This is a genomic window from Streptomyces sp. R11, from assembly GCF_041051905.1.
GTDB lineage: Bacteria > Actinomycetota > Actinomycetes > Streptomycetales > Streptomycetaceae > Streptomyces.
Genome location: NZ_CP163432.1, coordinates 4,355,001 through 5,227,500 on the forward strand (window position 1 = coordinate 4,355,001; position 872,500 = coordinate 5,227,500).

Annotated in this window: 803 protein-coding genes, 30 tRNA genes, 1 other RNA gene, 40 pseudogenes and 2 riboswitches (2 of these 876 only partly in view); of the genes and pseudogenes, 481 read left to right on the forward strand and 393 right to left on the reverse strand. The window is 69.6% G+C overall.

The genetic code is table 11. From position 1 onward, the window contains the following. On the reverse strand, positions 1–458 hold the 5' portion of the coding sequence (locus tag AB5J55_RS19885) for a MarR family winged helix-turn-helix transcriptional regulator (RefSeq protein ID WP_369271988.1). Its footprint begins 91 nt before the window's first position; only the first 458 of its 549 coding nucleotides appear in the window; the start codon lies at positions 456–458; its stop codon lies off the left edge, out of view. A 142-nt stretch (positions 459–600) separates the two neighbouring features. Between AB5J55_RS19885 and AB5J55_RS19890 the strand changes: the two genes are divergently transcribed. Next, positions 601–1,869 (forward strand): MFS transporter, encoded by a 1,269-nt coding sequence (locus AB5J55_RS19890; RefSeq protein ID WP_369276238.1) that lies wholly within the window; start codon positions 601–603, stop codon positions 1,867–1,869. Positions 1,870–1,994: 125 nt separating this feature from the next. On the opposite strand, the gene AB5J55_RS19895 is transcribed toward AB5J55_RS19890, so the two are convergent. Next, positions 1,995–3,647, reverse strand: a complete 1,653-nt coding sequence (locus AB5J55_RS19895) for a SpoIIE family protein phosphatase (protein WP_369271989.1) — start codon at positions 3,645–3,647, stop codon at positions 1,995–1,997. A 194-nt stretch (positions 3,648–3,841) separates the two neighbouring features. Next, positions 3,842–5,221, reverse strand: a complete 1,380-nt coding sequence (locus AB5J55_RS19900) for an NAD(P)/FAD-dependent oxidoreductase (RefSeq protein ID WP_369271990.1) — start codon at positions 5,219–5,221, stop codon at positions 3,842–3,844. A 383-nt stretch (positions 5,222–5,604) separates the two neighbouring features. Between AB5J55_RS19900 and AB5J55_RS19905 the strand changes: the two genes are divergently transcribed. After that, the gene (locus AB5J55_RS19905; RefSeq protein ID WP_369271991.1) at positions 5,605–6,384 is read left to right on the forward strand and encodes a TetR/AcrR family transcriptional regulator; all 780 of its coding nucleotides are present in this window, start codon (positions 5,605–5,607) and stop codon (positions 6,382–6,384) included. A 352-nt stretch (positions 6,385–6,736) separates the two neighbouring features. Next, positions 6,737–8,698 carry a sigma-70 family RNA polymerase sigma factor gene (locus AB5J55_RS19910; protein ID WP_369271992.1) on the forward strand — a complete coding sequence of 654 codons (1,962 nt, stop codon included), beginning with the start codon at positions 6,737–6,739 and terminating at the stop codon, positions 8,696–8,698. Between the two features lie 23 nt (positions 8,699–8,721). Here the strand turns inward: AB5J55_RS19910 and AB5J55_RS19915 are convergent. After that, a pseudogene (locus tag AB5J55_RS19915) lies at positions 8,722–12,169 on the reverse strand (BTAD domain-containing putative transcriptional regulator). Positions 12,170–12,247: 78 nt separating this feature from the next. On the opposite strand from AB5J55_RS19915, the pseudogene AB5J55_RS19920 reads away from it, so the two are divergent. Continuing rightward, positions 12,248–12,438, forward strand: a pseudogene (locus tag AB5J55_RS19920) (hypothetical protein); the annotation flags it as partial. 316 nt (positions 12,439–12,754) lie between these two features. On the opposite strand, the pseudogene AB5J55_RS19925 reads toward AB5J55_RS19920, so the two are convergent. Next, a pseudogene (locus AB5J55_RS19925) lies at positions 12,755–14,836 on the reverse strand (asparagine synthase-related protein); the annotation flags it as partial. Between the two features lie 746 nt (positions 14,837–15,582). Here AB5J55_RS19925 and AB5J55_RS19930 point away from each other — a divergent pair. Then, positions 15,583–17,007 carry an MFS transporter gene (locus AB5J55_RS19930; RefSeq protein ID WP_369271993.1) on the forward strand — a complete coding sequence of 475 codons (1,425 nt, stop codon included), beginning with the start codon at positions 15,583–15,585 and terminating at the stop codon, positions 17,005–17,007. Positions 17,008–17,097: 90 nt separating this feature from the next. Here AB5J55_RS19930 and AB5J55_RS19935 read toward each other — a convergent pair whose 3' ends face one another. After that, on the reverse strand, positions 17,098–18,456 hold the full coding sequence (locus AB5J55_RS19935; protein ID WP_369271994.1) for a histidine-type phosphatase: 1,359 nt from the start codon (positions 18,454–18,456) through the stop codon (positions 17,098–17,100). A 266-nt stretch (positions 18,457–18,722) separates the two neighbouring features. On the opposite strand from AB5J55_RS19935, the gene lhgO reads away from it, so the two are divergent. The 3 genes from lhgO to AB5J55_RS19950 all read left to right on the forward strand — a co-directional run bounded on the left by lhgO (position 18,723) and on the right by AB5J55_RS19950 (position 22,421). Continuing rightward, a complete protein-coding gene (lhgO, locus tag AB5J55_RS19940) occupies positions 18,723–19,949 on the forward strand; it encodes an L-2-hydroxyglutarate oxidase (protein ID WP_369271995.1) in 1,227 nt (408 codons plus the stop codon). A gap of 152 nt (positions 19,950–20,101) precedes the next feature. Continuing rightward, positions 20,102–20,953, forward strand: a complete 852-nt coding sequence (gene trmB, locus AB5J55_RS19945; protein ID WP_369271996.1) for a tRNA (guanosine(46)-N7)-methyltransferase TrmB — start codon at positions 20,102–20,104, stop codon at positions 20,951–20,953. Between the two features lie 136 nt (positions 20,954–21,089). Then, positions 21,090–22,421 (forward strand): PrsW family intramembrane metalloprotease, encoded by a 1,332-nt coding sequence (locus AB5J55_RS19950; RefSeq protein WP_369271997.1) that lies wholly within the window; start codon positions 21,090–21,092, stop codon positions 22,419–22,421. Between the two features lie 19 nt (positions 22,422–22,440). Here AB5J55_RS19950 and AB5J55_RS19955 read toward each other — a convergent pair whose 3' ends face one another. From AB5J55_RS19955 to AB5J55_RS19975, 5 genes are all read right to left on the reverse strand, one after another. Further along, a complete protein-coding gene (locus AB5J55_RS19955; RefSeq protein ID WP_369271998.1) occupies positions 22,441–23,385 on the reverse strand; it encodes an aldo/keto reductase in 945 nt (314 codons plus the stop codon). Between the two features lie 229 nt (positions 23,386–23,614). Further along, the gene (locus AB5J55_RS19960; protein ID WP_369271999.1) at positions 23,615–24,640 is read right to left on the reverse strand and encodes a M23 family metallopeptidase; all 1,026 of its coding nucleotides are present in this window, start codon (positions 24,638–24,640) and stop codon (positions 23,615–23,617) included. Positions 24,641–24,651: 11 nt separating this feature from the next. Further along, a riboswitch (cyclic di-AMP (ydaO/yuaA leader) is annotated at positions 24,652–24,809 on the reverse strand. Between the two features lie 246 nt (positions 24,810–25,055). After that, positions 25,056–26,126, reverse strand: a complete 1,071-nt coding sequence (locus AB5J55_RS19965) for a PP2C family protein-serine/threonine phosphatase (protein WP_369272000.1) — start codon at positions 26,124–26,126, stop codon at positions 25,056–25,058. Between the two features lie 136 nt (positions 26,127–26,262). After that, a tRNA-Met gene (locus AB5J55_RS19970) sits at positions 26,263–26,336 on the reverse strand. Between the two features lie 97 nt (positions 26,337–26,433). After that, positions 26,434–27,567: a dihydrofolate reductase family protein gene (locus AB5J55_RS19975; protein WP_369272001.1), complete on the reverse strand. Its 1,134-nt coding sequence runs from the start codon at positions 27,565–27,567 to the stop codon at positions 26,434–26,436. A 48-nt stretch (positions 27,568–27,615) separates the two neighbouring features. Between AB5J55_RS19975 and AB5J55_RS19980 the strand changes: the two genes are divergently transcribed. Next, complete coding sequence (locus tag AB5J55_RS19980) at positions 27,616–28,131, forward strand: MarR family winged helix-turn-helix transcriptional regulator (RefSeq protein ID WP_369272002.1); 516 nt, start codon at positions 27,616–27,618, stop codon at positions 28,129–28,131. Between the two features lie 114 nt (positions 28,132–28,245). After that, positions 28,246–28,890 (forward strand): GTP cyclohydrolase II, encoded by a 645-nt coding sequence (ribA, locus tag AB5J55_RS19985; protein ID WP_369272003.1) that lies wholly within the window; start codon positions 28,246–28,248, stop codon positions 28,888–28,890. A 68-nt stretch (positions 28,891–28,958) separates the two neighbouring features. Here ribA and AB5J55_RS19990 read toward each other — a convergent pair. The 10 genes and pseudogenes from AB5J55_RS19990 to AB5J55_RS20035 all read right to left on the reverse strand — a co-directional run. After that, positions 28,959–30,251 (reverse strand): annotated as a pseudogene (locus AB5J55_RS19990) (PPC domain-containing protein); the annotation flags it as partial. Between the two features lie 145 nt (positions 30,252–30,396). Continuing rightward, entirely contained in the window at positions 30,397–30,744 is a 348-nt protein-coding gene (locus AB5J55_RS19995) for a hypothetical protein (RefSeq protein WP_369272004.1), read from the reverse strand. Between the two features lie 374 nt (positions 30,745–31,118). Continuing rightward, positions 31,119–31,496, reverse strand: a complete 378-nt coding sequence (locus AB5J55_RS20000) for an STAS domain-containing protein (protein WP_369272005.1) — start codon at positions 31,494–31,496, stop codon at positions 31,119–31,121. Positions 31,497–31,723: 227 nt separating this feature from the next. Further along, positions 31,724–32,728 carry an STAS domain-containing protein gene (locus AB5J55_RS20005; RefSeq protein WP_369272006.1) on the reverse strand — a complete coding sequence of 335 codons (1,005 nt, stop codon included), beginning with the start codon at positions 32,726–32,728 and terminating at the stop codon, positions 31,724–31,726. A 379-nt stretch (positions 32,729–33,107) separates the two neighbouring features. Then, a tRNA-Lys gene (locus AB5J55_RS20010) sits at positions 33,108–33,180 on the reverse strand. A 130-nt stretch (positions 33,181–33,310) separates the two neighbouring features. Then, entirely contained in the window at positions 33,311–34,861 is a 1,551-nt protein-coding gene (locus tag AB5J55_RS20015; protein ID WP_369272007.1) for an amino acid permease, read from the reverse strand. Between the two features lie 48 nt (positions 34,862–34,909). Next, positions 34,910–38,008 (reverse strand): FG-GAP repeat domain-containing protein, encoded by a 3,099-nt coding sequence (locus tag AB5J55_RS20020; protein ID WP_369272008.1) that lies wholly within the window; start codon positions 38,006–38,008, stop codon positions 34,910–34,912. Between the two features lie 226 nt (positions 38,009–38,234). Then, complete coding sequence (locus tag AB5J55_RS20025) at positions 38,235–40,403, reverse strand: DEAD/DEAH box helicase (protein ID WP_369272009.1); 2,169 nt, start codon at positions 40,401–40,403, stop codon at positions 38,235–38,237. 266 nt (positions 40,404–40,669) lie between these two features. Next, positions 40,670–41,209: a hypothetical protein gene (locus AB5J55_RS20030; protein ID WP_369272010.1), complete on the reverse strand. Its 540-nt coding sequence runs from the start codon at positions 41,207–41,209 to the stop codon at positions 40,670–40,672. A 119-nt stretch (positions 41,210–41,328) separates the two neighbouring features. Further along, positions 41,329–41,679 carry a metallopeptidase family protein gene (locus AB5J55_RS20035; protein ID WP_328880690.1) on the reverse strand — a complete coding sequence of 117 codons (351 nt, stop codon included), beginning with the start codon at positions 41,677–41,679 and terminating at the stop codon, positions 41,329–41,331. An 85-nt stretch (positions 41,680–41,764) separates the two neighbouring features. Here AB5J55_RS20035 and AB5J55_RS20040 point away from each other — a divergent pair, with 85 nt between their 5' ends. The 4 genes from AB5J55_RS20040 (at position 41,765) to AB5J55_RS20055 (ending at position 43,692) form a co-directional block, all read left to right on the forward strand. After that, complete coding sequence (locus AB5J55_RS20040) at positions 41,765–43,327, forward strand: metallophosphoesterase (protein WP_369272011.1); 1,563 nt, start codon at positions 41,765–41,767, stop codon at positions 43,325–43,327. Between the two features lie 80 nt (positions 43,328–43,407). After that, positions 43,408–43,480, forward strand: a tRNA-Glu gene (locus tag AB5J55_RS20045). Between the two features lie 37 nt (positions 43,481–43,517). Continuing rightward, positions 43,518–43,592, forward strand: a tRNA-Asp gene (locus AB5J55_RS20050). Between the two features lie 26 nt (positions 43,593–43,618). Further along, a tRNA-Phe gene (locus tag AB5J55_RS20055) sits at positions 43,619–43,692 on the forward strand. Between the two features lie 146 nt (positions 43,693–43,838). Here the strand turns inward: AB5J55_RS20055 and AB5J55_RS20060 are convergent. Next, a complete protein-coding gene (locus AB5J55_RS20060; protein WP_369272012.1) occupies positions 43,839–45,011 on the reverse strand; it encodes an RNA-guided endonuclease InsQ/TnpB family protein in 1,173 nt (390 codons plus the stop codon). A gap of 249 nt (positions 45,012–45,260) precedes the next feature. Between AB5J55_RS20060 and hrpA the strand changes: the two genes are divergently transcribed. The 3 genes from hrpA to AB5J55_RS20075 all read left to right on the forward strand — a co-directional run bounded on the left by hrpA (position 45,261) and on the right by AB5J55_RS20075 (position 49,766). Then, positions 45,261–49,205, forward strand: a complete 3,945-nt coding sequence (hrpA, locus tag AB5J55_RS20065; protein WP_369272013.1) for an ATP-dependent RNA helicase HrpA — start codon at positions 45,261–45,263, stop codon at positions 49,203–49,205. A 94-nt stretch (positions 49,206–49,299) separates the two neighbouring features. Continuing rightward, positions 49,300–49,374: transfer RNA gene (locus AB5J55_RS20070), tRNA-Asp, on the forward strand. 176 nt (positions 49,375–49,550) lie between these two features. Then, complete coding sequence (locus AB5J55_RS20075; protein ID WP_369272014.1) at positions 49,551–49,766, forward strand: DUF6274 family protein; 216 nt, start codon at positions 49,551–49,553, stop codon at positions 49,764–49,766. Between the two features lie 493 nt (positions 49,767–50,259). Here AB5J55_RS20075 and bldC read toward each other — a convergent pair whose 3' ends face one another. Further along, complete coding sequence (gene bldC, locus AB5J55_RS20080; RefSeq protein WP_003949541.1) at positions 50,260–50,466, reverse strand: developmental transcriptional regulator BldC; 207 nt, start codon at positions 50,464–50,466, stop codon at positions 50,260–50,262. 572 nt (positions 50,467–51,038) lie between these two features. Continuing rightward, positions 51,039–51,881 carry a hypothetical protein gene (locus AB5J55_RS20085; protein ID WP_369272015.1) on the reverse strand — a complete coding sequence of 281 codons (843 nt, stop codon included), beginning with the start codon at positions 51,879–51,881 and terminating at the stop codon, positions 51,039–51,041. A 224-nt stretch (positions 51,882–52,105) separates the two neighbouring features. On the opposite strand from AB5J55_RS20085, the gene AB5J55_RS20090 reads away from it, so the two are divergent. Together AB5J55_RS20090 and AB5J55_RS20095 are read left to right on the forward strand one after the other, a co-directional pair. Further along, positions 52,106–53,194: a Leu/Phe/Val dehydrogenase gene (locus tag AB5J55_RS20090; protein ID WP_369272016.1), complete on the forward strand. Its 1,089-nt coding sequence runs from the start codon at positions 52,106–52,108 to the stop codon at positions 53,192–53,194. A 317-nt stretch (positions 53,195–53,511) separates the two neighbouring features. Continuing rightward, positions 53,512–53,769 (forward strand): DUF3073 domain-containing protein, encoded by a 258-nt coding sequence (locus tag AB5J55_RS20095; protein ID WP_030049714.1) that lies wholly within the window; start codon positions 53,512–53,514, stop codon positions 53,767–53,769. Between the two features lie 72 nt (positions 53,770–53,841). Here the strand turns inward: AB5J55_RS20095 and purM are convergent, their stop codons facing one another. The 9 genes from purM to purS all read right to left on the reverse strand — a co-directional run bounded on the left by purM (position 53,842) and on the right by purS (position 62,983). After that, on the reverse strand, positions 53,842–54,909 hold the full coding sequence (gene purM, locus AB5J55_RS20100; RefSeq protein ID WP_369272017.1) for a phosphoribosylformylglycinamidine cyclo-ligase: 1,068 nt from the start codon (positions 54,907–54,909) through the stop codon (positions 53,842–53,844). 45 nt (positions 54,910–54,954) lie between these two features. Continuing rightward, complete coding sequence (purF, locus tag AB5J55_RS20105; RefSeq protein WP_369272018.1) at positions 54,955–56,484, reverse strand: amidophosphoribosyltransferase; 1,530 nt, start codon at positions 56,482–56,484, stop codon at positions 54,955–54,957. A 61-nt stretch (positions 56,485–56,545) separates the two neighbouring features. Next, entirely contained in the window at positions 56,546–57,340 is a 795-nt protein-coding gene (locus AB5J55_RS20110; RefSeq protein ID WP_369272019.1) for an META domain-containing protein, read from the reverse strand. Between the two features lie 112 nt (positions 57,341–57,452). Next, positions 57,453–58,250 (reverse strand): sterol carrier family protein, encoded by a 798-nt coding sequence (locus AB5J55_RS20115; RefSeq protein ID WP_369272020.1) that lies wholly within the window; start codon positions 58,248–58,250, stop codon positions 57,453–57,455. A 10-nt stretch (positions 58,251–58,260) separates the two neighbouring features. Continuing rightward, the gene (locus tag AB5J55_RS20120; RefSeq protein WP_369272021.1) at positions 58,261–59,097 is read right to left on the reverse strand and encodes a M23 family metallopeptidase; all 837 of its coding nucleotides are present in this window, start codon (positions 59,095–59,097) and stop codon (positions 58,261–58,263) included. A 62-nt stretch (positions 59,098–59,159) separates the two neighbouring features. Then, the gene (locus tag AB5J55_RS20125; protein ID WP_369272022.1) at positions 59,160–59,660 is read right to left on the reverse strand and encodes an ArsR/SmtB family transcription factor; all 501 of its coding nucleotides are present in this window, start codon (positions 59,658–59,660) and stop codon (positions 59,160–59,162) included. 127 nt (positions 59,661–59,787) lie between these two features. Further along, positions 59,788–62,046 (reverse strand): phosphoribosylformylglycinamidine synthase subunit PurL, encoded by a 2,259-nt coding sequence (gene purL, locus AB5J55_RS20130; protein ID WP_369272023.1) that lies wholly within the window; start codon positions 62,044–62,046, stop codon positions 59,788–59,790. Next, positions 62,043–62,723 carry a phosphoribosylformylglycinamidine synthase subunit PurQ gene (gene purQ / locus AB5J55_RS20135; protein WP_369272024.1) on the reverse strand — a complete coding sequence of 227 codons (681 nt, stop codon included), beginning with the start codon at positions 62,721–62,723 and terminating at the stop codon, positions 62,043–62,045. Before purQ ends, purL begins: the two co-directional genes overlap by 4 nt. Then, on the reverse strand, positions 62,720–62,983 hold the full coding sequence (purS, locus tag AB5J55_RS20140; protein WP_015659417.1) for a phosphoribosylformylglycinamidine synthase subunit PurS: 264 nt from the start codon (positions 62,981–62,983) through the stop codon (positions 62,720–62,722). The genes purQ and purS overlap by 4 nt, the downstream gene beginning before the upstream one ends. Positions 62,984–63,293: 310 nt before the next feature. Here purS and AB5J55_RS20145 point away from each other — a divergent pair, with 310 nt between their 5' ends. The 8 genes from AB5J55_RS20145 to AB5J55_RS20180 all read left to right on the forward strand — a co-directional run bounded on the left by AB5J55_RS20145 (position 63,294) and on the right by AB5J55_RS20180 (position 67,848). Further along, a complete protein-coding gene (locus AB5J55_RS20145; protein WP_148000186.1) occupies positions 63,294–63,611 on the forward strand; it encodes an Lsr2 family protein in 318 nt (105 codons plus the stop codon). Between the two features lie 156 nt (positions 63,612–63,767). Next, a tRNA-Gly gene (locus AB5J55_RS20150) sits at positions 63,768–63,839 on the forward strand. An 80-nt stretch (positions 63,840–63,919) separates the two neighbouring features. Further along, positions 63,920–63,992: transfer RNA gene (locus AB5J55_RS20155), tRNA-Gly, on the forward strand. Positions 63,993–64,123: 131 nt separating this feature from the next. Then, positions 64,124–65,083, forward strand: coding sequence for an ABC transporter ATP-binding protein (locus tag AB5J55_RS20160; RefSeq protein WP_369272025.1), 960 nt, complete (start codon positions 64,124–64,126; stop codon positions 65,081–65,083). Then, positions 65,080–65,856 (forward strand): ABC transporter permease, encoded by a 777-nt coding sequence (locus AB5J55_RS20165; protein ID WP_369272026.1) that lies wholly within the window; start codon positions 65,080–65,082, stop codon positions 65,854–65,856. The genes AB5J55_RS20160 and AB5J55_RS20165 overlap by 4 nt, the downstream gene beginning before the upstream one ends. Positions 65,857–65,873: 17 nt before the next feature. Further along, on the forward strand, positions 65,874–67,106 hold the full coding sequence (locus AB5J55_RS20170; RefSeq protein WP_369272027.1) for a sensor histidine kinase: 1,233 nt from the start codon (positions 65,874–65,876) through the stop codon (positions 67,104–67,106). Then, entirely contained in the window at positions 67,103–67,753 is a 651-nt protein-coding gene (locus tag AB5J55_RS20175) for a response regulator (RefSeq protein ID WP_369272028.1), read from the forward strand. Before AB5J55_RS20170 ends, AB5J55_RS20175 begins: the two co-directional genes overlap by 4 nt. 22 nt (positions 67,754–67,775) lie before the next feature. Beyond that, a tRNA-Gly gene (locus AB5J55_RS20180) sits at positions 67,776–67,848 on the forward strand. Between the two features lie 40 nt (positions 67,849–67,888). Here the strand turns inward: AB5J55_RS20180 and AB5J55_RS20185 are convergent. From AB5J55_RS20185 to ffs, 6 genes are all read right to left on the reverse strand, one after another. Continuing rightward, positions 67,889–68,788 carry a phosphoribosylaminoimidazolesuccinocarboxamide synthase gene (locus AB5J55_RS20185; protein ID WP_369272029.1) on the reverse strand — a complete coding sequence of 300 codons (900 nt, stop codon included), beginning with the start codon at positions 68,786–68,788 and terminating at the stop codon, positions 67,889–67,891. A gap of 125 nt (positions 68,789–68,913) precedes the next feature. Next, the gene (locus AB5J55_RS20190; RefSeq protein ID WP_369272030.1) at positions 68,914–70,404 is read right to left on the reverse strand and encodes a N,N-dimethylformamidase beta subunit family domain-containing protein; all 1,491 of its coding nucleotides are present in this window, start codon (positions 70,402–70,404) and stop codon (positions 68,914–68,916) included. Between the two features lie 214 nt (positions 70,405–70,618). Continuing rightward, the gene (locus AB5J55_RS20195; protein ID WP_369276239.1) at positions 70,619–72,763 is read right to left on the reverse strand and encodes a hypothetical protein; all 2,145 of its coding nucleotides are present in this window, start codon (positions 72,761–72,763) and stop codon (positions 70,619–70,621) included. A 368-nt stretch (positions 72,764–73,131) separates the two neighbouring features. Further along, entirely contained in the window at positions 73,132–74,385 is a 1,254-nt protein-coding gene (gene purD / locus AB5J55_RS20200) for a phosphoribosylamine--glycine ligase (RefSeq protein WP_369272031.1), read from the reverse strand. A gap of 87 nt (positions 74,386–74,472) precedes the next feature. Beyond that, on the reverse strand, positions 74,473–76,836 hold the full coding sequence (locus AB5J55_RS20205; RefSeq protein WP_369272032.1) for a DNA polymerase III subunit gamma and tau: 2,364 nt from the start codon (positions 76,834–76,836) through the stop codon (positions 74,473–74,475). A 60-nt stretch (positions 76,837–76,896) separates the two neighbouring features. Then, positions 76,897–76,991, reverse strand: an RNA gene (ffs, locus tag AB5J55_RS20210) — signal recognition particle sRNA small type. Between the two features lie 73 nt (positions 76,992–77,064). On the opposite strand from ffs, the gene AB5J55_RS20215 reads away from it, so the two are divergent. Next, positions 77,065–77,152 (forward strand) — tRNA-Ser (locus AB5J55_RS20215). Between the two features lie 62 nt (positions 77,153–77,214). Here AB5J55_RS20215 and AB5J55_RS20220 read toward each other — a convergent pair. Next, a pseudogene (locus tag AB5J55_RS20220) lies at positions 77,215–77,493 on the reverse strand (tyrosine-type recombinase/integrase); the annotation flags it as partial. Between the two features lie 397 nt (positions 77,494–77,890). On the opposite strand from AB5J55_RS20220, the gene AB5J55_RS20225 reads away from it, so the two are divergent. Both AB5J55_RS20225 and AB5J55_RS20230 read left to right on the forward strand, forming a co-directional pair. Beyond that, positions 77,891–80,470, forward strand: coding sequence for a SpoIIE family protein phosphatase (locus AB5J55_RS20225; RefSeq protein ID WP_369272033.1), 2,580 nt, complete (start codon positions 77,891–77,893; stop codon positions 80,468–80,470). A gap of 490 nt (positions 80,471–80,960) precedes the next feature. Continuing rightward, positions 80,961–81,275, forward strand: coding sequence for a hypothetical protein (locus AB5J55_RS20230; RefSeq protein ID WP_369272034.1), 315 nt, complete (start codon positions 80,961–80,963; stop codon positions 81,273–81,275). A gap of 239 nt (positions 81,276–81,514) precedes the next feature. Here AB5J55_RS20230 and AB5J55_RS20235 read toward each other — a convergent pair whose 3' ends face one another. Then, positions 81,515–81,811 carry a DUF3303 family protein gene (locus AB5J55_RS20235; RefSeq protein WP_369272035.1) on the reverse strand — a complete coding sequence of 99 codons (297 nt, stop codon included), beginning with the start codon at positions 81,809–81,811 and terminating at the stop codon, positions 81,515–81,517. A gap of 418 nt (positions 81,812–82,229) precedes the next feature. On the opposite strand from AB5J55_RS20235, the gene AB5J55_RS20240 reads away from it, so the two are divergent. After that, positions 82,230–82,724, forward strand: coding sequence for an Imm10 family immunity protein (locus AB5J55_RS20240; protein WP_369272036.1), 495 nt, complete (start codon positions 82,230–82,232; stop codon positions 82,722–82,724). 292 nt (positions 82,725–83,016) lie between these two features. Here AB5J55_RS20240 and AB5J55_RS20245 read toward each other — a convergent pair whose 3' ends face one another. The 3 genes from AB5J55_RS20245 to AB5J55_RS20255 form a co-directional block, all read right to left on the reverse strand. Further along, positions 83,017–83,322 (reverse strand): hypothetical protein, encoded by a 306-nt coding sequence (locus tag AB5J55_RS20245; protein ID WP_369272037.1) that lies wholly within the window; start codon positions 83,320–83,322, stop codon positions 83,017–83,019. Between the two features lie 98 nt (positions 83,323–83,420). Next, positions 83,421–83,645 (reverse strand): hypothetical protein, encoded by a 225-nt coding sequence (locus AB5J55_RS20250; RefSeq protein WP_369272038.1) that lies wholly within the window; start codon positions 83,643–83,645, stop codon positions 83,421–83,423. Between the two features lie 44 nt (positions 83,646–83,689). Further along, entirely contained in the window at positions 83,690–83,923 is a 234-nt protein-coding gene (locus tag AB5J55_RS20255; RefSeq protein ID WP_369272039.1) for a hypothetical protein, read from the reverse strand. Positions 83,924–83,987: 64 nt separating this feature from the next. Between AB5J55_RS20255 and AB5J55_RS20260 the strand changes: the two genes are divergently transcribed. Continuing rightward, on the forward strand, positions 83,988–84,512 hold the full coding sequence (locus AB5J55_RS20260) for an AAA family ATPase (RefSeq protein ID WP_369272040.1): 525 nt from the start codon (positions 83,988–83,990) through the stop codon (positions 84,510–84,512). Between the two features lie 2 nt (positions 84,513–84,514). Here the strand turns inward: AB5J55_RS20260 and AB5J55_RS20265 are convergent, their stop codons facing one another. From AB5J55_RS20265 to AB5J55_RS20330, 14 genes are all read right to left on the reverse strand, one after another. Beyond that, the gene (locus tag AB5J55_RS20265) at positions 84,515–84,712 is read right to left on the reverse strand and encodes a hypothetical protein (RefSeq protein ID WP_369276491.1); all 198 of its coding nucleotides are present in this window, start codon (positions 84,710–84,712) and stop codon (positions 84,515–84,517) included. Positions 84,713–84,775: 63 nt separating this feature from the next. Then, complete coding sequence (locus AB5J55_RS20270; protein ID WP_369272041.1) at positions 84,776–87,232, reverse strand: SpoIIE family protein phosphatase; 2,457 nt, start codon at positions 87,230–87,232, stop codon at positions 84,776–84,778. Positions 87,233–87,321: 89 nt separating this feature from the next. Further along, positions 87,322–88,110: an Fpg/Nei family DNA glycosylase gene (locus tag AB5J55_RS20275; RefSeq protein WP_369272042.1), complete on the reverse strand. Its 789-nt coding sequence runs from the start codon at positions 88,108–88,110 to the stop codon at positions 87,322–87,324. A gap of 88 nt (positions 88,111–88,198) precedes the next feature. Beyond that, positions 88,199–89,527 carry a TerD family protein gene (locus AB5J55_RS20280; protein ID WP_369272043.1) on the reverse strand — a complete coding sequence of 443 codons (1,329 nt, stop codon included), beginning with the start codon at positions 89,525–89,527 and terminating at the stop codon, positions 88,199–88,201. Between the two features lie 62 nt (positions 89,528–89,589). Beyond that, positions 89,590–91,590, reverse strand: coding sequence for a beta-galactosidase (locus tag AB5J55_RS20285; RefSeq protein WP_369272044.1), 2,001 nt, complete (start codon positions 91,588–91,590; stop codon positions 89,590–89,592). Then, complete coding sequence (locus AB5J55_RS20290; RefSeq protein WP_369276240.1) at positions 91,587–92,903, reverse strand: glycoside hydrolase family 36 protein; 1,317 nt, start codon at positions 92,901–92,903, stop codon at positions 91,587–91,589. Before AB5J55_RS20290 ends, AB5J55_RS20285 begins: the two co-directional genes overlap by 4 nt. A gap of 26 nt (positions 92,904–92,929) precedes the next feature. Then, a complete protein-coding gene (locus tag AB5J55_RS20295; RefSeq protein ID WP_369272045.1) occupies positions 92,930–93,820 on the reverse strand; it encodes a carbohydrate ABC transporter permease in 891 nt (296 codons plus the stop codon). After that, positions 93,817–94,794, reverse strand: coding sequence for a carbohydrate ABC transporter permease (locus tag AB5J55_RS20300; protein WP_369272046.1), 978 nt, complete (start codon positions 94,792–94,794; stop codon positions 93,817–93,819). The genes AB5J55_RS20295 and AB5J55_RS20300 overlap by 4 nt, the downstream gene beginning before the upstream one ends. A 5-nt stretch (positions 94,795–94,799) precedes the next feature. Then, positions 94,800–96,113, reverse strand: coding sequence for an ABC transporter substrate-binding protein (locus AB5J55_RS20305; RefSeq protein ID WP_369272047.1), 1,314 nt, complete (start codon positions 96,111–96,113; stop codon positions 94,800–94,802). Between the two features lie 257 nt (positions 96,114–96,370). Beyond that, positions 96,371–98,116 (reverse strand): copper resistance CopC/CopD family protein, encoded by a 1,746-nt coding sequence (locus AB5J55_RS20310; protein WP_369272048.1) that lies wholly within the window; start codon positions 98,114–98,116, stop codon positions 96,371–96,373. 222 nt (positions 98,117–98,338) lie between these two features. Next, the gene (locus AB5J55_RS20315; RefSeq protein ID WP_369272049.1) at positions 98,339–99,112 is read right to left on the reverse strand and encodes an SDR family NAD(P)-dependent oxidoreductase; all 774 of its coding nucleotides are present in this window, start codon (positions 99,110–99,112) and stop codon (positions 98,339–98,341) included. After that, positions 99,109–99,582 carry a cupin domain-containing protein gene (locus tag AB5J55_RS20320; RefSeq protein ID WP_369272050.1) on the reverse strand — a complete coding sequence of 158 codons (474 nt, stop codon included), beginning with the start codon at positions 99,580–99,582 and terminating at the stop codon, positions 99,109–99,111. Before AB5J55_RS20320 ends, AB5J55_RS20315 begins: the two co-directional genes overlap by 4 nt. Then, positions 99,579–100,214 carry a GNAT family N-acetyltransferase gene (locus tag AB5J55_RS20325; protein WP_369272051.1) on the reverse strand — a complete coding sequence of 212 codons (636 nt, stop codon included), beginning with the start codon at positions 100,212–100,214 and terminating at the stop codon, positions 99,579–99,581. The genes AB5J55_RS20320 and AB5J55_RS20325 overlap by 4 nt, the downstream gene beginning before the upstream one ends. After that, positions 100,207–102,399: a penicillin acylase family protein gene (locus AB5J55_RS20330; protein WP_369272052.1), complete on the reverse strand. Its 2,193-nt coding sequence runs from the start codon at positions 102,397–102,399 to the stop codon at positions 100,207–100,209. The genes AB5J55_RS20325 and AB5J55_RS20330 overlap by 8 nt, the downstream gene beginning before the upstream one ends. Before the next feature lie 77 nt (positions 102,400–102,476). Here AB5J55_RS20330 and AB5J55_RS20335 point away from each other — a divergent pair, with 77 nt between their 5' ends. The 5 genes from AB5J55_RS20335 to AB5J55_RS20355 all read left to right on the forward strand — a co-directional run bounded on the left by AB5J55_RS20335 (position 102,477) and on the right by AB5J55_RS20355 (position 105,229). After that, positions 102,477–103,196 (forward strand): siderophore-interacting protein, encoded by a 720-nt coding sequence (locus AB5J55_RS20335; RefSeq protein ID WP_369272053.1) that lies wholly within the window; start codon positions 102,477–102,479, stop codon positions 103,194–103,196. A 75-nt stretch (positions 103,197–103,271) separates the two neighbouring features. Then, a complete protein-coding gene (locus tag AB5J55_RS20340) occupies positions 103,272–103,865 on the forward strand; it encodes an HhH-GPD-type base excision DNA repair protein (protein ID WP_369272054.1) in 594 nt (197 codons plus the stop codon). Between the two features lie 100 nt (positions 103,866–103,965). Continuing rightward, positions 103,966–104,637, forward strand: a complete 672-nt coding sequence (locus AB5J55_RS20345; RefSeq protein WP_369272055.1) for an HdeD family acid-resistance protein — start codon at positions 103,966–103,968, stop codon at positions 104,635–104,637. An 86-nt stretch (positions 104,638–104,723) separates the two neighbouring features. Next, positions 104,724–105,056 carry a hypothetical protein gene (locus tag AB5J55_RS20350; protein WP_369272056.1) on the forward strand — a complete coding sequence of 111 codons (333 nt, stop codon included), beginning with the start codon at positions 104,724–104,726 and terminating at the stop codon, positions 105,054–105,056. 47 nt (positions 105,057–105,103) lie between these two features. After that, positions 105,104–105,229 (forward strand): hypothetical protein, encoded by a 126-nt coding sequence (locus AB5J55_RS20355; RefSeq protein ID WP_369272057.1) that lies wholly within the window; start codon positions 105,104–105,106, stop codon positions 105,227–105,229. Positions 105,230–105,261: 32 nt separating this feature from the next. Here AB5J55_RS20355 and AB5J55_RS20360 read toward each other — a convergent pair whose 3' ends face one another. Then, positions 105,262–106,890 (reverse strand): helicase HerA-like domain-containing protein, encoded by a 1,629-nt coding sequence (locus AB5J55_RS20360; RefSeq protein WP_369276241.1) that lies wholly within the window; start codon positions 106,888–106,890, stop codon positions 105,262–105,264. 215 nt (positions 106,891–107,105) lie between these two features. On the opposite strand from AB5J55_RS20360, the gene AB5J55_RS20365 reads away from it, so the two are divergent. Beyond that, positions 107,106–107,402, forward strand: a complete 297-nt coding sequence (locus tag AB5J55_RS20365) for a type II toxin-antitoxin system VapB family antitoxin (protein ID WP_003999914.1) — start codon at positions 107,106–107,108, stop codon at positions 107,400–107,402. A 135-nt stretch (positions 107,403–107,537) separates the two neighbouring features. Further along, positions 107,538–108,152 (forward strand): LytR C-terminal domain-containing protein, encoded by a 615-nt coding sequence (locus AB5J55_RS20370; protein WP_369276242.1) that lies wholly within the window; start codon positions 107,538–107,540, stop codon positions 108,150–108,152. A 128-nt stretch (positions 108,153–108,280) separates the two neighbouring features. On the opposite strand, the gene upp is transcribed toward AB5J55_RS20370, so the two are convergent. Next, positions 108,281–108,916 (reverse strand): uracil phosphoribosyltransferase, encoded by a 636-nt coding sequence (upp, locus tag AB5J55_RS20375; RefSeq protein ID WP_328880640.1) that lies wholly within the window; start codon positions 108,914–108,916, stop codon positions 108,281–108,283. A gap of 138 nt (positions 108,917–109,054) precedes the next feature. Here upp and AB5J55_RS20380 point away from each other — a divergent pair, with 138 nt between their 5' ends. From AB5J55_RS20380 to AB5J55_RS20420, 9 genes are all read left to right on the forward strand, one after another. Further along, positions 109,055–109,240 (forward strand): hypothetical protein, encoded by a 186-nt coding sequence (locus tag AB5J55_RS20380; protein WP_362387036.1) that lies wholly within the window; start codon positions 109,055–109,057, stop codon positions 109,238–109,240. Between the two features lie 315 nt (positions 109,241–109,555). Further along, positions 109,556–110,086 (forward strand): hypothetical protein, encoded by a 531-nt coding sequence (locus AB5J55_RS20385; RefSeq protein WP_369276243.1) that lies wholly within the window; start codon positions 109,556–109,558, stop codon positions 110,084–110,086. Between the two features lie 74 nt (positions 110,087–110,160). Then, on the forward strand, positions 110,161–110,643 hold the full coding sequence (locus AB5J55_RS20390; RefSeq protein WP_369276244.1) for a nucleoside deaminase: 483 nt from the start codon (positions 110,161–110,163) through the stop codon (positions 110,641–110,643). 59 nt (positions 110,644–110,702) lie between these two features. Then, positions 110,703–110,787, forward strand: a tRNA-Ser gene (locus tag AB5J55_RS20395). Between the two features lie 162 nt (positions 110,788–110,949). Beyond that, a complete protein-coding gene (locus tag AB5J55_RS20400; protein WP_328880638.1) occupies positions 110,950–111,129 on the forward strand; it encodes a hypothetical protein in 180 nt (59 codons plus the stop codon). 21 nt (positions 111,130–111,150) lie between these two features. Next, the gene (locus AB5J55_RS20405; protein ID WP_369272058.1) at positions 111,151–111,444 is read left to right on the forward strand and encodes a Dabb family protein; all 294 of its coding nucleotides are present in this window, start codon (positions 111,151–111,153) and stop codon (positions 111,442–111,444) included. 165 nt (positions 111,445–111,609) lie between these two features. Then, positions 111,610–112,464 carry an RNA polymerase sigma factor SigF gene (locus AB5J55_RS20410; RefSeq protein ID WP_365061423.1) on the forward strand — a complete coding sequence of 285 codons (855 nt, stop codon included), beginning with the start codon at positions 111,610–111,612 and terminating at the stop codon, positions 112,462–112,464. Between the two features lie 268 nt (positions 112,465–112,732). After that, entirely contained in the window at positions 112,733–113,644 is a 912-nt protein-coding gene (locus tag AB5J55_RS20415; protein WP_369272059.1) for an RNA polymerase sigma factor SigF, read from the forward strand. Positions 113,645–113,693: 49 nt separating this feature from the next. After that, a complete protein-coding gene (locus AB5J55_RS20420; RefSeq protein ID WP_369272060.1) occupies positions 113,694–114,452 on the forward strand; it encodes a hypothetical protein in 759 nt (252 codons plus the stop codon). 12 nt (positions 114,453–114,464) lie between these two features. On the opposite strand, the gene AB5J55_RS20425 is transcribed toward AB5J55_RS20420, so the two are convergent. Then, positions 114,465–114,659, reverse strand: a complete 195-nt coding sequence (locus AB5J55_RS20425) for a hypothetical protein (RefSeq protein ID WP_148000232.1) — start codon at positions 114,657–114,659, stop codon at positions 114,465–114,467. 205 nt (positions 114,660–114,864) lie between these two features. Between AB5J55_RS20425 and AB5J55_RS20430 the strand changes: the two genes are divergently transcribed. From AB5J55_RS20430 to AB5J55_RS20445, 4 genes are all read left to right on the forward strand, one after another. Then, positions 114,865–115,317, forward strand: a complete 453-nt coding sequence (locus tag AB5J55_RS20430; protein WP_369272061.1) for a MarR family winged helix-turn-helix transcriptional regulator — start codon at positions 114,865–114,867, stop codon at positions 115,315–115,317. A 13-nt stretch (positions 115,318–115,330) separates the two neighbouring features. Continuing rightward, positions 115,331–117,853, forward strand: coding sequence for an MFS transporter (locus AB5J55_RS20435; protein ID WP_369272062.1), 2,523 nt, complete (start codon positions 115,331–115,333; stop codon positions 117,851–117,853). A gap of 88 nt (positions 117,854–117,941) precedes the next feature. Continuing rightward, a complete protein-coding gene (locus tag AB5J55_RS20440; protein WP_369272063.1) occupies positions 117,942–118,766 on the forward strand; it encodes a YceI family protein in 825 nt (274 codons plus the stop codon). Between the two features lie 50 nt (positions 118,767–118,816). Beyond that, positions 118,817–119,290: a PPOX class F420-dependent oxidoreductase gene (locus AB5J55_RS20445; RefSeq protein ID WP_369272064.1), complete on the forward strand. Its 474-nt coding sequence runs from the start codon at positions 118,817–118,819 to the stop codon at positions 119,288–119,290. Between the two features lie 21 nt (positions 119,291–119,311). On the opposite strand, the gene AB5J55_RS20450 is transcribed toward AB5J55_RS20445, so the two are convergent. The 8 genes from AB5J55_RS20450 to AB5J55_RS20485 form a co-directional block, all read right to left on the reverse strand. Further along, positions 119,312–120,076, reverse strand: a complete 765-nt coding sequence (locus tag AB5J55_RS20450; protein WP_369272065.1) for a TetR/AcrR family transcriptional regulator — start codon at positions 120,074–120,076, stop codon at positions 119,312–119,314. A 123-nt stretch (positions 120,077–120,199) separates the two neighbouring features. Further along, complete coding sequence (locus AB5J55_RS20455; RefSeq protein ID WP_369272066.1) at positions 120,200–121,705, reverse strand: MFS transporter; 1,506 nt, start codon at positions 121,703–121,705, stop codon at positions 120,200–120,202. Positions 121,706–121,818: 113 nt separating this feature from the next. Beyond that, on the reverse strand, positions 121,819–124,050 hold the full coding sequence (locus AB5J55_RS20460) for an ArnT family glycosyltransferase (RefSeq protein ID WP_369272067.1): 2,232 nt from the start codon (positions 124,048–124,050) through the stop codon (positions 121,819–121,821). After that, on the reverse strand, positions 124,047–125,552 hold the full coding sequence (locus tag AB5J55_RS20465; RefSeq protein ID WP_369272068.1) for a glycosyltransferase: 1,506 nt from the start codon (positions 125,550–125,552) through the stop codon (positions 124,047–124,049). The genes AB5J55_RS20460 and AB5J55_RS20465 overlap by 4 nt, the downstream gene beginning before the upstream one ends. A gap of 14 nt (positions 125,553–125,566) precedes the next feature. After that, positions 125,567–127,180: an ATP-binding protein gene (locus tag AB5J55_RS20470; protein WP_369272069.1), complete on the reverse strand. Its 1,614-nt coding sequence runs from the start codon at positions 127,178–127,180 to the stop codon at positions 125,567–125,569. After that, entirely contained in the window at positions 127,177–127,917 is a 741-nt protein-coding gene (locus AB5J55_RS20475; protein ID WP_369272070.1) for a response regulator transcription factor, read from the reverse strand. Before AB5J55_RS20475 ends, AB5J55_RS20470 begins: the two co-directional genes overlap by 4 nt. A 199-nt stretch (positions 127,918–128,116) precedes the next feature. Continuing rightward, entirely contained in the window at positions 128,117–129,004 is an 888-nt protein-coding gene (locus tag AB5J55_RS20480; protein WP_369272071.1) for a DUF2797 domain-containing protein, read from the reverse strand. Between the two features lie 74 nt (positions 129,005–129,078). Beyond that, complete coding sequence (locus tag AB5J55_RS20485) at positions 129,079–129,459, reverse strand: HGxxPAAW family protein (RefSeq protein ID WP_369272072.1); 381 nt, start codon at positions 129,457–129,459, stop codon at positions 129,079–129,081. A gap of 90 nt (positions 129,460–129,549) precedes the next feature. Here AB5J55_RS20485 and AB5J55_RS20490 point away from each other — a divergent pair, with 90 nt between their 5' ends. After that, positions 129,550–130,032 (forward strand): MarR family winged helix-turn-helix transcriptional regulator, encoded by a 483-nt coding sequence (locus tag AB5J55_RS20490; RefSeq protein ID WP_369272073.1) that lies wholly within the window; start codon positions 129,550–129,552, stop codon positions 130,030–130,032. Between the two features lie 24 nt (positions 130,033–130,056). Here the strand turns inward: AB5J55_RS20490 and AB5J55_RS20495 are convergent, their stop codons facing one another. Continuing rightward, complete coding sequence (locus AB5J55_RS20495) at positions 130,057–130,347, reverse strand: isochorismatase family protein (RefSeq protein ID WP_369276245.1); 291 nt, start codon at positions 130,345–130,347, stop codon at positions 130,057–130,059. Between the two features lie 398 nt (positions 130,348–130,745). Between AB5J55_RS20495 and AB5J55_RS20500 the strand changes: the two are divergent. The 3 genes and pseudogenes from AB5J55_RS20500 to AB5J55_RS20510 form a co-directional block, all read left to right on the forward strand. Next, positions 130,746–131,300, forward strand: a pseudogene (locus tag AB5J55_RS20500) (GAF domain-containing protein); the annotation flags it as partial. Next, the gene (locus tag AB5J55_RS20505) at positions 131,186–131,668 is read left to right on the forward strand and encodes a SpoIIE family protein phosphatase (RefSeq protein ID WP_369276246.1); all 483 of its coding nucleotides are present in this window, start codon (positions 131,186–131,188) and stop codon (positions 131,666–131,668) included. The pseudogene AB5J55_RS20500 and the gene AB5J55_RS20505, both read left to right, overlap by 115 nt. 179 nt (positions 131,669–131,847) lie before the next feature. After that, positions 131,848–132,654 carry a calcium-binding protein gene (locus AB5J55_RS20510; RefSeq protein WP_369272074.1) on the forward strand — a complete coding sequence of 269 codons (807 nt, stop codon included), beginning with the start codon at positions 131,848–131,850 and terminating at the stop codon, positions 132,652–132,654. 59 nt (positions 132,655–132,713) lie between these two features. On the opposite strand, the gene AB5J55_RS20515 is transcribed toward AB5J55_RS20510, so the two are convergent. Further along, a complete protein-coding gene (locus AB5J55_RS20515) occupies positions 132,714–133,754 on the reverse strand; it encodes a YncE family protein (protein ID WP_369272075.1) in 1,041 nt (346 codons plus the stop codon). Positions 133,755–133,887: 133 nt separating this feature from the next. Between AB5J55_RS20515 and AB5J55_RS20520 the strand changes: the two genes are divergently transcribed. Then, a complete protein-coding gene (locus tag AB5J55_RS20520) occupies positions 133,888–134,409 on the forward strand; it encodes a YcxB family protein (protein WP_369272076.1) in 522 nt (173 codons plus the stop codon). A 91-nt stretch (positions 134,410–134,500) separates the two neighbouring features. Here the strand turns inward: AB5J55_RS20520 and AB5J55_RS20525 are convergent. Next, positions 134,501–134,573, reverse strand: a tRNA-Arg gene (locus AB5J55_RS20525). A 203-nt stretch (positions 134,574–134,776) separates the two neighbouring features. Continuing rightward, positions 134,777–134,867 (reverse strand) — tRNA-Ser (locus AB5J55_RS20530). 204 nt (positions 134,868–135,071) lie between these two features. On the opposite strand from AB5J55_RS20530, the gene AB5J55_RS20535 reads away from it, so the two are divergent. Further along, positions 135,072–135,581, forward strand: a complete 510-nt coding sequence (locus tag AB5J55_RS20535) for an SSI family serine proteinase inhibitor (protein WP_369272077.1) — start codon at positions 135,072–135,074, stop codon at positions 135,579–135,581. 311 nt (positions 135,582–135,892) lie between these two features. Then, positions 135,893–140,155, forward strand: a complete 4,263-nt coding sequence (locus tag AB5J55_RS20540) for a PAS domain-containing protein (protein WP_369272078.1) — start codon at positions 135,893–135,895, stop codon at positions 140,153–140,155. A 132-nt stretch (positions 140,156–140,287) separates the two neighbouring features. Here AB5J55_RS20540 and AB5J55_RS20545 read toward each other — a convergent pair whose 3' ends face one another. From AB5J55_RS20545 to AB5J55_RS20570, 6 genes are all read right to left on the reverse strand, one after another. Beyond that, positions 140,288–141,964 carry a long-chain fatty acid--CoA ligase gene (locus tag AB5J55_RS20545; RefSeq protein WP_369272079.1) on the reverse strand — a complete coding sequence of 559 codons (1,677 nt, stop codon included), beginning with the start codon at positions 141,962–141,964 and terminating at the stop codon, positions 140,288–140,290. 220 nt (positions 141,965–142,184) lie between these two features. Further along, complete coding sequence (locus AB5J55_RS20550) at positions 142,185–142,742, reverse strand: SigE family RNA polymerase sigma factor (RefSeq protein WP_369272080.1); 558 nt, start codon at positions 142,740–142,742, stop codon at positions 142,185–142,187. A 169-nt stretch (positions 142,743–142,911) separates the two neighbouring features. Beyond that, positions 142,912–144,078 (reverse strand): lipid-transfer protein, encoded by a 1,167-nt coding sequence (locus AB5J55_RS20555; RefSeq protein ID WP_369272081.1) that lies wholly within the window; start codon positions 144,076–144,078, stop codon positions 142,912–142,914. Continuing rightward, positions 144,075–144,467, reverse strand: a complete 393-nt coding sequence (locus AB5J55_RS20560) for a MaoC family dehydratase (RefSeq protein ID WP_369272082.1) — start codon at positions 144,465–144,467, stop codon at positions 144,075–144,077. The genes AB5J55_RS20555 and AB5J55_RS20560 overlap by 4 nt, the downstream gene beginning before the upstream one ends. A gap of 62 nt (positions 144,468–144,529) precedes the next feature. Then, positions 144,530–145,513, reverse strand: coding sequence for a bifunctional MaoC family dehydratase N-terminal/OB-fold nucleic acid binding domain-containing protein (locus AB5J55_RS20565; RefSeq protein ID WP_369272083.1), 984 nt, complete (start codon positions 145,511–145,513; stop codon positions 144,530–144,532). Between the two features lie 290 nt (positions 145,514–145,803). Beyond that, positions 145,804–146,130, reverse strand: a complete 327-nt coding sequence (locus AB5J55_RS20570; RefSeq protein ID WP_369272084.1) for a hypothetical protein — start codon at positions 146,128–146,130, stop codon at positions 145,804–145,806. A gap of 378 nt (positions 146,131–146,508) precedes the next feature. On the opposite strand from AB5J55_RS20570, the gene AB5J55_RS20575 reads away from it, so the two are divergent. From AB5J55_RS20575 to AB5J55_RS20590, 4 genes are all read left to right on the forward strand, one after another. Further along, the gene (locus AB5J55_RS20575) at positions 146,509–147,375 is read left to right on the forward strand and encodes a bifunctional DNA primase/polymerase (RefSeq protein ID WP_369272085.1); all 867 of its coding nucleotides are present in this window, start codon (positions 146,509–146,511) and stop codon (positions 147,373–147,375) included. 73 nt (positions 147,376–147,448) lie between these two features. Then, positions 147,449–147,880, forward strand: a complete 432-nt coding sequence (locus AB5J55_RS20580) for a hypothetical protein (RefSeq protein ID WP_369272086.1) — start codon at positions 147,449–147,451, stop codon at positions 147,878–147,880. Positions 147,881–148,018: 138 nt separating this feature from the next. Further along, positions 148,019–148,549 carry a DinB family protein gene (locus AB5J55_RS20585; protein WP_369276247.1) on the forward strand — a complete coding sequence of 177 codons (531 nt, stop codon included), beginning with the start codon at positions 148,019–148,021 and terminating at the stop codon, positions 148,547–148,549. A gap of 103 nt (positions 148,550–148,652) precedes the next feature. Beyond that, complete coding sequence (locus tag AB5J55_RS20590) at positions 148,653–149,009, forward strand: amphi-Trp domain-containing protein (protein WP_369272087.1); 357 nt, start codon at positions 148,653–148,655, stop codon at positions 149,007–149,009. Positions 149,010–149,382: 373 nt separating this feature from the next. Here AB5J55_RS20590 and AB5J55_RS20595 read toward each other — a convergent pair whose 3' ends face one another. The 11 genes from AB5J55_RS20595 to AB5J55_RS20645 form a co-directional block, all read right to left on the reverse strand. Next, the gene (locus tag AB5J55_RS20595; protein WP_369272088.1) at positions 149,383–149,772 is read right to left on the reverse strand and encodes a hypothetical protein; all 390 of its coding nucleotides are present in this window, start codon (positions 149,770–149,772) and stop codon (positions 149,383–149,385) included. A gap of 584 nt (positions 149,773–150,356) precedes the next feature. Beyond that, positions 150,357–150,746: a hypothetical protein gene (locus AB5J55_RS20600; protein WP_369272089.1), complete on the reverse strand. Its 390-nt coding sequence runs from the start codon at positions 150,744–150,746 to the stop codon at positions 150,357–150,359. A 134-nt stretch (positions 150,747–150,880) separates the two neighbouring features. Then, on the reverse strand, positions 150,881–152,005 hold the full coding sequence (locus AB5J55_RS20605) for a tyrosine-type recombinase/integrase (RefSeq protein ID WP_369272090.1): 1,125 nt from the start codon (positions 152,003–152,005) through the stop codon (positions 150,881–150,883). After that, positions 152,005–152,214 (reverse strand): excisionase family DNA-binding protein, encoded by a 210-nt coding sequence (locus AB5J55_RS20610; RefSeq protein ID WP_369276248.1) that lies wholly within the window; start codon positions 152,212–152,214, stop codon positions 152,005–152,007. The genes AB5J55_RS20605 and AB5J55_RS20610 overlap by 1 nt, the downstream gene beginning before the upstream one ends. Positions 152,215–152,216: 2 nt before the next feature. Next, positions 152,217–153,605 carry a replication initiator protein RepSA gene (gene repSA, locus AB5J55_RS20615; RefSeq protein WP_369272091.1) on the reverse strand — a complete coding sequence of 463 codons (1,389 nt, stop codon included), beginning with the start codon at positions 153,603–153,605 and terminating at the stop codon, positions 152,217–152,219. A 4-nt stretch (positions 153,606–153,609) separates the two neighbouring features. Further along, complete coding sequence (locus AB5J55_RS20620) at positions 153,610–153,789, reverse strand: hypothetical protein (protein ID WP_369272092.1); 180 nt, start codon at positions 153,787–153,789, stop codon at positions 153,610–153,612. Positions 153,790–153,882: 93 nt separating this feature from the next. Beyond that, positions 153,883–154,188, reverse strand: coding sequence for a hypothetical protein (locus AB5J55_RS20625; RefSeq protein WP_369272093.1), 306 nt, complete (start codon positions 154,186–154,188; stop codon positions 153,883–153,885). A gap of 18 nt (positions 154,189–154,206) precedes the next feature. Further along, complete coding sequence (locus AB5J55_RS20630) at positions 154,207–154,392, reverse strand: mobile element transfer protein (protein WP_330355111.1); 186 nt, start codon at positions 154,390–154,392, stop codon at positions 154,207–154,209. 19 nt (positions 154,393–154,411) lie between these two features. Beyond that, the gene (locus tag AB5J55_RS20635) at positions 154,412–155,038 is read right to left on the reverse strand and encodes a DUF2637 domain-containing protein (RefSeq protein ID WP_369272094.1); all 627 of its coding nucleotides are present in this window, start codon (positions 155,036–155,038) and stop codon (positions 154,412–154,414) included. A gap of 11 nt (positions 155,039–155,049) precedes the next feature. After that, entirely contained in the window at positions 155,050–156,372 is a 1,323-nt protein-coding gene (locus AB5J55_RS20640; RefSeq protein ID WP_369272095.1) for an FtsK/SpoIIIE domain-containing protein, read from the reverse strand. Positions 156,373–156,374: 2 nt separating this feature from the next. After that, entirely contained in the window at positions 156,375–156,704 is a 330-nt protein-coding gene (locus AB5J55_RS20645) for a hypothetical protein (protein ID WP_330355114.1), read from the reverse strand. 187 nt (positions 156,705–156,891) lie between these two features. Between AB5J55_RS20645 and AB5J55_RS20650 the strand changes: the two genes are divergently transcribed. Then, positions 156,892–157,650: a GntR family transcriptional regulator gene (locus AB5J55_RS20650; RefSeq protein WP_369272096.1), complete on the forward strand. Its 759-nt coding sequence runs from the start codon at positions 156,892–156,894 to the stop codon at positions 157,648–157,650. 1,267 nt (positions 157,651–158,917) lie between these two features. On the opposite strand, the gene AB5J55_RS20655 is transcribed toward AB5J55_RS20650, so the two are convergent. Beyond that, a tRNA-Ser gene (locus AB5J55_RS20655) sits at positions 158,918–159,004 on the reverse strand. A gap of 146 nt (positions 159,005–159,150) precedes the next feature. Continuing rightward, positions 159,151–160,734, reverse strand: coding sequence for a trypsin-like peptidase domain-containing protein (locus AB5J55_RS20660; protein WP_369272097.1), 1,584 nt, complete (start codon positions 160,732–160,734; stop codon positions 159,151–159,153). A 277-nt stretch (positions 160,735–161,011) separates the two neighbouring features. Here AB5J55_RS20660 and AB5J55_RS20665 point away from each other — a divergent pair, with 277 nt between their 5' ends. The 3 genes from AB5J55_RS20665 (at position 161,012) to AB5J55_RS20675 (ending at position 163,908) form a co-directional block, all read left to right on the forward strand. After that, positions 161,012–161,839, forward strand: coding sequence for a glycerophosphodiester phosphodiesterase (locus AB5J55_RS20665; protein ID WP_369272098.1), 828 nt, complete (start codon positions 161,012–161,014; stop codon positions 161,837–161,839). Between the two features lie 180 nt (positions 161,840–162,019). Next, positions 162,020–162,658 (forward strand): ATP-binding protein, encoded by a 639-nt coding sequence (locus AB5J55_RS20670; protein WP_369272099.1) that lies wholly within the window; start codon positions 162,020–162,022, stop codon positions 162,656–162,658. Between the two features lie 284 nt (positions 162,659–162,942). After that, positions 162,943–163,908, forward strand: a complete 966-nt coding sequence (locus AB5J55_RS20675; protein ID WP_369272100.1) for a DUF5926 family protein — start codon at positions 162,943–162,945, stop codon at positions 163,906–163,908. Between the two features lie 243 nt (positions 163,909–164,151). On the opposite strand, the gene AB5J55_RS20680 is transcribed toward AB5J55_RS20675, so the two are convergent. Further along, entirely contained in the window at positions 164,152–164,820 is a 669-nt protein-coding gene (locus AB5J55_RS20680) for a hypothetical protein (RefSeq protein ID WP_369272101.1), read from the reverse strand. A 56-nt stretch (positions 164,821–164,876) separates the two neighbouring features. Further along, positions 164,877–165,536, reverse strand: a complete 660-nt coding sequence (locus AB5J55_RS20685; protein ID WP_369272102.1) for a bifunctional DNA primase/polymerase — start codon at positions 165,534–165,536, stop codon at positions 164,877–164,879. A gap of 503 nt (positions 165,537–166,039) precedes the next feature. On the opposite strand from AB5J55_RS20685, the gene AB5J55_RS20690 reads away from it, so the two are divergent. The 4 genes from AB5J55_RS20690 (at position 166,040) to AB5J55_RS20705 (ending at position 172,021) form a co-directional block, all read left to right on the forward strand. After that, positions 166,040–167,551: a PP2C family protein-serine/threonine phosphatase gene (locus tag AB5J55_RS20690; RefSeq protein WP_369272103.1), complete on the forward strand. Its 1,512-nt coding sequence runs from the start codon at positions 166,040–166,042 to the stop codon at positions 167,549–167,551. Between the two features lie 140 nt (positions 167,552–167,691). Further along, complete coding sequence (locus AB5J55_RS20695) at positions 167,692–169,182, forward strand: aminopeptidase P family protein (protein ID WP_369272104.1); 1,491 nt, start codon at positions 167,692–167,694, stop codon at positions 169,180–169,182. 130 nt (positions 169,183–169,312) lie between these two features. After that, positions 169,313–170,659 carry a PLP-dependent aminotransferase family protein gene (locus tag AB5J55_RS20700; protein WP_369272105.1) on the forward strand — a complete coding sequence of 449 codons (1,347 nt, stop codon included), beginning with the start codon at positions 169,313–169,315 and terminating at the stop codon, positions 170,657–170,659. A gap of 114 nt (positions 170,660–170,773) precedes the next feature. Beyond that, positions 170,774–172,021, forward strand: a complete 1,248-nt coding sequence (locus tag AB5J55_RS20705) for an MFS transporter (protein ID WP_369272106.1) — start codon at positions 170,774–170,776, stop codon at positions 172,019–172,021. Here AB5J55_RS20705 and AB5J55_RS20710 read toward each other — a convergent pair. After that, a pseudogene (locus AB5J55_RS20710) lies at positions 171,996–172,610 on the reverse strand (triphosphoribosyl-dephospho-CoA synthase); the annotation flags it as partial. The gene AB5J55_RS20705 and the pseudogene AB5J55_RS20710 sit on opposite strands and share 26 nt — an antisense overlap. Before the next feature lie 157 nt (positions 172,611–172,767). Then, positions 172,768–173,217, reverse strand: a complete 450-nt coding sequence (locus AB5J55_RS20715) for an ATP-binding protein (RefSeq protein WP_369272107.1) — start codon at positions 173,215–173,217, stop codon at positions 172,768–172,770. 294 nt (positions 173,218–173,511) lie between these two features. Here AB5J55_RS20715 and AB5J55_RS20720 point away from each other — a divergent pair, with 294 nt between their 5' ends. The 9 genes from AB5J55_RS20720 to AB5J55_RS20760 all read left to right on the forward strand — a co-directional run bounded on the left by AB5J55_RS20720 (position 173,512) and on the right by AB5J55_RS20760 (position 183,614). Then, positions 173,512–174,351, forward strand: coding sequence for a hypothetical protein (locus AB5J55_RS20720; RefSeq protein ID WP_369272108.1), 840 nt, complete (start codon positions 173,512–173,514; stop codon positions 174,349–174,351). Between the two features lie 279 nt (positions 174,352–174,630). Then, positions 174,631–175,383 carry a YcnI family protein gene (locus tag AB5J55_RS20725; protein WP_369272109.1) on the forward strand — a complete coding sequence of 251 codons (753 nt, stop codon included), beginning with the start codon at positions 174,631–174,633 and terminating at the stop codon, positions 175,381–175,383. A gap of 78 nt (positions 175,384–175,461) precedes the next feature. Beyond that, positions 175,462–176,127 (forward strand): SCO family protein, encoded by a 666-nt coding sequence (locus AB5J55_RS20730; RefSeq protein ID WP_369272110.1) that lies wholly within the window; start codon positions 175,462–175,464, stop codon positions 176,125–176,127. Further along, positions 176,124–176,582, forward strand: a complete 459-nt coding sequence (locus tag AB5J55_RS20735; RefSeq protein ID WP_369272111.1) for a copper chaperone PCu(A)C — start codon at positions 176,124–176,126, stop codon at positions 176,580–176,582. The genes AB5J55_RS20730 and AB5J55_RS20735 overlap by 4 nt, the downstream gene beginning before the upstream one ends. A 13-nt stretch (positions 176,583–176,595) precedes the next feature. Beyond that, entirely contained in the window at positions 176,596–178,554 is a 1,959-nt protein-coding gene (locus tag AB5J55_RS20740; protein ID WP_369272112.1) for a copper resistance CopC/CopD family protein, read from the forward strand. A gap of 8 nt (positions 178,555–178,562) precedes the next feature. Further along, complete coding sequence (gene efeB / locus AB5J55_RS20745; RefSeq protein WP_369272113.1) at positions 178,563–179,897, forward strand: iron uptake transporter deferrochelatase/peroxidase subunit; 1,335 nt, start codon at positions 178,563–178,565, stop codon at positions 179,895–179,897. A gap of 141 nt (positions 179,898–180,038) precedes the next feature. After that, positions 180,039–180,971: a prephenate dehydratase gene (gene pheA, locus AB5J55_RS20750; RefSeq protein WP_369272114.1), complete on the forward strand. Its 933-nt coding sequence runs from the start codon at positions 180,039–180,041 to the stop codon at positions 180,969–180,971. A gap of 565 nt (positions 180,972–181,536) precedes the next feature. Then, a complete protein-coding gene (serS, locus tag AB5J55_RS20755; protein WP_369272115.1) occupies positions 181,537–182,814 on the forward strand; it encodes a serine--tRNA ligase in 1,278 nt (425 codons plus the stop codon). Continuing rightward, positions 182,811–183,614, forward strand: a complete 804-nt coding sequence (locus tag AB5J55_RS20760) for an HAD family hydrolase (protein ID WP_369272116.1) — start codon at positions 182,811–182,813, stop codon at positions 183,612–183,614. Before serS ends, AB5J55_RS20760 begins: the two co-directional genes overlap by 4 nt. 574 nt (positions 183,615–184,188) lie before the next feature. On the opposite strand, the gene AB5J55_RS20765 is transcribed toward AB5J55_RS20760, so the two are convergent. From AB5J55_RS20765 to AB5J55_RS20790, 6 genes are all read right to left on the reverse strand, one after another. Beyond that, positions 184,189–184,276, reverse strand: a tRNA-Ser gene (locus AB5J55_RS20765). A 294-nt stretch (positions 184,277–184,570) separates the two neighbouring features. Next, on the reverse strand, positions 184,571–184,801 hold the full coding sequence (locus AB5J55_RS20770) for a hypothetical protein (protein ID WP_369272117.1): 231 nt from the start codon (positions 184,799–184,801) through the stop codon (positions 184,571–184,573). 178 nt (positions 184,802–184,979) lie between these two features. Continuing rightward, positions 184,980–185,699, reverse strand: coding sequence for an ABC transporter permease subunit (locus AB5J55_RS20775; RefSeq protein WP_369272118.1), 720 nt, complete (start codon positions 185,697–185,699; stop codon positions 184,980–184,982). Between the two features lie 12 nt (positions 185,700–185,711). Continuing rightward, positions 185,712–186,623, reverse strand: coding sequence for an ABC transporter ATP-binding protein (locus tag AB5J55_RS20780; protein ID WP_328880580.1), 912 nt, complete (start codon positions 186,621–186,623; stop codon positions 185,712–185,714). Then, positions 186,620–187,543, reverse strand: coding sequence for an ABC transporter permease (locus AB5J55_RS20785; RefSeq protein WP_369272119.1), 924 nt, complete (start codon positions 187,541–187,543; stop codon positions 186,620–186,622). The genes AB5J55_RS20780 and AB5J55_RS20785 overlap by 4 nt, the downstream gene beginning before the upstream one ends. Next, the gene (locus tag AB5J55_RS20790; RefSeq protein WP_369276249.1) at positions 187,533–188,519 is read right to left on the reverse strand and encodes an ABC transporter ATP-binding protein; all 987 of its coding nucleotides are present in this window, start codon (positions 188,517–188,519) and stop codon (positions 187,533–187,535) included. Before AB5J55_RS20790 ends, AB5J55_RS20785 begins: the two co-directional genes overlap by 11 nt. 208 nt (positions 188,520–188,727) lie before the next feature. On the opposite strand from AB5J55_RS20790, the gene AB5J55_RS20795 reads away from it, so the two are divergent. From AB5J55_RS20795 to AB5J55_RS20820, 6 genes are all read left to right on the forward strand, one after another. Continuing rightward, a complete protein-coding gene (locus AB5J55_RS20795; RefSeq protein ID WP_369272120.1) occupies positions 188,728–189,579 on the forward strand; it encodes a M24 family metallopeptidase in 852 nt (283 codons plus the stop codon). Positions 189,580–189,587: 8 nt separating this feature from the next. Continuing rightward, positions 189,588–191,345 carry an SDR family oxidoreductase gene (locus AB5J55_RS20800; protein ID WP_369276250.1) on the forward strand — a complete coding sequence of 586 codons (1,758 nt, stop codon included), beginning with the start codon at positions 189,588–189,590 and terminating at the stop codon, positions 191,343–191,345. Then, complete coding sequence (locus tag AB5J55_RS20805) at positions 191,342–192,361, forward strand: MerR family transcriptional regulator (protein ID WP_369272121.1); 1,020 nt, start codon at positions 191,342–191,344, stop codon at positions 192,359–192,361. The genes AB5J55_RS20800 and AB5J55_RS20805 overlap by 4 nt, the downstream gene beginning before the upstream one ends. Positions 192,362–192,483: 122 nt before the next feature. Further along, positions 192,484–193,032 (forward strand): RNA 2'-phosphotransferase, encoded by a 549-nt coding sequence (locus tag AB5J55_RS20810; RefSeq protein ID WP_369272122.1) that lies wholly within the window; start codon positions 192,484–192,486, stop codon positions 193,030–193,032. 153 nt (positions 193,033–193,185) lie between these two features. Then, entirely contained in the window at positions 193,186–194,088 is a 903-nt protein-coding gene (locus AB5J55_RS20815) for an LLM class flavin-dependent oxidoreductase (protein ID WP_369272123.1), read from the forward strand. A gap of 111 nt (positions 194,089–194,199) precedes the next feature. After that, complete coding sequence (locus AB5J55_RS20820) at positions 194,200–195,087, forward strand: Cof-type HAD-IIB family hydrolase (RefSeq protein WP_369272124.1); 888 nt, start codon at positions 194,200–194,202, stop codon at positions 195,085–195,087. 2 nt (positions 195,088–195,089) lie between these two features. On the opposite strand, the gene AB5J55_RS20825 is transcribed toward AB5J55_RS20820, so the two are convergent. The 4 genes from AB5J55_RS20825 to AB5J55_RS20840 all read right to left on the reverse strand — a co-directional run bounded on the left by AB5J55_RS20825 (position 195,090) and on the right by AB5J55_RS20840 (position 202,463). Further along, complete coding sequence (locus AB5J55_RS20825) at positions 195,090–196,160, reverse strand: M23 family metallopeptidase (protein ID WP_369272125.1); 1,071 nt, start codon at positions 196,158–196,160, stop codon at positions 195,090–195,092. 184 nt (positions 196,161–196,344) lie between these two features. Next, positions 196,345–199,851, reverse strand: a complete 3,507-nt coding sequence (gene cydD, locus AB5J55_RS20830) for a thiol reductant ABC exporter subunit CydD (RefSeq protein ID WP_369272126.1) — start codon at positions 199,849–199,851, stop codon at positions 196,345–196,347. Between the two features lie 63 nt (positions 199,852–199,914). Next, entirely contained in the window at positions 199,915–200,934 is a 1,020-nt protein-coding gene (gene cydB / locus AB5J55_RS20835) for a cytochrome d ubiquinol oxidase subunit II (RefSeq protein WP_369272127.1), read from the reverse strand. A 20-nt stretch (positions 200,935–200,954) separates the two neighbouring features. Then, the gene (locus tag AB5J55_RS20840) at positions 200,955–202,463 is read right to left on the reverse strand and encodes a cytochrome ubiquinol oxidase subunit I (RefSeq protein ID WP_369272128.1); all 1,509 of its coding nucleotides are present in this window, start codon (positions 202,461–202,463) and stop codon (positions 200,955–200,957) included. 143 nt (positions 202,464–202,606) lie between these two features. Here AB5J55_RS20840 and AB5J55_RS20845 point away from each other — a divergent pair, with 143 nt between their 5' ends. After that, a complete protein-coding gene (locus AB5J55_RS20845; RefSeq protein ID WP_369272129.1) occupies positions 202,607–202,999 on the forward strand; it encodes a cyclophilin-like fold protein in 393 nt (130 codons plus the stop codon). A gap of 16 nt (positions 203,000–203,015) precedes the next feature. Here the strand turns inward: AB5J55_RS20845 and hisC are convergent, their stop codons facing one another. Continuing rightward, positions 203,016–204,095 (reverse strand): histidinol-phosphate transaminase, encoded by a 1,080-nt coding sequence (gene hisC / locus AB5J55_RS20850; RefSeq protein WP_369272130.1) that lies wholly within the window; start codon positions 204,093–204,095, stop codon positions 203,016–203,018. 452 nt (positions 204,096–204,547) lie between these two features. On the opposite strand from hisC, the gene AB5J55_RS20855 reads away from it, so the two are divergent. The 3 genes from AB5J55_RS20855 (at position 204,548) to AB5J55_RS20865 (ending at position 208,106) form a co-directional block, all read left to right on the forward strand. Continuing rightward, positions 204,548–205,660: a LacI family DNA-binding transcriptional regulator gene (locus AB5J55_RS20855; RefSeq protein WP_369272131.1), complete on the forward strand. Its 1,113-nt coding sequence runs from the start codon at positions 204,548–204,550 to the stop codon at positions 205,658–205,660. 307 nt (positions 205,661–205,967) lie between these two features. Next, positions 205,968–207,044, forward strand: a complete 1,077-nt coding sequence (locus AB5J55_RS20860; protein ID WP_369272132.1) for a metallophosphoesterase — start codon at positions 205,968–205,970, stop codon at positions 207,042–207,044. Between the two features lie 192 nt (positions 207,045–207,236). After that, positions 207,237–208,106, forward strand: a complete 870-nt coding sequence (locus AB5J55_RS20865; protein WP_369272133.1) for a hypothetical protein — start codon at positions 207,237–207,239, stop codon at positions 208,104–208,106. A 177-nt stretch (positions 208,107–208,283) separates the two neighbouring features. On the opposite strand, the gene thiC is transcribed toward AB5J55_RS20865, so the two are convergent. Then, entirely contained in the window at positions 208,284–210,068 is a 1,785-nt protein-coding gene (thiC, locus tag AB5J55_RS20870; RefSeq protein WP_369272134.1) for a phosphomethylpyrimidine synthase ThiC, read from the reverse strand. Continuing rightward, a riboswitch (TPP riboswitch) is annotated at positions 210,061–210,250 on the reverse strand. It overlaps the preceding gene by 8 nt. A 308-nt stretch (positions 210,251–210,558) precedes the next feature. On the opposite strand from thiC, the gene AB5J55_RS20875 reads away from it, so the two are divergent. Then, the gene (locus tag AB5J55_RS20875) at positions 210,559–212,169 is read left to right on the forward strand and encodes a YibE/F family protein (protein ID WP_369272135.1); all 1,611 of its coding nucleotides are present in this window, start codon (positions 210,559–210,561) and stop codon (positions 212,167–212,169) included. Between the two features lie 257 nt (positions 212,170–212,426). Here AB5J55_RS20875 and AB5J55_RS20880 read toward each other — a convergent pair whose 3' ends face one another. The 4 genes from AB5J55_RS20880 to AB5J55_RS20895 all read right to left on the reverse strand — a co-directional run bounded on the left by AB5J55_RS20880 (position 212,427) and on the right by AB5J55_RS20895 (position 214,717). Further along, positions 212,427–212,864, reverse strand: a complete 438-nt coding sequence (locus AB5J55_RS20880; RefSeq protein WP_362386916.1) for an SsgA family sporulation/cell division regulator — start codon at positions 212,862–212,864, stop codon at positions 212,427–212,429. Positions 212,865–212,962: 98 nt separating this feature from the next. Then, positions 212,963–213,823 (reverse strand): IclR family transcriptional regulator, encoded by an 861-nt coding sequence (locus AB5J55_RS20885; protein WP_369272136.1) that lies wholly within the window; start codon positions 213,821–213,823, stop codon positions 212,963–212,965. A gap of 203 nt (positions 213,824–214,026) precedes the next feature. After that, positions 214,027–214,239, reverse strand: coding sequence for a DUF5326 family protein (locus AB5J55_RS20890; RefSeq protein ID WP_030048440.1), 213 nt, complete (start codon positions 214,237–214,239; stop codon positions 214,027–214,029). A gap of 160 nt (positions 214,240–214,399) precedes the next feature. Beyond that, positions 214,400–214,717 carry a cupin domain-containing protein gene (locus tag AB5J55_RS20895; RefSeq protein ID WP_328426167.1) on the reverse strand — a complete coding sequence of 106 codons (318 nt, stop codon included), beginning with the start codon at positions 214,715–214,717 and terminating at the stop codon, positions 214,400–214,402. 60 nt (positions 214,718–214,777) lie between these two features. Between AB5J55_RS20895 and AB5J55_RS20900 the strand changes: the two genes are divergently transcribed. The 5 genes from AB5J55_RS20900 (at position 214,778) to AB5J55_RS20920 (ending at position 218,563) form a co-directional block, all read left to right on the forward strand. Beyond that, on the forward strand, positions 214,778–215,155 hold the full coding sequence (locus AB5J55_RS20900; RefSeq protein WP_369272137.1) for a phage holin family protein: 378 nt from the start codon (positions 214,778–214,780) through the stop codon (positions 215,153–215,155). Between the two features lie 7 nt (positions 215,156–215,162). Then, positions 215,163–215,654, forward strand: a complete 492-nt coding sequence (locus tag AB5J55_RS20905) for a low molecular weight protein-tyrosine-phosphatase (RefSeq protein ID WP_369272138.1) — start codon at positions 215,163–215,165, stop codon at positions 215,652–215,654. Beyond that, positions 215,651–216,832, forward strand: a complete 1,182-nt coding sequence (locus tag AB5J55_RS20910; RefSeq protein WP_369272139.1) for a cystathionine gamma-lyase — start codon at positions 215,651–215,653, stop codon at positions 216,830–216,832. Before AB5J55_RS20905 ends, AB5J55_RS20910 begins: the two co-directional genes overlap by 4 nt. Positions 216,833–217,063: 231 nt before the next feature. Then, positions 217,064–217,969: a LysR family transcriptional regulator gene (locus tag AB5J55_RS20915; protein ID WP_369272140.1), complete on the forward strand. Its 906-nt coding sequence runs from the start codon at positions 217,064–217,066 to the stop codon at positions 217,967–217,969. A gap of 111 nt (positions 217,970–218,080) precedes the next feature. Continuing rightward, positions 218,081–218,563: an NUDIX domain-containing protein gene (locus AB5J55_RS20920; protein ID WP_369272141.1), complete on the forward strand. Its 483-nt coding sequence runs from the start codon at positions 218,081–218,083 to the stop codon at positions 218,561–218,563. Positions 218,564–218,593: 30 nt separating this feature from the next. Here AB5J55_RS20920 and AB5J55_RS20925 read toward each other — a convergent pair whose 3' ends face one another. Further along, positions 218,594–220,342, reverse strand: a complete 1,749-nt coding sequence (locus tag AB5J55_RS20925) for a globin domain-containing protein (RefSeq protein ID WP_369272142.1) — start codon at positions 220,340–220,342, stop codon at positions 218,594–218,596. A 392-nt stretch (positions 220,343–220,734) separates the two neighbouring features. Next, positions 220,735–220,827: pseudogene (locus tag AB5J55_RS20930) on the reverse strand (hydrolase); the annotation flags it as partial. Positions 220,828–220,992: 165 nt separating this feature from the next. Between AB5J55_RS20930 and AB5J55_RS20935 the strand changes: the two are divergent. Further along, complete coding sequence (locus AB5J55_RS20935; RefSeq protein WP_369272143.1) at positions 220,993–221,859, forward strand: GNAT family N-acetyltransferase; 867 nt, start codon at positions 220,993–220,995, stop codon at positions 221,857–221,859. 120 nt (positions 221,860–221,979) lie between these two features. On the opposite strand, the gene AB5J55_RS20940 is transcribed toward AB5J55_RS20935, so the two are convergent. Next, the gene (locus AB5J55_RS20940; RefSeq protein WP_369272144.1) at positions 221,980–222,402 is read right to left on the reverse strand and encodes a heme-binding protein; all 423 of its coding nucleotides are present in this window, start codon (positions 222,400–222,402) and stop codon (positions 221,980–221,982) included. Between the two features lie 107 nt (positions 222,403–222,509). Continuing rightward, positions 222,510–223,721 (reverse strand): MFS transporter, encoded by a 1,212-nt coding sequence (locus tag AB5J55_RS20945; RefSeq protein ID WP_369272145.1) that lies wholly within the window; start codon positions 223,719–223,721, stop codon positions 222,510–222,512. A 140-nt stretch (positions 223,722–223,861) separates the two neighbouring features. On the opposite strand from AB5J55_RS20945, the gene AB5J55_RS20950 reads away from it, so the two are divergent. Further along, complete coding sequence (locus AB5J55_RS20950; protein WP_369272146.1) at positions 223,862–224,320, forward strand: MarR family winged helix-turn-helix transcriptional regulator; 459 nt, start codon at positions 223,862–223,864, stop codon at positions 224,318–224,320. A 23-nt stretch (positions 224,321–224,343) separates the two neighbouring features. Then, complete coding sequence (locus tag AB5J55_RS20955) at positions 224,344–224,796, forward strand: N-acetyltransferase family protein (RefSeq protein ID WP_369272147.1); 453 nt, start codon at positions 224,344–224,346, stop codon at positions 224,794–224,796. Positions 224,797–224,861: 65 nt separating this feature from the next. Here AB5J55_RS20955 and AB5J55_RS20960 read toward each other — a convergent pair whose 3' ends face one another. Both AB5J55_RS20960 and dnaB read right to left on the reverse strand, forming a co-directional pair. Next, positions 224,862–226,253, reverse strand: a complete 1,392-nt coding sequence (locus AB5J55_RS20960) for a serine hydrolase domain-containing protein (RefSeq protein WP_369272148.1) — start codon at positions 226,251–226,253, stop codon at positions 224,862–224,864. Between the two features lie 78 nt (positions 226,254–226,331). Beyond that, the gene (gene dnaB, locus AB5J55_RS20965) at positions 226,332–227,810 is read right to left on the reverse strand and encodes a replicative DNA helicase (protein WP_369272149.1); all 1,479 of its coding nucleotides are present in this window, start codon (positions 227,808–227,810) and stop codon (positions 226,332–226,334) included. A 460-nt stretch (positions 227,811–228,270) separates the two neighbouring features. Between dnaB and AB5J55_RS20970 the strand changes: the two genes are divergently transcribed. Further along, positions 228,271–229,608, forward strand: coding sequence for an MATE family efflux transporter (locus AB5J55_RS20970; RefSeq protein WP_369272150.1), 1,338 nt, complete (start codon positions 228,271–228,273; stop codon positions 229,606–229,608). 134 nt (positions 229,609–229,742) lie between these two features. Here the strand turns inward: AB5J55_RS20970 and rplI are convergent, their stop codons facing one another. The 4 genes from rplI to rpsF all read right to left on the reverse strand — a co-directional run bounded on the left by rplI (position 229,743) and on the right by rpsF (position 231,470). After that, positions 229,743–230,189: a 50S ribosomal protein L9 gene (gene rplI / locus AB5J55_RS20975; RefSeq protein WP_059194386.1), complete on the reverse strand. Its 447-nt coding sequence runs from the start codon at positions 230,187–230,189 to the stop codon at positions 229,743–229,745. A gap of 18 nt (positions 230,190–230,207) precedes the next feature. After that, positions 230,208–230,444, reverse strand: coding sequence for a 30S ribosomal protein S18 (gene rpsR, locus AB5J55_RS20980; RefSeq protein WP_003949403.1), 237 nt, complete (start codon positions 230,442–230,444; stop codon positions 230,208–230,210). 57 nt (positions 230,445–230,501) lie between these two features. After that, entirely contained in the window at positions 230,502–231,098 is a 597-nt protein-coding gene (locus AB5J55_RS20985) for a single-stranded DNA-binding protein (protein ID WP_369272151.1), read from the reverse strand. Positions 231,099–231,179: 81 nt separating this feature from the next. Beyond that, complete coding sequence (rpsF, locus tag AB5J55_RS20990) at positions 231,180–231,470, reverse strand: 30S ribosomal protein S6 (RefSeq protein ID WP_005482942.1); 291 nt, start codon at positions 231,468–231,470, stop codon at positions 231,180–231,182. A 263-nt stretch (positions 231,471–231,733) separates the two neighbouring features. Between rpsF and AB5J55_RS20995 the strand changes: the two genes are divergently transcribed. The 3 genes from AB5J55_RS20995 (at position 231,734) to AB5J55_RS21005 (ending at position 234,497) form a co-directional block, all read left to right on the forward strand. Then, positions 231,734–232,042: a hypothetical protein gene (locus AB5J55_RS20995; RefSeq protein ID WP_328880546.1), complete on the forward strand. Its 309-nt coding sequence runs from the start codon at positions 231,734–231,736 to the stop codon at positions 232,040–232,042. A gap of 206 nt (positions 232,043–232,248) precedes the next feature. Then, the gene (gene femX / locus AB5J55_RS21000) at positions 232,249–233,367 is read left to right on the forward strand and encodes a peptidoglycan bridge formation glycyltransferase FemX (protein WP_369272152.1); all 1,119 of its coding nucleotides are present in this window, start codon (positions 232,249–232,251) and stop codon (positions 233,365–233,367) included. 98 nt (positions 233,368–233,465) lie between these two features. Then, positions 233,466–234,497 carry an alanine racemase gene (locus tag AB5J55_RS21005; protein WP_328880544.1) on the forward strand — a complete coding sequence of 344 codons (1,032 nt, stop codon included), beginning with the start codon at positions 233,466–233,468 and terminating at the stop codon, positions 234,495–234,497. A 116-nt stretch (positions 234,498–234,613) separates the two neighbouring features. Here AB5J55_RS21005 and AB5J55_RS21010 read toward each other — a convergent pair whose 3' ends face one another. Both AB5J55_RS21010 and AB5J55_RS21015 read right to left on the reverse strand, forming a co-directional pair. Further along, a complete protein-coding gene (locus AB5J55_RS21010) occupies positions 234,614–236,113 on the reverse strand; it encodes a glycosyltransferase family 87 protein (protein WP_369272153.1) in 1,500 nt (499 codons plus the stop codon). 206 nt (positions 236,114–236,319) lie between these two features. Further along, entirely contained in the window at positions 236,320–239,013 is a 2,694-nt protein-coding gene (locus AB5J55_RS21015) for a transglycosylase domain-containing protein (protein WP_369272154.1), read from the reverse strand. A gap of 352 nt (positions 239,014–239,365) precedes the next feature. Between AB5J55_RS21015 and AB5J55_RS21020 the strand changes: the two genes are divergently transcribed. The 4 genes from AB5J55_RS21020 (at position 239,366) to AB5J55_RS21035 (ending at position 243,193) form a co-directional block, all read left to right on the forward strand. Beyond that, positions 239,366–240,049, forward strand: coding sequence for a PadR family transcriptional regulator (locus tag AB5J55_RS21020; protein WP_369272155.1), 684 nt, complete (start codon positions 239,366–239,368; stop codon positions 240,047–240,049). A 44-nt stretch (positions 240,050–240,093) separates the two neighbouring features. Then, positions 240,094–241,176, forward strand: a complete 1,083-nt coding sequence (locus AB5J55_RS21025; RefSeq protein WP_369272156.1) for an inositol-3-phosphate synthase — start codon at positions 240,094–240,096, stop codon at positions 241,174–241,176. Positions 241,177–241,274: 98 nt separating this feature from the next. Further along, a complete protein-coding gene (locus AB5J55_RS21030; RefSeq protein ID WP_369272157.1) occupies positions 241,275–242,552 on the forward strand; it encodes an MFS transporter in 1,278 nt (425 codons plus the stop codon). Between the two features lie 107 nt (positions 242,553–242,659). After that, a complete protein-coding gene (locus tag AB5J55_RS21035; RefSeq protein ID WP_369272158.1) occupies positions 242,660–243,193 on the forward strand; it encodes a hypothetical protein in 534 nt (177 codons plus the stop codon). Positions 243,194–243,309: 116 nt separating this feature from the next. On the opposite strand, the gene AB5J55_RS21040 is transcribed toward AB5J55_RS21035, so the two are convergent. Beyond that, positions 243,310–244,752 (reverse strand): CCA tRNA nucleotidyltransferase, encoded by a 1,443-nt coding sequence (locus AB5J55_RS21040; protein WP_369272159.1) that lies wholly within the window; start codon positions 244,750–244,752, stop codon positions 243,310–243,312. A gap of 269 nt (positions 244,753–245,021) precedes the next feature. On the opposite strand from AB5J55_RS21040, the gene AB5J55_RS21045 reads away from it, so the two are divergent. From AB5J55_RS21045 to trxA, 7 genes are all read left to right on the forward strand, one after another. Beyond that, positions 245,022–247,430, forward strand: a complete 2,409-nt coding sequence (locus AB5J55_RS21045) for a DUF6049 family protein (protein ID WP_369272160.1) — start codon at positions 245,022–245,024, stop codon at positions 247,428–247,430. Between the two features lie 45 nt (positions 247,431–247,475). After that, a complete protein-coding gene (gene murJ / locus AB5J55_RS21050; RefSeq protein WP_369272161.1) occupies positions 247,476–249,716 on the forward strand; it encodes a murein biosynthesis integral membrane protein MurJ in 2,241 nt (746 codons plus the stop codon). 137 nt (positions 249,717–249,853) lie between these two features. Further along, positions 249,854–251,575 (forward strand): protein kinase family protein, encoded by a 1,722-nt coding sequence (locus tag AB5J55_RS21055; RefSeq protein WP_369272162.1) that lies wholly within the window; start codon positions 249,854–249,856, stop codon positions 251,573–251,575. Between the two features lie 30 nt (positions 251,576–251,605). After that, the gene (gene sigM, locus AB5J55_RS21060) at positions 251,606–252,343 is read left to right on the forward strand and encodes an RNA polymerase sigma factor SigM (protein ID WP_369272163.1); all 738 of its coding nucleotides are present in this window, start codon (positions 251,606–251,608) and stop codon (positions 252,341–252,343) included. Beyond that, entirely contained in the window at positions 252,340–253,269 is a 930-nt protein-coding gene (locus AB5J55_RS21065) for an anti-sigma factor (protein ID WP_369272164.1), read from the forward strand. The genes sigM and AB5J55_RS21065 overlap by 4 nt, the downstream gene beginning before the upstream one ends. A gap of 168 nt (positions 253,270–253,437) precedes the next feature. Then, entirely contained in the window at positions 253,438–254,406 is a 969-nt protein-coding gene (trxB, locus tag AB5J55_RS21070; RefSeq protein WP_369272165.1) for a thioredoxin-disulfide reductase, read from the forward strand. A gap of 43 nt (positions 254,407–254,449) precedes the next feature. After that, a complete protein-coding gene (trxA, locus tag AB5J55_RS21075; protein ID WP_031484651.1) occupies positions 254,450–254,782 on the forward strand; it encodes a thioredoxin in 333 nt (110 codons plus the stop codon). A 74-nt stretch (positions 254,783–254,856) separates the two neighbouring features. On the opposite strand, the gene AB5J55_RS21080 is transcribed toward trxA, so the two are convergent. From AB5J55_RS21080 to AB5J55_RS21090, 3 genes are all read right to left on the reverse strand, one after another. After that, positions 254,857–255,474, reverse strand: a complete 618-nt coding sequence (locus tag AB5J55_RS21080; RefSeq protein ID WP_369272166.1) for a GNAT family N-acetyltransferase — start codon at positions 255,472–255,474, stop codon at positions 254,857–254,859. 321 nt (positions 255,475–255,795) lie between these two features. Then, complete coding sequence (locus AB5J55_RS21085) at positions 255,796–256,893, reverse strand: ParB/RepB/Spo0J family partition protein (protein WP_369272167.1); 1,098 nt, start codon at positions 256,891–256,893, stop codon at positions 255,796–255,798. Further along, complete coding sequence (locus AB5J55_RS21090) at positions 256,890–257,963, reverse strand: ParA family protein (protein ID WP_369276251.1); 1,074 nt, start codon at positions 257,961–257,963, stop codon at positions 256,890–256,892. Before AB5J55_RS21090 ends, AB5J55_RS21085 begins: the two co-directional genes overlap by 4 nt. Positions 257,964–258,542: 579 nt before the next feature. On the opposite strand from AB5J55_RS21090, the gene AB5J55_RS21095 reads away from it, so the two are divergent. Continuing rightward, the gene (locus tag AB5J55_RS21095) at positions 258,543–258,884 is read left to right on the forward strand and encodes a hypothetical protein (protein ID WP_369272168.1); all 342 of its coding nucleotides are present in this window, start codon (positions 258,543–258,545) and stop codon (positions 258,882–258,884) included. Positions 258,885–258,975: 91 nt separating this feature from the next. On the opposite strand, the gene rsmG is transcribed toward AB5J55_RS21095, so the two are convergent. From rsmG to rpmH, 6 genes are all read right to left on the reverse strand, one after another. Further along, positions 258,976–259,692 carry a 16S rRNA (guanine(527)-N(7))-methyltransferase RsmG gene (rsmG, locus tag AB5J55_RS21100; protein WP_369272169.1) on the reverse strand — a complete coding sequence of 239 codons (717 nt, stop codon included), beginning with the start codon at positions 259,690–259,692 and terminating at the stop codon, positions 258,976–258,978. A 125-nt stretch (positions 259,693–259,817) separates the two neighbouring features. After that, positions 259,818–260,330: a protein jag gene (locus AB5J55_RS21105; protein ID WP_369272170.1), complete on the reverse strand. Its 513-nt coding sequence runs from the start codon at positions 260,328–260,330 to the stop codon at positions 259,818–259,820. A 15-nt stretch (positions 260,331–260,345) separates the two neighbouring features. After that, positions 260,346–261,614, reverse strand: a complete 1,269-nt coding sequence (yidC, locus tag AB5J55_RS21110; protein ID WP_369272171.1) for a membrane protein insertase YidC — start codon at positions 261,612–261,614, stop codon at positions 260,346–260,348. Between the two features lie 3 nt (positions 261,615–261,617). Next, the gene (gene yidD / locus AB5J55_RS21115; protein WP_148000333.1) at positions 261,618–261,971 is read right to left on the reverse strand and encodes a membrane protein insertion efficiency factor YidD; all 354 of its coding nucleotides are present in this window, start codon (positions 261,969–261,971) and stop codon (positions 261,618–261,620) included. Then, positions 261,968–262,339, reverse strand: coding sequence for a ribonuclease P protein component (rnpA, locus tag AB5J55_RS21120; protein WP_328426092.1), 372 nt, complete (start codon positions 262,337–262,339; stop codon positions 261,968–261,970). The genes yidD and rnpA overlap by 4 nt, the downstream gene beginning before the upstream one ends. A gap of 21 nt (positions 262,340–262,360) precedes the next feature. Beyond that, on the reverse strand, positions 262,361–262,498 hold the full coding sequence (gene rpmH / locus AB5J55_RS21125; RefSeq protein WP_005482975.1) for a 50S ribosomal protein L34: 138 nt from the start codon (positions 262,496–262,498) through the stop codon (positions 262,361–262,363). Positions 262,499–262,882: 384 nt separating this feature from the next. Here rpmH and dnaA point away from each other — a divergent pair, with 384 nt between their 5' ends. From dnaA to AB5J55_RS21185, 12 genes and pseudogenes are all read left to right on the forward strand, one after another. Continuing rightward, positions 262,883–264,808, forward strand: a complete 1,926-nt coding sequence (gene dnaA, locus AB5J55_RS21130; RefSeq protein ID WP_369272172.1) for a chromosomal replication initiator protein DnaA — start codon at positions 262,883–262,885, stop codon at positions 264,806–264,808. Positions 264,809–265,666: 858 nt separating this feature from the next. Next, positions 265,667–266,797, forward strand: coding sequence for a DNA polymerase III subunit beta (dnaN, locus tag AB5J55_RS21135; protein ID WP_362386260.1), 1,131 nt, complete (start codon positions 265,667–265,669; stop codon positions 266,795–266,797). A 207-nt stretch (positions 266,798–267,004) separates the two neighbouring features. Continuing rightward, entirely contained in the window at positions 267,005–267,880 is an 876-nt protein-coding gene (gnd, locus tag AB5J55_RS21140; RefSeq protein WP_369272173.1) for a phosphogluconate dehydrogenase (NAD(+)-dependent, decarboxylating), read from the forward strand. A gap of 160 nt (positions 267,881–268,040) precedes the next feature. Beyond that, positions 268,041–269,162, forward strand: coding sequence for a DNA replication/repair protein RecF (recF, locus tag AB5J55_RS21145; protein ID WP_369272174.1), 1,122 nt, complete (start codon positions 268,041–268,043; stop codon positions 269,160–269,162). Next, complete coding sequence (locus AB5J55_RS21150) at positions 269,159–269,710, forward strand: DUF721 domain-containing protein (RefSeq protein WP_369272175.1); 552 nt, start codon at positions 269,159–269,161, stop codon at positions 269,708–269,710. The genes recF and AB5J55_RS21150 overlap by 4 nt, the downstream gene beginning before the upstream one ends. 478 nt (positions 269,711–270,188) lie before the next feature. Further along, positions 270,189–272,249 carry a DNA topoisomerase (ATP-hydrolyzing) subunit B gene (gyrB, locus tag AB5J55_RS21155; protein WP_369272176.1) on the forward strand — a complete coding sequence of 687 codons (2,061 nt, stop codon included), beginning with the start codon at positions 270,189–270,191 and terminating at the stop codon, positions 272,247–272,249. Positions 272,250–272,291: 42 nt separating this feature from the next. Next, entirely contained in the window at positions 272,292–274,883 is a 2,592-nt protein-coding gene (gene gyrA, locus AB5J55_RS21160; protein WP_369272177.1) for a DNA gyrase subunit A, read from the forward strand. Positions 274,884–274,901: 18 nt separating this feature from the next. Further along, positions 274,902–275,708 (forward strand): DUF3566 domain-containing protein, encoded by an 807-nt coding sequence (locus AB5J55_RS21165; protein WP_369272178.1) that lies wholly within the window; start codon positions 274,902–274,904, stop codon positions 275,706–275,708. 126 nt (positions 275,709–275,834) lie between these two features. Continuing rightward, positions 275,835–275,911 (forward strand) — tRNA-Ile (locus AB5J55_RS21170). 139 nt (positions 275,912–276,050) lie between these two features. Beyond that, positions 276,051–276,437: pseudogene (locus AB5J55_RS21175) on the forward strand (UTRA domain-containing protein); the annotation flags it as partial. Next, positions 276,434–277,099 (forward strand): YdcF family protein, encoded by a 666-nt coding sequence (locus tag AB5J55_RS21180; RefSeq protein ID WP_369272179.1) that lies wholly within the window; start codon positions 276,434–276,436, stop codon positions 277,097–277,099. The pseudogene AB5J55_RS21175 and the gene AB5J55_RS21180, both read left to right, overlap by 4 nt. Positions 277,100–277,528: 429 nt before the next feature. After that, the gene (locus AB5J55_RS21185; RefSeq protein WP_369272180.1) at positions 277,529–278,245 is read left to right on the forward strand and encodes a hypothetical protein; all 717 of its coding nucleotides are present in this window, start codon (positions 277,529–277,531) and stop codon (positions 278,243–278,245) included. 472 nt (positions 278,246–278,717) lie between these two features. Here the strand turns inward: AB5J55_RS21185 and AB5J55_RS21190 are convergent, their stop codons facing one another. After that, positions 278,718–279,689 carry a GNAT family N-acetyltransferase gene (locus AB5J55_RS21190; RefSeq protein WP_369272181.1) on the reverse strand — a complete coding sequence of 324 codons (972 nt, stop codon included), beginning with the start codon at positions 279,687–279,689 and terminating at the stop codon, positions 278,718–278,720. Between the two features lie 170 nt (positions 279,690–279,859). On the opposite strand from AB5J55_RS21190, the gene AB5J55_RS21195 reads away from it, so the two are divergent. After that, on the forward strand, positions 279,860–280,603 hold the full coding sequence (locus AB5J55_RS21195; RefSeq protein ID WP_369272182.1) for an AAA family ATPase: 744 nt from the start codon (positions 279,860–279,862) through the stop codon (positions 280,601–280,603). A 70-nt stretch (positions 280,604–280,673) separates the two neighbouring features. Here AB5J55_RS21195 and AB5J55_RS21200 read toward each other — a convergent pair whose 3' ends face one another. After that, on the reverse strand, positions 280,674–281,051 hold the full coding sequence (locus tag AB5J55_RS21200) for a DUF6344 domain-containing protein (RefSeq protein WP_369272183.1): 378 nt from the start codon (positions 281,049–281,051) through the stop codon (positions 280,674–280,676). Positions 281,052–281,388: 337 nt separating this feature from the next. Here AB5J55_RS21200 and AB5J55_RS21205 point away from each other — a divergent pair, with 337 nt between their 5' ends. Both AB5J55_RS21205 and AB5J55_RS21210 read left to right on the forward strand, forming a co-directional pair. Further along, positions 281,389–281,517, forward strand: coding sequence for a DLW-39 family protein (locus AB5J55_RS21205; protein WP_003999697.1), 129 nt, complete (start codon positions 281,389–281,391; stop codon positions 281,515–281,517). Positions 281,518–281,819: 302 nt separating this feature from the next. Next, the gene (locus AB5J55_RS21210) at positions 281,820–283,079 is read left to right on the forward strand and encodes a hypothetical protein (RefSeq protein WP_369272184.1); all 1,260 of its coding nucleotides are present in this window, start codon (positions 281,820–281,822) and stop codon (positions 283,077–283,079) included. 165 nt (positions 283,080–283,244) lie between these two features. Here AB5J55_RS21210 and AB5J55_RS21215 read toward each other — a convergent pair whose 3' ends face one another. Together AB5J55_RS21215 and AB5J55_RS21220 are read right to left on the reverse strand one after the other, a co-directional pair. After that, entirely contained in the window at positions 283,245–284,978 is a 1,734-nt protein-coding gene (locus AB5J55_RS21215; RefSeq protein ID WP_369272185.1) for a serine/threonine-protein kinase, read from the reverse strand. A 190-nt stretch (positions 284,979–285,168) separates the two neighbouring features. After that, positions 285,169–285,717, reverse strand: coding sequence for a DNA-binding protein (locus tag AB5J55_RS21220; protein ID WP_328880513.1), 549 nt, complete (start codon positions 285,715–285,717; stop codon positions 285,169–285,171). A gap of 181 nt (positions 285,718–285,898) precedes the next feature. Here AB5J55_RS21220 and AB5J55_RS21225 point away from each other — a divergent pair. The 4 genes from AB5J55_RS21225 to AB5J55_RS21240 all read left to right on the forward strand — a co-directional run bounded on the left by AB5J55_RS21225 (position 285,899) and on the right by AB5J55_RS21240 (position 288,052). Continuing rightward, positions 285,899–285,971, forward strand: a tRNA-Ala gene (locus AB5J55_RS21225). Between the two features lie 416 nt (positions 285,972–286,387). Further along, positions 286,388–286,570 carry a hypothetical protein gene (locus AB5J55_RS21230; protein ID WP_369276492.1) on the forward strand — a complete coding sequence of 61 codons (183 nt, stop codon included), beginning with the start codon at positions 286,388–286,390 and terminating at the stop codon, positions 286,568–286,570. Between the two features lie 38 nt (positions 286,571–286,608). Further along, positions 286,609–287,226 (forward strand): RNA polymerase sigma factor, encoded by a 618-nt coding sequence (locus AB5J55_RS21235; RefSeq protein ID WP_369272186.1) that lies wholly within the window; start codon positions 286,609–286,611, stop codon positions 287,224–287,226. Beyond that, positions 287,210–288,052, forward strand: a complete 843-nt coding sequence (locus tag AB5J55_RS21240; protein WP_369272187.1) for a hypothetical protein — start codon at positions 287,210–287,212, stop codon at positions 288,050–288,052. Before AB5J55_RS21235 ends, AB5J55_RS21240 begins: the two co-directional genes overlap by 17 nt. 144 nt (positions 288,053–288,196) lie before the next feature. On the opposite strand, the gene AB5J55_RS21245 is transcribed toward AB5J55_RS21240, so the two are convergent. Beyond that, positions 288,197–288,910, reverse strand: coding sequence for a DUF5324 family protein (locus tag AB5J55_RS21245; RefSeq protein WP_369272188.1), 714 nt, complete (start codon positions 288,908–288,910; stop codon positions 288,197–288,199). Between the two features lie 326 nt (positions 288,911–289,236). Between AB5J55_RS21245 and AB5J55_RS21250 the strand changes: the two genes are divergently transcribed. Together AB5J55_RS21250 and AB5J55_RS21255 are read left to right on the forward strand one after the other, a co-directional pair. After that, positions 289,237–289,770: a peptidylprolyl isomerase gene (locus tag AB5J55_RS21250; protein WP_369272189.1), complete on the forward strand. Its 534-nt coding sequence runs from the start codon at positions 289,237–289,239 to the stop codon at positions 289,768–289,770. Positions 289,771–289,873: 103 nt separating this feature from the next. After that, positions 289,874–290,761 carry a rhomboid family intramembrane serine protease gene (locus tag AB5J55_RS21255; protein ID WP_369272190.1) on the forward strand — a complete coding sequence of 296 codons (888 nt, stop codon included), beginning with the start codon at positions 289,874–289,876 and terminating at the stop codon, positions 290,759–290,761. 338 nt (positions 290,762–291,099) lie between these two features. Here the strand turns inward: AB5J55_RS21255 and crgA are convergent, their stop codons facing one another. Further along, complete coding sequence (crgA, locus tag AB5J55_RS21260) at positions 291,100–291,354, reverse strand: cell division protein CrgA (protein WP_328425900.1); 255 nt, start codon at positions 291,352–291,354, stop codon at positions 291,100–291,102. 141 nt (positions 291,355–291,495) lie between these two features. On the opposite strand from crgA, the gene AB5J55_RS21265 reads away from it, so the two are divergent. The 6 genes from AB5J55_RS21265 to AB5J55_RS21290 are packed head-to-tail and all read left to right on the forward strand — an operon-like array spanning position 291,496 to position 295,895. Beyond that, on the forward strand, positions 291,496–292,272 hold the full coding sequence (locus tag AB5J55_RS21265) for a DUF881 domain-containing protein (RefSeq protein ID WP_369272191.1): 777 nt from the start codon (positions 291,496–291,498) through the stop codon (positions 292,270–292,272). A gap of 24 nt (positions 292,273–292,296) precedes the next feature. Then, positions 292,297–293,022, forward strand: coding sequence for a class E sortase (locus tag AB5J55_RS21270; protein ID WP_369272192.1), 726 nt, complete (start codon positions 292,297–292,299; stop codon positions 293,020–293,022). A 17-nt stretch (positions 293,023–293,039) separates the two neighbouring features. Then, the gene (locus AB5J55_RS21275; RefSeq protein ID WP_164905044.1) at positions 293,040–293,237 is read left to right on the forward strand and encodes a hypothetical protein; all 198 of its coding nucleotides are present in this window, start codon (positions 293,040–293,042) and stop codon (positions 293,235–293,237) included. Further along, complete coding sequence (locus tag AB5J55_RS21280; RefSeq protein ID WP_369272193.1) at positions 293,234–293,872, forward strand: aminodeoxychorismate/anthranilate synthase component II; 639 nt, start codon at positions 293,234–293,236, stop codon at positions 293,870–293,872. The genes AB5J55_RS21275 and AB5J55_RS21280 overlap by 4 nt, the downstream gene beginning before the upstream one ends. Beyond that, positions 293,869–295,119, forward strand: a complete 1,251-nt coding sequence (locus tag AB5J55_RS21285; protein ID WP_369272194.1) for a class E sortase — start codon at positions 293,869–293,871, stop codon at positions 295,117–295,119. Before AB5J55_RS21280 ends, AB5J55_RS21285 begins: the two co-directional genes overlap by 4 nt. A gap of 14 nt (positions 295,120–295,133) precedes the next feature. Beyond that, the gene (locus AB5J55_RS21290; RefSeq protein WP_369272195.1) at positions 295,134–295,895 is read left to right on the forward strand and encodes a class E sortase; all 762 of its coding nucleotides are present in this window, start codon (positions 295,134–295,136) and stop codon (positions 295,893–295,895) included. Between the two features lie 99 nt (positions 295,896–295,994). Here AB5J55_RS21290 and pknB read toward each other — a convergent pair whose 3' ends face one another. The 6 genes from pknB to AB5J55_RS21320 all read right to left on the reverse strand — a co-directional run bounded on the left by pknB (position 295,995) and on the right by AB5J55_RS21320 (position 304,206). Beyond that, on the reverse strand, positions 295,995–298,013 hold the full coding sequence (gene pknB, locus AB5J55_RS21295; protein WP_369272196.1) for a Stk1 family PASTA domain-containing Ser/Thr kinase: 2,019 nt from the start codon (positions 298,011–298,013) through the stop codon (positions 295,995–295,997). Positions 298,014–298,182: 169 nt separating this feature from the next. Then, complete coding sequence (locus AB5J55_RS21300; RefSeq protein WP_369272197.1) at positions 298,183–299,658, reverse strand: peptidoglycan D,D-transpeptidase FtsI family protein; 1,476 nt, start codon at positions 299,656–299,658, stop codon at positions 298,183–298,185. After that, a complete protein-coding gene (locus AB5J55_RS21305; RefSeq protein ID WP_369272198.1) occupies positions 299,655–301,094 on the reverse strand; it encodes an FtsW/RodA/SpoVE family cell cycle protein in 1,440 nt (479 codons plus the stop codon). The genes AB5J55_RS21300 and AB5J55_RS21305 overlap by 4 nt, the downstream gene beginning before the upstream one ends. Before the next feature lie 27 nt (positions 301,095–301,121). After that, the gene (locus tag AB5J55_RS21310) at positions 301,122–302,708 is read right to left on the reverse strand and encodes a Stp1/IreP family PP2C-type Ser/Thr phosphatase (RefSeq protein ID WP_369276252.1); all 1,587 of its coding nucleotides are present in this window, start codon (positions 302,706–302,708) and stop codon (positions 301,122–301,124) included. Positions 302,709–302,798: 90 nt separating this feature from the next. Further along, a complete protein-coding gene (locus tag AB5J55_RS21315; protein WP_369272199.1) occupies positions 302,799–303,314 on the reverse strand; it encodes an FHA domain-containing protein in 516 nt (171 codons plus the stop codon). Positions 303,315–303,324: 10 nt separating this feature from the next. Further along, the gene (locus AB5J55_RS21320) at positions 303,325–304,206 is read right to left on the reverse strand and encodes an FhaA domain-containing protein (RefSeq protein WP_369272200.1); all 882 of its coding nucleotides are present in this window, start codon (positions 304,204–304,206) and stop codon (positions 303,325–303,327) included. A gap of 539 nt (positions 304,207–304,745) precedes the next feature. On the opposite strand from AB5J55_RS21320, the gene AB5J55_RS21325 reads away from it, so the two are divergent. Next, positions 304,746–304,829 (forward strand) — tRNA-Leu (locus AB5J55_RS21325). A gap of 146 nt (positions 304,830–304,975) precedes the next feature. Here AB5J55_RS21325 and AB5J55_RS21330 read toward each other — a convergent pair. Next, positions 304,976–305,338 carry a DUF1304 domain-containing protein gene (locus AB5J55_RS21330; protein WP_369272201.1) on the reverse strand — a complete coding sequence of 121 codons (363 nt, stop codon included), beginning with the start codon at positions 305,336–305,338 and terminating at the stop codon, positions 304,976–304,978. A 314-nt stretch (positions 305,339–305,652) separates the two neighbouring features. Between AB5J55_RS21330 and AB5J55_RS21335 the strand changes: the two genes are divergently transcribed. From AB5J55_RS21335 to AB5J55_RS21345, 3 genes are all read left to right on the forward strand, one after another. Then, positions 305,653–306,147 carry a hypothetical protein gene (locus AB5J55_RS21335; protein WP_369272202.1) on the forward strand — a complete coding sequence of 165 codons (495 nt, stop codon included), beginning with the start codon at positions 305,653–305,655 and terminating at the stop codon, positions 306,145–306,147. Between the two features lie 72 nt (positions 306,148–306,219). Then, positions 306,220–306,879, forward strand: a complete 660-nt coding sequence (locus tag AB5J55_RS21340; protein WP_369272203.1) for a hypothetical protein — start codon at positions 306,220–306,222, stop codon at positions 306,877–306,879. A 25-nt stretch (positions 306,880–306,904) separates the two neighbouring features. After that, a complete protein-coding gene (locus tag AB5J55_RS21345; protein WP_369272204.1) occupies positions 306,905–307,096 on the forward strand; it encodes a hypothetical protein in 192 nt (63 codons plus the stop codon). A 271-nt stretch (positions 307,097–307,367) separates the two neighbouring features. On the opposite strand, the gene AB5J55_RS21350 is transcribed toward AB5J55_RS21345, so the two are convergent. Continuing rightward, positions 307,368–308,018, reverse strand: a complete 651-nt coding sequence (locus AB5J55_RS21350; RefSeq protein ID WP_369272205.1) for an FMN-dependent NADH-azoreductase — start codon at positions 308,016–308,018, stop codon at positions 307,368–307,370. Between the two features lie 162 nt (positions 308,019–308,180). Here AB5J55_RS21350 and AB5J55_RS21355 point away from each other — a divergent pair, with 162 nt between their 5' ends. From AB5J55_RS21355 to AB5J55_RS21370, 4 genes are all read left to right on the forward strand, one after another. Continuing rightward, positions 308,181–308,543, forward strand: coding sequence for a helix-turn-helix domain-containing protein (locus AB5J55_RS21355; RefSeq protein WP_362386041.1), 363 nt, complete (start codon positions 308,181–308,183; stop codon positions 308,541–308,543). Positions 308,544–308,748: 205 nt separating this feature from the next. Continuing rightward, complete coding sequence (locus tag AB5J55_RS21360) at positions 308,749–310,206, forward strand: DUF2252 domain-containing protein (protein ID WP_369272206.1); 1,458 nt, start codon at positions 308,749–308,751, stop codon at positions 310,204–310,206. A gap of 418 nt (positions 310,207–310,624) precedes the next feature. Next, entirely contained in the window at positions 310,625–311,527 is a 903-nt protein-coding gene (locus AB5J55_RS21365) for a hypothetical protein (RefSeq protein WP_369272207.1), read from the forward strand. Between the two features lie 96 nt (positions 311,528–311,623). Beyond that, complete coding sequence (locus AB5J55_RS21370; protein ID WP_369276253.1) at positions 311,624–311,953, forward strand: rhodanese-like domain-containing protein; 330 nt, start codon at positions 311,624–311,626, stop codon at positions 311,951–311,953. A gap of 56 nt (positions 311,954–312,009) precedes the next feature. Here the strand turns inward: AB5J55_RS21370 and AB5J55_RS21375 are convergent, their stop codons facing one another. Next, positions 312,010–313,152 (reverse strand): acyl-CoA dehydrogenase family protein, encoded by a 1,143-nt coding sequence (locus AB5J55_RS21375; protein ID WP_369272208.1) that lies wholly within the window; start codon positions 313,150–313,152, stop codon positions 312,010–312,012. 247 nt (positions 313,153–313,399) lie between these two features. Between AB5J55_RS21375 and AB5J55_RS21380 the strand changes: the two genes are divergently transcribed. From AB5J55_RS21380 to AB5J55_RS21390, 3 genes are read left to right on the forward strand one after another with little or no spacing between them, the layout of a single operon-like run. Continuing rightward, positions 313,400–314,179: a DUF5819 family protein gene (locus tag AB5J55_RS21380; protein WP_369272209.1), complete on the forward strand. Its 780-nt coding sequence runs from the start codon at positions 313,400–313,402 to the stop codon at positions 314,177–314,179. Further along, positions 314,176–315,402 carry an HTTM domain-containing protein gene (locus AB5J55_RS21385; protein ID WP_369272210.1) on the forward strand — a complete coding sequence of 409 codons (1,227 nt, stop codon included), beginning with the start codon at positions 314,176–314,178 and terminating at the stop codon, positions 315,400–315,402. Before AB5J55_RS21380 ends, AB5J55_RS21385 begins: the two co-directional genes overlap by 4 nt. Beyond that, entirely contained in the window at positions 315,399–316,145 is a 747-nt protein-coding gene (locus tag AB5J55_RS21390) for a TrmH family RNA methyltransferase (protein WP_369272211.1), read from the forward strand. Before AB5J55_RS21385 ends, AB5J55_RS21390 begins: the two co-directional genes overlap by 4 nt. On the opposite strand, the gene paaN is transcribed toward AB5J55_RS21390, so the two are convergent. Then, entirely contained in the window at positions 316,142–317,833 is a 1,692-nt protein-coding gene (paaN, locus tag AB5J55_RS21395; RefSeq protein ID WP_369272212.1) for a phenylacetic acid degradation protein PaaN, read from the reverse strand. The two genes, AB5J55_RS21390 and paaN, sit on opposite strands and share 4 nt — an antisense overlap. Before the next feature lie 160 nt (positions 317,834–317,993). On the opposite strand from paaN, the gene AB5J55_RS21400 reads away from it, so the two are divergent. From AB5J55_RS21400 to AB5J55_RS21410, 3 genes are all read left to right on the forward strand, one after another. Further along, positions 317,994–319,511, forward strand: a complete 1,518-nt coding sequence (locus tag AB5J55_RS21400) for a 3-hydroxyacyl-CoA dehydrogenase (protein ID WP_369272213.1) — start codon at positions 317,994–317,996, stop codon at positions 319,509–319,511. Then, positions 319,508–320,098: a TetR/AcrR family transcriptional regulator gene (locus tag AB5J55_RS21405; protein ID WP_369272214.1), complete on the forward strand. Its 591-nt coding sequence runs from the start codon at positions 319,508–319,510 to the stop codon at positions 320,096–320,098. Before AB5J55_RS21400 ends, AB5J55_RS21405 begins: the two co-directional genes overlap by 4 nt. A gap of 109 nt (positions 320,099–320,207) precedes the next feature. Beyond that, positions 320,208–320,522: a hypothetical protein gene (locus AB5J55_RS21410; RefSeq protein WP_369272215.1), complete on the forward strand. Its 315-nt coding sequence runs from the start codon at positions 320,208–320,210 to the stop codon at positions 320,520–320,522. Positions 320,523–320,537: 15 nt separating this feature from the next. Here the strand turns inward: AB5J55_RS21410 and AB5J55_RS21415 are convergent, their stop codons facing one another. Then, on the reverse strand, positions 320,538–321,023 hold the full coding sequence (locus AB5J55_RS21415) for an Lrp/AsnC family transcriptional regulator (RefSeq protein ID WP_369276254.1): 486 nt from the start codon (positions 321,021–321,023) through the stop codon (positions 320,538–320,540). A 190-nt stretch (positions 321,024–321,213) separates the two neighbouring features. Here AB5J55_RS21415 and pdhA (AB5J55_RS21420) point away from each other — a divergent pair, with 190 nt between their 5' ends. From pdhA (AB5J55_RS21420) to AB5J55_RS21445, 6 genes are all read left to right on the forward strand, one after another. After that, positions 321,214–322,350: a pyruvate dehydrogenase (acetyl-transferring) E1 component subunit alpha gene (pdhA, locus tag AB5J55_RS21420; protein WP_369272216.1), complete on the forward strand. Its 1,137-nt coding sequence runs from the start codon at positions 321,214–321,216 to the stop codon at positions 322,348–322,350. After that, entirely contained in the window at positions 322,347–323,351 is a 1,005-nt protein-coding gene (locus tag AB5J55_RS21425) for an alpha-ketoacid dehydrogenase subunit beta (protein WP_369272217.1), read from the forward strand. Before pdhA (AB5J55_RS21420) ends, AB5J55_RS21425 begins: the two co-directional genes overlap by 4 nt. Further along, positions 323,351–324,745, forward strand: coding sequence for a dihydrolipoamide acetyltransferase family protein (locus tag AB5J55_RS21430; protein ID WP_369272218.1), 1,395 nt, complete (start codon positions 323,351–323,353; stop codon positions 324,743–324,745). Before AB5J55_RS21425 ends, AB5J55_RS21430 begins: the two co-directional genes overlap by 1 nt. 69 nt (positions 324,746–324,814) lie before the next feature. Further along, positions 324,815–325,759 (forward strand): NTP transferase domain-containing protein, encoded by a 945-nt coding sequence (locus tag AB5J55_RS21435; RefSeq protein WP_369272219.1) that lies wholly within the window; start codon positions 324,815–324,817, stop codon positions 325,757–325,759. Next, a complete protein-coding gene (locus AB5J55_RS21440) occupies positions 325,756–327,126 on the forward strand; it encodes a molybdopterin molybdotransferase MoeA (RefSeq protein ID WP_369272220.1) in 1,371 nt (456 codons plus the stop codon). The genes AB5J55_RS21435 and AB5J55_RS21440 overlap by 4 nt, the downstream gene beginning before the upstream one ends. Further along, on the forward strand, positions 327,123–328,232 hold the full coding sequence (locus tag AB5J55_RS21445) for a TrkA family potassium uptake protein (RefSeq protein ID WP_369272221.1): 1,110 nt from the start codon (positions 327,123–327,125) through the stop codon (positions 328,230–328,232). The genes AB5J55_RS21440 and AB5J55_RS21445 overlap by 4 nt, the downstream gene beginning before the upstream one ends. Before the next feature lie 48 nt (positions 328,233–328,280). On the opposite strand, the gene AB5J55_RS21450 is transcribed toward AB5J55_RS21445, so the two are convergent. Together AB5J55_RS21450 and AB5J55_RS21455 are read right to left on the reverse strand one after the other, a co-directional pair. Continuing rightward, on the reverse strand, positions 328,281–329,129 hold the full coding sequence (locus AB5J55_RS21450) for an ABC transporter permease (protein ID WP_369272222.1): 849 nt from the start codon (positions 329,127–329,129) through the stop codon (positions 328,281–328,283). Beyond that, positions 329,126–330,181, reverse strand: a complete 1,056-nt coding sequence (locus AB5J55_RS21455; RefSeq protein WP_369272223.1) for an ATP-binding cassette domain-containing protein — start codon at positions 330,179–330,181, stop codon at positions 329,126–329,128. The genes AB5J55_RS21450 and AB5J55_RS21455 overlap by 4 nt, the downstream gene beginning before the upstream one ends. A gap of 220 nt (positions 330,182–330,401) precedes the next feature. Between AB5J55_RS21455 and AB5J55_RS21460 the strand changes: the two genes are divergently transcribed. Continuing rightward, complete coding sequence (locus AB5J55_RS21460) at positions 330,402–331,382, forward strand: NAD(P)H-quinone oxidoreductase (RefSeq protein ID WP_369272224.1); 981 nt, start codon at positions 330,402–330,404, stop codon at positions 331,380–331,382. 66 nt (positions 331,383–331,448) lie between these two features. Here the strand turns inward: AB5J55_RS21460 and AB5J55_RS21465 are convergent, their stop codons facing one another. Beyond that, positions 331,449–331,880 (reverse strand): hypothetical protein, encoded by a 432-nt coding sequence (locus AB5J55_RS21465; protein WP_369272225.1) that lies wholly within the window; start codon positions 331,878–331,880, stop codon positions 331,449–331,451. Positions 331,881–332,557: 677 nt separating this feature from the next. On the opposite strand from AB5J55_RS21465, the gene AB5J55_RS21470 reads away from it, so the two are divergent. After that, positions 332,558–333,097, forward strand: a complete 540-nt coding sequence (locus AB5J55_RS21470; protein WP_369272226.1) for a bacterial proteasome activator family protein — start codon at positions 332,558–332,560, stop codon at positions 333,095–333,097. A gap of 82 nt (positions 333,098–333,179) precedes the next feature. Here the strand turns inward: AB5J55_RS21470 and AB5J55_RS21475 are convergent, their stop codons facing one another. After that, entirely contained in the window at positions 333,180–334,835 is a 1,656-nt protein-coding gene (locus tag AB5J55_RS21475; RefSeq protein WP_369272227.1) for a protein kinase, read from the reverse strand. A gap of 352 nt (positions 334,836–335,187) precedes the next feature. On the opposite strand from AB5J55_RS21475, the gene AB5J55_RS21480 reads away from it, so the two are divergent. The 4 genes from AB5J55_RS21480 (at position 335,188) to AB5J55_RS21495 (ending at position 340,808) form a co-directional block, all read left to right on the forward strand. After that, the gene (locus tag AB5J55_RS21480; RefSeq protein WP_369272228.1) at positions 335,188–336,744 is read left to right on the forward strand and encodes a protein kinase; all 1,557 of its coding nucleotides are present in this window, start codon (positions 335,188–335,190) and stop codon (positions 336,742–336,744) included. 441 nt (positions 336,745–337,185) lie between these two features. Beyond that, positions 337,186–338,361, forward strand: a complete 1,176-nt coding sequence (gene pdhA, locus AB5J55_RS21485) for a pyruvate dehydrogenase (acetyl-transferring) E1 component subunit alpha (RefSeq protein WP_363034996.1) — start codon at positions 337,186–337,188, stop codon at positions 338,359–338,361. A gap of 1 nt (position 338,362) precedes the next feature. Beyond that, complete coding sequence (locus tag AB5J55_RS21490) at positions 338,363–339,352, forward strand: alpha-ketoacid dehydrogenase subunit beta (protein WP_369272229.1); 990 nt, start codon at positions 338,363–338,365, stop codon at positions 339,350–339,352. 10 nt (positions 339,353–339,362) lie between these two features. After that, positions 339,363–340,808: a dihydrolipoamide acetyltransferase family protein gene (locus AB5J55_RS21495; protein ID WP_369272230.1), complete on the forward strand. Its 1,446-nt coding sequence runs from the start codon at positions 339,363–339,365 to the stop codon at positions 340,806–340,808. A gap of 67 nt (positions 340,809–340,875) precedes the next feature. On the opposite strand, the gene AB5J55_RS21500 is transcribed toward AB5J55_RS21495, so the two are convergent. Continuing rightward, positions 340,876–341,778 (reverse strand): D-alanyl-D-alanine carboxypeptidase family protein, encoded by a 903-nt coding sequence (locus AB5J55_RS21500; RefSeq protein ID WP_369272231.1) that lies wholly within the window; start codon positions 341,776–341,778, stop codon positions 340,876–340,878. Positions 341,779–341,987: 209 nt separating this feature from the next. On the opposite strand from AB5J55_RS21500, the gene AB5J55_RS21505 reads away from it, so the two are divergent. Both AB5J55_RS21505 and AB5J55_RS21510 read left to right on the forward strand, forming a co-directional pair. Continuing rightward, entirely contained in the window at positions 341,988–342,650 is a 663-nt protein-coding gene (locus tag AB5J55_RS21505; RefSeq protein WP_369272232.1) for a GntR family transcriptional regulator, read from the forward strand. Next, positions 342,647–343,960 carry a nitrate/nitrite transporter gene (locus AB5J55_RS21510; protein ID WP_369272233.1) on the forward strand — a complete coding sequence of 438 codons (1,314 nt, stop codon included), beginning with the start codon at positions 342,647–342,649 and terminating at the stop codon, positions 343,958–343,960. The genes AB5J55_RS21505 and AB5J55_RS21510 overlap by 4 nt, the downstream gene beginning before the upstream one ends. A 13-nt stretch (positions 343,961–343,973) precedes the next feature. Here AB5J55_RS21510 and AB5J55_RS21515 read toward each other — a convergent pair whose 3' ends face one another. Next, on the reverse strand, positions 343,974–344,774 hold the full coding sequence (locus AB5J55_RS21515) for a cyclopropane-fatty-acyl-phospholipid synthase family protein (protein ID WP_369272234.1): 801 nt from the start codon (positions 344,772–344,774) through the stop codon (positions 343,974–343,976). A gap of 106 nt (positions 344,775–344,880) precedes the next feature. Continuing rightward, complete coding sequence (locus AB5J55_RS21520; RefSeq protein WP_369272235.1) at positions 344,881–345,705, reverse strand: maleylpyruvate isomerase family mycothiol-dependent enzyme; 825 nt, start codon at positions 345,703–345,705, stop codon at positions 344,881–344,883. 204 nt (positions 345,706–345,909) lie between these two features. On the opposite strand from AB5J55_RS21520, the gene AB5J55_RS21525 reads away from it, so the two are divergent. Next, complete coding sequence (locus tag AB5J55_RS21525; protein ID WP_369272236.1) at positions 345,910–346,704, forward strand: carbon-nitrogen family hydrolase; 795 nt, start codon at positions 345,910–345,912, stop codon at positions 346,702–346,704. Between the two features lie 36 nt (positions 346,705–346,740). On the opposite strand, the gene AB5J55_RS21530 is transcribed toward AB5J55_RS21525, so the two are convergent. From AB5J55_RS21530 to AB5J55_RS21550, 5 genes are all read right to left on the reverse strand, one after another. After that, positions 346,741–347,238, reverse strand: coding sequence for an LURP-one-related family protein (locus AB5J55_RS21530; RefSeq protein ID WP_328425779.1), 498 nt, complete (start codon positions 347,236–347,238; stop codon positions 346,741–346,743). 140 nt (positions 347,239–347,378) lie between these two features. Then, complete coding sequence (locus tag AB5J55_RS21535) at positions 347,379–347,627, reverse strand: DUF6458 family protein (RefSeq protein WP_369272237.1); 249 nt, start codon at positions 347,625–347,627, stop codon at positions 347,379–347,381. 65 nt (positions 347,628–347,692) lie between these two features. Beyond that, complete coding sequence (locus tag AB5J55_RS21540) at positions 347,693–348,991, reverse strand: M18 family aminopeptidase (RefSeq protein ID WP_369272238.1); 1,299 nt, start codon at positions 348,989–348,991, stop codon at positions 347,693–347,695. A gap of 134 nt (positions 348,992–349,125) precedes the next feature. Next, positions 349,126–350,952: an acyl-CoA dehydrogenase gene (locus AB5J55_RS21545; protein WP_369272239.1), complete on the reverse strand. Its 1,827-nt coding sequence runs from the start codon at positions 350,950–350,952 to the stop codon at positions 349,126–349,128. Between the two features lie 127 nt (positions 350,953–351,079). Beyond that, the gene (locus AB5J55_RS21550) at positions 351,080–351,925 is read right to left on the reverse strand and encodes an intradiol ring-cleavage dioxygenase (protein ID WP_369272240.1); all 846 of its coding nucleotides are present in this window, start codon (positions 351,923–351,925) and stop codon (positions 351,080–351,082) included. Positions 351,926–352,106: 181 nt separating this feature from the next. On the opposite strand from AB5J55_RS21550, the gene AB5J55_RS21555 reads away from it, so the two are divergent. Next, positions 352,107–352,580, forward strand: coding sequence for an SseB family protein (locus AB5J55_RS21555; protein WP_328425767.1), 474 nt, complete (start codon positions 352,107–352,109; stop codon positions 352,578–352,580). Between the two features lie 63 nt (positions 352,581–352,643). Here the strand turns inward: AB5J55_RS21555 and AB5J55_RS21560 are convergent, their stop codons facing one another. Continuing rightward, on the reverse strand, positions 352,644–353,396 hold the full coding sequence (locus AB5J55_RS21560; protein WP_369272241.1) for a TetR/AcrR family transcriptional regulator: 753 nt from the start codon (positions 353,394–353,396) through the stop codon (positions 352,644–352,646). A 132-nt stretch (positions 353,397–353,528) separates the two neighbouring features. Between AB5J55_RS21560 and AB5J55_RS21565 the strand changes: the two genes are divergently transcribed. The 3 genes from AB5J55_RS21565 (at position 353,529) to AB5J55_RS21575 (ending at position 357,519) form a co-directional block, all read left to right on the forward strand. After that, positions 353,529–355,064 (forward strand): MFS transporter, encoded by a 1,536-nt coding sequence (locus AB5J55_RS21565; protein WP_369272242.1) that lies wholly within the window; start codon positions 353,529–353,531, stop codon positions 355,062–355,064. A gap of 190 nt (positions 355,065–355,254) precedes the next feature. Next, positions 355,255–356,235 carry a pirin family protein gene (locus AB5J55_RS21570; RefSeq protein WP_369272243.1) on the forward strand — a complete coding sequence of 327 codons (981 nt, stop codon included), beginning with the start codon at positions 355,255–355,257 and terminating at the stop codon, positions 356,233–356,235. 180 nt (positions 356,236–356,415) lie between these two features. Then, positions 356,416–357,519 carry an AI-2E family transporter gene (locus AB5J55_RS21575; protein ID WP_369272244.1) on the forward strand — a complete coding sequence of 368 codons (1,104 nt, stop codon included), beginning with the start codon at positions 356,416–356,418 and terminating at the stop codon, positions 357,517–357,519. Here the strand turns inward: AB5J55_RS21575 and AB5J55_RS21580 are convergent. After that, positions 357,444–359,621 carry a SpoIIE family protein phosphatase gene (locus tag AB5J55_RS21580; protein WP_369272245.1) on the reverse strand — a complete coding sequence of 726 codons (2,178 nt, stop codon included), beginning with the start codon at positions 359,619–359,621 and terminating at the stop codon, positions 357,444–357,446. The genes AB5J55_RS21575 and AB5J55_RS21580 overlap by 76 nt on opposite strands. Positions 359,622–359,801: 180 nt before the next feature. Between AB5J55_RS21580 and aspS the strand changes: the two genes are divergently transcribed. Then, the gene (gene aspS / locus AB5J55_RS21585) at positions 359,802–361,565 is read left to right on the forward strand and encodes an aspartate--tRNA ligase (protein ID WP_369272246.1); all 1,764 of its coding nucleotides are present in this window, start codon (positions 359,802–359,804) and stop codon (positions 361,563–361,565) included. A 221-nt stretch (positions 361,566–361,786) separates the two neighbouring features. Next, positions 361,787–362,237 (forward strand): annotated as a pseudogene (locus AB5J55_RS21590) (dioxygenase); the annotation flags it as partial. Between the two features lie 138 nt (positions 362,238–362,375). On the opposite strand, the gene AB5J55_RS21595 reads toward AB5J55_RS21590, so the two are convergent. From AB5J55_RS21595 to AB5J55_RS21605, 3 genes are all read right to left on the reverse strand, one after another. Next, positions 362,376–363,083 carry a nucleotidyl transferase AbiEii/AbiGii toxin family protein gene (locus AB5J55_RS21595; protein WP_369272247.1) on the reverse strand — a complete coding sequence of 236 codons (708 nt, stop codon included), beginning with the start codon at positions 363,081–363,083 and terminating at the stop codon, positions 362,376–362,378. A 60-nt stretch (positions 363,084–363,143) separates the two neighbouring features. Beyond that, a complete protein-coding gene (locus AB5J55_RS21600) occupies positions 363,144–363,509 on the reverse strand; it encodes a PH domain-containing protein (protein ID WP_093907565.1) in 366 nt (121 codons plus the stop codon). Between the two features lie 85 nt (positions 363,510–363,594). Continuing rightward, positions 363,595–364,071 (reverse strand): hypothetical protein, encoded by a 477-nt coding sequence (locus AB5J55_RS21605; RefSeq protein WP_369272248.1) that lies wholly within the window; start codon positions 364,069–364,071, stop codon positions 363,595–363,597. Between the two features lie 225 nt (positions 364,072–364,296). On the opposite strand from AB5J55_RS21605, the gene AB5J55_RS21610 reads away from it, so the two are divergent. Further along, positions 364,297–365,661 carry a polysaccharide lyase family 1 protein gene (locus tag AB5J55_RS21610; protein ID WP_369272249.1) on the forward strand — a complete coding sequence of 455 codons (1,365 nt, stop codon included), beginning with the start codon at positions 364,297–364,299 and terminating at the stop codon, positions 365,659–365,661. On the opposite strand, the gene metG (AB5J55_RS21615) is transcribed toward AB5J55_RS21610, so the two are convergent. The 3 genes from metG (AB5J55_RS21615) to AB5J55_RS21625 all read right to left on the reverse strand — a co-directional run bounded on the left by metG (AB5J55_RS21615) (position 365,654) and on the right by AB5J55_RS21625 (position 370,648). Further along, complete coding sequence (metG, locus tag AB5J55_RS21615) at positions 365,654–367,228, reverse strand: methionine--tRNA ligase (RefSeq protein WP_369272250.1); 1,575 nt, start codon at positions 367,226–367,228, stop codon at positions 365,654–365,656. The two genes, AB5J55_RS21610 and metG (AB5J55_RS21615), sit on opposite strands and share 8 nt — an antisense overlap. 41 nt (positions 367,229–367,269) lie before the next feature. Further along, positions 367,270–368,985, reverse strand: a complete 1,716-nt coding sequence (gene metG / locus AB5J55_RS21620; protein ID WP_369272251.1) for a methionine--tRNA ligase — start codon at positions 368,983–368,985, stop codon at positions 367,270–367,272. 133 nt (positions 368,986–369,118) lie between these two features. Continuing rightward, positions 369,119–370,648 (reverse strand): VWA domain-containing protein, encoded by a 1,530-nt coding sequence (locus AB5J55_RS21625; RefSeq protein ID WP_369272252.1) that lies wholly within the window; start codon positions 370,646–370,648, stop codon positions 369,119–369,121. Between the two features lie 287 nt (positions 370,649–370,935). On the opposite strand from AB5J55_RS21625, the gene AB5J55_RS21630 reads away from it, so the two are divergent. Next, on the forward strand, positions 370,936–373,011 hold the full coding sequence (locus tag AB5J55_RS21630) for a PhoX family phosphatase (RefSeq protein ID WP_369272253.1): 2,076 nt from the start codon (positions 370,936–370,938) through the stop codon (positions 373,009–373,011). Between the two features lie 20 nt (positions 373,012–373,031). Here AB5J55_RS21630 and AB5J55_RS21635 read toward each other — a convergent pair whose 3' ends face one another. Then, entirely contained in the window at positions 373,032–373,976 is a 945-nt protein-coding gene (locus AB5J55_RS21635) for a LysR substrate-binding domain-containing protein (RefSeq protein WP_369272254.1), read from the reverse strand. A gap of 172 nt (positions 373,977–374,148) precedes the next feature. Here AB5J55_RS21635 and snpA point away from each other — a divergent pair, with 172 nt between their 5' ends. Beyond that, positions 374,149–374,817, forward strand: coding sequence for a snapalysin (snpA, locus tag AB5J55_RS21640; protein ID WP_369272255.1), 669 nt, complete (start codon positions 374,149–374,151; stop codon positions 374,815–374,817). Between the two features lie 217 nt (positions 374,818–375,034). Here snpA and AB5J55_RS21645 read toward each other — a convergent pair whose 3' ends face one another. From AB5J55_RS21645 to AB5J55_RS21655, 3 genes are all read right to left on the reverse strand, one after another. Continuing rightward, on the reverse strand, positions 375,035–376,987 hold the full coding sequence (locus AB5J55_RS21645) for an FUSC family protein (protein WP_369272256.1): 1,953 nt from the start codon (positions 376,985–376,987) through the stop codon (positions 375,035–375,037). 41 nt (positions 376,988–377,028) lie between these two features. Continuing rightward, entirely contained in the window at positions 377,029–378,042 is a 1,014-nt protein-coding gene (locus tag AB5J55_RS21650; RefSeq protein ID WP_369272257.1) for an endonuclease/exonuclease/phosphatase family protein, read from the reverse strand. A 93-nt stretch (positions 378,043–378,135) separates the two neighbouring features. Next, positions 378,136–378,915 (reverse strand): alpha/beta fold hydrolase, encoded by a 780-nt coding sequence (locus tag AB5J55_RS21655; RefSeq protein ID WP_369272258.1) that lies wholly within the window; start codon positions 378,913–378,915, stop codon positions 378,136–378,138. A gap of 89 nt (positions 378,916–379,004) precedes the next feature. Here AB5J55_RS21655 and AB5J55_RS21660 point away from each other — a divergent pair, with 89 nt between their 5' ends. Further along, a complete protein-coding gene (locus tag AB5J55_RS21660) occupies positions 379,005–380,324 on the forward strand; it encodes a PLP-dependent aminotransferase family protein (RefSeq protein WP_369272259.1) in 1,320 nt (439 codons plus the stop codon). Here the strand turns inward: AB5J55_RS21660 and AB5J55_RS21665 are convergent. Continuing rightward, positions 380,239–381,165: a hypothetical protein gene (locus tag AB5J55_RS21665; RefSeq protein ID WP_369272260.1), complete on the reverse strand. Its 927-nt coding sequence runs from the start codon at positions 381,163–381,165 to the stop codon at positions 380,239–380,241. The two genes, AB5J55_RS21660 and AB5J55_RS21665, sit on opposite strands and share 86 nt — an antisense overlap. A gap of 130 nt (positions 381,166–381,295) precedes the next feature. On the opposite strand from AB5J55_RS21665, the gene AB5J55_RS21670 reads away from it, so the two are divergent. Beyond that, positions 381,296–381,526: a hypothetical protein gene (locus AB5J55_RS21670; RefSeq protein WP_369272261.1), complete on the forward strand. Its 231-nt coding sequence runs from the start codon at positions 381,296–381,298 to the stop codon at positions 381,524–381,526. A gap of 92 nt (positions 381,527–381,618) precedes the next feature. Here the strand turns inward: AB5J55_RS21670 and AB5J55_RS21675 are convergent, their stop codons facing one another. Then, positions 381,619–382,074 (reverse strand): hypothetical protein, encoded by a 456-nt coding sequence (locus AB5J55_RS21675; RefSeq protein WP_369272262.1) that lies wholly within the window; start codon positions 382,072–382,074, stop codon positions 381,619–381,621. 156 nt (positions 382,075–382,230) lie between these two features. Between AB5J55_RS21675 and AB5J55_RS21680 the strand changes: the two genes are divergently transcribed. Further along, on the forward strand, positions 382,231–383,421 hold the full coding sequence (locus AB5J55_RS21680; protein ID WP_369272263.1) for a PP2C family protein-serine/threonine phosphatase: 1,191 nt from the start codon (positions 382,231–382,233) through the stop codon (positions 383,419–383,421). A gap of 70 nt (positions 383,422–383,491) precedes the next feature. Next, positions 383,492–384,556 (forward strand): hypothetical protein, encoded by a 1,065-nt coding sequence (locus AB5J55_RS21685; protein ID WP_369272264.1) that lies wholly within the window; start codon positions 383,492–383,494, stop codon positions 384,554–384,556. A 32-nt stretch (positions 384,557–384,588) separates the two neighbouring features. Here the strand turns inward: AB5J55_RS21685 and AB5J55_RS21690 are convergent, their stop codons facing one another. From AB5J55_RS21690 to AB5J55_RS21700, 3 genes and pseudogenes are all read right to left on the reverse strand, one after another. Beyond that, a complete protein-coding gene (locus AB5J55_RS21690) occupies positions 384,589–386,589 on the reverse strand; it encodes an Ig-like domain repeat protein (protein ID WP_369272265.1) in 2,001 nt (666 codons plus the stop codon). Between the two features lie 187 nt (positions 386,590–386,776). After that, positions 386,777–387,339, reverse strand: a pseudogene (locus tag AB5J55_RS21695) (AAA family ATPase). 92 nt (positions 387,340–387,431) lie between these two features. Further along, positions 387,432–387,602, reverse strand: coding sequence for a hypothetical protein (locus AB5J55_RS21700; RefSeq protein WP_369276255.1), 171 nt, complete (start codon positions 387,600–387,602; stop codon positions 387,432–387,434). A gap of 107 nt (positions 387,603–387,709) precedes the next feature. Between AB5J55_RS21700 and AB5J55_RS21705 the strand changes: the two genes are divergently transcribed. From AB5J55_RS21705 to AB5J55_RS21730, 6 genes and pseudogenes are all read left to right on the forward strand, one after another. Then, on the forward strand, positions 387,710–389,059 hold the full coding sequence (locus AB5J55_RS21705; RefSeq protein WP_369272266.1) for a tetratricopeptide repeat protein: 1,350 nt from the start codon (positions 387,710–387,712) through the stop codon (positions 389,057–389,059). Between the two features lie 70 nt (positions 389,060–389,129). Beyond that, a pseudogene (locus AB5J55_RS21710) lies at positions 389,130–390,075 on the forward strand (permease). Beyond that, the gene (locus AB5J55_RS21715) at positions 390,072–390,878 is read left to right on the forward strand and encodes a TIGR03943 family protein (RefSeq protein WP_369276256.1); all 807 of its coding nucleotides are present in this window, start codon (positions 390,072–390,074) and stop codon (positions 390,876–390,878) included. The pseudogene AB5J55_RS21710 and the gene AB5J55_RS21715 overlap by 4 nt, the downstream one beginning before the upstream one ends. A gap of 201 nt (positions 390,879–391,079) precedes the next feature. Then, complete coding sequence (locus tag AB5J55_RS21720) at positions 391,080–391,835, forward strand: GAF and ANTAR domain-containing protein (RefSeq protein WP_369272267.1); 756 nt, start codon at positions 391,080–391,082, stop codon at positions 391,833–391,835. Between the two features lie 9 nt (positions 391,836–391,844). Continuing rightward, positions 391,845–392,126, forward strand: coding sequence for a ribosomal protein L7/L12 (locus tag AB5J55_RS21725; protein ID WP_369272268.1), 282 nt, complete (start codon positions 391,845–391,847; stop codon positions 392,124–392,126). Further along, entirely contained in the window at positions 392,123–392,632 is a 510-nt protein-coding gene (locus tag AB5J55_RS21730; RefSeq protein WP_369272269.1) for a MepB family protein, read from the forward strand. The genes AB5J55_RS21725 and AB5J55_RS21730 overlap by 4 nt, the downstream gene beginning before the upstream one ends. A gap of 21 nt (positions 392,633–392,653) precedes the next feature. Here AB5J55_RS21730 and AB5J55_RS21735 read toward each other — a convergent pair whose 3' ends face one another. The 3 genes and pseudogenes from AB5J55_RS21735 to AB5J55_RS21745 form a co-directional block, all read right to left on the reverse strand. After that, complete coding sequence (locus AB5J55_RS21735) at positions 392,654–393,430, reverse strand: hypothetical protein (RefSeq protein WP_369272270.1); 777 nt, start codon at positions 393,428–393,430, stop codon at positions 392,654–392,656. A gap of 108 nt (positions 393,431–393,538) precedes the next feature. Beyond that, on the reverse strand, positions 393,539–393,787 hold the full coding sequence (locus tag AB5J55_RS21740) for a DUF397 domain-containing protein (RefSeq protein ID WP_369272271.1): 249 nt from the start codon (positions 393,785–393,787) through the stop codon (positions 393,539–393,541). 14 nt (positions 393,788–393,801) lie between these two features. Beyond that, a pseudogene (locus AB5J55_RS21745) lies at positions 393,802–393,894 on the reverse strand (XRE family transcriptional regulator); the annotation flags it as partial. 260 nt (positions 393,895–394,154) lie between these two features. Between AB5J55_RS21745 and thrS the strand changes: the two are divergent. Then, positions 394,155–395,420: a threonine--tRNA ligase gene (thrS, locus tag AB5J55_RS21750; RefSeq protein ID WP_369272272.1), complete on the forward strand. Its 1,266-nt coding sequence runs from the start codon at positions 394,155–394,157 to the stop codon at positions 395,418–395,420. Positions 395,421–395,576: 156 nt separating this feature from the next. After that, the gene (locus tag AB5J55_RS21755) at positions 395,577–396,551 is read left to right on the forward strand and encodes a nucleoside hydrolase (RefSeq protein WP_369272273.1); all 975 of its coding nucleotides are present in this window, start codon (positions 395,577–395,579) and stop codon (positions 396,549–396,551) included. 109 nt (positions 396,552–396,660) lie between these two features. Here AB5J55_RS21755 and AB5J55_RS21760 read toward each other — a convergent pair whose 3' ends face one another. Continuing rightward, the gene (locus AB5J55_RS21760) at positions 396,661–396,999 is read right to left on the reverse strand and encodes a nuclear transport factor 2 family protein (RefSeq protein ID WP_369272274.1); all 339 of its coding nucleotides are present in this window, start codon (positions 396,997–396,999) and stop codon (positions 396,661–396,663) included. A gap of 177 nt (positions 397,000–397,176) precedes the next feature. On the opposite strand from AB5J55_RS21760, the gene AB5J55_RS21765 reads away from it, so the two are divergent. Continuing rightward, the gene (locus AB5J55_RS21765) at positions 397,177–398,841 is read left to right on the forward strand and encodes a glycoside hydrolase family 13 protein (RefSeq protein ID WP_369272275.1); all 1,665 of its coding nucleotides are present in this window, start codon (positions 397,177–397,179) and stop codon (positions 398,839–398,841) included. Between the two features lie 10 nt (positions 398,842–398,851). On the opposite strand, the gene AB5J55_RS21770 is transcribed toward AB5J55_RS21765, so the two are convergent. Both AB5J55_RS21770 and AB5J55_RS21775 read right to left on the reverse strand, forming a co-directional pair. Further along, complete coding sequence (locus tag AB5J55_RS21770) at positions 398,852–398,983, reverse strand: hypothetical protein (RefSeq protein WP_369272276.1); 132 nt, start codon at positions 398,981–398,983, stop codon at positions 398,852–398,854. Positions 398,984–399,014: 31 nt separating this feature from the next. After that, positions 399,015–399,254: a hypothetical protein gene (locus tag AB5J55_RS21775; protein ID WP_369272277.1), complete on the reverse strand. Its 240-nt coding sequence runs from the start codon at positions 399,252–399,254 to the stop codon at positions 399,015–399,017. A gap of 127 nt (positions 399,255–399,381) precedes the next feature. Between AB5J55_RS21775 and AB5J55_RS21780 the strand changes: the two genes are divergently transcribed. Both AB5J55_RS21780 and AB5J55_RS21785 read left to right on the forward strand, forming a co-directional pair. Continuing rightward, positions 399,382–399,666 (forward strand): hypothetical protein, encoded by a 285-nt coding sequence (locus tag AB5J55_RS21780; RefSeq protein ID WP_369272278.1) that lies wholly within the window; start codon positions 399,382–399,384, stop codon positions 399,664–399,666. Between the two features lie 368 nt (positions 399,667–400,034). Then, positions 400,035–400,892, forward strand: coding sequence for a carboxypeptidase regulatory-like domain-containing protein (locus AB5J55_RS21785; RefSeq protein ID WP_369272279.1), 858 nt, complete (start codon positions 400,035–400,037; stop codon positions 400,890–400,892). Positions 400,893–400,901: 9 nt separating this feature from the next. Here the strand turns inward: AB5J55_RS21785 and AB5J55_RS21790 are convergent, their stop codons facing one another. Further along, complete coding sequence (locus AB5J55_RS21790; RefSeq protein ID WP_369272280.1) at positions 400,902–401,363, reverse strand: FxLYD domain-containing protein; 462 nt, start codon at positions 401,361–401,363, stop codon at positions 400,902–400,904. A gap of 181 nt (positions 401,364–401,544) precedes the next feature. Here AB5J55_RS21790 and AB5J55_RS21795 point away from each other — a divergent pair, with 181 nt between their 5' ends. Continuing rightward, complete coding sequence (locus AB5J55_RS21795) at positions 401,545–402,129, forward strand: hypothetical protein (protein ID WP_369272281.1); 585 nt, start codon at positions 401,545–401,547, stop codon at positions 402,127–402,129. On the opposite strand, the gene AB5J55_RS21800 is transcribed toward AB5J55_RS21795, so the two are convergent. From AB5J55_RS21800 to AB5J55_RS21815, 4 genes and pseudogenes are all read right to left on the reverse strand, one after another. Further along, on the reverse strand, positions 402,089–402,277 hold the full coding sequence (locus AB5J55_RS21800; RefSeq protein WP_369272282.1) for a hypothetical protein: 189 nt from the start codon (positions 402,275–402,277) through the stop codon (positions 402,089–402,091). The two genes, AB5J55_RS21795 and AB5J55_RS21800, sit on opposite strands and share 41 nt — an antisense overlap. A gap of 98 nt (positions 402,278–402,375) precedes the next feature. Then, complete coding sequence (locus AB5J55_RS21805) at positions 402,376–402,744, reverse strand: DUF6479 family protein (protein WP_369272283.1); 369 nt, start codon at positions 402,742–402,744, stop codon at positions 402,376–402,378. 77 nt (positions 402,745–402,821) lie between these two features. Beyond that, complete coding sequence (locus AB5J55_RS21810; RefSeq protein WP_369272284.1) at positions 402,822–403,265, reverse strand: VOC family protein; 444 nt, start codon at positions 403,263–403,265, stop codon at positions 402,822–402,824. Positions 403,266–403,805: 540 nt separating this feature from the next. Further along, positions 403,806–404,033, reverse strand: a pseudogene (locus AB5J55_RS21815) (MFS transporter); the annotation flags it as partial. Positions 404,034–404,090: 57 nt separating this feature from the next. On the opposite strand from AB5J55_RS21815, the gene AB5J55_RS21820 reads away from it, so the two are divergent. Next, the gene (locus AB5J55_RS21820; protein ID WP_369272285.1) at positions 404,091–405,452 is read left to right on the forward strand and encodes a right-handed parallel beta-helix repeat-containing protein; all 1,362 of its coding nucleotides are present in this window, start codon (positions 404,091–404,093) and stop codon (positions 405,450–405,452) included. Between the two features lie 77 nt (positions 405,453–405,529). On the opposite strand, the gene AB5J55_RS21825 is transcribed toward AB5J55_RS21820, so the two are convergent. Then, the gene (locus AB5J55_RS21825; protein ID WP_369272286.1) at positions 405,530–406,183 is read right to left on the reverse strand and encodes a DUF305 domain-containing protein; all 654 of its coding nucleotides are present in this window, start codon (positions 406,181–406,183) and stop codon (positions 405,530–405,532) included. Positions 406,184–406,291: 108 nt separating this feature from the next. Continuing rightward, positions 406,292–406,711 carry a DUF6153 family protein gene (locus tag AB5J55_RS21830; protein ID WP_369272287.1) on the reverse strand — a complete coding sequence of 140 codons (420 nt, stop codon included), beginning with the start codon at positions 406,709–406,711 and terminating at the stop codon, positions 406,292–406,294. A 136-nt stretch (positions 406,712–406,847) separates the two neighbouring features. Between AB5J55_RS21830 and AB5J55_RS21835 the strand changes: the two genes are divergently transcribed. The 4 genes from AB5J55_RS21835 (at position 406,848) to AB5J55_RS21850 (ending at position 408,981) form a co-directional block, all read left to right on the forward strand. Next, entirely contained in the window at positions 406,848–407,225 is a 378-nt protein-coding gene (locus AB5J55_RS21835) for a sortase-dependent protein (RefSeq protein WP_369272288.1), read from the forward strand. Beyond that, positions 407,222–407,863, forward strand: a complete 642-nt coding sequence (locus tag AB5J55_RS21840; RefSeq protein ID WP_369272289.1) for a class F sortase — start codon at positions 407,222–407,224, stop codon at positions 407,861–407,863. The genes AB5J55_RS21835 and AB5J55_RS21840 overlap by 4 nt, the downstream gene beginning before the upstream one ends. Positions 407,864–407,978: 115 nt before the next feature. Next, complete coding sequence (locus tag AB5J55_RS21845; RefSeq protein WP_369272290.1) at positions 407,979–408,470, forward strand: RNA polymerase sigma factor; 492 nt, start codon at positions 407,979–407,981, stop codon at positions 408,468–408,470. Further along, on the forward strand, positions 408,454–408,981 hold the full coding sequence (locus tag AB5J55_RS21850; protein WP_369272291.1) for a hypothetical protein: 528 nt from the start codon (positions 408,454–408,456) through the stop codon (positions 408,979–408,981). The genes AB5J55_RS21845 and AB5J55_RS21850 overlap by 17 nt, the downstream gene beginning before the upstream one ends. Positions 408,982–408,992: 11 nt before the next feature. Here the strand turns inward: AB5J55_RS21850 and AB5J55_RS21855 are convergent, their stop codons facing one another. Both AB5J55_RS21855 and AB5J55_RS21860 read right to left on the reverse strand, forming a co-directional pair. Continuing rightward, the gene (locus AB5J55_RS21855) at positions 408,993–409,217 is read right to left on the reverse strand and encodes a cold-shock protein (protein ID WP_369272292.1); all 225 of its coding nucleotides are present in this window, start codon (positions 409,215–409,217) and stop codon (positions 408,993–408,995) included. Positions 409,218–409,236: 19 nt separating this feature from the next. Beyond that, positions 409,237–410,196 carry an expansin EXLX1 family cellulose-binding protein gene (locus tag AB5J55_RS21860; RefSeq protein ID WP_369272293.1) on the reverse strand — a complete coding sequence of 320 codons (960 nt, stop codon included), beginning with the start codon at positions 410,194–410,196 and terminating at the stop codon, positions 409,237–409,239. A 98-nt stretch (positions 410,197–410,294) separates the two neighbouring features. On the opposite strand from AB5J55_RS21860, the pseudogene AB5J55_RS21865 reads away from it, so the two are divergent. The 5 genes and pseudogenes from AB5J55_RS21865 to AB5J55_RS21885 all read left to right on the forward strand — a co-directional run. Beyond that, positions 410,295–410,969 (forward strand): annotated as a pseudogene (locus AB5J55_RS21865) (VWA-like domain-containing protein); the annotation flags it as partial. Between the two features lie 209 nt (positions 410,970–411,178). Continuing rightward, on the forward strand, positions 411,179–413,389 hold the full coding sequence (locus tag AB5J55_RS21870; RefSeq protein WP_369272294.1) for an MMPL family transporter: 2,211 nt from the start codon (positions 411,179–411,181) through the stop codon (positions 413,387–413,389). Between the two features lie 122 nt (positions 413,390–413,511). Beyond that, complete coding sequence (locus tag AB5J55_RS21875; RefSeq protein ID WP_369272295.1) at positions 413,512–414,759, forward strand: sensor histidine kinase; 1,248 nt, start codon at positions 413,512–413,514, stop codon at positions 414,757–414,759. Between the two features lie 92 nt (positions 414,760–414,851). After that, positions 414,852–415,508, forward strand: a complete 657-nt coding sequence (locus AB5J55_RS21880) for a TetR family transcriptional regulator (protein ID WP_369272296.1) — start codon at positions 414,852–414,854, stop codon at positions 415,506–415,508. 521 nt (positions 415,509–416,029) lie between these two features. Continuing rightward, positions 416,030–416,287 carry a hypothetical protein gene (locus AB5J55_RS21885; RefSeq protein WP_369272297.1) on the forward strand — a complete coding sequence of 86 codons (258 nt, stop codon included), beginning with the start codon at positions 416,030–416,032 and terminating at the stop codon, positions 416,285–416,287. 209 nt (positions 416,288–416,496) lie between these two features. Here the strand turns inward: AB5J55_RS21885 and AB5J55_RS21890 are convergent, their stop codons facing one another. Continuing rightward, complete coding sequence (locus AB5J55_RS21890) at positions 416,497–418,125, reverse strand: MFS transporter (RefSeq protein WP_369272298.1); 1,629 nt, start codon at positions 418,123–418,125, stop codon at positions 416,497–416,499. Positions 418,126–418,244: 119 nt separating this feature from the next. Between AB5J55_RS21890 and AB5J55_RS21895 the strand changes: the two genes are divergently transcribed. The 4 genes from AB5J55_RS21895 to AB5J55_RS21910 all read left to right on the forward strand — a co-directional run bounded on the left by AB5J55_RS21895 (position 418,245) and on the right by AB5J55_RS21910 (position 421,694). Continuing rightward, positions 418,245–418,946, forward strand: a complete 702-nt coding sequence (locus AB5J55_RS21895) for a TetR/AcrR family transcriptional regulator (protein ID WP_369272299.1) — start codon at positions 418,245–418,247, stop codon at positions 418,944–418,946. Between the two features lie 14 nt (positions 418,947–418,960). Next, positions 418,961–419,806, forward strand: a complete 846-nt coding sequence (locus tag AB5J55_RS21900; RefSeq protein WP_369272300.1) for a DUF2993 domain-containing protein — start codon at positions 418,961–418,963, stop codon at positions 419,804–419,806. A 123-nt stretch (positions 419,807–419,929) separates the two neighbouring features. Then, positions 419,930–421,189, forward strand: a complete 1,260-nt coding sequence (locus AB5J55_RS21905) for an SLC13 family permease (protein WP_369276257.1) — start codon at positions 419,930–419,932, stop codon at positions 421,187–421,189. Positions 421,190–421,193: 4 nt separating this feature from the next. Beyond that, positions 421,194–421,694: a universal stress protein gene (locus AB5J55_RS21910; RefSeq protein ID WP_369272301.1), complete on the forward strand. Its 501-nt coding sequence runs from the start codon at positions 421,194–421,196 to the stop codon at positions 421,692–421,694. 49 nt (positions 421,695–421,743) lie between these two features. On the opposite strand, the gene AB5J55_RS21915 is transcribed toward AB5J55_RS21910, so the two are convergent. The 5 genes from AB5J55_RS21915 to AB5J55_RS21935 form a co-directional block, all read right to left on the reverse strand. Further along, positions 421,744–422,295, reverse strand: a complete 552-nt coding sequence (locus AB5J55_RS21915; protein WP_369272302.1) for a tellurite resistance TerB family protein — start codon at positions 422,293–422,295, stop codon at positions 421,744–421,746. 126 nt (positions 422,296–422,421) lie between these two features. Next, positions 422,422–422,604: a hypothetical protein gene (locus tag AB5J55_RS21920; RefSeq protein WP_369272303.1), complete on the reverse strand. Its 183-nt coding sequence runs from the start codon at positions 422,602–422,604 to the stop codon at positions 422,422–422,424. 29 nt (positions 422,605–422,633) lie between these two features. Continuing rightward, a complete protein-coding gene (locus AB5J55_RS21925) occupies positions 422,634–422,966 on the reverse strand; it encodes a hypothetical protein (RefSeq protein WP_369272304.1) in 333 nt (110 codons plus the stop codon). Positions 422,967–422,972: 6 nt separating this feature from the next. Continuing rightward, entirely contained in the window at positions 422,973–423,461 is a 489-nt protein-coding gene (locus tag AB5J55_RS21930; protein ID WP_369272305.1) for a hypothetical protein, read from the reverse strand. A 5-nt stretch (positions 423,462–423,466) separates the two neighbouring features. Further along, positions 423,467–424,339 carry a glycoside hydrolase family 16 protein gene (locus tag AB5J55_RS21935; protein WP_369272306.1) on the reverse strand — a complete coding sequence of 291 codons (873 nt, stop codon included), beginning with the start codon at positions 424,337–424,339 and terminating at the stop codon, positions 423,467–423,469. A gap of 563 nt (positions 424,340–424,902) precedes the next feature. Here AB5J55_RS21935 and AB5J55_RS21940 point away from each other — a divergent pair. After that, entirely contained in the window at positions 424,903–425,244 is a 342-nt protein-coding gene (locus AB5J55_RS21940; protein ID WP_369272307.1) for a hypothetical protein, read from the forward strand. 479 nt (positions 425,245–425,723) lie between these two features. Here AB5J55_RS21940 and AB5J55_RS21945 read toward each other — a convergent pair whose 3' ends face one another. Next, positions 425,724–426,449 (reverse strand): XRE family transcriptional regulator, encoded by a 726-nt coding sequence (locus AB5J55_RS21945; RefSeq protein ID WP_369272308.1) that lies wholly within the window; start codon positions 426,447–426,449, stop codon positions 425,724–425,726. Between the two features lie 172 nt (positions 426,450–426,621). On the opposite strand from AB5J55_RS21945, the gene AB5J55_RS21950 reads away from it, so the two are divergent. Next, positions 426,622–430,515 carry a WD40 repeat domain-containing protein gene (locus AB5J55_RS21950; protein WP_369272309.1) on the forward strand — a complete coding sequence of 1,298 codons (3,894 nt, stop codon included), beginning with the start codon at positions 426,622–426,624 and terminating at the stop codon, positions 430,513–430,515. 45 nt (positions 430,516–430,560) lie between these two features. Here the strand turns inward: AB5J55_RS21950 and AB5J55_RS21955 are convergent, their stop codons facing one another. Both AB5J55_RS21955 and AB5J55_RS21960 read right to left on the reverse strand, forming a co-directional pair. After that, positions 430,561–431,487 (reverse strand): hypothetical protein, encoded by a 927-nt coding sequence (locus AB5J55_RS21955; protein WP_369272310.1) that lies wholly within the window; start codon positions 431,485–431,487, stop codon positions 430,561–430,563. Between the two features lie 101 nt (positions 431,488–431,588). Further along, entirely contained in the window at positions 431,589–432,590 is a 1,002-nt protein-coding gene (locus AB5J55_RS21960; RefSeq protein WP_369276258.1) for a LacI family DNA-binding transcriptional regulator, read from the reverse strand. A 258-nt stretch (positions 432,591–432,848) separates the two neighbouring features. Between AB5J55_RS21960 and AB5J55_RS21965 the strand changes: the two genes are divergently transcribed. Continuing rightward, entirely contained in the window at positions 432,849–434,903 is a 2,055-nt protein-coding gene (locus AB5J55_RS21965) for a glycoside hydrolase (protein WP_369272311.1), read from the forward strand. 11 nt (positions 434,904–434,914) lie between these two features. On the opposite strand, the gene AB5J55_RS21970 is transcribed toward AB5J55_RS21965, so the two are convergent. The 4 genes and pseudogenes from AB5J55_RS21970 to AB5J55_RS21985 form a co-directional block, all read right to left on the reverse strand. Then, positions 434,915–435,319 carry a hypothetical protein gene (locus AB5J55_RS21970; RefSeq protein WP_369272312.1) on the reverse strand — a complete coding sequence of 135 codons (405 nt, stop codon included), beginning with the start codon at positions 435,317–435,319 and terminating at the stop codon, positions 434,915–434,917. A gap of 54 nt (positions 435,320–435,373) precedes the next feature. Further along, on the reverse strand, positions 435,374–435,661 hold the full coding sequence (locus AB5J55_RS21975) for an SCO5918 family protein (protein WP_369272313.1): 288 nt from the start codon (positions 435,659–435,661) through the stop codon (positions 435,374–435,376). Between the two features lie 160 nt (positions 435,662–435,821). After that, a complete protein-coding gene (locus AB5J55_RS21980) occupies positions 435,822–436,025 on the reverse strand; it encodes a cold-shock protein (RefSeq protein WP_007383480.1) in 204 nt (67 codons plus the stop codon). A gap of 231 nt (positions 436,026–436,256) precedes the next feature. Next, positions 436,257–436,394: pseudogene (locus tag AB5J55_RS21985) on the reverse strand (MerR family transcriptional regulator); the annotation flags it as partial. Between the two features lie 372 nt (positions 436,395–436,766). Here AB5J55_RS21985 and AB5J55_RS21990 point away from each other — a divergent pair. Both AB5J55_RS21990 and AB5J55_RS21995 read left to right on the forward strand, forming a co-directional pair. Continuing rightward, positions 436,767–438,281 carry an SDR family oxidoreductase gene (locus AB5J55_RS21990; RefSeq protein ID WP_369272314.1) on the forward strand — a complete coding sequence of 505 codons (1,515 nt, stop codon included), beginning with the start codon at positions 436,767–436,769 and terminating at the stop codon, positions 438,279–438,281. Between the two features lie 110 nt (positions 438,282–438,391). After that, positions 438,392–438,535 (forward strand): annotated as a pseudogene (locus AB5J55_RS21995) (calcium-binding protein); the annotation flags it as partial. 37 nt (positions 438,536–438,572) lie between these two features. On the opposite strand, the gene AB5J55_RS22000 reads toward AB5J55_RS21995, so the two are convergent. From AB5J55_RS22000 to AB5J55_RS22010, 3 genes are read right to left on the reverse strand one after another with little or no spacing between them, the layout of a single operon-like run. Further along, positions 438,573–439,226 carry a response regulator gene (locus AB5J55_RS22000; RefSeq protein ID WP_369272315.1) on the reverse strand — a complete coding sequence of 218 codons (654 nt, stop codon included), beginning with the start codon at positions 439,224–439,226 and terminating at the stop codon, positions 438,573–438,575. Between the two features lie 46 nt (positions 439,227–439,272). Then, the gene (locus tag AB5J55_RS22005; protein ID WP_369272316.1) at positions 439,273–440,745 is read right to left on the reverse strand and encodes a sensor histidine kinase; all 1,473 of its coding nucleotides are present in this window, start codon (positions 440,743–440,745) and stop codon (positions 439,273–439,275) included. Between the two features lie 11 nt (positions 440,746–440,756). Next, positions 440,757–441,989 (reverse strand): Clp protease N-terminal domain-containing protein, encoded by a 1,233-nt coding sequence (locus tag AB5J55_RS22010; protein ID WP_369272317.1) that lies wholly within the window; start codon positions 441,987–441,989, stop codon positions 440,757–440,759. A gap of 246 nt (positions 441,990–442,235) precedes the next feature. Here AB5J55_RS22010 and AB5J55_RS22015 point away from each other — a divergent pair, with 246 nt between their 5' ends. From AB5J55_RS22015 to AB5J55_RS22025, 3 genes are all read left to right on the forward strand, one after another. Beyond that, a complete protein-coding gene (locus AB5J55_RS22015; protein ID WP_369272318.1) occupies positions 442,236–442,913 on the forward strand; it encodes an RNA polymerase sigma factor in 678 nt (225 codons plus the stop codon). Continuing rightward, complete coding sequence (locus AB5J55_RS22020; protein WP_369272319.1) at positions 442,910–444,037, forward strand: CU044_5270 family protein; 1,128 nt, start codon at positions 442,910–442,912, stop codon at positions 444,035–444,037. Before AB5J55_RS22015 ends, AB5J55_RS22020 begins: the two co-directional genes overlap by 4 nt. A 230-nt stretch (positions 444,038–444,267) precedes the next feature. Then, entirely contained in the window at positions 444,268–444,996 is a 729-nt protein-coding gene (locus AB5J55_RS22025) for a DUF4232 domain-containing protein (RefSeq protein ID WP_369272320.1), read from the forward strand. Positions 444,997–445,103: 107 nt separating this feature from the next. Here the strand turns inward: AB5J55_RS22025 and AB5J55_RS22030 are convergent, their stop codons facing one another. Both AB5J55_RS22030 and AB5J55_RS22035 read right to left on the reverse strand, forming a co-directional pair. After that, positions 445,104–446,867, reverse strand: coding sequence for a transglycosylase domain-containing protein (locus AB5J55_RS22030; RefSeq protein WP_369272321.1), 1,764 nt, complete (start codon positions 446,865–446,867; stop codon positions 445,104–445,106). Further along, positions 446,864–447,934, reverse strand: coding sequence for a sigma factor-like helix-turn-helix DNA-binding protein (locus AB5J55_RS22035; protein ID WP_369272322.1), 1,071 nt, complete (start codon positions 447,932–447,934; stop codon positions 446,864–446,866). Before AB5J55_RS22035 ends, AB5J55_RS22030 begins: the two co-directional genes overlap by 4 nt. 243 nt (positions 447,935–448,177) lie before the next feature. Between AB5J55_RS22035 and AB5J55_RS22040 the strand changes: the two genes are divergently transcribed. Both AB5J55_RS22040 and AB5J55_RS22045 read left to right on the forward strand, forming a co-directional pair. Beyond that, positions 448,178–448,693: a SigE family RNA polymerase sigma factor gene (locus AB5J55_RS22040; protein ID WP_369272323.1), complete on the forward strand. Its 516-nt coding sequence runs from the start codon at positions 448,178–448,180 to the stop codon at positions 448,691–448,693. Next, positions 448,683–449,462: a hypothetical protein gene (locus AB5J55_RS22045; RefSeq protein WP_369272324.1), complete on the forward strand. Its 780-nt coding sequence runs from the start codon at positions 448,683–448,685 to the stop codon at positions 449,460–449,462. The genes AB5J55_RS22040 and AB5J55_RS22045 overlap by 11 nt, the downstream gene beginning before the upstream one ends. A gap of 95 nt (positions 449,463–449,557) precedes the next feature. Here the strand turns inward: AB5J55_RS22045 and AB5J55_RS22050 are convergent, their stop codons facing one another. From AB5J55_RS22050 to AB5J55_RS22060, 3 genes are all read right to left on the reverse strand, one after another. Beyond that, positions 449,558–451,528 (reverse strand): protein-arginine deiminase domain-containing protein, encoded by a 1,971-nt coding sequence (locus tag AB5J55_RS22050; RefSeq protein ID WP_369272325.1) that lies wholly within the window; start codon positions 451,526–451,528, stop codon positions 449,558–449,560. A gap of 100 nt (positions 451,529–451,628) precedes the next feature. Beyond that, complete coding sequence (locus AB5J55_RS22055; RefSeq protein WP_369276259.1) at positions 451,629–452,429, reverse strand: hypothetical protein; 801 nt, start codon at positions 452,427–452,429, stop codon at positions 451,629–451,631. A 238-nt stretch (positions 452,430–452,667) separates the two neighbouring features. Further along, a complete protein-coding gene (locus AB5J55_RS22060) occupies positions 452,668–453,090 on the reverse strand; it encodes an ATP-binding protein (protein ID WP_369272326.1) in 423 nt (140 codons plus the stop codon). A gap of 290 nt (positions 453,091–453,380) precedes the next feature. On the opposite strand from AB5J55_RS22060, the gene AB5J55_RS22065 reads away from it, so the two are divergent. Continuing rightward, a complete protein-coding gene (locus tag AB5J55_RS22065; RefSeq protein ID WP_369272327.1) occupies positions 453,381–454,058 on the forward strand; it encodes an HNH endonuclease family protein in 678 nt (225 codons plus the stop codon). A gap of 43 nt (positions 454,059–454,101) precedes the next feature. Here AB5J55_RS22065 and AB5J55_RS22070 read toward each other — a convergent pair whose 3' ends face one another. Beyond that, positions 454,102–454,875 (reverse strand): polysaccharide deacetylase family protein, encoded by a 774-nt coding sequence (locus tag AB5J55_RS22070; protein ID WP_369272328.1) that lies wholly within the window; start codon positions 454,873–454,875, stop codon positions 454,102–454,104. A gap of 188 nt (positions 454,876–455,063) precedes the next feature. Further along, entirely contained in the window at positions 455,064–455,732 is a 669-nt protein-coding gene (locus tag AB5J55_RS22075; protein WP_369272329.1) for a TetR/AcrR family transcriptional regulator, read from the reverse strand. Positions 455,733–455,884: 152 nt separating this feature from the next. Between AB5J55_RS22075 and AB5J55_RS22080 the strand changes: the two genes are divergently transcribed. Together AB5J55_RS22080 and AB5J55_RS22085 are read left to right on the forward strand one after the other, a co-directional pair. Beyond that, on the forward strand, positions 455,885–456,916 hold the full coding sequence (locus AB5J55_RS22080; protein WP_369272330.1) for a medium chain dehydrogenase/reductase family protein: 1,032 nt from the start codon (positions 455,885–455,887) through the stop codon (positions 456,914–456,916). A gap of 123 nt (positions 456,917–457,039) precedes the next feature. Continuing rightward, the gene (locus tag AB5J55_RS22085; protein WP_369276260.1) at positions 457,040–457,624 is read left to right on the forward strand and encodes an SRPBCC family protein; all 585 of its coding nucleotides are present in this window, start codon (positions 457,040–457,042) and stop codon (positions 457,622–457,624) included. 62 nt (positions 457,625–457,686) lie between these two features. Here the strand turns inward: AB5J55_RS22085 and AB5J55_RS22090 are convergent. Continuing rightward, a pseudogene (locus AB5J55_RS22090) lies at positions 457,687–457,983 on the reverse strand (L,D-transpeptidase); the annotation flags it as partial. Between the two features lie 89 nt (positions 457,984–458,072). On the opposite strand from AB5J55_RS22090, the gene AB5J55_RS22095 reads away from it, so the two are divergent. Then, positions 458,073–458,660: a hypothetical protein gene (locus tag AB5J55_RS22095; protein ID WP_369272331.1), complete on the forward strand. Its 588-nt coding sequence runs from the start codon at positions 458,073–458,075 to the stop codon at positions 458,658–458,660. Between the two features lie 36 nt (positions 458,661–458,696). On the opposite strand, the gene AB5J55_RS22100 is transcribed toward AB5J55_RS22095, so the two are convergent. The 3 genes and pseudogenes from AB5J55_RS22100 to AB5J55_RS22110 all read right to left on the reverse strand — a co-directional run bounded on the left by AB5J55_RS22100 (position 458,697) and on the right by AB5J55_RS22110 (position 461,404). Continuing rightward, positions 458,697–460,295 (reverse strand): alpha/beta hydrolase, encoded by a 1,599-nt coding sequence (locus AB5J55_RS22100; RefSeq protein WP_369272332.1) that lies wholly within the window; start codon positions 460,293–460,295, stop codon positions 458,697–458,699. Between the two features lie 188 nt (positions 460,296–460,483). After that, a pseudogene (locus AB5J55_RS22105) lies at positions 460,484–460,971 on the reverse strand (GAF and ANTAR domain-containing protein); the annotation flags it as partial. A gap of 13 nt (positions 460,972–460,984) precedes the next feature. After that, positions 460,985–461,404, reverse strand: coding sequence for an arsenate reductase ArsC (locus AB5J55_RS22110; protein WP_369272333.1), 420 nt, complete (start codon positions 461,402–461,404; stop codon positions 460,985–460,987). A gap of 129 nt (positions 461,405–461,533) precedes the next feature. Between AB5J55_RS22110 and AB5J55_RS22115 the strand changes: the two genes are divergently transcribed. Continuing rightward, positions 461,534–461,848, forward strand: coding sequence for an ArsR/SmtB family transcription factor (locus AB5J55_RS22115; RefSeq protein ID WP_369272334.1), 315 nt, complete (start codon positions 461,534–461,536; stop codon positions 461,846–461,848). Positions 461,849–461,885: 37 nt separating this feature from the next. Beyond that, positions 461,886–462,683, forward strand: a complete 798-nt coding sequence (locus AB5J55_RS22120; protein WP_369272335.1) for an aquaporin — start codon at positions 461,886–461,888, stop codon at positions 462,681–462,683. 18 nt (positions 462,684–462,701) lie between these two features. Here AB5J55_RS22120 and AB5J55_RS22125 read toward each other — a convergent pair whose 3' ends face one another. The 4 genes from AB5J55_RS22125 to AB5J55_RS22140 all read right to left on the reverse strand — a co-directional run bounded on the left by AB5J55_RS22125 (position 462,702) and on the right by AB5J55_RS22140 (position 466,013). Continuing rightward, entirely contained in the window at positions 462,702–463,055 is a 354-nt protein-coding gene (locus tag AB5J55_RS22125; protein ID WP_369272336.1) for a MerR family transcriptional regulator, read from the reverse strand. 155 nt (positions 463,056–463,210) lie between these two features. Continuing rightward, on the reverse strand, positions 463,211–464,704 hold the full coding sequence (locus AB5J55_RS22130) for a DEAD/DEAH box helicase (protein WP_369272337.1): 1,494 nt from the start codon (positions 464,702–464,704) through the stop codon (positions 463,211–463,213). Positions 464,705–464,948: 244 nt separating this feature from the next. Further along, a complete protein-coding gene (locus tag AB5J55_RS22135) occupies positions 464,949–465,152 on the reverse strand; it encodes a cold-shock protein (protein ID WP_030600152.1) in 204 nt (67 codons plus the stop codon). 393 nt (positions 465,153–465,545) lie between these two features. Then, positions 465,546–466,013 (reverse strand): DUF5990 family protein, encoded by a 468-nt coding sequence (locus AB5J55_RS22140; protein ID WP_369272338.1) that lies wholly within the window; start codon positions 466,011–466,013, stop codon positions 465,546–465,548. A 195-nt stretch (positions 466,014–466,208) separates the two neighbouring features. Here AB5J55_RS22140 and AB5J55_RS22145 point away from each other — a divergent pair, with 195 nt between their 5' ends. The 3 genes from AB5J55_RS22145 (at position 466,209) to AB5J55_RS22155 (ending at position 468,255) form a co-directional block, all read left to right on the forward strand. After that, positions 466,209–466,994 (forward strand): sulfite exporter TauE/SafE family protein, encoded by a 786-nt coding sequence (locus tag AB5J55_RS22145; RefSeq protein WP_369272339.1) that lies wholly within the window; start codon positions 466,209–466,211, stop codon positions 466,992–466,994. A gap of 136 nt (positions 466,995–467,130) precedes the next feature. Further along, positions 467,131–467,544 (forward strand): cupin domain-containing protein, encoded by a 414-nt coding sequence (locus tag AB5J55_RS22150; RefSeq protein ID WP_369272340.1) that lies wholly within the window; start codon positions 467,131–467,133, stop codon positions 467,542–467,544. An 84-nt stretch (positions 467,545–467,628) separates the two neighbouring features. Further along, the gene (locus AB5J55_RS22155) at positions 467,629–468,255 is read left to right on the forward strand and encodes a GntR family transcriptional regulator (RefSeq protein WP_369272341.1); all 627 of its coding nucleotides are present in this window, start codon (positions 467,629–467,631) and stop codon (positions 468,253–468,255) included. Here AB5J55_RS22155 and AB5J55_RS22160 read toward each other — a convergent pair. Both AB5J55_RS22160 and AB5J55_RS22165 read right to left on the reverse strand, forming a co-directional pair. After that, positions 468,252–468,596: a cupin domain-containing protein gene (locus AB5J55_RS22160; RefSeq protein WP_369272342.1), complete on the reverse strand. Its 345-nt coding sequence runs from the start codon at positions 468,594–468,596 to the stop codon at positions 468,252–468,254. The two genes, AB5J55_RS22155 and AB5J55_RS22160, sit on opposite strands and share 4 nt — an antisense overlap. After that, positions 468,593–468,940 (reverse strand): annotated as a pseudogene (locus tag AB5J55_RS22165) (nitrilase-related carbon-nitrogen hydrolase); the annotation flags it as partial. The pseudogene AB5J55_RS22165 and the gene AB5J55_RS22160, both read right to left, overlap by 4 nt. Positions 468,941–469,492: 552 nt before the next feature. Between AB5J55_RS22165 and AB5J55_RS22170 the strand changes: the two are divergent. Together AB5J55_RS22170 and AB5J55_RS22175 are read left to right on the forward strand one after the other, a co-directional pair. Next, positions 469,493–470,077: a lamin tail domain-containing protein gene (locus AB5J55_RS22170; protein WP_369272343.1), complete on the forward strand. Its 585-nt coding sequence runs from the start codon at positions 469,493–469,495 to the stop codon at positions 470,075–470,077. Between the two features lie 382 nt (positions 470,078–470,459). Continuing rightward, positions 470,460–471,746: a peptidase gene (locus tag AB5J55_RS22175; RefSeq protein WP_369272344.1), complete on the forward strand. Its 1,287-nt coding sequence runs from the start codon at positions 470,460–470,462 to the stop codon at positions 471,744–471,746. Between the two features lie 104 nt (positions 471,747–471,850). On the opposite strand, the gene AB5J55_RS22180 is transcribed toward AB5J55_RS22175, so the two are convergent. The 3 genes from AB5J55_RS22180 to AB5J55_RS22190 form a co-directional block, all read right to left on the reverse strand. After that, complete coding sequence (locus AB5J55_RS22180) at positions 471,851–472,786, reverse strand: RNA polymerase sigma-70 factor (protein WP_369272345.1); 936 nt, start codon at positions 472,784–472,786, stop codon at positions 471,851–471,853. A 132-nt stretch (positions 472,787–472,918) separates the two neighbouring features. Continuing rightward, positions 472,919–474,118 (reverse strand): NAD(P)/FAD-dependent oxidoreductase, encoded by a 1,200-nt coding sequence (locus tag AB5J55_RS22185; RefSeq protein WP_369272346.1) that lies wholly within the window; start codon positions 474,116–474,118, stop codon positions 472,919–472,921. 208 nt (positions 474,119–474,326) lie between these two features. After that, positions 474,327–474,872: a hypothetical protein gene (locus AB5J55_RS22190; protein WP_369272347.1), complete on the reverse strand. Its 546-nt coding sequence runs from the start codon at positions 474,870–474,872 to the stop codon at positions 474,327–474,329. Positions 474,873–475,341: 469 nt separating this feature from the next. Between AB5J55_RS22190 and AB5J55_RS22195 the strand changes: the two genes are divergently transcribed. From AB5J55_RS22195 to AB5J55_RS22205, 3 genes and pseudogenes are all read left to right on the forward strand, one after another. After that, the gene (locus AB5J55_RS22195) at positions 475,342–476,055 is read left to right on the forward strand and encodes a hypothetical protein (RefSeq protein WP_369272348.1); all 714 of its coding nucleotides are present in this window, start codon (positions 475,342–475,344) and stop codon (positions 476,053–476,055) included. A 115-nt stretch (positions 476,056–476,170) separates the two neighbouring features. Next, positions 476,171–476,551 (forward strand): annotated as a pseudogene (locus AB5J55_RS22200) (replication initiator); the annotation flags it as partial. 243 nt (positions 476,552–476,794) lie between these two features. Further along, positions 476,795–477,025: pseudogene (locus tag AB5J55_RS22205) on the forward strand (transposase); the annotation flags it as partial. On the opposite strand, the gene AB5J55_RS22210 reads toward AB5J55_RS22205, so the two are convergent. Beyond that, positions 476,958–477,473 (reverse strand): hypothetical protein, encoded by a 516-nt coding sequence (locus AB5J55_RS22210; protein ID WP_369276261.1) that lies wholly within the window; start codon positions 477,471–477,473, stop codon positions 476,958–476,960. The pseudogene AB5J55_RS22205 and the gene AB5J55_RS22210 sit on opposite strands and share 68 nt — an antisense overlap. 447 nt (positions 477,474–477,920) lie before the next feature. Between AB5J55_RS22210 and AB5J55_RS22215 the strand changes: the two are divergent. The 3 genes and pseudogenes from AB5J55_RS22215 to AB5J55_RS22225 form a co-directional block, all read left to right on the forward strand. Further along, positions 477,921–478,193 (forward strand): annotated as a pseudogene (locus AB5J55_RS22215) (helix-turn-helix domain-containing protein); the annotation flags it as partial. Between the two features lie 329 nt (positions 478,194–478,522). Further along, positions 478,523–479,713 (forward strand): amidase domain-containing protein, encoded by a 1,191-nt coding sequence (locus AB5J55_RS22220; RefSeq protein WP_369272349.1) that lies wholly within the window; start codon positions 478,523–478,525, stop codon positions 479,711–479,713. A gap of 43 nt (positions 479,714–479,756) precedes the next feature. Further along, positions 479,757–480,239, forward strand: a complete 483-nt coding sequence (locus tag AB5J55_RS22225; protein WP_369272350.1) for a hypothetical protein — start codon at positions 479,757–479,759, stop codon at positions 480,237–480,239. 181 nt (positions 480,240–480,420) lie between these two features. On the opposite strand, the pseudogene AB5J55_RS22230 reads toward AB5J55_RS22225, so the two are convergent. Next, positions 480,421–480,666 (reverse strand): annotated as a pseudogene (locus AB5J55_RS22230) (hypothetical protein); the annotation flags it as partial. Position 480,667: 1 nt separating this feature from the next. Between AB5J55_RS22230 and AB5J55_RS22235 the strand changes: the two are divergent. The 3 genes and pseudogenes from AB5J55_RS22235 to AB5J55_RS22245 form a co-directional block, all read left to right on the forward strand. Next, positions 480,668–481,769, forward strand: a pseudogene (locus AB5J55_RS22235) (replication initiator); the annotation flags it as partial. Further along, entirely contained in the window at positions 481,766–481,978 is a 213-nt protein-coding gene (locus AB5J55_RS22240) for an excisionase family DNA-binding protein (RefSeq protein ID WP_369272351.1), read from the forward strand. The pseudogene AB5J55_RS22235 and the gene AB5J55_RS22240, both read left to right, overlap by 4 nt. After that, a pseudogene (locus AB5J55_RS22245) lies at positions 481,978–483,156 on the forward strand (tyrosine-type recombinase/integrase). The gene AB5J55_RS22240 and the pseudogene AB5J55_RS22245 overlap by 1 nt, the downstream one beginning before the upstream one ends. A gap of 79 nt (positions 483,157–483,235) precedes the next feature. On the opposite strand, the gene AB5J55_RS22250 reads toward AB5J55_RS22245, so the two are convergent. Continuing rightward, positions 483,236–483,309: transfer RNA gene (locus AB5J55_RS22250), tRNA-Gly, on the reverse strand. Positions 483,310–483,879: 570 nt separating this feature from the next. Between AB5J55_RS22250 and dcd the strand changes: the two genes are divergently transcribed. From dcd to AB5J55_RS22270, 4 genes and pseudogenes are all read left to right on the forward strand, one after another. Continuing rightward, on the forward strand, positions 483,880–484,455 hold the full coding sequence (gene dcd / locus AB5J55_RS22255; protein WP_301998720.1) for a dCTP deaminase: 576 nt from the start codon (positions 483,880–483,882) through the stop codon (positions 484,453–484,455). An 8-nt stretch (positions 484,456–484,463) separates the two neighbouring features. After that, a pseudogene (locus AB5J55_RS22260) lies at positions 484,464–484,658 on the forward strand (phosphoribosyltransferase); the annotation flags it as partial. A gap of 284 nt (positions 484,659–484,942) precedes the next feature. Then, positions 484,943–485,767, forward strand: a complete 825-nt coding sequence (locus AB5J55_RS22265; RefSeq protein WP_369272352.1) for a helix-turn-helix domain-containing protein — start codon at positions 484,943–484,945, stop codon at positions 485,765–485,767. Between the two features lie 33 nt (positions 485,768–485,800). After that, positions 485,801–486,577 carry a hypothetical protein gene (locus AB5J55_RS22270; protein WP_369272353.1) on the forward strand — a complete coding sequence of 259 codons (777 nt, stop codon included), beginning with the start codon at positions 485,801–485,803 and terminating at the stop codon, positions 486,575–486,577. A gap of 85 nt (positions 486,578–486,662) precedes the next feature. Here the strand turns inward: AB5J55_RS22270 and AB5J55_RS22275 are convergent, their stop codons facing one another. Continuing rightward, entirely contained in the window at positions 486,663–487,166 is a 504-nt protein-coding gene (locus AB5J55_RS22275; RefSeq protein ID WP_369272354.1) for a GNAT family N-acetyltransferase, read from the reverse strand. After that, a complete protein-coding gene (locus tag AB5J55_RS22280; RefSeq protein ID WP_369272355.1) occupies positions 487,157–488,413 on the reverse strand; it encodes an XRE family transcriptional regulator in 1,257 nt (418 codons plus the stop codon). The genes AB5J55_RS22275 and AB5J55_RS22280 overlap by 10 nt, the downstream gene beginning before the upstream one ends. A 157-nt stretch (positions 488,414–488,570) precedes the next feature. Between AB5J55_RS22280 and AB5J55_RS22285 the strand changes: the two genes are divergently transcribed. The 25 genes from AB5J55_RS22285 to AB5J55_RS22405 all read left to right on the forward strand — a co-directional run bounded on the left by AB5J55_RS22285 (position 488,571) and on the right by AB5J55_RS22405 (position 503,301). Further along, a complete protein-coding gene (locus tag AB5J55_RS22285) occupies positions 488,571–489,077 on the forward strand; it encodes a hypothetical protein (RefSeq protein WP_369272356.1) in 507 nt (168 codons plus the stop codon). A gap of 299 nt (positions 489,078–489,376) precedes the next feature. Further along, positions 489,377–489,625: a DUF397 domain-containing protein gene (locus AB5J55_RS22290; RefSeq protein ID WP_369272357.1), complete on the forward strand. Its 249-nt coding sequence runs from the start codon at positions 489,377–489,379 to the stop codon at positions 489,623–489,625. Positions 489,626–489,824: 199 nt separating this feature from the next. Further along, positions 489,825–490,223: a hypothetical protein gene (locus AB5J55_RS22295; protein WP_369272358.1), complete on the forward strand. Its 399-nt coding sequence runs from the start codon at positions 489,825–489,827 to the stop codon at positions 490,221–490,223. 15 nt (positions 490,224–490,238) lie between these two features. Next, positions 490,239–491,153, forward strand: coding sequence for a cupin domain-containing protein (locus AB5J55_RS22300; RefSeq protein ID WP_369272359.1), 915 nt, complete (start codon positions 490,239–490,241; stop codon positions 491,151–491,153). 90 nt (positions 491,154–491,243) lie between these two features. After that, on the forward strand, positions 491,244–491,687 hold the full coding sequence (locus AB5J55_RS22305; protein WP_369272360.1) for a hypothetical protein: 444 nt from the start codon (positions 491,244–491,246) through the stop codon (positions 491,685–491,687). Between the two features lie 1,763 nt (positions 491,688–493,450). Beyond that, on the forward strand, positions 493,451–493,642 hold the full coding sequence (locus AB5J55_RS22310) for a hypothetical protein (RefSeq protein WP_369272361.1): 192 nt from the start codon (positions 493,451–493,453) through the stop codon (positions 493,640–493,642). 142 nt (positions 493,643–493,784) lie between these two features. Then, a complete protein-coding gene (locus tag AB5J55_RS22315; RefSeq protein WP_369272362.1) occupies positions 493,785–494,090 on the forward strand; it encodes a hypothetical protein in 306 nt (101 codons plus the stop codon). Then, the gene (locus tag AB5J55_RS22320) at positions 494,083–494,334 is read left to right on the forward strand and encodes a hypothetical protein (RefSeq protein WP_369272363.1); all 252 of its coding nucleotides are present in this window, start codon (positions 494,083–494,085) and stop codon (positions 494,332–494,334) included. The genes AB5J55_RS22315 and AB5J55_RS22320 overlap by 8 nt, the downstream gene beginning before the upstream one ends. Before the next feature lie 104 nt (positions 494,335–494,438). Continuing rightward, on the forward strand, positions 494,439–494,699 hold the full coding sequence (locus tag AB5J55_RS22325; protein ID WP_369272364.1) for a hypothetical protein: 261 nt from the start codon (positions 494,439–494,441) through the stop codon (positions 494,697–494,699). Continuing rightward, entirely contained in the window at positions 494,696–495,022 is a 327-nt protein-coding gene (locus tag AB5J55_RS22330; RefSeq protein ID WP_369272365.1) for a hypothetical protein, read from the forward strand. Before AB5J55_RS22325 ends, AB5J55_RS22330 begins: the two co-directional genes overlap by 4 nt. Positions 495,023–495,132: 110 nt before the next feature. Beyond that, positions 495,133–495,414 (forward strand): hypothetical protein, encoded by a 282-nt coding sequence (locus AB5J55_RS22335; RefSeq protein WP_369272366.1) that lies wholly within the window; start codon positions 495,133–495,135, stop codon positions 495,412–495,414. Then, positions 495,414–495,698, forward strand: a complete 285-nt coding sequence (locus AB5J55_RS22340; protein WP_369272367.1) for a hypothetical protein — start codon at positions 495,414–495,416, stop codon at positions 495,696–495,698. The genes AB5J55_RS22335 and AB5J55_RS22340 overlap by 1 nt, the downstream gene beginning before the upstream one ends. 340 nt (positions 495,699–496,038) lie before the next feature. Continuing rightward, entirely contained in the window at positions 496,039–496,803 is a 765-nt protein-coding gene (locus tag AB5J55_RS22345) for a hypothetical protein (protein WP_369272368.1), read from the forward strand. Beyond that, the gene (locus AB5J55_RS22350; RefSeq protein WP_369272369.1) at positions 496,800–497,162 is read left to right on the forward strand and encodes a hypothetical protein; all 363 of its coding nucleotides are present in this window, start codon (positions 496,800–496,802) and stop codon (positions 497,160–497,162) included. Before AB5J55_RS22345 ends, AB5J55_RS22350 begins: the two co-directional genes overlap by 4 nt. A 246-nt stretch (positions 497,163–497,408) precedes the next feature. Beyond that, positions 497,409–497,720 (forward strand): hypothetical protein, encoded by a 312-nt coding sequence (locus AB5J55_RS22355; RefSeq protein WP_369272370.1) that lies wholly within the window; start codon positions 497,409–497,411, stop codon positions 497,718–497,720. Between the two features lie 388 nt (positions 497,721–498,108). Next, positions 498,109–498,471: a hypothetical protein gene (locus tag AB5J55_RS22360; protein WP_369272371.1), complete on the forward strand. Its 363-nt coding sequence runs from the start codon at positions 498,109–498,111 to the stop codon at positions 498,469–498,471. Further along, positions 498,458–498,682 carry a hypothetical protein gene (locus tag AB5J55_RS22365; RefSeq protein WP_369272372.1) on the forward strand — a complete coding sequence of 75 codons (225 nt, stop codon included), beginning with the start codon at positions 498,458–498,460 and terminating at the stop codon, positions 498,680–498,682. Before AB5J55_RS22360 ends, AB5J55_RS22365 begins: the two co-directional genes overlap by 14 nt. Further along, complete coding sequence (locus AB5J55_RS22370; RefSeq protein WP_369272373.1) at positions 498,679–498,906, forward strand: hypothetical protein; 228 nt, start codon at positions 498,679–498,681, stop codon at positions 498,904–498,906. The genes AB5J55_RS22365 and AB5J55_RS22370 overlap by 4 nt, the downstream gene beginning before the upstream one ends. Positions 498,907–499,159: 253 nt before the next feature. Then, positions 499,160–499,459 (forward strand): hypothetical protein, encoded by a 300-nt coding sequence (locus AB5J55_RS22375; protein WP_369272374.1) that lies wholly within the window; start codon positions 499,160–499,162, stop codon positions 499,457–499,459. A 103-nt stretch (positions 499,460–499,562) separates the two neighbouring features. Next, positions 499,563–500,984 carry a DUF3987 domain-containing protein gene (locus tag AB5J55_RS22380; protein WP_369272375.1) on the forward strand — a complete coding sequence of 474 codons (1,422 nt, stop codon included), beginning with the start codon at positions 499,563–499,565 and terminating at the stop codon, positions 500,982–500,984. Next, on the forward strand, positions 500,981–502,009 hold the full coding sequence (locus AB5J55_RS22385) for a hypothetical protein (RefSeq protein WP_369272376.1): 1,029 nt from the start codon (positions 500,981–500,983) through the stop codon (positions 502,007–502,009). The genes AB5J55_RS22380 and AB5J55_RS22385 overlap by 4 nt, the downstream gene beginning before the upstream one ends. A 276-nt stretch (positions 502,010–502,285) precedes the next feature. Next, entirely contained in the window at positions 502,286–502,627 is a 342-nt protein-coding gene (locus tag AB5J55_RS22390; protein WP_369272377.1) for an Lsr2 family protein, read from the forward strand. A gap of 77 nt (positions 502,628–502,704) precedes the next feature. Continuing rightward, on the forward strand, positions 502,705–502,887 hold the full coding sequence (locus AB5J55_RS22395) for a hypothetical protein (protein ID WP_369272378.1): 183 nt from the start codon (positions 502,705–502,707) through the stop codon (positions 502,885–502,887). Position 502,888: 1 nt separating this feature from the next. Continuing rightward, the gene (locus AB5J55_RS22400) at positions 502,889–503,149 is read left to right on the forward strand and encodes a hypothetical protein (protein WP_369272379.1); all 261 of its coding nucleotides are present in this window, start codon (positions 502,889–502,891) and stop codon (positions 503,147–503,149) included. Then, positions 503,146–503,301, forward strand: coding sequence for a hypothetical protein (locus AB5J55_RS22405; protein ID WP_369272380.1), 156 nt, complete (start codon positions 503,146–503,148; stop codon positions 503,299–503,301). The genes AB5J55_RS22400 and AB5J55_RS22405 overlap by 4 nt, the downstream gene beginning before the upstream one ends. Positions 503,302–503,548: 247 nt before the next feature. On the opposite strand, the gene AB5J55_RS22410 is transcribed toward AB5J55_RS22405, so the two are convergent. The 30 genes from AB5J55_RS22410 to AB5J55_RS22555 form a co-directional block, all read right to left on the reverse strand. After that, entirely contained in the window at positions 503,549–503,782 is a 234-nt protein-coding gene (locus AB5J55_RS22410; protein ID WP_369272381.1) for a hypothetical protein, read from the reverse strand. Positions 503,783–503,791: 9 nt separating this feature from the next. Continuing rightward, a complete protein-coding gene (locus tag AB5J55_RS22415; protein WP_369272382.1) occupies positions 503,792–504,700 on the reverse strand; it encodes a peptidoglycan-binding protein in 909 nt (302 codons plus the stop codon). Beyond that, positions 504,700–504,984, reverse strand: coding sequence for a hypothetical protein (locus tag AB5J55_RS22420; RefSeq protein ID WP_369272383.1), 285 nt, complete (start codon positions 504,982–504,984; stop codon positions 504,700–504,702). The genes AB5J55_RS22415 and AB5J55_RS22420 overlap by 1 nt, the downstream gene beginning before the upstream one ends. 64 nt (positions 504,985–505,048) lie before the next feature. Next, the gene (locus AB5J55_RS22425; protein WP_369272384.1) at positions 505,049–506,584 is read right to left on the reverse strand and encodes a glycosyl hydrolase family 28-related protein; all 1,536 of its coding nucleotides are present in this window, start codon (positions 506,582–506,584) and stop codon (positions 505,049–505,051) included. A gap of 100 nt (positions 506,585–506,684) precedes the next feature. After that, a complete protein-coding gene (locus AB5J55_RS22430) occupies positions 506,685–507,752 on the reverse strand; it encodes a hypothetical protein (protein WP_369272385.1) in 1,068 nt (355 codons plus the stop codon). A 6-nt stretch (positions 507,753–507,758) separates the two neighbouring features. After that, complete coding sequence (locus AB5J55_RS22435) at positions 507,759–508,988, reverse strand: siphovirus ReqiPepy6 Gp37-like family protein (RefSeq protein ID WP_369272386.1); 1,230 nt, start codon at positions 508,986–508,988, stop codon at positions 507,759–507,761. A 26-nt stretch (positions 508,989–509,014) separates the two neighbouring features. Beyond that, complete coding sequence (locus AB5J55_RS22440) at positions 509,015–510,013, reverse strand: phage tail domain-containing protein (protein WP_369272387.1); 999 nt, start codon at positions 510,011–510,013, stop codon at positions 509,015–509,017. A 10-nt stretch (positions 510,014–510,023) separates the two neighbouring features. Next, positions 510,024–514,667: a transglycosylase SLT domain-containing protein gene (locus AB5J55_RS22445; protein ID WP_369272388.1), complete on the reverse strand. Its 4,644-nt coding sequence runs from the start codon at positions 514,665–514,667 to the stop codon at positions 510,024–510,026. Positions 514,668–514,675: 8 nt separating this feature from the next. Then, a complete protein-coding gene (locus AB5J55_RS22450; protein ID WP_369272389.1) occupies positions 514,676–515,089 on the reverse strand; it encodes a hypothetical protein in 414 nt (137 codons plus the stop codon). Continuing rightward, positions 515,089–515,394, reverse strand: coding sequence for a hypothetical protein (locus AB5J55_RS22455; RefSeq protein WP_369272390.1), 306 nt, complete (start codon positions 515,392–515,394; stop codon positions 515,089–515,091). The genes AB5J55_RS22450 and AB5J55_RS22455 overlap by 1 nt, the downstream gene beginning before the upstream one ends. Before the next feature lie 73 nt (positions 515,395–515,467). Beyond that, positions 515,468–516,052 carry a hypothetical protein gene (locus AB5J55_RS22460; RefSeq protein WP_369272391.1) on the reverse strand — a complete coding sequence of 195 codons (585 nt, stop codon included), beginning with the start codon at positions 516,050–516,052 and terminating at the stop codon, positions 515,468–515,470. A 58-nt stretch (positions 516,053–516,110) separates the two neighbouring features. After that, complete coding sequence (locus AB5J55_RS22465) at positions 516,111–516,497, reverse strand: hypothetical protein (RefSeq protein ID WP_369272392.1); 387 nt, start codon at positions 516,495–516,497, stop codon at positions 516,111–516,113. After that, complete coding sequence (locus AB5J55_RS22470) at positions 516,494–516,856, reverse strand: hypothetical protein (protein WP_369272393.1); 363 nt, start codon at positions 516,854–516,856, stop codon at positions 516,494–516,496. Before AB5J55_RS22470 ends, AB5J55_RS22465 begins: the two co-directional genes overlap by 4 nt. Beyond that, a complete protein-coding gene (locus AB5J55_RS22475) occupies positions 516,853–517,179 on the reverse strand; it encodes a hypothetical protein (protein WP_369272394.1) in 327 nt (108 codons plus the stop codon). Before AB5J55_RS22475 ends, AB5J55_RS22470 begins: the two co-directional genes overlap by 4 nt. Beyond that, positions 517,163–517,735: a phage gp6-like head-tail connector protein gene (locus AB5J55_RS22480; protein ID WP_369272395.1), complete on the reverse strand. Its 573-nt coding sequence runs from the start codon at positions 517,733–517,735 to the stop codon at positions 517,163–517,165. The genes AB5J55_RS22475 and AB5J55_RS22480 overlap by 17 nt, the downstream gene beginning before the upstream one ends. A 35-nt stretch (positions 517,736–517,770) precedes the next feature. Further along, positions 517,771–518,811 (reverse strand): hypothetical protein, encoded by a 1,041-nt coding sequence (locus AB5J55_RS22485; protein WP_369272396.1) that lies wholly within the window; start codon positions 518,809–518,811, stop codon positions 517,771–517,773. A 15-nt stretch (positions 518,812–518,826) separates the two neighbouring features. Beyond that, positions 518,827–519,411: a hypothetical protein gene (locus AB5J55_RS22490; protein WP_369272397.1), complete on the reverse strand. Its 585-nt coding sequence runs from the start codon at positions 519,409–519,411 to the stop codon at positions 518,827–518,829. Positions 519,412–519,480: 69 nt separating this feature from the next. Further along, entirely contained in the window at positions 519,481–520,905 is a 1,425-nt protein-coding gene (locus tag AB5J55_RS22495) for a phage portal protein (protein WP_369272398.1), read from the reverse strand. A gap of 3 nt (positions 520,906–520,908) precedes the next feature. Continuing rightward, the gene (locus AB5J55_RS22500; protein ID WP_369272399.1) at positions 520,909–522,471 is read right to left on the reverse strand and encodes a hypothetical protein; all 1,563 of its coding nucleotides are present in this window, start codon (positions 522,469–522,471) and stop codon (positions 520,909–520,911) included. Between the two features lie 14 nt (positions 522,472–522,485). Continuing rightward, positions 522,486–522,911, reverse strand: a complete 426-nt coding sequence (locus tag AB5J55_RS22505; protein WP_369272400.1) for a hypothetical protein — start codon at positions 522,909–522,911, stop codon at positions 522,486–522,488. A gap of 216 nt (positions 522,912–523,127) precedes the next feature. Then, positions 523,128–523,203: transfer RNA gene (locus tag AB5J55_RS22510), tRNA-Pro, on the reverse strand. Between the two features lie 51 nt (positions 523,204–523,254). After that, positions 523,255–523,327 (reverse strand) — tRNA-Trp (locus tag AB5J55_RS22515). Positions 523,328–523,389: 62 nt separating this feature from the next. Further along, positions 523,390–523,462 (reverse strand) — tRNA-Lys (locus AB5J55_RS22520). 4 nt (positions 523,463–523,466) lie between these two features. Continuing rightward, positions 523,467–523,539, reverse strand: a tRNA-Met gene (locus AB5J55_RS22525). Positions 523,540–523,543: 4 nt separating this feature from the next. After that, positions 523,544–523,615: transfer RNA gene (locus AB5J55_RS22530), tRNA-Asn, on the reverse strand. A 99-nt stretch (positions 523,616–523,714) separates the two neighbouring features. After that, a tRNA-Asp gene (locus tag AB5J55_RS22535) sits at positions 523,715–523,787 on the reverse strand. 4 nt (positions 523,788–523,791) lie between these two features. Next, positions 523,792–523,864: transfer RNA gene (locus AB5J55_RS22540), tRNA-Glu, on the reverse strand. Positions 523,865–523,928: 64 nt separating this feature from the next. Then, a tRNA-Ile gene (locus tag AB5J55_RS22545) sits at positions 523,929–524,003 on the reverse strand. Between the two features lie 88 nt (positions 524,004–524,091). Then, positions 524,092–524,165, reverse strand: a tRNA-Phe gene (locus tag AB5J55_RS22550). Between the two features lie 44 nt (positions 524,166–524,209). Further along, positions 524,210–524,551 (reverse strand): HNH endonuclease, encoded by a 342-nt coding sequence (locus AB5J55_RS22555; protein WP_369272401.1) that lies wholly within the window; start codon positions 524,549–524,551, stop codon positions 524,210–524,212. A gap of 490 nt (positions 524,552–525,041) precedes the next feature. Here AB5J55_RS22555 and AB5J55_RS22560 point away from each other — a divergent pair, with 490 nt between their 5' ends. From AB5J55_RS22560 to AB5J55_RS22685, 26 genes and pseudogenes are all read left to right on the forward strand, one after another. Continuing rightward, positions 525,042–525,512, forward strand: a complete 471-nt coding sequence (locus tag AB5J55_RS22560) for a hypothetical protein (RefSeq protein ID WP_369272402.1) — start codon at positions 525,042–525,044, stop codon at positions 525,510–525,512. 585 nt (positions 525,513–526,097) lie between these two features. After that, positions 526,098–526,895, forward strand: a complete 798-nt coding sequence (locus tag AB5J55_RS22565) for a RecB family exonuclease (protein WP_369272403.1) — start codon at positions 526,098–526,100, stop codon at positions 526,893–526,895. Between the two features lie 130 nt (positions 526,896–527,025). Further along, entirely contained in the window at positions 527,026–527,859 is an 834-nt protein-coding gene (locus AB5J55_RS22570) for an AAA family ATPase (protein ID WP_369272404.1), read from the forward strand. Positions 527,860–527,905: 46 nt separating this feature from the next. Beyond that, positions 527,906–528,244 carry a hypothetical protein gene (locus AB5J55_RS22575; protein WP_369272405.1) on the forward strand — a complete coding sequence of 113 codons (339 nt, stop codon included), beginning with the start codon at positions 527,906–527,908 and terminating at the stop codon, positions 528,242–528,244. Further along, a complete protein-coding gene (locus tag AB5J55_RS22580; protein WP_369272406.1) occupies positions 528,244–528,681 on the forward strand; it encodes an endonuclease VII domain-containing protein in 438 nt (145 codons plus the stop codon). Before AB5J55_RS22575 ends, AB5J55_RS22580 begins: the two co-directional genes overlap by 1 nt. Then, positions 528,674–528,973, forward strand: coding sequence for a hypothetical protein (locus AB5J55_RS22585; RefSeq protein ID WP_369272407.1), 300 nt, complete (start codon positions 528,674–528,676; stop codon positions 528,971–528,973). Before AB5J55_RS22580 ends, AB5J55_RS22585 begins: the two co-directional genes overlap by 8 nt. Before the next feature lie 15 nt (positions 528,974–528,988). Next, complete coding sequence (locus tag AB5J55_RS22590) at positions 528,989–529,150, forward strand: hypothetical protein (RefSeq protein WP_369276493.1); 162 nt, start codon at positions 528,989–528,991, stop codon at positions 529,148–529,150. After that, positions 529,113–529,322, forward strand: a pseudogene (locus tag AB5J55_RS22595) (hypothetical protein); the annotation flags it as partial. The gene AB5J55_RS22590 and the pseudogene AB5J55_RS22595, both read left to right, overlap by 38 nt. A 16-nt stretch (positions 529,323–529,338) precedes the next feature. Next, positions 529,339–530,040 carry a topoisomerase gene (locus tag AB5J55_RS22600; protein WP_369272408.1) on the forward strand — a complete coding sequence of 234 codons (702 nt, stop codon included), beginning with the start codon at positions 529,339–529,341 and terminating at the stop codon, positions 530,038–530,040. Continuing rightward, positions 530,037–530,438 (forward strand): DUF3310 domain-containing protein, encoded by a 402-nt coding sequence (locus AB5J55_RS22605; protein WP_369272409.1) that lies wholly within the window; start codon positions 530,037–530,039, stop codon positions 530,436–530,438. Before AB5J55_RS22600 ends, AB5J55_RS22605 begins: the two co-directional genes overlap by 4 nt. Next, the gene (locus tag AB5J55_RS22610; protein WP_369272410.1) at positions 530,435–530,710 is read left to right on the forward strand and encodes a hypothetical protein; all 276 of its coding nucleotides are present in this window, start codon (positions 530,435–530,437) and stop codon (positions 530,708–530,710) included. Before AB5J55_RS22605 ends, AB5J55_RS22610 begins: the two co-directional genes overlap by 4 nt. A gap of 19 nt (positions 530,711–530,729) precedes the next feature. Further along, on the forward strand, positions 530,730–531,539 hold the full coding sequence (locus AB5J55_RS22615; protein WP_369272411.1) for a metallophosphoesterase: 810 nt from the start codon (positions 530,730–530,732) through the stop codon (positions 531,537–531,539). Then, on the forward strand, positions 531,536–532,087 hold the full coding sequence (locus tag AB5J55_RS22620; protein WP_369272412.1) for a hypothetical protein: 552 nt from the start codon (positions 531,536–531,538) through the stop codon (positions 532,085–532,087). Before AB5J55_RS22615 ends, AB5J55_RS22620 begins: the two co-directional genes overlap by 4 nt. Further along, on the forward strand, positions 532,084–534,081 hold the full coding sequence (nrdJ, locus tag AB5J55_RS22625) for a ribonucleoside-triphosphate reductase, adenosylcobalamin-dependent (protein WP_369272413.1): 1,998 nt from the start codon (positions 532,084–532,086) through the stop codon (positions 534,079–534,081). The genes AB5J55_RS22620 and nrdJ overlap by 4 nt, the downstream gene beginning before the upstream one ends. A 135-nt stretch (positions 534,082–534,216) precedes the next feature. Then, positions 534,217–534,666, forward strand: a complete 450-nt coding sequence (locus AB5J55_RS22630; protein ID WP_369272414.1) for a hypothetical protein — start codon at positions 534,217–534,219, stop codon at positions 534,664–534,666. A gap of 72 nt (positions 534,667–534,738) precedes the next feature. Continuing rightward, a complete protein-coding gene (gene thyX / locus AB5J55_RS22635; RefSeq protein WP_369272415.1) occupies positions 534,739–535,446 on the forward strand; it encodes an FAD-dependent thymidylate synthase in 708 nt (235 codons plus the stop codon). A gap of 306 nt (positions 535,447–535,752) precedes the next feature. Continuing rightward, the gene (locus tag AB5J55_RS22640) at positions 535,753–536,091 is read left to right on the forward strand and encodes a hypothetical protein (RefSeq protein WP_369272416.1); all 339 of its coding nucleotides are present in this window, start codon (positions 535,753–535,755) and stop codon (positions 536,089–536,091) included. Positions 536,092–536,105: 14 nt separating this feature from the next. Beyond that, positions 536,106–537,896: a DNA polymerase gene (locus AB5J55_RS22645; protein WP_369272417.1), complete on the forward strand. Its 1,791-nt coding sequence runs from the start codon at positions 536,106–536,108 to the stop codon at positions 537,894–537,896. Positions 537,897–537,905: 9 nt separating this feature from the next. Beyond that, the gene (locus tag AB5J55_RS22650; protein ID WP_369272418.1) at positions 537,906–538,190 is read left to right on the forward strand and encodes a hypothetical protein; all 285 of its coding nucleotides are present in this window, start codon (positions 537,906–537,908) and stop codon (positions 538,188–538,190) included. A gap of 8 nt (positions 538,191–538,198) precedes the next feature. After that, the gene (locus AB5J55_RS22655) at positions 538,199–538,555 is read left to right on the forward strand and encodes an SLOG family protein (protein ID WP_369276262.1); all 357 of its coding nucleotides are present in this window, start codon (positions 538,199–538,201) and stop codon (positions 538,553–538,555) included. Further along, entirely contained in the window at positions 538,555–538,812 is a 258-nt protein-coding gene (locus AB5J55_RS22660; protein ID WP_369272419.1) for a hypothetical protein, read from the forward strand. Before AB5J55_RS22655 ends, AB5J55_RS22660 begins: the two co-directional genes overlap by 1 nt. A 24-nt stretch (positions 538,813–538,836) precedes the next feature. Continuing rightward, positions 538,837–539,010: a hypothetical protein gene (locus tag AB5J55_RS22665; RefSeq protein ID WP_369272420.1), complete on the forward strand. Its 174-nt coding sequence runs from the start codon at positions 538,837–538,839 to the stop codon at positions 539,008–539,010. A gap of 16 nt (positions 539,011–539,026) precedes the next feature. Next, the gene (locus tag AB5J55_RS22670) at positions 539,027–539,452 is read left to right on the forward strand and encodes a deaminase (protein ID WP_369272421.1); all 426 of its coding nucleotides are present in this window, start codon (positions 539,027–539,029) and stop codon (positions 539,450–539,452) included. 1 nt (position 539,453) lies between these two features. Beyond that, complete coding sequence (locus AB5J55_RS22675) at positions 539,454–539,639, forward strand: helix-turn-helix domain-containing protein (protein WP_369272422.1); 186 nt, start codon at positions 539,454–539,456, stop codon at positions 539,637–539,639. Positions 539,640–539,717: 78 nt separating this feature from the next. Then, entirely contained in the window at positions 539,718–540,914 is a 1,197-nt protein-coding gene (locus AB5J55_RS22680; protein ID WP_369272423.1) for a tyrosine-type recombinase/integrase, read from the forward strand. An 89-nt stretch (positions 540,915–541,003) separates the two neighbouring features. Continuing rightward, positions 541,004–541,333: pseudogene (locus AB5J55_RS22685) on the forward strand (phosphoribosyltransferase); the annotation flags it as partial. Between the two features lie 345 nt (positions 541,334–541,678). On the opposite strand, the gene AB5J55_RS22690 reads toward AB5J55_RS22685, so the two are convergent. Both AB5J55_RS22690 and AB5J55_RS22695 read right to left on the reverse strand, forming a co-directional pair. Continuing rightward, positions 541,679–543,709, reverse strand: a complete 2,031-nt coding sequence (locus AB5J55_RS22690) for a cell wall-binding repeat-containing protein (RefSeq protein WP_369272424.1) — start codon at positions 543,707–543,709, stop codon at positions 541,679–541,681. Between the two features lie 849 nt (positions 543,710–544,558). Then, positions 544,559–545,404, reverse strand: coding sequence for an SDR family NAD(P)-dependent oxidoreductase (locus AB5J55_RS22695; RefSeq protein ID WP_369272425.1), 846 nt, complete (start codon positions 545,402–545,404; stop codon positions 544,559–544,561). Between the two features lie 106 nt (positions 545,405–545,510). Here AB5J55_RS22695 and AB5J55_RS22700 point away from each other — a divergent pair, with 106 nt between their 5' ends. Next, complete coding sequence (locus AB5J55_RS22700) at positions 545,511–545,936, forward strand: MerR family transcriptional regulator (protein WP_369272426.1); 426 nt, start codon at positions 545,511–545,513, stop codon at positions 545,934–545,936. Between the two features lie 18 nt (positions 545,937–545,954). Here AB5J55_RS22700 and AB5J55_RS22705 read toward each other — a convergent pair. The 8 genes and pseudogenes from AB5J55_RS22705 to AB5J55_RS22740 form a co-directional block, all read right to left on the reverse strand. Beyond that, positions 545,955–546,080 (reverse strand): annotated as a pseudogene (locus AB5J55_RS22705) (IS5/IS1182 family transposase); the annotation flags it as partial. Positions 546,081–546,114: 34 nt separating this feature from the next. Then, positions 546,115–546,438, reverse strand: a complete 324-nt coding sequence (locus AB5J55_RS22710) for an Imm10 family immunity protein (RefSeq protein ID WP_369276263.1) — start codon at positions 546,436–546,438, stop codon at positions 546,115–546,117. Positions 546,439–546,716: 278 nt separating this feature from the next. After that, a complete protein-coding gene (locus AB5J55_RS22715; protein WP_369276264.1) occupies positions 546,717–547,700 on the reverse strand; it encodes a Yip1 family protein in 984 nt (327 codons plus the stop codon). A gap of 141 nt (positions 547,701–547,841) precedes the next feature. Further along, positions 547,842–549,287, reverse strand: a complete 1,446-nt coding sequence (locus AB5J55_RS22720) for an FG-GAP-like repeat-containing protein (RefSeq protein ID WP_369272427.1) — start codon at positions 549,285–549,287, stop codon at positions 547,842–547,844. Between the two features lie 90 nt (positions 549,288–549,377). Beyond that, entirely contained in the window at positions 549,378–550,811 is a 1,434-nt protein-coding gene (locus tag AB5J55_RS22725; protein ID WP_369272428.1) for an FG-GAP and VCBS repeat-containing protein, read from the reverse strand. A 20-nt stretch (positions 550,812–550,831) separates the two neighbouring features. Further along, positions 550,832–552,262: a hypothetical protein gene (locus tag AB5J55_RS22730; protein ID WP_369272429.1), complete on the reverse strand. Its 1,431-nt coding sequence runs from the start codon at positions 552,260–552,262 to the stop codon at positions 550,832–550,834. A gap of 35 nt (positions 552,263–552,297) precedes the next feature. Next, complete coding sequence (locus tag AB5J55_RS22735) at positions 552,298–553,710, reverse strand: FG-GAP repeat protein (protein WP_369272430.1); 1,413 nt, start codon at positions 553,708–553,710, stop codon at positions 552,298–552,300. A gap of 121 nt (positions 553,711–553,831) precedes the next feature. Further along, on the reverse strand, positions 553,832–555,319 hold the full coding sequence (locus AB5J55_RS22740; protein WP_369272431.1) for an FG-GAP and VCBS repeat-containing protein: 1,488 nt from the start codon (positions 555,317–555,319) through the stop codon (positions 553,832–553,834). A 131-nt stretch (positions 555,320–555,450) separates the two neighbouring features. Here AB5J55_RS22740 and AB5J55_RS22745 point away from each other — a divergent pair, with 131 nt between their 5' ends. Continuing rightward, on the forward strand, positions 555,451–555,594 hold the full coding sequence (locus tag AB5J55_RS22745) for a hypothetical protein (RefSeq protein WP_369272432.1): 144 nt from the start codon (positions 555,451–555,453) through the stop codon (positions 555,592–555,594). A gap of 38 nt (positions 555,595–555,632) precedes the next feature. Here the strand turns inward: AB5J55_RS22745 and AB5J55_RS22750 are convergent, their stop codons facing one another. Next, on the reverse strand, positions 555,633–556,895 hold the full coding sequence (locus tag AB5J55_RS22750; RefSeq protein ID WP_369276265.1) for an FG-GAP repeat domain-containing protein: 1,263 nt from the start codon (positions 556,893–556,895) through the stop codon (positions 555,633–555,635). A 321-nt stretch (positions 556,896–557,216) separates the two neighbouring features. Here AB5J55_RS22750 and AB5J55_RS22755 point away from each other — a divergent pair, with 321 nt between their 5' ends. Continuing rightward, a complete protein-coding gene (locus AB5J55_RS22755; RefSeq protein WP_369272433.1) occupies positions 557,217–557,903 on the forward strand; it encodes a DUF5701 family protein in 687 nt (228 codons plus the stop codon). 57 nt (positions 557,904–557,960) lie between these two features. Continuing rightward, a complete protein-coding gene (locus tag AB5J55_RS22760; protein ID WP_369272434.1) occupies positions 557,961–558,446 on the forward strand; it encodes a MarR family winged helix-turn-helix transcriptional regulator in 486 nt (161 codons plus the stop codon). Between the two features lie 116 nt (positions 558,447–558,562). Here AB5J55_RS22760 and AB5J55_RS22765 read toward each other — a convergent pair whose 3' ends face one another. Next, positions 558,563–559,213, reverse strand: a complete 651-nt coding sequence (locus tag AB5J55_RS22765) for an FMN-dependent NADH-azoreductase (RefSeq protein WP_369272435.1) — start codon at positions 559,211–559,213, stop codon at positions 558,563–558,565. Positions 559,214–559,367: 154 nt separating this feature from the next. Between AB5J55_RS22765 and AB5J55_RS22770 the strand changes: the two genes are divergently transcribed. After that, on the forward strand, positions 559,368–560,036 hold the full coding sequence (locus tag AB5J55_RS22770) for a nitroreductase (RefSeq protein WP_369272436.1): 669 nt from the start codon (positions 559,368–559,370) through the stop codon (positions 560,034–560,036). A 98-nt stretch (positions 560,037–560,134) separates the two neighbouring features. Further along, positions 560,135–560,863 (forward strand): SDR family oxidoreductase, encoded by a 729-nt coding sequence (locus AB5J55_RS22775; RefSeq protein WP_369272437.1) that lies wholly within the window; start codon positions 560,135–560,137, stop codon positions 560,861–560,863. On the opposite strand, the gene AB5J55_RS22780 is transcribed toward AB5J55_RS22775, so the two are convergent. The 3 genes and pseudogenes from AB5J55_RS22780 to AB5J55_RS22790 all read right to left on the reverse strand — a co-directional run bounded on the left by AB5J55_RS22780 (position 560,842) and on the right by AB5J55_RS22790 (position 561,782). Next, the gene (locus tag AB5J55_RS22780; protein ID WP_369272438.1) at positions 560,842–561,345 is read right to left on the reverse strand and encodes a GNAT family N-acetyltransferase; all 504 of its coding nucleotides are present in this window, start codon (positions 561,343–561,345) and stop codon (positions 560,842–560,844) included. The genes AB5J55_RS22775 and AB5J55_RS22780 overlap by 22 nt on opposite strands. 56 nt (positions 561,346–561,401) lie before the next feature. After that, a pseudogene (locus tag AB5J55_RS22785) lies at positions 561,402–561,603 on the reverse strand (helix-turn-helix domain-containing protein). Beyond that, positions 561,603–561,782, reverse strand: coding sequence for a DUF2975 domain-containing protein (locus AB5J55_RS22790; RefSeq protein WP_369272439.1), 180 nt, complete (start codon positions 561,780–561,782; stop codon positions 561,603–561,605). Before AB5J55_RS22790 ends, AB5J55_RS22785 begins: the two are co-directional and overlap by 1 nt. A 414-nt stretch (positions 561,783–562,196) precedes the next feature. Here AB5J55_RS22790 and AB5J55_RS22795 point away from each other — a divergent pair, with 414 nt between their 5' ends. After that, positions 562,197–562,883 carry an ankyrin repeat domain-containing protein gene (locus AB5J55_RS22795; protein ID WP_369272440.1) on the forward strand — a complete coding sequence of 229 codons (687 nt, stop codon included), beginning with the start codon at positions 562,197–562,199 and terminating at the stop codon, positions 562,881–562,883. Between the two features lie 374 nt (positions 562,884–563,257). Then, positions 563,258–563,977, forward strand: coding sequence for a DUF2637 domain-containing protein (locus AB5J55_RS22800; protein ID WP_369272441.1), 720 nt, complete (start codon positions 563,258–563,260; stop codon positions 563,975–563,977). Positions 563,978–563,982: 5 nt separating this feature from the next. Here AB5J55_RS22800 and AB5J55_RS22805 read toward each other — a convergent pair whose 3' ends face one another. Beyond that, positions 563,983–564,288 (reverse strand): zinc-ribbon domain-containing protein, encoded by a 306-nt coding sequence (locus tag AB5J55_RS22805; protein WP_369272442.1) that lies wholly within the window; start codon positions 564,286–564,288, stop codon positions 563,983–563,985. Between the two features lie 121 nt (positions 564,289–564,409). Further along, the gene (locus AB5J55_RS22810; RefSeq protein WP_369272443.1) at positions 564,410–566,704 is read right to left on the reverse strand and encodes a (Fe-S)-binding protein; all 2,295 of its coding nucleotides are present in this window, start codon (positions 566,702–566,704) and stop codon (positions 564,410–564,412) included. Between the two features lie 204 nt (positions 566,705–566,908). Between AB5J55_RS22810 and AB5J55_RS22815 the strand changes: the two genes are divergently transcribed. The 5 genes from AB5J55_RS22815 to AB5J55_RS22835 all read left to right on the forward strand — a co-directional run bounded on the left by AB5J55_RS22815 (position 566,909) and on the right by AB5J55_RS22835 (position 572,241). Further along, positions 566,909–567,973, forward strand: a complete 1,065-nt coding sequence (locus AB5J55_RS22815; protein WP_369272444.1) for an MraY family glycosyltransferase — start codon at positions 566,909–566,911, stop codon at positions 567,971–567,973. A 94-nt stretch (positions 567,974–568,067) separates the two neighbouring features. Continuing rightward, on the forward strand, positions 568,068–569,918 hold the full coding sequence (gene dnaK / locus AB5J55_RS22820) for a molecular chaperone DnaK (protein ID WP_369272445.1): 1,851 nt from the start codon (positions 568,068–568,070) through the stop codon (positions 569,916–569,918). Next, positions 569,918–570,562 (forward strand): nucleotide exchange factor GrpE, encoded by a 645-nt coding sequence (gene grpE / locus AB5J55_RS22825; protein ID WP_328425405.1) that lies wholly within the window; start codon positions 569,918–569,920, stop codon positions 570,560–570,562. The genes dnaK and grpE overlap by 1 nt, the downstream gene beginning before the upstream one ends. 42 nt (positions 570,563–570,604) lie before the next feature. Continuing rightward, positions 570,605–571,789 carry a molecular chaperone DnaJ gene (gene dnaJ / locus AB5J55_RS22830; RefSeq protein ID WP_369272446.1) on the forward strand — a complete coding sequence of 395 codons (1,185 nt, stop codon included), beginning with the start codon at positions 570,605–570,607 and terminating at the stop codon, positions 571,787–571,789. A 5-nt stretch (positions 571,790–571,794) separates the two neighbouring features. Continuing rightward, positions 571,795–572,241, forward strand: a complete 447-nt coding sequence (locus AB5J55_RS22835) for a heat shock protein transcriptional repressor HspR (protein ID WP_037706704.1) — start codon at positions 571,795–571,797, stop codon at positions 572,239–572,241. A gap of 62 nt (positions 572,242–572,303) precedes the next feature. Here AB5J55_RS22835 and AB5J55_RS22840 read toward each other — a convergent pair whose 3' ends face one another. Further along, the gene (locus tag AB5J55_RS22840; protein ID WP_369272447.1) at positions 572,304–572,819 is read right to left on the reverse strand and encodes a hypothetical protein; all 516 of its coding nucleotides are present in this window, start codon (positions 572,817–572,819) and stop codon (positions 572,304–572,306) included. 110 nt (positions 572,820–572,929) lie between these two features. Further along, a complete protein-coding gene (locus AB5J55_RS22845; protein ID WP_369272448.1) occupies positions 572,930–573,442 on the reverse strand; it encodes a hypothetical protein in 513 nt (170 codons plus the stop codon). A gap of 440 nt (positions 573,443–573,882) precedes the next feature. On the opposite strand from AB5J55_RS22845, the gene AB5J55_RS22850 reads away from it, so the two are divergent. Together AB5J55_RS22850 and AB5J55_RS22855 are read left to right on the forward strand one after the other, a co-directional pair. Continuing rightward, positions 573,883–575,013 carry a sugar ABC transporter substrate-binding protein gene (locus tag AB5J55_RS22850; RefSeq protein WP_369272449.1) on the forward strand — a complete coding sequence of 377 codons (1,131 nt, stop codon included), beginning with the start codon at positions 573,883–573,885 and terminating at the stop codon, positions 575,011–575,013. Positions 575,014–575,752: 739 nt separating this feature from the next. Beyond that, a complete protein-coding gene (locus tag AB5J55_RS22855) occupies positions 575,753–576,823 on the forward strand; it encodes a LuxR C-terminal-related transcriptional regulator (protein WP_369272450.1) in 1,071 nt (356 codons plus the stop codon). Positions 576,824–576,884: 61 nt separating this feature from the next. On the opposite strand, the gene AB5J55_RS22860 is transcribed toward AB5J55_RS22855, so the two are convergent. Then, positions 576,885–577,829, reverse strand: a complete 945-nt coding sequence (locus AB5J55_RS22860; protein ID WP_369272451.1) for a helix-turn-helix transcriptional regulator — start codon at positions 577,827–577,829, stop codon at positions 576,885–576,887. Positions 577,830–578,202: 373 nt separating this feature from the next. Between AB5J55_RS22860 and AB5J55_RS22865 the strand changes: the two genes are divergently transcribed. Beyond that, the gene (locus AB5J55_RS22865) at positions 578,203–578,538 is read left to right on the forward strand and encodes a hypothetical protein (protein WP_369272452.1); all 336 of its coding nucleotides are present in this window, start codon (positions 578,203–578,205) and stop codon (positions 578,536–578,538) included. A 202-nt stretch (positions 578,539–578,740) separates the two neighbouring features. On the opposite strand, the gene AB5J55_RS22870 is transcribed toward AB5J55_RS22865, so the two are convergent. Next, positions 578,741–579,154: a pyridoxamine 5'-phosphate oxidase family protein gene (locus AB5J55_RS22870; RefSeq protein WP_369272453.1), complete on the reverse strand. Its 414-nt coding sequence runs from the start codon at positions 579,152–579,154 to the stop codon at positions 578,741–578,743. A gap of 119 nt (positions 579,155–579,273) precedes the next feature. On the opposite strand from AB5J55_RS22870, the gene clpB reads away from it, so the two are divergent. Next, positions 579,274–581,871 carry an ATP-dependent chaperone ClpB gene (clpB, locus tag AB5J55_RS22875; protein ID WP_369272454.1) on the forward strand — a complete coding sequence of 866 codons (2,598 nt, stop codon included), beginning with the start codon at positions 579,274–579,276 and terminating at the stop codon, positions 581,869–581,871. Positions 581,872–581,946: 75 nt separating this feature from the next. Here the strand turns inward: clpB and AB5J55_RS22880 are convergent, their stop codons facing one another. Continuing rightward, positions 581,947–582,441 (reverse strand): hypothetical protein, encoded by a 495-nt coding sequence (locus AB5J55_RS22880; RefSeq protein WP_369272455.1) that lies wholly within the window; start codon positions 582,439–582,441, stop codon positions 581,947–581,949. Between the two features lie 136 nt (positions 582,442–582,577). Here AB5J55_RS22880 and AB5J55_RS22885 point away from each other — a divergent pair, with 136 nt between their 5' ends. Further along, positions 582,578–583,105: a YbjN domain-containing protein gene (locus tag AB5J55_RS22885; RefSeq protein ID WP_328425384.1), complete on the forward strand. Its 528-nt coding sequence runs from the start codon at positions 582,578–582,580 to the stop codon at positions 583,103–583,105. Between the two features lie 115 nt (positions 583,106–583,220). Here AB5J55_RS22885 and AB5J55_RS22890 read toward each other — a convergent pair whose 3' ends face one another. After that, positions 583,221–584,411 (reverse strand): pyridoxal phosphate-dependent aminotransferase, encoded by a 1,191-nt coding sequence (locus AB5J55_RS22890; RefSeq protein WP_369272456.1) that lies wholly within the window; start codon positions 584,409–584,411, stop codon positions 583,221–583,223. A 777-nt stretch (positions 584,412–585,188) separates the two neighbouring features. Here AB5J55_RS22890 and AB5J55_RS22895 point away from each other — a divergent pair. From AB5J55_RS22895 to kynU, 10 genes and pseudogenes are all read left to right on the forward strand, one after another. Next, complete coding sequence (locus tag AB5J55_RS22895) at positions 585,189–585,746, forward strand: DUF2617 family protein (RefSeq protein WP_369272457.1); 558 nt, start codon at positions 585,189–585,191, stop codon at positions 585,744–585,746. Positions 585,747–585,838: 92 nt separating this feature from the next. Continuing rightward, positions 585,839–587,481 (forward strand): annotated as a pseudogene (locus tag AB5J55_RS22900) (polyamine aminopropyltransferase). 124 nt (positions 587,482–587,605) lie between these two features. Continuing rightward, positions 587,606–588,517 carry an SRPBCC domain-containing protein gene (locus AB5J55_RS22905; RefSeq protein ID WP_369272458.1) on the forward strand — a complete coding sequence of 304 codons (912 nt, stop codon included), beginning with the start codon at positions 587,606–587,608 and terminating at the stop codon, positions 588,515–588,517. 300 nt (positions 588,518–588,817) lie between these two features. Beyond that, complete coding sequence (locus AB5J55_RS22910; RefSeq protein ID WP_369272459.1) at positions 588,818–589,615, forward strand: aldose 1-epimerase; 798 nt, start codon at positions 588,818–588,820, stop codon at positions 589,613–589,615. 10 nt (positions 589,616–589,625) lie between these two features. Further along, a complete protein-coding gene (gene pyrE, locus AB5J55_RS22915) occupies positions 589,626–590,174 on the forward strand; it encodes an orotate phosphoribosyltransferase (protein ID WP_355842601.1) in 549 nt (182 codons plus the stop codon). A gap of 179 nt (positions 590,175–590,353) precedes the next feature. After that, positions 590,354–591,376 (forward strand): class II fructose-bisphosphate aldolase, encoded by a 1,023-nt coding sequence (fbaA, locus tag AB5J55_RS22920; protein ID WP_369272460.1) that lies wholly within the window; start codon positions 590,354–590,356, stop codon positions 591,374–591,376. A 75-nt stretch (positions 591,377–591,451) separates the two neighbouring features. Then, on the forward strand, positions 591,452–592,933 hold the full coding sequence (locus tag AB5J55_RS22925; RefSeq protein WP_369272461.1) for an MFS transporter: 1,482 nt from the start codon (positions 591,452–591,454) through the stop codon (positions 592,931–592,933). A 226-nt stretch (positions 592,934–593,159) separates the two neighbouring features. Beyond that, positions 593,160–593,573, forward strand: coding sequence for a DUF3151 domain-containing protein (locus AB5J55_RS22930; protein ID WP_369272462.1), 414 nt, complete (start codon positions 593,160–593,162; stop codon positions 593,571–593,573). A 154-nt stretch (positions 593,574–593,727) separates the two neighbouring features. Then, positions 593,728–594,576: a tryptophan 2,3-dioxygenase family protein gene (locus AB5J55_RS22935; protein ID WP_369272463.1), complete on the forward strand. Its 849-nt coding sequence runs from the start codon at positions 593,728–593,730 to the stop codon at positions 594,574–594,576. Further along, positions 594,569–595,786: a kynureninase gene (gene kynU, locus AB5J55_RS22940; protein WP_369272464.1), complete on the forward strand. Its 1,218-nt coding sequence runs from the start codon at positions 594,569–594,571 to the stop codon at positions 595,784–595,786. Before AB5J55_RS22935 ends, kynU begins: the two co-directional genes overlap by 8 nt. On the opposite strand, the gene AB5J55_RS22945 is transcribed toward kynU, so the two are convergent. Further along, positions 595,783–596,385 (reverse strand): TetR/AcrR family transcriptional regulator, encoded by a 603-nt coding sequence (locus AB5J55_RS22945; protein ID WP_369272465.1) that lies wholly within the window; start codon positions 596,383–596,385, stop codon positions 595,783–595,785. The genes kynU and AB5J55_RS22945 overlap by 4 nt on opposite strands. Positions 596,386–596,581: 196 nt before the next feature. Between AB5J55_RS22945 and AB5J55_RS22950 the strand changes: the two genes are divergently transcribed. The 9 genes from AB5J55_RS22950 to AB5J55_RS22990 all read left to right on the forward strand — a co-directional run bounded on the left by AB5J55_RS22950 (position 596,582) and on the right by AB5J55_RS22990 (position 606,460). After that, complete coding sequence (locus AB5J55_RS22950) at positions 596,582–597,460, forward strand: alpha/beta hydrolase (protein WP_369272466.1); 879 nt, start codon at positions 596,582–596,584, stop codon at positions 597,458–597,460. A gap of 301 nt (positions 597,461–597,761) precedes the next feature. After that, on the forward strand, positions 597,762–598,898 hold the full coding sequence (locus tag AB5J55_RS22955; protein ID WP_369272467.1) for an alpha/beta hydrolase: 1,137 nt from the start codon (positions 597,762–597,764) through the stop codon (positions 598,896–598,898). Beyond that, positions 598,891–600,129, forward strand: coding sequence for an acyltransferase (locus AB5J55_RS22960; RefSeq protein ID WP_369272468.1), 1,239 nt, complete (start codon positions 598,891–598,893; stop codon positions 600,127–600,129). The genes AB5J55_RS22955 and AB5J55_RS22960 overlap by 8 nt, the downstream gene beginning before the upstream one ends. Before the next feature lie 196 nt (positions 600,130–600,325). Next, complete coding sequence (locus AB5J55_RS22965; protein ID WP_369272469.1) at positions 600,326–601,696, forward strand: sensor histidine kinase; 1,371 nt, start codon at positions 600,326–600,328, stop codon at positions 601,694–601,696. Further along, positions 601,693–602,367, forward strand: coding sequence for a response regulator (locus AB5J55_RS22970; protein ID WP_369272470.1), 675 nt, complete (start codon positions 601,693–601,695; stop codon positions 602,365–602,367). The genes AB5J55_RS22965 and AB5J55_RS22970 overlap by 4 nt, the downstream gene beginning before the upstream one ends. 134 nt (positions 602,368–602,501) lie before the next feature. Then, positions 602,502–603,839 carry a sensor histidine kinase gene (locus AB5J55_RS22975; protein WP_369272471.1) on the forward strand — a complete coding sequence of 446 codons (1,338 nt, stop codon included), beginning with the start codon at positions 602,502–602,504 and terminating at the stop codon, positions 603,837–603,839. Next, a complete protein-coding gene (locus AB5J55_RS22980; RefSeq protein ID WP_369272472.1) occupies positions 603,836–604,501 on the forward strand; it encodes a response regulator in 666 nt (221 codons plus the stop codon). Before AB5J55_RS22975 ends, AB5J55_RS22980 begins: the two co-directional genes overlap by 4 nt. A gap of 47 nt (positions 604,502–604,548) precedes the next feature. Next, the gene (locus AB5J55_RS22985) at positions 604,549–605,769 is read left to right on the forward strand and encodes a cytochrome P450 (protein ID WP_369272473.1); all 1,221 of its coding nucleotides are present in this window, start codon (positions 604,549–604,551) and stop codon (positions 605,767–605,769) included. A 97-nt stretch (positions 605,770–605,866) separates the two neighbouring features. Beyond that, a complete protein-coding gene (locus AB5J55_RS22990; RefSeq protein ID WP_369272474.1) occupies positions 605,867–606,460 on the forward strand; it encodes a Uma2 family endonuclease in 594 nt (197 codons plus the stop codon). Positions 606,461–606,469: 9 nt separating this feature from the next. On the opposite strand, the gene AB5J55_RS22995 is transcribed toward AB5J55_RS22990, so the two are convergent. Both AB5J55_RS22995 and AB5J55_RS23000 read right to left on the reverse strand, forming a co-directional pair. Continuing rightward, a complete protein-coding gene (locus tag AB5J55_RS22995) occupies positions 606,470–608,092 on the reverse strand; it encodes an ABC transporter permease (protein WP_369272475.1) in 1,623 nt (540 codons plus the stop codon). Beyond that, positions 608,089–609,009: an ATP-binding cassette domain-containing protein gene (locus tag AB5J55_RS23000; protein ID WP_369272476.1), complete on the reverse strand. Its 921-nt coding sequence runs from the start codon at positions 609,007–609,009 to the stop codon at positions 608,089–608,091. The genes AB5J55_RS22995 and AB5J55_RS23000 overlap by 4 nt, the downstream gene beginning before the upstream one ends. Positions 609,010–609,082: 73 nt before the next feature. On the opposite strand from AB5J55_RS23000, the gene AB5J55_RS23005 reads away from it, so the two are divergent. After that, a complete protein-coding gene (locus AB5J55_RS23005; RefSeq protein WP_369272477.1) occupies positions 609,083–609,586 on the forward strand; it encodes a GbsR/MarR family transcriptional regulator in 504 nt (167 codons plus the stop codon). A 61-nt stretch (positions 609,587–609,647) separates the two neighbouring features. On the opposite strand, the gene AB5J55_RS23010 is transcribed toward AB5J55_RS23005, so the two are convergent. Beyond that, complete coding sequence (locus AB5J55_RS23010) at positions 609,648–610,505, reverse strand: diacylglycerol kinase (RefSeq protein ID WP_369272478.1); 858 nt, start codon at positions 610,503–610,505, stop codon at positions 609,648–609,650. A 195-nt stretch (positions 610,506–610,700) separates the two neighbouring features. Between AB5J55_RS23010 and AB5J55_RS23015 the strand changes: the two genes are divergently transcribed. Both AB5J55_RS23015 and AB5J55_RS23020 read left to right on the forward strand, forming a co-directional pair. Further along, positions 610,701–611,984 (forward strand): adenylosuccinate synthase, encoded by a 1,284-nt coding sequence (locus tag AB5J55_RS23015; protein WP_369272479.1) that lies wholly within the window; start codon positions 610,701–610,703, stop codon positions 611,982–611,984. Between the two features lie 124 nt (positions 611,985–612,108). Beyond that, the gene (locus tag AB5J55_RS23020; RefSeq protein WP_369272480.1) at positions 612,109–612,405 is read left to right on the forward strand and encodes a hypothetical protein; all 297 of its coding nucleotides are present in this window, start codon (positions 612,109–612,111) and stop codon (positions 612,403–612,405) included. A 3-nt stretch (positions 612,406–612,408) separates the two neighbouring features. On the opposite strand, the gene AB5J55_RS23025 is transcribed toward AB5J55_RS23020, so the two are convergent. From AB5J55_RS23025 to AB5J55_RS23040, 4 genes are all read right to left on the reverse strand, one after another. Further along, complete coding sequence (locus AB5J55_RS23025; protein WP_328425325.1) at positions 612,409–613,059, reverse strand: hypothetical protein; 651 nt, start codon at positions 613,057–613,059, stop codon at positions 612,409–612,411. A 188-nt stretch (positions 613,060–613,247) separates the two neighbouring features. Beyond that, a complete protein-coding gene (locus AB5J55_RS23030; protein ID WP_369272481.1) occupies positions 613,248–613,775 on the reverse strand; it encodes a glycosyltransferase family 2 protein in 528 nt (175 codons plus the stop codon). Further along, positions 613,772–614,479: a GntR family transcriptional regulator gene (locus tag AB5J55_RS23035; RefSeq protein ID WP_369272482.1), complete on the reverse strand. Its 708-nt coding sequence runs from the start codon at positions 614,477–614,479 to the stop codon at positions 613,772–613,774. Before AB5J55_RS23035 ends, AB5J55_RS23030 begins: the two co-directional genes overlap by 4 nt. A gap of 278 nt (positions 614,480–614,757) precedes the next feature. Next, complete coding sequence (locus AB5J55_RS23040) at positions 614,758–616,113, reverse strand: aspartate aminotransferase family protein (RefSeq protein ID WP_369272483.1); 1,356 nt, start codon at positions 616,111–616,113, stop codon at positions 614,758–614,760. A 174-nt stretch (positions 616,114–616,287) separates the two neighbouring features. Here AB5J55_RS23040 and AB5J55_RS23045 point away from each other — a divergent pair, with 174 nt between their 5' ends. The 4 genes from AB5J55_RS23045 to AB5J55_RS23060 all read left to right on the forward strand — a co-directional run bounded on the left by AB5J55_RS23045 (position 616,288) and on the right by AB5J55_RS23060 (position 621,106). Beyond that, on the forward strand, positions 616,288–616,890 hold the full coding sequence (locus tag AB5J55_RS23045; RefSeq protein ID WP_369272484.1) for a type 1 glutamine amidotransferase family protein: 603 nt from the start codon (positions 616,288–616,290) through the stop codon (positions 616,888–616,890). Next, positions 616,887–617,345, forward strand: coding sequence for a MarR family winged helix-turn-helix transcriptional regulator (locus AB5J55_RS23050; protein ID WP_369272485.1), 459 nt, complete (start codon positions 616,887–616,889; stop codon positions 617,343–617,345). Before AB5J55_RS23045 ends, AB5J55_RS23050 begins: the two co-directional genes overlap by 4 nt. Before the next feature lie 89 nt (positions 617,346–617,434). Then, positions 617,435–619,402, forward strand: coding sequence for a protein kinase (locus tag AB5J55_RS23055; RefSeq protein ID WP_369272486.1), 1,968 nt, complete (start codon positions 617,435–617,437; stop codon positions 619,400–619,402). Positions 619,403–619,552: 150 nt separating this feature from the next. Next, positions 619,553–621,106: a PstS family phosphate ABC transporter substrate-binding protein gene (locus AB5J55_RS23060; protein ID WP_369272487.1), complete on the forward strand. Its 1,554-nt coding sequence runs from the start codon at positions 619,553–619,555 to the stop codon at positions 621,104–621,106. Positions 621,107–621,223: 117 nt separating this feature from the next. Here AB5J55_RS23060 and AB5J55_RS23065 read toward each other — a convergent pair whose 3' ends face one another. Continuing rightward, positions 621,224–621,976, reverse strand: coding sequence for an SLATT domain-containing protein (locus AB5J55_RS23065; protein ID WP_369272488.1), 753 nt, complete (start codon positions 621,974–621,976; stop codon positions 621,224–621,226). A gap of 285 nt (positions 621,977–622,261) precedes the next feature. On the opposite strand from AB5J55_RS23065, the gene AB5J55_RS23070 reads away from it, so the two are divergent. From AB5J55_RS23070 to AB5J55_RS23090, 5 genes are all read left to right on the forward strand, one after another. Continuing rightward, a complete protein-coding gene (locus AB5J55_RS23070; protein WP_328425310.1) occupies positions 622,262–622,606 on the forward strand; it encodes a YbaB/EbfC family nucleoid-associated protein in 345 nt (114 codons plus the stop codon). Between the two features lie 98 nt (positions 622,607–622,704). Then, positions 622,705–623,304 carry a recombination mediator RecR gene (gene recR / locus AB5J55_RS23075; protein ID WP_030053254.1) on the forward strand — a complete coding sequence of 200 codons (600 nt, stop codon included), beginning with the start codon at positions 622,705–622,707 and terminating at the stop codon, positions 623,302–623,304. Then, on the forward strand, positions 623,297–623,956 hold the full coding sequence (locus tag AB5J55_RS23080) for a DUF5063 domain-containing protein (RefSeq protein WP_369272489.1): 660 nt from the start codon (positions 623,297–623,299) through the stop codon (positions 623,954–623,956). The genes recR and AB5J55_RS23080 overlap by 8 nt, the downstream gene beginning before the upstream one ends. Positions 623,957–624,183: 227 nt before the next feature. Next, a complete protein-coding gene (locus AB5J55_RS23085; protein ID WP_369272490.1) occupies positions 624,184–624,378 on the forward strand; it encodes a hypothetical protein in 195 nt (64 codons plus the stop codon). 120 nt (positions 624,379–624,498) lie between these two features. Next, a complete protein-coding gene (locus AB5J55_RS23090; RefSeq protein WP_369272491.1) occupies positions 624,499–625,002 on the forward strand; it encodes an SgcJ/EcaC family oxidoreductase in 504 nt (167 codons plus the stop codon). Here the strand turns inward: AB5J55_RS23090 and AB5J55_RS23095 are convergent. From AB5J55_RS23095 to AB5J55_RS23110, 4 genes are all read right to left on the reverse strand, one after another. After that, entirely contained in the window at positions 624,968–626,344 is a 1,377-nt protein-coding gene (locus AB5J55_RS23095) for a sensor histidine kinase (RefSeq protein WP_369272492.1), read from the reverse strand. The two genes, AB5J55_RS23090 and AB5J55_RS23095, sit on opposite strands and share 35 nt — an antisense overlap. After that, positions 626,341–627,048 (reverse strand): response regulator transcription factor, encoded by a 708-nt coding sequence (locus AB5J55_RS23100; RefSeq protein WP_369272493.1) that lies wholly within the window; start codon positions 627,046–627,048, stop codon positions 626,341–626,343. The genes AB5J55_RS23095 and AB5J55_RS23100 overlap by 4 nt, the downstream gene beginning before the upstream one ends. 80 nt (positions 627,049–627,128) lie before the next feature. Beyond that, complete coding sequence (locus tag AB5J55_RS23105) at positions 627,129–628,322, reverse strand: cytochrome P450 (protein ID WP_369272494.1); 1,194 nt, start codon at positions 628,320–628,322, stop codon at positions 627,129–627,131. After that, positions 628,312–629,103, reverse strand: coding sequence for a tRNA-dependent cyclodipeptide synthase (locus AB5J55_RS23110; protein WP_369272495.1), 792 nt, complete (start codon positions 629,101–629,103; stop codon positions 628,312–628,314). The genes AB5J55_RS23105 and AB5J55_RS23110 overlap by 11 nt, the downstream gene beginning before the upstream one ends. Before the next feature lie 278 nt (positions 629,104–629,381). Here AB5J55_RS23110 and AB5J55_RS23115 point away from each other — a divergent pair, with 278 nt between their 5' ends. The 4 genes from AB5J55_RS23115 (at position 629,382) to AB5J55_RS23130 (ending at position 633,966) form a co-directional block, all read left to right on the forward strand. Then, on the forward strand, positions 629,382–630,659 hold the full coding sequence (locus AB5J55_RS23115; protein WP_369272496.1) for an aspartate kinase: 1,278 nt from the start codon (positions 629,382–629,384) through the stop codon (positions 630,657–630,659). Beyond that, positions 630,656–631,708: an aspartate-semialdehyde dehydrogenase gene (locus tag AB5J55_RS23120; RefSeq protein ID WP_369272497.1), complete on the forward strand. Its 1,053-nt coding sequence runs from the start codon at positions 630,656–630,658 to the stop codon at positions 631,706–631,708. The genes AB5J55_RS23115 and AB5J55_RS23120 overlap by 4 nt, the downstream gene beginning before the upstream one ends. A gap of 444 nt (positions 631,709–632,152) precedes the next feature. Beyond that, entirely contained in the window at positions 632,153–632,833 is a 681-nt protein-coding gene (locus tag AB5J55_RS23125; RefSeq protein WP_328425288.1) for a SigE family RNA polymerase sigma factor, read from the forward strand. Next, positions 632,830–633,966 (forward strand): hypothetical protein, encoded by a 1,137-nt coding sequence (locus AB5J55_RS23130; protein WP_369272498.1) that lies wholly within the window; start codon positions 632,830–632,832, stop codon positions 633,964–633,966. The genes AB5J55_RS23125 and AB5J55_RS23130 overlap by 4 nt, the downstream gene beginning before the upstream one ends. Positions 633,967–634,041: 75 nt before the next feature. On the opposite strand, the gene AB5J55_RS23135 is transcribed toward AB5J55_RS23130, so the two are convergent. From AB5J55_RS23135 to AB5J55_RS23145, 3 genes are all read right to left on the reverse strand, one after another. Next, positions 634,042–634,884: an SURF1 family protein gene (locus AB5J55_RS23135; protein WP_369272499.1), complete on the reverse strand. Its 843-nt coding sequence runs from the start codon at positions 634,882–634,884 to the stop codon at positions 634,042–634,044. A 44-nt stretch (positions 634,885–634,928) separates the two neighbouring features. Next, positions 634,929–635,303, reverse strand: coding sequence for a nuclear transport factor 2 family protein (locus tag AB5J55_RS23140; protein WP_369272500.1), 375 nt, complete (start codon positions 635,301–635,303; stop codon positions 634,929–634,931). Between the two features lie 66 nt (positions 635,304–635,369). Continuing rightward, complete coding sequence (locus AB5J55_RS23145; protein ID WP_369272501.1) at positions 635,370–636,218, reverse strand: class I SAM-dependent methyltransferase; 849 nt, start codon at positions 636,216–636,218, stop codon at positions 635,370–635,372. 71 nt (positions 636,219–636,289) lie between these two features. On the opposite strand from AB5J55_RS23145, the gene AB5J55_RS23150 reads away from it, so the two are divergent. Next, on the forward strand, positions 636,290–638,146 hold the full coding sequence (locus AB5J55_RS23150) for a prolyl oligopeptidase family serine peptidase (RefSeq protein WP_369272502.1): 1,857 nt from the start codon (positions 636,290–636,292) through the stop codon (positions 638,144–638,146). Between the two features lie 176 nt (positions 638,147–638,322). Here AB5J55_RS23150 and AB5J55_RS23155 read toward each other — a convergent pair whose 3' ends face one another. Beyond that, on the reverse strand, positions 638,323–640,248 hold the full coding sequence (locus tag AB5J55_RS23155; protein ID WP_369272503.1) for an NAD-binding protein: 1,926 nt from the start codon (positions 640,246–640,248) through the stop codon (positions 638,323–638,325). A gap of 182 nt (positions 640,249–640,430) precedes the next feature. On the opposite strand from AB5J55_RS23155, the gene AB5J55_RS23160 reads away from it, so the two are divergent. The 4 genes from AB5J55_RS23160 (at position 640,431) to AB5J55_RS23175 (ending at position 643,889) form a co-directional block, all read left to right on the forward strand. Next, a complete protein-coding gene (locus AB5J55_RS23160; RefSeq protein WP_369272504.1) occupies positions 640,431–641,474 on the forward strand; it encodes a permease in 1,044 nt (347 codons plus the stop codon). Beyond that, a complete protein-coding gene (locus AB5J55_RS23165; RefSeq protein ID WP_369272505.1) occupies positions 641,471–642,277 on the forward strand; it encodes a TIGR03943 family protein in 807 nt (268 codons plus the stop codon). The genes AB5J55_RS23160 and AB5J55_RS23165 overlap by 4 nt, the downstream gene beginning before the upstream one ends. A gap of 77 nt (positions 642,278–642,354) precedes the next feature. After that, a complete protein-coding gene (locus AB5J55_RS23170; RefSeq protein WP_369272506.1) occupies positions 642,355–643,569 on the forward strand; it encodes an amidohydrolase family protein in 1,215 nt (404 codons plus the stop codon). A 131-nt stretch (positions 643,570–643,700) separates the two neighbouring features. Further along, positions 643,701–643,889 carry a ferredoxin gene (locus AB5J55_RS23175; protein ID WP_328425268.1) on the forward strand — a complete coding sequence of 63 codons (189 nt, stop codon included), beginning with the start codon at positions 643,701–643,703 and terminating at the stop codon, positions 643,887–643,889. A 6-nt stretch (positions 643,890–643,895) separates the two neighbouring features. On the opposite strand, the gene AB5J55_RS23180 is transcribed toward AB5J55_RS23175, so the two are convergent. Further along, positions 643,896–644,654, reverse strand: a complete 759-nt coding sequence (locus tag AB5J55_RS23180) for a glycosyltransferase family 2 protein (RefSeq protein ID WP_369272507.1) — start codon at positions 644,652–644,654, stop codon at positions 643,896–643,898. A 265-nt stretch (positions 644,655–644,919) separates the two neighbouring features. After that, positions 644,920–649,014, reverse strand: coding sequence for an AAA family ATPase (locus AB5J55_RS23185; RefSeq protein WP_369272508.1), 4,095 nt, complete (start codon positions 649,012–649,014; stop codon positions 644,920–644,922). Positions 649,015–649,783: 769 nt separating this feature from the next. Here AB5J55_RS23185 and AB5J55_RS23190 point away from each other — a divergent pair. Continuing rightward, positions 649,784–650,122: pseudogene (locus AB5J55_RS23190) on the forward strand (RNA polymerase sigma factor); the annotation flags it as partial. A gap of 249 nt (positions 650,123–650,371) precedes the next feature. Here AB5J55_RS23190 and AB5J55_RS23195 read toward each other — a convergent pair. Next, on the reverse strand, positions 650,372–650,806 hold the full coding sequence (locus AB5J55_RS23195) for a hypothetical protein (RefSeq protein WP_369272509.1): 435 nt from the start codon (positions 650,804–650,806) through the stop codon (positions 650,372–650,374). A 565-nt stretch (positions 650,807–651,371) separates the two neighbouring features. After that, on the reverse strand, positions 651,372–651,941 hold the full coding sequence (locus AB5J55_RS23200) for a dihydrofolate reductase family protein (protein ID WP_138716294.1): 570 nt from the start codon (positions 651,939–651,941) through the stop codon (positions 651,372–651,374). Between the two features lie 754 nt (positions 651,942–652,695). Here AB5J55_RS23200 and AB5J55_RS23205 point away from each other — a divergent pair. Both AB5J55_RS23205 and AB5J55_RS23210 read left to right on the forward strand, forming a co-directional pair. Then, positions 652,696–653,366, forward strand: a pseudogene (locus AB5J55_RS23205) (transposase); the annotation flags it as partial. Between the two features lie 189 nt (positions 653,367–653,555). After that, positions 653,556–653,999 (forward strand): hypothetical protein, encoded by a 444-nt coding sequence (locus AB5J55_RS23210; RefSeq protein ID WP_369272510.1) that lies wholly within the window; start codon positions 653,556–653,558, stop codon positions 653,997–653,999. A 176-nt stretch (positions 654,000–654,175) separates the two neighbouring features. On the opposite strand, the pseudogene AB5J55_RS23215 reads toward AB5J55_RS23210, so the two are convergent. Then, a pseudogene (locus tag AB5J55_RS23215) lies at positions 654,176–654,367 on the reverse strand (helix-turn-helix domain-containing protein); the annotation flags it as partial. 85 nt (positions 654,368–654,452) lie between these two features. Here AB5J55_RS23215 and AB5J55_RS23220 point away from each other — a divergent pair. Further along, entirely contained in the window at positions 654,453–655,262 is an 810-nt protein-coding gene (locus tag AB5J55_RS23220; RefSeq protein WP_369272511.1) for a universal stress protein, read from the forward strand. Between the two features lie 49 nt (positions 655,263–655,311). On the opposite strand, the gene AB5J55_RS23225 is transcribed toward AB5J55_RS23220, so the two are convergent. Continuing rightward, positions 655,312–656,373: a lactonase family protein gene (locus AB5J55_RS23225; protein WP_369272512.1), complete on the reverse strand. Its 1,062-nt coding sequence runs from the start codon at positions 656,371–656,373 to the stop codon at positions 655,312–655,314. Continuing rightward, positions 656,374–656,850: an SRPBCC family protein gene (locus AB5J55_RS23230; RefSeq protein WP_369272513.1), complete on the reverse strand. Its 477-nt coding sequence runs from the start codon at positions 656,848–656,850 to the stop codon at positions 656,374–656,376. Positions 656,851–656,908: 58 nt separating this feature from the next. On the opposite strand from AB5J55_RS23230, the gene AB5J55_RS23235 reads away from it, so the two are divergent. The 6 genes from AB5J55_RS23235 (at position 656,909) to AB5J55_RS23260 (ending at position 663,828) form a co-directional block, all read left to right on the forward strand. Then, positions 656,909–657,034 (forward strand): hypothetical protein, encoded by a 126-nt coding sequence (locus AB5J55_RS23235; RefSeq protein WP_369272514.1) that lies wholly within the window; start codon positions 656,909–656,911, stop codon positions 657,032–657,034. 18 nt (positions 657,035–657,052) lie between these two features. Continuing rightward, positions 657,053–658,135 carry an NAD(P)-dependent alcohol dehydrogenase gene (locus AB5J55_RS23240; RefSeq protein WP_369272515.1) on the forward strand — a complete coding sequence of 361 codons (1,083 nt, stop codon included), beginning with the start codon at positions 657,053–657,055 and terminating at the stop codon, positions 658,133–658,135. A 48-nt stretch (positions 658,136–658,183) separates the two neighbouring features. Continuing rightward, positions 658,184–660,013, forward strand: coding sequence for a glycoside hydrolase family 15 protein (locus tag AB5J55_RS23245; protein ID WP_369272516.1), 1,830 nt, complete (start codon positions 658,184–658,186; stop codon positions 660,011–660,013). Then, positions 660,010–661,446 carry a glucose-6-phosphate dehydrogenase gene (locus AB5J55_RS23250; protein WP_369272517.1) on the forward strand — a complete coding sequence of 479 codons (1,437 nt, stop codon included), beginning with the start codon at positions 660,010–660,012 and terminating at the stop codon, positions 661,444–661,446. Before AB5J55_RS23245 ends, AB5J55_RS23250 begins: the two co-directional genes overlap by 4 nt. A 332-nt stretch (positions 661,447–661,778) precedes the next feature. Further along, positions 661,779–663,254, forward strand: a complete 1,476-nt coding sequence (locus tag AB5J55_RS23255; RefSeq protein ID WP_369272518.1) for a hypothetical protein — start codon at positions 661,779–661,781, stop codon at positions 663,252–663,254. Further along, positions 663,226–663,828, forward strand: coding sequence for a hypothetical protein (locus AB5J55_RS23260; RefSeq protein ID WP_369272519.1), 603 nt, complete (start codon positions 663,226–663,228; stop codon positions 663,826–663,828). Before AB5J55_RS23255 ends, AB5J55_RS23260 begins: the two co-directional genes overlap by 29 nt. A gap of 287 nt (positions 663,829–664,115) precedes the next feature. Here the strand turns inward: AB5J55_RS23260 and AB5J55_RS23265 are convergent. From AB5J55_RS23265 to AB5J55_RS23275, 3 genes are all read right to left on the reverse strand, one after another. Then, positions 664,116–664,189 (reverse strand) — tRNA-Pro (locus AB5J55_RS23265). A 32-nt stretch (positions 664,190–664,221) separates the two neighbouring features. Continuing rightward, a complete protein-coding gene (locus tag AB5J55_RS23270; protein WP_369272520.1) occupies positions 664,222–665,031 on the reverse strand; it encodes a Pr6Pr family membrane protein in 810 nt (269 codons plus the stop codon). 211 nt (positions 665,032–665,242) lie between these two features. Continuing rightward, the gene (locus AB5J55_RS23275) at positions 665,243–666,169 is read right to left on the reverse strand and encodes a metallophosphoesterase (protein ID WP_369272521.1); all 927 of its coding nucleotides are present in this window, start codon (positions 666,167–666,169) and stop codon (positions 665,243–665,245) included. Between the two features lie 120 nt (positions 666,170–666,289). On the opposite strand from AB5J55_RS23275, the gene AB5J55_RS23280 reads away from it, so the two are divergent. Next, positions 666,290–666,754: a GatB/YqeY domain-containing protein gene (locus AB5J55_RS23280; RefSeq protein WP_328880239.1), complete on the forward strand. Its 465-nt coding sequence runs from the start codon at positions 666,290–666,292 to the stop codon at positions 666,752–666,754. 111 nt (positions 666,755–666,865) lie between these two features. Here the strand turns inward: AB5J55_RS23280 and AB5J55_RS23285 are convergent, their stop codons facing one another. Continuing rightward, on the reverse strand, positions 666,866–669,166 hold the full coding sequence (locus AB5J55_RS23285; protein ID WP_369272522.1) for a transglycosylase domain-containing protein: 2,301 nt from the start codon (positions 669,164–669,166) through the stop codon (positions 666,866–666,868). A gap of 466 nt (positions 669,167–669,632) precedes the next feature. On the opposite strand from AB5J55_RS23285, the gene AB5J55_RS23290 reads away from it, so the two are divergent. Further along, positions 669,633–669,971 carry a WhiB family transcriptional regulator gene (locus AB5J55_RS23290; protein ID WP_328425258.1) on the forward strand — a complete coding sequence of 113 codons (339 nt, stop codon included), beginning with the start codon at positions 669,633–669,635 and terminating at the stop codon, positions 669,969–669,971. 45 nt (positions 669,972–670,016) lie between these two features. On the opposite strand, the gene AB5J55_RS23295 is transcribed toward AB5J55_RS23290, so the two are convergent. Together AB5J55_RS23295 and AB5J55_RS23300 are read right to left on the reverse strand one after the other, a co-directional pair. Beyond that, the gene (locus tag AB5J55_RS23295) at positions 670,017–671,474 is read right to left on the reverse strand and encodes an ArsA family ATPase (RefSeq protein WP_369272523.1); all 1,458 of its coding nucleotides are present in this window, start codon (positions 671,472–671,474) and stop codon (positions 670,017–670,019) included. A gap of 112 nt (positions 671,475–671,586) precedes the next feature. Continuing rightward, positions 671,587–672,564: an ArsA family ATPase gene (locus AB5J55_RS23300; protein WP_369272524.1), complete on the reverse strand. Its 978-nt coding sequence runs from the start codon at positions 672,562–672,564 to the stop codon at positions 671,587–671,589. A gap of 106 nt (positions 672,565–672,670) precedes the next feature. On the opposite strand from AB5J55_RS23300, the gene AB5J55_RS23305 reads away from it, so the two are divergent. The 3 genes from AB5J55_RS23305 to AB5J55_RS23315 all read left to right on the forward strand — a co-directional run bounded on the left by AB5J55_RS23305 (position 672,671) and on the right by AB5J55_RS23315 (position 674,266). Beyond that, on the forward strand, positions 672,671–672,832 hold the full coding sequence (locus AB5J55_RS23305; RefSeq protein ID WP_003975360.1) for a DUF4177 domain-containing protein: 162 nt from the start codon (positions 672,671–672,673) through the stop codon (positions 672,830–672,832). After that, on the forward strand, positions 672,829–673,296 hold the full coding sequence (locus AB5J55_RS23310) for a RidA family protein (RefSeq protein WP_369272525.1): 468 nt from the start codon (positions 672,829–672,831) through the stop codon (positions 673,294–673,296). Before AB5J55_RS23305 ends, AB5J55_RS23310 begins: the two co-directional genes overlap by 4 nt. A gap of 148 nt (positions 673,297–673,444) precedes the next feature. Next, complete coding sequence (locus AB5J55_RS23315; protein ID WP_369272526.1) at positions 673,445–674,266, forward strand: nucleotidyltransferase domain-containing protein; 822 nt, start codon at positions 673,445–673,447, stop codon at positions 674,264–674,266. A gap of 29 nt (positions 674,267–674,295) precedes the next feature. Here AB5J55_RS23315 and AB5J55_RS23320 read toward each other — a convergent pair whose 3' ends face one another. The 3 genes from AB5J55_RS23320 to AB5J55_RS23330 all read right to left on the reverse strand — a co-directional run bounded on the left by AB5J55_RS23320 (position 674,296) and on the right by AB5J55_RS23330 (position 676,879). After that, positions 674,296–675,126 (reverse strand): MBL fold metallo-hydrolase, encoded by an 831-nt coding sequence (locus tag AB5J55_RS23320; protein WP_369272527.1) that lies wholly within the window; start codon positions 675,124–675,126, stop codon positions 674,296–674,298. 67 nt (positions 675,127–675,193) lie between these two features. Beyond that, positions 675,194–676,060, reverse strand: a complete 867-nt coding sequence (locus tag AB5J55_RS23325) for an NUDIX hydrolase (protein WP_369272528.1) — start codon at positions 676,058–676,060, stop codon at positions 675,194–675,196. 144 nt (positions 676,061–676,204) lie between these two features. Further along, on the reverse strand, positions 676,205–676,879 hold the full coding sequence (locus AB5J55_RS23330; protein ID WP_007492020.1) for a Crp/Fnr family transcriptional regulator: 675 nt from the start codon (positions 676,877–676,879) through the stop codon (positions 676,205–676,207). 513 nt (positions 676,880–677,392) lie between these two features. Here AB5J55_RS23330 and nth point away from each other — a divergent pair. From nth to AB5J55_RS23345, 3 genes are all read left to right on the forward strand, one after another. Then, on the forward strand, positions 677,393–678,460 hold the full coding sequence (gene nth, locus AB5J55_RS23335; protein WP_369276266.1) for an endonuclease III: 1,068 nt from the start codon (positions 677,393–677,395) through the stop codon (positions 678,458–678,460). Between the two features lie 289 nt (positions 678,461–678,749). After that, positions 678,750–679,445: a CoA pyrophosphatase gene (locus tag AB5J55_RS23340; RefSeq protein ID WP_369272529.1), complete on the forward strand. Its 696-nt coding sequence runs from the start codon at positions 678,750–678,752 to the stop codon at positions 679,443–679,445. A 13-nt stretch (positions 679,446–679,458) separates the two neighbouring features. Then, complete coding sequence (locus AB5J55_RS23345; RefSeq protein ID WP_369272530.1) at positions 679,459–680,658, forward strand: MarP family serine protease; 1,200 nt, start codon at positions 679,459–679,461, stop codon at positions 680,656–680,658. A gap of 36 nt (positions 680,659–680,694) precedes the next feature. Here AB5J55_RS23345 and AB5J55_RS23350 read toward each other — a convergent pair whose 3' ends face one another. The 6 genes from AB5J55_RS23350 to AB5J55_RS23375 form a co-directional block, all read right to left on the reverse strand. Then, complete coding sequence (locus AB5J55_RS23350) at positions 680,695–680,877, reverse strand: hypothetical protein (RefSeq protein ID WP_369272531.1); 183 nt, start codon at positions 680,875–680,877, stop codon at positions 680,695–680,697. 127 nt (positions 680,878–681,004) lie between these two features. Beyond that, positions 681,005–681,943 carry an alpha/beta fold hydrolase gene (locus AB5J55_RS23355; protein WP_369272532.1) on the reverse strand — a complete coding sequence of 313 codons (939 nt, stop codon included), beginning with the start codon at positions 681,941–681,943 and terminating at the stop codon, positions 681,005–681,007. Next, on the reverse strand, positions 681,940–682,443 hold the full coding sequence (locus AB5J55_RS23360) for a phage holin family protein (protein WP_369272533.1): 504 nt from the start codon (positions 682,441–682,443) through the stop codon (positions 681,940–681,942). Before AB5J55_RS23360 ends, AB5J55_RS23355 begins: the two co-directional genes overlap by 4 nt. A gap of 77 nt (positions 682,444–682,520) precedes the next feature. Next, positions 682,521–683,960, reverse strand: coding sequence for a Na+/H+ antiporter NhaA (gene nhaA, locus AB5J55_RS23365; RefSeq protein WP_369272534.1), 1,440 nt, complete (start codon positions 683,958–683,960; stop codon positions 682,521–682,523). Positions 683,961–684,180: 220 nt separating this feature from the next. Beyond that, a complete protein-coding gene (gene acs / locus AB5J55_RS23370; protein ID WP_369272535.1) occupies positions 684,181–686,139 on the reverse strand; it encodes an acetate--CoA ligase in 1,959 nt (652 codons plus the stop codon). Between the two features lie 384 nt (positions 686,140–686,523). After that, complete coding sequence (locus AB5J55_RS23375) at positions 686,524–689,184, reverse strand: bifunctional SulP family inorganic anion transporter/carbonic anhydrase (RefSeq protein ID WP_369272536.1); 2,661 nt, start codon at positions 689,182–689,184, stop codon at positions 686,524–686,526. 301 nt (positions 689,185–689,485) lie between these two features. Here AB5J55_RS23375 and AB5J55_RS23380 point away from each other — a divergent pair, with 301 nt between their 5' ends. Next, positions 689,486–690,823: a hypothetical protein gene (locus AB5J55_RS23380; RefSeq protein ID WP_369272537.1), complete on the forward strand. Its 1,338-nt coding sequence runs from the start codon at positions 689,486–689,488 to the stop codon at positions 690,821–690,823. Between the two features lie 13 nt (positions 690,824–690,836). Here the strand turns inward: AB5J55_RS23380 and AB5J55_RS23385 are convergent, their stop codons facing one another. After that, positions 690,837–691,850, reverse strand: coding sequence for an ATP-binding protein (locus AB5J55_RS23385; RefSeq protein ID WP_369272538.1), 1,014 nt, complete (start codon positions 691,848–691,850; stop codon positions 690,837–690,839). Between the two features lie 101 nt (positions 691,851–691,951). Here AB5J55_RS23385 and AB5J55_RS23390 point away from each other — a divergent pair, with 101 nt between their 5' ends. Next, positions 691,952–692,776 carry an oxidoreductase gene (locus AB5J55_RS23390; RefSeq protein WP_369272539.1) on the forward strand — a complete coding sequence of 275 codons (825 nt, stop codon included), beginning with the start codon at positions 691,952–691,954 and terminating at the stop codon, positions 692,774–692,776. Positions 692,777–693,213: 437 nt separating this feature from the next. Here the strand turns inward: AB5J55_RS23390 and AB5J55_RS23395 are convergent, their stop codons facing one another. Beyond that, entirely contained in the window at positions 693,214–694,047 is an 834-nt protein-coding gene (locus AB5J55_RS23395) for an HAD family hydrolase (protein WP_369272540.1), read from the reverse strand. Positions 694,048–694,605: 558 nt separating this feature from the next. Here AB5J55_RS23395 and ssd point away from each other — a divergent pair. The 7 genes from ssd (at position 694,606) to AB5J55_RS23430 (ending at position 700,446) form a co-directional block, all read left to right on the forward strand. Further along, on the forward strand, positions 694,606–695,733 hold the full coding sequence (ssd, locus tag AB5J55_RS23400; protein ID WP_369272541.1) for a septum site-determining protein Ssd: 1,128 nt from the start codon (positions 694,606–694,608) through the stop codon (positions 695,731–695,733). A gap of 431 nt (positions 695,734–696,164) precedes the next feature. Further along, positions 696,165–697,331, forward strand: coding sequence for a TadA family conjugal transfer-associated ATPase (locus AB5J55_RS23405; RefSeq protein ID WP_369276267.1), 1,167 nt, complete (start codon positions 696,165–696,167; stop codon positions 697,329–697,331). 91 nt (positions 697,332–697,422) lie between these two features. After that, positions 697,423–698,283 carry a type II secretion system F family protein gene (locus AB5J55_RS23410; protein WP_369272542.1) on the forward strand — a complete coding sequence of 287 codons (861 nt, stop codon included), beginning with the start codon at positions 697,423–697,425 and terminating at the stop codon, positions 698,281–698,283. Positions 698,284–698,323: 40 nt separating this feature from the next. After that, positions 698,324–699,112, forward strand: coding sequence for a type II secretion system F family protein (locus AB5J55_RS23415; protein WP_369272543.1), 789 nt, complete (start codon positions 698,324–698,326; stop codon positions 699,110–699,112). Between the two features lie 134 nt (positions 699,113–699,246). After that, positions 699,247–699,456: a DUF4244 domain-containing protein gene (locus AB5J55_RS23420; protein ID WP_369272544.1), complete on the forward strand. Its 210-nt coding sequence runs from the start codon at positions 699,247–699,249 to the stop codon at positions 699,454–699,456. A 70-nt stretch (positions 699,457–699,526) separates the two neighbouring features. Then, complete coding sequence (locus AB5J55_RS23425) at positions 699,527–699,856, forward strand: TadE family type IV pilus minor pilin (protein ID WP_369272545.1); 330 nt, start codon at positions 699,527–699,529, stop codon at positions 699,854–699,856. A 167-nt stretch (positions 699,857–700,023) separates the two neighbouring features. Further along, complete coding sequence (locus AB5J55_RS23430) at positions 700,024–700,446, forward strand: Rv3654c family TadE-like protein (RefSeq protein WP_369276268.1); 423 nt, start codon at positions 700,024–700,026, stop codon at positions 700,444–700,446. Positions 700,447–700,839: 393 nt separating this feature from the next. Here the strand turns inward: AB5J55_RS23430 and AB5J55_RS23435 are convergent, their stop codons facing one another. Next, positions 700,840–703,347, reverse strand: a complete 2,508-nt coding sequence (locus AB5J55_RS23435) for a DEAD/DEAH box helicase (RefSeq protein ID WP_369272546.1) — start codon at positions 703,345–703,347, stop codon at positions 700,840–700,842. Between the two features lie 82 nt (positions 703,348–703,429). Here AB5J55_RS23435 and bldG point away from each other — a divergent pair, with 82 nt between their 5' ends. The 11 genes from bldG (at position 703,430) to AB5J55_RS23490 (ending at position 720,068) form a co-directional block, all read left to right on the forward strand. Then, complete coding sequence (gene bldG, locus AB5J55_RS23440; RefSeq protein ID WP_003975386.1) at positions 703,430–703,771, forward strand: anti-sigma factor antagonist BldG; 342 nt, start codon at positions 703,430–703,432, stop codon at positions 703,769–703,771. 123 nt (positions 703,772–703,894) lie between these two features. Continuing rightward, a complete protein-coding gene (locus AB5J55_RS23445) occupies positions 703,895–704,332 on the forward strand; it encodes an ATP-binding protein (RefSeq protein ID WP_369272547.1) in 438 nt (145 codons plus the stop codon). Positions 704,333–704,634: 302 nt separating this feature from the next. Beyond that, a complete protein-coding gene (locus tag AB5J55_RS23450; protein ID WP_369272548.1) occupies positions 704,635–707,040 on the forward strand; it encodes a sodium-translocating pyrophosphatase in 2,406 nt (801 codons plus the stop codon). Positions 707,041–707,254: 214 nt separating this feature from the next. After that, on the forward strand, positions 707,255–707,851 hold the full coding sequence (locus AB5J55_RS23455) for a small secreted protein (RefSeq protein ID WP_369272549.1): 597 nt from the start codon (positions 707,255–707,257) through the stop codon (positions 707,849–707,851). A gap of 37 nt (positions 707,852–707,888) precedes the next feature. Continuing rightward, on the forward strand, positions 707,889–709,439 hold the full coding sequence (locus AB5J55_RS23460) for a methyltransferase (protein WP_369272550.1): 1,551 nt from the start codon (positions 707,889–707,891) through the stop codon (positions 709,437–709,439). A 354-nt stretch (positions 709,440–709,793) separates the two neighbouring features. Further along, complete coding sequence (locus AB5J55_RS23465) at positions 709,794–709,991, forward strand: hypothetical protein (protein ID WP_369272551.1); 198 nt, start codon at positions 709,794–709,796, stop codon at positions 709,989–709,991. A 245-nt stretch (positions 709,992–710,236) separates the two neighbouring features. Beyond that, positions 710,237–713,074, forward strand: a complete 2,838-nt coding sequence (gene topA / locus AB5J55_RS23470; RefSeq protein ID WP_369272552.1) for a type I DNA topoisomerase — start codon at positions 710,237–710,239, stop codon at positions 713,072–713,074. A gap of 188 nt (positions 713,075–713,262) precedes the next feature. Beyond that, positions 713,263–716,481 (forward strand): dTMP kinase, encoded by a 3,219-nt coding sequence (gene tmk, locus AB5J55_RS23475; RefSeq protein ID WP_369272553.1) that lies wholly within the window; start codon positions 713,263–713,265, stop codon positions 716,479–716,481. Between the two features lie 349 nt (positions 716,482–716,830). Next, positions 716,831–718,036, forward strand: coding sequence for a DNA polymerase III subunit delta' (locus tag AB5J55_RS23480; RefSeq protein WP_369272554.1), 1,206 nt, complete (start codon positions 716,831–716,833; stop codon positions 718,034–718,036). A gap of 147 nt (positions 718,037–718,183) precedes the next feature. Continuing rightward, entirely contained in the window at positions 718,184–719,821 is a 1,638-nt protein-coding gene (locus AB5J55_RS23485; protein ID WP_369272555.1) for an alpha/beta hydrolase, read from the forward strand. A gap of 173 nt (positions 719,822–719,994) precedes the next feature. Continuing rightward, positions 719,995–720,068: transfer RNA gene (locus AB5J55_RS23490), tRNA-Thr, on the forward strand. A gap of 45 nt (positions 720,069–720,113) precedes the next feature. Here the strand turns inward: AB5J55_RS23490 and AB5J55_RS23495 are convergent. The 4 genes from AB5J55_RS23495 to AB5J55_RS23510 all read right to left on the reverse strand — a co-directional run bounded on the left by AB5J55_RS23495 (position 720,114) and on the right by AB5J55_RS23510 (position 724,588). Then, positions 720,114–721,511, reverse strand: a complete 1,398-nt coding sequence (locus AB5J55_RS23495; protein WP_369272556.1) for a tyrosine-type recombinase/integrase — start codon at positions 721,509–721,511, stop codon at positions 720,114–720,116. 63 nt (positions 721,512–721,574) lie between these two features. After that, positions 721,575–721,778 (reverse strand): helix-turn-helix domain-containing protein, encoded by a 204-nt coding sequence (locus AB5J55_RS23500; RefSeq protein ID WP_369272557.1) that lies wholly within the window; start codon positions 721,776–721,778, stop codon positions 721,575–721,577. Positions 721,779–722,261: 483 nt separating this feature from the next. After that, positions 722,262–723,737 carry an ATP-binding protein gene (locus tag AB5J55_RS23505; RefSeq protein WP_369272558.1) on the reverse strand — a complete coding sequence of 492 codons (1,476 nt, stop codon included), beginning with the start codon at positions 723,735–723,737 and terminating at the stop codon, positions 722,262–722,264. A gap of 2 nt (positions 723,738–723,739) precedes the next feature. After that, positions 723,740–724,588 carry a bifunctional DNA primase/polymerase gene (locus AB5J55_RS23510; RefSeq protein WP_369272559.1) on the reverse strand — a complete coding sequence of 283 codons (849 nt, stop codon included), beginning with the start codon at positions 724,586–724,588 and terminating at the stop codon, positions 723,740–723,742. A gap of 137 nt (positions 724,589–724,725) precedes the next feature. Between AB5J55_RS23510 and AB5J55_RS23515 the strand changes: the two genes are divergently transcribed. Beyond that, positions 724,726–725,748: a hypothetical protein gene (locus tag AB5J55_RS23515; RefSeq protein ID WP_369272560.1), complete on the forward strand. Its 1,023-nt coding sequence runs from the start codon at positions 724,726–724,728 to the stop codon at positions 725,746–725,748. A gap of 5 nt (positions 725,749–725,753) precedes the next feature. Here the strand turns inward: AB5J55_RS23515 and AB5J55_RS23520 are convergent, their stop codons facing one another. The 8 genes from AB5J55_RS23520 to AB5J55_RS23555 form a co-directional block, all read right to left on the reverse strand. Beyond that, a complete protein-coding gene (locus AB5J55_RS23520; RefSeq protein WP_369272561.1) occupies positions 725,754–726,206 on the reverse strand; it encodes a hypothetical protein in 453 nt (150 codons plus the stop codon). A 168-nt stretch (positions 726,207–726,374) separates the two neighbouring features. Then, positions 726,375–728,426 (reverse strand): plasmid transfer protein TraB, encoded by a 2,052-nt coding sequence (traB, locus tag AB5J55_RS23525; protein ID WP_369272562.1) that lies wholly within the window; start codon positions 728,424–728,426, stop codon positions 726,375–726,377. Between the two features lie 12 nt (positions 728,427–728,438). Continuing rightward, a complete protein-coding gene (gene traA, locus AB5J55_RS23530) occupies positions 728,439–729,005 on the reverse strand; it encodes a plasmid transfer protein TraA (protein ID WP_369272563.1) in 567 nt (188 codons plus the stop codon). Positions 729,006–729,022: 17 nt separating this feature from the next. Beyond that, on the reverse strand, positions 729,023–729,478 hold the full coding sequence (locus tag AB5J55_RS23535; RefSeq protein WP_369272564.1) for a hypothetical protein: 456 nt from the start codon (positions 729,476–729,478) through the stop codon (positions 729,023–729,025). An 82-nt stretch (positions 729,479–729,560) separates the two neighbouring features. Next, positions 729,561–729,890: a hypothetical protein gene (locus tag AB5J55_RS23540; protein WP_369272565.1), complete on the reverse strand. Its 330-nt coding sequence runs from the start codon at positions 729,888–729,890 to the stop codon at positions 729,561–729,563. Then, a complete protein-coding gene (locus AB5J55_RS23545; protein ID WP_369272566.1) occupies positions 729,887–730,816 on the reverse strand; it encodes a hypothetical protein in 930 nt (309 codons plus the stop codon). The genes AB5J55_RS23540 and AB5J55_RS23545 overlap by 4 nt, the downstream gene beginning before the upstream one ends. After that, positions 730,816–731,862, reverse strand: coding sequence for a DUF2637 domain-containing protein (locus AB5J55_RS23550; protein ID WP_369272567.1), 1,047 nt, complete (start codon positions 731,860–731,862; stop codon positions 730,816–730,818). Before AB5J55_RS23550 ends, AB5J55_RS23545 begins: the two co-directional genes overlap by 1 nt. Then, positions 731,859–732,122, reverse strand: coding sequence for a DUF6284 family protein (locus tag AB5J55_RS23555; RefSeq protein WP_369272568.1), 264 nt, complete (start codon positions 732,120–732,122; stop codon positions 731,859–731,861). The genes AB5J55_RS23550 and AB5J55_RS23555 overlap by 4 nt, the downstream gene beginning before the upstream one ends. Before the next feature lie 521 nt (positions 732,123–732,643). Here AB5J55_RS23555 and AB5J55_RS23560 point away from each other — a divergent pair. Further along, positions 732,644–733,399 carry a helix-turn-helix domain-containing protein gene (locus AB5J55_RS23560; protein WP_369272569.1) on the forward strand — a complete coding sequence of 252 codons (756 nt, stop codon included), beginning with the start codon at positions 732,644–732,646 and terminating at the stop codon, positions 733,397–733,399. 3 nt (positions 733,400–733,402) lie between these two features. Next, positions 733,403–733,876, forward strand: coding sequence for an NUDIX domain-containing protein (locus AB5J55_RS23565; RefSeq protein ID WP_369272570.1), 474 nt, complete (start codon positions 733,403–733,405; stop codon positions 733,874–733,876). Here AB5J55_RS23565 and AB5J55_RS23570 read toward each other — a convergent pair. Further along, entirely contained in the window at positions 733,864–734,430 is a 567-nt protein-coding gene (locus AB5J55_RS23570; RefSeq protein WP_369272571.1) for an HD domain-containing protein, read from the reverse strand. The two genes, AB5J55_RS23565 and AB5J55_RS23570, sit on opposite strands and share 13 nt — an antisense overlap. Position 734,431: 1 nt before the next feature. Further along, positions 734,432–734,893 carry a GntR family transcriptional regulator gene (locus AB5J55_RS23575; protein WP_369272572.1) on the reverse strand — a complete coding sequence of 154 codons (462 nt, stop codon included), beginning with the start codon at positions 734,891–734,893 and terminating at the stop codon, positions 734,432–734,434. 350 nt (positions 734,894–735,243) lie between these two features. Between AB5J55_RS23575 and dprA the strand changes: the two genes are divergently transcribed. From dprA to AB5J55_RS23590, 3 genes are all read left to right on the forward strand, one after another. Next, a complete protein-coding gene (gene dprA, locus AB5J55_RS23580) occupies positions 735,244–736,191 on the forward strand; it encodes a DNA-processing protein DprA (protein ID WP_369272573.1) in 948 nt (315 codons plus the stop codon). Between the two features lie 506 nt (positions 736,192–736,697). Continuing rightward, the gene (locus tag AB5J55_RS23585) at positions 736,698–737,042 is read left to right on the forward strand and encodes a ComF family protein (protein ID WP_369272574.1); all 345 of its coding nucleotides are present in this window, start codon (positions 736,698–736,700) and stop codon (positions 737,040–737,042) included. Positions 737,043–737,050: 8 nt separating this feature from the next. Next, the gene (locus AB5J55_RS23590; protein WP_369272575.1) at positions 737,051–737,290 is read left to right on the forward strand and encodes a hypothetical protein; all 240 of its coding nucleotides are present in this window, start codon (positions 737,051–737,053) and stop codon (positions 737,288–737,290) included. A gap of 114 nt (positions 737,291–737,404) precedes the next feature. Here AB5J55_RS23590 and AB5J55_RS23595 read toward each other — a convergent pair whose 3' ends face one another. Further along, the gene (locus AB5J55_RS23595; protein ID WP_369272576.1) at positions 737,405–738,574 is read right to left on the reverse strand and encodes an HNH endonuclease; all 1,170 of its coding nucleotides are present in this window, start codon (positions 738,572–738,574) and stop codon (positions 737,405–737,407) included. A 138-nt stretch (positions 738,575–738,712) separates the two neighbouring features. On the opposite strand from AB5J55_RS23595, the gene AB5J55_RS23600 reads away from it, so the two are divergent. Next, positions 738,713–739,639, forward strand: a complete 927-nt coding sequence (locus AB5J55_RS23600) for a phosphorothioated DNA-binding restriction endonuclease (protein WP_369272577.1) — start codon at positions 738,713–738,715, stop codon at positions 739,637–739,639. Positions 739,640–739,855: 216 nt separating this feature from the next. On the opposite strand, the gene AB5J55_RS23605 is transcribed toward AB5J55_RS23600, so the two are convergent. Further along, entirely contained in the window at positions 739,856–741,739 is a 1,884-nt protein-coding gene (locus AB5J55_RS23605) for a DNA/RNA helicase domain-containing protein (RefSeq protein WP_369272578.1), read from the reverse strand. An 88-nt stretch (positions 741,740–741,827) separates the two neighbouring features. On the opposite strand from AB5J55_RS23605, the gene AB5J55_RS23610 reads away from it, so the two are divergent. The 6 genes from AB5J55_RS23610 (at position 741,828) to AB5J55_RS23635 (ending at position 747,854) form a co-directional block, all read left to right on the forward strand. After that, the gene (locus AB5J55_RS23610) at positions 741,828–742,184 is read left to right on the forward strand and encodes a nucleotide pyrophosphohydrolase (RefSeq protein ID WP_369272579.1); all 357 of its coding nucleotides are present in this window, start codon (positions 741,828–741,830) and stop codon (positions 742,182–742,184) included. Positions 742,185–742,192: 8 nt separating this feature from the next. Then, the gene (locus AB5J55_RS23615; protein WP_369272580.1) at positions 742,193–743,185 is read left to right on the forward strand and encodes a hypothetical protein; all 993 of its coding nucleotides are present in this window, start codon (positions 742,193–742,195) and stop codon (positions 743,183–743,185) included. 204 nt (positions 743,186–743,389) lie between these two features. Next, positions 743,390–743,809 carry an endonuclease domain-containing protein gene (locus AB5J55_RS23620; RefSeq protein ID WP_369276269.1) on the forward strand — a complete coding sequence of 140 codons (420 nt, stop codon included), beginning with the start codon at positions 743,390–743,392 and terminating at the stop codon, positions 743,807–743,809. A gap of 145 nt (positions 743,810–743,954) precedes the next feature. Continuing rightward, a complete protein-coding gene (locus AB5J55_RS23625; protein WP_369272581.1) occupies positions 743,955–745,433 on the forward strand; it encodes an AAA family ATPase in 1,479 nt (492 codons plus the stop codon). Further along, entirely contained in the window at positions 745,433–746,332 is a 900-nt protein-coding gene (locus AB5J55_RS23630) for an HNH endonuclease signature motif containing protein (RefSeq protein WP_369272582.1), read from the forward strand. The genes AB5J55_RS23625 and AB5J55_RS23630 overlap by 1 nt, the downstream gene beginning before the upstream one ends. Positions 746,333–746,663: 331 nt before the next feature. Then, complete coding sequence (locus AB5J55_RS23635; RefSeq protein WP_369272583.1) at positions 746,664–747,854, forward strand: DUF262 domain-containing protein; 1,191 nt, start codon at positions 746,664–746,666, stop codon at positions 747,852–747,854. 720 nt (positions 747,855–748,574) lie between these two features. Here AB5J55_RS23635 and AB5J55_RS23640 read toward each other — a convergent pair. Further along, positions 748,575–749,439: pseudogene (locus AB5J55_RS23640) on the reverse strand (site-specific integrase); the annotation flags it as partial. A gap of 642 nt (positions 749,440–750,081) precedes the next feature. Between AB5J55_RS23640 and AB5J55_RS23645 the strand changes: the two are divergent. Further along, a complete protein-coding gene (locus AB5J55_RS23645) occupies positions 750,082–750,702 on the forward strand; it encodes a 4'-phosphopantetheinyl transferase superfamily protein (protein WP_369272584.1) in 621 nt (206 codons plus the stop codon). A gap of 203 nt (positions 750,703–750,905) precedes the next feature. On the opposite strand, the gene AB5J55_RS23650 is transcribed toward AB5J55_RS23645, so the two are convergent. Further along, positions 750,906–752,189, reverse strand: coding sequence for a helix-turn-helix domain-containing protein (locus AB5J55_RS23650; protein WP_369272585.1), 1,284 nt, complete (start codon positions 752,187–752,189; stop codon positions 750,906–750,908). 149 nt (positions 752,190–752,338) lie between these two features. Between AB5J55_RS23650 and AB5J55_RS23655 the strand changes: the two genes are divergently transcribed. From AB5J55_RS23655 to AB5J55_RS23675, 5 genes are all read left to right on the forward strand, one after another. Then, positions 752,339–753,595: an MFS transporter gene (locus AB5J55_RS23655; RefSeq protein WP_369272586.1), complete on the forward strand. Its 1,257-nt coding sequence runs from the start codon at positions 752,339–752,341 to the stop codon at positions 753,593–753,595. A gap of 126 nt (positions 753,596–753,721) precedes the next feature. Further along, a complete protein-coding gene (locus AB5J55_RS23660) occupies positions 753,722–754,963 on the forward strand; it encodes an aldehyde dehydrogenase family protein (protein WP_369272587.1) in 1,242 nt (413 codons plus the stop codon). Beyond that, positions 754,960–756,672, forward strand: coding sequence for a thiamine pyrophosphate-binding protein (locus AB5J55_RS23665; protein ID WP_369272588.1), 1,713 nt, complete (start codon positions 754,960–754,962; stop codon positions 756,670–756,672). Before AB5J55_RS23660 ends, AB5J55_RS23665 begins: the two co-directional genes overlap by 4 nt. A gap of 23 nt (positions 756,673–756,695) precedes the next feature. Further along, on the forward strand, positions 756,696–757,598 hold the full coding sequence (locus AB5J55_RS23670) for an ACP S-malonyltransferase (RefSeq protein WP_369272589.1): 903 nt from the start codon (positions 756,696–756,698) through the stop codon (positions 757,596–757,598). Then, entirely contained in the window at positions 757,595–759,265 is a 1,671-nt protein-coding gene (locus AB5J55_RS23675; RefSeq protein ID WP_369272590.1) for an MFS transporter, read from the forward strand. Before AB5J55_RS23670 ends, AB5J55_RS23675 begins: the two co-directional genes overlap by 4 nt. A 79-nt stretch (positions 759,266–759,344) precedes the next feature. Here AB5J55_RS23675 and AB5J55_RS23680 read toward each other — a convergent pair whose 3' ends face one another. The 3 genes from AB5J55_RS23680 to AB5J55_RS23690 all read right to left on the reverse strand — a co-directional run bounded on the left by AB5J55_RS23680 (position 759,345) and on the right by AB5J55_RS23690 (position 762,035). Further along, on the reverse strand, positions 759,345–760,577 hold the full coding sequence (locus AB5J55_RS23680; protein ID WP_369272591.1) for a cytochrome P450: 1,233 nt from the start codon (positions 760,575–760,577) through the stop codon (positions 759,345–759,347). Between the two features lie 227 nt (positions 760,578–760,804). After that, the gene (locus tag AB5J55_RS23685; RefSeq protein WP_369272592.1) at positions 760,805–761,053 is read right to left on the reverse strand and encodes an acyl carrier protein; all 249 of its coding nucleotides are present in this window, start codon (positions 761,051–761,053) and stop codon (positions 760,805–760,807) included. A 34-nt stretch (positions 761,054–761,087) separates the two neighbouring features. Next, positions 761,088–762,035, reverse strand: a complete 948-nt coding sequence (locus AB5J55_RS23690; RefSeq protein ID WP_369272593.1) for a ribonucleotide-diphosphate reductase subunit beta — start codon at positions 762,033–762,035, stop codon at positions 761,088–761,090. A gap of 221 nt (positions 762,036–762,256) precedes the next feature. Between AB5J55_RS23690 and fabF the strand changes: the two genes are divergently transcribed. The 7 genes from fabF (at position 762,257) to AB5J55_RS23725 (ending at position 769,282) form a co-directional block, all read left to right on the forward strand. Further along, on the forward strand, positions 762,257–763,552 hold the full coding sequence (gene fabF, locus AB5J55_RS23695) for a beta-ketoacyl-ACP synthase II (RefSeq protein WP_369272594.1): 1,296 nt from the start codon (positions 762,257–762,259) through the stop codon (positions 763,550–763,552). Continuing rightward, on the forward strand, positions 763,549–766,122 hold the full coding sequence (gene lanKC / locus AB5J55_RS23700; protein ID WP_369272595.1) for a class III lanthionine synthetase LanKC: 2,574 nt from the start codon (positions 763,549–763,551) through the stop codon (positions 766,120–766,122). Before fabF ends, lanKC begins: the two co-directional genes overlap by 4 nt. 87 nt (positions 766,123–766,209) lie before the next feature. Beyond that, positions 766,210–766,299, forward strand: a complete 90-nt coding sequence (locus tag AB5J55_RS23705) for a class III lanthipeptide (protein ID WP_369272596.1) — start codon at positions 766,210–766,212, stop codon at positions 766,297–766,299. A 102-nt stretch (positions 766,300–766,401) separates the two neighbouring features. Further along, positions 766,402–766,488 (forward strand): class III lanthipeptide, encoded by an 87-nt coding sequence (locus AB5J55_RS23710; protein WP_369276270.1) that lies wholly within the window; start codon positions 766,402–766,404, stop codon positions 766,486–766,488. Between the two features lie 84 nt (positions 766,489–766,572). Further along, positions 766,573–767,343 (forward strand): enoyl-ACP reductase FabI, encoded by a 771-nt coding sequence (fabI, locus tag AB5J55_RS23715; protein ID WP_369272597.1) that lies wholly within the window; start codon positions 766,573–766,575, stop codon positions 767,341–767,343. Then, complete coding sequence (locus AB5J55_RS23720; protein ID WP_369272598.1) at positions 767,343–767,858, forward strand: MaoC family dehydratase N-terminal domain-containing protein; 516 nt, start codon at positions 767,343–767,345, stop codon at positions 767,856–767,858. The genes fabI and AB5J55_RS23720 overlap by 1 nt, the downstream gene beginning before the upstream one ends. Continuing rightward, on the forward strand, positions 767,855–769,282 hold the full coding sequence (locus AB5J55_RS23725; RefSeq protein ID WP_369272599.1) for a class I adenylate-forming enzyme family protein: 1,428 nt from the start codon (positions 767,855–767,857) through the stop codon (positions 769,280–769,282). Before AB5J55_RS23720 ends, AB5J55_RS23725 begins: the two co-directional genes overlap by 4 nt. A gap of 287 nt (positions 769,283–769,569) precedes the next feature. On the opposite strand, the gene AB5J55_RS23730 is transcribed toward AB5J55_RS23725, so the two are convergent. Continuing rightward, entirely contained in the window at positions 769,570–770,739 is a 1,170-nt protein-coding gene (locus AB5J55_RS23730) for a beta-ketoacyl synthase N-terminal-like domain-containing protein (protein WP_369272600.1), read from the reverse strand. Beyond that, positions 770,736–771,182: a hypothetical protein gene (locus AB5J55_RS23735; protein ID WP_369272601.1), complete on the reverse strand. Its 447-nt coding sequence runs from the start codon at positions 771,180–771,182 to the stop codon at positions 770,736–770,738. Before AB5J55_RS23735 ends, AB5J55_RS23730 begins: the two co-directional genes overlap by 4 nt. Before the next feature lie 85 nt (positions 771,183–771,267). Here AB5J55_RS23735 and AB5J55_RS23740 point away from each other — a divergent pair, with 85 nt between their 5' ends. The 7 genes and pseudogenes from AB5J55_RS23740 to AB5J55_RS23770 all read left to right on the forward strand — a co-directional run. Further along, positions 771,268–772,500, forward strand: coding sequence for a macrolide family glycosyltransferase (locus AB5J55_RS23740; RefSeq protein ID WP_369272602.1), 1,233 nt, complete (start codon positions 771,268–771,270; stop codon positions 772,498–772,500). A 64-nt stretch (positions 772,501–772,564) separates the two neighbouring features. Beyond that, a complete protein-coding gene (locus AB5J55_RS23745) occupies positions 772,565–773,248 on the forward strand; it encodes a GNAT family N-acetyltransferase (protein ID WP_369272603.1) in 684 nt (227 codons plus the stop codon). Positions 773,249–773,358: 110 nt separating this feature from the next. Next, positions 773,359–774,048, forward strand: coding sequence for a LuxR C-terminal-related transcriptional regulator (locus tag AB5J55_RS23750; protein ID WP_369272604.1), 690 nt, complete (start codon positions 773,359–773,361; stop codon positions 774,046–774,048). Between the two features lie 641 nt (positions 774,049–774,689). Continuing rightward, complete coding sequence (locus AB5J55_RS23755; protein ID WP_369276271.1) at positions 774,690–776,075, forward strand: Tat pathway signal sequence domain protein; 1,386 nt, start codon at positions 774,690–774,692, stop codon at positions 776,073–776,075. 202 nt (positions 776,076–776,277) lie between these two features. Then, on the forward strand, positions 776,278–777,174 hold the full coding sequence (locus AB5J55_RS23760) for a glycosyltransferase family 2 protein (protein ID WP_369272605.1): 897 nt from the start codon (positions 776,278–776,280) through the stop codon (positions 777,172–777,174). Positions 777,175–777,600: 426 nt separating this feature from the next. Next, a pseudogene (locus AB5J55_RS23765) lies at positions 777,601–779,199 on the forward strand (BTAD domain-containing putative transcriptional regulator); the annotation flags it as partial. 339 nt (positions 779,200–779,538) lie between these two features. After that, positions 779,539–781,160, forward strand: a pseudogene (locus AB5J55_RS23770) (tetratricopeptide repeat protein); the annotation flags it as partial. Here the strand turns inward: AB5J55_RS23770 and AB5J55_RS23775 are convergent. Together AB5J55_RS23775 and AB5J55_RS23780 are read right to left on the reverse strand one after the other, a co-directional pair. Further along, on the reverse strand, positions 781,161–782,864 hold the full coding sequence (locus AB5J55_RS23775) for a bifunctional 3'-5' exonuclease/DNA polymerase (RefSeq protein WP_369272606.1): 1,704 nt from the start codon (positions 782,862–782,864) through the stop codon (positions 781,161–781,163). 34 nt (positions 782,865–782,898) lie between these two features. Beyond that, positions 782,899–783,675: a Clp protease N-terminal domain-containing protein gene (locus AB5J55_RS23780; RefSeq protein ID WP_369272607.1), complete on the reverse strand. Its 777-nt coding sequence runs from the start codon at positions 783,673–783,675 to the stop codon at positions 782,899–782,901. 122 nt (positions 783,676–783,797) lie between these two features. Between AB5J55_RS23780 and AB5J55_RS23785 the strand changes: the two genes are divergently transcribed. Further along, entirely contained in the window at positions 783,798–784,943 is a 1,146-nt protein-coding gene (locus tag AB5J55_RS23785) for a DUF2786 domain-containing protein (RefSeq protein WP_369276272.1), read from the forward strand. A 16-nt stretch (positions 784,944–784,959) separates the two neighbouring features. Here AB5J55_RS23785 and AB5J55_RS23790 read toward each other — a convergent pair whose 3' ends face one another. The 4 genes from AB5J55_RS23790 to rpmB all read right to left on the reverse strand — a co-directional run bounded on the left by AB5J55_RS23790 (position 784,960) and on the right by rpmB (position 786,800). Next, a complete protein-coding gene (locus AB5J55_RS23790; RefSeq protein WP_369272608.1) occupies positions 784,960–785,496 on the reverse strand; it encodes a DUF4232 domain-containing protein in 537 nt (178 codons plus the stop codon). 123 nt (positions 785,497–785,619) lie between these two features. Further along, positions 785,620–786,114 (reverse strand): hypothetical protein, encoded by a 495-nt coding sequence (locus AB5J55_RS23795; protein ID WP_369276273.1) that lies wholly within the window; start codon positions 786,112–786,114, stop codon positions 785,620–785,622. Positions 786,115–786,258: 144 nt separating this feature from the next. After that, the gene (rpsN, locus tag AB5J55_RS23800; RefSeq protein ID WP_369272609.1) at positions 786,259–786,564 is read right to left on the reverse strand and encodes a 30S ribosomal protein S14; all 306 of its coding nucleotides are present in this window, start codon (positions 786,562–786,564) and stop codon (positions 786,259–786,261) included. Then, a complete protein-coding gene (gene rpmB / locus AB5J55_RS23805) occupies positions 786,564–786,800 on the reverse strand; it encodes a 50S ribosomal protein L28 (protein ID WP_019753827.1) in 237 nt (78 codons plus the stop codon). Before rpmB ends, rpsN begins: the two co-directional genes overlap by 1 nt. A gap of 62 nt (positions 786,801–786,862) precedes the next feature. Between rpmB and rpmG the strand changes: the two genes are divergently transcribed. The 5 genes from rpmG to AB5J55_RS23830 all read left to right on the forward strand — a co-directional run bounded on the left by rpmG (position 786,863) and on the right by AB5J55_RS23830 (position 789,197). Further along, positions 786,863–787,027 carry a 50S ribosomal protein L33 gene (rpmG, locus tag AB5J55_RS23810; RefSeq protein ID WP_015658813.1) on the forward strand — a complete coding sequence of 55 codons (165 nt, stop codon included), beginning with the start codon at positions 786,863–786,865 and terminating at the stop codon, positions 787,025–787,027. 8 nt (positions 787,028–787,035) lie between these two features. Next, a complete protein-coding gene (locus AB5J55_RS23815; protein ID WP_328425145.1) occupies positions 787,036–787,284 on the forward strand; it encodes a type B 50S ribosomal protein L31 in 249 nt (82 codons plus the stop codon). Between the two features lie 4 nt (positions 787,285–787,288). Further along, positions 787,289–788,452: a GTP-binding protein gene (locus AB5J55_RS23820; protein WP_369272610.1), complete on the forward strand. Its 1,164-nt coding sequence runs from the start codon at positions 787,289–787,291 to the stop codon at positions 788,450–788,452. A gap of 5 nt (positions 788,453–788,457) precedes the next feature. Then, positions 788,458–788,691 (forward strand): 30S ribosomal protein S18, encoded by a 234-nt coding sequence (gene rpsR, locus AB5J55_RS23825; protein WP_369272611.1) that lies wholly within the window; start codon positions 788,458–788,460, stop codon positions 788,689–788,691. Positions 788,692–788,978: 287 nt separating this feature from the next. Further along, complete coding sequence (locus AB5J55_RS23830) at positions 788,979–789,197, forward strand: DUF397 domain-containing protein (RefSeq protein ID WP_217207196.1); 219 nt, start codon at positions 788,979–788,981, stop codon at positions 789,195–789,197. A gap of 91 nt (positions 789,198–789,288) precedes the next feature. Here the strand turns inward: AB5J55_RS23830 and AB5J55_RS23835 are convergent, their stop codons facing one another. Further along, a complete protein-coding gene (locus tag AB5J55_RS23835; protein ID WP_369272612.1) occupies positions 789,289–789,786 on the reverse strand; it encodes an ATP-binding protein in 498 nt (165 codons plus the stop codon). Between the two features lie 354 nt (positions 789,787–790,140). Between AB5J55_RS23835 and AB5J55_RS23840 the strand changes: the two genes are divergently transcribed. The 5 genes from AB5J55_RS23840 to AB5J55_RS23860 all read left to right on the forward strand — a co-directional run bounded on the left by AB5J55_RS23840 (position 790,141) and on the right by AB5J55_RS23860 (position 795,063). Then, complete coding sequence (locus tag AB5J55_RS23840; RefSeq protein WP_369276274.1) at positions 790,141–790,965, forward strand: helix-turn-helix domain-containing protein; 825 nt, start codon at positions 790,141–790,143, stop codon at positions 790,963–790,965. Positions 790,966–791,104: 139 nt separating this feature from the next. Beyond that, positions 791,105–792,565, forward strand: coding sequence for an aldehyde dehydrogenase family protein (locus AB5J55_RS23845; protein WP_369272613.1), 1,461 nt, complete (start codon positions 791,105–791,107; stop codon positions 792,563–792,565). A gap of 65 nt (positions 792,566–792,630) precedes the next feature. Then, positions 792,631–793,272 carry a PadR family transcriptional regulator gene (locus AB5J55_RS23850; RefSeq protein ID WP_369272614.1) on the forward strand — a complete coding sequence of 214 codons (642 nt, stop codon included), beginning with the start codon at positions 792,631–792,633 and terminating at the stop codon, positions 793,270–793,272. Between the two features lie 73 nt (positions 793,273–793,345). Next, the gene (locus AB5J55_RS23855) at positions 793,346–794,311 is read left to right on the forward strand and encodes an ATP-binding cassette domain-containing protein (protein WP_369272615.1); all 966 of its coding nucleotides are present in this window, start codon (positions 793,346–793,348) and stop codon (positions 794,309–794,311) included. Next, positions 794,308–795,063: an ABC transporter permease gene (locus AB5J55_RS23860; protein WP_369272616.1), complete on the forward strand. Its 756-nt coding sequence runs from the start codon at positions 794,308–794,310 to the stop codon at positions 795,061–795,063. Before AB5J55_RS23855 ends, AB5J55_RS23860 begins: the two co-directional genes overlap by 4 nt. A gap of 4 nt (positions 795,064–795,067) precedes the next feature. Here AB5J55_RS23860 and AB5J55_RS23865 read toward each other — a convergent pair whose 3' ends face one another. Continuing rightward, positions 795,068–796,489, reverse strand: a complete 1,422-nt coding sequence (locus AB5J55_RS23865) for a glutamate decarboxylase (RefSeq protein ID WP_369272617.1) — start codon at positions 796,487–796,489, stop codon at positions 795,068–795,070. Positions 796,490–796,577: 88 nt separating this feature from the next. On the opposite strand from AB5J55_RS23865, the gene AB5J55_RS23870 reads away from it, so the two are divergent. Next, positions 796,578–797,339, forward strand: a complete 762-nt coding sequence (locus AB5J55_RS23870; protein WP_369272618.1) for a MerR family transcriptional regulator — start codon at positions 796,578–796,580, stop codon at positions 797,337–797,339. Between the two features lie 27 nt (positions 797,340–797,366). Here AB5J55_RS23870 and AB5J55_RS23875 read toward each other — a convergent pair whose 3' ends face one another. Beyond that, the gene (locus AB5J55_RS23875; RefSeq protein WP_369272619.1) at positions 797,367–797,732 is read right to left on the reverse strand and encodes a YbjQ family protein; all 366 of its coding nucleotides are present in this window, start codon (positions 797,730–797,732) and stop codon (positions 797,367–797,369) included. Between the two features lie 133 nt (positions 797,733–797,865). On the opposite strand from AB5J55_RS23875, the gene AB5J55_RS23880 reads away from it, so the two are divergent. Continuing rightward, positions 797,866–798,762 carry a DedA family protein gene (locus tag AB5J55_RS23880; protein ID WP_369272620.1) on the forward strand — a complete coding sequence of 299 codons (897 nt, stop codon included), beginning with the start codon at positions 797,866–797,868 and terminating at the stop codon, positions 798,760–798,762. A 91-nt stretch (positions 798,763–798,853) separates the two neighbouring features. On the opposite strand, the gene AB5J55_RS23885 is transcribed toward AB5J55_RS23880, so the two are convergent. Together AB5J55_RS23885 and AB5J55_RS23890 are read right to left on the reverse strand one after the other, a co-directional pair. Further along, positions 798,854–800,485 carry a threonine/serine exporter ThrE family protein gene (locus tag AB5J55_RS23885; RefSeq protein WP_369272621.1) on the reverse strand — a complete coding sequence of 544 codons (1,632 nt, stop codon included), beginning with the start codon at positions 800,483–800,485 and terminating at the stop codon, positions 798,854–798,856. Positions 800,486–800,603: 118 nt separating this feature from the next. Continuing rightward, positions 800,604–801,095 carry an inorganic diphosphatase gene (locus tag AB5J55_RS23890; protein WP_164425123.1) on the reverse strand — a complete coding sequence of 164 codons (492 nt, stop codon included), beginning with the start codon at positions 801,093–801,095 and terminating at the stop codon, positions 800,604–800,606. Between the two features lie 79 nt (positions 801,096–801,174). Between AB5J55_RS23890 and dacB the strand changes: the two genes are divergently transcribed. The 6 genes from dacB (at position 801,175) to folE (ending at position 809,072) form a co-directional block, all read left to right on the forward strand. Then, on the forward strand, positions 801,175–802,812 hold the full coding sequence (dacB, locus tag AB5J55_RS23895) for a D-alanyl-D-alanine carboxypeptidase/D-alanyl-D-alanine-endopeptidase (protein WP_369272622.1): 1,638 nt from the start codon (positions 801,175–801,177) through the stop codon (positions 802,810–802,812). Positions 802,813–802,914: 102 nt separating this feature from the next. Beyond that, positions 802,915–804,039, forward strand: coding sequence for a zinc-dependent metalloprotease (locus AB5J55_RS23900; RefSeq protein ID WP_369272623.1), 1,125 nt, complete (start codon positions 802,915–802,917; stop codon positions 804,037–804,039). Positions 804,040–804,250: 211 nt separating this feature from the next. Then, positions 804,251–805,441, forward strand: a complete 1,191-nt coding sequence (gene tilS, locus AB5J55_RS23905; protein ID WP_369272624.1) for a tRNA lysidine(34) synthetase TilS — start codon at positions 804,251–804,253, stop codon at positions 805,439–805,441. Between the two features lie 72 nt (positions 805,442–805,513). Beyond that, positions 805,514–806,074 (forward strand): hypoxanthine phosphoribosyltransferase, encoded by a 561-nt coding sequence (gene hpt / locus AB5J55_RS23910; protein WP_328430472.1) that lies wholly within the window; start codon positions 805,514–805,516, stop codon positions 806,072–806,074. 207 nt (positions 806,075–806,281) lie between these two features. Beyond that, positions 806,282–808,321, forward strand: coding sequence for an ATP-dependent zinc metalloprotease FtsH (gene ftsH / locus AB5J55_RS23915; RefSeq protein ID WP_369276275.1), 2,040 nt, complete (start codon positions 806,282–806,284; stop codon positions 808,319–808,321). Between the two features lie 145 nt (positions 808,322–808,466). Next, entirely contained in the window at positions 808,467–809,072 is a 606-nt protein-coding gene (folE, locus tag AB5J55_RS23920) for a GTP cyclohydrolase I FolE (protein ID WP_062723369.1), read from the forward strand. A gap of 22 nt (positions 809,073–809,094) precedes the next feature. Here folE and AB5J55_RS23925 read toward each other — a convergent pair whose 3' ends face one another. The 6 genes from AB5J55_RS23925 to AB5J55_RS23950 all read right to left on the reverse strand — a co-directional run bounded on the left by AB5J55_RS23925 (position 809,095) and on the right by AB5J55_RS23950 (position 814,335). Then, on the reverse strand, positions 809,095–809,583 hold the full coding sequence (locus AB5J55_RS23925; RefSeq protein WP_369272625.1) for a DUF3180 domain-containing protein: 489 nt from the start codon (positions 809,581–809,583) through the stop codon (positions 809,095–809,097). A gap of 57 nt (positions 809,584–809,640) precedes the next feature. Beyond that, positions 809,641–810,252: a 2-amino-4-hydroxy-6-hydroxymethyldihydropteridine diphosphokinase gene (gene folK / locus AB5J55_RS23930; RefSeq protein WP_369272626.1), complete on the reverse strand. Its 612-nt coding sequence runs from the start codon at positions 810,250–810,252 to the stop codon at positions 809,641–809,643. Further along, complete coding sequence (gene folB, locus AB5J55_RS23935) at positions 810,249–810,608, reverse strand: dihydroneopterin aldolase (RefSeq protein WP_369272627.1); 360 nt, start codon at positions 810,606–810,608, stop codon at positions 810,249–810,251. The genes folK and folB overlap by 4 nt, the downstream gene beginning before the upstream one ends. 385 nt (positions 810,609–810,993) lie before the next feature. Beyond that, the gene (locus tag AB5J55_RS23940; protein WP_369272628.1) at positions 810,994–811,497 is read right to left on the reverse strand and encodes a nuclear transport factor 2 family protein; all 504 of its coding nucleotides are present in this window, start codon (positions 811,495–811,497) and stop codon (positions 810,994–810,996) included. Next, entirely contained in the window at positions 811,494–812,399 is a 906-nt protein-coding gene (gene folP, locus AB5J55_RS23945) for a dihydropteroate synthase (protein ID WP_369272629.1), read from the reverse strand. Before folP ends, AB5J55_RS23940 begins: the two co-directional genes overlap by 4 nt. 103 nt (positions 812,400–812,502) lie before the next feature. After that, positions 812,503–814,335 (reverse strand): phosphatidylglycerol lysyltransferase domain-containing protein, encoded by a 1,833-nt coding sequence (locus AB5J55_RS23950; protein ID WP_369276276.1) that lies wholly within the window; start codon positions 814,333–814,335, stop codon positions 812,503–812,505. Between the two features lie 260 nt (positions 814,336–814,595). On the opposite strand from AB5J55_RS23950, the gene AB5J55_RS23955 reads away from it, so the two are divergent. Then, positions 814,596–815,711, forward strand: coding sequence for an alpha/beta hydrolase (locus AB5J55_RS23955; protein ID WP_369272630.1), 1,116 nt, complete (start codon positions 814,596–814,598; stop codon positions 815,709–815,711). Positions 815,712–815,871: 160 nt separating this feature from the next. Further along, positions 815,872–817,227: a hypothetical protein gene (locus AB5J55_RS23960; RefSeq protein ID WP_369272631.1), complete on the forward strand. Its 1,356-nt coding sequence runs from the start codon at positions 815,872–815,874 to the stop codon at positions 817,225–817,227. A 31-nt stretch (positions 817,228–817,258) separates the two neighbouring features. Here AB5J55_RS23960 and AB5J55_RS23965 read toward each other — a convergent pair whose 3' ends face one another. Both AB5J55_RS23965 and AB5J55_RS23970 read right to left on the reverse strand, forming a co-directional pair. Then, the gene (locus AB5J55_RS23965) at positions 817,259–818,593 is read right to left on the reverse strand and encodes a PH domain-containing protein (RefSeq protein WP_369272632.1); all 1,335 of its coding nucleotides are present in this window, start codon (positions 818,591–818,593) and stop codon (positions 817,259–817,261) included. Continuing rightward, entirely contained in the window at positions 818,590–819,108 is a 519-nt protein-coding gene (locus tag AB5J55_RS23970; protein WP_369272633.1) for a PH domain-containing protein, read from the reverse strand. The genes AB5J55_RS23965 and AB5J55_RS23970 overlap by 4 nt, the downstream gene beginning before the upstream one ends. A 31-nt stretch (positions 819,109–819,139) precedes the next feature. Between AB5J55_RS23970 and AB5J55_RS23975 the strand changes: the two genes are divergently transcribed. Continuing rightward, positions 819,140–820,291: an NADH-quinone oxidoreductase subunit D gene (locus tag AB5J55_RS23975; RefSeq protein ID WP_369272634.1), complete on the forward strand. Its 1,152-nt coding sequence runs from the start codon at positions 819,140–819,142 to the stop codon at positions 820,289–820,291. Between the two features lie 26 nt (positions 820,292–820,317). Here the strand turns inward: AB5J55_RS23975 and AB5J55_RS23980 are convergent, their stop codons facing one another. Next, positions 820,318–821,322, reverse strand: a complete 1,005-nt coding sequence (locus tag AB5J55_RS23980) for an SAM-dependent methyltransferase (RefSeq protein WP_369272635.1) — start codon at positions 821,320–821,322, stop codon at positions 820,318–820,320. 222 nt (positions 821,323–821,544) lie between these two features. Between AB5J55_RS23980 and AB5J55_RS23985 the strand changes: the two genes are divergently transcribed. The 3 genes from AB5J55_RS23985 to AB5J55_RS23995 all read left to right on the forward strand — a co-directional run bounded on the left by AB5J55_RS23985 (position 821,545) and on the right by AB5J55_RS23995 (position 824,212). After that, positions 821,545–822,759 (forward strand): sensor histidine kinase, encoded by a 1,215-nt coding sequence (locus AB5J55_RS23985; protein ID WP_369272636.1) that lies wholly within the window; start codon positions 821,545–821,547, stop codon positions 822,757–822,759. 74 nt (positions 822,760–822,833) lie between these two features. After that, on the forward strand, positions 822,834–823,505 hold the full coding sequence (locus tag AB5J55_RS23990; RefSeq protein ID WP_369272637.1) for a response regulator: 672 nt from the start codon (positions 822,834–822,836) through the stop codon (positions 823,503–823,505). Positions 823,506–823,555: 50 nt separating this feature from the next. Further along, positions 823,556–824,212 (forward strand): AAA family ATPase, encoded by a 657-nt coding sequence (locus AB5J55_RS23995; RefSeq protein ID WP_369272638.1) that lies wholly within the window; start codon positions 823,556–823,558, stop codon positions 824,210–824,212. Positions 824,213–824,236: 24 nt separating this feature from the next. Here AB5J55_RS23995 and AB5J55_RS24000 read toward each other — a convergent pair whose 3' ends face one another. After that, positions 824,237–825,343: a DUF5937 family protein gene (locus AB5J55_RS24000; protein WP_369272639.1), complete on the reverse strand. Its 1,107-nt coding sequence runs from the start codon at positions 825,341–825,343 to the stop codon at positions 824,237–824,239. Positions 825,344–825,540: 197 nt separating this feature from the next. On the opposite strand from AB5J55_RS24000, the gene AB5J55_RS24005 reads away from it, so the two are divergent. Beyond that, a complete protein-coding gene (locus AB5J55_RS24005; protein ID WP_369272640.1) occupies positions 825,541–825,756 on the forward strand; it encodes a hypothetical protein in 216 nt (71 codons plus the stop codon). A gap of 25 nt (positions 825,757–825,781) precedes the next feature. On the opposite strand, the gene AB5J55_RS24010 is transcribed toward AB5J55_RS24005, so the two are convergent. Further along, positions 825,782–826,978: a low specificity L-threonine aldolase gene (locus tag AB5J55_RS24010; RefSeq protein ID WP_369272641.1), complete on the reverse strand. Its 1,197-nt coding sequence runs from the start codon at positions 826,976–826,978 to the stop codon at positions 825,782–825,784. Positions 826,979–827,173: 195 nt separating this feature from the next. On the opposite strand from AB5J55_RS24010, the gene AB5J55_RS24015 reads away from it, so the two are divergent. The 10 genes and pseudogenes from AB5J55_RS24015 to AB5J55_RS24060 all read left to right on the forward strand — a co-directional run bounded on the left by AB5J55_RS24015 (position 827,174) and on the right by AB5J55_RS24060 (position 836,041). Then, on the forward strand, positions 827,174–828,112 hold the full coding sequence (locus tag AB5J55_RS24015; RefSeq protein WP_369272642.1) for a Rossmann-like and DUF2520 domain-containing protein: 939 nt from the start codon (positions 827,174–827,176) through the stop codon (positions 828,110–828,112). After that, positions 828,109–829,098, forward strand: a complete 990-nt coding sequence (gene panC / locus AB5J55_RS24020) for a pantoate--beta-alanine ligase (protein WP_369272643.1) — start codon at positions 828,109–828,111, stop codon at positions 829,096–829,098. Before AB5J55_RS24015 ends, panC begins: the two co-directional genes overlap by 4 nt. After that, positions 829,095–830,804: an L-aspartate oxidase gene (locus AB5J55_RS24025; RefSeq protein WP_369272644.1), complete on the forward strand. Its 1,710-nt coding sequence runs from the start codon at positions 829,095–829,097 to the stop codon at positions 830,802–830,804. The genes panC and AB5J55_RS24025 overlap by 4 nt, the downstream gene beginning before the upstream one ends. A 5-nt stretch (positions 830,805–830,809) precedes the next feature. After that, positions 830,810–831,781, forward strand: coding sequence for a carboxylating nicotinate-nucleotide diphosphorylase (nadC, locus tag AB5J55_RS24030; RefSeq protein WP_369276277.1), 972 nt, complete (start codon positions 830,810–830,812; stop codon positions 831,779–831,781). A gap of 8 nt (positions 831,782–831,789) precedes the next feature. Continuing rightward, positions 831,790–832,587 (forward strand): type III pantothenate kinase, encoded by a 798-nt coding sequence (locus AB5J55_RS24035; protein WP_369272645.1) that lies wholly within the window; start codon positions 831,790–831,792, stop codon positions 832,585–832,587. A 662-nt stretch (positions 832,588–833,249) separates the two neighbouring features. Continuing rightward, positions 833,250–833,947, forward strand: a pseudogene (locus AB5J55_RS24040) (hypothetical protein). Between the two features lie 114 nt (positions 833,948–834,061). Next, positions 834,062–834,241, forward strand: coding sequence for a hypothetical protein (locus AB5J55_RS24045; protein WP_328425066.1), 180 nt, complete (start codon positions 834,062–834,064; stop codon positions 834,239–834,241). A 123-nt stretch (positions 834,242–834,364) separates the two neighbouring features. Beyond that, the gene (locus AB5J55_RS24050; RefSeq protein WP_369272646.1) at positions 834,365–834,907 is read left to right on the forward strand and encodes a BlaI/MecI/CopY family transcriptional regulator; all 543 of its coding nucleotides are present in this window, start codon (positions 834,365–834,367) and stop codon (positions 834,905–834,907) included. A gap of 9 nt (positions 834,908–834,916) precedes the next feature. Then, on the forward strand, positions 834,917–835,480 hold the full coding sequence (locus AB5J55_RS24055) for an amino-acid N-acetyltransferase (protein WP_328425062.1): 564 nt from the start codon (positions 834,917–834,919) through the stop codon (positions 835,478–835,480). Positions 835,481–835,705: 225 nt separating this feature from the next. Continuing rightward, positions 835,706–836,041 (forward strand): Lsr2 family protein, encoded by a 336-nt coding sequence (locus tag AB5J55_RS24060; protein WP_328425060.1) that lies wholly within the window; start codon positions 835,706–835,708, stop codon positions 836,039–836,041. Positions 836,042–836,059: 18 nt separating this feature from the next. On the opposite strand, the gene AB5J55_RS24065 is transcribed toward AB5J55_RS24060, so the two are convergent. Continuing rightward, positions 836,060–836,857, reverse strand: a complete 798-nt coding sequence (locus AB5J55_RS24065) for an SCO3374 family protein (RefSeq protein WP_369272647.1) — start codon at positions 836,855–836,857, stop codon at positions 836,060–836,062. Positions 836,858–837,287: 430 nt separating this feature from the next. Between AB5J55_RS24065 and AB5J55_RS24070 the strand changes: the two genes are divergently transcribed. Continuing rightward, entirely contained in the window at positions 837,288–839,813 is a 2,526-nt protein-coding gene (locus tag AB5J55_RS24070; RefSeq protein ID WP_369272648.1) for an ATP-dependent Clp protease ATP-binding subunit, read from the forward strand. 75 nt (positions 839,814–839,888) lie between these two features. Here AB5J55_RS24070 and AB5J55_RS24075 read toward each other — a convergent pair whose 3' ends face one another. From AB5J55_RS24075 to AB5J55_RS24095, 5 genes are all read right to left on the reverse strand, one after another. Then, positions 839,889–840,530: an HAD family acid phosphatase gene (locus AB5J55_RS24075; RefSeq protein WP_369272649.1), complete on the reverse strand. Its 642-nt coding sequence runs from the start codon at positions 840,528–840,530 to the stop codon at positions 839,889–839,891. Between the two features lie 133 nt (positions 840,531–840,663). After that, positions 840,664–841,020 carry a hypothetical protein gene (locus AB5J55_RS24080; RefSeq protein ID WP_369272650.1) on the reverse strand — a complete coding sequence of 119 codons (357 nt, stop codon included), beginning with the start codon at positions 841,018–841,020 and terminating at the stop codon, positions 840,664–840,666. After that, positions 840,992–841,285, reverse strand: coding sequence for a hypothetical protein (locus AB5J55_RS24085; RefSeq protein ID WP_369272651.1), 294 nt, complete (start codon positions 841,283–841,285; stop codon positions 840,992–840,994). The genes AB5J55_RS24080 and AB5J55_RS24085 overlap by 29 nt, the downstream gene beginning before the upstream one ends. A gap of 95 nt (positions 841,286–841,380) precedes the next feature. Next, positions 841,381–841,791: a hypothetical protein gene (locus tag AB5J55_RS24090; RefSeq protein WP_369272652.1), complete on the reverse strand. Its 411-nt coding sequence runs from the start codon at positions 841,789–841,791 to the stop codon at positions 841,381–841,383. Between the two features lie 21 nt (positions 841,792–841,812). Continuing rightward, positions 841,813–841,983, reverse strand: coding sequence for a hypothetical protein (locus tag AB5J55_RS24095; protein ID WP_369272653.1), 171 nt, complete (start codon positions 841,981–841,983; stop codon positions 841,813–841,815). A gap of 375 nt (positions 841,984–842,358) precedes the next feature. On the opposite strand from AB5J55_RS24095, the gene AB5J55_RS24100 reads away from it, so the two are divergent. Next, on the forward strand, positions 842,359–842,979 hold the full coding sequence (locus AB5J55_RS24100) for a M23 family metallopeptidase (RefSeq protein ID WP_369272654.1): 621 nt from the start codon (positions 842,359–842,361) through the stop codon (positions 842,977–842,979). Positions 842,980–842,992: 13 nt separating this feature from the next. Here AB5J55_RS24100 and AB5J55_RS24105 read toward each other — a convergent pair whose 3' ends face one another. Next, positions 842,993–843,571 (reverse strand): TetR/AcrR family transcriptional regulator, encoded by a 579-nt coding sequence (locus tag AB5J55_RS24105; protein ID WP_369272655.1) that lies wholly within the window; start codon positions 843,569–843,571, stop codon positions 842,993–842,995. A gap of 130 nt (positions 843,572–843,701) precedes the next feature. Here AB5J55_RS24105 and AB5J55_RS24110 point away from each other — a divergent pair, with 130 nt between their 5' ends. The 3 genes from AB5J55_RS24110 to AB5J55_RS24120 all read left to right on the forward strand — a co-directional run bounded on the left by AB5J55_RS24110 (position 843,702) and on the right by AB5J55_RS24120 (position 846,364). Continuing rightward, complete coding sequence (locus AB5J55_RS24110; protein ID WP_369272656.1) at positions 843,702–845,303, forward strand: MDR family MFS transporter; 1,602 nt, start codon at positions 843,702–843,704, stop codon at positions 845,301–845,303. A 117-nt stretch (positions 845,304–845,420) separates the two neighbouring features. Further along, positions 845,421–845,867, forward strand: a complete 447-nt coding sequence (locus tag AB5J55_RS24115) for a helix-turn-helix transcriptional regulator (RefSeq protein WP_369272657.1) — start codon at positions 845,421–845,423, stop codon at positions 845,865–845,867. A 62-nt stretch (positions 845,868–845,929) separates the two neighbouring features. Continuing rightward, on the forward strand, positions 845,930–846,364 hold the full coding sequence (locus tag AB5J55_RS24120; protein WP_362383986.1) for a VOC family protein: 435 nt from the start codon (positions 845,930–845,932) through the stop codon (positions 846,362–846,364). A gap of 102 nt (positions 846,365–846,466) precedes the next feature. On the opposite strand, the gene cseC is transcribed toward AB5J55_RS24120, so the two are convergent. The 5 genes from cseC to AB5J55_RS24145 form a co-directional block, all read right to left on the reverse strand. Beyond that, positions 846,467–847,951, reverse strand: a complete 1,485-nt coding sequence (cseC, locus tag AB5J55_RS24125) for a two-component system sensor histidine kinase CseC (RefSeq protein WP_369272658.1) — start codon at positions 847,949–847,951, stop codon at positions 846,467–846,469. An 11-nt stretch (positions 847,952–847,962) separates the two neighbouring features. Next, a complete protein-coding gene (cseB, locus tag AB5J55_RS24130; RefSeq protein ID WP_369272659.1) occupies positions 847,963–848,667 on the reverse strand; it encodes a two-component system response regulator CseB in 705 nt (234 codons plus the stop codon). Between the two features lie 158 nt (positions 848,668–848,825). Continuing rightward, positions 848,826–849,437, reverse strand: coding sequence for a hypothetical protein (locus tag AB5J55_RS24135; protein WP_369272660.1), 612 nt, complete (start codon positions 849,435–849,437; stop codon positions 848,826–848,828). Between the two features lie 131 nt (positions 849,438–849,568). After that, entirely contained in the window at positions 849,569–850,108 is a 540-nt protein-coding gene (locus AB5J55_RS24140; protein WP_003999062.1) for a SigE family RNA polymerase sigma factor, read from the reverse strand. A gap of 353 nt (positions 850,109–850,461) precedes the next feature. Further along, on the reverse strand, positions 850,462–851,397 hold the full coding sequence (locus tag AB5J55_RS24145) for an A/G-specific adenine glycosylase (protein WP_369272661.1): 936 nt from the start codon (positions 851,395–851,397) through the stop codon (positions 850,462–850,464). Positions 851,398–851,665: 268 nt separating this feature from the next. Here AB5J55_RS24145 and AB5J55_RS24150 point away from each other — a divergent pair, with 268 nt between their 5' ends. From AB5J55_RS24150 to AB5J55_RS24165, 4 genes and pseudogenes are all read left to right on the forward strand, one after another. Continuing rightward, positions 851,666–852,199 (forward strand): hypothetical protein, encoded by a 534-nt coding sequence (locus AB5J55_RS24150; RefSeq protein WP_369272662.1) that lies wholly within the window; start codon positions 851,666–851,668, stop codon positions 852,197–852,199. 22 nt (positions 852,200–852,221) lie between these two features. Further along, positions 852,222–852,332 (forward strand): annotated as a pseudogene (locus AB5J55_RS24155) (histidine kinase); the annotation flags it as partial. A 238-nt stretch (positions 852,333–852,570) separates the two neighbouring features. After that, the gene (locus AB5J55_RS24160) at positions 852,571–853,038 is read left to right on the forward strand and encodes a histidine kinase (RefSeq protein WP_369272663.1); all 468 of its coding nucleotides are present in this window, start codon (positions 852,571–852,573) and stop codon (positions 853,036–853,038) included. After that, the gene (locus AB5J55_RS24165; protein ID WP_369272664.1) at positions 853,035–853,694 is read left to right on the forward strand and encodes a response regulator; all 660 of its coding nucleotides are present in this window, start codon (positions 853,035–853,037) and stop codon (positions 853,692–853,694) included. The genes AB5J55_RS24160 and AB5J55_RS24165 overlap by 4 nt, the downstream gene beginning before the upstream one ends. A 3-nt stretch (positions 853,695–853,697) precedes the next feature. On the opposite strand, the gene AB5J55_RS24170 is transcribed toward AB5J55_RS24165, so the two are convergent. Further along, complete coding sequence (locus tag AB5J55_RS24170; protein ID WP_369272665.1) at positions 853,698–854,330, reverse strand: phosphatase PAP2 family protein; 633 nt, start codon at positions 854,328–854,330, stop codon at positions 853,698–853,700. 186 nt (positions 854,331–854,516) lie between these two features. On the opposite strand from AB5J55_RS24170, the gene AB5J55_RS24175 reads away from it, so the two are divergent. Next, positions 854,517–855,350 (forward strand): hypothetical protein, encoded by an 834-nt coding sequence (locus AB5J55_RS24175; protein ID WP_369272666.1) that lies wholly within the window; start codon positions 854,517–854,519, stop codon positions 855,348–855,350. A gap of 51 nt (positions 855,351–855,401) precedes the next feature. On the opposite strand, the gene disA is transcribed toward AB5J55_RS24175, so the two are convergent. Together disA and radA are read right to left on the reverse strand one after the other, a co-directional pair. Continuing rightward, complete coding sequence (gene disA / locus AB5J55_RS24180; RefSeq protein WP_328425026.1) at positions 855,402–856,526, reverse strand: DNA integrity scanning diadenylate cyclase DisA; 1,125 nt, start codon at positions 856,524–856,526, stop codon at positions 855,402–855,404. Between the two features lie 80 nt (positions 856,527–856,606). Beyond that, positions 856,607–858,016, reverse strand: coding sequence for a DNA repair protein RadA (radA, locus tag AB5J55_RS24185; protein ID WP_369272667.1), 1,410 nt, complete (start codon positions 858,014–858,016; stop codon positions 856,607–856,609). A 209-nt stretch (positions 858,017–858,225) separates the two neighbouring features. Here radA and AB5J55_RS24190 point away from each other — a divergent pair, with 209 nt between their 5' ends. Then, entirely contained in the window at positions 858,226–860,010 is a 1,785-nt protein-coding gene (locus AB5J55_RS24190; RefSeq protein WP_369272668.1) for a hypothetical protein, read from the forward strand. 23 nt (positions 860,011–860,033) lie between these two features. On the opposite strand, the gene AB5J55_RS24195 is transcribed toward AB5J55_RS24190, so the two are convergent. Beyond that, positions 860,034–860,903 (reverse strand): hypothetical protein, encoded by an 870-nt coding sequence (locus tag AB5J55_RS24195; RefSeq protein WP_369272669.1) that lies wholly within the window; start codon positions 860,901–860,903, stop codon positions 860,034–860,036. A 74-nt stretch (positions 860,904–860,977) separates the two neighbouring features. Between AB5J55_RS24195 and AB5J55_RS24200 the strand changes: the two genes are divergently transcribed. From AB5J55_RS24200 to ilvD, 4 genes are all read left to right on the forward strand, one after another. Then, entirely contained in the window at positions 860,978–861,910 is a 933-nt protein-coding gene (locus tag AB5J55_RS24200; RefSeq protein ID WP_369272670.1) for a Ppx/GppA family phosphatase, read from the forward strand. 471 nt (positions 861,911–862,381) lie between these two features. After that, on the forward strand, positions 862,382–863,206 hold the full coding sequence (locus tag AB5J55_RS24205; protein WP_369272671.1) for a sugar phosphate isomerase/epimerase family protein: 825 nt from the start codon (positions 862,382–862,384) through the stop codon (positions 863,204–863,206). Then, the gene (locus AB5J55_RS24210; RefSeq protein ID WP_369272672.1) at positions 863,203–863,829 is read left to right on the forward strand and encodes a TetR family transcriptional regulator; all 627 of its coding nucleotides are present in this window, start codon (positions 863,203–863,205) and stop codon (positions 863,827–863,829) included. The genes AB5J55_RS24205 and AB5J55_RS24210 overlap by 4 nt, the downstream gene beginning before the upstream one ends. Positions 863,830–863,969: 140 nt before the next feature. Continuing rightward, positions 863,970–865,823: a dihydroxy-acid dehydratase gene (gene ilvD / locus AB5J55_RS24215; protein WP_369272673.1), complete on the forward strand. Its 1,854-nt coding sequence runs from the start codon at positions 863,970–863,972 to the stop codon at positions 865,821–865,823. Between the two features lie 82 nt (positions 865,824–865,905). Here the strand turns inward: ilvD and AB5J55_RS24220 are convergent, their stop codons facing one another. After that, positions 865,906–868,041, reverse strand: coding sequence for a serine/threonine-protein kinase (locus AB5J55_RS24220; RefSeq protein ID WP_369272674.1), 2,136 nt, complete (start codon positions 868,039–868,041; stop codon positions 865,906–865,908). A gap of 181 nt (positions 868,042–868,222) precedes the next feature. On the opposite strand from AB5J55_RS24220, the gene AB5J55_RS24225 reads away from it, so the two are divergent. The 6 genes from AB5J55_RS24225 to proC form a co-directional block, all read left to right on the forward strand. Beyond that, positions 868,223–868,564 (forward strand): SH3 domain-containing protein, encoded by a 342-nt coding sequence (locus AB5J55_RS24225; RefSeq protein ID WP_369272675.1) that lies wholly within the window; start codon positions 868,223–868,225, stop codon positions 868,562–868,564. Between the two features lie 134 nt (positions 868,565–868,698). Then, positions 868,699–869,202, forward strand: a complete 504-nt coding sequence (locus AB5J55_RS24230; protein ID WP_369272676.1) for an EamA/RhaT family transporter — start codon at positions 868,699–868,701, stop codon at positions 869,200–869,202. 65 nt (positions 869,203–869,267) lie between these two features. After that, positions 869,268–870,038, forward strand: a complete 771-nt coding sequence (locus AB5J55_RS24235; RefSeq protein WP_369272677.1) for a class I SAM-dependent methyltransferase — start codon at positions 869,268–869,270, stop codon at positions 870,036–870,038. Positions 870,039–870,305: 267 nt separating this feature from the next. Next, positions 870,306–871,109, forward strand: coding sequence for an ABC transporter ATP-binding protein (locus tag AB5J55_RS24240; protein ID WP_369272678.1), 804 nt, complete (start codon positions 870,306–870,308; stop codon positions 871,107–871,109). Further along, positions 871,106–871,894 carry an ABC transporter permease gene (locus AB5J55_RS24245; RefSeq protein ID WP_369272679.1) on the forward strand — a complete coding sequence of 263 codons (789 nt, stop codon included), beginning with the start codon at positions 871,106–871,108 and terminating at the stop codon, positions 871,892–871,894. The genes AB5J55_RS24240 and AB5J55_RS24245 overlap by 4 nt, the downstream gene beginning before the upstream one ends. Positions 871,895–872,026: 132 nt before the next feature. Beyond that, positions 872,027–872,500, forward strand: the 5' portion of a protein-coding gene (gene proC, locus AB5J55_RS24250; RefSeq protein ID WP_369272680.1) for a pyrroline-5-carboxylate reductase. The gene runs 339 nt beyond the window's last position; only the first 474 of its 813 coding nucleotides appear in the window; the start codon lies at positions 872,027–872,029; its stop codon lies beyond the right edge, outside the window.

Genomic DNA, 872,500 nt, shown 5'->3' on the forward strand with positions numbered 1-872,500 from the left:
CGCTCCTCCGCCGAGAGGTCCTGGAGGAGGTCCTCCTCGAAGACGGACGCGAGCCGCATCGCCTCCAGCCACTTCTCCCTGCCCTCGGCGGTCAGCTCGACGATGACGCGTACGCGGTTGGACTCGTCCCGCTCCCGGGTGACCAGACCCTCGGCGACCATGCGATCGATGCGGTGGGTCATGGCGGCCGGGGTGAGGCCGAGGCCCTTGGCGAGGTCGCTGGGGCCCATGCAGTACGGGGCGCCGGAGAGGACGAGAGCCTTGAGGACCTCCCACTCGGCGTTGCTGATGCCGAGGGCGGCGGTCTGGCGGCCGTAGGCGACGTTCATGCGGCGGTTCAGGCGGGACAGCGCCGAGACGACCTTCTCGACCTGGGGGTCGAGGTCCTGGAACTCGCGCTGGTAGGCGGCGATCTGTTCTTCGAGTGTCGGTTCGCTGATGCCCGGGGTGTCGCCCATGGGCCGAGTATGGCATGGGCTCGCTTGGCGTTGAAGTCCTTCGATGTGTAGAGTTTAGCTTCGAAGTTTAGGTTCGAAGTCTTCAGATCTGCATCTGAGAGATACGAGAGAGGTGAACGTGACCAGGGCGATGGGCGCAGCGATGCGCCGGATCCACGTGGGCAACGCACTCAGCGCGTTCGGGCTCGGTTTCACCGTCCCCTACCTGTACGTCTATGTGGCGCAGGTGCGGGGGCTGGGTGCCATGACGGCGGGGCTCGTCCTCGCCGTCTTCGCCGTGGCCGCGCTGGTCGTGCTGCCGCTCGCCGGGCGGGCGATCGTCCGGCGGGGCCCGCTGCCGGTGTTGGTCGCCGCCCTGGTCACCGCTGCGCTCGGGGCCCTGAGCCTGGGGCTCGCGGGCAGTGCCGTATCCGTACTGCTGTCGGCGGCCGCGCTCGGGGCGGGGCAGGCCGTGATGCAGCCGGCGCTCGCGACGATGATCGTCGACTGCTCCACTGCGGAGACTCGGTCGCGGGCGTTCGCGATGCAGTTCTTCCTGCAGAACCTGGGGCTGGGGGTCGGCGGGCTCATCGGTGGTCACCTGGTCGACGCTTCGAGCGTCTCGTCCTTCACTCTGCTGTTCTCGATCGAGGCGGCGATGTTCCTGCTGCTCGTCGTGGTGATGGTGACGGTGCGGATGCCGCGGGCGCCGCGGATCGAGGGGGCGCCGGGGGCTGGGTCCGCCAAGGGGAGCTGGAAGCAGCTGCTCCAGAACCGGGCCATGGTGCAACTGTCCGTGCTGGGCTTCGTGCTGTTCTTCGCCTGCTACGGGCAGTTCGAGTCGGGCCTCAGTGCGTACGGGGTCGAGGCGGCCGGGGTTTCCACGTCGGCGCTCGGGACCGCGCTTGCGGCCAACACCGCGATGATCGTGGTGGCTCAGTTCGCCGTGCTGAAGTTCGTCGAGCGGCGGAGGCGGTCGCGGGTGATCGCGGCTGTCGGGCTCATCTGGGCCGTGGCGTGGGTTGCGGCGGGGTATGCCGGGCTGGGGCACGGTAGCCAGGAGATGGCTACGGCCGCCTTCATCTCCACGTATGCGTTGTTCGGGCTGGGTGAGGCGATGTTGTCGCCGACTGTTGCCCCGTTGGTGGCTGATCTGGCGCCGGAGGGGATGGCTGGGCAGTACAACTCGGCGTTTGCGCTGGTCAAGCAGCTTGCGTTGGCCGTGGGGCCGGCTGTGGGTGGGCCGATGGGCGCTTCGCTGCATGGGCCGTACGTGGTGACGTTTCTGTTGTTCTCGTTGGGGATCACGTATCTCGCTCTGCGGTTGGGGCGGGAGCTGAGTGCGGTGCAGGATCGGCCGTGGGTGGGGAAGAGTCGGGTGGTGGCGCAGGGGGCTGCGTCGGCTGCGGGGCAGGCTCGGGCGCGCGCCTGAGGTTTTCGCCCCCGCCGCCCCTGCCCGTCCCGATCCTGGGGGCTGCCGCCCCCAGACCCCCGCTTCGGCCCCGAACGGGCCTCGTCCTCAAACGCCGGCCGGGCTGGATTACCCGCACCGGCGGTTCAGGCCGTCTTCGGCAGTACGAACTCGCACCACACCGCCTTGCCGCCTCCCGGTGTTCGGCGTGAGCCCCAGGCCGAGGCGATTGTCGCGACGATGGCGATGCCTCGGCCGGATTCGTCGGCCGGTTCTGCTCGGCGGCGTCTGGGGAGATGGTCGTCGCCGTCCGTCACCTCGATGATCAGGCGGCGGTCGGTGCGGCGCAGGCGCAGGCGCATGGGCGGGGTGCCGTGTTGGAGGGAGTTGGCGACCAGTTCGCTGGCCGCCAGGACGCCCAGGTCGTGGAGCTCGGGCGGGAAGCGCCAGCTGGTCAGGACGCCGGAGGCGAAGGCACGCGCGCGGGGGGCCGCTTCGATGCCGCCGAGGAGTTCCAGGGCGGCGTTGCGGAAGAGGTCGCCGTCGGGACCCGTGCGGGCCGGGTGCTGAAGGACCAGGACCGCCACGTCGTCATCGTGGTCTGCTGTGACGCCTGCGCTGCGGACGAGGCGGTCGCAGATGACCTGGGGGGTGCCCGTCGCGCCGGCCAGGGCGCGTTCCAGGGAGGCGATTCCCTCGTCCAGGTCCTCGTCCCGGCGTTCCACCAGGCCGTCGGTGTAGAGGACCGCCGTGGAGCCCGGGCTCAGGGGGATCGAGCCGGACGCGTGCATCCAGCCGCCGGTGCCGAGGGGCGGGCCGGTGGGTTCGTCGGCGCGTTGGACTGCGCCGTTCTCATCCCGGACCAGGATGGGGAGGTGGCCGGCCGACGCGTAGATCAGGCGGCCCTCGTTCGGGTCATGGATGGCGTAGACGCAGGTGGCGATCTGGTTGGCGTCGATTTCCGTTGCCAGGCCGTCGAGGAGCTGGAGCACCTCGTGCGGGGGGAGGTCCAGGCGGGCGTAGGCCCTCACAGCCGTACGGAGTTGGCCCATGACTGCCGCCGCTCGTACTCCTCTGCCCATCACGTCGCCGATGACCAGGGCCGTGCGGCCGCCGCCGAGGGTGATCACGTCGTACCAGTCCCCGCCGACCGCGGCCTCCGTGCCGCCCGGGTGGTAGGTGGCGGCGATGCGCAGATCGTCCGGTTCCTCCAGCTCCTGCGGGAGTAGGGAGCGCTGGAGGGTGACGGCCGTTTCGCGTTGGCGGCGTTCGCTGGCGCGGAGGCGTTCGGCGGCTTCCGCGTGGCCGGTGACGTCGGTGGCGAAGATGAGGACTCCGCCGTCGCCCTCGGTCACGGGCGTGCAGGTGAAGGTGTAGGAGCGGCCGTCGGGGGCCTTGCGGGACTTGAGGGTGCGCGGCTTGCCGCTGCGCAGGACCTGGTCGAGGAGCGGGAGCAGGCCCAGTTCGGCGAGCTCGGGGAGGGCCTCGCGGGCCGGTTCGCCCGGAGGGCGGACGCCGAAGGACGTGACATAGGTGTCGTTGACGTACGCGAGGCGGTGGTCAGGGCCGTGGACGAGGGCGACCAGGGCCGGGACGCGGTCCAGGACCTCGCGGACCGGCAGCTCGTCCACGGCGGGGATCGGCTTGGCCTCGTCGGTGAGGTGTTCGGCGCGGGCCGCGGGGACGGCGCCCGGGCCCTCTCCTCGGCGGTCCTGGGCGACCGCTGCCGCGGGTTCGGTCCGCGCTGCGGCGCGGCGCTGCGTTCCGGGGAGCCGGGCGCTCCAGCGCGTGAAGTTCACGAATCCTTGCCTCGTGTCGTCGTCTTCGGCCAGCTCCGGACCCGGCCGGGGGTCTGTGGGGTGACGCCCCGGGGTTGCGGCACTGTGGGGAGAGCCTTGTGGTCGGGATCGGTTCGGGGATCAGTCTGGCAGTGCGGCCGACCTGGCCGACACCCGTCTGACGCCTGCCCGGTCGGTGGAGTTCCTGGGTCCGGTCAGGACGACCCCTTCGGGTCGTCTTCCGGGTTGAGGGGATGCTTTCCACCGGCCGCGAGTTCGAACTCCGCACGGGGATGTTCGAGTGAACCCAGGGAGACGACCTCCCGCTTGAAGAGCCCCGAGAGGGTCCATTCGGCCAGGACGCGGGCCTTGCGGTTGAAGGTCGGCACCCTGCTGAGGTGGTAGACGCGGTGCATGAACCAGGCAGGGTAGCCCTTGAGCTTGCGCCCGTAGACCTGTGCGACACCCTTGTGGAAACCGAGGGAAGCGACCGAACCGGCGTATTTGTGGGCGTAGGTCTCCAGCGGTTCACCGCGCAGGGTGTGCGCGATGTTGTCGCCCAGCACCTTGGCCTGGCGCAGCGCGTGCTGCGCGTTGGGGGCGCACTCCGTGCCGGGTTCGGCTGCGGTGACGTCGGGGACCGCGGCGGCGTCTCCTGCGGCCCACGCGTGTGTGGTGCCCTCGATCGTCAGCTCGGGCGTGCCCTTCAGCCTGCCGCGCTCATTAAGTGGCAGGTCGGTCGCGGCGAGGATCGGGTGGGGCTTGACGCCGGCCGTCCAGACGACCGTACGGGTCGGGAAGCGGGCGCCGTCGCTGAGGACGGCGACGCGGTCCGCGCAGGACTCCAGGCGGGTGTGCAGGCGGACGTCGATGTTGCGGCGGCGCAGTTCGGTGACGGTGTAGCGGCCCATGTCCTCGCCGACCTCGGGCAGGATGCGGTCCGAGGCCTCGACGAGGATCCACTTCATGTCCTCGGGGCTGACGTTGTGGTAGTAGCGCGTGGCGTAGCGGGCCATGTCCTCGAGTTCGCCGAGCGCCTCGACGCCGGCGTATCCGCCCCCGACGAAGACGAAGGTGAGGGCCGCGTCGCGGATCGCGGGGTCGCGGGTGGAGGAGGCGATGTCCATCTGCTCGATGACGTGGTTGCGCAGGCCGATGGCCTCTTCGACGGTCTTGAAGCCGATGCCGTGGTCGGCGAGACCGGGGATGGGGAGGGTGCGCGCGATGGAGCCGGGGGCGAGGACGAGTTCGTCGTAGGAGAGCTGTTCGGTGCCCGTGCCCTCCTCCTCGGAGGCGAGGGTGGTGAGGGTCGCGGTGCGCTTGGCGTGGTCGATGGCGGTGGCCTCGCCGATGATGACCCGGCAGCGGGGCAGGACGCGGCGCAGCGGTACGACCACATGGCGCGGGGAGATCGACCCGGCGGCCGCTTCGGGGAGGAATGGCTGATACGTCATGTACGGGTCGGGAGTGACGACCGTGATCTCGGCTTCGCCCCGGCCGAGTTCCGGTTGCAGTCTCCGCTGGAGACGCAGGGCCGTGTACATCCCGACGTAGCCGCCGCCGACAACGAGAATGCGCGCACGTTCCTTCACCATCCCATGACGCACCCGACGCTTGCGTTTGTCCACAGGCTCGACCATTTGTGTGACCGGAGATCGTCGGCGCCGCGATTTGGCCGAATTGCCGGAGTGCGGGGAAGGTCCGCAGGTCAGCGGGTGTGCGGCGAGGGATCACAGGTGGCGCAATCCGGACGTAAACGACTCGTACTCCGATCGAGGGGCGCTCCGTGCGGAACCTGCCCCTTCTGAATTGACTCCCTCTCAACTATGTTCGTGTGTCGACGGGGTGTAGGGGGATGCGCTCATCGGGTCCGTGACTCACACAAAACGGACTCGTTGTCCGGGCTTGTTCCGCGACGCTCCGGCTTTGCAATGACGGGGAGTCTCCGGGGGGAGACGTCATTACCGGGGGATCGCTTATGCATGTTCAGGATTCTCGATGGTCTTCCGCATCCACCATCACACCGGGTGGCGGGGTGGGCGGCACGATGAGCGCGGCTGCGGGCAACGGACGCGGGGACGCGTCGCGTACGACGCCGCTGCGCGTGGACGCACAGCGCAATCTGGAGCACGTGCTGCGTGCGGCGCGCGAGGTCTTCGGCGAGCTGGGGTACGGCGCGCCGATGGAGGACGTGGCGCGGCGCGCGCGGGTCGGCGTCGGGACGGTGTACCGGCGCTTCCCGAGCAAGGACGTCCTGGTGCGGCGGATAGCCGAGGAGGAGACCTCCCGGCTGACGGACCAGGCACGTGCGGCGCTCGGTCAGGAGGACGAGCCGTGGTCGGCACTCTCGCGCTTCCTGCGCACCTCGGTGGCCTCCGGCGCGGGCCGGCTGCTGCCTCCGCAAGTGCTGCGGGTCGGCGTCGCCGAGGACGGTGCCGCGCTCGACGACGCCCGGGTGCCGCAGCAGCGGATGCAGCCGGGCGTCGGGGAACTGCGGCTGGTGCCCGACCAGCCTGCGGCGGCGCCGGTCGACCCGGTGGACGACGCAGGGGCGGCTGCGCTGCTCGACGTAGTGGGCCGGCTCGTGGAGCGGGCGCGCGCGGCGGGCGAGCTGCGGGCCGACGTGTCGGTGTCGGACGTCCTGCTGGTGATCGCGACGGCGGCACCCTCGCTGCCGGATGCGGCACAGCAGGCGGCGGCCTCGGCGCGGCTGCTGGACATCCTGCTGGAGGGGTTGCGCTCGCGGCCTCAGGCGTGAGCCGGCCGATGCGGCGACCATGACGGTGCTGTTCGGCCTGTGACGTCGCGGTGACCCGTGACGCTGTGGCGGTGACCGTGACCGCGAAGGAGTGACCTCGAAAGAGGTACTTCGAAGGGGTGAGCGTTCGAAGAAGGTGCCTGCGAGGCGGGGTGCTGCACAGCCCCGCCTCGAACACCACTGCGGTGAACGCTGGTTGAGTCTTCCCCGCAGGTGCGAGGGCCAGTACTGCGTTGCGGGAAGTCCCCACGGACGAGTGGATGTCCGTACACGTGGGTCCTGACCAAAAGCCAATATGGCACCCTGACCCGGTGTCCGGGACTGGTAGAGCTGGCGGCGGGGGCTTTCCGCGATGAGCGTTGACGGGTGGGACGAGTCACGCGGTGACGGTGACTCGGCGACTCCTCAGGTGCCGAGTCAGGGCGGACGGGCGGACGTCCCGACGGGCGGTGACCCCGTGGAGGGGCGCCCGCAGGGCCGCTCGGAGGGCAGCGTCCCGGCCCAGCGCGACCGACGCGAGGACAGCGTGCTGCCTCCGCCCCGCGAGCTGTCGTCCCCCGACCTGCCGACGCGCGAACTGCCGCCGTCGGACGCCGACCTGATCGGTCGGATGCGGTCCGGTGACGACACCGCCTACGAGGAGTTGTACCGGCGCCACGCGGGAGCGGTGCGCCGGTACGCGCGCACCTGCTGTCGCGACGCCCACACCGCGGACGACCTCACCGCCGAGGTCTTCGCCCGCATGCTCCAGGCCGTACGCCGCGGTTCCGGTCCCGAGCAGGCCGTACGCGCCTATCTGCTCACCTCGATCAGGCGTGCCGCGGCGGACTGGACGAAGTCGGCGCGGCGGGAGCAACTGGTCGACGACTTCGCGGTGTTCGCCGCGCAGTCCACGCGGGTCGCCGAGGTGTCCGACGACGACACGCTCGACCTGGGCGCGGACGTGCGGGCGATGCACGAGGCCGAGCAGTCCATGGCCATGCAGGCCTTCCGGTCGCTGCCGGAGCGCTGGCAGGCCGTGCTGTGGCACACCGAGGTCGAGGACGAGTCGCCGAGCGAGGTCGCCACGCTGTTCGGGCTCGACGCCAACGGCACGCGCGTGCTCGCCAGCCGCGCCCGCGAAGGACTCAAGCAGGCCTACCTCCAGGCTCACGTCAGCGCCAGTCTCGCCAGCGACGAGGAGTGCGCCCGCCATGCCGACCGGCTCGGCGCCTATGCCCGCGGCAGCCTGCGCACCCGCGCCGAGCGGGGCATGCGCAAGCACCTGGACGAGTGCGCAAAGTGCCGCCTGGCCGCGGGCCAGATCAAGGAAGTCGCCGGTGGTATCCCGGCCGTCGTGCCGGTCGCGGTCATCGGCTGGTTCGGCGCCGCCGGGTACGCCAAGGCGGCCGGGCTCATCGCCGGTGGCGCCGGGGCGGGTGCGGCCGGCGCAGTTGGCGCGGCCTCCGCGGCGGGCGGCGGTTCGTCCGGCGGGGCGAGCTCCGGAGGGGGTGCGGCGGCCTCCGAGGGGCTGGGCGCGCCGTTGAAGGCCGGGATCGCGGCCGGTGTGGTCGCCGTGGGAGTGGTGGCGGCGGTCGTGCTCGCGCTCGCCGGCAACGAGACGCCGGCCGACAAGCAGGACGCCAAGCAGCCCCCCGTGCCCTCCCCCGTCGTCGAGGAGACGCCCACGCCCAAACCGCCGGAGCCGACGGAGCCGACGGAGAAGGAGCCCGCCCCGCAACCGCCGGCGATCGTTCCGGCCGACCATCCCGAGGCGACCCCGACACCGGCCTCGCCACCTACCCGCACGCCAAGTCCGACGCCCACGCCCTCCCCGACACCGACTCCGACCCCCACACCGACGCCCACCCCCACTCCGCCTCCGACGCCTCCGCCCGCGCCGGTCGACTACCGGTGGAGCGAGCTGTCGTACGACATCACCGGCGACGGCTCCGAGCCCGAGATGCGAATCGGTGAGAGCAGCTGGGTGTGGCAGCGGTACGGCGTGTCGATCGGCGACGAGCGGTACGCGAACGGCGTCACCGTGCACGGCCGGTCCTCGGTCACCATCGACCTCAACCGGGAGTGCTCCGCCTACACGGCGATGGCCGGCGTCGACGACTCGACGCTGGGGCTGGGCAAGTTCAGCTTCTCGGTGTACGCCGACGGTGTCCGGTTGTGGCGGTCCGCGGCCATCAAGGGCGGGGACCCGGCCGTGCCCGTCCATGTGAACCTCACCGGGCGGGAGACCGTCCGGCTGGTGGTCGAGCCGCACAGCGCCTTCGACACCCTGCTGTTGGCGGACTGGGCGGAGTCGAAGTTCAGCTGCGTGTAGGGCCGTTCAGCCGGGGGCCGGGCTTACGGCACCTGCTCGACAGGGAGCTGGGGGCCGCGCACGGCCTCGGCGAGGTCGTACAGGACGTCGTCGTGGGTGAGGGCGATGCCCCGGGTGTACTCGGCGGTGAACCGTTCGGCGCCCAGGGCGGTGCGGGCGGAGGTCTGGGCCCGCTCGGCGTGCGCGCGCTCGGGCTGGAGGCGGGGATTGCCGCGGCGCCAGTGCTCCGAGGCGGCGAGCAGACGTACCGCGCGCGGATGGTCGCCGAGGCGGGTCAGCAGGTCCGCCGCGGCGTCCGTGAGGGTCGCCGTGATCACGTCGGCACAGCGCTTCTCCACGGCCAGGCGCAGAGCGTCGACCAGCCGCGGCAGACCGTGCTCCGGGCCCGACTCCGCGGTCACCGTCAGGGCGTCGGCCACGTTCAGCATCACAACGAACTGGGGCGGTGGCGTGGCGTTCTCGGTCTCCACACGTGCCGCCTCGCACAGCTCGCGCGCACGGGCGGTGTCCTGGTCGTCCAGCGCGATCTGGGCGCGCATCAGCAGCACGAACGCCCGTGAGTCCGCCACTCCGTACCGGTCGGCCACTGCGCTCGCCTCGTCCAGCAACGTCAACGCGGCCGTACGGTCGCCCGAGCGGTAGGCGATCTCGGCCAGCCGGGCGATGAGGAACGGGGTCTCGGTGTACGCGCCGACCTCGTGGGCGAGGCGCAGCGCCTCCTCGTACTGCCCCTTGGCCTCCTCGAAGCGACCGCGCACCGTGGCCGTCTCGCCGGCCGCGCTGCACACCTGGGCCCGCATCCAGCGGTCACCGGCCCGGCGGCTGAGGATCCGCAGCTCCGCGAGGTCGTCGTCGACGTTGGCCAGGCCGCCCTGTGAGTCGACGAGCATGTGCGTGCGGAACATCAGGATGCAGCCGACCTCCCAGTCGCCGCCGTACGCACGGCAGTTGGCCAGCGCGGCATCCATGACAGGGCGGGTGTTCGTCGTCTCGCCCAGGATGTAGTGGGTCAACGGCCAGACCATGCCCGGGATGCGAGCCGCCTCCGGGCCGCCCCGCGCGAAGTGGGCCCGCACATGCTCGACGTACCGCCTGCGTCGCTCGTCCTGCCAGTACTCCACCGGTTCGAACTCGATGGCGAGGAACAGATGCAGCATGCGCAGGCTCATCCGTGGCACGCGCCTCGGGTGGTTCGCCGGTTCGGCCGGGGCTGCGAGGAGGGCGTCCAGCGGGGCGGCGGTGGGAGGGGGAACGGGAGGGGCGGCCGGAGGTGCGCCCGGGCCTGAGGCGTCCAGGGTGGCGCACAGGTGCAGAATCCGTTCGACCCAGGCCGCGCCCTCGACGCGGTAGTTGCGCAGCCACCAGAACCAGCTCATGGCGAGGGCGATGGCCGTGGCATCCGGTTCGTCGCCTGCCGTGAGGGCGTGGTCGAGGGCCGCGCGGATGTTGTCGAGTTCGGTCTCCAGGCGGGAGACCCACGGGAGCTGACCGGCGGACCGCAGCAGCGGGTCGGCTTCCTCCACGAGTGCGCGCACCCACGCGCGGTGCCGGTGCTCGGCCGCGAGGCGCCGCTCAGGGAGTTCGGCGGCGCACTCGACGGCGTACTCGTGGATGGTCTCCAGCATGCGGTACCGCATGCCGCCGGAGCCGTCCCGCTCGCACGGGGTGGCCACGATCAGGGACTTGTCGACCAGTGCGCCGATGAGGTCCGCGACCGGACCGGTGCACACGGCCTCCGCCGCCTCGAGGTCCCAGCCGCCCGCGAAGACGGACACCTCGCGCAGCACCGTCCGCTCCCGCTCGTCGAGCAGCTCCCAGGACCAGTCGACGACGGCACGCAGGGTCTGCTGCCGGGGCAGGACCGTACGGCTTCCGGAGGTGAGGAGGCGGAAGCGGTCGTCGAGGCGGTCGGCGATCTGGCGAGGGCTGAGCAGCCGTAGCCGGGCCGCCGCCAGCTCGATGGCGAGTGGCAGTCCGTCGAGGCGGCGGCAGATCTCCGCGACGGCGTCCCGGTCGCGCTCGCCGCGCAGCACGGTCTCGGCGTCGGGGCGGACGGCCGCGGCGCGCTCCGCGAAGAGGCGGTGCGCCTGGTCGGGGAGCAGGGGCTCGACCGGGCGGACCAACTCGCCGGGTACGCCCAGGGGTTCGCGGCTGGTGGCGAGGATCGTGAGGCCCGGGCAGCGGGTGAGGAGGGTTTCGGCGAGGGTGGCGGCTTCGCCGATGACATGTTCGCAGTTGTCAAGGATCAGGAGATGGCTGCGCGGGGCGCAGAACTCGATCAGCAGGGCGACGGGGTCGTCCTGCTGGGCCGTGAGCTCGTTGGTCATGAGCACGGTCTCGCGCAGACCGAGCGCATTGACCACCGCGCCAGCCACCGCCTCCGGCCGGTCGAGCGGGGCGAGCTCGACGAGCCATGCCTGGGGGAGGCCTGCGGCGGCTTCCTCGGCGAGGCGGGTCTTTCCAGAGCCGCCCGGTCCGGTGAGCGTGATCAGTCGTGCCCTGTGCAATTCGGAACGGATGGCGTCGAGTTCGAGTTCCCTGCCCACGAAAGAGGTGAGGCGGGGGCGGAGGTTGCCGGTGCGTTCGGGGGGCTGGGGGTGAGGTGGGAGTGGGGGTGGTGGGGAGGCGAGGTGGGGGGTGGGTTGCGGCTGGGGCTTTGTCGCGGGGGCCGGCAGGGGCTTCGGCCCGACGTTCCGCTGGGGTCCTGCCCCGAAGTCCCGCTGAGCTCCCGCCCCCGGGTCAGGAATCCCCTGCGTCAGCAGCTCTGTGTGCAGGGCCCGGAGTTCCGGGCCGGGGTCGGTGCCCAGGCCGTCGGCCAGGGAGCGGCGGCGGGCGGTTTCGTAGGCGCCGAGGGCGTCGGCCGGGCGGTCCGTGTCGCGCAGGGCGCGGATGAGGAGGGCGTGCAGCGGTTCGTCGTACGGGTGCGCCGCGGTCAGTTCTTTCAGGTCGGGTATGGCTTGCCGGCCACGGCCCAGTCGCAGGTCCGCCTCGATGCGCGCGCGGGTCGCCTCCAGGCGCAGGGCCTCCGGGCGGGTGGCGGCGGTGCCGCGGGTCCGGGAGGTCGGCGAGGGCCGGGCCGCGCCACAGGGTGAGGGCGGTGCCGAGAGTCTCCGCGGCGGTGGACGGGTCGCCTTCGGTCAGGGCGGAGGTGCCCTGGTGAACGAGGCGTTCGAATACGAAGAGGTCCACGTCGTCCTGCGTCGCCGTGAGCCGGTAGCCGCCGGGCGCGGAGGTGATGGCGTCCTTGCCGAGAGTGCGGCGCAGGCGGGCGATCAGGGCCTGGAGGGCGGCGGGGGCGTCCTGGGGCGGGGTGTCGGGCCAGACCTCGTCGATCAGGGTGTCGGGGGTGGTGATGTGGCCGGGGCGCATTGCGAGAGCCGTGAGCAGTGCGCGGAGGCGGCGGCCGCCCATGGGTATGGCTGTGCCCTGGTCGTCTTCCGCCTGGGTGACGCCCAGGATTCTGTACCGCACCGGGTCATTGTCCCCGGGGTGGGGGTGGGGGCGCGGGTTTGTTGGTGGCGGGTGTTGTCGTGGTTGCGGTGGTCCTTCGGGTGCGCGGGAGTGTTCTCGCCCCCGCCGCCCCTACCCGTCCCGTCCTTGAAGGGGCGCTGCCCCTTCGACCCCGGCGCCCGGGGGCTGCCGCCCCCAGACCCCCGCTTCGGCCTGAACGGCCTCGTCCTCGAACGCCGGACGGGCTGAAATACCGGGACCGGCGCCGAGAAGCGCCGTCCGCGCGTGCGTAGTAGGGCCGCACCCTCGGCGCGCGTGCGCAGCCACCTGCGGGTGGGTGGGGGCTAGGGACGGCACAGCCTCGCCCTCGAGCGCCGGACGGGCTGAATCACCTGGTCCGGCACCGACAAGGCACCGGCACCACCCAGAGCAACGCCCGCCGTCGGGTGGGTGGGACTGGGGATGGCACAGCCTCGCCCTCGAACGCACCAACCAGGCACCGGCACCACCCTTAGCAAAATGCCCGGACCGGCGCCGAGAGGCGAAGGCCTCTCGCTGCAGGAGTCGCTCAGCCTCCCCCACCCCCCCTAAAACCGGCCGAACCGCCGCCCCCGCCCCCAACGCCCCCCGCTGCGGCTTGATCCCCGCCGGTACCGCTCGCTGCCGGGCCGGTGTTCCCGTCCAGCAGGTGCCTCGGCGGGCCAGCAGGCGGCGTAGCCAGAGCTCCAGGGAGACCAGGTCCGCCAGGCCGTCCAGGGGGAGTGGCTCGCCCTCGGCGGCGGCGCGGAGGGCCTTGCGGACCACTCGGGCCTCGACCAGGCCCGCCTGGGCCAGGAGGGGGGTGCCGAACAGGGTCATCAGGGAGTCGGCCGACACTCGCAGGCCCGTCCTCGCGGCCACGGCCGCCGACGCGTGGGACGGGGCGCCCCAGCCGGGTGGGAGGTCGGCCACTCCGGCGCCCTCCAGGACCGTGCGCAGGATCGCCGCGCGGGCGCCGGGCTGGACGCGCAGGGCCTCCGGGAGGGCTCGGCAGGCGCGGACGACCTGGTTGTCGAGGAACGGGGCGTGCAGGCGTTGGAAGCGGATCTCGGCAGCTTGCTCCAGGACGCGCAGGTCCGCCGAGTGGCGGGCCAGGGCCGCACGCGCGCGGTAGTCGCCGGGGCGTTGGCCGGGGCCCACGCCGTTGCGGTTCGTCGCCGCTTGCAGGCGAACCGATACTTCAGCCAGCGCCTCTCCGGTCAGCCAGCGTGCCGCCGGGCCCGGTCTGGCCCAGGTGAGCGCGGAGAGCGACGCCCCTACTGCACCTCCGGGTTCGTCGAAGCGGCGGTGGAGGAGGCGGTCGGCCAGGGATTCCAGGCCGGTGCGGTACGGCGTACGGGCCAGCTTGCGCGCCGCGCCGTACACGCGCGCGGGGACCAGCACCGAGCCGTCCGCCTTGGCCAGGGCCGCGACCGGGCGGACCAGGTGGCGCCGCTTGCGGTCCATCAAGAGGTCCGCGAGGCGGGCCGGGTGGGCGTCCAGGACCTGGCGGGCGCCGTAGCCGGTGAAGTGGTCGGCGCTGCCGGACGCCAGGCGCGCGCGGTGCCTCGCGGCCGTCACCAGGCTCGGGCCGGGCTCGTCCGTCAGCGGGCCGTCCAGGTCGGCGTACGGCAGTGTCTCCTCGCCGCCGGCCACCACCACGTGGTGCAGGCGCGGGTTGGCCGCCAGCGTCCCCGCTCGTTCCAGCTCGGCCTCGCGGCCGCCGACCGCGAGGTCGTTGAAGGTGACCGCCAGGAGGCGTTCCCCCGCGCCCGTGCCGTGTCCCAGGACCGTGCCCGGCATGCCGGGCAGGCCCGCGGCCAGCAGCGCCAGGGTGCCCGACGCGGGACCGCCGGACAGGTCGGCCCCGATGCCCGGAACCGGCATCCCGCGCGCGGCACGCCGCTCGGCCGGGCCCATGCCGGGTACGGGCCCTGGGTCTATGTCGGCGCCGGGGACATGGCGCGGCGCGGACAGACGCGCGCGTACCGCCTCCACCAGGGCGTCGCGTACGGCGTCCACCGCGCTGTCGGGATCGGCCGTCGGCGCCGCCACCGCCAGCGAGGCGACCTGCTCGTACCCGGCGATCTCGCGCGCCCCGGTGCGCAGGATCAGCGCATGCCCCGGCGGAATGCGCCGCACGCCGTCGTACGGGGTGGAGTCGTGCAGGGCCGCCGGTACGTCGGGGGCGGCCAGCAGCGCGGCGAGGTGCCCGAAGTCCAGGTTGGCCTCGATGAGGTCGGCGAGGGGGAGCGCGGCGGTCGCATAGGCCGTGCCGTTCGCCCAGGGGGTGTAGAACACGGGCCGTGCGCCCGCCAGGTCGCCGCACACCATGACCCTGCGGCCGACCTGGACGACGGCCGTGTAGCTGCCGGACCAGGCCGTCAGATGCCGAAGTGCCCCTCCGCGCGCGGCGAACAGGCCGAGGCGCAGTTGTTCGTCACTCGCCCCGCAGGTGCCCAGTACCGCGATCCGGGTCTGCGGGTCGGCCTTCACCACGCGCACCTCGTCGGGGCGCCAGTCGCCGACCGCCCACAGTGGGTCGGGGTCGCCCCACAGGAGTTGGGAACCGACCGGGTGCACGGTCTCGCCGTCGCTTCCGGTCGCCCCCGCGGAGCCGATGCCGGCGGCCACCGCGGCGGTGCTGCTCCATCCCACCAACCACCGCATCGCCGCCTCCACAGGCTGTGGACAACCAGTGCACCGTACGAACCGGTTCACCATGCTGCCATGAAGGAGGCGTGCCGGAGCGGCGGCGGAGCCGCTCGAGATCCCGGAATTGCGCCCGCGGGGGCGCCCCCGCGTCGACACGAACGCGCCGGTCCGCAGCCCGAACGCCCGGGCGGAGCAAGGCGATCGGGCGACTTGGCAGAATGTCCGCGACCACTCCTGCGACGTGAATGCGCCCCCGATACGCTCCCCGAAAACGCCCTTCGCGCCCTCAACTTCCATGGTCGGAGCGGTAATCACCCGCTTGAGGCGGGGTCGCTTTTCGGCCAAATCAGCGTTGTGAGGACAGGCTCGCGCCCGCTCCGTACAAGTCCTGCGCACTACTCGGTGTACTCGTCGTGCGCGCAGTCCGGGGAACGGAGTGCGCCCCCCGGACCGTTCCGCCGCCCGCGGGGATGGAGGCGGCGGAATCCCCCAGCCCACTGGATCCAGTACAGCGGGCCGACCCACGCAGAAGCCATGGAACCGCTCCCCCGATGGCTGGAGAAGAGCGCACGGACGGGCGCACAGCCACACAGTGGGAGCACGTCACAACTGTGCGTAGGGGGTGCGCACTTGAGTACGGACCACAATCCCGCCATCCGGAAGAATGCCCCTTAACGCTTGGGATGCGGCGAACTACGCTGGGTTTACGAATGCCGCATGGTTATGCCAGCGCGGCAGCCGTCTGTGTCGAGGGGTGGCGCATGTCCAGGGAGCAACGCGGGCCGAACGAAAAACTCGGCGCCGTTCTCGCCCTCGCGGGAATCAGCAATGCAGGACTCGCCCGACGCGTCAACGACCTTGGCGCTCAGCGGGGCCTGACTCTTCGCTACGACAAGACATCGGTGGCGCGCTGGGTGTCGAAAGGCATGGTGCCGCAGGGTGCGGCGCCGCACCTCATCGCCGCCGCCATCGGCCAGAAGCTGGGCCGCCCGGTGCCGCTCCACGAGATCGGCCTGGCGGACGCGGACCCCGCACCCGAAGTGGGCCTCGCCTTCCCCCGGGACGTCGGACAGGCGGTGAGGTCGGCGACGGAGCTCTACCGTCTCGATCTCGCCGGGCGCCGTGCCGGTGCCGGCGGCATCTGGCAGTCGCTGGCCGGTTCGTTCGCAGTAAGCGCGTACGCAACGCCCGCCTCACGTTGGCTGATAACCCCGGCCGACACTTCGGTGGCGCGTGAGGTGAGTCCGTCCGAGAGCTCCGGCGCACCGCTCAAAGTCGGCCACAGCGATGTGCAGAAGCTGCGGGAGGCCGCCGAGGACGCCAGGCGCTGGGACTCCAAGTACGGAGGCGGCGACTGGCGTTCGTCCATGGTGCCCGAGTGCTTACGGGTGGAGGCGGCGCCGCTGCTGCTCGGCTCGTACTCGGACGAGGTGGGCCGGGCGCTGTTCGGGGCGAGTGCCGAACTCACCCGCCTCGCCGGGTGGATGGCCTTCGACACCGGGCAGCAGGAGGCCGCCCAGCGGTACTACATCCAGGCCCTGCGGCTCGCCCGCGCGGCAGCCGACGTACCTCTCGGCGGGTACGTCCTGGCGTCGATGTCGCTCCAGGCGACCTACCGGGGCTTCGGCGACGAGGGCGTCGACCTCGCCCAGGCCGCCCTGGAACGCAACCGTGGCCTCGCCACGGCCCGCACCATGAGCTTCTTCCGCCTCGTCGAGGCACGCGCACACGCGCGCGCGAGTGACGCGCAGGCCGCCGGCGCGGCCCTGAAGGCGTCGGAGGGCTGGCTGGAGCGGTCCAGGGAGGGGGACAACGACCCGTCATGGCTCGGGTTCTACTCCTACGACCGGTTCGCCGCGGACGCGGCCGAGTGCTACCGGGACCTGAAGGCACCCCGTCAGGTGCGGCGGTTCACGGAACAGGCGCTGTCGAAGCCGACGGAGGAGTTCGTGCGCTCGCACGGACTGCGGCTCGTCGTCTCGGCGGTCGCCGAACTGGAGTCGGGCAATCTCGACGCGGCGTGCGAGCAGGGAGTACGGGCGGTGGAGGTCGCGGGGCGGATATCGTCCGCGCGCACCACCGAGTACGTGAAGGACCTGCTGCACCGCCTGGAGCCGTACGGCGACGAGCCGCGGGTGGTCGAGCTGCGGGAACGGGCGCGGCCGTTGCTCATGACGCCGGCCTAGACGGAGATCCCCGGCACGCGCGCGTGCGGAGCGTACGGCGGCTCGGAAGGACCGAGCCGCCGTCGCCTGCGTCCCGCCCGAGCCGGGTCGTCAGGACGCGCCGTTCGTGCGCCCGAAGCAGCGCTCCAGTTCGTCGAGCTTGTAGAAGGTGCTGCCCTTGGCGATCGGGTGGCAGCCGGCCTTGAAGGCGGTCTCCTTCTCGTTGTAGAGCATCCGCACCAGGTAAGTGCCGCCCTTGCGGAAGACGTCCCACTGGACGTTCGAACCGAGCGGCGCCACGGACGCGCCCCGCCAGGCGTTGTCGGCGTAGGTGTACGGCCGCTCGGCGGTCGCGCCCTTGGTACTGCCGGGCAGGCCCATCAGCGCGGCCAGCGGGATGATCTCCTCGGCGTGGGTGAAGCGCAGCTCGGCACCCAGGTCACCGGTGCCGGCGCGCTTGGCCTCGACCTGCTTGAAGAAGTCGTCGAGCAGGACGTCCGCCATCTTGTACGTGATGTCGCTGCCGGTGAAGCCGGGGCCCTTCTCGTAGAAGTCCTCGACGTCGCTCAGGTACCCGAACCAGGCCGCGTCCCGCTTGCTGATGAACCGCTCCATGTCCCAGCCCTTGCCGCCGGGGCTCTCGTCGCTCATGGCGGGCGCGATGGCGTACAGGTTGTAGACGGCCGTGGCGGCGGCCACGCGGTCGTCGTCGGAGAGCTGGTCGACGAAGGCGCCCTTGAAGAGCCTCTTCAGTACGTCCCGGGCGGCGCGGTGGGTGGTGGGCTGGTCCGTGAGGGACTTCAGCGTGCTCGCGAGCCCCTGGTCGTTCGCGATGTAGTCCCGGTAGGCCGCGCCGCCGACTGCCTTGTGGAAGTACAGGAGGTCGACGTCCGTGCGGGTCGGGCCGATCAGCGGCTTCAGGGCGGAGTCGGTGCCCGCGAGCGCGGCGGCGTACAGGTTCGCGCTGTCGACGGCGCGTCCCTGCCCCGAGCTGACGACGTCGATCTTCTCCTCGGCGCCGGCGATCTGCTCGAACAGACCCGGCAACCGCTGCTCCATCCGTACCGCCGTGTCCTGGATCTCCCGCTTGCCGCGCCCGCTGAGGTCGCCGTAGCCCACGGTGCTCATGGCCTCCTGCAGCGCCTGCACCTTGGGCCCGAACTGCCTGCCCTGCGCGGTGAGCGCGCCCGCGGCCTCGGCCTTCTGCCACAGCGCGAGGACCAGGTCGGCGTCCTCGCCGTCGGTCGCGGAACGGGAGCCGTGCCGGGAGACGTTCTCGGTGAAGACGGGCGTGAAGCCGGCGGGGGGTCGCTGGTAGGTGCGGGGGTTCTGGCCGGGGACGTACGTCGCCTTGGTGCCGTAGCTGTTGCGCGTGCCGGTGTTCTTGGCGGCGTCCGTGCCTGCGGCGGCCGGGGTGGCTACCAGAAGGACGGCCAGGCCGAGGGCCAGGGCCGGGGGGAGGCGTCTCATGGCTGTGCCGTTTCGTTCAGTGCCGCTGCGTCGCACCGAGGCGGCAGACCGGATGACTGCCGCATCGTCGAAGCGGCGCATGAACTTCCTGTGGCTGGATCACGGCGGTTCGGTGGCCGGATTTCCCGCCCCTGCCCAAGGTTCCCCCTCGGAATCGCCACGCCGAGGTGCGCGAGCCCCGCACCCGGGTCGGGCCGCGCCGGTCCCCCGGGTTTGAGTGCGTTGTCAGTGGCGCAGTGCATTATCGAAACCGGGAGGTGGAGCAGGTGCGGGCGATCGCTTACGACTGTGACGTGCTCGTGGTCGGCGGTGGGATCGTCGGGCTGGCCACGGCGTTCGCGATCACGCGTGCCGCGCCGGGGACGCGGGTGACCGTGCTGGAGAAGGAGCCGGGTCCGGCCCGGCATCAGACGGGGCGCAACAGCGGGGTCATCCACAGCGGGATCTACTACCGGCCGGGGTCGCTGAAGGCGCGGTACGCGGTGCGGGGCGCCGCCGAGATGGTCAAGTTCTGCGCGGAGTACGGCGTCGCGCACGCCGTCACCGGCAAGCTGATCGTCGCGACGGAGCGGGCCGAGCTGCCACGCCTGCACGCGCTGGTGCAGCGCGGGCGGGAGAACGGCATTCCGGTACGGGAGCTGGGCGTCGCCCAGATCGCGGAGTACGAGCCGGAGGTGCGGGGGCTCGCGGCCATACACGTCGGGACGACGGGCGTCTGCGACTTCGTCGGGGTCGCGCGGCAGCTGGCCGAGGCGTCCGGGGCGGAGATCCGGTACGGCGCGGAGGTCGAGCGCGTCGACCGGCGGGCGGACCTCGGGGTCGCCGTGCGCACCACGCGCGGGGACGTCGTGCGGGGGCGGGTGCTGGTGAACTGCGCCGGGCTGTACTGCGACGAGGTGGCCCGGATGACGGGGGACGAGCCGGGGGTGCGGATCGTGCCGTTCCGGGGGGAGTACTACTCGCTGGCGCGGCCCGAGCTGGTGCGGGGGCTGGTGTATCCGGTGCCGGATCCGGCGTTTCCGTTCCTCGGGGTGCACCTCACGCGCGGGATCGACGGGGATGTGCACATCGGGCCCAACGCGGTGCCGGCGCTGGCCCGGGAGGGGTACGGATGGGGGGTCGTCCGGCCGCGGGAGGTCGGGGCGACGGTGGCGTGGCCCGGGGTGTGGCGGATGGCGCGGCGGCACTGGCGGTACGGGGCCGGGGAGCTGCGGCGGTCCGTGTCGCGGGGGGCGTTCACGGAGGCGGTGCGGAGGTTGTTGCCCGCGGTGAATGCGGATGATCTGGTGCCGGCTGCGGCGGGGGTGCGGGCGCAGGCGGTGTTGCGGGACGGGTCGCTGGTGGACGACTTCCTGATCCGGGAGGGGGATCGGGCCGTGCATGTGCTGAATGCGCCGAGTCCTGCGGCGACTGCTTCGCTGCCGATCGGGCGGGAGGTGGCTCGGCGGGCGTTGGACGTGCTGGGGCGCTCCGCTGGGGCTGGGGCGGGGTGATTTCGCCCCAGCTGCTCCTCCCCCTCCCGCCCCTACTCCTCCCGTCCCCTGGGCTGCCGCCCCCAGCCCACCGCTTCGGCCCTGGACGGGCCTCGTGCCCAAACGCCGGACGGGCTGGAACGTCTCGGGCTGCCCGTAAAATCGGTTCCACTGTGTCTGACTCCCTCAACGCCCCCGAAGCCCCCCAGCCCGGCACCCCGCATCAGTCCGAGGCCCCCGGCGAGCACGTCGGTCATCATCCCGGTGTCTCCGTTCGGCACACCCGGGCCAAGGGGGAGCCCCGGTTCCCGGACGGGCCGAAGGCCGATCCGGCCGGGTCGCACTTCGAGCGGCGGATCCGGAGTTTCCAGCCGCGGCGGAGCAGGGTGACCGCGGGGCAGGCGGACGCGTTGCAGCGGCTGTGGCCGAAGTGGGGTCTCGACATCGACGGGCAGTGCGTCGTCGACCTCGCCGAGCTGTTCGGGAACGACAACCCCGTCGTGCTGGAGATCGGCTTCGGGATGGGGGAGGCGACCGGGCAGATGGCCGGTGCCGACCCCGGCACCAACATCCTCGCCGTCGACGTCCACACCCCGGGGCAGGGCAACCTCCTCAACCTCGCCGACCACAACGGGCTGAACAACGTCCGCGTCGGCAACGGCGACGCCATCATCCTGCTCCGCGAGATGCTCGCCCCCGACTCGCTCGACGGGCTGCGCGTCTACTTCCCCGACCCCTGGCCCAAGAAGCGGCATCACAAGCGGCGGCTCATCCAGCCCGAGTTCCTCAGCCTCGCCGCGACCCGGCTGAAGCCCGGCGCGCTGGTGCACTGCGCCACCGACTGGGAGCCGTACGCCGAACAGATGCTCGAAGTGCTGACCGCGCACCCCGACTTCGAGAACACACAGGCGGACGGCGGTTTCTCGCCCCGTCCGGAGTTCCGGCCGCTGACCCGTTTCGAGGGCCAGGGACTGGACAAGGGTCATGTGGTGAACGACCTGCTCTTCCGCCGCGTACAGCGGTAGGAGCAGCGGGAACCACAGCACCGACACCCACACCGACACTCAGCACCGACCAGACCATCGACAGCAAACCCCACCGGCGCCCGAGCCCCCCTCGCGCTGCTGCGGGCGGCGCCACTGCCTCGTTAGGGTCAATGCCGTGGCCACCTGTCCCCCGTACCCGACGCCCCCCACCGGTCCCACCGGCGGCGCACGACGGCACGCGCACTGGTGGCAGAAGCGCTGGGTGCGTTACGGCGCGCTCAGCACCCTGCTCGCGCTGTCCGGGCTGGTCATCCTCGCCCTGGTGCGCGAGCAGACCGGCACCGAAGGGTTCCTGGTCGGGCTCGGGCTGGCCGTTCTGCCCGTACCGCTGCTGGTCGCGTCGTTCCGGTGGCTGGACCGGGTCGAACCGGGCCCCTGGCGCAATCTGCTGTTCTCCTTCGCCTGGGGCGCCTGCGCGGCGGCGCTGATAGCGATCGTCGCCAACAGCTTCGCGACCCGGTGGATAGCGACCGCGACGGCCGATCCGTCGCACGCGGACACCCTCGGCGCGACCGTCATAGCGCCCGTGGTGGAGGAGATCGCGAAGGCCGCGGCCGTCCTGCTGGTCTTCCTCTTCCGCAGGCGGGACTTCACCGGCATCGTCGACGGCGTGGTGATAGCCGGCGTCACCGCCACCGGCTTCGCCTTCACCGAGAACATCCTCTACCTCGGCACCGCCTTCGGCACCGACCAGCTCTCCGGCGACCGCGGCATCGCCTCCGTCACCGCGGCGACCTTCTTCGTCCGCGTGATCATGTCGCCCTTCGCCCATCCGCTCTTCACCGTCCTGACCGGCATCGGCTTCGGCATCGCCGCACTCTCGGGCGAGCGGCAGCACGTGCGGCGCGTCCTCCTCCCCCTCTCCGGGCTGCTGCTCGCCATGGGCATGCACGCCCTGTGGAACGGCTCGTCGTCCTTCGGCGAGTGGGGCTTCTTCGCGGTGTACGCGGCCTTCATGGTGCCCGCGTTCGGGCTGCTGACCTGGCTGGTGATCTGGACCCGGCAGCGCGAGCTGAGGACCGTGCGCGAGGAGCTGCCCGCCTACGTCGTCACCGGGTGGCTGTCGCCGAACGAGCCGTACGCACTGGGTTCGATGCGGGACCGGCGGGTGGCCCGGCAGTACGCGCGCCGCCACGGCGGGCGGACGGCGGCGCGGGCCGTGGCGCAGTACGAGGCCTACGCCACGTCGCTGGCGTTCCTACGGCACCGGGGGCGCCGCGGGCGGGCCGGCGCCGACTTCGTCGTCCGGGAAGGGGAGTTGCTGCACGAGCTGTGGCGACGCCGGGAGGTCGCGCGGCCGGCACTGGAGCACGCGGTTTCCGCGGCGCAGGCCTGGCCCCCGGCTCGTGCGTACGGGGCACCTGGTTACTGGCAGCCGTACGGGAACGGGTACGCGGGGTACGAGGCGCCGGCGCCCTACCCCGCGTACAACCCCTATCGGACGTGACCGTGCGGCGGAGGGCGGATCAGGCCGACGCCGCCGTGAGCCTCCCGAGCTCGTCGTCCGTCAAAGTCAGCTCCGCCACCCCCAGCAACGCCGGCAGCTGCTCCGGCGTCCGTGCCGAGGCGATCGGGGCCGTGACCGTCGGCCGGGCCGCGAGCCAGGACAAGGCCACCGTGGCCACCGGCACCTCGTGGGCGGACGCGATCTCGTCCAGCGCCGCCAGCACCCTGCGGCCCCGCTCCGTCTCCGCGTGCCTGCCGGCGCCCTGGGCGCGGGGGCTGTCCACTGCCGTACCGGCGCGGTACTTGCCCGTGAGGAACCCTGCCGCCAGGGCGTAGTACGGGACCGCCGCCAGGCCTTGCCGTTCGGCGAGGTTCTGGAGTTCGCCCTCGTAGGTGTCGCGGGAGACCAGGTTGTAGTGGGGCTGGAGGGCGACGTAGCGGGCCAGGCCTTCGCGGTCGGAGAAGGCGAGGGACGCCTCCAGCCGCTTCGCCGAGATGTTGGAGGCGGCGATGTGCCGCACCTTGCCCGCCTTCACCAGCTCGTCCAGGGCGCCGACGATCTCATCGACTGGCACTTCCGGCTTGTCGAAGTGGGTGTAGTAGAGGTCGATGTGGTCGGTGCCGAGGCGGCGCAGTGAGGCGTCCGCGGCCGCCTTGATGTTGGCTGCCGTGAGGCCCTGGAAGTCGGGGTGCTGGCTGACCTTCGTGGCGATCACGACGTCCGCCCGGTTGCCGCGCGCCCGCAGCCAGTTGCCGATGACGGTCTCGGACTCGCCGCCCACGTTGCCCTCGACCCACGCCGAGTACGAGTCGGCCGTGTCGATGAAGTTGCCGCCCGCCTCGGTGTACGCGTCGAGGACGGCGAAGGACTGGGGCTCGTCGGCGGTCCAGCCGAAGACATTGCCGCCGAGGCAGAGCGGGAAGACCTCGAGGTCGGAGGAGCCGAGCTTGCGCAGAGAAGTCATGCTCGACATCAACGTCCGTCACGGAGGCAGATCTTCCGGGAGGGCCGCAAATTTCCCGTAAACAAGCGGACCCCGGCGCTCCGGATACCGGCAGCCCTGACGTCGGGGGGACGCCGTCAGGACTGCCGGGGATCAGGACAGGAACGCCGGGGAACAGGTGTGAACGGACTTCAGCCGGGAACTTCAGAAGGACAGCTGGGAACTTCACAAGGACAGAGGCCGTAACGCCTCAGGGCGTGAGCCCCTTGCCGCGCAGCCACGCCAGCGGGTCGATGCCGCTGGAGCTGCCGCCGGGGTGCACCTCGAGGTGCAGGTGGGCGCCGGTCACGTTGCCCGTGGCGCCCACGCGGCCGATGACGTCACCGGTGTTGACCTTCTGGCCGACGCTCACGCTGATCGAGGACTGGTGCGCGAACCAGACCTCGGTGCCGTCGTCGAGGGTGAGTTCGGTCTTGTAGCCGTACGAGCCGTCCCAGCCGGCGAACGTGATCGTGCCGCTGTGCACGGCCTTGATCAGCGTGCCGGTGGGCGCGGCGAAGTCGAGGCCCGTGTGGTACCCGGAGGACCAGTAGGCGCCGGCCTGTCCGAAGGTCGAGGTGATGGTGTAGGAGGAGGTCGGCAGCGTGTACTGCTTGGCCAGCTCGGCGAGGCGCTCGGCCTCGGCCTTCTTGCGGGCCTCCTCCTCGGCCTCTGCCTTCGCGGCGGCGGCCTTGGCCTCGGCTTCCTTCTCCGCCTTGGCGGCCGCGTCGGCGGCCTCCTTCTCGGCGGCGGCGACCGCGGCTGCGGCGGCCTTGCTGTCGATCTGGTCCTGCTGGTACTCGGCCTGCGCGATGATCCGGCTCCGCAGCGCCTCACCGGCGTCGGAACCGCCCTGCGCGGTCTCGTCGTAGGTCTCGCCCATGGTGCTGAGCGCGGTGGCCGCGTCCTCGGCGGGCTCGGAGGAGTCGTCCGAGATCAGGGGCAGGTCCGGCATGGTGATCGCGACCGGCGGCTTGCCGCTGTTCGCGCTGGCCATGCCGCCCGCGCCGACGGCGGCTATGACACCGACGCCGAGAACCGTGGAGCTGCGGGCGAGTCCCCCGCCGCGCTGCTTGGAGACGCGATGCCTGCCGCGAACGGGACGAAGGGACTCCGCGGTGGGATTCCACTCCTCGAACGGGCCCTCGTCGGTGCGGTTGCGGTCGTAGCCGAAGGTGTCGGTGCTGCGCTGGCTCGGCACGAACGGGGCTTGCGGGGCAGGCCGGTTGGACGCCACGTGGGCGTACTCCTTTCCTTCCTTCTCGCCTACCGGGTTAGCTGACGGGTTCGGAGCAGGAAGGTCTCCTACGCGCGTATACCGCCCGTGACTTCACGGTGGTATCTGCGCGATTCACCCCAAGTTGGTGGTTCCCCGGTTCCCTTTCGAGATTCGGCGCATGCGCACGGAGCCGCCTCTTGTGACGGCTGGGACGACCGCGCTGCGTTATCGAACGTTAATAGACCCGGGGTGCGGATTCCAAGCTGTTCCACTTGATCATTAACGATTTTCGCCTGGACTTACGGGTCATGAGCGGCCTAAATCGGGCGAGTTGGCCAGACCTCAGACGCCACACAGGTGTTGACGGTGTGTCAGTTGTTATGCGGAGGGGGGTCGCCCGGTCACGTCCGGTGACAAGGATCAAGGAACCGCATCATGGCCGCCGTACGGCGATGAGGGCCATGTCGTCCGCCATCCCGCCCCCGGAGTGCCGCCGCACCTCCGCCGCCAGCTTCTCCAGCAGCGCCGCCGGCTCGCAACGGGCGTTGGCCCGCCCCGCCAGTCCCGCCTCGGGGTCGTAGAACCGGTCGTCGCCGTCCCGTGCCTCGCTCAGGCCGTCGGTGTACAGGAGCAGCGTGGCCCCGCTCGGGCAGTCGGCCTCCTGAGCCCGGTCGGGCCAGACGCCCAGCTCTCGCATGCCGAGCGGCAGCGCGGGCTCGGCGGCGGGCAGCGAGCGCACGGTGCCGTCGGCGTACAGCAGCAGGGGCGAGGGATGCCCGCGGTTGACGAGGCGCACGATCCCGCTGCCGTGCGGCAGCTCGGCGAGTACGACGGTGGTGAACCCCTCGGCGGACTCGGCCCACTCACGCCGGTCGCGCTCGCGCACCAGCGCCCGCTCCAGGCGCTGTGCGACCGCCTCCAGCGTGGTCTCCTGCTCGGCGGCCTCGCGGAAGGCCCCGATGACCACGGCGACCGCGCCCACCGCTCCGATGCCCTTGCCGCGCACGTCCCCCACGACGACCCGCAGGCCGTGCGGGCTGTCCTGCACGGCGTACAGGTCGCCGCCGATGGAGGCGCCCTCCTGCGCCGCCTCGTACCGTGCCGCGATCCGGAAGCCGCCGATCCGCTCGGCCGGCTCGGGCAGTACGGCGCGCTGGGCGGCCTCGGCGATCTCGCGGGCGGAGGCGAGGCGTTCGTCGCTGCGGCGGACGAGGACGTTGATGAGCACGGCGAGCACGGAGACGGTGACGACGGTGACCAGCTCCGTGATCACCTCTGCCTTGGGCAGGCCGCCGTGCAGGGTGCGCAGCACGAGCAGTGTGGCGACGGCCACGACACCCGTGACGACCGTGCCGCGCTGCGAGTAGAGCGGGGCCGCGACCAGGGGTGCGGCGGTGAAGAAGGGGGCGCCCGTGAAGTCCGTGGGCGTGACGAGGTCGTACACGCCTCCGGCCGCGATCAGCAGGGCGGGGAGCAGCCGGACGAACCGGCGTGCGTACGACATCCGCCGCTGCTCCACCTCACCAGAGTTGCCGAAGCGGAGGCGCGGGGCGAGTGGTGAGGGCCGACCGGACGAGCGCGGACGGCGAGCGGAAAACACTCAGGGCCGGAACTGATCAGTTCCGGCCCTGAGTCATCAGTAGCGGGGACAGGATTTGAACCTGCGACCTCTGGGTTATGAGCCCAGCGAGCTACCGAGCTGCTCCACCCCGCGGCGATGACTCAATAGTACGCCATCCGCAGGACAAGATGCACACGCGGTCCCGCGGCCCCGCCCTGACGGGGTTTTCCGCACCCTTCGGGCGGGGCGGTCAGGACGGCAGATGGCTGTTCGGAGCCTTGGCCCGCCCCTCGTATTCCGGCAGGACCACGACATCCACCCCCTCCCCCGCCAGCAGCCCGCTTCCGTCGGCCCCCGCCACGAACGTGTCCGGCTCCCGCCAGGCCGTCACCACCCGCCGCACCCCCGCATCGAGGATCAATCGCGCACAGGGCACCGGCCGGGACGCCCTATGCGTGCAGGGCTCCAGGCTCGTGTACACCGTGGCGGAAGTCACCCGAGGATCCCCCGCCGCGATCTTCGCCAGCGCAGCCTCCTCCGCGTGCACCACGGGATCGCCGCCCTCCCGCGAGTACCCTCGCGCAAGCTCCGTGCCGTCGGCCGCCACCACGACCGCCCCGACGCTGAAGGCCGTTGCCGACGGCGGGCACTGCGCCGCCAGATCGCAGGCCACCGCCAGCCACCTCCGGTCCGCGGCGGAGGGCAGGACACCCGCACCGGGTGCCGTCGGCTCGTAGCGCATCAGCACGACGTCCTCGATCCGCCGCGTCTCGACCAGCCGCAGCCGGCCGCCCTGATACCCGCCCGGCCCGAACAGCCGCGGCGCGTCCGGGTCCCCCACGAACAGCGGGGCCAGCACCAGCTGCACCTCGTCCGCCAGCCCCTGCTGCAGCAACTGCGTGTGGATCGTGCCGCCCCCCTCGACCATCAGCCGTTCGACGCCGCGCACCTCGCGCAGGTGCCGCAGCAGGCCCCGCCAGTCCAGGTCGGCGCCCAGCGCGACCACATCCGCCGCGACCGGCGCCCGCCGCAGGCGCTCCGCGCCCTTCTCCGTCGTGTAGACGACCTTCTCGCCGCCCGTGTGCCAGAAGTTCGCCGTCGGGTCCAGCTCGCCGGACGCGCTGACCGTGACCTTGAGCGGATACTCCGGCTTCCCGGCCGCCACCCGCGCGCCCCGCCGCTCGGCCGAGTTCACCAGCAGCCGCGGGTTGTCGGCCCGGATCGTGCCGGCGCCGATCAGGATCGCGTCCACGGACGCCCGTACCTCGTCGACCCGGTCGAAGTCGGCCGGGCTGGAGAGCAGCAGGCGCTCGGGGGTGGTGTCGTCGAGGTAGCCGTCCAGCGAGACCGCGGCGGACAGCAGGACGTAGGGGTACGACGGCATCGGCACGCTCCGCTTGGTTCAAGTTTGAAACAAACCTACACTGGTCGCATGACGACTCGCTGGCTCACCCCCGAGGAGCAGCGCGCCTGGCGCGCCTACATCGCCTCCGCCGCCCTCGTGGAGGACGCGCTGGACCGGCAGCTCCAGCAGGAAGCCGGCATGCCCCATCTGTATTACTCCATCCTCGCCACCCTGTCCGAGGCTCCGGAGCGCCGATTGCGCATGACCGACCTGGCGGAAGGCCTGAAGATCACCCGCAGCCGGCTGACGTACGCCGTGACGCGCCTGGAGAAGGACGGGCTGGTGCGGCGCGAGGACTGCCGGTGGGACAAGCGCGGCAGCATCGCGACCCTCACCGAGGATGGGATGCGCGTCCTGGAGCGTGCGGCCCCGGGCCATGTGGAGACCGTGCGGGCGCTGCTCTTCGACCGGCTGACCCCGGAGCAGGTCGGGCAGTTGGAGGAGATCTTCACGGCGGTCGCCGGGGGTTTCCAGGGCGACACGGCGCACGCCACCGCGGACGACGTGCCTTGGCGGCGGCGTTCCAGCAAGCCCTGTTCGTGACGTACGCCACAAGAATCCGATTGCTTCAAATTTAAAGCATGGGATAGGGTCCTGTACCGAGGAGCTGCTTCAAATCTGAAGCAGCCGGCCCGCGCACGGAACCCGGAGACCCGCATGCCCGACTTCACCGCCGCCGCCACCCAGCGCGCCCGCGTCCGGGTCCCGCTGCGCTTCCAGGACGGCTACGGCGTCGACGCCGAACTCGTCACCTTCCACGGCCTGGCCGACGGTCTGGAACACCTGGCCGTCGTCCTCGGCGACCCGGCCCCCGGCACCACCCCGCTGGTCCGCCTGCACTCCGAGTGCCTGACCGGCGACGTCTTCGGCTCGGCCCGCTGCGACTGCGGCCCCCAGCTGCGCGAGGCCGTCGAGCGCATCGCCGAGCGCGGCGGCGTGCTGCTGTACCTGCGCCAGGAGGGCCGCGGCATCGGCCTCTACAACAAGCTCGACGCGTACGCCCTCCAGGACCAGGGCCTCGACACCTACGCCGCGAACGCCGCGCTCGGCCTCCCGGAGGACGCCCGCGACTACACGGCGGCCGCCCAGATGCTCACCGCCCTCGGCATCGGCGAACTGGACCTGCTCTCCAACAACCCCGACAAGGCCGACCAGTTGCGCGCCCTCGGCATCAAGGTCCAGGGCCGCGTCCCGACCGGCGTCTTCGCCACCCCGGACAACGTCCGCTACCTGCGCGCGAAGGTCCTGCAGACCCAGCACACGCTCCCGCTGGGCGACCTCGCGGAGCTCAGCGCGGGCTGAGCGCACGGCAAGAAGAAGGGGCGGGCGCCCGGCACCGGACGCCCGCCCCTCAGCCGTGGTGACGACGACTACGGCGTGACCTTCTCGATCGTCACCCCGCCGACACCCGCGGTCGTCCCGCGCGTGTTCACCAGCCGTACCTCACCGAAGAGCTCACGGCCCTCGGGCACGGCCCGAGCGACGGTGACGTTCGCCGCCGCCTTCGCCGAGTCACCCGTACCGAGCTTCACCGGCGCCGACTCGTCGACCTTGACCGAGCCGAGCGCGGAGGAGAAGTACGCGTCCCGGTAGTCGTACGCGGTCGAGCCGGACGGCACCTCGAAGCCGGCCACCTCGACGGTGTACTTGCCGGCAGCCGGGTCGGCGATGGAGACGGACCCCTCGGCGTCGCCGTCCGCGGACTGGCCGACGAGCTTGCCCTGGGCGTCGTACACCGACAGGTCGAGGTCGGCGCCCAGGTCGGAGACCTTGCCGATGGAGACGTCCAGCGAGGTCGTGCCCTCGGGCACCTCGATGGTGCTGGTGTGCGTCTCACCGCCCTTGATGGTCGGCCGCGCGGTCTTCGACGAGCCGAGCGCGCCGCCCTTGAGGTTGCCCTCGACGGCCTCCAGCTTGTTGGTCACCGTCCAGGAGGCGGCGACCGGACTGCCGACCTCGGCCTCCGGCACGGTCACGGACTCCGGGTCGAAGGAGGCGCCGTACACCGCGGCGTTCAGCTTGAACGGGTTGTCCAGCAGCGCCGACGTACGACGCGAGTCGACCACGACCTCCCAGACGCCGGGCACCGGCTCGGCGGACTCGGGCAGGTCCTTGGTGTCCGGGCTGTTGTCCGCGGCGGGAACGCCGTAGGGGTTGATGGCGGTGAAGAACGTCCGGCTGCCCTGCTTGAGCCCGCCGAGCGTGATCTCCAGCGACTTCGTGCCCTCCGGGACGGTCACGACGTACGACCTGAAGTTGTTGCGCTGCACCGAACCCGAGGCGGTGAAGGTGTACTTGGCCCGTGTGGAGACGACGACGGTGGTGAGGATCTGCTTGTCGACGCCGACCGTCCTCGGGTCGTCGGCCTCCAGGATCGCGCTCTTGATGCCCGCCTGCTTCGGCGCGGCCTGCACCTTGACGGTCACCGGCTTGTTCAGCGGCAGGTCGACGACCTTCGGGCCGAGGATCGAGAAGGTGCGGGCCTTGTTGTTGGCCAGGCGCAGGGTGTGCGGGAGGGAGCCGGCGGGGCCGGACGTACGGGTGACGGTGACGTCGTACGTCTTCTTCTTGCCGGCCTTGAGGCCGCCCTCGCGGTCGTACGGCCCGGTGCCGGAGCCCGGCGCCTTCAGCGCCTGGTCGAGCGCGGTGTCGACGGGGGCCTTCCCTCGGGCGCCGTCCAGCTCTTGCCGCCGAAGGTGAAGGACGGCCCGGAGACGGAGGTGGTCGTCGCACGAGCCTCAGAACGAGGCAGCGCCCGACCCGACCGAAGTCGACTCGGGCGCTGCGGCATCGTCCGCTCACCCCTGTTCAGAGGCGGAGCAGTCGTTGGGTGACCTCCCGGTACTGCCTCAACGCGAGGTGGAGTTCGGCGGACTGCGTTTCGGGATCGTGGTCCTGCCAGCCCGCGCGGAGGGTACGCCGCTGTTCGGCGAGGACGGCCATGAGCTGAGCTGTGGCTTCGTCGAAGGCGCCTTCGGCCTCCTCCAGCGACTGAAGCGGGGTGTCGGGGAAGGTGTTGAGGGCCCGTCCGAGACGCTGGGCGATCTTGTCCCGCTCGGCCGACGGGAACAGCGGTGCCGGGCCGGGGTCGCGGCGTCCCGCGACGCCGCGGGGCTGGTCTGCGGGCTGTTGGGCGCGATTCTGGTCGTACATCATCAAGTGCCGCTTCCTGTGCGTCGTGCCGGATTTCCGGAGCGGCATGGCACGGCGCCATGCCGCCAGTCAACGTCCGGCGCCGACCCGTGTCAACGCGATGCCGCTTTCCGAACGAAGGCGGTTGGTCCTGTTTCCAGTGAGTCCACCAGACCACATTCCTTCCGCAGCACGCCACGAAGGCGTAGCCGGTGCTCGAAATGCCCGCTCGGCACGGGGTGGCATCACGGCGGCTCCGCCGCACCGGCCGTCATCCAGCATCAGCTCGACCCACGCGGCGCGCAGCGGAATCGGCCATGCCGTCGCTGATCACCGGTCATCGCTCCGCGCCGGCCGCGGCGCTCCGGCGCGGGGTGCCGCCCCGCTTCCGCCGTACTTCACGCGGGCCGATCCGCCTCCGCACGGTCCGCAGGTACGTCCTGCCAGGCGTCCTGGGCACTGGCATACCGCGGGAACCGCTTCAGCAGATCCGCGGCCCGGAACACCAGATTCGGTGCCCGCCGGGTTTGGACCACGCGCACCCATCCGCTCCGCCCGCGGCACTCGCGCCACGCCGCGCACAAGGGGTCCAGGACGCTGCCGTCCATGAACGTCACATCGCTCAGGTCAACGATCAGAAACAGTCGGCCGGTGCCGTGGCGGGCGTCCTCCAGGTCACGTGCGAAGGCCGGCGTGGTCGTCAGGTCCAGTTCGCCGCCGACCCGGACCACGCGGCACTCGTCGAACAGATCGGGGTACGGGCCCAATGTGCCCATCTCCTCTGTGGCTGAGGTGGCTTTTGCCTTGCGCAGGGCCTCTGTTGCGCGGAAGGGGACTTCACGGAGAGGGCCGGGGTCACGGGCAGCCGTACGACCAACCTACTGCCGGCAGGGAGGAGGCGGGCCCCTTCTCCAGGTATTGCCGGATTGTCGAAGGGGCCCTCCGATGTCGCCCAGGTCCAGCCGCGGGAGCGGGCCTGTTGGGGAGCGGACCACCTCTCCCGCTACGCCCGGCCCCGCCCGGTGCCCCGAGGGGCGGGCACCGGAGGTCCGCTGTCCCGGGACAGGGTCAGCACGCAAGGAGCGCCCCGTCCGGGCAGCCCGACCAACTCTCCGTGGTTCAGCCAACCCCACGACTCGTAAGCGGCTTGTCCGGCCCGGTCGGCCGGGTGCAGCAGGGCGACCCCGAGTGCGGCGTGCCGATCGGCCAGCAGCCGCTGCTGCAGGCGGCGGCCGATGTCGCGGTGTTGGCCCTGGTGCTGAGCCACGACCTGGGTGAGGAGCAGGAACCCGGTACCGCCGGCGAGCCGCCCGATGCACTCCTGCAGCCCTCGCTCGGACCGGCCCTCGGGGCTCACCGGAAATCCGAAGCTACATCCCACCAGCACCGTCGTCTCGGCGAGCAGCAACGCGAAGCCGGGCCGTCGCGCGCTGACGGCAAGCCGCCACAGGAAGTCGACCCGCTCTCGGTGCGCCTGTCCCGAGGAGCCCGCGACGGGTGCCACGGCCAAGTCGGCGATGTCTTCTCTCATCCCCTCTGCCTGCCAGCGGTTCAGCCGGCGCAGCCGAATCCCGTCCTTGACCACCGGCACATCCGCGCGGCCGCCGGACGCGCGTGTCCCTCCGGCCGACCCGACCGACGCAGATGTGTCCAGCAGGTCATGGAGCAGTGCGGGTGGCACCGCATGGGCCGGGGCCGCGAGGAGCAGGGGAGCGGAGCCGGTGACTGCGAGGAGCCGGGTGATCTGCGCGCACGGATGGTGCAGCCGCAGCGCGGCGTGCACCCGCTCGGCACGGCGTGACGCCGTCAGGAACACGTCCAGGCCCTTGGCGTCGCAGGAGCCGACGGTGGTGAGATCGACGTCGATGACGGTCATGCCGTCACGCAGGCACTGCTCCAGCGCGGCCCGCAGCAGGGGCGCCGTGGCCGGCCCCACCTCACCCAGCAGCGTGACCAGGGCTCGCTCCCCCTTGTCACGCCGGTGGATGTCCAGCCGCCGCACCGCCATCACCCCGCCCCTCGGCAGGGATGCACAACACCCCGGGCAGGGTGCGCAGTTGCAGTGGTCGCGGCGTACATGATGCCGACCCGTCTCCGCACCGTCCGCTCGGGCGGCCCGGGGTTCGTCTCGCGCCGAGGACGCCCCGGCAGGACGGCCGGAATGCGCGATGCCCTCGGTATCTCCACGGTACGCCGCCGACGGTCTCGACCCGCAGTCTCGGACGGGCTCGTCGAAACCGCGCGCACCGCCTGCCGAACGGTTCATGGAGACGTCAGCAGGCAGAGGGCACACTCGTGGGCCGAAAACGAAGCAGCGCCCGAGCCAACTTACGTCGTCTCAGGCGCTGCGCAGCAGGTCAGAGGGGGTACCTCCGTCACCCGCGCCGTAGGCCCTGTGGGACTCGAACCCACAACCAATGGATTAAAAGTCCACTGCTCTGCCAATTGAGCTAAGGGCCCAGGCGATGTTGCCACCCCGAGCATAGCCGCACGTGGCCGCGGATCCGATCGGGTATCGGGCTCACGGCCACGTCAGCGGTGGCCAAGGACCGCAGCAGGAGCTCTCGCGCAGCCCGCGCTCGCCGAAGCGCTACGGATCGACCGGTTCGGGCGCCCCCGCGCGGGCCGCGTCCCGGGCGATCGTGCGCTCGTGGTCGGGGTTGAGGAACCAGTGCCGGGCCGACGCCAGCCACCAGGTCGCGGCGAAACCGAGGACGACCAGGACGGCGACCGGTGCGTAGTTGAAGGTCTCCCAGGTCACCGGGGACACCTGCGGCAGCATGAACAGCACCGTGATCACGCCGACCCACGCCACCGCCACCACCCCGACGACCCCCGACCAGCGGCCCAGGTGCCACGGCCCGCGCTCGAACGCGTCCCCCTTGCGCAGCCTCAGCAGCGTCGGGATGACGTACGCGATGTAGAGGCCGATCACCGCGATCGAGGTCACCGCCGCATACGCCGTGACGTTGATCAGATACGGCAGCCCGAGCACCAGCGCCCCGCCCGCGGCCAGCCACACCGCCGCCACCGGCGTCCGGGTGCGCGGGCTGACGGTGTGCCACACGTGCGAGAAGGGCAGGGCGCCGTCGCGCGAAAAGGCGTAGATCATACGGCTGTTGGCCGTCACGGACGCCATCCCGCAGAACAGCTGCGCCCCGATGACGACCAGCAGGAGCAGCTTGCCCGCCGTCGCCCCCAGCGCGTCGAGCAGGATCTGCGCGGGCGGCGCGCCCGTCGGGGACGTGAGGGCACCCTCGTACGACTGGATCGCGAAGGTGAAGCCCAGCAGGAGAACGAAACCCGCGATCCACGACGTCCAGATCGACTGCACGATCCCCTTCGGGCCCGCCGTCGACGCGTCGTGCGTCTCCTCCGTCATGTGCGCCGAGGCGTCGTACCCGGTGAAGGTGTACTGCGCCATCAGCAGGCCCACCAGGACGACGTACACCCCGCTGCCCCAGCCGGTGTTGTTCACGAACTCGCCGAACACGAACGACGCAGACTGGTGCTCGTCCGGTACGAAGGTCAGCGCGCCGACGATCACCGCGACGCCGAGCACGTGCCACCACACGCTGATGCTGTTCAGCAGGGCGACGATGCGCACGCCGAAGGTGTTGAGGAGGCCGTGCAGGACGAGGATGCCCGCGAAGAGGAGGATCGTGCGGCCCGGGGTCACCTCGAAACCGAACTGCAGGTTCAGGTACGCGCCCAGGAACGACGCCGCCCCGAAGTCGATGCCGGCGGTCACCGCCACCTGGCCCAGCACGTTGAACCAGCCCGTGAACCACGCCCAGGCGGCGGCCGTACGCGGCGGCGCGAGCCGGTGCGCCCAGAAGTACAGGCCGGCGGATGTCGGGTACGCCGAACAGATCTCGGCCATGGCGAGGCCGACGAACAGGGTCATCAGGCCTACGGCCACCCAGCCCCAGGTGATCACCGCCGGGCCGCCCGTGTTCATGCCGAACAGATACAGGGTGAGGCAGCCCGACAGGACCGAGATGATCGTGAAGGAGACCGCGTAGTTGGAGAACGCCGACATGCGGCGGGCGAGAACCTGCGTGTAGCCGAGCTGGGCCAGCCGCTCCTCGTCCGAGACCTTCCCGGAGGACCGCCCGCTCACTATGGCGTCATCTGTCATGTCCCCAGCGATTCCCTCGCCGGGGACATGACACACGTCACAGTTTGGCTAGAAGAGACCCCTGTAGCCCTGCCAACCACTCGCGATCTTCACCCGCGCCCCGAACGACCCCTTGCCGTCTCCGTTGTTGCGCCAGAGATTGCCGCTGCCGTCCCGCGAGACGAGGTCGGCCTTCCCGTCGCCGGTGATGTCCCCGGGACCGACGATGGCGTTGTAGCCCGTGCCCCAGTTCGCGAAGACCTTCACCCGGTCCTTCAACAGCCCGTTGCCGAGACCGTTGTAACGCCACAGCGTCCCGGCCTTGTCGCGGGCGAGGACGTCCCCGTGCCCGTCGCCGTTGAGGTCCCCGGCGCCCAGGATCTTCGTGTAACCGGTCCACGCCGTACGGATCTGCTTCCCTGCCGCGAGCGTCCCGTCGCTCTTCGCAGCGAAGAGGTAGACGTCGCCGGTCGACGCCTTGCGCGCCAGCAGGTCGGCCCGCTTGTCGCCGGTCAGGTCGCCGGGCGAGGTGAGCACGTTGTACGCGTTCCAGCCCGTGCCCAGCTTCGTGTACGCCGTCGACGGGGTGAGCGCCTTGCCGCAGCCGGGCTTGTAGCCGCGCAGCGAGCCGTCGCTCATCCGCACGAGGACGTCATTGCAGCGGTCGCCGTTCAGATCCCCGAACGGCACCGCGACCGCCTTCGTCGACCAGCCGCTCCCCGAGACCTTCCCGGAGAAGGTGCCCTTGCCCGTGCCCTGCTGGAAGGTCAGCGCGCCCGACGAGTTGAGGGTGAGGAGATCACCGAAGCCGTCCGGCCTTCCCTGGGAGCCCACATGGTCGTGCCCCACCGGAGCGCCCCGCAGCAACCTGACCGTGCCGCGCACCTCGATCGCGGCACCGACGCCGTCGGCCGGCGTGACGGCGAGCGTCCAGTCGTAGAAGCCGTTCGGCAGGAAGGCGTCGCCGGTCCGCCCGGGGTCGTCGCCGTGCCACCCGACGCTCAGCTCGCCGCGCGCCGCACCACCGGCGCGCGTGTCGACGACCTTGCCCGCCTTGTTCCGCACGGTCAGCTTCCAGCCCGCCGACGGCTTCGACAGCAGGACGGTGGTCAGCGTGTCCGGCACGGCGTCCATCGCGTGCGCCTCCACGGACGCGGCGCTCTGAGCGGGTCCGAGCAGCCGCAGCGGCTGCTGGGGCACCCCGGACGGTACGAGGTGCACCCGCTGCTGGTCGTCGACGTAGGCCGCGTTGGCACCGGCCCTGTCCACCGTCCAGCGCACCTCGCGCTGTGAGTCGCCGGTGTGGGGCAGGTCGCCGATGACCCGGCTCACGGAGCTGCCGCCCGCGACCGTGGTGAGCGTGAGCTTCCCGGCCTGCTTGTCGTGCGTGACCACGTACCCGTCGCCGAGTTTCGCCTCGGCCGTCGGGACCGGCACGGACTTCTTCGCCGTACGGTCGTAGACACCGGCCCTGCCGTCGCAGGCCCAGTACAGGTAACGGCCGAGGGCCTGAAGCTGGACGGGCTTGCAGCCCGCGTCGGTGGTGACCGTGGTGGACTTCCTGGTCGACAGGTTCAGCGCCGTGACGGTGCCCGGGGTCGCCCCGGCCGTCCACAGCACATCGCCGTCGATTGCGGTGGCGACCGACGTCCGGGCGACCGGGTCACCCTGCTCACCGATCCGGTACACGAATCGCGTGCCCGGGTCCGTGTACAGGACATAGCGCCCCGACACATCGAGGATGCGCCCGTCGAAGGGCACATCCCGCCCCCAAAGACCCCCGTCCTTCGGGCCGTTGACGTGGAGCGCATAGTTCTCGGCGGTACCGAAGTCCATCCACGCGATCCGGCCGTCGGCGGTGCCGAAGATCTGCGAGCAGGCCACCTCGTTCTCAAGGCAGGCCTCGATCTGCGGGGCGGACCCGGGCGTGAAGCCGGAGCGCTCACCGAACTCGGGCGTTCCGGTTGCGGCGACGGTCCGTACGTAGTCGTCGCGCCGCTCGCCCTTGCTGGCGTCCACGACGACCAGGCGGCCCTGTTCGAGGGAGATGCCCTGGATCACGGCCGGCGGCTTCGGCATGGCCTTGATCAGCGTGACGACCGGGCGTCCGTCCGGGCCCGGCTGGATGCGCTGAACGCCCCAGTCGCCGGCGGCGGAGTCCGTCAGGCCGATCGCCACCGCGCTGCCGTCGGGGACCCCGGACACGCGCGGGTTCGAACTCGTCAGCAGGGTCACCGTGGGCCCGCCCGCGATGGGCTTCGCGCGAACCTCATCCCCCGCGCCGGGCCGGTGGATCAGCCAGTCACCGACGACCGCGAGGTCCTGCGTGGGGCTGATGCCCCCGCCCTCCATCGTGACCTCGACCGGAGCGGCGGACAGATCGGAGCGGGAGAAGACCTTGACGACGGGGTCGTTGATGTTGAACAGGACCACGTGGTCGCCGGTGACCTGCGCCTTGCTGTAGGCCTCGGAGACGGGCGGGGTCACGCTCTGGACCTGTCCCGTCCGCTTGTCGACCATGACCCAGACATAGGGACCCCAGGTACCCGGACGCCCCGCCATGAACAGCAGCCTGTCGGCGTCCGCGGCCCTGGGCGGCCCGAGGGCGTACCCCTCCGGCAGCCCGGTGACCTGCACGTCGCGCGTGCCGCCGTCGGCCTCCGGGACCAGCAGGTGCACGTCCTTCACGCTCGCCCCGGCCTCGTCGGTACGGCTCCGGTAGGCGACCGCCAGGTCCTCATAGGCGGTGAGATAGGTCAGGCCCTCCGGCACCCGCACCGTACGAGTCATGCCGTCGGCCGCGTTCCACAGGTCGACCCGGCCGTCGGCGTAGCGGTACGCGAGGACATCGCCGCCGGCCGTGCCGTAGCTGGAGTACCCGGCCGGGTGGACCACCTTCGTCGACCTGCCGTCCGCGTACCGCGTCCACACCAGCCCGGAGCCCTCCAGGGTGTGGAACACCCCCTGTGCGCCGGCACCGTTGTTCCCTGCGTAGTTCGACCCGCCGTAGAGCGCACCGGAGGTGTACGTGCTGCGCAGCGTCGCCGGCACCACCGTCTCCTGCGGCACATCCGGGGCGGCGGCCGCCGGAAGCGACGGGCTGAGGCCGGCGGCCAATACGGCGGCGGCCGCGACGAGACGCAGTCTTACGAAGCCATGGCGTGGCAAGTAGGCCCTCCCCGGGAAGCAGGAGACGGTCCCGGCGCACTCTCGGCGCCCAAGGCCCCCCGGCCTTCACATCCGTCTCACAAGTCGGCTGATCTTACAGCCACCGAACAGACGTCCGGGGAAGGGTTTCCGGCCGGCTCCAACGAAAAGCGCCGGGGCCCCACCGTCAGAACGGTGGGGCCCCGGCGCGCAGTCACCTCACACGGCGTCAGCCGATGCGGCGACCTCAGCCGTTGCGCTTCCAGCGCGGCTTGTCGTCACGACGCCCGAAGGGCGAGCCGCCGGTGCCACGGTGGTCGTCACGACGGCCGTACGGCCGCTCGTGGCCGCCGGAGCGGAAGCCGGGGCGGTCGTCGCGGCGGTCGCGGTTGAAGGGACGGTCGCTGCCACGGTGACCGCCACGCTCGTCACGCCGCTCGAAGGAACGCCCGGCGGCGGGCCGGTCGTCGCGACGGAAGCCACCGCGGTCGTTGTCGCGGCGCTCGAAGGGACGGCTGCCACGGTCACGGTCGAAAGAACGGCCGCCACGGTCGCCGCCACGGTCACCCCGGTCACCGCGGTCGTCGCGACGGAAGCCGCCACGGTCGTTGTCGCGGCGCTCGAAGGAACGGCCGCCACGGTCACGGTCGCGGTTGAACCCGCCACGGTCGCCGCCCCGGTCACCGCGATCGTCGCGACGGAAGCCGCCACGGTCGCCGTCCCGGTCCCGACGCTCGAAGCCACGGTCGCCGCGGTCACGGTCGCGGTTGAACCCGCCACGGTCGTTGTCACGGCGCTCGAAGGAACGGCCGCCACGGTCACGGTCGAAGGAACGGTCACGGTCGCGGTTGAACCCGCCCCGGTCGTCCCGCCGCTCGCGACGCTCGTACGGCGCCGAAGCCTCCGTACGCTCGGCCCGGTCGACATCCTGCGCCGCCGGCTGCTCCGGCACGACCGCCTCGACGGCCTCGACCGCCGCCGCCTGCGCCTCGGCCACCGCAGCCTCGGGGTCCTCACCGCGCTCGCGCGCCACGCGGGCGACGAGCCGGTCGGCCTCCTCGCGCAGCTCAGCGGCGCGCCGCTGCGCCCGCTCCAGCTGCTTGGTGAGCTGAGCCACGTCACGCTCGGCCTGCTGAGCGGCGTTGCCCGCCGACTCCGCCTGCACCTCGGTCATCGAACGGGCGCCGGTGATCTCGGCGACCTCCGGGTCGAAGGCGTTGCCGCCCTGGATGATGTGGCGCGAGGCGTCGACGCCCGCGTCCTCCATCAGCCGGAAGATCTGGCGGCGCTGGTGCGGCAGGGAGAGGGAGACGACCGTACCGGTCCGCCCCGCACGCGCCGTACGGCCCGCGCGGTGCAGGTAGTCCTTGTGGTCACCGGCCGGGTCCACGTTCAGCACGAGGTCGATGCCGTCGACGTGGATACCGCGCGCGGCGACATCGGTGGCGACGAGGACGTTGACGTAACCGTCCTTGAAGTCGGCCAGCGTCCGGGTGCGCGCACCCTGCGTCATACCGCCGTGCAGCGCGTCCGCCTTCGCACCGGCGTCGCGCAGCTGCTCGGCGACACGGTCGGCGCCCAGCTGGGTGCGGACGAAGATGATGGTGCGGCCCTTGCGGGAGGCGATCGCGGCGGTGACCGGGGCCTTGTCCTTGGGCTTCACGATCAGGATGTGGTGCGACATGGTCGTCACGGCACCCTGCGCGGCGTCGACCTCGTGCAGGACCGGGTCCTTCAGGTACCGGTCGACGAGGGTCTTGATCTCGTTCTCCATGGTCGCGGAGAAGAGCATGCGCTGACCGCCGGGCGGGACCTGGTCGAGCAGCTCGGTGACCTCGGGCAGGAAGCCCAGGTCGGACATCTGGTCGGCCTCGTCGAGAACGGCGACCTCGACGTCCTGCAGCGAGCAGGCGCCGCGGTTGATGATGTCGCGCAGTCGGCCGGGGGTCGCCACCAGCACGTCCACGCCGCGCTCCAGGGCGTAGATCTGGTTCCCCATCGACGTACCGCCGCAGACGACCTTCATCTTCAGGCCGAGCTGGTCGCCGTAGGGCTGGAGAGCGTCCGCGACCTGCATCGCGAGCTCACGGGTCGGGGTGAGGATGACGGCACGCGGACGGTGCTTCTCGGTGCGGCCGCCGGAGAGGCGGGCCAGCGTCGGAAGACCGAACGACAGCGTCTTGCCGGAGCCGGTACGACCGCGCCCCAGGATGTCCTTGCCGGCCAGGGCGTCCGGGATGGTCGCGGCCTGGATCGGGAAGGGGGTGGTCACGCCGTTCTGCGCGAGCTTGCGCACGACGCCCTCGGGGAGACCGAGGTCCGCGAAGGTGGCCTCGGGGGCCTCGGGGGCCTCCTCGACGACCGCGTTCTCAGCGTCCTCGGGCACGACGACGTGATCAGTACTGGAAATGGACATGCGTATGCGAAACCTTCCGGAGTCTCGTCGGCACGCGCCCGTCAACTCCGTGATTCGCACACGACCGCCTCTATGCGGTCCGCCACGGCAAGGGAGAGTACGCGCCACACGGCGCGCTCTGCAGTGGCGCCGGGCAAATGGGATCAAACGATCTACCACCATACGCACCCCCAGCCCCCCAACGCAAACCGGCCGACACCCCTGTAGGCAACGTCACTCCCCCCGGCCGTCGGCACCCTCACGCGCCCAGCCCCCTCGGACCTGCCTCACGCAGGCGCCCCCGCAGCCGGCGCCGGCTCCCGCTGAGCCAACTGCGGCCCCGTCTCCTCATGCGCCGACGACGACGGCTCGGCCGCAGTGGGCGTCGGCGTATCGGACGTCGGCTGCTCCGTCGGCGTCGGCTCCGGATCCACCGTCCGGGTGGGCGTCGGATCAGCCGGACGCGTAGGCCCCGGCCTCTCGCTCTGCCCCGGCTTCACCGGCGGCCTGCCCCCGACAGGAGCGGACGCGCTCACATCCGCGGACGGCGAGACCGACGGAGAGCCCGACTCGGCGCCCTTGTCCGCATCCTTGCCCTTGCCCTTCCCCTTCGCCCGCTTGCCGTCATCCGCGTGCGCCCCGAACCCGGCCCCGCCCCCCGACACCGCAGAACCGCCGTCGGGCGCCTCACCACCCCGCTGCCCCGCCGAATGCGACGGCTTGGCACCCCCGCCACCACCGTCGTCACCCACACTCATACAGCCGGCGGCAGCGGTGACGGCCATCACCGTGGCAGCCAGACGGACAGGTACGTACAAGGGGCGCACGGGAGCCACCTCCAGGGGCGGGCGAGAAAGTCAACCTGCCCAACTCCCGCCGCCCACAAGAGGACACGCGCCCGCACCACTGCGACACAACCCCGGCACCGAAAGGCCCCGGAGCCGCCTCACCCGTACCCGAGCGCATGCAACCGCTCGTCGTCGATCCCGAAGTGATGCGCGATCTCATGCACCACCGTCACCTCGGTCTCGGCCACGACCTCCTCCCGCGACTCACACATGCGCAGCGTCGGTCCCCGGTAGATCGTGATCCGATCCGGCAGCACCCCGGCGTACCACTCCCCGCGATCGGTCAGCGGAGTCCCCTCGTACAGCCCGAGCAGCTCGGGATCGTCCGCCGGCGGTTCGTCCTCGACGAACACCGCGACGTTGTCCATCAGCCGCGTCAACTCCGGCGGAATCCGGTCCAGCGCCTCGGCGACCAGTTCCTCGAACTCCTCGCGCGTCATCTCCAGCACATGCCCATTGTCAGGCACGAACCAGCCATGAAGGAGCCGCCAACGGCCCCGCATATCCACCACGGCACGTGGGCATACGGGACCAATGGCCCGCGTCCCCGCCGCGTTCAGAAAAGCTGTCGGACACCTCCCCAGGGCCCCGCGCGCCCTCGCCCGCCGCTACGCCACCCGCCGCCCAGGCCCCACCCCGGAACTCGTCACCCAGCCCCACCCCTGGTCACGCGCCGTCGGCCTGGTCACCGTCGTCCTCATCGGCACCTGGCTCGGCCTGCTGATCGTCGGCAACGTCCGCGCCCCCGTCGGCCCCATGAACACGACGATGACCCTGCGCCCCTCCCTCACCGGCGGCACAAAGATCAACGTCTCCCCCCTCGGCGCCCTCCAACTCGACAGCCACATCGCCCCGGTCCGCCTCGACGTCAACGTCGACCAGCTCGACCCCGTCCGCTCCCAAGCACTCGTGGACCACCCCGAACGCCTCTCCGGCCTCCAGGACGAAGTCACCCAGGACGTCACCCACGGCACCGTCGACCTGGCCCTGCGCAGCTGCGTCGCCGTCGTCACCGGCGCCACCGCCCTCGGCCTCGCCGTCTACCGCCGCCCCCGCCGCGCCCTCGCCGCCGGCGGCCTCGCCCTCACCCTCCTGGCCGCCTCCGGAGGCACGGCCTACGCCACCTGGAACCCGGAGTCGGTCCTGGAACCGAAGTTCTCGGGCCTGCTGTCCTCCGCCCCGTCCCTGGTCGGCAACGCCCGCAGCATCGTCACCGAATTCGACGTCTACCAAAAGGAGTTGGCCCGCCTGGTCACGAACGTGACCAAGCTCTACGACGCCACCTCCACGCTCCCCGCCTACGCGCCGGACCCCACCACCATCCGCGTCCTGCACGTCTCCGACATCCACCTCAACCCGGCGAGCTGGAAGATCATCGCCTCGCTCGTCGACCAGTACAAGGTCAACGTCATCGTCGACTCCGGCGACACCATGGACCACGGCACCGCCGCCGAGAACGGCTTCCTCGACCCCATCGAGGACCTCGGCGCCCCCTACGTCTGGGTCCGCGGCAACCACGACTCCCGCCTCACCCAGCGCTACCTCGAGGACCTCAAGAACGTCCACGTCCTCGACGACGGCAAGGCGAAGACCATCGCCGGCCTGCGCTTCGCCGGCATCGGCGACCCCCAGTTCACCCCCGACCGCTCCCAGATCCCCGGCGGCGACGCCGCCAACGAACTGGCGGGCGCACGCCTGGCCACCTCGCTCCGCGACCAGAAGACCGCAGGCACCCCCGTCGACGTCGCCGTCGCCCACGAACCCCTGGCCGCCCGCGAGACCGACGGCGAGGTCCCCCTCGCCCTGGCCGGCCACATCCACCACCCGGAGATGGAACTCCTTCCCTACGGCACCCGCCTGCGCATCGAGGGCTCCACCGGTGGCAGCGGCCTGCGCGCGATCGAGGGCAAGCACCCCGACCCCATCCAGACCTCGATCCTCTACTTCGACCGCGACACCCGCCGCCTCCAGGCCTGGGACGAGATCGAACTCGGCGGCCTCGGCCTCACGACCGCGGAGGTGAGGCGCCACCTGGTGGAGGAGAACCAACCGGGCGCCACCGAATCCGAGACGGCGTCCCCCACCCCCACCCCGTAAACCGTTTTGGCGATACCTCCCGCCATCCCATATGCTTCTCACGTCCCCGACGCGCTGAGAAGCGCCCAGGCGGGCCGATAGCCCTCATCGTCTAGCGGCCTAGGACGCCGCCCTTTCAAGGCGGTAGCACGGGTTCGAATCCCGTTGGGGGCACGCAGTACGGTGTGCGACACTGTCGTACGCATCGCAAGGTCCTGTGGAGCAGTTTGGAGTGCTCGCCACCCTGTCAAGGTGGAGGCCGCGGGTTCAAATCCCGTCAGGACCGCTGTGAGGCTTCGCAAGAGCCCTCACGGCTGGGTAGCTCAGTTGGTACGAGCGATCGCCTGAAAAGCGATAGGTCGCCGGTTCGACCCCGGCCCCAGCCACAGGCAAGGCCCCGATCTTCAGATCGGGGCCTTCTTGTCTGTCTTATGGTGTCGCTGTACGAGCGTCCGCGTCCACTACCGGTCAAACACCCCGGCTTGCAGCTCGGCCCGCCGATGGCTTCGGCGGAGACCGGCGCATCCAGTCCTCAGGCCACGAGCTTGAGGACAGGGACCTGTGACTCGGCCCCGCAGACCCACACCCACCAGCCGCGTTGGCCGATGACGTGGGACGCGTTCAGGTCCGCGTGCTCAACGAAGCCGCAGGACCTGCAGGCGAACACGGCCTGATGAGGCCGGTTGCGCTTGTCGATGTGATGGCATTGCGAGCATTCCTGGCTGGTGTACGCCGGAGTGACGTGCACCGCCGGCACCCCGGCCCTGCGCGCCTTGTAGGCGATGAAGGAGCCGAGCTGGCCGAAGGCCCAGGAGTTGATCGTGACGCGTTGGGGCTTCTTCAGCCGTGCCCGTTCGCGGATGCCGCTCAGGTCTTCGAGGGCGATTCCGCGGCCGGTGCGTTGTGCCTCCGCCACGATGTGTTTGCTGATCTTGTGGTTGATGTCGCGGGTGCGCCGCGCCTGCTTGCCGGCGTGGCGTTTGGCTCGTCGTTTGGCCGAGCGGGTGTTCTTCTTGGCGAGGTCGCGCTGGAGGCGGCGGTCGTTTTCGCGGGTCCGGTTGGCGTGTCGGCCGCTGTGGCGCCTGCCAGTGGAGGTGGTGGCGATGTTTTCGATGCCGAGGTCGACGCCGATGAAGCCTTGCGGGGCGGGGTTCTGTGGGGGCTCAGGTAGGTCAATCGTGGCCAGCACGTACCACCGGCCGTTCTGATGGAGTAGGTCGGATTCACCCTGCCGTCGTTGGGCGAGGAGCTGAAGTTGGTCTTCCTGGCCCGTGTAGGGGAGGTCTTTCACGCGGCCTTGGACGGTCCAGATGGGCACGGTTCGCTGCTTCGGCCGCCAGGAGAGGATGCGGTCGTCGTAGGGCTGTGCGGCGTCGGGGCGAAAGGTGATCGCTTTGCCGGTGGCACGGGTGTGTCGCTTGGAGCCGGGGTGGCCGAGGTTTCCGGCTTTGAGGTTGCCCGCCAGAGATGCGTAGGCGTCGCAGGTCTTCTTGATGACGTGCTGGGCGGCTTGAGCTCCGAGGTTCCAGCGATGCTTGATCTGAAGGTAGATCAGTGCGCGCAGTTCGCGGTTGCGCTTGATACCGGTGGTGAAGGCATGTCGGGACGCGTGGTTGGCAGCTTCGTTGCAGGCGCGCATGGTCGCCTGCAGTGCCGATGCCTGTTGGGGGGTCGGCAGTAGTTTCACTCGGATCACGAGCTTCACGGGTGAGAATCTAGATCTTGCTGCAAGTTCGGTCTGGCAATCGCCTATCGATCACCTTTTCTGATGATCGTTCGAACTGGCGATCGCCCATGGTTCGAGCGTTCTCGGTATTGGGTCCCCCGGGGGCCAAGTGGGTGGGTCAGGCCTGAGCAGGGCGCGGCGGGGGGTGGGCGGGGGTGGGGGGTGGGGGTGGGGCCTCAGCAAAAGCGTTCGCCACGGATTTCGGTGGGATGAGATCCTGGACCGCGTATGTCTACGCACCCCGCCCCCGCCCTGGGCGCCCTCGCCCCCCGTCTGACCGAGTTGTCCCTGCGTGATGCGCAGCGGCTCGGGCGGCGGCTCGAAGGTGCGCGCAAGATCCGCAAGCCGGAGGCGCGGGCCGCCGTGCTCGCCGAGATCGAGGCGGAGATCGCCAAGAGCGAGGAGCGGATCGCCGGCCGGCGCGCCCGTGTCCCTGCGGTCACGTATCCCGAGCAGCTGCCGGTCAGCCAGAAGAAGGACGACATCGCGGCCGCCATCCGCGATCACCAGGTCGTGATCGTCGCCGGTGAGACGGGGTCCGGCAAGACCACGCAGATCCCCAAGATCTGCATGGAGCTGGGGCGCGGCGTCCGCGGCATGATCGGGCACACGCAGCCCCGTCGTATCGCCGCCCGGACCGTCGCGGAGCGTGTGGCCGAGGAGCTCGACACGCCGCTCGGTGAGGCCGTCGGCTGGAAGGTGCGGTTCACCGATCAGGTGAATCCGGAAGCGACGTTCGTCAAGCTCATGACGGACGGCATCCTGCTGGCCGAGATCCAGACCGACCGCGAGTTGCGCGCCTACGACACGATCATCATCGACGAGGCCCACGAGCGGTCCCTGAACATCGACTTCCTGCTCGGGTATCTGGCACAGCTGCTGCCGAAGCGGCCCGATCTGAAGGTCGTCATCACCTCGGCCACCATCGATCCGGAGCGGTTCTCCCGGCACTTCGGTGACGCGCCGATCATCGAGGTCAGCGGCCGGACGTATCCGGTGGAGGTGCGCTACCGGCCGCTCCTGGAGGAGGACTCCGAGGACTCCGACCGCGACCAGATCACCGCGATCACGGACGCCGTCGAGGAGCTGATGGGCGAGGGGAAGGGCGACATCCTCGTCTTCCTCTCCGGGGAGCGCGAGATCCGGGACACGGCCGACGCGCTCACCAGGAAGCAGTACCGGTTCACCGAGGTCCTGCCGCTCTACGCCCGGCTCTCCCATGCCGAGCAGCACCGCGTCTTCCAGCCCCACACCGGCCGCAGGATCGTTCTGGCGACCAACGTCGCCGAGACCTCGCTCACCGTGCCGGGCATCAAGTACGTCATCGACCCCGGCTTCGCCCGGATCAGCCGGTACAGCCATCGCACGAAGGTGCAGCGGCTGCCCATCGAGCCGATCTCCCAGGCCAGCGCCAACCAGCGCAAGGGCCGCTGCGGCCGGACGAGCGACGGTATCTGCATCCGGCTGTACTCCGAGGACGACTTCGTAGCCCGCCCGGAGTTCACGGACGCGGAGATCCTCCGTACGAATCTGGCGTCCGTCATCCTGCAGATGACCGCGGCCGGCCTGGGCGACATCGAGAAGTTCCCGTTCATCGACCCGCCGGACCACCGCAACATCCGCGACGGCGTGCAGCTCCTGCAGGAGCTCGGTGCGCTGGACCCGGCGCAGAAGGACGTACGCAAGCGGCTCACGGACACCGGCCGCAAGCTCGCTCAGCTGCCCGTCGACCCGCGGCTGGCCCGGATGGTCCTGGAGGCCGACAAGAACGGCTGTGTCCGCGAGGTCATGGTCATAGCGGCGGCCCTGTCCATCCAGGATCCGCGCGAGCGCCCGGCCGACAAGCAGACCCAGGCCGACCAGCAGCACGCCCGTTTCCGGGACGAGACGAGCGACTTCCTCGCGTATCTGAACCTGTGGCGGTACGTCCGTGAGCAGCAGCGTGAGCGCGGCTCGTCGTCGTTCCGGCGGATGTGCAAGCAGGAGTACCTGAACTTCCTGCGCATTCGCGAATGGCAGGACATCTACACACAGCTGCGCACGGTCGCCAAGCAGATGGGCATCCACCTCAACGAGGACGATGCCCCCGCCGACCGCGTGCATGTCTCCCTCCTCGCCGGCCTGCTCTCGCACATCGGCATGAAGGACGTGAAGGACGGCGCGAAGAACGAGTACCTGGGTGCCCGCAGCGCCAAGTTCGCGGTCTTCCCGGGCTCGGCCCTCTTCAAGAAGCCCCCGCGCTTCGTGATGTCCGCCGAACTCGTGGAGACCTCGCGCCTGTGGGCCCGCGTCAACGCGAAGATCGAGCCCGAGTGGGTCGAGCCGCTGGCGGAGCACCTGCTCAAGCGCACGTACTCGGAGCCGCACTGGGAGAAGGACCAGGCCGCGGTGATGGCGTACGAGAAGGTCACGCTGTACGGCGTCCCGATCATCGCCCAGCGCAAGGTCAACTACGGCCGTATCGATCCGGAGGCCAGCCGGGAGCTGTTCATCCGTAACGCCCTGGTCGAGGGCGACTGGCGCACACACCACAAGTTCTTCGCCGACAACCGCAAACTCCTCAGCGAGGTGGAGGAGTTGGAGCACCGGGCGCGGCGCCGGGACATCGTCGTGGACGACGACACCCTGTTCGACTTCTACGACCAGCGGGTGCCCGACCACGTGGTGTCCGGCGCCCACTTCGACTCCTGGTGGAAGCGCAAGCGGCACGAGGAACCCGAGTACCTGGACTTCGAGCGCGAGATGCTCATCCGGGAGTCGGCCGAGGCGGTCACCAAGGCCGACTATCCCGACGCGTGGCGGCAGGGGCAGCTGAAGTTCCGTGTGACGTACCAGTTCGAGCCGGGTGCGGATGCGGACGGTGTGACGGTCCACGTCCCGCTCCAGGTCCTCAACCAGGTCACGGACGAGGGCTTCGACTGGCAGATCCCGGGTCTGCGGGAGGAGTTGGTGACGGAGCTGATCCGCTCCCTCCCCAAGCCGATCCGCCGCCACTACGTACCGGCGCCGAACTTCGCGAGGCGGTTCCTGGACGCGGCGGTCCCGCTGCAGGAACCTCTGACGATGACCATGGCGCGCGAGCTGAAGCGCATGGTCGGAGTCCCCTTCACCGCCGACGACTTCGACTGGTCGAAGGTCCCCGACCATCTGCGCATCACGTTCCGGATCATCGACGAGCGGCGCCGCAAGCTGGCGGAGGACAAGGACCTGGAGACCCTGAGGCTTCGTCTGAAGCCGAAGGCGAGGCAGGCGCTCTCGCAGGCCGCGGCGGCCACCGCCTCCCGCCAGGGCGGTGAGTCCCTGGAACGCAAGGGCCTGACCGACTGGACCATCGGCTCGCTGACCCGCGTCTTCGAGACCCGCCGCGCCGGCCAGCCGGTCAAGGCGTACCCGGCGCTGGTGGACGACGGCGACACGGTCTCGGTCCGGCTCTTCGACACGGAGGCGGAGCAGGCGGAGGCGATGTGGAAGGGCACCCGCCGCCTGATCCTGCGCAACATTCCGGTCAATCCGTCGAAGTTCGCGTCCGAGAAGCTGACGAACGCCCAGAAGCTCGCCCTGTCCGCCAACCCCCACGGTTCGATCCAGGCCCTCTTCGACGACTGCGCGATGGCGGCGGCGGACAAGCTGATCGGTGACTTCGGGGGGCCGGCGTGGGACGAGGAGTCGTACCGGAAGCTATACGACAAGGTGCGTGCGGAGATCGTCGACACGACGGTCCGTGCGGTGGGCCAGGTACAGCAGGTGCTGGCCGCCTGGCAGGCCGCTGAGCGCCGCCTGAAGGCCGTACGAAGCCCTGCCCTGCTGGCAAACCTCGCGGACGTCCGCAAGCAGCTGGATGCCCTCGTGAAGCCCGGCTTCGTGACGCTGGCGGGTCTGCGCCGCCTGCCCGACCTCATGCGGTACCTGATCGCGGTGGACCGACGCCTCCAGCAGATGCCGACGAACGTCCAGCGCGACACGACGCGTATGGAGAAGGTCCACGAGATGCAGGACGAGTACGCCTGGCTGCTGGAGCAGATGCCGCAGGGCCGTCCGGTGCCTTCGCAGGTGCTGGACGTCCGCTGGATGCTGGAGGAGCTCCGCGTCAGCTACTTCGCGCACGCGCTCGGCACGGCGTACCCGATCTCGGACAAGCGGATCGTGAAGGCGATCGACACGCTGGCGCCGTAACCGTCCGTGCACGCAGGGTGAGTTCGACCAGTGGGCTCGCCCTCCTGTACAGTCTCTTCTCGCAGCGCAACGCACGAATAGCGCCGCGAAACCTGGTCCTGTGGAGCAGTTTGGAGTGCTCGCCACCCTGTCAAGGTGGAGGCCGCGGGTTCAAATCCCGTCAGGACCGCAGTGAAGAAGACAAGGCCCGCATCCCGAGAAGGGAAGCGGGCCTTGTTCGTGTCCGGCACCGGTTTGTCACCGCGCGGCGGCGGCCGGGGAGCCCCCCGCCATCTTGACGGAGTCACATTCGCTCGGTACCCAGAAATCAGGGCTCTTCCCGGCGTGGCCCCCTGGAGGTGGCGTATGGCGGCATCGACTAGGCACGAGACGCGGGCGTTGCTCCGTGCGCACCTGTCGGCCGCCTCCTGCTATCCACGACATCTCACTCGCCACTGCCCGATCTGCCATCACCTGTTGCGCCTGGCGATGGCTTCCGCCCCGCACCCCGCCCCTCGCACCGCGCAGCCGGCCCCGGGCCCCGAGGAGGTCGCCGAGGGGGAGGCCGCGTCCTCGGCGTGACCGTGGGCAACGTCAACTGCCGTCCCGCCGTGGGGCGCTGGAAGCCGTGCGCCCCAATAGCGCACACTGGCCGGAGGCAACAAGCGCCGCGTCATGTGACGGGTGTCACCGCATGAGTTTCCGCAAGCCTGGTACTTACACCTCGCCTACAACTGGTCAATTTAATATGTGCAATTGCACCAGCTTCCGGCGATCGCCCGGTACACGCTGAGTGACCCTCAGGGCGAGTCCACAGGAGATCCGACGCCCCTCCGCAGACTCCGACAAGGCCGCCCACAGGACCACCTTCCGGCGCACATCCTGCGCACAAAAAAGATCGCGCTGGACTCGGCGGAGTCCAGCGCGATCCACGACGCACCCTTGTTGCGTGCCTGAAGTGCTCTGATTGGCTTGGGCGTGGGCTCTGTTGGGGCAGAACCCGCGTCGCTTGGAGCTAGGGGTCGGGCGCCACGACAGTTGGGGGAACTGCCGTTTTGCCCGGTTATGGAGTTGTTCAGGCCTCGCTGCGCTGCTGCGGGATGCCCGCGAGCAGTGCGCGGACCTCAGCCTCGCGGTAGCGGCGGTGTCCGCCGAGCGTACGGATGGAAGTGAGCTTCCCGGCCTTCGCCCACCGCGTGACCGTCTTGGGGTCGACGCGGAACATGGTGGCGACCTCAGCCGGGGTCAGCAGCGGCTCGGCATCAGGGGTGCGAGCGGTCATGAGCGGCCTCCTCGGGAGAACCGAACCTTCTCGGTTCATTCCTCTAAATTCTGCACCTTGACCCGCGTTGCCCGAAATGGCGGACGCGAGTCGAGTCGGTTATAGGACGAACGGCTTGTCCTCGGCACTACAACTACACCATCTGTCCAGCCGCGTCGGCCAAACCGATGGAATTGCCCTCCCAGGTGTTCATCAGCGACGGAAGCCGATGGACCATGCCATAGCGGACAGTCACGCCACTGTGACGATCAGTCACAGTGGCGTGCAGGAGTCCCAAGACCCCCCAAAGCGTGCAATGTCGAGCGAGAGTCCTCCCCGGACTCCTTGTCCTATTTTGGCACGAGGAGGGGTTAGGGGCGCAAGAGCCGCGTAAGTGCGGTCCGTCACGCTTACGCGCATTGACGCATCCTTCGCGCAGTACGCCCGGATCGGGTCCTACGTCCCATGTTGACGAGACATCAGGAACCCCAGAGCGAGCACGAAACCCCAAAACGGGCGTTTCGTCAAACGCCAGTTCGTTACATCACACAGTTCGTTACGTCACACGAGTCATGACGTCTCGCCCGGGCCGCTCAGTTGGCGGAACGCCGGTCCCGTACCGACCGCCAGCGCTCCACGAGCCGCCCGTAGGCCGTCCCCGCGGCCGCCCCGTCGCCGCGCCGCAGCGCGTCGATGCCGTCGGCCACGTCCGCCGCCGAGTGATCGTCCTCCAGCTCGCCGGCCGGCAGGGTGTGCACCAGGCCGCCGTAGTCCAGCTCGACCAGTGAGCGCGGATGGAACTCCTCCAGCCAGCGGCCGACGTCCACCAGGCCGTCGATGAGGGGCCCTTCGTCGATGGCGTCCTTCAGGGTCCGCAGGGCCCGCGCCACCCGCCGCCGCGCCTGCACCATCGGCGTCCGGTAGCGCAGCATCGGGGGAATGTCGCCCGAGCCCTTCTCGAAGCGCCGCTCCCCGTCCGACACCAGCACGAACCAGTGCAGCGGCACCTGCCAGGTCGAGGTGCGGATCCACGGCCGGGCGTCCGGGTTGCGGGCGAGCCAGCGCTCGTAGTCCTGGGCCGCCTGGCGCCGTACGACCTCCGGCAGCACCGCGTCCAGGACGGGCCCCGGCAGCTCGTCGCCGAGCTCTTCGAGGGCCTGCCAGCCGCGCAGCCGGGTGCGCCACGGGCACACGCACAGCACGCCCTCGACCTCGAGCACGAAGGCGTCGCCGCTCTCGTGCACCGGCACGGGGATGGGCGGCGTGGGCAGCAAGTCGGCCAGGGAGCGGCGCAGTTCGTCCTGGTACGAGGGGCGGTCGGCGCGGCGGGCGTAGCGGGCCCAGTGGTCGCGCTCCGGTTCCGGGAAGGCGGCCAGTGGTTCGTACACCCGCAGATAGGTCGCGTACGGGACGATCACCGAGGACACCTTGGGCACGCCTGCTCCCTCCCCCGCCGTCTGCCAGGGAAACCTGCGAAACCCGCTCACAAACGTGCGGGAAAACTATGCAAATCGTCGCACGGGTGTACTCCGGGAGTAGGTGATCCTGAGCACTGCGGGTTGGACGGGCGCCGACGGGTTTAATCTCATGCTCAACAGCTCTCCCGCCACCCGTACGGGAGCCAGCTCCAACCGCCGCACCGTACTCAGGAGTCACCACAGTGACCGACGTAACACACGGCGTCCTGCACACCCTGTTCCACTCGGACCAGGGGGGTCATGAGCAAGTCGTGCTCTGCCAGGACCGCGCCAGCGGCCTCAAGGCCGTCATCGCCATCCACTCCACCGCCCTGGGCCCCGCCCTCGGCGGTACGCGCTTCTACCCGTACGCGACCGAGGAAGAGGCCGTCGCCGACGCGCTGAACCTCGCGCGCGGGATGTCGTACAAGAACGCCATGGCCGGTCTCGACCACGGCGGCGGCAAGGCCGTGATCATCGGCGACCCGGAGAAGATCAAGTCCGAGGAGCTGCTGCTGGCGTACGGCCGGTTCGTGGCCTCCCTGGGCGGCCGCTACGTCACCGCGTGCGACGTCGGTACGTACGTCGCCGACATGGACGTCGTGGCCCGCGAGTGCCGCTGGACGACCGGGCGCTCCCCGCAGAACGGCGGCGCGGGCGACTCCTCCGTACTCACCGCCTTCGGCGTCTACCAGGGCATGCGCGCCTCGGCCCAGCACCAGTGGGGCGACCCGTCGCTGCGCGGCCGCAAGGTCGGCATCGCGGGCGTCGGCAAGGTCGGCCACATCCTGGTCGAGCACCTGGTGGCCGAGGGCGCCGAGGTCGTGATCACGGACGTGCGCGAGGAGGCCGTCGGCCGGATCGTCGCGGCGCACCCGGAGTCGGTGACGGCCGTCGCCGACACCGCGACCCTGATCCGCGTCGAGGACCTCGACATCTACGCCCCCTGCGCGCTCGGCGGGGCCCTGAACGACGACACGGTGCCGGTGCTGACCGCCCGCATCGTGTGCGGCGCGGCCAACAACCAGCTCGCCCACCCGGGCGTCGAGAAGGACCTCGCCGATCGCGGGATCCTCTACGCGCCCGACTACGTGGTGAACGCCGGCGGTGTCATCCAGGTCGCCGACGAGCTGCACGGCTTCGACTTCGAGCGGTGCAAGGCGAAGGCCTCGAAGATCTACGACACCACGCTGGCCATATTCGCACGTGCGAAGACGGACGGGATTCCGCCGGCCGCCGCGGCCGACCGGATCGCCGAGCAGCGGATGGCGGAGGCACGCCGGGCGCTCTGATCCGGGGGCAATTGATCATCCGGAAGCCCTAACAAGGGTTTGAGCGGTACCCGCCGGTGGGCAGTTGGAGAGAACTCTCACTTCTACCGGCGGGTCGACCGCCAATAAGTGGTTAAAATCGCGGTTGACCAGCGGGGACGGGGCACCCCGAGGGTTGTGGGACCGGGCACGTGGTGCGGGCGACGTACCGTATGGGCGCGGGCTCAGGTACCGTGGAAGCCCTACGGACCGGTCTCTCCGAGGAGAGCCCGTTCCAGATCATGAACGCGTGTCAAGACTCTGGGGCCGTCGAGCCCCGTCACCGAGGGGGTCGAGCCATGGGGCGCGGCCGGGCCAAGGCCAAGCAGACGAAGGTCGCCCGCCAGCTGAAGTACAACAGCGGCGGGACTGACCTGTCGCGTCTGGCCAACGAGCTGGGCGCTTCGACTTCGAGCCAGCCGCCGAACGGCGAGCCGTTCGAGGACGACGACGAAGAAGACGACCCGTACGCCCAGTACGCGGACTATTACAACGACGATGAGGACGACGAGGACGACGAGTCCGGTCCCACGTCGCAACAACGCCGCGGCGCTTGACTATCCAGCAGTGCCTGACCCGGTCCTGAGCGGTTGCCCGCCGGACCGGGTTTTGCGCTGCCTTTGCAGGCGTCAGCCGTTGTAGTCACCCACCAGGGCGGCGCCCGTCTCGTGGTCGCCCCGGTCCGTGATCTCACCGGCGACCCACGCGTCGACCCCACGGTCGGCGAGCGTGGCGAGTGCCGCGTCCGTGGACTCCTCCGGCACGATCGCGATCATGCCGACGCCCATGTTCAGCGTCTTCTCCAGCTCGAGACGCTCGACCTGACCGGTCTTGCCGACGAGGTCGAAGATCGGGGCCGGGGTCCAGGTGGAGCGGTCGACGATCGCGTGCAGGTTGTCCGGGATCACCCGGGCCAGGTTGGCCGCGAGGCCGCCGCCGGTGATGTGGCTGTACGCGTGCACGTCCGTGGTGCGGGTGAGGGCCAGGCAGTCCAGCGAGTAGATCTTCGTGGGCTCCAGCAGCTCCTCGCCGAGGGTGCGGCCGAGCTCGTCGATCTGCGCGTCCAGGGCGAGGCCGCCCTGGTTCAGCAGGACGTGCCGGACCAGTGAGTACCCGTTCGAGTGAAGGCCGGAGGCCGCCATGGCGATCACCGCGTCACCCGTACGGATGCGATCCGCGCCCAGCAGCCGGTCGGCCTCCACGACGCCCGTACCGGCGCCGGCCACGTCGAAGTCGTTCTCGCCCAGCAGCCCCGGGTGCTCGGCCGTCTCGCCGCCGACCAGGGCGCAGCCGGCGAGCACACAGCCCTCGGCGATGCCCTTGACGATGGCGGCGACCCGCTCGGGGTGGACCTTGCCGACGCAGATGTAGTCGGTCATGAACAGCGGCTCGGCACCGCACACCACGATGTCGTCCATGACCATCGCGACCAGATCGTGGCCGATCGTGTCGTAGACGCCCATCTGGCGGGCGATGTCGACCTTCGTGCCGACACCGTCGGTGGCGGAGGCCAGCAGCGGGCGCTCGTAGCGCTTGAGGGCGGAGGCGTCGAAGAGGCCGGCGAAACCGCCGAGGCCGCCGAGGACCTCGGGGCGCTGCGTCTTCTTCACCCACTCCTTCATCAGCTCGACCGCGCGGTCGCCCGCTTCGATGTCGACGCCCGCGGCTGCGTAGCTGGCACCAGTTGTCTCAGACATGGCTAGTGAGAACCTTCGTGTCGTACGGCAGGTGTTACGGGCCGCTTACGGGCGGCGGATCGCGTCGGACGCGGCCGTGGCGGCCGGGCCGGCGGCCAGCTCCGTCTCCAGCAGCTGCTTGCCGAGCAGCTCGGGGTCCGGGAGGTCCATCGGGTACTCGCCGTCGAAGCAGGCGCGGCAGAGGTTCGGCTTGGCGATGGTGGTCGCCTCGATCATGCCGTCGATGGAGATGTACGAGAGGGAGTCGGCGCCGAGCGAGGTGCCGATCTCGTCGATCGTCATGCCGTTGGCGATGAGCTCGGCGCGGGTGGCGAAGTCGATGCCGAAGAAGCAGGGCCACTTCACGGGGGGAGAGGAGATCCGGATGTGGACCTCGGCCGCTCCCGCCTCGCGGAGCATGCGGACCAGGGCCCGCTGGGTGTTGCCGCGCACGATGGAGTCGTCGACGACCACCAGGCGCTTGCCCTTGATGACTTCCTTCAGCGGGTTCAGCTTCAGACGGATGCCGAGCTGGCGGATGGTCTGCGAGGGCTGGATGAACGTACGTCCGACGTACGCGTTCTTCACGAGACCCGCACCGAACGGGATGCCGCTCGCCTCCGCGTAGCCGATGGCGGCCGGGGTGCCGGATTCCGGGGTCGCTATGACCAGGTCGGCGTCGACCGGGGCTTCCTTCGCGAGCTTGCGGCCCATCTCCACTCGGGAGAGGTACACGTTCCGGCCGGCGATGTCGGTGTCCGGCCGGGCCAGGTACACGTACTCGAAGACACAGCCCTTGGGCTTTGCTTCCGCGAATCGCGAGGTGCGCAGGCCGTTCTCGTCGATGGCGATGAACTCGCCCGGCTCGACCTCACGGACGTAGCTGGCGCCGCAGATGTCGAGGGCGGCGGACTCGGAGGCGACGACCCAGCCGCGCTCCAGGCGGCCGAGGACCAGCGGGCGGATGCCCTGCGGGTCGCGGGCCGCGTACAGGGTGTTCTCGTCCATGAAGACGAGGCTGAAGGCGCCCTTGACCTGCGGAAGGACCGTGTGGGCGGCCTCCTCGATGGTCAGCGGCTTGCCGTCCTCGTCGACCTGGGCCGCGAGCAGCGCGGTGAGCAGGTCGGTGTCGTTGGTGGCCGCGACGCGCGGGGTGCGGCCACCCTCCTGCTTGGGCAGGTCGGCGACCATCTCGGCGAGCTGGGCCGTGTTGACCAGGTTGCCGTTGTGGCCGAGCGCGATGGAGCCGTGCGCGGTGGCGCGGAATGTCGGCTGGGCGTTCTCCCACACGGAGGCACCGGTGGTCGAGTAGCGGGCGTGGCCCACTGCGATGTGACCCTGGAGCGATCCGAGAGAGGTCTCGTCGAAGACCTGGGAGACCAGGCCCATGTCCTTGAAGACGAGGATCTGGGAGCCGTTGCTGACCGCGATTCCCGCGGATTCCTGGCCCCGATGCTGGAGGGCGTAGAGCCCGAAGTACGTGAGCTTTGCGACCTCTTCACCCGGGGCCCAGACACCGAAGACGCCGCAAGCGTCCTGGGGGCCTTTCTCGCCGGGAAGCAGATCGTGATTGAGTCGACCGTCACCACGTGGCACGGCTCCGAGTGTAGGCGAGATCGACCACTGGTCCGAATTGGGGATACGCGCCAGTAAAGGATCACTCAGCGGCGGACGCGTTGACGCGCTCGCCGTTTTCGCTGGTCAGCACGAGGGTGCGGTGATCCACTCGGTACTTCACCGTGCCGTCGAAGAGGCCCAGGAGGGTCTTCTCCGTATTCATGAGTGAGGTGTCGCACATCATTCGCGTGGTGGACGCCGTGCCGAGCGTGATACTGCCGTCGCGGACCGTCGCCTCGGCCCTCACCTTGTTGCAGCCGAGGCTGCCGTTGACCAGGCCGGTCTTCTCGTCGAACGTGAGATGGGCCTTGCCGTCGGTGTCGGGGCTGGTGATGGCCCACTTCGTGCCCTCCAGCGGGGCCGCCTTCTCCTTGGTGAGGGCGACGCGGTCACCGTCCGCCGTGGTGAGGGTGAGCTTGTCGCCGTCGACCTCGGCGGTGAGGTTGCCGTCGGAGAGGGTGCGCGCGAGGCTCACCTCGAAGTTCGGGGGGACGCCCTCGCAGGCCATCTCGGTCGCCTGCATCTTGTCGAAGGTGACCTTGCTGTCGGTGAAGGCGGCGTCGGCGCCGAAGTTGTTGCAGCCCAGGTTGCCCTTGACCGCGCCGCCGTCGGCGATGCGCACATAGGCGTTGCTCGGGGCGGCGCTCTTCTTTCCGTCGACGGTGACCTCGTCGACGGACCAGTGCGCGCCGGTGACGGAGGCCGACGCCCCGGAGCCGACCGTGTCACTGCCGGCGTCCTCGCTGCCGCAGGCCACGGCGAGCGGGAGGAGGGTCAGCGCGGCGACGGCGGCCAGTCGCTTCTTGTCCGTACCGAGTGTGCCGAGTGTGTTCATGCCGGTGGGACGGGAGGGGCGCGAGACTGGTTCCGCTTGTGAGGCCGGACGGGGGCATGCCGGCCGAGTCCCGCCTTCCGTCTGCCGCGACCGGCCTGTCGCCGCTCCCGCCTCACCCCATGAGCGGCAGCAACCCGCCCAGATCCGCCCGCTCCCCGCTCGCACGCACCTTGGCCTCCGCGACGGCCGAATCCCAGGCCACCCGCCCGGTCGCCAGCCGGAACCAGGTCAGCGGATCGGTCTCGACGACGTTCGGCGGCGTGCCGCGGGTGTGCCTCGGCCCCTCCACGCACTGCACCACGGCGTACGGCGGGATCCGCACCTCGGTCGACCCGCCGGGCGCCTTCACGGAGAGCGCGTCGGCGAGGAGGCGGGTGCAGGCGGCGAGGGCCTGACGGTCGTACGGGATGTCGAGGCCGGGGACGGCGGCGTTCAGGTCGTCGGAGTGGACGACGAGTTCGACGGTGCGGGTGACCAGGTAGTCGGCGAGGGGTATCGCACCGGTGCGGGCTGCGAGGAGCCGGTCGCCGGGGGCGTCCGCCAGCCTCTGCCTGAGGTGTTCCTCGGTGCGGGCGTAGAGGGCGGCCAGGTCGGCGTTGGCGGCGGCGAGATCGCGGGTGCCGTCGTTGATGTCGCCGGCGCGGGCCGCGGTGGCGAAGGGCCAGTCCAGGAGGGTGAGGTCGGCTTTCGCGGGCTCGTCCCGGTCGAGGCTGCGGCTCACGTCTCGCACGGCCATGGTCACGTGCGCCGCCAGGTCCCGTACGGTCCAGCCCTCCAGGCGGGTGGGCAGGGCGAGTTGCCCGGGGGTGAGGGTGCGTACGGCCTCGCCCACGTGCCCGAACTGGGTGAGGACCGCGGTGCGGATCTTGGCGGGGTCGTAGGTGCGGGCGCGCTTCTTGGCCGGGGGCATGGTCGCGAGATTAGCCGTCGGCACCGACAACCGGGCGGACCGCCTCGAACACCTCCTGGTTGCGCGGCACCCCGACGCCGCGCCAGCGGAAGGGCACACCACGGGCACTGTCCGGGTCCGGGCCGTCCATCAGCTGGAAGTGGAGGTGCGGCTCCGAGGAGTTGCCCGAGTTCCCGCAGCGGGCGATGACCTGCCCGGCGTGCACCCGGTCGCCCTCCCGAGCGGCGAGCGAGCCGCGCCGCAGGTGGGCGTAGGCCGCATACGTGCCGTCGCCGAGGTCCAGGATCAGGTGGTTGCCGAGGATGCGGCGAAGGCCCGCCATCTCGCGCAGCGAGCCCTCGATCAGCATCAGGTACAGCAGGCCCGCGAGCGAGTTGCGGCTCAGGTGATCGCGCTGCCCGTCGACGGCCCGCACGACCGTGGCGTCGGCGACCGCGAGGATCGGTGCCTCGAAGGCCGGGAAGTCCTGGGGGCGCCGGGCGATCGGCCACAGCCAGTGGAAGCCGGGGCGGGCACCGGGTTCCGGCTCGGCCAGGATGTCGATGGCGTACGTCTGCCCGTGGGCGTGGACGCCGTGGCTCGGGGTGCGGTCGGCCGGGCTGTTCAGCGCGGACCAGCGGCCGGTGACCGGTGGGGCGACCTCTAGAGGTTCCGGGGCCCGGCGCGCGCTGTCCGGGGCGCCGCCCCAGCGGTTGGCGACGGTGACGAGGACGTAAGCGAGGACCAGCGGCAGGAAGTCCCACCAGAACGGGTAGCCCCAGCCGAAGCAGATGTGGGCGATCACCAGGCCGATGAAGGCCAACTGGAGGCCGCGGAAGGCCACCATGGCGAGCTTGCGTGCGGACATCGTTACCCCCTCTGGGTCGGCCCCTGTTTCGGCCCTTGGTCGGGTCCTCGCTTCGGTCCTCGTTACGGACGGGCCGCCGACAGCGCCACCAGCAGTGGTACGACCCGCCCCGGCGGCACCTCGTATCGGCCCCGGCCGGTCGTGTGCAGCCAGCCCGCGCCTGTGAGCTGGCGCAGGTGGTGGTAGATCTGGCCGGTCGTGCCGACCTCGTCCAGTTCGGCCAGTTCGGCCGCGGTGCGGCGGCCGGCGATGACCTCGCGGAGCAGCCGGAGCCGGACCGGGTGACCGAGGGCCGCGAAGGACTCGGCGGCCTCGGTCCACTCGGCGTCCAGCAGCCCCTCGGTCAGCGCGCCGTGCTGCCACTCGTAGTGCTCCCCGGTCGGCAGCCGTACCGCACCGGTGAACAGCACCCCGCCGTCGGCCGCGCCCAGCTCGGCCAGCTGCTCCTTGAAGCCCTGCAGCGCCCAGAAGTCGCCCTCGCCGATACGGGGGGCGGTCTGCTGCGCGCTTTCCAGCGCTGCCAGCCGTCGCTCGAGGTCGGCGACGCGTTGTTCCAGTTCCACGGTGCAATATTACGGAACTACGTAATTACGTGCAAGCCTTCGATGCGGGTGCCCGGGAGGCGGAGGCGGTACGACGAAGCCCCCGCCCGGTGACCGGACGGGGGCTTCGGAGCCGTAGGCCCCTCGTCTACTTCAGCAGCGCCGGAATCGTCGCCTCGTGCGTCTCGCGCAGCTCCTCCAGGGAGAGCGCGAACTCGCCCTGCAGCTCCACCGAGTCGCCGTCCACGACGCCGATGCGGGTGACCGGCAGGCCCCGCGCACCGCACATGTCGTTGAAGCGGAGCTCCTCGGAGCGCGGCACGGCGACGACCGCACGTCCCGCCGACTCGGAGAAGAGGAAGGTGAAGGCGTCGAGCCCGTCCGGTACGACCAGACGCGCGCCCTTGCCGCCGAGCATCGCCGACTCCACGACCGCCTGGATCAGACCGCCGTCGGACAGGTCGTGCGCGGAGTCGATCATGCCGTCCCGGGAGGCGGAGATCAGGATCTCGGCGAGCAGCCGCTCGCGCTCCAGGTCGACCTGGGGCGGCAGACCACCGAGGTGGTCGTGCACGACCTGCGACCAGGCCGAACCGCCGAACTCCTCACGGGTGTCGCCGAGGAGGTAGAGCAGCTGCCCGTCCTCCTGGAAGGCGACCGGCGTGCGCCGCGCGACATCGTCGATCACGCCGAGGACCGCCACGACCGGCGTGGGGTGGATGGCGACCTCGCCGGTCTGGTTGTAGAGCGAGACGTTGCCGCCGGTCACCGGAGTGCCCAACTGCTGGCAGGCGTCCGCCAGTCCGCGCACGGCCTCCGCGAACTGCCACATCACCGCCGGGTCCTCCGGCGAGCCGAAGTTCAGGCAGTCGGAGACCGCGAGCGGCTTGGCGCCGGTCGTGGCGACGTTGCGGTACGCCTCCGCCAGCGCCAGCTGGGCACCGTGGTACGGGTCCAGCTTCGCGTACCGGCCGTTGCCGTCCGTGGCGATGGCGACGCCGAGGCCGGTCTCCTCGTCGATGCGGATCATGCCGGAGTCCTCGGGCTGGGCAAGGACGGTGTTGCCCTGCACGAAGTGGTCGTACTGCGAGGTGATCCACTTCTTGGAGGCCTGGTTCGGGGAGCCGACCAGCTTGATGACCTGGTCCTTCAGCTCGGCCGAAGTCGTGGGCCTGGGCAGCTTGTTCGCGTCGTCGGCCTGCAGCTCGTCCTGCCAGGACGGGCGGGCGTACGGGCGCTCGTAGACCGGGCCCTCGTGCGCCACGGTGCGCGGGTCGACGTCGACGATCTTGCCGCCGTGCCAGTAGATCTCCAGGCGGTCGCCGTCGGTCACCTCACCGATGACGGTGGCGATGACGTCCCACTTCTCGCAGATCTCCAGGAACCGGTCGACCTTCTCCGGCTCGACGACCGCGCACATGCGCTCCTGCGACTCGCTCATGAGGATTTCCTCGGGCGAGAGCGTGGAGTCGCGCAGGGGTACGTCGTCCAGGGTGACGCGCATACCGCCGGAGCCGTTCGAGGCCAGCTCGGAGGTGGCGCAGGACAGGCCCGCCGCGCCGAGGTCCTGGATGCCGACGACCAGCTTCTCGGCGAAGGCCTCCAGGGTGCACTCGATGAGCAGCTTCTCCTGGAAGGGGTCGCCGACCTGGACGGCAGGGCGCTTCGACGGCTTGGCGTCGTCGAAGGTCTCGGACGCGAGGATCGACGCGCCGCCGATGCCGTCGCCGCCCGTGCGAGCCCCGTACAGGATGACCTTGTTGCCCGCGCCGGACGCCTTCGCCAGGTGAATGTCCTCGTGCCGCATCACACCGATGGCACCGGCGTTGACCAGCGGGTTTCCCTGGTAGCAGGAGTCGAAGACGACCTCGCCGCCGATGTTGGGCAGGCCCAGGCAGTTGCCGTAGCCGCCGATGCCCGCGACGACACCCGGGAGCACCCGCTTGGTGTCGGGGTGATCGGCGGCACCGAAGCGCAGCGGGTCGACGACCGCCACCGGGCGCGCGCCCATCGCGATGATGTCGCGGACGATGCCGCCGACACCGGTCGCGGCGCCCTGGTAGGGCTCGACGTACGACGGGTGGTTGTGCGACTCGACCTTGAAGGTCACGGCGTAACCCTGGCCGACGTCCACGACACCGGCGTTCTCGCCGATGCCGACGAGCATCGCGTCGGACTCGGGGGCCTTCTCGCCGAACTGGCGGAGGTGGACCTTGGAGGACTTGTACGAGCAGTGCTCGGACCACATGACCGAGTACATGGCGAGCTCGGCACCGGTGGGCCGACGGCCGAGGATCTCCACGACCCTCTCGTACTCGTCCTTCTTCAGGCCGAGTTCGGCCCAGGGCAGCTCGACGTCGGGGGTCGCGGCCGCGTGCTCGACCGTGTCCAGAGGCGTCCGGCTCATGCGTTGACCAGCTTCTTGAGGATCGAGGTGAAGAAGGGGAGACCGTCGGTGCGGCCCGACCCGATCAGGGGCTCGACGGCGTGCTCCGGGTGCGGCATGAGGCCTACGACGTTCCCGGCCTCATTGGTGATGCCGGCGATGTCGTTGAGCGAGCCGTTCGGGTTGAAGTCCAGGTAGCGGAACGCGACCCGGCCCTCGGCCTCCAGCTTGTCCAGCGTGTACTGGTCGGCGACGTACCGGCCGTCCATGTTCTTGAGCGGGATGTGGATCTCCTGCCCGCTCTCGTAATCACTGGTCCAGGCAGTTTCCGCGTTCTCCACCCGCAGCTTCTGGTCGCGGCAGATGAAGTGCAGATGGTCGTTGCCGAGCATGCCGCCGGGCAGCAGGTGCGCCTCGGTGAGGACCTGGAAGCCGTTGCAGATACCTAGGACCGGCAGTCCGGTCTTCGCCTGCTCGATGACGGTCTCCATCACCGGCGAGAACCGGGAGATGGCTCCGGCGCGCAGATAGTCGCCGTAGGAGAAACCGCCGGGCAGCACCACGGCGTCGACCTGCTTGAGGTCCTTGTCCTTGTGCCAGAGTGCGACCGGTTCTGCGCCTGCGAGGCGGATCGCGCGCTGAGTGTCCCGGTCATCGAGACTCCCCGGGAAAGTGACGACGCCAATACGAGCGGTCACTTCGCTGCCTCCGCGACTTCCTCCACCTTGACGGTGAAGTCCTCGATCACGGTGTTGGCGAGGAAGGATTCCGCAAGATCGTGGATGCGCGCGAGCGCGGCCTCATCGACCGGCCCGTCAACTTCCAGTTCGAATCGCTTTCCCTGACGTACGTCCGAGATGCCTTCGAATCCCAGCCGCGGCAGTGCGCGCTGCACCGCCTGGCCCTGGGGGTCGAGGATCTCCGGCTTGAGCATGACGTCGACTACGACGCGTGCCACTGGCACTCCCGGTGTGTGGTGCTGAGCAGGTTCCTTCAGACTACCCGCACAAAATTTCTACGCGAGTAGAGTTGTAGGAAGCTACGTGACAGCCATCACGATGAGGTACCGGAGGGGGGCGTTCACGAAAAGTTACGGGAAAGATCCCCGATCAGCCGCAGATAGGTATTGCGCTCGGACACGCGGACAGATTTAGTCGGGCTTCACATTGCATTGCCGGGCACTGTACAAATGAATTGGCAAATAGCCGACACTCGGCACGTCATCCCAGCTGAGGTGTATGACATGCCGGACGAAGGGACCGATATTCGTGGCGCAGAAGGTCGTGGTCACTCTCTTTGACGACATCGACGGCTCGGAAGCGGCGGAAACGATCGCCTTCGGACTCGACGGCAAGTCGTACGAGATCGACCTGAATGAAGCCAATGCCAAGAAACTGCGTAAGGCGCTCGCGCCCTACGTGGACGCCGGCCGCAAGCGGTCGAAGTCAGGCAAGGCGTACAAGCAGACCGAGGTCGCCCCCGACCCGGCGGCCGTCCGGGCCTGGGCCCAGGCCAACAAGATGGAGGTGCCGGCCCGCGGCCGCATCCCCAAGAAGGTCTACGAGGCGTTCGCCTCGGCCCAGTGAGGTGCTCCGAGGACCTGTCCTCAGGGTCCGTCAGCGCACCCTGAGGACGGCCGACTTGAGCCGGTGCGACAACCGACTTGCGCTACCCCCCTGCTGATCAGCTAATGTCTGGGACACGCCGCCGGGCGGGGCAGAAAAGCCCAGCTCGCCGAGCATGCGGGTGTAGTTCAGTAGTAGAACATCCCCCTTCCAGGGGGAAGGCGCAGTGTGCAATTCCTGTCACCCGCTCTGCACCGCCGTCCGAACCACGGAAGTGGATCAGGTAGGCTGGTGCTCGCACCGATCGGTGAGAGCCGGTCGGGGGCAATGCGGACGTAGCTCAGTTGGTAGAGCGCAACCTTGCCAAGGTTGAGGTCGCGAGTTCGAGCCTCGTCGTCCGCTCGGGAATGAGACCCCGGTCCTGATGGACCGGGGTCTTTTCGTTATCCGGCGCGCATCCCCCTGACATTTGTCATGCGGAGTGATGACAGCGCGCACTGCTTCCGGCCTCGGATCGCCGGGACGCTGGTGTCATGAACATCAACGAACACGAACACGTGATTGAGGTCACTGACCTGCGTCGTGTGTACGGGGGCGGGTTCGAGGCGGTGCGCGGCATCACGTTCTCCGTGGACCGCGGCGAGGTCTTCGCACTGCTCGGCACCAATGGCGCGGGCAAGACGTCCACCGTCGAGCTGCTCGAAGGGCTCGCCCGGCCCGCCGCGGGGCGGGTGCGGGTGCTCGGGCACGATCCCCACGCCGAGCGGGACGTCGTACGACCGCGGACCGGGGTGATGTTGCAGGAGGGCGGCTTTCCGTCCGAGCTGACCGTCGCCGAGACCGCCCGGATGTGGGCCGGGTGCGTGAGCGGGGCCATGCCCGAGGCCGAGGCCCTGGGCATGGTCGGGCTCGGGCGGCGGGCCGGGGTGCGGGTGAAGCAGCTGTCCGGCGGTGAACGGCGGCGGCTGGACCTGGCACTCGCCCTGCTCGGCAGGCCCGAGGTGCTGTTCCTGGACGAGCCGACGACCGGGCTCGACGCCGAAGGGCGCCGGGACACCTGGGAGTTGGTGCGGGAGCTGCGCGACGCCGGCACGACCGTGCTGCTGACCACGCACTACCTCGAAGAGGCCGAGAACCTCGCGGACCGCATCGCGATCCTGCACGAGGGACGCATCGCCGCCGCCGGGACACCGGCCGAGGTGACGGCGGCCCAGCCCTCGCGGATCTCCTTCGAGCTGCCTCAGGGCTACTTCGTGGGAGACCTGCCACCCCTCGACGACATGGGCGTGCGCGAGCACGAGATCGACGGCCGCGTCGTACGGCTGCGCACCCACGAGCTGCAGCGCACCGCGACCCGGCTCCTGGTGTGGGCGGACGCGGCAGGGGTGGAGCTGCGGCGGCTGGACGTACGGCCGGCGTCGCTGGAGGAGGCGTTCCTGGGGATCGCGCGGGAGGCGGCCTGCGCCGCCGAGAAGAAGGAGTACGCGGCATGAGCACGGCGATGACCACCCCGTTGGGACGCATGACGGCGTTGGCCCGCGCGGAGGTGACGCTGCTCGGACGCAGCAGGGGCACGCTGTTCGCGGCGCTGTTCGTGCCGCTGCTGCTGCCCTTCAGCGTGCGGGAGGCGGCGAAGGGGATGGATCTGGCGGAGGCCGGCCTGTCCCTCGGCACGGTCGTCCTGCCCGCCTCGATCGGCTTCTCACTGCTCTACGCGGTGTACGCCACGCTCGTCTCCGTCTACACCGCCCGGCGCGAGGAACTCGTCCTCAAACGGCTGCGCACCGGCGAGCTCAAGGACACGGAGATCCTGGCCGGTGCCGCGCTGCCGGCCGTGGTCACGGGCGTCGCGCAGAGCCTGGTGCTGGCGGTCGGCTGCGCCGTCCTGCTCGACGTGGGCGCGCCGTCTGCTCCCCATCTCGCCGTACTGGGCCTGCTGTTGGGGGTCGTGCTGTGCGCGTCGCTGGGCGCCGTGACGGCGTCCTTCACCCGCAGCGTCGAGAGTGCGCAGGTCACGACGCTGCCCGTGGTGTTCCTCTCCATGATCTTCTCCGGGATGTTCGTGCCCCTCGAGGTGCTGCCGGACCGGGTGGCGTCGGTGTGCGAGTTCCTGCCGCTGACTCCGGTGATCACTCTGCTGCGGGGTGGCTGGACCGGCGACCTGTCGGCGTACGAGGCGATCGGTCCCGTGCTGACCGGGCTGGCCTGGACGGTCCTGGGCGTGTTGGCTGTGCGACGGTGGTTCCGATGGGAGCCACGGCACTGAGGCAGGGGGGACGGCGCATGCGCGGGCCGGGAACGTGGTGGCGGGGCAAGAGCACACCGGCGAAGGTGGAGACGTACACACGGTGGTCGTTCCACTTCTTCGCGGTGATCGAGGTCGCCACGCTCGGTCTGCCCGCCGTCGGCTCGACGATGTCCGAGCCCGGGATCGCGCGCTGGCTGCTTCTGATGGTGTGCGTGCACGCCGTGGCCTGTGCCTTCACCGCCTCACGGGCCCTCGACTGGACGTGCGGCCGCCGTGAGCAGCCGCTGCGGTCGATGGCGGGGCTCGTCGCCGTCGCCCTGGCGGTCGTCGTCGCCACCACCCTCATCGTGCGGTACGGCCCGGACGGCGAGGATGTCGACACCGCGGTGGGCACGGTCCTCGGCGGCACGCTGGCCTTCACGGTCGGCACCATCACGCTCGGCGTCGGCAGCAGGCGGCGCGTGTTCGCGGTCGTCGCGGGAACCGCGGTTGCCACCGGACTCGTGGCCCTCCCGCTCGGCTCCCCGGTCCCGGCGGCGCTGGGCGCGACGGTCGCGGTCTTCATCGCCTGCGGAATCCTGGCCCTCACCTCCGGTTTCTCCGTCTGGCTCCTCAACGCCGTCTACGAACTCGACGAGGCCCGCGAGACCCGGGCCCGGCTCGCCGTCGCCGAGGAGCGGCTGCGGTTCGGGCGGGATCTGCACGACGTCATGGGGCGGAATCTGTCGGTGATCGCCCTGAAGAGCGAACTCGCCGTGCAGCTCGCGCGGCGCGGGCGGCCCGAGGCCGTGGAGCAGATGATCGAGGTGCAGCGGATCGCGGGCGAGTCGCAGCGCGAGGTGCGGGACGTCGTACGCGGTTATCGGGAGGTCGACCTGGAGGTCGAGCTGGCCGGTGCGCAGGGGGTGTTGAAGGCAGCCGGGATCGAGTGCCGGGTGACCGGCAGGACGGCGGGGCTGCCCGTCGAGGTGCAGTCGGCGCTGGCCTGGGTGGTCCGCGAGGCGACCACCAACGTGCTGCGGCACGGGAATGCCGGGCAGTGCTCGGTGGGGGTAACGGTGAGCGAGCGACACGTGGTGTTGACGGTGGAGAACGACGGGGCTGCCGGAGCCTCCGACGGGGGTGGGGGCTCCGGGCTCGCCGGGCTGCGGGAGCGGCTGGCCGCGGTGGACGGGACGCTGGACGCCGGTCACGTGGGCGAGGCGGTGTTCCGGCTGGTGGCCGAGGTGCCGCTGGCGGGGGCGGGTGTGCGGGAGGTCGCCGTATGACCGAGCTGCGGAGCGACCGTACGTCCGGCCTCCCGGCAGGGCCCGTACGACTGCTCCTCGCCGACGACGAGCATCTGATCCGGGGGGCGCTCGCCACCCTGCTCTCCCTGGAGGACGACCTGGTGATCGTCGCCGAGGCGGCGACCGGGCCGGAGGCGCTGGCGATGGCACGGGCGCACGAGCCGGACGTGGCCGTCCTCGATCTCCAGATGCCCGGCGCGGACGGTGTGAAGGTCGCCACATCGCTGCGAGCCGAACTGCCCAGGTGCCAGGTGCTGATCGTGACCAGCCACGGCCGCCCCGGGCATCTGAAACGGGCCCTTGCGGCAGGTGTGCGCGGGTTCGTCCCGAAGACCGTCAGCGCCCAGCGGCTCGCGGAGATCATCCGTACCGTGTACTCCGGAAACCGCTACGTCGACCCGGAGTTGGCCGCCGACGCCATCGCCGCCGGGGACTCGCCGCTGACCGCCCGGGAGGCCGAGGTGCTGGAACTCGCCGCCGACGGCGCGCCCGTCGCGGAGATCGCGGAGCGGGCCGCGCTGTCGCAGGGGACCGTGCGGAACTATCTGTCCTCCGCCGTCTCCAAGCTCGGGGCGGAAAACCGGCACGCGGCGGTGCGTCTCGCGCGGGAGCGGGGTTGGGTATAGTGGTTCTCGCGCCACGGCGCATGCGAACGTAGCTCAGTTGGTAGAGCGCAACCTTGCCAAGGTTGAGGTCGCGAGTTCGAACCTCGTCGTTCGCTCAGTTTCGAAAGGCCCCCGGTTCTCCGGGGGCCTTTCGCGTTACGCCCAGCTCATGCCCGTCAAGCGCTCGTACGCCTCCACGTACTTCGCGCGGGTCGCGTCCACGACCTCCTGCGGCAGCGGCGGCGGGGGCTGCTCGCTCTTGCGGTCCCAGCCGGAGGCCGGCGAGGTCAGCCAGTCGCGTACGAACTGCTTGTCGTACGACGGCTGCGCACGGCCCGGCTCCCACTGGTCGGCCGGCCAGAAGCGGGACGAGTCCGGGGTGAGGACCTCGTCGGCGATGATCAACGTCTCCCCGTCGAACCCGAACTCGAACTTGGTGTCCGCGAGGATGATGCCGCGGTCGCGGGCGATGTCCCGGCCGCGGGAGTAGACGGCGAGGGTCGCCTGGCGCAGCTGGGCGGCGGTGTCGGGGCCGACCTGGCGAGCGACCTCCTCGTAGGAGACGTTCTCGTCGTGCTCGCCGACCGCGGCCTTGGTCGCCGGGGTGAAGATCGGGGCGGGGAGTTCGCTGCCGTCGACGAGGCCCTCGGGGAGGGCGAGGCCGCAGACCGTGCGGGACTCGTTGTACTCCACCAGGCCGGAGCCGGTGAGGTAGCCGCGGGCCACGGCCTCCACCGGGACCATCTGGAGCGACTTGCAGACGAGCGTGCGGCCCTCCCAGTCGGCAGGGGCGCCCGCGGGCACGTCGGTGCCCAGCACGTGGTTGGGGACCAGGTCGGCCAGCTGGTCGAACCACCACAGGGAGAGCTGCGTGAGGATGCGGCCCTTGTCGGGGATCTCGGTCGGCAGCACCCAGTCATAGGCGGACATGCGGTCGCTGGCGACCATCACGAGGTCACCGGCCTCGTTCTGGTACAGCTCGCGCACCTTGCCGGTGTGCAGGTGCACCAGGCCCGGAACCTGAATCGGCTCGGGCTTTTCTACGAATCCGGACACGGTTCCTCCCCGTGGTTCTGTCCAACGGGTCGATTGTCCCGTATGGGTCGCTGACCTTGGACTGGGGGTGTGCTGGGTGAGCGACTGGGGTGTGCTGAGTGGCGGCTGGGGTGGGCTGGGTGAGCTCAGTCACGCTTGCAGATGCGGTCCAGGAGGTTGGCGGTGGCGCGCTGGACTCGGGCGTCGACGTGGCCCGGGCGGTCCAGTGCCGGGGACCACGCGAACGTTCCGGACGCGAAGACCAGGGCGCCGGAGGTGGCGCGGTAGAGGGACGTCTCCTGGTGGCGCAGGGCGCCTTCGCGGTCGGTGTACGGGGAGTGGGCGAGCAGGATGCGCTCCTCGTGCTCGGGGAGCGGGGCGCGCGGGAAGTAGCGGTCGGCTTCGCCCGCGACCATGTCCTTGATCTCGTCGCCCTCGTGGGCACCGGTCGCCTCCCACAGCCAGTGGTCGGCGTTGCGGACGATCAGGGGGTGCGGCTCCGGGACCTGGCCCGCGTACTGGATGCCGATCACCTCCTGTTCGGGGCGGTCGATCTCGCGCCAGAGGACCGAGCGGCCGGGGCCCTTGCGCTTGCGGCAGGTGAGGAGGCGGTCCGGGACGCCGGACGGCGACGGGCCCAACTCCACCTGCCAGTACATGGAGTTGGCGGAGAGGAAGACGAGGGATGTGCCGTTCTCGCGGGCGAGCTCCACGGTGCGGCGCATGTTCGTCGACCAGTACTCGTCGTGGCCGGGGAAGACCAGGCCGCGGTAACGGGTGGGGTCGACGTGTCCTGCGTGCAGGTCGCGGGCGTCGGCGTAGGCGATGTCGTAGCCGTAGCGCTCGGCCCAGCGGATGAAGTCGTAGGCGTGGCCGACGTGCAGGGGCAGACCCGCGCCCGCGTACGGGCGGTCGAAGGAGACGGTCGTGGCGGCGTCGGCCTCACCGAGCAGCCGGCCGTCCTCGTCCCACGCGTGGTAGAGGCTGGCGCCGATACGGCCGTCCTCGGGGTAGAGGTTGTACGCCTGCCAGGTCACGTCGGGGAGGAGCAGGAGCAGGTCCGCGGGGTGGTTGTCGCGGACCGTGAACGGGATGTGGGAGCGGTAGCCGTCGGCGGTGGTCAGGACGGCCACATACGCGCCGATGCTCCAGTACGACGGGATCTGCAGGCGCCAGGACAGCCACCAGTGGTGGCAGGAGACCGTGCGGTCGGCGGTGAGCGGGGGCGGCTGGACGATGCCGGAGAGGCGGGGGCTGGTGGTGATCTTCGCGGCGCCGTCACCGCCGTAGTGGCCGATGCGGTAGATGTCGACGGCGAATTCCTGCGGCGGGTCCACGGTGATGTGGAAGTCGACGGCCTCGCCCGGGGCGACCGCGCCGGTGGAGATGAAGCCCTTGATCTGGCGGCGGACGTCGTCGGCCGAGCGGGGGCCGGCGCTGCGGGGTGCGGGGACCCTCGGGGTGTCCGACGTCGGTGGGTGGGCCTGGCCGTCGACGTACCAGGGGACGACCTGGCCGGTGTCGTCGAAATACGTCACGTTGCCGCGCAGCCAGGGGACCGGGCCCTGACCGAAGGGGTCCGTCACGGCGTGCGCGAGTGCGCCCGACTCCCAGCGGCGGATCTGCTCCGACCCCATGCCCTACCCCTCCCTCGTTCCCCCGTGGTTGTGCATCGAGCGTCGTTTGGTGTGGTGCGCGTCTGCTGCAAGTGCCCTGTGTTGCTTGCGGTTGCTTGCGATGACTTGCGGTTTCTGCCGTGCGACATGGGCTTTTTGTGGCTGTCGTATGTCGTAAGCCCTTGCCATGTGCGCTATCGGTCCCAGCACATCACATTCCGCACGCATCCTGTCACTATTCGTTGCGAATTGGCCGAAAGTGGAACCGGGGGTTCCGACCGCGTACGGCGGGCACGGCCGCCGTCAGACCAGGCGAACCGGCTTCTCCGGGCGTATCCCCGACTCCACCAGCCAGGCCCGCAGGGGAGCCGGGTCGCCGTCCTCGATGAGGCTGAGGACTCCGGGGGTCAGGTCGGCGGCCCGTTCGCCGTTGATGAGGAGCGTGGGGCCGTCGAGCCAATCCAGCCCCGGCACCGCACCGGCGGTGTCCATCGCGGCGCAGCACACCATCGCCGTCACATGATCCGTGAGCAACTCGCGTGAGGTGCGGGGCGGTTGCAGCGGGAAGAGGGGGAGCGCGCCGATGTCCAGAAGAGTCGTACCGGGGTCCGGGGCCGCCGTCCGCTCCGGCGGCGTCGCGGCCTCCTCGCGGGCCAACTCGGCGGTGATGCCGGCGGCGAGAGCGGAGCTGCGCTCGGTTTCCTGGTCGTCGGTCGGGTGGTCGTCGGCCATGGAGGCGTAGGGGGGTTTGGGGGGTTTGGGGGTTGTGGTGGGGGTGGGGGGGCCGGGTGGGGATGACGTGGGCGTCGGCAACCTGCCCGAAGCCGGCGTCCGCCTCGGCGTACCCAGCGCGGTCGGCAGACGCAGCGGAAGCCCGGTCGGGGCTGTCGTCCGCGTCGGCAAACCGACCGATGGTGGCGGCGTCCGCCTCGGGCCTCCGATCACGGTCGGCAGACGCGTCGGAGGTCGGGGCGGTGCCGGCGGGCGTGTCCGTGGGTCGGCGGAAGCCGGCTTCCGTGCGGGTCGTGCGGTTTTGGACGCCGGGTGGCTCGGGGTGGCCTGCGTCGTGGGGGTACGTGGCGGTGGGGCCCGGGGTCGTCAGGTGGTCCAGGACTCGGGACAGGGTTGGGCCGTCGGTTTCCGGGCCCTCGGTGGTGCGGCGGACGCCGAGGGCGTCGAGGACGCGGTGGAGGCGGGCCGCGTCGGTGCGCCATTTGCGGTCGACGACCTCCTCCGGGTACTCCTGCCAGCCCACCGGGGACCAGTCGGGCCCGGGCTCGGCGGGGCCGCCGTGGAAGAGGCGGGCGGCGAGGAGTGAGGCGGCCTCGTCGACCGTGCCGGGCTCTTCGAGCAGGTCGCAGGCGGGGCGCTCGCCCAGCCGGGAGGCGAAACCCTCGGCCAGACGGTCCCGGCGGGAGAGTTCGGTGAGCGCGGCGACGACGCCCGCGTCCAGCCGGGACGGCCAGCGGCCCATCCGCCAGGCGGGCAGCGCGACCCGCGTGAGCAGCCGGTCCCAGCCCGCGTACGCCAGTCCGACCTGTTCCTGCGCGACGATCCGCAGTCCGTAATCCACAGCCTGTGCACGCTCGGCGGCCGCGGCGGCCACGCCCCGCTCCATCTCGGCCGCATGGTCCCGGCAACTGCGCAGCAGCACCCGAGCGACCCAGCCGATGCCCGCGCACACCGCCCGCGATCCCGGGCAACGGCCGCGCGTCGAGGCGACGGCCACGGCGGCGTCCAGGCCCCGGACGAAGCGCCGGGCCTGGGCTATGTCCGGGTGCGCCGAGGGTCCCGTACCGGCGACGACCGGGGCGAGGACCGCGCGCAGCTCGCCGACCCTCATCCACCACAGGAACGGGGAGCCGATGACGAGGACAGGCGCGGCAGGCGTACGGCGGTGGACGCCGCGCGAGCTTCCGCCGCGCAGGCCGTTGAGACCGTCCTCGTCGCGGTCCTCCGCCGGGGGCGGCGGGCCGTGGGACGGGTGGGTGCGGTCCTCCAGCCAGCTGTCGCAGTCCGGTGTGAGCGCTATCGCGGACGGGGCGGGAACGTCGAGGCGGTCGGCGAGGTCGCGCACCAGCCGGTACAGATCCGGGGCCTGCTCCTCGCCGATCGGGACCGTGGGACTGACGGCGGGGCGGGCGCGCGCGACCACCAGCGCGATCGCGGCGGCGGCGAGCAGAACGAGGACGGCGACGGGGGTGACCACCCAGCGGGCGGCATGCCAGCCCGGGCCGACGAAGTGGCCCGTGGAGACGCCGGCGAGCAGCACCACGGCGACCGCCGCGGGCAGCAGGGCGACGGCCAGCGCGCGGCTGCGGATGCGCAGCACCGCGAGGGCCCGGGCACGCGCGGCCTGCGCACCCATCTCCACACCCATACCGGTCACGGCCGGACCTCACCCCCTCCGTGGTGCCCTGGCTGTCCGAACTGTCCTGGCTTTGCTCACTCCCCCACTGTGGCACCCACCACTGACATCGCAATGCCGGTGGGCCAAGTGCCGGAACGCTTGCGCCGCACCCTAGTTGGGGCTTCGGCCCACGTCAGCCGGATGGGGCATCGGTCACTCGATGGAATGGCTTTGGGGAAAGGTGGATGACGGACAGCGATGATCAGGCCCCTGGTCACGGCAGTTTGCGGGGCCTGGTCCCGGACGGTGGCGGGCCCCGGTCCCGGCATGGATCGGGCCCCGAATCGTGAGACGGATTCGGGGCCTTCGGGGTTTATCGGGTCGGGCGCTCGGGGTGGCTATTCGCCCGTCGCCGCCTTCGCCGCGATGTCCGTACGGTGCTGGGAGCCGTCGAGCCGAATGCGGGCCACGGCCCGGTACGCGCGCTCGCGTGCCTCGGTGAGGTCCTTGCCGGTGGCCGTCACGGACAGGACGCGGCCGCCGGCGCTGAGAACCGAGTCGCCGTCCTGCTTGGTACCGGCGTGCAGGACGTACGCGTGCGGAGCGTCCTCGGCGGCCACCTCGTCGAGGCCGGTGATCGGGTCGCCGGTGCGCGGGGTGCCGGGGTAGTTGTGCGAGGCGACGACCACGGTGACCGCGGCGTCGTCGCTCCAGCGCAGGGGCTCCAGGTTGGCGAGTTCCCCCTTGGCGGCGCCCAGCAGGACACCGGCCAGCGGGGTCTTCAGGCGGGCCAGGACGACCTGGGTCTCGGGGTCGCCGAAGCGGGCGTTGAACTCGATGACCCGTACGCCGCGGGAGGTGATCGCGAGACCGGCGTAGAGCAGTCCGGAGAACGGGGTGCCGCGGCGGCGCATCTCGTCGACCGTCGGCTGGAGGACCGTCTCCATGACCTCGTCGACCAGCTTCGGGTCGGCCCACGGGAGCGGGGAGTACGCGCCCATGCCGCCGGTGTTCGGGCCCTCGTCCCCGTCGAGCGCCCGCTTGAAGTCCTGGGCGGGCTGGAGCGGGAGCACCGTCTCGCCGTCGGTGATGGCGAAGAGGGAGACCTCGGGACCGTCGAGGTACTCCTCGATGACGACGCGCTCACACGAGTTCGCGTGCGCCCTGGCCGCCTCGATGTCGGCGGTCACGACGACGCCCTTGCCGGCGGCGAGGCCGTCGTCCTTGACGACGTAGGGGGCGCCGAAGGCATCGAGCGCCTCGTCGACCTCGGCGGGTGTCGTGCAGACGTAGGAACGGGCGGTCGGGACGCCGGCCGCCGCCATCACGTCCTTGGCGAACGCCTTGGAGCCCTCGATCTCCGCGGCCTCCCCGGAGGGACCGAAGACGGGGATGCCCGCCGCGCGGACGGCGTCGGCGACCCCGGCGACGAGCGGGGCCTCCGGCCCGACGACCACGAGGTCGGCACCGAGCCGTTCCGCCAGCGCGGACACGGCCGTGCCGTCCAGGGCGTCGACCCGGTGCAGCTCGGCGACCTCGGCGATGCCGGCGTTGCCGGGGGCGCAGTGCAGCGCGGTGACATCGGGGTCGAGGGACAGGGAGCGGCACAGGGCGTGTTCGCGGGCGCCGCTTCCGATGACGAGGACCTTCACGGGGGTCAGCCTAACGGGGTTTTTGTGCGGGGCGCCGAGGGGCCGGGGGTTCGTGACCTGTACGTTCCTCCAAGGCGCCGTGCCCCGCTACTCGTTCGTGAACTCCTCCACCACGGTCGCCCCCAGCTCCCGCACGATCAGTTCACGGCCGGAGAGCGCCGACTCGTTGAGGTCGGGGTCGTCGTCCTCGGGGATGTCGTCCTCGATGTTCACCGGCGGACGCGGTTCCGGGGCGTATGAGGGGTCGGGCGCCGGGGTCGGGGCGGCGGTCGACGCGGAGGCCTTCGGGGGTGCGGTGGGCGCCGTGGGCGCGGGCTGGGGAGGGGCCGGGCGCTGGGCGGACGTGCCGCCACCGCCGTAGCCGCTGTTGCCGCCGCCAGAGCCGTAGCCGCCGCCTCCTCCGCCGAAGCCCGGGGAGCCGCCCGGTGACGGGGGAGCCGAGCCTCCCCCCGACGGGTCGACGATGGCCTCGATCTTCCACTGGACGTTGAACTGCTCGGCCAGCGCCTGGCGCAGGACGTCCTCGCTGCCGCTGCTCGCGAAGTTGTCACGCGCGCCCGCGTTGACGAAGCCGAGTTGGAGGGTGGTGCCGTCGAAGCCGGCCACCTGGGCGTTCTGGCTGAGCAGGATCCAGGTGAAGCGGCGGCGGTTCTTGACCGCCTCCAGGATGTTCGGCCAGAGCATGCGGGGGTCGACGCCGCTGCTCGGGGGTGTGTGGGCGGGGCCCGTGCCTGCGGTGGGGGCGGGTGCGGGTGTGGGCGCCGGGGGCTGCTGCGGCGAGGGGGCCGGGGTGCCGCCCGCCGGGGCCGCGGGCTGCGTGCCGCCGCCCGCGGGGGTTGCCGTGGGCCAGCCGCCGGGGCGTCGGCCGCCGCCTGCGGGGGCCGCGGTGGGCCAGGCGCCGGGGGCGGCGGCGGGGGCCGCCGGGGCGGGCGTAGGTGTGGATGGTGCGGGTGTCTGCTCAGGGGTGGGCGGAGCCTGGGAGGGCTGGGGTCGGGGGCCGCTCTGCGGCGCCTCGCTCGGGGCTGCGGGTGCGGGCGGGGTCTGCCCCGTGGGCGCGCCCTGCCCCGCCGGGTCCGGGGCGGCCGTACCGCCCATGCCACCCGTACCGCTCGACGGAGCACCGGGACCGGCCGCGGGTGCCTGCCCCGGCCCTCCCGACGCCCGTACGGCAGCCCGGGCCGCGGCGGGACCGCCACCCGGCGGAACCGGCGCGGCGGCCGCTCCCGCGTGGGCGTCGGGGCCGGGCACGTACCCCATCGCGGGCATGCCGGCGCCGCCGCCCGCGGAGAAGTTGACGCCCCGCTCCAGCCGGTCGAGGCGGGCCATCACGGAACGCTCGTCCCCGTACGCCGCGGGCAGCATCACGCGCGCGCAGATCAGCTCGAGCTGCAGCCGGGGCGAGTTGGCCCCCCGCATCTCGGTCAGCCCGTCGTTGACGAGGTCGGCGGCGCGGCTCAGTTCGGCGGCGCCGAAGATGCCGGCCTGGGCCTGCATGCGCTCCAGGACATCGGCCGGGGCGTCGATGAGCCCCTTCTCGGTGGCGTCCGGCACGGCGGCGAGGATGACGAGGTCCCGCAGCCGCTCCAGCAGGTCGGCGACGAATCGCCGGGGATCGTTGCCCCCCTCGATGATGCGGTCCACGACCTCGAAGGCGGCGGCACCGTCGCCTGTGGCGAACGCCTCCACGACGGAGTCGAGAAGCGAGCCGTCCGTGTACCCGAGCAGGGAGGTGGCCATGGCATACGTCACACCCTCCTCCTTCGCTCCGGCGAGCAGCTGGTCCATGACGGACATGGAGTCACGCACGGACCCCGCTCCCGCGCGCACGACGAGCGGCAGCACGCCGTCCTCGACGGGGATGTTCTCCCGGCCGCACACATCGCCGAGGTAGTCCCGCAGGGTGCCCGGCGGGACCAGGCGGAAGGGGTAGTGGTGGGTCCGCGAGCGGATGGTCCCGATGACCTTCTCGGGCTCGGTGGTGGCGAAGATGAACTTCAGATGCTCCGGCGGCTCCTCGACGACCTTCAGCAGCGCGTTGAAGCCGGCCGACGTGACCATGTGGGCCTCGTCGATGATGTAGATCTTGTAGCGGCTGCTCGCCGGTCCGAAGAAGGCCTTTTCCCGCAGCTCACGGGCGTCGTCCACACCACCGTGCGACGCGGCGTCGATCTCGATGACGTCGATGGACCCGGGGCCGTTGCGGGCGAGGTCCTGGCAGGACTGGCACTCGCCGCAGGGGGTGGGCGTAGGACCCTGCTCACAGTTCAGACACCGCGCGAGGATCCGCGCGCTGGTCGTCTTGCCGCAACCGCGCGGACCGCTGAACAGGTACGCGTGATTGACCCGGTTGTTCCGCAGCGCCTGCTGCAACGGGTCGGTGACATGCTCCTGCCCGATGACCTCGGCGAACGACTCCGGGCGATAGCGGCGGTACAGCGCGAGAGACGACACGCATACGAGGTTATAGGCGCCCACTGACAACCCGGCCCCGGCGGTCCAAGCCCCGGGAACGCAAGGGCCCCCCACGCACCCGCCAGAGCCAACCTACCCTTGCTGCCTTCCGGCCCTGGGGGAGTTCAGTCAGATAGCGCCGCGTGAGGGGCTTCCCAGAGAGTACCCGATGTCAGCAGTGGGGAACGAGTTCGCGAGCACTCCTCAACGTCTTGTATTGTTTGCGGCGGAGGATTCGCCTAGAGGCCTAGGGCGCACGCTTGGAAAGCGTGTTGGGGGCAACCCCTCACGAGTTCGAATCTCGTATCCTCCGCCAGTGCCTCACCGGGCACGATGTCGAAGGGCCCCACTGCAAGGTGGGGCCCTTCGGCGTTGTCCTCAGACCTCGTTGTCCTGGTTTTTGTCCACAGCGGGTGGTTCCGGGGGTCCCCAGATGGCTTCGGCGATCTTCCGGGCCACGTCCTTGAGCATGGCGTCCGGCACGTGGAGGTACCGAGCCCGCATGCTTGCGGAGGTGCCCGGCTCCCAACCCATGATCTGGTCGATGACGCGGGCTGGGACACCGAGCAGCATGAGAACGGTGGCGGCCGTGTGCCGCGCATCGTGCAGCCGGCCGTCCCGCACCTTCGCGTCTTCGAGCAGCCGCTTCCAGTCGTTGCATCGAGGCTACGTGTTCAGGGTTCGTTGTCACATGACATCCGCCACCAATCGTTCATTGGATCACGGAGCTCTGTGGCCATCCTCTGGCCAGCAAGGAGCGAACGGTACGGCTCGGTGCAGCGAAGCGGCAGGTCAGAGCCCGTTCAACTCCGCGAAACCGACTGGTCTTGAAAGCCGTCGCAGTTCGAGCAGACCCGCACGGTGGCGATCGGGGGCTGGCGCGCGGTCACCGAAGTGAGCTCTGCGCTCGTCCGCGACACCTGGCCTGTCACAGATCCAGGCGTTATCTGGTCCATGGACGAGAGGGTGCAAATCGGGACATACGACATCGTCCCGCGCCTCGACCCCGAGCCCATTCCGCCATCTCTCCATCGAATGAGGAGACCAGGTCGTCATGACCAGCGCCGCCGACATCACAATCAGTGACCAGCCGAACACGCACGTGATATCCGAGTCGCCGATCGCGATGCTCGACGACGAGGGGACGGTGATCGCCTGGACCCAGGCCGCGCAGCGTGTCGTCGGATACTCCGCCGGGGACATGGTCGGCCGTTCCGCCGAGGCTGTACTGCCATTCCTCGAGAAAACTCCGACGATCTCCGCATTCGTCGAGCAGGACCGTGGCCGGAACGACTGGGCCGGCACGAAGGCGCTGCGCCACCGAAGTCGGCGGATACTCGACACCGTCGCGCGCGTCTCGGCGCTGCGAGGGCAGGACGGATCGCGCCGGTGGCTCCTGTCCATGAGCGCCGCCGCGGGGCCCGGGACAGTGGCGGACGGCGAGGAGCAAAGGGTGCTTCTCGCTCGCGCACCGGTCGGCATCGTCGTTCGTGACCTGCGGCTGCGGTGCACCTGGACGAACGACGCGATGGAGAGCCTCGACGGCATTCCCCCGGAGCGGCGCTTCGGGCGCCGGCTCACCGATGCGCGGTCCGATGCCAAGACCGAAGCGTTCGAAGCGGTGATGCGGCAGGTACTGGCCAGCGGCACCCCCAAGGTCCACGAGTACCGAGCCTGGCTGGCGACGGGTCCGAGTCGGGGGCACACGATGCGAGCCTCGTGCTTTCGCCTGCAGGGCGCCGACGGGCAAGCGATGGGCCTGTGCACCATCAGCGTCGATGTCACCGAGAGCCGGAGCGCCCGGGATCGCCTCGCCGTCCTCAGCCAGGCCGGCACCCGTCTCGGTAGGAGCCTGGACGTGATGCAGACCGGACAGGACCTGGCGGACCTCGCCGTGCCCCTGTTCGCCGACATCGTCGCCGTGGACCTGGAGCAGTCTGTTGCGCTGGGCGAGGGGCCGCCGGTCCGCTTCGGAATGACCGGAGAGCGTCTTCCCTCCCTCCGACGTGCCGGTATGTCCTCGATCCGCCAGGGCGAGTCAGAATGTCCGTGGTTGCGCGGTGAGCCGATCCGCGTACCACCCGCCTCGCCCCTCACCGACATCGTCGGCACCGGGAGGTCTCACCTGGAGCCGATCGTGGACACCGTACCGGGCACCTGGATCGACCAGGATCCGGCACTGGCCCGGAAGGTCCGCAACACTGGCACCCGCTCGCTGATGATCGTCCCCATCCGCGCGCGGCGCACCCTGCTGGGTGTGGTGTTGTTCGTCCGCACCGAGGACCCGGCGCCCTTCCAGGAGGTCGATCTGCTCCTGGCCGAGGAACTCGTCGGCCGCGCCGCGCAGTCGTTGGACAACGCCCGTCAGTACGCACGTGAGCAGACCACAGCCCTCGCCCTCCAGCGAAACCTGCTCCCGCACAGTCTGAGGGGTGGCACGGCAGTCGAGGCGGCATCGCGCTACCTACCCGCCGACATCGACCTCGGTGTCGGGGGCGACTGGTTCGATGTGATCCCGCTGTCCGGCGCCCGGGTGGCCCTCGTCGTCGGTGACGTGGTCGGGCACGGCCTCAACGCCGCCGCGACGATGGGCAGGCTCCGCACCGCGGTCCACACACTCGCCGATATGGAACTGCCCCCCGACGAACTGCTGACCCGTCTCGATGACACGGTCCAGCGGCTGGCGGAGGACGACGCCGAGGCCCCGGAGGAGGCCCCCACGGCGGTGGGTGCCACGTGTCTGTACGCGGTCTACGACCCGGTCACCCGGAAGTGCACGATGGCCGGGGCCGGGCACCCGCCGCCCGCGATCGTCGACCCGCAGGGCCGAGTGACCTTCCCCGCCCTTCCCACCGGCACGCCACTGGGCATCGGAGCCGGAGTGCCGTTCGAGTCGGTGGAACTGGAGCTGGCCGAGGGAAGTCTCCTCGCCCTGTACACCGACGGCCTGGTCGAGACCCGCGACCACGACATCGACGAGGGAATGCGCCGATTGGGCACCGCTCTCTCACAACCGGGGCGGTCCCCCGAAGATCTGTGCACAAGCGCGATGGAGAACTCCCCGAGTCAGGCGCCGTGCGACGACGCCACCCTGCTCCTCGTACGCACGCGCTCGCTCAGCCCGGATCACGTCGCGTCCTGGACACTCGCGAAGGACCGCACAACTGTCCCCCTCGCTCGGCATCTTGCCGCCTCGCAGCTGTCCGAATGGGGCCTGGAAAGCCTCCAGGACTCCACGCAGCTGATCGTCAGCGAACTGGTCACCAACGCTCTCCGCCACAGCTCGGGGCCCGTCTGCCTGCGTCTGATCCGGCACCAGGCCCTGAGCTGCGAAGTATCCGATTCCGAAGCATGCTTTCCACGTCCGCGCAGCCCTCGCGCCACCGACGAGAACGGCCGCGGCCTCATCCTGGTGTCCCAGCTGTCCCGTCGCTGGGGATCCCGGTCGATCCCGGGCGGCAAGACCGTCTGGGCCGAAGTGGACCTCGCCACGGCATTCTCACCCGCACAGGCCGCCGTCGGGCAGCCCGTACAGGAGAAACCGGACCACCCCTCCTTGTTGCCGCCCTCCAGCAGCCACGGATCCACGCCTCCGTCCTCGGCCGGCCCGTCCGCTTGGCTTGCCGCCGTGTGACCTGCCCGCGGAGGCGACGTCTTGCTGTGCTGGGAGACGATGCCGAAGGCGCGGGCAGCCCAGAACATCCGGACCTGTGCCAGCCCGCTTCGGGGCACCCTGGTGCAGAGTCGGCGAAGGCTGCCTCAGTGGTTCAGCGAAGCCAGGTAAGGAGCTAGTTTGGCCGGATTCGCGACCCACATGAGGCGTTCGATGCCTCGTGCCGATACATCGGCGTTCAGCTCGTCCCGAAGCAGCCGCTTCCAGATGTGGAAGTCGGTGTTTGTGGAGAGGACGAGACGAAAAGCAACGGTGACTGCTGGTGACTGCATGGTCTTGGCCTGGCGGCGGGAGCCGTCTGGGCTGGAGCCCGCGCGTTGAGCCGCGGCCGCCCGCCAGTGCTGAGGCTGGGACACGGTGTTGCAGCGATCGGCCTCTTTGCCGCACTCGCGGAGCACTTCCAGACGACTTAGCCTGAGATCAAGGGGATCGAGTGAAAGGGAGCATTAAGATGCATTTTGTCCTGCTCGCGACCCACGATCCGGAAGTCTGTCCGACCGCCAACGCGACGACGCGCGACCTGATGCTCAAGACCGCTCCCGACATGCCGAACCTCGCCCAGAAGGCAGGCGTCGACATCGTGGCTGGTCCCTTCGTCAACCGGGAGCACACCATCGTCGCGGTCGTACAGTCCGACAAGGTCGAGAATGTCGACCGCTTCCTGATGGAGGCTCGCCTCCCCCACTGGAATCGCGTCCGCGTGCTGCCGTCGCTGACCATGGAAGAAGGTCTCGCCGAAGTCCAAGCGCAGACGCCGATCTTCTGACCCAACCGCTCAGGCATGAGGCGGTGCTTCGGTGCGGGCGCCGCCCATTGTCACGAACCGGGGGCCCGCGCCCCAGCCGTGCCCGATCGAGCAGCCTTCACCTGCGGTGGGGGCGGGATTTGAACCCACGGTGACATCGCTGCCACGACGGTTTTGAATATCGTCGACGGATTCGACTCCGGTCACGCGCGCCTCGGGACTCGGATCAGCGGATCGAGTGTTGCGGGCGGCTGAAGAGGTCAGCCCCGCTGCAGCGCGGCAAGACCCTTCTGCAGGTCTTCGCTGTTCATCACCGGCTGGATCTCGATCTTCGCGCCGAGTCCCTCGAAGAGCGGTTCCGCGATCGTGGGCAGCAGTGAACTGTCCTGCATGTCGAAGACGAAGGTGCAGGACCGCCCGCCCTCGCTGGGGCCGAAGTAGGCCGCCTCAGGCTTGAGTCGTTCCGTCAGCGACTGCATGATTTTCGGCAGTGTGCCGTTCTTGAGTGCCTCATTCGAGATCTGGGTGTCCAGATGCGCTCTCAGCATGACCCTCATCGCACGCGCTCCTTTCGACCGGCGCGATCCCGTCCGCGCTCGCTGAGACCCGGTTACGTCCCGCTCAGCCTCTCCCCGAGTGATCAGGGCAGCAACATCTCGTCCTCCGTCCGTGTCGCAGGTCGCGATCAAGGGCGAGATCGTCGGCATGGATCTCGCGACCCGGGAGCCGCACCAGGTGAGTGTCTGACTGCGTGACAACGCCGACGAACAACGGCGGACGAGCGCGAACGTCTGCGGACCATCAGCGCAGGCAAGGGGCACACCAGCCCAAGGCATAGCCCTCGCCCAGGTTGCTTCGAGACGAAGCGGTCCTGTCGCAAGACGGCTGGGAGGGCGGCGCGCCCGCGCGACTACTACTAACCGCCTGTCTCCGATCACGGTCCAGGCCGTCAGTCCCTACTGCTAGAACACGGGCATGACCTACAGGTTCACAGCGTCGATCGCTTGCGGGCTCGACACTCCAGACGAAGCCGACTGCGTGATGGCAGGGGTGGCCGAGTCGGACGACGAGGAGGCGTTCTCCTTGTTGTTCATGTGCAGCTTCGACGAGCCCGATGCACAGGACAGGCGCCTCGGCGTGGACACGCACTGTGTTGTCACACCTGACCAGAACACCGCCTATGGCTGTATACGCGAAGTGGAACTGGACGGTGACGTGCTACGGGTGACATTGGACCCTTCGTCGTTGGACGCCCTCGGCTTGGCCGATCCCGTCGTCGAAGCCTCCCTTCGAGCGCCGGCGGCGGACGTGGCACGCCTCCGCGAAGTGCTGCCGCGCATAGTGACGTACGGGCGCCCAGACGCCCGCCCGAGACTGATCGAGAGGAAGCGAGCACAGCGCCCGAGTGAAGAGTCCATACCGAGCTCGCCTGGCGCCACGGATCAACTGGCTCCTGACATCGGCGGCTGACATCCACGACGCCGGACGGGTGCGGGGGCGGGCCGCCTACACACGCGCGTTTCCCGCGCCACCGTTCGAGCCGTTCGGTGTGTCCGCAACTGGTGCGAGGGGCCCGGCCTCACCGGGCAGGATGTCGAAGGGCCCCACCGTTCGCGGTGGGGCCCTTCGACGTTGTCCGCCTCGATCGGTCAGAGGGGCACGCCAAGACGTAGGCGCGATCTCTACGGAAAAGCGCGTGGCGCTGTCCATCCGTGGAAGGGACGGGCAGCGCCACGCGTGGAGCCGGAGGCTTGGCCGGGGCTTAGCCGGGGAACGGCTTGCTGGCCTCGTCCTCAGCCTTGATACAGGCGTTGAGCTTCTTCTGGATGGCGGCCGCCTCGTTGAGCGCCCTGTTGGCCGCCGCGGTCTCGCCCAGCTGCTTCAGCTTCGCGGCCTTGGTCTTGAGGTTGGCGATCTGCTGGCGCATCTCGTTCTTGTTGCAGGTGATGGCGGCCTTGGTGGAGACCACGCCATCGGCGGACGGGGCGGCCTGAGCGGGCACCGACGTGATGAAGAGGCCGCCGACGATGGCCGCGGAGACGGCCAGGGCGGAGAAGCGCTTGGTCATGAGTTGTTCCCCCAGTTAGGGCTTGCAATGGTCGGAGTGGATCTTACAGAGCACCCGAACTCGCCAGTAACCTGCCTCGCGACCGCCCAAAGCTGCTGTCAGCCGCCCGTCTCCGGGCCCCAGCGCTCGGGCCCCACGCCGCGCCAGTCGATCCAGGACACCTCCGCCACGTCCGACGGGTCGATCTCCAGCCCGGCTCGGCGGAGGAACTCCGCCACGTCGGCCACGTTGTGGGCCAGCCCGAGGATCTCGCCGTCCACGCGCACGCGTCGGCCTCCTGTGGCGGACGGCGGGTGCACGGTCACGCGTATCGGTGCGGACATGTCCTCAGGATCATCCGGGAAGTCGGGCCTTGCACCCCAGCTCGTCATCGACGATGCCACCCATGGCCGTCCCCGGCCGAACGGCTCAGGTCACGCAGTTCCCACCACGCGGCGGGGCTGGGGCGCCGTTGCTGCCAATAGGGGTGGAAGAAGACCTTGGCCGACAGCCGGTACAGGCGCCGGCGCAGCTCCGTGCGGCCGGGCCGTTCGGCCAGTTGCCGGTAGGTGGCGCTCCACTCCCGTTGTGCCTGGGCGAGGTCGTCGGGAAACGTTCGCATGGCCAAATTCAATCATGTGTTCGATTTTTCAGGCCACACCAGTGAGCCGCTAGCGTTGGATGCCATGATCGTGTGGATCAACGGCACCCACGGTGCGGGCAAGACGACGACCAGTGCGCTCGTGCAGCGGCTGCTCCCGGACTCCCGGGTGTTCGACGCCGAGAAGGTCGGCGAGACACTCATGGACATCACACCGGGGCTGCCCGGGACGGACAACTTCCAGCACTGGCCGCCGTGGCGGCCGCTCGTCGTCGAGACCGCCCGCCGCGTACTCGACTACACCGGCGGCACTCTGGTGATGCCGATGACCGTCCTGGTCGAGGAGTACTGGCGCGAGATCAGCGCGGGCCTCGCCCACCATGGCATCCCGGTACGGCACTTCGTCCTCCACGCCGACCAGGAAGCCCTCCGCGGGCGCATCGCGCGGGACACGGTCCTCGGCCCCGACTCCCCGTTCCGCCTCAGGTACCTCGAGCCCTACGCCGAGGCGGCCCGCACATGGCTGCACGCCGAGGCGGAGGTCGTCGACACCACGCACCTCACACCCGCCCAGGCCGCCGCGCAGATCGCGGAAGCCGTCAAGGGCTGAGGTCAGGCCGCGGTCTCCGCCAGGTGGTGGAACGCCCGCGTGGTGTCCGGATTGGCCATCTCGTCCAGGAGGTGGCGCCAGTCGGGGTCGGTGGCGGGGTGGGACACGTCCCAGGCCATGAGGAGTGGGGTGAGGTCGGTCTCGTGGGGTGTCTCGGTCTGGTCGTCCATGGGGGTGCTCGGGGTCGGCAGCAGGTTCATGGCCGGTTTCCTTCCGCGCGGGAGCCCAAACCTCTGGGATGCGTGGGGTTATCGGACCCGCCGTCAGACGCCGGCCGGCAGCACCGGCTCCAACGGCTGTTCCGCCCAGATCGTCTTGCCCTTGGCCGTCTGGCGGGTGCCCCAGCGCTGGGTGAGCTGGGCGACGAGGAGGAGGCCGCGGCCACCCTCGTCGTAGCTGCGGGCGCGGCGCAGGTGGGGGGCGGTGTTGCCGCCGTCGGAGACCTCGCAGATGAGGGAGTCGTCGTGGGTGAGGTGGATGAGGCGGAGCTGGATGGGGGGTTCCGCGTGCCGGATGGCGTTGGTGACGAGTTCGCTGACGACCAGTTCCGTGACGAACGCGGCGTCCTCCAGGTCCCACGCGTCCAGCTGGGCCAGCGCGTCCTTGCGGGTCTGGGCGACGGCGGAGGGGTCGGCCGGTACGTCCCAGGTGGCGACCTGGGAGGCGTCGAGGGCGCGGGTGCGGGCGAGCAGGAGCGCCACGTCGTCCGGTGGGCGGGGCGGGAGCAGGTCGGTGAGGATCCTGTCGCACAGGCCGTCCAGGGTCGGCTCCGGCCCCGTGAGCAGGTGGCGCAGGCGGAGCATGCCGTCGTCGAGGTCGCGGTCCGGGGACTCGATCAGGCCGTTGGTGTAGAGGGCGAGCAGGCTGCCCTCCGGCAGGTCGATCTCGGCCGCCTCGAAGGGCAGACCGCCCAGGCCCAGCGGGGGGCCGACCGGGAGGTCGAGGACCTCGGCGATGCCCTCGGGGCTCACCACGGTCGGCAGCGGATGCCCGGCCCGGGCCAGCGAACAGCGCTGGGAGATCGGGTCGTACACCGCGTACAGGCAGGTCGCGCCGACCTCCCCGGCGGGCTCGGAGTACTCCTCGACCGGTCGGCCGACATCGGGTTCCGTGGACAGGCGGGCCACCAGGTCGTCGAGGTGGGTGAGCAGTTCGTCCGGCGGCAGATCGATGTCGGCGAGGGTACGTACGGCCGTCCGCAGCCGGCCCATCGTCGCGGAGGCGTGGATGCCGTGGCCGACGATGTCGCCGACGACCAGCGCCACCCGAGCCCCGGACAGCGGGATCACGTCGAACCAGTCACCGCCGACACCGGCGTGCGCGCCGGCCGGGAGATAGCGGGACGCCACCTCCATCGCCGCCTGCTTGGGCAGCCGCTGCGGCAGCAGGCTGCGCTGCAGCATCACCGCGGTGCCTCGCTCGCGGGTGTAGCGGCGGGCGTTGTCGATGGAGACGGCCGCTCTGGCCGCCAGTTCCTCGGCCAGCACCAGGTCGTCCTGCTGGAAGGACTGGGACTTGCGGTGGCGGGTGAAGACGGCGACACCCAGGGTGGTGCCGCGGGCCGTCAGGGGCACCGCCATCACCGAATGGACGCCGAACTCGCGGACCCGGGCGGCCCGGGCCGGGTCCCGGGCGACCAACCGCGTGATCTCGGGGTGCGTCATCTCGTACACCTTCGCCCGCCCCGAGCGGAGCGCCACGACCGGCGCGGTGCCCTCCGGGTACTCGTCCACGTCACCCAGGGCTACGACCGTCTCCGGCATGCCCGGCGTCACGGACTGGTGCGCGGCCCGTCGCATCACGACAGGGCCGGGCGGCGGCCCGCCCTCCGGGAGCGGCTCGTGCAGGTCCTCCAGGGAGGTCAGCAGGTCGACCGTGGCGAAGTCGGCCAGTTCCGGGACCGTCACCTCTGCCAGCTCCTGCGCCGTACGCATCACGTCGAGGGTGGTGCCGATGCGCCGGCCCGCCTCGGCGATCAGCTGGAGCCGCTTGCGTGCCCAGTGCTGCTCGGTCATGTCGTGCGCGGTGAGGCAGACGCCCCGTATCTCGCCTGCCTCGTCGCGCAGGGCCGACAGGAAGATCGACCAGGCGTGCTCGCGGGTCTCACCGGCGGCGCGCAGGAAGTTCTCGTTGTACTGCGGCTCGCCCGTCTCCAGGACCCGCACCATGCTCTGCTCGGCCCGGTCGCCGGCTGGGTCGTCCACGATCTCGTTGACCCGCAGCCCGACCATGTCCGCCTCGGTGAGGGCCACCGAGCGTTCCATGTCCGCGTTGGCCCGGCAGAGCCGGAGCCGGGTGTCGTAGAGCGCCAGCGCGCAGCACGGAGACTGGGCGAAGCTCCAGGTCACGAACGGATCGTCGGCGGGTGGTGGGGGCTGCTGCCTGCCCAGGGCCGACACCAGGAACCATTCGCCGGTCCTGTGGTGGCCGAGGACCTTGATCTCCAGCCGTCGGCCGTCGCGGTGCCGGAGAGGGACCTTGCCGTGCCATCTCGGCAGCTGGGCGAACGGGGGCAGGTCCGGCGGGACCGGCCCGGCCAGCAGCTCGGCCGCCGGTCGCCCGACGGTCTGATCGGCCGAGTAGCCCAGGAGCTGCTCGGCGCCCGCGTTCCACCCGGTCACCGTGCCGTGTTCGTCGACGGTGACGCGGGCCGTGAGCGCCTCGCCGACCACATCGTCGAGCGGACGTGTCGTCCGGCCGGTGATGACGGGTTCGTCCATGATCGTTCATCTCGCTCTCGCCGAGATTCACCGGGATCCTGAACCGGCCCGCGCACGTCGGGCCGTCGCTTCGAGATCGTTTGCCGTATTCACGCCCCCTTCCCCTGGCACCCCGGACACCACACCGTCGTCCGGCCTGCCACGCGGGTGCGGCGCAGGGGCGTGCCGCAGCGGGGGCAGTGCGGGTCGGGGTCGTCGCGCCGGCCGGTGAGCCAGGTAGGACGAGGGGGGACCCGCCCGGCGGTGACCGCGGGGCGCAGGGTGCGGCGCATCTCGGTGTAGAGGCGGCGGCGCTCGGGCTCGGCGAGGGCGTTCGCCGGGGTGTTCGGGCGCAGCCTCGCCCGCCACAGGATCTCGTCGGCCAGGAGGTTGCCGAGGCCGGCCAGGGCCGACTGGTCGATCAGGACCGACTTGACGCGTCCGCGATGGGAGGCGAGCACGTCCTCGAACTCCTCGCGGTCCACCGTCAGCGCGTCGGGCCCCTGGTCCCGCAGCAGCCGTACGACATCGGAGTCGTCGTCGGCCAGCCACAGGCCCTGGAGTTTGCGCTGGTCGCGGTAGCGGAGCTGGTGGTCGCGGGCGACGGTGAGCAGGACACGGTCGTGGGGCTCGGCCGCGTCGTCCGGGTGGGCGCAGAGCAGCAGGCCGGTCATACCGAAGTGCAGTGCGAGGGTCGGGCCGCCGGTGCGGGCGAGCAGCCACTTGCCGTGCCGCTCCGCACCGGTGACGCGCCGCCCCTCCAGCGAGTCCCGCAGCCGCCGGGCGCTCACGCCGTGCAGGACGCCCGGGTCGCGGACGTCGACGCGGCGGATGATCCGGCCCTTCGCGCAGGACTGGAGCACGTTCCGGAAACTCTCGACGTCTGGCAGCTCAGGCATGGCGGACGGCCTTCGCGGTTGGATGCCGTGCTCTTATCTGTTTTGCCCCGTTTAGGGGACTTCTCACCTCGCCCGGCCCGAGCGTCGCTCAGCGCCGCTTGAACTCCACCGGCCCCGCGTTCATCTCCACGGTGCCGTCCGCGTGCAGGACCGGGCGGCGCTCGGTCATACGGCCGCTGTAGGCCTCGACGTGGCGGATCTCCGCCCCGTCGGGCGCGGTGAAGTCGACGAGGGCGATGGCCACCCAGTACCGGGTCTTCGTGTTCTCGAAGAGCGGGACCGTGACGGTCGAGCCGCGCCCGTCGGTGACCACGACCTTCGCGCCGAAGCTGCGGAAGGAGCCGAAGCCGTTGCTGACCGCGGAGTAGGCGCAGAGCAGGACGTAGCCCTGCTGGTCGGGACGGACGATACGGAGTGTCTCGCGGCCGGGGGCGCGGGCGTCGCCGTCGAGGTGGATGAAGGGACGGTTCTTCCGCGAACCGAGGCGCTTGTAGTAGACGACGTCCGCGCCCTTGCCCTTGTGCGCCGTGTCCGAGGGCGCGGGGCGCGAGCCCTTCTTGGGCGTGATGAGGGTGCCGGGGGCCCGGTCGCCGCGTACCGCCTTCGACGCCGGCACGAACAGGGCGTAGAGGTCGAGGTCGGCGCCCCGTTTGCGGCGCTGCTCGCTGCCGCCGTCCCACTCCAGGGTCGCGGTGACCACCAGCTCGCGGTCCGCCTTGTCCAGGCTCATCGCGACCTGGCCGCCCTTGTCGAGGCTGATCGTGCCGAGCGGGGGCTTGCGCAGGCTCATCGGGGGCGCGGTGGGGGCCGGCTGCGCCCCGCCCGAGGGCGGCTCGGAACGCACGGGCTCCTGCGACGCCACCTGCTGCTCGGGCTCCTCGGCCGCCTCCGGCTCCTCCGCCTCCGCCACGTCTATGCCGAAGTCGGTGGCGAGCCCGGCCAGCCCGTCGGCGTACCCCTGGCCGATGGCGCGCAGCTTCCAGGCCTCGCCCCTGCGGTAGAGCTCCATCAGGAGCACGGCGCGCTCGCCGTCGGTGAGGGCCGGCGGGCGGAAGTGGACCGGATCGGCGCCGACTTGGGAGGCGCGGACGAGCACGTCCTTGACCTCGCGGAAGGTGCGGTTCGCGTCGTCGGGATCACAGCTGCCGACCAGGACCACCCGGTCCACGTCGGCCGGGAGCGCGGCCGGGTTGATCTCGATGCGCTCCGGGCCCTCGGCGTCGGCGGCGAGGTGTTGGACGGCACCGGACTCGGCGGACGGCTGGTTGTAGAAGACCAGGTCGTCGTCGGACCTGACCTTGCCGTCCGCCGCCACCAGCAGCGCACTGAGGTCGACCGCGCCGCCCACGGCCTGCAGCTCGGCGGCGACGGGCCCGGAGCCCACCGCGATGTTCCCGCCCTTGGCCAGCTCCGGCATGCCGCCCCACCCCTCGAAGATCCCCCGGCGATTTCCCGCCACCTTGCCACATGGCGGGACGCTCAGCGCGGCTCGCGCACCACCGCCGTCTCCCCCGCCGGAACACTGACCGAATCCGGCACCGGCTTGCCCGTCAGCAGCTCGGTGGCATCCGACGCGACCGCCACGTGGACGGGGCGGTCGGTGTGGTTGATGAGGAAGAGGTAGTCGGCGTCCGCACCCCGCCGCAGGACCGCCTCGACGCCCCGCGGGGTGCTGCGCACCGGCTCCACTCCCGCCTCCCGGCGGATACGGTCCAGGAGCCCGGCCAGGGTCGCCGGGTCGGGAAGGGTGGCCAGGTACCAACTCGCCCCGGACCCGGTGCTGTTGCGAGTCACCGCCGGTACGCCGCTCAGCGGCCCGGTCGTGTACGACTCGACCGACTCGGCGCCGGACAGCTGTACCCGCTCCGACCACATGGTCCCCGTACCGCCCCCGCTCAGCCCGACCAACTCCCCCCGCAGCAGCGGGAACAGCTCGTCGGTCCGTACCCCGAGCGCCTCCCGGAACGCGCCCGGGTAACCGCCCAGCCGGACATGGCAGTTCTCGTCGACCGCACCGCTGTGGAAGCCGACCGCCAGGGTGCCGCCGCCCGACGCGAAGGCCGTCAGATTCCTCGCGCCCTCGTCGTCCACCAGATACAGCGAGGGGGCCAGCACCATCCGGTAGGCCGACAGGTCCGCGTCGGGGCGTACGAAGTCCACCGCGATACCTGCCCGCCACAGCGGCTCGTACCAGGCGCGGACCAGGTCCTGGAAGCGCAGCTCGGCGCTCGGCTGGGAGGGGAGTTCCATCGCCCAGCGGGAGTTCCAGTCCCAGACGATGGCCACGTCGGCCGGGACGGTACTGCCCCTGACCTCCGCCAACGCACGCAGATCCGCGCCGAGCCGGACCACGTCCCGCCAGATCCGGCTGTCCGTGCCCGCGTGCGGAAGCATCGCCGAGTGCCACTGTTCGGCACCCGCCTTCGCCGCGCGCCACTGGAAGTACGCGATGCCGTCCGCGCCGCGTGCCACATGGCCGAGCGCGTTGCGCCTCAACTCGCCAGGGCCCTTGGCCCTGTTCACCGGCTGCCAGTTCACCGCGCCCGTCGAGTGCTCCATCAGCAGCCAGGGGCCGCCCGCGAGGGAGCGGACCAGGTCACCGCTGAGCGCGATGTCGATCTCGGACTCGGGATCGGCCGACTGGAGGTAGTGGTCGTTGGAGACGATGTCCAGCTTCGGGGCCCAGCGCCAGTAGTCGAGGGCGTCGAAGTTGTACATCACCATGAAGTTGGTGGTGGCGGGGACGGCAGGGGCCGCCGCCAGCAGCACCTCACGCTCCGCCTCGTACAGCGAGAGCAGCTCGTCGCTGCAGAAGCGGTGCCAGTCCAGCTGGTGGGTGGGGTTCGGGACGGCGCCGGTGGGACGGGGCGGCAGGATCTCGTCCCAGTCGTAGTACCACTGGCTCCAAAAACGCGTGCCCCAGGCGTCGTTCAGGGCGGCCAGGTCGTCCGAGTACCGCTCGCGCAGCCAGCGCCGGAAGGCGGCGGCGCTCTCGTCGCAGAAGCACTCGGCGTTGTGGCAGCCGTACTCGTTGTGGACGTGCCACATCGCCAGCGCCGGGTGGTCCGCGTACCTGGCGGCCAGCGCACGCGCGATGCGCAGGGCGGCCTCCCGGTAGGCGGGGCTCGAAGGGCAGAACGTCTGGCGACTGCCGTACGACAGCCCCCTGCCGTCCTTGTCCACGGGCAGCGCCTCGGGGTGGGCGCGGAAGAACCACGCCGGGGGCGCCGCCGTCGGGGTCGCGAGGTCGGCCGCGATGCCGTGGGCGTGCAGCAGGTCGAGGACGCGGTCCAGGAGCGAGAAGTCGTACTCGCCCTCCTTCGGCTCCAGCAGTGCCCAGGAGAAAATGCCGACGCTGACCATGGTGACCCCGGCCTCGCGCATCAGACGCATGTCCTCGGCCCAGACCTCCTCGGGCCACTGCTCGGGGTTGTAGTCGCCACCGTAGGCGATGCCCTCGACAGACAGCTCACGCTTCATCGGGCGCCTCCCGACAGCAGCCGGCGCGTCGTCGCCACGCCCCACTCGTCCAGCGAGAGCAGCCGGTCGCTGGACGCCATCAGGCCGCCCGTCGCCTCGACATGCGCCGCCCACTGTTCCCGGGTCTCCACGGCCGGGCGGGCCATCAGGCAGTCGGGGTCGTTGATCCAGAGGCGGCCGTGCTGCCACTGCCGCCCGGCGCCGGTGAACTCGGCCGGGTCCTGGCCGGGTTGGCTGTAGTCGTCGGCCTCGGGGCGGCGGTGCGGCGCCGTGTCGGGGCTGACCCGCATCGCGTCGAACAGGCCGATGGACGCGAGCAGGGGTGCCCCGCAGCCCAGCAGGTAGGCGTCGTCGCCGATGGCCTCGCGGATCAGCTCGATCCCGGAACGGTACGCCGTCAGCGCGTCCACGTCCCGGTCGTGCCGTACGCCGTCCAGGGCGCCCGCGTAGAGGAAGTCGACCTTGAAGTAGTCGTAGCCCTCGGCGCGCAGGGTCCGGAAGACCTCCGCCAGATACGCCGCCGCCTCGGGGTGCGTGGTGTCCAGGACGCGCAGGTCGTGGCCCCAGTTGCGGCCGGCGTGCGTGAAGCCGCCGTCGGTGTCGCGGACCAGCCACTCGGGGTGCTCGGCGGCCAGGTCGCTCGCCGGGTCGACCAGGAAGGGTGCCGTCCAGATGCCGGCGCGGCGGCCCCGCGCCCGGATCGCGTCGGCGATGCCCGCGCGGGAACGGAAGCGGCCGGAGAGGGTGAGCCAGTCGCCGAGGGCCTTCTGGTAGCCGTCGTCGATCTGGACGACGTCGACGGGCAGGTCGAGGGTGTCCATCGCGCGGAGGTTCTCGTGGATGTCGTCCTCGGTGACGGCGGTGAAGTACTCGTACCAGGAGCACCAGACGGTGGGCGCCGGGCGGGGGGCCGACAGCTGGAGGCCCTCGGCCCAGTCGCCCAGTACCGACCGGATGGTGGCGCCCGTCCACTCCCTCACCGGCCCGTCGGCGCTGACCTCCGCCGTGTCCCCGTCGACGACCAGGCGGATCGACGGCACCGCGCGGGTCGGCTCGACGGCCGCCCACAGGCGTACGGGTGAGCCGTCGCCGGGGTCCAGGGCCAGCAGCCCCTCGCCCTGGAAGGCCCCCTCGGGAACGGTGACGCCGGGCCGGTAACAGACCGTCGCCCAGTTGCCGTTGGTCGGACGGTACGGCTTGTCGCCCAGGGCGTAGGAGCCACTGGGGCTCCAGGACTGCCAGCCCTCCTCGTGGACACGGGCGTGGGCCGTGTCCACGGGCACGGAGGCGACGGGGGTGAAGGGGTGGTGCACGGGTGTCTCTTTCAAGAAGGGGGCCGTCAGCCCTTGTTGGCGCCCAGCGTCAGACCGCTGACGAACTGCCGCTGGAGCACGAAGTACACGATCAGCGTGGGGATCGCGGTGAGCAGGGCGCCGGCGGCGACCAGGTTCGGGTCCGTGAAGTACGCGCCGGTGAGGTTGTTCAGCGCCGAGGTGATCGGCATGTTCTCGCCGGTCGAGATCAGGACGAGGGCCCAGAAGAAGTCGTTGTAGATCCAGATGGACAGCAGCGTCGCCAGGGCCGCCATCGCCGGGCGGCACAGCGGCAGCACGATCTGCCAGTACTGCCGCCACACCGAGGCGCCGTCCACGAGCGCGGCCTCGGTCAGCTCGTGCGGCAGCGAGCGCATGTAGTTGCTGAGCACGAACGCGCAGAAGCCCGACTGGAACGCGACATGAATCAACACCAGGCCGAGCGCGGAGTCGTAGAGCTTGCCGCTCATCGTGATGCCGGGCAGGTCGACCAGCAGGTACAGCCGGTACAGCGGGGTGATGATGACCTGCTGCGGCAGCAGGTTGCCCGCCGTGAAGACCAGCAGCAGCGCCAGGTTGATGCGGAAGTCGAAGCGGCTCACGTAGAAGGCGACCATCGAGGACAGGAACAACGTCACCAGCACCGCCGGCACGGCGATGATCATGGTGTTGACGAAGTAGTGGCTCATGTCCGACTGCGTGAACGCGTTCGTGAAGTTGTCGAAGCTCAGCGTGTCCGGCCAGGACACGTATCCCTTCTCGCTCGTCTCCGAGTACGGCCGCAGCGCCGCGTAGATCGCCCAGGCCAGCGGCGCGAGCCAGGCCAGCGCCGCGCCGGCGAGGAAGACGTGCAGCAGGATCCGGGCGGGGCGGACGGGGGCGCGCTCCTTGCCGAGCGCGAGGGTGCCGGTGCTCATGCGCGCCGCTCCTTCCGGAAGGTGGCCACCAGGTAAGGGATGATCACGACGAGCGAGATCAGCAGCAGGACGACCGCGATCGCGGAGCCGTACCCGATGCGGCTGGACTCGCCGATGATGTTGTTGGTGACCAGGATCGAGAGCAGCTCGGTGCCCTCGGCGCCCTTGTTGAAGACGAAGACCAGGTCGAAGGCGCGCAGGGCCTCGATGATGGTGACGACCAGGACGACGGTGTTGGTGGGGCGCAGCGTCGGGAAGATGACGTTCTTGAACGTCTGCCACTCGTTCGCCCCGTCGAGCGCGGACGCCTCCCGCAGCGAGGGATCGACGCCCTTCAGACCGGCCAGGTACAGGATCATCATGTAGCCGGTGTGCCGCCAGGACGCGGCGACGAGGATCGCCCAGAGGTTGAGGTCCGGGTCGCCGATCCAGTCGATGTACTTGCCGGGCTCGTTGGCCCCGATGAGGCTGTTGATCAGGCCGGTGTCGGGGTTGTAGACGAGCTGCCAGACGAAGCCGATGACGGCCATCGACAGCACGACGGGCAGGAAGAACGCGGTCTGGTACACCCTGCTGAACCGGATCCGCTTGTCCAGCTGCACGGCCAGGAACAGGCCGAGCGGGGTCGGGATCGCGATCAGGACGACGAACCAGATGACGTTGTGCTGGACGGCGGGCCAGAACTGCGGGTTCTGCTCGAAGAGTTCCTTGAAGTTCTGCAGTCCGACCCACTGGATGGAGCCGAAGCCGATCCCGTCCCAGGTGGTGAAGGCCAGCGCGATCGAGGCCAGCGCCGTCACCCAGACGAGAGCGATGTGCAGGACGGTCGGCAGGCCCGCCATCAGCCCGAGGGTGAGCCGGTCGCGGCGGGTCAGCAGACGGCGGTGCCCGTGGGGCACCTTCTTGGCGGGGGCAGCGCCCGGAGGCGGCACGGCGGCCGCCTCCGGGATCTCCTTGGTGGTTTGTGTGGTCATGTCGATCAGCCGGACGCGAAGATCGTCTTCTTCTGGCGCTCGATCGAGGACAGCAGGCTGTCCACGCCCTTGGGGTCGCGGATGAACTTCTGCAGCGCGGGCTGCATCACGGTCGACGTGAAGTCGGGGCGGCTGTCACGGTCCATGAACTGCGTCAGGGACTTGGCGCCGGCGATCATGTCGTACGCCTTCTTCTGCAGGGCGGTGTACGAGGAGGTGTCGGCCTTGGTGGAGGCGTGGACCGAGCTCGGGTCGGACTTGAGATAGACGGTCTCGGCCTCCGGCGTGCCCAGGAACTCCAGCAGCTTGACGGCCTCGGCCTTGTTCTTCGGGCTCTTGCTCATCATGAAGCCGTCGGTCGGCGCCTCGACGGTGTCCTGCCCGAACTGCGGGTCGATCTCCGGGAAGGCGAAGAAGTCCAGGTCGTCCAGGGCGGCCTTGTCGGTGAACTGCTGGGCCACGAAGGTGCCGAGCAGATACATGCCGGCCTTCTTCGAGGCGAGCGTCTGGGCCGCGTCCTGCCAGGTGCGGCCGACGGCGCCCTCCTGGTGGTACGGGAGGATCTCCGTCCACAGGTCGAAGACCTTGCGCACCTTGGCGTCGGTCCAGGAGGCCTTGCCGCCCATCAGGTCGACGTGGAAGTCGTAGCCGTTCTGGCGGAAGTTGATCTGGTCGAAGGTGCCGAGCGCGGGCCAGGCGTCCTTGTCGCCGAAGGCGATCGGGACCAGCTTGTCCTTCTGCATCTGCTTGCACAGCGCCACGAAGTCGTCCCAGGTGGTGGGGACTTCGTAGCCGTTCTCCTGGAAGACGCTCTTCCGGTAGAAGATCGCCCACGGGTACGTGTACAGCGGCACGAAGTAGTACTTGCCGTCCTCGCCCTTGCTGAGCTTCTTCATCGCGTCGGGGAAGTTGCCCCCGATGGTCTGCCACACGTCGTCGATCGGGGTGGCCAGGCCCTTGGCCGCGAAGAACTGCATCCGGTAGCCGGCGAACCAGGTGAACACGTCGTCCGGCGTGCCCTGGAGGTAGGAGTTGATCTGCTCCTGGAAGGTGTTGGAGTCCTTCGTGTTCACGTCGACCGTGATGCCGGACTTCTTCTGGTAGGCCGCGTAGATGTCCGCGAACGCCTTCTTCGGCACGGCGTCGGACGCCTTGGAGCCGAGGGTGACGGTCTTCGGGTCGCTCGCCGTACCGCTGCCGCCGCAGGCGCTCAGCAGCGGGACACCCGCGCCGAGAACGGCGGCGCCGCCTATGCCGCGCAGCATGGTGCGGCGGCTCGGCGAGGGCAGTGAGAGACCGGAGGGGGAGAGGTGCTGCATCTACGGCTCCTGAGGGCAGGGTTCGATCATGAGGGTTGGACGCGTCGAAGTCCGTCGTAACCGATCAGAAATCAACTTGACCGAACACGGTGGCGCAATAACAGCCGTATGTCCGGTCATGCGTCAAGGGATGTCGATCGACGTTTCGGAAACGTGACCGATATCTCGGACCTGGAGGTCACCGTCAGGATGATCGAATCCGGGAACGTTCACGGCGCCGGCGGCCCTGCCGTCGAGGCGCGTGTACGGCACAGGTTCTAGCGGACGACCACGGTCCTGGTCTCGCTCACCTGGTCGACCTCCGACGTCCGCACGGTCACCTTCATCTCCCACTTCCCGGCGAGAGGCAGGTTGAGGAAGCTGTTGCCCCAGTAGCCGCCCTTGTCGGCGAGTCCGGCGTCGATGGGACCGACGTCCTTGGCCGGGAGGGTGAAGGAGACGCGCAGTTCGGGGACGGTGGCGACGCCGCCGTCGGGGCCGAAGACGAGGGCCTCGACGGAGTTGTCGCCGACCCGGCCCGGGTCGAGGGTGATCTGCACCTTGCCGCGGCCGCCGGGGGTGCCGACGTCGAAGGGGACCACGGTCACGGAGGCGCCGATCACCGCGGGCGCCTGCGCCGCCGCCTCGGCCTGCGCCCGGCCGGGCAGGGTGCTGGTGAGGACCGTGGTGACCGCCAGCACCGCGGCACCGACGGCGACCTCGGCCAGGACGGAACGGCGCAGGGCGCGGCGCTGCGGGTCGGTCGGCGGCGGTACGTCGCCCTCGGCCCGCGGCGCCTCGGGCAGCGCGGGCGGCCCGCCGACGGGCTCCGGAACCCGTTCCCGCTCCTTCTCCTCGACGACCGCCGCCTCCGCATCCGCTGTCGCCAGCCGCGCAGTCCAGCGCCGGGACACGGCCGCCGCCGCGAGCAGCAGAGACACCGCGACAAGCTTGAGGACCAGGAGCCTGCCGTACGTCGTGCCGGTGAGCGCGTCCCAGGAGCCGAGGCCGCGCCAGGACTGATAGACGCCGGTGACGACCAGGACGGTCACGGAGGCGAACGCGAGGCGGGAGAAGCGGGTGACCGTGGCCGGGGTCAGGTGGGCGCGGTACAGCGTCGCGAGCAGCGCCGCGAGACCGCCCAACCACACCGCCGTGGCCAGCAGGTGCAGCGCCGAGGACGTCATGGCCACCGGCACCTGGATGCCCGCGGAGGCGTGCTCGCCGGCGGCCCAGGTCACGGCGAGACCGACGGCGAGGGCGGCGCCCGCCCAGCCGTAGGGCTTACGGCGCCTGGTGAGCCGTACGAGATAGACGGCGGCGACGGCCAGGAGGCCCAGTCGAGCCAGCAGGACCGCGCCCGGCCTGTTGCCCGCGGTCCGGGCCAGGGCGTCGGCGCTCAGGGCTCCCAGGGGGCCCTCGCCCGTCTCGTACGGGCCGCGCAGCACCAGCAGGGCGAGGGTGGCGGCAAGGAGGGTCCACCAGGCGGCCCTCAGCAGTTTGAGGAGCACCGGGGCGTCCGGTGGGCGGCACACCGCCATGAAGGTCGCGGCGCCGATGAGCAGGGCGGCGGCGAGGTAGGCCAGATAGCGGGCGATGTTGTAGAGGCTCTTGGTCGCCGGGTCCTCGGCGGGCCCGGTGTCCACGGTGGCCGTCGTCAGGGACGGCTTCCCGACGGAGAACGTGAACGCCCCGGACACCGGGTGACTGTCGGCCGACACCACCCGCCACGCCACCGTGTACGTGCCCTCGGCGAGCCTTGCGGGCAGCGTCACCCGGGCGGTGTCACCACCGTCCGAGCCGTGCTCCGGCTCACCCGTGCGCAGCCGGCGGCCCTCGGGGTCCAGCACGCGGAAGGAGTCGTCGAGCAGGCCGACGGACTCCGTGAAGGTCAGGGTGAGGTGACGGGGGGCCGACTTGAGGACGGCTCCGTCCTCGGGGTCGGTGGCGCGCAGGGCTGCGTGGGCCGACGCGGGGCCTGTGCCGCCGAGGAGGAACAGGACCAGCAGGGTGCCGAGCAGCACCAGCCGTTGAACTCCTCGCCGCCCCTGGATTCGGCGCCGCGCTCGTCGTCGGTCATCGCACCCCACGTGTGTCACATCTCCGTCGTCGGATTCGAGGCCTCGGGGGTATGTACGTGCGCGGAGCCCTACGGACTCAGCGCGTGCCGAGCCTTTCAGACGCCGTTCCGGGCGTTCCAGCCCGTCCGGGGGTGCGGGGCGGCGGGGGCGGGGAACCGCCCGTGATCACCACGTCGGCCGAGCCGACACCCCGCCGTCCACCACCAGGTCATGCCCGGTGACCCAGGACGCCAGCCCCGACGCCAGGAACACACAAGCGTCCCCCACATCCTCAGGACGCCCCAGCCGCCCGGTCGGCGCCGCCCGCTCCCACCGCCGAACCCCCTCCGGCCACGCGCCCTCCAGCCCTTCCCGGTGGATCAGCCCGGGCGAGACCGTGTTGACGCGGATCCCGAGGGGGCCGTACTCCAGCGCGGCCGCCCGGGCATGCATCACCACGGCCGCCTTGGACGAGGCGTAGTGGGCGTGCAGAGGCGCCGGTCGGGCCGCCTCGATGGACGCAATGTGGGTCACCGAGCCGCCGCCCTCCTGCCCCCGCATCACCTCGGCCGCCGCCTGCGTGCACGCGAACACGCTCGACAGGTTGGTGTCCACGACCGCCCGCCAGTCCGCCACCGACATCCCGGCCAGCTCCCGCGTCGGTTGCACACCCGCGTTGTTGACCAGCGCGGTCAGTCGCCCGTCACCCCACTCGGCGGCCTCGGCCACCAGCCGCCGGCACTCCTCCTCGTCCGTCAGGCCGGCCCGCAGCACGAGCGCCCGCCCACCCGACTCGCGGATACGGGACGCCACTTCCCCCGCCGCCTCCACCGCCGTACGGCAGTGCAGCACGACCGCCGCCCCCTCCTGTGCGAACCGCGTCGCGATCCCGCGCCCGATGCCGCCGCCCGCACCCGTGACCAGGGCGACCTGTCCTTCGAGGAGTCCGCGTCCGCTCATGGGCGGCACAGTGCCTCGATACGGTCGGCCTCGGAGGGATACCGCGCCGTCAACTCCGCCAGGTCGCCGTGCTCGTAGCCCTCGTAGGTGAAGCCCGGCGCCATCGTGCAGCCGAAGAAGGCCCAGGAGCCGCCCTTCACCACCCTCGCCCCCATCCAGGTTCCGGCGGGAACGGTGAGCTGGATGTGCTGCCCCCCCAGGACGTCGGGGCCGAGCACGGCGATGCGGGACGCGCCGTCGGGGGCGAGGAGCAGGACTTCCAGCGGGTCGCCCAGGTAGAAGTGCCAGACCTCGTCGGACGGCAGGCGGTGCAGGGCCGAGAAGTCGTCCGCGGTGAGCAGGACGACTATCGCGGTCCCCTGCGGCCGCCCGTCGGGCAGCTCGGGCCCCGCCCAGGTCCGCCGGAACAGCCCGCCCTCGCGCGGGATCGGCTCCAGTGAGTAGTGCGCGACAAGGTCTTCGGGGGTCACGCCCGGAAGGCTACCTCCCGGTTCAGGAAGGCGAGTTGGGCCTTCTTCTCCGGGATGTACACGTCCGGGAGGTCGACAACCGGCAGCACGACCACCGGGCCGGCCGTGAAGCCCTGCCTGAGGAAGCGGGCGACGGCCTTCTCGTTGCGCACATCGGGGTCCACCACGACCCGCTGCCGGCCCAGCACGCCGAAGACGTACGACGTCATGACGGTCAGGAGTGCCGCCGTCCAGCCCGGCTGTCCGCCCTGCGGACCGGCGGGGGCGAGCAGCAGGTGGACGCCGATGTCGCCCGGGCGGACGTCGTAGCACTCGCTGACGCGGTCGGCCTCGGGGTCGTACGTCTGCAGGAGCGCGACCGGTTCGGTGTCCCGTACGACGAGGAAGGCGTGGTGGGTGTCGAGGGTGTCCATGTGGGCGTAGATCCCGGCCACCTGGTCGCTGGTCAGGCCGTTCATGCCCCAGAAGGCGGCACGTTCCTGGCTGACCCAGCCGTGGACGACCTCGGCGTCGGCCTTCGGGTCGAGGCGCAGCACCCGGACGGTGCCGAAGCCTTCGACGGCCTGTTCGTGAACGGCTTCACGGTCGGCTTCCCGGACGGGTTCCGTCACGGCGGCGGGCAGGTCAGACATCGGACTCCTTCTCCAGCTTGGTGAAATCGGTGACGACCGGGACCAGAGCTCCCCCGACCCACAGGGGGAGCTGGTCGCGGTGGTGGGGTGAGGCGGGGATGCCGGACGCGCCGAGCGGGACCACCCAGAGGCCGGCCTCGCGGTCGGCCAGGTCCCAGACGTAGCGGGCGGCGGGGCCGCGCGCGCTCAGGTCGGTGAGGCCGGGCACGGCGGAGGTGCACAGCACGCAGTCGTGGTCGCCGGACAGGCCGGGTCCGTCGTACGGGGCGGTGGCGAGCGCCCGCCAAGGGGCGAGGCGGTGCGTGTCGCCCCAGGTGCCGGTGAGCTGCCCGGCCCCCGCGGCGGCCACCTCCTCGACCGCGTCGCGGACGATCTCGGCGCGGTCGATGCCGTACAACTCCTCGGCGCGCAGCAGGTGTTCCAGGGCGAAGCCGACGCGCGGGAGCAGGGCCAGCCAGGGGAGCAGGACCTGCGGATAGGCGGGCGGGGTGGCCAGTGCGGCGAAGGCCGGGTGCGCCGCGAGTCGCCGTACGACCGCACCGCGCACCGCCGCGTACCCGGCCGCGGCCGCGCTGTCCGCGTCCATGCGGCGGTCCCAGGCGAGGAGGGCCCGGCGGATGCGGGCGGCCTCGGGGGTGAGGGAGTCGATGGCCCGCAGCATCTCCAGCAAGGGTTCCGCGGACGCGAGTTGGGTGTCCATGTGGATCGTCGGCATGTCCGCCGCCGACCAGTGGTCCTTCTCGCCCAGCAGGGCCCTGATGCGGTCGGCGCGATGGGGCGGGGCGAACTCGACGCCCAGGGGTGCGGCGAGGCCGCGCTGGTTGGCCATGGCGGCGACGCCGTCGGTGAGGCCGCCGCGGGGCGTCTCGTGCCAGCCGCGCCAGTCGTGGCCGGGCTGCCAGGCGGGCACGAGCCGGGTGCGGTTTGCCTCGGAGCGCACCGGTACCTTCCCGGCGACGCGGTGCAGCAGGCCGCCCTCGGTGTCGGCGGCCTGGACGACGTTGACGGGCTCGGCCCACAGGTCGACGGCCCGGTCGACGTCGGCGACGCTGCGGGCACGAAGGAGCGGGAGGAGGGCGCTGAAGCCGAGGTCGGCGGTGACGCGAGGCGGGTAGCGGAGGGTGACGGCGAGGGGTCCGTCGGCCAGGGCACGCCCAGTGGAGAAACCTTCCTGCGACTCCTCCGGCGACCCTTCCTGCAAGTCCTCGGACAGCCCTTCCGGCAACCCCTCGGACAGCCCTTCCTGCAGCCCCTCGGGCAACCCTTCCGGACCCCCGATGATCACCGGCCCCCGCTCCGTCTCGATCACCTCGATCTCGACCGGCTCCTCCCCCGCGACCGCCACGACCTCGGTGTGCCGGACGGCCCGGCGCCAGACCCCGTCCGGGCCCAGGGCCTCCACACCCGCCCCGGTGCGCCGCAGCCGCTCCCGGTACAGGTCCTGGTAGTCGGCCATGGCGTTGGTGATGGCCCAGGCGACCGCGCCGGTGTGGCCGAAGTGGGCGATGCCGGGGACGCCGGGGACGGCGAGGCCGATCACGTCGAACTCCGGGCAGGAGAGGTGGATCTGCTGGTAGACCCCGGGCTCCTCGATGAAGCGGTGCGGGTCACCGGCGATGATCGCGTGCCCGGTGACGGTCCGTTCGCCGCTCACCAGCCAGCCGTTGCTGCCGGAGGTGGCGGGCCCGTCGGCGGCGAACAGCCCGACCGCGTCGGCGCCGAGATGCCGTACGACCTGCTCACGCCAGAGCTTGGCCGGGAAGCCCGCGAACAGGATGTGGATGCCGAGCCAGATGCCGAGCGGGGTCCAGGGTTCCCAGCGGCCGGGGGCGAGCCCGACCTGCGCGAACTCCGGGCTGCGGCGGGCGCCTTCGGCCAGACTCTCGTTGACCCCGTCGACGTACGCCCGCACCCACTCCGACGTCTCCGGGTCCCGTCTCTCCAACGCGTCGAAGCAGCGTCTCGCCGTGTCGTCGAGGCGGGCCCGTCTGACGAACCGGTCCCAGGGCAGGGCCTCGGCGCCGAGGAAGGACGCGGACGTGCCCTGGGAACGGTGCCGCTCCACCTCCAACTGCCAGGCCCGGTCCAGGGCGGTGACCCGGCCCTGCACCCGGGCGAGTTCTCTCGCTCCGTCGGCGCGGAGATGCGGTATGCCCCAGGCATCGCGGAAGATCTCGCCGGTCACCTGTGCCCCTCCCTTGCTTTAGGTTAGGCTTCCCTAAGTTATTGGTGCGGGAATCGTACGCGAAAGGTGAAGACACCATGGGGCAGGGGCACGGCTGGGAAGGCGCGGTCCTGAAGCTGCTGCGCGCCAAGGACTTCGTGTTCACGGTGACGGGCGCCGAGGACGTCACGCCGGAGTACCGCCGCGTCCACCTCAAGGACGGCGGCATGCTCGCGGTGACCGGCGTCCATCCCACGATGTGGGTCCGCCTGTGGTTCGACAACGCGGGCAAGCCGCACCAGCGCGCGTACACCCTGGTCGACGCCGACCCGGAGGCCGGCACCTTCAGCCTGGAGTTCGCCCTGCACGAGGGGTGCGCGAGCGACTGGGCGCGGGCGGCGAAGCCCGGGGACACGATCGAGGCGACCGTCCACGGCACGGACTTCGCCCACCCCGACCCGGCCCCCTCCCACGTCTTCGCCATCGCGGACACGGCCTCCCTCCCCGCCCTCAACTCCCTCCTCGCCGCCCTGGACTCGGCGCCGGCCACGGTGTGGTTCGAGGGCGAGCGGGACGGCCTGCCCTTCCGGACGGCCGAGTCCCGCCACGACGTACGGACGCTGCCCAGGCGCGACGCCGGGGCCCACCTGGTCAGCCAGGTGAAGGAGGCCCTGCCCGACCTACTCAAGAGCACCGCGGAGCCGTACGTCTGGATCGCCTGTGACACGGCGACGACCCGCGCCCTGACCTCCTACGTCCGCAAGGAACTGGGCCTGCCGAAGCAGCGGGTGAACGCGCTGGGGTACTGGCGCCCCTGACCGGGCAGGGACGCGTACCCCTTGCGCGTCCCTGCCCCCGCGCGCGCGGACGGCGCGCGCGGGATGATCGGGGTCATGGACGTCACCCTGCATCTCGCCCAGGACCCCGAGGCCGACGCACTCCTCGGCCGCAGCCCGCTCGCCGCGCTGGTCGGCATGCTGCTGGACCAGCAGGTCCCGATGGAATGGGCGTTCAAGGGCCCCCGTACGATCGCGGACCGGCTCGGCGCGGACGACCTCGACGCGCACGACATCGCGGCCCAGGACCCCGACGCGTTCGTGGCCCTGCTGTCCGAGAAGCCGGCCGTGCACCGCTACCCGGGCTCCATGGCCAAGCGGATCCAGCAGCTGTGCCAGTACCTCGTCGAGCACTACGACGGCGAGGCGGAGCTGGTCTGGAAGGGCGTCGCCGACGGACGCGAACTGCTGCGCCGCCTGGAGGACCTGCCCGGCTTCGGCAAACAGAAGGCCCAGATCTTCCTCGCCCTCCTCGGCAAGCAACTGGGCGTGCGCCCCACGGGCTGGCAGGAGGCCGCGGGCGCCTACGGCGAGCCGCAGTCCTTCCGCTCCGTCGCCGACATCACGGGGCCCGAGTCCCTGACCAAGGTGCGCGCACACAAACAGGAGATGAAGGCGGCGGCCAAGGCGGCGAAGGCGGCGCGGAAGTAGGCGGCGCGGAAGCGGCCCCCGCCCACGGCGAGCGGCCGGCCGTCAGCCGACTGGACCGCCCCGACTGGCGGGCGGAACGGGGACGTTCCCAGCATGGAGCATGACCGAGTCACCGAGTGGCCCCCTCGGGGGCCGGGACTATGACGACCGGCGGGTTCATGCGGGACATCCGCCCGGGGCCGGAGCGGGTCGTGAGGCCGAGCCGGCCTTCGAAGGGCCCCTGCACGTCCTGTCCCGGGCCGCCTGGCAGGTCGTGCTGGGCACCGGGGTCTGTTCGCTGGTCCTGGGCATCCTGGTCCTGGTGTGGCCCGATGCCCCGCTCTTCGTCTCCGGGGTCCTCTTCGGGCTCTATCTCCTGATCAGCGGCGTCTTCCAGCTGGTCTCCGCGTTCGGCACGCACCGGACGACCTCGCTGCGGGTGCTGGCCTTCGTCAGCGGCACCGTGTCGGTCCTCCTCGGTCTGTTCTGCTTCCGCCGCCCGATGCAGTCGATCCTGCTGCTCGCCCTGTGGATCGGCATCGGCTGGCTCTTCCGCGGCGTCACCCAGACCCTGGCCGCCGCCTCCGACAAGTCCATGCCGGCCCGCGGCTGGCAGATCTTCCTCGGTGTCGTCACGATCGTCGGCGGAATCGTGCTGATCGACTCCCCGATCGAATCGGTCACCGTACTGATGCTGCTCGGCGGGTGCTGGCTGGTGGCGGTCGGTGTCGTCGAGATCGTCATCGGAATCCGGATGCGGCAGCGGGCGCGCCAGGTCCCGCACGAGCTGTGATACGCGCCGCGGACCAGTACGCCGTGCGGGCGTATCTCACGCCGAACGGGATGAACGCCGTACGGCCCCCGGGGAGATGACCTTCCGTGAGTACTGCGAGTACCGCACGACGCCACTCGCGCAGCCGGGCCTGGCTGCGGGTCCTCGTGCTGCTGCTCGCGTTGCTGGTGCCGGGCGCGCACGCCCAGGCACACGCCCTGCCCGTCGCGGTCGGCGTATCCGGCGAGGTCGCCGAGCACGACGTCCTCGACACGGCCCTGCGGCCACCGGCCCGTGCCGACCGGCGCAACGCCGTACGGACGCGTCCGGCCCCGCCCCCGAGGCCGGCGCCCGGCGCCGCACCGGCCCCTCGGTCCTGCGCGCCGCCTGGGCAGCCGTACGTCCCGCACATCCTGCGCACCGTGGTCCTGCGCTGCTGACAGACCCCAGCCACGAGGTCCGTCAGTACGACGCAAGGAGCACAGTCATGCCCACCGACCACTACGCGGTCCTGCGCGCCCTGCTGCGCGCCGAGGCCGTACGCAACACGCCGACGCCGCAGGTGAAGAAGGCCAAGCCGCAGCTTCCCCCGAAGGCCCGGGAGCGCGGCTGACGCTGGCGCGGCGGAGGCGGGCTCTCTCCAGGTCACCGCCTCCGCCGCGCCGTGCCGAACAGCGACCGGGTGATCTCCCGCCCGATCTGCGTACCGACCGACCGAGCCAGGGACTTGAACATGCCGCTGCCCACGACCTGCTCGACGACGGAGGGCTGCTCCTTGCGCCGAGCCCGCTGGTCCGCCGCCCCCGTCGCCTCGCGGATCTCGTCGGGCCCCTTCCCGCCGCGCGGCTCGCGCATCTCGTCCGGGCCCTTGCCGCCACGCGACTGGAGCCGCTCGTACGCCGACTCCCTGTCCACAGCCTGTGCATACCGCCCGTACAGCGCGGACGACGACACCGCCCGCTCCAGCGCGCCGGCCTTGACCGGGCCCATCAGCGACTCGGGGGCCCGCAGCCGGGTCGCGGCGACCGGTGTCGGGGCGCCCTTCTCGCTGAGCACCGTCACCACGGCCTCGCCGGTGCCGAGGCCGGTGAGGAGCTCCTCCAGGTCGTACGCCGAGTTGGGGAAGGTCTTCACCGTGGCCTTGAGCGCCTTCTGATCGTCGGGCGTGAAGGCGCGCAGTGCGTGCTGGACGCGGTTGCCGAGCTGGCCGAGCACATCGGCGGGGACGTCCTTCGGTGTCTGCGTCACGAAGAAGACGCCGACCGCTTTCGAGCGAATCAGACGCACGGTCTGCGTGATCGAGTCCAGGAAGGCCTTGGACGCGTCGTCGAACAGCAGATGCGCCTCGTCGAAGAAGAACACGAGCTTCGGCCTGTCGGCGTCCCCGACCTCGGGCAGGTCGTGGAAGAGATCCGCGAGCAGCCACATCAGGAAGGTCGAGAACAGCTGCGGTCTGTCCTGTACGGCGGCCAGTTCGAGGACCGACACGACGCCCCGCCCGTCGGGTGCCGTCCCCAGGAACTCGCTCGTGTCGAACTCCGGCTCCCCGAAGAAGTCCGCCATGCCCTGCGCCTCGAAGGCGGTCAGGGACCGCAGGATCACCCCGGCGGTGGCGGTCGAGAGCCCGCCGATGCTCCTGAGCTCTCCCTTGCCCTCGTCGGAAGTGAGGAAGGCGACGACCGCCCTGAGGTCCTTGAGGTCGACCAGCTCCAGACCCTTGGTGTCGGCGTAGTGGAAGATCAGGCCGAGGGACTGCTCCTGGGTGTGGTTGAGCTGGAGGACCTTGGACAGCAGGACCGGGCCGAAGCTGGTGACCGTGGCCCGTACGGGGATGCCGTGGCCGATGCCGCCGAGGGCGTAGAACTCGGCGGGGAAGCCGGTCGCCGCCCACTCCTGGTGGACCTCGGCGGCACGCGAGCGCACCTTGTCGTTCTGCTGCCCCGGCGCCGCAACCCCGGACAGGTCGCCCTTGATGTCCGCCAGGAACACCGGCACACCCTGCGCCGACAGCTGCTCGGCGATCAGCTGGAGCGTCTTGGTCTTGCCGGTGCCGGTGGCGCCCGCGACCAGACCGTGCCGGTTCAGCATGGGCAGGGGCACCCGGACCTGCGCGTCGGGCAGGCACCGGCCGTCCCAGAGCAGGGCGCCCAGATCGAGGGCGGGGCCGCCGAAGGCATACCCGGCGGCGATCTCCAGGGCCTCCTGCGGCAGCGCGGCGGCACTGCCCCGCACCTCGGGAGCCCCGGCCGACGGCACGGTCCCCGACCCGCCCATGGCCCTGCGCTCTCGCTCACTCATGCAGACCTCCGCCCACTGAAATTCCGACGTACCCCCCGTTCGGAGCAACCCCCGCACCACCCCGACTGCCCGTCGATCTGGCCGTCGCCGTCTCGATCTTTGCCGTTTCATTCCGTTTGCCCCGGCTTTTCCAGCGTCGCACTGCGTCGCCATGGCTGCGCCCGGAAGGTCTTGACCGGTAGGCTTTCCGTGTGATCTTCAAGCGCATCGGAAACGGCCGGCCGTACCCCGACCACGGCCGGGAAAGCACCCGGCAGTGGGCGGACGTCGCGCCGCGCCCGGTCCGCCTCGATCAGCTCGTGACGACCAAGGGTCAGCTCGATCTGGAAACCCTGCTCGCCGAGGACTCCACGTTCTACGGCGACCTCTTCGCGCACGTCGTGAAGTGGCAGGGCGACCTGTATCTGGAGGACGGCCTCCACCGCGCGGTGCGCGCGGCGCTGCAGCAGCGCCAGGTGCTGCACGCGCGCGTCCTCGAACTGGACTAACCCGGGTCGGCGCGCCCCGCGGGCGTCAGGTGTTGGCCCTTTCGGGTACGACCGGGCGTATCGAATGATCATCTAGTAGGCATTGCCGCTCGGGCGCACTACGCTGCGCCCATGAGCATGCTGACTCCCCCGGGCATGGGCGGCCAGTACCGGATCAAGGGGGACAAGTACCCGCGTATGCGCCGTCCTCGGCGGCGCGGCAGGCTCGTCGTCCTCACCGTCGCCTCGGCCGCCGTACTAGGCATGATCGGCTGGGGCACGCTGCAGCTCATCGATGTCTTCACGGACGGCGGGAAGGCCTCGGCGGCCGGCCCGAAGTCCGACTGCGGGTCCCGTGCGACGCCCTCGGCCGACGCAGCGGCGCCGCTGCCCGAGCCGGGCAAGATCACCGTCAACGTCTTCAACGCGACGACGCGCAGCGGCCTCGCCAAGCAGACCGCGGACGAGCTGAAGAAGCGCGGCTTCAAGATCGGCGACGTGGGCAACGCGGCCAAGGAGTTCGACAAGAAGGTCAAGGGCACCGGGATACTGCTCGGCCCGTCCTCGGCCCTGGACACCGCACTGCCCGTCCTCGGCACCCAGCTCGGCACCGCCGAGCGCCGCACCGACCCCGCGCGCAAGGGCCCGGCCGTCGACCTGATCATCGGCAACGGCTTCAAGGAGCTCACGAAGAAGGCGGACGCCGACAAGGCGCTGACCGCACTGGCCAACCCCGAGCCGACGCCCGACGCTTCGAAGCAGGGCTGCTGAGCAACGCCGCCAAGGGGCGCGCGGCTGTGCTTGCCGTGCGGCTCCGCCGCGTGGGCGCGACCAGCCATGACCGGCCGGCAGCCGCCCGTACATCCGCACCCCTGCGGCGAAAAGGCGTTCCGCCCGTCCTATTCGGCGGCGCCGTACAGGCGGTCCCCCGCGTCTCCCAGTCCCGGCACGATGTACCCGTGCTCGTTGAGGTGGTCGTCGACGGCGGCCGTCACGACCGTCACCGGCGTGCCCGCCAGCTCGCGTTCCATGAGCTCGACGCCCTCGGGGGCGGCCAGCAGCACCACGGCCGTGACGTCGTCGGCGCCGCGCTTGATGAGCTCCTGGATCGCCGCGACCAGCGTGCCGCCGGTGGCGAGCATCGGGTCCAGGACGTAGACCTGACGGCCCGAGAGGTCCTCGGGCATGCGCGTGGCGTACGTGGAGGCCTGAAGCGTCTCCTCGTTGCGGATCATGCCCAGGAAGCCCACCTCGGCGGTCGGCAGCAGCCGGACCATGCCGTCCAGCATGCCGAGGCCGGCGCGCAGGATCGGCACCACGAGGGGGCGCGGGTAGGAGAGCTTGACGCCGGTGGTGTCGGTGACCGGGGTCGTGATGTCGACCGCTTCGGTGCGCACGTCCCGCGTGGCCTCGTAGGCGAGCAGGGTGACCAGTTCGTCGGCGAGCCGGCGGAAGGTCGCGGAGTCGGTGCGCTGGTCGCGCAGCGCGGTGAGCTTGTGGGCGACCAGGGGGTGGTCGACGACGTGGAGACGCATGTCCACAACAGTAACCGGGCCCGGGATGCCCAGCGTCCTCACACGCAGCAATCCCCGGGCCATCACTTAGCCCGTGCGCTGGCATCAAACCGCCCATCGGAGGGAAAGTGGGAGAGACGTACCGGGGGTGGTGTGCCTATGCCTGACCGTGAGTCCCCGGCGGACACCGCGCAGGAGGAAGCCGACTCCGCGCGCCGTCGCCGCCGGGCACAGTTCCTGCGGGAGCTCGCCGAGGCCCGCGCGTTGCGGGACCGCGTCCAGCCACGCCGCGCCAAGACGGCCCGGCTGCGCCACGCCATGCGCATGCGAACGTTCCGCTGGTAGGGCTAGGCACCGGGGAAGATCCGCGCCCTTCGGGGGCGTTGAGGCGGTGGGCGTGCGTGGACACCTGGAAAAGCCGCGTACGATCCGCACGTGGCGGCAACGAGTGCGCTGGTGAGTCCTTCACGGACGTGCTCGCGGACCCCCTCGGGACGACGCGATCAAAACTGCCGGACACAGGGAGCCGAAGACGTCCCCTGAACGCATTGTTTCTGCCACGATTCCGAGTGGGTGGGCTCGGAGCACAGCTCTCCCCGCCCCCAACCTCCGCCGGGGGGACCCCCAACCGGCACGCCTATGACCAGTGGGAGAGTCACGGTGTACTTCGCCGCACTGCTCGCGCGCACCGAAGACGGGTGGGAAGCGAGCGACACAGAGCTCGACGATGTGGAGACCCTGTCGGATCTGGCCGAACTGGCCCGTGAAGCCTCGCCCGAGGACGACACGGTGCTGGTGCTCATCGAGCAGGAGGACGCCTGGTTCGGCGTCGTCCGCATCGACGGCGAGGACGACCCTCGTATCTACGTCTCGGACGCCGCCGCCGCTGCCCGCAGCAGCTACGGCGAGATCCTGCTCACCGACGAACTGCTCGGCAGGGAGCCCGGCGACGACAGCGCCGACCTGGACTCCCTGGACCTCGACGGCACGGAGGAGCCCGACGGCGACTCCGATGACGACGAGGAGGGCGGCGGCGCGGGCGCCGTCCCGCACAGCCCCGTCGGCGACAGCGAGATCCTCGACGACCTCGGCGTCGGCGAGAAGGAACTGAAGGCTCTGGACGCCGAGGACGCGCTGGGCGCCATTGCCGAGGCGCTGGGCGCCTCGGAGGTGCTGGAGACCGTCCGCTGACCTCGTTCGACCCGGGGTCGGTACCCGAGGGGCCCGAAGTGCCCGACCCCGTACGCGACCGCTGGCGGGCCGCGATGCGGCTCGCCCTGGACGAGGCCGACCTGGCCGTCCGGGGCGGGGACGTCCCCGTCGGCGCCGTCGTGCTGTCCGCCGACGGCACGACCGTGCTCGGCACCGGCCACAACGAGCGCGAGGCGACCGGCGATCCGACCGCGCACGCCGAGGTCCTGGCGATCCGCAGGGCCGCCGCGCAATTGGGAGGGGCGCCGCTAAGCGCCTCCGGCAAGGGTGGTGGCGGGCGGCGCGCGGGAGAATGGCGGCTGTCGGGCTGCACGCTCGTCGTCACGCTGGAACCCTGCACGATGTGCGCGGGCGCCATCGTGCAGTCCCGGGTGGACCGGGTCGTCTACGGCGCCCGGGACGAGAAGGCCGGCGCGGCGGGCTCCCTGTGGGACGTCGTGCGCGACCGGCGGCTCAATCACCGGCCCGAGGTGATCGAGGGCGTGCTCGCCGAGGAGTGCGCCCGGCTGCTCACGGACTTCTTCCGGAATCGGTGATCCGAGCTCGGCGAATACCGATTTCAGAGCAGGGCGGGGCGTGCTGTAAGGTCTCCCTCGGTAGCGTGTCCGAGCGGCCGAAGGAGCTCGCCTCGAAAGCGAGTGTGGCGCAAGTCACCGAGGGTTCAAATCCCTCCGCTACCGCTGTAGAAGGGCCTCGTCGTCAGACGGGGCCCTTCGTGCTGTTGATCTCCTGAGAGGCGCGAAGGTTACACTCACCGCCGGTAACACGGGGCCCTTTCGGCTCTTTCGACTCGTTCGGCGCAGCAGACACAGTCAGAAACAGCAGCCACAGGGGAGGCCGCGATGGCGGTGAATTCGAAGAAGGTCGCCGTCTATGTGGTCGTGGTCTTCGCGCTCTACGTGATCATCACGGACCCGGCCAAGGCCGCCGACTACGTGCAGATAGGGTTCGAGGGCATATCGGACGCCGCCCAGGCCATCGGCGACTTCATGACGTGGATCGCCAACGGTGGCGACAGCTAGGTCCTGCCGCAGGGAGAACTCATGATCCGCCACCTGGTCCTCTTCAAGCTCAACGAGGGCGTCGAGCGCGACGACCCGCGGGTCGTGGAGGGCGTCGAGGCCTTCCGCTCGCTGGAGGGCAAGATCCCCGAGCTGCGCCACTGGGAGCTGGGCTGGAACTTCAGCGACCGCCCCATCGCCTACGACTTCGCCATCAACTCCGCCTTCGAGGACACCGCCGCCCTCCGCACCTACGCGGAGCACCCCGAGCATCAGGCGGGCGTCGCCCTGTGGCGGGAGTTCGCCACCTGGGTGATCGCCGACTACGAATTCTGAGCCGCGGTCCCCCGGCTCCCCACGGAACCCCAGCAGCCCTCCGCCGGAACGGCGGGGGGCTCTCGCGTGTCTTGCGCAGCGTTCCATCCCCAACACGGGATTATGCGGTACTTGAACACAATGAACTGTCTTGTGATGCTATGACCGCTTTTGACGGATGAGTTGATGGATCACGAGGTGGAGTTGACCGTGCCGGCCAGTACTGCGCCTCAAGCCCCGACCCAGGAGGACACCCCCGCGTCCCCGCCGCCCCGCAGCCGCGGTGCCGACACCCGGGCGCTGACCCAGGTGCTCTTCGGGGAGCTCAAGGACCTGAAGCCGGGCACGCCGGAGCACAACCGCGTGCGCGGGGCGCTCATCGAGGCCAACCTCCCGCTCGTGCGCTATGCGGCCGCCCGCTTCCGCTCCCGCAACGAGCCGATGGAGGACGTGATCCAGGTCGGCACGATCGGGCTCATCAACGCCATCGACCGCTTCGACCCGGAGCGGGGCGTGCAGTTCCCGACGTTCGCCATGCCGACGGTCGTCGGCGAGATCAAGCGGTACTTCCGGGACAACGTCCGCACGGTGCACGTACCGCGCCGGCTGCACGAGCTGTGGGTCCAGGTCAACAGCGCGACCGAGGACCTCACCACCTCCTTCGGGCGCACCCCCACCACCGCCGAGATCGCCGAGCGGCTGCGCATCACCGAGGACGAGGTGCTGTCCTGCATCGAGGCCGGACGCTCGTACCACGCCACCTCGCTGGAGGCCGCACAGGAGGGCGACGGGCTGCCCGGACTGCTGGACCGGCTCGGCTACGAGGACCCCGCCCTGGACGGCGTGGAACACCGGGACCTCGTCCGGCACCTGCTGGTCCAACTCCCCGAACGCGAGCAGAGAATCCTTCTTCTGCGGTACTACAGCAACCTCACCCAATCGCAAATCAGTGCGGAACTCGGGGTCTCCCAGATGCACGTTTCGAGGCTACTCGCGCGTAGCTTCCAGCGACTGCGTTCGGCGAACCGGATCGACGCGTAACCGCAAGCAGGATCGAGTCGTCACCGCCGCGAGCGAATCGCTCACCAGGGTGGATCCCGACAGTTCCCTGTTGAAAAACCGTCAGACCCCCTTTATCCAGGGCGGATTCGAGTCTCACATGTCGACATGTCACTACAGCGTGTTGCCGACATGTGACATTCTTCGGGAAGCGCGTTTGCCGTGGCTTCGGCTCCGGTATTCAGGTGAAGGCTGGCGTTCCTCGTTCGGAGCGTTCGCCACGACCGTCCCGCGACCCAAAGGGGGTGGCATGTCCGCAGACCAGGGCAGCTCGAAGGTGCTCACGCTCACAAAGAGCGAGTCCGCGCCCGACGCCGTTCTCGACGACGTCACGGCTCTGGAGGCCGTCCCGGCCCAGGCCCTCCCGGCAACCGATGTCCCGGCCGTACCGGCCTCGGGTGACATCGACACCCGCACCCTGTCCCGCTCCCTGTTCCTGCGGCTCGCCGCACTGGACGAGCACAGCCCCGAGCGCGCGTACGTTCGGGACACGCTGATCGAGCTCAACCTCCCGCTGGTGCGCTACGCGGCCGCCCGCTTCCGCTCGCGCAACGAGCCGATGGAGGACATCGTCCAGGTCGGCACCATCGGCCTGATCAAGGCGATCGACCGCTTCGACTGCGAACGGGGCGTGGAGTTCCCGACGTTCGCCATGCCGACGGTCGTCGGCGAGATCAAGCGGTTCTTCCGTGACACCTCGTGGTCGGTGCGCGTCCCGCGCCGACTCCAGGAGCTGCGGCTGGCCCTCACCAAGGCCAGCGACGAGCTCTCCCAGAAGCTGGACCGCTCCCCGACGGTGACCGAACTCGCCACCGTGCTCGGCGTGTCCGAGGAGGACGTCGTCGACGGCCTCGCGGTCGGCAACGCGTACACCGCCTCCTCGCTGGACTCCCCGGCCCCGGAGGACGACGGCGGCGAGGGCTCCCTGGCCGACCGGCTCGGGTACGAGGACACCGCGCTCGAGGGCGTCGAGTACCGCGAGTCCCTCAAGCCCCTGCTGGCCAAACTCCCGCCCCGCGAGCGCCGGATCATCATGCTCCGCTTCTTCGCGAACATGACCCAGTCGCAGATCGGCGAGGAGGTCGGCATCTCCCAGATGCACGTCTCCCGGCTGCTGACCCGGACCCTGGCGCAGCTGCGTGAAGGGCTCATCTCCGACTGACCCCTGCTGTGCCCTTCATATTTGACGGAGCGTCAGCCACCATGGCCCGATGCTTCGCCGGATATGGACGACCTCGACACCTGGCCGTCGGCGCGCCGTGATCGGCGCTTCGGCGGCCGTCGTCTGCCTGGGCGGGGCTCTGGCCGCGTGCGGAGGCGGCGGAGACGGTGACGGGTACGTCGCGACAGGCGCGGCGGGCGGTCCGCCCCGCGTCTCCGGTACGGCCGGCGCGCCGACGGGCGAGGTGACGCTTGTGCCGCTCGACGGGCCGAAGGGCGGCGGGGGCGGCGACGACAGCGATGGCAGCGGTGAGAGTGGCGGTAACTCCCCTGATCAGGGCGGGAGTCAGGAGCCGACAGCCTCCCGGGAAGCAGTGCACCGAGGAATGGAGGGTCCCGGCCGCATCCCGAGTGAAACCCCCGGCCGCGCGGTCACACCGGCCGACCCCGCGGCCCCGCCCAGCAGTTCACCCGTGGCCTCGACGCCAGCGACCACTCCCTCGCCCGCGAAGCTGACCGTGAGCGACCCCCTACGGGAGACCACCGACAAGCGCTGGTGCGAGAAGGTGACGCTCGACTTCCACAACTCGGGCGGCACAGCCGTGCGTTCGGGGACCGTCACCTTCGGCACCCACATCATCGGCGCGCTGGGCATCGACTGGGCGACCATCGAGTCGTCACAGGAACTCCCGGCGCCGATCAGAGCCGGCGCGCGCAAGGAGAAGAGCTGGACGGTGTGCGTCGAGTCCTGGCGGGTGCCGCTCGGCATGCGCATCGAGACGCAGGACGTCTCCGTCCGGTGGAAGTGAACCCGGCAGCGTCTACTTGAGCGCCAGCCAGGCCACCGCCGCCACGATCGCCACGGCGACGATCACGCCGACGATGAGGCCGATGCGGGGACCGGAGGAGGCCTGCTGCTGCCGACCGCCCTGCGGGCCCTCGTCGACGAACGCGCGGAACATCTGGGTGCTGCCTGCGGGGTCGTGGTTGCCCTGGGGGCCCTGGGTGTTAGCCATGGCCTGAGACCCTAGCGAATCCGCCCGTTCGGCCCAAGTGGGGGCTCCCGCCCTGCACAGGGGGTCACAGGACCCACCCGACCTGCACATTTACGGTCGCAATACTTGCCTTTGCCAAGTTTTTGCGGCCCGGTCAGCCCTTTTGTTTGCCTGTAGCAACCAATGGCTTCTATGGTTGCCCTAAGCAACAAACGACGGAGGTGTGATGGCCGAGCGGGCGCAGTACGAGGAGCTGGTCCGTCAGTTCAGCGCCTTCGGCGCTGTGAAGCGGGAGATGGGGCGGGTCCTGCCGTCCGACTGTCCCGCCGGTTCCGCCGCCGTCCTGACGTTGCTGGACCGCCACGGCGACATGCGCATGAGCAAGCTCGCGGAGTTGCTGGCCGTGGACATGTCGGTCACCAGTCGCCATGTCGCCCACATCGTGGAGCGCGGCTGGATCGAACGGTCCGCCGACCCGGCGGACAAGCGCTCACGCATCCTGCGCCTGACGCCCGAGGGCCTGGCACAGGTGGACCGGCTGTCGCGGTGCACCACGCAGATGCTCGCCGAGCGACTGAGCGACTGGACCGATGACGAGGTCGCCCAGCTCACCCGGCTCATGGCGCGGCTGAGGTCGTCCTTCGACGAGTCCCCCCGTACACCCGCGATCACCCAGTAGGAAAAGGAATTTCATGGCAACGACCACACCAGCCGGTGTGCGGGCGCACGCCAAGCACTCAGCAGGTGCCTCCGCCGACGGCGCCCCGATGTCGCACCGGCAGATCATGGAGGCACTGACCGGGCTGCTGCTCGGCATGTTCGTCGCGATCCTGTCGTCGACGATCGTCTCCAACGCCCTGCCCGACATCATCAAGGACCTCGGCGGCGGCCAGAGCGCCTACACCTGGGTGGTCACCGCGTCGCTGCTGGCGATGACCGCGTCCACGCCACTGTGGGGCAAGCTCGCCGACCTCTTCTCCAAGAAGCTCCTCATACAGCTGGCCCTCGTGGTCTTCGTGGCCGGCTCCGCGCTGGCCGGTCTTTCGCAGAACCCGGCCATGCTCATCACGTTCCGCGCGGTGCAGGGCATCGGCATGGGCGGTCTGTCCTCGCTGGCCCAGATCATCCTGGCCGCGATGATCTCCCCCCGGGAGCGCGGCCGGTACAACGGCTACCTCGGCGCCACCTTCGCGACCGCGATGGTCGGCGGCCCGCTGATCGGCGGTGTCATCACCGACACCGACTGGCTCGGCTGGCGCTGGTGCTTCTACGTCGGCGTGCCCTTCGCCGTCGTCGCGCTGATCGTGCTGCAGCGCACCCTGCACCTCCCGGTCGTCCGCCGGAAGGTCAAGGTCGACTGGGCGGGCGCGTTCTTCATCACCGCCGCGGTCTGTCTGCTGCTGGTCTGGGTGACCTTCGCCGGTGACAAGTACGACTGGCTGTCCTGGCAGACGTACGCGATGACCGGCGGCGCGCTCGCACTGCTGCTGGTCTTCGTCCTCGTCGAGTCCAAGGCGAGCGAGCCGATCATCCCGCTGCGGCTGTTCCGCAACCGCACCATCACACTCGCCTCGCTGGCCTCCCTGTTCGTCGGCATCGCGATGTTCGCGGGCACGATCTTCTTCAGCCAGTACTTCCAGCTGGCCCGCAACGAGTCGCCGACCATGTCCGGTGTCCTGACGATCCCGATGATCGTCGGCCTGTTCGTCTCCTCGACCGTCTCCGGCCAGGTCATCACCCGCACCGGCCGCTGGAAGGCGTGGCTGCTCGCCGGCGGTGTGCTGGTGACGGCGGGCCTCGGGCTGCTGGGCACGATCCGCTACGACACCGCGTACTGGCACGTCGCGATCTTCATGGCCCTGCTGGGTCTCGGCGTCGGCATGATGATGCAGAACCTGGTCCTGGCCACGCAGAACCAGGTGGCCCCGAGCGACCTGGGCGTCGCCAGCTCGGTCGTGAACTTCTTCCGCTCCCTCGGCGGCGCCATGGGCGTCTCGGCCCTCGGCGCGGTCCTCAGCCACCGCATCACCCACTACGCCGAGGAGGGCCTGACCAAGCTCGGCGTGCAGGGCTCCGCCAGCGGCCACGGCGAGATCCCCGACCTCGACGCGCTGCCGGGGCCGGTGCGCACGGTCATCGAGAGCGCGTACGGCCACGGCGTCGCGGACGTCTTCCTGTACGCCGCGCCGATCGCCTTCCTCGCCCTCCTGTTCGCCCTGTTCATCAAGGAGGTCCCGCTGAAGACCAAGGGAGCCCTGGCCCAGGCCGCCGAGGGCGCGGAGCCCGCGACGCCGGAGTCCGCCGAGGCTGCCGCGCCGGCCGCCGCGCAGGAACGGGTCCCGAGCTGGGCCGCCGCCTCCTCCGACACGGAGGCCGCTCCCGACGGCACCCAGAAGCTCGCCGCCGTCGCCACGGTGGCGCGTGCCGAGGAGTCCGGCGGTGCGTCGTCCGGCGGCGTCCCGGTCCGCGGCTTCGTGCGGGGCGCGGAGAGCGCACCGGTGCCGCAGGCCGCCGTCACACTGATCTCCCTGGCCGGGCGCCAGCTGGGCCGCTCGGTGGCACAGGCCGACGGCTCGTACGCGGTCGACGCGCCGGGCGCGGGCTCCTACGTCCTGATCGCCTCCGCCGACGGCTTCCAGCCGCAGGCCTCCACGATCGTCGTCAACGGTGACGAGGCGGTGGCGTACGACATCCTGCTCAGCGGCACCAGCGGCCTGACCGGTGTGGTCCGGGCCGCGGGGAGCGCGCTGCCCGTGAAGGACGCGATGGTGATCGTCACCGACGTGCGCGGCGATCTGCTGGCCACGGCGGCCACCGGCGAGCAGGGCGAGTTCGGCTTCGCCGAGCTGGTCCCGGGTGCCGTGACCGTCGCTGTGAACGCCGCCGGATACCGGCCGCGCGCCCTGCCCGTCGAGATCGGCGGCACCGGGGTCACCCGGGTCGAGGTCGACCTGGAGGCAGGTGCCCAGGTCCAGGGCGTCGTACGGGCGCCGCACGGTCCGCTGGCCGACGCGCGCGTCACGTTGGTGGACGCCGCGGGCAACGTCGTGGGCAGTGCCACCACCGGGCCGGACGGGGCGTACGCCTTCACCGACCTGGACGGCGGCGAGTACACGGTCATCGCGACGGGCTACCCGCCGGTGGCGACCGCACTGACGGTGACCGGACCCGGCACCGACGACCACGACATCGAACTCGCCCACCCCGGCGAGTAGTCGAACTCCGGCCCGTGGTGGCGGCGCGCTCTGAGCGGAGGTGCGCCGCTGCCACGGGCCGGTTCCTTGAGACTGAGGAGTACGTGAGATGGGACTGACCGCGAGGATCCGTACCCGGGACGGTTGGGCCGTGTCGCACGCGGTCGTCACGGTGACCGACATGACGGGCACGCAGGTGCTGCGGGCGGAGGCGGACGCGGAGGGAGCCGTACGGGACGCGAACCCGCTGGCCCCGGGGGCGTACACCGTCATCGTCACCGCCGTCGGCTACGCCCCCGCCGCCGCGAGCGCGATCGTCACCGCGAGCGGCCGGGCCGAGGTCGGCACGGTGACGCTGGCCCGGCAGGGCGGCACGGAACTGCCGCCGCCCGGGCCGTGGACCGTCGACCCGGCCCACTCCAGCGTCGCCGCCGTCGCCCAGCACCTGGGGATCTCCAGCGTGCACGGCCGGTTCACCCAGTTCTCCGGCGCCATCGAGATCGCACCCGACGACATCACCAAGTCCCGTGTGGAGGCGGTGATCCGGGCCGACTCGATCGACACGGGCAACGGCATGCGGGACGGGCACCTGAAGTCGCCGGACTTCCTGGATGTGGAGAAGTACCCCGAGATCACGTATCGCTCGACGGGGGTCACGGCTGCCGCGGGCACCGACCGCTGGACGGTGCGCGGCGAGCTGGCCATGCATGGTGTCGTACGGCCCGTCGACCTGGACCTGGCCTACCTCGGCACGGGGGCCGACCCCTGGGGCGGGACACGGGCGGCGTTCCGCGCGACGACCGAGCTGCACCGCGACGACTTCGCCATGAACTACAACCAGGTCGTACAGGCGGGGATCGCGGCCATCGGTACGACACTCAAGGTCGAGCTGGACATCCAGGCGGTGCAGGGCGAGACACTGCCGCAAGCGTAACCACGGCAGGGTCAGGCTGAACGGGCCCGTCGGCCCCTAGGCTGCGTTCCATGGCACCGAACATCGCGACAAACACCCGCGTCTCGCTCGAAGAGCTGCTCGACTTCGTACGGCCCCGTCATCGCGCCATCCTGCTGACCCGGCGGGCCGACGGCAGCGCGCAGGCCTCGCCGCTGACCTGTGGGGTCGACGACTCGGGGCGGGTCGTGGTGTCCACGTATCCCGAGCGGGCCAAGACGCGCAATGCCAAGCGGGACGAGCGGGTCAGCCTGCTCGTGCTGAGTGACGACTGGAACGGGCCGTGGGTGCAGATCGACGGTTCCGCCGAGGTCATCGACTCGCCGGAGTCCGTGGAGCCGCTCGTCGAGTACTACCGCAACATCGCCGGGGAGCATCCGGACTGGGACGAGTACCGGGCGGCGATGCTGAAGCAGGGGAAGTCGATCATTCGGGTGACGCCGGAGAAGTGGGGGCCGGTGGCGACCGGTGGGTTTCCTGCGCGGCTTGTTGAGGGCGCCCAGTAGCGCGGGGGATTCCCCGCGCCCCTATGGGGCGCTTCGCGCCACCATGGCCTCGATACCTGCCACCAGTAGGTCCAGGGCGAAGCCGAAGTCCCTCTCCCACATCTCCTGCACCGTGTCGCCACCCCGGGCCTCCATGAGTTCCGCGGAGTCCTGGACGATGTCGGCGGCCTCGGGAGCCTGGGTGACCGTGCTCATGGCGTGCTGGAAGTAGTCGTCCGGGGTCATGCCGAACGCCGCGCTGCGGGCGATGAAATGGCCCTCGATCGTGCCGAAGCCGTAGACGAACTGGAAGACGGCGGAGATGGCCGCGACCAGGCCGTGGGCCGGGAGGCCGGTCTTGCGGATGATCCGCTGGACCTGGCGGGAGAAGGCGAGGCTGTTCGGGCCGATGTTGACGTACGTGCCGATCAGCGGCGACAGCCACGGGTGCCGGACCAGCAGGCCGCGGTACTCGCGGGCCAGCGCGCGCAGTTGGTCGCGCCAGTCCTCGTCGGCCTCCGGATCGGGGAGGGTCAGTTCACCGAACGCGGCGTCCAGGGCGAGTTCGAGCAGGTCGTCCTTGGTGTCGACGTACCAGTAGACGGACATCGCGGTCACGTTCAGCTCGGCGGCCAGCCGTCGCATGGAGAACTTGGCCAGCCCGTCCGCGTCCAGCAGCCGTATGGTCACCTCGGTGATCCGGTCCCGGTCGAGCCCGGAGGGCTGCCCCCCGCCACGTCCGCCACGACGTTCCTTGCCCTCCAGCCAGACGCTGGTCCGCGCGGACTGCCCGGCTGCCCTCACCATGGCGCACCTTCCTAGACATTCGAATCGCCGGTCCTGGGAGCGCCCCTACAGGGGGCACGGGGGACTGCGCGACCAGCCACAACGGCCCCGCAGTCGCCCACCAACGGTATGTGTCCCGACCTCTCAGGCGAACTCTGCCCGCTCAGCACGCCGAAGCAACGCCCACGCGACCAACCCCCCGAGCAACACGGCCAACGCCCCCACCAACAGACTGCTCTCCAGCCCGGAGGAGAACGCGTCCGTGATCTCCGCCTTCTCCTCGGCCGACCCCGCGGCCGCCAACGCCGCCGGCAGGGACGTCGCGGCCACCGGAATCAGCGCCGCGAAGCGCGAGTTGAGCAGCGCACCCAGCACGGCGACGCCCAACCCGGTGCCGAACTCCGCCACCGTCCCGTTGATCCCCCCGCCGACGCCCGCCTTCTCCGGCGGGATGGCGCTCATGATGGCGTGTGACATCGCCGGACTGGCGACGGCGGCGCCGGTGCCGATGAGCACCAGCCCCAGCAGCGTGCCGGCGTAACCGCCGGAGGCCATCGTGGCGATGGAGGCGAGGCCCGCCGCCATGACCGCCATGCCCAGCCCGATGGCCAGCGGGTTCCCCAGTCGGCCGGCCCACTTCGACGCCACGCCGGTGAAGTTCAGCGCCACGATCATCATGGCGAGCGGGGCGGTCCGCAGCCCGGCCTCCAGGGGCTCGTAGCCGAGCACGAACTGCATGTGCTGGGTGAGCAGGAAGAGCGACCCGCCCATGCCGAAGGTGATCAGCACACCGCCCGAGACCGCCCCCGTGAACTGCCTGTTCCGGAAGAAGTGCATGTCGATCATGGGGTACGGGATCCGGCTCTCCCAGTAGGCGAAGGCGGCCAGCACGACGACGGCCACGGCCGCTGTCAGCAGGACGCGGCCCGACGCCCAGCCGTGTTCGGGCCCGGTGATGATCGCGTACACCAGGGCGACCATGCCGATCGTGGAGAGCACCGCGCCCACCAGGTCGGGGCGGTCGCCCTGCGGGTTCTTCGACTCCGGGACGAGCACCACGACCGCCACCAGGGCGAGCACCGCGACCGGAATGTTGATCAGGAAGATCGCGCCCCACCAGAAGTGGTCCAGCATGAAGCCGCCGAGCAGCGGACCGGCCGCGAAGCCCAGCGAGTTCACCGCGGCCCAGATGCCGATCGCCTTCGGCTGTTCCTCCGGCGTGAAGATCTGTATGGCCACGGCCAGGACGGTGGTCATCAGCAGCGCGCCGCCGACGCCCATGCCGGCCCGCGCCGCGATCAACTGGCCCGTGGAGTCGGCGAGGCCGGCCACGAGCGAGCCCGCACCGAACAGGGCCAGGCCCGCGGCCAGCAACTTCTTGCGGCCGTAGCGGTCGGCGGCGCTGCCCGCCGTGAGCAGCAGGCCCGACTGCACGAGCGAGTAGGCGTTGATCATCCACTGGATGTCGGAGGTGGCCGCGCCCAGTTCGCGGGTGAGCGAGGGGATGGCCACGTTCAGGACCGTGTTGTCGAGCACCACGGTGAGCACCGCGACGCACAGGACGCCGAGGATCAGCCAGCGCTGCGGGTGGCCGCCCGGCGCCGCGGGCTGTGGCTGGGCCGGGGCCTGTTCCTGGGGGGACGTCGTCATGCTGTACACCGTAGAACAGATCCCATACACCGTACAACGCGAATTTCCGCCGCACCGGAAAGCCGGAAGGGCGTACGGCCTCGGCGGCCGTACGCCCTTCCTCTTCGAGACCGTCAGCTGCTGGTCTGCTGCGTCAGGTCGTAGAACGTCGACGACCCGGCCGTCACCTGCTTGAAGTTGGCCTCGACCCACTCGGTGATCTGCGAGGACGTGCCGCTGCTGCGGCCGCCCATGCCGCCGCCGGAGCCGCTGGAGATGAAGTAGTGGATCTTGCCTTCCGTCACGTACTTCTTGAACTCCGCCAGCGTCGGGGACGGGTCGGTGCCGTTGAAACCGCCGATCGCCATCACCGGATCGCCGGTGGAGAGCTGGTAGCTCGCGGCGTTCTGGGCGCCGATGGCCGCGGCCGCCCAGGTGTAGTCACCGGCGTTCTCCTCCAGCAGTTCCTTGGCCTCGTCGCTGACGCTGGCGCCGTTGAGCAGACCGCCCGCGCCGCCACCGCCCATGCCGCCGCCGTCACCGGTCCGGCCGCCGGGTCCACCCTGCTGCTGGTTCTGGCCCTGCCCGCCCTGGGTGTTGCCGTTGCCGTTCTGCTGCCCCTGGCCCGGCATACCGCCGCCGGGGAAGCCGTTGCCGTTCTGCTGGTTCTGGTTCTGGCCGCCCTGCTGGTTGTTCTGGCCCTGGCCCTGCTGGTTCTGGCCGGGCATGCCGCCCCCGCCGGGGCCGCCGCCCATGCCACCGCCACCGCCGGGGCCACCGCCACGGCCGCCCGCGACAGCGGGTCCGGCGGTGACGATCGAGCCGGTGTGCCCCTCGTTCACCGTGGTGAGGGTGTACGCGGTCGGGCCGGCCAGCGCGGCGACGAGGCCCAGGCCGGCGACGCCCATGGTCAGTCGACGGCCCAGCCTGCCGGCGAGGACCAGGCCCAGCGCGGCGGCCAGACCGCCGACCAGGGTCAGCCACTTCAGCCAGGGCAGGTAGTCGGAGGAGCGGATGAGCAAGACGTAGCCCCAGACCGCGGTGGCCGTCATCGCGCCGGCCAGGGTCAGCGACGCCCACACCTTGTCGCGCTTCTCCCAGAGCAGCGCCGCGCCCATGCCGATCAGCGGGGCGATGTAGGGCGCGAGAGCCACCGTGTAGTACTCGTGGAAGATGCCCTGCATGTAGCTGAAGACCAGCATGGTCGTGATCAGCGCGCCGCCCCAGACGAGGAACGAACCGCGCGTCACGGACGTACGGCGCGCCTTGCGCGCGGCCGCCAGGCCCGCGATCAGCAGGATCAGCGCGGCCGGGATCAGCCAGGAGATCTGGCCGCCGATGCTGGAGCTGAACAGCCGGTCCCAGCCGGTCTCGCCCCAGTTGCCGCCGCCGTTGCCGCCGCCGCCTCCGCCGCCGACGCTACCGGTCTCCTCGCCGTTGAGCCGGCCGAGGCCGTTGTAGCCGAAGGTCAGTTCAAGGAAGGAGTTGTTCTGCGAGCCGCCGATGTACGGGCGGGAGGAGGCGGGCCACAGCTCGACGATCGCCACCCACCAGCCGCCGGAGACGACGATCGCGACCAGGCCCGCGGTGAGCTGACCGATCCGCTTCTTCACCGACACCGGCGCGCAGACCGCGTACACGATCGCGAGCGGCGGCAGGATCAGGAAGGCCTGCAGGGTCTTGGCGAGGAACGCGAAGCCGATCGCGACACCCGCCCACACCAGCCACATGGTACGGCCGTCCTCCAGGCCCCGGATGACGAAGTAGCAGGCCACGGCCATCAGCAGGGCAAGCATCGCGTCCGGGTTGTTGAACCGGAACATCAGCGCCGCGACGGGGGTGAGTGCGAGCACCGCGCCCGAGACCAGGCCGGCCGCGGGGCTGAACCGGCGCCGTACGGCCGCGTAGACGACGGCCACCGTGCCGACGCCCATGAGGACCTCGGGGAGCAGGATCGCCCATGAGCGGAGGCCGAAGAGGCGCACCGAGAGGGCCATCGGCCACAGGGACGCCGGGGGCTTGTCGACGGTGATGGCGTTGGCCGCGTCCAGCGAGCCGAAGAAGAAGGCCTTCCAGGACTGGCTGCCCGCCTGGACGGCCGCCGAGTAGAAGGAGTTGGCGTAGCCGGAGGCACTCAGGTTGAAGAGGTAGAGGGCGAGGGTGGCGAGGAGCAGGCCGAGGAAGGCCGGGCGGGCCCAGCGCGGGTCCTCGGGGCGGCCGCGCCACAGGCGCCGTACGAAGGGCTGCTCGGGTTCACCGGCCTCGGGCGCCGGTGCGGCGGACGGGGGTGGCGGGGGAGGGCCCCAGGTGGCGGGGCTCGCGTCTCTGCCGTGGTCGTGGGTCTGCTGGTCGTAGCGAACGGTCATCGCAAGTCCCTGGAGTCGGTGTCGTGCGGGCGCACCGGCTGCAACTGCATGGTGACGTCCCGCCAGTTGCCGTCCGCGGCTTCACCGGCGCGGAACTGGGTGGTGTCGAACGGGTGGTGGGGAGCGCCCTGGGTCACCGGGCGCTGCGGGAGCGGGCCGTGGTGGCCGGGCTGCACCATGGAGCCGGCGCCCACCGTGGAGTAGGTCGGGGAGGAAGGGTGGAGGGCCGGGGGGTGCGAGGCGCCCACCGTCGCGTCGGCGTCCCGTCGGTCCGGGAACACCCACGCCCTGAAGAGCAGGAAGCGCAGCACCGTCGCCGCGAGGTTGGCGGCGATCAGGACGGCGAGTTCGGTGGAGTGGCCCGGGTCGCTGCTCGCCGCGTTCAAGGCCGCCAGCGAACCGCTGGTCAGGGCGAGGCCGATACCGAAGACGACCAGGCCCTGCGCCTGGTGCCGGACGGCACCGCCCCGGCCGCGCACCCCGAAGGTGAGGCGCCGGTTGGCCGCCGTGTTGGCGATCGCGGAGACCAGCAGGGCGAGCGCGTTGGCGATCTGCGAGCCGGTGAAGACGCGGAAGCCGCTGTAGAGGAGGAGGTAGAACAGGGTGGACAGGCCTCCGACGACACAGAAGCCGACGAGCTGGCGGGCCAGGCCCTTGGGTACGTCCTTGATCTCGCGGTCGCGCGGGTCGTCGCCGAAGGGGCGGGTGAGCCGGTCCAGCGACAGCGAGCCGGTCGCCAGGGCCGTGCCCACCCGCCACACGCCCTTGAGGTCGTCGGTCGCCGTCTTCACGATGTGCACCGTCGAGTTGGGGTCGTCGACCCAGTCGACCGGCACCTCGTGGATCCGCAGGCCCGCGCGCTCGGCCAGCACCAGCATCTCGGTGTCGAAGAACCAGCCGGTGTCCTCGATCAGCGGCAGCAGCGCCTGGGCGACATCACGGCGTATCGCCTTGAAGCCGCACTGCGCGTCCGAGAAACGGGCCTGGAGCGAGCCGCGCAGGATGAGGTTGTACGCGCGGCTGATGAACTCCCGCTTGGCGCCGCGCACCACGCGCGAGCTCCGGCTGAGCCGCGAGCCGATCGCCAGGTCCGAGTGGCCGGAGATCAGCGGCGCCACCAGCGGCAGCAGGGCGTTGAGGTCGGTGGACAGGTCAACGTCCATGTAGGCGAGGATCGGGGCGTCCGAGGCGGACCAGACGGTCCGCAGCGCCCGGCCGCGGCCCTTCTGCTCCAGCCGGAAGGCCCTGACCTCCGGGATCTCCGCATCCAGCCGCCTGGATACCTGGGGGGTGGTGTCCGTCGACGCGTTGTCCGCGATCGTGATGCGGAACGCGTACGGGAAGGTGCGCTTGAGGTGGTCATGCAGTCTCAGCACACACGGCTGGAGGTCCTTCTCCTCGTTGTAGACGGGGATCACTACGTCCAGGACAGGCGTACCGGCGTCGCCGGCCGGGAGGTGCTCCCGCGCCGGCAGGGTGCCGGGAGAAGAGTCGGTTCGCATGACACCGACTTTTGTCAGGCGCCCTGTTGCGCCCATGTGGTGGCACTGTGCTGTGCCTGTGAGTGCTGTTGCCAGCTCATTTCGGGGCTGGGCGGCGTCGGGAGAGCGGGCAGATGCACCGTGAAGACGGTGCGCCCGGGCACGCTGTCGACGGTCACGGCACCGCCGTGCGCGGTCGCCACGGCCTGCACGATCGCGAGGCCGAGGCCCGTCGAACCGGTGGCACGGGAGCGCGCCGAGTCGCCGCGCGCGAACCTCTCGAAGACATGCGGGAGCAGATCGGACGGGATCCCCTGCCCGTTGTCCTCGACGTCCAGGCACAGCCACGGGCCGCGTCGCTGCACACGGGCGGTGACGGTCGTACCCGGTGGGGTGTGGTTGCGGGCGTTGCCGAGCAGGTTGACGAGGACCTGTTGCAGACGGGCCGCGTCCGCCGAGACGAGCGCGGGTTCGTCGGGCAGGTCGAGGCGCCAGTTGTGGTCCATGCCGGCCGCGCGGGCGTCGCTGATGGTGTCCACGACGAGCGGGATGAGGTCGGTCTGCTCGAACTGCAGGGGCCGCCCGGCATCCAGCCGGGCGAGCAGGAGGAGATCCTCGACGAGGAGGGTCATGCGCCCGGCCTCGGACTCGATACGGCCGAGCGCGTGCCGGGTGTCGGGGCCGACCTCTTCCCTGCCGCGTCTGGTCAGCTCGGCGTACCCGCGGATGGAGGCGAGCGGCGTCCTCAGCTCATGGCTGGCGTCGGCCACGAACTGCCGCACCCGCATCTCGCTCTGCTGGCGGGAGTGCAGGGCGCCGTGGACGTGGTCCAGCATGCGGTTGAGCGCGGCGCCGACCTGGCCGACCTCGGTGTGCGGGTCGGTCTCGGTCGCGGGGACGCGTTCGCTGAGGTTGACCTCGCCGGTGTGGAGGGGGAGTTCGGAGACGCGGGTGGCGGTGGTGGCGACCCGGCGGAGGGGGCGGGTGGCCACGCCGACGATGACGGTGCCGGCGATACCGGCGGCGACGAGGGCTGCGGCGGTGACGCTGGCTTCGATGAGGGTGAGGGTGTTGAGGGTGTTGTCGACGTCGGCGGTCGGAATGGCGACGTAGTAGGTGCCGTTGGGGCCGGTGGCGTACTGGACGCGGTATTCGCCGTAGCCGGGAATGTCGACGGTGTGCTTCTTGGTGTCCTGCGCAACGGAGCCGACCGCCTTCGTCGCGGCCTCACTGAGCGACTCGGGCTTCATCTCGGGGACGCCGTTGTCGTCCGTGGTCTTCTTGCCGATCCGGGCTTCGGTGACTGAGCCGTTCTGGACCTTCGCCGCGATGGTGCCGCTCGGCTGCGGCCCCTTGGCGACGAAGTCCTCGAGGACGACCGCCTTGGGCTTCCTGCCCTGGTCGGGCGCCTCGTTGTCCTTGGGCGGGTCCGGAGGCCTGAACGCCCCGGACGCCCGAGCCGCGACCTCGTTGAGCTGACCGTCCAGCTGTTCGTACAGATGCGAGCGCAGAGCGAGCGTTGTCACGGTGCCGATCACCGCACACACCACGGCGATCAGCACCACCGACGCGACGACGAGCCGCGTCCGCAGGGTGCGCGGCTGACCCGCCCGTCTCTTCTGCGTACGCGGTCGTCGTCGCCCGCTCATGACACCGCGGGCTTGATCAGATAGCCGGCCCCACGCCGGGTGTGGATCATCGGCTCCCGACCGGCGTCGATCTTCCGGCGCAGGTAGGAGATGTACAGCTCGACGACATTGGCCTGCCCGCCGAAGTCGTACGACCAGACCCGGTCGAGTATCTGCGCCTTGCTGAGCACCCGCCGCGGGTTGCGCATGAGGAAGCGCAGCAGCTCGAACTCGGTGGCGGTGAGGTGGATGTTCTCCCCGGCCCGCGACACCTCGTGGCTGTCCTCGTCGAGGGTGAGGTCCCCGACGACCAGCATGGAGTCGGAGCGCCGGTCGGCGGCGCCGGAACGCCGGATGAGCCCGCGCAGCCGGGCCACGACCTCCTCCAGGCTGAACGGCTTGGTGACGTAGTCGTCCCCACCGGCGGTGAGCCCGGCGATACGGTCTTCCACGGCGTCCTTGGCCGTCAGGAACAGCACGGGTACGTCCGGCAGTTCCCGCCGCAGCCGCCCGAGGACGGTCAGCCCGTCCATGTCCGGCAGCATCATGTCCAGGACGACGGCGTCGGGCCGGAAGTCACGCGCGGTCTGGATGGCACCCGTGCCATCCCCCGCACTCCGGATCTGCCAGCCCTCGTAACGCAGGGCCATGGACAGGAGTTCGGTGATCGACATCTCGTCGTCCACCACAAGCACTCGGACGGGGCTCCCGTCCGGCCTCAGCAGTTCGGTGCGCCCCTGGGGCGAGGTCGTGGTCATGGTGGACACCTAATCGGCGTCCTCTAAGAACACGCTTTCTGGATCCTGTGATTTTCCTAAGAAACGCACAGGAGGCTCTCAGGCAGCCCCTGGGAACTCCTTGGGGACCTACTCACCAGCCCTCCCAGTAAGGGATTTCATGGGCGTTTCGTGATCCGTGACTGGTACGAGACACACCCCCTCCCAGCGGGGGCCGCCGTCAGAACAACCCGTCCTGCACGCTCGCCTCCCGATCCCTGAACTCCCGGACCGGCATGGTCAGTTCGACGCCCTCCCCACCTCCGCCCGCCGGCACCAGTTCCCAGCCCGTCATCAACCGCGTGTCGACCACCATCACCGCGCCGCCCGTCTCCACATGCAGATCCGGCCCCGCAGCCGCCGCCAACCGCCCGCTCACCACCCCACCCGCGACCAGCTCGGTCACCTGTCCGACGGCGGCCGGCAGATCCGCCAGCCCGAACACCCCGGCGTGGTCGACCGGTTGGCAGGGCTCGCGGGTGAGTGACTCCGGCCAGGCGGGAAGGGCCACGGCCCGGGCGTGCAGTGCCTCCACCTCGGCCGCTCGCTCCGCCGCCGACCCCGGCAGCGCGGACCGCACCGCCCGCTTGTCGGCGTACGGGATCCGGTCCGGCACCCGCAGGGCCGCCCGCAGCAGTTCCTCCGTGCGGCGTGCCGCCATCAGTGGGCCCACGCCCAGCCAGCTGAAGCAGACCGCCCCCTGTTCCAGCAGCCGGGCCGAGCCTCGCTCAAGGGCGGTGATGCCGACCTTGGTCATCCCGGGGCCGAACCAGGCCAGATATACGCGGTACGGGCGTGGGTCGTCCGCGATCGTGTCGGCGGCCACCGAGTGCGCCCGGTCCAGCCGCGCGCACTCCTCGCACCGCGCCCCCGTACTCCGCCCCGGCACGACCGCCCGCACCGGACACGCATGCCCCCGCGCTCCCACGCATGTCCGCACTCCCCCTTCCGCGACCCCGAAGGCCACCCTTTTCCCCCAGGTCAGCGCTGAGCGCCGACCACCGTCCCACGCCAGCTCAGGGCCGTCCGCCGACCAACGCAGCCCCTTGCATCTCCATGCCTGTGCCATCGCTCCTCGAGAGTAGAGGCAGGCACTGACAACGCCCGTTCAGCGGCCCATCGGCCCATCGACCTCGGTGCGCTTCAGCGTGCTTCAGCGACAGCGGGCTCCTGCTCGCCCGTGACAGTGACGACCTCGGACGCCGTCGCGGCCGTACGCCCTTCCACTGCCCGTCCCCGTCCCGCCAGCCGGCATCCCCAGCAGTCCGCATGCCCGGCCCGGGCGCTCAGGTCGCGCGCCCCCATCCGCCACTGCCCGCGCGGCCGTACGCCCGGAGGCTTGCCCCAGCCGGAGAGGTGCAGGGCCCAGGTGACGAGGACGCTCGCCGCCGTGATGCCGAGCCCGCCCGTGATCAGCACGGCCGAGACCGTGCATATCCCCGCCCCCACTACGGCGGAACCGATCGTCGCGATCGCGGTTCCGGTCCATCCTGCGACCGTATGCCCCTCGTCATACTGGCTCATGTGCCTGCTCCCTCCTCGTAGGCAGCGAATCCCTCACGATCTAAGAAGTTTAGCAACTCAATCTCTCACGAGCTAAGGCAATCAGAAAAGATGCAAGCCAAGCCGCGTCCCGCCGCCACCCCGGCCCAGGCGCTGGAGGCGATGGACTCCCTCATCGCGGCCCACCTGCTCGGCCAGCAGGAGATGGCCCAGCGGCTGGGCCTGAACATCACCGACCTGCTCTGTTTCGGCTGTGTCCTGAAGGCCGGCGAGAACCTCCTCACGGCGGGCGACCTCGCGGAGCACGCCCACGTGACGACGGGCGCGATGACCGGCATCCTCAACCGCCTGGAACGCGCCGGCTTCGTCACCCGCCGCCCCGACCCGACCGACCGCCGCCGTGTCCGCGTGGCCGCCGTGCCGTCCGCGGTCACCCGCGTCGAGGCCCTCTACGGCCCCTACTACGCCCGCCTGACCGACCTCTTCGCCGACTACTCCGCCGACGAGATCGCCGTACTCACGGACTGGTTCACCCGGACAACGGGCCTCGCACAGGCCTACATCGACGAGCTCCGCGACCAGGACAAGGCCTGACACCGGCCTTGCCAGGGGCCCGGCTCAGTCCCAGCGCGCCACCTCCAAGTACCCGGTGACACGTTCCAGCGGCCACACCTCGCCGATCTTGTGCCGGATGTCGAAGAGGTTCGCCGCGTGGACGTCCGGGTCACGGTCGCCGACCGCCTCCTCGACGACAACCGGGACGAACCCATGCTGCATGGCGTCGAGCGCGGTGGCACGTACGCAGCCGCTGGTCGTCAGCCCGCCGATGAGGAGCGTGTCGACTCGGTTCGCGGTGAGGTACGCCGCCAGTGCCGTACCGAAGAAGGCGCTCGGGTAGTGCTTGGTCAGTGGTCACCGTCAACTCGTCAGCCGTCGGGGCGAGTCCGTCGATGAAGTCGCCGTGCCGAACGGGCGCCTGTGTCACCTCCGGCTGGTCCCGGGCCCCGACGGCCGCACGATCTACCTCACCGACACCACCGAGAAGCGCCGGCTGGAGGAGGAGCGCCCGTCCGCCGAGCGGGCGGCGACCGAACGGGCCGTGCGGATCGCGGAGTTGACGGCCGCGCTGGCCAAGGCGACGACCTCGAAGGACGTGGTGGACGCGGTCGCCCGCCGGGTGCTGCCACCGTTCGAGGCGACCGGTCTGGTGGTGCAGGCCGTGGAGGGCGACCGGCTGCACACCGTCGGCTCCGTCGGCTACCCGGAGGACGTCCTCGCCGTCCTCGACGGCCGCGAACGTACGCAACCCATCCCGCTGTGGGACGCGATACTGGCCGGCCGCGCCGCTGTTCATGTCCTCCCCGCGGGAGTTCGCCGCCGGCTACCCCGAGCTGGCCGATCTGCCCGCCCACGCCGGCAAGCAGGCCTGGGCGCTCCTCCCGCTGACGGCCTCGGGCCACACCTTCGGCATCTGCGCGGTCACCTTCGACCACCCGCGCCGCCTCACCGACGAGGAGCGCACCCTGCTCACCGCGACCAGCGCCCTGGTCGCCCAAGCCCTGGAACGGGCCCGCCTCTTCGACGCCGAGCACACCCGGTCCCGCGAGCTCCAGCGCAGCCTGCTCCCCGGGCTCTGCCCGCCGTCCCCGCCTGCACGGCCGCGGCCCGCTACCTTCCGGCCGGCCCGGGCACGGACGTGGGTGGCGACTGGTACGACATCATCCCGCTCTCGGGCTGCCAGGTCGCCCTGGTCGTGGGCGACGTCATGGGCCGCAGTCTGCCCGAGGCGGCGACGACGGGCCGGCTGCGCACCGCCGTCCACACCCTGGCCGACCTCGAACTGCCTCCCGACGAGATCATGAGCCACGTCAACGACATCGTCGGCGGGATGGGCGAGGAGTCGTACGTGACGTGTCCGTACGCGCTGTACGACTCCACGACGAGGATCTGCTCCATAGCCGGGGAGGCCTTCAACGGCACCGTGGCCCTGACTGCCCTCCTGCTCTCGGCAGTGATCATCGAACGGAACCAGGCCCTCCAGGACGCCTGCGACGACCTGACGGAAGCCCTGACCCAACTCGCCGCGGACCGCCCCCTCAGCAAGCAACCGCCCCGGACCGACTCGATCCACAGCGCCGGCTCGAACCCTCAACGTGCTCTCGGAGGCGACCGCCAACGGGGGGCAAGGCGACGCGCCATGGCTCCTGCACGGACGAACGGCAGGGGATGACAGGGGATGGCACGTGTGCCTCGGGTCGGCCCGTGCGTGTCGCATGTGACGTTTGAGCATGCAGGTGCGCTGGGAATTGCGGACAGCCTGTGTGACGGCTGTGCCTGAGCCACGGGAAGGTCCCGTACACGATCAAGTCGGTCGGCGGGTTCCCTCTTTTCCCTCTGTGAAGGAGACGCATGCGCAATCGCGCTGCCTTTGCCCTGTTCACTGCCGTCGCCGCGCTGGCCGGCTTCGCAGCCCCCGGTGCCTACGGGGACGAGACCCGGACCGACGTCCAGATCAGCAACGTCTCCTTCGACGGTGGTGGCAAGAACACCGTCGTCGGCCTGTACGCCAAGACGATCACGGTTTCTGGAACCTTCACCCATCCGTCGGGTATCCAGGACGCGGACTTCGTCCTGTGGCGCGGACCGGACGGTGCGAACCCCTACGAGACCTACGACGACCGCATCGCGTCGGACCAGTACTACTCCCATGCGGACTGTGTCGCCTCCAGTGCCACCACCTCCACCTGCTCGCAGACGATCTCCCTCGAACCGGACTGGAAGTACGGCGGCACCGCGCTCACCAACGCCCACGCCGGCACCTGGAAGGTCAGCGTGCAGGGGGTGGCCAATGACGACAGCTGGACCCACTCGGCGAGCTACACCACGACCAGGCTGCAGCGGCACTCCAAACTCACCGTGAACGCGGCCCCGGAACCGATTGCCAAGGGCAAGACCCTCACCGTCACCGGCAGACTCACCCGGGCCGACTGGGACAATCTCGATTACCGGGGTTACACCAACCAGCCGGTCAAGCTCCAGTTCCGCAAGGCCGGTACCACGGCCTACACCACCGTCAAGACGGTGTACACCTCCAGCACCGGCAACCTGACGACCACGGTCCCCGCGGCCGAAGACGGCTACTGGCGCTGGAACTTCGCAGGCACCACCACCACCCCGGCCGTCAACGCGACCGGCGACTTCGTGGACGTGCAGTAGCCGCGAGAACGCTCGGCTGGGAAACCCCAGCCGAGCCCGTGACGCGAAGTGGAAGGGACTCAGTCAGAGGTGATGGTGACGGCGACCGAGCCATGGGCATAGGCATGCCGGGCGTCGCCGTAGTACTGGACCGTGTACTGCACGTCGCCCTTGGCCTTCGGCTGGTCGAGGTAGCGGAACGTGCCGTCCGCGGCGACGGTCGCGGAGCCGATCAGCGTGCCCTCACCCGCCATGGGGTCGTCGAGCCGCCAGATGTCGACGATGGTCCCTGCGCCGAAGCCCACGGGCGCCACGAGCTTCCCGGTGAGGGTGAGCTGGTGGTTCCGGGGTGACGAGGCGGGTGCTTGCACGGTGACGGTGGTGGCGACCTGCGGGTGGTTCAGGACCTGCAACGTCAGGGACGAAGAGCCGCTGGTCTCGGTGACTGCGAAGATCCGGCTGCCGTCCGGAGCCCAGGCCAGACCGCCGGGCACGAGGGTGGTGTCGGCGCACTCGGAGGGCGCAGGGAAATCCCAGGCGGTGTGGGCCGTGGAGTCGCCGCGCGCGAACAGTTGCACGTCTGACCAGGAGGGCCCGTAGACGCCCGCCGCTGTCGTGCCGTCGGGGGCGATGGCCACCGCGGTGGGGGACCAGCTGGTGGTGTGGATGCCGTCGTCCGCCAGGTCGGCTGTGCGCAACACCTGGTGGTAATGGGCCGCGGCGCAGGCGAGGACGACCTGCCGGCCGTCCGGCGTCGGGGCGACGTCCTGCAGACTCTCGCATCCGTCCGGCCCCGGATCGACGCGCTGTGCCCGGGTGTCGGTCTGACCGGTACTGGCGTCGTACACCGCCACGGCGGCTGCGTTGCCGTCGGACTCGGCTGCCACGAGAGTGTTCGGATCCTGCGGCGTGGCGGCCAGGCGGGGCGAGCCGCGGAACGTGTCCAGGCCCTGGTCCCGGGTGACGACCGGCTGCGCGCCGCTCAGGTCCAGGGAGCCGAGGGCGCCCCTCCAGGTGTCGAGGCCGTAGCCGAACCAGATCCTGCCTCCGGCCAGCGCGAGGGAGGTCGGACCGGCATAGGCACCCGCGCCGGTGCCGGTGTCGTACCCAGCGCGGCACACAGCCGGGAGGCCGCCAAGCGCCGAGGGACAATCGCGATTCGCCCGTGGGCGGCTGCTGTGGCGAACTCCGGAACCCGGCGTTGACCGACGTAGCTGGATCCCGGCGCCCGCACGGGCAGTACGATCCCGGTTCATGGTCGTGGACACGGGGCGGGACGGAATACAGGACACGGTCGAGCTGGCCTACCGGCCGACGCGCACCGACCTCCTCGCGGGCGTCCGGGTGCGTGAGCGCCGTCGGCGCCTCCACCTGGCCAGGTGGGGCTTCACGGGCCTGTTCGGGGTCGGCGCCGTGCTGGCGGTGGCCCCACCGGCCCCCTCCGTGCAGTCGTTCGTCACCGCCGTCTTCTGCGCCGCCCTGATCTGGTCGATCCCCCACCTTCAGGCCCACCACGCGTTGCGCACAGTCTCCTGGCAGGGCGAGTACCGCACATCCGTGAGCGAGACAGGGATCACGGCCGAGACCGAACACGTGACGCTCGTACAGCGCTGGTCGGTCTTCCGCGGCTACCGCGAGTCCCCCGACCACGTGGTGCTGCTCAGCCGAGACCCGAACATCCTGCTCGTGGAAGTGCTGCCCAAGCGAGGCCTGCACTCTCCGCAGGACGCGGAGCGACTACGGACCCTCGTGAGCCGCCACCTGCCCCGCGTCTGAACAGAGTTCAGCGACGACCGCACCAACGCTCCCTGAACCGGGGCCCAGGAATGCCGAAGGCCCCGGAGTGATCCGGGGCCTTCGATTCATGTGCACTCGGCAGGATTCGAACCTGCAACCTTCTGATCCGTAGTCAGATGCTCTATCCGTTAAGCTACGAGTGCTTGTTGTTCTGTTTTCCCGCCGCTCCCGGCCCTTCCGGCCCGCTCGCGGCGACAGGAAGAACATTACATGACTGCCGCCGCCATGTGAAATCCGTTTGCCGCACCCCTTGTGACCTGCGGAAACGGCCTGATGGGGGCGAATCTCGGCGATGCCGCGAAACACCGAAGCCCCGGTCCTGGGACCGGGGCTTCGTGATCTAGCGCGGAGGCGGAGGGATTTGAACCCTCGATGGGCTTTAAGGCCCAAACCGCATTAGCAGTGCGGCGCCATAGACCGGACTAGGCGACGCCTCCAGCACAGCCGCCCGCGCGAGCGCGAGTGGTGCGTGCAGATGATGACACAGTCGAGCGTGCTGTCACCAATCGACCTCCACGGTACTAGGCGGGTAGGCCACAGGGCAAAGCTCTTCCCGGCGTGCTTCCCGGCGTGCTTCGCGGAGCGCCGGGCCGGCAGGGGCGGGGCCGCAACGTACGCGGGGGCGCGGCGTTAGTCAGGTCATGTTGCAGGTCAACCGTTCCGCCCCGGCCCGGCGCCTCCGCCGGCTGCTCTTCGTCGCCGCCGGCTCCCTCGTCGCCGTCGGCTCCGCCTCCGTCGTGCCCGCCGCCGCGCACGTCCAGGCCGCGCCGCTCCCCCTCGCGTCCCCGTCCCTGAAGGACCCCGGCCGCTCCGGCGACCACCTGACCGTCACCGTCCGCAACGCCGGCGGCGGCGCCGACGGGATCCATGAGCTCTCCTGCCACCCGGTCGGCGGCGACCACCCCGACGCCGCCGGAGCCTGTGCCGCACTCGATCGCGGCAGCAGGTGGGGCAAGGACACCTTCGCCCCGGCGGCGCGGGGCGGCTTCTGCACCATGCAGTACGGCGGGCCGGCCACCGCGCATGTCACCGGGACCTGGGCCGGGCGTCCCGTCGACGCGCGGTACGACCGCAGCAACGGGTGCGAGATCGACCGCTGGGACCGGCTCGTGCCGCTCCTTCCCGACCTGCGGCAGCAGGGACGGCCGTAGCCGCACGACGGCACCACGCCGCCGTACGTCAGGGAAGCAGGGGGTCCGGTACGCCGTCGCACAGGCGTTCCATGGGGCAAGCATCGGCTCCGTAAAGGTCCCGCGAAAGTCTCGCGAAGTCCGAAGGGCGCTGGCAGGACGTCGGCACAGGCGGTCATACGTTCTGGGTCACTTCGTCGTGCGACCTCCCTCTCATCCGGCGTCGCGAGCGCAACCCCAGCCTTTAGACTCCCTCGCGTGACACGTCGCGGGCCGGTTGGCAAGATGGCCCGAGCGGTCGGCAAGGTGCGGTAACAGGGAGGAAGCGTCTCGTGAGCAGCAGGCCATCCCGAGGCGCTGCTCGCCTCGCAGCCATACTCGACGCGCTTCCCGATGCGTTGGTGCTGGTCAACGCCAATGGGACCGTCGTCAACGCCAACACCATCGCCTTGGAGGCCTTCGAGGCGCCGGGGACGGCTCTGGTGGGGCGAGGGCTGCTCGATCTGCTGCCGCAGTTCGACTCCAAGCTGATCCCGGGGTCCATGCGGCGGCCCGACCACATGGACCCGCAGGGCCGGACCAAGCCGACCCGGATGATGGCCCGGCGGACCGACGGCAGCGAGTTCCCGGTCGAGGTCACGTCCGCGAATCTCGAGAACGGGCAACAGGCCTACGACGGATACGGCTACGGCGGTGACGAGCTGCTCATGCTCGTCGTACGCGATCTGACCGGCACCGTCGACACCGAGGCCGAACTGGCACGTTCGCAGCGGCAGACCGAGATGATCCTGCGGGCCGCCTCGGAAGGCGTCGTGGGCACCGACACCGACGGACGGATCGTTCTCGTCAACCCGGCCGCCGCTCAGATACTGGGTTACCGGGCCAGCGACCTCGGTGGACGCGAGCTGCACACGCTCGTCCTGCACTCCCGTGCCGACGGGTCGCCCTTCCCGTACGAGGAGTCCGCGCTCGCCGACACCCTGCGCTCGGGCCGCAAGCACCGGGTGCGTGGGCAGGTGCTGTGGTCCAAGGGCGGGGACGAGGTGTCCGTCGACCTGACGACCGCGCCCGTGCGCGACGGCGACCAGCTCGTCGGTGCCGTGATGACCTTCACCGACCGTCGCCCCTACGACGCCCTCGCCGAGGAGAAGACCACCGCCGAGGAGCGGCATGCCGAGGAGCTGGAGCGGCTCGCCGAGGAGCACGCCTCCGAGCTGACCGCCCTGCGGCAGAAGCATGTGAGCGAGATCGAGGAGCTCCGGGAGCTGCACGCCGAGGAGCTCGCCGCGGGCGAGGAGCGGTATGCCGCGCTCGGGGAGCGGGAGAAGGACCGGTACGAGGCGCTGGCGGCGCGGCACGAGCAGTTGCTGACGCTGCTCGCGGGCTCGCTCAGGGGCCCCCTCGACGAACTCCGCCGTGAACTGGCCGCGCTCGCCGCCGACGACGCCGGGCAGCTGTGGCCCGAGGCCAACCAGGTGCTCCATCACCTGTCGGCCGGCTACTCCCGGATCACGACGCTCATCGACAACGTCCTCGGCTACCAGCAGCTCGACTCGGGGACCGACCAGGTCTCCCGTACGAAGGTGATGCTCGACGCCGTCGTCGCCGCGGGTGTCGACGGCGCCGTGGAGCTCATCGGGCCGGGGCGGGTGCAGTTCGCCGTGCACGCGCCGCCCATCGAGGCCGAGGTCGACCCGCAGCGCCTCGCCACCGCGCTCGCGCATCTCGTCGCCGATGTCGCGGGGGTCGACGCGACCGGCAACTCGCCCGTGTCTGCGGGCGGTTACATGGACAACACCGTCGTCGTCGCCGCGGCACAGCGCGGTGAGGTCGTACGGATCGAGGTGCGCGGGCCGTATGCCGGGGGAGACCCGGTGCACGAGCCGATCGTGCGCGGGATCGTGCGGGCCCATGGCGGGGTGCTGCAGACGCACGAGGTGCCGGGGATGAGCGGCAGTGCGTACGTCCTCGAAGTGCCCATCGGGGGTGGGGCGGGAGCCGTTGCGGCCGCCCCCGTGGACGGCGTCGCGCCTGAGGCCGCCGACGGGACCGAGGGCGCGGCTGCGGCTGCCGGTGCCGAACAGGGTGGCGGTGGCGGGCGGCGGCGGGCCCGGCGGTCCTCCGTGGACGCCTTCCTGGAGAGCGACACGCCCGGGGCCGACGCCGATTCCGCCGACGCGGAGGGCTCTGCGCCCACCGGGCGGCGGCGCAGGCGTGCGGCAGCTGCCGCTCCGGAGCTGACCCAGGGTGCGGCGGACGTCGGCGGCGAGGCCTCCGGCGGTACCGGTCGGCGGCGCGGACGGCCTGCCGAGGACGGCGGGGACGGCGTCTCCGAGGGGGCCGTCGTGACGGCCGCCGAGCATGCGGCCGGGGCCGCGGCCACCGGGAACGGCCTGGGCGGGACCGTGCCTCCGCAGGGGGTGCCCGCGCCCGGCGGACGACGCGCCCGGCGGGGCGGCGGTGAGCAGCACGCTCTGCCGCCCGCCCTGCCTGCGGCCGGTGCCTCCGCTTCGGCTTCCGGGTCCGGTACGGCCGGCTCGGGCGATACTTCTCAGCCGTCCGGACGACGTCGACGTGCCCTGGCCACGGCCGCCGAGCGGGGTGCCGCGCAGGCGCAGGAGGCTGGACCCCGTCCGGTGTTCGCGCTGCCGCCCGCCGCCGCGGACCGGACTGCTGCCGGCAGGGGGGAGGGGCAGGGCGGCGGTGAGCCGGCTGTGGCTCCCTCTCCGGCTGCGGCTGTGACGCCGGGTGCGGCGGGGGCGCCGGGTGCGGCGGGGGCGCCGGTTGCGCCTGGGGCTCCGGCCCCGGCTCCCGTGCAGGCGCAGGCTCAGGTTCCGGGGCAGGTACCGGCGCCCACGCAGATGCCGGCTGCCGGGCAGGGCGCTCCTGGGGACGTTCTCGTCGACGAGGGCCGGCACGATGCCGTGCCGCACGATCAGGCCTCGGACCACACCCCGCCGCAGCCGCATCCGACCAGCGCGCCGACCGGGCGTCGCCGACGGGCGGTGGGCCAGCCGGTTGCGGACCAGCCCGCCCAGGCCACCGCGCCGAACCCCGCTGCCCCGAGCCTGCCCCTCCCCGCCGAGGCGGCCCCCGGTCAGGCAGCCCCCGAGCAGGGCACCCCGGCTCAAGGCACCCCGGCCCCGCAGCCGTGGCCCGCCGCCGATGACACCCCGGACGCCGGGACGGCCGTACCGGCGAACGTCGCTGCCGGCCCGCCCGTACCCCCGCAGGCCGCGCCCGGCGCCCCCGTACCGCCGACGCCGAACGGCCCCCAGGCCGGGCGGCCCCAGCCCGCGCCGGGCACCCCGGCAACGGGCACCCCGCTGCCTCCGGAAGACGCGGCTGTGGCCGGTCAGCCGGAGCGGGCGGCCCAGCCGCTGCCCGCCGAAGCCGCCGCTCCGGGTGCCCCGGCCGCCCTTGTCGACCCGAACTCGACGCAGGGCCGGGCGATCAGTGTGCGGACCTTGGGGCAGGGCGTGCCGTTCACACGGCAGGCTGCGCAGGTGCAGCAGCCGGCGCCGCCCGCGCCGGCAACGGCCACGCCTCCCCCGCATCAGACCAACGGCGGACGGCGCCGCAAGCTGGGTACGCCGCCCGACCCCGCCGCGCGGCCCGGCGCCTCGCCGGAGCAGGCGGCGCGGCCGCATCCGCCGACCGAGCAGCCGGTGCCCGCACAGCCGCAGCAGTCGCTCGGCGGGCAACCCCAGTCCCAGCCGCAGCGGCTGGCGCCGACGGCCGAGGCGGCCGGACGGTCGTACGCCATAGGCGCGCCGGACGAGAACGCCGCCGAGGGGCCCGAGCCGCTGGACGGCCCGGGCGGGGCCGTCGAGGTCGCCGACACTCCGCGGCCGCAGCCGATGGACGACGAACTTCCGCCGGAGCCGCTCGACAACCCGCGGCGGTTGCTGGTGTGGCCCGCGCCGGATGTGACGACCCAGCAGGCGCTGAGCGACCGCGGCTACCGGCCGGTCATCGTGCACTCGCGCGAGGAGGTCGACGCGCAGATCGCGGCGTTCCCCGCCGCGCTGTTCGTCGACCCGCTGACCGGGCCGATCACGCGGACCGCGCTGCAGTCGCTGCGGCAGGCCGCGGTCGCCGCGTCGGTGCCGGTGATGGTGACCGCGGGGCTCGGACAGGCCTCGCGCGAGGCCGCGTACGGCGCCGACCCCGCCGTACTGCTCAAGGCGCTGGCGCCGCGGGACAGTGAGCAGCACCCGCCGCGAGTGCTGCTGATCGAGGAGCACGCGGAGATCGCGCTGGCGCTGACCGCGACGTTGGAGCGGCGCGGGATGCAGGTGGCGCGGGCCGCGAGTGATGCCGACGCGGTGGCGCTGGCTGGTGATTTCCGGCCGAACCTGGTCGTGATGGATCTGTTGCAGGTGCATCGGCGCCGGGCCGGGATCGTGGACTGGCTGCGCGCGAACGGGCAGCTCAACCGCACTCCGCTCGTCGTCTACACCGCCGCCGTCGACCAGGCCGACCTGCCACGACTGGCCTCGGGCGAGACGGTGCTGTTCCTCGCCGAACGGTCCACGAGCGGTGAGGTGCAGAGCCGGATCGTGGATCTGCTGGCACGGATCGGCACCAACTGAGGAACGTTGCTGAAGCGCCCCGAAAAGGGGCGCGGGACTGTGTGGATGTGCGGCCACCACCGCGTGGGGGCGAGCAACCACGGATCACCCGCAGCTGCCCGCCCCACGACGGTTCCCCGCAACGACGCCCCGTCAGAGCTGGGTGACGTCCAGACCACCCTCGGCGTACTGCCTGCGCAGCACCTTCTTGTCGAACTTGCCGACGCTCGTCTTCGGCACCGCCTCGATGACCGTCCACCGCTCCGGCAGCTGCCACTTCGCGATCTTGCCCTCTTCGGCGAGGAAGGCGCGCAGGGTCTCGAAGTCGGCGCAGGCGCCGTCCTTGAGGACCACCGTGGCCAGCGGACGCTCGCCCCACTTCTCGTCGGGAACGGCGACCACGGCCGCCTCGGCGACGTCCGGGTGGGACATCAGCGCGTTCTCCAGGTCGACCGAGGAGATCCACTCGCCGCCGGACTTGATGACGTCCTTGGCGCGGTCGGTGAGGGTGAGGAATCCGTCGGCGGAGATGGTGCCGACGTCGCCGGTCTTCAGCCAGCCGTCCTCGCTGAACTTGTCGGCGGGGCGCAGCGGTTCGGCGTCGGGGCCGTTGTAGTAGGCGCCCGCGATCCAGGGGCCGCGTACCTCCAGCTCGCCCGCCGACTCGCCGTCCCACGGGATGCGCTCGCCGCCGGGGCCGGTGAGCCGGGCCTCCACGCTCGTCGGGAAACGGCCCTGCGTCAGCCGGTACGCGAACTCCTCCGCCGTCCCCACCGCGTGCGCCGGCGGCCGGGCGACCGTGCCGAGCGGGGAGGTCTCCGTCATGCCCCAGGCGTGGCAGACCCGCATGCCCAGGTTGTCGAACGCCTCCATGAGCGAGGGCGGACAGGCCGAGCCGCCGATGGTGACCTGGCCGAGGGTGGAGACGTCCCGGGGGTTCGCGGTGAGCTCGGCGAGCAGGCCCTGCCAGATGGTGGGTACGGCGGCCGCATGGGTCGGCTTCTCGCGCTCGATCATCTCGGCGAGGGGCGCGGGCTGGAGGAAGCGGTCCGGCATCAGCATGTTGACGCCGGTCATGAAGGTGGCGTGCGGCAGTCCCCAGGCGTTGACGTGGAACTGGGGCACCACCACGAGCGAGGTGTCCTGGTCCGTCAGGCCCATCGACTGGGTCATGTTGACCTGCATGGAGTGCAGGTAGATCGAACGGTGCGAGTAGACGACGCCCTTCGGGTCGCCCGTGGTGCCGGAGGTGTAGCACATGGCGGCGGCCTGCCGCTCGTCCAGCTCCGGCCAGTCGTACGTCGTCGGCTTGCCGGCGATCAGTTCCTCGTACTCGTGCACCTGCACGTCGGCGGCCGCGAGGCCCGAACGGTCACCCGGCCCCGACACCACCACGTGCTCCACCGTCTTGAGGTGCGGCAGCAGCGGCACCAGCAGGGGGAGGAGCGAACCATTGGCGATGACGACCCGGTCGGCCGCGTGGTTGACGATCCAGGCCAGCTGCTCGGCCGGGAGGCGCAGGTTGAGGGTGTGCAGGATCGCGCCCATGGAGGGGATCGCGAAGTAGGCCTCGACGTGCTCGGCGTTGTTCCACATCAGCGTCGCGACGCGTTCGTCGCCGACCACGCCCAGGTCCTCGCGCAGGGCGTGCGCAAGCTGGGCCGTGCGGCCACCGATCTCGGCGAAGGAACGGCGGTGCGGCTCGGCCTCACCGGTCCAGGTGGTGACCTGTGATGTTCCGTGGATCGTCGACCCGTGGGTCAGGATCCTCGAGATCAGCAGCGGTACGTCCTGCATGGTGCTCAGCACGGCGTCCTCCCGGGGCGACATTGCCTACGCGGTAGTAAGGGTTGCGGAGATTCTGCGCGCATACCGCGCGGTATGTCACTAGTACCGGCTGATCGATCACGTCACGTTGCGTTCACGGGGCTGTGACGGTAGGCGGGACGGGGCGGCGGGGTGGCTGTGAGGTGGGGTGGAGCAGGCGAGGCGCGGCGCGCGGCGGTGGCCGTGCGTCGGCGCCGGTGTCGGCCGCGATTCGGCGTCGGTCCTACCGGACCAGCACCAGCTCGGGGTCCTCGCGCAGCTTCCCGAGGGCTCTCGACACCGCCGACTTGACCGTGCCCACGGAGACGCCGAGCACCTCGGCCGTCTGGACCTCGCTGAGGTCCTCGTAATACCGCAGGACGACCATCGCCCGCTGCCGCGCCGGGAGCCGCATGATCGCGCGCCACATGGCGTCGTGCAGCGCCTGCTGCTCCGCCGGGTCGTCGCCGCCGGGAGTGGGCTCCGGCTCGGGCAGCTCGTCGCAGGCGAACTCGTCGACCTTGCGCTTGCGCCACTGCGACGTCCGCGTGTTCAGCAGCGCCCTGCGCACATAGCCGTCGAGCGCGCGATGGTCCTCGATGCGCTCCCAGGCCACGTACGTCTTGGTGAGCGCGGTCTGCAGCAGGTCCTCCGCGTCGCACGGGTTCGCGGTCAGCGACCGGGCGGTACGCAGCAGCACCGGCTGGCGGGCCCGCACGTACGACGTGAAGGAGGGATACGTCGCGTTCGGAAAGGACCGCGTCGCGGCGTCGGAAGCGCTGGTGCAGACGGGTGTGGTCATGGCTCCACGCTATGAGCGACCCCTACTTCAGCGGATCGGCCGCAGGTGCCGAAGCAACGTCCGCCTCAGGTTGTAGGGGTGGGGCTGACTCCACCTCCTGAAGGTGGACGAGCGACGGACGCATACTGCGGGATTACCCCTGAGGGTCAACCGTCGGCACAGGCCGGGATCACCCGTCGGCGGCCAGGACCAGCCCCGATGTCGGCACCCCTGTCCCCGCGGTCACCAGCACCCGCTCCGCCCCGGGTATCTGGTTCACCGACCTCCCCCGCACCTGCCTCACTCCCTCCGCGATTCCGTTCATCCCGTGCAGATACGCCTCCCCGAGCTGCCCCCCGTGTGTGTTGAGCGGCAGCCTCTCCTCGGCTACGAAGTCCGCGGCCTCCCCCTTCCCGCAGAAGCCGAACTCCTCCAGCTGCATAAGGACGAAAGGAGTGAAGTGGTCGTACAGAATCCCCACGTCGATCTCCCCCGGCCCCAGCCCCGCCGTCCGCCACAGTTGCCGAGCCACCACGGCCATCTCCGGCAGGCCGGTGAGGTCGTCCCGGTAGAAGCTCGTCATCTGCTCCTGCCCGCGGCCGGCGCCCTGGGCAGCGGCGGCTATGACGGCCGGCGGGTGGGGCAGGTCACGGGCACGGTCGACGGACGTGACGACGATCGCCTGACCGCCGTCCGTCTCCTGGCAGCAGTCCAGCAGCCGCAGCGGCTCGACGATCCAGCGCGAGGCCGCGTGGTCGGCGAGGGTGATGGGTCTGCCGTGGAAGTACGCGGCCGGGTTGGTCGCCGCGTACTTGCGGTCCATGACCGCCACATGTCCGAACGCCTCCGGCGTCAGCCCGTAGGTGTGCAGATACCGCTGCGCCGCCATCGCCACCCAGGAGGCGGGGGTGAGCAGCCCGAACGGCAACGACCAGCCGAGCGCCACGCCCTCCGCCGACGGCTCCCGGTGCTGCACTCCCGAGCCGAAGCGTCGCCCCGACCGCTCGTTGAAGGCCCGGTAGCAGACCACCACCTCCGCGATCCCCGTCGCCACGGCGAGCGCCGCCTGCTGGACGGTCGCACAGGCCGCGCCGCCGCCGTAGTGGATGCGGGAGAAAAAGGACAGCTCACCCATCCCGCACGCCTGGGCGACGGTGATCTCCGGGCTGGTGTCCATCGTGAACGTCACCATCCCGTCCACGTCCCCCGGCGTCAGCCCCGCGTCGTCCAGTGCGGCCCGCACCGCTTCCACCGCCAACCGCAGCTCGCTGCGCCCCGAGTCCTTGGAGAACTCGGTGGCCCCGACACCGACGATCGCCGCCCGCCCGGCGAGGGCGTCCCGCGTCCGCACGCTCATGCCGGGCCCTCCGGCACGGTCACCGTCACCGTCCCGGTCACGTGGTTGCCGATGCCGTTCGCGCCGGTCACCCGCACCGTCGCCGTGCCGCCGTCGACTTGCTCGACCCTTCCCGTCAACACCATGGTGTCTCCCGGGTAGTTGGGCGCCCCGAGCCGGATGGCCACCTTGCGCAGGACGGCCGTCGGTCCGAAGTGGTCGGTGATGTAGCGGCCGACCAGGCCGTTCGTCGTCAGGATGTTCATGAAGATGTCGGGGGAGCCCTTCTGCCGGGCCAGCTCCGCGTCGTGGTGCACGTCCTGGTAGTCGCGTGAGGCGATGGCGCCGGCGACGATCAGCGTGCGGGTGATCGGGACCTCCAGCGGAGGCAGTTCGTCACCGGCCTTCATGTGCCTCCCTCTCACTCCCTCACCGCACGTCATGTGTCTCCCCGTCACTCCCTCACCGCCCGTCATGTGTCCGCCCCCTGCATCTCCTCGGCCTCCCGAGAGCGCCAGACCGGGAGCACCAACTCCTCCTCGTACTCCTGGAATTCCAGCTGCACCGGCAGCCCGATCCGCACCTTGTCGTACGGCACCCCCAGCACGTTGCCGATCATTCGCACTCCCTCGGCCAGTTCGATCAGGCCGACCGCGTACGGAGGGTCGAAGGCGGGGAACGGCGGGTGGTGCATCACGACGTACGAATAGACGGTCCCCTCGCCACTCGCCTCGACCGTGTCCCAGTCCAGCCCGCCGCAGGCGTTGCAGCCGGGCAGCCAGGGGTGGCGCGGGGTGCCGCAGCCGGTGCAGCGCTGGATGAGCAGTCTGTGCTGCTCCACGCCTTCCCAGAAGCCGGCGTTGTCGCGGTTGACGACGGGGCGAGGGCGTGCGGGCTTTTGTCGCCGGTCCGGCTGTGATGGCTGCTCCCGCCCCGCCCGACGTATGGGCGCGTACTTGAGGATGCGGAAGCGGTGGGTGCCTGCGAGGTCGGGGCCGACGCGGATGTCCATGCGGGTGGTGACGAAGTACCCCGTGCCGAGCTTCGTCGTCTTCTGCTCCGAGATCGACTCGATCACCGAGTCGAAGGTGATCTCGTCCCCCGGCCGCAGTGGCCGTAGATACTCCTGCTCGCAGTCCGTGGCGACCACCGAGGTGAAGCCCGCCTCGTCGAGCAGGCCGAGCAGGTCGTCGTACGCGTGCGTGCGTCCCGTATGGCCGACGAGGCCGCTCATGGTCCATGCCTGGAGCATGGTGGGCGGTGCGATGGCGTCCGGTCCCGAGTACGCCGGGTTGGTGTCACCCATCGCCTCGCACCAGTGCCGGATCATGGGCGCGTTGACGGGATCCCCGCCCGCACGGGCCACGGCGGCGCGCCGCCCCTCGTAGGCCTTGAGCCGCGTCTCGAACTCGTCGCCCGCTTTCACGTCATGGCTCACCACCGGCTCGTAGCTCACCGTCGCCCCCTCGTCCCCATCGCCCCACGGCGCATCGCACTGACACTTCTGGTACACCGCGACCGCCGATCCGGTTCCCACCACTTCTCGGGAACGTCCACGAGGCCCGCCCTGGACACCCCCAGAAGGTTTCTGACTGTCCGTCAGATACGACACACTGTCAAGGCCGTGGAAAAACGCCTGCGCGGCGGTACCGAAGTACCGCCGCGCAGACGCGTTGCACCCACAGAGCACACCCCACACAGTCCGAGGAGGCCGGTGCCTGAGCACGGGGCACCGGCCCCCTCAGCTCACCACCAGAGCGGCGTGAAGTTGACGGACGTGTTGTCGTTGCCCTGGTTGACGGAGGTGAACGCGGAACCGTTGACCTGGGCGGTGTTGCTCTGGTTCGAGGCGCCGGAGCCGGTCGCCTGCTGCTGGGTGGTGGACGAGGTGCCGTAGTTGTCGCCGCCGACCCCACTGCCGATGAGGCCCTGAGCGGCGTTCGTGACAGCCGCGCTGGATCCGTCGTCCGCGAAGGCGCCGTTGTCCGCCGTCGCGACGCCGGCGAAGAGGGCGGCGGCCAGCGGCAGTGCGGAGACGGCCGCGATGACGCGGGCGGTACGGATGCTTGCCATGTTTGTTCCTCCAGAACAGGTGCGTCCAGGCTCCCCGCCGGACGCATTGGTGGTGCATGAAGTACTGCTCGTCCCAAGGCAGTTGGCCGACCGCCACGGAGTTCTGCACGACGTCGCGAGATCAGAGTTGCCCACCGAATCCCCGGCGAACCACCCCGGAAGCCCCTATTCGCCCTGAAGCGTGATGACAAGTCGATAAACCCCTTTCACCACTCCCAACCCCCAAGACAGGGCAGTACGGTCACGTCCGCCCCAAGCCCCACAAGAGAGGAAAGGTTCCGGCGCAGTTCCGGCCAATCCCCGCCGACCGGCGCGTCGCCCGGCGAGTCGCACCCTCCCCCTCTTTCTTTTTTCGAACATGCGTACGAACATAGAGGCATGGCCACCACCGACCGGCAGGCCACGACGCTGGCCCTCGCACACGCCCTGTCAGCCGCCGAGCGCGGACTGGCCGTCATCCCCCTGTCCCGGACGAAGCTCCCGGCCCTGCGCTCCCCGCACCGCGACGACCCCGACCCCGCGCCCTGCCACGGCGAGTGCGGCCGCTTCGGTCACGGGGTCTACGACGCCTCCACCGACCCCGCCCGCATCCGCGAACTCTTCGCCGCCGCCCCCTGGGCCACGGGCTACGGCATCGCCTGCGGCCTGCCCCCGCACCATCTGATCGGCATCGACCTCGACACCAAATCCGGTACGGACTCCTCCGCCGCCCTGCGCGAACTGGCACTGCGCCACCTGTTCACCATTCCGCCCACGGTGGTCGTCCTGACCCCGAGCGGCGGCCGCCACCTCTGGCTGACCGGCCCGGCCGAAGTCGTCGTCCCCAACTCGGCGGGCCGCCTCGCACCCGGCATCGACATCCGGGGCGCCGGCGGCTACCTCGTCGGCCCCGGCTCCCGCACCGACCACGGCACCTACAGCACCGCTCCCGGCACCTCCCACATAACCCCCGCGCCCTGCCCGCGCGCCCTCCTGCGCCTTCTGCTCCCCCCGCCCCGTACGCACCACTTCACGCCCCCGTCGGCCGACGGCCACGGCCAGGGGCTCGTCCAGTTCGTGCTCGCCGCCCACGAGGGCCAGCGCAACACCCGCCTGTTCTGGGCGGCCTGCCGGGCCTACGAGGACGGCATCGGCCCCGCCCTCGTCGACCCGCTTGTCGAGGCGGCGCTCAACACCGGCCTGACCGAACGCGAGGCCCGCGCGACGATCGCGTCGGCGGCGCGGATGACGGGGCACCGGCCCTGACGGGCGCAGCCGCCCGACCGAGGCCTTGAAAATGCACGGGAGCTCGATGCACCACCGCCCTAGAGTGCCGACCATGTCGCTGACCCGTGTCGTCCTCACGTCCGGCCGTTCGCTCGACCTCTCCGAGCTGCGCCTCTCCTCGACGTACGGCGGAATGCTGGAGGGGTACCCGTGCAAGCTGGTCAACGACATGAAGATCAAGGGCCTCGTCCACGCCGCGGAACGCGCCGGCCCTTCCGTGCCGGTCCACCTCGTGCCGCCGCCGCGCGAGTATCCCGACCAGTACGCGGGCGCGTTCGGACCGGTCGAGGTGCTGCCCCCCGTGGCCTGCGTCGGCGCCTTCCACTCCACGGCCCTCGACCCCGACCACGACCCGGTCCTCCACCGCTCCGCCCTCACGATCATCTGGTTCCAGCCGACCACGCACGTGCCGTACGGCTGCGATGCGGAGGATGCGCTGCGGGAGGTGGACTGGGAGGGGCTGGCGCGGGACTACGAGCTCTAGCGCTCGGCGATCCCGCGCGTGCTCCGGCCCCTCCTGCCCCACGGCCCCGAAGGCAGCGCTCTGCAGCGCTCCCGGAGTAGCCGAGGGGTGGGGAAATCGGCTTGCCCCGCGGGGGAGCTCCTGTGCCAAGGTCGGCCGATCAGCGTTTCCCGACGTGAGCTGCTGCGCCGGCAGTTCGATCTGACCTGGGCGTTGTTCGAGTACCACCTCGACCGGCTGCGGCCCGAGGACTTCCTGTGGGAACCGGGGCCGTACTGCTGGACGGTGCGCCGGGCCGCTGACGGCACCTGGGTGCCGGACTGGGCGGAGACCGAGCCCGACCCCGTCCCGGTGCCGACGATCGCCTGGGTCAGCTGGCACATCGGCTGGTGGTGGAGCGTGGCCACGGACCATCTGGGGGGACGCGCACCCCGGGAGCGGACCGACGTCACGTGGCCCGGCGACGGCCCGGCAACCGTCGCCTGGCTGCGCGACCTGCGCACGGACTGGCTGGCGGCCCTGGAGGGGCTCGACGACACGGGCCTGGACGCCACGGCGCCGTTCCCGTGGCCGAACGACCCGCAGTACACCGTCGCCCACATGATCGGCTGGGTGAACGCCGAGCTGATGAAGAACGCCGCGGAGATCGGACAGTTGAGGCTGTTGCGTACGAGCCAGGATGGCGTCTGACCTGGACTTTCACTGCGCGCCGCCACGAGATGTCCAACTCGGCCCGCACCCCCAGAATGGGCATTACCGGGTGTTTGGTGCGCCGGATCGGATCGGAGACGCCATGACGGACCTCAAGTTTGAGCAGAAGCGCTCCCTGTCCCGCCTGGAGGCGGCTGATCAGCTCGCGGCGCTCGCGGCCGCCTTGCGGCAGGGCGGGGACGCCGAACTCGAAATCGACCCCTGGAAGTTGAGTCTGCGGATCCCCGCCGACCTTCACAGTGAGATCGAGTTCGAGGTCGAGGATGGGGAGATCGAACTCGAGATTGAGCTCAAGTGGCCGATCACATCGGCCGACCGGACCACGTCATCGCCTGCGGCTGGAGACGATCGGACCGCCACTCAGCGGACGACTGCGAAACGGGCCACTGCGAAGCGAACCACCGCTGCCGCGAAGAGGGCCGCGGCGAAGAAGGCCTGACCGCGTCGGCACCGCGATTCGCAGCGCGCCACGCCGGCAGCGCGGCACACCAGGGGCCAACGCTCACAGCGCGCCTTCGGCGCGGGGCGCTCGGACCGTCATCGCCCCCGCCGATAGGCCAGGACGATCCCGACCGTAGCCAGCACCACGACAACAACGACAAACCAAGTGGGCATTGAGTCGAGCCCCTTGTAGGCGATCGAGTCGGTCGTGGGCATCGGACCTCCTTGGCCGGCAGCAATCTCCGATTACCCGTGGTCAAGATCGGGGCACTCTGCCCCGGAGCCATCCCCTGCGACGTGCACGCATCACGCAACAGAACGGCCCCTGACCGTTTCGCCTGGTCAGGGGCCGTCTCGTTCATCGTGCCCGCTCAACCACCAGTCACAGCGGGAACGATCACTGCGGCGACAGCAGACAGCAGACCCCCCACAGCGAGAGCGCCGTTGAACTTCTCCTTGGCCGTTGGGAACACAGAGCGGCTGACGTTCCCAACCTTGCTGCGCAGGACGATCATCTTGATTTTCTGCCACCTGTGCTGACGCTTCGAACAGCCCATCAACACGCCATAGGCGTTGTTACGGCAGTAGGTCTGCCCGTCTCGGTTGACCGCACCGCACCAGACCGGCACCTGGAAGGCGGCATAGGCCGAGACGCCGACTGACAGAGCCACGATCACCGACAGCGCCCATTGCTGGCTCCAAGCGACGACCAAGGCAGCAGCCACCATGTATCCCCAGTACAGACGCACTACTTTCCCCATGGGCACGCAGAGTATCGACGCATATGCGTAACGCATAGACGCGAAATGGACACGCGCATTACACGGCGCCGGGGTGCCGCAAGAGGCCGTTCCCGAGGCGGATACGAACCTGCAGGCGCCTCCCTGGACGCAACGCGCCGAGGCAGCGAGCCAGGCGTACGACGACTCGCCCAGGAACTGCCCCTCGTGGGGGCGACCGCAGACCTCCTCATAGGCGAAGTGCGTACCTGGTACTTCAAGCCTTGGATATGGGTGGATCTCACGGCACCAAGCCTTGGCGAAGGGCGAATGCGCCCCCTGCGTGCTCGAACGTGCGGGAAACCGCGAGGAACCACGGCCGCGAACGGGCAGCGCTCAACGGAAAGGCCCCCGACCATCTTGCCTGGTCAGGGGCCGTTCACTTGCGCGGTGGGTGTGGGATTTGAACCCACGGTGACATCGCTGCCACGACGGTTTTCAAGACCTTTCGGCGGCCGGGCGGGATCTCCGCTCCCCCGCAGGTCAGGCCAGCGAAACCGCGCCGCCGCAGTCGCAGCCATGCTTGTCGTGCCCTCTACGTGCCCCAGGCGCACGATGGTGCCCGCTCAACCACCAGTCACAGCGGGAACGATCACTGCGGCCACAGCCGACAGCAGGCCTCCCACAGCGAGAGCACCATTGAACTTCTCTTTGGCCGTTGGGAACACGGAGCGACTCACGTTCCCGACCTTGCTGCGCAGAACGATCATCTTGATCTTCTGCCACCTATGCTGACGCTTCGAGCACCCCATCAACACGCCATAGGCGTTGTTACGGCAGTAGGTCTGCCCGTCTCGGTTAACCGCTCCACACCAGACCGGCACCTGGAAGGCCGCATAGGCCGAGACTCCGACCGACAGAGCCACGATCACCGGGAATGCCCATTGCTGGCTCCAGGCAACGACCAAGGCAGCAGCCACCATGTATCCCCAGTACAGACCCACTACTTTCCCCATGGACACGCAGGGTATCGACGCATATGCACAGCGCATAGACGTGAATTGGACACTGCGGCACAGCGCAACGCCCCTGACCGTCCTTCTGGCCAGGGGCGTAACAAGTGCGGGGCGTCTCAGAGCGGCTTATGGACTTAGGAAGAGCCGATCCCTTCTTGCCCTCCGAGCCATGCATCGGCCGCTTCCGCCACCTGGTCATCTCGACCGGCGACCGGCCGGGCGTAGTGCCGGGTGGTGACGCTCGCGTTCGAGTGGCCGAGCCGGTGAGCGGCGGTCATCACGCCGTACCGGTCGGCGACCCATGTCCCGTGCGAGGCACGGAGATCATGCGGAGTCACGTCGGTCAGCCCGGCCGCCGACACAGCGGGGTCGAAGTACGCCTTGCGCCACTGGTTGTAGCGCAGCGGCTTGCCGCCAGGCGTCGTGAACAGGAGCGCGTCATCCCCGCCAGGCAGGCTCTCGATGTGCCGGCCGAGCCGCTTGGCGAGCGACGGGCCGACGCGAAGGAGCCGCTTCTGATGCGACTTCGGGGTGTCGAAGACTAGGGCGCCGTTAGCTTCGGCCAGGTTCTCGTCGACCAGGACGAAGCCGCCGGATACGTCGATGTCCACGCGCCGAAGGGCGAAGGCCTCACCGACCCGAAGGCCCGCGTAGGCGAGAAGCGCGATCAGCAGGTCATGCGGCTGGGCGGCACTCTGAACGATCCGGGACGCCTCCAGCGGGGTGAGGATGTGCGGCTCCGTCTGAGGCATCCTCGGCAGCTTCACACCCCGGCACGGCGTCTGCGGGATCATGTCGTTGTCGACTGCCGCCCGCATGATCTGCGACAGGACCCGGTACGCCTGACGGATACGCGAAGCGCTGAGACCCTTCGTCTTCATGCCGCCGACCCACTCAGCGATCGTGATCGGCCGGAGGCTCGACAACTCGCGCTCCCCCAACGCCGGATTGATGAGCGAGTTGATCAGGGACCGGTACGACGCCTGGGTCTTGTGCTTGAGCTGCGGGGACACGGCAGCAAGCCAGCGAGCCGCCCAGTCCCCTACGGTCGTGTGTCCCTCAGCAGGGTCGAGCCAGCGCCCATCTTCGATCTCGATGCGCTTCTTCGAGAGCCATCGGTCAGCGTCCGTCGAGGTGGCGAACGTCCTGTCCGCAGGCCGGAGCACGCCGTCAGGCCCCGGGTAGCGAGCTTGAAAGCGGCCGGACGGGAGCTTGCGGACACGGCCGAAGTTCCGGCGGGACTTGCGCTTGCCCGGCATCAGGCAGCCCTCCTCAGACCCGTCGGCCGCAGCACGATCGGCTGCACCGTGTTGGCGGTCACGTATGCCTCGACCGCGCTCTCAGGGATGCGGACGTGGCGACCGACCTTCACGAATGTGATGCGGCGTTCCTCGATGAGGCGACGCGCGAACCGCACGCCCGTGCCCAGGTGTTCGGCGACTTCCTGCACGTTGAGGAGTCGGTCCATGGTCACCAGCCCTCCCCTTCGTTGCGCAGATCTGCGACCGCCTCGCGTGCTGTTTCGCGGTTGAGCTGGATGTCGCGCTGAATGTTGGCGGCGAGCCAGGATTCCCCGGGTGTGTAGCCGTGTCCGGCGTAGCTCCAGTGAGCGAGAGTCAGGGTGGTCGCCTCCGTGTCGTCGGGGTCGGGCAGGCCGAGGGCCTCGCGTTGCTGGGCAGCGCGGTAGTCGGCGCGGACCTGGCGCAGGGCGCCGAGGGTGGTGGAGTACCGACGGGACTTGGTCGAAAAGTGGCCGCGAAAGCCGAGCATGTGCGCCCAGTCGCGCAGCTTGCGGTCCGGGTAGAGCGGGTGCAGGTCGAGGCAGGCCTCGATGAGCCGACGCGGGTGGTCGGGGACGCCCAGCAGGACGAGGGCCTCTTTGTTGCCGATGCGGCGGTCAACGGTGCCAGTCGTTTCGGCCGCCTTGGTCGCGTACTTGGCGACGTAGGAGGCCACGGCCAGTTCGGTGATCTCCTCGCCCTGGCCGAAGGCGCCGATCGGCTGAACGTCGAGCTGGGTGCCCCAACGCAGCGTGCGGGCGGGTTGGTCACCGGCCGGGGGCACGTCAACGACGACACGAGCGGCAGCGGCGCAGATGGCGTCCGTGAGGAGATCAAGCGTGGCCCAGGCCGGGGGCGGGGAGTCGGGCCCATCGGGACCGTCGAAGCGGATCACGGCGTGGAAGTGCACGGCCCCGCGCTTCTGGTACTCGGCGACCTTGCCGAAAGAGACCCGGGACTGTTCGCGGGCGGCCTTCTGTGTGAGGCCAGCCCTTCGGGCGATCTCCCGGCGGAGGTAGATCGTGAAGTAGCGCCACAGCTCCGAGGCGTGGTTGTTCCACAGCACCGCGCCCGCGTAGTCGTAGCCCTCGGGGTCGAGCGGGGTGCCGAGTTCGGGGGCGTCCTCGGCGTGCCGTCGGCCACAGCGACAGGCCCGGTTGCCGGGGCGGTTGTGGACCGGGCCGAAGGAGGGAGCGGTGAGGGTGGCGAAGACACGGGGGTGATCGCGGAGGGTGTGCGGGGTGCCCTTGTCAGGGTCGCCAGTGAGTCCAGCGCGGATGAGGTGGTAGGTGTCCCCGGCGTACGTCCAGGCGCAGGCCGGGCACCGGGAGGCACGCCGGTTGCCACAGGCGATGCGAAGCATGCCACCGGGCTCATGGTCGGTGGTGTAGGCGTGGAGGACGGTCTTCGTGGCGGGGTCGATCGTCTTCGTGCCTCCGATCAGGCGGATCGGGTCGGCGCAGCCGCCCGTACGGCGGATCTGGTCTTGCCAGCGGTCGAAGTCGGCCGATGCGGCCACCCTCAGCACGTCGGTGAGGGTGGCCGCATCCAGGCCCGCCATGGTGGCGGCGTCGGTCACGCGATCACTTCCCCACTCGGACCAGCGAGGCGGGAAGGGCGCGACCGGTTCCCTGGCAGACGTGGCAGACGATGTGCAGGAGCACGCGGGAGCCGTCCGGGTGGCGGGAGCCGGTGGTGATGACGACGACCGGGAAGTCGTCGCAGTTACGGCAGACCGGACGGTTCGAGGCGTGGACGGGCATGATGAAGGTCTCCCTTTCGGGTCTGTTGGATCTGGAAGGGGTGCAGGCGTCCGGGGCGGCGGATCTTTGGCGAGAGAGCCGCCCCGGGGGCCGTTACTTGCTGAGCGAGCGCGAAGGGCGTTTGCGTTTGGACGTGCGGCTGATCGTGTAGCTGATCCCGCAGGTGGCCGATAGCACGGAGACGATCGACGCAGCCACGGCCTGAGCGACGAATGCGATCACCAGCAGCACCACGACGGAACCAGTGATGATCAGCAGGGTGAGGACGATCGGGCCGGTGTAGGAGCGCGGGGCCTCCTGGACGATCACGACCTGGCGCACATCGGTGCCGGGCGGGATCTGCCGGTACAGGTCGGCGGGGATGTGCCCTGCGCGGAGCTGTTCGTCGGGCAGGCGCATGGGATCTCTCCTTGACCGTCAGGCGGTGCAGCGGTGGGTGCGGGCGGCGAGTTCGGCGGCCGAGCGGTCGTTGTGCTCGGTGGAGAAGCCGCACTTGGGGGCGGTGCAGGCGGCGGTGTGCTTGGTCTGGCCACGGCCGTTGTTGTAGGTGCCGACGCGGACGGGACCGATGCGGATCACGTCATAGAAGCGGTTCGGGCGCACGGTGGAACCTCCTTGGTGGTCAGGCGAGTTGGGCGGCGATTGCTCCGGCGAGGTCTTCCGGGATGCCGAGGCGGGCGCGCAGGGTGGCGGTGTCGATGTCCGTACCGGTGCGGGTGCGGTGCTCGGTGGCGACCTTGCGTGCGTGGTCGATCAGCGCCGGAGGCACCGCCGGGGCGAATGCTTCGGGCAGAGCTGGTGCGGGTTCGGGGGCGGTGATCGGATCGCGCTCGGGGGTCGGATCGGGGTCTGGTGCCTGTGCCGGCGGAACCGGCACCCGGTCCCCGACTGGAGTCGGCGAGTGGGCGAGCAGGGTTCCCCCGAGGAACGCGAGCGCGGGCCATCCGGCGACGAGGATGCGCAGCCAGGCCGGGACGTGGTCCAGGTCGAGGAGTCCGGCGGTGGCGATGTTGGCGCCGAGCGACGCGACCAGGGCGACAAGGAACCAGAACCAGGCCATCCGAGACCGCTCCGTACGGAGTCGGCGCCACACGGCGACCAGGAGCAGGTCGACCGAGACCGGGTAGGCCCAGGCCTTCCAGCCGGTCTGTCCGGCGGCCTCTGCCAGGTCATGCAGGTGGGCGAAGGACAACGCACCAGCAATCACGGCCTGAACGAGCACGGCGTCAATGCGGAGCGGGCGAGACATGTGCTCACCTCCTACGGGGCCGTCAGCGATGCAGCGGGCTTCGGCACGGTCCGGGCAGTCGGCCGGAACGGGACCAGGAACGGCAACTCCGGGGTCAGGTGAGCGAACTCGCGGCAGACAGCGGCCGCCTGATCCGGGGTGATCTCGGGGGTGCGGATGCGCGACCAGTAGCCGGAGGCGTCACCGGCAACCGCCACACCGGGGCGGTCCGCGCGGATCCCTGTCACGGAGACCACGGCGTCCGGGGCGATATCGCCGAGGCCCATCTCCGCCGTCTGCTTGTCATTGACGCGGTGCACCACACGGCCGGTGAGCTGGGCACGCAGGGCGGTCGCGCCCTTGCCCAGGTCGGAGCCGAAACGCTGCCCGCACGCCTCCAGGTAGATGCCGACCGCACGGGCCATCTGACCGAGCCGGACCAGCTGCATGACCGTGTGATCGCGGGCGGGTTCGTCCTTCTTGGACATCACCAGGAACAACTCCGCCACCTCGTCGATCAGTACGACGAGCGGCACCGGCCGCAGCTCTTCGGGCAGCTCCCATAGGTCCGAGACGCCGTACAGCGCGAGCAGGTCGAAGCGGTCTTCCATCTCCGTGACCAACGCGTCGATCAACTGCCCGGCGCTGTCCCGGTCGGTGGCCAGGGCCGACAGGCGGGGCGCGTACCGGCTCTGCTCGACACCGCGCTTGCAGTCGATCCCGACGAGGCCCACCGGCAGCTTCGCGAGCCCCTTGATCAGGTTGCGCTGGTACATGGACTTGCCGGACTGGTTGGCGCCCAGCGTCAGGGCGTGGGGCACCTTGCGGTAGTCCCGCTCGAAGACCGTGCCGTCCTCGCGCAGCGCGACCGGGACGATCAGGTCACGCGGTGTGGCCTTGCGCGGCATCTTGACCCGGGCGAGCACGTCGTAGCCGGTCATGCGCAGCTCGACATAGCCGGGCTTGGTCTCCATCACGGACACCGAATGCACCCCGAAGGCGTGCCGGAGGCGTTCGGCGGAAGCGGCGATGTCGGCGGGCTCCAGACCGGCCGGGAGCCGGAGCGTCACCCGGAGTCCGGTCGAGGTCGGGCGGACCCGGCGGACCTTCGGCGGAACCGGCCGGACCTCGCGACGGGCAACGTTGCGGGTCATGAAGGCGCGGAAGCCGGACGGCTGCACCGTCAACCCGCACACGTCCATGGTGGACGGGTAGGTCCAGGTGAACCGGCCCCAGGTGACCGGCAGGCCGATCGCCGACCAGTACACGCGCGGCGCACGGTACTTGGCGTACCTGAGCCCACCGGCACCAGCGGCAGCACCGCCGAGCTCGAACCAGGTCGCGATGTCGGCCATGGTCAGGCCCCCAGCGACGTGACCGCGACCGCGCGGAACGAGATCCCGTGCCGCTTCTGACCGTTGAACTCGTTCTCCCAGTCACGGGCCTTCAGCCCGGTCACGGCCACCGGCGTCCCCGGCACCAGGTCCGACGGGACACCGGTCTCGGGAACGGTGACCTGGTAGAGGTTGCCCTCCCCCTCGTCCGAGACGAGCAGGCCGACCGTCGACAGGGCCCGGTTCTCCTGGTCCACGGCCCGCTCACCGGTCCGCTTGTTGACCAGCTTCGGCTCCGGCGCGGTCGCCACGAACACCACAGCGGTCGAAAGGTCGATCTTGAAAGACGGCATGAGCACATCCCTCGTTCAGGAGGCCGCCCGATGCGACCTCTCTAGACATCTCCAGGAAAGCGCACATGTCTAGAGACGTCAAGGGAGATGTCTAGAGACGTTTCTGGAACCGGATTGGGACTACACGCACAGGGCAGGCGCCTCACACATCACCTAGGCTGTCTAGAGAAGAGAGGAGGGCTCCCTTATGGCCACCACCGACGACGACCGTCGGCCGAAGTACCAGCGGATCGCGGACTCTCTACGCGAGGCGATCCAGTCGGGCGAGTACGGTCCCGGTGATCGGCTTCCGGGAGAGAACGACCTCATGGCCACGCACGACGTGGCTCGCATGACGGCACGTCAGGCCTTGGGTGTGCTCAAGGACGAGGGCATTGCCGAGTCCCGCAAGGGCGCCGGTGTGTTCGTACGGTCCTTCCGCCCCTTGAGGCGCCGAGGCATACAGCGCCTCTCACAGGAGCAGTGGGGAAGCGGTCGATCCATCTGGTCTGCCGACATCGAGAACCGCAAGCTTGTTGTGGATCAGGTGACGGTCTCGGAGGAGGCCGCGCCCGAGCAGATCGGGCAGGTGCTTGAGCTGGGGGATGGGGACACCGTCTGTGTACGGCGTCGGCGGTTCGTCTTGGACGGGAAGCCCGTTCTTCTCGCGACGAGTTATCTCCCCACGTCCGTAGTCGCAGGTTCAGCGATCACGCAGGAGGACACGGGCCCCGGCGGCACATACGCCAGGCTCGCCGAACTCGGCTACAAGCCAGTGCACTTCCGCGAAGAGATCCGCTCGCGCATGCCCACGAAGGACGAGGCGGAGCAGCTGAGCATCTCCGCAGGTACGCCAGTCATCCTCATCTGCCGAACCGCGTTCGCGGACGAGGGCCGCCCCGTGGAGATCAACGAGATGACGCTCGACGCCGCCTCGTACATCCTGGAGTACGACTTCGACGCGTGACCCAGCGTGAGCTGTTACAGGTTTCTCTACCTCATCAAGCCCCGGCTGCGCTCCGCTCCGCCGGGCGCGCTTCCCGGCTCTGGCTGCGCCCGCGCTCCTGCCTTCGGCCCGCTCGGCGCTGCCGCCGCCGACGCGCGCCCACATGTGGATAGGGCCGGGTGGCCATGAGTCGATCACCGCATAGCGCGGCAACGCTCAAAGCAGTGCCTCCGGCGGGGGCGCTCAGGCTCCGAGATGGACGGGGCGCCGTTCGCGAGTGCCGGCCGAGTTGTGGCGTGCGCGGGGAGCTCCCATCCCGTCTGCCATCGACCCAGGCAGAGCCGAGCAGACGCGGCCCATGGCGTCCAGGTCGTTCGTACAGTGGCGCGCTCCACCTGGACGCCATGAACCACGCCCGCTCCACGGTGTGTGGGTCGACGGCAGACGGGATGGGAGCTGGGGTTCGATGTGGTTTAGGAAGAGTGATTGGTGCGGAACTCAGACTTCCTAAACACACTCCTTCAGAGCCACCCGCACTTTTGCGTTGAACCGCCAGACAAGCAGTGAACGCGTCGGACATACTGCCTTCGGGTCAAGTCCCTCTCTTGTGCATCGAGTTGATACTGACAAGAGAAGGGAGACGCCCGTGCGCCCTGCGCGAACGTGGCGGCGCCTCTCAGAGGCGCTTCGATCCAGGTTGGCAGTGGTTGGGGGACACCCCACCAAAGCCTTCGGAGCAGTGCTCGCGTGGTTTCGGTCTCTTAAGACCAGCGACCGCGTGCAGTGCTGGTTCCACCAGGTGTCGGTCCAGGTAGTTGGCGCTACCACTTCCGCTGTCCTGGTCTGGGCACTGACACGCGGTCGCTAACTCACGGGCGGCCCCTCGCTCTGCCGACACTGTGGCGCGGGGGGCCCGTCCATCATGGTGCACGCCGGGCAACTGAAGCCCGACCTCACCCTAATGCATCCGGAGATGCATTAGATGTGACACGAGATTAGCGCTCACCAAATTAGCGCGCATACGGTTTCGCAAGACTTAGTTGGAAACCTAGATACAAACTAGCTAGCCAACTATTGAGTGTACAAATGTGCACCCAAATGGTTCGAGCAAACCAAAGTTTGGCGCCCTCACCGGCTATGTCCTCAGCAGGAAGCTACTCCAGCCTTGTATGGCGTGCCCCAACCGTGCCCGATCGACCGGGGAACCACGGAGAACGACAGTCATTGGCGGGGAGCGAACAAGGCAAGAGCCTCCGACCGTTTTCGCTGGTCAGAGGCTCTCACGTTGCGGTGGGTGTGGGATTTGAACCCACGGTGACATCGCTGCCACGACGGTTTTCAAGACCGTTCCCTTAGGCCGCTCGGGCAACCCACCTCGCCCCGCCCACCTGGGGCGGAGCGGCTACAGCCTACCGGCCGCGCGGGCTGCGCGGGGTGCGTGGTCCACACGGGGCCCAAGGGCTCCGCCGCCAGGACTTCTTGGCGGGCGGAGCCTGTCGTCCGCGTGCGGCGCCGTCGGGGTCAGCTGTCGCCCGTGCGGGAGCCCAGGGTCAGGTCGACCGTGCGGGACTGGCTGCCCCGTTCGTAGGTGATCGTGACCTTGTCGCCGGGCTGGTGGGTCCAGATCTCGCCGATCAGGGTCGGGCCGGAGTCGATCACGCGGTCGTCGAGCTTGGTGATGACGTCGCCGGGCTTGAGGCCGGCCTTGGCGGCGGGGCCGCCCGGCTCGACCGCGTCCGAGCCGCTGGCGCCCTGCTCGGTGATCTTGGCGCCGTCGGTGGTGTCCTCCAGGGAGACGGAGGCGCCGATCTTGGCGTAGACCGGCTTGCCGGTCTTGATCAGCTGCTGGGCGACGTACTTTGCCTGGTTGATCGGGATGGCGAAGCCGAGGCCGATCGAGCCGGACTGGCTGGTGCCGCCCAGGCCGTTGGCGGCTGACTGGATCGCGGAGTTGATGCCGATGACGTTGCCCTGCGCGTCGAGCAGCGGGCCGCCGGAGTTGCCGGGGTTGATCGAGGCGTCCGTCTGCAGCGCGCTCATGTACGAGGCGTTGCTGCCGGTGCCGTCGCTGGAGGCCACCGGGCGGTTCTTGGCGCTGATGATGCCGGTGGTGACCGTGTTGGAGAGGCCGAAGGGGGCGCCGATCGCGATCGTCGAGTCGCCGACGGCCACCTTGTCGGAGTCGCCCAGTGTGAGCGGCTTGAGGTCCGACGGGGCGTTCTTGAGCTTGATGACCGCGACGTCGTAGCCCTGCGCGTTGCCCACGACCTCCGCGTCGTACTTCTTGCCGTTCGCGAAGGTCGCCGTGAGCTTGCCGCCGTCGACCGCGTCGGCCACCACGTGGTTGTTGGTGACGATGTGGCCCTCGGTGTCGAAGACGAAGCCGGTGCCGGTGCCGCCCTCGCCGCCGCTGCTCTCCGCCTGGATGGTGACGGTGCTCGGCAGCGCCTTGGCGGTCACGCCCGCGACGGTGCCCGGGTCGCGCTTGACGGAGCCGCCGCTGTCGGGGGCGGAGACGGTCGTCGAGGAGGTGTTCTCGTTGTTCTTGGCCAGGGTGTAGCCGAGACCACCGCCCAGGCCGCCCGCGACCAGCGCGGCGATGAGGACCCCGGCGAGCAGTCCGCCCCGCCCGCGACCGGACTTCGGCGCGGGCTCCTGGTAGGTCGTACCCCAGCCGGAGCTCGCGCCGAAACCACCGGCGCCGAAGGCACCCGCACCGGCACCACCCGCGGTGGCACCGCTGTCGGCGTACGGCGGTGTGCCGGGCGGCGGCGGGGGCGGCCACGACGCGTCGGGGGCCGAGTTCTGCGGAGCAGGAGCAGAGGCGGGGGCAGGAGAAGGGCCCGGGGCCGGCTGCTGGACTCCGTTCGAGGCGCCCTCGGCGGCAGGCGGCTGAGAGCCCTCGGAGGCAGCGGGGGCGTAAGGCTCGGTGCCGGTCGAGCCCGCCGGGGCATCACTCGGCACCGGCGGGATCGGGGCGGTCGGGGCGTCACCGCCCTCGGGAGCCGGGCGCTCCTGGGACGCCGGAGCAGCAGGAGCATCCACCGGCACGGGGGGTGCGGACGGGGCCGGGGGTACCGCGGCGCCCTCGTTCTCGGTGCTCACAGCTTCTCTCCTCGATCCACGGCTGTTGATATCGGTCGCACTCGGTCACGCCCGTTCACGCTGGCCAGTAATTGTCGGCTGTCGGTGCGCTTCAGCTCTGCATGGCTTTTTGTATGCCGTCAGCTTTTCCCACGGGCCGTCAGAGCACCATAAGCGGTCGCTGTGGGTCCACGGCCATTCTTTATATAGGTCATGTGAGACTTAACCGGCACAATCCGAGCGTCTTTACGACTCCTCCGGTCCCACGCCTACCCCCGCTCGGTGGCACCATGACGCGGTGACCCACGCACGGCAGCAGCAGATCCGAGTCGTCGCCCATCGCGGAGCCTCCGAGGACGCCCCCGAGCACACCCTGGCCGCGTACAAGAAGGCCATCGAGGACGGTGCGGACGCCCTTGAGTGCGACGTACGCCTCACCGCCGACGGTCACCTCGTGTGCGTCCACGACCGTCGCGTCAACCGTACGTCCAACGGCCGCGGAGCGGTCTCGGCGCTGGAACTCGCCGAGCTCGCCGCCCTGGACTTCGGCTCCCGCAAGAACCGCGACTCATGGAAGAACCGGGCCGAGGAGCCGGACTGGGAGTTCCGGCCGGAGGACCCCGAGGACACCTCCGTACTCACTCTGGAACGGCTGCTGGAGCTCGTCGCCGACGCGGGGCGGCGGGTGGAGCTGGCGATCGAGACCAAGCATCCGACCAGGTGGGCGGGGCAGGTCGAGGAACGGCTGCTGCTTCTGCTGAAGCGGTTCGGGCTCGACGCGCCTGCCTCGGCCGCGGAGTCCCCGGTGCGCGTCATGAGTTTCTCCGCGCGCTCGCTGCATCGCGTGCGTGCCGCCTCGCCCACGCTGCCCACGGTCTATCTGATGCAGTTCGTCTCACCGAGGCTGCGGGACGGACGCCTGCCGGCCGGCGTCCACATCGCGGGCCCCTCGATCCGGATCGTGCGCAGTCACCCGGCCTACGTGGAGCGCCTGAAGCGGGCCGGCCACCAGGTGCACGTCTGGACCGTGAACGAGCCACAAGATGTGGATCTCTGTGTCGAGCTGGGCGTCGACGCCATCATCACCAACCGCCCGCGCGCGGTGCTGAACCAACTCGGCCGCTGAGACACGGGGATACACAGGGATGCACGGGGAAACCCCTAAAACCCCTTCAACTCCTGCGCAACCCCTTGACCTCTGAGCCCCTCCAGCCCCATCCTCCACTCTCGGCCACACCTACGAATTCCAGCCATCTCGATTACAGGGAGTGCTCCGGCGCGTTCGGTCCGTATTCGATCGTTCTGAATGCGTCCCCGGACCTTGGTTGGCCGGTTTCCGGTACAGGCCAATGGGGCATCCACACCGTGGCGTGGGGCAAAGGAGGTCTCGGGGGTGGCGTTGGTGGTGGCACAGGAGGTGCCCACGTCGTCGAGCATGGCCGTTCCCCATGGCCCTGCGGGCGTGGGGAAAGCGCGGCACCGTATGCGCTCTCAGTTGCGCAGGGGGGGCGTGGCGGAATCGGTCATCGACGATGCCGTACTGATTCTTTCCGAACTCTTGAGCAACGCGTGCAAACACGGCCGACCGCTGGGTGACGCGCTGTCCGGGGACGGCGACGTCCGTGCCGCATGGCGCATGGAGGCGGGCGGCAGACTCACGCTGGAGGTGACGGACGGCGGCGGACCCACTCGCCCTGCTCCGGCCACGCCCTCGGTCACCGCGCACGGCGGCCGCGGGCTCAACATCATCACCGCCCTGGCCGACGACTGGGGCGTACGGGACGACGCCCGCGGCGAGGTCACGGTCTGGGTCGTGGTCCACGACGCCGTTCATGATCCGGATGCCGGGCACCGCCGCGACAATTTCGCTACGCGCGTCGCAGCGCCGACCGTGGGCGCGATATCCGGCCTCGACTTCGCGGACGCCTTCGACGATCTGGACTGAACGCACGGGGCTGAAACAACTGCACGGGGCTGAAGCAACCGCACGGGGCCGAAGCAACCGCGTGGGACTGACGGAACGGCACAGCCCTGGAGCAACTGCCCAGGGCTGAGGGAACCGAGGGAAACAGAACCGGACACATCGGTGTCGACCGTCGCTCCGCCTCGCCGCGAAGCGCCACCGCTCCCGGCACGACCCGTGGGTTGTCCACAGCCTCCCGTCGACCATGGCGTGAACGGCTAGGCTCGCGCCCGTACGAGACGAGCCGTAACCGGGAGACACCCACGATGGCCAAGAAGCGACCCCAGACCAAGGCAAAGCGCCCGCAGATCATCGACGGCGAGGTCGCGGTCGTCGGCGCACGCGAGCCCTGCCCCTGCGGCAGCGGCCGCCGTTACAAGGCCTGTCATGGCCGGTCGGCCGCTCATGCGGTGACCGAGCTGGTGCAGCGCCCGTTCGACGGGCTGCCGGGCGAGTGCGACTGGGTGGCCCTGCGCGAGCTGGTGCCCGCCGCCACCGTCGAACTGCCCCTGAAGGGCGGCCTCCCCGAAGGTGTCCCGTCCGTCACGCTGGCCACGGTGCTGCCGATGGCCTGGCCGGCCCTGCGCCGCGACGACGGCTCGGTCCTGCTCGGCCTGCAGAACGACACGGCGTCGGGCGACATCAGCCGCGACCTCGCCGACACCCTCCAGCAGGCGCTCACCGCGCAGCCGGGCACCCCGGTCCAGGGCCGCCGCGCCCCGGCCGACGGTCCGCGGCTGCAGGATCTGCTCGACCCCGAGGGCGCCTTCGAGCCAGTTGTTCACTCCGGCTTCGAGTTCTGGGTCCCGGACGCGGAGAACGCCACTCCGGACGTGGCCGCCTCCCTGGAGCGGGCCAACGCCGCGGCCATCCCCACCGTCAAGCTCACCGGCGTGGACGCCGCCTACTGGTGCGAGACGCCGGACAAGAACCACCTGCGCTGGGTCATGCCGCACCCCGAGGAGCAGCTTCTGGACGCTCTCGCGCGGCTGCACGCAGCAGGGAAGTCGAACCTCGGCGAAGGCACCCGCCTCGTGGGCTCCTTCCGCGCTCACGGCCTCACCGTGCCGGTCTGGGACCTGCCGAGCGGTGTCGGTGCGGAGGACGTGGAGAAGCCGGCGGCGGAGTTCGCCGAGCGTCTCGCCGCGGCCCTGGCCACGGACGCCCCGCTCACCGCGGACGAGCGTCGCGCGCGTGGCGGCCTGACCAACCGGCAGGTCACGCTCAGCTGACGGGGGACTCGCTGATCGGGTGCGGCTGAACGACCGTTCAGCCGCACAGCCCCCCTCGGGAGGGGTGAATCCGATCACAACTCCCATGCGGAGCAAGGGAATCCGTGACTGGAAAGCCCGGATCGAATTTGCGAACCGCCGATCTCTTGTTACCGTTCCATTAGCCCGGTTGCTGGTGCATCCCCCGTCGCCAGCAACCGGGTCTTTCCATGTGCGCAGACCTTTACGGAATGACGTCACATGTCAACGGCCCGTGCCCGCCCCTGATTTGTCCGGTGCGGAGTTGCTCGCGGAACGCAGCAACAGCGCCCCGCGGCCGGCCCGCTCGGCGAACTCCGTGACGGCCGTGTAGGCGCCCGCTTCTCCACGCGTGCGCTCCCTGGGCGTCTCGCAGGTCCCCGGCTCGTCCTCGGCACCCACGACGCAGCGCATCTGCAGCGTGCGTCCACCGGGCCCCATGAGGCTCAGCACGGAGTCCAGCGCGCCGCCGGTCGCATTGCGGAAGTAGGTGCGCGCCCAGGTGTCCTCACCCTGCGTGAGGACGCAGGTCTGCGCCTCGATGCCCTCGGGCGAGGTGAGTTCGGGACCGCAGCGGACGGCGGTGGCAAGGCCCAGGTCGAGCAGCAGCGGAGAGCCGGTGTCAGCGGCCGACGGCGCCTTGGCGTCGCCGCGAGGTGACGGACGTACGGTGCCGTCCTTCGGGGCGGGCGGGGAGGACCGTACGGCATCACGCGCGGGCGCCCCCACGGCGGCGCGGCCCGCTTCGACGACCTGGCCGGCGGCCGCCCAGGCCAGTGGCAGGGCTACCGCGGCCGCCGCGACGGACGCGAGGGCGATCAGACGGATTCTTCTGTGCTTCGGCCCGCGGCGATGCGATGACGGTGCCCGGTTTCCCCTGGAATGACGCGACATATAGCGGAACATAACGACCGCGCACGTGTGCACCGTTCCGCGCGCGCCGGAGAGCCCTACAACTCGGGCGCGCTCACACCCGTACGAGTGAGGGCCTCGACCACGGCGTCCACCACGGCCTCCACATCCGGCACCCACGGGGAGGCCGAGCCGGGCAGCGGGGCGCGCTGCCAGCTGATGGGGCCCTGGCCCGTCTCGGACGGGGGCAGGGCGATGTAGCCGCCCTCGCCGTGAAAGCGCAGGGAGCCGGGGACGAAGTCCTTGGCGTACAGCAGTTCGCCCAGCTGTTCCATCGAGTACGGCTTCACCAGGATCGCCCAGCGAGCGGGCGAGGCGACGACCGGGCCGAGGCGCATGCCCATGCGGTCGAGTGCGGTGAGTGCGTGAGCGGCCGGCAGGGCGGGCAGGCTGACCGCGCAGGGAGCCTGGCCGCCGGTGGCGAGGATGATCGGCGCCGTCGGCCGATTGGTCCACCACCAGCGCAGCATGCGCTCGTCGGTGGTGGCCGCGAGGAGGCCGGGGTCGAAGGGGTGCGCGCCGGGCACCGTGCAGTCCGGGTCGGGGCAGCCGCAGCGGGAGTGCCCCTGCGGGTGCGTCGTCACGCCCGGGAGTACGGGCCAGCGCCATTGCGTCGCGAAGGTCAGGGCCGCGCTGATCTGCTCAGACTTCCCGTCACCGCGCAGGAGCCTGCGTCGCTTTCCGAGGATCTCGCGCATGAGCGCTCGTTCCTTTCCGTTGCACCGCTGGCAACACCGTGGTCCACATCACACCATGTGTCGATCACTTCACTGTGCGTACCTGTTGGCGCATCACACCCCTGCACTGAGCAGGGGGAACCCCTATGGGTCGAGCGTTGGCTGCGTCCGCGGCAGCCTCGTCCATACTGCGTGTACCAAAAGCATGGGCGTGGCGTGGGGTGGCGAAGTCTGGCGTTTTGCCGTCGCGCGTATTTCTCTTCGCCTCCGCCACGGGAGGATGGGGCACGATCGTCAGTGGCTAAGACGCCCGGGTCCGTCACCAGGTTCCGGGCGGTTGTCCACCACCCCTGGCCTTCACCGAGTACGTACCCATCACGACCGCTGTGACGCTCCGTCGAGCGAAACCAGTCGACCGCAATACCCCGTTCCCTGAGGCAGTTTTAAGCCAACTTTGCCTTTACGCAAGAGGTCTACCAGGAGTGTTCGGGTGACCCACGGACACCAAGAATCCCGGCAGGACAATGCTGGACATCCCCTTACGAGTGCGTGTACATGTGGAGACACTGCTAGCGGCGCAGAATGACATGGGGGTTTGCGATGCTTTTGAGCAATACGCACCGGTCGGAAAGCCGGACGCCATGAACGCCCCTCACCCTTCGAAAGTGGCCGGAATCGACTCCACGGTTCCCTCGCCCGCACACACTGTCGCGCCCGCGCCCGGGGCCTCGGGAACCCCAGCGGTTCCCCCACCGAACCCGCCGGGCGCACTGCTTCAGGACCGTCTCGCCGGTTGGGTCTCGGACCTCACGACGCTCCATGAACTCACCGAACGCCTGGCGCGCACGGACGCACTCGACGATGCCCTCCAGGAACTGCTGCGCGCCGGATCCGCCCTCGTGGGCGCCCGGCGCGGTCTTGTCGTCCTGGAACCCGCCGACCGTCTCGGCCCGGACACGACCATCGGACTGGGTCTCGCGCGCGCCGACCTCGGGCACATCGAGACCGTGCCGCGCAGCTCCCTTTCGTACGGCAGGATCCTCGACGGACTGCCCGGTGGCGACGGCGAGATCGCCGAGCCCGACCTCTTCGCCGAGGACAAGCTCGACCCCCGCCACCGCGAGGTGGCCGCCCGCCTCGGCTACGCCGCCAGCTATGCCCTCCCGCTGTCCACCGATGCCGCCGGCCGCCTCGGTGCCGCCGTCTGGCTGTACGACGAGCCCGCCGAACCGGTCGAGCGCCGGCGCCACCTCGTCGGCCTGTACGTCCGCTACGCCACCGAGCACCTGGCCCGGCTCCTCGAGGTCGAGCGCACGCGCACGGCCATGCGGACGATGGCCGAGGAGCTGCTCCCCTCCCGTCTGCCCCGCATGGCCGGCGTCCAGCTCGCCGCGCGGCACCGCACCGGCCCGCGCGGGGGCGGCGACTGGTACGACGCGCTGCCGCTGCCGGACGCCGCGCTCGGCCTCGCGGTCGGCTCGGTGACCGGGTCCGGGCCCAGCGCCATCGCCGCGATGGGCCGGCTGAGGGCCAGCCTGCGGGCGTACGCCGTGATGGAGGGCGAGGACCCGGTCGCGGTCCTGTCCGACCTGGAACTGCTGCTCAGACTCACCGAGCCGGCCCGCTCCGCCACCGCCCTGTTCGCCTACTGCGAGCCCTCCCTGCGCAAGATCACGCTCGCCGGTGCCGGGCACACCCCGCCGCTGCTGATCGGCGATCGGCGCACGGAGTTCGTGGAGACGTCCGTGTCCGCGCCGCTGGGCATGCTCGCCTGCTGGGAGGCGCCCAGCGTGGAGCTGCTGGCGGAAGCCGGAGAGACGGTTCTGCTGTACACCGACGGGCTGCTGCACCGCACCGGCGACCCCACCGACCGCGCCTTCGCCCGCCTGCACGCGGCGGCGGCCGGAGTGCCGAGGGCGATCCGGCACGACCCGGACGCCGTCGTCGACCACGTCCTGCGGACCGTGCTGCCGGGCGGGGTGGACCAGGCGGACAGCGAGGAGGACGTCGTCCTGCTGGCTGCGCGCTTCGAGTAGCGGCCCGTGGCGTGTCGGTCACTCACCCATAACAGGCGCGTGGCCTGCGTCATAGCACCGGCGGGCATCCTGCCCATCGGCCCCGGGTTCCGTCCTGTACGACCGTACGATGGACGGGGTCCAGTGCCGTATCGAGGAGGATGACCGTGGCCGACGAGCTCACCCCGGCCGAGTCCATTGCTGCTACCGCAGCGGGCCCGGAGACCGAGTCTGAAGAGCCGATCAAGCAGCGCAAGAACGGCCTCTACCCGGGCGTGTCCGACGAGCTCGCCGAGAACATGAAGTCCGGCTGGGCCGACACGGAGCTGCGCGGCCTGGAGCCGATTCCCCAGGCCGCCGAGACCGCCGCGCGACGCGCCGCGCTGTCGGCGCGGTTCCCGGGCGAGCGGCTGGTGATCCCCGCGGGCAACCTGAAGACGCGGTCGAACGACACCGAGTACCCCTTCCGGGCGTCGGTCGAATACGCGTATCTCACCGGCAACCAGACCGAGGACGGTGTGCTCGTCCTAGAGCCCGCCGCCGAGGGTCACAAGGCGACGATCTATCTGCTGCCGCGCTCCGACCGCGAGAACGGTGAGTTCTGGCTGTCCGGCCAGGGCGAGCTGTGGGTCGGCCGCCGGCACTCGCTCACCGAGGCGGAGACGCTGTACGGCATCCCCGCTTCCGACGTGCGCGAGCTGGCGGACGCGCTGCGTGCGGCCACCGGCCCGGTGCGGGTCGTCCGCGGCTTCGACGCCGGCATCGAGGCCGCGCTCACCGACAAGGTCACCGCCGAGCGCGACGAAGAGCTGCGCGTCTTCCTGTCCGAGGCCCGGCTCGTCAAGGACGAGTTCGAGATCGGTGAGCTGCAGAAGGCCGTCGACTCGACCGTGCGCGGCTTCGAGGACGTGGTGAAGGTCCTCGACAAGGCCGAGGCGACTTCCGAGCGCTACATCGAGGGCACGTTCTTCCTCCGCGCGCGTGTGGAGGGCAACGACGTCGGCTACGGCTCCATCTGCGCGGCCGGGCCGCACGCCTGCACGCTGCACTGGGTGCGCAACGACGGGCCCGTGCGCTCCGGTGACCTGCTGCTGCTCGACGCGGGCGTCGAGACGCACACGTACTACACCGCCGACGTCACGCGCACGCTGCCGATCAACGGGCGGTACAGCGAGATCCAGAAGAAGATCTACGACGCCGTGTACGACGCCCAGGAGGCCGGTATCGCGGCCGTGAAGCCGGGTGCGAAGTACCGGGACTTCCATGACGCGTCGCAGCGGGTGCTCGCCGAGAGGCTCGTCGAGTGGGGGCTTGTCGAGGGGCCGGTCGAGCGGGTGCTGGAGCTCGGGCTCCAGCGGCGGTGGACGCTGCACGGTACCGGGCACATGCTCGGCATGGACGTGCATGACTGCGCTGCCGCGCGCGTGGACTCGTATGTCGACGGCACGCTGGCGGCGGGCATGGTGCTGACCGTCGAGCCGGGGCTGTACTTCCAGGCCGATGACCTGACGGTGCCGGAGGAGTACCGGGGTATCGGTGTGCGGATCGAGGACGACATCCTGGTGACCGAGGACGGGAACCGGAACCTGAGCGCTGCGCTGCCTCGGCGGTCGGATGAGGTCGAGAACTGGATGTCCTCTCTGAAGGGCTGAAGTTTGATCGATGGCCGGATACCAAGAGGTGTCCGGCCATCATTGCTGTCTACAGGCAGTTCGTGGCCGGTCGCGCCCACGCGGCGGAGCCGCAAAGCGACACAGCCCCGCGCCCCTTCAGGGAGTTGGTGTGGACCTGCATATAGAACACGCCGCCGTCGAAGGGCGCCGCGCGGGACTGGAGCGTGCCCTGCGCGACGCTGTACGGGACGGGCGGCTCAGCCCTGGCGCGCGGTTGCCGGCCACCCGGCGGCTCGCCGACGAACTCGGCATCTCGCGGAACACCGTCAAGGCGGCGTACGACCAGCTTGTGGCTGAGGGGTATCTCACCGCTCGGCAGGGGGCCGGTACGCAGGTCGCCGCGTTGCCGCCCATCGACACCGAACCGCCGCAGGCCGCCGCACGCGTGCGTGTGCCGCGTTTTGATCTGCGGCCCGGGAGTCCGGACGTGGGGGCGTTTCCGGCGGCTGCCTGGCTGCGGGCGTTGCGCAGGGCCATCGCCGCGGCGCCCTCTCCGGCGTATGACTACGGCGATCCGCGCGGGCGCATCGAGCTGCGGAGCGCGCTGTCGGGGTATCTGGGGCGGGCGCGTGGGGTGATCGCTCCGGCGGAGCGGATCGTGATCACCTCCGGGTATGTGCAGGGGCTGGCGCTGCTCACGCGTGTGCTGGAGGGCGGCACGTTCGCGATGGAGGACCCCGGGCTGCCGTTCCATCGGGAGGTGGTGCGGCGGGGCGGTGGCGCCGTGGTGCCGGTTCGGGTGGACGAACGAGGGGCGCGCGCCGAGGGGTTGGGGGACTGTGACGCCGTTGTCGTCACGCCCGCGCATCAGTATCCGACCGGCGTGACGCTGCACCCGGAGCGGCGGCGGGCGCTCACCGACTGGGCACGCGCGCGTGGGGGCTTGATCGTCGAGGACGACTACGACGGGGAGTTCCGCTACGACCGCCAGCCCGTGGGCGCACTGCAAGGGATGGCGCCGGGCCAGGTGGTGTATCTGGGCACGGCCTCGAAGACGCTCGGGCCCGCCCTGCGGCTCGGCTGGATGGTGCTGCCGCCGCACCTGGTCGACGCCGTGGCCGACGCCAAGCTGCACAGTGACCATCACACCGAGTCCATCGGCCAGTTGGCGCTCGCCGAGCTGATCGACAGCCATGCGTACGACCGTCATGTGCGCGCCTGCCGGCTGCGGTACCGACGGCGCAGGGACCAGCTCGTGGAGCGGCTGGGGGCGCGTCGGCAGGTGCGCGGGATCGCGGCCGGGCTGCACGCGCTGGTGCAGGTCGACGACGAGGCGCGGGTGCTGGCGCGAGCCGAGGAGGTGGGGCTCGCGGTGGGGCATCTGGGGGAGCACTGGCATGCGCCGGGCGGTGGTGAAGGGCGGCCGCAGGGGCTGGTCGTGGGGTACGGAACGCCTCGGGAGCGGGTGTATCCGGAGGCATTGGAAGCGCTGGGGAAGGTGCTGGAGGGCGGCTGAGAAGGGTGTGCAGGGGGTTTGCCCCGGGGTGGCCGCACCGACGCAGATTGGGCCACTGAAACTACCCATGATTGGTGCTACTGAGCAGCCCAGTGCGTTTCTAGTGTCGTAGGCATGACGAACTCGCTCGTCCCGCCGGCCGGTCCACAACGCGTCCTGGCTCTCGCCCAGTTGAGCAACTCGGTCGGGGACGGGGCCTACTACACGACGTCCGCTCTCTACTTCACCCAGGTCGTCGGCCTCGACCCCGCGCGCGTGGGACTCGGGCTGACCGTCGGCTGGGCGGTCGGATCGCTGGTGGGGGTTCCGCTGGGGCGGCTCGCCGACCGGCGCGGCGCGCGCGGTACGGCCGTGCTGCTGGCCCTCGCGACGGGGCTCGCGGTGGCGTCCTTCGTGGCCGTGCGCGGATTCGTGCCGTTCGTCCTGGCCGCGTGCGGGTACGCGGCCGCGCAGTCCGGGCTCGCGGCAGCCCGGCAGGCGCTGCTCGCGGGGCTGGTGCCGGCCGCGGAGCGGACCGGGCTGCTGGCGCATCTGCAGTCGACGCTCAACGCCGGCCTCGCGGTGGGTGCCGGGCTGGGCGGGCTGGCGCTGCACGCCGGGACGCGGGCGGCGTATCTCGGGGTGTTCGCGCTGGACGCGGTGAGTTTCCTGCTGTGTGCCGGGCTGCTGATGCGGCTGCCCGCCGTGCCGCGACCGGCCCTTGTGCCGGTGCCCTTGCGGAAGGGGCGCAGCATCGGCGTCCTGCGGGACCGGCCGTACGCCCTCGTCGCGCTGCTCAACACGATCCTGTTGCTGCGGCTGCCGCTGCTCAGCCTCGTGCTGCCGCTGTGGATCACTCGTAGGACCGAGGCGCCCGCCTGGCTGGTCTCCGCGTTGTTCGTGCTCAACACCGGTGCGGTGATGCTGTTCCAGGTCAGGGCGGCGCGCGGGGTCACGGGGCTTGGCACCGCCACGCGCGCGGTGCGTCGAGCGGGCTGGGTGATGCTCGCCGCGTGCGTGGTGTTCGCACTGTCGGCGGGAGCGTCCCTGTGGGTGGCTGTCGGCGTCCTGGTGATCGGTGCGGTGCTTCAAGTGGTCGCCGAGATGGGGCAGTCGGCGGGTTCCTGGCAGCTGTCCTTCGACCTGGCTCCCGAGAGCCGCGTCGGCGAGTACCAGGGCCTGTTCGGGACCGGCGTCACCGTCGCCCGCACCCTCGGTCCGCTGCTGCTCACGGCCCTGCTGGTGGAGTGGGGGACACCGGGCTGGCTGCTGCTGGGCGGGGCGATGCTGGCCGCGTCGTACGCGATGGGACCGGCGGCACGGTGGGCCGCCTGTCGCCGGGCCGAGGAGGACCGCGTCAGGCAGCCCGCGCTGGTGCCGTGACGGGCAGGGCGTCCAGGAACAGCGCCCCCGCGAGGAGCCCCGCACTCCCCCGCGGGCTCCACGCGCGTGCGTGCAGATCGGCGTCGAGGGCTGCCAAGACCTGTGCGCCCGCCTCCGTGCACGTGCCGCCCGCCTCCAGGACTGCGCGGGCGCCCGCCTGGACGTGCCGCAGTCCCATCGGGCCCACGGTGTAGAGGAGTTCGGTGTCCTGGAGGGTGGACATCACGGTGAGCAGGGCGTTCATGCGGGCCTGCTCCTCCGTGGCGCCGGCCGCGCGGGCTGTGGCGAGCGCTTCCAACGCCCGCCGTACGTGGGGGAATCCGGTCCGTGCCTTGCCCCGCGCCCCGGCGGCGCCGTACTGCGCGGGCACCGAGGAGCCCCGGGACGGCTTGCGGGGAGCGCGCTTGTCGGTGCGGGCGGCGATGCGCTTGGCGGTCGCGGCGACGTCCCGTGCCCCGGCCCGGGGGTCGAGGGCCGCGGCGGCGACCAGCAGGCCGAGCGTCCACAGGGCGCCCCCGTGGCCGCCGCCCGCTAGGTGCACCGAGTGCTCGGCGCACCTGCCGATCGCGCCGAGTTCGCCGGCAGCGCGCCGTCGCGGGGGCGGTCACCCTGCCGACGACGAGCCGTGCGTGCAGCCGCGCGACACCCGCAAGTGGGACGAGGAGGACCACCGGCGACTTGACTCCTGAAGCGGTGGTCACCGACACACGATCTGTTCCCCCACCCCTGCGCCCTCAACACCGGCGCTACACCGCCATCAGCGACGGGTCCTTCTTCCACTTGAGGATCTTGTCGAAGCTCACCACGGCACCGCCTCGCCCCGGCTTGTTGCCGAACTGGACGTGGTCGGCGAGTTCTTCGATGAGGCAGAGCCCCCGGCCGTGCTCGGCGTCGGTGGTCGCCGGGCAGGGTGCGCGCAGCGGTGCGGTGAAGCCGGGGCCGGAGTCGGCGACCTCGATGTGGCACTTCTCGCCGTCCAGGTACGCCGTCACGCGGTACGCCTGTGGGGAGCCGTCGGGCGTGGTGTCGCCGCCGTGTTCGACGGCGTTGGCGCAGGCCTCGCTGAGGGCGACGGAGAGGTCGTAGGACACTTCGGGGTCGACGCCCGCGGTCTCCATGGTGCCGAGCAGCAGCCGCCGGGCGAGGGGCACGCTCGCAGCTTCGCGCCGCAGATGGAGTGACCACCAGATGCTCATGCTCCAGCCTCCTGGCTGCGGCTCGACATACCGTTACGTATTGCCACGAGTGCCCATCGGTAAGCACATCACTGACGTGATGCCGCCCATATGGTCGATGCGCCCACGGGGGAATCGGTGTATGTGGGGGCGGCCCACACCAGAGGGTGACCTTCCGGTCATACGACCCCAATGACCCGTACTGCCCGAATGACCCGTACTGCCCCTATGCCCCGTACGTCCCCTACCGCTCGTATGTCATCTTGCGGACCTGCCGTATGGCGGCCACAAGGCCAGTGCGATGATGACCCCGCCATGACTGCCCCCCACCCGCGCACGGTGCGCTCCGGGAGTGATCTCCGGATACTGCGGGCCGCGGTGTTCGCCGCGGTCTGCGTCGTGCTGGCCGGGGTCGGGCATGTACTGGGCTCCTGCGCCACGATCCCGCTGTGGACGCTGGGCGCGGGGTTCCTGGGAGTCCTCCTGGTCACCGTGCCGTTCACCGGGCGTGAACGCTCGCTGCCCGGGATAGCCGCACTGCTCGCGGCGGGGCAGACCGTCCTGCACACGCTCTTCGGACTGGGGCAGCACGGGGCAAGTGCCGGGGCGTCCACCGGGTCCTCCGCCACATCCGCCTCCCTGTCGGACGCCGCACTCGTGGAGCAGGCCGCGCGGCTCGTCTGCGGGACCGCCGCCGCGGCCATCAGCCCCGCCCAGGCCCAACGGCTCCTCACCGAGGCGCGGCTGAGCCCGGCCACCGGGGCGCACGCCTCACACCCGTCAGCAGACGCCATGTCTGCCGCCACCGACTCCTCCGCATCGCTGCTGCCGTCTCTGCCCATGGTGCTCGCCCACGTTCTCGCGGCGGTCGTCGCGGGGTGGCTGCTGCGGCGCGGGGACCTGGCCCTGCTGCGGATCGCCGAGATGTCCGCGGTGTCGGCGCATGTGGTCGCCGAGGGGGCGTTCGTACGTTCCCTGCGCGGGGCGCTCGCGCTGGTGCGCGCTCTGCGTGCCGGGCTCCCGGGGGCGCCCGAGGCCGGCCCGCGGCTCCCGCGCTCCGAGACGCTCGGGCGGTCCGCCCCCCGCACCGTCGCCCTCCAGCACACGGTGATCAGGCGCGGCCCGCCGGCCGCTGCGTTCGACCTCGCCGCCTGACACGACGCGACCGCCACTCCACCGAGGTGGGGATGAGGGCCGCCGTCGTGCGGCACGCGCGCGTGTCTGCGTGCACCGATCGCGGGAAGAGGGGCTTCCGTCTCCGGACTCCGAACCTCCGGACTCCGAACCTCTGGGCTCCTGACCTCTGAGCTCCGGACCTCCGAACACCGGACTTCCCGGAGGGACACCTCTTTTCCGTCTGATCGGGCACCCCCGCGCACGCGTACTCCTCTTCACCTCCGGAATCCCGATCTCACTCACAGTGGAGTGCTCAGCATGAAGGCCTCTCGTATCGCCGCCGTCGGCGCCCTCGCCGGCACGACCGTGCTCGCCCTGTCCGTCCCCGCCTTCGCCCACGTCAGCGTGCAGCCGGAGGGCACCGCCGCCAAGGGCGGTTACGCGGTGGTCGACTTCAAGGTCCCGAACGAGCGCGACAACGCGTCGACCACCAAGCTCGAGGTCACCTTCCCGACCGACCACCCGCTGGCCTCCGTGATGCCGCAGCCGGTGCCCGGCTGGAAGCTGCCCGTGGTCACCAAGTCCAAGCTGGACAAGCCTCTGGAGATGCACGGCAAGAAGATCACCGAGGCCGTCACCAAGGTCACCTGGACCGCCGAGGGCAAGGGCATCGAGCCCGGCTTCTTCCAGAAGTTCCCCGTCTCCATCGGCACTCTGCCCGAGGACGCCGACGAGCTCGTCTTCAAGGCCATCCAGACGTACTCCAACAAGGAGGTCGTGCGCTGGATCGAGGTGCCGCAGGAGGGCCAGGAGGAGCCCGAGAACCCGGCGCCGGTGCTCGAACTGTCCGCTGCCGAGGACGGCCACCACGGCTCGTCGTCCTCCGACAAGGCCTCCGCCGAGGCTTCCGACTCCGACGACGCCGAGGCCGCCTCCGCGAAGACGGACGCCGCCGAGCCCGCCGACAGCAGCGACACCACGGCCCGCGTGCTTGGCGTGGTCGGCATCGTCGTCGGCGCGCTGGGCGTGGCGTACGGCGTGATCGCCGGCCGTCGGCGCACCGACGCCTGACGGCACCTTCGGTTCACGGCGCGCGTCGGGGCACGCCCCTGGTGCGCGCCGGAACTCACACAACTGGGACATTTTTCTATGCGTACGAAGACCCGTAAGAAGACCTTTGCCGCGGCCGCCCTGCTCGCCGCCGCCACCCTCACCCTCTCCGCCTGCGGCAACGGTGACGACAGCGCCGAGCCCGTCACCGTGGTCTCCGAGGAGGCCGGCTCGGACAAGGCCGCCATCGTCCTCGACAAGCCGTTCGAGAAGCCTGACCTGGTCCTCACCGACACGAACGGCAAGAAGTACGACCTCCGCAAGGAGACCAAGGGCAAGCCGACGCTGATCTACTTCGGCTACACCAACTGCCCCGACGTCTGCCCGCTGACGATGAACAACGTCGCCGTCGCCAAGAAGCAGTTGCCGAAGGCCGAACAGGACGAGCTGCGCGTGGTGTTCGTCACCACCGACCCCGAGCGAGACACGTCGTCGGCGCTCGGCAAGTGGCTCAAGGGCATCGACCCGCAGGTCGTGGGCCTGACCGGCGAATTCGACACCATCCAGGCCGGCGCCCGCACCCTCGGCATCTCGATCGAGCCGCCGCACAAGGACAAGAACGGCAAGATGGTCTCGACCCACGGCACGCAGGTCGTCGCGTTCTCGCCGAAGACCGACGCCGGATATGTCCTCTACACCGAGGACGCCACGGTCGACGACTACACCAAGGACCTCCCCAAGCTGATCAAGGGGGCGAAGCCGTGAGGCGGTTCGCCCCGGTGACCGTGGTCCTGACCGGAGCCCTCGTCCTGGCGGGCTGCGGCTCCGGCGACTCCCAGGACGACACCAAGGCCGAACTGTCCGTCGGCGGTGCCTACATGCCACAGCCGGTCTCCGACTCCATGGCGGCCGGTTTCCTGACCGTCACCAACAAGGGCGGTACGAAGGACGAACTGACGTCCGTCACCAGCGACGTCGGCGACGTGACCGCCCACGAGACGGTCGGATCGTCGATGCAGGAGGCCAAGGACGTCGCCGTCCCCGCGCACGGTCAACTCGTCTTCAAAAGCGGTGGCAGCCATCTGATGTTCGAAAAGCTGAAGCGGAAGCCGAAGCAGGGCGAGAAGGTGACCGTGAAACTCCACTTCGCCGAGTCCGGCACGGTCACCGTCGAGATGCCGGTGAAGTCCGCCACGTACAGCCCGAAGACCGGACACTGAGGGAGAGATCGCCTTGACCCAGACCATCGCCCCCCGCGTCCGGACCCTGGTGCTGCTGCTCCTGGCCGCCACAGGGCTGCTCCTCGCCGGTGCCGGGCCGGTCTCCGCGCACGCCGCGCTGACGGGCAGCGACCCCCAGCAGGGGGCGGTGGTGGACAAGGCCCCGACGCAGGTCTCGCTGACCTTCTCCGAGGGAGTCGCCGTCTCGAACGACTCCCTGCGCGTGCTCGACCCCAAGGGCAAGCGCATCGACCGCGGCGACCCGGCCAACGTCAGCGGCACCACGTACGCCGTGAAGCTCCACAGCGGCCTGCCCGACGGCACGTACACCGTCACCTACCAGGTGGTGTCCGAGGACAGCCATCCCGTCGCCGGCGCGTACACCTTCTCCATCGGCGCGCCCTCCCAGACGACCGTCTCGGTCTCCGGCCAGGAGGCGGGGGGTGGAGTCGTCGGCTGGCTCTACGGGTTCGGGCGGTACGTGTCGTACGCCGGGTTCATCGTCCTGGTCGGCGGTGCCGCCTTCGTGCTCGCCTGCTGGCAGCGCGGGGCGGGGGTGCGGCCGCTGCAGCGGCTCGTCGTCAGCGGATGGCTGGCCCTGACCGCCGCCACGCTCGGACTGCTGCTCCTGCGCGGCTCGTACACCAGCACCGGGAAGGTCGGCGACGTCTTCGACCTGGACCTGCTCGGCCAGGTGCTGCAGACCAAGACGGGTGCGGCACTGGTGTCCCGGCTGCTGCTGCTCGCCGCGGCGGCACTGTTCATCGCCGTGCTGTTCGGGGCTTACGACAAGCGGGAGGACGAGGAGAAGCGGGACCTGACCTTCGGCCTGGCCATCGGCGGGACAGTCGTGGCGGCGGGGCTCGGGGCGAGCTGGGCGATGTCCGAGCACGCCTCGACCGGGCTCCAGGCCGGGATCGCGATGCCGGTCGACATCCTGCACCTGCTGGCCGTCGCGAGCTGGCTCGGCGGTCTGGTCGCACTCCTCGTCGCGCTCTACCGGGCGCCCGCGGACACGCCGTTCCCGGCGTCGGCCGTACGACGGTTCTCGCGCGTCGCCTTCGGCAGCGTGCTGGCACTGGTCGCGACCGGGATCTACCAGTCGTGGCGGCAGCTCGGGTCGTGGTCGGCGTTCACCGGCACGCGGTACGGGCAGTTGCTGCTGGTCAAGATCGGCCTCGTGGTGCTGCTGGTGGGGCTCGCCTGGATCTCGCGGCGGTGGACCGCACGCCTGGCGGAGACGGTCGTGGCGAAGCCGCGGAAGGCGACGGAGGACTCCGACGGCGAGAAGGAGCACGCCACGGCCCAGGCCGGTGCATCCGCCTCCACGTCGGCCGCCGCTTCCGGCAAGCAGGGCACCTCGGCCGCGGCCTCGGGCAAGAAGGGCGGTGACTCCCAGCGCGCCGCCCAGCTCGCCCGGCAGCAGGCCGCGATCGACACGGCACGGCAGAAGCAGGAGCGCGACGCCGATCCGAACCGGTTCGGGCTGCGCCGCTCGGTGCTCGCGGAGGCGGGCGTCGCCGTCGTCCTGCTCGCCGTCACCACGATGCTGACGTCGACCGAACCGGGACGCACGGAGGAGGACGCGCGGGCGGCCACGTCGTCCTCGTCGGCCGAGGCGTCGTCGGCCGGTGCGCTGACGCTGGACATGTCCTTCGACACCGGGGGCGAGGACGGCAAGGGCGTCGTACGCATCGACCTCGATCCCGCGCGCGTGGGCGGCAACGAGATGCACGTCTATGTGCAGCGCCCCAACGGCCGCGCCTTCGACATCCCCGAGGTGAAGGTCGCCTTCACCCTTGAGTCCGAGGACATCGGGCCGCTGCCCGTCGTCCCCGACCACATCGCCACCGGACACTGGTCGGCGAGTGGAGTGCAGATCCCCGTGGCGGGCGAGTGGAAGATCACCGCGACCGTGCGGACCTCCGACATCGACCAGACCACTGTCTCCAAGAACGCGCAGATCGGCTGAACCTCACCATGGCTGACCAGTCCATTCCGGAGGCCCGTACTCCCAAGGCTCCTGCTGCTCCTGAGTCGGCGCCCAAGGGCGAGACGGCACTTAATGGCGGCGTTTGTGAAAGCGCCACCCATAGGGAGGGCCTGTCGCGGCGGCGGCTGCTCGGGACCGCCGGTGCGACGGGGCTGGTGCTCGGCGCGGCGGGTGGGGCCGTGGGCTACTCGGCGAGGCCGGCCGAGGCGACGCCGCTCACCTCGCTGGGCGCCGATCAGGTGATGTTTCACGGGAAACATCAGCCCGGCATCCTCCAGGCACTCCAGGCGCGCGGCCACGTCGTCGCCTTCGACCTGGCGGCGGGCGCGGGCCGCAAGGAGGCGGCGGCGTTGCTGCGCCGCTGGTCGGAGACGGCTCGGCGGCTGATGGCGGGCGAGGCGGCGCAGCAGGACGACACGGATGTCGCCCGGGACGCCGGGCCGTCGTCGCTGACGATCACTTTCGGCTTCGGGCACAGCTTCTTCGCGCGGACCGGCCTGGAGAAGCAGCGTCCGGTCTCCCTGGATCCGCTGCCCGACTTCTCCTCGGACCAGCTCGACAGGGCGCGCAGCAACGGCGACCTGTGGGTGCAGATCGGCGCCAACGACGCCCTGGTCGCCTTCCACGCCCTGCGCGCGATCCAGAAGGACGCGGGCAGGGCCGCCAAGGTGCGCTGGCAGATGAACGGCTTCAACCGGTCGCCGGGTGCCACCGGGCACCCGATGACCGCACGCAACCTGATGGGCCAGATGGACGGCACGCGCAATCCGAAGCCGACGGAAGCCGACTTCGACAAGCGCATCTTCGTGCCCGAGTCCGGCTCGAAGGACCCGGCCTGGATGGCGGGCGGCTCCTACGCCGTCGTACGCCGCATCCGCATGCTGCTCGACGACTGGGAGCAGCTCTCGGTCAAGGCGCAGGAGGACGTCATCGGGCGCCGCAAGTCCGACGGGGCGCCACTGTCCGGGGGCACCGAGACGGCCGAGATGGACCTGGAGAAGACGGACAAGGCAGGGAACCTGGTCGTCCCCATCAACGCCCACGCGCGTATCACCCGGCCCGACCAGAACGGCGGGGCGGCGATGCTGCGGCGCCCGTTCTCGTACCACGACGGCATCGACGCGGACGGGGTGCCCGACGCGGGGCTCCTGTTCATCTGCTGGCAGGCCGATCCGCTGCGCGGCTTCGTCACCGTCCAGCGCAAGCTCGACCGGGGGGACGCATTGTCGAAGTACATCCGGCACGAGGCGAGCGGGCTGTTCGCGGTGCCGGGCGGGGCGGCGGAAGGGGAGTACGTGGGGCAGCGGCTGCTGGAAGGGTGACGTCCGCCTTAGGGGACCCTCAACCCCGGACCACCGGACCCTCGACCCAGACCGCCGGACGCTCGGCCCCAGGGTCCACCCCTTGCGGCGGCCGGGTGAGATGTGTACGCCGCGTTTCGCAAGGCCCATTAGGGTGAGGTCATGCCAGCGAGCTATGCCTATCTCGGCCCCGAGGGCACCTTCACCGAAGTCGCCCTGCGCACGCTTCCCGAGGCCGCGACCCGGGAGCTGATCCCGTACGTGTCCGTGCAGTCCGCGCTCGACGCGGTGCGCGTCGGCGAGGCCGAGGCCGCGTTCGTGCCGATCGAGAACTCCGTCGAGGGCGGGATCACGACCACGCTCGACGAACTGGTCGCGGGCGCGCCGCTGATGATCTACCGCGAGGTGCTGCTGTCGATCACGTTCGCGCTGCTGGTCAGGCCCGGCACGAAGCTGTCGGACATCAAGACGGTCTCCGCGCACCCGGCCGCCCAGCCTCAGGTGCGCAACTGGCTGAAGAGGAACCTCCCGGACGCCCAATGGGAGTCCGCCGCCTCGAACGCGGACGCCGCGCGCCTGGTCCAGGAGGGCCAGTACGACGCCGCCTTCGCGGGCGAGTTCGCGGCTGCCCGGTACGGCCTGGAGGCCCTGGAGACCGAGATCCACGACGCGGAGAACGCCCAGACGCGGTTCGTGCTGGTGGGCCGGCCGGCCAGGCCCGCTGCGCCGACCGGCGCGGACAAGACGTCCGTCGTGCTGTGGCAGCGCGACGACCATCCCGGCGGGCTGCGCGACCTCCTCGGTGAGTTCGCCACGCGCGGCATCAACCTGATGCTGCTGCAGTCCCGGCCGACCGGCGCGGGCATCGGCAACTACTGCTTCTGCATCGACGCCGAGGGACACATCTCCGACCGCCGGGTGGCCGAGGCGCTGATGGGGCTCAAGCGGATCTGCCTGGGGGTGCGGTTCCTGGGCTCGTATCCGCGCGCGGACATCAAGCCGGGAGATGTGCAGCCGCCGCGCCTCGGGACATCGGACGAGGAGTTCGTGGCGGCGGCGGACTGGGTGGCGCGGTGCCAGGACGGGCGGTTCTGAGCGGCCCCTCGGCGGCCGGTGCCGACGGGCTCCAGCGCAGGTTTCCGGCCAGTACTGCCAGCGGATTATCGTTATCCACAGGGGTTATCCACAGGTACTCATCTCGACCTGGGGACAAGTCGACAGGCAAGCATGAGTCTGTCGACAAATCGGCCTCCAGGCCCTTTCGGCGTCCACCATCGCGCAAGTCACCCTTCGTCCACTCTTTTCCTTTGGGCAATCCTTTGGGGCGACCGCTTTCCACTCGAAAGTGCGTATGAGCAGGGTTTGCCCTGGGAATCCTCGACTCGGGCGGCACGTTACGGTGTTCAATTCCGAAGTCCACAGTCCATCCACACACCCTGTGGATAACTCTTCGAGGGCTGGGGACCCCTGTGGACAACCGCGACCCAAGTCCCCTTCTCCACAAGGGAATCGAGTCAACCGGTCGCCTCCCGCCTGCCCCGTTCCAGGTAGTGAGACACTTTTTATTGACACGATCAGCAATTCCCCCATAACGGTACGTAAGCCGCAGTCCGGAATAGCGAGTCGTGGGCTGTCACCCCTCCCCGGTAGCCTTGAGCGCGTGATTGACCTTCGCCTGCTCCGTGAGGACCCCGACCGAGTGCGCGCCTCGCAGCGCGCCCGTGGAGAGGACGTCGCGCTCGTCGACGCCCTCCTGTCTGCCGACGAGCGGCGCAGGTCGTCCGGCGTCCGCTTCGACGAGCTCCGTGCCGAGCAGAAGCAGCTCGGCAAGCTCATCCCCAAGGCCTCCGCGGACGAGAAGGCCGAGCTGCTGAAGCAGGCGAGCCAGCTCGCCGCCGACGTCAAGGCGGCCGACGCCGAGCGCGACGCGGCCGACGCCGAGACCCAGGAGCTGCTCCTCCAGCTGGGCAACCTCGTGCACCCGGACGTCCCGGTCGGCGGCGAGGAGGACTTCGTCACGCTGGAGACGCACGGCGAGATCCGTGACTTCACGGCCGAGGGCTTCGAGCCGAAGGACCACCTGGAGCTCGGCGCGCTCCTCGGCGCCATCGACGTCGAGCGCGGCGCGAAGGTCTCGGGCTCGCGCTTCTACTTCCTCACCGGCGTGGGCGCCCTTCTGGAGCTCGCTCTCGTCAACGCGGCGATCGCCCAGGCCACGGCGGCAGGCTTCACGCCGATGCTGACCCCGGCGCTGGTCCGCCCCCAGTCGATGGCCGGCACCGGATTCCTCGGCCAGGCGGCCCAGGACGTCTACCACCTCGCCAACGACGACCTCTACCTGGTCGGCACGTCCGAGGTCCCGCTCGCGGCGTACCACATGGACGAGATCATCGACGCCGACAAGCTCCCCCTGCGCTACGCGGGCTTCTCGCCCTGCTTCCGACGCGAGGCCGGCTCGCACGGCAAGGACACCCGGGGCATCTTCCGCGTGCACCAGTTCGACAAGGTCGAGATGTTCTCGTACGTCGACCCGGCGGACTCGCAGGCCGAGCACCAGCGCCTGCTGGAGTGGGAGAAGCAGTGGCTGACGTCGCTGGAACTGCCGTTCCGGGTCATCGACGTCGCCTCCGCCGACCTCGGCTCCTCGGCCGCCCGCAAGTTCGACTGCGAGGCGTGGATCCCGACGCAGGGCAAGTACCGCGAGCTGACGTCGACCTCGGACTGCACCGAGTTCCAGTCCCGCCGGCTGTCGATCCGCGTCCGTGACGGCAAGCAGGTCAAGCCGCTGGCCACGCTCAACGGCACGCTGTGCGCCGTCCCGCGCACCATCGTGGCGATCCTGGAGAACCACCAGCAGGCCGACGGTTCCGTCCGGGTCCCCGAGGTGCTGCGCCCGTTCCTGGGCGGCCGGGAGGTCCTGGAGCCGGTCGCCAAGTGAGCGCCGGTTTCCCTTACAGGCTGATCGCGACCGATCTCGACGGAACGCTCCTGCGCTCCGACGAGTCGGTCTCACGGCGCACCCGTGACGCCCTCGCCGCCGCGACGGCCGAGGGCGCCGCGCACATCGTCGTCACGGGCCGGGCGGTCCCCTGGACCCGTCACATCCTCGACGACCTCGGCTACCAGGGCCTCGCCGTCTGCGGTCAGGGCGCCCAGGTCTACGACGCCGGCGCGCACCGCCTGCTGACGTCGGTGACCCTGGACCGTCAACTGGCGGGCGTGGCACTGGCCAAGATCGAGGCGGAGGTCGGCCCGCTGTTCCTGGCGGCGAGCCGCGACGGCCTGGACGGCGACGTGCTGGTCGGCCCCGGCTACGCGCTCACGGGCAAACTCCCGTCCACGCCGTTCGCGGACGCGTCGGATCTGTGGTCCGCCCCGCTGAACAAGATCTACATACAGCACCCGGAACTCTCCGACGACGAGCTGGCCAAGGCCGCCCGCAAGGCCGCGGGCGGCTTCGTCACGGTGGCGATGGCCGGCGAGGGCATAGTGGAGCTGCTCCCCCTGGGCCTCTCCAAGGCCACGGGCCTGTCCCTGGCAGCCCGCCGCCTGGGCCTGAAGGCCGCCGACACCATCGCCTTCGGCGACATGCCGAACGACATCCCGATGTTCGCCTGGGCGGCACATGGCGTGGCCATGGCCAACGCCCACGTCGAACTGAGAGCGGTGGCGGACGAGGTGACGTCCTCCAACGAGGAGGATGGGATCGCGGTGGTGGTGGAGGGGTTGCTGGGCTGACGGTGCGGATTTGCCGGCTTCGGCTTCTCGGCACCCACAGGTCCGACGCCGGCCGGCTCCCCTCGGCACCCGCCGGTCCCACGCCGACTGGTGCTCCCCCTCGGATGCCTGGCCCACGTCGACTTGGGGCGCGTCGGATGCCTGGCCCACGTCGACTTGGGGCGCCTCGGTTGCGAGCCGACGTCGACTGCGGGCCCCTCGGTTGCGGGCCGACGTCCGCCAGGGGTGACTGCGCCAACCCGACCCGCGCTGCCCGGCCGACGTCGACTCACCGGTGCCGGGCTGACGCCCACTCCCGGTTGCCGGCCAACCCCCTACTCCGTATTGCTGCCGCGTCAGCCGGTCGTGCCGGCCCGAAGGCGCCCCGGGCCGCCAAAACCCACGGGCATGCGTGTCGCGCGGGGCAGCACGGGTGGGCGCGGGCGGCACCGGGGGGCACAGGCCGCACGGGTGGGGCGCGGGCGGCGCCCCGAAACCCCGGGCCGGGCAGCCCACCTCACAGCCGAAGCGCCGAACGCCTTCTCAAGGCCCCCAGCCCTGGCACACACGGCCAAGCCCCAGTGGCAACGTCTCGCGGAGGATGCACGGATCGAACGTGCGCGGGCCATTCAGACCCGACCACGGTTTAGCAAACCGGTGCCTTACCACTCGGCCAATCCTCCGGGTGGGCGACCCACGCGAGAGCGACATCGCGTGCTCGAAGCGGCCGCCCCGGGCAGCTCCCCATGCGGTACGGACTCGACGGAGGGGTAGCGATTACTCCGGAGCCCGCCGCGGACTGCCCTGACGGGAGCTGGACGTACTGTCGTGCATGGACATCGTCCTGCTCCTCTCCCAGCAAGTGGCGCCGAACTCACCGTCCGGCGATGTGGACACAACCACTGTGCCTGTACCGAGAGTTGGGCGCCACCGATTAACAAGGCCAGGAAGGGCGTCGGGAGGACGCCGTACGCCGCCTACCGGCGGCGCCACTTGCGACGGCGCCCCTTGCTGAAGAACCATCCGGCAGGCGGCTCGTCCGAGCGCCACGGCTGCGGCTCGGGCTCCTCACGGCGCCAGCGCGCAGCCAGCATCCGGGCCCGGGCGGACGGCTCGGCGGTGTCGGCCGCGCGTATGAAGTCCTCGTCCAGGACCAGGCTGTCCCAGGTGTCGTGCCCGAACCGTTCGCCATCCTCGTGCTGCGACATGCCGCCTGCCATCCCCGTCCTCCAGTTCGTGCAGTGCACCCCGGTGCATCCCCTTTGCCCAGTGTGCCCGGACAGACGTGAAGCCTCCGTCAAAAAGCGGGCCCCCTCAGGGGCCCGCCTCTTTACACGTCACTGGCACCGGCGCGAGCGGACTGCCTCAACTGCGCACCGGCGCCCGTCACTCCTCACCGGCGAGCGTCAGCGACCGCAGCTTCTGTCCCGCGTACCAGGTCGCGAGCACGGTCACCACCGCCAGCAGCACCGTCGCGGTGGGCAGGGCGACGTCCGACGTCACCATGTCCCCGCCGGCGACCTTCTGCGCCACCGCCAGCGCCCACTGCTGGACGCTCAACGTGCGCGCACCCGGCACCAGGGAGCCGAACAGGGCCTCCCAGACGAGCGCGTAGACGAGCCCGAAGACCACCGCGTGCCGGGACACCGTGCCGAGCAGCAGGAAAAGCGCGGCGTACGCGATGGAGGCGACCAGCGCGGCCACCGTGTAGGCGACGGCGATCTGCTGGCCGTTGCCGTTGAGGATGAAGCCCGCGATGAAGGTGGGAAGCGCCGAGAACACCATCGTCACGGCGATCGCGACGATCAGCTTGGTGAAGATGATCGTCGGCCGTTTCACCGGCTTGGACAGCAGATACACCACCGAGCCGTCGTCGATCTCGGGCCCGATCGCGCCGGTGCCGGCGATGACGCCGATGATCGGCACCATGGTGGCGAGCGCCAGCCCGCCGAGCAGGTCGGACGCGGTCTGGTCGTCGGCTCCGGCGAGGCCGCGCACCACCACCGAGATCCCGATGAGCAGCAGCGGCAACGCGCCGAGGATGAGGGCCCGGCGACGGCCGAGCAGGGCCCTGTAGGTAAGTCGGGCGACTGTGGGGTCGTACATCTTTTCGGCCTCCTACGCCGCGACCAGATACGAGAACACGGACTCGAGGGACTCGTCGGACGGCGAGACCGTGAGCAGGCGGATGCCGTGCTCGCGTGCCACCCTCGGCAGCAGGGCGGTGAAGCGACCGAAGTCGACGGCCTGGATGTGCAACGCGCCCTCGGCCAGGTCGACCTCGATCCCGGACGTCGACGGGTCGGCGATCAGCGCGGCCGCGAGGGTGCGGTCGTCGCTGGAGCGCACCAGGTAGCGGTGCGGGCGGTCGGTCATCAGACGGCGGATCTTGCGGAAGTCACCGCTGGCCGCGTGCCGTCCGGCGACCACGACCTCGATGTGCCAGGCGAGTTGCTCGACCTCTTCGAGGATGTGGGACGAGAACAGCACCGTGCGGCCCTCGTCGCCCATGCGTCGCAGCAGGTCCATGAGCTGCATGCGCTGACGCGGGTCCATGCCGTTGAAGGGCTCGTCGAGCAGGAGCAGCGAGGGGTCGTGGACGAGGGCGCTCGCCATCTTCACGCGCTGGCGCATGCCCTTGGAGTACGTGGAGATCTTCCGGTCCTGCGCGTACTCCATCTCGACCGTGGCCAGGGCCTTTTGGGCGGCCTTGGCACCCAGGCCGTGCAACTCGGCGTTGGCGACGACGAATTCGCGGCCGGTGAGGAAGTCGTACATCGCCTCGCGCTCGGGGACGATGCCGATCTGCTTGTAGATCGCTTCGTTGCGCCACACCTGCTGCCCGTCGAGGGTGACGGTGCCGGTGGACGGGGCCAGGAATCCGCCCATCATGTTGATGAGGGTGGACTTTCCGGCGCCGTTGGGGCCGAGGAGGCCGGTGACACCGGGGCCGATCGTCATGGTGATGTCGTTGACGGCGACCACGTTGCCGAACCAGCGGGAGACGTGGTCGATCTGGAGCGTGGTCACAGTCCCACCTTCTTGTAGCGGCGCATCAGAAGGCCGTAGCTCGCGGCGATCAGGCCCAGGGTGACGAGGACGTAGACGACGCCTTCGCCGTTGCTCGGGCCCACCCCGCCAGGGAAGGCGGAGGTCGCACCCAGGAAGGCGGACTGCACACCGTCGATGAGCGTGATCGGCGAGAAGAGGCCGATCCAGGCGATGGCGCCGCTGCTGCCTCCGCCGTCGATGGACTGTGCGTCGGCGATGGCCTGGAGCGTGGAGACCGCGCCGTAGGAGATGGTCAGGACGGCGATCACGGCTGCGATACCGAAGCCGCGGCGCGGCGTGACCGACGCGATGACCAGGCCGATTCCGGCGAACAGCAGTGAGAGCAGTGCCACGGACACGAGTCCCTGCGCGAATCCCTTGGTCTGGTCGGCGAAGTCGAGCTTGGCCAGCAGCGCGCCCACGTAGAGCACGAGCAGCGGGGCCGCGGTGAGGAGGAACAGCGCGGAGGCCAGCGCCGCGAACTTCGCACGGACGTAGTCGGCGGTCTCGATCGGCCGCGAGAAGTACAGCGGCACGGTCTTGAAGCGCAGGTCGCGGGAGACGGACTGCGGTGCCTGCGAGGCGACGTACAGGCTGATCACGGCCTGCATGACGATCGCGTAGCGCGTGTAGTCGACGGGCAGGTCGTTGGCCTTGGTGGCGACCGCGACGGCGACCATGATGGCCGCGGGCACGCACATCACCACGAACAGCAGCATCGGCAGCACCTTGGACTTCACCGATCGGCCGAGGCCGTAGGAGCCGCGCAGGGACTGCGAGTAGAGGGACCGGGTCGCGTAGGAGCGGCCGAGACGGGGGCCGTCGTAGCTGCGGTATCCGATGTTGTGGATGCGGGTCTGGTCACCCGACTGTGTGGTTACGGGCTGCTCAACCGCCATGGCCGACCGCCTCCTTCCGCTGTGCGTCGGTGCTCTGCTCGCCGTGCTCGCTGTCCGTGAAGACCTCCGAGATGTGATGCCGGCGCTGCTCCATGCGCACCAGGCCGAGCCCGAGGTCGGCGACCACGTCGCGCACCAGGTCGTAGGTCTCCTCGCCCTGCGCGGTGAGCAGCAGGATGTGACCGGCGCCCGGGAGGCCGCCGCTGCCGTCGAGGACCTCCACCCCACGCGCTTGGAGCGCGTCGCGCACCGCGCGGGTGCCGTCCGGGTGGTCGTCGGTGTCGGTGACCTCGATGGCGAGCGTCGTCGTGGTCTGGGTGAAGTCGGTGGTGGAGCTGGAGCGCAGCAGCTTGCCGCCGTCGATGACGACGACGTGGTCGCAGGTGCGCTCCAGTTCGCCCAGGAGGTGCGAGGTGACCAGGACCGAGATGCCGAAGTCGGTGTGGATTCGGCGGATGAGGCCGAGCATCTCGTCGCGGCCGACCGGGTCGAGGCCGTTGGTCGGCTCGTCCAGGAAGACCAGTTGCGGGTCGTGCACCAGGGCCTGGGCCAGCTTCACGCGCTGCTTCATGCCGGTCGAGTAGCCGCCGATGGGGCGGTAGCGCTCCTCGTACAGGCCGACGTGGCGCAGCGTGTCCGCGGTGCGCTCGCGCGCGGCGGCGGGCGGGAGGCCGGACATGCGCGCCATGTGGACGACGAACTCGGTGGCCGAGACGTCGGGCGGCAGACAGTCGTGCTCCGGCATGTACCCGACCCGCTCGCGGATGGCGGCGCCCTTGGTGGCGACGTCGAGTCCGAGCACTTCGGCACGGCCCTCGGTGGCGGGGGACAGACCCAGCAGAATCTTGATCATGGTGGACTTGCCGGCTCCATTGGCACCGACGAGTCCGGTCACCCCGGGCCCGATGTCCATGGTCAGCCGGTCAAGCGCGGTCACCCTGGGGAACCGCTTGCTCAGGCTTTCGGTCGCGATCACAGTCACGGCATAGACGGTAGTGACCCGTACCACTCAGGTCATCAGACCCGAGAGCCGTCTTGATATCAGACCTCAGGTGTACGGGCGTCTAAGGGTCACCCTGAGGTCTCACGCGATCTATTGACGCAACCTCTAACAACTGTCACATTCGTCAGTGTCAAGTTACGGGCACGTACCGCAGTCAGCGTGGACAAGGGTGGGCGGTGGCATGACGACGGCAGTGGCAGCAGGTTCGGGTGAACTGGCCGCGGAACTGCGCGGGTTCAGAAAGGTGCAGCGCCTCGCGTACGAGTGCGCGGAAGCCGTCGCCGCGCAGCTGGAGCCCGGCATCACCGAGCGCGAGGCGGCGCGCATGCAGCGCGAGTGGCTGCGCGAGCGCGGTGTGCGTGACTGGTTCCACCTGCCCTTCGCGTGGTTCGGGAACCGCACGGCGTTCGTGAACTTCCGGGTCCCGCTGCAGTTCTTCCCCACCAACCGCCGCCTGGAGCCCGGGATGCCGTTCATCCTGGACATGGCCCCTGTGTACGACGGCTTCACGGCCGACATCGGCTATTCAGGCTCGCTCGGCATCAACCCGGTCCAGGACAAGCTGATGGACGACCTGGAGGCGCACCGCGACCTGATCCTGCGCGAGGTGCGCGAGCGCCGGCCGCTGCGGGAGATCTACGACGACGTGGACCGGCTCATGGTCCGCCAGGGCTACGCCAACCGGCACCGCGCCTATCCCTTCGGCGTGATCGCGCACAAGGTCGACCGGGTCAGGCAACGCCGCTGGTCACCGCATGTCTTCGGGTTCGGCACCCAGTCCCTGAAGGGCTTGGCGAGCGACGCGCTGCACGGCCACCGCGAGGGCTGGTCCCCGCTCTGGTCCCCGTACCGCTTCTCCGACCACCCGCCGCAGCCGGGCCTGTGGGCGGTCGAACCGCACCTCGGCTTCAGAGGTACGGGTGCCAAGTTCGAGGAGATCCTGGTCGTCACCGACTCGGAGGACCCCGAGCAGAGCGCCTTCTGGCTGGACGACGATCTGCCGCATGTGCGGCGCTGGGCGGAGGAGAAGTGACGGTGCCGGTGACTCTTCAGGGCGCGCGCGAGCGCCGGGTGCGGACCGGCGATGTCGAGCTGTGCGTCGCCGAGCTGGGCGACCCGGGCCGGCCGACGGTGATGCTCGTGCACGGCTATCCGGACAGCAAGGAGGTGTGGTCCGAGGTCGCCCCGCGGCTGGCCGACCGCTTCCACGTCGTGCTGTACGACGTCCGCGGCCACGGCCGGTCGACGGCGCCGAAGCCGCTGCGCGGCGGGTTCACGCTGGAGAAGCTGACGGACGACTTCCTGGCCGTCGCGGACGCGGTCAGTCCGGGCCGGGCCGTGCATCTGGTCGGGCACGACTGGGGCTCGGTGCAGGCCTGGGAGTTCGCCACGGTCAAGCGCACCGAGGGCCGGATCGCGTCCTTCACCTCGATGTCCGGGCCGTCCCTCGACCATTTCGGCCACTGGATCGGCGGGCGCCTCAAGCGGCCCACCCCGCGCCGGGTCGGCCAGCTCCTCGGCCAGGGCGCCAAGTCCTGGTACGTCTACGCGCTGCACACGCCCGTGCTGCCCGAACTGGCCTGGCGCGGCCCCCTCGGCAAGACCTGGCCGCGCATCCTGGAGCGCATGGAGAAGGTCCCCGGCGGCGGCTACCCGACCTCGTCCCTGCCGACGGACGCGGCGCACGGGGCCTGGCTGTACCGCGACAACGTACGAGCCCGACTGAGCCGCCCGCGCGCGGACGCCTACGCACACGCACCCGTGCAGCTCATCACGCCCCTCGGGGACGCCTTCCTGTCGGAGCGGCTCCACGACGAACTGGAACAGTGGGTTCCGCAGTTGACCCGGCGCACGCTTCACGCGAAGCACTGGATCCCGCGTTCGCGCCCCGACCAACTGGTGTCCTGGATCACGGAGTTCGTGACATCCGTCGAGGGCGGGCGGCCGAAAGGCGTGACCGCGACCGGGAAGTACGCCGACCGATTCGGCGGGCAGCTCGTCCTGGTCACCGGCGCCGGCAGCGGCATCGGACGGGCGACGGCGTACGCCTTCGCGGAGGCCGGCGCGCGTGTGGTGGCCGTCGACCGGGACGCCGAGGCCGCGGCTCGCACCGCCGAGATGTCCCGGCTGATCGGCGCACCCGAGGCCTGGGCCGAGACCGTCGACGTCTCCGATGAGCAGGCCATGGAGAAGCTCGCCGCGAAGGTCGCCACCGGGTACGGCGTGGTGGACGTCCTGGTGAACAACGCCGGGATCGGTCTGTCGGGCTCCTTCTTCGACACCACACCGCAGGACTGGAAGAAGGTCCTCGACGTCAATCTGTGGGGCGTCATCCACGGCTGCCGGCTGTTCGGCAAGCAGATGGCCGAGCGCGGACAGGGCGGCCACATCGTCAACACCGCGTCGGCGGCGGCGTACCAGCCATCCAAGGCGCTGCCCGCCTACAGCACGTCCAAGGCGGCCGTGCTGATGCTGAGCGAGTGCCTGCGCGCTGAGCTGGCCGGCCAGGACATCGGCGTCACCGCGATATGCCCCGGCTTCGTCAATACCAGCATCACCTCGACCGCGCGCTTCGCCGGGGTCGACGCCGATGAGGAGAAGCGGCGCCAGAAGAAGTCCGCGCGTCTGTACGGGCTGCGGAACTATCCGCCGGAGAAGGTCGCCGACGCGATCCTGCGGGCGGTGGTGCGGGGCGATGCAGTCGTTCCTGTGACGCCGGAGGCGCGTGGGGCGTATCTCATGTCGAGGTTCACGCCGAAGACGCTGCGCAGGATCGCGCGGTTGGAGCCGCCGCTATGAGCGACGGGGGTCCTGCGCGCGGGGGAGCGGTTGTCGGCGAGGGCCTGTCCGGGAGGCGCGGTGAGGCCGGGCGCGCGGCCGAGGCGGCGTCTGCCTACCGGATCGAGGACCTCGCGCACCTCAGCGGCGCCACCGTCCGCACCATCCGTGCCTACCAGGACCGGGGCCTGCTCCCCCGCCCGGAGCGCCGCGGCCGGGCCAACCTCTACTCGGACGCCCATCTCCACCGCCTGAGCCAGATCGCCGATCTCCTCGACCGCGGCTACACCCTGGCGTCCATCAAGGAGCTCCTGGAGGCCTGGGACGCCGGTCGTGGCCTCGGTGGGGTGCTCGGGCTGGTCGCCGAGGTGGACGGGCCGTGGACCGACGAGGAGGCGGTACGGATCTCGCGCGCCGAGCTGGAGGAGCGCTTCGGCGGCACCCCGGACGACGCGGCGGTGGCCGAGGCCGTGGAGCTCGGCGTACTCGAGCCGGTCCCCGGCGACGAGGACTCCTTCGTCGTTCCGAGCCCTCAAGAGCTCTCCGTAGCGGTCGAGTTGCATTCCGCCGGGGTGCCGCTGTCCGCAATCTCCGATCATCTAAGGGAGTTGAGGGGCCAGGTCGAGCACATCGCCGCCCGTTTCCTGGAGTTCACCACCGAGCACGTCTTCGCACGCTACCTCGACGGCTCGCACCGTCCGACGGACGCGGAGGCCGCCGAGGCGGCCAGTCTCGTACGACGGTTGCGTCCGCTCGCCCAGCACACCGTGGACGCGGAACTCGCCCGTGCCATGCGACTGTTGGCCGTGCGACATCTCCGTCAGCACCTGGGAGCGGACGAGACGCCGGAACCGCGGAACCGGACGAGACCTGTGCCGGTGCCCGAGGAAACAATGCAGGCCGTGGAGGGCCTGGTTGGCGCAAAGCAGTCAGCGTCGTTCATCACGCTGGCTGCCGAACGGGAGGTACGGGCACGGACCTTGGACCGGCTCGCGGCAAGTCACAGATCTGCAAGTGATCTTGACGAAACTCCTTGAAATGACGGCTTGTTGTCCACAGAATCGCCAATTCCCCTGTGGATAACCGTACTTGGTTGTGGATCAAACATCCGCAGTGAAATCGTTCGCGTGATTCGGGCCTCTCCCGGCAGTCTGGTGGCATGGACGAAAGACGCACCGTGAAGGTGTCGAAGTATCTCTCGAAGCACCTGCGCCACCAGCCCGAGCGCATCGGGCTCACCCTCGACGAGGGCGGCTGGGTCGAGATCGAGACACTGATCGCCGCCGCGACCGCGCACGGATTCCGGTTCACCCGGCAAGAGCTGGATCACGTGGTGGCCGCCAATGACAAGCAGCGCTTCGCGATCGAGGGCACCCGGATCCGCGCCAGCCAGGGCCACAGCATCGACGTCGAACTCGGACTGCCCCCGGCGACCCCGCCGCCGTACCTCTACCACGGCACCGTGGCCCGCAGCCTGGACGCGATTCGCAGCGCCGGCCTCCTGCCCATGAACAGGCATGACGTGCACCTCTCCGCCGACCGTGAGACAGCGACGCGGGTCGGCGCCCGGCGCGGCCGCCCGGTGGTGCTCTCCGTGGACGCCGGCGCCATGCACCGCGACGGCCACGTCTTCCACGTCAGCGCGAACGGGGTGTGGCTGACGAAGGCCGTGCCGCCGGAGTATCTGCGGATTCCCGAGGGGCACTGATCGGTGCCACCACGGGGACTTCTGAGCGCATCCCGGTGATCGACGTACGCACGATGATCCGTGTCCCCGGGTGATCGACCTCGCTCCGTGGTTGAGCAGCCGCGGGCGGTGGCTGTTTCACGTGAAACCCATTCGGCCGCATAGGCTCGATGCATGAGTCTGCGCCTGAGCACCGTGATCCTCCCTTACCGCCGCTGGTCCGAGGGGGGCCGCGAGGCATGGCAGCGCGCGGAGGAGCTCGGCTTCGACACCGCGTACACCTACGACCACCTGTCCTGGCGGAGCTTCCGGGACGGCCCCTGGTTCGGCGCCGTGCCGACATTGACCGCCGCCGCGGCCATCACCGACCGGCTGCGGCTGGGCACCCTGGTGACCTCGCCGAACTTCCGGCACCCGGTGAACCTGGCCAAGGAACTGATCTCCCTCGACGACATCTCGGGCGGACGGGTCACGCTCGGCATCGGCGCAGGCGGAACCGGCTTCGACGCCACCGCGCTCGGCCAGGAGCCATGGACCCCGCGCGAGCGTGCCGACCGGTTCGCCGAGTTCCTCGCGCTGCTGGACCAGTTGCTCACCGAGGACTCGGTGTCGTACGGGGGCGACTTCTACTCGGCGCACGAGGCGCGCAACATCCCGGGCTGTGTGCAGCGCCCCCGGCTGCCGTTCGCGGTCGCCGCGACCGGGCCGCGTGGACTGCGGCTCGCCGCACGCCATGGACAGGCGTGGGTGACCACGGGCGACCCGAAGCTGTACGAGAACGGCACTCCTGAACAGTCTGTTCAAGCCATTCGCGGACAGGTCGGGAAGCTGACCGACGCCTGCGCCGAGATCGGCCGGGACGTGGCCGGGCTCAACAAGATCCTTCTCACCGGGTTCACCCCGGACCGCGGCCGTCCGCTGGAGTCCCTCGACGCGTTCGTGGACTTCGCTGGGCGCCATCAGGAGCTGGGATTCACCGAGATCGTGGTCCACTGGCCGATCCCTGACTCGGACTTCGCGGCCGACGAGAAGGTCTTCGAGCAGATCGCCATGGAGGCGACTGCCCAGCTGCACTGAGCTCACGGGAGCGACGGTGCTGGTCAGGGGGAGGTGGGCGGTGTCCGCAGGGGCGGTTTCTCCTCAGGTGAGGACTCAGATGTGCGGACTGCTGCACGGCCGTGCAGGCATATGCGGGAGAATGGCCCGGTGACCTCAGCGACTCGACAGCCCCAGACCCCGGCCGCCGCTGTCCGCCCGCGGCTCATCGCCACCGACCTGGACGGCACGCTGCTGCGGGACGACAAGTCGGTCTCCCCCCGCACGGTCGCCGCGCTTGCCGCCGCCGAGGAGGCGGGCATCGAGGTGTTCTTCGTCACCGGCCGCCCCGCGCGCTGGATGGACGTGGTCAGCGACCACGTCCACGGGCATGGCCTGGCGATCTGCGGCAACGGCGCCGCCGTGGTCGACCTGCACGGCGGCCCCGGCACCCACCAATTCGTGAAGGTGCGCGAGCTGGCCCGGGAGAACGCCCTGGACGCCGTACGACTGCTGCGTGACGCGGCTGAGGGCACGGTGTACGCGGTGGAGCAGACCTACGGCTTCTACCAGGAGCCGGACTACCCCAAGCTGCACATGGAGATACCGGACGACCTCGCGCCGGCCGAGGACCTCCTGGCGCCGGACGCCCCCGGAGCCGGCGAGCCGGTGCTCAAGATCCTCGCCTACCACCCCACCCTCGACCCCGACGCCTTCCTCACCCTCGCCCGCCTCGCCATCGGCGACCGGGCCAACGTCACCCGCTCCAGCCCCAGCGCCCTGCTGGAGATCAGCGGCCCCGGGGTGTCCAAGGCCAGCACGCTCGCCCTGTGCTGCGCCGAACGCGGCATCTCGCACGAGGAGGTCGTGGCCTTCGGGGACATGCCCAACGACGTCGAGATGCTGACGTGGGCGGGCCAGTCGTACGCGATGGGCAACGCGCACCCCGATGTCATCGCCGCCGCGTCGGGACGGACGGTCGCCAACAACGAGGACGGCGTGGCCGTGGTGATCGAACAGCTGCTGGCAAGGCGGGACTAGACCTACCCGAGCGGCACTCCGCGTTCGGAGAGCCACGGCACCGGGTCCACCCCCGAGCCCAGTTCCGGAGTGACCCGCGCCTCGAAGTGCAGGTGCGGGCCGGTGGAGTTGCCCGTCGTGCCCGACTGGCCGATCCACTGGCCGGTGTCGACCCGCTCGTCCTGGTCGACGGCGACGGAGGCGAGGTGGGCGTACTGCGTGTAGTAGCCGTCCGCGTGCCGGACGACGATCTCCATGCCGAAGGCGCCTGCGCACGCGACCTTCACCACGCGCCCGTCCCCGACCGCCCGCACGGGCGTACCGATCGGCACCGCGAAGTCCTGCCCGGTGTGCCGCTTCGCCCAGCGCTTACCTCCACTGCCGAACGCGGCGGACAGCTCGTACTCCGCGACGGGCGCGACCCAGGTGCTCGTGCCGTCCGTCTCCTTCTGGTCCAGCCGGACCGCACCGGGGCACGATCCGGCGGCCACGGAGACGTCGGCCTGCCCCTGCAACTCCCACCGCGCCTCTTCGAGCTTGTCCTCGATGCCCTGCTTCAGTACGGCGAGCTCGGCGTTGCGCTTCTCCAGCGCCCGCCAGGCCGCGGCGGCCTTGGCCTCGTCCTCGGCGAGCCGCACCTCGGCGCGACGGTTCTTCTCGATGGAGTTGGCGACGGCAAGGTTCGCCTGCGAGAACACATGCTGCCCGCGCATCAGCTGGTCCGGGCTCGTCGCGAGGATGATCTGCGCGGTGAGCGGCATGCCGCCGCCGTTGCGGTACTGGGCGCGCGCGATCCGGCCCAGGTCCTCACGCAGGACGCGGATCTCCCGCCGCTCCCGTTCGAGCAACGCCTCGATCCGCAGTGCCTTCGCCCGTCGCGTCTCAGCCTGCTTCCGCCCCGCCTCGTACCGCTCGGTCGCCCGGGCCGCCTCCTCGTACAGCTTGACCACCCGTGCGCTGAGGGCCGAGTCGGTGCCGTTGTGGCCCGGGGTGCCCTTGCCGTCACCGGCCGCGTAGGCGGGCCGGGCCACGAGGCCGACGAGCGCACACAGCAGCGCCGGAACGACCAGGAGGCGACGGCGATATGAGCGCATGTCAGCGATCCTGGCCCGCGGGGCGGGCGAGGGCCCCGTTCAAGTCGTACAGCTGGGGGACGTGTTGCTGCGGATGGGTCAGTACGGCCGTTGACGCGAGCACCGGCGAGCGTCGCCGCCTATGCCGTCCGCCGGCGGGTGGCTGCCGGTCGGCAAGCACCCACGGCCACCGGCCGGTCGCCCGCTACGGCGCTCCCACCAGCAGATCCGCCTGCTCCTCCCGCTCCACCATTGCCCGCAACGGCCCGTCCACGGCGGCCAGCTCCGCGAACGTGCCCCGCTGCGCCACCCGTCCCTCGTCCAGGACGACCACCTCGTCCACGGCCTCCAGCCCGGCGAGCCGGTGCGTGATGAGCAGGGTCGTACGGCCCTCGGTGGCGGCCAGCAGGTCGGCGGTGAGGGCGTCGGCGGTCGGCAGGTCCAGGTGCTCGGCAGGCTCGTCCAGGACGAGGAAGGGGAAGTCGGCGAGCAGTGCGCGGGCCAGCGCGAGCCGCTGCCGCTGACCGCCCGACAGCCGCGCCCCGTGCTCACCCACGAGCGTGTCCAACCCGTCGGGCAGGCCGTCGGCCCAGTCGAGCAGCCGGGCGCGGTGCAGGGCGCCACGCAGTTCGCCCTCGGTGGCGTCCTTCCTGGCGAGGAGCAGGTTCTCGCGCACGGAGCTGTCGAAGAGGTGCGCGTCCTGCGCACAGAGTCCGACGAGACGCCGTACGTCGTCACCGTCCAGCGCGTGCGCGTCCACACCGCCCAGCGTGTAGGAGCCCGCGTCGGCGTCCAGGAAGCGCAGCAGCACCTGAGCCAGCGTCGTCTTGCCGGACCCGGACGGGCCGACCACGGCGATCCGGCGGCCCTCCTCCAGAGTCAGGTCGAGTCCGGCGAGCGCGTCCCGGTCCTGCCCGGCGTGCCGCGCGGTCAGGCCCCTGATGGCGACCGGGAAGGGCGATGCGGGCGCCTGCCGGGGCCGGTCGGGTTCCCGTACGGGCTCCGGAGCGTCCAGCACCTCGTACACGCGCTCGGCGCTCTTGCGCACCCGCTGGCGGTACTGCACGGCGAGCGGCAGCCCCAGGACGGCCTCGAAGGCGGCCAGCGGGGTGAGGACGACGACGGCCATCGTCACGCCGCCCAGCCGCCCGTCGGCGACCGCCTGGGCGCCCACGAGGGTGGTGGCGGCAACCGTGAGCCCGCAGATCAGCGCGGTGAGCCCGTCGCCGAGCGCGGTCGCGGAGGCGGCGCGCGAGGCGATCCGGGTCAGCGTCCCGTCGGCCCGCCGCGCTTCTGCCGTACGGCCGGGCAGGGCGCCGGCGACGGTCAGCTCAGCGGTGCCGGTGAGCAGGTCCGTCACGCGTGTCGCGAGCTCTCCGCGGGCAGGAGCCAGCCGGCGTTCGGCGCGTCGGGCGACGGCACCGGTGAGGAGCGGGACTCCGGCCCCGGCCGCGAGAAGCCCGGCCGCGAGCACGGCACCGGCCTCGGGCAGCAGCCAGGCCATGAAGCCGACGGCTCCGGCGGACACCACGGTCGCGGCAGCGGCGGGCAGCAGCCACCGCAGCCAGTAGTCCTGCAGCGCGTCCACGTCCGCGACGAGCCTCGACAGCAGATCGCCCCGCCGCGTGCGTCGCAGCCCGGCGGGTGCCAGCCGCTCCAGCCGTCGGTACACGGCGACGCGGGTGTCGGCCAGCATCCGCAGCACAGCGTCGTGCGACACCAGGCGCTCGGCATATCGGAACACGGCCCGCCCGATACCGAAGGCACGCGTCGCCGTCACGGCCACCATCAGATACAGCACGGGCGGCTGCTGCGAGGCCCGCGAGATGAGCCACCCGGAGGTCGCCATGAGCCCGACGGCGCTGCCGAGCGCGAGGCTGCCGAGCACCAGCGCGAGGACGAGGCGACCGCGCCGGGGACCGGACATGGCGCGCACGCGGGCAAGCACCCCGCGTGTGGGTGCGGTGAGCGGCACGGTCCCAGCGTCGTCGGATACGGAACCGCCGTGCCGGTCCTGCTCGATCGGGCGGTCAACGGACGCCTTGGGCGAGGCCTCCGCCGACACCGGCTCCACCGCCCCCGCCAGGCGCACCACCCGGTCCGCCACCCCCAGCAACGCCGGCCGATGCACCACCAGCAGCACCGTCCGCCCCACCGCCAGCCTCCGCACGGCCTCCACGACCTCGGCCTCGGTGGCCCCGTCGAGCGCGGCCGTCGGCTCGTCGAGCAGCAGGACAGGCCGGTCCGCCAGGAACGCCCTGGCCAGCGCGAGCCGCTGCCGCTGCCCCGCGGACAGCCCGACACCGTCCTCGCCCAGCACGGTGTCGACACCCTGGGGCAACGCGTCCACGAACTCCAGCGCCCCCGCATTTCCCAGCGCCTGCCGCACGGCAGCGTCGTCCGCGTCGGGACGCGCCAGCCGTACGTTCTCGTCGATCGTCCCGGCATACAGATGTGGCCGCTGTGGCACCCAGGCGATCCGTGACCGCCATTCCTCCAGATCGCGTTCGGCAAGATCCGCTCCCCCGACCAGGATCCGCCCCTCGGTCGGCCGCACGAACCCCAACAGCGCGTTCAGCAGCGTCGACTTGCCCGCCCCGCTCGGCCCGACGAGCGCAACCGTCTCCCCGGGCTCGACGGCGAAGGACACGTCCGACACCGCGTCTGAGGACCGTCCGGGGTAGCGGACCGAGAGGCCCTCGAACGACACCGCCCCCGTCGGCACCGCCGCGCTTCCCGACGTCGGCGCCGGAGTCTCCAGCACCTCGAAGATCTCCTCGGCCGCGGACAGGCCCTCGGCCGCCGCGTGGTACTGCGCTCCCACCTGACGCAGCGGCAGGTAGGCCTCGGGTGCCAACACGAGGATGACCAGGCCGTCGTACAGATGCATGTCGCCGTGGACGAGGCGCATGCCGATCGTCACCGCGACCAGGGCCACCGAGAGCGTCGAGAGCAGCTCCAGCGCGAAGGAGGAGATGAAGGCGATCCGCAGGGTCCGCAGGGTCGCCCGGCGGTATTCATCGGTGATACGCCGGATCGACTCGGCCTGCGCCTTGGCGCGCCCGAACACCTTCAGGGTCGGTAGGCCGGCTACGACGTCCAGGAAGTGCCCGGACAGCCGGGACAGCATCCGCCACTGACGGTCCATCCGGGACTGCGTGGCCCAGCCGATCAGCATCATGAAGATCGGGATCAGCGGCAGGGTGCCGACGATGATGGCCGCAGACACCCAGTCCTCGGTCACGATCCGCGCCAGCACCGCGATCGGTACGACCACCGCGAGCCCCAACTGCGGCAGGTAGCGCGAGAAGTAGTCGTCAAGAGCGTCGACGCCGCGCGTGGCGAGCGCGACCAGCGATCCGGTCCGCTGCCCGCTCAGCCAGTCGGGCCCCAGCTCGGTCGCCCGCTCCAGCAGTCGCCCGCGCAGCTCCGACTTCACGGCCGCGCTGGCACGGTGAGCGGCGATTTCGGTGAGCCACGCGACCACTGCGCGGCCTACGGCCACAGCCACCAACAGCAGCAGGGGAGTGCGCAGTTCAGCGGCGGACATGCCGTGCTGGAACGCCCCCACCACCGCCTCGGCAATGAGCATCGCCTGCGCGATGACCAGTACGGCACCGATGGCGCCCAGGCCTACGACAGCGATGAGGAAGAGGCGCGTGGCGCGGGCGTATCGGAGGAGACGCGGATCGATCGGTTTCACGTGAAACATGCCCTTCGGTCCAGGGCGGGGTGTTTCACGTGAAACATCGTGAACCACCCAGCCGCAGCGGACTCAGTGCTTGGCCCCCGAAGCGGCGTCCGCGGCAATGTGCTGCGTGCCGATCCGCTTGCGGAAGACCCAGTAGGTCCAGCCCTGGTAGAGCATGACGACCGGCGTGGCGATCACCGCGCACCAGGTCATGATCTTCAGGGTGTACGGGCTCGACGACGCGTTGGTGACCGTGAGGCTCCACTCGTCATTGAGCGAGGACGGCATGACATTCGGGAAGAGTGTCAGGAAGAGCATCGCGACGGCGGCCACGATCGCGACGCCGGAGAAGGCGAACGACCATCCCTCGCGACCCGCTTGGTTCGCCACCAGCGCCGCCGCCAGCGCGGCCACGGCCACGACGAGGGCGACCAGGCTCTGACCGTCGCCGTTCTCGATCTGCGTCCAGAGCAGGAAGATCAGCGCCAGTACGGCGGCGGCGAGACCGACCCACAGGGCCAGCTTCCGCGCCCGCTCCCGGATCTCCCCGACGGTCTTGAGCGCGGTGAACACCGCACCGTGGAAGGTGAACAGGGTCAGCGTCACCAGGCCACCGACGAGCGCGTACGGGTTGAGCAGGTCCAGGACGTTGCCGACGTACTCATGGTTCTCGTCGAGCTTCACGCCCCGCACGATGTTGCCGAAGGCCACACCCCACAGGAACGCCGGGAGCAGCGAGCACCAGAAGATGGCGTTCTCCCAGTTGCGCTGCCAGTGCTCCTCGGGGCGCTTCGCCCGGTACTCGAACGCGACGCCCCGGACGATCAAGGAGATCAGGATGAGCAGCAGCGGCAGATAGAAGCCGGAGAAGAGCGTGGCGTACCACTCGGGGAAGGCGGCGAAGGTGGCGCCGGCCGCCGAGAGCAGCCACACCTCGTTGCCGTCCCAGACGGGGCCGATGGTGTTGATCAGCACGCGCCGCTCGGGCCGGTTGCGGGCCAGCAGCTTGGTGAGGACGCCGACCCCGAAGTCGAAGCCCTCCAGGAAGAAGTAGCCGATCCACAGGACGGCGATCAGGACGAACCAGACGTCGTGAAGTTCCATGACTGTGCAGCTCCCTCGGCCTAGTACGAGAAGGCCATCGGCTTGTCGGCGTCACGGTCGTCGCCGCCGATCTTCGTGGGCGGGTTCAGGTCGGCCTCGGTGAGCTCGGGCGGGCCGGCCTTGACGTACTTCACGAGCAGCTTGACCTCGACGACGGCGAGGATGGCGTAGAGCGCTGTGAAGACGATCATCGAGGTGAGAACCTCGCCCTGGGAGACGCCGGGGGAGACCGCGTCCCGGGTGCGCAGGACTCCGTACACGACCCACGGCTGACGGCCCATCTCGGTGAAGATCCAGCCCCAGGAGTTGGCGATCAGCGGGAAGGCCAGCGTCCAGATCGCGATGCGCCAGTACAGCTTGGTCAGCTTCGGGCCGAGCGCCTTCTTCGGGAGCAGCACCAGATGCGGCACCTCGTCGTCACCGACCCTCAGGTGCTGCGGCAGCATGAACTTCTTGCGAGTCAGCCAGAGTCCGATCAGGCCGATGGTGAACGACGCCATGCCGAAGCCGATCATCCAGCGGAAGCCCCAGTAGGCGACGGGGATGTTGGGCCGGTAGTCGCCGGGACCGTACTTCTCCTGTTCGGCCTTGTTGACGTCGTTGATGCCGGGGACGTACGAGGTGAAGTCGTCCTTGGCCAGGAAGGACAGCAGGCCGGGAATCTCTATGGCGACCTTGTTGTGGCCCTTGTCGACATCGCCGATGGCGAAGACCGAGAAGGGAGCCGGCTCCTCGCCGTCCCACAACGCCTCGGCCGCGGCCATCTTCATCGGCTGCTGCTCGTACATGATCTTGCCGAGCGTGTCACCGCTGATCGCGGTGAGCAGGCCGCCGATGGCGACGGTGACCAGGCCGAGCCTGAGCGAGGTCTTCATCTCGCGGATGTGCTTCTTGCGCAGCAGGTGGAAGGCGGAGATGCCGACCATGAACGCGCCGCCGGTGAGGAAGGCCGCCGAGAGGGTGTGGAAGGCCTGCGCGAGCGCGGTGTTCTGGGTCAGCACGAGCCAGAAGTCGGTGAGCTCGGCCCGCCCCTTCGCCTCGTTGATCCGGTAGCCGACGGGGTGCTGCATCCAGGAGTTGGCCGCCAGGATGAAGTACGCCGACAGGATCGTGCCGATGGACACCATCCACATACAGGCCAGGTGGATCTTCTTCGGCAGCTTGTCCCAGCCGAAGATCCACAGCCCGATGAAGGTGGACTCGAAGAAGAAGGCGATCAGGGCCTCGAAGGCGAGCGGGGCGCCGAAGACGTCACCGACGAAGCGGGAGTAGTCGGACCAGTTCATGCCGAACTGGAACTCCTGCACGATGCCGGTGACGACACCCATCGCGATGTTGATCAGGAAGAGCTTGCCCCAGAACTTCGTCGCTCTGAGGTACTTCTCCTTCTCCGTGCGCACCCATGCGGTCTGCAACCCGGCCGTGAGGGCGGCCAGCGAGATCGTCAGAGGGACAAACAGAAAGTGGTAGACGGTGGTGATACCGAACTGCCAGCGCGCCAGAGTCTCCGGCGCCAAAGCCAGGTCCACGTCGCCGCTCCTTACCTGCCGCTTGTGAAAGCGTTCACATTCACAAGCAATTATGCAGCACGCCTATCCCTGCCCTCAAAGGGGGGGTCCTTCCTCGAGTCAGCCCCTTGGCGCACACTTCAACATATTGTTGAATCGGTGCCATGCAGACACCGACGCCCGTACAGATACGGATCTCCTGGCCCGCGGGTCACCTCACCGCGACCCTCGACGACACTCCCACCACGCAGGCCCTCGTCAAGGCCCTGCCCCTCGCCTCCACTGCCCGCACCTGGGGAGAGGAGGTCTACTTCGACACGGGCGTCGCTGTTCCACGTGAAACCAACGCCCAGCAGGTCGTCGAGCCGGGCACGGTCGCCTTCTGGACCGACGGAGACGCGCTCGCCCTCCCCTACGGGCCCACACCGATCTCGCGAGGCGACGAGTGCCGCCTCGCGAGCCCGTGCAACGTTCTCGGCCGCATCGACGGCGACCCCCGTCTGTTGGCGACGGCCCGCGACGGCGACCCCGTGCGCGTGGAGCTGGTGGACGCCTGACCGTGCCCGCGGAGCGCTAGAGCTCCTTCCGGAACCCTTCCGCCACCTTCAGGAAGATGTCGTTCGCCTCGTCCTCCCCGACCGTCACCCGCACACCCTCGCCCGGGAACGGCCGGATCACAACGCCCGCCTGCTCACAAGCCTGAGCGAAGGCGACCGTGCGCTCCCCCAGTCGCAACCACACGAAGTTGGCCTGGGTCTCGGGCACCGTCCAGCCCTGAGCGCGCAGTCCGTCGACCACCCGGTTGCGCTCGCATACCAACGAGCCGACCCGGCCGATCAGTTCGTCCTCGGCACGCAGCGAGGCGATCGCCGCTTCCTGCGCGAGCTGGCTCACCCCGAACGGTACGGCCGTCTTGCGCAGGGCCGCCGCGACCGGCTCCTGGGCGATCGCGAAACCGACACGGAGGCCGGCGAGGCCGTACGCCTTGGAGAACGTCCGCAGAACACAGACATTCGGCCGCTCACGGTAGATCTCCACCCCGTCCGGCACCTCGGGGTCCCGGATGAACTCGCGGTACGCCTCGTCCAACACCACCAGGACGTCACTGGGCACCCGGTCGAGGAACCGCTCCAACTCGGCCCGCCTCACGACTGTGCCCGTCGGGTTGTTGGGGTTGCAGACGAAAATCAGCCTGGTGCGGTCGGTGATGGCGGCGGCCATCGCGTCCAGGTCGTGCACATCGCCCGACGTCAGCGGCACCTTGACGGACGTGGCGCCGTTGATCTGCGTGATGATCGGGTACGCCTCGAAGGACCGCCAGGCGTAAATGACCTCGTCGCCGGGTCCGGCTGTGGCCTGGATCAGCTGCTGGGCGACGCCGACCGAACCGGTACCGGTGGCCAGGTGGGAGAGCGGGACGCCGAAGCGCTCGGACAACTCGTTCATCAGCCCCGTGCACATCATGTCGGGGTAGCGGTTGAAGGAGGAGACGGCCGCCGTCACGGTCTCCATCACGCCGGGCAGCGGCGGATAGGGGTTCTCGTTGGAGGACAGCTTGTAGGCCACCGGACCACCGGCCGCGGCAGGCTTGCCCGGCTTGTAGGTGGGGATACCCTCCAGCTCGGCTCGAAGCTTGGGGCTCGTCTCGCTCACCGCAGTCCTCCTCGCGACCACCGGCGGCCCATCACCACCGCCGGCTCCAATACTGCTCACCTTATGAGGATTCCGCGCCGATGCGTACAGGTGAAGAGAGGTCGATGCGCTCGGGAGAGGCAGGCCCGCCCGCTGATCCCTCCTGTCACACCTGCATCAGGGGCATCGTCGTACGAAGGCGTACGAATTGGGGGGCGCGCCACACATATATCTACGCGCCGGTGGCTCACTCCGTGGCGCGCATCACCCGTGAAGGTGAGTTGAGACCTCTTCGAAACATCGGACACTTGGCAGGCCCATGCGCGCCGACAAGTCACGTCCTGCCATTGGATCGTTCAACTCCCTTGTTTTCAAAGGGCATTGGCGCATGATGACCTTGCAGAAACGTGTCTGTCAACGCGTGCATATGCGTCCGCACTACCCCACCGAATGAGCCCTACTATCGGCTCGCCATGACAGCAGCAGGGAAGCACCAGGTGAGCCGCGCGGAAACCTCTCGTCGAGGCAGTCGACCCGGCCGGGCGGGTATCAGAGACGTGGCCGCCGCCGCGGGGGTCTCCATCACGACCGTCTCCGACGCCCTCAACGGCAAGGGCAGGCTCCCCGACGCCACCCGACGCCATGTCCGCGAGGTCGCCGACCGGCTGGGCTACCGCCCGTCGGCCGCCGCCCGCACACTCCGTACGGGCAAGTCAGGACTCATCGGCCTGACCGTGACGACATACGGGGATGAACCTTTCACCTTCACCGAGTTCGCGTACTTCGCGGAGATGGCACGCGCCGCCACCTCGGCCGCGCTCGCCCGCGGCTACGCCCTCGTCATCCTCCCCGCGACCTCACGTCACGACGTCTGGTCGAACGTCGCCCTCGACGGCACGGTCGTCATCGACCCGTCGGACCAGGACCCGGTCGTCAGCGAGCTGGTCAAACAGGGTCTGCCGGTCGTATCCGACGGTCGCCCGGCCGGCTCGCTCCCGGTCACCGCCTGGGTCGACAACGACCACGAGGCCGCCGTGATGGGCATTCTGGACCACCTCGCCGACGCGGGCGCCCGCCGGATCGGGCTGCTGACGGGCACCACGACGGACACGTACACCCATCTGTCGACCACCGCCTATCTGCGCTGGTGCGAGCGGGTCGGCCAGGACCCGGTGTACGAGGCCTATCCGGCGCACGACCCGTGCGCGGGCGCCGTCGCCGCCGACCGGCTGCTCGCCCGCCCCGACCGGCCCGACGCGGTCTACGGGCTGTTCGACCCGAACGGCACCGACCTGCTCGCCGCGGCCCGCCGCTACGGTCTGCGCGTACCGGACGACCTGCTTCTGGTGTGCTGCAGCGAGTCCACGGTGTACGCCAACACCGAGCCGCCGATCACCACGCTCTCCCTGAAGCCCCGCCGCATCGGCACGGCCGTGGTCCAGCTCCTCATCGACGCCATCGAGGGGGTCGAGTCGGACCAGCCGGTCGAGCAGGTGATACCGACCGAGTTGATCGTGCGTACCTCGTCCCAGCGACGCCCGCCGCGGACGACGGTCAGCCCGCCCCGGTCGCCCGAGGGCCGGTAGAAACCGGGCGAAGACCTGGCGCAGAAGCCGAACGAGGAGCGGCAGAGGCAGGTCGAAGGGCCGCAGCAGCGGGGCGAAGGGCTTCAGGAGCAGTTCGAGGGGCGTCAGGAACGCGGCGATCGAGCTGCCGAAGCCCGGGCCAATCGGGGCGAAAGCCGCAGTGAACAGGAGTCCTGCTCCGATTCACCACCCCTGGGTCATCACATGGCGCGATCGGCATTCCTATGATGGGCCCACGACACCCACGGGCCGCTGCGACCAGGCAGTCCGATGCGGTGCAGCTGCGGCGCGATGGTGGAGGGGTCTGATGACTCAGGGGGCCGGTCAGGGACCCGAGATGGAGCGGACGGCGACGTTGCGCGACTTCCGGGTGCCCGCTTACGTGCACGAGACCGGTCCGTACGTCCACAGCATGCACCCGGGCGAAGTCGCCCCGCCCCTCGACGAGACGTATCCGGAGGGGTACACGCCCACGCAGCGCGACCTGCCCGTGATCAACCGCGGCGACACGGTCCAGGTGCACGTCGACCCCGCCGCCGTGCCGGTCCCGCAGTCGACGACAGGTGCCGGCCCGCTGTTCGTGGTCGGCGACGTGCACGGCTATCTCGACGAGCTGATGGCCGCGCTCCAGGAGCAGGGCCTCATCGACTCGGCGGGGAACTGGTCCGCGGGCACCTCCCGGCTGTGGTTCCTGGGCGACTTCACCGACCGCGGCCCGGACGGCATCGGCGTCATCGACCTCGTGATGCGGCTGTCCGCCGAGGCCGCCGCGGCCGGCGGCTACTGCAAGGCCCTGATGGGCAACCACGAGCTGCTGCTCATCGGCGCCAAGCGATTCGGCGACACCCCCGTCAACTCCGGCGCGGGCACCGCCACCTTCCAGGCGGCCTGGCTGCTCAACGGCGGCCAGAAGACCGACATGGACCGTCTCCAGGACCACCATCTGCAGTGGATGTCGCGCCTGGACGCCATGGAAGAGGTCGACGGGCATCTGCTCGTCCACTCGGACACCACCGCCTATCTCGACTACGGCGACTCGATCGAGGCGGTCAACGACACCGTCCGCGAGACACTCACGCGCAATGACGCCGACGAAGTCTGGGATCTCTTCCGCAAGTTCACCAAGCGCTTCTCCTTCCGCGACGAGGGCGGCGCCGACCATGTGCGTTCCCTGCTCGATACGTACGGCGGCACCCGCATCGTTCACGGTCACAGCCCCATTCCTTACCTGACGGGCGAGGTCGGCTCCGAGGACGGCGAGGACAACACCGGGCCCTTGGTCGAGGGTCCGCACCTCTACGCCGAGGGTCTCGCCATCGCCATGGACGGCGGCGTGACCATGGCCGGAAAGCTGCTGGTCCAGCAACTTCCCCTGGATATCTGACCGTTCACAGGGCAGGCGTCGCCCATGGCGGAGTGACGGAAGAGGGCCCAGGCCAGGACCCAATTTTGGCAAACCCCCTGTCACCGTGTGCCGTGACCGCTCTACCATCGGCTTATCCGTAGCAGGCTCCCCTCCGTTTCTGCCCGACGGCTCGTTGGCATGCGAGCCCCAAGCCCTACGGAGCATCGGGGGATGCACATGAACAGCGTTCCGCAGCACCTGCTGAGCGAGGACCGCCAGGAATACGAGCGGATCCTCGATGAGGCGCTGCGCTCCGCACCACACCGCCCGGAACTGGCCGCTGTCGGTCAGCGGCTCAACCCCGAACAGCTGCGCACCATGGCGCTCAACGCCACCGCTCTGATCACGGCGGCCGCAGCGACCGAGTACCAGCACTACGTGAAGGTCCGCGAGGAACTGCGCCAGCCGGCGCCGTCCACCCCGTCCTCCACCCGTGAGTCCGGCTCCTCCGAGTCGAGCTCGGGCGCGATGGGGCTCGCCACGACCATGGGAGAAGTCGCCGAGACAGCCGGCCCGGGCGTCATAGCCGTGCTCGCCGTCCTGGCACCCGTCCTCGCCGGCACCGCCGCGGCGATCTTCCTGCTCGTCGGCTACATCCTGAAGATGTTCGACCCCGAGCCGGCGTTCGCCCAGACGATGCTCACCACCGGATGGGTGTTCGGCGCCATGGCGGCGGCCGCCATCCTGGTGGCCGCCGTCGGTCTCCTGCTCACCGCCCTGCGCAACCGGCCGGCATTCGACGGCGGGCCGTACGGCGAACTGAGCGAGGAGGTCGCCCGGGCCAGGGAAGCCTGGCGCGAGGCCCTGCTGGAGCGCGGCGTCCTGCCCTTCCTGCGGGAGGCACTCGCCGACCCCGGCACGGCATCGGCCCTGCACCGCACGCCACCGTCGACACCGGCCGGCCGCATCCCGAACCTCGGCTACGGCCGCCCGGGTTTCAGCAGCCCGGACGACGGCGCCTCCCGGGGCTCGCGACCGAGCTTCAGCAGCCCGGACTACACGAGCCCGGACTTCGGAGGCCCGGAACACCAGCCGGAGTAGCGCCTCGGCTTGCGCCCTCCGCCGCAGGAGAGCCCCGCCCGGGGCCCCTCCTACGCGACGGAACCCCCGGGGAGACCTCCTCGGGGAGGCGCAAGCCGGACAGCCGGGCAGCAACGCCGGACGCGACGGCAGCACGCCCGACACCGGGGCATGGCGCCCCGTGTCAGGACGTCGACATCAGTCCGCGAGGGGCAGGTACACCCGGTTACCCGCCGCGGCGAACTCCTTCGACTTCTGAGCCATGCCCTCCTCGATCTCCTCCTTGGACCCGCCATGCGCACGGCGGATGTCCTGGGAGATCTTCATCGAGCAGAACTTAGGCCCGCACATGGAGCAGAAGTGAGCCGTCTTGGCAGGCTCGGCCGGAAGGGTCTCGTCGTGGAACTCCCGTGCCGTGTCCGGGTCGAGAGCCAGGTTGAACTGGTCCTCCCACCGGAACTCGAAGCGGGCGTCGGACAGCGCGTCATCCCACTCCTGCGCACCGGGGTGCCCCTTGGCGAGATCGGCCGCGTGTGCGGCGATCTTGTAGGTGATGACGCCGGTCTTGACGTCGTCCCGGTTGGGCAGGCCCAGGTGCTCCTTGGGCGTGACGTAGCAGAGCATCGCCGTGCCCCACCAGGCGATCATCGCTGCACCGATGCCGGAGGTGATGTGGTCGTAGGCCGGCGCGACGTCGGTGGTCAGCGGGCCGAGCGTATAGAACGGAGCTTCATCGCAGATCTCCTGCTGAAGGTCGATGTTCTCCTTGATCTTGTGCATCGGGACGTGTCCCGGGCCCTCGATCATGGTCTGTACGTTGAAACGCTTGGCAATCGTGTTGAGTTCCCCGAGCGTCCTCAACTCAGCAAACTGCGCCTCGTCGTTGGCGTCCGCGATCGAGCCGGGCCGCAGGCCGTCGCCCAGCGAGTACGTGACGTCGTAGGCGGCGAGGATCTCGCAGAGCTCCTCGAAGTTCTCGTACAGGAAGCTCTCCTTGTGGTGCGCCAGGCACCACGCCGCCATGATCGAGCCACCGCGCGAGACGATGCCGGTCTTGCGGTTGGCCGTCAGCGGTACGAACGGCAGCCGCACGCCCGCGTGGACCGTCATGTAGTCCACGCCCTGCTCGGCCTGTTCGATGACCGTGTCCTTGTAGATCTCCCAGGTCAGCTCCTCGGCCCGGCCGTCGACCTTCTCCAGCGCCTGGTAGAGCGGCACCGTGCCGATGGGGACCGGGGAGTTGCGCAGCACCCACTCACGGGTGGTGTGGATGTTGCGGCCGGTCGACAGGTCCATGACCGTGTCGGCGCCCCAGCGGGTCGCCCAGGTCATCTTCTCGACCTCCTCCTCGATGGAGGAGGTGACCGCGGAGTTGCCGATGTTGGCGTTGACCTTCACCAGGAACCGCTTGCCGATGATCATCGGCTCGATCTCCGGGTGGTTCACATTGGCCGGCAGCACCGCCCGGCCCGCGGCGATCTCCTCGCGGACCACCTCGGGAGAAACGTTCTCCCGGATGGCCACGAACTCCATCTCGGGCGTGACCTCGCCGCGGCGCGCGTACGCGAGCTGCGTGACCGCCGCGCCGTCACGGCTGCGGCGCGGCTGACGCGGCCGTCCGGGGAAGACCGCGTCGAGGTTGCGCAGGCCACCGCGCGGCGAGGTGTGCTTGATGCCGTCGTCCTCGGGACGGACGGGACGCCCCGCGTACTCCGCGGTGTCGCCGCGGGCGATGATCCAGTTCTCCCGCACCGGGGGCAGCCCCCGGCGGACGTCGGTGTCGGCGAGCGGATCGGTGTACGGGCCCGACGTGTCGTACAGCGTGACCGACTGCCCGTTGGTGAGGTGCACCTGGCGGACCGGCACCCGCAGATCGGGGCGTGAACCCTCGACATACGCCTTGTGCCAGCCGATGGACTTCCCGGCCTCCTCGGACTTCTCGTCCTGAACGGAGGCAGGCGTGCGCGCGTCCTTGATGGTCATGAGACCTACTCCCTACGCCGGCATTACCCGGTAACAGGTTCGGCGGTCGACGCAGCGGTATCCGTCTGCCGACGTTTCGTGTGAAACATCACTCGCGATGAGTGATGTTTCATGTGAAACATCGCTGGGACGGAGGTCAGCGCCCTCTCAGCCCGGTGCTCCGAGCTCCCGCGTGTACAAAGGTGGCACCACGCTAGCGTCAATTCGGGCGCGGTGAACAGAGGGCCCCAATCGTTCTTGCGATGATCGGGCGGTGACCACGACGCATGAACCTCCGTACCCACCGCCCGATCCGCCCCGCGGCTCCGGCTCCGGAAACGGCCCCGGAATCGGCCCTGGGCGGGGCAACGGCCGTACAGACGGGCGGGGTTCAGGAGTTCCCGGCGGCAGATACGGCGGCGCTTACGGCCGTGGCCCCGGAGGCGGGAACCAGGACGATCATGCGACTGGGGGCGGGGGCTGGCACGAGCACGGCCCCAGATCCGGTGGGATGCAGGATCGCGGGAGCGGGGTCGGCGGCGGCCAGGGGCACGGACCCGGTCCCGGCGGCTCTTACGAGCGCGGTCCCGAATCCGGCGGCTTGCAGGCGCCGGTTCCCGGCCCGGGTGGCGGGCACGGTCCCGGCTCCGGGGGCGGTCATGGGCATGGTCCCGGCTCCGGAGGCGGTCATGGGCATGGTCCCGGCTCCGGAGGCGGTCATGGGCATGGTCCTGGCTCCGGTGGCGGGCGTGGCGGAGACGACGGTGGCGAGCACGGGCACGGGCACGGGCACAGTCACGCCCACGGTCCGGCCGCTCCTGTCTCCCGGCACCTGCGCAAGGTCATCGCGGCGGTCCTGATCCCGTTCGCCGCGGCGGTGGTGGTGGGGCTTGCGGTGCTGTGGCCGGGCGGTGCCCCGCCGCACGAGCGCACCGGGGTCGGCTTCGACCGGCAGACGCAGCAGGCCACGGTCACCAAGGTGGTCGAGGTGAGCTGCAAGGAGGTGGGGGCCTCGGGGGTACCCCCGACCGGCGACACCTCCACCGCTGAGGGTTCCTCCGCCGTGCAGCAGGAAAGCGGCACCTGCAAGAAGGCGACGATCCGCGTCGACAGCGGCCAGGACAAGGGCCGTACGTTCACGGAGATCGTGCAGCCCGACCAGTCACGGCAGTTGCAGGAGGGCCAGGAGGTCGTGGTCGCCTACGAGCCCTCCGCACCCAAGGACCTGCAGTACTCGGTCACCGACGTGAACCGGCGCGTCCCGTTGGCCGTGCTCGCCGGCATCTTCGCCATCGCCGTCGTGGTCGTCGGGCGGTTGCGGGGTCTCATGGCACTGATCTCGCTGGCCATCAGTTTCGCGGTGCTCAACTTCTTCATCCTGCCCGCGATCCTCCAGGGCTCGAACCCGCTGGTCGTCGCGGTGGTCGGGTCGAGCGCCATCATGCTGATCGCCCTCTACCTGTGCCACGGTCTGTCGGCCCGTACGTCGGTGGCGGTGCTCGGCACGCTGATCTCGCTGCTGCTGATCGGCATCCTCGGGTCGGTGTTCATCGACTGGGCCGCGCTCACCGGCAACACCGACGACAACACGGGCCTCATCCACGGGCTGTATCCGTCGATCGACATGAGCGGTCTGCTGCTGGCAGGCATCATCATCGGTTCGCTCGGTGTCCTCGACGACGTGACGGTCACCCAGACGTCCGCGGTCTGGGAGCTGCACGAGGCCAACCCGACGATGGGCTGGCGCGGGTTGTACCGAGCGGGTATCCGCATCGGCCGCGACCACATCGCGTCCGTCGTCAACACCCTCGTACTCGCTTACGCGGGTGCCGCACTGCCCCTGCTGCTGCTCTTCTCGATCGCGCAGAGCGGCGTGGGGACGGTCGCCAACAGTGAGCTGGTGGCGGAGGAGATCGTGCGCACCCTAGTCGGCTCCATCGGACTGGTCGCGTCCGTGCCCGTCACCACGGCACTCGCGGCCCTGGTGGTCGCGGCCGACCGGCCGGAGAAGGGGGCGGTGCCGGTGGGTACCCAGCCGGTCCCGGCAGGCGGGGCGCCGACCGCGACGGGCGCACAGCCGGCTTCGGGGCGCGGCGGGCGGGGACGTCGGCGGAAGCGGTGACATCGGGGAAGCGGCGGCGTCGGGGATAGCAGGGACGTCGCGGAGCGGGCGTCAGGGAAAGCGGGGGCGTCGGCAGAAGGGTGGCGGACACGGTTCGCCACCCGCGCGCCTCCCGTGCGCCGAACCCGGACCCGGACCCTCGCGCCTACGGCCTTGCAGATCCGGCGTCTTGGGGAGCATGCCCGGCAAGGAAGCGCTCCCATGCGCGCCAGGAGCGCGCGGCGAAGCGTTACGCCACCCCTGACAGCCAACGAGCCTCAGCCCGCGCTCTGCTCCTCCGCGAGGATGCGGTCCAGGGCCTCGTCGAGGTGGGCGTCGAAGTCGGCGAGCGCGCCCTCCTGACCGAGCGGCACCAGCTTGTCGGTGCGGTCGAGAAAGGCCACCAGCGGCGCCACCGAGGAGCGGAACAGCGCCTGGTCGGCACCGACCTGAAGCCGGATCAGGACGTCGCCCAGCGTCTCGGTGCCGGCCGGGGAGACCCGTACATCTCCCTCCCCGCACGGGCGGCCCACCCCGTCGACCAGCAGCTCCCGACCGAAGGCCCAGGTCACGGGGGCGTCGCCGGGCAGGTGGAAGGTCAGCCGTACGGCATAGGGATCACAGGTCTCGTAACGCAACTCCACCGGGATGCGGAAGGAGAGCTCCTCGGACACGAGAAAGCTCATCATGACCTCTGCCTCTACGGACTCGCGCATCGCCCTACCCCGTCGTTTGCAGTCGACTGGCCGGGAACGGACCCCGACACTGGTGGAATCTTGCTGAACGTACACGAGAGATCACAAGGAGTGAGTTTTCAGATACTGATAGAGATCGAGAGTGACCCCAGGAGCCGCCCGATCTCCTCCTGCAGTTGCAGCACCGCCGACAGCAGCCGGTCGGCCTGGTGGGCGGGCAGCGAAATGGCCATCGTCGCGGCTGTGGTGCCCACCGTGATGGGGATGGCAGCGCACACCGTGCCCAGCGCGTACTCCTGACGCTCGGTCACCGGATCCATCCGCCGGGTCCGTTCGAGACGTCGCAGCAGGGTGCGGGTATCGCGCACGGTGTAGGGGGTGATGGACTCCACGGGATGGCGGTCGAGGTGATCACGGCGAGCGTCCTCGTCCAGTTGGGACAGCAGGCACTGACCGATGGCGTGCGCGTGGCCGGTCTCCCGGAAGTCGGCCCATTCCTCGACCGCCGGATTGCCCGGGGTGTCGGAGACGCACATGACCTCGATCTCGCCCTCGCGGTACTGGGCGTAGTAAACCGGGACACCAATGGCGTCACGCCATTGAGCGAGCGCGTCAGCAACCGTGCTGCGACGTTTCTGCGCTGCTGCGCTGCTGCTGAGCCGTACGGCCGCCTCACCGAGGAAGAACAGCCCTTTGTCACGGCGCAGATAGCCCTCGTGCACCAGCGTGCGCAGCAAGTGGTAGGCGGTGGGCAGGGCCAGGCCCACCTCACGGGCGAGTTGCTTGGCCGGGGCGCCGTACTCATGCTCGGCGACACACTCCAGCAGGCGCATCGCGCGCTGGACGGATCCGATGAGCGTCGCGGACTGCGATTGCTCGGCTGAGGCAGGGGAGGCCTGCTGAGGAACCTGGGGGACGGAGGAGCGCGGCTGTTCGAGGGGTGCCTGAGGTCCTGAGGGTGCGGTGTCAACCGTGGCCAAGGGTTACTCCCGAAGCGCGAGGGGGGAGCCCGTGCTGGGGAACACGGGGGGGTGCACGCCGCTCGCGGGGTCGTCCCCGCGTCGATTTCCGGACTCTATTGGCCCGTCACCGCTCGTAGACGCCCAGCTCGGAAAACTTCCCCCGCCCGAGGGAACCGGCGATTCCTGTTACCGCCCACCGGTCCCCACGGCCCCCACGGCCCTCACCAGTCGCTGCGCGACGAGGAGCTCGACGTGAACTTCCGTACGACGTAGATCAGTCCACCGACCAGTGCCACGAAGACCAGCACCTTGAAGAGCAGTCCGATGACGAACCCCACGACACTGGCTATCAGCCCACCGAACACCACCAGTGCGATGACCGGCACCGCGATCCACTTCACCCACCACGGCAGTCCTGCGAAGATCTCACGCATCGCCCTCGTCCTTACCTCTCCGCCCGTTGCTGTGCCGGGTCCTGATCCTTCGAATCTGCTGATTCCTGCACTCGATGCTAGGTCCGGCAGGTGCCGAGCGGACGCCTCGCAGCCCTTGTCCTCCCCTGATCGATCCCCTAGGGAACCCCGAGGCCAAAGGTCAGCTCGCGGGCGGAGAGAACACCACGAGCACCCTCAGGTCCTCGCTGATGTGATGGAACTTGTGGGCCACCCCGGCCGGCACGTACACCACACTGCCGCGCGCCACATGTGTGGTCTCCATGCCGACGGTGATCTGGGCACGGCCGCTCACAACGAAGTAGACCTCGTCCTGGTTGTGCGGCTTCTGTGGATCGTGCGCACCGGCGTCGAGCGCGTACAGACCGACCGACATGTTCCGCTCCCGCAGAAACTGCAGGTAAGCGCCCTCGTTGGCGGCGCGCTCCGCCTCCAGTTCATCCAGCCGGAATGCCTTCATCGCTCTCGTCCGCCCTTGTCCCTGTGCTCGTGACCGATCTCGTCTGCCACGATCAGACACATGAAGAATTTCGTAGTCAAGACGATCGCCAACGCGGGTGCCCTGGCGGTCGCCGTCTGGCTGATAGAAAAGATCACCCTCACCGGTGACAGCACAGGCAAGAAGATCGGCACCCTGCTCATCGTCGCGCTGATCTTCGGCCTGGTGAACTTCGTCGTCAAGCCGATCGTGAAGCTTCTGAGCCTGCCGCTGCTCATCCTGACGCTCGGCCTGTTCACCCTGATCGTCAACGCGCTGATGCTGCTGCTGACCTCGTGGCTCGCCGACAAGGTCGACCTGAGCTTCCACGTCGAGGGCTTCTGGACGGCCGTCCTCGGTGGCCTGATCATCTCGATCGTCTCCTGGGCGCTCAACGTCGTCCTGCCCGACGGGGACTGAGCATCCGATGACCTACCGCGTCTGCTTCGTCTGCACCGGCAACATCTGCCGCTCCCCGATGGCCGAGTCGGTCTTCCGCGCGCGCGTGGCGGAGGCCGGGCTCGACGGCATGGTCGAGGCCGACAGCGCCGGTACCGGCGGCTGGCACGAGGGCGACCCGGCCGACCCGCGCACCGTCTCCGTCCTCGAGGAGCACGGCTACGACAGCGGTCACACGGCCCGCCAGTTCCAGCCGTCCTGGTTCGCGCGCCTCGACCTCGTCATCGCCCTCGACGCCGGTCACCTCAAGGCACTGCGCCGCCTGGCACCCTCACCGAAGGACGCGGCGAAGGTGCGCCTGCTGCGCTCCTACGACCCCGCCGCCGGCGACGACCTCGACGTGCCCGACCCGTACTACGGGGCCATGGACGGCTTCGAGGAGTGCCTTGAGATGGTGGAGGCGGCAAGTACGGGCCTCCTCACGGCGGTCCGCGAACAGGTGGAGGGACAGCCGGTATGAGCAGCACGGATCCTCAAGGAGTGCCTTCCGAGGGGCCGTCTTCCCAAGGGCGGACTTCCGACGGAGACGGCACGCGCGCGGTCCGAGCCGGGCTGCCCGAGCCGGTCGCGTACGAGCCGACCCTGCCCGGCCCCGTGTTCGCCGCCCACTACCACCTGCCGGGCGAGCCCACGGGACCGTACACGTACGGCCGCGACGAGAACCCGACCTGGACCCATCTGGAGCGCGCCATCGGCGGCCTGGAGGCGCCGGGGGAGGACGGCGTCGAGACGCTGGTCTTCGCGTCGGGCATGGCCGCCACCTCGGCGGTGCTCTTCTCCCAGCTGCGGGCCGGGGACGCGGTCGTCCTGCCCAGCGACGGCTACCAGGCCCTGCCCCTGGCACGCGCGCAGTTGGAGGCCTTCGGCATCGAGGTGCGCACGGCACCGACCGGTGGGGACGCCCAGCTCGGTGTCCTGGACGGCGCGAAGCTGCTGTGGATCGAGACCCCGTCGAACCCGGGCCTAGACGTGTGTGACGTCCGGCGGCTCGTCGAAGCGGCACACGCGCGTGGCGCCCTCGTCGCCGTCGACAACACGCTCGCGACGCCGCTCGGCCAGCGCCCGCTGGAGCTCGGCGCCGACTTCTCGGTGGCCAGCGGCACCAAGCAGCTGACGGGACATGGGGACATCCTGCTGGGATACGTCAGCGGCCGCGACGCCGAGGCCATGGCCCCCGTACGGCGCTGGCGCAAGATCGTCGGGGCGATTCCGGGGCCCATGGAGGCCTGGCTCGCGCACCGTTCCCTCGCCACGCTCCAGATGCGTGTGGAGCGGCAGAACGCCACCGCCCTGGCCGTCGCCGAGGCGCTGCAGGAGTGGCCGGAGGAGCTCGGGGTGCGCTATCCCGGGCTGCCGCGCGACCCCTCGTACAAGATCGCCTCGCAGCAGATGCGGCGCTACGGGTGCGTCGTGTCCTTCACGCTGCCCACGCGCGCGCGTGCCGAGCGTTTCCTGGACGCGCTGCGGCTCGTCGACGACGCGACCAGCTTCGGCGGAGTGCGCTCCACGGCCGAACGGCGTGGGCGCTGGGGCGGCGACGCCGTGCCGGAGGGCTTCATCCGTATGTCGGTCGGCGCCGAGGATCCCGAGGATCTGGTGGCCGATGTGCTGCGTGCGCTGGACGAATCGGCCCAGTGACGGGGCCCGCCCGTACGTGCGTCGGTGCCCGGACACGTCGAACGGACGGTCCGAGCCTCCCCCCTCGTGGCTCGGACCGCCCTCGGTTCTGCGCGCGAAGAACCGCGCGAACAAGGCTAGTTGACTGTCTGTCAGTGTCCAATCACAGTAGCGACAGCGACCTATCGACTTATTTATAGTTAGGCCCTGCCCTGGGGGTGGAGAGAAGGGCGGGGAAGGGGAGGGTGTGGCATGGATCTGGCCTTGTTGCGCACTTTTGTGACCGTGCACCGGGCTGGTTCCTTCACCCGCGCCGCCGCCCTGCTCGGCCTGTCGCAGCCGGCCGTGACCTCGCAGATCCGCACCCTGGAACGGCAGTTGGGCCGCCCCCTCTTCCTGCGGCAGGCCCGCGGAGTGACGCCGACGACCATCGGCGACGAACTCGCCCACAAGGCCGCACCTCATCTCGACGCACTGGTGGAGATCACCGAGACCGGTCTCGACGACGAGTCCTCCTTACGATCCCTGCACCTCGCCGGCCCTCCTGAGTTCACCGCCGAGCGGGCCCTGCCCGCGCTCACCGAGCTGACCGGCGAAGAGGGCCAGGGCTTCGCTCTGCGCGCGTCCTTCGGCAACGCCGAGGAGACCCTGGAGGGCCTGGCTGCCGGACATCATGATCTGGCCATCAGTACGGCCCGTCCGCGCGGCGGTCTGCTCACTGCGACGACGCTCTGCGACGAGGTGCACGTGCTGGTCGCCGCGCCCCAATGGGTCGACCGGATCGGCTCGGGGCAGCTGCGCCACAAGGGAGCGCACGCCCTGGAGGACGTCCCGGTGGTGGAAGTGCACGAGTCGCTGCCCTTCGTCTCCCGCTACTGGGCTGCGGTCTACGACTGCCGTCCCGCCGCCCCCGGCACCGTGATCGTCCCCGACCTTCGTGCGGTCCTCGCCTGCGCGGTCGCGGGGGCGGGGCTGGCGGTATTGCCCCGCTATCTGTGCGCGGCCGCCCTGGAGCGCGGCGATGTCGTCGCCCTGCACGATCCGCCGGTGCCACCGCTGCGGACGTACTTCCTGGTGGTCCGCACGGGCACACTGGCGATGCCGCATGTTGCTCGGGCCCATGAGTGGCTGCTGCAGGCGGCTTCCGACTGGGCCTGATCCGGGCATTCAGGGCGTATCCGGGAGCACAGTCGATGCGCTCACACCATGAGCTCGACCGGTGACGTTTCGCGATGTTTCACGTGGAACCAGCCGGGCCACATTTCTCCCATGACCGTCCGACCCGTGGTCAAGCGCACCGCCCGCGCCGTTCTGCTGGACGGCGACGACCTGATCCTGATCAAGCGCACCAAGCCCGGCCTCGATCCCTACTGGCTCACACCCGGTGGCGGGGTCGAGCCGACGGACGCGACCGTCGTCGACGCCCTGCACCGCGAGGTGTACGAGGAGCTCGGCGCCAAGATCGTCGATGTCGTGCCCTGCTTCGTCGACACCGTCGAGCACATCGGCGAGGACGGCGGAGCGACCGGTGTGAAGGTGCAGCACTTCTTCGTGTGCCGCCTGGAGTCCATGGACACGTCCTTGCGGCACGGGCCCGAAGTGGACGAACCCATCGGCGAGTACGAGATCGTGCGTGTGCCGTTCACCCGGGTCGGAATCGCTTCCGTCCACCTCGTACCGCTGTCACTGCGGCACTACCTCGACGGGAACATCGAGGGCGTCCGTGCCATGCACGCCCCCGATCTGGGCTGATCCGACGGCAGACCGCAGTGGCGAGGCTCGTCAGTCCCCGGCGGTGACGAGCTCCTCCACAGAGTCATGGCGTATGCGCTCAAACGGCATGCCAATGCCCCTCAGGGCGTCGACACCGCTGCGGATCATGCCTGGCGGTCCGGATACATAGGCGTCGTACTCGGTCCACGGCCCGTGCTCGCGTATGGCTTCGGGAAGCTGGAGCAGGCCATGCCGGTCCACCACCGGGCGGACATGCAGCCACGGGTGGGACTGCTGGAGGCGGAGCATCGTGTCGATGTCGTACAGGTCCTGGTTGGTGCGGGCGCCGTAGAAGACCTCGACCGATCGCCGTTCGCCGTGCTCGGCGACGTCCTCGACCAGTGCCTTGATGGGCGCTATGCCGGTGCCTCCGCCCACGCAGAGCAGCCCGCTGTCGGTGGTGTGGTCAACGGTCATCGAACCGGCCGGCGGGCCGAGCCGGATGATGTCTCCCGGCCGGGCGCGGTGCACCAGCGCGTTGGAGACCCAACCCGCGGGCACGGCCTTCACATGGAACGTCAGCAGGCCGTCCGAACGGGGCGCCGAGGCGAAGGAGTAGTGCCGCCAGATCCTGGGCCACCAGGGTGTCTCCACGCTTGTGTACTGCCCGGCGAGGAAGGGATACGGCTGGTCGGGGCGGACGGTGAGGACCGCGACGTCCGAGGTTCTGAGGTCGTGCGAGACGACCTCCGCGTACCACCAGGCGGGGGCGCGCAGTTCGTCCGCCGCCGCCGCGTCGATCATGACCTGCGAGATCGTCGTGTACGCCCGGACCCAGGCGGCCTCCATCTCGCCGTCCCAGATTCCGGCGGCGTACTTGCTCAGCGCGCCGACGAGGCACTCGCCGACGGCGGGGTAGTGCTCGGGCCGGGTGCCGTACTTACGGTGTCCGCGGCCAAGGTTCTGCAGGTAGTCGACGAGGACAGGCGTGTTGTCGATGTGCTCGGCCGCGGTGAGCAGCGCCTTCAGCAGCCGGTCCCGCTGGGTGTCCATCGCGGCCGGGAAGAGGGAACGCAGATCGGGGTGGCGTACGAAGAGCAGCGCGTAGAAGTAGGAGGTGACCTTGTCGGCCACGGGGCCGACCTCGGCCATGGTCCGGCGGATCAGGACGGCGTCCGGGGAGACGGGTTGGGCCGGAGCAGGGCGCTGGGTCGGCACGCGCGGTTGGGGGGAGGGCGATGCGAGAGGGGCGGGGCTCGGTGTCTCCGGCCGTGTTGTGGTGGCCTGGGCCGCCCGCATCTCCGGGCGGGCTGCGGTGGCTTGAGCGGCGGCTTGCGGCGCGTGAGCGGAGGCTTGCGGGGCTTGGCCTGAGTACGGGGTGTGGGCGGGCGTCGACGGCGTGGGTTGTATGTGGCTCGGGGCGGTCGCGTCGGGCCTCGATATCGGGGCTGGTGCCCCGCGTTCCGCGTACGGGCGGCTGACGGGGTCCGGTGCTGCGGGGCTCGGTGCTACGGGATCGGAGCCGACGTCCGCAGGGGTGGGCCCGGGCGGAGGCACCGTCGCGGCGGGCTGTGGCGGGCCGGCCGCCGTGGTGGGCTGTGCGGTGTTCTGGGGCGGCGGGGCCGGGCCGTCGCCTGCCGTCGTCCGGCCCACCGGGCGCATCGCCGCCAAGCGGCTGCCCTCTGCCGCCTCCGGTTCGGAGCCCGGAGAAGTCTCCGGCTGCTTGCGGGGCGTGAACCAGCCGCCCCCGCCGCCGGAAGTGCCGTTGTCGGCCGACGTGGTGGTCGGAGCGTCCATGGTGTGCCTCGCCTCGAACATCTTTCGGTCGGTCTGCGCACTTCCCTATCGGAAGGTGCCTGCTTCCCCCGCGACGGCTTGCTTGGCCCCGTTCGTTGCCGCGATCAATACGGCCACATTCAACCCGTATTCACACTCACTACGGACAAGTAGGCGAGAGTGTGACATTGGCCGCAGTACTCTCACCGCAGCATCCCACTGCGTGTGGGCGCTCAGGCCGTATAACCGAGAATGCGGGTCTTCGATCTCTCCGTCCCGTTACGCTGCTTTGCCTTGCGCTCGGTCCGCGTCGACAGTCCGCATCACGGCTCGGACACGAACCGGACTCGACCATACCGGCCGCCGCCTCGATCACAAGTCCCCCCTTGCTCCCTCACGAATTGGGCGAGGGGGCGAACGAGCAATTCCTTCAATTACCGGCTGCTGCGCACCAATTCGTAGGCTTCCCGCAGATCCATCCCCATGTAAGAGCGGGTCGCGAGTCCGGCCGGATGGCGGTCCGCATTGCCCCCCGACGCACTTCATGGATGCTCGCCGTTCGTCCATGTTTCACGTGAAACACCCAGCGCCTCTCGGAGGGCCGTGCGGCGGGCCATGACATGGCCAAAAGCTCGTACGTCTCAACGGAAACGGCTGGACGACCAGGGCAGTAGTCAGACAGCCTGACCTGCGTGCCGACTCCTTCCCTCGCCGCTCTGCCCATCCGCCGTCTGACGCCTCGCGACCGCACCGCCTGCGCCGACTTGTCCGAAGATCGGGGCTGGCCCCGTGAGGAACACAAGTGGCAGTTCCTTCTGACGGCCGGGAAGGGCTACGGGATCGACGACCCCGCCGGCGGGCTTGTCAGCGCCTGTGTCGTCACGGACTACGGACCGCGGGACCGCCCCGATCTGGGGGCCATTGGCATGGTCCTGGTCGCCGAGCGTCATGCGCGCCAGGGCGTCGGACGTCGGCTCATGCGCCACGTCGTCTCCCTGATGGGCACGACACCCCTGACTCTGCACGCGACGCCCAACGGCCAAGGGCTCTACGAGGAAATCGGCTTCAAGGTCACCGGCCGCGCGGAGATGCTGCGTGGGCACTTCAGGGCCGGTGCTGCGGGGTCCTCGGTCGCCACGCGCGCGGCCACCGCCGAGGACCTCAGCGCGATCGTCCGGCTCGACGAGGAGGTGTTCGGCACGGATCGCACGCACATCATCACGCGGCTCCCCGCCTTCACCGACCGGTTGCGCGTCGCCGAGGACAACGGCCGGCTCATCGGATACGCAGGCGCCTGGCCCAACATGGACACGCAGGTCGTGGGCCCACTGGTCGCCCGCGACACGGAGACCGCGAAGGCGCTCATCGCCTCCCTGGCCACCCACACCGACCGCCCGCTGCGCACCGACATCGACGTACGCCATGAGGAACTGCTCGGCTGGGCGAAGGAGCACGGTCTGGTGTCCGTCGCCTTCAACTCGGTGATGACGTACGGCATCTCGGAGCTGCCCGGCGACTGGACCCGGCGATTCGCTCCGGTGACGGTGGCGGCGGGCTGAGGTAGTCGGCTGCGGAGCCGCGAGCTGAAGCGGTCACGGACCACGCCGGTCCCCGTCGGGAACCGGCGTGTCCTTGTTGATGGGTGCCTTGACGGCGTGTCCCGCTGATGCGGTGTGCCGTCAGGCAAGTGCCTCGATCGCGGCTGTCGCGAACTGGTGGTCCTGCTCGGGGGCACCGCCGCCCACGCCGATCGCGCCGACCAGCCGGCCGTCCCGATGGATCGGCACACCGCCCGCGATGAACAGCAGCGGCCGGTCCAGCGCGGTGGGCAGGGTGTGGAACGGGCCACCCGGCTGTACGGCCTCGACGAGATCGGCGGTGGGGGCGTTGAGCTGGAGTGCCGTGTAGGCCTTGCGAGTGCTGGTCTCCCCGGAGATCAGCACGGCTCGGTCGTCCCGCCGGAACGCGAGCAGGTGGCCTCCGGCATCGAGGACGGTGACGCTGACGGTCACTCCGGCGGCCTCGGCGGCACGGTGAGCGGTGGCGACGAGGAGGTCGGCGTCCTGGGTCGTCAGGGGCGTGACGGCGCTGGTGGTGCTCATGGGGGTCTCCTTGATGTGCGGGGCGAAGGTGTGGCGTTGAGGTGCTTGCGTGGGCTGTCACGGGGCCCGATGTGCGGGGGCGGCCCTGACCCCGCACACAGGTCGGCTCAGTGGTGTACGACGGCTCGCTGCTCGGCGGGCGCTGTGCTCGTGACGACCGTGCTGGCGGATGCTCCGTCACGGCGCTCCAGCGCGGCCGAGAGGAACGCGAGCAGCAGGGCGGCCGCGGCGAGGGCGGCGCCGACCCAGTTGGGGGACGTGTAGCCGTAGCCAGCCGCGATGACCATGCCTCCGAGCCAGGCTGCGAGGGCGTTGCCGAGGTTGAAGGCGCCGATGTTCACGGCCGAGGCCAGCGTCGGGGCACCGTGCGCCTGGTCGAGGACCCGCTTCTGGAGCGGGGGGACCGTGGCGAAGCCCAGGGCGCCGATCAGCGCGATGGTGATGGCCGCGAGGACCTTGTTGTGCGCCGTGAGGGTGAAGAGCGCGAGCACGACGGCGAGGGCGCCCAGGGAGACGTACAGCATCGGCATCAGCGCGCGGTCGGCGTACTTGCCCCCGATCAGGTTGCCGCCGACCATGCCGAGGCCGAAGAGGACCAGCAGCCAGGTGACGGAGCCGTCTGCGAAGCCGCCGACATGGGTCATCATCGGCGCGATGTAGGTGATGGCTGCGAAGACACCGCCGAAGCCGAGGACTGTCATCGCCATGGCGAGCAGGACCTGGGCGTTCTTGAACGCGGCCAGCTCATGGCGCAGGTGTACGCCCTGGGGCTTGGGCATGTCGGGGACGAGCTTGGCGATCCCGGCCAGGCCGACCACCCCGAGGGCGGCGACGATGCCGAAGGTGACCCGCCAGCCGGCGGCCTGCCCGACGAACGTGCCCAGCGGGACGCCGACCACATTCGCGACGGTCAGACCGGTGAACATCATCGCGATGGCCCCGGCCTTCTTGTTCGGGGCGACCAGATCGGCCGCGACGACCGAGCCGATGCCGAAGAAGGCACCGTGGGCGAGCGAGGCGACCACACGCCCGATCAGCATGACGGAGAAGCTGGGAGCGAGAGCGGACAGCAGGTTGCCGGCGATGAACAGTCCCATCAGCAGCATCAGCATCCGCTTGCGGGAGACCTTGGTGCCGAGCACGGTCATCAGGGGAGCGCCGAGGACCACGCCGAGGGCGTAGCCGGTCACCAGCAGCCCGGCGGTGGGGATGGTGACCCCGAAGTCGCCCGCGACCTCGGGCAGCAAGCCCATGATCACGAACTCAGTCGTGCCGATTCCGAAGGCCCCGATCGCGAGGGCCAGAAGCGCGAGAGGCATGAAGGGATGCACCTTCCAGAAGATTGCGGGAGCGCTTTACGCTTGATGACAATACTTGCATACGCGTCATACTTGCAAGCGCTGACTATTGCGATCCTGCTCTACTCTGGCTTCAGCCACTCCGGGACGGAGGAAACGCCATGACAGCGACAGACCCCGCGCTCACCGCGCTCGCCCAGGGCTGGTGCGCTCTCTCCCTGCTGCACGGGAGGATCGAGGCGCACATCGAGCGCGCCCTGCAGACCGGGCACGACCTGAGCGTGCGGGAGTACTCCCTGCTCGACGTGCTCAGCCGCCAGCACAGCGGCGAAGGCGGCCACCTGCAGATGAAGCAGGTCGCCGACGCCGTCGTCCTGAGCCAGAGCGCCACCACCCGACTGGTCACCCGGCTCGAGGACCGCGGCCTGCTCTCCCGCTACCTCTGCCCCACCGACCGCCGCGGCATCTACACCGACGTCACCGAAGCAGGCCTGGCGCTCCTCGACGAGGCACGGCCCACCAACGACAAGGCACTGCGCCAAGCCCTCGACGAGGCCGCGACCAATCCCGAGCTGGCCCCACTCGTCCGGGCCGTCGAGACGCTTCACGTCCCCGCCTGAGGCCGCCCGCATAGGGTGCGGGCATGGGAGATCTTGAGATACGAGCCGCCATCGCCGATGACGTCCCCGCGATCGTCGGCATGCTCGCGGACGATCCGCTGGGTGCACAGCGTGAGTCACCGGACGACCTGGCCCCTTACCTGGAGGCACTGGAGCGGCTCAGCGCCGATCAGAACCAGCACCTGGTCGTGGCCGTCCGCGAAGGCCGCGTCATCGGCACGCTCCAGCTCACGATCATTCCCGGGCTGTCCCGGATGGGCGCGACCCGATCCATCATCGAAGGTGTGCGCATCCACACCGACGAGCGCGGCAGCGGCCTGGGTACGCAGCTCATCGAGTGGGCGGTCGACGAATCCCGGCGCCAGAACTGCCAGTTGGTGCAGCTGACCACCGACAAGTCCCGTACCGACGCCCACCGCTTCTATGAGCGGCTCGGATTCACGGCCTCGCACTTGGGCTTCAAGATCCAGCTGTGACGACGGCGGAGCGCCTGTTTCACGTGAAACAGGCGCTCACCTGAAACAGGCGCTCACCCGAACCGTCAGACCGTGCCAGTCCCCCGCCACCCGTCCGGATCCACACCGCCCGGCACAGCGGCCCCCTCGCCGTACGGCTGACGCGTGAAGACGAACGACCCGAGGTCCAGGTGGTCCACGGTCCCGTCGGGGCGTCGTACGGCCCTCAGGAGCTCGCCGGCGTAGTAGCCCTCCAGCCCCGTCCATGTGCCGTCACCGTTGACTCGGAACCGCGAGCGGCGGCCGTTGCCCGACAGTGGCTCCAAGGAGAGCAGCCCGTCGGCCGTCAGCCGCAGCGCGAAGGCGTGTGTCCCCCAGTACCACTGACCGGCCAACTCCAGGGGCACGGCGTCGGCCTCGGTCACCGGACGCCATGGCTCGGGGATGCGGGGCTCGGCTTCGGCAACGATCCGGACGAGGTCGGCGGCGACCGTGAACAGCAACGGACCCGAGGTGCAGTTGGTCAGCACGATGGCTGCGAGACCGTCCTCCACGCTGGCAGTGAGGCAGGCCAGAAAACCCGGCAGGGATCCAGAGTGCCCGATGAAGGTCCTGCCGTCCTGACGGCGGATCTCCAGGCCCAGGCAGTACGCGTACCCACTCGCCACATCCGCCGCCTCCGACGGTGCCGCCGGTGTCCTCATCTCCCGCAGCGACTCGGCGCTCAGCACGCGGTCATCACCCTTGATCAGGAACGCGGCGAAGTTCGCCAAGTCGCCCGTTGTCGACCAGAGTTGACCGGCCGGAGCCATCCGACCGAGGTCTTCGAGGGGCTCGGGAAGCATGACATCGGCCCAGGGATGGACCGCCCAGCCCCCGGCATGCGGCGCCTGCGGTTGCGTACTCGTCCGGTCCAGGCCCAGGGGTTCGAGCACTTCACGCTTGAGTACGTCCTCCCACGGAGCGCCGCGCAGCTTCTCGACCAGAGCGCCCAGCAGCGTATAGCCAGGGTTCGAATAGTGGAAGCGGCGGCCGGCCGGATGCAGGAAGGGTTGCTCGCCCAGGACGTCGGAGAGCTCGGGGCGCAGTGATCCAGGGGTCCGCTCCCACCAGGGTCCAGGCGTCTCGGCCGCCAGCCCGCTGGTGTGCGCGAGCAGTTCGGCGATCGTGGCCTCCCCCGCCGCAGTGCCCGGCAGATGCTTCTCCAGCCGGTCCCCGAGGGCCAACAAGCCCTCGTCGCGCAGTCGCAGGACGAGAACGGCGGTGAAGGTCTTGGTGATGGAGCCGATGCGGTACTGCACGTTCTCATCCGGCCCGTGCCCGTCCACCGAGGTGCGCGAGCCGTGCCACACCGCCCGCCCGTCCCGCACAACCGCGGCGACCAGCGAGGGCGTGCGTCCTTCGGCCTGGGCCACTGCGATGCGGTGCAGCAGCGCTCTACGCGTGGCAGGGAGCAGATCTTCCCGAGGTGTCGTCATGGCCCCAGTCCACCCCGTCGGCCAACGGGAGTCGAGCGCATATCCCCCGAAGCTCGCCATCGCCGCGGGCGGGCCCGATCAGGTCTGCGCCATGTCCACGAATCGTGAGTAGTGCCCCTGGAAGGCGACCGTGATCGTCGCCGTCGGGCCGTTACGGTGCTTGCCCACGATGATGTCCGCCTCGCCCGCGCGGGGCGACTCCTTCTCGTAGGCGTCCTCACGGTGCAGCAGGATCACCATGTCGGCGTCCTGCTCGATGGAGCCGGACTCACGCAGGTCGGACACCATCGGTTTCTTGTCCGTGCGCTGCTCGGGTCCACGGTTGAGCTGCGAGAGCGCGATCACCGGGACCTCCAGCTCCTTGGCCAGGAGCTTGAGGTTACGGGACATGTCCGAGACCTCCTGCTGACGGCTCTCGGAACGCTTCGAACCACCGGCCTGCATCAGCTGCAGATAGTCGATGATCACGAGCTTGATGTCGTTGCGCTGCTTCAGGCGACGGCACTTCGCACGGATTTCCATCATCGACAGGTTCGGGGAGTCGTCGATGTAGAGCGGTGCCGCCGAGACCTCGGGCATCCGCCGCGCCAGGCGGGTCCAGTCCTCGTCCGTCATCGTGCCGGAACGCATGTGGTGCAGCGCCACGCGCGCCTCGGCCGACAACAGGCGCATCGCGATCTCGTTGCGCCCCATTTCCAGGGAGAAGATGACGCTGGCCAGGTTGTGCTTGATCGACGCCGCCCGCGCGAAGTCCAGCGCGAGCGTGGACTTACCCATCGCGGGACGCGCCGCGATAACGACCATCTGGCCTGGGTGCAGACCATTGGTGAGCGAGTCGAGGTCCGTGAACCCGGTCGGCACACCCGTCATCTCGCCGGTGCGGGAGCCGATCGCCTCGATCTCGTCGAGCGCGCCCTCCATGATGTCGCCGAGCGGCAGATAGTCCTCGCTGGTCCGTTGCTCGGTGACAGCGTAGATCTCGGCCTGCGCGCGGTTGACGATCTCGTCGACGTCGTCGTCGGCCGCGTATCCCATCTGCGTGATGCGGGTGCCGGCCTCGACCAGGCGGCGGAGAACGGCCCGCTCGTGAACGATCTCCGCGTAGTACTCGGCGTTCGCCGCCGTCGGCACCGTCTGGACGAGGGTGTGGAGATACGAGGCGCCCCCGACCTTGTTGATCTCGCCGCGCTTGGTGAGTTCGGCGGCGATGGTGATGGGGTCGGCCGGCTCGCCCTTGGCATAGACGTCGAGGATCGCCTGGAAGATCGTCTCGTGGGCGGGCTTGTAGAAGTCGTGGCCCTTGATGACCTCGACGACATCGGCGATGGCGTCCTTGGACAGGAGCATGCCGCCGAGGACGGACTGCTCGGCGTCGAGGTCCTGGGGCGGCACCCGCTCGAAGGCCGAACCGCCGCCGTCCCACTGACCGTTGTCCCGGCCGCGATCGTGCTGCTCGTCACGGCCTCGGCCGCCGTCGCCCTGTCGGCGGGATGCAGGCAGACGATCACTGGGGCCGCTGTCGGCCCACGGGTCGTCCAAGGGCTCGGAAATGCTCACCGAGCAGCCTCCTCCCGTCCGCCGAGCGGACCTCGCCGTGCCCCTCTGTTCTACGGCACGGCACTGACAAATGAGAGGCCCAACTCCGGCTCCGGCACGTCTGTTGTATGGCGGTTTCCCGGGCCGACGGACGGAGTGGGCGCCGGACCACGGTAGGCCTGCCGGCACCGTCAGCCAATCTGGTTATCCACAGGCCATGTGGACGACGGCCCCGATGCTGTGGAGAACTCCACAAAACCTGTGCACGACACGGTGGACAGCCCTGTGAACAAGCCCCCATGAATTCTCGATCAGCAGCTCTGACCTGGCGCTTTGCCATCCACCGGCTGTGCAGAAGAAAAACTTCCCCAGTCGGACCAAGATCGCTTCGAACGGTGCGCGAGAGCACACACCACGAGACGGCAAGTAAGGGTCAGTGCATCATTGCATCTCTTACCTGTGGACGATTAGATTGGTGGCCATGACACAGGCTCCCGCGACCCCCAAGGCCGCCCGGCGACAGCACGACCGAGAGATCGTCGCACTGGCCGTCCCGGCCTTCGGCGCTCTCGTCGCCGAGCCCCTCTTCGTCATAGCCGACAGCGCGATCGTCGGCCATCTCGGCACAGCACAGCTCGCCGGGCTCGGGGTCGCTTCCGCCCTCCTCATGACGGCCGTCAGCGTCTTCGTCTTCCTCGCCTACGCAACCACAGCGGCCGTTGCCCGACGCCTCGGCGCCGGCGACCTCCAAGCCGCCATCCGCCAGGGCATGGACGGTATCTGGTTGGCGCTCCTCCTCGGCGCCGCCGTCATCGCGGTCGTCCTGCCCACGGCACCGTTCCTCGTGGACCTCTTCGGCGCCTCGGACACAGCGGCCCCGTACGCGACCACCTATCTACGGATCTCGGCACTCGGCATCCCGGCCATGCTCGTCGTACTTGCCGCCACCGGCGTTCTCCGCGGACTCCAGGACACCAAGACGCCCCTCTACGTAGCTGTCGCCGGCTTCGTCGCCAATGCCGTCCTGAACGTCGGCCTCGTCTACGGCGCCGACCTCGGTATCGCAGGCTCCGCCTGGGGCACGGTCATCGCCCAGTGGGGCATGGCCGCGGTCTATCTCATAGTCGTCGTCCGCGGAGCTCGCGAGCACGGTGCCTCCCTGCGCCCCGACGCGGCTGGCATCAGGGCCTCCGCACAAGCCGGAGTTCCCCTGCTGGTCCGCACCCTCTCGCTGCGGGCCATCCTCATGATTGCGACGGCCGTCGCAGCCCGCCTCGGGGACGCCGACATTGCTGCGCACCAGATCATCCTGTCGCTCTGGAGCCTGCTCGCCTTCGCGCTGGACGCCATCGCCATAGCCGGGCAGGCAATCATCGGGCGGTACCTCGGGGCCGACGACGCCGAGGGCGCTCGAGCCGTCTGCCGCCGCATGGTGGAGTGGGGCATCGCAGCAGGCGTCGTCCTCGGACTGCTCGTGGTGATCGCCCGGCCGCTCTTCCTGCCGTTGTTCACCAGCGACACGGCCGTGCAGAACACAGCCCTGCCCGCCCTGCTCGTGGTGGCGCTCTCCCAGCCGATCTGCGGCGTCGTCTTCGTCCTGGACGGAGTCCTGATGGGAGCAGGCGACGGCCCGTACCTCGCCTGGGCCATGGTGCTCACTCTGGCGGTGTTCACTCCGGTGGCGCTGCTCATCCTCGCGGTCGGTGGCGGCCTCACCGCAGTCTGGGCAGCCATGACACTGATGATGACGGTGCGCATGCTGACGCTCTGGTCACGCACCCGCTCCGGCCGCTGGCTCGTCACAGGCGCGACGCGCTGAATGGGACGCGCTGAATGTTTCACGTGAAACACGCTGTTTCACGTGAAACGGGCTCGATCTGACCCACTGCGCAGATGAGGGGCCGTACCCAGCGGGTACGGCCCCTCATCTCAGCTGTTCAGCCGAGCGCAGCCTCAGGCCGCGACAACCTCGATGTTGACCTTGGCGGCAACCTCGGGGTGCAGACGCACGGACGTCTCGTGGGCGCCCAGGGTCTTGATCGGCGAACCGAGCTCGATACGGCGCTTGTCGACCTCGGGGCCACCGGAAGCCTTGATCGCGGAAGCGATGTCGGCCGGGGTGACGGAACCGAAGAGACGACCGGCGTCGCCGGAGCGAACGGCCAGACGGACCTTGACGGCTTCGAGCTGGCCCTTGATCTGGTTGGCCTGCTCGATGGTCTGGATCTCGTGGATCTTGCGAGCACGACGGATCTGCTCGACGTCCTTCTCGCCGCCCTTGGTCCAGCGGATAGCGAACTTCCGCGGGATCAGGTAGTTGCGAGCGTAACCGTCCTTGACGTCGACGACGTCGCCCGCGGCACCGAGGCCGGAGACCTCGTGGGTGAGGATGATCTTCATGTTTCGGTCACCCTTCCCTTATCGCGCGGTGGAGGTGTAGGGCAGCAGCGCCATCTCACGGCTGTTCTTCACGGCCGTGGCGACGTCACGCTGGTGCTGCGTGCAGTTGCCGGTCACGCGGCGAGCACGGATCTTGCCGCGGTCGGAAATGAACTTCCGCAGCATGTTCGTGTCCTTGTAGTCCACGTACGTGACCTTGTCCTTGCAGAATGCGCAGACCTTCTTCTTAGGCTTGCGCACAGGCGGCTTCGCCATGGTGTTTCTCCTGTGTGATCAAGAAGTGTGGGTGCGACCCACCCTCGGCCCGGGGGCCTAGAAGGGGGGCTCGTCCGAGTAGCCGCCGCCCTGCTGACCGCCGCCGGAGTTTCCACCCCAGCCGCCGCCACCGCCGCCGCCCTGGTTGCCACCGGCAGGAGCGCCGGTCGCCCACGGGTCGTCGGCGGGAGCACCGCCGCCCTGCTGACCGCCGCCGGGGCCACCGCCCCAGCCGCCGCCACCCTGGCCGCCACCGCCGCCGTAACCACCCTGGCCACCGCGAGCGCCACCGGAGGTCTTGGTGACCTTGGCCGTGGCGTTGCGCAGGCTGGCGCCGACTTCCTCGACGTCCAGTTCGTAGACCGTGCGCTTGACGCCCTCGCGGTCCTCGTAGGACCGCTGCTTCAGCCGGCCCTGCACGATGACGCGCATGCCTCGCTGGAGCGACTCCGCGACGTTCTCCGCCGCCTGACGCCAGACCGAGCAGGTCAGGAACAGGCTCTCGCCGTCCTTCCACTCGTTCGTCTGGCGGTCGAAGGTGCGGGGAGTGGACGCGACACGGAACTTCGCGACCGCCGCACCGGAGGGGGTGAAGCGCAGCTCGGGGTCATCGACAAGATTGCCGACGACCGTGATGACGGTCTCGCCTGCCATGGGGGAACCTCTCGGCGGGTTTGCTGCTCTGGCTGCTTGGTTGCTGCTACTCGGATCCCGAGATCAGCTGAGCGGGAGAGCTCAGTGGGTCTCGGGGCGGAGGACCTTGGTCCGGAGGACCGACTCGTTCAGGTTCATCTGGCGGTCGAGCTCCTTGACGACCGCAGGCTCGGCCTGCAGGTCGATGACCGAGTAGATGCCCTCGGGCTTCTTCTTGATCTCGTACGAGAGACGACGACGGCCCCAGGTGTCGACCTTCTCGACCTTGCCGTTGCCCTCACGGACGACGGAGAGGAAGTTCTCGATCAGGGGGGCGACAGCGCGCTCCTCCAGATCGGGGTCGAGGATGACCATCACCTCGTAGTGACGCATGTGGAACCCACCTCCTTTGGACTCAGCGGCCACGGTCGTTCCGTGGCAGGAGGGTTGTGATGCGTACGCAACGGTATCGGCCGCCACTGACAATCGGGGTGACCTCGCGGTCGCCCCGAGCTGGCCCGGGCAGACACCGGTGCAGACGGTACACAGTACCCGCACACCCGCTTCCGGTTGAAATCCGGCCGCCCTGGTCCACAATCTGTACACATCGGGTGTGTATGGCGCTACGATGCGCCGCCTTCCGCAGGAGGTGCCCTATGGCACAGGCAATGCGACCCAACACCGTCGGAGGCCTCTTCGCCACGGACGGAAAGTCCCATCCCATCCAGGACACCCTGCTCGTGGTAACCCTGGTGCTCGGCATCACGTCGTTCATCACGGCCCAGTTCCACTTCTTGCACCTGCTCAGCTCCTGGACCGGTCTGGTGGGCATCCTCACGGGTGCTTACGGCCAGTGGATCTCGGAGACGACCCGTGAGCGCTTCGGCCTGATCGTGGGTCTCGGCGCCTCCGGAGTCGGCTTCTTCCTCGGCATGGCACATGGCGGGCTTTTCGGCGGCTTCTGACCCCCGGCCCCCTGCCGGTCACGGAGACCGACCTCCGAACACCGGCACAACAGGGCATAGAACACCCTCGAACGCCCCGGCGGCCTCAGGGCCGGGGCGAAGCTGCCGTACGCCCAGTCAGGGCGCTCGCAAGGCGCAGTAGGCTTCGGCGCGAGAGCCGGAGCCCCTGAACCCATGGGGACACACCAGCCCGAGGAGCGCCCCGAATGAGCCTGACCCTGAGGACGATCAGTCGCGAGCAGCATCTGGCATACATCCAGAGCCTGCCGTCGGCGAGCCACATGCAGGTCCCGGCCTGGGCAGACGTCAAGGCGGAGTGGCGCTCGGAGAGCCTCGGGTGGTTCGACAAGTCCGGCGAACTCGTCGGCGCGGGCCTCGTCCTCTACCGGCAGCTGCCCAAGATCAAGCGCTACCTCGCCTATCTGCCCGAGGGCCCGGTCATCAACTGGTTCACGCCGAATCTGACCGACTGGCTGGAACCGATGCTCGCGCATCTGAAGAACCAGGGCGCCTTCTCCGTGAAGATGGGCCCTCCGGTGATCATCAGGCGCTGGGAGGCCACCTCCATCAAGGCGGGCATCCAGAACCCGGACGTGAAGCGGCTGCGTGACATCGAGGCCGACTTCATCGAGCCGCGCGCCTTCGAGGTCGCCGACAAGCTCCGCCGCATGGGCTGGCAGCAGGGCGAGGACGGCGGGGCCGGCTTCGGCGACGTACAGCCCCGCTACGTCTACCAGGTGCCGCTGGCCAACCGCTCCCTGGAAGAGGTCCACAAGAACTTCAACCAGCTGTGGCGACGCAACATCAAGAAGGCCGAGAAGGCCGGCGTCGAGGTCGTCCAGGGTGGTTACCACGACCTCGAGGAGTGGCAGCGCCTGTACGAGATCACGGCCGTGCGCGACCACTTCCGCCCGCGCCCACTGTCGTACTTCCAGCGCATGTGGACGGCCCTCAACACTGAAGACCCCAACCGTATGCGGCTGTACTTCGCCCGTCACAACGGAGTGAACCTGTCGGCGGCGACGATGCTGATCGTCGGCGGGCACGTCTGGTACTCCTACGGCGCCTCCGACAACATCGGTCGCGAGGTCCGGCCCTCGAACGCGATGCAGTGGCGGATGCTGCGCGACGCCTACGCGCTCGGCGCGACCGTCTACGACCTGCGCGGGATCTCCGACTCCCTGGACGAGACCGACCACCTCTTCGGCCTGATCCAGTTCAAGGTGGGCACCGGCGGCCAGGCCGCCGAGTACCTCGGCGAGTGGGACTTCCCGCTCAACAAGCTGCTCCACAAGGCGCTCGACATCTACATGTCGCGTCGCTGACCTTGCGCTCTCTGCTTCGATACCGTCAACAGCTGCACCGTCGATAGCTTCCATACCTCTGATACACCGCAGCCACGAGAAAGGTTCCAGGTCCGGCCATGGCGCTCACGCTCTACGTCGACACCGCGCGCTGGCGGGCGCACCACAAGCACGTGCAGGAGCAGTTCCCGGGACTCGTCCCGGTCTGCAAGGGCAACGGCTACGGGTTCGGGCACGAGCGGCTGGCGGAGGAGGCCACTCGACTGGGCTCGGACGTCCTCGCGATCGGCACGACGTACGAGGCCGCGCGCATCAAGGACTGGTTCGGCGGTGACCTGCTGGTTCTGACGCCGTACCGGCGCGGCGAGGAGCCGGTGCCGCTGCCCGACCGGGTCATCCGCTCGGTGTCGTCGGTGGACGGCGTGTACGGCCTCGTGGGCGCCCGTGTCGTCATCGAGGTGATGTCCTCGATGAAGCGGCACGGCGTCAGCGAACACGACCTGCCGCAGTTGCACGCCGCCATAGAGAACGTCCGGCTCGAGGGCTTCGCCATTCACCTGCCGCTGGACCGCACCGACGGCTCGGACGCCGTCGAGGAGGTCATCGGCTGGATGGACCGGCTGCGCGCGGCCCGGCTGCCGCTGCACACGATGTTCGTCAGCCATCTCAAGGCCGAGGAACTGGCCCGTCTGCAGCAGCAGTTCCCGCAGACCCGCTTCCGCGCCCGCATCGGCACCCGGCTGTGGCTGGGGGACCACGACGCCACCGAGTACCGCGGCGCGGTCCTGGACGTCACCCGCGTCTCCAAGGGCGACCGCTTCGGCTACCGGCAGCAGAAGGCGGCCTCGGACGGCTTCCTGGTGGTCGTTGCGGGCGGTACCTCGCACGGGGTGGGCCTGGAGGCCCCCAAGGCCCTGCACGGCGTCATGCCGCGCGCCAAAGGCGTCGCCCGGGCCGGCCTCGCCACGGTCAACCGGAACCTCGCTCCCTTCGTGTGGGGCGGCAAGCAGCGCTGGTTCGCGGAGCCGCCGCACATGCAGGTGTCGATCCTGTTCGTTCCCTCGGACGCGCCCGAGCCGAAGGTCGGGGACGAGCTGGTTGCCCATCTCCGGCACACCACCACGCAGTTCGACCGGATCGTGGACCGCTGAGCTGCCGCACGGGCACCCGCCCGGCAACGCCGTAACAGCGAAAGGCCGTACACGGGAGATCCCGCGTACGGCCTTTCGCTGTTCGGCCTCTCGCGCGCTTCCTACGTCGCGTTCGCTCAGAGCGAACCGCCGGTTGCCCCCCGGTTGCCCCACTCCACCTGGGGCCCCTCGAAGTGGGCCGCGTGCCGCGGGGGATGGGCTGCCTGGCCGAGCACGAACACGTCCTCCGCCCCGTCGAGGACGCCTCCCGACGGGTCGTCGTCGCCTGCCCGGCGCACCGGGTCCCGCTCCGGCATGAGGATGTCCCGCACGATCACGGCGCACATGTACAGCGTTCCCAGCAGGTGCACGCCGATGGCCCAGTGGTAGCCGTCGGGCGGCAGTCCCTTGTGGGCGTCCCCGCTGGTCGTGTACGCGAGGTACAGCCAGATCCCGAGGAAGTACGCCACCTCGCAGGCCTGCCAGATGAGGAAGTCCCGCCACCTCGGCCGGGCCAGCACCGCCAGCGGCACCAGCCACAGGACGTACTGCGGCGAGTAGACCTTGTTGGTGAGGATGAACGCCGCGACGATCAGGAAGGCCAGCTGGGCGAAGCGCGGACGGCGCGGTGCGGTCAGCGTGAGTGCGGCGACGCCGGCACAGCACAGCAGCATCAGCAGCGTGGCGAGCGTGTTGACGGTCTCGGTGCTCAGCGGGTCGCTGGAGTTCTGGGCCAGGATCAGCCAGAAGGAGCCGAAGTCCACGCCTCGTTCCTGGCTGAACCGGTAGAACTGCGACCAGCCGTCCCAGGCGAGGAGCATCACCGGAAGGTTCACGACCAGCCAGGCCACCGCCGTGCCGCCCAGCGCCTTCCCGAAGTCCCGCCACTTGCCCGCGCGCCAGCACAGGACGAACAGCGGGCCGAGCAGGAAGACGGGATAGAGCTTCGCGGCCGTGGCGAGCCCCAGCAGGACGCCGAAGGCGAGCGCACGGCCACGTGACCACATCAGCATCGCCGCGGCCGTCAGAGCGACGGCCAGCAGGTCCCAGTTGATGGTCGCGGTCAGTGCGACGGCAGGCGCCAGGGCGACCAGCAGGCCGTCCCAGGGACGCCTGGCGTGCGTGCGGGTCACGCAGACGGCGATGACGGCCGCGCAGACCATCAGCATCCCGGCGTTGACCATCCAGTACCACTGCTCCTGGTCCTGGATGCTGCCGCTGCCCGTCGTGAGCCAGGAGGCGACTTCCATGAACACACCGGTCAGCACCGGGTATTCGAGGTACTCCATGTCACCGGGAAGCTTGTCGAAGTACGGCACCAGCCCGTCGGCGAAACCGCGCCCCTGGAACAGGTGCGGGATGTCCGAGTAGCAGGCATGCGTGTACTGCGAGCTGGCGCCGAAGAACCAGGCGCCGTTGTAGCAAGGCGCCTTCTGGACCAGCCCCAGGGCGAACATGCCGATCGCCACGAGCACGATGATCCGCACGGGAGTCCACCAGGACGTACCGAGCAGGGCCCGCCGTCCGATGGGGCCGCCGATCAGCTCACTCCCGTTGGCGGCGACCTCGTCCTCTCTGGTCGGCCGCACCAGGTCCGGCTCGTGCGCGCTTGTGGGCGTCGTCTCTGCACTGGGCATGGGGCACATCCTGCCGTACGTGTCTGAGAACGGTGCGAGGGCGACAGGGATGAGATGGCTGAGTGTTTCACGTGAAACCGACGTTTCACGTGAAACAGGCCCTCGCCCCAGGCCACCCGCCCGCGGCCCCGTTCATGGCGAAGGCCGGTGGCCGGCACCCTCTGCGTGGATGCCGGCCACCGGCCTTCTGGCGTCATACGAGCCCGTCAGCCTGACGGTCCGCCGAAGATGCCTCCGTTGCCGTTGCCATTGCCGTTGCTGTTGCCGTCCGTCTCGGTTTCCGTGGGCGTCGGCGTGGAGGTCACGCCGCCGTCCGTGCCGCCGTTGTCCGAGCCTCCGACGTCGTTGCACTGGAAGCCGAAGCAGCTCTCGGTCGGCGTAGGCGTCGGCGAGATCAGCGACTCACTGGGCGTGGGGCTCGGAGTCGGGCTGGCTTCCTCGGTCTCGCTGGGCGTAGGACTGGGCGTCGGCGTGGGGATGTCGTTGACGACCTCACCGATGGGCGTCGGCACCGGGAACGGTGTCGGGGTGGTGCCCTTCAGCGCCTGCTCCATGTAGTCGTGCCAGATCTCGGCCGGGAACGAAGCACCGTGGATCTTCTCCTGACCACCCGTTCCGAACATCTTCAGGAACTCGCGGTTCTGGTTCTTCTCGTTGTCGTCCAGCCTGAACATCGCGATCGACGTCGACAGCTGCGGGGTGTAGCCCACGAACCAGGCCGACCGGTTGCCGTCCGTGGTACCCGTCTTGCCGGCCACCTGACGGTCGCTGAGCTGCGCGCTGGTGCCCGTGCCCTTGTCGACCACCGTCTTCAGGACGTCCGTGACGTTGTCGGCGACCTCCGGAGTGAAGGCCTCCTTGGTCACGGTCTTGTGGGAGAAGACCTCGCCGTCCTTGTCCGTCACCTTCTTGACGGAGAAGGGAGCACGCTGCTTTCCGCTGGACGCAAAGGTGGCGTAGGCGCCCGCCATGCGGATCGCGCTGGGCTGAGAGGTACCGATGGAGAAGGACGGGTAGTCCGTACCGGTCAGGCTGCTCTCCAGGATTCCGGCGTCCTCGGCCGCCTCCTTCACCTTGTCCAGCCCGATGTCCATGCCGAGCTGCACGAAGGCGGAGTTCACCGAGTTCCTCATCGCCTCCCGGAGGTCGATCCGGTAGGCGGGAGGAGTGCCGTACGACTCATCGCCGTCGTTGACCTGGTTCCACTCCTCACCCTTCTCGTTCCGCCAGATGTCGCCCTTGTAGTCCCTGATCTTGAGCTTGTTCTTGCCGCTGTACAGGCTCTTCGGCGACACCTGGGTGCGCTCGTCCTGAGCCTGTTCCCCTTCGAGGTCCGGGTTCCGTACGCCCCACTTCATCGCGGCCGCGAGCACGAACGGCTTGAACGTCGAACCGACCTGGGCGCCGGTGACGTCCGCGTTGTTGGTGAAGTGCTTGGTCGCGTCCGCACCGCCGTAGATGGCCTTGATGGCACCGGTCGCCGGATCCACCGAAGCCCCGCCGAACTGGACGTGGGTGTCCGTCTTCGGACGCTCCTCGGGCTTGATGTTCGCCTTCTGGACCTTCTTCACCGCGTTCTCGAGTTCCTTGACCTTCTTCTTGTCGAAGGTCGTCTGGATCGAGAGGCCGCCCTCTCGCAGCTTCTGCTCGGTGATGTTGGTCGTCTTGCTGTTGTTGACCAGGTAGCCGTTGGCGAGATCCACGAGGTAGCCGATCTGGCCGCTCAGCGCGGAGTTGAAGCGCGGGTTCTTCCAGTCGGGCAGCTTGGTGTACTTGGCGCGCACCTCAGGGCTCAGGTGCCCGTACTGGACCATCTTGTCGAGGGTGTCCTGCATCTGGACCAGGGCGCGCCTCTGATTGGACTGGGCATCCGCCGCCGAGTCGATGGCCTGCGAACCCGCGGGGTCGTAGTACGTGGCGCCCTTGAGCATGGCCGCCAGGAAGGCGCACTCGCCCTCGTTCAGCTTGATGGCGTCCTTGTTGAAGTACGCGCGGGCGGCGGCCTGGATCCCGTAGGCGTTGCGCCCGTAGTAGGCGGAGTTCAGGTAGCCGGCCATGATGTCGTCCTTCGACACCGTGGTGCCCACCTTGACCGAGATGAAGATCTCCTTGAACTTCCGCGAGAGCGTCTGAGACTGGTCACCCAGCCTCGCGTTCTTCACGTACTGCTGGGTGATGGTGGAACCGCCCTGGGTCTCGCCACCGGTGGCCATGTTGAACACGGCGCGGGCGATGCCCTTCGGGTCGATGCCGCTGTCGGTGTAGAAGGTCTTGTTCTCCTGCGAGATCACGGCGTTCTGCATCGCCTTGGGAATCTGCGACAGGTTGATGATCTGCCGGTTGGTCTCGCCACCGGTGGAGACCATCTCGCTGCCGTCGGCCCAGTAGTAGACGTTGTTCTGCGCCGTGGCGGTCTCGTCGACCTTGGGGACGCCCACCATGGCGTAACCGATGCCGGCCACCGCCACCAGGCTGCCGAGGAAGCCGACGAAGAGGCCCGCCACGAGCTTCCATGACGGAACCCAGCGCGCGACGCCGTACTTGCCCGCCCGGGGATAGTCGACGAACCGCTTCTTTCCTGGGGGAGCGGCACGCCCTCGGCCCCGACCGGGACCGGTGGCGCCGCCGGGAGCGGCGCGGCGGCCTGCCCGGGCCGGCTCGGCCGCTCTGCGGCGGCCACCGCCGCTTCTCTGGGCCGCGCGGCGTGCCTCGGCACGCCCGCCGTACGGACGTTCCTCGCCTTCCGAACCGCTGAAACCCGACCCGTACGAGTCGGAAGGAGATCCGGTGGCGCCTCGCGGTGCCGCTCGGCGGCCGGAGGACGAGCCGGACTGGCCGCGTCGGGCCGCGGCACGTCCGCCTTCCTGCGGCTGCGGCGGTTTGCGACGGTGCTCGCTCATCGAACGACTACTCCTCGGGCAGGCGCACCCCTGCGCGCCTGACAACGGCGGCTGATTTCCGGTCCCCCCGAAGTACGGATGTGGTCGGTTCTGCATTCACCCGTACTGCACCAAGGACAACGACGCCCTCAGGTGTCACGCGGTTCCCGGTGCTGTGCATGGCGCACAGACTACGCACCGTCAAAGCCTGCCTAGCCCCGAACTTCACCCCAAATCAGGCAACTCGCTCCACATGAATCGTTGATGTGATCCCGTTCACCGTTCCCCCACTTGTCCCGCCCGGAAGGCCGTTCTATCGTCTAGATGTATCGAGTCGATACATCAGCGCGAGATATGACGAGGAGGCGAGGGGATGAGCCGACGGTCCGGGATCCTCGAGTTCGCCGTCCTCGGACTGCTCCGCGAGTCCCCCATGCACGGCTACGAGCTGCGCAAACGACTCAATACGTCACTGGGCGTGTTCCGCGCGTTCAGCTACGGCACGCTCTACCCCTGCCTCAAGACGCTGGTCGCCAACGGCTGGTTGATCGAGGAACCTGGGCACACCGCCGAGGACGCCCTTGCCGCACCACTCGCGGGGCGTCGCGCAAAAATCGTCTACCGGTTGACGGCGGAAGGTAAGGAGCACTTCGAGGAACTGCTCTCGCAGACCGGCCCCGACGCGTACGAGGACGAGCACTTCGCTGCCCGATTTGCCTTCTTCGGACGTACACCGCAGGACGTGCGCATGCGCGTGCTGGAGGGCCGGCGCAGTCGGCTGGAGGAGCGTCTGGAGAAGATGCACGCCTCCCTGTCCCGCACGCGGGAGCGCCTCGACGACTACACGCTTGAGCTCCAGCGCCACGGGATGGAGTCCGTGGAGCGCGAAGTGCGCTGGCTGAACGAGCTCATCGAGAGCGAGCGGGCCGGGCGGGACCTGAAGGGTTCCGCTGCCGGGGGGTCCGCTCAGCAGGACACCACAAATGGAGAGCCGGGCGATCTGCCCCGTCCCGGGGACACCCCCAGGACGGATTCGCCCGGCGACACCGCCACGTGAGAGCTCAGTCAGGGCCTCACTCGTACACACAGGGAGCAACCGGAATGGGTTCGGTTCGCGTAGCCGTCGTCGGCGTGGGCAACTGCGCCGCGTCGCTGGTTCAGGGAGTCGAGTACTACAAGGACGCCGACCCGGCGTCCAAGGTCCCCGGCCTGATGCACGTGCAGTTCGGCGACTACCACGTCCGTGATGTCGAGTTCGTCGCCGCCTTCGATGTCGACGCGAAGAAGGTCGGCCTCGACCTCGCGGACGCCATCGGCGCCAGTGAGAACAACACCATCAAGATCTGCGACGTGCCGCGCACCGGCGTGACCGTTCAGCGCGGCCACACTCTCGACGGTCTCGGCAAGTACTACCGCGAGACCATCGAGGAGTCCGCCGACGCCCCGGTCGACGTCGTCCAGATCCTCAAGGACAAGCAGGTCGACGTCCTCGTCTGCTACCTGCCCGTGGGCTCCGAGGACGCGGCGAAGTTCTACGCCCAGTGCGCCATCGACGCCAAGGTCGCCTTCGTCAACGCCCTGCCGGTCTTCATCGCCGGTACGAAGGAGTGGGCGGACAAGTTCACCGAGGCGGGCGTCCCGATCGTCGGCGACGACATCAAGTCCCAGGTCGGTGCCACCATCACGCACCGCGTCATGGCAAAGCTGTTCGAGGACCGCGGCGTCGTGCTGGACCGCACGATGCAGCTGAACGTCGGCGGCAACATGGACTTCAAGAACATGCTCGAGCGCGAGCGCCTGGAGTCCAAGAAGATCTCCAAGACGCAGGCCGTCACCTCGCAGATCCCCGACCGTGAGCTCGGCGAGAAGAACGTCCACATCGGCCCGTCGGACTACGTGGCGTGGCTCGACGACCGCAAGTGGGCCTACGTCCGCCTCGAGGGCCGCGCCTTCGGTGACGTCCCGCTGAACCTGGAGTACAAGCTCGAGGTCTGGGACTCCCCGAACTCCGCCGGCGTCATCATCGACGCCCTGCGCGCCGCGAAGATCGCCAAGGACCGCGGCATCGGCGGCCCGATCCTCTCGGCGTCGAGCTACTTCATGAAGTCCCCGCCGGTGCAGTACTTCGACGACGTGGCCCGCGAGAACGTCGAGAAGTTCATCAAGGGCGAGGTCGAGCGCTAAGCACCGCGGCGCCGCAGTTTGGACGCTCCTGCCAGAGCTGCCGAGGGTCCCCGGGTTGTACCGCCCGGGGACCCTCCCCGTATGTGAGGCTGTGCCCCATGTCCGTCGTACGCGACCTGCGGGTCCTGCTGCGCTTCGGGAACTTCCGCCGCCTGCTTGTCGTACGCCTGCTCTCGCAGGGCGCCGACGGCGTCTTTCAGACCGCGCTCGCCACGTACGTCGTCTTCTCCCCGGAGAAACAGACGTCGGCCACAGCGATCGCCTCCGCGATGGCCGTCCTGCTCCTGCCGTACTCCCTGGTGGGCCCTTTCTCCGGCGTCCTCCTGGACCGCTGGCGCCGCCGCCAGGTCCTTCTGTACGGCAGCCTGCTGCGCACCGGGCTGGCCTCGGCAACGGCCCTGCTGATCGTCACCGACGTCCCGGACTGGCTCTTCTACGTCTCAGCCCTGTGCGTCACCGCCGTCAACCGCTTCGTCCTGTCCGGCCTGTCCGCCGCCCTGCCACGCGTGGTCGACGAAGAGCGCCTCGTGATCGCCAACTCCCTTTCCCCGACCGCCGGAACCCTCGCCGCGACCGCGGGTGCCGGTCTGGCCTTCGTCGTACGTCTGGTGGCCTGGGACTCCGACGCAGCCGTGGTGCTCCTGGGCGCCGCCCTGTACCTGTGCGCGGGATTGACGGCCCTGCGCATGTCACGGGAACTGCTCGGCCCCGATCGCGAGTTGGTGCAGCCACGCATAACGACAGCCCTGGCCGGCACCACGCGCGACCTGGCCGCAGGAGTCCGACATCTCGCCACGCCGCCACGCAGGGAGGCGGTCTGGGCTCTGCTCACGATGACCCTGATGCGCTTCTGCTACGGCGCCCTGCTGGTCATGCTGCTGATGCTGTGCCGGTATGCCTTCTCGTCCAACGCGGATGACGGACTCGCCCTGCTGGGGCTGGCGTTGGGGATCTCCGGCGCCGGCTTCTTCGCGGCGGCCTTGGCAACACCCTGGGCCGCGGGGAGATTGGGTCCCGGCCGCTGGATCGCCGTGTGCGCTGGGGCCGCCGGACTCCTGGTGCCCACGCTCGGCCTGCCCTTCGCGCCAACTCCCATGCTGGTCGCGGCCTTCGTCCTCGGCCTGACGACGCAGGGGGCGAAGATCGCGACGGACACGATCGTGCAGGCCTCGGTCGAAGACGGCTTCCGTGGCCGGATCTTCTCCGTTTACGACGTGCTGTTCAACGTCGCGTTCGTCGGTGCGGCCGGAGTGGCCGCCCTGGTACTGCCGCCGGACGGCCGCTCGGCACCTCTCGTGGTCGCAGTCGCCGTTGTCTACGCGGCAGTTGCGGTGGCTATGGCCCGCTTTGAACACCGCTCTGTGTCACATCAATGACACAGAGTCCCCCGCGGCTACGGGACTGTCAGTGCTGGCCGGTAACTTACGTGCGTCTTACAACGCGCATTGTTCGCGCCACGCACCCATGTTCCAGGGGGACCCAAGTGACAACTCCGCCGCCCACAGGCAACCCGTTCGCCCAGGGCCAGAACCCGTACGCCCAAGGGCAGCAGCCCTCCGGCCAGCCTCAGGGCCAGGCCCCGTATCCGCCCCAGGGCGGCTACCCGCAGCAGCCTGGGCAGCCGGGGTTCCCCCCGCAGGGGGCGGCGCCGTATGCGCCGGTTCCGCCGCAGCAGTCCGGCCGCCGGTTCAGCTTCAAGGCGATCAAAAACATCGCTGCCGTCGTCATCGTCGGCATCATGCTCGTCGTCGGCTACATAATCAGCCTGGACGACGCCGAGAACGCCGCGGTGGGCGACTGCCTGAAGTCAGCCTCCTCCTCGTCGTCCTCCAACGACCGCATGGAGGTCGTGGACTGCACGTCATCCGAAGCCGAGGCCAAGGTGCTCAAGAAGATCGACGGTACCTACACCTCGCTCACCGCCGAGACGGAGTGCCGCAAGGTCAGCGGCGCCACCAGCTTCTACGCGCAGACCGGCGACGGCGACAACTTCCTGCTGTGCCTGTCGGACGTCTGATCTGACCTCCTCCACGTACTTGGGGGCGGTGTTTCACGTGAAACATCGCCCCTAAGTCTGGCCGCTCCTTGAAGCCGGGTCATGTTTCACGTGAAACATGACCCGGCTTCACAGCCTCAGCCCTGCTCGGCCCACCACTCCTTGAGTGCAGCCACGGCATCGTCGTGCCCCATCGGCCCGTGCTCCAGCCGCAGTTCCAGCATCTGCTTGTACGCGCGGCCGATGACAGGACCTGGACCGACGCCAAGGATCTCCATGATCTGGTTGCCGTCGAGGTCGGGGCGGATGGCGTCCAGTTCCTCCTGCTCCTGGAGTTGAGCGATCCGCTCCTCCAGGCCGTCGTAGGCGCGGGACAGTGCAGCCGCCTTGCGCTTGTTCCGCGTGGTGCAGTCCGAGCGGGTCAGCTTGTGGAGGCGGTCCAGGAGAGGACCGGCGTCACGGACATAGCGGCGGACGGCGGAGTCCGTCCACTCGCCGGTGCCGTAGCCGTGGAAGCGCAGGTGGAGTTCGACCAGACGTGAAACGTCCTTCACAAGCTCGTTGGAGTACTTCAACGCAGTCATGCGCTTCTTCGTCATCTTCGCGCCGACCACCTCGTGGTGGTGGAACGAGACCCGGCCGTCCTTCTCGAAGCGACGTGTGCGGGGCTTGCCGATGTCGTGCAGCAGGGCGGCCAGGCGGAGGGTCAGGTCGGGACCGTTCTCCTCCAGCGCCATCGCCTGCTCCAGGACGATCAGGGTGTGCTCGTACACGTCCTTGTGACGGTGGTGCTCGTCGCTCTCCAGCCGCAGGGCCGGCAGCTCGGGCAGCACATGGTTGGAAAGCCCGGTGTCCACCAGGAGCCTCAGCCCCTTGCGCGGGTGGGCGGACAGGATCAGCTTGTTCAGCTCGTCCCGCACCCGCTCCGCCGAGACGATCTCGATCCGCCCGGACATCTCCTGCATGGCCGTGACGACCTCGGGAGCGACCTCGAAGTCGAGCTGCGCCGCGAAACGCGCCGCCCGCATCATGCGCAGCGGGTCGTCCGAGAAGGACGCCTCGGGAGTGCCCGGCGTGCGCAGTACCCGCTCCGCGAGGTCCTCCAGTCCACCATGCGGATCGACGAACTCCTTCTCCGGAAGTGCGACGGCCATGGCGTTCACCGTGAAGTCACGCCGGACGAGATCTTCCTCGATCGAGTCGCCGTACGACACCTCCGGCTTGCGCGAGGTCCGGTCGTAGGCCTCCGATCGGTAGGTGGTCACCTCGATCTGGTAGCCGTCCTTCTGTGCCCCGACCGTGCCGAAAGCGATACCGACCTCCCACACGGCGTCCGCCCACGGCCGCACGATCTTCAACACGTCCTCGGGACGGGCGTCGGTCGTGAAGTCCAGGTCGTTGCCGAGCCGGCCGAGCAGCGCGTCCCGGACCGATCCGCCGACCAGGGCGAGTGAGAACCCGGCCTCCTGGAAACGGCGGGCAAGATCGTCGGCGACAGGGGCAACCCGCAATAGTTCAGTTACCGCGCGGTGCTGCGCCTGGCTCAGGGCGCTGGGCTCTTCTTCGTTGGCGTTCGGCACAACAGAAGAGGGTACGTGGCTCGGCCGACCATGGGCGCCCCTATTAAACGTGCATCCCGGGGGCCTCAGACAGCTCCGCCGATACGCGCACAAGATCTGCCCTTGCGACCTACGAAACGCTCCTCTTTATACGGGCACATACGGGACAGGCCGACGGTGTGAACCGATCTTGTGGAGGAGACCGCGGCACTTCCCCTCAGCGCGCATCGTTACCATGCGTGGACGCACATTCCGACGACCACTGACGACGACGAGGGACGGACGAGCGCGTGGCCGAGGCGGCAGACTTCCAGGGGATGACTCCCTCACCTGCCCGCCGGTGGATGCGGCGCACCGGAGCACTGCTTGCCGGGGCGCCTCTGCTGGCCGGGCTGCTTCAGCTGCCCACCGCCGCCCCCACACAGGCTGCGGTGCAGGACTCCGTGAAGGCCGCTTCCGGCTCGGGCACGGTGGCTGTCGCTGTGGATTCGCTCACTCCCTCAGCCCCCAGTGACGGCGACACGCTGACCGTGTCCGGCACGGTGACCAACACGGGCAAGCAGGCCGTCACCGACGCGCAGGTGGACCTGCGCCTCGGGGGCGCGCTCAACACCCGCTCTGCCATCGACAGGGTCGCCGGGCGCAGCAACTACCAGCAGGGCGTCGACGGAATCCCGGTGGGCGGGAAGTACGTCAAGGAGTTCTCCAAGCTCACCCCTGGCGTCTCCCAGCGCTTCAGCATCTCCGTGCCGGTCGACAAGCTGGATCTCGGGGAGGACGGCGTCTACGAGTTCGCCGTCTCCCTGTCCGGCGAGACGTCCGCGCGGCCGTGGGACCAGGTGCTCGGCATCCAGCGGACCTTCCTGCCGTGGCAGCCCGACGAGGCCGACCCGAAGACCCGTACGACGGTGATGTGGCCCCTCATCTCCACCGCACACATGACGGCGCAGACCGGGTCGGACGAATCGCAGACGCCGGTCTTCCGTGACGACGATCTCGCCAAGGAGATCGCTCCCGGCGGCCGCCTCGAGCAGCTCGTGTCGCTGGGCAAGGACCTCGACGTCACCTGGGTGATCGACCCCGACCTGCTGGCCTCCGTCGACGCGATGACGGAGAGCTACCGCGTCCAGGGCGAGGGTGACGCGACGACGGCGGGAACCCACCAAGGACTCGCCAAGCAGTGGCTGGCCGATCTGCAGGAGGCCGTGCAGGACAAGGAGGTAGTCGCGCTGCCCTTCGGCGACCCCGACCTGGCTTCCCTGGCCCACAACGGCACGAACGTCACCGGCTCGCTCAGCCACCTCAAGGAGGCCACCGAGGCCGCCGTCGTCACGGTCGACTCGATCCTCCACGTGGAACCGACCACCGACTTCGCCTGGCCCGTGAACGGCGCGGTCGACCCGTCCATCGTCAAGGTGGCCACCTCCGCCGGCGCGGACAAGGTGATCGCCCGCAGCGACAGCCTGGAGGAGCGGGGCGGCCTGCCCTACACGCCCTCCGCCGCCCGCCCCATCGGCGGCGGCACGACGGCGGTCGTCACGGACGCACGGATGTCGACGCTTTTCCAGGGAAACCTGACAAGGGCGTCGAGCTCGACGCTCGCCGTGCAGAGGTTCCTGGCGCAGAGCCTGGCCCTCAACCTCCAGACGGGCAATCAGCGCAGCATCGTCGTCGCCCCGCAGCGGATGCCGACCGCGAGCCAGGCCCGCGCCATGGCCGAGGCGGTGACGGCACTCCAGGACGGCACGTGGTCCCAGTCCCAGGACCTCACCGCCGCTGCCACGGCCAAGCCCGACTCCGCCGCCACCACGCAGGTGCCGCCGGTGTCCAAGTACCCCGCCTCGCTGCGCGACCAGGAGCTGCCGCGATCCGCCTTCAGGCAGATCGCGACCACGCAGGACAAGCTCGACAAGTTCAAGGTGATCCTCACCAACCAGGACCGGGTGGTGACCCCCTTCGGGCGGGCCATGAACCGGGAGATGTCCACGTCGTGGCGTGGCCGCCCCGCAGAGGTCGCGGACTATCGCAACGGCGTGGAAGCGTACGTCGACTCCCTGGCCGGCCAGGTCACGCTGATCGACAAGTCCGAGACCAAGCTGTCCGGACGCAGCGCCACGATCCCGGTGACGGTGCAGAACAACCTGGTGCAGGGCGTCGAGCACCTGGTGCTGCGACTCACCTCCAGCAGCCCGAGGCGGCTCGAGATCGGCGGGGAGCGCTTCTACGAACAGCGCGTCGCGGTGTCCGGCGGGCACAGCCAGACGGTGAAGTTCACCACGTCGGCTCAGGCCAACGGCCAGGCCACGGTCGTGGCCCAGCTGTACACGGAGGACGGCCAGAAGTACGGCGCCCCGGTCACCTTCGACGTGAAGGTCACCGAGTTCACGGCCACCGTGATGCTGGTCATCGGCGGAGGTTTCCTCCTGCTCGTCCTCGCCGGGTTCCGTATGTACACGCAGCGCAAGCGTGCGGCCGCCCGTGCGGCCGAGGAGGACGGGGCCGAGGAGACGGGCGAGGCGGACGGCGATCCGGAGAACCCGGAAGACCCCGAGGACCGTCTCACGCCCGAGGACCTTCTCAAGGACGAGTCCCGCACGGGAGCCCGGGAAGAGGCCCCGGAGCAGCCGAGTGACCCGACACCGGACACCGCAGCGGAAAGCGCCGACCCGTCCGGCACGGGTGAGAGAGTGGACCGTTGAGCGATGTCGTGGCCGGTGGGCCCGGGACGATGAGGTGGGGTAACCATGAACGCGCCGTACGACGGTGACCGCGGCCAGGCCGCGGGCCCCCCGGGCCACCCCGAGGGCCCGCCGCCCGAGGACGGCCAGGTACCGCCGCAGCACCCCGCGGACATGTACCTCCAGGACGCCTACGACCAGGACCCCTACCGGGCCCAGGACCTGTCGTCCCAGGACCCGGTCGCAGAGGCCCTGTACGACCGTGCCGCGCACCCGCCGCCCCCGCCGGGCACGTACCCGCCGCAGCAGCAGCTGTACGCCCAGCCGCCCCAGTCCCCGTACGCCCCCGACCCTCAGGTGTGGGCGCAGACCCCGGCGCCCGAGCCGGAGGGCCCGACCCAGTACCTGCCGTACGGCGACGACCCCCGTACGACCCAGTACGTCGGCGTCGACGACCTCGTCACCCACTCCACCGAGAACCAACCGGAGCACGACGCCTTCGCGCACCTCTTCCGGGACCAGCAGCAGGGCGGCAACCCTCAGTACCAGCCGCCGACGGTCCCGGGGCCTTCCCCGGCGCCTGCTGGGGGCCCCTACCCGGGCCCTGCGGCACCTCCCGCGGCCGAGGCCACCGCGCCGGCGCCCGCTCCCGCCCCGGCGCCGACCGCCAAGAAGGGCGGGCGGGCCGGCGGCCTGCTGAAGTCGAGCGCCGTGATGGCGGCGGGCACGATGGTGTCCCGCCTCACCGGGTTCGTCCGGTCCATGATGATCGTTTCGGCACTGGGCCTCGGCCTGCTCGGCGACTCCTTCCAGGTCGCCTACCAGTTGCCGACGATGATCTACATCCTGACCGTAGGCGGCGGCCTCAACTCCGTCTTCGTGCCGCAGCTCGTGCGGGCGATGAAGGACGACGAGGACGGTGGCGAGGCCTACGCGAACCGGCTGCTGACCCTGGTGATGGTGGCACTCGCCGCACTCACCGCTCTGGCAATGTTCGGGGCGCCGCTCCTGGTCAGGGCCTTGTCGACCCCGGTCGCCAACGATCCCGCCGCCAACGAGGTGGCCGTCACCTTCACCCGCTACTTCCTGCCCTCGATCTTTTTCATGGGCGTTCACGTGGTGATGGGACAGATCCTCAACGCCCGCGGCAAGTTCGGCGCGATGATGTGGACGCCGGTTCTGAACAACATCGTCATCATCGTGACGCTGGGAATGTTCCTCTGGGTGTACGGCACCGCGGAGCACTCCGGCATGTCCGTCACGAACATCCCGCCGGAGGGCCAGCGGCTCCTCGGCATCGGTGTCCTGCTCGGCCTGGTCGTCCAGGCCCTGGCGATGATTCCGTACCTGCGCGAGACGGGCTTCCGGCTGCGGCCGCGCTTCGACTGGAAGGGCCACGGTCTCGGCAAGGCGGCGATGCTCGCGAAGTGGACGATCCTGTTCGTCCTGGCCAACCAGGCGGGCGCACTCGTGGTCACCCAGCTGTCCACCGCCGCCGGTGTCGACTCCGATGTCGACGGAACCGGTTTCGCCGCCTACGCCAACGCCCAGCTGATCTGGGGCCTGCCGCAGGCCATCATCACCGTCTCCCTGATGGCCGCCCTGCTGCCACGGCTCTCGCGCTCCGCCGCCGAGGGCGACAGCGGTGCCGTCCGGGACGACATCTCCCAGGGCCTGCGGACGACCGCCGTCGCCATCGTCCCCATCGCCTTCGGATTCCTCGCCCTGGGCATCCCGATGTGCACGCTGATGTTCGGCTCCTCGGGCACCAGCGAGGCCACCAACATGGGCTTCATGCTGATGGCCTTCGGCCTCGGCCTCATCCCGTACTCCGTGCAGTACGTGGTCCTGCGCGCCTTCTACGCCTACGAGGACACCCGGACCCCCTTCTACAACACAGTGATCGTCGCGGCGGTCAACGCCATCGCCTCTGCGGCCTGCTACTTCGTCATCCCGGCCCGCTGGGCCGTCGTCGGCATGGCCGCCTCCTACGGCCTGGCCTACGCGATCGGCGTCGGCATCGCCTGGAGCCGACTGCGCAAGAAGCTGGGCGGCGACCTCGACGGCACCCGCGTGATGCGGACGTACGCCAGACTCTGCATCGCCTCGGTGCCCGCGGCCCTGCTGAGCGGCGCGGCCTGCTACGGGATCGCCCAGACCCTCGGCCAGGGCGTCGTCGGTTCCTTCGCCGCCCTGCTGGCCGGCGGAGCGGTTCTGCTCGGGATCTTCTTCGTCGCCGCCCGCAGGATGCGCATCGAGGAGCTGAACTCACTGGTCGGCATGGTTCGCGGGCGCCTGGGTCGCTGAACCCTGGGTATGCGCACAACCATCGTTCGCCACCGTGTGTCGTGCATAGCGGCGGACTGTGGGCACAATTGGTGTCGGCGTCGGACGGCGCGCACTGAGTCGGACGGCGCGCAAGGAATGGGGAGGCAGGAACGACGGTGGCGGAACGGAGCACGGCTGCCGTCGACGTGGCAGACAACAGCGGCGATGAGCCGCTGACCGCTCAGGCGGACCAGTCCACGGCCGACGGGGTGGCCAAGAATCGGGAGCGGGACACGGACATCGACGAGGCACAGGGGAGTGGCGGGACCGAGGGTCCCGGAAAGGCCTCACCGCCCGAGCTGCACAGCGGTCACAAACTCGCCAGACGGTACCGCCTCGAGGAGTGCGTCACCCGTCTGGACGGTTTCAGCAGCTGGCGTGCGGTCGACGAGAAGCTCCGTCGCGCCGTCGGCGTCCACATCCTGCCCGCGGACCACACTCGGGCCCGATCCGTGCTGGCCGCCGCCCGCTCCTCCGCGCTGCTCGGGGATCCCCGGTTCGTCCAGGTCCTCGACGCCGTCGAGGAGAACGACGTCGTCTACGTCGTTCACGAATGGCTTCCCGACGCCACCGAACTGACCACGCTGCTCGCTTCCGGCCCGCTGGAGGCGTACGACATCTACCAGATGGTCACCCAGGTGTCCGCCGCGATGGCGGCCGCCCACCGCGAGGGTCTGGCACATCTGCGCCTCAACCCGAACGCCGTGCTGCGGGCATCGACCGGTCAGTGGCGTATCCGCGGCCTCGCCGTGAACGCTGCCCTGCGCGGCATCAGCTCCGACACCCCGCAGCGCACCGACACGGAGGCCATCGGCGCCCTGCTGTACGCCGCGCTCACCCAGCGCTGGCCGTACGAGAGCGATGCCTACGGTCTGTCCGGCCTGCCCAAGGACATCGGGCTGATCGCTCCCGACCAGGTGCGTGCCGGTGTCCACCGTGGTCTGTCCGAGCTCGCCATGCGCGCGCTGGCCAACGACGGTGCCACCGCGTCTCGTCACGAGTCCGCGTGCACGACGCCGGAGGAGCTGGTGAAGGCGATCGGTGAGATGCCCCGCATCCGCCCGCCGGAGCCCGCGTTCACGGCCCCGCCCGACTATCAGCGCACGACGTACCAGCAGGGCACGTACGGCCGCCGGCAGGGTTCGCATCCGGGCGCCACCCAGCCGGTACCGACTCCGCCTCCCCCGCTGCAGAGCCGCACCGGAAAGGCCCTGAAGTGGGCTGTGTCGGCCCTTCTGATCGCGGCCCTGGGCCTCGGCAGCTGGCAGCTGGCTGATGCGCTCATGGACCAGGGCAACAAGCCCGAGGACGGCAGCCAGACACAGACGACGGACGACAACGACAAGAACGGCGACAACACCAAGCCGGTCCGGCCGATCAAGATCCAGAACGCCCAGGAGTTCGTCGCGAAGGGCGGCGCCCAGGCGCCGGAGGACGTGACGAAGACGTACGACGGCGACAGCTCGTCGTACTGGCGCACCAAGAGCTTCGTCGACGGTCCGGAGATGAACCCAGCCTTCAAGCCCGGCGTCGGCATCGTCTACGACCTCGGCTCGTCCCAGTCGGTGTCGGCCGCTTCGATAGGGCTTCTGTATCCCGGCGACCACACGACCGTCTCGCTCTATGCGTCGGACTCCCTGACGCCCTCGTCGCTGGACTCGATGGAAAAGATCGGCACCGTCACGACGAGCGGCACCAGTGCGACGGTGAAGGTCACCAAATCGGTGAAGACCCAGTACGTTCTGGTGTGGCTCACCGCCATGCCTCATGCGGACCAGGACCAGTACAGCGGCTCCGGGTTCAAGCAGGCCATCACCGACCTGAAGTTCACGGGCTAGAGCTCACCACGTCCTAGGGGAGGGGGTCCGATGGCAGAGGGCACCGCACACCGCGAGGTGAGCGACCAGGATCTCCTGGCCCTCCATGTAAAGGGCGACCCCGATGCCTTCGGTGAGCTCGTGCGGCGTCATCGCGATCGGCTCTGGGCGGTGGCGCTGCGGACGCTCGGAGACCGCGAGGAGGCCGCTGACGCCGTCCAGGACGCTCTCGTGTCCGCCTACCGGGCCGCCCACACGTTCAGAGGCCAGTCGGCCGTCACGACGTGGCTGCACCGGATCACCGTGAACGCCTGCCTGGACCGCGCCCGCAAGGCCGCGTCGCGGAAGACCTCGCCCGTCGACGACACCGAGCGCCTGGAACAGTTGCTGGAGCCTCACGAGGAGGCATCCGCGCCGGCCGAGCGCAACGATCTGCATCGCCAGTTGCTGGAGGCCCTCGGCACGCTGCCGCCCGACCAGCGCGCTGCACTCGTCCTGGTGGACATGCAGGGATACCCGGTCGCGGAGGCCGCCCGCGTCCTCGATGTGCCGACCGGCACGGTCAAGAGCCGGTGTGCGCGCGGCAGAGCCAGACTCCTGCCTCTCCTCACGCATCTACGACCGGAAAGCGCCCGTGGCGGCAAGGACTCCGGCGAGAGGCGGAACCGGACGCAGGGGGCATCCGTCCCACCGGCAGCGGGTCCTCATGACACGGCACAAGCCAAGGATCCGCGTGATACCGGGCCGAGTGATTCAGCAGCAGTGAAGGGCGGAGGTGGGCGAGCGTGACATCCACGACGGACACGGCCGGGCACCCGGACGTCACCGAGCTCTCCGACCTCACTGAGGGCCTACTCCCTCCGTCCAGGACCACCGAGGTACGGAGTCATCTGGACCAGTGCGAACTGTGCGCGGACGTCCACGCCTCGCTGGAGGAGATCCGAGAGCTGCTCGGCACCTTGCCCGGCCCGGCCCGCATGCCCGCCGATGTCGCCGGACGCATCGACGCCGCCCTCGCCGCAGAGGCTCTGCTGAACGCGACGGCGCCCGACGGCGTCGATGCACCGACGCTCGATGGAGAGACCCGCACTCCGGGCGCCGGTGCCGACGACAGCGCACATGTTTCACGTGAAACATCGGCAGCGACCCACCGCCCGGCAGGGCACGCCCGCTCATCGACCACCGGTCCGGGCCGCAAGGACCGCAAGAAGCACGGGCGCCGCAGGGTGGCCGTCATCGGCGCCGCCTTCACAGCTGCCGCTCTCGGACTCGGCTCCGTGCTGCTGACCTCGCTGATGGGTGGCGGAGGGGCCGGTCCATCGGTCGATGGCGGGCAGACCGGCGCCGACACCTTCTCCGCCGCGAAGCTGGAGAAGCAGGTCACCGATCTCCTCGCCGCGAGCGAGAGCTCTCCAGGGACCTCCCGCGGTCCGGACCGCAGTCTGGGCATGGAAGGCGGTTCCGACACCGAGAGCCCCAGGATCCTTCGCGAGATCACGGTGCCCGACTGCGTCAGGAAGGGCATCAATCGCGACGACGCGGCGCTCGCCGCTGAGGAAGGCGTCTACCAGGGCAAGGACGCTCTCCTTGTCGTGATGCCGGACGCCTCCGACGTCAGCCGGGTCACCGTCTACGTCGTGGACGCGACCTGTGTGAAGCAGCCGTCGTCGACCACGGCCAAGGTTCTCCTGAAGGACTCGTACCCGCGTTCCTGAGACCCGGCCGTTCGTCCCCGTCAGGCCCGCCGACCCCTACGCTGTGGCGTCACCGTGTGCCCCGACACAGCGGGAATGCGCGCCCCTTAGGATCCGTTGGGTGGGGTGAGAGTCCCGAAAGGGGCTCCCCCGGCCCTTCGACGCAGTCCAGAGACGAGGAATCAAGCCGTGAGCGATGTCCGTAACGTGATCATCATCGGCTCCGGGCCCGCCGGTTACACGGCGGCGCTCTACACCGCGCGCGCGTCGCTGAAGCCGCTCGTGTTCGAGGGAGCCGTCACCGCAGGCGGTGCGCTCATGAACACGACCGAGGTCGAGAACTTCCCGGGCTTCCAGGACGGCATCATGGGCCCCGAGCTCATGGACAACATGCGCGGCCAGGCAGAGCGCTTCGGAGCCGAGCTCATCCCGGACGACATCGTCAACGTCGACCTGAGCGGTGAGATCAAGACCGTCACCGACACCGCGGGCACCGTCCACCGGGCGAAGGCCATCATCGTCGCCACCGGCTCGCAGCACCGCAAGCTCGGTCTGCCGAACGAGGATGCCCTCTCCGGCCGCGGCGTCTCCTGGTGCGCGACGTGCGACGGCTTCTTCTTCAAGGATCAGGACATCGCCGTGATCGGCGGCGGCGACACCGCGATGGAGGAAGCCACCTTCCTCTCCCGCTTCGCCAAGTCCGTGACGATCGTCCACCGTCGCGACACCCTGCGTGCCTCGAAGGCGATGCAGGACCGTGCCTTCGCCGACCCGAAGATCAAGTTCGTCTGGGACAGCGAGGTGGCGGAGGTCCAGGGCGAGCAGAAGCTGTCCGGCCTGAAGCTGCGCAACCTCAAGACAGGCGAGCTCTCGGAGCTGGCGGTCACCGGCCTGTTCATCGCGATCGGCCATGACCCGCGCACCGAGCTGTTCAAGGGCCAGCTGGAGCTGGACGAGGAGGGCTACCTCAAGGTTGAAGCTCCCTCCACCCGCACCAACCTGACCGGTGTCTTCGGCGCCGGCGACGTGGTCGACCACACCTACCGCCAGGCGATCACCGCGGCCGGCACCGGCTGTTCCGCCGCCCTGGACGCCGAACGCTTCCTCGCCGCCCTCGCGGACGAGGAGCAGGCCGAGCCCGAGAAGACCGCTGTCTGACCGACCCCCACCCACCCCACGCACCACAGTTAAGGAGCCCGCCGTGGCCGGCACCCTGAAGAACGTTACCGATGACTCCTTCGAGCAGGACGTCCTCAAGAGCGACAAGCCCGTCCTGGTGGACTTCTGGGCCGCCTGGTGCGGTCCGTGCCGCCAGATCGCGCCCTCCCTCGAGGCGATCGCCGCCGAGCACGGCGACAAGATCGAGATCGTCAAGCTCAACATCGACGAGAACCCGGGTACGGCCGCCAAGTACGGCGTCATGTCCATCCCGACGCTGAACGTCTACCACAACGGCGAGGTCGCCAAGACCATCGTCGGCGCGAAGCCGAAGGCCGCGATCCTCCGTGACCTCGAGGACTTCATCGCGGAGTGATGTTTCACGTGAAACACGAATGGGCCAACCCTCTCGGGTTGGCCCATTTGCTTTAGAGGGACCCACAGCACCAGTCAGAGAGGCCGCAGCGCGGGCTCCTTCTGCACGGCCCCCAGCAGCCGGTCGATCGCCATCTCCACGTCTTCCTTCCAAGACAGCGTCGTGCGCAGTTCCAGCCGCAGGCGCGGAGAGGTGGGGTGAGGGCGAACGGTCTTGAAGCCCACGGCCAGGAGATGATCTGCGGGCAGCACACACGCCGGCTCTTTCCAACGCGTGTCGCCGAAGGCCTCGATGGCCTTGAAGCCCCGCCGCAGCAGATCCTTGGCGACTGTCTGGACCATCACCCGGCCCAGTCCCTGTCCCTGGTACCCGGGCATGATGAATGCCGTCATCAACTGCACGGCATCCGGCGACACCGGACTCGTGGGGAACGCAGTCGAGCGCGGAACGTATGCCGGAGGCGCATAGAGCACGAAGCCCACCGGCACGTCGTCGACGTAGACGACCCGACCGCAGGAGCCCCAGTCCAGCAGGACGGCGGAGATCCAGGCTTCCTTCTCCAGGGCGGGTGTGCCGGCTCTTACCGCGGCTTCACCACTGACCGGGTCCAACTCCCAGAAGACACACGCGCGGCAGCGCTTGGGAAGGTCCGGAAGGTTGTCCAGCGTGAGCGGTACGAGCCGTCGCCCCATGAAGGCTGTTCCTCGCTTCCTTCGCCCGCGGCATCGCGAGCGGCTGTCAGGGCGCTCCGTTCCCTGAGCAGGCTGCCGACGAATCCGCCGACCGCGCCCAACCCAAGACCCGCGCTCACCAATCCGGTGCGGCTCACCATTCGCATGGGACCCCGCCCTCCCCTTAGAGGTCTGCCAGGTGGATGCGCCATACCCGAACGCATCGTATCCACGATGCGATTCCATCGATACCGCCAGAAAGCAAAGTGCGGGCCGTGTTCCGGTACACACCGGACACGGCCCGCATGGACAGACTGGGAAGGAAGCCCGGCCGACTGAGCCTCAGGCCTCGTCCTCCTCCGCGTCACTCTCCAGAAGGCTCTTCTGGAGGGCGAGCTTCTCGCCCGGAGCAAACGTGCTGAGGATCCGCTCGAGGTCCTCCGGAGAGGCGAACTCGACGGTGATCTTGCCCTTCTTCTGACCCAGTTCGACCTTCACCCGAGTCTCGAAGCGGTCCGAGAGCCGGGTCGCGAGGTCGGACAGCGCCGGGGAGGGCACGGAGCCGGCCCGCGGCCCCCTGGAGCGCTGGGTCTTCTGCGGGCGGGAGCCCATCAGGGTCACGATCTCTTCGACGGACCGGACCGAGAGTCCTTCGGCGACCACCCGGTAGGCCAGCCGCTCCTGCTCCTCGGGATCATCCACGGAGAGAAGCGCCCGTGCATGGCCTGCGGAGAGCACACCGGCGGCCACCCGGTTCTGGACCTTGGGCGAGAGCTTCAGCAGACGCAGGGTGTTGGAGACCTGCGGGCGAGAACGGCCGATGCGGTCCGCCAGCTGGTCGTGCGTGCAGTTGAAGTCCTTCAGCAGCTGATCGTAGGCGGCCGCCTCTTCGATCGGGTTCAGCTGAGCACGGTGCAGGTTCTCCAGGAGGGCGTCCAGGAGGAGCTTCTCGTCGTCCGTCGCCCGCACGATCGCCGGGATCGCCTCGAGGCCGGCCTCACGGCAGGCCCGCCAGCGACGCTCACCCATGATGAGCTCGTACCGTGCGGGGCCGATCTGCCGTACGACGATCGGCTGGAGGAGGCCGACCTCCTGGATGGAGGTGACGAGCTCCTGCAGAGCGTCCTCGTCGAAGACCTCACGCGGCTGCCGCGGGTTCGGCGTGATCTCGTCGAGGGGGATCTCCGCGAAGTGGGCGCCCATGGGAGATGCGGGCGTCTCCACGGCACCGTTGAGCGAAGGCTCCTCGGTTTCATGTGAAACAGGCGGCAGCGTGGCCACCTTGGCCGCGGCCACGCCACGGTCGCTCAGCACCGGGACAGCGGCCGGGGACGTGGCCGCGGCGCCCCCCATCGCAGCCGGGGGCACCGTCTTCTCCGTCGGTGCAGCAGGGATCAGTGCGCCGAGACCACGACCCAACCCCCTCCGTCGCTCGCTCACTGGATCCCCTCCACCATGCTCGGGTTGTTCTGGGCGCCGAAGTGGGCGTTCGTCGGGTCGTAACTGACGCCGACACCCTTCAGCGCGATTTCACGTGCCGCCTCAAGATAGGACAAGGCACCGCTCGATCCTGGATCGTAGGTCAGCACGGTCTGCCCGTAGCTCGGCGCCTCGGAGATACGGACCGAGCGGGGAATGCTCGTCCGCAGTACCTCGTCGCCGAAGTGGCTGCGCACCTCGTCCGCGACCTGGGACGCGAGCCGCGTCCGGCCGTCGTACATGGTGAGCAGGATCGTCGAGACGTGCAGAGCGGGGTTGAGGTGCCCCCGCACCAGGTCGACGTTGCGCAACAGCTGGCCGAGGCCCTCCAGCGCGTAGTACTCGCACTGGATCGGGATCAGGACCTCCTGCCCGGCCACCAGCGCGTTGACCGTCAACAGGCCGAGCGAGGGTGGGCAGTCGATGAGGATGTAGTCCAGCGGCTGCTCATAGGCCTGGATGGCCCGCTGCAGTCGGCTTTCGCGTGCCACCAGGGACACCAGCTCGATCTCCGCACCGGCGAGATCGATCGTGGCCGGGGCGCAGAAGAGACCCTCGACATCGGGGACCGGCTGGACGACCTCCGACAGCGGCTTGCTCTCGACCAACACGTCATAGATCGAGGGAACTTCGGCGTGGTGGTCGATCCCCAGGGCTGTGGACGCATTGCCCTGCGGGTCAAGGTCAATGACCAGCACACGGCCACCATGCAGAGCCAGCGACGCGGCAAGGTTGACGGTCGTCGTCGTCTTGCCCACGCCCCCCTTCTGGTTGGCGACCACCATGACGCGGGTCTGCTCGGGCCGTGGCAGGCCCTCGCCGGCGCGGCCTAGAGCCTCCACCGCCAGTTGGGCAGCACGACCGATGGGAGTGTCGTCCATCGGGGGCGGTGTTTCACGTGAAACATCGTCCCCCATCGACTCGGTACGGGGACCGGGGACCGGATCGGTCATCGGTCCCGCGATGTTGGCGTCGGACCGCAAGGATTCACTCTCCTCGACTTCAGGCTCGCAATGAACAGAGCCTCCCATGCCTTCGGGGTCGTGAACCAGTGAGGCCTGGTGTTCTGTGGAGAAATCCACCTCTGTGGACAACTCCGTGCCTCCCAGGGGGGACGGAGTGTCATCGGAGACACCTTCTCCGAGAGAACCGAGGGGCTTTCTGTCTCGAGGTTCGGCAGCGCGGCCGCGGCTGATGATGCCGTGAAGCAGTGAGCGACGTTTCACGTGAAACACGATGCCAGCGTCATCCCGAAATACTTCACGACACTCCACCCTGAGTCGTTTTGTACCCTTTTGCGCATTACGCCCTGAGTGTCGACTGGGCGTCAACGCCACCGTGCAGTGGCCGCGCTGAGACCTCCGCCACAGCCGCCACCCCGCATGGGGGCGATAACGATCTTTCAGGGCAGGAACGTCCCGGCGTTATGCAACCCAAATATCCCTCAAGGTATTTATCGGGAGAAAATCTCCGAAGATCAACGAGGTAGGGTGTGAAATGAAACGGGGGGCACCGGGCTCGACCAATCCGGCAGCCATTTACGGGGTAGTACATTCGTACGCTTTCCGCTTCGTTGAGCATTGACCAAGAAAGACATTGCGGGGAGCATCATGAAGAGCAGGAATGTCGCGCGCACGGCTGCTGTAATCATCGGCATCGGAATGCTGAGCGCCACCACGCCGGCCTTCGCCGACCAGGACGTCAAGGCCATCTGGGGACACGGGTACCGCACCAGCGCTGACAAGGGCGTTGCCGCCGTCAAGGACCTCGGCGACGACGGCAACGAGGTCTATGTGCAGTACACGCGCAGCGGCCACGGCAGCAAGATTTTCACCCTGTGGAACAAGAAGGGCAAGGGCACCACGACTTACAGTGGTGACGGCGGCACGGTGACCATCAAGAAGGTCTGCCGCTCCATCTCCCTGAGCTCGGACTACTGCGTCAACCGGTAGATTCACAAAAAAGAGGTGCCCTTTCCCCAGGGTTATCCCGGGGAAAGGGCACCTCTTTTGCGTAGAACTCGATACGTGGCGCCCGCCTCCGTCAGCGCCTGCGCCGTGCCCGGGTCGTCCGGGCCGCCTTCGCGCGCTTCGCCGCGAAACGGACACCTCCCGGGCTCTCCCCGACCTCCACACGGACGACAGTGGACATCGGATCCACCACTCCCTCGCCCACATGCAGGATGGATGTCTCCACAGCACCGAGCTTGTTCAGCGCCGTGGCCGCACTCTTGAGCTCCTCCTCGGCGGTGTCGCCCTTGAGGGCGAGCATCTCGCCGTACGGCCGTAGCAGCGGAATACCCCAGGTGGCCAACCGGTCCAGCGGTGCCACCGCACGGGCGGTCACCACATGTACCGGCGGCAGCTTCCCCATGACCTCCTCGGCACGGCCACGGACGACCGTCACATGGTCGAGCCCCAGCAGCTCCACGACCTCTGTCAGGAAGTTCGTCCGGCGCAGCAGCGGTTCCAGCAACGTGATCTTCAGGTCCTCCCGGACCAGCGCCAGAGGGATGCCGGGCAGGCCGGCGCCCGAGCCGACGTCGCACACCATCACACCCTCCGGGACGACCTCGGAGAGCACCGCGCAGTTCAGCAGGTGCCGTTCCCACAGGCGGGGCACCTCTCGCGGGCCGATCAACCCGCGCTGCACACCCGCCTCGGCGAGCAGTTCGGCGTAGCGGACCGCATCAGCGTAGCGATCGCCGAACACCTCACGTGCCTGCTCGGGCACAGGGGGAAGCTCCGCTGCCTCCGTCACGGGGGACCGTCCTTCCGTTCGCGCCGACGAGCGAGCGCCGACACCAGAACCACCAGAACTATTCAGGCTGACAAAGTTCGGCCCCGCCTGCGCGCAGACGGGGCCGGGGGAACGTAGAGGACCGATCAGGCGGGAAGCACAACGACGAACCGCTGCGGTTCCTCGCCCTCGGACTCGCTACGCAGTCCCGCCGACTTGACCGCGTCGTGCACGACCTTGCGCTCGAACGGCGACATCGGCTTCAGCTTCACGGGCTCGCCCGTGCTCCTGACCTCGGCGGCGGCCTTGGCACCCAGCTCGGAGAGCTCGGCACGCTTCTTGGCCCGGTAACCCCCGATGTCCAGCATCAGCCGGCTGCGGTCTCCGGTCTCCCGGTGCACGGCCAGGCGCGTGAGCTCCTGCAGTGCCTCCAGCACCTCGCCGTCACGCCCGACCAGCTTCTGCAGGTCTCGGCCGCCCGCGTCGCTGATGATCGAGACAGCGGCGCGGTCGGCCTCGACATCCATGTCGATGTCGCCGTCGAGATCGGCGATGTCCAGCAGACCCTCGAGGTAGTCCGCCGCGATCTCGCCCTCCTGCTCCAGGCGGGACAGGGTGTCTGCACCCTCGGCAGCGGCGGAGGTGGTGCCTTCCGTCACGGGATGGGCTCCTTCTTACTTCTTGGTCGGGGACTTGGGGCGCTGCGGACCGCCCTTGCGCTGCCCGGACTGGGCCTTGCTACGGCTGCCACCGCCGGACTTCTGCGCGGTCTTCTTGGCAGCACCGGGCTTTTCGTCCTCGGGCTCGTCGGACTTCTCCAGCGACATCGGCTCACCGGCCTGCTTGGGACCGCCATGCTGACGCTGGGACTTGCTCTGCCGCTTCGGCTGCTGCCGCTTGGGAGCACCAGCAGTGGTCGGCGTACCGTCCTCGGCCACTGTGGCGACAGCGCCCTCGCCCTTCAGCACGGTGCCGTCGGCCTGCGCCGCAAGACCCGCCTTGCTCAGGCCGTTGATGAACTTGCGCTCGTACTCGTTGCGGTCGCGTCCCTTGGCGACGATGGCCTTGACGATGGCGCGCTCACCGCGACCGCGGGTCTTGCCGTGGCTCGTGACGTGCTTGGTCAGACGCTCCAGGTACGCGGCCTGCGCCTTGGAACCCGGCGTCGGGTTGTTGCGGATGACGTACATCTGCTGGCCCATGGTCCACACGTTGGTGGTCAGCCAGTAGACGAGGACACCGACCGGGAAGTTGATGCCGAAGACGGCGAACATGACCGGGAAGATGTACATCAGCATCTTCTGCTGCTGCATGAACGGCGTCTTCACCGTGGTGTCGACGTTCTTCGTCATCAGCTGACGCTGCGTGTAGAACTGCGACGCCGACATCAGGACGATCATGACCGCGGTGACGATGCGGACGGTGGTCAGCGAGGCCTCGAGCGCGGTGACATCCGCGGAGCTGTCGGTGAACTTCGCGGCCAGCGGAGCGCCGAAGATGTGCGCCTTCTGCGCGCTTTCCAGCAGGCTCTGGTTGATGACACCGACAGTCTCGTTGTTAGCGATGCTGTTGAGCACGTGGTAAAGGGCGAAGAAGAATGGCGACTGCGCCAGGATGGGAAGGCACGAGGAGAGCGGGTTGGTGCCCGTCTCCTTGTACAGCTTCATCATCTCTTCGGACTGGCGCTGCTTGTCGTTCTTGTAGCGCTCCTGGATCTTCTTCATCTCGGGCTGGAGCGTCTGCATGGCCCGGGTCGCCTTGATCTGCTTCACAAAGAGCGGGATCAGGCAGATACGGATCAGGATCACCAGGGACACGATGGACAGGCCCCAGGCCCACCCGGTGTTATCGCCGAAGAGGGCGCCGTACACCTTGTGGAACTGGACGATGACCCATGAGACGGGTGTCGTGATGAAGCTGAAGAGGCTGGCAATCGTGTCCACTAATCATGCTCCTTGGGCATGGGGCGAGGTCTCTGCGGCCGGGCTCGAAGGAACATTCTCTTCGGTGGCCGTTTCGGCGGCGGAGGGCCCGCCCTTGCGTGCGCGCCAAGCGTTGCGCAGCAACTCGTGCCACCGCGGGCGCTTGCGTGGCGGGACATGGTCCACACCACCCAGCGACCACGGATTGCACCGCAGAATGCGCCAGGCGGTGAGCGCCGTGCCCTTGATCGCACCGTGCCGGTCAATGGCGGTGTAGCCGTAGTGGGAGCACGACGGGTAGTACTTGCACACCGGCCCGAGCAGTGGACTGATCGTCCACTGGTACAGCTTGATCAGAGCCAGCAGTGGGTACTTCATCGCGCGCCCCCTCCCAGCAGCCGCTGCAGAGCGGCGTCAAGGTCTTGGGCCAGCTGTGCATGGTCGGCGTCACCCGCACCGGGCAGCGCTCGTACGACTACCAGGCTACCGGGGGGCAGCTGGTCGACTCGGTCGCGCATCAGATGGCGAAGCCTGCGCTTTACCTTGTTCCGCACGACCGCGCCACCCACTGCCTTGCTCACGACGAAACCCGCACGCGTCGGGGGAGCGCTCTCCCCAGGCGCGTGCGGGTCCGTGGCACCGCTACGAAGGTGGACGACGAGAGTCGGGCGTCCAGCCCGGCGTCCTCGTCGTACCGCGGTCGCGAAGTCCTCGCGCCGCCTCAGCCGATGCTCGGTAGGCAGCACGACGTCATGACCTGACCGGGATCAGGCGGACAGGCTGGCGCGACCCTTGCTGCGGCGGTTCGCCAGAATCGCGCGGCCGGCACGGGTGCGCATCCGCAGACGGAAGCCGTGGGTCTTGGCGCGACGACGGTTGTTCGGCTGGAAGGTGCGCTTGCTCACTCGGGGGCTCCAGAAATCAATTGGTGGTGGCGGGGTGCCGTCTTGGCTGTCACCGTGCGCCCACGAGTAGCTCGCGTTAACGCCCGAGTGCACCGCTTCCCGATCACCTGACGCGATCTGTGCCCATCGGAGGCAGGCGGCAGCAGCCATCGACAACTCGACCTGGTTACGGTACGCGCGGCTACGCCATCCGGTCAAACCAGAGGCCACGGGGAGACACTATCCACAGCCTGGGGACAACAACTTGAACCGCAGCCACCGCCCTGACTACCGTGACTGGACTCCGATTCGTTCCCTTGTCTCCTTGATTCGGGCTCCGCCCGGTTTGAATCCCAACCCGTCCCACAATCACACGTTCGTGGGACCCGTGAGAGAGCGTGCCCTGTGGCTGACGTACCTGCCGATCTTGCCGCAGTGTGGCCACGAGTACTCGAGCAACTCCTCGGTGAAGGTCGCGGTCAGGGTGTCGAGGTGAAGGACGAGCACTGGATCCGCCGCTGCCAGCCGCTCGCGCTGGTCGCCGACACCGCCCTGCTCGCCGTGCCGAACGAATTTGCGAAGGGCGTACTGGAGGGCCGTCTGGCCCCCATCGTCAGCGAGACTCTGAGCCGCGAGTGCGGTCGTCCGATCCGCATCGCGATCACCGTCGACGACTCCGCCGGCGAGCCGCCGGCGCCGCCCGCCCCACCCCAGCCGCGCTACGAGGAGCCCGAACTCCCCTCGTACGAGGGCTACGGCCGCCACCGCGCCGACGACCAGCGCCCCGGCGACCAGCTGCCCACCGCCCGCCCGGCCTACCCGGGCGAGTACCAGCGCCCCGAACCCGGCCCCGGCAGCTGGCCGCGCCCGAGCCAGGACGAGTACGGCTGGCAGCAGCAGCGGCTCGGCTTCCCGGAGCGGGACCCGTACGCGTCACCGTCGCAGGACTCCTACGGCCAGGACTCGTACCAACAGGACTCCTACGGCCAGGACTCCTACGGCCCGCCCTCCCAGGACTACCGGCCGCAGCCGATGGAACGGTCGCCGTACGACGGGCACCGCCCCGACTACGAGCAGCAGCGGCCGGACTACGACCAGCAGCGCGCCGACTACGACCGCGACGCCCGCCGTGACCTGGACGCCCGCCGTGGCCTCGACGGTCGCCGCGACCGGCCCGAGCCGCCCTCCGGGTCCGGCCATGTGCACCGCGGCGGCCCCGTCGGCGCCAACCTGCCGACCACCGGCGCCCCCGGCCCGCTGGCCGCGCAGCCCGCGCCGGCGCCCGGGCCCGGTGAGCCGACCGCGCGCCTGAACCCGAAGTACCTCTTCGACACATTCGTCATCGGCGCCTCCAACCGCTTCGCGCATGCGGCCGCGGTCGCCGTCGCCGAGGCGCCCGCGAAGGCGTACAACCCCCTCTTCATCTACGGGGAGTCGGGGCTCGGCAAGACGCACCTGCTGCACGCGATCGGGCACTACGCGCGGAGCCTGTACTCCGGCACGCGCGTGCGGTACGTGAGCTCGGAGGAGTTCACCAACGAGTTCATCAACTCCATCCGCGACGGCAAGGGCGACAGCTTCCGCAAGCGCTACCGCGAGATGGACATCCTGCTCGTCGACGACATCCAGTTCCTCGCGGACAAGGAGTCGACGCAGGAGGAGTTCTTCCACACCTTCAACACGCTCCACAACGCCAACAAGCAGATCGTGCTGTCCAGCGACCGGCCGCCCAAGCAGCTGGTCACCCTGGAGGACCGGCTGCGGAACCGTTTCGAGTGGGGCCTGATCACGGACGTCCAGCCGCCCGAGCTGGAGACGCGCATCGCGATCCTGCGCAAGAAGGCGGTCCAGGAGCAGCTCAACGCCCCGCCGGAGGTCCTGGAGTTCATCGCCTCCCGCATCTCGCGCAACATCCGCGAGCTGGAGGGCGCGCTGATCCGGGTGACGGCGTTCGCCTCGCTCAACAAGCAGCCGGTCGACCTGGGGCTGACGGAGATCGTCCTCAAGGACCTGATCCCGGGCGGTGACGGCGCGACGCCGGAGATCACGTCGACGGCCATCATGAGCGCCACGGCCGACTACTTCGGTCTCACCGTCGAGGACCTGTGCGGCAGCTCCCGCGGCCGCCAGCTGGTCACGGCCCGGCAGATCGCCATGTACCTGTGCCGTGAGCTGACGGACCTGTCGCTGCCGAAGATCGGCGCGCTGTTCGGCGGCCGCGACCACACCACGGTGATGCACGCCGACCGCAAGATCCGCAATCTGATGGCCGAGCGTCGCGCCATCTACAACCAGGTCACCGAGCTCACGAACCGCATCAAGAACGGCTGACCGACCCAGCGATACGCACGCAAGGGCGCTCCCGGTGGAAGACACCGGGGGCGCCCTTCGTCATGTCGCGGTTGTCGGCTGTTCGAATACTTGCCGCGTTACGGCCACTCTCCACAGATTCGGTGACTTTCTGCCGTCCACATCCTGGGGACTGAAAAGTTGTCCAGACTGTGTCCACAGAAGCCTCTGTTGAAAGACCATCAGACCAGGTCAACTGCCTGTGGATTCGTGGACGAGCGATCTCCACAGACTGTGGACAGCGAGACGATCCACAGGCTGTGCATCAAGTTGTCCACCGGCAACCCACAGGCTGGGGCCACTTGTCCCCAGTGATCCCCAGCTTCTCCACATCACTGTCCACTGTTCGGCAACGCGACGCGCCTTCTCACCGGCGCGAGTGAAAGGCGTCACACGAAGGTGCCGGGTTGGCCTGTGGGAAAGGTGGGTAAAGCTGGGGACGGCGCTGGGGAGAACTCGCCTCAGACTGTGCATGGGGTGTGCAGAACTTTCCGTTCTCCACAGATACACCTGGTTGTCCACCGGTGTCGCCCACAGGACCCGTGGACAAAATCTCGGCTCTGAGCTGGGCAAACGCGGTTATCCACGGTTTCCACAGGCCCTACTACTACTCCCAACTAGAGAGAGCTGGGAATCCGTTTCGAAGAGGGTCCTGTGCACAACTCGCTGTCCGGCTCCCGGCTGCCCCTCGTCACGACTTGACCCCGAGAGGCACCTACTGTCAGTGGGGTGCGTCAGACTGTTCCCGGTGTCCTTCCCCTCACTGGGGCCGACGACACCGAGACAGACGACGAAGCCAGGCAGGCCGAGAAGCGCCGGCAACAGCAGGAGGCGGCAACAGTGAAGATCCGGGTGGAACGCGACGTACTCGCGGAGGCAGTGGCCTGGGCGGCACGCAGCCTCCCGGCCCGTCCGCCGGCGCCTGTCCTCGCCGGCCTCCTGCTCAAGGCCGAGGACGGCCAGCTGAGCCTGTCCAGCTTCGACTACGAGGTCTCCGCGCGGGTGAGCGTCGAGGCCGAGGTCGAGGAGGAGGGCACGGTCCTGGTCTCCGGCCGCCTACTGGCCGACATCTGCCGCGCTCTGCCCAACCGACCGGTGGAGATTTCCACAGACGGTGTACGGGCGACCGTGGTCTGCGGCTCCTCGCGGTTCACACTCCACACCCTGCCTGTGGAGGAGTACCCGGCGCTGCCGCAGATGCCGACGGCGACCGGCACCGTCCCCGGTGAGGTCTTCGCCTCCGCCGCCGCCCAGGTCGCCATCGCCGCCGGCCGCGACGACACGCTGCCCGTCCTGACCGGTGTGCGCATCGAGATCGAGGGCGACACCGTCACGCTGGCCTCCACCGACCGCTACCGCTTCGCGGTCCGCGAGTTCCTGTGGAAGCCGGAGAACCCGGAGGCGTCCGCGGTCGCCCTGGTGCCCGCAAAGACGCTCCTGGACACCGCCAAGGCGCTCACGAGCGGCGACAGCGTCACCCTGGCGCTCTCCGGCTCGGGTGCCGGCGAGGGCCTGATCGGTTTCGAGGGCGCCGGCCGTCGGACGACGACCCGTCTCCTGGAGGGCGACCTCCCCAAGTACCGCTCGCTGTTCCCGACGGAGTTCAACAGCGTCGCAGTGATCGAGACCGCCCCCTTCGTGGAGGCCGTCAAGCGCGTGGCCCTGGTCGCCGAGCGCAACACCCCGGTGCGGCTCAGCTTCGAGCAGGGCGTGCTCATCCTGGAGGCCGGTTCCAGCGACGACGCACAGGCTGTGGAAAGGGTCGACGCCCAGCTGGAGGGCGACGACGTGTCGATCGCCTTCAACCCGACCTTCCTGCTGGACGGCCTGAGCGCCATCGACTCCCCGGTCGCCCAGCTGTCGTTCACGACGTCCACGAAGCCCGCGCTGCTCAGCGGCAAGCCGGCGCTGGACGCCGAGGCGGACGAGGCCTACAAGTACCTGATCATGCCGGTGCGGCTGAGCGGCTGAGCGGCTGCCGAGGTCGGCGCCGCGGTTGTCCACAGCGTCCCCAGCACCGGTGGATCACCGGGCCTGGGGACGATCTGTCGGACGAAGCCGCAGGTGAGGGCGTACGTATGAGCGCCTATGCCCACGGATGTGCGCGTGCGTCCGGGTTTAGGCTCGTACGCGGGTACGAAGGTGCCCCACACGCCACAGCAACCTAAGGAACAACTGATGGAGCTCGGTCTCGTCGGCCTCGGCAAGATGGGCGGCAACATGCGCGAGCGGATCCGCCGCGCAGGCCACACCGTCGTCGGATACGACCGCAACCCGGACCTCGCGGATGCCCACAGCCTGGAAGAGCTTGTGGGCAAGCTCCCCGGCCCGCGCGTGATCTGGGTGATGGTCCCGGCAGGTGCCCCGACCCAGTCGACCATCGACGAGCTCGCCGAGCTGCTGGAGCCCGGTGACGTCGTGGTGGACGGCGGAAACTCCCGCTGGACGGACGACGAGCGGCACGCCGAGCAGCTGGCGGCCAAGGGCATCGGATTCGTCGACTGCGGCGTCTCCGGCGGCGTCTGGGGCCTGCAGAACGGTTACGCGCTGATGTACGGCGGCGACGCGGAGAACGTCGCCAAGGTGCAGCCCATATTCGACGCCCTCAAGCCTGAGGGCGACCGCGGCGCTGTACACGCCGGCAAGGTCGGCGCGGGGCACTTCGCGAAGATGGTCCACAACGGGATCGAGTACGCGATGATGCAGGCCTACGCCGAGGGCTGGGAGCTGCTGGAGAAGGTCGACTCCGTGACCGACGTCCGGGAGATCTTCCGCTCCTGGCAGGAGGGCACGGTGATCCGGTCCTGGCTGCTGGACCTCGCGGTGAACGCCCTCGACGAGGACGAGCACCTGGACAAGCTCCGGGGTTATGCACAGGACTCCGGCGAGGGACGCTGGACTGTGGAAGCAGCCATCGACCACGCGGTGCCGCTGCCGGCGATCACCGCGTCGCTGTTCGCGCGGTTCGCGTCCCGCCAGGACGACTCCCCGCAGATGAAGATGATCGCGGCGCTGCGGAACCAGTTCGGCGGCCACGCGGTCGAGAAGAAGTGACGGGTGGAACACAAGTGACCGACGGGGCGGGAGTGCCCGTCGGAGACCGGAGAAAGTAATCCACACCCTGGGGATGGCACCCTGGCACCCTCAGGAGTGACCCGGTTGTCCACAACTGGGGACAGTCGAACCACATGTTGGGGGAGGTCGGCGAACGACCATGCACGTCACGCATCTGTCGCTGGCCGACTTCCGCTCGTACGCCCGGGTCGAAGTCCCGCTCGACCCGGGCGTCACCGCCTTCGTCGGGCCCAACGGCCAGGGCAAGACCAACCTCGTCGAGGCCGTCGGCTATCTCGCCACCCTCGGCAGCCACCGGGTCTCCTCCGACGCGCCCCTCGTCCGCATGGGCGCCGACCGGGCGGTCATCCGGGCGCAGGTGCGGCAGGGCGAGCGGCAGCAGCTGATCGAGCTGGAGCTGAACCCCGGCAAGGCAAACCGGGCCCGCATCAACAGGTCCTCGCAGGTCAGACCCCGTGACGTGCTCGGCATCGTACGGACCGTCCTGTTCGCCCCGGAGGACCTCGCCCTGGTCAAGGGCGATCCCGGCGAGCGGCGCCGATTCCTCGACGAGCTGATCACCGCCCGTTCCCCGCGCATGGCCGGCGTCCGCTCCGACTACGAGCGGGTCCTCAAGCAGCGCAACACGCTCCTGAAGTCGGCCGCGCTGGCACGTCGGCACGGCGGCCGCTCCATGGACCTGTCCACCCTCGACGTCTGGGACCAGCATCTCGCCCGCGCGGGCGCCGAGTTGCTCGCCCAGCGCCTGGACCTGATCGCGACGATGCAGCCGCTGGCCGACAAGGCGTACGAGCAACTGGCCCCCGGCGGCGGCCCCATCGCGCTGGACTACAAACCGTCGGCTCCCGGCGAGGCCCACACGCGCGAGGACCTCTTCGAGCAGCTGATGGCGGCGCTCGCCGAGGCCCGCAAACAGGAGATCGAGCGCGGCGTCACCCTCGTAGGCCCTCATCGGGACGATTTGCTTCTCAAACTCGGTCAGCTGCCCGCCAAGGGATACGCCTCGCACGGCGAGTCCTGGTCCTACGCGCTGGCGCTGCGTCTGGCCTCGTACGACCTGCTGCGGGCGGAGGGCAACGAACCGGTGCTGGTCCTGGACGACGTCTTCGCCGAGCTGGACACTCGGCGCCGTGAGCGCCTGGCCGAGCTGGTCGCGCCCGGCGAGCAGGTCCTGGTGACCGCCGCGGTCGACGACGACGTACCACATGTGCTGACGGGGGCGCGGTACACGGTGGCCGAGGGGACGGTGGAGCGCGTATGAGCGAGAACCCGTCCGCGAACGGCAACGAGGGCTCCCCCGGGAAGACCCCCGAACCCTCCGGCGTCGACCTCGCGCGCGTGGCGCTCAGGGCGGCCAAGGAGCAGGCACGCGCGCGAGGCGACGCGGCGCAGCAGAAGAAGCAGGCGCGGCGCGGCGGCCTGCGCTCCGGCGCGCGGGCGGACGGCCGCGACCCCATGGCGCTCGGCTCCGCCATTAACCGCTTGATCACCGAGCGGGGCTGGGAGGCCCCGGCCGCCGTGGGCGGTGTGATGGGACGTTGGCCGCAGATCGTCGGCGAGGACGTCGCCAAGCACTGCGTCCCGGAGAAGTACGACGAGGACGAGCGGACCCTGATCGTGCGCTGCGACTCGACGGCCTGGGCGACGAACCTGCGGCTGCTCGCGCCGACGCTGGTCGCCCGCCTCAACGAGGACCTCGGGCATGGCGCGGTGCGGCAGATCAAGGTGCAGGGCCCCGGCGGCCCGGCCCGCCGCTACGGCCCGCTGCGCGCTCCCGGCAGCACGGGGCCCGGCGACACCTACGGGTGATCGGACCGGCGGGGCCACGCGTGAACGGGCTTCCCGAGCCGCCGTCACAGCAGTCCCCGCAGCCCCGTCGGCCACAGGTGACCGACATCACATCAACTGTCATCTGCCGCCGCGACGTGCCGCCTGCGACCTCCTCCTCGCGCAACCGCACGCGGTTGCGAATCGCGACCTGACTCCTAAGTAGCCAAGGGTTGACGGCCGGAAGCGCTGAGTGGCTCTGTGAGCCTCTCGGAGCCCCCATCCGTATATCGGGAGTCGGGAGAGCCGGGTTCAGGGCGGCACATGCGGACTCAGGTACCGGCAAACCCCCATCACTGTCGGCGCTACCGGTAGACTGGAGCCTAATCCCGCCCCATTCGTGGGGACCGTCCGGGAAAAGCTGAGCAACGCTGATCAAGGCTTACCAACGCAACATGCCGCAGCCGCTCCGGCAACCCGCCGACGAGCCTGGCTCGTGCTGTGCCAGAAAGGGCGCTTCGTGGCCGATTCCGGCAACCCCAACGAGAACATCCCGTCCACCGACGCCGGCGCCAACGGCGCGGTCACCTCGTCGAACGGCGAGGTCACCGCCTCGTACGACGCCAGCGCCATCACCGTCCTCGAGGGTCTGGACGCGGTCCGCAAGCGACCCGGTATGTACATCGGTTCGACCGGTGAGCGCGGCCTGCACCACCTCGTGCAGGAGGTCGTCGACAACTCGGTCGACGAGGCGCTGGCCGGGCACGCGGACACGATCGACGTGACGATCCTCGCCGATGGCGGTGTACGGGTCGTGGACAACGGCCGTGGCATCCCGGTGGGCATCGTGCCGTCCGAGGGCAAACCGGCCGTCGAGGTCGTGCTGACCGTGCTGCACGCGGGCGGCAAGTTCGGCGGCGGCGGCTACGCGGTCTCCGGCGGTCTGCACGGCGTGGGTGTCTCGGTCGTGAACGCCCTGTCGACCAAGGTGTCCGTCGAGATCAAGACCGACGGCCACCGCTGGACTCAGGACTACAAGCTGGGCGTCCCGACGGCCCCGCTTGCCAAGCACGAGGCCACGGACGAGCACGGCACCACGGTCACCTTCTGGGCCGACCCGGACATCTTCGAGACCACCGACTACTCCTTCGAGACGCTGTCGCGGCGCTTCCAGGAGATGGCGTTCCTCAACAAGGGCCTGCGCATCAACCTCACCGACGAGCGCGAGTCGGCGAAGGCCACCGCCGGTGCGGATGAGGCGGGCGAGGACGAGAAGCACGAGGTCAAGACCGTCTCGTACCACTACGAGGGCGGCATCGTCGACTTCGTGAAGTACCTCAACTCCCGTAAGGGAGAAGTGGTGCACCCCACCGTGATCGACCTGGAGGCCGAGGACAAGGACAAGCACCTGTCCCTCGAGATCGCCATGCAGTGGAACGGTGGCTACACCGAGGGTGTCTACTCCTTCGCCAACATCATCCACACCCACGAGGGCGGTACGCACGAAGAGGGCTTCCGCGCCGCGCTGACCTCGCTGATCAACAAGTACGCGCGCGACAAGAGGCTGCTGCGCGAGAAGGACGACAACCTCACGGGTGACGACATCCGCGAGGGTCTGACCGCGATCATCTCGGTGAAGCTGAGCGAGCCGCAGTTCGAGGGCCAGACCAAGACCAAGCTGGGCAACACCGAGGTGAAGACCTTCGTCCAGAAGGTCGTCTACGAGCACCTCAACGACTGGCTGGACCGCAACCCGAACGAGGCCGCGGACATCATCCGCAAGGGCATCCAGGCAGCCACCGCGCGCGTGGCGGCCCGCAAGGCCCGTGACCTGACGCGTCGCAAGGGCCTGCTGGAGACCGCCTCCCTGCCGGGCAAGCTCTCCGACTGCCAGTCGAACGACCCCATCAAGTGCGAGATCTTCATCGTCGAGGGTGACTCCGCCGGCGGCTCGGCCAAGTCCGGCCGCAACCCCGAGTACCAGGCGATCCTCCCGATCCGCGGCAAGATCCTGAACGTGGAGAAGGCCAGGATCGACAAGATCCTGCAGAACCAGGAGATCCAGGCGCTGATCTCGGCCTTCGGTACCGGAGTCCACGAGGACTTCGACATCGAGAAGCTGCGCTATCACAAGATCATCCTGATGGCGGACGCCGATGTCGACGGCCAGCACATCAACACCCTGCTGCTGACCTTCCTGTTCCGCTTCATGCGGCCGCTGGTCGAGGCCGGGCACGTGTTCCTGTCCCGTCCCCCGCTCTACAAGATCAAGTGGGGCCGGGACGAGGTCGAGTACGCGTACTCCGACCGTGAGCGCGACGCGCTGCTGGAGATGGGCCGTCAGCGTGGCAAGCGCGTCCGCGAGGACTCGATCCAGCGCTTCAAGGGCCTCGGCGAGATGAACGCCGAGGAGCTGCGCATCACGACGATGGACCAGGAGCACCGCGTCCTCGGCCAGGTCACCCTCGACGACGCCGCTCAGGCCGACGACCTGTTCTCGGTCCTCATGGGCGAGGACGTGGAGGCCCGTCGCCAGTTCATCCAGCGCAACGCCAAGGACGTCCGCTTCCTCGACATCTGAGTCGGTCTCAGCTGACCGCACCAGGAAGGACCTTCACCAGCAATGACCGACGAGAACACTCCCGTCACGCCTGAGGACGACGGCCTGGCCCTGCGCGTCGAGCCCGTCGGGCTCGAGACGGAGATGCAGCGTTCGTACCTCGACTACGCGATGTCCGTCATCGTCTCGCGTGCGCTGCCGGACGTCCGGGACGGCCTCAAGCCCGTCCACCGCCGTGTCCTGTACGCCATGTACGACGGCGGCTACCGCCCCGAGCGCGGCTTCTACAAGTGCGCGCGCGTGGTCGGCGACGTCATGGGTAACTACCACCCCCACGGCGACTCCTCGATCTACGACGCCTTGGTCCGCCTCGCGCAGCCGTGGTCGATGCGGATGCCGCTGGTGGACTCCAACGGCAACTTCGGCTCTCCGGGCAACGACCCGGCGGCGGCCATGCGGTACACCGAGTGCAAGATGGCGCCGCTGTCGATGGAGATGGTCCGCGACATCGACGAGGAGACCGTCGACTTCACGGACAACTACGACGGCCGCTCCCAGGAGCCGACCGTCCTGCCGGCCCGCTTCCCGAACCTGCTGATCAACGGCTCTGCCGGTATCGCGGTCGGCATGGCCACCAACATCCCGCCGCACAACCTGCGCGAGGTCGCGGCCGGCGCCCAGTGGTACCTGGAGAACCCGGAGGCCTCGCACGAGGAGCTCCTGGACGCGCTCATCGAGCGCATCAAGGGCCCCGACTTCCCGACCGGCGCCCTTGTGGTCGGCCGCAAGGGCATCGAGGAGGCGTACCGCACCGGCCGCGGCTCGATCACCATGCGCGCGGTCGTCGAGGTCGAGGAGATCCAGAACCGCCAGTGCCTGGTGGTCACGGAGCTGCCCTACCAGGTCAACCCCGACAACCTCGCGCAGAAGATCGCCGACCTGGTGAAGGACGGCAAGGTCGGCGGCATCGCTGACGTCCGCGACGAGACCAGTTCCCGTACCGGTCAGCGTCTCGTCATCGTGCTCAAGAGGGACGCGGTCGCCAAGGTCGTACTCAACAACCTCTACAAGCACACGGATCTGCAGACGAACTTCGGCGCCAACATGCTGGCGCTCGTCGACGGGGTCCCGCGCACGCTCTCCCTGGACGCGTTCATCCGCCACTGGGTGACGCACCAGATCGAGGTCATCGTCCGTCGTACGAAGTTCCGCCTGCGCAAGGCCGAGGAGCGGGCGCACATCCTGCGTGGCCTGCTGAAGGCACTGGACGCCATCGACGAGGTCATCGCGCTGATCCGGCGCAGCGACACCGTCGACATCGCGCGCACGGGCCTGATGGAGCTCCTGGAGATCGACGAGATCCAGGCCAACGCCATCCTCGAGATGCAGCTGCGCCGACTGGCCGCCCTGGAGCGCCAGAAGATCGTCCAGGAGCACGACGAACTCCAGGCGAAGATCACCGAGTACAACGAGATCCTCGCCTCGCCGGTCCGCCAGCGCGGCATCGTCAGCGCGGAACTCGCAGCGATCGTCGAGAAGTACGGCGACGACCGCAAGACCATGCTGGTCCCCTACGACGGCGACATGTCCATCGAGGACCTCATCGCCGAAGAGGACATCGTGGTCACGGTCTCGCGCGGCGGTTACGTCAAGCGCACCAAGACCGTCGACTACCGGGCGCAGAAGCGCGGCGGCAAGGGCGTACGGGGCACGAAGCTCAAGGAAGACGACATTGTCGACCACTTCTTCGTCTCGACGACCCACCACTGGCTGCTGTTCTTCACCAACAAGGGCCGCGTCTACCGGGCGAAGGCGTACGAGCTCCCCGACGCCGGCCGTGACGCGCGCGGGCAGCACGTCGCGAACCTGCTCGCCTTCCAGCCGGACGAGGCGATCGCCGAGATCCTCGCGATCCGCGACTACGAGGCGGTGCCGTACCTGGTGCTCGCCACGAAGGCGGGTCTGGTGAAGAAGACGCCTCTGAAGGATTACGATTCGCCGCGCTCCGGTGGTGTGATCGCGATCAACCTCCGGGAAACGGCGGACGGTTCCGACGACGAACTGATCGGTGCCGAGCTCGTCTCGGCCGACGACGATCTGCTTCTGATCAGCAAGAAGGCACAGTCGATCAGGTTCACCGCCACCGACGAGTCACTGCGTCCCATGGGCCGCGCGACCTCGGGTGTCAAGGGCATGAGCTTCCGCGAGGGAGACGAGCTCCTCTCGATGAATGTTGTTCGACCCGGTACGTTCGTGTTCACTGCCACCGACGGCGGGTACGCGAAGCGGACTCCCGTCGACGAGTACCGCGTCCAGGGTCGCGGCGGCCTCGGCATCAAGGCCGCCAAGATCGTCGAGGATCGCGGATCGCTCGTCGGTGCGCTGGTGGTCGAGGAGACCGACGAGATCCTCGCCATCACGCTGGGCGGCGGTGTGATTCGTACGCGAGTCAACGGGGTCAGGGAGACGGGCCGTGACACCATGGGCGTCCAACTGATCAACCTGGGCAAGCGCGATGCCGTCGTCGGTATCGCACGTAACGCCGAGGCGGGACGCGAGGCGGAGGAGGTCGACGGCGACATTGCCGTCGACGAGATCGCCGAGGGTGCCGCGACCACCGGCACGGACGAGGGTGAAACGCCCTCGGCCGAGTAGCACGAGGAGAGAGTCATCGTGAGCGGAGCCACGGGCGCCGGATCGTCCGGTACCTCGACCGGTTCTACAGCCGGTTCGGAGACGGGCGGCGGCCGTGGCTCCGCCGCGCCTGCGACGGACCCGCACACCACCCAGCTGAAGGCGATCAAGTCGCCCGCGAAGGGCTCGCCCTCGCCCGACGCACCTGGATCCCAGGGGGGACCCGTGACGGACACCCGAGGCTCGCAGACCCAGCAGTACGCGGCCGGCGGGGGCTCGGCTGCTCTGGGCGCCCAGCCTCAGACGCAGCCCTCAGGGGCGCAGCAGACGGCCTCCGCGCCGTCCACGTCGCCGCTGCCCGGGGAACGGCAGCCGCAGCAGTCCGCCGGGCCCTACCACCCGCCGCAGGCCTACCAGACGCCCGCTCCCGAGAGCGCCGTACGCCGGCCGCGCACCGGTGCCCGTACGACGCCCCGCACCCGCAAGGCGCGCCTGCGCGTGGCCAAGGCCGACCCGTGGTCGGTCATGAAGGTCAGCTTCCTGCTCTCCATCGCGCTGGGCATCTGCACGATCGTCGCGTCCGCGGTGCTCTGGATGGTCATGGACGCCATGGGCGTCTTCTCGACGGTCGGCGGCACGATCTCCGAGGCCACCGGCTCGAACGAGTCGAACGGCTTCGACCTGCAGGCCTTCCTTTCGCTGCCGCACGTCCTGATGTTCACGTCGATCATCGCGGTCATCGACGTCGTCCTCGCGACGGCGCTGGCGACCCTGGGCGCGTTCATCTACAACCTCTCCGCCGGCTTCGTGGGCGGCGTCGAGCTGACGCTCGCTGAGGACGAGTGACCGTTGCCGCCCCAGGGCGGCTTCAAACCTCTCCTGACGGTTCCCGGACAACCGATTTTGGGACTGCGCACGTCGTGCGCTAATCTTCAGGAGTCAGCGCGCGGGACACACCCCGCAGAGCGCGGCGGGGCTATAGCTCAGTTGGTTAGAGCGCATCCCTGATAAGGATGAGGCCACAGGTTCAAATCCTGTTAGCCCCACCAGCGAAAAAGACCCCCGGACCATCGGTCCGGGGGTCTTTTGACACCCATCGTTGACACCAACGACGGCGAACGGCCGCGGTCACCCGATCAGCGGGTCCTCCAGCAGCTCTGCGAGCAGCGTCACAGCCTCCCGCTCGCTGCCCGCGCGCGGCTGGTCAAGGAAGGAGATCAGCCGACGCACACCCTGACCAGCTACTACCGACCTGAGCACGTGGAGGGCACGCGACTGGTCGACCCCACGCCGGGACCCGCCGGCCGAGGCGGCGGATTTCGCGTGCTGTACGACGCGGGTTACGAGATCGATCACATGAGGGAGCGACTGTTTGCCCGTGCTGCCACGCCGGACGAGGTGAAGCAGCTGCAACTGCCGCCAGGGGAACCAGTCGTCGAGCTGCACCGGACGACGTACACGGCTTCTGGCACTGTCGTGGAGTTCGCCATCGGGGTACACGCGGCATCGCGCTTCGCGTGGGAGTACGACTTCCAGGTACCCGACTCGGCGAAGGACGGGAAGGGGCTGCAGTGATCTCGACGCAGGATTGGGCAGATGCCCGGCGTATCTGGGACTACCACCAGATGGGCCACCCGCTCCGGCCGTGCTCGGTGGCGATCGGACTCGGCAGTCACGACCTTGGGGTGGCTGACACAGCGGTAGAGCTATACCAGCGCGGCATGGCCCCCCTGCTCGTGTTCACCGGTGCCACCGGCCCCACGACACGGGAACGCATGCCCCGCGGTGAAGCCGTGCACTACCAGGAGCGAGCGCTGGAGCTTGGCGTCCCCAGCGCGGCCGTCCTCGTGGAGTCGCGCGCCCGCAACACGGGCGAGAACATCCGCTTCTCGCGAGAGCTCCTGGAAGAGTCCGGCATCGAGGTGTCCTCGGTCCTCCTGATCAGCAAGCCGTACGAAGAGCGGCGAGCGTACGCCACCGCACGCAAACTCTGGCCTGACGTCGAGATCATCAGCGCTTCCACCCCGATGACGCTGGACGAGTACGTCGACTCCATCGGTGACGCCCGCTTGGTGATTGACATGCTGGTCGGCGCGCTGCAGCGACTGATGATCTACCCGGAGCAGGGCTTCATGATCAGCCAACCGGTACCCGCCGACGTGTCCGAGGCGTACGAGCGCCTTTGCCAGGCCGGATTCACGAGCCGACTCCTGACCACTGACGCCCCTTCGGCTTGACGCAGGCTAGAGCTGTTACAGATTTCTCTACCTCATCAAGCCCCGGCTGCGCTCCGCTCCGCCGGGCGCCGACGCGCGCCCACATGTGGACAGGGCCGGAAGCCATGAGTCGATCACCGCAGAGTGCGGCCCGCGCTCAAAGACGATGCCTCCGGCGGGGGATCGGCCGGCACCGGGATGGAGGGGGCACCGTCGCCGACTGCGGGTGCGTAGTGGCGTGCGCGGGGTGCTCCCATCCCGTCCGCCATCGACCCAGGCAGAGCCGAGCAGACGCGGCCCATGGCGTCCAGGTCGTTCGTACAGTGGCGCGCTCCACCTGGACGCCATGAACCACGCCCGCTCCACAGACGTGTGGGTCGACGGCGGACGGGATGGGAGCAGGGGTGAGTGGTGGGCGAAGGAGGGAGGCCCGCAGGCGACACTTGGGCCGTGACAATCAACGATGGCGGCAGGGCAATCGACCGCTGGGCACTCCTCCTGGAGACGGACTGGAGCAGCGTCGAACACTGTTGCCCTAACACAGCCCCGGCGACCCCCGTCATTCTGGCAGGGCTACTGGACGACAACGAGGATGTTCAGCGAACCGCCGTACACAACCTCGGTCAGGCCGTGACCCACCAGAACAGCATCTATGGCGCCACCGCCCCGGCCGCTCGCTTCGTTATCGCCATTCTTGGCCACCCCCGCACGATGACCTTGGGGGTCTACTTCCACGAGGAGCGCCGCCGGCCTATGCGTGCGGCCCTCCTGCAATGGCTGGGTGACCTCGCCGACGACGCGACCTACGACGAAGATGGCACGGGAGAACCTGACGATGTCGCCGCGGTGCGTGCCATCCTTCCGCTGATCTACGAGGCGGCGCGGCCGTACCTCATCGATGCGGACCTTTTGATCCGGGAAGCTGCGGTGCACGCAGTTGCGATGACGCTCGCGGCGCCTGAGCTGGCCGTACACATCCCGGAAGTCGTGCCGCTGGTACGCAGCACGCTAAGCACCAGCGAGTACCGGGGTTATCGATACCTTGCTAAGTGGTGCCTCGTGACCTGGGGTGTAGAGCCCGGCCCCCTACCCGACCCGCGAATCTCTGGTCCCGAACCGATGGATCGTCCCTGGGCGGGCGGCTATTCCGACGACCCGCCATTCTGAAAGCGGTGATCGGCGGGATAGCCGCACTTGTCAAGACCGCGCACGGCGGTTGACACCAGCGACTGACACCAACAAGCGCGAACAGCAGCGGTCCACGTCGGACTTCAATGGACAATCTGCCGAGGGGAAGGGCCGGTTGGCCGATGTCGACGGTCCCCGGTGATCGACCTGATAAGGATGAGGCCACAGGTTCAAATCCTGTTAGCCCCACAGTGAAAAGACCCCCAGGCGATCATGCCTGGGGGTCTTTGACGTCCATGGGTGACATCAACCGATGAGTGGATCTTCCAGCAGCTCGGCGAGCATCCCGACGGCCTCCCGCTCAGGAAGTGGGCGGCTTGGCTTTGTCCGCCGAGAACGGACAGCACTTCGACAGTGGTCCGGGAGGTGTCCTGCCGTCGGCTCTGGCTCGGAGATTGCACGGGTTCTGACAGCACCGGGCCTTGCTGCACAGCCGAGCGCCGCGGTGGTCTCAGCGCCAGTCGTCCATCACGTACGCGTCGGGGTGGCTGTACCCGGGTTCGTTGGGCCTGTGCATGGTCACGCCCTGCAACCAGGTGCGGAAACCGCGGTCGATCATGCGCCGGTAGGCATCCGGGCGGCCCAGGTTCATGCCGGCGTCCAGTTGACCCAGGCCGCGCTCGGCGGCCAGCTGCTCACACGCGCCGAGCAGTCGCTCGAACCGGTCGGCGGCCTCCGGGCCAGGGCGTACGGCGCCGAATTTGACGAAGCACACGTCCTCGCCGGCCTCCGACCCGGCTCCGCAGTGGCAGACGGCCAGGCCATCGAGCTCGGAGGCAGCGCCCTGGAGCAGGATGGTGTCACCGAGTCCCTGCGCGTGGGCGGCCACGATCTCGCGTTCCAGGCTCAGGCCCTCGTGCACGGCTCCGGTCAGTGCGCGACAGAGACTCAGCGCGTCAGGCCGCTCGGCAGCGGGCAGTTCGCCGTAGAGCACCCGGCCGGGGACTGCGGCACCGTCTGTGACCTGCTTCTTCATGATGGCTGTGAGGAACCGGGGCCAGAAACCGTACCGACGGTAGAGCTCAAGATGCTTGGGACTGTGCGCGAAGGTGAACAGGCCGAGGTGGCGGTTCCCCCAGGCGTCGAAGCTGTCCATGACCGGCTCCATCAGACGCCTGCCGATGCCCTGGTCCCACAGATCCGGACGCACGGTCAGCGGTCCGAAGAACCCGATGCTGCCCCAGTTGGTGGCGAAGTTCGAACCAACTACTTCGCCCTCGACCGTCGCCGCGAATGCCGCCCGCGGATCGGCCGCCCAACGCGTACGGACATAGTCGACGGTCCCGAAAGGATCAGAGGCCCCCAGGAACGTCCCGAAAGCGCTCCTGCAGATCTCATCGGCCCGATCCAGGTCCGTCTCACCCAGCGGGCGGACTGATACTGGGGCCGTGCCACGCTTGCGCTCCGCTACTGGTGGGATCATCGCTCTTCCTCCGACGCCCCTTTCCATCGCACCACGGAGGCGCGCTGCAGGCGAGGCGAGCGGTCGGCCCGGCGACGTACAGCCAGTCGAGGCGGGAGACGAGATGGCCACATGAGGGGGTGACCTTTTGCCGTAGCCCGATTGTCAGTGCCGGATGAGAGCCTGGCCGCATGATCGTCGAGCGGGCATACGCGCATGTTGCCGAGGGCGAGCTGGGGGAAGGCAGCCAGTGGCCCTGGTCGGTGCCGTGCGTGCGGCAGCTGCTGGAGGGCGGCCTGAGGTTCACCGCGCCGGTCACGTTCCTCGTGGGGGAGAACGGCTCGGGCAAGTCGACCCTCGTCGAGGCGCTGGCGGAGGGCTTCGGCCTGGACTCCTGGGGCGGATCCGCGGGCTACAAGTACGCGAGCTGGCGTGAGCCGTCGGCGCTGGGCGGGCGGATACGGTTCGAGGCGACGCCGGCCGGACGGCGCATGCTGCAGGGGCCTCGTACGCGCCGCAGAGGTTTCTTCCTGCGGGCGGAGACCGCGCTGGACGCGCTGGACCGGGAGCAGAAGACGGGAAGGCTGTCCGGGGCCGCGGACGAGATGAGCCACGGCGAGGGCTTTCTGATGGCCTTCCGCGAGCGGTTTCAGGAGCCGGGGCTGTACGTCATGGACGAGCCCGAGGCTGCGCTGTCCTTCGCTTCTTGTCTTCAACTCGTGGGTCTGCTGTATGAATTGGGCCGTTCCGGCGCACAGATCATCTGCGCGACGCACTCACCTGTGCTGACGGCGCTGCCTGGCGCCGAGATCATCGAGGTGGGTGACCACGGAATGCGTCCCGCCGGCTGGCGGGATCTGGAGCTCGTCGACCACTGGCGGCGTTATCTCAACGATCCATGGGCCTATCTCCGGCACATCGTCGATGAGGGGTGAGCACGTCGTGGCGGTTACGGGATGCTGCGCGTTGGGGCAAGGGGTGACAGCTCGGGGGTGGGCCGTCGGTTCAACGCTGGTGTGGCACGAGGGGCTGCGCCGGGGGGCCGGCGTGGACGCATTCTCGGGGGGCCGAGGGGGACGTCGCCGCTTCTGTCTCCGTCAGCGGTCGGTGCCGGCAGCTGGGGGTCTTGCCGTGGGCCTCGGCTCGGATGCGCTGCTTCATCGTGGGGGGCAGTGCTCTGGCGTAGGACCAGGCCCAGTTTGGCATCGCAGGCACCGTCAGCTCCGCGCTGCGGTCGCTGTCGTCGCTGCCGCTCTTGCGTGACGTCTCGGTGTGCGGCACCGCCGCGGCGGTGGTCGACGTGACAAAGCCGAGCGCTGTGCACAGCGCGAGGAAGGCGGTGACGATGGCCGTCCACAGGTTCATGACCTTGTTCCTGGTCATGGCCCCTCACTTTCGGGTTGGGCGATTTGCGTACTTTCCTCATGATGTGTATGGGGACCGAGAAGTCATGGACCGACGCCCATGACGCGTCGATCTTCAGATGAACACCACTCGAATGGGCGCAAGAGGCGGGAAGATTGCCGAAAGCCGGAGGAAGGGGCGCGAAGTCACCGTCTGTCGGGGTGTGATCACCCTCCGATCGGAGCGATGTCATCCGCTTCTACTGCGCTGTTCAGGAGGGCAGTTGAGCCCCGACGCAGGTCACCGATCGATATCGATCGGTGTGTATAGTCGGGCGCCAGAGGTCCCCTACGTCAAGGAAAGACGAGGTCGCGCGGTGAAGAAGCTTCTCCTGGTCGCACTGGCCGCCATCGGCGGGCTCCTCGTGTACCGCCAGATCCAGGCGGATCGCGCCGAGCAGGATCTGTGGACGGAGGCGACTGACTCCGTGCCCACGGGTTCGTGAGTCACCACTTCGGAATCTGAACAGACCCCGGCCGCCGTTGCGGTCGGGGTTTTGTGTGCTCGGGTTGCGGGAGTGACCGGGAGGCCTTAGAGCCGGGCGTATCGGACAGTCGTACGGATTGCCTGGGTGCCGAGCCGCCGGGCTGGGCAGGATGGGCGAGTCCATGGTCCGGCGGCGGCGAGGGGTGGCGCGTGATGAGGCGGCGGCGTACGGCGTGGTGGCGCCGCGCGGGGGTGCGGCGGGGTGCGTGGGTGCGGAGCGCTGCGAACACGCGGCGCGGTCATTCCTCGGCACGCGTGCGTATGACCGTCGTAGGGGCACTGCTGCTGTGCACGACCGCCGCACTGCCGAGCGGGGCGGCTCTCGCGGCCGGCACGCCCAGCCCGTACGCCTTCGCGCCGGACGCCCGATCCGTCGCGGGTGCGACAGGCACTGCGGATGCCGTACGCCTCACACCCGGAGCGACGTACAAGAGCTCCCTGCCGAGCGACGGGAAGATCTACTACCGCCTCGACCTCGACGCCACCTCCGACACATACGTCTCCGCGACCGCGATCCCCGCCCCCGGCAGCACTGTCGCCGCGAACGACGGCATCAGGATCTCCGTGCAGGACACTGACGGCCACTCCTGCTCCTTCGAAACCCAGACTTTCCGCGCCGTCCAGAGCCCACGGCCCATCGCGGCGTGGGCGGCACGTGAGATCTCCGCCAACAGGTCTCGTTGCGAGAGCGCGGGCACCTACTACGCGGTCGTCGAGCGCGTCGGTCCGGCGAGTTCCGCGACGGACACCTGGGACCTGGAGCTCTTTGCCGCCTCCGAGCCGTCCCTGGAGCAGACGGGCGCGACGAGTGCCCCTGAGGCGTGGGACTCCGCCTCACCCGCCCCGCTCACGGGCCAGGGTGTGCGCCGAGAGGGCGGCTCCGGCTTCGCCTCGGCGGTGGCCGTCGGTGAGGGGGTCTGGAGTACAGACATCGAGCCCGGCCGGACGTTCTTCTACAAGGTGCCGCTGGCCTGGGGACGCCAGCTCTATGCCACCGCCGAACTGGGCAGCTCGGCCGGCGGTGACGGCATTGCGGTCGGTGCCCTCGACCTCTCGCTCTACAACCCGGCACGCGGGCTCGTCGAGTACGCGGGCACCAACTACGACGGCAGTCAGAAGGCCGCCGAGATCGATCCCCTGCCGCCGGTCGCGTACGAGAACCGGTACGCCGTGCCCGACCGGCTCAGCGGCATGCGGTTCGCCGGTGCCTACTACCTCGTGGTGCACCTCTCGGCCGAGGTGGCCGAGAAGTACGGCGACGGGCCGCTCCCGCTGACGCTGCGTGTGCGGGTTGGGGGTTCGGCCGAGTCAGGTCCCAGTTATGCGGGGGAGTCCGAGCCGCCGGGCGTCTTTCAGGTTGGTGGAGGCCATCCGGGGGCGGCTGCGGAGAGCGGGGCCGGGGGCGGCGGTGATGCTGCGATGACCGTGCTTGCGGTGAGTGGGATCGGGGCGGGGACTGTGGTGCTGGTGGTGCTGGGGGTGTGGATGGTGGTGGCTCGGCGGAGGGTTGGGGCCCTGTAGGGCGGGTGGGGCCCTGTAGAGCGCGGGGTGAGGCTCGGGCTGTGGGTTCGCTGGCTACTCGGGGGTCCGTGGGTCCGTGGGTCCGTGGGTCCGTGGGCCCGTGGCGCGTGAAGGCCGGTGGGGCGGCCGGGGTGCCGGCCGGTGTCTTTCGGTGCCTCAGCGGCCTCAGATGCGAGTCAGCGCCCAGAAACCCACGGCGTAACAGGCCAGCGCCAGCAGCAGAAGCGGGATCGCCACCTTGGCAGGAGGGCCGGGGCGGCGCGCGACGCCGTGGGCTGCACGACGAGTGGCGCGGTGGCCGCCGCGGCGGTGCGGCTGCGGAACTGGGGGCGCCGAAGGTGGAACCTGCGGGCTCTGAGCGGTGTACGAAGCAGTAGAGGCATCGACGCGTTGGTGTTGCACCGGCGTCGGGGGCTGAGACGGGTACTGCGGTGTGTGTGGGTGGGGGGAGGACAGGACGTGGGTGGTGTCGTAGGGGGAGGCGTGGGGCGAGTGATGCTGCGTGGCGTGGGGTGTCTGGCTGGGTACCCCCTGGCCGCCCGGGCCCTGGCCCTGGCCCTGTGTCTGACCGTGGATCTGTGCCTGACCGTGGCCATGTGCCGGGTGCGGCTGTGGCGGGGGCGTTTGAGTCCGGTGGGAGGAGGACGTGTCCTGAGGGGGTGGCAGGTGGAAGCTGCCGGTGTCCGACATGGTGAGGCGCCCGTCCTGCCTGGCCCTGTCGCTTCCGTCGCCGGGTGGGGACTGGGATGGCGTGACGTCCGAAGCCGAAGCCGAAGCCGAAGTGGAAGCCGGGGTCGGGGTCGGGGTCGGTCCGGCCACGCCCTGGCGCGGATCGCTCGGGGCCGTGCCCGAGCTGGCGCCGTTGCCGACGGCCACGTGTCCGGTGCCGCTCGCCACCGCCCCGGTGCCGGTAGGCGGGGACGCAGAGCCGGTGTTGGCCGTCCCTACAGAGCCCGAGGTCGCGTCCGCGCCGAACCGGCGCGAGCCCCCCGTGCTCTCCTCGATGCCGGGCGCCCGTTTGAACGGCCCGTCCGGCCCGAACCCCGGTGGCAGGGGGCCGATTTGGTCGAAGATCTCGATGAGCTCGTCGTCGGGGCCGGGCTCCGGAAGGAGTTCGGCGGCCGATGCGAGAGCCTTGCGCGCCCCCGTGGCCGTGCGGAACCGCGCGTGTGGATCCGGCTGCAGCAGCGAGGCCACGACCTGCCACAGTGGTTCGGGAATGCCCTTGGGCGCACCGGGAGTTCCATGCGCTGTGAAGTACTGGACGAGCGCCTTGACGTCAGGTTTGGCGCCCTCCAGCAGATAAAGGGCGACCAGTCCTACGGCGAACAGGTCGGCCGGGAAGTCCGGCTCCGAGCCCATGAGTTGCTCGGGCGCGAGATAACCGGGCGTCCCCACCACGAGGTTGGTCTCGGTCAGGCGCGGCTCACCGAGCCGCATGGCGATGCCGAAGTCGGACAGACGCAGCCGCGGCCGGGCGGTGCCGGTTGCTTCGAGGAGCAGGTTGGCGGGCTTGATGTCGCGGTGGACGACGCCCTCCGCGTGCACCGCGGCCAGCCCCGCGAGGAGCTGGTCGAGGAGCGTGCAGACCAAGGAGGGTGGCAAGGGGCCGTAGTCACCGATGAGATGGACCAGCGAACCGCCGGCCACCAGGTCCATGGTGAACAGGACCTTGTCGTCGTCGGCGGCCCAGCTGGCGGGCGCAAGCACATGGGGGTGATCGATCCGGAGGGCCTGTTCGCGGACGAACCGCAGCAGCGAGTGCGCGTCGCTCTGCTGCAGCACCTTGGCAGCCACATAGCGGCGGCGGCGGTGGTCCCAGGCACGCCAGACGGCGCCGACGCCTCCGCGTCCGATCGGGTCGACCAGTTCGTACCGGCCGGCGAAGACCTCACCCATGGCTGTGCGTCGCTCCTCCCCCTTCGACTACCCCCCTTGCTTCCCCCTCGACGAGCGATACGACTCCCCCTCGCTGACTCCCCTTCTCGCCCAGCCGCGGCGAGAGACACTCCCGCCGCTCCTTCGTGCCCGCTCGGGACGTAGGCCGTCGGCCCGGTGCCGAACCCCCTTCGGCGACCGGGCCTCGGGGTCAGTTCTGGTGGGACTGGTAGTGCGTGACCGCGTCGGAGGTGCGGCCGGCGCCGTACACCCGGAGGAACTCTGCCAGTTCCGGGTGGGTGGGGGCGAGGGTGTCCGCGGCGTCGATGATGTCCCCGGCGGCCGCCACCGACCGCAGCAGGGACTGGATCTCACGGACCACCCGCTTGACCGTGGGCGCACCCGAACTGCTCGTGGTCTGCGTCGTGTTGCTCAGCACCGAACCCCCCTGCGACTTCTTGATCTCCTCCATGCGCTCGGTGGCCTCCGCCGCGCTCACGCTGCCGTCCGCGACCTGCCCCGCCAGATCCTGCAGCAGCTGCACCCGCTGGACCACGGCGGGATTGCCGATCTTCGCCCGCTGGCCGCTCATCAGCTGCGACAGCATCGGTGCGGACAGTCCCAGTACCCCCGCGAGACGAGCTTGGTTGAGACCAAGATCGTCGATGAGCTTACGGAAGAGCGTCCCCAGCGGCTCCCCGTACCAGTTCCGCTGCAGATCCCGCGCTCTTGCGGTGGCTTCCTGCTGTGCGGCGTCCATTGCGTCTCCCCATCGCTTCCCCAAAACCGCGGTTCGCTGTAGCGAACCACGCCGAGCATCTTACGGAGAGTGGTCGTTCATCGGGACCCCCAATCTTTTTGCGAGATACGGGGGGCGACCCGGTACTCTGGTCTGCGGCGCCCGCCGGTACGTGGTTCTTCCGGTTGGTTGCTCCCCTTCCGGGGCCTTAGCTCAGTTGGTAGAGCGCTGTCTTTGCATGGCAGATGTCAGGGGTTCGACTCCCCTAGGCTCCACACTCCGGACCGGTCAGATGCCTCGTTGCCTCTGGCCGGTTTTTGTATGCCCTGGTCTCCGGTGGACCTTCCGGTGGACGCGATGTCCTGAGTGACGTGTGTCACGTGACGGGCCGGCGGGGGCGTTGCAGACGTTTGCGCAAATGCGTGGGATCGGTGGAGCCCCCGGGGTCGCTGTGCAGGTGGCGGACGTGGCGCCAGGGTGGCGGGCTCGGGCGGGGAGGCCCTGTGTGAGCTGGCGTGAACGCGATGGCGTAATCAGAAGGATGCGCTCCGTTAAGAAAATCTGTGCGGGACTTGCACACACGGGCCGTTGCAAACGTCATCGTGGGCGGAGGGCGTAAACACACGCCGTCCCGAGGCCCACCGGGGGTGCTGAGCGGCCTCGCCTTGCATCAGGAAGGCACAACAGCACAGTGACGATGGACATTGCCGGTGAGGTGATCCTGGCGGCGCTCGCCCTACGGGTGTTCGGCCGTGACGCGGTCGTTCTGTTGCGTCGGCTGGCCGCGGCCGGAGTACGCGCGGGCATCAGCGAGATGCGGCGCGACCTCCCCGAGGGCGCCAACAGCCCACACCACGAGGGGCAGGCATCGTGAGTCAGGACCTGCCCAGCCAAGCCTCTCGCGCGCCGCGCATGAAGAAACTGCCGCTGGACTTCGAGGCCTTCCATCAGATGTACCGGCCGCTGTACGTCAACTGGGCCAAGTCCAGGCTGGGCAACTGGCACGACGCCGAGGAAGCGGTCGATGCCGCCTTCGAGCAGCTGCTGAAGGCGTGGAGCATCGTGCTGTCCAAGGAGAACCCCGCCGCGTATGCCTGGCGTGTGCTCAAGAACAGCACCATCGACCACTCCCGCACCCGCGACCGCCGCCCGGCACTCATCGGCGAGGCCTTCGAGACCGTGGCGCTGGACCGGGCCGTGGACCCCATCAGCCAACTCGAGGAAAGCCTCAACCTCTACGCGGAGATCGGCCAGCTGCCGCCACGTCAGATGGACGTGGTCCTCCTGCACTTCGGGCTCGGCTACAGCGCGGTCGAGATAGCCGCCGCCCTCGGTATCACCCCGGCCGGCGTGCGCTCCACCGTCCGCCACGCCAAACGGCGCCTCCAACACGCGTACGGCGTGAAGAAGAGCCTCGGGGAATCCCGTGCGGACGCCGAGCCCTCTACTCGCGCGGAAGGGCAAGCCTCGGAGGGGCAAGCCGAGGAAGGGAACGCTGAGGAAGGGAATGCCGATGACATCGCCCATTGACGAGCTGCTCGGCCGGGCCCGCCTCCTCCGTCCGCCCTACGCCCAGGCAGCCATAGAGGCGGCGGCCGTACGCCTGTCCGCGCGCGCCGCCTCGTTCCTGCACCCCACCGACCCGAACCCCGCAGACGTCACCGCCGACCAGGCCCCGCCGATCGCGCAAGGCCAGGCGCCTCCGGCCGACGAACGCTCCGCCGCCGACGACCTCCAGACCCTCTGCGAGACGGTCATCACCCACACCGACGCCCTCGCTGATCTCGAGGAGTTCCTCGCCCGGGCCCTGCCCCAGCCGCCGGGAGCCCGTGTCCTCGGCTGCATGCTTCAGCTCTGTGCGCGAGAGGAGTCGGCACGCTTCTGGTGGCAGTACGCCGCGGGCGCCGGGGACTCCGCTGCCAGCTACTGCCTCTATCTGCACCACCGCGCGCTGGGCGAACCCGGAGTCGCCGACTGGTGGCAGACCCAGCACGCGCGGTACGCCCGCAGCGTCCGGCCCGAGACGGACGACCCGCACGGCGAGGGCACCGTCGGTGCGGACGCCGCCATCCGGATCGAGGACTCCGGCCCCGAGCCCGAGGACGAGATCAGCACCACCCTCCGCGTCCTGCGCGCCCTCAAGCCCGACTGCCCACCCGTCCCCGACCCGGTCAGCGCCGTGCTGCACTACATCCCCGCCGCCGTTGCCTACGTGGACGATGACCTGGACCTGCCACTGCCGGACCCCGACTTCACCGACCGAATACGCGCCCTCGCCACGCCGACCCCAGCGGTGCAGGACATCGCGCGGCGTGGCCGCAGGCTCGCCCCCCTGCCGTCGCGCCGGCGGACGTGACCGGCGTTTCACGTGAAACAACGCCGTGGGGCGGGAGACCCTCAAGTCTCCCGCCCCACGGCGCAGTTCAATATTCGAGCCGGAGCTGGACCTCTCACATCGCTGGTCTTCGCATGGCCGGTCCTCGTCTCGCAGGCCCTCGTCCTAGCGGCCGTCGTCGCGCCGAGCGGCCTCCTCCTCGGCTTCCTTCGCCTCGACCTCGGGATCGAGGGCGGACTTGCCGCTGCCGTCCACCGAAGAGAGACGGTTCGACTCGGGGACCTCGGTCGCGGCGGGAGGCTCGACCAGCCAGTCCGGGTTGGCCTGCTTGTCCCACCACTTCCACGCGGCGAACGCTCCGCCCGCGAGGGCGCCGAGCACCGCCAGCATCTTCATGGTGCGGCCGGCCCGGGCGCGCCGCTCGTGCCTACGGACGAGCTTCTCGATTTCCTTCGGCGAGACCTGACCGCGCAGCGCGGCCAGTGCGGCCGCACCGCGCGCGGTGGCCTCGTCCCTGACGGGTCCGGCCGCGGCCACTGCCTGCTCGAGCCTCGGACGGGAGTAGTCGGCGGCCTGCCGGGCAGCCTTACGGGTACGGACGGCGGCTTCATGCGCGGCGTTGTCGACGCCCGGCGGCACATGAGCAAGGGCCTGCTCCAAGCGCGGCGCGACATACACGCCGTACTGCAGGCGGGCCTGGGCGCGGGCCTGCTCGGTGGCCTGCGTCACCTTCGGCGCGAGCCGTACGCGTGCCTCGTGTGCGTAGTGTGCGGCCCTGTCCTTGGCGGTGTCGGCGTAGGGCGCCACCACTTCCGCGGCGTGCAGCACGCTGTCCTTCGCCGAGCCGGTCGCGGCGCGCACGCTGTCGATGCGGGTCACGGGTTCCTCCTCCACGGTGGCGTACGGTAATTCGACTTTCCACACTTTTACGGATCATGCCTGTCAGAACGCTGCGCGGCATGTGAGGGCGGGCATTTGGGTGCCCATGAGCTTGATCAAGTGCAATAACGGACCAATGCGGGGCAACGGTGGCTTGTCGTCGACAATGCCACGGTTCTGCGCGTCGCGCCCCCGCCACGGACCGACTCGTCGGGTTTTCTGCAAGCAATCCGCCCGGTTGCGCACCGGTGAACGACCGCCGGGGGACGGATGTCGCCGTACGTGCGAGGATCGTGGGGTCACAGGAAGACAACGGAAGGCAGATCGTGGCCGAGCAGCTCTACGCCACCCTGAAGACCAACCAAGGCGACATCGAGGTCCGGCTCCTCCCGAACCACGCGCCGATCACGGTCAAGAACTTCGTCGAACTCGCCAAGGGCGAGCGTGAGTGGACGAACCCCACCACCGGGGAGAAGTCCATGGCCAAGCTCTACGACGGCACGGTCTTCCACCGGGTCATCAGCGGCTTCATGATCCAGGGCGGTGACCCCCTGGGCAACGGCACCGGCGGCCCCGGCTACCAGTTCCAGGACGAGTTCCACCCGGACCTCGCCTTCGACAAGCCGTACCTGCTGGCCATGGCCAACGCCGGACCGGGCACCAACGGCTCGCAGTTCTTCGTCACGGTCTCCCCGACGACCTGGTTGAACCGCAAGCACACGATCTTCGGCGAGGTCACCGACCCGGCCAGCCAGAAGGTCGTCGACGCCATCGCCGGTGTCCAGACCAACCCGCGCACCGACCGCCCGCTCAGCGACGTCGTCATCGAGTCGGTCGTCGTCGAGACCCGCGAGGGCTGAGTCCGACACGTCCCGCAGGGAACCAATCGCCCCGCTCGTCCGTAAGGATGAGCGGGGCGATGTATGAGGACGTGCATCGCGTACGACGACCTAGGGGACCCTCATGGACCAGCCGGCAGGTAGCCCGCAGGACGCGCAGAGCCTGCCCGTCTGCTACCGCCACCCGGACCGCGAGACCGGCATCCGCTGCACCCGTTGCGAGCGTCCCATCTGCCCCGAATGCATGGTCAGCGCCTCCGTCGGCTTCCAGTGCCCCGACTGCGTCCGCAGCGGCTCCGGCACCGGACACGCCCCTGACGCCGCCCGCCCCCGCACCATCGCAGGTGGCAGCATCGCCGCCGACCCGCGCCTGCTGACGAAGATCCTCATCGGGATCAACCTCGCGGTCTTCATCGCTGTACAGACCAGCACCGCGTTCCTGAACGACCTCGTCCTCATCGGCACCTGGCCCCCCGCCCCCTTCAACCCCACCGAGGGAGTCGCCGAAGGTGAGTGGTACCGCCTGGTGACCTCGATGTTCACGCACGAGGCCATCTGGCACTTCGCCTTCAACATGCTCAGCCTGTGGTGGCTCGGCGGCCCCCTCGAAGCGGCTCTCGGCCGTGCCCGCTACATCGCGCTCTACTTCTGCTCGGGCCTCGCGGGCAGCGCCCTGGCCTATCTGCTGGCCTCCCCGACGACGGCCACCCTCGGCGCCTCCGGTGCCATCTTCGGCCTCTTCGGCGCGACAGCAGTCCTCATGCGGCGCCTCAACTACGACCTGCGACCGATCATCGCGCTGCTGGCGATCAACCTGATCTTCACCTTCGCCCCGGGATTCAACATCTCCTGGCAGGCCCACATCGGCGGCCTGGTCGCCGGCGTCATCATCGGCTACGCCATGGTCCACGCCCCCCGCGAGCGTCGGGCGCTGGTGCAGTACGGCACATGCGCGCTGGTCCTGGCCGCGGTGGTCCTGATGACCGTGCTGAGGACGCTCCAGCTCACCTGAGCCGTGCCGTTATCCACGTGAGCGGCCCTGTTGTCCACAGCGTGTGGCGGATCTTGTGCGCACGGTGTGGGTATAGCTTCGCCCCCTGTCCAAGCCCTACGTTTCCGCAGGTCAGGCAGGGGGCGTACGCGCGTTCGAGTGGCCTTCGGGCGACCGGTGTGGCTGTCATACCGGCGTCAACGTCCGATGGGTTATCCACAGATCGTCGTCTTTTCCCCAGTCAGCTTGTGGAAATTGCTGCAAGGCTGTGGATAACTCAGCGGATAGCCGTGGGCAGAGCCCTGTTCACCGCGAAGCGGCCGCCGCGTCGACTGCCGCTCAAGGTGTCGCCTCGACCGCTACTTCCACTGGGTGGAGACGCCGAAGCCGGCGGCGATGAAGCCGAAGCCCACGACGATGTTCCAGTTGCCCAGCGCGTCGAGGGGCAGCGAACCGTCGGTCACATAGAAGACGACGATCCAGGCGAGGCCGATGAGGAACATGGCCAGCATCACGGGCGCGACCCAGGCGCGGCTGTTCAGCTTGATCGCGGTCGTCTGCTTCGACGGCGGCGGCGTGTAGTCGGCCTTCTTGCGGATACGTGACTTCGGCACGAGGGTCTCTCCTGTCGATGCGCTGCGTGGCCGCGCAGGGAACTGTGGCTGGCTCGGGGCAGCGTACAAGGGGACTCTGATTGCTCCCCCGGGCGTCCGTTAGCGTAGTGCTTCCGCGGCGCCGAAGGAGATAAGGGTACGTTGAGCAATTCTGCCGACTCCCCCGGGGCGGGATCCAGCCCTGTACGCGGCCGATTCCGGCCGGTGCGGGTGCTGACCGCGGCCGTCTTCGCTCTCGCCGGGCTCATTTTCTTCACGAGTTTCAACACGGCCAAGGGCACCAATATCCGCACGGACGCCTCGCTGCTGAAGCTCTCGGACCTGATCCACGAGCGCAGCCACAAGAACGGCGAGCTGGGCGAGTCCAACGCGGCCCTGCAGGACGACGTGGAGGCCCTGGCCGAGCGCGACGACGGCAGCACCAAGGCCGAGGACGACAAGCTGGCGGCCCTGGAGCGGAACGCGGGGACGCAGAAGCTGACGGGCGAGGCGATCTCGGTCACGCTCAACGACGCCCCGCCCGACGCCACCGCCAAGCTCCCGGGCTATCCCGAGCCGCAGCCCGACTACCTGGTCATTCACCAGCAGGACCTCCAGGCCGTGGTGAACGCGCTGTGGCAGAGCGGCGCCAAGGGCATCAAGGTCATGGACCAGCGGCTGATCTCCACCAGCGCGGTCCGCTGCGTCGGCAACACCCTGATCCTCCAGGGCCGGGTCTACTCACCGCCGTACAAGATCACGGCGGTCGGTGATCCGGAGAAGATGCAGCAGGCGCTCGCGGCCTCGGCGGCGATTCAGAACTACATGGTGTACGTCAATGTCTACGGTCTCGGCTGGAAAGTCACCGAGGACGGGACGGTGACTCTGCCGGGCTACTCGGGCACAGTGGATCTGCAGTACGCCAAGCCCGTGGAGTGAGCGAGCCCCTCTCTGGAGCTGCCGGTGCGTGTCGTCGTCAGGACCGTCAGCGAACTGTGCATCACCGCCGGCACTGTGATCGTCCTTTTCGTCGCCTATGTGCTGTTCTGGACCGGCGTGAAGGCCGACACCGTCATGGACGACCAGATCGATCAGTTACAGGACCAGTGGGCGCAGGGGGCGGTACGCCCGACGCCCGCGGCTCCCGGAGGTTCGGCGAGTCCGGGCACCGCCACGACTCCGGGTGCGACCACGAGCCCGCCGAAGCCCGCCCCGTACACCGCGGACAGGCCCTTCGCGATCATGTACATCCCGCGCCTTGGTTTCACGTGGAACAAGCCCGTGCTCGAAGGCACCGCCACCAAGACCCTCAAGAAGGGCCTCGGCCACTACGCGAACACCGCCCAGCTCGGTCAGAAGGGCAACTTCTCGGTCGCCGGCCATCGGCGCACGTACGGCGACCCCTTCAAGGACTTCCCGAGGCTGCGGGCCGGCGACGCGGTGGTGCTGACGGACGGGACGACCTGGTTCACGTATCGGATCGACAAAGGCCCCTACAAAACCGTGCCCACCGACATTGAGGTGATTGACCCTGTGCCCCGTAAGTCGGGGTACACGCGTGAAGGCCGCTATCTGACCCTGACCACGTGCGATCCCGAGTGGGGGCACAGTCACCGGCTGATCGTGTGGGCCCATCTCGACTCCACCCAGCCTGTGGAGGCCGGGAAACCGGAGGCGTTGCGCCGTTAGTCTGGTGGCTGTACGGCGTGAGTCTGGTGCCGTGGTGCGACGGAAGGGACGGCATGTACGGCTGGATCTGGCGGCATCTGCCGGGGAACGCGTGGGTGAGGGCGCTGCTCTCGCTCGCTCTGGTCGTGGCCGTGGTCTACGTCCTGTTCAACTACGTCTTCCCGTGGGCCGAACCGCTCCTGCCCTTCAACGATGTGACGGTGGACAACCAGTGAGCGCGCGCATTCTCGTCGTGGACAACTACGACAGCTTCGTCTTCAACCTGGTCCAGTACCTCTACCAGCTGGGCGCCGAGTGCGAGGTCCTGCGTAACGACGAGGTGTCGACGGCACACGCGCAGGACGGCTTCGACGGTGTCCTGCTGTCGCCGGGCCCGGGCACTCCCGAGGAGGCCGGGGTCTGCATCGAGATGGTGCGCCACTGCGCCTCGACCGGGGTGCCCGTCTTCGGTGTCTGTCTCGGCATGCAGTCGATGCAGGTGGCGTACGGCGGTGTCGTCGACCGTGCGCCCGAGCTGCTGCACGGAAAGACCTCGCTGGTCGAGCACGAGGGCAAGGGCGTCTTCGCGGGCCTGCCGACGCCCTTCACCGCGACCCGCTACCACTCGCTGGCCGCCGAGCCGCAGACGGTGCCGGCCGACCTCGAGGTCACCGCGCGGACACATGACGGCATCATCATGGGCCTGCGCCACCGGGAACTTCCCGTCGAGGGCGTGCAGTTCCACCCCGAGTCCGTGCTGACCGAGCACGGGCACCGGATGCTGGCCAACTGGCTGGTGGAGTGCGGAGACCAGGGCGCGGTGGCGAGGTCGACGGGGCTCGCCCCGGTGGTGGGCAGGGCCACGGCGTGACCGCGCTGCGCCCCGAGCGCGAGTCCGGCGCCACGTACGGGGAGTCCTTCACGGACTCCTACGGCGGCGCCGGCGACCAGGGCACCTCGTACGGGCAGCAGCCGTACGGGGCGTCGGGTGCGCTCGGGGAGCGGTACGGGGAGGGCCACGTCACTCAGGGGCAGGGGCAGGCGCACGGGCCGGGCGCCGAGGCTTACGGCGCCGACGGCTACGGCGGCGGATACACCTACGGCACCGACGGGTACGGCGCCGAGGGGGCCGCAGCGGCCCGGCAGCCGTACGAAGAACCGTATGCAGAGCCGTACATACCGCCCGCGGACGACGAGACGGTGGCCCTACGGGTACCGGATCCGCCGCCCCGCACCGGCCGCGTATCGGCTTCTGCCGCCTCCTCCGCAGCTTCCGCCACAGGAACCCCAACGGGCGGCCGTGCGGCCCGCAGAAAGGCCGCCAAGCGGCGTCACGGGCGCCATGGTGGCTCACACGCGGCGTCGGAGCCCGCCGAGACGGGCTCGGAATCCTCGCAGGCCCCCCTCTCGCGCTTGGAGGCCCGCAGACAGGCAAGGGCACGCAAGCCCAGCGCGGGTGTCCTCGCCAGCCGGGCGATCGGCGAGGTCTTCATCACCACCGGCGTGCTGATGCTGCTGTTCGTGAGCTACCAGTTGTGGTGGACGAACGTCCGCGCGCACGCCCAGGCGGACAAGGAAGCGAGCAGCCTCCAGGACGACTGGGCGAGCGGCAAGCGCAATCCGGGGACCTTCCAGCCGGGGCAGGGCTTCGCCATCCTGCACATCCCGAAGCTGGACGTCGTCGTCCCGATCGCCGAGGGCATCAGCAACAGGAAGGTGCTCGACCGGGGCATGGTCGGCCACTACGCCGAGGGCAAGCTGAAGACGGCGATGCCGGATGCCAAGACCGGCAACTTCGCGCTCGCCGGGCACCGCAACACCCATGGTGAACCGTTCCGGTACATCAACCGGCTCGCACAGGGCGACGAGATGGTCGTGGAGACGCAGGACAAGTACTACGTCTACAAGATGGCGTCGATCCTGCCGGTGACGTCGCCGAGCAACGTGAGCGTGCTGGAACCTGTTCCACCGGGGTCGGGCTTCACCGGGCCGGGCCGCTACATCACACTCACCACGTGTACGCCGGAGTTCACCAGCAAGTACCGGATGATCGTCTGGGGCAAGATGGTCGAGGAACGGCCGCGCAGCAAGGGCAAGCCGGATGCGCTCGTCAGTTAAAGGCAGATGAAAAAGTGGCAGCGACCACCGACGGCACCGAAGAGCAGACGGCCGCCCCCGCAGCACCGCGCCCCCCGGCACGCCGCCGCGGCAGGGGCCGGATCGCGACGGCGGTCAGCGTCTTCGGCGAACTCCTGATCACGGCGGGCCTGGTGCTGGGCCTGTTCGTCGTCTACTCCCTGTGGTGGACGAACGTCGTCGCCGACCGCGCGGCGGACAAACAGGCCGACAAGGTCCGTGACATCTGGGCCCACGAGGACGAGGACACCGGCCGTCCCGCCGAGTTCGACTCCAAGAACGGCATCGGCTTCCTGCACGTGCCGACGATGAGCGGCGACGACATCCTGGTCGAGAAGGGCACGACGTCGAAGATCCTCAACGACGGCGTCGCCGGCTACTACACCGATCCCGTCAAGGCGACGCTGCCGACCTCGGGCAAGAAGGGCAACTTCTCCGTCGCCGCCCATCGCGACGGCCATGGCGCGGAGTTCCACAACATCCACAAGATCAAGAAGGGCGACCCGATCGTCTTCGAGACGAAGGGCGACTGGTACGTCTACAAGGTCTACGCCGTCCTTCCCGAGACCTCGAAGTACAACGTGAAGGTCCTCTCCGCCATCCCGAAGGAATCGGGCAAGACGAAGGCGGGGCACTACATCACGCTGACGACCTGCACGCCGGTGTACACGAGCCGGTACCGGTATGTGGTGTGGGGGGAGTTGGAGCGGGTGGAGAAGGTGGACGAGGAGCGGACGGTGCCGGAGGAGCTGCGTTAGCGGCAGTCCCCTTCAGCTGTTCGCTGCCGGGCCGGACGGATGTGGCTGAGCCCCGGTGCCCTGTCAGGGGCACCGGGGCTCAGCCATGTATGCCGGGGGTCAGTCCTCCGTGCGGGCCGACGTTCCCGTCACGCCGCCGAAGATCCCGCCGTTGTCGCCGCCGCCGTTGTTGTTGCCGCCCTGGCCGGGCACGGCGACCAGGTTGACCGCGGTTCCCTTGGCGACCTGGGTGTTCGGCTGCGGGTCCTGGGTGAAGACGATGGCGTTGTCGTCCTGGGCACCCTGGATGTTGCCCACGGCCAGACCCGCGTCCTGGAGCGCCTTCTTGGCGTCCTTGAGGGACAGCTGGGTCACGGTCGGCACGGCCACCTGCTCCTGCTCGGCCGCCTTGCCGATCTGGATCGTCACCGTGGAGTTCTTGTTGGCCGTGCTGCCCGCCTCCGGTGAGGTCGCGATGACCTTGCCGACCTGGTTCGGGTCCTGGGTCTCCACCTCGGTGCAGGTGCCGACCAGGTTGTTGGCCGTCATCTGCGCCTTGGCCTCGTCACAGGTCTTGCCGAGGACGTCCGGGACGGTGGACTTCTCCTCTTCCTTGGCGACGGTGAGGGTGATCGTCGAGCCCTTCTCGACCTCCTCGCCGCGCCGCGGGTCCTGGTCGAGGACGGTGTTCGGATCGTCCGAGGAGGTCTCGCGCGTCTCCGTCTTGATCACGAACTGGTAGTCGTCGTCCTCGAGCTGCTGCTTGGCCTCGTTGAGCTTCAGCCCGATCACGCTCGGCACCGTGACCTTCGGCGCACCCGTCGACACCACCAGATCGACAGAGGAGTTCTTGTCGACAGTGGTCTTGGGCTCGGGGTTCTGATCGCAGATCTTGCCCTGGGGCTGGGCCTCGCAGGCCTTCTTGGTGACCTCGCCCACCTTGAGGTCGCTGTTCGTCAGCAAGCTCTCGGCGTCCTTCTGGCTCTGGCCGACCAGGTTGGGCACGGCCACCGTGCTGTTCCCGACGCCGTCGCCGCTGAACACCCACCGGCCGATCAGGACCGCGCCCACAAGGACCAGCACAGCCGCGACGACCAGCAGGATCGTCGACGTGTTGGACTTCTTCTGCTGGCGGCGTCGGTCCGGGCGGTCGTCGTAGCCGTAGCCGCCGTCGTCCGGGTTCATGGGCGGCAGCATCGTCGTGGCGCCGCCGTCGGCGGAGCGCAGGGCCGTGGTCGGCTGGTCGTCCGGGTAGCCGCCGTAGCCAACCGAGCCCATGGCCGCCGTGGCGGCGACGGGCTGGCCGTCGAGGCAGGCCTCGATGTCGGCGCGCATCTCGTCGGCCGACTGGTAGCGGTAGTTCGGGTCCTTGGTCAGCGCCTTCAGGACGATCGCGTCCATCTCGGGCGTGATCTCCGGGTCGAAGACCGAGGGAGCCTGCGGCTCTTCCCGTACGTGCTGGTACGCGACCGCGACCGGGGAGTCGCCCACGAACGGGGGCCGCACCGTCAGGAGCTCGTACAGCAGACAGCCGGTGGAATAGAGGTCCGAGCGGGCGTCCACCTGCTCGCCCTTCGCCTGCTCCGGCGAGAGGTACTGGGCGGTGCCGATCACGGCGGCCGTCTGCGTCATCGTCATGCCGGAGTCGCCCATGGCGCGGGCGATGCCGAAGTCCATCACCTTGACCTGGCCGTTGCGCGTCAGCATGACGTTCGCCGGCTTGATGTCGCGGTGGACGATGCCGTTGCGGTGCGCGTACTCCAGGCCCTGGAGGATGCCGATGGTCATCTCCATGGCACGCTCCGGCAGCAGCTTGCGGCCACTGTGAAGCAACTCACGAAGCGTGGAGCCGTCGACGTACTCCATGACGATGTACGGGATCGACACGTTGTCGATGTAGTCCTCGCCCGTGTCGTAGACCGCCACGATCGCGGGATGGTTGAGCGAGGCGGCCGACTGGGCCTCCCGGCGGAACCGGGCCTGGAAAGACGGATCGCGCGCCAGGTCCGCGCGCAGCGTCTTCACCGCCACGGTGCGGCCGAGCCGGGTGTCATGCGCGAGGTATACCTCCGCCATGCCACCACGGCCGAGCACCTGGCCCAGCTCGTACCGGCCGCCGAGGCGACGCGGCTCTTCCATAGCTACCTACCAGCCCTCTCCGTCGGTCCCGCCGTCACCCTTGTGGGTGCGGAGGTGTGCCGTCCGGGCATACCGTACCCGGCTCATCTTGTGTGACCTGGCCAAGCCCGTAACCCGATACAGGACCGGTATCGCAACGTGCACCGATGTGAAGGGGACGTGAGCGGGGTCACTTCTTGCTGTCGATGACCGCCTCCATGACGCTCTTGGCGATGGGGGCCGCGAGGCCGCCGCCGGAGATGTCGTCGCGGACCGCGTTCTCGTCCTCGACGACCACGGCCACGGCCACCGGAGAGCTGCCGTCTTCGCCCTTGGCGTAGGAGATGAACCACGCGTAGGGGTTCTCGCTGTTGTCCACACCGTGCTGGGCGGTACCGGTCTTGCCGCCGACCTTGACGCCTTCGATCTGCGCCTTCTTACCGGTGCCCTCGTCGACGACCGTCTCCATCATCGACTGCAGGATCTGCGCGTTGGCCGCCGAAAGCGGCTTGCTCATCTCTTCGGGGTCGGTCTTCTCGAGGGGGTCGAGGTTGTGGGTCTGGATCTCGTCGACCATGTACGGCTTCATCAGCGTGCCGTCGTTGGCGACGGCCGAGGCGACCATGGCCATCTGCAGCGGGCTGGCGGCGGTGTTGAACTGGCCGATGGAGGACAGCGCGGTCTGCGAGGGGTTCATGTCGTCGGAGAAGACCGACGCGCTGGTACGGATCGGCGTGAACTGCTCCTCGGTGAAGCCGAACTTCTTGGCCGTCTCCAGCATCTTGTCGTTGCCGAGATCCGAGCCGACCTTGCCGAACACGGTGTTGCAGGAGTACTGCAGGGCGACCCTCAGGGTCGCGTTCTTGCAGGGGATGTTGCCCTCGTTCGGCAGCTTGGTGGTGGTGCCCTCCATGACCCACGGGTCCGGCGAGTCCGTCTTCGCGTCGGCGTCCGTGTACAGGCCGTGCTCCAGTGCCGCGGCCGCGGTGACGACCTTGAAGGTCGAGCCCGGAGGGTAGACCTCGCGCAGCGCCCGGTTGAGCATCGGGTCGTCGGCGTTGTTCTTCTTCTGGAGCTTGTTCCAGGCCTCTTCGTCGGCGGTGCTGCCACCGGCGATCGTGGAGGGGTCGTACGACGGGAAGGAGGCCAGCGCCAGGATCTTGCCGGTGGACGGCTCGATGGCGGCGACGGCACCCTTGCCGCCCTGCTTCTTCAGACCGTCGTACGCGGCCTTCTGAGCGGCGGCGTTGAGGGTCGTGACGACGTTGCCGCCTTCTTTGTCCTTGCCGGTGATCATGTCGAGGGTGTTACGGAAGAAGAGGCGGTCGTCGGTGCCGCTGAGGATTCCGTCCTCGATGGACTCCAACTGGTTGGCGCCGTAGGCCTGCGAGACGAAGCCGGTGACGGGCGCCCACATCGCACCGTCCTTGTACGTCCGCTTGTACTTGAAGTCGCCCTTCGTGGTTGCCGCGTGCCCGGTGATCGGGTTGCCGCCGACGATTATGTCGCCGCGGGGCGTGGCGTACCGCGCGATGAGGACACGGCGGTTCTTGGGGTCTTCCTTCAGGCTGTCGGCCTTCACGTACTGCAGCCAGTTGTCCCGGATCAGCAGTGTGAGGATCAGCAGGCCACAGAAGATCGCGATCCGGCGCAGGGGCTTGTTCACGGTCGGACCACCTGGGTCATCTCGGCGTCGGGGCTGGGAGCGGGGGCGGGCGCCGGACGGCGGGCGGTGTCGCTGATGCGCATCAGGATGCCGATCAGCGCCCAGTTGGCGAGCACTGAGGAACCGCCGTAGGCCAGGAACGGCATGGTCATACCGGTCAGCGGGATGAGCCCCATGACACCGCCGGCCACGACGAAGACCTGGAGCGCGAAGGCGCCGGACAGGCCGACGGCGAGCAGCTTGCCGAAGGGGTCACGGGCGGCGAGCGCGGTGCGTACGCCGCGCTCCACGATGAGGGCGTACAGCAGCAGGAGCGCCATGACGCCGGCCAGCCCGAGTTCCTCGCCGAAGGTGGCGAGGATGAAGTCGGAGTTGGCGGCGAACCGGATCAGCTCGGAGTGGCCCTGGCCCCAGCCGGTGCCGAGGGTGCCGCCGGAGCCGAACGCCCACAGGGCCTGCATGGCCTGCTCGGAGTGGCCGACGACGCCGTCCTGGCTCAGTGTGTACTCGCGCATCGGGTCGAGCCAGGCGTCGACGCGCTGCTGGATGTGCGGCTCGAAGGAGGCCACACCGACGGCGCCGACCGCGGACATCAGCAGACCGAAGACGATCCAGCTGGTCCGCTCGGTGGCGACGTACAGCATGATGACGAACATTCCGAAGAACAGCAGCGACGTACCGAGGTCGGTCTCGAAGACCAGGATGAGGATCGAGATCGCCCAGACGACGAGGATCGGGCCGAGGTCGCGGCCGCGCGGCAGGTACAGGCCCATGAAGCGGCGGCTGGCGAGGGCGAGGGCGTCGCGCTTGACCATCAGGTAGCCGGCGAAGAAGACGGCGAGGACGATCTTCGCGAACTCGCCGGGCTGGACGGAACCGAGGCCCGGTACGCGGATCCAGATCTTGGCGCCGTAGATGTTGGCCCCGAGGCCGGGCACCAGCGGCAGCAGGAGCAGGACGAGGGCGACGAACATCGAGATGTACGTGTAGCGCTGCAGGACGCGGTGGTCCTTGAGGAAGATCAGCACGACGACGAACAGCGCGATGCCGAGCGCGGTGTACAGCAGCTGTCGGGGCGCGGCCGTGATGTACGTGGGCAGCGACTGCAGCAGCTTCGACTGGTCCAGCCGCCAGATGGCGACGAGCCCGAGTCCGTTCAGCAGCGTCGCCAGCGGCAGCAGCAGCGGGTCGGCGTAAGGCGCGAACTTCCGCACGACCAGATGGCCGATGCCGGCCAGCAGGCCGAGGCCGATTCCGTAGCTCAGAAGACCGGCCGGCACCTGGTCATTGATCGCCAACCCCACGTTGGCGTAGGCGAACACCGGAATGACAACCGCGAACACCAGCAACGCGAGCTCGGTGTTGCGCCTGCTCGGCGCGCCGATCGCGCCGATCGTGGACGTGTGGTGCGTCGGCGAGTTCGTAGTACTGCTCATGGTGTGACGGGGCCTCTCACGGCTTGCCTACTGCGTACCGCAGTTCGTGACGACCTTCTGCTCTTCCTCCGAGAGAGTGGGGCCGGGCTTTGGCGTCGCAGACGGGGTCGGGGAGGTGGAGGAGGACGGAGGCGGGGACTTGGTGGACGCCGACGGGTTCGGCGTCGATGTCGCCTTGGACGTAAGGGAGGTACGGGTGGTTCCCGTGGTGCCTCCGGCCTCGCCCTCGCCCGTCTTGGAGTTCTGCTCGCTCTGGGCAGCCTGCTGATCGGAGCGCTTCTTGCACGCGGAGGCCTGAAGCGCCAGTTCGTCGATCTTCGCCTGGGCGTCCTTGAGGCCGCCTTCGGCGATGGTCGCCTCGACCAGCTTCTGCTGGTAGGGCGGCAGGTACTTGAGTTCGATCTCGGGGTGATCCTTCTCCACCTTCGAGAGCGAGACCCAGGCCAGGTCCTGGCTGATCCCGCGGTACAGAGCGACGTGCTCCTCGTTGGAGCCGACGTAGTACTGCGTCTGCGTCCAGCGCCAGCCGCCGTACAGACCGCCGCCGATGACGGCGAGCGCGAGGGCCGAGTAGAAGGATCTCTTCAGCCACTTGCGGCCCCTGCGGGGCTTGACGAAGTCGTCGTCGGTGTAGTCGCCGAAGCCGCCCGCCGGGACATAGCCGGTGGTGTCGCCTGAGCCGGGCGGGCCGAACTCGCCGCCTCCGCCGCCCTGTCCGGGCACCTGACGGCCGAGCCCGGAGGCGCGGCCGGCGGGGGTCTGCATGATGCCGTTGTCGTGCAGGTGGTGCTGCTGGTTCTCGGCGACCGCGCCGACCACGACCGGGGTGTCGGACAGCTGCCCGGCCAGGGTGTCACCGGTGTCCAGGTCGAGGACGTCCGCGATGATCACGGTGATGTTGTCGGGGCCGCCGCCGCGCAGCGCCAGCTGGATGAGCTCCTGGACGGTCTCCTGGGGGCCCTGGTAGCTGGCGAGGGTGTCCTCCAGGGTCTGGTGGGACACGACGCCGGAGAGGCCGTCGGAGCAGATCAAGTACCGGTCGCCGGCGCGGACTTCGCGGATGGAGAGGTCGGGCTCGACGTGGTCGCCGCTGCCCAGCGCGCGCATGAGGAGGGACCGCTGCGGATGCGTGGTCGCCTCCTCCTCGGTGATGCGGCCCTCGTCGACGAGGCGCTGCACCCAGGTGTGGTCCTGCGTGATCTGCGTCAGCACGCCGTCCCGGAGCAGGTAGGCGCGCGAGTCGCCGACGTGGACGAGGCCGAGACGCTGCCCGGTCCACAGCAGGGCCGTGAGCGTGGTGCCCATGCCCTCCAGCTGCGGGTCCTCGTCGACCATCCCGCGCAGCTGGTCGTTGGCGCGCTGTACGGCCGTACCGAGCGAGGTGAGGATGTCGGAGCCGGGGACGTCGTCGTCGAGGGCGACGATGGTGGAGATCGCCTCGGAGGAGGCGACCTCGCCCGCGGCGGCGCCGCCCATGCCGTCGGCGATGGCGAGCAGGCGTGGACCGGCGTATCCGGAGTCCTCGTTGCCCTCCCGGATCATGCCTTTGTGCGATCCGGCGGCGAAGCGCAGTGACAGACTCATGCGCACCTCGCCCGTCGGCTCCGGATACATCCGCACGGTGCCCACCCTCCGGTCGGGAGCGCGCCGGGGCCCCTGGTGGGGGCCGCCACTGCGTGCTCGCTCCGCTCGCTCATTGTCGTACTACTTCCGCAGCTCGATGACGGTCTTGCCGATGCGGATCGGCGCGCCCAGCGGAATCGGTGTCGGGGTCGTGAGCCGCGTTCGGTCGAGGTACGTGCCGTTGGTGGAGCCCAGGTCCTCGACGATCCACTGGCCGTCGCGGTCCGGGTAGATCCTGGCATGCCGGCTGGAGGCGTAGTCGTCGTCCAGCACGATCGTGCTGTCGTGCGCCCGGCCCAGGGTGATGGTCTGGCCCTGCAGCGCGACGGTGGTGCCGGTGAGCGTGCCCTCGGACACGACCAGCTTGGAGGGGGCGTTACGGCGCTGGCGGCCGCCGCCCTGCTGGCCGCGCTGCTGCGGCGGGGTCGCCGCCTGCCGTGCGGCCTGCTGCGGCCGTGGGGCCTCGCGACGCGATCCGCGCTGTGTGACGCGCGTACCGAACAGGTCGCTGCGGATGACCTGCACGGCCACGATCACGAACAGCCACAGGACGGCCAGGAAACCCAGCCGCATGACCGTGAGGGTCAGCTCTGACATTGCCCCCGCTTCACCCTTCGGCTTGCCGGTAAATGATGGTGGTGCTGCCCACGACGATCCGCGAGCCGTCGCGGAGCGTAGCGCGGGTGGTGTGCTGCCCGTCCACCACGATGCCGTTGGTGGAGCCGAGATCCGCGATCGTCGAGGGCGTTCCGGTCCGGATCTCACAGTGCCGGCGGGAGACGCCGGGGTCGTCGATCCGCACGTCGGCGTCGGTGCTGCGGCCCAGCACCAGCGTCGCGCGGGAGATCTGATGGCGGGTGCCGTTGATCTCGATCCAGTAGCGGGTGCGGCCACCGGCCGCGGGCGCGGCGGGGGGTCGCTGGCTGCCCGCGGGCTGCGGGTAGCCGTAGCCGCCGGGGCGGCCGCCGGGCGGCGGCGCGGCCGGCATGGGCGGGGCGCCCGCGGGCGCGGCGGCCGGCGGGTAGCCGTAGCCACCCTGGGCGCCGCCACCGCCACCGGGCCGCCCGGCCGGGGCGGCGGGTGCGGGGGCCGGCTGGCCGCCCTGCTGGTCGGTGGATCCGGCGAGCGTACGGCTGCGCACGCGGTACAGGCCGGTGTCGAGGTCGTCGGCCTTCTCCAGGTGGACCTTGATCGGGCCCATGAAGGTGTAGCGCTGCTGCTTGGCGTAGTCGCGGACCATGCCGGCGAGCTCGTCGCCGAGCTGGCCGGAGTAGGGGCTCAGACGCTCGTAGTCCGGGGTGCTGAGCTCCACGATGAAGTCATTGGGGACGACCGTGCGGTCGCGGTTCCAGATGGTCGCGTTGTTGTCGCACTCGCGCTGGAGCGCTCCCGCGATCTCCACGGGCTGGACCTCGGACTTGAACACCTTGGCGAAGGTGCCGTTGACCAGACCTTCGAGACGCTGCTCGAACTTCTTCAGGACTCCCATGGGGCACCTCCTCCGTAGCCTGCTTCGTCCTTTTTCCCGCCGGGCGGGCACTGCCTTACCTGGTACTGCTTACTGATCGTATCCACGCGCCGGTGAATCGGCTGGTTCCCCCTGTCGGCCCGGTCGACAGGTGTCGACGCCCTCGAAGTTCCCTGTGGAGCTCCCCTTCGAACTCCTCACGGACACAGTCTTGCCATGGATCGTAGAGGCGGCCGCAGACCAGTGTCCCGCACCTGACTGTGGACCCCGACCCGCTCCTGGGGAGATGCGCGGTACCGGTACGAGGTTGATACGTGAACAGGTTCTCGTTGATACGGAGCGCCGGGCACCCCCGCTCGGCCGGTGCCGGGGCGGGCCGTCCCGACTGTGCTGGTGGGCGACTGTACGGCCGCCGCATGGCATCCGCATGGCCTCCGTACGCCCGCTGCACGGCGGCTGCCTGGGGATAAGGGATGTGAATCCACCCTGGACGGCGTGCTAATGTTCTGCGTGTCGGAAGGCGCCGGACCGCAAGGGAAGAGCCCGAGGACACACCCAATGCGCGGGTGGCGGAATAGGCAGACGCGCTGGATTCAGGTTCCAGTGCCCGCAAGGGCGTGGGGGTTCAACTCCCCCCTCGCGCACCGTCGAAGAGGCGGCATCGTAATCACGATGCCGCCTCTTCTCGTTGTGCGCTGTTGCGTTCGACACGTCGTGTCTCTCGCTGCATCGATGCGACGCCCTCGGTGGCCGTGACCTGTGATGAAGCTCTCAGGTCACGGCGCCGGGCTCAGCCGGCCGCGATGACCGTGGCGAGGGTCACGGCTGCGGGCAGCGCCTGGGCGAAGAGGATGCGGCGGTTGGCGGTGGCCGCGCCGTAGACGCCCGCGACGACGATGCAGGACAGGAAGAAGATCTGGACGCGGTAGCCGGTCGGGTCGTCGGCGATCAGGCCCCAGACCAGGCCCGCGGCGAGGAAGCCGTTGTAGAGGCCCTGGTTGGCCGCCAGCGGCGCGGTGGTGCGGGCCAGCTCGGCGTCGAAGCCGTGGAAGCGGCGGCCCGGGCCGCGCTGCCACAGGAACATCTCCAGGACCAGGATGTAGGCGTGCAGCACCGCCATGAGGGCGACGAGGACGACAGAGATCAGATGCATGCGGTGATTGTGCCGGTGGGGTGTGTGGGCGCGGTGAGGCGGTGGGGCGTGCGGTGACCGCGGTCGCCGCTGGGTCCTGCGGCCGAGCGGGTTGCTGCGCGGGCTGGGAACGGTGGCCGTTCGGCCGAGGTGCCGTTGCTGCCTCGGCGCGAAATTGGAGCTCCCTTCTCCAGGAGCCCGCCGATGCCACCCGAGTCCTCTCTTTCGTCGCCGGAGTCCGGCCCGGCGGCGGCCGTGTCCTCGCCCCCGTGCCGCGGGTGCCCGTCCGGAGCGGCCGTGATCGGTCGAGCCGAGCTCCCCGCGTTCGCCGCGACGTGCTGTTCTGGCTCGGATGCGCGGTCTTCGCACTGTCGCTGGCCCTGGTCACGACCCTCACCCCGCACCGGATCTGGGGCGTCGGCGCCGCCGTCGGGTACGCGGTCGCCGCGGAGCCGGCCCGTAGGTCGCCGCGCCCTTGGAACGGACGCGGTGCGGTCGCCGCGCTGCTCGGATCCGTCGTCGTCCCGCCGGCCCTGATGATCGCGGCGGGTGCCGCGCAGTCGGAGGTGCAGGTGGTCGAGCACTCGGGCGCCCTGCTGCTGGACTCAGGCAGCCCTTACGTGCCGCATCCGGTCGGCGTCGACGACTGCAACCCCTACCTGCCGGGCATGGCGATCTTCGGAATACCCCATGCGCTGTTCGGCGGCACGCCGCTCGCGGATGCCCGGGTGTGGTTCTGCGGGGTGTTCCTGGCGAGCATGCTCGTCGCCGCGCGGCGGGCCGATCTCAACCGCCTTTTGTGGGGCGGCATTTCGGGCAGAGCGGCTTAGAGGGGAGCGGCTGCGCGGAGAGCCCCTTCGGGGAAAGCGGCTTCGAGCAGCGGGACGGCGAGCCCGAACGCCGTGCTCCTACTCGCGTCGTCCCCCGCGGTGGCGCTCCCGCTGGCCGTCGGCGGAGTCGACCTGCCGGTGATCGGGCTGATGTGCCTCGGGCTGGCGCCGGCGGGTCCGGTACGGCGGCGGGCTCGCGATGGGAGCCGGGCCGCACTGAAGCGGACGGCCTGGCCGCTGCTGCCGGTGGGGCTGGTGCTGCTCGCGGTGACGGCGGGGCGCCGGGCTGCGATACGGGCCGGAGCCGTGGCCGTGCTGGTGGCCGCCCTGGCCGTGGTGCCGGTGGCCTTGGCCGATCCGCATGCCTTCGTCGAGCACGTGGTGCTCTTCCCGCTCGGCGAGGGCGGGGTGCACTCACCGGCGGCCAGCCCGCTGCCGGGGTACCTGCTGGCCACGTACGTCCCCGGCGGCTCCGTCCTCGCCATGGCCGGGCTCGCGGCCGCTGCCGTCGGCGTCGCGGTGTCGTTGGCGGTACGTCCGCCCAGGACCGTCGTCGCGGCGGCGGACCGGCCGGCGCTCGGGTTGGGGCTGGCGATGTGCCTGATCCCGGCGACTCGGTTCGGGTACCTGGTCTATCCGCTCGTGCTGGGCGCCTGGTTCCGGAGGGCGGAACTGGCGAGGGCTGCTCGTGGGGCGGCGCGTTTGGTGAGCGCTGGACGTGGACGTGGGTGAGGGGCGGGGAGTGCCCCTCAGGGAAGTGCCCCGCAGGGCAGTGCCCGAGCGCCGGGACGTGCATCTGGTGCGGGTCACCGTGCTCGCGGTGATCGGGCTGGTCGTGGCGCTGTGTCTGCCGTCGGTGGGGCGGGACTCGGCGGGAGGTGCCGGGGGCCTCGACCGGTGTTTCGGTTGTGTCGGGGCAGGGGGCGGCGGCCCCCCCCGTGACCTGTGACCTGTGTGGCCTGTGACTTGTGACCTGTCCCCGTGAGGCGTCGCGAGAGGCGCCTTGGCCGGCGGCTTGGTCGCATTCGGCCTCGGGTTCGGTGCCGCATTCGGTGCCGCATTCGGCGTCGTAGCGGCTCCGGCTCCCGGCGCTGCGCACCGCCACGCGCGGGTGGGCCCCGTTCGCCGGAGCGGGTTCTCCCACGCGCGCGTGGCTGCAATGCGGCTCGCTGCGTGCGGCACGCGGCATGCGCGGCGCCCTTCCGCCGCGTGCGACGTGGCTACGCCGCGAGCCGCTGGGCCAGCTGCTTCGCCCTCGCGGCGGCCTCGTCGAGGGCGCGCTCGCGGGAGGCTTCGAAGAGGGGGACCAGGTCGGCCATCTCCGGGTTGGCCGGCGCCATGGTCAGCTCCGGAACGATGAACTCGAGGTCGGCGCCGAGGAAGTCGGCCAGGACTGCGGACAGGTAGTTCTGCACGTACTCGTAGCCCTCGCGCGGAGTGCCCGGCCCGTACGCGCCGCCGCGGCTGGCCACGACGGTGACCGGGGTGCCCTTGACCGACTGGGCCTCGCCCGCGGTGCGGCCGAACAGGACGACCTGGTCCAGCCAGGCCTTCAGCGTCGACGGGATCGTCAGGTTGTACATCGGGGCGCCGATCAGCACGGCGTCCGCACGCTCCAGTTCCTCGATCAGCGCCACGCGCTCGGCGAAGGCGGCGGCCTGCTCAGGGGTGTGCGTGGCCGGATCGGCGAAGCCGGCGGTGTGGGCGTGGGCGGAGATGTGCGGAACCGGGTTCAAGGCCAGGTCGCGGTGGATCACCGTGCCCGCGGGGTGCTGTTCCTGCCAGGTGCGGCGGAAGGCGTCGGTGACGGCGCGGGAGGAGGAGGCGTCGGTCGGGAAGACCGAGGAGTCGATGTGCAGGAGCGTTGCCATGGGGGTCTCCAGAGGACAGCAGCGGATGGGAAGCAGACATGGGAAACGGGCAGGGCGCTGGATGCACGTTCCCACAGTGACTGAGTATTCGTACTCGACTATGGATAACACAGTCACTTACTTTTTTTCATCCCCGTACCGCAGGGCAGTACCCTGAAGGGCATGGCGGGTGAGCAGAGTCACGACGTATCGGCGTGCAAACGGGTCGACGAGGGCATCACTCGCGTCTTCCAGCTGCTCGGCAAGCGCTGGACCGGCCCGATCGTGTCCGTCCTGACCGCGGGGCCCGCGTACTTCGTCGCCCTGCGCCGGGCGATTCCCGGCATCAGCGAGCGCATGCTCTCCGACCGGCTGACCGAACTCGCCGCCGCGGGACTGGTGGTGCGTGAGGTGTACGAGGGGCCGCCGCTGCGGGTGGTGTACCGGCTGACGGAGGCCGGCGCCGCGCTGGAGCCCGCGCTCACGGCGCTGGGTCTGTGGGCGCAGGAGCATTTGGCTGATGGAGTGGGGCCCGAGAGCTGCTGAGACGAAGGGCCAGGTAACTGCCGAGGTGGCCGCGCCAGAACGCTGCCGAGGCGGATCGCGGCACTCTCGCCTCGGCGTTACGGCATCACGCCGAGCGGTCTTTTCCACAAACGCGGAGTTGTCCACAGGGTCTGACGTGTTTCGGCCACCGGCTGTAACGTCGGCACGAGTTGATGTTCGTGCGTGAGCGGGGGAGGCGGTCGGTATGACCGAGGTCGGTGCGGAGGCTACGGCGCAGGTGGCCGCGGTGGCATCGGAGTCGTCGTCGGATTCCGCGGAGCGTCGGCTGCCCAGCGTGCGCGGCTTCGCCGAGTGGCCCGGCGGCGGATCACCCAAGGAGGACGGCAAGGCACTGCGCAGGCGCGTGCCGCGCGGTGACCACGCGGTTCTCGACCTCGACGCCGCCCGCCCCGACGCCGTGGCCGCAGTCGAGGAGTCCAACCTCGGCCGGCTCCCCGAGCTCACGCCGATAAGGGTCGGCCGGATGGCGGCGACGCCCTTCGCGTTCCTGCGCGGCTCGGCGGGGCTCATGGCGTACGACCTCGCCCGCACCCCCATGACCCGGATCCGCGCCCAGATCTGCGGTGACGCGCACGCGGCGAACTTCGGCCTGTACGGCGACGCGCGTGGCGGCCTGGTCATCGATCTGAACGACTTCGACGAGACGCTGTACGGCCCCTGGGAGTGGGACCTCAAGCGGCTCGCCACCTCGCTCGTGCTCGCGGGCCGGGAAGCCGGCGCCGACGAGGACACGTGCCGCAAGGCGGCGCACGACACTGTGGGTGCCTACCGGCGCACCATGCGGCTGCTGGCCAAGCTCCCGGTGCTGGACGCGTGGAACGCGATCGCGAACGAGGAACTGGTCTCCCACACCGACGCCCATGACCTGATCGGCACGCTGGAGCGGGTCGCGGAGAAGGCGCGGGGCAACACCAGCGGGCGCTTCGCGGCGAAGTCGACGGAGCCGACCGGGGACGGAGGCCGCCGGTTCGTGGACGCCCCGCCGGTGCTGCGCCGGGTTCCGGACGCGGAGGCGGCGGCCGTCGCGGCGTCGCTGGAGAGCTACCTCGGCACCCTGTCCGAGGACCGCCACCCCCTGCTCTCCCGGCACGCGGTGCACGACGTGGCGTTCCGCGTGGTGGGCACGGGCAGCGTGGGCACACGCTCGTACGTCGTCCTGCTTCTGGACCACCGGGGCGAGTCCCTGGTCCTTCAGGTGAAGGAGGTCCGCCCCTCGGCCCTCGTCCCGCATCTGGTGACGGCCGGCTTCGAGGTGCCGGAGCCGGAGCACGAGGGGCGGCGCGTGGTGCTCGGCCAGAAGCGGATGCAGGTGGTCAGCGACATCCTGCTGGGCTGGACGACGGTCGAGGGCCGGCCCTTCCAGGTACGCCAGTTCCGCAACCGCAAGGGCAGCGTCGACCCGGTCGCACTGGCCGCCGACCAGATAGACGACTACGCCCGCATGACCGGCGCCCTGTTGGCCCGTGCCCACTCCCACAGCGCCGACCCCCGCCTGATCTCCGGCTACTGCGGCAAGAACGAGGAACTGGACGAGGCGATCGCCGCATTCGCCGTCACCTACGCCGACCGCACGGAGGCGGACCACACCGCGCTGGTGTCGGCGGTACGGGCGGGGCGGATCGCGGCGGAGACGGGGGTGTGAGGGGCGGCGGTTGGTTCGCGGGGAGGGGTCGGTGAGGTACGTCACCTCGGCGCCGGTGGTCCCGGCGAGGCGGGCGGCGTGATCGCCCCGACCGCCTGTCTGGCCAAGCTGGCTCGGCTGGCCGAGCTTGCGGAAGACCTCTCGTGGCGTGCTGGGTGACCGCCGGCTGTTCCGAGGCATGAGGGCGGGGAGGGCAGGACCGGGGAGCGGCGCCGGCCGCTGGGACGAACGCCCGGGCGGCCGGCGTGAGCAGCCGCCCGCGCGGAACCGCAGGGCACGGGGGTCCGGGCCGACCGAGGGCGGAGGCCCGAGCCCGCAGGGCACGAAGGCCGCAGGCCGAATGGGGCGAAGCGCCCGAGGCGTCGGCATGGAGTCGCAGGGCACTAAGGGCCGGGCACGTGTGGCCTACGCTGGTCGGGTGACGACGCCGGAAGCTGAACAGTCCCAGGCCGAGCCCGCTGGTGCGGAGACGTCGGGTGGTGCCGAGGTGCCCGTCGGCGGAGCTGAGCAGGGTGGTGAGGCACAGGTGCCGGCCGAGGACGGGGCGGAGCGACCCGAGGCGCGGCTGGAGCGGGCCGTGCGGGCCGCCGAGCAGGCGTTGATCGAGTACGAGATCGCGGTGGAGACCTTCCGCGTCGAGGTGGAGAACTTCTCCCGGCTGCACCACCAGAAGCTCGGCCCGATGTACGCCCGCCTCGACGAGCTGGACGCCCGGATCGCCGAGGCCACGGCCGCCCGCACCGGCGACCCGGAGGACATCCGCAAGGCCGACGAGGCACGCGCCCGGGTGCTGCCGATGCCCGGCGTGGAGGAGCTGTTCCACGGCTGGATGGACGGCGAGGGGCTGTTCCCGGAGGCCGCGGCGATGCTCACGGACCAGCCGGTGCGGCCCCCGCAGCGGGTGCGCCCCAGCGACGAGGCCCGCAAGCTCTACCGCGAGCTGGCCCGCAAGGCCCACCCGGACCTCGCCCAGGAGCCGGACGAGCGTTCGAGGCGCGAGGAGTTCATCACCCGCGTCAACGCTGCCTACGCCCGCGGTGACGAGGCGCTGCTGCGGGAGCTGGCCGAGGAGTGGGCCGCGGGACCGGTGCCGAAGGAGCAGGGCCCGACCCCGGCCGAGGAGCTGTACGCCCGCCTGGAGTGGCTCGCCCGGCGCAAGGAGATGCTCGCCCTGGTCGCGAACGAGCTGGAGGAGAGCGCGATCGGTGCGATGCTCCGCCTGGCCCCGGACGACCCCGACCGCCTCCTCGACGAGATCGCCGACCAGCTTCTGGCCCAGGTCGAGGCCAGGGAAGCAGAACTGGCGACGCTGCTCGACTAGGGGCCGGGGACTGCCTCCCCACGGCTCTCCCCTTGGGAGTCCGCCGGGCACCCGCAGCCGTCCGGTAGCGTCGGACTCATGCATTTCGGATCTGGCGTGCCGACAGTCGAGGTCACCGACCTCAAGGACGACGACTTCCTGCTGGACGTCCGCGAGGACGACGAGTGGCAGGCGGGTCACGCCGAGAAGGCCCTGCACATCCCCATCAGCGACTTCGTGGCCCGCTACGGCGAGCTGACCGAGGCCGCCCCGCAGGACGGCCGCGTCCATGTGATCTGCCGCTCCGGCGGGCGCTCGGCGCAGGTCGCGATGTACCTCGTCCAGCAGGGCATTGACGCCGTGAACGTCGACGGCGGCATGCAGGTGTGGGCGGCGGTGGGACGTCCCGTCGTGAACGACGAGGGCCAGCCCGGATACGTCCTCTGAGCTGCCTCTCTGAGCCGCCCGGCTGAGCCGGTTCGCTGAACCGACGGAGACAACCGTCACCCCAGCGGATGCGCCGCCAGCAGATCCCCCAGCGCCTCCTCGTGTGCCGCCGCCGGGCCGAGCGCCAGCTCGAGGTGCTTGGCCCAGGCGTGGTACCGGTGCAGCGGATAGTCGACGTCGGCGCCGAAGCCGCCGTGCAGATGCTGGGCCGTCTGCACGACCCGGCGCACGCCCTCCGAGGCCCAGATCTTGGCCACGGCCACGTCTGCGGAGGCGGGCAGCGCTCCCGGTGCCCCCGAGGCGATCCGCCACGCGGCCTGCCACAGCGTGGCCTCCATCGCGCGCAGGTCGATGTAGCGGTCGGCGGACTGCACGGCGACCGCCTGGAACGTGGCGATCGGATGCCCGAACTGTTCCCGCTTGCCCGCGTAGTCCGAGGTCATCCCGAGCACCCGCTCACCCAGGCCGAGCGCCAGCGCACACGTCCCCGTGGCCAGCAGCTCCCGCAGCCACTCCCACGCACCCTCGGCGTCGATGACGTCCCGCGCCGTGAGTTCCACCGAGTCCAGCCGCAGTTCCCCCAGCCGCTCCCCGCTGGTCGAGAACTGCTCGGCGAGCGAGACCCCCTGCGCCTCGCGCGGGACCAGAGCGAGGACGGTCCGGTCGGCGGCGGTACGGGCCGGCACGACGACGAGATCGGCGTCGTAGGCCCAGGGCACCGCGGTCTGCACCCCGTCCAGCACCCACCCGGAACCGGAACCGGAATCCTGTCGGGCGGTCACCGCGAGCTCGGCCGGGTCGTGGCCGGTGCGGCCGTGCGCGGCGATCGTGAGGACGGCCTCCCCGCGCCCGGCGCGCGCCAGCAGCTCGGCCTTCAGCTCGGCGCCGCCGTAGGCCTGGACGGCCGCCGTCGCCGCGCTGTTCTCCAGCAGCGGCACCCGTGCCAGTACCTTCGCCGACTCACGCAGCACCAGGCACAGCGCGACGGCGTCGAGGCCGGCCCCGCCATACTCCGGAGCGAGCAGCAGACTCAGCAGGTCGGCGTCCGCGAGCCGGCCCCACAGTGCGCGGTCGAAGTCGTCGGCGACGGCACCAGGCGTGAGCGCGGGAGAGGGCACGGAGTCCGGCGCGACCCCGGCGAACACCCCGCGCGCCGCCTCGGCCGCCGCCTGCTGCTCCTCGGTGAAGGTGAAGTCCACGGTCCCTGCCCTTCCACACGTCCACACCACGGCGATCTGACGGAGCGTCAAGATAGAACAGGTTCTAGAAGAAGGGAATGCTCTGTGGAGGACCCTCGCAGGGCCCCGTACGGCCGTGTAGGACCCCCGTAAGGTGTGGACGACGGCGGCCCGGCTGGGGCTTTGCCCGGCGGGTGGGCCTGAGTACCGTTCCCGTGCGAGCGCCGAGTGGTGAGGAAGACGGACCGGAAGCGGGAAACGGGGCTACATGGACGCGTACGACGCAGGCTCGGCCGCCCGGCACGGGCCGGACGAGGAGCCGCGGGACGCCGCTGCCCCGCATGCCGTTGAGCTGTCTCCCGCGCTGCCGTCCGCCGAACCCCGAACCGGCGTGGCCGCCCTCTCCCTGCGCTACCAGATCGGCGCCGCCCTCGCCCTCGCGGTCGTGGCGATAGCCGTCTGTGTCCACATAGGCATGGTCTTTCTGCACGTCGCCCCGCCGAACACGGTCACCAAGCAGCACGGCAAGGCGATCGACGACTGGATATATCCGGAGTTCGAACAGAACTGGAAGCTGTTCGCCCCCAACCCGCTGCAACAGAACATCGCGGTGCAGGTCCGCGCCCAGTTCGGCACGGCCGACGGCGGCCGCCGCACCACCGGCTGGTACGACCTGTCCGCCCAGGACGGCCGGGCCATCGACGGCAATCTGCTGCCCAGCCACACCCAGCAGAACGAGCTGCGCCGGGCCTGGGACTTCTTCGTCGCCACGCACGATGCCGAGAACCGTCCGGTAGGCCTGCGCGGCGCCCTGTCCGAGACGTATCTGCGGCGCATCGTGGAGCTGCGCCTGGACCGCGCGAACGCGGCCGGTGAGAGCGGCGCCCTCGAACGCGTCCAGGTTCGCTCCCGCACCACCAACGTGGACCCGCCCAAGTGGAGCGGTGAGCAGGTCTCGGACAAGCCGGCCTACCGGGTGCTGCCCTGGTGGTCGGTCACGTCCGACGCGACCGACGGCGCGGGCGCGCAAGAGGGGAGCGCCCGGTGAACCGCTTCTCCCTCGCGATCTCCGGCGGCATCGCCCGGGTCACCGAGTCCGCCCTCGGCCCGTACCAGACGGCCGTGATCCGCATCGGCTTCACGGCGACCTGGCTGCTTTTCCTGCTGCGCGAGTTTCCGCACCGCCAGGAGATGTACGGCCCCGACGGTCCCTGGGACTTCGACCTGGCCCAGCAGCTGATCGGGACGAACGGCTCCTTCACGGCCCTGATCTGGTCGAGCAGCCGGTTCTGGTTCGAGAGCGTCTACGTCCTCGCGGTCCTGAGCAGCGTGCTGCTGCTGCTCGGCTGGCGCACCCGCACGATGTCCGTCCTCTTCATGGTCGGCGTGCTCTCGCTGCAGAACCGCTCCATCTTCATGGGCGACGGCGGCGACAACGTCCTGCACCTGATGTGCGTCTACCTCGTGTTCACGCGCTGCGGCCAGGTCTGGTCGCTGGACGAGCGCCGGGCGAGACGCGCCGGCGAGGCACGCGCGCGTGGCGAGCGGGTCGGGCCGGACCGGATCGGTCCGCTCCTGTGGAGCGTGCTCGGGGTCGCGCTGGTCGCCGTGACCGCGGCGGGACGTCTCGACGGCGACCTGACCGTGCCGATGATCCTGTGGGGCGTCTGGCTCGCCCTGGCCGTCCGGTGGCTCGTGGGCCGCCTCGCGCGGACCGACCAGCCCCGCATCCTGCTCGACGTCATCGGCAGCATCGTCCACAACGGCGCCCTGCTGGTGATCATGGCCGAGGCGTGCCTGATCTACGCGACCGCCGGCTGGTACAAGATCCAGGGCTCCCGCTGGCAGGACGGCACCGCCGTTCACTACCCGCTGCACCTCGACTACTTCTCGCCCTGGCCCGCCCTCGCCGACCTGCTGTCGTCCAGCGGCACGATGGTGATGCTCATCACCTACGGCACGGTCATCGTGCAGGTCGCCTTCCCGTTCACGCTGTTCAACCGGCGGGTCAAGAACGTCCTCCTCGCCGCGATGATCACCGAGCACGCCGTGATCGCGGTCGTGCTCGGGCTGCCGTTCTTCTCCCTGGCGATGATCGCGGCGGACGCGGTCTTCCTGCCGACGTCGTTCCTGCGCCGCCTCGGCGGCTGGGCGGCACGCGTGCGTGACGGGCTGTCGAGGCTGGTCCGGCGCGGTGACGACCCCACGGAGCTGCCGGGGCCGCGCACCCCGGAGAACCCCGAGCACGCGCACGTAGGCTTCACTGCATGACCGTGACCTCCTGGAACCGGCTCGTCGGCACCTCCGTGCTGCTCGACGGCTTCCATGCCCTCAAGCACGCCGTGCGCTTCGGAGCCGAGGTCCCGGTCGCGGTCGCCGTCGACCGGGATGCGGCGCTCGCGCTCGCCGACGAGCTGGCACCGGACGTACGGGGCGCCCTGGACGCGCTCCTGACGCAGGTCCCGGAGTCGACGTACACCTCGCTGGTGCCGCGCCCGCACCCCACCGGGGTCGCCGCCCTGGCGGTACGACCGCCGCGCGCCGCCAACCTGGAGAAGCTGGCGCGCACCCCGCGCACCGCCCCCGTCGTGGTCCTCGACAACCCGCGCAACCTCGGCAACGCGGGCGCCGTGATCCGTCTGGCCGCCGGCTTCGGCGCGACCGGCGTCGTCACCACGGGCACCCTCGACCCCTGGCATCCGACGGTCGTACGCGGCGGGGCGGGGCTGCACTTCGCGACCGCCGTGGAGCGGCTGGACGTGGCGGAGCTGCCGCCCGGGCCGCTGTTCGCGCTGGACCCGGAGGGCGACGACATCCGGGGCAGCAAGCTCCCGGACGACGCCGTCCTCGCCTTCGGCTCCGAACGCACCGGCCTGTCGACCGAACTACGCGCGCGTGCCGACCATTTGGTGGCGTTGCCGATGCGCCCCCAGGTCTCCAGCTACAACCTCGCGACGAGTGTGGCGATGACGCTGTACCACTGGAGTCTCACCGGGGGCGCCTTCAAGGCTTAGGCCTCCCGGCGCACCTCGACGACCCGGAACCGGTTCGCCACGAACGCCCCGTCGCACAGCGCCGAGTTGGCCGCCGGGTTGCCGCCCGAACCGTGGAAGTCCGAGAACGCGGCCGTCTGGTTCACGTACACCCCGCCCGTGAGGTTCAGCGACAGCTGGGCCGCCTCCTCCAGGCAGGCCTCCTGCACGGCCTGCTCGACCTCGTCGTCGGTCGTGTACGCGCCGACCGTCATCGCCCCCTTCTCGCGCACCGTCCGTCGCAGCAATTCCACCGCGTCCGCGGCCGAGTCGACCGCGACGGCGAAGGAGACCGGGCCGAAGCACTCGCTCATGTAGGCGGACTCGTCGTCCGGCTTGGCGCCGTCGAGCTTCACGATCACCGGCGTGCGGACCACCGCGTCCGGGAACTCCGGGTTCGCGATCTCGCGGGAGGCGAGGGCGACCTCGCCGAGGCCGGCGGCAGCCTCCAGGCGCGCCTTGACGTCGGGGTTGACGATCGCGCCGAGCAGCGCGTTCGCGCGGGCGTCGTCGCCGAGGAGGCCGTCGACCGAGCGGGCGAGGTCGGCGACGACCTCGTCGAAGGTCCGCGGGCCCTCCTCGGTGCGGATGCCGTCACGGGGGATGAGCAGGTTCTGCGGGGTGGTGCACATCTGGCCGCTGTACAGGGACAGCGAGAACGCCAGGTTGGAGAGCATGCCCTTGTAGTTGTCCGTCGAGTCGACGATCACCGTGTTGACGCCGGCCTTCTCCGTGAAGACCTGCGCCTGCCGGGCGTTGGCCTCCAGCCAGTCGCCGAACACGGTCGAGCCCGTGTAGTCGATGATCCGGATCTCCGGGCGCGTGGCCAGCGTCTTGGCGATGCCCTCACCGGGGCGCTCTGCGGCCAGCGCGACCAGGTTCGCGTCGAAGCCCGCCTCGGCGAGCACCTGCCGGGCGACCTGCACGGTGAGCGCGAGCGGCAGTACCGCGCGCGGGTGGGGCTTCACGAGGACCGCGTTGCCGGTGGCGAGGGAGGCGAACAGCCCGGGGTAGCCGTTCCAGGTCGGGAAGGTGTTGCAGCCGATGACCATCGCGATGCCGCGCGGGACCGGCGTGAACTGCTTGGTCAGGGCGAGCGGGTCGCGCTTGCCCTGCGGCTTGGTCCACTCCGCCGTGTCGGGGGTGCGCACCTGCTCGACGTACGCGTACGCCACCGCCTCCAGGCCGCGGTCCTGTGCGTGCGGGCCGCCCGCCTGGAACGACATCATGAAGGCCTGGCCGGAGGTGTGCATGACCGCGTGTGCGAACTCGTGCGTGCGGTCGCTGATCCGCTTGAGGATCTCCAGACAGACCACCGCGCGCATCTCCGCGCCCGCGTCCCGCCATGCCCGCATGCCGGACTTCATGGCGGGCAGCAGCTGGTCGATGTCCGCGTGCGGGTACTCGACGCCCAGCTCGATCCCGTACGGAGAGGCCTCGCCGCCGACCCAGCCGTCCGTGCCGGGCTGGCCGAGGTCGAGGCGGCCTCCGAGGAGGGCGTCGAAGGCGGCCTTGCCCGCCGCCGCGTCCAGGCTGCCGTTCTCGCCGTAGGCCTTGGGGTGCTCGGGGTGCGGGGACCAGTACGCACGTGTGCGGATCGCTTCCAGCGCCTGGTCGAGGGTGGGCCGGTGCTTGGCGATCAGCTCGTGGGCGGTCAGTTCGGCGGCCATGCGGGACCAACTCCTCGTTTCAAGAGCTCTCCGTCGAGCTCATGACCTGGGCAGAAACATGGGCAGGAAAGGCCAGTCAGAGTTAGAGTAACCGAACGATCGGTCGGTTCAAGGGGGTCCGCCGCATCTGTGGAAAACCCCGTGCGGGAGGATCGCGCACATGACAGCACTCGACCTCAGCAGCCCCGTGGCCGTCGTCGGCACCGGCACCATGGGCCAGGGCATCGCCCAGGTCGCGTTGGTGGCGGGCCACCCCGTACGGCTGTACGACGCTGCTCCAGGGCGCGCCCAGGCCGCCGCTGACGCGATCGGCGCGCGCCTCGACCGGCTCGTCGAGAAGGACCGCCTCACCGGCGCCGACCGGGACGCGGCCCGCGCGCGGCTGCTGCCCGCCGAGTCCCTCGCCGAGCTCGCGGACTGCGCCCTGGTCATCGAGGCCGTCCTGGAGCGCCTCGACGTCAAACAGGAGCTCTTCCGCGCGCTGGAGGGCATCGTCGGCGAGGACTGCCTGCTCGCCACCAACACCTCGTCCCTGTCGGTGACGGCCATCGGCGGCGCTCTGGACAACCCCGGCCGCTTCGTCGGCCTGCACTTCTTCAACCCCGCGCCGCTGCTGCCGCTGGTCGAGGTCGTCTCCGGGTTCGCCACCGACGTCACGTCGGCCACGCGCGCGTACGAGACGGCTCGCGCGTGGGGCAAGACGCCGGTCGCCTGCGCGGACACCCCCGGTTTCATCGTCAACCGCATCGCGCGGCCCTTCTACGCCGAGGCCTTCGCGGTCTACGAGGCGCAGGGCGCGGATCCGGCCACCATCGACGCCGTCCTGCGCGAGTGCGGCGGCTTCAGGATGGGCGCGTTCGAGCTGACCGACCTCATCGGGCAGGACGTCAACGAGTCCGTCACGCACTCCGTGTGGCAGTCCTTCTTCCAGGACGTGCGTTTCACGCCCTCGCTCGCCCAGCGGCGCCTGGTCGAGTCCGGCCGGCTCGGCCGCAAGAGCGGGCACGGCTGGTACGACTACGCGGAAGATGCCGAGGCCTCCGAGCCGCACACCGCCGAAAAGACCCGGCAGCCCGCCTACGTCGTCGTCGAGGGCGACCTCGGCCCCGCCTCCGAGCTGCTCGCGCTGATCCGCGAGGCGGGCATTCCGGTGCGTGAGGAGGACGAGGACCACGGCACCCGCCTGGTGCTGCCCGGCGGCGGCCAGCTCGCGCTCGCCGACGGCCAGACGTCCGTGGAGTTCCGGGACGTCGTCTACTTCGACCTCGCCGTCGACTACCGCCGGGCCACCCGGATCGCGCTGTCCGCCTCCCAGGACACCTCGCCGCAGACCCTCGCCGAGGCCACCGGCCTCTTCCAGGCGCTCGGCAAGGACGTCAGCGTCATCGGCGACGTGCCCGGCATGATCGTCGCCCGCACGGTCGCCCGGATCGTCGACCTCGCGCACGACGCGGTGGCCAAGGGGGTGGCCACCGAGGAGGACATCGACACCGCGATGCGCCTGGGCGTGAACTACCCGCTCGGGCCCTTCGAGTGGAGCCGCAGGCTCGGCCGCAACTGGGCGTACGCCCTCCTCGACGACCTGCACCTGCGCGACCCTTCCGGGCGCTACGCGCCGTCCCTCGCGCTGTACCGCCACGCGTACGCCTCCGACAAGCGGGAGGGCAGCACCTCATGACCACCGCCAAGCGCGACACGTACACACCGGAGACGCTGCTCTCCGTCGCCGTGCAGGTCTTCAACGAGCGCGGCTACGACGGCACCTCCATGGAGCACCTCTCCCGCGCGGCCGGCATCTCCAAGTCGTCGATCTACCACCACGTCACGGGCAAGGAGGAGCTGTTGCGCCGGGCTGTCAGCCGGGCGCTGGACGGCCTCTTCGGGATCCTCGACGAGGAGCTCGCGCGCGGGGGGCACGCCGCCGACCGGCTCGAGTACGTCGTGCGGCGCATGGTCGAGGTGCTCATAGCGGAGCTGCCGTACGTGACGCTGCTGCTGCGCGTGCGCGGCAACACCGACACCGAGCGGTGGGCCCTGGAACGGCGCCGCGACTTCGACCACCAGGTCGCCGCCCTGCTGAAGGCGGCCGCCGCCGACGGCGAGGTGCGCGCGGACGTGGAGGTCCGGCTGGCGACCCGGCTCGTCTTCGGCATGATCAACTCGATCGTCGAGTGGTACCGCCCGGACGGCCGCGGCATGAACGAGCGCGAGGTCGCCGACACGGTGGCGCGGCTGGTCTTCGGCGGGCTGCGCCGGGCGAGCTGACCGCCGAGGTCGCCGACCTCGCGGGACGGCCGGCCTCAGTACGCGCGCGTGGGCGGGGGAGTACGCCGCCCGATGGACCGGGACGCGCTGGCCCCGTGAGCTGGGACGCGTGATCCAGAACGACGTGCAGCTCTCCGCCGCCCACCCGACATGCTGCGGCGGCCCGAGGGCGCCTTCCGTGGCGACGCTGCTCGGCTTGCCGCTCCTCGTGTGGGAGTACGGCATGTTCCGCGCCGACGGCTACACCAGCGGCATCGAAGTGCTGATCCTTTGGGGGTTCGCCCTGCTCGCGATCGCCGGGGCGGTGCCGCACCGCCGGTCGCCGCGGATGCTGCGCATGACGGCGGCCGGTGCCGGGCTCGGATGCGCGATCCTTCCGGTGCTGTTCGCGGTACTCATGGCCATGGCGATGGCCTCGGGCTGACCGTCGGACTCGGCCTCAGCCCTGCGGCTCCAGGTCCTCCTCCTCGAACACCAGCAGCGTGCGCGTGCTGAGCACCTCGGGGATCGCCTGGAGGCGGGTGAGGACCAGTTCGCGCAGTGCCCTGTTGTCGGAGGTGTGGACGAGCAGCAGGACGTCGAAATCGCCCCCGACGAGGGCGATGTGAGAGGCACCCGGCAGCTGTCTCAGCTGCTCGCGGACCGTGCGCCAGGTGTTCTGAACGATCTTGAGGGTGATGTAGGCCGAGGTTCCGTGACCGGCGCGTTCGTGGTTGACGCGGGCGCCGAAACCGCGGATGACGCCGTCCTCGACGAGGCGGTTGATGCGGGCGTAGGCGTTGGCACGTGAGACATGGACCCGCTCGGCGACCGACCGTATCGACGCGCGGCCGTCCGCCTGGAGCATCTGCAGGATGTCCTCGTCGATCGCGTCGAGCGGCCGCGCCGGTGGCAGGGGGGCGCCCTCGTCCGTGCTTTCGGCCATTTGTTCAGGCGCCATGTCCCCCCACCTTCCCTCCGTGGACGTACTGCGTTCATTGGAGGCTGTGGAGAACCGTTTGTCCACAGCCTGAGGGCGCCTGTAGCCAAAATGTGCCGACGACCGAACAATCGGTAGGTGAGGCGCGTCACTGGAGCTGCGCCTCTCGTAGCCGCTCCCACGAGGAGGTGCCGTCATGACGGTCATGGAGCAGCGAGGCGCGTACCGGCCATCGCCGCCGCCCGCCTGGCAGCCCCGCATGGACCCCGCGCCGCTGCTGCCCGACGCGGAGCCGTACCGCGTCCTGGGCACCGAGGCCGCCGCGAAGGCCGACCCGGACCTGCTGCGCCGGCTGTACGCCGAGCTGGTGCGCGGCCGCCGGTACAACGCGCAGGCGACCGCGCTCACCAAGCAGGGCCGCCTCGCCGTCTACCCGTCCACCACCGGCCAGGAGGCCTGCGAGGTCGCCGCCGCGCTCGCCCTCGAGGAGCGCGACTGGCTCTTCCCGAGCTACCGCGACACGCTCGCGGTCGTCGCACGCGGCGTGGACCCCGTCGAGGCGCTGACCCTGCTGCGCGGCGACTGGCACACCGGCTACGACCCGTACGAGCACCGCGTGGCCCCCCTGTGCACGCCGCTCGCCACCCAGCTCCCGCACGCCGTCGGCCTCGCGCACGCCGCCCGCCTCAAGGGCGACGACGTGGTCGCACTCGCCATGGTCGGCGACGGCGGCACCAGCGAGGGCGACTTCCACGAGGCGCTGAACTTCGCCGCCGTATGGCAGGCACCGGTCGTCTTCCTCGTCCAGAACAACGGCTTCGCGATCTCCGTCCCGCTCGCCAAGCAGACCGCGGCCCCGTCGCTGGCCCACAAGGCCGTCGGCTACGGCATGCCCGGCCGCCTGGTCGACGGCAACGACGCGGCCGCCGTGCACGAAGTGCTGAGCGACGCCGTACGGCACGCGCGCGCGGGCGGCGGTCCCACGCTGATCGAGGCGATCACCTACCGCATCGACGCCCACACCAACGCCGACGACGCGACCCGCTACCGCGGCGACTCCGAGGTCGAGACCTGGCGCGGGCACGACCCCATCACGCTCCTGGAGCACGAGCTGACCGAGCGCGGCCTGCTCGACGAGGCCGGCAAGCAGGCCGCGCGGGACGCCGCCGAAACCATGGCCGCCGACCTGCGCGAACGCATGAACCAGGACCCGGCTCTCGACCCGATGGACCTGTTCGGCAACGTGTACGCCGAGCCCACCCAGCAACTGCGGGAACAGCAGGCCCAGTTGAGGGCCGAGCTCGAAGCCGAGTCGGAAGGGTCGCACCGATGACCACCGTCGCCGCCAAGCCGGCCACCATGGCGCAGGCCCTCACGCGCGGGCTGCGCGACGCCATGGCGGACGACCCCACCGTGCACGTCATGGGTGAGGACGTCGGCACCCTCGGCGGTGTCTTCCGGGTCACCGACGGGCTCGCCAAGGAGTTCGGCGAGGACCGCTGCACCGACACGCCGCTGGCCGAGGCGGGCATCCTGGGCACGGCGGTGGGCATGGCCATGTACGGCCTGCGCCCCGTCGTGGAGATGCAGTTCGACGCGTTCGCCTACCCGGCGTTCGAGCAGCTCATCTCGCACGTGGCGCGCACGCGTAACCGCACCCGCGGCAGGATGCCGCTCCCCATCACCGTCCGCGTCCCCTACGGCGGCGGCATCGGCGGCGTCGAGCACCACAGCGACTCGTCCGAGGCGTACTACATGGCGACTCCGGGGCTCCATGTCGTCACGCCCGCGACCGTCGCCGACGCCTACGGGCTGCTGCGCGCCGCCATCGCCTCCGACGACCCGGTCGTCTTCCTGGAGCCGAAGCGGCTGTACTGGTCGAAGGACACCTGGAACCCGGACGAGCCGCAGAGCGTTGAACCGATTGGCCGCGCGGTGGTGCGGCGCTCCGGCCGGAGCGCCACGCTCATCACGTACGGACCGTCCGTGCCCGTCTGCCTCGAAGCCGCCGAGGCGGCTCGGGACGAGGGCTGGGACCTGGAGGTCGTCGACCTGCGCTCGCTGGTGCCGTTCGACGACGAGACGGTCAGCGCCTCGGTACGGCGGACCGGGCGAGCGGTCGTCGTGCACGAGTCGGGCGGGTTCGGCGGCCCGGGAGGGGAGATCGCGGCCCGGGTCACGGAGCGCTGCTTCCACCACCTGGAGGCGCCGGTGCTGCGCGTGGCCGGGTTCGACATCCCCTACCCACCGCCGATGCTGGAGCGTCACCACCTGCCCGGCGTGGACCGGATCCTGGACGCCGTGGGGCGTCTGCAGTGGGAGGCCGAGAGCTGATGGCACAGGTGTTGGAGTTCAAGCTCCCCGACCTCGGGGAGGGGCTCACCGAGGCGGAGATCGTCCGCTGGCTGGTGGAGGTCGGTGACGTCGTCGCCGTCGACCAGCCGGTCGTCGAGGTCGAGACGGCCAAGGCGATGGTCGACGTCCCGTGCCCCTACGCCGGGGTGGTCACGGCCCGCTTCGGCGAGGAGGGCTCCGAGCTTCCCGTGGGCGCGCCGCTGCTGACGGTGGCCGTCGGCGCGCCCGCCTCCGACGGTCCGGCCGAGGACTCGGGTGCGGCCTCGGACAAGGGCTCCGGCAATGTCCTCGTCGGCTACGGCACGTCCGAGGCACCGGCGCGGCGCAGAAGGGTGCGCCCGGGGGAGTCGGCACCCGCCGTACCCGTGGAATCCGTGTCCGCCAACGGTGCCGCTGCCGCACGGGAGGTGATCGAGGGGCCTGTGCCGGTCATCTCTCCCCTCGTCCGCCGCCTCGCCCGGGAGAACGGCCTGGACCTGCGGGAGTTGCACGGCTCCGGTCCGGACGGGCTGATTCTGCGGGCCGACGTCGAATACGCCCTGCGGGCCGCTCAGGCGCACGGGCGCACGGCACAGCCATCGGCCGAGCCGCACGCGCGCGTGACGCCCACCCCGGCACCGGCCCCGGCTTCCTCCGCTGCCGTCCCGGCCGCGCAGTCCCCCATCCGTTCCTCCGCCCCTCCCGCCGGTATCCGCACCCCCCTCAAGGGCGTCCGCGGTGCCGTGGCCGACAAGCTCTCCCGCAGCCGGCGGGAGATCCCGGACGCCACCTGCTGGGTGGACGCCGACGCGACGGAGCTCATGCGGGCGCGCACCGCGATGAACGCCGCAGGGGGGCCGAAGATCTCCCTGATCGCCCTGCTGGCCCGCATCACCACCGCCGCCCTGGCCAGGTTCCCCGAGCTCAACTCCACGGTCGACATGGAGGCCAGGGAGATCGTCCAGTTCGACCATGTGCACCTCGGGTTCGCCGCGCAGACCGAGCGCGGGCTCGTCGTCCCGGTCGTACGGGACGCCCACGCGCGGGACGCGGAGTCGCTGACGGCGGAGTTCGCCAGGCTGACCGAGGCGGGCCGCACGGGCACCCTCACACCGGCGGAACTCACCGGCGGCACCTTCACGTTGAACAACTACGGCGTGTTCGGTGTCGACGGCTCCACCCCGATCATCAACCACCCCGAGGCCGCCATGCTCGGCGTCGGCCGCATCATCCCCAAGCCCTGGGTGCACGAGGGCGAACTGGCGGTGCGGCAGCTCGTCGAGCTCTCGCTCACCTTCGACCACCGGGTCTGCGACGGCGGCACCGCGGGCGGCTTCCTGCGATACGTGGCGGACTGTGTGGAACACCCGGCGGTGCTGCTGCGCACGCTGTGACCAAGGCCCCCGCGTTTCGGCTGCTTCCGCTGCGTTCCCTGTGATCGCCAAGGCACGCATACTCGGGGGGTGACCGCGTACGAACCGACGGGCGCGCAAGGCGCCGCCGATGCTGTTCACGACGTCGCGTACGACGCCGTCGTGCTCGCCGGCGGTGCCGCGCGGCGGCTCGGCGGGGTGGACAAACCCGGGGTGCGGGTCGGTGGGCGCCCGCTGCTCGACCGGGTGCTCGCGGCCTGCGCCGATGCCCGCACCACCGTGGTCGTCGCCGATCCCCGGCCCACCGCGCGTGCGGTGACCTGGGCGCGTGAGGAACCGCCCGGCGGCGGCCCGGTCGCCGCCCTCGACGCCGGGCTGCGGCACACCGGCGCGGAGCTGGTCGTCGTCCTCTCGGCCGACCTGCCTTTCCTCGACGAGGGCACGGTACGGCGGCTGTTGGCCGCCCTGCGCTCCGGCGGCGCCGACGGGGCACTGCTCACCGACGCCGACGGCCGCGACCAGCCGCTCGTCGCCGCGTACCGCGCGCCCGCGCTGCGCCGCGAACTGGCCGCGCTCGCCCAAGGACGGGACGGCCTCGCCGGCCTCCCCCTGCGCCGGCTGACCGGCGCGCTCGGACTCACCCGCGTCCCCGACCCCGTCGCGTCCTTCGACTGCGACACCTGGGACGACATCGCCACCGCCAGGGCACGCATCAGGGAGCATGGGCACGTGTTGGATGAATGGATTTCCGCAGTCAAGGACGAACTGGGCATCGACCTCGACGTCGACACCAAGGTGCTGCTGGACCTCGCCCGCGACGCCGCCCACGGCGTGGCGCGCCCCGCGGCCCCGCTGACCACCTTCCTCGTCGGGTACGCGGCGGCGCAGGCCAGGGACGGCGAGGGCGGACCCGAAGCGGTCGCCGAGGCATCCCGCAAGGCCGCCGCGCTCGCCCTGCGCTGGGCCGAAGAGGCCGCCGCCAAGTCCGACGTGGCCCCCGAGGCCACCCCCGACACCAGTCCGGACGCCGGATGACCCCCCGCGGCATCCAGGCGGACGAGGACGCCGAGGACCTCGACGTCGAGGAGGTGCTCGCCCTCGTGAACGAGGACAACGCCCACCACACACCGGGCGACCACGTGCCCGCACCCACCCCGCCCGCCCCGGGCTCCCCCAAGCCGGACGGCCACCACAAGGCCGCCCCCTGGCCCGAAGCCCGCGATATCGCCGCCCGCGCCGCCCGATCCGGCACCCGGGCAGCCGGCCGTGCCCCCGTCTCCGTCCCCCTCGACGCCGCCCTGGGCCTCGCCCTGGCCGCTCCCCTCACCGCCCTCACCGATCTGCCCTCCTTCGACACCTCGGCGATGGACGGCTGGGCCATCGCGGGCCCCGGCCCCTGGGACGTACGGGACGAGGGCGTGCTGGCCGGGCACGGCGAGCCCGAGCCGCTCACCGACGGCGAGGCCGTCCGTATCGCGACCGGCGCCCGCATCCCCCCGGACACCACCGCCGTCCTGCGCAGCGAGCACGGCCGCACGGGCGCCCAGGGCCATCTGCACGCCACCCGGGAGATCCAGCCCGGCCAGGACATCCGCGCACGCGGCCAGGAGTGCCGTAAGGGCGATCATCTCCTGGCCGTCGGCACCCTCGTGACCCCGGCCGTCCTCGGCCTGGCAGCCGCCGCCGGGTACGACACCGTCACCGCCGTACCCCGCCCGCGTGTCGAAGTGCTCATCCTCGGCGACGAGTTGCTCACCGAAGGACTCCCGCACGACGGGCTGATCCGCGACGCCCTCGGGCCGATGCTGCCGCCCTGGCTGCGCGCAGTCGGCGCCGAGGTCACCGCGGTGCGCCGGCTGGGCGACGACGCCAAGGCCCTGCGCAAGGCGCTCACCGGCTCGGACGCGGACCTCGTCGTCACCACCGGCGGCACTGCGGCCGGCCCCGTCGACCACGTCCACCCCACCCTGCACCGCATCGGCGCCGAACTCCTGGTGGACAGCGTCAAGGTGCGCCCCGGCCACCCCATGCTGCTGGCCCGTCTCAAGGAGAACCAGCACCTCGTGGGCCTGCCCGGCAACCCCCTCGCCGCCGTTTCCGGCCTGCTCACGCTCGCCGAACCCCTGCTGCGCACGCTCGCGGCACGCCCCGCCCCGGAGCCCTACACGCTGCCGCTGAGCGAGGCGGCACACGGGCATCCGTACGACACCAGGCTCATCCCCGTCGTGCTGCGCGGCGACCACGCCGTGCCGCTGCGCTACCACGGCCCGGCCATGCTGCGGGGCATGGCGGCGGCCGATGCAATCGCCGTCGTCCCACCGGGCGGTGTTCGTGCCGGTCAGGAGACCGAACTGCTCGACCTGCCCTGGACCACTGCCGGTATCGAGGTGTGTTTCACGTGAAACTTCCGGGCCAGGACGCCATAGCTCGTGAGGCGGACGAGCGGGTTGCCACGTATCGGGTGAAGCTCCCGAAGAAGATCGTGGAGCATCCGTTCCGGCAGGTCGCCAAGCGGGTCACGATCGCGATGTCGCTGCTCGTGGCGGCCGCCCTGATCGTCTACGCCGACAACGACGGCTACAACGACAACTCCGACGGTTCCGTCGACCTCCTCGACGCCTTCTACTACGCGACCGTCAGCCTCTCCACCACCGGATACGGCGACATCACCCCGGTCAGTGACGCCGCCCGGCTCACCAATATCTTCGTCATCACGCCGATGCGTGTGCTGTTCCTGATCATCCTGGTCGGCACCACGTTGGAGGTCCTCACCGAACGGACCCGCGAGGAATGGCGTCTGAACCGCTGGAGGTCCACCTTGCGCGACCACACCGTCGTCGTCGGCTTCGGCACGAAGGGCCGTTCGGCGATCCAGACCGTCTGCGCTACGGGCTTGAAGAAGGAACAGGTCATCGTGGTCGACCCGAGTTCCAAGGTGATCGAGGCGGCGGTCGCGGACGGATACGCGGGGGTCACGGGGGACGCGACGCGCAGCGAGGTCCTGAAGCGGGCCGAGGTGCACAAGGCACGGAAGATCATCATCGCCACCCAGCGCGACGACACCGCCGTCCTGGTGACGCTGACGGCCCGGCAGCTCAACCGCGGGGCGAAGATCGTGGCCGCGGTGCGTGAGGAGGAAAACGCGCCGCTGCTCAAGCAGTCCGGCGCCGACGCGGTCATCACCAGCGCCAGCGCAGCCGGGCGGCTGCTCGGTCTCTCCGTGCTCAGCCCCGCCGCCGGCATGGTGCTGGAGGACCTGATCCAGCAGGGCAGCGGGCTCGACATCGTCGAACGGCCCGTCATAAAGGCCGAGGTGGGCAAGAACCCACGCCAGACGGACGACCTGATCGTGAGCGTCGTACGCGGGCACCGGGTGCTCGGATACGACGATCCGGACGTCGGGACACTGGAGTTGACGGACCGGCTCATCACCATCGTGAGGGCGACGCCGGGCAGTCAGGTCGCACCCGACGACCGGCGTCTGCCCCCAGGGATGAAGCCCGTCTGAGGTATCAAACGGGCTCCATGTTCGGTGCTGGTTGCGGCTGTACGCGCGCTACTTGCGGCTGTACAGCCGCATCGTGATCGGTCCGAAGACCAGGACGAACAGGCCCGCCCAGCCCACCGACCAGGCGATCTCGTCCGCCGGCCAGTTGCCCGCCATCAACTCGCGGACGGCCGAGGCCAGATGGGTGATCGGGCTGTTGTTGACGAAGGCCTGGAGCCAGCCCGGCATGGTCTTCGGGTCGACGAAGATGTTCGACAGGAAGGTCAGCGGGAACAGCACCATCATGCTGACGCCCATCACCGACTTCTCGCTGCGCAGCAACAGCCCGAACATCGTCCAGACCCATGAGAACGCGAACGAGAAGGCGACCAGCAGGGCGATCCCGGCGAGGACACCGAGCACCCCGCCGTCCGGGCGGTAGCCGATGATCATTCCGACCGTGAGCATCACCACGGACGCGATCGTGTAGCGCAGGGCGTCGCCCAGCAGATAGCCGACCATCGTCGACGGCCGCCAGATGGGCAGCGACCGGAACCGGTCGAAGACGCCCTTCTCGATGTCGGTGTTCACCGAGACGCCCGTGTACATCGTGATCATCACGACCGACATCACCAGGATGCCCGGCAGCAGGAACTGGATGTACTCCTTCGGGGAGCCGGCCAGGGCGCCCCCGAACAGGTACGTGTACATCAGCACCATCATGATCGGGAACGCGGTGACGTCGAAGAGCTGCTCCGGGACGTGCTTGATCTTCAGTATCGCGCGCCAGCCGAAGGTCATCGAGGCCGACAGGGCGCTGGGCCGCGGCGGCCGCTCCCCCGCGACGAGCAGTGCCGCGAGCGACTCGGCGCTGACGGGGGCGAGTTCCTTGTTCTCGGTCTGCGTCACGGTGCTCATGCCGCCACCCCGTCCTTGTCGTCCTTGCCGGCACTGTCGGCCTTGTCCGTGCGGTCGTCGTTGTCGCGTGCGTCGTGGGTGTCGTGTCCGGTGAGGGCCAGGAACACCTCGTCCAGGCTGGGCTGGCCCAGCGAGAAGTTGTCGACGGTGATGCCGGTGCGGGCCAGCTCGGCGAGCGCGCGGGCGGCCTGTTCCGCCGCGCCCTGGCCATTGGCGGCCCCGGAGCCGACGCGTGCGGTGAGGGCCACGGGATCCGGCTCCAGCTGCACCTCCGCGTCCAGGGTCAGCCGCAGGACGCGCTCGGCCTCCGGACGCTGCGCCGCGTCGCGCAGCCGCAGATGGACGGAACCGGCGCCCACGGACGCCTTGAGCTCGCCCTTGGTCCCCTCGGCGATCACCTTGCCGCGGTCGATGACGGCGATCCGGGAGGCCAACTGGTCGGCCTCGTCCAGGTACTGCGTGGTCAGCAGCACCGTGGTGCCCTGGGCGACGACCGCGCGCACGATGTCCCACACCTGGTTGCGGCTGCGCGGGTCGAGGCCGGTCGTCGGCTCGTCGAGGAAGAGCAGGTCGGGGGTGTTGAGAATGGAGGCGGCGATGTCGATGCGGCGCCGCATGCCGCCGGAGTAGTTCTTGACCTGCTTCGCGGCGGCCTCCGTCAGCCCGAAGGCCTCCAGGAGCTGCGCGGAGCGCTGCCGTGCGGCCTGCTTGCCGTGTCCGAGGAGCCGACCCAGCAGGACCAGGTTCTCGGTGCCGGTGAGGTCCTCGTCCACGGAGGCGTACTGGCCGGTGAGGCTGACGCGGCCGCGCACCTCGTCGGCCTCGCGGACTACGTCGTGGCCGAAGACGTGGGCCTCGCCGCCGTCGGGTCGTAGGAGGGTGGCGAGCATCTTCACCGTGGTGGTCTTTCCGGCGCCGTTGGGGCCGAGGACGCCGTAGACCGTGCCGGCCGGAACCGCGAGGTCCACGCCGTCGACGGCCCGTGTCTCACCGAACGTCTTCACCAGGCCCGCGGTTTCGATCGCGAGACCGGACGTCGTCTGCGTGCTCATGCTGTCGGGGTCCTTCCGGGTGGTCCTTCCGCGTTCTTGGGCTACGCATGGGGAGACCTTTACGGTGGCGCAAACTCATCGGCGGCGCACAGGGATTTTCGAATGACCCGCCCAAGGACCGAGAGGTATGGGACCGGGGACCGAGGCCGAGGGCTCCGCCGGATGCTCGGGCGGGAGTACGGCGGCAGGGGCGCGAGGGCCGAGGAGTAGCGTCCGTCCCATGCATGCGATCACGATTCCCGAACCTGGTGGGCCCGAGGCGCTGGTGTGGGACGAGGTCCCCGATCCCGTCGCCGGAGAGGGCGAGGTGCTGGTCGAGGTGGTGGCCGGGGCCGTCAACCGTGCCGACATCCTGCAGCGGCAGGGCTTCTACAACCCGCCGCCCGGCTCCTCCCCCTACCCCGGTCTGGAGTGCTCCGGCCGGATCGCCGAGATCGGCCCCGGTGTCTCCGGCTGGGCCGTCGGCGACGAGGTGTGCGCGCTGCTCGCGGGCGGCGGCTACGCCGAGAAGGTCGCCGTACCGGCAGGCCAGTTGCTGCCCGTGCCCAAGGGCGTGAGCCTCACGCAGGCCGCCGCGCTGCCCGAGGTGGTCTGCACGGTCTGGTCGAACGTCTTCATGGTGTCCCATCTGCGCCCCGGCGAGACCCTGCTCGTGCACGGCGGTTCGAGCGGCATCGGCACCATGGCCATCCAGCTGGCCAAGGCCGTAGGGGCCAAGGTCGCGGTCACGGCGGGCAGCAAGGACAAGCTCGACCGGTGTGCCGAGCTGGGCGCCGACATCCTCGTCAACTACCGGGAGCAGGACTTCGTCGCCGAGGTCAAGCAGGCCACCGACGGGGCCGGAGCCGACGTCATCCTCGACAACATGGGCGCCAAGTACCTCGACCGCAACGTCCAGACCCTCGCCGTGAACGGCCGCCTCGCCATCATCGGCCTGCAGGGCGGCGTCAAGGGCGAGCTCAACATCGGCGCGCTGCTGGCCAAGCGGGGTGCCGTCAGCGCGACCTCGCTGCGTGCCCGTCCCCTCGGTGAGAAGGCGGCGATCGTCGCGGCCGTACGCGAGCACGTCTGGCCCCTGCTGGACGCCGGGCACGTGCGGCCGGTGGTGGACCGCGAGATGCCGATGGACGACGCGGCCGGGGCGCACCGGGTGCTGGAGGAGAGCGGGCACGTGGGCAAGGTGCTCCTGGTCGTGCCGTAGGACAGGCACGGCGGGCACGGCGGCCAGGGCGGTCACGGCGGCCAGGGCGGTCCGAGCGACCACCTTCTAGCCGCGCCGCAGCCTGAGTCCCACGAAGGCGAGGCCCAGCCCGAGCCCGATGAGCACCAGTCCGGCCCCGAGGGGCAGCACCTGCAGTACGGGTTCGGCGGGGTCCTCGGCGTGCGTGACGGGCCGTTGGACGGGGTGGGTCGCGGGGGCGGACGTCTCTCCGGCGGCCTCCGAGCTCTCGGTCGCCGTGCCCCCGTCGTCCTCGCCCTCCGACTCCGGCCGCGTCGAGCTGTCACCCTCCTCCTCGCGGTCGGGCTCCCGCCCCGTCGCCGCTTCCTCGTCCTCCAGCGGCCCCTTCTCCCGCCCCGGCCGCTCCCGCCCCTCACCGGCCCGGCTCCCGGCCCGGGACGGCCCGCCGGAGGGGCTGGGACGGGAGGCGGCGGGGCCGTGGGCCGTGGAGGTGGAGGTGGGCGCCGCGCCGGGCTTCATGTCTCCCTCCGACCTCCCGGCCTCCCAGTGCGGTCCGGCTTTCCCGGACGCCGTGGGGGAGGCGGAGGGGACGCCGGACGCCGGGGGCGAGCCGGAGGGGGTCCCGGACGCGGGGGCGGAGCCGCCGGAGCCCTCGGACGAAGTGGCAGGGGAACCCGAGGGCCCTGAGGAAGCCGGGGGCGCGGCTGCGGAGCCGGAGGGGCCCCGGGAGGCGGCAGCAGGCCCGGGCCGAGGCGTGCTTGCGGGGCCGTAGGAGGCCCTGGACTCGGCTGCGGAGCGGCGGGAGGAGGGCCTGGGCCCGGCTGTGGAGTCGGAGGAGGCCCTGGCCCCGGCTCTGGCGTCGGAGGAAGTCCCGGATGGGGCCGTGCCGCGCGTGCCCTCGAGGCCGTACGCCATCACGGACCCGCCCGGCCCCAGGATCAGCCCCAACGCCAGCACCCCCAGCACTCCCGCAGCGCGCAGCTCCCGCGGTCGCCCCCGCCCTGCCCGTACCGCCCGTACCGCCCCCAGCCATGAAGTCATGGCACAAGCCTCACAGGGCCCCTCAAACCCGGCATTTCGGAGGCCGCCACTCGACCGAACCCGGCCTGACGAAATCTCCCGCCCCGTAAACGGTGGATCACCCCACACAGGGGGCACCACGATGATGAGCTGTACGGGTGCGAGAGAATGGCGGCATGGAGATGCCGAGGAACGAACGGTCGTCGGAGAACCCCCAGATCCTGGTCGTGGGCCAGGACGGGATGGCCATCGGCGGCGGAGAAGACGAGGACTCCCGCGAGGTTCCGGTGACGGAGATGGTCGAGCAGCCGGCGAAGGTCATGCGGATCGGAAGCATGATCAAGCAGCTGCTCGAAGAGGTCCGCGTGGCGCCCCTGGACGAGGCGAGCCGCGTCCGGCTCAAGGAGATCCACGCCAGCTCCGTGAAGGAGCTGGAGGACGGCCTGGCCCCGGAACTCGTCGAGGAGCTGGAGCGGCTCTCCCTGCCGTTCACGGACGAGGCGACACCGAGCGACGCGGAACTGCGGATCGCGCAGGCCCAGTTGGTCGGCTGGCTGGAGGGCCTGTTCCACGGCATCCAGACCACGCTGTTCGCCCAGCAGATGGCAGCGCGCGCCCAGCTGGAGCAGATGCGCCGCGCCCTCCCGCCCGGCGTCGGCGGCCACGAGGACGGCGAGCAGCAGCCGGGCGGCCGCTCGGGCGGACCGTACCTGTAGGACACAACCGACCCCGTAGGACTCCCGCCGCGTACGCGAAGGGCCCGGCAGCCGATGCTGCCGGGCCCTTTCGGTTACGGGATCAGTCCGAGTCCGGATTGCCCGTCGAGACCGTGAACTTCATCTCCGGGGGGTCGTCCGGGTCGAAGTCCGTACCCTTCTCGGGCGACTGCCGCATGACGGTGCCCTCGCCCCAGGTGTTCTCGTCGACGTCGACCTTCTCGACGTCCCACCCTGCGGCCTTGAGGCACTCGACGACCGACGGCCAGTACTTGAAGGTCATGTCCGGCATCGTCACCTTGTCGGGGTCGAGGTACGACTCCCGCGGCTCGGTGCACTCGGTCGTCTCGACCGTGTTCGCGCTGTCGCCCGCCCGGTATCCCGGCGCCTTCGTCGCCGACTCCGAGGCGGTCGTGCCGCCGCTGCCGCCGCTCCCGCCCCCGTCGTCCTCGGTGCCCCCGCCCTTCAGGGTCAGGGCCGCGATCAGGCCGCCCACCGCGACGACGGACACGATGATCGAGCCGATGATCATCGGCCGGTTGCTCTTGCCGCCGCCCGAAGTGGGCCGCGTCTGGGGCGACATGGTGTACGGCGCCGGGGTCGGGTGGCCCGGCTGCGGGGAGTACGAGGCCGGTGGCGGCGTCTGGAAGCCCTGCTGCTGCGGGTATCCGTACGCCGGCGAGGGCATCGACGGCGGCGGGGTGCCGTACGGGTTCGGGGCCGGCGTCTGCTGGTACGGCGTCTGGACGTGGCCCGCAGGCGGGGGCGTCTGGCCGCCGACCGGCGGGAACACCGAGGCGCCGACGCCCTGGCCGCTCTGCGTCTGCGAGCCCGGCGCGATGCTGGGCGGGGCCGCCTGGAAGGACGCGGCCACGCGCAGGCACTCGTCGCGCATGGACTCGGCGCTCGGGAAGCGCTCGTTCGGGTTCTTCTTCAGCGCGCGGGCCACCAGCGCGTCCACGGCCGGCGGCAGGGCGCTGTTGATCGAGGACGGAGCGACCGGCTCCTCCTGCACATGCGCGTACGCGATCGCCAGCGGTGAGTCCGCCTCGAACGGAAGCCGCCCGGTGACCAGTTGGAACAGCATGATGCCGACCGAGTAGAGGTCGGAGCGGGCGTCCACGCCCCGGCCCAGCGCCTGTTCCGGCGAGAGGTACTGGGGGGTGCCGACCACCATGCCGGTCTGCGTCATCGACGTCACACCGGACTGCATGGCGCGCGCGATGCCGAAGTCCATGACCTTGACCACGCCGCGCTTGTTCATCATCACGTTGCCCGGCTTGATGTCCCGGTGGACCAGGCCCATCTCGTGGCTGATCTCCAGCGCCGCGAGCACGTCGGCGGTGATCTTCAGCGCCTTGTCGGCGGGCATCGCGCCCAACTGCCGTACGTCCTCGTCGAAGACGGAGCTGAGCGGGCGGCCCTCGATGTACTCCATGACGATGTACGGCGTCGTCATGCCGTCGACGTCGTCCTCGCCGGTGTCGAAGACCGAGACGATGTTGGTGTGCGTGAGCTTCGCCACGGCCTGGGCCTCGCGGCGGAAGCGTTCGCGGAAGGCCTGCTCGCGGCCGAGTTCGGTGTGCAGCGTCTTGACCGCGACCTGCCGGTCGAGCACGGAGTCGTAGGCGAGATGCACGGCGGCCATGCCGCCCTGGCCGAGCAGGTCGCGCAGCTGATAGCGGCCGCCGGCCAGCGACCGCCCCGCGTTCTGGCCCTGTGCGCCGTCCTGGCTCATGTTCTGCGTCCCCCGTACCCTCTCGGGCGCCTGCGGTTGCCGTGGATCCGGTGATCCCGAGTGATCCAATGTGGTATTCCCGGCCAAGTCTGCCCCACGGCACTGACAGGTCAAGCGCGGTGCCCGTTCCGTGACCGTACGCGAAGGGAGCGTCGCGGAAGCGTTACAGGGGCTGTACTGCCGGTGCACAGAATTTGCACGACGGGACGGGGTAACGGTTTGATGGCCGGTCCGTCTGCGTCAGGCCGGGGCCACCGTCTCGGACCGACGGCTTGCTTTGAGGCTGTAGCGTGGCCGACGGAGACCGTAACAACACCGCGCGCACCGCGGGCAGAAACGACGGCGAGGACCGATGGCACAGCAGCAGCGCGCTCAGGGCCCGTCCGACCCCGAGGCGGCTGGCGGCGGTATGTCAGACGCGCCGGAAATGTGGGGTAATGGCGGACTTGTCGGGGACGGCCGATATCGGCTGACCCGCAGACTCGGCCGGGGCGGCATGGCCGAGGTGTTCGCGGCCGAGGACGTACGCCTCGGACGCACCGTGGCGGTCAAGCTGCTGCGCTCCGACCTCGCCGAGGACCCGGTCTCCAAGGCCCGCTTCACGCGCGAGGCCCAGTCGGTGGCCGGCCTCAACCACCACGCGATCGTCGCCGTGTACGACTCCGGCGAGGATGTCGTGGGCGCGCACAGCGTGCCGTACATCGTGATGGAGATCGTCGAGGGCCGCACCATCCGCGACCTCCTCCTCAACGCCGAGGCGCCCGGCCCCGAGCAGGCCCTGATCATCGTCTCCGGTGTTCTGGAGGCCCTCGCCTACTCGCACCAGCACGGCATCGTGCACCGCGACATCAAGCCCGCCAACGTCATCATCACCAACAACGGCGCCGTGAAGGTGATGGACTTCGGCATCGCCCGCGCCCTGCACGGCGCGCAGTCGACGATGACGCAGACCGGCATGGTCATGGGCACCCCGCAGTACCTGTCGCCCGAGCAGGCGCTCGGCAAGGCGGTCGACCACCGCTCCGACCTGTACGCGACGGGCTGCCTGCTCTACGAACTCCTCGCGCTGCGCCCGCCGTTCACCGGCGAGACGCCGCTTTCGGTGGTCTACCAGCACGTCCAGGACATCCCGACCCCGCCGTCCGAGGCCTCCGACGCGGTGCCGCCGGAGCTCGACGGCCTGGTCATGCGCTCGCTCGCCAAGGAGCCGGACGACCGCTTCCAGACGGCCGAGGAGATGCGCGGCCTCGTCCAGTACGGCCTGCAGATGCTGTACGACCAGGGCGGCCACACCGGCACCTGGAACACCGGCCCGGTGACGATGCACGAGGGCCGGCACACCCCGGCGGCGGGCTTCGCGAACACCACCGTCATGGGACACCCCGGCGACTCCGGTTCCGGCACGACGCAGATCCCGCAGCCGATCATGCCCTCCGGGTACGGCGGCGGTGACGACGGCGGCTTCGAGGGGCGCGGCAACCGGGGCAGCGGCCGCGGCAAGCTGTGGATCCTCGCCGTCCTCGCGGTGATCGCCATCGCGGCGGGTGTCGCGCTGGCGCTGAACAACGGCGGCGGCGGTGGTGGCGGCGACACCAAGCAGACGCCGACCACCTCGCAGACCACCGACGAGGACAAGGCCACCGACGAGCCGACGGACGAGGCGACCGACGAGCCGACCGACGAGGTCACCGACGACGGCTCCGGCACGGGCACCGACCCGGACTACACGCCCTCGGACACGCCCTCGTACTCGCCGACCGACGAGCCGACCGAGGAGCCGACCGAGGAGCCGACGGAGGAGCCGACCACCGCCGAGCCGACGGACGAGCCGACCACGCCCGAGCCGACGGACGAGCCGACCACGGATCCCACGCTGCCGACCCCGCCGACGGGCGGCGTCGAGGGCTGACCCCTTCCTGGCGCAAAACAGCCTGTACGCGCGCGTGCGGCCCGGCAACGGGCTGCACGCGCGCGTGGCGTTTCGGTCCGTTTAGGCCGACCGGGTGGCATTCCGATGTCGCCCCCGGCTGCGATCTCACGTCCGGCGACTCTTCCCGTGACCTGGGTCACCGATATAACGTGCCGTTGTTCCGGCCCCCTGCAAGGCTGTGACCAGGACTTGTTCCCGACTTTCGCGATTTACTTGGAAATCCAAGCAAAATCGCAGGTCAGGAGGGGTTTCACAGAAATGTGGAGCACTGGGTAACGTGCCTATTGCAGGGCGCTCGCCGGGGCACCTGTCACGCCTGTCCCCCAACGAGCCGCACCCACCCTGTGCGTCCGTAGGGCTTCAGGTGAGCCGCACTGGCACCCGGCGAACCCGGGTAGCCGGACCGACGGAGGAGCACACGTGACCGTGGAGAGCACTGCCGCGCGCAAGCCGCGACGCAGCGCCGGTACCAAGAGCACGGCCGGCAAGACAACCGCAAGGAAATCGCCGAGCACGGACCCCGAGCTCGTGCAATTGCTGACGCCCGAGGGCAAGCGCGTCAAGAACGCCGAGTACGACAAGTACGTCGCCGGCATCACCCCCGAAGAGCTCCGCGGCCTCTACCGCGACATGGTGCTCACCCGCCGCTTCGACGCCGAGGCCACCTCCCTGCAGCGCCAGGGCGAGCTGGGTCTGTGGGCGTCGCTGCTCGGCCAGGAGGCCGCCCAGATCGGCTCCGGCCGCGCCACCCGCGAGGACGACTACGTCTTCCCGACCTACCGCGAGCACGGCGTCGCCTGGTGCCGCGGGGTCGACCCGACCAACCTGCTGGGCATGTTCCGCGGCGTGAACAACGGCGGCTGGGACCCGAACAGCAACAACTTCCAGCTCTACACGATCGTCATCGGCTCCCAGACGCTGCACGCGACCGGCTACGCGATGGGTATCGCCAAGGACGGCGCCGACAGCGCGGTGATCGCGTACTTCGGCGACGGCGCCTCCAGCCAGGGCGACGTCGCGGAGTCCTTCACCTTCTCCGCGGTCTACAACGCCCCCGTGGTGTTCTTCTGCCAGAACAACCAGTGGGCGATCTCCGAGCCGACCGAGAAGCAGACCCGGGTGCCGCTCTACCAGCGCGCACAGGGCTACGGCTTCCCCGGCGTCCGCGTCGACGGCAACGACGTCCTGGCCTGCCTGGCGGTGACGAAGTGGGCGCTGGAGCGCGCCCGCAACGGTGAGGGACCGACGCTCGTCGAGGCCTACACGTACCGCATGGGCGCCCACACCACCTCCGACGACCCGACGAAGTACCGGGCCGACGAGGAGCGCGAGGCCTGGGAGGCGAAGGACCCGATCCTGCGTGTTCGCCGGTACCTCGAGGCTTCAAACCACGCGGACGAGGGATTCTTCGCGGAACTGGAGACCGAGAGCGAGGCGTTGGGCAAGGGAGTGCGCGAGGCGGTCCGTGCCATGCCGGACCCGGACCACTTCGCCATCTTCGAGAACGTGTACGCGGACGGGCATGCGCTCGTCGACGAGGAGCGCGCCCAGTTCGCCGCCTACCAGGCGTCGTTCGCGGACGTAGAGGGGGCCTGACATGGCAGCGGAGACAGTCAAGAGCATGGCTCTGGCCAAGGCGATCAACGAATCGCTGCGCCGCGCCCTGGACACGGACCCCAAGGTCCTCATCATGGGCGAGGACGTCGGCAAGCTCGGCGGCGTCTTCCGGGTCACCGACGGCCTGCAGAAGGACTTCGGCGAGAGCCGGGTCATCGACACCCCGCTGGCCGAGTCAGGCATCGTGGGCACCGCGATCGGCCTGGCCCTGCGCGGCTACCGTCCCGTGGTGGAGATCCAGTTCGACGGCTTCGTCTTCCCGGCCTACGACCAGATCGTCACGCAGCTCGCGAAGATGCACGCGCGCTCACTGGGCAAGGTCAAGCTCCCGGTCGTCGTGCGCATCCCCTACGGCGGCGGCATCGGCGCGGTCGAGCACCACTCGGAGTCGCCGGAAGCCCTCTTCGCGCACGTGGCGGGCCTGAAGATCGTCTCGCCGTCCAACGCGTCGGACGCGTACTGGATGATGCAGCAGGCCATCCAGAGCGACGACCCGGTGATCTTCTTCGAGCCCAAGCGGCGCTACTGGGACAAGGGTGAGGTCAGCACCGAGGCGATCCCTGGCCCGCTGCACAAGGCGAAGGTCGTCCGCGAGGGCACGGACCTCACGCTGGCCGCGTACGGCCCGATGGTGAAGCTCTGCCAGGAGGTCGCCGCCGCGGCCGCCGAGGAGGGCCGGAACCTGGAGGTCCTGGACCTGCGCTCGGTCTCACCTCTGGACTTCGACTCGATCCAGACGTCGGTCGAGAAGACCCGCCGTCTGGTGGTGGTCCACGAGGCCCCGGTGTTCTTCGGCTCGGGCGCGGAGATCGCCGCCCGGATCACGGAGCGCTGCTTCTACCACCTGGAGGCCCCGGTGCTGCGGGTGGGCGGCTATCACGCCCCGTATCCGCCGGCGCGTCTTGAGGAGGAGTACCTGCCGGGCCTGGACCGGGTGCTCGACGCCGTCGACCGTGCCCTGGCGTACTGAGGAGAGGGTCGTGACGACGATGACGGAAGCGTCCGTGCGCGAGTTCAAGATGCCCGACGTGGGCGAGGGACTCACCGAGGCCGAGATCCTCAAGTGGTACGTCCAGCCGGGCGACACGGTCACCGACGGCCAGGTGGTGTGCGAGGTCGAGACGGCCAAGGCGGCCGTCGAGCTGCCCATCCCCTACGACGGGGTGGTCCGCGAGCTGCACTTCCCCGAGGGCACCACGGTGGACGTCGGTACGGCGATCATCGCGGTGGCCCTGGCGGGCGGGGCCGCCGCGGCCGCTCCGGCTCCGGCCGCTCCGGCTCCAGCCGTTCCGGCGCCGGCCGCGCAGCCGGAGGCCGCTCAGGAGGAGCCCAAGCCGGAGGGCTCGGGCCGCCAGCCGGTCCTGGTCGGCTACGGCGTGGCCCAGACCTCGACGAAGCGTCGCCCGCGCAAGGGTGCCGACGTCCCGCAGCAGGAGCCCTCGACGCCGGCGCAGGCACTGCAGTCCGAGCTGAACGGCCACGGCCCCGCGCCGGCGGTGACGTCCGACCGACCGCTGGCGAAGCCGCCGGTGCGCAAGCTGGCCAAGGACCTGGGCGTCGACCTGGCCACGGTGACCCCGACCGGCCCCGACGGCATCATCACGCGCGAGGACGTCCATGCGGCGGTGGCCCCGGCCGCGCCGGCCGCCGAGCCGGTGCCCCAGGCTGCCCCCGCCGCCGCGCCGGTCGCCCCGGCGCCGGTGGCCGCGGCCACGTACGACACGGCCCGTGAGACCCGTATCCCGGTCAAGGGCGTGCGCAAGGCGACGGCGGCGGCGATGGTCGGGTCGGCGTTCACGGCGCCGCATGTCACGGAGTTCGTGACGGTGGACGTGACGCGCACGATGAAGCTGGTCGAGGAGCTCAAGGCGGACAAGGAGTTCGCGGGCCTGCGCGTGAACCCCCTGCTGCTGATCTCCAAGGCCCTGCTGGTCGCGATCAAGCGCAACCCTGACGTCAACGCGTCCTGGGACGAGGCGAACCAGGAGATCGTGCAGAAGCACTACGTCAACCTGGGCATCGCGGCGGCGACCCCGCGCGGCCTGATCGTCCCGAACATCAAGGACGCTCACGCCAGGACGCTCCCGCAACTGGCCGAGGCGCTCGGCGAGCTGGTGTCGACGGCACGGGACGGCAAGACCACCCCCGCCGCGATGCAGGGCGGCACGGTCACCATCACCAACGTCGGCGTCTTCGGCGTCGACACCGGCACCCCGATCCTGAACCCCGGCGAGTCCGCGATCCTCGCGGTCGGCGCGATCAAGCTCCAGCCGTGGGTCCACAAGGGCAAGGTGAAGCCGCGTCAGGTCACCACGCTGGCGCTCAGCTTCGACCACCGGCTGGTCGACGGTGAGCTGGGCTCCAGGGTGCTGGCGGACGTGGCGGCGATCCTGGAGCAGCCGAAGCGGCTGATCACCTGGGCGTGATCCAAGAGCGGTAGCGAAAGGGGCGGCCACTGTCGAGTGGCCGCCCCTTTGCGTGTGACGCGGGGCGTCAGCTGATCCTGGCGTAGCCGTAGTTGATCAGCTTCTTCACGTCCGCCGTGCGGTTGGCCTCCGAGGAGGCGGTCAGCACGGCACCCATGACCTGCTCGCCGTTCTTCGTGGCGGCGAAGACGAGGCAGTACTTGGCCTCGGTGCCGGAGCCGGTCTTGATGCCGAGCGTGCCGTTCCAGCCCAGCAGCGTGTTGGTGTTCTTCCACGCCGCCATCGTGCGGGTGGAGCCGGTCTTGGTGATCGTCTTGGCCGTGTACGACTTGGTCTTCACGACGGTCTTGAACGTGGAGCTCTTCATCACGCTGCGCGCGAGCTTCGTCAGGTCGCGCGGCGTCGAGGCGTTGGAGCCGTTGCTTATGCCGTCGAAGGAGTCGAACTTCGTGTTCGTCATGCCCAGGCTCTTGGCCATGGTGTTCATCTTGCCGATGAAGCTCTTGGTGCGGGCCGAGACGGTCGAGCCGGAACCGAACTTGTCGGCGAGGGCCATCGCGGCGTCGCAGCCGGAGGGCAGCATCATCCCGTACAGCAGCTGACGGACGGTCACCTTGTCGCCGACGATCAGGCGGGCCGTCGACGGGTAGCCCTTGCGGACCATGTAGTCGCTGACCTCCTTCTTGATCGTCACCTTGGTGTCCAGGTTCAGGTTCGACTGCGACAGCACGACCTTCGCGGTCATGATCTTCGTGGTGGAGGCGGTGAGCCTCTTGGTGTCGGCGGCCTTGGTGAAGAGCGTCGTGCCGGTCGCGCTGTTCATCAGGTACCCGCCCTTGGCGGTGATGGTGGGCGCCGTCACGGCCTGCGCGGGAGCCGCGGTGAGGGCTCCGGTCACGAGCACGGCGCCGGTCGTGACGGCGACGGCTGCGGCTCTGCGGACGCGGAGGCCCTTTGTGGCGGTTATCAACTTAAATACCCCGATTACGTCGAATGCCCCGAAAGTGCGGCCGAGTTGGAGGGGGAAGAAAGTGGGGCCGCACGTGTGTGACACGTAATTAACACAGAAGGTTGTGCACCGGATGCGGCAGGTGCCGCTTCTTTGCCCGGGGATTCCTTTTGGGGTCCGCATGGTGGACGCCGGCCGTCATGCGTACGTGTTGTATCTATGCTGTGGCCATGCCTTCCGCCCCGCCCGCCCCGCTCAAGCAGCCCCCCGCCGCCGACCGCGTCTACACCCACGTCAAACAGGGTGTCCTGGACCGCCGTTACGAGGGCGGCACGCTGCTCACCGAGGGCGAGCTCGCCGAGGCCGTGGGCGTTTCGCGCACTCCGGTGCGGGAGGCGCTGCTGCGGCTGGAGGTCGAAGGGCTGATCAAGCTCTACCCGAAGAAGGGCGCACTCGTCCTGCCGGTCTCCGCACAGGAGATCAAGGACGTGGTGGAGACGCGGATGCTCGTCGAGGAGCACGCGGCACGCAAGGCCGTCCCCGCACCCCCCGGGCTCATCGAGCGCCTGGAGGAACTGCTCGCCCGGCAGAAGGCCCAGGCCGCCGCCGGTGATCTCGCCGGGGCCGCCGTCACCGACCGGTGCTTCCACGTGGAGATCGTCCGCAGCGGCGGCAACGAGATCCTGTCGCGGCTCTACGACCAACTGCGCGACCGGCAACTGCGCATGGGCGTGGCCGTTCTGCACTCCCACCCCGACCGGATCGCCAAGACTCTCGTCGAGCACGAGGAGATCCTGCAGGCCCTGCGCTCCGGGGACGCCGAGGAGGCTGTCGGATTGGTCCACCGGCACATCGGCTGGTTCTCGCACCTTGCGCGGGGTGAGGAGCGATGAAGGCTGCCGCGTTGCCGGGCGATCCTCCCCCAGAGGGGGCACCCCCAGGCGGCCGCCGCGCCGTCGCGATCTGGGGCATCGGCGTCTCGGTCTACTTCGTCGCCGTCATCTTCCGTACGTCCCTCGGGGTCGCCGGCCTCGACGCGGCCGACCGCTTCGACGTGAACGCCTCGGCCCTGTCCACGTTCTCGATCCTCCAACTGCTCGTGTACGCGGGCATGCAGATACCCGTCGGCCTGCTGGTCGACCGGCTCGGCACCAAGAAGGTGCTCGCCATCGGCGTGGTGCTGTTCACGGCGGGCCAACTCGGCTTCGCCTTCTCGCCGTCGTACGGCACGGCTCTCGCCTCGCGCGCGCTGCTGGGCTGCGGCGACGCGATGACGTTCATCAGCGTGCTGCGGCTCGGCACCCGCTGGTTCCCGGCCCGGCGCAGCCCGCTGATCGCGCAGCTCGCGGGCCTCGCGGGCATGGCGGGCAACCTCGTCTCCACGCTGGTCCTGGCGCGACTGCTGCACGGGGTGGGCTGGACGGCGGCGTTCGCGGGCAGCGCGGCCGCCGGTGTCGTCGTACTCGTCCTGCTCCTCCTGTTCCTCAAGGACCACCCCGAGGGGCACGAGCCGGAGCCGCTGCGTCACCAGGGGTCGGCGTACGTGCGACGCCAGATAGCCGCGTCCTGGCGGGAGCCCGGCACCCGGCTCGGGCTGTGGGTGCACTTCACGACCCAGTTCCCGGCGATGGTGTTCCTGCTGCTGTGGGGCATGCCGTTCCTGGTGGAGGCGCAGGGGCTGTCCCGGGCGGCGGCCGGTGAACTGCTCACCCTGGTCGTCCTGTCGAACATGGTCGTGGGCCTGGTCTACGGCCAGGTCGTCGCCCGGCACCACGAGGCGCGGCTGCCGCTGGCGCTGGGCACGGTGGGGGCGACGGCGGTGCTGTGGGCGACGACGCTGGCCTGGCCCGCTGACACGGCGCCGATGTGGCTGCTGATCGTGCTGTGCGCGGTGCTCGGGGCGTGCGGGCCCGCCTCCATGCTCGGCTTCGACTTCGCGCGGCCGGCGAATCCGCCGGAGCGTCAGGGGACGGCGTCCGGGATCACCAACATGGGTGGTTTCGTCGCCTCGATGACGACACTGTTCGCGATCGGTGTGCTGCTCGACGCGACAGGGGACGACTACGCCGTCGCCTTCTCGGCGGTGTTCGTCCTCCAGGCCCTGGGCGTCAGCCAGATCCTGCGACTGCGCAGGCGGGCGGCGCGCAGGGAGCGGGAACGGCTGGTCGCCAGCAGGGTGGAGACCGTACACGTGCCGGCGTAGCCGGAGGGGGACGTCAGCCGCGTACGGGTACGAGCGTGAGGTAGGCGATCCCCAGCACCCCGCGGTAGCTCATCCACTGGGCGCGATGCCGGTCGAGGCGCTCGCGCGTCTCGGCCGCGAGCGGGTGATCCGGGTGTTCGGCAAGCCAGATCTCGACGTCCGCCTGATACGCCGACTCGAACTCCTCCCACTCGCCGAGGGTCGCCGTCTCCGTCCACTCCGGGCGGAATCCGGCGTCGACCACGAGGTCGAGCAGGGTGGCGAGGTCGTGGTGGTCGGTGGGGGCGGCGCCGGGCCACATGCCGGACAGTTCGGCAGGGGTCGGGGTGCGCTGCCAGAAGCCCTCGCCGAGCAGTACGCGTCCGCCGTCGGCGACCAGGCGGCGCAGTTCGCGCAGGGCATCGGTGAGGAGCTGGGGCGGCTCGGCCGAGCTCAGGGCCTGGCTCGCCCCGACGCACAGGACCAGGTCGGCCGGACCGCGTGAGGTCCCGACCGCGGACTCCTCGACGAACTCGGCCCTGCGCGCCAGCCCTCGCGCCTCGGCAAGGCTGCGGCCGCGCGCGAGATCCTCGGCCTTGATGTCGATGCCGACCCCCGTCGCGTCGGGCGCGGCGGCCAGGACGCGCAGCATCAGCTCGCCCCAGCCGCAGCCGATGTCGAGGACCGAGGCGGGGTTCGTACGGGCGAGCCGCTGGACGAGACCCTGCGCCCGTGCCTCGGACAGCGGACCGTGGAAGGTCAACCGGGTGAGGCGGGGCGGTTCGTCGGTACGGGGGCCGGGGGCGGCCTCGGTTTCAGTTGTCGTGTCAGTCACGGCACGCACGCTAACCTCGCGTCCCCTGCCGCGGACAGCGAATAACGCGCAGCCGCCTTGCGGCAGCCGGCACCCGGCACCCGGCGCCCGGCGCCCGAAAGGATTCCTACGGCGTGACTGTGAAGTTCCGCAGGATCGCCGCCGTCAGGTCGGTGTCACCCTCCGACTTCAGCCGGTCCGCCGCCGACTCCGGCGTGATGCGGCCGCAGGCCAGGCGGACGTAGGTCTCCCAGTCGAGCGTGAGGGCGGCGGCGGGGCCCAGCGCGGGGGCCGTTTCGAGGGTGCCGCGGCCCTGGATGTCGATGCGGATCGTGCGCAGGAACTCGATCGGGCCGTGGACGTCGAGGACGATCGCCGAGCTGCGGGGCGCGTTCGCCTTGGTGGCGACGATGTCGGGCAGCTTGGCCAGCAGGACGTCACGGGCGACGTGCGCGCCGGGGGAGTCGAGGTTGCCGGGCCGGCCGAGGGCCGCGCGCAGGTCCTGCTCGTGGACCCAGATGTCGAACGCGTGGGTGCGCATCGACTCCTCGAGGGTGAGCTCCGCCCCGAGCGGGCCGCGCACCTTGGTGCCGGGGTCGCGGGACTCGTTGCGCAGCTGGCGGTTGCGGCGGATGACCGTGTACTCCAGCTCGGAGGTCATCTCCGGCGCCGTGTGGTGGCGGCGGACGTCGACCTGCATCTCCATGTAGCGCTGGTGGTCGTTGGTGACGTGGAAGAGGTCGCGCGGAAGCGTGTGGATGGGACGCGGGTCGCCGAGCATCTCGCAGTCCAGGCCGATGACATGCGACACGACGTCGCGGACCGACCAGCCGGGGCAGGGCGTGCGCCGATTCCACTCGCCCTCCACAAGCGGCGTCACCAGCTCGGATATCGCTTCGATGGAGTGGGTCCAGGCGTCGGCGTAGGGCTGGAGGGTGGGATGCAGACTCACGGAAACGGGACCCCTCGGCGGTTGGTACGTCGGTACGCGGGCAGGTTGTGGCGGCGGTGCCAGTGGGCGGCGGCTGCTGTCGGCGGGTGTCTTGAAACGCTAAGTTACGCTGCTGTGAGGCACCCCGGCAGTGCTTTCGTGTGACGATCGTAGGCCCCGCGTGGATGCCCGTGTGGACCGCTCGAATGCCAGGACGGTGGTAGTGTGCGCGCCTCTCTCCTTCAGATCGATGTCAATGAGGGCGAATCGGTCGAATCGCGTCGGGTGAGGGTTGCCTCGCTGGTGCGCGACCAGGCGGGGGCGGATCTGGTCGTCCTGCCCGAACTGTGGACCACCGGGGCGTTCGCCTACGAGGAGTTCGGCAGCGAGGCCGAGCCGCTCGAAGGGCCGACGTACGAGGCGATGGCGAAGGCCGCGAGCGACGCGGGCGTGTGGCTGCACGCGGGCTCGATTCCCGAACGGGATCCCGACGGGCCGCTCTACAACACCTCTGTCGTCTTCTCGCCCTCCGGTGATCTCGCCGCCGCGTACCGCAAGATCCATCGCTTCGGCTTCGACAAGGGCGAGGCGGTGCTGATGGGCGCGGGCGAGGAACTGGTGACGGTCCGGCTGCCCGGGACGACCCTGGGTCTGGCCACGTGCTACGACCTCCGATTCCCCGAACTCTTCCGCGGCCTCGTCGACGCCGGCGCCGAGACCCTGGTCATCCCGGCGGGCTGGCCGGAGCGCCGCCGGGCGCACTGGACGCTGCTGGCTCAGGCGCGGGCGGTGGAGAACCAGGCGTTCGTGCTCGCCTGTGGAACGGCCGGGACGCACGCGGGAGTTCCGCAGGCCGGTCACTCGATCGTGGTCGATCCGTGGGGCGAGGTGCTGGCGCAGGCCGGTGCGGGGGAGCAGGTCCTCACGGTGGAGTTCGACCCGGGGAAGGTCGCGGTGACGCGGGATCAGTTCCCGGCGCTCAAGGACCGGATGCTGGGGCTGACGGCGCCGCGTCGCTGACAGCGCCACGCCCTCCCCGGCCGCCGCCGTCAGTCGTCAGTCGTCCCCTCGCTCCTTCTCCGCCAGGTGGATCACGCACACCGCCACCGCGATCAGCAGCGCCGGATCCGCGTCGTCCCGTACGACGTCCACGCCGTAGGTCTCCCGTACGTGCAGCCACCGGCGGGAGACGACGGCCAGCAGTTCGCCGTCGTACTCGACGGCGAACTCCCGGTCGAGGATCTTGCCGCTGACGTCGAGTTCCGTGCTGCCGTCCGCCAGGGACACCCGGTAGTGGTTGCGCAGCAGGGACAGCCGCTTGCGGCGGATCGTGGCGAGCGGTTCGCCGGCCCGCTCGATCACCATCGTGTCGCGCAGGGCGAGCATCTTCTGGTGGATGTCGATGAGGACGTGCCCCTGGGCGTCCTTCAGCTCGAAGGTGTCCCGCAGCCGCATCGCCTTGCCGTCGACGAGGAACACCTTGTTGCCCCGGTCGTCCTCGATCCAGTAGTCGTCACCGAAGCCGAGGAGCCGGTCGCGTACGAGGAATCTCATGACACGAGGGGTTCCCCGCCGCCCGTCCCGAAACGCCGTCTGTAGGCCGACGGGCTGAGTCCCGTCTCGCGCCGCGAAGGCGAGGGTGCGGACACCGAACTCTCCCGCACCCTCCACTCCCACCGGCGGACTGAGAAGTCTCAGGCGCCGTAACCGTCGCTGTATCCGTCCCGCCGATGGTGGGGCTGCTCGCCGACGACCGGTGTCGTCGGTGGCACCACCACGCGCTTGCGCCTGGCGATGCTGCTGAACGTCGTGACGCCGATGAGTCCCACGATCATGAGGATGATCCCGACCAGGTCGAGATTGACCCCCTCCATCTCCCAGTCCGTTGCAAACGTGAGGATGGCTCCTGCGGCGATGAGGATGATGCACCCGCCGAGGCCCATGAGTTGTCGCCTCCCTGTCCGGTCCGGTGGTTCCGGTCGGGGGCGGGTACCCCACCCTTGAGGAACTACCCCTCCAGGAACGCCACCAACGAGTTCGCCAGCAGCCACGGGTCTTCCGCGCCGCACAACTCCCGCGCGCTGTGCATGGAAAGGATCGCCACGCCGATGTCGACGGTCTTGATGCCGTGCCGGGCCGCGGTGATCGGGCCGATCGTCGTGCCGCAGGGCATGGAGTTGTTGGAGACGAAGGACTGGAAGGGCACGTCGGCCTTCTCGCAGGCCGCCGCCCACACCGCCCGGCCCGAACCGTCGGTCGCGTAGCGGTTGTTGACGTTGACCTTCAGGATCGGCCCGCCGTTGACGCGCGGGTGGTGCGTCGGGTCGTGGCGCTCCGCGTAGTTGGGGTGGACCGCGTGGCCCGTGTCGGAGGACAGGCAGACCGTGCCGGCGAAGGCCCGCGCCCGGTCCTCGTACGATCCCCCGCGCGCGAACACCGAGCGCTCCAGGACGCCGCCCAGCAGCGGCCCGTCGGCACCCGTGTCGCTCTGCGAGCCGTTCTCCTCGTGGTCGAAGGCGGCCAGCACCGGGATGTACGGCAGTCCGGCGCCCGAGCCGGCCACCGCGGCCAGCGCCGCCGCTCCGGCGTGGACCGAGAGCAGGTTGTCCATGCGCGGGCCCGCGACGAGCTCCTTGTCCCGGCCCAGGTAGGCCGGCGGCTCCACGGAGTGCACCATCAGGTCCCAGCCGGCGACCTCGCCCGCTGCCAGTCCGGCCGTCTCCTCCAGGAAGGCGATCAGGTCGCCGTCGCGCACGTCGCCCCCGAGGCCCCAAATGGGCTGCAGATGCCGCTGCTTGTCGAGCTTGAGCCCCTCCGCGGACACGGAACGGTCCAGGTGGATGGCGAGTTGGGGGACGCGCAGCAGCGGCCGGTCGACGTTCACCAGCCGCGTCGTACCGTCCCGCAGCGTCAGCCGGCCGGCGATGCCCAGGTCGCGGTCGAGCCAGGAGTTGAGGAGCGGTCCGCCGTAGATCTCCACGGCCACCTGCCGCCAGCCGTGCGCTCCGGTGTCGGGCAGCGGCTTCACGCGCAGGTTGGGGGAGTCCGTGTGGGCGCCGACGATCCGGTACGGCGTGTGGGGCGCCGCGCCCTCGGGGACGTACCAGGCCACGATCGCGCCACCACGCAGCACGTACTTGCCGCCACTCGTCCCGTCCCAGGCGTCCGTCTCCGAGACCTGCCTGAATCCGGCCTTTTCCAGCCGCTCGGCGGTGTTCGCCACGGCGTGGTACGGCGTCGGGCTCGCCGCCAGGAAGGACATGAGGTCGTCGGTGTGGCCGCGGTCGAAGCGGGGGGGTTCGCTCATGGGGTTCACCTTAACGACGTACGAGGGCCCGCTCCCGGTGAAGGGGAGCGGGCCCTCGTAAGGGCGATGTGGAATGTCCGTGAGTGACTGGAACAGGTGGCTGGAAGGGGGCGGTGGTGGCGCCCCCTCGCCGACTAGAAGGCGGCCTCGTCCAGCTCCATCAGGTCCAGCTCGACGCCCTCGGCGAGCTTGCGCGCACCGGTGACGCCGGGCAGGACGTTGGCCGCGAAGAACTTCGCCGCGGCGATCTTGCCCGCGTAGAACGCCTTGTCCTTGGCGGAGGCCGTCGGAAGCTTCTCCGCGGCGACCGCGGCACCCTTGAGCAGCAGGTAGCCGACGACCACGTCACCGGAGGCCAGCAGCAGGCGGGTGGTGTTCAGGCCCACCTTGTAGATGTTCTTGACGTCCTGCTCGGTGGCAGCGAGGTCCGTCAGCATCAGGCCGACGATCGCCTCCAGCTCGACGGCCGCCTTCGCGAGGTGCTCGCGGGCACCGGACAGCTCCTCGCCGCCCTCGCCGAGCGCCAGGAACTTCTTGATGTCCTCGGCGAGCGAGTTCAGCGCGGCGCCCTGGTTGCGGACGATCTTCCGGAAGAAGAAGTCCTGGCCCTGGATCGCCGTCGTGCCCTCGTACAGGGTGTCGATCTTGGCGTCGCGGATGTACTGCTCGATCGGGTACTCCTGCAGGAAGCCGGAGCCGCCGAAGGTCTGCAGCGACTGGGCGAGCAGCTCGTAGCCCTTCTCGGAGCCGTAGCCCTTCACGATCGGCAGGAGCAGGTCGTTCAGCGCGTGCTCGGCCTTGACGTCCTCGCCCGCGGCCTCCTTGACGGCGATCGCGTCCTGCACCGACGCCGTGTACAGCACCAGCGCCCGCATGCCCTCCGCGTACGCCTTCTGCGTCATGAGCGAGCGGCGCACGTCCGGGTGGTGGGTGATGGTGACCTTGGGCGCGGTCTTGTCCATGAAGTTCGCCAGGTCGGGACCCTGGACGCGCTCCTTGGCGTACTCAAGGGCGTTCAGGTAGCCCGTCGACAGCGTGGAGATCGCCTTCGTGCCGACCATCATGCGGGCGAACTCGATGATGCGGAACATCTGGCGGATGCCGTCGTGCTTGTCGCCGATCAGCCACCCCTTGGCGGGGTGCCGGTCGCCGAAGGTCATCTCGCAGGTGTTGGAGGCCTTCAGGCCCATCTTGTGCTCGACGTTCGTGGCGTAGACGCCGTTGCGCTCGCCCAGCTCGCCGGTCTCGAAGTCGAAGAGGTACTTCGGGACGAGGAAGAGGGACAGGCCCTTGGTGCCCGGACCGGCACCTTCGGGGCGGGCCAGCACGTAGTGGAGGATGTTCTCCTCCATGTCGTGCTCACCGGACGTGATGAAGCGCTTGACGCCCTCGATGTGCCAGGAGCCGTCCTCCTGCTGGACCGCCTTGGTGCGGCCGGCGCCCACGTCCGAGCCGGCGTCCGGCTCGGTGAGCACCATGGTGGAGCCCCAGGTCCGCTCGACGGCGATCTGGGCGATCTTCTTCTGGACGTCGTTGCCCTCGTCGTAGAGGATGCCGGCGAACGCCGGGCCGGAGGAGTACATCCACACGGCCGGGTTCGAGCCGAGGATCAGCTCCGCGTACGACCAGATCAGGGACGGCGGTGCCGTCGTGCCACCGATGGCCTCGGGCAGGCCGAGACGCCAGTACTCGGAGTCCATGAAGGCCTTGTAGCTCTTCTTGAAGGACGCCGGGACGGGCGCGGTGTTCGTCTCGGGGTCGAAGACCGGCGGGTTGCGGTCGGCGTCGGCGAAGGACTCGGCCAGCTCGTTCTCCGCGAGCCGGGTCAGCTCCTCAAGGATGCTCTTCGCGGTCTCGACGTCCATCTCCTCGAACGGACCCGTGCCGTACAGCTTGTCGCGTCCGAGTACTTCGAAGAGGTTGAACTCGATGTCGCGGAGGTTCGACTTGTAGTGCCCCATGGTCACGGCTCCGTAGAGGGTCGGCGAGGCACTTGGTTCCTCGCGCTAGTTCACGTACCAACAAGTAGCTACGATGATGCTACCCGTCAGTAATAAGACGCAACCCCGATCCGCAATCTGTGACAGGTCACACCGGAACCGTCAGTGTCGCCGTGTAACCCTCCGCCGCACTGCCCTTCGTCGCGGCCAGCTGCTGCTCGTAACCGTCGCTGAAGATTCCGTCCGTCTCCAGGGAGAGGCTGCTGAGGTTGCGCACGCTCTCGTCGTAGCCGTCCGTGGCGTACACCGTCTCGCACACGTCCTTCGGGAAGGCGAGCTGCGAGGTGTTCGTGATGGAGGTGGCCGCCGTGGCGTCCGCCAGGCTGCCGTAGACCTCGAAGTGGATGTGCGGCCAGCGGCCCGCGTAGCAGCCGGGGAAGATGCTCCTGAAGGTGACCTGGCCCTTGTCGTCGGTCTCCTGGACGCCGCGCAGGTAGTTCTCGTCGGTGACGCCCTCGGAGTACAGGGAGTAGTCGCCGGCCCGGTCGCAGTGCCAGATGTAGACCGCGGCACCCTTCTTCGGCGTCCCGCAGCCGGAGGCGGCGTCCACGACCGTGAGCGTCACGGTCAGGGGCACGCCCTCGGCGGTCCCGCCCGCAAAGTCGCCGAAGCTCTTGGTGATGTCGCTGCGGACGACACCGCTCTCCTTGAGGACGTTCACGCCGTTCGAGCCGTCCCCGGGGAAGGGGCCGGCGGTCTCGTCCGGGATGGTCGCGCACTCGGCGGCCGACGACGCGGAGCCCTTGGCGGAGGAGGCCGAGGACGACGCCGAGGTCTCGTCCTGCGAGGTGCAGCCCACCAGGGGGACCAGGCTCGCCCCCGCCATCAGCCGGATCATGCGCCGGCGGGCGAGGACGGGAAGGTCGTACGAGAGCCCTCTGTCGTGCTCGTGGACTCCGCCGTCGTGGACCTCGTCGGCGTGGTGTCGGTCCATGGCTGTCCCCTCGCTGGTGCGGTGCCGTCTCGGCACTCCTCCCGATAGGACAGACGCTAGTGAGGGACAGCTGTCGGAAAGCAGTGCGGCGGCTGTCGACTCGCTGTCGGTTTCGCCGGAGCCCCCGTAGCGGCCCCGGTACCGGCCCGCTCTGCCCGCCGCTCTCGGTACGCTTGCGTCCATGTACGGCTACGACCAGAACGTCGGCGCTCAGCAGCAGTACGCCTCGCCGCAGCAGCCCATGCCCGGCGGCGTCGGCGGCTATGGCCAGCAGCCACCCCTGTACCCCGAGCCGTCACCGCCCTCGCTCGCGGACGCGGTGCGGGCCTTCACCACCGGGCAGATGTCCGCCGAGGACTTCCAGCAGGTCTTCGCGACATCGAAGGTCTACTGCCCGCGCGGCGACAACCCGGGCTTCCTTGCCCTGCACAACACCCAGCAGCCGGTGATCCCGATGTTCACCTCGCTGAAGGAGCTGCGCCGGTACGCGGGCAAGGAGTCCAAGTACTTCGTCATCACCGGCGCCGAGGTGATCGACCTGCTGCCGACCGGCTACGGCTGCGTCCTCGACATGGAGGGCGAGCACCGCATGGTCTTCGACGCGAAGGCCGTGGAGCAGATGGTCGAGTTCGCGATGCGCCGGATGTACGGGTAGCGCTTCGCTGGGTGCCGCATATTGATTTCGCTGAGTGCCGCACCTTGACAGGGCCCCGCGTCCCTAAGGGCGCTCGGGCCCCGTTGCATTCAGCCGCAGTGCCAGTCCGTCGAGGACGATGTCCAGGGCGGCGGCGAACTTTCCGTCCCGCAGGGCCACGGGGTCGGCCGCGGCTGTCTCCACGCCGGTGTACCCCCGGGCCAGGTGCTCGTGGTCGGCGACCGCCTGCCGGGCGGCGGGCAGCAGGCGGGCGATGAAGTCGGCCTCGGTCTCGCCGGAGCGGGCGACCGTGATGAGCCAGGCGCCCTCGGTGGTGCTCATCCCGATGACGTACGACAGGACGGCGTCGATCGCGCCGTTGGGGTCCTGGAAGCCCGCTGCCGTGAACAGCGCGGCCAGCCGCTCCGAGTACGACATCAGGTTGGGGCCGAGGTAGGCCAGCCCGGCCTGGCCGAGGACCGACGACAGCCACGGGTGCCGTAGCGCCGTCGTACGGAACGAGTGGGCCGCCTCCGCGACCGCCGCGCGCCAGTCGGGGCTGTCGGCGGGCGGTACGTGGATCTCGGCGGCGACCTCGTCGACGGCCAGCTCCATCAGCTCGTCCTTGGTGGCGACGTGCCGGTAGAGGGAGGCGGCGCCGGCGTTCAGCCGGGTCGCGAGCTTGCGCATGCTCAGCGCCTCCACTCCCTCTGCGTCCAGCATGGTGATCGCCTCGCGCACGATCGTGGCGCGGCTGAGCGCCGGCTGGTCGGACTCGCGCTGGGGGCGGGCCCAGACGGAGGGGATGGAGCTCTGCTTCGTCGTCCTGGCGGCCATCGGCACTCCTTCGCATCCCTGCGTACATCGTTCGCATCGAGCGTACAGGAATCGGAGGTTGCGAACATCGTTCCGTCATGCGTACAGTGTTCGCAACGAAGGAACGGTGTTCACAGCGCCGGGGAGAGCGTCATGGAGGGGAACGTCATGGACGTCAAGGGAACTCGTGATCCACGCCGCTGGTGGATCCTGATCGTGCTCTGCCTGAGCACGCTGGTACTGGTCGTCGACAGCATGGCGCTGACCGTCGCGGTGCCCGTGATGACCGGGGACATCGGGGCGAGCGCCCAGGACACCCAGTGGATCCTGGACTCCTACATCCTGGTCTTCGCCGGTCTCCTGCTCACGTCCGGCAGCCTGGGCGACCGGTTCGGGCGCCGGAAGGTGATGGTGATCGGGCTCCTGCTCTTCGGGGCGGCCTCACTGGCCGCGACCTGGTGCACCAGCCCGGGCGAGGTCATCGCCGTACGCGTCGCGATGGGTGTCGGCGGGGCCCTGATCATGCCGTCCACCCTGTCGATCCTCATCACCGTCTTCGACGAGGAGGAGCGCGGCAGGGCGATGGCGGCCTGGAGCTCGGTGTCGATGCTCGGCCTGGTCGGCAGCCCGGTGCTGGGCGGCGTCCTGATCGACCACTTCTCCTGGCAGTCGATCTTCTTCATCAACGTGCCGATCGTTGCGCTGGCGATCGTCGCCGCTCTGGCGCTGATGCCGGAGTCCAGGGCGCCCTGGCAGAAGGCGGACCCGCTGGGTGCGGTGCTGTCGGCGGTCGGCATGACGGCCCTGGTCTGGTGGATCATCGAGCTCCCGCAGCACGGCGCGCTGGGCGGCCGCTCCACGGTGACCCTGGTGGTGGCGCTCGCCTCGCTGGTCGGCTTCGTGGTCTGGGAGAACGTCACGAAGTCGCCGATGGTCCCGCTGGTCCTGTTCAAGCACCGCAACTTCAGCGGCGGTTCGCTCTCCCTGGCGCTCGTGCAGATCGGCAACGGCGGTCTGCTGCTGGTCCTCACCCAGTACCTGCAGTTCGTGCTCGGCTACTCGCCGCTCGAGGCGGGCCTCGCCTTCCTGCCGCTGGCGATCACCGCCCTGATCGGCAACGGCGTGGGCGTCAAGCTCGCCGCCCGGTACGGCAACCGGTGGGTGATCCTCGCGGGGATGCTGGTGATGGTGGCCTGCTTCGCCCTCATGGCCACGGTCTCGGCGGACTCCGGCTTCACGGTCCCGGCGGTGGCGCTCGGTCTCCTCGGCCTCGGCGCGGGCCTCGCGATGCCGGCCGCGGTCGGCGCGCTGATGGGCACGATCCCCGAGGACAAGGCGGGCGTCGGCTCGGCCCTGAACGACACCGTCCAGCAGGCCGGCACCGCACTCGGCATCGCGATCCTGGGCTCGCTGCTGTCGAGCGGCTTCGCGGACCGGATGCCCGAGGGGACGCCGGACGAGGCGAAGCACTCGATCGCCGGGGCGGTGGCCGGCGGCGACGCCGGTCTGGTCGCGGCGGCCCGCGAGGCCTTTACCGCCTCGATGTCCACCACCTTCACGGTCAGCGCGATCGGTGTCCTGGCGGCGGCGCTGCTGGCGACGCTGGTGATGCGGGACGACCGGCGCAAGCCGGCCGCAGCCGCCGACCCGGAGGCCATGCCCGAGAAGCAGCCAGAACCGGTCGTCTGACCTCCAAGTCCGCGCTCTTCCTGACACACTGAGCCGCTCCCGCACCACCGGGTCCTTGTGACGAAGGCCGCGCCCACTTCGGGTGTCGGCCTTCGGTTGTGCCCGGAGGGAATGCCCTCCGGGTTCTTCCCGTTAGGGGTAGCAAGAAGTTCAATGCTCAACTAAAGTGGACGCACAAGGAGGTACCGACATGCCTGCAGTGACCGTCGAGAACCCGCTGACGCTGCCGCGCGTCGCCGCGCCCGTGGACGCCGTCGCCCGTCCCGTGCTCGCCGTCACGACCGCGCCGAGCGGTTTTGAGGGTGAGGGCTTCCCGGTGCGCCGTGCGTTCGCCGGGATCAACTACCGCCACCTGGACCCGTTCATCATGATGGACCAGATGGGCGAGGTGGAGTACGCGCCGGGTGAGCCCAAGGGCACCCCCTGGCACCCGCACCGCGGCTTCGAGACCGTCACGTACATCATCGACGGGATCTTCGACCACCAGGACAGCAACGGCGGCGGTGGCACCATCACCAACGGCGACACCCAGTGGATGACGGCCGGCAGCGGTCTCCTCCACATCGAGGCCCCGCCGGAGTCCCTCGTCATGTCCGGCGGCCTCTTCCACGGCCTGCAGCTGTGGGTGAACCTCCCGGCCAAGGACAAGATGATGGCCCCGCGCTACCAGGACATCCGCGGCGGCAACGTCCAGCTGCTCACCACCCCCGACGGCGGCGCCCTGCTGCGCGTCATCGCGGGCGAGCTGGACGGCCACCAGGGTCCCGGCGTCACCCACACCCCGATCTCGATGATCCACGCCACGCTGGCGCCGGGCGCGGAGATCACCCTGCCGTGGCGGGAGGACTTCAACGGCCTCGCGTACGTCCTCGCCGGCCGCGGCGCGGTGGGTGCGGAACACCGCCCGATCCAGCTGGGCCAGACGGCGGTCTTCGGCAGCGGCGGTTCCCTGACCGTCCGCGCCGACGAGAAGCAGGACTCCCACACGCCGGACCTGGAGGTCGTCCTCCTGGGCGGGCAGCCGATCCGCGAGCCGATGGCCCACTACGGCCCGTTCGTCATGAACACCCGTGACGAACTCCAGCAGGCCTTCGACGACTTCCAGAAGGGCCGGCTGGGCACGATCCCGGCCGTGCACGGGATGAGCGCCGACGGCCCGTCCAAGGCCTGACCCGCACGACCCGCCCGTCCAAGGCCTGACCCGCACGACCCGCACGACACGGCCTGATCCGCCGACACGAGAAGGCCCGCCTCCGCCCCTCCGGTGCGGCTGCGGGCCTTCCGTCGTCCCGTCACCCACCCGGTCCGCCCGCGCACGACAGCGTCGCCCCGTGCATGATCCGCTGGAACCGTGCAGGCCCCCACCCCGCTGCTCCCCGATCCCGTCCGGCGGCTCGCCGCCTGGTGCGTCGTCGTGTTGCTCGTCGCGGGGGTCGTCTACGTCGGGATCCGGCTGGCCGTGGAGTTCAGTACGGCCGTGGTGCCCGTGCTGCTCGCGCTGCTCGGGACGGCGCTGCTCGGGCCGTTGCACCGGCGGCTGGTGAAGGCCAAGGTGAACCGGTCGGTCGCCGCCGGGCTCACCTGTGTCGCCGTGGTGGCCGTCGTCGGCGGTGCGGTGTACATCGTCGTCGCCGCGATCGTGGACAGCGGCGACGAAATCGTCGCCTCGCTCAAGCAGGCGGGCCGGGATCTGACGGGCCACTTCGGGGCCGCCGGGACCTCGCTGGACGATCTCGCTTCCAACGCCAGGGAGTTGCTCACCAAGTTCGGCGGGACGGCCGCCTCCGGGGTCATCAGCGGGGTCAGTGTCGTGGGCGAGACCATCGCCATCGCGGTGCTCGCGCTGCTGCTCGTCTTCTTCTTCCTGCGGGACTCCGACCGGGCCGCCGACGCGCTGCGGGCCGTCGTCCCGGGCGGGAGCGGCGACCTCGCGGAGGCCATGGCCAGGCGGGCCTTCCGGGCCGTGGAGGGGTTCATGCGGGGGACCACCCTCATCGCCCTCATCGACGCCCTGTGCATCACCGTCGGACTGCTGATCCTCGACGTCCCGGGCGCCGTCGGCCTCGGCGCGCTCGTCTTCGTCGGGGCCTACGTCCCCTACCTCGGCGCCTTCATCTCAGGAGCCGTCGCCGTGCTGGTCGCACTCGCCGACCGGGGGTTCGTCATCGCGCTGTGGGTGCTCGGGGTGGTGCTCGCCGTGCAGGTGCTGGAGGGGCATGTGCTCCAGCCCGCGATCCAGAGCCGGACCGTCCAGATGCACCCGGCCGTCGTCATGCTGACGATCACCGCGGGGGCCTCCGTGGCCGGCATCCTCGGCATGCTGCTCGCCGTACCGCTCACCGCAGCCGCCACCGGAGTCGTACTCGAACTCAGAGAGCGCTACGGCGACTCGGAGCGCTCCGAGCCGTCCGCGCCCCCCGAGCCGTCCACGCCCCCGGCGCCCTCGGACTCGTAGAGCTCGAACCAGATGCTCTTGCCCTCACCACGCGGGTCCACGCCCCACGAGTGAGCCAGCAGCTCGATCAGCATCAGGCCCCGCCCGGACGACGCCAATTCGCCGGGCCGGCGCCGGTGGGGCAGGTCGTCGCTGGTGTCCGTCACCTCGACGCGCATCCGGCGGTCCCCCGGCTCGCCCCGCACCTCCGCCAGCAGCAGGGCGTCGGCGTCGGTGTGGACGAGGACGTTCGTCAGCGTCTCGGACAGCAGCAGGACCGCCGAGTCCACCTGGTCGTCGCAGGCCCAGTCGTGCAGCAGCTCCCGCAGCTGCTGCCGGGCCACCGCGACCCGCTCCGGCTCGGCCTGCGCCACCGACAGCATGGTGCGCCGGGTCGTCGGCCGTACGGCGACCGGATCACCGCAACCGCACCCCTCCTCCTGCCGCCGCAGCAGCAGTACCGCTATGTCGTCCTCGCGCCGGTCGGCGAGCGGGCCGGTGGTGTGGTGGGAGGACGGGCCGTGAACGGCCTGGACGAGGGCGTCGGCGAGTGCCTCCAGGTCGCCGTCGTGTTCCTCGAGGATCGTGCGGATGCGCTTCCAGCCGGTCTCCAGGTCGTGGCCGCCGGTCTCGATCAGGCCGTCCGTGCAGATCAGCATGGTCTCGCCGGGTTCCAGGGTGATCCGGGTCGTCGGGTAGTCGGCGTCCGGGTCGATGCCCAGCGGGAGGCCGCCTGCCGTCGGGCGGGCGAGCACCGTGCCGTCGATCATGCGGATCGCCGGGTCCGGGTGGCCGGCGCGGGCGATGTCCAGCAGCCCGGTCGTGGGGTCGACCTCGACGTACAGGCAGGTCGCGAAGCGCAGGTCGGTCGGGTCATCGTAGAGGGAGCCGAACGTCATCCCGTGCAGGAAGCGGGAGGCGCGGGAGAGCACGGCGTCGGGGCGATGGCCCTCGGAGGCGTAGGCGCGCAGCGCGATCCGGAGCTGGCCCATCAGGCCGGCGGCCCGTACGTCATGGCCCTGGACGTCGCCGATGACGAGGGCGAAGCGGCCGTTGGGCAGCGGGATCATGTCGTACCAGTCGCCGCCGACCTGAAGCCCGCCGCCGGTCGGGACATAGCGTGCCGCCACGCTCATGCCCGGTATCTCGGGGCCCAGCTGAGGGAGCATCGAACGCTGGAGGCCGTCCGTCAGCTCCCGCGCGGACTCGGCGGCCTCGGCGCGGGAGAGGGCCTGGGCGAGCATGCGGGCCACCGTCGTCAGCACGGACCGCTCGTCGGGCGTGAAGGCGACCGGATAGGTGAACGCCGCCATCCAGGCGCCCATCGTGCGGCCCGCCACGGTCAGCGGCAGAAACGCCCAGGACTGCCGGTTGAAGTGCGCGGCGAGCGGCCAGGTGACCGGGTAGCGCTCCTTGTACCGCTCGGGTGAGGAGAGATAGACGGCACGGCCGGTGCGGACGACCTCGGCGGCCGGGTAGTCCGTCTCCAGGGCCATGTGCGTGAAGGGGCTTTCGTCGCCGGGCTGGTGGCCGTGATGGCCGATGATCGTCAGGCGGTCGCCCGTCACCCCGAACACCGCGAGGCCGTCCGGTGAGAAGCCCGGCATCGACAGACCCGCCGCGACCCGCAGCACCTCCGCCGTCGACCGTGCCTCGGCCAGCGCCCGGCCCGCGTCCAGCAGGAACGCCTCCCGCGAGCGCCGCCAGTCGCCGGTGACCGCGGTACGCCCGGCCGAGGTGCCCGGCACCGGTTCGGTGACCTCCTGGAGGGAGCCGGTCACCTCGTACGACTTCTTCTCGCGGTCGAACGAGGCGTGGAAGCGGCTGCGGCCGAGCCGGATCACCCGGCCCTGCTCGTCCATGATCCGCACCCGCGCCTCGCCGAGCGTGCCCTCGGCCACGGCGAGCTGGATCACCCCGCTGATCTCGTTCCAGTCGACCGGGTGCAGGCGGGCGCGCACCTGGGCCTGGCTGAGGGTGGCCTGTTCGGCGGGCAGCCCGAGCAGCCGTGCCGCCTCCGCGTCGACCGTGACCAGTCCCGTGGCGGTGTTCCAGTGCCACAGGCCGGTCGCGAGGGCGGCGAGAACCTCCCCCACGGCGGGCAGGGGCTCACCAGTGCGCATTGCCCCACTCTAAGAAGAGGTGATCGCACACTGCCACCGAAGCTGTACGGGGCACCTGGTCGGGAAGGGCCCCGCGGGCACCGCCAAATGGTGGGGAGCCGATCTTGGGGTCCCCGGTAGGCTGGGGGGGAGTTTCACGTGAAACACGCCCCCCGATCCGCGAAGACTGGATGAACGACGATGCATCGGTACAGGTCCCACACCTGCGGCGAGCTCCGCTCCTCTGACGTCGGCACCGACGTCCGACTGAGTGGCTGGCTGCACAATCGGCGCGACCTGGGCGGCATCCTCTTCATCGATCTGCGCGACCACTACGGCATCACGCAGCTCGTCGCCCGTCCCGGCACGCCCTCGTACGAGGCCCTCGACAAGCTCTCCAAGGAGTCGACCGTCCGCGTCGACGGCAAGGTCGTCTCCCGCGGCGCCGAGAACATCAACCCCGAGCTGCCCACCGGTGAGATCGAGGTCGAGGTCGGCGAGGTCGAGCTGCTCGGCGCGGCCGCCCCGCTCCCCTTCACCATCAACACCGAGGACGGGGTCAACGAGGAGCGGCGCCTGGAGTACCGCTTCCTGGACCTGCGCCGCGAGCGCATGCACCGCAACATCCTGCTGCGTACGTCGGTCATCTCGGCGATCCGCCACAAGATGACGGCGCTGGGCTTCAACGAGATGGCGACGCCGATCCTGTCCGCGACCTCCCCCGAGGGCGCCCGCGACTTCGTCGTCCCCTCCCGTCTGAACCCGGGCAAGTTCTACGCCCTGCCGCAGGCGCCGCAGCAGTTCAAGCAGCTGCTGATGATCTCCGGCTTCGACCGCTACTTCCAGATCGCGCCCTGCTTCCGTGACGAGGACGCGCGCGCCGACCGCTCGCCGGGCGAGTTCTACCAGCTCGACATCGAGATGAGCTTCGTCGAGCAGGAGGACGTCTTCCAGCCCGTCGAGAAGCTGATGACCGAGCTGTTCGAGGAGTTCGGCAACGGCCGTCACGTCACCTCGCCGTTCCCGCGGATCCCGTTCCGCGAGGCGATGCTGAAGTACGGCTCCGACAAGCCGGACCTGCGCGCCCAGCTGGAGCTCGTCGACATCACCGACGTGTTCGAGGGCTCGGAGTTCAAGGCGTTCGCCGGCAAGCACGTGCGCGCGCTGCCGGTGCCGGACGTCTCCGCGCAGCCCCGCAAGTTCTTCGACCAGCTCGGTGACTTCGCGGTCTCGCAGGGCGCCAAGGGCCTGGCCTGGGTCCGTGTCGCCGAGGACGGCTCGCTGACCGGCCCGATCGCCAAGTTCCTCACCGAGGAGAACGTCAAGGTCCTCACCGAGCGTCTCGGCCTGGAGGCCGGCCACGCCGTGTTCTTCGGCGCCGGCGAGTTCGACGAGGTCTCGAAGATCATGGGCGCGGTGCGGGTCGAGGCCGCCAAGCGTGCCGGGCACTTCGAGGAGGGCGTCTTCCGGTTCTGCTGGATCGTCGACTTCCCGATGTACGAGAAGGACGAGGAGACCGGCGCGATCGACTTCTCGCACAACCCGTTCTCCATGCCGCAGGGTGGCCTGGAGGCCCTGGAGAACCAGGACCCGCTGGACATCCTGGGCTGGCAGTACGACATCGTCTGCAACGGCGTCGAGCTGTCCTCCGGCGCGATCCGGAACCACGAGCCCGAGATCATGCTCAAGGCCTTCGAGATCGCCGGTTACGACCGCGAGACCGTCGAGGACAAGTTCGCCGGCATGCTGCGCGCGTTCCGCTTCGGCGCCCCGCCGCACGGCGGCATCGCCCCCGGCGTCGACCGCATCGTCATGCTGCTCGCCGACGAGCCGAACATCCGCGAGACGATCGCCTTCCCGCTCAACGGCAACGCCCAGGACCTGATGATGGGCGCGCCGACGGAGCTTGAGGAGGCGCGGCTGAAGGAGCTGCACCTGACGGTGCGCAAGCCGCAGCCGAAGTAGGCGGACCGTTGCCGAAGTAGGCAGCGAAATCGTCAAGTGGCTCGGAACCGGCGTCGGTTCCGAGCCACTTTCTCTTGCGGCCTTCATGCAGGGCTCTCACCCAGGTCTTGCCCAACCCCCTGACAGGCGCGCTCCCTGACTTCCCTGCACATGACGGGAAACCAGACGGCCGAAGGGCGGAAACACAAGCGGGACCTCATGCGTCGCAAGGTCGTCGCCGGCTGGGCATGTACTCGGGCTACGAGTCCTTCTCGAACGGCGGCGGGGGCGGCACCCCGCCCACGGACGCCCCCTCGGGCACGCCCACCGCGGTGCCGTCCGGCACCCCGAGCGGGGAGCCGCCGGCCGGCGGCGGTGGCGGCGGGCACGAGGAGCCGACCAGCGACACCCGCTATCCGCGCGGCACCTGGCGGACCCGACCGCAAGGGCTTCGTCACCTTCAGGAGCGTCTTCCCGGGCTGGTACCAGGGCCGCTGCGTCCACATCCACACCAAGGTGCATGTCAGCGGAGAGTGGACGGACGCCGGCTACGAGGGCGGCACCACCTGCCACACCGGCCAGTTCTTCTTCGACGAGGAGACGGTCCTGCTCTCCGCCGAGGAGGAGCCGTACCCGACGTCCACGACGGAGCGCACCACGCTCGACGAGGACACGATCTACGCCCGGAGCGGGACCTGGGCCTTTTCGTCTCCCCCACCGTCTTCGGCCACCTCAAGGACAGCACCGGCAGCACGAACGGCCGACGGGCCCGACGCGGTGCAGGGCCAGGTCACGAGCAGGGAGGCGCGGTGAGTCCGGGCGGCCGCACCGTCACTCCTCCTCCGCCGGAGGCCTGAGCGCTTCCTCCTCCAGCAGGCGCTCGGCGATGTCGTCCGCCCACGCCCGAACCCACCGGCGGAGCACCGGCACCGCTTCCCCGGTCAGGCCCCGGGCGGTGAACACGCGGTCGTCCAGCAGTTCCGTCGCCTCCAGGCGGGACTGGAGGTCGGCCGGGTCGAACTCGTCCCAGGCGTGGCGGCGGCCCTGCTCCTCCAGGTCGGGGAAGCTCCAGTGGGCCGCGGCGGCGTAGACGTCGATCAGGTCGCGTGCGGTGCCGCGGTCGGTCAGAGCGCGGACTTTGGTGCCGATCAGGTCTTCGAGGGAGAGGGCCGGGCCGAGGCCGGTGGCCACCGGCGGGTGCCAGAGAGTCTCCTTCAGGAGGTCGAGCGTGTGCTCCTCGGCATGGCCTCCGGTGAGCTGGTCACCGGCGTCCGGGGCGGTGACCAGCAGCCGGGCGGAGAGCGGGTCGGTCTCCAGGGGGCGTACCCGCCAGCCGAGTTCGGCCAGGCCGCGCAGCATGTCGGCAGCGATCCGGTCCATGGGCTCGGGCGACTCCGTCGCCACCTCCAGCGGCCCCCGCACCGGCTCCCGCGACGTCAGACCGTGCGCCCGGACCGCGTACTCGCCGGCCAGGACGAGGGGATAGCGGGCGCCCAGAGCGAGGACATCGGTCAGGAGGTGGCGGGGCTGCGGGATCATCGTGGACCGATTATGGCTGCCCCGCCGGGTCGGGCGACCTCGGCGGGGCCGGACGTACGGCTACTTCGCCACGAACTGCGTCAGGATCGCCTGTACCTCGTAGATGTCGACGCCCTTGGTGAACGTCTTCTGGACCGGCGTCGCCGACCCCGACAGCCAGATCTTCAGCTCGGCGTCCAGGTCGAAGGTGCCCGCCGTCTCCACCGCGAAGTGCGTGATGCTGCGGTACGGGATCGAGTGGTACTCCACCTTCTTGCCGGTGATGCCCTGCTTGTCGACCAGGATCAGACGGCGGTCGGTGAACAGGATGGTGTCCCGTATCAGCAGGTACGCCGCGTGCACCTGCTCACCGTGGCCCAGCAGACGCGCGTAGTCCTGCTGCGCCTGCCCCTGGTCGATGGTGTGCGCGTTTCCGAAGAGTGCCATGAATGGATCCCCCCACTTGATGGCCTTACATGATCTTCGCAATGTATCGCGCCTCGGGGGCGTTCAGGCATAGAGGCGCAAACGATCAGGTGTCGTACGAACCGTCCCAGGGCGCCCCGAAGCCCAGGTGGTCCGGGTACAGCTCGGCCCACGCCTCTCCCTCGTCCTCATCCGCCACCAGGCCGAACAGCACGCCGTCGACCGTGAGTTGGAAGGGACGGACGGCGATGTCCGTGTACGTACGGCGGGGAAGGCTGCGCAGCTGGGTCGCGAGGTGGGCGCGGGCGCGGGCGAGCACCGAGTCGGGCCCGTGCGGGGCGCGCATCTGCTCGGCCCAGGTGCCGGCGCACCAGATCTCCGAATCGAGGTACCGGCCCTCGGGGTCGAAGGTGTGCAGTACCGAGTACAGGCGTTTGTGCTCTTCCCAGCCGGTGCCGAGGTCGAAATCCTTGGGGAAGGCGTACGTGACCGACCCCAAGAACTGTCCGTCCGCGTAACAACCGATGGCCTCGGTACGGCCGTGCGGCTCGTAGGCGATCGGGATGACCTCTGGGACTGCCATGGCGGAAACCATACGGTCGTGACGGGGGGCATGGTGGCGGTGGGGGGCGATCCATGCCAACCGGATGGACAACATCCGCGTGATGTCCCCGAGTTGCACACCGATCAGTCAAGACCTCCACGGCAACCTTTCGGATCTCCGCGACCACAGACAGGTCGGAAGCCCGCCCACGCGGGATCGCTCGCCGGTGCGCGAGCCTCACTGAAGCATCCGAAGGACTCATTCGTGGCATCCGATTCCCAACGCCCTGTCCAGCGCCCCTCCCACCGCCGTTCCCTGCGTCGGCGCCGCACCGTCATCGCCACCGCCGCGCTCGCGGCCGCCGGTATCGGGGCCGGTGTCCTTGTGGTGAACGCGAGTGCCGACGCGGTCGACCTGTACCACCAGTCCCTGCCCGCGAAGGACGGCTGGGCGGCCTCCGGCTCCGGTACGACGGGCGGCTCGAAGGCCGACTCCGCGCACGTGTACACCGTCAGCACCCGCGCGCAGCTCGTGAAGGCCCTGGGGTCGGTCTCCGACACCACGCCCCGGATCATCAAGGTCAAGGGCACCATCGACGCCAACACCAGCGAAGCCGGCAAGAAGCTCACCTGCGCCGACTACGCCTCCGGCACCGGCTACTCGCTGTCCGCCCACCTCAAGGCCTACGACCCGGCGACGTACGGCAAGAAGGCACCGTCGGGCACGCAGGAGAACGCCCGCAAGGCAGCCGCCGAGAAGCAGAAGAAGAACATCGTCTTCCGGGTGCCCGCCAACACCACCCTCGTCGGTGTCCCGGGCACGAACGCCGGCATCACGGGCGGCAGCCTCCAGGTGCAGAACGTGAAGAACGTCATCGTCCGCAATCTGACGTTCTCCGCCACCGAGGACTGCTTCCCGCAGTGGGACCCGACGGACGGCTCGGCGGGCGAGTGGAACTCCGCCTACGACTCCGTGACCCTGCGCGGCGCGACGAACGTCTGGGCCGACCACAACACGTTCACGGACGCGCCGGCCTTCGACAAGTCGCTGAAGACGTACTTCGGCCGCAAGTACCAGATCCACGACGGCGCCCTCGACATCACAGGCGGCTCCGACCTGGTGACCGTCGAGCGCAACGTCTTCAGCAACCACGACAAGACGATGCTGATCGGCAGCAGTGACACCGACAGCACCGGCAAGCTGCGGGTCACCATCCACCACAACGTGTGGAAGGGCATCGTGCAGCGGGCGCCCCTGGCCCGCATCGGCCAGATCCACCTCTACAACAACCTCTACGACACGACCACGCTCAACGGCTACGCGCCGAAGTACAGCATCGACTCCCGCGCCAAGGCCCAGGTCGTCGCCGAGCACAACGCCTGGAAGCTGCCGTCCGGCGCCAAGGCGGCCAAGCTGCTGAGCGGCGACGGCACCGGCTCGATCGCGGGCGCCGGCAACCTCGTCAACGGCACCGCGACCGACATCGTGGCCGCCTACAACGCCGCGAGCTCGAAGAAGATCAAGACGACGGTGAACTGGAAGCCGGCGCTCACGGCGGGCCTGCAGACGTCGGCGAAGAACCTCGCGACCGAGCTGGCGACCAGCACGGGAGCCGGGGTCCTCAAGTAGCAGGCGCCTCTTCCAGCCGCGGGAACAGCACGGCACCCTTGGTGACCGTCGTACCGGCGGGGAGCCTCCCCCAGTCGGCCGCCTCCTGGATCCTCTGGTCCCGGAGCCGGCCCAGGGAGGCCTCCGCGCCCAGGGAGTCCCAGAGCTTCCCGGAGGTCTCCGGCATGATCGGAGCCAGGAGCACCGCGATCGCGCGCAGGGACTCCGCGGCCGTGTAGAGGATGGTGGCGAGACGGGCCCGGCCCTCCTCGGAAGCGTCCTTGGCGACCTTCCAGGGCTCCTGCTCCGTGAGGTAGCCGTTGACCTGCCGGACGAAGTCGAATACGGCCAGGATGCCGCCCTGGAAGTCCAGCTCGTCGCCGATCCTGCGGTCGGCCTCCGCGACGGCCCTGGCGAGACCCTCCTGGATGGCCTGCTCGGCCTCGCCGTGAGCCGTCGACGCCGGCAGCACGCCGCCGAAGTACTTGCCGACCATGGCCGCCACCCGGGAGGCGAGGTTGCCGTAGTCGTTCGCCAGCTCGCTGGTGTAGCGGGCGGAGAAGTCCTCCCAGGAGAACGAGCCGTCCTGGCCGAAGGCGATCGCGCGCAGGAAGTACCAGCGGTAGGCGTCCACGCCGAAGTGCGAGGTCAGGTCCTGCGGCTTGATGCCGGTCAGGTTGGACTTGCTCATCTTCTCGCCGCCGACCAGCAGCCAGCCGTTGGCCGCGATCCGGCCCGGCAGCGGCAGACCGTTCGCCATCAGCATGGCCGGCCAGATGACCGCGTGGAAGCGGAGGATGTCCTTGCCTACGAGGTGGACGTCGGCCGGGAAGGTCGACTCGAACTTCTCGGGGTTCTCGTTGTAGCCGACGGCCGTGGCGTAGTTGAGGAGGGCGTCCGCCCAGACGTAGATGACGTGGGCGTCGTCCCAGGGGACCTTGACCCCCCAGTCGAACGTCGAGCGGGAGACGGACAGGTCCTGAAGGCCGCCCCGGACGAAGTTCACCACCTCGTTGCGGGCAGACTCCGGCTGGATGAAGTCGGGGTTGGCCTCGTAGTGGGCGAGGAGGCGCTCACCGTATTCGCTGAGCTTGAAGAAGTAGTTCTCCTCCTTGAGGAGGTCCACCGGGCGCTTGTGGATCGCGCACAGGAGGGTGCCGTCCGCCGCCTCGACCAGCTCGCCGGGGAGCTTGTACTCCTCGCACGCGACGCAGTACGGGCCCTCGTAACTCCCCTTGCGGATACGGCCGTTGTCGTACAGGTCCCGGAAGAACTCCTGCACCCGGTCCGTGTGCCGTTTCTCCGTCGTACGGATGAAGTCGTCGTGGGAGATCTCCAGGTGCTGCCAGAGCGGCTTCCAGGCCTCCTCGGCCAGCCGGTCGGCCCAGACCTGCGGTGGCACGCCGTTCGCCTCGGCCGTCCGCAGGATCTTCTGGCCGTGTTCGTCGGTCCCCGTGAGGAACCACACGTCCTCGCCCCGCCGCCGGTGCCAGCGGGCGAGGACGTCGGCCGCCACCGTCGTGTAGGCGTGGCCCAGGTGCGGGGCGTCGTTGACGTAGTAGATCGGGGTCGTGACGTAGTACGTCATGCCCTCACTCCATCACAGTCGCGCGACGCCCCTCACATCATTTAGGCGCCTTCGCCGCCGAAGCGCTCCTTGTACGCCTCCAGGTCCTCGTCCGTGAGCTTGGCGAAGAGGACCGGAGGGACGGTGAAGGGGGTGCCGGCGGGGACGGCCGTGAGGGACCTGGCCTCCTCGGCGCTCACCCAGGTCGCCGTGTCCTCCTTCAGGGCGAAGGCCTGGCGCATGGCGGCCGCCGTCGAGGGGATGAACGGCTCCGAGACCACCGCGTACAGGTGGATCAGGTTCATCGCGGTACGGAGAGTGAGGGCGGCGGCGTCCTTGTCGGTCTTGATCTCCAGCCAGGGGGCCTTCTCCTCCAGGTAGGAGTTGCCCGCGGACCACAGGGCGCGCAGGGCGGCGGCCGCCTTGCGGAACTGGAGGGTCTCCATGTGCTGCTCGTACTCGGCGAGGAGCTCGGCGATCTGCTCGCCCAGCTTCGCCTCCGCCTCGCCGGCCTCGGCACCCGCCGGGACCTCCTCGCCGAAGCGCTTCTTGGAGAAGGACAGGACCCGGTTGACGAAGTTGCCGAGAGTGTCGGCCAGGTCCTTGTTGACCGTGGCCGTGAAGTGTTCCCAGGTGAAGGACGAGTCGTCCGACTCGGGGGCGTTGGCGATCAGGAAGTAGCGCCAGTAGTCGGCGGGGAGGATCTCCAGGGCCTGGTCGGTGAAGACGCCGCGCTTCTGGGAGGTGGAGAACTTTCCGCCGTAGTACGTCAGCCAGTTGAAGGCCTTGACGAAGTCGACCTTCTTCCAGGGCTCGCGGATGCCGAGCTCGGTGGCCGGGAACATCACCGTGTGGAACGGGACGTTGTCCTTCGCCATGAACTCCGTGTAGCGGACGTCGGTGTCGACGTCGTACCACCAGGACTTCCAGTCGCGCGTCGACGGGTCGAGGTCCGACCACTCCTTCGTCGCGCCGATGTACTCGATCGGGGCGTCGAACCAGACGTAGAAGACCTTGCCCTCGGCCGCCAGCTCCGGCCAGGTGTCGGCCGGTACCGGGACGCCCCAGTCCAGGTCACGGGTGATCGCACGGTCGTGCAGGCCCTCGGTCAGCCACTTGTGGGCGATGGAGGACGCCAGGTGCGGCCAGACGCCGTCGTGGCGGGCGACCCACTCCATGACCTCGCTCTGCAGCTTGGACTGGAGGAGGAAGAGGTGCTTGGTCTCGCGCACCTCCAGGTCCGTGGAGCCGGAGATCGCCGAGCGCGGGTCGATCAGGTCGGTGGGGTCGAGCACGCGGGTGCAGTTCTCGCACTGGTCGCCGCGGGCCTTGTCGTAGCCGCAGTGGGGACAGGTGCCCTCGACGTAGCGGTCCGGGAGGAAGCGGCCGTCGGTGGGGCTGTACACCTGGCGGATCGCCCGCTCCTCGATGAAGCCGTTCTCGTTCAGCTTGCGGGCGAAGTGCTGGGTGATCTCGACGTTCTGCGGCGAGGAACTCCGGCCGAAATAGTCGAAGGCCAGTGCGAAGCCGTCGTAGACCGCCTTCTGGGCGTCGTGCGCCTGGGCGCAGAAGTCCGCCACGGGCAGACCCTGCTCCTTGGCCGCAAGCTCGGCCGGGGTGCCGTGCTCGTCCGTCGCGCAGATGTAGAGGACGTCGTGGCCGCGCTGGCGGAGGTACCTGGAGTACACGTCCGCCGGGAGCATGGACCCCACCATGTTGCCCAGGTGCTTGATTCCGTTGATGTACGGAAGGGCGCTGGTGATGAGGTGTCGAGCCATCGGGGGCTGCTCCCAGGTCGGATTTCGGGGTTCTTGGTTCTTTGCGAACCTTGAAATCGTAGCCGACATGGGTGAGCCGCCCGCTTCCCATTTCGAGGGGTGGGAAGGGGCGGCCCGGGGTGATCTTCGGTGGTTACGGGCGCCAGGTGGCCAGGATGCCCTCGTAGATCTCCGCGTCCGTGAGCTCCTTCGGGTCCTCGCCGGCCAGGAAGTAGGACACGTTGTCCAGCTTCAGCTTGCGGAGGTAGTCGAAGGCCTTGTTCTCCGGGTCGCCGAACGCGACGAAGGAGAAGAAGACGGCGGGGTGGTTCTTCGCGGCCGTGGTGAGGGCGTGGGTGGCGGGGGTCTTGGCGTCGGGGGCGCCGTCGGTCTGGAAGACGACCAGGGCGGGGGTGTCGGGGGCGGTCTTGGTGTGGTGGGTGAGGACTTCCTCGACCGCGACGTGGTAGCTGGTACGGCCCATGCGGCCGAGGCCCGCGTGCAGCTCGTCGATCTTGTTCTCGTGATCGGTGAGGGTGAGCTCGCCGGTGCCGTCGAGTTCCGTGGAGAAGAAGACGACGTGGACCTTGGCCTCGGGGTCGAGGTGGGCGGCGAGGGCGAGGGTCTGCTCGGCGAGGGCCTGGGCGGAGCCGTCCTTGTAGTACGGGCGCATGCTCGCGGAGCGGTCCAGCACGAGGTAGAGCTTCGCTGTGGTGCCGGTGACGTTGGTCTTGGTGAGGGTGGTTGCGGCGGCGGTGTGGGCGGTGCGGAGGGTTGTGGGGATGGGGGCTTCGGCTTCGCCTTCAGCCTTTGTGTTCCCGCCCGCACCACCCGTGCCGGTTTCGTCGTCGGCTGCGGGTGACTCCTGTGGGGCGGTCTCGCCGTCGGCGGCTGCGGGGGCCTTGGGTGCGGGCTCCGGCTCGGTCTCGGCAGCCTCCGGCTCCGGCTCGGTCTCGGCAGCCTCGGGCTCCGGAGTGGTCTCCGTCGCCTTCGGCTCCTCGGTCACCTCCGCGGGCGCAGGCGTCTCGGCGGCAGCGGGCTCCGCCGCGACCGGTTCCGCCGTGGCGGGCTCCTCGGCGGCAGCCGGCTCTGCCGCAACCGGTTCCTCGGGGGCCGGAGTCTCCGTGACCAGCTCCTCAGCGACCGTCGGCTCGGCCGTGACCGGCTCCTCGGCCTCGGCCGGCTCGGCAGCGGGCTCCTCCGTGGCAGGCGTCTCAGCGACCGGTTCCGCCGCGGCGGGCTCCTCGGCGGCCGGGGTCTCCGTGACCGGCTCCTCAGCTTCGGCCGGCTCGGTGGCGGGCTCCTCGGCCACCGTCGGCTCTGCCGTGACCGGCTCCTCGGCCACCGTCGGCTCTGCCGCGGCCGGCTCCTCGGTCGCCGTCGGCTTCGTCGGCTCGTCGGTTGACCGGTCCTCCGCCGGGTCCGCAGGCCTCGGCACCGAGATGTTGTCGAAGGCGGCCGAGACCAGCTCGTGCTCGTCGTCCGTCTCCTCGGGCGCGGGCGGCACCTGCGGCTCCGACGTGCGCGGTTCCGGGACCTGGGCCGTGGTCGGCGGCGTGGGTTCCGGGGAGGGGGAAGGGAGCGTCGGCTGCGGTTCCGGCGCAGCACTCGCACCCTCTGCTTCGGCCGTACGAACCTTGCGTGATCGGCCGAATGCGTTCCGCAGGAGAGTGAGAATGCCCATGTCCGCAACCCTTCGCGTGAGTTGATGCCCGTCGATCCCTGGCCAGGACGGACACGTAAGGTTAGCGGCCCCAGATGGCGATCTTGGGGAGGGGCGGACACAGAAGGATTCCGTCCGTCGAGGTACGTCAAGGGCTGCATCGCGCCGATTCCGCGGCGCGGGCCCAACTCCCGTACGGATACCTCTGATTCACCTCCAGTTCATGCGGTCGCCCCGCTCCCGCACAAACGTGCCCCTACCGTCCCCCACGCTGCACTCAAGGGGAAGCAAGGGGAGTACAAGAAGCCATGCGCATTCAGCTGCCGATCATCAGAACGAACAGTGACTCGCATCCCGGCGGCCGGGCCGCCCTGACCTGCCGGTTCCGGTGTGGTGACGCCTGTTTCCACGAGGTGCCCAACACCACCACGAACCCGTACGTCGGTGACGTGATCGCCGAGGCCGTCAGCCGCCGTACGACGCTGCGCGCCGCCGCCGTCGTCACCGCGGCCGCCGCCGTGGGTGCCTCCGCCACCGTCGCCGCGCCGAAGGCCGAGGCCGCCGAGGCCGCCGCCGCGACCGAGCGGACCGGCACCTTCGGCCGCGGTGCCCGCGGGCTGCGGTTCAACCCCGTCGCGCCGAACACCGCCGACACCGTGACCATTCCGGACGGATACGGGCAGAACATCGTCATCCGCTGGGGCGAGCCCATCCTGCGCGGTGCGCCCGCCTTCGACCCGGCGAAGCAGACCGCGAAGGCCCAGGCCGGTCAGTTCGGGTACAACTGCGACTTCCTCGCGCTGCTGCCGGTCCCCGGCGAGCGCGGCCGCCAGATCCTCGTCGCCAACCATGAGTACACCGACGAGGTGCTCATGTTCCGTGGCTACGACGCCGCCAACCCGACCAAGGAGCAGGTCGAGATCGCCTGGGCCGCGCACGGCCTGTCCGCGGTCGTCGTCGAGTCCGAGCACCGTACCGGCAAGCTCACCCCCGTCTCGCGTCACCCGCTCAACCGCCGCGTCACCGCCACCACCGAGTTCCGCATCACCGGCCCCGCCGCCGGCTCGGACCTGCTGAAGACCTCCGCCGACCCGACCGGCCGCAAGGCCCTCGGCACGCTCAACAACTGCGCCGGCGGCGTCACCCCGTGGGGCACCACGCTGCACGGCGAGGAGAACTTCAACCAGTACTTCGGCAACGCCACCCGCGCCACGGACAAGCGCTACGGCATCGGCACCGGTGCCACCGAGCGCAAGTGGGAGCGTTTCGACAAGCGCTTCGACGTCGCGCAGGAGCCGAACGAGGTGCACCGCTTCGGGTACGTCGTCGAGCTCGACCCGTACGACCCCGACTCCAAGCCGCGCAAGCACACCGCGCTCGGCCGCTTCAAGCACGAGGGCGCGACCGTGCGGCTGACCGACGACGGGCGTCCGGTCGTCTACTCCGGTGACGACGAGCGCTTCGACTACTTCTACAAGTTCGTCGGCAGCAAGCGGATGAAGAAGGGCAGCTCGCGCGCTGTGCGGGAGCACAACCTCTCGCTGCTCGACGAGGGCACGCTCTACGTAGCCAAGCTCACCGGCGACTCCCCTGCCATCGAGATCGACGGCACCGGCAAGCTCCCGGCCGACGGCGAGTTCGACGGCAGCGGCGAGTGGATTCCGCTGGCCACCGCCACCGCGAAGGGTGCCGAGTCGCACGTCGAGGGCATGACCGCCGAGGAGGTCTTCGTCTTCACGCGCCTCGCCGGTGACAAGGTCGGCGCGACGAAGATGGACCGGCCCGAGGACATCGAGCCCAACCCGCACACCGGCAAGGTGTACGTGGCCCTCACCAACAACACCAACCGCGGCATCGGCACGAACGCCAAGGCGGACGAGGCCAACCCGCGCAACGCCAACAAGCACGGGCACGTCCTGGAGCTGACCGAGCGCTGGAACCGGGCCGACAGCAAGAAGTTCGCCTGGTCGCTGTTCCTCGTCGCCGGTGACCCGGAGGACCCGGCCACCTACTTCGCCGGGTACCCGAAGGACGGGGTCTCCCCGATCTCCTGCCCGGACAACGTGGCCTTCGACTCGTACGGCAACCTGTGGATCTCCACCGACGGCGCGCAGCTCGGCTCGCACGACGGCCTCTTCGGTGTCGCCACCCGCGGTGACCGGCGCGGTGAGCTCAAGCAGTTCCTGACCGTGCCGAAGGGCGCGGAGACCTGCGGTCCGCTCATCCAGGACCGCCGTGTGCTCGTCGCCGTGCAGCACCCGGGCGAGATCGACGGCGCCACGGCCGAGAAGCCGCTGAGCGCCTGGCCCGACGGTGCCGGCAAGATCAACCGTCCGGCGGTCGTGGCGGTCTGGCGCAAGGACGGCTGCGACATCGGCGTCTGATCGACGGACACCGACAGGCACTAGGGAAGGGCTGGGACCGGCGGCTGCCGCTCACCGTCGTGTTCCAGCCACTCCCGGTAAGCCGGCGCCTGCCGCGCCGCCTCCCAGTACGCCTCCTCCAGCGCGGGATAGACCCCGTCGAGGTCCGTCTCCGTACGGGCCGCGAGGAAGAGCCGTACGCCGAGCGGGTCGCCGTGCAGGCGCCGTACCGCCATCGTGGGACTGTCGGCGTGGGTGGGCTGGCAGACGGCGACGACCTCGCCGGTGGCGACCAGGGCGTCGGCCGTGTAGTAGTCGCCGTGCAGGACATGGGGGTTGACGCCCGCCGCGCGGAACATCCGCTGCACGGCGTCCCACTCGCCGTCGACCGTCGGGTCGACCATCCAGCGGTCGTCGGCCAGGTCACGCAGGGCGACCTCGGACTTCGCCACGGCCGGATGGTCGGTCGGCAACGACACGAACTGCGGCTCGCGCTCCATCAACACGCGTAGCCGTAGCTCCGGCGGGATGCGCAGCGGGCAGCCCTCCACCTCGTGCACGAAGGCGACGTCCAGCTGGCCGTCGGCGACCATGCGCAGCAGGGCGTTGGGGGAGACGTTCATGTGGAGGGTGGGGTCCTGGCCGTGGCCGCGCAGTCGGCGCAGCCAGCCCGCCAGGGCCTTGCTCGCGGTCGAGCCGACCCGCAGTTCCGGGCCGCCCACCGCGGCCGCCCTCGCCTCGGCGACCAGGGCACGCATATCGGCCACCAGCGGGCGGGCCCGGCTGAGGACCAGCCGGCCCAGCGGCGTGGGGCGGCAGCCGGTTCTCGCGCGCAGGAACAGCGCGCCGCCCAGCTCCTGCTCGATCCGTCGCAGTTGCGTGCTCAACGATGGCTGGGCGACGCCCAACTGGCGGGCGGCCCGGTGCAGACTGCCGGCGTCGGCTATGGCGCACAGCGCGCGGAGGTGTCTCACCTCGAGCTCCATGCCCTCGGAGACTAAAGCGGAACAGCGGGTTTCACCAGCCGCACAAATCCCCCCTGATGCCCGCCAATTGGGGCCCTGATAGGGCTGTGCTATCACCGGTTGCCATCATCACAGCGGCCTCACAGGCGCCGACACTCGCCTTGACGACTCACCCCCCACCCAGGAGTCATCGATGCGTATGTCCACGTCCATGTCCGCCCGTACGGCGGCGGCAGTCGGTCTCAGTGTCGCGGCACTCGGCCTGGGCACGGCGGCCCCGGCCACGGCGGCACCCGCCCACACCTCCGCCACCGCCGGCTACGTCGCCAAGTCCGCGGAGTCCGACGCCAGTCGGGCCTTCTTCGAGGCGGTCGTGAAGTCCGTCGCCGAGAAGCGCGCCGCGAACCCCCGCGCCGCGGCCGTCACCGTCGTCTACGACGCCTCCGGGGCGCCCACGTTCAGCGCGCAGATAGCCAGAAGCACCCAGATCTGGAACAGCTCGGTGTCCAACGTCCAGCTCCAGCAGGGCTCGAACGCCGACTTCACCTACCGCGAGGGCAACGACCCGCGCGGCTCGTACGCCTCGACCGACGGTCACGGCAACGGGTACATCTTCCTCGACTACGCGCAGAACCAGGAGTACGACTCGACTCGCGTCACCGCGCACGAGACCGGGCACGTGCTGGGTCTGCCGGATCACTACGAGGGCCCGTGCAGTGAGCTGATGTCGGGCGGCGGTCCCGGTCCGTCCTGCACGAACCCGAACCCGGACGCCAACGAGCGCTCCCGCGTGGAGCAGCTGTGGGCCAACGGGTTCGCCGCGGCGATGGACAAGGCGCTGCACAAGGTCGCTGCCCGCTAGTCGGGCCAGGATCCACCCCCCACACACGGCGCGGTCGCCCTCCTGCACGGGGCGGCCGCGCCGCTTTTCGGGACGGTGCGCCCAATGGCTCGGGTGGCTTGCCATGGTGGACGGCTGCGGGTTCGTTGTGGCTGGTCGCGCCCACGCGGCGGAGCCGCGACACAGCCCCGCGCCCCTGGGTCGGCTGCCGCTCAGGCTCCGTGCCCCTGAGGGGACTTCAGTGCGGGGACGCGATTGCTCTTGCCGCTGCCACCTCCTGGCGCAGGGGCTCCAGGACGCTGCCCTCCGGGCCGCTCAGGTCCGTGCGGACCTCGTACAGGGTTTCCGCCTGGCGCAGGCCCTCCGCCAGTTCTCTCAGTTGGCGGGCCACCTGCATCGCCTCGGTGGTGGACGGTGGGGGTGCGCCGTGGGCCACTCGTACCCTCGCCGCCGTGGTCGCGTCGATGATGCGTTCCACTGCGACGACCAGGGGCCACCAGGCGGCTGCCCGGCGGCCGGTGGGCGGGGGTTCGGTCAGGGCACGCTGGAATTCGGTGCGGATGGCGGAGAGGGTGCGGTAGAGGCCGCGGCGCATCCGGGCGCGGGCCGGCGGGTCCACGGGGTCCGGACCGAAGGCGCCCTCCACGTAGCGTGCAGTGTCCTGCACCGCGTCCGCGAGGCGGGCGCCGACCCGGGTGTGCCAGCTCTCCGGCCACAGCAGGTAACCGGCGATCAGGGCGATCGCGCAGCCCATGAGGGAGTCGCCCAGGCGGGGCAGCAGCAGGGCGGTGCCCTGGCGGTTCAGGACGTCCGACAGGAGCAGGATCACCGGCGTGATGGCGGCAGTCTGGTAGCCGTACCCGCGCGGGGTGAGCGCCGGGATCAGCGGGGCGAGCAGGAACAGCACCGGTACGTCCCACCAGCCGCGCGGCACTTCCGCGAGCACCGCCGCCGCGATGACCAGCCCGGCGACCGTGCCGAGGGCGCGCAGCAGGGCGCGGGAGAAGACGGAGCCGAAGTCGGGCTTGAGGACGAAGGTGATGGTCAGCGCGACCCAGTAGGAGCGGGGGACCGGGATGAGGGACACCAGCGCCTGGGCGATCCCGATGCACAGGGCGAGGCGCAGGCCGTAGCGCCAGGAGGCGGCGGAGAGCGTGACGCCCCGCAGGGCGCGGGCGGCGCGGATGCTCAGGGCGGCCGGGCGGCCCAGGCGGTCGTCGATGCCGCGCGGGTCGACGTCCGGGTTGCTGACGACCTCGGCGGCGTGCCGCAGGGCGTGGTCGACGGCGCGGCCGGTGTCGGTCGTCGGGGCGGGCAGTTTCAGCCCTATCGGCCCGGTGTAGCCGGTCTCCACGGCGGAGGCGAGGTGCCGTACCGCCGCCGGGACCTCGGGCGGGAGGGGGCCGGCGCTGAGGCGGGCGGCGGGGGCGGCCTCCACGACCGGGGTGATGGCGTTCAACTGGGCCAGCAGGCGGGTGAGTTCGGGGCTGCGGCCGTGGTGGCGGGCGCGGTGGGCGAGGATGATGTCGTACGACTGGTTCAGGGACTGGGTGACGGCGTGCCGGCCGGCGTCGTACGCAAGGGCGGTGCCGCCGTCGCTGCCGCCGACCTCCAGCAACTCGGCGACCGCGCGGTAGCTGTCCGCCACCGCGGCCCGCTCCGGCACCCCCGACCGCAGCGGCCAGGCGAGCAGCGCCAGGGCCAGGACGAGCAGCCCGCCGCCGGCCATCAGCAGCGGTGCCATCCACCACTCGCCCGGCAGTGGCAGCCCCGCGCCGATCACGGACGTCAGCAGCAGCAACAGCCCCGACACGGACGCGACCGCGCCGATCGTCGAGATCATCCCGGAGATCAGCGCGACGCCGGTGACGGCGGCGACGGCGACCCAGCCGTGGCCGAACACCAGGGCCCCGACGGTGATGCCGATGGCGCCGAAGAGCTGCGGGATCGCGATCGTGGGGATGCGCAGGCGGTAGGCGGAGGCGGTGTCGCTGATGACGCCGTTGAGGGCGCCCATCGAAGCGAGGGCGCCGTATCCGGGGCGGTCGACGGCGAGCCCGATGGCAAGGGGCAGGGACAGCGCGATCGCCGCGCGGACCACGGCGGGCCAGTTGACGGGGGCCGGCTGGGCCCGGAGGTTGCGCACGAGCCAGTCGGGCGGGGTGAGGCCGATGGGGAGCTCGCGGGACATGGGGCCCATTATGGGCACGCTTGTTCAGCTCGTCGCCGACCTCATCGCCGCTGGTGAAGGGTGACGTCGACGAGCAGGGCACGGTGGTCGGTGTCCGGCAGGTCGAGGAAGCGGGCGGTGCGGGCGGAGAACTCGGCCGACAGGAGCACGTGGTCGATCTGCACCCCGAAGGGCGGCGCGGTACGGGCCGGCCAGCTGGGTGTGCGGTCCTCGCCGGTGAGCCGGGTGGCGTCGCGCAGACCGGCGTCGAGGATGCGGCGGAAGGCGGCGTGGTCCTCGGAGGCGTTGAAGTCCCCGGCCAGGATCACGGGGGTCCGGCCGTCGCCGCCGATGCTCTCGGCGGAGAAGTCCCGCAGGTCGCCGAGCTCCCGGCGCCACAGGTCGACGTGCTGGGGCAGCGGCGGCATGGGGTGCGCGAGCTGGAGCCGTACGGCATGTCCGCGCACGTCGGCGACCGCGCCGGGCATGGCCATGGTGCCGTCGACTCCGTCCGCGGGGTCCAGCGGGAAGCGGCTGAGGACGACCGACCCCGCCGACCCGGCCTCGACCTGCGCCGCCCGGTGCGGGTAGTCGGTGCCGAGGGCTTCCTTGAGCCCGGCGTCGCAGGTGTACTCGCACTCCTGGACGAACACGATGTCCGGCCGCTCTCGGCGGACGGCGGCGACCAGGGCGTCGGTCGCCTGCCCGAACTCGACGTTCGAGGTCAGCACCCGGAAGGAGACGAGCGGGGGCCCGCCCGGCAGGCCGGTCTTCCCGTACGGCTCGATGTACCAGGCCAGCAGTCCGAGGAGCGCGACGGCCCATACGACGCCGAGCCACCAGCGCGAGAAGAGCGCCGACAGCAGTCCGAGGCCGGTGGGCACGAGCAGCCACGGCAGGAAGGCGAGGAGCTGAGGGACCGGGGTGACGCCGTCCACGTCGGCGACCCGGCAGCCGACGACCACGCTGACACCCAGGAACAGCAGGCCGGCCGTCCATCGGCCGAGCCTGCGCCCGGCCCGTCGTCCTGACTCACCGTCCCGGGAAGCCGTCCACTCGGCAGTCGCAGTCTCCAAGTCCCGGCCTTCCGCTCGCGGGTGGGATGCCCGAATCCTCCCTCAAAGACGGGGGTCATGGGGGGAAGGTTGCGCGGCGGCCACGGGTACGGATCACCCATCCACCCGCGCCAGGAACTCCCCCAGCGCCTCGTCGAACTCCCCCGGCCGCTCCAGGTTCGGCATATGGGCCGCGCCTTCGATCACCCGCAGGGTCGAGTCCGGGAGGGCCGCGTGCATGGCCTGCGCGTCGGAGACGGGGGTGTAGGCGTCGTCCGCGCCGACGACGACCAGGGCGGGGACCGTGACGCGGGTGAGCAGGTCGCGGTAGTCGGGGCGTTCGGCGCGTCCGCGCAGGGCCGCCGCGGCGCCCTCGGGCGGGGTCGCCGTCATCATGCCGTGGACGTGGGCCTTGACCTCGGCGTCGGCGTACGGCGCCACCATCTTCTCCAGCACCTCGTCGGCGTATCCGCTCATGCCCTCGCGCAGCAGTCGGTCCGCCGTGGCGTTGCGCGCCCTCTTGCCCTGCTCCGTCTCCGCCGCCGGGAACGTGTCGGCGAGGACCAGGCCCCGGATGCGGTGGGGGAAGCGGGCGTAGCACTCCATGACGATCTGGCCGCCCATCGACAGGCCCGCCAGCACGAAGGTCTCCACCTTCAGGTCGTCCAGCAGCGCCTCGATGTCCTCGGCGAAGGCGGAGAGCGGGGTGACGCCGGGGACGACCGGGGAGGCGCCGTAGCCGCGCAGGTCGGGGGCGACGACCCGGCGGGCGGCGGAGAACGTCTCCATCTGCGGTGCCCACATCGTGCGGTCGAAGGGGTGGCCGTGGACGAGGACGAGCGGGGTCGATGAGCTATCGACTCCTTTGTCCTCGTATGCGAGGAAGGGGCTCATGTGGATGACCCTAGATCGCCCCAACTCCTCGGTGCAATAAGATCTTTGCCCTCGGTGCAATCCGGGGAGCCCGTGGATGGGGGAGTCTCGTGGACGACTATCGGCGTCTCGCCGACCGCATGGCCGACGACATCGCCGCCGGACGGCTCAGGCCCGGCGAACGGCTGCCCCCGCAACGGGTGTTCGCGCGGCGGCGCGGGATCGCCGGGTCGACGGCGGGGCGGGTGTACGCCGAACTCGTACGGCGCGGGCTGGTCGTCGGCGAGGTCGGCCGCGGGACCTTCGTGCGGGCCGCTCCGGAAGGGAACGGGCGGGCCCTTGTCGAGGCCGCCACCGCGGCGCCGGTCAACCTGGAGCTCAACTACCCCTGCGCTCCGGGTCAGTCGGAGCTCCTCGCCCCCGCCCTCGCGCCGCTCCTGCGCCCCGACGTCCTGACCGACGCCCTCCGCCCGGCCGCAGTCACCGGCACATCCGAAGCCCGCCAAGCAGCGGCCCGCCTCCTCGCCACACCGGACTGGCACCCCGCACCCGACCGAATCCTCTTCACCGGCAACGCCCGCCAGGCCGTCGGCGCCGCCCTCGCCTCCCTGGTCCGGCCGGGCGGCCGGGTCGGCGTCGAGGCGCTGACGTATCCCGTGGTCAAGGAGATCGCCGCCCGGCTCGGCATCACCCTGGTGCCGTTGGCCACGGACGAGGAGGGCCCGCGCCCGCAGTCCGTCGCCGCCGCCCATCGCACGGCTCCGCTGGCCGCCCTCTACCTTCAGCCGACCCTGCACAACCCGGCCTCGGTGACCACGAGCCCCGAGCGCAGACGCCAACTCGCCGATACGGCGGCCGACTTGAACATCCCCATCATCGAGGACCGCATCTGGTCGTTCCTCACGGACGACGCCCCCCTCGCCACCCACGCACCCGGCCTCACCCATGTCGTCGACGGCCTCTCCAAGCGCGTCGCACCCGGGCTCACCGTCGGCTTCCTCGTCGTACCCGAGGAGCGGGTCGAGACGGTGGCCGCGGCCGTACGGTCCGGCGGGTGGAGTGCGGGGCGGTTCGCGCTGGAGGCGGCCGTGCGGTGGATCGGGGACGGGACGGTGGAGCGGCTGGTCGCGGCGAAGCGGGCGGACGCGGCGCGCAGGCAGCGGATCGTCGGCGAGGAACTGCGCGGGTTCGCCGTACGGTCCGATCCGCGCGCCTATTTCGCCTGGTGGGAGCTGCCCGCGCCGTGGCGCGCGGACACCTTCACGGCCGCTGCCGCCGCGCTCGGCATCGCCGTGACGCCCGGTCCCGCCTTCGCCGTCGACCCGAACCGGACCCCGGACGCCGTCAGGCTCGGGCTCGCGTCGGCTCCTGAGCCGGATCTGCGGCGGGCGTTGCGGACGCTCGGCGGCGTCGTGCGAGCAGGTCCGTGAGGCGGCAGATGAGGGCGACGGTCAGGCCGAGGGCGATGAGCAGCCAGGACACCGTGCGCAGGGTCTGGGTCAGGGCGTCGTAGACCGCGCCCGCGGCCGGGCGGTGGGCCGCCTCGGCCAGGCCCGCCAGCGTGAGCCTGCGGCCGATCACCAGCGTGAGGAGCAGGAGCGAGCCGCCGAGTGCCGTGCCCAGCGCGGTCGCCGTGACCGCGCGGCGGCGGCAGGCGGCGACGGCAATGCCGGTCGCGGCGAGCGCGACGGCCGAGACGGGCAGCCAGAACCCGGCGACTTCGAGCACGTCGTACCCCTTCCTGAGCCGGTCCAGCTCGTGGGCCGGGAGCACGGGGACGTCGGTGTGCTCGACCGGGATGTGGTGCGCGAACGGGATGCGGTCCTCGGTGAGCCGGCGTTTGACCTGGGCGGTGACCGGGGCCAGGTCGACGGTGACCGTGCCGTGTCGTCCGTCCTGGAGGGCGCTGAGCACCGCGTCGTGGACGGCCCTGTTGCCCGCCTCCCACGCCGTGCGGAAGGCCTCGGTACGGGTGAAGGAGCGCACGGCGTCCTGCACGAAGGGGCGTACCGCGCCGCTCTCCGGCGACACCGGGGACACCGGGGACGTGTCCAGTCTGTCGCCGACCGCGTCCATGATCCCCGCCCCGACGGTGTCCGCGACAGCGCCCTGCACCGCCGGGTCGTGGGCCAATGGCGCCATCGCGGTCACGTACCGGCCCGTGTCGACCAGCGCGTACGACACCCACGCCGCCAGCGCGCCGAACGGCACGAGGAGGCACGACAGGGCGATCAGCGCTGCCGACAGGGCGTTCCGCAGACGGGTGGGCACCCTCTCAGGCAAGGATCACGGGGGCGTGGGCGCCAGCCCTGTGCCTGCATACGGACGCACGATTCCGCTCTCCGGTGGAGCGTTCACCCGAACGGGTGTCTTATGGATCAGGGGAGCAAGGAGGCCCATCATGCGCAGCACTCCGTCTCTGCGGATCATGGCCGCGGCCCTGCTGGCCGGTGGCGCCCTCGCCGTCGCGACGACCGGTACCACCGCGGTGGCCGACGACCGTGGCGACAGGGCCGGCATCGAGTGCCAGTTCCGCGGTCAGCACTTCAACGACGACCCGTTCTGGCACTGGTGCCCGGACTTCGACGACGGTTCCGTGAACGTGAACGTGATCGTGATCGTGGCTGGATGACCGTGATCGCGGGTGGATGAAGGGGAACCGGTCGGCCTCGGCACCATCGGTGGCCGGGGCCGAACCGTGCGTCAGCCGGGGCGCTCCGCGTATCAGCCGATGCGGTGGCCCTGGGCGTCCTCGTGCGTGTAGTAGCGGTAGAACAGCACGACGAAGCAGGCCGCGCCGATCACCAGCCCCATGATCGAGGACCTCAGGACCGTGTTGGGGGCCTGGCTGTACAGGAACCCGAACGTGCCGCCCGCGAAGGCGGCCCACAGAACCGCGTGCACCTCCCGGATCACCCGCGAGGCGACCCAGCGCACGGCGACGTACAGCACCATGAACGCGACCGCGGTGACGAAGCCGAAGAGCAGGTTCCAGCCGGTGATCTCCCCGCCGGAGCGCCGGTTCGCCGCGGCCCAGTAGCCGTAGACCAGCCCGAGGACGACCGGCACGGCCACACTCGCGACTCGGTGCGTCCGCGCGCTGAACACATCGGGCAGACCGCTCATCCCGGTCGTACCCACCCGCCGGGCCCTTCCGGGCACGGGTGCCGCATGAGCCATGTGAGCACTCCTCTCTCTCCACGCCCCCGCCCTCCAGAGCACACCCGGGACGGTCGGGTGGCAAGTCGGCGGTGCCGATCGCGCCCGTCCGGCGTTCGAGGGCGGGGCCCGGATACCCGGATGCGGCGCGTCGAACGCCGTGCTTCGCTGAAGCCCATGAGGGCCGTAAGCGACGGTGAAGCCGGCCCGCAGGGCGACGCGCGCCGGTCGGGGCTGCTGAGCGTGCGCGGTCACAGCGTTGCCTGGGTCCCGCCGCTGGTGCTGCTCGTCGGCATCGTGCTGGTCGACTTCAGGACCAGCAGCGACTTCCGGATCCTGTCCTGGATCGTGCTGGTGCCCGGCATCGCCGCCGCGATCTGCGGGGTGTGGGGAACGGCCGTCTTCGCGGTGCTCGCACCCGCCACCTACCTCGCCGCCGACGCGGCCCTGCCGCACGAGTACCAGGCCGGCCTGCCCGACCTCGTCCTGGCCGGCATCGGCGGCGTCCTCGCCACGCTGGCCTGCGCGGTCCGCGTGCGCGGGGAGCGGCGCATGCTGCACATGCAGGACGTCACCGCCACCGTCCGCCGTACTGTGCTGCGTCCGCTGCCGCCGGGCTGGGGCGGTCTGGAGCACGCGGCCGTCTATCTCGCCGCCGACAGCGAGGCCAGGGTCGGCGGAGACTTCTACGACATCCAGATCGGCCTGCACGGCACCCGCGTCATCCTGGGCGACGTCCAGGGCAAGGGGCTGGGCGCCGTGGAGGCGGCGGCCGCACTGCTCGGCACCTTCCGTGAGAGCGCCTATCACGAGCCGGATCTGGCGATGGTCGCCGTACGACTGGAGGAACGTCTGCTGCGGCACATCCGGCTGCGCGCGGCTCTGGGCAAGGAGGAGGGAGACCGGTTCGCCACCGCCGTCCTGATCGGCTTTCCCGAGGAGCAGCCGGACACGATCGATGCCGTCGTCCTCGGCCACGACTGTCCGCTCGTCGTCGGCCCCGACGGCGTGGAGCCGCTGCCGCCCGGCCACGCCCTGCCCCTCGGCTACGGCGGACTGGCCCCCGCCGACGGTCCGCCGCCCGTGCACCGGGTGGCCCTGCGGCCCGGCGAGACCCTGCTGCTGACCACGGACGGTGTGACCGAGGCCCGCGACGGCGACGGCGTCTTCTTCCCGCTCGACACCGAGGTCGCCAAGGCCGTCGCCGCCGACCCGGACATCGCGCAGCCCCGGCGCCTGGTCGACTTCGTGCGGGAGAGCACGCTGCGGCACTGCAGAGGGCATCTGTCCGACGACACGACGGTGTTCGCGGTACGGCGGACGGCCGGTGCGGGGAATGGGGACGGAAACGGACGTTTGCAGCCCTGAGATCCCCTCTTTGCAGCCGCAGCGGTTACGGTGCTGCCGTACGTGATCGACGGGGGATGGGGAGGGACCGATGCCCGGAACAGTGCTGTTGCTCGCCGCCTCACCGGCGGGCAGGGGCTCTCTGGTGGACGCCGCCTCCGTGCTCCCCGTCCTCGCGGCGGTCCCGCCCGCGGTGCTGTCCGGCACGGACACCGCCAACGTCGTCGAACTCGCCGACCCCCTGGAACCGCAGGCCGTCCTCACCCGCCTGCGCGCCGCTGCCGTCGCCCCCGGCCCGCTCACCGTCTTCGTCGCCGGCCAGCTGCAACTGGACCGCCGCCAGCACCTGCCCCACCTGGCGCTGGCCCGGTCCACCCCGTCGACCGTCCGCTACAACGGCTTCCCCTGGCACTGGATCCGCGAGGAACTGCGCCTGCGCGCACCGGGTTCCACCTCGCTGGTCCTCGATCTGCACGCCGACCACGAGACCTGGCAGTGGCTGCTCGCACACCCCCTCGACTCGGGCCGCGACCACGCCGTCTACGGCCGGATCGCGCCACCGCCGAACCGGCGGACCCTGGCGGGCCCGGCGTACATGAAGGCGGTCGCGACCCTGCTGCGCAGTGGACACCGCCCGCCCCTCGACCAGTTGCACCAGTTGGCGTTGCAGCGGATCGCGCCCGAGGGCGGCGTGGGCATCGACATCGTGCTGACCGCGCAGGGCCCCGTGCCGAGCGACCCGCACGCCGCCATCACCAGCGCCGTCCAGGCGGGCCGGCACGGTGACGCCGACGCGCTGGCCGCCCGGCACGAGCAGACCGCCGTCCACACCCATGGCCACGCCTCCGAGGAGGCCCTGCACTGGGGCGAGGTCCGCGCGGACCTGGCGATGCTGGCCGGGGACCCGGTGCGCAGCTGCCGCACCTGGCTGACGGTCGCCTCCTCCAGGCTCTCCGCCGGACAGGCCCCGGACGCGCCAGCGGTGGAGGCCGCGGTGGACCGTGCCCACCACCAGTGGGGGCAGATCCGCGACACGGCCCTCGCGCGCGAACTGGGGCCCGTCCTCGTGGAGTTGAGGAGCCGGGTGCCGGGGCGCCGGCGCGGCGCCCTGGAGAACGTCCATCGGCAGCTGCGGCAGCTGCAGGTCAGCGGCTGACGGTTCGGCGATGACGGTTCAGCGATGACGGTTCAGCGGGTGAAGGTGAAGTACTTCCAGCCGCCGTACGTCGTCGTGTTGACGTTGTCGCCCGACGCCGGGTCGACGTAGGACGAGCGGATCCGGAAGCGGGCGCCCGTGGGCGGGTTGTCGTCCAGGAGGACGGAGTCCTTGCCGTAGCGGTCCAGCCCGAAGTACTCGGTGGCCGTGGTGTGCCAGGCGCCGCTGTAGAACTGCTGGATCTGGAACTGGTATTTGCGGCCCGGGTACATCGTCATCGTCGTGTTGAGGATCGGGTCCTTGGTCTGGCGGAAGTAGTAGTACTTCGCGTTCCAGGCGGTGGCCGTCTTGTAGTAGCCGCTCAGCGACGTCGAGATGCTCACCCTGGTGTAGACGGTGTTGGTCGTCGTCTTCGCGGCGTACCGCGTGTCACCCGTGAACTTCGCGCTGACCTTGGTGTCCCGGGTCAGGCGCAGGCTCGCCGTCAGGTTGCCCTGGGAGTCGACCGTGCCCTTCTTCACCAGCGTGTTCGGCTTGTCGGAGCCGTGTGGGTCGGCCCAGATCTCGACGCTGCGGTTCTTGTACGTGGTGCCGAGGTGCGCGGTGAAGGTGACGTTGCTGTTGTAGTCGTACACCTTGCCGCCGTTGTTCAGCGTCAGCGTCGTCGCGGTCTTGGCGACGGTCACCGAGTCCGAGGCGGTGGCGGGGGCGTGAGCGGCGTCGCCCCCGTAGGCGGCGGTGTACGTCACCTTGCCGCCGGCCGGCGGGGTGTCCGTGAAGGAGTACGTCCCGTCCGCCGCGACGGTCGCCGTGCCGAGCGCCTTGCCGGACCGGGACTCGTCGTCGGTGCGTGTGACGGAGACCTTGGTGCCGGCCGGGAACGGGGCCGAGGAGGCCAGCGTGCCGGTGAGGGTGAGGGGCTTGGCGCGGGTCGCCGTGGCCGGGGCGTCGACCGTGAGGGTGGTGGCCGCCTTCGTCGGGGCGTCGAAGATCCGCAGCGAGTAGGCGTCGTTGCTGTTCAGCGACACCGCGAACAGCTTGCTCTCGTCCGGCGCCCAGGCCAGGCCCCGGGCGGCGAGGGTGTCGGAACCACTGCTGGAGCCGGTGTTGGGGAAGTCGTACTGCTTGAGCGGGTTCGGCTCGCCCTGCTTGAAGACGTGCACGTCCGGGTCGTACCAGGAGCTGGTGCCCGCCGCGACGTCCCCGTTCGGGGCGATGTCGACCGCGTTCGGGTAGGTGTTGGTGACGTACTTGCCGTCCGCGGACAGGTCGGAGAGCTTGTAGACCGCCTGGTAGTACGGCGCCCCGCTGGCCGTGATGACGTCCTTGCCGTCCGGTGTGACCGCGAGGTCGGCGAGGTTGCCGCCGCCGGTGTTGCCCGGGTCGAAGGCGTACGTGGTCCGGCTCGCGGTGCCGGACGCGACGTCGTACACGGCGAGGACGACCGGGCTCTGGCCCGGCGCGCCCGCGACCAGCGTGCCCGGGGCGCCCGCGGAGGCGTCCAGGATCGGGGCGTCGTAGAAGGTACGGGCGGTGTCCTGGCCCAGGGTGACGACCGGGTCGGTGCCGCTCAGGTCGAGCGAGCCGATGTTGCCGTCGCCGCCGGCGCCGTAGCTGAACCAGAGCTTGCCGCCGGCGAGGGCCACATACCTGGGACCGGCGTCCGCGCCGGTGGCGTAGCGGTGGGCCTCGGTCGCGGTGGCGGTGTCGATCGCGACGACCGCGTCGGCGTCCGCCACGGCCGCGTACACGGTGCCCGAGTCGGGCGACAGCTCCAGGCCGCGCACGCCGGGCAGGGAGCCGACGGTGCCGACGAGTGCGCCGGCGTAGTCGGTGACCAGGACCTGGCCGGCGGTCGGGTCGCTGATGAAGACCCGGTGGTGCACCCCGTCGACGACCATGTCGCCGGTCGACTTCAGGGGCAGGGGCGTGCTGGAGTCGGCCGCCGCCGACCCGGCGCCGGTCGCCACCAGGGCGACCGAGCTGAAGAGGACCGCGAGTGCCGTCGCGGTCGGAAGGGTGCGTCTGCGCACAGGTTTTCGAACCCCCCGGAACGAAAAATAAGTGGGGCGGGCGCGGCAGATGAGGGCACGCGAGCCGCCGTGAGTGATCGAAGGCTAGGTCATGGCACTGACAGCGGGGTGAAGGGCTGCGTAAGAGATGGGTGAGACAAGGGGTGCCGCCGACGGGACGAGGGGGGTGCACCGCTGATCTGCCGCTCTACTCCCGCAATGCGCGCCGGAGTTCCTCGAACGCGGTCGGACGAGGTCGGTCCGGCAGGAAGTCGCGGATGTGGAGGGCGCACTCGGCCGGGGTCAGGACGTCGGTGCGGACGTCGAGGTCGTGCGGGCCGTGGGAGTGGATCTGGTCGAACTGCAGGGCGGCGAGACCCGGTTGGCGGTCGCGTCGTTCGCGCTCGCGGCGTTCTAGTTCCGGCAGCGGGCAGCGGACCCCGATCAGGACCGTGTCCTCGGGCACGAGCAGATCGAGGAGGTCCAGCAAGCGCCGGCGGCGGCTGAGCGGGTAGTCGACGACCAGGTTGCTGCCGCCCGCGGCCATGCCCGCGACCGCGCGGTGGAGCCCTTGGCGGTGCGGTCGATCTCGCTCTGGAGGTCCTCGTCGGCGAGGGGGCTGCCGCCGCGCATCGCGTGGAAGGCGTCCACCGGCAGGTGGAACCAGGTGCCGTCGTGGACGCCGAGGAGCGCGCGGGCGATGCTGCTCTTGCCGGAGCTGGAGGGTCCGTTGAGCAGGACGACCGTTCCCCGGGTCGCGGTCCCGGGGATGCGGGCGTGGGGGTCGGCGTGGTCATGGACGTGCGTCGTCGAGGCGGATCCCCCGTGCGAGCTGTGGTTGCGGCGCGGTTGCTCGGTGAGATCTACGGTGTCGGCGACACCGGGATGACATGCTGGGTCGGTTGCTCTGTCAGGGTCGGTTCCGCCGCTCGGGCGGGGCCCGTGTTGGCTGCCAGGATCAGGGTTGCCATGGCGATCACTGCCGCGGCGAGACCTCGGGTGTAGCGCTCGGTGGTGTTGGTGCGTTCCTGCACGGCGACCTCGCAACAGCCAGGTGTTAACCACGTTTAATACGCGGTTTAACCTATGGGCTGTCGGAGTCGAACGGCAAGGGGCACAGGGGGAGTTGGGGGCGTTGAGCGTGTCTGACCGTGATGATCCGGGGACGATCGGGCGAAGAGTGCAGCAGTTGCGGGCCGATCGTGGGCTGACGCAGCGACAGTTGGCGCAGCCGGCGTACACCCCCGCGTACATCTCCACCCTGGAGGCCGGACGGGTCCGCGCCTCCGACGAGGCGCTGAGGCACATCGCCGACCGGCTCGGCGTCGCCTTCGAGGAGCTCGCCACCGGACGTCCCGCGCACCTCGTCACCGCCCTGCGGATGCGACTGACCGAGGCCCAGCGCGCCCTCGCCACCGGCGACGCCGAGGCCGCGGCCGAGCAGTACACCGCGCTGCTCGCGGAGGCGGACGCGCACGGGTTCCCCGAGGAGCGGGCGGCGGCGCTGCTCGGGCTCGGCGAGTGCGACATCGACGTCGGGGAAATCGACTCCGCCCGACGGTACTTCGAGCGCGCCGAGCAGGTCCTCGCGGACGCCGACGCCCCACTGCCCGCCCGGGTGCCCGCGCTGCGCGGCCGGGCCGTGTCCCACTACCTCGCCGGTGAGCTGCGCTACGCCGTCTACCTCATCGAATCCACCCTCGACGAGCTCAACCGCGGCGGACTGCACGACCCCGACGCCCTCCTGCTGCTCTACGCCAGCGTCATCGGCCCCTACATGGACATGGGCGCCCACGCCCGCGCCGCCCAGGCCGCCGAGTACGCCCTGGCCCTCGCCCCGCAGGCCGCGGACCCCGCCCTGGTCGCCCGGATGCACCGGTCCGTCGCCCGCACCCTGCTCGCCGAAGGCCGCGTCGCCGAGGCCGACGCCTCCCTCGCCAAAGCCGCCGAGCTGTACCGGCAGCTCCAGATCCGTACCGAACTCGCCAACTGCCACTGGATGCGCGGCTACGTCTACGCCCAGAACGGCGACCTCGCACGCGCCGAGGCCGAACTGCGCGAGGCCCAGACCATGCTCACCGCCAAGCGTGCCGCCCTCTACACCAGCCAGGTCGCCGTCGAACTCGCCGACGTACTGCACCGGCGCGGCAAGTCCGACGAGGCCGCCGCCCTCCTCCACGAGGTGCTCAGCGACCTCAGCCCCGAACGCGGCGCCCTGCACTCCGCCGCCGCCCACCGCCTCCTCGGCATCATCGCCGAGGACGCCCGCGACACCGAGGCCGCCGAGGAGCACTACGTCCGCGCCCTGAGCCTGCTGGAGCGCGCCGGCGCGGCCGGTGACCTGGCCGACCTGTGCCGGCTGCTCGGCGACCTGCTCCGCCGTACCGGAAGGGTCGAGGCGGCGCTGGACGCGTACCGGACCGGACTCGGCCACCGTACGGCCCCCGGCACCACGACCCTCGGACCCGCACCCGCACAGCCCCCTCTGTAAGGAACCCAAGCCGGCCCACAGGTCGTCCCGATTGGCTGCGCGGGACATCCGGACAGGTGGGGACAGGCACGTGGACAACCAGCGGACCGCGCGGACGACGGCCGACGGGCTGCGGCTGGTCGTACGCGCGCTCGTGTACGCCGTCGTCGGCGGTGCCGCGCTCATCGCCATCGCCACGGTCGCCTCCGTCCTCGGCCCCCTGCTCGCCCTCGACCTCCGCACCCCGCCCGTCGCCGCCTGGTGGACCGTCTTCACGGCGATCGCGGTGCAGGGCGTGCCCTTCCTGCTGCTCGGCACGGTCGTCTCGGCGGCGATCGGGGCGTTCGTGCCGGAGCGCGTCTTCAGCCGTCTGCTGCCCCGCAACCAGGCGCTCGCGGTACCCGTCGCCGGGGCGGCCGGTGCCGTCCTGCCGGGCTGCGAGTGCGCGTCCGTGCCGGTGGCCGGGAGCCTGATGCGGCGCGGGGTCGCCCCCTCGGCCGCCCTCGCCTTCCTCCTCTCCGCTCCCGCCGTCAACCGGGTCGCTGGCCACGGCGGTGGTGATGGGCTGGCTGTGGGCCCGGTTCGGCCGCGAGGAGTGGCTGCGCCCACCGAAGCGGCACGCCGACCCGGCCGCCACCGGTCTGCGCGCCTTCACCGCCGGCCTCCAGCACGACTTCCTGCACGCGGGCGGCTTCCTCGTCCTGGGCGCCGCGGCCGCGGCGACCTTCAACATCGCGGTGCCGCGCTCGGTACTGGACCTCTTCACCGGCTCGCCCTGGCTGTCGGTGCTGCTCCTGGCTCTGCTGGCGGTCGTCCTGTGCGTGTGCAGCGAGGCGGACGCGTTCGTCGCCGCGCCGCTGAGCGGCTTCTCGCCGACCGCGCGACTGGCGTTCATGGTGGTCGGCCCGATGGTCGACCTGAAGCTGATCGCCCTGCAGGCGGGCACCTTCGGCCGGTCCTTCGCCCTGCGGTTCTCGTCCGTGACGTGGGTGGCGGCCGTGGCGAGCAGCGTGCTGGTGGGGTGGTGGCTGCTGTGAGGCGGTACGGACCGGCGGTGCTGCTGCTCGTGACGGGCGCGGCGGTCCTGCGGATCTCGCTGTTCAGCGAGCTGTATCTGCGGTACGTGCAGGCGGGACTACGGCCATACCTGGTGGTGTCCGGGTTCCTGCTGGTGCTGCTGGCGGTGGCCGCGGCGGTTGTCGGGCGACCGGAACGAGAACCGCACGCCGAGCAGGGCGAGCACGCAGAGCACGGCGAACACTCCGGCCGCGATCAGCAACGCGAGCACGGCGAGCACGACGAGTCCGGCGACGATTCCCACGCCCACGATCAGCACGGCGGTCACCATAGCCCCCGCGTCGCCTGGCTCCTCACCCTCCCCGCCCTCGCCCTCCTCCTCTTCCCGCCGCCGGCCCTCGGCTCCTACAGCGCCGAGCGCGAGGCGGCGCAACGCGCGGCGCAGGGCATCGGGCACTTTCCCGCGCTGCCGGCCGGGAACCCGGTGGAGCTGACGCTCGCCGAGTTCAGCTCGCGGGCGGTCTACGACAGCGGGCGGTCGCTGTCGGGCCGTACGGTCCGGATGACCGGGTTCGTCACCCGGGACGACGACGGCACCTGGTACGTCACCCGCCTGCTCGTCTCCTGCTGCGCGGCCGACGCCACCACCAGCAAGGTCGAGATCCGGGGCGCGGACGCCCCGCCCGCCGACGCCTGGGTCACCGTCACCGGCACCTGGCACCCCGAGGGCGAGCTCGGCACGGACGGAGCGTGGCCGCCGGTCCTGGACGCCGCGTCGGTGCGGCGGGTCGCGCAGCCTGCGAACCCGTACGAGAGGCGCTAGCGCTCCGCCGGGGAGAGCCGTGCATCAGGCCGCGGGCCGGTGGGGGCTGGTCGCGCAGTTCCCCGCGCCCCTTGCGGGTGGCGGTCGGCGGGGTTTCGTTGTACGGGCCAGGGGTAGTCGGGCGACGTTCAGGGCGAGCGGTCAAGTGGCCGACCGGGGGCCCTGGAGCCAGCAGGCCGCGCTCGGAACGAGGAGGCTGCCGTGCGGCCCAGAGACGATCACCGAGGTGAGGCAGGGCGGGAGCGGGCCGGTGCCGCCGACGCGCTCGCCGAGAGCGTGCGCGGCGTGGGACCCGGCGAGATCCCGGCGCGGCTGTGCGATGTCGCCGTCGAGTTGCTGCCGGTGACCTGCGCGAGCGTGTCGCTGCACAGCGACGGCATGCCCGTACAACTGGGCGCGAGCAGTGCGCAGGCCGCCTATGTGACCGAGATCCAGGCCACCTTGGGTGACGGGCCCTGTCAGTCCGCCGTGGAGAGCGGTACGCCCGTGCTCGCGCGCGACCTGACGGCGGGCCGGGACGTCCTGCGCTGGCCGGTCTTCGCCCAGCAGGCCACGGCCGCCGGGGTGCGGGCGGTGTACTCGATGCCGCTCGGCAACGACACGGTGTGCGTGGGCACGCTGGACCTCTATCGCGATACGCCCGGCGACCTGACCGACCGGGACCTGCGCACGGCGCGGGTGGTGGCCGGAATGATGACCGTGGCGCTGATGGCGCTGCCGCGCGCGGAGGAGGCGGGCGACCCCGGCGACGAGCGGTGGCTGAGCGGCCTCGCCGCCGACCAGGACCAGATCTACCAGGCAACCGGCATGATCATGGCCCAGCTGGGCGTCGGCACGGGCGAGGCGCTGGCACGGCTGCGGGCGCACGCGTTCGCGCACGGGCGCACGGTGGTGGACGTGGCCCGGGATGTGGTGGACCACCAGCTGCGATTCGACGGGGACCGGGGCCGCCTATGATCGCCGACCATGGACATAGTGGGTTACTTCATCGCGCTGGTCGTGATCGTCGGCTTCGTCAGTGCCGAGAGCCGAATCTCCCGTGCCGACCGACGAGTTGCCCGGGTCGAGCGCAAACTCGACCTGATTATCGATCACTTGGGCCTGCGTGACGACGATCCCCGGATGGCGAAGGTCGCGGCGCTGCTGCGGGACGACAAGAAGATCCAGGCGATCAAGGAGTACCGGGAGATCACGGGAGCGGGGCTGGTGGAGGCCAAGGAGGCGGTCGAGCGCCTGGGGCAGACGTGACCACCCCGGCACACAGCGATCTCGTGGCGGCGAAAGAGCTCGTCTACGACCCTTGCGGATTTGCCTGCTCGCAGCCGGTTCCCGAACCCGAGAGTGCCGAGTACGCCGCCCACGCATTCACCGTGGACGGTCTCTCCGTCCGGTTCCGCGCGGCCAGAACGACCCCCACCAAGGTCGGCCAGTTCGTCACCGTGTGGAAGAGGTCGCCGGGCGGGCCCATCCAGCCCTTCGACGTCACGGACCCGGTCGACCTCTTCGTCATCAGCTGCCGTGACGGTGCGCACTTCGGCCAGTTCGTCTTTCCCATGGACGTGCTCCGCCGGCGCGGAGTGGTGTCGGTGGACGGTGCCGGTGGGAAGCGGGCCTTCCGTGTGTACCCGCCGTGGGTGACCACCACCAACCGCCAGGCGACCAGCACTCAGGCATGGCAGCTGGACCACTTCCTGCGCCTGGACCAGGACGGGCCCGTCGACTCCGCTCGCGCCCGGCGGCTCCACCACCCGTAGGACGGCGCCGAAACGACCGTCCTAGATCTCCGCCCGGCCCCGCTTCCTGACCTCCGCCAGACGGGTGGCGCCCGTTTCGACGGCCGCCCAGGTGGCGTCGGCCGGTACCTCGCCGAGGCCGCCGTTGGTGATGGCGATCGCGTCGTCGCCCACCCGGATGGCGGCGACGTGCAGCGTGAGCGCGGGTGCGTCGTCGTACTCGGAGACGGCGCGCAGGAGGACCCTCAGACCCTGCCGGGCGTCACCGACCTCCGGCATCTCGGCCGCACTCACTTCGACGGCCATCTCCCCGCTCCGCGCGGTCGCCGTGAACTCGCCGCACCTGTCCGGCAGGCGGCCCAGCCAGGCCAGCGTCCGGTCCAGGTCCGCGGGCCGATGGGCCACGACCTGGTAGCGCAGCTGGGCCTCGTCCCAGGCGTCGTCCAGTCCGACCGACGCGCGCGTCCGGGCGTCCGGGCCGAAGAGCTCCTCGGCATACAGGGCGTCCAGGAGCCGTCGGCAGTCGGCGGACTCGGTTTCCGCCTTGAGCATGGCCTCCCGCCAGGTGGCGAAGCCCTGCGTGGCCCCCCAGGATTCACCGAGGTCGGCCTCGCTGATCAGAGCGTCCCGCGCCTGGGCCTCCGTCAGGGTGGGGGCGGCCCCGGGGGACTGCGACCCGCTGACGGTGGCGGGGGACGCGGGGGCACGGACGCCCGTGGCCGCGGTGTCCAGTCCGGCGAAGGAGCACGCGGCCGCGGTCAGCAGCGCGGCCGCCGTGAGCGCCGAGGTGGCGAGGGTGCGGGCCGGGGGACGGGGCATCGCGGGCTCCTGGGGTGCGCTCAAGATCAGTACGTGCTCTTAAGGCACCACCCCAGGGCTACGGCCACCAGCGCGCCGGTCCGTCCGGGTGACGGATGCATGCGGGTCCTACTGCGTCTGGACGTACCCGATGAAGGTGGCGTACGCCTCCGGCGAGAGCGTGAGCGTGCCGACCTCGGGGTTCTTGGAGTCGCGGACGGCTATGCAGGGGGTTGGGTCGGCGACCTCGACGCATTCGCCGCCGCTGGTGCCGCTGTACGAGGACTTGCGCCAGGCGACCGAGCCGAGCGGGGCGCACTCGACGCAATCGCCGCCGCTGGTACCGCTGTAGGACGACTTACGCCACTTCAGCTCCATAGCGTTCCTCCCAGCGTCAGCCCAGCCTCCTCCCGTTGCCTCCTCAGCTCGTAGCCGAAGCAGTCCAATGGAGAGGCCGTGGGATCGAGTTGGCGGATGTGAACCAAGGCGTACCAACCCCAGAGTCGGTGTGTAGCAGAGCGTAATCACGCGACTTCGCATTGGTGACGCGACTCGTGAAAATCACCGCGACACCCTCACCCGCCCGCTGTTACGGTCGCCCCATGCAGCGCGCCAACCCGTCTCTGACGACGACGCCGGACTCCGTCCCGGCGCCGCGCTGAAAGCTGAGCGAAGATCAAAGCCCCGGGGCGAGTGCCCCGGGGCTTTGCCGTGGGCGCTCGTCTCCTCACCCGGAGGAGCAGCCATGCACGACCACCGCCGCCTCGGCCGCGAACTGGACCTCTTCGACACCGACCCCCTGATGGGCGCCGGCCTGCCGTATTGGCTGCCTGACGGCGCCACCGTCCGGCACGCACTGGAGGAGTACATCCGCGAAGCCGAACGCGAGGCCGACTACCGGCACGTCCACTCCCCCGTCCTCGGCAAGCGCGAGCTCTACGAGATCTCCGGGCACTGGGACCACTACAGCGAGGACATGTTCCCGCCGATGGATCTCGGCAGCGGCAGCGGCAGCGAACAACTAGTCCTGCGCCCGAGCCTGTGCCCGCACCACGCCCTGATCTACCGCTCCCGTTCCCACAGCTACCGCGAACTACCCTTCCGCATGGCCGAGTTGGGCGGAATGTATCGCGCCGAGCTGTCCGGCGTCCTCGGTGGCCTCACCCGCGTGCGGGCGATCCACCTCAACGACGCCCACATCTTCTGCACCCTCGACCAGGCAGTCGACGAGGCCCGAGCCGCCCTCCAGCTCATCGCCCGCGCTTACGCCGACCTGGGTATCCGGGCCGTCCGACACCGCCTTTCCCTCCCGTCCGAGGGCGGGGGCGAGGGCGCGGGCGGCGGCAAGTACGTCGCCGATCCCGGGCTGTGGCGGCGAGCCACCGCGCTGCTCCGCGAGGTGCTGGACGCCTCCGGCATCCCGTACGACGCCGCGGAGGGCGAGGCCGCGTTCTACGGTCCCAAGATCGACGTCCAGATCGCCGACCCGGCTGGACGGGAGTCGACCCTCTCCACCGTCCAGATCGACTTCCACCAGCCCGAACGCTTCGACCTGCACTACATCGGCCCCGACGGCGCCAAGCACCGCCCGGTCATGGTTCACCGCAGCATCATCGGCAGCGTGGAAAGAGCCGTCGCCCACCTCATCGAGCAGCACGGCGGCGCCTTCCCGGTCTGGCTCGCGCCCGTCCAGCTGGTCGTCCTCCCCGTGTCGGACGCCCAGACCGAACAGGCGGAGAGGCTGCTGCACCGGGCCCTCGACCAGGGCCTGCGCGCCGAGCTCGCCGGCCCCGAACACGGCACCCTGGGCGCCCGTATCCGGGCGGCGCGGCTCGTGCCGTACCAGGCGGTCATCGGGGAGCGGGAGGCGGCGGCCGAGGCGGACGGGGAGCTGGTGGCCGTACGGCTGCGGGACGGGCGTAGGCCCGGGGCCGTACCGGCCGCGGAGCTCGTCACCCGGATCGCCGCCCGCGCGGCGGCCCGCGGCCCCGAGCTGTGGGACGGCCGATGACGCCCGATCACGCCTGAGACGGGGGCTCAAGACGCCGTATGACGCCGCACGCACGAAGCCCGTACGGCGGCGCCATACGGCGACGCACTCCACCTGGACAACACCGTAAGGTCGGTTCCGGTGACCCGCCACCGCACCCGTGAGAGGAACCCCGCCGTGACGAACGCCGACGGTCCGCCCATCCCGGTGATCATCGACTGCGACACCGGCGTCGACGACGCCCTCGCGCTGCTGTTCGCCGTACGCCACCCGGGTGTCGACCTGCGCGCGGTCACCTGCGTGGCCGGGAACACGGATGTGGACGGCGTCGTACGCAACACCCTCACCGTGCTGGAGCAGGCCGGCGCCCCGGACATCCCCGTCGCCCGGGGCGCCGGACGTCCGCTGATCGAGTCCGCGCGCTCGGCGCGGCACGTGCACGGCGAGGACGGCATGGGCGACATCGGCCTGCCCGCCCCGACCCGCGCCCCGGCCGACGCGGACGCGGTGACGCTGCTGCGCCGCGAGATCCTGGCGTCCCCGCGCCCGGTCACCATCGTCCCGACCGCGCCCCTCACCAACATCGCCCTGCTGCTGCGCACGCACCCGGAGGTGACCCGCAACATCGAGCGGATCGTCTTCATGGGCGGCGCGGTGGCCTGCGGAAACGCCACGCCGGTGGCGGAGTTCAACGTGTGGCACGACCCGGAGGCGGCCGCGATCCTGCTCACCGCCGGGGTGCCGATCACCATGTACGGCCTGGACGTCTTCCAGCGGGTCGTGGTGCCCGGCGCGGACGTACGGCGGCTGCGGGCGAGCGCGGAGCCCGGTACCCGTCTCGCGGGCGACCTGCTGTCCCACCGTCCGGCCACGCCCGATGTCGCCGCCGACTCCGAGGCCGGCGGCATCGGCGACGCGGGCGCGGTGTGCGCGGTCGTGGACCCGGCGGGCATCACCACCCGCCTGCTGCCCGTCGAGGTCTCCCTCGCCCCCGGTCCGACGCGCGGCCAGACGATCGTCGACCGCCGGCCCCGGCCGGGTGAGGCCGAGATCCACACCGGCCTGCGCGAACAGCCGTTGGTGGACGTGGCCCTGGACGTGGACGTGGACCGCTTCGTGAAGCTGTACCTGACGACGGTCGAGCGTCTCTGACCCGTCTCCGGACCTGTACGGCCACCCCACGGTCGTGGAACCGACCGGGGCCGTCGCACTTACGCCATCCGTGTCGCGTACGGCCAGGGCGTCGGCGGGATGTCCCCCCTCACATCGTGCCGCCGAAGAACACCTGCACCTCCCTGATCAGCCCGTCCCGGACACTGATCGCCTCGACATTGCGGTAGCGGCCGCCCGTGGTGAGCTCGTACTCGTAGTAGGCGAAGACGAGTTCGCCGTCGGCGGGGGTGACCTGCAGAAGTTGCTGCTCCTTCAGCCGGCCGGCGGTCGGGAAGCACCGCTCGAAGAAGGCCGCCTTGCCGATGTGGTCGTCCTGCGGGCTGGTGAAGGTGAAGTCGTCGGCGTAGAGGGGGAGGGCGGCTTCGCGGTCCTGTGCCAGATAGTGGCGGAATGCGGCCCTGACGATGTCCGTCGGAGTGCTGGTCATGCGGGGCTCCTCAGCAGCGGGGGGTCCTCCTCCGTCACCCACCGTATCCAGCGGGCCTCGTGCCGCGGGTGCACCACGAAGGGGCCCCGGGTGTTCCTCCACCTGCGCGGTGTTCCCTTTTCCGGCCGACTGGACAGAGTTCTCACTGTCGCCCGTACGCACCCAGGAGGAGACCGCGTGACCGTCCGCACCACCACGCCCGACCTCTCGTCCAGCAACCCCGACTGGTGGCGCCAGGCCGTCATCCACCAGGTCTACCCGCGCAGCTTCGCCGACGGCGACGGTGACGGGCTCGGTGACCTGAAGGGCATCACCCAGCGTCTGAACCACCTCGCCGGCCTCGGCGTCGACGCCCTGTGGCTCAGCCCCTTCTACCCCTCCGAGCTGGCCGACGGCGGCTACGACGTCGCCGACCACCGTGACGTCGACCCGCGCCTCGGCACCCTCGACGACTTCGACGCCCTGGTCGCCGAGGCCCACCGGCTCGGCCTGAAGGTCATCGTCGACCTGGTCCCCAACCACACCTCGCACCAGCACGTCTGGTTCCAGGAGGCGCTGCGGGCCGGCCCGGGCTCCCCGGCCCGGGACCGCTATGTCTTCCGCCCCGGCCGCGGCCCGCGCGGGGAACACCCGCCCACCGACTGGCAGTCCGTCTTCGGCGGCAGCGCCTGGCGCCGGGTCCCCGACGGCGAGTGGTACCTGCATCTGTTCACGCCCCAGCAGCCCGACCTGAACTGGGAGAGCGAGGAGGTCCGCGCCGACTTCCGCACCACCCTGCGGTTCTGGTCGGACCGCGGCGTCGACGGCTTCCGCGTCGACGTGGCCCACGCGCTGGCCAAGGACCTGAGCGAGCCGCTGCGCGACCTCGGAACACCGGAGCTGAGCCGCGAGGACGCCCTCCCGGACCTTCCGCCCGGCACCCACCCCTTCTACGACCGCGACGAGGTCCACGAGATCTACCGCGACTGGCGCAAGATCCTCGACGCCTACCGCCCGCCCCGCATGGCCGTCGCCGAGGCCTGGGTGAACCCGAGCGCCCGCCGCGCCCTGTACGCCCGCCCGGACGAACTGGGCCAGGCCTTCAACTTCGAGTACCTGCAAGCCGGTTGGGACGCGGAGGAGCTGCGGCGGATCATCACCGACTCGCTCGCCTCGGCCCGCTCGGCCGGCGCGTCGGCCACCTGGGTCCTCTCCAACCACGACGTCGTACGCCACGCCTCCCGCCTGATGCTCCCGCCCGGCACCGACGAGAACGCCTGGCTGCTGTCCGGCGGCCACGCCCCGGCCGTCGACGAGGCCGCGGGCCTGCGCCGGGCCCGCGCCGCGACCCTCCTCATGCTGGCGCTGCCCGGTTCGTCGTACGTCTACCAGGGCGAGGAACTCGGCCTGCCCGAGGTCGCCGACCTCCCCTTCGAGGTCCTCCAGGACCCGATCTGGGAACAGACGGGCCGCGTGCGCAAGGGCCGCGACGGCTGCCGGGTGCCGCTGCCGTGGACGACGACGGGACCCTCGTACGGCTTCGGCGCGGGCGGCTCCTGGCTGCCGCAGCCGCCCAGCTTCGCGGCGTACGCCGTGGCGGCGCAGGACGGTGTCGAGGGCTCCACCCTGGAGCTCTACCGCAGGGCCCTGCGCCTGCGCCGCAAGCTGCTGGAGGGGGAGGACCTGGAATGGGCCCCGGACGGCCCGCCCGGAGTCCTGCACTTCGCGCGCTCGGAGGGCTGGCGGTGCGTGGCCAACCTTTCCGGTACGGCGGTGGAGTTGCCGCCGGGTGAGGTGCTGATCGCCAGCGCACCGCTGGAGGAAGGCCGGCTGGGCCCGGACACGACGGCCTGGCTGGCCTAGACCGGCCGTATCAGGGCTTCGGGGTCACCTGCGGTTCGCCCGCGGCCCGAGGAGGCGGGGTCAGGTCCTCGGACGGGAGCTTCGGTGGGATCGTCTCCTGGAACAGGACCTGGTCGAAGTCGACCAGCCCGGTCTTCTCCATGACCGTGATGTGAAGTCCCGGTCGGCCTCCGTCAACGGCCCGGCCGGCGGCTCCCCGCGACGACCCTGTCCGGCGCCGCGGCGACGGTTCCGAAGCCGAGCATGGCGGGGCAGGCGAGCGCGGCCAGGGCCACGCCCAGGGCTCCGCCCGCGAAGAGAGCTCCCGTCGCCTTCCGTGTGATGCGCATCCGGGCCTGCTGCGGGATGGGGGTGGTCGGCTGTCCTACGGAGGTACGGAAGTCCCCGGTGCGGGAAGCCTTTTGGCTTGGCATCGGCTCCGTAAAGCGACCTTGAGCGCGTCTTTGCCCGGGCCCGGGTGGGCGCCGTACGGGTGAGAGGCCCCGGCCCCGCGCGTGGCGCAACGGATCGCCCGGCCCGGCTGCCCCAGGATCCGGACGCGTGGCACACACCTTCGACGAACTGGTCGCGATGCAACGGGCGGCGGACCAGGCGCACTCCAGGGTGGAGGACCTACGGGACCAGTACGGCCCGCCCGCCCACACCCCGTGGACCGAGCTCCAGACCGACACGTACGCATCCGCCTGGCGCACCTGGCGCGACCTCGCCCGCGCCGTCCAGAGCGCGGTCACCGAGCACGCGACGGAACAGGGCACCGCCCGCAGCGAGGTCGAGGCGGACGTGAAGACGACGGCCCGCCACCCGAAGCCGGCGCCGCAGGACTGACGTCGGTGTCCCGGCGCCCGGACGGGGGTGCGGACCGAAGTCCTGGTCCGTACGGCCGAACAGCGCGCGCTCGATCAGCGTGCGACGGGCGCCGGCGCGCTCGTCCTCCGCCGCGGGGTCGAACGAGCGGCTGAGCTTCGCGACCGTCAGCCGCCTGGTGCCGTCGGCGGTGGCGATCACCTCGACGTTGTAGCCGATGCCAACCCGCCGAAGGGCACTGCGGACGGCTCCCACTCTCGGCGCCCGGACGGGTGGTGCGGAGCGCGCCCCTGGTCCGTACGGCCGAACAGCGCGCGTCGTGTGCGCGGACGGGACACGACAATCGCAGGCAGTGGTGTTGCCGACGCACGTGAGGAGCTCCGCCGACGATGAGCAGATTCAAGAGGGCAACGGTCCTCGGTTGTCTCGCCGTGGCCTGCGCGATGACTGCGGCCGGAGCGGCGTACGGAGCTGACGGGGCGTCAGGGTCGGGTGGCAGTGACCTGTGGGCGACCGCGACCATCGAACCCGGGCGGGAAGGCATCGTCCAGGTCGGTGGGTACGAGGGGGCGCCGCTGGGCGCGGGATCGGTACTGACCCTGTCGGCGCCCGCGACGGCGAGGGTGACGGGCACGCCGTTCGCCGCGGGCGGTTACCAGGGGGCGGTGACTCTGGGCGGGAGCGGCGGGACGTACACCTTCGTGGGGGCGCCCGGCCCGGTCACCGGGGAGTCGGCACCGGCGGCCTGGAAGGACCGTACGTTCCCCTTCGTCCTGTCCGTTCCCGCGGACGCCGAGCCCGGTACGCGGCTGCCCGACTGCGCCCTGGTCCTGAAGGACGCCAAGGGAACGGTGCAGGAAAAGGGCACGTGTGTCGTGACCGTCGGACTGCCCGCGCCGACCCTGTCCCGACCCCAGTCGGGCGTGCCGCTGGGCGCGTTGCCGCAGATGTCGGGGACGGCCTACCCGGGCGCCCAGGTCACGGTGCGCGACGCGCTGGAGGAGGAGATCTGCGCGACGACCGCCGCGCCCGACGGCACCTGGTCCTGCGTGCCGAGCGTCGCTCTCCCGCCTGGCGCCGGCCGCGTCCAGGCGACGGCCACGTTCAACGGGGTCAGCGCGGCGAGCGAGCAGATCCACATCCTCGTGGCGGAGGTGGCCGCCGCACAGCCGGACACGGTGACGGACAGCGGGGGCGGACGGCTGACGCCGAAAGCCGCGCGCAAGGCCGGTGGCGCAGGTCAGTAGCGCGCCAGGTCAGTAGCGCACGGCCCTGGCAACCTCCGCCCGGACGCCCCCGCCCAGGTCACGCGTGCTGCGTGCGGTGCCCTTGCCCGTCTTGCCCGCGGCCACGTCCGACACGGTCACCACGTTGGCGTCCAGCAGATTGCCGCCCTCGTCGCGGAAGTTGATCTGTACGCCGAAGGACTTCGTCGAGTCGGTCGTGTTCTCCGCCGTGACCTCCACGGTCGTACGGCCGTCCGAGGCGGTCGTCGGATCGCCCAGCCGGACCGCGCCCTTGGCGTCGACGCCGCCCTTGATGTCGTCGAGCTGCTGCCCCGCCTCCGCGGTCGCCGAGGCGAAGGCCGACGCCGCCCGGCTGGCCACCGAGGAGGGCGTGTCGTCGTCGCTGCAGGAGGTCAGGGTGAGGGCGGCGGCGACGGCGGCGGTCGTCGTGAGGATCGCGGTGGTCGTCCACCGCGCTCGGTGACCGGGCATGGCGCCTCCAGCAGGTCGTTCGGTCCGGGTCCCTTCAGTGAAGGTCCGTACGCCGTCGTCCGCACTCCGGGCGTCACCCGATCGGTCCTTCCCCCGTGGTGGCCGCCGCCCGGCCGGTCGATCGTCGAACCGACCGCAGCACCCGACCACGGGTACACGCGAGAAGTGGGGTACGGCAGCCATGAGCCAGCAGCAGCCGCAATCGCAGTCGCATGCGACGGACGCGGCACACAGTCCCGCCGGTACCCCGGGTTCGCCCGGCACCCAGACCACCTGGGGCTCGGCCGCACCCGACGCCGGCGGCTACCGCCCCGGCCCGCCCGCCCCCTCCGACACCGGCTGGGCGACCGGCGCGCTCGTCTTCGCCGGTGTGCTGATGCTGGTCAACGGGCTGCTGGCGATCCTCCAGGGCATCTCCGCGATCGCCGAGGACGACGTCTACGGCAGCGTCGGCGACTACGTCTACAAGATCAACCTCACGGCGTGGGGCTGGGTCCTGCTCGGCATCGGCATCGTGGCCGCCTGCGTCGGCTACGGCATCCTCAGGGGAGCGTGGTGGGCCCGGATCACCGGCATCTTCCTGGCGTCCCTCAGCATGGTCGCCCACTTCCTGTTCCTGCCGTACACGCCCGTCTGGTCGGTGATCATGGTGGGCATCGACTTCTTCGTGATCCTGGCCCTCGCCACGGCGCCGGACGTCCCGCGCGCCAACGCTTCGACGCGCGCTAACGCTTCCACGCGCGGTAACGCTTCAGGAGTGCGCTGACCCTGGCCGGGTCCTTGCGGCCGTTCAGCTCGGTCAGCAGGCCGTCGGGGCACAGCTCGTAGAGGTCGCCCCAGAAACGGCGGCCGTGGTTGTCCCAGAGGCGGTAACCGCCGGGGACACCCCTGGCCACATGACGTCGTCTGCTCAATCCCCCACGCCCCCGTCCGAGCCGCACGCGCGTCGTACGCATACGGTCCGGACAGGGTGGCAGCGCGCCGCCGCTCGTTTCGCCCGGATTTCCGGGGCTCAGCCGTGCCCGATGCCGCCGCCGCCGAAGGAACCGCTCTTCCCCGGCAGCCAGCGTTTGCGGTGCTGGTCCGTGCTGCGCCTGCTGCCCGCGTGGTGCAGCTCGTGCGGCAGGAGCCGTTCTCCGCCCTCCGCGTGCGGTACTTCGTCGGGTTCCCTGAGCTCCCGCTCCTCATGGACAGGCCCGGTGTCGGGAAGGTGGGGCTGCTCCTCGGCCGTGGGCCGCGGCAGCTCTCGATCACGGACCCGCATGCCGAGCTGCACGGCCCAGACCAGGGCGCCCGCGATGACCAGGCCACCCGCAAAGGCGGCGATCACGTTGAGTACTTCACTCGACGTGGCCGCTAGTACAAACGTCGTCGTACTCATGCCCCAATTATCACCGAAACGGACGAATAAGCTCCTTGTGGCGCCCAGGAACCCCAGAACCGTGTGTTCTCGCGTGTCTACGCGCGTTCCGTGGTGTCCTCCAGCTCCGTGAAGAGGGTCAGTTGGAGGGCGCCGGGCGCTTCGAGGCGGGAGTTGAGGGAGTTCCACGGCGTGCGGGTGGGCTCCGCGAGAACCTCGGCCCCGGCGGCCGCCAGCCTGGCCGTGGTCGCCGTGGAGTCGGCCACCTGGAAGGCGACCCGGACATGACCGGCCACCCGCCGGCCGACCTCGACCTCGTCGATGAACTCCGCGTGATTCGGATCCGTCAGCTCCAGCGTCGCCCGCCCGGCGTCAAGGATCGTGACCCGGCCCCCGGGCGAGGTGAACGCGCCGCGTTCGGGGAGCCCGAGCACATCTCGGTAGAACCGCAACGCCTCGTCGTAGTCCTCCGCCGTGACCACCAGACGCAGCTCGCGTACGGGGGGTTCGGCCGGGGTGTCGGCGGCGGGTGCGTCGGACATGTTCTCTCCTACTCGACGGGCGGCTCTTCGACTGGCTGTGACACCTGAACCCTGGGCGTTGGGTCGGTGATTCCCGGCACAGGTCCACACTGCGCGCGCACACGGTTCCCGCGGGTCTGCGGACGGGCTCCGCGGACGGCGCCGCGGGTCTTCGGCAGCTTCGAGACGAGCGACGAGTCCTCGACCGGTTGTGAAACGTGACCCCGGGGCTCCCCGGCCTGTGTTTCCCGGGCCGGTCTCGGCACCGGCCGCGCGGGTGCGGGACGCCGTGCTTCGTGGCGTCCCGCGCGCATGGTTCTGGCGGGTGTTTCGGTTGCTTGCGCAGGTCTGCGACCGGTCCCCGGGGCGGGCGTCGAGTCTTCGACCGTTGTGAAACGTGTACCCGGGGGCTCCCCGGCCTGTGTTTCCCGGGCCGGTCTCGGCACCGGCCGCGCGGGTGCGGGACGCCGTGCTTCGTGGCGTCCCGCACACACAGTTCCCGTAGGTCCACGGATCCCGCAGGTTCACGACCGGGCCCCGGCGATCCGCGACCGACCTGCCCTACCCCGCCCTGACCACCGCCCGCCCCGACTCGTCCTCGGCGGACGGCCGTTCCGCGGCGGCGTTGCGTTGCCTCGGGATGAGCGTGGCGAGGGCGAAGGCCAGCAGGGCCGCTCCGGCGCCGATGGCCATGACGACCTTGCAGCCGTTCTCCGAGGGCAGGGCGTAGCCGCCGAAGTCGGTGGTCATTTGGGCCAGGATCACGCCCGCGAGGGCACTGGCGAACGAGGGCAGCTGGCCGAGCTCCCGAGCGCCGTCCCACGCAGCTGGCGGGTGCCGCGGGACATGGAGCTGCGGTTCCGGTTCGACTACCTGGAGGGGCGTTGCGGCATCGCGGGCATCACACCAGGCCCGGGTGACGGATCGACGATCACCATGGACCAGCCGTGCTGGCGGATGGCCCGCGAGTTGTACGGGCCGGACCTGCTCGCCCTGCCGTCCGACGTCGAGAACTCGCCCGACTTCCTGGACAGGAAAGGGAGTTGGTACCTCGACCGCTCCCGCCCCGGGCACCATGAGCTGCTGTACCGGCCGCGGGCGGGGGAGGACATGCGGCGCGCGCAGGTGACGGCGCCCGTGCTGGAGACGCTGGTCAGCGGCACCGGCAGCCCGGGTCGGCCCGTGCACGACATCGCCTTCAAGGGGCTGACGTTCGCCCACGCCGGCTGGACGGCTCCGAGCGAGCCGGCCGGGTTCGCGGCGGCGTGGAGCATGTACCTGCGGCCGGGGAGGGGCGACGAGATCAGGCTGCTCACCGTGCCCGGGAACGTCGCCTTCCGCCGCGCCGAGCGGATCACCTTCCAGGGCAACCGGTTCGTCCATCTCGGCGCCCAGGGACTGGAGTTCTCCAAGGACAGCTCGCACAACACGGTGGACGGCAACGTCTTCACCGACATCTCGGACGGCGGCGTCGTGCTGGGAGCCCTGCCACCGGAAACGAAGGGCACGGACCGCGGCAACCGCGTCACCGACAACCGGGTCCACCGCACCGGGGCGGACTACCACGCGTCCTCCGGCATCTGGGACGCCGGCAGCCGGGAGACGACCATCGCGCACAACCAGGTCGACCACGTGCCCTACTCCGGCATCCTCTCCGGTCCCGCCGAGGACGTGCGCGGCCTGATGAGCGGCAACCGCATCGTCGGCAACCGGGTCTTCGCGACCAACCGGCTCCTGGCCGACGGCGGTGGCATCTATCTGCGCGGTGAACAGGGCACGTCCTACGCGGACGGCGCGGTCGTCAGCGGCAACGTGGTCTCGGACAGCGCGTACGGCGAGTGGAACGTCGGCATCTACACCGACGACAGCAGCAAATGGATCACTGTGCGGGGCAACGCCGTCCACAGTTACCGCGCCTCGATCGGCGGGTGCAGCGAGGACTGGGGCAACCGCCCGGTCCAGAACGTCCGTTTCCACGGCAACTTCTGGGACGACACCGTCCCCGACTGGCTGCCCCGGCGGTCCTACCCGGGAGGCTGGCCGCCCGCACCGGACTGCGGCGACCCCAAGAACCTCGAGTTCAGGCACAACACCTTGCTGACGCCGGATGACCCCGCCTCCGACTGCGCGGCCCGCCCCGCCTGCGCCGCGCTCGTGGAACGGGCGGGGCCGGGGGAGTCGTACCGGCGGGGCCTGGGCCTGAAGTGAAGAAGGACGTAGCGGGTGTGGCCCGGGCCGCCTCACGCGGCCCGGGCCCACTGACTGTCGGAGCGTCAGCCCGCGCTCTAGCCGAGCAGCTTGTTCATCTCCTCGATCTCGGCCGTCTGGGCGGTGACGACGTCGTCGGCCAGGTCGGTCGCGGGAGCGTACTTGCCCTTCGCCTTCTCGGCCTCGGCCATCTCCACCGCGCCCTCGTGGTGCTCGACCATCATGGTCAGGAACAGGGAGTCGAAGGCCTTGCCGGAGGCCTTCGCCAGTTCGTCCATGTCCTTCTGGTCCATCATCCCGGCCATGCCGGAGCCACCGCCGTGTCCGCCGGAGTGGTCCATCCCGTCCGTGCCGGGCGCGTCCGACGGCACGTCCTCGCCCCAGGCCTTCAGCCACCCCGACATGGTCCGGATCTCCGGGTCCTGGGCCTTCTCGATGCGTGTGGCGAGGTCCTTGACCCGGGCCGAGGAGGCGCGGTCGGCGGCCAGCCCGGCCATCTCCACCGCCTGCCGGTGGTGCGGGATCATGCCCTGCGCGAAGGAGACGTCCTGTGCGTTGTGCGCGCCCGCGGTGGCCCCGGCGGTGGCGTCGGCGCTGGTCGAGGGCGACTGGTGGGTGCCGGAGGCGGTGTCCGAGTGGCCGCCCCCGGCGCAGGCGGAGAGGACGAGGGCGGCGGTGACGGCCGTCGCGGCCAGGACGGCGCGACGGACCACGGTACGTGTGCTGTTCATGCTGAGAACTCCTGCGATGTACGTGAGTTGCAGCGCCGTCGGGCGCGGCACGGGCATGGCTGAGCGCCGTACGCCCTCAGTGGGTGAGGGGGTCGGCTCGGCCTTGTCCTAGGTCCGCAGGATCTGCAGTTCGGCCAGTGAGGGAGGCGCCCGCCCGCCTTCGGGCAGAGCGGCCACGGAACGGCCGTCGAGGTCGGCCGCGACGGCGCTGCCGGCCGGATCGGGCACCGGGGCCGGCAGCACGGGGCCCGCACCGACGGCACTCGACGCGCAGGTCGGGTCGGCGTGCTGGGCGTGCCCGCCGCCCGAGTCGGGGCCGTGGCATGCGGCCTCGTCGGTCACGGCCGTCAGGTGGGCGCTCATGAGGGGAGCGCCGTGCCCGTGGTGCGAAGAGGCCGAGACGGCGTCGGCGGGGCCGAGCGCGTGCATCCCGAACAGCCCGGCGAGGAGCCCGAGCAGCAGGATCATGCGCCACGGCCCCGGCAACGGGATCCGCGGCGCACGGTGTTGCTGTGCACGGGCTGTCACGCCCACATCGTAGCGGCGGACGGCTTTGCCATCTCTTTACAACCTGCCCCGCCGCCCCGTCGTCTCTTCGCTCGACCCGTCACCCAGCCCGCCGGGTACGGCAGTACCGGCCGGGCCGACGAAAGAGAGCGACTCAATGCGCCGAACCGTCCTCAGCGCCATGGCACTCGGCTGCGCGGCCCTGTTCGCGACCGCCGCCCCCGCGCTCGCCGACAGCTCGTCCCCGACCCCGGCCCCGAGCACGTCCGCCGGCTCCCCCGCCACGGACGCCCCGAGCCCCAGCGCCGAACCGACCCGTCCCCCGTCCTCCGCCGAGCCGTCGGCCGCGCCGACCCGGGACAGCGGCCAGGTCTCCGTCAGGCCGTCCGGGGCGCCCGACACCGGCGTGACACCGACCTCTTCGGACTCCGCCTGGGGACAGGGCGGGATGATCGGCGGGGGCGCGGCCGCAGTGCTCGTCGCCGGGGGCGGGACGGCCTTCGTCGTACGGCGTCGCCGGACCACGGGGGCATGATGCCGCTGTCCAGGCGGGCGTTCGCCACGGCGGCGATGGCGTCGCTGCTGGTGGGCTGCGGCGGCCAGGGCACGGAGCAGGGCGCCACCGCGGGCTCCCGGAGGAGGGGCACGGACGCGTCCAAGGAGGGGCAGGCGGGCGGCTCCTCCTCGGCGTCCTCGAACTCCATGCGCACACTGGGCAGTTCACCCCCGGTCCGGCTCCGCATTCCTGCGATCGACGTCGACACCCCGGTCATCCGGCTGGGCCTGGCGCAGGACGGCACCGTGGAGGTGCCGCCGATCACGGCCGACGACCGGGCGGGCTGGTACCGGCACTCGCCGACGCCGGGCCAGGTCGGCCCGTCCGTCATCCTCGGCCATGTCACGGTGGGCTCCTACGGGGCCGGCGTGTTCCGGGACCTGGCGCGGCTGCGCCGGGGTGACCGGATCGTGGCGCGCAGGAAGGACGGCACATCGGCGCAGTTCGCCGTGAGCTCCGTACGGACGGTCGCCAAGGCGGACTTCCCGGCGGACGACGTCTACGGCGACGTGGACCGCCCGGAGCTGCGGCTGATCACGTGCGGCGGCCCGCGCTCCGGCGACGAGTACCGCGACAACGTGATCGTCTTCGCGGAGCTGAGCTCCACGTCCCCCTGACCGCACCCTGCTCCCGCAGTACCGGCACGGAACCGGTGCCGGGCCGACGGAACGTACGCCGCCGGCCCGGCATCCCTCTCAGTGCCGCGCAAGTTCCTCACGACCATGGAGAGCGTTGAAACGGTCCCGCGACAAGGCAGCGTCCGAACTGTTCGCCGCCCTCTACCCGCGCCTGGCCGGCTGGTGCCGCCGTCTCGTCGACGACGACGAGACGGCCCACGAGATCGCCTCGGAGGCCTTCACCCGGCTCTGGGCGCGCTGGAGCCGGGTGGAGGAACCGCGCGGGTTCCTCTACGTCACCGCGGCGAACCTGGTCCGGGACCACTGGCGCAGGCTGGAGCGCGAACGGCGGGCGATGCGCCGGGCCACGACGGAAGCCGCGGTCAACCCCCACACCGAGCAGGAGGACCCGTCCGTACGCCTGCTGGTCCAGTCCCTCCCCGAACGCCTCCGCGTCCCGATCCTGCTCCACTACTACGCTGACATGCCGATCCGGGAGGTGTCCGTGCTGACCGGACGAAAGGAAGGAACCGTCAAGGCCGACCTCCACGCGGCCCGGGAACTGCTCCGCGTCCACCTGAGGAGAAGCCTTGACCACACGCTTTGACGAAGACGCGGACGGTCCGGAGTTGTCCCCCGACGACCCGCTCGCGGTGATCCTCCGCCCCGCCACGGACTACCTCGCCCCGCCCCCCGGCAGCTACGAGTCCATCCGCCGCCGGGCATCGCGCCGCCGACTCGTCCGTGCGTCGATCGGGGCGGCCGTGACCTGCGCCGCGGCGCTCCTGGTCGCCCTCCCGCTCACCTCGGGAAGCTCCGACGCCCCGCCCTCCCCGGTGCCCCCGCTCGCACCCCCGCCCGCGACCGACCGCACGACGTCTCCCACCCCGTCCCCGTCGCCGCCGCGCGCGACCTCACCGACGCCGACGGTGCCACCCGAGTCCGCGACGTCCGAGCCCACCCCGAGCGCCCGAGCCACCGACTCCCGCACGCCCAGCAGTTCGCTCCTGCCCCCGGCCGCTCCTTCATCGGCGCCGACGTCGGACGGGGCGGGGGCGTCGGTGGATCCGACCACGGGCGGTGTCACGGTGAACGTGACGGGGACACCGGGCCGGTAGGAGAGCGGGTGTCAGGCGGTCCGAGGCACGATGCTCACCGCGCGGTAGTCGTAGCCGTCCTGCTTGAAGCCAGGGGCTTCCCACGTGAGGTCGACCCGCTGTCCGGGCGACAGCGTGCGCAACCCCGTGGCCCGGATGTCGGAGAAGTGGCCGAAGCAGCCACCGGGAGTCTCGGGCGAGTCGAGCACGCCCCACCCTTCCTCGTCGCTCCACTCACGAACCGTCGCAGTCACCATGGCGCGAGCCTACGTGTCGTCAGTGCGACGCGAACTGGGCCCGGGTCGGCTGCAGGACTTCCGGGCGTACGGGGAGCGCGTCGAGCGTCAGCCTCTCCCCGTATATGTCCGTGAGTCTCAACTCGCCCCCGCAGCCGCTGCCCTGCTCGGAGAGGAAGTAGTTGTACTCCGTGCGCCGGAGCTGCCGCCAGCCTCCGCCGTCGCGAACCTCCAGGCGGGCCAGTGGGTTTCGGTGGCCCACCGCCTGGATGCCGCACCAGTGGCTGCTGGAGCCTGTCTTGTAGCGGATCGAGATCGCCTCGGGCGCCTCGGGCGTCCCCGGACTCAGCAGGCTCCAGGTGATCGGGATGCGGCCGGCCGAGGGGGCCGCGAGCCTGGCGAACGCCTGTGCGCTGAGGTCGAGTTGGCCGGGTGCGCAGGGCAGGGGGCACTCGTTGGTGACGCGGACCGTGACGGAGGCGCCGCCGGACACCCTGACACGTACGTACGCCCCGCACGCCCGGGATGTCTCGTAGTCCGCGTGGTTCATCGCCGCGGTCATGACGTCGTCGGTCGGGCCGTACAGGCAGGCGCCGTCGCCGTTTCCGGTGTCGTAGAAGGTGGCGATTCCGTCGTAGGTGACGCCGGGGCGGATGCGTCCCGCCAGTGGGGCCGCGGCGGAGGCCGGTCGGGAGGTCGCCCTGGCTGAGGCTGAGTTGGATGGGCGCGTCGGTGCCGTGGTCGTGGCGCGTGGTGGGGATGAGGACGGCTCGGACGGGGGCGGCGTCGTCTTCGGCGCACGGCTCGGTGTCGCCGGTGAGGCCTTGGAGTGACTGCCGGCGACAGGTGATGTCGGGGCATCGGCTGCCGTGGGGTTCCCGTCGGGGCGCAGTGCCATGAGCAGGGACGCGGCGAGCGCGACGGCCGCCACGACCACGGCTGGGACCAGGGCCGCGCGCCACTTGCGGGGGGACCGGCGGCGGTGGGAGGGAGATGCCACGAGTGAGTCCTCACGTCCTGACGCGGATGGGTACGCGGTTCGGCAGAAGCAGTGCGTGGTGCAGTGGTCGCCGGGGGCGGAAAGGTTGCCGCCCGGTACGGGTCGCGCAGGGCATCACCGGGCGGCCGGGCAGCGCCTCGCAGGGGTGGCAGCGGTGGGCCGAGGAGGCGTTCCATCCGCCGCAGCCCTGGCGGGAGTTGCTGGGGGCAGCCGTGCGGTCGGCCGCCGGTGGCCCCGGTGCCGGCGAGGACTACACCTACGGCCGCCCGTCGCGCCGCTCCGCCTCGGTGCCCGGCGCCGTCCTGCCGAGCCTGCGGCGCAGGCCGCCCCGCGTCTGTGTCGTCATCGACACCTCCGGCTCGGTCAGCGACGCCGAACTGGGCAGCGCCCAGCTGGAGGTCGCCGCGATCTCCAGGGCCGTCGGCGGGCGACGGGACCTGGTCAGCGTGGTGCCGTGCGATGCGGCGGCCGGGGACGTGCATCGAGTGTGCCGTGCCGAGGGCATTCCGCTGGTCGGGGGCGGGGGAACGGATCTGCGCGCGGGCTTCGCCAGGGCACTGCGCGCGCAGCCCCGGCCCGATGTCGTCGTGGCCCTGACCGACGGTCAGACGCCCTGGCCGAGCACACGGCCGCCGTGCCGGACCGTGGTGGGCCTGTTCCCGCGGCAACGGGCGGCCCGCTCCTGGGACGAGGACGATCCCGAGTACGTACCGGACGCACCGCCGGCGTGGGCGCGCGTGGTCGAGATCGGGTCGGTGGGAGCGGGCCGGTGAGACCCGGGCGGGAGGCACCGGCGGAGGCACGGGCGTGAGACCCCGGGGTGAGACCGGGGGCGTGGGCCGTCGTACCCACGGCTGACCCACCCCCGCGCCGTACTGCGTTCTCAGTACCCCCGATTGTCGGCAGCCGCACGACGACAGGGCACCCCCGCTCCGGACAGCCTGGGCACACGTTCGAGTCCCAGATGTGGAGACCCCCTGCCGTGGCTACTTTCCTGTATCGAGTGGGCCGTCTGGCCTTCCGGCGGCGCTGGTACGTCGCCCTGGTCTGGGCGGCCGTCCTGGCCGCCGTCGGACTGGGTGCCCTGAAGGCCCCGGGCGCCGTCGACGAGGAGTTCTCGATGCCGGGCATCGAGTCGCAGAAGGCGTTCGACCTGATGGAGGAGCGCTTCCCGGGGGCGACGGCGGACGGCGCCACCGCGCGGGTCGTCTTCGTCGCGCCGGGCGGGCAGAAGGTGACCGCCGCCCAGAACAAGAAGGCCGTCGAGGAGGCCGTGGCCGAGCTCGGGGACGGGTCGCAGGTCGCGAGTGCCGTCGACCCGTTCCGGACGCAGGCCGTCAGCAAGGACGGCACGACGGCGTACTCGACCGTCACCTACAAGGTCGGGGCGAGCGACCTCACCGACGCCAGCAAGACGCATCTGGAGCGGACGCTCACGCAGGCCCAGGAGTCGGGGCTGACCGTCGAGGCCGGCGGGACAGCCATGGACGACGGCGGTGGTCCGGGCGGGGCGGCCGAGGTCATCGGCGTCGCCATCGCCGCCGTCGTCCTGCTCGTCACGTTCGGGTCCCTCGCCGCCGCCGGGCTGCCGCTGCTGACGGCCGTCATCGGCGTGGGCGTCAGCATGGCCACGATCCTCGCCCTGTCGAGCGCGCTCGGCCTGTCAACCACGACCGGCACCCTCGCCATGATGCTGGGCCTGGCCGTCGGCATCGACTACGCCCTGTTCGTCGTCTCGCGGTACCGGGAGGAGCGCGCCAAGGGCCGTACGCCGCAGGAGGCGGTCGGGATGGCCGTCGGCACGGCCGGCTCCGCGGTCGTCTTCGCCGGGCTCACCGTCGTGATCGCGCTCGCCGGGCTCGCGGTGGTCGGCATCCCGATGCTCACCAAGATGGGCCTGGCCGCGGCGGGCGCGGTCGTCGTCGGCGTACTGATCGCGCTGACGCTGGTCCCGGCGTTCCTCGGCTTCTGGCCGAACGCGGTTCTGTCGCGGCGGGCCCGCAGGAGCGGCCGTATGGAGGAGGGCGTCGACGGCAACGGCGGCACCCGTTGGGCGCGGTTCGTGCTGCGCCGGCCCCTGCCCGTGCTGCTCCTCGGCGTCGTGGGACTCGGGGCGCTCGCCGTGCCGATGACGGATCTGCAGCTGGGCATGCCCGGTGACGAGGCCAAGTCGACCTCCACCACCGAGCGGCGGGCCTACGACGCGCTCGCCGAGGCCTTCGGGCCGGGCTTCAACGGGCCGCTGACCGTCGTCGTCGACGCCAAGGGGGACGCGGATCCGAAGGGCGCCGTCAGCACGATCTCCGAGGAGATCGGCGGCACGAAGGGGATCGTGTCCGTCTCCCCCGCCCGCTTCAACGAGGCCGGGGACACCGCCGTCTTCTCGGTCGTGCCGTCCACCGCGCCGACCGACGAGAAGACCAAGGACCTGGTGACCACCATCCGGGGCGAGCGGGACGGAGTCGAGGCCGAAACCGGCGCCACCTTCGAGGTCACCGGCACCACCGCGATGAACATCGACATCGCCGACAAGGTGCAGGCCGCGCTCGTCCCGTATCTGATCGTCGTGGTCGGGCTGGCGATCCTGCTGCTGCTGGTGGTCTTCCGGTCGCTGCTCGTGCCGTTGAAGGCGGCCCTCGGCTTCCTGCTGTCGGTGCTGGCCTCCCTCGGCGCGGTCGTCGTGGTCTTCCAGCAGGGGCACGGCGCCGAACTGCTGGGCGTGGAGCAGACCGGGCCGATCATGAGCCTGATGCCGATCTTCCTGGTGGGCATCGTCTTCGGGCTCGCCATGGACTACGAGGTCTTCCTCGTCTCGCGGATGCGGGAGGCGTACGTCCACGGCGAATCGCCCGGCCAGGCGGTCACGTCCGGCTTCCGGCACAGTGCCCGCGTGGTCGTGGCCGCCGCCCTGATCATGATCGCGGTCTTCGCCGGGTTCGTCGGGGAGAGCGACTCCATGATCAAGATGATCGGGTTCGGGCTCGCCTCCGCCGTGCTCTTCGACGCGTTCGTCGTACGGATGGCGATCGTGCCCGCGGTGCTCGCGCTGCTCGGCGACAAGGCCTGGTGGCTGCCGAAGTGGCTGGATCGGATCCTGCCCCGCGTCGACGTGGAGGGCGAGGCGCTCAGCGGGCGGTCCGTGACGGAGCCCGCCCCGAGCGAGGCGGCCGAGCCGGCGGCGGCGCGCACCTGATCTGCCTGCCCACCCCCCCGGGACCGCCCGTGACGAAGGACACGGGCGGTCCCGTCGGCCGTTCGTACCGTCCGTACCCGCAGACGTTCACCATGGACCCAGCCGACCGACCGGAGAGCATCATGAGCACCAGCCCGGAGCGGCGCTACGCGGACCGCATCGAGGAGTTCTCGGACCGCCACCCCCATGTCGTCGACGTGGTGCTGGTCGCGGCGCTGATGGGCTGCGCGTCCCTCGGCAGCATGCTCACCCTGCCCGGTGCCGACCCGCCGGACCAGGACAGGACCGCCGCCGCCTTCATGGGGGTGGCCTGCCTCGCCCTGCTGAAGCACCGCAGGCATCCGCGCGTCGCCGTCGTCGTGTCCGCCGCCTGCACGGTGACCGTGATCGCGCTGGGGTATCTGCTCACCCCGCTGCTGCTGGCCCCCGTCATGGCGGCGCTCTACTGGCTGGCCACCCTGACCGACCGCCCGACGACCCGCGCCTACGGTGTGGCGACCATGGTGGCCGTGACCGTCGCCGCGGCGATCTCCGACAGCATGGACCACCTCTCGCTGCTGCTCAGGACGATCGGCCCGTTCTTCTGGCTGCTGCTGCCCCTCGCCGCCGGCAACATGACGCGGCTGCGGCGCGCCTACCTCCAAGCCGTGCAGGCCCGTGCCGAGCACGCCGAGCGCACCAGGGAGGAGGAGGCCCGGCTGCGGGTCACCGAGGAGCGGATGCGGATCGCCCGCGAGCTGCACGACGTCGTCGCCCACCACCTGGCCCTGGCCAACGCCCAGGCCGGCACGGCTGCGCACCTGGTGCTCAGCAGCCCCCAGCAGTCGCAGAAGATCCTCACCGACCTGACCGGGACGACGTCCTCCGCACTACGCGAACTGAAGGCCACACTGGGGCTGCTGCGGCAGAACGGCGACCCGGACGCCGCCCCCCTGGAACCGTCCCCCGGGCTCGCCCGGCTGCCGGAGCTGGTCTCGGCGTGCGCGTCGGCCGGGGTCACCGTCACGGTGACCACGGAGGGGGAGCCGCAGCCGCTGTCCCCCGGTGTGGACCTGACCGCGTTCCGGATCGTGCAGGAGGCACTCACCAACGTCACCAAGCACGCCACCGCGGAGGCCGCGACCGTACGGATCGGCTACTCCGACTCCCGTCTGCTGATCACGGTCGTCAACGACGGCCCCGCCGCAGCCGGTGCCGGCCCCGCTCCCGGCACCGGGGCGCTCCACGGCTTCGGCGTCATGGGCATGCGCGAGCGGGCCCACTCCATCGGCGGCGAACTGTGCGCGGGCCCGCGCCCCGAGGGCGGCTTCGAGGTCGCGACCGCCCTGCCCCTGCAGCCGTACGGTGCCGGGGAGCGGACGACCCCATGAGCGGCCGGCACCCTCCGTGCGAGAATGCCGGTGCTCCACGTCCGTGTCCGCACGGTGTCCCACTTGCTCCGCGCTGATCCATCGAGGTTTCCGTGACCAAGCCCGTCGCCCGCGAGCCCCTGCGCCGCAACGCGCGGGCCAATCGGGCACGCATCCTGGCCACGGCCCGCCGGGAGTTCGGCCGGAACCCGGACGTCACGCTGGAGGAGCTCGCACGCGCCGCAGGTGTCGTACGGCGCACTCTCTTCGGCCACTTCCCCGGGCGCGAGGCGCTGTTGGAGGCCCTCGCCGAGGAGGCCTCCGAGAGCCTGCGCAGTGCGCTGGCCTCCGGTGTGCAGGCAGCCGAGGGGGAGCCCGCCGAGCAGTCGCTCGCCCGGCTCGCCTTCTCGATGTGGCCCGTGGGCGACCGCTACCGCCTGCTGCTGGCGCTGGCCCAACGCGACCTCGGTGCGGAACGGGTGGCCGAGGTGCTGGCACCGGCCCGCGCGACGGCCACGGCCATCCTGGAGCGGGGTCAGCGCGACGGCGTCTTCCACACCCACCTGCCGGCCCCCGCGCTCAGCGCCGGGCTGGAGGCGATGACGGTCGCGCTGCTGGAGTCGGTCAACACCGGGGTGCTGGAGGACGACGGCACCCGGGTCGCCATCGTCACCCTCATCGCGGCCGGCGTCCCGGAGGAACGGGCGCGAGCGGTGACGGAGGCGGTCGCCCCGACGGTGGCCGCGGTGCCGGACGCGGCCGACGACTGAGCCGTCGTACCCCGCTTCCGATCCCGCTTCCGACGGGCTGAGTACTTGACGGGCAGCTTAATTACCCGATGATGGGCAAACAGCCCGCTCCCGGGCCGACGCATGCCCGCCCCGTCCGCACCGGAGACACCATGAGCCGACCTGCCCGCACCACCTCCTTCGTGGCCCCCGTGTGGCTCCGCACCGACCTGTCGAGGGAAGCCGCCGTGCGGCACTGGGCGGGTCCGCACGCGCGGATCGTCGAACGGCCGCCGAACATGCCGAGTACGTGCAGCGTCTCTTCTCGCCCACCGATCACGGCTACCGGCCGGACTCCCCGACGGTGGGCACCCTCGTCCCGCCGGACTGGCGCTGCGACGGCCTCGCCGAAGTCCGGTTCGTGAGCACGGCCGCGGCGCTCGTCATGCCGGCGCGCATGCGGGAGGTCCACCTCGACGAGCAGAACGTCTTCGAACGAGTTTCTCGGTCACGTCACGGGGCCGGGCGCAGGGCGCTGGTGGACGCAGGGGCATCAGGACGACGTGGGCCACCGCACGGTGCTGCTGCTGCGCCGGAGACGGGGAGTGCGCGGCCGGGCGTTCCGGAACTTCGTCCACGACCGTGTCGGTCCCGCGTTGCAGGAGGCCGGTGCGCGCGATCTGCGGGCGTACACCTTCCTGCCCTGGTCGGGGCTGGTGCACCCGACACCCGGCGTCGCACACGACACCCCGGTCTTCCGCCGCTACCAGGGCTGCGTGGTCGTCGGTGCGCAGAGCGTACCGCCATGGACGCGATGCTGAAATCTCCGTCGGTCGCCGGTGTCGTGGCCGAGCAGCACACGGTTCTCACGGCTGTCCACGCCTACGCCGTGGAGCGGAGCGTGCCGGTCGTCCGGGCGTAGCCCGAGAGCCTCTCCCGACAGGGGAAGGACGGTGCCGGGCGTCCCCTCCCGGCACCGTCCGGGGCCGTGTGCCGCTCAAGGCACGGCCCGTTCAGGGGTGGCTGCGCCTCAGGCGACGCCGCCCGTGTGAGCCTCCTGTGTCTCCTGGGACTCCGGCTTCTCCTGCGGGTCCTCCGAGCGGTGCTTGCCCGCCTTGCGGTGGCCGGGGAGGACGGCGAGGACGATCAGCGTGCCGGCGGCCATGATGATCCCGCCGATCAGGCTGGTCTGGGCGACGCCGTGGGCGAAGGCCTCGTGGACGGCGTCGACGAGGGCCTGGGCCTGCTGGGCGCCGCCGGCCGGGTTCTTCGCCACCTCCTGGGCCACCGCGAGACCGCCGCCCACCGAGTCCTTGGCCGTCTCCAGCGCGGAGTGCGGCAGTTGGCCGCCGATCAAGTCCGAGAGCTTGTCGCGGTAGGCCGTTCCCAGGAGCGAGCCGAGGATCGCGATGCCCAGGGCACCGCCCAGCTCGAGCGAAGTGTCGTTCGCACCGCCGCCGACGCCCAGCTCGGACTCGGGGAAGGAGCCCATGATCGTGTCGGTGGCCGGGGACACACTCAGGCCGATCGCGAAGCCCAGCATGATCAGCGAGGCCAGGAAGTCGGTGTACGTCGAGCCCGACTCGATCCGCGTGAGCAGGAAGACGCCCGCCGTGCCGATCACCATGCCGGCGACGACCATGGCCTTCACGCCGAGCTTGGGCGTCAGCCGCCCGGTCACCGCGGCGCCGACGAAGACGGCACCGGCCAGCGGCAGCAGCCGTACGCCGGTCTCCAGCGCGCCGTAGCCGAGGACGAACTGGAGGTACTGGGTGGCGTAGTAGAGCGAGCCGAAGGTGCCGAAGAAGAAGAACAGCACCGCGAGCATCGAGCCACTGAACGGCCGCTGGGCGAACTTGCGCACGTCCAGCATCGGGTGCGGGTGGCGCAGCTCCCAGGCGACGAAGGCCAGCAGTCCGACACCGGCGGCCACGGCCGCGGCGATCGGGCCGGTGCCCCAGCCGAAGTGCGGGCCCTCGATGGCCGCGTAGACGAGGGAGCCCACGGAGACGATGGACAGCAGCCCGCCGACGTAGTCGATCCGGCCCATGCCCGCCGCCTTCGACGGCGGTACGAGCGCCAGCGCGCCGACGGCGGCGACGATCGCGATGGGCACGTTGATCAGGAAGGTCGATCCCCAGGCGTGGTCCTCCAGAAGCCAGCCGGCGACCAGCGGGCCCACGGCGATGGCGAGGCCCGAGGTGGCGGTCCAGCCCGTGATGGCCTTGGCGCGCTCACCGCGAGGGAAGATCGCGACCAGCAGCGACAGGGTGGCCGGCATCACGACGGCGGCACCGACGCCCATGACTGCGCGGGCGGTGATGACGAGCGCGGTCTCGTCGACCAGGCTGCCCATCACGGATCCGCCCGCGAAGATCAGCAGGCCCACGATCAGGGCGCCGCGGCGGCTGTACTTGTCGCCGATCGCGCCCAGGACGAGCATCAGCGCCGCATACGGAACGGTGTAGCCGTCGATGACCCACTGCAGGTCGCTGCTGGTGAGGTCCAGATCCCGGGTCATGTCGGGCGCGGCCACGATCAGTGACGTGTTGGCCATGACGACGATCAGCAGGCTCAGGCAGAGCACGAGCAGTGCCCACCAGCGCCGTGTGTACGGCCCGGTCATCTTCTCGACGGGTGTGGTGGCAAGGAAGGGCACGGGGGCTCCCAGGGGAGGTGAGTTATTTGCACATCAGTGAGCAGACTAGTTTCTTGCCCGTCGATGTGCAAATATCGCGGTGAGCCCACCGACCCCTCCCTCCGCACCGAGGTGCCGACGTGACCAGCCCGACAGCCCCGCATCCCGTACGCCGCCGCCGTAGGACGCGTGCCACGCGCGCCCGCATCCTGGACGCGGCCCTGCGGGAACTGGGCCGCAACCCCGAGTGCAGCCTCGGCGACATCGCCGAAGCCGCAGGGGTGGCACGGCGCACCGTCTACACGCACTTCACCGGCCGGGCGGCACTGGTGGAGGGGCTCGCGGGGGAGGCGGCGGAGGCGATACGCCTTGCCGTCGCCGATACGAGCGGGACCGATACGAGCGGGACCGATACGAGCGGGACGGGCCCGGGCGCACCCGACCCCGGCCCCGCGAGTGACCTCGCCCACTTCGTCCTCACCCTGTGGCCGGTCGGCGACTGCTACCGCACGCTGATGGGCCTCGCCCGCCAGGACCTGGGCAGCGAGCAGGTGAGCGACCTCCTCGCCCCGGCCCGCGAGCGGGTCGCCTGCATCCTCGCCGAGGGGCAGCGCCAGGGCGTCTTCCACGGCGCCGTACCGCCCGGCCCGCTCAGCGGCGCCATCGAGGCCCACCTGCTCGCCCTGCTCGGCACCGTCAACTCCGGGATCTGGGCCGACGACGGCACGGGCGCCGCCACCGCCGCGCTGATCGCCGCCGGAGTCGACAGCGACACAGCCGCCGTCACGGTCCGGCGGCTGCACACCACCGACCGGATCCGTCCGCCCCACCGACCCCACTGAGGAGGCCACCGCGCATGCGCCGGTCCCAACAGCACGGACACGACTACGACTACGGCCCCGACCACGCCTGCGAGTCGGCGTACGAGCCCTACGAGCCGTACACCCCGCACGGGCCGATGGATCCGAACGAGCCCCACCGCACCCGCCCCCGCCTACGACGAGTCACCGCCGTCGCCGTCGCCACCCTGGTCACGCTGACCCTCCTCCCCGTCGCCGCCGACCGGTTCGTGGCGGCGCGCATCGAGTCACGTACGGCGGAGGCCTTCCAGGAGGGCATGGACACACCCGTCGAGCCTGATGTGCACGTCCGCGGTTTCCCCGTCGTGACGCAGGCGGCGTCCGGCACCCTGGACCACGTCGACATCACCGCTCACGACGTACCGGCCCGCGGAAACAAGCGCCCGCTGCCGGTGAGCGAACTCTCCCTCTGGCTCGACGGTTTGACGAAGTCCGACGACGACAGCGAGGCACGGGCCCGCAGCGCGGAGGCGACCGCCTTCCTGTCGTACGCGGACGTCTCGAACGCCCTCGGGCTGGAGATCTCCCAGGGCCGCAGTCCGGGCCGGGTGAGCGCGGTCGTCCTCCTGCCCCTCGGCGAGGAGGTCACCGTGACGACGACCGTCTCGGCGGACTCCGGAAACCGCATCGCCTTCGATGACTTCACCGTCTCGGGCGGGGCGTTGCCGGCCGTCGGAAGCGCCGTCCTCGACAAGGTCTTCGAGCGGCCGATCCAACTGCGGAACATCCCCGCAGGGCTGCACCTGCGCTCGGTCACCCCCACGTCCGACGGCCTCAGCGCCCGCTTCTCGGGCCGCGCGGTCACCTTCCGGCCGGACGAGGAGTCACAGGGCGACGCCTGACGGCCCGCCGGCGCGGGCCCGCCGGGGCGTCGGGAGTCGACGTCAGGTCCGGCTTACCTTCACGGAGTACCGTGCGGCGTGATCAACCGGCGGCCCGGCCGTCGCTGCACGGAAGGACCGAACCTGAACACCCCGCTCGCCGAGACGCTGTCCGTGGCCATGCTCGTGCTCGTGCTGGTCTGTGCCGTCGTCCGTCCCTTCAACTGGCCGGAGGCCGTGGTCGCCGTACCGGCCGCGGCGCTGGTGGTGGCGACCGGAGCGGTCTCCCCGGGCCACGCGCTGGACGAGGCCGAACGGCTCGGGCCGGTGATCGGCTTCCTCGCGGCCGTTCTGGTCCTTGCCCAACTCTGCGACGACGAGGGGCTGTTCCAGGCCTGCGGGGCATGGATGGCGCGCACGGCCGCCGGCCGCCCGCGCCGCCTGCTGACGCAGGTGTTCCTGGCCGCGTCGGCGATCACGGCCGTACTGAGCCTGGACGCCACGGTGGTGCTGCTCACGCCGGTGGTTTTCGCGACGGCGGCCCGGCTCGGGGCCCGCCCCAAGCCGCACGTCTACGCCTGTACGCACCTCTCCAACACGGCCTCCCTGCTCCTGCCGGTGTCCAACCTGACCAACCTGCTGGCGTTCGCCGCCAGCGGGCTCAGCTTCACCCGGTTCGCCGCGCTGATGGCGCTGCCGTGGGTGGCCGCGATCGCCGTGGAGTACGTCGTCTTCCGGCGCTTCTTCGCCACCGACCTGGACGCCGGGGCGCAGGCCCCGCACACCGCCGACGCCCCCGAACTGCCGCTGTTCGCCCTGGTGACCGTGGGGTGCACGCTGGCCGGGTTCGTGCTGACGTCGGCCGTCGGCATCGATCCGGCCTGGGCGGCCCTCGCCGGCGCGGTCGTCCTCGCCGTGCGGGCCCTGCTGCGGCGCAGCACATCCCCCAAGGCGCTGCTGCGGTCCGTCTCGGTGCCGTTCCTGGCCTTTGTGCTGGCGCTCGGGATCGTGGTCCGCGCGGTCGTCGACAACGGACTCGACACGGCCCTCGGGCATCTCATCCCCGACGGCACCGGGCTTGCGGCCCTGCTCGGGATCGCGGCGCTGGCCGCCGTACTGGCCAACGTCATCAACAACCTGCCCGCGGTGCTGGTCCTGCTGCCGCTGGCCGCCGACTCCGGCCCCGGCGCGGTCCTCGCGGTGCTGCTCGGGGTGAACATCGGCCCCAACCTCACCTACGCCGGCTCGCTTGCCACTCTGCTGTGGCGGCGTATCGTCCACGCGCATGACGCGGAGGTCGAGCTGGGGGAGTTCACCCGGCTCGGTCTGTACGCCGTACCGGCGAGCCTCCTCGCCGCGGTGCTGGCACTGTGGGCCTCACTGGCCGTGATCGGAGGAGGCTGATCCCATGGCGGTGGTCGTCTGGATCGTCGAGGGCACCTGGCCCGCCTGCGTCGACGCCGCACGCCGGCACGCGCCCGAGGATGCCGAGGTCGTCCTGCTGCACGTCACCGGGCACGAGGTCGCGGACGCCGCGCACGGCGCGTTCGCCGGGCTGCTCGGCCGGGGCCACCCCGAGCGCGACCCCGGAACCCGCGTCGAGCACCTCGCCGCCGCCTCCGCCGAGATCCTCCTGCGGGCGGCCGCCGAGCGTCTCGACCGCCCTTGCACCCGAGTCGAGCGCTCCGGCCGCGCCGAGCGCGAGGTCGTCGCCGCGACGGAGGGCGCCGAACTGCTCATCCTGGCCCGCGACGGCGACCGCGCCACCCTCGGCCCCCACAGCCTCGGCCACGCAAGCCGCTTCGTCGTGGACCACGCCCCCTGCCCACTCCTGCTGGTCTGGCCGGAGCCGGCCCCCGACCTGACGACCATGCCGCCCCCGCCGCCTCATCCTCCGCACCACGGGTAGCACCTGCGGAGCCTGAAGCAGCGGGGCAAGCGAGTGAACAGTGGTGGCGTCAGAGGCCGAATTCCTGCGGGGACAACCCGAGCGTCGAGCAAGCCTCGCGCAGGACCTGCTCCTCCGCCGGTGCGATGTAGCCGTCCGCGCCCGCCACGACGAAGCCGGTCTGGACGACCGCCCGGGCCTCCGTCGGCTTCTTCGCGGCCTTGGCGATCTCCTGCAGGGCCTCGGCCTTGCCCTGCTGGAAGTTGAAGGACAGCTGGTCGACATGCTTGTTGAAGCGCTGCCGCAGCTGCTCGGACGGGAAGTTCTGCAGGACGTCGTTGTTCAGGATCAGCGACTCCACGTGCTGGCGCTCGGCCGGGTCGACATTGCCGTCGGCGGCGGCGACCAGGGCACACATGGCCATGCTGGCGTCCCGGTAGGCGCCGCTCTTCAGCTCCGTCTTGAGCGAGGTGAGCTGGGTCTTGAGCGCGCTCACCAGCTGGGCCTTGGATCCTCCCGAGGACCCGGAACCCGGCCGCCCGTGCCCGCCGGAGCTCCGCCCGGCCTGTGCCTGCTGCTGCAGACCCTTGGCCTGGTCCTTGATCCGATCCCACATCGCCATCCGTGCCACCTCGGCTTCAGCCCATGTCGTTCAGGTCGACTGCGTGTGTTGCATGTGTTCCGTGTGTCCTCCTGCAAACGTCCGCCGGCCCCCGGGAGTTCCTGGACCGGCGGACATGCCCGAAGGTCACCGCTCGACGACCGGCCGGAAGGCGTCCCGCACACCGGTCTTGGACGTGGAGACGAACTCGTCGCCCGGCCCGTAGTCGTAGCTGCCGTAGTACTCGTAGTACAGGGTCCGCGGGCAGCTCGTGCCGCCGATCTGCACCGAGCGCGGGTCGACGCGCTTTCCGGTGCGCAGTTCGTACACCTTCAGCGGGACCTCGACCTAGGGGAAGGTCACCTCGTAGGGGAGGTACTCGGACTTGTCGTTCTCGTAGTGGCAGGTCTCGACGGCGGACCGTTCTCCGCCGTGTCCGCGCAGACCACGAGCGCGGCCTTGGCCGGGTCGTCGGTGCGCCAGCCGCCGGGCAGCCGCCCGGTGTACTCGGTGTCGCCGAGGAGCAGCGCGCGGTTGGACCCCTTGCGGTACGCCGGGGCGCCGAGCAGCGAGGCGTTGCCGAGCGCCGCGGCCACCGGGTCGCCCGGGCGGTCCGGCCCGGCCGGCGGGGGAGGCTGCGGGGGCTCGTCGGGCGGCACGAAGGGGCCGTGGGCGTATGCCGGGGAGTCCACGGGCCGTCACCCCTGGTGCCACGTGGGCGCCTGGTCGCGTACGGAGAAGTAGCCGCGGCCCGTCGCGCCGCTCACCATCCACAGGGCCGCCACGTCGATGCCGGCGACCACGAACGTCGCGAGGTTGGGCGCCCCGGAGGTCAACGAGCCCAGGAAGGCGAAGGCCGTCGAGACCGCCACGAGCGACAGGCACACGATCAGCACCACACGGACCCAGCTGCGGCGCTTGCGGGCCAGCACTACGCAGCCGACCAGGAGCGCCGCCAGCCCCCAGCAGAACAGCGCCAGCAACCAGGCCATGCCCATCGGCATGAGCAGGTCCTGCCCGTGCTCCTGTTTGTTCCGGTTCTCCTCGAGGACCGCCCAGCCGCCGAACGCCGTACCGAGTGCGTGCACGGCGACGACCACCAGGACGAAGATGACGGCCCCGGGCATGCGCACCCCTCGGGGAGAAGCCGGGCCGGCCTGCTCGGGCTGGTAGGAAGAGCTCTGCATCGCGTTCACCTCACGCTTTCGTCGTCCGGCAGGTCGTAGACCCGGGCCCAGTCCACTTCGTAGACCGCGCTCTGCAGGTCGTCACCGTGGAAGTTGTCGAGCTGGATGGTCTGGTGCATCGACGGGGCGCACTGCATGCAGTCGCGGTCGTCGTCCGCCCCGTCGGCGAAGCGGAACCACTCCTCGCCGTCGAGATAGCCGCGCACGTGGTCCGCGGTCCACTCGACGGCGACGTTGTGCCACTGCGTCAGGTCCACGCCGCACTTCTGCGCGAACTCCTGCTGCACGGGCACGCCTTCGGGGTGCGGGTAGTGCAGGAAGGCCTCGGCGCACTGCTCGCCCGGGGCGCCGTTCTCCAGGTAGTCGTACTCGCCGTCCTCGGGGTGCCGGTTCGAGTCCGGCCACAGGACCAGCAGCGGGTGGTACTGACGCCCGTTGTCGGGGGCGGTGGCCCTGGAGCGGACGCGGGCCTCCCACCGGCCGTACTTCCGGCCGTACGACGAGGCGAGCCAGCCGGTGTCGCCGTCCGCCTCCCCGGTCATGCGCAGGATGCCGCCGACGACACGGGTGTTGACGTCGCAGCGGCGGCCGTTGTCGCTGTGGCCGGGCCAGCACTCGTCGGGGCCGCCGCCCGCCAGGCGCCAGCGGTCGCGGTCCGGTACGGCGGGCTCGCCCTCGGAGCCGTAGTCGAACTCGTCCGACCCCTGGGGCAGCGGGTCGCCCCAGCCGTACCGCTCGGCGGCGGTCACCGCGGGGTCGGCCGCGGTGGTCGTCGTACGGCCGGGCGCGGCACTCACCGTGGCCGCCGTGAGCGTCAGCCCGAGGGCCGCCGCGCCGAGCCCCACGGCGAGGTGCCGGGCGCGAAGTCGTCGGTGCATGACTCCCCTTCAGCGTGTCGAGTACGGGTGAAGGGAGCGGCGGGCCGAGCCCTCCCCCCTTGCGGGGCTCGGACCGCGCCATGACCGTCCTGGCCACGTCCCACGATCAGTCGACCGCCGTGCGGGGTTGTTCGGCAGGCCGGTCCCCGGCACCGAACAACCGGGAGGCGCGGACACCGCCAAGCGCGGCCCGCCCTTGGCATGTACGCCACACAGCGGCCCGACGTGAGTCCCTGCCGCCGGGCATCAGCGCGAACGCCTCCTGCGCTTCTGCCTGAAGGCGGTGGGGCACACGGTCAGCGACATGGTCCTCGGTACCGGCGCCTACAAGTCAGGCATCCCCGCGACCATGTTCAGCCACTCCGACCGCGGCAGCTGCTGGGTGCCGGCGAGGGCTACGCCCCGCTCATCGTCGCGTCCTCGTACGTCGACGGCACGGCCGCGGGGGGCGGGCTCATGTCCTCGTTTGTCACTCTCGGGTGGCATTCCTCCGGGAAAACCCTGACAAACGCTCGTAACACCAGCACACTGCCCACACGCCATCGACACCACGGGAGCCGCGTATGACCAGCAACCCCTACTTCAATCAGCCCTTGACACCAGCCCGGCCGCGCATGTTCAACTCCACGGTCGCCAAGGTGATCTGGGTACTGGTTCCGATCGTGACCGTCGGTCTCGCGGCCGCAGTCCCGTTCGTTGTCGCCGCCGTCAAGGGCGTTGTGAAGCCATGGCTGGCTATTGCCTACGTCGTCGGGGAGATCGCCGTTTTCTCCATCGCCTTCGCGATCAGTCCCAACCCCGATTCCACCAGCCCAGTGCCCGGGTTCCTCATGGTTCTTCTGATCATCACGGCTGCGACGCACACCGCGCTCCTCGACAACGACAAGATCAGCATCGGGAAGTAGGCCATACGCTTCCGCCCGTTGATCCAGACAGCGCAGCGTGGTGCTCTCGCCGTCAGCCCCGGCCTCGTTGCTCATGCGAGTGGCGGGCCCGGGTCCGTGTTCGGATGCGCCCCCGGAGTGCATCGTGGTGCCATACGTCCCCACCTCGCGTGCCAGACGGGTGACATCCCTGCATGAAGCCGCAGGTCACAGCCAGCAACCGCATCTCATGCCCGCCCCAGAACGGACGTCCGGGGACTATGCGCACCCGCACCGCCATCGCCGCCTGCCTGCTACTCGCCGGCCTCACCGCCAGCTGCTCATCCAATGACACCGATGAGCCGACCGTGGCGAGAGCCTCCGTCACGGAGTCGGCCGGCCCTACCCCGAGCCCCACGCCATCACCCAGGCAGGAGACATAGTCGCCGCCGTGGCGATCGAGACCGGGGCGCAGGGGTGCCTCGACTGGATCGCCGCGAACACCAGCCCTGCCGAGTAGCTCAACTGCGGGCCATGTCCAGGACGTCGGCGACCACGGGCAGCGCCTGGTGCTTACCGAGCCGTCGCAGTACCGGCGCCAGCCGCTCGCGCGGGCGTACGGACGCGACCCCGGAGGATAGGTCGAGCGCGCGGCCCGTGACCGTGGCCGCCTGCTCGATCTCCCCGGCGGTCAGGTAGGAGTCGGCGAGCCACGACAGATACAGCGCCTTGTCCCGCGCGTGTGAGTCGTCGTACCGGGCGAGCGCTGCTTCAAGGACGGGCACCGCCCGCAGCGGGCGGCGGAGCTCCGTCCAGCAACGGCCGTACATGATCTGCAGCTCAGTCTCGTCGACCCACGCCGCCCAGTCGGGTTGGGGCGCGCCGTCGACCTCGGCGAGCGCGTTGCGAGCGGCGTCCAGGGCACGCTCCGTCTCGTCGGTGTGGCCCGCCACCGCGTGCGCCCACGCGAGCCGCTCGTACAACAGGGCCCGCACCCCAGGTGCCGCGTCGCGGCCGGCCATGGCGCACGATCGGGCAGCGGTCTGTACGGCGTTCTGCCGGGCCTGCTGGTCCCCACACAGTCCCTGGTACGCCAGGAAGGCGAGCGCGTTCCCGGCGAGCGCGGCACAGCCGCCATCGACCGCGGCCTTCTGGCTGGCTTCGTACAGGCCGCACGCCTCGGCATGCCGGCCGCCGTCGAACGCCGCCCAACCGGCCTGCTGCGCCTGCTCGGAGAGTACGGACATCAGCCTGCGGCCCGTCTCCTCGGTGTACGAGCCGCGGCGCAGGGCGGCGTAAACCTCGACTCACCGAACCGCGTTGCCTGGAGGAAGCGTGAGGATCGGGTGAACGCCCGTGCCCCGACCGGCGATACGTCGGAAAGTCGACCGAGGGTGACCGAAGGGGAGGGCGGGCCACGTGTCGGGACAGCCGGGGCCGGGGCGCACCGAGGGCGAGCTTGATCCGCAGGCCGGACCGGTACCGCGCTTCGCCGCCGAACTGCGCGCCCTGCGCGAGTCCGCGGGGAAGCCCACCTACCGGGCGATGGCCGAGCGGGCGCGGTACGGGGTGACCACCCTGTCGCAGGCGGCCGCCGGGAAGCAGCTGCCCTCCCGCGCGGTGACGCTCGCCTACGTCAAGGCGTGCGGCGGCGACGTGGTCGAGTGGGAGCGGCGCTGGCGCGAGGTGTCGGACGAGCTGGCCGCCGAGGCCGCCGCGGCCGACGACAGCTCCCGGCCGCCGTACCGTGGCCTGACCAGGTTCGAACCGGGCGACGCCGATCTGTTCTTCGGCCGTGACCAGCTCGTGGAGCGGCTCATCGAGCTGAACCGCAAACACCGCTTCACGGCGGTCTTCGGCCCCTCCGGCAGCGGCAAGTCCTCGCTGCTGCGCGCCGGGTTGATCCCTCGGCTGCGCACCCCGAGCGGCGGCGCGGACGGCGACCCCAGCGACGCACCTCCCGCGGCCGTACGCATCCTCACGCCCGGCGCGGACCCGCTGCGTACTCACGCCGAGCGGCTCGCGCCCGTGCCGGACACCGATCCCGACACCTGGCTGATCGTCGACCAGTTCGAGGAGCTGTACACCCTCGGCGCCGACCCGGCCGACCGGGACGCCTTCATCGACCGCCTCGTCGCCGCCACCGACGCCGACAGCCGGCTGCGGGTCGTCATCGCGGTGCGGGCCGACTTCCTCGGCCGGTGCGCCGAACACCCCGGCCTCACCGCCGCGTTGCAGGACGCCACGCTGCTCGCCGGGCCGATGAGCCGGACCGAGCTGCGGGAGGCCATCGTCCGCCCGGCCGCCGCGGCCGGCCTGATCGTCGAACGCGCCCTGACCGACCGGCTCCTGGACGAGGTCGAGGGCGCCCCCGGCGGACTGCCGATGATGTCGCACGCCCTGCTGGAGACCTGGCGTCACCGCAGCGGCCGCGTCCTGACCGAGAGCGCGTACGAGGCGGCAGGCGAACTGCGCGGCGCCGTCGTCCGCACGGCCGAGCAGGTGTACGACGAACTCACCGCATCGCAAGCCGAGTTGGCCCGCCGGATCCTGCTCCGCCTCGTTGCCCCCGGCTGGGGTTCCCCGCTTATCGAGCGCGGCCGGGAGGTCGGCGCGGGCGCACCGGACACCCGCCGCCCCACCGACCATGCCGAGCTCGCCTTCGGCAACCCCGCCGACACCCGGGTGGTACTGGAACGGCTGGTCCGGGCCCGTCTCATCACCTTCGACGACGGCACCGTCGACCTCGCCCACGAGGCCCTCATCACCGCCTGGCCGCGCCTGCGCGCGTGGATCGACGCCGAACGCGACCGGCTGCGTGTGCACCGCTCGCTCTCCGAGTCGGCCCGCACCTGGCAGGCGCTCGGGCAGGAGAACGCCGCACTCTACGCCGGGTCCCGGCTGTCCGCGGCACGCGACGCCTTCCCCCGCGACACCGCACCCGAGGGCGGCGGCAGCGAGGAACTCACCCCGTTGGAGCGGCAGTTCCTCACCGCCTCGCTCCGGCGCCGGCACCGCGCCGCGCTCCTGCGCCGTACGGTCGTGGCCGTCCTCGCCGCGCTCACCCTGCTCGCCACCGGCACCGCGGTCGTCGCCCTCCAGGCCCGCGCCACCGCGCAGGCCGAACGGGACGACGCCGTCTTCGGCCGGCTCACCGCCGAGGCCGACCGGGTCCGCGACGCCCAGGCCGGGGTCGCCGCCCGGCTCGACGTGGCCGCGTACCGGATGCGCTCCACGCCGGACCTGCGGACCCGGCTGGCCTCGGACGCGGGCCGGGTGCTGGCCACCCGGCTGCCCGGCCACGACGGTGTCGCCGGCTCCGTGGCCTACGCGCCCGACGGCCACATGCTCGCCAGTGGCGGCCATGACGGCCTGGTCCGGCTGTGGGACACGGACGCGGGCAAGCCGCTGGGCGAACCGTTGCGCCTGCGCACGGGAGGCGTCAGCGCGGTCGCCTTCTCCCCGCCGGACGGCGACCTGCTGGCGGCCACCGGGAGAGGTGGCGGCATCCAGTTGTGGGATGTGCGCGACCGGTCACGGCCCCGCGCTCTCAGCCGGCCGCTCGTGAGCCACGACGAGCAGAGCGTCGTCTCCGCCACGTTCGCCCCGGACGGCAGGACGCTCGCCACCGCCGGTGACGACGGCGCCGTACGGCTGTGGGACGTGACCGACGCGGCTCGCCCCGCGCCGATCGGCGAGCCCGCCGACGCAGACGCGTCCGAGGCGCGCAGCGTCCGCGCGGTCGCGTTCGCCCCGGACGGGGAGACCCTGGCCACCGGCGGCTACGACGGGACCGTACGGATGTGGCGGTTCGACGAGGACGCGGGGAACGAGGACGGACCTGAGATCGCACCGCTCGGCAAGCCGCTGCGGGAACACTCCGCCTCCGTCTGGACGCTGGCCTTCTCCCCGGACGGCCGCACGCTGGCCTCGGCCGGCTTCGACGAGACCGTACGCCTGTGGGACGCGTCCGACCCGGGCCGTGTGCAGCCGCTGGGCGAACCGCTCACGGGGCACACCGCGCCCGTCATGTCGGTGGCGTTCAGCTCCGACGGCGAGACCCTGGCGACCGCGGGCGAGGACGACCGGCCCCTGCTGTGGAACGTGGCCAACCCCGCCTACCCACTGCAGCTCGGGGAGCCGCTGACCGGGCACACCGAAGCCGTGTGGGAGGTGGCCTTCAGCCCCGACGGCCGCACCCTCGCCAGCGCCGGCGCCGACGGCGGCGTCCTGCTGTGGCACCGGCCGCCCACCGTCCTCACCGACTTCACCAACCCGCTCACCGCGGTCGCCTTCAGCCCCGACGGCCGCCTGCTCGCCGTTGCCAGCACCGACGACGGCCTGATCCGCCTGTGGGACGTACGCCGCCCGGACCGGCCACGCCGGATCCCGCGGACGCTCGGCCACGAGGACGCGGTACTGGCCGTCGCCTTCGCCCGGGACGGCCGTACGTTGGCAAGCGGTTCGAGGGACGGGACCGTACGCCTGTGGGACCTCTCCGCGCCCGAACGTCCCGCCCCGCTCGGGGAACCGCTCGAAGCGCACGACGGAGGCGTCCTCACCGTCGCCTTCGCCCCGGACGCGAAGACGCTGGCGACCGGCGGCGACGACGACACGGCACGGCTGTGGAACGTACGCCGACCGGACCGCGTACGGCCCCTGGGCGAGCCCCTGCGCGGCCACAAGGACGCCGTCACCTCCGTGGCCTTCAGCCGCAACGGCCGGCTCCTGGCCACCGGCGCCGAGGACGACACCGCACGGCTGTGGCAGGTGGGCGGCGAGGGCGACCGGACCCGGGCAAGGCCCGCGGGCGCGGCCCTCACCGGGCACGACGAGCCGGTCAACGCGGTGGCGTTCGCCCCGGACGGGAAGACGCTGGCGACCGGCAGCGACGACCGTACGGTCCGCCTGTGGGACGTGCGACGGCCGGACCGCGTCCGTCCGCTGGGGGAGGAGCTGGCCGAGCATCGCGGGGCGGTCCGGGCGCTGGCCTTCGCCCCGGACGGCCGGACACTCGCGACCGGCAGCGGCGACCACACCGTCCGACTGTGGGACGTGACCGACCCCGCTCGCGCCGAGCCCTACGGCCGGGAACTCACCGGCCACACGGACACCGTCACCTCCGTCGCGTTCGACGCGGACGGCACCACCCTCGCCTCCGTCGGCTACGACCTGACGGCCCGGGTGTGGACCCTGGACGCGGACCGCGCGACGGCCTACCTCTGCGACCGCACCGGCGGCGTCCTGAACCGCGCCGAATGGGAGGAGCGGCTGCCGCAGCTCGGGTACCGGGACGTGTGCGAGGGGCGGTAGGAGCGGGAAGGAGCGGCTTTCCGGGGTGGCCTTCGGGGCGGCGGCTCAGGGGGTCGTGAACTTCAGCACCGCGCCGTCCTTGTTGTGTGCGACGACGGTCGCCTTCAGCCGGTCGCCGAAGCCGGCCTCGCCGCCCGCGCCGCCGAGCTGCATCAGGGTGCCCGCCGTCTGGAAGGTGACGTAGTCGTCGCCCAGGGAGACATGCACATCGACGTCGTTCGCCGTGATGTTCGCCGTGGAGGTCACCAGGACCTCGCACGCGCCGTCCGAGCATGCTCCGTAGTTCTTGCCGTCGGCCGCCTTGGGGAGCGGGCCGTCCGGGTCGGGTGCCGGTGGGGCGGTGTCCTCGCCCGGGCCGTCGGGCTTCCAGCCCGGGGCGCACTGCTCCGCCCGCTCGTGGGCGGCCGCGAGTCGCGCGTCCTTCTTGGTCAACGCGGGCAGGTCCGGCTGGGGCGAAGTGAGGGACTGCACGAGCTTGTCGACGTCCGCGGCACTGCCCTCCGCGTCGCCGTTCGCCGGGTTCGGGGACACCCCGTCGAGTTCGGTCACGACGCCCCGCACCTTCTTCAGCCAGGCGTCCCGCAGCCGATCGGCCGCGGGCACACCGGACCGGCCGAGGTCCGCCAGGCCGCTCTCCACGTCGTCCACCGCCGAGGGTGTGCCGGCGAGGTAGCCGACGGCGCGGGCTCTGGCGACGAGGTCGGCCTGGGCGTCCGAGCTCCGGATCTCCTTCAGGTCCGCGGCGCTGTCCGACCGCAGTTCCTTGAGCGCCGCCGCCGACTCGCACAGGCCGCCGACCCACTTGACCAGCTGCTCGGACGGTGACTTGGCCGGTGTCGGCTCGGCCGACCCCTTGCCCGACGTTCCCGACGTGTCAGCCGTGCCGCCCTCGTCCGTCCCGCCCCCGCACCCGCCGAGGACCAGTACCAGCCCGGCGGCGGCCACCACGGCGACGCTCCCCCTCTTGCCCATCGAACGACCTCTCTCCGTGCGCTGCTCCCGACTGCACGGGCCGGATCCCGGCGCCGTGGGACCAGTCCAACGCGGGCACGGATTGTTCGGTCACCCCGTACTCAGCCGCGAACAATGCCCTTCGGCGGTGGTGCCGTGCTCCGGCGCCCCACGAGTCGGGTCGGGACGAGCGTCGTGCCGTGGTCGGGGCCGCCGTGCCGCATCTTGCTCAGGACGCCCTCGACACAGAGGCGGCCCACCTCGGCGAAGTCCTGGTGGATGGTGGTGAGCGGGGGGAGGAAGGACGCGGACTCGGGGATGTCGTCGAAGCCGATGACGCTGACGTCGTCGGGGACCTTGCGGCCGCGTTCGTGCAGGGCGCGCAGCAGGCCCAGCGCCATCTGGTCGTTGGCAGCGAACACCGCCGTGCAGCCCGGCTGTTCGGCGAGCCGCAGACCGGCCCGGTAGCCGGACTCCGCCGACCAGTCGCCGCGCACCAGGGGCGGCGGGTCCACGCCCGCCTCCGTGAGGGCGCCGCGCCACGCGTTGGCACGGCGCTGCGCGGCGAAGGAGTCCTCCGGCCCGGCGAGGTGCCACACCGTGTCATGGCCGAGGTCCAGCAGATGCCGTACGGCGTCGCGGGCGCCGCCCGCCTGGTCGGTGTCGACGACGGTGTAGCGGTCGCCGGCGTCCGAGTCAACGACCACGACCTGGACGCCGGGCGGCAGGGAGACCGTCGCCGCGTCGAGGAGGTGGATCTCCATGATGACGATGACCGCGTCCACGGCGAGTTCGCCCAGGCGGGAGAAGGCGCCGTTCACCTCGTCCTGGGTGGGGACGGCGACCGGCAGCAGCGTGACGGCGTAACCGTGCTGGGCGGCGGAGGTCGCGATCGCCTCCAGGGTGCGGATGTTCCCCATGGTGGAGAGGGAGAAGGTGATCACGCCGAGGGTGCGGAACTCGCCGCGCCTGAGGGCCCGTGCGGCGCTGTTGGGCCGGTAGCCCAGCTCCCGCATCGCGGCCAGGACCTGCTGCCGGGTCTCCTCGTTCACACCCGGGAAGCCGTTGGAGACGCGGGAGACCGTCTGGGAGGAGACCCCGGCGAGGCGCGCGACGTCGGCCATGGAGGCGCCCTGACGGGGGCGGGCGGCACGCTTCCGCGTCCCCGCCGGGGTGCCGTCACCGTCCGCTGTGCCCATCTTGCCCACCTTGCCCCCTAGGTCTGCGCACTGCGCAACTTTCGGTCCCGGACGACTCCTTGACCCCTGAGATTCGGACAGTGTAGACATCCCGCCAACGCATGTTTACGTAAACATTCCGAGCAGAAACTATACGAGAACACACTGAACCGCACCGAACCGAACCCCGCTGGAGTACTCGACATGGCATACCGCACCCGTAAGAGAAGGCTCCTGGGGGTCGGCATCACGGCCCTCGCGACCGGGACCGTGCTGGCCGCCACCGCGCTGCCGGCCGCGCATGCGGAGACGACCGCCACCGCCGCGGTCACCGTCGTACCCGACCCCTCCTACAAGCAGGAGAAGTTCGAGGGCTGGGGCACCAGCCTGGTCTGGTTCGCCAACGCGACCGGCGACTACCCGCCCGCGATACGCGAGCGGCTCGCGAAGCTCCTCTTCGGCGACGACGGCCTCGCGCTGAACATCGCCCGCTACAACATCGGCGGCGGCAACGCCCCCGACGTCAAGGACTACCTGCGTGCCGGCGGTGCGGTCCAGGGCTGGTGGAAGGCCCCGGCGGGCACCACCCGCGAGGACGTCGACTGGTGGGACGCCGACGACCCGGCCGACTGGAACAACAAGGCCGACAAGACGCAGCGCTGGTGGATCGACCGCATCAAGAAGGACATCACCCACTGGGAGACGTTCAGCAACTCGCCGCCCTGGTTCATGACCGAGAGCGGCTACGTCTCCGGCAACTTCGACGCGGGCAAGGACCAGCTCAAGACCGAGTCCGTCGACGACTTCGCCAAGTACCTGGTGGGCGCCACCGAACGCCTGGAGAAGGCGCACGGCATCAAGGTCGACACCCTGGACCCGTTCAACGAGCCGAACACGAACTACTGGGGCACCCGGCTCGGCCCGGACGGTGAGCCCGTCGGCGGCCGTCAGGAAGGCGCCCACATCGGTCCCGAACTCCAGCAGAAGGTGATCAGCGCGCTGGGCCCGACCCTCGCGAAGTCCCGGACCCACGCGGAGATCTCCGCGATGGACGAGACCAACCCCGGCACCTTCGCCACGAACTGGAACTCCTACCCCCAGGAAGTGCGCGACCTCGTCGGCCAGATGAACGTCCACACCTACGGCACCGGCCAGCGCACCACGGTCCGCGACCTGGCCAAGGCCGCGGACAAGCCGCTGTGGATGAGCGAGGTCGAGGGCGACTGGGGAGACGGCCAGAGCTTCACGGACATGCGGCCCGGCCTCGGCCTCGCCCAGCGCATCGTCGACGACCTGCGCGAACTGGAGCCCCGCGCCTGGGTGTTCTGGCAGCCCGTCGAGGACTACGACAACATGAAGCCGGGCGGCGAGTCCGCGAAGGGCGGCAACTGGGGCGAGATCCAGCTGTCGTTCAGCTGCACGTCGAAGGACACGCTCAAGTCCTGCCCGATCTACACGAACACCAAGTTCGACACCGCCCGGAACTTCACGCACTACATCAAGCCCGGCGACCGGCTGATCAAGACGAACGACACCTCCAGCACCGCGGCCGTCTCCCGCAAGGGCGACGCGGCCACCGTCGTCCACGTCAACAGCACCACCGAGGCACGCGAGGTCACGCTCGACCTGTCGAAGTTCGGCCGAGTCTCCTCCCGGGCCACCGTCACCCCGGTCGTGACCAGCGCCGACGGCAAGCTGGAGCGGCAGAAGGCGGTCCCGGTCAGCGGCGAGCAGGCCACGGTCACCGTGCCCGCCCAGTCGGTGACGTCGTTCCTCGTCAAGGGCGTGTCCGGCGTCGCGAAGGGCGCGGCCGAACTGAAGAAGGGCCACACCTACCGGCTGACCGGCGCGCAGAGCGGCAAGGACCTCACCATCGCCGACAACGGCACCGGACTGGTCATCAAGAGCGCCGACGCCGCCGACCCCAGCGGTCAGCAGTGGCGGGTGGAGCAGATCAGCGGCTCCGACAACCGCAAGCGGTACGCCTTCACCGAGGCGAGCGAGGGCAAGCGCCTGGCCGTCCGCGACGGGGCCCTGGTGGCCGAGCCGGACGACGGGCGCCGGGACAGCGCCGCCCAGTGGATCATGTCGACGACGGGCGACGGCACCTGGACCCTGGTCAACGCCGCCACCGGCCGTCTCGCGGACGTCTCAGGGCAGTCCACCAACGACGGCGCCGGGGTCGGCGTGTGGCTGGCGAACTCCGGCGCGAACCAGCGGTGGAAGGTGACCGAGGTGACGGGCGCCGGGTCCGAGTAGGCGTCCGGTCCCTACTGGTCCGAGTAGCCGATGTCGCCGATGGTCCAGGCGCTCACTTCCTCCAGGGCGACCCGGTACATGCCACCCGTGTCGGGGATGCCGAAACTGCCCTGGAGGATCCGGGCGACGTGGAAGTGGAGGTGCGTGGGCCGGTCACCGTGGTCCGGCCCGCGGCCGTCGCTGTCCTGGTGGTCGGCCTCGTGGTTGCCTCGGCGCCGGGTGAACGCGGCGGCGAACTGCCCCAGGTGCTCGGAGTCCCGCAGGACTTCGGCCACCCGCTCCTTCCACAGGGATTCCGGCGCCAGCCGGCCCGTGATGACGGCTCCGGGAACCACTACTGTCAGGGACATCTGGCTGCTGTGGCGCGACTCCACCATCGCGGCGATCGCGACGAGCAGGTCGTCAGGATGTGTCATGCCTCCGGAGCCTAGCCCGACGACGGGCGTCGGGGCGTGGCGGGAGGCAAGGCGTCACCAGCCGAGCGCACCTTCGTCAGCTCGCGCGTCCCGAGTCGGCGGGACCGGCGGCGTGTCGTGGCAGACGAAGCCGAGTCTGGTCAGCGCCCGGCGCATCTCGCCCGCGGTGAAGTCGCGGCGGTTCTGCCTGGTGATCACTTCCCCGACCTGCATCACGGGGTAGACGCGACGGCCGATGGTCACGGCCACGCCGTCGACCGGTTCGGGGGTGATGCCGCTCATCGACTGTTCGACCTCGCTCTTGATCAGGTCGAAGGGGAAACGGGCGATGACGCAACGCATGGATGCCTCCACGGCACGAGAATGAGCCGAAGGAATTTGAGAATCCGGACCTCTCGGCGGTGAATCCGAGGCTGCTGACAATCCGGGACGTCAAGAAAAGCAAAGAGCTGGGGCCCGCACCCCAAGAGCGCGGGCCCCAGCCACGTAGTACGCGTCAGCGTCAGGCGGGAACGATGTTCTCGGCCTGCGGGCCCTTCTGGCCCTGCGTGACGTCGAAGGTAACCTTCTGGCCTTCCTGAAGCTCGCGGAAGCCGCTGGTGGCGATGTTCGAGTAGTGGGCGAACACGTCAGCGCCGCCGCCGTCCTGCTCGATGAAGCCGAAGCCCTTTTCCGCGTTGAACCACTTCACGGTGCCAGATGCCATATTGAATCTCCCTTGGGGGGCAGTGCCGGACTCCGCACTTTACGGGTCCGAGTCGCCGCGATGATCACCCCTCCGGAAAGATCCGGAAAGCTCTGCAAAGAAACAAATCTCTGGCAACCAAAACTGCAACTGGTATCACGCTAACACAGCCCGGGCGTAAGTACCCGTGTGTTTTCGGTGCCGAGTATTGAGTCTCATCCCGCAGTAACCCGTATTTCTGTACCGGCGGGACTAGGTATCCGGGCCGCGCTCGTCCAGCTTCCGGCGCATGTCCCGGTTCAGGCGGAGGGCGTCCGCCAGTCGGTCCTCGAGGGAGACGACCCGGCAGGCCGCCTCGATGGGAGTGCCCTGGCCGACGAGCTCACGGGCGTGTAGGCGGGATAGTCGTCGTCGGTTCCCGGCGACGGGGGCGTTCTCGGCGGGTATGGCACCTTCGTTTCGGGGAAGCGGCGAGAGGCCGGGCGGACACGGCACCCGTGCTCCGAACGGTTCAGCACTCTCTGCCTCGTGCCACAACCCTAGCGCCGACGGGCATCGATATGTGGTCCCGCCGTGACAGACTTTCTGGCCGGCGAGGCACGGCAGCCGGTCGTGCCGGCGCCGGCGTGACCGGTCCGATCGAGCTACTCAAGGGGTCCGCCGAGGTTGCGGGGCCCGTGTCCGGATCCAAGCATGGGCTGAGGTGAGGAAACTGCGACAGGCGCCCCGGGGAGGGCACGCGCTCCCGGAGGAGTGAGGCCCATGACGGTTCCTGCGGACCGGCCGCTGCGCTGCCTGGTCACCGGTGCCACCGGTTATCTGGGCGGTCGGCTGGTGCCCGAGTTGCTGGGTGCCGGGCATTTCGTGCGGTGTCTGGCCCGTACGCCGGCCAAGCTGCGGGACCATCCGTGGGCCGGGCAGGTGGAGATCGTGCGGGGGGACGTGACGGACGAGGGGTCCGTGCGGGCGGCGATGGAGGGGGTCGACGTCGCCTACTACCTGGTGCACGCGCTGGGTACGGGGCGGGGCTTCGAGGAGACCGACCGGCGTGCGGCGAGGGTCTTCGGTGAGCAGGCGCGTGCCGCCGGGGTCCGGCGGATCGTCTACCTCGGCGGGCTGACCCCGGCCGGCGTACCGGAGCACGCGCTCTCGCCCCATCTGCGCTCCCGTGCCGAAGTGGGCCGCATCCTCCTGGCCTCGGGCGTGCCGACCGCCGTGCTGCGGGCGGCCGTGATCATCGGTTCGGGATCGGCGTCGTTCGAGATGCTGCGGTATCTGACCGAGCGGCTCCCCGCGATGGTGACCCCGAGCTGGGTGCGCACCCGCATCCAGCCGATCGCCGTGCGCGACGTGCTGCGCCTGCTCGTGGGATGCGCGCGGCTGCCGTACGACGTGAACCGCACCTTCGACATCGGCGGACCGGACATCCTCACCTACGAGGACATGATGCGGCGGTACGCCGCCGTCGCCGGACTGCGCAGGCGCGTCATCGTCCCCGTGCCGCTGCTCACCCCTCGGCTGTCGAGTCTCTGGGTCGGTCTGATCACCCCAGTGCCGGGCGCGCTCGCCCGCCCGCTGGTCGAGTCGCTGAAGCACGAAGTGGTGTGTGCCGAACGGGACATCGTCGGCCACGTGCCGGATCCGCCGGACGGTCCCGTCGGCCTCGACCGCGCGATCCGGCTGGCGCTGCGGCGGGTGCAGGACGCGGACGTGGCCACGCGGTGGTCCTCGGCCGCGACGCCCCGCGCCCCCAGCGATCCGCTGCCGACCGACCCCGACTGGGCGGGCGGCAGCCTCTACACGGACGACCGTGAGCGCATCGTCGCGGCGTCGCCGCAGGCGCTGTGGCGGGTGGTCGAGTCGATCGGCGGCGAGAACGGCTGGTACTCCTCGCCGGTGGCCTGGTCCCTGCGCGGGTGGCTGGACACGCTGGCCGGCGGAGTGGGCCTGCGCCGGGGCCGCCGGGACGCGAACCGGCTGCGGGTCGGCGACAGCCTGGACTTCTGGCGGGTGGAGGAGATCGAGCCCGGCCGGCTGCTGAGGCTGCGGGCGGAGATGCGGCTGCCGGGCCCGGCCTGGCTGGAGATGACCGTCGACCGGGATCCGCAGGGGCGCACGGTGTACCGGCAACGGGCACTGTTCCATCCGCACGGACTCGCCGGGCACGCGTACTGGTGGGGCGTGGCGCCCTTCCACGCCGCGGTCTTCGGCGGCATGATCCGCAACATCGCCGCCGCGGCCGAGTCGCCCGCCGATCAGCCGGCCCGTACCCACTGAGTACACCGCCGGCTCCCAGAACTCCGCGACCTCGACGCCCGCACGACCGCGTCCCCGCCCTCGACGAAGCCTCCCGCGCGGACCGGGGCGGTATGAACTCCTGACGACGCGGCGGCACCGGAAGCGACTTCCTCTACGGCGGCCCCGGCGCCGACACCCTCTACGGCAACAGCGGCGACGACAAGCTGTACGGGGGCCCGGGCACGGACACGCTGTCGGGCCGTCCCGGCACGGACGTCGAACGCCAGGACTGACCCGCACGAGTCTCGCACCGGTGCTTCGCCCGCCGGCTCAGCGGCCGTCGAGCAGTCCGGCGTCGTGGGCCAGTACGGCTGCCTGCACACGGTTGGCGCAGCCGGTGCGGGTCAGGATGCGGCTGATGTGCGCCTTGACGGTGCCGGCGCTGAGGTACAGCTGGTCGGCGATCTCCGAGTTCGACAGTCCCGTACCGAGCAGGCGCAGGACATCGCGCTCGGCAGGGGTCAGTTCCGCGATCCTGTGCAGGGCGGCCTCGGTGCCGTGGCCGGACTGCACATGGCGTTCCAGCAGTTGGCGGGTGACCCGGGGCGCCAGGACCGGTTCCCCCTTGGCGGCGAGCTGCACGGCGCGGATCAGGTCGGTGGGCCCGGTGTCCTTGAGGAGGTAGCCGTTGGCGCCGGCCCGCAGGGCGCGCGTGACGCTCGCCTCCTCACCGAAGGCCGTCAGCATCACGACGTTCGTACGGGGTGACTGGCGGGTGATGTCCTCGGCGGCCGCGATGCCGTCCGCGACCGGCATCTGGATGTCGAGCAGGGCGACGTCGACGTCGTGGGCGCGGCAGGCCGCGGCGGCTTCCCTGCCGTCCCCGGCTTCGGCCACGACCTCGATGTCGTCGGCGTGCTCCAGGATCAGCCGGATACCGGTGCGCATCAGCGCCTCGTCGTCGGCGATCAGGACTCGGATCATCGGCTCATCCTAGAACTCGGCTGTGGCGACTCGGCCCCTTCGGGATTCACCTGAGCGCCGCCAGCAGCACGACGACGAGGAAGCCTGCCGTCGGCAGGACCACGAGTACGGATGCGCAGCCGGCCCCGAGGACGCGCGGCCAGGTCAGTACCTCGGTCGACAGCGGGGCGTGGGCTCCCCTCGGAGGAGGGAGTGGCCCGGCGGAGGTCTTCGCGAGCGGCCCGGACACGGACCGGATCGCATCGGTCGGCAGCCGTGCCGCCACGCGGAAGCCGCCGTCCGGCAGGGGCCCCGCCCCGAACGTGCCGCCGAGCAACGAGACGCGCTCGTGAAGTCCGGCCAGTCCACTGTGAGTTCCGCCCTGTGAACGGCCGGCCTCGCGCGGCGGCCCGTTCGTGACGCCGACCTCGATACCTGCGCCCGTACTCCTGACCTCCACCCGCGTGGGCGCGCCGGACGCGTGCCTCAGCACGTTCGTCAGCCCCTCGCGGACCACCCGGTGGATCGCCTGCCGGGCACGGGCGCCCACCTCGGCCGTATCGGGAACCGACCAGTCCAGCTCGACGGGGCCGCCGCCCGCCTGCCGGGACTGTGTCACCAGGGCGGTGATGTCCTCGCGCGTCCCCCGCTCGCTCGTGCCCTGGTTCCCGTTCCCGTCCGTCGGATCCATCGCGTCCGCCGGCTCCGCGCGCCGCAGGACGCCGAGGATCTCGCGCAGTTCCTCCATGGCTGTGCCGGCGGTCGTGCGCAGCAGTTCCGCCTGCCCCACCAGGGGCGGCGCCTGCCGGGCGGCGGCGAGTTCCAGCGCTCCCGCGTGCACCGAGATCAGGCTCAGCCGGTGGCCCAGGAGATCGTGCATCTCGCCCGCGATCCGGGTCCGCTCCTCCAGCCGGGCCGCCTCCGCGGTGAGCGTACGGGTCTGCTCCAGATAGGCGTTGCGTTCCCGCAGCAGGCCGGTCAAGGGCCGGCGGCGGCCCAGCAGGGTCCCGGACAGGGCGGGGAGCAGCAGGAGGAGCGCCGCGGAGATCGCGTTGTCGGCCAGGTCCATCGGCAGGTGCTCCCACCGGAACAGGCCGACGGCGACGGTCAGGGCACCGAGGACGGCACAGGCCGCGCCCACGACCCGCCAGGCACGCCGGGGCGGTGCGATCCGACGCGTGGCGGACAGCACGACCAGCGCGATCACCGGCAGCGTCCACACGTTGCCGCCCATGACCAGCGGCGCGGCACCCAGGACCGCGGCGACGGGACGGCCACGCCGTACGGCGACGAGCAGCGCCGCCCACAGCGCTTCCAGGACCGCCACAACCGGGTGCTGCGGGTGCACCAGCAGCAGCGGCAGCAGCCCGAGGACCGCCGTCAGCGCGGACAGCGACGCGTCGACGGCGACCGTACGGCGCGAGGCGGCGCGCAGGGCGGCCCGGCTCACGTCGGCCTCGCGGCGCAGCCACCCCGCCGCAGCGCCGATGGGGCGGCGTTCCGTGGAGTCCACGGCGGCCTCGGGCTCCCCGGCCGGCACGCCCCCGTGGGTCACGCGCCCGCCCGGCGCGGCAACTCCGCCCGCAGCGCGGCGACGTCCACCCGCGCGGCGGCCGACAGCAGCCGGACCACCTGGGTGTCCTCGGCTTCGAGCAGCGCGGCCAGCAGGTGGACCGTACCGACCGAGGGCGAGCCCTGCTCGGCGGCGGTGAGCTGTGCGACCGCCTTGGCCCGCTCGGCGGAGTCGGAGAGCCGTATTCGGTCGGCATCGCGATCCGAGGCGGGGGCGCCGGCCGCAGGGGCTGTTGCCGTGTGTTCCATGGCCACCCGGGTCAGGGAGTCCTGCCGTACGCCATGCCTGCGCAGCAGCGCGGCGGCGGAGTCGGCGTCGGCCAGGTCCTCGGGCAGGGCGCGTCCGGAAACGGCAAGGGAGCGGTCCAGGGCCAGGATGCCCAGCAGCAGATCCACGGGCTCCGCCGCAAAACGCCCGCACCGCGCAGCCTGCCGTACGGCCTCGACGGTCACCGCGAACACGATCGGTGAGCCGTACACGCCGGCTCCGGAGGTCCACGACGTCAGCGCGCGCGTCAGCCGGTTGCCGCTCTTGCCCAGCGTCCCCGCCCGGCGGAGCAGGGTGACGCCACGGGATTCCGGCCGTTCGGTCTCCGCCGGGGCGCTCGCGTCCAGCGCGTCGAGTGCGGTCGCCGCGGCTGCCGGGTCCAGCTTCTGCAGCACGAACGCCTCCCGGGCCCGGCTCTCCGGCAGCTCCAGCAGGGCCCGCGCCACATGCCGGCAGCGCACCGAGACCGTACCTTCGGCGCGGGCCGACGCGAGCGCGAGCAGCAGGCACCGCCGCAGGGCGCCGGTCATCCCGGGCAGCTCACGGTCGACGTCCGCGGCCGGTCCGCGCTTCGCGAGCCCGAACCGCCAGTGCGCCTCACGCCAGGCGGCGGTGACCTCGTCCTCGTCGGCACCGGCCGCGACGGTCGTGCCCGCGTCCTCGGCCCCGTCGTCGCTCACCCAGCCGCGACCGCCCCGACCGGCGATCAGGCCACTGAGCGCACCGGCCTTCCGCATCCCCGGGGCGATCGCCGCACCCGCGTCCGTGTCTCCCATGACGAGCGCGGCCAGTAGGTTCTCGGTCCCTACGACCGCTGCCTCATGCTTGATCGCACCGCGCAGCGCCTCCACGAACAGGTCCATGACGTCGCACTCGAACTCCACGGTGGCTCCGGCGATGTCCGTGGCGCCGTGCCGCACTCCGGTGCTCGGTCGCTGATCCATCGAATGCTCCCCCTCGGGCTGCGGTATCCGCTCGTATCCGGTCGGGACCGAACCTAGGCAGCCACCTGACGTCACCGCGTCGGCCGACCGGCCAGGTCTCCGGTCCGACCGGCCAGGGCTCCCGGTCCGATCGGCCGGGTGAGAGCATGCGGCGTGTTCGTTCGCCGGCGTAGGGCCACCGAGTGTGATGCAGGTCACGGGAAGTCGGTGTGGGGTGCCGGACAGCTCATTGAGGTGAGCACTCATATGCGTACCCGGGTACGGGCCGGGGAGTCGAGCGCGTTCGCTGAGCTCTTCGACAGCTACTCGCGCGCGGTCTACAACCATGCCTTCCGGCTGACCGCCGACTGGTCGGTGGCCGAGGACGTGATGGCGGCGACCTTCCTGGAGGCATGGCGGCTGCGCGACAGGGTCGAGCCGGAGGGCGGCTCCCTGCGGCCCTGGCTGCTGGGCATCGCCACCAACACGGCGCGCAACCAGTACCGGAGCAACCGGCGCTACCGGGCGGCGGCCACCGCGGCCGCGGCGGCCGAGCTGTCGGTGGCCGACCACGCCGACGAGGTGGCCGACCGGGTCGACGACCGACGGCGCCTCGCGACGGCCCTCACCGCGCTCGCCGCGCTGCGCAGACCGGAGCGCGAGGTCATCACGCTCTGCCTGGGGGAGGGCCTGGACTACGAGGCCGCGGCCGAGGCGCTGGGGATCCCGGTCGGAACGGTGGCCTCCCGGCTCTCCCGGGCCCGCAAGAAACTGCGTGTGCTGGCGGAGGCGGAGTCGGAGCGCCCTGTCGCCGCAGCCGTTCCGCCCGCAACCGGCAGGCAGGACAGGAAAGTTCCTGGGAAACGGGAAGGCGGCCTGCTCGGCCGACAGATAAGAGGCGATCACTCAAACGCGATACGGCCCGCACAGGAAGGAAACCGATGAACGCGAACACGTCCCGGCAGCACCCGGCAGAGCGGGATGAGAGCGCAGAGCTCCTGTCCCGGACGGCGCGTGACCTGCCGGTGGGCCGTCACGAGTTCCACAGGGAGCGCCTGATGGCCCAGATCCACGACATGCAGCGGGACGAGCACACGGCGACGGGAGCGCACGAAGCGCCCGCGAAGGTACGACGGTTCCGGCTGCCGCGTCCGGCGATCGTGCTGCCCGCCATGGCGGCCGCTGTGGCCGGCATGGTCGTCGCCGGTTTCGCGGTGTCCGGCAGTGGCGGAGCCGCGGGCGGCGACGACGGAGCCCAGGACGGCGCCCTCGCGACGGGACCGGCCCTGACCACGCAGCTCGGCGCCGCGACCACCGAAGGCGTTCCGCAACTGCTCGACCGGATCTCGCTGGCTGCGGCCGACGTGTCCCACCCGACCGTCAAGCCCGGCCAGTACGTCTACGTCGAGTCCAGGACGGCCGACACCTTCGTCAGGACCGTCGGCGACGAGAGCAGCCTGGCCAGCCACCCGCTGCACCGCCGGCAGGTGTGGATGTCCGCCGACGGCACCAAGGGCTGGCTGATCGACCCCGCGGTCAACGACAGCCCCGAGGGCGAGACCCTGAGCCTCCCCGACGAGCAGGGCAATGAGCGCGAGGCGTACCTGAACGCTCCGTCGTACGACTACCTCGCCAAGCTCACGACCGACCCCGACGCACTGCTGGCCAAGATCTACAAGGAGACGGAGGGGATGGGCAACTCGCCCGACCAGCAGGCGTTCACCACGATCGGGGACCTGCTCGGCGAGAGCTACCCGCCGGCGGAGCTCTACTCGGCGCTGTTCAAGGCCGCCGAGAAGATCCCGGGCGTCGTCGTCGTGAACGACGCCGTGGACGCGGTGGGCCGGCACGGCGTGGCGGTGGCCCGGCTCGACGAGACCAGCGGTCAGCGCGAGGAATGGATCTTCGACAAGAAGACCCATGTCTTCCTCGGCGATCGCAGCGTCCAGGTCCGGAAGGCCACCGGCGAGTCCGCTCTGATCAAGCCCGGCACGGTGCTCTACACGAGCGCGGTCATCAACCGGGCCGTCGTCGACGGCATGAAGCAGACCCCGTCGCAGGCGGGCTGACTCGACCCACGAAACCCTGAGCTCTCGCAACGAACCTCGGAAAAGGGGTCGTTGCGAGAGCCCTCGTGTCCCGGAAGAGCGTTCCAGGGCGGCCGCATTCTCCCTGCTCAGAGCGCGTTCCAGCGTTCCGGCGTCCCCAACTGCCCGTCATCCGTGGCCGCTGGGACGGATCACCGCACAAGCTTCGGTCATCCAGTCACCACCCACCGGAACACGAAGGGCACAGCCACATGTCGAAGCTCCGCACCTCCCGCATCCGCCTGGCCGGCGCCGCCGCGACCGCAGTCCTCGCCACGCTCTCCCTGGGCGCCTGCAGCAACGGATCGGGCCTCAAGGACGAGGGTGCCTCGGCGAAGGCGCAGCCCTCCACGAGCACGAGCCAGTCCTCCGGCACCCCGGGTCCGGACACCGGCTCCGACTCCTCCTCGAACTCCTCGAACTCCGCGGGCTCCTCGGGCAACAAGGCCTCCACCAACGGTTCGGGCACCGCGGCGCGCACCCCCACGTCGAAGGCGCCCTCCTCCTCCGCCAAGCCGGTCACCTGCGAGGGCTCCAACACCAAGACGGTCGCCGCCCCGCTGAGCCGCCCCCTGAACCACATGCTGCTCACGGTGACCAACACCGGCAGCAAGACCTGCTACCTCTACGGCTACCCGGCCGTCCGCTTCGGCGAGGCCCAGTCCGTGCCGCCGGTCATCGAGGACTCGCAGCCCCAGGCAGTCGTCACGCTCCAGCCGGGCGAGTCCGGCTACGCCTCCGTGAACCTCTCGGCAGCCGACGGCAGCGGCACCAACGGCCACACCGTGAAGTCCCTGTCCGTCTACTTCCAGGGCCGCTCCGGCAACGGGAGCGTCGGCACGGGCGCTCAGCCGTCGCTGCCCGCCAAGGGCGTGTACGTCGACGACTCGCTCAAGGTCACGTACTGGCAGCAGGAGATGGAGGACGCCATCGTCTGGTGACGTCCGGGATCCAACCGGCGGCCGGGGTCCGTCGATGGCCGGGCAATACCTGCCGGCGCAGACCGCGCGCCATCCTCCGTCGAGCACCCGGGGCGCCCGTCCGCCGCTCACCCCGATGAAGGTACCGATGTAGGCACCGAGGAGGGCTGCCCGACCGCATCCTCCTTCTCGGCGCCTCCCGGGTCCCCCTTCGTGGCGGCACTCCAGATCGCCCTCGCCACGCTCTCCGCGAACTCGGTCGGCGGCGGCTCGTTCGGCAGCCGGGCGGGTGCCGTCGTGCCCTTCTTGCTGCCGGCCCGGTCGGCGAACAGTGCGACTGTCAGGGTGAGCCGGCTGTCGTAGCCGGTGGTCCACACGGTCCGCCGGGCGGTTCCGCCACCTGCCCCCTCGGTGGTGAACCCGTTCGTCTCCGCCGGGCGGACGCCCGCGGGGACCGGCCCGGTCCCGGTCATCGCGCCCGCCACCACGGCTTCCTTCTCGTCCAGCGCCTGGCGTACATCCGGCTGCGCCTTGTAGACCGTACGGCCCGCCCGGGTGATGCGCGCGACGGTGTACGGGGTGGCGTACTCACCGTTCGCCGCGACCGTCGCGTAGGCCGACGCCATGTTCAGCGGAGTCGGCGCCGGTGTCCTGAGCAGGGCGCGCAGTGGCTCGTCCGCCCGCACCAGCTCGGTGAACGGGTCCAATGCCGTCCCCGCCTCCACCGCCCCGCTCACCGCGTCGTTGAAGGGCTGGCGCGCGTAGTCCGAACCCCCGTACAGCAGCCGTACCGCTCCGTCGCCCGGCACCATCCCCACGACCGCGGTGTGCAACCGCACCCCGTCCTTGCCGCCGGGATGCTCGGCGACCCGTTGCGTGGCGGTGTCCTGGAGTGCCAGGTCGAAGGTGGTCGTCACGTTGTAGCCGCCGCGCGCCAGCTGGTCCTCGGTGATGCCGAGCCGGTCGGCGGCCTCCTTCGCGGCGACATCGATCAGATACTGCCGCTGCCCCTCGGTCTCGCCCGGCGGATAGAAGCGGAACGCCGGGAAACGCGCCGCCGCCCGCTGCTCCGCCGTGATGCTCTTGCTCGCCGCCATCGCGTCGAGCACCCACTCCCAGCGGTCGCGGAGCTTCGCGGTCACCTTCGGATCGGAGCCCGCCTTCTCGTAGTACGAGGGGATGTTGACGATGGACGCGATCGCCGCGCCCTGCGCGACCGTCAGGTTCTTCGCGTCCACGCCGAAGTAGTTGCGCGCCGCGGACTGGATCCCGGCGGCGCCCCGGCCGAAGTACACGGTGTTGAGATAGCCCTCCAGGATCTCGTCCTTGCCGCGGGTGCGGTCCAGCTTGATCGCGATGAGCGCCTCGCGCGCCTTGCGGGTCAGCGAACGTTCCGGGCTCAGCAGCGCGTTCTTCACGTACTGCTGGGTGATGGTGGAACCGCCCTGCGGCTCGCCGCCCGTCAGCGTCGCCAGCGCGGCCCGCGCGATGGCCCGCGGCGAAATGCCCTTGTCCGTGCGGAAGGAGCGGTTCTCCGCCGCGATCACCGCGTCCTGCACATGCCGGGGGACCGCCGACAGCGGGACGTCCTGCCGGTCGACCGGTCCGCGCCGGCCCAGATAGGCCCCGTCCGCGTCGAGGAACACGGTGCTCTGGGTGACGGTCTCGGGGTGCGGCTTCGGAATGGTCGTCAAGTGGTACGCCACGACGGCCGCCGCGCAGAGCGTGGCGATCAGCGCGAGGAAGGCGTAGAGCAGTCGGCGCAGTCGCCGGCCCCGGGTGCGGCGGAACCGGACCCGCAGGGGCACGCGTTCGCGGTGCCGGGGCGTCGCGGGCCTGCTCGACTTCCCGAGCCTTTTCCTGCTCTTCTCCAGCCAGCGTGCCGTGTTCATATCCGCCACCATTCGCGGTCGGACCGTGCGGCGACCTTGCCCGCGGCGTCGTACACGGTGACGATCCGCTCGTCCCCGCCGAGGGAGAGAAGCGCCTTCACGTCCTCCCCGGGCAGCGGCGCGGGCGCGTACCAGACGCCCCATCCGGGACTGCCCGCCAGGACGAGGACCTTCGCCGTGGTGGTGCCGTCGCCGGTTCTCACCTCGACGCGGCTCGGCTCGTCGCGCAGGCCGCGGACCAGGCCCGACAGGAAGAAGCCGCCCTGTACGGCGTCCGCCCGCACGGAGACGGCCGCCGCGCCGTCCGGTCCGTCGGCGGAGAGGTGGTTGTCGTCCTGTGGGAGGGCATCGGGCACCGACCAGTGCCCACCGTCGGCCGTGAGCCACACCTGTACCCCCGGCCCGACGGTCACCCGCTCGCCCGGCGCCACGACCCGGATCGGGCTCGTCGCCGAACGCTCGGCCCGGGCTCCGGACACTCCGTCCCGCGCACCGCCCCCGAGTTGGTCGACGCTGAGGAGGGCGACCGTGACCGGCGTGAGCAGCGCCACGCAAGCGGTGGAGGTCACCGCGAGCCTGCGCCGCCGCCGGACACGGCCCTGTGTCCGGAGGTCGGCCAGCGGCACCTCGGACGGGACGAGGTCCTCGACGGCACGGGCGTACCTCTCCCGCAGCCGCACGGGTTCCTCGCCGGCCTCCCTCAACCCGTGCCGGGCATGCGCACGGACCGCACCCACGGAGCAGCCCAGCAACTGGGCGATCTCCGCGTCCGCCAGCCCCTCCCAGATCCGCAGCACCAGAACCGTCCGCCGGCGAGCGGCCCGCCTCCCGCGCAGCGGGCGCAGATGGCTCTGCACCAGACAGCGCCGTACATGGAAGTCCACGTCGTCGCGCGGAACCCCCCGCCACCGCGCGCACATCCGCACCAGCGTTCTCCGCACCAACTCCTGCGCCGCACCGGCGTCGTCGGTGAGCAGCCGCGCGGTCACGACCAGCCGGGACCAGTGCGTCCGGGCGTAGGTGGCGAAGTCATGGCCGGCGGGGAGTACGGCGTGGCTGGGTGGCACGTGGGGGGTCCTTCGGCTCGGGGACTCGGTCGTGGCGCGTGGCCGGGTGCGCAGGTGCCCAACACCGCTGAGGAAAAGGGAGCCTGAAACCCCCGTGCACCGTCTTCCTGATGGGTTGCGCTTCACTGGATGCGACCTACGCGATCCAGTGGGACCTACGGGACCTGTACGCACAGGCGGGGCGGCCGGGTTGCAAGGAAACGGAAAGAGCACGGATTCCGGCAGGAGTTGGGGGTGGGGGGCATGACCGAGGACGAGTTCGACGCCTTCTACGCGGCCGCGTTCCCCCGGCTGACCGGTCAGCTCTACGCCTTCACCGGAGATCACGGCGAGGCCCAGGACGTCGTACAGGAAGCGTTCGTACGGGCCTGGGACCGGCGCAGGCAGTTCCTGGCGGACAGTGCCCCCGAGGCGTGGATCCGCACGGTGGCCATGCGGCTGGCGGTGAGCCGCTGGCGGCGGGCGAAGCGCTGGCTGGAACTGGTGCGGCGCACCCCGCCGGCCGACTCCACGCCGGGGCCGGGCCCTGAGCACACCGCGCTCGTAGCGGCCCTGCGCGAACTGCCCGAGGCGCAGCGGATGGCGATCGTCCTGCACCATTTGTGCGATCTGACCGTGCAGCAGGTAGCCTCCGAGACCGGCGCGCCCGTGGGGACGGTCAAGGCGAGGCTGGCGCGGGGGCGGGCCGCGCTGGCGGAGCGCCTCGCGGAGGACGGGGCCGACGAGCCGGTCCGGAAGGAGAGCGGCCGTGTCCGATGAACTCTCTGCCGCACTGCGTGAGTTGGCCGCCGCCGAGGCGACCCAGCCGGCCGCTGCCGGCGCCGAGATCCGCGGCCGGGCGCTGCGCCGCCGACGCCGCCGCCGGGTCGCGGCGACCCTGGGTGCGGGAACCGCCGGCCTCACCGCACTGGCCGTCGCTCTCACGCTCCACCTCGGCGGGACCCCGGACCACCCGGACCGGCCCCGCCCCCCGGCCGCAACCCCGGCCGAGCCCTCCCTCCCATCCCCGGCCACCCCGGAGCCCGTCTCCGGCACCCTCGACCTGTCCGGGCGCACCCTCACCTTCGGCGGCCGACCGATGCCGATCCTCTGGGAGTCGGCACGCGATGCCCCGGTCACCCCGACGATCTCGATGACGGTGGTCACGAAGCAGGAGCAGAGAGACCTGCCCGTCGACATCCCTTCCAAGGACCGCGCGGTGGTGGACGTCCCGTACGTGGTCGAACTGCGCGACGGCAGCGACCAGCCGCTCTACGTCGGCTCCTTCACCTCACAGCTCAAGTCCCTGACCGGCTTCCGCGTCGGCGGCAGCCTGATCGCCCTCGGCCCCGAGGACGCCAAGTCGTTCTACGCCCGGGTCGGCGTGGGCGAACACATCTCGGTGACCACAGGGGCGACACAGACCCCGACCTCGACCTCGACGGCCGATCCTTCGGCTGCTGTGTCGGTGCCGGAGGGAGAGGTGGGGGTAGGGGAAGGGGCGGTGCTTGAGCGGGGCACGGCCTACCCATCCGACGTTGCCCGGTGAGGGGGAGAGTCACCAGGCGCGCCCGAACCGGCCCGGCCGTAGGTGACGGCCGGGCCGGTTCCGGGCGGGGTCGGGTACCGGCCACCCGCTGACCGTCACCCGCGCGAGGGTCGCCACCACGCGGCCGACGCGTCGCGCAGGGTGTTGGTGCCGCAGTGCACCTCGCCCATGCCGAGGTGGTACGTGTACCAGTCGTCGATGTACGACACCTTCATGCCGACCTTCTGGTACACGGCGGTCACCGCTTCCGTGAAGATGTCCTTGCCGTTGACGACGGGCCCCCACTGGCGCGGAGCGAGGTAGCGGTCGCGGCCCAGGAGGACCCCGTTGACCGCCCCGGGAACGTACGCGCTGGTCGTCACCGTCGCCGGGGCCGCCGCACGCGGGGCGGCCGGGTTCTCGGCGAGCCACTTCTGCTGGCCGTTGTCCTTGAGGCCGTCCACGAGGTCGGAGCCGGCGCCCATGCGCGTCAGACGCGGTACGGGAACCTCCTGGCCATCGGTGGTCAGAGCCTCCGAATCACGGGTGTACAGCGCGGGCACACGCACGATCTCGCCGTCGGTGACGCCCGTCTCGCGCTTCAGGATCTCCAGGTTGGCCGCGATGCGCCGCGCCGCCATCTCGTTGTCGGCCACCAGGTGCCGGGAGGCGAGCGCCTGGTCGATGGTCTCCTTCGGAGCCGGGGTGTCGGCGCGTCCCGGGACGGAGAACATCTTCGTCGTGCCGTGGCCGTCGCGCTTGGCGTCGCGCAGCAGCCGCAGCCCCGCCTGCGGGTCGGCGACGCCGATGCGCCAGCCGCGCGGGGTGTCGGCGGGCAGGAACTGTACGAACTCGTCGACGTGCCCGACGCCCAGCCAGGAGGTGTCCAGCAGCAACGGGTCCTGCAGACCCTGCGACTTGAGCATGGTGCGCATCACCTTCGACGGGCGCGCCCCGCTGTCCTTGCGCTCGCCCATGATGATGCGGCCGGCCGGGAACGAGCGCCCGCCGTGCGAGTAGGGCGGGATGGTCTCCAGGTTGCCCATGGAGTTGAGCGACCAGTCGTCGGGTTCCGCCCGGTCGGTCACCTGCACGACGCCGATGTCCCGGCCGCGGACCTTCTCGAACAGTTCCCGCCCGGCGTCCCGGTCCGGCTGGGCGGAGCGCAGCATCACGCGCATCACCTGCCGCTTGCCGCCCGGCCCGGTCATGCTGACGTAGGCCGGTTCGACGAAGTCCTGGGCCCAGCGGTCGGCGTACTTCTCGAAGGTGACCAGCGGGGTGGTGATCCCGGCCTTCTTGACCTCCTTGTCGAGCGCGCTGACGAACTCTCGCTGAAGGCGGCTGTCCGGGCCCTCACCCTGGACCTTGGACACCATCACCTGCTGGGTGTTCTGCAGGTGATGCTGGGTCAGCAGCGGCGCGACGCGCAGGGTGACGGCGTCGGAGGTGGACGTCTGCCCGGCCGTCACCGTCAGCCGGATCACCGCCCGGCCGTCCCACTTGGCGCTGTCCCGGACGACGTCGGTGGCCTCGACGCCGAACTCCACGCCGGAACGCAGCTCGGCCGCGGTCAGCCGGGTCCCGGACGTCACCAGGACCCAGGCGCCGGCCCGCTTGAGGAAGAGGCGCGTGTGCTCGCCGCCCGTCGTGATCTTCAGGCTGCCCTTGGCGCTCGCCGGGACGTCGGGCATGGGCACGGAACGGACCCTGGCGAGGTCGGCGGCGTCCGCACTGCCGTTGACCTTCTTGTCCGTTCCGTCGTTGCACGCGGCCAGCTCGGCGTCGGACAACGGTCTGCCACCCGGGCCGGTGACGGGACACCGCTTGGTGTCGTCGTCGATGTTGGGCAGGTACACGGCCCCGCGCTCGACCGCCCAGCGGTCCTCACGGTGCGTGTCGGTACCGCCGGTGACATCGACCCGCCCGTCGCGGTTCACATCCGCGCGCAGATCGGCGACGCCGGCCGGTCCGGCGAAGGGGGCCGCGTGGGCCGGCCCCGCCAGCACGGATCCAGCGGCGGCGAGAGCGAGGACCAGAGAGCCGGCGGGGTACGGGCGTATGCGTATCGGTGAACGTGAACGCACGGCGCGTTCCTCTCAGTTGGTGGGTGTCGCCGTATAAGAGGAGGAACCGTGCACTGTGCGTTCACTGTGAGGCGAGACTTACTATCTGGGTCCGACGACGTCAGTGGTCGTCGCGGATGCTGGTGGCGACGCCGTTGCTGATCACGACCTCGGCGCTGAAGCCCTTCTTGGCGGCCGCCTCCAGTTCGGCCTCGGTGCACTCGGTGCCGCCCTCGCCGCCCGCACCCGTGTTCACCGCGTCGCAGATGTCGTCGTAGCCCCGTATCTCGGTGTCCTCGGCGATGAAGAACTGCTGCTCGACGCCCTTCATGTCGGAGACCGTGTACTTGCCGGGCGCCAGATAGGAGACGTTGCCGAACCAGGTTCCGTTGACGCCCTTGGAGTCGGAGCCGGCGTCCTGCCGGGCGGCGCGCCGCTCGGTCACCAGGGTCGCGATGCCGTTCGTCATCCTCACGTCGGCGCTCACGGCGGCCTTCTTGGTGGCCGCCTCCAGCTGGTCCAGGGTGCACGGCGCGTCCACCTCGGCCCCGGCCTCGCCGCAGACCGTGCCGGCGCCGTAGACGTCGGTGCCGTCGGCGACCAGGAACTGCTGGTCCTCCTTGCCCGGCACGGACACGATGTACTTGCCCGGGGCGAGATAGGTGACCTTGCCGTCCGTGAACGAGCCGCTGACGCCCTTGGAGTTCGTGGAGCCCTGAGAGCCCTGAGAGCCCTGAGAGCCCTGGGAGTCCTTGGATCCCTTGGACGCCTTGGAGTCCGACGCCTTCTCCCCGACCGCCGTCGCGCCCGTCCCGCTCTTGCCGGCCGCGTTGTCGTCGGAGCCGTTCTGGCACGCCGTCATCAGCAGCCCGGCGGTGATCGCGGCGGCGGCGACGACGGTGTTGCGCAGGTGGCGGTTCATCACGGGAGGTTCCTTCCGAGGCGGCGACAGCGGGGCGCCGGCGGCGTTCTCCGCCGGTTTCCCGCTCTGTACCGACTATGAGGAGCCCACGAGCCCGCAGGTCACGCCCGTCTGCCCTTCAGGACGCCCCCGTGGCACGGCCGTGACAGAGCAACACATCGGCTGTGGACGGCGTTCGCCGCCGCGCCGCCTTGAGAGCGGCCACGTCCTGTGGTGGCCATCCGCGCCGGGTGCCGTCTCAGACGGCCAGCACCGCCCGGACGGTCTTCCCGCCGGTCACCGGCACCGCGACGTCGAAGCGCTCGGTGAGTGCCTGCACGATGGCCAGGCCGCGTCCGCTCTCGTCGTCGACATGTCCGGCACGCGCGCGTGGCCGGCCCGGGGCGTCGTCGTGCACCTCCACGGTCACGCGGCCCGCGCCCACCTGCAGCCGCAGCCGGCAGCCGGTGCGTCCGTGCCGTACCGCGTTGGCGACCAGCTCGGACGCTATGAGCGTGGCGTCGGCCACCTGCTCGGCCCCGACGGCGGCGATGCGGGAATGCGTCCGGGTGAGAAAGGCGGACGTCAGCCGGCGGGCCCGCCCGGCCGAGGCGACGGTGCACGGCAGCAGATACTCGGCGCGTGCGGTGTGCTTTCGGGCACCACCCTTGTGGGCACGCATGAGTGCTCAACTCCCTCCCTGGGACTGCCGGCGCGCTCGGCCGCAACCGCCGTGTGCACCGGGGCCACACCCTGTCCCCCGCGGCCGGTCCCGTCCGGTGGTGATGCCCGCGGCGGCTGATCGGCAACCTGGAACCGTCCCCGGAATCAGCGACCTTCACCAACCTTGTGACGGCATTCCCCCATCGGGTGCCTGTCAGCACACCTGTCCGGCGAACTGAAGCCTCCACATGGCTCATCCGTTCGAGTCGAACCCCTCGAAAGAGTGATGCACGGTCAATTCTGCGATGCGTGATCAAGAACCTCAGGCGAGCCGTCCTTGCGGCCGCCCTCTTCGTCGTGCCCCTCGCAGCCCCCACGCCCGCCCATGCGCAGCACCGTCCCGCCGAGACGTACACGCTCCCGATGGCGACCTCGGTCCACCTCATCCCCCTCGCCGCAGAGGTGCGGGACGGCTATCAGCGCACGAGCTTCAAGCACTGGAACGCCGGCCAGAACCCCACCGACGGCTGCAACACCCGAGCGGAAGTGCTGCTCGCCGAAGCGGTCGACCAGCCTCAGATCCTCCCCGGCTGCAAGCTCTCCGGCGGTCGCTGGTGGTCGTACTACGACGCCAGGTGGCTCACCTCGGCCTCCGCCCTGGACGTCGACCACATGGTGCCGCTCGCCGAGGCCTGGGACTCCGGAGCGTCCCAATGGAGCGCCGAGCGGCGTGAGGCGTACGCCAACGATCTGGCCGTCAACCCTTCTCTCGTCGCCGTGTCCGCGGCCTCGAACCGCAGCAAGTCCGACCAGGACCCGGCCGAGTGGCTGCCGCCGGCCGTCGAGGTCGCGTGCCGCTACACCGCGGAGTGGATCGCGACCAAGCTCCGCTGGGGCCTGACCGCCGACGCCGCCGAACTCGAAGCACTCACCCAGCACGCGCAAGCGTGCCCCGGCACGACGGTGACCTACGAGCCCGCGCCGTGACACTGCGGTCCCGCCCCGTCAGTGGGGCGGGGCCCAGATCCGCTCAACGCACCGGAAAGCCGCAGGAGTAGCCCTGCTCCTGGAGCCACGGGAGGATCCGGCGCAGGGCCGCCACGGTCTGGGAACGGTCGCCGCCCGCGTCGTGGAAGAGGATCGTCGGCCCGTTGGGCAGCTCTCGCTCGACGGTGGCGACCATGGCGTCCGTGCCCGGCCGTTCGAAGTCCTTGCTGTCCACGTTCCAGCCCAGCGGGCGCATGCCCCGGGAGGCGGCGAGCTTGCGGCTGTAGGGGGTGAAGGCACCGCCGGGCGCCCGGTAGTACACCGGCCGTACGCCCCCGGACGCCTTGGTGATCATGCGTTCGGCGTCGAGGATCTGCTGCGACTGGTAGGCCTCGGACTGCCTGTCCATGGTGGTGTCGTGCGACACCGAGTGGTTGCACAGCAGGTGCCCGGCCGCGACCACCTTCTTCACGAGGTCCGGGTGGGCCTGCGCCTGCGTCCCCACCATGCAGAACGTGGCCTTCACCCCGTACTCCCGCAGCACGTCGAGCACTTGAGGGGTCCACACGGGGTCGGGGCCGTCGTCGATGGTGATGTTGACGCCGCGCGCCCCCTTGTCCGAGGCGTGCACGATGGTCTCCGCGACGGCCTTGACGTCACTGCCCGGCTTGGCCGGCGCGGACGCCTTCGGCGACGAGGCCCCCACGGCATCGGCCTGCGCGGTCCACAGTGAGGCGCCGGTGGCGAGCACCGTCACCCCGAGCGCCGCCCCGACCAGCTTGCCGTACCAGCCCCGCCCGCCGCTGTGCCGTGCCATGTCCGCCCCGCCTTCGCGCAGTTCCTCGCCGATGCCCGGTCACCTTGTGACCACATGGCAGGACGGGAGGCGGCGGCCAGGGGATGCGTCCGTTACCGATCACGGACAATCTCGGGGGAGTTCGCGGACAACCCGGCGAGCAGGGGACCGCAGCGGCGGCGAGTCGGACAGGGCCGGCGGCTCAGCTTTCACTTCGTCGGGGCGCCGACCAGGTCGTCCAGTTCGGCGGCGAAGAGCTGCGCGGGGTCGAATCCCATACCGGAGAACTGGCCGGCGAGTTCCAGGGACAGGACGCCGTGCAGCCGGCTCCAGAAGGCCAGGGCCCGGTGGAGGGCCGCGGGCGGGGCGGGATGGCCGCCCGCCCAGTCCCGGTGGCCTTCCAGGTGCGCGTCGAACGGCGTCGCCGGACTGGCCGAGGGCATCTCCGTGGGCAGCGCGGCACAGGCGTCCAGGATGGTCGCCATGATCTCGGAGGAGATCGCTGTGGTGTCGTCGGGCGCGTGGTAGCCGGGGACGGGCGTGCCGTAGATGAGGAAGTATCGGTGGGGGTCCTCCAGGGCCCAGCTCCGCAAGGCGTGCGCCAGCCCGGTCAGGTCGGCGTCGGCTTCCCAGGCCGCGCGGAAGGTGTCGGCGAGGCTTCGGTACGCGTCTCTCACGAGCTCGGTGATCAGCTCGTCACGGCCGCTGAAATACCGGTACAGCGCGGGACCGCTCATGCCCATCTGCTTGGCGATCGCGTTGAGGGAGAGCGCGGACGCGCCCGCCGTGGCGATCTGCTCCCACGCGCGCTGCTTGATCTCCGTACGCACCTGGGCGCGGTAGCGCTCGCGCGGGGTCGTCGTGCCCTGTTCCGTCACTGACCTGCCACCTTTCCGCACCGCTGCGCTCCATCCGCAACGTCTTGTTAGAGGTTATCACTGAAGCTATTGACTCTCCGCGGTGCGATGAGTTAGAACCTATAACGAACACGAAAGCACATAACCAGATCAGGAACGCAGTGGAGGTCACCATGGACGCAGAAGCTCTCGTAGAGGTCGTTCTGCCGGGCAAGGTCGAGCCCGAGGGGCTTCGGATCCGGCGCGGAGCCGTCCCCTCGGCGGGCCCGGGCCAGGTCGTGATCCGGATGGAGGCGACCGGCGTCTCCTTCGCCGAGCAGCAGATGCGGCGTGGCCGCTACTACGACCAGCCGGCCTTCCCGTTCGTGCCCGGCTACGACCTCGTGGGCACGGTGGCGACGACCGGCGAGGGGGTCGAGCCGGACCTGGCCGGCACCCGGGTCGCCGCGCTGGTCAAGGTCGGCGGCTGGGCCAGCCACGTGGTCGTCGACGCGGCGGACGTGGTGCCCGTGCCGGACGGGATCGCCGCGGCGGAGGCGGAGACCCTCGTCGTCAACGGCATCACCGCCTGGCAGATGCTGCACCGCAAGGCCCGAGTCCGTGCGGGACACACCGTCGTGGTGCACGGCGCCAACGGCGGCGTCGGATCGGTCCTGGTGCAGCTCGCCCAGGCCGCGGGCGCGCGGGTGATCGGCACGGCGTCCGCCCGCCACCACGACGCCCTGCGGGAACGGGGAGTCGCCCCCGTCGACTACCGCGCCGACGACGTCGCCGCACGGATCCGCGAACTCGCCCCGCACGGGGTGGACGCCGTCTTCGACCACGTCGGCGGCAGCGGCATCGTCGACTCCTGGCGCCTCCTCGCCCCCGGCGGCACGCTCGTCTCGTACGGCAGCGCCTCCACCCGGGACGACGAGGGCTCCAAGCAGATGCCCGTCCTGAAGCTGCTCGGCCGGGTGTGGCTGTGGAACGCCCTGCCCAACCGCCGCCGCGCGTACTTCTTCAACGTCTGGGCCGGCCGGGCCCTGGCCAAGAACCGGTTCCGGTCCCGCCTCCGCGCCGATCTCACCCAGGTCTTCGCCGCACTCCAGCGCGGCGAGGTCAGTGCCCAGATCGCCGCGCAGCTGCCCCTCACCCGCATCGCCGACGCCCTGCGGCTGGCCGAGTCGGGCACCGTCGCCGGGAAGGTCGTCCTGAACCCGTAGCAAGCCTTTGAGTGCCCGGCCCGCTCACACCGACCGACCAGCCAAACCATCGAGAGGAACCCCATGTTCAGCATCAGCCCGTCCAACGCCCCCGCTCAGCAGCCGCGTCGGCACCGGGGCGTCATGGCCGCGGTCACGGTCGCACTCGCCGTCACCGGCGTCCTCGCCGCCACCGTCCCGGCCGCCCAGGCGACCCCGCACAGCCGCACGTCCCAGTGCGGCGGTCGCGGCGTCGACAAGAACGCCGTCATCCGCTACGAGTCCGACGTCTTCATCAAGGCCCCCCTGAGCACCATCTGGAAGCTCCAGACCGACGTCGAACGCTGGCCGTCCTGGCAGGCCCCCGTGCTCACCGCCGAACGTCTCGACCACGGCCGTCTGAAGGCGGGTTCGCAGTTCCGCTGGACGACCCCCGCGCCCGCCACCCCCACGACCCCCGCCACCACACTCGACATCACCTCCACCGTCCAGGAACTCCGGCGCCACAACTGCATCCTGTGGAGCGGACCCGCGATCGGTGAGGGACTGCGCATCGACGAGGGCGTCCACCTGTGGACCTTCAAGAAGGTCAAGGGCGGCGTACACGTCCACACCGAGGAGACCTGGACCGGCGACCAGGTCGAAGCGGATGTGCCCACCGCCACCGAGGCCCTCGGCGCGGGACTCGAAGCGTGGCTGCGCGACCTCGAGGCCGCCGCCGAAGCGTGACGTACGGCAAGCGGGCCCAGTCTCTGACCTGGGCCTCAAGCCGTGTCTCAGCTAGCCATGTCTCAGCGCAGCGCGCTCTTCTCCTGCCACTCGGACCACGAGAGGTTCCACGCGCCGAACCCGTTGCCGGGCGCGACCTCGCCCTTGGTGTCCTTGCCGGTGATCTCGAACGGGTCGCCCGGGCGCACCTGCCCGTAGAACCAGGCCGCGTTCGCGTCGCTCATTCCTATGCACCCGGAACTCTGGTTGGAGTTGCCGAAGTAGCGGGCGTTCCACGGGGCGGCGTGCGCGTACATGCCCGACCAGGTCAGCCGCATCGAGTGGTCGACCATCTTGTCGTAGGCGTCGCCCAGGCCCACCACGGCGGAACGATCCACGCGGGGAACCGGCCCGGGGGCGGCGCCGTCTTCACCGTCGAGATACCGCTCCACGCGGAGGAGGCCGGCGGATGAGGCGTGCGCGGACGCGCCGAAACGCGGCACCCGTCGCCCTCGCCTTCGCGGCGACCGTACCGCTGCTCGGCGGCTGCGGTATCCAGGAGACCGATGTCATCGAGGCGGGCGGCCCCGCCAGCTTCCAGGCCTTCCTCAACCGCGACGACGACATGCTGCTCTTCTTCCGTTCCCCCGACGGAGCGCTGACCCCCGTCATCCGGACGACCGAGCCCTCGGCCGAAGAGCACAACCTCAGTGAAACGGCGGGCCCGGTGCCCACGGAGAAGGTCGTCCTGGCATTGCTCGGCGGTCCGCGGGACGAGGACCGAGACGCGGGCCTGAGCACCTCCCTCCCGGCCGCCCGCCCCGGTGCGACCGTCGAGGTCGACGTCTTGCCGGGCGGCAAGGTCGCGATCCGCCTGCCCTTTGCCCTGAGGGGCCTTTCCAGCCCTGCGCTACGTCAGCTGACCTGCACGATCGCCTACAGCCAGGACGCCGGCGGCGAGGTCGCCGTGCAGCTGACGGGGCAGGACGGGGCATCGAGGTCCGGCACCTGCGGGCTCGCCCTCGCCGGCACGGGTACTCGTGGGGCCCGCCGCTGACGGAGGGCCCCACGTGGTCGTCACCTTGTCCCGGGTTCAGAAACGGCTGACCATCCCCGAAAGACCCCGAGGCGTCGGCAGCGGGAGCGGGTTGTCGCCGGCGCGCTCGCGCGCTTCCGGAGCGGCCTTGCAGGTCACGTCCTTCACCGGCAGCTTTCCGGTGGTCAGGTAGGCCGTGGCCGGCTTGTCGGCGCACGACTTGGAGCCGTAGATGCCGTGTCCGACACCTCCGAGGACCGTGACCATCTTCGAGCCCTTCATGACCCGTCGCAGGCCCTGCCCACTGGCCAACGGGGTCTGGGAATCCCACTCGTTCTGGAGGATCAGCGCGCCGACCTTGTTGTCGATCGTGGTGGCGGGTTCGGAGCCGTTCTTCTTCCAGAAGGCGCACGGCTTGATGTTGGACACGAAGTCGCCGTACAGCGGGTACTTGGCCTTGTCCCGGATCGCGTCGGCGCGGTACTGCCCGGGATCGCGCGGCCAGTTGCGGGTGTCGGCGCAGACGACGGACCAGAAGCCGGCGTCGCCGTTGTCCTCGGGCACGGCACGGGCGAACGAAGGCGGCTGCGGCGAGAGCCTCTTGCCCTCCTGGCCACCGGAGGTGGGCCGGCCCTCGGCGGCCTTCTTCAGCTCGACGACCGACTCGGCTGCGTCACGCACACTGAAGAACGTGGCCCGGCTGCCGGAGCGGATGTCGTCACCGGTCAGCTTGGTGCCGTCGAGGTCGATCGGCTTCCGGTCGGCCTGGGCGACCAGGTCGTAGAAGGTCTTGCGGACCGCCTCGGGCGTCTTCCCCAGTTTGTACGTGGAGTTCCGCTGGGCGGTCCACTCGGTCCACCGGGTGAAGGCGGGCTCGGTGCCCTCCGCCCAGATCTGGATCATGCCGCGCCAGACCCGGGCCGGGTCGACGGCGCTGTCCAGCACGAAACGGTCGGAGCGCTTGGGGAACATCTGCGTGTAGACCGCGCCGAGGTAGGTCCCGTACGAGTAACCCAGGTAGGAGATCTTCTTCTCGCCGAGCACGGCCCGGATCACGTCCATGTCCCGCGCGGTGTTGCGGGTGGTGATGTGCCGCAGCTTGTCGCCCTGCTTGGCGTCGCACTTCTCGGCGACGGTCCGGGCCCACGTCACGTCCTTGGCGAACGTCGCGGCCTTGTACGGCCGTTCCGAGTTCGCCTGCTCGGGCGTCAGACCGCAGCTGACGGGGGAGCTCTGGCCGATCCCTCGCGGGTCGAACCCCACGAGGTCGTACTTCGCCTTCACACTCTTCGGCAGCTCACTCGCCATGAACTGCGGCATGTCGACGCCCGGACCGCCGGGTCCGCCCGGGTTGAGCAGGAGCACACCGCGGCGCTCCTGCTTGGTGCTCGTCTTCAGCCTCGATATCGCCAGGTCGAGCTTCTTGCCGCTGGGGCGGCTGTAGTCGAGCGGCACCTTGATGGTGGCGCACTGGAAGGTCGCCGGCGTCTCTCTGTCACAGCGGTGCCAGGCCGGCTTCTGCTGAAGGTACCGGCTCATGGGGTTCGCCGCGGTGGAGGGGGCGGCCGCGGCGGATGCCGTGGCCGGCGCGAGCGCGGGAACCAGGGCGGCGACGCCACTGGCCGCCAGGAAGCAAGCTATTCGACTGTTTCGCACGTGGGGGAGGTCCTTGCCGTTGTGTGTACGGGTCGGACCAACCCTTTCGGCTGAGGGAGTTGGGGCGAATCCATCAAGGAGGCAAGGTTTCTCAGACCGTGGATGGACAGAGAGGGCGACGGATGGTCCCGGAGTCGGACAACCAGGATTCGCTCCGCGACATCCGGCTCAATCGCCCTTCTGCCGGCCTACGGTCGTCCCAGGGTGCCCTGTTCGCACACACGGCGGGCTATCTCGCGAAGCTTGATGTTGCTCTCCTGCGAGTAGCGGCGCAGCACGTCGAAGGCTTCCTGTTCGGTGAGCTCGTGGGCGCCGATGAGGATGCCCATGGCCTCGCCGATGATGTGGCGGGTGGCGGCGGCGCGTTCCATCCGGGCGTGGGTGCGGGCGCTGGAGAAGGCGACCGCGGCATGGGAAGCGAGCAGCAAACCGGCCGTCTCGCTGTCCTCGGGGAAGGCGCCGGGCTTGCGGGAGTAGAGGTTCAGCGCGCCGAATTCCTCATCGTCGGTGAACAACAGAAAGCCCATCATGCTGCCCACGCCGAGCGCATGGGCCTGAGGCGCGAAGGCCGGCCAGCGCTGGTGCAGCGCGGTGAGATCGCGATGCGGAAGACTCGCTCGCCCTGAGAGCTGTAAGCGGCGGCTTCGAAGCACGGCCTCTCGCCGAGACGGCACCGGGTCTCACGCCTCTCACGCCTCCTGCGTGGCGTCGATCTCGGTGATCAGGGCCTCGATGCGCTTGTGGATCTCGTCGCGGATGGGGCGGACGGCCTCGACGCCCTTGCCCGCCGGGTCTTCCAGGGCCCAGTCCAGGTACTTCTTGCCGGGGAAGATCGGGCAGGCGTCGCCGCAGCCCATGGTGATGACGTAGTCGGACGCCTGGACGGCCTCGGTGGTGAGGACCTTCGGCTGGGCCGCGGAGATGTCGATGCCGACCTCGTCCATGGCGGCGACGGCGGCCGGGTTGACCTGGTCGCCGGGGAGGGAGCCGGCGGAGCGGACCTCGATCCGGTCGCCCGCGAGGTGGCTGAGGAATCCGGCGGCCATCTGGGAGCGCCCGGCGTTGTGGACGCAGACGAACAGCACGGAGGCGAGCGGGCTGGAGGACATCGGTTCTTCCTTCGTAAGTGGATCAAGAGGGTTGCGCCGGGGGTAGGTTCAGGTGTCGCACTCGGGGTCGGTGACCCAAGGATCAGCCCAGGGTGGTATCAGCCTGGCGTGATGTGAGATTATCAGTCCATGCTGACGTCAGTCGACACTGATCTGTTGCGGGTTCTCGCCGACCCGCTGCGCCTCCGGATCGTCACCCTGCTCGCCGAGGAGACGCTCTGCACCACCCACCTGATCGAGGAGACGGGCGCCAGACAGACCAACCTCTCCAACCACCTGAAGGTGCTGCGCGAGGCCGGGGTCGTGGAGACCGAGCCGTGCGGCCGGTTCACCTACTACCGGCTCAGGCCCGACGTCATCGCCTCCCTCGCGGGCCAGTTCGCCGACCTGGCGAAGACCGCGCGCACCACCGCCGAGAACAACGTCAAGCGGTCCTGCCCCTGACCCCCGCCCCTGCGGCGACCTGCACCGAGGAGTCCAGTTGACCGCCACCGAGGCTGCCGAGCACGACCGGGCCGAAAAATCCCCGACAGCCCCGAACGCGGCCGGGGCCGAGCCGCAGCCCGCCCCGGGCGCCACCCCGCCCCAGGCACCGCCGCTGCTCGCCCGGGCCGCGGCCGAACTGGTCGGCACCGCAGCCCTCGTGACGGTGGTGGTCGGCTCCGGCATCCAGGCAACCCAACTCACCGAGGACGTCGGCCTGCAACTCCTCGCGAACTCCACGGCCACCGTCTTCGGCCTGGGTGTGCTGATCCTGCTGCTCGGCCCGGTGTCCGGCGCGCACTTCAACCCCGCCGTCACCCTCGCCGAGTGGTGGACCGCCCGCCGCGGCGGCCCCGGCGTGACGTTGCGGGAGGCCGCTGCCTACGTCCCCACGCAGATCGTCGGCGCCATCGCGGGCGCGATCCTGGCCGACGCGATGTTCGGCGAACCGCTGGTGAAGTGGTCCACCCACGACCGCTCGGCCGGACACCTGCTCCTGGGCGAGATCGTCGCGACGGCCGGGCTGATCCTGCTGATCTTCGGCCTGGCCCGCACCGACCGCCTCCGCCACGCCCCCGTCGCGGTCGCCTCCTACATCGGAGCCGCGTACTGGTTCACCTCGTCCACGTCCTTCGCCAACCCGGCCGTGACCATCGGCCGCGCCTTCACCGACACCTTCGCCGGCATCGCCCCGGGCTCGGTCGCGGGCTTCATCGGCATGCAACTCCTCGGCACCGTGGTCGGCTTGGCGCTGGCCGCCCTCATTTTCATGCCCGGCCGGAAAGCGGCCGAGTGACGCGTGTGAACCACGCGATCAGCTGGCACCGGGACGAGAACTGCCGGGCGCTTCTTGCTCGGCACGGCGGCGGTACTCGGCGTTGATCCGCTGAGCTTCCTCGAGCTGGTCCTCAAGGATGACGATGCGGCAAGCAGCCTCGATCGGGGTGCCCTTGTCGACGAGCTCGCGGGCGCGCGCCGCGATCCGCAGTTGGTAGCGGGAGTACCGGCGGTGTCCGCCCTCCGAGCGCAGCGGAGTGATCAGACGAGCCTCACCGAGGGCTCGGAGGAAAGCCGGGGAGGTGCCGAGCATCTCGGCGGCCCGTCCCATCGTGTATGCGGGGTAATCGTCGTCGTCCAGACGATCACTGAGCGGGATGTCTGCTGTCATGTCACCTCGTTGTGCAACGCGTCGAGGGGCCCCGGTGCCGTACGGCACCAGGGCCCCAAGGGAGATTCAACACCATCGGCCTTCGAGTCGGCCGAGACGAGGCGGATCAGCGGGAGTGGGCGAGTTCGGCCCGGACGAGCTTCTGATCGATGCCTCTAGGCAGCCGAGTCGAAGGAGGTCCGCTGCGCCCTGCGTCGCCCCGCTCGTCCGGTGGCGCGCCCCTGGGCGGCGCGGTCGCGGCGACCTCGGGACGAGGGGGCCGCCGAAGACGCGGCGCGGCGGGGGCGTTCCGCGACGGGCGCGGTGATGACGACGGGAACACCGGACGGGGCCTGGGCGCCGGTGATGCGGCTCAGTTCCGCCTCACCCGAACGTACCGGGGTGATCCGAGGGGTGATGGCGGCTGCGGCCATCAGCCGGTTCATGCTGCGGCGCTGGTCGGGGGTCACCAGGGTGACGACGGTGCCGGACTCTCCGGCACGGGCGGTACGGCCGCCGCGATGCAGGTAGTCCTTGTGGTCGGTGGGGGGATCGACGTTGACGACCAGGTCGAGGTTGTCCACGTGGATCCCGCGCGCGGCGACGTTGGTCGCCACCAGTACCGACACATGCCCGGTCTTGAACTGGGCGAGGGTCCGCGTGCGCTGCGGCTGGGACTTGCCGCCGTGCAGGGCCGCGGCGCGGATGCCGCTGTTCAGCAGGTGCTTGGTGAGCCGGTCGACGGCGTGCTTGGTGTCCAGAAACATGATCACCCGGCCGTCTCGTGCCGCGATCTCGGTGGTCGTCCGGTGCTTGTCCGCTTCGTGCACGTGGAGTACGTGGTGTTCCATCGTGGTGACCGCACCCGCGGACGGGTCGACGGAGTGGACCACCGGGTCGGTCAGGTAGCGGCGGACGAGCCGGTCGACGTTGCGGTCCAGCGTGGCCGAGAAGAGCATGCGCTGCCCTTCGGGGCGCACCTGGTCGAGCAGGGCGGTGACCTGCGGCATGAAGCCCATGTCGGCCATCTGGTCGGCCTCGTCGAGGACGGTGATGGCGACGTCGTCCAGCCGGCAGTCGCCACGGCCGATGAGGTCCTTGAGCCGCCCCGGAGTCGCGACGACGACCTCCGCGCCGGCGCGCAGTGCACCTGCCTGCCTGCCGATGGACATCCCGCCGACCACGGTGGCCAGCCGAAGACTCGCCGAGCGGGCGTAGGGGGTGAGTGCGTCGGTGACCTGCTGGGCCAGCTCGCGGGTGGGTACGAGGACCAGGGCCAGCGGCTGCCGAGGCTCGGCGCGCCGACCCGCTGTCCGGGCCAGCATGGCCAGGCCGAAGGCGAGGGTCTTGCCCGACCCGGTACGGCCGCGGCCGAGCACGTCGCGCCCGGCGAGAGAGTTCGGAAGGGTCGCCCCCTGGATGGGGAACGGTACGGTCACGCCCTCGTGACCGAGTGCGGCCAGCAACGGCGCCGGCAGGTCGAGGTCGGCGAACGACTCGACGGCGGGCAGCGCGGGCGTGACCGTCACCGGCAGCGCGAACTCGCCCTGCGGTGAGGTCTGTCGGCGATCGTTGCCCTTGGCACGACGGGGAGCCCCCGAGTGCCTGGCGGCGGAACCCCGGGAGCGGTCATTGGCACGGGTCGTGCGGGCGGTGCGTGCGCGGTTCAAGCGGAACCCTTCCTCGATGTGAGCACGTAGGCACGTAGCAAGGAATTTCCGCAGCAAAATGAACTGCGCAGGGAATCGCGAGAACGAGCCGGAGACGATGGGCGCCGAGTCGTATCGACGGGGGAATACGTCACCCTTGGGTGATGTGGTGGGGCCATCCCGTCGCGCGCCCTGAAATGCAGCGAGCTGGGGCCCGCACCCCAAGGTGCGGGCCCCAGCTGCGAAGTATGCGTTGCTGCCGGTGTCAGGCGGGAACGATGTTCTCCGCCGTCGGGCCCTTCTGGCCCTGGGCGATGTCGAAGGACACCTTCTGACCTTCCTGCAGCTCGCGGAAGCCCTGGGTGGCGATGTTCGAGTAGTGGGCGAAGACGTCGGGGCCGCCGCCGTCCTGCTCGATGAAGCCGAAGCCCTTTTCCGCGTTGAACCACTTCACGGTGCCAGTAGCCATGTCATTTCTCCTTCGGAGACGATGTTCGGAATTCGCCTTGTGCGGATTCCGCGTCGCCGTGCTGATCAACCCGTCGGAAAATGAACCCTCTGGCAACCACACCTGCAACTGAGATCGACGTTAGCATGACGCGATCGGCCCCGAGCGATCAATAGTCCCGATCGGGTCGGCGGTCGGGGAATACTCGCGGTGTGCCGCACCTATTTCTCACATCACGGATACAGATATTGGTCCGCGCGGATGTAGTGTTCCTGCCGAACGCTTCCGGCCACAGCGCCGTGACCTCCGTCGATGGGCCATGCGCCACTGCCGTCGCCCTCAACGGACGGGACGACGGAGAACGCGCCGAGACCCGACGACCGCGATGAAGGTCACATCGGCCCGGAGTCGCTCCTAGCCGGCGCGTGCGGCGGTCCAGGTGATGTGAGGGGGCTCGACGCGTGCGCACAAGGGCCCGCCCTGCGCGTCGGTCAGGCCGAGGCGTCCGACGAGCAGCCCGTCGCGTGCGGCGGCGGCGAGTACGTCGGCGGGGACGACGTCGAGCATGAGCTTGGCCCGGCGGAACATCGTGAAGGTGCCCGAGTCGTCGACCGTGCCCCACGACAGGTAGATGAACCTTCGGCCCAGCCGGTCCTGCACGTACGGGCCTTTGATCTCGATGCCGGCCGGCGAGGCGCTCGCGGTGCACTCCAGGGTCCACGTCGCGGACGGCGCATCGCCGGGCTGCGGCTCGAGGAGTTCGGCCGGACGGTCGCGGCGTTGCACGGCGACGTGGATGTTGCCGTAGGCGGGGACTGTGCCGTCCACACTCGGGGGGCGGGTGAGGCCGGGCAGGTCGACGGCGTCGATGCGGATGCGCATGGCGGCCATCATCTCGCCATCGTCCGCGAAGGGGTCAGCCGAGACCCGCAGCCGACATGGCCGACCGGTCCTGGGCCGGCCCCGGCGCCGCCCTCGACGTCGAGGAATGCGGCTCATGAACATCTCGTTGCGGGCCGCCCTCACCACCGTCCGACGTGCTGATACTGACCGGGCGATCGACAGGCGGGGGCAGGCGTGGACTGGACATGGGCGGGTGGACTGGCCGCCGGTCTGCTGATCGCCTGCGTGACCGCCCCGGTCGGCGTGTCCGGCGCGGTGTTCCTCCTCCCGGTCCAGCTGAGCGTCTTCGGCGTGCCCAACCCGGCCGTCACGCCGACCAACCTGCTGTTCAACGTCGTCGCCGGCCCGGGCGCCCTGTGGCGCTACCGCCGCGACGGCGCCCTGCGCGGCGACCTCGCCCGGCGCCTGGTGCTGGGCACGCTGCCCGGCGTCGTCCTCGGCGCCGCCCTCCGCGTCTTCGCCCTCCCCGGCCCCGAGGTCTTCCGGCTCCTGATCGCCGCCCTGCTGCTGCCCCTCGGCCTGTGGCTGAGCCTGCGCTCCCTGAAGCAGACGCACCACCGTCCGCCGCCCGCACGCGAGTTGACCCCACGCACACTCACCGGCCTCGCCCTGGCGGTCGGAGTGGTCGGCGGTATCTACGGCATCGGCGGCGGCTCCCTCCTCGGCCCGATCCTCGTCGGACGCGGTCTGCCCGTCGCACGCGTCGCCCCGGCCGCGCTCGCCGCCACCTTCGCGACCTCCCTCGTCGGCGCCGCCACCTACGCACTGCTGTCGCTCATCAGCGCCGGAGACATCGCCCCCGACTGGTGGCTCGGCCTCGCCTGCGGCACCGGCGGACTGATCGGCGGCTACCTCGGCGCCCGCCTCCAACCCCACCTGCCCGAACGAGCCCTACGCCTCCTGCTCGGCACCCTCGCCGCAGCCCTCGGCGCCCTGTACGCCGCCCAGACCCTGAGCTGAACCCCCGCCGGCCACCGTGTCCGTCCTGAAGTCGCGCATCTCCGGCGCACCTTGAGCAGGTTCACCCCGCAGGGCTGTCACAAAACGGGGAGGCCGTCTTGTCCTCACTGTGGACACTCCCTGCTTGGAGGAACGCATGACCGCTCAGCACGCACACCTGCCCCCGGGCGTCGAGGTGATCACGACCCTGCCGGAGGCGGCGGACCGAATACCGGCAGGCGCCGAGGCAAGGACGATCCGGGTCACCCTGGCCCCCGGTGACCCCGGCGCGCCGCCGCACCGCCACCCCGGACCGCTCTTCGGTTACGTGACCCAGGGCGAGATCCTCTTCGAACTGGAGGGCCAACCGCCCCGGGTACTCAAGGCCGGTGACGCCCTCTTCGAGCCCGGAGGCGACGTCATCCACTACCAGGGCGCCAACAACCTTCCCGACGCCCAGTCCCAGCTGGTGGTGACCATGTTCGCGCCGCCGGGTGCCCCTGTTCTCACCGTGGTCGGCCCGGAGGAACTGGCAGAACGGCAGCACCTACGGGGCACCCAGTCACGGTGACCACCAGCCCTCGGTGAGGTCCACCCCGCAGAAGGCACGTGGCAGCGTCCGTATACAAGCTGTATACGACTGCTGGGGGTTGCCGTGACGTCCGGTCGGGAGAAGGCGTACGCGTATCTCAAGGAGACGGTGCTGACGGATCCCGGGATGCAAGGCGCCTTCCTGTCGGAGCAGGAGCTCGCGGACCGGATCGGCGTCTCCCGCACGCCCATCCGGGAAGCGCTGCTGCAACTCGCCGCCGAGGACCTGGTCGAGCTGGTGCCAAAGCGGGGCGCCCGGGTGTCGCCCCTGACGGGACGGGAGATCCGCGAGCTCATGGAGCTGCGGGGCATCGTCGAGCGGTACGCCGCCCAGCAGCTCGTCTCCGGTGGCGGAGCGCCGGTGGCGGAGCTGCGGTCCCTGCTGGAACGGCAGCGCGAGCTCACCGGCGCCGAGCAGGCCCGGGAGTTCATCGCCGTGGACCACCGTTTCCACGCCGTCCTGGTGTCCGCCGTCGGCAACGCCCTTCTCGACCGGCACTACGAGGGCCTGCGCAGCCGCCAGGTCCGTGCCGGCGTGGTCGCCCTCTTCAACCGGCAGGGACGCCAGGAAGCGGTGCTGGAGGAGCACGAGGCCATCCTGGACGCCCTGGAAGCCGGTGACGCCCAGGCCGCGTGGGCCGCCATCGACCATCATCTGGAGTCGACGCTCAAGGTGCTGCTCGCGGGTTAGGACGGCGGGTAGGTGATCACCAGCATCGTCACGCCGTCCCGGGAGGCCCAGGGGCCGTGCGGCATCCCGGGCGGGCGGCAGGCGTACATGCCGGCGGTGAAGGTCCGGTCGAGTGTCAGGTCGTGCAGCGCTCCCTCGACGAGGTAGACCTCCTCCCAGAAGTCGTGGCATGTCACGCCGTGCGCCGAGGTGTCGGTCCCCGGCGCCCAGCGGACGAGCGCCATACGGGATCCACGCTCGGGGTCGTCGGCCAGGACGCGTTCCCCGACGCCCGGGCCGGCTTCGGCCGGGGCCTGCCACGGCCCGTCGGGCAGGTGGAACTCCAGCTCGGGCTTGCTCATCGCCACACCTCCGGGCGCCGGTTCGCAAGTACGGAGGTCCGCTGCCGGACCGCGGCGACCTCGTCGACGTCCAGGTCGGCCACCAGCAGCCCGGGCTCGGCGCCCAGAGCGTGCCGTACGGTCCCGTCGGGGCCGACGACGAGACTGTGCCCGATCCCCGTCGGGGCGGAACCCGGGCCGGTGCCCGCGCCGGGGTCGGCCTGGTCGACGGCGGCCAGCCATACGGTGGCGTCCAGCGCACGGGCCCGCGCCAGCAGCTCCCACTGCTCCGGCTTGCCCGGCCCCGCGCCCCAGGAGGCGGCCAGCAGTGTGGCGACGGCTCCGGCGTCGGCGTGCGCCCGGAATGCGGTGCGCGTCGCGCGCAGCAGGCGGAGGCGGTGTCGCTGCCGAGGCCGGCGGCGGTGAACGCGTTGTCCCCCTTCGGTCTGTCCGATCAGCCCGGTATCGGGGTGAGCAGCCCGAGCCGCCCGAGGAGAATCCGAGTACGTCGACCCTGCGCCTCCCCAGCCGGCCGATGAAGGCGCCGAGGTCACGTACCGACCTCGAGATCGGGTTCTCCACGCCAGGGCCCGAGTAGTCGCCACCCCGCTGTTACTCACTTTCGGGTGATGACCCGGTCCCCTACGGGGCGTCGCACCGCGGCGGGACGACGTCACACCCCAACGCCCGCAAGGCCTCCCGGCCTGTCGATGCGTCAATACTGAGCCATAGACGGCATACATGGATGTTGCATCCGAGAGTCATAGAAATATGGACAACACGTAACAGACGTCACGCCTTCTCCTGAGGTTCTCCACGACGTGGACAGGGTGTGCGTGCGGCCAGCCGGCCGCCAACCCACACCACACCGACTCCCCGGCAGCCCGTAGCGGCCTCTCGGGGAAGGTGCCCGCACCATGGGAGACCCCTTGTCCGCTTCCGCTTCTGTCAGCGCCCGCCGCCTCACCGCCGCCGCGCTCGCCGCCGGCGCTCTGGTCTCGGTCGTCACGCTGCCGGCCTCCGCCTCCGACCACGCCCGTCCCGAGCGGCCGAAGGTGAAGATCTCGGACGTCCAGTACGACTCCCCGGGCCGTGACGACCGCTCCAACCGCTCCCTGAACCGGGAGTGGGTCGAAATCACCAACACCACCCGCCACACGGTCAACCTCGACGGCTGGACCCTCGAGGACGAGGACGGTCGCACCTACACCTTCGACCACTACCGCCTGGAAGGCCGCGCCACGGTCCGCATCCACACCGGCATCGGTCGCGACACCGACAGCGACCTGTACCAGGACCGCCGCCACTACGTCTGGGACAACCGCTCCGACACCGCCACCCTCCGCAACGACCGCGGACGCTTCATCGACAACGAGTCCTGGGGCTACGACCGTCACAACGACCGCCACAACGACCGCCACAACGACCGCCACAACGACCGCCACAACGACCGCCACAACGACCGTCACAACGACCGCCACCACGGCGGCTACCACCGCTGACCCCAGCACCACGTGCGTGAACTGAACGCGTTCCCCACGCACCGATAAGCCATTGGCGCGCCCGGCCTCTCCCGAGGCCGGGCGCGTCTCAACGGTCGGCTGCAGTGAGGCAACGGCGCTGTCGGTTCGGGTGTCGGAGTCCTGGACAGGTCCATGGATGCTGAGTGATGGATCACAGAAAAAGTGCGGCCTAAGCAGGCAACTGTTCCCGTAAGTGCCATTTGTGCGCGCGCTGTGAAGGCTCCTCCGGCAGAGGTGCGAGAAACCACCTGCGGCCTTGTTCAGGCAGGTCATACGATCGCTGCGGCGTCGCCCCGCGTGAGCAGTCCGCAGGCGCGACGCCCAGCGCACCTTTCTTTCGCCACCCGACCAGGGGTCCCTTGTGAAGATTCGCCGTGTTCTCGCGACCGCTGTCGCCGCCGCCGTGACCGCCCCGGTCGTCCTCCTCTCGACCGCACCCGCCTTCGCCGACGAGAAGCCGGTCGCGCAGACGCAGAAGGCGAAGCCGACGATCGAAGAGCTCGAGCAGGCCGTAGACCTCGCGCAGAAGGAGTACGACGCCGCCGTCATCGCGGTGAACGACGCCATCAAGTTCCTTGAGGAGGGCCTGGAAGCGGAGACGTACCCGACCAAGGCCGCGGTCATCGAGACCAAGAAGGCCGCTGAGGCCGCCGCCAAGGCCAAGACCGAGGCCGACCAGGCCGTCGTGGACGCCCGGGCCAAGCTGGACGCCGCCACCACCGACGAGGAGAAGGCCGCAGCGCAGACGGTGCTCGACGAGGCCGAGAAGGCAGCCCAGGACGCCGCGGCGGCCAAGACGGCCGCGGACACCAAGGCTGCCGCGGCGCGGACCGCCCACGACGACGCCCGCGTCGCCCAGGCCCGGAAGATCGGCCTTCTGCAGAAGACGAGGGACGAGGCCAAGAAGAAGCTGGACGACGCGAAGAAGGCGCTCGCGGATGCCGAGGCCGAGGAGGGGGAGGAGGAGCCGGGCGACGAGTGCGTCCCGGAGCCCAAGCTCACCGCTGTCGTCAGCGGGCTCGCGGACAAGGTCGTCGGCGGAACCACGGAGAACTTCACGCTGCGCGTCACCAACGGCACCGACAAGACGATGGACGAGGTGTACCCGTACGCAGCCGTCCACGCCTTCGACGACAAGGGCCTCAAGGAGCTCGACTCCTACCTCGACCTGGAGTGGTCCACCGCCGCGAACCCGACCTGGCGCGACTTCGACCTGCTCGACGGATCGAATGTCGGCTCCCTCAAGGCGAAGGCCTCGGTCGACGTCAAACTGCGGCTGAAGGTCGACGCGGACATCCCGGCCGGGCAGGGCGCCGTCTTCGTGGCGGCCGACTACGTCAACGCCGACGACTCCTGCGGCGGTTACCCGGATCTCGACCACAACGAGTTCCAGATCCTGGCCAAGGCCGACTCGGGCAAGACCGACGACACCGACGGCAAGCCCGGCGAGACCGACAACACCACCGAGCAGGGCGGCTCCTCCACCACTCCGGTGAACGGAACCGGCGGCAGCGGCAGCGGCTCGCTCGCCGAGACCGGCTCGAGCGACGTTCTGCCGAAGGTCGCCCTGGCAGGCGGCGCGGCGCTCGCGCTCGGCGCCGGCGCGGTGGTCGTCGCCCGTCGCCGCAAGGCGGGCGCCGACGCCTGACCGGCAGGGCGAGACGCGACCGGGCCCGTTCCCCCGAGGGGAGTCGGGCCCGGCTCATTGCGGTGGCGACCGCGTCGCCCCAGGTCATGTCCGCGGCGCCCGTGCTACCGCGCACCTCGGTCGGTCGTGTCGCGGGGCGACGGTCCGCGTGAGGTGAGGGGGGTTTCGGACTCGACGCGGGTGAGCTTTTCGGGGTTGCGGACGTAGTAGAGGCCGGTGACCAGGGCGTTCTCCACGCGGAAGGCCAGCACACCGTCGATCTCGCCGCCCAGGCGCAGGATGAGTCCGGGGTTGCCGTTGACCATCGTGAACTCACCGGTGAGGGTGCCGCCGGCCTTGTCGATGCTGCCGGCCATGTAACGGAGCGCCTTGTCGGCGCCGACGACCGGCTGCAGGGCCGCCAGCTTGAGGCCGCCGCCGTCGCTGACGAAGACGACGTCCGGGGCGAGTACGTCGAGCAGCCCCTGCAGGTCCCCGGTCGCGAGCGCGCGCTGGAACGACTTCGACGCCTCCCGCGCTTCCTCCGGGGACGCCGGTGTGCGCGGTCGGCGGGCGTCGACGTGTCGGCGGGCGCGGTGGGCGATCTGGCGTGCGGCGGCCGGCGTCTTGTCGATCGCGGCCGCGATGTCGTCGTAGCCGAAGTCGAAGACCTCGCGCAGCACGAACACGGCGCGTTCGGTCGGTGAGAGGGCTTCGAGGATGAACATGAGCGCCAGCGACAGGTTCTCGGACAGTTCGACGTCCTCGGCCACGTCGGGCGCGGTGAGCAGGGGCTCGGGCAGCCAGGGGCCGACGTAGGCCTCCTTGCGCCGCTTGAGGGTGCGCAGCCGGTTGAGCGCTTGCCGGGTCGTGATCCGTACCAGGTAGGCGCGCTGGTCCCGCACCTGCGCCAGGTCGACCTCGACCCACCGCAGCCAGGCCTCCTGGAGGACGTCCTCGGCGTCCGCCGCCGATCCGAGCATCTCGTAGGCGACGGTGAACAGCAGGTCGCGGTGGGCGACGAAGGCCTCGGTCGCGCGGTCGGTGACGTGGTCGTTCATGTCGTGCGCTTCACTCTCTCGTGGTCGCCCCATGGGCCGGAGCAGGCCGTGGAACATGTACCCGGTCTGGTGGCGGGCTCGTCGGCAGCGGCCTTCCACCGATCGGGCCGGCCCGCGGAGTGGGCTGGACGGCTAGGCCGCGCGTCGAGTGCCGGACGGCGTCGTGGGGTCTTCCGGCTGAGGCGATTCCGGGCGGTCGGTGCGGTCGCCGTGGGATGCGCGGGAACTGGCCTTGCGTGCCCCGGACACCAGCTTGTTGAGGGTGAACCGGCAGGCGATCTCCTTGACGCCGGCACCGGGCCCCCCGCTGATGCTGAGCGCGTTCACCTTGTCGTTCGGGTAGGAGAACTGGGTGACGCCCTCCTTCCGGCCGAGGCTGAGGCACTGTCCCGCGAAGAACATGCGCACGGGAGCGGTCCTCTTCCCCGCGATCCGGCGCAGGATCGTGTCGGCGGCGGCCGGGCCCAGCTGTACGGCGGCCTGGCAGCTCATCCGGAACGGGTGGTCCGGCATCACCCCCGCGTCCCCGGCGGCGACGATGCGCTCGTCGTCCACGCTGGTCAGCGTCGTGTCGGTGAGCAGGCGCCCTTCGGCGTCGGTGCGCAGCCCGCTGCGGGCGGCCAGGTCCGGGACGCGGAATCCCGCAGTCCAGATCGTCACCGCGCCGGGCAGCACGCGGCCGTCGTCGAGCCGAACGGCGTCCTGGGTCACTTCCGTCACCTGCGCGCCGGGACCGTCGAGGACGGTCACACCCAGCTTGGCGAGCCGGCGGGCGATCGGGCGGCGAACCCGGGCATGCAGGGAGGGGCCGAGCACGTCGCCGCAGACCAGGGTGACCTTGCGGCCCGCTTCCGCCAGCTCGGCGGCGGTCTCCAAGCCGGTCGGGCCGGCCCCGACCACGGTCACCGGAGCCGACGCGGGCGCCGCGGCCAGCGCCGTCCGCAGTCGTTGTGCCCCTTCCAGGTCCGAGACCCAATGAGCGAACTCCGCCGCTCCGGGGACGCCTGGACCGGCGGCGCCGCTGCCCACCGCATAGACGAGGTAGTCGTACCCGACCGTGCCACCGCCCGCGAGTGACACCTGGCGGTCGGCGGCGTCGATCCGGGTCGCGGTGTCGACCACCAGCCGGACGTTTGCGCCCAGGACCTTGCCGAAGCTCTCGACCGCGTCGTCGGAGCCGGTCACGAGCTGGTGCAGGCGGATCCGCTCGACGAAGTCGGGACGCGGATTGACCAGGGTCACCGACACGCCATCGCGCCGAGCCAGGCTGTTGGCCGCCGTGACGCCCCCGTACCCGCCGCCGACCACGAGCACCTTCACGTTCCCGTTCATCGTGTCTCCCTTGCGTTGTGGTTTCGGCATGGAGACACCGGGCGCGCGGGCGGTGTGACAGCCCGCGGATGAGACGTGGCGCACATCGGACGCGGTGTGGGCGGACTACGACTGGCAGGTCAAGGCGATCCAGCGGCACCGGGGCCGGCCATGCCCTGCGCTGCGTCGGCTGATCCGCAGCCGAACGGCACGGCCTTGAGGACGCGGGTCATCTGGTTCCCGCGGCGCCCGTCGCAACGAGGCCCAGCAGATTGTCGTGAATCTCGGTGAACCGGGCCCGCACCGCCTCCGCGGCCTTGGCGACATCGCGTGCGGCGGGGTCGCGAGGCCGTTCGAGCAGCAGTTGGACGGTGTCGGCCAGGGCGGTTTCGGGATCGTCGATGCTGAGCGGGTCTGCGGCATCGGCGTTGTTCATGACGGTGACGAACCCGACCAGCACGGCGTGCAGGGCGTACATCTGCCTGGGCAGCGGGAGATCGTCGCGCACGATCCCGTGGTCGCGGAGGATCGTCAGGACCGCGTTGCCCAGCGCGCTCGTGGTGGCCTCGGCGAAGCGCTCCTGGTCGGCGGGGCGGTGGAGCAGCTGCCGCATGGCGCTGTCGTCGCTCTGGAGCCATCGCAGCCACGGGTTGCCCAGTGTGGTGCGGACCAGCAGCGGAGCCAGACGGCGGGGCAGGACGGACTGCGGGTTCCGGGCGATCTGGTCGTTGATGGTCTCGATCCAGGCCAGCACCTCGCGCGCGGCCAGCCCCACGATCAGGTCTTCCTTGGTTTCCCAGTACAGGTAGACCGTGCCCGGGGCCCCGGCCAGGAGATGCGGATTCCGCGTGGATGTGGTGACACGCCTGGGGCACGGCGTCCGGAACGACAAGGGCCAGCCCGGGAGGACACTCCTCCCGAGCTGGCCCTTTTCCGTGTGCCCCCGGCACGATTCGAACCTGCGACACCCGCTTTGGGAGTTCGATCCTGACCCACCTCGACTGCGGTCGGCGACTGGTGGGACGGCCGGACAGAGTCGCTGGTGTACGCCCCCGTCCGGCATCGTGGATGTCAGATGCTTTCTGATGCGTGGCTCTCGGCGGATTCGGTCATTGGAGGTCATACAGGCTTCGCGGAGGGGCGCGGCGGCTGGCCAAGGGCAGCAAGCACACTCTGCCGTCTCACCGCACGCGAATTGCAGACCCCACATCCCGGCCCGCCCGCACTCTGGCAAGGTGACCGGCATGGCCACCACACCCGAGATGCGCGAGACATCGCTGCAACTCCTTCGCGTCGACTCCCCGGCCCTGGCCGGCCTGTCCAGGGCCCTGCTCTCGTTCGCTGAGACCCAGCGACGGATGCAGGCCAACCTCGACATGACCGGCCTGTCCAGGGCCCTGCTCTCGTTCGCTGAGACCCAGCGACGGATGCAGGCCAACCTCGACATGACCGGCCTGTCCAGGGCCCTGCTCTCGTTCGCCGAGACCCAGCGACGGATGCAGGCCAACCTCAGCCTGACCGTCGGCGCCACCGACCTGTCCCAGTTGATGAGCATGGTGGAGGGGCTCCGTACCCTCAGTCAGGCTCAGCTCACGACCGCCGCAGCCGCAGTGGAAGAGAGCTGCCGGACCACGGCCGAGGACGACGTTCCCGAGGAACTGGTGGCCGAGCTGGAGGACACCGTCCGTGACTTCACCGCCTCGGAAGCCATCGAGTACCTTCCGGTCGAGGTGAGCCGCAAGCAGTTTGCCCTATACGTAGGCGCCGTCATCATGACGTCCTTGATGACGGTGACATTCTCCAACGAGACCGCTGACGGCATCCTCGGCAAGTTCCTGGAGCTAAGCGGATTGGTAGCGCTCGTAATGGTCGCAGCAGAGAAGGCACACGACCGCGTCACCGGCGCCACCACTGAAGCGAACTCCGACGGCGTTAGCGACAGCCCCGAGAGCAGCTGACCGCTACAGACGAGGATCGACTGCGCCGGCCCTCAGCCCCACAGGCAGCGCTGTCTTGACCCGCACCACTCCGCCCCCACTGCCGGAACTCGTGAACCTGGCCTCGGACGGTGCACTGCCGGATGTCCTCTGCCAGCTCTCAAGCTTGGGCGGCTGCACCCACCCGATCCGCCTCGACGGCCACCGCACCGAGTACGACGTCGACACCGCAACCGGCGAGATCGGCCGCATCCTCCACCACCTCGACTCGACCAGCCTCCCGGCCGGCCAACTCCTCGTTCGCTGCAACAACCGCCGCACCACCCGCTGTCCCGCCTGCGCAGAGGTCTACCGCCGCGACACCTTCCACCTGATCACCTCCGGCCTGCGCGGCGGCAAGGGCACCCCGGAACACGTCGCCGCCCACCCGCGCGTGTTCGCCACCTTCACCGCGCCGAGCTTCGGCCCGGTCCACAACCGCCCCACCGGCCCGGCCGGAACGGCCCGTCCCTGCCGATTCGGGGGTGTGTTGGGCGGCGTGCTGGCGCTCGTCCTGGTTCCGTTCAACGGCACGGTCCCGCTGTGGGAGAGCCTGGTGATTCTCGCCGTGATGTTTCTCAATCCCAGGTCTCTAACCTGGGGGTTCGTATTGGAGCGGGTGACGAGAATCGAACTCGCGCTCTCAGCTTGGGAAGCGACGGCGCTTAGGCACCCACATGGCTGCTGATGTGCACGGATTCGTTGTACCGCCGCAGGCGTGGTCGTCCGCCGCCGCGAGGACGTCCACGGATTCCAGGCACTGCCTCGCCACTGGGTCGTCGAAAGATCCTTCGCCTGGCTCCTGCGCAGCCGACGCCTGGTCCGGGACTACGAGCGACGCACCGACACCAGCGAAGCCGTCATCCGGTGGTCGATGATCGCGCTCATGAACCGCCGCCTGGCCGGCCGACAGCACCAGCATCATGGGCCTGCTGCGATGCCGGCAGCGTGAACCTTCCTGGCTTCGCCTCCACCAGCCAGCCCCGTTCCACCAGCCTCTTCAGACGTGCTCTCGCCCCCTCGACGCGGGAGGCGGACGCGCTGTCCCAGCCGAGCACCACGGCCGTCCGCCGGGCATCCAGCCCGTCGGCTCCGGCCTCCGTCGCGGCCGCCATCACCGCCTGGCAGTCCACCGACAGGTCCTCCACCCCGGCCGTGTTCTCCCGGTGAGGCACCGCGCGTCGCGGTCCGACCGGCTTCCTCTGCGACGACCCGCCGACCACCGCGGCGGGCGCTTCCTCCTCGGCCAGCGCCTCCAGATACTGCTCGAGACCGATCACCCGGCGCCTGAGCACCTCTTCCGCGTCCGTCAAGTCGGTCCGCACCCGCTTCAGTTCGGCTTCGAGCTCCTCGACCTGCACCGCCGCGGCCATTAGACGTGATTCCAGAACCGCCCGCATCGACGGCATCCGCCACCCCCACAACATCCCGACCGGCAACGAGCCGAGGCTTCCGCGGCAGCTGCGATCCCATGTCTGACCAGCGGAATCCACACATGAGGTTCGGAAAGAGAACGACCTCTAGAGCCGTGGAGCCGACCGCCCCAGCCACGACGTACCTCTTCTCTGGCATCAGGTGGTGCATGCTTTGAGCGCGGCACGGGCGCCGGCCGGGCTGGAGCGGGACGAAGGCAGGAGCGCAGGCCCGGCCGGGGGCCGGGCCGCGCGCGGGGAGCGGAGCGAGCCGCCTTGAACCAGTAGAGAAAGTTGTAACTCAGTCGGCCGCGTGGGGCTTGTCCGGTCCCGGGTGATGTTTGACAGTTCGGTCCCAGCTGATGGTTGACAGTGGCCGTGATCGGCTTTTCTGTGCGCGTCGTTGCGGCGTGTGGCAGGAGGCCGGGATTGGCGCTGGTGGAGTTGTCAGTTGTTGAGCAGAGATACCGGGCGGTGCTGGCGGGTGCGACGGTGACCCAGGTCGCCGCCCAGTTGGGGGTGTCCCGTCAGACGGTCAGCGGGTGGAAGTCCCGGTATGCCTCCTCGGGTCTGGCGGGTCTGGCGGACCGTTCACGCAGGCCGGCCTCGTGTCCGCATCAGGCGTCTGCCGAGGTGGAGGCGGCTGTCTGTGAGCTGCGGCGCAAGCATCCCCGATGGGGTCCGCGGCGGATCGCCCATGTTGTCCAGGCCCACCGTCAAGCATCACCTGGGACCACAACGTCAGGCATCAGCTGGGATCCGACACGGCCGCGTGGGGCTTTGTCTTGTCTCGGTTGATGCTTGACGCTGTGGCCTCACTTGATGCTTGACACCGCTTGCCTCGGCTTGGCTGTGCGCGTCTGATCGGAGCGTGCAGGGAGGGCCGAGGCCGGTCGGCTCTGACCCACGCAGCCCCTTCCTTGATCAGGAACCAGACATTCTGGGATCAGGAATGCGCCACTCGGAACGCGATGCTCGAATAGGCCCTCTTGCCCTGCGGGCTGACTCGACCAGTCAGCCGTGATCAAGGGGGTTTCATGCGCATTGCGCATCACAGACGTGTCCTCGCCGGAGCCGCGGCCTCAGCCACAGCAGCGATGCTTGTGCTCACCGGCACCCCGGCGGACGCCCAGCCTGTCTCTCCGCCAGCGGCTCCATCGGCGAAGGCCGACTCCACCGCCCTCACTCAGCTCGCCGAAGGCTATCTGCAGCAGCGGGCCGACATGCTGACGACGACTCGTCCGACGGCCAGAGCCGCGACCGCCCGCGTCCGGGCCACGCGCTCCATGACCGCGCAGGTGCAGGATGATCTCGCCGCACTGGTGGAAAAGGGCAAGCGGTACAAGGAAGTCGACGGCGGCTACACGAAGGCGCAGGTCGATGTGGAGGTGGCCGACACTTCCGTCACCGGCCAGTCGGCAACGCTCCAGCTCATCGAGCGCACCCGCCTCTACCTCCCCTTCACGCCGCAGGAGGTCGCGGACGGCGCTCCGGAGTACGAGGAACTGTCCGTCCCGCACACCGTGAAGTTCACCCAAGGCTCCGACGGTGCCTGGCTGCTGTCGTCTGACAGGGCCGACACCAAGGGCGGTCCGACGCCGACCACGCAGGTGTCCGAGGCGGACGCCGCTGACGGCACCGATGACGGGGGCGGTAAGGCAGAAGAGGACGAGGGAAGCAAGGACGCCGCGTCTGGCACCGCTCCGCTTCCCGGCAACAGCGACGACTCCGGCGACAAGCGGGAGGTCAGGGGCTACAGCTACGGCAAGATGGTTGCCTACGCGGACAAGTACTGGGACCACCACAACAGCGCCTGGCGCACGTACGGCACCGACTGCACCAACTTCATCTCCCAGGCGATGCATGCCGGCGGCTGGGGCCCCAAGGGCGGCGCGATCATCCAGCGGCCCAGCAACAAGTACTGGTTCTACGGACCGACGACGTGGACCACCAGCTACACATGGGCGGCTGCGGAGAACTGGTACTGGTTCGCGAAGAAGCACTCGAAGCGGACCAAGATCCTCGACAACGTGTGGAAGATGGCCAAGTCGGACGTACTCCAAGCTGACTGGGGCCGCGACAACAACATCGACCACACGATGATCGTCACGAAGAAGTACCGGGGCACCCCCTACCTGACGTACCACACCAGCGACACCCACAACAAAAGCCTGAAGAAGCTCCTCTCGGACCACCCGCGTGCCTGGTGGTACGCGCACCGCACCTGACAGGCTGCTGATCCCCCTCACAGGAACCACATAGGAGTGCGCTGTGGAGCGTCGACATCTTCTGGCTGTGCCGGCCGCTCTGGCCGCTCTTGCCTTCGCATCCGGCTGCTCGTCCGGTGATGACGAGGCCAAGTCCTCAAGCCCCTCGAACCCCTCGGCCTCGGCATCGTCCGACGGGGCCCGCGAGGCCGTCGTGGCGTACGTGAACGCCCTGAACTCCCGCAGTGCCGACGGCCTGATCGAAGTCGGGGGCGTGAAGGACGAGAAGTGGTCCAGGCACGAGGCCGAGCAGATTCTCGCGGACAAGGGCGGGCGGGGGTGGAAGATCAAGGACGTGCAGGTCGAGCACGACATGGGCCCGGACACCGGCTCGGCCCGCCTGATGGCCGAGGACAAGGCAGGAAAGGCCATGCGGGACACCTTCACCGTGACGCGGGAGAAGGGCGCCTGGCACCTCGTGGTCTTCACACAGCAGCCTGCGGAGTCCGGTAAGGAATCCGCGTCTACCGACAAGCCGAGTTCCTGACAGACCTGTTCTGGTGGCCTGCACCCGTCACCCGGGTGCAGGCCGCCACAGCCATTGGGCTCCGCCGGTGACGACACCGAACCAATTCCAGATGTCCTTCGAGGGCCGGGTCCGCAGCGTCGTGGTGGACGGTCAGGATGTGACCGGAAGTGTCGCTGCTGTCGAAGTGCACGCTGAGCCTTCAAGGGCTGGCGTGGGGCTTGAAGTCGTATGCGCAGGCTGGGAGTTCGACCCCATAGCGGTGGGCCAGCGGCATGAAGAGCACTGGCCGGATCGTCCACGTGATGCGCGTGCGCTCTTGAGTGATCGACACTGTGCAGGGCTCCGACCGTAGGAGAGCTCGCCGCGTCTCGATGCGGCCCTCGTACAGCCAATCCCATGCCTCGTCGGAGGCTTCAGAATCCAGAGCGGGTGTGATCGTGCGCAGCTGCCCGGCATGCGCGGAGGTCTACGGCCGCGATACCTTCCACCTGATCACCTCCGGCCTGCGCGGCGGCAAGGGCACCCCGGAACACGTCGCCGCCCACCCACGCGTGTTCGCCACCTTCACCGCCGAGCTTCGGCCCGGTCCACAACCGCCCCACCGGCCCGGCCGGAACGGCCCGTCCCTGCCGCTGCGGCGTCACCCACGACCAGGACGACGACACACTCGGCACCCCGCTCAGCCCGCACACCTACGACTACGAATCCGCCGTTCTCTGGAACGCCCACGCCGGTCAGCTCTGGCGGCGCTTTTCCACCTACCTGCGCCGAGAGGTGGCCAAGCGCGCGGGCCTCTCACAGCGTCGGTTCCGCGAACACGCCCGCGTGTCCTTCGCCAAGGTCGCCGAGTACCAGAAGCGCGGCGCCGTCCACTTCCACGCGGTCATACGCCTCGACGGTCCCAACGGCGGTGACACTGCGCCCCCGGCCTGGGCCACCGCCGAGCTGCTCACCGACGCCATCCGCACCGCCACAGCCAAGGTCCACGTGGACGGCCCGGTCATCGACAGCCGCGCCCACTCCTTCAAGTTCGGCCGCCAACTCGACGTCCGCACCATCCGATCCGCCGACTTCAACGACGGCCAGGAGCTGACCGAGCGGGCCGTAGCGGCGTACATCGCCAAGTACGCGACCAAGAGCGCCGAGACGGCCACGGGTGCCCTGGACCGGCCGCTGAAGTTCGCAGCCGAGCTGGCACAGCTCGACATCAGCGACCATGCCCGCCGCCTGATCCGCACCGCGTGGGAGCTCGGCGCGCGCAAGGAACTGCAAGAACTCCGGCTCCAGGCCTGGGCTCACATGCTCGGATTCCGCGGCCACTTCTCCACCAAGTCCCGTCGCTACTCCACCACCCTCGGCGCGCTCCGCGATGCCCGCGCCGAATGGCGCCGCGCGCAAGCCGCTGCCGCAGCACCTGAACGCGAGACGGGCACGACGTACGTCCTCGCGCACTGGGTCTTCGCCGGAACCGGCCTCTCGGACACCGAAGCCTGGCTTGCCGCATCCCTCGAACCCGTCCCCGGAACGGAAGGAGAACCCACCGCATGACCGAGCGCCACCTGTCCATCGACCAGGTCGCCGAGTTGCTCGGCACGACCAGTCGATTCCCTCGGCGGCTGATCGAGGAGCGGCGCATCCGGTACGTGAAGGTCGGCCGGCACGTCCGCATCCCGGAGAGCGCGGTCGAGGAGTTCATTCAGTCCCGCACTGTCGAGCCGATCAGGCTCCGTGTCACCGGACTTCGGAGGGCTGCCTGATGGCCAACAAGAAGGGCAGACGCCGCCGCTTCGGTGCAGTGCGGAAGTATCGGTCCGGTCGCTGGACTGCGTCCTACCTTGGCCCCGACGGTGAGCGCATTCGCGCGGACGAGACCTTCGAGACCAAGAAGGACGCGGAAGTCTGGCTGTCCCAGGTAGAAGCAGACCTGACCCGAGGGGACTGGCGCGCTCCCGACGCCGGAGCGGTCAACTTCCGTGTCTACGCGGAGAAGTGGGTCGAGGAACGGGAACTGGCCGTTCGCACTGACGACCTGTACTAGCACCTCCTACGACTCCACATCCTCCCGACCTTCGGCAGCCTCGACCTGGACGAGATCACGGCACCGCGCGTCCGTGAGTGGCGTGCTGAGCCTCTCCGCACGACCAAAGCGAAGACGACCGTCGCCAAGGCCTACCGCCTCCTCAAGGGCATCTTCGAGACGGCCGTCGACGACGACCTGATCAGCCGCAACCCGTGTCGGATCAAAGGCGCGGGCACGGAGTCAGCCGCCGAACGTCGTATCGCCACCGTCGCCCAAGTCGACGCGCTCGCCGATGCGATCGGCATCCGCTGGCGCCTGATGGTCTACCTCGGCGCGTACGGCCCGATGCGCCCCGAGGAGCTGGCCGGCCTGCGCCGCCGGGACGTCGACCTCGACAACCTGGTGATCCGCGTCCGCGTCGCCGAGCCCGAGCGGACCAACGGCAGACGCGCTCCCGGCGAGACCAAGTCCGAGGCGGGCGTTCGTGTCGTCGTGCTCCCGGCCTTCCTGCACAAGGAGGTGAAGCGGCATCTCGCTTGGTACGCGGAGAAGGGGCCGGAGGGCTTGGTCTTCGTCGGTGAGAAGGGCGCTCCCTTCCGGCGCACCTCCTTCGGTCGGAAGTGGCGCCGGGCTCGCGCGGTCGTCGGTCTCCCGGACGACTTCCGCTTCTACGACCTTCGTCACACCGGGCACACGCTTTCGACCCGCTCCGGTGCCACCCTCAAGGACACGATGGTCCGGGCCGGTCAGTCCTCCGAGAAAGCCGCCCTGATCTATCAGCACTCCGACGAGGAGCGGCAGCGCGAGGTGGCCGCCGGGCTCGACGACCTGGTCCGCGCCGAGCGTGCGAAGCACCACACGGAGCACCACAAGGACGACCCCGCGCACCGCAACGAGGAGGCCGCCGAGAGCTAATGGTGCGGTTGTGGTGCGCACCCCGCGCACCGGTCTAGACAACAAAGAACCCCCGGGTCTCTGACCTGGGGGTTTCGCATGGAGCGGGTGACGAGAATCGAACTCGCGCTCTCAGCTTGGGAAGCTGATGTTCTACCATTAAACTACACCCGCGCAAGACCCCGCCGGGAAGATCCGAGGATCTGGAGGCGGCGTCCGATCGCCTGGTCACTGTACCTCATCACCGGCCCCCGGCGCTGAAGCCGCGGGGCCTGAGTGCGTTTCAGGGGGCGGGATCCGGGTGCAGGGGGCCGGAGTTGGGGCGTACCGTGGAGGGGCGTGAGAGGGGTCGGGCGGGGTCGGAGTGCCGCCTGGAGGACCGTCCCTTTGATCCCGTAATGTGGCCTCTCGTCGTCAGGCAGGCAGCAGCCAGACGCGGCTCTTGGGGAAGGGACTCTTGGACTTGATGGAGCGCACCGTCGTCCGTTGTGCCGATGGGCACGTGTTCAGCACCGCTTCGTTCCCGATGCAGCAGGCCGATCGCCTCGGCCCCGGCCGGCTCCTCCGGTGTCCCCGGTGTGCCCGGCTTCGGAGTGTGGTGCCGGTGACGCTGGAGAAGCGGTAGCGGAACGGTAGTAAGTAGAAGTAGCTGTAACAGGAGTATCAGCAGTCACAGCAGGTGCAGCGCCAGGCGCGCGGCGGCGCGATTGTGGCCGTTCCGCGCGCCTTGCGTATCCTCGGGGCGTGCTTCTCTCAGACAAGGACATCCGGGCCGAGATCGACGCCGGGCGGGTACGGATCGATCCCTACGACCAGACCATGGTGCAGCCGTCCAGCATCGACGTACGGCTCGACCGGTACTTCCGGGTGTTCGAGAACCACCGGTACCCGCACATCGACCCCTCGATCGAGCAGGCGGATCTCACGCGGCTCGTGGAGCCGGAGGGGGATGAGCCGTTCATCCTGCATCCCGGGGAGTTCGTGCTGGCCTCGACGTACGAGGTCATCACGCTGCCCGATGATCTGGCATCGCGGCTCGAGGGGAAGAGCTCGCTCGGGCGGCTCGGGCTTGTCACCCACTCCACCGCCGGGTTCATCGACCCGGGGTTCAGCGGGCACGTCACCCTTGAGCTGTCCAACCTCGCAACGCTCCCCATCAAGCTCTGGCCCGGCATGAAGATCGGGCAGCTGTGCATGTTCCGGCTCAGCTCGCCCGCCGAGTTCCCGTACGGGAGCGAGCGGTACGGGTCGCGGTACCAGGGGCAGCGCGGGCCGACCGCCTCCCGGTCCTTCCAGAACTTCCATCGGACCCAGGTGTGAGCGGCGGGATGAGCGAAGAGCAGTCACGCGAGAACCTCACCTACGAGCGCTTCGGCACCGCCGTCCGTGAGCTCGCGCAGGCCATCGCCGACGACGGCTACGAGCCGGACATCGTGCTCAGCATCGCCCGTGGTGGGGTTTTCGTCGCCGGTGGGCTCGCCTACGCCCTGGACTGCAAGAACCTTCATCTGGTGAATGTCGAGGTTTAGTCGGGCGCGGCATACCACAGGGCTCTGACCTGGGCAAACTCCCTGGTCAGGGCTCTTTTGTTGTGCTCGTTCGTACCTGTTCGATGTAGGTCGTGCTGGGTGCTCTGCTGAGATTCTGCTGAGTCCGTGGGGGCTCCGGTGGGGGAAGTTAGTTGCCTCCCGGGCGAAGTCGCCTGTACCGTCCCACGAAGCAACGACCCCCCGAGGCTGTCACCAAGGGGGGCCGCCCGGCGGGCTGTCACCCGCTGGGAAGTACACCTAGAGAAGTGGGTCTCTAGATGCGCGTCCAGCGTACCCGGCACACCCGTGCCTACGTGCAGATCCCTAACGAGATCGCACAGTCCAACATGTCGTTGTCTGAGCTTGGCCTTCTCGTCAAGCTGCTGTCTCTGCCGGACAAGAACAACGCCACGGTAGAGAAGATCACTACCCGCGTCCCGGACGGTCGTAGGACCGTCTCCAACGCCATGGCCGGACTCGTTGAGCGTCGGTACGTCCACCGCGCCCGAGTCCAGGACCCCGAGAGCGGACGTTGGGTCACCCTCACCTCTGTCTCTGACACCCCGACTGACCACATTCCGACGGTCGGGGAGCCGACCACACCGGATGTCGGCGACTACCCCAAGGGGAAAGACGCGGAGCGAAATGACCACCTCCCTACGCCTCCCGCTGAGGAGCCGGACGGCTCCGAGGGCAGCGCCAATGGGGAGGGGGAGGAAGAGGCTCCCCAGAAGACAGACGACGCCCTGACCGAGCGAGCCGTGAAGGCTCTCCACAGGCTTGCCATTCACGAGCCCCGGCTTCTGCTGACCAACCGCGAGGCTCAGCGCCTGGCGCCGCTGGCCGCTCGGTGGCTTTCCGAGGGGTTCCACGAGATGGAAGTGATTCGGACCCTCACGAAGGCCCTGCCTTCTCCCGTGGCCTCTGCTGCCGCTCTCGTCCACTTCCGGCTCAAGAACCACGAGCCCGAGCGGACTCCTGCCCCCATGCCCTCTCAGGCGCCCTCAGAGCCCGTCAATCGGGCTGAGTGCCCTAAGTGCCACAGGCCCTATCGAGCGGGCCACCCCGGCGGCATCTGCCGCGACTGCCGCGAAGACGGCTGACCTCTCTCACCCATCACAACCCAAGGGACACCCATGCCTTCCGCAACCCCCTGGTACATCAAGGGAATCCTCTACATCGCCTTGCCGGCGGCGTGCATCGCCGCCCTGTACCTCTCGATTCCCGGAGAGGTCGCCTTGGCGAGAACTTCCGGATGGTCCGAGCGCTACGCACCCGCCATGCCCGTGTGCCTCTCGGTCTACGCCCTCTCGGCTGGGGCCATCGCCACCTACCGCCGCAAGATGGAGCTGCCAGGGCAGGTGACTGCTCTGGTGGGCTCTCTCATGGCTCTGCTGCTGGCCATGTCGGCTCAGTCCATCTCTCACCTGATCGAGCAGGACTACATGAACAGCTCCGCTCTCTTGGTGGTGGCTGTCTCATGCGTTCCGCCTCTCACCATCGCGCACCTCGTGCACATGGCTGAGACCCCATCCCAGGTGAAGACCGCCTCTCAGCAGATGCAGGAACTCACGTGGATGATCGACTACCTCACGGGAGAGCTGACGGCCTCTCTCGCCTCTCAGAGCCTCACCCTGGTCTCTCGTGCCTCGGGCGTGGTGAACGAGCTGGAGGAGCTGAGGGAGGCCGCTGAGGGGCTGACCGAGGAGGCAGAAGAGGTGACGGAGGATCTTGAGAACTCTCTCAAGGGCAAGCCTCACAGGAAGGCCCTGGCCCTCACCCGAGACAAGATCGAGGAGACCCGCGCTGCCATCGCTGCTGAGGGGAAGAGGCCGACCGTTGAGAGGGTCTGTGAAGCCCTGGGGATCTCTCAGGCGACCTACTACAGGCATCGGGACGCCGTAGCCGTATAGCCCCTAGACGCAATGAGAGGCCCTGCCAGGGGTACAGGCAGGGCCTCTCAGGTTTCGAGTCTACAGGCCAGTGACAGCGGACCGCCTAGAGCTTCCGGACCATGACGGCGTACAGCGGGGAGTCGTCAGAGGGCTTCGCCTCGCCTACCTTGCTGTAGTTCCAGCGCTCGTACAGGGCCTGAACCTTCGGGTGCTCTGTGTCCACCAGGAGCGTGACCATGTCGGCCGACACCGCTGCGAGCAGCTCGTCATGGATCTGCTGTGCACGCCCAGTGCCGCGCCATTTGGGGATCACCATGAGTTCGGACAAAGCGAATACGGAGCCCTTGAGGTCGGAAGGGCGCGGGTGCCCCTTCCACCAGCCACCCGGCTTGAACATGGAGCCGTACGAATAGCCAACCGGGCCACCCTCCTCCCAGCCCGAAACGCATTGCCAGTCTTCCCGTGAGGACCAGAGGTCAACAAAGTAGGCGAAGCGCTCACGCGAGCGGAACGGGTCCGGATCGTCGGCGTACGCCTCGTCATGGATGTCCAGCAGCAGAGAGCGCACGTCCTGTGCGTCGGCGTGCGTGTAGCGCTTCAGATCCATTCGGCAGACTCCTCAATCCACTCGGCGACCTCGGGGGCCTTCGAGCCCGAGGCTACGAGTACCTTGCGCGTGGCGGCCAGAGTGTTGGCCGTGCGCCCTGATCCAGACGACGAGGGCAGCATCATGTACGCCTGCCGGCCCGTCGCGCAGGCAAGTTCCAACTCCTCTTGCCTGGCCTGAGCAAGGGCCAAGTGCGCCGTATACAGGGCTCGGTTCCGGACCATGTCGTCTGGGATGGCGGCAAGAGTGCGGTGCAAGCAGTATTCGGCCCTTCCATGATCTCCGAGTGCCGTCCACATGTACGAGGCCAGAGCGTCAAGCTCGCTACCGTCGAAGAATCTGATCCACTCGGGGCGCTGTTGGTCGGTGGTCCGCGCAAAGGCCCGCTCGGCATCGTTGAGAGCGCGCAGAGCCTCAGAGCGCCGCCGCAGGCGCGCAAGTCCATTGGCGTTGCGCATGTGCCCGAGAGAGGCGTACAGCGGATCCCGCCGTGCGACTGACGAGCGCTTCATGACTTCGGCTCCTGCGACAGCTTCGGCGTGGTTCTCCCGCTGACTGGACGTCAGGGTCATGTGGTTCCAGACGTGGTACATCGCCTCACTGTCCCGAGACAGACCAGCGAAGGTCAGGGCCTTGTCCAGATGCGCCCGTGCCCGCTGGGGTGCGCTGGCGTCGATGGATGCGAAGGCAGCGGAGCTGATGACATCCGCGGCAAGCCTATGGAGCATGTCCCGTACGCGAGTTGAGGCCGCGGACAGCGCTAGAGCAGACTGGATACGAGAAGCCAGCTCCACCGCAAGGTTCTCCACCTGCTTTGAGCCCCGCCCCGCAGCGTCTTGCCGAACGATTGCCACATAGTCCTGATGGAAGCGCCGGACGTCATTGATGCCGAGTCGCCGATGGTCACTGGTACCCGTGGTCCCAACGGCCAATATCGTGCCACTCGCTGTGGTGAGGAACCTACGACGATGCACGGAATCTTCCTCCGGTGGTGCGGTGCGCTTCTTGCGAGGCACGAACCCTAGATCCTCGGCACTCGCGGAAAGAACCCTCTCCAGACAGAGCCTGATGCGATCCTGCGGCCACCTTGTCTCACCGCGTAGCCATCGGCGTACGTCCGAGTCCAAGACCTTGCCCGGCTGGCCCGTCAGAAGTTCGATCTCAGTGTTGACCTGACGTGCTAACTCGGCCTGCTTGAAGCCGAGTTGTTCCATCCGGTCTGCAAGCCTCTGGTTCTCCTCCGGCATGTCTCCACGGTAGCTCTGAGCGACCCCAGGGACACGGGTGAAGGTAAAAATCACCGGTGTCGTGCAAGGGCGTGCCCCTCTGTTTCACCTGTCCCGGCTGCCCTAACCGTCGTTGACTTGGAGTCCCCCAGCAAACACAGCGGCACGAGGTGATGACATGCCAGAGCCCACGGCCCCCAAAGTCGAACTTCCAGGCGGAGCGACCAACAACAGGTCGCAGGACGCCTATGAGGAGCTGCGGGAGCTGCTTCGGCAGATAGAGGTGTTTCCCTCCCAGATGCGAGTGGACTGGGGCACCGAGGAGGGAGAGGCACCGATCGTGCTTGGTGCCCTCCGCGTCGTGGATGTCCTGAGAATCAACCGAGCGCTCCGTGAAGCGGCTCGACGGACCAGGCCCACGAACCTCCTGGAGGAGCGGCCCCATGTCCCGCTGGTGGGCGAAACGGTGCGAGACAGGTCCACCGACCAAATGGGGGAGGTAGCGGGCTACCTTCTGCGCCCACTGGACGGCGGGGTGACGTGGACGGCTGATCCCAACGACATCCGCCGCCCCGACCGGGACAGCCTCATGCGTGCCCGTATGTCGCAGCTCGACAGGGACCGACGCGCTACGCCGCCGCCGGCAAGTCTTGAGCCCGCCGAAGCGGACCGGGTGGCCACGTGATCGCCCGCTTAGCGCGCTTCACAGGCCCTCTGTTGATCATCAGGATTTCCGGATCAACCGGGTTCGTAATCGGAGTGGCCCTAAGCCAACCTCACCCCTAAAACTCCGCCCTCGCTGGACGAGTCCGAAGAGAGGCTTCCCCCGTCTTCTTATCGGAATTCCCGGCGGGGGCGGGCAAGCCCCCGCCCGGTTACTTCGCCAACCCCGTGAAGAAGGACAGGTAAGCAACCGGGCGGGTCTGCAAGTGCACAACGGCGCGGAGAACGAGTCTCCGCACGACGCCTGCACCTGGAGGAAGTATGCCTCAGCGCCAGAACGCCTACGAGCTGCCGACCGAGGGAGCCGAGTTCACCGCCTACTGCGGTGGCAACCTCGGCGGTGACAACGAGACGTGCGTGGAGATCGCCGCCCACCCCAGCGCGGCGGACACCTTCATCGTGCGCGACAACAAGCCCGAGGCCCCCGCCGGCACCGTGCTGCTGTTCAGCGGCTCGGAGATGGACACGTGGGCGCGCAACTGGGTCAAGGACCGGGGCCTCACGGTCTAGTCTGAGGGACCTCCCTCAGCAGTCGACGCGGACCGCCCCCAGAACCCTTGGGGGCGGTTCCTCAGCCTTTGGAGAACACATGGGTTGGCCTGGCGGAACACCGGGGCACTGGCACGGCTACGGGCCGTGGATCGGGCCCCCGAAGGTGTACGCGCAGGAGGGAAGCCGTAGGCCCCCACATCCCAATGGGGCTCCTGCGGTGGCGGACCCCCAGGACAAGAAGCAGCAACAGGCTCTTGATCGGTACCGGGAAGCCGCCTCAGAGTTCCAGAACGGCTCTGTACCGCCCCTGATGCCCGGCCATTGGCTGATGAAGCGGAGCCATGCCGCAGCCGACCGCACATGGACTGACGCGACCGATGCAGTCGAGTGGTTGAGCAAGCACTACGTGGAAAATCCACCGTTTGAACGGGAAGACGGTAAGCAGGCGTACAGCGACCTAGACAGCAAGATTGCACACGCCCACGAAGCTCTTTCGAATGGTGTGGACGTGTGTTGGGTGTACTACCTCCAATCGCAAAATCTGTTGTATATGCAGGTGGTTTGCTGCCCGAACGGCTTCCATCCGGACCTTGCTTGCCCGCTCCCTCCCAGTTGACAGAAGGAGCCCGTAATGTCCCTGCGTCTCTTGCTGCCTGAGGATGGTGTAACCGAACTCCTGGGCTCTTGGCCCGATGAGCCGCGTGTGTACGAGCGAGGAGCCACCGAGCTGGACCGCTTCGTCACTCCCGAGTTCTTCGAGACGTGGGCCTTCAGCGGTTGCACGCCCGCGGATGAGGTGGCCGTCATGAACCTTGGCGGTAACCCTCCTCGTCCCAGCATCCATCCGATGGGCTTCAAGACCAACGGCCGGACGGACGGGGCGAAGCTGCGGGCGTACTACGAAAAGGGCTTCACGATCCGCCTCGGGAACCTTCAGAGGGTGGTTCCGTTCCTTGGCGGGGTCTCTCGCTCGATCCAGCGGGAGACAGGGTTCTCGAACTACCTCCATGCCTTCCTCACGCCTGCCGGCGGTCAGGGTCTTCAGCACCACTGGGATCAGCAAATGGCCGTGATCGTGCAGATTTCGGGCTCGAAGACGTGGGAACTCTGGGAACCCAAGTTCAAGGACCCGGTTCGGAGTCACTTGGACTCAACCCAAGTGTGGGACCCGCGATGGCAAGAGGAGTGGATTGCTAATGGACCTGATCAGGCATTCGACCTGGAGCCTGGGCAGTCCCTAATTCTCCCCCGGGGGTGGGTGCACAACCCGCACTCCCGGAATTCCGACGAGCCCAGCATGCACCTGACCTTCGCCATCCGTGAACGGACGCCTGTATGGCTGGTCGATCAGCTTCTTTCCGGGGTAATCCAGGATGAAGAGTTCCGCACGGTGATTCTTCCCAAGGAGATCCACGGAGATGGGCTCAAAACTCGCCTGAGCGTGACTCGGAGGGAACTCATCACGTACCTGGAATCCCTCGATCTCGATGAAAAGGCGGAATCCGTCCGTGGGGCCGCTCTGACAGATCTGGAGTACACAACCTAGCCCGCTGACTGGTCCTGAATCGGCCCCGGTTGTCTCCTCCCTCGTGGGAGATGGCCGGGGCCCCGCTTTTTGTCCTCAGGAGACTCGGAAATGATCCTTCGCTGCACCTCGAAACATCTGCTAGAAACCAAAGTCGTCCATCTCTCGCTAGAAATCGCTCCGTATGACGTTGATGGCGTGGACTATGAGCCCGATTCTCCATATCAATGTGCACTCTCGGAGGAAGAACACGACCTCCACGGGGCATTTCTTCGTTACATCCCCGATTCGTACAATGAAGTGTGGCTCTTCTGGGATTCCGTGGGAGAGCAACGCGTAGTTGTCCTAACCCCCTGCGAGATCAACGACCCCGATACGCAAGACGACGCCTGTAGCCTCTTTGAATGGCACCCTGGGAAGTGCAATTGGGACTTCACTGATCCCTATAGGGCGGCAATCGATGCGATGTTGGAAACCATGAAGGTGGACCTAAGGTCGGTAGAGGGCTTGAGGGACGTCCTGAGGCTCTTCCACCCTCCGGACACGGAGGTATAACCAACCCGCCATAAATAACGTACGTGTCCTCTGGCCCAGAACAGGACAGGAGAGCCCTGAAGTGTGAGCCAGGGAACAATGTTGTTGTTACCTCACCCCATCTGGTGCACCATTCCGAGTCCTCCGAGGGGTCCTGAGAGGCCGCGGTGCCGGCTGTGGGGGTCGAGTAAGGGAGCTGGAGCGAGGATCAGGGGATTAGCGCTTGTTCCCTTGTGAATGTTGAAACCCGTACACGATGGAGGGAAGGCGCCCCTGCGGTCCTCGTGACAGCATTCTCGTTATATTACCCCCGTATGTATGCATCACATGTGTGTGCGGTAACATTAATACATTGTGCGCTTGTGAATGATAATGCTGCACCACTAAGTGAGGCATCAATAGGAGTGCATTCCTCGTGACCTTGTGAATGCATTCTTTGTGCCCTTGTGACGCACGGGGTGCAGTCGAGAGCGAGCCTGCCTTAGGTGACTTGTGTGAAGTGGGTCACGGTCATTCCCGCATGAATGCGGACACAATGCGCACCATGCAATGTCCATAATGCGCCATGTGTATACGTGGCAGGGGTATATATGAAACAACCCTGCATATCACAGCGCAATAACGAGTCCGCCCGTGATGTCCCTTTATGTGGCATCTAAAGGTAAAGGCATTGCAAATAAGTTGCCTCCCGGGTGGTGGGGTATTGTGTCCTAGTTTGTAGGCATTGCCGGCCAGGCGTTACACCCCCTCTGACCTGCTGTTTTGTAGCCTCAACGCGTGAGCGCGCGTCTTCACTCCTAACCCTGATTCGTAAGTTGCCTCCCGGGTGTGGATTCGGAATAGTCCTCCTTGCAACACCGACCGCGCCGAACGGAAGCGGCCCCGGAGTACCGCCCCAGAAGGGGAAGCGGAAAAGGGGTTCACGCAGAGACCGGGATTCGGGCGCAGAGGGTTTGGGGTTGATGAGTTACCAGCCTCGGTGGTGGTCCGGCCGTGAATGCGACGGGTGACACCGAAGATCACGTTCCTTGATAACTGGATAGCGAGTCTGAGTGGCAGTCGGCTGACTGGTCATTCTCTGAGCGTGAGTATGTGACGTGCCCTGAGTGGCGCTCTGAGCGCTTGTAGCTTCACAGGTGGACCGTGGGTCCATGCTGCACCTACAAGAGGCTTAGACGCAGCCTCAGAAGCATTTGATGGGGTCTTGCCTGCCGTGGCAAGGGCTAGCGAAAACGCTGAGATGAGAACGGCATATGCGGCGGGCTGAAACGACGACACGCGTCCTCTCACTCTCTGAGTGAGCATCCATAGGGGCAGGCTGCCAACCTGCAACCGATAACCGGGATTGGTCATCCGGGATGAATAGACCTACATGCCTAGCGATTGTGGCGTGAGACACGCTGTGAATGCCGTTGCGCAGTTCCCACGGAACCAACCAACACAAGCGGAAACAGTGCCGAACACAAAGCATGAGGGAAGCGCGTATGCAGAACTGAGATTGCCTACGGCAGGCACATTCGACACGACGTGTCCAGCACACAACGGCGCACGGTGACTGATACTCACCAGCGCCATTCAGTGTGTCTCTAAGCGTCTGAGAGTGAGTCTGCCTAGGGGAGTGTCGGTTAGGCACTTGCAAGGGCCCGTGAGGGCCGTACGGCGATCCCTAAGGGGAAGCAATGCCAGTGGCAGCAGAGGGCGTGTCTCGACCGCGTGAGCGCGGGCTCATCCCGCTCCGTAGCTACTCATTCCATCGTGAGTACACCAATCACGATGTGTTTGAGGTGAGCATCACGGATGAGGCAGGCACGTTCCGCTATCAGGTCCGGGCATGGGGAAACATGGTGGATTCGGTGCACGCGTTCACCACGTCCATTGCCCATGTCGGGATGTGTCAGCGCGCTAAGCGCGACATCTTCATGACCGGATACGCAAGCGTGAACGGCATCAACGTTCGCGTCTCGCCGCTTTCGTAAGGGCGTCGGGTGCACGGCGGATTAGGGGTACTTCTCCGTGCACCCCATCACCCATTACGAGCATGGGACGTAGTGGAGTAGGGAAAGGGGAATCATGCCTGCAATAGGTGAGGTCACCACACAGGAGATAGGTAGCTCTCTCGTGCTCACTGTGTGGCTGAGTGAGAACAGCCATGCACAGGTGCACATGGATAAGCGCTGGGGCATGGTCGTGCGCAGTGAGGTCACGTTCTGGATTCTCACGGAACCCTTTGATGGGGGAGCGTGCCCGGCGCAGGTGGGTGACGACTGGGAAGCGGGCGTCAAGCGCGTTAAGTGGTGGCTGTCCGGAAACGTCAAGTACCGGGCGAACTCTGTTCTCCCCCGCCATGGCTACTCGGCTATGTACTGCACCAACCTGCCGGGCTGCAACTGCGAGGAGCACAAGGGGGCGAGCGTCAATGCCTGAGCGCTTCTTCTACTACGAGCCCGCTGATCTGTTCCTGTGTGAAGAGCACATGGCCGAATCACTCGGCGCGATGTTCCCCGAAACCGGGGAGGAGTGCAAAGGTGCGCTCTGGAATTACGAGGGGTGGGACCTGGAAACCCTCGTGAGCGCGCTCAAGGAGAGCGGTGAACTGCTGCCCACGCAGTTCAAGCGAAAGGGGGTCCGAATGGGCCCCGTAGAGCAGAACTGCATGGGTCTGCACTGACGTAGTGGGCAGTCACGGAGGCACGGTGGAATAGGGGTACTCTCCCGTGCCTTCCTCTGCCTACTGCGCCATTGGGGCGCGGTAGTTGGGTGAGGGGAACACAAATGAAGATCGGCAAGCGTGAGCCGTTCATGTCTGGGATTCAGGCATCCCAGATTTTCGAGACGCACGACCGGGTGATTAACGGGACCCGGTACCGGTTCGTTGCCCACATCGGGCACGCCCTCTACGTCCAGGAGAAGGGGGCGCCTCTGTTCGGTGTGGAGGTGTCCCGCGTGATCGGGGAGGACCAGCACGGTTACCCGATCTTGGAGAAGGTCCACACGTTCGGCATCCCCATGCGTCGCTGGGGGGTGTCCGCTTGAGCGCGGCCCGGTACCGATACGCGGTCTTCCTGACAGAGGACGACTGGACGAGCGCCGTACGCGGCTGGGGCAAGCGCGTGGAGCGCTTCAGTGCTGCGGCTCGACGGGCCCAGGTGGAGCGCATCCGCTATGCCATCTACGAGGCGGAGGGGGACTGCATTCCGGACGGGGATGAGGTGCGGCACGCCCTCTACCTGACAGAGGCCGATTACAACGCGTTCATGGAGGGAGCGACGCACCCCAAGTACGGGGCGCCGAGCGACCCCGCCCGGCGCATCCTGGGCGAGCTGCTGACCGCAGCAGGCGACGCAACCCCGCTTTGAGATTCGGGGTGAAGTGTGCCCGCCGGCACCTCGTACCGGTGGGGAATCTGGGCACGGACGGTAGGGGTACTCGGCCGTGCCTTTCTCATGTTCGGGAAAGGACAACACAAATGAAGGACCTCAGCACGGATCGGTGGATCCTGCTTAAGCCTGCCCGCAGCGTGCGTTTCGAGCTGCGGGACGTGGCATTGACCGGGCGGGAAGTCGTGCAGATGACTGACGGGTCGGTGTGGTCAGTGGCGCATCGGCGCCCCGACTACTGGTCGCACAACCCGAAGGCCCCGCTCACCGTGGCATTCCGGACGGGTGGACAGTTCGTTGACGCCCTGGAGTTCATCCGCAACGCGGAAAGGCCGTACATCGTGCGCGAACTCCCGGAGGTGGCCGTCTGATGCGTACGCGTCTCGGAATGATCGTGCTCGCCCTGGTGGCCATCCTCGGGGGCGTGACAAAGGCAGAGGCATACTCGGCCCCCAACAAGCCGCACGCGTCCTACAGGGTGCGCGTGCTCGCGGGAACGGTCCACTACCCGCCGTGCGTCGAGCTGCGGCGCACACGTGAGGGCCGTACGTGGTTCGCGGACATGGTGGGCGACACGTACGACGAGGGCCGAAAGCGCACGGTCTCTCAGCAGATCCGATACGTGCGTGAAGGCTGCCGCGCGATGACTCGCTAGCGATTGACCGTAGAGGGCATGGGGAGGTCACCCGGAATTCCGGGCGCCGATCACCCATGCCCTACTCGGCCAGTCTCTAGAGAAAAGCTCAGAGGCTCGATGAGAGGGGCGCCATTGGTGCCGAGACCGCTCTTCACTCTCAAAACGATCCGAGCGGCACACAGGGGCCTGTACGAACTTGAGTCCCTGTCCGTCACGTTCGTTGTCGGGGACGTGTTGGTTACCGGTCGCGTGATCGGTATCGGTAGCCGTCTCAGTATCCGCACTGACATGCGGCTGCATGAGGACGTGCATGCAAATCAGGTTGTCTCCATGGAAGTCATCTAAGAAAGGTGAGCTAGTGCCTGAATGGCAGCAGGGCGGATATGACGGGGTCTTCTACCTGGGGAAGGAGGGGACGGAGGAGTACGGCGGTTACGTCGTCCAGGTGGACAGTGCGCCGAACCCTGAGAAGTGGTTTGCGTACGAGTACGACACGGAGAAGCGCACGACCGTATGGGTTGGTGAGGCGCCGACCGCTGAGGACGCACAGAAGGCCGTAAAGGGTGAGTTCTTGTGCGAGGTCTACCGCGACGACGAGCGCGGGCACTGCCCGTATCCGGGCGTGGTCATTCGCACCACCATCTACAAGGGTGAGCGGCTGCGGGTGATCGTGTGCGGGGAGCACTCCGGAATCATGAAGGGGTGGGAAAGCGTCCGGCTGGAGGAGTACCGGACTGAATTCGGGCTCTTCCCCAATGACCCGATCATTGGGGAGCGCATCAATCCTCCGCTCGACCTCCCCCCGATTCGTGAGGCCGTACTGAAGGCGGGCACGATCACGGAACGGAACATGTGGATTGCGCTTAACCGCGTGGTCCAGCCGCTTGCCGAACTCCAGAAATGGAGGGGGCACTATGCGCGCTACCCGCTCGACCTGAACGCGAGACCGCGTATCGACGCACACGGACAGTGGAGACGCGCGCAGGAGCACGCACAGGGCATGTACGCGGTCTACATGCGAGAGGACCACGGGCAGGAAAACGCCACTCTCCCGGTTGACCTATTGCGGCTCGTCGAGCGTGAGGCAGTCGAATACCTCAAGAGCAAGAAGGGCGGTAAGTGATGCGCCGTTCGTCTCAGACGATCGCAATGAATCTCCGGTTCTACGTGTACGCCAGTGAACCGGGAGCGTTCTACAACACCTATCCGAACGGCTCGGGCTCCCACCCGGTGCCCGTGGAATACACCCCGGGCGAGCGGGAGGAGAACACCCGTAAGCGGGATGCCGCTTTTGCGGAATGGCAGGAGGTTGACCCGGAGGGTTACCGCCTGTGGCACCTGGCCAGCGTTGCCATGCAGGGGGGCGATTCCTCCGAACTGGCTGACGGCTGGTCACTCATGATGGTCCAGCGTCACAGCGTGCGGATCGTGGACCCGTGCAAGTACTGCCGTCAATGCAGGGGACGCAACTCCGCTCGATAGCGGCGCAGTTTGGGGCACGGACGGATTAGGGGTACTCCGCCGTGCCCTTTGCTTTGTCTCTAGCGAAGGGAAAACCCATGGTGCAAATGACATGCGGTGCGTGTGATGGCGTAGTTCTGGTCACCGTAAAGCAGTGGAGGGAGGAGAACACCGTTCCCTGCCAGCACTGCCCGGATGGGGGTGTGGACCTTATCCACGCACGCCGCCACGCGGACGCAATCTAACCGAGCGAAAGGAACTCGCGAAATGATGGAGAACTCCCCGAACATGCCCGACCTTGACCCCGTGCTCAAGACGGGAATGAGCAAGCGCAACATCGCGAGCGCTGAAAAGGCGCTCGATCGAATCCGTGAACTGGGCTGGGAACCGTTGGCCGCTTACCCCGGAAGTGACACTCATTGGAAGGTGCGTTGCCTCCTCGGCTGCGGGGAGGACGGGAAGAACTGGGAAGGCGTCATGTTCTACAGCCATATGCGCCGTGCACGGCGTCACGCGGGATGCCTTCCTACTGGTGTGCGGGAAAAGGCGATTGAGGCACTGAACAACTCCCGCCGCTAGGCAGTGGGCTTGGGGCATGGCGGGTAGGGGTACGCCTCCATGTCCTTTGCTCATTGCCTAGTTACGGAAGGGGTGCAATGAATCACTCGCACATTGCGGTTGGCCTGGACTCGCTCGGGGCCGTCCGCGTGGACATCCTTTGGACGCCTGGAAAGGAGGGCGTAGAGCTGAACCTGAGGGACGCTGAAACGCTTGTCCCGCACCACATTTGGGAGGCGCCGAGACTGGCAATCATGCCCTACACCCAGGAACCCGGGACGCTTCACAGTGCCGCTCGATGCATCCTCGGATCTGTCCCTGAGCCCACGCTATGGACGGCTTACGCCTATGGCGTGGCCCTTCGGAACGCATTCACCTGGGTCCCGGAAAAGCTCGCTTAGGAGGCGGCGTGAAGTGCTTTGAGTTCTTCCCTGTCATCGTGACTCGCTACCCCCAGGACGAGGACCATGCTCCGATCCTGGAAGACGAGGTGCACGCCCGCATTTACTACGCAGAGGACGTGTGCGACGGGGATTTGATCCTGGCGTCATTCAGTGATGACAGGCGGTCGGATTACTTCAACGACCAGTATCCGGCGAGTGGTTACGCCTATAGCCCCGATTGCGGGTGCGGTGTCTGCTGCCACTTGGCCAACCATCCGGGCCCGGTCGTCGTGCTGGCCGACTGGGGCGGCTGGTGTGACCCGTGGCCCGCTAACGCACTTGCCCTGATCATCCCCACCGAGGAAAGGCAGATACGTGAGAAAGGCTGAGTTCAAGGTTGGTGATCGGGTCTCGCACTTCCGCGAGCCCGGCAACGTGGGCAAGGTCGTGAGCGTCGAGAAGCGGGGGTTCCGGCCATTCCAACGCTGGGTGTACTGGGTTGCCTGGCGTCCCGGATACGGGCCCGTGCCGCTCTCGTATGGGCTGTGGCCCGTGTACCCGACGGACGCTCAGCAGCTCGGCCACGGTGAGGCCGCGTGAGTGCCGTCAAGGCTTGGGGCCTGGACGTACAGGAGGCCCAGGAGCGCGGGAGGGCTGCCGCCGGCACCGCGGATTTGTGTGCGCGCATGGGCGCCTTCCGTGACCTCTGCGCGGAGCTGGGTGAGGTGGCCAACGGCTACGCCTGCCCGCTCACTGCCGCTCGTGCTCTGGTGGGCGAGGCCGCCCGCGCATTCGTGGCCGAACTCAAGGGAGTGGGGGCGTAGATGAGTGTCACCACGATTCACGTTGACCGATTCGAGCGCGGTAAGGCGCTCGTCACCCTGCCGAATGGCGGGGCACGTATCGGGCGTGAGGAGGGCGCCTATTGGATCGATTGTACGGAATGGGACGGGAGCAACGTGTTCCCGCTACCCCGCCAAGGGGGGTTCCACTCGTACGAGGCTGCGGCTAAGTGGATGGCTCGAACCATGGGCCACACGGGGCCGCTCGACATTCGGATAGAGAAGGAGTTCTGATATGGAAACAATTGACCAGGGTGAGCGTGAGCAGATGGCGCGAGCCCTCGCTTTCTTGCAAGAGCACGAGGGCATCATTCGCGCGGCCCTGGGATCGCACGCCCGTCGAATGCGGGAGGATTCGGTAGCGGCGAAATCTGAATACGAGAGGGGGCAGAAAGACCCCGAGGTTAAGGCCGCTCAGGACAACTCGCTGATGACGAACTTCGGATTCAAGCACGCGTCCGCTCTGTTCATGGATAGCGCGGAGAGCGCGGAAGACGCGTCCCGTGATCTCTCGGACGTGATGTTGGGGCTCTGAGCCTCTTTGGTGAGGGCTGGGACAGGGGTACTTCCAGCCCGATCCATGGACGCTCACACGCTCAGTGTGGACGTGCCAACACAACAGAACAGGGAAGGTGGAAGTGGACGAGAAAGCGAGATATGAGCCGATGGCTTACGGGCCTATCGGCGCGGCCGTGAAGGCCGCTATGCCTCACACTGAGGCTGACCCCATCGGCGTGCACGCGGCTGTACTCGCGCTGTACTCGGCTGCCCTCAACGGGAAGCTCACGCAGCCGGACGGGCGCCCGGTAGTGGTCTGGACGGCCCTTGCTGGCCGTTCGATGGTTGGCCGTAAGGGATTCGCCCTGGCCACGGCTGAGACCATTCTCAACGACGCTATCGGGGAATGGCTTGCCCTCCGCCGGCAGGGCGGTATTTCCTCGGGCCCGTCCCTCGTGCAGACCCTTTACGAGACGGAACAGGACTCGCTTACCTCTGAGGGTGGGTTGGACGGCCGAACGCTCGTCATTGACGAGGAATGGCCGACCACGCTTCAGCTCACGAAGCGTTGCCCGAAGTACAGCGGCGTACTTCGTACATCCTGGGACGGAAAGCGGATCTCGAACGTCACCAAGAAGGATGGCAAGCGCGTAGAGATCACGGTGAACGAGCCTTCGCTTGGCTTCCACGTTCACATTCAGCCCGCGCTCTGGGCTAAGTTCATCAGCGCCACTGAGGCTCAGGGAGGCTCATACAACCGGATTCTTCCGGTCAGTGTCGAGCGGTCCAAGCGTCTCCGTCGACGGGACTACAAGGGCAGTCCGCTCGATGAGATCAGGGTCAGTGGCTCACTCCGCCTGGCCTATGAGTGGGTGCAGAAGGAGCCCCGACAGATGGAGTTGAGCGACGCAGCAGCGGACCGCTTTGACGACATCAGCGCGGAGTACGAGGACGCGCTAGAGGAACTGCCCGAGGACGTGTCTTGCTACATCGAGCGTTCCGGGGAACAGGTCATGCGCGTTGCCTGCGTCCTCACTGCGGCCGAGCGGAAGACCGTGGTCACGGTCAAGGCGCTGGATGCTGCGAAGGCGTTCGTGGACTACTCCATAGCCTCCGTGAAGCAGCTCATCTCACAGAGCAACGTGGTTAAGTCCCGTACGATCCAGCCTCTTGACGCCAAGATCCGTCAGAAGCTCGAAATGTACGGCGGAGAGATGACGAGCACGCAGCTCTACCGCGCTCTCTCGTCTCGCTACTCGGCTGCCCAGATTCTCAACACGGCTGAGGACATGGCTGATGTTGAGATGGTCGAGCAGCGGCAGAAGAGGCCGGGGGCTAACCCCGTGATCTTCAGACTCGTGGAGGTCATGCCTCAGCCGGACCCCGTGAAGGAGCCCGAGCCTGTGAAGGCCCCGCCGAAGCGGCGGGCGCCTGCCAAGAAGGCGGTGCCCGCGAAGAAGACCACCGCCAGGGCGGCGAAGACCACCCCCGCGGGCTCCCCGCCGGCACCTCGGAAGGCGCCTGCCCGTAAGGCCGTGGCTCGTAAGAAGGTCAGTGCGTGAAGCACCAGATCCGACCCCACCCCGAGGGGCGATTGCAGTGCACCGGATGCCGTGCCGCGTTCGCCACGGAGGAAGGCACCCGAACGTCCAAGTTCGAGTGCCCCAGGGTGCCCCTGGCCCATGGCCATCGGTACGAGAGAGAACACGTGCTCTACCCCTTCTCATATGACAGGGGAGACGGGTACGGCCCTGATCGGCTGTGCGACGTCATCGACTGCCCGCTGTGCGTCGGTCACGCGTGTGACTGCGACGTATGCACCGATCGGTTGGAGGCGCCTTCCTTGAAGGTGCTCAATGACAGTCAGGAAAACGGGAACCGGAAGCGTTCCCCAAACTGGGAGGAAGTAGAAAAGGTGGAAGACCTCAAGGACATGCTTGCCAAGGTCAAGCCGGGCGACTGGGTGACTGCCTTCGGGAAGGACACCCGAGGGCACGAGGTGACCCGTACGGGGACCCTGCTGGCCGAACCCCAGGAGATGAAGGCAACTCACAACGGGGTCAAGGTCAAGGCCATCCGGGCGTGCGTGGGTGAGAAGGGCACTGACCCCGCCACGCGTCAGACCTGGACGACTCTGATTCCCGATCACGGGTTCATCCGCAAGACCGAGCCCCCGAAGGCGGGCGAGTGGATTCACGGGGAGATCAGGAACATCCCCGCCGTGCGGTCCTCTCGACTGGAGGTCAACGCACGAATCCTCTTCGGAGGGAAGGGCGGCAAGCGGTCGACCGAGCCGAGCGACGGCGGCACTCTCGCAGAGATCAGCTACGCGGGATCGGGACGGTACGAGGTCAAGGCCGTGGAGTCGGGAGAGGTCATCTTCACGGGCACGCTTCAGTCTCAGGTCTGGTGGGCGTACGCGCCCGAAGAGAACGAGCACCAGGACCAGAAGCCCGAGGCCGACGAGGAGCACCAGGACGCGACCGAGGTGGACTACGGCAAGCCCGTTTACCACGTGGAGACGGGCAAGCTCGTGGGGTACTGGACCTTGAAGAAGTTCACGCACATCGAAGAGATTCGGGACTAAGGCAAGGAATGAGTGCGACCACAACGCAGGACCGTAAGAGCGCGGTCCCCTCCGCTATGCCGAAGACCAGGACCACAACTAGCCGTTTGGTTCAGGGTCGTTACGCTTCTCTGTGCCGTAGATGGTCACAGGGAGAGTGGAAAGAGTAGAACCAGCTTGAAGGATTGGAGGCTATATGAAAGCCTCCGTCTGGCAGAGGGCCCGGTTTTCGTGTAGGGGTACGGCGGAAACCGGCCCGTCCACCGTAATCAGAGACTAGATAAGTAGGTACAGAAGATGGCTCAGAAGGTTCAGGTTCTCCTTGTCGATGACCTCGACGGGGTCGAGGCGGACGAGACCGTGACGTTCGCTCTGGACGGCAAGACGTATGAGATCGACCTGACCACGGCCAACGCGGACAAGCTCCGTGGACTCCTTGAGCCCTTCGTGAAGGGTGGCCGCAAGACGGGCGGTCGGTCCTCCGCCGGCAGCCGCGGGCGTGCCTCGGTGAAGCGTGCCGAGGGGGAGCCCTCCGCCGAAGAGCTTCGCGCGTGGGCCAAGGCCAACAACTACGAGGTCAACGACCGAGGCCGCGTTCCGGCCTCCATCAAGGAGGCGTACGCGGCGGCCAACGCGTAACTCCACACAGCACAGAGGCAAATGTGAGGCCCACCCCTTCGGGGGGTGGGCCTCTTCTCGTTTGAAGGGGAGTTGAGATGAAGAAGCGTTATCGCGTGGCGCTTCACGCGCACGCTGCGGCGGTCGTCTTCGTGGAGGCGTCCAACGCTCAGGAAGCGAACCGGCTTGCGGAGGCGGAAGTCTTGGCAGGGAGGGTGAAGCCCAAGCCCATCAAGCAGTGGACCCCGGTCGCTACCTCTGACATGAGCCGGGAATGGTGACGTGAGTCAGACGATGCAGGAGGTAGCCGAGGCCAGCACCTACGGGCGCGCGTACACGCGTCTCCTTGGGGAGCTGGTAGGGGAGCTGGAGCGGTCGGCAAGTCTGACCCGCTTTGCTCGGCGTCTGTCCAATGCTCGGATCGACGGCCTGAGACGGGGGCTCCTGGCCATCCTCCAGGCCAACCACTTCATGGCTGCGGACTACGCGGCCTCGGTGATACTGGCGCACGCAGGGACGTACAGCGAGAGCGAGACGCAGTGAAGAGCTTCAGAGTCAGGTGGACCGAGGACGGCCAGGAGCGCGAGTCAGCCGTTACGTACGACGCGACGTGTGCTGAGGAGCGCGTGAACGAGCTGGAGGCGCGTGAGGGCGTATCCAACGTCCGCAGTGTGGCCGTGAAGCCGGGGGAGTAGAGACGTGGTCGGAAAGCCTGTCGGAGTAGAGGTCACGTACAAGTGCGATGACTGCAAAGAAGAGTTCACGGTGTGGCAGCCACTAGAGCCGACTGCCTATGAACTCTCGATCATCCTGCGCGAGGAACACGAGGACTGCCCTGCTGGGTGAAACGAAAATGAGGCCCCCTCCCGTTTCCGGGAGGGGGCCTCTTTGTGTTTCTCTCTCTACCCCAGGTGCACCCCTGCACCTAGTTCTTGTGTCGGGCTACTTCCCCGACGCCCCGCGAAGCTCAGCCTCAAAGGGGCTGTCCTCGTACAGGGCCTTGAGGGTCTTGGTGTCCTCATGCGTAGCCGCAACGACACCGACACCGAGCAGACCAGCAGACGCGGCAACAAGCGCCTCCCACGGCACATTTGGCCATACCAGGACGAGCGCCGGCACCAGGGCCGCGAGGACGGAATAGATCCGAACGCCGTGCTTGGAAACGAAATCCTTCATGGGTCCCCCTTAGTTGAACAGCATCTTCCAAGTGAGTGGGCCGGGGTACCCGTCCGCATCACCCTTGAGTTCCTTGTGGGCAAGCTGGAATGCCTTCACGGCAGCCCGGTCAACGGCAGTCCACTGAGGGCCTGGACCCTGCTTGTAGAACTTCCCGTAACCCTTCTTCACGAGCTGCTTGCCGAGCATGGTCACGTACTGGTTCTTGGCACCAGCGCGGAAGTAGTAGGCGCCAGGGAAAGCAGGAATGGAAGGCTTCGGCTTTGCTGGCGTGGTGGGCTTGGAAGGAGTCGAAGGCTTGGACTCGGCAGGCTTGTCACTGCCAAGGGTCGCCTTGATGTCCTTTCGGACAGCGTCCATGTCCATCATCTTGCCGGGCGCATAACCGGGGTCCCACTTGCCTGGAGAACCCCACTCGCCATGACCAATGACGCTGTGCTCGTCCCAGTCGTGGAAATCGCAGATAGCCGCAGCCAGAAGACGCAGTGTCGCGTACTGGGCATCGGACATCTTGTGAGAGCCCGAGTACCAGATTTCGACGCCGTAGAAGCGCGCGTTTCCGTCGGTGTTGCTCTCGTTGTCCTGAGGGATGTCCTTCTCAGCGATAACGGCATCAAGAACGTCATCGTCACCCGCACCAGCGTGATTCGCGCGGCCCCAGCCGACAAGGTGAATGGTGCCGTCCTGAGCGAGGCCGAAGTGACAGAGAGGGCCAGGAAGGCCGCTGATGCCCGCGTACAGAAGCTCTCGCTGATCCTTCGCGTCAGAGCCAGTGTGGTGCACCATCAGGCCGTGTACGGGCCCCCACTTGCCCATATGGTTCCGGTTGTGGGTCTTCCAATCCTTGTACTCCTTGAACGGAATGCCGAACTTCTTGAGCTGCGCAACAATCTGCGCAGGAGTCATGGGAGTTGCCATTAGTCCTCCGTGGGGTTGGCGGCCAGCCGGATTGCGGCAAGGCGGTTGGGGTCGAGAGAGGTGAGAATTTGGATGAGTCGAGCGTTCTCGGCCTCAATTCGTGCAAGGCGGTTCTTGATCTCGGTCAGGTCGCCGGCAAGTCGGTCTGCCCGTTCCTTTTGGGCTTCCGCTTCCTCGCGCCAGACCTTTGCAGCGCTGGTCTTATAGCCAGCGAAGACAACAACAGTGGCAGCGACGAATGACGCCAGAGGGCCCACGATTGAGAAGAACTGAGAAAGGGTCATGAGGCTCCTCAGGGCAGCAAAAAGGCGGCCACGGAATATCCGCAGCCGCCTTCAAAGTGAGGGGTTAGGAAATGACGCGGTCTTCGGCGTAGTTGTTGCCCGCGACAGTCGTGATTGCGGTGAAACGAACTCGCTCGTTCGTGCCTTCCTGGAACACGCCCGCAGTGAGGCCGTGCAGGTATGCGCCAATCACGTTCACGTCTCGTGCGTTGGCAACTCTCACGCCGTACTGAGGGCTTGTGTTGGCCGTGCCTCCGTCGTCAGTACCCACATAGCAGCCGAGACCGGTCACGACGACTGGGGCCCTGTTGAGCAGGGCCAAGCCCGCGTATCCACCGCCGCCGGGGCCGCCGTTACGGCCATCCCGACGTGTGTTCAGAGCATTGATGAGGAAGGGGCCATTACCGGTCGCGTCGATCCTCACCCCGTCCCATCCATTACGGTCGGTTGAGCAAGACGACATAGTCATAGAGCCCGACCCTGGCCAGTTGCCCCATGCTCCGGTGATGTGGAATCCGTGACCTCCGCACCATTCCGCGCGGCAGGCTTCGAGGATTGTGTTCGCGGCGTTGATGAGCTTGACGCCCGCAGCCCAGCAGCCAATTACCTGCACATCAATCATGCTGAGGTCGGTCTGACGCTCAAAAACAATTCCGTTCGCGTGGCAGTTGTCCACCATGACGGAGTGGAGGCGCCAACTGTACGGCCACTCGCCACCGGCGTTCGAGCCTGTGATGATGCCATTGTTTGGCATCTTCCTAATGCAGACATCGCGCATTACGACGTTTTGGACATTCCCCTGACCGTAGATACCGTCAAGGTTTCCGGTCGTCACCTTCGAGCCGTCAAGCATTAGATTGAAAATCCTCTGCTCACCGTTGATGGCCGGGTGAGTTCCGTCATTATCGCCAATGATCTGAATCATGGCGCCGGTAGTCATTGACGGAAGTGCCTGGATGTAGCAAGGGAAATCCTCATCCAGCATCCCGGGACCAATCATCAAGTTGGAGTGCGAGCCCATGAGGGTCACGCCTCGGGGAAGGTCCAGGGGCGCCGAGATGCGATAGACCCCCTTGGGGAAGTACACGAGGCCGCCGATGCCGGCTGCGTTGATGGCTGCCTGGATCTCCGCCGTGTCGTCTGTGACTCCGTCGCCCTTGGCTCCGAACTCGGGAGACTGGACGTTGAGCCAGTCGAGCAGGTCAGGCGGAGTGAGAACAGGAATCTGAGTCGTCGGTACCTTGCCCGTGGGGTCGAGCGTGGCGAGGCCGTTAGCACTTCCACGAAGGGCATCCAGCTCCGCCATGACGGCTGAGCGTGACCCGTGGGGGTCGTCGGCAGCCACGTGGGCCGCCAGTCGCTCGCCAACGTCGTTGGCCACCAGGGCTACCCGTCCGCCTCCGAAGTCGAGCCAAAGCCGCTCGACCCCCTCAGGGCCGTAGAAGCCCGGGACCATCCCGTCATCGTCAGAGACGAGCTCGGTGATAGCGGCTCCCGAGACGTCCGTCAGGTCCGTGAGCTGGGCTGCCCCCTCAGAAGGGCCGTCCCAGACGGTTCCGACGACACCAGCAACGCGAGCGCCGGAAACGTCCTCAGCCACGTCAGCCGCAGTGCCACCGAACAGAAGTCGAGCCATATAGGTTCCCCCTGAAATGCAAAAAGCCCCCATCGGGGGCTGAGTTGGTCGTTCTGTGTGGTGGTTAGACGGCCGCGGCCTCGTACACGCCGGATATCGTCAGGAACCCCTTGCGCGGGAAGTAGTCGATGCCGTCGAGACCGGTACCAGTGGTGTAGTTCCGGTTCGGCATGTAGAGGTAAGCGGTGGAAGTGCTCGAACCTCGGTTGGTCTTTGCGGTGATGTCCACGAAGTTCGGAAGGTTCGGGCTGGCGCCAGTTCCGTTGTTATCTATGTGGCCCTGGAAGACCTGACCTGTAGCGCCGTTGGCTGGAGTCGGCAGCGTTACGCCATATGTCCATCCAGTACTTGGGATCTTCAGATCTGCCGTGGACGTGCTCTGAATGTAGAGCGAGAACCAGACGGTATTAGGGGCGATCCAGCGCCAACGACCTTGCCTTACCGCTGGGTTGCCGATACCCACCATGCTCGGCGTGTAGGTCAGGGACTTACCCAGGTGGCGGGTGATCAGCCGTCCGTCTCGACCGTTGAATGCCTCGTGCTGGGTGTAATTGCTGTTGTTGTCCATGTCGACGTAGAACGTGCCCCGAGGCTGAAGAGCCGCGCTCTCATTGGCATTCCATGGATAAGCAACCCGAGCAGGGACGTTGAAGGGCATCCGCCCACTGATGGAGACAGAGGCATTGTTGGCCGCTGCGTCGACCTCGTAAAGGGGCATCTCCCAGAGCCCTCCCGCCTGCCGGCGGGGAGTCGGGGCGACGGGTGTAGCCGCAGCAGTGCCCGTCACAACGGCAAGGTTCACAGCCGACTTGGCCATGTCCGCCTGAAGAACGATCAGGTCCTTACGGGGCTTCGTGGTGCTGTTGTTGGGGATCGTCACGGACTGCTGAGCCGTGAGGCTGTAGTAGAAGCCGCCTACCCAAGCCTTGCCGGGGTTGATCTGGACGGTACGGCCGTTGACGATCGTCGCGTTGAACGGCAGGGAGGTGGTTCCGTAGGTCGAGGCGGTGAGCTGGAAATCAACTCGGTCGCCTCCCCACATGTTTGCCATGGATTGCCACTGGGCCTGAGAGACGATCTGTGATCCACCGTTGGCATTGGCCTCGTTAAACGGGTAACTGATCTCAGCCACGGGTCATCACATCCTTGACTCAAGGCGGCGTAGCTTCCGCTGCATGTCATAAACGGTCTTGTAGAGGTTCAGCGGGTCGCCCGTTCCCTGCTGGCCGATCTTCGGAGAAACGTCTTGCACATTGCCCCCGTCATCGACGGATACAACGACCTCGCGCACGATGTCTGAATACTCAGTGCCGTCTACGGCGACGGTCACCTTGTCGCCTACGAAGTAGTCACGGCCAAAAGCGCAGTCGGCAGTGTCGATCGGGTAAATCTGGAAGTTGCCGTTTCGCTCGCCCTCGGTAAGAGCGTCGGTGGCTGCCTCTGCAAGGGCGGTATTGGCTGCCTCAACGTCGTCAGCCGTCATGGTGGCGTCCGACTTCACGGGGTTGCCCGTGGTCTTATCCACCTTGAGCTGAATGTCTCGACGGTCAAGGAACTGCTCGATCTGCATTCCCCACTCAGACTCAGAGTCGGAGTCAACCTTTTGGTAGTAGTACCGCTCAAGGTTTTCGCCGGCACAGCCGACGATGACCCGAGTCACCTTGGGGGCGCTGAGGGTCCAGATGTATTCGCGAAGGTTTCCCAGCTCGGGGGAAAAGCGGACTTCCTTGGACCGATCGCGGGGAGCGAAGATGTCGAGATCGATCTTCTGAGTGTTGGCGTTGTAGAGGAAGCGGTAACCAAAGTTTCGCTTCTCGTACCATTCCTCAATCTTTGCGCCGATGGTGTCGAACCTCAGGGAGTCGGTCAGGCCCCAGCCAGGAACAGCCGGAATGGTTGGGGCAGTGCCGAAGTTGATACCGCTCACCCGGCGGTCAGAAAGAGCACCAGCGCCGAGGGCGTTGTAAAGCTCTTCGTAGATAGCGGAAGGCGCGTATGTCTTCCGCACCAGTCGGCTTGGCAGCCGGGCTTGATACTGCTGTGACACGGCCTTAGCCGGGTCGGGGAAGGCCAGGCGCCTATACGCAAGGGTGTTGTGGCACTTGCCCGCGATGTAGAGGCTTCCTGGCCCCGTGTGCTGCAACTTCGTCCAATACTTCTGGAAGCTGTCGACCTGACCCGACAGGAGAGGCTTGGAAACCCCCTCCTGCCAAATGGCGATGCCGCCGCCCTTCTCGATGAGCTGAGACTGAGGCGTGCCGTCCTTGATAAGGAGCTGCCAAGATCCTTCCTGGCAGAGCCGTACTGTGAAGTCGAGTGAGAGCCATTCATCAATCTCGCCCACTCGCTTCAAGTTCTTGTCGAACACCTCAACTCGGTAGCCCAAGAGTCCCCCTATACGAAAGATGCGTACCGGGGTTGGAAGGTGAGGGCGACTGCCGCCTTGCCTGATCCGGTTACTACAGAAACGGTTGCGTTGGTGTCACCAGGCTCGACCGACCAGAACATTGGGTTCGTGTCGAGCTTGGACCAGTAATTGACGCTTAGGTCGTCCTTCACGGTCTTCTTGCCAGGGCGTGTATCGATCGTGAGGACTCGGCCCGAGGCCACGAGATCCGAGCCGTCAGAGGGTGGGGAAGCCTTTACGGTCTCGCCCTTGGGGCTCGTGAGAGTGAATGACTTGATGGGCCCGTAGAGCTTCCATATTGGCCATGCCTCGATATCCCCTGGGTTGTCTATGACGAGGCTTTCTCCTGGACCGCCCATCACACCGTCACTGATACGCATGGGAAAGAAGGCCGCGGTGGTGCTCAGGAGCGGGTCACCGGTACCGAAGTCCCAACGGGTCGTCTCAGATCGGTCCTGGTAAAACCAGGGGTCCATAGCCGTGAAGGTGAGTCCGTACTTAGCCCAAGTGAATCCGGCTGCGTCGGTCCCCTCGGAGCCCTCCATGCCGCCCTTGTAATAGGCGGTGAGCTGACGAGTCCTGCCGTTCCCCTCGGTGAACTTGAGGAGGCAGTACCCGCGCTTGGGGTTGAGCGACTGAAACAGCTTGCGCTTTAGCTGATTCACTGTCTGGCGATCAATTCCGTGGAGATAGACAGGAATCATGATCTCTCGCGCAGCGGCGCGAGCAGACCGGTAGATAGATCCGTCAAGGTTCGGGGAGTCGTCCGAGAAGAGACCGAATGGCGGCATATCCAGGCCCGTGGCTCCGGGCTGCATGAGGATTGCTGGCCAGTCACGGCCGTTGAACAGGGTCAGGGGGATTTCCTCCCCCTGACCGTTGTTCCCGACCACAGAAACGCTCGTCCGACCCCACTTGACCGGTGCCGGCGGAGTAGGCGTAATGACTACTGGCGCCGCCGGTCTGGCCCTCACCGGAATTGGCATGGGCGCCTCCTTACAGGGTCGTGTAAAGGGCCTCCGCAGTTCTAAGAGCCCTCAGCACGGCCTGAGGCGTCGGCTCGGTGCGAGCCTCATGCACGTGAATTTCGTACTTCTTGCCGTTGAGAATCCCTTCGGTCTCCTCGTTGTCGAACACCCGCTCACCGCCACCGAAGGCGACCAACTCACGGCCCTTCTCGCCCACCAGGGCGAGCCCTGGAGAAGCGGAAAGAGTGCCCGTTGCGTAACCGGTGTTTCCGGCAAGTACGGACTGCCAGCGGGAGCCATAACGGTTCCTCGCGTAGTTCAGACCCGCATAGATATTGGCGAGTGGGTTAGTGCTCGTCCCGTACGAGAATGGGCCGGTGTTCTTGAACATCCCGGCATACGCCTTGAAGGTAGGTCCAATGACCTGCATAAGGCCGACGCTCGGGTGTCCCGCCTGCCAGTTGCTATCCCACTTGTTGACGATGGTGGGATTGCCTCCTGACTCCATGCCAATCCGGTAGAGGACCGTAGGCAGCGCAGTCCCAGGAAGACCAAGCATCGAAAGCGCCTGAGAAGCAACAGGAGCCCACTTCTGAGCCCCTGAGCCCTTACCAGGCGCCGCAATGCTGGCGCCCATGTCGGGAATCTTGGCGTCAACCTTGGAACCCTTGTCGAAGTCGAACAGGCCCTTAGTGTTCGGCATGGCCTCTTCGGCATTGGCCATGAAGCCGTCAAAGACGCGACCTGCATAGGCAAGCGGAGCGTCCTTGACTTCCTTTACTGTCTCGATCATGCCGATCAGGTTGTTGTACGAGCCCGACAGGATGTCTCCGATATCCCCGAAGACGTTCGTCACCGCATCGACAGGATTAGTGATCGTGTCCCAAATGGCGCTGAGTGAGTCCCCTACACCGGAGTACAGGTTTTCCCATACCTTGCCCAGGGTCTCCAGGCTGAAGACGTGGCCCATGTACCGCTGGCCACGCTCGACAATGTTTCCGCTGCCCTTCCAGACGTCATCCCAGAAGTAATCCCCCAGGATGGGGGACAGGGTTCCGCCGAGAATTCCGGCTGCCTGACCGACCAGAGTTGGGACCTTCTTGAGGACCGTGTAAACGTCCTCGGTCATCCAGTCGTACATGCCCTTGAACTTCTGAGCACCCACGGCACCGCCGATGCCGGCGGAGTGGTCACCCGTCCGCAGAATGCCGCCCTGGACACTTCCGCCCAGCGGGTCAGAGGACCCGTCGAGCTTCATCGTCTTGAGCATTGCAGTGCCAACGGGATAGATGTTCTGAAGCTCGATCAGTTCCTTGATCTGGTCGAGATCGAACTTCCCCCCACCACCGCTACCGCGAGCGTGACGGCTGATCTTTCCTCGGACAGCGAGAGCGTTCCAAGAATTGATCGTGTCCGGGCCGATAGCCTGAGTCACCTCAGGACGAAGAACGGCCTCACCCGGCGAGAGAATCGCCGGAATGTTGTCCACCCACGGGGCATAGCCCGGCATGACGCCGTACATCGAGACATCCGCCTGAGTGGCGATACCTCCACGGGCATTGCCCTTGCCGCCCTTACCCTTACCGCCGGAACCGCCACCAGGAGCCTTCTTCGAGATGTTCCCGAGAGACGTGTCAAGGCCCTCGGCCTGGCCCTTGGCGTCCTTGAGTTCCTTTTCGAGATCCTTGACCTTGTTGGTGATGTCCTTGAGGGAACGGCCGTTGAGCAGACCGATACGACCCGCGAGCGAGCCCGCCCCCGTGCCCTGGCCCACCTTCTTGTAAGCGTCGTCCGCACCATCGGTGAGCTTCTTGAACTCCGCGATGATGTCCGTCAGCCGACGCTTGTTGAGGTTGGCGACACGGCCAGAGGTGGACGACGACATGGCGCCATCACCGATCTGGTCCGCAGCCTTCTTTGCCGCGTCTCGCAGCCCGTTGACCGAGCCAGTGACCCCGTTGACCGTCTTCTTGTCGAGATTCCCAACGCGGGTGTTGTCGGAAGTGATCTCCTTGCCCGCGTCCTGGGCAGCCGTCTTGAGCTGACCGAACTCCGCGGTGACCGCGTTTAGGTTCAGCCCGTCGAGCGTGGTCACGTCGTTCTTGACCGTGCCGAGACGGGAGATCACATCCTGAGCGGCCTTCTCGACCTTCTCAACTTCCTGCCTGAGCTGGTCAAGGCTGGTGGTGTTGGTCTGCTGGGCCTGCTGCTGGAGGGAGTTCACAGCCTGGCCCGCCTGATTGGCGGCCCCCTGCACCGAGCCTGATCCGCCGGCAAGGGCGGCACGGATCTGGCGCATGTTCTCTCGGTCCGTCTCACGCAGCTCGTCACGCAGCTCGTTGGCTGCGTCTCGGGCTTCCCTGATCTGGTCCTCAAGCTCACGGATACGCCGCTGTCCATCAGCCTCACGGGAGTCACGGCCCATGAAGCCGTCCAGGACGCGCCGAGCGTTGGAGCGACTGTCACCGTTGCGGTTGGTCGTCCGCTGCTGCCTGTAGGCGTCACGGCCTGCCTGGCGAACCTCACGGCGCGAACCGCCGTTGTCCCTCGCCTCGTTGCGAGCGTCCCGAGCTGCACGCCGCTGACTGCGGACATCCCGCTGTCCCTCGTACGCGCGGACACCAGCTCGTGTCAGAGCTGCGGCAGGAGCGAAGGCACGGCCTACGAGCCCGACCGCCTTACCGAGGACCTTGGACAGGAGCCCAACAGCCAGGATCAGGGGACCCCACTTGAGCAGGAACTCAGCAATGGGCTTGGCCAGATCGGCCAGCCCGGATTCCTCAATCCAGGTGGCAGCACGGTCAATTGTGCTGATGAAGGTCTCGACGCCATCAAGGAAGAACCCAAGGAAGTCATCGACCTTCGGAGCCCACTTCTTTGCAAGATCCTGGACCTGATCCAGAATCCCGCCCTTACCAGCAATCTGGTTACCAAGCTCCGTGTACTGGTACTGACCGTCCTTGCCCTCTTCGACGAACAGGTTGCCCAGCTCGAAAGAGGCTCGCTCCTTCATCTGCTGAATCCGACCGGTGATGGTCTGACTCGTCATCGTGGCAGCAAAGCCCTTGGAGCCCTCACCGGACTGGGTTCCCTTGTACTTCTCCGGGTTCCAGTAGTTGAGCATCGCGCTCATGATCTGCGAACCGGTGACGCCTCCACCATCCTTGGCAGGCGTACCAATGATCTTCCACATCTCCGTTGAGTTCTTGAACCCGAGGAGCTGAGCAAGCTCAGAGGCAGGCATACCGGAGGCCGCGGCGAGCTGCTTCACGTTCTTCGTGGGCGCTCGGTCCATATCCATGATCATGTCCATCGCGTACATAGCGCGCTGGAATTGCTGAGGGTTGAGGTTACCGGCTCGGGCCATCGAGTCACCGATAGCCATAATCAGGTCAGTGGTCTTCTCCGCAGCCTTGTTGGCCGCACCCGTACGCGTTCCCGCGTTCGTGCTGTACCAGCTCTTGTCAGTGCCAGCGACAGAGCGGATGAGCTTCATCTGATACTCGTGCATGACGTCGATCGAGAACGGCGTGTCAATCGCATAGTTCTGGATCGCTGCCATCTGAGCCGCAGAGACAGAGTTCGAAACACCAGCCGAAGAAAGACCGAGCTGACCGAGAAGACGCTTATCCGCGTTCTCGACACCGATAGCCGTCAGAGCGGCGCCGGCACCAGCCAGCGGAGCGAGGAAGCGAGTGGTCAGAATGTTCGCAGCCTCGTTGATGGACATACCCACCTGGTCAAACCAAGTGCCCATACGGCGCAGAGCAGTTCCAGTCTTCGTGAAGTAAGACTGAGTGGTCGTGTTGGTGGTGTTGATGTCCCGGTTGATATCCCGGATCTGGTCCCGGAGCTGCGTCATGTTCCGCTGATGCGCGGTAATGCCGTCCTGAAGCGCTGCACGCTGAGCGGCAGCCTGCTCCCGCAGCGACGTGACAATGGCAGTGGTCGCAGCACGCTGAGCCTGTATCTGGGCCTGAAGCTGCATCCGCTGATTCGCGGTCTGCCGCTGCATTTCAGCGCGATGCATAGCCGTCTGCTGCTGCATCTGTGCTACCTGAAGGCGCGTGGCCTCGCGCATCTCCGCAATCTGAACACGGTTTGCCTCACGGGCAGCCTGGATACGCAGACGCTCTTGAGTCTGCTCGAACCGGGTCTTCTCACGCTCAATACGGGCGTGTTCCGTCTGAGTCTGCTTGAGAGCCCGGCGACGGTCCTTCTCAAGCCTCTCGGCCGCAGCAAGCCTCTGCTTGGCGGCAGTTTCCTCCAGGCGCACGGTGTCACGAAGAGCGTTCTTCGTTTCCTGGGACGCCTTCTTGAGGGTCTTTGACTTCTTCTGTTCCAGCTCACGGAAGGCACGGAAACGGGCTGCGGCTTCCTCGCCGTACTCCTTGGTGATCTGGCGCTCAATACGCGCAAGATCCTTGGCAGAGTCCTTCTTTGCCTTCTTGGTCTTCTCGTTGGCCTTCTTGGCCTGCTTCTCGACCTCAGCCGGCAGAGTCTCAAGGCCCTTCTTGGCCCCAGCAGAAATGTCCCTCGCGGCCTTCGCTCCGAGCTTTTCCATCTCGGAGGAGACCTTACGGCGAAGCTCCTCCACGTCCTTCTGAAGGACCTTCGGAATGATCTCGATGTAGCCCGTACCGACCTTGATTGGGCCGCGTCCTTCAGCCATGGAACCCCCTAGGCGCTGTTTAGCCGCCCAAAGAAGCTTGTGAGTTCCTGCGCATCGCTGAACTCATGCTGCCGGTCGGGCTGCGGCTCCGGTTCGCCGGGCCGTGGAATCGGTGGAGGAAGCTCAAGGTCTCTCGCGTCGGACTCATCGACGTTGGCCTTGAGGAAGAGGTAGTTCGAAAGCTCAAGCGCGTCAGACATACGCGCGAGCATGTAATCCCGCTCGGGCCACTTGGCGCGTTCGTCCATGGCCATAAGCAGAGTTGAGCGTCCGGGCTTGCTCATCAGAGAGTGGATGAGGACACCGATACGCCGAAGGGAAAGCCGTCCGTGCCAGAGGTCCAGGAGGTCAACACTGAAGAACTCCAAGAGGTCTGCCTCTAGTTCGTCAGGGAACTCCTGAATGACACGGACGACTGCCATCAGTTTCCCGAGTCGTCGTCACGCCCCTGAGCCTCAGACATCTTCTTGGCGAACTCGCCGAAGTCCTCGATGTCCGGGCCAGTCGCGAGGTACGCGGCCCACTGGTCCTCGCCAAGGATGAGCTGAGTAGCAACCAGCTCGTCATCCGTCATCAGAACCTCAAGCGGGAAGTTTCTCGGGTGAGGGAGCCTGAAGGTAAGCCCGCGGTGCTCGAACGTGAAAAAGGTCTTCTTGGCCTCAGCCGCAGCCGCAGCAACCTTCTTGGCACCGTTCTTCTTTGGGCCGGACTTCTTCGCAGTAGACATGGGGGAACTCCTTGGGGTGAGGTAAGAGAGAGGGTGCCGGGGGCGTAACCCCGCCCCGGCTCAGGGGACTTCCTTACGGAAGGATGTCGTCGTTGGTGAGGACGTAACCGAGCTTCCCGGAGGCATCCATGGCCTCAATCGTCAGCTCGAACTTGCCGTTCTCCGTCCGGCTGAGCTGAATTGCTCCACGGTCGGAGATCATCGCTCGTGGAATCACGCACCGGTTCCGGATAGCGCCCTGGTTCCAGTCCACAACCAGAGAGATTTCCTTGAGTTCGGGAGTGGACGAGAGGTCGAGCTTGAAGACACCGGTACCAACAGGGGTCGGGTCGGTGGACATGATCTCAACCCACTCGGCACCCCAGAACAGCTCAGTCACAACCTCGTTGGTTTCCTGGAGAGTTGCCTTCACGCTGAAACTCGCGGACGTGACGTTGTAGAGAACTGGAGTCGCCGACTGCCACGCATTCACGGGCTGCGTCTCGATAGCAGGCGTCAGAGTGACGCCACCCTCATCAACGTAGCCGAGCGCCTTGTAACCGGTAGGGGCAGTGTCAGCCGTACCGAGATCGGCGGGCACAACAAGGGTGCCGCTCGTTGGGGCTACGTAGATGGCACCGTTCGGAGCAAACCGAATCTTCTTTGGATCATTGGCCATAGGGCCTCCTGAGGGCATAAAAAAAGCCCCCAGGAAGGGGGCTGAGAATGTGGGAGTGTCAGACTGCGGTGTAGAAGACCGCTACTTGTCCGCAATACACGTGCTCGCGCGAGGAGTCGTCTGGGTCGTACTTCGGAGAATCGATCTCCTCGACGTCCAGGACGAGAGCACCACCAACCGCAGTGTCCGGAAGATCCTCTAGAAACTTCTCTCGGACGAGAAGCGCGAGATCGACGGATTCCTTACGGTCCATCGAGTAAGCGGCGTACTCCACGTCAATCCGGTCCATGGCGTCCCGCACAACGCGGAATCCGCCCATGTGCTCAAGGTAAACGGCGGTCTCACCGGTGACATGGTTGTTGAGGTCACCCAGCACCGATCCATCAGGGATGTCCGGGATGGATTCCAGATAGGTGACCAGGAACTCTATGGGGTCAATCCTCATTCCACCCTCATTTTCAGAAGGGCGCCCTTGAGGTACCTACGGCCCTTGATCCTTCGACCGCGAGGGCTGGTGAACCCCCGCTCTTGCAACATCGCGTGACGAACCTGAGGGTCGTCCTCAATCACGACGTTGCCGAACCATCCGTCATGGTCGAGCCGCACATACGCCTCGATGTTCTTCTTGATGGCATTCCAAGGAAGCGCCTTATGACCGCGCCTCGGGGCGTCAGTGATGGCTCTGTGCAGGAGTTCGCCAGTGCGCTTGGCTACCAGCTCCTTCACGTCAGGAAGGGCCAGGGCCTCGCGCTGCCAGTTCCGGTGAAGCACGAGCCGGGTACGGGCGCTCTTGGGCTCGGTCATTTCAGAGCCCTCCAGATGGAGAGCTTCAGGTGCCGGCGGGAGGTGTAGCCCCACCGCTCAGGCTCCCCGTCGACCTCGTACATGTGGCCGTTGAGGCTTACCCGGTCTCCAGAGGAGACGAGAGCGGAGTAGGGGAGGAACGCGGTAAGCCGTTCCTGAGACTGGTCACGTGCGGGGGAGTACGACTCATACGCCTTGTCCGGCTGGACACTGGCGAGCCCTTCCCAGACCTTCACGGCCTGGTCCCAGTCGGGGCGGGAGGTGTACGCGTTCTTGAGTGTGGGAGCCCGCCAGACCTCAACAGGGTCAGTCGTGGAGTACAACAGGCCCCCTTAGGTCGAGGACGGGGCCCTCTCTGCGAAGCGTCAGGCTGGCAACACCACGGCGCCACCGCCCTTGGCGGAGGCTCGTCCTGGTGGCTGTTGAGAGCGTCTGCGCCGAGCTGGCGCCTGCGAACGTCACCTCGACTTCGCCGACCCGCTCACTCTCGACACCAGGGGAGAGAGCAAGCCAGCGGATCACCTCGGAACAGGCGATGGCTCGGAGCGAGGCGGGTACGGCCTCGTAGCCCCAAGAGGCTGTGAGGGTCACCGCGGATTCGCCCCAGTCAGCCTCACGGGTCAGATGACGGCCGTTGAAGGTGTAGTCAGTGACCGCCTGGCCGTTCTGCAGGACGCCGGCAACGGTGAGGAAGGTCTGATACCGGGCGGGGATGTAGAGGACACAGCCACCCTCCGGATAGAGGGTGATGCTCTGGCCGCTCCGCCTGTCCATGTCCCGACCGCAGTAGTCCTCAATGAGGCCCGTAACGTCCGCCAGGAAGGCCGCTACACGGTCTGTTTCATCTGGGACGATGGGCCGCCCAATACGGGCGGCCACATCGTCAACGGAAGCCAGAGGCAACAGAGGCCCCCTTACGCCGCGTTGTGGGTCGAGATCAGCGTCTCGACGTTCTGAGCCACAACGAGCTGCTCAGGGCGGATCACCTTCGCGTCGTAGATGACGCGGCTCTTGATGGCGTTGGTGAACTTGGCCTCTGGCTGGTATGCCTGCATCTCAGCGAACGGGACGATGAGCGACACGGCCGCAGTCGAGCCCATGAACATGTCCACCGAAGAGAAGTCGGTGTGACGGTTCTTGACCAGCTTCTCAGTGGAACGGGTGTGAGAGCCAAGCGTGTTGGCGACACGAACCGGGACACCGAGAATCTGACCGATGACGCCGGAAGGCATCACCGCGCCACCACCGAAGTGCGAGGCGTCGATGAACTTCGGGTCACGCAGAAGAGCAGAACGCAGCTTCGGGCTGATGAAGAGGAAACGATCCTGCGGAGCGCCCTTGATGTCGAGCTTTTCGAGCATCGACACGACGAAGTCATAGACGCTGATGTCGACACCAGCGACGAAGTCACCGTCAACGATGGCGTCAATCTTGCCGTGCAAGGCAGGCAGGCCGGAAACGGTCGCGTTGCGGTCCTCAGTGCCGTTCAGGTCCTTGCTCGCGACAGCGGCAAGGAGGGTCTTGGCAATAAGGCTGTCCAGCGTGTTCGCCAGAGTCCGGGCACGCTGCTTGATGAGGTTGCTCATCAGGTCGATACCCGACTTGGTCTGAAGCTGGTGCAGGTTGTCAAGCTCCAGGTGGAAGCTCGAACCCTTCGCAACGGTCATCTTGATGTACTCAAGCTGAGCCCGGTCAGCAGTACCGATCGAGCCGTACGACTTGACAATTCCCTTGTCAGTCACGGTGTCAACGAAGTGAGGGATGCGAACAACGTCGCCCTCACGCCGGAACTCGCCCTCATACTGGCGATTGACGATCTCCGGGGAACCGAGAACAAGATTGTCGTCCAGATCCTCAAGGAGCTGGGCAACCCAAATCTCGGGGATGAAATGGCCCCCTGCGGCCTGGAGCTGGCCGGCACCGGTGTTGTTACCGGTCTGAGTGGTAAAGGTCATGCGTTACCTCATTTTTCAGAGGTCCCCCCTCATAAGCGCGTCGAGCTTGCCCGCCTTACGGGCAGCAGCAATGTCCTGGGGAGACATACGGGAAAGGGCGTCACGGCCGAGTTGACCGGCGGCATAACCCCCGGAATCGCCCTGACGGCCAAGGCCAATCCCCTGGGCAAAATCAGGGGCCTTGGACGGCTGCGGAAGGGACGACACAAACGTCTGAATGGCAGCGGAGTCCGGAGACCCGTCAGCGCCAATGAAGCGCTGGACATTCAGGAACTCGGCAGGCGGCAAATTCACACCAGCGGTGGCGGCCTGAACACGAAGTTCGGCCTCAACGAGGCGAGAGCCGACTTCTGAAAGGGCCGCATTTCGCGCCTCTTCCCGGGCCTTCTCAAGCGCCTTCTCGGCGTCCGTCATGGACGCTTCCTTGAGCTGGGAAAGCTCAGTGCGGGCGTCGTTGTAGTTCTTCTCGTTCTGGCGAGAAAGGGCCCTCCACCGCTCCACGTCTGCCTGAAGCTGCTCCACAGAGGGAGTGACAGGCGGAGTCGGAGGAGTGGCAGGGGGCTGCTGCTGGTCGTTCTGCTGCTGCGTGGTGTCGTCCATGGGAGCCTTCCATTTCGGTGGCATCAAAAAAGGCCCCCATTTCGGGAGCCGTCCTTTGGTGAATACGGTCTACGCCGCCTTGCGGGCCGCGTTACCTGAGTTGCCCTGTGGAGCCTTGTGGGCTGCCTTCTCGGCAGCCTGCTGGCCGTTAGGCTGTTCCGGCTGCGGGGCCGGGTACTTCTTCGCCAATTCCATTGCGTCCTTGGCATCTTGCTCCCGCATCGAGCGGAAGCGCTCAATCTGCTGCGGGGTGTATCCCGCATCAAGAAGGAGCTGGTCTCTCGGAACGCCGAGCATCTGAGCCTTGAGCAAGGCATCCATGTGTTGCGCTTCAGTGCGGTTCTCAGGATCACGCCAGATAACCTCAGCCCCGTGGGCATCGGATCTCTTGTCACCCATAACCCGGAAGGCCAGGCGCATTACGCGCTCCCAAGCCTCACCGAAGTGCAACATGCGCTCTCGCGCCTTTGCGATCAGTCCAGCCTCAGCAGAGGTAATGGACTCACCAGACGGGGCCGTACCGCCATTCAGAAGGAAGTAATGGAATGGGATACGGCTGATACTCGCCATATGCTGAACGAGCATGTTCGTGAGATTCACATAATTCTTGAGGTCCGCGGCCTCGAATTGCCCAAACTTCACGTCAGGCGACTCGGCCTGAAGGAGCTTGTCAACGGCAACCCGGTACGGCTCGACAGGACGGCCCTGGTCGTCCTCCTGGATCTCCAGACCCGTCACATAGCGCTGCGGCCAAGCCGCGTACTCGCTCGCCACCAGGGCGTCAGCCACGGTCTTGTTGATGGCGTCCTGGAGGGGGATGACCACAGCAAGGTCAGAGAGGTACGGGCCCGTCAGACGGGACCGGTTGGGGATCGGGATGACGGGAGGCTCACCGAGCGGGTTCGGGGCGGCCTTGTAGTCGCCCCACTGCCCGGTCATGCCCGAGCCCGTATAGACGTGGCCGTTCCACCAGAGAGTGACGAACTCCCTGCCCCAATCGTCGGTGTAAAACTTCGCTGCGGCCTCGATGTCCCAGCGGCTACCGGGCTTGTGCTGGACCACGACGTTCTCAGCGCTCTCGACGCTGATAGTGGGCTCGCCGGCACTGTCCGCCCACACGATCGCGTACGAGACTCCGTGAACCATCGAGTCCAGGTGAGCCGCGTTTGACTCGGCGTCCAGGTGGTTGCGCTGCCAGATTTCCCGAGCGTCCTTGTCTCCGCCGGGCTCGTCAGTCATCTGGAAGCCGTCGATGAACATGCGCTCGTTGACGGAATCCACGATGAGACCGCAGAAGTTATCGGACCAGCGCTCAAAGACCCGACCGAACTCACTCTGAAACTTGGCCTGAGCGAACACCATCTTCTGATGCTTGCCGTCGTAGTACTCCGAGCAGAACCGCAGATATGTGCGGCGCCTGAGTAGCTTTGCGTGTAGCCAATCCACCCACCCCGATGGGGTGTTGGGTGGGGACCCAACTTCAATATCGGCCAATGGCTACCACCCCACTACTCTGGACCTCCGGATCTGCATACGGCCATCAGCGATGGCGTCAGCTCTCGCCTCCAGGGCGAGCACGGCGCATACGGCAAGGTCGATTTTCCTTTTGGATCGGGGAGAGTCCTTCGTGATGAGGAGCCCCTGAGGTACTTCACGGGTCACGGCGTTCAGCACATGGCGTGTAAGCCTGTGGTCCCCGTCATGCTTCAAGTCGCCGACCATGGCGGCAGTTCTGAAACGCTCGACCGCCTGAACCATGCGGGTTGGCTTGTTCGTCCAGAACTCAAAAACGTAGTCTTCGCCGTGCTCGATAGCCCAACGGCCGATGTTCTCTTGCCAGTAAGGCGGGTCAGCGTAGAACCATTCGACGCGATAGCGTCGGAACGTTTCTGCAACTGCGGCCTCTACCGAGAGAACGTCAACTTCCCAGTCATCAGTAGCGTGTTCGGGACGCTCCCAGACACCGAGGACGAACAACTTCGCATCGCGCAACCGGACTCCGACAAGGCCCGTAGCGTCACCGCGGATCGAGCCGTCGAACCCAACGGCTATTTGATCGCCTGACTTGATCGGGTCGTCCTCGTCAAGGCACGTGTCCCACTCGCTCTTACTCATCCAGCCGTCTGAAGACTCAGCGATCTGGTTGAAGAAGAAGCGGCAATAGGTGCTGTCCGGCGTCGTACGGTCGTAGAGGATGGTTCGGGTCAGGCCGTCGATGTCGGCCCATGACGCGTCCCCGTACGCCTCCTTGAGGGCCGCTCGTACTCGCTCGGCATCTCGGATGTCCTCAAGGGCAATCGAGCCTTCTAGGCAGTCGTAGAGCCAATAGCCCTGTGCGACCATCTCACTCTCGTGGATGATCTGGGCAACGCTGTCCTCGTTGGGGTTGTACGCGTTCGTCGTCGAGACCCACCGAGAACCGGCTTTGGTGGTCTTCTCGATATTTCGCTTCAAGGTCTGGAAGAAGTCCGGGCCCCCGTTCGACCCCACCCAGTGATGGCATTCGTCCATCAAGCAAAACGATGGTCGATTTCCCTCGTTGGTGCGGCCGGCAGTGGCCTTCGGCTTGATGGAGCCGGGCTTGCCAGACTTGAATTGCACGACCATCTTGCCGATGTCCAGGCCGTAAATCGCTTCGGCTGGAGACTCCGAAAGCATGCCTCGGATCATGTCCATTGTCTGCTCTGTCTGGTCCAGCGCAGTGGCGCCAACTTGGACGACAGGCAGAGGGACAGGCTTACCAACCGGCAGCCCGAAGGCATCCCAGTGGGAGAATCGACATGGGCCTAGGAACTCGACAATGGCGAGGGCCGCCAAGAGAGGCGTCTTCCCCCAGCCCTTAGCGCGGCGAAGAGTGGCCGCGCTGTACTTCCAAGTTCCATCCGGGTTGATGGCGTAGAACCACAACACAAAGCGGAGTTGTTCAGGCGTGAACTGCCAAGGCTCACCGGCCCTGTCTCCATCAGGCTGAACAATGAACTTCTGAGCCCATCGGATGATGCCGTAACCAAGCGTCTCGTTAGGCTTTGGGACCCCTGCGGGCAGATTGCCTGTCTGCAAGGATCACCGCCTATCTAGGAGCCGTTCAGCAGCTTGTAAAGCTCCTCATCCATATCCATCTCTTCGGGCGCCTCAGGGGCAGCCGCGGGCTCGCCCTCACCGGGCTTCTGAAAGGTCATTCGGAGTCGAGCGCGGTCCTCGACCGTCGCGCCCCATTTGGCAACCCGCTGCCGGATCTCCCCGGCTAGCTTCAGGTCACCGAGAAAGAGACCGTCGACCAACTTCGTCGTCAGCTCCAGCTCAGCCCAGTCGGTCTCTGTCCAAGCTGCTGTCTGAGGGGCAGTGCTCCACGTCTTCCAAAACCGCTTGGCTCCGGGGGTCGTGATGCCGAGTCCCTTCGGCAGCTCGCGGCCGGGCTGGGCCTCCGCCGGCAACGTCTGTGCGTGCTCGTGGTGGTTGCGCCGCTGAGCGTTCTCCTTGGGGGCTGGTCCTCGTGTCATGGAAGCCGCACCCCCGAGAGGTCGACGTCCACCAGGTCCGCCAGGTCCTCAAGCTCAAAGAGCGCGTCCTGACGCCAACCCCGCTTGCGCTGGGCCCTGTTGGGCACATCAGCGGCCCTCATCCGAGGGCCCTCGGGCTCGTCCTGGCCCTCGTACATTGCTGCATCACTTCCCTGAGGTAACAACAACAAAGGCCCCTCCTCGGGGGCCTGGTGGTGGTCTAGTCGGCAGGTCTCGAACCTGCGGCCTCCGCATCCCAAATGCGGCGCTCTGCCTACTGAGCTACGACCAGATGGGGACTCGGGCCCGTTACGGCTACGGGTGCCATGCTCCAAGTCCCTTGCTGAGCCGGTTGGATTCGAACCAACATCCCCCGGTTTTGGAGACCGGTGCTCTTCCGATTGAGCTACGTCCCATTGCGAGAGAGCCGCCCTCTGGCGGCCGAGGAGTGCATGCCCCGCTTGCGTCCCTCGCTCCGTGAATCTGGTTGGACTCGAACCAACGGCCAGAGGATTAAGAGTCCTCCGCTCTACCAACTGAGCTACAGATCCAGAGTGGCGAGAACCGGGCTCGAACCGGCGACCTCCGGGTTATGAGCCCGGCGCGCTACCAACTGCGCTATCCCGCTACGGCTGACATGGCTGGACTCGAACCAGCAACCCGAGCATTAACAGTGCCCTGCTCTGCCATTGAGCTACACGTCATTGCGGCACGGAAACCACCCCGTACCTTGCATGTCCCCGCTGAGACTCTTACACGGCCTAGCCGCTGGTCCCGGACCTCACATGCTTCCCAGCTCCAAGCGCTTCCTACCGGATTCGAACCGGCAGCCATCCGCTCGACAGGCGGGCGCTCTGACCGTTGAGCTAAGGAAGCATTAGGCGCGTTACGGGATTCGAACCCGCGTCGCCTCCCGGAAAGGGAGGAGTTCTAGGCCTCTGAACTAAACGCGCGTCTCCTCCGTCCCCTGATCAGGGGGAGTTTCAGAGACAGGGGAGCTACCCCACTTCTTACTTGTTGACCATCCCGGATTTGAACCAGGGACCCCCGCCTTATCAGGGCGGTGCTCTTACCGGACTGAGCTAATGGCCAAAGAGCAGGTGCACGCCACCTAAGTCGTGCTTTAAGCCCTCAGGAAAGGACGCCTGTCTTTCCCGTGTTACGCGGCACGGGCACCTCGTCGGCCCTGGTGGACTTGAACCACCGCGCCCGGGATTTCACTCCGGTGCTCTCCCGTGACTGAGCTAAGGGCCGATGGTCCCGACTGGACGGGACCTTTCCCCCGCTCAACGGGGGCACTACTTCTCTCGCCGCTCCTGCTGCGTCTTGGCAGAGTGGCAGGCACGACAGAGGGTCTGTGCGTTGTCCAGCGTCCACGTCCCGCCCTTGGCGATTGGAAGGATGTGGTCGACCTCCAGGGACTCACGCTTACCGCAGCGGACACAGGCGAAGCCGTCGCGAGCGAGAGCCCGCGGCCTGACTCGGCGGTCCCACTGCCGGCGCGCAGTGTCCCGGAGCTGGTTCCTGGCGCTGGTCCTGGACCAGGGCCTCTCAGCAGGCGCGTGGGTGACGCATCTGCCGTTCCGTGCGCTGCGTTGGGTACAGCCGATCACAAGGCAGATGGAGGCAGCTCTAGGCATGACCACCCCCTCTATTCGATTAAGTGTTCGAACAGCTTCGGACACGTTGGCGCTGCTTATGCCAACAGGCTTGGTGGGTGGCCCCGGCGGCTTCTAGTCTGGCGCCGGGGCCACCTGCCCCGACTGGCTCTCTACCTGGGCTGACCACCAGCAGGGAGACTCAACAGAGGGGGAAGAACTTCACTGGACTGGAAGTAAACGGATCATCTCAGTCCGGTAAAAGCAACAGTGTTTCGTTACTCCAAGTAATTGTCTGAGTACCAAAGCAACTGCATCCGTTGTCTTTAACTCTCACTAAGTATGTACGTGTCCTGTTCGCTCCTGTGGGACACGTTAGGTGACACCTGAGACCTAGATCACATAGACCTCAAAAGCCGGTGTAGACCAGCTCGTTGGCCCGGTAACATGCTGTACGCTCCCGCGCCCCAACCCGCTGGAGGTTGCTGAAAGTTGAATCACCGTTCCGCCTGATCGAATGGAAAACTGAGAGATGAGACCAAGCAAGCTTCCGAGTGATGCTGAGCTTCTGAAGAAGGAAGCTGCCGGTCTTTCTCATGCTGAAATCGCCGCAGAATTCGGCGTTACTCGGCAGGCGGTTACGAAGCGGTTCAACCTCATGGATAGGTATGCGCGTCAGGAGTACCGGGACGTCGCCAAGGTTCTCCCGTGGGATCTGGCCTCACTTCCGGCCAAGGACGTAATCCATAACGATGAGTCGTTCATGGGGCTTCGAGCCTTCGTCCGTCAGCGCATGGGCGCAGAGGTCTCCGTGAGGTCACAGCTCGCCCTTCGCACGTTCCTGAATCACCTCAACGCCGGAGAGGTTCTAACGTTGGACCCTGTCCAAGGTGTCCAGTGGGTGAAGCGGGACCCCCAGAGAGATGGGCCACTTGCCATTCGTTGGCCCGAGGGTGAGCCCTGGGACGATCGGACGGACCTCTTCCGCTTCCTCCCAGCGTAGGGGCAGGTTACGGCCGAGTAACGACCTCGCGCGCACATGTGGCCCGAGCAGGTATGACCTGCGCGGGCCTTCTTTGGTTGCATTGCGTTCACAGAGGCCGCGAGTGATCCAGGCCACATCAATTTTCACATTTGCTTCACGCGTTCACAGGCGTACGCTCATGGTCACGGACGGTCGTTCGTACGAGCGTTCGAGGAACTTGAGGGGCACGGGTAGGTAAGGGGGGCGTGGTACTCGTGATCTTGGGGGGAGTGGCTAGCAAGTGGGAGACGCGCGAGGGGCTGTGGGACGCGATCGTTGAGGCTCGGGTCGTTCAGAGGGTGGAGATCTACCGATCGGACGCCCTGAGGATCGCCCGAGTAGTCACAGACACGGTTGGGACGTACTTCGTCGTCACCGAGTCGGATGTGATGTACGACGAGGACGTATCGGCCCTTCTGGGCGTCAGCTTTGAACTGAGGTCGCCTTGGCGAAATCGGGTTGTGGAAACGGACTCCTACGATCACCCTCACAGGTGGTTCCCGTTCTCCACTAAATTCTGGGTGCACGTGGTGCATCCTGCATTGCAACCCGATTGGACGGCCTATGAGCGACCGTTTTTCTGTGCTGGCCAACATGCCTCGATCGGTCAGCCAAGCCGAACAGTACGAAAAGTGTCCGCAGCAGTACGCGCTACAGCGGCTTAGGAAGGTAACGCCTCGTCCGGCGGCGTGGTCTCATCAGGGAACGGCATTTCATGCCGCGATTGAGACGTACGAGGAGGGCGGACGACGGCTCACCGCGGATCAGGTCGCAGACCTGTTCCACGAGGACTACACGCGGCTCGTCAACAAGAGCCTCAAGGAAGAGCCGAACTTGGACCGGTGGATGACCGCCGGCACCGATGGTCAGTCGGACATTGAGGCCCGGTACGTCCTGGGGATGGATCAGACGCGGGCTTACGTTAGGTGGGCCGAGGAGCACAAGCCTTCCATCTGGAAGGACCAGGTGACGGGCAAGCCCGGCATCGAAAGGCACTTGACGGCTGACATCGGTGGTGTCACTGTCCAGGGCTACGTGGACCAGCTCCTAGACCGGCCTGACGGCTCGGTCCGGGTGCGGGACCTCAAGACGGGCTCGACCAAGAGCAAGTTTCAGCTCCAGACGTATGGCGTCCTGGTGCGCAAGGTGCTGGGGGTGAAAGTCAATGACGCGGACTGGTACATGGCCCGGACAGGCGGCCTCTCTCGGCCTGTCGACCTTACGAGCGTCACTGAGGCCGACGTAGCAGACCGATTCTCGAAGGTGGACCAGGGTGTGAAGGCGGGGAATTTCCCCGCCAAGCCCGGTTTTCACTGCCGCTTCTGCGATGTCTCTCACGCGTGTTCGGCTAGACGTGGGTGAAAACATCGTTGCTCGGTGAGTGCCCCTGGCATATGCTGTAAACGGCAGGACGCGCCCCATCCGGGGCCTTTTTAAGGCTTAGTTAGTTGCCTCCCGGGTGTGGGCGCTAGGACGGAAGGAAGGTGAGCCATTGTTCTCCCTTGCTCAATCGGTAAGGATTCGGGGGGCCGCTGGTGAGCCGATCCCGCATACGTTCAAGTCGCTCAAACGGCTGGAGGTCGAGTTCCGACGCTCGGAGCTGTCTCTAGTCGTTGCCGGCCCAGGCACGGGTAAAAGTCTCTTCGCCCTGTTCTTGGCGATGACGGCCAACGTGCCTGTCCTGTACTTCTCTGCTGACTCAAGCTCTGCAACCCAGGTCTCAAGGGCCACTGCGATGATTACCGGGGAAGATTCAAAAGCCGTCAAGCATGCCTTGACGGAAGGCGACTTCTCCGAGTATGAAGCGGCCCTAGGTAAGCGGTGGTGGACACGATTCAACTTCTCTGCTCGGCCTACCCAGCAGGAAATTGAGATTCACCTTCTGTGCTATCTGGAGGTATACGGATGTACGCCTCATCTTCTCGTGGTGGACAACGTGACCAACGTGGACACCGGAGTTGTGGGAGATGCGGAGAGTTTTACGTTCGGCTTGGAGGGCCTGTGCGAATACTTGGACGACATGGCGCGGGCGACGGCCGCTCATGTGCTCGGTCTCCACCATGTGACAGGCGAGCACTCAGACGGACTCAAGCCCATTCCGCTGAGCGGAGTGAAGGGTAAGGTCCACCGCGTCCCTTCGCTTATCCTCACCATCCACAAAGAGGTTGACGGAATGAACAGCCGCATCCTTCATGTGAGTCCGGTGAAGAACAGAGAGGGGTTCGAAGATTCGTCTGGGGGAACCTTCGCGAGCTTCCGGCTTAACCGCGCAAACCTGCGGTTGGAGGAGCTTGACGAGGAGCTTCCGGACTCTTTTTCTGCTTAGTAAGTTGCCTCCCGGGTACGAAAGGCGTAGCTTGAAAATGGAAAGCGTGGCAGCAGTTCAGAACATCCGCGGGGGCTTCAAGGCTGAGCGAGAGTTCGGCTTTGCTCTTGAAGGTCGATTCCCCGGACTGGATCTGTCGGGGGTGGACACGGAAGGCGTCGCAATGGTCGTTGAGATAGGCGACCCGAGGCGGCTGAACCTGCACCAGCTTTCCAGGGTCCTCGTGGGGGCCGCCAAGGGCGGGGTGAAGACGGCAGTCATCAACTTCCGCGCGAAGGGGATGGTCACGGCGGTACCGCTGTTCAACCTCTTCGCCATGGTGGACGAGAGTGCCCGGCTCAAGGAAATGCGCAAGCTGGAGAAGGCCATCAGGACGGGGGTCTAATGGCCGAACCCCGCAAGGGATATCGGGAGTGCACGAAGTGCGGGAAGAACAGATCTGAGAGGTTCTACACCTCCTCTCGGGGGAAGGTCTGTTCTTCCTGTCGAAAGAGCAGTCGTCGGCAGGCATCGCGTAACGCGAGGATTCAAACTACCTACGGGTTGTCTGCCGAGGACTACAAGCGCCTCTTGGAGGCGCAAGGGGGAAAATGCGCGATCTGTAGAGAGACGCGCAAGACCAATCTGGCCGTGGACCACTGTCACAAGACAGAGGCGGTTCGCGGCCTTCTTTGTGCCCGCTGCAATGGCCAACTCCTAGCACGAGGGGCACGGGACAGGCCAGACGTATTGCGGCGAGCCGCCGAATACCTAGAGGACTACCCGGCTTGGAAAGTCCTCGGACCTCGCTACACCTACGACAAGAGGAATGACAATGGCTGAGGCCAAGCGCACGACCGTTGAGAAGACCGTCACCGAGACGAAGAAGGTGCCGGCGGTCACGCTGACACTGACCACCGAGGAGGCCGAGGCCCTTCACGCCCTGGTGGGCAACATCACCGGTGACAGCGTCCATTCGCCGCGTAAGCACACTGACGGCATCTACTACGCGCTCAAGCGGGCTGGCATCGACACCCTCGGGAAGCCGATCCTCAAGCAGCTTTCCGGCGGTACGCGCTGGCTGAACGAGCCCAAGTCGTCGTACCCGTCTTACTCCTCCGCCATCCGCTTCTGACGCTCAGGAGTCCACGTGAGCGACATGAGCATGGGTTCTGACCCGTCGTACTCGCGACAGTGGCGCGGCAATTACCACATGTGGCAGGCCGCGGCCCGGAAGTACGACTTCCCGGTTACGCGCTACAAGGTGGGTCCGAATGGTGAGCGACAGCTCATCGAAACCACCCATCGCTGAAGTTCTAACCCACTACTACGGGTTTTCTACGGAGGCAACGAGGGGGCGAGTGAAAATCGCTTGCCCCCTCCCTTCGCATCCGGACTCTAATCCTTCAGCGTCGGTGGATCTCGATAAGAACCGATGGAACTGCTTTGCATGCAACCTATCGGAAGACTCATACGCCGTAATCATGAGGGAGGAGAAAGTTGGCTTCACTGAAGCCAAAGAACACGCACGTAGCCAATTCGGTGGAGACAGCGAAGCGCTACCACGAGAGCTACCGAGGGAGCCCGGCCGAGGAGTACGTAACGGCTCGCGGCCTCACAGAGGTAGCGGGCAGGTTCGGTCTGGGCTACGTCGCTTCGGCTCTACCTGGTCATGAGCGGTACGCGGGATACCTCTGCATCCCGTACATCCGCCCCGCTGGGGGCGAACACGGAGTAGCAACCTGCCGCTTCCGGTGCATCGCTGACGAGTGCGTGAAGGACCCCACAGACGGCCTGTACTTCTTCCAGAAGGGCGAGAAGGAACGGCACGAGGGGCACGGCAAGTACAAGAGCCTGCCTGGCGATCCCCCGAGGCTCTACAACACCTCAGCCCTGATCGAGCCCAGCCCGGTCCTGGTGGTGGTTGAAGGGGAGTTCGACACCCAGTCATGGACGCTCGCCGGCATCCCTGCCGTTGGCGCCCCGGGCACGGGGACATGGCGCGACTACTGGACGCCTGCACTGTTCGGTTACGAGGTGGTCTACCTCATTGCCGAGGACGAGCCCGGCTTGGTCTTCATGGACCAGCTAGCGGCCGATCTGCCGAACGGCAAGGTCATCAAAATGACCGATTCCCGGGACTCCAACTCAGTCCTTACCAACTTCGGGCCCGAGGCCCTAACGAAACGGATCGGCCTGTGACTTGGACCGCTGATGACAAGGTCATCGTTGAGAAAGGGGAGCACGCTGGGAAGCGCGGACGCGTGGTCAGCGTGAACTCTGGTGGGCTGTACCCGAATTACGTCAAGGTATACGGCTCAGTCGTTCGCTACGTCTGGTATCGGGACAACGAACTCAAGCCGGTTGCCAAGGAAGCGCCCGCCAAGGTGGGCGACGTGATCAACCATCCCGGTCATTACACGTGGCTCCCGAACGGCCTTGAGGTAATCGACCTCACCGAGCACATGAACTTCAACCGCGGTAACGCGGTCAAGTACCTCGCGCGGGCTGGACGGAAGTCCAAGGCAACCGAGTTGGAAGACCTCAAGAAGGCCCGTTGGTACATCCAGCGGGAAATCTCTCGACTGGAGAAGGCATGAAACGGGTCGCTATCGCTGCCGGGGCCGCTCTTGCGGCCCTTTCTCTTTCCGCATGCAGCTCGGCAACGGAAGCGTGGAACGACGCTCCCGTGTCCTACAAGGACGACGGCCCGGCAGTCATTCACTCCATGCCGGACGGCTTCGCCAACTTCGCGAGCAAGTGTGATGGCTTCGGCCATCGCGTCTTCACCACCAGGGGAGGCGGCAAGGCCGGAAAGGCAATTGCCGTCGTAGCAGATCCGAAGTGCTACAAGAACGGCAGCAGTCGGTGACTGCAACGGGGGGAACCATTTGAAGCGTGTAGTTGTCATATCTGACCTTCAAGTCCCGTACCACGACCCAAAGGCCCTCAACAACCTGATCGGCTTTATCGGGGACTACCAGCCCGACGAGCTGTTTCAGATCGGGGACCTCAACGACTATGAAACGCCCTCGCGTTGGAATGAGGGCACGAGGTACGAATACAGGCAGCAGGTCAAGAGCGATTCGGAAGTGACGAAGCGCAGGGTCCTGGAGCCGATCCGGGCAGTCTATGACGGGCCCTTCGGAATCCTGGAAGGGAATCACGACCTTCGGCCGCGAACGTACCTCAGCGCCAAGGCGCCAGCCCTAGCCGAGTACGCCGACGACTTCCACTTTTCCAAGCTCCTGGATTTCGACGCCTTCGGTATCGACCTCACTCCGCCCTTCCATAAGGTTGGGCCGGACACAGGACTCATCCACGGCCATGAGATCAAGGGCCTGTCAAGCATCGCGGGTACGACCGCCTACGGCCACGCGAGCAAGGCAACCATGAATCTGGTCATGGGCCACACTCACCGCCTGGGCGTCCGCCGGCACGGCCCATCGCATCTGGGGGGAATGCGTTGGGGCTTTGAGGTTGGACACCTGATGGACCCGCGAAAGGCTCAATACCTGGGCCCTGGTGCTGTGGCCAACTGGCAATCGGGCTTCGGCATTCTCTACGTCGGAGACCACGACGTATCCCCCTACCCCGTAGACATTCGCCGAGACGGCTCATTTGTCGTGGAAGGCGAACGGTACGGAAAGATCGTTCGAGGCGCCGGGGGGCGCTTTGCGAGGAAGGGGGACACCGCGTGACTGAGATTGACTGGGCGCACGTGGCGGATATCGCTGACAAGACGGCTCGATCCATTGCTTCCGCGTGGAGTGTGGTGGAGAAGGACGACGTGAAGCAGGCCATTCTTCTTCACGCGTACGAGCGTCGGACGCTCATCGAGAAGAACTACACAGACACCTTTCTGTGGCAGTTCGCCAAGAAGGCAGGAACGCAGTACGCCTCAAAGGAACGCGACGCGCGAGACGTTGAGGACGGGAAGTACTACTACACCCCCGACGAAGCGAAGTTGGCCCTTGCCACCTTCGTGTACTCGGACGAGGAGATTGGACAGATGCTCGGCCGTGAGGACGACCTTCTTTCCTGCCGCATCACAGACAATCTCGTCTCCGCTCGACTCGATGCTTCATTGGCGCTCAACAGGCTGCCCGCGAAGCAGCGCGAAGTACTGATGCGGCGCTACGTCTACGGAATGCCTCCGAAGGACGACACAGAGCGCAAGGCAAGCAACCGCGGGCTCGATGCGCTCGCCCGTCAGATGAACCGTGACCTACGAAAGGTGACTGCATGACTGCATTTCCAACCGAGACCGCGAGGACGGTCTATGAGCGTACGTACTCCCGCGTGAAGCCCAACGGCCAGCAGGAGACATGGGGGGAGACCGTTGAGCGAGTCGTGGACGGCAACCTTGCCCTTGTCCCCGAGCGCTACACGGAGAAGGGCGAACGGGCCGCACTGCTCGACCTGATCAGCTCCTTCAAGGTGTTGCCGGCGGGGCGGCACCTCAAGAGTTCCGGCGTCGCAGACTTCGCCCTGAACAACTGTTGGGCGGCTGGCTGGGACGCGGAGCGTCCTGAGGAACACTTCACGTTCGCGCTCCTCCGCCTGGCGGAAGGCGGGGGTGTGGGTGCCAACTACTCATCGAGGTACTTCGAGGGCTTCCCCGAGCTGGTCATCCCGGTAGAGGTTCACATCGTCTGCGACCCTGACCATGCGGACTTCCTTGACCTCGTTGAGGCCGGACTGATCAGCACGGAGTACAGCCACGAGTGGGCTGGGGCCTACCAGGTCCAGGACAGCCGTGAGGGCTGGGCTGAGGCCCTGGGGGACCTCGTACGGACGGCACACGATCCCAAGACGCGTCACGCAGCTCGGGTCTACGACGTGAGCCGCGTACGAGCCAAGGGGACGCCTCTCAAAGCGTTCGGCGGTACGGCCAGCGGGCCTCAGCCCTTCGGCCAGATGCTCAAGGCCGTGGGCCAGGTGCTCAAGGACGGCCACGGGCGGCAGCTCCACGGCATCGACGCCATGCAGATTGATCACGAAATCGCTCAGTGCATCGTCTCTGGGGGTGTGCGTCGATCGGCCCGCATGTCGATCATGCATTGGCGTGACCCGCTCATCTGGACCTTCCTGCGCATCAAGGCAGAGGGCGGCCACTGGACGACGAATGTATCGGTCGAGATTGACGACGACTTCATACGTCTTCTCGGCAAGATGTCATCTCCGTCCATGCCAATCCTCCGGGAGATCGCAGCCGGAATGCTCCGGAACGGCGAGCCCGGCATCTGGAACTCAACTCTGACGGCTGAGGGGGAGGTTGACGGGACCTACACCACAAATCCCTGTGGTGAGGCGACATTGACCCCCTGGGAGCCCTGCAATCTTGGCTCCGTCAACCTCGGTGCCTTTGTGGACGAGAACGGGGAGATAGACGATGAGGGGCTACGGAAGGCTCACAGGTACCTCACTCGGTATCTGATCAGAGCTACTTTCGCCACGGTTGCTGATCCGAGGTCGGCCGAAGCCATCGCCAAGTACCGACGTATCGGTGTGGGCCATCTCGGGTTTGCTGACTTCCTGGTGAAGATCGGGGTGAAGTACTCCGAGGCTTCCAGAAAGGGGGTGGACTTTGAGCTTGACATCATGGCTCAGACGGTCACGCTCGCGGCTCGGGAGTACGCCAACGAACTACGGATTCCCGTACCGATCAAGACTCGGGTGATCGCGCCTACGGGTACGACGAGCAAGCTCGCCGGCACCAGTGGCGAGGCCGTTCACGCACCGTTCGCCGGGTACTTCAAGCGCCGTATCCGCTTCTCTGACCTTGAGCCTTCCGAGAAGGCCCAGGTCGAGGAGTACCGGCGCAAGGGATACCACGTGGAGGCGGACAAGTATGCGGCCAACACCTCTGTTGTCACCATCCCGACGAAGGACCCGCTTGTTGAGGTCGGCGGCGAGAACTTCCAGCATGCAGGAGACCTAACCCTTCGGGACATGCTGTCGGTTCAGGCCCTCTATCAGGAGCATTGGGCGGATCAGGCTGTCTCCTACACGGTGAACGTCGACCCCAACGCCTATTCGGTTGACGATCTCATTGACGCTCTGGTGCCCTTCCTCCCGAGGCTAAAGGGAACCACGGTGTTCCCGGAGCTGTCCTTTGAGCAGCCGCCATACGAGCGGATCACCAAGGAAGAGTACGAGGAGCTTGCGGCAGCCGTAGGCATTGAGACCGCGGATACCTCCTACGACGAAATCTGTGCATCTGGCGCCTGCCCGATCTAGGGCCTTTTTCTTTGCCCGGTTAGTTGCCTCCCGGGCGACTCGTACGCAACCCGGAGTGAGCTGATGAGCTTCCCGAATCCATTCGACGGCCCCTCTCCCTGGGGCGAGCCCGAAACTCCAAAGGAGATCCCGCCTATGACTCAGACCACCGTGACCGCTACCTCTCCGAACAAGTTCAAGATCGGCCTGACCTTCAAGGCCGCTGCCGGATATGACGCCGAGTGGATCACTCCGACCGTTTTCGGCGAGACCGCCGAAGAAGTCGCGGTGAACGCGGTGGACGTGATGAAGGCACTTGCCGACAAGGGCGTCATCGACCTCGCGGCACTCGCGGCAAAGAAGGTCCGGGAGACCCACCAGCCGACCGCCGGCAAGGGCGGCAACTCGGCCCCCAAGACCTTCAGCGGCGGCAAGGTCCAGACCCAGCAGAGCGCCCCGGCATCGGATGGCGACTCCTGCCAGCACGGCCGAACTCTGCGAGAGGGCCAGGGCGCCAAGGGCGCTTGGGCCGCGCTGTTCTGCAACGCCCCGAAGGGCTCGCAGTGTGACCCGCTCTGGCGGCAGAAGGACGGCTCTTTCGCGTAAGGGCTGACCGCTCTTTCAAGGCACCTCAGGGGGCCGGGGATTCCTCGGCCCCCTTTCCTTTGGAGTCATTCAGTGGCAGACATCTCCATTCGGTCTGACGTAACCGTGAAGCTGGTCAACATCTCGGCCAACGACGCGATGGTTGCTAAGGCCGCCCGTGTCTCGACCATCGGCAAGCAGTCGGCTGCTGACGATCTGCCGACCGATGGCCTTATCAACTTCCTGATGCGAGACAGGCACGGAAGCCCTTTCGAGCACAACTCATTCACCTTCCTCATTGAGGTGCCGATCTTCGTTGCTCGTGAGCACATGAGGCACAGAGCAGGGTGGAGCTACAACGAGGAATCGGGAAGATACAAGGAACTTGAGGGCGTGTTCTACATGCCCGACAAGGAACGAGCCCTATTGCAGGTAGGCAAGGCAGGGGCCTACTCCTTCAAGGCTGGGAGTGACGCGCATTTCGCGCGTATGGCGGCCAACATGCTCGTCGTCTATGACGACGCGTTCGGCGCCTATAAGGACATGCTGAAGGCGGGCATTGCCCGAGAAGTGGCCCGGATGGTTCTTCCGGTCGGAACCTTCACGTCGTACTACGCGACGTGCAATGCGCGGTCCCTCATGCACTTCCTGAGTCTCCGGTCCATCTCTGAAGACGCTCAGTACCCGTCTTTCCCTCAGCGCGAGATAGAGATGGTGGCAGAGCGGATGGAACGAGAGTTCCGCGAAGCCATGCCCCACACCCATGCCGCCTTTGCCAAGCACGGCCGAGTAGCGCCGTAAGGGGGGTACGGGGGGATTCGAAAACTACTTGACCTTTACTGCTGCCAGGGGGGAGCAAGTAAGGGATACCGCGACGCGGGGTTTGAGGTAGTGGGCATCGACATCGCTCCACAGCCTCGTTACCCCTGGCAGTTCGTACAGGCGGAAGCGATTCAGTTTCTACTCACGTACGGACACCGATTCGACTTCATACACGCCTCACCGCCGTGTCAGCTCTACAGCAAGACACAGCGAATCATGCAGAACGATCACCCTGACCTTTTGGGCCCTACTCGGGATGCTCTCAACGCCGTTGGGGTCCCGTGGGTGATCGAGAATGTGATGGGGGCCGAACCGGAAATGCGTGACCCCGTGCTCTTGTGCGGTGCGTATTTCGGGCTCAACACCTACAGGCATCGGCTCTTTGAGCCTGGCGGGTGGGAATTGAAAAGACCGGACCACCCCGAGCACGTCAGGCGGCAAACCAAGATGGGGCGCCGCCGGAAGCCTGACGAGATGGGAATTTACGTCGGGAACTTCATCGGTGTGGACGACGCCAAGGAGGACCTTGGCGTTCCTTGGATGTCCCGCGAAGGAATCCGCGAGTGCATCCCGCCTGCCTACACGGAGTACGTAGGAAAGGCGTTCCTTGAACAACTTCACTAGACGGGGGAGGTCTCTTGAAGCAGCTCGCTTATCGGCTAAAGGGTCAGTCGATCTCGATTCACGTTGTCGAGTCTGAGAGGGACCTTCCCGCGTTCGAGGAGTTCGTTTCTCGGCATCGAATCCTCGGGTTCGACACAGAGACAACCGGACTGGACTGGTGGGCGCCTGACTTCAGGTGCCGGCTGGCTCAGTTCGGAACGGGCTCAGAGACATGGGTGATCCCCGTGGACCTGGGCCCGGTCTTTGCCGAAGCCGTGAGACGCGCCCTCAGGCGCCTTGAGTGGCTGGTAGCGCACAACGGCACCTTTGACCTTCACGTGGTCGAGCAGACCCTTGGCATCCCCATGGAGGAGCTTGCTCCGAAGATGTGGGATACCCGGCTCCTGGCGCACCTCGTTGACCCGAGGGCCGTAAAGGAGCGAGGCCCTGGGCTCAAGCTGGAAGAGTTGACGAAGTTCTACCTCTGCGAGCAGACCGCGGATGAAGTCAAGGGGTCTATGACCCTGATAGCCAAGAAGTACAAGACCACGAAGGAGAAGATTTGGAAGCTGGTTGAGCTGTTCGATCCAGACTTCTTGCTGTACGCAGGAATGGACCCGGCTCTTGCTTACCGGCTCTTCCAACTCCTCTATCGTCTTGTACCGGCTCGCTCTAAGGCTCAGGGACTCATCGGCTGGGAACACCAGCTAGCCCATGTCACGGCCAAGTTGGAGAGAACGGGCTATCTGCTCGATGTCGAGTACGCCGAAACTCGGTGTGCCGAACTGTCAGCAGAACAACAGGAGTGGGAGGCGGTTGCTCGGTCATTCGAGGTCGAGAACCCCAATTCCAATCAACAGCTCGTAGAAGCCTTCACCCGCATGGGTGTGAAGCTGACCAAGCGCACGAAAAAGGGTCAGCTCGCAATGGACGACGACGTATTGACCAGCCTCAAACACCCGCTGGCCGATGCGGTAATCAAGTCGCGCAAGGCTTCCAAGTGGCGTAAGACGTGGTTTGAGCGGGCTTTGGATGGGCGGGACGCGAATAATCGCGTGCACGCAGGCATTAACTCACTCCAGGCCCGGACGTCTCGGATGAGTATTTCAGGGAGCATCCCGGCACAGACGTTCCCCTCTGGGGACGGATATGTCAGGCATATGTTCCTGGCTGACGAGGGTCACGTCAGTTGTTCCATTGACTTCGGCAACATGGAGCTTCGTTATCTGGCGGCATTCTCCCGTGATCCCACGATGCTGGACGCCTTCCTTAACGGAAGGGACCTGCACCAGATCACGGCGGACGCTGCCAGCGTTCCCCGCAAGATTGGCAAGATGGCCAACTTCTTGACGGTCTATGGGGGCGGCTGGGCCGCGCTTATGGAGCAGGCCCACATTGATGAAGAGACCGCAAGGAAGGTACTTGATGCCTTCGCTGCTACGTATCCGGGAGTCGGCTCCTTTGGGCGACGACTGGCCGACGAGGCCAGGAGAACGGGTTTCGTCTATACGGTCACTGGCAGGCGTTTGCCTGTCGACCCGGGTAAGTGGTTCCGGGCACTGAACTATTTCATCCAGGGCGGTTCTCGGGACGTTACGGCCCGTGCCCTGATGAAGCTCGACGCTGCGGGATTTACCCCGTACATGCGTCTCCCGATTCATGACGAAATCGTATTCAGCTTCCCGGAGAGGGAAGCGCCTGAGATGGCGCGAGAGGCCGCGAAGCTCATGGAGTTCCCCGTTCAGGGGCTCCTTATTCCGGCTGACGCGGAAATCGGTGGACGCTCGTGGGGGAGCGTGCTGGAACTTGAAGAGAGCAAGCACTAGGGGGATTTGATGGACGAGAACGAGAACGAGAATGAGAACCAGACCGAGCAGGAGCAGCCCGAAGCCGCGGGCTCCTTTGAGGAGCTGATCTCTGGGATTGAGAACCAGATGAACGCTGAGCGTCTGCACAAGCAGGGCGCCTATGCCGTCACTGCGGCTCGCATCGCTGGAACGGTGCTCACTGAGGCCATGGCCTCTGGTGTCCCTCACGACCTCGCAAAGGAGATGGCGGGCGACACCTGGAACACGGTTATGGGCCTCGCTCCCATTGAGTACGTGGACTCTGAGGGCTGAGGCTTCTCATAACAGGCTCTCGCACATGGACTGATGTAGCCCTACTGGAGGGCGTCATTGGCGAAGTGCTGTGGCTCGGCAGGTACAGGCCCCGTGACGTGATTCTCATTCACGGGGCTTGTCCTCGGGGTGCCGATTCAATGGCTGACAGATTCGCCCGTGAGATCGGAATGAGCATCCGCCGGCACCCAGCCGACTGGGACGCCTACGGCAGGCGAGCCGGGTTTCTCCGCAACGCTGAGATGGTCAGTTCTGGCGCTGATCTCTGCTTTGCCTTCATCAAGGGCGGGAGCCCTGGGGCTTCCATGACTGCCAACCTCGCCAAGAAGGCGGGGATACCTACTGAGATATTCGAGGACGTGTAATGCCGCTGTTTCCGCGATACGAGTACGAGGGTTACGGCCAGGGTCACAAGCTCGACCTGACGAACATTCCGAAGGAGTGTGTCACGGTCTCCGTCGACATCAGGGACGAGAAGCTGAGCGAGGCTATTCGTCGGAAGATCACCTCTCTTGAAGCGAGTCGCGAACTCGGCGCCAAGCAGCAGGACTTTGCGTTGGCTTACCGCGCATCTCTGAAGCTGGAAGTCCTCCAGCAGGTCATGAAGGAAGCGGGCCTGTGATCTACGACGACATGGAGATGGACTGTGAGTGAGGCTCTTCGGGCGTTCCTCACGGAACTCTCAGACCTGACAACGAAGTACGGATTCGTCATCGAGGGTGACGTAGACAGCGAGGGATACAAGGGGTTCGCCAGTGTCCGGGGGAATGGAGTCGTGCGGGATCTCGTCCACGACGGAGAGCGGTACGACGCCTACTGAACGCCCTTCGTGGGACATGTGGGCTCTCGGCATTGCCGATGCTGTCTCGACTCGGGGGGACTGCACTAGGAGCCAGGTTGGCGCGGTCCTGGTGGACCACCTTCGGAATGTCTGTGCTGTCGGATACAACGGCACGGTTCCGGGCAAGGACGGGTGCCTGAAAGGAAGATGCCCGCGCGGACGCCTGACCTACGACCAGGTGCCGGCGGGTTCGGACTATGGCAACTGCATCAGCATCCATGCCGAAGAGAACCTGATGATTCACGCCCGTCGTGAAGACCTGCGTGGCGGCACGGTCTACGTGACCCGTGCCCCCTGCTATCGATGCCTTCCGCGCCTTCAGTCTGCGGGGGTCTGGCGGGTGGTGTGGCGGACCGAGACCGGTTACGAAGCGACGGTTCTGGACTGGGCGCAGAACCCGGCGCGCGTCGGGGGGAGTTGACATGGCTGCGGGTGGGTCGAACCGGCTCATGACCCCGGACGAGACGGCTGAGCGGCTGGCCGTGTCCAAGCGCACGCTCTACGCGAAGTGGCGTGAGTGGGGCGTACCGGCCTACAAGGTGGGAAAGCATCTCAGGTTTCGCGAACGTGACATCGATCACTGGATCGCCCAACAGGCTTGTAACTAGGGCGAGTTGGTGTGTAAAACCTCGTGCTGAGGCTGGGAAGTGGGTCCCAGCCCTGGTCAGTAAGGGGGTTGAAGCCAAGTGGCTTCGATCATCAAGCGGTGTGACTGCAAGGTTGGCGCGTGGCCGCGCTGCAAGCACTCATGGGTGGTCCGGTTCCGGGATGCCAACGGCAAGCAGGTAGAGGAGTCGTTCGCTCACAACAAGAAGACCGAGGCGAAGAACCTTGCTACCAAGGTCGAGAACGATAAGCAGCTTGGCGTCTACGTCGACCGGAAGCACTCCAAGCGGACCTTTGAGGACTGCTGGAAAGAGTGGTTGGGCTTCGGACAGCGGGAAGACTCCACGCTTGTCCAGTACGCGAGCATCTACAAGAACCACTTTGCCGACATGTTCGGTAGCCGCCGAATCGGCTCCATCACTCCCTCGGACATCACCAAGTGGGAGGAAGCGCAGAAGGAACGCGGTTACAAGCCGTACGGCATTGAGGGCCGCAAGGTCGTCCTGAAGTCGTTTCTCAAGTACTGCTATGAGGCCGAGATCGTTCCGAAGTACGCCGGAAAGACGATTGCGGTCAACGGCCGGAACGACTCGGCTTACCGCCCGGTCGAGGATCACGAGATCCCGACGACCGCTGAAGTCATGGCCATCTATGAGGCCATGCGTCCTGTCTACAAGTCCTCGATCTGGACTCAGGCGGGTTGTGGTCTGCGGGTGGGTGAGGCCCTGGCCTTCTCTCAGTCGCACCTCACGCGCCGAGAGGGCTGGTACTTCGTTCAGAACCAGCTCACCAACTTCGGCAAGAACGGTGGATCGAACCGAGGGACCAACGTCAAGAACGAACCGAAGTGGAGCCGGAAGGGCCGTTGGGTGCCTGTACCGCCCTCGGTGGCTGACGAGCTGGAGAAGCACCGCGCGTTCTGGGAGCCGTGGGGGGAACCGGGCTGGTACTACGAGTCAGAGACCTACCAGCACCGTCACCCCTCGCGGACGACGTACACGGACCGCTGGAACGACGCGATCAAGAAGGCTGGGCTTGAGGGCTCGGGCTACACGCCGAAGGCTCTCCGCCACTACTTCGCGAGCATGGCCATTGCGGCTGGAGTACCCCTGTACGAGGTGGCTCGGTGGATGGGGCACAGCTCCACGAAGGTCACGGAACAGGTCTACGCGCACCTCGTAGACGGGGCTGACGAGCGGATCACGGGGGCGTTCGAGGCGTCGCTTGCAGACGCCTTCCGGAGCCGCCTGACGCTGGTGGACGACGACGCAGCCTGATGAGGGTTGCTGACCCCCAATGCTGAGTTTTCGCTGAGTTTCAGGGCCTCTCGCCTGCATCTTCGCAGGTGGGAGGCCCTTCCGGTTTTAACGTCGAGTTCTATACGGGTGTGGGGACGACCCTCGAGATGCCCGTCATGCTCGCTCCCGTCCCCAACGCGATCGACTTCACCGACAAGAAGGTCCTGATCGCCGACGACGTCGCCGACACCGGCAAGACGCTGAAGCTCGTGCACGACTTCTGCGTGGAGCATGTCGCCGAGGTGCGGTCCGCGGTCGTCTATGAGAAGTCCCACTCCCTCGTGAAGTGCGAGTACGTGTGGAAGCGCACCGACGAGTGGATCAACTTCCCCTGGAGTGTTTTGCCTGTAGTACGCAAGTCGGGGGAGCCGGTCACGCCGTCGAAGGAAGCCCTCTGACCTGGTGATGCTCTAGGTGGTCGAAAGGGCCCCTCAGGCATCCGTCTGAGGGGCCTTGTGCTGTGCTGGTCCCGTGCTGGCGGGGTCCGTGGGCTCTGCCACCCACCTTGCCACCCTCTGCCGGTCTGGTTGAGCAGGACTTCGATCAGGCCTTGTATTCGATCAGGCCTTGTACTTGTTCGGCGTCCACACCGGCATCCTCAGCCCTGTTCTTGCTGACAGGGGTTGCGGTGGCGCACAGCTCCGCGCGCACCGGCCCGACCGGCCCGCGCTCGCGAGATGTCCCCGGCCGATCCGCCGGTGGTCCGGGCCGCCCTCCGGGAGGAAGGCGGCCCGTACAGGGGGTCACTTCGAGACTGTCACCTTGAGCGGGGCCAGATTCGGGCTCGGAACGGGCTTGCCCGTGCTCGCGGTGCTCGCGGACAACGGCTGGGAGGCCGGGCTCTGCGGGATGTCACCCTTGTAGTACGGGGTGTACGCGTAGGTGCTGTCCACGCCGATGGCCCTGCCGATCAACGGGACCACCTTCGCGTCGACGGAGCCGTTGCCGCCGAACACGGCCACGTGGTTCAGGCTCGCCGACGTGCGCATCATGTACCCCTTGGTGTCGTACGTCAGCGAGGTGACGTCGGTCCACAGCAGCGGGCCGAACGTGGTCATCGCCGACGACGCGGAGACGCCACCGGTCCAACTGTTCACCGAGGCCACCGCGGCGTCCGACGGCGACGACCACCAGAACTCGGCGAGCCTCGCGGCGACCGGCGCCGGACTGCCGCCGAAGCGGTAGTAGCTGTACTTGCCGGGCCAGTGCGGCAGCTTGCCGGCGTTGTACGCCTTGGCCAGCGCCGACTCGGCGTCGCCCCCCACCGTGATGATCTTCGTCGTGCTCGGGCTGTACTTGTTCAGGTAGCCGTACACGGACGCGGTCATGGTCGAGCCCTGGGTCAGCAGTACGACCGAGGTGCCCGAGGTGCCCATGGCGCCGGCGGCGGAGCTGGCCGCGAGGGCGTTGTGGTAGTCGGTGCCGGTCGCCAGGAACACGTACTTCGGCGCACTGGTGATCGTCTTGGCCACGGCCACCGAGGTGGAGTAGCGCGAGACGTCGGACAGCCGCTTGGCGACGTACCCGAGCGAGGTCACTTTGGACGCCACCGAGCTGTTGAGGATGCTGGTTCCGCCGACCAGGTAGACGGTCTTGCCCTTGGGCAGCATGCGCTTCAGCTCGGTCTGGACGGAGGAGTCCAGGCCCGTGCGGGAGGTCATCAGCACCGGTCCGTGCTTCTTGCCAGCCAGCGAGGTCGCGGTGGTGGCATACGCGGAGTCCGACTTGCTGATCAGGACGGCTGAGCTCGCGTTCATCAGGCCGGGCACGCTCTTGCCGAGGGTGTTCCAGGTCCACTTGGACGACGCGATGTTGGTGCCGTAGGTGTCGGCGCCGTAGATCCGGGAGATCGCGTTCTTCCGGAGCGGCTGCCAGGCCACGTCCGTGCCGTCGGCCATGGGCACACGTGTCTCCGTGCCCGCGGCGAGGTCGCGGATCCATATCTGCGAACCACTGGCGGTGTCCGCGCTGCCAGTGAAGTAGGTGTCGTACGCGATCCGGTCGCCCTTGGGCGACCAGGCCGGACGGTTGTGGTCGACGGGGTCCGTGGTGACCTGGGTCAGCCCGGTGCCGTCGGCCTTGACCGTGAAGAGCTGCTTGTGTCCGGCGACGCTGCGGGTGAAGACCAGCGACTGCCCGTCCGGGGACATGCTCGGCTCGTCCGCGTTGGCGGCCACCTTGGTGAACGCCTTGGTGGGGCCGTCGTAGACCCAGACGGCCGGAGCGCCGGTGGTGGAGCAGCTCGTGCCGGTGCGCACGAAGGCCAGTTTGCCGTTGACGGCGCCGCTGGCCTTGGAGTCGCAGCCGTCGACGTCGGTGCCGAACAGGGCTTGAGGAGCGCGGGCGCTATTGGCCACGGCCACCCGCAGTCGGCCTCCGGCGGTGAAGACGATGTCGCCTCCGCCGTACCAGAACGTCGGATCGGTCGGATGCCAGCCACTGCCCGCCGGCATGACGATGTCCTCGCCCGATATCGACTCCTGGGCGTACGTCTTCGTGCGGAGACGGCCGTCGGCGGAGCCCACGTAGGCGATCTGACTGCCGTCGGCGGACCAGGCGGCCTGATTCGCGGTCTCGTAGAACTGGACGCTCTTGGTCCCGTCGGGGTTGATGTAGCGCAGCGAGCCGAGTTCGTTGTACAGCAGCCTGCCGTCCGTGGCCGGCCAGCCGGCGGTGTCGGCGGTCGCCTGGCCCGGGAGCCCGGCGACGAGACCGGCCGCAAGTGCGGCGACGGTCGTGAGCGCCGCGAATCCGCGACGCGCAGAGATGTTCAATGTGCCCCCACAGGTGAATGGATGGCTGCGTTGCCCCTCCCCCGAGGCGAACGGACGGCATCGTGTTCGTCGTCCGTACGGCAGCGGCGAAACTTTAGCGACGTGTCACGGCATCTGTGGAGGCAGGGGCACCCGGTGCCGACGCGCCCGTGGACAAGTCGCGGGAGGCGATGCTGAAGGGCCCCGGGCTGCGCGGCGACCCCTTCAGCATCATGCCCGTTGCTGATAGACCTACTTGAACGACGGTGAAGGTCGCTGGAACGAGACGATTTGGTGCGGGCCGGATCCGGTGCACCTTCTGATCCGTAGCTCTGTAGAGATCGGTCATTGAAGGTCATACAGGCTGTGGGGAGGGTCTTAGAGGCCAGTGCCGGGCGATGGCGATTGCTGGAGTTGCTGTACAGCAGGATCCCGAACGGGGGTGAGGCCATGGAGCGGGAACAGCTCGAACGGCTGCTGGGCGGTGGCGACGAAGGCGTCGTTGGCCGCTCCATCTGCACTCCGCGCCAGCGCTTCTTACGTCGTCCGGGACGGAAAGACCGAGCTAGGGCCTGTCCGACGGGTCGCGTCGCCAGTGTCACGCGTTCAGCCGACAGCACGCGCCGCAGCCAACCACCGGCTTCTACCTTTCTGAACCAGGGCGCACGTCGAGTAGAGAATCCGTCACAGCCTCTTCTCCCGCAGGTGCACCGCAGAGAATTCACCGCGGATTCCTCGCGCCGGAGTGAGACCCGGCAGGGGAGAACGGTAGGGCGGGACCGCGACAGTCGTTCCGGCCGCGATGCTCCGGCGCCGTCAAGTGGCGTCGACGCACCGGAGACTCGCATGCCACGGACTGCCGAATCCGGTTCAGATGCTGGATCCGCCGTCCACGGTCAGCAGCGCGCCGGTGATGTAGGCGGCCTTCTCACTGGCGAGGAACACGACCGCCTTGGCGACGTCGCTGGGGGTGCCCATGCGTCCGAGTGCCGTCATGGCTGCCTGGGGGGCCGCATTCGGTCCGTCTGCGGGATTCATGTCCGTGTCGGTGGCCCCGGGCTGCACGACGTTGACGGTGATGCCCCGTGAGCCGAAGTCGCGCGCCCACCCCCGGCCGAGCTGATCGATCGCCGCCTTGCTCGCCGCGTATTCGGCGACACCGGGGACGGGGACACGGTGGGCGACGGTGCTTCCCACCAGGATCACGCGCCCGCCGTCGGTCAGAAAGCGCGACGCGGAGTGTGTGGTGACGATGGTTCCCATCACGTTGGTGGCCATCATCCGCTGAACCCCTTCCTGGAGTTCGAGGTCCACCTGGTCCACGGTGCCCATGACGGCGATGCCGGCCGAGTTCACCAGTACGTCGATCTGACCCCCGAAGAATTCGGCGGCCTTCTCCACAGCGGTCGACGCCTCGTGCGGAACAGCCTGATCCGCCTGCACGGCGAGCGCCTTCGCCCCAAGGCCGGTCAGTTCGGTGACAACGGCCTCGGCCCGCTCGCGCGACTTCTGGTAGGTGATCACAACATGCGCACCCTCGCGTGCGCATTCACGGGCGATCTCCGCGCCGATACCCCGGGAGCCTCCGGTCACGAGCACCGTGCGTCCTGTCAGAGCGTTGGACAAGGTGGACATGGTGATAACTCCTTTTGCGCTGCTGAGCTGCCTTTCGTCTACGCAACCGAAGCTAAAGATTGACACTAGTGTGAACGTCAAGCCCGATCTGAACCTTTACACTGATGTAAAGGTTGACCTCCGGCGGACAGGTAGCTCGGGACGACGGAGCGGCGGCCTCGCGACCACCCGGCGAGGGGAGAACGCTATGAAGATCGGCGAGCTGGCTATGAAGACCGGAGTGGCGCCGCGGCTGCTTCGTTACTACGAAGAGGTCGGCATCCTGACCCCGTGGCGGGCACCCAACGGATACCGCAGCTACGGCGAGCCCGCCGTCGACCGGGTCCTGCAGATCCGCGAACTGCTGGAAGCGGGCTTGACGACGGACATGATCCGCGAGGTCCTGCCCTGTCTCGATGCCCAGAAGGAGGAGGGGAAGGCCCGGACCTGCCCGGACATCGACGTGACGGAGCTGGACGGGCTGCGTCGTCATCTCGCTGCCATCAAGCGCCGCATTGACGTACTCCAGCGCAACGAGCGGGCCGTCGAGGCGTATCTGAAAGTCCGCGCGGAGAGCACCAGTGTCCCTCCGACAGCGGCCGGCGAAGTCGTGGCCCTGGTCGGGCGGCCCTAAGGACTGCCCGGTGAACCATCATCGGAGCCGCGGCCGGATCGCGGCGACCGTAACCGTGCGGTGAAAGACGAATGCTCTCTTGTCGTACCTCGTCGCCACCGCCCGCAAGCCCTTGAGCGCGTTGATGGTCCGCTCGACTTCGTTAGCTACGCTTTCGGGATGCCGCGACCAGACCAACTCACAATGGCTGGCCGGTGACAACCACGCACGAGCCCTCGGCTTGGAAGCTGTGGGCATTTGCGGCGAGTTCAGCCGCTGAGCTGATCTCCGGGTCGTTCAGTTTCAGGGCAGGCAGCGCCGCAGTGTTCAGGGAGATGCGCAGGACGTTCCCGGTCAGCTCGGCCGCCCGTACGCATCCATATGCTGTTTCCTGGTCGGGCGTGACCAGGCAGTGGGTGTCGGATCCCAGGGAGACGTCCTGCTCGTCGGGCTCATCGGTGCGGCATGAGAACAGCAAGCTGAAGCCGCTGCCGTCTTCGCCCTCCGCGACCCCCGCCATCATCAAGCGGTCATGGTCGCGGTCTATGCGCACCCCCGCGGCGCGGGCAACGAACCTGTAGCGTGTTCTATCAGCGGACCGACTGCGCTGGGGCTGACCTGCGCACCTCACTGTTGGTGACGACCCTCATTCAGTCATCGACCCCTGGAGCGTCGAACCCCCCGTAGTCCGGCGGGCCGGGCAGGTGCTCGACGCCTGAGAGGCGCGAGGAGAGATGAGAAGGGGCCCCCGGCATCCGTGCCGGGGGCCCTTCCTCGTACGTGCTCAGTCGGCCGTGCGTCCTAGAACGTGCCCAGCTTCACGATCGACAGCAACGCGATCAGCTGGATCGCGCTCGCGCCGAGGGCCTTCGGCCAGGGGAGGTCGTGGGACTTGGAGACCATCAGGGTGAGGAGCGCGCCGGCTGCGATCCAGGTGGCCCAGCCGAGGGCCTGGACGAAGGTGGCGTCGCCGCCGGCGAACATGGCGAAGACCAGACGGGGCGCGTCCGTGAGGGACATGATCAGCATGGAGAGGCCGACCGTGGGCTGCCAGGCGCCGTCGCCGCCGAGCTGGCGGGCCAGGGTGTGGGTGACCACGCCCAGGACGAAGGCCGACAGGACCATCGCGACGGCGGTCGTCAGGACGATCGGGACCGCGTTCGAGAGGGTCGCGTTGATCGCGTCCGCCCTCGCGCCGTCGAAGCCGAAGACGGCCAGCAGGCCGTAGAGGAAGCTCACGACGAGGGCGGTGCCCCACATCGAGTAGTCCCGCATCTGCAGGAACGTCTGCGAGGGGGACAGCACGATGCCGCGCAGCAGCTGCTTCCAGTGCAGACGGGGGCCGACCGGGCCGGCCGGGGCCGCGCCCGCCCGGTAGGTGCCGCCCTGGTTGTAGGGGTCGTCGTCGACCGAGAACGCCTGGGTGTGGCCCGGGTTGTTCGCCGCGTACGGGTCCGGGGCGCCGCCGCCCGGGCCGTGCGGGTAGCCGCCGTCGCCGAAGTACTCCGGCTCACCGTGGCCGCCCTGGCCACCGGCACCGTAACCGCCGTAGCCGCCACCGCCGTTCGCCTGCGGCCAGCCGCCTGCGCTGCCGCCCGGGCCGCCGTGCGGCTGCTGCGGCGGCGGGGGATAGCCGTACGACTGTCCCTGGGGCGCCTGCTGCCCGTACGGAGGTTGTTGGGGGCGCGCTTGCGGGCTGCCGTTGTTCCGGCTTCCGCGTCCGATCCTGAATCCAGCCACGTCTTCGAACGTACCTGGTCCCGGAGAATCGCGTGCCGGGCCCAGCGGTCAGGGCCCGGCTTTGCTGCCGAGCTGTGACATCCCCTAGGGGGCGCCGAGCCTCGGCTCAGGGACATGCCGTACGTGACGTCCCTCCATCTCTGCGTCCCTACGTCATGTCTCCGCGTCTCCACGTGCCCTGCGCCCCTAGCGCAGCATCACCTGTCCCAGCCTCAGGTAGCCGGACGGCAGGCCCAGCGAACCCGGGCCGAAGCTGATCGCCTTGCCGGTGGTCACGCCCGAGGCCGCGCCGCGCAGGGTGTGGAGGGAGCCCGCGGGGTGGTTCTCGCCGTCGGCGGCGACGGACAGGTCGGCCTTGCCGTCGCCGGTGAGGTCGGAGAGGCGTACGGACGCGCCGAAGCGGTCTGCGGTCTCGGCGGTGCCGGGGACGCCGGCGGTGTTCTGGGTGAAGGCCTGGGCGCCGGTCGCGGTCAGGCCGGAGGCCGAGCCGCGCAGCACGGTCACGCTGCCGGCGATCCTGGCGGTGCCGATGGTCTCGTGGATCGTGCCGACGGCCACCTCCGCCTTGCCGTCGCCGGTGACGTCGGCCACGGAGAGGGCGTTGCCGAACCAGTCGCCTTCCTCGTCCGAGCCGGGGACGCCGGGGGTGTCCTGGGTGATCGTGGTCTGCGGCTGGGTGCGGACGCCGGTCGCGCTGCCGAGGTAGGCGCTGACGGAGCCGCCGAGGCTCGTGCGGCCCTCGTCCCCGTACGTCGCCGTGACCACGTCCGCGTAGCCGTCGCCGTTGAGGTCGCCGACGGCCGCCAGCTCGTAGGCGCCGTTCCTCAGGAACGTCTGGCGGGTGAGGCCGGAGGCGGCGCCGAGGTAGACGAAGGTGCCCTCGTCGTACGTCTCCCTCTGGGTGCCGCTGACGACCAGGTCGGCGGTGCCGTCGCCGTTCAGGTCGCCGGCGGCCAGGCTCTGGGCGCCGTGGATGCTGTAGCCGGTGTTGTACAGCTCGGTGGCGAGCTCGTAGCGGGACGCGGCGCCGGTGGTCTTGGTGAAGCCGCCCTTGTGGATCCAGATGTCGCTGCCGGTGCTGCCGACGGCGAGGTCGGCCCTGCCGTCGCCGCTGAAGTCGCCGACGGCGAGGGACATGCCGTACTCGTTGTGGTCCGCGGGGGCGGGGTCGGGGACGACCTGACCGCCTGAGAGGCCGCTCTTGGCGCCCCAGACGATCACGACGGCACCGGACTCGGCGTTCTCGCCCGTGCTGCCGATCACGAGGTCGGCGTACCCGTCCCGGTTCAGGTCGCCGGAGGCGAGGGCCTGGCCGAACTCGTCGTCCTTCTCGGCGGTACCGGGGATGCCGGCCGTGTTCTGGGTGATGATCGCGCGGCGGGAGGCGCTGATGCCGTTCGCGGAGCCGTAGTTCACGACGACGGCGCCCGCGCCGGTCTTGCCGCCGACCGGGGTGTACGGCGCGGCCGTGGCGAGGTCGCGGTAGCCGTCGCCGTTGAAGTCGTCGGCGTACTTGGCGGGGGCTGCCGCTGCCGGGGCGGCGGTGAGCAGCGGGGCGGCCGTCAGCGCGGCGGTGACGGTGGCCGTGGCCAGGGCCAGGGCAGGGAGTCGGCTGCGGTGGTGCCGGAGCATGTGGGGTCCTCCTGCGGTGGGGTGGGTGGCCGAAGTGAGGGCCGGCCCGCGCGGGGACGCGGACGCGCGGGCCGGCCCGTCAACGGGCGGTCAGCCCGCCAGTACGTCTCCGAAGTACGCGTCGCCCGTCGGGCCGCCCACCGTCGAGGCGCCGAAGGACTTGGAGCCGGTGGCGGTGATGCCGGACGTGCCGGACTTGAAGAGCCAGACGGAGCCGTCGCCGGTGTTCTCGTGCGCGGCGCTCGCGACGAGCTCCGCGCGGCCGTTGCCGTCGATGTCCGTGAGGTGGACCGCGCCGCCGAAGTGGTCCAGCCGCTCGGCCGTGCCGGGGACGCTCGCGGAGTCCTGGCTGAAGACCTTGGCGCCGCTGCCCGTCAGACCGGACGCCGAACCGCGCAGGACCGCGACCGAGCCCGCCTGGTACACCGAGCCGACGGCCTCGTTCTCGATGCCGACCGCGATGTCGACGTATCCGTCGCCGTTGGTGTCGCCCGCCGAGAGGCTCCAGCCGAAGCCGTCGCCCTTTTCGGCCGCGCCGGGCACTCCCGCGGTGTCCTGGGTGATACGGACCGGGGTGCGGGAGCTGATACCGGTGGACGCGCCGTACGTGACGGTGAGCGCGCCGCCGGGGCCGCCGTTCGGCTCGGTGGCCGACTTCTCCATGAAGTTGCCGGTGACGATGTCGCCGTAGCCGTCCTTGTCGACATCGGCGATCACCGCGTCGTAGCCGCCCGCGACCTTGCTGCCGGCGGTCAGGGCGGCGGCCGTGCCCTTGTAGAGGACGCTGCGGGTGCGGTAGCCGCCGGTGAACTCCTCCTGGCCCATGACCAGCAGGTCCGTCCTGCCGTCGCCCGTGACGTCGCCCGCGACGAGCTTGTCGGCGTTGATGCCGGTCTGCTCGAACGTGTCGATGCCGACGAGCTCCGTGGCCTGTCCGGTACGGGTGAACGGGCCCTTGAAGACGTTCAGTTCGGGGAAGGCGATGTTCGAGGCGGCCAGGTCGGTGTCGCCGTCGCCGTCGAAGTCGCCGGTGGCGACGGACCAGCCCAGCTCGTTGCGGTTCTCGGGCAGCGGCGAGGCGATGTCGGTGCCGGACTTGATCCCGCTCGCGCCGCCCCACAGCACCGTGAGCACGCCGGAGTCGTCGGTCGAGCCGATGCGCTCGCCGTGCACGCCGACGACGATGTCCGTGTAGCCGTCGCCGTCCAGGTCGCCGGTGGTGAGGCGGTCGCCGAAGTAGTCGCCCGACTCCGGGACGCCCGGGATGCCGGCGGTGTCCTGGCTGATGATCTGCCGCTTGCCGGTGTCCAGGCCGCTCGCGGTGCCGTAGACCACGGCGACGTAGCCCGCGCCGGTCTTCCCGGCGACCTTGCCGATGGGCGCGGCGATCGCGACGTCGCGGTAGCCGTCGCCGTTGAAGTCGCCGGCCGGGCCCGAGGGGGCGGCGGAGGCGCTCGTCGCCGGCAGGGCGGTCAGCAGGCCCGTGGCGAGCGTCGCCGCGAGCAGAAGAGTGCGCTTGCGCATGGTGAAGTCCATTTCAGGGATCAGGAGTTGAGGGCCGTGCCGTAGCCGGGGCTGCCGGCGGTGGAGACGCCCGTCGTGCCCGGGCCGAAGCTCGTCGCCCCGCCGGTCGTCACTCCGGTCGTCGCGCCGCGCAGGGACCAGACGGCGCCGTCACCGTTCTCGCCGGTCGCGGCGACGGTGAGTTCGGCGCGGCGGTCGCCGGAGTGGTCGGTGAGCAGGACGCGGGCCCCGAAGCGGTCGTTCGACTCGGACGTGCCGGGTACGCCCGCGGTGTTCTGCGTGAGGGACTGTGCGCCGGTCGTCCTGAGGCCGGAGGCCGAGCCGTACAGGACGGTCACCGAGCCCGCGCCGGAGTTCTCGCCGGACGCGCCGACGGCCAGGTCGGCGTAGCCGTCGCCGTTGATGTCGCCGAGGGAGACATGGCTGCCGAAGCGGTCGCCGGACTCGGAGGCGCCGGGCACGCCGGCGGTGTCCTGGGTGAGGACCAGCGGGGCGCGGGAGGTGTCCGTGCCGCCCGATCCGCCGTAGACCACCGTGACCTTGCCGCCCTTGGCGCCGGCCGGGTCGGCGGAGGTCTCGCGCTCGTTGCCGATGGCGATGTCCGCGTACCCGTCCTTGTCGACGTCGCCGATCGCGGAGACGTAGCCGGACGGCAGCTCCTGCATCCAGTCGGTGAAGTTGCCGATGGACGGGTCGGTCACCAGGTGGGTGATCGCGTCGTCGGTGCCCGTCCTGCGGCCGTGGACGACCACGTTGGTGTGCCAGGAGGCGGTGACAGGTCCGACGGACAGGGACGTGATGCCGTACGAGGACGAGTACGGGTGGGGGAAGCCGGAGCCGGAACCGCCCTGGAAGGAACTGGTCCGGGTGAAGGGGCCGTTGACGAAGGCGAGGGTGAACAGACCGTTCGCGCCGACCAGGATGTCCAGGTCGCCGTCGTCGTCGACGTCTCCCACCGCCACCGACTGCCCGTAGCGGTCCACGTCCCTGTCGTTGGAGTTGGGCACCGTACGCGCCCCCGACAGACCCGACTTGGCGCCCCAGATGACGACGACCGTGCCGTCGTTGGTGTCGCCGTTCACGTCCTCGCCGGGCGTGCCGATCAGCAGGTCCGCGTACCCGTCGGTGTTGAGGTCGGCGGAGGCGACTGCGGACCCGAAGGCGTCGTCGGTCTCCGCGGCGCCGGGCACGCCGGCGGTGTTCTGGGTGATCAGGGTGTGCGTCGAGGTCTTCAGCCCACTTGAGCTGCCGTAGACCACGGAGACGGCGCCCGCCTTGGCCTTGCCGCCCACCGTGGCGCCCGGGGCGCCGATCGCGAGGTCGGCGAGGCCGTCCCCGTTGAAGTCGTACGGCTCGGCGGCCGGGGCGGCGTGGGCGGCCGGGGCGGAGAGGGTGAGCGCGAGCGGGGTCAGGGCCGCCGCGAGGAGGGCGGCGGCGATGCGGTTGCGCATGGAGCGGGTTGCCGCACAAGGGAGTTGACGGCCGGTCACTGGGCGATCACCGCGCCGAGGTGGTTGCCGGCCTTGAGGGAGATACCGGCGACGGTCAGGCCCTTGGCGCCCGAGGTGGTCAGGCCGGTGGACGTGCCGCGCAGGGTCCAGACGCCGCCGGTGCCGTTCTCGCCGTCCACGCCGATCGTGAGGTCGGCCTTGCCGTCCTTGGTCACATCGGTCAGGTCGACGGCGGAGCCGAAGCGGTCCCAGGCCTCGGCGTCGCCGGGGACGCCGCCCGTGTTCTGGGTGTAGGACTTCGCGCCCTTGGTGGTCAGACCGGAGGCCGAGCCGAACAGGACGGTCACCGAGCCCGCTTCCTTCGCCGAGCCGAGGTCCTCGCCCCAGGCGCCGACCACGACGTCCGCGAACCCGTCGCCGTTGATGTCGCCGGCGCTCATGGCCGAGCCGAACGCGTCGTCGGCCTCGCCCGAGCCGGGCACGCCGGTGGAGTCCTGGTGGACGACGGTCGGCGTCTGCGCGGGGTCGGGGCCGTTCGGGCCGCCGTACCAGACGGTGATCTGGCCGCCCTTGTGACCGCCGGGCTTGTCGGTGTTGGGGTCCGAGGAGTCGCCCAGGACGAGGTCGCCGTAGCCGTCGCCGTTGATGTCGGCGACGGAGCCCGCGAAGCCGTCGGCGTTCACCAGCTCGGAGAGCTTGTACCCGGTGGCGGTGTGGCGGTAGTAGAGGATCTCGCCGCCGGAGTCGCCGTCCACACTGAACGGGTAGACGCGCTCGGCCGCGCCGTCGCCGCTCATGTCGCCGGCGATCACCTCGAACGTGGTGCCGAGCTCGCCGACGCCGTAGTGGCTCAGCGGACCACCGGTGCGGGTGAACGGGCCCAGGTAGAGGCGGGTGTGGTTCTGGCCGGTGAGCGTCACGTCCGTGTCGCCGTCGCCGTCGAAGTCCCCGGTGGCGATGCCACGCGAGAAGCCGCCCCACTCGGCGATCGTGGACGGCTGGGGCAGCCCCTTGCCGCCGGACAGACCGGACTTGGAGCCCCACAGCACGGTGCCGGAGCCGACGCCGTCCCGGTCGCCGATGCTCTCGCCCGAGGAGCCGACGACGAGATCGGAGTAGCCGTCGCGGTCCAGGTCGCCGGAGGCGAGGGAGGACCCGAACAGGTCGCCCGACTCGGCGGTGCCGGGCACGCCGGCGGAGTTCTGGGTGATGACCGCCTTCCTCGTCGCGGAGACGCCCGACGACGAGCCGTACAGCACGACGACGGCACCGGCGCAGGACGCGGAGCCGACATCGGTGCACACGGCGCTGACGGCCACGTCGCGGTAGCCGTCGCCGTTGAAGTCGCCGGCCGGGCCCGAGGGGGCGGCGGAGGCGGTGGCGGCGGGCAGCGCGGTGAGCAGGCCCGTGGTGAGGGTGGCGGCGAGGAGAAGGGGGCGCTTGCGCAAGTGGGTGCTCCTGGGAAGAGGGCCGGGCCCGCGGGGGGGCGGGCCCGGCCGTTCAGGGGGTACGACGGCCGGGTGCCGCCGTACGGAGATGCAGGCCGGACAACGGCACGGCCTGCCGTACTCAGTCCGCGAAGACCGCGCCGAACTGCGGGGTTCCGGTCGTCGAGAGGCCCGAGCTGCTCGGGGCGACGGTGCGCGAGCCGGACGTGGTGATCTTCGTGCCGTTGGAGGGCAGGTAGGTCAGGCCGCCGTTGCCCTCGTTCTCGTACGAGCCGAGGACGAGGTCCGCCCTGCCGTCGCCGGTGACGTCGTCGAGCTTGACGTCCGCGCCGAACAGGTCGTTCTTCTCGTCGTTGCCGGGGACGCCCGCGGTGCTCTGGGCGAGGCCCTGGACACCGGAGACGGTGTCGATGCCGCTCGCGGAGCCGTACAGGACCGCGACCTGGCCGGTGTTGGCGACGCCGGCGATGTCCTCGTTGGGGGAGGCGACGACCAGGTCCTGGTATCCGTCGCCGTTGACGTCACCGAGGTCCAGGTCCCAGCCGAAGCCGTCGCCCTTCTCCGAACTGCCGGGGATGTTGCCGGAGTTCTGGGTGATGCCCGAGGTGGCGGCGGGCCCGGAGGCGGCGCCGTAGGTGATGTTGACCTTGCCGCCGTTCGCGGCGTCCGGGATGGGGGTGCCGTCGGTGGTGGTGCTGTCCCAGCCGGCGCCGCTGACGATGTCGCCGTAGCCGTCGCCGTTGATGTCGCCGATGGCGGTGATGATGCCGGGCTTGAGGACCTCGGCGGAGGCGACGCTCAGGCCGCTCGCGGTGCCGGGCACGAAGTAGTTCTGGTTCCACCCGTAGTCGCTCTGGGTCTCGTACCCGTCGACGATCAGGTCCGTGCGCTTGTCGCCGTTGACGTCTCCGGCGGTGAGGCTCAGCGGGCCGTAGGGGAAGTCGTTGGTGCCGGTGTGGATGGGCGGCTTGATGGTGTAGCGCCCGCCGGGGGTGCCGGTGGCGTTGAAGCCGCCCTTGAAGACGTGGATGGTGCTGGACGAGTTGCCTACGGCCAGGTCGGCCTTGCCGTCGCCGTCGAAGTCGCCCGCGGCAAGGTCCTTGCCCCAGAAGTCGTGCGAGGAGGGGGCCGGGTCCGCGACGGTGACGCCCTTGCCGGTGAGGCCGCTCGCCGAGCCCCACAGGACGGCGACGCCGCCGCCGTTGGTGTCGGTGCCGACCTTCTCCCACGGGGAGGAGACGGCGAGGTCGTCGTATCCGTCGCCGTTGAAGTCGGCGTACGCGGACTCGGCGCCGAAGCCGTCGCCCTGCTCGGCGGTGCCGGGGGAGCCGGCGGTGTTCTGGCTGATCGTCGTGCGCTTCGCGGACGATACGCCGGTGCTGGTGCCGTAGAGCACGACGACCTGCCCGGCGCCCGCGCGGCCGCTGACGTAGGAGCCGTGCGCGGAGGCCACGACGTCGCCTCGGCCGTCACCGTTGAAGTCGGCGGCGGATACGTGCGTGGAGTCGGCGGCGGTCGCCGACGTGGCCGTCGCGAGCGTGAGCAGGCCGCCCGTCAGCGAGGCAGCGGTGGCCGTTGCGAGGGCGAGTCTCAGGTGGTGCTTGTGCATGCGGGTTCTCCTGCTGCATGCGGGGATGCCTGGCGGGCATCCGCAGTCAATGGGGTGCGACCGCTCGTGTTCTCCGGGAGTTGGCCTCGGGTTCACGGGGTGGTCGGCGATCAGGAGACTCACGGTGGGGCGTGAGGGTTGTACGTGGGTTCGAGAAACTTTCGGACCTTGCCCAGCCCACCGCCTACGACTACCGCACGTCCCCCCGCCGCAAAGGCCTCAGCCCCGAGGCACGCCGCCGCGCCCGCGCCATCGGCGCCCGGGTGGCCGACTGACGGGGGCAGCCGACTGACGAGGGCGGACCTCGGCTCGGCTACCGTGCCAGGAACTCCGAGCTGGAGAACCGCACCGACGGCTCCGCCGCCACCAGCCCCTCCTTCACGCCCGGATACACCGCCACCGTGTCCTTCGTCTCGCCGACGTACGTCCGCACCACCAGGTCCGCCCGCCCGTCCCCGTCGAAGTCGGCGGCCGTCACGACCCGCGTGGTGCCCCGGGCGGGCGGCTTCACCGTCACCATGCCCGCCGCCGTGAGTCCTGCCGTACGGCCGCGGAGGATCCGCAACTCGGTTCCGCTGGAGAGGAGTTCGCTCAGGCCGTCGCCGTCGAAGTCGGCGGCGTCCAGTACCGAGCCGGGGGTGGCGAGCGTGCCGCGGGCGGTGGCTGCCGGGAGGTCGTAGCGCAGAGACGTTCCGTCCATCGTGCCGATCGCCGCGTCGAGGGCAGCCTTGCCCTTGCCGAAGGTGCCGAGGGCCACGTCGATGCCGGAGGGAAGGGTGGCGCCGGTGCGGGTCGGTCCGTTCGGGCCGCCGAGGACGAGTGACGATGTGCCCGCGCCCTCCGTCGTACGGACCACCAGGTCCTCGTATCCGTCGTCGTTCACGTCGGCCGCCGGGCCCCTGGGGGCGTTGCCGGGGGCCTCGATGGGGGCGCTCGCCGCGCGCGGGGCGCCCTTGCGGGTGAACGGGCCGCGTAGGAAGCTCAGTTGGCCGCCGGATGCGTGGACGACGAGGTCCTGCGCGTCGTCGCCGTCGAAGTCGCCGCACACGGGCTGGTCGGGCCAGTCGTTGCCGACGCGGGCGCGGGCCGGGATCGCGAGCTTGACCGCCTTGCCGGTGAGGCCCTCCGGGGAGCCGTAGAGGATCTGCAACGGCACCGGGGGCTGCCCCTGGCCGTCGTAGGGCGGGTCGGTGGAGACGACCAGGTCCGTGAAGCCGTCGCCGTCCAGGTCGCAGGTCGCCTCCGCGTCGAAGGCGGCCGGGAGTTGGCCCTTGGTCGGGGCCGCCTGGCGTCGGGGGCTGAGCAACTGCCGTGCGCCCGGGGTCGGTCCGTGCTCACCGCCGTAGACGATGCCGATGCCCGCGTCGTCGGCGTGGGCCTGCGCCTTGACCAGGTCGTTGAGGACCAGGTCACGGTGGCCGTCGCCGTTGAAGTCGGCGGGCTTCCCGCTGCCCTTGCCGTGCGGGATGGGGAGTTGGGCGGGGGCGTCGGCTATCTGGACGGGCGTGTGGCGGGCCGACTTGGCGTCGTCGTGGGGGGTGGGACCGCAGGCGGTGAGCGGGAGGGCGAGGGCCAGGGCGGAGAGGGTGGCGATCCTGCCTACGGTGCCGACGGTGCCGAACGTGCCCGTCACGGCCGCTCTGCACTTCCCGCTTCTTCGCGCGCGCACCGCTCACCTCGTCAACACCAGGGGCAACAACTGGGTAATGATGCACGCGTTCGAGACGGGGCGACAGACCTGTGCGGGGGCGGGGTGCGGGGGATGTGCGGTCTGGCTGAAAGTGTCCGCAGGGCGCGCAACGAACGCAGAGAGCGCAGGGCGCACAGGGAACGTTTCCGGTGGGCCGTGGCGTTGACCTCAAGCCTGCTGCTCCGAAACCGCGAACCTAGGAGGACCATGCCCGAAACCTCGTCCGACGCCATCGTGACCTCCCTCCCGCCGCTCGCCACCCAGGCGGCACGCCTGATCGAGCTCGGGGTGCATGAGCTCGCGGGGATACCGGCCGACGAACTGCGCACCTTCGCGGCGAACGCCGGCGGCACCGAGGGCGGAGAGGGCGATGCGCTCATAGCCGTCCACCCCGACCGCGTCCCCGCGTCCGCCCTGGCCCCACTGCTCCGCCGTGACGGCAAGCCCGGCTTCGTCGTCGTCGACATGCCCGACGTCGACGACTTCGCTCCCGACACCGCCGAGCTGCCCGAGGCGCCGCTCTACGTCGTCACCGGCCTCGACCGCGGCGACCGCATGGCCAACTGGAGCCCGGAGGAGGCGCTGCCGGCCCTGACCGCGGAGGGGCGCAGTCCGCTGCTGCTCCACGAGGGCATCCACTGGGTGCTCCAGCAGCCGCCGATCCTGGAGCGCAACCGCTGCTTCATGACCATCGGCTCCCGGCTGCGCAAGCCGAACGGCACCCTGGACGCCCGTACTCCGGCGATCTGGATCAGCAACGGCACGGGACGTGACGGCCGCGAGCGGCGCGATGCCCCGAAGGTCGGCTGGTGCTGGTGGGGCAACCGCCACACATGGCTGGGGTTCGCATCGGCGACGGGCCGTGGCAGCGGGGTTCAGCGGCAGGAGTCGTAGCCGCATTCGTTTCAATTGATACCGTTTCGAGTGAATCGGCCGCTGTAGTGTGGCCTCATGCCCGCCGACGTTCCCGCTGTGCCCGCCGCCTCGCGTGCGACCGACCGTCCCGGTGACGGGTCGCCGTTCGCTCTCGGTCTGCTGCTGCGCCGGGCGCACTGGCGCGCGCAGACGGTGATGACGGAGGCGCTTCGGCCGCTCGGCATCGAGTTGCGGCATTTCGCCGTGCTCATCGTGCTGGTGGACCGCGGGCCCACGGTGCAGCGGGACCTGGCGGCGGCCACCGGGACGGACAAGGCCGGAATCATGCGGGTCGTGGACGACCTGGAGCGCAAGGGGCTGGCCGTACGCAAGGCCGTGCACGGAGACCGGCGGGTGCGGGCGGTGGAGATCACGCCTCAGGGCATCGAGCTCTTCGACGCGGCCCATGTGGCGGCGGGGCCGCGGGCCCAGAGCCTGGTCGCCGGACTGCGACCGGGCGAGGCCGAGCAGCTGAGGGAGCTGCTGACCCGGTTCGCCTATCCCGCGCACGGCGAGGCGTAAGCGCACCGGCGCACTCGCCCGACGGGCGCACGGACAGGAAGACCGACGGACGGGTGCACCGCAGCGCGCCCGTCCGCCGGTCATCCCCCGACACGCGAGCGGCACGCACGCGGCACTCACCCGGCGATGCGCTCCGCGACTTCCCTGGCCTTGGCGGCCGCGTCCGCGAAGGCGCGCGTGCGGGAGGCCTCGTAGAGGGGGACCAGTTCGGACATGGCCGGGTTGCGGGGGGCCATGGTGAGTTCCGGGACGATGAAGTCGAGGTCCAGGCCGAGCGTGCGCTTCAGGACGGCTTCCAGGTAGTTCTGCACGAACTCGAACCCCTCGCGCGGGGTGCCCGGCGCGTACGAGCCGCCGCGGCTGGCGATGACGGTGACCGGGGTGCCCTGTGCGGAAGGGTTCTCGCCCGCGGTGCGGCCGGGGAGGAGCACGTTGTCCAGCCATGCCTTGAGGGTCGACGGGATCGAGAAGTTGTGCATCGGGGCGCCGATCAGTACGGCGTCCGCCGCCTCCAGTTCCTCGATGAGCCGCACCCGCTCGGCGAACGCGGCGGACTGCTCCGTGGTGCGCTCCGACGGGGCGGTCTGGCCGGCGGACCAGGCGCCGGCCGTGATGTGCGGGACGGGGTCGGCGGCGAGGTCGCGGTAGATCACCGACCCCTCCGGGTGCTGCTCCTCCCAGGCCGTACGGAAGGCGGCCGCGACCGAACGGGACGAGGACGCCTCGCCGGGGAGCACGGACGAGTCGATGTGCAGCAGCGTGGCCATGGGCTTTCTCCAAGGGGGGCGCCCGAGGCGGGGATGCCGGGGGCTGACGGGTATGGCTTGAGATCAACCATAGTTAAACACGAGACAGTATCGAATGATACCGTCGCGACTGCAACGGAGACGGACGCACCGAGCAAAGAGGAGGCAGGCGACCTTGGACGTCTACGAGGCGGTCACGAGCCGACGGGCAGTGCGCGGGTTCACCGACCGGCAGGTCCCGAAGGAGGTGCTGGCCCGGGTGCTGACCGCCGCGGCTTGGACCCCCTCGGCGTCGAACGTCCAGCCGTGGCACGCCTATGTGCTGACCGGCGCACCGCTGGCCGGACTCAAGAAGCGCGCCGGCGAACGTGTGGTGTCGGGTGACCCCTGGGACGAGCCGGAGTACGAGCAGTACCCGCCCGATCTGAAGTCCCCGTACCGCGAGCGCCGATTCGCCTTCGGCGAGCAGCGCTACGGCGGACTCGGCATCCCCCGCGAGGACCTGGAGGCGCGCCAACGGGCCGCTGCCGCGAACTGGGACTGCTTCGGCGCGCCCGCAGCCCTGTTCTGCTACCTCGACCGTGACATGGGGCCGGCGCAGTGGTCCGACGTCGGCATGTATCTGCAGACCGTCATGCTTCTGCTGCGCGCCGAGGGACTGCACAGCTGCGCGCAGATGGCGTGGGCGAAGTACCGCAAGACCGTCGCGGAGGTGCTGGCGCCGCCGGCTGAGCTCATCCTCTTCTGCGGCATGTCGATCGGATTCGAGGACGTCACCGTGCGCGACGCCCGCACGGGCCGGGCGCCGCTCGAGGAGACGGTCACGTTCGTCCCCGGCTGCTGACAGCGGCCGCGCTCAGCGGCCGGGCGGCGCTTTCTTGCCATGCCCACCTAGTGCTGCACATGCCACATTGCAAAGACGCTCGCGACGAAAGGCATCTCATGAAGTTCGCGGTCATCGGCGGTACCGGCCTGATCGGGTCGCAGGTCGTCAGGAATCTGAACGCCGTCGGGCACGAGGCGGTGCCGCACTCGCAGTCCACCGGCGTCGACGTCATCACCGGCCAGGGACTGGACGAGGCGGTGGCGGGGGCCGAAGTCGTCGTCAACCTGACGAACTCCCCGACCTTCGACGAAGCCTCCCCGGCCTTCTTCCGGACCTCGATGGACAACCTTCTGGCCGCGGCCGCCAAGGGCCGCGCCGCCCACTTCGTCATCCTCTCGATCGTCGGCGTGGACCAGGTGCCCGAGCTGGCCTACTACCGGGCCAAGTCCCTCCAGGAGAGCGTCCTCGCGGCCGGGCCGATCCCCTACTCGATCGTGCGGGCCACGCAGTTCATGGAATTCATCGACGCCGTCATCTCCTGGACGGCCGACGGCGACACCGTCCGGTTGCCCGCCACGCCGATCCAGCCGATCGCCGCCAAGGACGTGGCGAGGGCAGTGACGGACGTCGCCGTGGGCGCCCCGCTGAACGGCATTCGCAACATCGGCGGCCCCGAGGTCTTCACCCTGGACGAGCTGGGCCGTACGACTCTGGCCCACAAGGGAGACAGCCGTACGGTCGTCACCGATCCCACCGCCGGCATGTTCGCCGTCGTCAAGGGCGACGTCCTCACCGACAAGGAAGCCCATCTGGCCCCCACCCGCTACAGCGACTGGCTCTCCTGACCCTTCGCACCGGACGCTCCGTTCGGCTCGCGCACCATGAACACGTCCACCGCATCCTCGGTCCCGACCGTGAACCCGTGCCGCTCGTACAGCCGTCGGGCCGGACTGCCCTGCAGTACGTTCAGCCGGACGCGGACGCCGTCGCGGTCACACCGCTCCAGCAGTTCGCGCAACACGTCCGAACCGATACCCCGGCCCTGAAGGTGCGGGGCCAGGTAGAAGTGCTCCAGCCATCGCTCCTGCCGTCGCTGCGGCCGCCGGCTGTCCTCGGCCGGTCGCAGCGCCACGCAGCCGGCGAAAGCGTCGTCGGCCTCGATCACCCAGGTGTGCGCCGGATCGAATCCGTCCCGCAGCCGCTGCCGCACCCGCCGCTCGTCGTACCGTCCGAGCCGCTCCAGATCCGCCCGCAGCACCACGGCGCGCAATGCGGCGACCGCCTCGACGTCGCGCGCCGATGCCGGCCGAAGCCCCCAGTCCGCCATGATCGGCACGCTATCGCGCAGGGGCTCCGGCCGGTGTCAGAGGTCCGTCGCTCCATTCACCTCCCGGCGCAGCAGGCCCCCGGCTGGCATTCGAGCACCTCGCAGAGGGCCTCGAGGGTGGTGAAGTGCACGGCCTTGGGCGCGGCCGTTCATGAGTACGGCCAGGTTGGCGGGGGTGATGCCGGCGCGGTCTGCCAATTCGCCCACGGACAGCTTCCGTTTGGCCGGCATCACGTCGATGTCGACGACGATCGGCATCAGATCACGGCCCCCACCTCGGCTTGCATCGCCGTCGCCTCGACGTCGCGCGCCACGGCCTGGGCGAGCAGCATCCGCAGCACGAGCACGATGAGCGCCACGCCCATCACCGCCGTGGCGACCCCGCCGATCAGCAGGACGACGCCCGGAGCCACCGCCTCGCCGGGGCCAGGACACACCGAGCGAGAACACCGGGAGGGAGGCCGCCGCGATCGCGCCGATCACGATGTGTACGTAGCGGAAGGCGCCGTGGGAGAACACCGTCCCGCGACGCACCATCGCCGCCAGCCGCCAGCCGCCAGCCGCAGACCACGGCCACCTGGCCCGTCAGCACGCCCAGGAACACGATCGTCAGCAGCGGGGCGCGCAGATACGCGTACTCCGGGCGGAGCCCCCTCCATGTCACTGGCCATCAACAGGGGGACGGGAGCCGTCGATGAGTTCCCGCCCCGTAAGAGGTCAAAGGGGGTACAGACATCCGACGTGCCCCTGTATAGGACATGTCTTCGAGGCGGCGGGACTTCCGCAGTACGGGACCTATGGGGCCGCCCCTCGATCGTGACCCCCGATCCCAGATCCCTACACTCGCGGACGTGAAGGGTGACGGCACTGCGCGATGGGACGGGATCACCCGTCGGTCCTCCCTGAAGGACGAATGGGCGGCCGAGCGGGACCGGCTCGCAGACGCCGCCCGGGACGGGGACTGGCGTACCGCCTTCCACGTCCTCGACAAGGAGCCCGAATGGTCCAACTGCGCGCGCCTGGACGGCCGTAGCGGCTACGCGCCCCTGCACCAGGCCGCCTGGCACGGCACCGGTGCCGGAACGGTCGAGCGGCTCCTGGAGTACGGTGCCTTCCGCACGCTGCGGGCGAGTGACGCGACCCGCCCCCTGGACATCGCCGTGTCGCGCGGCCACCACCACCTCGACGCCCTCCTGCGTCCGGAGATCCGGCACGCCCTGCCCCAGGACGTCATCGCCGGGCTGCGACAGCACCTGCACCGGCTCATTCGGTACCGGTCGGGCGGCGGCGATGACGGCGGCGGTCGCTCGGACCTGGCCACCCGGCACGCGCTGCGCCTGCCCGAGGTCGAGGCGCTGACCGAACTCGAGGTTCCCGACTGTTGGTTCCCCGTGCCGGGGATGTACGGCGGGTTCCACATCAGGCTGCGCGGCGCCGAGCTGACCGTGGACAGCTGGTGCCGCGTCGTCGGCGGCTCGGAGCGGACGGATCGTGTGACTGCGGACGGGGTGTACCTCCAGGAGGGCGAACGGCTGTGACCTGCCCGGACCAATGGAACCGGTAATCGTAAGTCCCTCGATAACACCGCGTCACACATCTTCATACATCTGCATGCATCGTCTGAATTTCTCCGGACGGGGCCGGTCATTGGATATTTTGGATAATCACCGTTGACGCATATTCCCCCGAATGCCAGATGTCCTGCCCTGTGCGGTGCTCGTTAGGTGGGCGTGACTTGGCATGAAAAACATGCAGCTGAGGCTCGTCCGCTCCGCTCGCTTCAGGCAGCTGATCAGACCACTGCGGAAGGCATCACGCACTGCTCGGATCTGCTTGAGGACTTCCTGAGAACCATCAGCCGGATGGAGAGCGAATATCTCCGGGCCACGATGGAAGGGGAAAAGTTCTAGCAATGAGGGCCGATTATGACGCGGTAGACGAACAGCCTCTTTACACTCAGCAGCTCGACATGCAGAACCTGTGGCATGTCCCCGATGCGACGATCTCGTCGTCGGGCGGCTGGGATCTGGACGAAGAGCTGGCCCAGATGCTGAACACGACGCAGGGCCTGGATCTTTCCGCCGCTCCTGTTCCCGCTCCTGCTCCGACCCCGCCGCAGGCGCACCGTGACAGGCCCCCGCCCCGGCCGGTCCATCGAAAGCGGCCTCAGCCCAGCAATCACATCCTTGCCGGAAACCCAAAGATCTTCACCGTCGGGGTCCTGGTCACACTCATCACCCTGTGTGCGGTCACGATGCTCACCTGGTCCATTTCGTATTCGTACGATCAGCTGCGCTCCATCGCGCTGCTGGTGGTGTCGCCGAATCTGGCCCATTGGTGGCCGTTGACGGTCTATGGACCGTGGCTGCTGGCGGGTCTGTCCATCTTGCGGGCTTCCGTTCAGCGTCGGACGGCCCGGCGTTCCTGGGCCGTCATGCTGATCTCCTCCGGTACCGCGGTGGCGCTGTGCATCGGCCAGTCGGCGCATTCCCTGCTGGCGATGGTGGTCGTCGGAATTCCGCCGATCACCGCCCTGGTCTGCTTCCGCGAACTCGTAGGACAGTTCTCGTCACGGCCCGGCCCCCGGCACGCGGCCGACGCGATGAACGGACCCAAGCAGCCGAAGCCGTAGGCCGCTCAGGACTGGTACGGCTGCTGCGGCCGGCCGTAGGGCTGCTGACCGCCGTGGGTGCCGTGCTGTCCGCCGGTGGCGGCCTGCGCCTGCAGCTGCTCCGCCTGCTCGCCGGTCACCTTCTGCTCCGCGCCGCAGAAGGTGCACTGCGTCGCGTACTTGGTCGAGACGGGGAACAGCGGCACGAAGAACAGCGTGAACTTCGTGACGCGCTTGCGCAGCGTGTGCGCGGAGGGGTTGCCGCACTGGCCGCACACCAGCGTCAGTATCGCCAGCTGGTAGAGGTAGCCCTTGGTGCCGAAGATGATCACGAGGTGGTCCTTCCGGAGCGGGTTCTGCCGCAAAAGTACAGCTGTCGAGCGTACGGCGACGCCCCCAGGCCCTGCGGGGCGTGGGGGCGTCGGACTGCCGTAGGGACTGCCGTGGCGGTTGCTACTTGACGGGCTGGGGCTCCGGCTCGCTCTCCGCCTCGGCGCTGCCCGCCGGGGGCTCGTCGTCCGGGACCGGGGCCTTGACCGACTCCAGCAGCAGCTGGGCGACGTCGACGACCTGGATGGACTCCTTGGCCGTGCCGTCGTTCTTCTTGCCGTTCACGGAGTCCGTGAGCATGACCAGGCAGAACGGGCAGGCCGTCGAGACGATGTCCGGGTTCACCGAGAGGGCCTCGTCGACGCGCTCGTTGTTGATGCGCTTGCCGATCCGCTCCTCCATCCACATCCGCGCACCACCGGCGCCACAGCAGAAGCCGCGCTCCTTGTGGCGGTGCATCTCCTCGTTGCGGATGCCCGGGACGCTGGCGATGATCTCGCGCGGGGGCGTGTAGATCTTGTTGTGGCGGCCCAGGTAGCAGGGGTCGTGGTACGTGATGATGCCCTCGACCGGGGTCACCGGGACCAGCTTGCCCTCGTCCACCAGGTGCTGGAGCAGCTGGGTGTGGTGGATGACCTCGTAGTCGCCGCCGATCTGCGGGTACTCGTTGCCGATCGTGTTGAGGCAGTGCGGGCAGGTGGCGACGATCTTCTTGGCCGACTTGGGCTTGCGGGACTCCTCGGTCACCTTGCCCTCGTCGTCCATCTCCTCGCCGAACGCCATGTTCAGGGCCATGACGTTCTCCATGCCGAGCTCCTGGAACAGGGGCTCGTTGCCGAGGCGGCGGGCGGAGTCACCGGTGCACTTCTCGTCGCCGCCCATGATCGCGAACTTGACGCCCGCCATGTGCAGCAGCTCCGCGAAGGCCTTGGTGGTCTTCTTGGCGCGGTCCTCCAGGGCGCCGGCGCAGCCGACCCAGTACAGGTACTCGACCTCGGTGAGGTCCTCGATGTCCTTGCCGACGACCGGCACCTCGAAGTCGACTTCCTTCAGCCACTCCAGGCGCTGCTTCTTCGCCAGGCCCCAGGGGTTGCCCTTCTTCTCCAGGTTCTTGAGCATCGTGCCCGCCTCGGACGGGAACGCGCTCTCGATCATCACCTGGTAGCGGCGCATGTCGACGATGTGGTCGATGTGCTCGATGTCCACCGGGCACTGCTCGACGCAGGCGCCGCAGGTGGTGCAGGACCACAGGACGTCCGGGTCGATGACGCCGTTCTCCTCGGCGGTGCCGATCAGCGGACGCTCGGCCTCGGCGAGCGCGGCCGCGGGGACGTCCTTGAGCTGCTCCTCGGAGGCCTTCTCCTCGCCCTCCATCGACTTGCCGCCGCCGGCCAGCAGGTACGGCGCCTTGGCGTGCGCGTGGTCGCGCAGCGACATGATCAGCAGCTTGGGGGAGAGGGGCTTGCCCGTGTTCCAGGCGGGGCACTGCGACTGGCAGCGGCCGCACTCGGTGCAGGTGGAGAAGTCCAGCAGTCCCTTCCAGGAGAACTGCTCGACCTGGGAGACACCGAAGACGTCGTCCTCACCGGGGTCGGTGAAGTCGATCGGCTTGCCGCCGGAGGTCATCGGCAGCAGCGCGCCCAGCGAGGTCTCACCGGCGGCGTTGCGCTTGAACCAGATGTTCGGGAACGCCAGGAAGCGGTGCCAGGCCACACCCATGTCGGTCTTCAGGGCGACCGTGATCATCCAGATGAAGGAGGTCGCGATCTTCAGGCCGGCGAAGAGGTAGGTGAGGTTCTGGAGCGTGGAGATGTCCATGCCCTCGAGCCACGACACCACCGGGTACGAGATGAAGAACGACGCCTCGTAGCCGTCCACGTGGTGCTGGGCGCCCTCCAGTGCGTGCAGCATGAAGATGCAGACGCCGACGATGAGGATGACGCTCTCGACGAAGTACGCCTGGCCGGTGTTGGACCCGGCGAAGCGGGACTTGCGGCCCGCCTTGCCCGGCCGGCTCAGCTGGCGGATCACGATCAGCGTGAGGATGCCGAGAACCGTCATGGTGCCGAGGAACTCGACGAAGACGTTGTACGGCGCCCAGTCGCCGATGACCGGCAGGATCCAGTCGGCCTTGAACAGCTGGCCGATGGCGTTGACGATCGTCAGCAGCAGCGAGAAGAAGCCCACCGCCACGAACCAGTGCGCGACACCCACGATGCCCCAGCGGTTCATCCGGGTGTGGCCGAGGAACTCCCTGGCCACGGTGACGGTGCGCTGCACCGGCTCGTCCGTGCGGGTGCCCGCGGGCACGTTCTGGCCGAGCCGCATGAAGTTGTAGATCTGAAGGATGGCGCGCGCGAACAGGGCCACGCCGACCACGATCAGAACCAGCGACACGATGATCGCGGCGAGTTGCATTTCGGGGCTCCTCGGGCCTGCGAGGGGTGGTTCGAGGGGGTCCTCGACATTACTAAGCGGTAACTTATGCAGTCCGTCTGAGACTACCCCCATCTTCAACCGCACTGTAGCCAGGCGCGGAGTGATGTGAGTCGCTGAGGGTTGCCTTAAGAACCGATCGTGTTATTCATCACGAAAAGGGATATACGGCACTAACCTATCCCCGTGCTTTACGGGATCGCCGCCGCCACCACCGCCCTCCTGCTCGCCGCCCTGCTCGCGGCGCTGCTCCGGCTGCCCGCCCTGCGCTTCGGCATCGTCGACCGCCGGCGCCAGCGGCCGCTGCCCCTGCTCGGCGGTGTCGCCGTCGCGCTCGTGACCTGCCTGGTGGCCGCCGCCGGGGAGTGGACGCGGTTCGCCCCGCTGGGCTCGGAGGTCATGCGGCTGGTGGTCGCCGCGGGCGCCGTCGCCGCGCTCGGGCTGGTCGCCGACGTGCGGCGGGTGAAGGCGCGGTTCCTGATCGGCGGTACGGCGGTGGCGGCGGCCTGCGTGGTGCCGTACGGCGACACCGGGATCCTGCTGGGACTGGTGGCCGTCGGCTGGATCGTTCTCGTGGCCATCGGGTTCAAGGCGCTCGACCACGCGGACGCGCTGGCCGGCACCGTCGGGGTGCTCACCGCCTTCGGCCTCGGGATCTGCGCGGCGGTCGAGGTGATGGACGAACTCGCGGTGCTGCTGAGCGTGCTGGCGGCCGCCCTGACCGGGTTCCTCATGCACAACTGGCATCCCGCGCGGATCGGGCTCGGGGCGTGCGGGTCGCTGTTCGTCGGGTTCGTGCTGGCCGCGTCCGCCGTCATCACCCGGGCCGGGCACGACCCCGTGTCGAGCGCGGCCGTGCTCTACTCGCTCACCTCCCTCGCCACCGCCGACGTACTCCTCGTGGCGCTGTCCCGCCGACTGGCCGGACGGCCGCTGCTGCGGGGCGGGCCCGACCATTTCGCCCATCGTTTGCGCCGGGTCGGCCTCACCCCGCAGGGTGGGACCGTCCTGCTGGGGGTCGCGGGCTTCTCCGGGGTGCTCGTCGGCGTCCTCGTGCACATGGGATGGATGGCGCGGTCCGGGGCGTTCTGGGTGGGAGTGGGTGCCCTCGTCACCGTATTCGCGATGCTCCACATCAAGCCGTACGGGCCTCGGCGTCAACCCTCTTTTCCCGTAGGGGGTGCTGTTCGCCCGCCCGCGCAGGCCAGATCGTCGCAGGTCGGAGCCCAGTTGCGTGTAAGGAACGGATAAGAGTTGAGTGAGGTCGACTCAGCTCTGTTGACCGGTCGCGAGCCGTCATGCACACTTGAGTCCGTTCCACTCAAGTCAGCTGGAGGAATCAACCATGGCACGTGCGGTCGGCATCGACCTGGGCACGACTAACTCCGTCGTCAGCGTTCTCGAAGGCGGCGAGCCCACCGTCATCACCAACGCCGAGGGTGCCAGGACCACGCCGTCCGTCGTCGCCTTCGCGAAGAACGGCGAGGTGCTCGTCGGCGAGGTCGCCAAGCGTCAGGCGGTCACCAACGTGGACCGGACCATTCGGTCCGTGAAGCGCCACATGGGCACCGACTGGAAGATGGAGCTGGACGGGAAGCCCTTCAACCCGCAGCAGATCTCCGCCTTCATCCTCCAGAAGCTGAAGCGCGACGCCGAGTCCTACCTGGGCGAGAAGGTGACCGACGCGGTCATCACCGTCCCGGCGTACTTCAACGACTCCGAGCGCCAGGCGACGAAGGAGGCCGGCGAGATCGCCGGTCTGAACGTCCTTCGCATCGTCAACGAGCCCACCGCGGCCGCGCTGGCGTACGGCCTCGACAAGGACGACCAGACGATCCTCGTCTTCGACCTCGGTGGCGGCACCTTCGACGTGTCCCTCCTGGAGATCGGCGACGGCGTCGTCGAGGTGAAGGCCACCAACGGTGACAACCACCTCGGTGGTGACGACTGGGACCAGCGCGTCGTCGACTACCTGGTTCAGCAGTTCAAGTCCGGTCACGGCGTGGACCTCGCCAAGGACAAGATGGCCCTGCAGCGTCTGCGTGAGGCTGCCGAGAAGGCCAAGATCGAGCTGTCCTCGTCCACCGAGACCTCGATCAACCTGCCCTACATCACCGCCTCCGCCGAGGGCCCGCTGCACCTGGACGAGAAGCTCACCCGGGCTCAGTTCCAGCAGCTGACCGCGGACCTCCTGGAGCGCTGCAAGACCCCGTTCTTCAACGTCATGAAGGACGCCGGCGTCTCCATCAACGAGATCGACCACGTCGTCCTCGTCGGTGGCTCCACCCGTATGCCCGCCGTCGCCGAGCAGGTGCGCGAGCTGACCGGCGGCAAGGACGCCAACAAGGGCGTCAACCCGGACGAGGTCGTCGCCATCGGCGCCGCCCTGCAGGCCGGTGTCCTCAAGGGTGAGGTCAAGGACGTCCTGCTCCTCGACGTGACCCCGCTGTCCCTCGGTATCGAGACCAAGGGCGGCATCATGACCAAGCTCATCGAGCGCAACACCACGATCCCGACCAAGCGGTCCGAGATCTTCACGACGGCCGAGGACAACCAGCCGTCCGTGCAGATCCAGGTCTACCAGGGCGAGCGCGAGATCGCGGCGTACAACAAGAAGCTCGGCATGTTCGAGCTGACCGGTCTGCCGCCGGCCCCGCGCGGTGTCCCGCAGATCGAGGTCGCCTTCGACATCGACGCCAACGGCATCATGCACGTGACCGCGAAGGACCTCGGCACGGGCAAGGAGCAGAAGATGACCGTCACCGGTGGCTCCTCGCTGCCGAAGGACGAGGTCAACCGGATGCGCGAAGAGGCCGAGAAGTACGCGGAGGAGGACCACGCCCGCCGCGAGGCCGCCGAGTCCCGCAACCAGGGCGAGCAGCTCGTCTACCAGACGGAGAAGTTCCTCAAGGACAACGAGGACAAGGTCCCCGGCGAGGTCAAGACCGAGGTCGAGGCCGCCGTCGAGGAGCTGAAGACCGCGCTCAAGGGCGAGGACACCGCCGAGATCCGCACCGCCACCGAGAAGGTCGCCGCGGTCTCGCAGAAGGTCGGCCAGGCCATGTACGCCGACGCCCAGGCCGCGCAGGGCGCTGCCGGCGGTCCGGAGGGCGCTGCCCCGGGCGGCAAGGCCGCTGACGACGACGTCGTCGACGCCGAGATCGTGGACGACGAGCGCAAGGACGGTGCCGCGTAATGACGGAGGAGACCCCGGGCTTCGAGGAGAAGCCCGACGTCCCCTCCGGCGCGACCCCTGACGACGCCGAGTCGAAGGCCGCCCCTCAGGAAGGGGCGGCCCCGGCCGGGGACGGAGCAGCAGACCCGGGCCTGGTGGCCCAGCTGGACCAGGTGCGTACGGCGCTCGGTGAGCGCACGGCGGACCTCCAGCGGCTCCAGGCCGAGTACCAGAACTACCGCCGCCGCGTGGAGCGGGACCGGATCACGGTCAAGGAGATCGCCATCGCGAACCTCCTGACCGAACTCCTGCCCGTGATCGACGACATCGGCCGCGCGCGTGAACACGGCGAACTCGTCGGCGGATTCAAGTCCGTCGCGGAGTCGCTGGAGACCGTCGCGGCGAAGATGGGACTGCAGGCGTTCGGCAAGGAGGGCGAGCCCTTCGACCCGACGATCCACGAGGCGCTGATGCACTCCTACGCGCCGGACGTCACCGAGACGACCTGCGTGGCGATCCTGCAGCCCGGGTATCGCATCGGCGAGCGCACCATCCGCCCCGCGCGGGTGGCCGTCGCCGAGCCCCAGCCGGGCGCGCAGACCGTCAAGGAGGAGTCTGCCGAGGCGGCCGACGACAAGGAGAGCGGTGGCCCGGACGAGGGCTGACGTTGAACTGACGAGGGACTACGGGAAGGGGGCACGTCGAGGATGAGCACCAAGGACTTCATCGAGAAGGACTTCTACAAGGTCCTCGGCGTCCCCAAGGACGCCACCGAGGCCGAGATCAAGAAGGCGTACCGGAAGCTCGCCCGCGAGAACCACCCGGACGCCAACAAGGGCAACGCCAAGGCGGAGGAGCGTTTCAAGGAGATCTCCGAGGCGAACGACGTCCTCGGCGACCCCAAGAAGCGCAAGGAGTACGACGAGGCTCGCGCCCTGTTCGGCAACGGCGGCTTCCGCCCGGGACCGGGCGGCGCGGGCGGTTCCTTCAACTTCGACCTGGGCGACCTCTTCGGAGGCGGCGCCCAGGGCGGCGGCCAAGGAGGAGCCGGCGGCTTCGGCGGCGGACTCGGCGACGTCTTCGGGGGCCTGTTCAACCGCGGCGGCACGGGTACGACCCGTACCCAGCCCCGGCGCGGCCAGGACATCGACACCGAGGTCAACCTCAGCTTCACCGAGGCGATCGAAGGTGCGACGGTCCCGCTGCGGATGTCCTCGCAGTCACCGTGCAAGGCCTGCGCGGGCACCGGCGACAAGAACGGCACGCCGCGGGTGTGCCCTACCTGCGTCGGTACCGGCCAGGTGGCGCGGGGCTCGGGCGGCGGCTTCTCCCTCACCGACCCGTGCCCGGACTGCAAGGGGCGCGGCCTGATCGCCGAGCATCCCTGCATGGACTGCAAGGGCAGCGGCAGGGCGAAGTCCTCGCGCACCATGCAGGTCCGCATCCCCGCCGGGGTGTCGGACGGCCAGCGCATCCGCCTGCGCGGCAAGGGCGCACCCGGCGAGCGCGGCGGCCCCTCCGGCGACCTGTACGTCACCGTGCACGTCGACGCGCACCCGGTGTTCGGCCGCAAGGAGGACAACCTCACGGTGACCGTCCCCGTGACCTTCACGGAGGCGGCCCTCGGCGGCGAGGTCAGGGTTCCCACCCTGGGCGGACCGCCGGTCACCCTGAAACTGCCGCCCGGCACGCCCAACGGCCGCACCATGCGGGCGCGGGGCAAGGGCGCGGTCCGCAAGGACGGCACCCGCGGCGACCTTCTGGTCACCGTCGAAGTGAGTGTTCCGAAGGACCTGACGGGGAAGGCTCGTGACGCGCTCGAGGCGTATCGCGAGGCGACCGCGGATGAGGACCCGCGGGCGGAGCTGTTCCAGGCCGCGAAGGGAGCATGAGTCAGATGGACGGTCGTCGACGCAACCCGTATGAACTGACCGAGGAGACCCCGGTCTACGTCATCTCGGTGGCGGCCCAGCTGTCCGGCCTGCACCCGCAGACCCTGCGCCAGTACGACCGCCTGGGCCTGGTGTCTCCGGACCGCACCGCGGGCCGGGGGCGCCGTTACTCGGCCCGTGACATCGAACTGCTGCGCACCGTCCAGCAGTTGTCGCAGGACGAGGGCATCAACCTCGCCGGCATCAAGCGCATCATCGAACTGGAGAACCAGGTCGCCGCGCTCCAGTCCCGGGTGGCCGAACTCCAGGCCGCCGTCGAAGGAGCCGCGGCGGCGATGCAGCAGCGCGAGGCTGCGGTGCACGCGTCGTACCGCCGCGATCTGGTGCCGTACCAGGAGGTGCAGCAGACCAGCGCGTTGGTGGTGTGGCGGCCGAAGAAGGCCAAGGACTAGCGACACGCAGCGGAAAGGGGCCCGGAGAACTCTCCGGGCCCCTTTCCCATGCCACCACCGCGTCAGGGAATCAGATCCCCGATCGCGTCCACGACCAGCATCCACATCGGCTGTGCCCCCGTGCCGAATCCCGCTGCGAGGGCGTAGCCCACGCTCACGTCCATGGCCTCCGGGGCCGCGTCCGCGCGCCACTCGGCCGAGACCTCGCCGTTGCCCTGGGAGGTGAACTCGCCGAGGCGCCGCCCGTCGCGCAGGAGGCGGCTGTCCGGCACGGAGTCGGGCAGCAGCCGCCAGACATGGCCGGCGTGCCGGACGTCGACCGCGTACGAACGCCGTGTCAGCCGCCCCTTCGCCGGGCGCACGTCCGCCTGCGTGCCGTCCACGGTGAGCGTGAGCCGGTCGCCGGCCCGGGTGCCGACGGGGATGTGCTCCTCGGCCTCGATGCCGGCGGACCGGGTCAGCACGATCCGCGGTACCGCCGCGCCCTCGACGACGACTTCGCCGAGCTCGGTGTCCAGACGGACGGTCAACGTGCCGAACCGGCTGTCCTCGACGAGGGTCTCGGTGATGACGGTCATGCGGGTGATCTTCGCAGCTCGGGTCGGTCGGTCAGGTGGCGGGTGCGGTCACCGTCCAGTCGCCCGCGGGGGTGGACTCGATGCCGTCGGCCTGCACACCCGTGACCCAGTTAGAACGACGTGGTGCCGCGCCGCGCGCCCGTGTCGAAGTACGTGAAGGCGCCGGCCGGGAGCTCGGCGAGCTTCCCGTACGCGGCGGAGGCGGGGTTCCAGCGATAGACGCGAAAGCTCTCCGCCGGGTCGGCGGACTCCTCCTCGCCCGCGCCGAGGCCGGACCACACGAGCTGGTTGCCCTCGTCGCCCTCGGCACCCGAAGCCGTCAGATGCAACGGCGAGCCGTCGGGCGTCGGCACGCTCGGCGTCATGTCGAGCTCCGTCGCGCGCACGGCCTCGACCAGATCGTCGCTCCACTTGATGGCGGAGTTCCCCTCGTCGTCCACGGCGTCGACGAAGAAGCAGACCTCGTCGCCGTCCGGGCGCGTGGTGTACGCGCAGGAGGTCTCGGAGGGGGAGACGTAGTCCACCAGGCTGCCGTGGCAGACCTGTTCGCCCTCGTCGCCCGCGTCCCACTCGACCAGCAGCCCGCCCGTGCCCCCGGCCGGATTGGAGACGGTCGTCGACACGTTCTTCCACAGGTCGATCTTGCGGGAGCCGTCGATGTAGACCCGGATGCCGTCCAGGCCGGAGGCCGAGAGGGAGAAGGGGCCACCGGAGCCGAAGCGCGACCGTCGCCGCGGCTGCGGCGGTCGTGCGTCTGGCTGGGTTCATTCGATCCTCTGGTCGAGTGCGGGACGACAGGTGGGCGTCGTCCTGAACAGGACTCGTGGCGAATGGGGTTGGTTGTACGGATCTTGGAAGCGTGTTCGATCAAAGGATCGGTGGAGGGGGTGTAACGGGTGATGCGATATGTTTCGCCATGTCTTTACATGGTCAGCGGAGCGTGGTGTTGCGCACTCGTTAAGTGATTCCGCTTGACGGTGGGGGCGGTCGACGCGTTGGCTTTTCAGTCATCTGGGCGCAATGGCGCGCCCGTGTCCCGAAGGCACCAGAAGTGAGCTCCTCTATGCGTCCCTTGCGCCCCCTGCGCCGTACTGCCACCGCCGTGGCCGCCGCGTCCACGATGACCCTCTCGCTGGCAGCGTGTGGGGCACTGGGCGTCACCGGGGACAGCAGTGAGGCGAGCCCGACCAAGGGCGACGACGTCACCGTGGGGCTGCTGCTGCCGGAGACGGCGAACACGCGCTACGACAAGTTCGACTACCCCATCATCAAGAACAAGGTCGCGGAGCTCACCGACAAGCAGGGCCAGGTCGACTACCGCAACGCGGACGCGGACGCCGAGAAGCAGGCGAACCAGCTCCAGCAGATGATCAACGACCAGGTCGACGTGATCCTTCTGGACGCCGTGGACGCCCACGCGATAGCCGACGGCGTGCAGAAGGCCAAGGACGCCGGCATCCCGGTCATCGCCTACGACCGCCTGGCCGAGGGACCGATCGACGCGTACGTCTCCTTCGACAACGAGCTGGTCGGCGAGGTGCAGGGCCGCTCCCTCATGGAGGCCATGGGCCCGAACGTCGACTCGTCCGACAAGATCGTCATGATGAACGGGTCGCCCACCGACCCGAACGCCAAGCAGTTCAAGGCGGGCGCCCTTTCCGAGCTCAACGGCTCGGTGGACATCGCCAAGAGGTACGACACCAAGGACTGGAAGCCGGAGAACGCCCAGGCCAACATGACCGAGGCGATCAAGGCCATCGGCGCGAACAACATCAAGGGCGTCTACTCCGCCAACGACGGCATGGCCGGCGGCATCATCAAGGCCCTGCAGGCCGAGGGCGTGACCGACCTGCCGCCGATCACCGGACAGGACGCCGAACTGGACGCCGTCCAGCGGATCCTGAGCGGCCAGCAGTACATGAGCGTGTACAAGTCGTACCCGCAGGAGGCCGAGAGCGCCGCGGAGATGGCCGTGGCCAAGGTTCAGGGCAAGGACATCCAGTTCGACTCCCTCACCCAGGACCAGGTCGACAGCCCGACCGCCAAGGACATCCCGGCCCTGCTGGTCCCGGTGGTCGCCCTGACCAAGAACAACATCAAGCAGACCGTCCTCGCCGACGGGATCTACGAGCTGTCGGAGATCTGCACGGGCGAGTACAAGTCCGCGTGTGCGGGGGCCGGGCTCACCAAGTAGGGCGCAGGCACGGTTCAGCGGACAGGGTCCGCCGGTCTTCCGGCGGGCCCTGTCTCGTTCTCCGGTGCGTGGTGCCGTCGCCGACGGTGAAGGGTCTGCTTTGCGAGTGCGTTCGACGGGCCGCCCCGGTCTGCCGAGGGCGTCGTCCAACTGTTCCGGCCCGTCGGGCGGTAGAGCTCGACGCCGGGGCGGCCCGGTTCCTCGGTGAGGGGTGCCGGATCAGGTCGCCGACGCAGGCGTGGAGGAGCTTGTCGTCGGCGATGCCGCTCCCGACGCGTTCGCGAGTGTGACGTGGCCCGCCTTGGCCGCGCTGAGGCTGCCGGGGCATCCGATCGCCGAGCCGGGGCGCCCAGGGCGCGACGCCGTGCTCGAAGGCAGACGGCACCCCCTGTCGGTCATCGCCCGGGCCGCCCGGCCCGCCGGCGCGCTTTGCAGCGCACAGCGCAAAGGCCGGGATTACACCCCCAGCTTGTTGCAACTCGACGGACGGAGGCCGGGAAAAACCGGGGTGTACCGGTGGTTTACGGCGTCCGTCCCGGCGGGAGCCGTGTTGCGGAGCACGGCCGGTCCGCGCATAGTTGCGCTGCGGAAGCGCGAGCGAACCGTAGGCCCGACGGGCCGAGCACGGTGGGCCTGTCGACCAGGGCCACGCCCGGCCCGGGTGTCCCGGCAGAGGTCGACACCGCGCTCCGGAGGTGAGCGAGCCGGCGAAAGGCAAGAACCGGGGGTGGATGGGGCGATGGCCGGGCACGGGACCGAGGAGCATCCCCACGGTGCCGACCGACTGTGCGACGCGGGGGATCGCGTGTACTCCCGGGCCGTACGGCGCGGCCGCGTGCCGCGCCGGGACGCGGAGCCGGTGCCCTGCCTGCTGGACCTGGCGCTGCTGCATCCCGACCCCGACGACATGGACTGGCTGGTGCCGACCGCCCCGCAGGAGGTCATGACACGGCTGCTGCGCGGGGTGTACGACGAGGTCAGCGCGAGCCAGCGGCGGGTGGGCTCGGCGGTGGCGGCGTTCGAGTGGTACGCCGGGCTCGGGCCGCAGCTGCCCCAGGCGTCCGGCGTCGAGGGCACGGCGATCCGGGTCCTGGACGGTGACTCGCGCATCCAGGGCGCGCTGGACGAGGCGACGCAGGCGTGCACCAGCCAGGTGCTGACCGTGCAGCCCGGCGGCATCCGTCCCGAGCACGAGCTGACGGAGGGGCTGCACCGGGCGATGGAGCTGCGGGGGCGCGGCGTGCGGATGCGCGACCTGTACACGCACGTGGCGCGGCACGGTCAGGGCCTGCTGAACTACCTTGAACTGATGGGCGATTCGGTGGAGGCCCGCACGCTGGACGAGGTGATCGACCGGCTGATCCTCTTCGACCGCACGGTGGCCTTCGTCCCGGCGAACGCCGACCGCACGATGGCACTGGAACTGCGGCATCCGGCGCTGGTGAACTACCTGGTCACGGTCTTCGAGCGGCTGTGGCGCCTCGCGATCCCGCTGACCGCGCCCCTGCCCGACACCGGCATCGAGGGCATTTCCCACCGCGAACAGTCCATCGCGGCGCTGCTCGCCGAGGGTCACCAGGACGCGGTGATCGCGGAGCGGCTGGGGATAAGCGTACGGACGTGCCGTGCGCACATCGCGCGCCTGTCGGAAACGCTGGGCGCGGCGAGTCGTACACAACTCGGCGTCCGTATCGCCCAGGTGGGCCTGGACCGCTCGCGGGCGTCGTCGTCGGGAGCCGCGGTGATCAGCGTGGCCGGGGTTCCCCGGGTGCCCGGGCTACCCGGTCAGGAGTCCCCGACCGGCCGGTGAGACAGCCGGGTTGAGCCCGAACCGGCTGAGCCCGAACCGATTCCTCACGGTACCCCGTCGCTCAGTTCTCGTTGTCGAGGATTCCGGACTGTGCGATGAGGAAGCCGAGTTGAGCACGGCTCCCACTGCCCAGCGCGGTGGCCAGCTTGGCGATGTGGGCCCGGCAGGTGCGCACGTTCATGCCCAGCCGGCGGGCGATCGCCTCGTCGACGTGTCCCTCCACGAGGAGCTTGGCGATGGAGTGCTGGATCTCCGTGATGCCGTCCGGCGCGGTCTCGTAGGGCGCGTGCTCGGTCAGCGGAACCGCGCGGCTCCACATGAACTCGAAGACCTTGATCAGGTAGCGGATGAGTCCGGGCTGGCGCAGCTCCAGGGCCACCTGCTGGTCGTCGCGGGTGGGGATGAAGGCGACCGACTCGTCGCAGATGATGAGGCGCTCGACCAGCTCGTCGATGGTGCGGTACTCCACCTTGCCGTCCGAGAGCTGCGCGACGTAGGCCAGCTTCCCCGGGTTGTAGCGCACCGTGTGCTGGTAGAGGGTCCTTATGCGCACGCCGCGTTCGATCAGCGGCCGGTCCCGCTCCAGGCCCTGCAACAAGCTGCTCTCCGAGATGCGGTTGCTCGGCTGGACCGTGAGCATTTCGGTCTGGCACTGGGCCGTGGCCAGGTTGAGGGCGGCGTTGATCCGCTCCCCGCCCTCCAGCACAGTGATGGAGTGCGTGCCCCCCGTCACCTGAGCGCTGAGGTCCATGAATGGCTGGAGTGCGTCGGCCAGCTCGACGGACAGCCGCCTGCGGTCGGAAATCTCCCGCTCGATGGGATTGAGCCGCTGAGCCAGAGCGACCGACGCCGGAACGGGACGCAGCCAGTTCGGGTCGTCCGCATCCGGATAGAGCAGAGCGAACTCCATCAGACAGGGGACGGACTCCACGTCGGTGCGTGCGATACGTCCCGTGCGCAGCGCGTTCGCATAGAGTCGGCCACCTTCCGCGCACATCTCGGTCATCGCATGGGGATGTATCGCTTTAGTCTGATTCGTCACCAAATCTCCACCCCCCAGGGTCCTGAACATGCAGGAACATGATGCACCGATCGTGTGGCCATGAAGTGCCCGAATGAGCCATCGTCTTACTCGACGGGGGAAGAGGGGACCTTCAAGTGAGGACGAAGCCGACTATGCGGAACAGAATGCTTCGCTCGATTCTTGTCGCCGCCTTCTCCACCGTTGTGGCCTTCGGAGTCCTGAGTGGCCTCTCGGAAGCGAAGAGCGACTCGCGAGCGGACAGTAGCTGGCCCACCCAGTCCCAGACTGTCACGATCGCCAAGGACAGTTCGTGGCCGGCCAACGCCGTGGCGAGCAGCGGCGAGCAGGAGTCGGCATGACCACCCCACCCGACGACCGCTCCTTCCGCCGAGAAATGGCCACCGCCTACCGCTCCGGCTGGCACTTCATCGACCTGGTCACCGCGATCCCCCACTCCGGTGACTCGTTGATGGTGACCGTCTTCGGGGAGCCGGTGGTCGTCACGCGGGACGAGGACGAGGACGTGCGGGCTTACCGCTGTCTGCGGCGGCCTCGGGGGGCGCCGCAACCCGTCAGGTGTGCCATCCGGTACGGAATGATCTTCGTCAATCTCGATCAGCGCGACCACCGCCTGGTGGAACCGGAGGCCCCGGCCCCAAGGACCATCTCAGCCACCCCCCGCAGTGCCTGACGCGATTCCCCCGTCGTAACAGATCGCTCAGGTGCTTCCCCCCGCAGCGGCGTCACCGTGACCTGAACACGGTGACGCCGCTGCAGTTTCCGGGGGACATTCACCCGTATCCCCCTGTTCCGGCGGTGGCCGAAACCGGTCACCCGGTATCCAGCCATCTGGAACCCGGACTCCGGGAGCCCGCCTCAGGGCTCACCCGGGTTCACCCCTGTCCCATCGCCCGCGTCAGTTCGATCTCGATCACCACGCGGTCGGGATTCGGCCGCGGCATGCGCCCGTACCGCTCCGCGTACCGGCGTACCGCCTCCGCGACCCGGTCGGGATCGTTCCGGACGTGCGCCAGGCCCTCCAGCGTTGCCCACCGCCGTCCGTCCACCTGGCAGACCGCGACCCGGGCGCCGTCCGGGCCGGCGGCCCGTACATGGCCCACCTTCGCGCTGGACTTGTTCGTGATCACCCGAGCAAGCCGCGCCTCAGGGTCGTATGTCACTCCGACGGGTACGACATGCGGGGTGAGGTCCGGGCGCAGAGTCGTCAGAGTGCACAGGTGTCTCTCCTGCCAGAAGGTGAGGTACGGCGCGTCCGGCGCGCCGGGATCCTGGGGGTATGCGGCCATGGCCCGGAACCTAGCCCTCCCAAGCCGCCCTGGACTACCTTGAGTGGAATAGACTCAACTTTGTGTACGCTGACTCAGTCAGTACTGGGAGACGCTGACGACAGGAGGAGAACGCCAACGTGGACGCCGAGCTGACCAACAGGAGCCGGGACGCGATCAACGCGGCCAGTAACCGGGCCTTGACCGAGGGGCACGCGGACCTCACGCCCGCCCATCTGCTCCTGGCTCTGCTCCAGGGGCAGGAGAACGAGAACATCATCGACCTGCTGGCGGCCGTCGACGCCGACCAGGCCTCCGTGCGGGCCGGCGCCGAGAAGGCGCTGGCCGCGCTGCCCAGCGTGACCGGGTCCACGGTCGCGCCCCCGCAGCCCAACCGGGAGCTGCTCGCCGTGATCGCGGACGCGCAGGCCCGGGCCGAGGAACTCGGGGACGAGTACCTCTCCACCGAGCACCTGCTCATCGGCATCGCCGCCAAGGGCGGCCAGGCGGGTGAGGTGCTCGCCCAGCAGGGGGCCACCGCGAAGAAGCTGCTGGAGGCCTTCCAGAAGGCCCGCGGCGGGCGACGCGTCACCACCGCCGACCCCGAGGGGCAGTACAAGGCGCTGGAGAAGTTCGGCACCGACTTCACGGCCGCCGCCCGGGAGGGCAAGCTCGACCCCGTCATCGGGCGGGACCAGGAGATCCGGCGGGTCGTGCAGGTGCTCTCCCGGCGCACCAAGAACAACCCCGTCCTCATCGGCGAGCCCGGCGTCGGCAAGACCGCCGTCGTCGAGGGGCTGGCCCAGCGGATCGTCAAGGGAGACGTGCCGGAGTCGCTGAAGAACAAGCGGCTCGTCGCGCTCGACCTGGGCGCCATGGTCGCCGGGGCGAAGTACCGCGGTGAGTTCGAGGAGCGGCTGAAGACCGTGCTCGCGGAGATCAAGAACTCCGACGGGCAGATCATCACCTTCATCGACGAGCTGCACACGGTCGTGGGCGCCGGTGCCGGCGGGGACTCCGCCATGGACGCCGGGAACATGCTCAAGCCCATGCTCGCGCGCGGTGAGCTGCGCATGGTCGGCGCCACCACCCTCGACGAGTACCGCGAGCGGATCGAGAAGGACCCCGCCCTGGAGCGGCGCTTCCAGCAGGTGCTGGTCGCCGAGCCGACCGTCGAGGACACCATCGCGATCCTGCGCGGGCTCAAGGGGCGCTACGAGGCCCATCACAAGGTGCAGATCGCGGACAGCGCGCTGGTCGCCGCGGCCACCCTGTCGGACCGGTACATCACCTCCCGGTTCCTGCCCGACAAAGCCATCGACCTCGTGGACGAGGCCGCCTCCCGGCTCCGGATGGAGATCGACTCGTCCCCCGTCGAGATCGACGAGCTCCAGCGGTCCGTGGACCGGCTGAAGATGGAGGAGCTGGCCCTCAGCAAGGAGACCGACGCGGCCTCCCTCGAACGCCTGGAGCGGCTGCGCCGCGATCTCGCCGACAAGGAGGAGGAGCTGCGGGGCCTGACCGCCCGCTGGGAGAAGGAGAAGCAGTCCCTCAACCGCGTCGGCGAGCTGAAGGAACGGCTCGACGAGGCACGCGGGCAGGCCGAACGCGCCCAGCGCGACGGTGACTTCGACTCCGCCAGCAAGCTGCTCTACGGCGAGATCCCCGCCCTCGAGCGGGATCTGGAGGAGGCCTCGCAGGCCGAGGAGGAGGCCGCCAAGAGCACGATGGTCAAGGAGGAGGTCGGCTCCGACGACATCGCCGACACCGTCGCCGCCTGGACCGGCATCCCCGCGGGCCGTCTCCTGGAGGGAGAGACGCAGAAACTCCTGCGGATGGAGGAGGAGTTGGGCAAGCGCCTCATCGGACAGGGTGAGGCCGTGCGCGCCGTGTCCGACGCGGTACGCCGCACCCGTGCCGGCATCGCCGACCCGGACCGCCCGACCGGCTCCTTCCTCTTCCTCGGCCCGACCGGCGTCGGCAAGACCGAACTCGCCAAGGCACTCGCCGACTTCCTCTTCGACGACGAGCGGGCGATGGTCCGCATCGACATGTCGGAGTACGGCGAGAAGCACAGCGTGGCCCGGCTGGTCGGCGCACCCCCCGGGTACGTCGGCTACGAGGAGGGCGGTCAGCTGACGGAGGCGGTGCGCAGGCGGCCGTACAGCGTCGTGCTGCTCGACGAGGTCGAGAAGGCCCACCCCGAGGTCTTCGACATCCTCCTTCAGGTGCTGGACGACGGACGGTTGACGGACGGACAGGGCCGTACGGTCGATTTCCGCAACGCGATCCTGGTGCTGACGTCCAACCTGGGCAGCCAGTTCCTGGTCGACCCGATCACCAGTGAGGCGGAGAAGAAGGAGCAGGTCCTGGAGGTGGTCCGGGCCTCCTTCAAGCCCGAGTTCCTCAACCGCCTCGACGACCTGGTGGTCTTCTCGGCCCTGTCGAAGGACGAGCTGGGCCGGATCGCCCGGCTGCAGATCGACCGGCTCGCCAAGCGGCTGGCCGAGCGGCGGCTCACCCTGGAGGTCAGCGACGAGGCCCTGGCCTGGCTCGCCGACGAGGGCAACGACCCGGCCTACGGTGCCCGGCCCCTGCGCCGCCTCGTCCAGACCGCCATCGGCGACCGCCTCGCCAAGGAGATCCTCTCCGGCGAGGTCAAGGACGGCGACACGGTACGGGTGGACGCCTTCGGGGACGGCCTGATCGTTGGGCCGGCCACGGGGAAGACGCTGTAACCGCGCAGAAGCTGCGGGACGGCCCGCCCCGAATCCCGGGGCGGGCCGTCGTCACTCAGTCGCGTGGTCGCGCGGTCACATGGTGAACGCGGCGAAGCGCACGAGTGCGGTGTCGGCGTCCTCGTACTCCACCCTCACCTGCACCGCGTGGGCGCCCGCGTCGGGATGGCCGCCCGGGGAGTCCAGATCGAGACACAGATCCACCTCCACGGCGCCGCAGAACTCCGTCCCGGGCGCCGGCGCGTCGGGATAGGTCTGCTGGAGCCAGCCCGGGACGTCGGCGCGCGGCATGCGGAAGGTCGCGCTGTAATGGATGTCCTGGAACCCTTGCGTCTTGCACGACCCGACCACCTCGGCGCCGTCCGGCAGCTCGGCCCCGCCGAAGTGCAGGGCGTCCGGGCAAGCGACCGTGTCGGCACCGGAGCGGGGCGGGTCGTCCGCCACCACCCACATCACCACCATGGCCATGAGGCCCGCCAGGACCAGCCCCGGCAGTGCCACGATCGCGGCGAACACCGACCACCTGGTGCGGCCTCGGCGCTCCTGTGCGCCCGCCTGTGTTCCGGACATGACCCCCGCCTTTCGCACCGGTCCGTTGCGACAGGCCAGATCATGTCAGCCGACGGCAGACAGGCCCTGTCCGGGCTTGCCACCCCCCTCCCCGCATGGGGGAGGATGGCGGAATCCGTACGAAGGGAAAATCACGGTGAGCATCGACCCGTCCTCGATCCCGAACTTCGGGGGCCAGCAGCCGGAGCCCGGGCCACCGCCCGGACCCGTTGTCCCGGATCAGGACCTCGTGAAGCAGCTCCTCGACCAGATGGAGCTGAAGTACGTCGTCGACGACGAGGGTGACCTCGCGGCGCCGTGGGAGCAGTTCCGTACGTACTTCATGTTCCGCGGCGAGGGTGACCAGCAGGTCTTCTCGGTGCGGACGTTCTACGACCGGCCCCACAAGATCGACGAGAAGCCCCTGCTTCTCGAGTCGATCGACGACTGGAACCGCCGGACCCTGTGGCCCAAGGTCTACAGCCACACGCACGACGACGGCACCGTCCGCCTGATCGGCGAGGCACAGATGCTGATCGGTACCGGCGTGAGCCTGGAGCACTTCGTCTCGTCGACGGTCAGCTGGGTGCGGGCCGCCATCGAGTTCGACAAGTGGCTCGTCGAGCAGCTCGGCCTGGAGCAGGAGATCAACGAGGCGGACAAGCCCGAGGACGACGAGGAGTAGTCCTCGACACCCGGATTCGGCAGAGCCCGGCCAGGGCACCGGCCATCACGGTCGCGTGCCGGGCCGGGTTCGTGCTGTCCGCGCCCGTCCACAGGCTGTGGACGGGCGCGAGCGCTCAGCCCGCCAGGGACTTGAGCCGCTTCACCGCCTCCTCCAGGACCTCGGTCTGCTTGCAGAACGCGAACCGGACGAACGGCGCCCCCGCCTCCCGGTGGTCGTAGAAGACCGCGTTGGGGATCGCGACCACCCCGGCCCGCTCCGGCAGCGCACGGCAGAAGGCGAAACCGTCCGTCTCGCCGAGGGGGCGGATGTCGGTCGTGATGAAGTACGTGCCCGCGGGCTTGAAGACCTCGAAGCCCGCCTCCGTCAGCCCCCCTGCCAGCAGGTCCCGCTTGACGAGCATGTCGTCACGGAAGGCCGCGAAGTAGCCGTCGGGCAGGGCGAGCGCCTCGGCGACCGCGTACTGGAACGGCCCCGACGAGACGTACGTCAGGTACTGCTTCGCCGAGCGCACGGCCGTGACCAGGGCCGGCGTCGAGGTCACCCAGCCGACCTTCCAGCCGGTGAAGGAGAAGGTCTTGCCCGCCGACCCGATGGACACCGTCCGCTCCCGCATGCCCGGGAACGTGGCGAGCGGCAGATGCTCGGCGTCGTCGAAGACCAGGTGCTCGTACACCTCGTCGGTCACCACCAGCAGGTCCCGCTCCACGGCCAGCTCAGCGATCGCGGCCAGCTCCTCGCGGGTGAGGACCGTGCCCGTCGGGTTGTGCGGGGTGTTGATCAGCAGCAGCCGGGTGCGGTCGGTGACGGCCGCGCGCAGCTCGTCGAGGTCCAGGCGGAAGCTTCCCTCGTGCGGGCGCAGGGTGACCGGCACGCGCGTGCCGCCCGCCATGGCGATACAGGCCGCGTAGGAGTCGTAGTACGGCTCGAAGGCGATGACCTCGTCGCCGGGTTCCACGAGCGCGAGCAGGGCGGCGGCGATGGCCTCGGTGGCGCCCGCGGTGACCAGGACCTCGGTGTCGGGGTCGTACGACAGGCCGTAGCGCCGCTCCTGGTGCGCGGCGATCGCGGTGCGCAGCTCGGGGACTCCGGGGCCCGGCGGGTACTGGTTGCCGCGCCCGTCGCGCAGGGCCCGTACGGCCGCCTCGCGGACCTCCTCGGGTCCGTCCGTGTCGGGGAAACCCTGACCCAGGTTGATGGACCCGGTGTGCAGGGCCAGCGCGGACATCTCGGCGAAGATCGTCGTCCCGAACTCGGCGAGCCGGCGGTTGAGCAGGGGGCGGGAGCTGGAGGTCATGCCGGCCATCCTGCGCCCAAGCTCTGGAGTTCCTCAACTCTGCTTTGGGCCGTGAGGCGGCCGGGCATCTCCCTCCCACGCACCGAGCGGGAGGCGCCCACGGGGGGACGCCACGGTCCGCTTCGGGGGAACGGAAGGAGGCTGACGCCATGATCACAGGGTTCGTTCTGGCGCTGGTCGCAGTGGTCTTCGTGTTGATCTTCGTGTCCGCCGTGCGCGGCGGCTCACGATCGGCCAACCGCTCACACAGCCGCAGGACTCGCTCGCACGACAGCGGCGGCAGCAGCAGCTGGTGGGCCGGCGGGGGAGACAGCGGTGGTTCGTCCTGCGGGGGCGGCTCGTCATGCGGAGGCGGGTCGTCCTGCGGAGGAGGGGGCGGCGGGGGCGGATGCGGTGGCGGAGGCAGCTGACACGGGGCAGCTGAGCTCCCCGAGCAGGGGGAACCGCATCCGTATGGAGCGGGGCCGGGTACCTGGGACCGGCCCCGCTTTCGTGTTCACCGGGCGTACCGGCGCACGCCCCGCCCTCAGAGGCGTACGCCGGAGTTGAACAGTTGAGCTGATAAGCCCTCTGAGGGATGGAAACCCTACGAACTTGGGTAAAAACGCTGTGGCGGCGCCACACTTCATGATTCCCTGAAACACCAACGCAGCCTCTCGGACGTCCCGCGGACACCCCTTCTGACCGGCCGACTGGGCTGACCGGGTCGACTCCCGGTGTCGGCCGGGGTTCGCCGCCGGAGACCGAAACCTCCCCTTTTTCTTTGCGTGCTTGCGGAGCCGACCCATGCTCACGACCCTGAACACCGCCTATACCGACACGCGCGCGGCCGACCTCGCCTGGGCCCTGGGGCGGGAGCCGCTGCCCGCGCTCGCCGCGCTCGACCTCGAACTGACCGGGACGAAGCTCCAGTTGCGACTGCTCGGCGCGTCCCACCAGGTACTCCTGGAGGAGGACCGGGGCATCTGCTCGGAGACGGTGGCCTGTATGCCCGGCAGCAGCACGCCCCTTCCGCTCGGCGTGGCCAAGCGGGCGGGCGACTGGGAGTACGAGTTCGCGGCCCGGGTGGAGATCCTGTCGCCGGGTCAGTTCGCGGGTCGCGCACAGGAGTTGCTGGCGCTGGTCTCCGACCACCCGCACGGCCTCGCCGGCGTCTTCCCCGGCAGCCCGCACGCCTTCACCGCGATGCTGGCCCAGCACCACGAGGGGCAGGTGCACTGGCGGACGTGGCACGCGTACCCGCAGGACGGGCAGTTGGTGGCGACGCGCACGAGGGTGGGGGTGAGGACAGTGGCGGCCGCGCTCAGACCCCGGTCCAGGCAGTCCAGCCCGTCCGGCGCTTGAGCCCCCGGTAATGGCGACGCAAACGTCCCCCACCTCAACAACACACGTGTGGGTGACGAAGCGTGCCGCAGGCGTAACGTACCGTCGGCAACGTGATCGAGCCGCACGCCCCCGCCCCGCCCGGCACAACACCGCCCTGGGGTGGCCCCGCACGGCTTCCGGTCCGGCCGGGGACCGGGCGGTTCCTGGTCCTCGCCGGCGTCTTCGTCTGTGCCGCCTGCGGACTCGTGTACGAACTCGAACTCGTCGCCCTCGCCTCGTACTTGATCGGTGACTCGGTCACCCAGGCCTCCGTCGTGCTGTCCGTCATGGTCTTCGCGATGGGCCTCGGCTCCCTCGCCGCGAAACGCCTGCGTCCGTACGCCGCGGCCGGCTTCGGGGCCATCGAGGCCGTACTCGCCCTCGTCGGCGGCTGCAGCGCGTTCGCGCTCTACGCCGTCTTCGCCTGGACCGGCGACTGGGGCGGCCTGTGGGCCAACGGCCCCCGCTGTCTCCTCGTCGCCTTCTCCCTCATCATCGGCCTGCTGATCGGCGCCGAAGTGCCGCTGCTGATGGAGCTGATCCAGCGCATCCGGCGCCAGGACGCGGGCGGCGCGGTGGCCGACCTGTTCGCCGCGGACTACGTCGGCGCGCTCGTCGGCGGCCTCGCGTTCCCCTTCCTGCTCCTGCCCCTGCTGGGCCAGTTGACCTCCGCGCTGATCACCGGCGCCGTCAACGCCGTCGTGGGCGGCGCGCTGGTCCTCGGCCTGTTCCGCGGGGACCTCAGCCGCCGCGCCCGGTGGCTGCTGGTGGTCGCCAACGTCGCCGTGCTCGGCGTGCTCGCCTCGGCCGCCGTACTCGTCGACGACTTCGAACGGGCGGCACGGCATGCGGTCTACGGGCGGGACGTACGCGTGGCACTCCACACCGACCTCCAGGAGGTCGTCATCACCGGCGGCACGCACGGCCGCCCCCTGAACCTCTTCCTCGACGGCCGCCTGCGGGTCAGCGGCCAGGACGAACGCCGCTACCACGAGGCGCTGGTCCACCCCGTGATGAGCGGCGAGCGCACGCGCGTGCTGATCCTCGGCGGCGGGGACGGGCTGGCGGCGCGCGAGGTGCTGCGCCATCCCGGGGTGCACCGGGTCGATGTCGTCGAGGCCGACGCCGGGGTGGTGAGCCTGGCGCGCCGGGATCCTCCGCTGGCCGACCTCAACGACCACGCCTACGACGACAACCGCGTCCACGTCATGACCAGCGACGCCTTCCGCTGGCTGCGGGCGGCGCCGCCGGCGACGTACGACGTCGTCATCTCGGACCTCCCCGACCCCGGCATCACCGCCAGCACGAAGCTGTACTCGCAGGAGTTCTACGGCCTCGCCCGGCGCGCCCTGACCCCGCACGGCCTGCTGGCCGTGCACGCCGGCCCGGTCTCGACCCGGCCCCGCGTCTTCTGGACGGTCGACGCGACACTGCGGGCCGCGGGCCTGCGGACCGCCCCGTACTGCGTCCGAGGCCGCGGTTCCGGTTTTGCGGCGGGCCCCGACCGCTCGGCGGGCCCGACGCGGGCACCGCACGACTGGGGGTTCATCCTGGCGGGCCGTGGCGAGCGTCCGGCGTTGCGGCTCGGGGCGGGGGAGGGGGCGCCGCGGCCCGGGACGTTGACGCGGCAGGGGCTGGCGGGGGATGCGCGGGCGGCCGAGGGGACGCGGGTCGGGGGTTGGGGGCGTCGACATTGGTGCATCCGCGGTACTGAGGTGGGTGGTGGGGGGCAGGGCTCTCGTGCGGGGCGGGGAGGGTACGCCCGGCGGGAGGTCTTGCGGTGGGAATCCTCGGATGTGTGGGTGCGGTTCACGCCATGCTGGGTAGGCTCGGTCCCCATGGAGCATGAGGTGTTCGTTCCGGTTGCGGCCGAGCGGCTCAGGGCGGTGCTGGCCGATCCCGCACGGGTTGCCCGGGCGGTCCCCGGGCTCCAGCAGGACGCCGGGGCCGAGCCCGTTGCCGGGCGGCTGAAGGTGCGCGTCGGTGGTCACACGATCACGTACCGGGGCGCCGTACGGGTCTCTGCGCAGGAGGACGGTGACGGTGCGTCCGCCTACGCCGTCGAGGGCGATGCGACCGAGGTGCGGGGCAGCGGGGTCGTGAAGCTCGCGCTCACGGTGCGGGTCCTTGAGGCCGAGGGCGGGACCACCGTGCGGTTCGCGGGGACTGCTTCGGCGGACGGACGGGTGGCCGAGTTCTCGGCGGAGGCGGTCGGCGCTGCCGTGGGTCGGTTGCTGAACCGTTTCGGGGAGCAGTTGGGGATTGTGGCGGGGGAGGCTGCGTCGCCGGGGGCGGGGCAGGAAGCGGGTGCCTCCGAGGATCTGGAGGGGTTGGCTCCTGGGGAGTTCGAGACCCGGGTGACCAGTGACTTCGAGACGACGCCGGATGCGGATGACGCTGCGGCGCCCGGGCCGGCTTCGGCTTCGGCGCCGGGGTCGGATTCCGGTGAGGGTGGTGAGGAGGCGTCCGTCTTTGACGCCGAGGTTCCGCCGCCGGCGCTCGAACCGGAGGCCGAGGCGGAGGCCGGGGACGGTGAGGCTCCTGTGGCCGAGGCGGCTCATGCTCGGCGGACGATGATCGGGCGCAGCGCGGAGGAAGTGGATCACGCGCCGCCGCGGGGGCGGTATGCGCCGGTGCCGGCGCCGCAGACTGTCGTGCCGAGTTCTACGTTGCGGTGGGCTGCTCCGGCGGCGGCGATTGTGGTGGCGTCGGCGATTGTGGTGGGGCGGGCGTTGCGGCGGCGCCGTTGAGGGCGTTTTTTCGCCCCCCCGCCCCTGCCCTTCCCGTCCTCCAGGGGCCGCAGCCCCTTCGACCCCGCCCCCTGGGGGCTGTTGCCCCCAGACCCCCGCTTCGGCCTGAACGGCCTCGTCCTCAAAACGCCGGACGGGCTGGAACAGCGGGTGGGGGTTGGGGGTGGCGGTGTCTCGGCCTCGAACGTCGGATGGGCTGGAATGCCGGGGCCGGCGTCGAGAAGGGGATGCCGCCCGCGGCCCGTCTGGGATGGCTCCGCCCGGTTCAGCAGGCTTGATCGCCCCAGTAGGGTCATCCCCGTGAGTAACGAACACATCACGCTGACCGCGGGTGACGCGGAGGTGGACGTGCTGCCGGGGAACGGTGGGCGGGTCGGGGGGCTTCGGGTCGGGGGGACGGAGTTGTTGCGGCAGGGGGAGCGGTTCGGGTGTTTTCCGATGGTTCCCTGGTGTGGGCGGATCCGGGACGGGCGGTTCCTGGACGGGGCCGTCGTGCGGCAGATGCCGCTGAACGCCCCGCCGCACGCCATCCACGGCACGGCACGCGACGGCGCCTGGAAGGTGGCCAGGGTCGCCGGGGACGAGGCCGTCATCACGTACGACCTGGTCGAGCCCTGGCCCTACGCCGGCCGCGTCACCCACGTCATCGCGCTCACCCCGGACAGCCTCAGCCTCACCATGTCCGTCGAGACGTACGAGACGTCCTTCCCGGCTCAGATCGGCTGGCATCCCTGGTTCAACCGGAACCTCGGCGGAGAGGGCGCCCAGGACGTGCTGCTCGACTTCAGCCCCGCCTGGCAGGAAGAGCGTGGTGACGATCATCTGCCCACCGGGAACCGGATCGATCCCCGGCCCGGGCCCTGGGACGACTGTTTCGGGATGCCCGGCGGTGTCGACGTGACGCTCACCTGGCCGGGGCAGCTGGAGCTGAAGGTGGCCGGCCGGGAGGAGTGGGTCGTCGTGTACGACGAGCAGGAGGCGGCCGTGTGTGTCGAGCCGCAGACCGGGCCGCCCAACGGGCTGAACACCCTGCCCCGCCTGGTCACGCCTCTGGAGCCGCTCGAGGCCGCGACCGTCTGGAGCTGGCGGCGCCTCTAAGCTGGGCGGCATGACTGACGTACGTGGCGCGCTGTTGCAGCAGATCAAGGACAAGGCCGTGGTGCACGGCAAGGTGACCCTGTCTTCGGGGCTGGAAGCCGACTACTACGTCGATCTTCGGCGCATCACCCTCGACGGGGAGGCCGCTCCGCTGGTCGGGCAGGTGCTGCTCGACCTGACCGCGGAGCTGGAGTTCGACGCGGTGGGCGGGCTCACCATGGGCGCCGACCCCGTCGCCGCCGCGATGCTGCACGCCGCCGCCGCGCGCGGGAAGCGGCTCGACGCCTTCGTCGTGCGGAAGGCCGCCAAGGCGCACGGGCTGCAGCGGCGGGTCGAGGGGCCGGACATCGCGGGGCGGCGCGTGCTCGTCGTCGAGGACACCTCCACCACCGGCGGCTCGCCGCTCACCGCCGTCGAGGCCGTGCGCGAGGCGGGCGCCGAGGTCGTCGCCGTCGCGACGATCGTCGACCGGGCCACCGGCGCCGCCGAGAAGATCCAGGAAGGTGCGGGCGTGCCGTACCTGTTCGCGTTCTCCAAGGACGAGTTGGGGCTCGACTGACCTCGGCCCAGGCGGACGTCCGTCTCGGCTGGTGACAGGCACTCGGAGCATCCCGGTTCGTCATGGAAAGATGGCCCCGGCGATGCCGACGATGACGTCGCAATCGAGGTCTAGGTCAGGGCCGTAAAGAAGAACGCTGTACGCAGTACGTCAACCCGCACACTCCAAGGAGCGGACAGATGCCCATCGCAACCCCCGAGGTCTACAACGAGATGCTCGACCGGGCGAAGGCAGGCAAGTTCGCCTACCCGGCCATCAACGTGACCTCCTCCCAGACCCTGCACGCGGCCCTGCGCGGCTTCGCGGAGGCGGAGAGCGACGGCATCATCCAGATCTCCACGGGTGGTGCGGAGTTCCTCGGCGGCCAGCACAGCAAGGACATGGTCACCGGCGCCGTCGCCCTGGCCGAGTTCGCGCACATCGTCGCCAAGAAGTACGACATCACCGTCGCCCTGCACACCGACCACTGCCCGAAGGACAAGCTCGACGGGTATGTACGCCCGCTGCTCGCCGTGTCCGAGGAGCGCGTCGCGCGCGGTGAGAACCCGCTGTTCCAGTCGCACATGTGGGACGGTTCCGCCGAGACCCTCGCCGACAACCTCTCCATCGCGCAGGAGCTGCTGGAGCGCGCCCGCGCCGCGAAGATCATCCTCGAGGTCGAGATCACCCCGACCGGTGGCGAGGAGGACGGCGTCTCGCACGAGATCAACGACTCGCTGTACACGACCGTCGACGACGCCATCCGTACCGTCGAGGCCCTCGGTCTCGGCGAGAAGGGGCGCTACCTGCTCGCCGCGTCCTTCGGCAACGTGCACGGCGTGTACAAGCCGGGCAACGTCGTGCTCCGTCCCGAGCTGCTGAAGGAGCTCAACGAGGGCGTCGCCGCCAAGTACGGCAAGGCGTCCCCGTTCGACTTCGTCTTCCACGGCGGCTCCGGCTCCTCCGCCCAGGAGATCGCGACCGCGCTGGACAACGGCGTCGTCAAGATGAACATCGACACCGACACGCAGTACGCCTTCACGCGTCCGGTGGCGGCCCACATGTTCCAGAACTACGACGGTGTCCTGAAGGTCGACGGCGAGGTCGGCAACAAGAAGACCTACGACCCGCGCACCTGGGGCAAGCTCGCCGAGGCGAGCATGGCCGCGCGCGTGACGGAGGCCTGCTCGAACCTGCGCTCGACGGGTACGAGGATCAAGTAGTTTTCCGGTCCTTCCCGGGACACCTCCGAGCCCGGCGCCTGTCTACGGTGCCGGGCTCGCTGTATACCTGGGAGCATGCCTGACGTCCGGCTGGCCTCACCGCAGGGCAAGTGGATCCTGCTCACCACCGTCCTCGGCTCCAGCATGGCGATGCTGGACTCGACCGTCGTCAACGTCGCCCTCCCGCGTATCGGCGAGGACCTCGACGCCGACCTGGCCGCGCTCCAGTGGACCGTCAACGCGTACATGCTCACGCTGGCCGGGCTGATCCTGCTCGGCGGCTCGCTGGGGGACCGGTACGGGCGGCGCCGGATCTTCGTGATCGGCGTGGTGTGGTTCGCCCTGGCCTCGCTGCTGTGCGGGATCGCCCCGAACGCCGGGGTGCTCGTCGCCGCGCGGGCGCTGCAGGGGATCGGCGGCGCGCTGCTCACGCCCGGCTCCCTCGCCCTGATCCAGGCGTCCTTCCACCCCGACGACCGGGCGCGGGCGGTCGGACTGTGGTCGGGTTTCGGGGGCGTGGGCGCGGCGGTGGGCCCCTTCCTGGGCGGCTGGCTGGTGGACGGGCCCGGCTGGCGCTGGGTGTTCCTCCTCAACGTCCCGCTGGCGCTGGCGTGCGCACCGATCGCCGTACGGCATGTCCCCGAGTCGGGGGACGGCGGCAAGCACGGCGGCTTCGACGTCCTCGGCGCGGTCCTCGGCGCCCTGTCCCTCGCCCTGGTGACGTACGCGCTGATCGAGGCCCAGGACGGCTCGGTGGTCGTCGCCGTGTCCGCGACCGCCGGTGTGGCCGCCGGGGTCGCCTTCGTCTACGTCGAGAAGCACCGGTCCGATCCGATGATGCCGCTCGGCATCTTCGCGTCCCGCCAGTTCACCGCCGTCAACCTCGTCACCCTCTGTGTGTACGCGGCTCTCGGCGGCTTCTTCTTCCTCGCCGCGCTCCAGCTCCAGGTCGTCTCCGGCTACTCGGCCCTGGGCGCCGGTACGGCCCTGCTCCCGACGACCGTCCTGATGCTGCTGCTCTCCGCCCGCTCCGGCGCGCTGGCGGACCGGATCGGCCCACGCATCCCGCTCACCGTCGGGCCCCTGCTCTGCGCGGTCGGCATGCTGCTGATGCTGCGCGTCGGCCGGGACGCCTCGTACGTCGCCGACGTGCTCCCCGCCGTGCTCGTCCTCGGTGTCGGCCTGGTCACCCTCGTGGCCCCGCTCACCGCCACCGTCCTCGCCTCGGTCGACGTCGCCCGCGCGGGCCTGGCCAGCGGCATCAACAACGCGGCGGCCCGAGCGGCGGGCCTGATCGCGGTGGCCGCACTGCCGCTGCTCGCCGGCATGGGGGAGGAGGCCTACCGCTCGCCGGACGCCTTCGACACCGCGTTCGGGCGGGCGATGCTCTGGTGCGCCGGGGCGCTGGTCGTCGGCTCGGCAATCGCCTTCGCGACGGTACGCCCCCTGCCCCCGGACTGCCGCAAGCCGGAATGCCTCCATCACGGCTCGATCAATTCGCCGCCGCTGGAGGGGGTGCGGAGCAAGTCGCGGGTGCCGACGGAAGGCGAGGGGTAGTCGCGAGTGCAGGGAGGCTCTGCCTCCCGGAGCCGGCCCGCATGATTCAGCCCGTCCGGCGTTCGAGGACGAGGCCCGTTCAGGGCCGATAGCGGGGATCTGGGGGGCCGCAGGCCCTCAGGGGCGGGGGTCGAAGGGGCGGCAGCCCCTGGCGGACGGGACGGGTAGGGCGGCGGGGCGATGACACGACACCCACGGCCTCCGGCGATGGCCCACACTTGACCCCATGGCCATTCACGAAAACCTCCTCGGGGGCCCGCCCCCGACTCACCTCCCCGACGACCCCGAGCCGCGCGAGCTCCTCGCCGGCGGCACCGCCCCCGCGGACGTCGCAGCGAAGTACCCCACCTCCTCCCTGGCCTGGGCCCAGCTGGCCGACGAGGCCTTCGAGCGCGGCAGCGTCGTGGAGTCGTACGCCTACGCCCGTACGGGCTACCACCGCGGCCTGGACGCCCTGCGCCGCAGCGGCTGGAAGGGCCACGGCCCGGTCCCCTGGGAGCACGAGCCGAACCGCGGCTTCCTGCGCGCCCTGCACGCCCTCGCCCGCGCCGCCGGAGCGATCGGCGAGCAGGAGGAGTACGAGCGCTGCTCACAGTTCCTGAAGGACTCCTCGCCGACGGCCGCCCAGACCCTGGGCTAGCCACCGCGCCTCCCCCGTCGTGGGGCCCGCCGGTGTGACGAGGGCGGGCCTTGCGATGCGGGAGGACATCCCTGAGGATGCCGGGTGGGGACCGGGGCCCCTTTGTCGATAACGGCAGGGCGGACCGCTACCCGGAGTTACACAGGAGACAGCGATGTCCCAGCAGGCTCACAGGTCCGCAGAGACTCAGGAGCCCGAGACCCCGAATCTCGACTTCGCAGGCACGACGCCGTACGAGGACTACGTCAAGGCGGACGTGCTCACCCATCTCCAGCACACCCTCTCCGACGACCCCGGAGAGATGGTCTTCCTGGTCACGACCCAGGTCATGGAGCTGTGGTTCACCGTCATCGTCCACGAGTGGGAGACCGCGGCACGCGCCCTGCGCGAGGACCGCCCGGCCGTGGCGATCGACGCCCTGAAGCGTTCGGTGCGGGAACTGGACGCCCTGAACTCCTCCTGGAAGCCGCTCGGCCAGCTCACGCCGGCCCAGTTCAACTCCTACCGCAGCGCCCTCGGCGAGGGCTCCGGCTTCCAGTCGGCGATGTACCGCCGGATGGAGTTCCTGCTCGCCGAGAAGTCCGCGTCCATGCTGGTCCCGCACCGCGGCGCCCCCCGCGTCCACGCGGAGCTGGAGAAGGCGCTGCACGAGCCGAGCCTCTACGACGAGGTGCTGCGCTTCCTCGCCAGGCACGGCTGCGCGATCCCGCAGACCGTGCTGAAGCGGGACGTGTCGCAGAAGTACGAGCCGTCGCCGGCGGTCGAGGCGGCCTGGACCGCGATCTACTCCGGCGACCAGAACTCCGAACTCGCCCGCCTGGGCGAGGCGCTCACCGACGTCGCCGAACTGGTGTGGCGCTGGCGCAACGACCACCTGGTCGCCACCCGGCGCGCGATGGGCGCCAAGGCGGGCACGGGCGGCTCGGCCGGCGTGGCCTGGCTGGAGAAGCGGGCGCAGAAGAACGTCTTCCCGGAGCTGTGGACGGCGAGGTCCCATGTCTGAGTTCGCCGAACTCGCCGCCAAGGCCGAGAAGCTCGACGCGACCGACGAACTCGCGGGCAAGCGCGCGGAGTTCGTGCTCGACGAGGTGGTCTACCTCGACGGCAACTCGCTGGGCGCCCTGCCGTCGAACGTGCCCGGACGGGTCGAGGACGTCGTACTGCGGCAGTGGGGGCGCATGCGCATCCGCTCGTGGGACGAGAGCGGCTGGTGGACCGCGCCGGAGCGGATCGGCGACCGGATCGCGCCGCTGGTCGGCGCTGCGGCGGGCCAGATCGTGGTCGGCGACTCGACAAGTGTCAACGTTTTCAAGGCACTTGTGGCCGCGGTACGGATGGCGGAGTCCGCCGGTTCCGGCCGGGACGAGATCCTGGTCGATGCGACCACCTTCCCCACGGACGGCTACATCGCCGAGTCGGCGGCCCGGATGACCGGCCGTACGCTGCGGCCCGTGACGCCCGCCGAGGTGCCGGCGGCACTGTCCGGCCGTACCGCCGCCGTCCTGCTCAACCACGTCGACTACCGCACGGGCCGGCTGCACGACCTGCCGGCCCTCACCGCCGCCGTGCACGCGGCGGGCGCGATCGCCGTGTGGGACCTGTGCCACAGCGCGGGCGCGCTGCCCGTCGGACTCGACGAGCACGGGGTCGACCTGGCGGTGGGCTGCACGTACAAGTACCTGAACGGCGGCCCGGGTTCACCGGCGTACCTGTACGTGCGCCGGGACCTCCAGGACCGCTTCGACTCCCCGCTCCCCGGCTGGACCTCGCACGCCGAGCCCTTCGGCATGCGTCGCGCCTACGAGCCGGCCGCGGGCGCCCTGCGCGGCCGTGTCGGCACGCCGGACATCCTCTCCATGCTCGCCCTGGAGGCGGCCCTGGAGGTCTGGGACGGTGTGTCGGTCGAGGCGGTGCGGGCCAAGTCGCTGGCGCTGACGGACTTCTTCCTGGAGTGCGTCGGGGCCTATGTGGGGGAGGGGCGCGTCGAGTCGCTGACCCCCGTGGCCCATGACGAACGCGGCAGCCAGGTGGCCCTGCGCTGCGAGAACGCCGGGGAGGTCATGCAGCGGCTCATCGAGCGAGGGGTCGTCGGCGACTTCCGGCATCCCGATGTGCTGCGGTTCGGATTCACGCCGCTGTACGTGGGGTTCGCGGAGGTCGAACGGGCGGCCCGGGTGCTGGCGGCGCTGCTCCCGGGGGAGGCCCCGGCCTAGTCGGCGTACACCCCCGCCACGGCAGCCGCGTGCGCGGCCCGCGCTGCGCGCTCCGCGGCGGGGGCGTCGGGGATCACCCCGGTCGTCAGCAACTGGTAGTAAAGGGGCGCCGACACCGCCCGTACGACCGCCTTCGCGTCCGTCCCGTCGGGCAACTCCCCCCTGGCGACGCCCTGTTCCACGCACGGCGCCCACTCCGCCACCCGCACCTCGTAGAACCGGCGGAGCGCCTGCGCCGTACGTGCGTCGCAGGTCGCCGCGGCGATGACGGCACGGAACAGGGCGCCCTGCCGGGGATCCGCCAGCGTCCGCTGCACCAGCGTCGCGTTGGCGAGCAGGTCGCCCAGCACGGACCCGGTGTCCTCGCGTGGCAGCGACTGCTCGGCCATGTCGGCGAGCAGGTCGGCCACCAGCCCGGTCACCGAGCCCCAACGCCGGTACACGGTGGTCTTGCCGACCTCGGCCCGGCGGGCGACATCCGCGAGGTCGAGGCCGTCGAGACCCTGCTCCGCCAGTACGTCGCCGGCGGCCCCCAGCACGGCCTCACGGACACGCGCGGTACGCCCTCCGGGACGTACGGTGCCGGGCTCGGCGGACATATCGGCCTCCTTGGTGCGCGTACGATCTGCGAACCCAGCGTAACGGAACAGTGGAACCGTTTACTCCTCACCCTGCGTGACATCCCCGTGTTCACGCACGTCACCCGCCTGATACCGTCCCCGCCAACGGCCGAATTCCCGCGTGGTCCGCCACCCCGCTTTCGTCCAAATCCGTTTCGTCGCTGAGAGGTTGAGCATGCCGGACGACGTCGCAGCTGCCCGGGCCGCTGCCGAAGAGGAGTCCGCCTTCTCGCACCCACCCGTCGACCCCGACGCCATCGCCTCGTACGGCGACCACCCCGACCAGGTGATCGACTTCTACGCGCCGCGCGGCGAGGCCGTTCCGGGCGACCTGGCTCCGCTGGTCGTCGTACTGCACGGCGGGGCGTGGCGGGCGCCGTACGACCGGCGGCATGTCACGCCGTTCGCCGACTTCCTGGCGCGCCGCGGGTTCGCCGTGGCCAATGTGGAGTACCGGCGGGGGGCGGCGGATTCCGGTACGGGCGCCCCGGTCGCCGGACGCTGGCCGGACACGTTCGACGACGTCGCCGCCGCGCTGGACGCGTTGCCCGCGCTCGTACGGGAGATGCTCCCGCAGGCCGATCCGCGCCGGACCGTGGCCACCGGCCACTCGGCCGGCGGTCACCTGGCCCTGTGGGTGGCGGCCCGCCATGTCCTGCCCGCGGACGCCCCCTGGCGCACGGACCGCCCCGCGCCCCTGCGGGGTGTCGTCGCGCTGGCCCCGATCGCCGACTTCACGGTCGCCGACAAACTGGACGTCTGCGGCGGAGCGGCGCAGCAACTCCTCGGCGGGGGAGTGGAGTTCGCCGAGCGTCAGCCGTACGCCGACCCCGCGCTCCTGCTTCCGACGGGCATCGCGACGACGCTCGTCCAGGGCCGGACGGACGTCGTGGTCCCGCAGGCGGTCGCCGAGTCGTACGCGGACGCGGCGGCGAAGGCCGGGGAAGTGATCGGTCTGACCCTGCTGGAGGATGTCGGCCACTTCCCGCTGATCGACCCTGCGGCGGATGCGTGCGCGGTGGTGGCGGAGGAGATCGCGCAGCTGGCGTGGTGAGTTCGCAGGTGCCCCCTCACCTGCACGTATCCCATCACCCGCACCTGTCCCGTCACCCGCATGCGCCCCGCCCGGAGCGGCCCCTGAATGGAGGGCCCCTTCATACCCGTAGTACCTGAGAGCTACGTCGCAGGTGAGCTCCCTGGCATGACGCGGACGACAAGTCCGGATCCGTAACTTCCCTTCCAGGTAGGCCCGATGGCCGGGCGGGCTGGAAGGGATGACGACCATGGGGCGGACGACGGGGGTAGCGGGGGCGAGCTCGTCCGGGAGGGTGGGTCGGCCGAGCGAGGCGGGGGGCTTGAGCGGGGCGCTCGGGCCGAGTGGGCCGACCGAGCCGGGGCTGAGCGGGCCGAGTGGGCCTCGGGGGACGAAGAAGGCCCGCCGCACGCACAGACTGCGTCGGGCGCTGCTCGCCACCGTGATCACCGGTGCCGTGGTCGTCCCGCTGTCCGGTGCGGCGCGGCCCGAGATACCCGCCCCGGATCCGGCCGCCCTCGCGCCGGTCACGGCGGCGACGCTGGACGAGGCGTACGCCGCCAACCGTGCCAACGCCGCCGAGGCGTCCCGCATGGCCGAGGCCGACGGCCATCGCGAACGCGCCGCCGCGGACCGTGCGATGGCCGACCCGTCCCGCCACTTCCTCACATTCGACGGCCGCGGCCCCGGCCTCGCGACGGAGGTCTTCGGCGACCTGGCGCACGCCGACCGCATCGCCGTCCTGGTCCCCGGCTCAGACACGTCCATCGACACCTACGACCGTTTTCGCAACACCGCCCGCGCGCTGCACGAACGCCTCATCCGGGAGGCCCCGCAGGGCACGCGCACCGCGGTAGTGGCCTGGCTCGGCTACGAGACACCGGGCACGATCGGCGCCACGGTCGCCACGGCGGGACGGGCCGAGGAGGCGGCGCCGAAGCTGCGGGAGTTCGTACAGCAGCTGCGGGCCATCCCGGCTCGCACGTCGAGCGCGGGCGAAGCGCCGAGCATGAGCGGCACGTCGAGCACGGGCGGCAGGTCGAGCCTGGGCGGCACGTCGAAAGGGCCGGCCGAGGAGGGGCCGCACATCTCCCTCCTCTGCCACTCCTACGGCTCGGTGGTCTGCGGCCGTGCGGCCTCCGACCTCGATGTGGACGACATCGCCCTGATAGGCAGCCCCGGCACCGGCGTCGACACCGCCGGCGCCCTGCACACCCCGGCCCGCGTCTGGGCGGCCCGTGGCGGTGGCGACTGGGTGGCCGAGGTCCCGCACGTCAGGTTCGACCTGCTCGGCACGACCGTCGGCTTCGGCACCGACCCGATGTCGCCGTCGTTCGGCGCCCGGGTCTTCGCGGCGGGCGACGGCGGCCACAGCGACTACTTCAGGCCCGGCACGACGTCCCTGGCGAACCTGACCCGCATCGTCCTGGGCGAGACCTCGGAGGTGACCCATGGCTGAGTCCACGATCGTGCGTGCGCGCGGTGCATGGCGGGGCATACCGGAGGGCATCCGGCAAGGCGCCGCCCGCGTCGACGCCGTCACCCCTGTCGAACGGGACCGGGCGGTCGACGCCTTGCGTGCCTTCGCCATCCTCGGCGTCGTGCTGGGCCACTGGCTGGTGACGGCTCTGGTGGCGGACAGCGGGTCCGGCCTGCGCACCGCGAGCCCGCTCCAGCACATGCCCTGGCTGGCCCCGATCTCCTGGGCCTTCCAGACCCTGGCCGTGTTCTTCCTGGTCGGCGGCCACGTGGCGACCCGCGGCTACACCTCGGCGCGGGCACGCGGCACGACGTACGGACAGTGGCTGAGGTCCCGTATGTCCCGCCTTTTCAAACCGGTGGCGGCCGTCCTCACCCTGTGGACGGTGACGTCGGTCCTGCTGCTCCTCTCGGGCACGGACATCGACACCGTCCGCACCCTGCTCAAACTGGCCCTGTCTCCCCTGTGGTTCCTCCTGGTCTTCGCGGCGCTGACGGCGGTGACGCCCCTCCTCCTGCGCCTCAACCCCCTGTGGCCCCTGGCCGTCGTCCTCCATGTGGACCTCCTACGCTTCGGCCTGGGCGGCCCCGCGTGGCTCGGCTGGGTGAACGTGGCGGCCGGCTGGCTGGTGCCGTTCAGCTTGGGCGCGGCGTGGACCCAGGGTGAGCTGGAGCGCCGCCGCGCGGGCTGGATCCTGCTGACGGGCGGCGCGGCGGCGACGGCGGCGCTGGTCGCCTGGGCGGGCTACCCGGCGTCCATGGTCGGCGTCCCCGGCGCCGGCATCTCCAACCTCAACCCGCCGACCCTGGCCGCAGTCACCTTCGGCCTGGCCCAGTGCGGCCTGGCCCTGCTCCTGCGCGAGCCACTGCGCCGCACGATGCGCCGCCCCCTGGCCTGGGCGGCGGTGGCCCTGCTCAACCTCTCCGCGATGACGATCTTCCTGTGGCACCAGACGGCCCTGATGGCCACCACAGCCACGGGCCTCCTGGCAGGCCACCTCCCGGGCCTGCACACACTCCCCGACAACCTCACGTGGGTGGCGGCCCGGCTGGCATGGCTCCCGGTGTTCACCCTGGCCCTGACGGCCTGCTGGACGACGTTCCGCCTTTACGAACAAGGCCCGCGCCGCGCCAAGGGCCGCACATCCAGGGTGATCCGCTCCAACACCACCCGACAGAGCGGGAAAACGAAGGCCAAGCGCCATGCCTAGTGTTGACCCCGTGAATGGCGAGGAGGAGAGGCCGACGGCTGCCGAGGGGGAGCGGGGTTCGCGGGGGCCGGCTGCGGGGGCAGGGGCTGAGGGCGGGCAGGCCTCGCATGAGCACGCCTCGCACGTGCCACCCGCACCCGACGACGATGCCCGCACGGGCGGTGCAGGTGGGAAAACAAACGCGGCCGAAGACCGCGTGCCCACCCACACACCCGCACCGGCACCCGCACGCAAGAAACGCAGCCTCCCCACCAACCTCCGCAAACCCTTCGGGAGAACGTGGCTCCGCTGGCTGACCATCCTCCTCACCACCTGGATCGCCCTCGGCGTCTCCCTCGCCGGCGGCAACGACCTCAGCGCCGTCTACGACCTGAGCACGGCCGACGGCCTGATCGCCGGCTTCGCCCAAGGCATCACCCTGTGCCTGGCCCTGTGGCGCCCCGGCCAGGCATGGGCACTGAGCCTGACGGCCACCTTCATCACCGCCCTCATCGCCCGCCCTCACATCGCGGGACACCCACCCCCCGCCCCCAACTGGCCCTGGACCACGCCCGAAGTCATCGCCCACGCCGGCGTCCTCCTGCTCCTGGCCCTGCGCGTCCCCACCCGCAAGGCCGTCGCGGCTCTCGCGGTGTCAGGCCTGGCCACCTTCGTCCTCCAGGGCCAGTTCGGCGGCACGAAGTACGCCGGCACCGGCGCCGCGGCGGTCACCGTCTTCGCCATCGCAGTCGTCGTCGGCACCGCCCTGCGCGGCCGCAAAGAGGCCCGCACCCAACTCGTCGAGCAGGAAACGCTCACCGCGGAGGAACGAGCCCACCGCACCCTGCTGGAGGAGCGCAGCCGTATCGCCCGCGAGTTGCACGACGTGGTCGCCCACCACATGTCGGTCATCTCCATCCAGGCCCAGGTCGCCCCCCACCTCGTCGAGAACCCGTCCGACGAACTGAGGGAGAACCTCGACGGCATCCGGCAGAACGCACTGGAGGCGCTCACCGAACTCCGCCGCGTCCTGGGCGTCCTGCGCTCGGAACACCCCGACGCCCCGGACAACCTGGCAGCGGCCGGCACAGGCACCGGATCGGCCACTGCCCCGCACGCCCCCCAACCCACCCTCGACCGGCTCGACGCCCTCGTGGAGAACACCCGGGCCGCCGGCCTGACCGTGACCCTCGACGTCACCGGCGAGCGCCGCCCGCTGCAGCCCGGCCTGGAGCTGTCGGCCTACCGGATCGTGCAGGAGGCGCTGAGCAACGTACTGCGGCATGCCCCCGGCGCGACCGCCCGCGTCGAAGTCGTGCACGAGCGCAGCGGCCTGACCGTGTGGGTCGCCAACTCGCGGCCGGAGCGCCCCGCGCCGCCGTCGCCGGGCGCGGGGCACGGCCTGCTCGGCATGCGGGAGCGGGCCGCGATGCTCGGCGGTGCCCTGTCGGCGCACCCGTCGCCGGACGGCGGCTACCTGGTGAGCGCGTATCTTCCCGCATACCCGCGCATCGAGGGCCTCGGCTACGTTCCCCAGGATCCCCATCACGCCCACGCCCCTGCCCCGGACAAGGACGGCACCGCATGACGAGCAGCCCCATCCGCGTACTCATCGCCGACGACCAGCAGATGGTCCGGCAGGGTTTCACCGTGCTGCTCAACACCAAGCCCGACATCGACGTGATCGGCCAGGCGGTCGACGGCCTGGACGCGGTCACGAAGGTGGCCGACCTTCTCCCGGACGTCGTGCTGATGGACATCCGCATGCCCGAACTCGGCGGCATCGAGGCCACCCGCCGCATCACCGCCGCGACACCGCAGATCAAGGTGCTGGTGCTGACCACCTTCGACCTCGACGAGTACGTGTACGAGGCGCTGCACGCGGGTGCGTCGGGCTTCCTCCTCAAGGACGCCTCCGCCGACCAGCTGGCCGAGGCGGTCCGGGTGGTGGCGGCCGGCGACGCCCTGCTGGCGCCCGGCATCACCCGGCGGCTGATCGTCGAGTTCTCCCGCCTGGTCAAGCGGCCCCGGGCCCCGCTCAAGGAACGGGTCGGCGACCTGACCGAACGCGAGACGGAGGTCCTCGCGCTGATCGCGCAGGGGCTGTCGAACGCGGAGATCGCCGAGCGCCTCGTCGTGGCCGAGCAGACCGTGAAGACCCATGTGGGCCGCATCCTGGTGAAGCTGGGCCTGCGCGACCGTACGCAGGCGGCGGTGTTCGCGTACGAATCGGGGCTGGTGCGGCCCTCCGGATACTGAGCGGGGCCGTGGCCCACCAGCCACCCGCACCTGGCCTCGACCAGCAGCGATACCCGTAGTACCTGAGATGGACCTGCAGGAACCCCTCTCACTGGGGACGACCGCGACAGGGCCCTGCGCCTACCGTTCTGTACGTGACCGAGACGACTCAGATGCCGACCCCGCCACCCGGAGACGGGGCCAAGACGCGCAGCCCCGAGTACCGGCTGGCCGCGAACGCCCTGCAGGGGCTGCGCCAGGATCTGTTCCACGACGCCTTCGCCTACCGCCCGCTGGCCCGGATGAGGGTCGACGGCCCCGTGACCCGGCGGCTGCCCGGCCGCATGCGGGAGTACGCGGCCTGGACACCGCACGCCGTGATCGCCACGATCGGCCTGCTCACGCTCCTGATGTCCGCCGCCGACAACGACAAGGGCGCGCTGCTGCTCGGCCCGCTCGCCCTGATCCCGATCCTCCTGACCATGGTCCGGCCGGTCGGAGCGTTCTGGCTGTCGATGGCGGCCACCCCGGTCAGTCACGTCTTCGGCAGCTCGTGGGACGGCTGGCCATGGCTGCCCGCGACCTTCATCTGCCACCTGACCGTGCTGACGGTCGTGGCCATACGCACCAGACCACGCACGGCCGCCTACATGTGGGCTGTCACCGCGGCCTACGCCTTCGTGGCGGACCTGCTGTTCGGCCCGGGCTACTACGGCACGAACTCCGGCCCCATGCTCATCCTCTCCGCACTGATGCTGCTCGTCGTCGCCGTCTGGCACACCCGCAAGGAGGCCAGGCAGGAGGTCACCGCCCAGCAGACCGTGACCGCTCAGGAGCGCTCAAGGCGCACCCTGCTGGAGGAGCGTACGAACATCGCCCGGGAGCTGCACGACGTGGTGGCCCACCACATGTCGGTCGTCGCCATCCAGGCCGAGGCCGCCCCCTACCGGGTGGAGAACCCGCCGCCGGAGCTGGAGCGGGCCTTCGCCACCATCCGGGAGAACGCGGTGGCGGCCCTCACCGAACTGCGCCGAGTCCTGGGCGTCGTCCGCGCCGAGGACTACGAGGCCCCGGACGCCCCGCAGCCCACCCTCGCCGACCTGGACGCGCTGCTGGCCAACGTGCGGGACGCGGGTCTGAGCGTGGAGAAGACGGTGATCGGCGCGGTCCGCGAGCTGCCGCCCGGTGTGGAGCTGTCGGCGTACCGGATCGTGCAGGAGGCACTGAGCAACAGCCTGCGGCACGCGCCCGGCGCCGGCGCCCGGGTGGAGGTCGGGTACGTTCTCGGTGGTCTCGGCCTGCGCATAGTCAACGGGCCGCCGCCCGCGCCGGCCCTCGTGAAGCCCTCGCCGGGAGCCGGGCACGGCATCACCGGGATGCGGGAACGCGTCACCATGCTGAACGGTGAGATGACGGCGGACCGGATGGAGGACGGCGGCTACGAGGTGGCCGTGTTCCTGCCGGTCGCCATGACGACAGAGGACGGCTCATGACCATCCGCGTGCTGATCGCGGACGACCAGATGATGGTGCGCGAGGGCTTCTCGGTCCTGCTGAACGCGATGCCGGACATCGAGGTCGTCGGCGAGGCGGTCAACGGACGGGAAGCGGTGGACCGGGTCCGCGAACTCACCCCGGACGTCGTGCTGATGGACATCCGGATGCCGGAGCTGAACGGCATAGAGGCGACCCGGGAGATCGTCGCGGCCGACGGCGCGGCGAAGGTGCTGGTGCTGACCACCTTCGACCTCGACGAGTACGTGTACCAGGCACTGCGCGCGGGAGCCTCGGGCTTCCTGCTGAAGGACGCCTCGGCACGCCAACTCGCTGACGGAGTGCGGGTGGTGGCGGCCGGCGAGGCCCTGCTCGCTCCCTCCATCACCCGGCGGCTGATCACGGAGTTCTCCAAGCTGTCCGACTCCCCGCGTCTGATGTCGTCCGCGCACGCGGCGTACGGGGACCTGACCGAGCGGGAGACGGAGGTGCTGGTGCTGATCGCGCAGGGCCTGTCGAACTCGGAGATAGCCGAGCGGCTGGTGGTAGCCGAGTCGACGATCAAGACCCACGTAAGCCGGATCCTGGTGAAGCTGGGCCTGCGGGACCGTACGCAGGCCGCGGTGTTCGCGTACGAGGCGCGGCTGGTCACGCCGGGCTGAGCGGACACCCCTGGTCAGGGAGGGGGAGGTGGGGCTAACGTCCGGGCATGGCAGCTCCTTCCGCCCTCGCGTTCGACCCGTGGGACCCGGCGTTCCTCGCCGACCCGTACCCCGCCTACGCAGAGCTGCGGGCCCGGGGCCGGGTGCACTGGTTCGAGCCCACGAACCAGTGGCTGGTCCCGCACCACGCGGACGTCTCGGCGTTGCTCCGCGACCGTCGCCTCGGGCGGACTTACCAGCACCGTTTCACGCACGAGGACTTCGGGCGGACGGCGCCGCCGCCGGAGCACGAGCCGTTCCACGTCCTGAACGACCACGGGATGCTCGATCTGGAGCCGCCGGACCACACCCGGATCCGCCGGCTGGTGTCGAAGGCGTTCACGCCGCGCACGGTGGAGCAGCTGAAGCCGTATGTGCGGGGACTGGCGGGCGAGCTGGTGTCGGGGCTGGTCGACGCGGGTGGCGGTGATCTGCTGACGGACGTCGCGGAGCCCCTGCCGGTCGCGGTGATCGCCGAGATGCTGGGGATTCCCGAGTCGGACCGGGCGCAGCTGCGGCCCTGGTCGGCGGACATCTGCGGGATGTACGAGCTGAACCCGTCCGAGGAGACGGCGACCAAGGCGGTACGGGCGTCGGTCGAGTTCTCTGACTACCTCCTGGAGCTGATCGCGGCCCGCCGCAAGAAGCCCGGCGACGACCTGATCTCGGGTCTGATCGCTGCGTACGACGAGGGCGACCGCCTCACCGAGCAGGAGATGATCTCGACAGCGGTCCTCCTGCTGAACGCCGGCCACGAGGCCACGGTGAACTCCACGGTCAACGGCTGGTGGGCCCTGTTCCGCAACCCCGACCAGCTGGCGGCCCTGCGCGCCGACCACTCCCTCATCCCGTCGGCGATCGAGGAGCTGATGCGCTACGACACCCCGCTGCAGCTCTTCGAACGCTGGGTCCTGGACGAGATCGAGATCGACGGCACGACGATCCCACGCGGCGCGGAGATCGCCATGCTGTTCGGCTCCGCCAACCACGACGCGACGGTCTTCGAGAACCCGGCCGCGCTGGACCTCACCCGCAAGGACAACCCGCACATCTCCTTCAGCGCGGGCATCCACTACTGCATCGGCGCACCGCTGGCCCGCATCGAACTGGCGGCGTCGATGACGGCCCTGCTGGAGCAGGCACCGACCCTGCGGCTTGCGGCGGAGCCGGAGCGGAAGCCGAACTTTGTGATTCGGGGGTTGGAGGGGCTGAGCGTCGAGGTGGGTTGATCACTCGTTCGCCTGACCACTGAGCGAATCCCGATCGCAGGTCGTCGGCGGCTCGTCAAGGTGGTGCCTGCCTACGAAGGGAGGCACCAAGACGGTCATGGCAGAGCGCGCGTTGCAGTCGCCCCAGATGTCGGTGGAAGAGTTTGAGAGGATCGCCGCGTTCGCGGCCAAGGAGACCGACGACGCCGTCAGGTTGGAGTTCATCAACGGACGGATCGGGGTCAAGAAGGTGGCCGATGGTGACCACAACAGCGTTGTCGTGTGGTTGAACGAGCGCTGTATGCGTGCGAGGCCCGATCTGGATGGGTACCAGGGACAGGGTCTGAGGGTGGAGAAGTATCGCGAGGGCCGGGCCATCCCTGACGCGGTCGTAGTGCCCGAGGACTATTTCGCCGGACATGGCGAGTGGGCCGACCCGAGCGGCGTGCTGCTGGTGGTCGAGGTCACGTCGTTCGACTCCGACACCGACAAGCGCGATCGCAAGGAGAAACCAATTGCATACGGCGCCGCAGGTATCCCGTTCTACCTGCTGATCGACCGAGACGCGTGCAGAGCCAACCTCTACAGCGATCCGGTGCCTGAGGTCGGGTACGGCAACTGTCGCACAGTACCTTTCGGAGACACGCTCGCCCTGCCCGAGCCCCTCGGTATCGACCTCGACACCGAGAAGCTCAAGCAGTACGTCGACTGATCCGACCCGTCACGTCGTCATGTCCCGCCGCCGCAACCCCGCCAGCCCCCCGGCCACCAGCGCCACCGCGAGACCGGTGAGGACCAGCACCGGCCCCCACTCCATCCCCCCACCAGGCAGCTTCGGCAGGTATCCGAACGGGGACAGGTCCAGGACCGCCTGCGGAACATCGAGCGCTGGGCCCACCCAGCCGATCAGCAGGATCGCGCCGGCCACTCCCCACGCCGCCATCGCCGCGCGCGGGAGCAGGCCGTACAGGAGGACCGCCAGGCCGCCGACGACCCAGACCGCGGGGAGTTGGACGAGGCAGGCGCCCAGGATCGGGCCGAGCTGTCTGCCGTAGCCGACGGCGAAGCCGAGGCCGGCCAGGAGCATGATCAGGGCCGAGCCGGCGAAGGCGATCACGAGGTGGCCGGCCGCCCAGCGCAGGCGGCCCACGGCGTTCGCCAGGATCGGCTCCGCCCGCATCGACGTCTCCTCGCCGTGCAGCCGCAGGACGGATGCCACCACGTACAGGGCGGCGATCAGGCCGAGCATGCCGACCATCGAGGCGAGGAAGGCGTCGGTGATGCCGGACTGGCCTCCCATCCGCTGGAAGATCTCGCGCGCGTTCTCGTTGTCGCCGACCAGGTCGGCCACCCCGTCGGTGAGCCCGCCGTAGATGACTCCGGCGAGGAAGAAGCCGATGCTCCAGCCGAGCACGCCGCCGCGCTGGAGCCGCCAGGCGAGCGCGCCCGCCGTGCCGAGGCGGCCGTCGGCTGGCCCGGGCCGGGCGGGCAGGAAGCTCATGCCGACGTCCCGGCGCCCGGCGAGTTCGTACGCCACCGCCCCCTGGACGACAGCCGCCCCCGCGAACAGCAGCAGGACCCACCAGCGCTCGTTCGCGAACGGTCGCAGGTTCTCCAGCCAGCCCAGCGGTGACACCCACGTCAGCGCCGACGACCCGTCGTCCGACGCCGAATCGCCCGCCGCGCGCAGCACGAACGCGGCGCCCACCAGCCCCGCCGTCAGCCCCCGCGCCAGCCGGGCGCTCTCCGTGAACTGGGCGACGATCGCCGCGAGCGTGGCGAAGACCATGCCGACCCCGGCGAGACCGAGCCCGAACGCCGGCGCGCCGGACGCGCCGTGGCCCGCTAGGCCGGCGGTCACCAGCACGGCCAGTACGGCGTTCGCGACCGCCGCTGTCAGCAGCGCCGCCGTCAGGGAGGCCCGCCGGCCCACCATCCCGGACGCCACCAGCTCCTGGCGGCCGCTCTCCTCCTCGTCCCGGGTGTGCCGTACGACGAGGAGCATGCTCAGTACGGCCGCGAGGGCGCCCGCGTACACGCCGACCCGCCAGGCCGTCAGGGCGCCGATCGAGTCGCCGAAGACCGGGCCGATCAGGGCGCGGAAGGAGGCGTTGGCCGCGGTGTCCTGCACCAGGTCGGCCCGGTCGGCCGGGGTGGCGTACAGGTTCTCCAGGGTGTTCGGCATGGAGAGGATCATCAGCGCGTTCACCGCCACCCAGACCGGGATCATCACCCGGTCGCGGCGCAGGGCGAAGCGCAACAGCGTGCCCGTACCGGCGAGTTGGCGGGTGCCGCCGCCGGTCCGTACGGCGAGGTCCCCGGTCGTCGTGGTCGCCGTGGTCATCGGGCCACCTCGCTCACGTCGGCCTGGTAGTGGCGCAGGAACAGTTCCTCCAGCGTCGGCGGCGTCGAGGTCAGTGACCGTACGCCGGACTCGCTGAGCGACCTGAGGACGGCGTCGAGCTTGTCGGTGTCGACCTGGAGGCGCACGCGGTGGCCCTGACCCCTCTCAATTGACTGAATGGCGAGGTCGTGGACGCCCGGCAGGTGCGCCAACCCGTTGGGCGGGCCGGCCAGTTCGGCCGTGACGCTGGTCCGCGTCAGATGGCGCAGGTCGGCGAGGGAGCCGCTCTCGACGGTACGGCCCTTGCGGATGATGCTGACCCGGTCGCAGAGTTCCTCGACCTCGCTGAGGATGTGCGAGGAGAGCAGGATCGTACGGCCGCGCTCGCGCTCCTCCTCGACGCAGCGCTGGAAGACCTCCTCCATCAGCGGGTCCAGGCCGGACGTCGGCTCGTCGAGGATCAGCAGGTCGACGTCGGAGGCGAACGCGGCGACGAGGGCGACCTTCTGGCGGTTGCCCTTGGAGTACGTGCGGCCCTTCTTCGTCGGGTCCAGCTCGAACCGCTCGATCAACTGGGCCCGGCGCTGCTTGTCGAGGCCCCCGCGCAGCCGGCCGTACAGGTCGATGACCTCACCGCCGGACAGGTTCCGCCACAGCGTCACATCACCCGGCACGTACGCGATCCGGCTGTGCACCTCCACCGCGTCCGTCCAGGGGTCGCGGCCCAGTACCTGCGCACCGCCCGAGTCGGCGCGCAGCAGGCCGAGCAGGACGCGGATGGTGGTCGACTTGCCGGCGCCGTTGGGGCCGAGGAAGCCGTGGACCTCGCCGGTCTCGACGTCCAGGTCGAGGCCGTCGAGCGCATGCGTCCTGCCGAACGACTTGTGCAGTCCGGAGACGGTGATTGCCTTCGTCATGCTTCAGAACGTACGCTTCTTTCAGAAATTTGTGAAGTTAAGGAAGCGTAGAAACCCTCGATAGGATGGGTGCATGACGGAATCAGTCGGCGCAGGGGCAGACCGGGACGCGGAGACCGTGTCGAAGTTCGTGGAGTCCTTCGCGGCGCAGCTCGTCGAGGCCGGGATGCAGCGCATGGCCGCCCGCGTCTTCGCCGCGCTGCTCTCCTCCGACAAAGGCTTGCTGACCTCCGCCGAACTGAGCGAACAGCTCCGCATCAGCCCCGCCGCGGTCTCCGGTGCGGTGCGCTACCTGTCCCAGACGCACATGGTGACGCGCGAGCGGGAGCCCGGCTCGCGCCGCGAGCGCTACCGGGTGCACGGCGACCAGTGGTACGAGGCCCTGACCAACCGCGAGGCCGTGCTCAAGCGGTGGGAGGTGGCCCTGCGCGAGGGCGTCACCAGCCTCGGCGCCGACACCCCGGCCGGCCGCCGGCTGGCTGAGACGCTCGCGTTCTTCGAGTTCGTGGAGACCGAGGTCGCGGCGATGATGGAGCGCTGGCGGGCCCACCGCGAGAAGGCCTTCGGCCAGGGCTGACCCGCCCGGCTCTTCGCACCCTCGGCGACCGCGTCCGCACCCCGCATGCCCGCCGGCCGGCTCACCGCCCCGGCAGCATCAGCCGCAGCCCGCCCTCGCCCACGGTCCACGTCCGTCTGCGTACCGGCCCGGAGACCGCCGTGTCGGCCCGGTAGCGGAAGTGGGCGCCCGAGACGGTCACCGTGCGGCCCTCGGCGCGCAGCGGTGAGGCCTCCGCGCCGACCGAAGCGGGGCGCACCTCCACCTCGGCCACCCCGGCGAGCCCCGGCACCACCGACACCGCCTCGACCGGCTGGTCGAGGTCCACCAGCGTCGTCCCGTCGACCTCGACCCGCAGCCGCGACGGCCCGGACGCGGCAGGGGCGGTGCCGCGTGCCGGTACCAGGGTCCGTACGAGCGACTGACACGTCCGCAGCCAGGGCCGCCCCGCCATCGACCCCACCGCGGTGGCCCCGGCCGGCGCGGCGGGGTCCCGTATCGGCGGGATCCGCAGCGCGCCCAGCACCACCCCGTCGCTGTCGTCCACGAGCAGGTCCAGCCGCCGCTCCGCCCCGTCCAGCACCGCCCGGGCCGCCGCCACCGCCCCCATGGGCACCCCGAGGGATCCGGCCAGGGCCAGGACACCGCCGACCGGCACCACCGACAGCACACATTCGGCCAGCTCCCGCTGCCGATGCAGCACCGTCACCGCACGCATCAGCGCCCGGTCGTCGCCCACGACCACGGGCCGCCGCGACCCCCGTCGGGTCAGCGCCCTGGCGAACTCGTCGTGATCGTCCGGCAGGCAGACCTTCGTCGCCGCACCCGCGCTGAGCACGTCTTTCGCGATCCTGACGGACTCCCCGTCCGTCCTCCGAGCAACCGGATCGATCACCACCAGCAGCTGATCGGACGTCGCGAAAGTCGCCACCTCGGCCATGCCTCGCTTCCTCGGGTAGCATCTTTGTGCAAGAGCCCCTTGCGCTATTGCGCCAGGGGCTTCGTCTATTCCGGGGCATCCGGTCCGACGGTTCGCGGCCAACGACGGTCGCGTCCGGTCGAGGTGTACACGGTGGAAGACCTCCGCGTACACCCCTGACCTTGGACATGCCCCGCCCGGAAGGGGTGTACGCGCGTGCCCGCACTTGTGCTGCTCGGTGCTCAGTGGGGTGACGAAGGCAAGGGAAAGGCGACGGACCTGCTAGGCGGCTCCGTCGACTATGTGGTGCGCTACCAGGGCGGCAACAACGCCGGCCACACGGTAGTCGTGGGCGATCAGAAGTACGCCCTTCACCTGCTCCCTTCCGGAATCCTGTCCCCGGGGTGCACCCCGGTCATCGGAAACGGCGTCGTCGTCGACCCGTCGGTCCTGTTCTCCGAGCTGAACGGGCTGAACGAGCGCGGCGTCGACACGTCGAAGCTCCTGATCAGCGGTAACGCTCACATCATCACGCCGTACAACGTGACGGTGGACAAGGTGACGGAACGCTTCCTCGGGAAGCGGAAGATCGGGACGACCGGCCGCGGCATCGGCCCGACCTACGCGGACAAGATCAACCGCGTGGGCATCCGGGTCCAGGACCTCTACGACGAGTCGATCCTGACCCAGAAGGTCGAGGCGGCCCTCGACGTCAAGAACCAGGTCCTCACCAAGCTCTACAACCGGCGCGCGATCGCCGTCGACCAGGTGGTCGAGGAGCTGCTGGGCTACGCCGACAAGCTCGCGCCGTACGTCGCCGACACGGTCCTCGTCCTCAACCAGGCCTTGGAGCAGGACAAGGTGGTCCTCTTCGAGGGCGGCCAGGGCACGCTGCTCGACATCGACCACGGGACCTATCCCTTCGTCACGTCCTCCAACCCCACCGCCGGTGGTGCGTGCACGGGCGCCGGCGTGGGCCCCACCAAGATCAGCCGGGTCATCGGCATCCTCAAGGCGTACACGACGCGCGTCGGCTCCGGTCCCTTCCCGACCGAGCTCTTCGACGAGGACGGCGAGGCACTGCGCCGCATCGGCGGCGAGCGGGGCGTGACGACCGGCCGTGACCGCCGCTGCGGCTGGTTCGACGCGGTCATCGCCCGGTACGCGACCCGCGTGAACGGTCTGACCGACTTCTTCCTCACCAAGCTGGACGTCCTGACCGGCTGGGAGCAGATCCCGGTCTGCGTGGCGTACGAGATCGACGGCAAGCGCGTCGAGGAGCTCCCGTACTCCCAGACCGACTTCCACCACGCCAAGCCGGTCTACGAGATGCTGCCCGGCTGGTCCGAGGACATCTCGAAGGCCAAGTCGTTCTCCGACCTCCCGAAGAACGCCCAGGCCTACGTCAAGGCACTGGAGGAGATGTCCGGCGCCCCGATCTCCGCGATCGGCGTGGGGCCGGGCCGGGACGAGACGATCGAGATCAGCTCGTTCCTGTGAGTCGAAGAGGGGCGCCCGCCGGGCGCCCCTCTTTCTCCTGATGGAGCAGTGAACGGGCGGAACGTGCAGGGTGCCCATAGCGTGACGTCGTACGGCTCAGCCACGACCGGAACGAAGGTGTGTCATGCGCGTGCTGCTCAAGGCGAATATGGACACGGAGAAGGGGAACGAGGCGATCCGCGCCGGCAAGCTCCCCCAGGTGATCCAGGAGTTGATGGAGAAGGTCAAGCCGGAGGCCGCCTACTTCACCACCGAGCACGGGCTGCGCACGATGTTCCTCTTCTTCGACCTGAAGGAACCCTCCCAGATGCCGGTGATCGCCGAACCGCTGTTCTTCGAGCTGGGCGCCAAGGTGGAGTACACGCCGGTGATGAACGCCGAGGACGTCCAGAAGGGGCTCGCCCAGCTGAAGGCCAGTTGATGGTCAGCTGAAGACGATCATCGACCCCTGCGCCAGGCTCCGCGTCGCCGCCGCGTGCAGTCCCAGCCACACGTGCCGTTCGCGGGCGAAGGGGCTCGGGTCGTAGGGGGCGGGGACCGCCGGCTCCTCCAAGGACGTGGGGGAGAGCGGGGGTTGGGGCGGCGCCGGGGGGTTGGCCGGGTCGATGCCGATGACCTGGGCCACGAACTCCAGCTCGCGCAGCAGTGCCTGGGCGGAGCCCAGGGGGCCGCCGCCCGCCAGGAGCTCGTCGTTGGCGAGCGGGTTCGGGAAGTCCACGGGGACGTAGGCGCCCGCGTGGTCGTAGTGCCAGACCAGGTGTGACTGCTGGGCCGTCGTCTCGAACATCTCCAGGAGCTGTTCGTAGTCGCCGCCCAGGTCGTCGACCGGGGTCACCGGGAGGCCGCAGACCTGGAGCAGATACGCGCGGCGCAGGAAGTGCAGGGCGTCGTAGTCGAAGCCGGCGACCGGGGCGACGTCGCCGGACAGGCCCGGCATGTACTGGTACACCGGCACCGGCGGCAACCCGGCCTCGGCCAGCACCTTGTTGTATTGCGCGAGTTCTTCGGCGAACGGGTTGTCGGGGGTGTGGCACAACACGTCGACGAGCGGTACCAGCCACAGGTCACAGGCCAAAAGAGGGCTCCTCACACAGCGGTCACACGGCGTGGCAAACACGTAGCACAGTGGGTAGCACGGTGGTCAGGGAAGGGTAATCGGTGCGGGTCCGGGGCGGACCCCCTCATGCCGGTCTTCGTGGGGCTCTTCAAGGGCGGTTACGGGGCTTCCCCTGCAAGTCCCCGCTCATGCAAGTCCCCGCTCGTTCAGGTCCCATACCCACACTCCGTCCACCCACCTCCCCGGACCGCCCACCAGCTTCTCCACGGTCTCACGCAGCGCACCGTCGTTCGGCTGCGAGGCCGGCCTCGGTCTGCCGGTGCAGCGCCTCCGCGTCGCCGGGATCGGGCAGCGGCACCGGCACGAGCGACTCGCCCTCGCGGACGTACGACGTCCAGGTCCCGTCCGCGACGAAGGCGGATACGGGGGTCCTGTCGGGCGGTGACGAGATCGCGGGTGGTGTCGCCGGAACCGTCGTCGGCGACGACGATCTCCCAGCCAGCCCAGCGGGGGTCGGTGCTGCCGAGGTCGGTGAGGTGGGCGGTGATGGCGTCGAGGGTGCGCGGGAGGCGGGCCTGCTCGTTGTAGGCGGGGATGACTATGGAGAGGGCTGGGGGGTCAGCGAGGCCCTGGGGGTGCTGGGGGTCCTGAGGGCTCTGCAGGTTCCGCAGGTTCTGCGGATCAGGGGTCTCCGGCACGTCGGGAGCCTTCGACAGCTCCCGCTCGTGCGTCATCCGGCCGCCAGTCGCTCGATCAGGGCGAGGGCGTTCGCGTCGTGGTCGGCGATGATCGATTGGGCCGTGGGCAGGTCGCGGCGCATCAGGGCGTCGACCAGTTCGGTGTGCCGGGACCACAGGTGGCCGCGCAGATCGTCGATGCGGCGCAGATGCTGGACCGCGCAGACCCAGGACTGCACGCGCAGCCGGTGCAGGAAGTCGGAGAGGTACGGGTTGCCGAAGAGGGCGCCGAGTTCACGCCAGAAACGCAGGTCGTAGCCGATGAGGACGGTGAGGTCGCCGGCGGTGGCGGCGCGCTGCGCCTCTTCGGCGCGGCGGCGTACCCCGACGGCGGCGGCGAGGACGCGCGGGTCGTCGGGGTCGCGGTGGCCTGCCCGGTCGGTGGCCAGGACCTGGAACATGCCGTCGGTGACCAGGCCGCGGGCCTCGATGATGCCGCGGTAGTCCGCTACGGAGTACTCGTGTACGCGGAAGCCGCGGTGCTGGTCGGCCTCCAGGAGGCCCTGCGCGGAGAGATCGACGAGTGCCTCGCGGACCGGGGTGGCGGAGACGCCGTACTGGTCGGCGATCTCCTTGACCGTGAACTCCCGGCCTGCCTGCAGCCGCCCGGACAGTACCTCGTCGCGCAGAGCGTCCGCGATCTGCTGCCGCAGGGTGCTGCGGGTCACGGAGCCGTTGCCGCCGGTGCCGGTGCCGGGCATGGTGAGGGCGTCTCCCGTCGTCGCGATGAGGTGGCGTGCGCATGTATGTCTACGAGCACGCCACCTTACGCGTTCGGCTTCCGGGTGGGATTCCCGTGACGGCGCCGACTTTTCGCCCCCGCCGCCCCTGCCCGTCCCGTCCCTGGGGGCTGCGCCCCCAGACCCCCGCTGTCGGCCTGAACGGACTCGTCCTCAAACGCCGGACGGGCTGGAATACCGGCCTCCTGGCCGACCGAGGGGGGTGGGCGGATGGGAGGGTGAGCAAACCCCCCGGACGCCTACTGCACGTACCCGTCCGCCACAGCCAGCGCAGCGTCCAGCGCGGCCAGCCCCTCCTTCAGTTCCGCCTCGGTCACGTTGCACGGCGGCACGACGTGGGTGCGGTTCATGTTCACGAACGGCCAGATGCCCCCGGCCTTCGCGGCGGAGCCGAACGCTGCCATGGGGGCGTTGGCCTCGCCCGCCGCGTTGTAGGGCACCAGGGGCTCGCGGGTCTCGCGGTTCTTGACCAGCTCGATTGCCCAGAACATGCCGACGCCGCGGACCTCGCCTACGGAAGGATGACGTTCGGCCAGCTCGCGCAGCGCGGGTCCGACCACCTCGGAGCCCAGTCGGGCGGCGTTCTCGACGACACCCTCCTCGGCCATGACGTTGATCGTCGCGACGGCGGCCGCGCAGGCCAGCGGGTGCCCGGAGTAGGTCAGACCGCCGGGGTACGGACGCTTCGCGAAGGTCTCCGCGATGGCCCCGGAGATGGCAACGCCGCCCAGCGGGACGTACCCGGAGTTCACGCCCTTGGCGAAGGTCATCAGGTCGGGGGTGACGTCGAACAGGTCCGCCGCGAACCACTCACCGGTCCGCCCGAACCCGGCCATGACCTCGTCCAGGATGAAGACGATCCCGTACTTGTCGCAGATCTCGCGGACGCCCGCCAGGTAGCCGGCCGGCGGAATCATGATCCCGGCCGTACCGGGAACCGTCTCCAGGATGATCGCGGCGACGGTCGACGGGCCCTCGAAGGCGATCGTCGTCTCCAGGTGCTCCAGCGCCCGAGCGCACTCCTGCTCCTCGGTCTCGGCGTAGAAGCGGGAGCGGTAGAGGAAGGGCGCCCAGAAGCGCACGACACCGGCCGCGGCGCTGTCGGAGGCCCAGCGGCGCGGGTCGCCGGTGATGTTCACGGCCTGCTGCGTACCGCCGTGGTACGACCGGTACGCCGACATCACCTTCGGCCGCCCGGTGTGCAGCCGGGCCATCCGTACGGCGTGCTCCACGGCGTCCGCGCCGCCGTTGGTGAAGAAGATCTTGTCCAGGTCGCCCGGCGTTCGCTCGGCGATGAGCCGCGCCGCCTCGGACCGGGCCTCGACGGCGAAGGCGGGCGCGAAGGTGGTCAGGTGTGCGGCCTGCTCCTGTATCGCGGCGACGACCTTCGGGTGCTGGTAGCCGATGTTCGTGTAGACGAGCCCGCTGGTGAAGTCGAGGTAGCGATTGCCGTCGTAGTCCCAGAAGTACGACCCCTCCGCACCGGCGACGGCGAGCGGGTCGATGAGTTCCTGAGCGGACCAGGAGTGAAAGACATGCGCGCGGTCCGCGGCCTTCACGGCGGCGCCGACCTCGGGATTTGGCTGAGGGGTCATGCGCCCGAGCGTACGGGTGGGCGCTTCGGGCGCGATATCGGCGTCCTGTCTGTGGTCGGTGGGTTTCCGCGACAGGTTGTCGACGCCCGTGCGGCCCGTGCCCCCTCACAGACATTGACAGTAAGCTGTCCAAGTGACAGGATATTGTCATCTTCGAGGTCTCCAGGAGGAGCCATGAGCAAGCCCGTATACCTCGCCGTCTACAACACCCTGGCCGACTGGGAGCCGGGTCACGCCACCGCGCAGCTCGCCCGCGCCGGATACGGGATCCGTACCGTCGGCCCGACCCGGGAACCCGTCACGACCGTCGGCGGCCTGCGCGTCCAGCCCGACCTGGCCCTGGACGACGTACGGCCGTCCGACGCGGCCCTGCTGATCCTCCCGGGCGCCGACCTCTGGGACACGGGCGACGAGCTCGCCCCGTTCGCCCGCAAGGCGCGGGAGTTCCTCGATGCGGGTGTCCCCGTCGCGGCGATCTGCGGGGCGACGGCCGGGATGGCGCGCGAGGGGCTGCTCGACGACCGGGACCACACCAGCGCGATCTCCTTCTACCTGGCGGCGACCGGCTACGGCGGCGGCGAGCGGTACGTCGAGGCCGACGCCGTCACCGACGGCGGGCTCGTCACCGCCGGCCCGACCGAACCCGTGGCCTTCGCCCGGGAGATCCTGCGGCTGCTGAAGGTGTACGACGACGAGGCCGTCGACGCCTGGTACCGCCTGTTCCACGACTCCGACGCCGAGGCGTACGCCGTACTCGAGAAGGCCGGCGTGCTGTGAGTCGCGAACGCCAGGACCTGCTCAGTCGCAGCGCGCTCGGTGTCTTCCGGCTCAACGGCCAGTTCCTCGCGGTGGCGGAGGAACTGGCCCGGCCGGCCGGGCTGACGGCGGCCTGGTGGCAGGTGCTGGGCGCGGTGGTCGGCGAACCCCTGCCCGTCGCCGGCGTCGCCCGCGCCATGGGCATCACCCGGCAGAGCGTGCAGCGCATCGCCGATCTGCTGGTGGACAAGGGGCTCGCCGAGTACCGGCCGAACCCCGCGCACCGCCGGGCGAAGCTCCTCGCGCCGACCGAGGAGGGGCGCGCGGCGATCTCCAGGATCAACCCCGGACACGCCGCCCTCGCGGACCGGCTGGCCGACGCCTTCGGGGACGCGGAGCTCGCCGAGGCCGTACGGGTTCTGGAACGGTTGTCGAAGGTCCTCGACGGGATCGACGCTCCTGTTACCGAACCGTAGACGCCGCCCCGCTCACCTCCCGGTATGCCGCACTATCGTGGGGCCGTCGCGTAGGCGGGGGCTTGCGTGGGTGGGGTTGGGGGCGTGCGATGGAGAAGCTGGGGTCGGGTGATCCGCAGCGGATCGGGGCTTATCGGCTGCTGGCGCGGCTGGGAGCGGGCGGCATGGGAGACGTGTATCTCGCCCGCTCCGACCGCGGCCGTACCGTCGCCGTGAAACTCGTACGGCGGGAACTGGCCGCCCAGGAGGAGTTCCGGGCCCGGTTCCGGCAGGAGGTGCAGGCCGCGCGGCAGGTCGGCGGGTTCTGGACCGCGCCGGTGCTGGACGCGGACACCGAGGCCGAGGTGCCCTGGGTCGCCACCGGGTATGTCGCCGGGCCCAGCCTGCAGCGGGTCGTCGGGCGCGACCACGGGGCGCTGCCCGAGCGCTCGGTGCGGATCCTGACGGCCGGGCTGGCGCATGCCCTCAAGGACATCCATGCCGCGGGGATAGTGCACCGGGATCTGAAACCGTCCAATGTGCTGGTCACCATCGACGGGCCCCGCGTCATCGACTTCGGGATCGCGCGGGCGCTGGAGACGGTGGGCGGCGAGAGCGGGCTCACCCGTACCGGCGCGCTCGTCGGGTCGCCGGGGTTCATGGCGCCCGAGCAGGTGCGCGGCGACCGGATCACACCGGCGTGCGACGTGTTCTGCCTGGGCTCGGTGCTCTCGTACGCCGCGACCGGCAGGCTGCCCTTCGGCTCCGTCGACAGCGGCGCGCACGCCCTGATGTTCCGCATCGCCCAGGAGGAGCCGGACCTGGAGGGGGTGCCCGAAGGGATCGCCGAGCTGGTGCGGGACTGCCTGCGCAAGGATCCGGGTGCCCGGCCGACGCTGGACCGGATCCTGGAGCGTACGGGGGCCGAGGACACCGTCTCCGGTGGGCGGTCCCGGGACCCGTGGCTGCCGAGTGCGCTGGTGGCGCAGCTGGGGCGGCATGCGGTGCGGTTGCTGGACACGGAGGATCCGGTGGGGCCGGGCGGAGCGGAGGGATCCGTGCGGCCCGGAGGCTCGGAAGGGGCTGCGCGGCCGGGTCCGGCGGAGGGTGGCTCCGGGGAGCCGACCCCCGCGGCCTCGCCCGAGCACGCCCCGGCCGGCGCGACGCCGCCGGACCAGCTCCCGACCGCGGCCGCGACCCGGATCGGGCCGCCGCCGGAGCCGGGTGCCCCGCCCGGCGGCGCCTTCGGGGACGCCGCCGCCCCTGGCGGCACCCCGGCCCACCCGGCCTACGGCTCTCCGCAGCAACACCCGCAGCAGCCGGCGTACGGCTACCCGGAGCCCGGACCGCACTCGCCCTACGGCTCAGCTCCGTCGTACGGCGCCACACCCTCGTACGGCCCGAACCCGCCGTACGGTCACGGGCCGTCGTACGGGCCCACCCCGCCGTACGACGCACCCCTGCCGTACATCCCCGGCGCTCCTCCCGAGGAGCCCCGCCGCAGCGGTCGTTCCACGGTGGTTCTCGTCCTCATCGCGCTGGTCGTCGCGCTCGCCGCCGGCGGTTCGGTGTACGGCCTGATGAACGGCGGCGGTGGGGACGGGGCCGACGGTGATCCGACCGGTTCCCCGACCGTCACGACCGACACGACCGGCTCCGGGGGCGACGACCCGACCGCCGGCCCCACCCCGTCTCCGAGCCCGACCGCCTCGGCGCCGGGGGACGGTGTGATCCCGGCCGGATACCTGGGCAGCTGGACGGCCTCGATCGACAACGCGGGCGGTGCGAACACCCGTCGGCTGACCATCCGGCAGGGCGAGGTGGGCGACACGGTTCTCTTCCTCGTCGCCGACGGTCCCGCCGGAACCGGCACCTACCACTGCGAGTTCGAGGCGGACCTGACCCAGGCGCCGGTCGGGAACGGCCCGTTGGCGATGGGCCCGTCCACCGTGACGGCCGGCGAGCCCGCCACCTCCTGCTCGCCGGGCGACGCCACCCGGATCACGCTGCTGCCGGACGGCAGGCTGGAGCGGGTGAACACGAGCAGCGGGGAGAAACTGACGTACCGGAAGCAGTAGCGGGAACAGTGGCGTGATTCCGGTGAACACCCCTTTCCTGTGGGGTAGTTGAACAAATCGCGAACTTCCTCAGGAGTCGGTCGTTTGTTCCCCTGCGCGCGCGTACGGTGACCCCACCATCCGACTCCGGGGAGTAGCGGGGGCACCCACGTGGAGTGGCTGAGCGCAGAGAACGTCGTGGCCATCGGGACGGCGGTCATCGGCGTCGTCGCGTCCGGTGTCATGGTCTGGTACGAGCGCCGGGTGCCGGGTCGCAAACGGATCGGCTACCGCGTCCAGATGGACAACGCGATCGGCGACGACGTGCGCTCGGGCCGGGAGAACCGGCGTCTGGGCCTGTTCGACGAGGCGCCGGGCATGGTCGACGCCACGCTGGTCCTGCTGCGCATCGAGAACGACGGCTCGCAGACCATCGACCGCGACGACTACACGAGCCCCGAACGGCACGGGCTGACCGCGGTGTTCACCGACCGCACCATTCGCGGTGTCTCGGTCACACAGCCGACCGACATCGACCACATCATGGACCACTTCAGCGCCGACCGCGGCTTCGGGTACGAGGGGAACCGGCTGCGTATCCCGCGGGTGCCGCTCAACCGCGGCGACTACTTCAAGCTGCTCGTGCTGCTCTCCGGCGGTGACGTCGGGCGCGAGATACGGCTGTACGGCGGGATCCGGGAAGGCGAGGTGCACCCCAACCGCAGCGCCACCCCGGACGAGAAGGAGAACGTCTTCAGCCTCCCGGCACGGGTGTTCACCGCCCTGCTCACGGCGTCCGTGCTGGTGCTCGCCGGCATCGTCGTCTTCCGCGACGGCAACCCGATCGAGTGCGAGCGGGGCGGGCTCACGGTGACCGGCTCCACCGCGTTCGCGCCTGTGATCGAGACGCTCGCGAAGGACTACGAGGGCAAGTGCCAGGGCGCCGACATCACCGTCGAGGCGCGCGGCAGCGAGCTCGGTGTCGTCGAACTCGACGCGCTGGCAGGCCGGTCGAAGGACAGCGCGCGCTCTGTGATCGCCTTCTCGGACGGGCCGTCGGGGGAGCGGCTGGGGCTGCGGGGGAAGAAGATCGCGCTGTCGGCCTACACGCTGGTCGCCAACGAAGGGAACGCGTTCGCGGCGGCGGGGTTGTCGCTGCGGCAGGTGCGGGAGCTGTACGCGGGGACGTACACGCGCTGGGGACAGCTGATGTCCGAGGCGGAGCGGGAGACGAAGTACCGCGACCTCGCCGACCTGCCCGTCGTCCTCGTCAGCCGGGGCGACAACTCCGGGACCCGGCAGATCTTCCAGGAGCGGGTGCTGGACGGGCGGTGGGAGAGCGCGCCCAGTACCTCGCTGGACTGCCGGGAGAACGCCTCGGTCGTCGTGCGCTGTGAACTCGCCTCCACCGGCGACGTGCTGAAGAAGGTCGCGGCAGCGCGCGGCGCCATCGGCTACAGCGAGCTCGCCCTCGCCAGGACCGCCGAGAAGGACGGCGTGGCCAGGGTGCCGCTGGACGGCAAGCAGGCCGACATCGACGAGATCGAGACCAACGGCAGCACCTATCCGTATCGCGACGTCGAATACGCCTACACCTACGGCACCCCACGCAACGGGACCCTCGCCGCCAGCTTCCTCGCCTACCTCGACGAGGAGACGAGCCGGCAGGCGATCCGGGACAAGGGGCATGTGCCGTGCCGGCAGGCGATGGGCCTTTGCGAGTGACCGCCGGTGGTTGGGTCCTTTCGGCGCCGGTCCGGGTATTTCAGCCCGTCCGGCGGTTGAGAGGGGTAGAGCCGCTTCAAGGACGGGAAGGGTGGGGGCGGCGGGGGCGAGGGGATGTCACCGGATCTCCGGGGGGCGTTGGCGGGGCATGTTGGGGCGGGTGCCGTTCGTCGGGGAGGCGGGGAAGCGGCCCAAGGCCGTGCCCGTGTCGTGGCGGGCGCCCCCGGCCAGCGCGGAATGGATGCCCAGGGGTGCGGACCCCGTCCGGAACTCCACCATCCAGTCGGCCGTCTCCGCACGGACCAGCTCCGTCACGTCCTCGCAGAACCGCCGCAGCACCCCCAGGCACCGCTCGGCGGCCTCACTCGCCGTCCCCTCGGCCGGCCCCAGAACCTCCCGCACACTCTCCGTCGCCCAGTCGAACTGCAGCGCCTGAAGCCGCCGCTGCACCGCCTGGGCCGTGGCGACATCCCTTATCCACCCGGACGTCAAACCGAAGAACCGGTCGGCCGCGACACACCCCACCGCCAGCAGCAGCGCCAGATACCCCCAGGGAGCCGTCCCGCTCACCGCCCCCGTCACATCCAGCAACGGCAACGCGGCGCCCACGACCGCCCCGGACGCCGCCCCACCCCGCAACACCCGAGCCCCCCGCCGCTTCCACACCCGGTCCGCGAGATACCACGCGGCCGTGTTCAGCGCACCCCGCTCCACCCACCGGTACAACTCGTCCAACCGCACCGCCGGCTCTCCCCAGTCCCCGAGCGGAAAGGCCCGACCCGTCAGATCGCCCGGCCGCAGTCCGGCCGCCCCTTCGCCGCCCCGCCCGTCCTGTGGCGACCTGTCGGGCTGCATCTCCGGCTGAACCACCCGGCACTCCCTACTGATCACGGTGCGTGACCTCACGTACGTCCCGGGTACGACCACCGCGGCGCACGGAACGTCACGCAACACCTGAGGCTGACGCGCCGGACCCTTCCTACCGCCCAATGGGTGGCGAAGAGATGCCTTTCGCCTCTTTTCCGCCCGGAAGAGGGTCTTGATCAGGTATAGGACTCCAGTTCCTCTCACTCGAAAGAGTGCCGGGGCGACGGCTGCCCGGACCACGTAGGCTCGTGCTGAACGGGAAAGCCGTAGAGAGGCAAGGAGCTGATCGTGATCCCCGGTGGTGGCCAGCCCAACATGCAGCAGCTGCTCCAGCAGGCCCAGAAGATGCAGCAGGACCTGGCGAGGGCGCAGGAGGAACTGGCGCAGACGGAGGTCGAGGGCCAGGCGGGCGGCGGCCTGGTGAAGGCCACCGTGACGGGCTCCGGCGAACTTCGGGCGCTCAAGATCGACCCCAAGGCGGTGGACCCGGAGGACACCGAGACCCTCGCCGACCTGGTCATCGCGGCCGTACAGGCGGCCAACGAGAACGCGCAGGCGCTCCAGCAGCAGAAGCTCGGCCCGCTGGCCCAGGGCCTGGGCGGCGGCAGCGGCATCCCCGGCCTGCCCTTCTGACGCCGCGGTCGTTGTCCGGCTTGCCTTCTAAGACGGGCCGACGCCAACTACCGTACGTACCGTAAGGAACCGCAGGACTCAGGAAGGACGGCAGTCCGTTGTACGAAGGCGTGGTCCAGGACCTCATCGACGAGCTGGGTCGGCTGCCCGGCGTCGGTCCCAAGAGCGCGCAGCGGATCGCCTTCCACATCCTGCAGGCGGAACCGACGGACGTACGGCGCCTCGCTCAGGCCCTGATGGAGGTCAAGGCGAAGGTCCGCTTCTGCGCGACGTGCGGGAACGTCGCGCAGGAAGAGCTGTGCAACATCTGCCGGGACACGCGCCGCGACCCGGCGGTGATCTGCGTGGTCGAGGAGCCGAAGGACGTCGTGGCGATCGAGCGGACCCGTGAGTTCCGCGGCCGCTACCACGTCCTCGGCGGCGCGATCAGTCCGATCGAGGGTGTCGGTCCGGACGACCTGCGTATACGAGAACTTCTCGCGAGGTTGGCGGACGGGACGGTCACGGAGCTGATCCTGGCCACGGACCCGAATCTGGAAGGCGAGGCCACGGCCACGTACCTCGCCCGCATGATCAAGCCCATGGGCCTGAAGGTCACCCGCCTGGCCAGCGGCCTCCCGGTGGGTGGCGACCTGGAATACGCGGACGAGGTCACTCTCGGCCGCGCCTTCGAGGGGAGACGACTCCTAGATGTCTGACGCCACGCTGCACGCGACCGAGCAGAACCCTGACGACTTCGCGGTCCAGATCTCGGACCAGATCGAGAGCTTTCTGGTCGCCGTCACGGAGGTCGCGAAGGGCGACGAGCCGGGCTCGACCGTGCCCTTCCTTCTCCTGGAGGTCTCCCAACTCCTCCTGGCCGGCGGCCGCCTGGGGGCCCACGAGGACATCGTCCCCGAGGAGCGCTACGAGCCCGACCTGGGCCCCGAGGCGGACGTGGACGAACTCCGCGAGAACCTCGCCCGTCTGCTGGACCCGGTCGACGTCTACTCCGAGGTCTTCGACCCCTACGAGCCCCGCAAGGCGCCGGTCCCGGCCCGGATCTCCGACGACCTGACCGACGTCATCACCGACCTGCGCCACGGCATGGCCCACTACCGTGCCGGCCGCACCACCGAGGCCCTGTGGTGGTGGCAGTTCTCCTACTTCTCCAACTGGGGCTCCACGGCGTCGGCGACCCTGCGCGCCCTGCACTCGGTCCTTGCGCACGTCCGCCTGGACCAGCCGCTGGCGGAGCTGGACGGCCTGGACACCGACCAGGGCATGGGCGACGAGACCCTGGAGTTCGAGGCCGGCAAGGTGATGGAGCAGGAGATCGTGGAGCCGCTGGGGCTGCGCCCGGCGAAGTAGGTGCTCTGCCGGGTGTGACGCGGGTTGCAGGAGACGGCTTCTGAACCGGCGACGTGGAGTTCCACTCGTCGGCGGGCTCGGCCGTGCGCGGATTCCGGGACGGGGTGTAGCCCGCTCCACCTTCCCTTCGGGAGCGCACTCCCTCGTGGCTGACCTCGGGACACGGGATCGTTGATCTCACCAGGTCAACGGCCGTCGAACCGGCCCCGCCCCGAAGGAAAACCGTCATGAAGGCCCTGCTCTCCTCCCGCCCCGTCCTGTGGTTCCTCTTCCTCTTCAACGCCGTCGTCGCCGCGGCCTCCCCCTTCGTCGTCGACGGCACGCAGGGCGTCATGACCGCCGTCGGCATGGGCGTCGTATCGCTCGGCGCCGGGGTCGAGTTGGCGCGCGGGCGCGGTCGCAAGAGGGCCGCCACTGTGTGATCGGGCGGGCGCGCAGCGTGAGTTGGAGACGTGTTGTCCCGGGCCTGTACGTGCCCTGCACATGCCCTAACCGGCGCCAGGCGAATCTGGAGTCACTTCCACCAGACCCCTGGAGATGCGATGACTCGTCGTTCCACAAGCAAGCGCGTAGCCATTGTCACCGCCACCGCCCTTGTCGCCGTCGGTACCGTCGCCGCCGGTGCCGCGGCCGCCGGGCCCGGATGGGGTGAAGGGAAGCCCGGCAAGAAGCAGATAGCCGCCCTGTTCGACCAGTGGAACAGGACGCTGCAGACCGGAGACCCGGAGCAGGTCGCGGACCTGTACGCGAGCGACGCGGTCCTGCTGCCGACCGTGTCCAACGAGGTCCGCGCCGACCATGCCGCCATAGTCGACTACTTCGAGCACTTCCTCGCCAACAAGCCCGTCGGCAAGAAGATCGAGACGCACATCAACGTCCTCGACAGCAACTCCGTGATCGATGCGGGTACTTACCAGTTCACGCTCACCGATCCCGAGACCGGCGAGAAGAGCGTCGTCAAGGCCCGCTACACGTACGCGTACGAGAAGCGCGGCGGTGAGTGGCTCATCGTCAACCACCACTCCTCGAAGATGCCCGAAGGCTGATCCGCACGGACAGCCCGCCCTCGGGCGCGTCGCCCAGGGTCACCGTCCCGCCGTCGTCGGTCACCAGTTGTTTGACCACGGAGAGGCCGAGCCCCGAGCCCGCGCGCCCGGTCAGGCCCTTGCCACGCCAGAAGCGGTCGAAGGCGCGGGACTTGTCGGTGTCCGACATGCCCGGGCCCTCGTCGTCCACCGACAGCACCACCTCGTCGCCCCTCGGCTCCATCCGGACCGTGATCGTGCCGCCGTCCGGTGACACCTCCAGGGCGTTCGAGAGCACGTTGTCCAGCACCTGTTCCATATGACCGGGGCTGGTCAGCACCAGCAGCCGGCCGTCGGCACTCCCCCTGAGCGCGATGGTGACTCCGCGCTCGTCGGCGGCCGGCCTCCACACCGCGAGCCTCTCCTGCACGATGTCCCCCAGGGCCAACGGCTCGGCCGCGGTGACCTTCGCCTCCGCCCGCGCCAGGACCAGCAGGCCGTTCACCAGGCGGCTCATCCGGACGACCTCCGCGGTCGCCTGTTCCACGTCCTCCTTGACGAACTCGTCGTCCACACCGTCCGCGATGTTGTCCAGCGACAGCCGCAAAGCCGTGAGAGGGGTCCTGAGTTGATGCGAGGCGTCCGCGACGAAGATGCGCTGCGAGGCGATCAGGGTGTCCAGGCGTTCCGCGCCCTGATTGAGGGTGCGGGCGAGTGTCTGTGTCTCCTGCGGGCCGGTGACGGGGGAGCGGGCCGTGAGGTCGCCGTCGCTGAACTTGCTCGCCATGTCGTTGAGTTGGCGCAGCGGACGGGTGAGGCGGCGGGCCACCACGACGCCGATCACGGCGGCCACACCCAGGACGAGCACGGCGAGGACCGCGCGAAAGCCCCAGATCTGCCACAGGCGGCTGGTCATCTCGCCGGTCGAGTACTTGATGCGTACGGCGCCGACGACCGGGCCCTTGTCGCTGCCGCCGGCCGTGGCCCCCTCGTGCGCGGGGACGGTGACGACCAGGGTGTCACCCCAGATGAAGTCGGAGCCCCAGTCGACCGAGGGCTCGCCCGATCGCAGAGCTCTGGTCAGCGCCTCGTCCGCGGTGGGTCGCGGCAGGTCGGCGGCGCAGCCCGCGGTGGCGGTCGCCTGGATCTCGTCCTCGTAGGCGTTGGCCATCTCCTCCAGCGCCTCGCATGCGGCGCTCTCGTCGTTGCCCAGCAGCAGGGCCATGGCGTTGGCCTCGCGCAGGACGGACGCCTTGGTGTCCTCGCGGAGCTGGTCGGTGAGCGTGAACGCCACCGGCACGGTGAACAGGGCGATGGCGACCGCGACGAGCAGGACGTAACTGCGGACGAGCTGACGGATCATGACGTGCCGTCGCCCCCGCTGCTCCCGCCCCCGTCACCCTTGACGATCTCCAGCCGGAACCCGACCCCCCGCACCGCCTCGATCGTGATCGCCCCCGTCAGCTTCCGCCGCAGCGCCGCCACATGCACGTCCAGCGTCTTCGTCGGGCCGAACCAGTTCGCGTCCCAGACCGCCTCCATGATCTGCTCGCGCGACATCAGCGCCCCGGGCTCCTCGGTGAGGAAGGCCAGCAGGTCGTACTCCTTGGGCGCGAGGGCCACCTCCGAGCCGTCCAGGCGGACGCGGGCGGCCTTGCGGTCGATGGTCAGGCGGGGTCCGTAGTGGTCCGGGCCGGTCTCGGCGGACGTACGGGGCTGGGCGCGCCGCATCACCGCCCTTATCCGCGCGATGACCTCGCGGACCCCGAAGGGCTTCGACACGTAGTCGTCCGCGCCGAGTTCCAGCCCGACCACCCGGTCCGTCTCGTCGCTGCGCGCGCTGATCACGATGATCGGGACGTCGCCGCGCTCGCGCAGGGCCTTGCAGACGTCGAGTCCGTCGGTGTCGGGCAGGCCGAGATCGAGGAGTACGACGTCGTAGGGGTCGTCATGACTGAGCGCCGCGCTGCCCGTGGTGACCCAGGCCACCTCGAAGCCGTACCGCAGGAGTCCTCGCCGGAGCGACTCGGCGACCGGTTCGTCGTCTTCCACCAGAAGTACGCGCACAGGGCGAACCATAGTGGTTGAACTTTAAAGACGTCCGGCCGCCGAGCCCGTGAACAGGCGATGTGCGGGCAAACCCGCTGTCACCACATGATCGGCAGCCGCTCCGGAATCCGCTTCATGAATCCGGTCCGCCACACCAGCTGCTCGATCGGCACCGCCAGGCGCAGTTCCGGCATCCGCTCCAGCAGGGTCTCCAGGGCGATCTCGGCGTGCCTGCGGCCGAGGGCGGTGGCGGGGCAGTAGTGCCGGCCGCCGCCGAACGAGAGGTGCGCGGTGCTGTTCTCGCGGGTGAGGTCGACGGTGTACGGGTCGGGGAAGGCGGCCGGGTCGAAGTTCGCGCCCTCGACGAGGACGAGGACCAGCTCGCCCGCCTTCACCTGAACATCGCCCAGCTGTACGTCCTCGGTCGCGAGCCTCGGCAGACCGTCGCCGATGGACAGGTTGATGCGCAGGAGCTCGTCCACGGCCGCGGGGATCCTCCCGGGGTGCGCGATCAGTTCGGCCTGCAGGTCCGGGTGCTGGATCAGCGACACCAGCGCCATCGTCAGGAAACCCGAGGTGGAGATGACGCCGGCGCCGAACATCGTCACCCCGACCGTCGCGAGCATCTCGTCGGTGAGGTGACCGTAGTCGGGGTCGGTGCGCAGGGCGGCGAGCTCGGCCATCAGGCCAGTCGTCGCCGGGTCGTCGAGCCGCTCGGTCATGTACGCGATGTCCCGGTCCCAGTTCAGCCGGGCCCCCGCGACCGGGCAGGCCGAGTTCATGAACGCGATGTCCAGGCTGCGCATCAGCCGGGGCGCGTCCTGCGGCGGGATGCCGAGGATGCGGCAGTGCATGCCCGCCGAGTAGGGGTCGGCGAAGCCGCCGCGCAGGTCCGCCGGGGCGCCCTCGCGAACCAGCCCGTCGACGAGCTCGGCGGCGTAGGACCGCAGCCACTCGGCGAGGCCGGGGCTCTTCGGGTTGAGCGCCTTCAGTACGGCCTTGCGCAGCCCGGCCCCGGTGATGTTCCCCATGTTGTTGACGACCTCGGGCGGGATCGTCAGCGCGTACTGGCGGGGCACGCCGGGGGCGGAGGTGTCCTTCAGGCTGAACCGGGGGTCTTCGAGCACCTGCCTGCAGAGTTCGTACGACGACACGAGCCAGGCCTCGTCGCCGGCGATGGTGCGGACCCGCCGCACGGGCGTGCCGGTGCGCAGCTCCTCTACTTCGGCGGGGAGTTGGTCGCCCCGCCAGGAGAACGGGAAGTCGATCGTGGTGAGCGTTTCAGTGGACATCGGTGCCGGTCTCCTCCGGGTCGGTCCCCTCGGCGGGCGTCACGATGGCGTGCCCCTGGTTGCGGGAGGCGCGCAGGCCGGCGCCGCCGGAGTAGAGCAGCTCGGCCATCGGCAGGAGCTGGTGGTAGCAGTTGAGGGAGGAGGGGACGCCGAGGATGGCCGGGGTGTCCAGGAACAGGGGGGCCTCGGCGCAGACGTAGGCCAGGCAGACCTCGCGCTGGGCGGCGCTCGCGCGTCCCGCCTTGCCTGCCAGGAAGGTGTCGACGAGCTTCTCGCAGGTCGTGCGGAACTCGTCGTCGGTGGCGAGGCGGGCCTGGAGCCGGTCGTGGATCTCGCGGTACGCCGTGTTGCCGCGGAAGTCGGACATGGCGTGGGCATACAGGCGGGTGCCGCCGGGGTCGACGGCCTGGACGGCGCCCAGGACCTTGGCCCGCACCCCGCGCAGGTTCTTCACCGCCTTGCGGCGGGCGTCCTCGGGCGGATAGCCGGACGCGGCGTACATCTCGGCCACGTACAGGTCGGTGTAGACGAAGTCCACCCGCTCGAAGAGCGCGAGGCCCCAGCGGGCCAGGTCGTGGACGCGGGCGGCGGAGAAGTAGCTGTTGCCGGGGGAGACGCCGATGACGGCGTGGTCACCGGCGACGCGGATGACTTCGCAGTGGGGTGTGAAGGGCTCGATCTTGAAAAGGCCGGTCGGGAAATCCGCGTCCGGGTGGTCCGTGGCGGGTGCCGATGCGGCTGGAGTGACGTGCTGGATCTCTGAAGCGGTCGCAGTCGTCAAAGGAGGAGGGTCCTTCGCGTCGCAAGTCCCGATGGAGCCGTGTGCTCCTGGTGTGGCGACGACGACGCGAAGTTAGCGTTTGGCTACGGAGAGCGTCAATGCCCTCTTGGCGCCGGTACCCCGCCGGTAGTGACCTGCCCCACTTTCCGGAGTGCCCTGCCCGCGGCCGGGCAGACACCATCCCGGAGCGTCCGAATCTCACCATCTGGGAACCCCAAGGTCGTTTTCGGACGCTCGATAGACTGAGCCGACACACACGGACTGAGCGAGGAGCGCACGTGGGCCTTGTCGTGCAGAAGTACGGAGGCTCCTCCGTAGCCGATGCCGAGGGCATCAAGCGCGTCGCCAAGCGGATCGTGGAAGCCAAGAAGAACGGCCACCAGGTGGTCGCCGTGGTTTCCGCGATGGGCGACACGACGGACGAGCTGATCGATCTCGCCGAGCAGGTATCCCCGATCCCTGCCGGGCGCGAGCTCGACATGCTGCTGACCGCAGGAGAGCGGATCTCCATGGCCCTGCTGGCCATGGCGATCAAAAACCTGGGCCACTCGGCCCAGTCGTTCACCGGCAGCCAGGCAGGTGTCATCACCGACTCGGTCCACAACAAAGCCCGGATCATCGATGTGACGCCGGGCCGGATCCGCACCTCGGTGGACGAGGGCAACATCGCCATCGTCGCCGGTTTCCAGGGCGTGAGTCAGGACAAGAAGGACATCACCACGCTGGGGCGTGGCGGGTCGGACACGACCGCGGTCGCGCTGGCCGCCGCGCTCGACGCCGAGGTGTGTGAGATCTACACCGACGTCGACGGCGTGTTCACCGCCGACCCGCGCGTGGTCAAGAAGGCGAAGAAGATCGACTGGATCTCCTTCGAGGACATGCTGGAGCTGGCTGCGTCCGGCTCGAAGGTGCTGCTCCACCGCTGTGTGGAGTACGCCCGCCGGTACAACATCCCGATCCACGTCCGGTCCAGCTTCAGCGGACTTCAGGGCACGTGGGTCAGCAGCGAGCCGATCGAGCAAGGGGAAAAGCAGGTGGAGCAGGCCATCATCTCCGGTGTCGCGCACGACACCTCCGAGGCCAAGGTCACGGTCGTCGGTGTGCCGGACAAGCCGGGCGAGGCCGCCGCGATCTTCCGGACGATCTCCGACGCCGAGATCAACATCGACATGATCGTGCAGAACGTGTCCGCCGCCTCCACGGGCCTGACGGACATCTCCTTCACGCTCCCCAAGGCCGAGGGCCGCAAGGCCATCGACGCCCTGGAGAAGAACAAGCACGGCATCGGCTTCGACTCGCTGCGCTACGACGACCAGATCGGCAAGATCTCCCTCGTCGGCGCCGGCATGAAGACCAACCCCGGTGTCACGGCCGACTTCTTCAAGGCGCTGTCCGACGCCGGCGTGAACATCGAGCTGATCTCCACCTCCGAGATCCGTATCTCGGTGGTCACCCGCGCCGACGACGTCAACGAGGCCGTGCGCGCCGTGCACTCCGCCTTCGGGCTCGACTCCGACAGCGACGAGGCTGTCGTGTACGGAGGCACCGGGCGATGACCCGACGACCGACGCTCGCGGTCGTGGGAGCGACCGGGGCCGTGGGCTCGGTCATGCTCCAGATCCTGTCCCAGCGTGCGGACATCTGGGGTGAGATCCGTCTGATCGCCTCGCCGCGCTCGGCCGGCCGCAAGCTGGCCGTGCGCGGCGAGGAGGTCGAGGTGGTGGCGCTCACCGAGGAGGCCTTCGCCGGGGTCGACGTCGCGATGTTCGACGTACCGGACGAGGTGGCCGCCCGCTGGGCGCCGGTCGCCGCCGCCAAGGGTGCGGTGGTGGTGGACAACTCGGGCGCCTTCCGCATGGACCGGGAGGTGCCCCTCGTCGTCCCCGAGGTCAATCCGCACGCGGTCCGGATGCGGCCGCGCGGGATCGTCGCCAACCCCAACTGCACGACTCTCTCCATGATCGTGGCGCTGGGCGCGCTGCACGCGGAGTTCGGGCTGCGCTCCCTGGTGGTGTCCTCGTACCAGGCGGTGAGCGGAGCCGGTCGCGCCGGTGTGGAGACGCTCAGGCAGCAGCTGTCCCTGGTCGCGGGTACGGAACTGGGGACCGCCCCCGGTGACGTACGGCGGGCCGTGGGCGACGACACCGGGCCGTTCCCGGAGCCGGTCGCGCTGAACGTCGTGCCGTGGGCCGGGTCGCTGCGCGAGGACGGCTGGTCGTCGGAGGAGATGAAGGTGCGGGACGAGTCCCGCAAGATCCTCGGGCTGCCGCAGCTGCCGGTCGCGGTGACCTGTGTGCGGGTGCCGGTGCTGACCGGGCACTCGCTGACCCTGCACGCCCGCTTCGAGGGCGAGGTCACGGTCGCCAAGGCGCGCGAGATCCTGGCGACGGCGCCGGGGGTCGTGCTGTACGACGACCCGGAGGCCGGCGAGTTCCCAACGCCCGCCGATGTGGTCGGCACGGATCCGACCTGGGTCGGCCGGGTGCGGCGCGCGCTCGACGATCCGACGGCGCTCGAACTCTTCGTCTGCGGAGACAATCTGCGCAAGGGCGCGGCCCTCAACACCGCGCAGATCGCGGAGCTCGTGGCGGCGGAGTTTTCGTGAGGCCCCCGGCGGCACCGGAAAACTCCTGGGCCTGGGCCGATTCGTTTGTAGGATCTGTGTGAAAAGTGTGAGCTGATCGATGGTCCGGACCACTTGAACCGGGCCCCGGCGGCAGCTGAAGATTTTCCTCCCCGCTCTTGCAACCGCTTGCAGGGCGGGGAGCGTCTTTGCGGTCGCCCTTATGGGGCGTGGAGACGCGTTTTTTCTGGCGTGGGGACGCCAAATGAGCAGGCGTGGGGACGTCCGCTCACATATAGACATAAGGGAAGAGCGGGTAGGCATGTGGGCGTTTGACGCACGGTCAGTTGTGCTGCCTGGCACGAGACGGTCGGCTGCGGGGTCCGGAGGTTCAGCTGCCGTGGGCGGAGGCCCCCTCGCGGGGACTGACGCAAAAGTGACGTCCGGCACGTACAACCCTCTCGGGGGTACGCGTGTCCAACTGGCGTGGCAGAGGTTCTCGACTTCAGCGCGGCGACCCGCGGTACGGCCCTACGGCCGCCCCGCCGTCCCGTCCGACCCCGCATGGGTACGCCCGGCGGCATGCCGGTGATCGCGCCCATGCCCGCAGCGCGGCCCGCCCGCATCCCAGGTCAGCGCGACGGCGCCGAGCTCGCCGAGAACAGCGCGGCGGCCGGCACGACCGTCGACCATCTCACCGAGACCTACCGGGCGCACTACCGCTCGCTGCTGGGTCTCGCGGCGCTCCTCCTCGACGACACCGCCTCCTGCGAGGACGTGGTCCAGGAGGCGTTCATCCGCGTCCACTCCGCGCGCAAGCGGGTGCGTGACCCGGAGAAGACGCTGGCGTATCTGCGCCAGACCGTCGTGAACCTCTCCCGCTCCGCCCTGCGCCGCCGCATACTCGGCCTGAAGCTGCTGTCCAAGCCGATGCCCGACATGGCGAGCGCGGAGGAGGGGGCGTACGACCAGCTCGAACGCGACTCCCTCATCAAGGCGATGAAGGGCCTGCAGCGTCGGCAGCGCGAGGTGCTGGTCCTGCGGTACTTCGCGGACATGACCGAGGCCCAGGTCGCCGAGACGCTCGGCATCTCGCTGGGCTCGGTGAAGGCGTACGGCTCGCGCGGCATCGCGGCGCTGCGGGTCGCGATGGAGGCGCCGGCATGAGCGAGGACCATGACGGCCGGCGTGACCCGGCAGGGTGGCCGGACAAGCAACAGCCGAAGCAATCGCACGCTGGGAACGGAACTGTGAACCACGGCCCCGACGACCAGAGCCTCGAGGGGTTCGACTCGGACGAGCTGGCACTGCGCCGCATGCTGCACACCGCGGTCGACGAGATCGAGCCGCGCGACGGCACGCTGGACCATCTTCGGCGGGCGGTCCCCGCCCGGCGGGCGCGCAAGCGGCAGGCGCTCGTCGGCGCGGCGGCCGCGGTGCTCTTCATCGGCACCGCCGTCCCCGCCCTCGTGCACGTCTCCAACTCCACCGGCTCCGACGTCAACCCGTCCGCCGTCGGCCACGGCGAGCAGGCGCAGGGCGGCGCCGGGGAGGGCAAGCAGACGGAGGGCGGCGCGGGCACCTCCGGCGGCACCTCGGGCCGGACCGAGGGCACGGGCAAGGACGGCGAGAAGGAAGACGACAAGGGCACCGGCACCGGTCCCGGCACAGGCTCCGGAAAGCCCGACGACCCGTTGGCGACCAGCACGGCCGGCATAGCCGTGTGCACCTCGGACCAGCTCGGCCTGTCCGCTGCGTCCGCCGATCTGCCCGACTCGTCCGGCACGGTGTACGGCACCTTCCGCTTCAGCAACGTCTCCACCACCGAGTGCACGGTGAGCGGCCCCGGCACGGTCGGTGTGGTGCCGCAGGGAGCCGCGGACCCGACGAAGGTCACCTCGGCCCGGCATGTCGCCGGTGACCCCGCGGTCGGCCTGCCCGATCCGTCGACGGAGTACGCCTCCCTCGTCCTCAAGGCGGGCGCCTCCTACGAGGTCAAGTTCGCCTGGCTCCCCTCGGCGACCTGCCCCACGACGGGTGACAACAACGGCGGCGGCACGGGCGGCCCCGACCCCTCACCGGACCCGACCCCCACCGAGGGCACGCCTGGCACGAGCGAGGGCACCTCCACGGGCGGCGACACCGGCACCTCCACCCAGCTGCTGACGGAGGACACCACGGCCGACGGCAGCGTCGCGGTCACCAACACCCCGGAGGCCGGAGCCCCGAGTGCCTCGGTGACGGTGTCCAACGCCTGCGCGGGCACGGTGTACTGGACGGGCCTGCTGCCGGGGGCGTAGGGCACGGGGCGGCAGCGGCGCTGTCGCGGTCTGCCGGGCTGTCGCGCCTGCCGGGCGTTGTCGCCCGGCGTGCGCCTAGGCGTTCGCCTTCTCCTGCGTCGGGTCCTCGCCGGCGCCCCCGGCATCGGCCCGGTTCCCTTCGTCCCCGTCGGTCTCCCCGTCCGGGAGCAGGCCCAGTTCCGCGTCCCGTGCGAACTCCGCCTCGCGGCGCAGCAGCCGGAACCACATGAAGACCACGAAGCCCGCGAAGACGAACCACTCGCCGGTGTAGCCGAGGTTCTGGAACGCCTTCAGGTCGAGCCCGGTGTCGTTGGGAGCGGCCACCGGGACCGGCTTCATGCCGGAGTCGGCCTTGTTGAGGGTGACCCAGGCGTCGTAGACGTCGTCCGGCACCAGGTTCACCAGCGACGCCGCGCTGATCGCCCCCGTCTGGCCGGACGGCAGGCCACCCTGCGCGGGCACGCCGTTCTCGCCGGGCACCTCGGACGCCTGGAGCGCCCCGGTGACCGTGACCTCGCCGGACGGGGCGGCGGGGATCGCGGCGCTGTCGGCGTCGCCCGGCCGCCAGCCCCGTACCACCGGCAGGGTCTTGCCGTCGTCGGTGTGCAGCAGCGTCAGGACGTAATAGCCCTGCTTGCCGTCCAGCTCGCGGTCGGGCACGAGCAGCTGCTTGCCGTACCGGCCGCTCGCGGTGACCTGCTTGCCCACCGTCGCCTTGTCCACGGGCAGCAGCTCGGCGAGCGGACGGGCCGCCTCCTGCTTGTTCTCCGCGGCCTGCTCACCGGCGCTGCGGTGGTCCTCCACCCGCGCCTCGAACCGGCTCAGCTGCCACGACCCCATGAACACGCAGAAGGGGATGGCGAGCAGCACGAAGACGTTGATCCCCCACCAACGGGGCGTCAGCAGAAACCGGTACACGCCCTCAAAGGTACGGGGCTCCGGCAACGGGCCGGGCCGCGGGGTCAGTACCGCTCGACGAGATGTTCGCGGCCCGCCGGCGGCTCGTACGGCTCCGGCCAGAAGTCCGTGACCGTGGATATGCGACCGCTCCCGTCCTCCGTGAAGAACGAGATGCCGTACATCTCCTCCAGCCCCACCGTGAAGTGGATCCAGGTCACGACCTGCCCCGGCTCGGCGACAACGCGCTCGACGCGCAGCCGCCAGTCCCCCGGATACTCCCGGTTGAACCGCACATACCGCTCCCGCCCGCTGATGCGCTCCCGCGTCTGCGGCAGCGTGTACACGACGTCCTCGGCGAGCGTCTCGGCGAACGCGTCCCACTCCCGGGCCGCGGCGGTGGCCCAGAACCTCTCGACTGTCCTGCGCAGATCGGTCATGGAAAGGAGTCTGCACCCCGCCACTGACAATGGCTCTGACCTGCGCTAACGCCCATGATCGAGCGGTCAGTCCGTGGGTCGGGCCATCGGTCGGTCCTTGCCGGCCCGCAGCGAGTACATCAGCGGAACCCGCGGCCGCCCCGTGGGAAACCGGAAATAGCCGTCGCGCTTCTCGAAGGACTCGAACCGGCGGAACAGCGAGACGTCGTGCTCGCGCAGGAACTCGATGCGCAGCCCGGCCGCCGCGAGCGCGGTCACGACCTCGCCGATGGGGTGCTGCCACTCCACACTGCGGTTGCTGACGGTGTCGGCGGTGTCCGAGCCGTAGGTGCCGGGGATGTCGTACACCTGGGCGTCGCGGTCGAAGTAGTCGCGGACGATCCGGGAGCCCGTCTCGTCGTCGAGGGCCTCGGTGATGGGGTGGAACTCGGCGAGGTAGAGGAACCCGCCCGGCGCGACGAGGGAGGCCGCCGTCTCGGCCCAGCGGCGGATGTCGGGCAGCCAGCACAGGGCGCCCACGCCGGTGTAGACGATGTCGTACGAGGGGTCCGGCACCGCCTGCGCAGCGTCGTACACGTCGGCCGCGACGAAGGCGGCCCGGTCGGGCCCGAAACCCAGGTCGGCGGCGAGCGAGCGGGCCGTCTCCACCGCCGGTTCGGAGAAGTCCAGGCCCACGACACGGGCGGCGCCGTGCCGCGCCCAGGACAGGGTGTCCAGGCCCATATGGCACTGCAGATGCAGCAGCGTGCGGCCCGTCACGTCCCCGACCTCCGCCCGCTCGAAGTCGCGCAGGGGGTCGGCGCCGGCGCGGAAGCCGGGGAGGTCGTAGAAGGCTCCGGCGGCGTGCAGCGGGACGCGTTCGTCCCACATGGCGCGGTTGGCCTCGTTCCAGTCCGGGGGGATCACGGAGTGCATGGTCGCGAAGTTATCCACAGGCTGGGGGCCTCGCCAGCGAATTTGTCGGCCGGGCCAGGCACTATGGGGCCATGACTGAGAGCCACGGGTCCGATTCGCGGGATCACCACATGCAGGACAAGGACAGGCCGGGCAAGGACATGCCCGACTGGGAGAAGCGCTTCCGGGCACCTCGCGTGTCGCTGCCCGACTGGGCGGAGGACGCCCCGGACCGCTCCTTGTTCGTGTCGAACGCCACAGGGACGTACGAGCTGTATGCCTGGGACCGTGCGACGGGCGAGCAGCGCCAGGTGACCGACCGGCCGAACGGCACCACGGACGGCGTGCTCACCCCGGACGGCGCGTGGATCTGGTGGTTCGACGACAAGGACGGCGACGAGTTCGGCGTCTGGCGCCGCCAGCCGTTCACCGGCGGCGAGGACGAGCTCGCGGCGCCGGGCCTGGACCCGTCCTACCCGGCCGGCCTCGCCCTCGGCCGGGACGGGCGTACGGCGATCGTGGGCCGCTCGACGGACGAGGACGGCACGACCGTCCATCTGGCCCGCACCGGTGAGCCCCCGGTGGAGATCTACCGCCACCGCGAGTCCGCGGGCGTCGGCGACCTCTCGCACGACGGCACGCTGATCGCCGTCGAGCACACCGAGCACGGCGACGCGATGCACTCCGCGCTGCGTGTCCTGCGCCCCGACGGCTCGGCGGTCGCCGAGCTCGACGACACCAAGGGCGGCACGCAGGAGCTGGGCCTGGAGGTCCTGGGCTTCGCCCCGGTGGACGGTGACGCCCGCCTGCTCATCGGCCACCAGAGGCGCGGCCGCTGGGAGCCGCTGGTGTGGGACGTGGCGACGGGGGAGGAGACGGACCTCGCGCTGGAGCTGCCCGGTGACGTCAGTGCCGAGTGGTACCCCGACGGGACCGGTCTGCTGATCGCGCACAGCTTCGAGGCCCGCAGCGAGCTGTTCCGGTACGACCTGGCCCGGCGTGAGCTGGAGCGGATCCCGACCCCGGCGGGCTCCGTGTCCGGCGCGACGGCCCGTCCGGACGGCAGCGTGGAGTACCTGTGGTCGTCGGCCGCGGAGCCGTCGGCGGTCCGGTCGACGACGGGGCGGGTGGTGCTGGACCCGCCCGGCCTGAAGTCCCCCGGTTCGGTCCCGGTGGAGGACGTGTGGGTGGAAGGGCCGGGCGGCCGTATCCATGCCCTGGTCCAGCGCCCCGCGGGCGCCGAGGGCCCTCTGCCCACCGTCTTCGACATCCACGGCGGCCCGACCTGGCACGACAGTGACGCGTTCGCGGCGGGCCCGGCGGTCTGGGTGGACCACGGGTACGCGGTGGTGCGGGTCAACTACCGGGGCTCCACGGGCTACGGGCGTGCCTGGACGGACGCGCTCAAGCACCGGGTGGGCCTGATCGAGCTGGAGGACATCGCGGCGGTCCGCGAATGGGCGGTGACCTCCGGTCTGGCCGACCCCGCCCGCCTCATCCTGACCGGCGGTTCCTGGGGCGGCTACCTCACCCTCCTCGGCCTCGGCACCCAGCCGGACGCATGGACGCTGGGCATCGCGAACGTCCCCGTCGCCGACTACGTCACGGCGTACCACGACGAGATGGAAGCCCTGAAGGCCATGGACCGCACCCTCCTGGGCGGCACCCCGGAGGAGGTCCCCGAACGCTTCGAGGCCTCGTCCCCCCTGACCTACGTCGACCAGGTGAAGACCCCGGTCTACATCGCGGCCGGCGTGAACGACCCCCGCTGCCCGATCCGGCAGATCGACAACTACGTCAAGCGACTGGAGGCCCGCGGGGCGGTACACGAGGTGTACCGGTACGACGCGGGCCACGGTTCCCTGGTGGTGGACGAGCGGATCAAGCAGGTGCGTCTGGAACTGGACTTCGCGGAGCGGCACTTGGAGGGGAGGGCCTCGGCTGCCTGAGGCCGCCGCCTCTCAACGCCGGTCCTGGGCTCTTCAGCCCGTCCGGTGTTCGAGGACGAGGCCGTTCAAGCCGACAGCGGGGTCTGGGGGCGGCAGCCCCCAGGTCCGGGGTCGAAGGGGCAGCGCCCCTACAAGGACGGGACGGGTAGGGGGGCGGCGGGGGCGAAAACACCCCCCTAAGCCCCCGCCCGCTCCCGCGACCGCCTCCCCAACAGCTCCGCCAACCCCCGCCGAGTAGCGGCCAGCACCACCCGGTCGTCCTTCTGCAGGACATACGCGTCGGGCAGATCCCACACCCACCCCGACACACCGCCCACCCCGCCGCCGTCCTCGTAGGCCTCCTCCACCGCAGGCTCGTCCCGACGCTCCTCGCGCCGCTCGTCCCGCGGCGTGCGATCCAGCGCCAACACCCGCCACGCACCGGCCCGAAAGGCCTCACCGACGGTCTTGTCCTCAAGCTGTGGATGACCACCCACATCCACCGCAGCGAACAACAGCACCCGCCGCTCGACAGGAATCGCCCCCAGAATCTGCCGCCCCATCATCGCCCCGGCGAACGCGGGCGCGGCCAGATGCGTCACGCTGCGGCTGCGCGTGGACGCATGGGGGTGCGCGGCCCGCAGGGTCCGGTACACGGCGGTGGCGAAGTCGTCGTCGTACAGACGCAGGACCACGCGGAGGTCGGGCCGCACGGAGCGGGCGTACAGCGCGGCCTCCAGATTGGTCGTGTCCGCGCTGGTCACCGCCAGCAGCGCATGCGCCCGATGGATCTTCGCGGCCTCCAGGACACCTTCCTGCGTGACGTCCCCGAGCACCACCGGCACCCGCAGCCGCCGCGCCGTGGCCATCCCGCGCGCGTCGGGGTCGGCCTCCACGCACACCACAGGGATGTGCAGTTCCCGAAGCCGGGTCAGCACCCGGGTGCCGATCTTGCCCAGGCCGAGCAGCACCACATGCCCGCCCAGCCCGCGCGGCGGTTTGCGCAGGGCGGACGCGGAGCGGAAGGTGCCGAGGGCCTCCAGCACCGCCGCCAGCAGCACGGGAAGCAGCAGCAGACCCATCAGCCCGGACAGCAGTTGGAGGATCTGCCGGGCCAGGGACTGGTGGAGGGCGGGTTCGTTGATGGCGAAGAGGTCGAGGAGGGTCATGTACGTGGCGTGCAGCGGGTGTTCCCCGGTCACCACCGTCAGCGCGACGGCCAGCGCGGCCACACAGCCCACCAGCACGGCCAGCGACCACCGGAGCCGCCGCGAGAACAGCGAGGCGAACGACGGCACGACGCCTCGCCCCGAGGGCAGGGAGGGACCCGCGTACGACACCTGCTCGAGGACGACCGTTCCGCGGCCCCGGGCCCCCTGCGCGGCCGCCGCGTCCGGCAGCAGCAGAGGTCCCTGTTCGTCGCCGTTCTCCGAACCGTCCGTCCCGGCCGGGTCGTTGTTGGTCGTGGACAGCAGGGCCAGCGTGGCCAGCCCGGACGGTGCCGACTGTCCCGGGCGCAGGGGCGGGCGCTCCACCGCGCGCAGGAGCAGGCCGTCGGTCTGTACGACCTTGGTGGTGCCGGCGACGGCCGTGGCGGCCAGCGCGGGGGCGGCGGTGTCGGCGTCGGACAGGACGGTCGTGGAGGCGTCGAGACCGGCATCGCCGTCGCCCGTCGCCAACGCGGCCGCCTGGTCGAGGAGTTCCTCGATGTGCTGGCCCAGCCGGCGGTTGTACAGCCGCAGGACGAGCCGGAGGCGGGGGTTCAGGCGGCGGGCGGTGAGGGCGGCGCGAATGTTGGTCTCGTCGTCGTCATAGACGAGGGCGAGCGCGTCGGCCCGTTCCACGCCCGCGTCGGCGAGCGCGGCCTCCGTGGCCTCGGGGGCCTCCACCACCCGGATACTCCCGGCCGGTTCGCCGCCGCCGACGGCTCCGCCGCCCGCACGGTTGACGGCCGCGGTGACCGCTCCGAGCAACGCCGCCGAAGCGGCCCGGGCGCGGCCCACGACCGGTGGTCGTACCGTGCGCTCGGAGGGTGGCACGAGGAGCGTCACCTGCTCGCCGTACACCCCACGCAACTCGGCGGCCAGCCGGTGCGCGAGGCCGTCGTCGCCGCACACCACCATGTGTGCGGCCGTGTCACTCCCTAAGCCCTGATTCGGAACGCTCGCCACAAGGGAAAAGACTGCCTCAATGTGACGGGTGGTTCCAGAAGTGGCCCCTTGGCGTCTGAACGCCCGCTCGCGTCCGGCCGTACTGGAGGGGAGGGAAGCCAGCGCCCTACCGCACCACCGGAGGTACCTCGCCCGTGGCGATCACCAAAGCGGCCCCGCAGCAAAGGGACGGCGGGACGGACGACCGCGACGACCGCCGCACGCCGAGGCAGCGCGCCGGGGACGAGGGCCGGCACCTCAACTCCTCGCTCCTGCTCACCATGCTCATGCTCGGCCTGGTGCTCCTCCAGAGCCCGATCCGCCGCGCCCTCTCCGCACCGGTCATGCAGAGCTGGACGACGGTGTTCGTCGCGGTCATGGTCCAGGCACTGCCCTTCCTGGTGCTCGGCGTGCTGCTGTCTGCGGCGATCGCGGTGTTCGTGCCGCCGTCCTTCTTCGCCCGCGCCCTGCCCCGCCGCCCCGCCCTCGCCGTCCCGGTCGCCTCGGCGGCGGGCGCGGTGCTGCCGGGCTGCGAGTGCGCGTCCGTACCGGTGGCCGGGGCACTGGTACGGCGCGGCGTCACCCCGGCCGCGGCGCTGGCGTTCCTGCTGTCCGCGCCCGCGATCAACCCGATCGTGCTGACGTCGACGGCGGTCGCGTTCCCCGGCAACCCGGAGATGGTCCTCGCCCGCCTGGTCGCGAGCCTGCTGGTGGCCTGCGCGATGGGCTGGCTGTGGTTGCGCCTCGGCCGTACGGACTGGCTGAAACCGCCGTCCCGCCAGGCCTACGACGGCCAGAGCAAGGGTGAGGCCTTCTGGGGCTCCGTCCGCCACGACGTGATGCACGCCGGCGGCTTCCTGGTGGTCGGCGCGATGGCGGCGGCGACCCTCAAGGCGGTGGTCCCGGAGACATGGCTGAGCACGGCGGCCGACAACCCGGTGCTGTCGGTCCTGGCCCTGGCGGTCCTCGCCGTGGTGCTGTCGATCTGCTCGGAGGCGGACGCGTTCGTGGCGGCGTCGCTGTCGCAGTTCTCGCTCACGGCCCGGCTCACCTTCCTCGTCGTGGGCCCGATGATCGACCTGAAGCTGTTCGCGATGCAGGCGGGCACCTTCGGCCGCGCCTTCGCCCTGCGCTTCGCACCGGCCACCTTTGTGCTGGCCGTGGTCGTGTCGGTGCTGGTCGGGGCGGTGATCCTGTGAACCGTCAGGCCCAGTCGGCCGTCCTGTTCCTGCTCGGCGCGTCCCTGCTGCACGCGGCCACCACCGACCTCTATCTGCGGTACGTAAAGCAGGGCCTGCGCCCGTTGGTGCTGGTGGCCGGCGCGGTGCTGGTCGCGGCGGCGGTGGCGACGGTCTGGTACGAGCGGAAGCGGGCACGGCGGCAGGGGCAGCACACCGCCGACCACAGGGACGGCCAGGAGAACCCCGAGAACGCCGAGCACCAGGAGAACTCCGAGAGCCACGAGAACCCCGACAGCCATGACGGCCACGGTCACCGCGAACCCCGCATCTCCTGGCTCCTCGTCCTCCCCCTCCTCGCCCTGATCCTGGTGGCCCCGCCCGCCCTCGGCTCCTACAGCGCGACCCGCACCGGTACGGCCCTCCAGGAACCCCTGGCCTACCCCGCCCTCCCCGCCGCCGATCCCTTGAGGCTCAGCCTCGTCGACTACGCGGGCCGCGCCGTCTACGACCACGGCCGCACCCTGCGCCACCGCCAGGTCCAGCTCACCGGGTTCCTGGCCCTGGACCGCGACGGCACCCCCTACCTCGTGCGGATGGCCCTCAACTGCTGTGCCGCCGACGCCCAGCCGGTCAAGGTCGCCCTGACCGGCGAGGTCCCGCCGGTCCTCCAGCCGGACACCTGGCTCCGCGTCACCGGCACCTACGTCCCGCGCCGCGCCGAGGACCCGGTCAACGGCGGGCCGATCCCGTTCATCGAGGTCACGGCGGCGAAGCCGGTGGCGGCGCCGACGGACCCGTACGACGAGAGCTGGAACAGCTGACGAGTGCACTCTCTTGCCGGTCCCCAGGACGCCCCCTACGCTGAATCTGATGGGTCGTCAGATTCGGGAGGCAAGGCGTGGCCAGTACCGAGAGCGGCACCAAAGACCTGCCCAAAGTCATCAGCGTGGACGATCACGTGATCGAGCCCGCGCACCTCTTCGAGACCTGGCTCCCGGCCAAGTACCGGGACCGGGGACCGAAGCCCCTCACCGCGGGGATCGGGGAACTCCAGTACATCGGCGGGAAGTACCGGTTCACGACGGACCCGGAGGGTCAGATCACCGACTGGTGGGAGTACGAGGGCGGCCTGTTCCCGTACAAGCGCATCATCGCGGCCGTCGGCTTCTCCCGGGACGAGATGACGCTCGACGGGATCACGCGTGAACAGATGCGGCGCGGCTGCTGGGACCCGAAGGCCCGGCTGGCGGACATGGACATCAACCATGTCGAGGCCTCGCTCTGCTTCCCCACCTTCCCGCGCTTCTGCGGCCAGACCTTCGCCGAGGCCAAGGACAAGGAGGTCGGGCTCGCCTGCGTGCGCGCCTACAACGACTGGATGGTCGAGGAGTGGTGCGGCGACAGCGGCGGCCGGCTGATCCCGCTGTGCCTGATCCCGCTGTGGGACATCGACCTCGCGGTCGCGGAGATCCATCGCAACGCCGCCCGCGGGGTGCGCGCGGTGACGTTCAGCGAGATCCCGACGTATCTCGGGCTGCCGTCCATCCACTCCGGCTACTGGGACCCGTTCTTCGCGGCGTGCGAGGAGACCGGCACGGTCGTCAACATGCACATCGGGTCCTCGTCGCAGATGCCGGCCGCCTCCCCCGACGCCCCGCCCGCCGTCCAGGCCTCGCTGAGCTTCAACAACGCCATGGCGTCGATGATGGACTTCCTCTTCTCCGGGGTCCTGGTGAAGTTCCCGCGGCTGAAACTCGCGTACAGCGAGGGCCAGATGGGCTGGATCCCGTACGCCCTGGAGCGCGCGGACGACGTCTGGGAGGAGCACCGGGCCTGGGGCGGCGTGAAGGACCTGATCCCGGAGCCGCCGTCGACGTACTACTACCGCCAGATCTTCTGCTGCTTCTTCCGCGACAAGCACGGCATCGAGGCGATCGAGACGGTCGGCGTCGACAACGCGACCTTCGAGACGGACTACCCGCACGTCGACTCGACCTGGCCGGAGACGAAGCGGGTGGCCGCGGAGCATGTCGGCGGGCTCTCCGACGAGGTGGCGTACAAGCTGCTGCGCGGAAACGCGATCCGGATGCTCGAACTCCCCTTTGATCAGTGACTGATCAGCGCTGGATCAGGGGAGGGCAGGGCTGGATCAGGGCTGGATCAGGGCTGGATCGGTGATTAAAGGGGCGTGGCCGATGGGCAGTTCGGTCGTGTAGGCGACGGCGGTCCGCGACGGGAGCACGGATGAAGGTCTCGATCGACACCAACCTCTGCTACGGCTCGGCCGAGTGCGTGCACAGGGCTCCGTCGGTCTTCGAGTTCGTGGACGAGTACGGCGTGGTGAGACCGGGACGGGAGGACAGCGGCGACGACCCGCAGGTGCGGGAGGCCGCCGAGAAGTGCCCGTCCCAGGCCATCTCCCTCACGGGGTAACGGCGCTCACGGACCGGTCGGGTACCGCCACCCGAACGAGCCCAACGCCCGTGCCCTGGCCTCCACCACCGCCATCCGGGCCTGGCGCTCGGCCGGGTCGACGTGGGCCGGCTGACCGGTCATCTGGCCGTCCCACTTCCGGTAGAGCAGCCCCGCCTGTGCCGAGAACCAGCCTCGGCTCACGGAGTTGAGCGCGAGCAGCAGGCCCGTGTCCTCGGACGCCGGGAGGGCCATCCAGCCGCCGAGGGCGAGCAGAAGGTCCCGGCGTACGCACAGGGTCGCGGGGTGGACCTGGGCGCGGAAGTCGTTCGCCCGCCAGAAGTCGAGTACGGCCCCCTGCTCGATCGGCCCGTCGTCGGGGTCGCCGGGGAAGGCGGCCGTCGAGCCGTCCGGCAGGAGGTCCAGGACCCGCGAGGTCGTCCAGCCGACGGCGGGGTCCGCCTCCAGGACGGCCAGGTCGCGGGCGAGCGTCCCCGGCGTGAGCTGGTCGTCGGCGTCAAGGATCTTGGCGTACTCGCCCTCGGTGTGCGCGAGCGCGACCGTGCGGGCCACACCGGGGCCTCCGGGGCGGCCCTGACGGAAGGTCACCCGCGGGTCGTCGGGGACGTACGGGCGGACCTCGTCGGTCCGGCCGTCCTCCTGGATCACCCAGTGCCACTCCCAGCCCGGCGGCACTTCCTGTGCGCACAGAGACTGGTGGGCCTGCGGCAGGAACGCCGCCGACGGGCCATGGACAGCGGTGACGATGATGACGCGCCGGGACACGGCGGCCCTCACCACCTTTCGGACATGCGAAGGCCCGACCGCTGGCGACGGGGGATGCACCAGCGATCGGGCTGGGGCCAACAGTAACAAGGCTGCCTGCCTCGTGGGAGTCGCCTCCTCTGCTGCGATGACGCGTTGTGATCGGGATCACGGAAACCGCTGTCCGTGACACCCCCGTCATGCCACTTGCGTCCCAGCCCCGTCACGGAGCGCACGGAGCGAGGGTGAGCAGGGGGCCACGAGCCGTACGCCCGCACGCGCGGACCTAGTTCGCGCACGGTGGCTCGTACGACAGCCGAGGCAGGTACTCGTGCCATTTCTCCCGCGTCAGCACGCCCTGTGTGGTCGCGCAGACGCGGCTGATCGCCTGGTCGACGTCCAGGTTCCACAGCCGGACGGTGTCGGTGCCGCTGGAGACGCCGAGCATGTGGCTGGTGGGGCTGAACGACAGGAAGTTGCCCGTCGTGGCGTTCGGGCTCATCGCCTGGCCGATGGCCGAGGCGTCGGACGGGCTCGCGACGTTCCACAGCCGGACCGAGTTGTCGTTGCCGCCGCTGGCCAGATAGCGCCCGCCCTTGCTGAACGTCAGGGAGACGACCGCTTCGGTGTGGCCGGTCAGGGGGTCCCCTTGCGGGGTCGCCCGGCTCGGGTCGGTGACATCCCACAGCCGCACGGTGTCGTCGTCGCTGCCGCCGGCGAGCGTATGGCCGTCCGGACTGAAGGCGAGCGCGTTGACGGGCCCGGTGTGACCGGTGAGCGGTGCGCCGCGCAGGGTCGGGCGGCGCGGGGCCGTCACGTTCCACAGCCGGATCGTGGTGTCCGCGCTGCCGCTGGCGAGCGTACGGCCGTCCGGGCTGAAGGCCAGGGAGTTGACGTAGCCGGCGTGCCCCTTGATCGGTGCGCCGAGGGGCACGACATGCGCGGGGTCGCTGACGTTCCACAGCCGGATGGTGCGGTCGTCGTAGGCGGTGGCCAGGATGCGCCCGTCGGGGCTGTAGGCCAGGCTTCGCGGGCCCGCGAAGCGGGTGTGCAGGGTGAGGGGCGAGCCGGCCAGGACCGGTCGGGCCGGGTCGGTGACGTTCCACAGGTACAGCGCCCGGTGCCCGGTCCGTACGGCGAGGGTGCGGCCGTCGGGGGAGAACACCATCGAGCGCTGGTAGCCGTCCGCGGGCATGAACGGTGTGCTCAGGGACACGGGCCGGCCGGGAGCCGACACGTTCCACAGCCGGATCCGCCCGTCGCGCGCGGCCGTGGCGAGGACCTTCCCGTCCGGGCGGAACGCCCCGCTGCGGCCCATCATGTCCGCCGTCGGGATCGACCACAGCCGGACCTTGCTGTCGCCGCTGCCGGTGGCGAGCGTGCGGCCGTCGGGGCTGAACCCGAGCGCGTACATCTCCCCGCTGGCACCCGCGAGCGGCTCGCCGACCTGCGAGGGATACGCCCGGTCGCTGACGTTCCACAGGCTCGCGGTGCTGTCCGCGCTGGCGGCGGCGAGCATGTCGCCGTCGGGGTTGAAGGCCACCGACCAGATCGGGCCGGTGTGCCCGGTGAGCGGTGCGCCCAGCTGCCGGCCACGGCGGGGGTCGGCGACGTCCCACAGCCGGATGGTGTCGTCCGCGCTGCCGCTGGCGAGGGTGCGGCCGTCCGGGCTGAAGGCGACGGAGTGCACCAGGTCGGTGTGCCCGGTCAACGTGGAGAGCACCTTCGGCCGGTCCGGTTCGGCGACGTCCCACAGCCGGATGGTGTCGTCGTCGCCCCCGGCCGCCATCGTCTTGCCGTCCGGGCTGAACGCCACCGACCGCACGGCGGCGCCGGCCCCGGTCAGCGGTTCGCCCAGCGGCTCGGCCCGCTCCGGATCGGTGACGTCCCACAGCCGTACGGTCCGGTCCTCGCTGACGGAGGCGAGCGTACGGCCGTCAGGGCTGAAGGCGACCAGGTAGATCGTGCCGTCGTGCCCGCTCAGGGGCGCCCCGAGCGGACGCGGCCGGCTCGGCTGCCGTACGTCCCACAGCCGGACCGTGCCGTCGTCAGAGGCACTGGCGAGGGTGTTGCCGTCCGGGCTGAAGACGGCGCTGCTCACCCAACTGGTGTGCGTGGCCAGGGGTTCGCCCAGGGGCTTGGGCCGCTTCTGGTCGGAGACGTCCCACAGCCGTACGGTCCGGTCGTAGCTGGCGGTGGCCAGGAGCCGTCCGTTCGGGCTGAAGGTGGTCAGGTAGACGGCGCCGGAGTGGCCGCGCAGGGGCGTGGCCAGCGGGGCGTTCACGATCGATATCAGCCGGCTCTTGGTGTCCTCGTCGTCCGGGCGCAGCCGGTGGGCCACCAGGTCGAGCTGGGCGGACAGCGACGGGTCGGTGTACTGGAAGCGGTCGGCCTCGGCGAGCACCTGCGCGTACACGGCGTCGTCCCGCTGCTGCCAGGCGACCACCGCCGCCCCGACGGCCACCATCACCAGCGCGACCAGCGCCGCGACGGCGCTCCGCATGATCCAGACCGTACGCCTGCGCAGCCTGACAGAGGCGGCGAGGAACTCCACCGCGCCCCGGGTGAGGAACGTGTCCCCGGCGGACCGCGCCCAACTGTGGGCCTGCTCCAGCCGGGAGCCCCGGTACAGCAGCGACGAGTCCCGCGCGGACTCCTCCCAGGCCCGGCCGTCCTCCTCCAGCCGCTGGCGCAGCAGATTGCCCTGCCGGTCCTCGTCGATCCAGTCCCGCAGCCGCGGCCAGGCATGGAGCAGCGCCTCGTGCGTGATCTCCACGGTCTCCGCGTCCAGCGTGACCAACCGGGCCCGCACCAGCGCCTCGAGCGACTCCTCCGTCTTGTTCGGGTCCGTCGACTCCTTCGCCAGCTGCCGCCGCGTTCCCCGCCGCCGGGTCGCCTGCGTGTCCTCGCCGAGCCGGACCAGCCTGAGCAGCAGCAGCCGCGCGGCGGTACGCGCCGCAGGATCGAGGCCGGACCAGGCGCGCTCGGCGGTGGCCGCCACGGCACCCTGAATCCCGCCGGCCGCTCGATACCCGGCCAGCGTCAGCCGCCCCGCCTTGCGCCGCTGCCAGGTGGCGAGCAGCGCGTGCGACAGCAGCGGCAACGCCCCCGCGTCATGCGTCCCCCGCGGCCCGTCCGCACTCACCTCCCGCACGATCAGCTCCGCCAGCCCCGGCTCCAACTCCAGCCCCACAGCCTTGGCCGGCCCGGTCACCGCCTCCCGCAACTCCGAGGCCGTCAGCGGCCCGAGCACCATGTGCCGATGCTGCAACGCGTCGCTCAGCTCCGGGTGCCCGAGGCACTGCTCGTAGAAGTCGGCGCGGATGCCGAGGACGACGAGGACGGGCGGGGGTTCGCCGGCTTCGGCGGGCGTGCAGGCGGCGTGGAGGAGCTGGACGAAGGTGCGGCGGTCCGCTTCGTCGGGGCAGAGGGTGAAGGTCTCTTCGAACTGGTCGACGATGAGGACGGGTGGGGTGGTGGGGTCGACTGGGCTGAGAGAAGGGGTGGCACTGGTGCCGGACGCGCGATCAGGCTCGGCGTCGGCTCCGGAGGCCTCGCGGCGGGCCCAGGCGAGGACGGCGGCGCGTGTGCGGCGCCCGAAGTCGGCACGGAACTCGTCGGTGCCGGTTTCGTCCCCGTCCTCCGCCCGATACCCCGAGCCCTCAACCTCCGCGGACCGGACGACATCTGCGAGTTCCGGTATACGACGGGTCAGCTCGGCCAGCGGATCGGCGCCCGGCACCAGCTGCACCACGGCGCCCGCCGGACCGCAGCCACCCGACCCGCCCAGCGCGCCGTTGCGCAGGGCGGTCACCAGGCCGGCGTTCAGCAGGGAGGACTTGCCGGCCCCCGAGGCACCGACGAGCATGACGAGACCGCCGGTCTTCTCCACGGCACGGAGCTGAGCGACCAGCGCGTCGGTACTCCGCTCCCGCCCGAAGAACCAACGGGTGTCCTGCTGCCGGTACGAGGCCAGCCCCCGATAGGGACACACCCCACCGGCCACCGCGGGCGCCTCGACCGAGGCCTGGGCGTCCTCCTCGTCCCCGGAGGTCGCCCGCTCCCACAGCCGCTGCCACTGACCCAGGTCGTACAGCCCGGCGGACACGGGCGTGGGCCGCGCGCGGCGCGCCTGGGGAACCAGGACATGCAGTACGGCGGACAGCGCGGCGAACTGGGCAGGCACGTTCTTGGCCCGACGCCAGTCACTGATCCGCTGAGCGGACACCCGTACGGGACGCCCCCGCTCGTCGACCCGCTGAAGCCGTACGACCGCGTCGGCCACACTCTTGAGCGGCGGATTGCCGGCCTCCTTGTAGAGCAGCGCGAGCCGTTCCGCAAAGGCTGTGCGCGCCGCCGAGTCGGAACTCAAGCCCTCCACTCCCTTACTCCGCCGCTGCTCGGCCCCGCCTGGTCTTCCGGACCGGAAAACTCACTTTATATGGCTGACCTGCGGCTAAGACGGTGTCCGGAGACCGGAAGCTCCTCTCCGGCACCCTCGACTGGCAGGATCACGACGCAATTGCGCATCCATCGCGCGACGCCCAGGCAGGCCACCAGCCAAGAGCCCGGAGAGACCACTCATGGCGGCGCATGTTCTCGGACACCTTCGACACGATTCGCTTTCGCAGGAACTACGAGCCCCCGACGCCACCCCAGACCAGCTCGACCCGCACTGACCCGCCAACCCGGCGCGTCCCCACGGGTCGACACCTCCTCGCCGTCCGGCACCGGTCCCCACGAGGGGAGGGACCGGTGCCGGACGACGCGGCTGGTTCATCGGCGGAGGTCTGCTTCGGGACGCTTCAGGGAAGCTCCGGTTGAAGAGAGCCCGGGGGCAACCACGGGCACGACGGCCACTTCGGCAGCCACCCACCGAACCGTTCCCTGCCTTACGTCCGGGTGCCCGTTCCAGAACGGCGCCAGGTTGTCATTGGGATTCCCCAGACCACGTACATGGGTGTTCTCGATGCCGACCTCGTTCGGCACGGTCGCGGCCCGCTGACAACTCCCGCGGACCGGGGCCGGCCTGATGGCGCAGCACCAAAGGCCAGCAGCCGGGGGCCCCGAGGGAACTCGCCGGGGGCGACGGGCGAAAGAGAGATGAAAGCCCAAGCCTTCGAAGCGTTCCCAGGACGAGAGGAGCCCCGATGACCGTCGAGCCAGGCGTCCGCACGGGGGCGGAGAGAGATGCCTCGGTGATTGCGCGGTCCCGGGATGAGCCCGAGGCATTCGCCGTGCTCTTCGACCGGCACGCGGATGCAGTACACCGTTATCTGGCCCGTAGGCTCGGCGGTGAGCCGGCCGACGACCTCATGGCGGAGACCTTCACCACTGCTTTCCAGCAGCGGCACCGGTACGACCCTGCGCGGGCCACGGGCGACGACGCCCGGCCCTGGCTGCTCGGCATAGCGACCAACCTGGTCAGCCGGCACCGTCGGGCGGAGGCCCGCCGGTTCAAGGCCCTGGCCCGTTTCCCGGCCTCCGCATGGCGTCAGCCTCCCGTGAGTCGGTATTCGACGTACAGAACGGCACGGCGCGCAAAACTCATCGGTCAGGACTTCACCGCGGCGGGAAACCGGGCTTCTCCTCTGCCAGGGTGTGGAGTCGATTGAGGTAGCCCTGCGCCGCAGGTTCTGCGGCGTAGCGGCGCCGCATTTCGGCAGCGAGTTCCCGGCTGGTCATGATGAGCGACGGCACCGATTGGCGGTCGCCCTCAAGGGCACGCGCACCCATAATCATGCCTGCTCCAGGTCGCCCTCACCTGCCGCCGTGACGCCCAGCGTGACGCGAGCTTCAGCGTTACGCATCGGCGAGCGGTCGGTGCCGTCGAAGTCCGTTCCTACCCTCAGCACCTCTTCGGCGAGCGTGCGCGCGAGCTTGCCCTCACCGACCAGGCGGTAGCAGTCCATCGCGTAGAAGTCGAACTTGGCGGGGTCCACCACGAAGTGGTTGTCCAGGTTCTCGGGGTGCGACATCCCCTCGAGCATTCGCCGCCCCTTGCCCAAGGTGACCTCGACTTGCCGGCGGTCTCCGAGCCGCGCCCATGCCTTGGCTTCCTGGGCGGCGAACTGCACGGCCACGCCGTGGTGCGCCGCCGTCTCGGTTCCGGCCCGCGCTGCCGCGATGACGCCGCGGTAGTCGCCGGTCGTGGCTTCCCAGGTCAACGACAAGGCCAGGAAGGAGATCAGGAAGAGGGCGACGCGGTGACCTGACCAAATGCGTTTGGCCCCCTGTTTGGCCCCCCAGGCATGAAAGAGGCCCATTCGCGATCAAGCGAATGGGCCTCTGACCTGTGTCGGGGTGGCGGGATTTGAACCCACGACCTCTTCGTCCCGAATAATGTGCGGAAAGATCGCTGACCAGGATCGTTGACTATAGGTGCAGGTCAGGGCTTTGGTGTGCGTTGGTCGGCGTGGGCGCGATGCGGCATCATTTTCTTGATCCACTCCCCGTTCACTCCCCAGGGCGTGCCCTCTGAGGAACGGTCCCCTGGTAGCCGTTCCTCATGCTGTCCGCGAGAACTTGGACTCGCGGGCCCCCGCGTCCCCGAGCGCGGGGTACAGGTTTGGGACTAGTGCCACGTCAGGCAACGTTTGCTCTGTCCGCTACCGGCACTTCGGGGCGATGTCCCCCGTCGATATGTCCGCGCGTTCGGGGGCACGGCAGCGCGGCCAACGCGACCCCGAGCCGTCATTCCGTCGCGAGGAGACGGCCAACGTGCCAGGACAAATCACGTCAAGCCGTAACTCGCGTGGGCCGGTATCGCAGGGCGACCGCCCCCGACCGGAACTCATGGCGGTCCACGGGCTCGAGCTGGATGCGCTCGCGCAGACCGGCGAGCAACGTCGGCCCGTGTCCGGCAAGGACCGGCTGCACAAGGAACTCGTACTCGTCGATCAGTCCCAGATCTGCCAACGCCAGGGGGAGCGTCACGCCACCCACCCACAGGCCCTCGCCTGACTCCTGCTTGAGCCGCTGAACCGCTTGCCCCAAGTCGCCTCGCACCAGCTCGGCATTCCAATCGACCCCGCTCAGCGTGCTCGACACGACGTACTTCTTCGCCCGGTCGATGGTCTCGGCGAACGGGATCTGCCACTCATCCATCCAGTCAGGCCACGTGTCCGTGGCCGGCTTCCGCCACGCCGACTCCATCATCTCGTAGGTCACCCGGCCGAATAGCAGGGCATCGGCTCGCTCCATCTCGGCGGTCCAGTAGCGCATCGACTCCTCGTCCGGGGGGAGCCCTGCCTCGTGATGGCAGCAGCCGTCGAGGGTGACGTTGATCGAGTATCGAAGTGGTCTCATCTCGTTACTCTCCCTTGATGCGCGCAGCGCGTTTTTCACCGGACCGTACTCAGACGACTGTCGGCGCCATTTCTCATCGGCGCCCGATCCCACCTACTCAACACCGTCGTGATGCGAAATCTAAGCCGTCGTGATGCGAACCAGACCGCAGACCGAGCACGCGACCGATTCGGCGCTCGGGGCGTTCAGGTTCGCAACGGCGCCCATAGCGCTCGACCTCGATGCACGGTGCCACGTCACCTACCGTCGGCTCAGGGTCAACGACGAACGTCGCAAACGTTGCCTGACGCGGCACTAGGGATCACACGTACACCTCAAGGGCTTGCCCGGCCCGACACAGTGCGATCAAGTCTTCCAGGAAATACCGCAGGTGGTCCAGCCAGGCCTTGTCTGAGATGCCTCGCAGGCCTTTCCAGGGATGACGGCTATTGGTCATGACCTGCTCCACCGCGTGGTGGGCGGCGATCTCCGTGTCTTCCGCGAGCCAGCCTTCAGTCAGCTCGGGGCGCCTCCGACGTAGAACGCCTCCCAGCGGGTCTTTACCTGGGTCCGCCACCTCATCATGTAGTTCAGGTCACTGCTGCGGAGCACGAACGCCTCAGGGGACGTGCGTGGCGGCCCACTCCTACTAGCCTCCGGCTTTCACGAGATGGACCGTCCGAGGGTTGATCAGGATCCCGGAAGGTACTCCTGTCCTGCAACGAAAGGACTTGCTGAGAGTCCTGTTGGCTGCGAGGAAAGGAGCACTTCCCAGGTGAAGAAGCACATCGGGTCGTACCCATGTGTCCGCGTCGAGGGCGGCGCCCGTTCGGCCGTCTCCCAGGCTGGGGTGGTGCTGCTTGGGGAGACGGTCCGAAAATCCAGTCTGAGCTCAGACTGCCTCGCCGACGTCGGCCTGTTGCGGGCCGAACTGGCCCTGTACGACCCGGTGGCCTCCGACCCGACCGTCCCCGGCTGATCGACGCCCTCGCCGCGGGCGGGAAGCACACCTTGGCAGCTATCCGCAGCGTCCGCGCCGAAGTACGCGAACACGTCTGGAAAATGGCCGGCAAGGCGGCACCGGACGGCGACGGCTTGGTGGCCGCGGACCTGGACGGGGTGTTGGTGATCGCGCACTCCGAGAAGTAGAACGCGGCGGCGACCTGGAAGAAGACCTTCGGCCGCCATCCGCTGATGACCTTCGTCGACCACGGCCGAAGCGGTGCCGACGAGCTGGTGGCCAGCTGCTGCCACCCGGGAACGCGGGAAGTTACAGCGCCGCCGACTGTATTGACGCCGCCCGACTGGCCGTGGCCCAAGTACTCAAGCCCTACCGGCAGATGCCAGACCATGATCCGCATGATCCGCACCGACTCCAGGAGAGGCACCCACGAACTCGCGGCCTGGCTCGCCCGGCGCGGACGGCAAGTGTCTCAAGGGCTGACCCCCGGGCGTGCGGCTGCCCACTTGGCGCCGCAGCCCTTGAGGCGATCCCGATGCCCTCGACGCAGCTCCAGGACCTCTCCTGGGCGTCGGTCATCACCCGGACAGCCTGCTGCGGTCGCGGTGCGAAGGAAGCAAGGCAAGGCTGTGGCTGTCAGGGGACGCGGCTGACCCACACGAGGGTGTGCTGCGGTGACCGCGCCGATCAGGAAGGTGGCGGCCATGGCGGAGACGCCTGGCGGGGTCCGGCAGGGAACAGACCCCCGCAACAGCGAGTGGGAGACCGGCCCGTCCCTGTTCGCCGGCTTGGCACTGGAGTTGAGCGGGACGCTGAGCATTGCTCTGGGCGCCGCGGGCATCGCTAACGACACGATCTTCAGCGCACCTGGGTACGTCTACCGTTTCGACGTGACAGCTTGGGGCTGGATCCATCTGGTGATCGGGCTCGCGCTGGTGGCTGCGGGCCTGGGAGTACTGGTCGGCAAGAGTTGGGGCAGAGGGGCCGGTATTGCGCTGGGCGCGGTGAGCCTGATCACCCAGTTCATGTTCATTCCGTACTACCCCCTGTGGTCGATCAGCGTGATGATGCTCGACCTCCTCGCCATCTTTGCATTGAGCAGGTTCAGCGTGACGTAGGCCGTGTCCTCTTTGGTGAGGCGGACGAGTCACTAGCAGAGCCGCAAGGAGGCCGCTGCGCGAGTAGGTGCCCGCCGCGCTGGCCGATGACACCATGGTGTTCGAGGTGCGCTACGCCACGGCCGCGGACCGCGGCACCAGGCGTCCGCGGCCGCCGCGTGGTCTCCAGGCGCATGGAACGTACGCCGGTATGCCTGCGGCGAGACTCCGATCGCCTCGCGCAGGTGCTGGCGCAGCGAGTCGTCCGTCGCTATGCCGGCCTGACTGGCGATCCGATCCACCGACAGTTCGCTGGACTCCAACAAGTGCCGCCGCGCCCGGGTGATGCGCCGTTGGATCAGCCAACGGCCGGGGCTGAGCTGGAGTTCGCCACCGACGCCATCCGCCTGCCCGAATGGCAGCAACGCATCGCGGCGGTGAAGCTTGCTAGCTGAAGCGATCATTGGAGGAGCGGTGGGCAATGTTGTTGTCGTAGGGGTGGATGGCTCGTCGTCGAGTCTTGCCGCGGTGGAGCAGGCCGCCCGGGAAGCCCAGCTGCGTCGTGCGGAGCTACGTGTGGTGCACGCATTGAGTTGGCCGGTCAGGCCCATGTATGCGCCGCTGGACCCATCGCCGCTCAATCGCCTGGTGAACGAGGCGGCGCAGCGTGCCCGGACCATGGCGCCTGAGGTGGAGGTCACCGAGGCCGTGGAGACTGGCGACGCGGTGGCGGTGCTGGAGGCTGAGTCGCGAGCCGCGGACCTGGTGGTCGTCGGCCCCCGGGGTATGGGGGGCTTCATCGGCATGCTGCTGGGATCAACGGCGGCGTCCCTGGCCGCTCACAGCCAGTGCCCGGTGATGGTGGTCCGCGAGGAACCGGCCGGCGCCGGGCCGATCGTGCTGGCTGTCGACGGTTCTCCTGTTGGCGAGGCAGCGGTCGAATTCGCCTTCGCAGAGGCGGCGCTGCGCGGGGCTGAGATCGTGGCCGTGCACGCGTGGCTGCCGGACTACGTGCCGCCCGGTACGGGCCTCGAGAGCGCGGAGCGTCTGCTGGCCCAGGCACTTGCCGGCCGCGGGCAGAGCTATCCGGACGTCACAGTCAGGCACGAAGTGCTGAGCGGCGAAACCCGCGAGGTATTGATCGAGGCGAGCCGGACCGCCCAGCTCATGGTCGTCGGAGCCAGGGGGCGCGGCGGTTTTGTCGGGCTGCTCTTGGGTTCGGTGAGCCAGGCACTGCTGCACCACGCGCACTGCCCCGTCACCGTCGTCCGCGGCAAGGCGTGACCAGACCCGTGGCGTGGTGAGGGATGCCCGTCGCGTAAGTCCCCCACCGTCAGACGAAGACAACGTTGGATGCCGCCGGGACCGACAAGGAACCGGCGCGGTGAGGGATGCCCGTTGCAGAGTCGACGTCCAGCCATGTGACATCGCCCGAGCCCTCGTTCGCCGCATACAGGCGCCTGCCCGACGGGTGCAGGACCAGATCGCGCGGCCACCGCCCCCCGCACGGCACCGATGTGACCAGGTCCGCCTGCTCGCCGGCCCCGTCGAGGGCGAGGACGGCGATGGTGTCGGTGCCGCGTACCGCCACCCACAAGTGGCGGCCGTCGTGTGAGACGACCGGCGCCGACGGAGAGACGGCGTCGGGGGTAGCGTCGGGGAACAGCGAAGTCGCCCCCACCGGCTCGAGCACCCCGGCAGCGGCGTCCCAGCGGCACATGGTGACGGTGGGCTCGAGCTCGCCGAGGACATACGCGTGACCTCCGGCCGGGTGGAAGGCGAGGTGACGCGGACCGGTGCCGGGCGGCAGGGCGGTCTGCCCGTGCAGCGTCAGCTTGCCCGCCTGCGCGTCCAAGGAGCAGATCCGCACCGAGTCGGTGCCGAGGTCGACGCTGAGTACCCAGCGTCCCGAGGGATCGGGAAGCACCTGGTGCGCGTGCGGGCCCAGCTGGCGGGCAGGATCCGGGCCTCTGCCCTCGTGGCGCAGCACGTCGCTGGCGGCTTGTGGGGTGCCGTCGGCGGCGAGCGGCAGCACGGTGACGTTGCCGGATTCATAGTTGGCGGTCAGCAGGTGACCTCGAGCGACTGCGAGATGCGTGGGCCCCTCCCCGTGCACGGCCACGGGTGCGCAGATCGGGCGGGGCACCGGACTGGCGATGTCGTAGGCGGCGACCGCCCCCTGTGTCGTTTCGGAGACGGCGTAAAGGACCGAGCCCGCACCGGTGTGCTCGAACGCGAGGTACGACGGGTTGGCTACGCCATCGACGACGCGGGTTTCGATCAACGCCCCGGTCGCTGGATCCACTGCGGCCTCCATGATTCCGAGCCCGCCCGCCGAGGTGAACGACCCGATGAAGGCGCGCCCCGTGTGCGTGCCGCCGCCCGCGGCGTCCACTCAGCCGCTCCCTGTGTGCTGCGGGGCGCCGAGGTCGCCTCCGCCGTGCTCGCGCACCGCGATCCGGGCCAGTTTCGTCAGCATCATGCCGTTGCGGATCCGGACGGCATAGTCCACGGGGAGTCCATGCATCCGGGTGCCGGGGCCCCGCAGGGCGTGCCAGTCCAGGACGAAGAGCGTGTTCTCGCCCCAGGGGATCAGGTTCATGGCGATGCGGGCCGCGCCGAGGGGATCCGCCTTCGCCTCCAGCTCCAGACGGCGCCGCGGTTCGCAGCTGCGGACGACGCAGCTGTCGTCGTGGGTCAGCGGGCCGAGGCCGACCCGGACCCGCAGCCGGGCGCCCACGTCGGGCCAGTGCTGATCGACGTCGAGGACCTGTTGGGTGCCGGTCACCCACTCCCTGTAGCGGTGGCCGTCGGCCAGCAGGCTCCAGACCTCGGACGGCGAGCTGAGGACCAGACGGCGGTTCCGGGCCACACCGACCACGCTCCTTCTCCAGGGCAGGCACGACACGCCTCAGCGGCTGCTGCTCGGCGTGCTCATCGACCGTAGCCGCGAGGTGCACGGCACGCACCCGCAGCAGATCCGCCTCACCGGGGTGGCTCTGGCGCTGGTGCTGGTGCGGTCGGGTCGCGGGACGGTCGGGCCCTTGCGACAGTGACAGGAGTGAACAACTGAGGTGGTGCGGTTCGACAGGAGGAGGGACAGACAGGTGAAGGCATTCGTCATGAAGGAGATCGGGCAGGTGGGTTTCCTGGAGAAGCCCGTCCCACAGCCCGGCCCGGGTGACGCGGTCGTCCAGACGACCAGAGCCCTGATCTGCACGTCCGATTCCCACACCGTCCAAGGCGGCATCGGTCCGCGGGAGAATCTGACGCTGGGCCATGAGGCGGTGGGCATCGTGCATGCCGTGGGCAGCGAGGTGAAGGACTTCCGGCCCGGCGATCGTGTGCTGGTCGGCGCCATCACCCCCGACTGGGGCGACCTGGCCTCGCAGAACGGATACCCGTCGCAGTCCGGAGCGCCCCTCGGCGGCTTCAAGTTCGCCAACTTCAAGGACGGGGTGTTCGCCGAGTACTTCCATGTGAACGAGGCCGACGCCAATCTCGCGAAAATCCCCGACACCGTCAGCGATGAAATGGCGGTCTACTGCGCCGACATGCTGTCGACCGGCTTCATGGGCGCGGAAAAGGGCAACATCCCGATCGGCGGAACCGTGGCCGTCCTGGCCCAGGGCCCGGTGGGCCTGATGGCGACGGTCGGGGCGCGACTGCGCGGTGCCGGCCAGATCATCGGCGTCGAATCGGTTCCCGACCGGCAGAAACTCGCGCGCACGTACGGCGCGGGCGAGATCGTCGACTTCACCAGCGAGGATGTCGTCGAGCGGATCCTCGAGCTGACCGGGGGCGAAGGGGTCGACACCGCGATCGAGGCGCTCGGCGCGGATGTCACGTTCCAGACCGCGGTGAAGATCACCAAGCCCGGGGGCACGATCTCCAACATCGGCTATTTCGGCGACGGGGAGTTCGTGCGTATCCCCCGGGTCGAGTGGGGCGTCGGAATGGCCGACAAAACGATCGCGACCGGACTGTGCCCGGGAGGCAGGCTACGTATGGAGCGACTGCTGCGGGTGCTGGAAGCACAGCTTGTCGACCCCTCTCACATGACCACCCACGAGTTTCGCTTCGACGACATGGAAAGTGCCTTCGAGGTCTCCGACAAGAAAATCGACAACGTCGTGAAAGTAATGATCACCTTCTAGCCGGGTGTTTCGGTGGCCGGCTGACGGCGCTGCGAGAAGAGAGACCGCATGTACGATCCCGATCCTCCCTTTCGGCCGGTTCGCCAGCGAGAGGGCTATCTGCCGCTGGAAGATCTCGGCCTCATCGGGGACGGTGCGACGTCTGCGCTGGTCGGCCTGGACGGCTCCATTCCATGGATGTGCCTTCCACGATTCGATGCCGACCCTCTGTTCTGCGGCCTGCTGGATCAGGCACACGGCGGGCATTTCACCCTGGCGCCGGAGGAACTGGTCGAGGCGCGACAACGCTACGAACCCGACACCGGGGTGCTGACAACCGAGTTGCGCAGCGCCACCGGCCTGGTCCGCATCACCGATGCGCTCGCCCTGCGCTCAGGGGCCGACCTCACCGATGACGCCCCGGCCGACCGGGCCGAGCTTGTACGTTCGGCCGTGGTCCTGGACGGAAACGTACGCCTGCGCATGGACCTGGAGCCCCGAGGTGGCGGGCAGGCCCTGGCGTTGTTCAGCGGGCTTGAGGTACGACCGTCCCGACGGCCGGACCTTCGACTGCACCTGCGCTCCAACCGTCCCCTGACCGGCCTGCACAGCACCCATGACCTCCGGCAGGGAGAACGCCTCGACCTCGTGCTGTCCTGGGGTCGCTTCCATCGCCACCACCGATTCGACACCGACGCGATGCTGCAGGGCACCGCCGACGCGTGGCGCCGCTGGATGCAGCACTTCCACTACGGTGGCCCCCAGGAACCGCTGGTCCGACGCTCGGCGATCACACTGAAACTGTGCGACGACTGGGCCAACGGCTCGCTTGTCGCGGCCCCCACATCCTCCTTGCCTGCACCGATCGGCGGGATCCGCAACTGGGACTACCGCTACGCCTGGATCCGGGACGCGGCCTTCGCCGTGTTCGCACTGCGCCGCATCGGCTTCGGCGGGGAGGCCGACGCCTTCCTCGGATGGGTGTTGGACGCCTTCGAGTACAGCCGGCGGCCCCGGATCATGTACGCCCTCGACGGCAGCCCGGTGCCGGACGAGGTCGAGGACGCCGAGCTGGAAGGCTATCGGCGCTCCGCCCCGGTGCGATGGGGCAACGGCGCGGCCGACCAGCGCCAGCACGACGTCTACGGGGAGATCCTTGACTGCGCCGACCAGTGGCTTCGCTCCGGCGGGGACATCCAGCCGCCGCTGTGGGCCAGCCTGGCCAAGCTGGCCGACGCCGCAGAAAAGGCGTGGCGACAGCCGGACCAGGGGATCTGGGAGGTGCGCAACGAGGGCCGGGCGTTCACGTACTCGGCCGGAATGTGCCAAGTAGCCCTGGACCGGGCTGCCACGATCGGCGAGCGGCTCGGCCTGCCCGGAAAGATCGCCACGTGGCGAGCCTCGGCCGACGAGCTGCGCCGACTCATCCTTGACAGGGCCTGGAACGAGGAGACGCAGACCCTGAGCGTGTATCTCGACGGCGGCGGCGCTGTCGACGCCAGCCTGCTCGCCCTTCCCCTGCGCCAGGTCGTCCCGGCCGATCACCCGCGGATGGTGGCCACCGCCACCGCCGTCGCCGAACGGCTGTCGGCCGGCAACGGGCTGCTCTACCGCTACCTGCACAAGGAGTCACCCGACGGCCTGGCCGGCGACGAGGGTGCCTTCGTGCTGTGCAGCTTTTGGCTGGTCGACAACCTCATCGGCCAGGGCCGGATCGAAGAGGCAGAGGAGCTGTACGCCTCGTTGTGCGCCCGGGCGAGCCCGCTGGGGCTGCTGTCGGAGCAGATCGACCCGTCCACCGGAGCGTTCATGGGCAACTTCCCTCAGGCATTCAGCCACATCGGGATCACCGCCAGCGGAGTGAACCTCGCCCGAGCGAAAGCAGGCGTCAACGCATGATCAACCGGCTCGCGATCCTCGGCGCGACAGGTGACCTCAGCGCACGCTACCTGCTGCCGGCCCTGGTCGCGCTGCGGGCTGCAGGAGACCTCGGCGACCACTTCCAGCTGACCGGCGCAAGCCGGGAGGACTGGGACAGCGCGCGGTACCGAGAGTGGGTGACCGCCCAGGCCGACCGTCATGGTGGGCATTATCCAGCCGACGCCAAGGCAGCGATCGCGGCCGCGGCCGACTATCAACGGGCTGACGTCACCAACCCCGCTGACATCGCCTCGGTCATCGCGGGTGAGGGTCCCGTGGCCGTCTACCTCGCCCTGCCCCCCGCCCTCTTCCCCGTCGTGGTCACCGCGCTGCACCAGGCCGGCCTGCCCGCAGGCAGCCGAATCGTGCTGGAGAAGCCCTTCGGCGAGAACCTCGCCGACGCGCAGGAGCTGAACCGGCTGCTTGCCGAACTCGTCCCCGAGCAGGCCGTGTTCCGGGTTGACCACTTCCTGGCCATGACGACCGTCCAGAACGTGCTCGGCGTCCGACTCGCCAACCGTGTGCTGGAGCCCATCTGGAACAGCACCCACATCGCCGCAGTGGACATTGTCTGGGACGAGACCCTGGCGCTGGAAGGCAGAGCCGGCTACTACGACACCGTCGGAGCGCTCAAGGACATGGTGCAAAACCACCTGCTGCAGTTGCTCTGCCTGGTGGCCATGGAACCGCCCATCACCCTCGGCGAGCGCGACCTGCGCGACCGGAAAGTTGATGTGCTGCGGTCCGTACGGCTTCTCACCGAGGACGACGTCGTACGCCGCACACGTCGCGCACGCTACCTGGCCGGCCGGATCGCAGACCACGACATTCCCGCCTACACCGACGAGGAAGGCGTCAACCCGCAGCGCTGTATCGAGACTTACGCCGAGGTGGAGCTGGAACTGGACAGCTGGCGCTGGTCGGGAACAACCTTCCGGCTCCGCAGCGGCAAAGCACTCCGCGCGGACCGCAAGGAGGTCGCCGTGCGCTTCCGGTCCGTGCCCCACCTGCCCTTCGGTCACAGCGGAGAAGCCCTCCCCAACGTGCTCCGCTTCGGACTCGACCCGGAAGACCTGACCTTCGACCTGACAGGCATCGGCGCCCACACCGACACCCTCGCCCCGCTGTCGCTGACCGCACAGATGGAACCGCCCCACCTGCCCGCCTACGGCAGGCTCCTGCTGGACGTCCTGAACGGCGATCCCGCCATGTCCATCCGCGGCGACGAGGCCGAAGAGGCCTGGCGGGTCCTGACACCCGTACTGAACGCCTGGGAGAGAGATCTGGTCCCCCTCGAGGAATATCCGGCCGGCTCCAACGGGCCGCCTCCCCGACAGCAGTACGGAAGCGGGCAACAGCGGCGTAGCGGACTGCTTCACGCTGAAGCGGCGCCACCGGGTGGTACCTCCTGACACCCGGGCCACGGCCTGCCGACGAGCCGTGGAGCTGCTGCCGCGGCCGCTCTTGGGAAAAGGAGCACCGTGATGTCCCTCAGCGCTGAGCATCGAACCCCGTGCATCGTGGTCATAGGCGTCGCCGGGATCGGCAAGAGCACGGTGGCTCGCCTGCTCGCGGAGCGGCTGAGCGTCCCCTTTACTGGAGGGCAACGCGAGCGGGGCTGGCGTACAAGCCAGGTCCGGTTGACGTTCAGCAACTCACTGACTCGACACCCAACCTGGGAAAGAACTCACCGTCCATCGAGGACCTGACCGCCGAGCTGCGACGGCAGCTGTCCGAGAGCAGCATGTACGCGCCGACCACGCTGCCGGCCGAGGCCCCGACGACGAGCTTTCTGGAACTGCTCGGCGACATCGAGATCGACCCCGAGAAGTTGGGTGTCGTGCTGCCACGCCTCCTCAGCAGGCTTCGCCCGAAGCTCGCCTACCGGGTCGGCGGGGTGCTCCGGTACCGGCACGAGGAGCCGGATCAATGCGGCATGACGGTCACCGTCATGGCATTCGTGTTCGGCGGCTCACGCGCGATGACCGTATGGGGGAAAGACTGGGACGAGGTCATCCAGAAAGCCGCATGCTGTGTGATCAGCTCGCTGCTCCCCGTGACCCGCGCCGGGAGGCAGCCGCCTTGGCGCCAATGGTGGGGACGGGAGCTGAAGCCAGAGCTGTACGAGGCTTATCAGAAGGCGAACGAGTTCGGCCGGGTAGGGCACTACCACGAGGCCGTGGTGCGGTACTACGAAGCGATTAGGCTCGATCCTGCAAATCCCCATCTGCGAGCCGAGTTGGCGGAAATTCAGGAGAAGATGGGGCTGCACATCGACGCGCTTGATACCTGTCAAAGGGCTCTTGCTCTCGACGGGCAGACCGCACACGGCTATAACAAACGCCTGTGGCAAAGTGGTCGGAAGCTGCGCTGGTGCCGACTACGCTATTTCTTGCACCCTCGCCGATACCGGGACGTGCTTGGTCTCCGCTACCGAAACACCATCATCCTGGGAATCTCCGAGATGACGGCGGAACAATGGTACGAGCGCAGGGGCACCAATAGCCAAGGTGCACACGAGAAACTGATACCGGTCCTTGTGGACCGATACTGGCCAGTGGCTGTCGACTTGGCCGACATCGACCCACTAGTCAAAAATCAGGCATGCTTCGACGATGAAGAAAAGGCCCGGAATTGGCTCGAGGTCGCGCTGAACTTGTCGACCGAGAGCGAAGACTGCGATGCGGCCAAAGAGAAGAATCTGAGCCGGGTCCGCCTGGCATTCCAGAAATCCGCTACGCAGGAGACAAACCGTCTCGCTACCGATGACCTGTGGGCCCGCCTTGCTGGGCTCTATGCGCCCGACAGGGTATGGAGCTGGATGCGGTTCTTCTGGCCCTTCTCCTATTTCCAAAGGGTGCCTGGCCCACTGCAGCCCGTGACCCGGGGAGCATTCCAAGTCAACCGAATAACGTGGGCGCCGCTACGGTTGGCCTGGGCCAGCGAACACTTCGATAATTCTGCCACTGATCACCTCAGGGACGAGCTTGCCAGGCGTGCGGTCAAGACGTTGGAGAGAGCGGTTCTGGTTTCGAAAGGTAAGTTCGCGTCGGTGGAGCAGGCATGGCTGGTCAACGAGGATCCCGATCTGAAATCGCTCCAGGTAAACAAGCTCTTCCAGGGCTTTGTGCAGACCGCGTATCCATCCCCCAGAGGTCTCCGAGAAGTCTGTTCCGAGCAGCGCCGAGCAGATGAGAGACTACGATTACCGGCTCCTTGAGGAAACCGCCAAGGTGATGCAGGAGGTCTGGCTTCGACGGAGCAAGGAGACGGGCCTCGATATTCATGAGGCGACTGAGTGGCTGCGAGTCGAACGCGGGATCTGGGAGCGGATTCACGAGGTTGCGGCCGCTGACCACATATTCAGCTGGCGGGGTCGCGTAGAGCTCATACGCTCTGTCCAAGTAAATAGTAATCCGGCAGTGCGTGCCACCGCAGGATTCCCGCCTTCCGTACTTGCGGACGAGGGCGCCCCGGATGGTCGCCCATCCTCCGAGGAAATCGACAAACTGCTTGAGAGGCTGAAGAAGGGCACGGAGTTGGCCGGGGCTCCCTATTCAAGAAGTCTGCTATGGCAACAGGCCCTCAGTCAGGCCTCAGCTGACCGCGTGGCATTCGATGCGGCCACCCTCCACGAACTATCCTTCGGATATATGGCGGCTTGGCAGAGGCTCCATGACTGGCTGGCACGGGAGCCCAAGGACCAAGACGGTGAACAGACGACTTTCCTCAAAGCTATGCGGAATATCCCTGAGCCGTATGGACCTCCCTCCGCAGGACCCAACGGCCTGTAGGGCGGGGTGAGCAGGAGGACAGGCCGTTGAAGTTGGCCACCTCTTAGGCGCCTGGGGCCGGGTCGATCAAGAGGCCATCCCTGGGGCAGGCGAATGCGACCACCAAGCAGTGGTAGGAGTCGGTGGAGGCGCGGGTGGCCATGCGTCCTCGGTCCCCGCACCGGGGTGACGCTCGCGGAGTGGATTTCCTTGATCCACTCCCCGTTCACTCCCCAGGGGCCACGTGGAACGAGTCAGGGCCGGTTTCCCGTGAGGGGAAGACCGGCCCTGACCTGGTGTTTCAGCTGTCGGGGTGGCGGGATTTGAACCCACGACCTCTTCGTCCCGAACGAAGCGCGCTGCCAAGCTGCGCTACACCCCGATGTCGCTGCTGTCGCTGCGACGTCGTTTACTTTAGCCCACCGGTGGCTGGAGACGAAATCCGGTTTTCGTGCGTTGGTGGACGCGGTGGCGGATGGGGTTGGGGCGGGCGTGGTCGAGGGCCACGAGGGCGATGGCCAGGGCGTAGATGGCGAGGCCGATGAGGAGGGCGTTGCCGAGGACGCTCTTGTAGCCGTGCCGGGCCACGTCGAGGAAGGGGTAGAGGTAGCGGGCCGGCGTGCCGGGGACCAGTAGTTCGCCTCGGGTGAAGGTGACCGCCAGGTAGGTGAGGGGGTAGAGCAGCCAGGTCGCCGCCCGGCGCAGGTGCAGGTGGCCCGGAGCCGTCAGGAGCAGCCAGTCCAGCAGGGCCGCGACGGGCGTCGCCGTATGCAGGACCTGGGTGGTGATCGCATGCCAGCCCGTGGGGTCGGTGGTCTCGCCCGTGAGGACGCCGGGGAGCGCGTACGGGCTTGACTCGTTGGCCAGCAGCAGGTGGTAGACGAGGCCCGTGACCAGGGCGTAGAGCAGCGTGGCGCCCGTCAGTGCGGAGGGCAGGGGGCGGCGGGCGGTCCAGGCGCGGCGGGCCGAGAGGATGAAGACGAGGGCCAGCAGGACGTTGGCCTGGATCGCGAAGTGGCTCAGGGTGCGCACGGGGCTGCCGAGGGCCAGTTCGACGGCGACCGCCGCGGCCGCGGCCAGGGCGACCAGCAGGCGATACACGGCTGCCAGGCGGCGGCGGGCGGGGGCCACCACCGCGGTGGCGGGGACGTGGGACGGCAGCAGCGCGGGGATGCCCGGTATCGCGGGGAGGTCCGGGATGTCCCTGGGTATCGGGGCTGTCATGCCCTCACGCTAAGCAGGGTGGACAAAACGGGCGATACGGGTGGTCCGTGCGGGTTACGCCGGGCGGCCGGATGGCTCCATCTCCGCCCCTTGCCCCTCACCTCGCCCCTCACGCCGGCCCGCGCCCCTACTCCGACGCCACTCCAGTACCGGGTTCCGACCAGTACCCCGGGTCGACAACCGTCCCCGGCCCCACCCGCATCAACAGCCCCTACTCCCGCCCCACCAACGTCAGCAACGTCGCCTCCGGCGGGCAAGCGAACCGGAACGGGGTGTAACGGTTCGCCCCGCAGCCTGCCGAGACGTGCAGGTAGGACGTACGGCCCTGCGCCGTGTGCGTGGACAGGCCCTTCACGCGATCCGTGTCGAGGTCGCAGTTGGTGACCAGGGCGCCGTAGAAGGGGATGCAGAGCTGGCCGCCGTGGGTGTGGCCGGCCAGGATCAGGGGGTAGCCGTCGGCCGTGTAGGAGTCCAGGACGCGCAGGTACGGCGCGTGCACCACGCCCATCGCGAGGTCGGCGGCGCCGGACGGGCCCCCGGCCACCCGCTCGTAGCGGTCCCTTTTGATGTGCGGGTCGTCGAGGCCGGTGAGCTCCACCGACACGCCCTCGACCTTCAGCGTCCCGCGCGTGTTCGTGAGGTTGAGCCAGCCCGCGGCGTCGAAGCCGTCGCGCAGGTCCTCCCAGGGGTTGTGGATCGCGCCGACGGCGGGCGCGTTGCCGTTCAGGCCGTGGCGGCCCTCGGCCTTCTCCAGCAGGTAGCGGGCGGGGTTGCGCAGCTTCGGGCCGTAGTAGTCGTTCGAGCCGAAGACGTAGGCCCCCGGGAACTGCATCAGCGGACCCAGCGCGTCCAGCACCTCCGGCACGCCCTCCGGGTCGGAGAGGTTGTCGCCGGTGTTGATCACGAAGTCCGGGCGCAGGCCCGCCAGCGAGCGCAGCCAGCGCTGCTTCTTGCGCTGGCCGCCGACCATGTGGATGTCGGAGACCTGGAGCACGCGCAGCGGACGCATGCCCGCGGGCAGGACGGGGACCGTCACCCGTCGCAGGCGGAAGGAACGGGCCTCGAAACCCGCCGAATACAACAGACCGGCGGCGCCAACCGCCGTGATGCCCAGGGGTACTCCGTATCGCGCACGCATACGACCATCGTGTCAGACCGGCGAAGTCCCCGTGCCCGGCCGCCTCCGGTACGGCATCGCCGTGCACACCCCTTGAAATCAAGGGGCGTTCCCTGCTCCACACCTGCGACAATCGACGCCATGACCACGCTCAAGTCGAAGCTGCAGGAAGACCTCAACGCCGCGATCAAGGAGCGCGACGAGCTCCGCTCCTCGACGCTCCGGCTGACGCTCGCCGCGATCACCAAGGAGGAGGTCGCGGGCAAGGAGAAGCGCGAGCTCTCCGACGACGAGGTGCAGAAGGTGATCACCCGCGAGGCGAAGAAGCGCCGTGAGGCCGCCGAGGCCTTCGCGCAGGGTGGTCGTGCCGAGTCCGCCGAGCGGGAGAAGGCGGAGGGCGAGGTCCTCGCCACGTACCTGCCGAAGCAGCTCAGCGACGACGAGCTGAACCAGATCGTCGCTCAGGCCGTCGAGGAGGCCAAGGCGGCCGGCGCCGAGGGCCCGCGGGCCATGGGCGCCGTCATGAAGATCGTGAACCCGAAGGTGGCGGGCCAGGCGGAGGGCGGCCGCGTGGCCGCGGCGGTCAAGAAGCTGCTCGCCGGCTGACACCTGCGGCACGGCAGGCGCTGTGGCTGCCAACCGCTCCGCCTCGGACGACAGACGGCCCCTGCCCTTCGTACGAAAGGGCAGGGGCCGTCCCCATTCTTCAAGGCCGCGTCAGCCACGCCCCCCGGTGCCGTTCCCGTTCGACTGCCCCTGCCACCAGCCCTCGGGGATCGAGAAGGAGGGCGTCGGGAACGTACCGCCGTCCGCGCCGCCGTTGTTGCCACCGCCGTTGTTCCCGCCGCCGATCAGGCCGCCGATGACGTTGTCGTCGCCGTTGTTCCCGTCGCCGTTGCCGTTCTCGTCGCCGTCTTCGTCCTCGTCACCGCGGCCACGGTCCGGCTTGTCCTCCGGGATGTGGACGGTGTTGAAGTTCTCGTCGGGCTTGCCGTCGAGGGCGCCGTTCATCGCGTCCCGCCAGATCGGCCCCGGGACCCGGCCGCCGTAGACGAGGTCGTGGTACTGGCCGCCGATGTAGATGTTCCGCATCTTGACCTTCTGGGTGGCGCTGCCCACCCAGACGGCGCCCGAGAGATTCGGCGTGTAGCCGACGAACCAGGCGTTGCGGCGCTCGTCCGTCGTACCCGTCTTACCGGCGCTCTGGCGGTTGGTGAGACCGGCCTCCTTGCCCGTGCCGGAGTCGACCACGCCCTGCAGCAGGGTGTTGATGGTGTCCGCGGTCTGCTCGGACATCGCCCGCGAGCACGTCGACTTGGGCACCTCGAGCGACTTCTGCTCCCCGCCGACCTTCTGCGAGATCGACTCGATGGCGATCGGCGTGCAGTACATGCCGCGGGAGGCGAAGGCGGCGTAAGCGCTCGCCATCGTCAGCGGGGAGAGGCCGATCGAGCCGAGGGTGACGGAGGGGGTCTCCGGGAGCTTGTCGCCGTTGCCCTGCCGGACCTGCAGCTTGTCGGTGATGTTGACCACCGGGCACAGACCGATGTCGGCGACCATCTGCACGAAGTAGGTGTTGACCGACAGCTCCATCGCCTTCCTCAGGCGGTAGGGGCCGCGCTCCGACTCGGCTTCGTTCTCCAGCTTCTCGCCGTTCAGGTTGGTCCACGGCTTGCTGTCGCACGTCTGGACCGGGCTCGGGTACTCCATCTCGTACGGCGACGAGTACTCCTGCGTCGGCGGGCGCCCTTCCTCCAGCGCGGCCGCCGCGACGAACGGCTTGAACGTCGAACCGGTCGGGAAGCCGAAGTTGGAGCCGCCGTAGGCCGCGTCGACGGAGTAGTTGTACTCGGTCTCGTTCTTGCCGTAGCCGTACGGCTTCGACTGGCCCATGCCGAGGATCTTGCCGGTGCCGGGCTCGACGAGGGTGGTCGCGGCGGCGACCTTGTCGTCCTGGTTGACGTGGTCCTTGAGCGAGGCCTGGACCGACTCCTGGGCCTGCGGGTCGAGGGTCGTCGTGATGGTCAGGCCGCCGCGGTTCCAGACCTTGGCGCGGGCCTCGCGGTTCTTGCCGAAGACCGGGTCGCTGAGGAAGACCCTCTCGACGTACTGGCAGAAGAAGCCGGCGCCCTTGACCGCGGTGATGCAGCCGTTGTTGGGCTTGCTGACCTTCAGGCCGAGCGGCGCCTCCTTGGCCTTGTCGGCATCCGCCTGGGAGACGTCGCCGACGTCGGCCATGCGCTGCAGGACGATGTTGCGGCGCTTGGTGGCCTCGGCCTCGTCGTTGACCGGGTCGTAGCGGCTCGGCGACTGGACGATGCCGGCGAGCAGGGCCGCTTCCTGGAGCTTGAGGTCCTTGGCGGACTTGGAGAAGTAGCGCTGCGAGGCGGCCTCGACGCCGTACGCCTGCTGGCCGAAGAACGTGATGTTCAGGTAGTTCTCGAGGATCTTCTTCTTGCCGAGCTCCTCCTCGACCTGGATCGCGTACTTCAGCTCCTTGATCTTGCGGCCGAGGGTCTGCTGGGTGGCCTGGGCGACCTTCGTCGCGTCGTCGCCGGCCTCCTCGACGAAGACGTTCTTCACGTACTGCTGGGTGAGCGTGGACGCGCCCTCGGTGACGCCGCCGCTCTGCGCGTTGCGGTTGAGGGCGCGCAGGACGCCCTTCAGGTCGACCGCGCCATGCTGGTAGAAGCGGGCGTCCTCGATCGCGACGATCGCCTTCTGCATGAACGGCGAGATGTCCTTGAGGTCGACCACCGTACGGTCGCGCGAGTAGACCGAGGCGATCTGGTCGCCCTTGGCGTCCAGGATCGTGGTGCGCTGGCTCAGTGGCGGCGTCTTGAGGCTGACCGGGAGCTCGTCGAAACTCTCGACCGAACCCTTGGCCGCGAGGCCCAGCGCGCCGACGGCGGGCAACGCGATACCGGCCAGCACGGCTCCCGCGAGCACACTGACACCGAGGAACTTGGCGGCCTGTTGCGTTGGCGACAGACCACCGCCCGAGCGCTTCTTTGGCATGGGGGCAGCCTAAACCGTAGAGATGAGCGAACCGAGGGCCGACCGTGCGCGAGCAGAGCACGCTCGCGGAAGCAGCCTATTCGCCGGACAGGCATGCAGGCATTGGCCTAAGCTGCTCTCAACTGTCACAGCAGTGCGGCCACGTATCAATACGTCCGGCGACCCCGAATCGTTCCGGAGGTTCCCCACTTTTTTGGTGGGGGCGTGTCCGAATCCGCCTTGTGTGTCATCCGGCGTCCGTTGTGACTCAACTGAACTGTCCCGGTTTGCCGGGAAAGTCACGCATGTCGCCAGCTCACTCCCCCGGGTGATCTGCCGCTTACGCATAGTCCGTTCGGGCCATTCAAGATTGGGCCCGAAGGGGGTGTTGCGCTGTGCCCACCTTCCGTAACGTCCTCAACTGGCGGCGGTGAATATGCCGCTGCCGCCGTGGGGGAGCCTCGATTCGGGAGAGGACGGCGCCGGTATGGGCTGGGTAGTCGACTGGAGTGCGCAGGCGGCCTGCCGCACTACCGATCCGGATGAACTGTTCGTTCAGGGAGCAGCGCAGAACAGGGCCAAGGCGGTGTGCACCGGATGCCCGGTGCGCACGGAGTGCCTGGCGGACGCGCTGGACAACCGCGTCGAGTTCGGCGTGTGGGGAGGAATGACCGAGCGGGAGCGCCGTGCGCTGCTGCGCAGGCGGCCCACCGTGACGTCCTGGCGCCGGCTGCTGGAGACCGCGCGCTCGGAGTACGAGCGGGGCGCGGGCATCCTGCCGCTCGACGACGACCAGGTGTACGAGGACTTCGCGGCGGTGAGCTGAGGGGACCTGGGCTGAGGGGACCAGGAGGTCTCCTCCCGGACTCCCTCAGGTGCCGGCCGCGGGGTCAGGCAGCTCCGGCTTATGGGCCGCGAGCCGGTTTCCGATGTCCCGCAGTCCCGCCAGGTCATGCACATCGCCGGGCAGCGCGGCCACTTCGGCCACCGCCACCTCGGGGTGCAGTGAGGTGAAGCGGTCACGCGTGCGCTGCTCACGGGTGAGCAGCTGCATGCGCTCGGCGTGCAGCCTCAGCAGGCCTGTGGTGAGTTGGTCGACGGACCGCTCCACATGCGCAGTGGCGGATTGCGGAGCAACGGGCTGCGGCTCGTCCGTGGCTGCGGTGCGCTCCATGTCGGGGGCGGGGGAGCCTGCCTCAGGAGCGGCGGGGAAGCCTGCGTCGGGAGCCGGTTCTTCGGGAGCCGATTCGTCCGAAGCGGGCGATTCGGATGCGACTGATTCTGAACTGTCGTACGTGTCGGGGGAGTTACGAAGTCCAGCTTTCCCGCCCTCCTGATCCACAATGCCGGGCTCTTCAAGATTTTCCGCGGCGGCGAGCGCGCGCTCGGCCGACAGCCGGTCGGCGCCGCTGCCGTGGACCCGGTTGAGCACCAGACCGGCGAGCGGCATGTCCTCGGCGGCCAGCCGCTCCACGAAGTACGCGGCCTCGCGCAACGCGTCCCGCTCCGGCGCGGCCACCACCAGGAACGCCGTACCGGGCGCCTGGAGCAGCTTGTACGTCGCGTCCGCGCGCGTACGGAACCCGCCGAACATGGAGTCCATCGCGGCCACGAAGGTCTGTACGTCCTTCAGCAGCTGACCGCCGAGCAGCTTGCCCAGCGCGCCCGTCATCATCGACATGCCGACGTTCAGGAACTTCATCCCCGCGCGGCCGCCCACCTTCGCCGGGGCCAGCAGGACGCGGATCAGCTTGCCGTCCAGGAACGAGCCGAGCCGCTTGGGTGCGTCCAGGAAGTCCAGCGCAGAGCGGGACGGCGGCGTGTCGACGACGATGAGGTCCCACTCGTCCCGCGCGCGCAGCTGGCCCAGCTTCTCCATCGCCATGTATTCCTGCGTGCCCGCGAAGCCCGCCGAAAGTGACTGGTAGAACGGGTTGCCCAGGATCGCGGCCGCCCGGTCCGGATCCGCGTGCGCCTCGACGATCTCGTCGAAGGTGCGCTTCATGTCGAGCATCATCGCGTGCAGCTCGCCCTCGCCCTCGACGCCCTTGACCCGGCGCGGGGTGTTGTCCAGGGAGTCGATGCCCATCGACTGGGCGAGCCGGCGGGCCGGGTCGATGGTGAGCACGACCACCTTGCGGCCGCGCTCGGCGGCCCGCAGTCCCAGCGCCGCCGCGGTCGTGGTCTTGCCGACGCCGCCCGAGCCGCAGCAGACCACGATGCGGGTCTTCGGGTCGTCGAGCAGCGGGTCGAGGTCGAGCACGTGCGTGGGGGACAGATGAGACGTGCGCGCGGCGTCGGGCGCCTGGGCGGATTCCGGACGGCTCATGACATCCCCTGCTTCCGACGCTGACGCTCCTGACGTACGGCGTGCCGATCCCGCCGTACGGCGTGCCGCTCCCGCCTGCTGAACGGACTCGTGTCCTGCCCGGTGAACGAACTCATGACAGGCCCTGTTCCCGCAGCTCGCCCGCGAGTTCGTACAGGCCCGCCAGGTCCATGCCCTCGGCGAGCAGCGGCAGTTCGTGCACCGGCAGCCCCAACTCCTCCAGGACCGCCCGCTGCTCCTGCTCCAGCGCGTACCGCTCGGCGTACTCGTCGGCCTGCGCCAGCAGCGGGTCCACCAGCCGCTCGGCGTTCCCGCCGCGCCGTGCCCCGCCGAGCCCGGCGGAGGACAGCGACTTGGCGACGGCGGCACGCGGCACACTGCGTACGAGTTCCAGGTCGGTGGCGTCCAACACCTCGGGCCGCACCATGTTCACGATGATCCGCCCCACCGGCAGCCGCGCGGACCGCAGCTCGGCGATCCCGTCCGCGGTCTCCTGGACGGGCATCTCCTCCAGCAGCGTGACCAGGTGCACGGCCGTCTCGGCCGACTTCAGCACGCGCATCACGGCCTGTGCCTGATTGTGTATCGGCCCTATCCGGGCGAGACCGGCGACCTCGTCGTTGACGTTGAGGAAGCGGGTGATGCGCCCGGTGGGAGGGGCGTCCATGACGACACAGTCGTAGATGAACCGCCCGGCCTTGTCCTTGCGCCGCACGGCCTCACACGCCTTGCCGGTCAGGAGCACGTCTCTGAGCCCCGGCGCGATGGTGGTGGCGAAGTCGATCGCGCCGAGCTTCTTCAGGGCCCGGCCCGCACCGCCCATTTTGTAGAACATCTGGAGGTAGTCCAGAAGGGCCAGTTCGGGGTCTATGGCGAGGGCATACACCTCCCCGCCCCCAGGAGCGACGGCGATCTTCCGCTCCTCATAAGGCAGCGCCTCTGTTTCGAAGAGCTGCGCGATGCCCTGCCTGCCCTCGACCTCGACGAGAAGCGTCCGCTTCCCCTCCGTGGCGAGGGCGAGCGCGAGCGCGGCGGCGACCGTGGTCTTTCCGGTCCCGCCCTTGCCGCTGACGACCTGGAGCCTGCTCACGTCTTCGAGCCTAACCAGTCGGTGCGCAAGCTACGCGACAGCCTGTGGACAACGTGACCGCGGTCGGCCGCATTGCCCTGGCCGGGCAGCGGATAAAGTCGGCCACATGACCAAGTGGGAATACGCAACCGTGCCGCTGCTCGTCCACGCCACGAAGCAGATTCTGGACACCTGGGGCGAGGACGGCTGGGAGCTCGTCCAGGTCGTGCCCGGGCCGAACAACCCCGAGCAGCTCGTGGCCTACCTGAAGCGGGAGAAGCAGGCGTGAGCGCGGTCGAGGAGAAGCTTGCCGAGCTGGGCCTGACGCTGCCGGAGGTCGTGCCTCCGCTGGCCGCGTACCAGCCGGCCGTCCAGACCGGCGTGTACGTCTACACCGCCGGCCAGCTGCCCATGGTGGAGGGCAAACTCCCGGTCACCGGCAAGGTGGGCGCCGAGGTCACCGCCGAGGAGGCCAAGGACCTCGCCCGCACGTGCGCTCTGAACGCCCTCGCGGCCGTGAAGTCGGTGGCGGGCGACCTGGACCGTGTCGCGCGCGTGGTGAAGGTGGTGGGCTTCGTGGCCTCGGCCCCGGACTTCACCGGCCAGCCCGGCGTCCTCAACGGCGCCAGCGAACTCCTCGCCCAGGTCCTGGGCGACAAGGGCGTCCACGCGCGCAGCGCGGTCGGCGTGGCGGTGCTTCCACTGGACGCGCCGGTGGAGGTCGAGGTCCAGGTGGAGCTCACGGAGGCGTAGGCGACGGCGTTGGCGCAGGCCTTCGGCGGTGCGGCTGTCGAAGGCGGCCCGCCGCCGGCCGCCGGCCGCCGTCCGGACAGGCTGAACATCGCTGAACGGCACCGTAAATGAGCCGCCCGCCGCCCTCCCGGCAGGGCACAGTGGCCCCATGGCCGAAACCGTCCTCCGAAGCGGGCTGGACGCCCAGGGGTACATCGCGCGCGAAGGGTCGCTCGGGCGTGTCCCCCACGCCTTCCGGCCCGTCGTCGCCGCCGCTCGCGACCGCCTGCTGGATGTGTTCGCGGCGCGGCTGCACAGCGCCTACCTCTACGGGTCGATTCCGCGCGGCACCGCGCGCGTGGGGCGCAGCGACCTGGATCTGCTGGTCGCCCTGCGCGAGGAGCCGACCGAGGCGGACCGCGCGGACGCGCGCGGGCTCGACGAGGGGCTGGACAAGGAGTTCGCGCAGATCGACGGGGCGGGGACGCTGCTGTGCAGCCGCAGGCAGCTGCTCAGCGACCTGGAGCGGTACGACGGCGGGTGGTTCGTCGCCTGCCTGTGCACGCCCCTCCTGGGGGACGATCTCGCCGAGTATCTGCCGCGCTACCGGCCCGACTCGCTGCTCGCACGCGAGACGAACGGCGATCTCGGCCTCCTGCTGCCTCGGTGGCGGGCGCGGATCGCCGGCGCCGACGACAGCGATGACGCCCGACGGCCGCTCGTCCGGTTCATGTCCCGGCATCTGGTGCGGACCGGGTTCACGCTCGTCATGCCTCGCTGGGGTGGGTGGACCAGCGATCTGGTGCAGATGGCGGAAGCCTTCGGGTCGTACTATCCCGCCCGGGCCGAGCAGATGCGGACCGCGGCCCTGCTCGGGCGGGAGCCGACCGGCGATGCGGCCGTCCTCCGGTCGTACGTCGAGGATCTCGGTCCTTGGCTTGCGCAGGAGTACGCGCGTGTGCACGGCGTCAAAGCCCCCCGGCCCGACTGACGACGCTCAGGAGGCGGCCCTCGGCCCGCCTAGATGAGCCCGTGCTCCTCCAGGTAGTCCAACTGCGCCCGTACCGACAACTCGGCCGCGGGCCACAGGGAGCGGTCCACGTCCGCGTACACGTGGGCGACGACTTCCGCCGGGGTGCCGTAGCCGTTCTCGACGGCCGTCTCGACCTGGGCGAGGCGGTGGGCGCGGTGGGCGAGGTAGAACTCGACGGCGCCCTGGGCATCCTCGAGGACGGGGCCGTGACCTGGGAGGACGGTGTGCACGCCGTCGTCGACCGTGAGGGACCGGAGCCGCCGCAGGGTGTCCAGGTAGTCGCCCAGGCGGCCGTCGGGGTGCGCCACGACCGTCGTGCCGCGCCCCAGGACCGTGTCACCGGTCAGGACGGCCCGGTCGGCCGGGAGATGGAAGGAGAGCGAGTCGGCGGTGTGGCCGGGCGTCGGGACGACCCTCAACTCCAGGCCGCCGATGTCGATCACGTTCCCGGCGCCGAGCCCCTCGTCGCCGAGCCGCAGCGCCGGGTCGAGGGCACGCACGTGTGTGCCGGTCAGTTCGGCGAAGCGTACGGCGCCCTCCGCGTGGTCCGGGTGGCCGTGGGTGAGCAGCGTCAGGGCGACGCGCTTGCCGGCCTTCTCGGCCGTGTCGACGACGTTGCGCAGGTGTCCCTCGTCCAGCGGGCCCGGGTCGACCACGACGGCCAGGTCCGAGTCGGGCTCGGACAGCAGCCAGGTGTTGGTGCCGTCCAGAGTCATCGCGGAGGGGTTGGGCGCGAGGATGTTGACGGCGCGGGCGGTGGCAGGGCCGGAGAGGACCCCGCCTCGCGGCTGGCCGGGGAGGGCTGCTGCGTCCGTCATACGAGAGGGCCTTCCAGTGCTGCGGGCGCTTCGGGAACCGCGGTTGCTGCGGACACTGCGGGCAAGGTCATGCGGGGGCTCCGCCGGTCGGGATGTGCTTGGTGAACTCGTCGTGGCCGGGCCAGGACAGCACGATCTCGCCGTCCTCCAGGCGGGCCTGCGCCAGGACGGGCGTGAGGTCGCGTTCGGGAGCGGCGGCGAGAGCCTGAGCGGCGCTGTCGTACGGGGTCAGCTGGCGCAGCGTCGCGATGGTGGGCGGCATCATCAGCAGCTCGCCCTTGTCGTACGAGTCGGCGGCCTCCGCGGGACGGATCCACACCGTGCGGTCGGCCTCCGTGGAGGCGTTGCGGGTGCGCTGGCCCTCCGGGAGGGCCGCGACGAAGAACCACGTGTCGTAGCGGCGGGGTTCGAACTCCGGGGTGATCCAGCGGGTCCAGGCGCCCAGCAGATCCGAACGCAGCACCAGTCCCCGGCGGTCCAGGAACTCGGCGAACGACACGTCCCGGGCCACCACGGCTGCGCGGTCCGCCTCCCAGTCCTCGCCGGTGGTGTCACCGACGACGGAATCGGGGGTCGGGCCGGCGAGCAGGACGCCCGCCTCCTCGTACGTCTCCCGTACGGCCGCGCAGACGATCGCCTGGGCCGCCGCCTCGTCGACACCGAGCCGCTGCGCCCACCACGCGCGCGTGGGGCCCGCCCAGCGGATCTGATGCTCGTCGCGAGGATCGACGCCTCCGCCCGGGTAGGCGTACGCCCCACCCGCGAAGGCCATGGACGCGCGGCGGCGCAGCATGTGCACGGCCGGGCCGGTGTCGGCGTCCCTGAGCAGCATGACGGTGGCCGCGCGTTTCGGGGCGGCCGGGGTCAGGTTTCCTGCCGCAAGCGCGCGGATTCGGTCCGGCCACTCCGGTGGGTACCACTGCCCGTTTGCCATGGGCGGAGGCTATCTCCTGGTGCGCAGATGTTCGAGGGGGTGGCCGATCAGGGGGCAGGCAAACGCGCCGGGGCCCCGCCTCACGGAGAGACGGGGCCCCGGCGTCGTACGGCTTGAGATGCGCCCGGCACTGGCTCGGTGTGCCTAGCGGGAGCGCTTGGCCAGCCGCTCCACGTCCAGCAGGATCACCGCGCGGGCCTCCAGGCGCAGCCAGCCGCGACCTGCGAAGTCGGCCAGCGCCTTGTTGACCGTCTCGCGGGATGCGCCGACCAGCTGGGCCAGCTCCTCCTGCGTCAGGTCGTGCACGACGTGGATGCCCTCCTCGGACTGCACGCCGAAACGGCGGGAGAGGTCCAGGAGCGCGCGGGCCACGCGGCCCGGGACGTCCGAGAAAACGAGGTCGGACATCGCGTCGTTGGTGCGGCGCAGACGGCGCGCGACGGCGCGCAGCAGCGCGGTGGCCACCTCGGGGCGGGCGTTCAGCCAGGGCTGGAGGTCGCCGTGGCCCAGGCCCAGCAGCTTGACCTCGGTCAGCGCGGTGGCGGTCGCCGTGCGCGGGCCCGGGTCGAAGAGGGACAGCTCGCCGATGAGCTCTCCGGGGCCTACGACGGCCAGCATGTTCTCGCGGCCGTCGGGAGACGTCCGGTGAAGCTTGACCTTGCCCTCGGTGACGACATAGAGCCGATCGCCCGGGTCGCCCTCGTGGAACAGGGAGTCGCCACGTGCGAGGGTCACCTCACTCATGGAGGCGCGCAGTTCCGCGGACTGCTCGTCGTCGAGAGCCGCGAAGAGCGGATTGCGCCGCAGAGGGTCGTCCACGAGTTCTCTCCTTGTCGACCTGCTCAGGGGATCGCTCCCCCGCGTACCAGGGGACCGTGTTCCCCATTTTGCCGGACGGTCCAAACAGTGTGATCTGTCACAAGGATGCCGCACAGGTGTCCCGAGGTAAGCGGCAGGGGTCCAATTGGGGGCCGATCTTCAGGGTCCGGGGCGGATGTCAGTGCCTGGCTTTAGGCTGGCCGGGTGTCCAAATCGCCGGTGAGAGCACAGGCCAAGGGGGCTGGGCGGGTGGTTGTACGTCGCGATTCCGCTGTGGGCGAACAGGACCCTGGTGGCGGACGGAAAACGGCAAAAGCGGCGAAAAAGGCGCCGGATGAGGCGGTGGCACGTGGCGGGAAAGCGGCGGTGAAGTCAAGCCCTGCCGGGAAGGCCGCGGGCGGGAAGCAGTCGGGCGGTGCGGAGGCGCCGACGGGTGCGAAGAAGGCTGCGTCCTCGAAGAAGGCTGCGGCAGCCAAGCAGGCCGTGCCCGCAAAGGAGGAAGCGGGCGGGGGCGTGCAGAAGGGTGCGGGCGCGAAGAAGCAGACGGGCGCGAAGAAGCAGTCGGCCGCCAAGAAGTCGACGGCCGCCCAGAAGGCCACGCCGGCCAAGAAAGCCACACCCGCCACGAAAGCCACACCCGCGAAGACGGCGAGCGCGAAGAAAACGGCGAGCGCGAAGAAAGCGACCGCGGCGAGGACGAGCACGAAGAGGGCGATCAGCAAGAAACCGGCCATCATCCCCGAGAAGGCCACCGCCTCGGTGAAGGGTGCCTCTGCCGTCAAGACCGTGAGCCCGAAGCCCCCCTCGGCCGAGTCCCGGACCGCCCTCGTCCGTCGCGCCCGCCGTATCAACCGTGAGCTCGCCGACGTCTACCCGTACGCCCACCCCGAACTGGACTTCGACAACTCGTTCCAGCTCCTGGTCGCCACGGTCCTGTCCGCCCAGACCACCGACCTGCGCGTCAACCAGGCGACGCCCGCGCTCTTCGGCAAGTACCCCACCCCGGAGGAGCTCTCGGCCGCCAACCCGGAGGAGGTCGAGGAGATCCTCCGTCCGTGCGGTTTCTTCCGGGCCAAGACCAAGTCGGTCATGGGCCTGTCGAAGGCGTTGGTGGAGAACCACGGCGGCGAGGTCCCGGGCCGGCTCGAGGACCTGGTCAAGCTGCCCGGCGTCGGCCGCAAGACGGCCTTTGTCGTCCTCGGCAACGCCTTCGGCCGCCCCGGCATCACCGTGGACACGCACTTCCAGCGGCTGGTGCGGCGCTGGCAGTGGACCGAGCAGACGGACCCCGACAAGATCGAGGCCGAGATCGCCGCGCTGTTCCCCAAGAGTGACTGGACGGACCTCTCGCACCACGTGATCTGGCACGGCCGCCGCATCTGCCACGCCCGCAAGCCCGCGTGCGGCGCCTGCCCCATCGCGCCGCTCTGCCCGGCCTACGGCGAGGGCGAGACCGACCCGGAGAAGGCGAAGAAGCTCCTTAAGTACGAGAAGGGCGGCTTCCCCGGCCAGCGACTCAAGCCTCCGCAGTCCTACCTCGACGCGGGCGGCAAGCCGGCCCCGCCGCTGGGGGCCGGATGACGCGGCCGAGCAGACGGGCTGCCGCGGTCGCGGTACGCGGTCGTGCGGCGGGGTCCGGACGGGCCGGCCGCTGGTCGGCGGCCGGCCGTACCGCAGGCTCGGAACGGACCGGTCGCCGGTCGGCATGCATGCGTACGGCCCGCCCGGAACCGTTCGAGCACCCGCGGGCGTGCGGTCGTACGGCCATCCCCGGGCGGACGGGAGGCCGTTCGGTGAGCGAGCGGGCGGGGCGGCCGGAACGATCTAGGTGCCGTCGGGCGTTGGACTGGGCAGGACGAGGGGGGTGGCGATGACGCGGGCGAGCGATACACAGGGCGGTCCGGTGGTGCTCAGCAACGAAGGGCTGCCGGACTGGCTGGCCCCGGTGGTGCGGGTGGTGGAGACGGTCGAGCCGATGCAGCTGAGCCGCTTCCTGCCGCCGGAGGACGGCGCGGGGCGCCAATCGGCCGTACTGATCCTCTTCGGTGAGGGCGAGCGCGGGCCCGAGCTGCTGCTGATGGAGCGCGCCAGCTCCCTGCGCTCCCATGCCGGACAGCCCTCCTTCCCGGGCGGCGCCCTCGACCCCGAGGACGGCGACCCGCAGACCGACGGGCCGCTGCGGGCGGCTCTCCGCGAGGCCGAGGAGGAGACCGGGCTCGATCCCAGCGGCGTCCAGCTCTTCGGTGTCCTGCCCAAGCTGTACATCCCGGTGAGCGGCTTCGTCGTGACGCCCGTGCTGGGCTGGTGGCGCGAGCCGAGCCCGGTCGACGTCGTCGATCCGAACGAGACGGCCCGCGTCTTCACCGTCCCCGTGGCGGATCTCACGGACCCGGGCAACCGCGCCACGACCGTCCACCCCAGCGGGCACCGAGGTCCGGCATTTCTGGTCGAATCGGCCCTGGTCTGGGGCTTCACGGCCGGCATCATCGACCGTCTGCTGCACTACTCGGGCTGGGAGCAGCCCTGGGACAGAAGCAAGCAGGTCCCGCTCGACTGGCGGTCATGACAGGGTGGCCTCCGTGAATGTGCTGGACATCCTGTTGCTGGTCGCCGCCGTGTGGTTCGCGATCGTGGGCTACCGCCAGGGCTTCGTCGTCGGCATCCTGTCGGTGATCGGTTTCCTCGGCGGCGGACTCGTGGCCGTGTACCTCCTCCCGGTCATCTGGGACGCGCTGACCGACAACGCCGAGGTGAGTACGACCGCCGCTGTTGTCGCGGTCGTCGTGGTGATCGTCTGCGCCTCCGTCGGCCAGGCCCTGACCACCCACCTCGGCAACAAGCTGCGCCGGTACATCACCTGGTCCCCGGCCCGCGCCCTGGACGCGACCGGCGGCGCCCTCGTCAACGTCGTCGCGATGCTGCTGGTGGCCTGGCTGATCGGCTCCGCCCTCGCCGGGACCACCCTGCCGACGCTCGGCAAGGAGGTGCGTAGCTCCAAGGTGCTGCTCGGCGTCTCGCGGGCGCTGCCCGACCAGGCGGACACCTGGTTCGCGGACTTCTCCACGGTCCTCGCGCAGAACGGCTTCCCGCAGGTCTTCAGCCCGTTCTCGAACGAGCCGATCAACGAGGTCAAGCCGCCCGACCCGGCCCTGGCGGCCAGCCCGGTGGCCACCCGCGCCCAGCGTTCCATCGTCAAGGTCATGGGCACGGCGACGAGTTGCGGCAAGGTGCTGGAGGGCACCGGCTTCGTCTTCGCCGAACGCCGCATCATGACCAACGCGCACGTCGTCGGCGGCGTCGACGAACCCACCGTCCAGATCGGGGGCGAGGGCAGGAAGTACGACGCCACCGTCGTCCTCTACGACTGGGAGCGCGACATCGCCGTACTCGACGTTCCCGACCTGGACGCGCCCGCACTGCAGTTCACGGCCACCGACGCCGAGAGCGGCGACAGCGCGATCATCGCGGGCTTCCCGGAGAACGGGGCGTACGACGTGCGTGCCGCGCGCGTGCGCGGGCGCCTGCCGGCCAACGGCCCGGACATCTACCACCGCGGCACCGTGCGCCGTGACGTCTATTCGCTGTACGCGACGGTGCGTCAGGGCAACTCCGGCGGCCCGCTGCTCACGCCCGAGGGCAAGGTGTACGGCGTGGTCTTCGCCAAGTCGCTCGACGACGCCGAGACCGGATACGCGCTCACCGCGGACGAGATCCAGGAGGACATCGTCAAGGGGCGTACCGCCAACCAGCAGGTGGACAGCGACAGCTGCGCGCTGTAGTCCCGGTTGGGAAAGGCCTGCGGGGCGCGGCCGGTGTCAGGTGCGCGGATGGCGCAGCCGCACCGAGACCCAGCGGGCCCGGCGGCGCAGAATGCGCGGAATGCCCACCCGTAGGTCCGAGCCCGGCATCTGCGGGGCGGTGCCTCGCTGGTGGGAGCTCAGCCCACTGGCCGAGCGGCGATTGCGTGCTGCGTCACTGTAGTCGTGCGTCCAGCCCATACCCCGACGTCTGCCCCTGCCCCAAGGTCGATAACCGCCCCCAGGGCCCCCAATTGGCCTATGCGCCAGGCAATTGGCTGTTCGTAGTACACCTGTTCAGATCCGGATGCCAGGCGCAGCGGCGCGGTCACCGATCGGGTTCGGGATCTTTCAGCCAGTTGATCAGTTCGGTGGAGAAAGCGACCGGGTCTTCCTCGTGCGGGAAGTGCCCGAGCCCGTCGAACAGCCGCCAGCGGTACGGCGCTTCGACGTACTCGCCGGAGCCGGCCGCGCTGCGCGTACGCATCACGGGGTCGAGCGAGCCGTGCAGATGCAGCGTCGGGACGCGCACCGGGCGCTTCATGCGCCGGTTGAACTGGATGCCGTCGGGACGGGCCAGCGAGCGCACCATCCAGCGGTACGGCTCGATGGAGCAGTGCGCCGTCGACGGGATGCAGATCGCGCGGCGGTACGTCTCCACCGCCTCGTCGTCCGGCAGGCGCGGGCCCGACCAGTCCCGGACCAGCCGCGCGACGAGCGCCCCGTCGTCGGCGGTCAGCTGCCGCTCGGGAACCCAGGGCCGCTGAAACCCCCAGATGTAGGAACTCGCACTCGTCTGCTTGACGTCCGAGAGCATCGCCGAACGCCAGCGCCGCGGGTGCGGCATGGAGGACACCGCGAGCCGCCGTACGAGCTTGGGACGCATCACGGCCGCCGTCCACGCCAGATAGCCGCCGAGGTCGTGTCCGACCAGCGCGGCGTCGGGCTCACCGAGCGAGCGGACCACCCCGGTGATGTCGAGGGCGAGGTTGGCCGGGTCGTAACCGCGTGGGGTGCGGTCGCTGCCGCCGACGCCCCTGAGGTCCATCGCCACCGCCCGGAAGCCCGCGTCGGCGAGGGCGACGAGTTGGTGCCGCCAGGCCCACCAGAACTGCGGGAAGCCGTGCAGCAGCAGCACCAGCGGGCCGTCGCCCATCTCAGCGATGTGGAAGCGCGCACCATTGGCGGCCACGTCCCTGTGTGTCCAGGGACCATCGGGTCGTACGACCGAGGCAGGTTGCGCCGAGGGGGTGGCGGGATCCGTCATGACGACGAGCGTGCCACAGCCTCGATGGCCGCCGGCGCCCGGTCCTCCAGCTCCGGTGCCGTCGCCGGGGTCGGACGCGGATGCGGCTTGGCGTTCTGCAGGACGCCCGCGGTCTCCTTCACCGAGGCGGCGACCTTCTGCGGGCCCTGGCTCTTCTTGGCCTTCTTCGCGAACACGACCCCGATCAGCGCGAGCACGAGGGCGACGAGGACGTTCGCGGCGAAGGACAGCACGAAGCAGATCGCGAGGTTCCAGTCGCTCCACGTCCGAATGCCGTACGCGAGGGCGAAGTTCAGCATCGGCAGCGAGAACACCAGCACCGCGGCGGCCACCGTGAACGCGCCGCCGCTCGTCGCGCCGCGCTTGACGTCCTGCTTGAGCTGCGCTTTCGCCAGTGCGATCTCGTCGTGCACCAGCGCCGACATCTCGGTCGTCGCCGAGGCGAACAGCTGGCCGATGCTGCGTTCGGCGCCGACCGGGCTGCCGTCGGATGCGCTCATCGCGGTCTCCCTCGTAGTCACGGTTCCGTCTTCTGCCTGACTGGGTACGGTTCCGTCTTTTGTGCCGTCCCGTCAGATCATGCCCGACGCTGCTCCTCCTCGCCTGCCCCGCCCGCCACTTCGGCAAGCGCGTGGCGTGCGGCGACCTGCTCCTCGGCGATTCGGCGGTGCTCGGCGGCCTTGCGGTCGTGGATGGCGGCCATCCGCAGGTGGTACTCCGGAGTGTCCTCCTCATAGATGTCCGGAATGCCGCTCTCGTCGTCGTCGCGCTCCTCCGCTTCGACCATCGCGCGGTACTTGGCGTTCCGGATCTTCAGCAGCACCGTCGCCAGAATCGCCGCGATGAGGGAGCCCATCAGCACGGCGGCCTTGACCTCGTCGGTCAGCGTGGCGTCGCCCCCGAAGGCGAGCTCCCCGATGAGCAGCGAGACGGTGAAGCCGATGCCGGCGAGGGTCGCCACGGCGAAGACGTCCGCCCACTCCAGGTCGTCGCTGAGCGAGGCCTTGGTGAAACGTGCCGTCAGCCATGTGCCGCCGAAGATCCCGATTGTCTTGCCGACGACGAGCCCCAGGATCACGCCCAGCGTCTCCGGCTGGACGAACACATCGCCGAGCGCACCGCCGGAGATGGCCACGCCCGCGCTGAACAGCGCGAACAGCGGTACGGCCAGGCCCGCCGACAGGGGGCGTACGAGATGCTCGATGTGCTCGCCGGGGGAGTGCTCCTCGCCCTCGCGCCTGGTGCAGCGCAGCATCAGGCCCATCGCCACGCCCGCGATGGTGGCGTGGACGCCGCTGTTGTACATCAGCGCCCAGATGACGAGGGCGAGCGGAACGTACACGTACCACCCGCGTACGCCCTTCCTCAGCAGCAGCCAGAACATGCCCAGCCCGACGACGGCACCGCCGAGCGCGGCGAAGTCGATCCGGTCGGTGAAGAAGATCGCGATGATCAGAATCGCGAAGAGGTCGTCGACGACGGCGAGCGTGAGCAGGAAGGCACGCAGGGCGCTCGGCAGGGAGGTGCCGATGACGGCGAGCACGGCCAGCGCGAAGGCGATGTCCGTGGCGGTCGGGACGGCCCAGCCCGCCGACGAGCCGCCCCCGGTGACGTTGGTCAGCGTGTAGACCAGCGCGGGTACCGCCATCCCGCACAGCGCGGCGACGACCGGCAGTACGGCCGCCTTGGGGTCACGGAGATCGCCGGCGACCAGCTCACGCTTGAGCTCGATACCGGCGACGAAGAAGAAGATCGCGAGAAGACCGTCGGCGGCCCAGTGCTCGATGGACAGATTCAGTCCGAGGGCCTCGGGGCCGAGGTGGAAGTGGCTGACGCTCTCGTAGCTGTCGTGCAGTGGGGGAACGTTTGCCCAGACCAGCGCGGCGATCGCGGCGACGAGCAGCAGCACACCACCGACGGTCTCGGTGCGCAGCGCGTCCGCGACGAAGTTCCGCTCGGGGAGGGACAGCCGCGCGAAGACCTTGCGGGCGGGAGCGGTGGTGCGGGACGCGGCCATGAGGGAGACCTCCGGTCGGTGGGCAGGACAGAACACATGCCGACCAGACTTCCCGGCGCACCTGAGGGTGAGGCTGTTTTTGGTTAGTTTAACTAAGGGTGCGTCGGGGTGCATCCGTCGAGTTCCACCGTACGTACGCGAAGGGCACCCGGCGCGCTTGACGCCGGGTGCCCTTCGCGGTCGTGCTCAGTCCCCTGCCGTACTCGGACTGCGGTCGTGCTCAGTCCTCGCTCGGCGCCGCCGGGAGCTTCGCCTGGATGAGGTCCATGACGGTCGAGTCGGTCAGCGTGGTGACATCACCGAGCTGGCGGTTCTCGGCGACGTCCCGCAGCAGTCGGCGCATGATCTTGCCGGAGCGGGTCTTCGGCAGCTCGGCCACCGGCAGGATCCGCTTCGGCTTGGCGATCGGTCCGAGGGTGGTGCCGACGTGGTTGCGCAGTTCGTTGACGAGGCCCTCGTCCTCGGCGTTCGCCGTACCGCGCAGGATCACGAAGGCGACGATCGCCTGCCCGGTGGTCTCGTCGGCGGCGCCGACGACGGCCGCCTCGGCGACGGACGGGTGGGAGACCAGCGCGGACTCGACCTCCGTGGTGGAGATGTTGTGGCCCGACACGAGCATGACGTCGTCGACGCGCCCGAGGAGCCAGATGTCCCCGTCGTCGTCCTTCTTCGCCCCGTCACCGGCGAAGTACTTGCCCTCGAACCGCGACCAGTACGTGTCGATGAACCGCTGGTCGTCGCCCCAGATGGTGCGCAGCATCGACGGCCACGGCTCGGTCAGGACCAGATAGCCGCCACCGCCGTTGGGCACCTCGTTCGCCTCGTCGTCGACGACGGTAGCGGCGATGCCGGGCAGTGGCGTCTGCGCGGAACCGGGCTTGGTCTCGGTGACCCCCGGCAGCGGCGAGATCATCATCGCGCCGGTCTCGGTCTGCCACCACGTGTCCACGATCGGGGTGCGGTCGCCGCCGATGTTCTTGCGGTACCAGATCCACGCCTCGGGGTTGATCGGCTCACCGACGGACCCGAGCACCCGGAGGCTGCCGAGGTCGAACTTCGCGGGGATGTCGTCGCCCCACTTCATGAACGTACGGATCGCGGTCGGCGCCGTGTACAGGATCGTCACCCCGTACTTCTGGACGATCTCCCAGAACCGGCCCTGGTGCGGCGTGTCCGGCGTGCCCTCGTACATGACCTGCGTCGCGCCGTTCGCCAGCGGCCCGTACACGATGTACGAGTGCCCGGTCACCCAGCCGACGTCGGCGGTGCACCAGTAGACGTCCGTCTCCGGCTTGAGGTCGAAGACCGAGTGGTGGGTGTACGCGGTCTGGGTGAGATAGCCGCCGGACGTGTGCAGGATGCCCTTCGGCTTACCCGTCGTCCCGGACGTGTACAGGATGAACAGCGGGTGCTCCGCCTCGAACGCCTCAGGCGTGTGCTCGGCGCTCTGCCGCTCGACGATCTCGTGCCACCACACGTCGCGGCTGTCGTCCCAGGCGACCTCCTGACCGGTGCGCCGGACGACGAGCACGTGCTCGACGTTCTCCACGCGCGCCACCGCGTCGTCCACGGCCGGCTTGAGCGCGGACGGCTTGCCGCGTCGGTATCCGCCGTCGGAGGTGATGACGACCTTGGCGTCGGCGTCCTGGATCCGGGTGGCGAGCGCGTCCGCCGAGAAGCCGCCGAAGACGACGGAGTGCGCGGCGCCGATACGCGCGCAGGCCAGCATCGCGACCGCCGTCTCGGGAATCATCGGCATGTAGACCGCGACCCGGTCGCCCTTCTGAACACCCAGCTCCAGCAGGGCGTTGGCGGCCTTGGAGACCTCGTCCTTGAGCTCGGCGTAGGTGATCGCGCGGCTGTCGCCGGGCTCGCCCTCGAAGTGGATGGCGATCCGGTCGCCGTGTCCGGCTTCCACATGCCGGTCCACGCAGTTGTATGCGACGTTGAGCTCGCCGTCCTTGAACCACTTCGCGAACGGCGGGTTCGACCAGTCCAGCGTCTCGGTAGGCTCCTTGGCCCAGGTCAGCCGGCGGGCCTGCTCGGCCCAGAAGCCGAGCCTGTCAGCCTTGGCCTGTTCATACGCCTCCGCGGTGACGTTGGCGCCTGCGGCCAGGTCGGCGGGGGGTGCGAACCTGCGTTCTTCCTTGAGCAGGTTGGCCAGGCTTTCGTTGCTCACGACATCTCCCTTTCCCAGGGTGTCCGTTGTGTCCCAGGCCACAGCTCATCAGACCCGGGGGTCCGATGACAAGGGTCGACGGAAAATTGGTTTAGACCTGTCGGCGAGTGGGTCCGGGAGCGGCCCGGAGCTGCTTTCGGGCGCCGCGGTGAACGCGCCGGGGTCATCCGTTCCCACGGACGCCGGACGGACGCGGTTCAGGTCTGTAATCCCTTTCACACTCCATCCCGGTCCAGGCGAAACGCCGACCCGCGGGAACGCCGCTTTGTGGGGCCGCGGCCCCGCTCGGACGCGGCTCCTTCCAGGTGAACGCCGGCCCACGCGAACCACAGCGCACGAGAAGCGCGGCCCCGCACCGAACGGGGCCGCGCACACCTCCCCGCATCACGCCGACAGATCCGCCACTCCCACGTGGTCGAACACGTCGTCCGTGCCCTCTTCGCCCTCCTCGGCGAGCAGATACGCCTGCGCCTCGCCCACGTGGAAGTACATCCCGTGCAGCTCCAGCGCCCCCTCCCGCAGGGCGCGGGCCACCGACTCGTGCGCTCGCAGGTGCTCCAACTGCTGGACCACGTTGGTCAGGCAGAGCTGCTCGACAGCGTCGGCCGGGGCCCGCCCGGCGAGTCTGGCCCACGGCCGGTCCTCGTCGGACATCCGCTCCAGGCTCGGCACCCCGTGCCGCAGCCACCTCCTGAGCGGGGTCTGCGGGCCGTCCGGTTCGGAGTTGAGCAGCGTCTGCATGGCCCCGCACCCGGAGTGCCCGCACACCGTGACGGACCGCACCTCCAGCACGTCCACCGCGTACTCGATCGCGGCCGCCACCGAATCGTCCCCGCTCTCCTGGCCGGGCAGCGGAACGAGGTTGCCCACGTTGCGCACCACGAACAGGTCGCCGGGACCACTGGAGGTGATCATCGACGTGACCAGTCGTGAGTCCGCGCAGGTGAGGAACAGCTGGGAAGGCTGCTGCCCCTCCCGCGCCAGCCGCGCCAGCTCGCCCCGCACCAAGGGCGCGGTGTTGCGCTGGAACGCGCTGATGCCTCGGGCCAGTTGACGGCCGCTCGGGCGACTACCGTCAGTGCCGCCGGCCACCCCGCGGACCTCGCTGCCCGCGCCGACCCTGTCCGCCCCGTCGACCCCGCTCTCGTGGGGGCGGGCGGATCCGGTGGGGCTCTCGGTGCCGTCGGCCCTGCCGAGACCGCCGACCGTGTCGGTGCCGTCGGTGCCGTCGGTGCCGTCGGTGCCGTCGGTGGCGCCGGTGTGGCCAGGGGCTCCTGCGTTGCCAGAGGCTCCAGTGTTGCCGGGCGCGTCTGCCTCGTCGCTGTCGTCGGTCGCGATCGCCTGCGCTTGCCCAGGCTCTCCGTCGCGGGACGTGACGGACTCCGGGATCTCGCACTGGTGGTTGCGCCAGGCTGTCCAGGGGTGGCAACGGCAGCCGGCCGGCTCGGCCGTGCCCGTCCCGTCGAGATGGAGACCGACCGGTCCGGTCGGCTCACCGATCCGGACCACGGATCTGCGGCCGATCAGCTCGACGGAGCCACCGTGGGCGGTGTGCGTGTTCTGCCAGTCCTGCAGTGACTCGTACGCCGCGTGGTCCATGAACGAACCGTCCAACTCCACCACGGCTTGCGCGCCTTGGGGTACGAGATGCAGGGCCCGGCTGAGCCGCGGCACCGCGAGGAACGTCAACTGGCCTCTCACATGTACGTGATGGACTCCTTCCTTCTCGTCGTGCGTGATGCGGGTGCGGGTGAGGCGGTGCAGGGCGACGGCGACGGCCATGGCGATTCCCAGCGCCACGCCCTCAAGGACGCCGAAGAACACCACGCCGAGGGTGGTGATGGCGTACACCAGCACCTCTCGGTGGCGGGTCACCGTGCGGATGTGGTGCAGGGACACCATCTGGATGCCGACGGCCATCACCAGGGCGGCGAGCGAGGCGAGCGGGATGAGCTCCAGGATCGGGACCATCAGCAACGCGGCGACTACTACGAGAACGCCGTGCAGCATCGTGGAGTTCCGGCTGACGGCACCGGCATGCACATTCGCGGAACTGCGCACGGCCACCCCGGCGATGGGCAGCCCGCCGAGCGCGCCGGAGACGACATTGGCGGCGCCCTGACCGAGCAGCTCACGGTCCAGGTCGGAGCGCCCGACACGGGCGGACAGCTCCGGCCGCGTGGCGACCAGCTTGTCCACGGCGACCGCACCGAGCAGCGACTGCACGCTGCACACCAGGGTGATGGTCAGCACGGCGGCGACCAGGCCGAGGACCGGGCCTTCGGGGAGTGCGGCCAGCGCGTGGCTGCTCCAGGACGGCAGGTCGACCTTGGGGAGGCTGAGCCCGGCGAATGACGCGGCTGTGCTGGCTCCGGCGACTGCGACGAGCGGGGCCGGCACCTTGCGCAGGAGCCCGCCCATGCGGCCCGGGATCCGGGGCCAGGCCAACAGCAGGACGAGGGTCAGCGCGCTCACCGACAGAGCGGCTGCATGCACGCCGGCCAACTGGGCCGGAAGCTCACGCATGTTGTCGAGGACCGAGCTGTGCGGGGTGCCGCCGAGGACGATGTGGAGCTGGGCCACGGCGATGGTGACGCCGATGCCGGCGAGCATGCCGTGCACGATGGCGGGGCTGACGGCGAGTGCGGAGCGAGCCACGCGCACGAAACCCAGGCCGAGTTGGGCAAGGCCGGCGAGGACGGTGATGGCACAGGTCGTACGCCATCCGTATCTCTGGATGAGCTCGGCGGTGACGACCGTGAGACCGGCCGCGGGTCCGCTGACCTGGAGCGGCGTGCCGCCGAGATAGCCGACGACGATCCCGCCGACGGCCGCGGCGACGAGGCCGGCCTGGAGGGGCGCGCCCGTGGCGAGGGCGATGCCCAGGGACAGGGGGAGTGCGATCAGGAAGACCGCGATCGAGGCCGATACGTCGGCGCCCGCGATGCGGTAACGGGGCCGCCTGGTCGGGGGCGGGCTGTGGGGTTCGTGGAGGTGATTCTCTCGGCTTGGTTCCTCGGTGCGGGTGGGGACGAAGGCTGACATGTTTTCCCGTCTCCTCCGGGGCAGCGCGGTCGCGGATCTGGTGGTCCCCCGCTCTTCGGCGAGGGGTCGGGTCGGCGGCCGTGTGGTCACGGCGTGCAGCGGCGGGATGCATCAACAGTCGGTAAACGGATCGTAATGCAGAGTAAAGGACCGGAATAGTTTTTCCGAGCAAATGGACTAATAAATCCCTCTAAAGGGTGAAGTGGCCGATTAGTCGGCTTGTCGTACTAATTCCTTCTCGAACCCATGCGACTTTGGCGGCGCTGTCGGCACCCGAGAGAAGGAAGAAGGTGGACGGAACATGGCCGCCACCCGCCACAACGCCGCCCCTCGCGCAATCGCCGCGTCACACAGGGCCTCCGCGACGCACAGGATTACCGCGGGCACCGCGATCGCGGCGGTCTGTGCCGCTTCGCTCGCGGGTTGCTCGACCGGCACCGACGCCGGGCAGGGCGTGCCCGGACCACCGAAGGTCAAGCCGGCGGCACCCGCCCCGCAGAACGTCGTCCGACTGATCGGCGACGGGTCCACCGCGTACACCGGAGCACAGCCGCATCTGCTCAGACCGGAGCGGCTGAAGCCCGGTCAGAAGCCGCCGCAGTTCGTGGTGTTCTCCTGGGACGGCGCCGGCGAGGACGGCCAGAAGCTGTTCTCCCACTTCCGCAAGGTTTCCAAGGCGAACAACGCGACGATGACGTACTTCCTCAGCGGCGTGTACATGCTGCCGAACCACAAACGCGACCTGTACCGGCCGCCCCAGCACTCCCCGGGCCGCTCCGACATCGGCTTCAACGACGAGGAGGGCATCGCCGACACCGTGAAGCAGCTGCGCCTCGCATGGCTCGAAGGCAACGAGATCGGCACTCACTTCAACGGCCATTTCTGCGGCAGCGACGGCGGGGTCGGCGAATGGTCGGTGAAGGAATGGAAGGACGAGATCGCCCAGGCGAAGAAGTTCGTGAAGTCCTGGAAGACCAACGCCGGCATGACGAAGACGCCCCCTCTGCCCTTCGACTACGACAAGGAGCTCATCGGCGCCCGCACACCCTGTCTGGAAGGCCAGAAGAACTTTGTGAAGGCCGCGCGGGATCTCGGCTTCCGCTACGACTCCAGCGGCGTCAACACCCAGCTCTGGCCCACGAAGAAGGAGGGTCTGTGGGATCTGTCGCTGCAGCTCGTGCCCTTCCCCGGGCACTCCTACGAGCAGCTCACCATGGACTACAACTTCATGGTCAACCAGTCGGGCACCAACAGCCAGGGCGACCCCGCCAAGCACGACTTCTGGGGCAATCAGATGCGGGACGGTCTGCTCAAGGGCTTCCACCGGGCCTACGACGGCAACCGCGCGCCCCTGATCATCGGCAACCACTTCGAGTCCTGGAACGGCGGCACCTACATGCGCGCCGTCGAGGACGTCGTCGAGGCCGTCTGCAACAAACCCGACGTGCGCTGCGTGTCCTTCCGCCAGCTCGCCGACTGGCTGGACGCCCAGGACCCGGCGACCTTGAAGAAGCTGCGCACCCTCGGGGTCGGTGAGGCCCCGAAGGAGGGCTGGGCGTCCTTCCTGTCCGGGCGCCCGGCCCCGGCCCCGAAGGGGGTGCCCGGGGCGCCGGCGGTCAAGGAAGGGGCCAAGGAATAGGTCAAGCGGTCGGTCAAGCAGTGGGAGTCAGGTGGGAGTTGTTGCCCCCGGTCACGGCAGCGACGTTCCCGCCGAGTACGAATCCGGGGTCGATCTGCGCCGCCAGGTCGGCCCCGGTGCGCTCGTTGCCCCAGGACTGGGCGTTCTTCAGGTGGAAGTGCGCCATCTGGCGGGTGTACCGCTCCCAGTCCCGTAGCTCGTGCGTGGCGTCCACGGCCGTGTGCAGGCGGCGCAGGGCGAGCTGATTGGCGTCCTCCAGGAGCTCGAACCGGGGCGGGCGGCCCTTCTCCATGGCACGCACCCAGTCCGAGTGCCCGACGGTCACCAGCAGGTCGTCTCCGACCTCGGCGCGGAGGAAGTCGAGATCGTCCTGACCCTGCACCTTGTTGCCGACGACCTTCAGGATGACGCCGAAGTCGCGGGCGTACTCCTTGTACTGGCGATAAACGGAAACCCCCTTCCGGGTCGGCTCGGCGACGAGGAACGTGATGTCGAAGCGGGTGAACATGCCGGAGGCGAACGAGTCTGAGCCCGCCGTCATGTCGACCACGACGTACTCGTCGGGGCCGTCCACCAGGTGGTTCAGGAACAGCTCCACCGCCCCGGTCTTGGAGTGGTAGCAGGCGACCCCGAGATCGGAGTCCGTGAAGGGGCCGGTGACCATCAAACGGACGGCGCCGCCGTCGAGTTCCACCGGCCGGGCGCATGCGTCGTACACCGCATTGCTCTCACGCACCCGCAGCAGCCGCGATCCCCGGCCCGGTGGTGTCGTCTTGATCATCGTCCGGGCAGAGGTGATCCGCGGATTGGAACCGCGCAGGTAGTCCTTGATCAACGACAGCCGTTCGCCCATCGCGGGCAGTGCGGCGGCCTCCGTGTCGTCGAGGCCGAGCGCGGCTCCCAAGTGCTGGTTGATGTCGGCGTCGACGGCGACGACGGGCGCGCCCGTCGCGGCGAGGTGGCGGATGAACAGGGAGGACAGGGTCGTCTTGCCGCTGCCGCCCTTCCCGACGAAAGCAATTTTCATGTTCACAAAGGGTAGTGGAGTGGTAGCTGTACGTGGCACGCGTGCGTGAAGAAGGCCACTCGATCGTGGGGTGCGCGCCCTGGTTGCGTAGTGTCGTACTCATGAGTACGACAGGCGCGTCCGCCGATCCGCTCGCGACTCTCGGTTCCCTGCCCGGTGTGCCCGAGTCCGTGGAGTCCGTGCGTAAGTCCGTGGACCGGGTGTACGGGCACCGGATCATGCGGCGCCGCAGCAACGAGATCACCGCCGAGGCGGCGCTGCGCGGCGCCCGCGGGTCCGCGTCCCTGTCCGGGGCCGACTGGGCGCTGGAAGAGGTGCGCCGGCGTACCGACTTCAGCGGTGACGACGAGGCGCGCGTTGTGGGCGCCTCGCTGCGGCTCACGGCCGAGGCAGGTCAACTCCTGTCCATCTGGCGGCAGTCGCCGCTGCGGGTGCTGGCCCGGCTGCACCTGGTGGCGGCGGCGAGCAAGGACGACCGGGTCGGAAGGCCGCGGCAGGAGGGCGAGCCGGTCGACGAGCCGCTGGTCGAGCTGCCGCAGCCGAGCGCGGCGGAGGTGCATGGCCGACTCGAGGGGCTGTCCGAGCTGATCATCGCCGGCGGTTCGGCGCCCGCGCTGGTGACGGCCGCCATCGTGCACGGCGAGCTTCTCGCGCTGCGTCCCTTCACCTCCCACAACGGCCTGGTCGCGCGCACGGCCGAGCGCATCGTCCTGGTCGGCAGCGGCCTCGACCCGAAGTCCGTCTGCCCGGCCGAGGTCGGCCACGGCGAACTGGGCCGCGCGGCCTATCTGGCGGCGCTCGACGGCTACGTCTCGGGCACCCCCGAGGGCATGGCCGCCTGGATCGCCCACTGCGGCAAGGCGATCGAGCTCGGCGCGCGCGAGTCGACGGCTGTCTGCGAGGCGCTTCAGCGCGGCGCGGCGTGACGCACACGCGCGTGAGGCGTTGCGTGCCGCAAAGCATTGCGATGCGCAGGGCATGAAAAAAGCCCCCGAGGGGGCTCATAAGAGTTGCGGCGGTACGAGGATTCGTACCGCCGCTGGCATGTCCACCGGGTTACCAGGCGTCCTCGATGTGTTGCCCATCAGGTCGGGAACTTTGCCCGTCACCTGGTGCGGCTGGCCCGTAATCGACGGGTCGACGTCGCGTGGGTGCCCGGTGTCCATGCTCGGTCCGTGGGGCCAAATGCGTATTTAAGGTGATCCTCTCGGATGTCCTTGGTCTCGCGGGCCGTTGAGTCCTTTGTACTCCAGGACCCAACCAAGCGGAAGGCCTGGCTGCAGTTCTTTACTTTTGCCCGCAAAACGGAGACAAACGGTCATCGGTAAGTCGAACGTGGTCCGCCCAGTCCGGGAACCGCAGTTCAGGCGAGCGCGGAGCGGCGTCGACTCGCGTACCAGACGAGGCCCGCGGTGGCCGCTGCGGCTCCTATGGCCGCAGCCGCGACAAGGGCGGGACGCGGAGGCACGGAGAACGAAGGAATGCGCTGCTTGAGCCGGACCGGGCGATGGAAGTCGAGAATCGGCCACCCGCGCGCGAGTGCCTCCCGGCGCAGTGTGCGGTCGGGATTCACCGCATGCGGATGGCCGACGGCCTGAAGCATCGGCAGATCGGTGGCCGAGTCGCTGTAGGCGTAGCAGCGGGAGAGGTCGTAGCCCTCGGACGCGGCCAGCTCCTTGATCGCCACGGCCTTCGTCGGGCCGTACGCGTAGTACTCCACCTCTCCGGTGAAGCAGCCGTCGTCGCCCACGACCATGCGTGTGGCCACCACGCGGTCGGCGCCGAGCAGCTCGCCGATCGGCTCGACCACCTCCGCGCCCGACGTGGACACGATCACGACGTCGCGGCCGGCGGTGTGGTGCTCCTCGATGAGGGAGGCGGCCTCGTCGTAGATGATCGGGTCGATCAGATCGTGCAGCGTCTCGGCGACGATCTCCTTGACCTGCTGGACGTTCCAGCCGCGGACGAGCGCGGAGAGGTACTCGCGTGTGCGCTCCATCTGGTCATGGTCCATACCGCCCAGGCGGAAGACGAACTGGGCATATGCGGTCCGCAGGGCGGCCCGGCGGTTGATCAGACCGCCTTGGTAGAAGGACTTGCTGAACGTGAGCGTGCTCGACTTCGCAATGACCGTCTTGTCCAGGTCAAAGAAGGCGGCTGTGCGGGGCAAGGAGTGGTTTTCCACGACCCTGAGCATAGGCGCAGCCCATTCGGCGTAAGGTGGGCGCGTGGGTTTGCCTGAGAGGGCTCTCGGGTACACCATGGAAGTCACGGATCGTTCGCGACCGTGCTAACCCGGTCCGACTCCTCCCCCCCCGAGTCGGCCGTGGAGACGACCCCCGCTCTCCCCCCCGGCGGGGGTCGTCGCATGTCCGGGTGCATTTTCCCCTTCCGAGCGCGGCCGCAGGGCCGAGTTGAGGCGGCCGCGGCCGTCTCTTTCGCATGCCCATGATTCATCACTGTGTGTAGCGATCGTGCTGCTCTCCGGAAGTCGCACAGGGGTCGGTGCGGGGGTCACCGGTTTGGGTGACTGCGATATTCACAACCGCCGAGTTGTCCACAGTTATCGACCAAGATCCACACGATTTCCGGGATCGCTGCACCGTGTTTCCAGCGCGTCCCGCTCAGGCCGACTTCATGGCCGGTTCTGGTTTGTCGGGCGCGTTTGGCCGGTTCGTATCGGCCGTTCATATGGGGGCCGCTTGCCGGTTCTTCACACGTTTGGGAATCGCGGGGCCGCAGGGCTGCGCGAGTGATGCAGCGAAGGGGGACGGAAACCGTGACCGCAATCGTCACACACGATCCGCCGCCCGCCGCCTCAGGGCGGCCGGGCAAGCCGTTGATCGTCACGGAGGACGCCGATCTGCTCGACGACCTGCTGCGCCTGTGCGCCGCGGCAGGCGCCACACCGGAGGTCCACCACGGAGTGCCCGAGCCCAGGGGCAGCTGGGAGGCCGCACCGCTCGTCATGGTCGGCGACGACGCCGCACGCCGCGTGCGCGGCGCCGGACGCCGACGGGGAGTCGTGCTCGTCGGCCGGGACCAGGACGACTCCGGGGTCTGGCGCCGGGCCGTCGAGATCGGCGCCGATCACGTCCTGATGCTGCCGGACGGCGAACAGTGGCTGGTCGACCGCATCGCCGACGTCGCCGAGGGCGTCGGAAGCCCCGCCCTCACCGTCGGCGTCATCGGCGGACGCGGCGGGGCCGGAGCCTCCACGCTCGCATGCGCCCTCGCCGTCACCGCCGCGCGTGAGGGGCTGCGCACGCTGCTCGTGGACGCCGATCCGCTGGGTGGCGGACTCGACGTACTCCTCGGCGGCGAGTCTGCAGAGGGCCTGCGCTGGCCGGCATTCGCCGGCTCACGCGGGCGGCTCGGCAGTGGCGCTCTGGAGGAGTCGCTGCCGAAACTGCACTCCCTGCGGGTCCTGAGCTGGGATCGCGGCGACTGCGTCGCCGTCCCGCCACAGGCGATGCGAGCGGTCCTCGCCGCGGCCCGGCGCCGCGGCGGCGCGGTCGTCGTCGACCTGCCCCGCCGCATCGACGAAGGGGTCGCGCAAGCCCTCGCCCAACTCGACGTCGGGATCCTCGTGGCCCCCGCCGAACTGCGCGCCGTGGCTGCAGCTCGGCAGGTGGCCTCCGCGGTCCAACTGGTCCTGCGCGACCTGCGGGTGGCGGTACGCGGACCGTACGCGGCAGGGCTCGACGACCGCGAGGTCGCCCGACTCCTGGATCTGCCGCTCGTGGGTGAGGTGCCGGTCGAGTCGGGACTGCTGCGGCCGCACGAGAGCAAAGATCCGCCGGGGGCGGCGGGGCGAGGGCCGTTGGCCCGGTTCTGCCGGGAGTTCTGGGAGCGGGCGTTGCTTGAGGCGAGGGTGGCATGAGTACGGCTTCGGGGCTTGGGCGGGGTGGCGGACGCGAGGCTGAGTCGGTCGGGGCGTTGTCTGACGGGGTGCGAGTGGGCGGCGTGGCGCCGGGCGTCGGGGCCCGTAGGGGTACGCCGCGGTGGGCGTCGGATGGGGCTGCGGGCGACGCTGATGAGCGGCGGCGTCCGGTGGGTCGTGCGGTGCGTGGAGGTGCGGCGGGGCGGTTGTCGGACCACTTAGCGGGCGGGGCTGTGGGTGGGCGGCTGTCGGACCGTACGGCGATTTCGGGTGCCGGGCGGCGGGAGTTGGCGGACAGGGACGGATCGTCTGCCGTGTGGGGGGAGTCGGGCGACAGAGACGGATCGTCTGCCGTGTGGCGGGAGTCGGGCGACAGGGCCGGTACGTCGGCTGTGCGGTGGGCGTCGGAGGGGCCGGCGGCCGGGGTGGGCATGCCGGCGGGGCTGCTCGACGGGGTGCGGCAGTGGCTGGCCGAGAGCGGGGCCGAACCGACTCCGGCACGGGTCGCACAGGCCCTGCGGGAACAGGGCAGGGTGCTGGGGGACGCCGAAGTCCTCGGGGCGGCCGAGCAGTTGCGGTCCGAGCTGGTCGGGAGCGGCCCGCTGGAGCCGCTGCTCGCTGATCCGTCCGTGACGGATGTGCTGGTCTCGGCGCCGGACCGGGTCTGGGTGGACCGGGGCGGCGGACTGGAGCTGACATCCGTGTCCTTCCCGGACGCGTCGGCCGTACGGCGCCTCGCGCAACGCCTCGCCGCGGTGGCAGCGCGGCGCCTGGATGACGCGCGGCCCTGGGTGGACGCCCGGCTGCCCGACGGCACCCGGCTGCACGCGGTGCTGCCACCGGTGGCCGTCGGCTGCACCTGCCTGGCGCTGCGTGTCGTACGGCCGCGGGCGTTCATGCTCGACGAGTTGGTCGCGGCCGGCACGGTGCCGCCGGGCGGGGACCGGGTCCTGCGGGCGCTGGTCGAGGCACGGCTGTCCTTCCTGATCAGTGGTGGGACCGGCAGCGGCAAGACGACGCTGCTGAGCGCGCTGTTGGGGCTCGTCGGGGCGGGGGAGCGGATCGTCCTCGCGGAGGACTCGGCAGAACTCAGGCCGGACCACCCGCATGTCGTACGGCTGGAGAGCAGACCCGCCAACCAGGAGGGCGCCGGACTCGTCACCCTCGAGGACCTTGTGCGGCAAGCACTGCGCATGCGGCCGGACCGGCTGGTCGTGGGCGAGGTGCGAGGGCCCGAAGTGGTGCATCTGCTGGCGGCGTTGAACACCGGCCACGAGGGAGGCTGCGGGACCGTCCACGCCAACGCGGCGGCCGACGTGCCGGCCCGACTGGAGGCGCTCGGAACGGCGGCCGGGCTCGACCGGGCCGCACTGCACAGCCAGTTGGCGGCGGCGCTGTCGGTCGTAGTGCATCTCGTACGCGACCGGAACGGACGGCGCCGGATCGCCGAGGTGCATGTCCTGGAGCGGGACCCGTCGGGGTTGGTGCGGACTGTGCCGGCGCTGCGGTGGGGCGCGGAGGGGTTCGCGTACGAGCGGGGGTGGGAGCGGCTTCGGGGGCTGCTTCGGGAGGAGGGCGATGGCGGGGCGGACGTGTGAGGGGTGCGGGGCACGGGGCGTGAGGGGTGCCCGGTCATGAGGGACGCGGGGCGTGAGAGCTGCGCAGACGTGAAGGGTGTGGGTGATCCGAATGGGTGAGATGTCGTTGGGCGCAGCCGTGGCCTGCCTCGGGGCGGCGGTCTGGTTGCTGGGTGGGCGGAATTCCGGTGCGCGGCGGGCGCAGCTGCTGCTCGCGGGCGGTGGGGCTGTGGGTGCCGGGCCGCCGGAGTGGCGGCAGACGGCCCAGGAGCTGGGGCGGCTTCGTGAGCGGTTGCGGGCCGAGTGGTGGGCGCCGGTCCTCGGGTTGGTGGTGGCCGTGCTGGGGTCGTCGGTGTTGCCGATCGTCGCGGGGGCGGCCGGGGTGCCGGTGCTGCGGCGGGTACGGCTGGCCCGAGAGGCGCGGCGGGCACGGGAGCGTCGCGGGGACACGGTGATCGCGCTGTGCGGGGCGCTTGCCGGGGAGGTGCGGGCCGGACGGCAGCCGGGGGAGGCCTTGCTGCTGGCGGCGCGGGACTCCGGTGGGCTTGGTGAGGCGCAGGCCGCGGTGCTGGCGGCGGCGCGGTTCGGCGGGGATGTGCCGGGCGCCCTCGCCTTGGCGGCACGGCAGCCGGGCGCCGAGGGCTTGTCGGGACTGGCGGCGTGCTGGCGGGTTGCCGTGGACCAGGGAGCGGGGCTCGCGGCCGGGCTCGACCGGCTGGAAGGGGCGTTGCGGGTTGAACGTGACCAACGTGCAGATTTGCGTGCTCAGTTGGCGGGCGCTCGCTCGACGGTGGTGATGCTCGCCGGTCTGCCGGTCCTCGGATTGCTGCTCGGGGCCGCCATGGGGGCCGAACCGTTGCGGGTGCTGCTGCATACCGGGGCGGGGATCGGGTGCCTGGCCGTCGGGGGCGTGCTGGAGGGGCTGGGGATGTGGTGGGCACTGCGGATCGTGCGGGGAGCGGAGGCGACGTGAGGGCGCGAACCGGTCGAAGGCGTGAGAGGGAGGTGGCGGCGTGAACGCGGAGGTTGTCCACAGGGTGGGGACGGCGCTTGGGGCGGTGCTGGTCGTCGCGTGCGCTTTGTGGTGGTTGCTCGTGGCCAGAAGCGAGAGAAAGGCCCGGCGACGGCTCGCCGAGTTGATGACGACGGTCGATCCGGCGTCGAGTCGCCGGCGGTTCGACGTCCGGCGGGGCGTGCGGCGGGCGCTGCCCATGGCGGCTGTCGTGGCTGCCGGTTGGGCGGTGGTCGGCGGTGTCGCCGGGCTGGCGGTGGGGTTGATCGTCGCGGCCGGGCTGTGGGGGTGGCGGCGTCGGCAGGAAGCCGTCAGCCCCGCAGAGGAAGTCGACGCCGGTGAAGTGGCGAGACAACTCGCGCTCGCGGCGGACCTGTTGGCGGCCTGCATCGCTGCAGGAGCCGCTCCGGTGATCGCGGCACAGGCTGTCGGCGAGGCCCTGGGCGGCCCCGTCGGGGACCGGCTCGCGCGAGGCGCCGCGGAAGTGCGGCTGGGCGGTGAACCGGGCGAGGCGTGGCAGCGGTTGGCCTCGTTGCCGAGGGCCGGGCCGCTGGCGCGGCTGCTGGAACGGGCCGACGTGTCCGGGCTCCCCGCGGCCGGGCCGGTCGCACGGATCGCCGCGGAGGCCCGCGCCGACTGGGCGCGCGCTGCGACGGAACGTGCCAGGCGGGCGGCCGTCATGGTGAGCGCGCCGGTGGGGCTGTGCTTCCTGCCCGCGTTCATCGCGGTCGGGGTCGCGCCGGTGGTGATCGGGCTGGCGGGTGGGGTGCTGGGAGGGGGTGGCGGGTGACGCGGTGAGGGACCGAACGCGGCAGACGGCTGCGGGTCAGCGGGACCTTCAACGGGTCAGCGGGACATTCAACGGATTAGTAGCAGGGCATTCAACAGCTGGTTTCAACGGAACTGGGCTCTACGGGGGTTGAGATGTACAAGGCGGTACAGGCACGGATGCGGGCCCTGGTGTGCAGGATGCGGGCGGCGCGGAGGGACGCGGGGATGGTCACCTCCGAGTACGCGATGGGGATCGTCGCGGCGGTGGCCTTCGCAGTGGTGCTCTACAAGGTCGTGACGAGCGGGCAGGTCAGCGCGCAACTACAGGACGTCGTGAAGCAGGCACTCGATGCGCGGATGTGAGCCGAGGAGCGGGAGGAGGAGCAAGCGGAGGCCGGGTCGGTACGCGGTCTGGAGTTCGGACCAGGGATTCGTGACGGCGGAATCAGCTGTCGTGCTGCCCGTGCTGGTGATGTTCGCGATGGCCTTGGTGTGGGGGCTGCTCGTGGTGGCCGCGCAGATCCAGTGCGTGGACGCCGCTCGGACGGGCGCCCGCGCGGCAGCCCGGCAGGATCCGGCCGACGCGGTCATCGAGGTCACCCGGGAGGCGGCACCGCGCGGTGCGACGGTCACGGTCGGCAGGAAGGGGGACGAGGTTCGCGTGGTCGTCGTGGCCAAGCCGCCGGTGCTGGGCGGCCTTCCCTTCGAGGTACGGGAGGAGGCCGTGGCGTCGGCGGAGGAGACGGTGGGGGCCGGGACATGAGAAGGAGTCGGGCAGTACGCACCGAGTCTGTCACCGGGCAGGGCCCTGGGCGGGGGGCGGCGGGCGGTCGGCGGTTCGGGAGGGGCGTTGGCGCAGACGCCGAGGCCGACTGGGACGAGGACGAGGACCAGGACCAGGGCAGGGGCAAGCACCGCGCCCGGGGCCGAGTGGCCCGACGGCGCGCCGCCGCCCTCCGCTCCGATCGCGGCTCCGCCACCGTCTGGAGCGTCGGCGCCATCGCCGTGCTCTGTGTCGTCTTCGGCGTCGTACTCACCCTGGGACAGGCCGTCATGACCCGCCACCGCGCGGCCGGCGGTGCCGATCTCGCGGCACTGGCGGCGGCCGACCACTGGGCGGAGGGCGGTACGGCGGCCTGCGCTCGGGCGGAACGGGTGGCTGAGGCTCAGGGGGTGCGGCTGGTGCGGTGCGTGCTGGTGGGGGAGGTGTCGGATGTGACGGCGGCGTCGGGTCGGGGGCCGTTCGCTGCGGAGGTCAGGGCGCGTGCGGGGCCGGCGGGGCTCGCCGAGCCGACTCGGGCGTCCCTGGTGCCGGGCCTCAGCCGTTCGGCCCTGAGGGGACGGACCGGCTGACGGGGTAGTCCGCAGGTCCCCCTTGAGGGTGCCGACTGGTCGACGCCGCCTCCCTGACCGTTACGCGGCCAGCGGCGGCTCCTCCTGCCGTGCAGGGGCCGGGGCAGGCTTTCTCACGCCCGGTTCGGGACAGACTCGCCCTCGGGGCCAGGGGCGGGCTTGGCTCTTCCTTCCGGTGCGGGACAGCCGCGCACGCCGGGGCCAGGGCGGGGGCCAGGGCGGCCTCCGCGTACCGAGCCGCGACAGCCTCGCCCTCCCGATCCGCGACGACAGCCTCCCAGTCCCCGCCCCGGCCGTCCCCCTCGCCGGCACTCAGCCCGGACCGCCCGGCGCCACCCAACCAGGCCCCGCGGTCTCACCCAACCCAGACCGCCCGCTTTCACCCAGCTCACGTCACGCGGCCTCACCCGGGCCGGACCCCCCGCCCTCACCCACCCCAGCCTCCGCCGTCTCCTCCGGCGCCCCCCGCAGCAGCACAGTGAGCAGCCGCACCGCCCCGCGCTTGTGCAGCGGATCGTTGCCGTTGCCGCACTTGGGGGACTGGATGCAGGACGGGCAGCCGGCGTCGCATTCGCAGGAGGAGATGGCCTGGCGGGTGGCGGTGAGCCAGCTGCGGGCGGTGTGGAAGGCGCGCTCGGCGAAGCCCGCGCCGCCGGGGTGGCCGTCGTAGACGAAGACCGTCGGGAGAAGCGTGTCGGGGTGCAGCGGGATCGAGACGCCGCCGATGTCCCAGCGGTCGCAGGTCGCGAAGAGGGGCAGCAGGCCGATCGAGGCGTGCTCGGCGGCGTGCAGGGCGCCGCCGAGGATCTCCGGGTTGATCCGGGCCTCGTCCAACTGGTCCTCGGTGACCGTCCACCACACCGCGCGGGTGCGCAGCGTACGAGGGGGGAGGTCGAGTTTCGTCTCGCCCAGTACTTCGCCGGTGATCAGTCGGCGCCGCAGGAAGGAGACCACCTGGTTGGTGACCTCGACGGAGCCGTAGCACAGGCGGCCGTCACCCCATGGGACCTCGATGTCCGTCTCCAGGACGGAGATCGCCGTCGTGTCGCGGGCGACCGTCGAGTACGACGGGGAGGCCTCCTCGACCAGGGCGACCGAGTCCTCCAGGTCGAGGGAGCGCACCAGGTACGTACGGCCCTGGTGCAGGTGCACCGCGCCCTCGTGCACCGTGCCGTGCGCGGCGCCCGCGTCGACGGTGCCGAGCAGCCGACCCGTCCCGGACTCGACCACCTGGACCGGACGGCCGCCCTCGCCGCGGATGTCGGTCAGGTCGGCGGCCCGTTCCCGGCGCGTCCAGTGCCAGGCCTTCGTGCGCCGGCGCAGTAGCTTCGCGGCCTCCAGCTGCGGCAGCAGAGCCCCGGCCTCGGGGCCGAACAGCTCCAGGTCCTCGTCCGTCAGCGGAACTTCGGCGGCCGCGGCGCACAGGTGCGGGGCGAGGACGTACGGGTTGTCGGGGTCGAGGACCGTCGACTCCACCGGACGGTCGAACAGGGCCTCGGGATGGTGGACGAGGTAGGTGTCCAGCGGGTCGTCGCGGGCGACCAGGACGGCCAGCGCGCCCTGCCCGGAGCGGCCTGCCCGGCCCGCCTGCTGCCACAGGGACGCGCGCGTGCCCGGGTAGCCGGCGATCAGCACGGCGTCCAGGCCCGACACGTCGATGCCGAGTTCAAGGGCCGTGGTGGCGGCGAGGCCGAGGAGTTCGCCGGAGTGGAGGGCCTGTTCCAGGGCGCGGCGTTCCTCGGGGAGGTAGCCGCCGCGATACGCCGCGACACGCCGGGCGAGGGAGCGATCTACCTCGGCGAGGCGTTCCTGCGCGATGACCGAGATCAGCTCGGCGCCGCGCCGGGAGCGCACGAAGGCGACCGTGCGGGTGCCCTGGACGGCGAGGTCGGTCAGCAGGTCGGCCGTTTCGGCGGTGGCGGTGCGGCGGACGGGGGCGCCCTTTTCTCCCTGGAGCTCGGTGAGCGGGGGCTCCCAGAGGGCGAAGACCAGCTCGCCGCGCGGGGAGGCGTCGTCGGCGACCTCCACCACCGGGAGGCCGGTGAGACGGCCGGCGGCGACCGCGGGCTCGGCGGCGGTCGCGGAGGCCAGCAGGAAGACCGGAGAGGCCCCGTAGCGGGCGCACAGGCGGCGCAGGCGGCGCAGGACCTGGGCGACGTGGGAGCCGAAGACACCGCGGTAGGTGTGGCACTCGTCGATGACGACGTACTTCAGCGCCTTCAGGAAGGAGGACCAGCGCGGGTGGGACGGGAGTATGCCGCGATGCAGCATGTCGGGGTTGGTCAGGACGTAGTTGGCGTACTGGCGGATCCACTCGCGTTCCTCGAACGGAGTATCGCCGTCGTACACGGCCGGCCGTACGGAATTGCCCAGCGGATGTGAAAGTTCCTTCACCGAACGGCACTGATCCGCCGCAAGAGCCTTGGTCGGAGCCAGGTAGAGGGCGGTGGCGCCGCGTCCGTTCGGCGCCTCGGAGCCGTCCAGGAGCGTCGAGAGAACCGGCACCAGGTAGGCCAGGGACTTGCCCGACGCCGTGCCCGTGGCGACGACCACCGAGTCGCCGTCCAGGGCGTGCTCGGCGGCGCGTGCCTGGTGGGCCCAGGGATGTTCGATTCCCGCCGTCTGCACCGCGGCGATGATCTCCGCGCGGATCCGGTCAGGCCAGACTGCATGGCGACCGGCGCGCGGGGGCACATGCTCCGTATGAGTGATGCGCGAAGCGCGGTTCGGTCCCGAGGCGAGCCGTCCCAGCACCGTGCCCGGGTCCGCCCGGGAAACGGGGCCCGTCGGGGATCGATCGGATCGGAGATTCTTGGCCATCGGCACCGAGTGTGTCACTGGCGTGACGGACAATGGGACCAAGGCGTCGTGCACGCCTGCCGGTAAGTGATTGAATGCCATCGCGGCTGGCGAACCGTCCAGGGGGCTGTAAGCCGAGGTGTCCCTAGGGACGACCGCTCGATAGCAAGGTGCTGGAGGATCCGTGGACCTGTCCCTGTCGACCCGTACCGTCGGCGATCGTACGGTCGTCGAGGTCGGTGGCGAAATCGACGTATATACCGCGCCCAAGCTGCGCGAGCAGTTGGTCGAGCTGGTGAACGACGGGAGTTTCCACCTCGTCGTCGACATGGAGGGCGTGGACTTCCTCGACTCCACCGGGCTCGGCGTGCTGGTCGGCGGCCTGAAGCGTGTGCGTGCCCATGAGGGCTCCCTGCGCCTGGTCTGCAACCAGGAGCGCATTCTGAAGATCTTCCGTATCACCGGCCTCACCAAGGTGTTCCCGATCCACACCTCGGTCGAGGAAGCGGTAGCGGCGACCGACTGATCACCGGACCCGGGCACGCCGTACGGCGGCGTGCCCGGGTCCGCAGAAGGTGAAAGTGAAGGGGGACTGGGCTTTCGGCGGCCCGGTCCCCCGACAGCACGCCCGTAGTTCTGAGGGGGATGCATGGCCACCGTTGAACTCCGCTTCAGCGCGCTGCCCGAGCACGTCAGGACCGCCCGACTGGTGGCGGCAGCGGTGGCGCGCAGGGCCGGAGTGGACGAGGCCGTACTCGACGAGGTCAGGCTCGCCGTCGGCGAGGCCTGCACCCGTGCCGTCGGACTGCACCAGAGCGTCGGCATCACCGCGCCGGTGAAGGTGGCGCTGATCGAGGAGGAGAAACAGTTCTCCATCGAGGTCGGCGACGAGGCACCACGCTCCGTTCCCGGTGAACGGGGAGCCGGCGCCGCGGGCGGCGACGGCGAAGTCGAGGCCGAGGAGGACGAGATGGGCCTCGCGGTCATCAGCGGACTCGTCGACGACGTCGAGGTCTCCGCGGGGGAGCACGGTGGGCTGATCCGGATGACCTGGCCGACCACACCGTCGGCCGCGGTGCTCTCCTGACCGACCCATCCAACCGTCTCATCGCGAAGGGGCCCTGCTCAGCAGGGCCCCTTCGCGTTTTTTCGGAGGGCGCGCGGGAATTCGTGAATGAATTCACGATCAATCCGCCGATAATTTGATCAAGTAAACGGGGCGTCAATGGTTTTGGGGCATTAGCGCTTTCGGGTTCTGTGGCGGTACGTCGATCATTTGCTGAACGGCATGTGAAGGCTGATTCCGTTTACCGCGCTCTGTTTTGATCAGGTTCCGGTACCTAGAATCCGTCCACATCTTGAGCTCAGCCCAAGCGTCAAGGAGGACGAATGGCGGGGCTTTCTACCCCTCATCAGCTGGACCATCCCACTACCCTCGCGGCCGCAGTACTGACGGACGACAACCGGATCATCATCACGATCATCGGTGTCGTTGCGCTGGCAGCGCTCGTGGTCGCCGGAGTCCTGGTGCGCCAGGTGCTCGCGGCGGGCGAGGGCACCGACAGCATGAAGAAGATCGCGACGGCCATCCAGGAAGGCGCGAACGCCTATCTGGCCCGGCAGTTGCGCACGCTCGGCGTATTCGCCGTGGTCGTGTTCTTCCTGCTCATGCTGCTGCCCGCGGACGACTGGAATCAGCGCATCGGCCGATCCGTGTTCTTCTTGATCGGCGCCGCGTTCTCGGCGGGCACCGGTTATATCGGCATGTGGCTCGCCGTGCGCAGCAATGTGCGCGTTGCCGCGGCCGCGCGGGAAGCGACCCCGGCGGAGGGTGAGCCGGAAAAGGATCTCACCGCCGTCTCGCACAAAGCCATGAAGATCGCTTTCCGTACCGGCGGCGTCGTCGGCATGTTCACGGTGGGGCTCGGCCTGCTGGGCGCCTCCTGTGTGGTGCTGGTGTACGCGGCCGACGCGCCGAAGGTGCTCGAAGGATTCGGTCTCGGTGCCGCGCTGATCGCGATGTTCATGCGTGTCGGCGGCGGCATCTTCACCAAGGCCGCCGACGTCGGCGCCGACCTGGTCGGCAAGGTCGAACAGGGCATTCCGGAGGACGATCCGCGCAATGCCGCGACCATCGCCGACAATGTGGGCGACAACGTCGGCGACTGCGCGGGCATGGCGGCCGACCTGTTCGAGTCGTACGCCGTGACCCTGGTCGCCGCGCTGATCCTCGGGTCGGCGGCGTTCGGTGACTCCGGGCTCGCCTTCCCGCTGATCGTGCCCGCGATCGGTGTGATCACCGCGATGATCGGCATCTTCGCCGTGGCACCGCGGCGCAGCGACCGCAGCGGCATGACGGCGATCAACCGCGGGTTCTTCATCTCCGCGGTGATCTCGATCGTGCTCGTCGCGGCCGCCGTGTTCATCTACCTGCCGTCGTCGTACGCCGACCTCGACGGCGTCACCGACGCGGCCATCGCGGCCAAGGACGGCGATCCGCGGATCCTCGCGCTCGTCGCCGTGGGCATCGGCATCGTGCTGGCCGCCGTCATCCAGCAGCTGACCGGCTACTTCACCGAGACCAACCGCCGGCCGGTCATGGACATCGGCAAGACCTCGCTCACCGGTCCGGCCACCGTCGTCCTCGCCGGAATCTCGGTCGGTCTGGAATCGGCCGTCTACACCGCCCTGTTGATCGGCCTCGGCGTCTACGGGGCGTTCCTGCTCGGCGGTACGTCGATCATGCTGGCGCTGTTCGCGGTGGCGCTGGCCGGCACCGGCCTGCTCACCACGGTCGGGGTGATCGTCGCCATGGACACCTTCGGTCCGGTCTCCGACAACGCGCAGGGCATCGCCGAGATGTCCGGCGACGTCGAGGGCGCGGGCGCCCAGGTGCTCACCAACCTGGACGCGGTCGGCAACACCACCAAGGCCATCACCAAGGGCATCGCCATCGCCACCGCCGTCCTGGCGGCAGCGGCGCTCTTCGGGTCGTACCGCGACGCCATCACCACCGGCGCGCGGGACGTGGGCGAGAAACTCAGCGGCGAAGGCGCGCCGATGAACCTGATGATGGACATCTCGCAGCCCAACAACCTCGTCGGCCTGATCGCCGGCGCGGCGGTCGTCTTCCTCTTCTCGGGGCTCGCCATCAACGCCGTGTCGCGGTCGGCGGGTTCCGTGGTGTACGAGGTGCGGCGGCAGTTCCGCGAGCGGCCCGGGATCATGGACTACACGGAGAAGCCGGAGTACGGCAAGGTCGTCGACATCTGCACCCGGGATGCCCTGCGCGAGCTCGCCACGCCCGGTCTGCTCGCCGTGTTGGCGCCCATTTTCATCGGGTTCACGCTCGGGGTCGGCGCCCTGGGCGCGTTCCTGGCGGGTGCGATCGGCTCCGGCACGCTGATGGCGGTGTTCCTGGCCAACTCCGGCGGTGCCTGGGACAACGCCAAGAAGCTCGTCGAGGACGGTCACCACGGCGGCAAGGGCAGCGAGGCCCACGCCGCGACGGTGATCGGCGACACGGTCGGTGACCCCTTCAAGGACACCGCCGGTCCCGCGATCAACCCGCTGCTGAAGGTGATGAACCTGGTCGCGCTGCTCATCGCGCCCGCGGTCATCCAGTTCAGCTACGGCGAGGACAAGAACGTGGGGGTACGGGTCGTGATCGCCGTACTCTCGCTCCTCGTCATCGTCGGCGCGGTGTACGTCTCCAAGCGGCGCGGCATCGCGATGGGTGACGAAGGCAACGCCGACAGGATGGCCAAGCCGGCCGATCCCGCGGTGGTTTCGTAGGCGGTCTCACGACGGCCGAGCTCAAGAGGCGGGCGGGCGGCGCGCATTGACGTGCCGCCCGCCCGTCTTGTGTCCGTTCACGCCCTAGCCGTGACCCTTCTCTCACATGGTGCAAAGACTTTGACAACGGCATGAATGCCGCATTCTGTGCGCGGCTGCCTCCCGCCCGCCGTGTAAGGTCCGGTGGCCGAGAGCCACGGAAGGGACCAAACCGGTGAACAAGAAGCTCACGGCCGCACTGTCCGGCGGTGCGGTGCTGCTGCTGGCGCTGACGGGATGCACGAGCGACGAGGGCAACCCGGAGCTGGACGCCTGGGCCAAGAAGGTCTGCGACGCGGTGCCGGCGCAGAACGCCAAGATCTCGGCGGCCTACGTCGCGATCACGAAGGCGGCCAAGGACACCACCAGCACGCCCAAGGAGCTCCAGCAGGCCGATTCCGAGGCCTTCCAGGACCTCGCCGACGGCTACAAGGCGCGCGCGTCCCTCATCAGCAACGCCGGTGCGCCTCCCGGCGTCGAGGACGGCGCGAAGGTCCAGCAGGACGTCGTCAAGAAGCTCACCGCCCTGTCCGCGGCATACGGCGACCTGAAGAAGCGGGTCGACGGCCTGGACACCAAGAACCAGGCGAAGTTCGCTTCCGGCCTGAAGGACGTGTCCGCCGAGATGAAGCAGGTGGAGACCCAGCGCAAGAGCGCGGTCACGGCGCTGAAGACGCTGGAGTCGGGCGACACCAAGAAGGCGCTGACCTCCCAGGAGGGCTGCAAGCAGGCCGCCGCGGTGACCGCGTCGGCAGGCGCCGCCGGCAGCTGAGCCCCCTCTGCGCGCGGGCGCGGGTCACAATGAGGGCGTGAGTGACTCCAGCCTGCCTGCCCTGCCCGCCTCCGACCGCCACGATGTCGCCGCCCGGCTGCGGGAGGCCCTGCTCGGGGCCTCCTTCACCGCCGACGGGTTGCTCGAACTGCTCGGCGCGCCCGCGTACGCGGCGCTCGCGCGCAGCGAGACCGTGCCCGCGCTCCGGGCGACCCGCGGAGACACGCCCCTGGAGGCGCTCGTACGGCTGTTCCTGTTGCAGCAGCCCGTCCCGCACGCGCGCGTGGCGGGTGTTCTGCCCGTCGACGCCTGCCTGGAGAGCGGGTGGCTGGTCCGGGTCGGCGGGAACCCGGCCGGATCCGGAGGCCCCGGCGACGACGTCGCCGCAACCGTCGACGTACGGCCGTACGGCGGGCCCGCGGGCGAGGACTGGTTCATCGTCTCCGACCTGGGGTGCGCGGTCGGCGGTGCCGGCGGCATCGGCAGCAAGGACGAGGGCGTCGTCCTCGGCGTCGGCGGCGCGTCCACGACCCTCGCGGGCATCACCGTCCGTACGCCCGTCTCCGCTGCCCTCGACCTCGGCACCGGTTCCGGAATCCAGGCGCTGCACGCCGCGCAGCACGCCACGCGCGTGACGGCGACCGACCTCAACCCGCGCGCACTGCACATCACCGCGCTCACGCTCGCGCTGTCCGGCGCCCCGGCCGCGGAGCTGCGGGAGGGCTCGCTGTTCGAGCCGCTCAGGAACGGCGAGACGTACGACCTGATCGTCTCGAACCCGCCCTTCGTGATCTCGCCGGGCGCACGGCTGACGTACCGCGACGGCGGGATGGGCGGGGACGATCTGTGCCGGTCGATCGTTCAGGGGGCAGGGGAGCGGCTGAGCGAGGGCGGGTTCGCGCAGTTCCTCGCCAACTGGCAGCACGTGGAAGGGGAGGACTGGCAGGACAGGCTGCGGTCGTGGGTGCCGCGCGGGTGCGACGCGTGGATCGTGCAGCGCGAGGTCCAGGACGTCACGCAGTACGCCGAGCTGTGGCTCAGGGACGCCGGCGACCACCGGGGTGACGCGGCCGAGTACCAGGCGCGCTACGACGCATGGCTGGACGAGTTCGAGGCGCGCAAGGTCAAGGCCGTGGGGTTCGGGTGGATCACCCTGCGCAAGACGTCGGACGCCGTGCCCGCGATCACGGTGGAGGAGTGGCCGCACCCGGTCGAGCAGCCGCTCGGGGAGACGGTCCGGGCGCACTTCGACCGGCTCGACTATCTGCGTGCCAACGACGACGCGGCCCTGCTGGAGGACCACTTCAGGCTCGTCGCCGAGATCGTGCAGGAGCAGATCGGGATGCCCGGAGCCGAGGACCCGGAGCACGTGGTGCTGCGCCAGCACCGCGGCATGCGCCGGGCCACCCAGGTGGACACGGTCGGCGCGGGCTTCGCGGGCGTGTGCGACGGCTCGCTGAGCGCGGGGCGCATTCTGGACGCCATCGCCCAACTCATGGGCGAGGACCCGGTGCTGCTCCGCGACCGTACGCCCGCACAGATCCGGCTGCTGGTGGAGCAGGGCTTTCTCGAGCCGGCCAGGCCATAGGCACTGTTCATGCGTCCGGCGAAATGATCTGCAAGAAGGGTTCCGGCAACGCCGCCGAGCTGTGCAGCGTCAAATTCGAGTCGATCTCGGCGCCGGGTCCGAAGGAGATCATCCAGGGCTCATCCACGGCTGGAACGCAGAGGTGGACTCGGACCGAGACCAGAGAGGGCCGTGGGTCTCATGGGCCTATGAGCCCCTTCTGGGGTGCTTCGGGACGGCTGAGTCCACCAGGGGCGGAAGTCCACAGCCGCGTCGGTTCCTCGTTCACCTCAGGTTCGCCTGTACGCCGTCCGTGCGTGTCAGCCTCGCCGGGCTGGGGCGCATACTGACGGGAGAAAAGGGGCAAACGGAACCATGGAAACGGGACCGGCACTCTTCGCCGGGGTTGTGTTCGCCCTGTTCGGAGGTGGGCTGCTGGCCTGGACCGTGGTCCGGGTGCGGCAGCGTCAGCCAGTCGCTCAGGGTGTGAGTCCCGTCGCATCGGCGACGCTCGCGGGCCTTGTCTCGGTGATCGCGCTGATCATCGGAACATGGTGCTTCACCCGACTCTGAGAACGGCCCACGAGCTGGGCGGCCGGTAATTGGGAGGTCCTCTTCCGGAAAGGCTCGAAAAGGCCGGTGGGCACTCCGGGCGGCAGGAATGGCGGAAGTCGGGTTACCGTTCGAGTGGCCGTTGCGGGCTTTTCCCGTTTGACAACCGGGCGGGATGTACCGTCACACTCCGCAGCGTCACCACCACCCGACCCCGGGATGTAGGCCTGGGGAGGCCCCAGCGTCGACCGGAGAGAAGAGCGAAGTTGTCCCCGACCAGCGAGACCGCACAGGGCGGCCGCCGACTCGTCATCGTCGAGTCGCCTGCCAAGGCGAAGACGATCAAGGGCTACCTGGGCCCCGGCTACGTAGTCGAAGCGAGCGTCGGGCACATCCGCGACCTTCCGAACGGCGCCGCGGAGGTGCCGGAGAAGTACACCGGCGAGGTCCGCCGCCTCGGCGTGGACGTCGAGCACGACTTCGAGCCGATCTATGTCGTCAACGCCGACAAGAGGGCCCAGGTCAAGAAGCTCAAGGACCTGCTGAAGGAGTCCGACGAACTCTTCCTCGCCACCGATGAGGACCGCGAGGGCGAGGCCATCGCGTGGCACCTCCAGGAAGTGCTCAAGCCCAAGGTCCCGGTCAAGCGGATGGTCTTCCACGAGATCACCAAGGCCGCGATCCAGGCCGCCGTCGCCAACCCGCGCGAGCTGAACCAGAAGCTGGTCGACGCCCAGGAGACCCGCCGCATCCTCGACCGCCTCTACGGCTACGAGGTCTCGCCGGTCCTGTGGAAGAAGGTCATGCCGCGGCTGTCGGCCGGCCGTGTCCAGTCCGTCGCCACCCGACTCGTCGTGGAGCGGGAACGCGAGCGCATCGCGTTTCGTTCTGCTGAGTACTGGGACCTGACGGGCACCTTCGCGACCGGCCGCGCCGGGGACTCGTCGGACCCGTCGTCGCTGGTCGCCCGCCTGCAGACCGTCGACGGCAGGCGGGTCGCGCAGGGCCGCGACTTCGACTCCCTGGGACAACTCAAGAGCGCGAACACCCTCCACCTCGACGAGTCGAACGCCCGCGCCCTCGCCGCCGCCCTCGAGAACACGCAGTTCGCGGTGCGGTCCGTCGAGTCCAAGCCGTACCGCCGCTCGCCGTACGCCCCGTTCCGTACGACGACGCTGCAGCAGGAGGCCAGCCGCAAGCTCGGCTTCGGCGCGAAGGCCACGATGCAGGTCGCGCAGAAGCTGTACGAGAACGGCTACATCACGTACATGCGTACGGACTCCACGACCCTGAGCGACACGGCCGTCGCGGCCGCCCGCGCCCAGGTCACGCAGCTCTACGGCGCCGACTACCTGCCGTCGGCCCCCCGGACGTACGCCGGGAAGGTCAAGAACGCGCAGGAGGCGCACGAGGCGATCCGCCCCTCCGGTGACCGCTTCCGCACGCCTGCCGAGACCGGGCTGACCGGCGACCAGTTCAAGCTCTACGAGCTGATCTGGAAGCGGACGGTCGCCTCGCAGATGAAGGACGCGACCGGTAACTCGGTCACGGTCAAGATCGGCGGCACGTCGGCCGACGGCCGGGACGTCGAGTTCAGCGCGTCCGGCAAGACGATCACCTTCCACGGCTTCCTGAAGGCCTACGTGGAGGGCGCCGACGACCCGAACGCCGAGCTGGACGACCGCGAGCGCCGACTCCCGCAGGTCAGCGAGGGCGACGCGCTCAGCGCCGAGGAGATCACGGTCGACGGGCACGCCACCAAGCCCCCGGCCCGCTACACCGAGGCGTCACTGGTCAAGGAGCTGGAGGAGCGGGAGATCGGCCGCCCGTCGACGTACGCGTCGATCATCGGCACGATCCTCGACCGCGGCTATGTGTTCAAGAAGGGCACGGCCCTGGTGCCGTCCTTCCTGTCCTTCGCCGTGGTCAACCTCCTGGAGAAGCACTTCGGGCGGCTCGTCGACTACGACTTCACCGCCAAGATGGAGGACGACCTCGACCGCATCGCCCGCGGCGAGGCCCAGTCCGTGCCGTGGCTGAAGCGGTTCTACTTCGGCGAGGGCACCCACAACGGCGGCGCGGCCGAGGCCGGCAACGGCGACGGGGACCACCTCGGTGGCCTCAAGGAGCTCGTGACCGACCTGGGCGCGATCGACGCCCGTGAGGTGTCGTCGTTCCCGGTGGGCAACGACATCGTGCTGCGGGTCGGCCGCTACGGCCCGTACATCGAGCGCGGCGAGAAGGACACCGAGCAGCACCAGCGCGCCGACATCCCGGAGGACCTGGCGCCGGACGAGCTGTCCGTTGAGATGGCCGAGGAGCTGCTGGCCAAGCCGAGCGGCGACTTCGAGCTGGGCAACGACCCGCAGACCGGCCACGCGATCGTCGCCAAGGACGGCCGCTACGGCCCGTACGTCACCGAGGTGCTCCCCGAGGGCACCCCGAAGACCGGCAAGAACGCCGTCAAGCCGCGTACGGCCTCGCTGTTCAAGTCGATGGCGCTCGACACGGTGACGCTCGAGGACGCGCTCAAGCTGATGTCCCTGCCGCGGGTCGTCGGCAAGGACGCGGAGGGCGTGGAGATCACCGCTCAGAACGGCCGCTACGGGCCGTACCTGAAGAAGGGCACGGACTCGCGGTCGCTGCAGGCCGAGGAGCAGCTCTTCACGATCACGCTGGAAGAGGCGCAGGCGATCTACGCCCAGCCCAAGCAGCGTGGCCGCGCGGCCGCCAAGCCGCCGCTGAAGGAGCTGGGCACCGACCCGGTGAGCGAGAAGCCGGTCGTGGTGAAGGACGGCCGCTTCGGCCCGTACGTCACCGACGGGGAGACCAACGCGACCCTGCGCTCCGGCGACAGCGTCGAAACGATCACCCCGGAGCGTGGCTTCGAGCTGCTCGCCGAGAAGCGGGCCAAGGGGCCCGCCAAGAAGACGGCGAAGAAGGCCCCCGCGAAGAAGGCGACCGCCAAGAAGGCCGCCCCGGCCAAGAAGACGGCCGCCAAGAAGACCGCGGCGAAGAAGACGACGACGGCTGCGAAGAAGACGACGGCGAAGAAGACGACCGCCAAGAAGGCGACGGCTTCGAAGTCGGCGAGCGAGGACTGAGACGCCGCCTGCGCGCACAGCGATCGGCCTTCGTGAAGTCCAACCGGGCTCTCACGAGGGCCGATTGAGGGTCCGGTTCTTCACTTCCGGTTCGCAAAACGAACGCCTCGGCATCAGTTTGGTGTCGGGGCGTGCGTACGTTCGGGCGGGAGCGCCGGGCTGTCGGTGGGTCCCGATAGGCTGAAAGCATGACGCGAGCCGACCAGCCAGCGGCCCACCACCCCGCCCCCGACGACGCCCTGGTCGCGGACTCCCGCGAGCGTGCCGTCCGCGCCCTGCTTCGCCGACCGCAGCTCATGCGGCTGTGGAGCGCGCAGTTGGTAGGGGGTGTCGGCGACATCCTCGCCCTCCTGGTGCTGGTCCTGCTGGCCCTTCAGGCGGCGATCGCCGAGGGGTCGTTCGGTGGCGGTTACCGGGGCGTGGCGTTCGCAGTGGCGACCGTCTTCGGGGTGCGCATCCTGGCGACGCTGCTCTTCGGCGCCGTACTCCTCGGCCCGCTGACCTCGCTCACCTCGCAGGAGGGCCCGCTCGACCGGCGCTGGACCATGGTCGGCGCGGACGGCCTGCGGGCCGCCATGCTGATCGTCGCGCCCCTGTGGATCGACTGGACGCCGGACAACGCGCTGGCGCTCCTCCTGGTCACGGTCTTCGTCACCGGCGTCGCCGAGCGCTTCTGGACGGTGTGCCGGGAGAGCGCGGCGCCCGCGCTGCTGCCGCCCCCGCCGCCGGAGGGCGCGACCGTACGACCGCTGCCGGACCACATGGACGCCCTGCGCCGTCTGTCGCTGCGCACGGGCTTCGTGGCGATCCCCCTGGCCGCCGCCGCGCTTGTCGTCGCGGCCCTGCTGAACAACCTGCTCGGTACCGGTCTCGACTGGTTCGAGCAGCACCAGGCGGCCCTCGCGTCGTATGTCGCGGCCGGTCTGTTCGCCGCCTCCCTGTCCGTGCTGACCTTCCTGGAGTTGCCCGACACGCGCACCCCGCGCGCGCGGTCGCCGCTCGAGGGGCTGCGCCGTCCGAAGACCGGCTCGGGCGTCGACAAGGGCCGTACCGGCGCGATCCCGCTGCTGGTGACGGCGTGCGCGGCAGTCGCCGGGGCGGTGTCCGCCGTGGTCGCCGTGTCCGTGCTGCACGCCAAGGACCTGGGCGGCGGCCCGGTGCTGTACGGCCTGCTGGTGCTCCTGCTGACCGGCGGCGTGGTCGTCGGCATCCGCACGGCGCCCTCCGTGCTGCCCGCGCTGTCGCGGCGCCGCCTTCTGGCGCTGGTGATCGCCTTCACCGGCGTCGCGCTGCTGGCCGCGGGACTCGTCCCGGACGTCACCACCGTGCTGCTGATCATCACGCTGGCCGGCTTCGGCGCGGGCGTGGCCGCCAACACCGGGCACACCCTTCTCGACCAGGAGGCCGAGGAATTCCGGCGCGCGCGCACGACGGAACATCTGCACGCGGTCGTACGGGTCTGTGTGGCGCTCGGCGCGGTGATCGCGCCGCTGGTGGCCGCGCTGATCGGGCCGCACCGGCTGGAGAGCGGCAAGTTCGTCTTCGCCCACGGCGGAGCGGCGTTCACGCTGATGCTGGTCGGCGCGCTGCTGCTGCCGGTGGCCGTGCTGGTGCTGGCCAAGGTCGACGACCGCTCCGGTGTGCCGCTGCGCCACGACCTGCGGGACGCGCTGCTCGGCGGGGACGACCCCGAGCAGGTGCCCGCGACGGCCGGGTTCTTCATCGCCCTGGAGGGCGGCGACGGCGCCGGGAAGTCCACCCAGGCGGAGGCGCTCGCCGAGTGGATCCGTGGCAAGGGCCACGAGGTCGTCGTCACGCGCGAGCCGGGGGCGACGGCGGTCGGCAAGCGGCTGCGGTCGATCCTGCTGGACGTGTCGAGCGCGGGCCTGTCGCACCGGGCCGAGGCGCTGCTGTACGCGGCGGACCGCGCGGAGCACGTCGACACGGTGGTCCGGCCCGCGCTGGAGCGCGGCGCGGTCGTGATCTCGGACCGGTACGTCGACTCCTCGGTCGCCTACCAGGGGGCGGGCCGTGACCTGTCCCCGACGGAGATCGCCCGGATCAACCGCTGGGCGACGAACGGACTCGCGCCGCATCTGACGGTGCTGCTGGATGTCTCGCCGGAGATCGCCCGCGAGCGGTTCACCGAGGCCCCGGACCGGCTGGAGTCGGAGCCGGCCGAGTTCCACGCGCGCGTGCGCTCCGGATTCCTGACGCTGGCCGCGTCCGACCCAGGTCGGTACCTGGTGGTGGACGCGGGCCAGGAGCCCGAGGCGGTGACGACCGTCATCCGGCACCGGCTCGACCAGATGCTGCCCCTGTCGGAGGCGGAGATCCAGGCGCAGGAGGAAGCGCGCCGCAAGGCCGAGGAGGAGGCCCGCCGCAAGGCCGAGGAAGAGGCCGCCCGCAAGGCCGAGGAGGAGCGTCTGGAGCGTGAGCGCCAGGAGCAGCTCGCCCGGCTGCGTGCCGAGGAGGAGGAGCGCAAGCGGCGCGAGCTGGAGGAGGCGCAGCGGCGCGAGGCCGAACGGCAGGCGGAGGAGGCCCGGCTGCGGGCCGAGGAAGCACGCCGACGGGCCGAGGAGGAGCGGCAGCGGCTCCTCGCGGAGGAGAAGGTGCGCGCCGAGGAGGAAGCGCGCCGCAAGGCCGACGAGGAGCGCCGCCGCAAGCAGGCCGAGGATGAGGCGCGGCTGCGGGCCGAGGCGGAAGCGGTCCGCCTGGAGAAGCAGCGCAAGGCGGAGGAGGCCCTGGTGCGGGCCGAGGAGGCGCGGCGGCTGGCTGAGCACGCGGCGGCGCAGGCCCAGGCGGGCCCGAAGCCGGCGGCGCCCGCTGCCGGGGCTGCTCCTGGGGACGCGTTGACGGTGCCGACGCCGGTCGTTACGCCGGGGCAGGCACCCGCCGGGGCCTCGGACGAGACGACTGTGCTGCGGCCGGTGCGGGATGAGGAGCGGCGGGGGACGGGCGGTGAGCGGTCTTCGGGTGAGCGTGCTGCCGGTGGTCGTACTTCCGGTGGCCGTGCTTCCGGGGAGTCCGAAGCCGAGGTGACGGCGAAGCTGCCGCAGCCGCCGGCGCCTTCGGGAGCGGCTGACGAGACCGCCGTGCTGCCGCCGGTGGCGCCCGGTGCCGCCGATGAGACCGCTGTGCTGCCGCCGGTACGTCCGGGGGCCGCGGATGAGACCGCGGTGCTGCCTTCGGTGTCGGGGGAGTCCGCGGATCGGGTTCCGCCGGGGTACTTCCGCGACGAGGAACGCACGCGCGAGATGCCTCAGGTCGACGAGGCCGGGGCACCGCGGCGAAGGGCTCGGTCCGACTGGGCCGAGGAGACTCCGCTGGATGATCTGCCCACGCTGGCGGATGAGCTGCTGGGGCCGCACGAGGACGAGGACGATGGCCGGGGCCGGCGGCGCTGAGGTCGTTGGCGTAGGGGCCGGCCGGTGCTGAGGCTGGGCAGGGCTGACATCGGCCGGTGTTGAGGCCAATTGGTCAGCCGGCGGGGCTGCTGTTCGGCGCCGGTCGGCTGGGCACCCGTCGTCTCGGCGACCGTCGGCTGGGCACCGGTCGTCTCGGCGACCGTCGGCCCAAGGCGGGGTCCGCTCGGGGTCGGCCGACCCGGCTCAGCATCTGGTTGAGGGTCCGGTGGGCCGACGCGAAGCCGGAGCCGTCCGCGGGTCGGCTCTGCCCGCTCCGTCACCCGTTGTCAGTGCCGCCCCGCACAATGGATCCCGCACCGCGAAATGTGAGCGAAGGGCGGCGTGACCCGTGAGCGTGTGGGACGACCTGGTGGGACAGGAGAGGGTGAGTGAGCAGCTGGGTGCTGCCGCTCGGGACGCTGATGCCCTCGTCACCGCCGCTGCCGCCGACGCGCCGCCCCCCGAGGCGTCCAAGATGACGCATGCCTGGTTGTTCACGGGGCCGCCCGGGGCGGGCCGGAATCAGACGGCGCGGGCCTTCGCCGCCGCGCTGCAGTGCGTCAGCCCTGACAGGGCGCTGGGCGGCGCCCCCGGATGCGGGTTCTGCGACGGGTGTCATACGGCACTCGTCGGCACGCATGCCGACGTCACCACCGTCGCCGCAGTCGGAGCCCAGATCCTCGCCGACGACATGCGGGACACCGTCCGCAAGTCGTTCACCTCGCCGGCGAACGGCCGCTGGCAGATCATCCTGGTCGAGGACGCCGAGCGGCTGAACGAGAAGTCCGCCAACGCCGTGCTGAAGGCAGTGGAGGAGCCCGCCCCCCGCACGGTCTGGCTGCTCTGCGCCCCGTCCGTCGAGGACGTCCTGCCCACCATCCGCTCCCGCTGCCGCCACCTGAACCTGAGCACGCCTTCGGTGGCCGCCATCGCCGACATGCTCGTACGGCGAGAAGGCATCGAACCCGAAGTCGCCGCCGCCGCGGCCCGCGCCACCCAGGGCCACGTCGACCGGGCCCGCCGCCTGGCCACCGACCCCGCCGCCCGCGACCGCCGGGCCGCCGTGCTCAAGCTGCCCCTCCGGCTCGGCGAGGTCGGCGCCTGCCTCAGGGCCGCACAAGAGCTGGTGGACGCCGCCGCCGAGGACGCGAAGCAGCTTGCCGAGGAGATGGACGCCAAGGAGACCGAGGAACTGAAGACGGCGCTGGGCGCGGCCCAGGGCGGCAGGATGCCGCGCGGCACGGCGGGCGTGATGAAGGACCTGGAGGACAAGCAGAAGCGGCGCCGTACGCGCACGCAGCGCGACAGCCTCGACCTCGCCCTGACAGACCTCACCGCCTTCTACCGCGACGTCCTCGCCCTGCAGCTCGGCTCACGCGTGGCCCTCGCCAACATGGATGCCGAGGACGCTCTGGAGCGCCTCGCGCGCGACAGCTCCCCGGAGTCCACACTCCGCCGCATCGAGGCGATCGCCGCCTGCCGCGACGCCCTCGACCGCAACGTGGCGCCTCTGCTGGCGGTGGAGGCGATGACCATGGCACTCAGAGCCGGCTGAATCGCCGGGGTGGTCCGCTGACCCCGCCCTACCCGCCGCCCCCGGGCAGGCCCGCAAGTGATCAACAGGAGGTTGACCATGTAACACGTACGAGCCGCGACGTGCACGCACAGCATCCAAACCACTGCACAGAGTTACGCTCGCCAAATGCACACCAGGCGCAGCTCTCCAGTCAGCCCAGACCCGAGCCCCAGCGGGCAGGGCCCACGCAACCGCCGCTCGACCCCACGGCGGGCCGGCACGTTCGGCACCCTCATCGCCGTTGCCGCACTGCTCGTCTCCGCCTGCTCCTCCGGTGGGGCGCCCGACGCGACGATGAGAACCGGCAGCCCGGCGGCCGGGGCGGCGCTGGCCGCGCTGCCGAGGTCGACGCCGGCCGCGCTCACGCCGTACTACGCACAGAAGCTGACCTGGCACAGCTGCGGGGTGCCCGGTTTCCAGTGCACGACCTTGAAGGTGCCGCTCGACTACGCAAAGCCGGGCGGCGGGGAGACCCGTCTCGCAGTGGCCCGCAAGAAGGCGACGGGGCCGGGCAAGCGGCTCGGGTCGCTGCTCGTGAATCCGGGCGGGCCGGGCGGTTCGGCGATCGGCTATCTCCAGCAGTACGCCGGGATCGGCTACCCGATGGAGGTGCGGGCCCAGTACGACATGGTCGCGGTCGACCCGCGCGGCGTCGCGAGCAGCGAGCCCGTCGAATGCCTCGACGGCCGTGAGATGGACGCGTACACGCAGACGGACTTCACGCCCGACGACGCCAAGGAGACAGGCCGGCTCGTCAGCGCGTACAAGAAGTTCGCCGAGGGCTGCGGAGCGGACGCGCCCGGCCTGCTCCGGCATGTCTCCACCGCCGAAGCGGCCCGGGACATGGACCTCCTGCGGTCGGTGCTGGGGGACGAGAAACTGTCGTATGTGGGGGCGTCGTACGGCACCTTCCTAGGGGCCACGTATGCCGGGCTGTTCCCGGACCGGGTGGGCCGGCTGGTCCTGGACGGCGGCATGGACCCGTCCCTGCCCGCTCGCCGAATGAATCTCGACCAGACGGCGGGCTTCGAGACGGCGTTCCAGGCGTTCGCCCGGGACTGCGTGCGGCAGCGGGACTGTCCGCTGGGTACGAAGGCGAACGAGGTCGGCAAGAACCTCAAGGCCTTCTTCGAGAAGCTCGACGCGCGGCCGATCCCGACCGGCGACGCGGCCGGCCGTGAGCTCGGCGAATCCCTCGCCACCACCGGTGTGATCGCGGCGATGTACGACGAGGGAGCCTGGTCCACCCTGCGCGACGCCCTGTCCGCGGCGATGCGGGAGAACGACGGCGCGGGCCTCCTCGTCCTCTCCGACAGCTACTACGAGCGCGACTCCGACGGCCGCTACACGAACCTGATGTTCGCCAACGCGGCGGTCAACTGCGTGGACCTCCCGGCGGCCTTCTCCACCCCCGAGGAGGTGCGCGCGGCCCTCCCCGCCTTCGAGAAGGCGTCCCCCGTCTTCGGCAAGGGCCTGGCCTGGGCCACCCTGAACTGCGCGTACTGGCCGGTGGCACCGACCGGCGAGCCGCACCGGATCGAGGCGAGGGGCGCGGCACCCATCGTCGTGGTCGGCACCACCCGCGACCCGGCCACCCCCTACCGCTGGGCCAAGGCCCTCTCCCGCCAGCTCTCCTCGTCCCGCCTCCTCACCTACGACGGCGACGGCCACACGGCGTACGGGCGGGGCAGCACGTGCATCGACAGGACGATCAACACGTATCTCCTCCGGGGGACGCCGCCTGCCCGGGACAAGCGCTGCTGACGGCTGCGGGTCGGTGATGTCGGGCCCGGAGCGCCGCACGCTCCGGGGCCCGGTGAAGTCGCCGGAGGCCCGGAGGAGGGCCGCGGAGGGCCGGGTAGGGGGCGGTACGGAGCACCCTCAGAAACTGTGTAGACTTACCGACGTTGCTGATCGCACCATAGTGCGGACAGCGCGCCGCCTTAGCTCAGATGGCCAGAGCAACGCACTCGTAATGCGTAGGTCTCGGGTTCGAATCCCGAAGGCGGCTCTTTCCAAGCCCAGCTCAGACAGTGTCTGAGCTGGGCTTTTTCGTTCAGCGGATGCGGCGTCGACGTAGGGCGCGAGCCGCGCGACGGTTCCCAGTCTCAGTCCTAGTCTCAGTTGCGGGCTCAGATGCAGGTTCCGAGGCGGGCATAAAGGCTTCTCCCATGCGACGCATGGCGTCCTTGGAGAGGTGTGAGCGGCCCTTGACGTAGCGGCGCGTCTGACTGATCTGGGTGTGCCGCAGGATCTCCATGATGGTCGGCAAGTCCACCCCCAGCTCGTTCAGGATCGTGCCCGCCGTGTGGCGGCTCCCGTCGTAGAGACGCCGGTCACCGATGCCCGCTTCGGCCAGTAGCTCCTTGAACTCCTTCCAGTCGTCGTGGGGATCGATAGGGCGGCCATCGAGCCGGGTGAACACGGCGTGGTGCTCCTGCCAGAGTTCGCCGGCCGCCTCCCGCAGTTCGTCCTGCTGTTCCTTGTGCGCGATCAGGTAGGGGATGAAGGCGGGCGGGATCGGCACAGGGTTCGTGCTCTTCTTGGTTTTCGGCCGGGTGAAGGCCAGCCCTCCGCCCTTGCGGTTGGGGCAGCTGCTCGCGTGCTTGACACAGGTCGGAGCACACGGCTTCGGACAGCCTCGCTTGTAGCCCTTGTGGGTGGCGCAGTTCGGTGGGCAGAGCTCGAAGCGGTGCAGACGGTCTCCGCAGGAGTGAGCGTCACCGCAGCCGTGCCGCCAGGTGAGGCGCTGAAGCTGCCACCTCGGGTGGAACAGTTCGGCCTGTAGATCGACATACGACCACCGCAGCCCCAGGGTTTCGCCCTGCCGGAACCCCATTCCGACACCGACGATCCACCGCATGAACGTGGGCCGCTTGGCCGCCGCTTCCAAGAACGCCTTCGCTTCCTCCTGGGTGAACGGGTTCGTCTCGGTTTCGTCGATGCTGGGCGGATCAACCAGCGTGGCGACGTTCTCGCCGATCATTCGGCGGCGGTGGGCAATCTTCAGAGCCCGCGACAGGATGCGGTGAACCTTGACCACGTGGGATGGCGCGTGCCCGGCGTCGAGCATGGCCCGATACATCTGCTCGAGGTGCTCCGGCGCAAGCTTGTCGATGCGGTGCTTCCCGACGCCGGGAACGATGTGGTTGCGGGTCTTGGACCAGTAGTCGTCCAGGGACCGTGGCTTGAGTTTCAGGCTCGCGATATCGGTCAAGTAGATCTCCATCCACTGCTCAACCGTGGGCTTCCGGCCTGCCTTGGTCGCACGCCCCTCATCACGGAGCTTCTCTAGTTCCCGGACCTTGCGGCGCACTGCGGGTTCCGTGCGCGCCATGCGGTGGCGGCGGTCGGGGCTTCCATCGGCCAGTACGCCCATGGTCACGCGACCGTGCCACCAGCCGTCATCGCCGAAGTAGATGGTCGATTCATAATTCGGCTTGCGGGGGCTCAATAGTTCCTCCATGCGCGAGGCGCCCCGAGTGATGTGTTCGGAGCGCCTCAGGGTGTCTGCTGGTCAGTCGGGCAATGGTGCGAGGGTCGCTACGAAGACTTCGAGGTCAGTACGCCGTATGCGGCGTGTACGGCCCAACTTGATGTACTTCAGGGCGCCTTCGGCCATCAGCTCGTAGACGGTCGAGCGGCCTATGGCAAGGGCTTCGGCCGCCTCCTCGGGCTTGTACAGGAGCCGATCGACGGGGGCGGCAATCGCGGCGCTCATCCGGGGTACCTCCTGGGCAGCTCTTCTTACCCTCGGGAGTGGGGCTCGGGACCTTGGGGCCGGCATGTGTCCGAGGTGTGGATTTCTGCGTCACCCGCGTCATCTACGTCATTCGTGCGTCTGACCTGGGAGTTTGGGATGACGCATGGCGTTAAGGGGTTCGTCACCGATGACGGCAGGCTGATCGTCACCGGTGACGCGGGTGACGCGGGTGACGCGAGGTGACGCAGCCGCAGGCCGTCTGCGTCACCGCTGTATGGGTAGGTCACCCACTGTTTTCTGGGCCTGGGTGACGCAGGTGACGCAGCGTTTCTCTCTTGGGAAACGAGAGGGGTGTCTGTTGTGGTGCACTGCGCCTTAAGGCGTGAAGAAGGAGCCGCTCCGCGGCACGACCGTTGGCCGGCGCGCTGCGCCGAACAGCAAGAAGAGCACGTGCTGGGACGTGGTGCTCTTCTTGCTTGTCCGGGGGCGTGGTGCCGCAGGTCAGAACGCCTGTTCCTGCTCGTGTGGCGGTGGGGCCGGGGGGCGGGTCATCTCGATGTAGCGGGCCGTTTTGGTGCGGCCCCAGTCGATGAGGACTCCGCGGGCAGCCAGGGTGGGTTGGAGGCGCTTGAGCCGGTCGGAGAGGACTTTGCCGGTGGTCGGCCACCCCTTGGGCAGCGGGCGGCAGTCCTCGCCGCTGTACAGGCGGGTGAGGCAGTGCAGCCATTCGGCAGACGTCATCCGCTCCTCTGCGCCCGCTTCCAGGCCGGCGGCGTGCTGCAACACGGTCTGCGCGAGCAGGTCGCCCTCGATGACGTCGTCGTTGAGGTCGTCCAGGCTGGTGCGGTAGGCGTTGAGCGCTCCCAGGCCGGTCGCCGCATCGAGCTGGGCACACAGGTGGGCGAAGTCGGCCATGCGCAGATCCGTGGGAATGTCCGCTTCCGCTGCCCGGACCTTGACCGTGAGGTCGAGTAACGATCCGAGGACGGCGGGCAGGACCTCTTCGAACTCCCCCCACAGTTCGGCCTCGGTACGCCGCACCCGCGGGCGTTCCAGGCGCAGCGGGAGGAGGCGTTCGGCGAGGTCGGGCCGGATGACGCCCACGTCGATGCCCGTGAGGAGTAGAGGGCGGCGATAGCGGGCGCGAACCACGTCGCCGTCGGTGTAGAGGGCGCGTTTGATGGTCTCGGCGCCGGTGACGACGCAGCACATCAGGTCGGACAGGTCGGGGGCGAGGTGGGAGAGGTTGTCCAGGGCTGTGACCCACCCGGCTGCCACGGCCGCGATCAGGTTCTCCTCGTCCTTCGGCGCGCGGCGCAGGTCGCCGGTCATGCCCTCGATGATCCGTACGAGCATTCGTCCGCCGGTGGACTTGCCCGCGCCCTGCGGGCCGGTGAGGAACGGGGCGGGGACAGGCACGGACGGCCCGAGGCAGCCGATGAGCCAGGCGACGGCCAGGCATTCGGTTTCCGCATTGGCGAAGTTGCACAGCCTCAGTAGCAGGTCGATGCCTTTGCCGTTGGTGTCCTTGGCGGGCAGGGGGAGTTCGCCGGTGAGTTGGGTGCGTCGCCAGCACACCTCGCGCGGGTCGGGGGTGAGGATGTCCCAGCCGGTGGGGTGGATGCGGACGGACTGTCCGTCGTTGCGCCCGAGGTCGAGCCAGGTCGCGCCCTCGAATCCGGGCGCTACGCGGATGTGGACGGGCTGTACGTCCTGGCTCATCGCCAAGGCTTCGATCAAGTCCAACGCTTCCTTGAGCGCGGTCCCGTTGAACACGCCGCGGCCGTCCTTGAAGAGGCCGACCATGAGTTCCTGGCGGTGGCTGCCCGCAGTGCCTTGGGAGCGGATCGGGCGGGCCACGGGGTGGCCATTCTTCTGCGCGAACACGGTCCCGTCGGCGGTGCGGAAGTAGCGGAAGTGCGCCTGGGCGTAGTCAGCGATGACCTCGCGGGCCGGGGTCTTGTCGTCGTCGGACATGGCTACAGTCCCAACGTGGTGCGGGCGTTGGTCCACGCGTCGGTGCAGTGCCGAGCAGATTCCCCCTTGGCCTGCGCGGCGGTGAACAGCCGCGCGATGTGGGCGTCTGCGAGGCAGCCGCACCGGCCGTGAGTGGACAGTACGGCGAGGAAGGTGCGGTAGACGGTGGCGTGGATCGCGCTGCAGGCCTCGGTGATCTGCTGTTCGGCCATGGCGATGCCACGTTCCAGGTAGGTGGGTGTTCGGTGACGGCACTCCCCGCCGGCGCCCCCGGCCGGCACGGTGACATGCGACGCCGGCCGGACCGGGCAGGGCTCCTTCACGGTCAGAGCGCGCACGATGTCTGGCAGGGCGGTGATGGTGCCGGTGCCGGGACCGAGCCACCGGGCGTAGGCCATGGAGGACTTGATGTCCACACCGGGCCGGACCGCGTTGGATGAGGCCATGACGCCTTGGTAGATCCAGTGCTCGCCGCGCGTCGATTCCACGGTGCGGGTGCGGGGCAGCGTCTCGCGAGCCCATGCGATAGCCGCCGCGTTGTCGAGGTCGACGACCGTGAGACCGGCGCCGCCGGGGTGGTAGGCCACGGCCGCCGCTTCGCGCCACGCACCCGCCCATTCCCGGGAGCGCAGGACGGTGGGGTCGGTGGTGGCGGCGGCCCAGGCGTGGCACGGGCGGGGGCAGGCACAGGACCCGGCGTGCTTCATGTTCGGCCGGCCGCCGCACGCGTTTCGGGTGCAGGCACGGCAGTTGCCGAACGGCCCCTTCCCGGCCCGTAGGGGCAGGACCGGCACGCCGGAGGCCGCGAGCTGAAGCGCAGTGTCTCGCCGGATGTCGGTGGGTTGGGTCATGCTGGAGACCTCCAACAGGTCTGTAGAGGACTGGTTGGCAAGGGCGGCCCCGCTTCTTTGCGAGAGAGGGGCCGCCCTACTTGCCGGCAGTGGGCCGGCAAAGGGTTGTGTCAGTGGGACTGGATAGGTTGCGTCTCATGGCGACTGACGACCTTGTTCCAGGCACGATCGCGACGCGCGCTGAGGTGAAGGCGCTCTACGGCGGTGCGATCCAGGGGGGTATCCAGACCCCGTCGAATGGCAAAACGGTGCTGATCTACTCCGACCCGAAGGCGGGGGCGAAGCACGGCTACACCTTCGACGGGCAGGTCGAGGACGACGAATACGGCCCGCTCTTCCTCTACACCGGCGAAGGGGTGTCGGGGAATCAGCAGATGACGTCCGGGAACAAAGCCCTGCTGGACAGCGTCACCGATGGCCGTCAGGTGTTGCTGTTCGTCGCGGCCGGCAAGAAGGGCGCCGCCAAGGGGGGCGTTCGGCACCGGTTCGTGGGGCCGGTGCTGGTGGATCCCGTGCTTCCCTACGTGGAACGCCATGCGCCGGGCGGAGACAAGGTGATGCGGCGGGTGTTCGTCTTCCGCTTGCGTCCCGTACCGGGGGTGACGTGGTCACTTACGGATGCGGACGTGGCGATGCCGGCCACCGTGAGCAGTGTGGTCGAGTTGCCTGTCAGCCCGAAGGCCCCCGTCCCGCCCGCGAAGCAGAAGGCGAAGCAGACCGGGGTCAAGGACAAGAAGACGGAGAAGCACTCCACGGGGAGCACCACTGCCAGCATTCGGGGTGGCGAGCGCCAGGTCATTCGCCGCGAGGGCCAGTTGGTCACGGCTTTCGAGGATCATCTGACGGCGGCAGGCCACGTCTTCAATAGCTTCCAGATCACCATCGAGGGCGAAGTGGGCGCCCTGGTGCCCGACTTGTACGACAGCACCGACAACGTGCTGTACGAAGCCAAGGGGCAGGCAACCCGCAACGCCGTGCGCTTCGCGATCGGCCAGCTCTTGGACTACCGCCGGCACCTGAAAGTCCCGGACGGTTTGCGGCTCGCGGTGCTGCTGCCAGAAGCGCCCAGTGAGGACGTGCAGGAGCTGCTGATGGCGGAGAACATCGCTCTGGTGACGCGGACGGCTGAGGGCTTCGACGGCTTTCCCCTCACCGCCTGAGCCTCTTACCCGTGGAAGTGGCTGCGCTTGATGACCGCTTTGCGGATGTTGACTGTGGTCCCGCCGCTGTGGCGGCCGGTGGCGCCGAAGATCTGTACGGCGATCCAGCCGCCGAAGATGACCGCGGCGAGGGTGATGAGCTGGGTGATGAACGCGGTCAGGGCGGCGATGAACGAGGTGAGCAGGACCAGGCCGCCGCACACCGCGCCGAACCCGATGCCTCCGAGGGCGATGTTCACCGCGGTGCGCGAGACGGCCGGCCGCGCGGCCGGCACCGGCGCGGGGGCGGGGGTGAGCGGGTAGCCGGTGACGACCTGGCCGTTGGGCAGCACGATCGACTGCACCGCGGATGCGGGGTCTGGCTGGACCGGCATGAGGGGTGCGGCGGGCCGATGCACGGTGGTCGGAACGGGGTGGTGGATTTCGACGGCCGCGGGCCGCCGTTCGAGGTGGACCACGAGTGATCCTTCCGGGTAGGCCGCGGGCCCGCGCCAGGCGTGTGACGCGGGTTCGCGGGAGGGGTGTCAGGCAGGTGCGCGGGGGTGTGACGGGCCGCTGTTACGGCGCGTCACACCCGCGCCTGCCTAGGGGTTTGGGTGTGACGGGCCCGTCACATGTGACGGGTGTCAGGCGGCCGTGAGGACGGGCACTATGCGCCACCGGCCGGTGGTGTTCGTCTGCTCCAAGCGGCCCTCGATGGCTGCTTCCTTGAGGCGCTTGGACACCCAGGAGCGGGAGAGGCTGTGCTGGTCGCACCAGTCCATGAAGTCTTTGGGGCCGACGATCATCTGTCGGGCTTCCTCGAACTCCTCCAAGGCTTGAGCGAACAGCTTCCGTGCCTCCTCCGGGGAGGGCTTGCGGCCGCTCTCCTGGCCGAAGATCGGAGCGTCATCGCCCTCTTCGGCGTCAGGGAGTTCGGCCTCGGGGTCGATGTGCTGGTCTTCCGGGTCCACGAGCAGACCACCGTGGTCCATGTCGTCCTCCTCCGGGACGGCCCGCAGCCCGGTCGCCTGCTGGTCGGTGCCGGAGTCCGTCCGGCCGGTGTAGACATTGCCCGCGACGGCGGAGGCAGTGCCGGCGGTGATGGGGTCGGCGGTGGCGCCGTTGCGCTGTGCCCAGGTGGCCAGCAGCTCCATCACGGGAACGGCCCGCTTGGTGAAGCGGCGGGTACGGCCCGGGGAGGCGTAGCGGTCCTCGGGGACACCCGGGGAGACGACGTAGCAGTAGCCGGGCCGCCGGTTGCCCCACGCCCCGGGGTGGGCGCCTTGGGCCAGGACCTCATCCGGCAGCGCGAACCCCTCATCCCGCGCGTCACAGCCCAGCGCAATCACGGACGGGAGGGAGGCGCGGGTGGAGGTGGACATCTGGTCGTAGGAGGGGCGCTGAAGCGACACGATCAGCGAGACTCCGGCGGAGCGGGCCTCCTGCGCGATGCCGGTGAACGCATCGTCACCGAGGTTGCGCAGGGTGTTGGCGGCTTCCTCGAACCAGGCGACCAGGAACGGCATGCCCGCGCACCCGCACGCCGTGCCGTCGCTGCGGCAGGAGTGCTCCGGGTCGTTCTGCTGCTCGGCTGCCGCGGGCACCCACTGCCGGTAGCCGTGGGCTCCGAGCCAGCGGGTGCGGGCGGGGATGACAGCTTCAACGGCCGCGACCATGACTTCCGTCTGGCTGCCACCCTCGGCATCCCAGTCCAGACCGGCCCGGAGCGGGGCGAAGTCCTGGAATGCCTTGGGGTCGGAGAACCAGACGATCACGTCCCGCCGGGAGAGGATCTCCGTGAGCAGGTTCAGCGCGGCGTCGCCCTTGCCGGAGCCGGACTGGCCCGCGATCAGGCCGTGGGTGGAGTTGCGGCCCGCGTCCGGGTCACCCGGCAGCCACATCACCAGCAGGGAGCCGTCGTCGTAGCGGCCGATGACCAGCGGATCAGCGATCGAACCCCCCAGGTTCGAGGGGCCCTGCCACTCCACCACCTCGGACAGCATGTCCTCGGGGACGATGACCAGTTCGCCGCGGCGATGGGAGTCGGGGTTGGGGGTGTAGCGGACTGCGGAGGTCGGCAGGTCCAGGGCGGAGGCGAGGTTGCCCAGGGCTTTGGCCATGTCGTCGTTGGTCTGCGATCCGGCGTCCAGCGCGACGGGGGCGGTGACCCGGTTGGGCTCCACCTTCGCCGTACCGATCTGTGCCCGCGCGAGTCCGATCTTCTCCAACAGGCCCTTCTCGCTGCCGGCCGCGGTGGCGTCGGGGGTGTGGCGCAGGGCCATGCGGATGTTCCAGGACAGCGCCAGGACCGGGCCGCCCATCAGGAACAGGTCGTCGATCGGGCCGGTGGTCGGCCCGGACAGGCAGGCCGCGGTCACCCAGGCGGAGCCGCATGCCACGGTGATGGCGGAGTGCAGGCGCCGCTGTTGGGTGGTGCTCTTGCCCATCAGCCACGTCCCGCCGGTCAACGCGACCGAAGCCAGCGTGAGGCCCACACCGGCCCACGGGCTCTCGCCCCACTGCCAGTGCCCCAACGCCCCGGCCACACCGGTACCGGCCCAGCCGAGCCAGGGCGGCAGGTGCGGCTTGGCGCGGTTCAGCAGGTACGCCCGTATCGTGCCGCCCGAACCCTCGTTCATGCCGGTGACGGCGAGCGGGTAGCTCCGGCCGTCCTGATCAGTCCACTGTTGAGCCATGGCTCAACCTCCTTACTGCTGAGCCCAGTTCATGACCGGCTGAGCGGGCTTGCGGGCGCGGTGACGTACCCGGTTGATCTCTTCCTCGAACTCCTGCTGGAAGACCGCGTAGCAGGCCGCGGCATTCTTCGCGGCATCTCGCAGAGCGTCCGCGGAGCGCTGCATCTTGCGGGAGACCTTCCGGGCCCGCACCCGGGAGCCGAACGCACGCCCCTCCGGGTCCGGCACCGCAGTCAGCACACCCTTGAGGATCTCCGCACCCATGGCGACCTCGATGGACAACGTCACGGCCGCGGCACGCAGGGTGTTGCAGTAGTTCCGCACCTCTGCCGGGGAGCCGAACTCCGGGGCGGGCAGCAGGGATTCGGCGTGCGAGCGGCGGCCCCCGCCGCGGGCCGCGTGCTTGGTGTTGTTGACGGTGACGTTGATCGGGGGGACGAACGAGCCGCCCATCGCGCCGACGAACCCGCCCACGGCGGCGCCCGCGTTGGCGAACTTGGCGCCCTTGTTCTGCGGGTTCGCACTGTTGCGGTTGTTCGCCGCCGGCCGCCGACGCGGGCCGTTGGTGGTCTGAGCCATCAGGCACTCTCCTTAGGTCAGTGGGTGCGGCGGACGATGAGCCACGCGGCCTGCGCCACGATGAGCGCGAGCAGCCAGATCAGCCCGAGCGGGCCGGCCAGCGGCCCGAAGGCGGCGGCCAGCGCCGCCCACGTGCTGGTGAGCGTGGCGAGAGCGGCCAGGCCGATGCGCCAGGCCAGCGTGGAACCGTGGCCAGGGCGGCGGCGCTGCATGACGGCGAACCAGACCGCCGGCGCGATGGCCAGCGGCGCGAGCACCAGCCCGGACCACCAGCCCAACACGTGCAGGAGCGCGGTCACGACCAGGGCGAGCAGGGCAAAGCCGGTGGGGGCGAGCGCGGCGCGGAAGCGCCACAACGCCCGCCCGAGGAAGCCGAACACCTCCCGAGTCAGGGAGGGTCGGTCCGGGACGACAATCAGGAACGGCTGCGAGCGGCGGCGCACGCTGGTGCGGGATACGGACGGTGTGGACACCCGCGGCACCGCGGGCTCGGGTACGGCTGGACACAGCAGAAACTCCCAGTTCGAAGGGGTAGTTGGCGGGGCGCTGTGCGGGTTAGAACAGCTCGATCTGGTCAGGCTGGGACGCCATTCGGGCGGCGGCGTTGGCGCGGCGGCGGGCTGCGGTGTGGCAGTCCGGACACCAGGCCATCAACGCGCTCGCGGGCAACCGGCAGGCCTGCACAACCGGGGTCAGCGGGTCCGTAGGCGCCGCACTGAGGTGGATGGGGCCGCGGTGTTTACTGGCGGCCTGGTCGTGCTCACGCGGGCAACGCCCCTGGGCCTTCTTGTGGGCGTTGCCGCACTGACCGGTGCACTGGCAGCGAAAGCTTGCCGCGCGCATCACCGGGTGCCACATCCGAGCGCCGGTCATGGGCTCGCTCATGCCACCGCCCCCGCAATCGCGTCGGGGTCCTCGCTGCGGCAAGTCCACGGCGAGCACCCGGTCGGGCGGTCGTCGTCTTGGTCGGCGAGAAGGTCCAGGAGGGAGCCTTGGCGCTGGCCCCACTCCTGGGCGCTGACCTTGTCGATCGGCGCCTGGTCCAGCGGGAGGCAGGAACGGTGCAGGTAGGCGTCCCGCAGAACGGTCCGCTCATCGGCCAGGCCGTGTGCGAGGCCGTCGCGGATGGCGTGGTCGAAAGTGACCGCGTCCGCCCACTCTGCCGGGCGGTGATCGCGCATCGCGCGCCACTCAGCGTTGGACTGGAACGGACACCCGATGCAGGCGGAACGGGGCGTGGACTGCCAGCCCCGACGCGCCAGAAACTTCAAGCAGTCTGCCCGCGTCCAGTCCAGCTCCAACAGCGGGTGACGGTTGTGGGCGTAGCGGATGCCGGAATCCTTGGCCCGGGTGAACTCATCCCGGCTGATCCCCACCCACTGCTCCGCGAACACCTCAGCGGGAACGCGACGGGGCGTCGGGTAGCCGAGTAGGGCTCGCACCTCACGCTTGATCTTCTTCAGCTTGTACTCGTCCGTGCACTGCCGGCGGATCATGCCCACGCTGCCGTCCGGGTTGCGGACGAATAGCGGCATCGAAGCGAACCGGTGCACCGGATCCAGGGCATCCGCGCGGATGCTGCTCCCGCCGGTGCGGATGATCGGGATCCCGGCTGGTCGGGCTACCTCCCACTCCAGCCGATCCAGATGTCGGTAGACCGCCTCGGGCTCCCAGCCAGTATCGGCGAACACTGCCGCATCCAGTCGCGGCAGGTGGCCCTCAACGGAAAGCAGGAAGAGCGTGGTGGACTGCACTCCGGCACCCAGCGACAGCACCCGCAGCCGCGGTACCTCGTTCGTGATGATCGGCATCAGACCACCACCCCAGCCGCGTCGTAGGCGCGAGCAGGGGCCGGCTCGCGCAACTCCTGGAGGCGGGCGGATACCCAGCCGACGGACCAGCCGGTCTCCTCGGCAAGCTGCCGCACCGAACGCTCCCCCTCGCGGAAGGAACGGATGTAGGAGCGGGCGTCGATCTCTGGCATCTTCGTGAACGCACTCGCTCCGTTCACGCCGTCGTTCACCGAGCTGGCCACCGTGTTCACGGCTGCCGGTTCGTGCGTCGTCTGGGGGGCTGCCGCGGCGGGTTCGAGCACCTGCCGCTCACGGCGTGAACGCTCTGTTTGCTCCTGCTGTTCACGGCGCAGGGCATCGGCGCGCTGCTGTTCCTCACGCCGTACCTGCTCATCGTATTCGCGCTGCTCACGGCGCATCTCGGCGTCGCGGTTGAGGCGTTCACGCTCCATTCGGGCCTCGTGCTCACGCTCCTCAGCCCGCTCAGCGATCTCACGCTCAGCCCGCTCCCGCTCCAACTGTTCAGTGTGATCGCGGGCAGCCTGTTCAGCGCGTTCACGCTCCAGGCGCGCCTGTTCACGCCGTGCGTGCTCGCGCTGTTCACGCGCCTCCTGTTCGGCGGCCCGTGAACGCTCGATGCGCTCCAGTGCCTGTCCGATCGCACGCCGGTAGGCCAGGCCCGCTTCGGCGGTGACGATCAGCAGCAGCGGTGCCACCGCGTGGACGGCGACACCGACCAGGTCGCCCTTGAGGGCGCTGTCCCCGATGTTGAGGAGCAGGGTCATCAACCCCGTCATCCAGCGCAGCAGCGCCGGCCACGGCCCGGAGCTCCCACCGATGCGGGCCACGGTCGCGTCGAGGCGGACCACGATGACGACGGCCGCATCGACCACCAGCGGCAGGATCGGTGCCGTCCACTCCCACTTGCCTGGGGTGACCCGCTGCACCAGGGGCGTGACCGTGAGGACGGAGAACAGCACCGCGCCCGCGGTGATGGCCCAAGTGCCTCGGGTGAGGGTCGTTTCCGCGGACTGGATCTGCGCCGGCGCCAGCGGCTCGCTCACGCCCCGACCTCCGATGCCGGGGCCGTGTGGTTGATCAGCTCAACCCGCGCGGCCAGCGCCCGGCGGCGGGCCCGGCGGATGCGCCGCTGGTCCAGCTCGCTCGGGGTGCGGTCGAGGGTGGCGATGTGGGCATCCAGCAGATCGATGTCCGCGAGGAGGACCGGCATCTCGCGGTCGATCTCCTCCAGCTCCGCATCCGTCGGCTCCATGTAGTCGGCGAACGCGGTAACAGCTTCCTGAACAGTGACGATGTGGTCCATTGGGTCGTGGTCCTCTCCAGAAGGTGAACGGCCCGAACAGCGGCTCCCGGGTGGCACCCCGGGAGCCGCGCGCCGGTGAAGTCGGTTGATCCGGCTCCCCTCAGCGCCGCTCGTACGAGACGAGCGGCGGAGGCAACCGGCCGCAGCCGTCGGGCTGCGGAATGGTCGAGAAGTGCGCTGTACCGCGCAAGGGACAGAACCCTGCGCACCCGCCCGCTTGCTTGCGGAGGTGGGACGGGATTCCCTCGGCACTCTGTTCAATTTTCAACCAATGTGCGCTCACTTTGTACTCACCCCTGCGAGGGCTTTCCTCCGGACGCTGCGATGCAGTACCTGTTTTACAGGTACTGTATAAGGGTCCGTCAAGTGCAGTGACGGCACCTCATGTGTTTCGCGCCGCAACTTCTTGGCGCACACTCAGAATCGCCCCAGGTCAGGGGAGTTGGTCACCCCGCACGTGGACAGCTCCGCATCATCTGGCTACCGTCAAGAAGTCCCTAGAAGTCCATGCGAGGGTGACGATGTCCAACGAACGGCTGCGGTCTGCTCTGTTGGCGCGAGGCATGACGATCCAGGATCTTGCGGAGCAGATCGGGGTGATCCCTAAGACAGTCGAGCGCTGGGTCACGCAGGGCAAGGTGCCGTACAGGCGCCATCAGTACGCAACGGCAGCAGCGCTTCGGGTTGACGTAACGATGCTGTGGGACGACTCCCGGACTCAGGAGGCCACAACTGACCTGAGCAAAGCAGAGATTGTCACGGTTTACCCGCATCGCCACGTCGTACCGACCGACATGTGGCGAGAGATGTGTGAGCGTGCTGAGGAACGCATCGACATCCTCGTTTACGCAGGCATCGGCCTTGCAGAAGACCCGCGCTTCCTGTCGGTCCTCAAGGCGAAGTCAAAGAGCGTCGCGATTCGCGTTTTGATGGGCGACCCGGCGTGCGAGGCTGTCATCCGGCGCGGCATTGACGAAGGTCACCGCATCATGGACGGAAAGATCCGCAACGCTCTGGTCAATTACCGCCCTTTGTTCACCAGCCACCCTGAAATCACGTTCCGCCTGCACGACACCGTGCTTTACAACTCGATCTACCGTGTGGATGACGAGATGCTTGTCAACACGCACGTGTATGGCGTCGGCGCCTATATGGCTCCGGTTCTGCACCTACGCCGGCTCCCCGGCGGCGGGCTCTTCGATACCTTCGCCAATAGCGTTCAGCAGACCTGGGAAGGCGCAAGGCCAGTGGCTGAACACGACTTCACTGGAGCATGAGGCATGGGACGCATCGACTACCTTCACGACCCTGATGCCCCGCCGGCCAACTCGGTGGTGCCGTCCGTCGTGGCATTCGTGCAGAACCATGCGGGACAGGTACTGATGATCCAGCGGTCTGACAACGGCCGTTGGGCGTTGCCCGGCGGTGGCCACGACGTAGGCGAGTCCATCAGTGACACCGTGGCCCGCGAGGTCTGGGAGGAGACAGGCATCAAGGCCGAAGTCGTCAACATGTCCGGGATTTACACCGACCCTGGCCACGTTATGCAGTACGACGACGGCGAGGTACGCCAGCAGTTCAGCATCTGCTTCCGAGCGCGGCCGGTTGGCGGTGAACTTCGTACGAGCAATGAGACAACTCAAGTCCGGTGGGTCGACCCAGCGGACCTGACGATGCTGGACGTACACCCCACGATGCGGCTCCGGATCGAGCACGCCATGGATCGGACGCGCCCAGCCCCCTACATCGGCTGACGCTTGGCGGCGCCGAACCGTTCAAGCACGCGGGTCGTGCAGGCTAGAATCTCCGGCTCGGCCCGGCGGATGAACTGTCCGATCAAGCTCTCCGGTCCGTACCGTCCAGCGATCTCGTTAACCCGATCGACAGGGTTCGTGGGCGTCCCATCCGGCGTGGTGTTCATGTCGCAGTAGCACAGTGCGTCGTTCAGGTGCGCGCTCTCCCGCGGGAACTCGCCCTCCAGCTCCTCGCGCATGCCGCGCGCTTCCGCCTCCATCCAGGCACAGGAGTGGTGAGCAACTAGGTTGATGACCCGTTCGTCTGCGCCGGCCACGTCCCGGAGGTAGCGGGCTCCGTCCAGCGGGTGAAAGCCCGTCTTGGCCAGGTCCGGCGCGTAGCCGATGTCGTGCAGCACCGCCGCGGCTTCCAACAGCTCCGCGTCCTGGTCAAGAACGAGCGCGATCGTACGAGCCCTCTCGGCTACTCCGAGACAGTGCTTCCAGCGCCGCGGAAGCGGCTCGGCGAGCAACGACTCAGCCAGGGGATAGGCCCACGCCGTCAACGTCGGCAAGTTATGAACGCTCCTCTCGCGCCGGCACGGCACGGACCGTCCGCACCTTGCCCTGTCCGCCACCCGCCAGCACGCCGGCGGTCTCCAACTTCTCCAATGCCTTAGTCACTGTGGGCCGTGAGACCCCGAATCTGTCGGCCAGTGCGGAAGCGCTCGGGAAGGCTTCCCCCACTACGAGCCCTTCAGCCGTGATGATGTCGGCAATTCGCTGATCGAGTGGGCGCCGGTCGATTCGGACTCCCGAGCGCACGACGCGCCACCGTTCGCCCGGTGCCGGTTCGGCCATACCCTCCTGCCGCAGCACGCCGAACGCGCGGAGGGCGACCCCGCGCGAGACCTTGTGGTCGCGCATGACCTCAGCCAGGGACGGAAGCTCCGTCATGTCTGGGTCGGCCGCGACTCGGGCCTTCAGTGCATCCGCGACCTTAAGGAAGGTCCCCCGAGGGCTGACCTGCTGAGACACGCGATTTCCTCCCAGTCTGCTCGCCGTCCGTTCAAGCTTCCCACGGCTGCCGTCAGGGCAGGATGCTGTCCTACGTAGTCGCTACCAGGCGCCGACGCCAAACTCAACATGCAGATGACCGCTGCGCCGAGCGTCAACCTTTGCAAACAACTTGCATGGATCGCAGTTGTAGGCGAATCCGCAGCCTGACCAGGCACTCGCCCTCTATTGGGCCGATCTGTCACAGAAGAGTGAAAACTTTGTTGACTGCGTAGCCACAAAGCAATCTCTCCTCTATGGTTATACTTAGTGGTTTGTGCACCCGATACATAACCTTCGAACAGTGATCTTCAGTAGAAGGAGACCAGAAGATGACCAGCGACGCGCAAATGAAGCTGCTAGCCCTATGCTCTATTCGAATCGACAGCAAAAGCGTTGACTGGTCACTGATCGCTCGCGCAGGGCTCCAAGGTCAGCTAGAGCCGCTATGCCAGGGTTACATCAAGGAGACTTCACCCAGCGCCAAGAGGTCACTCCCGATCCTGCGCCAGGGCTTGAAGCAGCCACTCGACTCACACTTCGCACGAATCGAAGAAGAGATCGAAATGGCGCGCAAAGTGGGCGCGAGGCTAACCACCGTCCTAGACGATGACTACCCGACCAATCTTCGTAACGTATCTGACTTGCCGCCCTTCATCTTTTATCGAGGCAGCTTACAGCGCGAGGAAGACGCACGATCAGTCGCCGTCGTCGGAACGCGAGACTGTTCGGAAATCGGTATTTCCCGAACTAGGCGCGTAGCTCGCGAGCTCGGAGAGGCTGGCTTCACCATTACCTCCGGACTGGCTCGTGGTGTCGACACCGCAGCACACACAACAGCTCTCCATTTTGGGCGCCGCACTATCGCGGTAATCGGGACGGGTATCACGCGTTGCTACCCCGCAGAGAATGCGGATCTAGCTGAGAAGATCGCCCAAGAGGGCGTCGTGGTATCACAATTCTGGCCATCTCGCCCCCCGGGGCGCGACACATTCCCTCGACGAAACCATGTCACCTCGGCCATAAGCCTCGGAAGTGTCGTAATTGAGGCATCACGGACATCCGGGGCCAAGATGCAGGCGCGTGTGGCTAGTGAACAGGGCCGCCCCGTCATCCTCCTTCGCTCGCTGGTGGAGCAACAGGAGTGGGCCCGCCGAATGGTGGAGGCTGGTAAAGCCGCAATGGTCGACAACACCGAACAAGTGGTCGAATCCCTCGATCGTAAAACCATTCAGCCTGCTCAGAGGGTTACCGACCAGGTACTCTTTGACGTAGAGTGACCGCGTTTGATTGCTGCGTAAACGTAGTCTCATGAGGGGGAGGCGGCGTGTACCGCGACTTCGCGCGCCCAAATTTCGCCAATTGGAGAACTGACGACTGGGTGAAGTGGCTGCGTGAAGAAGGGATAGCACCCACTCTGACCAGTAATGAGAACGCCGTATGTTCTTTGTGTCGAGCGCCAACGGGTACGGACGATCAAGGGCGCCCATATTCGCGTTGTTACATATGCCGCAAGGTTTACTCCACAGTCCTTGATGGCTTTGTGCCAATTTGCTATTCAGTGCATGAAGGACTCGAAAGCATTATCTGGCGTGCCAAGAATTGGAACAGTGCCACCTGGCTAAGAATGCCCCTTGCGTCCCTCCTTCATGAGTATCTTGCAGAGCATCTTGGCTGTATCGAAACAGAATATGGAGGACCTTTCGACCTTCGTCTAACGATGCCCTCTCACCCAAGTTCACGCAGTCAGAACCACCTAGACCTCGTCCTGCGATGCATCCCTTCCATGGCAGCTCTCTGGACGGACGGCCTTTTAACCAAGACTAGTGCTTCGAAAGCCGGCGAACGTCGACGCCAGATAACATCGGGCGCTTTCGATGCTTCCGAGGCGGTCAGAGGAAAGCGCGTTTTACTCCTAGATGACACCTTCACATCTGGTGGGACGATCGCCAGCGCAGCACATGCCCTAAAGATGGCGGGGGCCAATCAGGTGATTGGGCTGGCCTTCGGGCGTCAACTCCGGGCCGAGTGGGACGATAACCGGGATCTCATCAGCGAGCTGCCGAATCGTTCACTCGATCTGAGTGAATGCGTCGTGCATAACTCAGCGTCCTCATGGATGTCGTTCTGATTATGTAAGTGAAGTTTGTCATCACGGATGCCAACGAGGAGAGTATCTCCCACAGTATTTTCTACACTGCGATCACGCGCGCTCGGAAGCGTCTCGAAGTGTTCTGGACTCCGGAAACACAGCATCGAATCCTGAGCCGTCCTGCAGTGCGCGAGAACACGAAAGACGAGCATCTGATGAAGATCCGCCGGGGTTTGGTCCCTGTTGAGAAGCGACCGAAGCGCCAAAAGACGCGCCAGCTACCGTAGACGCCGGCAGCGATAGCAACGGCGGCGCCGTGGGGCACCTCCCAGTCGACACGATAGTTTGGAGGTGCCTCGTCGGTATTGGGCAGGGTCTTACAGCGCTCGCTCAGGCAACCCCTATTGGCCAGTACGCGACTGCCATTCCCTGTAGCGCCAGCGCAGCGCCTCGGCGTGTGGCCGCCGAGGCAGCTCACGAAGGTGTGGCGTGACGATACCGAGCTCCTCGGCAGTTGGCCCTTGGGGGCGCGTCACCACGCTGAGAGTCTCGGGCTCAATGGCGAACAGGTACGCATCGTAGGCGCGGTGGAGCGCTGCGTTGAGCGGCAAGCCGTTGCGAGGATCGTCTGTGCCGTCCACGGCGTCGGGCCTGAGGTGAGCTGCCTCGATCATCTCAGGCACTGCTATTCCCGAGAAGGGGCAGCGAGGTCCGTAGCGCTGGAAGACCCTCAGCTTGAAACGACGCTGCCCAGGGCGTTCGCGAACGTTCCGCTGGCTGTTCCGGCTGCGGCTACCCGTCAGAGAAAAGGGCTGATTGTCTGAGTGATCCTCGGTCAGGAGGTGTTCAGGTCTGCTGTCTCCGAAGCTGATCAGGAAGATCCTGGAGCGCTCTTCCCAGCCCTCCACCCACGCGAGACGCACGATGCGGACGCTGGACTGGGGAGTCGGCTTCGCGATGACGAAGATGGGCAGCTTCAGGGCTGCTGCCGCCTTGGTCGCGGCGACCTCCGACTCATCACGGCCCGGGCCCCGGCCAGTGGTCGGGTAGTGGTAGATCACATCGTTGTCGCTAATCTCGTCCGGGTAGTGCGCACCGGTGTGGAGGACTCCCATAGTGATTCCGCCCTCTTGGACGGCCGCTGTCCTGGCTTTGTCCATCCAAATGCCCTGGCCTCCGCCATAGACACCGAATGCACGGAGGACACCCGGCGGAACCTGGCTAAGGTCTTCGGTGAGCTGGAGGTGCGACCAGACTGCGAGACGCCAGGCACGCTCACCCTCCACCGTGGTGGGGCGCCCGTCGACCACCGTGAAACCGAGACGCTCCAGCAGGCGGTTGCTGTGACCCCGTCCACCGCTGATCACGCGCGTGTCAGGGGCCTGGTGCTCGTAGCGGTATGCCACGTTGGCGATGGCCTTGGCGTCGTACAGCCGACCACCCACCTGAAGGTAGTACTGATTGGCGCCCTCGAACCTGTGCCTCTTCAGGAAGGCGTCCCTCCCTCTGTCGTCGTACTCCTCGACGACGCGCCGAACGATGCTGGCATCCGTCAGCCCTGTAGTGGTCATGAGCCCCCTCCGTCACCTGGTTCAGGGTTGATCCTAGGAAGGGCCACTGACACTGATCCGATCGTTGTCCTGTTCTGGAGATCCGATACTCAATGGCCGCCTGCGCCGCCTGCACAACGTGGCAAGGTGGCCCTCGTGATGACGCAGGACGAACTATTGGCCGCCCTTGCAGGGCTGCGTCAGGCACGGATCGGAACGGTCCGTGCCCCGCACAAGCCTTTGCTGGTTCTCTGGCTACTGGGACGATTCGCCACGATGGGTAGCACCGCGGTCACTTATGACGAAACTGAAGGTCCAGTCAGCCGCCTGATCAACGACTTCGGTCCGCCGATGAGCAATCCGTCGCAGGCTAAGCAGCGGGCCGCGATGCCCTTCGTCCACTTGGAGCGCACCCTGTGGGATTTGCGCGACAGCGAAGGCCGGCCGATACGGGCTAGTGATCCCGACCGGGGTGCATGGCTGCGAACCCACGGCGCCCACGGCAACCTGCGCCCCGAGGTGGAGAGACTGCTCACCGACCCCCGCACCGTGGCGGCAGCTGCCAGGCTCCTGCTACAGCAGCACTTCACCCCCGCGCTTGAGGCCTCCATTTACGACGCCGTCGGCCTCGACGTGACCGGTTGGCATGGGCAGGCGGTTTCCATTCCGGCGCAGAGGCAAACGCGAGCACGGCGAGGAGGATTCGTCGAGGAAGTCCTGCACGCCTACGCCTACGCCTGTGCCTTTTGCGGGTTTGACGGCGCCATCGGCCGTCACCCGGTGGGATTGGAAGCTGCCCACGTGCGCTGGCACAGCCAGGACGGCCCGGACGAGGTCAACAACGCCCTGGCACTGTGTTCGCTGCACCACACGCTCTTCGATCTCGGCGTGCTAGGCCTGAGGCCGGACCTGAGGATCCAGGTCTCCCGTTGGTACGTAGCCCGAAGCACGGCCGGGAAGGCTGTCGACGCTCTGCACGGGCAACATGCTGCGACGCCTCGACCTGGCCACGCGGCCATCGATGCACAGTACGTCCACTGGCACCAGGCGCAGGTCTTCAAGCGCCCCGCAGCGCACGCTGCATAACGTCGAGCGGGAAGGTGCCTCCGATTCACGTACACCAACTCGGCTTGGCCTTTGCCGTAGTACGTACGTCATAGCGGTGAAAGGAGAGCGCCTTGGGGTGCTAGCTGAGCACTTCTTCGTGTGGGCGTCGAGCAGTGTGAGCGAGAGACGGCGAGCGCAACTTGCCAGGCATTTGCCACGTTCTAAGGACGCTTTCGGTGGCCGTAAGGTCTTCGCCTACGCGTCGAGTGGGGAGGCCAGTGCTTGGAGGAAGTTCTGCGTGATCGTGTCGGTCGAATAGAGGCGTGTTCCTCTAGTGCCTCGGCTGGCCAGTACGCGGTACGTGTTCAGTGCGTATGGCAAATACCGATCCGGCGGGAGGCCTCGTAGCTGGGAGTCATGGCTTTCCTCTGGGCGGGCGATCCATCGATCGCCTCGCCGAACGAGGTCTCCGCCCATGATCACGCCGTTGTAGGCATATTCCATCCCCTGGGCTGTGTAGATGCAACCGACCTGGTCGTGGCCGCCGGTGTCGGTGGCCCAGAAGGGGCGGGCCGGCACGTCAGGGTGGTCGAAGTTGGACTCGTCGGCGCGGGAGTTCCATGGACGGGTCCAGGTGCGCGGCCCCTGCGGTCCTTGCCAGGTGATCGCTACTTCCGGCAGCAGCGGTGGAGAGTCCGGGGAATCCCATGGCCAGCAGAAGCCGGCGGTCACGCGTGCGGTCTGGCCGCGGCGGGTGTGGTCGGTAACCCAGTCGGAAAGTTCTTGGGGGTCTGTCGCGACTGCTAGGTCGTAGTCGCTGCCTTCCCATGCTGGTGTTGTGCCGTCGGGCTGGAAGAGGCGGTCGATCCACTGCTGGTAGGCGCGTGAGCCGTTGCAGCGGAACTGGCTGACTAGGTCGATGTGGGCGAACGCCGATCCGGTGTGCTGGGCGTGCTGTTCGAGTTGTTTGAGGGTGAGGCCTTCTGTGGGGCGCACGATCTGTCGTTCGTCGAGGAACAGCACTGTCACGGCGGCATCGTCGATGAGCTTCCCCAGGATCACAGGGAAGGCGCCGTGCTGGTGGTCTGGGTAGGTGCGGGCGCGGTGGGCCTCGTCCAGGAGGACCACGCTGTCTTGGGTGATTCCGGCCGGGGCCTTGTTGAGGAATGTAGTAATCAGGCCTCGGTAGTCGTTACCGACGGTCCGGCGCAGTTGCCGAGTGAGTGTTCCAGAGGGGGACAAGAGGCGGGGGTTGCTGCCTGGTTGTTTGCACAGGTCACCCAGAAGCCGGCAGGCGATGACGGTCTTTCCGGTACCCGGTCCACCAGTCACGACGATGATGCTCTTGCGTCCGCGGGAGCGTGCGTCGTCGACGGCGTGCAGGACCTCCTGCCGCGCGAGATCCTGGTCTCCGATCAAGGCGAAGGCGTCGCGGCCCTCGATGACTTCTCCGGCTCGTTCCAGGAGCGCGGTCGAGGGGCGGTGCTCGATCTGGAGGAAGCGTTCGACCTTGTCCCAGGTGACGGGGCTCAGATCGGCGCAGCCTAGCCGCTGGGCCAAGTCGCCAGGGGACGGTACGGAGGCGAGGTCGTCGCGTCCGAGCACCGGATAGGCGCCAGCTGGGCCCCGCGCGGCCTGTGCCCGAAGGCCGCCGACTAGGTCGGCGGGGGCATCGTGGAGCACCACGATGCCGCGGACGTCCAGCGGGAAATCGTCGCGGCTGACCCACTGCTGCAGGTAGTGCACGTAGCCGCCGACCTGGCGGGCTGGGTGCTGGACGATGCGGTCTGCGGTGCGGACCATCCCGGGCCGAAGGGCGCTGAGTTGGGCGTGTGTCCACTGCTTCAGCTCGATCGCGACCGCGCAGAGGCGCCCGCCGGCCTCCTTGCCGACGACTATTGCGTCGACTCGCTCCCCGGTGGCAGGCAGCGAGTACTCGAGCAGCAGGTGCACGGCCTCCAGCCCGGCCGAGCGAAGAATTCGGACGAGCGCCGGCCAGCTGCGCCGCCAACTGCGGCTCTCCTGCGGGCTGGGCGCTACGCCGAACACCTGCGTGAAGCGCCGTTCGGCCGCGGCGATGAACCTCTCGTCGTCCACCTGCCGAGCGGCTTCGCCCACCGTGCCCGCGTAGAGATACATGCGTGATCTATATCAATCCCAACTGACAACTGGTGTATGGGCCTTGGTCAGGCAGGCGGTGTCAGTGGCGTCTGGTACAGCTGTTGCTATGACGTTGACCGCCCTGCAGCATGCGCTGACCCAGTTCGCCGTCGAACGCGAGTGGGAGCAGTTCCACACCCCGAAGAACCTGGCGATGGCACTAGCCGGCGAGAGCGGGGAACTGCTGGAGATCTTCCAGTGGCTGACGCCGGACCAGTCCGCCCAGGTGATGCGGGATGGCGATCGCGCCGTGCAAGTCCGCGAGGAGATGGCGGATGTCCTGGCCTACCTGTTGAGGCTGGCGGACGTCCTGGATGTGGACCTGGAACAGGCGTTGGCTGAGAAGATCGAGAAGAACCGTCTGAAGTACCCGGTGCACCTGGCACGGGGCAAGGCCGACAAGTACACGCAGTTGGGGGGATGATCCACGTCATGCGGATCGTGATGCAGCCGGCACGCCGGTCGGAGAAGGACGTCGATCAGCACTACCAGGACACGATCGTTAAGCCCGTGGTCTTCGACGACCACGCGGACGTCCTTGACGCAGCGACGATCGCCCAGCTCAAGCAGCTCTTTCCCGACGGCCAGGCCCAGATGTGGGGCGTCGTGCCGGGCAAGAAGAACGTCAACGTGTCCCGGATCAAGAAGATGCGGCCCGGTGACTGGGTGTTCTTCAGCGGCGACAAGCGCGTCTACTTCGGCGGCACCATCGCCCTGATGTGGCGCAACAAGGAACTGGCCACCCGGCTTTGGGGCACCGACCCGGCCGGCAGCACCTGGGAGTACATGTACGCCCTCTCCGGCACTCGCGGCTTCGATATCCCCATCGAGGAGATCCGCACCCTGCTCGGCTGGAACCCCAACCGCAACATCATGGGCATCTCCGTGCTCAGCGAGGAAGAAAGCGACACCCTTCAGACCCTGCTGACCCTCGATCCCGCGACAGCGGCTCTCGAACCGGCCGACACGGCCCAAGAAGAGGCCGCTGTGGCGGCCTTCGACGGGGAACTGGAGCGCACCGCCCAGCGTGCCCAGCGAGGTGAGCAGGCCGCGCTGAAGAAGCGCCTGCTGAAGGGCTCGACGGGCCAGTGCGCCCTGTGCGGACGCACCCTGCCCGGCACCTTTCTGATCGCCGCGCACATCAAGAAGCGCGCCATGTGCAGCGACGACGAAAAGCGGGACCTAGCCAACATCGCCATGCTCGCCTGCACCTTCGGATGCGACGCCGTGTACGAACACGGCTACGTCACCGTCGCCAACGGAGGCAGCATCCAGGTCAGCCCACTCGCCGCAGGGATCCCAGAAGTCGCCACCTACATCCAGGAAAAGCTGGTCGGCCGTCCTGTCAGTTGGTGGACGCCCAGCCGCGAGTCGTACTACCTATGGCATCGCACCCACACCTTCAAGGATCAACCCCCTCTGTAGCCGAGTTACTCAACGGTCGAGTAAATACACGAAGGTGGACACTGCCGTCGCCCTCGGCAGGTTAAAGAACCTTACTTACTGTCCACGTTCCTGCATGCGGTGAGAATTATTTTCCCTGATGACGATGAATACTTCGTGTGTGTGCTGTGCGGAGACGATGAAGAGCCGAATCCGCGCGCTCGGCGGCACAACAAAGAGCTGTGCGTGCGCTGCAATCGGCTACAAAGACAGGTTTGGCGCTATGGCCTGTCAATCGCCAAGATGAACGCGATTCTGCGCGTACAAGGGTGGGCCTGTGCGTTGTGCAGGGAAGAGCCCAACTGTGATTCAGAGCATCTGAGCTCCGCCATGCCGACTTTCTGGCAGATAGATCACGACCACGGCTGCTGCAACACGCCATACTCATGCGGAAAGTGCGTGCGAGGAATTCTGTGCCGCGAGTGCAACGCCCTACGATTGCCGGCTTACGAACGCCTCCCGGAGACCCTCCAGGACAGCGCACGATTCAACGACTACCTCAATAACCCTCCAGCCCAAAGCCCAGAAGCGGAGATCAGAGACGCTGACAAAAGATCCAAGCCTAGCCCCTTCAGCTCCATCATGGACGCCTTCTTTGGTATGTAGCTGGCAATGGGAAGCGCCATGCCGCTCTCGTGAGACCTGCGGGATTATAACGGCTTGACCATGCCTCGAGCTACGCGTCTGAAATCTAGAAGAAGTTACACCAGATACTTGTCGTGGTCGAGGCAGCTACCACTATCATGATCGGATGCTCTTCACTACGTCACTGTCGCCTGCCGCAGCGAAGCTGAACCATGCGGTACTTGTGCGCGATAACTGGGATGACTACGGTTTCAAAACTACCTTTGACCTTTATTGTCACAACGGAGTCCGTAGCATTCACGTAGGGGCTGTCAAGATCGCCCGTCGCGGCATGCCCTCCGGACGTGTCGAGCTGCCGGAGACCTTTACATATCTGGCAGAGGAGTTTTTTTCTCTAGGGGTGGACGAAAGCTACTACGCGACACTTCGCGACGAGTTCGACGAAGAGAAACGGCTCACGATTTACCATGCCCTTCGGGATGCAGCACTAGACACAGTACTGTTCAATGACGTTCTTGCGGAATCAGCGATGAGACAATCGCTGCTGCGGGGTACTGATGACGAGACTGTGCGAAATCAGTACCATCGCATCGCTAATGGCGGCCCTACGAGATCCAAATTTCACGTTCGCTACCGTCAAGAAATCGCCGCTGAAAATTGCCCCGACCTGACGTTGGATCTAAAAGTAAACCCCGAAAGGAAGCCGCCTAGTAATATTCAAGCGCTTATCGGAAGTAACGGGGTTGGCAAGACACGCCTACTTCACAAGATCGCGGATGTCACGCTTGCCAGAAGAACCCCATTTAGAGGCGGGTCCATCGAAGACAGAGCCGAGCATCGAGTACATCCGTTCAATAACGTTGTCTACGTTTCCTTCAGCGCTTTCGATACGCATAAGCCTCATAGGGCTCGACACCAGTACGTGGCCTATCAGTACGTTGGCTTGAAAACTGAGGAGGGGCAAAAGAGTCAATCGGAATTGACTGCCGAGTTTGCAGAATGTGTCGAGAGTTGCATGAGCACAAACCGAGCAATGGCTGAACGCTGGAGGGGGGTTCTGGAGCGCCTAGAAGAGACAGATTCCGCCTTTTGTGACCTGGAGATCTCTCAGCTCGGTGAGCCAAGAGATGAAGTCCCAGACGCCGCATCGCTGTTCTCGTCATTTAGTTCTGGTCACGCGATCGTGCTGCTAACTCTTGCCCAGCTTGTGCTAAATACAACAGAGCGCACACTTGTGCTCATCGATGAGCCTGAAGCTCACCTTCACCCGCCATTGCTTTCCACGTTTGTCCGCGTGCTCTCGGAGCTCCTAGCAGATCGCAACGGACTGGCGATCGTCGCCACGCATTCTCCAGTGGTATTGCAGGAGACCCCGCGAGAGGCGGTGTGGGCCCTACGTAGGGCTGGCGATGACGTGCGTGCTGATCACCCAGAGGTTGAGACATTCGGCGAGAATGTCGGCGTTATTACCAGAGAGATTTTTGGTTTGGAAGTCCGGCGTACCGGCTTCAACCAAATGATTCAGAAACTCGCCGATAAAGGGATGACATTCGACCAAATTCTGAACGAGTTCGGTGAAAATTTGGGAACAGAAGGGAGGGCGCTTGCTCGGTCTGCAACGCGTCGCAGGGAGGGCAGGGTCTAATGCTGCGTGTCGTCCCGCCGACCTTTTGCACTCAGGAAGCCTACCGCTTGTGCCTCAGCGCTACCATTAGCCAGCAGAAGCTGATGCTGCTGTCGAACTACGAGACCGAAGTCCTGTCCGCTGCGGAATCATTTGAACAAGCATGCCGCGCAGCCACGCTACATAAATTGGATCCTGCAAAATTCGGCCCACAGAAAGGCCATGAAGACGACGCCGATGATTTGGTCGGGATGTACACACGTCGGATGAGTCCTGACTATCCGGGCCGCCCAGTTTACGATGCGGTTCGCAACCGTCGGCTTAAGTGCCCACTTTGTGGAGTGGGGTCTGTTCGGCAAGTCGACCATCATCTACCAAAGTCAAAGTTCCCGTACCTCGCGGTGGTGCCGACAAACCTGGTGCCAGTTTGCTCAGACTGCAATCATCTTAAAGGTGAAAAGTTTCCCAAGACTCACAGAGAACAAACGCTGCATCCATATTTTGACGACATTGACGATCAGCGATGGCTGCGCGCCCATCTCGTCACGTTCTCTAGCACCGGACGGGAATTTTCGCCGCTACCCAATGAAATACCCTCGGACTGGCATGTCAAATTCCTCGTAAGCCCTCCTGCTGCATGGAACATGCAACTCACGGAGAGAGTTCGATATCATTTTGAAGCGTTCAACTTGGCCCAGCTCTACGAGGACCAGGCCGCGGACGACTTGACGGGAATCGAACTCTCCTTGGAAGAGGCCTATAAGGCCGGTGGTCCTTCAGACGTACGGGAGCTGCTAGAGTCCATGGCCCGCTCACGAAGAAGGTGTCACAACAACACGTGGATGGTAGCCCTGTATGAGGGACTCGCCTTGAATAGTTGGTATTGCGATGGCGGGTTCCGCCAGATTGCGGCGGGATAACTCGTGCGCGCGTTGCGGGCCGGCGAGTGTGAGGCGAAGCCCACTGAGATGACCGGGCTTTGTGGAGGTGCTGTTATCGCTCGACCCACTAGCGGAGCTGGCGGCTCTCTTCGAGAGAGTCGCCATAAGGTCACCGCCCACCTAATAGGCCGCGGATGCCTTGCCTATCACTGCACCGCGCCGCGTCCGTATCCGCGCAACAGGACCGTGAAACGAGCCGCGGCGGACCATTATCCGTGATCGGGGCTCTAACTCCCTCACACTCGCCACGTGATCTGAGACAAGTCTTGCTTTGCTGCCCTAGTGTAACAATCTCACCATGGAGGCACTCATGACCGACCAAAGCCCTGAAGGCATGTTGCCTGTCGATGGCACGTCAGGCGAGAGCGAAGAAGATGTAATCAATCGTCTAACTGCCGCTCGTGCCAGCATCTCGGCGACCGACTGGACGATTGAGACCATCATTACCCAGATGAGGAAGGGTAGAATCGATCTTAATCCAAAATTTCAGCGCCGCGCAGCTTGGACTAATCCTACGAAGAGCAAATTCGTAGAGTCGGCCATTTTGGCGTACCCCATCCCGCAGATCGTTCTTGCTGAGAAGCCGGCACGACCGGGCCATTATCTAGTCATTGATGGAAAGCAGCGCCTGCTTGCCCTTCGACAGTTCTACGCCGGGATCGGCTCTGAAGTGGACGATGGGTTTGAATCCTTCAAGATCACCGGAACATCAATCCTTGAAAGCGTACGTGGATGGGACATTAATAGGCTGGAAAGAGAAAGGCCGGACCTGTTTGACGCTTTCGAAAATCACACCATCCGCACGGTGTCCATCAAAGGATGGGAGTCTGAAGATTTTCTCTATACGCTATTCCTCCGCCTCAACACCGGCAGCGTCCCCCTGTCACCGCAAGAGCTCCGCCAGGCGCTGGTGCCGGGCGACTTTGTTAACTTTGTCGATGAGCAGTCCGGGACGAGTCCTGGGCTGCAGCATCTTCTTGGCAACAACGGCCCTGACCGCCGCATGATTGACGCCGAAATGATGGTTCGATACCTGGGCTTTCGGACCGCCGCCACACCCTACAAAGGTAATCTGAAAGATTTCCTCGACAAGACTTGCAGCCATTACAATAAGACCTGGAAGTCCTCTTCGCGTGAAATCATTTCCAAACTGTCAGAGATGGAGCGTGCGATTGATGCTGCGCGGCAGATCTTCTCTGACGAGGGTGCGTGCCACAAATGGTCTGGCGCACGCTGGGAGCGAAGTCTGAACAGGGCAGTATTCGACGTGCAAATCTATGCACTCGCCGACGAAAGGGTACGCGACATTGCTTTGGGTAGAGCACCTGATGTCCTGGCTGCCTTCAAGAGGATCTGTGTCGAGGACGATAAGTTCGTTGCTGCAATAACAAGTACAACGAAGAGCCTAGAAGCGACTAGGAATCGATTCGACATTTGGAATCATGAACTAAGTGCGATTTTGGGCATTCCGCTGCACCGTCCCGCCTGCCTCGCAGAGTGAGGGGGCAAGCTGGGCTGCAACCGGGGTGACCTAGCTACCGAACCCCTCGCGCCGGCCGGGCACCATCTATGGGCAGACGACGTTTGTTTGACTGCTTACATGCTCGTGACCTGTGGAGAGCCAGTCAATCGACGTCGAAGAGAACAGACCCATCAAGGTCGGTCCTGTTTCAGACGGCGCGCCGACGGTAGGCAAGTACGTGGCAGAGCACTCGGTGGGCTGGTCTGTCGACTGGTGGTCGCCGGAGCGCAACGAGTACTACTCCTAGCATTGCTCACACAGCCTCCAGGCTGGGGCTCTGACTCCTGAGCAGGTAGTGGGGGCCGTACGCAGGAACGACCGGGCTTGAGAACGAGGATGGTCGGCGGGAACGCCGACGGGCGGTTCCTGACCGGGTGGCGCAGGTGCTAACCCAGTCTCAGTTGCAGTCTCATTTGCCCCGCGGTCCGGGGGCGTCCGTCGCCGTCCACAGAGGTCCGGAACCCCCTGTGACCAGGTCTCACCTTCCTTTCATGGACGCCTGCGGACGTCCCTGAAGCAAGATAGGACAGCTCGTAATGCGTAGGTCTCGGGTTCGAATCCCGAAGGCGGCTCCATCAAACCCCAGGTCAGATAGTCGATGACCTGGGGTTTTCTGTTGCTCGGGGCATGGTGGGGCGCGCGGCCGGGGTGCCGTGGGGTGGCTTGCGTGAGCGGTGCGTGAGCGGTGCGCCGCCGGACCTACTTCTCGGGCTTCCGGGGCTTGGCCTTCTTCTTGGCTTTGGCCTGGGCGTCCGCCTTGTCCGTCGGCTTGTCGTTGCCCTTGCCGTTCTTCTTGGCCCTGGCCTTCTTGGCGGCCTTCGCTGCCTTACGGGCCGCCTTCTCTGCCTCGGCCTTGCGCTGAAGTGGGACCAACTTGGCGGTGGCCTCGCGGCGTTCTTGCCGACCTGGGGCAGGACGCTCTGGTAGATGTCCCGCGTGATGCGGGTGTCGCTGTGCCCGAGGGTGTCCGACACGATCTTGATGTCGATGTCGGCGGCCAGCTTGAGAATGGCAGCACCGTGGCGCAGGTGTGCAGCCGGATCGGCGGGAGGCCGGAGGCGGCGACGAGCCGCTCGAAGAGGTCGGTGACCTTGCCGGGGTGCAGCCAGGAGCCGTCCTCCTGGGTGAAGACGTGCCCGGTGTCCACCCAGGCCGATCCCCACTCATTGCGGTCCGCGTCCTGTCGTTCGCGGTGTCGCTTCAGGACATTGACGGTGTCGTCGTCGAGCGCGACGACGCGGTATCCGCTGTCGGTCTTGGGGTCGGATGCCTCGACCTCCCAGCCGTCCTGCACGAGCTGCGAGGAGACGGTGAGGGAGTGGGTGTCGAGGTTTGTCTCCGACCACGGCTGCCCGCACGCCTCACCACGGCGCAGGCCACGGAAGGCGATCAGGTGCCACATCGCGTACAGCCGGTCCTCGGCGACGAAGTCGAGGAAGGCGCCGGTCTGTTGGGGCGTCCAGACCATCACGGGCGACGGCTTCTCGCCCGGCTGCTCCCACTTGGCGACCCGCTCGTCCGTCCACACCAGCGCCTTCGGCTTGCGTACGGGATCGATCTCGACGAGTGCCGGGGGTGCGGACGACGCCGGAGACGCCGGAGACGCCGGAGGGGGACCTTGCGAAGGCGTTGGGGACGCCGGGCCCTTGCGTGGTCGCACTTCCGGCGGCGCTGCGGATGTTCGCGGCGACGCACACAGGGCAACTGGAGGGTAGCGATCCCGCCTGATGGCGGGTGTACAGACCCCGTGTGGCTGTGATCATCTAGTGGCGCAGCTACGCGCATATACCGGCCCACGGCACGGGCGGCCACCGACCATGACGACCATGAGTGCGGGTGCCTTGCTGCTTGCGGAGATGTATCGGGCCGTCAGCTGCCGTGGCGCGGGGCGGACGGGACAGGACCAGTCCATGTCCGACACCGGTGTATCTGACCAAACGGGGAATGCTCAGTGGGGAATTACGACGCACGGGACGGCGGCTGTCGCTGTTCGTGCCCGCTCGGCGGAACGACTTGTCACACCTTTGGGGAAACAGCGACGAGGACAGCACGGACGGTGCTGTCCGGCACGCAGGGTTTTCCCGCCGTCACGGGAGACGAACTGCACGTTTTCCGTGTCGCCGGCGTGTCCGGGACCGGCACCGACCAAGGGAGGCGGCTGGACGGGGGACCGCCACTGCGCCAAGTGCTGGGGCGGATCCTCGGCATGAGCGGGTCCGAAGTGCCGCTCGAGCGGGATCCGCTGGGGCGGCTTCGGCTGCGCGGCGGTCCGTTCGGTCTCGCCGTGTGCGGTGACGCCGGACGGCTCACTCTGGCGCTCGTCCGTGGGTGCTCGGTCGCGCTGAGCCTGCACGAGGTTCCGCGCTCGGCACAGTTCGGGCCGGCGATGCCCTTCACTGAAGGGGAGCGGCGGTGGGCCCACGCGGCCGCGGAGGGCAGGAGAGCGGAACGCCTGGCCCGGCTGTGGACCCGTAAGGAGGCCGCCCTCAGGCTCTTGGGCAGCCCGCTGTCCGTGGCGGGGGAGCTCGACGCCCTCGCCTCCGACGGTCCGGGAGGCGCACTGGTGCGCCGACCGGAGCGGGCGGCGTGGAGTGCGCCCGTGGGCTCGCCGGAGGAGGCGCACGTGCGGAACCTGGAGGCCGAGCCCGGGCTGGCCGCGGCCGCTGCCACGTCGGCGCCGGTCGCACGGGTGCGCACGTGGCACGTCGACGTGGCCGCCTGCGCCGAGGACGACGACCTGGTGGGGGAGCCGAGACCGGGCAGGAGCGCCGGGGACGACCGGTCTGCACCGGGGGGAGCCGCCCCGCTGTTGTCGACCGTCTGGTAGGAGGCCGGGAGCGGGGCCGGATCGGGTGGAACGATGAACGCGGCCGGATCCGGTGAAACGGCGGTGAACGGCGGCTGAGCGGGTGAGGGGAGGAACCGGCGGCGGCTTCATCACCGTGCCGGAACGCGCCCAACTCGGCCATGTCGGTGATCCCGGATTTCCCCGAGTCCGCGGCCGGTCCTGCCTGCTGGTGCCCTCGTCGGCTAGGGCATGACCAGCCCGTGCGGATCGGCCGCGGGTTCGTCCGCGCCGTCGGCGTGGAGCTCGCGCCAGGTCTCCATCGCGAGCCGGTAGGAGCCGAGTTGCTCGTAGCGGTCGGCCGCCCACCGGTAGTCGGCCTCCGCCTCGGCGGGCCTGTCGGCGGCGCGATGGGCACGGGCCCGGACGATGCCGATCCAGGCCTGCTCCAGCAGGGGCAGGCCCGGGGTGTCGGGCCCGATGTCCGAGGCGAGTCGGTCGGCCTCCACGGCCTCGCCCCGGCGCAGGGCGGCGAGGCACTCCAGCGCGGACTGCAGCATGCGGGCGCTCGGGGAGCCGAGCAGTTCCGTCAGGGCCCGCGACTGCTCGATCAGCGTCCGTGCGCTGTCCTGCTCACCGGCCGCCAGGGCCGCAAGCGCGCGGGCTCGTACCAGCCGGGCCCGGTCCGCCATGTCGGTGCCGGGTCCGGCCAGGGCGTCCGCTCGGTTCAGCAGGTCGAGTGCCTCCGACGGTCGGCCGGCCAGCCGACGCAACCCGCCGGCGGCCCAGAGGGTCGACGCGCCCACATGCGGCGGCACGGGTTCGCCCGTTCCCGCCAGGAGTTCCTCGCACAGGGCGTCGGCACGCTGCCAGTCGCCGCTCTCGGCATACGCCGACACTGCGACGACGAGGGCTTCCGTGTGATCGGTCGGCGCGACACCGAGTTCCCCGGTGATCCGCACGGCCTGTTCGGCGTGGTTCACGCTCTCGGAGAGCCTGCCCATCCGGCGCAGGGCCCGGGCGGTCTCGACCAGGACACGGGCCTGGATCATGGGTGCGTGCTCGGTCATGGGGGCCGCCAGCAGATCCCGCAGCACGTCGAGCCGCGCCTCCTGCTCGCCGAGATGCCCGAGCGTGACAGCGAGCTCCCAGCGGGCCTCCCACAACACCTCTTCGGACCCGGTCGCCGCGTCGGGGGAGGTCAACTCACGGATCAGGGTGGCGAGATCGTCGCGGGCGCGCTCCCAGTCACCGGCGAGCTGTCCGGTCCGGGCTGAGACGAGGCGGCCGATCAGCTCCATACGGGAGGGGTGCTGGTCGGCGGGCGGTCTGCCGAGGTCCTCCAGCCGGAGCCCGAGCCGCTCGGCGATCGCCTTGGCCGCCTTGACACTCGGGGTCCTGCGTCCGCTCTCGACCAGTGAGATATAGCTGGCGGAGACCGTCTCGCTGGTGAGCTCCGACTGGGGCAGGCCCCGAGCACGGCGGATCTCGCGAATCCGCCTACCGAAATCTGGCTGATGGATGATCAACGTATCGCTCGCAGCGTGTCACGCGCACTAAATGGACATTGACCTGCAGTCTACATCGCCTGTAAAGGCCAAGGATCAGGATCGCGTTCGGTCGATGGGCGATCAGGCCGGATCTCATCGGTGCTCGAGTCACAGTAGAGTCAAGTTTCATGACTAGAGCTTTGCCTGCTGTGTCGCGCCCGTGGGGTATGCGCGCGCTCCTGGGTGCGGTGCTCATCAGCTCGGTCGGCGAGGCCATGGTGATCGTCGCCGTGCCCTGGTTCGTCCTGGAGACGACGGGCAGTGCGGCGCGCACCGGTGTGCTGCTCGTGGTCGGGGCGGTCTCCTCCGGGCTGGCCGGCGTGCTGGCGGGGCCGCTGGTGGACCGCTGGGGCTTCAAGCGCATGGCCGTCACCGCCTACGTCTTCGGGGGCGCCGCGGCCGCCTGTATCCCCTTGCTGCACCACCTGGGGCGGCTCGACTTCGCCACGCTGATCGGGCTGTCGGCGGCGGCGTCAGTGCTCGACGTACCCGGTGTCGCGGCGGTGACGGGCCTCGTCCCCGGGCTCGTCGAGGCCGCGGGTATGCCGCTGGAGCGCGGCAACGCGCTGCTCGGCGGCGTCCACCAGGCCGCCCAACTGGCCGGGCTACCGCTCGGTGGCCTGGCCACCGCGACGCTCGGCACCGATGCCGTCCTCGCCCTGGATGCACTCGGCTGCCTTCTGGCGGCTCTCGTCATCCTGACCGGCGTCCCGTCGCCCGTGGTGGCCCCGCTGGCCCCGGCTGTCGCGGCCCCGGCGAGCCTGGGCTCACCCCGTGCCGTCCGTGCGTATCTGGACGAAATCCGGGTTGGACTGCGCCTTCTGTGGCGGGAGCGGCTGGTGCGGGCGCTGGCCTGCTCGGGGGCCGCGTTCAACGCGCTGGACAGCGGGCTGGCGGGGGTGCTTCTGGCGGTCTACGCGCACCGGGAGCTCGGCAGCGCCGCAGGGCTCGGGGTGATGCTCACAGCCTTCGGTGTCGGGGTCCTGGCGGGCACCGGCGCCTACGCGGTCGTGGGGCACCGCCTCGGGCGGCGGCGTGCCTACCTGGCATCCGGGGCCGGTGTGGGGCTGCTGGTCGCCGGGCTCGCCGTGGTGTCCCCGTCGCTTCCGGTGGCAGCGGTCCTGCTGTGCCTGCTGGGGGTAGTGGCCGCCCCCGTCGGCCCGGTGCGGACGAGTGCCTTCCAGCGCGGGCTGCGCCCCGAGACGTACGGGCGGGTCGTCTCCGCCGTCGACACGGTCGGGATGGCCGCCGTACCGCTGGGCGCGGCGGCTACCGCCGTGGCCGTGGAGGCGCTGGGGGTGCGGCCCGCACTCGCCGCCCTGGCCGCCGCCTACCTGCTGGTCGTGACCGCCTGTTGGAGATCCTCGGCACTGCGGGCACTGTGACCTGCGCACTGACCGGCACGCCCGACCACCGCCCTTCGGCCTGAAGCATTTCATGACTGAACTAATGACTCGAATTGACTTGTGATTGACTGTGACTCTGCACTGACCATCATCCCGAGGAGGGACATGACTACCGCTCCCGCCCTTCCGGTCTCGAAGGCGCCGTCGACGGGCCGGATGAGCGCCGACCGGCTCCGGGCCCTGCACGCTGTCCGCCGCCTCCTGGCCGAGCGCCCGGAGGAGGTGCACGAACTGCTCTGCGAGATATCGACCCACCGGGCCGCGGCGTACGAGATCGACGCGGCCGTGGCGACGCTCGACGGCGCGGAACAGGAGATCGCCCTGCACCGCCCCGCCACGGTCGACCGGCTGGCCGTCTTCATGCCGTCCAACGTGATCCTTTACTCGTACGTGCTCTACCTGCTGATACCTGCGCTGTACGCCCGGCAGCTGGTGTTCCGGCCCTCCAGCCAGGTCAAGGACCAGATGATGCGGCTGCATCGGATGCTCTCCGAGGTCCACGGCCTGCCCGTCGAAGCGGCGGAGAGCAGCCAGCGGGAGTTCCTCGACGACCTCTCCGGCCGGGCGGACGTGGTGGTCTTCACCGGTGCCTACCGCAATGCCGAGCAGGTCAGGACCCGACTCGCCCCCGGGCAGCTGTTCCTGTTCCTGGGGTCCGGCGTGAACCCGTTCGTCGTCGCGCCGGGCGCCGATCTCGAGGCCGCCGTACGGGACGCCGTCGAGATCCGCTTGCTCAACTCGGGTCAGGACTGCCTGGGTCCCGACCTGTTCTGCGTGCACGAGGACCTGCTCGAGCCGTTCACCGACGCTCTGCGTGCCGCACTCGACCGGCTGCGCCACGGGCCGTACACCGACCCCGAGGCCGACTACGGTCCCTTGTTCTACGACGGGGCGCTGGAAGAGGCCGCCCTCTACCTGGCGAGGAACCGCGACCGGATCGTGCACGGCGGAAACGTCGACTTCCGCTCCCGCCGACTGGACCCCGCGATCGTGGTGGTCCCCGAAGTGACCCCGCGCACCCAGCTGCCGGAGTTCTTCGCTCCGGTCTTCAGCATCGCCGGCTACCGCGACGAACGGGCGCTGGCCGCGACGCTGACGACCGGCGTGTTCACCGAACGCGCCCTCGGTGCCAGCGTGTACGGCAGTGCGCCGGAGCTGGTGCAGGCGCTGCGCCGCCGCACCACGGTGACCACGGACACCACCCTGCTCGCCATCGACAACGGCAACGCACCCTTCGGCGGCTTCGGCCGCATGGCCAACTACATCACCGACGGCAAAGGGATGTGGACAGAGCCGATTCTGGTCTCGAAGGCCGTTGCCGAGCACCTGCCGCGGGGGCGGGCATGAGCGGGGCGAGGAAGCATCCCAGCGCCTGGCACGCCATTGCCGACCACCTCCAGCACCTGGGCGCCGGCGCGGTGTTCGGACTGCCCGGCGACGACATGGACCTGCTCGCCGCCCTGGAGGGCACGAGCACCAGGGTCGTGCTCTGCCGGGACCAGCGCAACGCGATGTTCATGGCCACCGGACATGCCCTCGCCACGGGGCGGCCCGCGGTGTGCGCGGTGGGCAAAGGCCCTGCGCTGACCAACGCCCTCACCGGTCTGCTGGAGGCGCGCTCGGCGGCGGCGCCGGTCGTGCTGGTGGCCGGCGGGACTGCGCTCGAACGCCTCGGCACCGGGGCCTTCCAGGAGCTGGACCAGCTCGGTGCGGTCCGGCCCTTCGTCAAGTGGGCCGAACGCGTGGACCGTGCCGACCGGCTTCCGGCCGCCCTGGAGAAGGCGACCGCGATGGCCGTCGGCGGCACGCCCGGCCCCGTCTACCTGGAGATCGCCGAGCACGTGGCCGGCGAAGCCGTCGAGCAGCCCGGCCCTTGGCGACCGCCGGCACCACAGCGGACCGGCGCGGACGAGGACGTGCTGCGGGCGACGGGCCGGCTGATCGGTGCCGCACGGCGGCCGGTGCTGCTGGTCGGCGGAGGAGCGCGGCACCGCAACGCGGACCGCCGGATCGAGCGCTTCGCCGAGTTGCTCGGTGCCGCCGTGTTCAGCACGGCCTCAGGCCGGGGCACCGTCGCCGAGGACCACCCGTTGTACTGCGGGGTCTCCGGGCTGTACACCGTGCCGCCCGCCGACCGGCTGTGGCAGGAGACGGATCTGGTTGTCGCGCTCGGCAGCCGACTGGAGGAGACGGCCACGTTCGGCTGGCCCGACCGCATGCGGCTGCCGGTCGTCCAGGTCGTGTCGGCCGAGGACTCCGTGGTCACCGGACACCCGGGCGCCCACGTGCTGGGTGATGTGGGCCGCACCGTACGGGATTGGGCGACGGCCCTGCGGGAGCACCGCCCGGCCGGGGACTGGACGGACCGCGTGCGTGGCATCCGCACCGAGCTGGACCGGGTCGCCGATCGGCGGACGGACCGGCCGGGCGGCCCCGAAGCCGGGGAGCACGGGGTGCGGGTGGCCGACGTGCTGGCCGGGATCGACCGGGCCGTGCCCGCCGACCGCGTCCTGGTCCAGGAGAACGGCCTGCAGGACATGTGGTCCTATTTCTTCCCGTACTGGTCGTGCGGTGCGGCCGGCGGCTCGGTGGTGCCCAGCGAGCAGACCCCGCTCGGTTTCGGGGCCGCCGCCGCGGTCGGGGTGGCCCTGGCCGAACCGGGCCGTCCGGTGGTGGCGGTGGCTGGTGACGGAGCGTTCAACCTCTTCCGCGGCGAACTGCCCACCCTGGCCGACAGCGGAGCGGCCGTCCTGTACGTGGTGCTGGACAACGGCGGATACGGGTGGCTTCAGGCCAATCTCGACCGCGTCTGCGGCGAGCGCTCCCGGTTCGCCTTCACCGACGAGCGGCCCACCGGGACAGCCGCCCTGGCCGGCGCGTACGGAATCGGCCACTGGCGGGTGGACACCTCTGACACACTCGACCGGGCTCTCGCCGAGGCATGGGCGCACTGCGCGTCCGGCCGGGCGGCCGTGGTCGAGGTGGCCGTATCCCTCACTGACCGGCCGCCGGGCGTGGCGCAGCCGGCGGGGGACTTCCCGACGAAGCATCAGTAGCACCGAGAAATCGAGGATGATCCATGTCCGTGGCGCTGTTCTTCCCCGGGCTGATACCCACCCGGTACGACACGATCAGCGAGTTCGTGGCGACCAACGAACAGGCGAGAAGGAGGTTCGCCGAGGCGGACGAGGTGCTCGGCTACTCGCTCATCGACGCCTACCGCGATGCGGCCATCTACGACTGGGAGGTGTACGAGGCCGGTTTCATGGCCCTCACCCTGGGTCTGGCCGACTGGGCGGAGGAGAATCTGGGCGGCCGTCCCACGGTGTGCGGCGGGCAGAGTTTCGGCGCCTTCATGGCGGTCGTCCGGGCGGGCGCACTCTCCTATGCCGAGGGCCTGCAACTGATCCAGCGCAGCGTCGTGGTGGAACGCGACTACTTCGACTCGCTGGCCGAGCCCCTGGGCTGCCACTTCTTCTACCGCCTGCCGCGCGACACCGTGGCGGCGCTCATCAAGGAGTTCGAGGCGCGCGGGGAGTGGGTCGAGCTGTCGGTCGCGCTGGACGATGAGGTGCACGCGGTATCGGCGACCATGGCCACGCTGGAACGGTTCGAGCAGCGTGTACGCGAGGAGGGCGGCTTCCCCTTCTACACCATGAACCGCGCCGAACACTGCTCCGCCGTCAGCGAGCTGAGACAACGTCTGCAGGATGAGGTGTACGGCACGGTCGAGTGGCGGACCGCCCGGATCCCCGTGGTCTCCGACGTGGACGGGCGACTGCTGACCGATCCCGAGGAGCTCAAGCAGGATCTGCTCGACGGCTGGACCACTCCCGTGCACTGGGAGACGGTCATACGAGGGCTGAAGGACGCCCGTGTCGAAGAGGTGTGGATCCCCGGTGCGCGCAGCATGTTCGCGCGTATCACCAGGAACTCCTTCGTCACCAGGGTCATTTCTCCGAAGCTGGTGGCGGCTTCGTGAGTGCCCTGGACAAGGGTACTCCGGACAAGGGCACGCCGGACGAGGCAACGCCGGGCGATGGGACGGACGCGGGCGGCGCGGCCGGTCGGCGTGTCCTCGCGGCGGCCGCGCTGGGCAGCGCTCCGATGGAGGTGCTGGACTTCCTCCTCCCGCTGTGGGCGGGCTCCGAACTGAAGGCCGGGGCCTCCGCCGTGGGCGCACTGATAGCTGTCGAGGCGGTTCTCTCGCTCGTGGTCCGCCCCTTGGCGGGCGAGTTGTCCGACCGCTGTGATCCGCGCCGGGTGGGTGCGGTGGGAGCTGCCCTGTACGCGCTGTCCTTCGCCGGGTACGCGGTCGCCGACGCTCTGTGGCCGGCGTTCGTGGCAGCCGGGATCGGCGGGGCAGGCGGTGCGCTGTTCTGGGTCGCCCTGGACACCTGGACGGGCCGGCGCACGGGGGGCAACGGCACCGCCGCCTACGGGAAGCTGCTCTCCGTCTCCGGCCAGGGCGCCTTCGTCGGCTACCTGCTCGCGTTCACCGTGCTGGAGCGCAGCGGATACCGGCCCCTGTTCTGGTTGGGCTGCGTGGCCTGCGCCGTGGCTGCCGTACTGCTGGCCGTACGGCCGGAGGAAGCCGCCGGGAAGGCGGATGCCGGGGAGCCGTCCGGGGCGGCGGCCGACGGTGCCGGCGCTCAGCGCCGACTGCTGCCGCTGATGGCGCTGGCCGCGGTCACGGCGGGGGCGGAGGCCGGTCTGTGGATGCTGCTCCTGTTGCAACTCCAGGGGGAGTACGGGCTGACGCCCACCGAGGCCGCCCTGGTCTTCGCCCCCGGATTCGTGGTCTTCATCCTGCTTCCGGAGCACGCGCACCGGATCACCGACCGCGTCGGCCGCGGCTGGACCATGGGCGTCTCGTTCACGGCGTCGGCGCTCTTCGCCGGCGTGCTGGCGGTGGTCTCGGCCCCGGTGGCGGTGGCGGTGCTGTGGACGCTGGTGGCCGCGTGCTTCGCCGCGCAGATCCCGGTGGAGCAGGCGACCGTCGCGGCTGCCGCCGGGGGACGGCCCGGTCGGGCCATGGGCCGGTACGAGAGTGCCCGGCTGATCGGCGTGCTCGTGGGACCGCCGCTGCTCGGGACGGTGTTCGAGGCATGGGGATGGGCGGCGGCCTGTCTGACCTCGGCGGCGGTGTCGGCGCTGGCCGCCGTGGCCGCGCCGTGGGCGATACGCGTGCTGCGGCTGCCGGAGCGGCCACCGCAGGACCGCCCGCGGGCGTCCGGGCCCGCCGAGGCGGAACCCGTACGGCGATTCGTACCTCAAGCCGTACGGCAGGGGGAGCCGGCGCCGGCTCCCCCTCGGCAGAACCACGATCGAGCGAGGAATGAGGACAACGAGTTGGGCACCGAGAACACGCCGTCGGCCGGCGCGCTGTCACCGAAGGACCATGCCCGCAAGGAACGCCGTGACTGGCTGTTCCACACCCTGGTGTTCGCCTTGGCGCAGCTGGGATTGTGGGCCCTGGACGCCAACTGGCTGGCGTACCGGCTCCAGGACGAGCCGATCCCGGACGAGAACCGGGGCGTGCTGATGTGGATCGGCCGGATCTGGCTGACCATCTGGATCATCGACACCATCTGGTCCTGGTCGTACACCGTGTTCCCGCGGCAGAAGAAGACCAAGTCCACGTCCTGACGGGCGTTCTGACCGGCGAGGGGCCGGGACGGTGCGTGCTACCACCGTCCCGGCCCCTCGCGCCCTGATACCACCGGGCTCAGCAGCCGAGGACCAGCGGCAGGCGGGCGTATCCACTCAGCGAGGTCATGGTGGGCCGCAGGTCCTCGTCCGAGGCGAACCCGATCGTGCGGAACCTGGACAGCAGCGCGGGGAAGGCGAGTTCGGTCTCCATCCGCGCCAGCACGGCACCGAGGCAGTAGTGGGCGCCGGCCCCGAAGGACAGGTTCGGCACCCGCTTGCGGTCCGGGTCGAAGGTCTCGGGGTGGGAGTAGCGGGCGGGGTCACGGTTGGCGCCGGCGAGCAGGCCCACGACCTGGGTGCCGCGCGCGATCGGCAGCCCGCCGAGGACGGTGTCCTCACCGGCCCAGCGTGAGGCGACCGGGATGGGCGGGGCGTACCTGAGCATCTCCTCGACCCACACGCCGACCCGCTCCGGTTCGCCGCGCAGCCGGTCGAGCAGCTCCGGCCGGGCGACCAGGGTGGCCAGGCCGTTGCCGAGGAGGTTGCTGGTCGTCTCGTAGCCGGCGGAGTAGAGCAGCACCAGGTTGGCGAGCAGTTCCCGGCGCGTGAGGCGGTCACCGTCCGCCTCCCGGGCGGCGATGAGCGTGCTGACCAGGTCCTCGCGCGGCTCGCGCGTGCGCAGCCGCACCAGTTCCTCCAGCCGCTCCCACAGTTCCTGGGTCGCCGTGTCCGCCGCGAGCAGGGCGGGGCCGCTGTGGGGCTGTTCGATGGCGGCGGTGACGGCCGAGATCCGGGGGCCGAACCAGGCGCGGTCCTCTTCCGGGATGCCCAGCAGTTCTCCGATCACGGTAATGGGCAGCGGAAGGGCGAAGTGCGCCATCACGTCCACCGGTTCGCCGTCGACGGCACGCTTTGCCATGTCGTCGATCAGGCCATCGACCAGGGCGGCCACGGCCGGGCGCAGCTCGGCGACCCGGCGCGGTGTGAACGCACGCCCGACCAGGCGCCGCAGCCGCTCGTGGTGGGGGGAGTTCTGGTTGACCATCTCGGCCATCAGGGAGTGGACCGCGGGATGTTCCAGGCTCTCGGGCCACCGCTCGGCCATCCACGCCTCGTCCTCCATGCGGAAGAGGGGGGAGCGCAGCAGATGGTCGCACTCCGCGTACCGGCTGAGCAGGACCGTCCCGTCGGGCAGGCGCCAGACGGGACCGTGGTCGCGCAGCGTCGCGTAGTGCGGGTTCGGGTCGTCGCAGCCTCGTGGGTCGAACAGGGCGCGGACGGCTCGGCGTACCTGTGCCGCGTCGGTCATGGTGCTCCTGACGGGTCGGTGAACAGGGGGCAGGGAAAAGGGGGCCTTGCCATTCGGTGGCTGCGGCTAGCGGACGGGGGCGCGAGACAGCGGCCCGGCGGGCTGAGCGAGGCGGGCGCGGCGAGACCGTGGAGTGCGAAGAGCGGCCGGCGTGCACTGTGGGAACAAAGCGGCCGGTGCGGCCGAGGCCACGAGGCCACGGCCGCACCGGCGGGTGTCGCCGTGGCTCAGACGGTCGCCAGCTGCTTCTCGATCCGCAGCACCACGTCGGAGACCAGACGCAGTTCCTTCAGTTCTTCCTCGGGCAGGTGGACGGAGAAGCGCTCCTCGGCGGAGACGATCACCTCGACCATGGCGAGGGAGTCGATGTCCAGGTCGTCGATGAACGCTTTCTCCTCGGAGACGTCCGCAGGGTCCACGTCGGCGACCTCGTTGAGGATCTCGGCGAGGGCGGCGACGATTTCTTCGCGTGTCATGGGCTGTTCCTCTCAGGGTGTACGGGGTCCGGGCTCACTGCTCGGGGGAGACCTGCTGCCGGAGCGACAGGCCGATCACGTGGTCAGCGAAGGCGTCCTCGATGCCGATCAGCCGCAGCTGCCTGCGCAGGCTGTCGATGCCGAGCTCGCGCATCGTCGGCCCCTGCTCCGTGCTCTCCGCCTCGCCGCCCTCCTCGATGCGCAGCGCGATCGGGGCGGACTGCTCGATCACCTCGCGGATGTCGTCGCCGTACCCCTCCCTGACTCCCTGCCGCAGGGCGTGCAGGCCGAAGCTGACGTGCCGTGACTCGTCGCGGCACATCGCGGTGAAGCCGGCCTTCACCCCGGACAGCAGCGGGGTGCCGTGCAGGGAGCGCACGATGGCCCGCTGGCCGACCAGGGCCAGGACGCCTTCGGTGATGAGGTGGAACAGGGCCACGGCGCGCAGCCAGCGGCGGTAGTCGGAGGGGTGTTCCTGCAGCTCGCGGATGACCTCGGTCTCCAGCCTGCTGAGGTCGCGGTGCGGCGTGGTGACCATGTTCCACGCCTGGGTGAGCATCCTGCGCGGGTCGGGGTCGAGGCCGAGTACCTCCTCGCCGAGCCGCAGCATCAGCTGGGTGTGGCGGGTCTCGTCGGCGATCTGCGTGCCCAGGTAGAGGTGGTCGCGTTCCTCGGGCGCGCCGGTCAGGATCGGCCCGAGCAGGTCGAGTCCCGTGTACTCGCCGATGATGAACGTCGCGATCGACTCCTCCAGAGCCTTGCGCGCCGCCTTGGGCAGCCGCCGCTCGTAGTCCTCGCGATCCGGCTCCAGCTCGATGGCCTGGGCAGACCACTGCTGCTTCTCCCAGCGTTCGTACAAGGCCTGGGGGTGCGGCTCCTGAGCGGTGACCAGGTCGGCATGCCGGAGCACATCCGCGACCGGCAGCCGGGGCATCTCGGCGAGCGATGCGTCATCGAGGAGCAGCGTGCTCCAGCGCGCCATCTCACTCCTCCATGACATTTGAGTAATGGATATGACAGAGCTGCATAAGCCAGTTCTAACAGCGTGATTGCACTTCGGTCAATGTGGCAGAAGAAGCTTAAGTCATGTCATGAGTCATCAACGAGTCGAAAAAATTGACTCTGAGGTGTGGGCGTGCAAAGCTCTGGACCGGCAGCGGACCGGCGCTGCCGGGGAACCGTGTTCACCAGGGGGAGGCAGGCATGACGGCCACCGGGCCACGCCACGGCGACAGACGGGTGGTGATCACGGGCTGCGGTGTGATCTCCCCGATCGGCCACAGCGTCGAGGAGTTCTGGGCCGCGGCCGCGGCGGGCACGAGCGGCATCCGTGCCATCACCGGATTCGACGAATCCCTGTTGCCCACCCGCTTCGCGGGGCAGGTCACCGGTTTCGACCCGCGTGCCCACATGCCCAACCGGGTGGCGCGCCGCCTGGACCGTTTCGCCCAGTTCGCGCTCGCCGCCGCCGAGGAAGCGGTACGACAGGCCGCGCTCGACCTCACCGGCGGGCTCGCCGAGCGGACCGCCGTGCTGCTCGGCTCCGGCTACGGCCCCGGCAGCCTTGTGCAGGCCGCGGCGTTCGACCTGCGCGAGCGAGGGCGCCGCCGTATGAACCCCTATCTGGCGACGGGCGGGGCGCTGGACAGCGCGGCCGGCGAGATCGCCGTACGGTTCGGTGCCCGCGCCATGTCCGGGGCGACGGCCACCGCCTGTGCGACCGGCGCGACCTGTGTCGGTGACGCGATGCGGATGATCCGGCACGGATACGCCGACGTCGTGATCGCGGGAGGCGCCGACGACGCCGTGAACCCCCTCGACCTGTCCGCCGCGGCCAACGCCGGTGCGCTCTCCCGCCGCGACGACGCCCCCGAGCTCGTCAGTCGTCCCTTCGACCGGGCCCGCGACGGGTTCGTCATGGGCGCCGGCGCCGGGGTGCTCGTCCTGGAGGCCGAGGAGGTCGCGCTGGCCCGCGGCGCCACGGTGCTGGCCGAAGTGGCCGGCTATGGCGCCACCACCGACGCGTACCACTCCACCCACCCGCACCCGGAGGGCGCCGCCGCCCGCCGGGCCATGACCGACGCACTGGCCGACGCCGGACTGGCTCCGCAGGACGTCGACCACATCTCCGCGCACGGCACGGGCACCCCGCTCAACGACCGGATCGAGAGCGCAGCGATCCGGGCGGTCCTCGGGGAGCACGCCCTGCGGGTTCCGATCAGCTCCCTGAAGTCGATGACCGGCCACATGATCGGCGCCGCCGGAGCGGTGGAGCTGATCGCGGCCGTGCAGACCCTTCGCACGGGCGTGGTCCCACCGACCCTCAACTGCGACGACCCGGAGGACCGGGACCTCGACTACGTCCCGCACCGGGCGCGTCGGCACCCGACACAGGTGATCATGAGCAACTCGTTCGGCTTCGGCGGCCACAACGCCGTGCTGGTGGTCCGTTCCCGGCCCTCCGCCGGCGCCCAGGCACCGGGGGAGCAGCAGGCATGACGGCGACCCGACCCCAGCCTGAACCGTACTGCCAGGCCGATCCGGTCTTCTACGATCTCGCAGGCCGCCACGACGCCCACGACGACACCGTCTTTCCCCGCACTACCGCCCCCGTGCCGGACGGCTGGCGGCGCGGCGACGGCGACGTCTGGGTGATGTACTCCCCGACGGACCACGACCTGCCCGAACAGGGCTGGAAGATCCACGTCTCCGCGCTGCCGGACAACGCCGAACGCGTAGTGGCCCTGACCGCGGACCACTGCCTGGAGCAGGGCATCCCGTTCAAGTTCCTGCGCAGCCGCAGGGTGCTCACCACCCACAGCCTCAAGTACGCGCCGCGCTCCGCCAGCGGCAAGCTCGTCACCATCTACCCCTCCGACGAGGACCAGCTGCTGCGCACCCTGGAGGAGCTCGGCAAGATCCTGGACGGCGAGCCCGGCCCCTACATCCTGACCGACCTGCGGTGGGGCGACGGCCCGCTGCACGTGCGCTACGGCGGATTCGCCGCCCGCTATTGCCCGACCGAGGACGGCACTTCGGTGCTCGCGATACGGCGCCCGGACGGCACCCTGGTGCCCGACAGCCGCCGCCCGGTGTTCGAGGTGCCGGACTGGGTGACCCCGCCCGCGTTCCTCCGCGAACTGATGGCGGCGCGCTCCGGTGGAGCGCAGGAGTTCCCCTACCGTGTGGAGCGCGCGCTGCACTTCTCCAACGCCGGTGGCGTCTACCTCGCCCGGGACGCAGCCGGACGGCAGGTCATCCTCAAGGAGGCTCGTCCGCACGCCGGACTCGACGGTCGGGGCGACGACGCGGTCGTCCGGCTCGCCCGGGAGCGGCAGGCCCTGGAACGCCTCGCGGGCCTGCCCGGGGTGCCCGAGCTGTACGAGCACCGCACCGTCTGGGAACATCACTTCCTGGCCGTCGAGCACCTGCCGGGGGACACCCTGCAGACCTGGCTGGCCCGCAACTACCCCTTGGTGAGGGCCGGTTCCACCCAGGATGACCTCAGCGCCTACGCCCGCCGGGCCGCGGCACTGGCCGACCGGGTCGAGCACGTCGTGCAGGTCGTGCACGGCCGCGGCCTCGTCTTCGGGGACCTCCACCCGGCCAACATCCTCGTCGACGAGGACGACCAGGTCCGCCTGGTCGACTTCGAACTCGCCTTCCCCGTCGAGGAGGCCGACCGGCTCGGCCTGGGACACCCCGGCTTCGCCGGCGCCGGCCGCACCGGCACAGCCATCGACCGGCACGCCCTCGCCGCTCTGCGCCTGTGGCTGTTGTTCCCGCTCACCAACCTCTCGGAGCTGGACCCCGGCCGGGCCTCGCGGTACGCGGACGTCGCCGAGCAGCGGTTCGGCCTGACCCCGGGCAGCCTCGACCCCCTGCGCCGCGAACTGGCCCCCGGCGGCCCCGACCGCACGCCCGAGGCACTGCGGACCCCCGCCGCGGTGGACCTGGCCGTACCGGCTCCCGACTGGGCGGCCGCGCGTACGTCGATGGCCGAAGCGGTGCTGCGCTCCGCCACGCCGGAGCGCAGCGACCGCCTCTTCCCCGGCAGCGTCCGCCAGTTCCACACCGACGGTCTCAACCTGGCGTACGGCGCCGCCGGTGTGCTGTGGGCCCTGGACCGGGCCGGTGCGGGACGTCACCCGCAGCACGAGGAATGGCTGCTGCGCGCGGTGCGTACCCGTCCGCCGCAGCGGGCCGGCCTGCTGGACGGCACCCATGGAGTCGCCCACGTACTCGCCGAGTTCGGGCATGTCGACGAGGCGCTCCGGCTGGTCGACGACAGCCGGGCGGCCGTGGCGGCGATGCGGGCGACCAGCTTGTACGGCGGCCTCGCCGGGGTCGGCCTCACCCAGCTCGGCCTGGCGCGCACCACGGGCAGCGCCGACCTGCGCGACCGGGCGCTGGAGACGGCCGCCCGGCTGGGCGAGAACGTGCGGGCCGGACAGGCCCCGGGAATCACCGCCGGCACCGGCCGCGGCTCGCACGCCGGGCTGCTGCACGGCTGGTCCGGACCGGCGCTGTTCCACCTGCGGCTGTACGAGGAGACCGCGGACCGCGCCCACCTCGACCTCGCGGTCCGGGCACTGCACCTCGACCTCGATCTGTGTGCGCCTGCCGACGACGGCTCCCTCCAGGTGGACGGCGGCTTCCGGCTGCTGCCCTACCTGGACGTCGGCAGCGCGGGCATCGCCCTCGTGGCCGACCAACTGCTCGCCCACCGCGCCGACGAGCGGATCGCCGGGGCGCTGCCGGCCCTCGCCCGCGCGGCCGAGCCGGAGTTCACCATCGAACCGCACCTCTTCGCGGGCCGTGCGGGACTGCTCGCCACGCTCGCCGCCCTGACCTCCGGCGGAGCCGGCCACGACCCGGCGGTCGCCCGGCACCTGTCGCGGCTCCACTGGCACGCGATGTCCTATCGCGGCCACATCGCCTTCCCGGGCGAGCACCTGCGACGGCTGTCCATGGACCTGGCCACCGGCACGGCGGGCGTGCTGCTCGCCGTGGCCGCGGCGCTCGACGGGCACCGGGAATTCCTGCCCTTCCTGGCGGGCCCCGAGTAGGCGCGTGAGCGGGCCCCGCCCCCGAACCCCGGCCACCGCCCGGTGGCCGGTCGCTGCCCCGACAACCCACACAGAGGAGGGACACGAATGTCGATCGTTCTCGACCTGCAGGGCCTTGAGATCCCGGCCGAAGAGGCCGCCCTGGCCGTCAGCAGCGCCAGCAACCACTGCCTCTGAGGCACAGGCGGTCAGGCAGCAGCCCTGCGCCGCCCCGAGCTCCGGTCGCCGGGACGGGTGACCGGTCCACGAACCCCGAGCATCCGAGAGGAGGAAACGAACATGTCGATCGTTCTCGAACTGCAGGGCCTTGAGGTCCCGGCCGAGGAGGCCGCTCTGGCCGTGAGCACCGCCAGCAACCACTGCTGAGCACGGTGAGGCCCGGCACCGGTGCACGCCGCGGCGTGCACCGGTGCCCACCCATGCACACCACCAACCGATGAGGAGGACGGGATGAGCGGGTTGCTCGCCGGCAGGAGACTGGTCATCACCGGCATCATCAGCGAGAGCTCGATCGCCTTCTCCGTGGCCCGGCTGGCCCAGGAACAGGGCGCCACCGTCGTCCTGACCGCCTACGGCCGGCCGACCCTGGTCACGCGCCTCGCCCGACGGCTGCCGCAGGAACCCCCCGTCGTGGAACTCGACGTCACCGACACCGCGCACCTGGACTCGCTCGCCGACCGGTTGGGAGAGCACCTGGACGGGGTTGACGGCATCCTGCACTCCATTGCCCACGCCCCGGAAGGCTGCCTCGGCGGCAACTTCGTCGACGCGCCCTGGCCCGACGTCTCCACCGCCCTGCACACGTCCACCTACTCCCTGAAGGCGCTGGTCGCCGCCTGCCGCCCGCTGCTGCGGCCCGGTGCCTCGGTGGTCGGCATGGATTTCGACGCGTCCCGGACCTGGCCCGACTACGACTGGATGGGCGTCGCCAAGGCCGGTCTGGAGGCCACCAGCCGCTACCTGGCCCGTCACCTCGGCCCGGAGGGGATCCGGGTCAACCTCGTCGCGGCGGGGCCGCTGCGCACCCTCGCCGCCCGCGGCATCGGCGGCGACGGCTCCGCGTTCGAGGACGACTGGGCCCGCACGGCACCGTTGGGGTGGAACGCCGCCGACGCCGGGCCCGTCGCCCGCACTTGCGTGGCCCTGCTGTCCGACTGGCTGCCGGCGACCACCGGCGAGATCGTCCACGCCGACGGCGGCCAGCACGTGATCGGCGCCTGATGGACGACCCACCCCGGCCCCAGGCGCCGCGGTACCCCGCCCACCCCGAGGAAACGGTCCTGCACCCGCCGCCGTACCACGTCGAGCCCGAGAAGATACGCGAGTTCGCGGCGGCGGTGGGCGAGACCGGCGCCGCCTGTCATGACGAGGCGGCCGCCCGGGCGCTCGGCCATCCCGGCCTCCTGGCCCCGCCGACGTTCCTGACCGTGCCCGCCGCGCGGGCGGAGGACGCGCTGCTGCGCCGGGTAGGTTTCGCCCCGGAAGGCCTCGTCCATCGCGAGCAGCGCATCCGGTTGCACCGCCCGGTCCGCGCCGGCGACGTGCTCCATCCGGTCGTACGCCTCCGGCAGGCGCGCCCCCTCGCCGGGCGCCGGGTGGTGACGGTGACAACGGAGTTCTGGGACGCCGAGGGGGCGCCGGTCGGCATCCTCGACTCGACCCTGCTGCTGCCGGCGGGTGCCCAGCCCGCCCGCGGCCATCGACACGACACCACAGCACAGGAGGAGTTGGCATGACTCAGACAGCGTCGCCCAGGCTGCGCGACGCGGAGACCGCGCTGCGTGGAGACGCACTGCCGCAACGGGTGGCCGGAGCGGCCCGGGCGCTGCGCGGGCACGGTGTCCGTCCCGGGGACCGGGTGCTGGTCAGGGGAAACAACTCGCTCGATTACGTCGTGACGCTGCTGGCCCTGATCCACCTCGACGTGTCCCTCGTTCCCGTCGACCACCGCACGTCCCCGGCCGATGTGAGTGCCATGGCCGCGCGGTGCGACGCGCGCTGGCTGGTCGGCGACGGCAGCCGACCGGACCGGTTCCCGGCTGAGCGGGTGCTCGACCCGCGGACCCTGGCCGGCGTTCCGACGCCGGACGGCGCGTCCGCCCCGGCGGGCATCGACCTCGAGCCGTGGTTCCGCCGCCGCGATGCCCTGGTGCTGTGGTCCTCGGGTACGACCGGCCGTCCCAAGGGGATCGTGAAGTCCGGCTCGGCCGTCCGCGACAACACACTGCGCACCATCGAGGCCATGGGCTACCGCCCCGACGACGTCCTCGCACCGCTGCTCCCTTTCTCCCACCAGTACGGCCTGTCCGTCGTCCTGGTGTGGTGGCTCGCCCGCTGCACCCTCCTGGTCACCCCGTACCAGCGCCTCGACCTCGCCGTCGGCCAGGCCGCGGCAGGTGGAGCGACCGCGGTGGACGCGGCGCCCTCGACGTACCACACCCTGCTCCAAGTGGTACGCCGCCGGCCCGACGTCCGTGCCGGACTGGCCGGGGTGCGCATCTGGGGCGTCGGCGGAGCGCCGCTGCCCCGGCCGCTCGCCAAGACCTTCCAGGAGACCATGGGACACCCCCTGCTCGACGGCTACGGCCTCACCGAACTCGGCAACGTGGCCCTGGCCACCCCCGAGTTCCCGGTCGGCTGCGGCCGGGCGCTCCCAGGGATCGACCTGCGGGTCGTACGGCCGGACGGGACCCCCGCCGGGCCTGGCGAACCGGGCGAGATCGAGGTCCGCTCACCAGGGCTGATGGAGGGATACCTCGCCCCCGACCGCACCCTCGACCCGGTCGTCCGCACCGGGTGGTACCCGACCGCCGACCTGGGACACCTGGACGCGGAGGGCAATCTGCACGTGCACGGGCGCAACCGTGCCGTGCACCGGCTCGGCTTCACGCTCTACCCCGAGAGCCTGGAGCGCAAGGCCGAGCACTGCGGCCGGCCGGTGAAGGTGGTCGCCGCCCAGCACGTGCGCCGTGGTGCCTCCCTCCACTTCGTCGTCGCCGACCCCGACGACGGCGAGCCATGCGACTGGCGCCGTCGGCTCGCCCCGCACCTCGCGGACTACGAGCAGCCCAACTCGGTGCACGTGGTCCGCGAGTTCCCGCTCGGCGCCAACGGCAAGGTCGACACCGCTGCCCTGGGCGCGCTCATCGGCGTGGCCTAGGCCTGTCCGGCGGATCAGGCCGGCTGCAACGAACGGCATCTCATGAACGCAGGTGAGCGGGGTCTGGTGCGTCCAGCTGCAAGGCGGAGGAGGGAGTCGTCGGCGAGTGACGACAACGCGGCAGACGGGCGTGCCAGACCCCGCGACGCCGGCATGATCCGCCGGACAGGCCCTAGGTCCCCATCGCAGGCGACCGCGGCCCTGACCGTCCCGGTGGGGAGCGGGCAGGGCCGCGGCCGTGTGCCCGGGATCGGATGAACGGCCCTCTGTCCAGCCGGTGTTCGTGGTCAGGTGCGCCGAAGTACCACGGACGCGTTGTTGCCGCCGAATCCGAAGTTGTTGACGGCAGCCAGCCGTGCGCCGGACAGCGGCTCCGCGCGCAGCGGCAGCCGCACGCGTTCGGTGGGCTCCGGCCGGACCAGTCCGGCGGTGGGCGGGGCGGTGCCGTGGCGCAGGGCCAGTGCCGCGGCCACGATCGCCGGTACGGCGGAGGCATGCAGCAGATGGCCGATGGCGCCCTTGTGCGAACTGACCGGCACGGCCGGCGCGTCCAGTTCCGCGGCGACGGTCTCGATGGCCCGTAGTTCGGCCGCGTCGCCCTGGGGCGTTCCGGTGGCGTGGGCGTGCACGTGGTCCAGCCGGTCGGCGCCGGCGTCACGCAGCGCGGTGCGTAGGCAGTCGGTGACCACCTCGGCGGAGGAGGCAGCCGGCTTGTCGCCCGCCACCCGGCAGCAGACGCCTGCCACCGTCAGATCGGCGGGCAGTCCCCGCGAGCGTGCGGCGGACGCCGTCTCGAGCAGGAGGGCGGCGCCGCCCTCGCCGAGCGAGATGCCTGCCCGGCCGGTGTCGAAGGGCGTGGCGGCACTCCGCGCCACGGCCCGCACGACCCGCATGCTGGCGTACTCGTAGCGGTTGAGCACGGAGGCACCCGCCACCAGGGCCGCGGGAGCCGCACCGGCCCTCAGCGCGGCCCGGGCGAGGTTCACCGCGAAGGCGGCGGAGGCACAGGCGTGCGACAGATGGAGCACCTGGGCGCCGGCCGGCCGCTTGCCGTCCGGCGCACCGAGGAATCCAACGGGCGCACTGAGGAACTCGTCGGGCGGACCGAAGAACTCCGCCTGCTCACCGTCGGGTTGAGGGTTCCGGCCGGACAGCGGTGCCCGTGCCTGGCCGACGAGGAGCACCAGGGAGCCCGGGGGCAGGGCCGGGAGCCGGGCTGCGGCGAGGGCCTCCTCGACGGCGACCCGGGTGAAGTGCTGTTTGCGGGGGCCGTCGGCCGGGCCGGGCCGTCCGGAGACCTCACCGACCGGTTCGCCCTCGTAGTCGGCGGAGGCGAAGCGCCGCGCGGGCCGCAGAGCGGTGTGTCCTGCCTGCAGCCGCGACCAGAACGTGCCGACACCGGTACCCAGCGGGGTGACGAGTCCCATGCCGCTGATCACCACGCGTTGCCCGGTCATACGGCCTCTCCCCGCACGGCGGCGGACACCAGCCAGCCGGGCTGCGCCGGCGTGTCGTCGATCAGGGTGATCCGGCACTCGACGGCCGGCCCCGGCTCGCTCGCGAGGGCCGCGGCGAGCGTGGCCCAGGCGGCGTCCCCGTCCATCAGATAGCAGGCGCCGCGGTGGCCGGCGGCCTCGGTGCAGGGGCGGATCAGCTCGGCGGCCTCCAGGGCGATCGAGTCCGACGGGCGCAGTCGTCGCGAGTCATGGCACCGGGCGGCGAACCGGTGGGCTGCGAACCGGCTGTAGTCCCCGCACAGCACATACAGCGGCGCCTCGGCCCGTACGGCCTCCGGGAGTTCGGCGAACGCCCGTGTCAGCACCCTGTTCACCGCCGCCGCCGGGGTCGGATGCGGCTCTCCGGGACCGGACCTCGCCTCGTATCGCCGCGTCACCGTCATCTGTTCCCGCCTCGGGAGTCTTCTACACAGAGCATGTCAAGTACAGTAAGTTGCAGTCATGGATTGTCAAGAAGGTGGGGTGGGCATGCCGTTGCAGCTGCTGTTCGTAAGCATCGCCGGGCACGGCCACGTGAACCCGACACTGGCCGTGGTCGAGGAGCTCACTGCCCGTGGCCACCGCGTGGACTACGTCGTGGCCGAGGAGTACGCCGAGCTTGTCGCGCGCGCCGGTGCCCGCCCGCTGCCGTACCGCTTTCCCGACGGTGACGGGCAGATCCTGCCGCCCGACGACGAGTTTGGCCTGTCGTCGATGGAACTCCTGCACGAGACCGAACTCGCCCTCCACGCCGCCGAGAGGCGCCCCGGCGGACGGCGGGGCGTCGACCTGGTCGTCTACGACGGCCTGGCCTGGGCCGGACGGGTGCTCGCCGCGACCTGGGAGCTGCCCGGTGTCGAACTGTGGCCCTCATTCGTCTCCAACGGGCGCTTCTCCCTGGAGGCCGAGTTCCTCGGCGACCGGATGATCACGCCCGACATGATGGCCTTCGCCCGGGAACTGCCCGTCTTGCTGGGCCGGCACGGACTGCCGGGCGTCCCCGTGGGCCGGTTCCTGCGGCACGGCGAGGGGCTCCGCCTGGTGTTCCTGCCCCGGGAGTTCCAGTACCGGGGGGAGACCTTCGACGACAGCTTCGCCTTCGTCGGACCGTGCCTGGGCGCCGCCCGGACACGGGGCGGCTGGCGTCCGAAGGACGACGGCAGGCCCGTGCTGCTGGTCTCGCTCGGCACCGCCTACAGCGAGCAGCCGGAGTTCTTCCGGCTGTGCGCGGACGCCCTGGCGGACCTGCCCTGGCAGGTCGTGCTGTCCGGTGGCGGCCTCGTCACCGCCGACGCCGTCGGCGCCCTGCCGCCCCACGTCGAGATGCATGCGCGCGTGCCCCAACTCGACGTCCTCGCCCACGCCTCCGCCTTCGTCACCCATGCCGGCATGGGCAGCGTGATGGAGGCCGTCGCCCACCGCGTCCCCATGGTCGCCGTGCCCCAGATGGGCGAGCAGCGGGCCGTGGCCGAGCGGATCGCCGAACTCGCCCTCGGCGTACGGCTCGACCCCGCCGACCTGACCGCCGCCGCACTGCGCGAGGCCGTCCTCGGCGTCGCGGACGACCAGCGAGTCCGGACCGGTCTGGAGCGTATGAGCCGGCAGGTGGCCGCCACCGGCGGGGCCGTCGCTGCTGTGGACCGCATCGAGGAGTACGTCGCCACCGCTCGGGTGTCGTCCCTGGCGGCACATCGCGCACCGGCGGCCACGGGCACCGCATGACACCCCGGCACCGCCGTCCGGGCGCTCGTCGACCGACAGCGTCCGCAACCCCGAGAGGACAGTGATGAAGGGCAAATTCGTCCGGCTCGAACGGCCCTCGCAGGACGACTACGAACTCATGGCCCAGTGGTTCGGCCCCGACTCGGTGGTCGCCGTCATGACCGCGACCGAGGGCGAGGCCGTCTCGGCCGAAGACTTCCGCCGCCTCGACCACAGCGGAGGCCTGCGGCAGTTCTCCGTCCGCGACCGGAACGGCAGGACGGTCGGCGCCGTCCACTACCGACCGCACGGACCGGTCGCCGGATACGTCATCGGCGGCGCCATCGGCGACCCCGAGCTGTGGAGCCAGGGGTACGGCGCGGAGGCGTTCGACCTGCTGCTCGACCACCTCTTCCACGCGCGCGGCGCCCACCGGGTCCAGTTCACCACCGCGATGTACAACAAGAACGTGCTGCGGCTGGCAACGCGGGCGGGCTTCGTCCTCGAAGGCATCCTGCGCGAGTACTACTACCTCGACGGCTGCCACCACGACGCGGTCATCTGGTCCCTGCTGCGGGAGGAGTACTACGGCGTCGTGGAGCACCTCCGGCGCACCGACCCCGATTTCGCGCTCCCGGAGGCGATACCCCAGGCAGACAAGGCCGAGGCACGCCGTATCGTGGCCGACTACCTCGCGGGCACGGCGGGCGAGTCCTCCACCCGCCTTCTGCTCCAGCGGGTCGCCGAGGAGACGGCGACGGGCATCTGAGGGATGCGTGCCCGGCCCAGGAGTTGACGCCCGGAACCTGAGTGTCGAGGATCGTCGGCGGACCACACCTGACCAGGTGGTCCGCACATGGGGGTAACACTGTGATACGCGTGATCGTCGCGCATGACGAAGACCTGATCCGTTCCGGCCTGCGCCGCCTTCTGGAGGACCACGACGACATCGACGTCCGCGACACCTGCCGTCGGGACGCCGTCGTGGAGAGTGTCGAGAAACATCGCCCGAACGTGGTCCTGCTCGGTGACGAGCCGTCGCGGGAGGAGGCCCTCGCCTGCCTCGCGGCGCTGCGCCGCACGGGACCGCGGCCCCGGGTGGCCCTGCTGACCCGGGCCGCGGACGAGCGGTTCGCGGCGGACGCCCTGCTTGCGGGCGCGGACGGGCTGCTGAGGCCCGACACCAGTCAGCAGAACCTGGCACACGCCCTGCGTGTGCTGTGCGCGGGCAGCAGCGTCCTGCCGCCCGCCGCCTTCCGCGATCTCCTGGCGAACCTGTCGGCCACGACCCTGCCGGCGGAGGTCCGCAGCCGGGCCGCGACTCTGACCACCCGGGAGCGCGGCGTCCTGGCTTTGCTGGTCCAGGGGATGTCCAACATCGAGATGAGCCGGGAACTGCGGCTGAGCCGCGCGACGGTGAAGGAGCACATCAGCAACATCTACGCCAAGCTCGGCACCACCAACCGGGTCCAGGCAGCCGTCCTGGCCCACCGAATGGGCCTGGGCCACCGTGCCGAGCCCGCACGGCACTCTCCCGCCTCCCTGCAGCGCCAGGTACTGGGGGCATGAACGGTCACGGCCCCCGAACCCGTCGCGGGTCGGGGGCCGTGCACCGTGCCGAGAGTCGACTGCCGCCCTACCAGATCGCCTCGACCCACTCCGGGTGGTCGATGAACGAACGAGGACGAGAGCGCAAGACACAACGACGATCTTCATCGGCCTGGTTCTCAGGTGCTCTGGATTGCAGCAGCAGCAACGAGTGGTAGCAGTCCCGAACCTCGCTCGAGACAGATGGCGGGTCTACAGGGCCCACCCAGTCCAAGGACGTCGTGAGGATTGTGGGCCGGATCGCGTAGTGCTCAACCTCGGCGAGCGGCGCCGTCCGTCCACACACCACGGGGAACGCCCGTCAACTCCGGGATTCCGACGAAGCGATGGTTCATCGCACCATTCTGAGGCCCTGAATCATCCGAGGAGCAGGGTCTGTACGGTCATTAACGCTGTCTCGAGCCACGAGGTTCCCGGCCGACCGGGGCTCTGGGGCTCGGGGATCTGGGCGCTGGGCTCTCTATCGTCAACTGCTGGAAAGGTCACGGACATTGACCCGCCTCACGCACACCAGCAGAATGAGCGCGCGCATCGGGTGAGAGCGCTCTCAGAGGCTGGGGAGACCCATGAACGGCATGAACGGCATGAACCACATGCACGACATGAACCGCACGAAGGGCACGCAGGGACCGGCCTTCAGCCGCCGCGCGCTCATGGGTACCGGGCTGGGCCTCGGCGTCGCGGCCCTCGCGGGGACCGGTGTCGGCGCCGCCCACGCCGTGCCCTCCGCGTCCCCTCGGCGGCGGGGACTCACCTTCCTCGCCGCCACCATGGACGCCTACCCTGATCACGGCCCCATCCGTCTCGCCCAGAGCTACAGCGATGAAGCCGGTCTGTTCAGTACCGCCTTCACCTACGACAACGCCCTCGCGATCCTCGCCCTCCTCGCCACCCGCACCGCGGACGGGCGGGACCGCGCAGTCCTGCTCGGGGATGCGCTGCTGTACGCCCAGCGGCACGACCCGGTGCACGACGACGGTCGGCTTCGGCAGGCGTACAACGTCGGGCCGTACACCTTCTACGACGGCTCACGGCAGCCGGACGGGTTCGTGCGGGCGGACGGGTCCGCCAACGTCGGGACGCAGTTCGGGTTCACGGGTACGGCCGTGGGGGACATGGCCTGGGCCGGCATCGCGCTGAGTGCGCTGGCGCGGCGGACGGGGGAGCGCAGGTTCCTGGGCGGTGCCGTGCGGATCGGGGAGTGGATCGAACGGAACGGGCGTACCGATGAACCGCTCGGGGGGTACAAGTTCGGGGTCAACGGCGCCGACGAGAAGTTGCCTTTCACCTCCACCGAGCACAACACCGACCTCCTCTGCCTCTTCGGCCGGCTCGCCCGGCTCACGGGGGAGAGGGCTTGGCTGGCGCGGCGGGCGCGTGCCGAGGCTTTCGTCATGAGGATGTGGGAGCCGGACGGCGGCTTCTTCTACACCGGCACCAACGACGGGGTGACCGTCAACAAGTCGCCGATCCCCGAGGACACCCAGACCTGGACCCACCTCGCCCTCGACTCCCGTGCCCACGCCCGGTCGCTGGACTGGGCCGCCAGCGAACTGGCCGTCCTGGACCACGCCTGGCGGCGCAACAGCACGGTGCCGGCGGGGCAGTCGTACGACGGTGTCACCTTCAGTTCCGCCAGTCTCCTCGCCGACGAGGACGCCCCGATCGCCGACTCCCAGCCCAAGCCCGACCGCAACGGCGTCTGGTTCGAGGGGACCGCTCACCTCGCGCTCGCGCTGCGGGAACGGCGCCGGCGCGGTGACGAGCCGCGTGCGCGGCGGCTGCTCGACTCCATCGAGCGGGCCCAGGAACTGCTGGGCGCGGGTCAGAGTGTCGGCGGGCGGGCGCTTCCCGAGCGGGCGGGGGTCGTGTCCGCCAGCAGCCCACTCGACACGGGGTTCGGGTTCGGGTACTACCCGTATCGGCACGTGGGAGCGACCGCCTGGTATCTGATGGCGGCCACGCGCTCCAACCCGCTGCGGGTCTGAACCGGTCCTCGCCCCGGGGCCCGAACCCGCCGGTCGCCGTCCCTCTCGCTGACGTTCGTGCGGCGCAGGGAGATGTCGTAACAGTCGGAACCGTCGTAAGTAGCCTGCCGATCGCCCTGTGAGAAGGCGAACTTGAGACGTCTTTACCGTGAACCACTAGCATCTCGGCGGTAGTCGCAGCCGGGACCAGGTGAGGGCAGGTATGACGGAACCGAGGATCGCTGTCGCCGTGGTGACCATGGGGAACCGCCCCGCCGAGGTCGACGCGCTGCTCGAGTCCGTGGCCAAGCAGGACCTCGCCCCCGAGCGGATCGTCGTCGTCGGCAACGGCTGCCCGCTGCCCGAGTTCGCCGAACGGCTGGGGCTGCCCGGCGAGGTCACGCCCATCGAGCTCGACGAGAACCTCGGCTGCCCGGGCGGACGGAACGCGGCCCTCGCCCGACTGCGCGACTTCGGGGACGTCGACGTCGTGGTGGAGCTGGACGACGACGGACTCCTCGTCGACGCCGACGTGCTGCGGCGGGTGCGGGACCTGTACGCCGCCGACGGCCGGCTCGGCATCGTCGGCTTCCGCATCGCCGACGAGCACGGCGAGACACAGCAGCGGCACGTGCCCAGGATCGGCAAGTCGGATCCGCTGCGGGGCGGGTACGTCACGGGGTTCCTCGGCGGCGGACACGCGCTGCGCATGGCGATGCTGGCCGAGACGGGGGACTGGCCCGCCGAGTTCTTCTTCGCCCATGAGGAGACCGACCTGGCCTGGCGGGCCGTCGACGCGGGCTGGCGCATTCTCTACGCGCCCGAACTCCTCCTCCAGCACCCGAAGACCTCACCCGCCCGGCACGCCATCTACTACCGGGTGAACGCCCGCAACCGGGTCTGGCTGACCCGCCGCCGACTGCCGCTCGCGCTGATGCCCGTGCATCTCGGGCTGTGGGTGCTCCTCACCCTCGTACGCAACCGATCGTCCCCCGCCGGCCTGCGCGCCTGGTTCGGCGGCTTCCTGGAGGGCGTACGGGAACCGGCCGGTGAGCGGCGGCCCATGCGATGGCACACGGTGTGGCGGCTCTGCCGGCTGGGGCGGCCGCCGGTCATCTGAGGGCCAACCTCGAGGGAGGGGCGACGCAGCCGCGAGCGGGCCGGGCCGGAGCGGGGATGGGGACGCGGGCCCCGGTCGTTCACCTCCGCCGACCGGGACCCGCATACGTCCCCGAATCCGGCCGCGGCGGCGACACTCCCCCGAGTTACGCGTCGTACGCGCGCACCGTCGGGCCAGATCCGATGAAGTGATCACATCAGGCCACACCAACGGATCGCTAACATGTGGCCAACGATGCTCCGTTTCGGCGTCGTTCGGTTGGCGCGAAGTCGACGGACGGTGACGGGAGGCGGCCAGGGCGGAACGGTTCCTGGCCGAGGAGCGTCGTGAAGGGTGTGGCGGGAAACCGTCGTACATGGGCTGTGCAGGGGTTGCACACAGGTCACACAAGGGCGCGGGCCCGTCGCGTGGGAAGGCAGTGGCGGCGTGAAGCGGTACGGGCTGCGGTTCGGACTGCTGGGGCCGGCGGTGGTGTTCGAGGCCGGGACGGACGACGGCTCCTCCGGGGCCTGCGCCGGCCGGAGCACCGGCGACGCCGCGGCGAGCGTGTCCGACCGTGCCGTCCAGACCATCCGAAGCCCCAAGGTGCGGGCCCTGCTCGCCACGCTGCTGCTCGAAGGCGGCCGGGTCGTCTCCGTCGAGTCGCTGACGGACGTGCTGTGGGGCGGGGCGCCACCCCCGTCGGCGCGGGCCTCGCTGCACAACCACGTCACCCGGCTACGGCGACTTCTCGACGACCCCGAGCGGCTGCGGGCGGTGCCGCCCGGCTATGTCCTGCGCGTCGACGAGGGCGAACTGGACGTCGACGTCTTCGTGGCCGGCGTCGCCGCGGCCCGCGTCGCCCATGCCGGCCGGGACTGGGAGCGCACGCTGCGCGAGACCACGGCGGCGCTCGCACTGTGGCGCGGCACGCCCCTGGCCGGCCTGCCCGCCGAGGTGGGCGGATACGCACTCGTCCAGCGCCTGGCGGAGGCGCGGCTCCTGCTCCTGGAGTGGCGCTACGACGCCGAGTTGAGCGTTGCCGGGCCGCGCGTCGACGCCCTGGTGCCCGAGCTTGCGGCCCTGGCCGCCGAGCATCCGCTACGGGAGTCCTTCCACCGCCACCTGATGCTCGCCCTCCACCGCACGGGCCGACGGGCGGAGGCCCTGGCCGTCCATCGTGATCTGCGCACGCGTCTGATCGAGGAGTTGGGGGTGGAGCCGGGGGTGGCGGTTCGGGAGGCGCATGTGGAGGTGTTGCGCGCGGGTTCGGAGGGGGGACGCGCGGGGTTGGTGCGTGCGGCTTCGGAGCGTGGGGGTGGCGGCGTGGCGCGCGGTGCGGTCGGCTCTCCCGTTGCCCACGCCGGCGACGTGCCCCACGGTGCCGCGAGCCCTGACGCTACGCGCGATGACGACGCCGCCCGGCGGCCTGGGCAAGCCGATGCCCTCCCTGAGGGGGACACTCCGGCCGACCCGCCTCGACCACCCCGCCCCGCCCAACTCCCGCCGCCCCCAGCCCACTTCACCGGTCGTACGGCCGTACTCACCGACCTGCGTCGCACCCTGGCCCCCACGACTGCACCAACCCCCACGCCCACCGTCGCCGTCCTCAGCGGAATGCCCGGCGTCGGCAAGAGCGCCCTCGCGCTGCAGGCCGCACATGGGCTGGCGAATCGTTTCCCCGATGGTCAGCTCTACGTCAACCTGCACGGTGCCACCCCCGGCATGCCCCCGCTCGCCCCCGGTCAAGCCCTCACCGCACTCCTTCGCGACCTCGGCGCCGACCCCCGCTCCATTCCCGAACACCCGGACGCGGCAGCCGCGCTGCTGCGCTCGCTGCTCGCCCCCACCCGCACCCTCATGCTCCTGGACGACGCCGCGAACGCCGCCCAGGTACGCCCGCTGCTCCCGGCCGGCCCCGGCTGCGCGGTGATCGTCACCAGCCGCTCCCCGCTGACGGCCCTGGACGGCGTCCGCCGCTTCCCGCTGACACCCCTCACAGCCGAGGAGAGCGCGGCGCTCCTGCGCGCGGCTTCGGGGCGCGACGGCTTCTACGGCGACGACGGCGGCCTCCGCCAGGCCAACGACGGCCGCGATGCCAGCACCGAGCACGACCGCACCGTTGGGCGGGGGACCCTCGACACCAGCGACCAGACCGATGCCGTCGAGGCACAGCCGCCTGCCGCCGAGCGCCGCGCGCCAGGCCGGTCGGTCGGCGACGGTCAAGAGCCCGCTGGTGACGGCAGCTCGCCCGGACGCGACGTGCAAACCCCCACCAGCCACGGCCCCGCACCCGCCACCTATGCCCGCACACCTGGCGGCGAAGCCGCAGCCCCCACCGTCGAGGGCCTAGCCCCCGCCACCGAGGCCCCCACACCCCCCACCCACCCCCTGATCGCCCTGACCGGCGGCCTCCCCCTGGCCCTCCGTGTCGTCGCCGCCGGCTCGCCGCCCGTAGTGCGCTCACCCCGGACATGCTGGCCGGGCAACTGGCCGCAGCCGAGAGCCGGTTGCACCACCTGGAGTACGACGACCTGAGCGTCCGCCGCTCCCTCGCCGTCGCACACGACGCCCTCGCCGCATCCGATCGCGAGGCGGACCGGGACGCGGCCCTCGCCCTGCGCCGCATCGGCGCCCTCGACCTGCCCGCGTACGGCGCACCCCTGCTGGCCCGTCTGACCGGCACCGACGAACGCCGCGCCGAAGCCGCACTCGACCGACTCGTGGACGTGGCCCTCCTGGAGGAGACGGCGTACGGCCGCTACGCCCCCCACGACCTAGTACGCGACTTCGCCCGCGAGCTCGCCGGCGCCGACGCCGAGGGCGAAGCCGACGTCACCGAGACCGCCCTGCGCTGGTACGCCGCCGTAGCCGAACGCACCCTCACCGCCATCGTCGAACCCGGTCTCGACCAGGACGACCGCCGTCGCCCGACCCCGACCCAACCGCCGGAGCACACGACGACCGCCGCCACGGTGCCCCCCTTCGCCAGCCCCGAAGCCGCCTTCGCCTGGGGCGACTCGGAACTGGAGAACATCGTCGCGCTGGTGGAACAGTACGGCGGTGACGACGGCGCCAACCCCCGGAGGAGCACGACCACGACCTCCCCCACAACCACGACCACCGCCCCCCTCCTGACCCTCATCCGCCTTCTCTTCCCCTACCTCCAACGCAGCGGCCACGTAGCCGAAATGGAGCTCCTTGGCCGGACCGCACTCCGCCTGGCGACGCGGCTCGGAGACGACGCGGCCGAGGCATACGCCCTGGGCGACCTCGCCGGTCTGCACTTCCTGACCGGCCGCCACACCGAGGCGCTGCACCTCAACGACCGCGCACTGACGATCTGGCGGCGTCTCGACGTCGTTTCCTGGATGCGTCGCTGCCTCAACAACCGCGGCCTGCTGCTCGAAGGGCTCGGCCGCTACGACGAGTCGGGGGAGGCGCTGCGCCAGAGCCTGGAGTACTCAAGGCAGTTGAACGACCCGCACGGCGAAGCGGTGACCTACAGCCACCTCGGGAACCTGTACGAGCACACCGATCCCCGGGCGGCCATCGAGCAGCACCGCCGCTCACTCGCGATCGGCGACGAGATCGGCAACGTCATCGTGCAGCACTCGGCCCGCTGCAACATCGGCTACGCCCACCTCACCCTCGGCGAACCGGCGGCAGCCGCCGCGCACTTCGAGGAGAGCCTGCGCATCCTCGGCGGCCACGGCGACTGGCACGGCGAGTCCCAGACCCGCCTGGGTCTGGTCCGCGCCCTGCGTCTCCTCGGCCACACCGACCGCGCCACCCACGCCTGCGCAGAACTCCTCACCCGAGCCGACGCCCGAGCCGACCGCTACATGGGCGGCCTGGCCCGGCACCAGTACGGCCTGCTGCTGCGGGAACTGAGCCGTGTCCAGGCCGCGCACGCCGAGTGGCGCACCGCTCTCGACCTGCTGGACGGCACCGACGAGAAGGCGGTCGTCGAGGAGCTCCACCTCCTGCTGGACCACACCGGGTGATCACTTCGCATCCGCGTAACACTCCACCACCGCCGTGGTGAACGGAAACCGCACCGGAGTCTCCCCGAACGTCAGCCGCCCCGCCAGCTCCGCCGCCTCACGGATCGCCGTCACGACCGTCTCGGCCTCCTCCTCGGGACAGTGCACGATCACCTCGTCGTGCTGGAAGAAGACCAGTTCCGCCGCCATGTCCGCGCAGGCCCGCCGCAGCGCCGCGAGCAGCAGCAGGGTCCAGTCGGCGGCGCTGCCCTGGACGACGAAGTTGCGGGCGAAGCGGCCCCGGGCGCGGGCGTTGGTGGAGGCGTAGCCCCGCCCCCACTCCTGTGGCCCGGCGCCCTCGGCGGGCTCGTCCTGCGCGTCCGGCACCGGAATGCCCGCCTCCTCGGCGGCGTCGTCCGTCGCCCCGGCCGCCGGCGGACACGTCCGCCCCAGCCAGGTCCGCACGAGCCGCCCCTCCTCACCGGCCCGCGCCGCGTCGTCGACGTAGGCCACCGCCTTGGGGAAACGGCGTCTGAGCGCGGCGAGGTTCTTGAGCCCGTCACCGGAGGTCTGGCCGTAGACGGCACCCAGCACGGCGAGCTTGGCCTGTGCGCGGTCGCCGGAGAAGGCGCGGTCCGACACCGACTGGTAGAGGTCGGTCTCCCGTCCGGCCACCTCCATCAGCCCGGGGTCACGGGAGATCGCGGCGAGCACACGCGGTTCCATCTGGTCGGCGTCCGCCACGACGAGCCGCCAGCCCGGGTCGGCGACCACGGCACGCCGGATGACCTTGGGGATCTGCAGCGCGCCCCCGCCGTTGGTCACCCACCGTCCGGTCACCGTCCCGCCCGCGAGGAACTCCGGTCTGAACCGCCCGTCGCGCACCCAGTCCTGCAGCCAGGACCAGCCGTGGGCCACCCAGATCCGGTACAGCTTCTTGTACTCGACGAGCGGCTTCACCGCCGGATGGTCGAGGGACTCGATCTCCCAGCGACGGGTCGATCTGATCTTGATCCCGGCCTGCGCGAAGGCCTTGATGACGTCCGCGGGCAGATCGGGCCGCACCCGGCGACCGAAGGCCGCGGACACCTCGTCGGCCAGCTCGGCCAGCCGCCGCGGCTCCCCGCCCCCGGCATACCGCTCACCGAGCAGCTCGTGCAGCACCCGGCGGTGCACCTCGGCGCTCCATGGCAGCCCGGCCCGGTTCATCTCGGCGGCGACCAGCATCCCCGCCGACTCGGCCGCGGTCAGCAGCCGCATCCGCTCCGGATGCCCGGCCTTGTCGTGCCGGCGCTGCTGGTCGGCGTAGACCTCGACGAGGTCGGCGAGCGGCACATGGACCGCCTGCGGCTCGAAGAGCGAGGACTGCGAGCCGCGTTCGGCGGCCCGCTGGGGCGGATCGGGCGGCACGGGGCGCCCGCGCAGCCGGGCGAGGGCCGCGGCGGCCGATCTCGGTTCCCCCGACCGCCCCTCGTGACCCAGCAGAAGGGTCTCGGCGTCCTCGATGTCGTAGCACCGCTCCACTCGCACCCCCGTGGCGAGCAGGCGCGGATACAACTCCGCGGTGGACCGCCACACCCACCGCGCGACATCGGGCCGTCCCCGCACGGCCTGTGCGAGGTCCGCCTCCCGGCGCACCGGCCCCGCGGGCAGCCCGTCCGGACCGAGGGGGGCGACCTCCACGCCACCGTCCTCGGCCGGAGCGAGCGCCCAGCGGTCGGTCATGCTGCGAGTGTGGCACCCGGGTCTGACAACGGCCTCAGCCCTGCGCCTCGCCCGCCTCGCCCTGTTCGCGCGACTCCTTGGTCGTCTGCTCACCGCTCTGCAGGAACTGCGAGAGCAGCTCGACGACGTAGTCCTCCACGGCCTGCTTGGTCAGGCCGAGGCCGGACAGGACGCCGTTGCCGTTCTCGAACTCCAGCAGGGCCAGCAGCATGTGCTCGGTGCCGATGTAGTTGTGGCCGAGGCGCAGAGCTTCACGGAAGGTCAGCTCCAGCACCTTCTTGGCGTCCGAGCCGTAGGGGACGAGTTCGGGCACCTCGTCGACGGCGGGCGGCAGCGCCGCGGTGGCGGCCTGGCGTACGGAGTCCAGGAGCACGCCATGCGCCGTGATCGCCTTCGCTGCCAGGCCGTCGGGGTCGGCCAGCAGGCCGAGGACCAGGTGCTCCGGCCGGCCCTCGGAATTGCGGGCCGCGATGGACTCGTTGTGGGCGGCCACCACCGCGCCCCTGGCACGCGGCGTGTAGCGGCCGAAGCCCTGCTGGGGGTCGAGGTCGATCGACTCCTTCGGCACGAACCGCTTCTGCGCGGCCTGCCGGGTGACGCCCATGCTCTTGCCGATGTCGGTCCAGGAGGCGCCCGATCGCCGGGCCTGGTCCACGAAGTGGCCGATGAGGTGGTCGGCCACTTCGCCGAGGTGATCGCCGGCGATCACCGCGTCCTGGAGCTGGTCGAGGGGTTCGTGGTGGACCTTCTTGATGGCCGCGATGAGTTCGTCGAGACGTACGGATGACGTGATGGTCGGGTTCGTCGACATGTGTCAACCGTAGGTTGACAGTCCAGGAGTGTCAACCGGTGGTTGACATCAACCGGCAGGGGCTGCGGTCCTTCCACGGCGGCCCCTCGGGCGCGGCGCCCGCCCCGTGGCACCATCGCCGGGTGAGCAGTACGAACAGTTCGAGCGGAACGCCCGGCCCCGTCGACCGGGCCTTCGGGCACGCCCTCTACGCCGACACCGACACCGCCCTCGACACCGGCGCCTCCCTCCTCGCCGCCGACCCCACCGCGGACGACGAACTCGCCGAACGCGGCCAGGAGTTCGTCGCGGCCGCCTGGCGACGCGGCTGGCAGCCCGCCGATGTCGTACGGCTCGTGCGGCGCGAGCTGGAGGACGTACACGTACGGCTGCTCTCGGCGCTGATCCACGCGCAGCAGCCGTACGACCGCCCCCGCGGCCCCCGCTGGAACGCCCAGATCGACGACCTGCCCTCCGAGGCGCCGCCCCGCACGGACCGCTTCTCGCACGCGACCGCCGTCCTGGAGCTGTACCGCCTCCTGCTGCGCCTGCCCGCGCTGGAGCCCCTCGACGAACCGGCCGAGCCGACCGGACCGACCGCCCGGCGCCCCGGATCCGAGTCCCGCATGCTCACCCGTATCCGTGCGCTGCTCGCGAAGGCGGAAGCGACCGGGTTTCCGGAGGAGGCGGAGGCGCTCAGCGCCAAGGCGCAGGAACTGATGGCCCGGTACAGCATCGACGAGGCACTGCTTTCGACCCGCACGCAGGGTGCGAAGGACGCCCCCGGCGCCTGCCGGATCGGTGTGGAACCGCCGTACGAACAGGCGAAGGCGGTCCTGCTGGACGCGGTGGCGACCGCCAACCACTGCCGTGCCGTGTGGAACGAACCCTTCGCCTTCTCCACGGTCGTCGGTTTCGAGGCCGACCTGGAGGTGGTCGAGCTGCTCTACACCTCGCTCCTCGTACAGGCCCAGACGGCGATGACGAAGGCGGAGGCGGCCCAGCGGGCGGGCGGCCGCAAGCGGACCAAGACCTTCCGCCAGTCGTTCCTGGCGGCCTATGCCCACCGCATCGGCACCCGCCTGGCGGAGGCGGCACAGACGCAGGTGACCCAGGACCTGCTCCCGGTGCTCGCCACCCGCGAAGTGGCGGTCACCGACCGCCTGGACCGCATGTTCCCGGAGACGACCACGACCCGCCTGCGCGGCGTCAGCGACGAGGCGGGCTGGGTGGAGGGGTCGGGGGCGGCCGAAAGGGCACAGGTGGCTCCCCGCCGGCCGCTCGGCTGAACCGCCGGACCGGGCGTCAGTCGCCGGTCTGCTGGAACCCGCTCACCGAGGCGTCCGGTGCCTTCCCGTCGCTCTTCAGCGCGACGTCGCCGTACGACCACTTGAAGCTCCGCGTCTCGGTGGACCCGGGCAGCCGGACCTTGACCGTCTCCACGCCGAGGCTCTTGCTGCCGCCTTCGTCACCCCGGACATAGGTGAGGGTGAAGGAGGTGGAGGCCTCCTTCACGAGCGTCGTTTTCGTCGACGCGGCGGCCCCGGCACCCTCGTCCGCCGCGACGGAGGTCGTCGTGCCACCCGCCTCGAACTCGACGGCAGGCAGCCCGTCCAGGACGCACTCGCCGCCGCCGCGGTTGGTGACCGTGACGGGGACGTTGCCGGTGTCACCGGCAGCGGGGGCGGCGTTGGCGGGCCCGAACTGCACCGCCAGCTCGCCGACACAGGCGGAACCGGCCTTGCTGTCCCGGCTCTTGCCGTCCCCGTCCCCGCCGTCGTCGCAGGCGGTCAGGAGGAGGGCCGCGGCGAGGGCGGCGACGGTGAGGGAAGTGGCGCGCATGGGTCCTCTGGGAGTGAGTGACGTCGGTGAGCGGGCGGCGATCTCCGCACCGATCATCGGTGACCGCCGCATGGATCCTCAGCGGCTCACCGCACCGATCGGGCGGACGTCACCGATGAAACATCACGATCCCAGACCGGCCGTAGGCAGCCCCGTCGGCAGCTTCCCGCCCTCCGCCCTGGTGTACGTCTCGGCGCCGAGGCCGCCCTCCCAGGTCACCTTCAGCCGCGACTTGTCGACGGAGTCGACCATCCCGGTCGCCCGGCCCTTGCTGCCGTCGGTGCACTTCAGCCGGATCATCTTCATCCCGCCCTCCTCGCCGGCGGTCCCGCTGCACACGGTCCCGCCCGTGGCGAAGAGCCCGGCCTGCTTGCCCGTGACGACGAGCGCGACGGCCTTGCCGTCGGTCGTGGCGAGCCAGCTGCCCTCCAGTTCACCGGAGGCGGACGCCGATCCGCCTCCCGTACCGCCGCCCGTGTCGGCGCTGGAGGTCGCGGAGGGGTCGGCCGAGGAGCCGTCCTTGGCGTCGGAGCCGCCGTCGCCGCTGCACCCGGTCAGGGCAAGCGCGCCGGCCAGGGCGGCGGCCACGGCCGCGGCCCGCACCCGCCGGCCGGACATCGTGCGCGTACGCGAGAAAGTCGCCGAGGTCACTGGAAGCTCCCAAGCTGTAGCGGTCGGCATACGGCCGTGTCGGCCATGTGGCCGAAACGACCGCTGCAAGTTACCAGGGAGTCCGGTCCAAAGCGCCGGAACGTGCCGGACCTACCAGGACGCCTTGCGCACTCCCGGCAGATACCCGGCATGCGCCTGCTCCCGCAGACTCACCCGGGACAGCCCGAAGGCACGGAAGTAGCCGCGCGGCCGCCCGTCCACCTGGTCGCGGTTGCGTACGCGCGTGGCGCTCGCGTTCCGCGGCTGCCCGCTCAGCTCCCGCCGGGCGGCGAGCCGTTCGGCATCCGTGGACGAGGGGCGACGGATGATCTCCTTCAGCTCGGCCCGCCGGGCGGCGTACCGCTCGACGACCTCCTGCCGCTGCCGGTTCTTCGCGATCTTGCTCTTCTTGGCCATCAGACCTTCACTCCCCGGGCGCGGATCCGGGCGACGGCCGCCTCAACGCCGATGACGTCAACCGTCTTGATCCCCTTGGCGCTCAGCCGCAGCCGCACATACCGGCCCTCGCCGGGCAGCCAGTAGCGCTTGGTCTGGATGTTGGGGTCGAAGCGGCGGGAGGTCCGCCGATGGGAGTGGGAAATCGTGTTGCCGAAGCCGGGCCGGGCGCCGGTCAGCATGCAGTGGGCGGACACGGGTGACGCACCTCTCCTCGCTCGCTACTGTTAATGGAATTCATTTTCAGTAAGATAGCAGCATGGCACGCAACGAACTCCGCCCGGTCATCAAGCTCCGGTCCACCGCCGGAACCGGCTTCACCTATGTGACCCGCAAGAACCGCCGCAACGACCCCGACCGCATGACCCTGCGCAAGTACGACCCGGTCGCCGGCCGCCACGTCGACTTCCGAGAGGAGCGCTGAGCACCGCCATGCGCAACGGAATCCACCCGTCCTACGGCCCCGTCGTCTTCCGCGACCGCGCCGCGAACCACGCCTTCCTCACCCGCTCGACGATGACCAGTGAGAAAACGATCGAGTGGGAGGACGGCGCCACCTACCCCGTCGTCGACGTCGAGATCTCGAACGTCAGCCACCCCTTCTACACGGGCACGGCCCGCGTCATGGACACGGCCGGCCGGGTCGAGCGCTTCGAGCGCCGCTACGGGAAGCAGGGCTGACCCGGTGCCCGAACTCTCCGTAGTGATCGTCGGCGGCCTGCACGCCGACGCCCGCAAAGAGGCCGTGGCACGGCTGCTCGCCGACGTCCCCGACAGCGTCGTCCTCCACCACGACCTGGCCACGGCCGCCGCCGGCACGGTCGTACGGACGATCCGCGACGCCACCGGCATCGTCAGCGCCGGCGAGGCGCCGCTCGTCAACGACTGCGCCTGCTGCGCCCTGCGTGAGGACCTGGTGCCGGAACTTCTGCGCATCCGGGACGCCGGCGGCACCCGTATGGCGATCGTCGAACTGTGGGACTCGGTCGAACCGAAGGCCATGGCCGAGGTGGTCACAGCAGGCGGCCTCACAGTCACCGGCGTGCTCACCGCGGTCGACCCGGCGCTGGTCCTGCCGTATCTGGGCAACGGCGACGACCTGGCCGAGCGCGGCCTCGCGGCGGCGGCGACCGATCAGCGCACGGTCGCCGACACCTTCGCACGCCAGTTGGAGTACGCCCCCGTCCTCGCCGTCGCCGCCTCGCCGGAGGCCGACGACGAGGACCGCGAGCTTCTCGCCCAACTCCACCCGACGGCCCGGCAGGTCCCGATCGACGATCTGACCGTGCCCGCCCCGCGCCGACGCCCCCTGTCCTCCCTCGCCCAGGCGGCCCTGGCCGGCTTCGACGTGGAGGCGGCCGACGCCGCCCAGCACCCGGCGTGCGCCCTGCTCCCCGCCGAGGCCGACGCGCACGGCGTCTCCACCCTCGTCTGGCATCGCCGCCGCCCTTTCCATCCGGAGCGGCTGTACGCGGCCCTGGAGGACCTGACCTGCGCGGCGGCCCGCAGCCGTGGCCGGTTCTGGCTCGCCGACAAGCCCGACGTGCTACTGCACTGGGACGCGGCGGGCGGCGCCCTGTGCGTGGAGAGCGCGGGCCCTTGGCTCGCCTCACTCCCCGACGCGGCCTGGGACATGGTCCCGCCGGTACGCCGGGCCGCCGCCGCCCTGGACTGGCACCCCGAGCACGGCGACTGCTGCCAGCACCTGGTCTTCACCTCACCCGCCCTCGACCGCGACGGCCTCGAGCAACTCCTCGAATCCTGCCTCCTGACCGACGCCGAGTACGCCGCCGGCCGCACCGCCTGGAAGCAGCTCCCACCCGCCTTCGACACCCTCCTGGAGGTCTGACCCCCATGCCCCGCAAGCCCGAACGCAAGCCCGTGAAGTCCCGCCCCAACCCCCTGGACCAGGCCGGCATCACCTACATCGACTACAAGGACACCGACCTCCTCCGCCGCTTCCTCTCCGACCGAGGCAAGATCCGCAGCCGCCGGGTCGCCCGAGTAACGGTCCAACAGCAACGAGACCTGGCAAAAGCCATCAAGAACGCAAGGGAAATGGCCCTGCTCCCGTACGCCACCCGCTGACCCCCGCGGGCTGAATTGCCGTGACCGGCACTGGAACACCAACGCCCCAGAACGCGTCTCTTCCTAGTGCACGAGGGACCGATCCCGACTGCGACGCGATCCCCGGGGCATGCGATGGAAACGCCGGAACGCATTCAGCCCCGCGTACGTCACAGGAGTAACCACAGGAACACCCCCCGTGCACGTGCATCTGCTCATGCAGTTGCACGTGAACAGAGCTATGATCCGGACGCACACCACTGAACACCACCGGGGAGCGACCTGTGGACCACGACGTGTACAACGGCATGGCAGCCACGGATCTGAACGGGGTGGCCTGGCAGAAGAGCAGGCACAGCAACTCGCAGGGCTCCTGCGTGGAGTTCGCGAGGCTCCCCGGCGGTGATGTCGCCGTGCGCAACTCGCGCTTCCCGGACGGCCCGGCCCTCGTCTACACCCGCGCCGAGATCGAGGCGATGCTCCTGGGCATCAAGGACGGCGAGTTCGACCACCTGGTAGCGGGCTGAGGCAGTCGACCGTGGGCCAATCGTGCATATCCGCACGAAGCAATCCATGCGACGCGCGTAGAACCACGACGTCAGCACACGCCGCGACACATCATTCCGCCGCCCCCGAGCCCCCCTGCGGAGCCGGAAGCCGAAACAGCGCCCACACCACCTTCCCGTTGAGCGCCCCGGCCAGCGGATGCCACCCCCAGCTGTCGCTGAAGGAGTCCACAAGGAACAGACCCCGCCCCGACTCCGCCGAAAAGTCGTCGGAATCGCGCGCGACCGGGCTGTCGTGGCTGGGATCGCGCACCGCACACACCAGCCGCTCGGTCCACTTCATCAGATGCAGTCGCACCGGCGGTGCCTGGTCGTGCACCCGCTGCGCACTCGCCGGCAGAGCATGCCGCAGCGCGTTGGTCACCAACTCCGAGACCACGAGGCACACATCGTCGAAGCGATCGCCCAGTTCCCACTGATCCAGAGTGCGGCGCGTGAACTTCCGAGCCTCACGCACCGCTTCGTAGCGGGCGGGCAGTGCGCAGGAGGCGGCATTGGAGACGGCTGATGGATCAAGCGGCGGAAGGCCCTGCCGTAACGGCTCGAGCATGGTCGATCCATTCGTCCCCATGCGAGGCACTCCCGGGAGTTCGCGGTCGTTGCGATGCAGCGGTTGCGCGGGACCATGGTTTCGGATGCGCAGGGCAGATGCAAGGGCAGATGCACGTGCACGTGACCGAATTGGACGTTCCCGTACCGCTTGTTGGCCATTTTTTCCGCCAACTTCAGCACCTCTCCTTGCTCAACCCTCACCTCTTCCTGAGAGGAATCCTTGTCTTCTTTCCATCTCTGTAATCGGACGAGTACTGCTCGAAGTGATTTAGTGGCAGACTGCGGGCCCTGAAGACGGTTGGGGAGGCTGGCGAACGTGAGCGCGGGAGAGCCCGGATCGGTGGTGCGGCGCATGCTGCTCGGCTCGCAACTGAGGCGACTGCGGGAAGCGCGCGGGATCACGCGCGAGGCGGCGGGTTACTCGATCCGCGCCTCCGAGTCGAAGATCAGCCGGATGGAGCTGGGCCGGGTGAGCTTCAAGACGCGTGACGTCGAAGACCTGCTGACGCTCTACGGCATCACGGACGAGCAGGAGCGCGCCTCGCTCCTCTCCCTCGCCCGCGAGGCCAACGTCGCTGGCTGGTGGCACAGTTACTCCGACGTCCTGCCCAGCTGGTTCCCCACGTACGTCGGCCTGGAGGGCGCGGCCAGCCTCATCCGCGCGTACGAAGTGCAGTTCGTGCACGGCCTGTTGCAGACCGAGGCGTATGCCCGCGCGGTCGTCAGGCGTGGCATGAAGGGCGCGAGCAAGGCCGACGTCGAAAAGCGTGTGGCGCTGCGCCTGGAGCGGCAGAAGTACCTCGTCGACGAGAGCGCCCCGGAGTTCCACATCGTCCTGGACGAGGCCGCCCTGCGCCGTCCGTACGGCGACCGCGAGGTGATGCGCGGCCAGCTCCAGCACCTGATCGAGATCTCCGAGCGTCCCAACGTACGGCTGCAGATCATGCCGTTCAGCTTCGGCGGCCACTCCGGCGAGTCCGGCGCCTTCACCCTCCTCAGCTTCCCCGAGTCCGACCTGTCGGACGTCGTCTACCTGGAGCAGCTCACCAGCGCGCTCTACCTCGACAAGCACGAGGACGTCGCCCAGTACGAGAAGGCGCTGAAGGAGCTCCAGCAGGACAGCCCCGGTCCGGACGAGAGCCGGGATCTTCTCCGGGGGCTCCTTCAACTCTCTTGAAACACAAGTACGATGACGTGTGATCAGACCGTGAAGGCGGTCTAGGTGATCGAGTCGATCAAGGTGATCAGGGCCGGTCAAACCCGGTCAGGCTTCCGTGATCAGTCGATCGGGTGTCCGCTAGGGATTGAGGGATCACATGTCGTCCTACTTCACCGACCTGGCTCAGCAGTACATCGACGGTGAGTGGCGCCCGGGCACAGGCTCCTGGGACATCATCGACTTCAACCCGTACGACGGTGAGAAGCTGGCGTCGATCACGATAGCCACGGTCGACGAGGTCGACGATGCCTACAAGGCGGCCGCCCGTGCCCAGAAGCAGTGGGGCGCGACGAATCCGTACGCCCGCCGTGCCGTCTTCGAGAAGGCGCTGCGCCTGATAGAGGACCGCGAGCAGGAGATCGCCGAGGTGATCATCGCCGAGCTCGGCGGCACCCGGCTGAAGGCGGCCTTCGAGCTCCACCTCGCCAAGGAGTTCCTGCGCGAGGCGGTGCACCTGGCCCTGCGCCCCGAGGGCAAGATCATCCCGTCGCCGATCGACGGCAAGGAGAACCGCGTCTACCGCGTCCCGGTCGGCGTCGTGGGCGTCATCAGCCCCTTCAACTTCCCCTTCCTCCTCTCCATCAAGTCGGTCGCCCCGGCCCTCGCGCTCGGCAACGGCGTGGTGCTGAAGCCGCACCAGAACACGCCGATCTGCGGTGGCTCCCTGGTGGCGAAGATCTTCGAGGACGCGGGCCTGCCCGCCGGTCTCCTCAACGTCGTCATCACGGACATAGCCGAGATCGGCGACGCGTTCATCGAGCACCCGATCCCGAAGGTCATCTCCTTCACCGGCTCCGACAAGGTCGGCCGCCATGTCGCCACCGTCTGCGCCTCGCACTTCAAGCGCTCGGTCCTCGAACTCGGCGGCAACAGCGCGCTGGTGGTCCTGGACGACGCCGACATCGACTACGCGGTCGACGCGGCGGTCTTCAGCCGGTACGTCCACCAGGGCCAGGTCTGCATGGCCGCGAACCGCGTCCTGGTGGACCGCTCGGTCGCGGACCGGTTCACCGAGAAGTTCGTCGCCAAGGTGAAGACCCTGAAGGCCGGCGACCCGCGCGACCCGGAGACCGTCATCGGCCCGGTCATCAACTCCTCCCAGGCGGAGGCCATTTCGGCAACCGTCGCGCAGGCGATCGCGGAGGGCGCGACGGCCCTGGTGCACGGCACGACGACGGACAACCTGGTCGAGCCGTCCGTCCTCACCGGCCTCCCGGCCGACTCGCCCCTGCTGAAGCAGGAGGTCTTCGGCCCGGTCGCCTTCCTCGTCCCGTTCGACGGCGAGGAGGAGGCCGTTCGCCTCGTCAACGACACCCCGTACGGTCTCAGCGGCGCCGTCCACACCGGCAACATCGAGCGGGGCGTCGCCTTCGCCAAGCAGATCGACTCGGGCATGTTTCACGTCAACGACGGCACCGTCCACGACGAGCCGATCGTCCCCTTCGGCGGCGAGAAGCACTCCGGCCTGGGCCGGCTGAACGGCGAGACGATGCTGGACGCGTTCACCACGACGAAGTGGATCTCGGTGCAGCACGGCAGGAGCGGCTTCCCGTTCTGAGGTGAACAGGGCGCGTCCCGGGGCTGACCTCGGTCCCGGCCGCCCGCCGCCCTAATCTGGACCGCATGTCAGCGATCCGTCTTCTCGTGCTCGGCGCGGTCCGGCAGCACGGGCGTGCCCATGGGTACCAGGTGCGCAACGACCTGGAGTACTGGGGCGCGCACGAGTGGTCCAACGCCAAGCCCGGCTCGATCTATCACGCCCTGAAGCAGATGGCGAAGCAGGGGCTGCTGCACGCCCACGAGATCGCGCCGTCCACGGCCGGCGGGCCGCCGCGCACGGAGTACGAGATCACGCAGAAGGGCACCGAGGAGTACCTCGGGCTGGTGCGGCAGTACCTCACGGCCTACGACCAGCGGCCTGACGTGCTCACCGCCGCGCTCGGCTTCATGGTCGACCTGGACCGCGAGGAAGTCCTCGCCCTCCTCGAGGAGCGGGTGCGCAGCATCGAGGGGTGGCGCAAGGCCGTCACCGAGTACTACACGCCCGAGGAGGGGCCCGCCCAGCTGGGCCACATCGGCGAGATCATGAACTTCTGGGTCCACTCCGCGGACACCGGCGCCGAGTGGACCCGCGGTCTGATCGAACGCATCCGGGGCGGTGCCTACACCTTCTCGGGCGAGGGCGATCCGTTCGTCGGGATCCTTGCCGACGACCAGGAGAACCCGTACGCGGCGGGGGAGCGGCATCCCGAGGATCCGAGCTAATCAAGTTTGACTAAGAGTGCCTCGGGTATTAGCTTCGAGCTGGTAGTCAAGTTTGACTAGCGAGGGAGATTCAGTGGCCGACGCGGCGATCATCGTCGAAGGGGCACGCAAGAAGTACGGCGGCAAAGCCGGCAAACACGCACTGGACGGGCTCGACCTCACGGTCGCGCGCGGCACCGTGCACGGAGTGCTCGGCCCGAACGGCGCGGGCAAGACCACCCTGGTCCGCATCCTGTCCACCCTCCTGCGGCCGGACAGCGGCCACGTCGAGGTGGCGGGACACGACGTGGTGCGCCAGGCCTACGAGGTCCGCCTGCGCATCGGCCTGCTCGGCCAGCACGCGGCCCTGGACGAGGAGTTGGGCGGCCGGCAGAACCTGGAGATGTTCGGCCGCCTCTACCACCTGGGCGCCCGCCACGCGCGCGTGCGGGCCGACGAGCTCCTGGAGCGCTTCGGCCTCGCGGACACCGGCCGCAAGCCGGTGAAGCAGTACAGCGGCGGCATGCGCCGGCGACTGGACCTGGCGGCCTCACTCATCACCGACCCGGAGGTGCTTTTCCTGGACGAACCCACCACCGGTCTCGACCCGCGCGGCCGCGTCGAGGTCTGGTCCGCCGTCCGCTCCCTGGTCGGCGGCGGCACGACGGTCCTGCTCACCACCCAGTACCTGGAAGAGGCCGACCAGCTCGCCGACCGCATCTCGGTCGTCGACGCCGGCCGGGTCATCGCCGACGGCACCGCGGACCAGCTCAAGGCGCTGACCGGCGGCGACCGCATCGACGTGGTCCTGCGGGACGCCGGCCAACTGGGCGCGGCCGTCGCCCTGCTGCCGGTACCGAAGGACGACGTCTCGGTGGACCCCGACCGCCGCCTGCTCAGCGCCCCGGTCACCGACCGGATGGCGGCGCTCTCCGGTGTCGTACGGGCCCTGGAGGAGGCCGGGATCGAGGCCGAGGACGTCGCGCTGCGCCGCCCGACGCTGGACGAGGTGTTCCTGCATCTGACCGGCCGCGACGAACGAGTGAAGGAGGCCGTGTGACCGCGTACGCACTGACCGACTCCTGGACCATGACCCGCCGCGAACTCGCCCACTGGGCGCGGCAACCCGTGCAGGTCGTGGTCAACCTGGTCTTCCCCGTGATGCTGCTGCTGATGTTCGGCTACCTCATCGGCGGCGGCCGGGGCCTGCAGGGCTCCTACATCGACTACCTGGTCCCCGGCATGCTTGCGCTCACCATGGCCTTCGGCCTGGAGGGCACGATGATCGCGGTCACCCAGGACCTCAACAAGGGCGTGATCGACCGCTTCCGGTCCATGCCGATGGCCAACGGTGCGGTGCTGGTGGGCCGTTCCGTGGCCGACATGCTCCAGTCGGCGCTTGCCCTGTGCGCCCTGATGGGCATCGGATACGCGCTGGGCTGGCGTGCGGAGGGCAGCCCAGGGGCCTTCCTGGGCGCCGTGGGGCTGCTCCTGCTGTTCCGTTTCGCCATGCTGTGGATCGGCATCCACCTGGCCCTGGTGGCCGGTAAGCCGGAGATGGTGCAGGCGGTGCAGATCCTCGTCTGGCCGGTCGGCTTCCTGTCCAACGCCATCGCCCTGCCCGAGTCCATGCCGGGTTGGCTCGGCACGGTCGTCGAGTGGAACCCGATGTCCCAGACGGCCACGGCCGTACGGGACCTGTTCGGCGGTACGGGTACGGACGGCGTCGGGGCGGCGATCGTATGGCCGCTGGTGCTCCTGGCGGTGTTCTTCCCGCTCGCGGTGCGGCGGTTCGGACGCCTGAGCCGATAGCCGCCTAGTGGTGGAAGCCGGTGGCCGCCCCCCTGTCCTGTGTGAGGGGGTGCGGCTGCCGGCGCAGCTCCGGCAGCAGCAGGGTCAGATCCTGCACGAACAGCTCGGCGAGGTCCTCGGAGAAGCCGTTGCGGCACACCACCCGCAGGACGGACAGGTCCTCGCGGTTCGGCGGGAAGGTGTACGCCGGGACCAGCCAGCCCTTCTCGCGCAGCCGCCGGGACACGTCGAAGACGTCGTACGCCCGGACGTCCGGGGCCGTCGTGAAGGCGAAGACGGGCAGCTGGTCGCCCCGGGTCAGCAGCCGGAAGTCGCCGAGCTTCTCCACGGCCCCGGCGACCGTCCCGGCCACGTCCCGCGAGGCCTGCTGCACGGCCCGGAACCCCTCCCGCCCCAGCCGCAGGAACGAGTAGTACTGCGCCACGACCTGGGCGCCCGGTCGGGAGAAGTTGAGCGCGAAGGTCGGCATGTCGCCGCCCAGGTAGTTGACGCGGAAGACGAGCTCCTCGGGCAGCGCCTCCTTGTCCCGCCACAGCGCCCAGCCGACACCCGGGTAGACGAGCCCGTACTTGTGCCCCGAGGTGTTGATCGAGGCGACCCTCGGCAGCCGGAAGTCCCACACCAGGTCCTCGTCGAGGAAGGGCGCCACCATGGCGCCGGACGCGCCGTCGACGTGCACCGGGACGTCGAGGCCCGTGCGCTCCTGGAGGGCGTCCAGGGCGGCACACAGGTCCGCGATCGGCTCGTACGAACCGTCGAAGGTGGAGCCCAGGATTCCGACGACCCCGATGGTGTTCTCGTCGCACAGCTCGGCCGCCGCCTGCGGGTCCAGATGGAACCGTTCGCCCTCCATCGGGACCAGGCGGGGCTCCACCTCCCAGAAGTTGCAGAACTTGTCCCAGCAGACCTGGACGTTGACGCCCATCACCAGGTTGGGGCGTGCGCCGGGGTACCGGTCGGCGTTGCGCTGCGCCCAGCGCCGCTTGAGCGCCATACCGGACAGCATGCACGCCTCGCTGGACCCGGTGGTGGAGCAGCCCACGGCCGCCGAGGGGTCCGGCGCGTTCCACAGATCGGCGAGGATGGCCACACAGCGCCGCTCCAGCTCGGCGGTGCGTGGGTACTCGTCCTTGTCGATCATGTTCTTGTCCCGGCACTCCGCCATCAGCACCCCGGCCTGCGGCTCCATCCAGGTGGTGACGAAGGTGGCCAGGTTGAGCCGGGAGTTGCCGTCCAGCATCAGCTCGTCGTGCACCACCTGGTACGCCGTCGCCGGCGGCAGGGGAGTGTCGGGCAGCCGATGCGTGGGCGGGGCCTCGGTCATGCCGCTGACCGGATTCGTCTCGCCGTAGAAGGGGTTGACCGCGAGCCTGCGCCCGCCGCCCTTGTCGTCCGGTGCTTCGCTGTTCCCACGATGCAGTGGCATGTATACGACGGTAGGTCCGGGCCGCCGGGCTTGCACCTCACGCCGCGTGAGGACTCATCGTGGAGTGCGTACCGAGAAGGGAGCGGAAGTGAGCTACTCCGTGGGACAGGTCGCCGGCTTCGCCGCAGTGACGGTGCGCACCCTGCACCACTACGACGACATCGGCCTGCTCGTGCCCAGCGAGCGCAGCCACGCGGGCCACCGGCGCTACAGCGACGCCGACCTCGACCGGCTGCAGCAGATCCTGTTCTACCGCGAGCTCGGTTTCCCGCTCGAGGAGGTCGCCGCCCTGCTCGACGACCCGGACGCGGACCCGCGCGCACACCTGCGCCGCCAGCACGAGTTGCTGACCGCCCGGATCGAGAAGCTGCAGAAGATGGCGGCGGCCGTGGAGCACGCCATGGAGGCACGCAAGATGGGCATCAATCTCACGCCGGAGGAGAAGTTCGAGGTGTTCGGGGACTTCGACCCGGACCAGTACGAGGAGGAGGTGCAGGAGCGCTGGGGCAACACCGACGCCTATCGGCAGTCACAGCAGCGCGCCGCCTCGTACACCAAGGAGGACTGGCAGCGGATCCAGCGCGAGGCCGACGAGCTCAACCGCCGCTTCGTCGCGCTCATGGAGGCCGGTGAGCCGGCCGACTCCGAGGCGGCCATGGACGCCGCCGAGGCGCACCGCCAGGGGATCGCCCGCAACCACTACGACTGCGGGCACGAGATGCACGCCTGCCTCGGCGAGATGTACGTCTCCGACGAGCGGTTCACCCGGAACATCGACCAGGCCAAGCCGGGCCTCGCGGTCTACCTGAGGGACGCGATCCTCGCCAACGCCGCCCGGCACTCCTCATAGGCTCCTGGCCCGGGGCCCGTACGCGGGTCACTCCCGGGCCAGGACCACCGCCGTCCCGTAGGCACACACCTCGGTGCCCACGTCCGCCGCCTCCGACACATCGAAGCGGAACGCCAGGACGCCGTTCCCCCCACGCGCGCGTGCCTGCTCGACGAGCCGCAGCATGGCTTGGTTGCGGGTCTCCACGAGGGTTTTCGTGAGGCCCTTGAGCTCACCGCCGACCAGCGACTTCAGTCCGGCGCCGATCTGGCTGCCCACGTGCCGGGAGCGCACGGTCAGTCCGAAGACCTCACCCAGAACCGTGGTGACCCGATAGCCGGGAATGTCATTGGTGGTCACCACCAGGACGTCGGGCTGTGGCTCCTGCCCGCCGCCGTACTCATCGATGCCCATGAATCACAGCTTTGTCCCAGCAGGGGCACAGTGCATCCTGAGGGGGTCCATGGAACCTGGGCGGCCAGTGCAGCGTTGATAATTTGAGCACCCAGCTTCGCCTCCGCCCCCTCCCCGCAGGAGCCACAATCCCGTGACCACGCTTGCGCTCGGCCCCGAGTGGCTCAGCCCGGACTATCTGATCGAGACCTTCAGCCTCCCCGGCATCCTGCTGATCGTCTTCGCCGAGTCCGGCCTCTTCGCGTTCCTGCCCGGGGACTCCCTGCTGTTCACGGCGGGCCTCTTCGTTGCCGAGGGGAACTACATCAGCCAGCCGCTGTGGCTGGTGTGCACCCTGATCGTGCTTGCCGCCGTCATCGGCGACCAGGTCGGGTACATGATCGGCAAGTTCTTCGGCCCGAAGCTGTTCAACCGGCCCAACTCCAAGCTCTTCAAACAGGAGAACCTGGAGAAGGCCCACGAGTTCATGGAGAAGTACGGTCCGAAGGCGATCGTCCTCGCCCGTTTCGTGCCGATCGTGCGCACCTTCGCCCCCATCGTGGCGGGCGCCGGCCGTATGCAGTACCGCACGTTCCTCACGTACAACGTCATCGGCGGTATCGCCTGGGGCACCGGCGTCACCCTCGCGGGCTACTGGCTCGGCCAGATCGGCTTCATCAAGAAGAACGTCGAAGCGATCCTCATCCTGATCGTCTTCGTCTCCGTGGTCCCGATCATCGTCGAGTACCTGCGGGAGCGCGCCAAGAAGAAGCGCGCGGCGGCCCAGGCTCCGGCCGCACCGGCCCAGCAGGCACAGCAGGCCCCGATGATGGACGACGCGACGACCCAGCTCCGCCGCATCCCCTCCGAGGACCACCCCCGGCAGTACGGCAACCAGGGTCAGCAGCAGTACGACTACGACCAGCAGTACTACGGCCAACAGCAGCCGCAGCAGCAGCCGTACGCCCAGCAGTACCCCCAGGGCTACGGCCAGCAGCAGCCGTACGGCGGTCAGCAGAACCAGCAGTACCCGCCGAACCAGGGTTACTGAAGCGCCCCTTCAGGGGTGCGGGGAAGTGCGGGATCAACCACACACCCCCCGCAGCCGCCGTCGATCCGGAAGCGACCGAGCTACCAGGCGCTCAGAACCCTCGAGTCCGCTTGGCAGCTCGCCGCTTCTCCGGCGACCCGATCCGCAGGAACAACCGAGAGATCTCCGACCCGAGGTTGACCCCGATCGCAATGGCCATGGCCAAGGAAGCCGCCGTGGCCAGGGAGACCAGCCCCTCGTCGACATCGTTCTGCGCGATCGCCAACAGCCCGAAGTACGTGGCGGAACCCGGCAACAGGGGCCCGATCGCCGCAGTCGTGTACGGCAACGCGGACGCGAACCGGTACCGCGCCATCAACTGCCCGAACAGCCCCACGAGCCCGGCCGCGACGGCCGTGGAGGCGACCGGCGAGAACTCACCGGCGTAGTGCATCGCGCCGTACACCACCCAGGCGACACCCCCGTTGAGGGTCACCGCGAGCACCGTGGTCCGTTCCTGCTGGAGCAGCACGGCGAAGGTCAGCGACAGCAGCATCGACGCGGCGATCTGCCAGTACGGCCGGTCGGAGGCGAGCAGTGCCTCGTCCGGGGTGAGCTTGGCACCCAGGTTCACGCCGAAGTAAAGGATCACCAGCACGCCGACGACGATGCCGACGAAGAAGTACAGGACCTCCAGCAGTCGCGCGGCCGCGGTGATGTAGAAGCCGGTCAGCCCGTCCTGCACGCCCGCCACCAGCGCCCGTCCGGGCAGCAGCGCGAACAGTCCACCGGTGATGACCGCGGACGCCTTCACGTCGACGTGTGCCAGCGTCAGTGCGACCCCTATCGCGGCGGGCGGCATCGCGGCCACTGTGAACTGGTAGAACTCCGGCAGCCCTCGCCCGGCGCACAGCCACGCCAGCCGGTCGCCGAGCATCGCGCCCAACATGGCCGCGACGAACACGATCAGGTCACCGCCGACCAGCACCGAGGCCGCGCCCGCGAGCAGACCGCTCGCCGAGGTCAGCACCCAGGTCGGGTACGGGTGCCGGTTGCGGCGGATCTCCGCGAGGCGCCCGTAGGCCTCCTCCAGGGAGATGTGGCTCTCCGGGTCGCTGAGGTCGTCGACGAGCTGGTACACGGCGGCCAGACGCGTGTAGTCGGTGCCGCGCCGGCGCACCGTGCGCGACGCCGTCACCGGATCGTCCACCAGCGAGGGCTGGTACGAGATCGACAGCAGGGTGAAGGTGACGTTCGGCTCGCAGCGGTCCAGGCCGTAGGAGCGGCAGACCGCGAACATCGCGGCCTCGACGTCCTCGGCGCCCTCACCGCCCGCCAGCAGCAGTTCGCCGATACGCAGGGTCAGGTCGAGCACGCGCGGAACGGCCGGGCCCTCGTCCTCCGCCCGCGGCATCCGCTCCGGCGCGGGCCGCTCGGCGACCGGCATCCGCAGCATCGTGCGCATCCGGTCCTGCCAGGGCAGGTCCTTGGTCAGGCTTATCCGCGGTATGCCGCCGGCCGGGGTGAACGCGGGCGGGGCGTCCTCGACGGTGTAGCCGCTGGGCGCCGTGAACGCCGAGCCCTCCGGCTCGTGGAGCGGCGGCTGCAGCACGTCCAGCCCCTTGGGCAGGGCGAACTCGGACGTGGTCTCCGACTCGCTGTCGCCCACCTCGATCCCGGCGGGAGGCGTGAAAGCCATCCTCGCCTCGTCCGACTGCGGCTTGCGGTCCTCCGCGTCCGTCACCTGCGTAACACTCCCTGTACGACACCTCCTGCCGCTCTCAGTATGCGCACAGACACGCGAACGGGCTGCACGCGCACGCGTGCAGCCCGTTCACTTGTGGCTCAGAGGTGCCGGTGGCTCAGTGGCCGCCCTGGTCCTTGAAGCGCTTGTAGGACCGCTCGATCTCGGCCTCGGCGTCGGTGCGGCCCACCCAGTCGGCGCCCTCGACGGACTTGCCGGGCTCCAGGTCCTTGTAGACCTCGAAGAAGTGCTGGATCTCCAGGCGGTCGAACTCGGAGACGTGGTGGATGTCACGCAGGTGCTCCTGGCGCGGGTCCGTCGCCGGCACGCACAGCAGCTTGTCGTCGCCGCCCGCCTCGTCCGTCATCCGGAACATGCCGATCGCGCGGCACTTGATGAGGCAGCCCGGGAAGGTCGGCTCGTCCAGGATGACCAGCGCGTCCAGCGGGTCGCCGTCCTCGCCGAGGGTGTTCTCGACGAAGCCGTAGTCGGTCGGGTAGGCGGTCGAGGTGAAGAGTCGACGGTCCAGGCGGATCCGACCGGTCTCGTGGTCCACCTCGTACTTGTTCCGCGAACCCTTCGGAATCTCGATCGTGACGTCGAACTCCACCGGTGGCTCCTCCATGATCAGCACATAGTTCTGGTGGTTAAGTGTCCCTCACGCAGGTGTGTGATCGCGAAAGGGGCTGGTGGTCGTGCCAGAGCTGAGGCCTTGGCGAGCCGCGAGACCGCATGTGACGCGGGTCGCGGGCGCCGTTCGACCGCGTCTGGCACGGGCCGCGGACGCCGTACGCCCACGTCTCGCACGCGCCGCGACGGCCGCGAAACCGCAGGTCAAACGGCTCGCCCGAGCCGTATCACCGCAGGCCGCGCGGATCACGAAGCCGAAGACCTGGCAGTACACCGCGGGCGCCGCCACCGCCGGACTGGCGCTGGCCGCCGGAGTGGTGACCGCCGTCGGCCCCTGGGACTCCACCGGTCAGCGTACGGCCGAGCGGGACTGGGCGGCCGCCCAGGAGCGTACGGGTGGCGCAGATCACGGTCGTAATACTGATACGTCCGGTTCGTCCGATGCGGCGGGCGAGGCGCCCCGTCCCGCCCCTTCCGCGGGCTCCGTCCTGACGGGCCTCGGCGGTGGCGTCGGCACCGTGAACTCGGTCCCGAACAGCCGGGCTCTCGCCGACCTCCTCGGCCCGCTCCTGGACGTCCCGGAGCTCGGCACGCGCAGGTCGGCGGCGATCGTGGACGTGGCCAGCGGCAAGCGCCTCTTCGGCGTCGGAGCCGCCGAGCCCCTCACGCCCGCGTCGACGACGAAGATCGCCACCGCCGCGGCCGCCCTCACCGCGATGGGCCCCGATCACCGCCTCACCACCCGCACCGCCCTCGAACCCGACACCAAGGAACTCGTCCTGGTCGGCGGCGGCGACCCCACCCTGACGGCCCGCAAGGATGCCGACGGCTGGGCGAGCCTGCGCGAGCTGGCCGACGCGACCTCGAAGGCGCTGAAAAAGCGTGACGTACGCGAGGTCACTCTCTCGTATGACAAGACCCTCTACGCCGGCCCCGAACTGCACCCCATCGGAGAGGACGGCAACCTCGCCCCGGTCAGCGCCCTCATGGCCGACGAGGCCCGCCCGAACGACTCCACCAGCGGGCCGGTGACCCGGGCGAAGGACCCGGCCATGGACGCGGCGACCAAGTTCGCGTCCTTCCTCGCCGACCGCGGCATCAAGACGACGTCCCCCGGCCCGTCCAAGGCGACGAACCGGGCCGAGGCCCTCGCCGAGGTCTCCTCGCCCCCGCTCTCCTCCCTGGTCGAGCGCATGCTCACCAACAGCGACAACGACATCGCCGAGGCACTCGCCCGCCACACCGCCGTCGCGAGCGGCAAGCGCGCCGACTTCAACGGCGGCGGGCAGGCGATCGCAGCCCAGCTGAAGAAGCTCGGACTGCCGGTGTCCGGCGTCTCCTTCAAGGACGGCAGCGGCCTCAACCGCGCCGACAGACTCAGCGCGGACCTGCTCACGTCCCTCCTGGCCAAGGCGGCCGACCCGACCCACCCGCAACTGCGCGCGGCCCTGACCGGCCTCCCGGTGGCCGGCTTCACCGGCACCCTGAGCAGCCGCTACACGGACGGGGCGGCAGGCATCGTCCGGGCCAAGACAGGCACCCTGACCGGCGTCAACGCCCTGGCCGGCACGGTCGTCGACCAGGACGGACACCTGCTGGCCTTCGCCTTCCTGGCAACGAACACGACGAACAAGGAGGCCGCCCAGTCGGCCCTGGACAGAACCGCAACGGCACTGGCGGCCTGCGGCTGCAGTTAGGCACCTGCGGGCGCCGTCCGACTGGCGTCCGCCCCGGCCGACCCCGCCTCCGCAAATCCCCACGGCCTGCCCCAAGTGGGAACGCTCACGTACGGTTGACACATGACGAGCATCGGTGGTGCCGAGATGGTCGACTGGAATCTCGCGGTGGCGACCGCGACCCGGCTCGTGCGGCCGGGCCCGGAGGTGAGCCGCGACGAGGCCAGGGCCGTCGTCGCCGAGCTGCGACGACATGCCAAGGCCTCGGAGGAACACGTCCGGGCCTTCACTCGTATGGGCACGGAGGACACCCACGACACCCCCGTCCTGGTGGTCGACCGCCCCGGCTGGGTGCGGGCGAACGTCGCCGGGTTCCGCGAGATCCTCAAGCCCCTGCTCGACAAGATGCAGGAGCGGCGCAGCGGCAGCCCCGGCGGCGCGGTCATGGGCGCCGTCGGCGGCAAGGTCACCGGCGTCGAACTCGGCATGCTGCTGTCCTTCCTGGCCTCCCGGGTCCTCGGCCAGTACGAGACCTTCGCCCCGGCCACCCGCGAACTCCCGGCGGGAGAGAACGGCGCCGGCCGACTCCTGCTCGTCGCCCCGAACATCGTCCACGTGGAGCGCGAACTCGACGTACAGCCCCACGACTTCCGCCTGTGGGTGTGCCTGCACGAGGAGACGCACCGCACGCAGTTCAGCGCCGTGCCGTGGCTGCGGGACCACCTCGAGGGCGAAATCCAGTCTTTCTTGGCGGAGACGGATGTCGACCCCATGACCGTCCTGGAGCGCATCCGCGAGGCCGCACAGTCGCTCGCCGGCGGCCGGCCCGAGGCCGAGGAGGACGACGCCGGACGCTCGTTCGTCGAACTGGTGCAGACTCCGGCCCAGCGGGAGATCCTCGGCCGGCTCACCGCAGTGATGTCGCTACTGGAGGGCCACGCCGACTTCGTGATGGACGGAGTCGGGCCCCAGGTCGTGCCGACCGTCGCCGAGATCCGCGAGAAGTTCCAGCAGCGGCGCGCCAAGGGCGCCTCCCGACTGGACATGGCCCTGCGCAAGTTGCTGGGTCTCGACGCCAAACTCAGGCAGTACCGTGACGGCGAACGCTTCGTACGGGCCGTCCACGACCAGGTCGGCATGGACGGCTTCAACCGCGTGTGGACGTCCCCGAACACCCTCCCGACCAAGTCGGAGATCGCCAAACCGGCGGACTGGATCGCGCGGGTGCACCGCAAGGCGGAGTCGTGAATCGCGCGCCGAGTTGTGCATCTCATACGAAGGTCGTGAACCGAATCCGGCCGACGGCAGGCGAACGCCCCTCCAATCACCCGTCCGAGGGACCGTGAGCCATGGGTAGGCGTGCAATGCTCGGGGAACGGCCCGTCTCTGTCACCATCTACACACTCTGAGTGACCGAGCTCGGGCTCACCCCCCGAAAACTTCATGAAGGGAACCGGACATGGGTCCCCATCCTGCGGTCGCGGCGATACGCCTGGCGGTCCGCCGCGTCCTCCACGACATCCTCACCCAACACAGCCGCACCACCGACGCCCTCGCACCCGGCAGCCGGCGCGCGACCTCTTACGAGATCCCGCACATGTCGCTGCCCCCGGCGCCGCCCGTGACGCCGACCGGCGCAGCGCCCGCCGCCCACGACACGGCGCGCGAACCGTCGTACGCGCCCCCCGGCCGGGCCCCGCAGGAGCCCCCGCGCACCACCCCGCACGAGCGACCCCCCTCCCCGCTCGTGCTCGTGGCGTGCTCCGGCGGCGCCGACTCCATGGCCCTCGCCTCCGCCCTCGCCTTCGAGGCCCCCAAACTCGGCATCCGCGCCGGTGGCATCACCGTCGACCACGGTCTGCAGCCCGGCTCCGACCTGCGCGCCGAGGAAGTCGTCCTGCGCATGCGCGAACTCGGCCTCGAGCCCGTCGAGTCCATCGCCGTGACCGTCGGCCGCTCGGGCGGACCCGAGGCCGCCGCCCGTGACGCCCGCTACACCGCCCTCGACGACGCGGCCGTCCGCCACGGCGCCATCGCCGTCCTGCTCGGCCACACCCGCGACGACCAGGCCGAAACCGTCCTGCTCGGCCTCGCCCGCGGCTCCGGCATCCGCTCCCTGTCCGGAATGGCCGCGGTCTCGGGGGCCGGCGGCCGTTACCGCCGCCCCTTCCTCGGGCTCGACCGGCAGACCGCGCGCAAGGCCTGCATGGTCCAGTCCCTGCCGGTCTGGGACGACCCGCACAACGCCGACCCGGCGTACACGCGCTCACGCCTGCGCCAAGAGGGCCTGCCGGCCCTGGAGAAGGCGCTCGGCAAAGGCGTCGTCGAGGCCCTCGCCCGCACGGCCCAGCTCTCCCGCGACGACGCCGACGCGCTCGACGCCTGGGCCGGCCAGGCCGAGGCCGCCGTACGCGACGCGGCCGGCCTCCTGGAGTGCGCCAAGCTGTACGCGCTGCCGCCCGCCGTACGCCGCCGGATCCTGCGCCGCGCCGCCATCGAGGCCGGTGCGCCCGCCGGAGCGCTGTTCGCCCGTCACATCGAGGAAGTCGACCGTCTGATCACCAGCTGGCGCGGTCAGGGAGCCATCAATCTCCCCGGCAAAGTCGTCGCCCAGCGCCAGGGTGGCAGACTGGTGATTCGGCAAGGCTGATTCCCGACCCCTCCGCGAACACGACGGAGGGGCCGGCCGAGCCAATCAATGCGGGACGACCGACCGAAAGTGATGCGGGTGGACGCGAAAGACATGGGTGCCGACCTCCAGCGGGTGCTCATCACCAAGGAAGAGATCGACGCGAAGCTGGCTGAGCTGGCCGCGAAGATCGACGCGGAGTACGCGGGCAAGGACCTGCTCATCGTCGGAGTCCTCAAGGGCGCGGTGATGGTGATGGCCGACCTCGCGCGGGCGCTGTCCACCCCCGTCACCATGGACTGGATGGCCGTGTCGTCGTACGGCGCCGGCACCCAGTCCTCCGGTGTCGTGCGGATCCTCAAGGACCTCGACACCGACATCAAGGGCAAGCACGTCCTCATCGTCGAGGACATCATCGACTCCGGTCTGACGCTGTCCTGGCTGCTGTCCAACCTCGGCTCGCGCGAGCCCGAGTCGCTCAAGGTGTGCACGCTGCTGCGCAAGCCGGACGCCGCGAAGGTCGCCATCGACGTGGAGTGGGTCGGCTTCGACATCCCCAACGAGTTCGTCGTCGGCTACGGCCTCGACTACGCCGAGAAGTACCGCAACCTCCCGTTCGTCGGTACGCTCGCGCCCCACGTCTACGGCGGCTGAGTCCGGCGGTCCGCGATCGCGGACCCGAAGGGCCCAACACCCGTACGAAGATCGGGAACCCCGGCGGGCCTCGCGCCGTTGGAGCATGCAGACGGGCTTACCGGCCGTCCCGTGCGGCTACGGGCGTCGAAGCTGGGGTACCGTCAGAAGAACTGTCTTATCAAACTCACTATGGCAGGAGGGACGGGGCGGCACCGCTCCGTATGGATGGACGTGAAGCGATACTTCCGTGGGCCGGTCATGTGGATCGTGCTGGCCGTCCTTGCCGTGGTCGTGTTGATGCAGGTCGTCGGCTCGTCCGGCGGCTACAAGACGGTGGACACCGGCCAGGTCGTCCAGGCGATCAACGAGAACAAGGTCGAGTCGGCCAAGCTGACCACCGGCGACGAGCAGATCATCAAGGTCCAGCTCAAGGACGGCCAAAAGGTCGAGGACGCCACCAAGATCCAGGCGAGCTATATCGGCGACCAAGGCGTGGACATCGCCAACACGCTGCAGAACAAGTACCAGCAGGAGCAGATCCCGGACGGCTACACGGTCTCGCCGTCCAAGCAGAACCCGTTCGTCGGCATCCTGCTCTCTCTGCTTCCCTTCGTCCTCATCGTGGTCGTCTTCCTGTTCCTGATGAATCAGATGCAGGGCGGCGGCTCCCGGGTCATGAACTTCGGCAAGTCCAAGGCGAAGCTCATCACCAAGGACACCCCGAAGACGACGTTCTCGGACGTCGCCGGCTCGGACGAGGCGGTCGAGGAGCTCCAGGAGATCAAGGAGTTCCTGCAGGAACCGGCGAAGTTCCAGGCCGTCGGGGCGAAGATCCCCAAGGGCGTACTGCTGTACGGCCCGCCCGGCACCGGTAAGACCCTGCTCGCGCGCGCCGTCGCGGGCGAGGCGGGTGTGCCCTTCTACTCGATCTCCGGTTCCGACTTCGTCGAGATGTTCGTCGGTGTCGGTGCCTCCCGAGTCCGTGACCTGTTCGAGCAGGCCAAGGCGAACGCCCCGGCGATCGTCTTCGTCGACGAGATCGACGCGGTCGGCCGTCACCGCGGTGCCGGCCTCGGCGGCGGTCACGACGAGCGCGAGCAGACCCTGAACCAGCTGCTCGTCGAGATGGACGGCTTCGACGTCAAGGGCGGCGTGATCCTCATCGCCGCGACGAACCGGCCCGACATCCTCGACCCGGCCCTCCTGCGGCCCGGCCGCTTCGACCGCCAGATCGCGGTCGACCGCCCGGACATGCAGGGCCGTCTGGAGATCCTCAAGGTTCACCAGAAGGGCAAGCCGGTCGCCCCGGACGTCGACCTGTCGGCGGTCTCCCGCCGTACGCCGGGCTTCACCGGTGCGGACCTGAGCAACGTCCTCAACGAGGCGGCGCTCCTGACGGCCCGCAGCGACAAGAAGCTGATCGACAACCAGATGCTCGACGAGGCCATCGACCGCGTCGTGGCGGGCCCGCAGAAGCGGACCCGGATCATGTCGGACAAGGAAAAGAAGATCACCGCGTACCACGAGGGCGGACACGCCCTGGTCGCGGCGGCTTCCCCGAACTCCGATCCGGTCCACAAGATCACGATCCTCTCCAGAGGCCGTGCTCTCGGCTACACGATGGTCCTGCCGGACGAGGACAAGTACTCCACGACCCGCAACGAAATGCTGGACCAGCTGGCGTACATGCTGGGCGGCCGCGCGGCCGAGGAGCTCGTCTTCCACGACCCGACCACGGGCGCGGCGAACGACATCGAGAAGGCCACCACCACGGCCCGCGCGATGGTCACGCAGTACGGCATGACCGAGCGCCTCGGTGCCATCAAGTTCGGCGGCGACAACACCGAGCCGTTCCTCGGACGTGAGATGGCTCACCAGCGCGACTACTCGGAAGAGGTCGCCGCGCTGGTGGACGAGGAAGTCAAGAAGCTCATCGAGAACGCGCACAACGAGGCCTGGGAAATCCTGGTCGAGAACCGCGACGTCCTCGACAACCTGGTCCTTCAGCTGCTGGAGAAGGAGACGCTGGGCAAGGAGGAGATCGCCGAGATCTTCGCCCCCATCGTCAAGCGTCCGCCCCGGCCCGCCTGGACCGGTTCCTCCCGCCGTACGCCGTCCACCCGTCCGCCGGTGCTCTCCCCGAAGGAGCTCGCACTGACGAACGGCGCCAACGGCGCGACACCGGCGATCACCACCGCCAAGTCGACGGCGACGGAGCCCGCCCCGGTGGCCGAACCGGCCCCCGAGGAGCGTCCGGAGAGCTGACGCCGCCCAGGCCCTGGTGACCACACCAGGCCCGGAATGAATGCCACGCCCCCCAGGTTTTAGCCTGGGGGGCGTGGCATTTTCGTATGCCGGCAGTTCAGACGCGTGACCCACACGCGCCACCCGCAAAGGATCGAGGCACCACATGACCGACCCCGTGACGCTGGACGGCGAGGGCCGCATCGGCGAGTTCGACGAGAAGCGCGCCGAGAACGCCGTACGCGAGCTGCTGATCGCGGTCGGGGAGGACCCGGACCGGGAGGGGCTTCGGGAGACGCCGGGGCGGGTGGCGCGGGCGTACAAGGAGATCTTCGCGGGGCTGTGGCAAAAGCCCGAGGATGTGCTGACGACGACGTTCGACATCGGGCACGACGAGATGGTGCTCGTGAAGGACATCGAGGTGTACAGCACCTGTGAACATCATCTGGTGCCGTTTCGCGGTGTCGCTCACGTCGGCTACATTCCGGCCACGTCCGGCAAGATCACGGGCCTGTCCAAGCTGGCGCGGCTGGTCGATGTCTACGCCCGTCGGCCTCAGGTGCAGGAACGGCTGACCACGCAGATCGCGGACTCCCTGATGGAGATCCTGGAGCCGCGTGGTGTGATCGTCGTCGTGGAGTGCGAGCACATGTGCATGTCGATGCGGGGCATCCGCAAGCCGGGCGCGAAGACCATAACGTCGGCGGTGCGCGGTCAGTTGCGGGACGCGGCGACGCGCAACGAGGCGATGAGCCTCATCATGGCCCGCTGAGACGCGGTGCGCTGACCCCGCTCTAGACCGTGGGCGCCGCCCCCGCGCCGTTGTGCTCGTCGTCCTCCGGGAGTTTGCAGACGCGCTCCAGGAAGATGGCTGCCGCTATCACGCCGATGCCTGCCACGACGGAGAAGCCGGCGTAGATGGCCTGGTCCCGCCGGGCGGGGATGTCGAGGGACTCCAGGAGGAAGACGCCCGCGCCGCCGTACATGCCGGCGACGAGGGCGGCGACCAGGGCGCTGGACTGGCCGAAGACGACCGCGCGGGCGGCCATCAGGGGGTCGACGCCCTTGGCTTCCGGGCGGCGTTCGCGTTGGGCCTTGAGGCGGGCGCGGATCGAGAGTGCCGTGGCGAGCAGGATCACAGCGATGACCGCCAGGACGATCGGCGCGGCCAGCGGGACGCTGGGCAGGGTCCCGACGGCGTTCCACAGCCGGGCGCCTGCCCAGGACAGGACTCCGGCCACGATGAACACGCCTGCCAGCAACCTGATGCGCAGCTCTCTCACGGTGCCCCTTCAGCTCCCCCGGGTCCCCACGGAATGTGGTCGTCTTGACCTTAACGACTATTCGGGCAGCTGGAGTTCCAGGTCCTTGCGCGGTGCGACGCCGTCCCGGGTGACGGTGCCGAGCAGGTCGACGACGGGACCGCGGCCGGGCAACTGGGCCTCGGGCTCCAGGTCGTGCCAGGGGGCGAGGACGAAGGCGCGTTCGTGGGCGCGCGGGTGGGGCAGCGTGAGGTTCGGGTCGTCGGAGACCAGGTCGGCGTACGCGACGATGTCGACGTCGAGGGTGCGTGCGCCCCAGTGCTCGTCCCGTACGCGGTGGAAGGCCTCCTCGACCGCGTGCGCCCGCTCCAGCAGGGAGGACGGGGGGAGGGTGGTCTTGAGGACCACGATCGCGTTGAAGTACGAAGGCTGGGTGCCCGGCTCGACGCCCCACGGCTCCGTCTCGTAGACGGGGGAGACCCCCTTGATGCGCACGCCCGGGGTGTCCTCCAGGGCGTCGATGGCGCCCTGCAGGGTCTCCAGGCGGTTGCCCAGGTTGGAGCCGAGGGAGATCACGGCCCGTTTCGGGTTGCTGAGGGTGGTGTCGGCGGCGTCGACCTGGTCGACGACGGAGGCGGGTACCGGCTGTACGGTCGGGTCGTTGGGGCCCTTGATGAACGGTGCAGTCATACTCGGCTCCGGGTGATGGTGACGGTCACGTCGTCGAAGGGGACGGTGATCGGCGCGTCCGGCTTGTGGACGGTGACCTCGACCTCCTGGACCCCTTCGTGCTTCAGACAGGCCTGGGCGATGCGCTCGGCGAGCGTCTCGATGAGGTTGACCGGGTCGCCCTCGACGACGGCCACGACCTCCTCCGCCACGATGCCGTAGTGCACGGTCTTCGCCAGGTCGTCGTCGGCGGCGGCGGGTCGGGTGTCCAGGCCCAGGACGAGGTCCACGACGAAGGTCTGGCCCTCCCTGCGTTCCTCGGGGAACACACCGTGGTACCCGCGGGCCTTCAGGCCGCGCAGCGCGACACGATCCACGCGAATCACTCCTGCAATCGTCGGTGACGGCCGGTCGATGCCGTGTGCGGGCGGCACACCGGCCTCGACCGAATCTACCTGCGGGCACTGACAGGGCCGGGCCACGGGGGCGTGGGTCCGGTCCGGGGCCAGGAGGATTCACTGGGTGTTTCCCCTGGCGAACCCGGCGGCTCACGGGTTGGTAGCCGCGCCTACCCGGGGACGCGTGATTCCAACCACTTCTTGCTCCCGGCGGGGGCCGACGGGCCCCCTTGCGGGTGGCTCCTGCGAGTCATCCCGGTGTTTGTCCGTGATTGTCCCTGCGCGTGTTCCTGCCGTCCTGTGGTGCGGCCCTGTGGTGCGGTCCTGTGCGGTCCTGCGGTCGTCCTGTAGGCCGCCTACCCACTCAGGAGGGGGTGTCGTCGCTCTCGTCCTCGTCGTTTTCGGCCAGAACCGGCGAAGCGTGGTGCGACCACATCTTCCAGCCCTCCGGCGTGCGCCGGAACACGTTCGTGGCGACCACGAGCTGGCCCACGAGCGGGCCGAGCTCCTCGTCGCCCTCGGGGGCGGGCCCGCCGCTGAGGATGTTCTCGGTGCAGGTCACCACGGCGGTGTCGCCGGTCACGGAGACGTGGACGTCGGTGAGGAAGAACTGGATGTAGTCGGTGTTCGCCATGATCAGCGCGTACGACCGCAGGACCTCGCCGCGGCCGGTGAGAACCGGCCAGCCGGGGTGCACGCAGGAGACCACGCCGACGTCCGCCGGGTCGTGGTAGGTCTCGTCGACGCCGAGGTCGGAGGGGGTGAGCCAGAACGAGGACAGCTCCTCGAAGTCGCCGCGCTCCATCGCCTCGTAGAAGGCGGTGTTGGCGGCCTCCACCTGCTCGACGTCGGTGTGCGGGGCGCTCACCGGGCTCCCTCGGCGGCTTGCGCGCCAGGCGCGTTCTCAGGGACGCGCGCTCCCTCGACGGCGCGTGCCACGCGCACCGCGTCCGCAGTGGCGTGTACCTCGTGCACCCGCACCGCCCAGGCGCCGGCGTGCGCCGCGAGCGCCGAGACGGCGGCCGTGGCGGCGTCGCGCTCGCGCGCGGGCGGCGGCGCGCCCTCCGGCCCGGCGAGGACACGGCCGAGGAACCGCTTGCGGGACGCGGCGACGAGGAGGGGGTGGCCGAGGGCGAGGATGCGGTCGAGGTGGGCGAGGAGCACGAGGTCGTGCTCGGCGTCCTTGGAGAAGCCCAGGCCGGGGTCGACGACGACGCGGTCGGGGGTGATGCCGCCGGCCAGAACGGCCTCCACACGCGCGTGGAGCTCGTCGACGACCTCGGCGACGACGTCGTCGTAGACGCCCTTGACGTTGCCGCCCTCCAGGAAGCCGCGCCAGTGCATGACGACGAAGGGGGCGCCGGCGTCCGCGACGACAGGGATCATCGCGGGGTCGGCGAGGCCGCCGCTGACGTCGTTGACGAGGGCGGCGCCGGCGGCGAGGGCCTGCTCGGCGACGGAGGCGCGCATGGTGTCGACGGAGATCGTGACGCCCTCGGAGGCGAGGCCGCGGACGACGGGGATGACGCGGCGCAGTTCCTCGGCCTCGTCGACCCGGCTGGCGCCGGGGCGGGTGGACTCGCCGCCGACGTCGACCAGGTCGGCACCCTCCTCGACCAGGGCGAGGCCGTGCTTGACGGCGGCCGTCGTGTCGAACCAGCGGCCTCCGTCGGAGAAGGAATCGGGGGTCACGTTGACGACTCCCATGACCGCGCACCGGTCCCATTGCGGAAGGCCCGTGACGCGCCCGCGTCCGCTCTGCTTGCTCATACGTTCAGCCTAGGCCCAAGGGGGTGCCGGGACGTGCCGTAGCCCGAGCGGGAGCCCTTGGGGCAGGGGGTGGGGCTTGCGCTCGGGCCGGTCCGGGAGGCGGTCACGCCGCCTGGGCGTCCCGTTCCGTCACCCGGTGCGGGCAGGGGCGCGGTGCGTGGGTACGGCGGCGCAGGAAGCGCGGCAGCGGCAGGGCCAGGTTCACGAATCCCTCGGCCTGCATGGCGGCGAAGCCGAGGCGGGGCAGGTCGGCCGAGGCGCGGTAGACCACGAAACGGGGCTCCCAGCGTGGCCGGAACTTGGCGTTGAACTTGTACAGGGACTCGATCTGGAACCAGCGGGACAGAAAGACCAGCAGGCCCCGCCAGGCGCGCAGCACCGGACCCGCGCCGATCTTCTCGCCGCGGGCCAGTGCCGAGCGGAACATCGCGAAGTTGAGGGATACGCGCGCGATGCCGAACCTCGGGGCGGCCTGGAGGGCGGCGACGATCAGCAGTTCGTTCATGCCGGGGTCCGCCGAGCGGTCGCGGCGCATCAGGTCCAGCGAGACCCCGTCCGTGCCCCACGGCACGAAGTGGAGGATCGCCTTGAGGTCGCCGTACTCTCCCGGTTCCTCGTCGGCCTTGTGGGCGGTGGCGACGAGACAGTCGCCGTCGGCGGGGTCGCCGACGCGGCCCAGCGCCATGGAGAAGCCGCGCTCGGTGTCGGTGCCGCGCCAGTCGTCGGCGGCGCGGCGGATGCGGTCCAGCTCGGTCTCGCCGAGGTCACGGACGCGCCGTACCCGGGTCTCGTAACCGGCGCGCTCGATGCGCTTGACCATCTGTCGCACGTTGCGCATCGCGCGGCCGGCGAGCGAGAAATCCGGGACGTCCACCACCGCCTCGTCGCCCAGTTCGAGGGCGTCGAGCCCGGTCTCGCGGGTCCACACCTCGGCGCCGGTCTCGGAGCAGCCCATGACGGCGGGGGTCCAGGAGTGGGCCTTGGCCTCGTCCATGAAGCGCTCGATGGCGCCGGGCCAGGCCTCGACGTCGCCGATGGGGTCACCGCTGGCGAGCATCACGCCGGAGACGACGCGGTACGTCACCGCCGCCTTGCCGCTGGGGGAGAAGACGACTGCCTTGTCGCGGCGCAGCGCGAAGTGGCCGAGGGAGTCGCGGCCGCCGTGCTTGGCGAGCAGCGCGCGCAGGCGAGCCTCGTCGTCCTCGGTGAGGCGGGCGGCGGGGTGTTCGGGGCGGAAGGCGAGGTAGATCGTCGTGACCGCCGTGATCCAGCCGAGGGCGCCGAGCGAGAAGGCGACCGTCCACGAGGTGTTGCCCTGGTAGTCGACCGGGCCCTCGAAGCCGAACAGGCCGTACAGGACGTGGGTGATGCGGTCGACCAGGCTCGGGTCGCCGACCAGGGTGTTCGGGTGGGCGCTGACGATGATCAGGCCGAGGGCGAGGGAACCGGCGCCCATGAGGACGAAGTTGGCCAGCGCCCGCCACCGGCTGCGCGGGTCGGGCAGGGCGGTGAACTGGTCGCGGTGGCGCAGCAGAGTGGCCAGCAGCGCCAGGGAGATGAGGACGCCCACCACGGAGTGGCGGTAGGTGAACTGCGCGACCGCTCCGGCCGGCAGCAGCACGACGGCGGCCCGCCATGCCCGCCGCTTGCCGCGCTTGAGGCCGTGGGCGAGCAGGAGCAGCAGTACGCCGGCGCTCAGCGAGAGCGCGGCCGCGAACGGGCCCGTGGAGCCCGGCAGCACCTCGGCGATGGCGTGCATACGGCTGTGACGGAAGCGCGGGAAGACACCCGCGGCGATGTCCAGCAGGCCCACCAGCGCGCAGGCTCTGCCGACGAGCAGGGGAACTGCCTCGGGGCGCGGGCCGCGGAGCAGATGCCGTACCCGGCTGGGCAGTTGCCCCACTCGGCTCGATCGTTGAGGAACCGCGCCCGACATTTCCACATCTGTCCTGACAGACATCGCATCCCATTAGTTCTGCGAGAGACCTTGGATCCGGTGCCGATTCGGGCATCCGGCGACATTGCGCCCTCTAGGACGGTGTCTTGAGGGGAGAGGTTCACTCGGCTTCCCAAAACCGTTTCAAAGGCCAAGGAAAGTCCGGGGCAAGCCCTTGCGAAGGTGCAGGGGAGGCAGCGCGGGCGCATGTGTCGTGCGCCCGCGTGGACCGGACGGAAAGTGCGGACAGGTAACCATCGATGGGGCTCACGAGCGACAAGGTGCTGGCGCTGGCGGTGTCGGCCGCCGTAGGGCTGTTCGTCGGCACGGTCTGGCTGTGGCCGCGACTGGCGCGCCGAGGCCGGCGGGCGGTCGGCGGGCGCGTCGGCCTGCTGTTCTCCACGCAGTTGGCGCTCTTCGCCGCGGTCGGTCTCGGAGCCAACCAGGCCTTCGGGTTCTACGCCAGCTGGGCCGACCTGTTCGGTCAGGAGGACGAAATGGGCGTCGTCGTGGACCACACGCCCGCGCGTGGGCCGCTTCGGGTCGTCGACACGCGGCGGGTGCCGGGGGCGGCGAGTGCCCGGCCGCAGGTGGGCGGGCAGATCCAGAAGGTCGGGATCGTGGGCCGTGCGACGCGGATCGCGACGCCCGCGTACGTCTATCTGCCGCCCGAGTATTTTCAGCCGCAGTTCCGCACGCGTACGTTCCCGGCGGCCGTCGTTCTCACCGGGTATCCGGGTACGGCCGAGGCGCTGGTGGACAAGCTCGACTATCCGCGTACGGCCGGGCGGCTGGCCGCTGACGGGCGTATGCAGCCGATGATCCTGGTGATGATGCGGCCCACGGTGGCGCCGCCGCGGGACACGGAGTGCGTGGACATTCCCGGGGGGCCGCAGACGGAGTCGTTCTTCGCGAAGGATCTCCCCGATGCCGTGAGCGGGCACTACAGGGTGGGGCGTGAACCGGGTGGCTGGGGCATCATCGGGGACTCCACGGGCGGCTACTGCGCGTTGAAGCTCGCCATGCACCACCCCCGGGTGTACGCCGCCGGGGCGGGACTTTCCGCGTACTACAAGGCGCCGATCGACGCCACGACGGGAGATCTCTTCCAGGGTGACGAGGAACTGCGCAATCGCGCGAACCTGTGGTGGTACCTGGAGCACATGCCGGCGCCGGACACTTCACTGCTGGTCAGCAGCAGCAAAGTTGGAGAATCCAACTACAAGGACACGTTGAAGTTCATTGAACGCGTGAAGGCCACGAAGCTGACGCGGATCTCGTCGGTCATCCTCGAAAGCGGCGGGCACAACTTCAACACCTGGCGGCGGGAGATTCCGGGGACGTTGGAGTGGGTGAGTGGGCGGTTGAGCGGGTGAGCGGGCGTTGAGTGCGTGAGTGGCGGCGCGGCTTTGTGATCTTGGGTCCTGGTTAATTCGGGGCGGATCTGATTGCTGATGCACTGTGAACGACTCGGGATGGCTGTGTTTTTACGGGGTGGGGCGCCAAGATTCGCCTACGCGCGGTAAGTTTCTGGCCATGCCACGTGGACGTCACCGTCATTCCCCGCCCTTGCACAGGCTGCTGCCCCCGTCGGCGATCGCAGGCGTATCCGTTGTCTGCGCCCTTGCGCCGTGGGTGTTCACCGAGCCCGTGGTGCTGCGCGGCCTTGCCGCGGCCGCCGCGGCGACGGCGGTCGTCGGTGGGGTCGTCATGCGCCGCTGGGACGCGCAGGCGGGCAAGCAGGTCGCCGACCTCACGCGCGCGCGTGCGAGCGATGAGTGGCGGCACGAGGAGCGGGTCGCCGAGTTGGAGACCGACCTCGAGGAGTCGCGCGAGCTCCGGGTGAAGCTGGAGCAGCGGCTGCGGGCCAAGCGGGCCGAGCTTGCGGGGTTGCGCAACGAGCATGCGTCGCTGCTGCGGCGGTACGCCACGGCGGAGACCGAGCGGGCGAGTGTGCTGGAGGAGCGGCGGGTCCTGGAGATAGAAGCGGGGGCGCCTGCGCGGGCGTTGCCGCCGGGGGCCGTGCCGGGTCCGGTTGACGGGGCGGGGACTGTGGCTGTCCCTGCTGATGTCGAGGCCGACTCCGAGGGTGCTGCGGTTGAGGCCGAGGTTGAGGTCGACGCCGAGGGCGCCGAGGCCGAGGCCGTTGAGGAGGCGCCGGCGGCTTCTGCTGTTTTCTCGCCTGAAGGGTCTCGGCTGTTCCTGCGGGCCAAGGAGGCGTTGGCGCGGTTCGACGAGGACGGGGAGTCTCCGGCGGGGGAGTCCGCGAAGAGTGAGTCCTCGGAGGGCGAGCCCGCCAAGGGCGCGTCCTCGAAGGCTGAGCCTCCGACGGACGAGCCGCCGAACAACGAGCCCCCCAAGGGCGACGGGCCTTCCAACGACGAGCCGGTGAAGACCGGTTCGGGGGCCGCCGAGGCGGAGGCGGGGGACGCCGCCGGGTCCGAGACGGAGCCTGCGCTGGAGGATGACGCGCAGGGGAAGCCCGAGGCGGTCGACGGGCATGAGCGCGCGGCCGCCGGCACCTCGACGGGCGCGGTCGCCCGCACTGCCCAGCCCGCGCTTCCTGCGGCCCAGCAGCCGTCCGGGCACTTCATCGCGCCGACTGCCGTGGCCGTCGTGCCGGCGACGCCCGTACGGCGTCCGGCGGTCCAGGGTGGCTTCGACTTCTTCGGAACCAAGCGGGCCGAGTCCTCCGCGTTGGAGTCCGTCCAGAACGAGGACCTCGCCGATGTCGTGGGCCAGGAGGCCCTGGCTCTTCACAAGGCCGAGGCCGAGGCGGAGTTCAAGCCTGCGGACGAGGAGTCCCGGGGGATCGGGCAGGTCATCGACCTGACGGCTCATGACGAGACCGAGCAGATCGATGTGCAGGGGTTGCGCAGCGCGGTTTCCTAAGGGGGGCCGACGCCTCTCTTTTCCGCGGCTGTCACGCCATCCAGCGGTCCGGGCGGGCGTCTCTGCGGCCCGTGCGGGAGCGTTCCGCTTGGCTGCGTAGGAGTTCTGCCGCCTCCTTGGCGCCTCTCAGGCGGGCGGTGACCGTCTTGTTGGCCCCTGTGTCCACGTGTACGTCGGCGACGCCCCACAGGCGCTTCCAGGGGCCCTGGGTGAGGCGTACGCTCTGGACCTTCGCGTGCGGGACCAGGGCCAGGCTTCTGCGGAAGAGGCCGGTTCGGGCGGCGAAGGCGGCTTCTGTGACGGACAGGCCGTAGCCGCGCCACCACAGCGGCATGCACGGGGCGGCGCGTCGCGGTGGGCGGGACAGGGCGGCGGGGGAGGGGACCGTCGTGCCGGGGAGTACGCGTGCGACCACCGACTCGGCCACCTCGCGTGGGGCGACCGGGAGCAGGAGGGAGTTGGACGAGCCCGCCACGTCCAGTTCCACCCGTACCCAGCCGCGCCGGCGCCACAGCAGCGGCTCGACGATCCGTACGGTCTGGACGCGGCCGGGCGGCACCGTCTCGTGTGCGCGGTCCAGCAGGCCGTGGTCGATGCGCAGGCCGTCCGGTGACTCGCCCACCGTCCAGTCGTACTCGGCGACGAACCGCCCCACACTGCTCGCCCCTGCCGCGCCGATCAGCGGAACCGCGGTCGCCAGGACCGTCCACACGCTCTCGGTGACCAGCCAGAGGATGGTCGGTACGACGACCGCGGCGGCCAGTGTTCCCCAGGTGGCGCCGGTCAGGACGAGGGAGATCGCCAGGACGGTGGGGGGTACGCGCAGGAGTTGGCGGGACGGTGCCTCTCCCACCTCGTGTGCCGTCTCGGGGGCGAAGCCGGCGGCGCGGGCCAGGAGTTCCGCGCGGAGGGTGCGTGCCTCCTCCGCGTCCAGGAAGGCGAGTTCGTCTTTTTTGTCCGTGCCTATGACGTCCAGTTTGAGCTTGGCCACGCCTGCCACGCGCGCGAGCAGGGGCTGGGTGATGTCGATGGCCTGGATGCGTTCCAGTCGGATGTGCGCGGTGCGGCGGAAGAGCAGTCCGGTGCGGATGCGCAGGTCGGTGTCCGTCACCGCGAAGTGGGTGAACCACCAGGTGAGGAAGCCGTACAGGGCCGCTGCGGGGACGAGCACCGCCAGCGCGAGCAGGAGCGTGGTGGTGGTCAGTTTGGTCAGCTGGCGTTGCGCCTGGTCCGGGTCGTGCACCGCCCAGCCGATGAGTACGGCGATCGGCGCCCACGCGCGCCTGAGCGGCGTCACCGGGTGGAGCCGGCGTTCCGTCATGGGTTGTTTCTCGCGTACGGCGTCGTCGACGCCCTGCGTCGTCACAGGCCCGCCGATCGGGCCTCGCCCAGCTCGGTGAGCCGGTCACGCAGGCGTTCCGCCTCCGCCGGGTCCAGGCCGGGGATGGTCGCGTCGGTCGCGGCGGCCGCCGTGTGCAGTTGCACGCTGGCCAGGCCGAAGTGCCGCTCCACCGGCCCGGACGTCACCTCGACCAGCTGCATCCGGCCGTACGGCACGATCGTCTCCTCACGCCACAGCACGCCCCGGCTGATCAGCAGGTCGTCGGCGCGCTCGGCGTATCGCCACGAACGCCAGTTGCGGCCGAGCATCACCCAGCCCCACGCCATCAGCGCCAACGGCAGCACGGCGAAGGCCGCCCAGGCGGGCCCCGCGAGCAGGCCGGGCAGCAGGCCCAGGCCGATCGCCAGCAGGCCCAGCCACACCACCAGCAACAGCCGGCGCATGCGCAGCAGGCCCGGTGGCAGCCCCCGCCACCCCGGCTCGGCCGCCACCAGCTCGTCTCCCGCAGTCCCCGTGTTCTCCGGGCTCCCCGTCTCCATGGGGCCAGCGTACGTAGGAGAGACTGTGTCCATGACTCCTACGACGGAGACCATGGTCGGTATCGGCGGCGCCGCGGAGAGCACCGACATGGTGCTCAACATCGGCCCCCAGCACCCGTCCACGCATGGTGTGCTGCGCCTCAAGCTCGTGCTCGACGGCGAGCGCATCGTGCGGGCGGAGCCGGTGATCGGGTACATGCACCGGGGTGCGGAGAAGCTTTTCGAGGCCCGCGACTACCGGCAGATCATCATGCTCGCCAACCGGCACGACTGGCTGTCGGCGTTCTCCAACGAGCTGGGCGTCGTCCTCGCCGTGGAGCGCATGCTCGGCATGGAGGTGCCCGAGCGGGCCGTGTGGACCCGGACGCTGCTCGCGGAGCTCAACCGGGTGCTGAACCACCTGATGTTCCTGGGGTCGTATCCGCTGGAGCTGGGCGGGATCACGCCGATCTTCTACGCCTTCACGGAGCGCGAGGAGCTCCAGCATGTGATGGAGGAGGTCTCCGGTGGGCGCATGCACTACATGTTCAACCGGGTCGGAGGCCTGAAGGAGGACCTGCCGGCCGGGTGGGCCACGCGTGCGCGTGCCGCCGTCGCCGATGTGCGCTCCCGCATGGACCGGTTCGACGATCTTGTGCTGGGCAACGAGATCTTCCGGGGGCGTACGCGGGGCGTGGGCGCCCTCACGCCGGAGGCCGTGCACGCGTACGGCGTGAGCGGGCCGATCGCGCGCGCCTCGGGCGTGGACTTCGATCTGCGGCGTGACGAGCCGTATCTCGCGTACGGCGAGCTGGGGGACGTGCTGCGGGTAGTGACCCGGGACGAGGGCGACTGTCTTGCTCGTTTCGAGTGCCTGCTGGAGCAGACCCACGTCTCCCTCGACCTGGCCGACGCCTGCCTGGACCGGCTCGCCGAGCTGGCGCCCGGGCCGATCAACCAGCGGCTTCCCAAGGTGCTGAAGGCGCCCGAGGGGCACACGTACGCGTGGACCGAGAACCCGCTCGGCATCAACGGCTACTACCTCGTCAGCAAGGGCGAGAAGACGCCGTACCGGCTGAAGCTGCGCTCGGCCTCGTACAACAACATCCAGGCGCTGGTCGAGCTGCTGCCGGGGACGCTGGTGGCGGACATGGTGGCGATCCTGGGGTCGATGTTCTTCGTGGTGGGGGACATCGACAAGTAGTCGGCCGGCGGGGAGTCCGGGCGCCGTCAGCCCGCCAGTACGTCCGGAACTCCGACCGGCTGCAGCAGCCAGCCGAAGTCTCCCAGTCCGGTCGTCGCCGTGAGTTCGGCGGCTTCTCCCGCGGTCGCGAGGGCGCGTACGTACTCCGTGGGGTTTGTGGAGGCCAGTTCGAGCGGGGGGCGCGCGCCCGTGATGCCCACGGCGTGCAGTGCCTCGCGCTGAGACACCAGGCGTGCGCCGGGCAGCGCGCACGCCGTCGCGCACGCGTCCAGGGCCACGTGCGCCGTGATGTCGCACGAGCCGTCCGGCACGGGCACCGTCTCGCGCCCCTCGCGGAAGCCGGTGAGCGTCCCGAAGGGCGGGCGTGCGGGCGCTGTGTGCGCGTAGTCCACGGCGACCGCGAGCCCTCGGTCCAGGGTCGCCACGGCCGCGGCCCAGGCCCCGTCGCGCGGCAGCCCGATCTCGGCCCGCGCCCCCTGCACGCCCCCGAGCGGCCACCAGCGTGCGAGCCACTCCGCCTCCGCACCGGCGACCGGCTCCCCGAGGCGCTCGGTCCCGTCGCGTCGTACGAGAACCAGCCGGGGTACGCCCGCGGAGTCCACCTCCGCGACCTCCAGGGGGACGTTGTCCAGCCACTCGTTGGCGAACAGCAGGCCCTTGATCAGGTGCGGCGGCTCGGACCTCCACTCAATCCGGTGATCCAGGGTTTCCGGGCGGTCGGCGAGCTCGACGGCGTACGCACACGTGCGTGCCGCCACGTCGGCGGGCAGGGCGGCCAGTACGCCGGTGACCAGCTCGCCCCGCCCCGCCGCCATGTCGACGAAGTCGAGCCGCTCGGGGCGGCCCAGTGCCTCGTCGACCCGGCACAGCAGCCGGGCCACGGCAGCGGCGAAGAGGGGCGACGCGTGGACGGACGTACGGAAGTGACCGGCCGGGCCCTCGGGGCGGCGGTAGAAGCCGCCCGGCCCGTAGAGTGCGGCTTCCGCTGCCGCCCGCCACCCTCGCCACTCGCCCGTCGCCACTTCTGTCACCGGCCCAGGCTAGGCCCTGTCGTTTGGATCAGTTCGGCTGTGAGGATCGGTTCCTCTTGGCGGACGCGTGCGTGCCAGGGCCCGCGACGCCGAGATGATCCAAACGGCAGGGCCTAGGCGCACAGGAGAACGCAGCCTCCACCTTGCGGAGTACGCGCGGGTAGTGCGGATCGGCCCTCCGGTTGACCCGTGCACACATCTCGCTTCCCTACGCTGGGTTACGTGCAGCGCCTCTATGACTTCCTCCGCAGGCACCCGACGTGGGTCGACAGCTTCTGGGCCGTCCTCCTCTTCGGGATCTCTGTGATGAGCGTGGCCGTCCGCGAGGAGGGCGGGCAGGACCTGCCGGGCACCTCCTCCGAGGCGATCATCGTCCCGGTCCTCCTCCTGCTGGGCCTGGTGATCGCGCTGCGCCGGCGCATGCCGGAGAAGATGCTGGTGCTGGCCATCGTCGTGGGGCTGGCGCAGCTGGTGCTGAACGTGGCGCCGACGCCTGTCAACTTCGCCTTCCTGGTGATCACCTACACCGTGGCTGCGACCGGCGCCCGCTGGGCGTCCCGGCTCGCACTGGGTGCGGGCCTGTGCGCGGCGCCGTTGGCACAGACGCGCTGGCCCGAGCAGGACTCCAGTGTTCTGGGCAATGTGGCCCTGGTGATCTTCCTGACGGTGCCGTTCGCGCTCGCCTGGGTGCTCGGCGACTCGATCCGGACCCGTCGCGCCTACTACGAGCAGCTCGAGGAGCGCGCGACCCGGCTCGAGAAGGAGCGCGAGGCGCAGTCCAAGGTCGCGGTCGCCGCCGAACGCGCCCGGATCGCGCGCGAGCTGCACGACGTCGTCGCCCACAACGTCTCCGTGATGGTCGTGCAGGCCGACGGCGCCGCCTACGTCCTCGACTCCGCCCCGGACCAGGCCAAGAAGGCCCTGGAGACCATCTCCTCCACCGGCCGCCAGGCCCTCGCCGAGATGCGCCGCCTGCTGGGGGTGCTGCGCACCGGCGAGCACCAGGAGAGCGGCGAGTACGTGCCGCAGCCCGACGTCGAGCAGATCGACGACCTCATCCAGCAGTGCCGCAGCTCCGGCCTGCCGGTCGACTTCAAGGTCGAGGGCACTCCGCGCCCGCTGCCCAGCGGCGTCGAGCTGACGGCGTACCGCATCGTGCAGGAGGCGCTGACGAACACGCGCAAGCACGGCGGGCCGAACACGGGCGCCAGCGTGCGCCTGGTCTACTTCGACGACGGGCTCGGCCTGCTCGTCGAGGACGACGGCAAGGGCGCCCCGCACGAGCTGTACGAGGACGGCGGCGCCGACGGCAGTGGCCACGGCCTGATCGGTATGCGCGAGAGGGTCGGCATGGTGGGCGGCACCCTGGACGCGGGGCCGCGCCCGGGCGGAGGATTCCGCATCAGTGCGCTGCTGCCGCTCAAACCAGCACACTGACGCTTGCGCATGCGCTTTGTTGACACCTGTAACGGCCCTGTAGACGGATACGAAAGACACGGAAGAGGACCCCGATGGCGATCCGCGTGATGCTCGTCGACGACCAGGTGCTGCTGCGCACCGGGTTCCGGATGGTGCTTGCCGCCCAGCCGGACATGGAGGTCGTCGCGGAGGCGGGAGACGGCGTCGAGGCCCTCCAGGTGCTGCGTTCGACTCCCGTCGACGTCGTGCTGATGGACGTGCGCATGCCGAAGCTGGACGGTGTGGAGACCACCCGCCGCATCTGCTCGGACCCCGAGCCGCCCAAGGTGCTGATCCTGACCACCTTCGACCTCGACGAGTACGCCTTCTCCGGGCTGAAGGCGGGCGCCTCCGGCTTCATGCTGAAGGACGTGCCGCCCGGCGAACTCCTCGCCGCCATCCGCGCGGTGCACAGCGGCGACGCGGTGGTCGCCCCGTCGACGACCCGGCGCCTGCTGGACCGCTTCGCACCCATGCTGCCCTCCAGCGGCAACGAGCCCAAGCACAAGGAGCTGGAGCGGCTCACCGACCGCGAGCGCGAGGTCATGGTGCTGGTCGCCCAGGGCCTGTCCAACGGCGAGATCGCGGCCCGGCTGGTCCTGTCCGAGGCGACGGTGAAGACCCACGTCGGCCGCATCCTGACCAAGCTGGGGCTCAGGGACCGGGTGCAGGTGGTCGTCCTCGCGTACGAGACGGGTCTGGTGCGGGCCGGCGGGCACGGCTGACGCACGGTGGGCGTGACTCCCGCGTAACCGGTGCCCACTAGGGTCTGCGCATGCTCCTGTGGATCAACGGCCCTTTCGGGGGCGGCAAGACACAGACCGCGTACGAGATCCAGCGCCGCCTGCCGGGCAGCGTGGTCTGCGACCCCGAGCACGCGGGCTTCGGGCTGCGGCGGACGCTGCCGCCCGAACTGCGAGGGGACTTCCAGGACTTGAGCTCCTGGCGGCAGGGCGTCGTCGAGGTCCTCGACCTCGCCCTCACCAAGCACGACGGTGTGGTGATCGCGCCCATGACGGTCACGGACTCCGGCTACTTCGGGGAGACCGTGGGCCGGCTGCGCGAACTCGGCCATGACGTACGGCACTTCACGCTCCTCGCCGAGCGCGAGACGGTCCTGAAGCGGCTGCGGGAGAGGGGCTTCGGGCACCTCCTGCAGTACGCGGCCGGAAAGAACGTGGGCAAGGGCATCGGGAAGAACGCCGGGCCGCGCCGGGAGAGCTGGGCCGTCCAGCAGCTCGACCACTGCCTGGAGCGGCTGCGGGAGCCGGAGTTCGCCGAACATCTGTGGACGGACCACTCGACCGTGCCGAAGACCGCTGACCGCATCGCCGTCCTGGCCGGGCTACGGCTGAGGCCCAACAACGAGGGCCCGCTGCGCACACGGCTGCGGCAGGCGAGGGTCGGGATCAGGCACATCCGCTTCGACTGAGCCGTGGGCGCAGGAGGGGAGTGCTCAGCGCAGGATCCCCTCCAGGAAGTCGCTGCCGAGCCGGGCCACCACCGTCACGTCCAGCTGGTGCAGGACGTACCGCCCCCGGCGGCGGGTGGTGATCAGGCCCGCCTTCTTCAGCACTCCCAGGTGCCGGGATATCTCCGGCGCAGTCACGCCGTGCGCCTGTGCCAGCTCGCCCGTTGTGTACGCGCTGCGGGCGAGATTGCGGCAGATGCGCATGCGCACGGGGTGGGAGAGCGCGGTCATCCGCAGAGCCAGCTGCTCGACCGTGGGCGGGGCGGCGAGCTCCGGGGAGCCGACCGGGTAGTGCAGCACCGGCTGCCAGGCGTAGCGGTGCAGGACCATCAGGTGTGGCCAGCCCAGGCTCGTCGGGACGAGGAGGAGACCGCCGTCCCCCGTGGCCGTACGGCCGTCGCCCAGCTTGTCGACCGTGATCCGCGCGGCGGCCTCGTCGAGAGTGACCGCCGGGGAGACCGCGGCCAGCGCCTCCGCCAGGCCCTTGTGCCGCAGCAGGTCCGTCTTGTGGCGGGCGTCCGCCGCGAGCTGGTGGCGCAGCCGGGACCAGGTATCGGCGAAGAAGGCCTCGTCGCAGTCCTGGAGGAACTGCCGCAGCCAGGCCCGGATACGCGGCGGATCGAACAGCAGTCGCTCGCTGAACCGCATCTGCTGCGGCCCGCGCGCGGCGGCGAGGTCCAGGGCACGCCGTCGCACGCCGGCGTCGGAGAGCGCGTCGGGCCCGCGCGTGCTGTACGGCAGGGCGCAGGTGAACTCCAGGGCCGCGTCCACGAACTGCTCATCCGTCAGCTTGTCCAGCTGATCCAGCTCCTCCGCCAGCGTGGCGCCCGGGAGGGCGCTACCGCCCGGGATGCCGGCGAAGGGCAGGAAGAGGTCGGAGAACGTCGCCCGCCACAGGAAGTCGGCCTCGCACATCCGGTCGGCCAGGTGCGAGTCCAACCGGGCTGTCACGCCCGTCACCCAGCCCTGCAGGCCCGGGTGGTGCCCCGGCTCCGACAGCGCGTGCAGCGCCATGCCGAGCTCGGCCAGGGGTGAGGGCACGACGGCGAGCCTCTCCGGCCGCAGCCCCGCGATGTCGATGGTCACGCTCATGCCCTCATGGTGCGCCCCGCCACTGACAACGTGGCCGCCGATTGACGACGGCCGTCAATCGACGCGATGTAGCCGCCGGACGGAGGCAAGCCTGGGATCACCGGGGCGACCGCGGAGCCCGATCCCTCCGCACGTCATGCCTCCGCACGTCATGCCTCCTCCGTCATGTCTCCTGCGTCCCGAGAAGGCGATACGCCATGAGCATCACGCAGCACTACCTCCTCGACACCTGCCGTGCCCACCAACACGGCGATCCCGCCCCGCCCGGGCCGGGAGCCCATGACTGGCACGTCGCGCGCGAGTTGCGCGACTACCGGCAGTTCCGGGCGGTACCCGCCGGACGCCCGGCCCGTGGGCGGATGCGCCAGGCCTTGCGGCGGTGGCTGCGTCCACGGACCCGCTCCACCTGCTGACCTCCTCGGTCAGCATGGGCCCGCTCTACCTGCTGACCTCCTCGTTCAGCACGGCCACGAACCGGGCGACGGCCTCCTTCACGTCCTCGGCCGTCCACTCCAGGCCGGCTCCGCGGACCGAGACCTCGGTGCAGGCCAACCCCGGGCCCTTCTGATCCCAGGCGTTGGCGAACAGACCGGTCTCCGTCTCCTCCGCCTGCCGGATCGCGGCCTCGGAGAGGACGTCGACGTCGTACGGCAGCCAGAGCTGGAACTCGTTCGTGTGCGGCACCTCGGGGTGGACGCGCGCCCAGGGCACCCCGGCTGCGGCGAACCCCTCGCGCAGCGCCGCGGCCACCACGCGTGCGTGGGCCACGTACCCCGGCAGCCGGGGCAGCTCCCGCTCCAGGCCGACCAGCGCCGCCAGCGCCGTGGGGAACTGCTGGAACACCATGCCGCCGTAGCGGTGCCGCCAGACCTTCGCCTCCTCCACCAGCGTCCGCGGACCGGCGAGCGCGGCGCCCCCGTATCCGCGCAGGGACTTGTAGAACGACACGTAGACGCTGTCCGCCAGGCCTGCGATCTCCTCCAGCCGGCGGCCGAAGTGGACGGTGGACTCCCACAGGCGCGCACCGTCGAAGTGCACCACCGCATCGCGCTCCCGTGCTGCCTCCACCACCTCGACGAGTTCGCCCCAGGAAGGCAGCAGGAAACCGGCGTCGCGGAGGGGCAGTTCCAGCACGAGTGCCCCGAAGGGCTCCTCGAAGTCGCGGACCTCGGCGGCGGTCGGCTGCCTAGGCTCGCTCGTCACCTGAACCGGTCGCAACCCGCTGACCTGGCTGAACGCGTTCCGCTCATGCACCTCGGGGTGGGCCAGCGCATGCAGGGCGACGGTCGGGTCGCCGGTGTGGCCGGCCCAGCAGCGCAGGGCGATCTGCTGGGCCATCGTGCCGGTCGGGAAGAACGCGGCGGCTTCCTTGCCGAGCAGCGCTGCGGTCTTGTCCTCCAGGGCCTCGACGACGCCGTTGCCGTAGAGGTCCGCCCGCTCGTCCAGGTCGTACACGTCCGGCGCCGCCTCCAGAAGTGCGAGGCGCTCGCGGAGCGTGCCCAGGAAGTCGAGGCGTGAGAGGACACGCTCCGCACTCCGGAATGCGCCTATGCGCCGCTCGAAGCGCTGTTTGCGCTGTTCGTCGTCCGTGATCTGCGTGCTCTGCTGTGTGCCCTGCTCCGCCGTATCGCTCATGGCCCGGATCCTCCCGGGAGACCACCCGAGCGGGCACCCGAGTTTCGACTGCTGCCCTCATCTGTCCACACGCGCGCGAGGCGGGTGGAAACCCACAGCCTGTGGACAACCGAACGCCTCTCGAACCAATCGCGTTAACATGACGAGAAATCGTCCGGTACCCGGAGCGGACTGGAACGGGAAGGCCGCCGTCGAGTGAGTACAAGCCAACAGCCAGATCCCAGGGACCGCCCCGCGCGGCTCACCGTCGGTGTCGTCGGCGCCGGTCGCGTGGGCCCCGCACTCGCCGCGTCCCTCCAGCTCGCCGGGCACCGTCCGGTGGCCGTCTCCGCGGTCTCCGACGCCTCCAGGCGACGGGCCGCACAGCTGCTCCCCGACGTGCCGCTCGTGCCGCCCGCCGAGGTGCTCGCCCGCGCCGAGCTGGTGCTGCTGACCGTCCCGGACGACACGCTGCCCGGGCTGGTCGAGGGCCTCGCCGAGACCGGTGCCGTACGACCGGGGCAGCTGCTGGTGCACACCTCCGGGCGGTACGGCGCGAAGGTCCTGGACCCCGTCCTGCGCGCGGGCGGCCTGCCGCTGGCCCTGCACCCGGCGATGACCTTCACCGGCACTCCCGTCGACGTCCAGCGCCTGGCCGGGTGCTCCTTCGGCGTCACCGCGCCCGAGGAGCTGCGGCTGGCCGCCGAGGCCCTCGTCATCGAGATGGGCGGCGAACCCGAGTGGATCGCCGAGGAGAGGCGCCCGCTCTACCATGCGGCGCTCGCGCTGGGCGCGAACCACCTGGTGACGCTCGTCGCCCAGTCCATGGAGCTGCTGCGCGAGGCGGGCGTGGAGGCCCCCGACCGGATGCTCGGCCCGCTGCTCGGCGCCGCCCTCGACAACGCCCTGCGCTCCGGCGACGCGGCCCTGACCGGCCCCGTCGCGCGTGGGGACGCGGGCACCGTCGCCGCGCACGTCACGGAACTGCGCAGGCACGCCCCGCAGGCCGTCGCCGGCTATCTGGCGATGGCGCGCGCGACCGCCGACCGGGCACTCGCCCACGGACTGCTCAAGCCGGAGCTCGCCGAGGACCTTCTCGGGGTACTCGCCGATGGGACCGACGGGACCGACGGCGCCGAGGGAGACGCCCGATGACGACCTTGCTGCGCACCGCTGACGAACTGCACGCACGCACGCGTACCGGCCGCCGCGCCGTCGTGATGACCATGGGCGCCCTGCACGAGGGCCACGCCACCCTGATCCGCACCGCGCGCACGATCGCCGGCCCGCAGGGCGACGTAGTCGTCACCGTCTTCGTGAACCCCTTGCAGTTCGGAGAGGGCGAGGACCTCGACCGCTACCCGCGCACCCTGGACGCCGACCTCAAGATCGCCGAACAGGCGGGCGCCGACGCCGTGTTCGCGCCCTCCGTGGACGAGGTCTACCCGGGCGGCCGTCCCCAGGTCCGCATCAGCGCCGGCCCCATGGGCGACAGCCTGGAGGGTGCCTCGCGCCCCGGCCACTTCGACGGCGTGCTCACCGTCGTCGCCAAGCTGCTCCACCTCACCCGCCCCGACGTCGCCCTGTACGGCCAGAAGGACGCCCAGCAACTCGCCCTGATCCGCCGCATGGTGCGCGACCTGAACTTCGGCGTCGAGATCGTGGGCGTCCCGACCGTGCGCGAGGAGGACGGCCTCGCGCTCTCCAGCCGCAACCGCTACCTCTCGCCCAAGGAACGGCACACGGCACTCGCGCTGTCCCAGGCCCTCTTCGCCGGCCGCGACCGGCACGCGGCACAGGAGGCGTTGCGTGCGCGGGCACGCGAAGTGCCCGCCACACGCGCGCGTGCGGAAGCGCTCAGCGCCATAGGGGAGTCCCGCGCGGCGGCCGACGCACACGCCGTCGCCAAGGCGGTCCCCGGCGCCCCGGCGGCCATCCGCGCCGCCGCCCGCATGCTGCTCGACGAGGCCGCCCGCCTCGACCCGCCGCTCGAACTGGACTACCTCGCGCTCATCGACCCGTCCGACTTCACCGAGATCGAGGACGACTTCACCGGCGAGGCTGTCCTCGCCGTCGCCGCCCGGGTCGGGGCGACCCGGCTGATCGACAACCTCCCCCTCACCTTCGGAGCCGCCTCGTGACCAGCACAGGCATACGACTGCACGCGCCCGCGCCCGGGTGGTCCATCACCGCGGACGTCGTGGTCGTCGGCTCCGGCGTCGCCGGCCTCACCGCAGCCCTGCGCTGCGAGGCCGCCGGCCTGACGACGGTCGTCGTCACCAAGGCCCGCCTCGACGACGGCTCCACCCGCTGGGCCCAGGGCGGCATCGCCGCGGCCCTCGGCGAGGGCGACACCCCCGAACAGCACCTCGACGACACCCTGGTCGCCGGCGCCGGCCTGTGCGACGAGGACGCGGTCCGCATCCTCGTCACCGAGGGCCCCGACGCCGTACGCCGCCTCATCGAGACCGGCGCCCACTTCGACGAGTCGGAGGAAGGCGGCCTGGAGCTCACCCGCGAGGGCGGCCACCACCGGCGCCGTATCGCCCACGCCGGCGGGGACGCCACCGGCGCGGAGATCTCGCGTGCCCTGGTCGAGGCGGTACGCGCGCGTGGCCTGCGCACGATCGAGAACGCACTCGTCCTCGACCTCCTGACGGACGCCGAGGGCCGTACGGCCGGCGTCACCCTGCACGTCATGGGCGAGGGCCAGCACGACGGCGTGGGCGCGGTGCACGCGCCCGCGGTGGTCCTCGCGACCGGCGGCATGGGCCAGGTCTTCTCGGCGACGACGAACCCGTCGGTGTCGACCGGCGACGGCGTAGCCCTGGCGCTTCGCGCGGGCGCCGAAGTGAGCGACCTGGAATTCGTCCAGTTCCACCCCACGGTCCTCTTCCTCGGCCCGGACGCGGAGGGCCAGCAGCCCCTGGTCTCCGAGGCCGTACGCGGCGAGGGCGCCCACCTGGTCGACGCCGACGGCGTGCGCTTCATGGTCGGACAGCACGAACTTGCCGAACTCGCCCCCCGGGACATCGTCGCCAAGGGCATCATGCGACGCATGCAGGAGCAGGACGCGGAACACATGTTCCTCGACGCCCGCCACTTCGGCGCCGACATGTGGGAGCACCGTTTCCCGACGATCCTCGCCGCCTGCCGCGCGAACGGCATCGACCCGGTCACCACCCCCATCCCGATCGCCCCGGCCGCCCACTACGCCTCCGGCGGCGTGCGCACCGACTCCCGGGGCCGTACGACCGTCCCCGGCCTGTACGCGTGCGGTGAGGTCGCCTGCACGGGCGTGCACGGCGCCAACCGCCTGGCCTCCAACTCACTCCTCGAAGGCCTGGTCTACGCCGAGCGCATCGTGACCGACATCGCCGCCGCCCGCGCGGCCAACGGCCTCCACGCGCGCGTGCCGCACCCGGTGCCGTACCCCGAGACCCCCGAGCACCCGCTGCTCGGCCCCGAGGCCCGCTTCGCGATCCAGCGGACGATGACCGACGGCGCCGGAGTCCTGCGCTCCGCTGACTCCCTCGCCAAGGCCGCCGAGCAGATCCAGCTCCTGCACACCGAGGCCCGCGACGCACTCGCCGAGAACGGCAAGACGGCCGAGCCCGGCGTGGACACCTGGGAGGCCACGAACCTCCTCTGCGTGGCCAGGGTCCTGGTGGCCGCGGCGCAGCAACGCAAGGAGACCCGGGGCTGCCACTGGCGTGAGGACGAGCCCGACCGCGACGACGCGGCATGGCGCCGCCACATCGTCGTACGCCTGAACCCGGACCGCACACTGGCCGTGCACACCACAGACACCGCAGACTTCCCCCCGACCCGTCCCCAGGAGCAGTGACAGCAGTGACCACCCCCGACCTTCCCCTCGCCTCGACCGGCGGCTGCGGCGACGGCTGCGCCTGCGGTGCCGACGAGGAGTACCTGGAGTGCGGCCTCGACCCCGCACTCGCCCAGCTCCTGGCCGACGCGGGCCTCGACCCGGTCGAGGTCGAGGACATCGCGAACGTGGCCATCCAGGAGGACCTGGCCCACGGTGTGGACGTGACGACGGTCGCGACCATCCCCGAAGAGGCCGTCGCCACCGCCGACTTCGTCGCGCGTGAGGCGGGCGTCGTGGCGGGCCTCAGGGTCGCCGAGGCGGTGGTCTCGATCGTCTGCGAGGACGAGTTCGAGGTGGAGCGCCACGTGGAGGACGGCGACCGTGTGACGGAGGGCCAGAGGCTTCTCTCGATCACCACCCGCACCCGCGACCTCCTGACGGCGGAGCGCAGCGCGCTGAACATCCTCTGCCGCCTGTCGGGCATCGCGACGGCCACGCGCGCGTGGGCGGACGCGCTGGACGGCACGAAGGCGAGGGTCCGGGACACCCGCAAGACCACCCCCGGTCTGCGCGCCCTGGAGAAGTACGCGGTCCGCTGCGGAGGCGGAGTGAACCACCGGATGTCGCTCTCGGACGCGGCCCTGGTCAAGGACAACCACGTCCTGGCGGCGGGCGGTGTGAGCCAGGCCTTCAAGGCTGTCCGCGAAGCCTTCCCGGACCTCCCGATCGAGGTCGAGGTGGACACCCTCCACCAACTCCGCGAAGTGGTGGACGCGGGCGCGGACCTGATCCTCCTGGACAACTTCACGCCGGGCGAATGCGAGGAGGCGGTGTCGATCGTGCACGGCCGAGCGGCGCTCGAAGCATCGGGTCGCCTGACCCTGGCCAACGCCAAGGCGTACGCCGACACGGGCGTCGACTACCTGGCCGTAGGGGCCCTCACCCACTCCTCGCCGGTCCTGGACATCGGCCTGGACCTGCGAGCGGCGGAGTAGGGACCGGCATGCTCCTCACGATCGACGTAGGCAACACGCACACCGTCCTCGGCCTGTTCGACGGCGAGGACATCGTCGAGCACTGGCGCATCTCGACGGACGCCCGCCGCACCGCCGACGAACTGGCGGTCCTCCTCCAGGGCCTGATGGGCATGCACCCGCTCCTCGGCGACGAGCTGGGCGACGGCATCGACGGAATCGCCATCTGCGCCACCGTCCCTTCCGTCCTCCACGAACTCCGCGAGGTGACCCGCCGCTACTACGGCGACGTCCCGGCGGTCCTCGTCGAACCGGGCGTGAAGACGGGCGTCCCGATCCTCACGGACAACCCCAAGGAGGTCGGCGCCGACCGCATCATCAACGCGGTGGCAGCGGTCGACCTCTACGGCGGCCCGGCCATCGTCGTCGACTTCGGTACGGCGACGACGTTCGACGCGGTGAGCGCGCGCGGGGAGTACATCGGCGGTGTCATCGCCCCCGGCATCGAGATCTCGGTCGAGGCCCTCGGCGTCAGGGGCGCCCAGCTCCGCAAGATCGAGGTGGCCCGCCCGCGCAGCGTCATCGGCAAGAACACGGTCGAGGCCATGCAGTCCGGCATCATCTACGGCTTCGCCGGCCAGGTGGACGGCGTCGTCAACCGCATGGCCCGCGAACTCGCCGACGACCCCGACGACGTCACGGTCATCGCCACGGGCGGCCTGGCCCCCATGGTCCTGGGTGAATCCTCGGTCATCGACGAACACGAGCCGTGGCTGACCTTGGTCGGCCTCCGCCTGGTCTACGAACGCAACGTGTCCCGCATGTGACGCCGCCGGAGTGGCCGCGGCGGTGGCGCACTCCCGCGGCGCGGCACCCGCGTAGGGGGGGCAGGGGGAGGTACCGGAAGGCGCACCCCCGCGGCGCGGCACCCGCCCACGGCCGGCAAGGGGACGTACCGGAAGGCGCACCCCCGCGGCGCCGCACCCGCCCACGGCCGGCAAGGGGAGGTACCGGAAGGCGCACCCCCGCGGCGCCGCACCCGCCCACGGCCGGCAAGGGGAGGTACCGGAAGGCGCACCCGCGCGGCGCCGCACCCGCCCACGGCCGGCAAGGGGTGCCCGGGGGTGTCCGCCCGCAGTGGCCGGCGTCAAGGAACGGCACCTTTCTGCCCGACCCCGACCCCGACCCCGACCCCGACCCCGACCCCGACCCCGACGCCGACCCCGACCCCGACCCCGACCCCGACCCCGACGCCGACTCCGCCCCCGACCGCCGGTCCGAGGACGGGACACCACCCCGGCGCGGCCCCGGCCGTCCCACCGCACCGTTGGCGCTACGCGCACCCCCACCGACCGACACGGGCCGCCGCAGGCATCGCGCCCCCGTCTCCCGAGTGGCGCCCACGCCACACCCACCTCACCTATGCCGCGTTTGTCTGATTAGCGCGTATCGTCGGCCCATGCCCACGCCATACGGATCCCGCGGCGCCATGGCGTTCGGCGCGGAGGAGCTGCGTGTGCTCCGTCGCGCTCTCGCCCTCGCCCTCGCCCTACACCCCAGCCCCGCCTCGGCCGAGGAGGTCCAGGACTGTCTCCGCCTCGCCGAGTCACTCGACGAGGCAATGCGCGAGGGCGCCCGGCTGCGTGCCTTCCTGACGGCCGACCTGGCCCGCTACCGCGCCGCCCTCCCCGGCACCGCAGCCGGCTACCTCACCCTCCTCGAGGAGGCCCTCGCCGCCGGACACCCGCCGACCGCCGAGGACCTCGCCGCCCTCCGTGCCCTGCGCGGCAACCCCACCGCGGCCGCCCTCCTCACCCACTGCCAGGCACTGGCGGAACAGGACGTAAAGGCCCGTCTCGCGCGCGGCTCCGCCTACCCGGCCACTCCTGCCAAGCCGGTCATCCCCGCGTCCCGTACGCACCTCCTGGCCCTCCCCGGAGGCCTCTCAGAGGACCGCCCCCGCCTCCCGGTCGCCCTCCCGGCGCAGGCGGCCGGCCAGGACCCCGCCAACCCGCCCGGAAGAAGCCCGCAGAAAAGCCGGCCACTCCCAAACCCGACCCCGGCCCCGAGCGCACACCCCCCGCGCCCAAGCCGGCCCGCCCCATCCCCACCCCCGGCGAGGTCTTCCCCCGCCGCAAACCGACCCCGCCCCCCGCGAACCCGCCCCAGCAGCTCGCCGCAGGCTGAGACGCGAACCACGGAGGCGCGAACCGCGGAGGCGCAAACCCCCCGAGGCGCGAACCACCCCACAACCCCCAACCCCCGCCCCACCCGCCCCCACCCCCTGGCTACCCTGGACGCATGGACTACGTCTCCGCACTCCTCCCCCCGGCCGTCATGGCCGTGTTCTTCATCGGTGTGATCAGGGTGATCGTGAAGACCCAGGGCGGAGCCAACAAGGCCAAGGAGGACGCGGCCGTGGACGCCGCCCTCGCGCGCGTGGAGGGCACCCGCCAGGCCTCGGCGACCCCGGACGCCTGAACCCGACGGCGTACGACTCCGAGCTCACCGCTTTCCGAGTCGTACGCCCTTTTTGTTCCTGTTTGCCGGAGAAAGAGCACGTCCGGCACGCGAACACCCAGATCTCCCACTATTGTGCGAGCTGTGCCTCGCCCATTGGGAGAACTCGAAGACGCGGTCATGACGCGGGTGTGGAAGTGGAACCGCCCGGTGACCGTTCGAGAAGTCCTGGAAGATCTTCAGCAGGAACGGTCCATCGCCTACACCACGGTGATGACCGTTTTGGACAATCTCCATCAGAAGGGCTGGGTACGCCGCGAGGCGGAAGGCCGGGCCTATCGATATGAGGCGGTCTCCACCCGAGCCGCCTACGCCGCAGCCCTGATGAACGACGCCTGGTCGCAGAGCGACAACCCCGCCGCCGCACTCGTCGCCTTCTTCGGCATGATGAGCGAGGAACAGCGCCAGGCCTTGCGGAACGCCGTACGCATCGTCCAGGGTCCGGAAACGCCCGAACCCGCGGAAGCACCGGATACACGCCGCGTTACGGGCACCGATACCGGCGCCGCCGCCGATACCACCAGCACCGATACCAGCGGCGATACCAGCACCGATACCGCTGCGGATACCCGTACCGATACCGCCACCGAGAACCCCGCGTCGGCACCGGAGCCCGACGGGCGATAGCGTCCGCTCATGTCCGCAGAGAGCCACTCGGCCGAGAGCCCCGCGGCTCAGAGCCCAGAAGTCACCGCAAAAGCCATCACCGTCCGGCGGGCCCGTACCGGCGATGTCCCGGCGGTGCGTCGTCTCCTTGACGAGTACGTCCGGCGTCGGATCCTGCTCGACAAAGCCACGGTGACTCTTTACGAGGACATCCAGGAGTTCTGGGTCGCGGAACGGGACGACAACGGCGAGGTCGTCGGCGCCGGCGCCCTGCACGTGATGTGGGAAGACCTGGCGGAAGTCCGCACTCTGGCCGTGAAGCCCGGCCTGAAGGGCGCCGGCGTCGGTCATCAGTTGCTGGAGAAGTTGCTGCACACCGCGCGCTGGCTCGGCGTTCGCCGCGTTTTCTGTCTGACCTTCGAAGTGGACTTCTTCGGCAAGCACGGCTTCGTCGAGATCGGCGAGACGCCGGTGGACACCGATGTCTACGCTGAGCTGCTGCGTTCCTATGACGAGGGCGTCGCGGAGTTCCTCGGTCTCGAACGAGTGAAACCGAACACCTTGGGCAACAGCCGGATGCTTCTGCATCTGTGATCGTCGCCCACTATTCCGACGGCTCACCCTGCCCAGGTGCCCTATGTCCGAAACGCGCATGTTTCCGGACCGCAGTCGGCCTGTGAGTCTCTCCCGGGGGTTTGTGTTTTTCCAGCAAAAGCGGTTTGCTTTCCGACGTACTGCAGTACTGCATATAACAGGGGACGGCGAAACGGCGGACGCCGCAGACCCCAGGCCCTCAAGTTATCGATGAAAGGAAATCCGGTGGCACAGAAGGTTCAGGTCCTTCTTGTCGACGACCTCGACGGCGGCGAGGCGGACGAGACCGTGACGTTCGCGCTGGACGGCAAGACGTACGAGATCGATCTCACGACCGGCAATGCGGACAAGCTCCGCGGCCTTCTCGAGCCTTACGTGAAGGGCGGTCGTCGTACCGGAGGCCGTGCTTCGGGTGGGCGCGGAAAGGCGCGCGCCACTTCCGGCGGCAGCCAGGACACCGCGCAGATCCGCGCGTGGGCCAAGGAGAACGGTTACGAGGTCAACGACCGCGGCCGCGTTCCGGCGTCCATTCGCGAGGCGTACGAGAAGGCCAACGCCTGATCCGGGCCGATGCCTGATCTACGGACAGGCCGAAGGCTGCACGCATGCGCGTCGCAGTCCCAGGCGGTGGCAGTGCGTCGCCACCGTGCCCACAACCCGCACGAGATCGGGGGCGCCCCCACCGCCCCCAAGGGCCGACAACGTCGGCAGCGAGGCCTCGACCTCGCCCCCAGGCTCGGGGGGCCGCAGCCACACGGCGGCCCCCTGCACGGCATCGGAGCGGTCCAGGGGAAGCGACCGCACTCCGCAGTGCCCCGGCAGGCCAGGACGCGCTACGGCTCCCCCCGGTCCCGAATCGACGGGACACCGTACGGCCGCCGCGGCCGGACCCGGACCCACAGAGCCCGGTTCGGCCGCGAGATGCCGCACCAGCGCCGGTGACCCGAGAACCCCAAGCGGCCATACGGCCATGACCGGCCGCTTCTCGGGCGGCAGCGGCGCCTCCATGAGGTCGCCCTCGCCCAGCGCCGTCAGGTCCAGGGGCAGCGTGCCCCACTCCAGCCAGTCCAGCACCCCCGGCACCTCCTCCGCGCTTCCCGCGGCCAGGAGCAGCCGCATCCGGTCGCCCTGGACGGCCACCGGCGAGTCCGGCGACAGATGGCGCAAAGCCGCGCGGCCCGCCTCGGCGGGGACGTCCAGGACGTCGAAGCGCAGGCCCACGCGAAGGCTCAGCGGGGCTCCGGGCGTGGCGGGCACCACCGGCCAGCCCAGTTCGTTCTCGTACCACCGGCGGGCCTGATCGCTCGGATCGAGCGGCCGACGGGGGAGGGGGATCGAGGCGAGGTCCGTGGTGATCTTGGGGCGGGTGCCGACCATGCCAAGTGCAACCGCCGAATGGACGTGCGGGTTACGCTGGGTGTTCCGGCGGGTGCGCAGAGTGTCCGAACAGGGGGCGTGCGGGGGTGTGGGGTGGCGCAAGGTTGTTCGCCCGTAGCGGAGGGAACCGGGGGGCGCGGCATGGAGTGTCAGTCCCAGCGGGTAAGACATCCCTAGTGGGAGGGGGCGACACGCAGGCAAGGTGGTCTCACGTTCGCCATCGGCGTACTGATGGTGAGGGTAACTGCCTGGCCTGCGGGAACATCGTCTCGCACCATCGGGTTGGAGCAGATGTCGGCGTTCGGGGTCAGGAGGCCATCGACGGTGTCGGCAGTTGGAATGAGCGGTCCCCGCTTGCGGGACTAAGCTGCGGAAGGACAGGGAGGGGAAGTTCCCCCCACTGCCTGACCGCTCTGAGGAGCGATTAACGATGTTCGAGAGGTTCACCGACCGCGCGCGGCGGGTTGTCGTCCTGGCTCAGGAAGAAGCCCGGATGCTCAACCACAACTACATCGGCACCGAGCACATCCTCCTGGGCCTGATCCATGAGGGTGAGGGTGTCGCCGCCAAGGCCCTTGAGAGCCTCGGGATTTCGCTCGAGGCGGTCCGCCAGCAGGTGGAGGAGATCATCGGGCAGGGGCAGCAGGCCCCGTCCGGGCACATCCCCTTCACCCCCCGTGCCAAGAAGGTCCTGGAGCTGTCGCTCCGCGAGGCCCTTCAGCTGGGCCACAACTACATCGGCACGGAGCACATCCTGCTCGGCCTGATCCGTGAGGGCGAGGGCGTCGCCGCCCAGGTCCTGGTCAAGCTGGGCGCAGATCTCAACCGGGTGCGGCAGCAGGTCATCCAGCTGCTCTCCGGTTACCAGGGCAAGGAGACCGCCACCGCCGGCGGGCCTGCCGAGGGCACCCCCTCGACGTCCCTGGTCCTCGACCAGTTCGGCCGGAACCTCACCCAGGCCGCTCGTGAGTCCAAGCTCGACCCGGTCATCGGGCGCGAGAAGGAGATCGAGCGGGTCATGCAGGTGCTGTCCCGCCGTACGAAGAACAACCCGGTCCTGATCGGTGAGCCCGGCGTCGGCAAGACCGCCGTCGTCGAGGGCCTCGCTCAGGCCATCGTCAAGGGCGAGGTGCCCGAGACCCTCAAGGACAAGCACCTCTACACCCTCGACCTCGGCGCGCTGGTCGCCGGCTCCCGCTACCGCGGTGACTTCGAGGAGCGCCTGAAGAAGGTGCTCAAGGAGATCCGCACCCGCGGCGACATCATCCTGTTCATCGACGAGCTGCACACGCTGGTCGGAGCGGGTGCCGCCGAGGGCGCCATCGACGCGGCTTCCATCCTGAAGCCGATGCTGGCCCGCGGTGAGCTGCAGACCATCGGTGCGACCACGCTGGACGAGTACCGCAAGCACCTGGAGAAGGACGCGGCCCTCGAGCGCCGCTTCCAGCCCATCCAGGTGGCCGAGCCGTCCCTGCCGCACACGATCGAGATCCTCAAGGGTCTGCGCGACCGGTACGAGGCCCACCACCGGGTCTCCATCACGGACGAGGCGCTGGTCCAGGCCGCCACCCTGGCCGACCGGTACATCTCGGACCGCTTCCTGCCGGACAAGGCGATCGACCTGATCGACGAGGCCGGTTCCCGGATGCGTATCCGCCGGATGACCGCGCCGCCGGACCTGCGCGAGTTCGACGAGAAGATCGCCGGCGTGCGCCGCGACAAGGAGTCCGCGATCGACTCGCAGGACTTCGAGAAGGCCGCCTCCCTGCGCGACAAGGAGAAGCAGCTCCTGGCCGCCAAGGCCAAGCGGGAGAAGGAGTGGAAGGCCGGCGACATGGACGTCGTCGCCGAGGTCGACGGCGAGCTGATCGCCGAGGTCCTCGCCACGGCCACCGGCATCCCGGTCTTCAAGCTCACGGAGGAGGAGTCGTCCCGCCTGCTGCGCATGGAGGACGAGCTCCACAAGCGGGTCATCGGCCAGGTCGACGCCGTCAAGGCGCTGTCGAAGGCGATCCGCCGTACGCGTGCCGGTCTGAAGGACCCGAAGCGCCCCGGTGGCTCGTTCATCTTCGCGGGCCCGTCCGGTGTCGGTAAGACCGAGCTGTCCAAGGCGCTCGCCGAGTTCCTCTTCGGTGACGAGGACGCGCTGATCTCCCTCGACATGTCGGAGTTCAGCGAGAAGCACACGGTCTCCCGTCTCTTCGGTTCGCCCCCTGGTTACGTGGGCTACGAAGAGGGCGGCCAGCTGACCGAGAAGGTCCGCCGCAAGCCGTTCTCCGTCGTCCTCTTCGACGAGGTCGAGAAGGCCCACCCGGACATCTTCAACTCGCTGCTGCAGATCCTGGAGGACGGTCGCCTGACCGACTCCCAGGGCCGGGTCGTGGACTTCAAGAACACGGTCATCATCATGACGACCAACCTCGGCACCCGGGACATCTCCAAGGGCTTCAACCTGGGCTTCGCGGCCTCGGGTGACACCAAGTCCAACTACGAGCGCATGAAGAACAAGGTCTCGGACGAGCTCAAGCAGCACTTCCGCCCCGAGTTCCTCAACCGCGTCGACGACGTGGTCGTCTTCCCGCAGCTGACCCAGGACGACATCCTCGCGATCGTCGACCTGATGATCGGCAAGGTGGACGAGCGCCTGAAGGACCGGGACATGGGCATCGAGCTCTCCCAGTCCGCCAAGGAGCTGCTGTCCAAGAAGGGCTACGACCCCGTGCTGGGCGCCCGGCCGCTGCGCCGGACGATCCAGCGCGAGATCGAGGACTCGCTGTCGGAGAAGATCCTCTTCGGCGAGCTGCGTCCCGGTCACATCGTGGTCGTGGACACGGAGGGCGAGGGCGAGAACAAGACCTTCACCTTCCGCGGCGAGGAGAAGGCGGCCCTGCCCGACGTCCCGCCGATCGAGCAGGCGGCCGGTGGCACCGGTCCGAACCTGAGCAAGGACGCGTAGCCGCGCGCTTCGGCTGAACCAAAGGGGCTGCCCCGGGACCTGGTCCCGGGGCAGCCCCTTTTTGCACACACTCCGTCAGGAGAGCTGCCCGTTGTAGTCCGGGAGCTTGTACGTCTTCTCGGCATGGCCGCCCGACAGGTCGGTGGCGCTGTTGCCGATGTTCGCGATGATCGTGTAGCCCTTCTTCTCGATGTCGACGCGCTGGGCCGTCTTGTAGTCGCCGACGTTCTTGAAGAGGTCGAAGAAGCCGCGCACGTACAACCCGGAGACCTGGTAGCCGCGGTACTCGAGGTTGTAGTCGGTCACCGAGTAGATGATGCCCGGGCGGGCTGTCACGAAGAACAGGGAGACACCGTGCTCCTGCGCGTACTCGGCGATCTCCCGGACCGGCTCGTTGGCCGGCTGCGGGTAGCTGAAGCCGAAGTCCGTCTCCAGGGTGGTGTTGTCGATGTCGAAGACGATCGCCTGCTTCTCACCCGGCTTGGTGTTCGCGATCCGCTGCTTCAGGTAGGGCAGCGCCTGGTCCATCACCGCCTGGCAGTCCTTCTGCCAGGTGTTGTAGTCGACATCAGCCGAGGAGACCGTTGCTGCCGTGGCGGTGGTCGAGGTGCTCGTCGCGGCAGTCGCCGCTTCGGCGGGGACCGCGAAGGCCACGAGGGCGGCCGCGGAGACGGTGCTGACCGCGATACGGCGTGCCCAGGGGCGGCGAAGCGTCATGTGTGGGGGTCCTCTCACGTCACGTGCGCTATGTCGTTGTCGCGTGCATGTTCGTGGGTGCGGATGGCGTGAGGGGAAAGGTAGGGTTACTGAGCGGTAAGTCGCTAGAGATGTGCGGCACAAATTCTGACGATCACTCATCGCTGTGCGGCGGGTGGGTGGCACGAGGCCGATGGTGGGGGAGTTCGCGGGCGTTGCAAAGCCGTGCGGTGAATGTGCTCACCCGTTTCAGGCGGGGGTGAGCGGCCAGCGGGGCCAGGTCGAGCTCCTCGGCGAAGTACACGTTCTTCTCGTCCAGATCCTCCGGACCCGGCAGCGGCTCCGGCACGATGGGCCCGAGCTCGGTCAGCTCCCGCGCCTCGGCCCGACCGCGCGGCGGAATCAACTCCCCTGCCCGCCGCTGCACTTCCGCCCGCACCCCGGGATCCAGCTTCGCCGCATGCTCCAGATACCGCCCCCGCTCACCCGCCCGCGCATGAGCCCCCGTCATCCGAATCACGTCCCTCCCGCTGATCCAGATGCGCAGGGGCGCGACCAGGACGGTCGAAGTCCCGCTCGTTCACGGCCGCCCGCGGCCCCAGGAAGTCCTGGAAGGTGCGGTGGACGAAGTCCACGGCGTCGACGGCCGGTTCGCGCGGCAGGCCGCCGCGAACCAGCAGGTGCCGGAGGATCTCCTCGGCCGAGCCCTGGGCGGCGACGTACGGCATGGACGGCAGCAGCCGCTCCAGTTGGTGGACGGTGTCCGCGCGGTCCATCTCCGCACGGCGTTGCGGATCAGCCAGTACGCGAGCCGTTGGAGCAACTCGACCTGGGACGCCTCGTCCGCCTCCACCGTCGTCCAGCTCCACCGTCAGTTCGCGTTCGCGGTCCCGGCGTTCGAGGAGCATGGACAGGGCGGCGTCGTACAGCGCTTTGCGGCCGCGCGGCAGGAAGCCCCCAGCTGCCGGCTCTGCTCGACGAGGGTGCGGGCCGCAAAGGTCGACCGCTGGGTGAAGAAGTGCAGGATGTGCAGGCAGGCGCTGTTGAGGAGACGGAAGTAGAGCAAGGCCGAGTCGTAGCTGAGGTCCCGCAGCAGCCGGTCGCCGCCCGCCTGTGTGTGCAGCTGGTCGGCCAGCGCCTCGTGGCCGGGCCTTACAGCTTCCAGGTCGTTCAGGTCCAGATCGCCGAGCGCGTGCAGGGTCCGCTGCAACGCCCCCGCGACCGCTGCCGGCTCCCCCTCGTCCAGCGGTGCCTCGGGCGTCTCGCGCGCCGGCCGCTCCACCAGCTCACGGACGAGCTTGCGTCACTCCCGCTCGCCGAGCCTCCGCTTCTCGCTGCGGAAGGACACCAGGGCCGGCAGCCGTACGGGCTTGCCGACCAGCCCGGCTCCCGGCCCTTCCCGGACGAACAGCCTTTTGACCAGCGGGGCTACCAGGCCGGACGCCAGCCTGCTGCCGACGACCGTCGGGTCCACGCGGCCTCCCCCTGAGCCCCTCGTCGGTAGAGCAGCAGAGTAGTGCCCGTCACATTCCGGGGTCTTCCGATTGCATAGGGCGGTGACATGCCGCACAGGCGATTTGTCCGTTACTAGCGGGAATAGTGGAAACGAGGACTGCGGGCAAATCGGACGTTAGCCATGAAAACTGGCGAGACGTTTCGGCATCAGTGCTGGTTCGTCCGTATTAGGTGATCTGTCAAGATGCGGGGATTTTTAGGACGAAGTACTAGCGCTAGTCGTAGATAAGGGGTTTTGGGGTTCGAGGGGGCGGGGGTTACCAAGGGATGGCCATCCGGCGATTGCCTGAGCAGTCGGGTGGTTTTCTCTGTCGTCGTCCCCGTGAGGTTTCGAATGTCCCCGCGCTTCTCGTTCCGTTCGTCCCGTACGTCCACCTTCCGCACCCGTGCGGCTGTGCTGGCCGCCGGCCTGGGGGCCTCGGTCGTGCTGGGCGCCGGAGGCGCGGTTGCTGCCGAGATGAGCTCCGCCCCCGCTGCCTCCACCGCCGTCCAGGCGCAGAGTGCCGCCGCGAAGAAGGCCGCCGCCAAGAAGGCCGCCTCGTGGGTCAGCCCGGTGAAGAAGTACACGAAGTCCGCCAGCTACGCGCAGGCCGGCGGCATGTGGCAGTCCACCCACAGCGGGCAGGACTTCGCCGTCCCGAACGGCACCGACGTCATGGCCGCGCACGGCGGTACGGTCGTCAAGGCCGGCGGCAACGGCGCCGGTGACGGTCCCGCGTACGGCAACGCCGTCGTCATCAAGCACGGCAACGGGACCTTCTCCCAGTACGCTCACCTGTCGCGCATCGACGTGAAGATCGGCCAGGTCGTCAAGACCGGCCAGCACATAGCCAAGTCCGGCAACACCGGTAACTCCAGCGGTCCGCACCTGCACTTCGAGATCCGTAAGAGTGCCAACTACGGCTCCGCGATCGACCCCGTGTCCTTCCTGCGGGCCAAGGGTCTGAAGATCTGAGCGACCTGACCGTTCAGGCGCCCTTGTGCGCCTGGGTGATCAGGTCCGTGGCGACCTCGAGGATGGCCTTGCGCTTCTCCTCGGGGTCGCCTTCGAGGTCCTTCAGGACGAACATCCCGGCGTGCATCGTGAACAGGGCGCTGATGCAGCGCACCTGGTCGACCAGATCGGCGTCCGGATCTATGACGATGTCGCGCATGCCGAGCATGCGGTTCTTGAACATCTCGCCGATGCTCAGATCGCGGACCGTCGCCTGGTTCTCCTGCATGAAGCGGACCAGCGGTGACGCGTCGGTCAGGACCTGGCTGTAGCGGCGTACGATCTCCTGCTTGGTCTCGAGGGTGTGCGGCTGCCGCCTGCCCCACTCGATCAGGTCCTCGATCGGCTTCGTCAGGTCCTCGAAGAGGCTGACGATGATCTCTTCCTTCGTCTTGAAGTGGTAGTACAAGGCCGCTTTCGTGACCTCCAGGCGCTCGGCGATCTCGCGCAGGGAGGTCTTCTCGTAGCCCTGCTCGGCGAAGAGTTCGAGGGCCACGTCCTGGATGCGCTGGCGGGTGTCCCCGCGGCGCCGCTGCTGCTTGGTGCCGTCCATGGTGCCGCCCATCCTCGTACGCCTCGGCTTTCCATAAAACTTACTTGACGCCCGGCTAGTTACGCACCTAGGTTCCCTGAGTGCAGACAACTAGCCGGGCGGCAAGTAAGTAGCTGGGGGAGTGGGAACCATGGCGGACACCAAAACAGCGGACACAGCGGCGGAGCCGCCGGACAAGCAGCCCAAGAGCGTCCGCGTCGTGCTGCTCGCGCTGATGATCACGATGATGCTCGCGATGCTCGACAACATGATCGTGGGCACCGCGATGCCCACGATCGTGGGCGAGCTGGGCGGGCTGGAGCACCTGTCGTGGGTCGTGACGGCGTACACGCTGGCGACCGCGGCGTCCACGCCGCTGTGGGGCAAGCTCGGCGACATGTACGGCCGTAAGGGCATGTTCATGGCGTCGATCGTGCTGTTCCTCATCGGGTCCGCGCTGAGCGGCATGGCCCAGGACATGGGGCAGCTGATCGCGTTCCGGGCGGTGCAGGGACTGGGTGCCGGTGGTCTGATGGTCGGCGTCATGGCGATCATCGGTGATCTGATTCCGCCGCGGGAGCGGGGCAAGTACCAGGGCATGATGGCCGGCGTGATGGCGCTCGCGATGATCGCCGGGCCGCTCGTCGGTGGCACCATCACCGACCACTGGGGCTGGCGCTGGGCCTTCTACATCAACCTGCCGCTCGGGGTCGTGGCGCTCGCCGCGATCAGTGTCGTGCTGCACCTGCCGAGGAAGCGGGCGCAGGCGCGGATCGACTATCTCGGGGCCGGCCTGCTGACCGTGGGGATCACCGCGATCGTGCTGGTGACCACGTGGGGCGGTACGGAGTACGCGTGGACGTCCGCGCGGATCATGGAGCTCATCGGGATCGGGGTCGCCACTCTCGTCGGGTTCGTGTTCTGGCAGACCAAGGCGGCGGAGCCGGTGGTGCCGCTGCACATCTTCCGCAGCCGGAACTTCACCCTGATGTCCGTGATCGGGTTCATCGTCGGGTTCGTGATGTTCGGGGCGACGCTGTTCCTGCCGCTGTACCAGCAGTCGGTGCAGGGGGCCTCCGCCACCAACTCCGGGCTTCTGCTGCTGCCGATGCTCGGGGCGATGCTGGTGACCTCGATGGTCGCGGGACGTGTGACCACGAACACCGGGCGGTACAAGGTGTTCCCGGTCGTGGGCAGTGTGCTGATGGTCGTCGGGCTGTATCTGCTGTCGACGATGGACACCGGGACGAGCCGGTTCATGTCCGGGGTGTTCATGGCCGTGGTCGGGTTCGGCATGGGCTGTCTGATGCAGATCACCATGCTGGTCGCGCAGAACAGCGTCGAGATGAAGGACATGGGTGTCGCGTCCTCGTCCACCACGCTGTTCCGTACGCTCGGGTCCTCGTTCGGGGTCGCGATCATGGGGGCGCTGTTCAACAGCCGGGTGCAGGACGTCATGGCCGAGCAGGGCGGGGCGCTGGGGGCACGGGTGACCGAGCAGTCGGCTCAGCTGAATGCCGCGGGTCTGGCGGAGTTGCCGGAGGCTGTGCGGGAGACGTATCAGCATGCGGTGTCTGCCGGGACGCATTCGGCGTTTCTGCTGGGGGCCGTGGTGGCTGTGGTGGCTCTCGTGGCGGCTGTGTTCGTCAAGGAGGTGCCGCTGCGGGGGGCGGGGCCGGCGTCCGACACCGACGGGGGCGCTGCCGCTGGGGATGGTGCGGGGGCCAAGGCGGTGGTGGTGGAGGCCGTCTGAGCGGGCGGTTTGTGTGGGGCCCTCGGTGACTTTCCGTCCCGGGGGCCTCCGCATTTCGTCGAGCGAGCGAGTCGGCGTGGGGGGGGCGGTGTCAGTGGGCCGTGTCACCATCGGCCCATGGGCAAGGTGCGGCAGTTGCGGTTGGCGAAGGATGCCATGGATCGGGAGTGGGCCGACCCGGGGCTCGATCTGGACGCTGTTGCCGCGCATGCCGGGTACTCGCGGTATCACTTCGTGCGGGCGTTCAAGGCGGCCTACGGGGAGACGCCGGGGCAGTACCTGACGCATCGGCGGATCGAGCGGGCCGAGGAGTATCTGCGGGGGGCCAATCTGACCGTGACGGAGATCTGCCATCTGGTCGGGTTCAGCAGCCTCGGCACGTTCTCGGCGCGGTTCAAGGCACGGACCGGGCTGACGCCGACCGAGTACCGGGAGAAGCATGTCGGGCGGGGCGCCGCGTTGATACCGGGGTGCTACGCGATGCTGTGGGCCGGGGGATTCCGGCGCCGCGAAGGGGAGCGGCAGGGGGAGGGGCAGGAGAGCAAGTTTGGAGAAGCGCCCTGATGGCGCCTCTGCCTAACGTGACGGAGAGAACCACCAGCCACAGCACACGGGAGGGCACCGTCATGATCAAGGGCCTCGGCATCACCACCGTATGGACGTTTGACCAGCAGCGCACGAAGGCCTTTTTCACCGAGAAGATCGGCTTCGAGGTGCGCAACGACCTCTCCATGGGCGACATGCGATGGGTCACCGTGGGCGCCAAGGACCAGCCGGACGTCGAGCTCGCGCTGATGAGCCTCGACGGGCCCGGCCTCGACCCCGAGTCCTCCGAGGCGCTGAAGACGCTCGTCGGAAAGGGCGTCATCGGCGCCGGAGCGTTCCGGACAGACGACTGCCGGGGGGACTACGAGACCTTCAAGGCGCGCGGGGTGGAGTTCATCCAGGAGCCGCAGGAGCGGCCGTACGGCATCGAGGCGATCTTCCGCGACGACAACGGCAACTGGTACTCGCTGACCGAGCGGAGCGAGGAGCTCGACTTCTCGAAGTCGTTCGGGTGAGCAGCCCGCTGAGCAGCCCGCTGAGCAGCCCGCTGAGCAGCCGCTGAGCTGCCGGGAAAGCCGGCCCCACTGCCAGCGGGCGCATCAGATCAGGGCTCAGGCCTAAGGCAGCATCGGATAGCTTCCCGTATTCGTCGGCGCGTGCTCCGGGAGCCACAGAACGGCCACCGCGCCCTCCGCCCGCACATGCTCCGCAGCGCCCGCCGGCCGTACGTTCCGGAAGGTCAGGCGCGCCCCGAGGACCCGGGCCTGACCTGCCGCGATCGTCAGGCCGAGGCCGTGACCGTGGCCCGCCCGGTCGCTGCTGCCGGTGCGGAAGCGGCTCGGCCCGTCGGCGAGCAGGTCCTCGGGGAATCCGGGGCCGTGGTCGCGGACCCGGATGACCCGGCCCTCGACCGTGACCTCGATGGGCGGCCGGCCGTGCTTCGCCGCGTTCGCCAGCAGGTTGAACAGCACCCGCTCCAGGCGCCGCGGGTCCGTCGTGACCTCCGACTCGTGGACGACCCGCACCTCGATCGCGGGATCCTTCGCCGCGACCCGGCGGCTGACGAACTCGCCCAGCATGATGTCCTGCAGCTCGGCCCGCTCCGAGGCGCTGTCCAGACGGGCCACCTCCAGGACGTCCTCCACGAGCGTGCGCATGGCCTTCGCCCGGTCCAGGACCAGTTCGGTGAGCCGGCTGGGCGGCAGCAGCTCGGCCGCGGTCAGCAGACCGGTCACCGGCGTGCGCAGCTCGTGCGCGATGTCCGCCGTGACCCGGCGCTCCGCCTCCAGCCGCTGCTGCAGCGCGTCCGCCATCGCGTCCACCGCGCTCGCCAGATCGTCGGTCTCGTCCCGTACGACACCCCCGATGGCGTCCCGCACCCGCACGTCCGGCTCCCCGCTCGCGACCTGGTTCGCCGCGGCCGCCGCATTACGCAGCCGGCGCGACAACTGCCCGCCGACGAGCACGCCGAGCGCGCTGCCGCCGAAGACGACCGCGATGGAGCCGATGATCAGTGCGTCGTCGAGGTCGTCGAGGATGTCCTCGCTGCGGTCGGTGAACCCGGTGTGCAGCGACATGACATGGCCGTTGCTGAGCGGTACGGCCGCCCAGATGTCGGGCGTGCCGCCCGGCGTGTCGGCCACATAGGTCGCCCGCCGGCCCTCCTCGACCTTCTCCCGCAGCGCGGCGGGCAGATCAGGGTCGTCGATCGTGGCGTTGGGGAAGTTCAGCCGCTTGGACTGCTCGTAGCTGCGCTGAGCGATCTGGATCCGCTCGTCGGCGAGGTCGCGCGCGTTGTCCAGCATCGAGACCCGGGCCGCGTTGTGCACGACCAGGCTCAGCACGACCGCCACGAGCGCGCCGACCAGCGCGATCGCCGCGCTCAGCTTCCACCGCAGACCGGTACGAATGGCCATACGGCTGACCGGGCGACCGCGCGTACGACCACCGCTCTCACGGCCACCGCCCATGCCGCCGCTTACGCGCGTTCCCGCACCGATGCCTGCCCCGCCGCCACCGACGGTCGCGGCCTCGGCCGCATCCGTGAGGCCCGCCGCGCGCACCACGCCGGACGGAGCCGGACGTCTGAACATCCCCCGCATGCCCGCCCCGCTCAGGCCTTCAACTTGTAGCCGAAGCCACGGACCGTCTCGATACGGTCCTGGCCGATCTTCTGCCGCAGCCGCTGCACATGGACGTCGACGACACGGGTGTCCCCGCCCCAGCCGTAGTCCCACACGCGCTCCAGCAGCTTGTCCCGCGACAGCACCGTGCCCGGCGCCGACGAGAACTCCAGCAGCAGCCGCATCTCGGTCGGCGTGAGGGCGACCGGCTGCCCGTCCCTGCGCACCTCCATGCCCTCGGTGTCGACCTCCAGGTCACCGAAGGCCAGCACCCCGCCGGTGGCGGCCGATTCGCTCTCGTCCACGCGGTCGGCGCCGCTCGCGTGCCCGAAGCGGCGCAGCACCGCGCGGATCCGCGCGACCAGTACGGCACCGTCGAACGGCTTGGTCACATAGTCGTCGGCGCCGGCCTCCAGGCCCAGCACCACGTCGATCGAGTCCGCGCGGGCGGAGAGCATGATCACCGGCACCGTCGACTCGTCGCGGATACGGCGGCACAGACTGACGCCGTCCAGGCCCGGAACCATGACGTCCAGCAGGGCGATGTCCGGCCGGTCCGTCCGGAACGCCTGGAGCCCCGACAGCCCGTCGGGCATGGCGGTGACCGCGAAGCCGTCCCGCTCCAGGGCGAGTTGGGTGGCCTCGCGGATGACGTCGTCGTCCTCGACGAACAGGACGTGGGTCTGGTCTGCCATCCCGGTGCTCTCAGTCCTCGTGTTCGTGTGCCGTATGCCTGCAGGGGTGCTCGTCAGCGGTGCTCGCCGGCGGTGCCCGTCTTACGGGGTGCGTCGGACGTGTCCACTTGAGGGACGCGTGAAGCGCGCGATGCGTTCACTGCCGTCGCGACCGGACCTCAGCCGTCCGGCGCCGCCGACTCCTCGTCACTGCCGAGGGTGCCGTAGTCCGTGCGCGTCCTGAACTTCAGGACGAAGCGGCCGGACGTCCACTCGTATGAGATCACGTTCTCGCTGGACGGGTTCGACAGCGCGTCGTCCTTCGCGTACACCTGCTTGGTCACCACCAGGTAGCCGCGGTCGATCTCCGCATAGACGGGCGGCTCCTCGGCCTTGAACACATTGCGGTACTCGCCCCCCGACTCCCGGTAGACGTACGAGCCGACGCCGACCGCATCGCCGCAGGACAGGACGTTGACCACGATGTCGTCCGAGGATCCGCCGGTCAGATCGCCGTACGACACGTCGACGGGATAGTCGTCGGAGACGCAGGGCTTCAGCTCGCGCTTGACCTCCGCCGAGACCGCGGGGTCCGCCTTGACCAGGCGGACGGCCTCCGTCCGGTCCGGCACCGCCGAGGCCGAGGCCGACGCCGAGGGGGAGGGTGCGAGCGACGACGAGACGGCCGCCTCGCCCACCGAGTCGGCGTGGGCCGGTCCCTCGTCGCGGGCGCCGGTGCCGCCGGTGGCGCACCCGGAGGCGAAAAGGGCGAGGGCGACGACCACGGCCACCGCCGTGAACGCCGCCTGGAAGGTTCCCCGGACGGGTGCAGGCCCGGATCGGAGTGAGCCGGGGTCCTCGCTGTCCCCGTCGGGGCCCCTGTCACTCGTATCCGTGCGCCCGGTGCCGCCCGTCGTCGTGCCTAGGCCGCGCAACGCTCCCGCTCCTCACGCTCCAGCGCGCGTGCGTCCAGATCGCGGCTCTCCAGCTCCTCGCGGAGCCGGGCGAGCGCCCGGTGCAGCGTGCTCTTGACCGTTCCGGCCGACATGCCGAGGGCGGCGGCCGTCTCCTCCGTGGACATCTGCTCCCAGTGTCGCAGCACCACGACGCTGCGCTGCTTGGGAGCGAGCACCTTCATGATGTCCATCAGCAGGGCGCGGTCCGCGTGCTGCTCGGTGGAGTCGTCGACCGAGGCGTCCGGCAGCTGCTCGGTCGGCACCTCCTCCAGCTTCCGGGCCCGCCACCACTCGGTCCGCGTGTTGATCATGACGCGGCGCAGGTAGGCGTCCGCGAGTCGCTTGTCCGCGATGCCGTCCCAGCGGTGGTACGTCCGCACCAGCGCCGTCTGCAGCAGGTCCTGGGCGTCCACCGGGTCCGGGACCAGTCGGCGGGCACTGCGCAGCAGCGCGTCCTGCCGGGTACGGACGTACTCCTCGAACTCGAGCACCTCTCCCTGCGCCATGTTGACCGCCTCCGATTCCCCGTGACCGTCGGCTCGTTGGCCGCCGGGTCTCACTGCCTGTGGTTCGTAGTCGTCCCCGCCTGTCGGGTACGGAAATGAAGCTACGGAGGCGTTGTCACGGGGCTGTCCGAAGCAGCCTGCGGCTAGCGCTCGGCTGTCCGTCGGTTGTGTAACGGAAGCAGGAAAGGGATAAAACAGCAGGGGAGTTGAGGGTGGTTATGGGGTGTTTTGTCCGCATTGTGGCCGTGTGGCGGCCGTGCGATGGCTGTGTCTTCTGTGTTGCAGACGCTCTACGGCTGTGATGTGGCTGTGCGTCCGTGGCGCGGGCCGCGCTTGCGTGATGTGTCGGCGCGTCAGCTCAGGGGCAGCCGGTACATCCCGCCCTGCAACGGCTCCACCAGACCGTCCGAGACGAGGCCGTCCAGGGCGCGGGCGCGCTGCACCGGCTCGTGCCACACCCGGTCGAGCGCCGCCTGCGGGACGGGCCCGTGGGCGTCGCGGAGTACGGCGAGCAGCTTGCCGCGCACCTGACGGTCCGTTCCGGCGTACGTCTGACCGCGGCGCGGCGGGCCCTCGTGCTCCGGCTTGCCCGCGAGCTGCCAGGCGCACTGTGCGGCGATCGGGCAGCGGTGGCACGACTCGTTCTTCGCGGTGCACACCAGCGCACCGAGCTCCATGGAGGCCGCGGCCCAGCGGGCGGCGGTGGCCTCGTCGTCGGGGAGCAGCGCGCGGGCGAGCTTGCGCTCGGCGGCGGTGGTGGCGTTCGGCGGGTACTGCACGCCGGTCACGGCACGGGCGAAGACCCGGCGGACGTTGGTGTCCAGGACGGGGTGCCGCTGACCGTAGGCGAAGGAGGCGACCGCCGCGGCCGTGTACTCGCCGATGCCGGGCAGCGCGAGGAGCTGGGCGTGGTCGGTCGGTACGTCCCCGCCGTGCCGTTCCGCTATGGCGACGGCGGCGCCGTGCAGCCGCAGCGCGCGGCGCGGGTAGCCGAGCCGGCCCCAGGCGCGGACGGCCTCGCCGGGGGCGTCCTTGGCGAGGTCGGCGGGGCGGGGCCAGCGGGTGAGCCACTGCTCGTAGACGGGCAGGACGCGGTTCACGGGCGTCTGCTGCAGCATGAACTCACTGACCATCACTCCCCAGGGGCCGGCTTCGGGGCGCCGCCAGGGGAGGTCGCGGGCGTTCTCGTCGAACCAGTCGATGACGGAGCTGTGCAGCGGCTGACCGAGGGGGCCGTCGGAGCCGGCGTCGGCGGAGTGGCTGTGCGGGGGCTTCGTGGGCGCAGTCATGGCCTTTCCGATCCTGCCATGTTGAGGGCGGTGGGGTGGGTAGGTGGTGGTGGCGGTGCGTTTTGCGGCTGCGGGTGTGGGGTGGGTTGCGGTCCCTGGGGGCCTGCGTCCCCCAGACCCCCGCTTCGGCCCTGGAGGGCCTCGTCCTCAAACGCCGCACGGGCTGAGATGCCGGGACCGGCCCCGAAAAATGCGCGCCCCGAAAAATGCCCTGCACCTGACGATCGCCAGCAGTCGCCCCCCACCCCCCGCTTGTAGCGTCGGGCGGATGGAACGTCCTCGCATATGGCGGGCCTGCCTCCTGTGGGCCGCCCTCGTGCTGCCCGCGCTCACGGCCGACCGGCTCGGGATGAACGAGCCGCGTGCCGTGTGGCAGCAGCTGGCCGGGGTGGCCGTGCTCGCCGCCGCGGTGTCCGTGGCGCGGTGGCGCCCCTTGGTGGCCTTCGCGCTGACGGCCGCACTGAGTCTGGTGGCTGCCCCCGCCCTGTTCACCGTCTCCTACGGCCCAGCGCTCGGCGTCTTCGCGCTGCTGCTCGGCCTGCGCGCGGAACGGGTGCGGCCGGCTGCCGTCGTCTTCGGGGCCGTCGGTTGTCTCGGTACGGCGAGGATCGCGCTGTTCGGGGTCGATCCGGCGCCGGAGTGGGTGGTGCTGACGGGCACGTTGCTGTTCGGTTGCGTCTTCCCCCTGGCTCGGTGGCCGGTACTGGCGGCAGAGCCGTCAGCTGACCACGGCCGGCTGGAACCGGGCCGCACGTCTGGAGGGCGAGCAGCGCATCGCCGAGGAGCGGGCCCGGCTGCGTGAGCGGGCCCGGATCGCCCAGGACATGCACGACTCCCTGGGCCACGAGCTGAGCCTCATCGCCCTGCGCGCGGGCGCCCTCCAGGTCGCCCCCGACCTCCCGGACCACCACCGCACCGCGGCCGCCGACCTGCGCGCGGCCGCCGCGGACGCCACCGACCGACTGCACCGCATCATCGGCGTCCTGCGGGAGGAGAACGAGCCGGTGTCCCTGAGCCCACCGGGGGAGACCGTCGAGCAACTCGTCGCCCTCGTCCACCTCCCCGAGCCTCCCTTCCCTCCCCTACGGCGGCACCGGCCTGCAAGCCCTCCGCGCCGCCGTCACCGCGGTCGGCGGCGACTTCGAGGCCGGCCCCCGTGGCGACGGCTTCCGTGTGCGGGCGTACGTCCCCGAGCAGGGCGTCGCCTCAGCCGTACGGCCGGTCCCGGCCCCGTACGCCCCCTACACCCGCGCCCGCCGCCGGGTCGTCCTCGCCCTCGCGGCCGCCGTTGCCGCCGGTGTCGTCCTCGTCGGCGGAGGGTTCGCCTGGTACGCGTACACGGAGACCCACTCGGTGCTGCCGCCCGCGGCCTACGCCCAGCTGCGGCTCGGGGCATCGGACGGGGACCTCGCGCACGTCCTGCCGGACCGCAGCGTGCGGGACGCGCCGGTCGACCGCGCGCCCGTGCCGCCCCCGGAGGGCAGCGACTGCCGCTACTACCGCGCCAGCGGCGAACTCCTCGTCTCCGTCGACCACTTCAGGCTCTGCTTCGACGACGAGGGGCAGCTCGTCGCCAAGGACGTGATTCCCAGGGTGGGCCTGTCCCAACACCCGCCCACAGATGAGGAGTTCGTACGGTGATCCGCGTACTGCTGGCCGACGACGAGGCGATGGTGCGGGCCGGCGTGCGCGTCATCCTGACGAGCGGCGGTGAGACCGAGGTCGTCGCGGAGGCCGGTGACGGGCGCGAGGCGGTCGAGCTGGCCCGGGCGCACCGCCCGGACGTGGCCCTGCTGGACATTCGTATGCCACGCCTGGACGGGCTCGCGGCGGCCGAGGAGATCGTACGCAGCGTCCCCGGCACGGCCGTCGCGATGCTCACCACCTTCTCCGAACAGGCTTACGTGGCCCGCGCGCTCGGCGGCGGCGCCACCGGCTTCCTGCTGAAGTCCGGGGACCCGTACGAACTGATCGCGGGCGTACGGGCGGTGGCGGGCGGCGCGGCCTTCCTGTCGCCGAAGGTGGCCCGCCATGTCATCGACGGGCTGGGCGGCAGCGACGGGCGCCTCGGCCGCGAGGCCGCCGCACGCGCACGCGTGGCCGAGCTCAGCCCGCGCGAGCGCGAGGTGCTCGGGCTCGTCGGCGCCGGCCTGTCCAACCCGGAGATCGCCGCCCGGCTGCATCTCGTCGAGGGCACGGTGAAGGCGTATGTGAGTGCGGTGCTGGACCGGTTGGGCGTGCGCAACCGGGTGCAGGCGGCGATCGTGGCGTACGAGGCGGGCCTGGTGGAATCGTGAGGCTCAGCGCATGTCGTACGCCGCGACCCGCTCGGGACCCGGTCCGGTGAACCACCGTACGGCGGGCGCCGATGAGGCCCGCATCGCCTCCGCCAGCCGGATCGCCGGGCCGGTGCCTGGCCGTACGGCCGCCACGGCGACGACCGCGCCCAGGGCCAGGCCCGCCGCGACGTCGTGCGGATAGTGCACGCCGACGAAGACCCGGGAGAAGGCCATGAGCAGGGCCAGGGGGGCCGTCAGCCACAGGAGTGCCTGCCCGGTCAGGGCCACGGTGACGGCCGCGGCGCCCGCGATGGTGGCGTGGTTGCTGGGAAAGGACCAGTCGCCGGGCGGCGGGCAGGCGGCGAGAGAGGTGGTCGCGTCCGGTACCGCCCGGCACGGACGCTCCTGCATGACAGCCGACTTGAGGAGCTCACTGCACACGTACGCCACAGCCGTGGCCAGAGGTGCAAGGACCGCGATCGCGAAGGCCCGGGTGGTGTCGCGTCTGGCTCGCCACCACCCGGTGACGAACAGGGCGCCGAACAGCAGCAGTCCGGCCTCCGTCCATATCTCGGCGGTGTGTTGTACCCACGTCGGGGTGTCGTGGGCGAAGTCGGTGATGTCGCGGTAGAGCTCCGCGTCCTCGAAGTCCATGGTCACGGACCGTAGGCGGCGGGCCGATACCGTCACATCCTGCGATCGGCAGGTCTCGCGCCTGACGGAAGACAGGGGTCAGGTGCCGTCGCCGGGTGGGTTTCCGGGATGATGATCCGGAAAAGTTGCGGCCTTCGGCGGCGGGTGGAGCAAGCTAGCGCGCCGATCTCTCGTACAGTTTGCGCCGTGGGATCTCTGCGCAATCCGGTCGGGCCGCTTCCCTCCTCCATCTACTGGCGTCGGAGGGCCGTAATGCTGTCCGTGGTCGCCCTGTTGGCGCTGCTTGGCACCTGGGTGCTCACCTCGGGCGGCGGAGGCGGCAAGAACGACGAAGGCGGGTCCGACGGCAAGAATCCCGCGCCCTCGACGATCACCCCGGGCCCGTCGAGTTCGGGGCCGGCGATCAGCGAGGCGCCGGGCGGGCGCGACGAGTCGCCCGGCGGCGGGGACTCCGACGGGTCGGGGTCCGGTGACGGCTCCGACGCCGGTGACGGCAACGGGTCCGGGGACGGCGACGGAAGCTCCGGCGGCTCGGACGGCTCGGGCAGCGGATCCGCGGGTGGCGGCTCGGGCAGCGGTGTCGGCGCGGGCGACGCGGTCTCCGCGGGCTCCACGTTGCCCGACTGTGTCGCGGGCGCGGTGAAGGTGACGGTGCGCAGCCAGCGCAACGCGTACGAGCCCGGCCAGACGCCCGCCGTGCTGCTGACCGCGACGAACACCTCCAGCTATGACTGCAAGGTCGACCTCGGCCCGAAGAACGCCGTGGTGACGCTCACCCAGGCGGGTTCCGAGGACGACTTCTGGTCCTCCGCCGACTGCCCCAAGGTCTCCGGCAGCCTGAAGTTCCGCGTGCCCACCGGTAAGAGCATCACGTACACCGTGAAGTGGGACCGCAAGGCGAGCGCTCCGCAGTGCGCGACGCCGCCGGCCGGGGCCGCCCCGGCGGGGACGTATCTGGTGGAGGCGAAGACGCCGGGGTTCGGGACGGCGCAGACGTCGTTCGTGCTGGAGAACGACTAGCGGCCGTCAGCGGACGGCAGTCGGCTCAGAGAGCCGACTCGGCGGCAGGGCCTAGACGTACCGCTCCAGGATCGAGCTCTCCGCCAACCGCGACAGGCCCTCACGGACGCTGCGCGCCCGGGCCTCGCCGACGCCGTCCACCGTCTGGAGGTCGTCCACGCTCGCGGCGAGCAGCTTCTGCAGGCCGCCGAAGTGCTCCACCAGGCGGTCGATGATCGCGCCGGGCAGCCTCGGCACCTTGGCCAGGAGGCGGAAGCCGCGCGGGGAGACCGCGGAGTCCAGCGCCTCCGGGGATCCGGTGTAGCCCAACGCCCTTGCCACCGTGGACAGTTCGAGAAGCTCGGCGTGGGTGAGCGCGTCCAGCTCGTACAGCGCCTCGTCGACCGTGCGGGAGCGCTTCGCCGTCGGCTCGGGGACGTAGTCGCGCACCACGAGTTCGCGCTCGGGCTCCACACCCGCGATCAACTCGTCCAGCTGGAGGGCCAGGAGCCGTCCGTCCGTGCCGAGCTCCACCACGTACTCGGCGATCTCGGTCGCGATGCGCCGGACCATCTCCAGGCGCTGGGCGACCGCGGAGACGTCGCGGACCGTCACGAGGTCCTCGATCTCCAGCGCTGACAACGTTCCCGCGACCTCGTCGAGGCGGAGCTTGTAGCGCTCCAGGGTCGCCAGGGCCTGGTTGGCGCGGGAGAGGATCGCCGCCGAGTCCTCCAGGACGCGGCGGTGGCCGTCGACGTAGAGCGCGATCAGCCGCATGGACTGGGAGACCGAGACGACCGGGAAGCCGACCTGCTTGCTGACCCGGTCCGCCGTGCGGTGCCGGGTGCCCGTCTCCTCGGTGGGGATCGTCGGGTCCGGGACCAGCTGGACGCCCGCGCGAAGGATCTTCGACAGGTCCGACGACAGCACGATGCCGCCGTCGAGCTTGCACAGCTCACGCAGTCGCGTCGCCGTGAACTCGACATCCAGGACGAATCCGCCCGTGCACATCACCTCGACGGTCTTGTCGGAGCCGAGCACGATGAGTCCGCCGGTGTTGCCGCGGAGGATCCGCTCAAGCCCGTCGCGCAGGGCCGTGCCGGGTGCCACGGCGCTCAGTGAGGCGCGCATCAGGCCATCGGCACCGGAGCTCCCACCGGACTTTCCGGGAGCTGCTGCCCGGTCGTTGGCTGCCACTGCACTCCTCCGGTCGCAGGTTCTGGGGCGCCCCCGTTCGCACATTCTGTTCGCACGGACGGGCGAGACCTGGGCAAAGTCTACCGGCGGTCCTCGGCGTCCCGTGGGGCCTCTCTGCGACGCGAGCGCGGAAGGACTTGCAGCGCGTCCCCTATGTCGGCCACTTCCAGCACCTTCATGCCCGCAGGGATCTTGCCCGGGTCGCCCGGTACGAGGGCGTGCGTGAAGCCCAGCCGGTGTGCTTCGGCGAGTCTGCGCTGCACGCCCGTGACCCGTCTGACCTCGCCCGCGAGGCCCACCTCGCCGATCGCGACGAGGTTCTTGGGGAGAGGTGTGTCACTCGCGGCGGAGGCCAGAGCGAGGGCCACGGCGAGGTCGGCGGCGGGCTCCGAGAGCTTCACTCCGCCCACCGTCGCGGAGTAGATGTCCCGCTTGCCGAGGGCGCTGATCCGGCCGCGCTGTTCGAGGACGGCCAGCATCATCGAGACACGGGACGTCTCCAGGCCGGACGTCGTACGGCGGGGCGAGGGGATCTGTGAGTCGACGGTGAGCGCCTGGACTTCGGCCACCAGCGGGCGGCGGCCCTCCAGGGTGACCGTCAGACAGGTACCGGGGACCGGTTCGGCGCGACGGGTCAGGAAAAGTCCGCTTGGGTCGGCAAGGCCCGTAATGCCCTCATCGTGCAGTTCGAAGCAGCCGACCTCGTCCGTCGTGCCGTAGCGGTTCTTGACGCCTCGTACGAGACGCAGGCGCGCGTGCCGGTCGCCCTCGAAGCTGAGCACCACGTCCACGAGGTGTTCGAGGAGGCGGGGTCCGGCGATGGCCCCGTCCTTGGTGACGTGCCCCACAAGGAGTGTGGACATCCCGCGCTCCTTGGACGCCCGGATCAGGGCGCCGGCCACCTCGCGGACCTGGGCCATGCCGCCCGGTGCGCCGTCGATCTCCGGCGAGGCCACGGTCTGTACCGAGTCCATGATGAGCAGCGACGGCTTCACCGCGTCCAAGTGGCCCAGCACGGCGGCCAGATCGGTCTCGGCCGCGAGATACAGGTGGTCGTCGATGGCGCCGATGCGGTCGGCACGCAGCCGCACCTGGCTCGCCGACTCCTCGCCGGTGACATAGAGCGTGCGGTGCTCGTCGCTCGCCGACTTGGCCGCCACGTCCAGCAGCAGCGTGGACTTGCCGACGCCGGGCTCGCCCGCGACGAGGACGACGGCGCCGGGCACCAGCCCGCCGCCGAGCACCCGGTCCAGCTCGGGCACGCCGGTGGGCCGCGCGGTGGCCTGCCGTCCGTCGACCTGCCCGATCGGCAGCGCGGATGTCGTCACCCGCCCCGGCGTCGTCGTACGGACCGCGGGCGCGCCGTACTCCTCGACCGTCCCCCAGGCCTGGCACTCGGGGCAGCGGCCGAGCCACTTGGCCGTCTGCCAGCCGCACTCCGTGCAGCGGTAGGACGGGCGGTCCTTCGTGGACTTGGTACGGGCAGCCATGCGATGAACCGTAACCGAGCCCACTGACAACGCGTACGGCTGTGCACAGCCGCTCCGGGTCGGCGCAATGCCTGCTCGGGGCCTTTTCGTCATGCACAAACCACGGAATCCGGCGCTCCTGTCCCCTATTGAGGGATCGTTTCACCCGTACGGAGTAAAACTGCTCAAGCAGGGAGAAGGCGCCACCCGGGGCCGCCTACGGTCCACCAATGATGAGCAGCAGTCCGGAGACCTCGACCCGCACGGCCGGCGCGCACCGGGCGCATCGGGAGGCGCGTGATCGCGCGGCGGCGCGTACGGTGGCGCAGCGGCCGCCCGCGCGCTACGAGCCTTATCTGGACGGGCTGTTCACCTACTGCCTGTCCGTGCTGTGCGACCACGACACCGCGACCGCCGCCCTCGGCGACGTCCTCGCGCTCGCCGAACGCCGCGGGCAGCGTGTGCCGGAGGCCGCCGCGGACCGACGGCCCTGGCTGTACGCGCTGGCCCGCTGGGCGTGTCTGCGCAAGCTGGCCGAGGCCAAGCAGAAACGTCAGGGCAGCCACGCGGCGGGCCGGACCGGAGCCCATCGGCAGGCGGGAGCACAGGCCGCCCGACCGGCCGTCTCCGAGGAGGTCCAGGAGCAGCGGCGCCGCGAACTGGCCCTGCTGGCCTGGCCGGAGGCCGCCGGCACCACCCCGGAGCAGCGCGAGGCCCTCGAACTCGCCGTACGCCACCACCTCGCCACCCATGAGGTCGCCGCCGTCCTCGGCATGGACCTGGCCGCCGCCCGCGAGCTGCTCGCCTCCGCCGCCTGCGAGGTCGAGCGCACGCGCGCGGCCCTCGCCGTCGTCGAGACCGGCGCCTGTCCGGGCGTCGCCCGGCTCACCGGCGACAACCAGCTCGTGCTCGGCACGGCCCTGCGCCGCGAGCTCGTCCGGCACGTCGACGACTGCCCGCGCTGCCGCCGAACCGCCGAGCGCGCGATCCCCGGCCGGTGGCCCGGCGCGGCCGTCACCCCCGCCGAACTGCCCGTCCTCCAGGCGCCCCGCGCGGCCCTGCACATGGCCCTCGCGCACGCCCCACGCGCGCGGGGCGTGGCCGTGCCGCGCTTCGACCGGCGTGGGTTCCCGATGGACCCGAAGGATCGTGCCGCCCGCAGGGACCGGCTACGCGCGCGTGCTGTGACGACGACCGTCGTCGCCACCGTCGTCGCCGCGCCCGTCATCGCCCTGTGGGCCGCCTACCGGGGCACCCCGACCGGCGAGGGCGTCGACGGCAGCTCGGCCAGTGCGAGCGAGGCGCAGGGCCCCGGCAGCCTTGACGGGGAGGCCGCGGGTGACGGCTACGAGAACGCGGGCAACGCGAGCACCAGACGTGGTGAAAGTTTCGGCGACCGCGGCAAACCGGACGTCTCCGTGGAGGTCGTCAGCGTCAGCGGCGCGCGCGGGGCGGGCGTCGGCGGCCTGGAGGTGTCGGCCGGCAACAGCGGCGACACCACGCTCGTCACCCTCAGGGCGACAGGGCGTATGCCGGTGCGCTGGTCCGCGAGCACCGGTGCGCACTGGCTGTATCTGAGTCAGTCGGAGGGAACGCTGGCGCCCGGTGAGTCGTTGACGATCAAGGTGTACGTCGACCATCTGCGGGAACCGTCCGGGTACTGGAGCGCGCGGGTGGCGATCTCACCCGCCGGTGCCCTCGTCTCCATCGAGGGCTACGGCACAGCCCCGAGCCCCTCCGGCCCGGGACAGCACCCCGGCCCGCATCCCAGCACCCCCCACCCCACCGATCCGACCGACCCCGGGACACCCAGCGAGCCGCCGCCCTCGTCCTCCGGGCCCGATCCGACGCCGACGACCCCCACTCCGACCGACCCGACTCCCAGCGACCCGCCGACCTCGCCCTCCGACCCGCCGCCCACACCCGGCGAGCCGTCCGAGTCCGGCCCGTCCGAGCCGGGGGGCTCGACGCCGCCGCCCAGCGTGAGCGGCGACGCGAGCCCGTCGGGGCCGTAGGCCGCCGGTCCCTGCCGGGTCCGTCAGCCGACGGGATCCGCCGGATGCGGTGCCAGCAACGGCAGCTGCGACGCCAGCCGCTCCTCGCACAGCTCGACGAGGCGGTCGTAGCCCGCCTTGCCCATCAGTTCGATCAGCTCCGGCCGGTACGACACGTACACCGGGTCGCCCGCGCCGTGCGCGGAGGTCGCCGAGGTGCACCACCAGTGCAGGTCGTGACCGCCAGGGCCCCAGCCGCGACGGTCGTACTCACCGATCGACACCTGCAGCACCCGGGTGTCGTCGGGCCGGTCGATCCACTCGTACGTCCGCCGGACCGGCAGCTGCCAGCAGACGTCCGGCTTGGTCTCCAGCGGCTCGCGGCCCTCCTTCAGGGCGAGGATGTGCAGCGAGCAGCCCGCGCCGCCCGCGAAGCCGGGGCGGTTCTGGAAGATGCACGAGCCGTTGAAGGGGCGGGTCTGGCGGTCGCCGTCCTCGTCCTCGGAGATCCAGCCGTGCTCCGTGCCCTCGTCATGGTGCTGCCAGATCTCCGGCGTGAGCCTCGCCACATGTTCGGCGACCCGCTGCTCGTCGTCCTCGTCGGAGAAGTGCGCGCCCAGCGTGCAGCAGCCGTCGGCCGCGCGGCCTGCCTGGATGCCCTGGCAGCCGCTGCCGAAGATGCAGTTCCAGCGGGAGGTCAGCCATGTCAGATCACACCGGAAGACCTGCTCGTCGTCCGCCGGATCCGGGAACTCCACCCATGCGCGGGCGAAGTCCAGCCCCTTCTCGTCCGGTTCCTGGGCGGGCTTCGCGGGGTTCGTGGGCTTCTTCGACTTTGTGGCTGCCTTCGCCTGCGAAGAACCCTTGGCTGATTTGGCCGTCTTGTCGTTCTTCGCCTTTTTCGTCTTTGGCACGGGTCCAGGGTACGGCGTCGGTACCTGCGGCTTCGAGCACAGAGGATCGACAAGGTGGCAGTAGCGTTCCGTACATGAGACTCGGTGTCCTCGACGTTGGATCCAACACGGTGCATCTCCTGGTGGTGGATGCGCACCCCGGCGCACGCCCGCTGCCCGCGCACTCGCACAAGGCGGAACTGCGCCTTGCCCAACTCCTCGACGACAGCGGGGCCATCGGTCCCGACGGCATCGACAAGCTGATCGGCGTCATCCATGGGGCGCTGCAGGCCGCCGAGGACAAGGGCGCCGAGGAGGTGCTGCCGTTCGCGACGTCCGCGGTGCGGGAGGCCACCAACGCCGATGACGTGCTGGCCCGCGTGAAGGATGAGACCGGGGTCGAGCTGCAGGTACTCACCGGCGCGGAGGAGGCCCGGCTGACCTTCCTCGCCGCGCGGCGGTGGTTCGGGTGGTCGGCCGGGAAGCTGCTGGTGCTGGACATCGGGGGCGGGTCCCTGGAGATCGCGTACGGCATGGACGAGGAGCCGGACGCGGCGGTGTCGCTGCCGCTGGGGGCGGGGCGGCTGACGGCCGGCTGGCTGCCGGGTGATCCGCCGGAGGCGGAGGACATACGTGCGCTACGGCGGCACGTCCGGGCGCAGATCGCCCGTACGGTCGGCGAATTCACCCGGTTCGGTGCGCCCGATCACGTGGTCGCCACATCCAAGACCTTCAAGCAACTGGCCCGCCTCGCCGGCGCCGCCCGTTCCGCGGACGGCCTGTACGCCCAGCGCGAGCTGAAGCGGGAGTCCTTGGAGGCATGGGTTCCCCGACTGGCAGGGATGACGGTGGTCCAGCGGGCAGAACTGCCGGGGGTTTCCGAGGGGCGGGCGGGGCAGCTGCTCGCGGGGGCGTTGGTGGCCGAGGGGGCGATGGATCTGTTCGGGGTGGAGACGCTGGAGGTCTGTCCTTGGGCGTTGCGGGAGGGCGTGATTCTGCGCAAGTTGGATCACTTGACGGTGGGGTGACGGAGCCTTCGGCGGTTGGGCGAGGGTGCGCGTAGCGCCTGCCGGTCGCGGCATCCCCAATCCCAAACCACCCGCAGGGGGCGGTGCACGAGCGCAGACGGCCCCTCTCGGCGCCGGCCCAGGTATGTCAGCCCGTCCGGCGTTCGAGGACGAGGCCGTTCAGGCCGATGGGGGTCCAGGGGGGCGGAGCCCCCTGGCCGGGGTCGAAGGGGCGGAGCCCCTGGGGATGGGAAGGGTAGGGGCGGCGGGGGCGAGACAGGCAGGGACGCGGGCAGCACCCCGCGGGACCAGCCCGGCCCACGCCGACGAGCGCCCCCGAACGAACCGGCCGCGCAGCGTGAACCCCGCCACACACCCGACTCCACCCCCCGGCATATCCGCAGTTCGCACACATGGCCGGTTGCCATCCCTCCCGGACCCCGCACCCTCACCAGTTCCCCGACGCCCAGCACCGCCCCGTACGCTGTCCCCGTGGCAGAACCAGTGGTGCGCATCCCGGATGCGAAGGTCGCCCTGTCGACGGCCTCCGTGTATCCGGAGTCGACGGCGACGGCCTTCGAGATTGCCGCGCGCCTCGGGTACGACGGTGTCGAGGTCATGGTGTGGACCGACCCGGTCAGCCAGGACATGGAGGCACTGCGGAGGCTGAGCGACTACCACCGCATCCCGATCCTCGCCGTCCACGCCCCGTGTCTGCTGATCACCCAGCGCGTGTGGTCCACCGACCCGTGGACCAAGCTCCAGCGAGCCCAGGCGGCGGCCGAGAAGCTGGGCGCGAGCACCGTCGTCGTACACCCCCCGTTCCGTTGGCAGCGTCAGTACGCCCGCGACTTCGTCGAGGGAATCTGGCGGATGGCGAACGAGACGGATGTGCGGTTCGCCGTAGAGAACATGTACCCCTGGCGCTACCGCGACCGCGAGATGCTCGCGTACGCCCCCGACTGGGACGTGACGAAGGACGACTACCGGCACTTCACGATCGATCTCAGCCATACGGCGACCGCCCGGAGTGACGCGCTCCAGATGATCGACCGCATGGGCGACCGGCTCGGCCACGTCCACCTCGCCGACGGCAGAGGGTCGGCGAAGGACGAGCACCTCGTCCCGGGCCGCGGCACCCAGCCCTGCGCCGAGGTGCTGGAGCGGCTCGCCCTGACCGGCTTCGACGGTCACGTCGTCATCGAGGTCAACACCCGCCGCGCGATGTCCAGCGCCGAACGTGAGGCAGACCTCGCCGAGGCCCTCGCCTTCACGCGGCTGCATCTGGCCTCGGCGATGAAGGTGTCCCGGCCGTGACCGGCATCACCTCCGGCCAGGGCGGGGTGGGCTCCCGACGCCGGGGTCGGCCCCCTCGTACGGAATCCGCGGACACCCGCGACCGCATCCTGAACGCCGCCCGCGAGGAGTTCTCCGAGCGGGGCTACGACAAGGCGTCCGTGCGCGGCATCGCCAAGGCGGCCGGCGTGGACTCGGCGCTCGTCCACCACTACTTCGGCACCAAGGAGCAGGTCTTCGAGGCGTCGGTGGAGGTCGCCTTCGCGCCCGCTCTCAAGGTGCGGGACGTGGTGCTCGAAGGGCCCCTCGACGATGTGGGGGAGCGCATGACCCGCGTCATCTTCGGGCTCTGGGAGAACCCCGTGTCCCGGAAGCCGCTGCTCGCCATCGTCCGGTCGGCGGTCAACAACGAGGCCGCCGCCGCCGTCTTCCGGCGGCTCGTCTCCGCCCAGCTGCTGCGGCGCATCGCCGGCGAGATCGACTCCCCGGACGCCGAGCTGCGCGCCGAGCTCGCCGCCGCGCAGCTGGTGGGCGTCGCGATGATGCGGTACGTGATCAAGATCGAGCCGATCGCCTCGGTGGACGTGGAGGAGATCATCGCGCGCGTGGCGCCCGTCGTGCAGGGGCATCTCACCGGCCGGTGACGCGGCAGGTGGCTGTTCCGCGAGACATGCGTCCCGTATTTCGGACACCTCGTCCCGCCCTCTGGATGACCGGCGTACGCTCGTTAGCAGTCAGAAGTCTCTGATCGCAGTCTCTGCTGTCCCTGAAGGAGCGAGCGACGATGCCCGAGCTGAGGTCCCGCACAGTCACCCACGGCCGCAACATGGCGGGCGCCCGCGCCCTTATGCGCGCCTCCGGTGTACCCGGTGCGGACATCGGCCGGAAGCCGATCATCGCGGTGGCGAACAGCTTCACCGAGTTCGTGCCCGGTCACACGCACCTCCAGCCCGTCGGCCGGATCGTCAGCGAGGCGATCAGGGAGGCCGGCGGCATCCCGCGTGAGTTCAACACCATCGCCGTCGACGACGGCATCGCGATGGGGCACGGCGGGATGCTCTACTCCCTGCCGTCCCGTGACCTCATCGCGGACAGCATGGAGTACATGGTCGAGGCGCACTGCGCCGACGCCCTGATCTGCATCTCCAACTGCGACAAGATCACCCCGGGCATGCTGAACGCCGCCCTGCGGCTCAACATCCCCACCGTCTTCGTCTCCGGTGGCCCCATGGAGTCCGGCCGCGCCACGCTGGTGGACGGCACGGTCCGTACGCTCGACCTGGTCGACGCGATCTCCGACGCCGTGAACGACAAGATCTCGGACGAGGACATCCTCCGCATCGAGGAGAACGCCTGTCCGACCTGTGGTTCCTGTTCCGGCATGTTCACCGCCAACTCGATGAACTGCCTGACCGAGGCCATCGGCCTGTCCCTGCCCGGCAACGGCTCGGTGCTCGCCACGCACACGGCCCGCAAAGCCCTGTACGAGGACGCGGCCCGCACGGTCATGGACATCACCCGCCGCTACTACGACCAGGACGACGAGACGGTCCTCCCGCGCAACGTCGCCACCTTCGCGGCCTTCGAGAACGCCATGGCCCTCGACATCGCGATGGGCGGCTCGACCAACACGATCCTGCACCTGCTGGCCGCCGCCCAGGAGGCGGGCGTTCCGTTCGGGCTGGAGCAGATCAACGAGGTCAGCCGCCGGGTTCCCTGCCTGGCGAAGGTCGCGCCGAACGTCGCCAAGGACCGCACGTACTACATGGAGGACGTGCACCGCGCCGGCGGCATCCCGGCCCTGCTGGGCGAACTGCACCGCGCCGGCCTGCTGAACGAGGACGTGCACGCCGTCCACAGCCCGTCCCTTTCGGACTGGCTGAAGACCTGGGACGTGCGCGGTGGCTCGCCCTCGCCGAAGGCGGTCGAGCTGTGGCACGCGGCCCCGGGCTGCGTCCGGTCGGCGGAGGCCTTCTCGCAGTCCGAGCGCTGGGAGGCGCTCGACGAGGACGCCGAGGGCGGCTGCATCCGCAGCACCGAGCACGCGTACTCCAAGGACGGCGGCCTGGCGGTCCTGAAGGGCAACCTCGCCGTCGACGGGTGCGTGGTCAAGACCGCGGGTGTGGACGAGTCGATCTGGACCTTCGAGGGCCCGGCGGTCGTCTGCGAGTCGCAGGAAGAGGCCGTCGAGAAGATCCTCAACAAACAGGTGACGGACGGTGACGTCGTCGTCATCCGCTACGAGGGCCCCAAGGGCGGCCCCGGCATGCAGGAGATGCTCTACCCGACGTCCTTCCTCAAGGGCCGCGGCCTCGGCAAGACCTGCGCCCTGATCACCGACGGCCGCTTCTCCGGCGGCACGTCCGGCCTGTCCATCGGCCACGCCTCCCCGGAGGCCGCGTCCGGCGGCACGATCGCGCTGGTCGAGGACGGTGACCGTATCCGCATCGACATCCCGAACCGCTCGATCGAGTTGCTGGTCGACGATGCGGAACTCGCCCGCCGTGAGCAGGCGTTGAACGGGGCGTACGCTCCGAAGAACCGCGACCGCAAGGTGTCGGCGGCGCTGCGGGCGTACGCGGCGATGGCGACCAGCGCGGACAAGGGCGCGGTGCGGGACGTGACCAAGCTGGGCTGAGCCCCGCCAAGGGCCCCTGAGGGGCCGGCAGGTGTACGAGGGTTCCTGAGGGGCCGTCTCTACGGAGGCGGCCCCTCTGCCGTCACCAGGCGGACGGGGTGCGCGCGTCCACGGCGAAGACGGTGCCGTCGGGGGCGGTGGCGTAGATGCCGCCGTCGCCCAGGCCAGGTGTGGGCAACGCGGCTGTGGCCTCCGCGGAGTTCGCGCTGAGGCGTGGGGGCGTCTGGCCGAGGAGCCTTCCCTCGGCGGCGTCGACGGCGAGCAGGCGTCCGTCGGCGGCGGTGAAGTACACGCGCCGGCCGTCCGAGACGGGTGCCGAGCCCTGGCTCACGGTTGTCTCCAGCGACCACGACTGCTTGCCCGTACGCGTGTCGACCGCCACCAGTGACCCGCCGGTGCCCAGGACGTAGACCACCCCTCCGTGCACGCCGGCCTGCGCCTGAACGACCGGAACGGGCAAGTCCACGCGCCGCGTGTCCTCGGACTCCGGGCTGTAGCGGACCACTGCCTTCGCCTCGCCGTAGCCACCGCCGCCCGCAAGGAAGAACACATGGCCGCCGGTGACCCCGACGGGAGTCAGATCGCCGTCGAGTCGTACGTCCCAGCGCACATCCCCCGTACTCGGATCGACCGCCATGACGCGCGTCCGGTCCCCGTCGGCGGACGTACTCGACACGAGAACCCAGGGGCTCTTCGGGAACGAGACGACGTACGCCTCGCTCAGCCCCGGGATCCCCCGCGACCACTTCGTCTCACCGGACGCGCTGTCGACACCGGTCATCCGCCCGTCGGCTCCGCTGAGCAGCAGCACGCCGCCCGCGAACCGGAATCCCCGGTACGCCGAGACGTCCAGCTGCCACCGTGACTTGCCCGTCGCGGGATCGAGCGCCTCCAGGCGCCTGCCGGCGTGCGTCAGCACATGCGCCAGCCCACCGGAGAGCGTCGGCGGGCCGCCGGGTGAATCGCCCTTGGCCAGGTCATGCCGCCACAGCACGCTGCCGTCCGTGGGATCGAGTGAGCTGATCAGCCCCGGTTGCGTACACAGCAGTCTGGGTCTTTCGTACGTGCATCTGGGCAGGCCCTTCGCCTGCCCGGCCGGCTTGACGGCCCAGGGCTCGAACCGCGCCGCCGCGGAGGGTGCTCCATCGTTGCCGCTCCCGCTCCGGTTCGGGCGCTCCGCGGGGACGTCGTCCATCAGCTGCACAGCGGCGACTCCGCCGACGACGACAAGGGCCAGGGCCACTGCCACAAGCGCTGTCCGCTTGAGCAGGCGCCTTCTCGTCGCCGCCGGCCCTGGCTGCGGCTGCGGCGGCGGCTCCGCGGAGCCTCGCTCCGGCTTGGGCGAATCCCCCGTGCGCTGCGCAGGTATGAACGCCTGCGTGTCGTACGAAGCCGCCACCGCCCGCAGCTCCCGCATCAACTCGTCCGGTGTGGGACGCTCCTCGGGCTCCTTGGCGAGACACCGCCCGATGAGCGGCGCGAGATTCTCCGGTACGCCGGTCAGGTCCGGCTCGTCATGGACGACCTGGTAGGCGACGACGTACGGGCTGTCGGAGTCGAACGGCCCCCGTCCCGTCGCCGCATGCACCATCACGGACCCCAGCGCGAAGATGTCGGCGGCCGGCCCGACCTCCCGCGGCCGCCGGAACTGCTCCGGCGCCATGAACGGCGGCGTGCCGATCAACTTCCCGGTCTCGGTCCGCAGCTCACTGTCCTTTGGCCGAGAGATGCCGAAGTCGATGACCTTCGGCCCGTCCTCGGCGAGCAGCACATTGCTCGGCTTCAGGTCCCGGTGCACCACCCCGACCCGGTGGATGTCGCGCAGCGCTTCCGCCAGCCCGGCCATCAGCTGCCGCAACTGCGCCGGCTCCATCGGCCCGTTCCGCTTCACCCGGTCGGAGAGGGTCGGTCCGGGGATGAACAGCGTGGCCATCCAGGGCCGTTCGGCCTCCGGATCTGCGTCCACCACCGGCGCGGTGAAGGCCCCGCTCACCCTGCGAGCCGCGCCCACCTCCTGCCGGAACCGCCCCCTGAACTCGGGATCCTTCGCGAACTCGGCATGCACGACCTTCACGGCGAGCTGCATGCCCGACGTGCTCCGCGCGAGATGCACGACGCCCATGCCGCCGGACCCCAGGTGGGACTCCAGACGGTAGTGACCGGCGTACTCGGGAAGTTCCGCTTCCGCGCCCGCTCCGGCGTTCTGCTGTGGCGCCATGGGACCACCCCCGTGCTGTTCGTCCGCGCGCGCGACGCACGGAGCCTAGTCGATGACTCGTACGAGACAGAGGCGGCTTGCTAGTCTCCGCGTTCGAGTTGTGAACTTCTGTTTCATGGCGTGATTTAGGGGAATCAACGGGACCCCATGACGGTCATGGGGATCAACGGGGGGAAGTCTCATGTCTGTTGACCGTGTCGAATTGCTGGACGGCGGCGAGGAAAAGGCAGCCTCGGATGCCGCCGTCACGATGGCGGCGACGGCCGCTGCCGTGCCCTACTACCCGGTCGCGCCGGGCGTCCGTCTCAACGTCCGCAGCGGCCCCGGCACCAGCTACCCGATCATCAAGGTCCTGCCCGAAGGAATCCGGGTCGCGATCTACTGCCAGACGCCGGGCACGCTCGTGACGGGCCCGTACGGCACGACGAACATCTGGGACAGCATCGCCAGCGGCGAGTACGTCTCGGACGCCTTCGTCAGGACAGGCAGCGACGGCTACGTCCGCCCCCGCTGCTCGTCCTGACCGACAGGGCCTGGTGCGCAGGTGAGGACAGGACGCGACGGCTGCGCCTGTCCATGCTGATCCCGATCACAACAGTTCCCGGTATCCGGGAACCCGTACGGAGCCCGCGGCCGGACCGGAGCCATAATCGACGCGTGAGCGAGACGAACGGCACCCCGGACACCTCCGCGGGCTCCACGGGCCCCCGCCCCGAGCCCCTGCGCTTCTTCGGCACGACCTGGGTCGACCACGACAACGGCTACACCGCCCGCCGCATCGCGGTGTCCGCCGGCTCCCTCGCCACCGCGGCCGCCTCCTGCCTGGTGCTGCGCTTCGCCTACCAGGGGCTCCAGATTGCAGACATCGGCAGCTTCGTCACCCTCCTGATGGTCGTGATGTTTGCGATCTGCAGCGCCCTCGCCTTCCGCCACACCTGGGACGGCTTCACCAAGCGCCCCGACCCCGACCGCCAGGCCTCCCTCCGCGGCCTCCTGACCATCGGCTTCGTCGGCTCCCTCCTCGCCTACTTCTTCCGCTCCCTCACCGAGGCCCCCGGCGAGAAACTCCACCGCGAGGAGTACGAGGCGGCCCGCAAACAACACGAGAACCGCACCACCCGCCGCACAGGCAACCCGGCGAAGAAGCGCCGCCGCGGGTAGCGAGGGGGACCAAACACCTCGCACAAGTCGGTGCCTACCGCACCGGCCGAGGCCACCATGGCCGTATGACGGCCCCTTCCCACGCTGACCGAGCCCGTTCCTTCAACGCGGCCGCAGCCCAGTACGCCGCGAACCGCCCCTCCTACCCACCCGCCCTCTTCGACGCGATCGAAGAGCTCGCCGGCCGCTCCCTCACCGGCGCTTGCGTCGTGGACGTGGGCGCGGGCACCGGCATCGCCACCGAGCTCATGCAACAGCGGGGCGCCGCCGTACTGGCCGTCGAGCCCGGCGACGGCATGGCGGCCCAGTTCCGCCGCACCCACCCCGACATACCGATCGTCCGCGGCGACGGCAACGCCCTCCCCCTCGCCACAGCCTCCGCCGACTTCCTCACCTACGCCCAGGCCTGGCACTGGACCGACCCCACCCACTCCGTGCCGGAGGCCCTGCGCGTACTGCGCCCCGGGGGCGCACTCGCCCTGTGGTGGAACACCACCCCGCTCGACATCCCTTGGCACGCCGCACAGGCAGTCCGTATCGAGCGCGGCTTCGGCACCCACCCCGCCGTCGAGCAGAACGGCAGCGGCGCCCGAGCCGCCCTCTCCGACCCCACCGGCCTCCTCGACTTCACCGGCCACAAGGTGCGCTGGAGCCGCCGCGTCCCCATCGACACGCACCTCGCGAACCTCGGCAGCCACTCGCTCTTCCTGGTCCACGGCACAGAGGCGAGCACCGCCTTCCTCACCGAGGAAAAGCGACTCCTCCTCGACACCTTCCCGGACGGAATCATCGAAGAGACCTACGACGTCGACCTCCTCATCGCCACCACGTCCTGACCCCCTCACCAACCGACCAGCGACTGTCGGCCACGGCCGCGCCCACCGCCCGCCCCGCCCCCGATCCGGCGTGGGCGGGCGACTTGTGTGCCCGGCCGGTGCGGCACGGGATCAACGCCGTTCCTCAACGGGCAGTCGGCCCCGTGACCCACGGGCACCCGCCCCCTCCCAACTCGCCCCACACGCACCCCCACTCCCCATCCACACCCGACCACCGGCTCTCCCCGGCGCTTGACGCCGCAGCTCCGCCGGAGGATTATTCATCACATGATGAATTACTCCCCCGCCCGCACCGACCCACCACCCGACACCCCCGCCATCCGAGCCGAGTCCCTGAACGTCGTACGCGGCACCCGCCAGGTCCTCCGCGGCCTCGAATTCACCGTTCCGCGCGGCCAGATCACCGGCCTGCTCGGCCCATCCGGCTGCGGCAAGACCACCCTCATGAGGGCGATCGTCGGTACCCAGGCCAAGGTCACCGGCACCCTCGAGGTGCTCGGCAGCCCCGCGGGCCACCCCACCCTGCGCACTCGTATCGGCTACGTCACCCAAGCTCCCTCCGTCTACGACGACCTGACGATCCGCCAGAACCTCGCCTACTTCGCCGCGATCCTCGACCCCGGCCACTCGGCAGCCGACCGGCGCCACGAGAACGTCACCCGTGCCATCGCCGACGTCGACCTCACCAGCCACGCCGACTCCCTGGCCGGCAACCTCTCCGGCGGCCAGCGCAGCCGCGTCTCCCTGGCGGTCGCCCTGCTCGGTACCCCCGAACTCCTCGTCCTGGACGAACCGACGGTCGGCCTGGACCCGGTCCTGCGCCGCGACCTCTGGAGCCTCTTCCACGACATCGCGGCCTCCCGCAACGCCACCCTCCTCATCTCCTCCCACGTCATGGACGAGGCCGAGCGCTGCCACCGCCTCCTTCTGATGCGCGAGGGCCAGATCCTCGCCGACGACACCCCGGACGCCCTCCGCACCCGTACGCACTCCGAGACGGTCGAGGCGGCCTTCCTGCACCTGGTCGACGAGGCGACCGCGGCCGCCCGCGCGAAGGAGACCACGCGATGACCACGACGACGAGCACCACCACGCTCCGGCCGGCCCCCACCGGCGCCCTGAGCCTTGCCCGCACGACCGCCACCGCCGCCCGCGTCCTGCGACAGCTCCGCCACGACCCGCGCACCATCGCGCTGCTGGTCCTCATCCCCTGCGTGATGCTGTTCCTGCTGCGCTACGTCTTCGACGGCAGCCCGCGCACCTTCGACAACATCGGCGCCTCCCTCCTCGGGATCTTCCCGCTGATCACGATGTTCCTGGTCACCTCCATCGCCACCCTGCGCGAACGCACCTCGGGAACCCTCGAACGCCTCCTCGCCATGCCCCTCGGCAAGGGCGACCTGATCGCCGGCTACGCCCTCGCCTTCGGCACCCTCGCGATCATCCAGTCCGCACTGGCGACCGGACTCGCCCTGTGGTTCCTCGACCTCGACGTCACCGGCAGCCCCTGGCTGCTCCTCCTCGTGGCGCTGCTCGACGCACTGCTCGGCACCGCGCTCGGTCTCTTCGTCTCGGCCTTCGCGGCCTCCGAATTCCAGGCCGTCCAGTTCATGCCGGCCGTGATCTTCCCCCAACTCCTCCTCTGCGGCCTCTTCACTCCCCGCGACAACATGCACCCCGCCCTCGAGGCCATCTCCAACGTCCTCCCCATGTCCTACGCGGTCGATGGCATGAACGAGGTCCTCAAGCACACCGACATGACCGCCACCTTCGTGCGCGACGCCCTGATCGTGGCGGGCTGTGCCCTGCTGGTCCTGGGCCTGGGCGCGGCGACGCTGCGGCGCAGGACGGCGTGACCGCCGAGGGCCGGGCCCGGTGCCCGGCCCGTCCGCTCAGCCCCGTCCGCCCACTGGACTCGCCACCTCGAAGGGCGCCCCTGGTGGGAGGATGAACCAGGACAACGCAACCTCCGGAGGGCACCCCAGCCAATGACCCAGAAAGTCGCAGTCCTCGGCACCGGCAAGATCGGCGAAGCCCTGCTCAGCGGAATGATCCGCGGCGGCTGGGAACCGGCCGACCTCCTGGTGACGGCCCGCCGCGCGGAACGAGCCGAAGAACTCCGTGCCCGCCACGGAGTCACCCCGGTCACCAACGCGGAAGCCGCCAAGACCGCCGACACCCTGATCCTCACGGTCAAGCCGCAGGACATGGGCACCCTCCTCGACGAACTCGCCCCGCACGTGCCCACCGACCGCCTGGTCATCAGCGGAGCCGCAGGCATCCCCACCTCCTTCTTCGAGTCCCGCCTCGCCGCCGGCACCCCGGTCGTCCGCGTCATGACGAACACCCCCGCCCTCGTCGACGAGGCGATGTCCGTCATCTCCGCCGGCAGCCACGCCAGCGAAGCCGACCTCGCCCACGCCGAGGAGATCTTCGGCTCCGTGGGCAAGACGCTGCGCGTC

Excerpts from the sequence above, each read along its gene's own strand:
- AB5J55_RS20405 (WP_369272058.1), top strand. The coding sequence starts at position 111,151 with ATGATCCGCCACCTGGTCCTCTTCAAGCTCAACGAGGGCGTCGAGCGC.
- AB5J55_RS21975 (WP_369272313.1), bottom strand. The coding sequence starts at position 435,661 with ATGCGTTGCGTCATCGCCCGTTTCCCCTTCGACCTGATCAAGAGCGAG.
- thrS (WP_369272272.1), top strand. The coding sequence starts at position 394,155 with ATGCACGACCACCGCCGCCTCGGCCGCGAACTGGACCTCTTCGACACC.
- AB5J55_RS24240 (WP_369272678.1), top strand. The coding sequence starts at position 870,306 with ATGATGAATTACTCCCCCGCCCGCACCGACCCACCACCCGACACCCCC.
- AB5J55_RS22760 (WP_369272434.1), top strand. The coding sequence starts at position 557,961 with ATGCCCGCCGACGTTCCCGCTGTGCCCGCCGCCTCGCGTGCGACCGAC.
- AB5J55_RS23720 (WP_369272598.1), top strand. The coding sequence starts at position 767,343 with ATGGACGACCCACCCCGGCCCCAGGCGCCGCGGTACCCCGCCCACCCC.
- AB5J55_RS20940 (WP_369272144.1), bottom strand. The coding sequence starts at position 222,402 with ATGAGCACCACCAGCGCCGTCACGCCCCTGACGACCCAGGACGCCGAC.
- AB5J55_RS23735 (WP_369272601.1), bottom strand. The coding sequence starts at position 771,182 with ATGACGGTGACGCGGCGATACGAGGCGAGGTCCGGTCCCGGAGAGCCG.
- AB5J55_RS23405 (WP_369276267.1), top strand. The coding sequence starts at position 696,165 with ATGCCGGCGGGGCTGCTCGACGGGGTGCGGCAGTGGCTGGCCGAGAGC.
- rpmG (WP_015658813.1), top strand. The coding sequence starts at position 786,863 with ATGGCACGCAACGAACTCCGCCCGGTCATCAAGCTCCGGTCCACCGCC.
- AB5J55_RS20115 (WP_369272020.1), bottom strand. The coding sequence starts at position 58,250 with ATGCCCCCGGCCAAGAAGCGCGCCCGCACCTACGACCCCGCCAAGATC.
- AB5J55_RS22040 (WP_369272323.1), top strand. The coding sequence starts at position 448,178 with ATGACCGAGGACGAGTTCGACGCCTTCTACGCGGCCGCGTTCCCCCGG.
- AB5J55_RS24225 (WP_369272675.1), top strand. The coding sequence starts at position 868,223 with ATGTCTGTTGACCGTGTCGAATTGCTGGACGGCGGCGAGGAAAAGGCA.
- AB5J55_RS21030 (WP_369272157.1), top strand. The coding sequence starts at position 241,275 with ATGTCCGTCGTACGCGACCTGCGGGTCCTGCTGCGCTTCGGGAACTTC.
- AB5J55_RS23635 (WP_369272583.1), top strand. The coding sequence starts at position 746,664 with ATGACCGACCAAAGCCCTGAAGGCATGTTGCCTGTCGATGGCACGTCA.
- folK (WP_369272626.1), bottom strand. The coding sequence starts at position 810,252 with ATGACTGCACCGTTCATCAAGGGCCCCAACGACCCGACCGTACAGCCG.
- AB5J55_RS22660 (WP_369272419.1), top strand. The coding sequence starts at position 538,555 with ATGCCGCTGTTTCCGCGATACGAGTACGAGGGTTACGGCCAGGGTCAC.
- AB5J55_RS24035 (WP_369272645.1), top strand. The coding sequence starts at position 831,790 with ATGCTCCTCACGATCGACGTAGGCAACACGCACACCGTCCTCGGCCTG.
- cydB (WP_369272127.1), bottom strand. The coding sequence starts at position 200,934 with ATGGAACTTCACGACGTCTGGTTCGTCCTGATCGCCGTCCTGTGGATC.
- radA (WP_369272667.1), bottom strand. The coding sequence starts at position 858,016 with ATGGCTGCCCGTACCAAGTCCACGAAGGACCGCCCGTCCTACCGCTGC.
- AB5J55_RS21545 (WP_369272239.1), bottom strand. The coding sequence starts at position 350,952 with ATGGGGCACTACAAGTCGAACCTCCGCGACATCGAGTTCAACCTCTTC.
- AB5J55_RS21945 (WP_369272308.1), bottom strand. The coding sequence starts at position 426,449 with ATGTCCGTACTCTCCGAGCAGGCGCAGCAGGCCGGTTGGGCGGCGTTC.
- AB5J55_RS21350 (WP_369272205.1), bottom strand. The coding sequence starts at position 308,018 with ATGGCAACGCTCCTGCACATCGACTCCTCGGTCTTCCCGACCGACGCC.
- AB5J55_RS20880 (WP_362386916.1), bottom strand. The coding sequence starts at position 212,864 with ATGCGCGAGTCCGTAGAGGCAGAGGTCATGATGAGCTTTCTCGTGTCC.
- AB5J55_RS20915 (WP_369272140.1), top strand. The coding sequence starts at position 217,064 with ATGGATCTGGCCTTGTTGCGCACTTTTGTGACCGTGCACCGGGCTGGT.
- AB5J55_RS22905 (WP_369272458.1), top strand. The coding sequence starts at position 587,606 with ATGGAGCATGAGGTGTTCGTTCCGGTTGCGGCCGAGCGGCTCAGGGCG.
- AB5J55_RS22125 (WP_369272336.1), bottom strand. The coding sequence starts at position 463,055 with ATGACAGCAGACATCCCGCTCAGTGATCGTCTGGACGACGACGATTAC.
- AB5J55_RS19900 (WP_369271990.1), bottom strand. The coding sequence starts at position 5,221 with ATGGTGAAGGAACGTGCGCGCATTCTCGTTGTCGGCGGCGGCTACGTC.
- fabI (WP_369272597.1), top strand. The coding sequence starts at position 766,573 with ATGAGCGGGTTGCTCGCCGGCAGGAGACTGGTCATCACCGGCATCATC.
- AB5J55_RS20625 (WP_369272093.1), bottom strand. The coding sequence starts at position 154,188 with ATGCGCCTGCCCGACGAACAGCTCCGCGCAGGGCACATCCCCGCCGAC.
- AB5J55_RS23615 (WP_369272580.1), top strand. The coding sequence starts at position 742,193 with ATGCGGATCGTGATGCAGCCGGCACGCCGGTCGGAGAAGGACGTCGAT.
- AB5J55_RS20445 (WP_369272064.1), top strand. The coding sequence starts at position 118,817 with ATGGCACCGAACATCGCGACAAACACCCGCGTCTCGCTCGAAGAGCTG.
- AB5J55_RS21655 (WP_369272258.1), bottom strand. The coding sequence starts at position 378,915 with ATGAGCCCCTTCCTCGCATACGAGGACAAAGGAGTCGATAGCTCATCG.
- AB5J55_RS23045 (WP_369272484.1), top strand. The coding sequence starts at position 616,288 with ATGAGCAAGCCCGTATACCTCGCCGTCTACAACACCCTGGCCGACTGG.
- AB5J55_RS22265 (WP_369272352.1), top strand. The coding sequence starts at position 484,943 with ATGCGCGTCCAGCGTACCCGGCACACCCGTGCCTACGTGCAGATCCCT.
- AB5J55_RS23280 (WP_328880239.1), top strand. The coding sequence starts at position 666,290 with ATGACCACGCTCAAGTCGAAGCTGCAGGAAGACCTCAACGCCGCGATC.
- AB5J55_RS24245 (WP_369272679.1), top strand. The coding sequence starts at position 871,106 with ATGACCACGACGACGAGCACCACCACGCTCCGGCCGGCCCCCACCGGC.
- AB5J55_RS23315 (WP_369272526.1), top strand. The coding sequence starts at position 673,445 with ATGGCCGAAACCGTCCTCCGAAGCGGGCTGGACGCCCAGGGGTACATC.
- AB5J55_RS21090 (WP_369276251.1), bottom strand. The coding sequence starts at position 257,963 with ATGGGAGGCTCTGTTCATTGCGAGCCTGAAGTCGAGGAGAGTGAATCC.
- AB5J55_RS20670 (WP_369272099.1), top strand. The coding sequence starts at position 162,020 with ATGCGTCCCCGGACCTTGGTTGGCCGGTTTCCGGTACAGGCCAATGGG.
- AB5J55_RS23950 (WP_369276276.1), bottom strand. The coding sequence starts at position 814,335 with ATGTCGGGCGCGGTTCCTCAACGATCGAGCCGAGTGGGGCAACTGCCC.
- AB5J55_RS23145 (WP_369272501.1), bottom strand. The coding sequence starts at position 636,218 with ATGCACTCCGTGATCCCCCCGGACTGGAACGAGGCCAACCGCGCCATG.
- AB5J55_RS21195 (WP_369272182.1), top strand. The coding sequence starts at position 279,860 with ATGATCGTCGAGCGGGCATACGCGCATGTTGCCGAGGGCGAGCTGGGG.
- AB5J55_RS21240 (WP_369272187.1), top strand. The coding sequence starts at position 287,210 with ATGACATCGCCCATTGACGAGCTGCTCGGCCGGGCCCGCCTCCTCCGT.
- AB5J55_RS21320 (WP_369272200.1), bottom strand. The coding sequence starts at position 304,206 with ATGGGAGTCCTGAAGAAGTTCGAGCAGCGTCTCGAAGGTCTGGTCAAC.
- AB5J55_RS23970 (WP_369272633.1), bottom strand. The coding sequence starts at position 819,108 with ATGGAGACGGGGAGCCCGGAGAACACGGGGACTGCGGGAGACGAGCTG.
- AB5J55_RS21550 (WP_369272240.1), bottom strand. The coding sequence starts at position 351,925 with ATGGACCGACACCACGCCGACGAGGTCCACGACGGCGGAGTCCACGAG.
- AB5J55_RS22730 (WP_369272429.1), bottom strand. The coding sequence starts at position 552,262 with ATGCGCAACCGCATCGCCGCCGCCCTCCTCGCGGCGGCCCTGACCCCG.
- AB5J55_RS22465 (WP_369272392.1), bottom strand. The coding sequence starts at position 516,497 with ATGAGGATTGACCCCATAGAGTTCCTGGTCACCTATCTGGAATCCATC.
- AB5J55_RS21400 (WP_369272213.1), top strand. The coding sequence starts at position 317,994 with ATGACAGCACTCGACCTCAGCAGCCCCGTGGCCGTCGTCGGCACCGGC.
- AB5J55_RS21805 (WP_369272283.1), bottom strand. The coding sequence starts at position 402,744 with ATGAGTACGACGACGTTTGTACTAGCGGCCACGTCGAGTGAAGTACTC.
- AB5J55_RS23375 (WP_369272536.1), bottom strand. The coding sequence starts at position 689,184 with ATGTCAGCCTTCGTCCCCACCCGCACCGAGGAACCAAGCCGAGAGAAT.
- AB5J55_RS23030 (WP_369272481.1), bottom strand. The coding sequence starts at position 613,775 with ATGACGCACGAGCGGGAGCTGTCGAAGGCTCCCGACGTGCCGGAGACC.
- AB5J55_RS20720 (WP_369272108.1), top strand. The coding sequence starts at position 173,512 with ATGACTGCCCCCCACCCGCGCACGGTGCGCTCCGGGAGTGATCTCCGG.
- AB5J55_RS24005 (WP_369272640.1), top strand. The coding sequence starts at position 825,541 with ATGAGCATCACGCAGCACTACCTCCTCGACACCTGCCGTGCCCACCAA.
- AB5J55_RS21685 (WP_369272264.1), top strand. The coding sequence starts at position 383,492 with ATGCCCGGAACAGTGCTGTTGCTCGCCGCCTCACCGGCGGGCAGGGGC.
- AB5J55_RS23360 (WP_369272533.1), bottom strand. The coding sequence starts at position 682,443 with ATGAGCGCATCCGACGGCAGCCCGGTCGGCGCCGAACGCAGCATCGGC.
- AB5J55_RS23295 (WP_369272523.1), bottom strand. The coding sequence starts at position 671,474 with ATGAGCCGTCCGGAATCCGCCCAGGCGCCCGACGCCGCGCGCACGTCT.
- AB5J55_RS23485 (WP_369272555.1), top strand. The coding sequence starts at position 718,184 with ATGCACACCAGGCGCAGCTCTCCAGTCAGCCCAGACCCGAGCCCCAGC.
- AB5J55_RS23815 (WP_328425145.1), top strand. The coding sequence starts at position 787,036 with ATGCGCAACGGAATCCACCCGTCCTACGGCCCCGTCGTCTTCCGCGAC.
- AB5J55_RS20415 (WP_369272059.1), top strand. The coding sequence starts at position 112,733 with ATGTCCGCAGACCAGGGCAGCTCGAAGGTGCTCACGCTCACAAAGAGC.
- AB5J55_RS23690 (WP_369272593.1), bottom strand. The coding sequence starts at position 762,035 with ATGGCGCGCTGGAGCACGCTGCTCCTCGATGACGCATCGCTCGCCGAG.
- AB5J55_RS21465 (WP_369272225.1), bottom strand. The coding sequence starts at position 331,880 with ATGAAGCCCGGCGCGGCGCCCACCTCCACCTCCACGGCCCACGGCCCC.
- AB5J55_RS21940 (WP_369272307.1), top strand. The coding sequence starts at position 424,903 with ATGACCAGCAACCCCTACTTCAATCAGCCCTTGACACCAGCCCGGCCG.
- AB5J55_RS20240 (WP_369272036.1), top strand. The coding sequence starts at position 82,230 with ATGACCTACAGGTTCACAGCGTCGATCGCTTGCGGGCTCGACACTCCA.
- AB5J55_RS20640 (WP_369272095.1), bottom strand. The coding sequence starts at position 156,372 with ATGGCCGACATCGCGACCTGGTTCGAGCTCGGCGGTGCTGCCGCTGGT.
- AB5J55_RS21625 (WP_369272252.1), bottom strand. The coding sequence starts at position 370,648 with ATGGGCATTCTCACTCTCCTGCGGAACGCATTCGGCCGATCACGCAAG.
- AB5J55_RS21910 (WP_369272301.1), top strand. The coding sequence starts at position 421,194 with ATGGCGGTGGTCGTCTGGATCGTCGAGGGCACCTGGCCCGCCTGCGTC.
- AB5J55_RS23730 (WP_369272600.1), bottom strand. The coding sequence starts at position 770,739 with ATGACCGGGCAACGCGTGGTGATCAGCGGCATGGGACTCGTCACCCCG.
- AB5J55_RS24235 (WP_369272677.1), top strand. The coding sequence starts at position 869,268 with ATGACGGCCCCTTCCCACGCTGACCGAGCCCGTTCCTTCAACGCGGCC.
- AB5J55_RS22935 (WP_369272463.1), top strand. The coding sequence starts at position 593,728 with ATGTCCCAGCAGGCTCACAGGTCCGCAGAGACTCAGGAGCCCGAGACC.
- AB5J55_RS22980 (WP_369272472.1), top strand. The coding sequence starts at position 603,836 with ATGACCATCCGCGTGCTGATCGCGGACGACCAGATGATGGTGCGCGAG.
- AB5J55_RS24085 (WP_369272651.1), bottom strand. The coding sequence starts at position 841,285 with ATGGACCGCGCGGACACCGTCCACCAACTGGAGCGGCTGCTGCCGTCC.
- AB5J55_RS21560 (WP_369272241.1), bottom strand. The coding sequence starts at position 353,396 with ATGGCCGCCAGGACGACGAAGCAGAGCTCCATCCCCTCCGTCTGGGCC.
- AB5J55_RS23035 (WP_369272482.1), bottom strand. The coding sequence starts at position 614,479 with ATGCCCGGCACCGGCACCGGCGGCAACGGCTCCGTGACCCGCAGCACC.
- AB5J55_RS23420 (WP_369272544.1), top strand. The coding sequence starts at position 699,247 with ATGTACAAGGCGGTACAGGCACGGATGCGGGCCCTGGTGTGCAGGATG.
- AB5J55_RS20325 (WP_369272051.1), bottom strand. The coding sequence starts at position 100,214 with ATGTCTGACCTGCCCGCCGCCGTGACGGAACCCGTCCGGGAAGCCGAC.
- AB5J55_RS22140 (WP_369272338.1), bottom strand. The coding sequence starts at position 466,013 with ATGCGCATCCGCATCGACGCCGTCGACCTGCCCGGCCTCACCCGCCCC.
- AB5J55_RS24200 (WP_369272670.1), top strand. The coding sequence starts at position 860,978 with ATGAGACTCGGTGTCCTCGACGTTGGATCCAACACGGTGCATCTCCTG.
- AB5J55_RS23385 (WP_369272538.1), bottom strand. The coding sequence starts at position 691,850 with ATGAAAATTGCTTTCGTCGGGAAGGGCGGCAGCGGCAAGACGACCCTG.
- AB5J55_RS23005 (WP_369272477.1), top strand. The coding sequence starts at position 609,083 with ATGACGGAATCAGTCGGCGCAGGGGCAGACCGGGACGCGGAGACCGTG.
- AB5J55_RS22240 (WP_369272351.1), top strand. The coding sequence starts at position 481,766 with ATGACCGAGCGCCACCTGTCCATCGACCAGGTCGCCGAGTTGCTCGGC.
- pyrE (WP_355842601.1), top strand. The coding sequence starts at position 589,626 with ATGACTGACGTACGTGGCGCGCTGTTGCAGCAGATCAAGGACAAGGCC.
- AB5J55_RS20485 (WP_369272072.1), bottom strand. The coding sequence starts at position 129,459 with ATGAGCCAGTATGACGAGGGGCATACGGTCGCAGGATGGACCGGAACC.
- murJ (WP_369272161.1), top strand. The coding sequence starts at position 247,476 with ATGAACGCGCCGTACGACGGTGACCGCGGCCAGGCCGCGGGCCCCCCG.
- AB5J55_RS23540 (WP_369272565.1), bottom strand. The coding sequence starts at position 729,890 with ATGAGCGAGCCCATGACCGGCGCTCGGATGTGGCACCCGGTGATGCGC.
- AB5J55_RS23200 (WP_138716294.1), bottom strand. The coding sequence starts at position 651,941 with ATGAGACCACTTCGATACTCGATCAACGTCACCCTCGACGGCTGCTGC.
- AB5J55_RS22320 (WP_369272363.1), top strand. The coding sequence starts at position 494,083 with ATGCCTGAGCGCTTCTTCTACTACGAGCCCGCTGATCTGTTCCTGTGT.
- AB5J55_RS23560 (WP_369272569.1), top strand. The coding sequence starts at position 732,644 with ATGTCCAACGAACGGCTGCGGTCTGCTCTGTTGGCGCGAGGCATGACG.
- efeB (WP_369272113.1), top strand. The coding sequence starts at position 178,563 with ATGGCTGACCAGTCCATTCCGGAGGCCCGTACTCCCAAGGCTCCTGCT.
- AB5J55_RS23410 (WP_369272542.1), top strand. The coding sequence starts at position 697,423 with ATGGGTGAGATGTCGTTGGGCGCAGCCGTGGCCTGCCTCGGGGCGGCG.
- yidD (WP_148000333.1), bottom strand. The coding sequence starts at position 261,971 with ATGAAGTACCCACTGCTGGCTCTGATCAAGCTGTACCAGTGGACGATC.
- AB5J55_RS22030 (WP_369272321.1), bottom strand. The coding sequence starts at position 446,867 with ATGAACACGGCACGCTGGCTGGAGAAGAGCAGGAAAAGGCTCGGGAAG.
- AB5J55_RS22855 (WP_369272450.1), top strand. The coding sequence starts at position 575,753 with ATGGCCGGGCACGGGACCGAGGAGCATCCCCACGGTGCCGACCGACTG.
- AB5J55_RS20855 (WP_369272131.1), top strand. The coding sequence starts at position 204,548 with ATGACAGCAGCAGGGAAGCACCAGGTGAGCCGCGCGGAAACCTCTCGT.
- AB5J55_RS22870 (WP_369272453.1), bottom strand. The coding sequence starts at position 579,154 with ATGGCCGCATACCCCCAGGATCCCGGCGCGCCGGACGCGCCGTACCTC.
- AB5J55_RS24220 (WP_369272674.1), bottom strand. The coding sequence starts at position 868,041 with ATGGCGCCACAGCAGAACGCCGGAGCGGGCGCGGAAGCGGAACTTCCC.
- AB5J55_RS23865 (WP_369272617.1), bottom strand. The coding sequence starts at position 796,489 with ATGCCACTGCATCGTGGGAACAGCGAAGCACCGGACGACAAGGGCGGC.
- AB5J55_RS23320 (WP_369272527.1), bottom strand. The coding sequence starts at position 675,126 with ATGACGGACGCAGCAGCCCTCCCCGGCCAGCCGCGAGGCGGGGTCCTC.
- AB5J55_RS20040 (WP_369272011.1), top strand. The coding sequence starts at position 41,765 with ATGGCCCGCGTCCCCGCCGCGTTCAGAAAAGCTGTCGGACACCTCCCC.
- AB5J55_RS24145 (WP_369272661.1), bottom strand. The coding sequence starts at position 851,397 with ATGACTGCGCCCACGAAGCCCCCGCACAGCCACTCCGCCGACGCCGGC.
- AB5J55_RS22850 (WP_369272449.1), top strand. The coding sequence starts at position 573,883 with ATGCGTCCCTTGCGCCCCCTGCGCCGTACTGCCACCGCCGTGGCCGCC.
- fbaA (WP_369272460.1), top strand. The coding sequence starts at position 590,354 with ATGCCCATCGCAACCCCCGAGGTCTACAACGAGATGCTCGACCGGGCG.
- nhaA (WP_369272534.1), bottom strand. The coding sequence starts at position 683,960 with ATGGCCGCGTCCCGCACCACCGCTCCCGCCCGCAAGGTCTTCGCGCGG.
- AB5J55_RS19910 (WP_369271992.1), top strand. The coding sequence starts at position 6,737 with ATGAGCGTTGACGGGTGGGACGAGTCACGCGGTGACGGTGACTCGGCG.
- AB5J55_RS20270 (WP_369272041.1), bottom strand. The coding sequence starts at position 87,232 with ATGGACGAACCCGTCATCACCGGCCGGACGACACGTCCGCTCGACGAT.
- AB5J55_RS22110 (WP_369272333.1), bottom strand. The coding sequence starts at position 461,404 with ATGTCCTCCAGCCCGCTCGCCTCCGTGCTGTTCGTCTGCGTCCACAAC.
- AB5J55_RS20015 (WP_369272007.1), bottom strand. The coding sequence starts at position 34,861 with ATGACAGATGACGCCATAGTGAGCGGGCGGTCCTCCGGGAAGGTCTCG.
- AB5J55_RS21505 (WP_369272232.1), top strand. The coding sequence starts at position 341,988 with ATGCCTTCCGCCCCGCCCGCCCCGCTCAAGCAGCCCCCCGCCGCCGAC.
- AB5J55_RS22210 (WP_369276261.1), bottom strand. The coding sequence starts at position 477,473 with ATGCGGGCGGTTCTGGAATCACGTCTAATGGCCGCGGCGGTGCAGGTC.
- AB5J55_RS20000 (WP_369272005.1), bottom strand. The coding sequence starts at position 31,496 with ATGGGCACATTGGGCCCGTACCCCGATCTGTTCGACGAGTGCCGCGTG.
- AB5J55_RS22880 (WP_369272455.1), bottom strand. The coding sequence starts at position 582,441 with ATGTCCGGAACACAGGCGGGCGCACAGGAGCGCCGAGGCCGCACCAGG.
- rpsF (WP_005482942.1), bottom strand. The coding sequence starts at position 231,470 with ATGCGTCACTACGAGGTGATGGTCATCCTCGACCCCGATCTGGAGGAG.
- AB5J55_RS20425 (WP_148000232.1), bottom strand. The coding sequence starts at position 114,659 with ATGGCTAACACCCAGGGCCCCCAGGGCAACCACGACCCCGCAGGCAGC.
- AB5J55_RS23740 (WP_369272602.1), top strand. The coding sequence starts at position 771,268 with ATGCCGTTGCAGCTGCTGTTCGTAAGCATCGCCGGGCACGGCCACGTG.
- AB5J55_RS19935 (WP_369271994.1), bottom strand. The coding sequence starts at position 18,456 with ATGAGACGCCTCCCCCCGGCCCTGGCCCTCGGCCTGGCCGTCCTTCTG.
- cseB (WP_369272659.1), bottom strand. The coding sequence starts at position 848,667 with ATGGCAGACCAGACCCACGTCCTGTTCGTCGAGGACGACGACGTCATC.
- AB5J55_RS22410 (WP_369272381.1), bottom strand. The coding sequence starts at position 503,782 with ATGAAGGATTTCGTTTCCAAGCACGGCGTTCGGATCTATTCCGTCCTC.
- AB5J55_RS23175 (WP_328425268.1), top strand. The coding sequence starts at position 643,701 with ATGAAGGTCTCGATCGACACCAACCTCTGCTACGGCTCGGCCGAGTGC.
- AB5J55_RS20905 (WP_369272138.1), top strand. The coding sequence starts at position 215,163 with ATGACCTACCGCGTCTGCTTCGTCTGCACCGGCAACATCTGCCGCTCC.
- AB5J55_RS22720 (WP_369272427.1), bottom strand. The coding sequence starts at position 549,287 with ATGCTCCGGCACCACCGCAGCCGACTCCCTGCCCTGGCCCTGGCCACG.
- AB5J55_RS22450 (WP_369272389.1), bottom strand. The coding sequence starts at position 515,089 with ATGGCAGTCGTCCGTGTCATTCAGGAGTTCCCTGACGAACTAGAGGCA.
- AB5J55_RS23245 (WP_369272516.1), top strand. The coding sequence starts at position 658,184 with ATGTACGATCCCGATCCTCCCTTTCGGCCGGTTCGCCAGCGAGAGGGC.
- AB5J55_RS22445 (WP_369272388.1), bottom strand. The coding sequence starts at position 514,667 with ATGGCTGAAGGACGCGGCCCAATCAAGGTCGGTACGGGCTACATCGAG.
- AB5J55_RS20770 (WP_369272117.1), bottom strand. The coding sequence starts at position 184,801 with ATGTCGCAGCACGAGGATGGCGAACGGTTCGGGCACGACACCTGGGAC.
- AB5J55_RS24150 (WP_369272662.1), top strand. The coding sequence starts at position 851,666 with ATGGAACGTCCTCGCATATGGCGGGCCTGCCTCCTGTGGGCCGCCCTC.
- AB5J55_RS23380 (WP_369272537.1), top strand. The coding sequence starts at position 689,486 with ATGGCCGCCACCCGCCACAACGCCGCCCCTCGCGCAATCGCCGCGTCA.
- AB5J55_RS22765 (WP_369272435.1), bottom strand. The coding sequence starts at position 559,213 with ATGGCCACGCTGCTGCACATCGACTCGTCCGTGCTCCCCGGCGAGGCG.
- AB5J55_RS21605 (WP_369272248.1), bottom strand. The coding sequence starts at position 364,071 with ATGGCAGTCCCAGAGGTCATCCCGATCGCCTACGAGCCGCACGGCCGT.
- AB5J55_RS24065 (WP_369272647.1), bottom strand. The coding sequence starts at position 836,857 with ATGGTCGGCACCCGCCCCAAGATCACCACGGACCTCGCCTCGATCCCC.
- AB5J55_RS20815 (WP_369272123.1), top strand. The coding sequence starts at position 193,186 with ATGAGTCTGCGCCTGAGCACCGTGATCCTCCCTTACCGCCGCTGGTCC.
- folE (WP_062723369.1), top strand. The coding sequence starts at position 808,467 with ATGACCGACCCCGTGACGCTGGACGGCGAGGGCCGCATCGGCGAGTTC.
- ssd (WP_369272541.1), top strand. The coding sequence starts at position 694,606 with ATGCAGCGAAGGGGGACGGAAACCGTGACCGCAATCGTCACACACGAT.
- AB5J55_RS23955 (WP_369272630.1), top strand. The coding sequence starts at position 814,596 with ATGGGGCTCACGAGCGACAAGGTGCTGGCGCTGGCGGTGTCGGCCGCC.
- AB5J55_RS20730 (WP_369272110.1), top strand. The coding sequence starts at position 175,462 with ATGCGTACGAAGACCCGTAAGAAGACCTTTGCCGCGGCCGCCCTGCTC.
- AB5J55_RS22305 (WP_369272360.1), top strand. The coding sequence starts at position 491,244 with ATGATCCTTCGCTGCACCTCGAAACATCTGCTAGAAACCAAAGTCGTC.
- AB5J55_RS21315 (WP_369272199.1), bottom strand. The coding sequence starts at position 303,314 with ATGTCAGAGCTGACCCTCACGGTCATGCGGCTGGGTTTCCTGGCCGTC.
- AB5J55_RS23745 (WP_369272603.1), top strand. The coding sequence starts at position 772,565 with ATGAAGGGCAAATTCGTCCGGCTCGAACGGCCCTCGCAGGACGACTAC.
- AB5J55_RS20860 (WP_369272132.1), top strand. The coding sequence starts at position 205,968 with ATGACTCAGGGGGCCGGTCAGGGACCCGAGATGGAGCGGACGGCGACG.
- AB5J55_RS23660 (WP_369272587.1), top strand. The coding sequence starts at position 753,722 with ATGACTACCGCTCCCGCCCTTCCGGTCTCGAAGGCGCCGTCGACGGGC.
- AB5J55_RS22080 (WP_369272330.1), top strand. The coding sequence starts at position 455,885 with ATGGACGCAGAAGCTCTCGTAGAGGTCGTTCTGCCGGGCAAGGTCGAG.
- AB5J55_RS20465 (WP_369272068.1), bottom strand. The coding sequence starts at position 125,552 with ATGCGAACCGACTCTTCTCCCGGCACCCTGCCGGCGCGGGAGCACCTC.
- AB5J55_RS24105 (WP_369272655.1), bottom strand. The coding sequence starts at position 843,571 with ATGGACGGCACCAAGCAGCAGCGGCGCCGCGGGGACACCCGCCAGCGC.
- AB5J55_RS21875 (WP_369272295.1), top strand. The coding sequence starts at position 413,512 with ATGAGCACCAGCCCGGAGCGGCGCTACGCGGACCGCATCGAGGAGTTC.
- AB5J55_RS21675 (WP_369272262.1), bottom strand. The coding sequence starts at position 382,074 with ATGGCTCATGCGGCACCCGTGCCCGGAAGGGCCCGGCGGGTGGGTACG.
- AB5J55_RS22630 (WP_369272414.1), top strand. The coding sequence starts at position 534,217 with ATGACTCAGACCACCGTGACCGCTACCTCTCCGAACAAGTTCAAGATC.
- AB5J55_RS21775 (WP_369272277.1), bottom strand. The coding sequence starts at position 399,254 with ATGCCAAGCCAAAAGGCTTCCCGCACCGGGGACTTCCGTACCTCCGTA.
- AB5J55_RS20095 (WP_030049714.1), top strand. The coding sequence starts at position 53,512 with ATGGGGCGCGGCCGGGCCAAGGCCAAGCAGACGAAGGTCGCCCGCCAG.
- AB5J55_RS22415 (WP_369272382.1), bottom strand. The coding sequence starts at position 504,700 with ATGGCAACTCCCATGACTCCTGCGCAGATTGTTGCGCAGCTCAAGAAG.
- AB5J55_RS20455 (WP_369272066.1), bottom strand. The coding sequence starts at position 121,705 with ATGACGACGTCCCCCCAGGAACAGGCCCCGGCCCAGCCACAGCCCGCG.
- AB5J55_RS23775 (WP_369272606.1), bottom strand. The coding sequence starts at position 782,864 with ATGACCGACCGCTGGGCGCTCGCTCCGGCCGAGGACGGTGGCGTGGAG.
- AB5J55_RS22610 (WP_369272410.1), top strand. The coding sequence starts at position 530,435 with ATGAAACGGGTCGCTATCGCTGCCGGGGCCGCTCTTGCGGCCCTTTCT.
- AB5J55_RS23710 (WP_369276270.1), top strand. The coding sequence starts at position 766,402 with ATGTCGATCGTTCTCGAACTGCAGGGCCTTGAGGTCCCGGCCGAGGAG.
- AB5J55_RS20550 (WP_369272080.1), bottom strand. The coding sequence starts at position 142,742 with ATGACCACACCCGTCTGCACCAGCGCTTCCGACGCCGCGACGCGGTCC.
- AB5J55_RS20490 (WP_369272073.1), top strand. The coding sequence starts at position 129,550 with ATGCAAGCCAAGCCGCGTCCCGCCGCCACCCCGGCCCAGGCGCTGGAG.
- purM (WP_369272017.1), bottom strand. The coding sequence starts at position 54,909 with ATGTCTGAGACAACTGGTGCCAGCTACGCAGCCGCGGGCGTCGACATC.
- sigM (WP_369272163.1), top strand. The coding sequence starts at position 251,606 with ATGGCAGAGGGCACCGCACACCGCGAGGTGAGCGACCAGGATCTCCTG.
- AB5J55_RS22755 (WP_369272433.1), top strand. The coding sequence starts at position 557,217 with ATGCCCGAAACCTCGTCCGACGCCATCGTGACCTCCCTCCCGCCGCTC.
- AB5J55_RS22925 (WP_369272461.1), top strand. The coding sequence starts at position 591,452 with ATGCCTGACGTCCGGCTGGCCTCACCGCAGGGCAAGTGGATCCTGCTC.
- AB5J55_RS20175 (WP_369272028.1), top strand. The coding sequence starts at position 67,103 with ATGACCGAGCTGCGGAGCGACCGTACGTCCGGCCTCCCGGCAGGGCCC.
- gyrA (WP_369272177.1), top strand. The coding sequence starts at position 272,292 with ATGACCGACGAGAACACTCCCGTCACGCCTGAGGACGACGGCCTGGCC.
- AB5J55_RS22340 (WP_369272367.1), top strand. The coding sequence starts at position 495,414 with ATGCGTACGCGTCTCGGAATGATCGTGCTCGCCCTGGTGGCCATCCTC.
- AB5J55_RS23510 (WP_369272559.1), bottom strand. The coding sequence starts at position 724,588 with ATGACCCAACCCACCGACATCCGGCGAGACACTGCGCTTCAGCTCGCG.
- aspS (WP_369272246.1), top strand. The coding sequence starts at position 359,802 with ATGCATCGGTACAGGTCCCACACCTGCGGCGAGCTCCGCTCCTCTGAC.
- AB5J55_RS22835 (WP_037706704.1), top strand. The coding sequence starts at position 571,795 with ATGGACGGTCGTCGACGCAACCCGTATGAACTGACCGAGGAGACCCCG.
- tmk (WP_369272553.1), top strand. The coding sequence starts at position 713,263 with ATGACGCGAGCCGACCAGCCAGCGGCCCACCACCCCGCCCCCGACGAC.
- lanKC (WP_369272595.1), top strand. The coding sequence starts at position 763,549 with ATGACGGCGACCCGACCCCAGCCTGAACCGTACTGCCAGGCCGATCCG.
- AB5J55_RS22740 (WP_369272431.1), bottom strand. The coding sequence starts at position 555,319 with ATGCACAAGCACCACCTGAGACTCGCCCTCGCAACGGCCACCGCTGCC.
- dnaK (WP_369272445.1), top strand. The coding sequence starts at position 568,068 with ATGGCACGTGCGGTCGGCATCGACCTGGGCACGACTAACTCCGTCGTC.
- AB5J55_RS21470 (WP_369272226.1), top strand. The coding sequence starts at position 332,558 with ATGGAGATGCCGAGGAACGAACGGTCGTCGGAGAACCCCCAGATCCTG.
- AB5J55_RS22775 (WP_369272437.1), top strand. The coding sequence starts at position 560,135 with ATGAAGTTCGCGGTCATCGGCGGTACCGGCCTGATCGGGTCGCAGGTC.
- rplI (WP_059194386.1), bottom strand. The coding sequence starts at position 230,189 with ATGAAGATCATCCTCACCCACGAGGTCTCCGGCCTCGGTGCCGCGGGC.
- AB5J55_RS22285 (WP_369272356.1), top strand. The coding sequence starts at position 488,571 with ATGCCAGAGCCCACGGCCCCCAAAGTCGAACTTCCAGGCGGAGCGACC.
- AB5J55_RS21355 (WP_362386041.1), top strand. The coding sequence starts at position 308,181 with ATGGCGGGTGAGCAGAGTCACGACGTATCGGCGTGCAAACGGGTCGAC.
- AB5J55_RS21220 (WP_328880513.1), bottom strand. The coding sequence starts at position 285,717 with ATGGACGCCGCACAGCAGGAAGCCACCGCAAGAGCGCGGGATCTGCAG.
- pdhA (WP_369272216.1), top strand. The coding sequence starts at position 321,214 with ATGACGGTCATGGAGCAGCGAGGCGCGTACCGGCCATCGCCGCCGCCC.
- AB5J55_RS23040 (WP_369272483.1), bottom strand. The coding sequence starts at position 616,113 with ATGACCCCTCAGCCAAATCCCGAGGTCGGCGCCGCCGTGAAGGCCGCG.
- AB5J55_RS21235 (WP_369272186.1), top strand. The coding sequence starts at position 286,609 with ATGAAGAAACTGCCGCTGGACTTCGAGGCCTTCCATCAGATGTACCGG.
- traB (WP_369272562.1), bottom strand. The coding sequence starts at position 728,426 with ATGGCTCAACAGTGGACTGATCAGGACGGCCGGAGCTACCCGCTCGCC.
- AB5J55_RS20245 (WP_369272037.1), bottom strand. The coding sequence starts at position 83,322 with ATGACCAAGCGCTTCTCCGCCCTGGCCGTCTCCGCGGCCATCGTCGGC.
- AB5J55_RS21190 (WP_369272181.1), bottom strand. The coding sequence starts at position 279,689 with ATGATCCCACCAGTAGCGGAGCGCAAGCGTGGCACGGCCCCAGTATCA.
- AB5J55_RS21760 (WP_369272274.1), bottom strand. The coding sequence starts at position 396,999 with ATGACCAGCACTCCGACGGACATCGTCAGGGCCGCATTCCGCCACTAT.
- AB5J55_RS23900 (WP_369272623.1), top strand. The coding sequence starts at position 802,915 with ATGACGAGCATCGGTGGTGCCGAGATGGTCGACTGGAATCTCGCGGTG.
- AB5J55_RS20120 (WP_369272021.1), bottom strand. The coding sequence starts at position 59,097 with ATGTCCGCACGCAAGCTCGCCATGGTGGCCTTCCGCGGCCTCCAGTTG.
- panC (WP_369272643.1), top strand. The coding sequence starts at position 828,109 with ATGACGACCTTGCTGCGCACCGCTGACGAACTGCACGCACGCACGCGT.
- AB5J55_RS23565 (WP_369272570.1), top strand. The coding sequence starts at position 733,403 with ATGGGACGCATCGACTACCTTCACGACCCTGATGCCCCGCCGGCCAAC.
- AB5J55_RS20795 (WP_369272120.1), top strand. The coding sequence starts at position 188,728 with ATGACGACGGCAGTGGCAGCAGGTTCGGGTGAACTGGCCGCGGAACTG.
- AB5J55_RS23755 (WP_369276271.1), top strand. The coding sequence starts at position 774,690 with ATGAACCGCACGAAGGGCACGCAGGGACCGGCCTTCAGCCGCCGCGCG.
- AB5J55_RS23625 (WP_369272581.1), top strand. The coding sequence starts at position 743,955 with ATGCTCTTCACTACGTCACTGTCGCCTGCCGCAGCGAAGCTGAACCAT.
- AB5J55_RS20865 (WP_369272133.1), top strand. The coding sequence starts at position 207,237 with ATGCACATGAACAGCGTTCCGCAGCACCTGCTGAGCGAGGACCGCCAG.
- AB5J55_RS23960 (WP_369272631.1), top strand. The coding sequence starts at position 815,872 with ATGCCACGTGGACGTCACCGTCATTCCCCGCCCTTGCACAGGCTGCTG.
- AB5J55_RS22085 (WP_369276260.1), top strand. The coding sequence starts at position 457,040 with ATGGCCGCGGTCACGGTCGCACTCGCCGTCACCGGCGTCCTCGCCGCC.
- recF (WP_369272174.1), top strand. The coding sequence starts at position 268,041 with ATGCACGTCACGCATCTGTCGCTGGCCGACTTCCGCTCGTACGCCCGG.
- AB5J55_RS20170 (WP_369272027.1), top strand. The coding sequence starts at position 65,874 with ATGCGCGGGCCGGGAACGTGGTGGCGGGGCAAGAGCACACCGGCGAAG.
- AB5J55_RS23630 (WP_369272582.1), top strand. The coding sequence starts at position 745,433 with ATGCTGCGTGTCGTCCCGCCGACCTTTTGCACTCAGGAAGCCTACCGC.
- AB5J55_RS20005 (WP_369272006.1), bottom strand. The coding sequence starts at position 32,728 with ATGGCGGTGCGGCGGCTGGACATCCACCGGCGTGACAAGGGGGAGCGA.
- AB5J55_RS23850 (WP_369272614.1), top strand. The coding sequence starts at position 792,631 with ATGTCAGCGATCCGTCTTCTCGTGCTCGGCGCGGTCCGGCAGCACGGG.
- AB5J55_RS21565 (WP_369272242.1), top strand. The coding sequence starts at position 353,529 with ATGGAGGGGAACGTCATGGACGTCAAGGGAACTCGTGATCCACGCCGC.
- AB5J55_RS20195 (WP_369276239.1), bottom strand. The coding sequence starts at position 72,763 with ATGGGTGTGGAGATGGGTGCGCAGGCCGCGCGTGCCCGGGCCCTCGCG.
- femX (WP_369272152.1), top strand. The coding sequence starts at position 232,249 with ATGAGCCTGACCCTGAGGACGATCAGTCGCGAGCAGCATCTGGCATAC.
- AB5J55_RS24120 (WP_362383986.1), top strand. The coding sequence starts at position 845,930 with ATGATCAAGGGCCTCGGCATCACCACCGTATGGACGTTTGACCAGCAG.
- AB5J55_RS21425 (WP_369272217.1), top strand. The coding sequence starts at position 322,347 with ATGACCACCGTCGCCGCCAAGCCGGCCACCATGGCGCAGGCCCTCACG.
- AB5J55_RS23830 (WP_217207196.1), top strand. The coding sequence starts at position 788,979 with ATGGCAGCCACGGATCTGAACGGGGTGGCCTGGCAGAAGAGCAGGCAC.
- AB5J55_RS22490 (WP_369272397.1), bottom strand. The coding sequence starts at position 519,411 with ATGGACGACACCACGCAGCAGCAGAACGACCAGCAGCAGCCCCCTGCC.
- AB5J55_RS21360 (WP_369272206.1), top strand. The coding sequence starts at position 308,749 with ATGACCGAGGTCGGTGCGGAGGCTACGGCGCAGGTGGCCGCGGTGGCA.
- AB5J55_RS20955 (WP_369272147.1), top strand. The coding sequence starts at position 224,344 with ATGGGAGATCTTGAGATACGAGCCGCCATCGCCGATGACGTCCCCGCG.
- AB5J55_RS23995 (WP_369272638.1), top strand. The coding sequence starts at position 823,556 with ATGCTCCTGTGGATCAACGGCCCTTTCGGGGGCGGCAAGACACAGACC.
- AB5J55_RS22270 (WP_369272353.1), top strand. The coding sequence starts at position 485,801 with ATGCCTTCCGCAACCCCCTGGTACATCAAGGGAATCCTCTACATCGCC.
- AB5J55_RS23140 (WP_369272500.1), bottom strand. The coding sequence starts at position 635,303 with ATGACCGATCTGCGCAGGACAGTCGAGAGGTTCTGGGCCACCGCCGCG.
- AB5J55_RS22060 (WP_369272326.1), bottom strand. The coding sequence starts at position 453,090 with ATGCGTGCCCACAAGGGTGGTGCCCGAAAGCACACCGCACGCGCCGAG.
- upp (WP_328880640.1), bottom strand. The coding sequence starts at position 108,916 with ATGCGTCTCCACGTCGTCGACCACCCCCTGGTCGCCCACAAGCTCACC.
- AB5J55_RS20300 (WP_369272046.1), bottom strand. The coding sequence starts at position 94,794 with ATGACCACACAAACCACCAAGGAGATCCCGGAGGCGGCCGCCGTGCCG.
- AB5J55_RS22670 (WP_369272421.1), top strand. The coding sequence starts at position 539,027 with ATGTGGGCTCTCGGCATTGCCGATGCTGTCTCGACTCGGGGGGACTGC.
- AB5J55_RS22995 (WP_369272475.1), bottom strand. The coding sequence starts at position 608,092 with ATGACCACGGCGACCACGACGACCGGGGACCTCGCCGTACGGACCGGC.
- AB5J55_RS21405 (WP_369272214.1), top strand. The coding sequence starts at position 319,508 with ATGACCACCGCCAAGCGCGACACGTACACACCGGAGACGCTGCTCTCC.
- AB5J55_RS22810 (WP_369272443.1), bottom strand. The coding sequence starts at position 566,704 with ATGCAACTCGCCGCGATCATCGTGTCGCTGGTTCTGATCGTGGTCGGC.
- AB5J55_RS22150 (WP_369272340.1), top strand. The coding sequence starts at position 467,131 with ATGACCGCTCAGCACGCACACCTGCCCCCGGGCGTCGAGGTGATCACG.
- AB5J55_RS19955 (WP_369271998.1), bottom strand. The coding sequence starts at position 23,385 with ATGACTTCTCTGCGCAAGCTCGGCTCCTCCGACCTCGAGGTCTTCCCG.
- AB5J55_RS23845 (WP_369272613.1), top strand. The coding sequence starts at position 791,105 with ATGTCGTCCTACTTCACCGACCTGGCTCAGCAGTACATCGACGGTGAG.
- AB5J55_RS23435 (WP_369272546.1), bottom strand. The coding sequence starts at position 703,347 with ATGGCATTCAATCACTTACCGGCAGGCGTGCACGACGCCTTGGTCCCA.
- AB5J55_RS21785 (WP_369272279.1), top strand. The coding sequence starts at position 400,035 with ATGAGCAGATTCAAGAGGGCAACGGTCCTCGGTTGTCTCGCCGTGGCC.
- AB5J55_RS21005 (WP_328880544.1), top strand. The coding sequence starts at position 233,466 with ATGGCGCTCACGCTCTACGTCGACACCGCGCGCTGGCGGGCGCACCAC.
- AB5J55_RS22860 (WP_369272451.1), bottom strand. The coding sequence starts at position 577,829 with ATGACCGAGATGTGCGCGGAAGGTGGCCGACTCTATGCGAACGCGCTG.
- AB5J55_RS23680 (WP_369272591.1), bottom strand. The coding sequence starts at position 760,577 with ATGACCGACGCGGCACAGGTACGCCGAGCCGTCCGCGCCCTGTTCGAC.
- AB5J55_RS20110 (WP_369272019.1), bottom strand. The coding sequence starts at position 57,340 with ATGAACACACTCGGCACACTCGGTACGGACAAGAAGCGACTGGCCGCC.
- AB5J55_RS21930 (WP_369272305.1), bottom strand. The coding sequence starts at position 423,461 with ATGCAGAGCTCTTCCTACCAGCCCGAGCAGGCCGGCCCGGCTTCTCCC.
- AB5J55_RS20620 (WP_369272092.1), bottom strand. The coding sequence starts at position 153,789 with ATGCCCGTCCACGCCTCGAACCGTCCGGTCTGCCGTAACTGCGACGAC.
- AB5J55_RS21570 (WP_369272243.1), top strand. The coding sequence starts at position 355,255 with ATGCCTGCAGTGACCGTCGAGAACCCGCTGACGCTGCCGCGCGTCGCC.
- AB5J55_RS24055 (WP_328425062.1), top strand. The coding sequence starts at position 834,917 with ATGTCCGCAGAGAGCCACTCGGCCGAGAGCCCCGCGGCTCAGAGCCCA.
- AB5J55_RS20510 (WP_369272074.1), top strand. The coding sequence starts at position 131,848 with ATGCGCAATCGCGCTGCCTTTGCCCTGTTCACTGCCGTCGCCGCGCTG.
- AB5J55_RS20810 (WP_369272122.1), top strand. The coding sequence starts at position 192,484 with ATGGACGAAAGACGCACCGTGAAGGTGTCGAAGTATCTCTCGAAGCAC.
- AB5J55_RS20650 (WP_369272096.1), top strand. The coding sequence starts at position 156,892 with ATGGCCACCACCGACGACGACCGTCGGCCGAAGTACCAGCGGATCGCG.
- AB5J55_RS24000 (WP_369272639.1), bottom strand. The coding sequence starts at position 825,343 with ATGAGCGTGACCATCGACATCGCGGGGCTGCGGCCGGAGAGGCTCGCC.
- AB5J55_RS23105 (WP_369272494.1), bottom strand. The coding sequence starts at position 628,322 with ATGTCCACTGAAACGCTCACCACGATCGACTTCCCGTTCTCCTGGCGG.
- AB5J55_RS21010 (WP_369272153.1), bottom strand. The coding sequence starts at position 236,113 with ATGCCCAGTGCAGAGACGACGCCCACAAGCGCGCACGAGCCGGACCTG.
- AB5J55_RS21450 (WP_369272222.1), bottom strand. The coding sequence starts at position 329,129 with ATGAGCACCGTGACGCAGACCGAGAACAAGGAACTCGCCCCCGTCAGC.
- AB5J55_RS23760 (WP_369272605.1), top strand. The coding sequence starts at position 776,278 with ATGACGGAACCGAGGATCGCTGTCGCCGTGGTGACCATGGGGAACCGC.
- AB5J55_RS21840 (WP_369272289.1), top strand. The coding sequence starts at position 407,222 with ATGATGCCGCTGTCCAGGCGGGCGTTCGCCACGGCGGCGATGGCGTCG.
- AB5J55_RS20275 (WP_369272042.1), bottom strand. The coding sequence starts at position 88,110 with ATGCCTGAGCTGCCAGACGTCGAGAGTTTCCGGAACGTGCTCCAGTCC.
- AB5J55_RS22950 (WP_369272466.1), top strand. The coding sequence starts at position 596,582 with ATGCCGGACGACGTCGCAGCTGCCCGGGCCGCTGCCGAAGAGGAGTCC.
- AB5J55_RS24070 (WP_369272648.1), top strand. The coding sequence starts at position 837,288 with ATGTTCGAGAGGTTCACCGACCGCGCGCGGCGGGTTGTCGTCCTGGCT.
- AB5J55_RS21600 (WP_093907565.1), bottom strand. The coding sequence starts at position 363,509 with ATGGCACTCTTCGGAAACGCGCACACCATCGACCAGGGGCAGGCGCAG.
- AB5J55_RS21415 (WP_369276254.1), bottom strand. The coding sequence starts at position 321,023 with ATGGCCGAAAGCACGGACGAGGGCGCCCCCCTGCCACCGGCGCGGCCG.
- AB5J55_RS20820 (WP_369272124.1), top strand. The coding sequence starts at position 194,200 with ATGCGGGAGAATGGCCCGGTGACCTCAGCGACTCGACAGCCCCAGACC.
- AB5J55_RS20825 (WP_369272125.1), bottom strand. The coding sequence starts at position 196,160 with ATGCGCTCATATCGCCGTCGCCTCCTGGTCGTTCCGGCGCTGCTGTGT.
- AB5J55_RS20440 (WP_369272063.1), top strand. The coding sequence starts at position 117,942 with ATGGGACTGACCGCGAGGATCCGTACCCGGGACGGTTGGGCCGTGTCG.
- AB5J55_RS21825 (WP_369272286.1), bottom strand. The coding sequence starts at position 406,183 with ATGAACAGCACACGTACCGTGGTCCGTCGCGCCGTCCTGGCCGCGACG.
- AB5J55_RS20260 (WP_369272040.1), top strand. The coding sequence starts at position 83,988 with ATGATCGTGTGGATCAACGGCACCCACGGTGCGGGCAAGACGACGACC.
- AB5J55_RS22700 (WP_369272426.1), top strand. The coding sequence starts at position 545,511 with ATGAAGATCGGCGAGCTGGCTATGAAGACCGGAGTGGCGCCGCGGCTG.
- AB5J55_RS23055 (WP_369272486.1), top strand. The coding sequence starts at position 617,435 with ATGGAGAAGCTGGGGTCGGGTGATCCGCAGCGGATCGGGGCTTATCGG.
- AB5J55_RS20225 (WP_369272033.1), top strand. The coding sequence starts at position 77,891 with ATGACCAGCGCCGCCGACATCACAATCAGTGACCAGCCGAACACGCAC.
- nrdJ (WP_369272413.1), top strand. The coding sequence starts at position 532,084 with ATGACTGCATTTCCAACCGAGACCGCGAGGACGGTCTATGAGCGTACG.
- AB5J55_RS20920 (WP_369272141.1), top strand. The coding sequence starts at position 218,081 with ATGACCGTCCGACCCGTGGTCAAGCGCACCGCCCGCGCCGTTCTGCTG.
- AB5J55_RS23260 (WP_369272519.1), top strand. The coding sequence starts at position 663,226 with ATGAGAGACTACGATTACCGGCTCCTTGAGGAAACCGCCAAGGTGATG.
- AB5J55_RS20910 (WP_369272139.1), top strand. The coding sequence starts at position 215,651 with ATGAGCAGCACGGATCCTCAAGGAGTGCCTTCCGAGGGGCCGTCTTCC.
- AB5J55_RS20480 (WP_369272071.1), bottom strand. The coding sequence starts at position 129,004 with ATGGCACAGGCATGGAGATGCAAGGGGCTGCGTTGGTCGGCGGACGGC.
- AB5J55_RS22355 (WP_369272370.1), top strand. The coding sequence starts at position 497,409 with ATGATGGAGAACTCCCCGAACATGCCCGACCTTGACCCCGTGCTCAAG.
- AB5J55_RS23605 (WP_369272578.1), bottom strand. The coding sequence starts at position 741,739 with ATGTATCTCTACGCGGGCACGGTGGGCGAAGCCGCTCGGCAGGTGGAC.
- AB5J55_RS20355 (WP_369272057.1), top strand. The coding sequence starts at position 105,104 with ATGCCCACCGACCACTACGCGGTCCTGCGCGCCCTGCTGCGCGCCGAG.
- AB5J55_RS20695 (WP_369272104.1), top strand. The coding sequence starts at position 167,692 with ATGACCGTGGCCGACGAGCTCACCCCGGCCGAGTCCATTGCTGCTACC.
- pknB (WP_369272196.1), bottom strand. The coding sequence starts at position 298,013 with ATGGAAGAGCCGCGTCGCCTCGGCGGCCGGTACGAGCTGGGCCAGGTG.
- AB5J55_RS22290 (WP_369272357.1), top strand. The coding sequence starts at position 489,377 with ATGCCTCAGCGCCAGAACGCCTACGAGCTGCCGACCGAGGGAGCCGAG.
- AB5J55_RS21835 (WP_369272288.1), top strand. The coding sequence starts at position 406,848 with ATGCGCCGAACCGTCCTCAGCGCCATGGCACTCGGCTGCGCGGCCCTG.
- AB5J55_RS24115 (WP_369272657.1), top strand. The coding sequence starts at position 845,421 with ATGGGCAAGGTGCGGCAGTTGCGGTTGGCGAAGGATGCCATGGATCGG.
- AB5J55_RS23395 (WP_369272540.1), bottom strand. The coding sequence starts at position 694,047 with ATGCTCAGGGTCGTGGAAAACCACTCCTTGCCCCGCACAGCCGCCTTC.
- AB5J55_RS22280 (WP_369272355.1), bottom strand. The coding sequence starts at position 488,413 with ATGCCGGAGGAGAACCAGAGGCTTGCAGACCGGATGGAACAACTCGGC.
- AB5J55_RS21980 (WP_007383480.1), bottom strand. The coding sequence starts at position 436,025 with ATGGCATCTGGCACCGTGAAGTGGTTCAACGCGGAAAAGGGCTTCGGC.
- AB5J55_RS23670 (WP_369272589.1), top strand. The coding sequence starts at position 756,696 with ATGTCCGTGGCGCTGTTCTTCCCCGGGCTGATACCCACCCGGTACGAC.
- AB5J55_RS21770 (WP_369272276.1), bottom strand. The coding sequence starts at position 398,983 with ATGGAGAAGACCGGGCTGGTCGACTTCGACCAGGTCCTGTTCCAGGAG.
- AB5J55_RS19980 (WP_369272002.1), top strand. The coding sequence starts at position 27,616 with ATGACGACTCGCTGGCTCACCCCCGAGGAGCAGCGCGCCTGGCGCGCC.
- AB5J55_RS23085 (WP_369272490.1), top strand. The coding sequence starts at position 624,184 with ATGAAGGCCCTGCTCTCCTCCCGCCCCGTCCTGTGGTTCCTCTTCCTC.
- AB5J55_RS22095 (WP_369272331.1), top strand. The coding sequence starts at position 458,073 with ATGAGGCGTGCGCGGACGCGCCGAAACGCGGCACCCGTCGCCCTCGCC.
- AB5J55_RS22070 (WP_369272328.1), bottom strand. The coding sequence starts at position 454,875 with ATGGCACGGCACAGCGGCGGGCGGGGCTGGTACGGCAAGCTGGTCGGG.
- AB5J55_RS22650 (WP_369272418.1), top strand. The coding sequence starts at position 537,906 with ATGGACGAGAACGAGAACGAGAATGAGAACCAGACCGAGCAGGAGCAG.
- AB5J55_RS21900 (WP_369272300.1), top strand. The coding sequence starts at position 418,961 with ATGCGCCGGTCCCAACAGCACGGACACGACTACGACTACGGCCCCGAC.
- AB5J55_RS22470 (WP_369272393.1), bottom strand. The coding sequence starts at position 516,856 with ATGACCGAGCCCAAGAGCGCCCGTACCCGGCTCGTGCTTCACCGGAAC.
- AB5J55_RS21150 (WP_369272175.1), top strand. The coding sequence starts at position 269,159 with ATGAGCGAGAACCCGTCCGCGAACGGCAACGAGGGCTCCCCCGGGAAG.
- AB5J55_RS21095 (WP_369272168.1), top strand. The coding sequence starts at position 258,543 with ATGAAGAGCAGGAATGTCGCGCGCACGGCTGCTGTAATCATCGGCATC.
- AB5J55_RS21540 (WP_369272238.1), bottom strand. The coding sequence starts at position 348,991 with ATGAGCGAACCCCCCCGCTTCGACCGCGGCCACACCGACGACCTCATG.
- AB5J55_RS23840 (WP_369276274.1), top strand. The coding sequence starts at position 790,141 with ATGCTGCTCGGCTCGCAACTGAGGCGACTGCGGGAAGCGCGCGGGATC.
- AB5J55_RS20970 (WP_369272150.1), top strand. The coding sequence starts at position 228,271 with ATGACACAGGCTCCCGCGACCCCCAAGGCCGCCCGGCGACAGCACGAC.
- AB5J55_RS22395 (WP_369272378.1), top strand. The coding sequence starts at position 502,705 with ATGAAGAAGCGTTATCGCGTGGCGCTTCACGCGCACGCTGCGGCGGTC.
- AB5J55_RS20635 (WP_369272094.1), bottom strand. The coding sequence starts at position 155,038 with ATGTCTCGCCCGCTCCGCATTGACGCCGTGCTCGTTCAGGCCGTGATT.
- pheA (WP_369272114.1), top strand. The coding sequence starts at position 180,039 with ATGCCAGCGAGCTATGCCTATCTCGGCCCCGAGGGCACCTTCACCGAA.
- AB5J55_RS23685 (WP_369272592.1), bottom strand. The coding sequence starts at position 761,053 with ATGACACGCGAAGAAATCGTCGCCGCCCTCGCCGAGATCCTCAACGAG.
- AB5J55_RS23255 (WP_369272518.1), top strand. The coding sequence starts at position 661,779 with ATGTACGCGCCGACCACGCTGCCGGCCGAGGCCCCGACGACGAGCTTT.
- AB5J55_RS22780 (WP_369272438.1), bottom strand. The coding sequence starts at position 561,345 with ATGGCGGACTGGGGGCTTCGGCCGGCATCGGCGCGCGACGTCGAGGCG.
- AB5J55_RS22485 (WP_369272396.1), bottom strand. The coding sequence starts at position 518,811 with ATGACCTTTACCACTCAGACCGGTAACAACACCGGTGCCGGCCAGCTC.
- gnd (WP_369272173.1), top strand. The coding sequence starts at position 267,005 with ATGGAGCTCGGTCTCGTCGGCCTCGGCAAGATGGGCGGCAACATGCGC.
- AB5J55_RS23725 (WP_369272599.1), top strand. The coding sequence starts at position 767,855 with ATGACTCAGACAGCGTCGCCCAGGCTGCGCGACGCGGAGACCGCGCTG.
- AB5J55_RS22335 (WP_369272366.1), top strand. The coding sequence starts at position 495,133 with ATGAAGGACCTCAGCACGGATCGGTGGATCCTGCTTAAGCCTGCCCGC.
- AB5J55_RS22025 (WP_369272320.1), top strand. The coding sequence starts at position 444,268 with ATGTCGAAGCTCCGCACCTCCCGCATCCGCCTGGCCGGCGCCGCCGCG.
- AB5J55_RS21580 (WP_369272245.1), bottom strand. The coding sequence starts at position 359,621 with ATGCGCACTGGTGAGCCCCTGCCCGCCGTGGGGGAGGTTCTCGCCGCC.
- AB5J55_RS23705 (WP_369272596.1), top strand. The coding sequence starts at position 766,210 with ATGTCGATCGTTCTCGACCTGCAGGGCCTTGAGATCCCGGCCGAAGAG.
- AB5J55_RS19995 (WP_369272004.1), bottom strand. The coding sequence starts at position 30,744 with ATGATGTACGACCAGAATCGCGCCCAACAGCCCGCAGACCAGCCCCGC.
- AB5J55_RS20450 (WP_369272065.1), bottom strand. The coding sequence starts at position 120,076 with ATGGTGAGGGCAGCCGGGCAGTCCGCGCGGACCAGCGTCTGGCTGGAG.
- AB5J55_RS19905 (WP_369271991.1), top strand. The coding sequence starts at position 5,605 with ATGCATGTTCAGGATTCTCGATGGTCTTCCGCATCCACCATCACACCG.
- AB5J55_RS21390 (WP_369272211.1), top strand. The coding sequence starts at position 315,399 with ATGACCGTGACCTCCTGGAACCGGCTCGTCGGCACCTCCGTGCTGCTC.
- AB5J55_RS21015 (WP_369272154.1), bottom strand. The coding sequence starts at position 239,013 with ATGAGCGAGCACCGTCGCAAACCGCCGCAGCCGCAGGAAGGCGGACGT.
- AB5J55_RS22160 (WP_369272342.1), bottom strand. The coding sequence starts at position 468,596 with ATGAGCAAGCCCGAGCTGGAGTTCCACCTGCCCGACGGGCCGTGGCAG.
- AB5J55_RS23340 (WP_369272529.1), top strand. The coding sequence starts at position 678,750 with ATGACGCGGGCGAGCGATACACAGGGCGGTCCGGTGGTGCTCAGCAAC.
- AB5J55_RS23325 (WP_369272528.1), bottom strand. The coding sequence starts at position 676,060 with ATGGCAAACGGGCAGTGGTACCCACCGGAGTGGCCGGACCGAATCCGC.
- AB5J55_RS20590 (WP_369272087.1), top strand. The coding sequence starts at position 148,653 with ATGACGGACCTCAAGTTTGAGCAGAAGCGCTCCCTGTCCCGCCTGGAG.
- AB5J55_RS21310 (WP_369276252.1), bottom strand. The coding sequence starts at position 302,708 with ATGTATCCGGAGCCGACGGGCGAGGTGCGCATGAGTCTGTCACTGCGC.
- AB5J55_RS20380 (WP_362387036.1), top strand. The coding sequence starts at position 109,055 with ATGCCTGACCGTGAGTCCCCGGCGGACACCGCGCAGGAGGAAGCCGAC.
- AB5J55_RS20235 (WP_369272035.1), bottom strand. The coding sequence starts at position 81,811 with ATGAGGGTCATGCTGAGAGCGCATCTGGACACCCAGATCTCGAATGAG.
- AB5J55_RS20335 (WP_369272053.1), top strand. The coding sequence starts at position 102,477 with ATGGGGCAGGGGCACGGCTGGGAAGGCGCGGTCCTGAAGCTGCTGCGC.
- AB5J55_RS20555 (WP_369272081.1), bottom strand. The coding sequence starts at position 144,078 with ATGAGCGTGCGGACGCGGGACGCCCTCGCCGGGCGGGCGGCGATCGTC.
- AB5J55_RS21960 (WP_369276258.1), bottom strand. The coding sequence starts at position 432,590 with ATGGCCGACGTCGCGCGCCTCGCCGGGGTCTCCTCCCAGACGGTCTCC.
- AB5J55_RS20345 (WP_369272055.1), top strand. The coding sequence starts at position 103,966 with ATGACCGAGTCACCGAGTGGCCCCCTCGGGGGCCGGGACTATGACGAC.
- hrpA (WP_369272013.1), top strand. The coding sequence starts at position 45,261 with ATGTCTACGCACCCCGCCCCCGCCCTGGGCGCCCTCGCCCCCCGTCTG.
- AB5J55_RS20470 (WP_369272069.1), bottom strand. The coding sequence starts at position 127,180 with ATGAGCGGGCGACGACGACCGCGTACGCAGAAGAGACGGGCGGGTCAG.
- AB5J55_RS20075 (WP_369272014.1), top strand. The coding sequence starts at position 49,551 with ATGGCGGCATCGACTAGGCACGAGACGCGGGCGTTGCTCCGTGCGCAC.
- AB5J55_RS20360 (WP_369276241.1), bottom strand. The coding sequence starts at position 106,890 with ATGGGCGGGTCGGGGACCGTGCCGTCGGCCGGGGCTCCCGAGGTGCGG.
- AB5J55_RS20250 (WP_369272038.1), bottom strand. The coding sequence starts at position 83,645 with ATGTCCGCACCGATACGCGTGACCGTGCACCCGCCGTCCGCCACAGGA.
- cseC (WP_369272658.1), bottom strand. The coding sequence starts at position 847,951 with ATGCGGGGGATGTTCAGACGTCCGGCTCCGTCCGGCGTGGTGCGCGCG.
- AB5J55_RS21380 (WP_369272209.1), top strand. The coding sequence starts at position 313,400 with ATGGACGCGTACGACGCAGGCTCGGCCGCCCGGCACGGGCCGGACGAG.
- AB5J55_RS22185 (WP_369272346.1), bottom strand. The coding sequence starts at position 474,118 with ATGAACGGGAACGTGAAGGTGCTCGTGGTCGGCGGCGGGTACGGGGGC.
- AB5J55_RS21025 (WP_369272156.1), top strand. The coding sequence starts at position 240,094 with ATGGGTTCGGTTCGCGTAGCCGTCGTCGGCGTGGGCAACTGCGCCGCG.
- AB5J55_RS24075 (WP_369272649.1), bottom strand. The coding sequence starts at position 840,530 with ATGACGCTTCGCCGCCCCTGGGCACGCCGTATCGCGGTCAGCACCGTC.
- AB5J55_RS22895 (WP_369272457.1), top strand. The coding sequence starts at position 585,189 with ATGCTCACGACCCTGAACACCGCCTATACCGACACGCGCGCGGCCGAC.
- AB5J55_RS23080 (WP_369272489.1), top strand. The coding sequence starts at position 623,297 with ATGTCTGACGCCACGCTGCACGCGACCGAGCAGAACCCTGACGACTTC.
- AB5J55_RS21915 (WP_369272302.1), bottom strand. The coding sequence starts at position 422,295 with ATGGCGATGTGGGATCGGATCAAGGACCAGGCCAAGGGTCTGCAGCAG.
- AB5J55_RS22890 (WP_369272456.1), bottom strand. The coding sequence starts at position 584,411 with ATGGCCGGCATGACCTCCAGCTCCCGCCCCCTGCTCAACCGCCGGCTC.
- ilvD (WP_369272673.1), top strand. The coding sequence starts at position 863,970 with ATGCCCGAGCTGAGGTCCCGCACAGTCACCCACGGCCGCAACATGGCG.
- AB5J55_RS20595 (WP_369272088.1), bottom strand. The coding sequence starts at position 149,772 with ATGGGGAAAGTAGTGCGTCTGTACTGGGGATACATGGTGGCTGCTGCC.
- AB5J55_RS23975 (WP_369272634.1), top strand. The coding sequence starts at position 819,140 with ATGACTCCTACGACGGAGACCATGGTCGGTATCGGCGGCGCCGCGGAG.
- AB5J55_RS21305 (WP_369272198.1), bottom strand. The coding sequence starts at position 301,094 with ATGAGCAGTACTACGAACTCGCCGACGCACCACACGTCCACGATCGGC.
- AB5J55_RS20025 (WP_369272009.1), bottom strand. The coding sequence starts at position 40,403 with ATGTCCATTTCCAGTACTGATCACGTCGTCGTGCCCGAGGACGCTGAG.
- ribA (WP_369272003.1), top strand. The coding sequence starts at position 28,246 with ATGCCCGACTTCACCGCCGCCGCCACCCAGCGCGCCCGCGTCCGGGTC.
- AB5J55_RS20725 (WP_369272109.1), top strand. The coding sequence starts at position 174,631 with ATGAAGGCCTCTCGTATCGCCGCCGTCGGCGCCCTCGCCGGCACGACC.
- AB5J55_RS21820 (WP_369272285.1), top strand. The coding sequence starts at position 404,091 with ATGGAGCTGCGGTTCCGGTTCGACTACCTGGAGGGGCGTTGCGGCATC.
- AB5J55_RS23990 (WP_369272637.1), top strand. The coding sequence starts at position 822,834 with ATGGCGATCCGCGTGATGCTCGTCGACGACCAGGTGCTGCTGCGCACC.
- AB5J55_RS24045 (WP_328425066.1), top strand. The coding sequence starts at position 834,062 with ATGGACTACGTCTCCGCACTCCTCCCCCCGGCCGTCATGGCCGTGTTC.
- AB5J55_RS20785 (WP_369272119.1), bottom strand. The coding sequence starts at position 187,543 with ATGGCGGTTGAGCAGCCCGTAACCACACAGTCGGGTGACCAGACCCGC.
- AB5J55_RS23130 (WP_369272498.1), top strand. The coding sequence starts at position 632,830 with ATGAGCGAGGACCATGACGGCCGGCGTGACCCGGCAGGGTGGCCGGAC.
- AB5J55_RS21455 (WP_369272223.1), bottom strand. The coding sequence starts at position 330,181 with ATGAGCACGCAGACGACGTCCGGTCTCGCGATCGAAACCGCGGGCCTG.
- AB5J55_RS20610 (WP_369276248.1), bottom strand. The coding sequence starts at position 152,214 with ATGGACCGACTCCTCAACGTGCAGGAAGTCGCCGAACACCTGGGCACG.
- AB5J55_RS21510 (WP_369272233.1), top strand. The coding sequence starts at position 342,647 with ATGAAGGCTGCCGCGTTGCCGGGCGATCCTCCCCCAGAGGGGGCACCC.
- AB5J55_RS21555 (WP_328425767.1), top strand. The coding sequence starts at position 352,107 with ATGTACGGCTACGACCAGAACGTCGGCGCTCAGCAGCAGTACGCCTCG.
- AB5J55_RS22325 (WP_369272364.1), top strand. The coding sequence starts at position 494,439 with ATGAAGATCGGCAAGCGTGAGCCGTTCATGTCTGGGATTCAGGCATCC.
- AB5J55_RS20410 (WP_365061423.1), top strand. The coding sequence starts at position 111,610 with ATGGATCACGAGGTGGAGTTGACCGTGCCGGCCAGTACTGCGCCTCAA.
- AB5J55_RS21330 (WP_369272201.1), bottom strand. The coding sequence starts at position 305,338 with ATGCATCTGATCTCTGTCGTCCTCGTCGCCCTCATGGCGGTGCTGCAC.
- AB5J55_RS22170 (WP_369272343.1), top strand. The coding sequence starts at position 469,493 with ATGGGAGACCCCTTGTCCGCTTCCGCTTCTGTCAGCGCCCGCCGCCTC.
- AB5J55_RS19975 (WP_369272001.1), bottom strand. The coding sequence starts at position 27,567 with ATGCCGTCGTACCCCTACGTCCTGCTGTCCGCCGCGGTCTCGCTGGAC.
- AB5J55_RS22220 (WP_369272349.1), top strand. The coding sequence starts at position 478,523 with ATGCGCATTGCGCATCACAGACGTGTCCTCGCCGGAGCCGCGGCCTCA.
- AB5J55_RS22945 (WP_369272465.1), bottom strand. The coding sequence starts at position 596,385 with ATGTCCGCCGAGCCCGGCACCGTACGTCCCGGAGGGCGTACCGCGCGT.
- AB5J55_RS22440 (WP_369272387.1), bottom strand. The coding sequence starts at position 510,013 with ATGCCAATTCCGGTGAGGGCCAGACCGGCGGCGCCAGTAGTCATTACG.
- AB5J55_RS22300 (WP_369272359.1), top strand. The coding sequence starts at position 490,239 with ATGTCCCTGCGTCTCTTGCTGCCTGAGGATGGTGTAACCGAACTCCTG.
- AB5J55_RS22505 (WP_369272400.1), bottom strand. The coding sequence starts at position 522,911 with ATGACACGAGGACCAGCCCCCAAGGAGAACGCTCAGCGGCGCAACCAC.
- folP (WP_369272629.1), bottom strand. The coding sequence starts at position 812,399 with ATGAGCAAGCAGAGCGGACGCGGGCGCGTCACGGGCCTTCCGCAATGG.
- AB5J55_RS21440 (WP_369272220.1), top strand. The coding sequence starts at position 325,756 with ATGACCCCCCGCGGCATCCAGGCGGACGAGGACGCCGAGGACCTCGAC.
- AB5J55_RS22020 (WP_369272319.1), top strand. The coding sequence starts at position 442,910 with ATGAACGCGAACACGTCCCGGCAGCACCCGGCAGAGCGGGATGAGAGC.
- AB5J55_RS21475 (WP_369272227.1), bottom strand. The coding sequence starts at position 334,835 with ATGAGCCAGGACGGCGCACAGGGCCAGAACGCGGGGCGGTCGCTGGCC.
- AB5J55_RS22865 (WP_369272452.1), top strand. The coding sequence starts at position 578,203 with ATGACCACCCCACCCGACGACCGCTCCTTCCGCCGAGAAATGGCCACC.
- AB5J55_RS20520 (WP_369272076.1), top strand. The coding sequence starts at position 133,888 with ATGGTCGTGGACACGGGGCGGGACGGAATACAGGACACGGTCGAGCTG.
- AB5J55_RS22585 (WP_369272407.1), top strand. The coding sequence starts at position 528,674 with ATGGCTGAGGCCAAGCGCACGACCGTTGAGAAGACCGTCACCGAGACG.
- AB5J55_RS20985 (WP_369272151.1), bottom strand. The coding sequence starts at position 231,098 with ATGGCAGGCGAGACCGTCATCACGGTCGTCGGCAATCTTGTCGATGAC.
- AB5J55_RS22560 (WP_369272402.1), top strand. The coding sequence starts at position 525,042 with ATGAGACCAAGCAAGCTTCCGAGTGATGCTGAGCTTCTGAAGAAGGAA.
- AB5J55_RS20255 (WP_369272039.1), bottom strand. The coding sequence starts at position 83,923 with ATGCGAACGTTTCCCGACGACCTCGCCCAGGCACAACGGGAGTGGAGC.
- metG (WP_369272251.1), bottom strand. The coding sequence starts at position 368,985 with ATGGCTCGACACCTCATCACCAGCGCCCTTCCGTACATCAACGGAATC.
- AB5J55_RS20165 (WP_369272026.1), top strand. The coding sequence starts at position 65,080 with ATGAGCACGGCGATGACCACCCCGTTGGGACGCATGACGGCGTTGGCC.
- AB5J55_RS22725 (WP_369272428.1), bottom strand. The coding sequence starts at position 550,811 with ATGCGCAAGCGCACTCTTCTGCTCGCGGCGACGCTCGCCACGGGCCTG.
- AB5J55_RS20680 (WP_369272101.1), bottom strand. The coding sequence starts at position 164,820 with ATGTCGCGTCATTCCAGGGGAAACCGGGCACCGTCATCGCATCGCCGC.
- AB5J55_RS21460 (WP_369272224.1), top strand. The coding sequence starts at position 330,402 with ATGCATGCGATCACGATTCCCGAACCTGGTGGGCCCGAGGCGCTGGTG.
- AB5J55_RS23515 (WP_369272560.1), top strand. The coding sequence starts at position 724,726 with ATGGCGACTGACGACCTTGTTCCAGGCACGATCGCGACGCGCGCTGAG.
- AB5J55_RS20805 (WP_369272121.1), top strand. The coding sequence starts at position 191,342 with ATGAGCGACGGGGGTCCTGCGCGCGGGGGAGCGGTTGTCGGCGAGGGC.
- AB5J55_RS20900 (WP_369272137.1), top strand. The coding sequence starts at position 214,778 with ATGAAGAATTTCGTAGTCAAGACGATCGCCAACGCGGGTGCCCTGGCG.
- AB5J55_RS23835 (WP_369272612.1), bottom strand. The coding sequence starts at position 789,786 with ATGCTCGAGCCGTTACGGCAGGGCCTTCCGCCGCTTGATCCATCAGCC.
- AB5J55_RS23020 (WP_369272480.1), top strand. The coding sequence starts at position 612,109 with ATGCGCGTGCTGCTCAAGGCGAATATGGACACGGAGAAGGGGAACGAG.
- AB5J55_RS23390 (WP_369272539.1), top strand. The coding sequence starts at position 691,952 with ATGAGTACGACAGGCGCGTCCGCCGATCCGCTCGCGACTCTCGGTTCC.
- AB5J55_RS21990 (WP_369272314.1), top strand. The coding sequence starts at position 436,767 with ATGACGGTTCCTGCGGACCGGCCGCTGCGCTGCCTGGTCACCGGTGCC.
- grpE (WP_328425405.1), top strand. The coding sequence starts at position 569,918 with ATGACGGAGGAGACCCCGGGCTTCGAGGAGAAGCCCGACGTCCCCTCC.
- ftsH (WP_369276275.1), top strand. The coding sequence starts at position 806,282 with ATGGACGTGAAGCGATACTTCCGTGGGCCGGTCATGTGGATCGTGCTG.
- AB5J55_RS21670 (WP_369272261.1), top strand. The coding sequence starts at position 381,296 with ATGCGCAGCACTCCGTCTCTGCGGATCATGGCCGCGGCCCTGCTGGCC.
- AB5J55_RS22275 (WP_369272354.1), bottom strand. The coding sequence starts at position 487,166 with ATGGATCTGAAGCGCTACACGCACGCCGACGCACAGGACGTGCGCTCT.
- AB5J55_RS22390 (WP_369272377.1), top strand. The coding sequence starts at position 502,286 with ATGGCTCAGAAGGTTCAGGTTCTCCTTGTCGATGACCTCGACGGGGTC.
- AB5J55_RS21795 (WP_369272281.1), top strand. The coding sequence starts at position 401,545 with ATGAGCCAGCAGCAGCCGCAATCGCAGTCGCATGCGACGGACGCGGCA.
- AB5J55_RS21970 (WP_369272312.1), bottom strand. The coding sequence starts at position 435,319 with ATGACACATCCTGACGACCTGCTCGTCGCGATCGCCGCGATGGTGGAG.
- AB5J55_RS19965 (WP_369272000.1), bottom strand. The coding sequence starts at position 26,126 with ATGTCGTACGCACGCCGGTTCGTCCGGCTGCTCCCCGCCCTGCTGATC.
- AB5J55_RS23790 (WP_369272608.1), bottom strand. The coding sequence starts at position 785,496 with ATGCGCGCCACTTCCCTCACCGTCGCCGCCCTCGCCGCGGCCCTCCTC.
- AB5J55_RS21645 (WP_369272256.1), bottom strand. The coding sequence starts at position 376,987 with ATGTCCCGCGAGCTCCCCATCGGCCTCACCCCGCCCGACTGGCTCGTG.
- AB5J55_RS24170 (WP_369272665.1), bottom strand. The coding sequence starts at position 854,330 with ATGGACTTCGAGGACGCGGAGCTCTACCGCGACATCACCGACTTCGCC.
- AB5J55_RS21630 (WP_369272253.1), top strand. The coding sequence starts at position 370,936 with ATGCGCATTCAGCTGCCGATCATCAGAACGAACAGTGACTCGCATCCC.
- AB5J55_RS23000 (WP_369272476.1), bottom strand. The coding sequence starts at position 609,009 with ATGACGAAGGCAATCACCGTCTCCGGACTGCACAAGTCGTTCGGCAGG.
- AB5J55_RS19930 (WP_369271993.1), top strand. The coding sequence starts at position 15,583 with ATGTCCAGGGAGCAACGCGGGCCGAACGAAAAACTCGGCGCCGTTCTC.
- AB5J55_RS24110 (WP_369272656.1), top strand. The coding sequence starts at position 843,702 with ATGGCGGACACCAAAACAGCGGACACAGCGGCGGAGCCGCCGGACAAG.
- AB5J55_RS22675 (WP_369272422.1), top strand. The coding sequence starts at position 539,454 with ATGGCTGCGGGTGGGTCGAACCGGCTCATGACCCCGGACGAGACGGCT.
- AB5J55_RS22960 (WP_369272468.1), top strand. The coding sequence starts at position 598,891 with ATGGCTGAGTCCACGATCGTGCGTGCGCGCGGTGCATGGCGGGGCATA.
- AB5J55_RS23270 (WP_369272520.1), bottom strand. The coding sequence starts at position 665,031 with ATGACAGCCCCGATACCCAGGGACATCCCGGACCTCCCCGCGATACCG.
- AB5J55_RS22180 (WP_369272345.1), bottom strand. The coding sequence starts at position 472,786 with ATGAACGACCACGTCACCGACCGCGCGACCGAGGCCTTCGTCGCCCAC.
- AB5J55_RS21480 (WP_369272228.1), top strand. The coding sequence starts at position 335,188 with ATGGCACAGCAGCAGCGCGCTCAGGGCCCGTCCGACCCCGAGGCGGCT.
- AB5J55_RS20995 (WP_328880546.1), top strand. The coding sequence starts at position 231,734 with ATGGCACAGGCAATGCGACCCAACACCGTCGGAGGCCTCTTCGCCACG.
- AB5J55_RS20305 (WP_369272047.1), bottom strand. The coding sequence starts at position 96,113 with ATGCAGCACCTCTCCCCCTCCGGTCTCTCACTGCCCTCGCCGAGCCGC.
- AB5J55_RS20895 (WP_328426167.1), bottom strand. The coding sequence starts at position 214,717 with ATGAAGGCATTCCGGCTGGATGAACTGGAGGCGGAGCGCGCCGCCAAC.
- AB5J55_RS20580 (WP_369272086.1), top strand. The coding sequence starts at position 147,449 with ATGTCGCTGACCCGTGTCGTCCTCACGTCCGGCCGTTCGCTCGACCTC.
- AB5J55_RS24080 (WP_369272650.1), bottom strand. The coding sequence starts at position 841,020 with ATGACGGGGGCTCATGCGCGGGCGGGTGAGCGGGGGCGGTATCTGGAG.
- snpA (WP_369272255.1), top strand. The coding sequence starts at position 374,149 with ATGCGTATGTCCACGTCCATGTCCGCCCGTACGGCGGCGGCAGTCGGT.
- AB5J55_RS20265 (WP_369276491.1), bottom strand. The coding sequence starts at position 84,712 with ATGAACCTGCTGCCGACCCCGAGCACCCCCATGGACGACCAGACCGAG.
- AB5J55_RS23585 (WP_369272574.1), top strand. The coding sequence starts at position 736,698 with ATGGCAGCTCTCTGGACGGACGGCCTTTTAACCAAGACTAGTGCTTCG.
- AB5J55_RS20280 (WP_369272043.1), bottom strand. The coding sequence starts at position 89,527 with ATGCCGGAGCTGGCCAAGGGCGGGAACATCGCGGTGGGCTCCGGGCCC.
- AB5J55_RS22055 (WP_369276259.1), bottom strand. The coding sequence starts at position 452,429 with ATGAACCGCCACCTGCGCAACACCGTCGTCGCCGCCGCCGCGATCACC.
- AB5J55_RS20190 (WP_369272030.1), bottom strand. The coding sequence starts at position 70,404 with ATGGGGTCGGAGCAGATCCGCCGCTGGGAGTCGGGCGCACTCGCGCAC.
- AB5J55_RS21020 (WP_369272155.1), top strand. The coding sequence starts at position 239,366 with ATGAGCCGACGGTCCGGGATCCTCGAGTTCGCCGTCCTCGGACTGCTC.
- AB5J55_RS23090 (WP_369272491.1), top strand. The coding sequence starts at position 624,499 with ATGACTCGTCGTTCCACAAGCAAGCGCGTAGCCATTGTCACCGCCACC.
- AB5J55_RS23465 (WP_369272551.1), top strand. The coding sequence starts at position 709,794 with ATGGAAACGGGACCGGCACTCTTCGCCGGGGTTGTGTTCGCCCTGTTC.
- AB5J55_RS22555 (WP_369272401.1), bottom strand. The coding sequence starts at position 524,551 with ATGCCTAGAGCTGCCTCCATCTGCCTTGTGATCGGCTGTACCCAACGC.
- AB5J55_RS20460 (WP_369272067.1), bottom strand. The coding sequence starts at position 124,050 with ATGACCGTTCGCTACGACCAGCAGACCCACGACCACGGCAGAGACGCG.
- AB5J55_RS21955 (WP_369272310.1), bottom strand. The coding sequence starts at position 431,487 with ATGGGCAAGAGGGGGAGCGTCGCCGTGGTGGCCGCCGCCGGGCTGGTA.
- AB5J55_RS21430 (WP_369272218.1), top strand. The coding sequence starts at position 323,351 with ATGGCACAGGTGTTGGAGTTCAAGCTCCCCGACCTCGGGGAGGGGCTC.
- purL (WP_369272023.1), bottom strand. The coding sequence starts at position 62,046 with ATGAGCCGGACGCCTCTGGACACGGTCGAGCACGCGGCCGCGACCCCC.
- AB5J55_RS23275 (WP_369272521.1), bottom strand. The coding sequence starts at position 666,169 with ATGCGTGCGCGATACGGAGTACCCCTGGGCATCACGGCGGTTGGCGCC.
- AB5J55_RS21530 (WP_328425779.1), bottom strand. The coding sequence starts at position 347,238 with ATGAGATTCCTCGTACGCGACCGGCTCCTCGGCTTCGGTGACGACTAC.
- kynU (WP_369272464.1), top strand. The coding sequence starts at position 594,569 with ATGTCTGAGTTCGCCGAACTCGCCGCCAAGGCCGAGAAGCTCGACGCG.
- thiC (WP_369272134.1), bottom strand. The coding sequence starts at position 210,068 with ATGACCATCAAGGACGCGCGCACGCCTGCCTCCGTTCAGGACGAGAAG.
- AB5J55_RS20475 (WP_369272070.1), bottom strand. The coding sequence starts at position 127,917 with ATGACCACGACCTCGCCCCAGGGGCGCACCGAACTGCTGAGGCCGGAC.
- AB5J55_RS21080 (WP_369272166.1), bottom strand. The coding sequence starts at position 255,474 with ATGGGGCGACGGCTCGTACCGCTCACGCTGGACAACCTTCCGGACCTT.
- AB5J55_RS20535 (WP_369272077.1), top strand. The coding sequence starts at position 135,072 with ATGTTGCAGGTCAACCGTTCCGCCCCGGCCCGGCGCCTCCGCCGGCTG.
- AB5J55_RS21790 (WP_369272280.1), bottom strand. The coding sequence starts at position 401,363 with ATGCCCGGTCACCGAGCGCGGTGGACGACCACCGCGATCCTCACGACG.
- AB5J55_RS22985 (WP_369272473.1), top strand. The coding sequence starts at position 604,549 with ATGGCAGCTCCTTCCGCCCTCGCGTTCGACCCGTGGGACCCGGCGTTC.
- bldC (WP_003949541.1), bottom strand. The coding sequence starts at position 50,466 with ATGACCGCTCGCACCCCTGATGCCGAGCCGCTGCTGACCCCGGCTGAG.
- AB5J55_RS21535 (WP_369272237.1), bottom strand. The coding sequence starts at position 347,627 with ATGGGCCTCGGCGGGTGCATCATCCTCATCGCCGCAGGAGCCATCCTC.
- AB5J55_RS21680 (WP_369272263.1), top strand. The coding sequence starts at position 382,231 with ATGAGGGCCGTAAGCGACGGTGAAGCCGGCCCGCAGGGCGACGCGCGC.
- paaN (WP_369272212.1), bottom strand. The coding sequence starts at position 317,833 with ATGGCCGCCGAACTGACCGCCCACGAGCTGATCGCCAAGCACCGGCCC.
- AB5J55_RS24010 (WP_369272641.1), bottom strand. The coding sequence starts at position 826,978 with ATGAGCGATACGGCGGAGCAGGGCACACAGCAGAGCACGCAGATCACG.
- AB5J55_RS22580 (WP_369272406.1), top strand. The coding sequence starts at position 528,244 with ATGGCCGAACCCCGCAAGGGATATCGGGAGTGCACGAAGTGCGGGAAG.
- AB5J55_RS21200 (WP_369272183.1), bottom strand. The coding sequence starts at position 281,051 with ATGACCAGGAACAAGGTCATGAACCTGTGGACGGCCATCGTCACCGCC.
- AB5J55_RS24100 (WP_369272654.1), top strand. The coding sequence starts at position 842,359 with ATGTCCCCGCGCTTCTCGTTCCGTTCGTCCCGTACGTCCACCTTCCGC.
- AB5J55_RS22015 (WP_369272318.1), top strand. The coding sequence starts at position 442,236 with ATGCGTACCCGGGTACGGGCCGGGGAGTCGAGCGCGTTCGCTGAGCTC.
- AB5J55_RS22800 (WP_369272441.1), top strand. The coding sequence starts at position 563,258 with ATGAGGGCCGATTATGACGCGGTAGACGAACAGCCTCTTTACACTCAG.
- AB5J55_RS20705 (WP_369272106.1), top strand. The coding sequence starts at position 170,774 with ATGACGAACTCGCTCGTCCCGCCGGCCGGTCCACAACGCGTCCTGGCT.
- AB5J55_RS20950 (WP_369272146.1), top strand. The coding sequence starts at position 223,862 with ATGACAGCGACAGACCCCGCGCTCACCGCGCTCGCCCAGGGCTGGTGC.
- AB5J55_RS23600 (WP_369272577.1), top strand. The coding sequence starts at position 738,713 with ATGACGCAGGACGAACTATTGGCCGCCCTTGCAGGGCTGCGTCAGGCA.
- AB5J55_RS19890 (WP_369276238.1), top strand. The coding sequence starts at position 601 with ATGCGCCGGATCCACGTGGGCAACGCACTCAGCGCGTTCGGGCTCGGT.
- AB5J55_RS20960 (WP_369272148.1), bottom strand. The coding sequence starts at position 226,253 with ATGACGACACCTCGGGAAGATCTGCTCCCTGCCACGCGTAGAGCGCTG.
- AB5J55_RS21215 (WP_369272185.1), bottom strand. The coding sequence starts at position 284,978 with ATGGGTGAGGTCTTCGCCGGCCGGTACGAACTGGTCGACCCGATCGGA.
- AB5J55_RS22375 (WP_369272374.1), top strand. The coding sequence starts at position 499,160 with ATGGAAACAATTGACCAGGGTGAGCGTGAGCAGATGGCGCGAGCCCTC.
- AB5J55_RS22420 (WP_369272383.1), bottom strand. The coding sequence starts at position 504,984 with ATGACCCTTTCTCAGTTCTTCTCAATCGTGGGCCCTCTGGCGTCATTC.
- AB5J55_RS21595 (WP_369272247.1), bottom strand. The coding sequence starts at position 363,083 with ATGATCCCGCAGCCCCGCCACCTCCTGACCGATGTCCTCGCTCTGGGC.
- AB5J55_RS20390 (WP_369276244.1), top strand. The coding sequence starts at position 110,161 with ATGCGGCTCGCCCTGGACGAGGCCGACCTGGCCGTCCGGGGCGGGGAC.
- AB5J55_RS20430 (WP_369272061.1), top strand. The coding sequence starts at position 114,865 with ATGGCCGAGCGGGCGCAGTACGAGGAGCTGGTCCGTCAGTTCAGCGCC.
- AB5J55_RS20605 (WP_369272090.1), bottom strand. The coding sequence starts at position 152,005 with ATGCCGGGCAAGCGCAAGTCCCGCCGGAACTTCGGCCGTGTCCGCAAG.
- AB5J55_RS20315 (WP_369272049.1), bottom strand. The coding sequence starts at position 99,112 with ATGAGCGGACGCGGACTCCTCGAAGGACAGGTCGCCCTGGTCACGGGT.
- AB5J55_RS20560 (WP_369272082.1), bottom strand. The coding sequence starts at position 144,467 with ATGAAGGCCGGTGACGAACTGCCTCCGCTGGAGGTCCCGATCACCCGC.
- AB5J55_RS23120 (WP_369272497.1), top strand. The coding sequence starts at position 630,656 with ATGACCCGACGACCGACGCTCGCGGTCGTGGGAGCGACCGGGGCCGTG.
- AB5J55_RS20715 (WP_369272107.1), bottom strand. The coding sequence starts at position 173,217 with ATGAGCATCTGGTGGTCACTCCATCTGCGGCGCGAAGCTGCGAGCGTG.
- AB5J55_RS20545 (WP_369272079.1), bottom strand. The coding sequence starts at position 141,964 with ATGTCGCCCCGGGAGGACGCCGTGCTGAGCACCATGCAGGACGTACCG.
- AB5J55_RS23610 (WP_369272579.1), top strand. The coding sequence starts at position 741,828 with ATGACGTTGACCGCCCTGCAGCATGCGCTGACCCAGTTCGCCGTCGAA.
- AB5J55_RS21635 (WP_369272254.1), bottom strand. The coding sequence starts at position 373,976 with ATGGAGCTCGAGGTGAGACACCTCCGCGCGCTGTGCGCCATAGCCGAC.
- cydD (WP_369272126.1), bottom strand. The coding sequence starts at position 199,851 with ATGTTTCACGTGAAACCGATCGATCCGCGTCTCCTCCGATACGCCCGC.
- AB5J55_RS22710 (WP_369276263.1), bottom strand. The coding sequence starts at position 546,438 with ATGATGGCGGGGGTCGCGGAGGGCGAAGACGGCAGCGGCTTCAGCTTG.
- AB5J55_RS20645 (WP_330355114.1), bottom strand. The coding sequence starts at position 156,704 with ATGCCGTCTTTCAAGATCGACCTTTCGACCGCTGTGGTGTTCGTGGCG.
- AB5J55_RS23780 (WP_369272607.1), bottom strand. The coding sequence starts at position 783,675 with ATGTCGACGAACCCGACCATCACGTCATCCGTACGTCTCGACGAACTC.
- AB5J55_RS23545 (WP_369272566.1), bottom strand. The coding sequence starts at position 730,816 with ATGCCGATCATCACGAACGAGGTACCGCGGCTGCGGGTGCTGTCGCTG.
- AB5J55_RS20160 (WP_369272025.1), top strand. The coding sequence starts at position 64,124 with ATGAACATCAACGAACACGAACACGTGATTGAGGTCACTGACCTGCGT.
- AB5J55_RS23595 (WP_369272576.1), bottom strand. The coding sequence starts at position 738,574 with ATGACCACTACAGGGCTGACGGATGCCAGCATCGTTCGGCGCGTCGTC.
- AB5J55_RS23655 (WP_369272586.1), top strand. The coding sequence starts at position 752,339 with ATGACTAGAGCTTTGCCTGCTGTGTCGCGCCCGTGGGGTATGCGCGCG.
- AB5J55_RS22115 (WP_369272334.1), top strand. The coding sequence starts at position 461,534 with ATGCTGACGTCAGTCGACACTGATCTGTTGCGGGTTCTCGCCGACCCG.
- AB5J55_RS20925 (WP_369272142.1), bottom strand. The coding sequence starts at position 220,342 with ATGTTCGAGGCGAGGCACACCATGGACGCTCCGACCACCACGTCGGCC.
- rpsN (WP_369272609.1), bottom strand. The coding sequence starts at position 786,564 with ATGGCCAAGAAGAGCAAGATCGCGAAGAACCGGCAGCGGCAGGAGGTC.
- AB5J55_RS23645 (WP_369272584.1), top strand. The coding sequence starts at position 750,082 with ATGAGCGGGTCCGAAGTGCCGCTCGAGCGGGATCCGCTGGGGCGGCTT.
- AB5J55_RS23445 (WP_369272547.1), top strand. The coding sequence starts at position 703,895 with ATGGCCACCGTTGAACTCCGCTTCAGCGCGCTGCCCGAGCACGTCAGG.
- AB5J55_RS21490 (WP_369272229.1), top strand. The coding sequence starts at position 338,363 with ATGGCAGCGGAGACAGTCAAGAGCATGGCTCTGGCCAAGGCGATCAAC.
- AB5J55_RS20420 (WP_369272060.1), top strand. The coding sequence starts at position 113,694 with ATGCTTCGCCGGATATGGACGACCTCGACACCTGGCCGTCGGCGCGCC.
- dprA (WP_369272573.1), top strand. The coding sequence starts at position 735,244 with ATGACCAGCGACGCGCAAATGAAGCTGCTAGCCCTATGCTCTATTCGA.
- AB5J55_RS22135 (WP_030600152.1), bottom strand. The coding sequence starts at position 465,152 with ATGGCTACTGGCACCGTGAAGTGGTTCAACGCGGAAAAGGGCTTCGGC.
- AB5J55_RS21740 (WP_369272271.1), bottom strand. The coding sequence starts at position 393,787 with ATGGAGCTGAAGTGGCGTAAGTCGTCCTACAGCGGTACCAGCGGCGGC.
- AB5J55_RS20295 (WP_369272045.1), bottom strand. The coding sequence starts at position 93,820 with ATGAGCACCGGCACCCTCGCGCTCGGCAAGGAGCGCGCCCCCGTCCGC.
- traA (WP_369272563.1), bottom strand. The coding sequence starts at position 729,005 with ATGGCTCAGACCACCAACGGCCCGCGTCGGCGGCCGGCGGCGAACAAC.
- AB5J55_RS20230 (WP_369272034.1), top strand. The coding sequence starts at position 80,961 with ATGCATTTTGTCCTGCTCGCGACCCACGATCCGGAAGTCTGTCCGACC.
- AB5J55_RS23355 (WP_369272532.1), bottom strand. The coding sequence starts at position 681,943 with ATGACGGATCCCGCCACCCCCTCGGCGCAACCTGCCTCGGTCGTACGA.
- AB5J55_RS20775 (WP_369272118.1), bottom strand. The coding sequence starts at position 185,699 with ATGTACGACCCCACAGTCGCCCGACTTACCTACAGGGCCCTGCTCGGC.
- AB5J55_RS20600 (WP_369272089.1), bottom strand. The coding sequence starts at position 150,746 with ATGGGGAAAGTAGTGGGTCTGTACTGGGGATACATGGTGGCTGCTGCC.
- AB5J55_RS23450 (WP_369272548.1), top strand. The coding sequence starts at position 704,635 with ATGGCGGGGCTTTCTACCCCTCATCAGCTGGACCATCCCACTACCCTC.
- metG (WP_369272250.1), bottom strand. The coding sequence starts at position 367,228 with ATGACGTACTACGTCACGACCCCGATCTACTACGTCAACGACGCCCCG.
- AB5J55_RS21210 (WP_369272184.1), top strand. The coding sequence starts at position 281,820 with ATGACCGTCGTAGGGGCACTGCTGCTGTGCACGACCGCCGCACTGCCG.
- AB5J55_RS20945 (WP_369272145.1), bottom strand. The coding sequence starts at position 223,721 with ATGCCTCTCGCGCTTCTGGCCCTCGCGATCGGGGCCTTCGGAATCGGC.
- AB5J55_RS24190 (WP_369272668.1), top strand. The coding sequence starts at position 858,226 with ATGATGAGCAGCAGTCCGGAGACCTCGACCCGCACGGCCGGCGCGCAC.
- AB5J55_RS22000 (WP_369272315.1), bottom strand. The coding sequence starts at position 439,226 with ATGATCCGAGTCCTGATCGCCGACGACGAGGCGCTGATGCGCACCGGT.
- AB5J55_RS23155 (WP_369272503.1), bottom strand. The coding sequence starts at position 640,248 with ATGGTGGTGTGCGGCGACGACGGCCTCGCGCACCGGCTGGCCGCCGAG.
- AB5J55_RS23010 (WP_369272478.1), bottom strand. The coding sequence starts at position 610,505 with ATGGCCGAGGTGGCGACTTTCGCGACGTCCGATCAGCTGCTGGTGGTG.
- AB5J55_RS23250 (WP_369272517.1), top strand. The coding sequence starts at position 660,010 with ATGATCAACCGGCTCGCGATCCTCGGCGCGACAGGTGACCTCAGCGCA.
- AB5J55_RS22840 (WP_369272447.1), bottom strand. The coding sequence starts at position 572,819 with ATGACCGTCATCACCGAGACCCTCGTCGAGGACAGCCGGTTCGGCACG.
- AB5J55_RS21255 (WP_369272190.1), top strand. The coding sequence starts at position 289,874 with ATGGACCAGCCGGCAGGTAGCCCGCAGGACGCGCAGAGCCTGCCCGTC.
- AB5J55_RS23795 (WP_369276273.1), bottom strand. The coding sequence starts at position 786,114 with ATGTCCGGCCGGCGGGTGCGGGCCGCGGCCGTGGCCGCCGCCCTGGCC.
- AB5J55_RS21855 (WP_369272292.1), bottom strand. The coding sequence starts at position 409,217 with ATGGTGACTGCGACGGTTCGTGAGTGGAGCGACGAGGAAGGGTGGGGC.
- AB5J55_RS20285 (WP_369272044.1), bottom strand. The coding sequence starts at position 91,590 with ATGAAGCGTGAGCTGTCTGTCGAGGGCATCGCCTACGGTGGCGACTAC.
- AB5J55_RS20845 (WP_369272129.1), top strand. The coding sequence starts at position 202,607 with ATGCAGACACCGACGCCCGTACAGATACGGATCTCCTGGCCCGCGGGT.
- AB5J55_RS23150 (WP_369272502.1), top strand. The coding sequence starts at position 636,290 with ATGACTGAGAGCCACGGGTCCGATTCGCGGGATCACCACATGCAGGAC.
- AB5J55_RS21725 (WP_369272268.1), top strand. The coding sequence starts at position 391,845 with ATGGACATAGTGGGTTACTTCATCGCGCTGGTCGTGATCGTCGGCTTC.
- AB5J55_RS22990 (WP_369272474.1), top strand. The coding sequence starts at position 605,867 with ATGGCAGAGCGCGCGTTGCAGTCGCCCCAGATGTCGGTGGAAGAGTTT.
- AB5J55_RS22460 (WP_369272391.1), bottom strand. The coding sequence starts at position 516,052 with ATGGCCAATGATCCAAAGAAGATTCGGTTTGCTCCGAACGGTGCCATC.
- AB5J55_RS23665 (WP_369272588.1), top strand. The coding sequence starts at position 754,960 with ATGAGCGGGGCGAGGAAGCATCCCAGCGCCTGGCACGCCATTGCCGAC.
- AB5J55_RS22010 (WP_369272317.1), bottom strand. The coding sequence starts at position 441,989 with ATGGATCAGCGACCGAGCACCGGAGTGCGGCACGGCGCCACGGACATC.
- AB5J55_RS23350 (WP_369272531.1), bottom strand. The coding sequence starts at position 680,877 with ATGGGCTGGACGCACGACTACAGTGACGCAGCACGCAATCGCCGCTCG.
- AB5J55_RS20340 (WP_369272054.1), top strand. The coding sequence starts at position 103,272 with ATGGACGTCACCCTGCATCTCGCCCAGGACCCCGAGGCCGACGCACTC.
- fabF (WP_369272594.1), top strand. The coding sequence starts at position 762,257 with ATGACGGCCACCGGGCCACGCCACGGCGACAGACGGGTGGTGATCACG.
- AB5J55_RS24140 (WP_003999062.1), bottom strand. The coding sequence starts at position 850,108 with ATGGCGCAGGGAGAGGTGCTCGAGTTCGAGGAGTACGTCCGTACCCGG.
- AB5J55_RS21810 (WP_369272284.1), bottom strand. The coding sequence starts at position 403,265 with ATGTCCGACGCACCCGCCGCCGACACCCCGGCCGAACCCCCCGTACGC.
- AB5J55_RS23505 (WP_369272558.1), bottom strand. The coding sequence starts at position 723,737 with ATGTCCGACGACGACAAGACCCCGGCCCGCGAGGTCATCGCTGACTAC.
- rpsR (WP_003949403.1), bottom strand. The coding sequence starts at position 230,444 with ATGGCGAAGCCGCCTGTGCGCAAGCCTAAGAAGAAGGTCTGCGCATTC.
- AB5J55_RS21735 (WP_369272270.1), bottom strand. The coding sequence starts at position 393,430 with ATGCCCCGTCCCCCGGCCCGCACCCTCGCCACCTCGGCGCTCACGGCG.
- AB5J55_RS23555 (WP_369272568.1), bottom strand. The coding sequence starts at position 732,122 with ATGGACCACATCGTCACTGTTCAGGAAGCTGTTACCGCGTTCGCCGAC.
- AB5J55_RS23290 (WP_328425258.1), top strand. The coding sequence starts at position 669,633 with ATGGGCTGGGTAGTCGACTGGAGTGCGCAGGCGGCCTGCCGCACTACC.
- AB5J55_RS20875 (WP_369272135.1), top strand. The coding sequence starts at position 210,559 with ATGCAGGATCGCGGGAGCGGGGTCGGCGGCGGCCAGGGGCACGGACCC.
- AB5J55_RS20570 (WP_369272084.1), bottom strand. The coding sequence starts at position 146,130 with ATGGCAAGCATCCGTACCGCCCGCGTCATCGCGGCCGTCTCCGCACTG.
- AB5J55_RS21965 (WP_369272311.1), top strand. The coding sequence starts at position 432,849 with ATGGCATACCGCACCCGTAAGAGAAGGCTCCTGGGGGTCGGCATCACG.
- AB5J55_RS23285 (WP_369272522.1), bottom strand. The coding sequence starts at position 669,166 with ATGCCAAAGAAGCGCTCGGGCGGTGGTCTGTCGCCAACGCAACAGGCC.
- AB5J55_RS20685 (WP_369272102.1), bottom strand. The coding sequence starts at position 165,536 with ATGCGCGAGATCCTCGGAAAGCGACGCAGGCTCCTGCGCGGTGACGGG.
- AB5J55_RS20890 (WP_030048440.1), bottom strand. The coding sequence starts at position 214,239 with ATGCGTGAGATCTTCGCAGGACTGCCGTGGTGGGTGAAGTGGATCGCG.
- AB5J55_RS22970 (WP_369272470.1), top strand. The coding sequence starts at position 601,693 with ATGACGAGCAGCCCCATCCGCGTACTCATCGCCGACGACCAGCAGATG.
- AB5J55_RS23500 (WP_369272557.1), bottom strand. The coding sequence starts at position 721,778 with ATGAGCGCCGCGATTGCCGCCCCCGTCGATCGGCTCCTGTACAAGCCC.
- AB5J55_RS22195 (WP_369272348.1), top strand. The coding sequence starts at position 475,342 with ATGGCCACCACACCCGAGATGCGCGAGACATCGCTGCAACTCCTTCGC.
- AB5J55_RS20575 (WP_369272085.1), top strand. The coding sequence starts at position 146,509 with ATGGCCACCACCGACCGGCAGGCCACGACGCTGGCCCTCGCACACGCC.
- AB5J55_RS21935 (WP_369272306.1), bottom strand. The coding sequence starts at position 424,339 with ATGCACCGACGACTTCGCGCCCGGCACCTCGCCGTGGGGCTCGGCGCG.
- AB5J55_RS20400 (WP_328880638.1), top strand. The coding sequence starts at position 110,950 with ATGGCGGTGAATTCGAAGAAGGTCGCCGTCTATGTGGTCGTGGTCTTC.
- AB5J55_RS20675 (WP_369272100.1), top strand. The coding sequence starts at position 162,943 with ATGGCCAAGAAGCGACCCCAGACCAAGGCAAAGCGCCCGCAGATCATC.
- AB5J55_RS20370 (WP_369276242.1), top strand. The coding sequence starts at position 107,538 with ATGGGCGGCCAGTACCGGATCAAGGGGGACAAGTACCCGCGTATGCGC.
- AB5J55_RS23305 (WP_003975360.1), top strand. The coding sequence starts at position 672,671 with ATGACCAAGTGGGAATACGCAACCGTGCCGCTGCTCGTCCACGCCACG.
- AB5J55_RS20690 (WP_369272103.1), top strand. The coding sequence starts at position 166,040 with ATGCTGGACATCCCCTTACGAGTGCGTGTACATGTGGAGACACTGCTA.
- rpsR (WP_369272611.1), top strand. The coding sequence starts at position 788,458 with ATGCCCCGCAAGCCCGAACGCAAGCCCGTGAAGTCCCGCCCCAACCCC.
- AB5J55_RS23875 (WP_369272619.1), bottom strand. The coding sequence starts at position 797,732 with ATGGGCATCGATGAGTACGGCGGCGGGCAGGAGCCACAGCCCGACGTC.
- AB5J55_RS20435 (WP_369272062.1), top strand. The coding sequence starts at position 115,331 with ATGGCAACGACCACACCAGCCGGTGTGCGGGCGCACGCCAAGCACTCA.
- hpt (WP_328430472.1), top strand. The coding sequence starts at position 805,514 with ATGCGGGTGGACGCGAAAGACATGGGTGCCGACCTCCAGCGGGTGCTC.
- AB5J55_RS23095 (WP_369272492.1), bottom strand. The coding sequence starts at position 626,344 with ATGATCCGTCAGCTCGTCCGCAGTTACGTCCTGCTCGTCGCGGTCGCC.
- tilS (WP_369272624.1), top strand. The coding sequence starts at position 804,251 with ATGGGTCCCCATCCTGCGGTCGCGGCGATACGCCTGGCGGTCCGCCGC.
- AB5J55_RS22455 (WP_369272390.1), bottom strand. The coding sequence starts at position 515,394 with ATGTCTACTGCGAAGAAGTCCGGCCCAAAGAAGAACGGTGCCAAGAAG.
- AB5J55_RS22930 (WP_369272462.1), top strand. The coding sequence starts at position 593,160 with ATGGCCATTCACGAAAACCTCCTCGGGGGCCCGCCCCCGACTCACCTC.
- dnaJ (WP_369272446.1), top strand. The coding sequence starts at position 570,605 with ATGAGCACCAAGGACTTCATCGAGAAGGACTTCTACAAGGTCCTCGGC.
- AB5J55_RS22565 (WP_369272403.1), top strand. The coding sequence starts at position 526,098 with ATGAGCGACCGTTTTTCTGTGCTGGCCAACATGCCTCGATCGGTCAGC.